Raw genomic sequence first — 922,746 nt, 5'->3', positions numbered from 1 at the left:
AACCAACTAAAGAAGTCAACTACTGAGCTAATGCTATGATTCGTATAACAGATGCTGCACAGGAACATTTTGCCAAACTGCTGGCAAATCAAGAAGAAGGCACCCAAATCCGCGTCTTCGTGATTAACCCGGGCACGCCGACGGCCGAATGCGGCGTCTCTTATTGCCCGCCGGACGCGGTGGAAGCAACGGACGTCGAACTGAAATTCGATAAGCTGTCTGCTTACGTCGATGAATTGAGCGCGCCGTATCTGGAAGATGCCGAGATCGACTTCGTGACCGATCAGCTGGGTTCGCAGCTGACGCTGAAAGCGCCTAACGCCAAAATGCGTAAGGTCGGCGAGGATGCCCCATTGATTGAACGGGTTGAATATGTTCTGCAATCGCAGATCAACCCACAGTTGGCCGGCCACGGCGGCCGCGTGACGCTGATGGAAATCACCGACGATGGGCTGGCGATCCTGCAATTCGGCGGCGGTTGCAACGGCTGTTCGATGGTCGACGTGACGCTGAAAGAAGGTATTGAGAAAGAGCTGTTGCAGACGTTCCCTGAACTGAAAGGCGTGCGCGATCTTACCGAGCACCAGCGCGGCGAACACTCTTACTTCTAACCGCCAGCGCCCATGCCTGGTGCATGGGCGGGCGAGCAAACTGCCGGAGCAGAGCGGCCTGCCCTGCTCCGGCGCTAAACACCCGCTACCTCACCGACACCTTCCGGCGCCGCCGATCCAAATCCTTCAGTAACCGGTTCACCTGCCGATCGGCAAACATCGCCTCTAGCGTATCCGTCAGCTTCCGCCGCCAGTTTGGGTACTGATTGCTGGTGCCGGGAATATTCACCGGCTCCGCCATGTCCAGCCAGTCTTCCGGCTGCAGGCCGAGCAACGCACTGGCGCTATCGGCGATATAGCGCTGCAGGCCGCGGTTCAGCAGCGGGCTCATGGCCAGCGTTGCCGCGCGTTTGCCCACCTTCTGCGGCACGCAGCCATAGCGATGCAGGCCATCAAGCAAGCCCTGTTTGGCCCGGTCGCGCTCGGCATACAGCCCACGCAGCACCTGCGCATCCGGATACAGCCCCAGCTTTTCCCCCAGATGCAAATCGTCGCTTTGCCAATAGCCGCGCAAGGTGGGCAGATCGTGGGTGGTGATGGTGGCCATCGCCTGCACCGGGTAAGCCTGCGGCGCCCGGAACTGGTTCTCTTCATCATGCTCGAAATACAACACTTTGTAAGAGTAAACCCCGCTGTCGCGCAGCTTGCTGACGATCTCGACCGGCACGGTGCCCAAGTCTTCACCGATGATCATGCAGCGGTGCCGCTGGCTTTCCAACGCCAGCACCGCCAGCAGATCGTCCACCGGGTATTGCACATAGGCGCCGCGATCGGCCGTTTCGCCATATGGGATCCACCACAGGCGCAGCAACGCCATCACGTGATCGATACGCAGTGCGCCGCAGCTGGTCATATTGGCTCGCAGCAGATCGATAAACGGCTGGTAGCCACGCGCCCTCATCACGTGCGGATCCATCGGCGGTAGGCCCCAGTTCTGCCCCAACGGGCCGAGAATGTCGGGCGGCGCGCCGACCGAAGCCTGCAGGCAATACAGTTCACGCTCCCACCAAGTTTCCGCGCCGCCTTCGGCTACGCCCACCGCCAGATCGCGGTACAGCCCAATCGGCATCTGCTGCCGCTGGCTCAGACGAAAGCAGGCATCAAACTGGCTGGCGGCCAGCCATTGCAGCCACTGATAAAACGCCACCTCTTCCTGATGCTGTTGGCAAAACTGCGTGACCGCTTCGCTGTTCGCCTGGCGGTATGCCGCTGGCCATGCCGGCCAGCCCCACATGGCGCCATCCTCCGCGCACAGATGAGCGTGTAACGCATCGAACACCGCCTGCTGATACAGGCTAGCGCCGCCGGCGGCAACAAAGGTATCGAAAGCCTGTTTTAATGGATCATCCGCGCTGCGCGCTAAAAACAGTGGAAAAGCCAGCTTCAGCGCCGCCAGCTTCAGGCGAGTCACCGCGCTGTAATCCACCCAGTCACTGCTGCGTGCCGCGTGCAACTGTGTTTGGGTGGCCGTTTTCTTCCACCACTTTTGGGCCGCTGCGCTGCGCTGGAAATCCTCCACCGCATTCACATCAATATAAATCACGTTCAGCCAGCGCCGGGATGACGGGCTGTAGGGGCTGGCGCTTTCCGGGTTGGCCGGATACAGCGCGTGAATCGGGTTAAGGCCGACAAACGCCCCGCCGCGCCCACCCACTTCCACCACCATCCGTTGCAGATCGCCAAAGTCCCCGATGCCCCAGTTGTGCTCAGAGCGCAAGGTGTATAACTGAACACAAGCCCCCCACAGCTTTTTCCCCGCCTGCAGGCTATCTGGCTCAAAGCAGCGTTGCGGCGCGACGATCAGCCGGCACGCCCATTGCTGTTCCCCCTGCGCCAACGTCAGTTGGTGGTAGCCCAACGGCAGGTTATCCGGCAGCGTCAAGGTCTTGCTCGCCCGGGCGCGCCCCTGCCGTTGGCCGCCATCTTCAAGCACCAGTTGCCAGTGGTATTCGCCGCCGCCCGTCAGCGGCAGCGCGATCGGGCTGCCGGCGTGAAACACTTTCACCGTCGGCAACGGCGCGGTTTGTGCCGCGCCGGACACGGCCTGCTGCTGATTCATCGCCGCCAGCAGTTTACGTTTGGTTTCATGCCCAATGGCCTGCAGCTTGCCATGGGCATTGACGAAGTCGGCAGCAATACCCGCCCGCACCGCCGCCTGCTCAATACCTTTACGCTCCATGCGTTCTCCTTAACGTTTGGCCTGCCAGATACGCTGTTGATAATCACGGATCGCGCGATCCGAACTGAACATGCCAACGCGTGCGGTGTTAAGGATGGTACGGCGCGTCCATTCGTCACGGTTGCGATACAGCTGATCGACTTGCTGTTGAGCCTGGCAATAATCGGCAAAGTCCGCCAACACCAGGTACGGATCGCCGCCGGCCAGCAGACTGTGCAGCAGCATGTCAAAGGCGTGTTTGTCGCCGTGGCTGAACAGGCCGCAGGCCAGTTCGTCCAGGATCGCTTTCAGGTGTTTATTCTTCTTGCGGTAGGTGAGCGGATCATAGCCCTTCGCCTGCAACGCCTTCACTTGTTCCACCGTGTTGCCGAAGATGAAAATGTTCTCCTGGCCAACCTGCTCGGCAATCTCAACGTTGGCGCCGTCCAACGTGCCGACGGTCAACGCCCCATTCAGCGCCAGCTTCATGTTGCCGGTGCCGGAGGCTTCTTTGCCCGCAGTGGAAATTTGCTCGGAAATATCCGCCGCCGGGATCATCAATTCCGCCACCGACACGCGGTAATCGGGAATGAACACCACTTTGATCCGATCCTGCACCAACGGATCGTTATTGATCACCTCGGCCACCTGATTGATGGCATAGATGATGTTTTTCGCCAGGTAATAGCCCGGCGCGGCCTTGGCGCCGAATAAAAATACCCGTGGCACGATATCCAATTGCGGGTTATCGCGCAGCTGGCGGTACAGCGACAGGATATGCAGCAGGTTGAGGTGTTGGCGCTTGTATTCGTGCAGGCGTTTAATCTGCACATCGAAAATGGCATCCGGGTTCAGCGTCAAGCCCATAACGCTGTGCACATAGCTGGCCAGCGCCACTTTGTTATCGTACTTAATCTGCTGATAGCGCTGGCGGAAGCCGGCATCGTCGGCGTATTTTTCCAACCCTTGTAGTGCATCCAGATTATTCGCCCACTCCACCTTCAGCGTTTCATCGATCAGGCCCGACAGCGCGGGGTTGCACTGTTTCAGCCAGCGGCGCGGCGTGATGCCGTTGGTCACGTTGTGGAACTTTTCCGGCCACAGTTGGTGGTATTCCGGGAACAGATCCTTCACCACCAGATCCGAATGCAGTTGCGCTACGCCGTTGACGGCGAAACCACTTACCACGCACAGGTTAGCCATACGCACCTGTTTGTCGTGATGGACCGCCAGCTTGGCCCATACGGCTTTATCGTTCGGCCAGTGCTTATCGACCAACGTTTTGAAGTTGGCGTTAATCTGTTTGATGATGGAAAAATGGCGCGGCAGCAGGCTGCGCACCAGTTTTTCGTCCCAGCATTCCAACGCTTCCGGCATCAGCGTGTGGTTGGTATAGGCGAAGGTTTTACTGGTGATCGCCCAGGCGGCATCCCAGCTCAATTGGTGCTCATCAAGCAGGATGCGCAGCAGTTCCGGGATGGCGATGGTGGGGTGGGTATCGTTGAGCTGGATCACTTCATATTTGGGCAGATCTTCCAGCTTGCGCCCTGCCTGATGGTGTTTGCGCAGAATGTCCGCTACGGAGCAGGCGCACTGGAAATATTGCTGCATCAGGCGCAGGCGTTTGCCGGCCTGGTGATTGTCATTGGGGTAGAGCACTTTGGTCAGTTTGGCGGCTTCAACGCCCTGTTTCTCTGCCTGCAGGAACTTGCCGTCGTTGAAATCACCCAGATTGAACGGGTGCGCATGGGTAGCCTGCCACAGACGAAGCGGCTGGGCCACGCCGTTGCGGTAGCCCAATACCGGCAAGTCCCAGGCTTCTCCGCGCAGGGTAAACGCCGGGTGCCACAGCTCGCGGCCATCCGCTTGCTTTTCAAGCTTGCCGCCAACGCCCACGTCCACGCTGAGCGCGGCATTGTGACGGAACCACGGGTAGCTTTCACGCTGCCAATCGTCCGGCGCTTCCTGCTGTTGGCCGCCGCTGAACGACTGGCGGAACAGACCATACTGATAATTCAGCCCATAGCCGGTGGCAGGCTGTTCCACCGTGGCCATAGAATCAAGAAAACAGGCCGCCAGGCGCCCTAATCCCCCGTTGCCCAACGCCGGATCGGTTTCCTGCTCCAGCAAATCCGCCAGCGCGATCCCTTCCTTCGCCAGCACGCCTTCCACGGTATCGTACCAGCCCAGGTTAATCAGGTTGTTTGCCGTCAGGCGGCCAATCAGGAACTCCATAGAGATATAGTTCACGTGGCGCAGCGTTTTGCTGCTGCGCGTGCGCGGCGCCGGCTGAGCCGCCAGTTGTTCCGCCAGCGCGGCGCTGACCGCCTGCCACCACTGGTGCTGGGTCATCTGCTCTGCGGCATCCAGGCCAAAGCGCTGCCATTGACGAGTCAATGCCGCAACAAAGGCATCCTTTTTAAGCGTAGGCTGTGACATAGGGAAACTCTCTATCCTGTAAGTGGGCCAATTTGGGGTTATCGTGCCGGGGAGCGCGCATGAGAGCATCATCCCGCCTGGGGATTAGCTGGGGAGGAGGATTGGGGCGTAGCTAAAATTGTGATCGCAGGCACTTTTTGCCCCCTGAGTGCAGCAAAAAGCCGCCGTGGGCGGCGGCAAACGGACAATATGCTCTATTAACGTTAGCATAGTTGTGCGCATTGCTGGATTTTTGCACACAGCGCCCGTTTCACCCTGAAAAAAGTAGGGAAAACGGCACCGCTCGCCGGCGGACATAAACGTAAAAAAGTGTGATCGGCAGCAACTTAACTCCAAGCGATGCAGGAAGCTTGTTGCAATACGTGTAACGTTGTCGGAAGTTAAGTGAATAATAAAATAATGTGTTGCGGGCCACTCTCTTGGGAATGGCGATGTAATACATACCTTTGGGCAGGTTAACGGCTGCGTAAAACGCAACGGGCGTCTGAAAAACTATGCTGATCCCTTCAAAACTGAGCCGTCCGGTACGGCTGCAAAATACCGTGGTGCGCAATCGCCTGCTGGCAAAGTTGGCCAGTGCGGCCAACTATCGCCTGACGTTGGTCAACTGCCCGGCCGGCTATGGGAAAACAACGTTAGTGGCCCAATGGGCCGCGGGCAAAGCGGATTTGGGCTGGTATTCACTGGACGAAAGCGACAACCAACCCGAGCGCTTTGCCAGCTATCTGATCGCCGCCCTGCAACAGGCCACTGGCGGCCACTGCGTGAAAAGCGAAGCGCTGAGCCAAAAACACCAATATGCCAGCCTGCCCGCGCTGTTCGGCCAACTGTTTATTGAGCTTTCGACCTGGCACCAGCCGCTGTATCTGGTGATTGACGACTACCATCTGATCACCAACGACATCATCCACGAGGCGATGCGCTTTTTCCTGCGTCACCAGCCGGAAAACATGACGCTGATGCTGCTGTCGCGCACGCTGCCGCCGCTTGGCATCGCCAACCTGCGCGTTCGCGATCAGTTACTGGAACTGAGCAGCCTACAGTTGGCATTCAACCATCAGGAAGCCAAGCAGTTCTTTGATTGCCGTTTGTCCATGCCGCTGGAGCAGCACGACAGCAGCCGCCTGTGCGATGAAGTTGAAGGCTGGGCCACCGCACTGCAGCTGATCGCCCTTTCCGCCCGCCAGGCCACCTCCTCCGCCCAGCTTTCCGCCAAACGGCTGGCCGGGCTCAACGCCAGCCACCTGACCGACTATCTGGTCGACGAAGTGCTCGACCACGTTGATCCCGCAACCCGCGCCTTTTTATTGCGCTGTTCCGTGCTGCGCTCGATGAATGATGCGCTGATCGTCCGGCTGACGGGGGAAGACAACGGCCAGCAGCGCCTGGAAGAGTTGGAACGCCAGGGGCTGTTTATCCACCGGATGGACGACACCGGTGAATGGTTCAACTTTCACCCGCTGTTCGCCTCTTTCCTGCGCCAGCGCTGCCAGTGGGAACTGGCGATGGAGCTGCCCGGCCTGCACCGTGCGGCGGCTGAAGGCTGGCTGGCGCTCGGCTACCCGGCGGAGGCCATTCACCATGCGTTAGCCGCCAGCGACGTCAGCATGCTGCGGGATATCCTGCTGCAGCACGCCTGGTCGCTGTTCCACCACTCGGAGCTGGCCCTGTTGGAAGAGTGCCTGAATGCCCTGCCGTATGAGCGCCTGATCCAAAACCCCAAGTTGGCGTTGCTGCAAGCCTGGCTGGCGCAAAGCCAGCACCGCTATAACGAGGTGAATACCCAGCTTGAACGCGCCGAGCAGGCAATGCTTGAGCACAAGATTGAGATCAACCCAACGCTGCATGCGGAATTCAACGCCCTGCGCGCGCAGGTGGCGATTAACGCCGGCAAACCGGAAGAGGCCGAGCGGTTGGCCGCCGAAGCGTTAAAATTCCTGCCGCTTTCCAGCTACTACAGCCGCATTGTCGCCACCTCGGTCACCGGCGAAGTGCACCACTGCAAAGGGGAACTGGCGCGGGCGCTGCCGATGATGCAGCAAACCGAGCAAATGGCGCGCCGCCATCACGCCTACCACTACGCGCTGTGGGCGCTGCTGCAGCAAAGTGAAATTCTGATCGCCCAGGGGTTCTTGCAGGCCGCCTACGAAACCCAGGATAAAGCCTTTGAGCTGGTGCGCGAGCAGCACCTGGAACAGTTGCCGATGCACGAATTCCTGCTGCGCATCCGCTCGCAGATCCTGTGGTCGTGGTCACGGCTGGACGAAGCCGAGGAAGCGGCGCGTGAAGGGCTGAAAGTGCTTAGCAACTATCAGCCGCAGCAGCAGTTGCAGTGCCTTGCCATGCTGGCGAAATGCTCGCTGGCCCGGGGCGATCTGGACAACGCCAATGCCCACCTGCAACGCTGCGAGGCGCTGCTGCACGGCTCGCAATACCATCGCGACTGGCTGACCAACGCAGACAAGCCGCGCGTGATTTACTGGCAGATGACCGGCGATACCCAAGCGGCCGCCAACTGGTTACGCCACACCGAAAAGCCGGGTATGGCCAATAACCATTTTATGCAGGGCCAGTGGCGCAATATCGCCCGCGTGCAGATCCTGCTCGGGCAGTATGAAGAAGCGGAGGTGGTGCTGGATGAGCTGAACGACAACGCCCGCCGCCTGCGGCTCTCAAGCGATCTTAACCGCAACCTGTTGTTGAGCAACCAGCTCTATTGGCAGATGGAGCGCAAGAATGACGCCCAGCGGGTATTGATCGAGTCGCTGTCGTTGGCTAACCGCACCGGCTTTATCAGCCATTTTGTGATTGAAGGGGAAGCCATGGCGCAACAGCTGCGCCAGTTGATTCAGCTCAATACCCTGCCGGAGCTGGAACAACACCGAGCCCAGCGTATCCTGCGCGACATTAACCAGCACCACCGGCACAAGTTTGCCCACTTCGATGAGAACTTTGTTGAAAAGCTGCTGACGCACCCGCAGGTGCCGGAGCTGATTCGCACCAGCCCGCTCACCCAGCGGGAATGGCAGGTGCTGGGGCTGATTTACTCCGGTTACAGTAACGATCAAATCGCCGGTGAACTGGCCGTGGCCGCGACCACCATCAAAACCCACATCCGCAATTTGTACCAAAAGCTGGGCGTCGCCCACCGGCAGGAAGCCGTGCAGCAGGCCCAGCAGTTGCTGCGGATGATGGGCTATGGCGCCTAGGTGAAGGGCCGCTAGCGGCCTTCCCGCAGGCTTTTGCCCACATTCCCGCCGGGGTGCACCGCCAGCAGGGTTTGTTTATCATAACCATTGCGCGCCATCAGGCAGGCGCAGGCGGCGTCAAAGATTGCCAATACCAGCACAATTGACGTCGTTGCCAGCATATTCAGCGGATCTATCTCCTTTTCCACCCCGGTTTTGATCGTCAGCTGCGCCGCACGGGCGATAGCGGAATCAAGATTTTCAGTGACGCTGATAATTGGCACGCCCTTGGCGTTCAGCGTGGGCAGCAGGCGTGCAAGCTCTTCCGAATTACCGCCGCGCGAGATCAAAATCATCAAATCTTCGCTGCGCAAAAAACCCAAATCGCCGTGCGCCGCATCGGTGGCATTCAGATAGATTGCCGGCCGCTCCACACAGGCCAACATATGGGCAACCTTGCGCGCGGCGATGCCGGATGTGCCCACACCGCTGACGGCAATCTTGCCTTTACAACCGCTGAGCTTCGCGATCAACTGTTGCCAGGTTGCGGCGTCAATCCGCTGTGGCAGCTGCGCCAACTCACGGCTGTAAACCGCCCAGGCATCGACGGCACGCTGCCATTCCGGCTCGCTCATGCCCCCTCCTGCATCAGTTGGCGATATTTCATGTGGTCATGGTACAACTCATGAAAAACACGGTATTTGCGATCGTAATACTGCTTAATGCTATTGGTCTGCGGCGTGACGGTTTTACCGATGCGGCTCATGGCATTCATCGCCTCCGGCAGCGTGTCAAATACCCCGGCGGCAACGGTGCCCATCATGGCGCCGCCCAATAACATCGCTTCACTCTCTTCGGGCAAGAGCATCGCGCAACCGGTCGCATTCGCGTGCTCCTGCACGAAGATCGGATTTTTGGTGCCGCCGCCGCTGGCCATGATGGTATCAATGCTGTAGCCGCTCTGGTTCATGGTCTCAATGATATGGCGCGTGCCCAGCGCGATCGCCTGAATCGCCGCCAGGTAGTGCAGCGCCATGTCTTCCGGCGTGCGTGAAAGTTTTAACCCGGTCAGGACGCCCGTTAAGGTTGGGTTGGCGCGCGGCGAACGGTTGCCGTGGAAATAGGGCAGCATATGGATATCCCGGGTCAGGAAGGCGATATGCTCCGGCTCGCCCGCCATACGTTTCAGCAACGCGTTCAAGACTTCATAGATGGTTTTCCCGCCGGTTTTGGCCTGCGCCAGCAGCTCCGGATAGCACGGATGTGACTGAATGACGTGATCGATAAGCGCCCCGGTGGCTGACTGCCCGCCTTCGTTCAGCCAGTAGCCCGGCAAAATGGCGGAATAATAAGGGCCCCATACGCCACTAATAAAGCGCGCGGTGCGCGACATCGCCATATGCCCGGTGGAGGTGCCGCCGATTAACGCGATCCGTCGATCGAAATCCGCCACTTCGCCGGAAACCCCGGTGGCGCCAATGGTGCCCAGCGTCCCGGCGTGAGCATCAATGATGGAGACGCTGACGGCAGTGCCGGCGATCAGACCCATTTCGCCGGCGGCGCGTACGGTCAGGCCGTGGCCCAGCGGCTCGCCCATTATTTTCACATCACTGCCGATTTTTGCTGCGTCGTGTTCCAGCACGTCTTCCAGCCCAATCTGCTTGAAATAGCTTTTTTCCCAACGCTGTTCATGGCCGAGGTAGGTCCATTTACACACGGTTGAGCACAATGAGCGGGTGGCGTCTTGGGTGGCGCGCCAGGTGAGGAAATCCGGCAGATCGAATAGGTAGCCGGCATTGGCCCAAGTGGTGGGCATGTGTTGCTTCAGCCAGAGCATTTTCGGCGTTTGCATTTCCGGCGAGATAATGCCGCCGACAAAATCCAGCACCCGATGTTTGGTGGCGTTGATACGCTCAGCCTGGGCGATCGCCCGGTGATCCATCCACACGATGATATTCTGCTCGGTACGGCCGGACGGGCTAACGGTCAGCGGCTTGCCTTCTTTATCCAGCACCACCAGCGAGCAGGTGGCGTCGAACCCCAGCCCTTTCACCTGGATCGGGTTGATATCAGCCTGGTTGACGGCATCACGCACCGCGTTGCACACCGCCTGCCAGATATTGTCTGAAGACTGTTCGACAAAATCCGCCTTCGGGCGGTACAGCTCGATAGCCCTGCTGGCTTGCCCGACCATATGCCCGTTAAGATCGAATACGCCTGCGCGCGCACTTCCGGTGCCAACATCTACGCCAATGAAATAACTCGCCATTCTTCTTCTCCTCAGGCCTTTCGATTCTGTAATGCGATAAACAGGATCAGCACGCCGCCCCACAGGGCCATCGTCAGATAGCTGCTGACACCCAGCAGATTGAGGCCGCTTTCCAACATCTGTAGCACGATCAGCGCCAGCAACAGCCCCAGGATGCGGCCAAACCCACCGTCCGGATTAATGCCGCCGAGTACCGAGGCCAGAATGGTCACCAGCAGATAGGATTCGCCGTAACCGGCCTTGGCGGAATTGAATTTCGCCATCATCAACAACGCGGCCCCCCAGCCAAGCAGGGCCGAAAGGATATACACGGCGATCTGTACCCGCGCCGTATTGACGCCGCTAAAGCGGGTCGCCTGCTCGTTGGAACCGATCAGGTAGAGGCTGCGCCCCAGCGTCGTGTGCTCCAACAGCAGCCACAGCCCGGCGGCCACCAACAGGAACAGCAACAGCGCCACCGGAATACCGAGAATACTGCCATTGCCGATGTACTGAATCACCACAGGGAAACCGGAGATTACGGCGCCGTTGGAAAGCAGGATATTCAGCCCGCTGATTAGCGTCATGGTGCCCAGCGAAGCCAGAATCGGCGAGACGCCAACCCAGGCGACCAGCGCGCCGTTCAGTAAGCCGATGGCAATAGCCACCGCCAGCCCGGCCAGCAGCGCCAGGGCGATAAACAGCGGCTGATCGGGGTGGCTGACGATGATCGCCGCCATCACCAGCGAACAGGCATTCGCCCCGGCGATAATCGACAGATTGATGCCGCCGGTTAGCATGGTGATCCCCATACCGAGCGCCAGCATACCGAGGATTGGCAACTGCGAGGCGATCGACTGGAAGTTGCCGGCGCTGAAGAAACGCCCACCCAGCAGCCCGGCGAACAGCAATGCTACGGCGATGATGATAATCCCCTGCAAGCGGATGATACGGTCGCCGGGGAGAAAACGAATTAACTGCGACATGTTATAACTCCTTGGCCAACTTACGTTTTTCATTCCAGGCGGTTGCGCTGATGCTGATCAGAATAATCATCCCGCTAAACACCGTATGCCAGTAAGAAGAAACGCTAAGCAACGTCAGGCCGTTTTGCAGGAAAGCCAGCAGCACGACGCCAAGCAAGGTGCCGGTAAGAGAACCACGCCCACCGGTCATGCTGGTGCCGCCGAGCACCACGGCGGCCAGCACCGTCAGTTCAAAACCAAGCAACGAATTGGGGGCGACCGATTGGGTTATCTGCGCCTGCACGACGGCGGCAACACCGGCCAGAATGCCCATATAGCCATACACGTAGAAGTGCAGCCGCAGCAGGTTTAGCCCCAGGCGCGATGCCGCATCGCGGTTGCCCCCCATGGCGAAAATCTGGCGGCCCAGCCGGGTAAAGTTCATCAGTACGCCGGTGATGACGATGACCGCCAACAGGCACAGCAGCGGCAGCGTCAGGCCGTAGTCATAGCCATCAGCGGCGGTGAACGAAAACCAGCTGATGCCATCCATGAACCAGTCCGGAAAGCCATACAGCCAGGTGCCGTTGGTGGCATACACCAGCAGGCCATAGAACAGGTTGAGTGTGGCAATGGTGATAATGATGGCGGGCACCTTCAGCCAATAAACCAGGAAGCCGTTCACCAGCCCAAGCAGCAGCCCCACGCCAATCGCCAAAGCGAACGCCAGCGGGAAGTTGCCGCCATGATCAATGACCCAGCTTGCCATCGCGTACTGGGCGATGGCGGTGACCGCCGGGAAAGAAATATCAATACCGCCGGCGATCAGCACCACGAACAGGCCGCAGGCCAGGATCCCCAGAATGGCATAGCTTGTGGCAACGTCCGTCAGGTTGCCGAGCGTCAGGAATTCGGTCGTACTGGCGCTCAGGCCGATAGCCAGAAACAGCACCATCAGGCCCAGGTAAAGCTCGTGCCGCCCTGCCAGGCGTGCAAGAAGGGATTTATCCATTGACCACCTCGGCAATCTGTTGTTCCGTACTGTGGTGCGGCGCAAATTCGGCCACCAGTTCGCCTTTGCGCATCACCAATACCCGGTGGCTGTTATAGTAGGCCTCCGGGATCTCATCGCAGATCATCAATACCGCCATCCCCTGCGCGGCCAGATCTCTGGCGATCTGGTAGATCCCTTCTTTATTGGCGATATCGACGCCGACGGTAGGCGAATCAAGGATCAGGATCTTCGGCTGGGTGGCGACCCATTTGGCGATCGCAATGCGCTGGGCGTTGCCGCCGGATAGCGTCTTCAACGGCAGGCCGCTATCGGAAACCTTGATATTCAGCTCGCGAATCAGCTTATCGACCAGCACGCGGGCCCGCGGGTGATCCAACAGCCCGAGTGGCGTATGTAGCTTGTCAAAGACGGTGACGATGGTGTTGTCAAAGATGGATTGCTCCATGATAAGCCCCTGCGTCAGGCGATCTTCAGAGACGTAGCCGATGCCATGGCGCACCGCATCCCGGTTAGTGCGCAGTTGCGCCGGCTGCCCCGCAATGCGGATTTCACCGCCGTCAGGGTGCGCCATGCCAAACAGCGCCAGGCACAGCTCCGTGCGGCCGGCGCCCAGCAGGCCGACGATGGAAACAATTTCGCCGGCGAGCAACGCCAGGTTGATATTGTGATATTTTCCACGCCGCGTGAGCCCGCAAACCTCCAGCAGCGGAGTGCTTTCCACCGCTGGCTGCGCCGGCAATTGGCTGTAATGGAAGCGTTGGCCGGTCATCAGGAAAGCCAGCTCGTGGCTGTCCAACTCGCTTGCCGGGTAAGTGCCGACCAGTTGGCCGTCGCGCATTACGCTGATCCGATCGGCCACTTCCATGACTTCATCCAGCCGGTGGCTGACGAATACGACGCAGATGCCAGCCGCCTTTAGCTCGTTAACCACCCGCAGCAGGCCATCCACCTCCTGGCGGGTGAGCGAAGCGGTCGGCTCGTCCATAATCACCAACCGCGCTTCGGCGGCAAGCGCCCGGCAGATGGCGACCAGTTGGCGATCGGCAATCGACAGTTTCTCGACTTTCTTGTCCGGATCGATATGCACGCCGACGCGGGCCATAACATCCAGCGCCGTCTGACGCATCGCGCGTTGATTAACCCAAAAATGCCCGCCGGGTAAGTGGCGATGAATGGCAATATTTTCCGTCACCGTCAGGTTAGGGAATAACGACAGATCCTGGTAAATAACTTGAATGCCGTAATAAGCGGAAAGCTGCGGCGTTAGGGAATGAAATAGTTTCCCTTCCAATAAAATAGTGGCGCCTTTTTCGGGTTGGTACACCCCGGAAATAATTTTAATAATGGTGCTTTTACCACAGCCATTTTGCCCGGCCAGGCAATGCACCTCGCCTTTATTCAGCGTGAGATTGATCCGATCAAGGGCCAATACGCCGGGAAACTGCTTACTGATATTTTCCAGCGTGATAAATGCGGTGGTTGATGTCATAACGTTAGCCTGTGCAATGTATTATTTTGAACCGGATGCATAAAGTAATGACTATTGTTTTTCCAGGCGCACGTCTCTTTATAGCCAGAGGCGTGCGCTTCTTTTCCCTGGTGTGGCACAAGATAAAAATTAAAAGCCCAGAGATTTGGCGTTGTCTTTCGTCACTTCCAGAATTTTGTTAAACCGAATGACTTTGTGTTCCATATCGACATCCGCCTTGCCCAGCCCATCAATGGTCAGATCCGGGGTGACTTCCTTACCCTGCAGCAGCTGATCGGCCACCGTCACCAGGGCATAACCTGCGTCTTTCGGGTCCCACAGCAGGGCCTTTTTGATATCGCCGCGCATCAGATAAGGTGCCGCCTGGGCCGGCATGGCGATGCCCACGACGCTAATCTTGTCTTTGGCGCGCTTGCTGGCGACCGCCTGACCGGCACCAATCGGGCCGAGCGAGCCGAAACCGATGATGCCTTTCATCTGCGGATAGGTTTTCATCAGATCCAGCGTGGTGGCATAGGATTTGTCGATGCTTTCCGCCACCGGCAGCCGGGAAGTGACCTCAAACATGTCTGGGTACTTTTCTTTCTGGTATTTGATGGCGAAATCCGCCCAGGCATTGTGCAACGGTACAGTCAGTGAACCGACATAAATCGCGTAGCCGCCCTTACCGCCCATGTTCTTGGCCAGCTCATCAATATTGGCTTGGGCATATTTCTCACTGTCGATAGTTTCGATATCCCATTGGCCAATTTGCTGATCCGGTGATTCATGCGTGAGCACCACAATGCCTTTATCGCGCGCTTTCTTCAGCACCGGCTCCAGCACTTTGGCATCGTTCGGCACCACGATAATGGCGTTAACGTTTTTGGCGATCAGATCTTCGATCACTTTCACCTGGGCGGCGGGATCTGGGGTTGAAGGGCCGGTTTGGTAAGCATTAACGTCCAGTTTGGTCGCCGCCTCTTTAACGCCGACTTCCATACGGTTAAACCACGGAATCCCCGTAACTTTGGCGACCACGGCAATGTCATATTTCTCCGCAGCAAAGCCCGGCGTTGTTGATAATATGCACGCAGAAACCACACATGCATTGAATAATGCGAGGTTAAATTTCATAGCTGTACCTTTTTTATCTGTAGGGGGAGGTTTCTCCACGGCTGCAGATTACAAAGGAATGGAAGAGCACGCGCAGTCGAAGTTAACAAAATGTGATCTGCGCACATTTAGGTAAAATTACCGGGACTTTAGCGTTAAAAATATGTTAGTAATTTACGAGGTGGTAATATTACAACGGAGTATCGCGCGAAAAGAAACCAATAATTAACAATAAAAAAACACTGCAATAACTTAAGCGGCTTTACCTGCCGTGGTATAACCACTGCAGCCAGGAGGCGATAACGCTATTGGTGGGATCTGTGAACAGTATCACTTTTAGCCGGTGCAAAGACAGCCCCGCCTGGTTGAGGTTATACGCTTACGGCACAAAGGAACGGCGCGCCGGCCTGCCGCCGGGAAAGAACCCCATCCCGAAAAGGATGGGGGTGAAGCAAAATCGAACTTACTCGGTTTCTTCTTCTTCAGCTTCGTCGTCATCGCGCAACGGCACGATCAGCATATCGATATGCACGGTGTTGATCAGTTGGCGCGCGGAGGACATCAGCTTGCTCCAGAAGTCCTGATGGTGGCCGCACAGCACCAGATCCATATCGTATTTTCTGATGGCATCGACCAGCACCTGCGCCAAATCGCCGCTGCCGCTCAGGGTTTGGGTAATCGGATAACCGGCGTTCTGCGACAGTTCGGCCAGTGCGTGGCGGGTTTCTTCAGAGATGCGCTTTTGCATATCGCCAAGGTTGACGTCGATCAGGCCGGTGTAAAGATCGGAATAGTTAACATCCACATGAATCAGAGACACCTTCGCATTATACGGCCGCGCCATTGATACGGCTTTCTCGACCAGAGTCTTGCTTTCTGGCGATAGGTCAACCGCGATCAGAATGTGTTTGTAAGCCATGAGAATACTCCTTCCATATAAGGCTGATTAAAGAGTTAGCAGGTATTCGGCGTTGCAATCCGGCGCTTTCGGTTTACCTGCATAATATCATTCAGATAACACAGTGAAATGTTGGGGCGATCACACTGCATTGTATCAATCGATTCTGTCACCGTTACGCTTCCGTTTTACACCGACAGCGCTGAAAATCCTATTATTTAAGTGGATATTACTCGCCTGCGCGCCAGAAAGATAAGCGTATCTGCTCAAAAGTATAGCCTGATCGCCGTTACTCATCGCGTAGTAAAAAGCTGTGGTTATGCGTTATAACCAAGTGGCAGGTGACAATCGAACGGATTGCGATAAATTTTATGCATGATGCAGATTGGTTTGCGTCTCATTATCCTACAATAATGAATAGCGGCCTCGCCGTTCCCTGTGTGATTTCAATAGCAATACCCCCTGGGGGCTCTATCGTGGGCGATGCGCCAGGAAGTCGTTGAATTTGTGGTAGTGGTTGGGTGGTTGGCCGCGGTGGATTGCCGCGGATGACAACGCCTTGAGGAGGGGAATCATGATCAGTACCGTCGCGCTGTTTTGGGCATTGTGTGTGGTCTGTGTGATAAACATGGCGCGTTATTACTCTTCTCTGCGGGCGCTGCTGGTGGTATTGCGCGGCTGTGACCCGTTGTTGTATCAATACGTCGACGGCGGGGGCTTTTTTACCACGCACGGCCAGCCGAGCAAGCAGCTAAGGCTGGTGTGGTATATCTACGCGCAGCGCTACACCGACCATCATGATCCCGAGTTCATCCGCCGCTGCGAACGGGTGCGCGGCCAGTTCGTGCTGACCTCCGCCCTGTGCGGCCTGGTGGTGATAAGCCTGCTGGCCATGCTGATTTGGTATTGAGCCAAGCCGTTTTCATACCGCTATCTCTATAGGCATTGGGTGATATACGGGCGAAAAAAATGCCAGTCAGCTTGCTGACTGGCATCGTATTCTGCGTGGATGACGCTTAGATCAGCTTGAGAGCCAACCAGTAGAGCCCGCCGGAAAGCACTATCGATACCGGCAGGGTTAACACCCATGCCATCAGGATATTCTTCACGGTTTTGCTCTGCACGCCGCCGCCATCGACGATCATCGTCCCGGCAACAGCAGAAGACAACACGTGCGTGGTGGACACCGGCATCCCGGTATAGCTGGCCACGCCGATGGACAGCGCGGCTGTCATCTGGGCCGATACGCCCTGCGCGTAAGTCATGCCCTTCTTGCCGATCTTCTCACCGATGGTTGTCGCGACGCGGCGCCAGCCCACCATAGTGCCCAACGACAGTGCCAATGCAACCGCAACAATAATCCACAACGGCGCATATTCAACGGTTTGCAGCAGATCCTGGCGCAGGTTGTTGAGGAAACGCTTATCCTCTGAAGAGGTTTCCGGCAGCTTGGCAACACGGCTTGAGGTATCGCTAACGCACATCAGCAGACGGCGCAGATGGCTGCGCTGTTCAACCGTCAGTTGATCGTAGCTTTGCAGATTATTCAGCAGGCCGGTGGTGTATTCCAGTGCAGGCAACGCGCTTGAATTGTCGCAGTGGAATTCCGCTTGCTCGGCAGCGGTGCTATCCGCGATAGAGCCCAACGGCGCCAGCGTCAGCACATGCGACAGCGAATCACCGTGCAACTGATAATACTGCTGCAAATGGTTAACGGCATCACGCGTGCGTGTGATGTCATAACCGGTTGCATTCATATTCAGCACAAAGCCGGCAGGAGCAACGCCGATCAGCACCAGCATGATCAAACCAATGCCTTTCTGGCCGTCGTTGGCGCCGTGCGAAAAGCTAACGCCGATAGCTGACAGGATAAGTGCGATGCGGGTCCAGAACGGCGGTTTGCGTTTGCCATCGACCTTTTCACGTTCGGCCGGAGTCATATGAATACGCTGACGTTTTTTAGTACTGCTCCAATAGCGGCGCAACACAAACACCATCACCCCAGCGACCAGCATCCCCACCAGTGGGGAAAAGATCAACGACAGGAAAATACTGATCATTTTCGGGATGTTCAGCGCATCGACCGCTGACGTATGGGTCACCATGGCATTGGTTAACCCCACACCGATAATGGCGCCAATCAGCGTATGGGAGCTGGAAGCCGGCAGACCAAAATACCAGGTACCGAGGTTCCAAATAATGGCGGCCAACAGCATTGAGAACACCATCGCTAACCCGTGCGCTGAACTGACGTTCAACAGCAGATCGGTTGGCAACAGATGAACAATGGCGTAGGCAACACTCAAACCACCGAGTATGACGCCAAGGAAGTTGAAGACACCTGCCATGACGACCGCAAGTTGCGAACGCATAGCGCGAGTATAAATGACAGTAGCAACCGCATTGGCCGTGTCGTGAAAGCCGTTAATGGCTTCATAAAACAAGACAAACAACAGTGCGAGAATCAACATCAGGCCGGTATGAAAATCCAGGCCAGCGAACAAATGCAACATAAGCGTTAAGCCAGGTTGGTGGACATGAACGCCGCGCATTATCGGTGACAATCGGTGCCGGGGAAAAGCAAAATATGACGTTTTTTTGATTTCAATGTGACTATTTGATGACAAATAACCAATAAAAATAATTAATTTCAATGCATTATCTGGATTTTTGACCTGTAATATTTTCTTACTTTCTTCGGTTATTATCCCCCATTAAGCGCTTTTTCTCGGTAAATTTGCCGATGAGTGGCGGCGAAATAGCGTAAAATGGCGGCCTTTTTACGGCAGTTGTGATTTTCGAGAGGCTTGGGTGGAACAGTTTGATGTCGTCATAATCGGTGCGGGCGCGGCGGGGATGTTTTGCGCGGCGCAGGCAGGGCAACTCGGCTGCCGGGTGCTGTTGCTGGATAACGGCAAAAAACCGGGCCGCAAAATTCTGATGTCTGGCGGCGGGCGTTGTAATTTTACCAACATGCACGCGGAGCCGGCGGCCTACCTTTCCAGCAACCCGCATTTTTGTAAATCGGCGCTGGCGCGTTATACCCAATGGGATTTTATCGATCTGGTCAACCGCTACGGTATCGCCTACCACGAAAAAACGCTCGGCCAGTTGTTTTGCGATGAATCGGCCCAGCAAATTGTCGATATGCTGGTGCAAGAGTGTGAGCTGGGCCAGGTCTCGCTGCGGTTGCGCAGCGAAGTGATCAGCGTAGAAAAAACCGCGGCCGGCTTCGAACTGCAGCTTAACGGTAGCAAAGTGAGCGCTCGCTCACTGGTGGTGGCCAGCGGTGGGCTTTCGATGCCGGGGCTGGGCGCAACGCCGTTCGGCTATAAGCTGGCAGAGCAGTTCGGCCTGCAGGTGTTGCCGACCCGGGCCGCACTGGTGCCATTTACCCTGCATAAACCGCTGTTGGAACATTCGCAGACGCTTTCCGGCGTCTCGGTGCCGGCAGAGATCACGGCGGAAAACGGCACCCGTTTTCGTGAAGCTATTCTGTTTACCCACCGCGGCCTGTCCGGCCCGGCGGTGCTGCAGATCTCCAGCTACTGGCAACCGGGTGAGTTTGTGAGTATTAACTTACTCCCTGCGCTTGATTTAGCGGGGTTCCTTGATGAACAACGCCAGGCGCACCCGAACCAAAGCCTGAAGAACACGCTGGCGCTGCATTTGCCAAAGCGGTTGGTAGAGTGCCTGCAAACGCTCGGGCAACTGCCGGAAGCCACCTTGAAGCAGCTCACGCCAGGCCAGATCGCAACGCTGGTGGATAACCTGCAAAACTGGCGGGTACAGCCCAACGGCACCGAAGGCTACCGTACGGCGGAAGTGACTATCGGCGGCGTTGACACCCACGCACTTTCCTCAAAAACGATGCAGGTCAACAAAGTGCCCGGCCTGTACTTTATTGGTGAAGTGGTCGACGTGACCGGCTGGCTGGGGGGATACAACTTCCAGTGGGCCTGGAGTTCTGCCTGGGCATGCGCGCAAGCGCTGGCGGCGTCGTAAAAATAAGGTGATAGCCGGCTGCGCCATCACCTTATCTTATAAGGGTAAAAATCAGAAACGCCAGATGAAGCCAGCGTTAACGCTATTGTCCTGATAGCGTGACGACAGCAGGCCACTGTAGCCCAGCGATAGCGTGGCGTTGCCGCTCACCGCAACCTCCGCGCCGGCCTTCAACAACATGGCATCGCGCGCCGCCGGTACGCCGTTCACCGTAAACGGTGTACCCCCGCCGTTAAAGCGCAGCCCGATGGCGCGATCCAACTCACTGTAATCGTGCTGCCAGCCGAGCTCGCTGCGTAGCGCCACCACGGTGGTTTTACTCAACTGCCATTGGCTATCGGCCCGTAGCCCTAGCGCCGACACCGTAGCATCGGTATGTTGCTTATCGCCGCGCAACGCCGCTGCGCCGCCGTTTTCTGCGATGCCATTGTTCTGGAAATTAATGTACGCCAGGTTGACGAACGGCTCCAGACGCAGCCGAGCGGTCTGTAGGGTGTAACCCGCCTCGGCGAACAGTTGCTCGGTACGGGCGCCGTACTGCGCCGTTAAACGATCCGACTGCGCGCTGTAGTTCACCGAACGCGCGGTGTCGATGCGGTGCCAGGTATATCCCCCGCCAGCACGCAACGCCAACGGGCCGAACTGTTTAGCGCCATACGCCGCCAGGTGGTAGTTATCGCTGTCAGCCTGCGAACCGTCGCCGCCATGCAGCGCGTTGCGCGTATAACCCGCGGCGACGCCCAGCAGCCCATCATTCGCTAACGCCGAATCCAACCCGACAAGAACCCCGTAGGTCGAAGCCTGATAGCCGGTAGCATTGGCACTGCCCGAGGCATGGTCCCAGGCCCCGATTAACTGTGCCCAGGCACCGCCGTCGTCGGCTTTAATCGCCGAAGCCGCCGCCAGCCCCTCCGCCTGGCGTAGGCGCTCATCAAGCGCTTCACGCAGGTAGCGGCTGTTATTCACCTGCGCCGCGGCGATATCCGTGTGAATTTGCCCCGATAGCTGCCGGAATGCGTGCCGCGCTTCGCTGGCCGAGCCGCTGCTGATGATGCTCTCATATACCGGATTACCCATCACCAACGAATCTGCCGCCGCCGCCACCGCACGCTCGTTTTGCGTCTGCGCAACGCTGGCAAAGCGGGTGTCGTTGCGGCCAATGTTCAGCGTTACCTGATTTGGTTGGTAAGCCAGGCCGGTGCCGAGGAACAGGTAATTCGGCGTCACCGCGTCAAAGCGCCCGCTGACGCCCTGTTGAGCCGTCAAAATAGCGTATTGCTGGCCCTGCAGACTGCGCACGTTGCTTTGCGACAGCAGGTTGCCGCTGTGTTCCAGCGCAACCGCCACCTCTCCGCCGCCGATTATCGCCGATCCCGCGCTCTGGATCCGATCGCTGCGGCCATTTGGCCCCACTTCCACTGCGTAGCGTGAGCCGGGTTCGAAACTGACGTGGCTGGCTACGTTAAGCGTGCCGATTGAATTACCCGGCGCCACCGTGCCGCCGCGGCGCACGCTCAACGAGCCGACACTGCCGGTACCACCAAGAGTGCCACTGCCCTGCACGCTAACCGGTGAGCTGACTGCGCCGTTGATCGCCAGAAGGCCCTGATTCACCAATGTGGGGCCGGAATAGGTATTTGTCCCCGTAAGTTCTAGCGTGCCCACGCCGGTTTTGGTTAACCCACCATGGCCGCTAATGTTATTACTCCAGCGGTCAAAGGCGCACTCGGCACCGCTACATACACGTTCCATCGGGGTTCCCGCGTCCAGGGTTGCGCCAATGCCGGGAATGTCGGCAACAAACTGCGTTTGGTTATAAGAGCCGGCAATATAAAATTTCTTCGGGATATCACTGGCGGTAACAAACATTTTCGGGCCGTTTAGCGCATCTTTCAGATTCAACTTGCCCCAGCCATATAACGCATCGATACCCGGCTCCCCGATATCGGTAGCAGTGGTGCGTAATACATCGGCAATTTGAGCCGCCGTCATATAAGGGAAGCGCTGCATCAGTACCGCAGCCGCGCCGGTTACCATCGGAGCGGCCATTGATGTGCCGGTATATTCATCGTATCGGGGAGCAATGGCCAATTCACCGCGCACCAACGCAGATTGGGTAATACTGCCGCCGGTTTGAGAAACCCATTGCGCCGTCGAACTATAAATGTCGGAACCGGGGGCAGAGAGGCAATAGCTTGCCGTATAACGACAGGGCGTAGAGGATATCGCCAGTTCATCCCGATCAGTAAGGTTGGTCACGACCAAATAGTTTTTTAACACATCCGGAAAGAAGTACGGCAGCCCGGCATCATACATCGGAACATTATAATTATTGTTATTGCCCGCGGCGAAGACAATCAGCTTCCCTGCGCGGGCCGCACGCAGTATGCCGGCATAGTCGTTATAAGCCGTAAAACTTTCCGTGATTGGGCGCCGGCTCGTTGCATCAATATTATTTTTTAGCGGAGTCATCTCGCGGATAATATCGCCCAGGGTGAACTGAACGTAATTGTATGTTCCCTCTGGACGGATACTATAATACCCGTATTGATTGAGCCATATTGGAGGACTTTGGGCCCAACTATTGTTTATCACGCGAACGTCGGTTTGAATCATATCCTCGACGTGGTTTTTATCATTTTGCAGATATTTAATAGCGGCAATCTTGGCGTCATAAGCAACCCCGTGCATCCCTAACCCATCGCGCTTTGCTGCCGCAATCCCGGCAACGTGCGTGCCGTGGCTACCAATGATTATCAGGTCTGTGCCATTGAAGGTGCTGTAGTTATACGGCTCCAGAGGATCAAGCTTTTGTAACTTGCCCTGCAACTCCGGGTGTTCGAAAATAGCCTCATCCAAAATGCCGATCTTAACGCCGCGGCCTGAATACCCACGGGCATAGGCATACTCTGCCCCAATGCTTTCCAACCCCCATTGCCGCTTAAACTCGTTGGTCTTCCAGCTTTCAGGTACGTTCTTTTTCCCCAGCTCATCATACTTCTCCCCAGAGATAGCATTAACTGGAAAAAACAGTCCTAAAATAACGGCACATTTCAACAACGACCAGACCCCACGTCCATGGTTCATCAAAAACCCTCCATAATATTAACGGATAAAAAATTTTCGACTGGGAATATAAATCATTATCTTTCCGGTCAAATGGCTTGCGGGTTAATCTTAATTATTCGCGGATTCTATCAAATGGATTAATAAAGATCAGGCTTACAGCGGAAAAATGCCACATTCAGGGCAGTCTGTAGCCCATCTGGATTTCCTGAATAAAGGCCCGCACCAAGAGCGAGCCTTTACTGTCAACCGTGGCCGATAGCTAGAACTGGTAGCCTAATGCAATGGCAAAGATATTGTCGTTTTTTAGCCCCAGTTTATTATCATCATTGAGCCGGTTGATTTTATAGTCCACATAGGTGGACATGTTCTTATTGAAATAGTAATAAGTACCAATCTCAATATGCTTTACCAGATCGGCACTGCCGATATTTTCAATATCTTTTGCCTTCGACTGGGCATAAGACACCGACGGGCGGAAACCGGATTTGAACTGATACTGGGCCACCAACTCTATTTTTTCAGCTTTATTGGCAAAACCATTAACGCTTGTCGCCGTACCATAAATCACGGCCGTGCCGGAAATCGGCACAATGTTGTGGCTTTCAGAGTAAGTCGCGGCCAAATAGACGCTGCCAGGATCGTATTTCAGCCCAACGGCCCATATATCGGCCTTATTCCCTTTGCCGTAGGTACCTTCTTTCTGTGCGCTCACTCTGTTGGATGAGGCATAAGCTGCGCCCACGCGTAATCCGTCAAAGACTTCATAGCTGGAAGATATGCCCCATCCATCACCGTTAGCCTTGCTGGCCGAACGGTTGTCATTCTGGTTTTTTTGGTTTTTCCCCTGATACTGCACAGCAACATTCAAACCATCAACCAGGTTAAAAAAGTTATTGTTACGGTAAGTGGCCACGCCATTGGTTCGGCCATTCATAAAGTTGTCGGTCTTGATATACGTGCCGCAACCAAATTCCGGCATCATGTCGGTCCAGGCGCCGATATCATAAATAACCCCGTAATTGCGGCCATAATCGAATGAACCCAAGTTTTTATATTTCAGGCCGGCAAACCCCAAGCGGGTCTTGGTGTCTTTGGTGCTGTCGGCTTCGGTATGATTAGCCGAAAGTTGATATTCCCATTGCCCATAACCTGATAAGTCCTCTGTAATCTGGGTGCTGCCTTTAAAACCAAACCGAACATAAGATTTATCACCGTTATTATCAGCATCCTTGGATAGGTAATGGAGCGCCTTGACCTTGCCATATAAATCAAGCCTATTTCCGTCCTTATTGTATAATTCCGCAGCAGATGCTGCATGGGTAAATAACACTGCCGGAATGATAATGGCGCAATACTTACGTCTCATCGGGGGTCCTGTTTTGTTTAATTAAAAGTCAATTGCTGCTTGCGAGGGAAAGTGCGGGGTGTTTCGAGCCAGGATAATATCGGTTTTTTATGATGTATTTATGACGTCTTCTCATCAACGTCTTTGCAGCAGCTATTCTAGACGGTTATCTCTTCAGATCAAAGCGCTATCACCCTGATGTGGTGAAAAAATACCCCATTGAAGAAAAAATATTGCGCGGCTATTTTCTGCAGTAGCGAATGGGTTAATTTGTGCTCACGCGGCCATGGCAAAAAGATAACAGGGTAATAATTAGATTATCACCGATTAAACAACGGATGACCGGTATAGTGTCGCCAAAACAGTAATTAACACTTCAGGGCGAAATAATATCCACGGGCCGCAGCAACGGAAACGCCAAGATAATCTGCGACCGTCAGAAAAGGGGTAATATCATGGGGTACCGTCTTGGTGGTTAATACTTCCACCACCGTACATCCCGCTTTTTGCGCGGAAATCAGGCCGGCGAGCGAGTCCTCAAAGGCAATACAGTCTGCGGCCTGAAGATTGAGCCGGCCGGCCCCCAACAGAAAAGGCTCCGGGTTTGGCTTACCATGCTGAATATCCTCACTGGTTACCAATACTGGCGGAGCCGGAAACCCTACCCGTTTAATCCGGGCTGAAGCCACTTTCAACGAACCAGATGTCACAACCCCCCAGGGTACCGCGAGCCGCTGCAGCGTTAACAGGAATTCCACAGCGCCCGGAACCGGCGTGATACTCGCCGTGTTACACGCTTCAAAATCTTCAAGCAGGGTAAATTCATGCACTAAAGCGACGTCACTGGCCCCAGGCATGAAATGGCGCAGGGTTGCCATTGCCGGTTTTCCATGCAGATAACGCCGGACGGCCTCACTGTCCAACCCTTTGCTATTGGCCCAGGAACGCCAGGATTCTTCTACGAAATCAAGGGAGTTAACCAAGGTACCGTCCAGATCAAACAGCAATCCTTTGAAATGCATATGTGCCCCCTGCCGTACAAAAAAATAGGTAGGGTTATTTTTTATCTCACCCGGCACCCTGCATTAAAGGGTAGAAAAGTCGCTTTTATATTTATTTTGTTATCTCTCCTATCTTGTTGGGAAATTTGTGACATCGATCCCAAACAGGAAAATAGTTTTAATACCGGTAAATATCTTTAATTTACATTGTATTATCTATGATTCGCTATAGGTGGCAAAGTATGACAGGAGTCACAAAAATATAACGAGGTTCTTTTTTTGCAGAAAAGGTGACTTTTTTACTATAGGAACTTTCCCGATAACGATAAAGGATTATAGGCATGCAACACGGAGCGTCATTCCTGTTCATCCAAATTTATCAGAAATACGATTAACGTTTTCGGGAGTGGTTATGTCAGAGCGGGTAACGTATAAATGCGAGCTGAAAGAAGGTATCCATGCGAGACCGGCAGGCCATATTGAACGCCTTTGTAATACATTCCAGTCAGAAGTGATATGGAAAAATTTACGGACGGGGTTACAGGGGAACGCCAAGAGCGCGCTTTCCATCGTCGCGACGGATACCTTATTGGGTGATGAATGCCAGATCGCATTGCAGGGTGACGATGAGTTCGATGCGGCCATGCAGCTTGCAGACCTGCTTGAGAAATTACCCGCTTTTGACGTTGATCGGGATGATGATGAAGAAACCGCTTCGCCATCTGGCTACCTGCCGCGGGCATTACGTGAGACAAAACCGCATTTTATTGAGGGCGCACGTATCGGCGGCGGCGTAGCGATGGCCAAACCGCGGGTTATCCAGAGCCTGTCTTTCGCAGAAATGCTGGCACGCGCGCCGGGCGGCGAATCGGCCCCCCAAAGCGAAAAAATGCGCTTGCTGGACGGGTTAGAAAAACTTAAACAGGAAAAGGACGCCGCCCTGCAAAATAGCCGTGGCGTTGAGCACGATATTATTCAGGCGCATTTGTCCATTATTACGGACGTGGCGTTCCAAACGGCGATTAGCGATTATATCAATGAGAATAAAAGCGCCTGGGTTGCCATTGTTTCCGCGGCAATGGATTTTTGCGAAATTCTTAACCAGTCCTCCAGTAAATATATCAAAGAACGGGCGCTGGACGTTTTTGATATCACCCTGCAATTGTTGATAAAAATCTACGGCCCGCATGCGTTGCCGCAACAGAGTCTTGAACTGCAAGAGCCCGCCATTATTCTCGCCAACAGTTTGACGCCCAGCCAATTTCTGGCAATCAATAAGGCGTATTTAACCGGGCTGGTTCTCACCGCGGCGGGCAAAACATCCCATACGGCTATTCTGGCGCGCTCGCTCGGTATCCCGGCGCTGGCCAGCATCGATTTTTCATCGCTGAATCTGGATCCACAGCATGAAATCATTATTGATGGCGATCTCGGCCTGCTGATCGCTACCCCCAGCGAGAACGTGGTGCGCTATTACCACAATGAAATTAGCACGCGGCACCTGATGCAGCAGGAAATGCTGGCCGATGTCCATGCCAAGGCCTGCACCACCGATGGCCATCGTCTTGAGATCGCCGCGAATATCGCCAGCCTTGAAGAAGCCGCGGTGGTTTTTGCCAGCGGAGCCGAAGGCGTCGGGCTGTTTCGCACGGAAATGTCGTTCATGGATCGCGCCACGCCCCCGGATTTTGCAGAGCTGTCCGCGCTTTATACCCAGGTGGTTAAACTGGCCGCCGGCAAGCCGGTGACCTTCCGCACGTTTGATATCGGCGGCGATAAACCCGTCGACTATTTAAGCATAGGCGCAGAGGAAAACCCGTTTCTGGGATACCGCGCCGTGCGCACCTATCCCCATTATCTGGCGCTTTTCAAGATGCAGCTGAAGGCGATTTTAAGCGCTTCGGCGGTGGGTAACGCCAAAATCATGATACCGATGATTGCCAGCGTTGATGAAGTTGCCTGGTGCCGGGCGGTATTGGCATCGGTTAAGCAAGAGATGGTAACGGCAGGCCAGCCCTTCGATGCAGAGATCGAACTCGGTGTGATGCTTGAAGTCCCCTCCGTGATCTTCGCCATCCCCGAAATCGCCGAATATGCCGATTTTTTCAGCGTGGGGAGTAATGACCTGACGCAATATTTGTTTGCAGCCGACCGCGGCAATAACCGGGTGGAAAGCGTTTACGATAATTATTCGCCCGCTTTTTTAAAAGCGCTGCAATTCGCGGTTGATGAAGTCCACCGTGCCGGAAAATGGATCGGTCTGTGCGGTGAACTGGGCGCCAGTAAGGATTTTCTGCCGGTATTCATCGGCATGGGATTTGATGAGCTTAGCATGAGCCATGCCGCCATCCCCGCCGTCAAACATGCATTGCGAACGTTGAACCACGCAAAATGCCGGCAATTGGCGCAGGCGTTGGTGAAGGCAAAAAACTCATCCGCAGTAAAAAACCTGCTTGCGCATCCTGATGTAAAAGCGACCGCGGAAAAACCGGTTTTAGCCCAGGAATTTATTCTTTGCGGGCTGGAAGCCAATGATAAAAACGAAGTCATTAAAAAAATGACCGATAACCTCTGGCTGCGGCACAGAACGGATAATCGAGAAAAGCTGTGTGACGATATATGGCGCCGTGAAGATTCATTCCCGACCGCGGTCGGCTTCGGTTTCGCTATTCCCCATACCAAGTCTGATTATATCAATGACTCGGCAATCAGCGTCGCCCGCCTGGCGGCACCGGTTATTTGGGGCGAGCAGGAAGTGGATACGGTCTTTATGCTGGCCATCAGTAAAACCGCAGGTGATAACGAACACATGAAGTATTTTTCGACGCTGGCCAGGAAACTTATGAATGAGGAATTTCGACATGAAATAAAAAACGCAACCACCTCCGAAGAACTCTACAACCTTATAGTCAGAACATTAGAAGTCTGAATATAAAAAAGTTACCTCATTTTAAAAAGTCGAGGTTTATATGTTTAAACTTTTAAAAAATACTAAAAGACATTTCATGACGGGCGTGTCGTACATGATTCCTTTTGTCGTCGCCGGTGGTGTTCTTCTGGCATTGGCAGTCATGTTCAGCGGCAAGGCAGCGGTACCCGATCATGGTTTTTTAAAAGCAATGTCAGAAATCGGCATCGCCGGCCTGACGTTGTTCATCCCTATTCTGGCCGGTTTTATCGCCTATTCCATGGTTGAAAAACCGGGGATTGCGCCCGGCGCGATCGGCGGTTTACTGGCGAACCAGATGGGGGCTGGTTTTCTGGGCGGGATGCTCGCCGGTATTATTGCCGGCCTGGTGGTCTATGCGCTGTTGCAATGCATCGCCAAGCTGAAAGTGCCCGATTTTCTGCGCCTGATTCTGCCGATTTTCATTATTCCGTTGGTCGGTACTTTCCTGACCGGGCTGGCTATCTATTACATCGTGGGCGATCCCGTCGCCTGGCTGATGAAATGGTTAAGCGTCTGGTTATCCGGCATGCAAGGTGCCTCATTCGTTATTCTCGGCGCCATCCTCGGTTGCATGATCACCTTCGATATGGGCGGCCCGATGAACAAGACGGCGTTCTTCTTTGCCGTCGCGCTGATCACCACCAACCCACAGCTGATGGCGGCCGTCGCCGCGCCGGTATGTACCCCGCCGTTGGGCATGGCGCTGGCAACCTTCTTGTTCAAAGGCATTTTCAATGATGAAGAGCGTGAAGCCGGCAAACCGGCGCTGATCATGGGCTGCATTGGCATCAGCGAAGGCGCGATACCTTTCGCCGCGGCCGATCCGATGCGGGTGATTCCAGCCAATATGATTGGCGGCGCGGTGGCTTCGATTATTTCGCTCTGGTTTGGCTCCACCAATGCCGCTCCGTGGGGTGGGCTGATTGTCCTGCCGGTTATCGGCAACCCGGTTGGCTACGTCATTGCCATTATTGCCGGCGCATTAACCACGGCCGTCGCCGTGAAGGTTCTAAAAACCGTAATGAAACCCAAGGCATCAGAGAAGAAAGACGATGATGGCCTGGATATTTCTTTTGACTGAAAAAGCAGGAGTTATTATGAAAAACACGTTGAAACAATATGTCGATTATATCGTTAAAGGCGGTAAGTCTACGATGCTGGGCATCGGCCCGATGTCGCCGGCGCTGATTCAAGCCTGCTTTGAGCTCGGCAAAGAAAAAGATTTGCCGCTGATGTTTATCGCCAGCCGCAATCAGGTCGACGCAGATGAATTCGGCGCCGGCTATGTGAATAACTGGGATCAATTCCGCTTTGCGGCGGATTTAAAAACCATGGCGGAGAAAGTGGGCTTTGACGGCGATTATTTCCTGTGCCGCGACCACGGTGGCCCGTGGCAGCGCGACAAGGAACGTAAAGACCATATCCCGGAAGCCGAAGCAATGGCACTGGCGCGCCGTTCTTACAAAATAGATATGGATGCCGGTTTCGATCTGCTGCATATCGATCCGACCAAAGACCCGTATGTCGTCGGCAAAGTGATTGATATCGAGCTGGTGCTGAGCCGGACGGTAGAGTTGATTCGCTTCTGTGAAGAATATCGTGAGGAAAATAACCTTAAAGAATTCTTCTATGAAGTGGGAACGGAAGAAACCAACGGCGGCCTGACCGATATCAGCGCCTATGAAGATTTTATCGTTGAGCTTAATAAACGCCTCACCGCTGAAGGCCTGCCGCAGCCGTTGTTTATCGTCGGGCAAACGGGGACATTAACCCGTTTGACCAAAAACGTCGGCCATTTCAACGATAAACAATCCGCCGAGCTCTCCGCGATCAGCACGCGCTATGGCGTCGGGTTGAAAGAGCATAACGGCGATTATCTGCCCGATGACATTCTGCTCAAGCACCCGGGACTGGGGATCACCGCGATGAACGTTGCCCCCGCTTACGGCACGATCGAAACCCGCGCTTACCTCAAACTTGCCGCGGTTGAGCAGGATCTTGCCGCGAAAGGGTTTATTCCATCCGCCTCCGAATTGAAAAGTGTCTTAACCCGTGAATGCGTGCTAAGCCATAAATGGGAGAAATGGATGACGGATGAACATAAAAATAAAACCGAGGAGCAAATTTTCAGCGAGCCGGATTTGCTGAAAGAAATTCTGGAGCTTAGCGGCCACTATAATTATGAGAAGCCCAACGTCGTGCGTGAAATGCAAAAAATGTTTGCTAATCTGAAATCATTCGGCATTGAGCCCGAACGCTATGTGGTGAATAAAATTAAGGACATGATTCAGAACGAAGCCGAATGCTTTAATATGCCAGGCCTGACCGCCCGCGTTGCCGCAGCACAGTAACAAGCAAAAAGGTAAACATGATGACTATTCTGGTTGCAGTGACTGCCTGCCCGACGGGCGTCGCACATACCTACATGGCCGCTGAATCTTTACTTATTGCCGCCCAGAAGAAAGGCTGGGAAATTAAAGTAGAGACGCAAGGCGCCACGGGTATTGAAAATGAGCTAACGCCTTCCGATATTAATAGGGCTGATATAGTCATATTAACGAACGATGTCACCATTAAAAATGAAGGCAGGTTTTCCGGTAAGAAAATAGTTCGTGTCGGCGCCAATACCGCCGTCCGGCATGGCGATAAGATCATGCAGAAAATTGCAGAAAATCTCGGTGTGAATTGATGTATTAACGGCAAGGGGTGGGCCCCTCCTTGTTCTTTTAATAATGATCGACGACGAACAGGTTTCTATAATGAATCAGCTTGAACAATTAAAGCAGCGGACAATTATTGTCGCTGACAGCGGTGATATTGACAGTATTATTGCGTATCAACCGCAGGATGCTACCACCAACCCTTCGCTTATTTATAAGGCGGCACAGCTTCCGCAATACCAAAAATTGGTTCGTGATGCCGTGGTTTCCGTTAAATCACGGCAAAAGAATGAAGATAAACTGCTCGGTGATATTGCGGATTACCTTGCGGTGAGTATCGGCACACTGATCCTGCAAAGCATCCCGGGGCGTATTTCAACGGAAGTAGATGCCCGCCTGTCGTTTGATACCGCAGCCAGTATCGCCAAGGCGCGCGAGCTGATTGCCCGCTATGAGGAAAAGGGGGTGGGCAAAGAGCGCGTCCTGATTAAGCTGGCTGCAACCTGGCAAGGCATCCGGGCGGCAGAAACGCTTGAACAAGAAGGCATCAAATGCAATCTGACGCTGTTGTTTTCCTTTGCACAGGCGCGAGCATGCGCGGATGCCGGCGTATTTCTGATTTCCCCCTTCGTCGGCCGTATTTCCGATTGGTATAAAGCCAAAAACCCGGGCGCCGTTTACACCGTTGAGCATGATCCCGGCGTGGAATCGGTCAGGAAAATTTACCACTTTTACAAGATGCATGGTTACCAAACCATTGTGATGGGGGCCAGTTTCCGTAGCCCCGAACAGGTGCTTGCTCTGAACGGTTGCGATCGCCTGACTGTTGCACCACAGCTGCTTGATAAATTGAAAAATACCGATGGCGATCTCCCCCATCAGCTCAGCTATGATGGTACGGTACAGACCAAACCACAGGTAATGAGCGAACCTGAGTTTTATTGGTCTCATAACCAGGATGCGATGGCCGTGGATAAACTGTCTGAAGGGATCCGTCTGTTCGCGATTGATCAAAACAATCTCGAAGCATTGCTAAGCCAGTATCTCTGAAGTCGCGGGCAGGAAACCTGGCCGCCGATAGTGGGCGAGCTATCCAGCGCTGTTGCGCCCTGTCCTTCCATGATCAGGCTGCAGGCGTTTTATGAGTGTATTCATACAGTCGATTTTGAGTGAGTTTAGCAATCTTTGTTCTGGTGCGGATTCAGTATTGGTGGCCAACGGCAGCGCCCAGGCGCCGACCATGGCCTATCGCCTGCACGTCCCCAGAATTGAACTGACGGTTAAAGGCGTATTGAACATGCTGCTGCCAAAAGGTGAGGACAAGATCGTGAAGTACGATCGTCCCGTGGGTTCGATTACCTATATACCGGCAAACGGCTGGAATTTTCCGCAATGGTCTGCGCCTGTCATTTCCCTGTCCGTCGTATTTTGGAAACAGGATATCGGGTTCAGCATTATCAATTGGGATGGCGCTCAGTTTAAAGAAGTCGAGAAATTTAACCTGCAGAACACCAGCAGCACCGTGCGGGACAGGTTACTTGAGCTGGCTGAATCGATGGCGTGGGCGCAAGATAAAACCAGCGAAACTTTTGCACACATTATTTATGCCTTAATCAGTGATATTTCCTATCAACTGGCTGAAGGCATGAAAGAACGGAAGGAGCCGATTTCACTTATCGACGAAATTAAACGGTTTATTGATAATAATTATCATCATGAGATCAGCCGGGAGAGCGTTGCCGATGTATTTAATATATCACCAGGATATCTTTCGCGTTTATTTTCAAAAGACTCAGACGTTAAGTTCAATGAATATCTAAAATCAACCCGGATATCACGTTCACGGGTGCTGCTGACGAACACTGCGCTGAAGATTAATGAAGTTTCTGAACGCTGTGGGTTCACGGATACAAACTATTTTTGCAAAGTTTTCCGGGAGATTAATGATTGTACTCCTCTTGAATACAGGCGAAGAAACAAAGGTATAAGTTTATTATGACGCAGATAATCAAAGAAGAGGCACTTCACGCCAGCGGTGATAAAAAGCTAAGCATTGTTGCCGTTACGGCATGTGCGACAGGCGTCGCTCACACCTATATGGCCGCTGAACAGCTGGAAAGATTGGCGAAAGACAATAATCTGGCGATCAAGATCGAAACCCAGGGGGTATTGGGAATAAAAAACAAGGTCACCGCGGCAGACGTCAATCTGGCGGATTTGGCGATCATCGCCTCCGACATCACGATCGATGAGCCATCGCGCTTTGATGGCTGCCGGATTATTAATGTCAGGATTAGTTCATTGTTGCTCAGGCCTTCCGAACTGATCGTGAGTATCAAGAAGATCATTCATCAGCCGCGAGGTAAGGTTATCGATTTGTAGCCCGTAATGGTTTCTTCAATGCCTCTGCTTACCCTTTATGATAAGAATCTTTTTTCTTAGATATGCGGGTGCCTGTTTAAAATCGCTCAACCGATTATTGTCCATCCTCACCATTTCCCATCCTGCCGCTATTGCTCTTTACTTTGCCCAAATGTTGCCCGTTTCAACCGCCAGCCAACGGCAAAAACGGTGATTGACGCCAACGGCAGACGTAACGGGTTGATCAATCGCCCCGTTGGAATCGACGAATACCGGGTCTGGCTGGTGGTGGGGGAACAAAATCCGGCCAAAAACCAGAGTGTGCGCCTGCAAAAATAATACGAGCGTTGCCTGCCCGTTTCTGCAAGCCCTATACTAGGCGGCGTTCCGCTGGCGGTTATTTTGCGGCCCCTTTCGCTAACAAGCGCCTTATTTGCCCACATCCCTGATGATAATGCCGGGTTGCAGGCGCCATGGCGCGAATCGCCAGTATTTTTAAAAAAAGCAACCGGAGTCATAATGAAGGAAAGCAGTAGTATATTGGAATTAGATGATATTCATTATCAAATAGATGACACGGTTATTCTCGACTCCGTTTCTTTCCGCCTGCAGCCCGGTGAATTTAAGTTGATCACCGGCCCTTCCGGATGCGGGAAAAGTACCCTGCTGAAAATAATCTCTTCTTTGATCAGCCCCACGCGCGGGCGAATTCTCTTTGCGGGCAAAAATATTGATGACATCCCGCCAGAGGAATATCGCAAGCAGGTTTCTTATTGTTTCCAAACGCCGGCGCTGTTTGGCGACACCGTTTATGACAACCTGGCGTTGCCCTATCAAATCCGCAAGGTAAAGCCGGACGAGCAAAAGCTGGCGCAGGATCTGCAGCGTTTTTCATTAGCGCCCGACATGTTGAAAAAAAGCATTAATGAGCTTTCCGGCGGGGAGAAACAGCGGGTTTCCCTGATCCGTAATCTGCAGTTTTTACCCAAGCTCCTGCTGCTGGATGAAATCACCAGTGCGCTGGATGAAGAAAACAAGGCCAGGGTGAATGCGCTGATTCAGCAATACGTCAAACAGCAGAAAATGGCGGTGCTGTGGGTGACGCACGATACCAACGAGATCGGCCACGCGGACGACGTGATCACACTGAGCGCCAATGCACGGGCAAAGCAGGAGGAGAAAAACAATGAACCAACATAACATCACCAATGAATCACTGGGCCTGTCGATGCTTCTGGTGCTAATCGCCATTCTGATTAGCCACAAAGAAAAGCTGGGGCTGGAAAAAGACATCATCTGGAGCATTTGCCGGGCGGTCGTGCAACTGGTGATTGTCGGCTATGTGCTGAAATACATATTCGATCTGAACAACAGCCTGCTGACCGTGCTGATGGTGCTGTTCATCTGCTTCAACGCCGCTTATAACGCGCAAAAGCGCAGCAAATATATCGACCGTGCCTTTTTCATCTCCCTGGTGGCGATTACCACCGGGGCGGTGCTGACGCTGGCCGTGCTGGTGCTGACCCGCTCAATTGTGTTCACCCCCATGCAGGTGATCCCGATCTCCGGCATGATCGCGGGCAACGCGATGATCGCCGTTGGCCTGTGCTACAACAACCTGGGGCAACGCTTTAAAGACGAACAGCAGAAAATTCAGGAAATGCTCAGCTTGGGGGCTTCGCCGAAGTTTGCTTCCGCCGCCTTGATCCGCGACAGCATTCGCGCCTCGCTGATCCCCACCGTGGATGCGGCAAAAACCGTTGGTTTGGTTAGCCTGCCAGGGATGATGTCCGGCCTGATATTTGCCGGCATCGATCCGGTGAAAGCGATCAAGTATCAGATTATGGTGACATTTATGCTGTTGGCCACCGCCAGCCTGTCGACCATCATTGCCAGCTACCTCGCCTATCGCAAGTTTTACAACCGCCGTGAACAACTGATTGTCAGCCTACTGAAGTAATCCCCTCCGTAACGGCCCCGGTGTGGGGCCGTTTGCTCAGCCGACGTTATTTGTTCCGGCCCAGGCGGCAATCTGCATGATACAAAGAATAACCGCTGGAATTATCAGCGTATTCCCGCTAAACGAGATTATTTCGCATTAGGCAAAAAAACACTTTACAGCTGCGAATGATAATGATTATTATTGCCATGCGTTCTCGGGATGGTCATCAAATTTTGCTGCCATCACTTGAAGGCACGACATTGCTCACATTGCTTCCAGTGTTTACTTAGCCAGCTCGGGTGCTGGCTTTTTTTTTGCCTTGCGTTGACGCTTCCCCCTCTCGTTAAACCCCCTGTTTCTGGTCATGCTATTCCATCGAATTTCTTGAACAGAGAGGTGAGTTTTTTACGCTTTCTTCTTTTTCAGCCAGGCATAGACTGAATAAAACATTGAGGAGAGTTGAACATGATTTATTTACGTAAGGCACAAGATCGCGGCCATGCCAATCACGGTTGGCTGGATAGCTGGCATACCTTCTCGTTTGCAAACTACTATGATCCAGACTTCATGGGGTTCTCCGCACTGCGGGTGATTAATGAAGATGTGATCGACGGCGGGCAAGGCTTTGGCACCCATCCGCACAAGGATATGGAAATTCTGACCTACGTGTTGAGCGGCACGGTTGAACACCAGGACAGCATGGGCAACAAGGAGCAGATTAACGCCGGTGAGTTCCAGATCATGAGCGCCGGCACCGGGGTGCGCCATTCGGAGTACAATGCCAATAGCGATCGCCCGCTGCACCTGTACCAGATCTGGATTATCCCGGCACAGACCGGCCTGCCGCCGCGCTATGAACAGCGCATGTTCGACGCGCCGCAGGGGCGCCAACTGGTGCTATCGCCAGATGCGCGCGACGGTTCGCTGCAGGTCTTTCAGGATATGACGCTGTGGCGTTGGGCGCTGAACGCCGGTGAACAGTCGGCATACCCGATCCCCGCCGGGCGGCGCATCTGGATCCAGGTGGTGCGTGGCAGCGTAACGGTTAACGGTCACCCAGCAGGCGCCAGCGATGCATTCGCCGTGTGGGATGAAACGGCATTGACCATCCAGGCCGCGCAAGACAGCGAAATATTGCTGTTCGATCTGCCGCCGGTGTGATGCCGCGCTTATACCGGCCCCGCCCTGGGGCCGGCCTTGAGACAATAATACCGGGCCGCCATTTTTTTTGCTAAAATGGTGGCCCATTCACGGATTGCCAGTTCATCAATAATGAAGAAAAAACGGCCGGTACTTCAAGATGTTGCAGATCGGGTTGGCGTCACCAAGATGACGGTAAGCCGTTATTTGCGCAATCCCGACCAGGTTTCAGCTTCTTTGCGGCAAAAAATTGCCGTTGCACTCGATGAGCTGGGCTATATTCCCAACCGCGCGCCGGACATTCTTTCCAATGCCACCAGCCGCGCTATCGGCGTGCTGTTGCCCTCGCTGACCAACCAGGTATTCGCCGAGGTGTTGCGCGGTATTGAGAGCGTGACCGACGCACACAATTACCAGACCATGCTGGCGCACTATGGCTACCTGCCGGAGCGTGAAGAAGAACGCCTGACGTCGTTATTGTCTTATAACATCGACGGCCTGATCCTCTCTGAACGCCACCATACGCCGCGCACCTGCAAAATGATTGAGATCGCCGGCATCCCGGTGGTGGAACTGATGGACTGCGTCTCGCCCTGCATCGATCTGGCAGTGGGCTTCAACAACTTTGAAGCCGCACGCCAGATGACCCAGCAGATCATCACCCGTGGCTACCGGCACGTGGTGTATCTGGGCGCGCGGCAGGATGAGCGCACCATCATCAAACAGCAAGGTTATGAGCAGGCCATGCGCGAATCTGGGCTGGAACCCTACAGCGTGATGACCAAGCGCTCTTCTTCCTATTCAGGCGGGGGCGAGCTGTTGCGCCAGGCGCAGCGTGATTACCCGCAGATCGACAGCATTTTTTGTACCAATGATGACCTGGCGATCGGCGCGGCGTTCGAATGCCAGCGGCAAGGGCTGGCGATCCCGCAGGATATGGCGATTGCCGGTTTTCACGGCCACGATATCGGGCAGGTGATGACGCCAAAGCTGGCTAGCGTGCTGACGCCGCGTGAACGTATGGGGCAGATCGGCGCAGAGCGCCTGCTGGCCCGCCTGCGCGGGGAAACGGTCGTGCCCAAAATGGTCGATGTCGGCTTTACCATCATCCCCGGCGGCAGCATCTAAGCGAATTATTTCGCCTTTAACGCGGTAACGCAGCGTTGCACCACGCTGGCGACGTCGGTATCAATATCGATGCAGATCACGTCTTTTTCATCCGGGCCGGGCGCTTCCAGCGCGTCAAACTGGCTTTTCAGCAGCTCAGGCGGCATAAAGTGCCCGGCACGTGCCTTCATGCGGTTGAGTATCACATCGAAGCTGCCTTTCAGGTAAATAAACACCATATTGTCGTTATCTTTGCGCAGGCGGTCGCGGTAGCGGCGTTTCAACGCGGAGCAGACAATAATGCCGGTTTCGTTTTTATGAACCAGGCTATAGGCCGCATCATTCAACCGTTCCAGCCACGGCGCCCGATCGTCATCGTTGAGCGGGTGGCCGCTCGCCATCTTCTGGATATTGGCGCGCGGATGCAAATCGTCGCCGTCGATGAATTTTGCATGGATTTCCTGCGCCAACGCCGCGCCAATCGTGGATTTGCCGCTGCTGGAGACGCCCATCAGGATGATGCTTTTTCCTGCCATAATTTTGATCTCTATCTCAGAATGCGAATTTTGCTGGGTAACCTGGTTCCGAATATTACCATGTTACCGGTATCATGATACCGGTAACAAATGGAGATGTGATTATTGTCACAAAGGATAGATCACCCGAGATAAGAATTTTGTACCCCATCGCCCTCATGCTCTCTTGGCATCAGATGAGGGCGCCAATATAGAGCAAACACCCTGTTCGCCGCAGTATCGCAAACAGGCTAAGCAGTAAAAATTGGAGAAAAAATTATGCCATTAGTGATTGTTGCCGTCGGCGTAGCGCTACTGTTGCTGCTGATGATTCGCTTTAAGCTGAACGGCTTTATCTCTTTGGTGCTTGTTGCCCTGGCGGTTGGTATCATGCAAGGCATGCCGGTAGACAAAGTCATTGCCTCCATTAAGGCCGGCGTTGGCGGCACGCTTGGGAGCTTGGCATTGATCATGGGCTTCGGCGCCATGCTCGGCAAGTTGTTGGCGGACTGCGGCGGCGCACAACGCATCGCCACCACGTTGATCGATAAGTTCGGCAAAAAAAATATTCAGTGGGCAGTAGTGCTGACCGGTTTCACCGTCGGCTTTGCGCTGTTCTATGAAGTGGGTTTTGTGCTGCTGCTGCCGCTGGTATTTACCATTGCCGCTTCCGCACGTATCCCGCTGCTGTATGTTGGGGTGCCGATGGCCGCCGCCCTGTCCGTTACCCACGGCTTTCTGCCGCCACACCCAGGGCCAACGGCAATCGCCACCATCTTCCATGCGGACATGGGGCTAACCCTGCTGTACGGCACCATATTGGCGATCCCCACCGTTATTCTGGCCGGGCCGGTGTATGCCCGTTTCCTGAAAGGGATTGATAAACCGGTACCGGAAGGCCTGTATAACCCGAAAACCTTCACCGAAGAAGAGATGCCGAGCTTTGGCGTCAGCGTGGCAACCGCGCTGGTGCCAGTGATCCTGATGGCGATGCGCGCCATCGCGGAGATGGTATTGCCGAAGGGCCATGCGGTGCTGCCTTACGCCGAGTTTTTTGGCGATCCGGTGATGGCAACGCTGATCTCGGTGCTGATAGCCATCTTTACCTTTGGTCTGAACCGTGGCCGCACCATGGATGAAGTGATGGGCACCATTACCGATTCGATAAAAATCATCGCCATGATGCTGTTGATCATCGGCGGTGGCGGCGCCTTCAAACAGGTGCTGGTCGATAGCGGCGTGGAGCAATACATTGCCGGCATGATGCACGGCAGCAATGTGTCGCCGCTGCTGATGGCCTGGTCGATTGCCGCCGTGTTACGTATTGCGCTGGGCTCGGCAACCGTGGCGGCGATTACCGCCGGCGGTATTGCTGCCCCGCTGATTGCCACCACCGGCGTAAGCCCGGAGTTGATGGTGATTGCGGTCGGTTCCGGCAGCGTGATTTTCTCGCACGTGAACGATCCGGGCTTCTGGTTGTTCAAGGAGTATTTCAACCTGACCATCATGGAAACCATCAAATCCTGGTCAGTGCTGGAAACCATTATCTCAGTCTGCGGCCTGATCGGCTGCCTGCTGCTGGAAAGGCTGATTTAACCCGAAACGGGCGCGGCATGCCGCGCCCATTTTCACAATCGCTATAGCTTGAGGTAGGCGCGCACCCCATCCAGAAACATTTGGGTGGAAAGCATCACCAGAATCAACCCCATCAGCCTTTCCAGGGCGCTCACGCCCTTGCTGCCCAACAAACGCAAAAACAGGTTCGACAGCAGCAGGATGGTGGCTGAAATCCCCCAGGCAATCAGCAATGCCGCCACCAGGTGTGGCAATTGGTTCGGGTACTGGTGTGAAAGCAGCATCAACGCCGCCAAAATAGAAGGCCCGGCCACCAGCGGGATCGCCAGCGGCACCAAAAAAGGCTCTTCACCGGCAGAAAGCCCGGTGCTGCTGCCCTCCTTGGTAGGAAAAATCATTTTGATGGCAATCAGGAACAAGATAATGCCGCCGGAGATCGAGACGGTTTCAGTGCGTAGATTGAGGAACGCTAAAATCTTTTCGCCGGCGAACAGGAACACCAGCATCAGCAGCAGAGCGATCAACAACTCGCGGATCAGTACCACCCGGCGGCGGCGCGGCTCCAGGTGTTTGAGCACCGACATAAAAATGGGCAGGTTGCCAAGCGGATCCATAATTAAAAACAACAGCACCGTGGCTGAAATCATCTCTGTCATGCATTACCTCAGATTGTAATTGTGGCCCCGGTGTTCCTGCCGGTACCTTGATGCCTATAAGCAAGATTGCTGATAATTCCCCGACAATCGAATAAATTCACTTTGCGCCCGTACCTACATTTTGTAAGGTGAAGGGATAACTTAGTCGTCACTTTGCAGGCAGGACAGTAATATGAAAAATGTTGGTCTCATCGGTTGGCGCGGTATGGTTGGCTCCGTGCTCATGCAACGCATGGCCCAGGAGCGTGATTTCGACGCCATCCGCCCGGTATTCTTTTCCACCTCGCAGCACGGCGCTGCCGCGCCAGCCATCGGCGGCCAGCAGCAGGGCACGCTGCAGGATGCCTATGATATTGAAGCGCTGCGTGCGCTGGATATCATTATTACCTGCCAGGGCGGCGATTATACCAACGAAATTTACCCAAAGCTGCGTGAAAGCGGCTGGCAAGGCTATTGGATCGACGCAGCATCGTCTCTGCGCATGGAAAAAGACGCGATTATCATCTTGGATCCGGTTAACCATGAGGTGATTCAACAGGGGCTGGATAAAGGCATCAAGACCTTTGTTGGCGGTAACTGTACCGTCAGCCTGATGCTGATGTCGCTGGGCGGTCTGTTCGCCAACGATCTGGTGGAGTGGGCCTCTGTCGCCACTTACCAGGCAGCCTCTGGCGGCGGTGCGCGCCACATGCGCGAACTGCTGACGCAGATGGGGATGCTGCATGCCGAAGTGGCGAAAGAGCTGCAGGATCCGGCCTCTGCCATTTTGGATATTGAACGCAAAGTCACCGAAGCGACCCGTTCCGGCAAACTGCCAACCGACAACTTTGGCGTACCGCTGGCCGGCAGCCTGATCCCATGGATCGACAAGCAGCTGGATAATGGCCAAAGCCGCGAAGAGTGGAAAGGCCAGGCGGAAACCAACAAGATTTTGAACACCACCAGCGTGATCCCGGTCGACGGCCTGTGCGTACGCGTCGGCGCCTTGCGCTGCCACAGCCAGGCATTCACCCTGAAGCTGAAAAAAGACGTTTCCCTGCCGGAAATCGAGCAACTGCTGGCGACCCATAACGACTGGGTGCGGGTGATCCCGAACGACCGCGAACTGTCGATGCGCGAACTGACGCCTGCGGCAGTCACCGGCACGCTAAACACGCCGGTTGGCCGCCTGCGCAAGCTGAATATGGGGCCACAGTACCTGTCTGCGTTTACCGTGGGCGATCAGTTGCTGTGGGGTGCGGCCGAACCGCTGCGCCGTATGCTGCGTATTCTGCTGTAACTCTGGCGCCGCCGTCAGCCTGCGGCGGGGTTTCAATCAGCCAGGCATGGTGTGGCAACGCGCTATGCCTGGCCGTAAAAACGCATTTGCTGCCAATTCCGGGCGCGCAACGTACCTGATAATTCACGGCTATCGCTATTAGCGCCATACAAACAACGGATTACCTGCTGCCCCACCCACTGTTTGGGTTTACCCACGCCCACCGTGTTTTTGCTTTCTCCCGGCGATAAAAAAATTCCTTGTGCTTACCCCCCTGTTTTTTACAGACATTGACTATGCTTACAAAACACGTTGGCCAAATTATAACCGGCGTGAAAAAGACCCATTAATAAGCAAAAAAAGCGCAATTTAGGGCGGAAATGTAAAGATTAATCAATAACCGACCGCAATCACGCTTTAGAGAGTGAATGAATTGCATGATAAACGCACAGGCAATGACTTGTGCGTTTTAGTCCCTCTTCAAGATCATGCTATTAAGCAAAGGAAGAAACTATGTCAGTACTTCCCGATCGTGACGTGATTAATCAGCTCATTTCCGGTCATTATGCCGATCCTTTCGCGCTGTTGGGCATGCATGCCACCGAGAGCGGCCTGCAGGTGCGCGCACTGTTGCCTGATGCGAACGAGGTTTGGGTGCAGGAAGCCAGTACCGGCCGCCGCCTGGTTCAGCTTAATTGTGACGATCCGCGCGGTTTTTTCAGCGCCACCATCCCACGGCGAAAAAACGCCTTTCGTTATCAATTACGGGTTAACTGGCACGATCACCAACAGATCGTGGAAGATCCTTATCGATTCGGCCCCCTATTGCAAGACATCGACAGTTGGCTGCTGGCCGAAGGCACGCATTTGCGCCCTTACGAGCGGCTGGGGGCGCACCTGACCACGCTGGACGATATTCCCGGCGTCAGCTTCGCCGTCTGGGCTCCCAACGCCCAGCGCGTTTCCGTGGTTGGCGAGTTCAACTTCTGGGATGGGCGCCGCCATCCGATGCGCCTACGCAAAGAGAACGGCATCTGGGAGCTGTTTTTGCCGGGGGTGCAAAGCGGGCAACTGTACAAATACGAAATCATCGATTGCTATGGCAATACCCAGTTAAAGGCCGATCCTTATGCGTTTGAAGCACAAATGCGGCCGGATACCGCTTCGCTGATCACCCCGCTACCTGACGTGGTGTACAACGCCCCGGAGCGCCAACTTGCCAATGGCTTCGATCGCCCAATCTCCATTTACGAGGTGCATCTCGGCTCTTGGCGCCGCCACAGCGACAACAACTTCTGGCTCAGCTACCAGGAACTGGCGGAACAGCTGATCCCTTACGCGCAGGAAATGGGCTTCACCCATATCGAACTGCTGCCGATCAACGAGCACCCGTTCGACGGCAGTTGGGGCTACCAGCCGTTGGGCATGTATGCCCCCACCCGGCGCTTCGGCTCGCCGGCGGAATTCAAGGCCTTCGTCGACGCGGCGCATGCAGCGGGGATTAACGTCATCCTCGACTGGGTGCCAGGGCACTTTCCCAGCGATGCCTACGGCCTGGCCAACTTTGACGGCACGGCGCTGTATGAATATGCCGATCCGCGGGAAGGCTTCCACCAAGACTGGAACACCCTGATTTACAACTATGGCCGCCATGAAGTGCGTAACTATCTGGCGGGGAATGCCTTTTACTGGCTGGAACGTTTTGGCATCGATGCCCTGCGGGTGGATGCGGTTGCTTCGATGATCTATCGCGATTACAGCCGGGCCGAAGGGGAATGGGTGCCAAACTGCTATGGCGGCAACGAGAACCTGGAGGCGATCGCCTTTCTGCGCTACACCAACCAGACCATCGGCCAGGCCAGGCCGGGAGCGGTCACGCTGGCGGAGGAATCCACCGACTACACCGGGGTGACGCTGCCGCCGGATGCCAACGGGCTGGGCTTCCACTACAAATGGAACCTGGGCTGGATGCACGACACGCTGGATTATATGCAGCTCGATCCGGTGTACCGCAAATATCACCACGGTAAGCTCACTTTCGGCATGCTGTATGCCTATACCGAAAACTTTGTGCTGCCGCTTTCGCACGATGAAGTGGTGCACGGCAAACGCTCGCTGCTCGATCGCATGCCGGGCGACGCCTGGCAAAAATTTGCCAACCTGCGCGCTTATTACGGCTTTATGTGGGCGCACCCCGGCAAAAAACTGTTGTTTATGGGCGGCGAGTTCGCCCAGGGCCGCGAGTGGAATTTTGACGCCAGCCTGGACTGGCACCTGCTGGAAGGTGCGGATAACTGGCACCACGGCGTGCAGCGCCTGGTGCGCGATCTCAACCACTGCTATCGCCGCCATGCGCCGCTGTATGAACGGGACTATTTCCCCGATGGATTCGAATGGCTGGTGGTCGACGATCACGAAAACTCGGTGTTCAGCTTTGCCCGCTACGATACACAGGGCAATACGCTGATCGTCATCAGCAATTTCACCCCGGTGCCGCGCTATCACTACCGCATCGGCATCGCGCAGCCGGGCGAATACCTGGAAATCCTCAATACCGATTCGCACCATTACCACGGCGGTAATATCGGCAACCAGGGCGCCGTCATCTCAGAGCCGGTCGCCAGCCACGGCCGCGCGCACTCAATCAGCGTGACTGTCCCGCCGCTGGCGACGGTTTACCTATTGCAGGGGGCGCGCTAATGGCGATGGAATCCGGCTTTGCCGCACCGCTGGGCGCACACTACGACGGCAACGGCATCAATTTTGCGCTCTATTCCGCGCACGCCGAACGGGTAGAACTGTGCCTGTTCGACAGCGCGGGGACGGAAACGCGCCTGCCGTTGCCGATGCACAGCGGCGATGTTTGGCATGGCTACCTACCGGGCGGCAAACCCGGCCAGCGTTACGGCTACCGGGTCTATGGGTCATACGATCTGGCGCAGGGCCTGCGTTTTAACCCGGCGAAGCTACTGCTGGACCCGGCGGCGCGCGCGGTGGAAGGGCCGGTGACGGACGATCCTCGCCTGCACGGCGGCTATGCGCTGCCGGATCCGCACGACAGCGCGGCGCTGGTGCCCAAATGCATCGTGATTGATGAGCCCTATGATTGGGAAGACGATCGCCCGCCCGCCACCCCGTGGGGGGAAACGGTCATTTATGAAGCCCATGTGCGCGGCCTGACCCAGCAACACCCGGCCATCCCCGCGGCACTGCGCGGCACGTTTGCCGCGCTTGGCCACCCGGCCATGATCGCCCATTTCCGCAGGCTGGGCATCACCGCGCTTGAGCTGTTGCCGGTTCAGCAACACACCACGGAACCACGGCTGCAGCGCCTTGGCCTGAGCAATTACTGGGGCTACAACGTGCTGGCGCCCTACGCGCCAGACAACCGCTTCAGCTCCCAGCGCCCCGGCATGACGCCGCTGCGTGAGCTGCGCGATGCGGTAAAAGCGCTGCATAAGGCCGGTATTGAAGTGATCCTGGACGTGGTGTTCAACCACAGCGCCGAGCTGGATCGCGACGGGCCGATGCTCTCGTTCAGCGGCATTGATAACCCGGCGTACTACTGGCTAACGCCGCAAGGGGACTATGTCAACCATACCGGCTGCGGTAATACCGTGCGCCTGGATCTGCCGGGCGGCGTGGCCTGGGTGCTGGACTGCCTGCATTTTTGGGTGCGGGAATGCCACGTTGACGGCTTTCGCTTCGATTTGGGCACGGTGCTGGGGCGCACACCGGCATTTGACCGCGATGCGCCGTTGATGCAGGCCATCCTGGCCGACGATACGCTTTCACGCTGCAAGCTGATCGCCGAGCCGTGGGACATCGGCCCCGGCGGCTACCAGGTGGGGGCGTTCCCCGGGCGCTTCGCCGAATGGAACGACCATTTTCGTGATGATATGCGGCGCTTCTGGCTATGGGGGGATGTGCCCCTTGCCCTGTTCGCCCGGCGGTTCGCCGCCTCCAGCGATCTGTTCAACCAGCGTGGGCGAGCCCCTTACGCCAGCATCAACATGCTGACCGCCCACGACGGTTTTACCCTACAGGACGTAGTGAGCTACAACCAAAAACACAACCTGCCAAACGGAGAGGAAAACCGCGACGGCAGCGAACGTAACTTTAGCCACAACCACGGCGTGGAAGGCCCGGTGGCCGATGATGCCGTGATACAACGGCGCAGAGCCAGCCAGCGGGTAATGCTGGCGACGCTGCTGCTTTCTCAGGGCACACCGATGTTGCTGGCCGGTGATGAGCATGGACATAGCCAGCAAGGCAACAACAATGCCTACTGCCAGGATAACGCCATTACCTGGCTGGATTGGGCCGCTGCCGATGATTCCCTTACCGCCTACACCGCCGCGCTGATCCGCCTGCGCCGCCAAATCCCCGCCTTGCGCGAGGATCGCTGGTGGCAGCAGGGCGACGGCAGCGTGGCCTGGCTGGATGCCAGCGGGAACCCGCTCAGCGCCCAGCAGTGGGAACACGGTGAAAGGCAACTGCAGATCCGGCTGTCGCAACGCTGGTTGGTGGTGATCAACGCCACCGCGCTGGCGGTGCAGATGACGTTACCTGAAGGCGATTGGCGCATTGTGGCCCCTTTTAATCAGGAAGACTCGCGGGCGGCTTTACCCGCCTGGCGCCAGGCCGCGCACTCGCTTTGCGTGCTGGCAAAGCAATAATAAGGAGTCCGCTATGGTTAGGTTTGAAAATAACGACCCCCTGATGTTGGCACGCCAACTACCGATTAAATCCGTCGCGCTTATCCTGGCCGGTGGCCGCGGTTCGCGTTTGAAAAATTTAACTTCAAACCGCGCCAAGCCTGCCGTTCACTTTGGCGGCAAGTTCCGCATCATCGATTTTGCCTTATCCAACTGCCTAAACTCCGGCATTCGCCGGATCGGCGTGATCACCCAATATCAATCCCATACTCTGGTGCAGCATATTCAGCGCGGCTGGTCGTTTCTGAATGAAGAAATGAACGAGTTTGTCGACCTGCTCCCCGCCCAACAGCGCCTGAGCACCGAGCATTGGTACAAGGGAACCGCCGACGCGGTTTATCAGAACCTGGATATCATCCGCCGCTATAACGCGGAATATGTGGTCATCCTGGCCGGCGATCACATCTATAAAATGGATTATTCGCGCATGTTGATCGACCACGTGGAAAAAGGTGCCCTGTGTACCGTGGCCTGCATTCCGGTGCCGCGCGGCGAAGCGTCTGAGTTCGGCGTGATGAGCGTCGATGACCAAGGGCGCATCATGGCGTTTCTGGAAAAACCGGCCGATCCGCCGGCCATGCCGGACAACCCCGATATGGCGCTGGCCAGCATGGGGATTTACATTTTTGACGCCGAATATCTGTTCCAACTGCTGGAAGAAGATATGTCAGTGCTGTCGTCCAGCCACGACTTCGGCAAAGACCTGATCCCGAAAATCACCGCCCAGCAGGCCGCCTGGGCGCACCCTTTCACGCTGTCCTGCGTAACCAGCAACCCCGACCTGCCGCCGTACTGGCGGGACGTGGGCACGCTGGACGCCTATTGGCGTGCCAATCTGGATCTGGCTTCGGTGACCCCGGAGCTGGATATGTACGATCGCGCCTGGCCCATCCGCACGCATATGGAGCCCCTGCCGCCGGCCAAGTTTGTGCAGGATCGCTCCGGCAGCCACGGCATGACCATGAACTCGCTGGTTTCCGGCGGCTGCATCGTCTCGGGTTCCGTGGTGGTGCACTCGGTGCTGTTCCCGCGCGTGCGGGTGAACTCTTTTTGCCATATTGATTCGGCGATATTGCTCCCCGACGTGAACGTGGGCCGCTCTTGCCGCCTGCGGCGCTGCGTTATCGATCGGGCCTGCCAGATCCCGGAAGGGATGGTGATAGGCGAGAACGCCGACGAAGACAGCAAACGCTTTTACCGCTCCGAAGGCGGGATTGTGCTGGTAACGCGCGACATGTTGTCGAAATTGTAGGGAAAGCCCGCTGCTCCCCTATATCTCTCTCAAAGGAATTAAGCCGAATTTCAGGAGTGATAATGCAGGTATTACACGTATGCTCTGAGATGTTCCCCCTGCTGAAAACAGGAGGGCTTGCAGACGTTGTAGGGGCATTGCCGGCAGCGGAAATTGCCGAGGGTGCTGATGTCCGGGTGCTGTTGCCGGGCTTTACCGACGTCTTCAAAGGTATCCCCGACACGGCGATGGTGGCCGAGATTGACTCGTTTGCCGGCCGCGTCGGGCTGCGTTACGGCGTTTATCAGGGGGTTGGCGTTTACCTGATTGATGCCCCCTGGCTGTACGATCGCCCAGGCAGCCCGTATCACGATCAGTCAATGTACGCCTATGCCGATAACCACCTGCGCTTCGCGCTGCTGGGCTGGATGGCCTGCGAGCTGGCCAAGGGGCTGGATCGCTACTGGCGGCCGGAGTTGGTGCATGCGCACGACTGGCATGCGGGCCTGGCCTGCGCCTATCTGGCGGCCAACGGCTACCCGGCGCGCGCGATTTTCACCGTGCATAACCTGGCTTATCAGGGGCTGTTCTCCGCCCACCACGTGAGCGAACTGTGGTTGCCGCCGGCGTTTTACAACGTCTACGGCCTGGAGTTCCACGGCCAAATGTCCTACCTGAAGGCCGGTTTGTTCTATGCTGACCATATTACCGCCGTCAGCCCGACCTATGCCCGCGAGATCACCCGGCCGGAGTTTGGCTACGGGATGGAAGGGTTATTGCAGGAACGGCATCGGCAGGGGCGGCTGAGCGGCATCCTCAACGGCGTGGATGAAAAAATTTGGGATCCGGCGCATGACGTGCGCCTGAGCGCCCGCTATGACGCCGACAATCTGAAAGAAAAGGCCAGAAACAAGGTGTACCTGCAACGGGCCATGGGGCTGAAGGCGGACGAATCGCTGCCGGTATTCGCTGTGGTCAGCCGGCTCACCAGCCAGAAAGGGTTGGATCTGGTGCTGGAAGCCCTGCCCGCGCTGCTGGATCAGGGGGGGCAGTTGGTGCTGCTCGGTGCCGGGGATGCGGTGCTACAGCAGGCCTTTCTGGCGGCAGCGGCCGATTACCCCGAGCAGGTGGGGGTGCAGATTGGTTATCACGAGGCGTTTTCGCATCGCATCATCGGCGGCGCGGACGTGATCATGGTGCCAAGCCGTTTTGAGCCCTGTGGGCTGACCCAGCTCTACGGGCTGAAATACGGCACGCTGCCGTTGGTGCGCCGCACCGGCGGCCTGGCGGATACGGTGGTTGACTGCGCGCTGGAAAACCTGGCCGACGGCACCGCCAGTGGGTTTGTGTTTGATGATAGTGACGCCAAAGCGCTGGGGAATGCTATCCGGCGCGCCATGGTGCTGTGGAGCCGGCAGAAACACTGGCGCCATGTGCAACGCTACGCCATGGGGCTGGACTTTGGCTGGCACGTTGCGGCCAAGGCGTATCTGTCGCTTTATCAACGCTTGTTGTAATCACGCTACATGGGATCTCACAGCTATGACTTCACCGTTTAGTTACACCTCACCCACGGTCAGTGTGGAAGCGCTGAAACATTCCATCGCCTATAAACTGATGTTTATTGTCGGCAAGGACCCGGCCATTGCCACTAAGCACGATTGGCTGAACGCCACGCTGTTTGCGGTGCGCGATCGTATGGTGGAGCGCTGGTTGCGCTCCAGCCGCGCCCAGCTGTCGCAGGATGTGCGGCAGGTCTATTACCTGTCGATGGAGTTCCTGATTGGCCGGACGCTATCGAACGCGCTGCTGTCGATGGGGATTTATCACGACATCGATAAAGCGCTCAATGATATGGGGCTGGATCTGAGCGAACTGCTGGAGGAAGAGAACGATCCCGGTCTTGGCAACGGCGGGCTGGGGCGCCTGGCCGCCTGTTTCCTGGATTCACTGGCGACGCTGGCGCTGCCGGGCTGCGGTTACGGCATCCGTTATGAATACGGCATGTTCAAGCAGAATATTGTTAACGGCCAGCAGATGGAATCGCCGGATTACTGGCTGGAATACGGCAACCCATGGGAATTCCCGCGCCATAACACCCGCTACAAAGTGCGCTTTGGCGGCCGTATTCAGCAGGAGGGGCTGAAAACCCGCTGGCTGGAGACCGAAGAAGTCTTGGCGATTGCTTATGACCAGGTGATACCCGGCTTTGATACCGCCGCCACCAACACGCTGCGGTTGTGGAGCGCGCAAGCGAGTAATGAAATCAACCTGGGTAAGTTTAACCAGGGGGATTATTTTGCGGCGGTTGAGGATAAAAACCACTCGGAGAACGTGTCACGCGTGCTCTACCCAGACGATTCCACCTATTCCGGCCGCGAGCTGCGCCTGCGCCAGGAGTATTTTCTGGTGTCGGCCACGGTGCAGGATATCCTCAACCGCCACTGGTGGATGCATAAAAGCTTCGACAACCTGGCCGACAAAATCGCCATTCACCTGAATGATACGCACCCGGTATTGTCGATCCCCGAGCTGATGCGGCTATTGATTGATGAGCACAAATACAGTTGGCAAGACGCCTGGGCGGTAACGGCGCAAGTCTTCTCCTATACCAACCACACATTGATGAGCGAAGCGCTGGAAACCTGGCCGGTGGACATGCTGGGCAAGATCCTGCCGCGCCATCTGCAACTGATCTTCGAGATCAACGATCACTTTCTGAAGCACGTGCAGGAACTGGTGCCCGGCGATAACGAGCTGCTGGCGCGGGTTTCCATCATTGACGAGGCCCACGGCCGGCAGGTGCGTATGGCCTGGCTGGCGGTGGTGGCCAGCCATAAGGTGAACGGGGTTTCCGCGCTGCACTCCGAACTGATGGTGCAATCGCTGTTTGCCGATTTCGCCCGTATCTTCCCCACGCGCTTTTGTAATAAGACTAACGGGGTCACGCCGCGCCGCTGGCTGGGGCTGGCTAACCCACCGCTTTCCACGGTGCTGGACGATGCCATCGGCCAGCACTGGCGTACCAACCTGAGCCAACTGAGCGAAATCAAAGCGAACGTGGATTACCCCAGCTTTCTGCAGTTGATCCACGATGCCAAGCAGCAAAACAAACGGCGGCTGGCGATTTGGATCGCCCGCAACCTTAACGTGGTGCTCAACCCGGACGCGCTGTTCGACGTGCAGATCAAGCGCATTCACGAGTACAAACGGCAGTTACTCAACGTGCTGCACGTGATCACCCGCTATAATCGCCTGCTGCAGGATCCGGATGCCGAAAGCGTGCCGCGCGTGGTGATTTTCGCCGGCAAAGCAGCTTCCGCTTACTATGCGGCAAAACAGATCATCCGCTTGATCAACGACGTGGCGCAGGTGATCAACAACGATCCGCGCATGCACGATCATCTCAAGGTGGTGTTTATCCCCAACTACAGCGTTAGCCTGGCGCAGTTGATCATCCCGGCGGCGGATCTTTCCGAACAGATATCGTTGGCCGGCACCGAAGCCTCCGGCACCAGTAATATGAAGTTCGCGCTCAACGGTGCGCTGACCATCGGCACGCTGGACGGCGCCAACGTGGAAATGCTGGAACACGTGGGCGAAGACAACATCTTTATTTTCGGCAATACCGCTGAGCAAGTGGAGGCGCTGCGGGCGAACGGCTATAACCCGCGCAGCTATTACGAGCAGGATGCCGAATTGCACCAGGCGCTGACGCAGATTGCCACCGGCACGTTCAGCCCGGGCGAGCCAAACCGCTATAGCAACCTGTTTGATTCACTGGTGAATTTGGGCGATCACTACCAGTTGCTGGCAGATTACCGCAGCTATGTGGACATGCAGGATCGGGTGGATGAGGTCTACAGCAACCAGGATGACTGGACGCGGCGTACAGTGCTGAACATCGCCAATATGGGGTATTTCTCTTCCGATCGCACCATTCAGGAGTACGCGGACGAAATCTGGCACATCGAGCCGATCAAGCTGTAATGCCGGGGCAGGCCACAGGGGCGGTTGCCCCTGTGGTGTTAGCGCGCGGGCTTACGAGGCCAACGACAGCGTTTTCGGTTTACTGTGCTGGGCCAGCCATTCTTTAACGCGCGCCTGCTGCGCTTCGTCCAGCCACATGCCCAGTTTGGTGCGGCGCCAGATAGCATCGTCGAGTTCCACCACCCACTCTTTCGCCACCAGATAGCGCAGCTCCGCCTCATACAGCCCGTGGCCAAACGCTTCACCCAGATCGGCCAGGCCGTTGGCGCCGGCCAGGATCTGTTCGCTGTGGCTACCGTAGGTGCGCGCATAGCGGCGGGCCAGCGCCTCCGGCAGCCAGCCGTGCTTGCGGCGCAGTTTGGCGGCATAGCTGTCACGATCGCCGCCGATATCGCTGCCGGGCAGGGCGCCGTTTTTAGTCCAGGCCGGGCCGGCTTTCGGGTAGTAGCGCGCCAGTTTTTCCAACGCGTGCTCCGCCAGCTTGCGGTAGGTGGTGAGCTTGCCGCCGAACACCGACAGCAACGGCGCCTTGCCCTGATCGTCATGCACATCCAGCGTGTAATCGCGGGTGATGGCCTGCGGCGAATCCGATTCGTCATCGCACAGCGGGCGCACGCCGGAATAAGTCCAGACGATATCATTACGGCCCAGTTGCTTCTTGAAGTGATCGTTGTAGACCTTCAGCAGGTAGTCGATTTCGCTATCGTCAATCTTCACGTCTTTGGGATCGCCGTGATATTCCACATCCGTGGTGCCGATGATGGAGAATTCATCCAGCCACGGGATGACGAACACAATGCGGTGGTCTTCATTCTGCAGGATATACGCCTGCGGCTGGTTATGCGCCTTCGGCACCACGATGTGGCTGCCCTTGATCAGGCGGATACCGTAAGGCGATTTCAACTGCAGGCCATCGTCGAAGAAGTGTTTGACCCACGGGCCGGTGGCGTTGACCAGACCTTTGGCGCGCCAGCTGAGAGTTTTGCCACTGTCGACGTCCGTGGCTTCGACCACCCATACGCCGTCTTCACGCCAGGCGCGGGTAACCCTGGTGCGGGTGCGCACTTCGCCGCCGCGTTCGACCACTTCCTGCGCGTTCAACACCACCAGGCGCGCATCATCAACCCAGCAGTCGGAATATTCGAAACCGCGCGTTAACGAAGGTTTTAACACCGAGTCAGAGCCAAAGCGCAAGCCCTTGCTGCCCGGCAGGCTGGTGCGTTTGCCCAGATGGTCGTACAGGAACAGCCCGGTGCGGATCATCCACGCCGGGCGCAAATGCGGCTGGTGCGGCAGACGGAAACGCATGGGAAAAGCAATGTGCGGCGCCAGTTTCAACAGCACCTCGCGCTCGGCCAGCGCCTCGCTGACCAGGCGGAATTCGTAGTGTTCCAGATAACGCAGGCCACCGTGAATCAGTTTGGAACTGGCGGAAGACGTAGCGCAGGCCAAGTCTTGCGCTTCCAGTAGCAGTACGGACAGCCCGCGGCCGGCAGCATCCGCCGCGATGCCGGCACCGTTAATGCCACCACCGATAACGATCAAGTCTTTGGTTTCCACGTCGATTCCCTCCAAATGTTCGAAATAGCTCTAACATGTTCGTTTTCGCTCATGATTGTAATCAAAAACCAACAAACAAGCCAAGAGTTAACCAAACAAAAACATTTATGCGTGATAGAGGTAACAGTTTGGTGATGATTACACGACGAATTGCGTATTTTTGCCGTATCGTCATCCTCGCAAAACAGTTTGAGCACAGGCGATTCATAACCCGCTTTTTTTATATGGGCATTTTGGGGAAATGGAGCACGGGGGTTGAAGCCATTGAAGGCGCCGAACGGCGGATTAGCCTATGCGCAGTGACACAGTGAGGGCAGCCGCGCAGCGGCCGCCTGATATGGCGCAGGCTGCAGCGCCACAGAAAACCCGGGTATTATCGCCATTATCAGCGGCGAAACCTCCCCTGATAAATTACCCCTGCCCATAATAAGCACCGGGGCCATGCTTACGGCTAAAATGCTTTTCCATCAGGTGCTCATCGATAGGCCGAATATCCCGGTTAATACCACAGCTAATCCATGCCATCTTTGCCACCTCCTCCATGACGACCGCATTGTGCACCGCTTCCTCCGGCGTTTTCCCCCAGCAGAACGGCCCGTGCTGATATACCACAATCCCCGGCGTATGCAGCGGCTCGTGATCGGCCAAGGTTTCAACAATCACTAATCCGGTATGATGCTCATACGCCTGCGCCACCTCACCGGCCGACAGCCCGCGAGTGCAGGGAATATCCCCGGCAAAATAATCCGCATGGGTGGTGCCAAGCGCCGGAATCGGCTTGCCGGCCTGCGCCCAGGCGGTTGCATGCGTGGAATGGGTGTGCACAATGCCGCCCAGTTGCGGATACTGCTGGTACAACACCAAATGCGTGGGCGTATCCGATGAGGGGCGCAGCGCCCCTTCCACCACCTCGCCGGCCATATTAACCACCACCATATCCGCAGGCTGTAACTCGGCATAAGGGACGCCGCTGGGTTTAATCACCACCCATTGGCGCGCCCGATCGATACCGCTGACGTTGCCCCAGGTATAGGTCACCAGCCCATGCGCCGGCAGCGCCATATTGGCGGCGAATACCTGCTGTTTTAATTGCTCCAGCATGATCCTGCTCCTATCGTTAGCCCGGCGCGGCGCATCTGCGCCACCACCCAGGCGCGCGCCGCGCTGACCTCACTAACTGGATCGGCGGCGGTTTCACTCCACATTTCAATCAAATACGGGCCGCAGTAACCGCTGTTCAACAACGTTTCAAAGCACGCGTCAAACTCAACCACCCCATCACCAAACGGCACGTTCTTAAACTGGCCCGGCCGGGTATCCTTAACGTGTACCGCCACGATATGCCCACGCCCCGCCGCCAGCTCCATCTGCACGTCGTTATCCCAGGCAGACAGGTTGCCAATATCCGGGTAGAGCTGGAACCACGGGTTATTCAGATAATGGGCATAGCCCAACGCCTTGCTGATTGAATTCATCAGCGGATAATCCATGATCTCCATTGCCAGCATCACCTGCGCGCGGCTGGCCATTTCCACCGCTTGCGCCAACCCGGCACGGAACCGGGCACGGGTATCCCCGTTGCTCTGCTGGTAATAAACATCGTAGCCCGCCAGTTGGATCAACCGGATACCGGTATCCTGCGCCAGTTGGATGGCCTTTTGCATGATCGACAGCCCCTGCGCCCGCACGCCGTCGTCTTCGCTGCCCAACGGGAAGCGCCGATGCGCGCTCAGGCACATTGAAGGCACCCGGACGCCGGAAACCAATACGGCATCCACCAGCGCCAGGCGCTGTTCGCGGCTCCAGTCCAGCCTAGCCAGGCGTTCATCACTTTCGTCGATCGACATTTCAACAAAATCGAACCCCAGTTCACGCGCCAACTGCAGGCGCGCCAGCCAGTCTTCCCCCTGCGGCAGGGCTTTTTCATAGATGCCGAGCGAAACGGCTTTTTGCAACATGCTGGCTCCCTAACCCCACAGTTGGGCAATGGTATGTTTAAATTGCCGCGCCGCTTCCACCGGATTAGCCGCATCGCGAATGCTGCGCCCGGCAATAAAAACGTGGATGGGGATACCCTTGAACAAGGGCAGATCTTCCAGCGACAGACCGCCGGTAACCGTCACCCTGAACCCCATTTCGGCTAGGCGACGGACGGTGGCGATATCCGCCTCGCCCCATGCCACGCCGGCAGCCTGTGCATCACGGCTGCGGTGGTACACGACCTGCTGTATTCCGGCCGCGCGCCATTCCTGCGCCTGCTCCCAGGTCCAGAACCCCGTCAGTTCGATCTGCACGTCGCCGTTAAACTCCCGCGCCACGCCCAGCGCACCTTTCACCGTGTTAATATCCGCACAGCAAATAACGGTCACCCAATCGGCATTGGCTTCAAAACACATGCGCGCCAGAATTTTCCCGGCATCGGCAATCTTGGCATCGGCCAGCACGATCCGATCCGGATACAGCGCTTTCAATTCGCGCACCGCCCGTACCCCTTCCGCCACGCACAGGATGGTGCCGACCTCGATAATATCCACTTCACCCGCAATCAGGCGGGTCGTTTGAAAGGCATCGCTCAGCGCGAGATTGTCCAACGCCACCTGCAACATTGGTAATGGGTTTGCCATCGTATTTCTCCTGATTAACGCACTGCGGCCGCAGACGTTTGGTTGATTAAATCCAGTACCTGCTGCGCGGTGCGGCAGGCGCGCAGGCGATCAAAATTGGCTTCATCCTCAAACAGAGTGACCACTTGCATAATGCCCACCTCCTGATGCACCTGGGCATCCACGGCGGCCAACGTGATCAGGATGTCGATCGGATCGTTTTCCGCATCGCCAAAACACACCGGCGTTTTCAGCGTCACCAATGCAAACCCGGTTTTCAGCACGCCCTCCTCCGGGCGGCCATGCGGCATCGCCAGGCCCGGCGCCAGCACAAAGTAGGGGCCGTGCTGGGCGACGCCGTCCATAATGGCCTGAAAATAACGCGGTTCCACCACGCCGGCCGCGACCAGCAAATCAACGCCCAGCCGCACCGCCTGCCGCCAATCCGCGGCTTCGGCCTGCAGGAGAATGGCGTTGTTTTGCGCCAATGAATCGCTCAATTTCATGACTGCCCCCTTATTTGATGTCGTGCGGGAAATGCGCGCCAATCACCGCCATCAGTTTCGGACCGAAATCCGCGGCGGACAGCATATTGCGCACCCCGACGACATACTTATTGCCGCTGACGACAATCTCATTCGCCACATGGGTTGACGCGATGATGATATCGGCGCCATTCAGTTCGGCTTTGTATTCCCCCACCGCACAGCTGTTTACCGAGTGATCCACACCCTGCTGGGTAAGGAACTGGTCGACCTTCATTTTCATGATCATGGAACTGCCCTGCCCGCAACCGCATACCGCCAGAATTCGTACCGTCATGATGTGCCCTCCAGTTAATGAGATGCCGATTCAATGTGTTGTTTTTCTGCGTTTTCTTCCATGCGCAACGTGCGCCCGGCGAAGAACATGTACAGCAGTGCGATAACGATCACCACGCCCATAAACCACAGGCCAAAGTACAAGCCCTGCATCAGCGGTGGCGCCAGAATCGACCAGTCCGCCATCCCCATCCAGGCGCTTAACCCGGTCAGCTTGACGGCCCAGACGCAGCCGAAGATTTCAACCATGCCCATCACCAGGCAGATCTTCAGCGCCGCGCGCCAGCCGCCAAAATGGTTGGCGAACACGCCGATGGTGGCGTTGGAGAAGAACATCGGGATAAAGCCGGGAATGATCATGATGGAAGAGCCGATACCGAGCAGAATGCCGACGGCGAGCAGTTGGCCGATGGTGCCCCACATAAAGCCCCAGACCACCGCGTTCGGTGCAAAGCTGTAAATGGCCGCGCAGTCAATCGCCAGCACGGCGCCGGGGATCAGGCGCTGCGAGATACCGTTGAAGGCTTCGGTCAACTCGGCGACGAACATGCGCACGCCCTGCACAATGATGAAGATCGCCACCGCGAACATCAGGCCGGTTTGCAGGATGTAAATGGTCCAATGGGTTTGCCCGGCCATCTGCTGCAACGTGTTCAGGCCGAATGAGCACAGGATGACGCCGAAGAATACCGTCATGACAATGGCGGTGGAGACGATGTTATCGTGGAAAATATTCAGCCATCCCGGCAGCTTCAGATCCTCTACGCTCTCTTCTTTCTTGCCCAGATAAGGCGCGGCCTTATAGGCCAGCCACGACGCGAACTGCTGCTGGTGGCCAATCGAGAACCCGCTGTTTTCCGTCACCGCCTGGGTGGGTTTGAACATCATGTTGGAGGTAATGCCCCAGTACAGTGAAGCAATCAGCGCACTGCACAGCACCGTGGTCCACATGCCGTAGCCCATGATGTAGAAGAACACGGCGATCAGCCCCACCTGCTGGAACATGATGTGGCCGGTCAACATGATGGTGCGAATACCGGTAATGCGCCGCAGCAGCACATAAAGGATATTGAGCGCCAACGCCAGCAACACCGCATAGCCAACCCAACTATAAGCCCCTTCCATCCGTTCGATGGTCGCCATCATTGATGAATAGGTGTCAGAGATCGCGCCGTTGATGCCATACACTTGCGATAGCTTCGCGACGACGGGTTTAAACGTGCTGGTGAGAATGCCGGAACCGGCCTGCAACAGCATGAAGCCGATAATGGTTTTGATGGTGCCTTTGATGATGACCGCCGCGCTTTTGCGCAGCAGGATATAGCCCAGCAGGGTGACCAACCCCAGCAGTAACGGGGCATTCGTCATCACTTGATTAAAAAAAACGGTGAAAATGGTGTAAAGGATTTCCATACGGTTCTCCAGGTAACGTTGGCCCGCATGCTGCGCTCTGGAAAACCCGCCGGCACAGTAACGCAGGAACCCCATCACCATATCAATCACCAAGAATCACCAAAAGATCACAAATGATTATTTGTGAACAACCTCTCAAGTTATAAATCAATCCCATAGTAATTCAATGCACTAGCGTAAAAACCGCGATTATTCATTGAATTTATTATGATGAAATAAAAACGCAGCATACTAAACACACTTTACCCCTCCCCCATCGGCCACATTCCCCCCATTGCCAGCCTCATAAAACGGTGCTAGATTCAGTCAAAATAAATCATTTAATGATTACATGTGATTATTAAACTAACCTAACCCCGATGATGAGGACTGAATCATGAGTAAAGTAGCCGCAATCACACGTGAATCCTGGATACTGAATACCTTTCCGGAATGGGGGACCTGGCTCAATGAGGAAATAGAACAAACGCAGGTCGCTCCAGGCACCTTCAGCATGTGGTGGCTGGGATGCACCGGCATTTGGTTAAAATCGGAGGAAGGCGCCAACCTGTGCGTCGATTTTTGGTGCGGCACCGGGAAACAGAGCCATGGGAACCCATTGATGAAAACCGGCCACCAGATGCAACGCATGGCCGGAGTGAAAAAGCTGCAGCCGAACCTGCGCACCACGCCGTTTGTTCTTGATCCTTTCGCGATTAAACAGATCGATGCGGTATTGGCCACCCATGACCATAACGACCATATTGACGTCAACGTCGCCGCCGCCGTGCTGCAAAACTGTGCGGATACGGTGCCTTTCATCGGGCCGCAGAGCTGCGTGGATATTTGGATTGGTTGGGGGGTTCCACGCGAACGCTGCACCGTTGTCAAACCCGGCGATGTGATAAAAATCAAGGATGTGGAAATCCATGCGATGGACGCCTTCGATCGCACCGCGTTGATTACGTTGCCACCGGAGCAAAAGGCTGCGGGCGTGTTGCCGGATGGCATGGATCAGCGTGCGGTCAATTACCTGTTTAAAACGCCGGGCGGCAATCTCTACCACAGCGGTGACTCACACTATTCCAACTACTACGCCAAACACGGCAATGAGCACCACATTGACGTGGCCTTAGGCTCCTACGGTGAAAACCCGCGCGGTATCACCGATAAAATGACCAGCGCCGATATCCTGAGGATGGCGGAGTCGCTGAATGCCAAGGTAGTGATCCCGTTCCACCATGATATCTGGTCAAATTTCCAGGCCGACCCACAAGAGATCCGCATGCTGTGGGAAATGAAAAAAGATCGGTTGAAATACGGCTTCAAGCCGTTTATCTGGCAGGTTGGCGGCAAATTTACCTGGCCACAGGACAAAGACAATTTGGAATATCACTACCCGCGCGGTTTTGACGATTGCTTTACCCTTGAACCGGATTTACCGTTCAAATCCTTCCTGTAGCCGGTATAGGGGCAGCGCGCAACGCTATTATGCGCACTTTTGAACAGATATGATTCAAATTATCAATAAGTGCGCATATAATCGGAAAAACGTGTCCCTACCCTTTAACGGAGCCTGCATGACAGAGTCCCAACGCCACAATGCCATTCTCGATCTCTTACAGCGTAAGGGGCAAATTTCCGTTACGGACGTGATCAGCGCGTTTGATATCTCGCCGGCTACCGCCCGCCGCGATATTAATAAACTCAATCAGATCGGCAAGCTGCGTAAGGTGCGCAACGGCGCAGAGGCTACCCATACCGTACGGCCGGCCTGGACACCGCTTAATATTCACCAAACGCAACATCTGGACGAAAAAATGCGGATTGCCAAAGCGGCCGCGCAGCTTTGCCAGCCGGGTGAAAGCGTGGTGATTAACTGTGGCTCCACCGCTTTCCTGCTGGGCCGAGAGATGTGTGGCAAAGAGGTGCAGGTGATCACCAACTATCTGCCGCTGGCCAATTATCTGATTGAACGCGAGCACGACAGCGTCGTCATCATGGGTGGCCAGTACAATAAAACGCAATCGATCACCCTGGCGCCCCAGGATGGCGATACGACGCTGTACGCGGGGCACTGGATGTTTACCAGCGGTATCGGCCTGACGGCCGATGGGTTGTATAAAACCGACATGCTCACCGCCATGGCCGAGCAGAAGATGCTCAACTATGTTGGCAAGCTGGTGGTTTTAGTCGACAGTAGCAAAGTCGGCCAGCGCGCCGGTATGCTGTTCAGCCGCACCGAGCAAATCAATATTGTGATCACCGGCCGCGAAGCCGATCCGGCAATCGTGGAGCAACTGCGCCAGCAGGGGGTTGAGGTACAGTTGGTATAGCCTTGCGGCGGTTATTACCGAAATGAAAATTTTTGATGATGATGGCCGCCAGGTGAATCCGCTGAATAGGTGCGTCTGACGGCCAGATAGCGCGTTTCGGGACGGAATGAAGATCAGTGGCGAATCTTCGCCAAATCGTCGTCGGTAAGACCGGTCATTTTTTTGACGGTGTTGTGATCGAGACCGTTCTGCAGCATAGTGCGGGCAATTTTCAGCGTAGCTTCGCGCTCACCTTTTACAATGCCACGTTGCTCACCAAGCTGGATACCTTGCTCAATGCCCTTCTCAATGCCCTTCTGTTCAAGCTGTTGCGCGATGGTCATCAGTTCGTCCTCATGTTGCGGTACCCGCTTTGCCAGTTCACGTACAAAGGCCTCTGCGTCTGAAGTTTCGCCCGCCTGTACGAGGTAGTTTATCAGTGAAACCAGCTGCTGTCCTGTCATGTGTTCCGTCAGCAACAGGGTGGCCAGATTGTCCAGCAGGTCTGCCAAATCCCGCCGGTGAATATGTTTTTGCAGCAGCGTCAGTGCCGCCATACTGCGGTGGCCCATTATCTCGTCATCGGGAATTACCGTCACATCAACCAAAGGGAAACTACCGTTGTAAAGGCTTTCGGCCAGATCAGGTGTGGTAAATTCGTCCAGCCACCGGGTTGAATACGGATAGGGGCTGCGCCTGCCCGTATAGAATAGCACCGGTATCACCAGCGGCAGCTGTTTGTGCCCGGCGTCCAGGTGGCGCTGCATGGCCGCCACCGCGTAACGAAGAAGCCTGAACGCCATATGCTTGTCAGGAGATGACTGGTGTTCAATGAGTACGTGAATATAGCCGTCATCGCCAGCCGTGGTTTTCAGGCTGTAGAGGATGTCGCTGAAGTAAGGGCGCAGATTCTCTTCGACAAAGCTACCGGATTCCAGCTTAAGGGTACTGAAGTCACAGACTGCCTGCAGTTCTGCTGGCAGATGCAGTTGCATGAAATCCCGGGCAGTATCGGGATGGGTCAGAAACTGTTTGAATGCCAGATCGTGTGGGGTTGGGGTGCGATTCCTGCCGCCCTTCGCTTTCCTGTCAGACATGCCTTCTCCTTTGCCTTTATGGCGGCATTTTGCATGGACGGATTGTACCGAAACGCTGGCTTGCGTACCCGCTGGTTGTGGCGTCCGATAGGGGGCGTTACTGTTGCTATTTACGAATACCCAGGGAAATTTCGTCTATCTTGAGAAATAAAAACCACAGCGTTTCCCCGGTCTTAAACGGCGCAGAATTCGCTACACTATCCGTGTCTCCCAATCACAAGGCAGTTATTCGTTATGGAACAGTTTGAAGCGATCAATATAGAGCAGGCCTATGCCCGCTGGAAAGATGGCAGCGCCGCGCTGGTTGATATCCGCGATCCGCAAAGCTTTCAGGCCGGGCATACGCCGGGCGCTTTTCATCTTACTAACGACAGCCTGCACGCCTTTATGCAGCAGAATGATTTCGATCGGCCGGTGATGGTGATGTGCTATCACGGCAACAGCAGCCGCGGCGCCGCACAGTACCTGTTGACCCAAGGCTTTGACGCCGTCTACAGCATCGACGGCGGTTTTGAAGCCTGGCTACGCCAGTTCCCACAGGATATCGAAACGTCCGTTTAGCCAGCAAGGGCGCGTCCGCTGCGCCCCACTCCCTTATGATTGCGCCAGCACCATCGGCCGTTTCACAAACAGGCCATAGCTCAGCGCACCCAGCATCAGTAAGCCTGCCCCCAGCAAGAACACATTGGTGAACTGGCCGGTCAGATCGAGGATCACACCGGTGACGATTGGCGCCATGGCCGCCCCGAGAAAACCACCAAAGTTCTGAATTGCTCCCAGCGACGCCACCTGTTCTTTCGGCGCGATATCGGTCGCCAGCGTCCAGATCACCCCGGAAGGGAGCTGCGAGCAGAAATACCCCAGCGTCAGCAGCAGAATGCACAGCGGCGTGCTATCCACAAAGGGGATCGGCGCCACAAAGCAAGCAGCCAATGCGGCGCCGCAAACGATCGGAACCTTGCGCGCAGCGATCGCTTTGGCGCCGCGGCGGATCATCCAATCAGACAGCGCACCACCGCAAAGCACCCCAAGGATCCCGGCAAAGAACGGGATCGAGGCGATCCAGCCGGTCTGCTTAAGGCTGAACCCCAGCGAAGTTTCCAGGTAGCTCGGCAGCCAGGTCAGGTACACCCAAATGGTGAACATGATCGAGAAGTTGCCCAAAATCATGAACCAGGTGGTTCTATGGCGGAACAATGAGCCCCAGCTGGCCTTGGCCGCTGCCTGGCTCGCCGGTTGCGCAACCTGGCGTTTGCCGGCGTGGATCAGCGCTTCTTCACGCGCATCCGGATCGCGGTAGAACTTCAACCAGGCCAGCAACAGCGGGATGCCTGCCACGCCAATGATGATAAACATGCCGCGCCAGCCCAGGGTCAGCAGCAAGACCGTCAGAATCGGCGGCGCCACGGCGTTGGCAATTTGCGAACCGGTATTGATGATGGACGTCGGCAGCCCGCGTTCCTTCTCCGAGAACCACCGGTGGGTGATTTTGATCCCAGAGGTAAAGAACGGCGATTCAGACACCCCCAGCATCATGCGCAAGCCGTAAAACAGCGAATAGCTGTTCACAAAGGCCGCCATCGCGGTAAAGGCCGACCACAGCCCCAGTGCCCAGGCAAACATTTTCTTCGGCCCCAGCTTATCCACCAGCCAGCCCGCAGGCAGGTTAGCCAGCGCATAAGGCCACAGAAAAGCGGAAAGCAGCATGCCCATTTCGGTGGATGAGAAGCCAAACTCCCTGGCGATGGTGGTATTGGCGATGCTCAGGTTGGCCCGATCAAGGTAGTTTACGATCGCCGCCAACAGCAGGATCAAAATGATCCCCCAGCGCAAGCGCGTGATGGGCGTTGCCTGCATCTGGGGCATTGCCGCCGGGTTGATAGCCGTGGTTACGTTTTTCATCATTCACCCCCGGTAAACAAACTGAGGTGAATTTTGATCACCGCTTTGCGGATCAACGCTTCACCATGGCTCTGGCAGCAAGGCCGGTGCAGATCGTGCGGGAAAAACACCGCGAACATGCCGGGCTGCAAAGTGACCGCTATCTCGTTATGCGTCTGCTGATAAAACACGATGTCGTGTTCCAGGCGCTGTTCCGTGATCGTCTCATCGCCCTGGCGGCGGGCAACGCCGATGGTCTCTTCGCCCTGCAGCAGGTATTGAATATCGACAAAGTCAAAATGCGACTCTGCACGCATCTGTTCTGCCGGTACGGTGTGCATTTCCTGCAGCAGGCAAAACAGCTTGCCGGGGATAATGTCGATCTTGCCGAGCGGCAGCGCGCTGAAGTCGGTGCGTTGAATAAACGCAATGGCCTGGTGAATGATGGGATGGAACGCGTGCTTCTCCTGCGCCCAATCCTGGAGATCGCAAATCATCATAATGTAGTGCCCCGTATAGTGGTTGTTTTAGCGGGTTTAGGTACAAAAGTTGGGTTTGCTGCGGGGCACTACGCCCCGCAATGGCTTAACCAGCCACCTTTTTCTGGTAAAACTCCGTGCCGGTGTGGATTTGCTCCAGCAGCACGCCGAGCCCCCAGAATTTTTCCAGCACGTTGTCTTTATTCACCCGGCAAAATTCGCTGCTAAAGGTGCCAAGGCGCTGGTGATAGATTTTGGCGTTCTTCGGGTAACCCAGGGTTTCGGTCACCGCTGCCAGTGACAGGAAGATCGACAGCTCCTGAGCAAGCGCCGGTTGCTGCGCCCCCTGGTGATACAGCCAGTGGTAGAGTTCAGGGTGGAAATTGGTGAATACGCCGCTGAATCCTTTGGAACCGGCCTGCATGGCCGGATAGGCGATGGCGGCGTTGGCATTGATAATGTTCAACGGCGTGCCGGCAACCAGTTTTACCCGGCGGGTGACGGTTGGCAGATCGCAGCTGACGTCCTTCAGTACCACAAAGCGGCCGCTGTTGGCGCAATAGGTCAGCTCCTCGTCGCTCAGCAGCCGACGATAGGGCGCAGGGCATTCATACAGCCCCAGCGGCATCTCGGCCGGCAGCGCCGCCAGCAGTTGCTCCAGCGTGCTGAAAAACGCCGCGCTACCCTGCTGTTTGGGATCCAGATGGTTGGTCACCAGCACCAGCGCATCAATGCCGGTTTGCGCCATCGCCTGCAGTTCTTCAACCTGCTGGCCCAACTCATCGCTGATATGGCCGGAAGCGATCACCGGTACGCGGCCATCCACCTGCTGCACCACAAAACGCGCCAGTTCAACGCGCTCCGCCAGGCTGAGATACTGCATCTCGCTAGACTGGCACACCGCAAACAGCGCATCGACGCCGCGCGCAAGATACCAGTCGATCAGCCGCGCCAGGCCAGGGTAATCAATCTCGTTTTGTTCAGTGAACGGCGTTAACATCACAGGAACAATGCCATCAATGCTTTTCATTTATCACTCCTCGCGCCGCACCTGCGGCTACTCATTATCTGATGTATCGGATTAGCGCTGGCTCAAGCGAGCCACCACCTGTTCGTGTTGCGGCATGTTGGAAGCGCCCTCCCGCTCAACCGCCAGGGAAGCAAACGCCGCGGCGTAAGTCGCCGCCTGAACCAGCGTTTGTCCGCTCGCCACGGCTGCCGCCAGGGCGCCATTGAACGCATCGCCCGCACCGGTGGTATCAACGCTCAATGCCGGGAACGCCGGGATATGCTGGAACTGGCCGCCGTCCAGGATCAGCGCCCCGCGCGATCCCATGGTGATAATCACCCGCCTGGCCCCCAGCCCAATGATGCACAGCGCTGCTTCTTTGGCGCTGGCCAAATCCGTCACTTCAATACCGGAAAGCAAAGAGGCTTCGGTTTCATTCGGGGTGATCACGTCCACAAACTCCAGGCTCTGCAACGTATCGCTGGAATAAGGGGCCGGGTTTAGAATGACTTTTATTCCTAACGCATTAGCCAGCTTCATGGCATTTAGCGTGGCGTCGAAATTATTTTCCAACTGCAGCAGCAAAACGTCGGCATTCGACAGCTCCGGGGTAATTGCCGCCACTTCTTCATCGGTAATGGTTTTATTGGCACCGGAATAAATGGCAATCATATTTTCGCCATCCTGTTGCGAGACATAAATAATCGCGTTACCGGTGGGTTCGGTTTCTGACTGATATAAATTAAAGGAATGTATTTCTGATGAAGAAAGATGATCAAAAGCGAATTGGCTGAACTGATCTTTACCCACCTTCGACACAAAATGTACGCAGGCGCCGGCGCGGCTGGCGGCGGTAGCCTGATTAGCCCCTTTGCCACCGGGGCCAAGCGTGCTGCCCAACGCCAGCAGAGACTCGCCGCCGCGCGGGAAACGGGCCACCTTCGCCACGATATCGACATTAAACGAACCTAATATACACACCTTACCCTGCATTTTTTTTCCCCTGCCTTTTTCCGGCGTTTTCTTTCTCTGGTTTTCCAGGCGTTTTAATAACACTTCGAAATTCCCGCCAGTTTCAGTAATTAATTTGGCCTGGAGGCTGCGGCGAATCACAATCGCGCCGCCGTGGCAACGCTGCGCGAATCCCTGCCGGGTTAATTCATTTAAATCGCTGCGAATAGTCTCTTTGGTCACGGCAAACGCCGTGGATAAATACGCCACGCTAACGCGTTCATATTTATCCAGATATTCCAGGATCTTATTGCGTCGTTCTTCAAGAAACATAATCACCTCAGCACCTGTTTTTGAGAGTACGGGAGCACCTGTGGTTAAAAAGTGACTGGGATCATATGTTGTGGGGCAAAACGGAAGTAAACAAAAATCGCGGTAAAAAACCGCAATTCGTCTGGGTTTGAGGGGTGGCTCACATTTTCTTGAACGGCCAAAATGGCCGGGTTATCGGCGCCTGGGCTTATGGTTTTTTTTCAATCCTTTGCCTGTGTTCAGGATTTCGACGTTATAATCAGCCGTCATCTCCGCCACTGATAACCGGCGGTCAAAATCATTCAATTAGACGGAAAAGCTATGGTTCGCGTGATCGCCGTTTCCAATCCACGCCTGGCACAGGCCTTCATAGATTATATGGCGACCCAGGGTATTCAATTAACGGCACGCCACACTGATGAAGCGGCAGAAATCTGGCTGGAGGATGAAGCCCGGCTGGAACAGGTGCAGCACGAGCTGCAACAGTTCCTGCACGATCCGCTCAACCGCCGCTACCAAGCCGCCAGTTGGCAAACCGGCACCACCGATGCCGGGCTGCATTACCAGCGCGCCTCTTATTGGCAGATCATCCGCAGCAAAGCCGGCCCACTGACGCTCAGCGTGATGGCGCTGTGCATCCTGGTGTATATCCTGATGCAGATCATGGGTGCAGACAACGTGATGTACTGGCTATCCTGGCCGCAGAACAGCAGCCAGTATCCGCAGCTGTGGCGCTGGGTCAGCCATGCCTTCCTGCACTTTTCACTGCTGCACATTGTCTTCAACCTGATGTGGTGGTGGTATCTTGGCGGCCCGCTGGAAAAACGCCTTGGCGCCGGCAAGCTATTCGTGCTGGCCGTGGTATCCGCATTTTTCAGCGGCTGGGCGCAGTCTCTGTTCAGCGGCGCCCTGTTCGGCGGCCTTTCCGGCGTGGTCTACGCGCTGATGGGCTACGTGTGGCTCAGCGGCGAACGCGCCCCAGAGCGCGGCCTGATGCTGCCGCGTGGCCTGATGGCCTTTGCCGCACTGTGGCTGGTTGCCGGCTATTTCGATATTTTAGGCATGTCGATCGCCAACGCAGCACACGTGGCTGGTTTAGTGTTAGGGTTAATGATGGCATATTGGGACACGCGTCATCGTGCGCACAGCGAACAATAACAGTCACGGCCATAGCCGCGGCAACGGGCATGGCTTGGCGTATAAGGTAGAGGAATATCGTGAAGCAAACACAGCGTCATGACGCAATTATTGAGCTGGTGCGGCAACAAGGATATGTCAGTACCGAGGAGTTGGTCGAACATTTTGCCGTCAGCCCGCAGACCATCCGTCGCGATCTCAACGATCTGGCCGATCAGAACAAAATCCAGCGCCACCACGGCGGCGCCGCTCTGCCCTCCAGCTCGGTGAACGCCGCCTATCACGACCGCAAGGTGATGTGGTCGGAAGAGAAAGCGCGCATCGCCCAGCGCGTTGCCAGCCAGATCCCCGATGGCGCCACGCTGTTTATCGATATCGGCACCACGCCCGAAGCGGTGGCCCATGCGCTGATGAATCACAAAAACCTGCGCGTGGTGACCAATAACCTTAACGTCGCAACGCTACTGACCGCTAAAGAGGATTTCAGGCTGATCCTGGCCGGGGGCGAAGTACGCACCCGCGACGGCGGCATCATGGGCGAAGCCACGCTGGATTTCATCTCCCAGTTCCGTCTTGACTATGGCATTCTCGGCATCAGCGGTATTGATATGGACGGTTCGCTGCTCGAATTCGATTATCACGAAGTGCGCACCAAGCGCGCGATTATCGAAAATTCACGCTGCGTGATGCTGGTGACCGACCATTCCAAGTTTGGTCGCAATGCGATGGTGAACCTTGGCAATATGAACCTGATTGATTATCTGTTTACCGATCAGTTGCCGCCGCCCAGCGTGATGAAAATCATCGAGCAGTATGATGTGCAGTTGGAGCTGTGCTGATACGCCTGCGCCCTCTGATGTGCGCGAGGGCGAACGCGCCTACAGTGGCATATAGATATCGAAACGGTGGTTTTTGGTCAGGGTCGCGGCATGCGCCGCCACGTTGGCCAACGGTGGCGCATAGTCCGGGCGCTTCACCACAATGCGCTTGGTCGCCAGGCGGCGCGCCGGCTCCAGCAGGCCATCGGCATCATCGTCACGGCCCACCAGCGACTGAAACACCCGCATTTCTTTCTTCACCAGCGCGCTTTTCTGCCGGTGCGGATACATAGGATCGAGATACACCACCTCCGGGCGCGCTTCAATCTGTGCCAGCGCCGTCAGGCTGGAAGCATGCAGCAGCGACATACGCTCGCGCAGCCAGGGGCCGATATCCGCGTCCTGATACCCACGCTGCAAGCCATCGTCCAGCAACGCCGCCACGACCGGGTTGCGCTCCAGCATGCGCACACGGCAACCCAGCGCCGCCAGCACATACGCATCGCGCCCCAGGCCGGCGGTCGCATCCACCACGTCCGGCAAATAGCTGCCCTTAATGCCTACGGCTTTGGCCACCGCCTCGCCGCGGCCGCCGCCAAAACGCCGGCGGTGCGCCATGGCGCCCGACACGAAATCGACGTAAATCGCCCCAAGCTTTGGCTCGTCGCGCTTGCGCAATTCCAACCGCTCGGGGGTTAACACCAGAGCCATTAGCGCATCATCATCGGAAACAAGCCGCCAACGTTCAGCCAAAATAGACAAGGCGCCGGGATCGGCGCCTGCTTCACACAATAAACACACGCTCACGTGTTTGGTTACCCTTTGATACCGTAATGGCGCAGCATAGCATCCAGCTGCGGTTCGCGGCCACGGAAGCGTTTGAACAGATCCATCGGCGCTTCCGACCCCCCGCGCGACAGGATGTTATCAAGGAACGATTTACCGGTTTCCGGGTTAAAGATGCCCTCCTCCTCAAAGCGCGAGAACGCGTCTGCCGACAGCACTTCCGCCCACAGATAGCTGTAATAGCCCGCCGCATAACCGCCGGCAAAGATGTGGCTGAAAGCATGCGGGAAACGGTTCCAGCTTGGCGATGGCACCACGGCGACCATTTTCTTCACTTCCGCCAGCGTTGGCAGCACCTGCGCGCCTTTTTCCGGGCTGTATTCCACGTGCATGCGGAAATCGAACAGGCCGAACTCCAACTGACGCAGGATGAACATGGCCGCCTGGTAGTTTTTCGCTTCCAGCAGCTTATCGAGCAGCGCTTTCGGCAGCGGCTCGCCGGTCTGGTAGTGGCCAGAGATAAACGCCAGCGCTTCCGGCTCCCAGCACCAGTTTTCCATAAACTGGCTCGGCAGCTCCACCGCATCCCATGGCACCCCGCTGATACCGGCAACGCCGGCGGTGTCGATCTGGGTCAGCATATGGTGCAAACCATGGCCAAACTCGTGGAACAGCGTGGTCACTTCGTTGTGGGTAAACAGCGCAGGCTTGTCGCCCAATGGACGGTTGAAGTTACACACCAGGAAGGCCACCGGCTTTTGCAGTTCGCCATTGGCTTTACGCAGGCTGCAGACGCAGTCGTCCATCCAGGCGCCGCCGCGTTTGTGTTCGCGGGCGTACAGATCCAGATAGAAACTGCCGCGCAGTTCGCCGCTGGCGTCGAACAGATCGAAGAAGCGCACCTCTGGGTTCCAGATATCCACATCTTTGCGCTCTTTGGCGGTGATGCCATAAATGCGCTTCACCACCTCAAACAACCCTTCCACCACGCGCTGTTCCGGGAAATAAGGGCGCAGTTGCTCATCGCTGATCGAGAACAGATGCTGTTTCTGTTTTTCGCTGTAGTAGGCGATATCCCACGGCGCCAACGTTTCCACGCCGTAATTCTCTTCGGCGAAGGCGCGCAGCTGCGCCAGTTCTTGTTCGGCCTGTGGGCGCGCGCGTTTAGCCAGATCGGTCAGGAAGCCGATCACCTGCTCCGTGCTTTCCGCCATTTTGGTCGCCAGCGATTTGTGCGCGTAGGAGGCAAAACCCAGCAGTTGCGCCTGTTCGTGACGCAGCGCCAGCTTTTCCGCCATCACTTCGCTGTTGTCCCATTTGCCGGCATTCGGCCCCTGATCGGAAGCACGGGTGCTGAACGCGCGATACATTTCTTCACGCAGCGCCTGATTATCGGCATAGGTCATTACCGGCAGATAGCTCGGCATATCCAGCGTCAGCAGCCAGCCTTCCTGCTCTTTGGCCTGCGCCATGGCTTGCGCCGCCGCCAACGCGCTTTCCGGCAGACCGCTCAGCTCGTCCACATTGGTAATCAGCTTGCTCCAGCCCATGGTGGCATCCAGCACGTTATTACTGAACGTTGAGCTTAGCTCAGACAGACGCGCGGAAATTTCGCCGTAGCGTTTCTGTTTTTCTGGGGAAAGGCCGATACCGGACAGTTCAAAATCACGCAGCGCATTTTCCACCGCTTTGCGCTGCGCGACGCTTAGTTGGTGGAAACCTTCCCCGTCCTTCAGGCTGCAATAGGCCTGGTACAGCCCGGCATGCTGGCCCACCCAGGTGCCATATTCCGACAGCAGCGGCAGCGCCTGCTCATAGGCCGTGCGCAGTTCCGGGCTGTTCTTGACGGCATTCAGGTGGCCAATCGGCGACCAGATACGCGACAGGCGATCGTCCACCTCCGCCAGCGGTTGGCAAAGGTTATCCCAGGTAAACGGCCCCGGCTGCGCAACCACACGTTCCACCGTAGCGCGGCAATCAGCCAAAGCTGACTGCACTGCCGGCACAATGTGTTCAGGGCGAATGGCGGAAAACGGCGGTAGGGAAAATGGGGTCAGCAACGGATTTGTCATAGAGCAGTCCTGAAGTTGGGGCCCGGGATAAATACCCGGCCTTAAAATGCGTTTGAACAACTAACATGGAGGCAAGCTGCTTGAAAATCAATGGCTGCCGTTGATAGTTCGTGCCTTACGCACTGCCCACTTGACGGATCCTGACCGCCAGCGCGGCCAAATGCCGATCGTCGGCGCGGTTGGCGTCATGGGAAGACAAATAGCCTTCGTAACGATCGAAAAACTTTTCCAAATGCGATTCTATCGGCTGCCATTTATCCAGTTCCGCGGTGCCGTGCATCGGAATCAGCTTGGCATGCACGTGATCGACGCCAAAACCTTCAAACACCATGCCGCTGCGCCCCACATCATCGAACGCGCGATCGAGCAATTGGGCAACCTGCTTGGTAGCCAATATCAGTTGGCCCAGCACTTCATCCGGCAGGGTGAAGGCATAGCTTGGGTAGTGTGCTTTCGGGATCACCACCGTGAAGCCTTCGGTATTGGGATAAATTGACAAGAACGCCAGATGATTATCGTTTTGCCAAATGGTGTGGCATGGCGCCCGCCCCGCCACCATCTCACAAAATATGCAGCTCATTTCTCCTCCTTGCCGTCACGGCGATGCATTTCACTTTTTCTGACCCGAACAGTTTATACTGTCACCATATTGCAATTTTTTGATCCCGCTCCGGTAGGAGCACAAGGAATGACCAAACGCCATGCTTAGTTACCGCCACAGTTTTCACGCCGGCAACCATGCCGATGTGCTCAAGCACACCGTGCAAAGCCTGATCATTGAATCATTGAAAGAAAAAGACAAACCCTTGCTGTACCTGGATACCCATTCCGGCGCCGGGCGTTACCAACTGAGCGGGGAACACGCCGAGCGCACCGGAGAATACCTGGAAGGCATCGGCCAACTTTGGCAACGTGACGATCTGCCGCAGGAGCTGGCGGCCTACATGAGCGTGGTGCACAATTTCAACCGCAGCGGCCAACTGCGCTACTATCCCGGCTCGCCGCTGATTGCCCGCCAACTGCTGCGCCCACAGGACAAAATCCACCTGACGGAGCTACACCCGAGTGATTATCCGCTGTTGCGCGGCGAGTTCCAGAAGGATGAACGCGCCAAAGTGCTCCGCGCCGACGGGTATCAGCAGCTCAAATCGCAGTTGCCGCCCCCGACGCGCCGCGGCCTCATCCTGATGGATCCGCCGTATGAAATGAAGACCGATTACCAGGACGTGGTCAAAGGCATACAGGAAGGCTATAAGCGCTTTGCCACCGGCACCTATGCGCTGTGGTACCCGGTCGTCCTGCGCCAGCAGATCAAGCGCATGCTCAAGGAACTGGAAGCGACCGGGATCCGCCGCATCCTGCAAATTGAACTGGCCGTCAAACCCGACAGCGATCACCGCGGCATGACCGCCTCCGGCATGATCGTGATTAACCCGCCGTGGAAGTTGGAACAACAGATGAACACCGTGCTGCCCTGGCTGCATAAGGCGCTGGTTCCCAGCGGGATCGGCCACCATCTGGTGCACTGGGTGGTGCCGGAGTGATCCCCGCCAGGCCCGGCAACCTGCTTGCCTGGGCCACCAGGGCACCTGCGGCGCATTCCGCCGCAACCTATTACAATCATTGATGCAATCTTTGCGACAAACGGCGCTCAGGCGTTAAACTCTTAGCCTCTTCAAATAACACAACGCATGGAACCCCAAATGACGAAACATTACGATTATCTTGCAATTGGCGGCGGCAGCGGCGGGATCTCATCGATCAACCGGGCAGCCATGTATGGCCAGAAATGCGCGCTGATCGAAGCTAAAGAACTGGGTGGTACTTGCGTTAACGTGGGCTGTGTTCCCAAGAAAGTTATGTGGCATGCGGCGCAGATCGCCGAGGCCATCCACCAGTACGGGCCGGACTATGGCTTTGACGCCACGGTTAACGCGTTTAACTGGAAAACGCTGATCGCCAACCGCAGCGCTTATATTGACCGCATCCATAACTCTTATGACAACGTGCTGGGCAAAAATAAGGTTGACGTCATTAAAGGGTTCGCCCGCTTTGTCGACGCGCACACGGTAGAAGTGAACGGCGAGAAGATCACCGCCGATCACATTCTGATCGCCACCGGCGGGCGCCCAAGCCACCCCGATATTCCCGGCGCCGAATACGGTATCGATTCCGACGGTTTCTTCGCGCTGGATGACATGCCAAAGCGCGTTGCCATTATCGGCGCAGGCTACATTGCGGTAGAGATTGCCGGCGTGCTGAACGCACTGGGTGCAGAGACCCATTTGTTTGTGCGCAAACACGCGCCGCTGCGCACCTTTGATCCGCTGATTGTCGATACCTTGGTCGAAGTGATGAACACCGAAGGGCCGAACCTGCACACCGAGTCCACGCCGAAGGCCATCACCAAGAATGCCGACGGCAGCCTGACGCTGCAGTTAGAAAACGGCCAAACCTTTACCGTCGACAGCCTGATTTGGGCCATCGGCCGTGAGCCGGCAACCGACAACCTGAACCTGGGCGTCACCGGGGTAAAAACCAACGACAAAGGCTACATCGAGGTCGATAAATTCCAGAACACCAGCGTGCAAGGCATTTACGCCGTGGGCGACAACACCGGTGCGGTTGAGCTGACGCCAGTAGCCGTTGCGGCAGGCCGCCGTTTGTCCGAACGCCTGTTCAACAACAAGCCCGATGAGCATCTGGACTACAGCAACATCCCGACCGTGGTCTTCAGCCACCCGCCGATCGGCACCATCGGCCTGACCGAACCACAGGCAAAAGAAAAATACGGCGACGATCAGGTGAAGGTTTACACCTCTTCGTTCACCGCCATGTATACCGCAGTCACCCAGCACCGCCAGCCGTGCCGGATGAAACTGGTTTGCGTGGGTAAAGACGAAAAAGTCGTCGGCCTGCACGGTATCGGTTTCGGGATGGATGAAATCCTGCAAGGCTTTGCCGTGGCGGTGAAAATGGGCGCCACCAAGAAAGACTTCGACAACACCGTCGCCATCCACCCAACGGCTTCGGAAGAGTTCGTTACCATGCGCTAAACGCCGGTGACTTGAACGCCGGGCCCCCGGCGTTCAAGTTCCTGAAGCATTCAATAGGCTTCACATGGGCCACGCTAATGAAACCGAGCTATTTTTATTAAAATTCCATCAACGCTTGCTGACTATGGGCCTGCTTATCACCTGCATAATCCGTTATTATCTGCCATCCTTTTCTTATTAAAAAAATAGACCCCCTTACCTCCGCCTCTATTAGCAACGGGAATAAAAATGGTTGTGTTAACAAAGGATGAAGTGCTGTACCACCAGGGGAGCCTGCTGACGCCGGAAGGCCAGATTGTTGCTTCCTACGATATTGAACAACAAAACACTTTTTCCAGCGATTATTACAGCCTGGCCGGCCAGGAAGGCATCTTGAATGCCGCCATGGCGCCTTTCCAGATTGACTATCGCGAGGTGGCGCAGGTACACATTATTAACGGCATGGGCGTGACATTGGGCGATTCTATTATCGGCCTGACCGCTGTTGAAGCGCTGCGCACGTTCAACCCGCAGTTACGCAGCCTGATTTACCGGCCGGGGCGATCGCCCCACTATGTTGACACGCTATACCACCTGGCCGCCGGCGTGGTGGCGGAGATGCGCTGGCTGCCCTGGCCGCTGGCACGCCTGCCGCGGCGGGAACTGCGTATTGATGCCGGCAACCAACTGTTCTGGCCCGCGTTCACGGCACTGCCCATGATCGATTTTTTCCTGCAGGCGCTAGGCGTTGATCCCGCCGCCGTTCCCCAGGAAGCGAAAACCAACCGCTGGCTGCAGCAGCTTTGTCTGCCCAGCCTGCCGGCACATGAACAATACCCGCAATACGTGTTGTTTTGCCCGATGGCGAGCACGCCGCTGCGCAGCATCCCGGCCAGCATGCATAGCCACCTGGTTGACTGGCTTTGGGAAACATTCCGCTGCCCGGTATTGGGCTTTGGCGTGGTCAATCACCCGCACTACACCAATATTCAGGCGCTGTCGCCGGACACCGGCAGTTTTCTTGCCTGGGTGAAGCAAGCACGGTACGTGCTAACCGCAGATACCGCTGCCGTACACATCGCCGCAGGGTATGATGTACCTACTACTGCCTTTTTCACATCAATTGCGCCGCAACTGCGGGTGCGGGATTACGCTCATTGCCGGCCAGTATGGCTGGATATTCCGGCAATCAGTAATGTGCAAGCCAGCGCTCGCCCACAGGATTTGGCGCTGGTCGGGCAGGCTTACAACAATGTCGATCTGGCTGCTTTGCCTATTGCGGAGAAATTCTGATGATAATGCCCCTGTTAAAGCGCGTGATGTTTGCCCTATTGGCTTTGGTGATAATTCAATCCAGCGCCTATAGCTTTACCCTGGAAGTCAGCGGGAAAATTAAAAACACCAACGACGATACCCATACCCGTTATATCTTTACCGATAAACAGTTGTATGCCATGCCGGTAAGCAGCATTATTACGTCGACATCATGGACGCCGAAGAAAAACTTTGAGGGTGTATTACTGTCGCAACTTTTGGAAACCGTCGGTGCCGAAGGCAGTACGATGACTTTCTATGCTCTGAACGATTATACCATCGATGTGCCGGTTTCTGACGTTGCCAAATATCAAATGATACTGGCTTACAGAATGGACGGTATTCCACTGCAAGTGAAAAACTTTGGCCCGCTGTTCTTGATTTATCCGCGTGACAGCGGCGACACAGAACTCAACTCGCCGCTGTATAACTCGCGTTTTATCTGGCAGATCAACAGGGTTGTGATTAAATGATATTCCTATTGTTTAAAAACCGCGGCAAGTTGGTGATCCCGGCTATTTTCGCCATGCTGTTTCTGCTCGCTTCCACAGTCACGCTATATTACTACAGCGCCACCCTGTCGAAAAAAGGGCTGTATGCGGTCGCCGGTACGCAGGAAAACTATTCCTGGGCAACGGCCAAATTCGCCATCAAACTGGCGGAGTTTGAAACGCTAATTGAGCAACAAAAACATACCGAGCAGCCCAATACGGATGAGATCCGGATGAAATTCGACATCCTGTATTCACGTTTCTTTGTATTGGAGGCCCCTTCAGAATCCACGGCGCCATTATATAACGAGCCGGGCTACCCGGAAGTTATTGATAAGATACGTTTTGAAATCAACAATATTGAGCAGCTGGTTTCCGTCGCGCAAATTGATTTGCCACGCGTCTCCCTGGCGATGCACCAGCTAAAACCGCTGGCGATCGATATGGCGAACCTGGCGGATCACGCAGAGGTAAAACAGCGCACCAATGCCTATCAGGACTTTATCGGCAAGCGCATGATCATTTTCTATGGCTTGGTGATTATCATGTTCTCGGTGATTGCCCTGATCGCGATTACGCTGATCGTCATCCGCCAGCAGCGCCAAACCATCAGCCAGCAGTCAAAAGCCATCCTGGCGGAACAGAAGGCCATTCGGACCAAAAATGCATTCCTGGGTGCCATTGGCCACGAATTGCGCACATCGCTGCAAAGCATCATGTCGGCCATTGATGTCCTGACTCATACGCGCCTTTCTGCCGAGCACACGGACACCTTCCAACGCCTGGAAACTGCCGCACAGCAAATTGAAAGCCAAATGCGCGATCTGACTGACTACGCCCGCCTGGATAGTGGCATGATGGAGTTGCGCATCGTTTCCTTCAACGCCCAAAAGCTGATTGAGGAAACCGCCGGCGAGATCGCGGTGCTGACGCAAAAAGACGGGGTGCGGTTAACCACCGAGATGGAGTTCACCCATACGCAAATCTATTCCGATCCGCTGCGCATCCAGCAGATCGTCACCAACCTGCTGACCAATGCCTTTAAATACACCGATAACGGCACCATTTCGCTATTTAGCTGTTTGCGCCGGCAGCCGAGCGGCAGCGCATTGATTATCGAAGTCACCGATACCGGCATCGGCATTGAAAAGAAAATGTTGAACCAGATATTTGAGCCTTTTACCCAGGTTGATCAGTCACATACTCGTCAGCACAGCGGCGTTGGTATGGGGCTGGCCATTGTTCACGGCCTGGTGGAATTGCTCAACGGCACCATTACGGTCTACAGCGAAGTGAATAAGGGCACCACTTTTATTATCAGCATCCCGGTGGAAATTAACGAAGAGCCGGAGGCGCCACAAGCGCCAGCGGCAAACGAAAGCACGCTGAAAAAACAGCAATATATCCTGGTGGTGGATGATAATAAGGCGGCTGGCGACGCATTCAGCTCACTGCTGGGCAAGCTGGGTTATGAACATGAGCTGTGCGATTCACCCGAGCGCGCGCTGCAAAAGCTGCTGCGCAAACCCTATGACGCCTTGCTGTTGGATCTGCAGATGCCGGGGCTGGACGGCGCCGCTGTCGCGAAGCACCTGCGCAGCCAGCGCGGGCCGAACCGGGATATCCCGATTATTGGCATCAGCGCCTATGCGCCGGAACTGTTGCCCGCGGAACAGCGAGCCATGTTTGACGACTACCTGATGAAGCCCGTTCGGCTCAACGCGTTGTCTGTGACGTTAACCGCACTGTTTACAGATTAAAACAGCGCTGCAATGCGGCTTCAATGACATGGAGCCGCACCGGTTTCTCATAGGGGCCCAACACGTCATAATCGCGCATTGCCCTGGCGATTTCCGACTCCCGCAGATCGGTGCCCAGTTGGCCGGTCAGCACCAGCACTGGCGCATCTGGGTTATCAGAGGCGCGAATTGCCTCAATGCATTGCTCGGCCGTTTCCTGCCCGATCAGCCAATCAACCACGTAGCCATCAAACAACCCTTTGCTCTGCGCTTCACAAAAACTTTCCACATCGTAAAACGCCAGCGCGTTGAACCCTTGGGCGTTTAAATACTTGGTCAGTTCATCGGCCACCTGACGTGAATCATCAAGCACCGCAATGCTCAGCCGGTCATCTTCCGTGGCCGAAGGCCTGATCTCAATCAGTTCCACACTGTAGCGTTTCCCGGTTGGCATCTCTTCCGCACGATAAATAAACCAGCGTTCACCCTGCTGTAATGCGACAAACTCTGACGAACGCGCGCCAGAGAGTTCATGGCCGATATAGGCTTCGCAGGGGATGTCTACTCCGCCCACGGAAAAGATGGCATTACACGCCATAGCCTGCGGCAATGTGGTTTCGTGTTCAGCGCTAAGATCAACAATCGCCGCCGCCGGCTCGCCCAGCGCCGCAGCCACACCGTTGATTTGTTCCAACGTCCATGGGCTTTGCCCTTTCAGCTTACGATGCGCATGCGAAAAACTCAGCGCTAAAATACGGCTGAGTTCCTTGGCATGCTGACGCTTGCCGATCCCATGGTGCAAAAAGAGTTCCCGTACCCGGTTTGCTATCGACTGTGAATCGAATTTTTGGTGATTATTACCCATTGGTCCCTTCGATTATCCTGATTTATCAGTCGTTTCGATGCTTCACTGCATAAAAATGCTATCCAAAACTGGTATAGTATGCAATCTTACACTTAAACATTGCTTGACATACCATGTTGTATGGTAAAACATGGTATCAAAAGCTACACACAGCAGCACACAATAAAAATAATAGTAAATTAGTTTATCGAATAACCATAACAACACCAGGGATACTCATCTTCGGTTGCAGACTTTTAAAATAGTAAGTGCCAAATAAGCTGCAATTTACCCGAAGTGAGATCATTAACGCTAATCGCGTATCCGGCCGGTGCCTGTAAAAGGCCCGGTTTTTTTATTTTCGTCGCCCACCCAGCCGTTCATCAGACCAGGCGCTTTTCTGCAGATTGGGGAATAGCGGTGGGGAATGTGTCACGCCTTCATCGCCCCCTAAACAGGGCACGATGTTGCAAGGGGTTAGTCCTCCTGGCGCGCCTTTTCGTCTTCATTTGCCTGGCGCAATATCGCTTTCGCCATCCATTGCGTCACATCTTGAATCGCTGCGAGATCCAGGCCCCATATATCTTTCAGCACCAGGAAAACCTCCGAGCCATAAATTAATGAAAATGCGTGGATCACGCGCTGCAGCGAATCGGGTGATAGCTTGCCATCCAGCGGTTCCACGGCCATTTTCAGCAGGCGTTTACGGTTGCCCCGGACAAATTTCTCCCCCGGCGTCGCATTAGCCCATTGCTGCAAAGAAAGCTGCAAGGCCGCGCGCAGGGCGCCTTCGTGCTGTTCCATTTGCGGATAGGCAAATGCCAACAGCTGTTGGATACGCTTAAGGGCATCGTTGTCCTGCGGCTGCCATTCAAGGATTGGCCCGAGGCTTTCCGCCACTACGGCGGCAATCAGGGCGCTTTGGGTAGGAAAATAACGGTAGGCGGTAGCACGGGAAACCTGCGCATACGCGGCCAGTTCAGTCACTGAAGGGAATTTGCCATCGTCATAAAGCGCCATGGCGCTGGCCAACAATAGATTACGGGTTTTAGCACGGGTGTGCGTTAAAGACTTCTCCGACGTAACAGGAAATGCGGATATTGGCACGGCAACCTCAAAAATTTCGTCATGTCGTCCGGCCCCGGAGCAGACATGATAAACGCTCTGGCCGGGTAAAATTCTGGCTTCCCCGCCGCAAGAAAAAGCATGTTTATGCTGTGTGGTGAGACTATAGTCTCACTTTGTATTAAATTTAGCTTGCATAAATGAGATTGCAGTCTCATTATGTACACAAAATCATCGGCTGTGCCATATTGACCAACACCAGGGTTCCCAACCTAACTATAGCTTTATCACTAGAATAATTTGTTCGGATATTTACCGAACATTTCCAGGAACAGGCGATGATGAATACCCCAGCTTTTGTCTATATTGCTACCACAGCAGATACCAAAGGACAAGAGTTGGACTATGTGCGTAGCCTGATCGCCAGCTTTGGTTTGTCCCCCCTTACGATTGATCTTTCCACTCTCGGCGTATCGCACGATCAAACCGATATCTCCTCACTGGACGTTGCCCGCTACCATCCCAATGGCCCAGAGGCGGTATTCTGCTCCCATCGTGGCCAGGCCACTGCGGCAATGGCGGTGGCCTTCGAACGTTTTATCCTGACACGCACAGATATTGCCGCATTGCTTGGCCTGGGCGGCTCAAGCGGCACGGCCATGATCACGCCGGCGATGCAGCAGCTTCCCATTGGTTTGCCAAAACTCATGGTCTCCAGCATGGCCGCCGGCGATATCTCTGGCTACATCGGCGCCAGTGATATCAGCATGATGTATTCCGTGACGGATATCGCCGGCCTAAACCGTATTTCACGGAAGGTGCTGGGCAATGCCGCCCGCCAAATTGCCGGCGCCGTGCGATTCTCTGGTGCTGACGATAGCGGCTGCAAACCGGCCTCCGGGCTGACCATGTTTGGCGTCACCACGCCCTGTGTCAAAGCGATCACCCGCGCCATTGAGCCGCAATGGGATTGCCTGGTGTTCCACGCCACCGGCAGCGGCGGCCGGGCGATGGAGAAATTGATCGATAGCCACCTGCTGGACGTGGTGCTTGACCTGACCACCACAGAGGTCTGCGATTATTTGTTTGATGGCGTGCTGGCCTGCAATGAAGACCGCTTCGGCGCGATTGCCCGCACCAACGTGCCCTGCGTGATGTCCTGCGGCGCGCTGGACATGATTAACTTCGGCTCGCCCAAGACCGTGCCAGCCCGCTATGCCAACCGCCAATTTTACCATCACAACGCGCAGGTGACGCTAATGCGCACCACGCCGGAAGAAAATGCCCATATGGGCCGTTGGATCGGCGAAAAGCTGAATGCCTGTGAGGGGGAAGTCCGCTTTATCATACCGGAAGGGGGAATTTCCTCGCTGGATGCGCCCGGGCAGCCATTCTGGGATCCGGCCGCGTTATCCGCGTTCATCCGCGCCCTGGAAAGCACGCTGCAACCTACGGCGAAACGGCGCATCATCAAAGTACCTGACCATATCAACGATCCGGGTTTTGCTCTGGCCGTCATCGAACAATTTCGGCTGATTTCACCTATTGCCGAATGATATTGCAGAAATAAAAAAAGCCCGATGACAATCGGGCCTGGTAATGGATTAACGCACGGGGAACTTATTCTTCAGGAGCGTGATGTTCCTGCATTTTTTTCATGTGTTCTTCCATTTTCTTTTCGTGCTTCTGGTAGTTCTCGTTGTATTGTTTTTTCTGCTCTGGGGTCAGCAGGTTATACACTTTATTTTCGGCTTTAACGCGTGCCAGCATACGCTCTGCCTGGGCTTTGCTGAAAGCGTCAATTTGTTCTTTGGCTTTTGCTTCATCGAAGCTGTCGGCAGCAACCAGGCTATGCAGCGCCTGGCGATCATTTCTACCGGCAAAGCCGTCTTTCGGGTGCGATTCTTTCATAATATCGCGAATTTGCTGGCGCTGCTGTTCAGTCAGGTTCAAGCCGGCAAATGGGCCGCCTTTCTTATCATGGCCTTTGTGATGCATCATTTTTGCGGGTGGTGCATCCGGCGCACTTGCAGAGGTATCCGCTGCAAATGCCATAGAGGCAGAACCCAGCGCCAAAGTGGAAGCCACAAATAAAGCAGTCAGTTTACGCATAATAAATTCCTTAAAAATTATTGTTCGTTATAAGCGCTGAAAACTTACAGGCTTATCGTGTCGTCGGAGATAATAATAAGCTAATTAACTTATAGTAATGCGTGGGAGTGTAAACTTTTTAAAAATCAAAAGGGTATAAATTGCTAAATATGTAAGAATTATGGAGATAGTGTTTAGCAGGTGGAAAGTTTAATTTCAGATGGCAGGAATAAGTTAAAAAAGGGAGGCCATTCACACATTTTTATTGTTATTTAAACACGTCATAAGGCAACAGACCGTCAACCGCACACCATGATACAGAAATCCTACCGGCCGCTCCCCTTTTCCGGCGTATCTTTACACGCCATCGTCGAGCCAGCCCCCTCGTTCCCCAAACCATGGTCAGATTTGGCTATAATCAGCGCTGAGACATTCGATTATCATTAAGGAAATCACAACGTAATGCCTACAGGACCAGATAAAGAACCCCAGCAGCCCCAGGGAGCGGCAGCCCAAAAAACACCGCTTGCCATTAAAACCGGCAATCACAATATTGATAAGGGCATCAGCGGCACCGTCCGCCTGGTGGAGCGGATCAAAGCCTGGCCAAGCGTTGCCCATATGCTGCGTGCGACGAATCGTTTTAACGATCGCCTGGGCAGCCAGTTCGGCGCGGCCATTACCTACTTCTCTTTTCTGTCGCTCATCCCGATTCTGATGGTGTCATTTGCCGCGGTGGGTTTCGTGCTGGCCTCCAACCCCGATCTGCTCGCCAGCTTGATTAACCGGATAGTCAACAGTATCAGCGATCCTGCCCTGGCCAGTACGCTGAAAAACACCGTTAACACAGCCATCCAGCAGCGCACCACCGTGGGCTTAACCGGGTTAGCGCTGGCGCTTTATTCCGGCGTCAGTTGGATGGGCAACCTGCGCGAAGCCATCCGGGCACAGTCCCGCGATGTCTGGGAGCGCAACCCGCAGGATCAGGAGAAAATTTACTTCCGCTATACCCGGGACTTTATCTCGCTCACCGGCCTGGTGGTTGCACTGATTGTTACCCTCTCGCTGACCTCTATCGCGGGTGCTGCCCAGGCCGCCATCGTGCAGGCGTTGGGGCTGGACGACATCGAATGGCTACGCCCGGCGATGACACTGATCGCGATGGCCATTTCCATCTTTGCCAACTATCTCCTGTTCCTGTGGATTTTCTGGATGCTGCCGCGCCATAAACCAAAGAAAAAGGCGCTGCTGCGCGGCACGCTCCTGGCGGCGATAGGTTTTGAAGTGATCAAGTTCATCATGACCATGACACTGCCCCAACTGGCGAAATCCCCTTCGGGCGCCGCGTTTGGTTCAGTGATTGGCCTGATGGCCTTTTTCTACTTCTTCGCCCGTTTAACGCTGTTTTGCGCCGCCTGGATCGCCACGGCGCAATATAAGGAAGACGAACCCCTGCCGCCCCAGCCTTGAGCGCGATGCAATCATGCCGGTCATAACCTTATGATCGGCATTTTATTCTAGAAAATCGGTTCTAAATCAGCATATAACCCCAAAATAGAAACACCCCCAAACCAATAACCAGCACAACAAACTACCCGATAACTTTTATTCGTCGATTTATCAGCATCTCACTCTACGCTATGTTAAATAAACGGCATTTATAACCATAAATAATAACCATATTAATACATTAATCTATTTACTGATTTGCCGTGGCGCTGCACAAAGTTTCGCCGTTGAAAAGCCAATTTGCTGTGTCTAAGATGGCCCTTTATAAAAGGAAAACATAAGAAATAACTATGCAAGCTTCCATCGCAACACCCATCGATGCTGACGAAACGTCAACACCCATTAACTCCCGCGGAAAAGTCATCGTCGCCTCGCTGGTCGGCACCGCTATCGAGTTTTTTGATTTTTATATCTATGCCACAGCAGCCGTGATCGTCTTCCCGCATATTTTCTTTCCACAGGGCGATCCCACTACGGCTACGTTGCAGTCACTGGCGACTTTCGCCGTCGCCTTTATCGCCCGCCCGATCGGCTCTGCGCTGTTCGGCCACTTTGGCGATCGCGTCGGGCGTAAAGTGACGCTGGTCGCTTCGCTGCTTACCATGGGCATCTCCACCGTGCTGATTGGCCTGCTGCCAGGGTACGAAACCATCGGCGTCTTTGCGCCTATGCTGCTGGCGCTGGCTCGCTTTGGCCAGGGGCTGGGGTTAGGGGGAGAATGGGGCGGCGCAGCCCTGCTGGCAACGGAAAACGCCCCGGCGCACAAACGTGCGCTGTATGGCTCATTCCCACAGTTGGGCGCGCCTATCGGCTTCTTCTTCGCCAACGGTACCTTCTTGCTGCTTTCTTGGCTGCTGACCGACCAACAGTTCATGGAGTGGGGCTGGCGCGTGCCGTTTATCCTGTCCGCCGCGCTGGTGCTGATCGGCCTGTACGTTCGCGTATCGCTGCATGAAACCCCGGTGTTCACCAAAGTGGCCAAAGCCGGTAAACAGGTAAAAGTGCCGCTTGGCACGCTGCTTAGCAAACACCTGAAAGCCACCATCCTCGGCACGTTCATCATGTTGGCGACCTATACGCTGTTCTACCTGATGACGGTGTATTCGATGACCTACGGCACCACGGCACAGCCGTTAGGGCTGGGATATTCCCGCAACAGCTTCCTGTGGATGCTGATGGTGGCCGTTATCGGTTTTGGTATTACGATCCCACTTGCGGGTATGCTGGCAGACGCCTTCGGGCGCCGGCGCACCATGATCGTCGTTACCCTGGTGATGATCGCCTTCGCCTTTATCTTCCCAAGCCTGTTGGGCTCCGGTAATCAGGTATTGGTCATGGGCTTCCTGCTGTGCGGCCTGAGCATCATGGGCCTGACCTTTGGCCCGATGGGCGCCCTGCTGCCGGAACTGTTCCCTACAGAAGTGCGTTATACCGGGGCATCGTTCTCGTATAACGTAGCATCGATCCTGGGCGCTTCCGTCGCACCCTATATCGCGACCTGGCTGGCGGCCAATTATGGCCTGTTCTATGTCGGGATTTACCTGGCAGTGATGTCAACGCTCACGCTGCTTGCCCTGCTGGCAATGAAAGAAACCCGCCACCAATCACTGTAAGCACCACGGCGGCCCTTATCATCGGGCCGCCAACTTCCTGTCATAAATCCGGTGTATACCCTAAATAGCTCGCGTTGCAGAACCCAAACGCCAATCGCATTTCGGCTCTGCAAATTGAAGATGACGGGATATCTTATTGTTTTAAATCATTAACGGATTACCATAATGACGTTGCGCCGTATATTGTCCGTGCTCATTACGCTGTTAGTATTAGCTGCTATCGCATACGCAGGCTATGCCTGGCTAAAACCCTCTCACCCCGATGCCTTGTGGCATATCGTCAGCCAGCAGTGCCTGCCCAATCAGCAAAAAAACCATAGCCCGGCACCCTGCGCCCAGGCTGATGAACAACAAGGCGTTGTGCTGCTGAAGGATCGCAACGGCCCGCTCCAATATTTGCTGATCCCCATGCGCAAAATCACCGGCATCGAAAGCCCACTGCTGCTGGAGCCGAACACGCCAAACTTCTTTGCCCTGGCATGGCAGGCCCGCCACTTAATGGCCGATAAGTACGGCAAGCCAATTGATGACGATAATATCTCGCTGGCGATAAATTCTGAATATGGCCGCACGCAGAACCAACTTCATATCCATATTTCCTGCTTACAACCCGAGGTAAAAACCCGGCTGGCGCAACTGGCAGCCAGTGCCGGCAAGCAATGGCAACCGCTGCCGGGCGGGCTCATGGGGAACGATTACCTGATGCGCCGCGTCAGCCCCAGTGAGCTGGCACAGGCAGGAGCGTTTCATCTGCTGGCCCAGGGCGTTGATGGCGCACGTGACAACATGGGCCACTACGGCCTGGCCATGACGGAACTGCCAGGCGGGGATTTTCTGCTATTGGCAACCCATTTGAGCCTGTTGCCGTATACGCTGGCTTCCGCCGAAGAGATCCAGGACCACCGTTGCGCAGTGCTGAACCCGGCGCCATAAGTTTCAATTATTCGTTCACCGTGCCTGGCACACAAAAAAACCGCTACAGTTAATAGCAACACCAATAATCAATGCGGAGAAACGCCATGCCCTACGTCAACATCAAGATCACCCGCGAAGGCGCCACGCCCGAACAGAAAAAACAGCTGATCGCCGGTGTAACACAGCTTTTGGTTGATACCCTGGGGAAAAACCCCGCGACTACGGTCGTGGTCATTGATGAGGTAGAAACCGATAACTGGGGGATCGGTGGGCAGGCCGTCACCGATCTGCGCGCCGCAGCCAAAGCCGCCAAATAAGCCCCTCTTGCTTAATTAACGGGAAATCGTGCATTTCCCGCTCTCAATATAAAAATAAAACAACGTTTTATTTTTATTGACTCACCGCGACCCAGTGTTGAGACTAGACGATATTTCATCCATCACCTTTCTTCACACCAGGGGTTATCATGACTCGCAAAAAGCTCGCCATCATTGGCGAATGCATGATTGAACTGTCACAAAGCGGTACGGTTCTGCACCGTGGCTTTGGTGGCGACACACTCAATACCGCCGTATACACGGCCCGGCAGGTGCCAGAACAGGCATTGGCGGTGCATTATGTCACCGCCCTCGGCACCGACAGTTTCAGCGATGACATGCTGCGGGCCTGGCAGCAAGAAAAGGTGGATACCTCGCTGATTCAGCGGCTGGAAAACAAACTGCCGGGGTTGTACGTGATCGAAACCGACGCCACGGGTGAACGCACGTTCTATTATTGGCGTAACGATGCCGCTGCGCGTTATTGGCTGGATGGCCCAACGGCAGAGGCGTTGTGCGACACGCTGGCGCAGTTCGATTACCTTTACCTGAGCGGCATTAGCATTGCGATCCTCGCGCCGGCCAGCCGCCAGAAGCTGTTCAACATGCTGCGGCAATGCCGTGCCAACGGCGGCAAGGTGATTTTTGACAATAACTACCGCCCGCGCCTGTGGGCCAGCAAGGCAGAGGCCCAACAAGCCTACCAGAACGTGCTTTCCTGTACCGATATCGCCTTCCTGACGCTGGATGATGAAGACCTTCTGTGGGGCAAACAGCCTGTGCAGCAGGTAGTGGCGCGCACCCAGGGTTACGGCGTCAATGAAATCGTCATCAAACGCGGCGCAGAGTCTTGCCTGATCTTCACCGGCGAGGGGGCGACCTATGACGTCCCGGCAGTAAAACTCCCGGCAGAGAACGTGGTGGATACCACGGCGGCAGGCGATTCCTTCGGCGCAGGCTATCTGGCGGTGCGTTTGGCCGGCGGCAGCGCGGAAGCTGCGGCGCAACGTGGCCACCTCACCGCCAGCGCGGTCATCCAGCACCGTGGCGCCATTATCCCGCAGGCCGCCATGCCGGCATAACCCGCGGTACAATAGAGATAAAAAAAGGGCCCAGCATGTGTATGAACCGGGCACATGGGTAACACTTTACACCGGGCACATGGGTAACAGGTTATAACTGGCACAGTTAACGAGATAGGGAGGTTTACTGTGCCTTGGCCTGAGAGTGTTACCATGCAACGTTTGCAATTTGTCACCGCTTGTCTGAAGGGCGATACTTCTGTCGCTGAGCTATGCCGCCGTTTCAACATTAGTCGCAAAACTGGCTATAAGTGGCTGTCCCGATTTTCTCCTGATGATATTTCCTCTCTTTCTGACCATTCCCGAGCTCGCCATCATCAACTTTCCATACCGCTGCCAACGGTGGAATTGCTTCTTGAGAAGAAACAGCAGCACCCTACATGGGGCCCGGAAAAGATAAGACAATTACTTTTGAATATGGATGTTTCGGATGTGCCCGCTGCCAGTACTATTGGGGGCATATTTAAGATCCATGGCCTGACAAAAAAACGTAATCGATTGAAATACAAACCCAAACGGTCTTATGTGCTCCATAAGATAAACCAGCCAAATGATGTCTGGAGCGCGGATTTCAAAGGCAAGTTCACCCATACAACCGGACGTTGGTGTCATCCTTTCACACTGACGGATAACTACAGCAGAATGGTACTTGCCTGTGATGCCACGTATTTACCCGATGGGAAATTTGTCATTCCCTGCCTCGAGCGAGTCTTCCACGAATGTGGTTTGCCCCAGGTTCTACGCACCGATAACGGTCCACCTTTTGCCGGTGCCGGGCTGTGGGGATTAAGCCAGATGTCTATCTGGCTAATCAAATGTGGTGTTACTCCCGAGCGAATTCGCCCAGGGAAACCGACAGAGAATGGACGTCATGAAAGAATGCACAGAACAATGAAAGAGGGAATGAAACAGTGTCATAAATTTGCCTCTCTGGAGGAACAACAGACATGGCTAAACACATGGAGAAAAGAATTTAATGAAGTTCGGCCACATAAGGCTCTGGGAGGAAAAACGCCCCAATCAGTCTGGTGTCCTTCCCCCCGGATTTATACTGGGGCACAAAAGGAGATGCCGGTACCAAAGGGGGCGAAGTTACTGCGTGTGGAAGTGAAAGGTGATTTATGGTTCAACGGCCGACGAATCTTCCTATCGGAGGCCCTCAGGTATGAATGGGTGTGGATGAAAGAAGTTGACGATGACACGGACGAAATAGGGTTCGGGGAGTTGGTATTGGCCCGGTACGATAGACAGAACCATCGTATAATCCGGGCTGATTAAAGAATAAATGCGTTACCTATGAGGCTGGTCAGATCTGTAACCTATGTGCCCGGTTCATACACATGCTGGGCCCTGTTGGTATGACGGGTATTAACCTGCCACAGCGATACGTTTCATGTCCGTCATGTAGCCACGCAGTTTGCGGCCAATGGCTTCGATTGGGTGATTACGCACCGCTTCATTCACATCACGCAGTTGCGCATTGTCAACGGCGGTAGCCGCAACGGCCTTGCCCAGATCGCCCGCCTGCAGGGTATTCATGAAATCTTTCAGCAACGGCACCGCGGCGTTAGCGAACAGGTAGTTACCGTATTCCGCCGTATCAGAGATAACCACGTTCATCTCATACAGGCGTTTACGCGCGATGGTGTTGGCAATCAGCGGCAGCTCGTGCAGCGATTCATAGTAAGCGGATTCTTCAATAATGCCGGAAGACACCATGGTTTCGAAGGCCAGTTCAACGCCCGCTTTCACCATTGCAATCATCAGCACGCCGTTATCGAAGTATTCCTGCTCGCCAATTTTGCCTTCGAACTGCTGCGCATTTTCAAACGCGGTTTTACCGGTTTCTTCACGCCAGGTCAGCAGTTTCACATCGTCTTCCGCCCAGTCAGCCATCATGCCGCTGGAGAAGGCGCCAGAGATAATGTCGTCCATGTGTTTTTGGAACAACGGCGCCATAATGCCTTTCAGCTGTTCAGACAGCGCGTAAGCGCGCAGCTTGGCCGGGTTGGACAAGCGATCCATCATCAGGGTGATACCGCCCTGTTTCAGCGCTTCGGTCACGGTTTCCCAACCGTACTGAATCAGTTTTTCCGCATAGGCCGGATCGGTGCCTTCAGCCACCAGCTTGTCAAAGCACAGCAGAGAACCCGCCTGCAGCATACCGCACAGAATCGTCTGCTCACCCATCAGGTCAGACTTCACTTCGGCCACGAAGGAGGATTCCAGAACGCCGGCACGGTGGCCGCCGGTGGCTGCCGCCCATGCTTTGGCGATTGCCATACCTTCACCCTGCGGATCGTTTTCCGGGTGAACCGCGATCAGGGTCGGCACGCCGAAACCACGTTTGTATTCTTCACGCACTTCAGTACCAGGACATTTTGGCGCCACCATGACCACCGTAATGTCTTTACGAATCTGCTCGCCAACTTCAACGATGTTGAAACCGTGGGAATAGCCCAGCGCAGAACCTTTTTTCATCAGCGGTTGTACCGCACGCACGACCGCAGAGTGCTGTTTGTCCGGCGTCAGGTTAACCACCAGATCCGCCTGCGGGATCAGGTCTTCGTAGGTGCCGACGGTGAAACCATTCTCGGTCGCTTTGCGCCATGAAGGGCGTTTTTCTTCGATCGCTGCTTTACGCAGGGCGTAGGAGATATCCAGGCCCGAATCGCGCATGTTCAGCCCTTGGTTCAGGCCCTGGGCGCCACAGCCGACAATCACCACTTTTTTACCTTTCAGGTAGTTTGCCTCATCCGCAAATTCTTCACGCGCCATAAAGCGACACTTACCCAATTGCGCCAACTGCTGGCGCAGGTTCAATGTGTTGAAATAATTAGCCATGGTGGTACTCCAGTTTTAATGTTGTGTCGATACGAGAGATCGATGTTATTTTCACTATCCCGTCCTGTCTGTACGGAGATACGTTGAGCTCAATGTATAACAGGAAATGCGTTGCTTAAATTGATATATTAAGAACGCTATATTGCAATTTCTGCAACATACCTGCTGCGAGCATACCGATATGGATTTGCGTGATTTAAAGCTGTTCTTACATCTTGCCGAAAGCCATCACTTCGGCCGCACCGCCAAGGCGACGCACGTCAGCCCATCCACGCTTTCCCGGCAGATCCAACGGTTGGAGGAAGGCCTCGGGCAACCGTTATTTCTGCGCGATAACCGCACCGTGCAATTAACCGACGCGGGCGAACAGCTGAAAACCTTTGCCCAGCAAACGCTGTTGCAGTATCAACAGTTGAAGCACGCGATCGGCCAACACGGCCCCTCACTCAGCGGTGAGCTGCGGGTATTTTGTTCGGTGACTGCCGCTTATAGCCACCTGCCGCCGATTCTTGACCGCTTCCGCGCGCAGCATCCGCTGGTCGAAATTAAACTGACCACCGGCGATGCCGCCGATGCGGTCGATAAAGTCCAGTCCAGCGAAGCCGATCTCGGCCTGGCTGGCCGCCCGGAAACCCTGCCCGGCAGCATCGAGTTCACCAAAATCGGCGATATTCCGATGGAGCTTATCGTGCCGGCGCTCCCCTGCACCGCGCGCACCCAGGCGCTGGCAGAACAGCCTGACTGGGCCAGCATTCCCTTTATCCTGCCGGAGTATGGTCCGTCGCGAAAACGCGTTGATCTGTGGTTCCGCCGCCAGCGCATCAGTAACCCGCTGATTTACGCTACGGTCAGCGGCCACGAGGCGATCGTTTCCATGGTGGCGCTCGGCTGCGGCATTGCGCTAATCCCAAGCGTGGTGTTGGAACACAGCCCGGAACCGGTGCGCAACCGCGTGTCGCAGTTGGATCACGTACCGATGGTCGAGCCGTTCGATCTGGGCGTTTGCGTGCAGAAAAAACGCCTTAACGATCCGCTGATCGACGCCTTCTGGCATGTGTTGCTGTCATAGGTCAGCCGGATCGATCTGCTTCATGGCTTCAACCTGCATCAGCCAGTCATAAAGCGGTGCAAGCTGTTGGAAGCCCTGCGCCAGGCTGGCCGGCAGCGTGGCGCTGAACGCTTTCTCAACCTGGGGATCCGTCACCATCACGGCAAAAGACTTGCGGTGATACCAGGTTGACAGCTCCTCGGCCAAATCCTTCACCAGCAGGCGTTTATAACGCTCGCCAACCAGCTCAAACGGCGGCTGGCAGCATTGCGCCACCGCCAGAAACTGCTGCGGCCGGCGTTGCAACGTATGGCGGAACAGATCCATCGTGGCCTTGTTGGCGCTGTAATACCCCAGCCCATAGCGCAACATGTCGGGGCCGATTTCAAAAAAGTACGCCGGCGCATCTTTCCAGTCCTTGCTTGGCCGCTTAAACGTCAGCCACAGGCGGCTGCGGTAGCGTGACTTATCGTGTGAAAAACGCGTATCGCGATGAATACGCGACAGCGTTTTCCCGATGGCAGGCCGCGTTTCGAACTGCGGATCAATCGCCAACATCGCCGGCGCCAGTTGATCCACCAGCGCGCGGAACGGCGCCAGCAATTCACGTTCATACACGCCACGGTTGGCCTCGAACCACTCCTTGTCGTTTTCGCGGCATACCTGCTGCAAAAAGGTCAACCCTTGCTGGCTGAAACCGGTAAACTGCTGCGCCATTGCCTTGCCTTATCCTTGCAGGAAGAAACGGAACGCTGGGTTATTTGTTTCATCGTGGCACTCATAACCCAATGCCGTCAGGTGTTTTTCAAACTCCGGCTCGCTCTGCGTCAACTCAAACCCGGCCAACACGCGGCCGAAATCCGTGCCGTGGCTGCGATAATGGAACAGCGAGATATTCCAGTGCGTGCCCAGCGTGTTCAAGAAGTTAAGCAGTGCGCCGGGGGATTCCGGGAACTCAAAGCTATACAGGCGCTCATGCAACGGCTTGGTCGGCCGCCCGCCCACCATGTAACGCACATGCAGCTTGGCCATTTCATCATCAGACAAATCCACAACCTGATAGCCGCCCGCGCCCAGCTCGGTGATGATTTCCTGGCGTTCGGCATAGCCGCGCGTCAGGCGCACGCCAACAAAAATGCAGGCGCTGTCCGCATCGGCATAGCGGTAGTTGAACTCGGTCACCGCGCGCCCACCCAGCAGGTGGCAGAACTTAAGGAAGCTGCCCTTGCGTTCAGGGATAGTCACCGCCAGTAAGGCTTCACGGTGTTCCCCAAGCTCGCAACGTTCGGAAACGTAACGCAGGCCGTGGAAGTTGACGTTCGCCCCGGACAGCACGTGCGCCAGGCGCTCGCCCTGAATCCCGTGCTGCTGGATGTACTTTTTCATCCCGGCCAGCGCCAGTGCGCCGGACGGTTCAGCAATGGCACGCACATCTTCAAACAGGTCTTTGACCGCCGCGCAGATGGCGTCGCTGTCAACCGTGATCACATCATCCAGGTATTCACGGCACAGGCGGAAGGTCTCATCGCCAATGCGTTTCACCGCCACGCCTTCGGCAAACAGCCCGACGCGAGCCAGATCCACCGGTTCGCCGGCGTCCAACGCCGCCCGCAGACAGGCGGAGTCTTCCGCTTCCACGCCGATCACTTTAATTTGCGGCATCAGTTGTTTGATCAACACCGCAACGCCGGCCGCCAGGCCACCGCCGCCAACCGGAACAAACACCCGGTCCAGGTGCGAATCCTGCTGCAGCAGTTCCATCGCCAGGGTGCCCTGCCCGGCGATCACCGCCGGATGATCAAACGGCGGGACGAAGGTCATGCCCTGTTGTTGGGAAAGTTCGATCGCCTTGGCTTTGGCCTCATCGAAATTGGCGCCGTGCAGCAGCACTTCACCGCCAAAACCGCGCACCGCATCCACTTTGATATCCGCTGTGGCGACGGGCATCACGATCAGGGTTTTAATGCCCAGACGGCTGCCTGACATCGCCACGCCCTGGGCATGGTTGCCGGCAGACGCGGTAATCACACCGCGCGAACGCTGCTCTTCATCCAGGCCGGCGATCATGGCGTACGCCCCGCGCAGTTTGAAACTGTGCACCGGCTGCCGATCTTCCCGTTTGACCAGGATGGTGTTGCCCAAGCGTGAAGAAAGCTTGTCCATGGTTTGTAACGGGGTGACCTGGGCCACCTCGTAAACCGGCGAGCGGAGCACCGCTCGCAAATACTCCGCGCCACACGGGGCCGCGGGTAGAGGTTGTGACGCCGCCATGATTAGCCTCCCAGCTTGCTTTTGTCACGTACTGCGCCTTTATCGGCACTGGTCGCCAATGATGCATAGGCGCGCAGCGCGAAAGAAACCTGGCGCTGACGGGTTTTCGGCGTCCAGGCCGCGCTGCCGCGCGCCAGTTCGGCTTCACGGCGAGCGGCCAGTTCCTGCTCATCAACGGCCAGCGAAATCCCACGGTTGGGAATATCGATGTTGATGGTGTCGCCATCCTGCACCAGGCCAATCAAACCGCCGTTGGCCGCTTCCGGTGAGGCATGGCCAATCGACAGGCCGGAGGTACCGCCGGAGAAGCGCCCATCCGTGATCAATGCGCAGGCTTTACCCAGCCCCATTGATTTCAGGTAGGTGGTCGGATAGAGCATTTCCTGCATGCCCGGCCCGCCTTTCGGCCCTTCATAGCGGATCACAACCACATCACCCGCCACGACTTTGCCGCCGAGGATCGCTTCTACTGCGTCTTCCTGGCTTTCGTACACTTTTGCCGGGCCGCTGAAGGTGAGGATCTCTTTATCCACACCGGCCGTTTTAACAATGCAGCCGTCTTCCGCCAGGTTACCGTACAGCACCGCCAACCCCCCGTCCTGGCTGTAAGCGTGCTCACGCGTACGGATGCAGCCTTCCTGGCGATCGGTATCCAGCGACTCCCAGCGGCAATCTTGCGAGAACGCCTGAGTGGTACGGATGCCCGCCGGGCCCGCGGAATACATTTTTTTCACGGCTTCATCGCTGGTCAGCATCACGTCATAACGTTCCAGCGTTTGCGGCAACGACAGCCCCAGCACGTTGCACACGTCGCGGTGCAGCAAGCCAGCGCGGTCCAGCTCGCCGAGGATCCCAAGCACGCCACCGGCGCGGTGCACGTCTTCCATATGGTATTTCTGGGTACTTGGTGCCACTTTGCACAGGTGCGGAACTTTGCGCGACAGGCGGTCGATGTCGGCCATGGTGAAGTCGATTTCCCCTTCCTGCGCCGAAGCCAGCAGGTGGAGCACGGTATTGGTCGAACCGCCCATGGCGATATCCAGCGTCATGGCGTTTTCAAATGCAGCCTTGGTGGCGATATTACGCGGCAGCGCGCTTTCATCATCCTGCTCGTAGTAGCGTTTGGTCAGCTCAACGATGCGTTTGCCGGCATTCAGGAACAGCGCTTTGCGATCGGCATGCGTCGCCAGCAGCGAACCATTGCCCGGCTGTGACAGCCCCAGGGCTTCCGTCAGGCAGTTCATTGAGTTGGCGGTAAACATGCCGGAGCAGGAACCGCAGGTTGGGCAAGCGGAACGTTCGATCTGCTCGCTATCGGCGTCGCTTACCTTCGGATTCGCCCCCTGGATCATCGCGTCGACCAGATCGAGCTTGATCAGTTGGTTTGAAAGCTTGGTTTTCCCGGCTTCCATTGGGCCACCGGAAACGAAAATGACCGGAATATTCAGGCGCAGCGACGCCATCAGCATCCCCGGCGTGATTTTGTCACAGTTGGAAATGCACACCATCGCATCGGCGCAGTGGGCATTCACCATGTATTCCACGGAATCGGCAATCAGTTCGCGCGACGGCAGAGAATAGAGCATGCCGCCGTGCCCCATGGCGATACCATCATCCACCGCGATGGTATTGAACTCTTTCGCGACACCGCCGGAGGCTTCGATCTGTTCGGCTACCAGTTTACCCAAATCGCGCAGGTGCACATGGCCCGGCACAAACTGGGTAAACGAGTTGACCACCGCGATAATCGGCTTGCCGAAATCGGCGTCGGTCATCCCAGTGGCGCGCCACAATGCGCGTGCACCCGCCATATTACGGCCGTGGGTGGTGGTGGCGGAACGGTACTTAGGCATGCTCTTTTCACTCCAATGTATTCTGCTTGTCGGGCGGCGAACGAACCGCCCGCTTATCTGTTTCTGTCTTATTGAATCTGTTACGAATTAACCGGATCCAGCCAGCCATATTTGTCTTCGGTCTGGCCGGTGAACAGGCCAAAGAACGCCTGTTGAATTTGTTTGGTGATTGGGCCGCACTTGCCGATGCCAACCTGGATGCCATCAACGCTGCGTACCGGGGTGATTTCCGCTGCGGTGCCGGACATAAACACTTCATCGGCCAGGTATAGCGATTCGCGTGACAGAACTTGCTCACGGATTTCAAAGCCCAGGTCTTTCGCCAGTTTGATAATCGCGTCGCGGGTAATCCCCGGCAGCGCGGAAGAGGTGAACGGCGGAGTAAACAACACGCCGTCTTTCACCTGGAACAGGTTTTCCCCTGCGCCTTCAGAAATATAACCGTGAACGTCCAGCGCAATGCCTTCCTGATAGCCGTGGCGGCGCGCTTCGCTGCCCACCAACAGAGAAGAAAGGTAGTTACCACCGGCCTTGGCGGCCGTTGGGATGGTGTTTGGCGCCGCGCGGTGCCAAGAGGAGACCATCGCATCAATGCCCTGATCCAGCGCGTCTTCGCCCAGATAGGCGCCCCACGGGAACGCCGCGATAATCACGTCAGTTTTGTAACCGTCCGGCGGGTTAACGCCCATGCCGACATCACCAACAAACACCAGGGGACGAATATAGGCGCTAACCAGATTATTTTTACGCAGCGTAGCGCGGCAAGCTTCCATCAGCTCATCCACGCTTTGCGCCAGCGGCATACGGTAGATTTTGGCGGAGTCGTGCAGGCGCTGCATATGTTCACGGTGACGGAACACCACAGGGCCTTTGTGGGAATCGTAGCAGCGCACCCCTTCAAACACCGAGGTGCCGTAATGCAGCGCGTGCGACATGACGTGCACTTTCGCATCAGCCCAGGGAACCATCTCGCCATTGAACCATATATAATCGGCTTTACTCGTCATTGTTTTTTTCCTTCTCGCGCATCAGGCGCGTATTTGTTGTGATGTTTGTTGCTGTATTTCAACGCAGGAGACATCCATCAGCTTTCTTAATTGCGATGACAGGAGATCCACTGGGCGTTGGCTGGCAACGGTCAATTCTATATTGATGTTGTCGGTATTCGCCGCTGAAACCATGTTCATGGCGCAGACCTGAAAACCGCGATGGCGCACCACGCGTAACACGCGTTCTAACATTTCAGGGCGGAAGCGTGCCTGGATCGAGAGTTGATGCTGCATCATGATACTTTCTCCAACATGGTTTCGTTGCCCGCGCCCGGGGGTACTAACGGCCAAACGTTTTCAAGTTCATCAATGGCGACCTGCAACAGATAAGGGCCTTCGCTGTTGAGTAAGGCATCGAGTGCTTCTGCGACCTGGTCTTTGCGGGTAATGCGTTGGCCGGGGATGCCGAAGGCAGAGGCCAATATCAAGAAGTCGGGGTTATCGGAGAGGTTGGTTTCGCTGTAACGGCCATCAAAAAACAGTTGTTGCCACTGGCGAACCATCCCTAAACGCTGGTTGTCCAGTAAAACGATTTTCAACGGTAACCGTTTTCGTTTTATGGTGCCCAGCTCTTGAATATTCATCATAAACGACCCGTCGCCCGACACGCAGATAACCATATCCTCCGGCCGCGCCATTTGCGCCCCTACCGCTGCCGGAACGCCAAAGCCCATCGTGCCAAGGCCGCTGGAGGTGATGAAGTTCTCCGGGCGGTCAAAGGTCATATGCTGGGCAGTCCACATCTGGTGCTGACCCACATCGGTCGTCACAACGGTATTGGCAGGCATACGCTCGGAAAGCTGCTTCAGAAACAGCGGGGCATAAATGGGTTGGCCGGGATGATCATAACGCCAAGTATGGGTTTCTTTCAATTCAGCGATCTGCCGTTGCCAGGGCGCAATATTCAACGGCTGCTGCAAGGCAGGCAGAATGGCCTTCAGATCGCCCTGCAGCGCAACGTGCGCCTGGCGCAATTTGTTCATTTCAGCGGGATCGATATCCATGTGGATCACTTTGGCGTTCGGCGCAAAAGCATTCAGTTTGCCGGTTACGCGGTCGTCAAAGCGCGCGCCGACGGCAACCAGCAAATCGCACCCCTGCACGGCCAGATTCGCCGCCTTGGTGCCGTGCATACCCAGCATGCCAAGATAATACGGGTGATCGGCTTCCGGCGCACCTAATCCTTTCAAGGTAACAACGCTTGGGATCTGCGTCGCGGCGATAAATTCACGCAGCGCCGGCACCGCCCGGGCCATCCCCACGCCGCCGCCGACGTATAACATCGGTTTCTGCGCCTGCGCCAGCAGGGCTTTGGCTTCGGCCAACGCCTCGGCCGGGCATTCCGGTTCGCTTTCCACCGGCAACAGCTGCGGGAGCAACTCCCCCTGCGCCAATTGGATGTCTTTCGGGATATCAATCAGTACCGGGCCAGGACGGCCGCTGCTAGCGATGGCAAAGGCTTCGGCGATAATGCCGGGCAGCGCCTCCAACGACTCCACCAGAAAACTGTGTTTGGTACAGGCCAAAGACAGGCCAAGAACATCGATCTCCTGAAAAGCATCTGTGCCAATAAGTTGGGATCCTACCTGACCGGTAATGGCAACCACGGGCACCGAATCCAACAAGGCATCAGCCAGCCCGGTAATCAGATTGGTGGCACCGGGCCCGGAAGTGGCGATACATACGCCGACTTTCCCTGTCGCGCGGGCATAACCAATGGCCGCCATGGCAGCGCCTTGTTCATGCCGGCACAGCAGGTGCTCTACACCACCATCATATAACGCATCGTATACCGGCATAATCGCGCCACCCGGATATCCAAACACGGTATCCACATTCTGCGCACGCAACGCTTGTACTACCCACTGAGCGCCCGTCATGATTACTTCCCCGTCTTACTTCGATAGCTGAAGGATTTTGGTGTATTTTTCATTTTTTTGTCTTCCTCAGTACATTTTCTTTTGCCAATAAAAAACCCCCAGACCTTTCGGTGCGGGGGTTCTTTTGCGACTTCGGCTTGGTTTTAAGCCATTTTTCGTCCAAATGCAGCCCCGCACGGTGGGATAATAATCACCACCACGCTAATCACGACTAGGCTAATCACTTGGGCAAACGCTTTCATAATTGGGTTGTTCGTTGTGTTTACTTTGAACGGATGCATACAGAGTTACCATAGTCAGCTATGGCATGACAACTCTTTTTTTACGAAACCATTAGGCATCTAGCGAACAATTTCCACACAAAGAATATATTTTTCAGTAAGTTGCACGCATTCCCGGCGAACTGACAGTACCCGAGATGGTTTTACCGCGCGTATCCTTACCAAAAAATACCAGCACCGCAATCACGATCGCCACCGTGCCTGCAACCAGCGCCATTGCCAACCCATAGTTATGCCCATGGCTTTCGGCAATCGCCGCCTGCAAGGTGGCATTCACCGACGCAAGCAAATTCCCCAGTTGATAGACAAAGCCCGGCAGTACCGCCCGGGTATTCGCCGGCACCAGCTCGTTGAGGTAAGTCGGTATCACCCCCCATGCCCCCTGCACCATAAACTGCATCAGGAAAGCCCCGACCCCCAACGTCAGCGAGCCGCTGGAAAAGGCCCACAGCGGGATCACCGGCAACGCCAACAGGGCCGCAATGATAATCGCCTTCTTGCGCCCAATTTTTTCCGACAGCGTGCCAAAGAAAATCCCACCGATGATTGAGGCAACATTGTAGCTAACGGCAATGATGCTCACGACTTTAGGCTCAAACCCATGCTGGATTTTCAGAAACGCCGGATAAAGATCCTGCGTGCCATGGGAAAAGAAATTGAAGGCGGCCATCAGCAACACCAGATAGATACACAGCTTCCAATGGCTCTTCAGAACGGGCAATAACGCCGTGCTTTCCTTGCGTTCACGCGCCGCCAGCCACACCGGCGACTCCTGTACGCAGTAGTAGATAAACGGCAACAGCAGAATGGGCGCGGCGCCAATCACAAACATACCGCGCCACCCGACCACGTCGAACAACAGGCCATAGGCCACTGCCGCCAGCAAATAGCCAAACGGATAGCCAGCCTGAAAAATCCCCGACATCAATCCACGGGAGCGGTCCGGTATGGTTTCCATCGCCAGTGACGACGCTACCCCCCAGATCCCCCCCATGGCGATGCCGTACAGCACCCGCAACGCTAAAAACACCATCAGCGAAGGGGCCGCGGCGGAGAGTAACTCAAACATCGAGAAGAACACGATATTCAGCATCAATATCGGTTTGCGGCCATATTTTTCCGCTGCACGGCCGAAAAGCAATGCGCCGATTGGCCGCACAGCCAACGTCAGCAAAATAGCCAACGTCACTTCTGCCATGCCAACCTGGAAAGCCTGCGCAATATCACTGAGCAGAAAGACCAGGACGAAAAAATCAAAGGCATCCAGCGTCCAGCTTAAAAAGCTGGCGACGGCAGCATTACGTTGTAGTGGGCTCCAACCAAACATAACGTTATCCCTATCGTAGAGTACGAGGTAGTGAGGTTTGGGCGGCTGCCGCACAGGAAAACGCACGGCCACCGCCGCACTTATGTTAATGAACTGATTTTTGTTTTAACTATTTGTTAAATACACCCATTAACCTTCCGGTTGCAACTTGATTAGCAGGCTAATTTGTTGCGGCATTTGCGTAATTGTTAGGAGGTGTTGCCAGGCGGTACGCGCCTGCGCGCAGAAAAAATACAACGGGTTGAAATCATGTGTGTTAGCTGCGATACACCACACAGGATGGCCAACCGTTGCTCGTATCGCTCGCTCACCAGCGGCATCATGTGGCCCCCAAGCAAGGAGGTCACCATGTCATTGGCCGTCACCTATACCCGCGCCTCAATCGGCGTTCAGGCGCCGTTGGTCACCATCGAAGTGCATATCAGCAACGGATTGCCCGGCCTGGTGTTGGTCGGGCTGCCGGAAACCACCGTCAAGGAAGCCCGCGATCGGGTGCGCAGCGCCTTACTGAATAACGGTTTCACCTTCCCGGCCAAGCGCATTACCGTCAACCTGGCGCCGGCCGATCTCCCCAAAGAAGGGGGCCGCTATGATTTACCGATCGCATTGGCCATACTCGCCGCTTCGTCACAGATCCCTGGCGATACGCTGGCGCGCCACGAGTTCCTGGGTGAATTAGCATTGTCCGGGGGCATACGCGGGGTTAACGGCGCAATACCGGCCGCCCTGGCAGCCGCTGCCGCCAAACGCGAACTGGTGTTGTCGGAGGACAACGGTAACGAGGTTGGGCTTATTCCACAGGGTGGGACGCGCATCGCAAGGCATTTGCTGGAAGTCTGCGCATTTTTGCAGGGAAAGGGCGAACTCCGTGTCGCTATCCCTGCGGCAGCCGACGATGTGCCGGAAGAGAAAGCGGATATGCGGGAAATCATCGGCCAGGAACAAGCTAAACGTGCGCTGGAGATCGCCGCAGCTGGCGGGCATAACCTGTTGCTGCTTGGCCCCCCAGGCACCGGGAAAACCATGCTAGCCAGCCGTCTCAACGGCCTGCTGCCGCCCCTGACCGATCAGGAAGCCTTGGAAAGCATTGCCGTCGCCAGCCTATCGGCACATTCAGACAGTGCGTTACCGTGGCGCCAGCGGCCATTTCGCGCCCCACACCATAGCGCCTCTATGGCTGCGTTGGTCGGCGGGGGGTCGCTGCCGCGGCCGGGTGAAATCTCCATGGCGCACAACGGCGTGCTGTTCCTGGACGAACTGCCGGAATTTGAACGCCGGGTGCTGGACGCTCTGCGCGAACCGCTGGAATCGGGTGAAATCATTATCTCGCGTGCTAACGCCAAGGTGCGCTTCCCGGCACGCGTCCAATTGATTGCCGCCATGAACCCCAGCCCAACCGGGCACTATCAGGGGATACATAACCGAACGCCGCCGCAGCAGATCCTACGCTATCTCAGCAGGCTCTCCGGGCCGTTTCTCGATCGTTTTGATCTATCGATTGAAATGCCGCTGTTACCTCCCGGCATGCTTAGCAAGCAGCCAAGCCCCGGCGAAAGCAGCAGGCAAATCAGGCAACGGGTTCTCATGGCGCGTAAAAGGCAACTGAGCCGGGCAGGCAAGGTTAATGCGTTGCTGAATAATCGCGAAGTGGAGCAACACTGCCGGCTCAATGATGAGGACGCCCAGTATCTGGAAGACACGCTGAGCAAACTGGGGCTTTCCGTGCGTGCGTGGCAGCGGCTCCTGAAAGTGGCCCGCACCTTGGCAGATCTGGCCAACGCAGAAGCGATTAGCAGGCCGCACCTGAGCGAGGCGCTAAGCTACCGCCGCATGGATCGCCTGCTGCAGCAATTGCATAACAGCATGGAATGAAAATGGGGCCAAAGGCCCCATCGGATTAATCGTCGCTTTCGGTGTAGTCTTCCACCACATCCGCCTGCGGCTTACCGCCAGAAAGGGTATGGAATTTTTTCGGGCGGCGAGTACGCGCCAGATATTTAAACCAGACTCTTTCCTGCTCAGTCGCCGGTTCACGCTCCCCACGGCATACCGCCACAAACAGCTGTTCTTCTTCTGTGGCAGGCTGGCGTTTGCCCGAGTCCAGCTCGTTGAACGCATACCCGAAGCGCTCTAGCAATTGCGCTTCTTTAATGGTGAAATCGCCGTGACGGGAAAACCCGCGAGGATAGTGTTTGTTATCAAAAAAACGATTGGTCGTAGTGAAGCTTTCCGCCATCTGACACGCTCCTAATTCTCTTATGGCCGTGCTGTTTATGGCGCGGAGTATTAGATAGGCTTGACATTGTGTAAAACAAAACATTTAAATCTTAACGACAAAAATTTTTGGAGATGGGTGTGGATACCGAATTACTGAAAACCTTTTTGGAGGTCAGTAGAACGCGTCACTTTGGCCGAGCGGCCGAATCCCTGTACCTGACACAGTCAGCGGTCAGTTTCCGTATCCGTCAGTTGGAAAATCAACTAGGTGCAAATTTATTCACTCGGCATCGCAACAATATTCGGCTAACCTCGGCCGGTGAGCGGCTATTGCCCTATGCAGAAAACCTGATAAACACGTGGCAACTGGCCAAAAAAGAGGTGGTGCGTTCACTGCAACACACAGAGCTCTCCATTGGCGCAACCGCATCGCTGTGGGAAGCCTACCTGACGCCCTGGCTACAAACGCTATACCAGCAGCAGGGAACCCTCCAGTTGGAGGCCCGGGTGGCCTTAAGGCAGTCGTTGGTCAAACAGCTGCATGAAAGGCAGCTTGATTTATTGATCACCACTGAGCCCCCCAAGATGGACGAACTGGCCAGCCAACTGCTTGGCAGCTTTTCCCTGCGGCTATTTTCCAGCGCTCAGAGCGGTAGCCACTCCCCGCGCCCGTATATCAAGCTGGAATGGGGTGCTGATTTTCATCAGCAGGAGAGCCGCATGCTGGGGGAAGATTATATCCCTATCCTCACAACGACATCAGCACATCTGACACGACAGCTTCTGGAAACCACCGGTGGCTGTGCGTTTCTGCCTGGTCAGTGGGAAAAAGACTATCCACAGTTAGCTGTGGATACAGATATACCGGCAATCGTCCGCCCCTTGTATGCCGTTTGGCTACAAAACAGCGATCATCAGTCGTTGATCCGTCAGTTGCTGAAAATACCTTTAAATACTGTCGACGCATAACGCTGTAACCGGTTTTTAAGCTCACGGCAAAGCTTTGCGCTTAAAACGTCTGTATCCGCTTCTGGGGGCATAGGAAGGGCCAAGGGGTAGCGAAGCGTTGATTGCCGGCATGTTATCATGGGAAAAAGATCGGAACGCAGAAAGCAAAAAACCCTTTGCGAATGCAAAGGGTTTTTAATCTGGCAGGGGCGGAGAGACTCGAACTCCCAACACCCGGTTTTGGAGACCGGTGCTCTACCAATTGAACTACGCCCCTAAATAGGGTGGCGGAACGGACGGGGCTCGAACCCGCGACCCCCTGCGTGACAGGCAGGTATTCTAACCAACTGAACTACCGCTCCACCGATTTCTTTTACGCGGTATCTTTCGATACCTGCAAAACTGCTCATCGCAGCCCTGCTATTGCCAGCCGTCACGCTAACAACGTTGTTTGATGCCTGGCAGTGTCCTACTCTCGCATGGGGAGACCCCACACTACCATCGGCGCTACGGCGTTTCACTTCTGAGTTCGGCATGGGGTCAGGTGGGACCACCGCGCTATTGCCGCCAGGCAAATTCTGTTTTATTTCAGCCGTTGTGTTCTTTCACACAACCACCAAAACCAATCTGCAAACAAGCTAAAAATCTCTGTCAAGTCTCTAAAACACCTTCGGTGTTGTAAGGTTAAGCCTCACGGTTCATTAGTACTGGTTAGCTCAATGCATCGCTGCACTTACACACCCAGCCTATCAACGTCTTAGTCTTAAACGTTCCTTTAGTGGACTCAAGGTCCAAGGGAAGACTCATCTCGAGGCAAGTTTCGCGCTTAGATGCTTTCAGCGCTTATCTCTTCCGCACTTAGCTACCGGGCAATGCCATTGGCATGACAACCCGAACACCAGTGGTGCGTTCACTCCGGTCCTCTCGTACTAGGAGCAACCCCTCTCAATCTTCCAACGCCCACGGCAGATAGGGACCGAACTGTCTCACGACGTTCTAAACCCAGCTCGCGTACCACTTTAAATGGCGAACAGCCATACCCTTGGGACCTACTTCAGCCCCAGGATGTGATGAGCCGACATCGAGGTGCCAAACACCGCCGTCGATATGAACTCTTGGGCGGTATCAGCCTGTTATCCCCGGAGTACCTTTTATCCGTTGAGCGATGGCCCTTCCATTCAGAACCACCGGATCACTAAGACCTGCTTTCGCACCTGCTCGAGCCGTCACTCTCGCAGTCAAGCTAGCTTATGCCTTTGCACTAACCTCCTGATGTCCGACCAGGATTAGCTAACCTTCGTGCTCCTCCGTTACTCTTTGGGAGGAGACCGCCCCAGTCAAACTACCCACCAGACACTGTCCTCACCCCCGCTCAGGGGGCCGAGTTAGAACATCAAACATTAAAGGGTGGTATTTCAAGGTTGGCTCCATGCAGACTGGCGTCCACACTTCTAAGCCTCCCACCTATCCTACACATCAAGGCTCAATGTTCAGTGTCAAGCTATAGTAAAGGTTCACGGGGTCTTTCCGTCTTGCCGCGGGTACACTGCATCTTCACAGCGAGTTCAATTTCACTGAGTCTCGGGTGGAGACAGCCTGGCCATCATTACGCCATTCGTGCAGGTCGGAACTTACCCGACAAGGAATTTCGCTACCTTAGGACCGTTATAGTTACGGCCGCCGTTTACCGGGGCTTCGATCAAGAGCTTCGCCTTGCGGCTGACCCCATCAATTAACCTTCCGGCACCGGGCAGGCGTCACACCGTATACGTCCACTTTCGTGTTTGCACAGTGCTGTGTTTTTATTAAACAGTTGCAGCCAGCTGGTATCTGCGACTGGCTTCAGCTCCATCCGCAAGGGACTTCACCTACATGCCAGCGTGCCTTCTCCCGAAGTTACGGCACCATTTTGCCTAGTTCCTTCACCCGAGTTCTCTCAAGCGCCTGAGTATTCTCTACCTGACCACCTGTGTCGGTTTGGGGTACGATTTGATGTTACCTGATGCTTAGAGGCTTTTCCTGGAAGCTGGGCATCAACTGCTTCGCCACCGTAGTGACTCGTCATCACGCCTCAGGGTTAAAGCAGTCCGGATTTACCAGGACTACCCCCCTACACGCTTAAACCGGGACAACCGTCGCCCGGCCAGCCTAGCCTTCTCCGTCCCCCCTTCGCAGTAACACCAAGTACAGGAATATTAACCTGTTTCCCATCGACTACGCTTTTCAGCCTCGCCTTAGGAGTCGACTCACCCTGCCCCGATTAACGTTGGACAGGAACCCTTGGTCTTCCGGCGTGCGGGTTTTTCACCCGCATTATCGTTACTTATGTCAGCATTCGCACTTCTGATACCTCCAGCAACCCTCACAGGCCACCTTCAACGGCTTACAGAACGCTCCCCTACCCAACAACGCCTAAGCGTCGCTGCCGCAGCTTCGGTGCATGGTTTAGCCCCGTTACATCTTCCGCGCAGGCCGACTCGACCAGTGAGCTATTACGCTTTCTTTAAATGATGGCTGCTTCTAAGCCAACATCCTGGCTGTCTATGCCTTCCCACATCGTTTCCCACTTAACCATGACTTTGGGACCTTAGCTGGCGGTCTGGGTTGTTTCCCTCTTCACGACGGACGTTAGCACCCGCCGTGTGTCTCCCGTGATAACATTCTTCGGTATTCGCAGTTTGCATCGGTTTGGTAAGCCGGGGTGGCCCCCTAGCCGAAACAGTGCTCTACCCCCGAAGATGAGTTCACGAGGCGCTACCTAAATAGCTTTCGGGGAGAACCAGCTATCTCCCGGTTTGATTGGCCTTTCACCCCCAGCCACAAGTCATCCGCTAATTTTTCAACATTAGTCGGTTCGGTCCTCCAGTTAGTGTTACCCAACCTTCAACCTGCCCATGGCTAGATCACCGGGTTTCGGGTCTATACCTTGCAACTTGACGCCCAGTTAAGACTCGGTTTCCCTACGGCTCCCCTATGCGGTTAACCTTGCTACAAAATATAAGTCGCTGACCCATTATACAAAAGGTACGCAGTCACCCTGATAAATCAAGGCTCCCACTGCTTGTACGTACACGGTTTCAGGTTCTATTTCACTCCCCTCGCCGGGGTTCTTTTCGCCTTTCCCTCACGGTACTGGTTCACTATCGGTCAGTCAGGAGTATTTAGCCTTGGAGGATGGTCCCCCCATATTCAGACAGGATAACACGTGTCCCGCCCTACTCATCGAACTCACAATTCATGCCTTTTGGTGTACGGGGCTATCACCCTTTGCTGCGCGACTTTCCAGACGCTTCCACTAAGACACAAACTGATTCAGGTTCTGGGCTCTTCCCCGTTCGCTCGCCGCTACTGGGGGAATCTCGGTTGATTTCTTTTCCTCGGGGTACTTAGATGTTTCAGTTCCCCCGGTTCGCCTTGCATGGCTATGGATTCACCATGCAATAGTGTGTCGAAACACACTGGGTTTCCCCATTCGGGTATCGCCGGTTATTACGCTTCATATCAGCTTACCGACGCTTATCGCAGATTAGCACGCCCTTCATCGCCTCTGACTGCCTAGGCATCCACCGTGTACGCTTAGTCACTTAACCTCACAACCCGAAGATGTTTCCATCATCGGCTGTGCGCTTTTGAGAGACTCGTGAATAATCTTCCGATTATTCATCATTTCAATTTTCAGCTTGTTCCAGATTGTTAAAGAGCAAAATACTTCGCAGCATACTGTCGCCAATATACTCTGAAGTATTATAAATACAGGACCGATATGGTGGAGCTAAGCGGGATCGAACCGCTGACCTCCTGCGTGCAAGGCAGGCGCTCTCCCAGCTGAGCTATAGCCCCATACAGTCTTGCAGAGACCTTTACTTATTTACTCATCAGCTGATGAGTGAGCCAATTCGCTTTCAGGCAAGGCGGAGTCATGCGACGTTTGCGGGTGCAAACGAGCGTGGCGACAACGCAGCATGCAAGGGAATTGGTAGGCCTGAGTGGACTTGAACCACCGACCTCACCCTTATCAGGGGTGCGCTCTAACCACCTGAGCTACAAGCCTATAAAGGTTTCTCTGCTCGTTACTTTTTCATCAGACAATCTGTGTGGACACTGCACATTTCAATATCGTTCGGTAAGGAGGTGATCCAACCGCAGGTTCCCCTACGGTTACCTTGTTACGACTTCACCCCAGTCATGAATCACAAAGTGGTAAGCGCCCTCCCGAAGGTTAAGCTACCTACTTCTTTTGCAACCCACTCCCATGGTGTGACGGGCGGTGTGTACAAGGCCCGGGAACGTATTCACCGTAGCATTCTGATCTACGATTACTAGCGATTCCGACTTCATGGAGTCGAGTTGCAGACTCCAATCCGGACTACGACATACTTTATGAGGTCCGCTTGCTCTCGCGAGATCGCTTCTCTTTGTATATGCCATTGTAGCACGTGTGTAGCCCTACTCGTAAGGGCCATGATGACTTGACGTCATCCCCACCTTCCTCCAGTTTATCACTGGCAGTCTCCTTTGAGTTCCCGGCCGAACCGCTGGCAACAAAGGATAAGGGTTGCGCTCGTTGCGGGACTTAACCCAACATTTCACAACACGAGCTGACGACAGCCATGCAGCACCTGTCTCAGAGTTCCCGAAGGCACCAATCCATCTCTGGAAAGTTCTCTGGATGTCAAGAGTAGGTAAGGTTCTTCGCGTTGCATCGAATTAAACCACATGCTCCACCGCTTGTGCGGGCCCCCGTCAATTCATTTGAGTTTTAACCTTGCGGCCGTACTCCCCAGGCGGTCGATTTAACGCGTTAGCTCCGGAAGCCACGGCTCAAGGCCACAACCTCCAAATCGACATCGTTTACAGCGTGGACTACCAGGGTATCTAATCCTGTTTGCTCCCCACGCTTTCGCACCTGAGCGTCAGTCTTCGTCCAGGGGGCCGCCTTCGCCACCGGTATTCCTCCAGATCTCTACGCATTTCACCGCTACACCTGGAATTCTACCCCCCTCTACGAGACTCTAGCCTGCCAGTTTCAAATGCAGTTCCCAGGTTAAGCCCGGGGATTTCACATCTGACTTAACAGACCGCCTGCGTGCGCTTTACGCCCAGTAATTCCGATTAACGCTTGCACCCTCCGTATTACCGCGGCTGCTGGCACGGAGTTAGCCGGTGCTTCTTCTGCGAGTAACGTCAATGATAATGGCTATTAACCATCACCCCTTCCTCCTCGCTGAAAGTGCTTTACAACCCGAAGGCCTTCTTCACACACGCGGCATGGCTGCATCAGGCTTGCGCCCATTGTGCAATATTCCCCACTGCTGCCTCCCGTAGGAGTCTGGACCGTGTCTCAGTTCCAGTGTGGCTGGTCATCCTCTCAGACCAGCTAGGGATCGTCGCCTAGGTGAGCCATTACCCCACCTACTAGCTAATCCCATCTGGGCACATCCGATGGTGTGAGGCCCTAAGGTCCCCCACTTTGGTCCGTAGACGTTATGCGGTATTAGCTACCGTTTCCAGTAGTTATCCCCCTCCATCGGGCAGTTTCCCAGACATTACTCACCCGTCCGCCGCTCGCCGGCGAGGAAGCAAGCTTCCTCCCGCTGCCGCTCGACTTGCATGTGTTAGGCCTGCCGCCAGCGTTCAATCTGAGCCATGATCAAACTCTTCAATTAAAAGCTTGATTTGCTAAGTTAATAGCGTGCTCAAAGATTTACTGCATGAATTTTACTTCAGTTAGTCACTCTTCAAGACTTGATATTTTTTTGCACCCGAAGGTGCTGGATATCGTCTTGTGAGTGCCCACACAGATTGTCTGATAAATTGTTAAAGAGCGTCGCCGCGATAAAGTCGCTGGCGTGGGCTGCGTATACTACGCTTTTAGCCCGAAGAGTCAAGCGTTTATTTCGCTTTCGTCTTGCTGACCCGGCGGCTTGTCAGTCGTTGTTCCCGGTCAGTGGAGGCGCATTATAGGGACTTCCCGGCAGCCTGCAACCCCTAATTTAAAAAAACTTTTCAACCGCTGTATATTTAGGCAAAACGCGCTTAAAGCGGCAGTTTTTTCAACGAATTAAAGCCGTGGCTCTGTAAAACGGGCAATAATGCATCTGTATCTGCGGAAAAGGCCAAACAATAGGCCAGATTCTCTTCCTGGGTTAATGCCAAATTTTCCTGGGTAGAGATCAACCAGGCGGCGCGGCGTGCAATGGCGGCGCCAGAATCTACCAGCCGGGTGCCCTCCGGCAATACCTGCATTAATTCTTCTGCTAGCAGTGGGAAATGCGTGCAGCCCAGCACAACCGTATCCGGCGGTTCGCGCATGCTCAGCCAAGGGTGCAAAATGCGCTTCAGCGCTGCTAGCTGGATGGTTTCGCCATGCAGTTTAGCCTCCGCCAGCTCGACCAGCTCTGAAGAGCCCAGCAGCTCAATTTTGCAGTCGGTGGCGAAACGGGCGATCAGTTCATGGGTATAAGCACGCTGGACGGTGCCGCGCGTCGCCAGTAGGCCCACGATGCCGTTAGCCGTTAGCCTGGCAGCCGGCTTAATCGCCGGCACCACGCCAACCACCGGAAAGTTAAAACGCTCACGCAGAGCCGGCAGTGAAACGGTGCTGGCGGTATTACAGGCGATAATCACAATGGCCAACGGATGGCGCTGTTGTATCGCCCCGACGATCTCCAGCACGCGCGCGATGATGAACTCTTCGGATTTCTCACCGTAAGGAAAGGCCACATTGTCGAAAGCATAGATATAGTGGAGATCCGGCAGCAACTGCCGAACCTCCTGGTAGACCGACAGCCCGCCGACGCCGGAATCAAAAACCAGCACCGTCGGGCGTGGAAGCACGGGGGGATTAGAAGGTATAGCTTCCAGTGAGGTAATACTCTCTTCCTGGAGTAACGTAGCCATATGCCGTCTCATAATCTTTATCAAACAGGTTAGCGATTCTACCACGAACCGTCAGGTGAGAGGTGACCGGATATGAAACTGCGAGATCCCAAAGGCTAACGCCGCCGAGTTTGACCGTCGGGTTTGGATAAACGCCGTAGTCTTTGTCATAGCGTTCCCCCAGGTATTGGTAGGTAACCGCCCAATCAAAGTCATACACCTGCCAATCTAACTCATACTTCACCTGTTGTTTGGCACGGCGCGCCAGCACTTCATTAGTTTTGGCATTGCGCGGATCGACATAGTCGTAACCAATGTGGTGGGTCAATGGACCGGTTTCAAACGAAGCCGTGGCCTCGACACCTTTGATCGTGGCTTTATTTACGTTGAAATAAACGTAGTTGGTTTCCGCCGTGGAATCGATCAGGTTATCAATGTCGTTACGATAAGCGGAAACACGCCAGGTCACCGGCCCGGTTAACCCTTCAAAACCCCCTTCCCACTGTTTGCTCTCTTCCGGCTTCAGATCTTTATTATTGCCAAAGTTGCCATACAGTTGGCTCATATTAGGCGCCTTAAACGCTGTGCCATAAGAAGCGATGAAACGATAGCCTTCAACAAACTCCCAGGCAGCGCTGGTTTGCCAGGTGCCATGCCAACCAAATTCAGAGTGATCGTCACCACGCACCGCCCCTTCCAGCGTTACTGGGCCCACCAACTGTTGCGTGGTCAGATAGATACCCGTATTACGCTGGCTTTTTTCCCCATTGACACTGGTGGAATCCGGCTTAATCTTTTGCTGCTGCCAATCCGCCCCGGAACTGACCGTCCCGTGCCCCAGTTGCAAGGTATTTCCCCACTGCAGGTTATACTGCTCTGCGTCCACCAGCCCTGCCGAGCTATCGTGCATACCAAGACGAGGATCGTAATTATAATCCTTGCTGTGGCTGTAGCTGCCAATCAACTGCGTTGCATAGGTGCCTTCCTGATAACGCAAGCCGGTATCCCAGGTCTGGCTGTATAGCTGACGGGTATCCACCAAAGCGGAAGCCGGCGAGGAATAATAACCATCGTAGGCCGTCCGGTTGTCGTAGCCATAACCACGAACAAAGCCACTGAACGCCTCGTTGAACTGATGTTGGACTGCGCCGTATAGCGATTTGCTCATAAACCCGTCGCGATCCTGCTGGCTCTGCGCGCCGGTACTGCCATAAGCCACCACATCATACCCTTTGGTATAGGTATAGTTGCCCGCCAGCGTCGCCAGCGTGCTGTCGCCCAGTAGCTGTTGGGTGGAGCCGTCATAAGCCTGATAGCCATTAGAACCCACGCTGGCGGAGAGCGTAGTGCCGTTATTCTCACGGGTAGTAATAATGTTGACTACCCCACCGATCGCATCGGAGCCATAGACGGCTGAACGCGGGCCGCGAATATATTCGATTTTTTGCACCAGCGATAAAGGAATTTGGCTGAGATCGGAAGCACCGCTAACACCGGCCTGATTCAGGCGAATACCGTCGATCAACAGTAAAACATGGCTGGAGTTGGTGCCGCGGATAAACAGCGAACTTTGTTGCCCCAAACCACCGTTCTGGCCCACATCCACGCCGGGTAAACGGCGCATAACGTCGGCCAGGCTCTTGGCTTGCCAACGATCGATATCATCACGGGTCACCACCGTCGCCGGCGCCAGCACCGAGGAAACCGGCTGCGGGAAGCGGTTAGCGGTGAGCACCATGGTTTCTTCACTTTTAGCGGTATTGTCTTGCGCACAAACAGAAAAGGCCGTAGCGGACGAGACCGCCGCCAGCAGCATATTTTTTATCATTGTCATGGAAAAAGCATCCAAACTGAATTGGCGGATGCCGCAGGGCATGGCTGTTAGTTCGCGACAACCATGGGCATTGCGACGTATCACCGGCAGGTCTTCGGGCTCGGGATGTGCAGGTTGCAGGCAACCGGCACCGGGCAAAGACTTCCCACCCGTGATAACGGGCAGTGTCTGCGTGCAACACGCTATTGCCGTGACTTCCCCATACCGCTGCGCGTCAGCTCCGGGTTCACACCGGATTCCCTTTTCACTCGCTGCTTGAGGCCGGATCGCCATGCTACGATCAATGTAAATGGATGTCTAGACTGCTACTAATGTTACAAATAATAAACGACACAGCGCTGGACTTCACGGGCTGATATCCTACAATCCCCGCTGATTCAATCAGCCTGACGAGAAGAACCATGACGCCCGAGATATTGCCCATTGAACGCTACGACGACCAACTGGCGGAAAAAACCGCCCGCCTGCAGGCAATGATGGCGCCGTTCAATGCGCCCGCGCCGGAAGTGTTCCGCTCGCCAGTGAGCCACTACCGCATGCGCGCAGAATTCCGCATCTGGCATGATGGCGACGATATGTACCACATCATGTTTGATCAGCACACCAAGCAGCGTATCCGCGTAGACCGCTTCCCAGCGGCCAGCCAGCTGATTAACCGCCTGATGGATGCGCTGCTGGCGGCGATCAAGCCACAGCCAGTGCTGCGCCACAAACTGTTCCAGATTGACTACCTGTCTACCCAAAGCGGCAAAATCATTGCTTCGCTGCTGTACCACCGCAAGCTGGGCGATGACTGGCTCGCCGATGCGCAAAAGCTGCGTGACGATCTGCGCGCCCAGGGGTTTGATCTGCACTTAATCGGCCGCGCGTCTAAAACCAAAATCGTGTTGGACCAAGACCACATCGACGAAGTGCTGCCGATCGCCGGCCAAGACATGATTTACCGCCAGGTGGAAAACAGCTTCACCCAGCCCAACGCCGCGATGAACGTGCAAATGCTGGAGTGGGCGCTGAACGTCACCGCCGGTTCACAGGGGGATTTACTGGAGCTGTACTGCGGCAACGGCAACTTTTCGCTGGCGCTGGCACGCCACTTCGAGCGCGTGCTGGCTACCGAAATCGCCAAGCCTTCGGTGGCGGCGGCGCAATATAACATTGCGGCGAACCATATCGACAACGTGCAGATTATCCGTATGTCCGCCGAAGAATTCACCCAGGCGATGAACGGCGTGCGTAGCTTCAACCGTTTACAGGGCATCGATCTGAGCAGTTACAACTGTGAAACGATTTTCGTCGATCCGCCACGCAGCGGCCTGGATGCGGAAACCGTGAAGATGGTGCAGGCCTACCCACGGATTCTGTACATCTCCTGCAACCCGGAGACGCTGTGCGCCAACCTGGAAACGCTGCAGACGACTCATAAGGTCAGCCGCCTGGCGCTGTTCGACCAGTTCCCCTACACCCATCACATGGAATGCGGCGTGCTGCTGGAAAAACGCGCCTGACGCCACAGGCTCGGCACCTCGCCGAGCCTGCCTGATGGCTTATTGCGGCTCGCTCTCCTGGGTTTGCACCCGGCGCGCTTTCAGCTTCGCGCCAATCCACAGCACCAGCGCCACGCAGATAATTGATGGCAGGAAGTTAGAGCCAATCTGCGGGTACTCCACGCGCACGATCGCGCTATACAACAATAGCCCCAGCAAGAAACAGGCCCCAACCAGTTTCGGTATGCCGTCCGGCATCGCACGGTTAAGGTAACGTTGATGCAGGCAGTAAACCGCCAGCACCAGAGCAATCAGGGGGAAAATCGAAAACGGCACAACCGAGCTGAACAACACGCAAAATGAACCGTTTACTGAAAGGCCGGCAATCAACGCCAGCAGCAAAGTGCCATTTTCACGGCCTGGTTTTTCCATCACTTTCACCTTTTCTTATACGTGGGATACGGATGCCTTCTCTTGTTCACGGCGATACCAGTAATAAGCGCCTTTGGCGATCATCCGCAGTTGCAAGACCAGCCGCTCCTCCAACTGCCGGCGCTGTTCAATATCGACATCCAGCGCCTCCGCACCGGCGCTGAACACAATCGTCACCATCGCTTCAGCCTGCGCTTCGGTAAAGCTGCGCGGCATGTGGTTTTCCAATTCAAGATAGTCCGCCAATTCGGCGATAAAATGCTGGATTTCGCGCGCCACGGCGGCGCGGAATGCCGCCGAGGTGCCGGAGCGTTCACGCAACAGCAGCCGGAAAGCATTGGGGTTATTGCCAATAAACTCCATAAAGGTGGAGACGGAGGTGCGGATCACGCTGCCGCCTTTCGCAATACGCTGGCGCGCCTGGCGCATCAACTGGCGCAGCATCAGGCCGCTTTCGTCAACCATGGTCAGCCCCAGTTCGTCCACATCACGGAAGTGGCGATAAAATGAGGTCGGCGCGATCCCCGCCTCACGCGACACCTCGCGCAAGCTTAGGCTGGCAAAACTACGTTCGGCACTTAGCTGGCTGAAAGCCGCTTCGATCAGTGAACGACGAGTCCGTTCTTTTTGTTGTGCTCTGACGCCCATATGCATATCCAGATAAGTCCCATTCGCCCAGTCTAACGCCGTAGAACAGGCAATATAGCAAATTTTATTGCAACAACATTTATCCGAACACGTTCTATCACACTTCGGGCCGACGCCCGTCGCAGTTTGCCTAAAAAAGCCTAATGTTGATGAGACGCGCTGAGATATGATGTTAAATTATCGTTATTGTTTTGTATCGGAGCAGGACGATCTCACATGCAGCAACACTCTCAATTTGATGCCATTATTATCGGCTCAGGCCCCGGCGGCGAAGGGGCAGCGATGGGTTTGGTCAAACGCGGCGCCCGCGTCGCCGTGATCGAGCGTTACAACAACGTAGGCGGCGGCTGTACACACTGGGGCACCATTCCCTCCAAAGCCTTGCGCCACACCGTCAGCCGCATTATCGAATTCAACCAGAACCCGCTGTACAACGGTTCCCGTACCTTAAGCGCCACTTTCCCGGACATCCTCCGCCATGCCGATAGCGTCATCAATCAGCAGACCCGCATGCGGCAGGGGTTTTACGAGCGTAATCACTGCCAGCTATTTGCCGGCAACGCACGCTTTCTTGATGCCCATACCGTCAGCGTCACCTACCCGGACGGCACCCAGGACACCCTCCGCGCCGAAAACATCGTGATCGCCTGCGGTTCGCGCCCCTATCATCCGCCCAGCGTAGATTTCAACCATCCGCGGATCTACGACAGCGATTCCATTCTTGAGCTGAACCATGAGCCACGCCACGTGATTATCTACGGCGCCGGCGTCATCGGCTGTGAGTATGCATCGATCTTCCGCGGGCTAAATGTGAAGGTGGATCTGATCAACACCCGCGATCGCCTGCTGGCGTTTCTCGATCAGGAAATGTCAGACGCGCTCTCGTACCATTTCTGGAACAGCGGCGTGGTCACCCGCCACAACGAAGAGTTCGAGAAGATTGAAGGCATGGATGACGGCGTCATCGTGCACCTGAAGTCCGGCAAGAAAGTGAAGGCGGATTGCCTGTTGTACGCGAACGGCCGCACCGGCAACACGGACTCGCTGGGCCTGGAAAGCATCGGCCTGGAATCGGACAGCCGTGGCCTGCTGAAGGTCAACAGCCTGTATCAGACCGCGCTTGCGCATATCTACGCCGTGGGGGATGTGATCGGCTACCCGAGCCTGGCTTCCGCCGCTTACGATCAGGGGCGCATTGCCGCACGCACGATTTCCTCGGAAGAAGTGAGCGGGCACCTGATAGAAGATATCCCAACCGGCATTTATACCATCCCGGAAATCAGCTCCGTCGGCAAAACCGAGCAGGAGCTGACGGCGATGAAAGTGCCGTATGAAGTGGGCCGTTCCCAGTTCAAGCACCTGGCGCGGGCGCAAATCGCCGGCATGAACGTCGGCAGCCTTAAGATCCTGTTTCACCGCGAGACGCTGGAGATCCTCGGGATCCATTGCTTCGGCGAGCGTGCAGCGGAGATCATTCACATCGGCCAGGCGATCATGGAACAAAAGAACGGCGGCAACACCATTGAGTACTTCGTCAATACGACCTTCAACTACCCGACCATGGCCGAAGCCTATCGGGTAGCGGCATTGAACGGCTTAAACCGCCTGTTTTAACGCTGCATTGTTAATGTAGCCCTGCATATGCTCGCGAATGGCTTCGGCTAACTGCTCATAACGGCTACGCAAAGGGGAACCGGGGCGATACACCAGAGCAATGGTGCGCTTTGGTTCCGGTTTGTAGCAGTCCAGGTAACACACGCCGTCGCGTTCCCGCTCATGCGGCACTGCCAAAGACGGCAACAGCGTGATACCGCTGCCTGCCGCAACCATATTACGCAGCGTCTCCAAACTGGTGGCGCGGAAATGGGTATCTTCATCCGCACCGGCCTGGAAACAGAACCCCATCGCCTGATCGCGCAGGCAGTGCCCGTCCTCCAGCATCAGCAGTTTCTCCCCGGCCAAATCCGGCATCGCTACGCGTTCGCGGTTCGCCCACGGGTGATCGGTATACACGGCCAGCTTCATCGGCTCATCAAACAGCGGCACCTCAATGAAGGCTTCGGTTTCTTTCACCAATGCCAGGATGGCGCAGTCCAGTTTTCCGCTGTCGAGCTGCGCCAGCAGTTGTTGGGTCTGCGCTTCATGCAGGTACATTTCCAGTTTAGGGAACGTCTTGTGCAGCGTTGGGATGATTTGCGGCAGCAGATAAGGCCCCACGGTGGGGATCAGGCCGATATGCAACGGCCCGGACATGGTTTCGCCCTGCTGGCTGGCCATCTCCTTTAACACCTTGACTTCACGCAGCACCGTGCGCGCCTGTTCCACCAGCAATAGCCCTGCCTGGGTGAACAGTACCTTGCGGCTGGTGCGTTCAAGCAACATCACGCCCAGTTCGTCTTCCAGCTTCCGAATCTGACCACTGAGCGTCGGCTGGCTAACGTGGCAAGAGTCTGCCGCGCGCCGAAAATGGCGGTGTTCAGCCAGTGCTACCAGGTATTCTAAATCACGAATATTCATTGTTTCCCTCCAAGCCACGATAGCCCATGGCGATAGATAAGATAGCAATCAGTGATTAGATCTATCAACCCCCTGCATGAATAATATCCCCCAACAAAAGGGCAACGTGCCAAAATAAAGAATTATTCATTACTGATTAAGGAATTATTGAATGTTTACCAGTCAAGAAGGCAAAAAGATCCCACAGGTTACTTTCCACACCCGCCAGGGCGACCAGTGGATTGATGTCACCACCGATGACTTGTTCAAAAATAAAACCGTGATCGTGTTCTCCCTGCCAGGCGCGTTCACCCCAACTTGCTCTTCCAGCCACCTGCCGCGCTACAACGAGCTGGCCAGCGTGTTCCGCCAGCACGGCGTAGACAGCATCCTGTGCGTGTCCGTCAACGACACTTTCGTGATGAATGCCTGGAAAGCAGACCAACATGCTGAAAATATCACCTTCGTGCCGGACGGCAACGGGGAATTCACCAAAGGCATGAATATGCTGGTGGAAAAAGCAGAGCTGGGCTTTGGCCCACGTTCATGGCGTTATTCCATGCTGGTGCGCAACGGCGTGGTTGAGAAGATGTTTGTTGAGCCGAACAAACCAGGCGACCCGTTTGAAGTGTCTGATGCCGACACCATGCTGAAGTACCTGGCTCCGGAATTCAAAGTACAGGAATCGGTTTCCGTGTTCACCAAACCGGGCTGCCCGTTCTGCGCCAAGGCCAAACAAATGCTGCAAGAGCGTGGCATTCAGTATGAAGAAATCGTCCTCGGCCAGGATGCGACCACCGTCAGCCTGCGCGCCGTCAGCGGCCGCGCCACGGTACCACAGGTGTTCATTGGCGGCCGCCACATCGGCGGCAGCGATGACCTGGAAACTTTCCTGTCAGCCTGATAACAATCAATAACAAATATCGATATGTGCTTTGGCGGGCTTTAGCCCGCCTTTTTTATTGCCACAGCGCTGCAGATTACGCCAAACGCGCTTTCGCCGCCGCAATGGCGCTGGCAACCTGCTGCGGCGACACGCCGCCCTGGGCTGCACGTTTATCCAGGCAGGATTGCAGCGAGAGGATCGGATAAACATCCTCGCCGATCGTGCTGCTGAATTTCTGCAAGTCCGCCAGCGATAATGCTTCCAGCGCTTTCCCCTGGCGAATGGCTTCTACCACCGCTTCGCCGACAATGTGGTGCGCTTCACGGAACGGCACGCCTTTGGCAACCAGATAATCCGCCAGTTCAGTGGCGTTGGCATAGCCTTGCTCCGCCGCTTCCTGGCAACGCGGGCGCTTCACTTGAATACCTTCCAGCACCAGCGCAGCCATTTGCAGGCAGTCCATCCAGGTATCAAGCGCGTCGAACAGCCCTTCTTTGTCTTCCTGCATATCTTTGTTGTACGCCAGCGGCAGGCCCTTCAGCGTCATCATCATCCCCGTCAGCGCGCCCTGCACGCGGCCGCACTTACCGCGGATCAGCTCCAGCGCGTCCGGGTTTTTCTTTTGCGGCATCAGGGAGGAACCGGAGGTCACACGGTCAGAAAGATCGATGAACGCCGCCTCGCCGCTGTTGAAGAAAATCAGGTCTTCGGCAAAGCGCGACAGGTGCACCATGCTGATGGCAGCATTGGACAACAGCTCCAGCACGTGATCGCGATCGGAGACGCTGTCCAGACTGTTGCGGGTGGCGGAAGCAAAGCCCAGCCAGCCGGCCAGCTCTTCGCGGTCGATCGGGTAGGCGGTGCCGGCCAATGCGCCGCAGCCCAGCGGGCTAACGTCAAGGCGTTTCAGCGTGTCCAGCAGGCGGCTTTCATCGCGTGCCAGCATTTCAACGTATGCCAGGCACCAATGCGCGAAAGTCACCGGCTGGGCGCGCTGCATATGGGTATAACCCGGCATGACAGCATCCTGATTGGCTTCGGCCGTTTCCACCAGCGCCTGTTGCAAATGCACAATCGCCTGATGCAGTTCGCCCACCTGTTGCTTGCACCACAGTTTCAGATCGGTCGCGACCTGATCGTTACGGCTGCGGCCAGTGTGCAGCTTTTTGCCCAGATCGCCCACTTTCTCGATCAGCTTCTGCTCCACCCAGCTATGAATATCTTCGGCATCGCTGGTGGTGATGGAATGTGGATCGGCCTGCACTTCCTGCAGCAAATCACCCAGCGCGGCTTCCAGGCGCTGTTGCTCTTCCACCGTCAGCACATTCACGGTCACCAGTGCTTTTGACCAAGCGACGGAACCCGTAATGTCCTGTTCCGCCAGGCGATAGTCAAAACGCAGAGAATCGTTTAATTGTTTGAACCGCTGATCTGCCGCCTGGCTAAACCGCCCGCCCCAAAGTGCCATAATCTACTCCTGAATGTTATGCAAAAGGGCGCAGCACGCTGCGCCCCCGACAATTGACGCCAACTGACGTTATTTTTTCTTCTGTTCGTTCAGCGCACGGATGCGGGAAGACAGCGAGAACAGGCGAATAAAGCCGCCGGCATGGCTGTGATCGTAAACTTCATCTTCACCGAAGGTGGCGAACTCTTCAGAGTACAGGCTGTTGTCGGATTTTTTCTGAATCACGCTAACCTGGCCTTTGTACAGCTTCAACACCACTTCGCCGTTAACATCGGCCGCCAGCGTTGCCGCCGCAGCTTGAATCGAACGGCGCAGCGGCGCGAACCAACGGCCATCGTACACCACGTAGGACATTTCCAGGCCCAACTGTTCGCGCCATTTGAAACTGTCGCGATCCAGCACCAGTTGCTCAACGCCACGCAGCGCGGCAACCATGATGGTGCCCCCTGGGGTTTCATAGCAACCGCGGGATTTGATGCCCACCAGGCGGTTTTCTACGATGTCGATACGGCCGACGCCGTGTTTGGCACCCAGATCGTTGAGTTTAACCAGGCACTGGTACGGGCTGAGTTTTTCACCGTTTACCGCCACCACGTTGCCTTGCTCAACGGTAACCGAAACCTGCTCCGGCTGATCCGGCGCTTCTTGCGGATCGACAGTCCATACCCAGCAATCTTTATTAGATGCATTCCACGGGCTTTCCAGCACGCCGCCTTCGGTGGAGATATGCCATGCGTTTTCATCACGGCTGTAGATTTTTTCCAGCGAAGCGGTCGTCGGGATATTACGCTCTTTCAGGTAATCCAGCAGGGCTTCACGGGAACGCAGGTTCCATTCACGCCATGGCGCCACCACTTTCAGCTGCGGTGCCAGCGCGGTGTAGGTGGTTTCAAAACGCACCTGATCATTACCTTTACCGGTTGCGCCGTGGCACAGCGCGTCAGCGCCTACTTTCAGCGCCAGCTCAACCTGAGCCTTGGCGATAATCGGCCGGGCCATAGAGGTGCCCAGCAGGTAGCTGCCTTCATACAGTGCGCCGGTCTGCAGCACCGGGTAAACGTAGTCGCGGATGAATTCTTCACGCAGATCAACCACGTGGCATTCAGAAGCGCCAGACTGCAGGGCTTTCTTTTCCACCCCGTCCAGATCGCTCGGATCCTGGCCGATGTTGGCCACGAAAGCGACCACTTCACAACCGCCGTAGTTTTCTTTCAGCCAGGGAATGATGGCAGAGGTATCCAGGCCACCGGAGTACGCCAATACGATTTTTTTGATGCCTTGGTCTTGCATGGTTTTATTCCTTGTCGTTCTAAATTTAAGCGAGGATCCGGGTGCCAATCGACACGCCATTAAACAGGGCCGGGAGCTGATCGGCATGACGCCAGCTGGCAATATCCACCGGGCGGCCAAGCGTACGGGCGGCATCCAACGCCGCGTTCACCTTCACCACCATACCATCGGTGATAATCCCTTTCGCAATCAGTTGTTCAGCTTTTTCCGCCGTCATTTCGGCGATACGCTGCCCCTTGCCGTCCAGAATACCGCTAACGTCAGACAGCAGGATGAGATCGGCGCCCAATGTCTCCGCCAGCGCCGTCGCGGCCTGATCGGCGTTGACATTCATCAGTTGGCCTTCGGCCGTGATGCCGATAGAGCTCACTACCGGCAGATAACCGGCGTTCAGTAAGGTATTCAACAGTTGCGGCGAACCCGCCTGGGCTTTGCCCACGTGGCCCAGCTCCGGATCGAACTGGGTGACGCTAACGCTGCCGCCATCGGCCAGGCTCAGGCCAACCGCGTTAATCTGGTATTTCACCGCCCAAGCCAGCAGGGTTTTGTTGGCGGTGCCGGCCAACGCGCCGGTAATAATATCGATCTGGTCGGGCGGCGTGACGCGCAGGCCGTTTTTCTTCACAACCGGCAAAGAAAGCTGCTTCATCAGCTCATCCACCACGCAGCCACCGCCATGGACGATCACCAGCGGGCGCTGATGCTGCTGGCGGTAAACATCCAGCGCGGTAAATAAACGCGCGAGCGCTTCTTCGCTGTCTAATAACACGCCACCTAATTTGATAATTAACGGGTTCATCACGGTTCACATCCCACGCAGTTTTACATTAAAGCAGTGACAGGGTTTCAGGGAACCCAAAACGGATATTTAGGCATTGCACCGCCTGGGCTGCCGCGCCTTTCAACAGGTTGTCTTCCACCGCGACGGCGATCAGGTGCTCGCCCTGCACGGCAAAGCCGATGTCGCAGAACGGCAGCCCCACTACCGCTTTCAACGCCGGCACGCCTTTATCGTACAACCGCACCAGAGGTTTGTCGTCGTAGGCGGCGTGATAAGCCGCCGCCACGTCCTGGGCGGTCACGCCGGCCTGCAGGCGGCAGGTGATGGTTTCAAGAATCCCGCGCGGGAAGTTACCCAAGTGCGGGGTAAAGATGACCGGCACGCCCAGGTGCGCAGCGATTTCCGGCTGGTGCCGGTGAGTGAAGATACCGTAGGGCTGCAGGCTCACTTCGCAAAGGCTGGTGGTCAGGCTGGCCTTGCGCCCTGCGCCGCTGACGCCGCTGGTGGCGTTAATCACCGGCCACTGATCCAGGTTCAGCAGTTGGCCGTCAATCAGCGGCTTCAACGCCAGCTGCGCGGCGGTGGGGTAACAGCCCGGCACGGCGATCAGCTGCGCCTGTTTGATTTTTTCATCTTGCCATTCCGCCAGGCCGTATACCGCCTGCGCCAGCCAGTCTGCATGCTGGTGTTTGAAACCGTAATACTGGCTGTAAAAATCAGCGTCCTGCACGCGAAACGCGCCGGACAGATCGAAGACCACGCAACCCGCCGCCAGAAATTCTGGGGCAATGTCGTGGCTAACTTCATGAGCGGTGGCAAGGAATACAACGTCGATACCCTGGGCCGCTTGCGCGACGTCAACCAGGGGTTGCAGCGGCAGATCGACGATGCCTTTCAACTGGGGATGCAAATCGGAAAGCAACTTTCCTGCATCTGCACTTTGCGCTGAAACCGCTAAAGCGGTTATGTTCATGTGTGGGTGGCGATTCAGGTAAGCCGTGAGCTCAGCTCCGGCATAACCGCTGGCACCAACGATCAGCGTATTCAACATGTGGCCTTTCACCTTCTAAACTTTCAGTGTGGTCGTGTAGACCTCGGTAACAGGGCTTGGCCGCGTTGTTGCGCCGTTCACCCACGAGATGGAGCGTTGATGGATTTATAAACATCCGGGTATCGGGTTCCCTTCCGCTCCAGCTTACTGTATTTTTATTCAAAATAAATGCATGAATATTGATACTATCCTAACTAAAGGCTGTCAACAGTGAAGATGAAATTACCTCCATTTATTGAGCTGTACCGGGCGTTGATCGCCACACCATCGATCAGCGCCACCGATAGCGCCCTCGATCAAAGTAATGAAGCATTAATCAACTTGCTCGCCGGTTGGTTCAGCGATTTAGGCTTCCGCGTTGACGTTGAGCCGGTTCCCGGTTCCCGTAACAAATTCAACCTGTTGGCAAGCATCGGCGAAGGTAGCGGCGGCCTGTTGCTGACCGGGCACTCCGACACGGTTCCTTATGACGATGGCCGCTGGACACGCGATCCCTTCACCCTGACAGAACACGACAACAAGCTGTACGGCCTGGGCACCGCCGACATGAAAGGCTTTTTTGCTTTTATTCTAGATGCGTTGCGCGATATTGATGTGACCAAACTGAATAAACCGCTGTATATTTTGGCGACGGCGGATGAAGAAACCTCCATGGCCGGCGCACGCTATTTTGCCGCCTCCACCCAAATTCGTCCGGACTTCGCCATTATCGGTGAGCCGACTTCGCTGCAACCGGTGCGGGCGCACAAAGGCCATATCTCCAACGCGATTCGCATCGTCGGCCAGTCCGGCCATTCCAGCGATCCGGCGCGCGGCGTAAACGCCATTGATTTGATGCATGAAGCCATCGGCCACCTGATCGATCTGCGCAAAACGCTGCAGGAACGCTACAACAGCCCGTCGTTCGCGGTGACTTACCCCACCATGAACTTTGGCTATATCCACGGCGGCGATGCGGCCAACCGCATCTGCGCCTGCTGCGAAATGCATATGGATATCCGCCCGCTGCCGGGCATGACGTTAGATAATATCAATGAGTTGCTGCACACCGCACTGGCGCCGGTCAGCGAACGCTGGCCCGGCCGCCTGACCATTGACGAACTGCATGCGCCAATCCCCGGCTATGAATGCCCGACGGATCACAAAATGGTCGCCGTAATTGAAAAATTGCTGGGTTCGCGCACCGAGGTGGTCAACTATTGCACCGAAGCGCCTTTCGTACAGCGCGTTTGTCCAACCCTGGTGTTGGGCCCGGGGTCGATCAACCAGGCGCACCAGCCGGATGAATACATCGATACCGCCTTTATCGAACCGACGCGCAAGCTGCTGGGGCAGTTGATCGATCATTTTTGCCACCAATAAATCATGATGAAAGATAGGGGTAATCGTTTATTATCCCTTGTGATTTCGGCACGCTGGCTGGGTGTGATAAGCCATACTGATAACCCGCGTGCCGTAATTAAATTTCAGAAAATACGCAGAATTTGATGTTTTTTTGCTAAAAATAGTGTCAATTGGTAGTTGGACAGAAGCGTGACCAGATAAAACAGGCAATCTTCGCTTGGCACGTGAAATTAACTTACAAACAAAATGAAAAGTCATTTATCCAATAACCTCCAAGTTGCAGCCAGGCAGCAAACGTGTTGCCCGGGCGCTTAGTTTTGCAAGTCACCAGGGCTCCGGCATAACGCCACCACCGCTACAACTTGAAGGATAAAGGGTATACAGAAAACTGGATCAGGGGTTATATGAACGAACAATATTCGGCAATGCGGGGTAATGTGAGTATGCTCGGCAAACTGCTCGGCGAAACCATTAAGGAAGCGCTGGGTGAGCATATTCTCGATCGCGTTGAAACCATCCGTAAGCTTTCCAAATCTTCACGTGCAGGCCATGAAGCACACCGCCAGGAGCTGCTCAATACGCTGCAGAACCTGTCCAACGATGAACTGCTGCCTGTAGCGCGCGCCTTTAGCCAGTTCCTCAATCTGACCAACGTCGCCGAGCAGTACCACAGCATTTCGCCGCACGGTGAAGCCGCCAGCAACCCTGAAGAGCTGGCCAAGCTGTTCACCCGCTTAAAAGATAAAAAGCTCAGCAATAAAGAGCTGCAAAATGCCGTGGATCAGCTTTCCATCGAACTGGTTCTGACCGCGCACCCAACGGAAATCACCCGCCGCACCCTGATTCATAAACTGGTTGAGGTCAACACCTGCCTCGGCCAGCTCGATCACAACGATCTGGCTGACTACGAACGCAATAAAATCATGCGCCGCCTGCGCCAATTGGTGGCCCAAGCCTGGCACACCGATGAAATCCGCAAAAACCGCCCAACGCCGATCGATGAGGCGAAATGGGGGTTTGCGGTGGTGGAAAACAGCCTGTGGGAAGGCGTGCCCGCCTTTTTGCGCGAATTCAACGAGCAGTTGGAAAACTCCATTAATTACAGCCTGCCGGTCGAAGCCGTGCCGGTGCGCTTCACCTCGTGGATGGGCGGCGATCGCGACGGCAACCCAAACGTCACCGCCGAAGTGACCCGCCGCGCGCTGCTGCTAAGCCGCTGGAAAGCCTGCGACCTGTTCCTGCGCGATATCCAGGTGCTGGTATCTGAACTATCGATGACGGAATGTACGCCGGAACTGCGCAAGCTGGCCGGCGGCGATGAGGTGCAGGAACCGTATCGCGAGATCATGAAGCAGATGCGCGCCCAGTTGACCAATACCCTGGCGTACCTGGAAGGCCGCCTGAAAGGCACCAACATCCTGGCGCCGAAAAACCTGCTGGAGCGCAACGATCAGCTGTGGGAACCGCTGTACGCCTGCTACCAATCGCTGCAGGCTTGCGGCATGGGCATCATTGCCAATGGTCAGCTGCTGGATACATTGCGCCGCGTGCGCTGCTTCGGTGTGCCGCTGGTGCGCATTGATGTGCGCCAGGAAAGTACCTGCCATACCGAAGCTATCGCCGAAATCACCCGCTATCTGGGGCTGGGGGATTATGAAAGCTGGTCTGAAGCCGATAAACAGGCCTTCCTGATCCGCGAACTGAACTCCAAACGCCCGTTGGTGCCGCTGAAGTGGGAACCGAGCGAAATGACGCGCGAAGTGCTGGAAACCTGCCGGGTGATTGCCGAAGCCCCGGAAGGCTCCATTGCCGCCTATGTCATCTCCATGGCCCGTACGCCTTCCGACGTGCTGGCCGTGCACCTGCTGCTGAAAGAAGCCGGCTGCCCGTTCATCCTGCCGGTCGCGCCGCTGTTCGAAACGCTGGAAGATTTGAACAATGCCGACGACGTCATGACCCAACTGTTGAACATTGACTGGTACCGTGGCGTTATCCAGGGCAAACAGATGGTGATGATTGGCTATTCCGACTCGGCGAAAGACGCTGGCGTGATGGCCGCCTCCTGGGCGCAGTATCGCGCACAGGATGCGCTGATCAAAACCTGTGAAAAAGCCGGTGTAGCGCTGACGCTGTTCCATGGCCGCGGCGGTTCTATCGGCCGCGGCGGCGCGCCGGCGCATGCCGCGCTGCTGTCACAGCCGCCGGGCAGCCTGAAAGGCGGCCTGCGCGTTACCGAACAGGGCGAGATGATCCGCTTCAAGTTCGGCCTGCCGGAAGTCACCATCAGCAGCCTGTCGCTGTATACCGGCGCAATTCTGGAAGCCAACCTGCTGCCACCGCCGGAACCGAAGAAAGCGTGGCGCCAACTGATGGACGAGCTGTCAGAAACCTCATGCAACATGTACCGTGGCTACGTGCGTGAAAACCCCGACTTCGTGCCTTACTTCCGCGCGGCAACGCCGGAGCTGGAGCTGGGCAAGCTGCCATTGGGTTCACGCCCAGCCAAACGCCGCCCGAACGGCGGTGTGGAAAGCCTGCGTGCTATTCCGTGGATCTTCGCCTGGACGCAAAACCGTTTGATGCTGCCCGCCTGGCTGGGCGCCGGCGCCGGTCTGCAGGAAGCGGTGAAAGCCGGTAAGCAGGATCAGTTGGAAACCATGTGCCGCGACTGGCCGTTCTTCTCCACCCGCATCGCCATGCTGGAAATGGTGTTCGCCAAAGCTGACCTGTGGCTGGCGGAATACTACGATCAGCGCCTGGTGGATAAAACACTGTGGCCGCTGGGCAAACAGCTGCGCGAACAGTTGGAAAGCGACATCAAGGTGGTGCTGGCCATCACCAATGACGATCACCTGATGGAAGACCTGCCGTGGATCGCCGAATCCATCGCGCTGCGTAACGTCTATACCGACCCGTTAAACGTGTTGCAGGCCGAACTGCTGCATCGTTCACGCCAGCAGGAGCATCCAGACGCCAACGTGGAACAGGCGCTGATGGTCACCATCGCCGGCGTGGCCGCCGGTATGCGCAATACCGGCTAGCCGTTACTGCGTTGCTTTTACGGCCCTGCTTGCAGGGCCGTTTTATTTTCGCGATAGCTTGCACGCACCAGCACCACAACGGCGATCAACCCCAGCCCCATCAGCAACGCCAGTACCGCCACGCCCGATACCACGCCAAAGCCATCGGCGGCGGCGCCGGCAATCCATGGCATCATGCCGCCGAACAGATAACCCGCGGACTGCGTCAGGCCGCTCAGGCGCGTGGCCTCATGTTTTGATGCGGAAAATGCCAGCGGCAGCAGCAGCGCGAGCGGGAACAGACCGCCGGTGCCCAGCCCAAGCAGGGCCGCCGCGCCCCACACCGTTTGCGGCAACCACCACAGCATCAGCGTGCCGGCGATAACCAGCGCGGTGAATATCCCCATTGCACCTACGACGCCCACCCGTGCCCCACGCAGGAGCAGGGGGAAGAACAGGCTGGTTGCCGTTTGCAGCGCCAGAAACAACGCAATCAGCGCGCTACTGGCATGCGGAGTAAAGCCAGAGGCCATATACAGGCTGGGCAACCATGCCACCACCGTATAGTTAATCCCAGCCTGCAGGCCGAAAAATAAGGCCAGCCACACCACTACCCTTCGCTTCGGCCGGTGCGTGACAACGGCGGGCAATGCTACCGCCCCACGCGCAGCAGGCCAAACCGCCCACAGGCCGGCGGCGGCAACGGCGGGGAGCGCCCAGAAAGCCAGCCCGGCCTGCCAACCCCCCGCCATGTTGGCCAGCAACGGCGTTGCATAGGCGGCAATGGCCGATCCCACCCCCATACTGGTGGCGTACAACCCCATCGCTGCCGGGGCTTTATCATCATGAAACGTTTCCTTGATAAAACCGCTAAGCAACGGCCGGATGATGGCATCGCCGATGCCAACCAGGGCCGCCGTCAACAGCAGCACACCATAACTCTGCGCCGCCAGGCGCAGGGAAAGCCCCAGAATGAGGATGCCAAAAGCCAGCAGCATCGCGCGCTTCAAGCCAAACTGACGATAGGCGATATAGCCCAATGGGGAGAGCAGCCCCATGCAAATCACCGGCACCGCCGTCAGCAACCCAAGCGCGCCGCCGGCAATCAAGAGTTGCTCCTGAATGGCGCCCAGCACCGGCGCCAGCGATGAAATGCCGGTGCGCAGGCACAGGCCCGCGCCGAAAACCATCAGCCACGGCAATAAGGTTGAATATTTCACCACGCTCACTTTCCCCTTTCCCAAATGGCAGTAGGTTAGCGCGCTTATCGGGTGTAATCTTTCGACAAATCGCCCAATGACATCGACTAACTGCCAAATGCCTGCTTCCACTACGCCGCCACGATCCAACCGCCGGGAGTGGCGCCTTGCCTCCACCTCGCCGTTGAAGACATTGCCGCGCCCCGTTTATCTGCGCGCCTACCACATTGGTGCCGGAACACATATCGAAAGCCATCGGCACCACTGGTGGCAGTTCTTATTCGCCCGCAAGGGATTAATGCAGGTGCAAGCCGGGGAAACCGCACTGACCTTACCCCCGGATTACGGCATGTGGCTACCGCCGGGGTGCGAGCATAGTCTCTGGGTAGGGGAAGATGTGGAGCTGGAAAGCCTGTATATCGAACGGGCGGCGATCGCCATGGCCGATCGCCGTCTGCGGGTGGTGAAGGTGGATGATTTCGTTCGTGCCTTCATCCACCATGCGTGTACGCAGCTTCCGGTCTGCTATGACCAACAAGGCGCGGAGGGCCGCAAGGTAGGCGTATTGCTTGATTCACTGCAGGCGCTGCCCGATGCCCCATTCAACCTGCCCTTCCCAACCGCCCCCAGGCTTTTGGAGGTTTGCCTGGCGATCCAGAAAGCGCCGCAGTTGCCGCACACGCTGGCGCAATCCGCCAGTGCAGCGCACATGTCACCACGCACCTTCTCTCGCCATTTCCTGCGCGCTACCGGCCTGCCCTATCACACGTGGCGGCAGCGTATGCGCCTGCTGGGCACGCTGGCGTTGTTGCGATCGGGGTTGTCCGTCACCGAGGTCGCCCTGGCGATTGGCTACGCCACGCCTTCGGCATTCATTTACGCCTTCAGGCAGCTGTTTGGCACCTCACCCAGCCGTATCTCATTGGGCTGAACCCAGAAACCAAAAAGCGCCGTGCCAATGGCACAGCGCTGCGGGGGAATTGCAGGGATGAACTCAGGCCGCCGCCACCGGGCGCACGCCCAGGGTGTGGCAAATGGCGTAGCTCATTTCGGCGCGGTTCAGCGTATAGAAGTGGAAGTCTTTTACCCCTTCGCGGCTCAGGATCCTCACCATGTCCATGGCGATATTGGCGCCGACCATTTTGCGCGTTTCCGGATCGTTATCCAGCCCTTCAAACATACTGGTCATCCAGCTTGGCACGCGCACGTTGGTCATGGTGGCGAAACGTTGCAACTGCTTGAAGTTGGACACGGGCAAAATACCGGGCACGATTTCAACATCAATACCAGTGGCTACGCAACGGTCGCGGAAACGCAGGTAGCTTTCCACATCGAAGAAGAACTGCGTGATTGCGCGGTTGGCGCCGGCGTCAATCTTGCGCTTCAGGTTGATTAAATCCGCCTGGGCGCTTTTCGCTTCTGGATGCACTTCCGGGTAAGCCGCCACGGAAATATCAAAGTCGCCCACTTCTCTTAGCAACGTCACCAGATCGGCCGCATACATATCCGGCTTGCCGCCGCCTGCCGGCAAATCCCCGCGCAGGGCCACAATGTGGCGAATACCGCTGTTCCAGTAATCGGTCGCGATTTCACGCAGCTGCGCCGGGCTGGCATCGATGCAGGTCAGGTGCGGCGCCGCATCCAGCCCGGTGCGCTCTTTGATCCCTTTGATCACGCTGTGGGTGCGATCGCGTTCGCCGGAATTCGCCCCGTAAGTCACAGACAGAAATTTCGGCTTCAGGCTGCTCAGGCGATCGATGGACTGCCACAGGGTGTCTTCCATCTCAGTGGTACGCGGCGGGAAAAACTCAAACGACACGTTAATCTGGCCATGCAGCTCCGCCAGACTTTGATTCAGCGCTTCCCGCTGGTTTGCGTGAAAAAAACTCATACCCTGCCTCTTATCGATCGCTGTTTTTGATAAGCGTCTATACGTTTAGACGTCTAGATAGAAAATGCCGGATATTGCTCAGGCAGTCAACAGGAAACCCGGGAATAGGCGATGATTTATCCTCACGAACCACGCGAGAAAATTTCATGATGCCCGGCAAGAAGGGAACGGCGAGATGCAGCAGGGCGCCACAGAGGGCGCCCAGAGAGGCATTACAGCAACTGGGCCAAACGGTTAAGGTCTGACTGAATGGCGCCGGCAGTAACGTCGCGCCCAGCCCCCGGGCCGCGGATAACCAGCGGGTTATCACGGTACCAGCGGCTTTCGATGGCAAACACGTTGTCACAGGGCAGCAGTGCCGCCAGCGGATGATCCGGGCGCACGGCTTCCACGCCGACACGCGCTTTGCCGTGGGCATCGAAACGCGCAACATGGCGCAATACCAGCCCCATTTCGCTGGCCGCTTCAAAACGCTGCAGCATCTGTTGGTTAAGCTCTTCCCCGTCCTCAAAGAACTGATCGATGGAGCCCTGCTCAACGCTGGCGGGCACCAGCGATTCAACCCGTACCTGGCTCGGCTCGATGTCGTAACCTGCTTCGCGCGCCAAGATCACCAGCTTGCGCATCACATCCTGGCCGGAAAGATCGACCCGCGGATCCGGCTCGGTCAGCCCTTGCTGCCATGCCTGATCCACCAGTTCAGTGAACGGCACGGTGCCGTCAAACTGCAGGAACAACCAAGACAGCGTGCCGGAGAAAATACCGCTGATCGCCAGAATGCTGTCGCCGCTATCACGCAGGTCGCGCACGGCGTGGTTCACCGGCAGGCCCGCGCCAACGGTGGCGTTATACAGCCAGTGGCGCCCGGTTTTAGCAAACGCATCGCGAATTTGGCGATAGTTATCGCTGCCGGAAGCCCCCGCCAGTTTGTTGGCGCTGATGACATGGAAACCGTAACTGGCGAAATCCAGATACTGCTGCGCCAGATTTTCGCTGGCGGTGACATCCAGCACCACCAGATCATCGTACGGGTGAGCGCGCATCCACAGGAACAGCGATTCCTCATCCAGGTCCTGCGCTTCTTCTTCAAAAAATGCCAACGCGCGGCTGGCATCCAGCCCATCATAGTTCAACAGGCTGCGCCGGCTATCCACCACGCCCGCCAGGATGAATTCAAAACCGCTGCGGGCCGAAATGCTTTCCTGATCGCGCGCAAACAGCTCCAGCCAACGGGAACCGATATTTCCCTTGCCGAACAGCACCAGGCCGATGCGTTTTTCGGCGCGGAACAGGCTTTGGTGCAGCCCCTGAATCAACAGCCCGGTTGGCCCCTGGCGCAGCACCGCCACCAGGCTGATGCCGTCTTCCGCCTGCCAGATAAACTCCACCGGCTGGTCTTTCAACTGCTGATAAAAACGGTGGCTGTGCAGCGGGTTGTTGCACACGCCTGCGCCCACCAGCGCCACCAGCGCCAGGCCTTCATGCAGTTGCAGCTCGCCCGGCAAGGCGGCTTCCTGCAGGATGCGCAGCGCGCTGCCCACCACTTCCGAGGTGTAGCAAAGCTGGATCAGGCGGCGATCCGGGTGCAGCCCGACCGCCAACGGTTTAACCTGGGTGCGCTTGAGCACGCGATCGAGCTCCTGCTGCACCTGTTTAACGTCATGCTGTGGGGCAACGGTCAGTTCAATCAGGCACACATCATCATGACTGGTGACGATTTTCGCACCGGTGCCGGAAGCCAACACGCGTTCAATGCGCGTGGAACCTTGTTCCGGCTGGTAGCTGCAACGCAGTTGCAAATCGATATCGCTGCCGGAAACCGGCTGCAGCGTGCGCGTATGCAGCACCGGGGCCGCCAGGCGTGCAAGCTCGTTGGCTTCATCCAGGCGCAGCAAAGGCAACAGGCAGGCATCTTTCACCTTGCGCGGATCGGCGCTGTAAACACCGGCCACATCGCTCCAGATGGTCACGCGCGACACCCCGGCCAGCGCACCGATTTGGGTCGCGGAATAGTCGCTACCGTTGCGCCCCAACAGCACCGTTTCGCCGGCATCGTTGCGCGAGATAAACCCGGTGACGACCAGGCGTTGGCCCGGATACTGCACCATCAGTTGTTGCAACAGCGGAGAAGAGCTCGCTTCGTCAACCTGGGGCTGAGCGGTGCGCTCTGCGCGCAGGAAGTCACGCGCATCCAGCCAGGCGGCCTGCATGTCCAGCTTATTCAGCAGCGCCGCCATCAGCCGGGCCGACCAGATTTCCCCATGCCCGACCACTTCCGCATAGGCCGCATCGTCAATTCGCCCGTCCAGCACCACGGCCAGGCGTTCCAGATCGTGGATAAACGCGGCGATCAGCGGTTCTGCCATTTCCGGCGGCAGCAAGCTGCCGATCAACTCACTGTGATAGCGGCGCAATGCCTGTTGCACCTGGTGGGCGGAAAGACGATCGCTCTGGCTCAGCTTCAGCCAACTGATCAATTGGTTAGTGGTGCTGCCGGCGGCCGAAACCACCATCAGATCGCCCGGCTGGCTGTATTCGGCCATAATGCCCGCCACCCGCCGGTAACACGTAGCATCCGCCAGGCTGCTACCACCGAATTTATGCAGTTGGCGCCCTCTTTCCGCCCCTGCCGTCACAATTGCATTCATGCTTACCTCGCTGCCGCAGCCTGGAATGCGTGTTCCAGATCGGCAATCAGATCGTCACTGTCTTCAATCCCTACGGAAACCCGTAGCAAACTTTCGGAAATCCCCGCCGCGGCGCGCGCTTGCGCCGACATCCCGGCGTGGGTCATGGTGGCCGCATGGGAAATCAGGCTTTCAACGCCCCCCAGGGATTCCGCCAGCGTAAACAGCTCAAGCGCGGAAAGGAAACGGCGCAACAGCGCTTCATCGCCATCCAGCTCAAAACTGAGCATCGCGCCAAACCCGCGCTGCTGGCGGCGTGCGATCTCATGGCCCGGGTTTTCCGGCAGAGAAGGATGGTAAAGTTTTTTCACCAGCGGCTGCTGGCGCAGATAGCTGACAATCGCTTCGGCGTTTTGCTGCGCCGCCTTGATACGCGGCGCCAGCGTGCGCATCCCACGCAGCAACAAATAGCTGTCAAACGCACCGCCGGTCACGCCAATGTTGTTCGCCCACCAGGCCAAATCTACCGCCAAATCGGGGTCTTTGGCGATCACCGCACCGGCGACAACGTCTGAATGCCCGTTCAGGTACTTGGTGCAGGAATGCACCACCAGATCGGCGCCGAGCGCGATCGGCTGCTGCAGCGCCGGGCTGAGGAAGGTGTTATCCACCACCGCCAACGCGCCGGCGGCATGTGCGGCTTTACAGATGGCGGCGATATCCACCACCCGCAGCAGTGGGTTGCTGGGGCTTTCGATCAGCACCAGCTTGGGTTTTTGCGCTAGCGCCTGCGCCAACGCCGCTTCATCACCCTGATCCACAAACAGCACGCGATAGGCGCCACGCTTGCTCAGGCTGTCAAACAGACGGTAACTGCCGCCGTAACAGTCGTGCGGCGCCACCAGCAGATCGCCCGGTTGCAGCAATACGGTGGTGACCAGATGAATAGCTGACATGCCGCTGCCGGTCATTACCGCCCCTGCGCCGCCTTCCAGTTCCGCCAGCGCGCGCTGTACCACGTCGCGCGTGGGGTTGCCGCGACGTGAGTAGTCATGGGTTCGCGGCTGATTGAAATCGGTAAAGTTATAGGTACTGGAAAGGTGAATCGGCGGGACAACGCAGCCGTACTGTTCGTCATTATTCAGGCCGCTGCGTACGGCGATCGTGGCTGGTTTACGCGTCATAAGGATTATCCGGCTGTTGGAGTGCGAGTGAGTGAAGCCTAAAGATTAATCGTAGTGACGATAGACGTCAATACATCTGGACATCTAAACTTCTTTGCGTATAGATTGAGCGCAGGCGCAATACCCGCTAACATTATATACCCAAAATAATTCGGGTTGCAGGAAGCCGCCGCCAGGGTGTGGCCCAGGAATAGGCCGAACAACAAAGCCGATGTATCGGCAACGTGCAGTAAGGTATAGCGATTTATTGTGACGGCGCAGTGTTAACGCGATACGCATAATTTGAGTCTATTAACCACTCGCGTACAGTAACCTTGGCGGCGTTATTGACATTCATTAGTGAGCGCAGTGAAGATCGGGCATAATTGGCCGGTTTTTAGAATATGGTAATTTTTCTGACAAATTTTAAGGTGTCCCATGGCTGAGTGGAACGGCGAGTATGTCAGCCCTTACGCTGAACACGGTAAAAAAAGTGAACAAGTAAAAAAAATCACGGTATCCATTCCGCTGAAGGTCCTGAAGATCCTCACCGACGAGCGCACTCGTCGTCAGGTCAATAATCTGCGGCATGCCACCAACAGTGAATTGCTGTGCGAAGCGTTTCTGCACGCCTTTACCGGCCAGCCGCTACCGAATGATGAGGATCTGCGCAAAGAGCGCAGCGATGAAATACCGGAAGCAGCAAAGATATTGATGCGTGAGCTGGGTGTGGATCCCGATACCTGGGAATATTGATTACCGCGGTGCAAACGCCGGCGGCAGAACGAAAAAAGGCGCCGACGGCGCCTTTTTATCTGATCGCAAGAAAGATTATTTCTTAGCGCCAGGTACGCTGAAACGCTTGTTGAAGCGGTCAACGCGGCCACCGGTAGCAACATCACGCTGCTTGCCAGTGTAGAACGGGTGGCATGCGCCACAAACGTCCAGGTTCAGATCGTGACCCACGGTAGAGCGGATTTTGATCACGTTACCGCAAGAGCAGTTAGCAGTAACTTCTTCGTATTTTGGGTGAATACCTTGTTTCATGGGGAAACCTCAGTTAAGGCCGTGTCGCTATCCAGCCCTGTTCGCCAGACACCACACGTGGTTGATAAAAAGGTTTTGATACCAGGCGGCCCACAAGCGTGCAGCGCAACCTGTCAATACCAAAGGCGGCAAATTATACAGAATAAAAAGTGGCGCGCAATCGGATCCGTACATTCAGCAGCCATCCGTGTAAACTAACCGACAATTTTTTCATCCTGGATGACTCCATGCCCGTTGTTCACGTTGCATTACCGGTACCCCTCGCCCGCACCTTCGATTATCTGCTGCCGCCAGGCTTGCAGCCGGTCGTTGGTGCGCGCGTTTGCGTTCCGTGGGGCAAACAACGCGCCATTGGCATCGTCACCGGTTACAGTGAAACCAGCGAACTGCCGCTGGAAAAGCTGAAACCTATCGACAGCACGCTCGATCACGCTTCGCTATTTTCTGACCACCTATGGCGTATTCTACGCTGGGCCAGTGATTACTACCATCACCCCCTCGGCGAAGTGTTGTTCCATGCCCTGCCCATCCTGCTACGCCAGGGCAAGCCGGCGCAGGCCGCACCGCTGTGGCAATGGTTCGCGACCGAACAGGGGCGGGCCACGCCGATCGCCAGCCTCAAACGCGCGCCCAAACAGCAGCAGGCAATGGCCGCTCTGTTGCAGCGCCCGATATACCGCCATCAGGTCAATGAGTTGGATCTGACCGAGCCCGCGCTCCAAGCGCTGCGGGCCAAAGGCCTGGCCGATCTGCGCGCCCAAACGGTAGCGGCGGAAGACTGGCGGCCCGGTTTTGCCGTGCTGGGCGACCGGCTACGGCTTAACACCGAGCAGGCCACCGCAGTGGGCGCCATTCGTAGCGAAGACGATCGGTTCAGCGCCTGGCTGCTGGCAGGCATCACCGGCTCCGGCAAAACGGAAGTGTATCTCAGCGTACTGGAAAACATTCTGGCGAAGGGCAAACAGGCGCTGGTGCTGGTGCCGGAAATCGGCCTGACGCCGCAAACCATCGCCCGCTTTCGCGAACGCTTTAACGCCCCGGTAGAAGTTCTGCACTCCGGCCTTAATGACAGCGAACGGCTGGCGGTATGGCTACGCGCCCGCAGCGGCGAAGCGGCGATCGTGATCGGCACCCGCTCAGCGCTGTTCACGCCGTTTGCCCGCCTTGGCGTGATCATCATTGACGAAGAGCACGACAGTTCTTACAAGCAACAGGAAGGCTGGCGCTATCACGCTCGCGATCTGGCGGTGTTTCGCGCCCACGAAGAGAATGTGCCGATGGTGATGGGCTCGGCCACGCCGGCGCTGGAAACCCTGCATAACGTGCAGCTCGGCAAATACCGCCAGCTCAGGCTGACCCAGCGGGCCGGCAACGCCAAGGCCGCCGCGCAGCACCTGATCGATCTTAAAGGGCTGCCGTTAACCTTCGGCCTTTCGCAACCGCTGTTGAAAAGCATGCGCCACCATCTGCAGGCCGGCAATCAGGTGATGCTGTTCCTCAACCGCCGCGGCTACGCGCCAGCGCTATTGTGCCATGAATGCGGCTGGATAGCCGAGTGCCAGCGCTGCGATCGCTACTACACGCTGCACCAAAACCACCGCCAGCTGCGTTGCCACCACTGCGACAGCCAGCGCCCGGTGCCTCACCAGTGCCCCCAATGCGGCTCAACCAACCTGGTGTCCGTAGGGATCGGCACCGAACAACTGGAAAATGAGTTGGCCCCGCTGTTCCCGGAGATGCCGATAACCCGCATCGATCGCGATACCACCAGCCGTAAAGGGTCGCTGGAGCAACACCTGGCGGCGATTCACCGTGGCGGCGCGCGTATTTTGATCGGCACCCAGATGCTGGCCAAGGGGCACCACTTCCCCGATGTCACGCTGGTTGCCCTGCTGGATGTCGACGGCGCGTTGTTTTCCGCCGACTTCCGCTCTGCGGAACGCTTCGCCCAGCTGTATACCCAGGTGTCCGGCCGCGCGGGCCGTGCCGGCAAACAGGGCGAGGTGCTGCTGCAAACCCACCATCCAGAGCACCCTTTATTGCAAATCCTGCTGCAACAGGGCTACGACGCCTTTGCCAGCCAGGCGCTGGCGGAACGCAATAGTGTGTTTCTGCCGCCGTACACCAGCCATATTCTGGTGCGCGCGGACGATCATGATAACCAGCAGGCGCCACAGTTCCTCCAGCAGTTGCGCAATCTGCTGGAAGCCAGCCCGCTGAAAGACGAAGCGCTGTGGGTGATGGGGCCGGTGCCGGCGCTGCAGGCAAAACGCGGCGGCCGTTTCCGCTGGCAGCTGTTGCTGCAGCATCCGTCACGGCGCGTCCTGCAGCACCTGATGAAAAGCACGCTGCCGCTAGTCGGCACGCTGCCGCAGGCGCGCAAAGTGAAATGGTCACTGGACGTCGACCCGATCGACAGCTAAGCCGGAAAAGTCCGATTCAGGCAGCCAAATGCTGGCGTTTACCCTTAATAATTGCGAGTAAACGCGAAAAAACTTCCGGTTCTCACCTTTTTTCTGAAAATTAGGTAACAAAAGCAACGCGCAATCTGTTTAGAATGTCAGCGCAGGCGTTTTATCACCGCAATCGTGGGCACTGCGTGCAAACGCGCGCCCATACGCCAGGCGAGGTGAGTACATTGAAGTCATCGCGTTAGCACGGGGCTGGCGCAAGGAGATAGGCGTTGGAGTACAAAAAAGAATTACCGATGGCCACCATGAAAGACGTAGCCGAAATGGCGGGCGTTTCGACGGCAACCGTGTCGCGTGCGCTGATGAATCCGGAAAAAGTGTCGACGCCAACGCGCCAGAAAGTGGAACAGGCCGTATTGGCCGTGGGCTATTCCCCGCATGCCCTGTCGCGCAATATAAAACGCAACGAATCCCGCACCATCCTGGTGATCGTCCCAGATATCTGCGATCCCTTCTTCGCAGATGTGATCACCGGGATCGAGCAAACCGCCGCGCAACAGGGCTATCTGGTGCTGATCGGCGACTGCGCCCAGCAAAATCAGCAGGAGCGTACGTTTGTTAACCTGATCATTACCAAGCAGATTGATGGTATGCTGCTGCTCGGTTCCAATCTGCCCTTTGACGCCAGTAAGGAAGAGCAGCGTAATCTGCCGCCGATGGTCATGGCCAACGAGTTTGCCCCGGAACTTGAACTGCCGACGGTGCACATTGACAACCTGACCGCCGCATTCGAAGCCGTGCATTACCTGCACCAACTTGGCCACCGGCAGATTGCCTGTGTGGCGGGGCCGGAGCATATGCCGCTCAGCCATTACCGGCTGCAGGGTTACGTCCAGGCGCTACGGCGTAATGGCATTACCGTCGAAAGCAGCTATATTAGCCGGGGTGATTTCACCTATGAGGCTGGTGCCCAGGCGCTGGCGGCGCTGATGGTGCTGCCGAAGCCGCCAACGGCGATTTTCTGCCACAGCGATGTCATGGCGATTGGCGTGCTGTCGCAGGCGAAAAAACTGGGGCTGCGCGTGCCGCAAGATCTGTCCATCATCGGGTTCGACGATATCAAGCTGGCGCAGTATTGCGATCCGCCATTAACCACCGTAGCGCAGCCGCGCTACCAGATTGGCCAACAGGCGATGCTGCTACTGTTGGAACAGCTGCACGGCCAGGCGGTATCCAGCGAATCGCGGCTATTAGAAAGTGAATTGGTTATCAGGGGTAGCACGGCTGCGCCTAAACGCTAGTCAAATATTTTAGAGTTCAGTAACATAACGAACCCGGCGCTGATGCAATGGGCACCGTTATTGGTTATATACAGTGTGAAGACGGCCGGTGTGGAAACACCTCACCAGTGGGCTTGTGCCCGGCCCGGCTTCAAAATGGCAAATAAAATAGCCTAGAGGATAGGCTCTTAACCCATCAGGATATAGCGGAAATAGTGGCACAGAGAGACTATGTAAGCCGCGGGCGCTCAGGAGCGCGGCGCAAAACCCCCAGCCGTAAAAAACGCAGTTCTCCGAAGGTATCCAAAACCGTGGTGGCGCTTGCCGTTGCCCTGCTGGTGATCTTTATCGGTGGCCTCTATTTTATTACGCACAATAAGCCGGATGAAGCGCCGCTGTTGCCTGCGCACAGCACCCGCCCAGGCAGCAACCTGCCGCCGAAGCCGGAAGAACGCTGGCGCTATATCAAAGAGCTGGAAAACCGCCAGATTGGCGTACAAACCCCAACAGAACCTTCCGCCGGTGGGGAAGTCAATTCGCAGACCCAGCTCACGCCGGAACAGCGCCAACTGCTGGAACAAATGCAGGCCGATCTGCAACAGCGCCCAACACAGCTTAATGAAGTGCCGTATAACGATCCGGGCCAGGCGCAGCAGCACAGCCGCCAGCAACAGCAACAGCAACAACAGCAGTTACAGCGGCAACAGCAGGTTCAACAGCAACAGCAATCGCAGCCCCAGGTGAATACACAGCGTAATCCGTTTAACAGTAACACCACGGCGGCGCCTGCGGCACCGGTGCAACCCGCTAAACCTGCGCCTGCGCCAAAACCGCAACCGCAACCGCAACCCAAGCCGGAAGCGAAGCAGGAAACGGCGAAGCAAGAGAAACCCGAGAAACCCGAGCAGAAACAACGCTGGATGGTGCAGTGTGGCTCATTCCGCGCCACCGATCAGGCTGAATCTGTGCGCGCGCAGCTGGCGTTTGAAGGCCTTGAAAGCCGTATCACCGCTGGCGGTGGCTGGAACCGCGTAGTTCTCGGCCCCTACAGCAGCCGCGCCACGGCAGACAAAACGCTGGCGCGCCTGAAGGGCATCGGCATGTCAAGTTGCATTCCCCTCGCCGTTGGGGGTTGAAAAGTCTCAATCCCCCCCCATCTATATTCTCAATATGCCTCGTAACGGTTGCGCAAGCAGCCGCTACGGGGACTTCTTTCCGTTTTATACGAGGGTCTGCTCGTGACAACAATTGTAAGCGTACGCCGTAACGGCCAGGTAGTTATCGGTGGTGATGGCCAGGCCACTTTGGGTAACACCGTGATGAAAGGCAACGTGAAAAAAGTGCGCCGCCTTTACAACGACAAAGTCATCGCTGGTTTCGCCGGGGGTACTGCTGACGCCTTCACGCTGTTCGAACTGTTCGAACGCAAGCTGGAAATGCATCAGGGCCACCTGGTTAAGGCCGCCGTTGAGCTGGCGAAAGACTGGCGCACCGATCGCATGCTGCGTAAGCTGGAAGCGCTGCTGGCCGTGGCTGATGAAAATGCGTCACTGATCATCACCGGCAACGGTGACGTCGTTCAACCTGAAAATGATTTAATCGCGATCGGCTCCGGCGGCCCTTATGCCCAGGCAGCTGCCCGCGCGCTGTTGGAAAATACCGAGCTGAGCGCCCGCGACATCGTCGAGAAATCCCTCGGCATCGCCGGCGACATCTGTATTTACACCAACCATTTCCACACTATTGAAGAATTGCCTTCCAAAGCGTAAGGACCGAATACTATGTCTGAAATGACCCCGCGCGAGATCGTCAGCGAGCTGGACAGCTACATTATCGGCCAAAGCCAGGCCAAGCGTGCCGTCGCTATCGCACTGCGTAACCGCTGGCGCCGCATGCAGCTCAACGATGAGCTGCGTCACGAAGTCACACCGAAAAACATCCTGATGATCGGCCCGACCGGCGTCGGTAAAACCGAAATCGCCCGTCGTCTGGCAAAACTGGCCAATGCGCCGTTCATCAAGGTCGAAGCCACCAAGTTCACCGAAGTGGGCTATGTGGGTAAAGAAGTCGACTCTATCATCCGCGATCTGACCGACGCCGCGGTGAAAATGATTCGCCTGCAGTCAATCGAGAAAAACCGCACCCGTGCAGAAGAAATGGCGGAAGAGCGGATCCTTGATGTGCTGATCCCGCCGGCGAAAAACAACTGGGGCCAGGCTGAAGAGCAGGAACCGTCGACCGCCCGTCAGTCTTTCCGCAAGAAACTGCGTGAAGGCCAACTGGACGATAAAGAGATTGAAATCAATCTCACCGCCGCCCCGATGGGCGTAGAGATCATGGCGCCGCCGGGCATGGAAGAAATGACCAGCCAGCTGCAGTCGATGTTCCAAAACCTGGGTGGGCAAAAACAGAAGCCGCGCAAGCTGAAAATCAAGGAAGCCTTCACGCTGCTGGTGGAAGAAGAAGCCGCCAAGCTGGTGAACCCGGAAGAGCTGAAAGAGCTGGCGATCGAAGCCGTTGAACAGCATGGCATCGTGTTTATTGATGAGATCGATAAAATCTGTAAACGCGGCAACGCTTCCGGCCCGGATGTGTCCCGTGAAGGCGTGCAGCGCGATCTGCTGCCGCTGGTGGAAGGCAGTACCGTGTCCACCAAGCACGGCATGGTGAAAACCGACCATATCCTGTTCATCGCCTCCGGCGCTTTCCAGGTGGCCAGCCCGTCCGATCTGATCCCGGAACTGCAGGGCCGCCTGCCGATCCGCGTTGAGCTGCAGGCGCTGAGCACCGAAGACTTTGAACGCATCCTCACCGAGCCGAATGCGTCGCTGACCGAACAGTACAAGGCATTGATGGCGACAGAAGGCGTTACCATCGACTTCACCGCCGACGGTATCCGCCGCATCGCCGAAGCCGCATGGCAGGTTAACGAACGCACGGAAAACATCGGTGCGCGCCGTCTGCATACGGTGCTGGAACGTTTGATGGAAGATATTTCCTTCAGCGCCAGTGAAAGTAACGGCGAATCCATCATCATCAACGCCGATTACGTCGGTAATCATCTGGATGCGCTGGTAGCGGATGAAGATCTGAGTCGTTTTATCTTATAATCGCGCTATCATTGTCCTGGCAGTTATCTGTGTGGGAGGCATTGCCTCCCACAATTATTTCCAGCGGATATAGCCAATTACTTGCCGAAGCGAAAAATGAGCTCATCAACCACCACCACGCCGGTCAAAGCCTGGCTGGAAAGTTTACGACCGCGTACCCTGCCGCTGGCCTTTGCCTCTATCGTGGTCGGTTCCGCCATCGCCGCATGGCAAGACAGCCTGAAACCGGGCGTGGCGCTATTGGCCCTGCTAACCGCCGGCCTGTTGCAAATCCTCTCTAACCTGGCGAACGACTATGGCGATGCCGCCAAAGGCAGCGATAAAGAAGACCGCATCGGGCCATTGCGCGGTATGCAAAAAGGGTTAATCACACAGGCACAGATGAAGCGCGCGCTGGTGCTGACGGTGGTGCTGATTGCGATCTCCGGCTGTTCTCTGATTGCGCTGGCCTGCGAACAGCCCAGCGACGTTATCGGTTTCCTGGTGTTGGGCGCGCTGGCCATCATTGCCGCCATTACCTACACCGTGGGCAACAAGCCATACGGCTACCTGGGACTGGGGGATATTTCCGTGCTGGTGTTCTTCGGCTGGCTGAGCGTGGCCGGTACTTACTACCTGCAAACCCACAGTTTCGACAGCGTTGTCATGCTGCCGGCCACCGCCTGCGGCCTGCTGGCGACGGCGGTGCTGAACATCAACAACCTACGCGATATCGACAGCGATCGCGAAAACGGCAAGAACACCCTTGCCGTGCGCCTGGGGCCGATCAACGCCCGCTACTACCATGCGCTGCTGCTGATCATGGCCGTGGTGTGCTTTGCGCTGTTTGCCCTGCTTAACCTGCACAGCGCCTGGGGCTGGCTGTTCGTGCTCGCTATCCCGCTGCTGCTGCGCCATGGCGTGCGGGTGTTGCGGAACAAAACGGCGACGGCCATGCGCCCAATGCTGGAAGATATGGTCAAAGCGGCGCTGCTGGCCAATGTGCTATTCGCCATCGGCGTGGTGCTAAGCTAGGCCTGGCGATATGGCGAAATCAGCTGCCAATGCAGATGGGCGCTGATGATTTTGCCAACGGGGCGATTAAAGGGATATACTGGTTATTCCAGCGGCAAACAGACGTAAAATCCTATGAAATACGATACTTCCGAACTTTGCGACATCTATCATGAAGAGGTGAACGTCGTTGAACCTCTATTCTCCAATTTTGGCGGGCGTACTTCATTTGGCGGTCAGATCACCACGGTGAAATGCTTTGAGGATAACGGCCTGCTTTTCGATCTGCTCGAAGAGAACGGCCTTGGCCGTGTGCTGCTGGTCGACGGCGGCGGCTCGGTGCGCCGTGCGCTGATTAACGCAGAACTGGCGCGTCTGGCGGTGCAAAATGAGTGGGAAGGCATCGTGGTGTATGGTGCGGTGCGCCAGGTGGACGATCTGGAAGAGCTCGACATCGGCATCCAGGCGATGGCGGCGACGCCGGCCGGCGCCACGAGCGAAGGCATTGGCGAAAGCGATATCCGCGTTAACTTTGGCGGCGTGACCTTCTTTTCCGGCGATCATCTGTATGCCGACAACACCGGCATTATTCTTTCCGAAGACCCACTCGATCTCGAATAATCCCCGATTTGCAAAAGGGCGCCATCAGGCGCCCTTTCTGTTTGCGTTCGGCAAAAGCGAAAGGCGTTAGACCTCTTCCATTTTGCCCAGCAGCGCCCGCAGGCGATCTTGCCAAACGTGCTGCTCTTCTTTCAGCTGCTGGTTTTCACGCACCAGCGCTTCCTGGTTACCAGAAGCATTCTGCACTTCCTGAGACAGGTTATTGTTTTTCTCTTTCAGCTCTTCAATTTCCATCTGTAACAGAGTGATGGTATCAATCGCCTGCTGAACTTTTGCTTCCAGTTTTTCAAATACTTCAAATGACATTCTTCAGTCCCCTTATGATAGCAAGGCGTACATCTATAAGTAGCGGCCACAACATCGGCTGCAGCTACTGCGAATATGCATCGCGCCAGGTAACACGCACCGTTATTAAAACGCGCCTGTCTTGATAAAACGTTTCTTCACGATGAAACGATTGTAAGTAGCCCAACACCTACTGTCTAGCAACATACCGGCCCAACGCGCAGTCTGTTGCAATTTTCCCGCTGCCGCTATCAGTAAAAACTGAAAACCGCGCGGCCAGCCGCCGGCGATTGTTAACAAATAGATACCGAACCACTGGTCAGATCACACTTTTCCTGCTCAAAAAGAACCCTGAACAACGCGAATTCGCTCAATTTTATGACATGGCACACACATTTTGATTTCGCTATTTCTCGTTTATGTTCGTTAACGATAAATTCACATTAGATTCGCAATGCATCACAGGACGATATAAAAAAAACTGTACCCCATAGGCGAAGGCCTCACCCCGCTTTCAGCCTATACCCTAATAATCACCGTCTGCAGGACAATAACATTATGAGCCAAACGACTAGTCCGACCCTAAAAGGCCAATGTATCGCAGAATTCCTCGGTACTGGCTTGTTGATTTTCTTTGGCGTTGGCTGTGTTGCTGCACTGAAGCTGGCTGGCGCCAGCTTCGGCCAATGGGAAATCAGTATCATCTGGGGCCTTGGCGTTGCCATGGCCATCTACCTGACCGCGGCAATTTCCGGCGCCCACCTCAACCCGGCAGTCACCATCGCCCTGTGGTTGTTCGCCAGTTTTGATCGCCGTAAGGTTCTCCCCTACATCATCGCGCAGATTGCCGGCGCCTTCTGCTCCGCGGCGCTGGTTTATGGGCTTTACTACAATCTGTTCTATGATTTTGAAGCCAGCCATAACATGGTGCGCGGCAGCGTAGAAAGCCTCGATCTGGCCGGTATCTTCTCAACCTACCCGAACGCCCATATCACGGTCATTCAGGCATTCCTGGTAGAAACCGTGATCACCGCCATTCTGATGTGCCTGATCCTGGCGCTGACGGATGACGGCAACGGCATCCCTCGCGGCCCGTTGGCGCCATTATTGATCGGTATTCTGATTGCCGTTATCGGCGCCTCCATGGGACCATTGACCGGTTTTGCGCTCAACCCGGCGCGTGACCTTGGCCCGAAAATGTTCGCCTATCTGGCGGGCTGGGGGGAAGTGGCATTCACCGGTGCGCGTGATATTCCTTACTTCCTGGTACCTATCTTCGGCCCGCTCGTCGGCGCCAGCCTGGGTGCCTTTGGTTACCGTGCACTGATCGGCCGTCATTTGCCTTGTGATACCTGCGTGGAGAGCGAAGAAACCGCCGCCACCAAGGCACAGCAGCGCAAAGCGTAATTCCCCGGCCTAAAGAGTTAACAACAGCAGGATAAAATCATGACAGCAGAAAAAAAATACATCGTCGCGCTCGACCAAGGGACCACCAGCTCACGCGCCGTCGTGCTCGATCATGACGCCAATATCGTCGCGGTATCCCAGCGTGAATTCGCGCAGATTTACCCCAAAGCCGGCTGGGTTGAGCACGATCCGATGGAAATCTGGGCCACGCAAAGCTCCACGCTGGTTGAAGTGCTGGCGAAAGCCGACATCCGTTCCGATCAAATCGCCGGTATTGGCATAACCAACCAGCGCGAAACCACCATCGTCTGGGAAAAAGACACCGGCAAACCCATCTACAACGCCATTGTCTGGCAGTGCCGCCGCACCGCTGAAATCTGCGAAAAGCTCAAACGCGACGGCCTGGAAGAGTATATCCAACACACCACCGGCTTGGTGGTGGACCCGTACTTCTCCGGCACTAAAGTGAAATGGATCCTCGATCAGGTTGAAGGCGCCCGTGAACGCGCCAAACGGGGTGAACTGCTGTTCGGCACCGTTGATACCTGGCTGGTGTGGAAAATGACCCAGGGCCGGGTACACGTCACGGACTATACCAATGCTTCACGCACCATGCTGTTCAACATCCATGAACTGGACTGGGATGAGCGCATGCTGGAAGTGCTGGATATTCCACGCGCCATGCTGCCGAAGGTACGGCCGTCTTCCGAAATCTATGGCCAAACCAACATCGGGGGGAAAGGCGGGACGCGTATCCCTATCGCCGGTATCGCCGGCGACCAGCAGGCGGCGCTCTACGGCCAGCTGTGCGTTCAGCCAGGCATGGCAAAAAACACCTATGGCACCGGCTGCTTCCTGCTGATGAACACTGGCACAGAAGCGGTGCGCTCCAGCCACGGCCTGCTGACCACCATTGCCTGCGGCCCGCGCGGCGAAGTGAACTACGCGCTGGAAGGCGCGGTATTCATCGGCGGCGCCTCTATTCAATGGCTGCGTGACGAGCTGAAGCTGATCAGCGACTCGCAGGACTCCGAATACTTCGCCTCCAAGGTTAAAGACAGCAACGGCGTCTACGTGGTGCCGGCCTTCACCGGCCTGGGCGCACCGTATTGGGATCCGTATGCCCGTGGCGCCATCTTTGGCCTGACCCGCGGCGTGAACAGCAACCATATTATCCGCGCCACGCTGGAATCCATCGCCTACCAAACCCGCGACGTGCTGGATGCGATGCAGGCCGATGCCGATACGCGTTTGCAATCGTTGCGCGTAGACGGCGGCGCCGTCGCCAACAACTTCCTGATGCAGTTCCAGTCGGACATCCTTGGTACCCGCGTGGAGCGCCCAGAAGTGCGTGAAGTCACCGCGCTGGGCGCCGCCTACCTGGCCGGCCTGGCGGTGGGCTACTGGAACGATCTGGATGAAGTGAAGAGCAAAGCGATTATTGAGCGCGAATTCCGCCCAAGCATCGAAACCACCGAGCGCAACTTCCGCTACGAAGGCTGGAAAAAAGCCGTCGCGCGCGCGCAGGCGTGGGAAGAACACGACTAATATTACCCGTTGTTTCCTCCTGTTTACGCTGCCTACGGGCAGCGTTTTTTTTGCCATGCCCCGCCGCCCCTGGCCGGCTGTGATAGACTTTGCCGATATTTTCTTCCATTTATCACTAATAGGTTTTGCCATGAAACGTGAATTAGCCATCGAATTCTCCCGCGTAACCGAAGCCGCCGCCCTGGCCGGCTATAAGTGGCTGGGGCGTGGCGATAAGAATGCGGCGGACGGCGCGGCGGTCAACGCCATGCGCATTATGCTCAATAAAGTGGATATCAATGGCTGTATCGTGATCGGCGAGGGAGAGATAGACGAGGCCCCGATGTTGTATATCGGTGAGCAGGTTGGCACGGGCCAGGGCGATGCGGTAGATATCGCCGTAGACCCTATCGAAGGCACGCGCATGACCGCCATGGGGCAAGCCAATGCGCTGGCCGTGCTGGCCGTAGGCGATCGCGGCACATTCCTGCACGCGCCGGATATGTACATGGAAAAACTGGTGGTTGGCCCGCAGGCGCGTGGCGCAATCAATCTGGATCTACCGCTTGAGCAAAACCTACGCAACATCGCGCAGCAACTGGATAAACCGTTGGCGGAACTGACGGTCATTACGCTGGCGAAGCCTCGCCACGATGGCGTGATCGCGCAGATGCAGCAGTTGGGCGTGCGGGTATTTGCTATCCCCGACGGTGATGTGGCGGCCTCTATCCTGACATGTATGCCGGAAAGCGAAGTCGACGTGATGTACGGCATCGGCGGCGCGCCGGAAGGCGTGATCTCCGCCGCGGTGATCCGCGCGCTGGACGGTGACATGCAGGCGCGCCTGTTGCCGCGCCATGAGGTAAAAGGCGACACCGTTGAAAACCGCCACATCGGCGAACAAGAGCTGGTGCGCTGCAAAGAGATGGGGATCGAGGCTGGCAAGGTGCTGCTGTTGGATGACATGGCGCGCAACGACAACGTCATCTTCTCTGCCACCGGCATCACCCAAGGGGATCTGCTGGAAGGCATCACCCGCAAGGGCAACATGGCCACCACGGAAACCCTGTTGATTCGCGGCAAATCCCGCACCATCCGCCGTATCCGCTCCACGCACTATCTGGATCGTAAAGATCCGGCGCTACATACGTTCCTGTTGTAATCCCCCAGCCCTGTTTCACCTGGCAATTGCCGGCTGAAACAGGGCTTTAGCATTTAATCGATAATCGTTTTTATCCGGCTGAAATAAAATAACCCACCTGTAACATCATCAAAACGGATTCTATTGCAGAACAACGCTATCGCAGGGGGGCGGGAAAAGGCGCCATCAGGGCGAATGCCGCCAGGCGGCTTACGGCCCACAATATTGCGTTTATACCCAAAGTAATTCGAGTTGCAGGAAGGCGGCAACGCAGTGAATCTCCAGGAGCTTACTGGAGTAAGTGACTGGGGTGAACGAGGAAAGCCAACACACCTGCAACTTGAAGTATGAAGGGTATATTTGATTCGACCACGGGAGCATTAAAGTATGGCTGAATGGGTTAATGGTAAAGTTATCAAAGTGGAAAGGTGGACCGACGGGCTGTTTAGCATCATCGTCAACGCACCGGTCGATACCTTCACCGCAGGGCAATACGCCAAACTGGCGTTGGATGTCGGCGGCGAGCGCGTGCAGCGCGCCTACTCTTATGTCAATGCGCCCAGCAACCCCAACCTGGAGTTCTACCTGGTCACCGTGCCGGAAGGAAAATTAAGCCCCAGTCTAAGCCGGTTAGAGCCAGGTTCGGACATTCTGGTAACCAAAGAAGCCGCCGGTTTCTTTGTGCTGGATGAAGTGCCGGACTGCGAGACGTTATGGATGTTGGCGACCGGCACCGCCATTGGCCCTTACCTGTCGATCCTGGAAGAAGGCATCGGCCTGGAGCGCTTCAAAAATCTGGTGTTGGTGCACGCCGCCCGCTACGCCAACGATCTCAGCTATCTGCCGCGTATGCAGCAACTGGTGCAGCGCTACAACGGCAAGCTACGCATCCAGAGCGTCGTCAGCCGGGAAAACGCCCCCGGCGCGTTGACCGGCCGCGTACCTGCCCTGATCGCCGACGGGCAGTTGGAAGCGGCGGTTGGTTTACCCATTGACGCCGAAACCTGCCACGTGATGCTGTGCGGCAACCCGCAAATGGTGCGCGACACCCAACAAACGCTGAAGGAGAGCCGCGGCATGCGCAAACACCTGCGCCGCAAGCCGGGCCACATCACCAGCGAGCACTACTGGTAATCAACGGAACCGCACCGGTTCTGCCTCTGGGCCGAACCGGTTATTCCCCGGCGTGCCGACAAACGCGCCAAGATCGACCAGCATCATCACAAAAATCACCGCCGGGATAAAACGCCCTACGCCCCACTGCCAGAGCGGCGCCAGCATATGCCAATTGCCGGCGGCCAGCACCCAGGCCAAAATCAGCAGCAACGCCCATCCGCCCGCTTTACCGCGATCGTGCAGGCGTTTCACCAGCACCGCCGCCGTCGGCCACAGCAGCGCAACAATAAAAAAGGCCACCGACTGAATCGCAACCAGGCTATAGTTGGCCAGCGTAAATGCCAGCGCCATCAGCACGCACCATATCGCGATCCAGATCCAAAAATCGCGGCGCCCGATGCGCCCCTTAAATGAAAAGCACCACTGCTGTAAGCTCATTATTCCCAGGCTCGTCATCCGCTTATTTTACGCGGCAGTGTAACACAGGCCGTGTGGCGCCAATATGCCTGCCGCCCAGGCTGGCGATCGCGCGGAATTTTTGACAACGCCCCCTGATTACCGCTTTAATCGAATCTCAAATTTTATGTTGATATCGTGGATGTCATGCTGAAAAACGTCACTGCCGCCGTCTGTTTGCTGTTAGGAACAGCCTGTGCCTGGGCCAATCCGCCGGATTCGGCCGCCAAGGCACCGCCGACCGCGCCCTATTTGCTGGCCGGCGCGCCAACATTTGATCTGACGGTGGTGAAGTTTCGTGAAAAGTACAACCAGGATAATCCAACCTTGCCGATCGGCGAATTCCGCGTCGTTCCCCCTTCAGAAGATGATTCCCCGCTGCTGACTCGCGCCGCCAGCAAACTGAACGAAAATCTCTACGCGTCGACGGCGCTGGAGAAAGGTACCGGCAAAATCAAAACGCTGCAGTTGACGCATTTGCCGCTGCAAGGCAGCGAGGAAAAAACGGCCCGGGCCATCGCGGTAAACTATATGGCGGCCCTGATGCGTCAGTTTGAACCGGCGCTGACGATTGAGCAAAGTATCATCAAAGTGAGTAGCCTGCTGGAAAAGGGCAAAGGCCAGCATTTTTATCAACAGCAGATCGGCGCCATCCGCTATGTGGTGGCGGATAACGGCGATCAAGGGATAACTTTCGCGGTTGAACCGATTAAGCTCGCGCTATCCGACCCTTGATAACCCCGGTAATTAATGACAAAAAGCAAAGCCTTTACGCTTATTGATCTCTATACTGTTGGGCAGATGAACTGCCTGTCCGGCAGTAGTTATTTCGTGTTCCCTTGTTGGAGGAAAAAAACATGCGTCATCCATTAGTTATGGGTAACTGGAAACTTAACGGCAGCGCTCACATGGTTAACGAGCTGGTCGCCGCCCTGCGTAACGAAGTGAGCAGCATTGACGGCTGTGGCGTTGCCATCGCACCACCGGTGATGTACCTGGATCTGGCTAAACACCTGCTGGACGGTAGCCGTATCGCCCTGGGTGCGCAGAACGTGGACGTTAACCTGTCTGGCGCGTTCACCGGTGAAGTTTCCGCCAACATGCTGAAAGACGTTGGTGCAAAATACATCATCATCGGCCACTCTGAACGCCGCACTTACCACAAAGAAAGCGATGAACTGATTGCTGAGAAATTTGCCGTGCTGAAAGAAGCCGGTCTGGTTCCTGTACTGTGCATCGGCGAAACCGAAGCTGAAAACGAAGCCGGTAAAACCGAAGAAGTCTGCGCACGCCAGATCGACGCCGTGCTGAAAACCCTGGGCGCACCTGCATTGAAAGACAGCGTCATCGCCTATGAGCCAATCTGGGCTATCGGCACCGGGAAATCAGCGACCCCTGCGCAGGCGCAGGCAGTACACAAATTTATCCGCGATCACATCGCTAAACATGACGCAGCCGTTGCCGCTGAAATCATCATTCAGTACGGCGGTTCCGTAAACGACAAAAACGCTGCTGAACTGTTCGCTCAACCGGACATCGACGGTGCGTTGGTTGGCGGCGCTTCACTGAAAGCCGATGCTTTCGCCGCGATCATTAAAGCCGCTGCCGCAGCGAAAAAAGCCTGATTCATCCAGGCTATGCAATAAAAAAACCCCGGCATGCCGGGGTTTTTTTATCGCTTAATATCACCGTTTACTGATCTCATCGAACACACCGCCGGTGGAGAAGTGCACTTTCTGCGCTTCAGCCCAGCCGCCGAAGGTATCATCCACGGTGAACAGCTTCAGTTTCGGGAACTGCGCGCTGTATTTTTCCGCCACGGCGGCGTCACGCGGGCGATAGTAGTTTTCCGCTGCGATGGTCTGGCCTTCCGGAGTATACAGATACTTCAGATAGGCAGTTGCCACATCGCGGGTACCACGCTTATCCACCACCCGGTCTACCACTGAAACCGTTGGTTCCGCCAGGATCGATTCACTCGGGGTCACGATTTCAAAATCATCTTTGCCCAGCTCTTTTTTCGCCAACAGCGCTTCGTTTTCCCAGGCGATCAGCACATCGCCAATGCCACGTTCCACAAAGGTATTGGTTGCGCCACGCGCACCGGAATCCAGCACCTCTACATTTTTAAACAGCCCGCGGACAAACTCCTTCGCTTTGGCCTGGTCGCCGTTGTTTTGATGCAGCGCATAACCCCAGGCAGCCAGATAGTTCCAGCGAGCGCCCCCGGACGTTTTTGGGTTTGGGGTAATGATGGAAACGCCAGACTTGAGCAAATCCGGCCAGTCATGGATTTGTTTCGGGTTGCCCTTGCGCACCAGGAACACGATGGTGGACGTATAAGGCGCGGAGTTATCCGGCAAACGCTTGATCCAGTCTTTATCAATACGGCCGCGCTCGGCGATAGCATCCACGTCGTAGGCCAGCGCCAGCGTCACCACATCCGCTTCAATGCCGTTAATCACAGAGGTCGCTTGCTTGCCCGAACCACCATGAGACTGGCGCACGGTCACCTTGTCGCCGGTCTGCTGCTGCCAGTATTTGCTGAAGGCCGCATTGTATTGCTGGTAGAACTCACGCGTCGGATCGTATGAGACGTTAAGCAGTTGAATATCTTTCGCCACGGCACCCGTTGCCAGCAGCATCAATGTAAAACCCACAGCCCATTTCCGCATCGCTCGTTCTCCCAGAATGATCACAACCTTGGACGGTTGTTTGTTGGTTTAGAGCCTGCCAGAAACTGATCGCGCAATTAAAGAATTAAAAATTTCTAACTAGATTTTTATGGAATATAACAAAGATAACCAACCCCAGCTATTTAGCTGGGTTAGCGTAGCAGAAAGCAAAAACGCCCCTGCAAAGGAGCGCTTTTAGCAACACTGGCCGACATGTAGCCCAGGTTCCCACAGACGGCGGGAACCCACGGCTAAATCAGTACAGTTTTTTGGCGGTTTCCAGCCAGTCGCCCTTAAATGGGCGCTTCATGTTTTCGATCGCATCAATGATATCGTGGTGCACCAGCTTCTCGTTCTGGATACCGACGCAACGGCCGCCGTAGCCTTTAAGCAGCAGATCGATGGAGTAGGCGCCCATGCGGGAAGCCAGGATACGGTCGTAAGCGACCGGGGAACCGCCGCGCTGGATATGGCCCAGCACCGTAGCACGGGTTTCGCGCTGGGTTTCCTGCTCAATGTAATGCGCCAGTTCGTCAACGTCGCAGATATGCTCGGTGATCGCCACAATCGCGTGTTTCTTGCCTTTATCAATACCGGCTTTGATTTCGCTAACCAGATCTTCACGGCTGAATTCAATTTCCGGCAGCACGATAAATTCACACCCGCCGGCAATGGCCGCCGCCAGGGTCAAATCGCCGCAGTAACGGCCCATGACTTCAACAATGGAGATACGCTGGTGGGAGGAAGATGTGTCGCGCAGGCGGTCAATAGCTTCAACCACGGTTTCCAGGGCAGTGAAGTAACCGATGGTGTAGTCGGTACCGGCCACATCGTTATCGATGGTGCCTGGCAGGCCGATACACGGGAAGCCTTCTTCAGTCAGGCGTTTCGCCCCCATATAGGAACCGTCACCGCCGATAACGACCAACGCATCAATGCTGCGTTTTTTCAGGTTTTCAATCGCTTTGGCGCGTACGCTTTCGTCTCTGAACTCGGGGAAGCGCGCAGAGCCCAGGAAAGTACCGCCGCGGTTGATCATGTCTGAAACGCTGTAACGATCCAGCTGCTCCATGCGATCTTCATACAAACCAAGGTAGCCATCGTAAATACCGAAAACTTCCAGGCCTTCCGTAAGAGCGGCACGCACAACACCACGAATAGCAGCGTTCATACCCGGCGAATCACCGCCACTCGTCAGTACACCGATTTTCTTGATCATGACTACCTCTAAACTGTTAATGCAATTTTTTAAGAATCCTGCCCGCCGCCAACGGCGCTTTGGCGCCATCCCGGCGGCAGAAAACCAGCTTTACGGCTATATTGCTAGATATTATATCAAAAACGCCTGGCTGAATTGATTCATGTCAGGCAATTTTGAGGTAAAAATGCATACGGCACCAGGCTGTGCCACACAATGGTGCATGTGTGCCACCGCGGCTATTTTATCCCATTTACCCACTTAGATTATAGCTCCCAGCACCCGCGTAACGTGGCCGGCACCGTTGAACTGGGATCCTGATGGATAATCACATCAGCACCCGGGAAATGCTGCAATAACGCCAGCTCGACCTGATCGGCCAGGCTGTGCGCCTGCACCAATGGCAAATCGTCGTCCATTTCCAGGTGCAGTTGGATAAACCGCGTTGGCCCGGATTGACGGGTGCGAAGATCATGCGCCCCTTTAATACCCGGCCTGGAAGAGACGATATCAATGATCGCCTGGCGTTCGTCGTCCGGCAAGGTGCGATCCAGCAGCGCCTGCACGGCTTCATAGCCCATTCGCAGCGCACTGTATAAAATATAGACGCCAATCCCCAGGGCAAACAGCGCGTCGGCCCGCTGGAAACCGTACCAACTTAGCCCAAGGGCCACAAGGATAGCACCATTCATCATCACATCTGACTGATAATGCAACATATCAGCTCGCACGGCCTGGCTCCGGGTTTTGCGCACTACCCAGCGCTGGTAAGTGACCAGGATCAGGGTACTAACCAACGCAATGACGGTGACAACCATACCCACGCCGGGCGCTTGCAACACCTGGGGGGAATACAGATGCTGAAAGCCCGTCAGAAACAGGAACAGCGCGGAACCGGAAATAAACATGCTCTGCGCTAACGCGGCCAGCGATTCCGCCTTGCCGTGGCCAAACGTGTGCTCTTCATCGGCCGGCTGCAACGAATAACGAACAACCAACAGGTTGGTCAACGAGGCGGCAATATCCACCAGTGAGTCGACCAGCGCCGCCATCAGGCTCACTGAACCGGTGATGTACCAGGCAACCACCTTGATAAGCAAAAGGACCGACGCCATCACAGTGGCAGCAATGGCTGCAGACTTCACTAGGCGACCATATTGTTGTTCCATAACTTTATCCCATCTTGACTACAAGGCTTAAGTATAACGGAATGGCGCAAGCAGAGAAGGCGGTGACCTTCCGCCGTGATCATCTTGCGATAACACTCGCACTTTTAAATTACCGCAGAATCTAAATTTGCAGCGGCGATTTCATTTCCACATATTCAAGTAGATCTATAAATTTTTATAATAAGTGTGTTTATTTAATTCATTAATATATGGATATATATCTGCACCAGCCCGGTTAATTATCACCAAGTTGGTGCGTTTTTTCTTTCCTCATTAATTTTCGTAAAAACTTATTCTCACACGCCGCTTGCTATCTATCTGTTAATACTCGCCTTCTACAAAAACAAAATATGGCACAAGTTTTGCTGTTTTATTCATGACAGGGCAAGAAATGGAATATGCGTGCCATCACACCAGGGCCAGTGACGTGCGCCCAATTTTGGCGCCGCTCTGGTTTATGGCTATCGGATATAGCGCCAATAACACAGAAAAATGAAAACGTTTTTAATGCGTGGCTTTTCCTAAACGCTCACATTATTAGCAACAGGGGAATACAATGACGGTACTCGGGGAATCTCTGGCGACAGAAAAAACCACAAAATGGATGCAGCTATTTTTGGGGCTGGTTTGTATGGCCTCAATATCAAGCCCGCAATATGTCTGGACGCTACTCACCAAGCCATTTGCCGCAAAGCTCGGGGTTGATTTGCCGGCATTGCAAGTGACATTTTCTTTGCTCATTATTTTGCAAACATTCTTTTCCCCGTTTCAAGGCAAGCTGATCGACCGCTTCGGCCCACGGCTATTAATCTCGATTGGCACGCTGCTTTCTGGATTGAGTTGGGTGCTTTCTTCTCAGATTACCGATTTGGCCCAGCTGTATATCATTTATGGCTGCATCGGCGGGTTAGGCACCGGCATTGTTTACGTCGGGGTGGTTGGCTTGATGGTCCGCTGGTTCCCACAGCAGCGTGGCTTTGCCGCCGGCGCCGTCGCTGCCGGATATGGTATGGGGGCCATTTTGACCACCTTCCCCATCACACTGTCCTTAGGGAGCTACGGCCTGGAACAGACGATGATCGTGTTTGGCGGTATCTTTGCGCTTGTCGGCTTCCTGGCAAGCCAGGGGTTGAAAATACCGCAGAACAGCTCGTTGTTACCCACCAGCACCGTGGTCAAGCAAAACAGCAGCCGCCACTTCACCTCAAAAGAAATGCTGCGCCAGCCACTATTCTGGCTGATGTTCATGATGATGGCCATGATGTCCACCTCCGGGCTGATGGTCACCTCACAAATGGCGGTATTCGCAGAGGATTTCGGCATTAGCCATACCCTGGTGTTCGGCATGGCCGCATTGCCGCTGGCATTAACGCTCGATCGCTTCACTAATGGATTAACCCGCCCGCTGTTTGGTTTTATCTCCGATCGTTACGGCCGGGAAAAAACCATGTTCATCGCCTTTGCGCTCGAAGGCTGCGCCATGACGCTGTGGCTGATGTGCCGTGAAGATCCCATGCTGTTCGTCTTGCTCTCCGGCGTTGTATTCTTTGGCTGGGGTGAGATTTTCTCGTTGTTCCCTTCTACGCTAACGGATACCTTCGGCACGCAAAATGCGACGGCAAATTACGGCTGGTTGTATATGTCGCAGGGGATTGGCGCTATTTTCGGCGGGCCGCTGGCGGCATTGCTCTATCAAAGCACCCAAGGGTGGCATGTGGTGTTTGGCTGTGCGATCTCCCTGGATTTCATCACCGCGGCATTGGCGCTGTGGGTGCTGAAGCCCTGGCGCGAACGCTTCTTGAAAAAGCACGGTTAAGGGCAACGGCAAAAAAGAGGCAAAAAAAACCCCGCCATCATGGCGGGGAAGACAGGGATGGTGTCTATGGCAAGGAAAAACAGGGAACTACTCGGTCGTACTCAACCTCTGGGCAGAGGTCTGCTGCAAACCAGAAATCTGCTGCAGCGTCTGCTGCATTCGTTGCTGATGTTTCTGGTCTAAAACTCTTTTTTGCTCTGGCGTCAGCAGGTTATACATTTGATTGCGTACCCTGGCCATTTCGACCTGGCGTTTAACCTGTTCCTGAGCCATCTTTTCCGCCTGGGCGTACACGGCGGCTTCATCAAATCGGTCTGCAGTGACCAACTTATGCATTGCTTCCATTTCAGCTACATTGACAATAGGTAGATCGTAGCGGGTCTGGCGCATCAAATCGCGCATTTGCTGGCGCTGCTGTTCTGTCAGGCTGACACCATCAAACATATGGTGCTGGCCGGGTGTTCTGCTCAACGCATCGGCAGGGAGTTTTGGTGCAGTTTCCGATGTAGTCTCGGCAGCGAAGGCAACGGTAGAACTCATTGCCAGCAGAGATGCCATAACTACTGCGGTCACCTTACGCATTTTCACTCCTCGCTCGTTTCTCTCTTTGCGAATCAATGTGGGAAAGTGTACTGCTGCCCCTGCAAACATGCGTCAGTGCATGTAAAACTAAGTAAAGTCATGGAATACCGACCATTGATGACGTATTTTGCGTCAGGAGGTAAATAACAATGAACAAGATTCTGCTGGTTGACGACGACCGCGAGTTAACCTCGCTGCTCAAAGAACTGCTTGAAATGGAAGGCTTTAATATTGTTGTCGCGCATGACGGCGAGCAGGCATTATCCCTGCTGGACAGCTCTATAGACCTGCTGTTGCTCGATATCATGATGCCGAAAAAGAACGGCATCGACACGCTTAAAGAATTACGCCAGCACCACCAAACACCAGTCATCATGCTAACCGCGCGCGGCAGCGAACTGGACCGCGTGCTGGGGCTGGAACTGGGCGCGGACGATTATCTGCCGAAACCCTTTAACGATCGCGAACTGGTGGCGCGTATCCGCGCTATCCTGCGCCGCTCCAACTGGAGCGAACAGCAGCAAAATGTGGATACCGGGGCGCCAACCCTGGATGTGGACGGGTTGCAACTCAACCCCGGCCGCCAGGAGGCCAGCTTCGACGGCCAGGTGCTTGATCTCACTGGCACCGAATTCACCCTGTTATACCTACTGGCGCAGCATCTCGGCCAGGTTGTCTCCCGCGAACTGTTAAGCCAGGAAGTGCTGGGCAAACGCCTGACGCCGTTCGATCGCGCAATTGATATGCACATTTCCAACCTGCGCCGTAAACTGCCGGAGCGCAAAGACGGTCACCCGTGGTTCAAAACCCTGCGCGGCCGCGGCTATTTGATGGTATCTGCAGCATGATCAATAGTTTAACGGCACGCATCTTCGCCATATTTTGGTTCACGTTAGCCCTGGTGCTAATGTTGGTGTTGATGGTGCCCAAGCTCGACTCCCGCCAGATAACCGCGTTGCTGGACAGCGAAAAGCGGCAGGGATTGATGCTCGAGCAACACATTGAGGCCGAGTTGCAACAAGACCCGGCCAACGATCTGATGTGGTGGCGGCGTTTATTCCGCGCCATCGACAAATGGGCTCCGCCGGGCCAGCGCCTGCTGCTGGTCACCAGTGAAGGGCGGGTTATCGGCGCTCAACGCAACGAAATGCAGATCGTGCGCAATTTTATCGGCCAGTCAGACAACGCAGACCATCCGAAGAAGAAAAAGTATGGCCGGGTGGAGTTGGTCGGCCCTTTTTCAGTGCGCGACGGTGAAGACAATTACCAACTGTACCTGATCCGCCCCGCCAACAGCCCGCAGTCCGACGTCATCAACCTGATGTTCGATCGTCCGTTCCTGTTACTGATCGTCACCATGCTGATCAGCGCCCCGCTGCTGCTTTGGCTGGCCTGGAGCCTGGCAAAACCGGCGCGCAAGCTGAAAAATGCGGCGGACGACGTGGCGCGCGGCAACCTGAAACAGCATCCCGAACTGGAAGCCGGGCCGCAGGAATTCCTGGCTACCGGCGCCAGCTTTAATCAGATGGTCAGCGCGTTGGAACGGATGATGACCGCCCAGCAGCGTTTAATCTCCGATATCTCACACGAGCTGCGCACGCCGCTCACCCGTTTGCAGTTGGCGACCGCATTGATGCGCCGCCGCCACGGCGAAGGGCACGAATTGGCGCGTATCGAAACCGAAGCGCAGCGGCTAGACTCCATGATCAACGATCTGTTGGCGCTGTCGCGCGGCCAGCAAAAAAGCGAGCTGGCGCGTGAAATGCTCAAGGCCAACGAGCTGTGGGCAGACGTGCTGGATAATGCCCGCTTTGAAGCCGAACAGATGGGCAAACACCTGGAGGTGACCTCGCCCCCCGGCCCGTGGGCGCTGTTTGGCAATGCCAGCGCGCTGGACAGCGCATTGGAAAACATCGTGCGTAATGCCCTGCGTTACTCGCATACGCGCATTGCCGTGGCGTTCAGCGCGGATAATCAGGGGATCACCATTGTGGTGGACGACGACGGCCCAGGCGTCAGCGCCGAAGACCGCGAGCAAATTTTCCGCCCATTCTATCGCACCGATGAAGCCCGCGACCGCCAATCCGGCGGCACCGGCCTGGGGCTGGCGATCGTTGAAGCGGCGATCAACCAGCACCGCGGCTGGGTAAAAGCCGAAGACAGCCCGCTGGGCGGCCTGCGGCTGGTGCTATGGCTGCCGCTGCACCAGCGTAAATCCGCAGTGTGACTGGGCAGCCAGATTTTGCTATCCTGCGCCCCTCGTTATGAGGGGCTTTACATGTTGAATATCGTTTTATTTGAACCCGAAATCCCACCGAATACCGGCAATATCATCCGCCTGTGCGCCAATACCGGCTTCCAACTGCACCTGATCGAACCGATGGGCTTCCCCTGGGACGACAAGCGGCTGCGCCGAGCCGGGCTGGATTATCATGAATTCGTCAACATTAAGCGCCATGCCAACTACGCCGCGTTCCTTGCCAGCGAAAACCCCCAGCGGCTGTTTGCGCTGACAACCAAAGGCACCCCGGCACACAGCGCGGTCAGCTATCAGGCCGGCGACTACCTGCTGTTTGGCCCGGAAACCCGCGGCCTGCCGGCCAGCATTCTTGATGCCCTGCCCACACAGCAAAAGATCCGCATCCCAATGCAGGCGCAAAGCCGCAGCATGAACCTGTCCAACGCCGTCGCGGTGGTGGTGTATGAAGCCTGGCGCCAGTTGGGCTACGCCGGCGCGTTAATCAAGGAATAGCCGCGAGCACGGCAGGTAAGATAAGGCGGCGCGATGAAAGTGCGCCGTAAAGGCAAGCTACGCAGGAATAATCAGGCAGCCCGTGAACATCAGATACCGTCGCCGTATTCAAAGCCGTGGTTAACACCGTTGAAGTATTGGTTCATATCCATTGATGGCGTATCGCTTTCCGGCCGGCCAACGATGCGGGCCGGCACGCCGGCTGCGGTGGTATGCGGCGGCACCGGCTGCAATACCACCGAACCCGCGCCAATCTTCGCCCCTTTGCCGACTTCGATATTGCCAAGGATTTTGGCGCCGGCGCCAATCATCACGCCTTCGCGGATTTTCGGGTGGCGATCGCCCGTGGTTTTGCCGGTACCGCCGAGCGTAACCGACTGCAAAATAGACACGTTGTCTTCCACAACGGCGGTTTCACCAATCACAATGCCGGTTGCGTGATCGAGCATGATGCTGGAGCCGATAGTCGCGGCCGGATGAATATCCACGCCAAACGATACGGAAATCTGGTTTTGCAGATAAACAGCCAGGGCACGGCGCCCCTGCAGCCACAGCCAGTGGCCGATGCGATAGGCTTGTAGCGCATGGAAACCTTTTAAATACAGCAGCGGGGTGGAGTATTTATCCACTGCCGGATCGCGCAGGCGCACGGCGAGGATATCGCGCGCCGCTGAAATAATCATTTGCCCGTCGGCATGGTAGGCGTCTTCCACAACTTCACGCACAGCGATGGCCGGCATGATGGGGTTCGCCAGCTTGTTCGCCAGAATGTAGCTCAACGCACTGCCCAAATTCTCATGTTTGAGCAATGTCGCATGGAAAAAGCTGGCCAGCATCGGTTCACTATCAGCCAGCGTTCTCGCTTCTGTTTTTATGTTACTCCAGACCTTTTCCAACTCTTCTGACGACATCACTTTCCTCTCAGCATTGCAAAAGTCCCCTTGCCAGCGGCCTGGCAAAGGGCTTAATCGAACTGCCGTGCGCAACCAACGTTACGCTGCGGGGCGACGAAGCCCCACTGATGATACAAAATCAGGCGCTGTGCTTTTCATCTTTTCTTGTGCGCCCCAACAGGCTTAAAGCCGCTTCGCGTGCGTCCTTATGGCAATACAGCACCTGATAAATCTGTTCAGTTATCGGCATTTCCACACCGTGACGCTGCGCCAGCGCCAGCACTTCTTTGGTATTACGGTAACCTTCAACCACCTGGCCGATATCCGCCTGCGCCTGTTCCACGCTGACCCCTTGCCCCAGCATAATCCCGAAGCGGCGGTTGCGTGATTGGTTATCCGTACAGGTGAGCACCAAATCGCCCAGCCCGGCCATCCCCATAAACGTGGAAGGCTCGGCCCCCAACGCAGCGCCCAGGCGGCTCATTTCCGCCAGGCCACGGGTAATTAACGCCGTACGCGCATTGGCACCGAAGCCGATACCGTCCGACATCCCTGCGCCGATGGCTATCACGTTTTTCACCGCGCCGCCCAGCTGCACGCCGATAAAATCCGGGTTGCTGTAGACACGGAAGCTTTTGCCGCAGTGCAGCAATTGCTGTAAATCTTCGGCAAACTGCGCGTCGGTAGCGGCCAGCGCAATCGCCGTCGGTAACCCTGCCGCCAGTTCTTTGGCGAAGGTTGGCCCGGAAACCACCGCCAGCGGGATAGTATCCCCCAGCGCTTCGCGCGCCACGTCTTGCAACAGGCGGCCCGTTTCCGCTTCCAGCCCTTTGGTCGCCCAGACAACGCGTGCGTCCTGGCGCAGCAGCGGTTTTAATTGCCGCAGCACTTCACCAAAAACGTGGCTGGGAACCACCACCAGCACATTGCGGCTGGCAGCCAACGCGCGGGCCAAATCGGCCTCTAAATGCAGGGTATCAGGGAAGGCCACACCGGGCAAAAACGCCTGGTTGCAGCGCTCTTGCTGCATTTTTTCTATCTGCCGGGGATCGTGGCCCCACAGCACGACAGTATGGCCATTACGCGCCAGCGTAATGGCCAAAGCGGTGCCGTACGAGCCGGCACCGATGACGGTCATTGAAGCCTTTACCGTGTCCATCAGGCATCCTGATGCGGTGCGGCACCTTCGCCTTCAGCCTGCTGTTGCAGATAGTTCATGAACAGCGCGTCGAAGTTGACAGGTGCCAAATTCAGTTGCGGGAATGTACCGCGTGAAACCAGGCTGGTGATGCATTCACGGGCATACGGGAACAGAATGTTCGGGCAGTATGCGCCCAGGCAATGCGCCAGTTGCGTACCTTCAATGCCGGAAACGGAGAAGATACCGGCCTGCTGGACTTCGCACAGAAATGCCGTTTCTTCACCCAGGCTCGCCGTGACGGTGACACGCAGCACGACTTCATACACCTCTTCCGCCAGTTGGCTGGACGCGGTATCCAGATCAAGTTTAACTTCTGGCTGCCATTCCTGCTGGAAAACCTGCGGCGCATTTGGCGCTTCGAAAGAGATATCCTTGGTGTAAATACGCTGAATCTGGAACGCCATTTCTGTGCTGTTTTGTTCTGACATGTGTGTAATACCCTTAGTTAAACGTCCTTATTGGATGTTCAGCAACCGAACCCGCCCGTTTGTTTACAACAGCGGCTCCAGGCCGCCACGAGCATCGAGTGCATACAGGTCATCGCAGCCCCCGATGTGCTGGCCATCAATGAAAATTTGAGGCACGGTGGTGCGCCCACTGCGGGCAATCATTGCTTCACGCTTTACGTTGTCGCCGTCAATCGCAATCTCATTAAACGCAGCGCCTTTCTCTTTCAGCAGCGCTTTGGCGCGATGGCAGAACGGACAGGTCGCTTTAGTATAAATATCGATGTTAGCCATGAATCACCACCTCAAACAGGTTAATAAATTATTTACCGCGCGCCAAAGGCAGATTATCGCCGATCCAGCCGGCAATACCTTCCTTCAGGGTGGATACGTTTTCAAAACCGGCTTTACTCAGGTTCTCTGCCGGCTCACGTGATGCCGTGCCGTTGGCGCATACCACGATAATTGGGCGTGCCTTGTGTTTTTCAAGCTCGCCCAGGCTGCCGCTTTTAATTTCACTGGCGGTCAGGTTAATCGCATTGGCGATATGGCCCTTACGAAAATCTTCACGGCTGCGGGTGTCTACAACCACGGCATCTTCTTTGTTGATCAAGCGTGTCGTCTCGCCACGGGTGATGTCCTTAACCTTGGAAAAACGGCTTTTGAAGGTCATCACGATCACGGCAACCAGCAAGGCAACCCAGGCCAGGCTCAGTATCGGATGCCGGCTAATGAATGGCATAATTTCTTGCAGCATGGGGGGTAACAACTCCCGTTAAGTTAAGGGGAAAAAATAAATCAAGGCTCCAGAGTATACCTGCCGAATTGAGCAAATACAGCCAATAAGCGAGCACGATTGTAGAAACTGCGCGGCGCAATGGAAAAATCCCTGTCTGCAGCCAAGAAAGTTAACCTTTGTTCAACGCAACTTTGATCTCTCTGGGCTCTTTTTGACCTGGCCCGCGGTAAAATTCCCGCGAAAAACGAGGATGAATAGCCCTCCACCCGGTGCGGACGGAGGGCTATTCATAACTTAAGTAATAATAACGAGGTTAGTGCAATGTCGAGCAATAAAAAGCCTATGGTACTGGTGATTCTGGATGGTTACGGCCACCGGGAAGACCAGCAGGACAACGCCATTCTGAACGCCAAAACGCCGGTTATGGATCGCCTGTGGCAACAGCAACCGCATACGCTGATTGCCGCATCCGGCCTGGATGTCGGCCTGCCTGACGGCCAGATGGGCAACTCGGAAGTCGGCCACGTCAACCTGGGCGCCGGGCGCATCGTGTATCAGGATCTCACCCGCCTGGACAAGGAAATCAAAGACGGCGAATTCTTTGCCAACCCAGTATTGACCGCCGCCGTAGATAAAGCCGTCAAGGCCGGCAAAGCGGTGCATATTATGGGCCTGATGTCACCGGGCGGCGTACACAGCCACGAAGCGCACATCCTGGCGATGGTAAACCTGGCCGCACAGCGTGGGGCGAAGGCCATCTACCTGCATGCCTTCCTGGATGGGCGTGACACCCCGCCGCGTAGTGCCGAGCAATCACTGAAACGATTCAGTGATGAATTCGCCAAACTGGGCACCGGCCGTATCGCCTCCCTGATTGGCCGCTATTACGCGATGGACCGCGATAACCGTTGGGATCGCGTGCAGTTGGCCTATGATCTGTTAACCCAGGCCAAGGGCGAGTTCACCGCCGCCAACGCCGTCGCCGGCTTGCAGGCAGCCTATGCCCGCGATGAAAACGACGAATTCGTCAAACCCACCGTGATCCAGGCGCCAGGCGAAGCCAACGCAGAAATGAATGACGGCGACGCACTGATTTTTATGAACTTCCGTGCTGACCGTGCGCGCCAGATTACCCGCGCCTTTGTCGAACCGGGCTTTAACAGCTTCCCGCGCGCCAAAGTGGTGAAATTCTGCGATTTCGTCATGCTGACCGAATATGCCGCCGATATCAAAACCGCCTGCGCGTATCCACCGACTGCCCTGGTGAATACTTTCGGCGAATGGCTGATGAAACACGACAAAACCCAGCTGCGCATTTCCGAAACCGAAAAATACGCCCACGTGACCTTCTTCTATAACGGCGGTGTGGAAGAGCCGTTCAAAGGCGAAGACCGCGTGCTGATCAACTCCCCGAAAGTGGCCACTTACGATCTGCAGCCGGAGATGAGCTCGGCGGAGCTGACCGATAAGCTGTTGAGCGCGATCAATAGCGGCAAGTACGACGCCATCATCTGTAACTACCCGAATGGCGACATGGTCGGCCATACCGGCGTATACGATGCGGCGGTGAAAGCGGTTGAAACGCTGGATAGCTGTATTGCGCAGGTTGTGGAAGCAGTGAAAGCCGCTGATGGCCAGTTGTTGATCACCGCTGACCACGGCAACGCCGAGAAGATGCGCGATCCGGCCACCGGCCAGGCCCACACGGCGCATACCAACCTGCCGGTACCGTTGATTTACGTCGGCAAGCCGGCCAAAGCGGTCAACGGCGGCAAGCTTTCCGATATCGCGCCGACTCTGCTGTCGCTGATGGGCATGGAAATCCCGCAAGAGATGACTGGTAAGCCGCTGTTCATCGTGGAATAATCCTTCTCCATGAGGGAGAAGGCGTATTTTGCACTATCAAGGGTAACCCGAAGCGCAAACGCAGGCAGCCAGTTGCTGCCTGCCCGTACCGCGCCACGGACGTTGACCATCCTGTGCGCCAGCGTGTTATGCGCTGGCGCATTGTTGTTTCCGCTATCCGGCCACACGGCGGAAGACAACAAATCCCAGCTAAAAGACATTCAGCAAAGCATTGCCGAGAAAGAAAAAGCCGTTAAGCAACAGCAAAAACAGCGCAGCGCTTTGCAAGAGCAACTCAAGACCCAGGAAAAGAGCATTGCGCAGGCCAGCCGTTCGCTGCGCGATACGCAGAATACGCTCGGTACGCTGGCTAAAGATATTTCCAACCTGAATGCCTCTATCGCCAGGCTGCAAAAGCAGCAGGCCACGCAACAGGACATCCTCGCCGGGCAGCTTGACGCCGCCTTTCGGCAGGGGCAACACAGCGCGTTGCAATTAATTCTCAGCGGTGAAGAAAGCCAGCGCAGTGAACGCATTCTGGCCTACTTCGGCTATCTAAACGAAGCACGGCAAAAAAACATCGAAGCACTGAAACAAACCCGTGCCGAACTGGCCAGCCAGAAAACCACGCTGGTCGCCAAGCAGGGGCAGCAAAAAACGCTGCTCAGCGCCCAGCAAACCCAGCAGCAGCAGTTGGAGCAGGCGCGCAGCGCCCGTAAGAAAACCCTGTCGGCGCTGGAAAGTTCGTTGGAAAAAGATCAGCAGCGGCTGGTCGAACTGCGCCAAAACGAAACGCGCTTGCGCGATCAGATCGCCCGCGCCGAGCGCGAAGCCCGGGCCCGCGCTGAACGTGAAGCCCGCGAAGCCGCCCGGGTGCGTGAACAGGTGCGCGCCAAAGAACAGCAGGCGAAGAAAACCGGCTCCAGTTATAAACCGACCGAAAGCGAACGTTCACTGATGGCGCGTACCGGCGGCCTGGGCCGCCCAGGCGGGCAGGCCATCTGGCCAGTGCGCGGTAGCATCATCCACCGCTTCGGCGAAGCGCTGCAAGGCGAGCTGCGCTGGAAAGGCATGGTGATTTCCGCCCCGGAAGGCAGCGACGTAAAAGCCATTGCCGATGGCCGCGTATTGATGGCCGACTGGCTGCAAGGCTACGGCCTGGTAGTGGTGGTTGAACACGGGAAAGGCGATATGAGCCTGTATGGCTACAACCAGAGCGCGCTGGTCAACGTGGGTGCGCAAGTGCGTGCCGGCCAGCCAATCGCCCTGGTGGGAACCAGCGGCGGCCAGGGAACGCCGTCGCTCTACTTCGAAATCAGGCGCCAGGGCCAGGCGGTTAACCCACTACCGTGGTTGGGAAGATAGGTTTGCACGATATCAAAACACGCATTGCCGTACTCACGGCCGCTTTGCTGCTGGCCTGCTCCGCACAGGCCGGCAAGCTGTCGATTGTCATTGATGACGTGGGCTACCGCCCGCATGAAGAAAATGCCGTGCTGCAAATGCCGGTGGCGATTTCTGTCGCCGTGTTGCCCAATGCGCCGCACGCCCGGCTGATGGCGACCCGCGCGCACAGCCAGGGGCGTGAAGTGTTGATTCACATGCCCATGGCGCCGCTCAGCAAACAGCCGCTGGAGCGCGATACGCTGCAGCCTTCCATGAGCAGCGAAGAGATTCAGCGCATTATCCGCAACGCGGTCAATAACGTGCCCTACGCGGTTGGCATGAACAACCATATGGGCAGCGCCATGACCGCCAGCCTGCCGGCGATGCAGAAAGTCATGCAAACGCTGGCCGGCTACCAGTTGCTGTATTTCCTCGACAGTATGACCATCGGCAGCAGCCAGGCGACTAACGCAGCGGCAGGCACCGGCGTCAAAGTCATCAAGCGCAAAGTGTTTCTGGATGATACCGCCAACGAAGCGGATATCCGCCGCCAATTCAACCGCGCGGTGGAATTGGCTCGCCGCAACGGCTCGGCGATCGCCATCGGCCACCCACGGCCGGCGACGGTGAAAGTGCTGCAGCAAATGCTGGCGGTGCTGCCGCCCGATATCGTGCTGGTCAAGCCGAGCGCCCTGCTCAACGAGGTTGCGCACAGCGGCGGCGGCTACGTGCCGCCGGCCAAACCGCAAAAACCACAGCCGAAGAACCCGTTCAAAGGGGCGATCAAACAGTGCAAGATCGTGTTGCCGAAAGAAAAAGTGAACGCGGCCACCGCGCTCGGCGTGATCAGCGAAAGCCTGGCGCAATCGCCGGCAGGGGTATTTATCAAACAGCAGTGGCAACGCTGGGCGGGCGAGAAAGACTAAGCGAAGAAACAGGGTAGGCTTTCATCTCACCCGTTTGATAAGCGCCCGTAGCCCCTCGGCTGGCCCCGGCCGAGGATTTTCCTCACCGTTAGCATTCCTTGCCATTCCGCCATATTACCCCTAGAAAATCCGAATATAGCGCCGATTAAACACTGCCTGACGTGTGGGATATTAGGAGCCTGCCGATGTTCGCAACGATACGAAATGCTATTATAGGCAACATATAGTGTGGGGCGTTGTGCACCACCGGCAGATTAACAGGGGTAAACCCAATGATTATCGTCACTGGCGGCGCCGGCATGATCGGCAGTAATATCGTTAAAGCACTGAATGATAACGGGTATCGCGATATCCTGGTGGTGGATAACCTGAAAGACGGCACCAAATTCATCAACCTGGTCGATCTCGATATCACCGACTACATGGACAAGGAAGACTTTATCGGCAGCATCATGGCCGGTGACGATCTGGGCGATATCGACGCCGTTTTTCATGAAGGCGCCTGTTCCGCCACCACCGAGTGGGACGGCAAGTACATGATGGAAAACAACTATCAGTACTCCAAAGAGCTGCTGCACTACTGCCTGGAACGTGAAATCCCGTTCCTGTATGCGTCATCCGCCGCCACTTACGGTGGCCGCAGCGAAAACTTCGTTGAAGAACGCAAGTACGAGCAACCGCTGAACGTTTACGGCTATTCCAAATTCCTGTTCGATCAGTACGTGCGTGAGATCCTGCCGCAGGCCGACTCGCAGATCTGCGGCTTCCGTTACTTCAACGTCTACGGCCCGCGTGAAGGCCATAAAGGCAGCATGGCCAGCGTGGCTTTCCACCTGAACAACCAGATCAAGAGCGGCGAGAATCCAAAACTGTTCGCCGGCAGCGAAAACTTCAAGCGCGATTTCATCTATGTCGGCGATGTGGCGGCGGTGAACCTGTGGTTCTGGAAAAACGGCGCCTCCGGCATCTTCAACTGCGGTACCGGCCGTGCGGAAACCTTCCAGGCCGTCGCCGATGCGGTGGTTGATTTCCACCAGACCGGCGCTGTGGAATACATTCCGTTCCCGGAAAAACTGAAAGGGCGCTACCAGGCTTACACCCAGGCCGATCTCACCAAGCTGCGTGCAGCGGGTTACGATGCGCCGTTCAAAACCGTCGCTGAAGGGGTGAAAGATTACATGGCCTGGTTAAACCGCGCCGATCAGGCTTAAGGGAATACATACACGGTATGAAAATACTGGTCATTGGCCCTTCATGGGTTGGCGATATGATGATGTCGCAAAGCCTCTACCGCACCCTGAAGGCTGAACACCCTGCCGCAGAGATCGATGTGATGGCTCCGGCCTGGTGCCGCCCGTTGCTGGCGCGTATGCCGGAAGTCAACCAGGCGCTGGCCATGCCGCTCGGCCACGGCGCCCTGGCGCTCGGCGAACGCCGCCGCCTGGGCCATAGCCTGCGCGCCAACCGTTACGATCGCGCCTATGTGCTGCCCAACTCGTTTAAATCTGCGCTGGTGCCGTTCTTCGCCCAGGTGCCGCAACGCACCGGCTGGCGTGGCGAAATGCGTTACGGCCTGCTGAATGATATCCGGACGCTGGATAAGTCGGCCTTTCCATTGATGGTTCAGCGCTATGTGGCGCTGGCGTATGACAAAAAACGCATCCGCAGCGCCGGAGATTTGCCCCAGCCGCTGCTGTGGCCGCAACTGCGGGTCAGCGAGGAAGAGATTGCGGAAACCACCTCCGCGTTCAACCTTACCGACGCGCGGCCAATGATTGGGTTCTGCCCCGGCGCCGAATTCGGGCCGGCCAAGCGCTGGCCGCATTATCACTACGCCGATCTGGCGCAGATGCTGATCGACCAGGGCTACCAGATTGCCCTGTTCGGCTCCGCCAAGGATCACCCGGCCGGCGAGCAGATCCGCGCAGCGCTGGCGGAAAGCTCGCGCGAATTTTGCCTCAATTTAGCCGGGCAAACCCAGTTGGAGCAGGCGGTGATCCTGCTTGCCGCCTGCCGTGCGGTGGTCAGCAATGACTCTGGGCTGATGCACGTTGCCGCCGCGCTCAACAAGCCGCTGATTGCGCTCTATGGCCCGAGCAGCCCGGATTTCACGCCGCCGTTGTCCAACAAGGCCAAGGTGATCCGGTTAATCAGCGGTTACCACAAAATTCGCAAAGGCGATGCCGACCAGGGCTATCATCAAAGCCTGATCGATATTCAGCCGCAGCAGGTATTGGATGCGCTGACGCCATTGCTTGCCGCCAGCGAGGAATAATCATGCATGTGCTGATCGTTAAAACCTCCTCGATGGGGGACGTGCTGCACACGCTGCCGGCATTGACCGATGCCATGCAGGCGCTGCCCGGCATCCGCTTTGACTGGGTGGTGGAAGAAGGCTTTAGCCAGATCCCCGCTTGGCACCCTGCGGTAGACCGCGTGATCCCGGTGGCCATCCGCCGGTGGCGCAAAAACTGGTTTGGCACACAAACGCGCCAACAGCGCTGCGACTTCAAACGCCAATTGCAGCAACGCACCTACGACGCGGTGATCGACGCGCAGGGGCTGATGAAAAGCGCAGCGTTGATCACCCGCATCGCCAAGGGCAGTAAGCACGGCCAGGATTGCAAAAGCGCGCGCGAACCCTTCGCCAGCTGGTTTTACGACCACCGCTATGACATCGGCAAGCAGCAGCACGCCGTGGAGCGCACCCGCGAACTGTTCGCCAAAAGCCTGGGCTACGAAAAACCGCAAACCCAGGGCGATTACGCCATTGCGGCGCGCTTTCTTAGCCAGCCGCCGGCAGATGCGGGCCAGTATCTGGTGTTCCTGCACGCCACCACGCGGGATGAAAAGCACTGGCCGGAGCCAAACTGGCGCCAGTTGATCGCACTGATAGCCCCCACCGGGTTGAAAATCAAACTGCCCTGGGGCGCCGAGCACGAGCACCAGCGTGCGGTGCGGCTGGCCGAAGGTTATCCCCACGTTGAGGTGCTGCCGAAGCTCAGTCTGCAGCAGGTTGCCGAAGTGCTGGCCGGCGCCAGAGGGGTAGTTTCGGTAGACACCGGCCTCAGCCACCTGACCGCCGCGCTCGATCGCCCAAACATCACGCTGTTCGGCCCGACGGATCCGGGGTTGATCGGCGGGTACGGGAAAAATCAGTATGCCTGCCGGCCAGATGCGGGCAATAAGATGGCGGATATTCACGCCCAGCAGGTTTATCACCTGCTGGAGCAGTACAAGATACTGTAAACCGGTTTTAGAGACCTGGAATCACACCATGGCAACGAGGAAGATACTCAGTATTGTTCTCACCGCGCATAACTGCGAGGCCTATCTGAACGATGCGTTGAGCAGCCTGAAACATGCGTTAGGCGGGATGGCCGAAGGTTATGAAATTATCCTGATTAGCGATGCATCCACCGATCGCACGGCAGAAATGCTGCAGCGGTTCGCCAGCGATAACGCCCATGCACAGGTGTTCCAGGTTGAATTCCGTAATATTGGCAAAGTGCGAAACTTCGCTATCGAGCAATGCAGCGGTGAGTACGTCACCATGATTGACGGTGACGATCAGGTTTTGCCGGGCTCACTGGCTGATATCATGCGCTATCTGGCCGCCACCAAGCCCGATCTGTTGCTGACCGGGCTGAATGAAATCTACCCCCACAGCAAGCAGCCGGTAACGTGGGGCGGGCTGCAGCCAAAGCCGCTGACGCAGCAGGCAGCCATCAAAACGTTCCTGATCCACAAAGATTTTCAGGCGCACTTTATTGGCCAGTTTATCCGGCGCGGGCTGCTGGCGGCTCATCCGTTCCCCGAGTTCAAGTGCTATGAAGACGCCTACCTGTTCCCGACGATCCTGAACCACTGCCAGAATATTATTTTTTCGCCGCGCGGGCACTATCTGTATTTCAAACGCGGCAACAGCCTTTCCAGCCAGATTGACGAGCAAAAGATCAATCTGCTGGTTGAAGCCACCGCCAAGATGGACCGGGATTTTGGCCCGCAGTACGCCAACCTGATCGCCTGCCACTGGCTCAAGATTTACCAGCGCTATGGGGAAACGCTGCCCGATTCGCGCAACCGCCAGCGGATTATCGCGCGCATCAACAGCATCCGCCCGCTGTCTTTCTTGCTGGATCCGGCTATACGATTGAGTTTTAAAAGAAAATACCTACAGGCCAGACATGGGAAATAGCCGGATAAGCCAACTGCTGGGGTTAGCGCCCGGCAGTGAGCATGGCATTAAGGAAACCCGGTACCTGGGCCGAGAAGGCCAGCCTGCGGGTAGCGGCTACCCTATCGCCTTCGGCGTTGACGGCAACTTCATCCGCCACGCCTGTATCGCCATTCAATCGCTGATCGCCCAGGCGGGATCTGCGCAACTTCGCTTCCATCTGATCACCTCGGAAGACACCGCCGGCGTGGCGGACAAGCTGCAGGCGCTGGTGGCCGGCACCGATCACGGTATCCACACCCACCAGCTCCCGGAGGCGCTTTTTGCCAACCTGCCGGCCACGGCGCTGTTCACCAAAGCCATTTACTACCGCCTGTTGGCGCCCTATCTGCTTGAGCAGCAAGAAACCCTTCTCTACCTGGACGCCGATATCGTCTGCATCAACCCGTTTATCACGATTTATCAACAGCTAACCGCCACACCGGAAGTGGCCTGCGTGGTGAGCGAGGATGCGCCTTTGGCGGCGGGCCTGGCTGGCAAGATAGGCCTGCGTGGCACGCGTTATTTCAACTCCGGCATGCTGCTGATCGACGTGCAACGCTGGTTGCAGGCCGCCATCAGTGAGAAGGTGCTCGCGGTATTGAAGGAACGCGGGGATCATTTCCAGTATATGGATCAGGATGCGCTGAATATTGTCCTGGAAGGCAAGGTTAAATTTATAGATCGAAAATACAATACGATTTTCATGCTGGAGCATAACGAGAAAGGCTACGCCAAGATGCCGGCGAATAACACGGTATTCCTGCATTATGCCGGTGCAGATAAACCCTGGCAGCAGTGGAATAAACAACGGGGCTGCCGTTTTTATACGGATGTTTACCAAACATCGCCCTGGGCAGCATGGCCTTTTGATTTGCCACGGCACGATCAGCAGGCAAAAAAAATGTATAAGCGGCTTTTCCGCGAAAAGAAATACCTTTCGGGTTTACGCTGGTATATCCGTTATTTCATCTTGCGCTACGGTAAATGAGGAAGCAAAGTGCCGAACGAATCACGCAACACATTGATCATTTTTAATCTTTGTTTTTTAGCGTTGATCGCTTCCCTGGCGATGCTCTTGGCGATCAAGGGGTATCCAGAGAAGATTTTTTATCTCACCAGCTATGTGGCGGTGATCTACAGCGTGGTGCATATCTATAAAAGCCCGCGCAGCCTGCTGGAAAACAAGGCGTTGCTTTGCCTGCTGGTTTCCCTGCTGCTGTTTGGCGCCAGCAAGTTAATCTGGGCCGAGCTGTTCCACAACACCCATTTCACGGACATCAGGGATAACTACCATACCGTCGGGAAACGCTTTCTGCTGGCCGCCTTTGTGCTGTTTTACTTTTACCAATGCCGCACGTTGCTGCATAAAGACGTATTGAAACTCGGCGTGGTGATGCTGTTTATCGGGCTGCTTGCGGCGCTGTGGCTGGGATATGCCTCCCGCCCGACCCTTGAAGATTCCCGCGTGAAATGGACCACCGATGCGGCGACCACCGGCGCCTATGTGGCCGTGATTATTTCCATGGCCGCCGCCGTGCTGGTGCGTAAATGCTTTCAGGTGTCCAAGGTGTCGGTCGCGTTGTTCCTGGCGATCTTTATCATCAATATGGCCATGGTGCTGATGACCGAAACTCGGGCCGCCATTTTATTTACCCCGGTGTTATATATCGCCTTCTTCCTCACCTACTACCGCCATATCAGTAAGCATATACAGGCCATGCTGGCGGCCGTGATGCTCGCCGGCGCCGCCCTGGTGCTTTACGGCGCCTGGGATCGCGTGGCGCAAATCCAAACGGATATCGCGCAGTACCACACGAATAACGACACCTCGATTGGCTCACGTTTCTCTATTTGGAAATCCGGCTGGTACAGCGTCGCTCCGCGCTTCCTGGGGCAAAACCCCGACCAGCGCTATCAGAAAGTGGAAGAATATGTAAACCGCTATGAAAGGGGCAACCCGGAGGCCTCGCGGAATCTGGCCTACCATCTGCATAATGACATGCTCGAAACCCTTTCGCTGCAGGGAATATTCGGCCTGCTGGCGCTACTGTGCTTTTACCTCTCCGGCCTGTGGTTTTCACTGAAAAAAAGCGTTATCAGCAACAGCGGCACTTTTTTTGTGATGGCGCCGGTAATGATATTTGGCATCACCGACGTGGTGCTGATACAAAGCCATACCGCACTGGTGGTGGTGATGACGCTGGCGCTGTCTCTGCCGGCGCTGCGCCAGAAAGCGTAAACAAACAGGCCCCTGAATCACATTCAGGGGCCTGCTGCTACCCGCCGAGACGTCTTCAACCTGCTGCGCTAAAGCAACATTTCCCGCAATAGCCCGTACACCTGATCCACCTCAATCACGCTTAACGGGAAACGCGGATCGCGCGGCGCCTTGTCTTTGTCATTCGGGTTGATATACAGGATCCGGTGCAGCTCAGGATCTTGATACGGCCCGGTATGCCGCGGGTTAGCGGTGTAAAACAGGCTGACGGTGCGCGTTTGCAGCGCAACGGCCAGGTGCAGCGGCCCGGTATCACCGGTAATCAGCACATCCAGTTGCTCAATGATCGCCAGCAGTTGCAGCAGCGTGGTTTTGCCAATATAGCTGGTGACCCTTTGCTGCTCTTCGGGCGACAGCGCGGCCAGGAATTGGCGCTCCAGCTCTTTTTCCTTACCGCTGCCAATCAGCACGATGTGGTATTGCTCACCCAGCGCAAACAACTTGCGCGCCAGGCCGACAAAATTCTCCCGCGGCCAGCAACGCTGTGCTTCTGAAGCCCCCATCTGGAAGCCGATCAGGGTCTTGTTGGTAATCGCCGGCAGCGCATTAAACCGCACCGGGATGCGCATATGGGTATCGCGGTTATCGCAGCCGAGCACCTGTAATAAATCCAGCTTGCGCTGAATCAGGTGGCCTTCATAGCTGCCCTGATGGCAATAAACCCATTGATTCATGTAATCGCCGTCACAGTTGTAGTTGTCACGGATGATGTAGTGGCTACCGGAAAGCACTGCGCTCAGCACGTCGTAGGGAATATAGGAGTGCAGGATCACCGACAGTTCAGGCTTCATTTTGCGCAGGCGGCAAACCAGGCTGAAAATATTCTTAACCTTGTTGTCCCAATAAATGACTTCGTCGAAATAATCGCTGCCCGCCACCAATTGGCGGTTTTTCTCGCTCGATACCAGCGTGAACCTGGCGTTAGGGTAACGCTGTTTCAGCGCATGGATCGCCGGCGTATTAAACATCAGATCGCCAAGCGCGGTGCTGGAATAAATCACGATGCTGCTGAACTCAAGCTTGGCGTTTAAGCCGGCAATATGCTTCATATTGCCAAAGAACCGGGTATACACCTTCAGGAAACGATTGACGGAATCAATCTTGCTTTTCTTCATCTATGCTCAGCTCTTCTTGGTCTGATAATACTCGGCCAGGGTCATGCCAACCGTGCGCGGCTGCAGCCAGGCAAACAGCTGTTCCAAATCGCGGTATAACGCCTCGATATCCTGCGCGTTTTTAAACGTCGGGCTGCCGCCCGGCATAAACTCGGAGGAGTGCAGCATAAATTCAACGTAATCATTGCCTTCCGCCAGGCAACGTTCGGCCACCCGCTTCATTTTATCCAGATTATTGCCGGTCGGGCGCAGCCAGTGCACCGAAGGCGAACGCCGTTTGCCACGCAGCCGATCGTACCCTTGCTTGAGGGCATTCATCAGCCCGGAGTGCCGGTACTGGATGCTGACAGGCACCTCCAGCAATGCAGACTGGCCTGGGCAGGCGATGTTTTGCGGATCGATAAAATAAGCGTGCGCCGGGAAGTGGCGGTAATCGGTGCCGCCGTTGCCCTGCGGGTTGCCGGGCGAATACTGCCAGTTGACGCGCGGCGTGACCGAGCAGTCTACCCGGTAGCCATATTCCAACAGCAGCTGCGCGTAATATTCGTTAAACGCCCAGCGCCCGGCGCGGTGGCTAAGCATCTTGGTCTGGAACGCATCTTCCAGCAGCTTGGTCATGTGATCGACCTTGGCGCGGATTTGCTCTGCCGGATATTCAATCAGATACGGTTTGTAGCGCCAGTCGTCTTCGGTCAACGGCGCCAACGGCGGGCTGTTCCAGGCATGCAGATGCATGCCCACTTCGCCGGCGCCGCGCGCGATGACATCGCGGGCAAACTCGACATAACCGGCATCCGATACCATCTCGTAATTGGTGAGATAAACCGGCTTGAACGCATACTTCTCGCACAACGCCTGGAAGCGCGGCAGAAAACGCGTATTTTCAGTCGAAATGCGATCGTGGTTTTGCCACAGGTTATCGCCTTCGGTATCAATCGTGATGAGAAACGCCGGTTTGGTCATAAATATCTAGCCTGATATCAACAGAGTGCATATGTTACGCAGCCCGTTTCTTCAGGGCAAACGACTTTGCTGCCAGCATTGGACAACGTGGGCCGGCGTTTGTCACCCCGCGGCGCGCTTTTTTTCACCGCGCAGCAAGAAAACCGGGCAACAGTAGCCACATGCTATCACGTCCTTTAGAATCAACGGTTGGTCATACGGAAACAGCCCATCATGAATAAAGCGCCAGCCCCAGTTCCAGCAGCATCCATACAACGTATCTTATTGATAAAATTACGCCACCACGGCGATATGCTGTTGACCACGCCGGTGATCAACACCCTGCGTGCCAACTATCCGCAGGCGAAAATCGACGTGCTGTTGTATAAGGAAACGCAGGACATGCTGGCCAGCAACCCGGCGCTATCAACGGTGTTCGCCATCGATCGCCAATGGAAAAAGCTGGGCACCAAAGCCCATCTGGGCCACGAATGGCGGCTGATTCGCCAACTGCGGGCGCAACGTTACGATCTGGTCGTTAACCTGGCTGACCAATGGCGCAGCGCCATCGTCACACGGATGACGGGAGCACGTATCCGCCTTGGGTTTGACTTCCCCAAACGGCGTGGCTTCCTCTGGCGCCACTGCCACACCCAACTGGTGCCGGTAGACGGGCACGGCGCCATGCACACTGTGGAACAGAACCTCTCGCTGCTGCAACCGTTGGGGCTGGCCACCACCAGCCAGCAGGTCACCATGAGCTACACGCCGCAAGATTGGCAGGCCAGCGAGCTGCTGCTGCGGGAACAGGGGGTCAACGGCGACTATATCGTAGTGCAGCCCACCTCCCGCTGGTTCTTCAAGTGTTGGAGCGAAGAAAAAATGGCGGCAACCATCAGCGCGCTGCAGGCCGACGGCCACACGCTGGTGCTCACCGCCGGGCCTGATGCCAAAGAGCGAAATATGGTCGAGCAGATTTTGGCGCATTGCCCGGCCCAGGGCGTGGTTTCCCTGGCCGGCCGTTTGACCCTGCGCCAGCTTGCCGCGCTGATTGACCATGCCCGCCTGTTTATCGGCGTGGATTCCGTGCCGATGCATATGGCCGCCGCGCTGCAAACCCCCTGTATCGCACTGTTCGGCCCGTCAAAGCTGACCTTCTGGCGCCCCTGGCAGGCGATCGGCCAGGTTATCTGGGCCGGTGACTACGGCCCCCTGCCCGATCCGGATGATATTGATACCGGCACCGAACAGCGTTACCTCGACCTTATTCCTGCAGACGCGGTGATCGCCGCCGCGCGGAGCCAGCTCCTATGAAAGCATGTCGTTTGGCGATAGTGCGCCAAAAATACCGCCCGGACGGCGGTGCCGAACGTTTTGTGTCCCGCGCTCTGGAGGCGTTGGAACAGCAAGATCTTGAACTGAACGTCATCACCCGTGAATGGCAGGGCGATGCCAACCCCAACTGGCATATCCACTTGTGCAACCCGATGAAATTCGGCCGTATCAGCCGGGAACGAGGGTTTGCCGAAGCAGCACGCACGCTGTGGCAGGCGGAAAAGTTTGATCTGGTGCAAAGCCATGAGCGCATTCCGGGCTGCGATATCTACCGCGCAGGCGACGGCGTGCACCGCCGCTGGCTGCTGCAACGCGCGCGCCTGTTGCCGGAATGGCGGCGCAAATTTCTGTTCTCTAATCGTTTTCACCGCTATGTCATGTGCGCCGAACGCGCCATGTACGCCGCCCCAGAGCTAAAAGCGGTGATTTGCAACGCCGAGATGATCAAACAAGAGATCATCGCCGATTTTGGCGTGCCGGCCGACAAAATCACCGTGATCTACAATGCCATTGATAACCAAAAGTTTCTGCCGGCCAACGAGGCGTTACGCCAACAGCTGCGCCAGCAGTATCAGATCCCACAGGCGGCGCACTGCCTGATTTTCGTCGGCTCCGGCTTCGAACGCAAAGGCCTGGCGGCGGCAATCCGCGCCATCGCCCCCACCCATAGCTACCTGCTGGTGGTGGGCAAAGACAAAGCGGAAAAACGTTACCGGACATTGGCGCAATCGCTGGGCTGCGGCGAGCGCGTGCGCTTTATGGGCGTGCAGCAACAAACGCTGCCGTTTTATCAGGCGGCGGACGCCTTGCTGCTGCCGACGTTGTACGATCCGTTCCCCAACGTGATTCTGGAAGCCATGTCGTGCGGCTTGCCGGTGATCACCAGCGCCACCTGCGGCGGTGCGGAGTTCATCACCCCGGGGCAAAACGGCTTTGTCGCCGACGCGCTGGACGTCAACGCACTGACCGACGCCATCCACGCCTTGCCCCCGCAGGCGCTGGGCTCAACCATGGGTGAAGCGGCGCGGCTACGCATTATGTCGGCCACGCCGGCGTACCTGTCGAAACAGCTGATTTCACTTTATAACCGCTTGCTGGACTGATTATGCGTATCCTGATGATTATCGATGGCCTGCCGGGCGGCGGTGCCGAAAAGGTGGTGCTGACCCTGTGCCAGGGCATGCTGAATATGGGCCATAGCATCAGCCTGATCTCCCTGAGCGACGTCTGCAATTACGCGATACCGCAAGGCATCCATTACCAGGTGGTGGCCGATCGCTGCCGCAAACCGTGGCGCAAACTGACCGAACTTTCACGCCGCGCCGCGCAGCTTGACCGCGCCGTGATGGCGCAGGAACAACAGCATGGCGCTTACGATCTGGTGTTGTCCAACCTGCATAAAACCGACCGCATCGTCCGGCGCAGCCGCGTGCTGGCGCCCGATCGCCTGTGGTTCTGCATCCACGGCATTCTTTCCACTTCCTATCTTGGCCACCGTAAAGGGCTGGACCGCTGGCTGAAACAGCGCAAGATTGCCCGGGTTTACCAACGGCAGAATATCGTGACCGTTTCCCAGGCGGTGGGGGACGATCTGCGGCAAAACCTGGCGATTCAGCCCAAGCGGCTGGCAGTAATCAATAACCCGTTCGATATTGCCGAGATTGAACGGCTGGCAGCCGCCCCTTGCGATCTGGCCGGGAAAGACTATCTGGTGCACGTTGGGCGTTTCCACCCGCAAAAGCGCCATGATCGCCTGCTGAAAGCCTATGCTCTGTCGGGCATCCAGGCACCGCTGGTGTTGATCGGCACCGGAAGCGACAGCCGGATCGCGGCGGCCCGGCAGTTGGCCGAGCAGTTGGGCATTGCCGAACGCGTGCTGTTCCTTGGCTTCCAGGCCAACCCCTTCCCGTATATCAAACAGGCAGCGCTGCTGGTGCTTAGCTCCGACAGCGAAGGGTTTGGCAACGTGCTGGTGGAGGCGCTGCTGTGCGGCACGCCGGTGGTCAGCACCCGCTGCCCGGGCGGGCCGGCCGAGATCCTGGAAAAAGCCGGCATGGGGTTGGCGCTGGCCGAGCTGGATGAACAGTCGCTCGGGGAGAAAATGGCGGCCATCTACCGCAACCCGCCGCCGATTAATCGGCCGCACCTGATGAGCTATAGTCTGGACGCCATATGCCGCCAATACCTGGCGCTGAAAGATCGCTAACCGGCGGCACGATGCCCCGGCGGGGCATCGGCTAATGCAGCCGCTGCATTTTCTGCCAGACGTCTTCCACCGAAACATCAATGCAATCGCCGGAAGGCGTCTGCAAGATGTGGTACTGCCCCGACCACGGGTGCCAGGCGGCCTGGTCGGTATCGCCGAACAGCACCACCTGCGTTTTATTCAACGCCGAGGCCAGGTGCATTTGCCCGCCGTCGCTGCATAACACCATTTCGCACCGGTCAAAGCCCGCCAGCAGCTCACGCACGGATGCCGTGGGGTACAGGGCTACCGGCGCCCCCTGGCACTGCGCCAGCAATTGCTCGGCGCGTTTTTGGTCGCCGATATCATCGGGGGCCAGAGTGCCCTGCGGCGACCAGAAAATCAGCGCCGAAACGCCGTGTTCCGCCAGGCGGCGGATGATTTCGGCATAGCGTTCGACCGGCCAGCGCCGCTTGGGGCTGCGGCTGCTGATGTGCACGGCAAAAATCCGCTGCGCGCCGGGCAACAGTGCCTGCACCCTTTGCGCCGCCTGCCGGCGCTCTTCATCCGTTAAATAAACCCGCACATCGGGTATCGGTGGAGGATTATCGGTCAGCGCCGAAAGATAGCTGAAGGTTCGCTCTACCTGATGCTGGCCGTGAAAATCAGCCGAGGTGAACGGGCGATCGATATCGCCATTACCCAGATCGGCGCCGATAATATGTTTGGCCCCTGCCATTTTGGCGAGCCGCAGGCTGTATTTACACGGCACCGGGTTTGCCAGGATCGCCGCATCAAAGGTTATTTTCCGCAGCCGCAGAAAAATCATCAGCCGCTGCCAATACACCCCGAGCGTGGTTTCATTTTTGGCTTTATGTTTGGCTTTTTTATAGATAAATACCTGTTCAAGATGCGGGTTGTTTTTCACCACATCCTGGCTGACCTTATTGATCAACAGATAAAGCCTGGCCTCAGGATAGGCTATTTTTAGCCCTTCGATTAACGGTGTCGTACAAACAAGATCGCCAATATTATCGCGGCGAATAATTAAAATATTCTTCATGCCAAACCTTTAGGCGAAATCCCCGCCTGTTGCCTGAAACTGACACCCGGATTACCAAAGTAGCGCCCTTTCCCACACAGATATGGTACTATTCTGAATAACCCATATAAATGAAATTGATAGAATGTTACTGCGTTTATATCAGGTATTACTCTACCTCATCCAACCCCTGATCTGGCTACGTTTATTACTGCGCAGCCGTAAAGCGCCAGCCTATCGTAAACGCTGGGCCGAACGCTACGGCTTCTGCGCCGGGAAAGTCGCGCCTGGCGGTATCATGCTGCATTCTGTTTCCGTTGGTGAAACCCTCGCCGCGATCCCATTAGTGCGCGCGCTGCGCCACCGCTACCCCCATTTGCCGATTACTGTGACCACGATGACCCCGACAGGTTCAGAGCGGGTACAGTCGGCCTTTGGCAAAGATGTTCACCACGTTTATCTGCCCTACGATCTGCCAGGCTCAATGCGCCGCTTTCTCGATCGGGTGAACCCGAAGCTGGTCATTATCATGGAAACCGAGCTGTGGCCGAACCTGATTAATGCACTGCATCAGCGCCAAATTCCCCTGGTGATCGCCAATGCGCGGCTTTCTGCGCGCTCCGCCGCCGGTTACCAGAAAATCGGCGGCTTCGTGCGCGATATGCTGCGCCGTATCACCCTGATTGCCGCACAGAATCAGGAGGATGGCGATCGCTTTCTGGCATTGGGCCTGAAACGCTCGCAGTTGGCGATAACCGGCAGCCTAAAGTTTGATATCTCGGTAACCCCGGAGCTGGCGGCCCGTGCGCTGACGCTGCGCCGCCAATGGGCGCCACACCGGCCGGTGTGGATCGCCACCAGCACGCATGAAGGCGAAGAGGCCATCCTGCTGGAAGCACATGGCAAACTGCTGGAAAAACACCCGGATTTGCTGCTAATCCTGGTGCCGCGCCACCCGGAGCGTTTCCAAACCGCCAAAGAGCTGGCACAGAAAGCCGGCTTTAGCTACATCACCCGCAGCAGCGGCGATGTGCCTTCCGGCAGCACGCAAGTGGTGATCGGCGATACCATGGGCGAACTGATGTTGCTGTACGGCATTGCCGATCTGGCCTTCGTTGGCGGCAGCCTGGTGGAACGCGGCGGGCATAACCCGCTGGAAGCCGCCGCCCACGCCATCCCGGTGTTGATGGGGCCGCATACCTTTAACTTCAAGGATATCTGCAGCAAGCTGGCTGAAGCCGAAGGGTTAATCACCGTCACCGACGCCGACGCCCTGGTCAGGGAAATCGGCACCCTGCTGACCGATGAAGACTACCGCCGCTATTATGGCCGGCATGCGGTGGAAGTGCTGTATCAGAACCAAGGGGCGTTGCAGCGCCTGCTGCAATTGCTGGAGCCCCACCTGCCGCCACGGAGCCAATAAATGCGCCAGCGTAAAACCCTGTCGGTGGTGATGATCGCCAAAAACGAAGCCGGCCTGCTCGCCGAGTGCCTGGCTTCAGTCGCCTGGGCCGATGAGATCATCGTGCTGGACTCCGGCAGCACGGACGGCACGGCCACCCTCGCGGCTGACCTGGGCGCCCAGGTCTTCAGCCATACCGACTGGCAGGGCTTCGGCAAACAGCGCCAACGAGCGCAAAGCCACGCCAACTGCGATTATGTTTTGATGATCGACGCCGACGAACGAGTAACGCCGGAGCTGCGCCAGGCCATCGAGCAGGTGCTCACGGCACCCGACGACAACGCCGTTTACAGCCTTGGCCGCCGCAACCTGTTCCTGGGCCGCTTCATGCGCCACAGCGGCTGGTACCCGGACCGCGTCAACCGCTTATACGCCAGGCAACGCTACCGCTATAATGACGATCTGGTGCACGAATCATTAAACACCAACGGCGCGAAAGCGATCGCGCTGCATGGCGATCTGCTGCACCTGACCTGCCGGGATTTTTTCGCTTTCCAGCGCAAGCAATTGCACTATGCTCAGGAGTGGGCCACTCAGCGCCATCAGGCCGGTAAGCGCTGCGGGTATCTTTCCATCCTGACCCACACGCTGGGCGCCTTCTGCAAAACCTGGCTGTTGCGCGCAGGGTTCCTGGATGGCAAACAGGGGTTGCTGCTGGCCGTCGTCAACGCGCAGTATACGTTTAACAAGTACGCCGCGCTGTGGGCCCTGAACCGCCATTATTCAGAGAAATAAACCATGACCAGAAAAGCCATCTATCCCGGAACGTTCGATCCCATGACCAACGGCCACCTGGATTTGGTGACACGTGCGTCATTGATGTTCGATCGCGTCGTGCTGGCCATTGCCGCCAGCCCGGGGAAAAAACCGTTATTTTCGTTGGATGAACGTGTGGCGATGGCGACCGCAGTCACCTCGCATCTAAAAAACGTGGAAGTGGTGGGGTTCAGTGAACTGATGGCCCATTTTGCCGCCCATCAGAACGCCAATATCCTGGTGCGCGGCCTGCGCGCGGTATCCGACTTTGAGTATGAGCTGCAGTTGGCGAACATGAACCGCCACCTGATGCCGACGCTGGAAAGCGTCTTTATGATGCCTTCCGAGGAGTGGTCGTTTATCTCTTCTTCATTGGTGAAGGAAGTGGCGCGCCACGGTGGCGACATCGCCCCGTTCCTGCCGGATGCCATCACCCAGGCGCTACTGAAAAAACTCGCCGAGCAGTAATTAACGCTGGCAGCGGCGGCAAAAAAAGGTGCTACGCTGCCCGTGTTTCGCCGCCTCAATCGGCGTGCCGCACGCCCGGCATGGCTCCCCTGCCCGGCCATACACCTGCAGTTCCTGCGCAAAATAGCCGGGCTTGCCGTCCGACTGCAAGAAATCGCGCAGCGTAGTGCCCCCTTGTTCGATCGAACGCAACAGCACCGCTTTGATGGTCGCCACCAGCAGATCCACTTCAGCCTGGCTCAGCGAGGCCGCCGGCCGATCGGGCATGATCCCGGCGCTGAACAGGGATTCGCTGGCATAAATGTTCCCCACGCCCACCACCAGCTTATTATCCATTAGCCAGGGTTTGATTAACGTGCGTTTATTACGCGACTTATCAAACAGATAACGGCCATTGAAGGCTTCACTCAGCGGCTCTGGCCCAAGGTGAGCCAACACATTGCTGGCGGCCAGATCTTCACACCATAACCAGGCGCCGAAACGGCGCGGATCGGTATAGCGCAGGATCATGCCGTTGCTGATCACCAGATCGACATGATCGTGCTTGCCGGCTTCGGTTTCCTCCGCCAGCATCCGCAGGCTGCCCGACATGCCCAAGTGCACGATAATCCAGCCCGTATCCAGTTCGATCAGCAGATATTTGGCGCGGCGCTGCACGCTGCGCACCGGGCGATCGCTCAGCGCCTGGATCTGCTCCGACACCGGCCAGCGCAAGCGGGCATTGCGCACCACGGCATATTGAATACTGTGGCCGACAAGATAAGGTTCGATGCCACGGCGGCTGGTTTCAACTTCTGGTAATTCAGGCATGCTGCGCTCCCCGTCATCTCATAGCCAATGGGCTCCGGCGGCCCCGCAAAAGGCCAGGGCTGGAACCCATTGGCTATAATACAAAAAAACCCGGCCGAAGCCGGGTTTTACTTAATCCACTAAAATTATTTGATTTTAGCTTCTTTGTAGATCACGTGTTGACGGACAACTGGATCGAATTTCTTCAGTTCCAGTTTTTCCGGCTTAGTACGCTTGTTCTTCGTAGTGGTATAGAAGTGACCAGTACCAGCAGAAGAAACCAGCTTGATCTTCTCGCGAACACCTTTAGCCATGATTCAGTTCCTTAATACTTCTCACCACGGGCACGCAGATCGGCCAGGACCGCTTCGATACCCTTCTTATCAATAACACGCATACCTTTAGCAGATACGCGCAGAGTTACAAAGCGCTTCTCGCCCTCAACCCAAAAACGGTGAGAGTGCAGGTTAGGCAGAAAACGGCGTTTGGTCGCGTTCAGTGCGTGGGAACGGTTGTTACCGCTCACCGGGCGCTTGCCAGTAACTTGGCAGACTCGGGACATGTCTATTCTCCAAAAATCAAATCAGCTCGAGCTTCGTATAGGGTATGGCCGCCTCGTCAGGCTTTAGAGCCCATCTCAGCAAACTTCCTACTGAGGAGACTCTCGTCATCAGGTCAGAAACCACACACCAGGTTAGAAACCTGCTGAGATAGGCTCTTAACGCCAAACCCAAGATTCTCAAAGGTGGCGTAGTATACGCTCTGAAGCGTAAGTGCTCAAGTCCCGAACAGCTAAAGATCCCTCAAGGATCGCGAAAAAGTTGCTTAAAGCCATCCGCGCTCGGCAAAAGAAGCGCATTCTCCCCGGCCGATAACCAAATGATCGAGCACTCGGATCTCCAATAACCGGCATGCATTCACCACTTGCTCAGTAATCAGACGATCGGCACGACTGGGCTCTGCCTTACCCGAGGGGTGATTATGCGCCAGAATGATGGCGGCTGCATTAGCCTTCAGCGCAGCACGCACAATTTCTCTTGGGTATACGACGACGCTGCTGATAGTACCAACAAACATCTCCTGGTGGCGAATAACCCGGTGCTGATTGTCCAAAAACAGCACAAGAAAAACTTCCCGTTCGTGGTGTGCCAGCAAGCCATGAAGATAGTGTTGGGTCACCTTAGGGTTCAGCATGGCATTCTCCTGCGCCAGATGGCCGGAGAAAAAGCGAAACGCCAGCTCCGAAACCGCCTGCAACTGGGCATAGGTAGCGGCACCCAGCCCTTTATGGCTGCTGAACTGCGCAAAGTCGGCGGCCAGAAGGCCATGCAACGAGCCAAACTGCGCCAGCAGTTGCTCTGCCAAACGGATAACATGCAGGCCCGGCAAGCCGGTGCGTAAAAAAATGGCCAGCAGTTCGGCATCCGACAGCGCCGCTGCGCCATCGCGTAATAATTTTTCCCGTGGCGCCAGATTCCCTGGCCACGGCGAGATTTCCTGGCTGTTCATCGTCCCTCCCTGAATACGCTGGAGCATGCCACACCTGCCGTGATGGCACGACAGGTGATTGATAATATTGCGGTGTTGTCCGCAATCTGCTGCGGGGCACGGACGAAGCGCTCACCTGGCCGGCGGTTATGCTAAAATGCCGCATCTTTCAGCTTTCAATCGGACAATGATGATGACGGGACTTTCCGGCAAACATATTGTGCTTGGCATCAGCGGCGGTATCGCCGCCTACAAATGCCCGGAGCTGGTGCGCCGCCTGCGCGACAGGGGCGCCGACGTGCGGGTGGTCATGACCAGTGCGGCAAAAGCCTTTATCACACCGTTGACGCTTCAGGCCGTTTCCGGGTTCCCGGTGGCGGACGATCTGCTCGATCCCGCAGCGGAAGCCGCAATGGGCCACATTGAGCTTGGGAAATGGGCGGATCTGGTTATTCTGGCGCCGGCCACGGCCGATCTGCTGGCGCGGGCCGCCGCCGGCATGGCCAACGATCTGCTCACCACCGTTTGCCTGGCGACCGATGCGCCCATCGCCGCCGCCCCGGCCATGAACCAACAGATGTACCGCGCAGCGGCAACCCAGGCGAACCTGGCAACCCTGCAGGCGCGCGGCATGATGCTGTGGGGCCCGGACAGCGGCAGCCAAGCCTGCGGCGATGTCGGCCCTGGCCGCATGCTGGATCCGCTGGCTATCGTCGAGCTGGCGCACAATTACTTTGCTGCGCCACAAGATTTGCAACATCTTAAGGTGATGATTACCGCCGGCCCGACGCGTGAAGCGCTGGATCCCGTGCGTTTTATCAGCAACCACAGCTCGGGTAAAATGGGGTTTGCCATTGCGCATGCCGCCGCTGCGCGCGGCGCGCAGGTGACGCTCATCGCCGGGCCGGTCAATCAGCCGACGCCGCCGAAGGTAACCCGCGTGGACGTCACCAGTGCGCTGGAAATGCAGCAGGCGGTGCAGGCGCAGGCCGCGGCACAAGATATTTTTATCTCCTGTGCCGCAGTGGCGGATTACCGCGCCGAACAGATTGCCGATGAAAAAATAAAAAAACAGGGTGATGAGATCACCCTGAGAATGGTAAAAAACCCCGACATTGTCGCCGGCGTCGCCGCGATGGTGAATAATCGTCCGTTTGTCGTCGGGTTTGCCGCCGAAACCCAGAATGTGGAAGAATACGCGCGGCAAAAACTGGCGCGTAAAAAGCTGGATTTAATTTGCGCCAATGATGTAACGCTTGCAGGGCACGGTTTCAACAGCGATACCAACGCACTGCACCTTTTTTGGCACGATGGGGACAAACGCCTGGCGCTCAGCGATAAGGCACTCCTTGGCCAACGTTTAATAGACGAGATAGTCAGCCGCTATGATGAAAAAAATCGACGTTAAGATTCTCGACCCGCGTATCGGTCAGGATTTCCCTTTACCGACTTACGCCACACCAGGTTCAGCCGGTCTTGATCTTCGCGCCTGTCTGGACAACGCCGTTGAGCTGGCCCCTGGCGCCACGACGCTGCTGCCTACCGGCCTGGCAATCCACATCGCCGACGCCAGCCTGGCGGCGGTGATCCTGCCGCGCTCCGGCCTTGGCCACAAACACGGCGTGGTGCTGGGCAACCTGGTCGGCCTGATCGATTCCGACTACCAGGGCCAACTGATGGTTTCCGTCTGGAACCGCGGGCAGACGGCCTTTACCATCCAGCCGGGTGAGCGCATCGCACAGATGGTCTTCGTGCCCGTGGTGCAGGCCGAATTCAACCTGGTCGAGGAATTTGGCGACAGTGAACGTGGCGAAGGCGGCTTCGGCCACTCTGGCCGCCTCTGACAGCCCAGCAGTGAACAAAAGGCAGGGAATGCTGCAAATCCCTATCCCCCAGGGCGCAGGGCGCGCCCTACGGTAGGGTTTATCCGGTAATAAAAACACCGCACGCCAGATAGCGCGGAAAAACAGGCCAACAGGCCGCAGCCCCTACACCGTAAAAAGCAATTATATAAGTTGCTCAGGGTTCCCCCTGCAGCGGCCGGTGCCTGGGTTTGGAAGTCTAAGCTGTTTTAGCAAGGGTCTAATCTGACATGGCAGAAAAAGAAAATACCAAAAGGAATCGGCGCGAGGAGATATTGCAGGCACTGGCCCAGATGCTGGAATCCAGCGATGGCAGCCAGCGTATTACCACAGCCAAACTCGCGGCAAACGTCGGTGTCTCTGAAGCCGCACTTTATCGGCATTTTCCCAGCAAGACACGTATGTTTGACAGCCTGATCGAGTTTATTGAAGACAGCCTGATCACGCGCATTAACCTGATCCTGCAGGATGAGAAAGAGACGTTGAACCGCCTGCGCCTGATTCTGTTGCTGATTCTGGGCTTCGCTGAACGCAACCCCGGCCTGACCCGCATTATGACGGGCCACGCGCTGATGTTCGAACAGGATCGCTTACAGGGCCGCATCAACCAGCTGTTTGAGCGGATAGAAGCCCAGCTTCGCCAGGTATTAAAGGAGCGCAAGCTGCGGGAAGGAAAAGGCTTTATCACCGATGAGACGCTGTTGGCAAGCCAACTGCTGGCTTTCTGTGAGGGCATGCTTTCGCGCTATGTGCGCTCGGAGTTCCGCTACCGCCCGACGCAAGAATTTGACGGCCGCTGGGCGCTGCTGGCAACACAGTTGCAATAATATTACGCTGGGCCAAGCCCGGCGTAATGGTTTTACACGCCGTACTGTTGGCGATAGGCACGCACCGCCGCCAGGCGATCCGCCATCTGCGGCTTCTCTTCCAGGTAAGTAATCAGATCTTCCAGCGTGACGATGGAAATCACTTTGCAGTGATAGTCACGCTCCACTTCCTGAATCGCGGAAATTTCGCCCAGGCCACGTTCCTGGCGATCGAGCGATATCAACACCCCGGCCAGGCTAGCGCCGCTGGCATTGATGATCTCCATTGATTCACGAATAGCGGTGCCGGCGGTGATCACATCGTCCACCAGCATTACCCGGCCCTGTAGCGGGCTGCCCACCAGGTTGCCGCCTTCGCCATGGGTTTTGGCCTCTTTGCGGTTGAAGCAGTAAGGCACGTCGCGCTCGTGGTGCTCCGCCAATGCCACGGCGGTGGTGGTGGCGATCGGGATGCCCTTATACGCCGGGCCGAACAGCAGATCGAAATCAATGCCGGAATCCACCAGCGCCTCAGCATAGAAACGCCCTAACAACGCAAGATCGCGCCCGGTGTTAAACAGGCCGGCGTTAAAGAAATACGGACTGGTGCGGCCAGATTTCAGCGTGAATTCACCGAACTTCAAAACCTGTTTGTTAAGCGCGAACTCGATAAACTGGCGCTGGTAGGCTTTCATTACTGCATCTCCTCGTCTGATTATTACGCGTACGCTGCCCGAAGGCCGGGCACAAAAAAGGCGACTTCTCAGCCGCCTTAAAAATTACTCTGCCAGCGCAGCTTTCTGCGCCTGGAAAATGGTTTCGATACCGCCCCGGGCCAGTGCCAACAAGGCTAACAGCTCTTCATGGCTGAACGGTTCGCCTTCTGCGGTACCCTGCACTTCGATCATCCGGCCATCTTCCATCATCACCACGTTCATATCGGTTTCTGCCGCGGAGTCTTCCACGTATTCCAGATCGCAAACCGCTTCGCCGCCGACGATGCCGACGGAAACCGCCGCCACCAGCCCTTTCATCGGGTTAGCTTTCAGTTTGCCGTTGGCAACCAGGGTATTCAGCGCATCCGCCAGTGCCACGCAGGCCCCGGAAATGGACGCGGTGCGGGTGCCGCCGTCTGCCTGCAAGACGTCGCAATCGAGGGTGATGGTGTATTCACCCAGTTTTTTCAAATCCACCGCGGCGCGCAGTGAACGGGCGATCAGTCGCTGGATTTCCAGCGTGCGGCCGCCCTGCTTGCCCCTGGCCGCTTCGCGGGCGTTACGGCTGTGGGTGGAGCGCGGCAGCATGCCGTATTCCGCGGTGATCCATCCCTGGCCCTGGCCTTTCAGGAAACGGGGAACGCCCTCTTCCACGGTGGCGGTGCACAAGACTTTGGTATCGCCAAACTCAACCAGCACTGAACCTTCAGCGTGTTTCGTATAGTGACGGGTTAATGTCAGGGGGCGAACTTGTTGTGCTGCTCTGCCTGCTGGGCGCATGGGTTTCTCCGGCTTCTCATTCATCTATGATTGGCTGCGCATTATACGAGCTTCACGACGTTATGCCTATCCTGCCCGCCGGCACAACGCTATAATCGAGCCATCTTTAACTGACTTTACGGGTACGCACGATGATCCGCAGCATGACAGCCTACGCCCGGCGTGAAATCAAGGGTGAATGGGGCAGCGCAGCTTGGGAGCTGCGTTCCGTTAACCAACGCTATCTTGAAACCTATATCCGCCTGCCGGAGCAGTTCCGCAGCCTGGAGCCGGTGATCCGCGAACGCATCCGCGCCCGTTTAACCCGCGGCAAGGTTGAATGCAACCTGCGTTTTGATCTGGATCCCAGCGCGCAAAGCTCACTCATTCTGAACGAGAAACTGGCAAAACAGCTGGTGGAAGCCGCCAACTGGGTGAAAATGCAAAGCGACGAAGGGGAAATCAATCCCATCGATGTGTTGCGCTGGCCGGGCGTGATGTCTGCCCAGGAACAGGATCTGGATGCCATCAGCGCCGATCTGATGCAGGCGCTGGACGGCGCCCTGGATGACTTTATCGCCGCCCGAGAAAGTGAAGGCACCGCGCTGAAAGCGCTGATTGAACAGCGGCTGGACGGCGTGCTGGCGGAAGTAGCCAAAGTGCGCGCCCAGATGCCAAACGTGATGCAGTGGCAGCGTGAACGCCTGGTGAGCAAGCTGGAAGAAGCGCAGGTTCAGTTGGAAAACACCCGCCTGGAACAAGAGCTGGTGTTGATGGCGCAACGCATCGACGTTGCCGAAGAGCTGGACCGCCTGGAAGCGCACGTAAAAGAAACGCACAACATCCTGAAAAAGAAAGAAGCCGTCGGCCGCCGCCTCGACTTTATGATGCAGGAATTCAACCGCGAATCGAACACACTGGCGTCTAAATCGATTAATGCCGACGTCACCACCTCAGCGATTGAGCTGAAGGTGCTGATTGAACAGATGCGTGAACAAATCCAGAATATCGAATAAATTCCACCCTGTTCCACCGACTGCCACAACGCCCTGTTTTCAGGGCGTTTTTGTTGCTATCAACGTCTACCGCGTACTACCCAAATCCACCGAAATCCACTGCCAAGTGGGTAGTACATTGGGTAGTACCATCGCTTTACAAGCCAAAATGTTCGTTTTATAACCTATGTACTACCCACTTTTTCTCGCAGGCCACGATTGACGGGCGCTGGCGGGATATCTTAGGGAGGCAGGGCATGGGAAATCTGACCGTTAAAACCATACAGTCCATCCTGAAAGCAAGCCGTCCCGGACGATACAACGACGGTCAGGGGCTATACCTGATGCTGCCGCAGCGCGGCGAACCTTACTGGATGCTGCGCTATACCCTGAACGCCAAACGCCGTTCGCTCACGCTGGGCAAACCGTCCGATCTGTCGCTGGCGGAAGCCCGCTCTCAGGCCGAAGACGCCCGCAGGAAGGTCAGGAAAGGCGACGATCCCATCGCCGAACGTAAACGCAATCGCCCCGCCAGAATCCATACCGTCAACGATCTGTTTAACGACTGGAAACAGGATTTGGTGCGACGCCTTAAGCACCCGCATATCCCACAGCGGATCTTCGCCAGAGAGATCGCGCCACACATTGGCGAGCTGGCGTTAGGCAAGGTCACACCGCTGGACATACGCGCCATCATCCAGCAAATCACCGCCAGCGGCAGGCCCTGCACCGCCAACGATGCGCTGATGTACCTGAAGCAACTGTTTAATCACGGCATAAAACTTGGGCTTCTCGTCCATAACCCGGCGGCGGCGTTCAAGGTGGATGATGCGGGCGGCATTGAAAAAAGTCGCGACCGGGTGTTGAGTCTGGAAGAGTTGACGCAGGTTTTTCAGGTATTCCGCAGCCAGAGCGACAGCTTCACTCGCGATAACTATCTGGCTTGCGCATTACTGATTGTGCTTGGCGTACGCAAAAGCGAACTGACCGAAGCCCAATGGGATGAATTTTCCCTCGAAGACGCAACGTGGGAACTGCCTGCGGCGAGGAGCAAATCGGGCGTCGCTATCGTCATTCCCCTCCCCCCGCTGACGCTGGAATGGCTGCTGGAATTGAAGATACGCGCCTGCGGTTCAGCATATGTATTCCCCAACCGCCGGGCCAGCGGTTCGCCGCATATGGGCAGCGATACCCTCAACCGGGCGATCGCCAAACTTTTCGGCCGCGAACCGGGAAGAAAAATTCAACCGCCCAACCGCATGGGTGAACTTGAACCGTTCACCGTACACGACCTGCGCCGCACCTGCCGCAGCCTGCTGGCCGCGTTAGGCGTTCCGGGCTATGTCGCCGAACGGTGCCTTAATCATAAGCTGAAAGGTGTTGAAGGCATTTACGATCGGTATGATTACTTTGAGGAGCGGCGGGAAGCGCATTGTAAACTGGCAGACCTCGTTAAGCCGATTATTGAGAACAACGAGCCGCACAGCGCTTCGAACGAACAGAGCAATAAAGCGCAGACAGACGCTATTTTTTCGTAGGGCGATAATTCAGAATGATTTCGGCGAGATCGTCTTCGACGGTATAAAAATAGCAAGCAGGAACATCGAGCACCGCCGCCAGTCGGCAGGCAAGATCAAAATCAGGCGTATGCACACCGCGCTCATATTGGTTCATCCGCGCGCTGGCCGTAGCTTCATCAATACCCGCCAGAACGCCAAGCCGCTGTTGCGACAGGCCCGCTCTTAGTCTGGCTTCTTTTAAACGATGTGGCAGCATGAGGATCCCGACTTACACGATATGTAAGCCGTAGTTTTCACGCTAACCTATTGAAAATATACTAAGCATTACTTAGCAATACTTTCTCAACTACGCGTTTTTATTGCTTAAATCCAGAAAGGGGGAGATTTAAAAAGCGTCGGTATTTTTCTGGCGGGCGTAAGTAAGGATGATTTCCGCTAAATCATCTTCAACGGTGTAAAAATAACTGGCAGGGGTATTCAACACAGCGGCTAACCTGCACACCAGTTCAAAATCAGGAGTATGCACGCCGCGCTCATACTGATTCATCCGTGCGCTGGCCGTCGCCTCGTCGATACCGGCGAGCACACCAAGCTGCTGCTGCGATAAACCGGCTTTTAATCTGGCTTCCTTCAAACGATATGGCAGCATGAGAATCCCGACCGACTGAATAACCAGCGGTGATTTTCATGTCTGCCTGTTGAAAATGTACTAAGTATTACTTAGTATTGATGTTGAAAAATTATTCTGTCTCTACGAGCAAGGAGGAAGCATGACTAACAAAATTGATATGCATCCGGCAGACATTATTGCCTCTTTACACAAGAAGAAGATAACGATGGCAGCGGTATCCCGGCAGGCAGGATTAAGCTCTTCAACGCTGGCGAACGTGCTTACCCGCCCGTGGCCGAAAGGCGAATTTCTGATCGCGGAGGCATTAGGTATTCATCCGTCGGAAATCTGGCCGAGCCGCTACTTCGATGAAGAAGGTAACCTGATTGAACGCCACAAGCAGATCAGAAAAAAATCCGCCTGACTTCCCCCATTTTCACCCGACTTGCAGACGGATCATGTTTTCCCCCACCAGAAAACGGCGATCTGGCATTCAACCCCGTCAGCATGCGGTTTTTGGTCATTCTCCCCACCTGACTCCGCTATATACGTGGATAGTGGGGGAACCCGGTTTTTTTGGGCCGTGTTCCCCCACCAGTACCACATAAGTAACACTTAATTCCCCACCTCAGCGCCAATCTGATCTTTTTCCCTGGCTGGCGGGGTTACCTGAAGAACGTGAACTGATGGGCCAGCCAGGGGAAAGGGCCTACGCCGTTCTGCCGTAGACCTGCTGCACATACTGCCCGCCCCCGTCTCCATGCCCTAAATCCATCGATACCAGCGAGCTGGCTTCCCGGTTGCTGAAACCGGGTATGGCTGCCGCCGACCTGTCGGGCCAGCGTTTGCATCTCCCGGCTTAATCGTGGCATATGCTATCCCCTATCCTTAATAACCTCTGTTCTCCGGCGAACGGCGATTCACGACACGGATTTGCCGTGCCGCACTGAACAATACCTGCGCGCCGGAGCGGCAGCGGTTGAGGTATGACGGGGATATCGGTTATGCACTCGGTGCAGCCGCCTGCATCAGCAGGGTAATCCCCTCAGGCTAAAAGCCTGCCTCAGGCATCGGTTCAGTCCTCCTCTGATAAGTGGGTTGATGAGAATTGACGCAGAAAATGTGCGTCAGATGACAGGGCATGCCGGAAATCGCTGTGGCGTAAGGGCTGGCGCAGAGATCGTTCGCGGCGTCACTTGCAACGGTTTTTCGCCGTATGAAGTGACGCCGCTGCCTCATGGATAAGCTAGGCTGAGGCAGCAAAAGGCCGCAGACGGTTGCGCCAGCAATAAAAGGTTGTTGTACGCATCAGTGCGTATGCAAAAAGCAGTTGCTTCACGAAGAACCAATGGGATGCAGCCCTAAGGCGTTGGGATAAGGTAGCTACCATCGCCGCAGCGATCACCCGCAAACCGGTAGCGGGGCGGGTTGGGATCGACCACACAGGTTGTATCCTGGCGTTGCCTTGAAGGTCGCGGCAACGTGGAGTGCTGCTTGCAGCAGCGGTGTTACACAGACAATCTACTGCGCCAAAATCCGTATATCAAGCGGCTAACGCGCTGCGCTTGTTGGCTCCTGAACGGATTTCCATTCCATAGAAATCCGTTCAGGAGCGCTGAAATCCACACACGGCAAGATAGATAATTTGTAAATTACCGAATGTATACCCAAACGCCTCAGAGCCATCTAAAATGACTCTGAGGCGTTTGGTAAACTCGTGTCTGTTCAGACATAACAATGGATAATGACTAAAAGGAAAACCCAATGACAAATAAAGTGCAGCAACGCTTTAATGACTTAAAAGAATTTTCCGATAGAGTAAGTAGCAGCAGCCATACCGTTCACTCACAATATACTGGAAGTGATACATATGTTGATTCTGAGCTATTACTCCAGTGGTTAACAAAAACTGAAAATTTAATTGTTAGCGTTTGTGGAGAAAACTCAACTTATTTTGAAGCATTTACAGAAGCAAAAAAAATAAGTAGCTTTGAAACTAATCAAAGTGTGTTTAACAGGCTTAAATCCATCTTCACCGCCATAAAAGAAGATTATGAAAATGGTTATCTTGTATCATATAAGTCATTAATCCAAGCTGATTTATTTGATAGTGAGTTGGAGCAAGCTAAAGAACTGCTCACTTCTGGTTACACAACTGCAGCAGCTGTTATAGCAGGAACCGTATTGGAAACTAGCCTTAGAGAGCTTTGCGAAAGAAGTTCCATTCCTAAAGGTAAAATGGATAAAATGAACGCTGACCTAGCTAAGCATGGTGTATACAACTCAATACAGCAGAAAGCCATCACTGCTATGGCAGGAATTCGGAATAGCGCGGCTCATGGTAAAGTTGATGAGTTTATCAAAGATGATGTAACAAACATGATTAGCAATATTGAATCTTTTCTAATAAAGCATCTTAACTAGAATTATGAGTGTGTATAACAAGTTATCATTCTCATGATAATGCTCAAGTTATACACCTCAATTATATTATAATTTTAAACAACTATAGTAATTTTTTCTTTCCCAATCCTTGCCATATCTTTCAAAGAGTCACTTGAATATTTAGAAGCATGGATTGTTACGTGAATGCCTTTAGTAGTAGCTATACGAATAATATCTTTAACTGTATCTGAAGAAAAATTACTTGTAGACGTTATTTCTATATTCGCGCCAATTCTTGCAATATCCTTAGCACTATCACTTGAAATCCCCATCATTCCCCCTTGTATACTATTTGTTGGAATAATTTATTTTCGGACAGAATAAGAATGAAATTAACTCTAAATTTACTGTTTTTCAAGATTTTTCTTCAAATCACTAAGCTTTAATCATGTCATTGATAATATTATAAAAGTCTAGTCCCAGTAAATTTTAATTAAATATACTCTCCGTTCATTTTCACTAGATAGTGATAGTTGGACTCAGCATTTACCATCCGCTTTACGATTAGGTTTATACTATTTCTGGGGCCAATCCACCTTTTCTCCGGACAAAAAAACCAATAATCCCTCATAACTCTTTAGATACTTCCATGCTGCACTTTTTGAGAATAAAAAATGCCAATGTCCCCTTCACGCCTGAGCCGACTATCAAAGCGAATTGGAACGAGACAACCAGTTACATTCCTTAACCTATAAAGCCAGATAACGACTCTACAAACTTATAAATCTCCTAACCCAAACGGGTAGTACATTGGGCAGTAAACCTTCACCGCCACAGAATAAATCAAACTAAAAAACTAATTTTTAATACTTTTATTTTATATTCAATAAACAGATCCAGAACATCGAATAATTTCCACCCTGTTCCACCGACTGCCACAACGCCCTGTTTTCAGGGCATTTTTGTTGCTATCGACGTCTATCACGTACAATCCAAACCCACTTGCCGGATAAGTCCCATAGCTTTACAAGTCACTTGCTGCGTTAGGCACTCCGGGCATTGATACTAACGGTTTCCCATCTTGCTCCGTTTAGAAATAAGATAGCTACGATATACGTAGTATCTGTGAGTTCTAGTAACTACGATTATCGTAGTTATGAATACTTGCCAACAACATCGTGATATTTTCAGTCAACGTCTAAAGGATCGAGGTTTGTCCCAGAAAGGGCTGGGTATTGCTGCCGGGATTGACGAATTCGTTGCCAGTGCGCGTATCAACCGTTATAACAAGGGCGTGCATAAAGCCAACATTATAACGACATGCCAATTAGCAGAAGCATTAAACGTACCGCTGGCATATATCTATGTAGATGATGACAATCTGGCGAAAATAATCCTACTTTTCTCCAACCTGCCCGCTGCGCAACAAAGCGCATTGCTTTAATCGTTAGAAAATAAATCGACGAAGTAACGTATTCATGTCACTCAGAACGCTTTTCTCTGATTTTTATCTTGCGGTCAATTAGCTTTCCCATCTCATCATAGTAACGACTCGGCCAAATCTCGGCCGGATGGATGCCTAACGTAGTGGTGGGTATGCCTAGCCGAAACACAGGCAAACATACTCGCCGCAGCAGATGCACAGCTAGGTAAGAAGATCACCTTGATAATGTATCGATGACTGTTGTAAGTTTTTCTGGGCGTTTAGGTATGATTTTCTGACAGTAGTTAGCATTACCTGACGTAATGCTATATCAGCAACAAGCAACTTTGCTCGCCAATACCTAGACGAAGCTAACAGGGAAACCGTGAAACAGGCTAGCGCCTGTTTCACGGTAACGAAAAAAGGAGTATTAATGTGTCGTACCATCCCCCACGGGTGTTTCGCCCTAGTGGTTCTATTGGAGCATGTGGCAATAACAATCCCGAAGATGTAAAAACATTCCAACAGATGATTATTCATGCCGGATATAACTACATCGACGGAAACCATCTTCGTGCGACAGGTCGTTGTGATCTGGAGACGCAGGCAGCGATTATCTGGTATCAACGCTTACTGAACATGTCACCTTCTGGGTTGGTTCATCCCCAAGAGATCTGGTTTTTTACCATGTTCAGCAAGGCTCTCCCGCCACAATGGAGGCCTCATTCTGTTGGGCCACTACATGTATGGGAAGGTCAGGTTACTTTTGATGCGGAAGGGCAAGACTATCTCACTGCTGTAGAACCTTTTACTCAGGCTGAACGTATGCCTAACTTCTCCCGAGTACTTCAAATGCCACCAACATACCGTTCAGGTGTAACGCTTGGTAGAGGATATGACATGAAAGAGCGTAGCCCTGGTGAGATTTATACAACGTTAAAGCATGCGGGCATTGAAGAATACAAAGCGGTAATTTGTTCTAAAGCAGCTTACTTAAAAGGTCGACAAGCAGAAAATTTTGTAAAAGCATATGGGCGCCTGGTTGGCGAAATAACTTACGAACAGCAAATAAAACTATTTGATATTACTTATAGCGATAAAAAACAATATGCCAGAGGTGTTTACAACAGACAGATTAAAAATGTAACCAATCCCGTAAAATGGGAAAATATAGATCCAAAAATCGCTGAAGTTTATATAGATTCTATATACCAGGGTGTCATATCCACTGGTGAAATGGCAAAAATTATAGCTAATGGCGCAACCAAAAGCGACATGATAAACTTTATTAAAAATGACCCAGCACAAATGGGTGATAAGCGACGATTGAATATAAGAGTAAGGGCACTACAATGATAAACATTAAGTATTTTACTTTAGTTTTTCTTTCCCTCCTGATGATACCTCCGTCATATGGGAAGAGGACGACAGATATAACTTACAATGTGCAAATAGAAAGTTGTCAAAAAAAATACGGCGATGATAGTGATGAATGCTTTTCCGATTTAAAAGATAAGTCAGATAGTGCTGTTACTGATGCTTATAATAAAAAAATAAATGAAATTAACTCATTCAACATTTCAAAATGGAAAAATGGTACAGAAGATCAAAAAAATGACATGGTTAAATTTTTTACTGATAACCAGAAAAAATGGTTATCTTATCGAAATCAATATTGTCAGATAGTTAGTACCGGGGCTCAGGATACTCACGAATATGGGGAAATATTGTTAGCATGTTTTCTTAACATGAACAATGCAAGAATAAATGAAATTAATATGATCCATCCTGACCTTTCAGAAAATAGTCGTTCTGAACCATGAGACAATAATAATATTAACAGTAATGTAAACCACATAAAAAATAAATACGCATCAGGCGTAAAGCAAGCGTTCGAGGAATTCACGATGGTGCCGATAAAATAACATGAGTAAGCTGGGGGATAGTGATTAGTTAAAGCTATTTTCAGCGTAGGGCAACAGTTCGTTGGTCTGGGGCTGTTGGGCCAAGCAGGTCAGTGCAGCCGCCTGCATCAGCAGCGCAATCCCCTCAGGCTAAAAGCTTCAACTCTCCTGTGGCAAGTGGCTTGATGAGAATTGACGCAGAAAATGTGTGTCAGATGACAGGTCACGCCGGAAAGCGGTGTGGTGTAAGGACTAGCGCAGAAATCTGACATGCTCCCGCGCGTTTTAACCATACGCTTCTGACAGTGACCAGTCCACTGTCGGCTATGAGCGATCTGCGGACATTACTAACAGAATTGTTTAAAAGTATGTTTAAATTATCTTAAACAAAATATTGGGAGGATGTTGATTTTGGATAAGCGATATCAGGTCTTTGTTAGCTCGACCTTTTCAGATTTAGAAGAAGAGCGCCAAGAAGTGATGCAAGCCCTATTGGAGCTTGATTGTATGCCAGCCGGGATGGAGTTGTTTCCTGCTACTAGCAGTGATCAATGGAGTTTAATAAAAAAAGTAATAGACGATAGTGATTATTACATTGTCATACTAGCCGGGCGCTATGGATCTATTGGACCAGACGGACTGAGCTATACAGAAATGGAGTATCGTTACGCAATAGAAACAGGAAAGCCTGTTATTGGTTTTATCCATAAAGACAAAACCAAGCTTCCTTCAGGCCGCTGCGAGTCTAGCCAAGATGGCAAAGATAAATTAAATAGTTTCGAGGAATTAGTTAAAACCAAACTTTGTCGATTCTGGGAGTCACCGGCTGATCTTGGTAGTCAAGTTAGTCGAAGTCTTATCCGGTTAATAAAGGAATATCCAGCGGTGGGATGGGTAAGAGGTAATTTAGTAACTAGCGAAAGTGAAGCAAAAGAAATTTTACAACTAAAAAGAATGATTGAGGATCTAGAAGGGAAGTTAGCCTCAAGCAAAACTACTGCACCTGAGGGGGCTGAGTCGTTATCTCAAGGTGTTGATTTATTCGAGTTTGGTTTTACATTCTATGCTTCACATTCATTAAAGTTTTATGAAGGCATTCAATATAAAGCAATGAGTTCAGTAAGTTGGAATGATATTTTTTCGTATGTTTCACCTTTAATGATTGATGAGATTTCCGATAAAGAATTACATTCAGGGATAAATAGATCGATAGAAAAAAGTGCTCGGTTAGCACTTAAAAGTAATGAGGAATTAGAAGGGCTTAATTTTCTGGAAATAAAGATGTTGCCATCAGATTTTCAAACAGTGAAAGTTCAATTTAGAGCGCTTGGCTTGATAGTGAAAAGTGAGAAAAATAGAAGTGTTAAAGATAAAGATACATATTGGACTCTCACACCGTATGGTGAAAACCTTATGACAACGCTTCGTGCAATAAAGAAATAAACAAATAGCCGAGGAATACTCGGCGTTTGCCAGGAATGACTAAATGTCCAAAGGGCGGGGGAATTACAGATTGCGGCGCTGTAGCTCAGCATCAAGAGTCATATTGGGAGCTTAATAAGGGAAACTTGGATCTTAAATTTATTTCTTATCGCTCCAACACTTAGCACTATCATACTCGTTATCACCTTCTGCAATGAATATGTGATTGTCAAAGTTAATGGTAATCACATCGGGACGTTCGTAATAAGCACCACGTAACCTGTTTTTCCAATCATGGGGCTGGTTATTTCGTATCAACACAATGCCACTAGTAGCATGTTCTGGATGCTCTTTACGCCAACTTGTGGAAATACAGATGACATCAACCATTAATGAGCTCCAATTATAATGTATCGACAAACTACTTTACCTTTCACGATCTCACACTGCCAGTATAACTGGACACATTAACCTTAACGTCCATAGAACACAGCTTAATGACAAAAAAACAGCCGGACGTCCGCTCCTGGCACAGGGCTGCTGTTGCAGCCCTGACAACCTTAGACTTCAATCGATTCAGATATCTCTAATGCATCATCGACTTCGATGCCCAGATAACGGACTGTGCTTTCCAGTTTCTTATGGCCCAACAGAAGTTGGATCACCCGGAGATTCTTGGTTTTCTTGTATATCAGGTAAGGTTTTGTTCTTCTCATGGAATGTGTGCTGTAAAGCGAAGCTTCGAGACCAAGCTTTTCTACCCACCCATGAAAAATTCGGCTGTATTGTCGGGTTGATATGTGCCGGTTAGTTCCGATCCGAGACCGAAACAAGAAGTCTTTACTGTGCAAATTGCCAAGCTTTATCAATGCAGCAACAGCTTCTCTTGTCCCTTTGGTTATCTCAAATTGCACAGGGCTACCGGTTTTCTGTTGCAGCACCGTTGCTCTGCTTGAAACCGAGCTACCATATGCAACATCAGATACTTTGAGATTCACCAGATCGCAGCCTCGTAGCTTACTGTCTAAGGCCATATTGAACAGAGCTAAATCACGCGTTTTACCTTCCAGTTCAAGCCGGATTCGGATCCCCCAGATATGAGATATCTGAAGTGGTCTTTTTTGGCCTATGATACGGTCTTTATTCCACGGTGACATGTTCATACTCAAATCTCCTGCAATGTTGGAGATTTGAGTATGGTTGTCCCTTATGAGCGAGAATCGGATGTTAGTCCTTACCATAATAATTTCAACGGCTGGACTACTCTTTACTGGTAGACGGCTTTCCTTACAGGCATAAGGAAACACCATAAAGCGCTAAAAATTATGGATTGCCGTGTTTTTTAAATATCCTCCAATTACGATTAGTTTAAGTTTTTAAAATTTTCACGCAATTGCGGGATAATATCAACTATTAATTTCCTTCTCATTTTTAAAATTGAATCCGTACCATAGATGATACCGTAATCTTTCATGTATTCATTAGCATGGACAGCAGCAGTGTTATATGAGGTTATTTTGGGGTGTATTTCTAAACCTTCATTGATTTGTTTCCTGTAGTGGTACATGCGATCGCAGAGCATCGCTGTAAAATAGCCAAGAAATTGATTCCTTTGTTCCAGTATTTGTCGTTTATAAAGTTCACCACGAACACTGGTGGGTAAGTAATGGGTTAAATAATCTTTTATTGTATGCAACGGTTTCTGTCGTGTGAAGAGTAAAGTTCTTATGTCACAGATAACCGAATTGAACCTACTCTCATCAATTTCTTTTGGGATGTTAATGATAAAAGTATTATCAATTAATTCGTTGTTGATTGAAATAGGTTCTTCATCTGCATCCCTCAAAAAACCAGCTACAACGCCACTTAGTCCATAATTATTTTTAGTGGTGTTGTTCCATTTCTCGATAATAACTTTTGCTTCTTCCTGCGGGATTTTTTCCTCAAGTGAACTTTCATTCTCTCTAACTTTAAGCCAGTCTTCCCATGTGTGGGTATCAACTAATTTCGGACGTTTTCTAGGATAAAATAAAGCATCTTTAATATAATTACCCCATAACCAACTATAGTAAGTATCGAATGCCATCGAAAATTTAATTTGGCGGGATATGATTGTTGTCCACGGAATGGAGTGATGATGTGTGATTTTATCTAAAATACCTATGATTGAATTGGTGATGATTTTATCATTAATTATAGCAACCAGATCTGAGTAATTTTTCATGATGTGCTGTTCAATCGCCATCACTTCCCACGAGGCTTTTGATTTTTTTGCGTAGAGGTAATCCATTAGTGTTTTTGAAATATCGTCTTTTTGATTTTCCAATTGCGCCGACGTTGAATCTCCGGGATTCAAGTAAATATAAAGGGCTATGTTTTTATTTATCTCTTTATGTAGGTTAATTACTTCATCACACCGACCAGCCTTAAGCTCATCCCAAACAAGTAGGTCACAAGAGAGTAACCAATCCAGATGATTTAGCATACTTATTTCATGTGGTTCCAGTAGAGCCATTACGCACACCTCCAAGTGGCAATTCAGAATTAGGTTCAGAGCAGTGAGGGGAGTTTGGTCAAACCAAAGTCTCTCTTTTTTTGAGCACTAAACTTCACTACATTTGATGAACTTCTTGCAGTCTATCTAATGGTGATAACAAATGAAATCAGTATCGTATGACGCAGTAATGAGCCCAGGGGCTAGGGAAAAGATCGATAACGGCGAATGGCGTGTAATCGGCTTGTCCGTGATGGATACCTCAAATGGAAGAATGGTTGCCAATCTCAAAACGGTTACCAAGAGTAATCAATCTGAGTACACTCCTGCTCTGTTCGTAGCCTTAAGAGATGAGATTTGCCTCTCTCAACGATTGATGTCAATTAAGATTCGTGAGTCATTCGACAAGCAAAGGAGCATTCTGAACCGAATTGAAGGAAAAATTGATTTTCTGACTGATGTCAAATTCGCTGAGTTGGCTGGTGAGATTAATCATTTCTTTACTCAATGTGATCATTTACATACAAGTGAGGCGGTAAAGGCAGAGAGAGTGCTCGACCATGGTGGCCGTTTAGCTGCTAGGTTAGCGGGAATAACTGATGCCTTAATAGATGACTATTTGGGTAGCGTACAATTGGTTGTGGGGAATGAAACAATGGATTATTCCATGTACACATCGAGAGAATATACTACGGGGGGTTATCGTTACGAACCAGATGTTACGGAAATGACTTATCCGGATTTTATCGGTACGAGAGTTAAAAGCTTCCTTGGTGCGTTAATTGAAATGCTTAACAGTCTCAATCTTATCTCAGTGTGCTTTAACCAGGAGCTCTACATGGGGTATATGGACTCGCTAACGGCGCTACGTGTAAAATTACGGGCACTGCTTAATAGTTTAGTGTTCGGAGTTCCTGTTAAGGAAGGGAAGTTTAAATGCAAAAACTATCGTGCGCTAATATTCACCAAAGATCGCAATGGCGACTGGGTTCAGGATAATGAGGCCGAAAGACTCGCTCAGTACTACACTGAATTTTCCCATAATAATCTTGCAGCAAGCATCTACGAGCGGACCTCAGGGTATGTTAAACGAGATGAGAATTTATTCGCTGCCGTAACCGCAGTGCTCAATTTTATTGAGGATATTGATCTCCTTCTCAGTAGAGGTACCGAGCTCACGGAAGGAAGTATCATGGATACTGAGTCCATTAAATTGCTGTCCGAAACAATATTTCCATCTCGCACGAACCGATTACTAACGTCAACATCATGATAATTTGATGCCTAAACAGTCGCGCAAGTGATGTCTGCTGTTGACACTTAGCTGTCGGAATATTAAATAACTAGATTTACAGCACAGAGTGGACTGTTAACTTTCGCGTCTACCACAATTATAGGGCCCCCGGCCAGAGAGGTTCTCCCCTATGCTAGGGCTCTTTTTATTGATATGTTTCGGTCCATGTAAAGCCTCTAAGGAGAAACCGATGGACTTGCCGGCGCTGGAAGAGTTACTGACTCGCCTCAAATCACTGCCTGTTGCTGAAAAAAGCGAGGCCAATATCTTTTCGCTGGGTGCCCGCAGACACTATGAAAACCCGGTCAGCGATTTACTCGCTTTCTTTATTGATCCGGATGCTCCCCATGGACTGAATACACTGGTTCTTGGGGGCCTTCTGGAATGCCTAGCAGCCCCTGTTGATGCATCACTTCTATCTCCGCCAGCCCGTGAGGTCCTGACCCAAGAAGGAACTCGAATCGATTTGCTGCTTGAGTCGGAAGAATGGGCCATGGCGCTGGAGAATAAAATCTGGCACCAGCAGAATAACCCCTTCACTGATTACAGCGGGTATCTGGAACAAAAACATCCAGATAAGAAACCGCTCTTGGTGGTTCTGTCACCAGAGGGACAGGCCCCTACCGGCTGGACGGGAATAAGCTACAGTATGTTTATTTCTGTTCTGTCGCCCAAACTCGGCATGGCCTGTATTTCTTCCCCACTGAATAAATGGCAGGTATTGCTGCGCGAATTCATGTTACATCTGGAGTCACTGATGGGTAAAAATACGATTGCAGCTGAGACCGAAACCTTTGTTATCGAGAATTTGCTTAATATTCAGGAAGCTGTGTTGCTGAAAAATGCTGTGGTGAAATCACTTCAGGAGGAATGCCTGCTGTTTCTGACAGAACGTTTTTCTGATAGGGGTTATGGGGTCACCACGGCACTTAATCATTGGGAAGGTTACCCAGCGCTGCGCTTCGGGTTGTCGCACTGGGTGAGTGAATCTGATGTGGTACTTTTCCTGGACAGAACACCTGGAAGACAGTTTGAAGTGCGCACATACATCTGCAATCTGACGACTCCTACATTGCAGCATCAAGCAAAACAGATACTGATACCAGCACAGCATGACGACTGCTGGCCGGAGATGAGTGGGAGTGTGTTTACCGTTGTTTCTCGCCTGTCACGGAAGCATGAGGAAAAGCATCTGATGTTCCAGAGAGTGGCGAAAGCGTTGGATCAGTTGAACGAATTTGAACTGTACCATGAGAGATAGCGCCCATACTTACTTGTTGCGTTGAACTGAATCTGATCCTACCCACGAATAGTGGACACGCTGTTAAGCGAGTAAAATCGTTAATAAGGTGAACCATGACGCAAGCAAAATCTGTGAAGAAGACATCCCGTAATCAATATACCCCGGAATTTCGCCAGCAGGCGCTGGCGCTGGCTGAGCGCATCGGTGTGGCCAAAGCTGCCCGGGAGCTCGGCCTGCACGACTCTCAACGCTACGTCTGGCGCAGTAAACAACGTCAGCAGGGCTCCACCTCTGAGCGTGAGCAGCAACAGGCAACAGAAATCGCCCGCCTCAAGCGCCAACTGGCCGAGCGGGATGAGGAACTGGCCATCCTCCAAAAGGCGGCTGTAGATTCAATCTGTCAACGCAACACCCCTTTCAATTATCTCTTTCGGTGTTTTGAACTTCAGTGTCTTTCTTGGTCTGTTGTTTAGCTGAGCTGCAACCTGATCCAGCTCATGTTGAGTATATTGGGCAAGGCAAGTCTTTTTGGGAAAGTACTGTCTAATTAGCCCATTAGTGTTCTCGTTTGTTCCCCGCTGCCAGGGACTCTGAGGATCGCAGAAGTAAACTTTAACTCCGGTGCTGCCAGTAAATTCCAGATGCCTGGCCAGCTCCATTCCTCTGTCCCATGTCAGTGATTGCCGGAGTTCAGGCGGCAAGCTCAGGAATTTGTCGGTAAGAGCCTGATTCACTGAGAAAGAATCTTTGCCCCTGAGTCTAAGGATGATCGTATAACGTGATTTTCGGTCTACAAGTGTGGCTATATGCGAGTTTTTTGTGCCTGATACTAAATCGCCTTCCCAGTGCCCCAGAGAGCGTCTGTTATCGATATGCCGGGAGCGTTCGTGAATTGGCGTTCCGTTCACTATATTGATCGTACCTCTTTCACCTTTGCGGGTATGGCGTCTGCCATGACGAAGGCTATGCGATCGGCGCAGATGCTGTACATTCAGGTGGTGTAGCGCTTCACGGCTACGAAAGTACAGCGTTTTATAAATTGTCTCAGGTGATATTCGCAGTGTTTTTTGACGCGGCTTCGTTCGCCTTAACCATCCTGATATTTGCTCAGGAGACCACTTCATCACCAGCTTTTCCAGAACAAGCTCTCGCAACGGTAAATTCTGATCCAGTAAGCACGGTTTTGGTCTTTTCGCCATCCTGCTGGCCCGGTTATTAGCATCTACAGCTTTGTAATAGCGCCTGCCTCGATTACGCTGAACTTCACGTGAGATCGTCGAAGGACTACGATTTAGCGCAGTAGCTATCGCACGAATGCTCATTTTGGCTGACAAACCGGCTCGTATTTCCTCGCGCTCAGACAGCGTCAGGTGAGCTACAGCCCGCTTGCGCTCATTGGGTTTTATGCCGCCAGTATCTCTTAACATAGTGAAGATTGTTCCTGGTTTCGAACCCAGGATATTAGCTATTTCACTGAAGCCTGTTCCGTTCTTCCACAGTTCAAAAACAGATGCTTTTTCCTTTGCTGTAAATGTCCGTCTCATTCAAAAATCCTCCGCAACCCCATGTTTTCACATGACTGTTGCGTTGACCAATTGAATCTACAGCCACCTACTTCGCCAGACGCCTGAAGTGAAGTACGGTTTTATACACCAACATCAGGCGGTGTTCTCAGTGAAAAGCCTGGCCCGGATACTGTGCGCCTCGCGCAGTGGCTGGTATGCGTGGTTGAAGCGCCGACAATCCTTCTCGCTGCGGCAGATGCGTCGTCAGCAGTGTGATGAGCGGGTGACACAAGCTTTTATACAGGCAAAACAGCGCTATGGCGCGCCCCGCCTTACGCAGGCGTTGCGTAAGGCGGGCCATGGCTGGAACCGTAAAACGGTGGCGGCCAGTCTGCGACGTCAGGGATTACGGGCCAGAGCGGCGCGCAAGTTCAAAGCCACGACAAACAGCCGGCATAACCTGCCGGTGGCGCCGAACCTGTTGCAACAGGACTTCAGTGCAACGGGGCCGGACCAGAAGTACGTTGGGGATATCACCTACCTGTGGACAGAGGAAGGCTGGCTGTACCTGGCGGTGGTTATCGACCTGTATTCGCGTCGGGTGGTGGGTTGGTCGATGTCGGAACGAATGACGGCGGAGCTGGCGTGCAATACGCTGAAAATGGCGCTGTGGCGGCGAAAGATGCCGCGCGGCGTGATAGTTTATCTCTGATAGAGGGAGCCAGTATTGTTCCCATAATTATCAGGGTGTTATCAAAGACAATGGACTGATATGCAGTATGAGCGCGAAGGGCTGTTGCTACGATAACGCCTGTGCGGAAAGCTTCTTCCACAGTCTGAAAGTGGAGCTAATCCACGGAGAGAGGTTCAACACGCGGGAGGAGATGAAATCGGCGGTATTCGAGTATATCGAGATAGACTACAATCGGCACCGACGGCATAGTGCCAACGGCGGGCTAAGCCCGGTGCAATTTGAGGAAAGAAACCTCGCTTAAGGCAGTGTCCACCGTTGCTGGGCAAGATCAAAGAGGCTTATTACCAGTGCCAGAATATTGACTGCTCCAGCACCTTTAAGATGCGAGGGAGTATCGAACACGTGATCCGCCAACCATTGCCGCCACAGCCGCTTATGGCGTCGGTGTCACCGCCACCACAGCAGCGGACTCTGAATCGCTACGGAAGCCACCACCACGTGCATTGATGCCTCCCCACCCGCCCCCTTCCCGGTGCGGGTTTTTATTGCCTCACCCCCTCTCGTTTCGCGGATTTTCTCTGGTGGGCCTCTCTTTTTGAGCTTGCATGCATAGGGTGCATGATTTTGCATGCAGAAAAATGCAATTGTCGTCCCCTTCCGCGCCAGTACTGGCGCGGTTTGGCGCCGGTCATACAACTGCATGAAAAGCGATACATGAAGCGGGCAGGCGAGGTGGGGATAGCATTGCGCGCAGCGATGTTAAATCATGCATTTTGTTGAAGGCTAATTTCAAAGAGGTATACTTGTGTACAAGGGCCGTTTTAAGTGTGAGATGAAATTATCCACTGGAGAAGCGATGTCAGATTTTCATAAAGTTGCTGAGCATTTATCGCAACATGCAAAAAAATGCAAAGACGATACAGCTGATGCATTTGGCAGGTCAGCACTGAATAGGTATTATTACGCCACATACATTTCTGTAAGAGAATTTTTGGGGACAATGGATAAATCTTGGGAAGGCCAGTCCCATGGCACAATACCCCCTCTTCTTGAAGGCGAGTTGCTTAAAAGAATTAGAACCGCGGCAGCAAGTCAAGAAAGGCTGGGTCTTATAACCACCCCCAAAAGCAAAGGATATATTTCATCAGCATCAAATGCCGCATCTTCAATAGCGTCAATACTTAAATCAGCTTATTCCATTAGGGTTATTTCCGATTACAAACCAAACATCAAGCTAACCTTTAATAATGGCGGCTTTTCATGCGGGGGACATACGGACTCTGAGGCAAGAAGCTGGAAAAGCAAAGTCGATGCGCAGAAAGGGATTTTATTAAACATTTCTAGGGAGTTAGGCATTGTCTCTTGAAAAATACATTCAGGAAATCATTGAAAGCAAGGCAAGCTATGTGTCTTCTTTCAAATACGATGATATATCCGAGTCTATCCTATTGGAGATTCCATTAGATAAAATAAGAGAAGTTTCAAGTAAGAATTTCACATCTAAGAGGCAAATTAAAAACCTATCTAAAAAAATAGAACTTCTTACTAAGCGAAAGGTTATTATCTCTTATAGGCAGTCAGAAAAAATAAACAACTTAGAAATAGGCCTTAAAGAGATAATCTCAATAAAAAGCGGTAATGTAATATCAAATTTATCAATCTCTATGATTGATGAGTCAAACTGTATTGTTTGGATTTTTACGTCGGAAAGTTTGAGCGCAGAAAAGAAAGATGAAATAAAAAATCAAGCTAAAAAATTCTTGCATAGCGCCCTTATAATTGTTAATGAAACATATTTTGCGCCCCCCAAGAAAGAAGAGCCATCAGCAATGGCAATCATGCGTACACTAAAGATACTATCCCCAGCACAAACAACCCCCTTAAAAATCGCTCTCGAAGCGAGAGATTTCAATGTTCCATCTGAAAAGTGGTTGCTCTCTAAACTCGATTATTTGCGCAAACGAAAATTTATAGTCCGAAATACAGATGGTTCATATGCTCTTTCAGGGAACGGCATTGCCATTGTCCCAACATCATCTTCTAAATCAAGTTCGGATATCGAACGTATCCTATCGCTAGCAAGGAGAAAAGTATGGTAAGCTATATGTGGTGGTGGTGATGAAGTCGCGAGAGTGTGTATCACACTCATTAGCGAAGATCATCCATAGAAGGGCGCCTGTACGCAGGCAGACGCTCCTTCGAATCGTCTGCCTGCGTACAGGCGGCATCAACGAAAGCGATCAGCTTTGCTAAAGGTAGATCTATGAAAACTTCACCACCACCTTTACTCGTTTCTTTCAAAAGCGCTAAAAATTTGATAGATGCATTGCCTCCTTCTGTATCCGAAAAATACGAAGATGAGATTAAATATTTAACTGAAAAAAACCTTCCACCAGTGGTTTCAGTAGCAGTAGTGAGCATTATTTTTGGTGTAAGCTCCAATTTTATTGCTTCTATTTTAAGAAGAAAAGAGAGTCAATATAGAAATTTTACCATTAAGAAGGGGACTAAAAGAAGAAAAATTGAAGCGCCTAAAGTGGGTTTAAAGATTTTCCAATCCTGGATAGGTCATAATCTATCAAGCGCATTAAGTTTTCCTAAATGCGTATTCGGATTCATTCCCGATATGAATGGCGTTTTCGAAGCAGCGGATGTACATTGTGAGTCTAAGTGGGTTTACTCCTTAGATCTTAGAGATTTTTTTACTAGTATTAGCAGGGAAAAAGTTAAATCTGAATTAATTAATTTGGGTTACTCTGCTCACTCTGCTGAATTAATCACCATACTTTGCACATACCAAGGACGTTTGCCTCAAGGTTCTCCTGCAAGTCCGGTCCTATCAAATATAGTATTTCAAAAAACAGACTCCCTCTTGCTTAAGAAATCCGAAGATTTAGGTATAAAATATACGCGGTATGCAGATGACTTAGTTTTTTCCGGTATAAATTCCATGCCTGCAGCACTACCAGAATTAATAAAAGAAGTTCTCCTTGATGAGGGCTGGACTATAGCTGAAGAGAAGGAGTATATATCTTGCCTTCCCAATCGACTAAAAGTTCATGGCCTTTTAGTCCATGGCGAAAAACCAAGACTCACAAAAGGTTATAGAAATCGTATTCGAGCTTATAAGCATTTATTGAATTCTGGCAAAGTTAAGGATGCAGACCTTGATATGGTGAATGGACACATTTCTTATGCGGAAAACTTAGATCGGTTCAATAATTGACCACAAACCAAACCTGTACCATTTAATGTACCCAAAAACAAACATATAAATAAAAGAATTTAAATCAAAAACTTACTGAAAATCATTTTTTTAGATCCAAAATATCGAATAATTTCCACCCTGTTCCACCGACTGCCACAACGCCCTGTTTTCAGGGCGTTTTTATTGCTATCAACGTCTGCTACCCAGCATGGTTGAAGATGTTTCCGATCCGAAAGGCCACCTATATTCTTGATGCTCCACGCAGAAACATTAATTGCCTTTGCAAGCAAGCGCTGGTTAATATCCCTGTATGGAGTGATAAACACAAAGGAAAACAAGATGCTGAATCGCCATCATCACACCCCCACGGATTTTTCGTCTTACCTCATCAGTGGGAACCTGTGGAACCAACAATACCGACGAAGTGAAAGCGGTTCAGCAGTTGATTGATAATGCTGGTTATCAGTTGGCCACCGGACAAACGTTAGTCATAAATGGTCGCTGCGACACAGCCACCACCGAGGCAATACGCTGGTATCAGCGCCTGTTAAACATGTCACCGAATGGCCTGATTCAGCCTACTGATACTTGGTTTATGCAGGCGCTTAACGAAGCCAGCGCTCCACACTGGCGGCCAAAACACAGCGGCGGGCCATTGCGGGTTCAGCAAGGCCAAATCACGTTCGATGCAGAGGGCGTGGACTATATCACCGCTGTGGCGCCATTCCGCCAGAAGCGCTATCCCAATTTTTCTCGGATATTGCAGTGGCCGCCTACGAACTCTTCAGGGGTAACACTTGGTCGCGGTTACGATATGGGGAACCGTAGCAGTGGCGAGATTTTTACCACTCTCAAGCAAGCAGGCATTGAGGAATATAAAGCTGCAATATGTTCGAAAGCAGCGCACCTAAAAGGGCGCCAAGCAGAACAATTCGTGAAAGTCTATGGCCCTCTTGTAGGTGAAATCACTCACGAGCAACAAATCCGTTTGTTTGAACTGGCCTATCAGGTAAAACTCAATGAAGCACGAAACCTCTACGGGCGAATATCCCACACCATCCCAAACGCGCCTGCCTGGGAACAGCTAGACCAAAAAATCAGGGACGTAATAATCGATATTTTTTATCAAGGCGTGCACAATGCCAGAGCGCTGTTTCAAGCCTCTATTGAGGGAAAGAATGCCCTGATTGCTCATATCAGAAACACCCCCACCTACATGTCATTTGAAAGCCACAGAAACAGAATAAGGTATCTTCAGTGAAAAAAGTCCTCATCATCCTTAGCGCCCTGATGACACCTATAGCAGCACATGCAGAGCTTTCCACTGGGCCGGAGCGCGACGCCTGTTTTAAACAAAATGAAAGCATTCCTGCTGCCTATAACTGTCTGTCGGCCCAAAAAGACGCCAGCAGCAAAAAGCTGGATACGCTCATAGCCGAAACCGTTAAACGCATCAAGGCCAACAATGTTGGCCCCTTCAATGGCAAAGAAGACAGCCCCGAAACAGCCGGCGACGTATACAGCCGCCGTTTTCTGGATGCGCAAAAAAAATGGAAAGCCTACCGGGATGAACTCTGCCTGTCTGTGGCTACTGAACTGGATGAAGACTCCTACGATTATCAGCCCTACATTGATCAGTGCCAGATAAACCTGAACAGAAATCATGCCAACGAAATAGCACAAATGGGGCTGCCGCCAGCAAACTAATACTCTCATCGCCAGTGCGGTGCCCAATTCCCGCTGGCGGCTTAACGCCAGCCTCCCATCCTGAAAACCGCCAGGCCTTGCCCTTTCGAAGCGGATTGCTCCCTAGTCTTAATAATCTCGCCTGACCGCCGTGAGAATAGAATTCACCGTCATTATTGAATAGAGTGTGTACTTTTGGTTGTACTCTGTTCCCCGCAGCCTCAGCGCAAGCGAGGAAAAATTCATCGACATGAAAGGATACTTTTCTGGCATGAACCGCAGACGTTTTATCCAAGCTTCCTTCGCCCTTGCCGCTACCTGCGGAACTCCCACACTCGCAACCCTGTTTACCCGCTCGGCCTGGGGCCAAGACGGCATTGCCGATGGCCGCGCCACTGCCTTTGATTTTTCCACACTTCAGAACATGGCCCGCGAGCTGGCGCAGAAGCCATGGAGCGGCTCAGCGAAGCCGGTGCCGACGGCGCTGGCTAGCCTAACGCCCCAGGCTTATAACAGCATCCAGTACGACGCCGGCCACTCTCTGTGGAACGGCATCGATAGCCGCCAACTGGACGTGCAATTCTTCCACGTCGGCATGGGGTTCCAGCGCCGGGTGCGGATGTACTCCCTCGATCCGAAAACCCGCCAGGCGCAGGAAATCCACTTCCGCCCAGAGTTGTTCAACTACCACGACGCCGGCATTGATACCCACCAGTTGGAGGGGCAGTCCGATCTGGGGTTCGCGGGTTTTAAAGTGTTTAAATCGCCTGAGCTGTTTCGCCGCGACGTGCTCTCCTTCCTTGGTGCCAGCTACTTTCGCGCGGTAGACGAGACCGGGCAGTACGGTTTGTCTGCGCGCGGGCTGGCGGTTGATACGTACACCAACACCCAAGAGGAATTCCCGGATTTCACCGCCTTCTGGTTTGAAACGCCGAAAGCCAGCGACACCACGTTCGTGGTCTATGCGTTGCTGGACAGCCCCAGCATCGCCGGCGCATACAAATTCACCATCCATTGCGAAGCCAAACGGGTGGTGATGGACATCGAAAACTATCTATACACCCGTAAGGATATCCAGCAGTTGGGCGTGGCGCCGATGACCAGCATGTTCAGTTGCGGCACCAACGAACGGCGGATGTGCGATACCATTCATCCGCAAATCCATGACTCCGATCGCCTGGCCATGTGGCGCGGCAACGGCGAATGGATCTGTCGGCCGCTGAATAACCCGCAGCGCCTCCAGTTCAATGCGTTTGCAGATGACAATCCGAAAGGGTTTGGCCTGTTGCAGTTGGATCACGATTTCAACAGCTATCAGGACGTGATGGGCTGGTACAACAAACGCCCGAGCCTGTGGGTTGAGCCACGCAACAACTGGGGCAAAGGCTCGGTTTCGCTGATGGAGATCCCCACCACCGGCGAGACGCTGGATAACATCGTCTGCTTCTGGCAGCCGGAAAACCCCGTCAAGGCAGGCGACACCCTCAATTTCCAATATCGCCTGTACTGGAGCGGCCTGCCGCCGGTGCACACGCCGCTGGCGCGGGTCTACGCCACCCGTACCGGCATGGGCAGTTTCCCGGAAGGCTGGGCGCCGGGCGAACATTTCCCGCAGCAATGGTCGCGCCGTTTCGCCGTTGATTTTATCGGCGGCGATTTAAAAGCCGCGGCGCCGAAGGGAATTGAACCGGTGATTACCCTTTCCAGCGGCGAAGCGAAACAGATCGAGATCCTGTACGTAGAGCCGTTCGACGGTTACCGCATCCTGTTCGACTGGTACCCAACCTCAGACGCCACCGATCCGGTGGAGATGCGCATGTTCCTGCGCTGCCAGGGAGAGGCCATCAGCGAAACCTGGCTGTATCAGTATTTCCCGCCGGCCGCGGATAAGCGCAAATACATAGACGATCGCCAAATGCGATAAAAAAATGCGGCACAGAGCGCCATCTGTGCCGCATTACTTCCTCAGCCAGGTGGCATACCTTTACCCTGTGTTACCCGTCAACAAATGATCCCACGGCGCTACCGGCAGCAAAGCCGCCATCAGCGCATCCACCACCACCCTCACCTTTGGCGCCAGCTCGCGCGAGCGCGGCCAAAGCGCGGTTATGGGGACATCGTTTGGCGGCGTGGCAACCGGAATCACCTTTAATTCCCCATTATGTATTGCTTCTGCCGCCAGCCACGTCGCCAAACAGGCCACCCCCATGCCGCTGATTGCCGCATCCAGCAAGGCTTCGCCATTACTGATGATATGCCGATAGGGCAGATCGTAAGCTTTAACCTGCCCCGCCGGGCCCATCAGCCAAGGGAGCGCCCGCCCTTGCCTGGCGAACCCCAGGCAGCGATGATGGCCCAGATCCTCCACCGAGCGCGGCAGGCCGTGCGTGAACAAATATTCAGGCGCCGCGCAGATAACCGAATGCTGGAACCCCAGGCGGCGGGCATTCAGGCTGGCGGAATTCCCCGGATCGCCAAGCCGCACTGCCAAATCAACCCGCTCCTCGACCAGATCAATTCTGCGATCGGTAAAAGCGACATCCATTTCCAGATCCGGGTATTGCTTCGCCACCGCTTTCAACACCGGCATAATGCGCAGCCGGCCAAAAGACACCGGCAAGTTTATCCGCACCCGGCCTGTAACCCGGCGGGTTGTCGAGGCAAGCCTGGATTCCGCCGCGTTGAGCTCATCCAGCACCCGCAGGCAGCTGTGATAATAATCATGCCCCTCTTGGGTCAGGTTCAGGCTGCGCGTTGTTCGGTTAAGGAGCTTTATCCCCAGCCGCGCTTCCAGGCGCGCCACGCTTTTGCCCGGCGCGGATGTCGATACCCCCATCCGCGCCGCAGCGGCGGTAAAACTGCCGGCTTCGACGGTATGAACAAACGCGGAGATATCCTGCAACCGGGAGTGAAAACCATTCTTCATCGCATTACAGACTCTATGGCGGAAATGATGCGCCATCATATCGCGATACAGGATAAAACATCGCCAGTAACATGACCGATACGGCTCACAATGGAGGTATCATCATGACTAACACCATGAAACAGTGGCAATTACAGCAATTTGGCATAGGCCAACTGCAGCAGGCCAAAGTGCCCATCCCCACCCCCGCGAACCATCAGTTGCTGGTGAAAGTGGCGGCCGTCGCGCTGAACTATCGCGATAAATTGGTGATAGAAGGCGAACTGCTGCCTGAAAAGCCGCCCATGCCCTTTGTACCGACCTCGGACATGGCGGGCACCGTGGTGGCGGTGGGCAGTGACGTCACGCGATTTAAACAGGGTGATCGGGTATGCGGTAATTTCTGGGTTCAGTGGGTTGACGGCGAACCGCCGGCGGAGATGCTGCTCCACGGCCTTTCCCTGGGGGGCCCATTGCCCGGGATGCTGGCCGAATACGTCTTGCTGGAAGAGCACGCCGCCGTAGCGGTAGCCCCCACATTAACGAATGAAGAAGCCGCCACCCTACCGATCGCCGGCCTGACGGCCTGGTTCGCTCTGATCGAAACCGGGCGGCTCGAAGCAGGGCAAACGGTCGTCACCCAAGGCACCGGCGGCGTATCGCTGTTTGCCCTGCAGATCGCCCGTGCCTTCGGCGCCAGGGTGATTGTGACTTCCCGCAGTGCACAAAAGTTGGCGCGCATTAAAACGCTGGCGCATTGCGAGACCATCAATACCGTGGAACAGCCTGCATGGGCGCAAGCCGTCCTAGCATTAACCGGCGGCAGGGGCGCCGAGCATATTATTGAAACCATCGGCGGGGAAAACCTTACCCAGTCAGTCAGCGCGCTGGCCGGCGGCGGCCGTATCGCCCAGATTGGTTTCCTGAACGGCCCCGATATAACGTTGTCTGCCGTGCCGCTGATGCTGCGGCGCGCCGTTATTCAGGGTATTTCCGTTGGCCACCGGCGTGCATTTGAAAAAATGATGGATGCCTTTGCGCACAAAGGCATTCGGCCGGTCATAGACCACGTTTATGGCTTTCACGACGTTCCTGCCGCATTCCAGCATTTGGATCGCGGGCCTTTTGGCAAAGTGGTGATACGCATCGCCCCCTGATGGTTGGCGATCCCCCTCGGTTCCAGCGCCGGCGGCTTGTGCACTCTTTAGTGCCTGGCCCCGGCAACCTGTATATGCACAAAATTCGTGCAGCGGCATGCATTACCGTTGTGCGGCATAACCGCACATTACACCGCTACCCCCGCCAGACGCACAAAGCAAACAAGACAAAAAACACCTTAATAATCTGTTTTTAAAACAAATTAAATACACATACCGCCTGTTAGCACTGTTGGCATGATTCATGCTCATATCATCTTGTTCAAGTAACTTTACTTAAATTCAAAACACTTTCAGAGAGCCGATCATGAAACTACGCCTTTTTGCCGTACCCCTGTGCTGGACTGCCCTGATAACCGCCGGCGTTTTTTCCGCCGCGGCCCACAGCGCCGATCTGCTGCAACGCATCAAAGACGCCAAAGTGATTACGGTCGCCACCGAGGCGCGCTACGCGCCATTCGAGTATGTCGAAAACGGCAAAATCATTGGCTATGACGTGGATTTGATGAACCACATTTTGGCAAAACGGCTGCCGGGCGTGGCCGTAAAGCAGCTGGATCTGCCTTTCCAGGGGATCCTCCCTGGCCTGGATGCGAAAAAATTTGATTTCGTCGTCACCGCCGTCACCGTGAATAAACAGCGCATCGCCCGCTTCGCCTTTACCACGCCGATTGCCGAATCCACGGTGGCGCTGCTCAAACGCGCGGACGATGCGTCTATCGGTACAACCGCCGATCTGAGCGGTAAAGTCATTGGCTCGCAAACCGGTTCCGGACAGTTGCAAATCCTGCAGGCCTTCGATAAATCGCTGAAAGCGGAAGGGAAACCGAGCATTAAAGAGATCAAACAGTACGTCGCCTTCGATGAAGCCTATGCCGATCTTGCCGCCAAGCGTCTGGATGGCGTGGCCCAGTCGCTCTCAAACCTTGGCCCGTTAATCAAATCCCGCCCGGGGGTATTCGCGACCCTGCCGACCATGCTCGGCCCAACCACCTATTTTGGCTGGGTGGGGCGCAAGGATGAAGACAGCGCCTCGCTGGTGAAGCTGTTCAGCGATGGCATCGCGGAAGCAAACCGCGACGGCACGATGCAGGCCCTGCAACAGAAATGGTTTGGCTTCACCATGGCCGTACCGGCAGACGCCATGCCCGCGCCTAATCTGTGAGACGCCGTTAAATGCCGACCTTTATCACACAGTTCATCGCGTGGTTGCCCATGCTGGCTAATGGCGCCGTCACCACCGCCACGCTTTGCCTGGTGGCGATGGTTGCCGGGTTTTTCGTCGGCATTGGCGTGTGGCGCATGTCTGCCAGCCAGCACCGGCTCTGGCGCACTATTGCCCAGGGATGGGTGAGCCTGTTTCGCGGCACGCCGGTGCTGGCGCAGTTACTGCTGTGTTTTTACCTGCCGGGCCAATTGGGGCTGGATATTTCCGGTTTTTTTGCCGCAGTGCTGGCCTTGACGCTCAACACCGCGGCATACCAGTCGCAGATACTAAAAAGCGGCTTCGCCGCCATCAGCGCCGGGCAGTTGGAAGCGGCGTCTATCTGCGGCCTAAGCCAGAACCAGATCCTCTGGCGCATACAGGTGCCGCAAGTGCTGCGCGTCACGCTACCTTCGCTCATTTCCGAACTGATCGATGTGATAAAGGCTTCGTCCGTGGTGTCCGTTATCGCGCTGACGGATCTGATGCGCGTCGCCCAGCAGTTGGCTTCATCCACCTATCAGCCGCTGCAGGTTTATCTGGCGGCGGCGCTGGTCTATCTGGTGTTGACCAGCCTGCTTTCATTGCTTGGGCGGCATATGGAACGCCGTTGGCAAAGGGAACAACGATGAGTGAACTCATGCAATACCTGCCGGATTACCTGAGCGCGTTAGGCGTAACGCTGTGGCTTAGCCTGTGCGCAGCGCTGGGCGGCGCTATCCTGGGGTTTACGCTGAACGCCCTGTGCCGCGGCAACCCGGTGCTGTTTCAACTGTGGCGCGGCTATGTGTGGATCATTCGCGGCACGCCATTCCTGGCGCAGTTGGCCGTGATTTACTTCGGGCTGCCGTCGATTGGGCTGATGCTTAGCGCAGCCCAGGCCACGGTGCTCGCCCTCACGCTATACAGCGGCGCCTATTTCGGGGAAATCTTTCGCGCCGCCTGGCTGAGCATCCCTCCCGGCCAGCGGGAAGCGGCGCTGGCCAACAATATCTCCCGCACCCGTTGCTTCTGGCATATCCAGGCGCCGCAGGCCCTGCGCTTCGCCCTGCCGCTGCTGGGCAACCAATGTATTTCGACCATCAAGGAAAGCGCCATCGCTTCCGTGATCACCGTCCCTGAGTTGACCATGACCACCAGCCAGATCGTCGCAAACACCTACAGCTATGTATTGCCCTACACCCTACTCATCATCAGCTACTGGCTGTTGGCGCAGGCGGTCAGCCTGGGCGTGCAGGCGCTGAGCAAAACCCTGCGAACCGGAGGATACCGTGACCAAAACGTCCGTGCCCATCATTGAACTGCGCCACGTAGGCAAATCCTTTGCCGACCACGTGGTTTTGCAGGATATCAACCTGGCGGTGTATCCGGGGGAGATCGTCACCCTGATTGGCCCTTCCGGCTCTGGGAAGACCACCGCGCTGCGCTGCATGAACTTCCTGGAAACCTACGATCGCGGCGACGTTTTGATCAAAGGCCAGCTTCTGGGATACAGCGGCTCGCAGCGCGGCGCAGCCCATATCGACAGCCCGGGCGCCATCGCAGAAGTCCGGCGCCCACTGGCGATGGTCTTTCAGCAGTTTAACCTTTGGCCGCATATGACGGTGCTGGAGAACGTCGCCGCGCCGCTGGTGCTGGGCAAGAAACTGCCGCGTCAGGTTGCGAAGCAAACCGCGATGGCCGTTTTGCAACGGGTGGGAATGGCGCAGAAAGCCGACAGTTGGCCGGCCCATCTATCCGGCGGCCAACAGCAGCGCGTGGGGATCGCCCGAGCCCTGGCGCTGGAACCGGAACTGCTGCTTCTGGATGAGCCCACGTCGGCGTTGGATCCTGAGCGGGTGGAAGAAGTGCTGGACGTGATCCGTGCGCTGGCGAACCAGGGCATGACCATGGTGATGGTTACGCATGAAATGGCCTTCGCCGCCCACATCTCCTCCCGCCTGCTGTTTATGGCGGATGGCCGGATCGTGGAAAGCGGCGCCCCGCGGCAAATTTTCACCCAGCCTAAAAGCGAACGGCTGCGCAACTTCCTGGCGCCGCTATTCCGCCGCCCTCTGCAACCGGAAGAGTTGGAGAAACTATGATTTCTGATGAAGGCCTACGGGTGGCCCGGCACCTTGACGCCACACACCTGAACCATTTGCTGCAGCAACTCTCTGGCTTTGGCGCGCTGCCCGGCGGCGGGGTTAATCGCCAGGCCCTAAGTGAAGAAGAGCTGGATGCCCGGGAATGGATTATCGGCCTGGCGCGCGAGATGGGCTGCGATATCTATACCGATGCGGCGGCCAATCTGTTTTTACGCCGCCCTGGGCGCACGGCGCTCCCCCCGGTCACCACCGGCAGCCACATTGATACCCAACCCTGCGGCGGCAACTTTGATGGCTGTTACGGCGTGATGGCGGGGTTGGCTTGCCTGCAGGCCATGAACGATGCTGGGCTAGTGACCGAACGCCCGGTGGAAGTCGCCATCTGGACAAACGAGGAAGGCAGCCGCTTTGCGCCCGGCGCCATGGGTTCCAGCGCCTTTGTGCAGCCGGAACTGCTGCCCGCTTACCAGGCCGCCGTCGGAGAAGACGGCACCCCGTTCAGCGACGCGCTGACCAAGTGCCTGGCGCGCTTCAAAACGCTGCCGCAACGGCCGGATCGCGCCATGGCCTGCTTCCTGGAGCTGCATATTGAACAAGGGCCAATCCTGGAGCAACGGGGCCTGCCGCTGGCCGTCGTCAGCGGTATTCAAGGCGTACGCTGGTATCAGGTAACCTGCCTGGGCCAGTCGGCGCACGCCGGCACGACGCCAATGGGTTTGCGGCAAGATGCCATGAGTCTGGCCCGGGCACTGGCCGCCCACATTGAAGATGTGATGGGTGATGCGGCGGATGAAGCACTGCGCATGACCTTTGGCCGCTGGCAAGTAACGCCGAACGCCATTAACACCGTGGCGGCGCAGGTGAGTTTCACCCTTGATTTTCGCCACCCGGACCCAGCGGTGCTTGCGCACCTTGATGCCCTAATGGCCAGCCTGGCCGGCGAGCGCATACACATAACGCCACTGCTGAATAAGGCGCCGCTCGCCTTTGATGCCCCGCTCAATACGCTATTGGGTGATGTCTGCCACGCGCTGGACATCCCGCATACCCGCTTACTGTCCGGCGCCTTTCACGATGCGATGCATCTGGCGGGCCATTGCCCCACCAGCATGCTGTTTGTGCCCAGCCATAAAGGCATCAGCCACAACCCGGAAGAATATACCGATCCCCGCTCGCTTAGCGTCGGAGCCAGCGCGCTGGCCTGTGCACTCACCGAGCTTGCCCGTTCCACCAAAGGAGTTTATGCATGACCACCACCACGCAATATCCAGCCTGCTGCAACAAAGACAACGGCAATGCGCTGGGGCTGAACGCCACCGCCACCTCCCCGATCTCCGCTGACGGCACGCCGGTGCCCGGCGAGCTGTATACCATCCCACCGCGCTGCGGCCGGGCGGTGCGCCTGAAAAAAGGCCAGGTGATCCAAATCATTAATACCCCCGGTAGCCAGGTATGCGACACCTGGCTGTTCAACAGCGATGATCTGAGCGAATTCGCCTCGATGGAGCATACCCGTGCCTTTATCGATAAAATCATCCCCAAACCGGGGGATGCGCTGGTCACCAACCAACGCCGCCCCATCGGCACCCTGTTGAGCGATACCTCGCCGGGAGTGCACGACACCCTGATCGCCGCCTGTGATCTGTTCCGCTACACCAATATGGGCATTACGGAATACCATGACAGCTGCGCCGACAACATGCGCATGGCGCTTAACGCCATTGGCTTACGCGCCCGCGAAGTCCCCCAGCCGCTAAACCTGTGGATGAATACGCCGGTGAACCCTGACTACACGATTTCCTGGTTGCCCACCGTCAGTAAACCGGGCGACTATGTTGAAATCCGCGCCGAGCTGGATTGCGTGGTGGTAATGTCTGCCTGCCCACAAGACATTGTGCCAATCAATGGCTGTTCACCCAAAGAAATTCAATTTAAAGTAATGGTTTAACGGGGCGTTCCAAGCCCGCCTGCCGGCGGGCATTTCATTGACTCATTGGCTGAAAGCACGACATGAAAAAAAACAACGAGCCTAAACCCTCCGCCTCTTTTACCAGTTTGGGAATGCGCTTGCGCCATGCGCGTCTTGCACAGGAAATGACGCTCAAGCAATTGGCGCAAAAGGTGAAGTGTTCGGAAAGCCTGCTCTCGAAGCTGGAAAACGAAGCAGCCAGCCCATCATTAGCAATGCTGCACCGGCTGGCCAGCGCACTGGAAACCAGCATCGCCGATCTGATGGCGGAAGACTGGGTGGCCGAAGCGCCGGTGATGAAACCACAACAGCGCCGGCGCAAACATTTCCTACAGCGCAATAAAAAAGGCGGTATCGAGTTAGAGAACCTGACCTACCACCATAAAGGCGGGCTGCTGCAAGGCAACATCCATATCATCGAACCCGGGGTGGCGAGCGATGGCCAGATAGAGCACCACGGGGAGGAAATGGGCTATGTATTAGAAGGTGAGCTCGAACTGCATCTGGGTGAGGACATCTGGCACCTAGAACCCGGTGACTCATTTTATTTCCCCAGCCATGTGCCGCACGGTTACCGCAATCCAGGGACCGTTGTCGCCCGGGTGCTGTGGGTGAACACGCCGGTAACCTTTTAATCCACCGGCAGAAGCAGGCACCCCCGCCGCAAGCGTGCCTGCGCCAGCCTTGTATAAGGCGCATGGCTTAGCCGGAAACCGGCCGTGGCTAACGGTATTGCGGGCATCACTCCCCGCCATCATAGGTAAATAAGATTTATGAAATACTGCCGGTGTTTATCTGGCAACGACAATCCATAAGCCATCCTCTGCGCCGAAAGTATTTTATTCTAATTATCACCTAATCTACTGAAAGATAGGAAAGGCTGTGGCTAAATGTGTTTTTTCTGGCCTGCACTTCATACGGAAGCCTTTATGCCACAAATTTTGCAATTTCTTCTCGCCCTGGTGGTTATCTTCGCATTGGCATTACTGGTCAGCAATGACCGCAAAAAAATCCGCCCACGCTATATTGTTCAACTGTTAGTGATTGAAGGGGCGCTGGCCTATTTCTTTCTGCATGCGGCCAGCGGGCTTAGCGTGATTAAACACGTCGCCGGCTTCTTTGAGCTGCTGCTGACCTTCGCCGCAGAAGGCTCAAACTTCGTTTTCGGGGGCATGAGCAAAGAAGGCATGTCGTTTATTTTCCTCGGCGTTCTGTGCCCCATCATCTTTATTTCCGTGCTGATTGGTATTTTGCAGCACTTCCGTATTCTGCCGCTGATTATTCGCGTTATCGGCACCCTGCTGGCCAAAGTAAACGGCATGGGCAAGCTGGAATCGTTTAACGCAGTCAGCACGCTGGCGCTGGGGCAATCGGAGAATTTTATCGCCTATAAGGGCATCATTGGCGATATCTCCCCACGCCGCATGTACACCATGGCCGCGACCGCCATGTCCACGGTTTCCATGTCGATCGTCGGCGCCTATATGGCGATGATTGACGCAAAATACGTGGTCGCCGCGCTGATCCTGAATATGTTCAGCACATTCGTCATTCTTTCCATCATCAACCCCTACCAGGTAGACGATGAACCAGAGTTAAAGCTCAATAAGCTGCATGAGGATCAGAGCTTTTTCGAGATGCTGGGGGAATATATCCTGGCCGGTTTCAAGATTGCGATGATTATTACGGCAATGCTGATTGGCTTTATTGCGCTGATCGCCGCCGTAAACGCGATTTTCTCCGGCATCTTCGGCATCAGCTTCCAGCAGATGCTCGGCTATGTGTTCTATCCGCTGGCGTGGCTGGTCGGCATCCCGGCGCAGGATGCATTGCACGCCGGCAGTATTATGGCTACCAAGCTGGTGGCCAATGAATTTGTCGCCATGATCGAGCTGAAAAAAATCGCGGCGGAAATGAGCCCGCGCGGCGTGGGTATCCTGTCGGTGTTCCTGGTGTCGTTTGCCAACTTTGCGTCTATCGGCATCATTGCCGGCGCGATCAAAGGCCTTAACGAACAACAGGGCAACGTGGTTTCCCGCTTTGGCCTCAAGCTGGTTTACGGTTCAACGCTGGTGAGCCTACTTTCAGCCGCCATCGCCGGGCTGGTGCTGTAAGCATGCCCCCGGCCGCCGCACCGGCCGGGGCATATTTAAAATGCGACGCAGACCTGCGCATCCTCACGCATCACCGAATCCTGGGCAAACTGCTGTTTATAGAGGGTGCGTAACGCCTCGATATTCGCTTCGGTGTCTTTTCCCGCTGGGTGGATCAACATTAATGCCTTGCTGTTCTCACGCGCCAGCTTGCCGTCGTTCCCCAGCCATTGGCCTTTGGCGTCAAACACCGATAAGCCCTCTTTAAAACGCGGCGTAACCTGCTGATCGACAAAGCGCTGCCATTCCTGGGCGCTAATCACCGGCCCCGATGGGCGATTCAGCCCAAAGAATAACGTGGTTTTCATCATGGGTTCGCCAACGCTACAGGCCATCGCCGTTTTCGGCTCCGCGCGTTGCGCCGTGGGTGCGGCACACCCGTTTAAAAACAGAAGGGAAGCCGCGATAAACGCCGCCATGTATGGTGTTTTCATCTCTATTCCTTAATCCAACAAATTCCTGCGCCTCTGGCGCGGGGAAAAACACGCCATCACCCATAGAAAGCAAAATAAGTAATGATTCAATATAACCATGCATACCAGCATGACCATCTACAAAGCCATTCCGGCGCCCTGATAATAAAATAATCTAATCCGAAAGGCATATCGTTAGAAAAAATCAATAGTCGCATCGCCCCGGGCCGATTACCCTGCATGGCACAAAACCTTTTACCCCAACAGACAACACCCTGATGTTACTGAGCATCCTTTATATCATCGGCATTACCGCAGAAGCCATGACCGGCGCGCTTGCCGCTGGGCGGCGGCAAATGGACCTGTTCGGCGTTATTTTTATTGCTTCGGCCACCGCCATCGGCGGGGGTTCGGTGCGCGACATCCTGTTGGGCCACTACCCATTAAGTTGGGTGAAGCACCCGGAATATATCGTCATTGTCGCCATTGCCGCCATTCTTACCACCTGGCTGGCGCCGTTGATGCGCCACCTGCGCCGCCTGTTTTTGGTGCTGGATGCGATCGGGCTTATCGTCTTTTCCATTATCGGCGCCCAGGTGGCGCTGGACATGGGCCACAGCGCGCTTATCGCGGCCATCGCCGCCGTGATAACCGGCGTTTTTGGCGGCGTGCTGCGCGATATGTTCTGCAACCGCATCCCCTTGGTTTTCCAGAAAGAAGTGTATGCCGGCATTTCCTTTGCCGCCGCGTGGCTGTACATCGGCCTGCAACACTTTGCGCTGACGCATAATGTCGTTGTTCTCATCACGCTTATCGCCGGCCTGAGCGCCCGCCTGCTGGCCCTGCGCTTCCGCCTGGGCCTGCCGGTGTTTAACTACCAGCATCCGGAAAACTAACGCTTGGCCGGGAGAGGGTTATCTCTCCGGCTGGCCGTGGGTAAAAACCTGCGATCCCCTGCACGCCCAGCACATCAGCCATAGCCGCCAATTCAGGGTGCTGAATATACGCCTGCAGCAAACGCGCTCTTTTCGCGCCAATTCCCGCAACTTCACGCCATTGATCAACCGATAGCTGTTGCAGATGGTGCCAATCCGTCACGCCTGCGGCCTGAACCCGGGATAACGGCACCCCCAGCGCAACCAGCCAGTGCGCAAACGGCCGTTGGCGGGTTTGTTGGAAACGCCGATGAATCTCCCCGGCCCGCACCTTGCCAATACCGGGAACCGCAGCCAACTGTTCCGGCGTGAGCGCCAGCCAGTCCAGCGGGCGCTGCACCAGGCCGTGGTTCATTAGAGCCTGCCAGTTAGCGCCGCTAACCCCGTTGATATTCAGCCCGTTGGCACTACTCAACCATACCAAACGGGCCAAAAACTGCTGTTGGCAGCCCGGTTGCAGGCTAAAACAGCTTAACGCATGATACCGCTTGGGATCGGGCGCCGTGATGACCGGCCGTTCGGCCACCCGCCACACCACCGCATCAAGGTGCGGTATGCCATGCCCCATCAGGCTGACGGCGACCTGATCGCCAGGCACGACATCCCACTGGCGCCAGCGCGAAAGCGGCCCGACGCTCACCCGCCGGATCCATTTATCATCCATCCGAACCGGTGCCAGCTGCAACACGGCGCTAACATTGCCCGTGCGCCCGATGGAAAAGGCGACGCCGTTAACCTGCGCAATCTGGCGTAACGGTGGATATTTCCAGGCAACCGCCCACTCTGCCGGTTTATTTTGCCAATAGCGCCCCGGCGGGGCATGCCCCTGATGGATCACAATCCCATCGGTCACGAACGGCAAAGGTGCCTGCTGCCAATGCTTACGCCATTTTTCAACGTCCGCTAAGGCCGTTACCGGTTGCGAATACCGCAGGGCCAGCGGAAAACCCCACTCCGCTAACTGCCGCAGGCGCACCGACATCGCTGCCGGGCCGTCTGGCCACGCCCAGATAAACACGCCAAGCTGCGCCAGGGCCGGCGATACCGGGTTGCGCATCAGCATACCCGCCACTTTGGCACGCGCGTTGATGCCCCCCTGGCTAAGCTGGTGATGATCGTTCACCTGCAGGAAAATCTCCCCTTGCAGCACCAGCCTTGCCGGCGCGTTATGCAGCCGTCGCGGAACCGAGGGAATAGCTTTCACCTTTTCCAGCCAGTCTTCCCCCAGCAACCCATTGCCCCGGCTAATCGCTTGTACCAGCTTCCCCTGCTGGTAAACCAGCGTAACGGCCACGCCGTCTACCTTCGGCTGCACCCATAAATCGCTGCGGCCGCTTATCCACGCCCCAACGGCACGGGCATCAGGTAATTTGCGCAGGCCGGTGTGAGCCACCGGGTGCGCTACCTTTCCGCCCGGCAATAGTGGCAGCGCCTCACCGCCGGCGGCCTGCCCCGCACACCGTCGCCAAACCGCCAGCGTCTGCCGCAGGCCGTCATAGAGATCATCGTCGATGACTCTATCGCCACGCTGGTAATAGGCCAGATCCCACTGCTCAAGCCGCTGTTGCAGCGCCGCACTTTCCTGGCGCAGGCGTTCCGGCGGCCAGGCCGGGCAGGTTTGCGCCGCCGCGCTACTGCATATCGCCACGCCAACCCCGATGCGCCAGGCCAGATAAAACCCCCGCTGTATCATTGGCACCTCCTTGTTGCCCCAGTAAAACGCTAAACCGCCTGGCCGGCGAGAGGGAAAAGCGCAAGCTGCGCAACCGTCCTCATAAACGCTGGTGGCTTACAAAAACCATCGGATATTTCGCGATAATCTGCGCAAAATGGGTTTTTGCGCCTATTTTTTTGCACAAAGCAGCAAGCAAAATGCGAGGTAGCGCTGCATCAGGCGCTTTAGCCGTGTATACTGTGCGGAGAAAATAAGCATCCGCTGTCATTGGCACATCAACCGCTATCAACGAACATCATCATGGCTCAAGGCACGCTTTATATTGTCTCTGCTCCCAGCGGCGCAGGGAAATCAAGCCTGATTCAGGCTTTGTTAAAAACGCAACCGTTGTACGACACGCAGGTGTCTGTCTCTCACACCACGCGCGCCAGGCGCCCGGGTGAAAACGACGGCGAACATTACTTTTTCGTTTCAAAAGACGAATTCCAGCAAATGATCGCGCAGGATGCGTTTCTTGAGCACGCCGAAGTGTTCGGCAACTATTACGGCACGTCGCGCGCCGCCATTGAACAGGTGCTGTCAACCGGCGTGGATGTGTTTCTGGATATTGACTGGCAGGGCGCGCAGCAAATTCGCGCCAAAATGCCGCGGGCGCGCAGCATCTTTATTCTGCCGCCTTCAAAGGAAGAGCTTGGCCGCCGCCTGCGTGGGCGCGGGCAAGATTCCGAAGACGTGATCGCAAAACGCATGGCGCAGGCCGTTGCCGAAATGACCCACTATGCGGAATACGATTACCTCATCGTCAATGATGATTTCGATCTGGCCTTGTCGGATCTGAAGACCATCATTCGCGCCGAACGCCTGCGTTTAAACCGGCAGGCACTGCGGCATGACGCTTTAATCAGCAAACTATTGGCAGACTGACGGCAGTTTCAGTATCATGCCCAGTCTTTTCGTCACCTGTGGAGTAGCACAAATATGGCACGCGTAACTGTTCAAGACGCTGTAGAGAAAATTGGTAACCGTTTTGACCTGGTGTTGGTCGCTGCTCGTCGGGCACGTCAAATCCAGGTTGGCGGCAAAGAAGCGCTGGTTCCTGAAGAGAATGACAAGTACACCGTTATCGCCCTGCGCGAAATCGAAGAAGGCTTGATCAACAATCAGATCCTTGATGTCCGTGAGCGCCAGGAACAGCAAGAGCAAGAAGCCGCAGAGATCCAAGCGGTAACTGCCATTGCTGAAGGCCGTCGTTAATATTTAGACTGCGAGTCTGCTTTGTACCTGTTTGAAAGCCTGAATCTGCTGATTCAACGTTACCTGCCTGAGGACCAGATTAAGCGCCTCAAACAGGCATACCTCGTTGCACGTGATGCTCACGAGGGCCAGACACGCTCCAGCGGTGAGCCCTACATCACCCATCCTGTCGCGGTGGCATGCATTCTGGCGGAGATGCGTCTTGATCATGAGACGCTGATGGCCGCGCTGTTGCACGATGTCATTGAAGACACGCCAGCCACCTATCAGGACATGGAACAGCTGTTCGGCAAAAGCGTCGCCGAACTGGTTGAAGGCGTCTCCAAGCTCGACAAGCTGAAATTCCAGGATAAGAAAGAAGCGCAGGCGGAAAACTTCCGCAAGATGATCATGGCGATGGTGCAAGACATCCGCGTGGTGCTCATCAAACTGGCCGACCGCACGCATAACATGCGCACCCTCGGTTCGCTGCGGCCCGATAAACGGCGCCGTATCGCGCGTGAAACCCTGGAAATCTATAGCCCGTTGGCCCACCGCCTGGGCATCCATCACCTGAAAACCGAGCTGGAAGAGCTGGGTTTTGAAGCCCTTTATCCAAACCGCTACCGCGTCATTAAAGAAGTGGTGAAAGCCGCGCGCGGTAATCGTAAGGAAATGATCCAGAAGATTCTTTCTGAGATCGAAGGGCGCCTGACCGAAGCGGGTATCCCCTGCCGCGTCAGCGGGCGAGAAAAGCACCTCTATTCCATTTATTGCAAGATGCACCTGAAAGAGCAGCGTTTCCATTCGATTATGGATATTTATGCCTTCCGGGTGATCGTCAAAGACGTGGATACCTGCTACCGCGTGCTGGGCCAGGCACACAGCCTGTACAAACCGCGCCCGGGCCGGGTTAAAGACTATATCGCTATCCCCAAGGCGAACGGCTACCAGTCGCTGCACACCTCGCTGATTGGGCCGCACGGCGTGCCGGTCGAGATTCAGATCCGTACCGAAGACATGGATCAGATGGCCGAAATGGGGGTTGCCGCGCACTGGGCGTATAAAGAGCAGGGCGAAACCGGCACCACCGCGCAAATCCGCGCCCAGCGCTGGATGCAGAGCCTGCTGGAACTGCAGCAAAGCGCCGGCAGCTCGTTTGAATTTATTGAGAGCGTAAAATCCGATCTGTTCCCGGATGAGATTTACGTCTTCACGCCGGAAGGGCGCATCGTCGAACTGCCGGCGGGCGCAACGCCGGTCGATTTTGCCTATGCGGTGCACACCGACATCGGCCATGCCTGCGTGGGCGCGCGCGTAGACCGCCAGCCTTATCCCCTTTCGCAGGCGCTAAGCAGCGGGCAGGCAGTGGAAATTATCACGGCGCCGGGCGCGCGGCCTAACGCCGCCTGGTTGAACTTTGTCGTCAGCTCGAAAGCGCGCGCCAAAATCCGCCAGATGTTGAAGAACCTCAAGCGCGACGATTCTGTTGGCCTTGGCCGCCGTCTATTGGGCCACGCGCTGGGCGGCAGCCGCAAGCTGGCGGAAATTCCGCCGGCCAATATCCAGCACGAGCTGGATCGTATGAAGCTGGCAAGCTTTGACGATCTGCTGGCGGAAATTGGCCTGGGCAATGCCATGAGCGTGGTGGTGGCGAAAAACCTGCAGGGCGAACAATCCAGCCTGGGTGCGGCTTCCGGCGTGCGCAACCTGGCGATCAAAGGCGCAGACGGCGTGTTGATCACCTTCGCCAAATGCTGCCGGCCGATTCCTGGCGATCCAATCATCGCCCACGTCAGCCCAGGGAAAGGGCTGGTTATCCACCATGAATCCTGCCGTAATATCCGCGGTTACCAAAAGGAACCGGAAAAGTTCATGGCGGTCGAATGGGATAAGCAAACCGAGCAGGAATTCATTGCCGAAATTAAAGTGGATATGCTCAACCATCAGGGCGCGCTGGCCAACCTGACGGCGGCCATCAATGCGGCCGAATCCAATATTCAAAGCCTGAATACCGAAGAGAAAGACGGCCGGGTATACAGCGTGTTTATCCGCTTGACCACCCGCGATCGCGTCCATTTGGCAAACATTATGCGTAAAATCCGTATTATGCCGGATGTGATTAAAGTCAACCGTAACCGAAACTAGCGCTTATGAGCCCAGAACGCTATGCGCGGATTTGTGAAATGCTATCGACCCGGCAGCCGGATTTGTCCGTCTGCATGGAACAGGTGCACAAACCGCATAACGTCGCCGCCATTATCCGCACCGCCGATGCTGTCGGCGTGCCGCAGGTGCATGCCGTGTGGCCAGCCGCACGGATGCGTACCATGGTGTCTTCCGCCGCGGGCAGCAATAGCTGGGTCAATGTCAAAACACACCCGTCAATCGCTGATGCCGTCGCGCATCTGAAGGGCCAGGACATGCAAATCCTGGCCACTCACCTCTCCCCGCGCGCCGTGGACTTCCGGGAAATCGACTACACCCGGCCTACCTGCATCCTGCTGGGGCAAGAAAAAACCGGCATCACGCCGGAAGCCTTAGCCCTGGCCGATCGCGATATCATTATTCCGATGATTGGTATGGTGCAATCGCTTAACGTTTCCGTCGCCGCGGCTCTGATCCTCTACGAAGCGCAGCGCCAGCGGCAGAACGCCGGCATGTATCGGCGCGATCACTGTATGCTGGATAAGGAAGAGCAACAGCGCCTGCTGTTTGAAGGCGGTTACCCGGTGCTGGCCAACGTGGCCAAACGCAAAGGGCTTCCGCGCCCGCACATTGACGAACAGGGCCAGGTGATTGCCGACGACACATGGTGGGCAACCATGCAGGCAACGGCGGTGCGCAGATGAAAGGCCGCCTGCTGGACGCCGTTCCGCTCACCTCGCTTTCCGGGGTAGGAGCCAGCCAGGCAGGCAAACTGGCCAAAATCGGGCTGGAAACCATCCAGGATCTGCTGTTGCACCTGCCGTTGCGCTACGAAGACCGTACCCGCTTATACCCCATAAACGATCTGCTGCCCGGGATTTTCGCCACCGTTGAAGGTGAAGTGCTGCGCAGCGACATCAGCTTTGGCCGCCGCCGCATGCTGACCTGCCAAATCAGCGACGGCACCGGCCTTCTTACCATGCGCTTTTTCAATTTCAACGCGGCGATGAAAAACAGCCTGGCGGCCGGCCGGCGCGTTACCGCCTACGGTGAAATCAAACGCGGCAACCACGGCGCCGAAATCATCCACCCGGAATACCGCATTCAGGGAGATCACAGCGACGTCGAGCTGCAGGAATCACTGACGCCGGTTTACCCAACCACCGAAGGCGTGCGCCAGGCCACCTTGCGCAAACTGACCGACCAGGCGCTGGCGCTGCTTGATACCTGCCCGATCGCTGAACTGTTGCCGCCGGAACTGAGCGCCGGCCTGATAAGCCTGCCGCAGGCGCTGCATACCTTGCACCGCCCGCCGCCGGATATCCAACTGGCCGATCTGGAACAGGGTAAACACCCGGCGCAACGGCGCCTGATTCTGGAAGAGCTGCTGGCGCACAACCTGAGCATGCTGGCGGTACGTGCCGGCGCGCAGCGCTACCAGGCGCAGCCGCTGCTGCCGGACGACCAGTTGAAAACGCGCTTCCTGGCCCAGTTGCCGTTCTCGCCCACTGGGGCGCAGCAACGGGTGGTTGCCGAGATCGAAGCCGATATGCAAAACCCTTTCCCGATGATGCGCCTGGTGCAGGGCGACGTCGGCTCCGGTAAAACGTTGGTCGCCGCGTTGGCGGCGCTGCACGCCATCGCCCACGGTAAACAGGTGGCGCTGATGGCGCCCACTGAGCTGTTGGCCGAACAGCATGCCAATAACTTCCGCCAATGGTTCGAACCGCTGGGAATCAAGGTGGGGTGGCTGGCCGGCAAGCAAAAAGGCAAAGCGCGTATTGCGCAACAGGACGCCATCGCCAGCGGCGAAGTCTCGATGGTTGTCGGCACGCATGCCATCTTCCAGGAGCAAGTGCAGTTTAACGGGCTGGCATTGGTGATTATCGATGAACAGCACCGCTTTGGCGTGCACCAGCGCCTTGCCCTGTGGGAGAAAGGCGAAGAGCAAGGCTACCATGCCCACCAGTTGATCATGACCGCCACGCCCATCCCACGCACGCTGGCCATGACCGCCTATGCCGATCTGGACACCTCGGTGATTGACGAGCTGCCGCCGGGCCGTACGCCGGTGACCACCGTCGCCATCCCCGATACGCGGCGCGCCGACATTATCCAGCGGGTGCGCAGCGCCTGCCTGGAGGAAAGCCGGCAGGCCTACTGGGTCTGCACCCTGATAGAAGAATCCGAACTGCTTGAGGCCCAGGCGGCGGAAGCCACCTGGGAAGAATTGAAGGCCGCTCTGCCGGAGCTTAACGTGGCGCTGGTGCATGGGCGCATGAAGCCGCAGGAAAAACAGGCGGTGATGCAGGCATTCAAGCAGGGCGAACTGCAGTTGCTGGTGGCCACCACGGTGATCGAAGTGGGCGTCGACGTGCCGAACGCCAGCCTGATGATTATTGAAAACCCGGAGCGGCTGGGGTTGGCGCAGTTGCACCAGCTGCGCGGCCGCGTTGGCCGTGGCGCTGTGGCATCCCACTGCGTGTTGCTGTACAAAACCCCGCTGAGCAAAACAGCGCAAAAGCGCCTGCAGGTACTGCGCGACAGCAACGATGGCTTTATCATCGCCCAACGCGATCTGGAAATCCGCGGCCCCGGCGAACTGCTCGGCACCCGCCAGACCGGCAGCGCTGAATTCAAGGTGGCCGATTTGCTGCGCGATCAAGCACTGATCCCGGAAGTGCAGCGCGTGGCGCGCCATATCCACCAGCATTACCCCGAACACGCCAGAGCGCTGATCGAGCGCTGGCTGCCAGAAAAAGCCCGCTATTCAAACGCCTGATCGATAAAAAACCCCAGGAAATGCGGTCCTTTGCACGCAACCGTTTGCTTTTGCGCGGCGGCGGATTAAAATGCCCTCTTTTCCATTTTCTGGAAAGCACAACACCATGACGATGCAATCTGCCGAACAGGATGTGGCCGCAGCCACAGCAGCCCAGCCCCGCAAAAGTGAACTGATTTACCGCCTGGAAGACCGGCCGCCGCTGCCGCAAACGCTGTTTGCCGCCGGCCAGCACCTGCTGGCGATGTTTGTCGCCGTGATTACGCCAGCCCTGTTGATTTGCCAGGCGCTCGGCCTGCCGGCGCAGGATACCCAACATATTATCAGCATGTCGCTCTTTGCTTCCGGGTTGGCTTCTATTCTGCAGATCAAGACCTGGGGGCCGGTGGGTTCCGGCCTGCTTTCCATTCAGGGCACCAGCTTTAACTTCGTGTCGCCGCTGATCATGGGCGGCCTGGCGCTGAAAAACGGCGGCGCGGATGTGCCAACCATGATGGCGGCGCTGTTCGGTACGCTGATGGTGGCCTCCTGCACCGAGATTGTGCTCTCGCGGGTACTGCACCTGGCGCGCCGCATCATTACGCCGCTGGTTTCCGGCATTGTGGTGATGATCATCGGCCTGTCGCTGATTCAGGTTGGCCTGACCTCCGTTGGCGGCGGCTATGCCGCGATGAACGATCACAGCTTCGGCGCCCCCAAAAACCTGTTGCTGGCCGGCGCTGTGCTGCTGGTGATTATCCTGCTCAACCGCCAGCGCAACCCCTACCTGCGCGTGGCTTCGCTGGTGATCGCCATGGCCGTGGGCTACCTGCTGGCCTGGGCGTTGGATATGCTGCCGGAAAGCCAACCGGTGGCCAACAGTGCGCCGATTACCATCCCCACCCCGCTTTACTACGGCCTGGGGTTTGACTGGAACCTGCTGCTGCCGCTGATGCTGATCTTTATGGTCACCTCTCTGGAAACCATCGGCGATATCACCGCCACCTCGGACGTGTCGGAACAACCGGTCACAGGCCCGCTATACATGAAGCGCCTGAAAGGCGGGGTGCTGGCCAACGGCCTGAATTCCATGCTGTCCGCCGTATTCAATACCTTCCCTAACTCCTGCTTCGGCCAGAACAATGGCGTGATCCAGTTGACCGGGGTCGCCAGCCGCTACGTCGGCTTTGTGGTGGCGCTGATGTTAATTGTGCTCGGCCTGTTCCCGGCGGTAGCCGGCTTTGTGCAGCATATCCCCGAGCCAGTGCTTGGCGGCGCGACCATCGTGATGTTCGGCACCATCGCCGCCTCGGGCGTGCGCATTGTTTCGCGTGAAAAGCTCAACCGCCGCGCGATCATGATCATGGCGCTGTCGCTGGCGGTCGGAATAGGGGTTTCCCAACAGCCGCTGATTTTGCAGTTTGCCCCTGACTGGCTGAAAACCCTGCTTTCTTCCGGTATTGCCGCCGGCGGTATCACCGCGATCGTGCTGAATTTGCTGTTCCCACCGGAAAAAGAATAATCCAGCCAGGCTAAAAATAGCCGCCGGCTTTATCACCTCGCAAAAACGGCCGCCTGCGCCGTTTTTTTATTGCCGATCAACCCATTGCCCTTGAGATAACCGCCCAATTACGGCATAAACAGGGTATCTTTTTTAACCACGCGGATGTGGGCGATGAAATTTATCGGGAAACTGTTGCTGACCTTGCTGCTGCTGATGGTGCTGGCCGTCGTGCTGCTGTACACCGTCGGCCAAACCCGTTGGGCCGCAGCCCGGCTCAGCGGCTGGATCAGCGAAAACAGCGAATATCGCCTGTCGATCGCCAAAATAACCCATAGCTGGAGCCAACCGGGGCAAATCAGCCTTGCAGGCGTGACGCTAGCGAAAACCGGCCAGGCGCAACTGCTGGCGGCGGAACAGATCGATCTTGGCCTGAGCCTGCGCCAGATTACCGCACCGCGTTATTTTCACAGCGTGACGCTGCGTGACGGCACGCTCAACGTGCAATCGGAGGCGGCGGCGATGCCGGTGCAAGCCGATGTGTTGCAGTTGAGCAACATGGCGCTCCAGTCCAACGACGCCACCTGGCAGCTCAGCGCGCAGAAGGTCAATGCCGGCATCACGCCGTGGCAGCCCAAGCCCGGCCATATTCTTGGTGAAAACAACCAGTTCCAGTTCAGCGCCGGCACCATGACGCTCAACGGTATCCCGGCCTCGCAGGTGCTGGTGCAGGGCGAACTCAAACAAAATCAGCTGTTCCTGAATGATTTCGGCGCCGATCTGGCCCAGGGCGATCTGACCGGCATGGCCACCCGCGCCGCCGACGGCAGCTGGCAGGTTGAGCGCCTGCGGCTGAGCAACGTGCGCCTGCAAACGCCACTGACGCTGGCACAGTTCTGGCAGCGCTTTACCGCCCTGCCGCCGGTGGCAATCAAACGCTTTGATCTGATCGACGCGCGCCTGGAAGGCAACGCCTGGGCGTTCAACGATCTGGATCTGTCGCTACAAAACGTCACTTTCGCACAGGGTGACTGGCACAGTGAAGACGGCTCGCTGAACTTCAATGCCAGCGATCTGATCGACGGCGGCATTCACCTGATCGATCCGATCATGAACATGCAACTTTCACCGGCCGGCATTGCTATCCAGCAGTTCACCACCCGCTGGGAAGGCGGCCTGCTGCGCACATCGGGCAACTGGTTGCGCAGCACCCATCGCCTGCAACTGGACGAGGTGGCGATCGCCGCACTGGAATATACCCTGCCCATCAACTGGCGCGAACTGTGGCTGGCGCCGCTGCCAGGCTGGCTCCAGGAGGTGTACGTCAGCAAGCTGAGCACCAACCGCAACCTGCTTATCGATATCAACCCGGATTTCCCGTTCCAGATCACCGCGCTGGACGGTTACGGCAGCAATTTGCTGCTGGCTCGCGATGGCCAGTGGGGGATTTGGTCCGGCTCGCTCACCCTGAACGGCAACGATGCCACCTTTAACAAGGTTGACGTGCGGCGCCCATCCCTGGCGTTGACCGCCGACGACCAGAATATTAGCGTGAGCGAACTCAGCGCCTTTATGCCAAACGGCCTGCTGGATGCTAAAGCGACGATCGGCCAACTGCCGGGCAAGCCGTTTACGTTAACCCTCAATGGCCGCTCGGTGCCGCTTAACACGCTGCAACAATGGGGGTGGCAGCATGTCCCGCTGGAGGGCGACGGCAACCTGAATCTGCAGTTGAAGGGGTTATTGAACAGCGACGGGCCGTTCAAGGATTCGGTACACGGCAACCTGCAGGCCACCGGCAAAGACGGGCAGACGGTGAACCAGCAGCAGCCATAACCCCGCAGGCCGGGTTATGGCTCTTTCGCGGCCTCTGAGCCGCCCTGCTCCAGCGGCACATCCGGCACCGCTGGCAGCACCATATAGGTGCCTTCGAACACCGCGCCTTTATCTTCGTCGCCAAACAGGCTCACTTCGGCATGCACCCGCGCCCGGCGGCCACGCGCCAGGCGCGCCAGATCGCCGCTCAGCGAGCCCAAATCCGCCACGGCCCGCGGCCGGCCGGTGATCGGCGAGCTATAGCGGATGTGGGCATCGGCCAGAATAATGGTGCCACCCAGGTGGCGCTCGCGCAGCAGCAGCCAGATCAACCCCCAGGCGGTGAGTGTCGCCAGCGAAAACAGGCTGCCGGCAAACAGCGTATGGTGCGGGTTCTGATTACCGGTTTCCGGCATGGTGGTGACAAAGCGCTGGCCGGTGTATTGGCTAATGCGCACCCCCATCTTTTCACTCAGCGGAATATGCTCATACCATGCCTGCTGCAGTTGCCAGCACCAGTCCGGGCGGTGCAGGATGTCATCCAACGGCACCACCGGCTTAATCATCAGGAAATGGCGGATTGACGAGGTCTGCGGGACGGTGATTTCTCCCTGGCTTTCAAAGCCCAGCTTGGCAAAGAACGGCACCGCATCCTCGCGCGCGCTGCACACCACGCGCTTAACCCCTTCCTGGCGTGCGACGGATTCCAGCGTCATGGCCACCAGCGTACCCAGGCCCTTGTCCTGCACCGCCGGATCGACCGCCATAAAACGGATTGCCGCCTCGTTATCGGCGTTGATATACAGCCTGCCGACGGCAACGATTTTGCCGCTCTCATCCACCACCATCTGATGATGGGCCATGGCATCATAGGCGTCCTTTTCCGATCCCATCGGTTGATGCAGCGGCTTGCGCAGCATTTCCCAGCGAAACCGGTAATAGTCCTGCAGCTCTTGTTCTGTAACGGGTACGCGTAGGTGATACATGGACGCCTTTTCTCCGAATGCCTGGTTAACATGGTGCCATTCATCGCCGTGAATAACGCTAGCGGATGCTCACGCGCTCAGCCTAAACCTGTAGCCAGAAAGTGACCGGGCCGTCATTCACCAACGCCACTTTCATATCCGCCGCAAATTGCCCGGTCGCGGTTTCCACGCCGCGCTCACGGCACTGCCCGACAAAATAGCGGTACAGCCGATCGGCTTCGTTCGGCGCCGCACCGCGTGAAAAGCTCGGCCTCATGCCCTTTTGGGTATCGGCGACCAGCGTAAACTGCGACACCACTAAAACACTACCACCGGCCTGTTGCACATTGAGGTTCATTTTGTCATTTTCATCGCCGAAAATGCGATAGCCCAGCACGCGCTCGCACAGGCGCGCGGCTTTTTGCTCGCTATCGCCCGCTTCCACCCCCAATAACACTAACAAACCGGGGCCGATTTTACCGATGGTTTGCCCTTCTACCGTAACGCTGGCGTTCAACACCCGCTGAATTAACGCAATCATAACTGCCCTTCCTGCTCCCCATCCTGATGTTGCTCTGCTTTCTGTTGGCGGTACCGGCGGTATTCGCCCATGGTCACGGTGATTTCCGCGCCGAGTAACACGATACACCAGCTCCAGTAGACCCAGAGGAATAAAATGGGGATCACCGCCAGCACGCCGTAGATCAACTGATATGACGGGAACATGGTGACATACAGCGCAAAGCATTTCTTGCCCAGTTCAAACAACACCCCGGCCACCAGAGCGCCGACCAGCGCATCTTTAGGCGGCACCCGCACCGTAGGCACAATGCTGTACAGCAACCAGAAAGAGCCCCACGACAGCAACAGGGGGAAAATACGCAGCACCTGATCCACCAGGCTATTCACGCCGCTCTGCGCCAACCAGTTCAACGAGAGCAGATAGGAGCTGATGGCCATGCTTGCGCCCACCAGCAGCGGCCCCAGCGTCAGCACCATCCAATAGACGGCGAAGGACACCACGATGGGCCGCTTGTCCTTGCTGCGCCAGATGGTATTCAGCACGCTATCGACCGATGAGATCAGCAACAGCGCGGTCACGATCAACCCGCAGGTACCGACAGCGGTCATTTTGCTTGAGTTGGCAACGAACTGCTCCAGATAGCGTTGGATCACGTTGCCGGCCGCCGGCATAAAATTGGAAAAAATAAAGCTTTTCAACTGCACGCTGATATCCGAAAACATCGGAAATACGGCGAACAGCGCAAAGACCACGGTGACCAGCGGCACCAGCGACAGCAACGAGACATACGCCAAATGGCCGGCCAATATGGTCAGGCCATCACTGTCGATACGTTGATACAACAGGCGCCCGAAAGTCACCCCTGGTTTGATTGACGACGGCAGCGTCTTACGGCGAAAAAACCACATATTCACTCCTTGATGACCGTTCCCCCCAACCTGGCTTCAAGGAACAGCACGGCAACCGGCTACCCCCTCGGGGTATTCGCGGGCTAACCAAGGGGTAAAAAAAGAAACCGCCGCCGCAACAGGAAGCATGAAGGATATGCCTTAAGCTTAACGCGCCATGGGTTATTGGGCAAAATAGGCCGGCACGACGGTGTTATCGGTCACCAAAACGGTATTGATCCCCAACGCCTGCGCCGCCGCAATATTGTCGAGGTTATCATCGAAGAATACCGCCTGATCCGGCGTCGCGTTTTCCTGCGCCAGCACATGCTGGTAGATACGCGCTTCAGGTTTACGCATACCCAGCTCCTGCGACAGGTAAACGCGGTGCGCCGTCGCGGCGATTTCCGGATACTGCTGCGGCCAGAAATGGGTATGTAAGCGGTTGGTATTGGACAACACCACCACCCGGTGCCCTTCGTCGCGCAGGCGCTGCATAATGGCGATCACTTCCGGGCGCAGCGCGACAAACACCGCCTGCCAACCCGCGGCAAACTGTTCAAAGCTCAGCGCGAACCCCATCTGATGGCTCATACCGGCGGCAAACGCCTCGTCGCTGACTTCGCCGCGTTCATGCTGTTCGAACAGCTCGCCCATAGCGAAACGTTCGGCCACCGCCGCCAGCGGCGTGCCGCTTAAACGGCTCCAGACACCCAGTACACGTTTGAAATCGATATCGACAATCACATTACCTAAATCAAAGATATACAGCATCGTCCTCTCCTGATCGGTCGGGGAAAGCTCACTGTAGCGGGAAAAGGCAGGGCTGAACAGGGAAGGGTATAAAAAGCCTGCAGACAGCCAATAAATGGCAGAGGCAGAAAAAACTCAGGGCGCCAAAGGCGCCCTGAATCACAGCGGACTCAATCAGCGATTACGCTTCTTTCGGGCCGCGGTTCGCACGTTTACGATCGTTTTCCGTCAGATGACGCTTGCGGATACGGACCGAGGTCGGCGTAACTTCAACCAGTTCATCATCATCGATGAATTCCAGCGCTTGCTCCAGCGACATCTTGATAGCCGGAACCAGCGTGGTGGCTTCGTCAGTACCGGAAGCACGCATGTTGGTCAGTTTTTTACCGGTCAGGCAGTTCACGGTCAGATCGTTAGAGCGTGAGTGAATACCGATAATCTGGCCTTCATACACTTCCGCACCGTGGCCGAGGAACAGCTTACCGCGATCCTGCAGGCTGTACAGGGCGAAGGCGACCGCTTTGCCCTGGCCGTTGGAGATCAGCACGCCGTTCTGGCGCTGGCCGATTTCACCCGGGCGCACATCGTCGTAGTGGCTGAAGGTGGAGTACAGCAGGCCGGTACCGGAAGTCATGGTCATGAACTCGGTACGGAAGCCAATCAGGCCACGGCTTGGGATCACGTAATCCAGGCGGATACGGCCCTTGCCATCCGGCACCATGTCTTTCACATCACCTTTACGCTCACCCATGGCCTGCATGACTGCGCCCTGGTGCTGCTCTTCGATATCCAGCGTGACGTTTTCGAACGGTTCCTGCATGCGGCCGTCAATCTTACGGTTGATAACCTTCGGACGGGATACGGCCAGCTCGAAGCCTTCACGGCGCATGTTTTCGATCAACACGGACAGGTGCAGTTCACCACGGCCGGATACGCGGAACGCATCGGCGTCTTCGGTTTCTTCAACACGCAGCGCCACATTGTGCACCAGCTCTTTCTTCAGGCGATCGAGGATCTGGCGAGACGTCACGAACTTGCCTTCTTTACCACAGAACGGCGAGGTGTTAACGCAGAAGAACATGGTAACGGTCGGTTCATCAACGGTCAGCGCTGGCAGCGCTTCAACCGCGTTAACGTCACAAATGGTATCAGAGATATTCAGCTCGCCCAGACCGGTGATGGCGATAATGTCGCCCGCCTCGGCCACAGTGGCTTCAATACGCTCCAGGCCCATGTGGGTCAGCACTTTACCGACTTTACCGTTACGGGTTTTGCCTTCGCTGTCGACGATGGTGACCTGCTGGTTAGGCTTCACTTTACCACGCTTGATACGGCCGATGCCGATAACGCCCACGTAGTTGTTGTAGTCCAACTGGGAGATCTGCATCTGGAACGGTGCTTCCAGCTCCACTTTCGGCGCAGACACGTGGTCAACGATCGCCTGGTAGAGCGGGGTCATGTCTTCGGCCATATCGTTATGGTCGGTGCCCGCGATGCCCATCAGTGCAGATGCATAGATGATTGGGAAATCGAGTTGCTCGTCGGTGGCGTCCAGGTTCACGAACAGATCGAACACCTGATCGACAACCCAGTCAGGACGCGCGCCAGGGCGGTCAACTTTGTTGATGACGACAATCGGTTTCAGACCATTAGCGAATGCTTTTTTGGTGACGAAACGGGTTTGCGGCATGGGGCCATCCATTGCATCCACAACCAGCAGCACCGAATCAACCATAGACATTACGCGCTCAACCTCGCCGCCGAAGTCGGCGTGCCCTGGGGTATCAACGATGTTGATGCGGTAGTCTTTCCAATTAATGGCGGTGTTTTTTGCGAGGATGGTAATCCCACGCTCTTTCTCCAAATCGTTGGAGTCCATTACGCGCTCAGTCGCTTCAGTACGGGCATCAAAGGTACCGGACTGCTGCAGCAACTTATCAACCAGGGTAGTTTTACCATGGTCAACGTGGGCAATAATGGCGATGTTACGCAAATTTTCGATCACAGCTTTGCCTCAGGCATTAGAAATAGCGCGCTATTGTACACGTATTAAGCGAGGGACTAAACAAGATCACAGCAGTCTGTCATAAACAACTGCAAATTGGTTAGTTTGTGATCCCTTTCACGGTGCAAAAATAGACACCCGGTGCAGTAATGCACCATAACGGTGCCATGTTGTGATGATTTTGAACTAAAAAGGTGCATCCCACCACTTTGGTGCATACTGATAATGTGCAAAACCCGCACAGAAAGGCGATTAATTGGCTTTTAAAAAGTTGGCACAGTTTTCGCTTTAGTCTACGCAAGGCTAATAAAAGCCAGGTACCACAGATTCGTTTTCCACGACGACAATGATAAATCCGGGAGAATTAAGTATGTCCGCTGAACACGTTTTGACAATGCTGAATGAGCATGAAGTGAAATTCGTAGATCTGCGTTTCACTGACACCAAGGGTAAAGAACAACACGTAACCATCCCTGCTCATCAGGTAAACGCCGACTTTTTCGAAGAAGGCAAAATGTTTGACGGCTCCTCTATCGGCGGCTGGAAGGGCATTAACGAATCTGACATGGTGCTGATGCCAGATGCCAGCACTGCGGTACTGGATCCATTCTACGAAGAGTCAACCCTGATCTTGCGCTGCGACATCCTCGAGCCAGGCACCATGCAAGGCTACGATCGCGATCCGCGCTCCATCGCTAAACGCGCAGAAGACTTCCTGCGTTCTTCCGGCATCGCAGACACCGTGCTGTTCGGGCCAGAACCTGAATTCTTCCTGTTTGACGATGTGCGCTTCGGCAGCAGCATCTCCGGTTCTCACGTGGCTATCGATGATATCGAAGGCGCATGGAACTCCGGTACCAAATACGAAGGTGGTAACAAAGGCCACCGCCCTGGCGTTAAAGGCGGTTACTTCCCGGTTCCTCCGGTCGACTCTTCACAGGATCTGCGTTCTACCATGTGTTTGACCATGGAAGAAATGGGCCTGGTTGTTGAAGCGCACCACCACGAAGTGGCTACCGCTGGTCAGAACGAAGTGGCTACCCGCTTCAACACCATGACCAAAAAAGCCGACGAAATCCAAATCTACAAATACGTGGTGCACAACGTTGCGCACGCATTTGGCAAAACCGCCACCTTCATGCCGAAGCCAATCTTCGGTGACAACGGTTCCGGTATGCACTGCCACATGTCGCTGTCCAAGAACGGCACTAACCTGTTCGCTGGCGACAAATACGGCGGCCTGTCTGAAACTGCCCTGTTCTACATCGGCGGTATCATCAAGCACGCCAAAGCGATCAACGCACTGTCCAACCCGACCACCAACTCGTACAAACGTCTGGTCCCGGGTTATGAAGCACCGGTCATGCTGGCGTACTCCGCCCGTAACCGTTCCGCTTCTATTCGTATCCCAGTGGTTGCCAGCCCGAAAGCGCGCCGTATCGAAGCTCGCTTCCCGGATCCAGCGGCTAACCCATACCTGGCGTTCTCTGCGCTGCTGATGGCTGGCCTGGACGGCATCATCAACAAAATCCACCCTGGCGATGCCATGGATAAAAACCTGTACGACCTGCCGCCGGAAGAAGAGGCTGAAATTCCAAAAGTAGCAGGCTCACTGGAAGAAGCGTTGAGCGCACTGAACGAAGACCGCGAGTTCCTGACCCGTGGCGGCGTATTCACCGACGATACCATCGATGCCTACATCGAACTGCGTAAATCCGAAATGGATAAAGTGCGCATGACTCCGCATCCGGTTGAGTTCGAACTGTACTACAGCGTGTAACACACGCTGGGCGTCCCCACGGTGGCGCCCCCAATTTTGTTGTCGTTTTTTTGTTGCCGTGGAAACTTTCAGCCCATCTTCGGATGGGCTTTTTTCTCCACACGGTTTTCTGCAAGGCTACGCTGTTCCGCGGTTACGCCGAATGGAGTAGGATAAACGCACTAAAAAAGTGCAGGAGTCTGCGGTATGGCAACTGGCAAGCTGCCCGATGCTGGGCAGATCCTCAATTCTCTCATTAACAGCATTCTGCTGTTGGATGATGAATTAGCGGTTCATTACGCGAACCCGGCGGCCCAGCAATTGCTGGCGCAAAGCTCGCGTAAACTTTTCGGCACCCCGCTGCCCGAGCTGCTTGGTTATTTTTCACTGAACATTGAGTTGATGCGCGAAAGCCTGAATACCGGCCAGGGGTTCACTGACAATGAAGTCACGCTGGTGGTCGACAGCCGTGCGCATATTCTTTCCCTTACCGCCCAGGCGCTCCCCGATGGCTATATCCTGATGGAACTGGCGCCGATGGATAACCAACGCCGCCTGAGCCAGGAACAGTTGCAGCACGCGCAACAGGTTGCCGCTCGCGATCTGGTCCGCGGGCTGGCGCATGAAATCAAAAACCCGCTGGGTGGGCTGCGTGGCGCGGCGCAACTCTTGGCCAAGGCGCTGCCAGACCCGACGCTGACCGAATACACCAAAGTGATCATTGAACAGGCAGACCGCCTGCGCAATCTGGTGGATCGCCTGCTGGGGCCACAGCGCCCAGGCCAACATATTACCCAGAGCATCCACCAGGTGGCAGAACGGGTATGCCAATTGGTTTCGCTGGAAAAACCGGACAATGTGACGCTGGTGCGTGACTACGATCCCAGCCTGCCCGAACTGGCACACGATCCCGATCAAATTGAACAGGTGTTGCTGAATATCACCCGCAACGCGCTGCAGGCGCTAAGCAGCGAGGGCGGCACCATCACCCTACGCACGCGCACCGCCTTCCAGATAACCCTGCACGGTACCCGCTACCGTCTGGTTGCCCGCATCGACATTGAAGATGACGGCCCCGGCGTACCGGCACAGCTGCAGGATACGCTGTTTTACCCAATGGTCAGCGGCCGCGAAGGCGGCACCGGCCTGGGATTATCCATCGCTCGTAATCTTATCGATCAGCATTGCGGCAAAATTGAGTTCAACAGTTGGCCAGGACATACCGAATTTTCGGTTTACCTGCCTATTCGCCAGTGAGGTTTTCTATGCAACGAGGGATAGTCTGGATCGTCGATGACGATAGCTCCATCCGCTGGGTGCTTGAACGCGCGCTCACTGGAGCGGGTGTGAGCTGCGCCACATTCGACAGCGGGAATGAAGTACTGGAAGCATTGGCCACGCAAACGCCTGATGTGTTGTTGTCTGATATTCGCATGCCGGGTATGGATGGCCTGGCGCTGCTCAAACAGATCAAACAACGTCACCCAATGCTGCCGGTTATCATCATGACCGCTCATTCAGATCTGGATGCCGCCGTCAGTGCCTATCAACAGGGCGCCTTTGATTACCTGCCCAAGCCGTTCGACATCGACGAAGCCGTCGCGCTGGTCGAACGTGCGATCAGCCACTATCAGGAGCAGCAACAGCCGGCACGCAGCCAGCCTGCCAGCGGCCCCACCACCGACATCATTGGCGAAGCGCCAGCGATGCAGGATGTGTTCCGCATTATTGGGCGGCTGTCGCGCTCATCCATCAGCGTGCTGATCAATGGCGAATCCGGGACCGGTAAAGAACTGGTGGCCCACGCGCTGCATCGCCACAGCCCGCGAGCCAAATCCCCGTTCATCGCGCTGAATATGGCGGCGATCCCGAAAGACCTGATCGAATCTGAACTGTTCGGTCATGAAAAGGGGGCGTTTACCGGCGCCAACCAAATACGCCAGGGCCGCTTTGAACAGGCCGATGGCGGCACGCTGTTCCTGGATGAAATCGGCGATATGCCGCTTGATGTCCAGACACGCCTGCTGCGTGTGCTGGCCGACGGCCAGTTCTACCGCGTGGGCGGCTATGCGCCGGTAAAAGTGGACGTGCGAATCATCGCCGCAACCCACCAAAACCTGGAACAGCGCGTACAGGAAGGCAAGTTCAGGGAGGATTTGTTCCACCGCCTGAACGTGATCCGCGTGCATCTGCCGCCGCTGCGCGAACGGCGCGAGGATATCCCTCGCCTGGCGCGTTACTTCTTGCAGGTGGCGGCGAAAGAGCTGGGCGTCGAGGCTAAAAATCTGCACCCGGAAACGGAAACTGCTCTGACCCGCCTGCCATGGCCGGGGAACGTACGTCAGTTGGAGAATACCTGCCGCTGGCTGACCGTGATGGCCGCTGGCCAGGAAGTGCTGATCCAGGATCTGCCCAGCGAGCTGTTCGAAACCAGCATGCCGGAAAGCGGAGGCCATAGCCTGCCGGACAGTTGGGCCACGCTGCTGGCGCAATGGGCCGATCGCGCGTTGCGTTCCGGTCATCAAAACCTGCTCTCAGAGGCACAGCCGGAGATGGAGCGCACCTTGCTCACCACCGCGCTGCGCCACACGCAGGGGCACAAGCAGGAAGCCGCACGGCTACTGGGCTGGGGCCGAAATACGCTGACGCGTAAGCTGAAAGAGCTCGGGATGGAGTAAGGTGCGGAACTGATTATAAAAAATACAATCAATCGCACAAAAATTGGCAAGAAACAGGCTTTACAGAGCGCGCCGCCGCAGTATGATCGTGGCGTAAACTCCGGAGGTTCGCGATGTTGGATTCACTCATCGTATTCATTACCCATGGCGCAGACGTCAGCGCTGCCGCCAGCCACACACCGCAAGCAGCTTTTGCTGCGGTATTGTGTGCCGCACTTATCAATTTGTTCAGTTAAAACAACAGCCGCACACGCGGCTGTTGTTTTATGCAGTGAAACTTCCAGCCAACAAAGGCGCTAAATCACCCGGGAAAACTGCTGGGCATGGGCGGGCTTGCGCAAATAGACGTCAAAACACATACAGATGTTACGGATCAACAAACGGCCGCGCGGCGTTACGCGCAGCCTGTCGGGCAGCCTTTCCACCAGCCCGTCATCCACCAGCGGCGCCAACAACGCCAGATCGTCAGCAAAATAGGCATTGAAAGGAATGCCATACTGTTTTTCGATCGGCGCATAGTCCAATTGAAAATTACAAATCAGCGTCTTGATCACATCGCGGCGCAGGCAGTCGTCCGCCGACAGCGCCAGCCCACGCCATAGCGCATTGCCACGTGCTTCCACGCTGCTGTAATAGGCCTTCAGCTCTTTCTGGTTCTGCGCATAGCTATCGCCCAGCATACTGATGGCGGAGACGCCAAGCCCCAGCAGATCGCAATCCCCTTGGGTGGTATAGCCCTGGAAGTTGCGGTGCAACTGGCCGGCACGCTGCGCCTGCGCCAGTTCATCACCCGGGCGGGCAAAATGATCCATGCCGATAAACTGATAGCCTGCGCGGGTCAACGCGGCGATGGTCTCTTGCAGAATCACCAGTTTCTGCTGCGCGTTGGGTAAATCGGCGTCTTTGATTTTGCGCTGTGCGGCAAACAGGTTAGGCAGATGCGCATAGTTAAATACGCTCAGGCGATCTGGGCCCAGCGCGATCACGCGCTGCAGAGTAAAAGCGAAGCTTTCCGGCGTTTGCTTCGGCAGGCCATAAATCAGGTCGATATTGCTGGAATTGAAGCCCAGCGCTTTGGCCCGCGCAATCAGGGCAAAAATAAAGTCTTCGTCCTGCTCACGGTTCACCAGGCGCTGCACGTCTTTATTAAAATCCTGCACGCCCATGCTCAGGCGATTAAAACCCTCATGGCGTAAATGATCGAGCACGTCCAGTTCAATTTCACGCGGATCCACCTCGATCGACATTTCAGCGCCGGGCTGAATGTCGAAATGCTGGCGCAGCATCGCCACCAGTTGGCTGATTTGCCGCTTATCAAGATAGGTAGGCGTGCCACCGCCCCAGTGCATCTGGCTGACCCGACGGCCAGCAAACAACGGCGCACGGGCGATGATTTCACGCTCCAGCGCCGCCAGGTACTCATCCGCCTTATGCGTTTGGCGCGTGACCAGTTTATTGCAGCCGCAAAAGTAGCAAAGCTTGTGGCAAAAAGGGATATGCACATACAGTGAAAGGGGGCGCTCGGGGTAACGTGCGGCCGCGCGCTGGAACGCCGCTTCGTCGTAGTTTTGGTTAAACTCCAGCGCCGTTGGGTAGGATGTGTAACGAGGCCCCGAGTAATTATATTTTTGGATTAGGGCCGAATCCCAGACAATCGTCTGTTCTGACATGCTTGCTCACTCCTTGCGATATTTTTTTCTACCGTGCCGTGAGATGGGCTGTTGTCTATACTGTCTGGCCACGGAAGCGCTGCGAAAACGTGCTTTACGTTTAGACAGCCGCCACAGTTTACCGAATAACCACACTAGATAACATGTCAATAGCAGCGCGATTGCCAGGATCACCCACATAGCGCGTTAAAATGCATCCTTGGCATTGCCGCCTTTCAGCAGCCTGACAATATCTTCCTGCTTATCGTCTTCATCGATCTCATCGTCTTCGTCGCCAAGCTCAATGCCCAACTCATCCATCAGCACATCGATGCGATCCAGCGTTTGATCGACATAGGCCTGATCTTCCGCGCTCAGGGTTTCGCCGTCGTCCAAGCGATCCAACAGGGTATTCAGGCGCTCGTCGTTTTCCAGTTTTGCCAGCTCTTCCTCTGGGGCCTGGCGCGGTTTTACCGGCGCTTTCGGCTTAGCCGGTTTGGCCTTCACCTCGCCGGCAACCACCAACGGCACTGGCGTTTTACTGCCGATGCGCGGATCTTTGGCGGCAGAGGATGATTTGTTGTTCTGTTTGCCGCCTTCAACCTGGGTGCGCGAACCCGAGGCATGGCCACGGCGTTTTTTATCACGCTTGCGTTCGCGGGCTTCCTGATCGAGTTCCGCACGGCTTTTCTTTTTGGTTTTTGGCGCAGCCGCTTTGCTGCGGGGCGTTTTAGATGGCTGGTTCATGGCGCTCGCTCTCAAGAGATGTAGATTCAGTATAGAATTGCGCCGGAATCTAACAGAAAGTAGGCAAAGAAAAAAGGCGGTAGGTTTGACCTACCGCCTATTTCGCACCTTCTGCTGAAGGATATTCTAAAGTCGCTTTCCATGCGTACATACAACGTCCCAGTTTTTCCCTCTGTTATAACCGCATTCCCTGCAACTATCTCTTTCATCCTGAAAGGAAAATCATCCCTTGCGTAATCCATCCGCCGTCACTCATCCTGAGTGTGCATCCCGCATGCATCCTGACTGCAAATACTTCACCATCCGTGTGCTGTTCGTGCTTTCAGATACGAACAAACAATTCCTTCTGATGCCCTCTACGCATCCTGCGTATTCCCTGAGAGCCGCCACTCTTCCAGAGTGTTCCTTCATTCCCACACGTCCTGTGTTGCGGACTACTTTACGTGAACCATCAACGCGCTCAAGCCATCGGCAGGGGTTTTACCTGATAGTTTTTACTCACCACAAAATAACTATCTGTTATTTAAAATTAATTTTTAACAAGGCGTGCAAATAAAGCGACATTGCCCGCTATTCCAATGGCAAATGTCTCACACGGCCAGGGGGACATTCACACATCGCGCCCGTTGAAAAAAAGAGAAAGCCACCCTTTTGGCGCTGATGCAGTTATAATCGCCCACCAGTAAGCCATCCTCACGGAGACGAAAATTTTGACCAGTAAAAATTATAACTATCATGTGACCCACTTCGTCACCAGTGCCCCCGATATCCGCCACCTGCCGGCGGATGCAGGCATTGAGGTGGCATTCGCCGGCCGCTCCAATGCAGGCAAATCCAGCGCCTTAAATACCCTGACTAACCAAAAAAGCCTGGCACGCACCAGTAAAACGCCGGGCCGTACCCAGCTCATCAACCTGTTCGAAGTGCAAGAAGGCATCCGCCTGGTCGATCTCCCCGGCTATGGCTATGCGGAGGTCCCGGAAGAGATGAAGCTCAAATGGCAACGCGCACTCGGGGAATACCTGCAGATGCGTAACTGCCTGAAAGGCCTGGTGGTGCTGATGGATATTCGCCATCCGCTCAAAGACCTCGATCAGCAAATGATTCAGTGGGCTGTGAACGTCGATATTCCGGTGCTGGTATTGCTGACCAAAGCCGACAAGCTGGCTTCGGGCGCGCGCAAGGCACAGGTGAATATGGTGCGTGAAGCCGTGTTGTCTTTCATGGGTGATGTGCAGGTAGAAGCGTTTTCTTCACCGAAAAAGATCGGCGTCGACAAGCTAAGCCAAAAGCTCAATGCCTGGTTCAGTGAGATCCCACCGGAAACGTTGCCAGAAGATGAAGCGCCAGGGGAATAACCCAGCGGATAGAGAAACCCGGCCTGCGCCGGGTTTTTTTATGCCCGTATGCCGGCCTGGAAGCGATTTTTTTGTTATATAATTACAGTTTTGACAAAAAGCTATCAGGAAAGCTTATGGCAGGAGGTTGGCAACGGGGGATTAGATCCTGCCGCCGGGCAGCAAACAGCGCGTGGAACAATGGACAGGGAAATAAGAAAATCCTATGGATAATCATTGATTTGCACAATAAAAAACGCCCCAGTCAAAACTGACTGGGGCGGCTAATATTCAGCCAAATCCGATTACGTGAAGTAAAAGGTCTGAAAGATAGAACATCTTACCTCTGTACCCTACATCTGTAACTCTACATCATTTCTCCGCAGGGAAAAAGCATTTTTTGTAGTTTACTTACACAAAATGACATCGAATCGCACCAATGTTGCTGGATAAAGCGGCGCAACCTGTTGCTTAATTACAAAAAGTGCTTATGTTATAGCCAGTTACACTTTGAATGTTAACAACGCAACGGCACATGCCGGCCGGCAAACCTTGCCTTAGTGCGCTTCATCCCAGTTCTTGCCCACACCGACGTCCACCTTCAGCGGCACGGCCAACTGCATGCTGCCTTCCATCAACGCGCGGATCTGCTGGCTGGCGGCCTCAATGGCCGACTCGTGCACTTCGAACACCAGCTCATCGTGCACCTGCATGATCATGCGTACCAACGGCTTGTCCTGATCTTGCAGCCAGGCGTCCACCGCAATCATCGCGCGCTTGATGATATCAGCCGCAGTGCCCTGCATAGGCGCATTGATCGCTGCCCGCTCAGCGCCCTTACGGCGCATGGCGTTGCTGGCGCGGATATCCGGTAGGTACAGCCGGCGGCCGTCCAGCGTGCTGACATAGCCCTGCTCAGACGCCTGCTGGCGGGTACGCTCCATGTATTTCAGCACGCCAGGGTAGCGTTCGAAATACAGATCCATATACCGCTGTGCTTCACCGCGCGGGATATTGAGCTGGCGCGAAAGCCCAAAGGCGCTCATGCCGTAAATCAGGCCGAAGTTGATCGCCTTGGCGCTGCGGCGCTGTTCATTCGTGACTTTATCCAGCGGCAGGCCGAAAACTTCGGCGGCGGTCGCACGGTGGATATCTTTGCCGGCGGCAAACGCCTTAAGCAAGCCTTCGTCTTGCGACAGATGCGCCATGATCCGCAACTCAATCTGCGAATAGTCCGCCGCAACGATACGATAGCCAGCCGGGGCGATAAACGCCTGGCGAATACGGCGGCCTTCATCATTGCGCACCGGGATGTTCTGCAGGTTCGGATCGCTGGAAGAAAGGCGCCCGGTCGCCGTCACCGCCTGGTGATAAGAGGTATGCACCCGCCCGCTGACCGGGTTAATCATCAGCGGCAGCTTATCGGTATAGGTGGTTTTCAGCTTCGCCAGGCCGCGGTACTCCAGGAGCACTTTCGGTAGCGGGTAATCCAGCGCCAGCTCGGCCAGCACTTCTTCGTTGGTCGAAGGGGCGCCGCCCGGGGTTTTCTTCAGCACCGGCAGCTTCTGTTTTTCATACAGAATCGCTTGCAGCTGTTTGGTCGACGCCAGGTTGAACGGCTCTTCCGCCAACTCATGGGCTTGCATTTCCAACTCTGCCAATCGTTTGGTCAGCTCTTTGGAATGTGCCGCCAGGATGTTCTGATCGATCAGCACCCCGGTGCGCTCAATATGCGACAGCACCGGCAGCAGCGGCATTTCAATTTCATTGAATACCGTGAGCAGATCTGGGCTGTCTTTCAAGGTTGGCCACATGGCCAGGTGCAACTGCAGCGTCACATCTGCGTCTTCTGCCGCATAAGGCGCGGCCTGTTCCAGGGCAATCTGATTAAACGTCAGTTGGTTTTTGCCCTTGCCGGCAATTTCTTCAAAGGTGATGGTTTTGTGGCCCAGATAACGATTGGCAAGGCTGTCCATATCGTGGCGGCCACTCACGCTGTCGAGCACGTAAGATTCGAGCATGGTGTCATAGGCGATGCCGCGCAGATCGATGTCATAACGCGCCAGCAGGCTTTTATCGAACTTCAGGTTCTGCCCCACTTTCAACGCGTCTTTGTCTTCCAGCAGCGGCTTGAGCGTTTCCAGCACGTAGGCACGATCCAACTGTGGCGGCGCGTCCAGGTAATCATGAGCCACCGGCAGATAGGCGGCTTCGCCGGGCGCGATGGCAAACGACAGCCCGATCAGGTTCGCGCTCAAAGTATCCAGGCTGTCGGTTTCCGTATCGAAGGCAAACACCTCGGCTTTTTTCAGCTTTTCGATCCAGGCATTGAAAGTCTCGTCATCCAGGATGGTGACATAGCCTTCCTGCGATAGCTGGGCCTTAGGTGCATCATCGGCAGCCACGCTGGCCGCCTGCGGCTTACTGGCGGCCTTAGCGGCCCCTTTTTTGCTTTCCAGCCAGGAACCGGATTCAACGTCGGCCAACCAGCGCTTGAATTCATAGCGTTTGAACAACTGATGGAGCTGATCGACATCCATCTGGGCAACTTCAAGCTGCGCACAGCTTAATTCCAGCTCAACGTCGGTTTTGATCGTCGCCAGTTTATAAGAAAGGTATGCCAGCTCTTTGTTTTGCTCCAGCTTAGCGGCCATGGTTTTGGCACCGCGGAAGCTGAGGCCGGCGATATCCCCCAGATTGGCATACAGGGTGTCCAGCCCGCCAAGGCCTTGTAACAAGGCCTGCGCGGTTTTCTCGCCAATGCCGGGCACACCGGGGATGTTATCGGATGAATCCCCCATCAGCGCCAGGAAATCGATAATCAGCTCAGGTGGGATGCCGTACTTGTCGCACACTTCCTGCGGCCCCAGCACCGTATTGTTCATGGTGTTGATCAAAGTGATGTTTGGCGTAACCAACTGCGCCATATCTTTATCACCGGTGCTGATCAGCACCGCGTGGCCAGCTTGCTCGGCCTCCTGGGCCAGCGTGCCGATGACATCATCGGCTTCCACACCGGGAACCACCAGTAACGGCAGGCCCATGGCCTTGACCATCTGATGCAACGGCTCTATTTGCGCACGCAGATCGTCCGGCATTGGCGGCCGGTGCGATTTATATTCAGCAAACAGCTCATCACGGAAGGTTTTACCTTTGGCATCAAATACCACGGCCACATGGCTAGGAGTAAACTGCAAAAGCAGGCTACGCAGCATATTCAATACGCCATACATAGCCCCTGTCGGTTCACCGGCCGAGTTGGTCAGCGGAGGGAAAGCATGGTATGCCCGGTAGAGGTAAGAGGAACCATCAACCAGGATCAACGGGTTTTCTGCAATCTGTGCCATAACGTTTCTTTTTCGTGATCGGACATGATGTTAAGCATGCCATAGCTCGCCGCCAGAGACGAACCCTGCGTGCATTTTGGCTAAAAAATACGGCCCAGCCGATGGACGATCCTGAGGATCGACCTGTGGATAACTTTGTGCATAAAATAGGAAATGAATTATAACGGCTGTTTATTTATTATAAGTGTAATAAAAAAATCAATTTAAATCATATGATTAGTTTAATATTGGCCGAGCTTGATTGGTTACCCTCTCTTTTCTGTTTTGTGGATATTACTTGTGTCTGACTTTAATCACCCTGGGTATCAATTCAATATGGCAATTAGCTAAAAGCCATTCAGATGATTACCCGCGTGTTAAACCCGTTACCTTTTCCTTACGATTTCTCGCCCCATTTTCTGTTAAAATCCCTTTTTTCGCGTAACGATATATGCAATTTTGCGCCCAACCTTCTTCAGCTTAAACCTATGCCAAGACTATTCGCCCCCATCATATTTATTCTGTCGGCCTTGCTTGCCATCCTGGTTACCGTCTTGTGCTCAATTCCCATCACGCTGGCCGGGGTGGTTAAGCTTCTGGTGCCTATCCCGGCCATTTGGCGGCATATTTCCGCCTTTGCGGATTTTATGATGTGGTGTTGGTGCCAGGGGTTGGCCGTGCTATTACACATTAACGTACCCTTGCGTTGGGATATTACGGGGCTGGAAGGGTTGGATCGCAAAAACTGGTATCTGTTAATCAGTAACCATGAAAGCTGGGCCGATATTGTGGTGCTGTGTGTGCTATTGCGTAACCATATACCGATGAATAAATATTTTCTTAAACAGCAGTTGGCCTGGGTGCCGTTTGTCGGCCTGGCCTGCTGGGCCCTGGACATGCCGTTTATGAAGCGCTATTCACGCGCCTATTTGCTTAAGCACCCGGAAAAACGTGGCCAGGATATCGAGACCACGCGCCGTTCCTGCGAGAAGTTTCGCCTGCGGCCGACAACCATCGTTAATTTTGTCGAAGGCTCACGCTTCACGGAAGCCAAAAGAATAAAAACCCGCTCTCCTTTTAAGCATTTACTGGCGCCCAAAGCGGCGGGTATCGCATTTACCTTGAGTGCATTAGGGAATCAATTTGATCGGGTGTTAAACGTCACCCTGCTTTACCCGGAAAACCATCAACGGCCATTTCGGGATATGCTGTGCGGCCGCCTGAAACGCATTGTCGTCAGGGTAGAAACCATACCGATTAATGAAACCCTGCGTGGCGATTACTTTAATGACAAGCAGTTCAAACGCCAATTTCAGCAGTGGCTGAATAACCTGTGGCAAGAAAAAGACCAGCTGTTGGAAAAGTTAAAACGCCAGTATCGTTAACAAAAACGCCGGTTAACCCGGCGTTTTGTTGTTCACTTCATCGTTATTTCTGTTCACTTAGGAATTTAACAACGTCGGCAAATTGCTTCACATAGGCGTCCATGGAACTGGTATCCAGGCCATCGTTTTTAACCATGTATTTGCCATTCACAAATATCGCCGGCACGCCGCGCAGTTGCAAATCTTCGGCGGCTTTTTCCTGTTGCACTACCAGGGATTTCACCACGAAGCTGTTCAGCGCAGCGTCATAGTCTTCCGCTTTCACACCCGCCTTCACAAACACGTCGCGGATATCATCCGGGGTTTGCACCGTTTGCGTTTTCTGTACGGCTTCAAACATTGGCGCCGTGATCTTATCTTCAACCCCTAAGGCCAGTGCAACCGCCCAAGCCTGAGTGAGCTGTTTCCCCAGTGGCCCCAGGAATTCGACGTGATACTTGGTCATTTTGGTGCCGGCTGGCAGTGCGCTCCTCACCGCATCGGAAACGTGGTAAACCTCTTCAAACTGATAACAGTGTGGGCAATAGAACGAGAAAAACTCCAGAACCTGCGGCTCACCGGTAACCGGCTTGTCCAGGGTCACGTACTGGCTACCATCGCTAAACTGCGCCGCTGCGGCACTGAATGCCATCACCATGCCAACCAGCGCCAACCATATTTTCTTCATAAGACTAAACTCTCCGTTGTGTTAAAGCTTCAATACATTGGCATCAGCTGCAGAGGAGGTTCCCGCAACAGCTTAACCTGTTCAGCGAATGCCTTGGACTGGGATAACCAGAAATCAGGATCGGTCATCCAGGGGAAACTTTTAGGGAACGCCGGATCTTGCCAACGGCGCGTAACCCAGGCCAGGTAATAGACCATTCGCATGGCGCGCAGTGGTTCAATCAGTGCCAGTTCACGCGCATCGAAATGCGCAAACTCCGTATAAGCCTCCAATAGAATGTCCAACTGCATTAGCCGATCGCGGCGTTCACCATGCAACAACATCCAAAGATCCTGCACCGCAGGCCCGTTACGCGCATCATCAAGATCAACAAACAGCGGGCCATCACGCCACAATATATTGCCCGGATGGCAATCACCGTGCAGGCGCAACGGTTGCCAATCCTGGTGCCAATGCAGCGTGATCTCGGCGATTAAGGCATCGGTAGCGGCCAGGAAAGCATCCCGCTGCGCTTTTGGCACCAGTTCGCTGTTCGCTAATACCTGGCGCGGCGCGGCGAGGTATTCTTCAAGCCCCATCGTCGGGCGCGCGCTAAAGCGCTTTTCTTTACCCACCTGGTGGATACGCCCGAGAAATCGGCCAACCCATTCAAGCTGTTCGAGGTTATCAATCTCATATTGCCGGCCACCAACGCTTGGGAAAACGGCAAAAAAGAAACCACCGTGGCTGTGCAGCGTCTGTTGCTGTTGGATCAATGGCGCGACAACCGGGATTTCTTCCTGCGCCAGCTCAACGGCAAACTGGTGCTCTTCGCCGATCTGCTCCGCACTCCAGCGCGCCGGGCGATAAAATTTCACCACATAGCGCCGGCGATCTTCGTCCATAAATTGGTAGACGCGGTTTTCATAGCTGTTTAGCGCCGTCAGCCCGGAATCAACACGCAGGCCAATACCTTCCAGCGCATCCATGATCAGATCGGGGGAAAGCGTTTCAAAATTAAAAGCAGGGTTGTTCATAACCACATTTATTTTCGCTTGCTGGTCGCGCGTGTAGTGAGAATAAAAATTGTAGCACCAATCAAATGCAGGCGTTCTGCGTTCGCCGTATGCTCATCAATCCTTGATTACGCCGCGCGCACGCAGCAGGGCCGTTTTGAAGTCTTCTTCATAGTCTTTTTTCAGGCCAGGGATCTGTTCGCTGTCTGAGCTGCCGCGCATTTTCAGGTGGTAGATCAAGATATCGTCGCTTAGTTCAGCCAGTTGACCTTTGAAACCCGCTTCCTGCGCTAATTTCTGTAAAAACTGAATCAGATTCAGATCCGGATCTTCTTGCCAGGCGGGATGCAATAGCTCAATCAGCTCATTTACACGATGCGTTTTCATATCAATATCATCCGATGAAGTGAATAAACTCACAAAGTAACAGGCTTGGTTGCGGAGTGAAAGACGCAGCTTGTCAATAAAGGTAAATCCTGATGTCTTGGTGACTTTAGCGCTACAATCAGCATGTTAGTCATCGGATGAAATATTGATTATGCAGACAGAAATCACCGGTATTATCCTCGCCGGCGGGCGCGGTACCCGGATGGGGGGCGTTGATAAGGGGTTGGTTCAGCTCGGGGGGATCCCCCTGTACCAACATGTATTATCACGGTTAAAACCGCAGGTTGGCCAGATGGCTATCAACGCTAACCGCAATGCGGCCCGTTACCGGGAAAGCGGCTTAGCGGTCATTGGCGATGTAGACCCTGACTTTGCCGGCCCGCTGGCCGGCATGTTAGCGGGATTGCAATATGCCGCAACGCAATGGGCCGTATTTGCACCCTGCGACGTACCGGGTTTACCAACAGACTTGGTTGAACAGCTTTGGCGGCAGAAAGGTAAAGCGCTGGCGGCCTACGCCAGTGACGGTGAGCGCGATCACCCTACGCTTGCACTGTTGCATACCGCTTTAGCGCCGGCGTTGGCCGGCTACCTGGCCAGCGGGGAGCGCAAACTGATGCTGTTCATGAACCAAATAAACGCACAGCGGGTGATCTTTGCAAATCAAAAAGCCGCATTCATCAATATCAATACGCCGGCCGACGGTCAACATTGGCTACAAAACCGAGGGATGGCAAATGAGTAACACTCCGATCCCGTTATTGGCTATCGCCGCTTACAGTGGCACCGGCAAAACCACCCTGCTCAAACAATTGATACCGCTGCTAAAGCAGATGGATATTCAGGTCGGGTTGATTAAGCATACGCATCACAATATGGATGTGGATACGCCCGGTAAAGACAGCTATGAATTGCGTAAGGCGGGCGCCGATCAGACGTTAGTTTCCAGCGATCGCCGCTGGGCACTTATGACAGAGACCCCCGAGCAGCGGCCATTGGATCTGCACTATTTAGCCAGCCGTTTCGACAACAATAAGCTTGATGTGATCCTGGTAGAAGGCTTCAAACATGAGCCAATAAGCAAAATTGTCCTCTACCGTGAAAGTATGGGGCGCCCCCTGGCAGATATGCTGGATAGCAATACTCTTGCGGTAGCCAGCGATAGCCCTATTACCATAGCAGGCAACGTGCAACGCTTGGATCTGAACCAACCGCTGGCCATTGCGGCATTTATCGCATCGTGGTTGAAAAAAGCTGATGCCTGGTGAGGGATCTTCCTAACGGCACGGCTAATCACAGCACAGGCCGTGCCGATCTATGGCCCACAACGCAAAAAGCCCCGCGCTGATGCACGGGGCTTTCTACTGGATTTGATGCCTGGCAGTGTCCTACTCTCGCATGGGGAGACCCCACACTACCATCGGCGCTACGGCGTTTCACTTCTGAGTTCGGCATGGGGTCAGGTGGGACCACCGCGCTATTGCCGCCAGGCAAATTCTGTTTCATTCCGGCCGTTGTGTGCTTTCACACAACCACCAAAACCAATCTGCAAACAAGCCAAAAATCTCTGTCAAGTCTCTAAAACACCTTCGGTGTTGTAAGGTTAAGCCTCACGGTTCATTAGTACTGGTTAGCTCAATGCATCGCTGCACTTACACACCCAGCCTATCAACGTCTTAGTCTTAAACGTTCCTTTAGTGGACTCAAGGTCCAAGGGAAGACTCATCTCGAGGCAAGTTTCGCGCTTAGATGCTTTCAGCGCTTATCTCTTCCGCACTTAGCTACCGGGCAATGCCATTGGCATGACAACCCGAACACCAGCGGTGCGTTCACTCCGGTCCTCTCGTACTAGGAGCAACCCCTCTCAATCTTCCAACGCCCACGGCAGATAGGGACCGAACTGTCTCACGACGTTCTAAACCCAGCTCGCGTACCACTTTAAATGGCGAACAGCCATACCCTTGGGACCTACTTCAGCCCCAGGATGTGATGAGCCGACATCGAGGTGCCAAACACCGCCGTCGATATGAACTCTTGGGCGGTATCAGCCTGTTATCCCCGGAGTACCTTTTATCCGTTGAGCGATGGCCCTTCCATTCAGAACCACCGGATCACTAAGACCTGCTTTCGCACCTGCTCGAGCCGTCACTCTCGCAGTCAAGCTAGCTTATGCCTTTGCACTAACCTCCTGATGTCCGACCAGGATTAGCTAACCTTCGTGCTCCTCCGTTACTCTTTGGGAGGAGACCGCCCCAGTCAAACTACCCACCAGACACTGTCCTCACCCCCGCTCAGGGGGCCGAGTTAGAACATCAAACATTAAAGGGTGGTATTTCAAGGTTGGCTCCATGCAGACTGGCGTCCACACTTCTAAGCCTCCCACCTATCCTACACATCAAGGCTCAATGTTCAGTGTCAAGCTATAGTAAAGGTTCACGGGGTCTTTCCGTCTTGCCGCGGGTACACTGCATCTTCACAGCGAGTTCAATTTCACTGAGTCTCGGGTGGAGACAGCCTGGCCATCATTACGCCATTCGTGCAGGTCGGAACTTACCCGACAAGGAATTTCGCTACCTTAGGACCGTTATAGTTACGGCCGCCGTTTACCGGGGCTTCGATCAAGAGCTTCGCCTTGCGGCTGACCCCATCAATTAACCTTCCGGCACCGGGCAGGCGTCACACCGTATACGTCCACTTTCGTGTTTGCACAGTGCTGTGTTTTTATTAAACAGTTGCAGCCAGCTGGTATCTGCGACTGGCTTCAGCTCCGTCCGCAAGGGACTTCACCTACGCGCCAGCGTGCCTTCTCCCGAAGTTACGGCACCATTTTGCCTAGTTCCTTCACCCGAGTTCTCTCAAGCGCCTGAGTATTCTCTACCTGACCACCTGTGTCGGTTTGGGGTACGATTTGATGTTACCTGATGCTTAGAGGCTTTTCCTGGAAGCTGGGCATCAACTGCTTCGCCACCGTAGTGACTCGTCATCACGCCTCAGGGTTACAGTAATCCGGATTTACCAGGACTACACCCCTACACGCTTAAACCGGGACAACCGTCGCCCGGCCAGCCTAGCCTTCTCCGTCCCCCCTTCGCAGTAACACCAAGTACAGGAATATTAACCTGTTTCCCATCGACTACGCTTTTCAGCCTCGCCTTAGGAGTCGACTCACCCTGCCCCGATTAACGTTGGACAGGAACCCTTGGTCTTCCGGCGTGCGGGTTTTTCACCCGCATTATCGTTACTTATGTCAGCATTCGCACTTCTGATACCTCCAGCAACCCTCACAGGCCACCTTCAACGGCTTACAGAACGCTCCCCTACCCAACAACGCCTGAGCGTCGCTGCCGCAGCTTCGGTGCATGGTTTAGCCCCGTTACATCTTCCGCGCAGGCCGACTCGACCAGTGAGCTATTACGCTTTCTTTAAATGATGGCTGCTTCTAAGCCAACATCCTGGCTGTCTATGCCTTCCCACATCGTTTCCCACTTAACCATGACTTTGGGACCTTAGCTGGCGGTCTGGGTTGTTTCCCTCTTCACGACGGACGTTAGCACCCGCCGTGTGTCTCCCGTGATAACATTCTTCGGTATTCGCAGTTTGCATCGGTTTGGTAAGCCGGGGTGGCCCCCTAGCCGAAACAGTGCTCTACCCCCGAAGATGAGTTCACGAGGCGCTACCTAAATAGCTTTCGGGGAGAACCAGCTATCTCCCGGTTTGATTGGCCTTTCACCCCCAGCCACAAGTCATCCGCTAATTTTTCAACATTAGTCGGTTCGGTCCTCCAGTTAGTGTTACCCAACCTTCAACCTGCCCATGGCTAGATCACCGGGTTTCGGGTCTATACCTTGCAACTTGACGCCCAGTTAAGACTCGGTTTCCCTACGGCTCCCCTATGCGGTTAACCTTGCTACAAAATATAAGTCGCTGACCCATTATACAAAAGGTACGCAGTCACCCTGATAAATCAAGGCTCCCACTGCTTGTACGTACACGGTTTCAGGTTCTATTTCACTCCCCTCGCCGGGGTTCTTTTCGCCTTTCCCTCACGGTACTGGTTCACTATCGGTCAGTCAGGAGTATTTAGCCTTGGAGGATGGTCCCCCCATATTCAGACAGGATAACACGTGTCCCGCCCTACTCATCGAACTCACAATTCATGCCTTTTGGTGTACGGGGCTATCACCCTTTGCTGCGCGACTTTCCAGACGCTTCCACTAAGACACAAACTGATTCAGGTTCTGGGCTCTTCCCCGTTCGCTCGCCGCTACTGGGGGAATCTCGGTTGATTTCTTTTCCTCGGGGTACTTAGATGTTTCAGTTCCCCCGGTTCGCCTTGCATGGCTATGGATTCACCATGCAATAGTGTGTCGAAACACACTGGGTTTCCCCATTCGGGTATCGCCGGTTATTACGCTTCATATCAGCTTACCGACGCTTATCGCAGATTAGCACGCCCTTCATCGCCTCTGACTGCCTAGGCATCCACCGTGTACGCTTAGTCACTTAACCTCACAACCCGAAGATGTTTCCATCATCGGCTGTGCGCTTTTGAGAGACTCGTGAATAATCTTTCGATTATTCATCATTTCAATTTTCAGCTTGTTCCAGATTGTTAAAGAGCAATATCTTAAACACGACTCGTTAAAGTCATCTTTAAGATATTCGGTGATAATGTCTTTCACTCATTATCGGAATGGCGTCCCCAAGGGGATTCGAACCCCTGTTACAGCCGTGAAAGGGCAGTGTCCTAGGCCTCTAGACGATGGGGACACGGAAATTGCTTAGCAAATCACTGATTTGCTATTTCCGTGTAAAGGCGCGAATTTGCTGGCAAATTCAAGCGGCCGATGTGTTAACGACTCATCAGCCCGTCCGCCTTTCAACGAAAGGGTTTTCATGCTCATTATTTTTCATCAGACAATCTGTGTGGACACTGCACATTTCAATATCGTTCGGTAAGGAGGTGATCCAACCGCAGGTTCCCCTACGGTTACCTTGTTACGACTTCACCCCAGTCATGAATCACAAAGTGGTAAGCGCCCTCCCGAAGGTTAAGCTACCTACTTCTTTTGCAACCCACTCCCATGGTGTGACGGGCGGTGTGTACAAGGCCCGGGAACGTATTCACCGTAGCATTCTGATCTACGATTACTAGCGATTCCGACTTCATGGAGTCGAGTTGCAGACTCCAATCCGGACTACGACATACTTTATGAGGTCCGCTTGCTCTCGCGAGATCGCTTCTCTTTGTATATGCCATTGTAGCACGTGTGTAGCCCTACTCGTAAGGGCCATGATGACTTGACGTCATCCCCACCTTCCTCCAGTTTATCACTGGCAGTCTCCTTTGAGTTCCCGGCCGAACCGCTGGCAACAAAGGATAAGGGTTGCGCTCGTTGCGGGACTTAACCCAACATTTCACAACACGAGCTGACGACAGCCATGCAGCACCTGTCTCACGGTTCCCGAAGGCACCAAGGCATCTCTGCCAAGTTCCGTGGATGTCAAGAGTAGGTAAGGTTCTTCGCGTTGCATCGAATTAAACCACATGCTCCACCGCTTGTGCGGGCCCCCGTCAATTCATTTGAGTTTTAACCTTGCGGCCGTACTCCCCAGGCGGTCGATTTAACGCGTTAGCTCCGGAAGCCACGGCTCAAGGCCACAACCTCCAAATCGACATCGTTTACAGCGTGGACTACCAGGGTATCTAATCCTGTTTGCTCCCCACGCTTTCGCACCTGAGCGTCAGTCTTCGTCCAGGGGGCCGCCTTCGCCACCGGTATTCCTCCAGATCTCTACGCATTTCACCGCTACACCTGGAATTCTACCCCCCTCTACGAGACTCTAGCCTGCCAGTTTCAAATGCAGTTCCCAGGTTAAGCCCGGGGATTTCACATCTGACTTAACAGACCGCCTGCGTGCGCTTTACGCCCAGTAATTCCGATTAACGCTTGCACCCTCCGTATTACCGCGGCTGCTGGCACGGAGTTAGCCGGTGCTTCTTCTGCGAGTAACGTCAATGATAATGGCTATTAACCATCACCCCTTCCTCCTCGCTGAAAGTGCTTTACAACCCGAAGGCCTTCTTCACACACGCGGCATGGCTGCATCAGGCTTGCGCCCATTGTGCAATATTCCCCACTGCTGCCTCCCGTAGGAGTCTGGACCGTGTCTCAGTTCCAGTGTGGCTGGTCATCCTCTCAGACCAGCTAGGGATCGTCGCCTAGGTGAGCCATTACCCCACCTACTAGCTAATCCCATCTGGGCACATCCGATGGTGTGAGGCCCTAAGGTCCCCCACTTTGGTCTTGCGACGTTATGCGGTATTAGCTACCGTTTCCAGTAGTTATCCCCCTCCATCGGGCAGTTTCCCAGACATTACTCACCCGTCCGCCGCTCGCCGGCGAGGAAGCAAGCTTCCTCCCGCTGCCGCTCGACTTGCATGTGTTAGGCCTGCCGCCAGCGTTCAATCTGAGCCATGATCAAACTCTTCAATTAAAAGCTTGATTTGCTAAGTTAATAGCTGCTCGAAGATTTACTGCATGAATTTTACTTCAGTTAGTCACTCTTCAAGACTTGATATTTTTTTGCACCCGAAGGTGCTGGATATCGTCTTGTGAGTGCCCACACAGATTGTCTGATAAATTGTTAAAGAGCGTCGCCGCGATAAAGTCGCTGGCGTGGGCTGCGTATACTACGCTTTTAGCCCGAAGAGTCAAGCGTTTATTTCGCTTTCGTCTTGCTGACCCGGCGGCTTGTCAGTCGTTGTTCCCGGTCAGTGGAGGCGCATTATAGGGACTTCCCGGCAGCCTGCAACCCCTAATTTAAAAAAACTTTCCAACCGGGTGCTTTTTCGCCAAAAGGCGAAAAAAACGGCGTTTTCGTGCCACATTTTCCACCAGCAGGCACAATAAGGCGCAATCTGTAGCGTAAAATGAAAAGTAACGAGACAGCCAAGGATCCGCAGCGATGCAATTTACTGCCCAGCAACAAGCCGCCCAACGAAATCTTTCTTATCTTTTGGCGGAAAAACTCGGCCAACAGATCCTTGCTGGCGTATATGCGGCAGGCAGCATCCTTCCTGGCGAGATAGAAATCGGCGAGCAATTCGGCGTGAGCCGCACTGCCGTGCGTGAAGCGGTGAAAATACTGGCGGCCAAAGGCATGCTGCTGCCCCGCCCACGCATCGGCACCCGGGTCATGCCGCAGAGCAATTGGAATTTCCTCGATCAGGACCTGCTGAACTGGTGGATGACGCAGGAAAACTTCGATCAGGTGATGCAACACTTCCTTATCTTGCGCAATTCACTGGAGCCCCACGCCTGCTCGCTGGCGGCCACTCACGCCAATCAACAACAAAAAAACCAGTTGGCCGCGCTGATGGCGGAAATGCGGGCGCTGCATGCCGATTTTGATCGGGAACGCTGGATAGAAGTGGATACACAATTCCACCAGTTGATTTATGAAGCCAGCGCCAACCCGTTCCTGACCTCGTTCGCCAATCTGTTCAGCTCGGTATATCAAAGCTATTTCCGCGCCATCACCGGCAATGAAGTGCTCAAGTTGAACCACCACCAGGCCATCGTCGATGCCATCTTAGCCAGCGACGGCGCAACGGCACAGATCGCTTGCCAAGTTCTGTTAAACGAAAAAGACGAACTTTCTATATAAAGACGACACATCTATTACTCAGGGAATAATAATGACCAAATCCGCGCGCAGTATGGCTGGGCTACCGTGGATCGCTGCCATAGCGTTCTTTATGCAGGCGTTGGATGCCACTATCCTCAACACCGCATTGCCGGCCATCGCCGTCAGCCTTGAACGCTCGCCGCTGGCGATGCAGTCGGCGGTCATCAGTTATACGCTGACGGTGGCCATGCTTATCCCGCTCAGCGGCTGGTTGGCCGATCGGTTTGGCACCCGGCGCGTATTCATCTTCGCCGTCTCGCTGTTTACCCTTGGTTCGCTGTTGTGCGCCATGTCGCCCACGCTGACGTTTCTGGTGATCTCCCGGGTGATCCAAGGGGTTGGCGGCGCAATGATGATGCCGGTCGCCAGGCTGGCGCTACTGCGCGCTTATCCGCGCAGTGAACTGCTGCCAGTGCTTAACTTCGTCACCATGCCCGGGCTGGTTGGGCCGGTGGTGGGGCCGCTGCTCGGCGGCTGGCTGGTGACTTACGCGACCTGGCATTGGATCTTCCTGATTAATATCCCCATCGGCCTGCTGGGCATTCTCTACGCTCGCAAATATATGCCGGATTTTACTACGCCCAAGCGGCCGTTCGATTTCTTTGGCTTCATGCTGTTTGGTTTTAGCCTGGTGCTGGTTTCGATGAGCCTTGAGCTGTTGGGCGAGCGCGTGCTGGCGAGCTATATCTGCCTTGGCGTAATGCTTTGTGGTATCGCCATGCTTGTGGGGTATATCGCCCACGCCCGCCGCCATCCCCAGCCGCTGATCGAGTTAGGCTTATTCAAGACGCGCACATTTTCCGTCGGCATCGCCGGCAACGTCGCTTCGCGCCTGGGCACCGGCTGCGTGCCCTTCCTTATTCCGTTGATGCTGCAGGTTGGCTTCGGCTATTCGGCACTGGTGGCGGGCTGCATGATGGTGCCGACGGCGATCGGCTCATTAACGGCGAAATCCACCGTAACGCACGTGTTGCGCTGGCTGGGTTACCGGAAAACGTTGGTGGTGATCACCGTGATAATCGGCCTGTTGATTGCACAGTTTTCTTTGCAAAGCCCGACCATGCCGCTGTGGCTACTGATCCTGCCGCTCTTTATTTTAGGCATGGCGATGTCCACCCAGTTTACCTCGATGAATACCATCAGCCTGGCCGATCTGAACGATGGCAATGCCAGCGCGGGTAACAGCGTGCTGGCCGTCACCCAGCAACTCTCCATCAGCTTTGGCGTGGCCATCAGCGCAGCGGTGCTGCGTTTTTACGAAGCGACGGCGCCAGGCACCATCATCGACCATTTTCATTACACCTTTATCACCATGGGCATCGTTACGGTGATCTCGGCATTGGTCTTTACGCTGCTGAAAAAGAGGGATGGCCGTAACCTGATCGCCAATCGGCCAAAAGGGGGCAAAGCCGCCAGCAACGCAGGCTAACGGCGGGCGACGGAAGCTCGCACCACCAGCTCGGGCGTCAGTACCAAAACCTGGGCTTCGCGCTCCGGGTTTTGCAGGCGGTTGATCAACGCATCAACCGCCAGTTCCCCCAGGGAATCTTTTGGCTGATGGATGGTGGTTAGCGGCGGCGCCAGATACTTCGCCAGCTCGATATCATCGTAGCCCATCACCGCGATATCCTGCGGCACGCGAAGGCCTGCCTGGAAAAGCACCTGATAAACCCCAACCGCCACTGCGTCATTGCCGGCAAATACCGCATGCGGCGGCTCCGCCAACGCCAGCAGTTGCTTCATGGCGCTAACGCCGCCTTCAAATTCGAAATCGCAATGCACTTCATACCCCGGCAATATCGCCAACCCGGCGTGCCGCATCGCATTCCGATAGCCTTGCAGACGGTGGTGTGCGGTGGCCTTATCCTGCGGCCCGGCGATACAGGCAATTTTGCGGTAGCCGCAGGCGATCAGATATTCGGTTGCCATTTCACCGCCAAGCAACGAGTTATCCTGGATAATGTCATTGGCACCGGCAAACGGGGACCAGTCCATCATCACGATAGGCAGCGAGGGATAACGGCTCAGCGCATCCTGCGGCGGGCGATGGTTCTCGGTACACATCAACAACAGCCCATCAACGCGCTTTTGCAATAGCGTTTCCATGCTGCGGTGCATGCGGGCCATATCTTCTTCGGTATTACACAGAATCAGGCTATAGCCGCGCTCATAGCAACTGCGCTCAACGCCGCGCACCACTTCTGCGTAAAACGGGTTATTGCTGGAGGTGACCAGCATGCCGATGGTGCGGGTTTGCTTGATCTTCAAACTGCGCGCCAGCGCGGAGGGCGCATAGTTGAGCTGTTCGACAGCCGCCATGACCTTGTTACGCACCCCGTCGCTGACAAAACGGTTGTTGTTGATAACGTGCGAAACCGTGGAAGTTGAGACGCCCGCCAGGCGGGCAACGTCTTTCATTGTAGCCAAGGATCACTCCTGCTGCTGTAAAAAGGCGTCTATCTCTTGCCGCCACGGCACCGAGGGCTGTGCGCCGGGCCGGGTTACGGCAATGGCCGCCGCCGCATGGGCAAACTGCACCGCATCGCCCATTGGCCGCCCTTCCAGCAACGCAGTAACCAGGGCGCCGTTGAAGGTGTCACCCGCCGCAATGGTATCGACCGCCTGCACGCTAAACCCGGGAACCCGTCTACCGTTGCCACCTTCACTCAGCCAAACGCCGCGGCGCCCCAGGGTGATAATGACCGTCGCAATCCCCTTGCCGTGCAGGGCCTGTGCGGCACGCGCCGCGTCTTCATCGCTGTTTACCGCAACCCCGGTCAGGCGCTGGGCCTCGGTTTCATTCGGAGTAATGATATCAATCATGGCCAGTAAGGCGTCGGGCAGGTCACGCGCCGGCGCCGGGTTGAGAATAACCTGGGTATGATGCTGTTTTGCCAGGTTGGCGGCGGCGATCACCGTCTCCAGCGGGGATTCCAACTGCATCAGCAGCGCCTCCGCGTCGATAATGGTTTGCCGATGGCGGCCCAGATAATCGGGCGTCACCGCCGCGTTGGCGCCGGCGTTGATGCCAATAACGTTCTCACCTTCGCCGTTAACGAAAATCAACGCGACGCCGGTGGTGCTATCGGCAATCGCCTCTACCGGCCGGGTGTCGATGCGATCGGCGGCCAGCTGCTGGCGGATGCGTGCACCGATATCATCCCCGCCAACACAGGCGATAAAAGCGATATTCGCCCCACAGCGCCCTGCGGCCACCGCCTGATTGGCGCCCTTGCCGCCGAAGGCGACCTTATACTGCTTCCCGATCACCGTTTCGCCCGGGGTGGGAAATTGCTCAACGTTAAGGATATGGTCAGCATTGATGCTGCCGAGAACCACCAGCTTTCCTGTTTCCATCCTATTGATTCCTGCTTGTTTGCCGGCGCCGTTGCGGCGCCGGCACAACTGACTTATTGCGTGACCAGTTTCAAGGCAACCGGGATCGTCGCCGGCACCTGCTCGCCTTTCAATACTTTATCAGCGGTTTCCACACCAATCACACCAATCTGATCCGGGCGCTGCGCCACCGTTGCCGCCAGCTTGCCGCCCTCCACCGCCTTCATGCCATCGGCGGTGCCGTCGAAACCGACCACCACCACATCCGTTTTACCGGCGGTTTGCAGCGCCCGCAGAGCGCCCAGCGCCATTTCGTCATTCTGGGCAAACACCGCCTGCACGTCCGGGTGCGCGGTCAACAGATTCTGCATGACATTCAGCCCCTTGGTGCGATCAAAATCCGCCGGCTGGCTGGCCAGCAGTTTGAACTTGTGCTGATCGAGCGATTGTTTGAACCCTTCGCCACGTTCGCGGGCGGCGGAAGTACCGGCGATGCCCTCCAGTTGGATCACTTTAGCTTCTGCGCCAACCTTGCCGGCGATGAAATCGCCAGCCATCTTACCACCGGCGCGGTTATCGGAAGCGATATGGCTAATGACGGTGCCGGCAGATGCAACGCGATCCAAGGTTATCACCGGGATCTTGGCCTGATTGGCCATTTTGATGGCGTTGCCAACCGCATCGGAATCCGCGGGGTTAATCAGCAGCACTTTCGGATTCTGCACCATCAGATCCTGCACGTTCGCCAGCTCTTTCGCCGGGTTGTTCTGGGAATCCAGAACCACCAGGTTATAACCTAACTTGTTGGCTTCCTGCTGCGCACCGTCTTTCATCGAAACAAAAAACGGGTTGTTCAGTGTGGAAACCACCAGCGCGATAGTCTCTTTCGCCAACGCGTTGGCACTCAGGCTCGCGCTTAACGCGAGTGCGGAAACTAAAGTGGCCAATTTTCTCATTTTCATGGTCGTCATTCCTGTAGGGGAGGTGAGTTAGGCTAATCAGCAATGGGCAACGGCATAACGCCGCCTGGCGTGCTCAACCGCAATTTATGGCAAACCCGCCGCGTTACTCGCCTACTGCTTTTTGTTATCTACCAATACCGCCAGCAATATCACTATCGCTTTCACGATCATTTGGTAGTAGGAAGAAACACCTAATAAATTCAATCCATTATTCAAGAAACCCAAAATCAGCGCGCCAATCAGCGTGCCGACGATGCGCCCCTTGCCGCCGGCCAGGCTGGTGCCGCCCAGCACCACCGCCGCAATGGCATCTAGCTCATAGCCCGTACCGGCGGTGGGTTGGGCAGAGGAAAGGCGCGCGACTTCAATAATTCCGGCCAGCGCCGCCAGCAGGCCGCACAGCGAATAGACGATGATTTTGACCTTATCCACGCTGATGCCGGACAAGCGGGTTGCCGCTTCATTGCCCCCCAGCGCATAGATATAGCGCCCCAGCCGGGTGTGGTGCAGCATGTACCAGGCAGCGATAAAAACGATCGCCATAATCCAGATTGGCGTGGGCACGCCAAGCGGGCGGCCAATGCCAAACCAGCCAAAGGTATCCGCCACGCCGGAGAAACCGGTGTTGATCGGGCTGCCGTTGGTGTACACCATGGTGACGCCGCGCAACAGCAGCATCATCACCAGGGTGGCGATAAACGCCTGTACCTTGCCCTTGGCGACAATCACCCCGGTGCAAGCCCCCACCGCCGCGCCGAGCGCCAATGCCGCCGCAACCGCCGCCAGCGCATTGATTTCGAAGCCCACGATCGACGCAGCGACGGCGCCGGTCAGCGCCAACAGCGATCCCACCGAAAGATCGATACCGGAAGTCAGGATCACCAGCGTCATCCCCACCGCCATAATGGCGTTAACCGACGTCTGCTGCAGAATGTTGAACAGGTTGTTCAGGGTAAAGAAATTGGGGCTCATGGATGAAACCACCGCGATCAAAACCAGCAGCGCAATCAGCGATTTCTGCTCTAACAGCCATTCTTTACTGAACCAGCGCTTTGCTGCGATAGTTTGGGAACTCATATCCGATTACTCCTGCTTTCGCCGTATTGCTTGCCAACGGCCGCGGCCATCAGCGCTTCCTGGGTGGCCTGTTCAATCGGGAACTCGCCGCTAAGGCGCCCTTCGTGCATCACCAGGATGCGATCGCTCATGCCCATGACCTCCGGCATTTCGGAAGACACCAGGATGATGCTCAGCCCTTCCTGCTTGAACTGGTTGATAAGTTGATAAATTTCCTTCTTGGCGCCAACGTCGACACCGCGGGTTGGCTCGTCCAGGATCAGCACCTTCGGCCGGGTCATCAGGCCGCGGGCGATGGCCACTTTCTGCTGATTGCCGCCAGAAAGCAGGCCGATGGGTTGATCCAGGGTCGGCGTTTTAATGTTGAACAGGCGGATAAAATCCCCCACCGCCTGCCGCTCTGCGGCATGCTTCAGGCTGCCGCCAGCGCGGCTGAAATAACGTAGCGCGGTCAGCGACATGTTTTCCTTTACCGACATCCCCAGCACCAACCCATCGCGTTTGCGGTCTTCCGAGATATAAACAATGCCGTTCGCCAGGCCATCCTGCGGCGTGCGGGCCAGCACTTCACGGCCATCCAACTGCACCGAGCCGCCGCAGCGCAACGCCGCGCCGTAAAGCAGCTTCATCAACTCCGTCCGCCCGGCGCCCATCAGCCCCGCCACACCGATAATTTCACCGCGGCAGAGGGAAAAGCTGACGTCATCCACGCCTGGGCCGGAAAGGTGGCTGACCTGCAGCCGTTTTTCGCCGCGCGGCAGATTAAGGCGCGGATACTGCTCTTCCAGCCGGCGCCCCACCATCAGTTCGATCAGCGTATCTTCCTGCAGTTCGGCAACCGGGCGTTCGGTAATGAACTGCCCATCGCGAAAAACCGTTACGTCATCGCAGATTTCAAAAATTTCTTTCAGGCGATGGGAGATATAAACAATGCCGCGCCCCTGGGCCTTCAGTTCGTTAATCACCTTGAACAGGGAGGCGGTTTCGGTATCCGTCAGGGCATCCGTTGGTTCATCCATGATCAGCACCTGCGATTCAAAACTCATCACCTTGGCGATTTCCACCATTTGCTGATCGCCAATCGACAGCTCGCCCACCAACCGATGGCTGCTGTAACGCAGGTTCAACCTGGCAAGCAACTTGTCGGCCTCGGCATACATGCGTTTCCAATCGATACGGCCCCAGCGGTTAACGAATTCGCGGCCAAGAAAGATATTCTCCGCGATGGTCAACTGCGGGATCAGATTCAGTTCCTGATGGATGATGCCGATGCCGGCTGCCTGGGAATCTTTCGGCCCGTTGAACGCCACCTCTTTCCCCAAAAACTGCAGGCTGCCGGCATCCTTGCTGTAGATCCCCGTCAACACTTTCATCATGGTGGATTTGCCGGCGCCGTTTTCCCCCACCAGCGCCATCACCTTGCCGGGATAAACGCTAAGCGCGGCGCCAGACAGCGCTTTCACCCCGGGGAAGGCCTTATCAATTCCTTTTAGTTGCAGTAAAGGTTGCATAAATGCCTCAAAAGGTTACGCCGGCGCACAGGATCACATTGGCATAGGGGGAACACTCCCCGCTGCGGATCACCGCCCGGCTGTAGGCCGTTTGCGCTTTGAATTCCGCATGGCTGATATAACGCACGCTAACGGTATTCCCCTGGCTCTGGCCAAGCATGGACAACTGCGCCAATAACGCTTCATGCAGCGGCGGGTTTTGCTTCACGATTTCCTCCGCCAGAATCGCGCTCTCCACCTGCATCTCCTGCGTAACGGCAGCAAAAACCTGTAAGAACGAAGGGATACCCTGGGTCAGCGCAAGATCGATACGCTGCGTTGCCGCCGGGATCGGTAACCCTGCATCGCCAATCGTGAGCTGATCGGTATGGCCAAGACGGGATACCACCGCAGAGACTTCAGCATTCAATAACGCACCCTTTTTCATGTTTTCCTCTGCTTACTGGCGAAACGTTTCGCTGGTGAGAGGAGTTTAAAAAAAAACCAACATGTGGCAACAAAAATGATGCAAAATTGTGATCGTTATCGAAACGTTTCGCTGTGCAATCGAAGAGGCAAAGAAAAGGGCCCAGCGAATGCTGGGCCCTGGCAAGATGGCGGCTAGATTTCGATCTGGGTGCCCAGCTCGATAACGCGGTTAGGCGGGATTTCGAACTGGTCGGCGGCCCGCAGGGCGTTGCGGCTAAGCGCAATGAACAGTTTGCCGCGTAGCAGCAGGTACCAGGGGCGCTTGGCCAACAGCAGCGATTCGTGGGACATAAAGAACGAGGTTTCCATCATCCGGCACGGCAACCCTTCCAGCCCGCAGCGGTGGAAAATCTCCTCAACGTTTGGCGTTTCGCGCCAACCGTAGCTGGCCACCACCCGCCAGAAGGTAGGCGAAAGCTGTTCAATGGTCACACGGCGCACGTTGTGCACGTAAGGCGCGTCTTCAGTGCGCAGCGTCAGCAGCACCACCCGTTCATGCAACACTTTGTTGTGCTTGAGGTTATGCAAGAGGGCGAAAGGAATGGCCGTCGTCGCACGCGACATAAACACCGCGGTGCCCGAGACACGCACCGGCGGCGATTTCTCCAGCGAGGCGATCATCGCCTCCAGAGAATTGCCGTGCTCATGCATACGACGCAGCAGGCGGAAACGCTCGCTCTTCCAGGTGGTCATGATGATGAACATCACCAGGCCCAGCGTCAGCGGCAGCCAGCCGCCGGAGAATAGCTTCAAGGCATTGGCGGTAAACATCGGCACATCGATAAACAGCAGGATCGCCAGAATGCCGATCGCCAGAAAACGCTTCCAGTGCCAGTTTTTAATCGCCACAGAGGTCACCAGAATGCTGGTTAACACCATGGTACCGGTAACGGCGATACCGTACGCCGCAGCCAGATTGCTGGAGTGTTCAAAACTGGCGATCACCAGCACCACCGCGATATACAGCAGCCAGTTAATCGCCGGAATGTAGATCTGGCCAGACTCCATCTCCGAGGTATGGATAATGCGCATCGGCGACAGATACCCCAGGCGAACCGCCTGGCGAGTCAACGAAAACACCCCGGAAATCACCGCCTGTGAAGCGATGACTGTCGCCAGGGTTGCCAGAATCAGCAATGGAATCAAAGCCCAGTCCGGCGCCAGCAGGAAGAAGGGGTTTTTAATCGCTTCGGGGTTTTTCAGCAACAGCGCCCCCTGGCCGAAGTAATTTAGCACCAGCGAAGGCAACACCAGTGAAAACCACGCCAGGCGGATAGGGAATTTCCCGAAATGCCCCATATCGGCATACAGCGCTTCAACACCGGTGATCGACAGCACCACCGCCCCCAGAGCAAAGAAGGACAGCTTTTGGTATTCAAGGAAGAAGTTCAGCGCCCACTTGGGGTTCAGCGCCTGCAGCACTTCGGGGTTGACGATGATGCTGCGGATGCCCAGCACCGCCAGGGAAAAGAACCAAATCAGCATCACCGGAGCAAACAGTTTGCCAACGCTGCCGGTACCGTGCTTTTGGATTGCAAACAGCAGCGTCAGCACCAGTATTGAGAGTGGGACAATATAGGTGTCCAACGAAGGCGCGGCAATTTCCAGCCCCTCAATCGCCGACATCACCGAAATGGCCGGGGTAATCACCACCTCACCATAGAAAAAGCTGCCGCCGATCAGGCCCAAAATCACCAATATCGAGGTGGCGCGCGCCGACGTATTACGCCCGGCCAACGACATTAATGTGAGGATACCCCCTTCCCCGGCGTTGTCTGCTCGCATCACATAAGTGAGATACTTCAGCGAAACAATGATCACCAACATCCAGAAAATCAGGGAGAGGAAGCCAAAAACGACATCCGGGCGAACCTCAAAGCCATAATGGCCGGAAAAACACTCTCTCAGCGTATAAAGAGGACTGGTACCAATATCACCGAACACCACCCCGATGGCAGCCAACGTGACCGCGGATAATGATTGCTTGTTTTCTGTGCTCATAATTCGTTTCTTTTGTGAGTACATCCCTTAGCCGATACGCCCTGTATCGATCCAATAGATGCGGGCTCCAAGATCCGTTACGCCCACTAAAAAGCGCACAGTATGCACGAATTCTACTACTTGCCTACTCTTTAATAGACCCGCCAAAAAGGCAAAAAGACACGCCAAATATCGATTAACTCAAAGAAATTTATTACTAATCAATAATCTATATCATTAAAAACGGTACTGTTTTAGTATTAGTCGCTTAAGTAAGTTTGGTCAACTAACGGACAATACGATAAATCTATGGTCTCTTCATCACATTTGGCAGAACGCATTTCCCGTCTCAGCAATGCGCTGGAAAGTGGCCTGTATGAACGGCAGGAAGCAATCCGCTTGTGCCTGTTGGCCGCGCTAAGCGGCGAGAGCGTATTTTTGCTTGGCCCGCCGGGCATCGCCAAAAGCCTGATAGCCCGCCGCCTGAAGTTTGCCTTTCGCAATGCACGTTCATTTGAATATCTGATGACGCGCTTCTCCACCCCGGAAGAAGTGTTCGGCCCGCTATCCATTCAGGCGCTAAAGGACGAAGGGCGCTATCAGCGCCTGACCGCCGGCTATCTGCCGGAGGCGGAGATCGTCTTCCTGGATGAAATCTGGAAGGCCGGCCCAGCGATCCTCAACACCCTGTTGACCGCCATCAATGAGCGCCGCTTCCGCAACGGCAACAGTGAGGAGCCGATCCCCTTGCGCCTGCTGATCGCCGCATCCAACGAGTTGCCGGAAGCCGATAACAGCCTGGAAGCGCTGTACGATCGCATGCTGATTCGCCTGTGGCTGGACAAGGTGCAAGATAAGCAGAACTTCCACGCATTGTTGACCAACCGCCAGAACGACCACGACAACCCGGTGCCGCAGGCGTTGAGCATCAGCGACCAAGAGTTCCTGCAATGGCAAGGGCAGATTGATCGAGTGGCGCTGCCGGAACACTGCTTCGAACTGATTTTCCAACTGCGCCAGCGGCTGGATGCCCTGGAGCAAGCGCCCTATATTTCCGATCGCCGTTGGAAAAAAGCGCTACGCCTGCTGCAGGCCTGCGCCTTTTTCAGCGGCCGGGATAACATTGCGCCTATCGATCTGATGCTGCTCAAAGATTGCCTGTGGCACGATCTGGCTTCGCTGAAACTCCTGCAGCAGCAGGTGGATCAGTTGCTGGCCGAGCAGGCGTATCAACAGCAGACCCACTTGCTGCAACTGCAGCAGTTGCATAGCCGCTGGATGCAGCACCAGCAGCAGCAAAGCGAACGCAGGGCAATCCAACTGGAGAAAAAAAGCGGCATGTTCAGCCGCCGGCCGCAGTATGCGTTGAAAGAAGCGCTCAGTGGCACCAGCCAAACCCTGCTGCTGCAAACGCCATTAAAGCTGCACGACATACAGGTGACCCACCTAAGTATAGAAAACAGCGCCCTGGAAAACTGGTTGCAGAAGGGCGGAGAGGTGCGCGCCAAGTTGAACGGCATTGGTTTTGCGCAGCAAATCGATCTGCTGGTGGATAACCAACAGTATCTGTGCGTACTGGACGTCAGCCGCCAGCCGGCGCTGCTCGCCCTGCCCGGTGGCCCAAGCGGCAGCACGCCGCCGGAACTGCAGGACGAGCTGGATACGCTGGCGCTGCGGCTGGCGGAACAGCGGCGATTATTCAGCCAGCATCAGCCATGCCTGTTTACCCCGGCGGAAGGCCTGGCCAAAATTGAATCCAGCCTGTTGCAGGTATCTGAACAGCTTAAACAACTGCAACAACAGATGCGCGGCCGGTAAACATGCTCAATCTGGAAACGCTCGATCTGTTGCTGGCGATCGCCGAAGGCGAACTGATCGAAGACACGATCGTCGCCATGCTGGCGTTGCCGCAGCTTGCGGTTTTTTTCAAGAAGTTCCCGGCAATGCGGCGGGCGCTGGATCGCGATCTGCCACAATGGAAACTGCGTTTAAAAGAGCGGCTCCACCAGGCGATGGTGCCACCGGCGCTGGCACAGGAGTTTTATCGCTATCAGCAATGCCAGTTGGAAAGTAACAGCCAGTTTTACCAAAACCTGAATGACACGCTGGATCTGCTGCAGCAGTTGGTTTCTCCTTTTTATGAGCAGGCTCGCCGGCTGGTCGACGCCGCGGATTTGCCCAATCATCCCCTTGATGACAGCTTTCAGACGCTATTCCTACAACGCTGGCGCATTAGCCTGACATTACAGGCCACACTGCTGCATCATCAGTTGCTGGAGCAGGAGCGGGAACAACTGATGGCGGAACTGCAGGAACGCCTGGCGCTCAGCGGCTCGCTGGAGCCAATCCTGGCCGAAAACGACACCGCAGCCGGGCGGCTGTGGGACATGAGTAAAGGCAAGCTACAGCGCGGCGATTACCAGCGGCTGGTGGAATATGGCCAGTTTCTGCAAACGCAGCCAGAGCTGAAAAAGCTCGCGCAGCAACTGGGCCGCAGCTACGAGGCAAAAAGCGTACCGCAGCCTGATGCCCTGTTGGAACCGTTTCGCAGCCTGGTGCGTACGCCGGCCACCCTGCCGGAAGAAGTTAACGGCATTCACCAAAGCGACGACATCCTGCGCTTGCTTCCCCCCGAGCTGGCGATGCTGGGGGTTGAAGAGCTAGAGTTCGAATTTTACCGCCGCCTGCTGGAAAAACAGCTGCTAAGCTATCGCCTGCAGGGCGATGCCTGGCACGAAAAAACCGTGATGCGGCCGGTGATCCACCAACAGCAGGATCGGCAACCGCGCGGGCCTTTTATTGTCTGCGTTGATACCTCGGGGTCTATGGGCGGGTTTAACGAGCAGTGTGCCAAAGCTTTCTGCCTGGCGCTGCTGCGCGTGGCGCTGGCGGATAATCGGCGCTGCTACATCATGCTGTTCGCCAACCAGATCGTCCATTATGAACTCACCGCCGCCAGCGGCATCGAACAGGCCGTGCGCTTCCTCGGCCAGCATTTTCGCGGCGGCACCGATCTGGCCGCCTGTCTGAACGCCAGCGTGGATAAAATGGCCGAAAGCGGTTGGGTTGACGCTGATGCGGTGATTATTTCCGATTTCATCGCTCAACGCCTGCCTGACGAAACCATTAACAAGGTCAAGCGCCAGCAGCAAAGCCACCAGCAGCGTTTCCACGCGGTGGCGATGTCGGCCTATGGCAAACCGGGCATCATGCGGATCTTTGATCACATCTGGCGCTTTGATACCAGCCTGAAAAGCCGCCTGCTGCGCCGCTGGCAGCGTTAAGGCTTTCCTCACCACTCCAACCATTCACCGTTGCGCAAAAACGTGCCGCCAGCACTCAATTTTCGCTAACGGAAGTTGCTATTCGCCGTCCACTATTCCATCTTAAAACCCGATCAATTCGATATTCATCAATAAAGAGAAACAGCATGGCGGAAACTTATCAGATCGATAATCTCGATCGCGGCATTCTCAACGCTCTAATGGAGAATGCGCGCACCCCCTATGCGGAACTGGCCAAGGCGTTTGCCGTCAGCCCAGGCACCATCCACGTTCGGGTAGAAAAAATGAAGCTGGCGGGCATCATTTCCGGCGCCCGTATCGACGTGAACCCCAAGAAGCTGGGCTACGATGTGTGCTGCTTTATCGGCATCATTTTAAAAAGCGCCAAGGATTACCCTTCCGCGTTGAAAAAGCTGGAAAGCCTGGAAGAAGTGGTGGAAGCCTATTACACCACCGGGCATTACAGCGTCTTCATCAAGGTGATGTGCCGCTCGATCGATGCGCTGCAATTGGTACTTATCAACAAGATCCAAACCATTGATGAGATCCAGTCAACGGAAACGCTAATCTCGTTGCAAAACCCCATTATGCGTACCATCACCCCTTAGCCGATGATTTTCTATACCCCTATTATCCACAGGTAGATCCCAGCCGATTCACAGCGTACAATGCAGCCTCTTTTCGAATCGCTGGGATCATTCATTCATGGTAGACATAACCCTGATCAGTGGCAGCACGCTGGGTAGCGCGGAATATGTGGCCGAACATCTGGCAGAAAAACTGGAAGAAGCCGGCTTTTCTACCGAAATGCTGCATGGCCCTGAACTGGATGAACTGACATTGTCTGGCCGCTGGTTGGTGGTGAGCTCGACGCACGGCGCAGGTGAACTGCCGGATAACCTACAACCGCTGTTGGAACAGATAGAAGAACAGCAACCGGATCTCTCGGGAGTGCAATTTGGCGCCGTTGGTCTGGGCAGTTCCGAATACGACACCTTTTGCGGCGCGATCAAATTGATCGACGAGAAATTTAGCGCATTGGGTGCGAAAAGGATCGGCGATCGTCTTGAGATCGACATCACCAAGCATGAAATTCCCGAGGATCCGGCAGCAGAATGGATCAAAAACTGGATTAATTTGCTCTAATTTGCATAAAGATCACGCGTTCACTTGTGGATAACTATGCTTAAAAGCGGCGTATAAGCGGTAGTTATCCAAATAACAACTGCTGTATGCTTTTTGTCCTGTGCATAACACCCGTTTTAGATCCCAGCTTATTCGTGATGGGATCACCGATCATTCACAGCTAACGATCCTCCTTAATCAGCTGATATTAGGCATGAATATTCACTTATCCACAGAAGATCGCGATCCTAATAAGAGATCTAATAAAGAGATCTTTAAATAAAAAAGATCTTCTTTTAATTACCGGACGATCCTGGCCACTTGGCGGGCCGTCTAAACTTGAGTAGAATCCCCGTCCCCAGGGCAAATAACGATCGTTCGCACGTACTCCGAGGTGAGTTCCATGTTTTATCCAGATCATTTTGACGTCATTATCATCGGTGGCGGCCATGCAGGCACCGAAGCAGCAATGGCTGCTGCTCGTATGGGGCGTCAAACCTTATTATTGACACACAATATCGACACGCTTGGGCAAATGTCTTGTAACCCAGCGATTGGCGGCATTGGCAAAGGGCATCTGGTTAAAGAAATTGATGCGCTCGGCGGCCTGATGGCAACGGCGATCGATCATGCCGGCATCCAGTTTAGGATACTAAACATCAGTAAAGGCCCTGCGGTACGGGCCACCCGCGCTCAGGCCGATCGGGTGCTGTATCGGCAGGCTGTGCGCACCGCCCTGGAGAACCAACCGAACCTGATGATCTTCCAACAGGCGGTGGAAGATCTGATCGTGGAAAACGATCGTGTCGTCGGCGCTGTAACCCAAATGGGGCTGAAATTCCGCGCCAAGGCGGTTGTGCTGACCGTTGGCACCTTTCTGGACGGCAAGATCCACATCGGGCTGGAAAACTACAGCGGTGGCCGCGCAGGGGATCCGCCTTCGATCGCGCTTTCTCGTCGCCTGCGGGAACTTCCGCTTCGCGTTAACAGATTAAAAACCGGCACCCCGCCGCGCATCGACGCACGCACTATCGATTTCAGCGTGCTGGCGCAACAGCATGGCGACACCCCAACGCCGGTATTCTCATTCCTGGGTTGTGCCAGCCAGCACCCGCAGCAAATGCCGTGCTACATCACGCACACCAATGAGAAAACCCATGAGGTGATCCGCAATAACCTCGATCGCAGCCCAATGTACGCCGGGATCATCGAAGGGATCGGGCCGCGTTACTGCCCGTCGATCGAAGACAAAGTCATGCGCTTTGCCGATCGTAACGCGCACCAGATTTTCCTGGAGCCGGAAGGGCTGACCAGCAATGAAATTTACCCGAACGGCATTTCCACTAGCCTGCCGTTCGATGTACAGATGCAAATTGTCCGTTCGATGGAAGGGATGCAAAACGCCCGCATCGTGCGCCCAGGCTATGCCATTGAATATGACTTCTTCGATCCACGTGATCTGAAGCCGACCCTGGAAAGCAAATTCATCCAGGGGTTGTTCTTCGCCGGCCAGATTAACGGCACCACCGGCTACGAAGAAGCCGCCGCGCAGGGGCTGCTTGCCGGCCTGAACGCCGGCCGCTTTGCCGCGGATGAGGAAGGTTGGGCGCCTGCGCGTTCCGAGGCCTACCTTGGCGTGCTGGTGGACGATCTCAGCACCCTGGGCACCAAAGAGCCGTACCGCATGTTCACCTCACGGGCGGAATACCGCCTGATGCTGCGTGAAGACAACGCCGATCTGCGCCTGACGGAAAAAGGCCGGCAGTTGGGCCTGGTGGACGATGTTCGCTGGGCGCGCTATAGCGAAAAAGTGGAGCGTATTGAGCGGGAACGCCAGCGCCTGCGTGATATCTGGGCGCATCCGCATGCTGAAAATATTGCGCAGGTGAACGCACTGCTGAAAGCGCCGCTATCGCGCGAGGTCAACGGCGAAGATCTGCTGCGCCGGCCGGAAATGGATTACACCGCCCTGACGGCGATTGACGCTTTCGCGCCGGCGTTGGCGGATACGCAGGCCGCAGAGCAGGTGGAAATCCAGGTAAAATACGAAGGCTATATCGCCCGGCAGCAGGATGAGATCGAAAAGCAACTGCGCAACGAGAATACGGTGCTGCCGTTGGATCTTGATTACCGCCAGGTTTCCGGCCTGTCCAATGAAGTGATCGCCAAGCTCAACGATCACAAACCCAACTCGATCGGCCAGGCTTCGCGTATTTCCGGCGTTACCCCGGCCGCCATTTCCATCCTGTTGGTGTGGCTGAAAAAACAAGGGTTGCTGCGCCGCAGCGCATAAGCCTTGTTATGCGGCCGGCTTTACGGGCTGGCCGCTGACATCCCCTGCAGCCTGAATTATCATAGTTGCCTTTATCAGCCTGCCCGCGTTAACGGCGCGGCCAGCGCCAGGCAGAGGACCCCATTGTGCAAAAGAAATTAGATTCGCTGCTGTTAGCGGCCGGCATTGTGCTCCCCGATCAGCAAAAACAGCAGTTGCTCGGCTATGTCGGCATGCTGGACAAGTGGAACAAGGCCTATAACCTGACTTCAGTGCGCGATCCGCAGCAGATGCTGGTGCGCCACATTCTCGATAGTATCGTAGTGAACCCGTATCTCCAGGGCTCGCGCTTCATCGACGTTGGCACCGGGCCGGGCTTGCCGGGGATCCCGCTGGCTATCGTGCGCCCTGACGCGCATTTCACCCTGCTCGACAGCTTGGGCAAACGCGTGCGCTTTCTGCGCCAGGTGCAGCATGAGCTGGGGCTGAAGAACGTGGAGCCGGTACAGAGCCGTGTAGAGGAATACCCGCCAGAGCCGCCGTTTGATGGGGTGATCAGCCGCGCCTTCGCGTCGCTACAAGACATGCTCGCGTGGTGTAGCCACCTGCCCGCCAAGGGCCACGGGCGTTTTTACGCGCTGAAGGGGCTGCGCCCTGAAGACGAATTGGCGCAGTTGCCTGCCGGCATTAGCCTGGAAAAGGTGGCGCGTTTACAGGTGCCGGAGCTGGAAGGTGAACGCCATCTGGTGGTGCTGAAAGCCAACTGAGTTTTGCTTTTGATCAAACTAGCATGAATTAATCGATTATTTAGGCGTTAAAAGTAAGCAGGCTAATTAAAAGCGTCTTTTTTTAGTTATTTTACTTTTTGTTAACACAAAAATAGCCGTCGATTGGCGATAATGGCTGATTACAAGTGTAAATAGTCACGTGCGTAACTATCTGTGCTGTCGTTGGCTTTATTCTGAATGTTAATTGGCTGTTGCAATAAACCTTGGTGGAATGTCAATAAAAGGTTTTTGGCGGGTATAAGGATTGTTTTCGAACAGTTAACCTGTAATATTTTGATTTATAATATTTTTTGATCGCTCAATTAGCTAAAGACGGACGATGGCGCTGTGGGCTATAAATGGGGGAATGCCATTATTGTGATCGGCGCCACGTTTCTAGCCTCTCTGCGAGAATAAATGGGCAAATAAAAGCGTGGTATTATTCCGACTTATTTCTTGTAAAAATAGCAGGAAACCGGGGAATTTAAATAATTGTTCACCTTTTCGCTACTTATCGATTGAATTCGTTGGTGTGCCCCGTATAATTTCATCGTTTTTTGCTGCTTGACTCAGGATAGCAAAGGCAGTTTTATTACGTCACTCAGCATACCCCGACTGGGGTACGGAGAGAACAAACGTCATGTCTGTATCCCTTTACAGTGGGAAAGTCGCACGCAAATTGCTGCTGGCGCAGCTAATGACTTTTGTTCTTATCAGCGCTGTTTTTGGCCTCAAGAGTCTGGCATGGAGCGGTTCTGCGCTGGCCGGCGGCCTCGCTGCCTGGTTACCGAGTGCAATGTTTATGCTGTTTGCCTTGCGCCACCAGGCGCAAACGCCGGCGCCTGGCAGGGTTGCCTGGTCGTTTGCCATTGGCGAGGGGCTGAAGGTCGTGATCACCATCATTTTGCTGATCGTGGCGCTTGGGGTGTTCAAGGCGGCGTTTGTGCCACTTGGCCTGACCTATTTAGCGGTGTTAGTTGTGCAGATAGTGGCACCGGCCGTGATTAACAGTTACCGAACTTAACTAAATAAGGGTAAGAGGCATCATGTCTGCAGGAGAAGTCTTGACTCCACAGGAGTATATCGGTCACCACCTGACGCAGCTTCAGGTCGGGACGGGGTTCTGGTCGCTCAACATCGATTCGATGTTTTTCTCTGTTGTCCTCGGGGTTATCTTCCTGGCGATATTCCGCAGAGTGGCGAAAAACGCAACCAGCGGCGTTCCGGGCAAGTTGCAAACCGCCGTTGAACTGGTCGTTGGTTTTGTCGACAGCAGCGTGCGCGATATGTACCACGGCAAAAGCAAAGTGATTGCTCCGCTGGCGCTGACCGTGTTCGTCTGGGTGTTCATGATGAACCTGATGGACCTGATCCCGGTTGATTTCCTGCCGACCGCTGGGCGCCTCCTCGGCCTGCCGTATTTGCGCGTGGTGCCTACCGCCGACGTGAACATCACGCTGTCGATGGCGTTGGGCGTATTTATCCTGATTCTGTTCTATAGCATCAAAATGAAAGGCGTTGGTGGGTTCGTCAAAGAGTTAACCATGCAGCCGTTCAACCACCCTGTATTTATTCCTATCAACCTGATTCTTGAAGGTGTCAGCCTGCTGTCCAAACCGGTTTCACTCGGTCTGCGACTGTTTGGCAACATGTATGCGGGTGAGTTGATCTTCATCCTGATTGCCGGTCTGTTGCCGTGGTGGTCACAGTGGGTCCTGAGCTTGCCTTGGGCTATCTTCCACATCCTGATCATTACGCTTCAGGCCTTTATTTTCATGGTTCTGACGATTGTCTATCTGTCGATGGCGTCTGAAGAGCACTGATTTTTCCTACAACACTACTAGCACTTTTTAACTGAAACAAACTGGAGACTGTCATGGAAAACCTGAGTATGGATCTGCTGTACATGGCTGCCGCTGTGATGATGGGCTTAGCGGCAATCGGTGCTGCGATCGGTATCGGCATCCTGGGTGGTAAATTCTTGGAAGGCGCGGCTCGCCAGCCTGACCTGATTCCTCTGCTGCGTACACAGTTCTTTATCGTTATGGGTCTGGTTGACGCAATCCCAATGATCGCCGTTGGTCTGGGTCTGTACGTGATGTTCGCCGTCGCGTAACGCAGAAGAACATTCTGCATTGCAACCGTACTATTTAACTTTTAAAGAGGCATTGTGCTGTGAATATTAACGCAACAATCCTCGGCCAGGCCATTGCGTTCGTTCTGTTTGTCTGGTTCTGCATGAAGTACGTATGGCCGCCAATTATGGCTGCCATCGAGAAGCGTCAGAAAGAAATTGCTGATGGTCTTGCTTCCGCAGAACGTGCCAAAAAAGATTTGGACTTAGCGCAAGCCAATGTGACCGACCAGCTGAAAGCGGCGAAAGCTGAAGCTCAGGTGATCATCGAGCAAGCGAACAAACGTAAGGCTCAGATCATGGACGAGGCGAAAGCCGAAGCCGAGCAGGAACGTAACAAAATCGTGGCGCAGGCTCAGGCTGAGATCGAAGCCGAACGTAAACGCGCTCGTGAAGAGTTGCGTAAGCAAGTCGCGATGCTGGCTATCGCCGGCGCCGAGAAGATCATCGAACGTTCCGTGGATGAAGCTGCTAACAGCGACATCGTTGATAAACTGGTCGCTGAACTGTAAGGAGGGAGGGGCTGATGTCTGAATTTGTTACTGTAGCTCGCCCCTACGCCAAAGCAGCTTTTGACTTTGCCGTCGAGCATAAAAGCGTCGACCGCTGGCAGGAAATGCTGGCGTTCGCTGCGGAAGTCACCCGTAACGAGCAGATTGCCGAATTGCTCTCTGGCGCCATCGCGCCAGAGACGCTGTCAAAAACGTTCGTTTCGATTTGTGGCGATGCGCTCGACGAATATGGCCAGAACTTCATCCAGGTGATGGCTGAAAATGGTCGTTTATTGGTTCTTCCCGCGGTGCTGCAGGAGTTTGTTGAATTGCGCGCCGCCATGGAGTCCACCGTCGAAGTCGAGGTGCTCTCTGCGAGTGCACTGAGTGACGAACAGCAGGCAAAAATCGCCGCTGCGATGGAAAAACGTCTGTCACGCAAAGTTAAGCTGAATTGCAAAATTGATAAGTCTGTACTGGCCGGCGTGATTATTCGCGCAGGCGACATGGTGATTGATGGCAGCGTTCGCGGTCGTCTTGAACGCCTGGCAGACGTCTTGCAGTCTTAAGGGGACTGGAGCATGCAACTGAATTCCACCGAAATCAGCGAACTGATCAAGCAGCGCATTGCTCAGTTCAATGTAGTGAGCGAAGCTCACAATGAAGGTACTATCGTTTCCGTCAGTGACGGGATCATCCGCATACACGGTCTGGCCGATGTTATGCAGGGCGAAATGATCGCACTGCCAGGCAACCGCTATGCAATCGCATTGAACCTGGAGCGCGACTCCGTCGGTGCCGTGGTTATGGGTCCGTATGCGGATCTGGCCGAAGGCCTGAAGGTGAAATGTACCGGCCGTATTCTGGAAGTGCCGGTTGGCCGTGGCCTGCTGGGCCGCGTGGTTAACACCCTGGGCGCGCCGATTGACGGCAAAGGCCCGGTTGAACACGACGGCTTCTCTCCGGTTGAAACCATCGCGCCGGGCGTTATTGAGCGTCAGTCCGTTGATCAGCCGGTTCAGACCGGTTACAAATCCGTTGACGCCATGATCCCAATCGGCCGTGGCCAGCGTGAGCTGGTCATCGGTGACCGTCAGACCGGTAAAACCGCGCTGGCGATCGACGCTATCATCAACCAGCGTGATTCCGGCATTAAATGCGTTTACGTGGCTATCGGCCAGAAAGCGTCCACCATTGCTAACGTGGTGCGCAAACTGGAAGAACACGGCGCGTTGGCCAACACCATCGTGGTGGTGGCTACGGCGTCCGAATCTGCCGCGCTGCAATACCTGGCGCCGTACGCCGGCTGCGCAATGGGCGAATACTTCCGCGATCGCGGTGAAGATGCGCTGATTGTGTACGATGACCTGTCCAAACAGGCCGTTGCCTACCGCCAGATTTCCTTGCTGCTTCGTCGTCCACCAGGCCGTGAAGCTTACCCTGGCGACGTATTCTACCTCCACTCTCGTTTGCTGGAGCGTGCTGCGCGTGTTAACGCCGAATACGTTGAAACCTTCACCAAGGGTGAAGTGAAAGGGCAAACGGGTTCTCTGACCGCACTGCCGATCATTGAAACCCAGGCGGGTGACGTTTCCGCGTTCGTTCCGACCAACGTAATTTCGATTACCGATGGCCAGATCTTCCTGGAATCCAACCTGTTCAACTCCGGTATTCGTCCGGCAGTTAACCCGGGTATCTCCGTATCCCGTGTGGGTGGTGCCGCGCAGACCAAGATCATGAAAAAACTGTCCGGTGGTATTCGTACCGCGTTGGCGCAGTATCGTGAATTGGCGGCGTTCTCCCAGTTCGCATCCGATCTGGATGATGCAACCCGCAAACAGCTGAGCCACGGCCAGAAAGTGACCGAGCTGCTGAAACAGAAACAGTATGCGCCGATGTCCGTAGCGCAACAGTCTCTGGTGCTGTTTGCCGCCGAGCGTGGTTATCTGGAAGACGTTGAAGTTGCCAAAGTGGTGAGCTTTGAAGCCGCGCTGGTAGCCTACGCCGACCGTGAGCATGCCGAACTGCTGAACCAAATCAACCAAACTGGCGCCTACAGTGATGAGATCGAGGGCAAGTTGAAAAACCTCCTCGAAACCTTCAAGAAAACCCAGTCCTGGTAACGCGCAGCGGCCTGCAGTTGAAAGACGGCAGGCCGCTGGCAATGAGGAGAAGCAGAGATGGCCGGCGCAAAAGAGATACGTAGTAAGATCGCAAGCGTGCAAAACACGCAGAAGATCACTAAAGCGATGGAAATGGTCGCCGCCTCCAAAATGCGTAAGTCTCAGGAACGCATGGCGGCCAGCCGTCCTTATGCAGAGACCATGCGCAACGTGATTGGTCACCTTGCGTTAGGGAATCTGGAATATAAGCACCCGTACCTGGAAGAGCGTGACGTTAAGCGCGTTGGGTATCTGGTGGTGTCTACTGACCGTGGTCTCTGCGGCGGCTTGAACATCAACCTGTTCAAGAAGTTGCTGGCAGAGATGAAAGGCTGGTCCGAAAAAGGCATCGAAGTTGATTTGGCGCTGATTGGCTCTAAAGCGGCTTCTTTCTTTGGCTCCGTAGGCGGCAACGTGGTTGCCCAGGTCACCGGCATGGGGGACAACCCTTCCCTGTCTGATCTGATCGGGCCGGTAAAAGTGATGCTGCAGGCCTATGATGAAGGCCGTTTGGACAAGCTGTACATCGTCAGTAATAAATTCATTAATACGATGTCCCAGGTGCCGCAAGTGCTTCAGCTGCTGCCGTTGCCGCCAGCCGATGACGCTGAGCTGAAGAAAAAATCCTGGGATTACCTGTATGAACCCGATCCAAAGGTGCTGCTTGATACTTTGCTGCGCCGTTATGTGGAATCGCAAGTTTATCAGGGCGTCGTGGAAAACCTGGCCAGCGAGCAGGCCGCACGAATGGTCGCGATGAAAGCCGCAACCGATAACGGCGGTAGCCTGATCAAAGAGCTGCAGTTGGTTTACAACAAGGCGCGTCAGGCCAGCATCACTCAGGAACTCACCGAGATCGTCTCGGGAGCCTCCGCGGTTTAAGGCTCGGTTTACGAATTACGTAGAGGATTCAAGATGGCTACTGGAAAGATTATCCAGGTAATCGGCGCCGTGGTGGACGTCGAGTTCCCTCAGGATGCCGTACCTAACGTGTACGACGCCCTTGAGGTAGAAAACGGTAACGAAAAGCTGGTGCTGGAAGTTCAGCAACAGCTGGGCGGCGGCGTTGTGCGCTGTATCGCCATGGGGACTTCCGACGGCCTGCGCCGCGGTCTGAAAGTGACCGATCTGCAGCACCCGATCGAAGTTCCGGTTGGTAAGGCTACGCTGGGCCGTATCATGAACGTATTGGGGCAACCCATCGACATGAAGGGTGACATCGGCGAAGAAGATCGCTGGGCGATTCACCGCGCGGCGCCAAGCTACGAAGAGTTGTCCAACTCCCAGGAACTGCTGGAAACCGGTATCAAGGTGATGGACCTGATTTGCCCGTTCGCGAAGGGCGGTAAAGTCGGTCTGTTCGGCGGTGCGGGCGTGGGTAAAACCGTAAACATGATGGAGCTGATCCGTAACATCGCGATCGAACACTCCGGTTATTCCGTGTTTGCGGGCGTGGGCGAACGTACCCGTGAAGGTAACGACTTCTACCACGAAATGACCGAATCCAACGTACTGGACAAGGTTTCCCTGGTGTATGGTCAGATGAACGAGCCACCGGGTAACCGTCTGCGCGTTGCGCTGACCGGCCTGACCATTGCGGAAAAATTCCGTGATGAAGGCCGCGACGTACTGCTGTTTATCGATAACATCTACCGTTATACCCTGGCCGGTACGGAAGTATCCGCACTGCTGGGCCGTATGCCTTCTGCGGTAGGTTATCAGCCAACGCTGGCGGAAGAGATGGGCGTTCTGCAAGAACGTATCACCTCAACCAAGACCGGTTCTATCACCTCCGTACAGGCTGTTTACGTGCCCGCGGATGACTTGACTGACCCGTCGCCAGCCACCACCTTTGCGCACTTGGATGCCACCGTGGTACTGAGCCGTAACATCGCGTCCCTGGGGATCTACCCGGCCGTTGACCCGCTGGATTCCACCAGCCGTCAATTGGATCCGCTGGTAGTTGGCCAGGAACACTACGACGTTGCGCGTGGCGTGCAGTCTATTCTGCAACGCTATCAGGAGCTGAAGGACATTATCGCCATTCTGGGTATGGACGAGCTGTCGGAAGACGACAAGCTGGTGGTATCCCGTGCGCGTAAAATCCAGCGCTTCCTGTCCCAGCCGTTCTTCGTGGCAGAAGTCTTCACCGGCTCTCCAGGCAAGTTCGTATCGCTGAAAGACACCATTCGTGGCTTTAAAGGCATTATGGACGGTGACTACGATCACCTGCCGGAGCAGGCGTTCTACATGGTTGGCACCATTGAAGAAGCAGTGGAAAAAGCCAAGAAACTGTAACGCCTTGAGAGGAGGGTGATATGGCTATGACTTACCATCTGGATGTCGTCAGTGCGGAAAAACAGCTGTTTTCCGGCCTGGTGCAAAAGATCCAGGTGACAGGCAGCGAAGGCGAACTGGGTATTTATCCGGGGCATGCGCCGCTGCTGACTGCCATCAAGCCTGGCATGGTGCGTATAGTTAAACAGCATGGTGAAGAAGAGTTCATCTATCTGTCTGGCGGTATCCTTGAGGTACAGCCGAACGCTGTGACCGTGCTGTCCGACACCGCCATCCGTGGGGAGGATCTCGACGAAGCGAGAGCGCTGGAAGCGAAGCGCCGAGCTGAAGAGCACATCCGCACCTCTCATGGCGATGTCGACTATGCTCAGGCATCCGCTGAACTGGCGAAAGCGATCGCAAAACTGCGCGTTATCGAGCTCACCAAAAAAGCGATGTAACAGTCGGGCGCTGCGTGCAGTGCCTGAAATTAAGAAAGCGGCCCCTGTGGTCGCTTTTTTTTTCATTTAAAATAAGTGTGTTGGCGCGTGGGGAATTCGCGTTTATCCCCGATAAAACGGGTGGGAAAATTTGCCTGTGTCCGCGGGTTTTTCCGCGTTTTCGCCGAATAGGCCGGCACGCTGGCGCCTAGAGCCATGCGGTTTTCGCCGGCTTCGCGCCGAGAAATATGTAGTATTTTTATCTTTAAACGGTTTTACTTTCGTTTATCAAAATGGAGTTAACAGATTGCTTATGTCGAACAGCGCAATGAGTGTGGTGATCCTTGCTGCGGGCAAGGGTACACGCATGTATTCCGATCTCCCTAAAGTGTTGCACCCACTGGCGGGCAAGCCAATGGTTCAGCATGTCATTGATGCCGCGATGAAACTCGGTGCGAAGAACCTCCATCTGGTTTATGGGCACGGCGGCGATCTGCTGAAAAGCACGCTGCAGGATGGGGCGCTGAACTGGGTTCTACAGGCAGAGCAACTGGGAACGGGCCATGCGACGCAGCAGGCGGCGCCGCATTTTGCCGATGATGAAGACGTGCTGATGCTGTATGGCGACGTGCCGTTGATTTCAGTGGATACGCTTACACGCCTGCTGGCGGCCAAGCCGCAGGGCGGCATCGGTCTGCTGACGGTAAAACTGGACGATCCAAGCGGCTATGGCCGTATTGTGCGTGAAGGCGGTGAGGTGGTGGGGATCGTTGAGCACAAGGATGCCAGCGATGAGCAGCGCCGCATCAACGAAATCAACACCGGCATTCTGGTGGCCAATGGCCGCGATCTCAAGCGCTGGCTGGGGCAGTTGACCAACGATAACGCCCAGGGCGAATACTACATTACCGATATCATCGCGCTGGCCCATCACGAAGGCCGGAAAATTGAAGCGGTGCACCCTTCACGCTTGAGTGAAGTTGAAGGGGTGAATAATCGCCAACAGTTGGCCCGCCTGGAGCGTGCCTACCAGTCGGAACAGTCTGAAAAGTTGCTGCTGGCAGGGGTGACGCTGCTTGATCCCGCGCGTTTTGATTTGCGCGGTGAGCTGGATCATGGCCGTGATGTGTCTATTGATGCCAATGTCATTATTGAAGGGCAGGTTCAGTTGGGCAACCGGGTTAAAATTGGCGCCGGCTGCGTGCTGAAAAACTGCGTGATTGGCGACGATTGTGAAATCAGCCCATACAGCGTGCTGGAAGACGCGGTGCTGGCAGCGGAATGCACCGTCGGGCCGTTTGCCCGCCTGCGCCCGGGCGCAGAGCTGGGCCAGGGCGCCCACGTGGGCAACTTCGTGGAAATGAAAAAGGCTCGCCTGGGCAAGGGCTCCAAAGCCGGCCATTTGACCTATCTGGGCGATGCGGAGATTGGCGCGGATGTCAACATTGGCGCCGGGACCATCACCTGTAACTACGATGGCGCCAACAAGCACAAAACTATTATTGGCGATAATGTGTTTGTTGGGTCTGATACGCAGTTGGTGGCGCCTGTCGCCGTTGCGGACGGCGCCACCATCGGCGCCGGCACCACGGTCACCCGCAATATCGGCGCGGGTGAGCTGGTGATCAGCCGGGTCAAGCAGCTGCATATCCCTGGCTGGCAACGCCCGGTGAAGAAAAAGTAGTTTTCCCTCACCCTAACCCTCTCCCAGCGGGAGAGGGGACGTACGGGGAAGCCTGTAGTTTTTGTATGGCTTTAGCACGAGTGGCTCCCTCTCCCTGTGGGAGAGGGAATGTACGGGGGAACCTGTAGCAAAAGCGTCTGTTTTTGCATAGCTTTCTCTCTACGAGGCAGCATGCTGATGTTTGGCACGAGCGGCTCCCTCTCCCTGTGGGAGAGGGCTGGGGTGAGGGCCGGCCCCATCACTGTTTTGCCCTGCGTTTTGGCGCAGAGCGCAGGGCAAAACATAATAACCCCACCCTCTACAAGGCTCGGGGATGCACGGTAAAAACCGGCAAAAAATCAGGTCAGGACATCGAAAAGCGCCCTGAAAGGCGTTTAATTAGGAATACAGCTGATGTGTGGAATTGTAGGCGCAGTAGCGCAACGTGATATAGCAGAAATCCTGTTGGAAGGTTTACGCCGCCTGGAATATCGTGGCTACGACTCTGCCGGTCTGGCAGTGGTTGATAACGAAGGCCACCTTAACCGCTTACGCCGGGTTGGCAAGGTGCATAAGCTGGCTGAAGCCGCGGAGCAACACCCGCTGCACGGCGGCACCGGCATTGCCCATACGCGTTGGGCAACGCACGGCGAACCGACAGAAGCCAACGCTCACCCTCATATCTCCGATCATATTGTGGTGGTGCATAACGGCATCATCGAAAACTACGAGCCGCTGCGTGAAAAGCTGATCGGCCGCGGGTACCGTTTTGCGTCTGAAACCGACACCGAGGTTATCGCCCATTTGGTGCACTGGGAACAACAGCACGGCGGCACATTGCTGGAAGTGGTGCAGCGTACGATCGCTCAACTGCGCGGCGCCTATGGCACCGTGGTGATGGACAGCCGCGATCCCAATGTGCTGGTGGCCGCACGCTCCGGCAGCCCGCTGGTGATTGGCCTCGGCGTGGGTGAAAACTTCATTGCTTCCGACCAGTTGGCGCTGCTGCCTGTTACTCGCCGCTTTATCTTCCTGGAAGAGGGCGATCTGGCCGAAGTGACCCGCCGTAAGGTTAAGATCCTGGATAAACAGGGTAACCTGATCGAACGCCCGGAAATTGAATCCAAAGTGCAGTACGACGCCGGTGATAAAGGCGCCTATCGCCACTATATGCAGAAAGAAATTTTCGAGCAGCCGATGGCGCTGAAAAACACCCTGGAAGGCCGTTTTAGCCACGGGCAGATTGATCTGAGCGAATTGGGCCCGCATGCCGATGCCTTGCTGGCGAAGGTTCAGCATGTGCAGATCGTCGCCTGCGGCACGTCTTACCATTCGGCGATGGTGGCGCGTTACTGGTTCGAATCGCTGGCTGGCATCCCGTGCGACGTCGAAATCGCTTCCGAATTCCGTTACCGCAAATCCGCCGTGCGCCCTGGCAGCCTGATTATCACGCTGTCGCAGTCCGGTGAAACCGCGGATACGTTGGCGGCGCTGCGCCTGGCTAAAGAGCTGGGTTATCTTGGATCTTTGGCGATTTGCAACGTGGCCAGCTCTTCGCTGGTGCGCGAGTCCGATCTGGCGCTGATGACCAAGGCGGGCACGGAAATCGGCGTGGCCTCCACTAAAGCCTTTACCACCCAATTGACGGTGCTATTGATGCTGGTGGCGCGCCTGGGCCGGCTGAACGGCATGGAAGAAAGCGTTGAGCATGAGATTGTGCACGGCCTGCAGGCGTTGCCGGCGCGTATTGAGCAAATGCTGTCGCTGGAAAAACGCATTGAAGCGCTGGCGGAGGGTTTTTCCGACAAGCACCATGCGCTGTTCCTTGGCCGCGGCGATCAGTACCCTATCGCGATGGAAGGGGCGCTGAAGCTGAAAGAGATCTCCTATATCCATGCGGAAGCCTACGCGGCCGGTGAGCTTAAGCACGGCCCGCTGGCGCTGATTGACGCCGATATGCCGGTGATCGTGGTGGCGCCAAACAACGAACTGCTGGAAAAATTGAAATCCAACATCGAAGAGGTGCGCGCGCGCGGCGGCCAGCTGTATGTTTTTGCCGATCAGGACGCCGGCTTCGTCAGCAGCGAGGGGATGACCATTATTCCATTGCCGCACGTTGAGGATATCGTCGCGCCGATCTTCTACACCGTACCGTTGCAACTGTTGTCATATTATGTGGCGTTGATCAAAGGTACGGATGTCGACCAGCCGCGTAACCTGGCCAAGTCGGTTACCGTGGAATAACCGCGGCAGGCAAAATAGCCGCCATAGCAATCATGCCCGCGCTCATGCGGGCATTTTTGCCGCCCTGCCAGCCCGCTTTTTGGTGGTTGGAATATGACAATACGATGACGCGTCAGGGTTAAAATGGGGTTATTTTTTGGCGATAAAGCGATTAAATCCCCGCCTCGTTGGCGGCCAGATTTATTTAATTTATTGATATTTAACCGCTTGTTCGTTTTTTGATGCCGCTGTCACATAACTGTCATATTTCCTACATTTTACTGTCACTAAATTGTCCTATTTTCCCTCCTGCAGCAATACTTACTCTGATTAAAACGATCCCAGATCGATTTAAATATCCCATTAGGAGGGATTATGAAACTGATGCGTACCGCCGTCGCCAGTATTGTGGCAGCGACTTTTTCTCTGGCCTCTGTTTCCGCGTTCGCTGCCGCCAGCCTGACCGGTGCAGGTGCGACATTCCCCGCGCCGGTGTATGCCAAGTGGGCAGATTCTTATCAGAAAGAAACCGGTAACAAAATCAACTATCAGGGGATTGGCTCCTCTGGCGGCGTAAAGCAGATTATTGCTAACACCGTTGATTTTGGTGCCTCTGATGCGCCGCTGACTGATGATAAGCTGGCGGCCGATGGCCTGTTCCAGTTCCCGACCGTTATTGGTGGCGTCGTGCTGGCGGTGAATATCCCGGGCATCAAATCTGGCGAACTGACGCTGGATGGCAAAACGCTGGGCGATATCTACCTGGGCAACATCAAAAAGTGGAACGATCCGGCGCTGGTTAAGCTGAACCCGGGCGTGAAACTGCCGGATCAGAACATTGCCGTCGTTCGTCGCGCTGACGGTTCCGGCACCTCCTTCGTGTTCACCAGCTATCTGGCTAAAGTGAATGCGCAGTGGAAAGAAAAAATCGGTGCAGGCTCCACCGTTAACTGGCCAACCGGCCTGGGCGGTAAAGGCAATGATGGCATCGCCGCTTTCGTTCAGCGCCTGCCAGGTTCTATCGGCTACGTTGAATACGCCTATGCAAAACAGAACAGCCTGGCTTATACCAAGCTGATTTCTGCCGACGGCAAAGCAGTTAGCCCAACGGAAAACTCCTTCAGCGCTGCGGCGAAAGGCGTGGACTGGAGCAAATCTTTTGCGCAGGACCTGACCAACCAACCTGGCGACGACGCCTGGCCAATCACCTCCACCACCTTCATCCTGATCCACAAGGAACAGAAGAAACCTGAACAGGGCGCTGAAGTGCTGAAGTTCTTCGACTGGGCCTACAAGTCCGGCGGCGAACAGGCGAATGCGCTGGATTACGCTACACTGCCGAATGAAGTTGTTGAGCAGGTTCGTGCCGCATGGAAGACCAATATTAAAGACAGTTCAGGTAAAGCACTGTACTAAGTGAAGGGCGACGCACCCTCCGCGATAAAAAGGCCCCGGCGTCAGCCGGGCCTGTCTGGTAATAAACAGAGAGTAATTTATGGCTGGGTATAAGCCGACCATCAAACCACCAGGTAAAAATGGTGATGTTATTTTCAGCGTGCTGGTACGGCTGGCAGCGCTGATAACCCTATTGCTGCTGGGCGGCATTATCGTCTCACTGATCTTTGCCTCCTGGCCGAGCATTCAAAAATTCGGCTTCGCCTTTTTGTGGACCAAAGAGTGGGATGCACCTGCCGAACAGTTCGGCGCGCTGGTGCCGATCTACGGCACGCTGGTGACCTCGTTGATCGCTCTGCTGATTGCGGTGCCAGTGAGTTTCGGTATCGCGCTGTTCCTGACTGAGCTGGCGCCAAACTGGCTGCGACGCCCGCTCGGCGTTGCCATTGAACTGCTGGCCGCGATACCGAGCATCGTCTACGGTATGTGGGGCCTGTTCGTGTTTGCGCCGCTGTTTGCTCAATACTTCCAAACGCCGGTGGGCGACGTGCTCTCCGGCATTCCATTCGTCGGTGCGCTGTTTGCCGGCCCGGCTTTCGGCATCGGTATCCTGGCCGCCGGGGTGATCCTGGCCATCATGATCATCCCGTACATTGCGGCGGTAATGCGCGACGTGTTTGAACAAACGCCGGTGATGATGAAGGAATCGGCTTACGGCATCGGCTGCACCACCTGGGAGGTGATGTGGCGCATCGTGCTGCCGTTCACCAAAAACGGGGTGATCGGCGGCGTTATGCTGGGCCTGGGGCGCGCCTTGGGGGAAACCATGGCGGTGACCTTCATTATCGGCAACACCTACCAGCTCGACAGCATTTCGCTGTACATGCCGGGTAACAGCATCACCTCGGCGCTGGCCAACGAATTCGCCGAAGCGGAATCCGGGCTGCACACTGCAGCGCTGATGGAACTGGGGCTGATTCTGTTTGTTATCACCTTTATCGTGCTCGCGCTGTCTAAGCTGATGATTATGCGCCTGGCTAAGAATGAGGGCCGCTAAGATGGCGACAATGGATATGCAAAACGAAGTCGTGCTAGCGGAAACGCGCCGCAAGATGCAGGTCTGGCGCCGCCAGAAAAACCGTATCGCGCTGACGCTGTCTATGGCGACGATGGCCTTCGGCCTGTTCTGGCTGGTGTGGATCCTGATTTCTACCGTCACCAAAGGGATTGACGGTATGTCGCTGGCGCTGTTTACCGAAATGACCCCACCGCCGAACACCGCCGGCGGCGGTTTGGCTAACGCCATCGCCGGTAGCGGCCTGCTGATCCTGTGGGCCACCATCTTTGGTACGCCTCTGGGCATTATGGCCGGTATCTACCTGGCGGAGTACGGGCGCAAGTCATGGCTGGCGGAGCTTATCCGCTTTATCAACGACATTCTGCTGTCGGCTCCATCGATCGTCGTCGGTCTGTTCGTCTACACCATCGTTGTCGCCAAGATGGAGCACTTCTCCGGCTGGGCGGGGATCATTGCATTGGCGCTGTTGCAGGTGCCGATTGTGATCCGCACCACGGAAAACATGCTCAAATTGGTGCCGGACACGCTGCGTGAAGCCGCCTATGCATTGGGTACGCCGAAATGGCGCATGATTTCCGCGATCACGCTAAAGGCATCGGTTTCCGGCATTATCACCGGTGTGCTGCTGGCCATTGCGCGTATTGCCGGCGAAACCGCCCCGCTGTTGTTCACTTCGCTGTCGAACCAGTTCTGGAGCACCGATCTCATGCAGCCGATCGCCAACCTGCCGGTGACCATCTTCAAATTCGCCATGAGCCCGTTCGCCGAATGGCAACAGTTGGCCTGGGCCGGCGTGCTGCTGATAACCCTGTGCGTGCTGTTACTGAACATTCTGGCGCGTGTGATTTTTGCCAAGAAAAAGCAATCATAAATAATTTAGCGCTGCTCGCTGCGGCGCTGTGCATAGAGAGAAGTCTTGATGAGTATGGTGACTGACGCTTCCAGCAGCAAAATTCAGGTACGCGATCTGAACTTTTACTATGGTAAATTCCACGCGTTGAAAAACATCACGCTGGATATCGCCAAGAACAAGGTAACCGCATTTATCGGCCCTTCCGGCTGCGGAAAATCCACCTTGCTTCGCACCCTTAACAAAATGTACCAGCTGTATCCGGAACAGCGTGCTGAAGGCGGCATTCTGCTTGATGGCCAGAACATCCTGACGGATAACCAGGACATCGCGCTGTTGCGCGCCAAAGTAGGCATGGTGTTCCAAAAGCCTACGCCGTTCCCGATGTCGATTTACGACAACATCGCCTTTGGCGTGCGGTTGTTTGAAAAGCTGTCGCGCGCCGATATGGATGAGCGCGTGCAGTGGGCGCTGTCCAAGGCCGCATTGTGGAATGAAACCAAGGACAAGCTGCACCAAAGCGGCTATAGCCTGTCTGGCGGCCAGCAGCAGCGCCTGTGTATTGCCCGTGGCATCGCCATCCGCCCGGAAGTGCTGCTGCTGGATGAGCCGTGCTCGGCGCTGGATCCGATTTCCACCGGCAAAATTGAAGAGCTGATCAGCGAGCTGAAGTCTGATTACACTGTGGTGATCGTAACCCACAATATGCAACAGGCCGCACGTTGTTCTGACTCAACGGCATTCATGTATTTGGGCGAACTGATCGAGTTCAGTGACACCGACACCCTGTTTACTGCACCGCAGAAAAAACAAACTGAAGACTACATCACCGGCCGTTACGGTTGATTACGGGAACGCACATGGAAAACCTGAATTTAAACAAACATATCTCCGGCCAGTTCAACGCAGAGCTTGAGCACATCCGTACCCAGGTGCTGACCATGGGCGGTCTTGTGGAGCAACAGTTGACGGACGCCATTACCGCGATGCACAACCAGGATGGTGAATTGGCAAAGCGTGTGATCGATGGGGATGCCAAGATCAACATGATGGAAGTGGCGATCGATGAGGCCTGTGTGCGCATTATCGCCAAACGCCAGCCAACCGCCAGCGATTTGCGCCTGGTGATGGCGATCATCAAGACCATTTCGGAGCTGGAGCGCATCGGCGACGTGGCGGATAAGATTTGCCGCACCGCGCTGGAGAAATTCTCCCATCAGCACCAGCCGCTGTTGGTGAGCCTGGAGTCCCTGGGCCGCCACACCGTGCAAATGCTGCACGGTGTGCTTGATGCCTTTGCGCGTATGGATCTCGATGAGGCGATTCGTATCTACCGCGAAGACAGAAAGGTCGATCAGGAGTATGAAGGCATTGTACGCCAACTGATGACTTACATGATGGAAGACCCTCGCACTATTCCGAGCGTGCTGACGGCGCTGTTCTGCGCCCGCTCTATCGAGCGTATCGGCGATCGCTGCCAGAATATCTGCGAGTTTATTTTCTATTTTGTGAAGGGGCAGGATTTCCGCCATATGGGCGGCGACGCGCTGGATCAACTGCTGGCTGCCGATGGCAAAACCCCGAAAGACGAAGAGTAATTCCCTTCCCCCAGGGGCCGGTTACGGCCCCTGAATAAACACCGAACGCGGCGCTTATTTCTGCCGCTTGCATTCAGCCTTGTGTTTGCCATTGTATGTTTTACCTGTTAGTTAGGTTGAAAAAAGTACTGATATTCCCCCGCGCCACTTAGCCATATAAAATAAATGGTTATAATATAGTGTTTTATTTTATTTCATTTCCTGATCAAATAAGTGCTTGATAGTGTTAGGTCTAATCGGGACATCAATTTATCAGGAGCTTTACATGAAACAGCGCGTTTTAGCCTTAACTCTGCTTGCCGGTTTGGCTGGCTTTGCCGCCAGTGCCGCTCACGCGGATAAACTCGATGATATCAAGCAGGCTGGCGTGGTGCGTATCGCGGTATTCGACAGTAACCCGCCGTTCGGTTACATCGATCCGCAGAGCAAAAAGCTTGTGGGTTACGATGTTGATATCGCCGAAGCTATCGGTAAAGCGCTGGGCGTGAAAGTGGAACTGCGGGCCACTAACCCGGCTAACCGTATTCCGCTGTTGGTGTCCAAAAAGGTGGATTTGATCGCCGCCAACTTCACGATTACCGATGAACGCGCCAAAGAAGTTAACTTCAGCATCCCTTACTTTGCCACCGGCCAAAAGTTTATTGCCCGCAAAGGCGTGTTGAAAACGCCTGATGATATCAAGAACCTGCGCATCGGCGCGGATAAAGGCACGGTGCAGGAAATCACCCTGCGTGAGCATTATCCAACGGCCAAAGTGATCTCCTATGATGATACCCCGCTGGCATTTGTGGCGCTGCGCAACGGTAACGTGCAGGCGATCACCCAGGATGATGCCAAGCTGGTTGGCCTGCTGGGCAATTTGACGGCGGCCCAGAAAGCCGATTTTGAAATTTCGCCGTTCAGCATCACCAAAGAATACCAGGGCGTCGGCATCCCGAAAGGCGAAGAACGCCTGACAGCAACGATTAACGATACGTTGGTCGCGCTGGAAAAAGACGGCGAAGCGGTGAAAATTTACGATCGCTGGTTTGGCCCGGAAACCAAATCCGCACAGCCACGCGGCGACTTCACGTTTGCCCCGCTGGATCAACAGCCCAAAGCCTGATTAATGGCGTTACCGATGCCTGACAATAGGGCGCAGCTTGCTGCGCCCTTGGCGCATTCTGCAACCTAAGGATTATTATGAATTGGCAACCACTCTCAGACTGGCTGCTGGCGCCGCAGTATCTGAGCTGGCTATGGCAGGGCTTTCTGTTAACGCTGTGGCTTTCGGCATGTGCCGGGCTGGCGGCGACGCTGCTGGGCTTTTTCCTGGCGGCGATGCGTGACAGCACCTTGGCGCCGCTGCGTGCTTTTGCGGTCGGCTACAGCTCGCTGTTTCGCAATACGCCGCTGCTGGTGCAGCTGTTTTTCTGGTATTTCGCCGCCGGGCAAATTCTGCCTGCCGGCGCGATGCAATGGCTGAATGAGCCGCACCATCTGGGCTGGTTTAGCTGGCCGTCATTTGAATTTCTGGCAGGGTTCTTTGGCCTGACGCTCTATTCCACCGCGTTTATCGCCGAAGAAATTCGCTCCGGCATTCGCGGCGTGGCGCGCGGCCAAAGGCAGGCGGCTAATGCGCTGGGCCTGACGGCCTGGCAGACCATGCGCTTTGTTATTTTGCCGCAGGCGCTGCACATTGCCTTCCCGCCGCTGCTGGGTCAGTACATGAACGTGATCAAAAACTCCTCGTTGACCATGGCGATTGGCGTGGCCGAACTGTCTTACGCTTCGCGGCAGGTAGAGACGGAAACCCTGCGTACCTTCCAGGCCTTTGGCGTGGCCACGGTGCTGTATATTGCGATTATCGCGCTACTGGAGGGCTGGGGCATGTGGCGCCAGCAGCGCAAACCATTGAAGGGGCACTAAGATGGATTTTACCGTTATCCAGGAAAACTGGACCTATCTGCTATGGGGCACCTGGCCGGACGGGCCGCTGGGCGGTGCGGCACTGACGTTGGCGATCAGCCTGATGGCCGGCGTGGCTTCGGCGGTGCTTGGTACGTTGCTTGGCGTAGCGCTGGCGATGTCGCGCGGCATTTGGGCTGGGTTGTTGGCCGCACTGCTGGGGTTTTTCCGCGCGATCCCGGTGATCATGCTGATTTTCTGGACCTACTTCTTGCTGCCGATGGTGCTAGGTTTCGATATCCCGGAAATCACCACCGTGGTGTGCGCCCTGGCGCTGATCGCCTCCGCCTATCTGGCGCATGCGGTTAAGGCCGGCATCGCCGCCATTGGCCCTGGGCAATGGCAGGCGGGGATGTCGCTTGGCCTGACCCAGTGGCAGACACTGCGTATGATTGTCCTGCCGCAGGCGCTACGCATGATGGTGCCTTCCTTCATCAACCAGTGGATATCCTTGATAAAGGACACCTCGCTGGCCTATATCGTCGGCGTGGGCGAACTGACGTTCCTGGCCACCCAGGTGAACAACCGCAGCATGGTCTACCCGATGGAAGTGTTCCTGTTTGTGGCGCTGGTGTATTTCGTGTTCTGCCAGGTGTTGGAACTGTTGGCCAACGCGCTGAACCAGCGTTTTAGCCCACAGGGTAAATTACCGCGCCGCGGGCGGCGCTGGTGGCGCAACAAACTGCCCGCGCCGGCGAGTTAGCCATTCGTCAGCCGCCAGCCGCGCTGTTCCCACAACGCAGGCAACTGATCCAGGCGATGAAAGGTGGTGACTAACGGGTGTGCGATCGGTTTATTGTGCGGATCGGCGCAGAAGTAAAACACCGGAATGCCGGCAGCGATGCCGGCCTGGGCTCCGGCCATTGAATCATCGATTAAAATACAGCGTTCCAGCGGCACCTGCATTTTCTCTGCCGCGTGGCGCACAATGGCCGGATCTGGCTTCCAGCGCTGGATATCGTAGCCGCTGAACAGCCGGTCATCGAAATAGGGCAGCAAGCCGGTCAGGCCCAGTGAATGCTGCATTTTGCTCACCGGGCCGTTGGAGACGGTGCAAACCGGCACGGCGATCTGCGCCAGCAGTTCGGCAGCGCCAGGGATGGGCTGCAATTGGCTATCGAACAGGCGCGCCAGCTCCTGGCGATAAACCGGCTCCATCTGTGCGGTTGGCAATGAGATGCCCTGTTCGGCGCCCACCCGTTCGATAATCTCGTACAGCTTCACCCCTTTGTACTTTTTGAACACCTCGTCCAGCGAAAGCGTAATGCCCTGCTGGGCAAACATATGCACATAGGCCATGCTGCACAGCACTTCGCTGTCGACCAACGTGCCATCGCAATCAAACAGAATACATTCAACCGGGGTCATCTGGGGTTAGGTCCTCATTTAGCGGTGATAGCGGTTACTTTACCGGCAGATGCCGGGAATGTGATGCTTTATTTGAATAATTAGCGCCGATCGCTAATTGCCGCCAGGATGGCGCCCGCCGTAGATTTCCTACGCGTCAACCTGGCCGGTGAGGATGAAAAAAAAGCGTGATGGCGGTCAAATCCTCAATTTTTTGTTATAGGATAGCCAACGGACAGTCCATCCCCTTCTGCGGAATTCTGATAATGAATAAATCTGTATCTGGCCTTGATGCCGAGCAAGGCTTACTTGGGCGTGTGTTTAAACTCAAGCAGCATGGAACTACGGTACGTACGGAAACGATTGCGGGTATCACCACCTTTTTAACCATGGTGTATATCGTCTTCGTTAACCCGCAAATTCTTGGTGCGGCGGGGATGGATACGCAGGCCGTATTCGTCACCACCTGCCTGATTGCGGCGTTTGGCAGCATCTTTATGGGGCTGTTGGCCAACCTGCCGGTGGCGCTGGCGCCGGCGATGGGGCTGAACGCCTTTTTCGCCTTTGTGGTTGCCGGGGCGATGGGCATTTCATGGCAGATTGGCATGGGGGCCATTTTCTGGGGCGCCGTCGGTTTTCTGCTGTTGACCCTGTTCCGCATTCGTTACTGGATGATCGCCAATATCCCCGTTAGCCTGCGCGTGGGGATCACCAGCGGTATTGGCCTGTTTATCGGCATGATGGGGTTGAAAAACGCCGGCATCGTGGTGGCTAACCCGGAAACGCTGGTCACTATCGGTAACCTGTCTTCCCACAGCGTGTTGCTGGGGGCGTTGGGCTTCTTCATTATTGCTGTTCTGGCATCACGTAATATCCACGCGGCGGTGTTGGTTTCCATTATCGTCACCACGCTGATCGGTTGGGCGCTGGGCGATGTGAAATACGGTGGCGTGTTCTCAATGCCGCCGAGCGTTACCTCGGTGGTTGGCCAGGTGGATATTGCCGGTGCGCTGAACGTTGGGCTGGCGGGGGTGATCTTCTCCTTTATGCTGGTTAACCTGTTTGACTCTTCCGGTACCCTGATCGGCGTGACCGACAAAGCCGGCCTGGCGGATGAAAAGGGCAAATTCCCGCGCATGAAGCAGGCACTGTACGTTGACAGCATCAGCTCGGTTGCCGGGGCGTTTATCGGCACCTCTTCGGTTACCGCATACATTGAAAGTTCTTCCGGCGTCTCGGTTGGCGGCCGTACTGGCCTGACTGCGGTAGTGACCGGTATCCTGTTCCTGCTGGTGATCTTCCTGTCGCCGCTGGCTGGTATGGTGCCGGCGTATGCCGCCGCCGGCGCGTTGATTTACGTTGGCGTGCTGATGACCTCTAGCCTGGCCCGCGTGAAGTGGGACGATCTGACTGAAGCCGTTCCGGCGTTTGTCACTGCGGTGATGATGCCATTTAGTTTCTCGATCACCGAAGGCATTGCGCTGGGCTTTATCTCTTACTGCGTGATGAAGCTGGGCACCGGCCGCTGGCGTGAAATCAGCCCCTGCGTAATCGTGGTGGCGCTGCTGTTTGTGCTGAAAATCGTGTTTATTGACGGCCACTAGGCCAGAGCAAAAGGCCGGTTTCCCGGCCTTTTGTCTTTCCTAAGCGCCGGGGGTTGCTTCCGGCGCTTTGCCCAAGACCCACTTCAACGGGTGTGAAAAGCGCGCTTGCCAGCCGCCGATATCCCTTTCACTTTCGCTAAACTGTTGCACGCTCACCTGGTTGCCGCTGTTGAACAGGTTGGCAAAGTGCAACGCCAGCGCCTGTTCGCTAAAGTTCTGCCGCGCGTAATATGCCAACACGATACGTTTGTTTTGCGCCAGCGATTGTAGTGCTGGCTGCACTAACCCGTTCGGGGCAATCAGCATGGCGCCGGCATAAAACTGCGGATATTTAGCCAGCAAGTTGGCGGCGTGTAGCGCCCCCTGGCCGCGGGCGGTCAGATAAATTTGCTGCGGGTTCAGTTGCAACTGCGGCACCAGCTTTGCCAGCGCTTGCTGGATTGCGCTTTGCGTACTTTCATCGCTATAGGTTGACCAACGGAAGCTGTTTTCCGACAGCATTTGCGTGCCGTTCAACTCAATATAGGCAACCCCCAGTTCCGCAAACAACAGGCGCTCTTTTAGCGTGATATTGGCTGCTTTTCCATACGGGTGCAGATAGATGATGGTTGGCCACCCGCCTTCCGGCGGCGGCCCATTGGGAACGCTATAAACCGGTTTGCCTTCAAATTGATGGGCGTGCTGTTGGTAGCGTGCTTTGGTTTCGGCGAGAATGGATTGATAGGTGCGTGTGTGCTGAATGCTGGTAAACGCATTATCTTCCAACAGATTGTAGTAATACCATAGCCCGCGTTTGGCGCTGAGCTGCAGATAACGCTCGGCCAGCTCGGTTTGGCCCTTTTCTGCCGAAGACACCGCTAATTGGTAAGGCGCCCATATGTTGTGCTGATCCTCGCGTATCAACGTCAGGTACAGCGACATCGCCTCTATTTCTTTCTCTTCCAGGGTCTGCGCCGGGCGCGGCTGGGTATTAAGCGTCTTATGCTTAGGCAATGCCACCGGATGTTCCCCGGCAGGATAGCGCATTTCTGCGGAAAAGAGCGGTCTGGTGATAAAAGCCAGCAAAATGGCCAAAATAAAACAAGGCATGAGTTAATAACTTTATTTATTAATGCCGTAGCGGCATTTCACATTCCTCTGTGATGGCGCTTTCAGCCGTTTGGAAGTGAAAGCGCCAAAGCAGCCCTTATCGTACGCGCAGGATATAATCGCGGAATGCCGCTAACTGGCCGCTCAGGAAGTCGAGCGAGCGTTGTTCCGTCAATTCCCCTTTCGCTTCATCCACTTTGTTCTGGATGACGCCGCCCATGAATTCAGGTTTGTTCATCACCATGGCGTCCAGGAACACCAGGATCTGGCGCAGATGATACTGGCAGCGCGCCCCGCCGATCGGGCCCATTGAGCAGGTTTGGATCGCAACTGGTTTGCCGGCCAGCGGCTGATTGGGCAGGCGGGAAATCCAGTCGATAGCATTTTTCAAACCACCTGGCACCGAGTAATTATACTCAGGCGTAATGATAATCACGCCGTCTGCCTGGCGGATTTGTTCTGCAATGGCCTCTACCGCGGCAGGGAAACCCTCATCTTGCTGCAGATCGGAATCGTAGAGCGGGATATCGCGGATTGAAGGCAGGGCTTCGATAGTAACGCCTTGAGGGGCGAGGTTCGGCAATGTACGTGCCACCATGGCATTGTAAGAACCTTTGCGCAAACTGCCGAGCAGGGTAACGATTTTTAACGCTGGATCTGACATGTTAACTCTTCCTTATCGAATGAACAGATTTAGGCTAAAACTCCCACAACAGATAGTATGGCAAATATGATAATGATAATAGGCCAAGTATGAATCTTTATTCGTTTTTATAATTGGTAGCGGGAATTAATAGCATTAAAAAAGAAAATAATTTTAGTTTATATAAATCAATGGATTAGTTTTATTTTGCGTGAGCTTTATACTGCGGCAGTGCAGCACAGCGTGGCGTGATCCCACCACGGGTTGTGGTTCACCTGGGTATTGAAAACCGCAAACTGATGCGAGGCGATTTCCTGCAACAGCAGGGGTAACGGCATCAAGGTTCGCCACGGGCGGCCATCTTGCCAGAGCTGATAATGTGCCCGATCATAGTTTTGCTGCTTTGCCGCCAGTTTCGGTTCGCCGCACATGCTACTGACGATGAATATCCCACCGGGTTTGAGGATCCGCCGAACCTGATTGAGGTAGCGCTGCCGCTGTTCACCGAGCAGGCAATGCAGGCAACTGCCGTCAAAGACCAGATCGAACATCTGGTTGCCGAACATGCTCAGCGTGCAGACATCGCCATGCTGGAAGGTGCCCGCCAAACTTTGCGCAGCAAATGCCTCCTGCGCCCAGCAAATGGCGGTGGGGGAAATATCCACCCCGTAAACCCGGTAGCCTTTGTGTGCCAGCCACTGCGATGCCATGGCGCCGTTGCCACATCCCAGTTCAAGGCAGGCGGCGCCCGGCGTGGGCAAAATCCCGTTATCTTGCAAGGATTGCAGTGTTACTGCCAGTTGCCGCGAAGCGCGTGGGTATCCTTCACCGACCCAGGCCTGGTAGCCCTGTTTTTTTAACGCCCGGTAGCGCTGTTCGTAAATCGTCATAGTCTGTGCCGTTCGGATGATAAGCCATAACGTGGTAAGACAATATGCTAACGCCGATGAGTATTGGCTGAAATGCCTAATGTTATGCCGGCTTTTTTACATTCAGACGGCAGGTGAGATGCTATTGCTCACTTAACTTCATCTCCGGTAATACTCATTTTCCCGTGGAAGCAAGATCCCCCAGATGGCATGATAATTTGTATAAGAAAACGGCGGAGTTCAATTGTTTACCAACGAGGAATTCTATGAGTAACCAGACGCAGATAACCGTATTTCAGGGAATAGTCGGCGATCGTAACGATCTGGCGCGCCCCGGCGCTATGGCAATTGGCAAGTTGCTTGCGCAAAGGTTTGGCCTAACACCCGAGATTATCGGCGCATCGGCTGCGGTGATTGGCGGCGGCTGGCGGGAAGCGCTGGACGCCGCCAAACCATCATTGAACGCTTTATCCGGTCGGCTAGACCATCTTTTTGCGGAAAATATTAAACCTTTTACCGCATCCAGCCGCTGCGCGGCATCATTGGCAACATTACCGGTGGTTGCGCGTTATCATCCCGAAGCCTGCATCGTTTGGTTCGATGCCCATGCGGATCTGAATACCCCTGCCACTTCAGCAACGGGCTATCTTGGCGGCTTTTCTATCGCAGGGCCGGTCGGTTTATGGGATTCCGGTTTAGGCAGCGGTGTCGATTTATCCGCGGTGATACTGGTTGGTGCCCGTGATATTGATCCTCCAGAACAAAAACTGATCGACGACGGGAAGTTGCAATGGGTAGCGGCAGGCGACGGATTGGTGGAAGGATTAAAGCGTGCGATTAATGGCCGAGCGGTTTATGTCCACCTGGACTGTGATGTATTGGCTCCGGACATTGTCCCTACGGAATATCGGGTTCCGGGCGGGCTGTCACTAGATGACCTTTATCATGCCTGCCAGGTGATTGCAGAAAATGCTGTCATTGGCGTGGAAATTGCCGAGTTTCAGATTTCCCAAATAGAAAACGGTTCTCCCGTTTCTCCAGCCTCTCTGCTTGATGCTTTAAGCCCGTTAATTAATGGATTAAATTCATAACGAACCCGTGTGCGCAGTGATGGTTTCGCTCATGTCATAATGCGCCGGGCTGACGAGAAGTCCATAGCCGCCAATGGAAAAAATCCCGCATAACAATCAGCTATACGGGATGTGTGGAAGTGAGTGGACGCTTACATACTGAGCGTTACTTGCCGATGCAGAAGCTGGAGAAAATGCGCCCCAGCAGATCGTCCGAGGTGAATACGCCGGTTATCTCGCTTAAGCATTGCTGCGCCAGGCGCAGTTCTTCCGCCAGCAGTTCGCCGGCGTAGGCGCCGACCAATTGCTCTTTCCCTTGTTCCAGGTGCTGCGCAGCCTGTTCCAGTGCTTGCAGGTGGCGGCGGCGGGCCAGGAAGCCGCCTTCCATGTTGCTGGTAAAGCCCATGCTTTGTTTCAGGTGGTCGCGCAATTCATCAATACCTTCACCCGTGCGGGCCGAAAGGCGAATAAGTGAGTGACCGTTCACTTCGTGGATGCCCAGCGTTTCGCCTGTGATGTCGGCTTTATTACGCACCACGGTAATCGGCAGGGTACCCGGCAGGCGCGCCATAAATTCCGGCCAGATCTCGCTCGGGTCGGTGGCCGCCGTGGTGGTGCCGTCGACCATAAATAGCACGCGGTCTGCCTGTTCGATCTCATTCCATGCACGTTCGATGCCGATACGCTCTACTTCGTCGCTGGCTTCGCGGAGCCCTGCGGTGTCGATGATGTGCAGCGGCATGCCGTCAATATGAATATGCTCGCGCAGCACGTCGCGCGTGGTGCCGGCGATATCAGTGACGATCGCCGCTTCGCGGCCGGCCAGGGCATTAAGCAGGCTGGATTTACCGGCGTTCGGCCGGCCGGCGATCACCACCCGCATACCTTCACGTAGCAGGCTGCCCTGGCGGGCCTCACTGCGCACGCTGTCCAGATCGGCCATCACGCCGTTGAGTTGGGCCTCTATTTTACCGTCCGAGAGGAAGTCGATCTCCTCATCAGGAAAGTCGATGGCCGCCTCCACGTAGATTCGCAGGTGAGTGAGTGCTTCCACAAGCTGGTGGATACGCGCCGAAAATACCCCTTGCAGCGAGTTCACGGCCGAACGTGCCGCCTGTTCGGAACTGGCGTCAATCAAATCGGCAATGGCTTCGGCCTGGGCCAGATCGAGCTTGTCATTGAGGAACGCCCGCTCGGAAAACTCGCCTGGCCGCGCAATGCGCACGCCTGGCAGCGCCAAAATGCGTTTGAGCAACAGATCGAGTATCACCGGCCCACCGTGGCCCTGCAGTTCCAGCACGTCTTCCCCGGTAAAGGAGTTGGGGCCGGGGAACCACAGCGCAATGCCCTGATCGAGTGGTGTGCCGTTTGCGTCGCGGAACGGCAGATAATCAGCGTAGCGGGGTTTGGGCAGCTTGCCGAGCACGGCCTGGGCCACGTCTTTAGCGTTGCCGCCGGAAATGCGCAGAATGCCGACGCCGCCGCGCCCCGGCGGGGTGGCAAGGGCTGCGATAGTATCGGATGTGCTCATAGCGGGTTCTCTCTCAATATGCAAAAAGGCGGTCTTATGACCGCCTCTTGGTTACGCAGCAGGGGGGCGAAATGCCTAACCCCTCAATACGCTTACGACTTTTTCTTTTCGCGGCTGTGCAGGCCACGTTTTTCCAGCCCGCGGTAAATCAGCTGCTGCTGGATGATGGTGACCAGGTTGCTGACGATATAGTACAACACCAGGCCAGACGGGAACCACAGGAAGAACACGGTGAAGATCACCGGCATGAAGGTCATGATCTTCTGCTGCATTGGGTCCGTCACGGTGGTCGGCGACATCTTCTGGATGAAGAACATCGTAACGCCCATCAGGATTGGCAGGATGTAGTACGGATCCTGCGCGGACAGATCGTGGATCCACAGCGCGAACGGCGCGTGGCGCAGCTCAACCGAGCCCATCAGCATGTAATACAACGCCAGGAAAATAGGCATCTGTATAACCAGCGGCAGGCAGCCGCCCAGCGGGTTCACTTTCTCTGACTTGTACAGCGCCATCATTTCTTGGCTCATGCGCTGTTTGTCATCACCAATGCGCTCACGCATCGCCTGCAGTTTTGGCTGCAGCATGCGCATTTTGGCCATCGAGGTGTACTGCGCTTTGGTCAGCGGGTACATGATGCCACGCACGATGAAGGTGATGATGATGATCGAGAAGCCCCAGTTGCCGATAAAGCCGTGAATGAACTTCAGCAGTTTGAACAGCGGTTGGGAAATAAACCACAGCCAGCCGTAATCCACGGTCAGATCCAGGTGCGGCGCCAGCTGAGCCATCTGATCCTGCAGTTCTGGGCCAACCCACAGCGTCGCGTTAAGCTGTTGTTGTGCGCCCGGCTGCACGATAACCGGTGCAGATTTAAAGCCGATGGCAGACAGATTGTCGCCCGGTTTGGCGGTGTAGAAGGTGTTGCTGCCCTGCGTCGCCGGCACCCAGGCGGTGGCGAAATATTGCTGCAGCATCGCAACCCAACCGCCCTGTGTGTTGACGTTCAGGTATTCTTCTTTATCGAACGCGTATTTCTCGTATTTGGTGTCGCTGGTCGAGAACGCGGCGCCGCGGAAGGTGTGCAGCGCAAAATTGTTGCTGCCGGTATCGCGGTGCTTAGGCAGTTCGGCGGTTTGTTTCAACTGGCCGAACAGAGACAGCTCCAACGGGGTGGCGCTCTGGTTATTGATGCTGTAATCCACACCCACGGCGTAGTGGTTGCGTTTGAGCACGAACGTCTTGGTGAATTCCACGCCGTCACGGGTATAGGTCAGTGGGATTCGCAGTTCGTCCTGGCCATCCGCCAGCGTAAAGGTGTCTTGCGCCGCCTGGAACAGCGGGCGTTCGCCGTTGGCTGGGTTGTCCGGCCCGTTTTTGCCCGTCAGGCCGCTTTGCGCCTGATAAACAAATGATGGCGTCGTTTCCAGCAGTTGGAACGGCGTTGATGAACCCAGAGTATCCGGGTAAGCCAACAGTTTAGCCTGCTCAATGTCACCACCACGGGTATTGATGGTCAGCGACAGCACGTCGGTATTAACCGTAATCAGCTTACCCTGCCCACTGGCTGGCACGGCCTGGCTGGCTGCATCACCGGTTGCTGCGTTCGTGGTCTGTTGCGTGGTCTGGGCGGCTGGTTGCGGAGCATTATCCGTTTGCCAGGCCTGCCAGATCATGAAAGACACGAACAGCAGAGCGATGAGGAGAAGATTGCGTTGCGAATCCATCGTTAGTGTTCTCTGTTATTGTCAGTTTTCGGCGGCACGGGATCATCACCACCTGGGTTCAAAGGGTGGCATTTTAATACGCGTTTCACTGCCAACCAACTGCCTTTTATCATGCCAAACCTGCGTAATGCCTCAATTGCGTAATGAGAGCATGTTGGCTGGAAGCGACAGCGCGGCCCAAGCAACGGGCTGAGCACGAGCTGATAGGCCCGCACCAGCCCGATCAGGATGCGGGCGCCTGGCGACAGTGACGACGCCATAATTTTTCCAACGCTTCCGTCAACGCGCGGTTATCAAGATCCGCGACCCCCTTTTTGGCAACCACGACAAAATCCATCGGCGGCAAATTGTGCTGGTGCAAACGGAAGCTTTCGCGGGTAAGGCGTTTGATCCGATTGCGCTCATGCGCGCGCTTGACGTGTTTTTTGGCGACGGTAAGACCGATGCGGGGATGCCCCAGCTGGTTCAGGCGGCCGAGGATGGTGATTTGCGGCGTGCCAGCCCGTTGTGGCTGCTGGAAGACGAAAGTGAAATGAGTGGGAGTTAACAAACGTAACTCCCTGGGAAAAGCGAGCTTAACCACTCGGTGGGTTAGCTTTTATTACTTAGAAACAGTCAGACGAGAACGGCCTTTCGCACGACGGCGGGCCAGAACTTGACGACCATTTTTGGTGGCCATACGAGCACGGAAACCGTGGCTACGGTTGCGCTTCAATACGGACGGTTGGAAAGTGCGTTTCATAGCGATTTCTACCTAAACTTAAAATAATTACTGATCAGTAAACGCGTTTGGCTACTCGGCGTGAAGACGACCGACGCCTCAATCGCAACATATAAAGAGGCGGGATTGTAATAATTGTACAGTCCTGAGTCAATTCACATCGCGCTAGCCTACCTGGTTGCTTGCCAATACGGAGGAAAATCCGGTTTTGGCCCGTGGTCACCGCAGAATCCTGTCTGGCAAATAACACACCATGAAGGAACCAGGTATCACACGTAGGGCGAAGATTATACGGACTCGCGCTTAAAGCGCAAGGATCCCAGCACGATCCTTACGCTTTGGCACAAAGATCCGCCGTGGATAACCGGGTATAACCTGTTGGCGGTGAAAAAATGCCGGCCTGAATCCGGGATCTCTCCAGTATTGAACGGCTTATGGCGAAAAGATCGTCGCCGGCCGCGGCCTGTGGATAAAATGGATCTAATCTGTGATGAAGGGGAGGATCTCTTGCGCCATTTGCGCTATGATCCGTCATTCCGATCGCGATCCCCGTCGTGGGATCGTGGTGGGCATTAACCCCGATGGATGTCGAACCTCGGTCTGGCGGCCTGTACATAAAGCCGGCAATGCTGCTGTTCGAACAAATGCAGGGGATAAACCGTGAAAGGCGGTTCGCAGGCCCCACAGGCAGTCAGCCGTTGCCGGGCGTGTGTCAAAAATCATGAGTCATATAAAGTAGCCCGATTCTTTTCTTTTATTGATCTTGTTCGAGTGGAGTTCGCCGTGTCACTTTCGCTTTGGCAGCAGTGTCTTGCCCGATTGCAGGATGAGTTACCTGCCACAGAATTTAGTATGTGGATACGCCCATTGCAGGCGGAACTGAGTGACAACACCCTGGCGCTGTATGCGCCGAATCGCTTTGTGCTGGACTGGGTGCGCGATAAGTACTTAAACAATATCAATGGCCTGCTGAATGATTTCTGCGGTACCGATGCCCCTTTACTGCGTTTCGAAGTAGGGAGCAAGCCGGTGAGCCAAATCCTCAACCCTGCGGTGGCCGAAAGCCGCAGCAGCGCCCCGGTGGCGCCGGTGGCAGCGCGCATGGCGGCGCCTTCACGCCCCAGTTGGGATAACGCGGCGCCGCCGCCTGAGCTTTCTTACCGTTCCAACGTCAACCCCAAGCATACGTTCGATAACTTCGTTGAAGGTAAATCGAACCAGCTGGCGCGCGCCGCGGCGCGCCAGGTGGCGGACAACCCCGGCGGCGCGTATAACCCGCTGTTTTTGTACGGCGGCACCGGCCTGGGTAAAACCCACCTGTTGCACGCGGTGGGTAACGGCATTATGGCGCGTAAAGCCAACGCCAAGGTGGTGTACATGCATTCGGAACGCTTTGTTCAGGATATGGTCAAAGCCTTGCAGAATAATGCCATTGAAGAGTTCAAGCGTTACTACCGCTCGGTTGATGCATTGCTGATCGATGACATCCAGTTTTTCGCCAACAAGGAGCGTTCGCAGGAAGAGTTCTTCCACACCTTCAATGCGCTACTTGAAGGCAACCAGCAGATCATTCTGACGTCAGATCGTTACCCTAAAGAAATCAATGGGGTGGAAGATCGCCTGAAGTCCCGTTTTGGCTGGGGGCTGACTGTGGCGATCGAGCCGCCGGAGCTGGAAACCCGCGTGGCGATCCTGATGAAAAAGGCCGACGAGAACGACATTCGTCTGCCGGGCGAAGTGGCGTTCTTTATCGCCAAGCGCCTGCGTTCCAACGTGCGTGAGCTTGAAGGCGCGCTGAACCGGGTGATCGCCAATGCGAACTTTACCGGGCGCGCCATCACCATCGATTTTGTGCGTGAGGCGCTGCGCGATCTGCTGGCGTTGCAGGAAAAGCTGGTCACCATCGATAACATTCAGAAGACGGTGGCGGAATATTATAAAATTAAAGTCGCGGATTTGCTGTCCAAACGGCGTTCACGCTCGGTTGCCCGCCCGCGCCAGATGGCGATGGCATTGGCAAAAGAGCTCACCAACCACAGCCTGCCGGAAATCGGCGATGCGTTTGGTGGCCGCGACCATACCACGGTGTTGCACGCCTGCCGTAAAATCGAGCAGTTGCGTGAGGAAAGCCACGACATCAAAGAAGATTTTTCCAATTTAATCAGAACATTATCCTCATAGCGCTATGAAATTTATCGTTGAACGTGAGCATCTGCTAAAACCACTGCAACAGGTGAGCAGCCCACTGGGCGGCCGCCCGACGCTACCGATTCTGGGTAACCTGCTGCTGCAGGTGACGGAAGGCTCGTTGCTGCTGACCGGCACCGATCTGGAAATGGAAATGGTGGCGCGCGTTGCCCTGTCTCAGCCCCATGAAGCGGGCGCGACGACAGTCCCTGCGCGTAAGTTTTTTGACATCTGCCGTGGCCTGCCGGAAGGCGCTGAAATCGCCGTTCAGCTGGAAGGCGAACGGATGCTGGTGCGTTCCGGCCGCAGCCGTTTTTCGCTGTCTACGCTGCCGGCGGCGGATTTCCCCAACCTGGACGACTGGCAAAGCGACGTCGAGTTCACGTTGCCGCAGGCCACGCTGAAACGCTTGATCGAAGCGACCCAGTTTTCCATGGCGCACCAGGACGTGCGCTACTACCTGAACGGTATGCTGTTTGAAACCGAAGGCGAAGAGCTGCGCACGGTCGCCACCGACGGCCACCGCCTGGCGGTGTGTTCCATGCCTATCGGCCAGGCGTTGCCTTCCCATTCGGTGATCGTGCCGCGTAAAGGGGTGATGGAACTGGTGCGTTTGCTCGACGGTGGCGATTCGCTGTTGCAGCTGCAAATCGGCAGCAACAACATTCGCGCTCACGTTGGCGACTTTATCTTTACGTCCAAGCTGGTTGACGGCCGTTTCCCGGATTATCGCCGCGTATTGCCGAAAAACCCGGACAAAACCCTGGAAGCCGGCTGCGATCTGCTCAAACAGGCGTTTGCCCGTGCGGCGATCCTGTCGAACGAGAAATTCCGTGGCGTGCGGCTGTATGTGAGCGCGAACCAGCTCAAAATCACCGCTAACAACCCGGAGCAGGAAGAAGCGGAAGAGATCCTCGATGTCAGCTACGGCGGCACTGAAATGGAAATCGGCTTCAACGTCAGCTACGTGCTCGACGTATTAAATGCGCTGAAATGCGAAGATGTGCGCCTGCTGCTGACCGATTCGGTTTCCAGCGTGCAGATTGAAGACAGCGCCAGCCAGGCGGCGGCGTATGTTGTCATGCCAATGCGATTGTGATCGATGCCGGGGCTTGCTGACTTGCTATGTTACCGTTTGGGCGGCGCCCGCCAGCCTCGCGTAGTTGGTGTACGCGCTGGTGGTTGTGCGTGGCCCACAGGTAAACGGCCTGTGCCGATAGCGCCCTTACATTGAGCATATTTTTCCCAATGATGGAATTGGTATGGCTCTGACGCGTTTACTGATTAAAGATTTCCGCAATATTGAAGCGGCGGATCTGGAGCCGGCCGCCGGCTTTAACTTTCTGGTGGGCGCCAACGGCAGCGGTAAAACCAGCGTGCTGGAAGCGGTATATACGCTGGGGCACGGGCGCGCATTTCGCAGCCTGCAGGCCGGGCGAGTGATCCGCCACGATCAGCCTGAATTCATTTTGCATGGCCGGATCGACAGCGGCGCCGAACGCGAGCTGTCGGTGGGGCTGAGCAAAAATCGCCAGGGAGACGGCAAGGTGCGCATTGACGGCAGCGACGGCCATAAGGTGGCCGAGCTTGCCCAATTGTTGCCGATGCAACTGATTACGCCTGAAGGTTTCACCCTGCTTAACGGCGGGCCGAAATTCCGCCGCGCCTTTCTGGACTGGGGGTGTTTTCACAACGATCCCGGTTTCTTCATCGCCTGGAGTAACTTAAAACGCTTGCTGAAGCAGCGCAATGCCGCGCTGCGTCAGGTAAGCCGCTACGCGCAGATTCGCGCCTGGGATCAGGAGCTGATCCCGCTGGCGGAACGTATCAGCGCGTGGCGGGCGGATTATTGCGATGCGCTTGCCGCGGATATTGCCGCGACGTGCACGCAGTTTCTGCCCGAATTTGCCCTGAGCTTTTCATTCCAGCGCGGCTGGGATAAAGAGAGCGACTACGGCGAACTGTTGGAACGCCAGTTTGAACGCGACAGGGCGTTAACCTATACCGCGCTGGGGCCGCATAAGGCGGATTTCCGCATTCGTGCCGATGGCACGCCGGTAGAGGATTTATTATCGCGCGGTCAGCTAAAACTGCTGATGTGCGCGTTGCGCTTAGCGCAGGGTGAGTTTCTCACCCGGCAGAGCGGGCGGCGTTGCCTGTATCTGATTGATGATTTTGCCTCCGAGCTGGACACCGGCCGTCGCCGGTTGCTGGCTGATCGCCTGAAAGCTACCCAGGCCCAGGTATTTGTCAGCGCCATTAGCGCTGAGCAAGTTACCGATATGGCTGGTGAAAAGGGCAAGATGTTCCGCGTGGAACAAGGTAAAATAGAGGTTCAACCACAGGACTAAAATGAGCGAGAAACGTTGATGTCGAATTCTTATGACTCCTCAAGTATCAAGGTATTAAAAGGGCTGGACGCGGTGCGTAAGCGCCCGGGCATGTATATCGGTGATACCGATGACGGCACCGGCCTGCATCACATGGTATTCGAGGTTGTGGACAACGCTATCGACGAAGCACTCGCTGGCCACTGTAGTGACATTCAGGTAACCATCCATGCCGATAACTCCGTCTCGGTGCAGGATGATGGCCGTGGGATCCCAACCGGTATTCACGAGGAAGAAGGGGTTTCCGCGGCGCAGGTAATCATGACCGTCCTGCACGCCGGCGGTAAGTTCGATGATAACTCCTATAAGGTTTCCGGCGGCCTGCACGGCGTGGGCGTATCGGTTGTTAACGCCTTGTCCGAGAAGCTTGAGCTGGTGATTCGCCGCGAAGGCAAGGTGCATGAGCAAACCTACAGCCATGGCGAACCGCAAGGTGCGCTGAAAGTGGTGGGTGAAACCGATCAAACCGGCACCATGGTGCGTTTCTGGCCAAGCTACCAGACGTTCACCAACCAAACCGAATTCCAGTACGAAATCCTGGCTAAACGCCTGCGGGAACTGTCGTTCCTCAACTCCGGGGTTTCTATCCGCCTGAAAGACAAGCGCACCGATAAAGAAGACCACTTCCACTATGAAGGCGGGATCAAAGCGTTTGTTGAATATCTGAACAAAAACAAAACCCCGATCCACCCAACGGTGTTCTATTTCTCCACCGTGAAGGATGATATCGGCGTGGAAGTCGCGCTGCAGTGGAACGATGGCTTCCAGGAAAACATTTACTGCTTTACCAACAACATCCCACAGCGCGATGGGGGTACCCACCTGGCCGGCTTCCGCGCCGCCATGACCCGTACCCTAAACGCATATATGGATAAAGAAGGCTATAGCAAAAAAGCGAAAGTCAGCGCCACCGGCGACGATGCGCGCGAAGGCCTGATTGCTGTGGTGTCAGTAAAAGTACCGGATCCGAAGTTCTCTTCTCAGACCAAAGACAAACTGGTTTCTTCAGAAGTGAAAACCGCGGTTGAACAACAGATGAACGAATTGCTGGCTGAATATCTGCTGGAAAACCCATCTGATGCCAAAATCGTGGTCGGCAAAATCATTGATGCGGCGCGTGCGCGTGAAGCAGCGCGTAAGGCCCGTGAAATGACCCGCCGCAAGGGTGCGCTGGATCTGGCCGGCCTGCCGGGCAAACTGGCCGACTGCCAGGAGCGCGATCCGGCTCACTCCGAACTGTACCTGGTGGAAGGGGACTCGGCGGGCGGTTCTGCTAAGCAGGGGCGTAACCGCAAGAACCAGGCGATTCTGCCGTTGAAAGGTAAAATCCTCAACGTGGAGAAGGCGCGCTTCGACAAAATGCTGTCTTCACAGGAAGTGGCTACGCTGATCACCGCGTTGGGCTGCGGCATTGGCCGCGATGAATACAACCCGGATAAACTGCGTTACCACAGCATCATCATCATGACCGATGCCGACGTCGATGGTTCGCACATCCGTACGCTGCTGTTGACCTTCTTCTATCGCCAGATGCCGGAAATCATCGAGCGCGGCCACGTGTTTATCGCCCAGCCGCCGTTGTACAAGGTGAAAAAAGGCAAGCAGGAACAGTACATCAAAGATGATGAAGCGATGGATCAGTACCAGATCGCCATTGCGATGGACGGTGCTTCGCTGCATACCAATGCCAGTGCGCCTGCGCTGGCCGGCGCGCCGCTGGAGAAGCTGGTCGCCGAGCACTATAGCGTGCAGAAGCTGATCGGCCGCATGGAGCGCCGCTACCCGCGTGCGTTGCTGAACAACCTGATTTACCAGCCGACGCTGCACGAAGATGATTTTAGCGATCGCGCTAAAGTTGAGGCCTGGATCGAATCGCTGGTGAAACTGCTGAACGAGAAAGAGCAGCACGGCAGCAGCTACAGCTACGTTATTCACGAAAACCGTGAGCGCCAGATGTTTGAGCCGGCGCTGCGTATCCGTACCCACGGCGTGGATACTGACTATCAGCTGGATTTCGATTTCATTCACGGTGGCGAATACCGCAAGATCTGCCAACTGGGTGAAACCTTGCGTGGCCTGATTGAAGAAGACGCCTATATCGAACGCGGCGAGCGCCGCCAGCCGGTGAGCAGCTTCGAGCAGGCGCTGGAATGGCTGGTGAAAGAGTCCCGTCGCGGCCTGTCCGTTCAACGCTACAAAGGGTTAGGCGAAATGAACCCGGAACAGTTGTGGGAAACCACCATGGATCCGCAAGGCCGCCGCATGCTGCGCGTAACCGTGAAGGATGCGATTGCGGCAGACCAGCTGTTTACCACGCTGATGGGGGATGCGGTTGAGCCACGCCGAGCCTTTATCGAAGAGAACGCCCTGAAAGCGGCGAATATCGATATCTAACGCCACCAACGCGTCTGAAATCTCGCGTTATCGGCTTAGCAAAAATCCGCACAGGTTTTCCTGTGCGGATTTTTTATGCGCGTTTACCGCTGACAGGGCGGACAAAAACGCGCTAGCATGTGGAAAATCACTGGGAGAACGTGTTGATGGCTATTGAATTGATCGCAATTGATATGGATGGGACGCTGCTGGATCCGCAGAACCAGATAACGCCAGGGGTCAAGGCTGCTATTGCCGAGGCGCGCCGCCAAGGGGTACACGTGGTGTTGGCAACGGGGCGGCCTTACGTTGGCGTGCAGAATTATCTGCGGCAGTTGGATATTCAAGGCAGTAATGATTATTGCATTACCTACAACGGCGCTTTGGTATTGCAGGCGGCGGATGGCGCTTGCCTGCTGCAGGAAACGCTGGATTTTGATGATTATCTGTATTTTGAGAAAATGGCGCGCGAGCTCGGCGTCCACTTCCAGGCCTTTGATTTCAACACGCTGTATACCGCCAACAAAGACATCGGTAAATACACCATCCACGAAGCATCGCTGACCGGTATCCCTCTGAAATACCGCAGTGTGGAAGAGATGGATCGCCAGATGCGTTTCCCGAAAGTGATGATGATTGACGAGCCGGCATTGCTCGACAGCGCCATCGCCCGCCTGCCGCCGGAAGCGAAAGCAGGCTATACCATAGTGAAGAGCGCGCCTTACTACCTCGAGATCCTGAGTAAAAAGGCAGATAAAGGGGCCGGGGTGCGGAAACTGGCCCAACACCTTGGCATCAAGCAGGAAAACGTGATGGCGCTGGGCGATCAAAGCAATGACTACGCGATGGTCGACTATGCCGGCGTCGGCGTGGCGATGGGCAACGCCATCCCGGAACTCAAGCAGATCGCACAGTTCGTCACCACCACCAATGCCGAAGATGGCGTCGCGCACGCAATTGAAAAGTTTGTGCTCAACGCCTGATACCCGCCAGGCTTCGCCTTCTCTGCGGCGGGCAGAGAAGGCGAGGTTGCTTATACCTGCTGGCTATCGCCGATGGCCTTCAGGTATTTATCCAGATCGATATTTCTGCCGCACAGCACCACCGCCACCTTTTTCCCCTGATATTCAGGCGCCAGTTTAATCGCTGCTGCCAGCGCCACGCCGGCGGCGCCCTCGATCATCCAGCGTTCGCCGGCGGCGATCAGCCGCATTGCCTGCTTGATTTGCGCTTCACTGACCAGCACTTTACGGTCGATCAACTGTTGGCACGGCGCGAAGGTGACCGCCCCGGGCTCTACGCCGCCGGCGGTGCCGTCAGAAAGCGTTTCCTGTTCTTCCACCGGGAAAATCTCCCCGGCTTCCAGCGCGCTGTACATGCTGGTGGCGTTTTCCGGCCAGCAGGCAATAAGTTCGGTTTTTGGCGACAATCGCTGCAGAACGGTACCAATACCGGTAATGTAGCCACCACCGCCTACGGCGACGAATACTGCGTCCAGATCGGGCTGTTGCTCCACCAGCTCCATGCCGCAGGTGCCTTGGCCGGCAATCACCTGCACATCGTTATAGGGTGAAACATAGGTTTTTTGTTGTTCGGCGGCGGCGGCTTTGCCTTGCAATTCGGCATTAAGCCCATCGCCCGGCACCAGTTCCACCTGCGCGCCCAGCGCGGTAATCGCCGCCATTTTTATTTTGGCGACGCTTTCCGGCGCATAAACGGTAACGTTAACGCCCGCCAGCTTGCCGGCCTGCGCCATCGCCAGGCCGTGGTTGCCGGTAGACGCCGCGATCACGCCGCGTTTGCGCTGCTCGCTGCTCAACAGGCGCAGTTTGTTGCTGGCGCCGCGGAACTTGAATGAGCCCGTCAGCTGCAGGTGATCGCACTTCAGATACAGTTCGCAGCCCAGCTGTTGCGACAATACCGGGCTGTGTTCCAGTGGCGTTACACGTACCTGCGGGCGCAATAGCCGGTGTGCGGATACGATCTCATCAAATAGGTTGCTCATGCAGATTCCTTAATGTTTCTCTGAAAGTGGTAACCCGTTGTCCGGCTGTGGGTTTTCGCCATGTAAGCCCACGTCGCTTTTCCCTGGATGTGATTTAATAGCATAAGTTAATCATAGGGATAGCGCTAATACATTCCAATTTTTTGTATTTAATCCCGGGGCTGGTTATTTTAATATTTATCTGATTTATGTTTCTGACGAAATATATAAATCATTTCTTCAGCATAATCCTATTTTTATCGCAGATATAACACGCTGTAAATTCCTACGTTATTATAGGCCGCAGCCGCAGAGTATCAGCGGAAACATAATGGGCAAACCAATAAAAAAGAGAACGGTAATATGAAAAAATGGGTTTTGGCATCCCTGCTGAGTCTGTTTAGCGTTTCTGCGATGGCGCATACGGTCAGCCAGGCAAAACACATGCGCGATAATCAGGATGTTACGTTGACCGGGAAAATCGTTAAATATCTGGGTGATGAAAACTACTTGTTTAAAGACAATACCGGGCAGATCGTTATTGAAGTTGATGATGACGACGATGAAAGGCTGCGCCACTATACCGGCACCGTTACGCTGGTGGGGGAGATCGATCGTAACGATAGCCGGGTAAAAATCGACGTCGATTCCGTCAGGAAAAGATAACATAGCCGGAATAGCATGCCGGTAGCCAATCGGCATGCTATTTATAAATCATTTTAATAGCGCTATTGAGCGCGTTGCGTTGACCTTCTATCTATGCCATCGATGTAATTAAGCGATTCGACTAAATAGCGCATCGGTAACGGCAAAGAGTAAATCTATTATTTAAGCGCTGTTTTTTTTATTACCTGCCAATAAAACGACGTCGTACATGGGGATTTCAAGCACGGGCCAGGTTCAAAATAGCCCGTAAGCCGCTATCATGGTGCCTCTGCCTGAAAGGAGCCACCATGAGCTATCGGGAAAAACAGCTGACCTTCGCCGAGCGCGGGCATCAGCTAACCAACATTAACGTCTGGACGCCGTGTGGCCAGTGGTTGGCCTATGACGTGCGCCCCAGCGGCGCGTCTTTTACCGGCTTGACCATTGAACGGGTCAATGTGTTCACCGGCGAGGTTGAAGTGGTATACCGCGCCCAGTTCGGCGCGCACGTTGGCGTGGTCACCGTCAGCCCCGATGCCCCGGCGCGTTATGCCTTTATCCACGGCCCGGAACACCCGGACAGCAGTTGGCAGTATGATTTCCATCACCGCCGCGGCGTGATCGTCAGCGAACCGGATCGCGAACTGGCGGTTACCCTGGATGCGCTCGATATTACCCCTCCCTTCACGCCCGGCGCGCTGCGCGGCGGCAGCCATGTGCACGTGTTCAGCCCGGATGGCAGCCGCCTGAGCTTCACCTATAACGATCACGTGCTGCATGAACGCGATCCGGCGCTGGATCTGCGCAATGTGGGTGTCGCCATACCGCTGCACGGCGTTAATCCGCCGAAACAGCACCCGCGTGAATATGACGGCAGCCACTTCTGTGTGCTGGTCAGCCGGACGGTGGCGCAGCCGCAGCCAGGCAGCGATGACATCAACCGCGCGTATGAAGAGGGGTGGATCGGCAATCATGGCTATGTGAAACCCGACGGTAGCCGCCAGCGCTGGGCATTGGCGTTTATTGGCGATACCGTTTCGGCCCATGGGGAAAAGCAGCCGGAAGTCTTTATCGTCGATTTGCCGGCCAACGATGCCGCCTATGCCAAAGCGGGCGCCGAGCCGCTGCAGGGCACCGAAACCACGCTGCCGGCGCCGCCGCTTGGCGTTACCCAGCGGCGCCTGACTGACACCGGCGCTCGCCGCTACCCTGGGGTGGCGACCACGCCGCGCCATTGGTTACGCAGTTCGCCCGACGGTAGCCAAATCGCGTTTTTGATGAAAGATGACCGGGGCGTGGTGCAACTGTGGTCCGTTTCGCCGAATGGCGGCGCGCCGCGCCAGATCAGCCAGAGTGAACATAGCGTGCAGTCAGCGTTCAGCTGGCACCCGCAGGGGGATAAAATTGCACTGGTGAGTGATAACAGCGTGATGCTGTGTGATGTTGCCAACGGGCGCATGCAGCGCCTGACGGCGCGGACGCCACAGCCGCCGAGCGGCGATGCGGTGGTGTTTTCCCCGGATGGCCAATGGATCGCCTATATGCGCGAAGTCGCGGGGGTCAGCCAGATCTTTGTGGTTGGGCCGGTGGTGTGAATCAATAGCGCAGTCTGGCCCGCGCTATTGATTGGCCGGAGCGGTGCTTTGTTTGCCGGCCGCCGCCTGTTGCCCTTCATTGCGCAGCAGGCGCTCGCGCGGCGAATCCTCCGCCTTGTCTTTGCCGGCGCGCATATAGTCGTATGGCAGCAGCATTGTATCCATCACCGCCGAAAACGGCAGATCAATAGCCACCAACGGCATCATGGCCCAACTGGTATTGTCATCCTTTAGCATATCAACGCTGGCACGGGTGCCAGGGTAGTAACCCTGGTTTGGCCCAGTGTGGCTCATCACACTCGAGCACCCGCCGGTGGCCAACAGCAGGAAACTGGCCGCTATCACTTTTATCTTTATCATTTCATTATCCATCCTGATGGGGGTGATCCCCTAATTTGCTGATTTATAACATCATAAGATGTTTTTAAAAGAGCAAAGTCCCGCTCTGTGGCCGTTCTCTCACTTCATTGTAAGAGATTAATGGGCTTTCACCGCATTTTGCCATTATTTTTTACGCGTTACCCATTGAAAAAACACCGCCCACCCCTATCTGATCAGAAGAGAAAAGAGGAGTTCGCCGTCAGGGGATTCCGGCTAGCGGCCTGTCCAACAATGGAAGGCCAAGTGATTAAACCTCGCTGAGGTATTTAGGAGGCTGTTTTATGCGTAATTTCGATCTGGCACCACTCTACCGTTCTGCGATTGGCTTCGATCGCCTGTTTAACGCCCTGGAAGCGGGCCAAAGCCAGGGCAATGGCGGCTACCCGCCGTATAACGTTGAACTGGTTGATGAAAATCATTACCGCATCGCCATTGCCGTCGCCGGTTTTGCCGAAGATGAGCTGGATATTACCACGCATGACAACCTGTTGACCGTCCGCGGTGCGCATCAACGCGAGATCGCGGAAAAAACCTATTTATACCAGGGGATTGCAGAGCGCAATTTCGAACGCAAATTCCAGCTGGCGGAACATATCCAAATTAAAGGCGCCAAACTGGAAAACGGCTTGCTGTATATCGATCTGGAGCGCGTGGTACCGGAAACCTTAAAACCACGCAAAATTGAAATTAAATAATTGTTATTTTCATTGGTGATTTTTACCGATGAAAATATCGTACTGCCCGCCGACAGGGGGCAAATAACGTCATGCCCGATCGCCGTTGCAAGGCCACGGGTAATAATCTCGCTTCATAGAAGGAGTTAATACTATGCGTAATTACGATTTATCCCCACTACTGCGTCAGTGGATCGGCTTTGATAAACTGGCAAGCTCAATGGGCAGTCAGGAGCCGCAAGGGTTCCCGCCCTACAATATCGAAAAGAGCGACGATAATCATTACCGCATCTCCCTGGCGCTGGCCGGTTTTAAACAAAGTGAGCTGGATATTGAAGTGGAAGGTCCACGCCTGACCGTGCGCGGCAAACCTGCACTGCCGGAAAAACCGGTGGAATATCTGCACCAGGGGCTGGTATGCAAAGAGTTTACCCTGAGCTTTACCCTGGCTGAGCATTTGCACGTATCCGAGGCCGCGTTTGAAAACGGCCTGCTGCATATCGATATGGTGCGCCAGATACCGGAAGCGCTGCAGCCACAGCGGATCGCGATTGGCAGCACGCCTGGGATAGAAGTAAAATAACCGCCTGAAAAGCGTTATATTTTACGGGGGAGGCTTGAAAGTGCTTCCCCCGTTTCGTTCTGTGGCACACTCCGCATTCACTCACGTTGCCTTATGTCAGAATCCCTAAGGTTAAGCATCTATCCTACAACGTAGAGCAAGGTTTCAAACTTGTCTTAAGGTCGTAACCTATGAGCGATATCGCACAGGCTGTCAGCATGCTGGCGTTGGTGGCCGTTCTTGGGCTGTGGATTGGCAACTGGAAAGTGTACGGCGTGGGGTTGGGGATCGGCGGCGTGCTGTTTGGCGGCATTATCGTCGGCCATTTTGCCCAGACTTACCAGATCGTGCTCAACAGTGACATGCTGCATTTTATCCAGGAGTTTGGCCTGATCCTGTTCGTCTATACCATTGGCATTCAGGTTGGGCCGGGTTTTTTTTACTCCCTGCGCGTTTCCGGGCTACGGCTGAACGGCTTCGCCATCCTGCTGGTGTTGATTGGCGGCGTGGTGGCGGCCGTGGTGCACAAGCTGTTTGACGTTCCCCTGCCGATTATCCTCGGCGTTTTCTCCGGCGCGGTGACCAACACCCCGGCATTGGGCGCCGGCCAACAAATCCTGACCGATCTTGGTTCCGATCCGGCGCTGGTCGATCGCATGGGAATGGGCTATGCGATGGCATACCCGTTCGGCATCTGCGGCATTCTGTTGGTGATGTGGCTGCTGCGGCTGTTTTTTCGCATCAATATCGAGCAGGAAGCGCGGGCATTTGACGATAGCCAGGGCAACAGCCGTGAGCTGCTGCACACCATGAACGTTGCGGTGCGTAACCAGAACCTGCACGGTATCGCCATTCAGCAGGTGCCGCTGCTTAACGGCGACGACATCATCTGTTCGCGGCTAAAGCGGGGCGATCTGCTGATGGTGCCCGCACCGCATGAAAAGCTGGAACTGGGGGATTATCTGCACCTGGTCGGCAAGCGGGAAAGCCTGGAAAGCGCCCGGCTAGTGATCGGGGAAGAGGTGGACGCCTCGCTTTCCACCCGCGGCACCACGCTGCAGGTCGTGCGCGCCGTGGTCACCAATGAGCAAGTGCTGGGCAAGAAAATCCGTGAGCTGAACCTGAAGCAAAAATATGATGTGGTGGTGTCGCGGCTGAACCGGGCTGGGGTAGAGCTGGTCGCCGGCAGCAATGTGTCGCTGCAGTTCGGCGACATTCTCAATCTGGTTGGCCGGCCGGAGGCGATCGACGCGGTGGCGGCCATCGTGGGCAACGCCAGGCAAAAATTACAGCAGGTGCATATGCTGCCGGTGTTTATCGGCGTGGGGCTGGGGGTGTTACTCGGCTCGATCCCGCTGTTCGTGCCCGGTTTCCCGGCGGCGCTGCGTTTGGGGCTTGCCGGCGGCCCGCTGGTGGTGGCGCTGATTCTGGGGCGGATCGGCAGCATCGGCAAGCTGTATTGGTTTATGCCGCCGGGCGCCAACCTGGCGCTGCGTGAACTGGGTATCGTGCTGTTTCTGGCGGTGGTGGGCTTGAAGTCGGGTGGTAACTTTATCGATACGCTGGTGAACGGCGACGGGCTGGCATGGGTGGGCTACGGGGTGCTGATCACCGCCATCCCGCTGATCGCGGTGGGCGTCTTGGCCCGGCTGGTCGGCAAGATGAATTACCTGACGCTCTCGGGTATGTTGGCCGGCTCAATGACCGATCCGCCGGCGCTGGCCTTTGCCAACAACCTGCACCCGACCAGCGGCGCGGCGGCGCTGTCCTATGCCACGGTCTACCCGCTGGCGATGTTCCTGCGCATCATCTCGCCGCAACTGCTGGCGGTGCTGTTCTGGGCCATATAGGGGCTGCGGCAGCAGCCCCATTGCCGGCTAGCGAATTTGCACGGCCGGCGCCGCGGCATTCACTTCCCGGTGCGCGCGCTCAATCTCTTCCGCCAGGATTTTCACCCCTTGCTCTATTTTCTCCGGATCGGGCACGTAGTTCATGCGCATGCACTGGTGGGTGTGCGGCCACTCATGTTCCAGCCCCGGGAAGAAATAGTGCCCCGGCACCATTAGCACGCCACGCTTTTTCAGCCGCTGATAGAGCAGTTCGGTGGTGATCGGCAGATCCTTAAACCACAGCCAGAGGAAGATAGCGCCTTCCGGTTTGTGGATCAGGCAACGCTCCGCCGGCAGGTAGCGGCGGATAATGTCGATCGTCTGCTCCACGCGCTGGCGGTAAAAGGGGCGAATAACCTCATTGGACAGGCGCAGCAGATCGCCGCGGGCGATCATTTCCGCTGCCAGCGCGGGGCCGATGCTGCCCGGCGACAGGCTGATGATGCCGTTCATATTGCTCAACGCGCTGATGGTCTTCTCGTCGGCAACCACGATCCCGCAGCGCGAACCCGGCAGGCCGAGCTTGGACAGGCTCATGCACAGAATAATGTTGGGGTTCCACAGCGGGGTGGCTTCACTGAAGATAATGCCGGGGAACGGCACGCCGTAGGCGTTATCGATCACCAGCGGGATATCGTGCTGCTGCGCCAGCGCGTCCAGCTTGATCAGCTCGTCGTCGGTGATCACGTTGCCGGTGGGGTTGGTCGGGCGGGAGACGCAGATCATGCCGATATCGTTGCTGATGTTCAGGTGTTCAAAATCGACGTGATACTTGAACTGGCCGCCCGGCAGCAGTTCGATATTGGGTTTGGCGGAGACAAACAGCCCTTCGTCCAGGCCGGCATCGGCGTAGCCAATGTACTCCGGCGCCAGGGGGAACAGCACGCGGCGGCGGCTGCCGTCGGCATAGCGGCCGGCAAACAGGTTAAATAAGTAGAAAAATGCGCTCTGGCTGCCATTTGTCAGTGCAATATTCTGTGGCTCTATTTGCCAACCAAGCTCGTCGCGCAGCAACTTGGCCAGCGCTTTCAGCAGCGTATCCTTGCCCTGAGGGCCGTCATAGTTGCACAGGGCTTCGGTCAGTTTGCCCTGTTCGAGCATCTCCTGGCACAGCTGTTTGAAGTAGCTCTCCATCTCGGGGATTTGCGCCGGGTTTCCGCCGCCAAGCATGATGGCGCCTGGGGTTCGCAGGCCTTCGTTCAGATCGTCCATTAAGCGGGTGATGCCCGCGTAACGGGTAAATTTGTCGCCGAAAAGTGAAAAAGTCATAGGTGTAGCAATATTATTTTTAGCAGGTTAATCCGCCACCATACCGCCAGACAAACTCCGGTGCAATGCGCCGGAAAAATAAACCACCGGGCGTAAACTTCACTAGGTGGTTTATTTTTAGCATAATCCACTGTTTTACTGTGGCCGTTCGCCCACCCAAACCACCATCACTTTATCGCCGGCGTGCTGGCGGCTGAAGGCGTAGTAACGGGCGTTCTGCTGCGATTGCTGCGTGCCTGCACCAATGGCCGGGTGGCGGGCACGGAACTCGCCCAGGCGCTGCCAGTGGGCCAGCACCGGCGCTTTGGCGCCCTGCAGTTCCTGCCAGTTCATGTCCGAACGGGTGCCCTGCAGCGGATCGGAGCCGGTGGGGCCAAAGGCGCGCGCACTCTCATCGCCGTAGTACATCTGCACAGCGCCCGGCGCCAGCAACAGCAAATCTGCCGCGCGCTGTTGCAGCGGCAGCGATCCTTTGGCATCGCTGCTGAAAAACAGCCGTGTGTCGTGCGATGAAATATAGCTGAGTACGTTGAAGCCCTGCAGCTTGTCGGCCATCTGTTGGTAAGTGGGATCGATATTTGAGAAACAGTTCAGCGCCTCGGCCGCCCGATCCTGAAAGTCGAAGTTGATCATCGCATCGAAGCCGTTCTGGTAATAATCGCTTTTCATCACGCCGTGGCCCCAGGCTTCGCCGGTCATCCAGAAGGGGGCGTCATCCAGCGCCTGGGTCGGGTTGGCGGCCTTCCAGGCCTGTAGCGCCGCGGCGGCGCGCTGTTTTAGCTGCGCCAGCGTTGGCTTATCAACGTGCTTGGCGGTGTCGACGCGAAAGCCGTCAATGCCGTAGTCGCGCACCCATTGGCTGAGCCATTGCGTCAGGTAGTCGCGGGTGGTGCCGCCTGGGATCTCTGTGGCCGCCGTGTCCGGTTTGTGGCGGTAAAACAGCGGCAGGCCGCTGGCGCTGGCGGCTTCGGTTTTGATGTCCGGCAGGAACGCCAGCGACATGGTGAGATCGCTATAGCCCGGCGAGTCGTAATCCCCGATGTCGGTGCGGATCCAGTTTTTGCCCCACCAGGTTGCCCAGCCGGCTTTATCGCTGAAGTTGATGTAATCATTGAAGCTGTGCCAGTTCTGGCCGTGCGCCGGCTGCCAGTCGCCCCAGTTTTTACCCAGCGTTTTTTCAATGTCTTTGCCCTTCAGGTACAGCGAGCCGAACTGGAAGGTTTGCATATCGGCCAGGGTAGCGTAGCCAACGTGGTTCACCACCACATCGAACAGGATGCGGATGCCGCGCTTGTGCGCCTGTTCAACCAGCGTACGCAGATCCTGTTCGTTGCCCATGTTGGCATCCAGCTGGGTCCAGTCCTGCGTGTAGTAGCCATGATAGGCATAGTGCGGGAAGTCGCCTTTGGTGCCGCCGCCAACCCAGCCGTGGATTTGTTCCAGCGGCGAGCTTATCCATAGCGCGTTGACGCCAAGTTGCTGCAGGTAATCCAGCCGGTTGGTCAGGCCGGCCAGATCGCCGCCGTGGAAAGTGCCGATCTCCTGCATGCCGTCGCTGCGGCGGCCATAGCTGTGGTCATTGCCGGGATTGCCGTTTTCAAAGCGATCGGTCAGCACAAAATACACGGTGGCGTTTTGCCAACTGAACGGCGCGGCGTTTTCCGTCGCCGCCGTTTCAAGCAGCATGATGCCGCCGCTGCCGGCGGCCGGCTTCAGGGTGATTTTGCCCTGTGTGACGGTGGCGGTCTGGCCGGAATAGAAATCGCGCACCGTTTCGCCTTCGGCGAAGGTGCCGCCGACATCCACCGTCACCGGGTTGCCGTCCCAGCGTTGGCAGGTGCGGGTCGTTACCGCGGCGTTGGCCTCCTGCGCCTTCAGGCCCAACTGCAGGGTTGGCGTGCCGCTGCGGGTATCAATACGCACCTGGTATTCGCCGTCGCGGAACAGCCGCCAGTTCACCGGCGGATTGTTGCCGCACGGCTGTAGCGAAAGGGTTTGGTTGAGCTTTACTGCCTCGGTGGGCTGCCAGCACTGTTGGTCCTGGTAGAGCCGCAGCGGCAGTTGCCCCTTTTGCAGCGTGGCCTGGCTGCTGAACAGGCCGCTGGGGGATTCCTGAAATGCGGGGAAGGGTTGCAGCGCCCAGTCGGCCAGCGCCGCCGGGGGCAATAGCATCAAAAGGGTGAGGGTCAGGCGTTTCATAGCGCTCCTTACACGTGGCGGGAAGCATTGTTATCGTAGGGTCGCTTTCAGTGTGCAGGAGAAGGCAAAAATAGCCTCATCCCCGCGGCGGAAATGCGGGGATGAGGCGTCAGGGGGAGGCGCATTAGCGCTTCAGGATCTGGGGGTTAACGCAGTTTTCCGTTACCGTGCCGGTCAGCGCGGCAATCAGGTTATCTACGGCGCACTCAGCCATACCGTAGCGTGTTTCATGGGTTGCCGAGCCGATGTGCGGCAGGGCGACCACGTTCGGCAACTTCAATAATGGGGAACTGACCGGCAGCGGCTCCTCTTCGAATACGTCCAGCCCGGCGGCATGAATGGTGCCGTTTTGCAGCGCGGCGATCAGCGCGTTTTCATCCACCACTGAGCCACGGCCCGCGTTGATCAGGATGCCGCTCTTTTTCATCTTCGCCAGCTGTTCGGCGCCAATCATGTGGAAGGTCTGCTCCGTCAGCGGCAGCGTGATGCAGATAAAGTCGGATTCCGCCAGGAGCGTATCCAGATCGCAGCGGCGGGCGTTAAAGCGCCGATCGGCTTCTTCATGGGTGCGGCGGGCGTTATACAGTATCGGCATACCGAAGCCGAAGTGCGCGCGCTGCGCCAGCGCCAGCCCGATGCGCCCCATACCGAGGATCCCCATGGTCTTGTGGTGAACATCCACCCCGAACCAGTCCGGGCCGATACTGTGTTGCCATTCGCCGGCTTTAACCCGCTCGGCCACTTCCACGATACGGCGTGCGGTCGCCAGCACCAGGCCCATGATGGTGTCCGCTACGGTTTCCGTCAGCACCGTGGGGGTGTGCATCAGGACGACATTGTGGGCGTTGAGCGCGGCGACGTCGAAGTTGTCGTAGCCGACGGAAATGGTCGAGGCCGCGCGCAGATTCGGCGCCTGTTGCAGAAAGGCTTCATCCACTTTGCCGCCGGTGCCGATGATCCCTTCAGCCTGTTGCAATACCTGTTTCAGGTGTTCCGGGTTATCCGGGGTCAGGCTGTTGAAGGTATGCACGGTAAAATGCTGCTCCAGCCGTTCAAGCAGATCGGCCGGGATGCTTCGGTACAATACAATGGAAGGCTTCATTACAAACTCCAGCAGGCTAATAATTCATCCAACATAGCATAAAGCATAGCGTGCAGAGGGGCGTGCTGCCTGCCCCTCTGCTGAGATAATCCATCCCCATCAGGCCATTTGCGGATGGGTTTCAGCGCGGGCGGGCTTTACCACCAGCGTCAGCACTACCGCTACCACCAGCGCGATGGCCATAAACATGTATGAGGCGGCCGGCGTGCCGGTTGCGCCGTTCAGGTAGCCGACGAACCAGGAGCCAAAGAACGAGCCCAGGGCGCCCATGCTGTTAATTAGCGCCATGGCGCCGCCGGCCACGTTTTTCGGCAGCATTTCCGGAATGATGGCGAAGAACGGCCCGTATGGGGCGTACATCGCCGCGCCGGCAACCACCAGCAGGCCATAAGAGATCCAGAAATGATTCGGGCCAATGGCGTAGGAGCCGAAGAACGCCAGCGCGCCCACCAGCAGCAGCGGCCAGACAAACAGCTTACGGTTTTGCATTTTGTCCGACGCCCAGGAAACCACGATCATCGCGATGGTCGCGGCCAGGTAAGGCACCGCAGACAGCCAGCCCGCTTCAACCATGCCCATCTGCATACCGCTGCGCAGGATGGAAGGCAGCCACAGCACAAAACCGTAGACGCCGATGCTCCAGGCAAAGTATTGCACGCACAGCAGGATCACGTTGCGGGAACGGAAGGCTTCGCTGTAGTTGCGCACTGCCTTGATGCCTTTCTGTTCTTCTTCCAACTGCTGTTGCAGCGCCTGCTTTTCGTCTTTGCTCAGCCAGTTGGCCTGCGCGGGTTTGTCTTGCACCAGCATCCACCAGCAGAAGGCCCAGATGATCGCTGGGATGCCTTCAAAGATGAACATTTCCCGCCAGCCGAAGGCGTGGATCAGGTAGCCGGAAACGACCGACATCCACAGCACCGTCACCGGGTTGCCCAGGATTAAAAAGGTATTGGCGCGCGAACGTTCAGATTTGGTGAACCAGTTACTGATGTAAATCAGCATAGCCGGCATGACAGCGGCCTCCACCACGCCAAGAATAAAGCGGATTGCTGCCAGCATGGGGATGTTACTGACGATCCCGGTCAGCGAGGCGCAGCCGCCCCACAGGATCAGGCACCAGAAGATCAGCTTTTTGACGCTGCGCCGTTCGGCGTAGATCGCGCCGGGGATCTGGAAGAAAAAGTAGCCGAGAAAGAACAGGGCGCCCAGAAGGGATGCCATGCCTTTGGTGATGCCGAGATCTTCATTGATGCCGGCGGCAGAAGCAAAACTAAAGTTAGCGCGGTCGAGATAGGCCAGGCTATAGGTGATAAACACGATGGGCATGATGTACCACCAGCGTTTGACTGCGACAGTTGCTGTACTCATGTTCAGACTCCTCAGTGGTGTCTTGTTTCCCCGCTGGCTGCCTGGCTTATGGCCTGGCAACCCACGGGGACAGTATTCTCCCAGCACGTCCTGGCTGTAGGGCAAGAGGCGTACGCCGTTGGGAGCGGGCGGTTAATCAATGAATCGTTTTTATCGGTTTATGATTCGGCCAAAGCGGCGCGGGTCGGCAGGCCTTCGCTATCGCCGATGGCCTGGATCGCCAGCGAGCCGATTTTATTGCCGCGTTGCACCGCCTGTTTCAGCGTTTTGCCTTCCAGCAGGGCGCTGATCGCCCCCACGGCAAAGCCGTCTCCCGCACCCACGGTATCCACCACGTTGCTGACTTTAACCGCCGGCACCACGGCCTGATCGCCGGCGGCGGTTTTGAACCAGGCGCCTTCCGGGCCGGTTTTGATCAGCACCGCCTGCACGCCGTGCTCCAGATAGAAATCGGCGATGCCTTCCGGCGTTGACTGGCCGGTCAGGATTTGGCCTTCCTTCAGCCCTGGCAGCACCCAGTCGGCGGCAAACGCCAGCGCGTTAAGCTGCGCGATCATCACCGCCTGGCTTGGCCACAGCACCGGGCGCAGGTTGGGATCGAAGGAGATGGTTTTGCCCATGGCGCGCATTTCGCGTGCGGCGTAGTGGCACAGCGCCAGCGAGGAGCCGGACAGCGCCGCCGCCACGCCGCTCAGGTGCAGGTGGCGGGCGCGGCCAAAGTAATCCCGATCAAAATCGGCGGTGGAAAGATGGCTGGCGGCCGAACCTTTACGGAAATACTCTACAATGGGATCGGTTCCATCCAGGGCTTTGGATTTCATCTGAAAACCGGTCGGGTAGTGGCCGTCCACGGTAACGCAATGGGCGTTAACCCCTTCTTTTTTCAACTGCTGCAAGGTGAAACGGCCAAAAGCATCATTGCCCACCCGGCTCACCCAGCCGACGTTGAGGCCCAGGCGTGACAGGCCGATGGCCACGTTCAACTCGGCGCCGGCAATGCGCTTGGTGAAGGTTTCCACTTCTGCCAGATCGCCCGGCTGCGCCGCGACGAACATCGCCATGGCTTCGCCCAGGGTGACGACGTCCAATGCTGAATAGCGTTCGGTTGTCTGTGTTGCCATCATGTTTACTCCGCACGTAAAAGATTAACGTAGTGGCGGGTGACAGCCGCCAGATCGTCGCCCTGTAATGGGAACTCGATACCCCGCGGCGCGTCCTGCGGCAACAGGGCCAACAGGTTGCGCCAACTGCCGTCGGTTTCATCCAGCGCAATGGCGCGCCAGCCGCGCGGCCCTTGGGCGGCGGCCTTCACGTGGATATAGCTGACGTGGCGCGCCAGGCGCTCGGCCGCGGCCTGCGCGTCTTGCCCCACCCACAGCCAGTTGGCCATATCAAAAGTCATTCCTACCGGCAGATGGTTGTCTTCTGCGGCGTGGAAGAAGGCGTTGAGCATCGGCAAAACGCCGCAGTCGGGGGTTTGATCGTTTTCAACCACCAACTGCAGCGGGTATTTTTCCAGCGCCACTTTCAACGGGGTGAAGTCAAACCCCGGCTGATAATGGCCGAGCGACAGCTTGAGCTGGCGGGCGTGCAGGATCTGCGCTTCGGCCAGGCGCGCTTCCAGGTTTGGGTTAAGCGCATGCTGCGGCGTAAATAAGGCTTCCGGAGCGGAATAGACGGCGAATAACCCGTGCTGTGCGATGGCCTTGGCCAGCACCGGCAGGGCGTCGATGTCTTGCACGCTGAACAGCTCGCGGCGAATCTCCACGCCGTCTGCGCCAGCCTGCGCAATAAGCGGCAGCAGCGCCGCCTGGCCACCTTGCTGGCGGACGGCTTCGGCGCCATAGGCACCGGTCACGACGATAATTTCTTTTTTCATACCCGCTCCTGAATCGGCTGCGTTTTTTATTGCTGTTATAAATACGTTAGATGGAACCGGTTCCATGCGAAAGCGACAGAGTGTAAAAGTATGATCGAAATCACGAACGGTGAACAAAAAATAGTCGGAGTTTAAGCGGGTAAAAGCTGGCGTGTGCAGGCCGGATGTTTCCCCACTCGGCACCCTCACCCCAGCCCTCTCCCAGAGGGAGAGGGGGAAAACCGGAGTTCTTATCAAGACTAGTGCCGTGCCAACCCCTTGTTGTAGCGATATTTTTAAATCATTTGATAAGCGGAATGCTGAGCTTCCACTATTGCACGAGCGGCTCCCTCTCCCTGTGGGAGAGAGGAAACCCGGTATTGTTACCCTTGTTGTAGCGCTATTTTTAAATCATTTGATAAGCGGAATACTGAGCTTCCATTATTGCACGGGCGGCTCCCTCTCCCTGTGGGAGAGGGTTGGGGTGAGGGAAAAAACCTAGCGGGTCGTTGAACCTCGCACAATCAGCTCACCGGAAAACACCCGCTCTTCTGGTGCAGACGCCAGCCCCTGAATACGTTGCAGCAACTGCTCCAGCGCGGTATGCCCCATCTGATAGGTCGGCTGCTTTAGCGTAGTAATCCCCACCCCGGCCAGCTCCGCCCATTCCAGTTCGTCAAAGCCCAGCAGGCCGATATCGCTACCCCAGTGCAGGCCGAGGCGGCGCATGGCGCGCGCCACTTGCAGCGTCAGCGCGCCGTTGGCGGAAATCACCGCCTTGCGCATACCGCGATGGCGCAGATTAAATTCCCGCAGCACCGTTTCCAACTGTGGGCCGTCGTTCAGCGGTGTTTCCGCCTGTTCCGCCGCCAACGCTGGGTGCTCCGCCATGGTTTGGCGGAAAGCGAGCAGGCGCTCCAGGCGGGTGTTAACGGTGCCGACCGGTTCACTTAGGAACAAAATGGCTTCAAAACCCTGTTGCAACAGGTGCTCCGTGGCCCGGGTTGCCGCTTCATGGTTGTTCAGCCCCACCACATCGCAGGTGAAATCCGGGATTTTCCGGTCGATCAGCACCATAGGCAACTGCGACTGATGCAACGCCGAGAGCGCGTCTTCACGCATCCCGACGGCGTTAACGACGATGCCCTCGACCCGGTAGCTGCTGAGCAGTTGCAGGTAGTGCTGCTCCTGGTTGACTTCATTGTTGGTGTTGCACACCAGAAGGGTGAAGCCGTGCTGGCGGCAGGCGGCTTCGATGCCGCGCATCACATCCACCGAATAGGGGTTGGTGATATCGGCGATAATCAGGCCGATCAGCCGGGTCTGGCCGCCTTTTAGGCTGCGCGCCATCTGGCTTGGCCGGTAGTCGAGCTGTGTAATCGCCTGCTGGATGCGGCGTTTGAGATCGTCAGACAGCAGGTGCTGTTCACCGTTCAGGTAACGCGACACGCTGGTCTTGCCGGTTTTGGCGGCTTTGGCCACATCGCTGATGGTAGCGCGCCCGGCGGCGCGCGATGCCTTCACACTGCTCACGGTCGATCCCTCCTGAGGTAGATAGCCACTGAGCCTAACACACCCGCCGCGCCGCCGGGAGCCTCTGCTATCAGGATGTGGCGCTGGGCGCACCTTCCGGCAGCGCCTGGCTTTTTGGCGTGCTGCTCAGCGTAAAGGCGGAGATTAACGTCACGCCCAGCGCCAGGCCGCCGAGGATCATATAGGTGCTGTGAAAACCAATCCGATCATACATATTGCCGGCAAAGGCGGACAGGAAGATTGCCGCGCCCTGTTTGGCAAACTGGAAGCCGATCAGGTAGATAGTCGCGGAAAGCCGGGTGTCAAAGATAGCGGTGATGTATTTGAAAGTCCCGACCAGCAGGAAGGGCACTTCCAGCGCGTGCAGCATTTTCAGCAGCACCACCTCCAGCGCGGTGGTGGCAAAGGAAGAGCCGATGATGCGGATCGACATGATCACCCCGGCCAGCAGCAGCGTATTTTTCGCCCCGATGCGGTTAATGATCCACGGCGAGCAGAACATGATCAGCGCATTGGCCAGTTCGCCGGCGGTGGTGACGTAACCGAACACTTCGGTGCCGCGCTGCGGTGAGCTAAAGAATGATTTAAAGAAGTTGGCGAACTGCTGATCGAACACATCATAGACGCAGGCGACGCCCACCACATACAGGATAAACAGCCACATTTTCGGCATTTTGAACAGCTCGGCGGCCATTTTGATCCTGAACTGCGGCTGGTTGGCCCCGAGCTGGTTCATCACCACGGCGGTGGGGTTTTCTTTGGGATCGGCCAGCAGCAGCAACAGCATCAGCAGGACGGACGCACCCGAACCCATCCAAAATACAATGTCCGGGTTGATGTTGAACAATACGCCGGCGGTCGAGGCGCAGATCCCCCAGCCAAAGCAGCCGAACATGCGCGCTTTGCCATATTCAAACGCGCTTTTGCGGCTGACCCTTTCGATATAGGCTTCTACGGCGCCGGCGCCGCCGGAAAACACAAAGCCGATGTAGGCCCCGCCGCTTAACGCGCCGAGCAGAATGTTGGTCTTGAGCAGCGGAGCGAAGACAAATAGGAAGAAGGGCGCAAAGAACAGCAGCAGCAGTGAAATGATCCACAGCAGATGTTTTTTCAGCCCCAGTTTGTCGGAAATAATGCCGAAAATCGGTTGGAACAGAATGGCAAACAGCGACAGGCAGGAGAAAACCAGCCCGGTTTCGGTTTTATTCAGGCCAATCACTTCCGACAGCCAAATCGGCAAGAACGGGAAGCAGGTGGCCATGATGAAAAAGTACAGGAAAAAGAAGGCGCCGAAGATCCAGAAGTTACGGTTGTTTTTGTAGGTACAGACGGTGGCGTTCATTGCTATTGTCCTTTCGCTACTACTGGCGATGAGCATGCGGCGGCGCCTGGCCGCCGCACTGGCTTTATTAAAGCTGTTCGATATTAATCAGCATGGCGCTTTCCGGATCCAGCACCGGCAGCGCCAACCCGGCCTGCGCCAGCCACTCACCGCTGGCTTCACACGGCTGTTTCATCCAGGCCGGCAGTTGGCGCATGGTGTGGCCGCCCTGCTGCTGGTGGATCAGCGCCGGGGTATCCAGCAGGCTGATGCAGTAGCGCGCCTGTGGGTTTAGCCCCGGGATGCGCAGGTTGCCCGGCAGGGTGTACTCCGGCATCGCCAACTGGCTGACCAGGATCACCGCGCGATCGCGCGTGGGGCTGATCACGCCGTTGATCAGCGTGTTTTTGTCGTGATGATCGATCCGCACCACGTCGCCGCTGTGCAGCAGCGGCCGCAAGGCTTTATGCAGCGCCACGTAGCGGGCAAAGCCCCGTTGCTCGTCTTCCCCTTCTTTAACCGGATCCAGCTCAATGCCCATGTGGCCGAACAACGCCGTCAGGCCGCGAAAGCCGATGCTGTGCTGGCGTTCGGTGGCGTGGCATTGGCGGTTGCCGATGTGCGCGCCCATCACTTCCGGCGGGAAAAAGTAGCTCATGCCGCGTTGGATGCTCTGGCGCTCCAGCGCATCGTTGTTGTCCGAGGTCCAGAAACGGTGGCTGCGTTTGAGCACTTCGTAATCGATGCGGCCGCCGCCGGATGCGCAGGATTCAAACTCCACCGCCGGGAAACGCTGTTGCAACGTATCCAGCAGCCGGTAAAACTGCGCCGTCTGTGCGGTCAGCGACGCGTGGCCCAGGTGCGCGGGCTGTACGATTTCGCGGTTCATGTCCCATTTCACATAGTCGATATCATGCGCGCTCAACAGCCACTCCAGGCGCGCCAGCAGGTAATCAAACACCTGCGGGTTGCACAGATCGAGCACGTACTGGTGGCGGCCAGTGGGCTGTTGGTAACCCGCCAGCCCCAGTACCCAGTCCGGGTGGGCGCGGTACAGGTCTGAATCCGGGTTAATCATTTCCGGCTCCACCCAGATGCCGAACTCCATCCCCAGACGTTTTACGTGGCCGATCACCGGTTCCAGGCCGTCGGGGTATTTGCGTTCGTCAAGATACCAGTCCCCCAGGGCGGCGCGATCGTGATCGCGGCCGCGGAACCAGCCATCGTCAATGATAAAGCGCTCGACGCCCAGTTCGGCGGCCTGGCTGGCCATGCGCATGATGTATTCCGGCTGGTGATCGAAATAGATGCCTTCCCAGGTGTTAAGGTGCACCGGGCGCGGCTTGTTGCCGGGGAAATGCAGAATGTGCTGGCGCACATAGCGGTGGAACTGCTGGCTCAGGGCCGTCAGGCCGCGTTGCGAGCAGGCGGCGTACAGCCACGGCGTGCTCAGGCTGGCATTTTCTTCCAGCGCCATTTCCCCCGGCAGATACAGCGCTTCGGCCTGCACCAGGCGTCGGCCGTCGGTTTTCACATCCGCGCGCAGGCGGTGATTGCCGCTCCAGCCAAGGTGCACGCCCCAGACTTCCCCTTGCTGCTCGCTAAAGCCGGCGGTGCCGATCATCATGCCGGGGAAGTATTCGTGCGAGGTGCGGCCGCGGCGGTTTTCCTGTTGGTAGCCGCCGTGCGCCAGCGGGATGCGGTGTGGTTGAAATTCGCGGATCCAACGGCCGTGGAACGCCATCACTTCGCCGGCGCGCTCCGGCAGCGGCAACGTTAGCGCCAGGCGGTTCAGCCAGTAACGCTCCGGCTTGGTGTTGGTCAGGGTGTGGCGCATTTGCAGTACGCTGCTGGCTGTATCCAGCACCAGTTCGCTATGCAACTGCAGCCCGGCCTGGCGATCTTCAGCCAGAATCTCCAGTTGTTGCCCGGTATGGATCACATCGCAGGTGGTAAATACCGGCGACCAGTCCAGGCCGTCCCGGTGGCCTTCAACGCCGGGTGCGCCAAACAGGCCACGGCCCGCTTCGGCCGCCAGCGTCAGCGGGGTGTCAACGTCCAGGCGGCCATTCGGCACCGGGCGCCCCAGGGTCAGCACGTCCTGGGCTGTAAAATCGCTCAGATGCGGCCCCCAGTAGAGGATTTCTGCAAACGGGGAACAGCGCACGATAACGTCGGTAGCGGCGCTGGTTAGCCGCACAACGGTAGCTTCCATGATCGGGTTCCTTAATAAGCCATATTTGTGTTCCGATCAATAATCCGAAACGTTTTGGATTAAAACCGAAACGTTTCGGATCTGTGATCTGACTGGGCAAAAATGATGCTTATGGAAGGCTAGACTGCGAGCGGCAGATCGTCCGGGCTGGGTTTCAGTACAGGTTGCCACAGCACCTGTAGCTGCTCCAGCGGCTGGCGTTGGATCAGGCCCACCGTCATTTCGGCGATCTGTTTGCCCACCTGTTCGCGCGTGGCTTGCACAATCGCTGTGACGGGCAGATCGAGCAGGCTGTCCGGCGGCAGCCCGTCGTAGACCACCAGCGGAACCCCACCCGGCCCTAGGCGGCCAGCGTCGCGCAGCGCCATCGCCGCGCCTTCGCCGTGGCCGTTGCAATCGGTGATGATCGCCGTCGGCGGCGTGGCCTGCGCCAGCAACTGTTGGGTGGCAAGATAGCCGGCGCGCCGGCTGGGGGTAATGCGGCACAGGTATTCTTCATGCAGCGGCAGTTGGTTGGCCGCCAACCCGTCCAGATAGCCCTGGCGGCGTTGGCTGATAAAGGATTGGTGATTATTTTCCCCGAGATAGGCAATACGGCGGTGGCCAAGGTGCGCCAGGTAGTCCACCGCCATTTTGCAACCTGCGTGGTTGTCAAAGTCAAACCACGCGTAGTCGCCTTCTAACTGGCTGCGGCCGAGCGCCAGAAACGGGAAGTTCAGGCGTTGCAGCTGGTGCAGGCGCGGATCGTCATTCAGCGTGTGCGCCACGATCAGCGCATCCACCCGCTTACTTTCGATCAGGCGCGTAAAGGACAAATGCGGTGCTTCATCGGCAACCAGCAGCAGATCGATCTCGTGTTGCACCAGTTCATTGCTGATGCAGCCGACCATTTCCATAAAGGTGGCGTTGCCGAACGGATGGGAATTGAAGGGGAAAACCAGGCCAACGGCGTCGATCTTGCCCATTTTCAGACGGCGCGCCAGCGTATTCGGGCGGTATCCCATCTGGTTTGCCATTGTCTCCACCCGCTGACGCGTTTTTTGCGCCACATCATCGTAGCCGTTCAGCGCGCGGCTGACGGTCGTTATGGACAGGCCAAGTTCCTTGGCGATCGCTTTCAGGGACATAACATTCTCTGCTGAAAAATGACGGAAAGGGCAAGGCGAGAGTATCACAGGGCGCGGTGTTGGCGGGAGTAGCAGGGCCAGGAAATACGCCCTGGCCCAGGGCCGGTTAGCCTTGCTGGCCGGGGGCGGCGGCAAACCAATGCATGATCAGGGTAAAGGCGTGGGTTTCTGCATTGTAGATACGCGCGGCCTGTTGGAACCCCTGCTTGCGATAAAAGGCGCAGGCGCGATGATTTTCTTCGTAAACTTCCAGGCTCAACCAACGATAGCGGCACTGGACAAATTGCATCAGCGCCTGGCCCACCTGGCGGCCGTAAAAGGCCTGTTCTACGAACAACCCACCGACAAAGCGCTCTTCCAGGATGCTGATAAAGCCGACGATGCTGCCCGCGTGCAAATAAACCCAGGTTTTCGCCTGCGGCAAATAGCGTTCCCGCACCAGCCAGGTGCTCTGCCGCCAATAGCTTTCCGGCACGAACGGATGGGCCGCTATGGTGCTGATCAGCCACAGTTGTATCAGCCGTTCTGTATCTTCCCGGCAAGCGGCGCGGATCAGGCCCGGCATGATGCCGGATGGCAGATGCATTGGGTAAGATGATCGTTCACCAGCCCGCAGGCCTGCATAAAGGCATAGCAGGTGGTGGAGCCGATAAACTTGAAGCCGCGTTTTTTCAGCGCTTTGGACATGGCATCGGACTGCGGCGTCTTTGCCGGCACCTGGGCCAGCGTTTCCCAGTGGTTCAGCAGGGGTTTGCCATCGACAAATTGCCAGATGAACGCCACAAAGTCTTCGCCGGCGGCCTCCATCGCCAGATAGGCCCTGGCATTGTTGATGATGGCTTCAATTTTGCCCCGGTGGCGGATAATGCCGCTATTTTGCAGCAGGGCTTCTATGTCTTGCTCGGTCATGGCGGCAATGTGCTGCGGATCGAACTGGTGGAAGGCCCGGCGATAGTTTTCCCGTTTTTTCAGCACCGTGATCCAGGAAAGCCCAGCCTGTTGGCCCTCAAGACATAGCATTTCAAACAGCGCTTGGCCGCTGAGCGTGGGTTGGCCCCATTCATTGTCGTGGTAATCGATATACAACGGATCGGCTGTTACCCAGCCACAGCGTTTGTCTGTCATGCTGAATGCCCTTTTACTGTGTTTATTTACAGGTAATCATCGCCTGAAGCGGCCGGTTTGGCAAGTGTCTGTGGGTAAGATCATTGCTCAAGATTGCCCTGCTGCAGTTAATGGCAGCAGAGGTAACCAATAGGGTTAGAGCTGAATTTTTTTCAGAAAGGGCGTAGCGGTCATATAAGAAAGTACAGTGTCTGACTGTACTTTAGTACAACTATCATTTGCTGATAAAAACTCTTATCGTTATCAACAAGAGACTGAGTGCTCAAAAAAATACAAAAAAAAACTGATCCTGTTACCAGGATCAGCTAGCCATTTGGCCAACACCAGGGAAAATAGTTTAATTATTATCGTATCACCATAGATTATTTGTCAATTTCTTTCTCTTGCGTCAGTAATGTCGTCGGGGAAGTTATTGTTTTTTTTATGAAACTCAGATATTTCTTTGTTCTATGCAATTTAGAATTTTCCTATACTGTTAGTGGTATTTTCTTGGCCTATCGTTTTCTCTTCATAGAATGTTCATTGTTAATAATTTCAATTTAATTGATAAAAATCAATGCACTGGCACACATACTTGTGTCGCTAGACATTATTATTGAACATTTCTTTATATATCTTTCACCCGGTTTTCATCTTTGTATTTTTACAGACTGAAAATTTGTTTCATTGTGATAATATATCAAAGCTAATGTAATCATAAGTTAGTATATCCGTGCTTATTAGCAATGAAGGTTGTTTAGTCGTGTTTTACTTGATGGTTTGATTAAAGACTTTTTAATTATGCTAAATTATAATTGTATGTTATAGTTTAGCATAATTAATGTATTTTTTTAAGGAGATGGTTACGTGTCTATATCATTTTTTGATAATGAGTTTATCAACACCTCCATAAAAAATCATTTGGAAAGGAAGTTAAGCGAATATAATAATATTAAATATGCTTATGCAATAATGAATAAACGAAACCCGGCTAATTTTGAAATAATATCTAACCGGACAGAGTGGTTCGAGTTTTACAAAAATAATAATTATCAATTTATCGATCCAGTACTGATTATGGCATCGCACCGTATCACCCCTTTCTCTTGGGATGAAAATATAATGATCAGTTCAGGATTAAAACTCCCCAAGATTTTTGATATGGCGAAGAATTACAATATCATAAATGGATATACATTTGTGCTTCACGATCATTATCATAATCTTGTTGTCTTATCTCTTATCCTTGATGAGAATTGCGGGGATGATCTCGAGGGTAAAATAGAACAAGATAAAGACAAAATTCAAATGTTATTGATTACTACGCATGAGAAGCTCACAGAGCATTATCAGGAGCTGAATAGTCCTGATGATTTTGAGAAAATGAACAAAAAGGAGATATTCTCAAAGCGTGAGAATGAAATTATTTACTGGGCGAGTATGGGTAAATCCTATCCGGAAATTGCACTTATCTTGGGGATTAAGCTCACCACAGTAAAATATCATATTGGCAATGCCGTTAAAAAGCTAGGCGTTACCAATGCTAAACATGCCATAAGGCTTGGGATCGAGCTGCAGCTCATCAGACCGATTCTCCCGGATGCTGAGTGATAGTGGCCACGCATCTAGGCCGTTTTTGTTTGAGAGTAGCTCGTGCTTTTGGATGCGGTTAATGAGTGTTTGCTGGTTTTTATTATCTACGGGCATATAAATCAGGTAAATTTTCTGGTTCTTTTCTGACATCCCCTGTTCAACGATAGAAATTTTCCAACCGGAGCGCTGGAATATGATTAGCATTGGATGACTGATAATCGCATAAATCCCCTCATAATTTTTATCGCGGGCATAGTTGATCATGGATAAGAAAAGGATTGAACTAATTGGGTGTTGATGAAGCTGAAAGGAACGCACACGTTGTTTATCAATAAATAATCTGCTGGCTTCAAGGTAGTTACCTTCTGGAATATTGATTTTATTAAAATAATGCTTAAAGGTGCCTGTGATCATATTATTATATCTTGTTTCAATAAACCGCATGCTGCAAATAATAAGATTGTCACAGACGCCGAAAAGATACGTAGTATGTGAGTTGTCATACTCGTCGAATTCCATATTATTTTTGCAGTTTACAATCCAGTCGAGACGATCTTTAAACGTTTTTTTTCTAAGAGAGAATAACTCTGCAGATCTATTTTCAGAAAGTAGATCGTAATTCACATTGAAAATCTCTATCATTCTATTTTTTTCCTAATAAAATCAACCATGCTTTTTTATTTGCAATTCTTATAGCTAAGAATACCAAATTATAGCTAATAAGTAAATTTAGGCTATTTCAATAGTAGCTTGTCAAATATTAAAATAGAGGGGATTTATCTTTTTTATAACGTATTATTCTGTGAAAAAAATGTGCAAAAAATACTCGTGCAGCACCCGGAATAAAGTAGCGTTGTAGATGCGTTGGCTTTGCTCTTTGGCCCATCGTTGCGCTTGTCTTGATGAACTGCTGAGCACTTTGCTTGCTTTCACCCTGAGTGTGTTGGCGAGATATGGGGCTGCCGGCAGCCTTGGCACTGGCGATTTCCCCGGCCTTTTGGCGGCCAAAACCGCTTTTTGTTTGATGATTCGCACTTGATGCTGGATTGTGGCTGTATATCTTACGGTCAACGGGTATACTTGCGCATTCAATCTAAAACCACTTGTACCGCGTGCGAATTCAACATGCAAAAGTTTGATACCAAGACCTTTCAGGGCCTGATCCTGACACTGCAGGACTATTGGGCGCGCCAGGGCTGTACCATTGTTCAACCATTGGACATGGAAGTCGGCGCGGGTACCTCCCACCCTATGACGTGCCTGCGTGCGCTTGGCCCAGAGCCGATCGCCGCTGCCTATGTGCAACCTTCACGCCGCCCGACCGACGGTCGCTACGGCGAAAACCCTAACCGCTTGCAGCACTACTACCAGTTCCAGGTGATCATTAAGCCATCGCCGGAAAATATTCAGGAACTGTATCTGGGCTCGCTGAGAGAGCTGGGGTTGGATCCCACCATCCATGACATCCGCTTCGTTGAAGACAACTGGGAAAACCCGACGCTCGGCGCCTGGGGCCTGGGTTGGGAAGTGTGGCTGAACGGGATGGAAGTGACGCAGTTCACCTACTTCCAGCAAGTGGGCGGCCTGGAATGCAAACCGGTTACCGGCGAGATCACCTACGGCCTGGAGCGCCTGGCGATGTACATCCAGGGCGTGGACAGCGTTTACGATCTGGTGTGGAGCAATGGCCCGCTGGGCGTCACCACCTACGGCGATGTGTTCCACCAGAACGAAGTGGAGCAGTCCACCTATAACTTCGAATACGCCGACGTCGATTTCCTGTTCACCTGCTTCGAGCAGTATGAAAAAGAAGCGCAAAAGCTGCTGGCGCTGGAAAAACCGCTGCCGCTGCCGGCTTACGAACGTATCCTGAAGGCTGCCCATACCTTCAACCTGCTGGATGCACGCAAGGCGATCTCGGTTACCGAGCGCCAGCGTTATATTCTGCGTATCCGCACGCTGACCAAAGCCGTTGCCGAGGCCTACTACGCTTCCCGCGAAGCGCTGGGCTTCCCGATGTGTAAAAAGAATTAAGAGGCAGCCATGACACAACAGACTTTCCTGGTGGAAATCGGCACGGAAGAGCTGCCGCCGAAGGCTCTTCGTTCACTGGCAGAAGCTTTTGCCGCTAATTTTACCGCCGAACTGGACAACGCCAGCCTTGAACACGGCGCCGTCACTTGGTTTGCCGCGCCGCGCCGTCTGGCGCTGAAAGTGGCCAACCTGAGCGCCGCTCAGGCCGATCGCACCGTTGAAAAACGCGGCCCGGCGATTGCCCAGGCGTTCGACGCCGAAGGCCGCCCAAGCAAAGCGGCCGAAGGCTGGGCGCGCGGCTGCGGCATCAGCGTTGATCAGGCGGAACGCCTGAAAACCGACAAAGGCGAATGGCTGCTGTACCGCGCCCACGTGAAGGGGCTGTCGGCGCAGGAACTGCTGGTCGATATGGTCAGCAATGCACTGAGCAAACTGCCGATTCCAAAATTGATGCGCTGGGCCGATAAAGAAACCCAGTTTGTGCGGCCGGTGCACACCGTTACCCTGCTGTTGGGCGAGCAGGTGATCCCAGGCACCATCCTGGGCATCGAATCCGGGCGCACCCTGCGCGGCCACCGATTCATGGGCGAAGCGGAATTCACCATCAACAACGCCGACCAATATCCGCAGATCCTGCTGGAGCGCGGCAAAGTGGTGGCGGATTACGCCGTGCGTAAAGCCATCATCAAGCGCGATGCCGAACTGGCGGCGCAAAAGATTGGCGGCAAAGCCGATCTGAGCGAGAGCCTGCTGGAAGAAGTGGCGTCGCTGGTGGAATGGCCGGTGGTGCTGACAGCCAAATTCGAAGAGAAATTCCTGGCGGTGCCGGCGGAAGCGCTGGTCTACACCATGAAGGGCGACCAGAAGTACTTCCCGGTGTATGACGCCGCGGGCAAACTGCTGCCGAACTTCATTTTTGTTGCCAACATCGAATCCAAAGATCCGCAGCAAATCATCGCCGGTAACGAAAAAGTGGTGCGCCCGCGCCTGGCGGACGCCGAGTTCTTCTTCAATACCGACCGCAAGCAACGCCTGGAAGACAACCTGCCGCGCCTGGAAACCGTGCTGTTCCAACAGCAACTGGGTTCGCTGCGCGACAAGACCGACCGCATTCAGGCGCTGTCGGGCTGGGTTGCCGGCCAGATTGGCGCCGACGTCAACCACGCTACCCGCGCCGGGTTGCTGTCGAAGTGCGATCTGATGACCAACATGGTGTTCGAATTCACCGATACTCAGGGCGTGATGGGCATGCACTACGCGCGCCATGACGGTGAGGCCGAAGATGTGGCGGTGGCGCTGAATGAACAGTATCAGCCGCGCTTCTCCGGCGACGATCTGCCGCATTCCCTGGTGGCGTGCTCGCTGGCGATCGCCGACAAGATGGACACCCTGGCCGGTATTTTCGGCATCGGGCAACATCCGAAAGGCGATAAAGACCCGTTCGCCCTGCGCCGTGCCGCGCTCGGTGTGCTGCGCATCATCGTTGAGAAAAACCTGCCGTTGGATCTGCAAACCCTGGCGGAAGAGGCGGTGCGCCTGTATGGCGATAAGCTGACCAACGCCAATGTGGTCGACGACGTGGTGGAATTCATGCTGGGCCGCTTCCGCGCATGGTATCAGGAAGAAGGCCACGCGGTGGACACCATTCAGGCCGTGCTGGCACGCCGGCCGACCAAACCGGCGGATTTCGACGCGCGGGTGAAAGCTGTGAGCCATTTCCGCACCCTGGATGCGGCGGCGGCGCTGGCGGCAGCCAACAAGCGCGTTTCCAACATCCTGGCCAAGTCTTCCGATACGCTGAATGACGAAGTCCAGGCGTCGGTGCTGAAAGATCCGGCCGAGCTGCAACTGGCCACCCACGTGGTGGTGCTGCGCGATAAGCTGCAACCGCTGTTTGCCGCCGGCCGTTATCAGGAAGCGCTGGTGGAACTGGCCGCGCTGCGCGAGCCGGTCGATGCGTTCTTTGATAGCGTGATGGTGATGGCGGAAGATAACGACGTGCGCGTCAACCGCCTGACGCTGCTGAGCAAGCTGCGCGAGCTGTTCCTGCAGGTGGCGGATATTTCCGTGCTGCAGTAAGCGTTGCCGCAGTAAAACAGGAATGCCAGCCGGTTATGCCGGCTGGCATTTTTTTATGTTACGCCGCGCTGATTTCGATCAGCATCAACAACTGCCCGGCCTGTACCTGGCTGCCCGCCGGGCGGTTAAGCGCACGCACCACCCCGGCCACCGGGGCGGCGATCGGTATCTCCATTTTCATCGATTCCAGAATTCCCAGCGTTTGCCCTTCCTGCACCGTTTCACCGGGCGTGACCAACCACTGCCACACGCTGCCTGCCACCAGGCTGTCCACCCCATGGCAGTTCTCCGGAATGGTTTCCTGTTCCAGCGGCTGCTGCTCCTGCTGGCTGCTGTCAAAGGTGAACTGGCCGTCGGCGCGCCAGCGCGCCAGTTCGGCATCAAACGCCCGCTGGCGCCGCTGTGCAAAGGCCGTAATTTCCGCCTGCTGCTGCGCAAGAAACGCCTGATATTGCGACAGGCTGAAGCTGCCTTCCTCCACCCGTAGCGGGTAATCGCCGTACGGGAAGCGTTCGCGGATGTCGAGCAGCTCCTCTGCGCTCACCGGGTAAAAACGCAGTTGATCGAAGAAACGCAGCAGCCACGGCTGGTTGAATTCCGGGGTTTGGCGATCGCGGTTCCACATTTGCAACGTGCGGCCGACGAACTGGTAGCCGCCGGGCCCTTCCATGCCGTACACGCACAGATAGGCGCCGCCGATACCGACGGAGTTTTCCGCCGTCCAGGTGCGCGCCGGGTTGTATTTGGTGGTTACCAGCCGGTGGCGCGGATCGAGCGGGGTGGCGACCGGTGCGCCCAGATAGACATCCCCCAGCCCCATCACCAGATAACGGGCGTTGAACACGATCTCTTTGACCTGCTCCACCGAATCCAGACCGTTGATGCGGCGGATAAACTCAATGTTGCTCGGGCACCAGGGCGCGCCGGGGCGCACCGACTGGGTATATTTGGCGATGGCTTCATGGCAGGCGGCGTCATCCCAACTGAGCGGCAGCCACACGGTGCGCGAAGGCACCTGCGCGCCCTGCAGATCGCCCAGCTGTTGTTCCGCCGCTTGCAGGTGCGCCAGCAAGCGCTCGCGCGGGCAGCGCAGCGCGTCGAAATGGATCTGCAGCGAGCGGATACCCGGCGTCAGTTCCAGCATGCCCGGCAGCGGGTGCTGTTCCAGCCACTGCATCAGCGCATGCACCCGGAAGCGTAACGCAATATCCAGCACCTGTTCGCCATACTCCAGCAGCAGGAAGCGATCGCCGGCGCGGCGGCAGGTCACCGCCGGCAAGCCGCCGTGCGCGGCGCGGTGGAACAGAATCGGGTTGCCCGGCGCAGCCGGCGGTATGTGCACAGGCGCGGCCGGCAGCGCGGCGATGTCCTCTTCCGCCCGTTGGGCGAAGCGGTCGGCATCTTCCAGCGTCACGGGGATAAAGCGCAGGGTATCGCCGGCCTTGAGCTGGCCGAGCTTCCACAAATCGGCGTGGATCACCGTTGCCGGGCAGACGAAACCGCCGAGCGACGGGCCGTCCGGCCCCAGGATCACCGGCATATCGCCGGTGAAGTCGATGGTGCCGAAGGCGTAGGCGTTGTCGTGGATGTTGGACGGGTGCATGCCCGCTTCGCCGCCGTCGCTGCGCGCCCACTGCGGTTTAGGGCCGATCAAGCGCACGCCGGTGCGGCTGGAGTTGTAATGCACCTGCCACTCGGCGGCGAAAAAGGCGCTGATATCGCTGTCGGTGAAGAATTCCGGCGCGCCGTGCGGCCCGTAGATCACCCGCAGTTGCCAGGTATTCCGCCACGGCGGCGCCATCTCGGCCGGCAGCGCCTGTGCGCTGCAGTGCGCCGGGGCCGCCAGGTGCAGCACATCGCCGCTGCGCAGTGCGCGCCCGGCATGGCCGCCGAAACGGCCCAGGGTGAAGGTGCTGCGGCTGCCCAGATAGGCCGGGCAATCCACGCCGCCGGCCAGCAGCAGGTAGCTGCGGCAACCGGCGCCGCTCACCTTGCCCAGCGCCAGCGTTTGGCCGGCTTTGGCGTTCACCACTTGCCACAGTGGCAAGGGCTGGCCGTCGAGAGTGGCGTCAATCTGCGCGCCGGTAATCGCCAAGGCGCAATCGCAATTAACGCGCAGCGTCGGCCCGCGCAGGGTGATCTCCAGCCCGGCCGCCTGCGGATCGTTGCCCAGCAGGCGGTTGCCGATCCTGAATGAGCGGCCGTCGAATGGCCCGGAAGGCGGCACGCCGATATGCCAGTAACCGATGCGCCCGGGCGCGTCCTGAACGCTGGTTAGGGTGCCGGGGCTGAGCACGTCCAGCGTCGCTGGCCGGTATATCACCGTGCCAAGGGTGGCGGTAATGAGAGTGCCGTCGCGCACCGCGGGCAGCGTTAACAGGTGGCGCAGGTAGCCGAGGTTGGTTTCCACGCCGTACAGCGTGGTCTGGGCGAGGGTAGTTTGCAGCGCCGTCAGCGCGCTGGCGCGATCGGCGGCGTGAACGATGACCTTAGCCAGCATCGGATCGTACAGCGCGGGCACTTCGCTGCCGCTGTCGACCCAGGTGTCGATCCGCAACCGGGCGCCGGGCGCTTGCTGCGGGAACGCCACCTGGCTCAACAGCCCGGCGCACGGCTGGAACTGCTTGGCGGCGTCTTCGGCGTATAGCCGCACCTGCACCGCATGGCCCTGCGCCGGCGGCACGTTAAGGGCCGGCAGGCAACCGGCGCCCAGCTCCACCATCCAGCGCACAATGTCCACGCCATACACCATTTCGGTGACGCCGTGTTCCACCTGCAGCCGGGTGTTGACCTCCAGAAAGTAGAAGCGATCCTGGGCGACATCGTAAACGAACTCCACCGTGCCGGCGCTGCGGTAGTTGACCGCCTGGCACAGCCGCACCGCGGTTTGGTGCAGCGCGCTGCGCACCTCATCACTGAGGTGCGGCGCCGGGGTTTCTTCGATCACTTTCTGGTTGCGGCGCTGCGCCGAGCAGTCACGCTCGCCCAGGGCGATCACTTGGCCCGCGCCGTCGCCGAAAATTTGCACTTCGATGTGCCGGGCCTGGGCCACAAATTTTTCCACAAACACGCCGTCGTTGGCGAAGTTATTGCCCGCCAGCCGTTTGACGTGGGTAAACGCTTTGGCCAGCGCCTGGGCATCGTCGCAGCGCTGCATACCGATACCGCCGCCGCCGGCGGTGCTTTTCAGCATCACCGGGTAGCCCATCGCCGCTGCGGCGCTCAACGCCTGCTGCTCGCTGGTCAGCAGATCGCTGCCCGGCAGCAGCGGCACCTGGTTTTGCTGCGCCAACGCCCGCGCCCGGTGTTTAAGGCCGAACGCCGCCATCTGTTCCACCGTAGGGCCGAGAAACACGATCTGTGCCTGTTCGCAGCGGGTGACGAAGCCGGCGTTTTCACTGAGAAAACCATAGCCGGGATGGATGGCCTGTGCGCCGGCGCGCTGTGCGATGGCAATGAGCTTGTCCTGATTGAGATAGGTTTCGCGCACGCTGCCTTCGCCCAGGCTGAAAGCGCAATCGGCATGACGGACGTGCAGCGAATGGCGATCGGCTTCGGCGTAGACCGCAATGGCTTTGATGCCGAGCTGTTGCAGTGTGCGGATGATGCGCACGGCGATTGCGCCCCGGTTGGCGATCAATACGCAGTTGAACATGGTGCGTTCTCTTTCAAAGGCAGGCCGTCCTGCGTTTTGTTATGCGATGGCGGGTCGTCCCGTCATGTTCCCTGACTCGCCCCCAGGAAAAAGGGGCCGTTCCCGTGCGATTAGGGTTACCAGACTTCCACTTCAATCGGCGTCGGGTTGTAAGCGTTGCACGGGTTGTTCAACTGCGGGCAGTTGGAGATCAGCACCAGTACGTTCATTTTCGCCACCAGCTCGACGTATTTCCCCGGCGCGGAAAGCCCGTCGGCGAAGGTCAGGCCACCTTCCGCGGTGACCGGCACGTTCATAAAGAAATTGATGTTATGGGTGATGTCGCGCTTGGTCAGGCCGTATTCCGGGTGTTCGGCGATCGCCAGCATCCAACTGTCGCGGCAGGCGTGCATATGGCGTTTTTCCAGATCGTAGCGCACGGTGTTGCTTTCGGTGGAGCAGGCGCCGCCCAGGGTGTCGTGGCGGCCGCAGGTGTCGCCGACGATCTCCAACATCGGGCGATCGTCGTTGGAGCGCAGCACGGTGCCCAGGCCCAGGTACAGGTTTTGCTGGCCGCGCAGGGTATCCATGGCGCTGTAGCGCTCGGCGGTGTCATCGGCGTTGAAGAACAGCGTATCCGCCGCCTGGTTGCCTTCCAGATCGGTGATGCGCAGCGTTTGCCCGGCGTTGACGCGGTACAGCCAGTAATCGCCGGCGCCGATGGTTTTGCGGTAAACGGAAGGGGTTGCGGTGTTCATCATCAGGCTCCTGCGTAGTAGAGGTGGTTGTTGGCCAGGCCGCGGCGGTTTTCCTCGATGGTCAGGCAGTGTTCCGGCAGCGGCGCGCTACCGGCCAGCAGGGCGATGCCGACCGCGCCGCGCGGGTATTGGGCGGCGGTGGACAACGGGTGCGGGCAGGTGTGCAGCAGCACCAGCGCGTCCATCGCAAAGCGCAGCGTGACGCTGGCGCCGGGGTGCGGCGTTGCCGCCAGGCGCAGGTTGCCGTCGGCGTCGGCCTCCACGCGGGAGAACAGATTGAGGCTGGCGGCCATATCGCGTTTGCCCAGGCCGTATTTCGCCAGTTCGGTCAGCAGGCTGTCATAGCCGTTCTGGTGGCGTTCGTTCCGCGCCTGTTGGTAATCCAGTGTGCCGAACTGTTTGGCTACCTGCGCGGCGTTGCTGGTGCCGCAGACGGTGTCGTGCCAGCCGGCGTCATCCTGTTCAATGCCGCAGAAGATGCGGCCCATATCGGAATACAGGCAGTGCCCGGCGGTCAGGCGGAACGTGTGCTGGCACTTCAGCGTATCAGCGGCGTTGTAGCGTTCCAGCAGGTTCTCCGGGTTGTAGAACAACATGCCGACGTTGGCGCCGCCGGTAATATCGGTGATCCGCAGCGCCATGCCGCGGCGCACGCGCAGCGACCAGTGGGCGCCGGCGGGCAATTGGGTTTGGTACAGGCTGTCTGTCATCATTCTCTCCTTTTAGCGTTCAGGCCCGTTGGGCCGGCGGATAGACCAGGCTGCTCACGTGCTCGATCGGCACGGCGGGCGTGCGGTCGAGCGGGATGTCATAGGTGATGCTGGCGCCGTATGCGTCCGGGGCCTGCGGATCGTGGCGCAGTTTGTCGAATACCCACAGGCGCGAGCCGAGGGAAAACCCTTCTTTCAGATCGTGGGTGATCATAAAGATCGTCAGGCGGTGCTGTTGCCACAGTTCGGTGATCAACTGGTGCATATCGGCGCGGATGCCGGGATCGAGCGCGCCGAACGGTTCGTCCAGCAACAGGATGCGCGGCTTTTTCATCAGCGCCTGTGCCAGCGCCAGCCGTTGCTGCATACCGCCCGAAAGCTGGTGCGGGTATTTTTGCAGCGCCTGGCCCAGCCCCACCTGTTGCAGCATGGCGGCGGCCCGCTCGGCGATGGCGCGGCGTTTGCTTCCCCACACGCGGCCGAGCAGGCGCGCCTGGCTGAATTCATCGCCCAGCATCACGTTTTCCTGGGCGTTGAGGTGTGGGAAAACCGAATAGCGCTGGAACACCACGCCGCGGTCTTCCCCTGGTTCCTGGCGGATCGGCTGGCCGTCCAGCAGCAGTTGGCCGCGGCTGGGGGATTCGGTGCCGAGCATCATTTTCAGGAAGGTGGTTTTCCCGCAGCCGGAGGCGCCGACGATCGACACGAACTCGCCTTCTTCCACGCTGGCGTTGACCCGCTCCAGCACCACCTGGGCGCCGTAATGTTTTTCCAACTGCTTCATTACTAACAGGCTCATGGGGTGTTCCTTAGCGTGCGTAATACCAGGGCCAACAGCGGCGGCTGATGCTGCTGAGCAACACATCCAGCAGGAAGGCCAGTAGCGTGATCCAGGCGACGTAAGGCAGGATCACATCCATTGCCAGATAGCGGCGCATCAGGAAGATGCGGTAGCCCAGCCCTTCGGTGGAGGCAATGGCCTCGGCGGCGATCAGGAACAGCCAGGCAGAACAGAGCGACAGGCGCACGGCTTCCAGCAGGCGCGGCAGCAGCTGCGGCAGGATGATGCGCCACAGGATCTGGCCGCTGTGCGCCCCTAACGTCAGCGCCTTGATCAGCTGTTCTTGCGGAATGGCCTGTACCCGCTGCTGCAAGTCGCGGGCGATAAACGGCGCCACGCCGATCACGATCAGCACCACTTTAGAGACTTCCCCCAGCCCGAACACAATGAACAGGATGGGCAGCACCGCCAGCGGCGGGATTAACGCAAAAAGCGTGATCAGCGGCGACAGCAGGGCGCGTACCGCGGGCAGGGCGCCGCAGAATACCCCGAGCGCCAGCCCCAGCCCGCTGCTGATCAGAATGCCGATCAGCAGGCGCAGCAGGCTGGCGCCGGTATCGATCCACATCAGGTATTCCCCGGTGCGCGGGCTGGGCTGCAGCGCCATGCGCGCCAGCGCGTCGCCCATGCTGCCAAAGCTCGGCAGCAGTTTGTCGGAGGCATTAGCCGCCAGCCGTGCGTCGGAAGCCATCAGGTAGATCACCGTCAGCAGCAACAGCGGCAGAAAGCCGAGCAGTACCCGTGACAGCCTGTCCGGCTGGTAGTTAATGATTTTTTTCATCATCGGCCCCGTGGCTTTACAACTGGTTGGCTGCCGCCAGCTTCAGGTAGCTGTCATCAAAATGCAGTTTGATGTTGCCGGCGTTGCCCCAGGTGCCAGCCGGCGTGCTGATGCCCACCACGTCGGCGCTGGGGGCGTTATCGCCCAGCAGCCCATGACGGAAGGAGAACTCCGCCACCGCCTGCATGGTGGTTTTCAACTGGGCGTTCTGAGTAAACGCCAATGCCTGTTGCGGCGTGCTGAACAGATGGGTGGCCGCTAACTGCTGGTCGAAGCCGGCCAGATCGGTGCCGGAGGCCTGCGCCATTTGGCTGCGTGCGGCCACCGCTTCGGCGCTGTCGCCCGCCATGGTGCGCAGGGTTTCATACCAGGCGCCGGTCAGCGCTTTGCCAAGCTCGGGGTGTTTTTGCAGCGTAGCGCGGTTGACCACCAGCAGATCGAGGATCTCGCCGGGGATTTGCGCGGAAGAGAACAGCAGGTGGCTGTCGGGTTGCTGTTTGGCGGCGGCCAGCAGCGGGTTCCAGGTGACGATCGCTTTCACGCTCGGCGTACTGAAAGCGGAGACCAGATCGGCGTCGGCGGTATTGACCACCTGCACGTCTTTTTCGCTCATGCCGGCCTTTTCCAATGCGCGCGCCAGCAGGTAATGCGAAACGGAAAGCTCCACCAGGTTGATCGGCTGCCCTTTCAGCGCCGCCATATCGCCCTGGCCCTTGATCAGGATGCCGTCATTGCCGTTGGAGTAGTCGCCGACGATCAGCGCCGTGCTGTCCACGCCGCCGGCGGCGGGAATGGTCAGCGCGTCCATGTTGGTCATGGTGCAGCCGTCAAAGCTGCCGGCGGTATATTGGTTGACCGACTCGATGTAGTCGTTGATCTGAACGAACTGGATATCAATGCCGTATTTATCGGCCCATTTTTTGACGATGCCGTGCTGCTGGGCGTAATCCCAGGGCATCCAGCCCACATAGACGGACCAACAGAGTTTGAAACTGGGTTTGGCGCTCGCCAGGGTCGGCAGGCTGGCCAACAGGGCGCTCAATAAGACGGTGCCCTGCAGCAGGCGTTGGCAGAATTTAATCATGTGATGTCCTCTGACGTTAACCACGGAATAAAGGCAGGTCGGCGGCGAGAACGATCTCGCGTTGGCCTCCCGGGCTTTTATCCCGCCGTGTAACCGCCAGAGGGCGGTCGGCCACTCTCGGACCAGCGCCTGTTGCCAGACCGGAACCCTAGTGACCTATTGCAAATTGTCGTGCGACAACGGTGACCCGCTACCGCTCCTGCAGGCAGGAATTAAGCAAGATACTTGCCAGTTTGTGAAGAAATCGCCTATCCGGCTTGTTTTATCAGGTTATTTGTTCGCCATTGACGTGCTGCGCTATTCGGTGAATGATGGGCGGGCGGTCGCTTTTGGCGCAGCCTGCACTACGGCGAAGCATTTCACCGCGCAATGGGCGCACCATGGTGAATCGCGTATCGCATTGCCGGCAGTTGATCTATTCTTATAGGCGCACGGAGTGCGGCAAAAGGCATGGAGCCCGATGAAAAAGTACGTTTATAACAGGAGTTATGTCACATGGCGGTAGGGATCCAGAGCAGAAGCCTGATGCGTTGGTTGGTGCCGGTATTGGCATTGTTGGCAGTCCTGCAGTTGACTGCCTGTGGCGATAAAGAGCCGGAACAGCGCAAGGCGTTCATTGATTACTTACAAAATACCGTGATGCGCAGCGGCGTGAGAATTCCCACGCTGAGCGAAGATCAAAAGCAGAAGTTCGGCAATTATGCCGGCGATTATGCGATTTTAGTCGGCTTTTCCCAGCAGTTATCCAAATCGGTGGACGCCAGCCTGACGCCGGCGCTGGATCTGGTTAATCAGGTCCGCGTCGCGCCAGACTATATCGCCAAGCGCGATGCGCTACAGCAGTCCGTCGGTGCGTTGAACCTGCTCGGCCAGCAGATTCAGTCGGCGAAATCGCAGGCGGACACGGCACGCGCGGCGTTGAAGCAGCCGGACGATCTGAAGGCCGTGTACAACCAGGTGTATGACAAGGTGGTCACCGATCCAGCCAACGCGCTGATGCCGGCTATCCCAACCACCGCCACGTTCCTGCAGGATTTGGTGCAGGTGGGGGATTTCCTGCAGGCGCAGGGTAACCAGGTGAGCTTCAACAACGGCGGTGTGCAGTTCCGCACCCAGCAACAGGCGGCGCAGTACAACACCATGATGTCGAACCTGGTGGCGCGCCAGCAGAACCTGTTGAATGCGCAGAGCACCGTGCAGCGCGTGATGCAGTAACCGTAAAGCCAGCGGCGGCGCCCGTGCAGGGCGCTACCACCGGGGCGGGGCTTAACCCGCCTCCATTTCGCGTTTAAATACCGCCAGCGTATGGGCCTTGACCCGAATGAACTCCGGATCGCTCATGGCTTCGGCGTTGCGTGGGCGTGCCAGGTTGAACGGCACAATCTCCGCCACCTGGGTGGGGCGCCGCGTCAGCAGCAGGATCTCATCGGCGAGGAAAACCGCGTCTTCCAGATCGTGCGAGACAATCAGCATGGTAACGCCGGTCGCCAGCTGCACTTGTTGCAGTTTGTCGCGAATAAACAGCGTCATTTCAAAATCGAGTGCGGAAAACGGCTCGTCCAGGAACATCACCTCCGGCTTAACCGCCAGCGCGCGCATGATGCACACGGTTTGCTGTTGGCCGCCGGAAAGCTCATACGGGTAGCGGTTCAGATCAAAACGGATATCAAACATTTGCGCCAGTTCTTCCACCCGCGCTTTGACTTCTCTTTCTTTCATGCCGCGCCGTTTCAGCGGGTAGGCGATGTTTTTCCAGGCGCTCATCCAGGGGAACAGCGCATCGCGGTAGTTTTGGAACACGTAGCCGATATTGGTTTCGGAAAGCTTTTTGCCGTCGAACAGAATCTGCCCTTGATCGAGCGGCAGCAAGCCGGCAATCATGTTCATCAGCGTTGATTTGCCGCAGCCGTTGGGGCCGAAAATGGAAACGATCTTTCCCCTGGGCAGATCCAGATTCAGATCGCTATACAGGGGTTGGCCGGCGAAGGATTTATACAGCCCGCGGATGGTGACGTGGGTGTTGGGCTTTGGCCAGGATGGATTACTCATGCTTTGCCACTCCAGTGTACGCAGCGTTTTTCAATTAACAAAAATGCCAGGTTAAGCAGATAGCCAAAGGCGCCGGTCAGCAGAATGGATGCATACATATCCTTGATATTAAACAACTGCTGAGCATCAATAATGCGGTGGCCAAGGCCGGTTTCCGAGCCGATAAACATTTCCGCGACGATGACGATGACCAACGCCATCGAGACGCCGGTTCGCAGCCCAACGAAGGTTTGCGGCAGGCTTTCCATCAGCATGATGTCTTTGAAGATATGCCAGCGGGGCACCCCCATGACGTGGGCCGCCATGATGCGGGTCTTTTTGGCATTCATCACCCCGTAGGCGCTGTTAAACAGGATGACCAACACCGCGGCGAAAGCGGCGATGGCGATTTTATTGGCATCGGTGATGCCGAAAATCAGCATAAACAGCGGGATCATGGCCGATGAGGGCGTGGAACGGAAGAAATCCACCAGGAACTCCACGCTGCGGTAAACGCGCTCATTGCTGCCCAGAATCACACCCAACGGCACGCCGATCACGGCGGAAAACACAAAGGCCATCATCGTGCGGTACAGCGTGGCGCCGATGTCCTGGTTCATGCCGCCGCTCACCAGCGCTTCGAACAAATAGCGCAGCGTTTCCACCGGTGAAGGCAGCAGCACCGGGTTGAGCCATTTGGCGCTCACCGCCGTTTGCCATAATACAAACAGGATGGCAGGCCCGATCAGGGGTAAGAGCCTGTTTCCCCAATTTTTGGTCATATCATCCCTCTACGCACGATAAATCAGTGATGCAACGTCTACCGGTTTGCTGAAAATCTTGCGCTCGGTGAACACGTCGTAAAATTTCTGGAACCACTGCAGATTGTCGCCGGTGAGCTGGTCATACATGACAAAGCCGGGCAGCGGCACTTCATGCACCAGCGCCGGCTCAATGCCGGTATAGCCCGCCACGTATTGGCGCGAAGCCTCCGGCTGTTGCTGAATAAACTCAACCGCCTGGCCGTATGCCTGGGTGAACAGCTGCGCCCGCTGTGGGTTGGCGCTGATAAAGCTGCTGGTCAGCGCCGCCGCGCCGCCGAACCAAGGGGCGCTGGCATCGCCTAGCACGTATTTGGAAATTACGCCGGTTTCCAACACCTTGCCCATCCCCTTGATGCGCGCCACCGTACCGGTCGGCTCCAGGGTATACACCCCGTCGATTTGCCCGGCGGCCAGCGATGGCGCATGCTGGCCCACCGGCAACTCGATGACTTTGGTGTCGCTGAAGCCGTTTTTTTCCAGAATGATTTTCGTCATGGTCACGTTCTGGATGCCGGGGCCGCAGGCGATACGCTTGCCCTGCAGATCCGAAATGCGCGTTGCGCTACTGTTGACCGGCACCAGGAACTCGTCCAACACCATTTTTTCATTGGATGGGTTCGAGCAGATGATTTTGAATAGCTCTGGGCTGGTGATGGCGCCAAGACCCAGCGCGCCGGTAGCGGTGCCGTTAGCGCAGCCGTGAATACGGCCGGTGATCATCGCTTCCACGACCTGTTGCGGGCTGGCGAACTTCACGGCCTTCACGTTCAACCCTGCCTGTTTGAAAATGCCTCTTTCAACGCCGGTGTACAGCGGCAACCCGCCGACAATCGGCCAGTAGCCGATAAGGATTTCATCATCGGCCGCCAAGGCCGGCGTGCTGTGCAGCATGCTGGCCAAGGTTATGCCGCCCAAACTTAGGGCGGATAACTTCATTAACCGACGACGCTGAATATCAATTTTTTCATCATTATGGTCGCGCATAACTATTCCCCAGTGTTATTGACAGGATACAAACTTGTATACAAGGCCAGCTAACGTATGCAGAACTTATGCCAAAAATAAAAAACAAGGTAATACAACAGGATGTAACGTTTTTGGCCCAAGCGGCGCACCGCAATGAGGCGAAGCGCTGTGGTGGTGCACTGCCGGCATCGCCTTCGTGGGGCGTGGTATGGCAAGAGCGATTTCCTGGCCTTATTTACTCACTCTTCATGTTGTTATTGTTCTCTCCAATGCCGGCAGGGTTAGAAATGTAATTTTATTTCATTTTTTACGTTGCCGTTTTCAGCGCCGTATCGGCGAAAACCAGGAAGGAGATCAACCTCTCGTTTTGCTCGCCGCAGTGAAAAGTTAATTGTGATTAACATCACAATTAACAAACAAATCAGTCATACAAAATAGTGATACAAGTCACATTTTTCCCGGCGTAACCGGTCTTTTTTTAACAATGTGCTTTTTTTACATTCAATTATTGTGATCTAAGTCACCATTACCCCCCTGTAATGGGTATGTCTGATGTGACGTATATCACAAAATTTTCACACGATATTCCCCTCAAAAAGCGCGTGCTAGAGTCCGCTTCGCATACAGCAGCAACTCGACGATTCCGTCACGACAAATATCACGCGCTCTTATTGTCAGCGCGTAACAATAGGGGTGGGGTTTATGTTTTCACCAGATATCAAGGTCAAGGTTCAGAACTTTGGCCGCTTCCTGAGCAATATGGTGATGCCCAATATCGGTGCATTTATCGCCTGGGGCATTATCACCGCACTGTTTATTCCAACCGGTTGGCTGCCGAACGAAACGTTAGGCAAACTGGTCGGCCCGATGATCACCTATTTACTGCCGCTGCTGATCGGTTATACCGGTGGGCGCCTGGTGGGCGGCGAACGTGGCGGCGTGGTCGGTGCTATCACCACCATGGGGGTGATCGTCGGCGCCGATATGCCAATGTTCCTCGGCTCAATGATTGCCGGCCCGTTGGGCGGCTGGGCTATCAAACGTTTCGACCGTTGGGTTGACGGCAAGATCAAAAGCGGCTTTGAGATGTTGGTCAACAACTTCTCCGCCGGCATTATCGGCATGCTGCTGGCGCTTCTGGCTTTCATGGCCATCGGGCCGCTGGTCGAAGGGCTTTCGCACATCCTGGCGGCGGGCGTCAACATCATGGTGCAGAACAACCTGCTGCCATTGACGTCGATCTTCGTCGAACCGGCGAAAATCCTGTTCCTGAACAACGCCATTAACCACGGTATCTTCTCGCCGTTGGGCATCCAGCAGGCGACGGAAGCCGGCAAATCGATCTTCTTCCTGATTGAAGCCAACCCTGGTCCGGGGCTGGGCGTACTGATGGCCTATATGTTCTTTGGCCGCGGCAATGCCAAGCAGTCTGCCGGCGGCGCGGCGATTATCCACTTCTTCGGTGGTATTCACGAAATCTACTTCCCGTATGTGCTGATGAACCCACGCCTGATCCTGGCGGTGATTCTGGGCGGCATGACCGGGGTATTCACCCTGACCTTACTGAACGGTGGCCTGGTTTCCCCGGCTTCCCCTGGCTCAATCCTGGCCGTGCTGGCAATGACGCCAAAAGGCGCTTACTTCGCCAACCTGGCGGCGATCGCCGCGGCATTTGCGGTTTCCTTCGTGGTTTCAGCCTTCCTGTTGAAAACCACCAAAGCAAAAGACGAAGACGAACTGGAAGAAGCTACCCGCCGCATGCAGGACATGAAAGCGCAGTCGAAGGGCGCGGCTACTCCAGCTAACGCGCTGGTGGATGGCGATCTGAGCACTGTACGCAAAATCATCGTCGCCTGTGACGCCGGCATGGGCTCCAGCGCCATGGGCGCCGGTGTACTGCGCAAAAAAGTGACCGACGCCGGGTTGAAAAATATCTCGGTAACCAACTGCGCGATCAACAGCTTGCCGGACGATGTGGATTTGGTGATCACCCACCGCGATCTGACCGAGCGCGCCATGCGGCATGCGCCGCAGGCACAGCACATCTCGCTGACCAACTTCCTCGATAGCCACCTGTACAGCAATTTGGCCGAGCGCCTGGTGGCCGCCAGCAAGACCAGCGAAAACCAGCAGAAAGTGATCTCGACGCTGGACGACAGCTTTGACGCCACCGAGCAGAACCTGTTCAGGCTGCGTGAAGACAATATCTTCCTTGGCTTGCAGGCGGCCGACAAAGAACAGGCGATCCGCTTTGCCGGCGAACAGTTGGTGAAAGGGGGCTATGTCGAAGCGGAATACGTGCCGGCGATGCTGGAGCGTGAAAAGCTCACCTCCACCTATTTGGGGGAATCCATCGCGGTGCCGCACGGCACTATCGAAGCCAAAGACCGCGTATTGCGCACCGGGGTGGTGTTCTGCCAATACCCGCAGGGCGTGCGCTTCGGTAACGAAGAGGATGAGGTGGCGCGCCTGGTGATCGGCATTGCGGCGCGCAACAACGAACATATCCAGGTGATAACCAGCCTGACCACTGCGCTGGACGACGAAACCGTCATTGCGCGCCTGAGCACCACCACCAGCGTGCAGGATGTTCTGGATCTGCTGAACGGTAAGCAGGCGTAACTCCCTACGGGGGGTTGCGCAAGCAGCGCCCCCGTGATGTTTGAAAAGGCTAAGATTATGAAAGCATTACATTTCGGGGCAGGTAATATTGGCCGCGGCTTTATCGGTAAGCTGCTGGCTGACGCGAACATTGAATTGACCTTTGCCGATGTCAACCAAGCGGTACTGGACGAACTGAACAAGCGCGGTAGTTATGACGTGCATGTGGTGGGTGAACAGGCGCGGGTAGAACCGGTGAATAACGTCAGCGCCGTGCACAGCGCCAGCGATGAGGCAGCTGCGCTGATTGCGCAGGCCGATCTGGTCACCACGGCGGTCGGCCCGCAGATCCTGGATAAAATTGCCGGCACTATTGCCAAAGGGCTGATTAAACGCCGCCAGCAGGGCAATGAGGCGCCGCTGAACATTATCGCCTGCGAAAATATGGTGCGCGGCACCAGCCAACTGAAACAGCACGTGTTTAACGCTCTGCCGGTGCAAGAGCAGGCCTGGGTGGAGCAACACGTCGGCTTTGTTGATTCGGCCGTTGATCGCATCGTACCGCCGGCAGCGGCAGGCACCACCGATCCGCTGGAAGTGACGGTGGAAACCTTCAGCGAATGGATTGTCGATAAAACGCAGTTCAAAGGCGAGCCGCCGGCCATTGCCGGCATGGAGTTGACCGACAACCTGATGGCGTTTGTTGAACGCAAGCTGTTCACGCTCAACACCGGCCATGCCATTACCGCTTATCTGGGGCAGCGGGCGAACCTGCCGACCATCCGCGAAGCCATTCTCCATCCCGACGTGCGCAGTGTGGTAAAGGGCGCAATGGAAGAGAGCGGCGCGGTGCTAATCAAACGCTATGGCTTTGCGCCGGAAAAACACGCGGCGTATATCAACAAGATCCTCGGCCGGTTTGAGAACCCCTACCTGCATGATGACGTGGAACGTGTCGGCCGCCAGCCATTGCGCAAACTGAGCGCCGGCGATCGCCTGATCAAGCCGCTGCTGGGCACGCTGGAATATGGCCTGCCGAACGAAAATCTGATCCAGGGCATCGCCGCGGTGCTGCATTACAACAATGAGCAGGATCCGCAGGCGCAAGAGATGGCGGAACTGCTGGCACGGCTGGGGCCGCAGGCGGCGCTGGTGCAAATCACTGGCCTGCCGGAAGACAGCGAGGTGGTACGCAAAGCGGTGGCTGCATATACCGCTATGCATCACGCATAATTGCATACCCTTCATACAGCAAATTGCAGGTGTGTTGGCCTGGCGACTCTGCCTATACCAGGGGCCCCGTTTTTGCGCGGCTCTGGGAATCAGGCCCGCGCATCTGCCGCTTAAAATAAGAGGGGGATAAATGCATTTTCTCTGGTTAGGGAGGAGGCCGGGTGAGCAACATTCGTGATATTGTTCACGCTTATCCAAAACCTCCCCTGTCGGGAGAAGGGATCCCACTCCACGCCATACGAAGAACGACGATGGAAGAAGCGCAGGCATTTGAAAATAAGGTTCTGGAAAAGCTTAACGCTGGCAAGACGGTGCGCAGCTTCCTGATTGCAGCGGTGGATCTGCTGGCGGAAGCGCTCAACGTGCTGGTAGTGCAGGTTTTTCGCAAGGATGATTATGCGGTGAAATACGCCGTCGAACCGCTGTTATCCGGTGCCGGCCCGCTGGGCGAACTGTCTGTGCGCCTGAAGCTGATGTATGGGCTTGGGGTGATTTCCCGCCATGAATATGAAGACGCTGAACTGTTGATGGCGCTCCGCGAAGAGTTAAACCACGACGGCAGCGAATACCGTTTCGTCGATGATGAAATCCTTGGCCCGTTTGGCGAATTGCACTGCGTGGCGGCGCTGCCGCCGGTGCCGACGTTCCTGCAACCTGGCGAAGCCGACGAATTGCTGATCGCCATGCAGCACCAGCGTTATCAGCAAATGGTGCGTTCCACCATGGTGCTGTCCCTCACTGAACTGATTGCCGGCATCGGCGCCAAACAGCCTTCCCGCCTTTCCCCGCTCGGCCCGGCTTAAGCCAAGGCGATCCGCCACTCATCATACAGCAGCCACAACGCCGTGGCCGCCATCAATCCGGCCATGATCCCGTTAAACACCCGCAGCTTCCAGGCCACGCGCAGGGCAGTGCGCAGCCGATCGCCCATGAGCGCCCACACCAACACACAGGGAATATTCAATAAGGTGAAACCGGCGATGATCGCCAGCGTTTGATGCAGGCTGGCGCCGCTGCGAGGGGTAAACAAAATAGCCACGTTGATCGCCATCAGCCAGGCTTTCGGGTTCACCGCCTGAAACAGCGCGCCGGCGATAAAGCGCATTGGCTTGGCCTGCTGTTTGGCCGTGGGCGTTGCAGCCTGAAACAGCTTCCACGACAGCCACAGCAGGTAGGCGCAGCCCATCAGCGCCAGTGGGAAACGCAGCCCGCTGGCTCCGCTGAGAATAACGTTGAGCATGGAGGTGGTTAGCGCGAGCTGCACCGCACAGCCGGCGCCGATGCCAAAAATCATCGGCAGCGTCCGGCGCAGGCCAAAGTTGACGCCGGATGAGGCCAGCAGCAGGTTATTCGGCCCCGGGGTTATCGACATCACGGTGACGTAGCTGATAAAAGCAGAATCCAGCATAAAAAAGCTCCTAAAACAGGGTGTTGGGCAGTAACACCAGCATAAGGCGCTTGGCGTGATGGTGACAGAACCAGAGATCGGCTATTGTGATGGATACAGTTTGTTAAAAATGAAACTGTACCCATTGCCTGGAGATAAACTGTGTTTCTTGATGAATCCACTGCGGAAACGCGCTATTTACAATTGGCCGAAACGCTGGCGGAGGCCATTCGCCGTGGCACGCTACAGCCTGGCAGCCGCGTGCCTTCCGTGCGCCGCTGCGCGCAGAGCCACAGCGTCAGTATCAATACCGTGGTGGCGGCTTACCGTATGCTGGAAGATCGCGGGCTGATCGAGGCGCGGCCGCAGTCCGGCTTCTATGTGCGCAGCACGTTGCCGGCGCTGAAAGCGGCTTCGCCGCCGAGCGACCGTATTGAAAAACCGGCGGATGACGTGCTGGCACTGATCGATACGGTGTTCGCCGCCCAGCAGAATCCGGCGTTTACCAACCTGTCGCTGGCCTGCCCGCAGACGGCGGATTTTTATCCCGGCGGCAAACTGGGGCGCATGCTGGCTTCACAACTGCGGCGCCAGCCGGATTTGATCGGCCAATATGCGCTGCCGCCCGGCAGCCTGCGGCTGCGCCAGCAGATCGCTCGCCGCGGGATGGCGCTGGGTATGCTGCTGGAGCCGGGTGACGTGGTGCTGACGCACGGCTGCATGGAGGCGCTGCAACTGGCATTGCGCGCTACCACCAAACCCGGTGACTGCGTCGGGCTAGAGTCACCCACCTATTTTTACCTGTTGCCACTGTTGGCCAGCCTGGGGTTGAAGGCGCTGGAAATCCCCACCGATCCGCAGCATGGCCTGTCGTTGGATGCGCTGGAACTGCTGCTGGACGAGAAGCGGCTGAATGCGGTTATTGCCATGCCGACGGTGCAGAATCCGTTGGGCTGCACGATGCCGCTGGCGGCAAAAAAACGGCTGGCCCGGCTGATGAACGATCACCAGGTGCCGCTGATCGAGGATGGGCTGTATGCCGAAATCCAGTTTGGCGGTGTGCTGGAGCCGGCGGTAAAAGCCTTTGACCATGGCGGCTGGGTGCTGTTTTGCTCCAGCTTCACCAAAACGCTGGCGCCGGATTTCCGCATTGGCTGGATGGCCGGCGGGCGCTTTAGCGATGCGTTGCGTAAGCTGAAGGCGGTATCATCGATGGCGGAGTCGCAGCTGCTGTCGGAAACGCTGGCCACGTTTCTGGCTAGCGGGGGTTACGATCACCACTTGCGCAATCTGCGTAAACGCTATGCCGCCCAGGTGGATGAGGCGCGGGCGATTATCGCTCGCCACTTCCCGCGCGGAACGCGCGCCACCCAGCCAGCGGGCGGTTTTGTTTTCTGGGTTGAGTTCCCGCACGGGGTGGACTGCGTGCAGCTGTTCCACCAATTGCTGGATGAGCACATCTGCCTGACGCCGGGTATGCTCTATTCGCCCAGCGGCCGTTATCGCAATGGGCTGCGCCTTTCCTGCTGCTATCCGTTCAACGAACGCTACCGACAGGCTTTAGCACGCGTCGGGGCCCGGGCCTGCGCGATGAGCGGCCTGCCGGCCGGGATCGCATCGGGCGGGTAACCGGCTGCGCATTTTGCTACAATGCCGCACTGAAAATCACTTCTTAGCGTGCCGCAAGCGGCACAACAGGCCGGATACCATGAAAGAGATAGAAAAGGCAGAGATTAAGCGCCTGAGCGACCAACTGGATGCACTGAACCACAAGGATAGCCAGGTGATCCAACAGGGCAACCCGGATCTGATCGCGCAACACAATAAAGAAAAAGAAACGCTGGCGGCGGAAATTGAGCGGCTGAAAAACGTGCGCGAGCAGAAGCTGAGCAGCGAGGCGCAAAAGCTGGAAAAGCTGCCGTTTAGCCGCGAGATCACCAAGAAAGAGCAGGCGGATATGGGCGCGCTGAAGAAAAGCGTGCGCGGCCTGATCGTGGTGCACCCGATGACCGCGCTGGGCCGTGAAATGGGGCTGAAAGCGGTAACCGGCTACGCCAAAAAACCTTTCTGATCCCGCCTGCCGAATACGTCAGCAGTGGGTATGCGCACTGCTGATGCGCTTGATGATCAAGACCTGGTCAGCTGGTTAACGAACGCCGCAATGAGGCGCTGATGGACGTCGATCTGGATACGTTTGCATGACGTACACGGCCAAATTCCGTGAGTCGGCGCTGAAAGAGTGGAGCAAGCTGGGTAAAGCGATCCAGCAGCAGTTTGCCAAAAAACTAAAAAAGTGCTGCGAAAATCCGCATGTTCCCTTAGTCAAACTTCGGGGGATGCTCGGTTGCGACAAAATAAAGCTGCGCGCATCGAGCTGCCGTTTGGTCGATGACGTGATCAACGATATTCTTGCGATCGCCGTTGTGGCGGTTGGCAAAAGCGACCGGAGTGATGTCTATCAACTGACCAGCGAGCGTATGAAATAATATTTCAGCGCCCTGAGCGGGGGCTACACATAGGCACTGCATCACTCCCCGCGCCCGGCGCAGTTTTTATTCCAGCTTGGTAGTGACGAACGCCTGGGTTTGGTAAGGCACCGTTACGGTTTCCTTGCCGCGCAGTTCTTCTTCCGCCGCCACCAGCTCACGCAACTGTGCGATCACCTGTTCCTGCTGCGCCTGCGGCAGGGCGGCGATAAAGCTGGTTGAGCGCACCCGGTTGTAAATCACGTCTTCGGTGGCGCCTCTGTGGCCGAACATAAACCCTTGCTCCCGCAGGCTATCAAAATGCTTCACCGGGAACAGACTGCGCCACGCGCCGGAATAGAAACGCGGCACGTCCCCTTCGTAGCGATCGACAATCTGGTTGAGTTTGCGCACCCAGTTCACGCGCGCGTCGCGCATATTCCAAATCAGCCCGAGTTTGCCGCCTGGCTTCAGAACGCGGCGGATTTCCGCCAGCGCCGCCGGGGTGGCAAACCAGTGGAAGGACTGTGCGCACACCACGGCGTCGACGGATTCGTCCGGCAGCGGGATGGCTTCGGCGGTTCCCGCCAGGGTCTTTACCTGCGGCAGCGCGGCGGCCAGCTTTTCACGCATCTGCAACACCGGCTCGACGGCGATCACCTGCGCCCCGGTTTCCAGCAGGCGGGCGGTGAATTTGCCGGTGCCCGCGCCGAGATCGATCGCGGTTTTCCCCGGCTGCAGGCCGACAGCTTCGCGCAGCCATGCGCTGACTTCTGGTGGATAATCCGGGCGGCCTTTAACGTAGTATTCCGCATTGGCCTGATAACCTTCGGCTGCGGCAGGATGGATGAGTTGTGTCATGGTCTTTGCCTATCTGTTTAATCTCTCACGTTGCTGGGGTGCCAGCGTGTTATGTGGCCCATCCCTGACCCTTGCGCGCTGTGTCTATCCGTTAGTGGCCGAACAGGCGCCGGTTGAAATCTTCGATCTTGCCGGTGGTGATGCGCGCCAGCATGGTTTTGCTCCAGGTGGCGGACAGCCCAGCAGCCGCCAGCAGGCGGTGGTATTGTTCTTCGTCGAACGGCATATGCCAGGCGATGCTGATGGCCTCCGCCACCGAGATTTCGCTGTTGCGCGCCGCCAGCGTTAACGGGCGATCGCCGCTCACTTCACCGCTGGCGATCACCCGGTACAGCCAGCCGCAGCGGCCACTTTGCTGCATCAATAGCGAAATATCGTCGATATCGCAATGGAAATTGAGTTTAAAGCAGGGGGAACGCGGCTGAGTGACCTGAATCAACGCCTCGCCCCAGTGGAAGATATCGCCGATAAATACGTTGTGCTCGGTCAGGCCGAGGGTGGAGATATTCTCGCCGAAGGCGGGCGCGCAGAACTGCTCGGCCTGCACCGGAAACTGTGCGCGCCAGTGGTTGTAGTGTTCGCGCGGATAGTGGCACAGCGCGCGGTCCGGCCCGCCATGGTGGCGGGTTTCCGCCTGCTCATCGCCTGCCAGCCCCTGCGGGGTGAGCTGAACGGCACCGTCCACCTGGCGCTTGGCGATCGCGCTCGGGCGCCCGCCCTCGTAATGTTGAATGCCGCCAATATAAACGTCGGGGTGGTGCATGTGAGCCTCCTTACTGTCACGTCAGGTTTCAGGATAGCGTGAGTTGCCGGCCAGGGACAGGATAAAGCGGTGCGGCCGTGAGAGGGAAAACGAAAGCGGGGCAGCGGCGCGGAATCGGGGCAAAAAAAAACCGCTCCCCCGGCGGGGAAACGGTTAGCGTGGCTGGTGAGCGTGCGCTTATTTCGCGGCGTCGGCGAAGCGTTTGGCGGCTTCGTCCCAGTTCACGACGTTCCAGAAGGCCTTGATGTAGTCAGGGCGTTTATTCTGATATTTCAGGTAGTAAGCATGTTCCCACACGTCCAGGCCGATAATCGGGAAGCCGGAAACGCCGGAAATGGCTTCGCCCATCAGCGGGCTGTCCTGGTTGGCGGTGGAAACCACAGCCAGTTTGCCGTCTTTCAGCACCAGCCAGGCCCAGCCGGAGCCGAAACGGGTGGCGGCGGCTTTCTCAAAGTCTTCCTGGAATTTTTCTACGCTGCCGAAATCGCGTTCGATGGCGGCTTTCAGATCGCCAGACAGCGTGGTGCCGGTTTTCAACCCTTTCCAGAACAGACTGTGGTTGGCGTGGCCGCCGGCGTTGTTGCGCAGCGCGATTTTTTTGTCGGCCGGGACTTTATCCAGGTTAGCGATCAGCTCTTCAACAGACAGTTTGGCCAGTTCCGGCAGGCTTTCCAGCGCCGCATTGGCATTGTTGACGTAGGTTTGGTGGTGTTTGGTGTGATGGATTTCCATCGTCTGCTTGTCGAAGTGCGGTTCCAGTGCGTCATAGGCGTAAGGCAGGGATGGCAGTGAATAACTCATGATCATCATCTCCAGTGGTTTTTGGGCGGCGCAATATGTGAGCACCGCGTAAGCAGTCGGATCATTATAGTTAATTAATTGGTATTGAAAATGATTATCAATGCCCTATTAAGTATAAGGATTTGTGCAATCTGGCAAAAGCAACCCGTTGTTTTTATACCTTGCCGGTGCTGGCGCGCATTTTAAGCGTTGCCGGCAGCTCATTGAATGCCGCTGGTTCGTCGCCATTTAACGCGGCAAGCAGGCGCTTGCCGGCCACCCGTCCCATCTCTTCATACGGCAGCGCGACGGTGGTCAGCGGCGGGGAGCAAACCGCAGAGAGATGGCCGCCGCCGATGCTGGCAATCGCCAACTGGCTGGGAATGGCGATGCCTGCGGCGTGGCAGGCCATGATTGCGCCGCAGGCGACCTCTTCAGCGGTGCAAATCAGCACATCCAGTTCAGGCCACGTCAGGCGGATCTCCGCCAGCAATCCATGCCCGGTGGCGAAAGTCGGCTGCTGCGGTGAGGTGACTACGCGATGCGGCGCCTGATTCATCGCCAACATGCCGCTGTGCCAGCCATTAAGCAATTGCCTGAAAATGGTGCTGTTGGTTTGGGTACAGAGCAGGCCGAGATTGCGATAGCCGTTTTCAACCAGCTTTTGCACCAACTGGCGAATAGCTTTGGCGTAATCGACGCCGATGCTGATGCCGGGGGCATCGTGGCGCACGCCGCCAATGTCCATCACCGGTAAACCGGAGTTGCTCAGCAGACGGTGCGCGTCGGTGGCGTTATCGAAATTAAAATGCACCATCGCCGCCGGGTTGTAAGAGAGCAACATTTCGATCAGGTCTTTCTCTTCAGACGCCGAATGGTTGGCTTCCGCCAGCATCATGTTATAGCCCTGCGGGCGCAGCACGCCCTGCAAGGCTTCCGACACCACCGCACAGCCCGGCGTGGCGAAAGAGGGCACCACCATGGTAATCAGGCTCGATGAGGCCGAAGCCAGATTGCGTGCCTGCACGTTCGGCACATATCCCAGCTCAATCACCGCCGCATCGATCTTTTCGCGGATTTCAGGAGAGACTTTTTCCGGCACGCGCAGCGCGCGCGATGCGGTCATCGTACTGACACCCACTAAACGGGCGACATCGGCGAGGGTACTTTTGCCGGTATTGCGCCGTCGTTTTTCTGCCATGGCGTTCTCCTGACTGACTGTCCGTTTTTAACTGGACGCAGCTTAAGACCAAATGCGTCCGCGCGCTATGTTAAAAACCACACTTTTGGCCATTGAACAAACCCGCCCTGCAATTCAGAACATGCCAACCTATTGCCGCGATGTAAATTGCCGCGATGCAAACCACGCAACCGCAAATGCAAAAAATGTTAGCGGTAACTCATTTTTTAACAATAACCATGTTACCGCTAACTTTTGCGACTAGTATCACAGAATGGCGTTCACTAAATCACCAGAATGCAGATCATTCACCAACCGACGGGAAATTAGCATGCTTACTCAGTGGCTCACCGCCGACGCTATTAACATCGTGGACGAGGTTATCGACTGGCAGGATGCGGTACGCAAGGCCGCCGCACCGCTGCTGGCGCGGGGCGCCATTACGCCCGCGTATCTCGAGGCGATTTTTACCGCGCACGCTGAAATCGGCCCTTTCTATGTGCTGGCGCCTGGCCTGGCAATGCCGCATGCCCGCCCTGAACAGGGCGCGCATGAAAATGGCCTGTCGCTGCTGCATATCAAAAACGGCGTTAATTTTGATGCCGGGGAAAACGATCCGGTGTACGTGGTGATCATGCTGTGCGCCGTGTCCGGCGATGAACACATCCAGATGATCACCCAGTTAGCTGAATTGTTCAGCGATGAAGCACGCCTGCAACAACTGTTGACGGCAGATACCCTACCCGCCATTCAGGCGGCCATTAGCCAGTAATCACCAGAGATGACGATGATGAAAAAAGTACTGATTGTGTGTGGAAACGGTTTAGGCAGCAGCTTTATTGTCGAAATGAACGTGAAAAAGATTGTGGCGGAATTAGGAAAAGAAGCGGAAGTCGGCCATACCGATTTAACGTCCGCCAAATCGGAAAAAGCCGACCTGATTATTAGCGCCAAAGATATCGCCGATCAATTAGCCGGCCACAGTGCGCAGGTATTTGGCTTAACTAATTTGCTGGATAACGCGCGGATTAAAGAAATTCTGGCAGAGCACCTGTAATTATTCCCGATTGCATGGAGTAGATTATGCTGCAGTTCATCATTAAGGATGTTCTTGGAACACCCGCAATACTTGTCGGCCTGTTTTCTCTGATCGGGTTATTACTGCAAAAGAAACCGATCTCCGATGTTATTTCCGGCACGCTAAAAACCGTTATGGGTTTTGTTATTCTGATTGCCGGTGCTAATTTGATCGCCGCGACGCTGACTATTTTCAGCCAGCTGTTTGAACACTCGTTCTCGATTCAGGGCGTGGTGCCAAATACCGATGCGATGGCGGCGTTGGCGCAGCGGAATTACGGTACTGAAACCGCGATGATCATGGTGTTCGGTATGCTGGTGAATATTCTGCTGGCGCGCATTACGCCGCTGAAGTACATCTTCCTCACCGGCCATCACACGTTATATATGGCGGCGATGTTGGCGGTGATCCTGTCGGTGGGCGGCGTGAGTGGCTTTTGGCTGGTGCTGATTGGCGCACTGATCCTCGGCACCATGATGGTGGTCAGCCCGGCGATTTTGCAGCCTTTTACCCGCAAAATCACCAATTCGGACGATCTGGCGCTCGGCCACTTTGGCTCTACCGGTTATCTGCTCTCGGCGTTGGTCGGCAAGCTGGTTGGCAAAGGCAGCCCGTCGATTGAAGAGCTGAAGGTGCCGAAAACCCTCAACTTCTTGCGTGATTCATCGGTGGCGATCTCGCTCACCATGATGATTCTGTTCATCGCGCTGGTGCTGGTGGCAGGCAAAGCGTTTACCGAAAGCCAGGTGAGCGGCGGCCAGAACTTCATTGTGTTCGCCATTATCCAGTCGATCACCTTTGCGGCGGGTGTTTACATCATCCTTGCCGGGGTGCGCATGATCATTGCCGAAATTGTCCCGGCGTTTAAAGGCATCGCCGACAAGTTAGTGCCGAATGCCAAACCGGCGCTCGATTGCCCGACGGTGTTCCCGTTTGCGCCTAACGCGGTGATCATCGGCTTCCTGAGCAGCTTCGCCGCCGGCCTGATCAGCATGTTCCTCTGCCCGCTGTTTGGGTTGAGCGTTATCGTGCCGGGCTTGGTTCCGCACTTCTTCTGCGGCGCGACCGCGGGCGTGTACGGCAACATCACCGGCGGGCGCCGTGGCGCCATCATCGGCGCCTTTGTTCAGGGGTTGCTGATCTCTTTCCTGCCGGCGATTCTGCTGCCGCTGATGGGCGATCTGGGCTTTGCGTCAACCACCTTCGGTGATGCCGACTTCGGTATTATCGGCATTATTCTCGGCCATATTGTTGCACTCTTCCATTGATGTCATGAGCAGCCGATGGCTGCTCATGTAATGAGGATTACCTAATGAACGCGAAATTTTCCCCTTCGCTGATGTGCATGGATTTAACCCGCTTTCGCGAACAGATTGAGGCGATGAATAGCACGGCGGCGTTTTATCACGTCGATATTATGGATGGCAGCTATGTAAAAAATATTACCCTGTCGCCGTTCTTTATCGAAAATCTGCGCAAGCTTACCGAAGTGCCGATCGACGTGCATCTCATGGTTAACCATCCGGAAGATATTATTCCGATGTGTATAGATGCCGGTGCGGATATTATTAGTTTTCATCCGGAAACGGCGAATAATAAAATATTTCGCCTGTTGAATCAGATTAAAGACGCCGGGCGCCGCTGCGGCGTGGTATTAAACCCAGCAACGCCGGCTGACAGCATTCGTGAATATGCGCATTTGCTGGACAAAGTGACGGTGATGTCGGTTGATCCCGGTTTTGCCGGCCAGAAATTTATACCGGAGACGCTGGATAAAATTCGGCAACTGATTCGCCTGCGTGAAGAGCATGGCTATCACTATCTGACCGAGATCGACGGTTCATGCAACGCACGCACCTTCCGGCAAATTGCGGCCTCGGGCGTGGATGTGTTTATCGTCGGCACCTCCGGCCTGTTCAGCCTGGCTGATGATGTGGCTGAAGCCTGGCAGAAAATGGAAGCGGTGTTCGCCGCCGAAACCGCTGCCTGATCGCCACCGGCGGCAAGGTGGCCGCCGGTTTCTCCTGCCTTACCCTGCGCGCTGTCCGTGTTCAAAATGACAAGTAAAATAGCCCTAATGGGATAGGCTCTTAAACCAGCCGCTGCGGATGGGTATAGACGCTCGCCCGGCCGGGCCGGCTGAAGCCCACCAGCGTCAGGTTACAGCGTTCGGCAATCTCCACCGCCAGCGAGGTGGCGGCAGAGACGACGAACAGGATCTCGGCGCCGCACATGGCGGCTTTTTGCACCATTTCATAGCTGGCGCGGCTGGAAACCAAAATCGCCCCTTGTTGCCAGCCCTGTTTGGCGCGCACGCCCAGCAGCTTATCCAGCGCCACGTGGCGGCCAACGTCTTCGCAGCCGCCCAGCAGCTCGCCCTGTGGTGTAATCCAACCGGCGGCATGGGTGCAGCCGGTCAGTTGGCCGACCTGCTGCACGTCCTGTAGTTGGGCCAATGCGCCATCAAGCCGGCTGAGCGTGAAGGTTTGGCTAAATGGCAGCGGCGCCAGCGGGCGGAAGATATCGGCCAATTGCTCAATGCCGCAGACACCGCAGCCGGTGCGCCCGGCCAAAGCCCGGCGGCGTTCTTTCAGGCCGGCGAAGCGGCGGCTGGAAAGCTCAATGTTCACTTCCAGGCCGTGGCAGGTGGCGGCGATATCCATGCCGTAAATCTCGTTTGGCGAAGCGATAATGCCTTCAGACAGGGAAAAGCCAACGGCGAAGGCCTCCAGATCCTTGGGTGTGCACATCATCACCACGTGAGAAATGCCGTTGTAGACCAGCGCCACCGGCACTTCTTCCGCCAGCCAGTCCTGCCCGGCCGCCGCCAGGTCATCGCGTTGAAATACCTGGCGCTGGATGGCGCCGGCGAGCCCGGGCGCGCTGGTTGTGGGTTCTGCGTCTATATTATTCACTGACTTGGCACCTCGGCATAACACCCATAACTCCCCTGTGGTAATGTGGCGTCAAATAATGTCTCTGCCTTTATCTTAGCGCTGTAACCCGATAAAGGTGTATGCACAATGTGATTATTGCCCGGCGCACAGGGCACTGCGCCAGCATGAGCCAACAGGAAAATAAACGCTGATGAGCATTCGTATCGTTCCTAAAACGCCGTCAGAGGCACCGGGCGTCAAGTCTACGGCGGCGCACGCCATTCCGCCGTTACTGTTCGCTAACCTGAAAAGCCTCTACCGCCGCCGGGCGGAACGCCTGCGCACGCTGGCGGAAAATCATCCGCTGGGGGATTACCTGGAGTTTGCTGCGACCCTGGCCGAAGCGCAGCACAATGCCCTGCACGATAACCCGCTGCAGCTGGATCTGAGCGAAGCCCTGGCGCAAGGCGCGCGCAGCGGCAAACCGCCGCTGGACATCAGCGTGTTTGCGCGCAGCGGCCATTGGCGCACGCTGTTGGCTTCGCTGATCGCCGAACTGCGCCCGCAGGCGCCGGAACATATTCTGGCGGTGCTGGATAATCTGGAAAAGGCGTCTGTCACGGAGCTGGAACTGTTGGCAGATGGTTTGCTCAACCGCGAATTTAGCCAAATCGGCAGCGATAAGGCGCCTTTCATTTGGGCGGCGCTTTCCCTGTACTGGGCGCAGATGGCCAGCCTGATCCCAGGCAACGCCCATGCCGAAGACGGCGAGCACCGCCAGTTTTGCCCGGTGTGCGGCAGTATTCCGGTTTCCAGCGTGGTGCACATGGGCACGGCGAACGGCCTGCGTTACCTACACTGCAACCTGTGTGAAAGCGAATGGCACGTGGTGCGGGTCAAGTGCAGCAACTGCGAGCAGACGCGCGATATCAATTACTGGTCGCTGGGCAGCGAGCAGGCGGCGGTGAAGGCGGAAAGCTGCGGCGATTGCGGCACCTACCTGAAAATTCTTTATCAGGAGAAAGATCCGCAGGTTGAAGCGGTGGCCGACGATCTCGCGACACTGATCCTGGATGCCAAAATGGAAGATGAAGGGTTCGCCCGCAGCAGCATCAATCCTTTCCTGTTTCCCGGCGAATAAGCGGCTTCTTCCTTTATGCGGTTGCCATGTGGCAAATCGGGCCGCATCTCTGGCAAACGCCAGGGTGACTTGCTACGGTTAGGCATAGATGTGTGGTAGCAAAGGAAAGGGACGATGTTAACAACATGCGTAAAATTCGCCACGGTGGTCTGGCTGGCCGGCGCCCTGGTTGCCTGCGACAACCCGGACAGCAAAAAGCCGGAAATCCCGAAGCCGGAGCCTAAACCCATCGTGACTCAGCCCGCCGCGCCGCCGGTTGCGCCGGTGGCCGTCAGCGTGCCGCAGGCCGGCCTGCCGGTTTCCCTGCAGCAAGGGCGCATCACCTTTGAATTGCCGCCGGGCTTTAGCGATCAGACCAAATACAGCGGTATTATCAACGACAGCAGGTCCACGATTCAGCTGTTCCTGGACAGCAAATCGCGCCAGCGCACCGTCTCTTCCGAGGTGATCCCGCCGGAAGGGATGAAGCTCAGCAGCAGCGATGCGATGCTGAAAGAACTGATGCAGAGCATGATTACCGAGCTGGCGGATCGTTATCAGAATATCAAGAAGACCCGGGAAGAGAGCTTTAGCGTCGGCAAACAGCGCTTTCGCCGCCTGGACAGCGAACAGAACGTCAGCGGCCAGCAGGTGGTCTCCACCATTGTGGTGACGGTATTCAACCAGCGCGTGGTCACGTTACAGATCCTGTCGCCGGCCAAAACGCCGCAGGCGCATCAGGCACTGGTGCAGCGGATTATTGAAACCATGGTGGTCAAATAACCCGGATAGTAAAGCTATCCCCGGATCGAGGAGCGACTGATGAAGCTGATCGGCAGTTATACCAGCCCGTTTGTGCGCAAGATTTCCGTGCTGCTGCTGGAAAAAGGGCTGGTGTTTGAATTCGTCAACGATCCGCCGTACGACGCGGGTAGCCAGGTTGCGGCCTTCAACCCGCTGGGCAAAGTACCGGTGCTGGTGGCCGATGACGGCGAGCTGTTTTTTGATTCCCGCGTGATTGCCGAATACCTTGAGCTGCAGCAGGCAGCGCCGGCGTTCCTGCCGGCCGATCGCCTGGCGGCGCTGCGTATCCGCCGCGTCGAGGCGCTGGCGGATGGCGTGACCGAAGCCGCCGCCATGCTGTTTCGCGAAAGCAAGCGCGCGCCGGAGAAACAGGATGAAAACGGGATGCTGCGCCAGCGCCAAAAGCTCACGCAGGGGCTGGATGCGCTGGAAGCGTTGGCGCAGCAAAAAACGTTGCTCAACGCCGAACAGCTCACGCTGGCGGATATCGCCACCGGCTGTGCGCTGGGCTATTTGAATTTTCGCCGCATCGTGCCGAACTGGTGCGTTTCCCGCCCGGCGCTGATCAAGCTGGCCGAGCGGCTGTTCAGCCGCGAAAGCTTTGCCCGCACCCTGCCGCCCTGATCGGCAGGGCGGTGATACGAGACACCCCTCAGGCAAAACCGCGCCGGCTTAGCTGCCCACGGGGTAAAACTGTGACCCCCTTCCAAGAGTTGATCATTATTTCTGCCTGATGGGCGCTTCCTGCCTAAGCTTGCTATAGAGATTTTTCCCAGATTCTGATTCTTGCAACTTCATATACCACTGTATTAGCGGCCGCCCCGCGATACTGCTTACTGCCTGCGGGCGGTAATCATGATGCTGCGTAAAAGGAGACAGAACATGGCAACCCACACCACTGCAACCCAGATCACCCCAGAAAACACCGGTTTTCCGCTCAAGCTGAAAAAACGTTACGACAACTTTATTGGCGGTGAATGGGTGCCGCCGGTTCAGGGGGAATATTTCACCAACCTGACCCCGGTTACCGGCCAGGCGCTCTGCGAGGTGGCCAGTTCCAGCTCGCACGATGTCGATCTGGCGCTGGATGCGGCGCACCGCGCCAAAGCCGCCTGGGGCAAAATGTCGGTACAGGATCGCGCCAACCTGCTCAACCGCGTGGCAGACCGCATGGAGGAAAACATCGAGCTGCTGGCGGCGGCGGAAACCTGGGACAACGGTAAACCGATCCGCGAAACCCGCAACGCCGACGTGCCGCTGGCCATTGACCATTTCCGCTACTTCGCCGCCTGCGTGCGGGCGCAGGAGGGTGGCATCAGCGAAATTGATTCGGAAACCGTCGCTTATCACTTCCATGAACCGCTGGGGGTGGTGGGGCAAATTATCCCGTGGAACTTCCCGCTGCTGATGGCCTGCTGGAAAATGGCGCCGGCGCTGGCGGCGGGCAACTGTATCGTGCTCAAGCCCGCCAAGCTGACCCCGCTGTCGGTGCTGGTGCTGATGGAGTTGGTGCAGGATTTGCTGCCGCCGGGGGTGATCAACGTGGTCAACGGCGCCGGCGGCGAGATCGGTGAATATCTGGCCACCTCGAAGCGCATCGCCAAGGTGGCGTTTACCGGTTCCACCGAAGTGGGCCGCCAAATCATGAGCTACGCCACGCAGAACATCATCCCGGTTACGCTGGAGCTGGGCGGCAAATCGCCAAACATCTTCTTTGCCGACGTGATGGATAAAGAAGACGCGTTCTTTGATAAGGCGCTGGAAGGGTTTGCGCTGTTTGCCTTCAACCAAGGGGAAGTTTGCACCTGCCCGAGCCGTGCGCTGGTGCAGGAATCGATCTACGAACGCTTTATGGAGCGCGCGATCAAACGGGTTGAAAGTATCCGCAGCGGCAACCCGCTGGACAATCATACCCAGATGGGTGCGCAGGTGTCGCAAGGGCAGTTGGATACCATCCTCAACTATATCGATATTGGCAAGCAAGAAGGCGCCCGGGTGCTGACCGGCGGCCGCCGCAAGGCGTTGGAAGGCGGGCTGGACGGCGGCTACTACCTGGAGCCTACCATCCTGTTCGGCAAAAACAGCATGCGGGTGTTCCAGGAAGAGATCTTCGGCCCGGTGCTGGCGGTGACCACCTTCAAGGATATGGATGAAGCGCTGGCGCTGGCCAACGATACCGATTATGGCTTGGGCGCCGGGGTGTGGAGCCGCAACGGCAACGTGGCCTACCATATGGGGCGTAACATCCAGGCCGGGCGCGTGTGGACCAACTGCTATCACGCCTACCCGGCGCACGCGGCGTTCGGCGGCTACAAACAGTCGGGGATTGGGCGCGAAACCCACAAGATGATGCTGGATCACTACCAGCAGACCAAATGCCTGTTGGTCAGCTACTCGGAAAAAACGCTCGGTTTGTTCTAACCGCCGCACCCCATGTTTTGCTTGCATGGCCCCTGCCGTTGGCTGGGGCCATTTTGTTGGCGGCAGCGCCGCAATAGCGCGTTTGGCTTGTCGCCGGCAGCGCCGCTCTATACCCTTTGGGGTTTGGAACCTACGACGAGGCCAGCGGCAAAGGGCGTTGATGAGCAATAAAATCGGCTGGATAGATAATCTGCGCGCCTTGGCGTGCCTGATGGTGGTGATGATTCATGCCACCACCTATTACGTGACTCACGGCATGGCAGTAGGCGAGACGCCCTGGGATGTGGCCAATGCGTTGAATGCGCTGTCGCGCGTTGCCGTGCCGCTGTTCTTTATGATTTCCGGCTACCTGTTTTTCGGCGAACGCAGCGCCAGCCGCCGCCACTTTAGCCGCATCGCCTGCTGCATTGCGTTTTATAGCGCCGTGGCGCTGATTTATATCGCGCTGTTTACCCGCATCGGTTTCTGGCCCTCGCTGCGCGGTATAGTGCAAAAGCCGGTGTTCTATCACCTGTGGTTTTTCTACGCCATCGCGGTGATTTACCTGCTCTCGCCGCTGATTTGCGTCAAGCCGGTGGCCGGGGGCTATCTGGTGGCGGCGCTTGCCGTGCTGGCGGTAATTGCCAATCCCAATACCCCGGCGTTAAACGCCGGCCACGCATCGTTATTGCCGGTGAATCTGTATATCAACGGCGATACGTTCTATTACCTGCTGTATGCGTTGGCCGGGCGGGCGATCGGCATGATGGATACCCAGCGGCGTGGCGCCAGCCTGCTGGCGGCGTTGGCGTTTGTGGTATGCGTGGTGTTGATCATCGCCGGCACCAAGCGCCAGCTGTTTATCAACCGCAACTTCGCCGATACCTTTTACATTTACAGCGGCCCGCTGGTGTTTATTGCCGCCGTCGCGCTGCTGGTGTGGTGTAAAAACTGCCTGCCGGAGCCGATCGGCTGGCTGGGGCTATTTTCCCGCCATTCACTGGCGATCTACGGTTTCCACGCCATTATCATCAATGCGTTGCGCAGCGGCCATCTGACGCTGAGCGCCTATCCGGTGCTGGATATCTTTTGGGTATTCGGCGCGGCGTTGGGGCTGAGCCTGCTGCTTTCCGCCGGCTTGCAACACATCGATAAACGGCGGCTGGTTTCCTGAAGCCTACGCCGTCTGCGGCCAGCGCTGCTGGGCTCGGCGTAACTGCCGGCCGGAAGAGAACCCGGCGGCGAGGGCGGCCTTTTCCAGCCCGTAGCCCTGCTGCAGGCGTTGCTGCGCTACCGCCAGCCGCAGTTGCTCATGGTATTCACGCACGCTGATGCCAATGTGGTGGCGGAACAGCCGCGCCAGGTGGCGGCTGCTGACGTGAGCCTTGTCTGCAACCTGGGCGACCGACCATTCGGCTTCCGGCTCGGCGGCCATCACGTCCTGCGCGCGGTGCACTGCCGGGTGCAGGTGATTACGGTAGCGCAGCCAGGGCGACAACTGCGGATCGTCCCCGGAACGGCGGAAATACACCACCATTTCTCGTGCCACCGCCAGCGCTGCTGTGGCGCCACAGTGGCGGCCGATCAGATGCAAAGCCAGATCGATGCCTGCGGTAATGCCCGCGCTGGTATATATGCTGCGATCTTCGACAAAAATACGGTTTTCTTTTACCAGCGCCGCCGGCGCCTGCTGGCGCAGGCGAGCGATCACCTCATGATGCGTGGTGCACTGGTAGCCGTCGAGCAACCCGGCCTGCGCCGCCAGCAGCGCGCCGGAACAGATGCACACCAGTGTGATGCGTTGTTCGTGCAGCGCCGGCAGAAGTTGCTGCAGCCACTGGCGCGCCAGCGCGGCTTCCTCATTGGCGAAAAAGGCGCTGGAGTCGGTTACGCCGGGCAGCACCAGAATATCGCCGTCCGCCAACCGTGGCGGCAACGGCTGGAGCTGGCCCAGCGTCATACCGATGGAACAGGTGATCTGCGGGCACGGGCTGATATAGCGCAAGGCGAACTGCCCGCTTAGGCGCAGGGTTTCCGCCGGGCCGCTGACGTCCAGCGACAGCACGTTGGGCAGCAGTAAAAAGTAAACGGTTTGGGTCATCAGGGTTCCTGGCGCAGATCCTCCAGCGCCCGATCGACGCTGGCGAGCTGGGCGAAACGGCCGGCCAGCACCGTTTCAGTATGCCGCTTTAGCTGTGCCGTGGTAAAGCTCGCGCCGTCCGGGTGCTGCATGGGGAAGGTGAGCGTAGCCTCGGTGACGAAGGTCACCCGGTAGCCCAGATCGGACGCCACCCGGGCGGTGGTTTCGCAGCACTGTTCGGTACGCAAACCGGCGATGATCAGGTGCCTGACGCCTCGCTCCCGCAGCCAGGCGTCAAGGCCGGAATCGGTCAGGGCGTTGTGAACTCGTTTGTGTACCGTCACATCCGCCTGATGCTGCAGGAACGGCAAGCGCTGCACCAACCCGGACGCCAGGGAAAAGGGCCCCTGCGGCGCAACGTGGAACACATCGACCAGCGCCACGCCCTGCTGTTGACAACCGGCGATGAGCCGCTGCAGGTTGGCGGTGAATAATGGCAGATCATCTTCCTGCCAGAATGGCCGGTGCAGGAAAGAGTGTTGAACATCAATGATTAACAGTGCGCTGTGTGGCATTTTCGGCCCTCCGCCGTGTGGGATTAAGCCTATCATGCGCGGCTTTCCACAACGGAAGAAGGCCAAAAACGGCCATCATGATGACACCAACGGACCCTTGGTTAACGGCAGCAGGCAGCGATACAGCTCGCGGAAGGTCGTGCGCTGTTCGGCATAACGCGCATGGCGCTCGCTATCCGGTTGGTGAACCTGTTCCAGCGGCAGTTCCGGCAGCAGTTCGCTCAAGGGGCGCTGCGGGTTGAGGGCAATCTGCGCCAGCCGCGCCGCGCCCAGCGCCGGGCCGACGTCGCCGCCGGTACGGTATTCCAGCCGCTGGCCGCTGATGTCCGCCAGCATTTGGCGCCAGTACGGGCTGCGCGCGCCGCCGCCGATCAGCCGGATGCTGGTGGGCTGCAGGCCGCTGGCGTGCAACACATCCATCCCGTCGGCCAGCGCAAAGCCCACGCCTTCCAACACGGCGCGCGCCAGATCGTTCGGGCCATGCTGATGAGTCAGGCCCCAAAAGGCGCCCTTGGCGTTAGGGTTGTTGTGCGGCGTGCGCTCGCCGGAAAGGTAGGGCAGGAACCACAGGGGCACCTCTGCCGGTTCGGCCTGCTCGACGTTGCGCAGCAGGGTGGCTACGTCCGCCACCTGGGTTAATTTGCATACCCAGTCCAGGCAGGAAGCGGCGCTCAGCATCACCGACATCAGGTGCCAGGTGGCGGGCAGCGCGTGGCAGAAGCTGTGCACGGCGCTGGCCGGGTTGCTAAGGAAGCCGTCGCTGACGGCGAAATAGACCCCGGAAGTGCCGAGCGACAGCATCGCCTGGCCGGCCTGGTATAGGCCCACGCCCACCGCCCCGGCGGCGTTATCGCCGCCGCCGGCCACCACCGGCACCGGCTGTATCCCCCAGCGTTTGGCCAGTTCCGTATGCACCTGGCCGGTAATCTGGTTGCCTTCAAACAACGCCGGCATCTGATCGCGCGTCAGCCCGCAGGCGGCGAGCAGTTCATCGCTCCAGGCGCGCTGCGCCACGTTGAGCCACAGGGTGCCGGCGGCGTCGGACATATCGCTGGCGAATTCGCCGGTGATACACCAGCGCAGGTAGTCTTTCGGCAGCAAGACTTTGTCGATCTGGCTAAATATCTGCGGCTCATGCCGTTTAACCCACAGCAGCTTCGGTGCGGTAAAGCCCGGCATCATCAGATTGCCGGTGATGGCGCGCGCGTTCGGCACCGCCTGTTCCAGCGCCTGGCACTCGGCCGCGCTGCGGCCATCGTTCCATAAAATGGCCGGCCGCAGCACCCGCTGCTGTTTGTCCAGCAGCGTGGCACCGTGCATTTGGCCGGTCAGGCCGATGGCCTTGACCGCCTGCAGATTATGCTGTTTCGCCAGCGCCAGCATGGCGCGGTCGGTGGCTTTCCACCAGTCCTGCGGCGATTGCTCCGACCACAGCGGATGAGGGCGTGAGATCGGCAAGGGTTCGCTTTGGCTGGCCAGCAACTGCCCCTGTTCGTCGAGCAGAATGGCTTTCACGCCAGAGGTGCCAAGATCGATGCCAATGTACATGAGCGCGTATCCTTCAAAGCGTGGGGCCGCCGGGCGGCAAGGCGCGCCAGCACCCTGCCGTGGCCCTCGGGGGTTTAATACAACGGCGGGCAACGCCGCCGGATGGGGCTAACCGAACAGATAGCGGTTGACCAGGTTTTCCAGTTTTTCCTGGTGGCCGCTTTGGTGCTGCGGTGCCAGAGCCTGTTGTTCAGCGTACTTCGCCAGCGCATCAAGCGACAGTTTTCCCTGCAAAATTTGCTGGCCCAGTTCACTGTTCCAGCCGGCGTAGCGCTTGGCGACCTGCTGATGCAACTGGCCATCTTCGACCATCTTCGCCGCCACTTTCAGCGCCAGCGCCATGGTGTCCATCGCGCCGATGTGGCCGTAGAACAGATCGTATTTATCGGTGCTCTGGCGGCGCACCTTGGCGTCGAAGTTCAGGCCGCCGGTGGTGAAGCCACCCGCCTTGAGGATTTCGAACATCACCAGCGCATTTTCCTCCACGCTGTTCGGGAACTGATCGGTGTCCCAGCCAAGCTGCGGATCGCCGCGGTTGGCGTCAACCGAGCCAAAAATACCCAGTGCGATGGCGGTGGCGATTTCATGATGGAACGAGTGGCCGGCCAGGGTGGCGTGGTTGGCTTCAATATTGAGTTTAATCTCTTTTTCCAGCCCGAACTGCTTAAGGAAGCCGTACACGGTAGCGACGTCGTAGTCGTATTGGTGCTTGGTCGGCTCCTGCGGTTTGGGTTCAATCAGCAGCGTGCCCTGGAAGCCGATTTTGTGTTTGTGCTCCACCACCATCTGCATAAAGCGGCCGATCTGTTCGCGTTCCTGGCGCAGATCGGTGTTCAGCAGGGTTTCATACCCTTCGCGCCCGCCCCACAGCACGTAGTTTTCGCCGCCGAGCTTTTTCGTGGCGTTCATGGCGGTAAACACCTGGGTGGCAGCCCAGCAGAACACGTCCGGATCCGGGTTGGTCGCCGCGCCGGCGCCGTAGCGCGGGTGGGTGAAGCAGTTGGCGGTGCCCCACAGCAGCTTAACGCCGCTGCTCTGCTGCTTCTCGGCCAGCACGTCGCTCATCACCGCAAAGTTGTTCAGGTATTCTTTCAGCGATGCGCCTTCCGGCGATACGTCAACGTCGTGGAAACAGTAATAAGGCACGTTGAGCTTGTGGAAGAACTCGAACGCTACGTCGGCCTTTAATTTAGCCAGCGATAGCGCATCGCCCGGCTGTTGCCACGGGCGATCGAACGCGCCTACGCCGAACATATCCGCGCCGGTCCAGCAGAAAGTATGCCAATAGCAGGCGGCAAAGCGCAGATGATCGGCCATGGTTTTGCCAAGGATGATCTCATCCGGGTTGTAATGGCGGAATGCCAGCGGGTTGGTGCTGCCGGTGCCTTCATAGCGGACGTGTTCGAGCTTTTCAAAATAGGATTGCATTCTTGACTCCTTAATTGACAGAACCCTGCGTACGGGATACTGCCTCATCTTCGGAGTTCATTGCCGGCTGCTCAATTACGTTATTTCACACTTAAATGCACAGAATTATTAAATGTGCGCAAGATCCCATAATGACGATAAAACATAGCCGGAGAGAGACAAACGGGATGTTTCTATTTAGCCGCGTGAAAGTCTCTGGGTGAAAACGTGATCGCCACCATAAAAACAACATTAAACCAAAAAACATAATTGGTGGGTAAAAATCAGTAATTGCTGAATTCGAAATAAGCGTCAACAATTCGCAGGACGTTATCAAAAAAGCCTGTTTCAATTATTACCCCTACACATTCAATAACAAAGGTATATAAGATGAAATTCAAGCACATTTTCCTCTCTGCCTGCGCTCTCCTGGTGCTGGCCAGCCAGCCGGGGTTCGGTAAAGAAATAAAAATCGGTATGGCGATCGATGATTTGCGCCTGGAACGCTGGCAAAAAGATCGCGACATTTTTGTGAAAAAGGCCGCGTCGCTGGGGGCGGACGTGTTTGTTCAGTCCGCTAACGGCAATGAAGAAACCCAGATGGCGCAGGTTGAGAACATGATCAACCGTGGCGTCGACGTGCTGGTGATCATCCCTTACAACGGCCAGGTGCTGAGCAACGTGATCGCCGAGGCGAAGCGCGAAGGCATCAAAGTGTTGGCTTACGATCGCATGATCAATAACGCCGACATTGATTTCTATATCTCGTTCGACAACGAAAAGGTGGGCGAAATGCAGGCGCAAAGCCTGGTGGAACGTGTGCCGCAGGGCAACTACTTCCTGATGGGCGGCTCGCCGGTGGATAACAACGCCAAGCTGTTCCGCAAGGGGCAGATGAACGTGCTGCAACCGCTGATCGACAGCGGCAAGATCAAGATAGTGGGCGATCAGTGGGTTGACGCCTGGCTGGCGGAGAACGCACTGAAGATTATGGAAAACGCCCTGACCGCCAACAACAACCATATCGATGCGGTGGTGGCCTCCAACGATGCCACGGCGGGCGGCGCTATCCAGGCGCTGGCGGCGCAGGGGTTGGCCGGCAAGGTGGCCATTTCCGGCCAGGATGCCGATCTGGCGGCGGTCAAACGCATCGTGGCCGGCACCCAGACCATGACGGTGTACAAGCCGATCAGCAAACTGGCGGATGAAGCGGCGGATATCGCCGTGCAGCTGGGCAAGGGCGAACAGCCGAAATCCAATAGCGTATTGAATAACGGCAGCCGCGATGTTCCCGCCTGGTTGTTGACGCCAATCGCGGTGGATAAATCAAATATCGACAGCACCGTTATTGCCGATGGCTTCCATAAAAAATCCGATATTAATTAATTTTCATTTGGCGCAGTAATACGGAGGGAATAATGCCCTGCCTGTTGGAAATGAAAAATATCACTAAACAGTTCGGCGTGGTAAAAGCCGTGGATAACGTCAGCCTGCAATTAGACGCGGGCCAGGTATTATCCTTATGTGGTGAAAATGGATCGGGTAAATCCACTTTAATGAAAGTGCTGTGCGGAATATATCCGCACGGCAGTTACCAGGGGGAGATTTATTTTTCCGGGGATTTATTAACCGCAAAAACCATTCGTGATACTGAACAAAAGGGCATCGCCATTATTCACCAGGAGCTGGCGCTGGTGAAACAAATGACGGTGCTGGAAAACATGTTTCTCGGCAGCGAGTGGGGCCGTTTCGGGCTAATGGATTATGACGCGATGTTCCTGCGCTGCCAGCGTATGCTGGCGCAGGTCAAGCTGGCGGTGGATCCCCACACTCGCGTCGGCGAGCTGGGGCTGGGGCAGCAGCAACTGGTGGAGATCGCCAAGGCGTTGAACAAACAGGTGCGTTTATTGGTGCTGGATGAACCGACCGCATCGCTGACGGAAAACGAAACCGCCACGCTGTTGGCGATCATCCGCGATCTGCGCGATCACGGCATTGCCTGCATTTATATTTCGCACAAGCTCAATGAGGTAAAAGCGATCTCGGATCTGATCTGTGTGATCCGCGACGGCAAGCACATCGGCACCCGCGCGGCGGCCAGCATGAGCGAGGATGACATCATCGCCATGATGGTCGGGCGCGAGCTGACCGAACTGTACCCCCAGGAGCCGCACGATATCGGCGAGGTGATCCTGCAGGTGGAAAACCTCAGCGCCTGGCACCCGGTGAACCGCCACGTGCGCCGGGTTGACGATGTTTCCTTTACCCTACGGCGTGGCGAAATCCTCGGCGTTGCCGGGCTGGTCGGCTCCGGCCGCACCGAGACCATGCAGTGCCTGTTCGGCGCTTATCCCGGCCGCTGGGAAGGGCGTATCACCATCGACGGGCAGCCCGCCACCATCAACAACTGCCGCCAGGCGATGGAATACGGCATCGCCATGGTGCCGGAAGATCGCAAACGCGACGGCATCGTGCCGGTGATGGGAGTGGGCGCCAACATGACGCTGGCCGCGCTGGGGGATTTCAGCGGCAGGCTCACCACGCTGGACGACGCCCGTGAGCAGGCCACCATTCAGCAGTCGCTGGCGCGGCTGCGGGTGAAAACCTCTTCGCCGGAGCTGGCGATCGCCCGGCTGAGCGGCGGCAATCAGCAAAAGGCCATCCTGGCGAAATGCCTGTTGCTGAACCCGAAAATCCTGATTCTGGATGAGCCGACGCGCGGCATCGATATCGGTGCGAAACAAGAAATCTACAAGCTAATCAATCAATTGGTGCAGCAAGGTATCGCGGTGATCGTCGTGTCTTCCGAACTGCCGGAAGTGCTGGGGCTAAGCGATAGAGTGTTGGTGATGCACCAGGGGCAGATTAAGGCTTCCCTGACTAACCGCGGCCTCACACAGGAGCAGGTGATGGAAGCGGCTTTGCGGAGTGAAACACATGTTGAAAAGCACAGAGTCTGAAGCAAGCCTGTCGGCAGCGGCAGAGAAGCAACCGCTGCTTAAACGCAGCCCGATTAACCTGCAGGTGTTCGTGATGTTGGCGGCGATCGTCGTCATTATGCTGTTCTTTACCTTTACCACCGACGGCGCCTACCTGAGCGCGCGCAATATTTCCAACCTGCTGCGCCAGACGGCGATCACCGGCATCCTGGCGGTGGGCATGGTGTTCGTGATTATTTCGGCGGAGATCGATCTGTCGGTGGGATCGATGATGGGGTTGTTGGGGGGCGCGGCGGCGATCTTCGACGTCTGGTTTGGATGGCCGCTGCCGTTGACCATCGTGGTGACGCTGGTGGCGGGGCTGCTGCTGGGGGCATGGAACGGCTGGTGGGTCGCCTATCGCAAGGTGCCCTCGTTTATCGTCACCCTGGCCGGGATGCTGGCGTTCCGCGGCATCCTGATCGGCATCACCAATGGCACCACGGTGTCGCCGATCAGCAGCGCGATGTCGCAGATCGGCCAGAGCTATCTGCCGGGCGGCGTGGGCTTTGGCATCGGCGCGATCGGCCTGATGGTGTTTGTGGCCTGGCAGTGGCGGCAGCGCAGCCGGCGCGCGCAGCTTGGCCTGCCGGTGGTCGCGGCGCGTGGCGATGTGGCCCGGCAGAGCATCCTGGCGGTGATTGTGCTGGGTGCCGTTTATCTGCTGAACGACTACCGCGGCGTGCCGACGCCGGTGCTGATCCTCACCGCCCTGATGCTGGCCGGGATGTTCATGGCCACCCGTACCGCCTTTGGCCGGCGGATTTACGCCATCGGCGGCAATATCGACGCCGCGCGCCTGTCGGGGGTAAACGTTGAGCGCACCAAGCTGGCGGTATTCGCCATCAACGGCCTGATGGTGGCGATTGCCGGGCTGATCCTCAGCTCGCGCCTGGGCGCCGGTTCGCCTTCCGCCGGCAACATTGCCGAACTGGACGCCATCGCCGCCTGCGTGATCGGCGGCACCAGCCTGGCCGGCGGCATCGGCAGCGTGGCGGGGGCGGTGATGGGGGCGTTTATTATGGCGTCGCTCGACAACGGCATGAGCATGCTGGATGTCCCCACTTTCTGGCAGTACATCGTGAAAGGCAGCATCTTGCTACTGGCGGTGTGGATGGATTCCGCAACCAAACGGCGGGTGTAAAAAGCGCGCTGGCTCACAGTTATCGCGCAATTATTCCAGCTCTCTGGCCGGCGTGTGCTATCCAGAGAGCCGGGCTGTGTCCCGCCATCGTGCGTGAGAGCCGCTGGCGGCTATTGGGCCGCGCTTCTGCGTTGCTCGCCGTTTAATTGGGGCCGGCCAAACTGCACGGTTCGCGCCTTGATATCTTTATAAATGGCTACTCACTGCCGGCTCTCGCGGGCTTTGCCCGCGTGTTTTCCAGGAGTGTACACCATGTTCGAGAAGCGCTACCGCATCACGTTACTGTTCAACGCCAACAAAGTGTATGACCGCCAGGTTGTGGAAGGCGTCGGCGAGTATTTGCAGGCATCGCAGTGTGACTGGGACATTTTTATCGAAGAGGATTTTCGTTGCCGTATCGATAACATCAGGGAGTGGTTGGGGGATGGGGTGATCGCCGATTACGACGATCGCGAAATTGAACGCCTGTTGGCAAACGTGAATGTGCCGATCGTCGGCGTTGGCGGCTCTTATCACTGCCCCGAGGATTACCCGCCGGTGCATTATATCGCCACCGATAACGCCGCGCTGGTCGAAGCGGCCTTTATGCACCTGAAGGAAAAGGGGCTGAACCGCTTTGCCTTTTACGGTTTGCCGATTGAGGGCGGCAAGCGCTGGGCGCAGGAGCGCGAGCATGCCTTCCGCCAACGGGTGGCGGCCGAGCAATATCAGGGGGTGGTGTACCAGGGTATGGCCACCGCGCCGGAAAACTGGCAGTACGCCCAGAACCGCCTGGCTGACTGGGTGCAAACGCTGCCGCAGCAAACCGGCATTATCGCCGTGACCGATGCCCGCGCGCGCCATCTGTTGCAGGTGTGCGAGCACCTGGACATTGCGGTGCCGGAAAAACTGTGCGTGATCGGCATCGATAACGAAGAGCTGACGCGCTACCTGTCGCGGGTGGCGCTCTCTTCGGTGGCGCAGGGATCGCGCCAGATGGGCTACCGCGCCGCCAAACTGCTGCACCAGTTGCTCAATGGGCAACGGCCGCCGCTGCAGCGCATTCTGGTGCCGCCGGTGAAGGTGATTGAACGCCGCTCCACCGATTTCCGTTCACTGCGCGATCCGGCGGTGATTCAGGCGATGCACTACATTCGCTACCACGCTTGCAAAGGCATCAAGGTGGAACAGGTGCTGGATGCGGTGGGCATGTCGCGTTCCAATCTGGAAAAGCGCTTCAAAGACGAAACGGGCCAGACCATCCACAACATGATCTATCAGGAAAAACTTGAGCGCGCCCGCAACCTGTTGACGGCCACCTCGCTGGCGATTAACGAGATTTCGCAGATGTGCGGCTATCCGTCGTTGCAATATTTCTATTCGGTGTTCAAAAAGGGCTACGGCACCACGCCCAGGGAGTATCGGGCGCGGTTTGGCGAAGTGGGGTACTGAACAGCGGTTCAGGGATGGGCCGAGTCATAAAGCCAACACACCTGCAACTTGAAGGATGACGTGTATAAATCATATTTCTGTCATTACGGCTCCCTATAGTGGCGTTGCTTTTACCTTTGTGTACAGATAAAAATCAGGGAGCCTGAAATATGCATATAACAAAAACACGCCTGGCGCTGTTGGCCGCCTGCATGATGTGCAGCCAGCCGCTGTGGGCACAGCAAGAAGTTTCCGCCGAGCTGGCCGGGCATGCCCTGCTGCCGGTGAAATCCACTGTGGCCACGCCCGCCGATGCGCCGGTGGATCTGCAGCAGAGCGGCAAGTACACCAGCGGCCAACGGGTGACGGAACTGGGCAGCGTGCCGGGGAAATCCGCCGATCGCTTAACCGGCATCGGGTTGCCGATTAACGGCCAGCCGCTGCAAGGCCATTCCGGCATCAAACACATGCCGGATGGCACTTACTGGGTGCTGACCGACAACGGCTTCGGCAGCAAGGCCAACTCGCCGGATGCCATGCTGTATCTCAACCATTACAACATCGATTTCAAGGCCGGCAACGTCACGCCGCTGAAGACCGTGTTCCTGCACGATCCGGATAAAAAAGTGCCGTTCCATATCGTCAACGAGAGCACGGAAAAACGCTATCTGACCGGCAGTGATTTTGATCCGGAAAGCTTCCAGTTTGCCGGTGGCGCGCTGTGGATCGGCGATGAGTTCGGCCCGTATCTGATCAAGGCCGATCTTGACGGCAAGATACTGGCGGTATTCGACACCCTGGTCGACGGCAAGATCGTGAAATCCCCCGACAACCCGACGCTGACCCTGCCGGGTACGCCGAATAGCAAGCTGAACTTCCAGGTGTCACGCTCCAAAGGCTTTGAAGGCATGGCCGCCTCGCCGGATGGCAGCAAGCTGTATCCGCTGTTGGAAGGCGCACTGTGGGATGGCGAGCAGTTTGAAAACGTTGACGGCAAGCGCTACCTGCGCGTGCTGGAATTTGACGTCAAGCAGCAGCAGTGGACCGGCCGCAGCTGGCGGTATGTGCTGGAAGACAACCAGAACGCGATTGGCGACTTCAACATGATTGACGCTACGCACGGGTTGGTGATTGAGCGTGATAACGGCGAAGGCACCGAAGATAAAGCCTGCGCCAACGGCGCGGCGACCGCCAACTGCTTTAGCGACGTGGCGAAATTCAAGCGCGTGTACCGCATCGCGTTTTCCGATGCCAACGTCGGCAAGCCGGTGGACAAACAGGCCTATATCGATCTGCTCAAGATTAAAGACCCTAACGCCGTGGCGCGTAAGCCGCTGAACAACGGCGTGTTCACCTTCCCGTTCTTTACCATTGAGAACGTCGACGTGGTGGACGGCAGCCATATCATCGTTGGCAATGACAACAACTTCCCGTTCTCCTCCAGCCGCCTGCCCAACGTGGCGGATGACAACGAGTTTATCTTGTTAGAGGCGAAGGGCTTGCTGCAGCCGTAATCGGCAATGGTATAAAAACCCATTTGGAAGAATGCCGTTCACTTAAAGCTTATGTGGCTTGTAGCTGAACGGATACTTAAGGGGTATATAGAGCACCGAACGATCGTATCGTCGGTGCTTTCTTTTTTCCGGAGGAATAAAAGCCTTACGTTTTTTATCATTCCTTTCAGATTGTTAGGTATATAGCCCGTTGCGCCTTTGCTACCGATCCGTACCTGCGATATCAGGGTGCTCAGCGCCGTGGGGATTTTTTCGCCCGCTGGTGATATAAAATCACTTGCCCCGGGCGGTTGCTGCCCGCCGGGGCGCGCCGCATTGTAGAGCCGCCTGGAGCAGGGAATCATGACCAACGCACCGCACCGTTTATTGCCGCCGAAAACGCCGCTGACCAGCCACCAGCTTTCACGACTGCACACCTTTGAGGCGGCCGCGCGCCTGGGCTCGTTTGCGCAGGCCGCCGATGAGCTGGCCATTACCCCCAGTGCGGTCAGCCACCGTATCAACCAACTGGAGGCGGCGCTGGGCTTTCGGTTGTTCCAGCGCTTTCACCGCCGCATCGCTTTGACATTGGAAGGCGAACGGGTGTTCTGGCGCCTGAGGGCCTCGCTCGATAACATCAACCAGGAAATTCTCGACATTAAAAGCCAGGCGCTTTCCGGTTTACTGACCGTCTATTGCCGTCCGTCGATTGCCCAGTGCTGGCTGGTGCCCAGGCTGGCCGATTTCGCCCGCCGTTATCCGGCCATCAGCCTGAATATTCTGACCGGCAACGAGCGGGTAAACTTTAGCGGCGCCGGGGTCGATCTGGCCATCTACTTTGACGACCAACCGCCGGAAAATCTGGCCTGTGTGCCGCTGATGGCGGAATCCATCTTGCCGGTTTGCAGCCCCGACTATGCCCGGCGCTTTGGCCTGACTGGCCGGCCGGAAAAGCTGGCCGGTGCCGCGTTGCTGCACGATCGCCAGGCGTGGAGCGATGATTCGGGCAGCGGTGAATGGCACGCCTGGGCGGCGCATTTCGGCATGGCGCTGGATAGCGCCCAGCCGGGAATGGGGTTTGATCGTTCGGATCTGGCGGTGATCGCCGCGATCAATCACGGCGGCGTCGCCATGGGGCGGCAGCGGCTGGTCAGCGCATGGCTCGCCAGCGGCGAACTGGTGGCGCCGTTTCCGGGCATGGCGATGCCGTGCGCCCAGCGCTACTACATCGCCACCCCGTCGGAGCGCCGGTGGCCGAAAATCGCGGCTTTCAGCGATTGGTTGAGGGCGGTCGCCGAGAACGGCTGATGCCGTTTAGCCGCCGGGCGCGGCCTGCAGCCAGCGGCACAAGCGCAGCATAAAGGCATCGCAAGCCTGCAATTGCTCAAGGGTGATGAATTCGTCTGGTTTATGGCCTTGATCCATCGCGCCGGGGCCGCACACCAGCGTCGGCACGCCATGCTGTTGAAACAGACCACCCTCGGTGCCGAATGCGACGGTTTGCAGCGTGGCGGGCGGGGGCAGCATGGTCAGGATAGCATCGAGCGCGGCGGCAGGCTGGGTTTCCAACGCCGGATAACGGCTGAGCGTGGTGAAGGTAATGTCGCTCTCTGGCGCTACCGCTCGCATCTCCGGCAGCAGGCAGCGCTGCGCCCAACGGGTGATGTCGTCCACCAGCCGTTGGGCGTCCACGCCCGGCAGCGTGCGGATTTCAAAATCAAACTGGCAGTGCGCCGGGACGATGTTCAGCGCCTTGCCGCCGGCAATCACGCCGGTTTGCAGGGTAGAAAACGGCGGATCGAACGCCAGGTTTTGCTGCTGATGCAGCGTCTGCGCCAGTGCCATCAACTGCTGCATGATCCGCACCGCGTACTCAATGGCGTTAACCCCGGCGGGCGTATAGGCCGAATGGCAGGCAAACCCGGTCACTTCGCAGCGCACGGCGATTTTGCCTTTATGGCCAAGCACGGGCCGCATCGACGTGGGTTCGCCAACGATACAGGCAGCGGGCCGGCTCGGCAGGTGCTCAAGCTCCGCAAGCAGGCTATGCACCCCTTTGCAGCCCACCTCTTCGTCATAGCTGAACGCCAGCCACACCGGCAGGCGCAGCGGTGCGGCACACAGGCTCGGCACCAGCGCCAGCACCGCCGCCAGCCAGCTTTTCATATCGGCGGTGCCGCGCCCGTACAGCTTGCCGTCGCGCTCCGTCAGGGCAAAAGGATCGCTTTGCCAGCGTTGCCCATCCACCGGCACTACGTCGGTGTGGCCGGAGAGCATAATTCCCGGCCGATCCTGTGGCCCAATCACCGCCAGCAGGTTGGCTTTGTCACCGCCGGCATCGTGAAATAGCTGGCTGCTGATGCCATAGCCGGCCAGATAGCGGCGCACGTAGTCGATCAGCGCCAGGTTGCTGTTGCGGCTGACGGTGTCGAAGGCGATCAGATCGGCCAGAATGGCGCGGGTGCTGGGGTTACTCATCACCCGGCACGCCGTAGCTGGGTGCCTCCAGCGGATTAACCGCCCGCACCAGGTAATCTTCGCTCTGCGGCTGCCAGCGTTGCCACAGGCCAGCCAGTTGATTGATGGCGTCTTCATGCCAGTCAACGCGCAGATCGGTCAACGGCCAGCTCTGATTGCTGATGATTTTCATTCCGGCGGAGTAGATCGGCCCGGCTTCGCCGCCAGCGTGTAAACCGGCCTGTAGCGCGGCGATCAGCCGATCGCCCAGCGCCAGGTGGGGCGCGCGGGTAAAGGCGGCGATCATGGCGTCAATCACGCCGGGGTTGGCCAGCATATTGCCCGCCGCCACGCAGTGTTCGCCGATGGCGGTGTGGTGCACGCCCAGCGTGTGCGCGCCTTCAAACACCGCGCGGTTGCCGCGGTTATCCAGCACGGTGACCTGGCGATAATCGGCATAGGGCTCTTGCGCCATGGCGGTATCCAGCGCCTGTTGCGCCGTGTGCCCCTGGGCCAGCAGCGCCAGGATTTGCGGGCCGAGCGCGGGCAGGGTGACGTTCTGGCTGGATACCGCGCCCACGCCGCTCATCAGCCACGGGCAGCGCGCCGCCACCGCCATGCTGGACGAACTGAGCGCAATGCCGTACTGCCCGCTGCGCGGGCAAAATCCGCTTACCGAAAAGGTCATGCTTCCTCCTCGGGGATCACCGCGATCACATCGATTTCTACCAGCCACTGCGGCTGCGCCAGCCCGGAAACCACCAGCCCGGTCGAGATCGGGAACACGCCTTTCAGCCATTTTCCCACTTCCTGATAAACCGGTTCGCGGTAGCGCGGGTCGGTAATATAGGTGGTGGTCTTGACGATATGGCGCAAATCGCTGCCCGCCTCTTCCAGCAGTTGTTTGATGTTTTTCATCGCCTGCTCGGCCTGTTTGCCCGCATCGCCCAGCCCGATTAAATTGCCCGCGAAATCGGTGCCGACCTGCCCGCGCACATACACGGTATTGCCGGCCCGCACGGCCTGGCAGAGATCGTTATTCAGCGTTTGGTTGGGGTAGGTATCCTTGGTGTTGAACATGCGAATACGGGTATGGGTGGGTTGACTCATGATTGACTCCTTAATAGGCCGGCCGGCTGGTGATCATCTTGGCGCCTGATTACCCGGGGCACCCTCGTTGCATAACCGCCATTCTTCATGCAGGAGCGGCGGAAAATAAATAATGATTTTTCTTCGGGGACGCTCAAGAAAAACTGGCCTGGTTAAATTCGCGTTATTTCACCTTAACGCAGAGAAAAATACGCACATAGCCCGGCGTTCTGCCGCCAAGGCCAGTTTTTGGCTATAGCCTGCGTCGGAAAATATGAATTTAACTCCCGGCTGCGCCGTGAAAGAAATAGGGAAACCAATAAAAATTATCGTGGGCCTGCACCGGAGAAGCCAGACATGCATTCATACCTGCCAATTTGCGTCCCTGCGGGAGTACCGTTATGACCTTTGACTGGAGCTACATGCTTGGCCTGCTGAGCGACGTAGACTTCTGGCTGGCCACCTGGACGGTGATCAAGCTAAGCCTGCTGACCTGGGCCATCAGTATCGTGCTGGGGTTTATTCTGGCGCTGGGTAAACAGGCGCGGCACCCTTTGCTGAATCTGTCGGCCAGGGGCTATATCTGGCTGTTTCGCAGCATGCCGCTGCTGGTGCTGCTGATCTTTGTCTATAACCTGCCACAGGCGCTGCCGGCGTCTTCGGTGCTGCTGGGCGATCCTTTCTATGCCGGCCTGATTGCGCTGGTGTTGAGTGAAGCCGCCTACATCGCTGAAATCCACCGCGGCGGCCTGCTGTCGATCCCGAAAGGGCAGAGCGAGGCGGCGCGGGCGTTGGGGCTGCGTTTCACCGGCATCCAGTGGCGGGTGATCATTCCGCAGGCGCTGCGGGTGGCGCTGCCAGCGCTGGCCAACGAATATATCTCCATCGTGAAGCTCAGCTCGCTGGTTTCGGTGATCTCGCTGACGGAGATCCTGATGGTGGGCCAGCGGCTCTATTCGCAAAACTTCCTGGTGATGGAAACCATGACCGCCGTCGCGTTCTATTACGTGCTGATCGTCACGGTGTTTGATTTCCTGCTCAAACGTCTGGAGCTGTACCTGGATGTTACCCAGCGTAACAGCGCGCGCAGCGTCGAGCCGGCATTGTTTGAGCTGGCCGCGCAGCCTGCCGCCGGCGTGTTGCGCCCGGCGCCGACCAACGGCAGCCCGGCCCTGCAGGCTACGCGGCTGCATAAAGCCTACAACAATGTTGAAGTGCTCGGTGCCGTCAGCCTGCAGATTCAACCCGGTGAAGTGGTATCTGTCATCGGCCCTTCCGGCTCGGGGAAAACCACGCTGATTCGCCTGCTGAACGGCCTGGAGCAGATCGACAACGGCGAAATCATGATCAACGGCCAGCCGTTTATTCACCTGAATCAGCAGGGGCAGCAGAAGCCGCGTTTTGTCGAACACCCTGAGCATCGTTTGAATATCGGCATGGTTTTTCAAAGCTTTAACCTGTTCCCGCACCTGACGGTAATGAACAACCTGCTGCTGGCGCCGCGTTACCACCGGCTGGCGGCGGAAAGTGAACTGCAACGCCAGGCCTGCGCGCTGCTGCAAAAAGTGGGCATGCTCGAGCATGCCTATAAATACCCGCATCAGCTTTCCGGCGGCCAGCAACAGCGCGTGGCGATCGCCCGGGCGTTAATGATGCGCCCGCAAATCATGCTGTTCGACGAACCCACCTCGGCGCTTGATCCGGAAAAGGTCAATGAAGTGTTGCAGGTGATTGAAACGTTGGCCAAAGAAGGGATCACCATGGTGATTGTCACCCATGAGATGAACTTCGCCTTCAAGGTTTCCGACCGGATTGTGTTTATGGAGAAAGGACGGGTGGTATGTGACGAGGCGCCGCAGGCGCTGCGTGACGGCCGCCACCCGCGGGTGGAAGCATTTCTGAAGGATGTTTCGTTGGCTTAGGCATACATGCTGGCCTCGCCTTGGGCGTTGTTTAACGTTATTTCATCGGGGGAATCATGATTACGCAAGCACAGATCGACAGGTTTCACCAGGACGGCTATTTGGTGGTCGAGGACGTTTTAACGCCACAACAGATTAGCGCCCTACAGGGCGATTTTGACCGCTGGGTGGCGCAAAGCCGCGAGCACAGCGCCGCCTATGGCCATACCCAGGACGGCCGCGCGCGCTTTGATCTGGAAGGCGACCACCGGCCGGATCACCCTTCGCTGCGCCGGGTCAGTTCGCCCACCGAGATCTCGCCGGCCTATTACCAGGCGGCGTTCCAGTCACGCATGGCGGAGATTGCCGCGCAACTGATCGGCGGCAGCGGCACGCGTTTTCACCACAGCAAGGTCAATTCCAAACTGCCGCACACCGCCACGCAGGTGAAGTGGCACCAGGACTTTCTTTTCACCCCGCACAGCAATGACGACATCATCACTGCCCTGCTGATGGTGAGCGACGTTACGCCGGAAAACGGCCCGCTGAACGTGGTGCCCGGCAGCCATAAAGGGCCGCTGTACTCGCATTGGCAGCATGAGCGTTTCAGCGGCGCGGTGAGCGATGAGGTGGTTGCGCAGCACTGCCAACGGCCGGTGGCTTGTTTTGGCCCGGCTGGTTCCGTGTGCTTTATGCATACTCGCCTGCTGCATGCTTCCAGCCCGAATGAAACCGAACTGCCGCGCACGTTGTTTATCTGCGTCTATGCGGCAGAAGACGCACTGCCGTTTGGCGATAACCCATTGCCCAGCGAACACGGCGGCCAGATGGTACAGGGCACGGAGAGCGGCCTGGTGCGTTGCACGCCGAACCAGGTGCGCCTGCCGCAAAAACCGCGCGGCGCGTCGTTCTTTGTACAGCAGGCCGGCCAGGAGGCCAATTGAGGCGAGCCGCCTTGTCGTTATAACCCTGGGGATGCGCACGTGGCTCTATCCCTGACAATCCTTGATCGCTGTGGAGGTTGTATGAAACTAATGACGTGTTTACGGGCTGCTCACCGGGCCGCCGGCGTGTTAACCGCAGGGGCCTTACTGCTCGCTTCCCACGGGGCCGGTGCGGCGTTCCTGCAGCCGGGAAAAATCATTGCCGGCTCGGATTTGACCTTTTTCCCTTATGAATACATGGAGAAAAACAAACCGGCGGGCTTCGACATCGAGTTTCTCGATGGGTTGGCCGAGGTGATGGGCCGCCAGGCCGAGAATATCGACACCCGCTTCCCTAACCTGATCACCGGCCTGCAAGGCGGGCGGTTCGATATCATTAACTCGTCGATGTACATCACGGCGGAGCGCATGAAGGTGATCGATATGATCCCCTACCTGAAAAGCGGCGAGGCGATCCTGTCGCTGAAAGGCAGCGACTACCAGCCCAAACGCCCGGAAGATTTTTGCGGTCACAAAATCGGTTCAATGGGCGCCACTTCCTGGCTACAGCAATTGCATAAACTCTCGGCGGAGTACTGTGTGAAAAACGGCCTGCAGCCGATCGCCATCAGTGAATATACCACCGATCCGCAAACCACCCAGGCGCTGCTGTCCCGCGCAGTTGAAGCGCAGATCACCGATGCGGCGGTGGCGCGCGGCGCGGTGGAGAAGCTGAGCAACCGCATCGTGATTTCCTCCGACACACTGATCTATCCGGTGCTGAATGGCTTTGGCGTGAAAAAGGGCAATGACGAAGTGAAACAGGCGCTGATTGAGGGTCTGGAGAAATTCAGCAAGACGGAAAAATACGCCGCCCTGCTGCAAAAATATCGCTTCCAGGCACCGACGGCGGAAGACATCAAAACGTTGATGCCAATGCCGTAGAATCATCCGCGGCTCGCCGCCGGCCACTACGGCCGCGGCTGAACAGGGTGTGGGCAACATTGCCCACACGCCGGCAGGTTAACGATGCACAGCAGGCACAAATATGGCACTCACTTTTGAAGAGCAAACGCGTATCGATCTGGCGGCGGCGTTTCGCATCATCGCTAAGCTGGGGATGCATGAAGCGGTGGCTAACCACTTCAGCGCTGCGATTTCCGCCGACGGCAAACAGTTTTTACTCAACCCGAAATGGATGCACTTTTCACGCATCCGCGCCAGCGATCTGCTGCTGTTGCACGCCGACGATGAAAGCGCCGGGCAGCGTAGCGACGTCGACGCTACCGCCTGGGCGATCCACGGGCAAATCCACCAGCGGCTGCCGCAGGTGCGGGTGGTGATGCACCTGCACCCGGTTTACGCCACCACCATCGCCTGCCTGGAAAACGCGACCATTCCGCCAATCGATCAAAACAGCGCGCGCTATTTCAACCGGGTAGCGCTCGACAGCCTGTACGGCGGCATGGCCGATACGCGAGAGGAGGGCGCGCGACTGGCCGCATTGCTGCAGGGGCATAGCCGCTTGCTGATGGGCAACCACGGTGTGATGGTGACGGCCCCCACGGTGGGCGAAGCCTTCGATGATATCTGGACGCTGGAGCGCGCCTGCCAAATTCTGGTGAACGCCTACGCCACCGGGCAACCTTTGCGTATTCTGGATGCGGCGGTGGCGGAGAAAACCGCGCGTGACTGGGAGAAGATCCGTGATTTTTCCCAGCGGCATTTTGCCGAGATGAAGCTGTTGCTGCAGCGTGAAGATCCGTCGTTTGCTGACTGATGCCACTCTGGCCGCCAGGGCAGACAGTTGAAATAACCTGAGGTTTATTCTTGATATTCCGGGGTAAAACTTCCTACTATTCAGTGCTGCCTGGCAGCATATGGGCATTTACGCCTCTGGGATGGTGAATTATATGGAAGGATTACAATGAGGAATATTTTCTTTTTCGACGCGATGCTCACCCCGAAAATCATCACCGCCGTGTATTGGCTGTGCCTGCTGAGCATTGTTTTCGGCGGCGTCGGCGCGATGTTCTACGGTGAGTTTTTTCGCGGTTTGTTTGCGATCATCATCGGCGGTATTTTTACTCGCGTCTGTTTTGAAATGATCATTATTGCGTTTAAAAATAATGAATACCTGCGGAAAATCGCTGAAAAACCGTGATTTCCCCAGTCAGCGCCGGGCTTGCCCCGGTGTTGCCGGCCCTGTCTCTCTTAAACAACCCTTTCTTGCGCATTCCGCGCGCTATAATCACGGTGAATTTTGCGTTAATCAGGAGCAGGCATGCTTTCCAGGGTAATAATCAGATGGACCAAACGGCTGGTGGTGGTGATTGCCACCGTATTGCTGACGCTGTTTGCGGTGCGCATTTACGATAGCCAGCGTGGGCCTGCGCTGGAGCCGTGGCACACTTTTGTGCCGCATGAAATGAGCAGTGCAGAGCTGGACAAAGCTACCTGGGCCGATTACCTGGCCGCCGAGCAGCGGGTGTTTGATGAGGTAAAAACCCAGGTTACTGACAAGCTTGATCCCAGCGAACGCATCCCGATTAACCGCTATTTTTCCGGCAGCCCGATTTATCCAGAGCATTTCGCCCAGGACTGGAACCGCTCCTATGAGCTGATGCCGCAGGGGGCGCCGCGCGGTGCGGTGGTGATGCTGCACGGCCTGACGGATTCACCCTATAGCCTGCGCCATATTGCCGAGAATTATCGCCAGCACGGCTATGTTGTCGTGGGTATTCGCCTGCCGGCGCACGGCACCGTGCCCGGCGCGCTGACCGATATCGAATGGCGCGACTGGCTGGCCGCCACCCGGCTGGCGGTACGCGAAGCACATAGCCTGATAGGCGCCGGCAAGCCACTGCATATCGTCGGCTTTTCCAACGGCGGCGCGCTGGCGATGAAATACGCGCTGGATGCGCTGAACGATCCGAACCTGGTTGCCCCGCAGCGGCTGATTTTGATTTCACCGATGATCGGCGTCACCAGCTTTGCCCGCTTTGCCGGGATTGCCGGTTGGCCGGCTGTGTTCCCGGCGTTCGCCAAAGCCGCCTGGCTTGGCGTGCTGCCGGAGTTTAACCCGTTTAAATACAATTCATTCCCGGTCAACGGTGCGCGCCAGTCCTACCTGCTTAGCCGTTCGCTGCAGCAGGAGATCGCCCGGGCGGCGCGTGAAGGGCGCCTGGATAAGCTGCCGCCGGTGCTGACGTTCCAGTCGGTGATGGATTCCACCGTCAGCACCCGCGCGGTGATCCGCGCGCTGTATAACGAACTGCCGGCCAACGGCAGCGAACTGGTGCTGTTTGACGTAAACCGCACGGTGAACTTCGGCCCACTACTGCGGCCCAATGCCGCCTCTGCGGTCAATCAACTGCTGCCTGCGCCGCCGCGCCGCTACCAGACCACGGTGATCGCCAACGCATCACCGGAGAGCAGCGAAGCGATCGCCCGTATTACGCCGGCGGGCGAGGTGGTGGAGAGCACGCAGCCGCTGGGGATGAATTATCCGCCGGATATTTATTCGCTTTCCCACGTTGCCCTGCCGTTCCCGGTCAGCGACTCGCTGTATGGTCGTTACCCGCAGCGGCGCGATGAGTTTGGCATCAGCCTGGGAACCATTGCCGCACGGGGCGAGCGCTCCGTGCTGGTGGTGGATCTCGACACGCTGATGCGTATCGCGTCCAACCCGTTCTACCCGTATCTGCTGCAGCGCATCGACAATAAGCTGTAGCGGCCGTCTAGAGGAAGCCGAGGATGCTGAAGGCGTCATCCTGCGGAACATAGCCGAGCAGGCGGGTGGTTTCTTCCAGCGAGAGGCGTTTGTAGCTATTGTTGGAGATGCCGTGCACCACGGCATACTGCACGTTTTTCACCCGCAGGCAGCGATCGAGCAGATCGGTGGCGTCGCGGTGGCTGAGGTAAGCGCTCATATCGCGGGCGCTCGGGCGTTTATCGGCGGCCAGGGTGGTGAAATTGGCAAAACGCACGGCGACGGCGGATAGCCGTTGTTGATGCGCATAATAGGCGGCGATGCTTTCGCCCAGCGCTTTGCTGAGCCCGTAGAAGTTTTTCGGCCTGGGGGTATCTTCTGGCCGCACCTGGTAATCCAGGGGGTAGCCCTCAACCGCCTGGGCGCTGCTGGCGAACACCACGCGCCGGCAGCCCGCTTCTTTAGCCGCGCGGAAAATATTGGCCGTGCCCAGGATGTTATTGTTCATCAGCGAGGGATAAAAACCGGCAGCGGGTGAGGTATCGGCCGCCAAATGCAAGACGGTGTCGATATTGGCGCAGGCCTGGCGGCAGGCCGCGATATCGGTAATATCGCAGGCGATGGCCTGATCGTTGGCGCCGATGTCCGTCAGCATTGCGGTATCCCGTTCCGCTAACCGCAGGGGGTAGCGATCGCCGATGGCCTTGCGGAATACCGTTGCCACACGCCCTGCGGCGCCCGTGATCAGCACCCGCCCCATCTCGTTGCGCAATGTCATGGCTGCATTTTTCCTTAAAAGCAAATCCCGTTCCTTCCCGCACAGTAATAATCCCACCCGCGCATTTTGTCTATACATCAATAAAATAAGTTAATGTATTTGGTGTGATATACATCAATGAAACAGCGAATTTGGCGGCGGGATATGCCGTTTTGTCCAGGCTCCAGTACGGCGGTTTTGATTGGGAGTGATTTGTTTGGATAGCTAATTATTACCGACGTTATGTATTTTTTTGCGCATTTTGTGCGAAATGAATCCGGCAGGGTCTCCGCAGGCAATGGCGGGTGTGATTTGAAATTCATTAATTTAATAACATAAGAATTATTTATATTAATGTTTGCCGGGGCGGCGGCGGCGATCTGTATGCCAGATCACACTTTGCAAATTTCGCCGCACAAGCACTTGCCCAGAGAAAAACGGCAGTGTTACCGTCATGGCTCAGCCATTTTAGGGTTGTCACTGTTCTCACAGGCAAAACCTAAACCTCGTGCTTCTGTAGCCCTCATTGGGGCCAGAGGCGATGAGGTTTAGGTTTTTTTTTGCGCCGAATTTGGCCCACGGCGGGTTGGCCACCGCGGTTGGCGCCAGACGGCAAGGGACGTAGCTAAGGATGACAAGATGAAATATGAACAATTAGCCAGTGAGATTTTGGCCGGCGTCGGTGGCCGCGACAATATAAAAAGCCTGGTGCACTGCGCCACCCGGCTGCGTTTCAAGCTGCGTGACAACCAGCAGGCAGACGCCGAAGCGCTGAAGAAAAACGCCGGCGTGATCATGGTGGTAGAGAGCGGCGGGCAGTTCCAGGTGGTGATTGGCAACCACGTCGGCGATGTTTATGCCGCGATTAATCAGGCGGCCGGGTTGGCGGAAGCCGAATCGGGCGCGCAGGATGACGGCGGCAAGAAAGACAACCTGTTCAGCCGTTTTATCGATATCGTCTCCGGGATTTTTACCCCGCTGCTGGGCGTGATGGCGGCTTCGGGGATCCTGAAAGGGGCGCTGTCGCTGGCGTTGGCCTGTGGTTGGCTGCAGGCCGAGAGCGGAACCTACCGTATCTGGTTTGCCGCCAGCGACGCGCTGTTCTACTTCCTGCCGATCATGCTGGGTTACACCGCCGGGAAAAAATTTGGCGGCAACCCGTTCGTCACCATGACCATCGGCGCCGCGCTGACCCATCCGCTGATGATTGCGGCGTTCGACGCCGCGCAGCAGCCGGGCGCGGCGACGGAATACTTCCTTGGCATGCCGGTCACGTTCATCAACTATGCCTCGTCGGTTATCCCGATTATTTTTGCCGCCTGGCTCTCCTGCAAGCTGGAACCGCTGTTTAACCGCATGCTGCACAGCGCACTGCGCAATTTCTTCAGCCCGCTGCTGTGTCTGGCGATTGTCGTACCGCTGACGTTCCTGCTGATCGGCCCGGCAGCCACCTGGCTTAGCCACCTGCTGGCCAACGGCTACCAGGCGATCCACGCGTTTAACCCGATCATCGCCGGGGCGTTGATCGGCGCGTTGTGGCAGGTGTGCGTGATCTTCGGCCTGCATTGGGGGCTGGTGCCGTTGATGATTAACAACCTGAGCGTGCTGGGCCGCGACACCATGGTGCCGCTGCTGCTGCCGGCGGTGATGGGGCAGGTGGGGGCCACGCTTGGGGTGATGTTGCGCACCCGCGACGCCAAACTGCGTGTGATGGCCGGTTCCGCCGTGACCGCCGGGATTTTCGGCATCACTGAACCGGCGGTCTATGGCGTTACCCTGCCGAACAAACGGCCGTTTATCTTCGGCTGCATCGGCGGCGCGCTGGGCGGGGCGGTGATCGGCTATTTCCACAGTGCGGTTTACTCATTCGGCCTGGCCAGCGTGTTTTCCTTCGCGCAAATTATTCCGCCTACCGGCTTTGACGCCACTGTGCTGGGCGCGATTGCCGGCACGCTGCTGTCGTTCCTCTTCGCTGCCATTACCAGCTACCTTTTCGGCCTGGCGCCGCAGCCGGCGGAAGTAGCAGAAGAGGCCCCGGCGGCCGCACCGTCTGCCACCCCGCTGAACCGCAAAACGTTGGTTGCCAGCCCGATGAGCGGTGACGTGCTGCCGCTGGATCAGATTGCAGACCCAACCTTCGCCAGCGGCCTGCTGGGCAAAGGCGCCGCCATTGTGCCGCAGCAGGGGCGGGCAGTTTCGCCGGTGAACGGCACGGTGGCTTCACTGTTTAAAACCCGCCATGCCATCGGCATTGAATCTGATGACGGCGCACAGGTGCTGATCCACATCGGCATCGACACCGTAAAGTTGGACGGCCAACACTTCACCGCCCACGTTGCCGAGGGCGATCGGGTTCAGCAAGGCGACCTATTGATTGAATTTGACCTGGCGGCCATCCGCGCCGCGGGTTTCGACACCACAACGCCAATCATCATCAGCAACACCGAAGACTACATTGACGTTTTGGCCACCGATCTCGGCCCGGTGCAGGAACAGGCACCGCTGCTGACTTTATTACGTTAAGAGGAGATAACGATGACCAGCAAGTTTCCAGACAATTTCCTGTGGGGCGGCGCCGTAGCGGCAAACCAGGTGGAAGGGGCTTACCAACAGGATGGCAAAGGGCTGTCGACCTCCGATTTGCAGCCTGCCGGGGTGTTCGGCCCGGTAACGCCGCGCGTCCCTGGCGACAGTGGCATCAAGGATGTGGCGATCGATCTCTATCATCGTTACCCGGAAGACATCGCACTGTTTGCGGAAATGGGCTTCAAATGCCTGCGTACCTCCATCGCCTGGACGCGTATTTTCCCGCAGGGCGATGAAGAAACCCCGAACGAAGCCGGGTTGGCGTTTTACGACCGGCTGTTTGATGAAATGGCTAAATACGGCATCACGCCGCTGATTACCCTGTCGCATTATGAAATGCCCTACGGGCTGGTGAAGCAATACGGCGGCTGGAGCAGCCGACAGGTGATCGGCTTCTTTGAACGTTATGCGCGCACCGTGTTCGAGCGTTACAAACACAAGGTGAAGCATTGGCTGACGTTCAATGAGATCAATATGTCGCTGCACGCGCCGTTCACCGGCGTCGGCCTGCCGGAAGGCAGCAGCAAGAGCGACGTCTACCAGGCCATTCACCATCAATTGGTGGCCAGCGCCAGGGCGGTGAAAGCCTGCCATGAGTTAGTGCCGGGCGGGAAAATCGGCAATATGCTGCTTGGCGGCATTTTGTATCCACTAAGCTGCCGGCCGGAAGACGTGCTGGAAACCCAGCGCCAGAACCGTGGCTGGCAGTTCTTTGGCGATGTGCAGGCGCGCGGCTACTACCCGGCCTATATGCAGCGCTTCTTCCGCGAAAACGGCATTGAAGTTGATATCAGCGAAGAAGACAAACAGGCGCTGCGCGAAACCGTCGATTTTATCTCTTTCAGCTACTACATGAGCGGCTGCGTGACCGCCGACGAAGCGCTGAACCACACGGCGCGCGCCAATATTCTCAACATGGTGCCGAACCCGCATCTGCAAAGCTCCGAGTGGGGCTGGCAGATTGATCCTATCGGCCTGCGCTTCCTGCTCAACGAACTGTATGACCGTTACCAGAAGCCGTTGTTTATCGTGGAAAACGGGCTGGGCGCCAAGGATCGCGTTGAGGCGGATGGCAGCATCAACGATGACTATCGTATTGATTACATTAACGATCACCTGGTACAGGTGCGCGAGGCGATTGACGATGGCGTTGAAGTGATGGGCTATACCAGCTGGGGGCCGATCGATCTGGTCAGCGCGTCCAAGGCGGAAATGTCCAAGCGCTACGGCTTTATTTACGTCGATCGCGACGATGCCGGCAACGGCAGCCTGGCGCGTAGCCGTAAGAAAAGCTTCTATTGGTATCGCGATGTGATCCAAAGCAACGGCGGCAGCCTGAAAGTTAAGGGTTAACGCCACGCTATTTGCCCAGGCGCAATGCCTGGGCATTGTCTGGGCCGATCAACGGCCGCCGCTTGAAAAATAATTTTTACCAACAATGGGTATTACCGCCCAGGGATTGCTGTTGCCTACAGAAAGTGATGCGCATATTTGCGTCGATAAGGAGAATAAAAATGGAATATCGGTTATCCGGTGCGGCGGCCTTTACCGCCGCCCTGCTGGTTTGCACCAGCGCAGAGGCGCAAGCAGCGCAGGCCGAACGCGCTGAAACGCCCGAATGGCAAGGGGTTGCATTGGGTTTTGAACCGCCGAAAGCGGGGCTGCTGGGGGATATGCTGGGGATCCGGCCGATTCTGGAAGATCACGGCTTCCACTATACGTTGGGCTACCTGAGCCAGCTCTCCTATAACGCCGGCGGCGGGTACAACCACGATAAACAGGCGTCTTATATCGACCAGTTCTCATTTACCTTCAGCCAGGATCTGGAAGCATTGACGGGCATCCCGGATGCGGCGATCGAGGGGAATATCGTTAACCGTAACCATGACAACAGCCTGACGCGCGATCGGTTGCAGGATCAACGGGTCAACATCACCGATCTGTCGCAGGAAAGCTACGGTGGCCAGTCGATTACCCGGTTGGGCTGGCTGACATTCAGCCGCAGCTTTGACGATCGCCGCCTGCATTGGCGCATTGGCCTGATGAATAAAGTGCAGGACTTCGATCAGATTATCCCGTGTGATTTCCAAACGCTGAACCTGTGCGGCGGCAAATCGGCCAGTTCGCTCACCTGGTATAACTGGAACGTGCACTATTGGGGCACCACCTTGCAGTACAAGCTCACCGATGGCCTGACCCTGAAGACCGGGGTGCTGGAACAAAACCCGCAGGCGACCAGCCGCAGCCATGCCTGGAGTTGGTCCACCAAGGGCAGCAAAGGCATTCTGTTGCCGGTGGAGCTGGAGCTGAAAACCAATTACTTTAATCAGTTGCCAGGGATTTATAACCTGGGCGTGCTGTTTACCAACGCGGAGCAGCAGGATCTGTATCGTGGCGTCTCCGGCGGGCCGGGCGCGACCGATCCAGACGGTTACCGCACCCATGATCGCACCTGGTTCCTGTATACCGGCTTTAATCAGCAGGTGACGCGCCACGCGGACGATGCCAACCGCGGCCTGAGCGTGTCTTATAGCCTGGGCGTGGGCGATAAGCGCTCCAACTATATCCACTACACCACCTCTGCCAGCGTTCGCTATCGCGGTATGTTTGACGCGCGGCCAAACGACTGGCTGGGGTTGGGCGTTTCCATGGTGAAAGTGAGCGACAGCTATAAAGATAACCTGCGTTATCTGAACCAAATTAATAACGCCAGCAGTTCTAGCGATCCAAACTACTACCCGATACCGGGCCATTCGGTCACGGCGGAACTGTATTATCGCGTTGAAGTTACTCCGTGGCTGCAGTTGCAGCCGGGCCTGCAATACTGGCATCACCCTGGTGGTGTGAGTGACACGCAGGATGCCTGGGTAACCGCGCTAAAAACGGTGGTGACGTTCTAACGGTTAGGCGGCGTCGTTTTTCTGGTAGCGCTGGCGGGTGGCGTCGAACCAACTGGCGGGCACGTTGTGGGGCGGCAGCATTAGCTGTGCCAGCCCCTGTTCCACGATCTGGCTGGCCTGGCGCCACAGCGCCGGATCGCCTTCGGTCAGCACTTCCAGCAGCAGTTGCTTTTCCAGCAGGTAGGTTTTGGCAAACTGGCTGTCGTGCTCCAGCAGCGAGCGGGTGTTGTCGATCACATCCGCCAGCTTGATGGTTTTGGCCTGCGGAGAGGCGCCGGCACTGTGCCGGCGATCGCGGCTTTTGCGGATAAAGCGGCTGCCGCTCCCATGGATGCTGACGTTGGTCAACATATCCACCAGTTGCGCCACCTGCGGGCCGAAACGGCTGGCGATGTCGGCAAGCGTGGTCGGGGTATCTTCTACGGTGTCGTGCAGCCAGGCCGCGGCCAGCATCTCTTCGGTATGCGGCACGGTGCGCACCAGTTCCACCACCGCCTGCGGGTGGACGATATAAGGCGCGTTGGTATATTTCCGGCGCTGATCGATGGCCGCATGCGCCTGTGTGGCGTAGCGCCGGGCGCGTTCCTCCAATGTTGCAGTCATATCCTTCCCTTCCTTTCGCCAGCGGATGGCCTGTTGCCTATAGAGGAAAATAACACATTCGCTTCAAAAAGAAATAGCTTGCGATTACATAGTGCGCTATATATATTCGAACGATGAAAAATAAAAACCCTGAACAACTCAATGCGGAAAACACGCTGCTGCTCGATCAGCAGCTGTGTTTTGCCCTGTATTCCGCCAACCTGGCGTTGCACAAGGTGTATCGCAAACTGCTCAATCAGCTCGATCTGACCTATCCGCAGTATCTGGTGATGTTGGTGCTGTGGGAACGGGACGCGTTGACGGTATCGGCCATCGGTGAACGCCTGTTTCTTGATTCCGCCACGTTGACGCCGCTGCTCAAGCGCATGGAGGCCGCGGGCCTGCTGCTGCGCCGCCGTGCCGCCGAGGATGAGCGGCAGGTGATCGTTGCGCTGACCGATGCCGGGCGTGCGCTGCGTGAAAAAGCCCGCACGGTGCCGGAGGCGGTGATGTGCGCGACCGACTGCAGCGTTAATGAAATGCTGGAGATCAAGCAGCGGCTTGAATCGCTGCGCGGCAGGCTGATCAACCAGCTGTGAATCATCGGCACCCGTTTTTAATATAAGATTTAATTAATAAATAGTGAGCGATTAAATAGTAAGTTAAATTATGTCGGCGCGCGTTTACCTGATAAATCACGCGTCAAACCCGCTAACCTGCAAGCAACAAGAGGTAGTTATGTCTATTGAAAAAGTCGTTTACCAGGCGCATGCCAAAGCCACCGGCGGCCGTGATGGCCGCGCTACGTCCTCTGACGGCGTACTGGATGTGAAACTGGGGGTGCCGAAAGAAATGGGTGGCGCCGGCGGGGCAGTGACCAACCCGGAACAGCTGTTCGCCGCGGGTTATTCCGCTTGTTTCCTCGGCGCTTTGAAATTTGTCGCCGCCAAAGAAAAAGTGAAAATCCCGGCCGACGCCGCGATCGAAGCAACCGTGGGTATCGGTGAAATCCCGAACGGATTCGGCATTGAAGTGCAACTGGATATCACGCTGCCCGGCGTTGAACGTAGCGTGGCGGAAGCGCTGGTGAAAAAGGCACATGAGGTTTGCCCTTACTCCAACGCCACCCGCGGCAATATTGATGTGACGCTGAACGTTAAGTAACCGTTCGCAGGCGCCTATTAGGTAAGGTGGGGGAAGGCGCCCCGCCTTTTGCACTGTTCTGCCCTTCATACTTCAAATTGCGGATGTGTTGGCTTGGATCCCAGGGCCTCATCCTGCGCCAGCGCTGTTCAACACGCTTTTGCATTTTATCCTGCGGCTCGAATTATTTTTTTGGGTATAGTTTTATCGCCATCACAAAAAACGGCAAAAAAGCCCCCGCCTGCTAAGAGTTTTCTTGATTATTACCGATAAAACAGTGCTTATTGCCGACTGGCTGAACCTGCCAACATATTGACTGTCTGAATACATCAGTATCTTTTATGTCCTCTGGAGCCACCGCGTTACATGAACAAAGTAAAATCGCTATCACAGCAGAATTTATCGTTATTGTTAGCGATTTATATCGGCATCTTTTTAAACATTTCTGTTTTCTATCGCCGCTTTGACTCGTTGGCGCATGGCCTGCAAGGGATCAAGCTGGTGTCGGCGATCACTGAAGTGATCGCCATCGTCCTGTTTACCTTTTTTATCATGCGGTTGGTTTCACTGGGCGGGCGATTATTCTACCGTATCGTCGCCTCATTGCTGGTGCTGATCTCGGTAGCGGCAAGCTATTACATGACGTTTTTCAACGTGGTGATTGGCTACGGGATTATCGTCTCTGTGATGACTACCGATATCGATCTCTCCAAAGAGGTGATTGGCTTGCACTTTGTGGTGTGGATGGTGCTGGTCAGCGCTTTGCCGCTGCTGTTGATCTGGAAAAATAACCTGCGCGACACGCTGATCGAACAGTTGAAGCAGCCGGGGCACCGTATCCGCCCGCTGTTGGTGCTGCTGGCGGTGGTGGCGCTGGTATGGCTGCCGCTGCGGATGCTGGATAAGGCGCAAAGCGCGCAGGAAAAAATCACCAATATCGATTTACCCAGCTACGGCGGGGTGGTGGCCCACTCTTATCTACCGTCCAACTGGCTCTCTGCGCTGGGGCTGTTTGCCTACACCCGCTATGACGAAAGCCAGGACGCGGCCAATCTGTTCGATCCGTCCAAACATTTCACCTACGTGGCGCCGCCGGGTATTGATGACACTTATGTGGTGTTTATCATCGGTGAAACCACGCGCTGGGATCATATGGGGATACTGGGTTACGGGCGCGATACTACGCCGAAGCTGTCGAAAGAGAAAAACCTGGCGGCATTCCGCGGTGAATCCTGCGATACCTCGACCAAGCTTTCCCTGCGCTGCATGTTCGTGCGCGAAGGCGGCACTGAAGATAACCCGCAGCGCACGCTGAAAGAGCAGAATATTTTCGCGGTATTGAAAGAACTGGGCTTTACCTCCGAACTGTTCGCCATGCAGAGCGAAGTGTGGTTTTACAATAATACCGACCCAAACAGCTATTCATTCCGCGAGATGATCGCCTCTGAAAAGCGCAACGACGGTAAATCCGTGGATGACATGCTGCTGGTGAATGAAATGAAGGCTTCGCTGGAGCGCTATCCGAAAGGGAAGCATCTGGTGATCCTGCATACCAAGGGCTCGCACTACCTGTATTCGCAGCGTTACCCGCGCAGCTACGCCCGTTACCAGCCGGAATGCATGGGGGTGGATGATTTTTGCTCCAAGGAGCGGTTGATTAACGCCTATGATAACTCGGTGCTGTACACCGACAGCTTTATCGACAACGTGATTGATCAGGTGCGCGATAAAAAGGCCATCGTGTTTTACGCTTCCGATCATGGCGAGTCGATCGGCGAGAACTCGCATCTGCACGGCACCCCGCGCGAGATGGCGCCGCCGGAGCAGTTCCGGGTGCCGATGCTGGTGTGGGCTTCGGATAAATACCTGGCCGACTCACATAACCGGAAAGCCTTTGAACAACTGCAGGCGCAGCAGCGCATCGGCAAAACGCACCGCCATGTGGAACTGTTCGATACCATCCTCGGCTGCCTTGGCTACAGCTCGCCGGACGGCGGCATCGTGGCGAAAAACAACTGGTGCAGTGCACCGCCGTTGAAAGCCGCTTCCTCGCGTTAATGTCTATCTCCCTGCCGCCCGGCAGGGGGACGCTTTTCGCTTAGCCCAATACTTACCTTCGATCCCGCGCCAGCATGGGGGTATAATTTGCGCCCTTTACCTGACATCGGAGATATCCATGGCCTTACGCGTGGCGTTTATTGACGATCATGACATTGTCCGTTCTGGATTCGTACAGTTGCTTTCGCTGGAGACGGATATTCAGGTTGTGGGGGAATTCAGCAGTGGAGCCCAGGCGCGCGCCGGCTTGCCGGGGCTCGCGGTGGATGTCTGCATCTGCGATATCTCAATGCCCGACGGCAGCGGGTTGGATTTGTTGGCGGATATTCCTTCCGCCATCCATGTAGTGATGCTGTCGATGCACGATAATCCGGCGCTGGTGGAAATGGCGCTGGCGCGCGGTGCCAGCGGCTTTCTTTCCAAGCGCTGCAAGCCGGAAGATCTGATCACCGCCGTGCGCACCGTGGCCGGCGGTGGGGTTTATCTGATGCCGGAAATCGCACAGCAACTGGCGCGGGTGAAGGTCGATCCGCTCACCCGGCGTGAGCGTGAAGTCGCCCTGCTGTTGGCGCAAGGGCAAGAGGTGCGCCAGATCGCCGCCGTGCTCGGGCTATCGCCCAAAACCGTGCATGCGCACCGCGCCAACCTGTTCGCCAAGCTGGGCATCAACAATAACGTCGAGCTGGCGCAGCGGATGCTCAACCTATGATGCAACGCGCTATCACGCAATTGGCGCTGTTTTTTTTCTATGCCGCTAGCGCATTTTGCCTGTGGGGCATTGGCACGGCGATGATTGAGCCGCCCTGGCAGGCCCTGTTGTTGTTCCCGTTTGGCCTGCGCATGGGCATCTTGTTGCAATGCCCATACCGTTTCTGGCCAGGCATTCTGCTGGCGGACGTGATGCTGATGTGGCTGTTGGCCGATCAGTTTGGTTACGGGCCGGCGCTGTGGGCGTCGCTGGCGGTATTGGTGCTGACGACGTTGCTCAGTATGCTGATGTCGCCGTGGTTGCTGCGCCGTCAGCAAAGCGGCAGCGAGTGGCGCTGGCCGTTGCAACAAGGAGCGGTGGTCGCCGCCGCCGCGTTGTTGCAGGCCGCCGTATGGCAGATAGTCAGCGGCGAAGGGGGGCGGGCGCTACTGTTTGGCTTGGCAGGGGGGTTTACCGTGGCGCCGACCTGCCTGCTGCTGTGGCATTACCTGATGCGCCAGATCTGGGTGCCGCTGGAACCCGGGCTTATCCATCACCCGGTGCGGCTGCGCCTGCTGCCGCTGGGGGGCTATCTGCTGCTGTTTGCCCTGAGCATCTGGCTGCAACAGCAGGTGAATGCGGTGGAGTTGCGCCGTTTCGCGCCGTTTTGCCTGGCGATACCGATCGTCTTTATGGCTTACCGCTACGGCTGGAAGGGGGCGTTATTGGCCACCTTGCTCAACGGCGTGGCGCTGGTAGCTAATGAGCCGCCGCGCCAGGATGCTCACCGCGATCTGCTGCTCTCTCTTTTAGCACAAAGCCTGACCGGGCTGCTGCTTGGCGCGGGCATTCAGCGCCAGCGCGAACTCAACCTGCAACTGCGGCTGCGCCTGAATGAGAACCGCCAACTGGCGCGCGCGTTGGTGACGGCCGAAGAGCGCACCCGGCGCGAAGTGGCGCGGGAACTGCATGATGAAGTCGGCCAGACCATCACCGTTATCCGTACCCAGGCCAGCATTGTGAAACGTCTTGCCGCGCAGCCACCGCTGATCGCCTGTGCCGAGACCATTGAAGCGCAGGCGCTGCGCGTGTACGACGGCGTGCATGACGTGCTGGCCCAGTTATGGCCCGCGGCGCTGAACAACCTGCCGCTGTCGGCGGCGGTGGCGGCAATGCTGCGCGATTTGTTGCCGCAGGACGATTCACTGGTGAGCGTGGTGCAGTGGCAGGTGCCGGACGCATTGCTGGATGACACATTGAAAATCACCCTGTATCGGATTTGTCAGGAAGGCATCACCAATGCCTGCCGCCACGCCAACGCCAGCCAGATCGCGCTGCATGCGCGCCTGGAGGACGATCGCCTGCGCGGGCGCGTCATCCGGCTGACTATTCGCGATAACGGCCGGGGCATCGATCCGAGCAGCCACCAGCCGGGTTACGGCCTGCGCGGCATGCAAGAGCGCATCAGCGCGCTGGGCGGCAGTTTGCAATTAATGCAGGACCACGGTACCTGCCTGAATGTGACATTACCCGCAATTTCGCCGCAAGAACGGGAAAACTAGGAAATAGTCCTGGATCGATTGGGAAATCGGCGTAAGGCATTTGCGCGCGCGCGCGGCAAGATAGCGCTACTTTTTTATTCTCTGAGGTTCCATATGTGGTTCTTTCTTAAAAGCAGCCCGGATGCGCCGAAAATAACCGATCAAAAACAGATCGATTCAACCTACAAATACTGGCGTATTCAGCTGATGTGGACGATGTACATCGGCTATGCGGCGTTTTACTTCACGCGCAAAAGTTTCAACTTCATCATGCCGGCGATGCTGAGCGACCTTGGCCTGACGATGTCTGACGTCGGCATCCTCGGCACGCTGTTTTATATCACTTACGGCTGCTCGAAATTTATCTCCGGGATGATCAGTGACCGTTCCAACCCGCGTTATTTCATGGGGCTGGGCCTGATCATGACCGGTGTGTTGAACATCTTCTTTGGCTTGAGTTCGTCACTGTTGATGTTGAGCACGCTGTGGATCCTCAACGCATTCTTCCAGGGCTGGGGCTGGCCACCGTGTTCGAAAATTCTCACTAACTGGTACTCCCGCTCCGAACGCGGTGGTTGGTGGGCGATGTGGAATACCTCGCATAACTTTGGCGGGGCGCTGATTCCGCTGTTGGTCGGCGTTATTTCACTGCATTTCAACTGGCGCTACGGCATGATTATCCCCGGAATTATCGGCGTGATGCTGGGGCTGCTGATGTGCTGGCGCCTGCGCGACAAGCCGGGCAGCATGGGCCTGCCGACCGTAGGGAAATGGCGTAACGATGCCATGGAGCTGGTGCAGGAATCCGAAGGGCAAGGGTTGAGCAGCCGTGAAATCATCAAGCGTTACGTACTGACCAACAAATACATCTGGCTGTTGGCGGTGTCTTATGTGCTGGTGTACATCGTGCGTACGGCGATCAATGACTGGGGCAACCTGTACCTGACGCAGGAGAAAGGCTACTCGCTGATGACCGCCAACTCGGCGATCTCGCTGTTTGAAGTGGGCGGCTTCATCGGCTCGCTGGTCGCCGGCTGGGGTTCCGATAAGCTGTTTCGCGGCAACCGCGGCCCGATGAACCTGATCTTCGCTATAGGTATTTTCCTGTCGGTCGCCGCACTGTGGTTGATGCCGGGTGTAACCTACCTGCTGCAGGCGGCCTGTTTCTTCGCCATTGGCTTCTTTATCTTTGGCCCGCAGATGCTGATTGGCATGGCGGCCGCTGAATGCTCGCATAAAGATGCGGCGGGCGCTGCCACCGGTTTTGTCGGTCTGTTTGCCTACCTGGGCGCGGCGCTGTCCGGCTACCCGATCGCCCGGGTGATGGAAGTGTGGCACTGGAATGGCTTCTTTGTGGTGATTTCCATCGCTGCCTGCCTGTCTGCTCTATTCCTACTGCCGTTCTTGCGCGCGCAGTCACCAAAATTGGCACCGCAGACATAACGCGAAATGCGCTGCGCTGCAGCCGCGTAGCGCGTTTTTTGGCTAATGCGCTGATTTTGTCGCCAGCTAAATGGCCGGCGGCAAAAAGTGATTGACGCCTATTATCGCCAGCAGTAAGATGCGCCCCGCATCGGCGAGTAGCGCAGCCTGGTAGCGCAACACGTTCGGGACGTGTGGGTCGGAGGTTCAAATCCTCTCTCGCCGACCAATCCCTTATGTTGGCTACTGCCGATCAAGATTACAACGATTTACCCCGCTCGGCGAGTAGCGCAGCTTGGTAGCGCAACTGGTTTGGGACCAGTGGGTCGGAGGTTCGAATCCTCTCTCGCCGACCACATTCGAGAAACCTGCTTTCATAAGCAGGTTTTTTTTCGTCTGCAGTTTGGGAAAACCGTGCCGCCGAAGGCGGTTTCTTCCGGCGTTGCGGTGGAGTTGTTACATAATAAAATCCGGCACTGTCACTGCTGAAAGGTGAAAGGAAATGTCCGCCGGATGTGATACACAGGCGAATCAAATACCATAACGACACTATCAAATGTCATCATGGCAAGCCATTTCCCTTTGGCCATCCTCTGGGTGTGGGGCGTTTGGTGAGCTGTTTATGGAAATATAGAGCTTCGTCATAGGCGGAAGGCTCGTTTACTCGCATGTTGACAATCGTGCCCATATCCAGAACAAAGCGATATATTGATTTTAAGTAAAGTAGTTACTTAAAATGACCTCGTAAAGGCGTTTGCTGTTCCATTGTTCCCCAAACCCCTGCATAACTCTTATTAAGGAAGATATATCTGTGAAAATCTGGAATAAAATCAATATTGGCATAATTGTTTGGGCTACGCTCATTGGCGGAGCCATCAGTTCACTGGTGAAATCGGGTACTGAGGTTAATATGCCGCCTAGAGTTACTGGAGAGATCTCCCCCCCGGCTCTTAATATAGATGCCTGGCTTGGCGGATTAGGAATTAACTCTCATTCGCTGGACTATATTTATCAGGGCGTAACCATCCCTGGCGCGGTGATGCTTTATCACTGGCTTTTCAGTTTTGGGTTTGCTTTCTTGTATGTCCTCTTTGCAGCTGTTACCCCTAAAATAAGACTCTGGTATGGCGCTGCCTACGGCATTGTTATCACGCTTGTCATGCATGGTCTGCTCATTCCAGCCCTCGGCTTCCGGAATCCTGTATATCTTCACGGTAAAACAGGATGGCTTTGGGACCTCAATGGTTATGAGTTCTGGAGCGAGCTTATCGGTCATATTTGCTGGTCAGTGTCGATTGAAATCTGTCTCATCGCTGTGCTGGCTATTTTTTCGAAACCTCTCTGGGGAGCATGGGCGAATAAACGGCCAGACATGGAGAGCACTGTGCAGTGACAATCAGGCCGTCCTACGCCAGCGTAGTGGGGCGTTGTCTGCGCGAATTGACCTATTGGCTGACGTATGCCCTGACGGCCATGCAGAGAGTATAAGCGGCGGATTTTCGCCAGATCATTTTCAGTCCTACCGGTCATTTTCACGACAGTGCTGCAGTGGTTATGCAGCACTGTTGCAAATCTCAGGCGAGTGATAGTCCTTTCTGTTGGTGCGCCGCATGAACGTATTCAACGGCTGGCACTCCACTCGCGCATCCTTATGTGGGCGGTACACCGATATTGTTAATACGGCATCAGTTGCCGTTAATTCAACAAGATAAAGTGCTGGCAAATTCCGCGGCTGATGAATACCGATAAAGCCCACATACCTACATACGGGCACACGCAATGTACTTTTTTGCAACAACAACGGCGGCCATCTATCTCTGGCGAAGAGAAGGTTATTTTTCAGTAGGATAGGCTTACAATCATCAGGGGAATCTGCCTTCGTGGGATCCTCTTTTGTAGCACGTTATCGTAGTATAACCTGCCACTGACGATCTTTTAACAGTGAAAAGTTTTTTCACGATGCACAGATTGTTGTGTTTGGCTGTTCAAATAACAATCACCCGCCAATACCATTAACAGGAGATACAGTATTTCATCCTGTTTTTAGCAACTATTGTGAAATTTATAGAGTAAATACTCATCACTTAATCGGGGTCTTTTTTTGTTTTTTATCGGTTGAAAATGTGGTTTTTAAATAATTTACCGGATAGTAATTCTTCTTAACGGCTTTAATTCCTTATTTAAGTGCTGTTTTAGTTAATAAGTGGTATCTTTTATGTTTGTTTGTTGTTTCTCACAAACCGCGTAAAACCCTACAGGTTATATTGACGCCACCCCAAACAGTTGGCAATTTGGTAGCCTCAGGGGGGAGTTGGGCGCATGCGGTTGCGAGTTCCCGATGCGTAAATTTCCTATTGCGATGCGTGCCTGCCGGTCCGCATGTGCGATATCTCCCTTTCTTTGCTTTCAGGCGACCATCGTACTGGCCGTGTAATAAAAAATATAAGGCTGGGCGGTAATTAGCCGTGAGTTTTCGCCGTTGCTGCAGTGGGAGCGGAACTCTCGGCTACACACACATCACACGAATGGAGCACTAACGATGACACGTTCCTTGGGTAAATTGGGAATTTTGAAATTCGGTATCGGGTTGGTTGCGCTGGCCGTCGCCGCCGGCGTGCAGGCAAAAACGTTGGTCTTCTGCTCGGAAGGCTCACCGGAAGGGTTTAACCCGCAGCTGTTTACCACCAGTACCACCTATGATGCCAGCTCGGTGCCGATCTATAACCGCCTGCTGGAATTCAAGCTGGGCACCACGGAAGTGGAGCCTGGGCTGGCGGAAAGCTGGGAGGTGAGCGAAGACGGGAAAACTTATACTTTCCACCTGCGTAAAGGGGTGAAGTGGCAATCCAACAAAGACTTCAAGCCGACCCGCGACTTCAATGCCGACGACGTATTGTATACCTTCGAGCGCCAGTTGGATCCGCAGCACCCTTACCATAAGGTGTCCGGCGGCAACTACGAATACTTCCTCGGCATGGGTATGCAGGATCTGATCGCCAAGATTGAGAAAGTGGACGATTACACGGTGCGCTTTAGCCTGACCCGGACGGAATCACCGTTCCTGGCCGATCTGGGGATGGACTTCGCCTCTGTCCTGTCGGCGGAATATGCCGACAACATGCTGAAAGCCGGCACGCCGGAAAAAGTCGATCTCAACCCAATCGGCACCGGCCCGTTCCAACTGCTGCAGTACCAGAAAGACTCGCGCATCCTCTACAAGGCGTTTGACGGCTATTGGGGCAGCAAACCGAAAATCGATCGCCTGGTGTTCTCAATCACGCCGGATGCCTCCGTGCGCTACGCCAAACTGCAGAAAAACGAATGCCAGGTGATGCCGTTCCCGAACCCGGCCGATTTGGCACGCATGAAGCAGGATAAATCGATCACCGTGCTGGAAAAACCCGGCCTGAACGTGGGCTACGTGGCGTTCAACGTCGAGAAAAAACCGCTGGATAATGTGAAGGTGCGCCAGGCGCTGACCCTGGCGGTCAACAAGCAGGCGATTATCGAAGCGGTATACCAGGGGGCAGGCCAGCCGGCCAAGAACCTGATCCCGCCGACCATGTGGAGCTATAACAACGCGGTGCAGGATTACGCTTACGATCCGGCCAAGGCCAAAGAACTGCTGAAGGAAGCCGGCTTGCCGGATGGCTTCTCCATCGATTTGTGGGCGATGCCAGTGCAGCGGCCGTACAACCCGAATGCCCGCCGCATGGCGGAAATGATCCAGTCCGACTGGGCGAAAATCGGCGTGCAAGCCAAAATCGTCTCCTATGAGTGGGGTGAATACCTCAAGCGAGCCAAAGACGGCGAACATCAGACCGTGATGATGGGCTGGACCGGCGACAATGGGGATCCGGATAACTTCTTCGCCACCCTGTTTAGCTGCGCGGCGGCAAAAGACGGCTCCAACTATTCCCGCTGGTGCTACAAACCGTTTGAAGATCTGATTCAACCGGCCCGCGCCGAAGCCAACCATGACAAACGCGTCGCACTGTACCAACAGGCGCAGGAGGTGATGCACGATCAGGCGCCGGCGCTGCTTGTCGCCCACTCCACCGTTTACGAGCCTGTGCGTAAAGAAGTGAAGGGCTACGTGGTGGATCCGCTTGGTAAGCATCACTTTGAGAGCGTTTCGTTGGATTAACCGCCAGGTTTGCCACGGGAAAGCGCCCCCGCGCACCGGGGCGGCCACGGCATCCTGCATGCCGAGCCGCCTGTTCCCGTGAGAAGCGTTTCAAAGCGTGTGAGCATTAATAAGCCCGGTGGACTATGAGCCGCCGGGCATTTTATACAGAGAACCCGGAATATGCTGCAGTTCATACTCCGACGTTTGGGGTTAGTCATCCCAACGTTTATCGGCATTACGTTGCTGACCTTTGCCTTTGTCCACATGATCCCCGGCGATCCGGTCACCATTATGGCCGGCGAGCGCGGGATATCCGCCGAACGCCACGCCCAGGTGATGGCGGAAATGGGGCTGGACAAACCGCTTTATCAACAATATTTCACCTACGTTACCCATGTGCTGCAAGGCGATCTGGGCACCTCGCTCAGAAGCCGCATCGCCGTGTGGGAAGAGTTCGTGCCGCGCTTTAAGGCCACGCTGGAGCTGGGCATCTGTGCGATGCTTTTCGCCATGCTGGTCGGCATCCCGGTCGGGGTGCTGGCGGCGGTAAAACGTGGTTCGATCTTCGATCATACCGCGGTCGGTATTTCACTGACCGGCTATTCAATGCCGATCTTCTGGTGGGGCATCATGCTGGTCATGCTGGTGTCGGTGCACCTTAACCTGACGCCGGTGTCGGGGCGCATCAGCGATACCGTGTTCCTGGACGACAGCTACCCGCTCACCGGCTTTATGCTGATCGACACGCTGTTCTGGGGTGAGCCAGGGGATTTTCTGGATGCGGTGATGCACATGATCCTGCCGGCGATAGTGCTGGGCACCATTCCGCTGGCGGTGATCGTGCGGATGACCCGTTCATCCATGCTGGAAGTGCTGGGGGAAGACTATATCCGCACCGCTCGCGCCAAGGGCGTGAGCCGCATGCGGGTGATCGTGGTGCACGCGCTGCGCAATGCGTTGCTGCCGGTGGTCACGGTGATCGGCCTGCAGGTGGGCACGCTGTTGGCGGGCGCCATTCTGACCGAAACCATTTTCTCCTGGCCGGGGTTAGGGCGCTGGCTGATTGATGCGTTGCAGCGCCGCGACTATCCGGTGGTTCAGGGGGGTGTGCTGTTGGTCGCCTGTATGATTATCCTGGTTAACCTGCTGGTAGACGTGCTCTACGGCGTGATTAACCCGCGCATTCGGCATAGAAAATAAGGGGCGCCACGATGACTCAAATCACTGAGCCGGCGGTTAACGCTGCGCCAACGCCGATGACCCCGCTGCAGGAGTTCTGGCACTATTTCAAACGCAATAAAGGGGCCGTGGTCGGCCTGGTCTATATCGTCCTGATGCTGGTGATTGCCATCGGCGCCGGGGTGCTGGCGCCGCATGCGCCGGCGGAGCAGTTCCGCGATGCATTGCTCAAACCGCCGGCCTGGCAAGAAGGCGGTAGCTGGAGCTACATTCTGGGCACGGACGACGTGGGCCGCGACGTGCTTTCGCGGCTGATGTTCGGTGCGCGCCTGTCGCTGCTGGTGGGCTGCCTGGTGGTGGTGCTCTCGCTGATTCTGGGCGTGATCTTCGGCCTGTTGGCCGGTTATTACGGCGGCGTGGTGGATGCCGCGATCATGCGCGTGGTCGATATCATGCTGGCGTTGCCCAGCCTGCTGCTGGCGTTGGTGCTGGTGGCGATCTTTGGTCCGTCGATAGTCAATGCGTCGCTGGCGCTGACCTTTGTCGCCCTGCCGCACTATGTGCGTTTGACGCGTTCTGCGGTGCTGGTTGAGGTGAACCGCGACTATGTTACCGCCTCGCGGGTGGCCGGCGCCGGCGCGTTGCGCCAGATGTTTGTCAATATCCTGCCGAACTGCCTGGCGCCGCTGATCGTTCAGGCTTCTCTGGGGTTCTCTAACGCGATTCTGGATATGGCTGCGCTGGGCTTCCTGGGTATGGGCGCCCAGCCGCCGACGCCGGAGTGGGGCACCATGCTTTCCGATGTGCTGCAGTTTGCGCAAAGCGCCTGGTGGGTGGTGACCTTCCCCGGCGTGGCTATTTTGCTGACGGTACTGGCATTTAACCTGATGGGGGACGGCCTGCGCGATGCTCTCGACCCCAAACTCAAGCAGTAACCGAGGAACGGAACATGGCGTTATTGAATATAGACAAGCTATCGGTGCACTTCGGTGATGAAGGCACGCCGTTTCGAGCGGTAGACCGCATCAGCTACAGCGTGGATCGCGGGCAGGTGGTCGGCATCGTCGGTGAATCCGGCTCCGGTAAATCCGTCAGTTCGCTGGCGATCATGGGGCTGATTGATTACCCCGGTAAAGTCATGGCCGACAAGCTGGAGTTTGACGGCCAGGATTTGCGCAAGATCTCTGAAAAAGAGCGGCGCCAGTTGGTGGGCTCGGAAGTGGCGATGATTTTTCAGGACCCGATGACCAGCCTGAATCCGTGCTACACCGTGGGCTACCAGATCATGGAGGCGCTGAAGGTACACCAGGGCGGCAATCGCCGCACCCGGCGTAGCCGCGCGATCGATCTGCTGACCCAAGTCGGCATTCCCGATCCCGCCTCGCGGCTGGATGTGTATCCGCATCAGCTTTCCGGCGGCATGAGCCAGCGCGTGATGATCGCCATGGCGATTGCCTGCCGGCCGAAGCTGTTGATCGCGGATGAGCCGACCACGGCGCTCGATGTGACCATCCAGGCGCAAATTATTGAACTGCTGCTGGAGCTGCAACAGCGTGAGAATATGGCGCTGCTGCTGATTACCCACGATTTGGCGCTGGTTTCCGAAGCGGCGCACCACATTATCGTGATGTACGCCGGGCAGGTGGTGGAATCCGGCAGCGCTGCGGATATCTTCAGCGCGCCACGCCACCCCTACACGCAGGCGCTGTTGCGCGCGTTGCCCGAGTTCGCCGCCGACAAAGCGCGCCTGGCCTCGCTGCCGGGCGTGGTGCCGGGCAAATACGACCGGCCAGGCGGCTGTCTGCTCAACCCGCGCTGCCCGTATGCCAACGCGCGCTGCCGCGCTGAAGAGCCGGAACTGCGCAGCATTGCCGGCCGTCTGGTTAAATGTCACACACCGCTTGATGATGCGGGGAGGCCAACGCTATGAGCCAACATCACCCTTTATTGCAGGCGATAGACCTGAAGAAACACTACCCGGTGAAGAAGGGGCTGTTTGCCCCCGAGCGGCTGGTAAAAGCGCTGGACGGGGTTTCCTTTACCCTGGAGCGCGGTAAAACGCTGGCGGTGGTGGGGGAATCCGGCTGCGGCAAATCCACGCTCGGCCGTTTGCTGACCATGATTGAAACCCCGACCGGCGGGGAACTGTACTATCAGGGGCAGGATTTATTGAAGCCGGATATCACGGCGGAGAAGCTGCGGCGCCAGAAGATCCAGATCGTGTTTCAGAATCCTTATGGATCGCTTAACCCACGCAAGAAAATCGGCCAGATCCTTGAAGAGCCGCTGCTGATCAATACCTCGCAGAGTGCCGCGGCGCGGCGTGAGAAGGCGCTGGCGATGATGGCGAAAGTGGGCCTGAAAACGGAGCACTACGATCGCTATCCGCACATGTTTTCCGGCGGCCAGCGCCAGCGTATCGCAATTGCGCGTGGGCTGATGCTGAACCCGGACGTGGTGATCGCCGATGAGCCGGTTTCCGCGCTCGACGTTTCGGTGCGAGCGCAGGTGCTGAACCTGATGATGGATTTGCAGCAGGAACTGGGGCTGTCTTATGTGTTCATTTCACACGATCTGTCGGTGGTGGAGCACATTGCGGACGAGGTGATGGTGATGTACCTGGGCCGCTGCGTTGAGAAAGGCAGCAAAGAGGCGATTTTCAGCAACCCGCGCCACCCGTATACGCAGGCGTTGCTGTCTGCTACGCCCCGCCTGAACCCGGCGTTGCGCCGTGAGCGCATCAAGCTGACCGGTGAGCTGCCCAGCCCGCTGAACCCACCGCCGGGCTGTGCGTTCAATGCCCGCTGCCGCCGGGCTTTTGGCGCCTGTACGCAACAGCAGCCGCAACTGCGGGCGTATGGCGATCAGCAGGTGGCCTGTTTTGCCGTCGATCAGGATGAAGCGGCCGTGCAGGAGGTATAAATCAACGCTTCGGTGAAGGGGCGGCGAAGGCAAGCCGCCCTGTTGGTCTCGCTGCTATCGGCCACCCGTGGCCGATAGCGTTCTGCCGGAACCTGAGGATTACAACGGATACGGCACCCAGTCGCCGCCCTTCAGGCGAATATAATCTTTATCTTGATACTGCATCATGATCGCGTTTTCGTTTTCAGACACCACCGCGGTTTGCGGCAGCCCCTGCGTCAGTGTTTGCCAGTCAACGCTCGGTGCGGAAAATATCTTGCCGTCCACCAATCGTGAAACCAGCTCCGACAGCGCCAGGAAACTGCTCTGCGTCTTCACATGCCACGGGCTGCCGGTATGCGCGGCCTGCAAGCCGATAACCTTGATGCCCACCGGGATATGGGTAATGCTCGGGCTTGGAATATCGCGCAGGCCCGACATCTGAATCTTGTCGCCGGTCAACGCCGCGCCGTGTTCCGGTATGATCACCACCACCACTTTGCGGCCGGATTTTTCCAACTCGTCAAGGAAGGTGTTCAACTGATCCAGCAGTTGTTGGGCGCGCGGCTGGTAGTCGGCGCTTTTATTGCTGCCAACCAGCCGGTTGCCGTCATGCAGCGGGATAATGTTAAAGAAGGTGGCGCTGCGCGGCGCATTGTTCTTGTTCTGCTGGGCCAGCCAGTTTCTCAACAGCGCCAAATCGTTGAGGATCGGCTCGCCGTCAAACGAGGTCATCTCGTGGCCGATACCGGTCTGCGACATCAGCGGCGCTTGCATATCCCCCTGTTCGCGGATCTCTTTCAGGTAGTGGCCGAACTCGCCGGAGTGATCCAGCATCAGCTGTTCCTTGAAGCCCAGCTTGGCAAGGTTGCTGAACAGATAACACTGCGGATCGGCCGGCCGATACAGATCGGTATGCGAAGGTTGCCCGCAGCTGGCGCGCAGCAGCCGGATGGAGGCCGGGTTGCTGTAGGAGGTCGCCGAGTTGAAGTTGTCGAAGATGACGTCCATTTTGGCCCACAGCGGATGGTGCTCCAGCTTCACTTCGTCCAGATCGGCCCAGGCCAGAGAGCAGATGTTGATCATCAGCAGGTCAAAGGGTTGGGCATCCGCCGGCAGCGCGGCCGGGAAGGCCGTCACACGCTTTTTCTCCTGGCTGTAGAACTGTTCCAGATAGGCGCTTAGGTTGGCGTTGGTCGGCGGCCCATTGGCGGCCGTGGAGCTGGGGGCAGCTGCCGCCGCCGGCGCGGGGGCATTGGCGATAGGGGCCGCCACGGTGCTGGCCGGCATCAGGGAAAACGCCGGGCCGCCGATCGCCAGCAGGTTGAGCCAGGCCAACGCAGCGACAGTAAATACCGTTACGCGGATCCATTGCGATAAAAACAGATAGGCGACCAGCAACACAAAGGCGGCGCCCACCATCTGCCAGTTGATAAAGCGGTCAATCAACTCCAGCAGGTATGCCGCGCTGAAGCTGGTCACCTGTGAGCCCTGGCTGAGGATACTGCTGATGCCGGGCAGCCAGGTATCGTGATAGAACAGCGCGATGCCGATAGGGATCGCAATCATGTGGCGCCAGCGGTGCAGCCGCAATGCCGGGATCGGCATCAGCAGGAATGCCATAAACACCAGGTTCGGCAGCGGATGAAAATTGAGGTAGCCAAACCACAGCAGGGCGAACTTGGCCAGAAAGTAGTAGTTCCAGCCGCCGAGGCCGCGCCAGTAGCGCCATGGCGCATTGGCGCTCGGCGTTATTTTTTTCTCACTCATGGTCTATTTTTTATGTTTTATGTGGTGTGAAGAACCTTCGCGTACCCATAACCCAGCGGATTTCAAATAACGCGGTGATAAAAACAGGTTCAGCCAGTATTGCCGCCAATGGGGAAAACGCCGGTGGAACGCGTATCCGAGCGGGATAAAAATCAGTGCGAACAGGATGGCCAGTTGCACGATGTCATTAAGATTCAGCATGCGATGGCTCCCTGGGGTTGCTGGCAAGCAAGGTAATGGCCACCGGTTGGCGGCGTTCCCGCGTTGGCGCGGCGGTTTCGCCGGCGCTGGCCGGGAAAACGGGCAGCGCCGTTTTCCCCAACTGAGTGGTGGACTGAGCATGACCCAACACTTTGATTTCAGAGATAATGTCCGTATCCTGATACCACACTTTGCGGTTGCTGAATGCTTCATCTACCGGCAGGCGGAAGATATGCTGCAAGGCCGTTTCCAGATCGTTAATGCGGCAGGTGGAGAGATACAGCACCAGTTGGCCCTGGATGATGGTCATCACATCCCCAAACCGGCGCAGGTGGCACAGGGTCATCGCCTGTTCGGCATGTAGCCCGGGCGCCGGGCGCAATGCCACCATCACCCCTTTGCCGTTTTCAGGCAACAGTGTGTTTTCCATCAGCTTCAGCACCGTGTCGGTGAAGTCGCCCGGCCGCATGTAGCCTTTCACCTGCAGCGGCCGCAGGCCGGCCAGCAGGATATCAATGTCCTCCGGCACGTGGCGCGGGAAGCGTTGGCCCTGCACGCCTTCCAGCATGGTCAGGAAACGCGAGAGTGGGGCCAGGTGCGGTGCAATCAGATTGGCGCCGCAGGCCAGCAGCAGGCGCTCGTCGCTGTAGCGCAGGCAGGGCTTCATTTCACGCACCACAATCTTCATATTGTCGCCGCGCAGCCGGCGCAGGCCGTGGATATGATAGGCCAGTGTTTCTATCTGCTCGGTGTGGGCCAGCGAAAAAATCAGCGTGGCGGCAAGCTGCAGCATACCGTGTTGGGCCAGTTGCGCATTGTTGTCAAACAGGCGCCAACTGCGGGAGAGCGGTGGGGCGCCCTCCAGAATACCGATTTCCGCCAGGTACTCTTCTTCATCGTTGCGGCCCGAGGCGGCTGCAAGCGGCCTGCCATGCTCTTCAAACGGTTGCCAACCCAGCTCACCGGGGACAAGCGTCAGCAATTGGTTGGCGTTGATGCTCTTTTGCGTGCTCCACCAGCTCACCAGATATTGCGCGCTGTCCTGTTGCCATTGCAGGCTGGCCAGGCCGCTTAAGATTTGGTGGGCGGTGCCGAGCTGATCGCGCAGCCGGCTTACCCCGTTGCCATGGCTGAGGATCAGCAGTGTGCAGTGCCGGCTGCGCAGCCAGTGGCGCAGGCCATCGGCCCAGGCGTGCAATTCCTGGCTGGTAAAGGTTTGCCATTGGCTGGCGTGGACAAACAGAATCAGCAGGCGGTGGCTGGGGTTTAGGGCGCGCATCAGATCGTCAGGCAGGAAAAGCAGCGCCGCTTTTTTCTCCGGCAGCGTATAGAGCGGCAGTTTTTTCAACGCGGGCGCTTTGATCCCGGCCATTAACTTTTCTGGTTTGCTGCCGCAGCAAATTAATGCTGCCCGGCTGTCTTCCTGCTGGGCGGCGATAACTTGTTGGCAGAACAGCTGTGCGTCGGATTGGCGGTTGCTGTTGACCCAGTAAAAGCCGGGGGACTGCATCACTGAAAGATCTTCCCAAACTTGCCGAAGACCTAACGAAAAGGATTGTGCCATAAGATTTTTATCTACTTTCTTTAAAATTCGCCGCCCAGACATCAGTAACCGGTTAAATGGCGCCAAACGGTGCGTACAGCGCCAAATTAACCCTGAACTCCGCGCTAACCGGGGGGCGGGCTAATGACGGCGCTTGGCCTTCAATGACGTTTGTCGGTTTTGATAATAGCAAAAATCCTAGTGAATAAAGTAATATGAGTTGAGAATTATCTTATCTATTGTTTATTGTTTATACCCTTCATACTTTAAGCTGCAGGTGTGTTGGCTTTCCTCGCTCACCCCAGTCACTTACTTATGTAAGCTCCTGGGGATTCGCTGCGTTGCCGCCTTCCTGCAACTTGAATTATTTTGGGTATATAGTGAACCGTATTAGCCCTTTTTTAAGGCTGTGAAATGACGTATCCATTATCCCACTCCGCCAATACGCTGGCGGAGGCACGGGACGACTTACAGGCATTAAGCCAGACATTTGCATTGCCGCCGTTGAATTACATCGATATATCGAGTCAGGAACGCTTAACGCAAATGATGAATAACTGGCCGCTACTGGCCGAGTTGGCGCAGGGCGCAGGGAGCCATTAGCGTATGCCGGTTATTGCATTACAGGGGATTCGGGGTGGTATTGGTACCACGTCTGTAACGGCTGCGCTGGCGTGGGCGCTACGGCAACTGGGGGAATCCGTGCTGGTGATTGATTTTTCACCGGATAACCTGTTGCGCCTGCACTTTAATACGCCGCTGGCGCTGGCGCGCGGCTGGGCCCGCGCACAGCTCGACGGCGAAGACTGGCGGCAAGCCGCACTGCGTTACTGCGAAGGGCTGGATTTTCTGCCGTTCGGCCAGCTTACCGAGCAGGAAAGAAGCGTGGTATGCCGGCAGAACCAGGAGAAACCACCGGCGTGGCCCGTGCGCCTGGCCGAGCTGAAGGCTGCCGGCCAGTACCGCTGGCTCTTGCTGGATATCCCCGCCGGCAACGATGCGCAGGCGCTGCTGCCACTCGCCGACAGTGTGTTCTTGCTGCTCAACCCGGATGCCAACAGCCATGTGCGCCTGCACCAGCATACCCCGTTACCGCATAGCCATTTTCTGATTAACCGTTATTCCTCCGCCAGCCAGATACAGCAGGATCTGCACCAGCTTTGGTTGAATACGTTGCCCGCCCTGTTGCCGGTGGTGATCCATCGCGATGAAGCGCTGGCCGAAGCGTTACTGATGAAACAACCGCTGGGAGAATACCGCCCGGAGAGCCTGGCCGCCGATGAGGTGCTGACGCTGGCCAACTGGTGCCTGCTGCGCCTGAACAAGGATGCGTCATGAGCCGGGTACTGTCACTGATTCTGGTGCCGCCGGTGCAACGCGTGATCCAGGCGCGTTACCGCGCCTATCGCCAACAGGGCGCCGCGGCGTTGGTGGCCTTCTTCGCCACGTTGCTGGCCGCGCTCGGCTGGTGTTTCCTGCGCCTTGAATCCCCCAGTTGGCAACGTATCCGCGCGAGCCGGCGCTACTGGTTCCCGCATATTACGCCGGGCCGGCCACGGTTTGGCGATGGCCTGCGCTATCTGCTGCAGGGGCTGTGGCTGCTGGTGCTGCGCAGTGAACGCATCGCCGCCCCGCGCGCGCCTTTCGCCGGCTGGCAACGCTTGCAACGTGATTATGCACGCCTGCTGGCGGCGATTCCCCACCGGCTACACGCCAGCGGCATCGGGCCGCGCTCCAACGCACGCTTGAACCGGCTGCCCCCGGTTGTACGTAAGGCGTTGTATATCGCCGTCGGCATCGTTATGGGGCTGCTGGCGCTGCTGTGTATCTCCCAACCGTTTGATTTAGTGGCGCAGTTTGTCTTTGTGCTGCTGTTGTGGGCGGTGGCCATGGTGGTGCGCCGCGTGCCGGGGCGCCTGCCGGTGCTGATGCTGATTGTGCTGTCGCTGACGGTTTCTTGCCGCTACCTGTGGTGGCGCTATACCGCCACGCTGAACTGGGACGATCCGCTTAGCCTGGTTTGCGGCCTGCTGTTGCTGGTGGCGGAAACCTACGCCTGGGTGGTGCTGATCCTGGGCTACTTCCAGACGGTATGGCCGCTTAATCGCCAGCCGGTGTCGCTGCCGGCGGATCGCGGCAGTTGGCCGAGCGTCGATCTGATGGTGCCCACCTACAATGAAGATCTGGGGGTGGTCAAACCCACCATTTATGCGGCGCTGGGCATCGACTGGCCGAAAGACAAACTGACCATTTACATCCTGGACGACGGTAACCGCCCGGAATTCCGAGCGTTTGCCGAAGAAGTCGGGGTGCAGTACATTGCGCGGCCCACCCATGAGCACGCCAAGGCCGGCAATATCAACAATGCGCTGAAACAGGCCCGCGGCGAGTTTGTCACCATCTTTGACTGTGACCACGTGCCGACGCGCTCCTTCCTGCAACTGACCATGGGCTGGTTCTTCAAGGATAAAAAACTGGCGATGTTGCAGACGCCGCACCACTTTTTCTCGCCGGATCCGTTTGAGCGCAACCTGGGGCGCTTTCGCCGTGCGCCCAACGAGGGCACGCTGTTTTATGGCCTGGTGCAGGACGGCAACGATATGTGGGACGCCACGTTCTTCTGCGGCTCCTGCGCCATCCTGCGGCGCAGCGCGTTGGATGAAATCGGCGGCATCGCGGTGGAAACCGTCACTGAAGACGCCCATACCTCGCTCCGGTTGCATCGGCTTGGCTACGGTTCGGCGTACATTCGCATTCCCCAGGCGGCCGGGCTGGCGACCGAAAGCCTGTCGGCGCACATCGGCCAACGCATCCGCTGGGCGCGGGGCATGGTGCAGATCTTCCGGCTGGATAATCCGTTATTTGGCAAGGGGCTCGCCTTTGCCCAGCGCGTCTGTTACGCCAACGCCATGCTGCACTTCCTGTCGGGGGTGCCGCGTTTGATTTTCCTGATTGCCCCATTGGCGTTTCTGCTGCTGCATGCCTATATCATCTGGGCGCCGGCGTTGGCGATCGCGCTGTACGTGTTGCCGCACATGGTGCATTCCAGCCTGACCAACTCGCGCATTCAAGGCAAATACCGGCACTCGTTCTGGAGTGAAATCTACGAAACCGTCCTGGCATGGTATATCGCGCGGCCGACCACCGTGGCGCTGCTCAACCCGCATAAGGGGAAATTCAACGTTACCGCCAAAGGGGGCCTGGTTGAAAATGAGCACGTTGATTGGGTGATCACGCGCCCTTATCTGTTCCTGGTGCTATTGAACCTGGCCGGCTTGGGGTTTGGCATCTGGCGCCTGTTCGACGGCCCGGCAGATGAGGTGATGACGGTGATCATCAGCCTGGTTTGGGTGCTGTACAACATGATTATCCTTGGCGGGGCGATGGCCGTGGCGGTGGAGAGCAAGCAGATGCGCCAGTCGCACCGTGTCGAGATCGCCATGCCGGCGGCCGTGGCGCGCGCCGACGGGCACCTGTTCCCCTGCACGCTGCGCGATTACTCCGACGGCGGCGTGGGGGTGGAGATGCGGGTGGCGGATCTGCTGCAACCGGGCGACCAGGTGCAACTGTTGCTTAAACGCGGCCAACAGGAATTCAGTTTCCCCCTTGTGGTGACGCGCGCCTTCGGGTGCAAGGTCGGGATGCGTATGCTCACGCTCTCTACCCGGCAACATATTGATTTTATCCAATGCACCTTTGCCCGCGCCGATACCTGGGCGCTGTGGCAGGACGGTTTCCCCGAAGACAAGCCGATTGAGAGCCTGCGCGATGTGCTGATGCTGGGGTTCCGTGGCTATCAGCGGATGACCGACTACGCGCCGCCGTTGGTGCGTAACGTGTTGGGCAGTTGCCTGCACTTTCTGATGTGGGTGCTTTCGCTGTTCCCCCATGGTGTGGGGCAGCAACGCGCGGCCAGCGCCAGGATACCGTAGTAACCGGCTATCCCTTTCGGCCAGAGGGGGATGTCGCCAAATATCGCAGCGCTGGGGCTGCGGCCATACCTGTTTGCTCGTAGTGAATGAGTGAGCTTTAACATTGATGATGATACCGATGGTGAAAAAAATAACCTGGTTTAACGCCTTGCTCATAAGCTTGTGTTCGTTGCCTTTGGCTGCGCTAAGCGCGCCAGCCGCCAGTCTGCCGCAGGCCGGCGCCCTTAGCGTGTTACCTGTCGAACCCAACGTGCCGCAGGCTCCGGCCGCGCCGGTGCGCGATGTGCGGCTGCCCTTTACCCAAATTAGCACGCTGCCGGGCGCATTTGTGCTGCGCGGCACCCACCCGGATGGGCATTTGGAGTTTGGCGTGCGCAGCGATGAGGTGGTTTCCCAGGCGACGCTGGATATCGAATATACGCCGTCGCCGGCGCTGATCCCGGTGGAGTCGCACGTTAAGGTCTATTTGAACGATGAGCTGATGGGGGTCACCACCCTGACCCGCGAGATGCTCGGCAAGCCGAACCGGATCCAGATGGCGATCGACCCGCGCTACATTACGGATTTCAACCGCGTCAGGCTGGAGTTTATCGGCCACTATCAGAGCCTGTGTGAAAACCCGGCCAATGCTTCGCTGTGGCTGGACGTCAGCAAATCCAGCGCCCTTGATCTGCGTTTCCAGGCGCTGCCGCTGAAAGACGATCTGTCCTATTTCCCGGAGCCGTTCTTTGATCAGCGCGACAACCGGCCGCTTTCATTGCCGGTGGTGTTCGCCGGCCAGCCGGACCTTGCCCAGCAGCGCGCCGCCGGTATCCTGGCTTCGTGGTTCGGCAGCCAGGCGCAGTGGCGCGGGCAGTCGTTCCCGGTGTTGTTTAACCGCCTGCCGGCGCAGCACGCGGTGGTGTTCGCCACCAACGCCCAGCGCCCGGACTTCCTGCGTGATTACCCGCCGGTCAATCAGCCGACGGTCGCGATGATCAATCACCCGGATAACCCGTATGTGAAACTGCTGTTGGTGATGGGGCGCGACGATAACGATCTGATCACCGCGGTGAAGGGCATTGCGCAGGGCGATATCTTGTTGCGCGGCCAGGCGGTGACGGTGGATAACGTGGCGCAACTGGCGCCGCGCCAGCCATATGATGCGCCGAACTGGGTGCGTACCGATCGGCCGATGACATTCGATGAGCTGCAGCAGTATGCCGGGCAGTTGCAGACCAGCGGCGTGCAGCCGAACCCGATCGGCCTGTCGCTTAATCTGCCGCCCGATCTGTTTCTGCTGCGCAGCAACGGCATTGATATGCGGTTGAAATACCGTTATACCGCGCCGCGGCTGCAGGATGGATCGCGCCTGAATATCAGCCTGAACAACCAGTTCCTGCAGGCGTTTGCACTGGTGCCGGAGCGCGAACAGAGCACGCAGCTGCTGCGTTTGCCGCTGAACCAGGAACCGTTTGACGCTGACCGCTCGCTGAGCATCCCGGCATTGAACCTGGGCCTGACCAACCAGCTGCGTTTTGACTTCGATTACACCACGCTGCTGGCCAGCGGGGCCGAAGGGCGCTGTGAAACCTACTCATTTACGAAAAATAACGCGGTGATCGACGGCAGTTCCACCATCGATTTTTCCGGTTATCGCCACTTTATCGCCATGCCGGATCTGCATGCCTTTGCCGGGGCCAGCTTCCCGTTCAGCCGCCTGGCGGATCTGTCGCAAACGCTGGTGCTGGTGAGCCCGCACGCCCAGCCGGCGCAAATCAGCGCCCTGCTCAACGTGTTGGGCAACATCGGCGCACAGACCGGCTACCCGGCGCTGGCAGTGACGCTGAGCGACGATTGGGCGCAGGCGAAACAGCACGATGCCGATATTTTAATGATCGGCGCGTTGCCGGCCGAACTGCGCGATGAGAAAAAGGCCAACCTGCTGTTGGAGGCGACCCGCAGCTGGATTACCCAGCCGCAGCGCCAGGTGCCATTGCCGATCGGCCCCGTGCGGGCTGAAGACGCCAGGGCGGACAGCAGAACCACCATCGGTTCTGACGGCGCGATGGCCGCTATCGTCGGCATGCAGTCGCCGTTTGATAAACAGCGCAGCATTGTCGCCCTGTTGGCGGACAGCCCGCGTGGCTACGCGCTGCTCAACGGCGCGATGCTGGACAGCGGCAAACGCAACGCGGTGTTTGGCTCGGTGGCGGTGATCCGTGAATCCGGCGTGAAAAGCCTGCGCGTCGGCGATGTTTACTATGTCGGGCACCTGCCCTGGTGGGAGTGGATATGGCATGCGTTGGCCACCCACCCGGTGTGGCTGGCGTTGATCGCGGTGGTAGTGGTAGTGGGCTTTGGGCTGTTGTTATGGCGCGGCCTGAAGGCCTTTAGCCGCCGCCGCTTATTCCCAGAAGACCGGGATTAAGCGCCATGGCGCATTTCAGCATCAGGGAATGGCTGTTGCCGTTGGGGTTGGCGTTGCTGCCCGCCGCGCAGGCGGCGCCCACGGTCGCGCCTGAACAATGGCTGCTTGAGCAGGTGCGCATCGGCGAAGCCGGCTACAAGCATGAGCTGGTGCAGCAGTCGTTGCACCGGCTGGAACTTATCGATCCTGACAACCCGGAGGTGATCGCCGCCCGGGTGCGCCTGGCGCTGAGCCAGGGGGATGCGGCCTTGGCGCAGCAGCAGTTGGCAAGGCTTAACGCGGTGGCGCCGCAGTCCGCTGCTTATCGGCAGGCGGCGCTGAACCTGCGATTGGTTCAGCCGGCCATGCGGCAGAAGCTACAACAGGCGCGCCTGCTGGCTACGGCAGGGCGCTTGCCCGAGGCCAAGGCCGCCTATGACGAACTGTTTGGCGGCGAACCGCCAACGCTCGATCTGGCGGTGGAGTATTGGCGTTTCGCCGCCCGCTTGCCGGGGCAGACGCCATTGGCGATCGGCAAGCTGCAGGCGCTGGATCGGCAGTATCCCGGCAATGTGCAGGCGCGTATCGTGTTGGCACGCCTGTTCTTTAGCCAGCAGCAGGATGAGCAGGGTTTTGCCGTTTTGCGCCAGATCGCCGTCGATCCGCTGGGGCGTAATGAGGCGGCCGATTTGTGGCTGGAGCGGATCCGGCGCATGCCGGTCAGCCCCGCCAGCGCCGCGGCCTATACGCGCTTCCTCGCCGTGTTTGAACAAGGCATTCAGGCCGCCAGCGCGCGGCAAGAACTGGCGCGCCAGCAGGCGATGCTGGCCGATCCGGCCTTCCAGGCGCGGCTCCGTGGGCTGGCGCTGATTGACCAGGGCAGCCGCCGCAGCGCCATTCCGGATCTGCAAAAAGCCCTGGCCGCCACGCCGGACGATTCGGCGCTGTTGGGCGCGCTCGGGCAGGCCTATGCGCGCATCGGCAACCGCCAGCGGGCGCTGGAGCTGTTCAGGCAGGCGTTGGCCGCCGACCAAAGCGGTGATTTCAAGAATAAATGGCAGAGCCTGATCAAGAGCACCGGTTACTGGCTGGCGATCAATGAGGGCAACCAGGCATTGGCCGCCAACGATCTGGCACGTGCGCAGCGGCAGTTCCAGCAGGCGCGCCAGATCGACGGCACGGACGCTTTTGCCCTGGTGGGCCTGGGCGATGTGGCCGTGAAGCGCAACGATGATGCGGCGGCCGAGCGTTATTACCAGCAGGCGCTGCGGCTTACGCCCGGCAACGACAGCGCGGTGCGTGCGCTGGTGGCGCTCTATCAGCGCCGTTCGCCGCAGCAGGCGATCGCCTATATCGACAGCCTGCCACGTGCCGAGCAACAGCGTTTGCGCAGTACGCTCGACAGCCTGCGGCTGGGCATATTGCGCCAGGAGGCCGATGCGCTGGCGGCGCAGCAACAGTGGCGCCAGGCGGCGGAAAAGTATCGCCTGGCGTTACAGCTTGACCATAACGATGCCTGGCTGACCTACCGCTATGCGCAAACGTTGCACCAGCTTGGCCAGCCGGCGCGGGCCGACGCCGTGTTCCGGCAACAGGTCCGGCAACGGCCGGGCGATACCTCATGGGTATATGCCTATGCGCTCTATCTTTCCAGCAGTGAACGCGAGCAGCAGGCGCTGGCGCAGTTGCAGACGCTACCGCAGGCGCAGTGGGATGACGGGATGCGCGCCCTGGCGCAGCGGCTGAACCTGCAACTGCGCATCGCGCATGCCGAGCGGCTGCGTGCCGCCGGTGATGAGGCCGGCGCTATTGCCTACCTGCGGCAACAGCCGGCGGATAGCCGTATCGACTTGCTGTTGGCGGACTGGGCCCTGGCGCGTGGCGAATACGCGACGGCGCTGGCCAGTTATCAGCGCGTGCTAGCGCATGAGCCGGGCAACGCGGATGCCCGGCTGGGCGAAGTCGAGGCTTATGTCGCCGCCGGCCGGCAGGAGACGGCGCGCCAACGGCTGCAGGCGCTGCCGGCGCAGAAAACGGCCACGCTGAATAGCCAGCGCCGCGTCGCCAACGCCTGGCGTGCCGTGGGCGATCTCGACCGGGCCGCCGGGCTGTTCACCCCACTGAAAGCGGCCGCGCAACAACAGCCGCCGGGGCAAGACACGGCGCTGGTTTACCGCGATGCTGCCCTGTTGGAACGTGAACGTGGGCAACCGGCGCAGGCGCAGCAGGATTTCCAACAGGCAATGGTCGCCAGCGGCATTACGCCGGCCGTGCCGCAGGATAATGCGCATTACACGGCGCTGACGCGCAATGCCCCGGCGGATGACTGGCTAAAACGCGGCATTCGTGCCGACGCGGCGGACCTTTATCGCCAGCAGGATATTAACGTTACGCTCGGCCACGATTACTGGGGCTCCAGCGGCACCGGGGGCATTTCGGACTACCAGGCCCATGACACCATGCTGCAGGTGGATATGCCGCTGGATGACGGCCGTGCCTTTTTCCGCACCGATACCGTCAGCCTGGACGCCGGCCGTTTTACCACCGTAAACGGGCAGTACTCGGAGACTTTCGGCACCTGTGCCACGGTGAACTGTAGCCGTGGGGTGCACCAGAAAACCACCGGCACCAGCGTGGCGGCCGGTTGGAAAAACGCGGCCTGGGCGGCGGATCTCGGCACCACGCCGATGGGATTTGAGGTGGTTGATTGGGTCGGCGGGCTGTCGTACAGCGGCGACTGGCGCCAGATGGGCTGGACGCTGCTGGCTTCGCGCCGGCCGATCTCCAGTTCGCTACTGGCCTTTGGCGGCGCGCGCGATCCGAACACCGGCACCACCTGGGGCGGGGTGCGCGCCACCGGCGTCAGCCTGAGCGCCAGCTACGATCGCGGCGGTGCACACGGCGTTTGGGCCGATCTCGGCGCCCATCAACTGACCGGCAAAAACGTGGAGGATAACCTGCGTGAGCGCCTGATGGCCGGCTATTACTACAAGCTGATTAACGAAGACAACCGGCGGGCCACCGTCGGCCTCAATACCATGATGTGGCACTACCAGCGGGATTTGAGTGGTTATTCGCTCGGCCAGGGCGGCTATTACAGCCCGCAGCGCTATATTTCGCTGGGTCTGCCGGTTAATTACCGCCAACGCACTGAAAATTGGTCATTCGAACTGGGCGGCTCGCTATCGGTTTCCTATTCGAAAACCCAGAACCAGCGGCGTTACCCGCTGCAAGGGCTGGTGCCGGCATCGCTGACAGACCGGCTGACGGTGGAAGAAGGCAGCGCATCTTCCGGCATCGGTTATACGCTGCGCGCGGTCGTCGAGCGGCGCCTGACCAGCCACTGGGCGCTGGGCGCCGGGGTGGATATCCAGCAGGCCAAAGACTATGCCCCAAGCCATGCGTTGTTGTATTTACGCTATTCCTGGGCCGGCTGGCAGGGCGATCTTGATTTGCCGCCGCAGCCGCTGACACCTTACGCGGACTTTAAATAGCATTCGAGTCTTGCGCCGGCAACGAACGCCGCCGGCGCATACCGGGCTACGCAAAGCGCGAGATTCAGCGTGTCGCCCATCAGGTATTTTGTTAATCTGCTTAGGAAAAGACTGAAACCCGCTTTTTATTACTTTAGCTACGGGCCTGGCACGGTAAAAAGCATGGTCAATCGCGTATACTTAGGCGGTGTCCCGCCATTGATCGTGGCGCCGTTGTAGCCCCAAAGCTTGCTATCAAAACAGAGAGCGCAAAGCATCGTGGGCATAATAGATGAAGCCCGATAACGCAGGGGCAGGCTTTGGGGGGGGGAAGAAGCGTATTGTTTCACCCCCCTTTTATATTTCAGCCCGGATGATGGAGAGCAGTTTTGCGGGTCAGGCGTTCATTGACGATTAAGCAGATGTCTACGGTGTCCTGTGTGGCGCTGGTGACGATCTGTATTTTTATCGTGATTCAGTTGTTCCATTTTGTGCAGCAGCGCAGGGATGACTACGCCCAGCAACTGGAAAACATCGCCCACTCGGTGCGCCAACCCTTGGCCGACGCGGTGCTGCGTATGGATCTGCCGAAGGCGAAACAGGTGCTTAACTCGTTGCTGCCGGTGGGTATTCTGACGCGGGCTGATATTGTTTTACCGAACGAGTTCCAGGCGCTGCATGCCAATTTCCCGCCTGAGCGGCCGGTGCCGCCGTTGATTGCCCGGATTTTCGAGCTGCCGGTGCAGATCTCCGTCCCGCTGTATTCACTGGAACGGGTGCCGGCCAACCCCCAGCCGCTGGCCTATCTCGTCCTGCAAGCCGACTCATTCCGTATGTACCAGTTTATCCTCAGCGCGATTTCGACCATGCTCTCTACCTACCTGTTGCTGGCGCTGATCTTGTCGGTCGCGATCACCTGGTGCATGAATCGGCTGATGGTCTATCCGCTGCGCGCCATCGCACGCGAGCTGGAAAACGTGCCGGCGGATGATGCGCCCTACCACCAACTGATGCTGCCTGCGCTGCACAAGGATGACGAGCTGGGGCTGTTGGTGCGTTACTATAATCGCAATCAGCAGCGGCTGGCCAAAGCCCATGTGGACATGAGCCGCCTCAGCACGCGCCATCCGATTACCGATTTGCCGAATCAGGTGCTGTTTTCCGCTTTACTGGAGCAGCATATTGCTTCCAGCCTGCGCCCGGAGCGCTTCAACCTGCTGGTGATCGGCATTGAGACGCTGCACGAGGCTTCCGTGGTGCTCAGCACGGCGCAGCGTGAAGCTCTGGTGCGGCAACTGACGGCCAAGCTGCGCGCATGCATTGATGAAAATGCGGTGTTGGCGCAATTGACCAACAGCGAGTTTGCCGTGTTGGCCAAAGGCGTTGAGCGGCCGCTTCATGCGCTGCAACTGGCGCGGCGTATTCTGGCGCAGATTAACGCACCGTTAAAAATCCAGCAGATGTCGCTGCGGCCGATGGCCAGTATCGGCATTGCCCATTACCTGAATAATGAGGGAAGCGCGGAGCAACTGCTGCGCAGCGCCACCTCGGCGATGATGTCTGCGCACCGCATGGGCAAAAATAAAATCCTGTTCTTTGAACCCAGCCTGACGGAAAAAACGCAAAAACGCCTGACGCAGGAAAGCGAAATCCTGCAGGCGATTGAACAGCGCCGTTTCGCGCTGTTCCTGCAGCCGCAAATCGATATGCGCAGTAACCAGGTGTTTGGCGTTGAAGCGTTGCTGCGCTGGCAGCAACGGGATGGCAGCTATTCGCTGCCGGCCGAAGTGATCACGCTGGCTGAAGAACTGGGCGTGATCGTGCCCTTGGGCAACTGGGTGCTGGAAGAGGCGTGCCGTATTCTGGCGGACTGGCAGACGCAGGGGATTACCCTGCCGCTGGCCGTGAATATTTCCGCCATTCAGATGCAGCATGAAGACTTTGTGCCGCATCTGAAAACGGTTCTGGCGCAGCACCGGATCGATCCGCGTAAACTGCTGCTGGAGATTACCGAAACGGTGCGCATTGACGATCTGGACCATGCGTTGGCGCTGCTGCGCGAACTGCATGATTTGGGGCTGTCGATCGCGCTGGACGATTTCGGTATGGGCTACTCCAGCCTGAACTACCTCAACCGCCTGAAATGCCTGCCGATCGACCAAATCAAAATCGACAAGAGCTTTATTCACAGCCTGCCCGGTGATGATTCCATGGCGCGTATCGTCAGCGTGATTTCCGAGGTGTTGAACCTGCCGGTGATGGCGGAAGGGGTAGAAACGGCGGAGCAGCGCGATTGGTTGATCCGGCACGGTATTTACTTCGGCCAGGGCTTCCTGTTTGCCCGCCCGTTGCAGCGCGAGGTTTTTGAAGCCCGATTCTGCCTGCACCCCCATTCCTGAACGGCGCCGGCGTTAAGCGCGTGCCGGCCAAATCCCCCTGTTTCGGCTTCACAAAACAAAACCATAAGTAATGCATGGTCTTTTCATTTAAGCTGAAGCGTTTCAGCTCTTAAAATCGTATTAATACCTGTATGCGGGCGCAACAATTTATTTCCATGTTGTTATGGGGGTGTTATTTTCGCGCTGGCGATAAACAGGACGGACAAGTTATAAACCACCTGATGCTGATCTCCCCCAAAGGACGTTCATATGAAAACCTCAATCTTTAAGAGCCTCTATTTTCAGGTGCTGACGGCGATTACGCTGGGTATCTTGCTTGGCCATTTCTACCCTGACCTTGGTGCCCAGATGAAACCGCTGGGTGATGGATTTGTTAAACTGATTAAAATGATCATCGCACCGGTGATCTTCTGTACCGTGGTCACCGGCATCGCGGGTATGGAAAGCATGAAAGCGGTGGGGCGCACGGGCGCCATCGCGCTGCTTTACTTTGAAATTGTCAGTACTATTGCGTTAATCATTGGGCTATTGATCGTCAATCTGGTGCAGCCAGGCGCCGGCATGAATGTCGATCCCGGCTCACTGGATGCTAAAGCGGTGGCGGTCTATGCCGAACAGGCTTCGCAACAGGGCCTGATCCCGTTCCTGCTGGATATTATTCCCGGTAGCGTCATTGGCGCCTTTGCCAGCGGCAATATTTTGCAGGTGCTGCTGTTCGCCGTGATGTTTGGTTTTGCGCTGCATCACCTGGGTGAAAAAGGGCAGTTGATCTTTAACGTGATCGACAGCTTCTCACGGGTGATTTTCGGCATCATCAACATGATCATGCGCCTGGCGCCGCTGGGGGCCTTTGGCGCCATGGCGTTCACCATCGGTAAATACGGTGTGGGCACGTTGGTGCAGCTTGGCCAGCTGATCCTCTGTTTCTACCTCACCTGCTTCCTGTTTGTGATCGTGGTGCTTGGCAGCATTGCCCGCGCCAACGGCTTCAATATCTTCAAGTTTATCGCCTACATCAAGGAAGAACTGCTGGTGGTGCTGGGCACGTCATCGTCCGAATCGGTGCTGCCGCGCATGTTGGAGAAAATGGAGAGGCTGGGGTGCAAAAAATCGGTCGTCGGGCTGGTTATCCCAACCGGCTATTCGTTCAACCTTGACGGCACCTCGATTTACCTGACCATGGCGGCGGTGTTTATCGCCCAGGCCACCAATACCCATATGGATATCTGGCACCAGGTGACGCTGTTGGTGGTGCTGTTGCTCTCCTCGAAAGGGGCGGCCGGCGTTACCGGCAGCGGTTTTATCGTGCTGGCGGCGACGATCTCTGCCGTAGGCCATCTGCCGCTGGCCGGGCTGGCGCTGATTCTGGGGATCGACCGCTTTATGTCCGAAGCCCGCGCGCTGACCAACCTGGTGGGCAACGGCGTGGCGACCGTGGTCGTGGCCAAATGGTGTAAGCAGTTGGATGAGAAACAGTTGAAAGATACGCTCTCGGGTAAAACAAAGGAGGCCGTCGCGGCTGAGAAGGCTGATAAGACGCTGCCTTCAGCGTAAATCCGCTTCTTGCCGCGTACGCCGCTTGCCGGGGCAATGCCAACGTTGCCCCGGCTACTAACCCCCTTTAGCCCTAGGCGAAGGGGGTTATCTTTTGGTTTTCTCTCGTTATTTTCTGCTATCACCGCCGCAAATTGCTGTTTTTCTCAGCGGCCGGCCGGCCGTTTTCGCGTTTTTTTGCATTAAAAATCCCTTTATCCATTATTTTTAACCCTGTGAGTGACATCCGCAAAGGCATGCGGTCTAACACAATGGTACACTTTCTGCTTTCTGCCCCACCGTGAAACTCAGGGCGTAGTTGTTAGCTGTGTCCACTCTGCGGGATACAGTGGGATATTCCGTTGAGGCGAATATCCGTGTTTGTATATAAAAATTGGATAGTCATTAAGTAGGGGTTCACATGCAGGGCACCAGAATTCATCTCTTGGTTGGTGGGCTATTGTTGGCCGTGGCCAGCAGCAGCGTGCAGGCTGAAACACTACAACCCGATCCGGCCTGGCAGCAGGGGAAACTGGATAACGGGTTCTCATGGCAAATTCTTAGCACGCCGCAGCGGCCGAATGATCGCATTGAGCTGCGGCTGATGGTTAATACTGGCTCGTTGGTGGAGACCACCCAACAGACGGGGTTTGCCCATTTTCTGCCGCGCCTGGCACTGGCGCGCAGCGAAAGTTTTACTCAGCCGGAGCTACGTTCGCTTTGGCAACAAGGCATCGACAGCGGCCGGCCGTTGCCGCCGGCGATCAGCTCTTATGATTTCACCCTATACAATCTCAGCCTGCCGAATAACCGCCCGGATTTGCTGAAAGAAGCATTGGCGTGGCTGGCGGATACCACCGGCCGGTTGGCGATCGATGAAAATACGGTTCACGCCGTTATCAACAGCCATGTTGACCCGATCGGCACCTTCCCGGTTGATCCGCAGGACGTCTGGTGGCGTTACCGGCTGAAAGGCTCGACGCTGCTGCCGCATGATCCGAACCAACCAGTGAAGCGCCCGGTGAATATCGAGCAGCTCAAGGCATTTTACCAGCAGTGGTATACCCCGGACGCCATGACCTTGTACGTGGTGGGCAAAGTGGATAGCCGCAGCCTGAGCGAACAGATCAACAAGGCGTTTTCGCCGCTGGACGGCAAGCGTGAAGTGCCGGCCATCGTGCCGACCCTGGGGCCGTTGCCCCCGCAGCCGGTAAGCCTGATGAGCCCGCATGTGAAGCAGGATCGGCTGTCAATCATGTGGGATACGCCGTGGCACCCGATCCGCGATTCCCAAAGCCTGAACCGCTATTGGCGTGCGGATATCGCCCGTGAAGGGCTGTTTTGGCACATGCAGCAGGCGCTGGAAAAGAGCGATCAAAAGCAGGTTAATCTGGGCTTTGACTGCCGGGTGCAATATCAGCGCGCGCAGTGCGCTATCCATATCGGCACGCCGAATGACAACCTGAACGCCGGCCTGGCGTTTGTGGCGCGGGAGCTGGCCAACGTGCGCAATAACGGCCTGTCGCAGGCGGAGTTTGATACGCTGATTGCGCAGAAGAACGATCAGTTGAGCAAGCTTTTCGCCACCTATGCGCGCACCGATACGGACGTGCTGATGAGCCAGCGCTTGCGCTCCCAGCAGAGCGGCGTGGTGGATATTGCGCCAGAGCAGTATCAGAAGCTGCGCCAGGCGTTGCTTGCCGATCTGACGCTGGACGCGCTGAACCAGGAGCTGAAAGCACAGCTGGCGCAAGATGCGACGCTGATACTGGTGCAGCCGAAAGGCGAGCCGGAAATGAGCATGAAGCAGCTGCAGCAAACCTATGAACGCAGCATGACCCCTGCGCCGGCAACGGTGAGCGAAGAAGTGCCGCCGGCTGACGCGCCGGCCGCGCAGTAAACTCAGCACCAGGCGGTTTACGCCGCCTGGTGTTGCCCGCCGCGTGGCGGCAGCGATTAATTGCGGTATAACACCTTGATGATGTGATAGCCGAACTGGGTTTTGACCGGCCCGAAGGGCTTGAGCAGCGGAATGCTGAATACCGCCTTATCGAACGCTGGCACCATGGTGCCTTTGTTGAACTCGCCCAGCGAGCCGCCGTTGCGTTTTGACGGGCAGCGTGAATATTTACGTGCCAGCGTGTCAAAGCTGACGCCGCGTTTGAGTTTAGCCAGCAGCTCGTTGGCCAGCTTTTCGTTATCCACCAGGATGTGCAGGGCGCACGCGGTCTTTGCCATGGGGTTACCTTCGTTGATGCGTAATGGCGTTGATTATACCCGCGATTGCGCGTCTTTTCCGTTGAATGTGGTTCTCAATCCCGGCGCGGCTTTCTGCTACAATCCCTCTCCCACGTTATGCAAGCCGAGCAGAAAAGAGCCATGCGATTAAACTCCAGCCAACAACAAGCCGTCGAATTTGTCACCGGGCCATGTCTGGTGCTGGCCGGCGCCGGCTCCGGCAAGACCCGCGTTATCACCAATAAAATCGCCCATCTGGTGCACCATTGCGGCTACCAGGCGCGCCATATTGCTGCGGTGACCTTTACCAACAAGGCCGCGCGCGAGATGAAAGAGCGTGTGGCGCAGACCATGGGGCGTAAAGAAACGCGTGGTCTGATGATTTCCACCTTTCATACGCTGGGGCTGGAGGTGATCAAGCGCGAATATGCCGCGTTGGGCATGAAATCCAACTTTTCGCTGTTTGACGATCAGGATCAGCTGGCGCTGCTGAAAGAGCTGACCGAGAAATGGTTGGAGAATGACAAAACGCTGGTGGCGCAGTTGATTTCGACCATTTCCAACTGGAAAAACGATCTGGTTAACCCGGAGCAGGCAATGGGGTTGGCCCGCTCGGAGCGCGATAAGCTGTTTGCCCATTGCTACGGCCTGTACGATACGCACATGCGGGCATGCAACGTGCTGGATTTCGACGATTTAATCCTGCTGCCCACGCTGCTGCTGCAGCGTAATGCCGAGGTGCGGGAGCGTTGGCAAAACCGCATCCGCTATCTGCTGGTCGATGAATATCAGGACACCAACACCAGCCAGTATGAGCTGGTGAAGCTGCTGGTGGGCAACCGCGCGCGCTTTACCGTGGTGGGCGATGACGATCAGTCGATCTATTCCTGGCGCGGCGCCCGCCCGCAGAATCTGGTGTTGTTAAAGGAGGATTTCCCGCAGTTGCAGGTGATCAAACTGGAGCAAAACTACCGCTCCAGCGAGCGCATTCTGAAAGCGGCCAATATCCTGATCGCCAATAATCCCCATGTGTTTGAAAAACGGCTGTTTTCGGAGCTGGGCTACGGGGAAGTGCTCAAAGTGGTGACGGCGAACAATGAAGATCATGAGGCCGAACGGGTGGTGGGGGAGCTTATTGCCCACCACTTTGTGAAGAAAACCCACTATGGCGATTATGCGATCCTCTACCGCGGCAACCACCAGTCGCGGGTGTTTGAAAAGATGCTGATGCAAAACCGCATTCCGTACAAGATTTCCGGCGGCACTTCCTTTTTCTCACGCCCGGAAATCAAAGATTTGCTGGCCTATCTGCGGGTGTTGACCAACCCGGATGACGACAGCGCTTTTTTGCGCATTGTGAATACCCCCAAGCGCGAAATTGGGCCGGCGACGCTGCAAAAGCTCGGCGAATGGGCCAATCAGCGCAATAAGAGCCTGTTCCGCGCCAGCTTTGATCTTGGCCTGAGCCAGTCGTTGAGTGGCCGTGGGCTGGAATCGCTGCAGCGTTTCACCCACTGGATGGCCGAAGTGGCGCAACTGGCGGAGCGTGAACCGGTGGCGGCCGTGCGCGATCTGATCCGTGGCGTGGATTATGAAAGCTGGCTGTTTGAAACCTCCACCAGCCCGAAAGCAGCCGAAATGCGGATGAAAAACGTCAATACGCTGTTTGGCTGGATGACCGAAATGCTGGCCGGCAGCGATCTGGAAGAGCCGATGACGCTGACCCAGGTGGTCACACGCTTTACCCTGCGCGATATGATGGAGCGCGGCGAAAATGAAGAAGATCTGGATCAGGTGCAATTGATGACGCTGCACGCCTCCAAAGGGTTGGAGTTCCCGTATGTGTTCCTGGTGGGGATGGAGGAAGGGTTGCTCCCACATCAGAGCAGCATTGATGAGGATAATGTCGATGAAGAGCGGCGCCTGGCCTATGTAGGGATAACCCGCGCCCAAAAAGAGCTGATTTTCACCCTGTGCCGTGAACGGCGCCAATATGGCGAGCTGGTGCGGCCGGAGCCCAGCCGCTTCCTGTTGGAGCTGCCGCAGGATGATTTGCAGTGGGAAAGCGAGCGCAAAGTGGTGAGCCCGCAAGAGCGGATGCAAAAGGGGCAGAGCCATTTGGCGAACGTCAGGGCGATGTTGGCCAAGGCGAAGGGCGGGAATTAGGGCGCCTGCAAGAGATTTGCACGGTTACCCCAGCCGTAAAGGGCTGCCCTGGCTCGAACACCGGTGCTAACGCGATGAAACACCCGCTGGCGCAGCGGGCTTTAGTTCTGCTCTTCCAGCACCAACGGCCAATGGACATAGCTTTGCCAATGGCTCTCCTGCTCCAGCGTCTCGCCCCGCAGCGGATGCTGCTCAAGCCAGCCATGCGGCAGGATCACCGTCAGTTCCTCATCACTACCGGCCCGCAGTCGCACCGCCGGCAACGTGTCATCGCGGCGGCGGCTGGCAAAAATAATCGCCAGACGCAGAAGACGGCACAGGCGCTGCGCCATGATCGGCGGCACCGCATTTTGCTGGCTGAGCAGCGCCAAATCGATGGTGTTGCTTTGGTTTTGCAGCAGGGTGGCTAACAGCTTTTTCTGGGCGGGCGTAAAACCGGGCAGGTCGAGATGATTCACCAGATAGGCAGCATGCTGTGGCGCCCGTTTGAAATCAACGCTAAGGCCGATCTCGTGGATTAAACAGGCGGCATGCAACAATTCCCGACATCGTTCGTCTAGCTGCCAGGTATTGGCCACCTGTTGGGCGAAGTTGGTCGCCAGCAGGTTAACGCGTTCCGCTTGTTCAGTGTCCAGCAGATAGCGGCGCTGCAGGTTGCGCAGTGTGCGGTTGCGCACGTCTTGATCCACCGGCAGGTGCAGCATGCCGTACACCAGGCCTTCACGCAGCGCGCCGCCGGCCAGCATCATGCTCTCGATGCCCAGTTCCTGGAAAATCGCCAACAGAATAGACAGGCCGCTGGGGAAAACCAGCGCTCGCTCAAGCGTCAGGCCTTCAATTTCCAGCTCTTCCAGCTTGCCGCATTGAATGGCGCGTTGCTTCAACTGGCGCAGCTTCTGCAGGGTAATGCGCTCATCCATGCCTTGCGCCACCATGATTTCCTGCAGCGCCTGCACGGTGCCGGAAGCCCCGACGCAGATTTGCCAGCCCTGCTTGCGCAGTGGGTCAACCACCGGGCGCACCATATCGCGCGCGGCCTGTTCGGCGCGCTCGAAGTTTTCCCGCCCCAGGTTGCGATCGCTAAAAAAGCGTTCCAGCCAGGTGACGCAGCCCATCGGCAGGCTGAACAGCTGCGAAGCCTGCGCGCCGGTGCCGGTGACCAGTTCGGTGCTGCCGCCGCCGATATCCACCACCAAACGGCGATCCGGCCCCCCGGTGGTGTGGGCGACGCCGTGATAAATCAGGCGGGCTTCTTCCTCACCGCTGATCACTTGGATCGGGCAGCCGAGGATCTGTTCGGCGGTCTGCAAAAATGCGTCGGCGTTATTCGCCAGGCGCAGCGTTGCCGTTGCCACCACACGGATCTGCTGGGGGGGAATATCCTGCAGGCGTTCAGAGAACAGCTTCAGGCACTGCCAGCCCCGCTGCATGGCCTCGTGCGACAAGAGATTGTTCTGATCCAGCCCGGCGGCGAGGCGCACTTTGCGCTTGATGCGCGCCAGGGTCTGGATACTGCCAGCCACCTCACGCACCACCAACATGTGAAAACTGTTGGAGCCAAGGTCAATGGCGGCATAAAGCGTGCTGGAACTGAGCATGATTTATCAGCCTGAACGTTTACGGTTGTTACGTGGCGCACTGCTGCGGCGTTGCGACGTATTGCGGCGCGGGCCGTTGCTGTTGCGCGGGCGCTGCAGGCGTTTTGGCGCCGGCAGATCGGTCAGCAGCGCGTCGCTGTTGTATTTGCTCACCGGAATACTGTGGCCGGTATAGGTTTCGATCGCTGGCAGGTTGAGCGCGTATTCTTCACAGGCCAGGCTGATGGAGTGCCCACTGGCGCCGGCGCGGCCGGTACGGCCAATGCGGTGCACGTAGTCTTCGCAGTCGTCGGGCAGATCGTAGTTGAATACGTGAGTCACGGCCGGAATATGCAGCCCACGCGCAGCAACGTCGGTGGCGACCAGGATGTCCAGGTTACCCTTGGTGAAGTCTTCCAGGATACGCAGGCGTTTCTTTTGCGCGACGTCGCCGGTCAGCAGGCCTACGCGGTGGCCGTCGGCGGCCAGATGGCCCCAGATGTCTTCACAGCGGTGCTTGGTGTTGGCGAAGATGATGGCGCGGTCCGGCCATTCTTCTTCGATCAGCGTCTGCAGCAGGCGCATTTTTTCTTCGTTGGAAGGGTAGAACAGCTCTTCTTTTATGCGGTGGCCGGTTTTCTGTTCCGGTTCCACTTCAACATATTCAGCGTTGTTCATTTGTTCAAAGGCCAGTTCGCGCACGCGGTAGGACAGCGTGGCGGAGAACAGCATGTTCAGGCGTTGATCCACCGCTGGCATCCGGCGGAACAGCCAGCGGATGTCTTTGATAAAGCCCAGATCGTACATCCGATCGGCCTCATCCAGCACCACCACCTGAATGGCGCCCAAATCGATGTAGTTCTGCTTGGCATAATCGATTAAGCGGCCAGTGGTGCCGATCAGGATATCAACGCCGCTTTCCAGCACCTTGAGCTGTTTGTCGTAGCCGTCGCCGCCGTAGGCCAGGCCCAGTTTCAGGCCGGTGGACTGGGACAGGGCTTCCGCATCGGAGTGGATCTGCACCGCCAACTCACGCGTTGGCGCCATGATCAATGCGCGCGGCTGATTGATCTGACGATCCTGTTTCGCCGGGTGGGAAAGCAGATAATGGAAAGTAGACGCCAAAAATGCCAACGTCTTGCCGGTACCGGTTTGCGCCTGGCCTGCTACGTCACGCCCGGAGAGCGTGAGCGGCAATGCTAACGCCTGAATAGGCGTGCAGTTATGAAACCCTTTATTTTCAAGGGCTTCAATCACTAACGGGTGCAGGGCGAAGTCGGAAAACTTCTGTTCTGTTAAGTGTGTTTTGCTCATAGTGTGGTAGAATATCAGCTAACTATTGCTTTACGAAAGCGTATCCGGTGAAATAAAGTCACCTTAGGTTGGTTAATGCTACACCAACAAGGTAGACATAATCCTGTGGAGTAAAACATGAGCGATAAAATTATTCACCTGGCTGACGACAGCTTCGACACTGACGTACTGAAAGCTGAAGGTCCTGTCCTGGTCGATTTCTGGGCTGAATGGTGTGGGCCGTGCAAGATGATTGCTCCGATTCTGGATGAAATCGCCGAAGAATTCGAAGGCAAACTGACCATCGCCAAGTTGAATATCGATCAGAACCCGGCGACGGCGCCGAAGTACGGCATCCGCGGCATCCCAACGCTGCTGCTGTTCAAAAATGGTGAAGTGGCGGCGACCAAAGTTGGCGCGTTGTCAAAAGGCCAACTCAAAGACTTCCTGAACGCGAATCTGTAAGCGGGCAGGATGCCTTTGGAGGGCGTCTGGCGAGATTGTGATTCAACGCTAGACGCCCGCCAGGAAGCGTGCTAAATTTAGCCACAACTGCATATAGTACTTGCCATAAGTTTTAAATCTAAAGAGTTAGAATCTAAGCTTTACTCTGTGTTGAAGCGTCGGCGCTGAAAGAAAAAGTGAACCCAGCCGGTGTTTTAACAATCAAACGGTTTTGCAAAAAATCAGTTTTAAGGCACCTTCGATCTTACACCGTCAGCGCATGCGTCCACAGTAAGGCTGTACCTTACCGGGCCGAGCTGGTGATCGAACGCCCAGTAAACAGGCACGTATCACGCTGCCATACCATTCACGATACTAAGTTCGAGACATACCCCGAGTTTAAGAACCCACCACTATGAATCTTACCGAATTAAAGAATACGCCGGTTTCTGAGCTAATTACTCTAGGCGAAAATATGGGGCTGGAAAACCTTGCCCGTATGCGCAAACAGGACATTATCTTCTCTATCCTCAAGCAACATGCCAAGAGTGGGGAAGATATCTTCGGCGACGGCGTCTTGGAGATACTGCAGGATGGATTTGGTTTCCTCCGCTCCGCAGACAGCTCCTATCTCGCCGGCCCTGACGACATTTACGTTTCTCCAAGCCAAATCCGCCGTTTCAACCTCCGCACCGGTGATACCATTTCCGGTAAGATTCGTCCGCCAAAAGAAGGCGAGCGCTATTTTGCCCTGTTGAAGGTTAACGAAGTTAACTACGACAAACCGGAAAATGCCCGCAGCAAAATCTTGTTTGAGAACTTGACGCCGCTGCATGCTAACTCCCGTCTGCGCATGGAGCGCGGCAACGGTTCGACCGAAGATTTGACCGCTCGCGTACTGGATCTGGCATCGCCAATCGGCCGTGGCCAGCGTGGCTTGATTGTGGCGCCGCCGAAAGCCGGTAAAACCATGCTGCTGCAAAACATCGCGCAGAGCATCGCCTACAACCACCCTGACTGCGTGCTGATGGTGTTGCTGATCGATGAACGCCCGGAAGAAGTGACCGAAATGCAGCGTCTGGTGAAGGGCGAAGTGATCGCTTCTACCTTCGACGAACCGGCTTCCCGCCACGTTCAGGTCGCCGAGATGGTGATCGAGAAAGCCAAGCGCCTGGTTGAGCACAAAAAAGACGTGATCATCCTGCTGGATTCCATCACCCGTCTGGCCCGTGCCTACAACACCGTAGTGCCTGCGTCGGGTAAAGTGCTGACCGGTGGTGTGGACGCCAACGCCTTGCACCGTCCGAAGCGTTTCTTCGGCGCAGCGCGTAACGTGGAAGAGGGCGGCAGCCTGACCATCATCGCCACCGCGCTGGTGGATACCGGTTCGAAAATGGACGAGGTTATCTACGAAGAGTTTAAAGGTACCGGCAACATGGAACTGCACCTGGCGCGTAAAATCGCCGAGAAGCGTGTGTTCCCGGCGATCGATTACAACCGCTCCGGTACCCGTAAAGAAGAATTGCTTACCACGTCTGAAGAACTGCAGAAAATGTGGATCCTGCGTAAGATTATTCACCCGATGGGCGAGATCGACGCAATGGAGTTCCTCATCAACAAATTGGCGATGACCAAAACCAATGATGAATTCTTCGATATGATGAAGCGCTCATAATTGAGTAAAAAATCCGGAGAACGCCACGCCTAAGCGTGGCGTTTTTCGCATTTGACGGATACGATAAGTAGCAGTAATAAAAGCGTAAGTTATTTTGTAACTTATCATTTTGGATTTCTGTAGCCAAAATAATTCGCGTAGCAGGAAGGCGGCAACGCAGTGAATCCTCAGGAGCTTACTTGAGTAAGTGACTGGGGTGAACGAGGAAAGCCAACACACCTGCAGCTTGAAGTATGAAGGGTATACATTATTAGCAGGCAATTCATATGCCGCATTACGGTTTCAATGTGGAGGATGGCTATTGCGTAATGGGAATCAATTACTGTTGTCATAGGAAATGACTGAAAGGGAGTACAACATCTGGTGCCTTCTGTAGCCCGTGTTAAGCTGCCTTACTTTCTCAGAGATCTGTTAACTGTGAACTTACTCACATGAGTACTGAACTTCTATTTGTTTTTCTGTTTTCTTTGGCTTTTCTCTTTGTTGCCCGCAAGGTCGCAAAACGCATTGGCTTGGTTGATAGACCCAACTACCGTAAACGCCACCAGGGGATGATCCCGTTGGTCGGCGGCATTTCTGTCTATATCGGCCTGTGTTTCGCCTTTCTGATCTCTGACCAAACGATTGCTCACGGAAAATTATATCTGGCCTGCGCCGGCGTGCTGGTATTGGTTGGCGCGCTGGACGATCGCTATGATATCAGCGTAAAAATCCGTGCCCTGGTTCAGGCGCTGGTGGGTATCGCCATGATGGTCTTTGCCGGCCTGTATCTGCGCAGCTTCGGGCACGTGCTCGGCAACTGGGAAATGCAGCTCGGCCCTTTTGGCTACCTGGTGACGCTGTTCGCCGTCTGGGCCGCGATCAACGCGTTTAACATGGTCGATGGCATTGACGGCCTGCTCGGCGGGCTGTCCTGCGTATCGTTCGGCGCGCTCGGGCTGCTGCTCTATCTGAGCGGGCATACCGACCGTGCATTCTGGTGTTTCGCCATGATCGCCGCCATTGTGCCCTATGTGTTGCTTAACCTCGGCATTCTCGGCCGGCGCTATAAGGTGTTTATGGGCGATGCCGGCAGCACGCTGATTGGCTTTACCGCCATCTGGCTCTTGCTGCAAAGTTCCCAGGGCGTGAGCCACGCCATCAACCCGGTTACCGCACTGTGGATCATCGCCATCCCGCTGATGGATATGATCGCCATCATGTATCGCCGTCTGCGTAAAGGCATGAGCCCGTTCTCGCCGGATCGCCAGCACATTCACCACCTGATCATGCGCGCGGGGTTTACCCCGAACCAGGCGTTTGTATTGATCACCCTGGCGGCCGCGCTGCTGGCGGCGATTGGCGTGCTCGGCGAGCGGCTTACTTTTATCCCTGAATGGTTTATGTTGGCATTATTTCTGCTGGCATTCCTGTTCTATGGTTATTGCATCAAGCGCGCCTGGCGCGTTGCGCGTTACATCAAGCGTTTAAAACGCCGCATGCGGCGTTCCGGCAATAAGCAACAACCTTAACCAGAGGCTGTGATGACTCAAGAGACAACATCTGTCAAAAGGACCCCGGTGGTGGATAACGAGCTAGATATCCGCGGCCTGTTTTGTACCCTGTGGCGCGGTAAAGCCTGGATCATCGGGATGGCGCTGCTGTTTGCCGTGGTGGCATTGGGCGTCTCTTACCTGGTGAAGCAGGAATGGAGCGCGACGGCGATTACCGACCGGCCGACGGTGAATGCCCTGGGCGGTTACTATTCGCAGCAGCAGTTTCTGCGCAATCTGGACGCTCGCGCCACGCCGGTGGCTCCCGCCGATCAACCCGGTATTGCGGATGAAGCCTATAATGAATTTGTGATGCAGTTGGCCGCGTATGATACCCGCCGTGATTTCTGGCTGCACACCGACTATTACCGGCAGCGCCAGGAAGGCGATGCGCGTGCTGATGCCGTGCTGCTTGATGAACTGATCGCCAATATTGTCTTCACCGCGCGCGATGACAAAAAAGTCCCGAACGATAGCGTAAAATTAACCGCCGAAACCGCCAGTGATGCCAACCGCCTGCTGCGCCAGTATGTGGCTTTCGCCAGCCACCGGGCGGCGCAGCACTTGAACGAAGAAATTCAGGGCGCCTGGGCGGCGCGCACCACTTCCATGAAGGCGCAGGTCAAGCGCCAGGAAACGGTGGCCAAGGCGTTGTATCAACGCGAACTGAACACCGTGCAGCAGGCGCTGAAAATCGCCGATCTGCAGGGCATTAGCCGCACCCAGACGACGACGCCGGCGGAGCAACTGCCGGATTCCGATCTGTTCCTGCTGGGCAAGCCGATGCTGCAGGCGCGCCTGGAAGGGTTACAGGCATCCGGGCCATCTTATGATCTTGATTACGAACAAAACCGCGCGATGCTGGCAACATTGAACGTCGGCCCGACGCTGGATGACAAGTTTCAGACTTACCGCTATCTGCGCACCCCGGAAGAGCCGGTGAAACGCGATAGCCCACGGCGCATATTCTGGCTGGTGCTGTGGGGGGCCGTAGGTGCTCTGGTTGGCGCGGGTATTGCCTTGGCTCGCCGGCCAACTCATTAAAATATAATAATAATTCTTTGAATGGGTGCGAAAGCACCCCATTTGCAGGTTCGCCTGCAGTTAACCGACAAGAAGAGACCCACAGTGAAAGTGTTGACTGTTTTCGGCACCAGGCCTGAAGCTATCAAAATGGCTCCTCTGGTACATGCTTTGGCGCAGGATGCTGCCTTTGAATCAAAAGTCTGCGTCACAGCGCAGCATCGTGAGATGTTGGATCAGGTGCTGCGATTGTTTGCGATCGCGCCGGATTATGATCTCAATATCATGAAGCCTGGGCAAGGGTTGACGGAAATCACTTGCCGGATCCTTGAAGGCCTGAAAGGCGTGCTCGAAGATTTCAAGCCGGATGTCGTCTTGGTGCACGGTGATACCACGACGACGCTAGCCACCAGCCTGGCGGCGTTTTACCAGCGCATTCCTGTCGGCCACGTGGAAGCGGGCCTGCGTACCGGTAATCTGTATTCCCCCTGGCCCGAAGAGGCCAACCGCCGGCTGACCGGCCACCTGGCGGCGTATCATTTCGCGCCGACGGAAAACTCACGGCAGAATTTGCTGCATGAACAGCAGCCGGACAGCCATATTTTCGTGACGGGCAATACCGTGATTGATGCGTTGTTCTGGGTGCGCGATCAGGTGCTAAGCGATGCCGCCCAGCGCACCCGCATAGCGCAGCGCTATGCCTTCCTGGATGCCGATAAAAAACTGATCCTGGTGACCGGCCACCGCCGTGAAAGTTTTGGCGGCGGGTTTGAGCGCATTTGCAGCGCGCTGGCGGACATTGCCCGCAGCCACCCAGAGGTGCAGGTGGTGTACCCGGTGCACCTCAACCCGAACGTCAGCGAGCCGGTTAACCGTATTTTGCAAGGCATCGACAATATTTTCCTGATCGAGCCGCAAGACTACCTGCCGTTTGTTTATCTGATGACGCATGCCTATCTGATCCTGACCGACTCCGGCGGCATTCAGGAAGAGGCGCCGTCGCTGGGCAAGCCGGTGCTGGTCATGCGCGACACCACCGAACGGCCGGAAGCGATCGATGCCGGCACGGTACAACTGGTAGGGACGGACGTGGCCCGGATCGTCAGCGCGGTGACCCGCCTGCTGACGGACGAAGAGACCTATCACATGATGAGCCGGGCCCATAATCCTTACGGTGACGGGCATGCCTGCCAGCGTATCCTCAAAGCTTTGAAGAATCATCAGGTGACACTATGAATTTTGACACGATCTCGGTTATTGGTCTGGGCTACATCGGGCTGCCAACGGCGGCGGCTTTCGCTTCCCGCAGGAAAAAAGTGGTGGGCGTCGATGTGAACCACCATGCGGTCGATACCATTAACCGTGGCGCCATTCATATTGTCGAACCTGATCTGGCCCACGTGGTGAAAGAGGCGGTGGAAGGGGGCTATTTGCAGGCGGTGACCAAGCCGCAGGCAGCCGATGCGTTTCTTATTGCCGTTCCCACCCCGTTTAAAGGCGACCATGAGCCGGATCTGGCCTTTGTCGAAGCCGCGGCGAAATCGCTGGCGCCGGTGCTGAAAAAAGGCGATTTGGTCATTCTGGAATCCACCTCCCCGGTGGGGGCGACGGAACAGATGGCGCAATGGCTGGCCGAAGCCCGCGGCGATCTGCGTTTCCCGCAGGATGCGGGCGAAGCCGCTGACGTGAATATCGCCTATTGCCCGGAGCGCGTGCTGCCGGGGCAGGTGATGGTGGAGCTGATTCAAAACGACCGTGTGATTGGCGGCATGACGCCGCGATGCTCCGCGCGCGCCAGCGCCCTGTACAAGATTTTCCTCGAAGGCGAGTGCGTGATTACCAACTCCCGCACGGCGGAGATGTGCAAACTGACGGAAAACAGCTTCCGCGACGTGAATATTGCCTTTGCTAACGAACTGTCGCTGATCTGCGCCGAGCAGGGGATTAACGTGTGGGAGCTGATTCGCCTGGCGAACCGCCACCCGCGCGTCAACATTTTGCAGCCCGGCCCCGGCGTTGGCGGCCACTGCATTGCGGTGGATCCGTGGTTTATCGTGGCGCAGAACCCGCAACTGGCGCGCCTGATCCACACCGCACGCCTGGTTAACGACGGCAAACCGCTGTGGGTGGTCGATCGCGTTAAAGCGGCCGTTGCCGACTGCCTGGCGGCGACCGGTAAACGGGCGGCGGAGGTCAAAATCGCCTGCTTCGGCCTGGCGTTCAAGCCCAATATCGACGATCTGCGTGAAAGCCCGGCGGTGGAAGTGGCGCAGTTGATCGCCAACTGGCACGTGGGGGAAACCCAGGTGATCGAACCGAACGTGGAGCAACTGCCGAAAGCGTTGGCCGGCCAGGTGGTGCTGAAAGATCTCAATGCTGCGCTGCAGCAGGCCGATGTGTTGGTGCTGCTGGTGGATCACAATGAATTCCGCGCCATTGCGCCCGAGGCCATCAAACAACGCTGGATTGTGGATACCAAAGGCGTCTGGCGTTAACGCCGGCACCGCCTTAAGGAGTGGGGAATATGTGCCTGTATGCCACCGTTGAGCCGTTAAGCTGGGAAAGCGCGTTTTTCGGCATGGCCAGCGCGAAGCTGAACTTCAGCTCGCCGGCGCCGGCCGTTACCGCCGAGGCGCTGGATGCGTTTACGCTGGTGCAGGCCAGGATCCCGGCGCAGCGTCTGGATTTGGCCGATGCGCTGGCGGGCTTCGGCTTTCGCCTGGTGGAAGGGGCGGTCGATCTTTCCCTGGCCGTCGACGATGAACCCCCGGCAGCCCAGGGTTTGCCGGTGCGCCCCGCCACGCCGGCGGATATTCCCGCGCTGCGCGCGGCGGCCAGCACAGTGTTCGCCATTAGCCGCTTTCGCGCGCCGTGGTATGCGCCGCAAGACAGCGGCCGCTTTTATGCCGCCTGGGTTGAAAAAGCGGTGCTCGGCACCTTTGATCACCAGTGCCTGTTGGCATTGGGCAGCGATGGCCAGCCCGTTGGGTTTGTCAGCCTGCGCGATATCGGCCAGCAGCAGGCGCGTATTGGGCTGCTGGCGGCGTTCCCCGGGGCGGCAGGCCAGGGCGTCGGCGCCCGCCTGATGGCGGCGGCGCAGGGCTGGTGCCAACAGCGGCAACTGACGCGCCTGTGGGTGGCGACCCAACTGGGCAACATTCCCGCATTGCGGCTCTATCAACGGCACGGTGCCAGGGTGACGGACACCGCGTACTGGTTATACCGAGGTTTACATGATTCCATTTAACGCACCACCGGTAGTGGGTACCGAGCTTGAATATATGCAGGCGGCCATGGGCAGCGGCAAACTGTGCGGCGATGGCGGCTTTACCCGCCGCTGCCAGCAGTGGATGGAGCAACACTTCGCCTGCCCGAAAGTGCTGCTGACGCCGTCGTGCACGGCATCGCTGGAGATGGCGGCTATCCTGCTGGATATCCAGCCGGGCGATGAAGTCATCATGCCGAGCTATACCTTTGTGTCCACCGCCAACGCCTTTGTGCTGCGCGGGGCGACGATCGTCTATGTGGATATCCGCCCGGATACCCTGAACATCGATGAAAGTAAAATCGAAGCGGCAATCACCGAGAAAACCCGCGCCATTGTGCCGGTGCACTACGCCGGCGTGGCCTGCGAGATGGACACCATCATGGCGCTGGCGGAGAAGCACAACCTGCTGGTGTTGGAAGACGCCGCCCAGGGCGTGATGTCCACCTATAAAGGTAAGGCGCTGGGCACCATCGGCCACGTGGGCGCGTTCAGTTTCCACGAAACCAAAAACTATACCGCCGGCGGTGAAGGCGGCGCCACGCTGATTAACGATCGCGCCTTGATTGAGCGGGCGGAGATCATTCGCGAAAAGGGCACCAACCGCAGCCAATTCTTCCGCGGCCAGGTTGATAAATACACCTGGCGTGATATTGGCTCCAGCTATCTGATGGCCGATTTACAGGCGGCCTATCTGTGGGCGCAGCTGGAAGCGGCTCAGCCAATCAACGCGCGCCGCCTGCAGCTCTGGCAAAACTACTACAACGCCTTCAAACCGTTGGCCGCGGCGGGGCGGATCGCCTTGCCGGTGATCCCGGCCGATTGCGTGCACAATGCGCACATGTTTTACCTCAAGCTGCGTGATATTCAGGATCGTTCGGCGTTCATCGCCTACCTGAAAGAAGCGGAGATTTTGTCGGTATTCCACTATATCCCGCTGCACAGCAGCCCGGCGGGCGAGCGTTTCGGCCGCTTTGACGGCGAAGACCGCTTCACCACCCAGGAAAGCGAGCGCCTGGTGCGACTGCCGCTGTTCTACAATATGTCGGACGTTAATCAGCGCACGGTGATCAGCACCATCCTGAGCTACCTCGCCTGATATGTCGTTGGCAAAAGCATCACTCTGGACCGCCGGCTCCACGCTGATCAAAATCGGCGTGGGGCTGTTGGTCGTCAAGCTGTTGGCCGTGGCCTATGGCCCGGCTGGCGTGGGGCAGGCGGGCAACTTCCGCCAGTTGGTCACCGTGCTGGGCGTGCTGTCTGGCGCCGGGATATTCAACGGCATCACCAAATACGTCGCCCAGTATCATCAGGATCCGCAGCGCCTGCGCCTGGCGGTGGGCACTGCATCAAGCATTGTGCTGGGGTTCTCAACCCTGCTGGCGCTGGTGTTCCTGTTTGCCGCCGAGCCGATCAGCATCGGGCTGTTTGGCCATGCGCGTTATGTTAACGTGGTGCGGGCCGTGGCGTTTATTCAGATGGGCATTGCCTATGCCAACCTGTTTCAGGCGGTGTTGAAGGGCTATCGCGACGCGATGGGCAACGCGCTCTCCGTGATCGGCGGCAGCCTGATTGGCGTGGCGGCCTATGCCTTGTGTTTCACGCTGGGCGGCTATGAAGGCGCGCTGGTCGGCCTGGCGCTGGTGCCGGCACTGGTGGCGTTTCCCGCCGGCGTGTTGCTGTGGCGGCGCAGCCCGATGCCGCTGCGCCACCTGCTGCCCGCGTGGGATGGGGCGTTGGCCAGCCACCTGGGCAAGTTCACCATTATGGCGCTGATAACCTCGGTGACGCTGCCGGTGGCTTACGTGATGATGCGTAACCTGTTGGCCCGGCATTACGGCTGGGATGCGGTGGGGATTTGGCAAGGGGTGAGCAGCATTTCCGATGCCTATCTGCAGTTTATTACCGCCTCATTCAGCGTCTATCTGCTGCCGACGCTCTCACGCCTGGTGGACAAACAGGCCATTTCGCAGGAAATTGTGCGTTCGCTGAAGTTTGTGCTGCCGGCGGTGGCGGCGGCCAGCTTTGCCGTTTGGCTGCTGCGCGATGTGGCGATTTGGCTGTTATTCTCGGACAAGTTCACCGCCATGCGCGATCTGTTCGCCTGGCAACTGGTGGGCGATGTGCTGAAAGTGGGCGCCTATGTATACGGCTATCTGGTGATCGCCAAGGCGGCGCTGCGGTTTTATATTCTGACGGAAGTCAGCCAGTTTTTGCTGCTGACGCTGTTTTCTCATTGGCTGATACCGTTGCACGGTGCACTGGGCGCGGCGCAAGCCTATATGGCAACCTACATCGTGTATTTTGCACTGTGTAGCTGCGTATTTATTCTTTATCGTAGACGAGTATGACCACACTGATTCACGTACTGGGATCTGACATCCCGCATCACAATCAGACGGTGCTGCGTTTCTTCAACCAGGTGCTGGCAACGCGCTTGCCGCAGGAACAGGTGCGCCACTTTATGGTGGCTGCCAAAGACGTGGCCGCGCTGGGGCAATTTCCGGCGCTGGCGGTTGAAAGCTACGCCGGCAAGAAAAGCCTGGCGCAGGCGGTGATCGCCCGTGCGCAGGCCGATCGCAGTTGCCGTTTCTTCCTGCATGGGCAGTTCAACCCCACGCTGTGGCTGGCGTTGCTCAGCGGCAAAATCAAGCCCGAGCAGGTGAGCTGGCATATATGGGGGGCCGATCTGTATGAAAACGCCACCAGCTGGAAATATCGCCTGTTTTATCTGCTGCGCCGTATGGCGCAGGGGCGGGTGGGGCACGTTTTCGCCACCCGGGGCGATCTGATCCATTACCATCAGCGGCACCCGCGGGTGCCGGCTTCGCTGCTGTACTTCCCAACGCGGATGGATCCCCAACTGACCGGCGTGGAGGTCGAGAAGAACCTTGCCGGGCCGATGACTATCCTGGTGGGCAACTCCGGCGATAATACCAACCGCCATATTGAAGCGCTGCAGGCGATCCACCAACAGTTCGGCGCCAATGTGCGGGTGATCGTGCCCATGGGCTATCCACCCAATAATGGCGCCTATATCGAGCAGGTGCGCAAGGCCGGCCTGGCGCTGTTCGGCGCCAAAAACCTGCAGTTGCTGACGCAGCAGGTGGCATTTGACGATTACCTGAACATCCTGCGCGAGTGCGATCTCGGCTACTTTATTTTCGATCGCCAGCAGGGCATCGGCACGCTATGCCTGCTGATTCAGTTCGGCGTGCCGTTTGTGCTTAGCCGCCAGAACCCGTTCTGGCAGGATTTGGCGGAGCAGCGCCTGCCGGTGCTGTTCTATGGCGATACGCTGGATGAGGCGGTGGTGCGTGAAGCCCAGCGGCAACTGGCGCAGGTGGATAAGCAGGCGATCGCTTTCTTCAACCCGAACTACATTGATGGCTGGCAACAGGCGCTGGAGCTGGCGGCGGGAGAACAGCCATGACGCTGGCGCAATTTGGCGGCCTGTTGGTGGTTTATCTGATTGGGCTGTTGTTTGTGCTAGCGCTGACCTACCGCGAGTTTCGGCGCGTTCGCTTTAACTTCAACGTGTTCTTCTCGTTGCTGTATTTGCTGACGTTCTACTTCGGTTTCCCGCTGACCTGCCTGCTGGCGATGCGCTTTGGCGTCGACGTGGTGCCGCCGGCGTTCCTGCTGTACGCCATGCTGTCGGCCACCTGCTTTTACGCTATCTATTACGTCAGCTATAAAACCCGCTGGCGTTTGGCGGCCAGCCGGCCGCGCGCGCCGCTGTTCACCATGAACCGGGTGGAAACCAACCTGACCTGGGTGCTGCTGATGTTGGTGGCGATCAGCACCGTCGGCATTTTCTTTATGCACAACGGATTCCTGCTGTTCAAGCTCAACTCCTACAGCCAGATTTTTTCCAGCGATGTTTCCGGCGTCGCGCTTAAACGCTTCTTCTACTTCTTTATTCCGGCGATGCTGGTGGTGTATTTCCTCCGGCAGAGCATGGGCGCCTGGTTCTTTTTCCTGCTGGCGACGGTGGCGTTCGGCTTCCTGACCTATCTGATCGTCGGCGGCACGCGTGCCAATATCATCATCGCATTCGCCCTGTTCCTGTTTATTGGCATCGTTCGCGGCTGGATCACCTTATGGATGCTGGCGGCGGCGGGCATCTTTGGCATCGTCGGCATGTTCTGGCTGGCGCTCAAGCGCTACGGGCTGGATGTGAGCGGCGACGAAGCGTTCTATACCTTCCTGTATCTGACGCGCGATACCTTCTCGCCGTGGGAAAATCTGGCGTTGCTGCTGCAAAACTACGATAAGATCGATTTTCAGGGGCTGGCGCCGATCGTGCGCGATTTTTACGTCTTTATTCCCGCCTGGCTGTGGCCGGGGCGGCCGGACGTGGTGCTCAACAGCGCCAACTACTTTACCTGGGAAGTGCTGGATAACCATTCCGGGCTGGCGATTTCGCCCACGCTGATTGGCTCGCTGGTGGTGATGGGCGGCGTGCTGTTTATCCCCCTGGGGGCGGTGGTGGTTGGGCTGATCATCAAATGGTTCGACTGGCTGTATGCCCTGGGCCGGGCGGAGCCGAACCGTTATAAATCGGCGATCCTGCAGGGCTTCTGTTTTGGCGCGGTGTTCAACATCATTGTGCTGGCGCGCGAAGGGCTGGACGCATTCGTTTCGCGCGTGGTGTTTTTCTGTCTTATTTTCGGCGCCTGCCTGGTGGTGGCGAAGCTACTGTTCTGGCTGTTCGACAGCACCGGGCTTATCCGGGCGCGTTCGCAGCATCGGCCTGCGCCACCGCAGGCTGACGGTTTTCTGTAAGGGTCATAATCATCATGGAAGCAAAGGTGTCTGTTGCCCAATACGCGCTGCGCGGTTTTAGCCTTTGGGGCTTTCGCGATATGGCGCAGTGTCTGGATTTTCTGTTTGATGGCGGCAAGATCAGGCAGGGAACGCTGGTGGCAATGAATGCCGAAAAAGTCCTGAATGCGGAGCGCGATCCGGCGCTGCGCGCATTGCTGGACGAGGCGGAATACAAGTACGCCGACGGAATCAGCATGGTGCGTGCCATCCGGCGAAAATACCCCGGTGCCGAGGTGGCGCGCGTGGCGGGTGCGGATCTGTGGGAAGCGCTGATGCAGCGTGCGGGCCGGGAGGGCACGCCGGTGTTTCTGATCGGCGGTAAACCGGCCGTGCTGGCGGAAACCGAGCAGAAGCTGCACCGGCAGTGGAATGTGAACATTGTCGGCTGCCAGGACGGCTATTTTGCGCCCGAGGCGCGCGGCGCGCTGTTTGAACGCATTCGCGCCAGCGGGGCGGCGATCGTGACTGTGGCTATGGGCTCGCCGAAGCAGGAAATCCTGATGCGGGACTGCCGCAAGGTACACCCTGATGCGCTGTATATGGGCGTAGGCGGCACCTATGACGTGTTTACCGGCCATGTGAAGCGTGCGCCCAAGGTGTGGCAGCGTCTGGGCCTGGAGTGGCTTTACCGGCTGTTATGCCAGCCCAGCCGGCTGCGCCGCCAACTGAAGCTGCTGAAGTTTGTGGGTTACTATTATAGCGGCAAGTTATGATGGCGCCGGTTTTTGCGCGGCATGCCGGCGGTTATCGCCTCACCGCGTTATTCCCGGCGCAGCGTATACCGCGCCTTTTTCCTGAAAAACCTGCGTTTCTATAACCTCCTGCCCTAATACGCCGCTTGTTTATTTCATAAAGTTTTAACGTGCGGTTTGCTTATAGCCGCAAAATGCGAAACGATACCGACCGGAAATTATTCCTTACGGCCTTTACGCTGGGTTTGCCGGGCGAAACTGCGTTTTTTTACTGCGCTTTTGCCGGCTACCCCGTGGATAGTGCTGCCGATGAGGGTAATTAACCACCTAAAACAATAATGACCGGTGCCAGCCGGCAGGCAAACATAACAGGGGTTGTGTTCCATTCGGGCAACGCCGAACGGCGGTGGATGGAAGCAGCCGATAAATAACAACTGAGGATTTATGGCGAGTAAAGAAAAACCGCAGGGACTACAACGGGGGCTGGAAGCCCGGCATATTGAATTGATTGCGCTGGGCGGCACCATTGGCGTCGGTCTGTTTATGGGATCGGCCAGTACGCTGAAGTGGGCTGGGCCGTCAGTATTGCTGGCCTATATCATTGCCGGGCTGTTTGTCTTCTTCATCATGCGCTCGATGGGGGAAATGCTGTTCCTGGAGCCGGTGGCCGGCTCCTTTGCCGTTTATGCGCATAAGTATATGAGCCCCTACTTCGGCTACCTGACGGCCTGGGGATATTGGTTTATGTGGATTGCCGTCGGGGTGTCCGAGATCACCGCTATCGGCGTGTACGTCCAGTTCTGGTTCCCGGAAATACCGCAGTGGCTGCCGGCGTTGATTGCCGTAGGCATGGTGGCGTTGGCTAACCTGGTGGCGGTCCGGCTGTATGGTGAACTGGAATTCTGGTTCGCGATGATCAAGGTCACCACGATTATTGTGATGATCCTGGTTGGCCTGGGGGTGATCCTCTTTGGCTTCGGCAACGGCGGCGAACCAATCGGCTTTGCCAACCTGACGGCGCACGGTGGCTTCTTCGCCGGCGGCTGGAAAGGCTTCCTGTTTGCACTCTGTATTGTCGTGGCGTCCTACCAGGGGGTTGAGCTGGTCGGTATTACCGCCGGCGAGGCTAAAAATCCGAAGGTCACCCTTAAGCGGGCGATCAACAACATCCTGTGGCGTATCCTGATCTTCTACGTGGGCGCCATCTTCGTGATTGTGACCATCTTCCCGTGGAACGGCATCGGCACTGCCGGTAGCCCGTTTGTGCTGACCTTCGCCAAGATTGGCATCGTTGCAGCGGCCGGGATCATTAACTTTGTGGTGCTGAGTGCGGCGCTCTCCGGCTGCAATAGCGGTATGTACAGCGGCGGGCGTATGCTGTATGCGCTGGCGAAAAATCGCCAGTTGCCGGCGGCGTTGACCAAGCTTTCCGCCAACGGCGTGCCGGTCAACTGTATTGCGATTACCATCTTCTGCCTGCTGGCCGGCGCGATGCTGAACTACATCATTCCAAACCCGCAGCAGGTGTTTGTGTATGTGTACAGCGCCAGCGTGCTGCCGGGGATGGTGCCGTGGTTTGTGGTGCTGATTAGCCAGCTCCATTTCCGCCGCGTGCATAAAGAAGCGATTAAAACCCATGGCTTCAAGTCGGTCATGTTCCCGTACGTGAACTACCTGACCATCGCTTTCCTGCTGTGCGTGCTGGTTGGTATGGGGATTAACCCGGATACGCGTATTTCCCTGCTGGTTGGGGCGGTGTTCCTGGCTGCCGTCAGCGTCTGCTATTTCGCATTAGGCATGAATAAAAAACAGCATCAGGCTGAAAATCGGGTAGAAACTCAGCAATAAGCCGCTAAAAAGGGCTATGGATGGCCCTTTCTTGCGTAGTGCTGCGCAAAGCATAAGCAAACGCAACATTTCTGCGAAAAAGCACTAGACAGGATCGGTTTAAATCCGTAGTATCCCCACCCGCAACGGCGCTACGCGCCCGTAGCTCAGCTGGATAGAGCGCTGCCCTCCGGAGGCAGAGGTCTCAGGTTCGAATCCTGTCGGGCGCGCCATTAAGTTTGTGCGCAAGAGCTGCGGTGGTATGATTACCGCGTGATTTTAAGAAGTAATGGTGGCTATAGCTCAGTTGGTAGAGCCCTGGATTGTGATTCCAGTTGTCGTGGGTTCGAGTCCCATTAGCCACCCCATTCTTCCTACGGGAAGTGACGAGTAAAAGCTGTTTTGTGGCCGTGCGAAGGTGGCGGAATTGGTAGACGCGCTAGCTTCAGGTGTTAGTGTCTTAACGGACGTGAGGGTTCAAGTCCCTCTCTTCGCACCACGCAAAATGTCTTAAATAGTTAATATTTTCATAGACATAAAGCTTATTACCCGGTAGTATGCCAGACAAGAAATCGGCGAGTAGCGCAGCTTGGTAGCGCAACTGGTTTGGGACCAGTGGGTCGGAGGTTCGAATCCTCTCTCGCCGACCACATTCGAGAAACCTGCTTTCATAAGCAGGTTTTTTTTCGCCTGTCATCTTTGCCCTCTCTTCGGCCGTCAGCGATTTTCCGCTCCCGTGATCGCTTTTTCCCTATTTTGTTCAGCGTGTTGCGCCAATCTGTTGGTTTTCGGCGACATTGACCCTGTGGCCTGTCGCCAGCAGGAGACATATAATTCACTGAATCTATTAAATAAAAACTCTAAGTGGTCAGGCTGTCGTTTGCAGGCGACAAAAAACCGATGTGCCACTTGCAAAGGGGCCGCCGTGTAACGGCCGATATTAAAAATAACGAATTTAATCACTTAAAAATCATGTTGATAGATGTCTGTTGTGTCTAAATGGCAAAGTTGGCACGCCAAGTGCAATATCTATCCCGTAGATGCTCATTCCATCCCTTATGTTCGCCTTAGGCTTCATAAACCCTGGGAATGATGCAGAGCCGATTTAGGGTGCCTATTGCCTACCAGAACGATGAAAGGTTGCTTGCAGCTGTTTCATCATACTCAGGGCATTACGTTGAGTGAGGCACCGCCCCTGTTGTCCTAGACCTGATTGCTTTTCTTATACACTTGCCGGTTCGGCAAGTGTTTTTTTTGCCTGTCGTTTGGCGGCAGGGCAATAAAGCAGGGGGGATGAAGGGAATAAATCCCCCTGGCGGGCGGCCAGGGGGTGAAGGTTAGGCGGCGGGTGGCGCTGGCGGTTGGCTATCGCCATTTTGCTTCAGCGTCAGCATCAGCCCTTCACGGCGCATTTGCGCCGCCTCGCTGGAGCGGTGCAGTTTTTCCAGCGTATCTGCCAGCCAGGCGTAGTCGAAGGCATCCGGGCGCTGCTGCAATGCGGCGCGGAAGGCTTCGCTGGCCGGCTGCCATTCACCCTGTTTCATCAACAACTGGCCCAGCGTGCTGTTCAACAGCGGCGTGGCGCCGTGCTGTTTGATCTGCAGGCGCAACGCCTTCTCCAACTGTTCCGGGTTGCCGGAACGGATGCGTGGGATCAGCAAGACCAGGCGTTCGTCATACTGGCGCTTCAGGCCGTCGAGTAAGATTTCCTGCGCCATTTGATGGTCGTCGCATTGGATAAGGTGTTCTATCATCGCTATCTGCAGCGGCACTTCATGGCGGATTTTGCGGCTCTGGTTGTTCCACCAGCGTTTCAGCCCGTCACTGCCTTCATCCGCCATCGCCTGGTTCATCAGGCCGATATAGGCCTGCTGCTGCAGCGCTTGCAGCTCGCTTTCGCTATGGAGCTTCACTTTGCTCATTGAAGGCAGAATTTCCAGCAGCGAGGCATAGGCGCCGGTGCGCAGGTAGGCCTGTTCCGCCAGGCGCAGCACTTCCGGGTGGCGTGGCGCCTGGTTCAGCAGGCGATCGACCCCGTGGCGCGCCGCATGCACTTCGCCCTGCGCCAGTTGGATACGCACCCGAGTGATATCGACCGGCAGTTGATCGGTATCCGCCGCTTCGGCGGCGCGCTCCAGGTATTGGTTGGTGCGGAACTCATCCCCACGCTGTTGCGCCGCTTCGGCGGCCAGCAGGTAGTTCACCACCGGTTGCTCCGCATGGTCGGCGTTGCGCGTCAGCAGTTTTTCCACCTGTTTGTAATCGCCTTCCGCCAGCTTGATCAGCGCCGCTTTGGTTTGCTTGCGCGCCCGGCTGCGTTTGCGGCCAAGGAACCAACCGCGGGTGCGGGCGCCGGTGCGGAACATCCGGCGCAGGATCCATTCGATCGCAAACAGCACCACGAACAGCAGAATGCCCATGATCACCAGGCCGGTGACGCTGGTTTCAACGTTGTAGTTATCGGTTTGAATCAGCACATAGCCCTGATGGCCGGCCAGCATCGGCCCAAGCACCACGCTGGCAATCAGCACCAGGAACAGGAATAACACGCGTAACATGGCTTATCCCTCCTGATGGGCTGCAGGGCCCTGGGCAAGCAGGTTGCGCACCCGGGTCTGCATCTGTTTTTCCAGCAGCGGCTGGCTTTTCAACTGGCTCGGCACATCCATGGAGATCGACTGTTGGCTCAGGCCGTCCAGCTCTTCCAGGAACGCTTTGGTGGTGGAATCGCTGGTGTCGAAATAGGCGCGCACCCAGGTTGAAACAGTTTCCAGCGACTGTTTATACACCTCATCCTGATGACGCGGGATCGCCTGGGCGGCAATCAGCAGGCGTGAACGGATATTTTCGCGCAGGTAGATGTCCTGATTCGGCGCCAGCAATGGTTCTGCGCTGGTATCACGGCGGCGGATGGTAATGAAGTCCGCCATAAAGTTATGCCAGCTTTTGCTCAGGTTCTGGCGCCATTCGCTGATCGAACTGGACAGCTCGCTGCTGTCTTCATCCATCGGCGACTCGTCGCTGTCGTTGTCCGCCAGGCGCAGGTTATCCACCTGATTGGCCAGTTGGTTGACCTTCAGGATGATGCCGTCAAAATCGACCTGAGCCACGGTAGACAGCGTGCTGACGTCTTCGGTAATCGCCCGGCGCACGTCGATCAGGCTCGGATCGTTCATGTCCGCCAGGCTGGCGTCGGCGCTTTTCAGCAGCGCCGCGGCGGTGTTGACGTCCTGATCGCCCCACAGCTTGCGGCCGGCCATTTTCACCAGGAAATCGGCCTGGGCCAGCAACCAGGTTTTGGCGTCGCTGCCGGAGATCACGGCGACCTTTTCCTGCAGCTCATTCAGTTGGCGCGCAAGAGCAGCCTGTTCACGATCGGCGGTGGCCAGCGATGTGCCCTGTTGCTGCAGCATGTTTTCCAGCGCACGCTTTTCCTGCTGCTGGCTTTGCTGCAGCGTAGCCAACTGGCTCTGCAGATCCTGATTGGCGGCGATCAACATTTGTGCCTGCTTGTGCGTGTGGTAATAACCGCCAGCGCCTAGCGCAATCACCAGCACGATGGCAATCGCGCCCAGGGCAGCGCCGGTGTTCTTACCTTTACGGCTGTTCGCTTCTGGCTGCTGCGGGCTTTCAGCCTTACGAGCCGGCTCTTCAACCGGTGCTGATGGGGGGTTTTGTTCCGTCATAATGGCACGTTCCATAGTCAGGTTTATTGTAGCGCGCGTATCAGCGCGTCATTATCGGCGTTATCAGCTACCCGAACTGCGCTCCATCCCAATGCCTGGGCGAGGGTAGCCAAGCGTTCGCTGACGACCACCAGGCGGCACTGCAAAAGCCATGTCGAACGGTAGTAATCAGGAACTAAAGTGTGAAGCTGTTTTAACATTTCGCCGCTGGTCACTACCAGCGTATTGACACCGGCCCGCTGCCAGTGAGCGCTTTGCTCTGCGCCGTCGTAATGCACCGGGCTGCGTTGATAACATTCATAATAGCTTACGGCGCCGCCGCGTTCACGCAACGTGTTGCCGAGCAGCGCCCGCCCGCCGTTGCCGCGCAGGATAACCGCCTGGCGGTTTGACAGCGCCTGCAGCGCCGGCATTAGCAGCAGCGTTTCGCTGGTTTCCTGCTCGCGCGGGTAATCTACCGGCAGGCTGCTGACGCGGTGCAGCGCCAATGCGGTGGTGCGGCCTATAGCATAATAGGCCAGGTGCGCCGGCCATTGAAACCCAGCGCGGCGAATAACGGCGTTGGCATAGCTGACCGCGTGCTGCGACAGCGTGAATACCAGATCGCCCGGGTTCAATTGCTGCAGCGCCTGCGGCAGCCTGGGCAAATCGCCCCCGGGGGCGAAATCGATCAACGGCGCATGATAGGCAACCCGGCCAAGCGCGCGCAGGCGGCTCACCAACTGCTCCCCTGCCGGGGATGGGCGGGTTACCAGGATGGTCATGCGGGGGGCTGCCCTTGATAAACGTCGCGCAGGATTTCACGCGCACCCTTGGCCAGCAGTTCTTCCGCCAGCGCAATGCCCATCTGTTCCGCCTGCGCCACCGGGCCGCGGCGTTCGCCACGTATTATCTGCTTGCCATCCGGCGAACCGACCAGCGCGCGCAGCCATATCGTGCCGTCCGCCAGCTCGGCATAGCTGGCGATAGGCACCTGGCAACCGCCTTCCAGCCGGGTGTTCATGGCTCTCTCCGCCTGTACGCGGGCCTGCGTCTCACTGTGGTTAAGCGGGGCCAGCAGCGCACGGGTGACATTATCGTCGAGCCGGCATTCAATGCCGACGGCGCCCTGGCCGACGGCCGGCAGGGAAATTTCGGTGCTTAGCGGGCAGCGGATACGCTGTTGCTGGCCCAGGCGTTTCAACCCGGCCGCCGCCAGAATAATGGCGTCGTAATCGCCGTTATCCAGCTTCGCCAGGCGGGTGCCGACGTTGCCGCGCAGATCGCGCACCACCAGATCTGGCCGATAATGGCGCAGCTGGCACTGGCGGCGCAGGCTCGAGGTGCCCACGCAACTGCCCTGGGGCAGGGCGTCCAGGGTGGCGAAATGGTTGGAGACAAACGCATCGCGCGGATCGTCGCGTTCACAAATGGTCACCAGCCCCAGCCCTGCGGGGAACGCGACGGGCACATCTTTCATGGAGTGCACGGCGATGTCCGCGCGGTTTTCCAGCAATGCCAGCTCAAGTTCTTTGACAAACAGGCCCTTACCGCCCACTTTCGCCAGCGGCGTATCCAGGATAATGTCGCCGCGCGTGACCATCGGCACCAGCTCAACCTGCAGGCCAGGATGGCTGGCCATCAGGCGCTGTTGCACATATTGTGCTTGCCAGAGCGCAAGAGGGCTTTGTCGGGTGGCAATTCTAATAATTCTGTCTAACATTGCTGGTTACCGCTCCTTTATTCTTTGCCCATCCTACCACCGAGAGGGAAAACTGTCAGTGTAAGAAGCCATAGGCACAGAAAGGGTAATGGAATCAATGGGCGGCATGGGAAGGTGGGGCGCTAGCATGCGTGGGCGTGGGTTAGACTCACGATTGTGTCGCGTTACCTCCTTTACGGTCAATCAGCAAGGTGTTAGATTGATCACGTTTCCAGCAATAAGTCGTCAATTATTCTTCTAAACTTACGACGCTGGCAAAAAATACGGTTTTTTCCAAACACCGGGATAATCAGGCGAGACGTCTTGTACCTCTACATCGAGACACTGAAACAAAGGCAAGATGCGATCAACCAACTGCGTATCGATCGCGCTCTGGCGGCCATGAAACCCGCTTTTCAACGGGTCTACAGTCTGCTGCCGGCCTTATTGCATTTCCATCATCCACTGATGCCGGGCTACCTGAATGGTAACGTTCCCCATGGCATCTGTCTCTACACGCCTGACGAAAACCAAAAACAATACCTTGATGATTTAGAAGATAAATGGGGCAGCGCCTTAGCCGCGCAGGCCAGCGGTGAACTGCCGATTACCGGCATTTACTCGATGGGCAGCACCTCATCGATCGGCCAAAGCAGCCGGTCGGATCTCGACATCTGGGTGTGCCACCAGTCCTGGCTCGATGGCGAAGAGCGCAACCGTTTGCAGCAGAAATGCAGCTTGCTGGAAAAATGGGCGGCGTCGATGGGGGTGGAAGTCAGCTTCTTCCTGATCGACGAGAACCGCTTCCGCCATAACGAAAGCGGCAACCTGGGCGGCGAAGACTGCGGCTCCACCCAGCATATTCTGTTGCTGGACGAATTTTACCGCACCGCGGTGCGCCTGGCCGGTAAACGAATTCTGTGGAACATGGTGCCCGGCGAAGAAGAAGCCCACTACGACGAATATGTGCTGTCGCTGTATGCGCAAGGCGCGCTAACGCCCAATGAATGGCTGGATCTCGGCGGCCTGAGCACCCTGTCGGCGGAAGAATACTTCGGTGCCAGCCTGTGGCAGCTGTATAAAAGCATCGACTCGCCGTACAAGGCGGTGTTGAAGACGCTGTTGCTGGAAGCCTATTCCTGGGAATACCCCAATACGCAACTGCTGGCGATGGACATCAAGCAACGCCTGCATGCGGGCGATATCGTTTGTTTTGGGCTGGATGCCTACTGTATGATGTTGGAACGGGTGACCCACTACCTGACCGAAATCAACGATACGACCCGCCTTGATCTTGCCCGCCGCTGTTTTTATCTGAAAGTCTGTGAAAAACTCTCCCAATCCAACAGTAAAGCGTGCGTCGGCTGGCGGCGTGAAATCCTGAGCCAACTGGTCAGCGCCTGGGGTTGGGATGAAGAGCGCCTGGCGATTCTGGATAACCGCGCCAACTGGAAGATTGAACGGGTGCGTGAGGCGCATAACGAATTGCTCGATGCGATGATGCAAAGCTACCGCAACTTGATTCGCTTTGCCCGCCGTAACAACCTTAGCATCAGCGCCAGCCCGCAGGATATCGGGGTGCTGACCCGTAAACTGTACGCCGCCTTTGAGGCGCTGCCCGGCAAAGTGACGCTGGTGAACCCGCAGATATCGCCGGATCTTTCCGAACGCGATCTGACCTTCATCCACGTGCCGATCGGCCGTGCCAACCGCACCGGCTGGTATCTGTACAATCAGGCGCCAGCGATGAGTACCATCGTCAGCCATCAGCCGCTGGAATATAACCGCTACCTGAACAAGCTGGTGGCCTGGGCCTACTTCAACGGCCTGCTGACGCCGAGCACCCGTCTGCATATCAAGAGCGGCAACCTGTGCGATATCGCCAAGTTGCAAGAACTGGTGTCCGATGTGTCGCACCACTTCCCGCTGCGCCTGCCGGCCCCGTCGCCGAAGGCGCTGTACAGCCCGTGTGAAATTCGCCACCTGGCGATTATCGTCAACCTGGAACACGATCCGACCGCGGCGTTCCGCAATCAGGTGGTGCATTTTGATTTCCGCAAGCTGGATGTGTTCAGCTTCGGCCAGCAGCAACAGTGCCTGGTGGGCAGTATCGATCTGCTGTACCGCAACTCGTGGAATGAGGTGCGTACCCTGCATTTCAGCGGCGAGCAATCGGTGCTGGAAGCGCTGAAAACCATTTTGGGCAAGATGCACCAGGACGCTGCGCCGCCGGAGTCGGTGGAAGTATTCTGCTATAGCCAGCATTTGCGCGGGCTGATCCGCACCCGTATCCAGCAGTTGGTTTCCGAATGCATTGAGCTGCGTTTGTCCAGCACCCGCCTGGAGCCGGGCCGTTTCAAAGCGGTGCGCGTGGCGGGGCAAACCTGGGGGCTGTTCTTTGAGCGGCTAAGCGTGTCGGTACAGAAGCTGGAAAACGCCATTGAGTTTTACGGCGCCATTTCCAACAACAAGCTGCACGGGTTGTCGATCAAGGTGGAAACCGATCAGGTGCACCTGCCGCCGGTGGTGGATGGTTTTGCCAGCGAAGGGATCATCCAGTTCTTTTTCGAAGACACCACGGACGACAAGGGCTTCAATATTTATATTCTGGATGAGTCTAACCGGGTTGAGGTTTACCACCACTGCGAAGGCAGCAAAGAAGAGCTGGTGCGCGACGTGAGCCGTTTCTATTCCTCATCCCACGATCGCTTTACCTACGGTTCCAGCTTCATCAATTTCAATCTGCCGCAGTTTTACCAGATTGTGCAGCTCGACGGCGGCACGCAGGTGATCCCGTTCCGCAGCAATACCCTGTCGAACCTGTGTCTCACCGTGCCCGAAGGGGCGCCGCTGTCAATGAAACAGCATTTCCAGCTCTACTGAGGCCGGCGAGGGGTTAGCCGAAGCGGATGTCTTCCCCCGCCTGGGCGCTGGCCGCTTCGCTGAGCAGCGTATAAAACGGCTGCTCGCTGCGATCGCATAACCAATCGCCGCTGCGGTAGTTAAAGTGGTAGCCGCCCGTTTTGGTTGCCAGCCAGATCTGGTGCAGCGGCTCCTGGCGGTTGATGATAATTTTGCTGCCGTTCTCAAAGCTTAGCGTCATGACGCCGCCGTTGGTTTCGTAATCGATGTCGGCTTCCCCAACAAAATCGTCCAGAGCTTGCTCAATATTCAGCATCAGTTGGTCGGCCAACTGGTGAAACTCACTGTCGTTCATATTCGATTCCTATTGCTTTTCATGATCCACCTGCGATTATAGAGAGCTTAGACGCATGAATTACAGGCATTAATGCAAATGAAAAAACAACTACGCTATGCGCTGATGGCAGTTCTGCTTGCCGGGCTCTCTGGCTGTGGCCTGAAGGGCCCGCTCTACTTCCCACCTGCCGAACAGAAAGCGGCTACCAAGCCGGTGCAAACGGGTGAGCAAACGCAGAAAAACCAGCAAGATGCATCTGGTACACAGCAACATTCGTCAATGAGCAACCCGTAATGTGCGAGCGCGGTGGCAGGTTGGCCGCGTTCGATACCCTGGCAGCCCCGCGGCAGGCGATGTGCTTGCCGGGTGAAGGGGATAGGCGGATAGCTCGTCCAGATAGCGGAGTATGATATGCAGTTCTCCAAAATGCACGGCCTGGGCAACGACTTTATGGTGGTCGATGCCGTTACACAGAATGTCTATTTTTCCCCTGAGCTGATCCGGCGCCTGTCCGATCGGCATTTGGGCGTGGGTTTTGATCAGCTGTTGATCGTGGAACCGCCTTACGATCCGGAACTTGATTTCCACTACCGTATCTTCAATGCCGATGGCAGTGAAGTGGCGCAGTGCGGCAATGGCGCCCGCTGTTTCGCCCGTTTTGTACGGCTGAAAGGGTTGACCAACAAGCGCGACATTCGCGTCAGCACCCAGACCGGGCGCATGGTGCTGAGTGTGACCGATGACGAATTGGTCTGCGTCAACATGGGCGAGCCGAATTTTGATCCCCAGGCGGTGCCGTTCCGCGCGGTAAAAGCAGAGAAAACCTACATTATGCGCGCGGCGGAACACACGGTGCTGTGCGGCGTGGTTTCCATGGGCAACCCGCATTGTGTTTTACAGGTGGATGATGTACAAACCGCCAAGGTTGAGTTGCTTGGGCCGGTGTTGGAAAACCATGAGCGTTTCCCGGAGCGGGCAAACATTGGCTTTATGCAGGTGGTCAGCCGTGAGCACATCAAGCTGCGCGTTTTCGAGCGCGGCGCCGGCGAGACGCAGGCCTGCGGCAGCGGCGCCTGTGCGGCCGTGGCCATTGGCATTCAGCAGGAATTGCTGTCAGAAGAAGTGCATGTCGAATTGCCGGGCGGCAGCCTGCATATTCGCTGGAAGGGGCCGGGCAGCCCGCTGTTTATGACGGGCCCGGCAACCCATGTCTATGACGGATTTATTCACTTATGAAGAGCGTTGAAGACCAGGCCGTCACGGGCGTTGAGCTTGATGATGACGCCATCATGCAGTATCTGCTGCAGAACCCGGATTTTTTTATCCGTAATGCGCGCCAGGTTGAACAGATGCGCGTTCCCCACCCGGTGCGTGGCACCGTGTCGCTGGTGGAATGGCATCTGGCGCGGCAGCGCAACCATATCACCCAGTTGGAAGAGGAAATCACGCTGCTGATGGAGCAGGCCAGCGCTAACGAAGCGCTGTTCGCCCAACTGCTGCATCTGCAGGCCGAACTGGCCACGGCCGAAAGCCTGCAGGATATGCTTAACCGCCTGCAGCGCTGGGCGCGCAGTCTGGGCCTGGCCGGCGCCAATATTCGCTTGTTTAACGATCGCTGGAACATTGGCGCCCCTTCCGATTTTACCCACCTTGGCCTGTCGCGTTCGGCGTTTGAGCCCCTGCGCATTCAGCGCCTGGGGGACGATCACCACTTTCTTGGTAGCCTGAATGGGCCGGAGCTGTTGCTGCTGTTGCCGCAGGCGCGCCAGGTCGGCTCGGTCGCCCTGTCGTTGATGGGAGCAAACGGCGATTTGGGCATGGTGATCTTCAGCAGCCGCGATGTGCACCACTACCAACCCGGCATGGGCACTGTGATGCTCGGCCAATTGGCGCGTATGCTGCCAGAGCTGCTGGAACGCTGGATCGAGCGGTTATGACCCCTTCAAGCGGTGGCCTGCAGCAACCGGTGGACGCGTTTTTGCGTTACCTGAAGGTTGAACGCCAGCTTAGCCCGTTGACCACTCTTAGCTATTCCCGTCAGCTACAGGCGCTGATCGCGCTGGCCGAGGCGCTCGGTATCACCCAGTGGCCGCAGCTAGACGCCGCCGGCGTACGCCAACTGGCGGCGCGCAGCAAACGTGCCGGCCTGCACGCTTCCAGCCTGGCGTTGCGCCTGTCGGCGCTGCGCAGCTTTCTGGATTGGCAGGTGGGCCAGGGCGCATTGCAGGCCAACCCGGCCAAGGGCATCCGTACGCCGCGCAGCGGCCGCCATCTGCCGAAAAATATCGATGTGGACGAAATGCACCAACTGCTGGAGATCGATCTTAACGATCCGCTGGCCGTGCGCGATCGCGCGATGTTGGAAGTGATGTACGGCGCTGGGCTGCGCCTTTCGGAACTGGTGGGGCTGAACTGCCGCCATGTCGATCTGGCGGCCGGCGAAGTGTGGGTGCTGGGCAAGGGTAGCAAGGAACGCAAACTGCCGATCGGCCGCACGGCGGTCACCTGGCTAGAACACTGGCTGGCGCTGCGCGATCTGTTCGCGCCGGAAGATGACGCGATGTTCCTGTCCAATCAGGGGAAACGCATCTCGGCGCGCAATGTGCAAAAGCGCTTTGCCGAGTGGGGCGTAAAACAAGGGGTGAACAGCCATATCCACCCGCATAAGCTGCGCCACTCGTTTGCCACGCATATGTTGGAATCCAGCGGCGATCTGCGCGCGGTGCAGGAACTGCTGGGCCACGCCAACCTGAGCACCACGCAAATTTATACCCATCTTGACTTTCAACATCTGGCAAATGTGTATGACGCCGCCCACCCACGCGCCAAACGGGGGAAATCCTGATGCGTTTCTACCGGCCCTTGCGCCCGCTTGCGGCGTTGACGTTCGATCTGGACGACACGCTGTACGATAACCGCCCGGTGATCAAGCAGACCGAGCAGCAGTCGGTCGCCTTTTTGCAGCGCTACCATCCGGGGCTGCGTGATTTTCAGGCGGCGGACTTTCACCGCCTGCGCCAGGAACTGCGCCAGCAGGAGCCGGAGATCTACCACGACGTCACTGAATGGCGCTGGCGAGCCGTCCACCTGGCGCTGTGCCGGCAGGGGGTGAGCGAGGCCGCAGCGGCAAGCGGCGCCGATGCCGCGATGCACGATTTCGCGCACTGGCGTAGCCAGATTGATGTGCCGCAGGCGACGCACGACACTCTGCGGGCGCTGGCCGAACGCTACCCGCTGGTGGCGATCACCAACGGCAATGCCGATCCGGCGGCGTGCGGGCTGGCAGACTATTTCCAATTCGTTTTACGTTCCGGCCCCGATGGCCGTTCAAAACCCTATCACGACATGTACCACCAGGCCGCCCATCGGCTTGGCGTGGCGCCCCGGTACATTTTGCACGTGGGCGACGATCTGACCACGGACGTGGCCGGCGCGCTGCGTTCCGGCCTGCAGGCCTGCTGGATCAACGATCGTCAGCGTAGCCTGATGCAGGCGGATGACAGCCGGCTGCTGCCACATATTGAGATTTCGCAGTTGGCATCGCTGACAGCGTTGTTATAATCCCAGCCATAACTCTGTATAAATTCCCAGTGAAAAGGCGCGGGCCGCGCGTTTTCCTTTACCAATTAATGGTGCCTATGGACGTTTCCGATCTGCTCGACAGCATGAATGATAAACAACGCGAAGCCGTGGCGGCGCCACGCAGCAACCTGTTGGTGCTGGCCGGTGCGGGCAGCGGGAAAACCCGGGTGCTGGTGCACCGCATCGCTTGGCTGCTGGCGGTGGAGAACTGTTCCCCGTATTCCATCATGGCGGTGACATTCACCAACAAGGCGGCGGCGGAAATGCGCCACCGCATTGAGCACCTGATCGGCACCAGCCAGGGCGGGATGTGGATCGGCACCTTCCACGGCCTGGCCCACCGCCTGCTGCGCGCCCACCATATGGACGCCAACCTGCCGCAGGATTTCCAAATCCTCGACAGCGAAGATCAGCTGCGGCTGCTCAAGCGCATTATTCGCGCGCTGAACGTTGACGAGAAGCAGTGGCCGCCGCGCCAGGCCATGTGGTACATCAACGGCAAAAAAGACGATGGCCTGCGCCCGCAGCATATTGAAAGCTACGGCAACCCGGTCGAGGCCACCTTGCTGCGCATTTACCAGGCCTATCAGGAAGCCTGCGATCGCGCCGGGCTGGTGGACTTCGCCGAGCTGCTGCTGCGCGCCCACGAGCTGTGGCTAAACAAGCCGCAAATCCTCAACCACTACCGTGAACGCTTCACTAACATTCTGGTGGATGAGTTTCAGGATACCAACCGCATCCAGTATGCCTGGATCCGCCTGCTGGCGGGCGATCGCGCCAATGTGATGATCGTCGGCGATGACGATCAGTCAATCTATGGCTGGCGCGGCGCGCAGGTGGAAAACATCCAGCGCTTCCTGAAGGACTTCCCGGCGGCGGAGACCATTCGCCTTGAGCAGAACTACCGCTCGACCAGCAATATCCTGAAGGCCGCCAACACGCTGATCGCCAACAACGACGGCCGCATGGGGAAAAACCTGTGGACCGACGGGGCCGAGGGCGAACCGATCTCCATCTATTGCGCCTTCAACGAGCTGGATGAGGCGCGCTTTGTGGTTAACCGGATTAAAACCTGGCAAGACAACGGCGGGGCGCTGAATAATTGCGCCATTCTGTACCGCAGCAACGCCCAGTCACGCGTACTGGAAGAGGCGCTGTTGCAAAGTGCGATGCCGTACCGTATTTACGGCGGCATGCGCTTCTTCGAACGCCAGGAAATCAAAGACGCGCTGGCCTACCTGCGCCTGATCGCCAACCGCAACGACGATGCGGCGTTTGAGCGCGTGGTCAACACGCCGACGCGCGGCATCGGCGATCGCACGCTGGATGTGGTGCGCCAGGCGGCCCGCGATCGGCAACTGACGCTGTGGCAGGCTACCCGTGCGCTGCTGCAGGATAAGGCGTTGGCGGGGCGCGCGGCGTCCTCGTTGCAGCGCTTTGTCGAACTGGTGGACGCGCTGGCGTATGAAACCGCCGAAATGCCGCTGCATGTGCAGACCGACCGGGTGATCCGCGATTCCGGCCTGTTTGTGATGTATGAACAGGAAAAGGGCGAAAAAGGCCAGGCGCGTATCGAAAACCTGGAAGAGCTGGTAACGGCGACGCGCCAGTACAGCTACCAGGATGAAGATCAGGATCTGTTGCCGCTGCAGGCCTTTTTGTCCCATGCCGCGCTGGAAGCGGGGGAAGGGCAGGCCGATGCCTATCAGGACGCGGTGCAACTGATGACGCTGCACTCGGCAAAAGGGCTGGAATTTACCCAGGTGTTCATCGTCGGCATGGAAGAAGGCATGTTCCCCAGCCAGATGTCGCTGGATGAGGGCGGGCGTCTGGAGGAAGAGCGCCGGCTGGCCTACGTTGGCCTGACGCGGGCGATGCAGAAATTAACGCTGACCTATGCGGAAACTCGCCGGCTGTACGGTAAGGAAGCCTATCACCGCCCTTCGCGCTTTATCGGCGAACTGCCGGAAGAGTGCGTCGAGGAAGTTCGCCTGCGCGCCAGCGTCTCACGCCCGGTGAGCCACCGCCGCATGGGGACGCCGATCAGCGAAAACGACAGCGGCTATAAGCTCGGCCAGCGTGTGCGCCACCCGAAATTCGGCGAAGGCACCATCGTTAATCTGGAAGGCAGCGGCGAACACTGCCGGTTGCAGATCGCCTTCCAGGGGGAAGGGATCAAATGGCTGGTGGCGGCCTACGCCAAGCTGGAAACCCAGTAACCGTGCGCCCCGGCGCGGTGGGGTGCCGGCTGGGGGCGTTTCAATGGGGGTAGCGATCGCCCGGTTGTGCGGTGGCGTACCAGCGCAGCACCGCTTCGATACCCGCGCTCCCTTCCGCCGGGGCCCAGGCCATGCAGTCTTCCGCCGCTAACGGTTGGTAAGGCCCCTGTTTCACTTCAAAAAGCGCGCCGCCGTGATCGACCGCCAGCACGGTGTGCCACGCCAAAGCCGGCAACTCCAGCATTTTGATCTCATCCCCCAGCAGGGTGCGGCTGGTAACGGCGCCGCGGTCGTCGAACTGCAGCACCACAAAGCGCCCGCACAGCGGCGCCAGCAGCTCCCAGGTTTGCGGGTGGCGGTGCGGCCGGACGTAGGTGCCGGGCTCCATGGCGATGATCATCCGTTGTACCGGTTCACTCTGCGTATCGTGCAGCAGGCGGTGCGTGCGCAGCCGCGGCTGCAGGGCGGCCTGTTCGCTTAGGGCTGCCAGATCGTAGTTGCTGATTTGTTTCATAAAGATCATCCGCAAGCGTGGGTCACCGTCTAAGCTTAGCAACATTTCATTCTGCGCCCGCGGTAATTTTTTCCGCGCTGTACGTTTGTGCAACGCCCTGCTTTTTTAGCGCCTATCCCATTAGGGCTATTTTACTTGCCATTTTGAACCGGGGCAGTGCTCAAAATCCTCACGTACTTCGTGTACGCTCCGGTTTTTGCGCGCTGTCCGTGTCCAAACTGGCTGCGACAATAATGCCTACTGGGATAGGCCCTTATTATGCTGCCATCCTGATGAAATGTTGCGCAATTATCCGGCATGATGTGTTGACAGGCTTTTTCATCTCGGCGTAACATGCGCGCACCATTATTATCAATGAGGACATTCGCCTTGGACGCACCCAGTAGATACTGGCTCACTGACCTGGACAACAACAGGTACAACTTCTAAGGCTATCCTCTGCTGCTGATAGCCTTCGTGGTTGTCAGCGACCTCATAATGCGTCGCTATGAGCCGGATCTCTTCATGGTCTGGAACACGCGGTGATGCAAAATCCCCCCCTGTTTCCGTGCTTCAATGCGTTGTTAACCTCTCACCATTAGGGAGTTTTGGCACATGCTGAGCGCTTTTACACTGAACAACAGCCGCTTGTCCCGCCTGGAACTGGATGATGCCGACGATCTCACCACTTCGGTATGGGTTGATCTGGTTGAACCGGAAGATGGCGAGCGCGAGCGCGTGCAAAATGAGCTGGGCCAGAGCCTGGCGACTCGTCCGGAGCTGGACGACATCGAAGCATCCGCGCGCTTTTTCGAAGATGAAGACGGCCTGCATATTCACTCATTCTTCTACTTTGAGGATGCGGACGATCACGCCGGCAACGCCACCGTGGCGTTCACGATTCGCGACGGCCGTTTGTACACCCTGCGTGAGCGCGAGCTGCCGGCTTTTCGCCTGTACCGCATGCGCGCCCGCAATCAGATGATGGTTGACGGCAATGCCTATGAGCTGCTGCTGGATCTGTTTGAAACCAAGATCGAACAGCTGGCGGATGAGATTGAAAACATCTATAGCGATCTGGAAAAGCTTAGCCGCGTGATCATGGAAGGCCACCAGGGCGACGAATACGATGAGGCGCTATCCACGCTGGCAGAGCTGGAAGATATCGGCTGGAAGGTGCGCCTGTGCCTGATGGATACCCAGCGCGCGCTCAACTTCCTGGTGCGCAAGGCGCGCCTGCCAACCGGCCAACTGGAGCAGGCGCGTGAGGTGCTGCGCGATATCGAATCGCTGTTGCCGCACAATGAATCGTTGTTCCAGAAAGTGAACTTCCTGATGCAGGCGGCGATGGGGTTTATCAACATCGAACAGAACCGCATTATCAAGATCTTCTCGGTGGTGTCGGTGGTGTTCCTGCCGCCCACGCTGGTGGCTTCCAGCTATGGCATGAACTTCGAATTCATGCCGGAGTTGAAATGGTCGTTTGGCTACCCCGGGGCCATTGGGCTGATGATCCTGGCCGGCCTTGCGCCTTACCTGTATTTCAAGCGTAAAAACTGGCTGTGAGTGCAACCGGAGTGAGCGATTTGGCTTCGTTAGCCTGCTAGCTAAATAAAGAGTAGAATGCAATCCCCGATATAATTTGCCGGTAAGGCGCACGTTTTGATGGCAAGTCTACCCCGCACGTTACAATGGCTGATCCTGCTGCTGGCTTCGCTGGTGCTGGGGTTCGGCCTGCAGTTTTATCATATCCCGGCGGCCCTGTTGCTGGGGCCGATGATTGTCGGCGTGGCGATGGGGCTGCTCGGCGCTTCGGTGCGGATCCATAAATCGTTGTTTGTCGCCGCGCAGGCGATTCTGGGCTGCATGATCGCGCAAACGCTGTCTCCCTCCATTCTGACGCCGTTGCTGGACGATTGGGCGCTGGTGTTGCTGGTGCTGGCCGCTACATTGCTGGCCAGCGCTGTTTCCGGCTGGTGCCTGGTGCGTTTTAGCGATCTGCCCGGCCCCACCGGCGCCTGGGGCTCGTCGCCGGGCGGGGCTTCGGCGATGGTGGCTATGGCCGGCGATTTCGGCGCCGATGTGCGCCTGGTGGCGTTTATGCAATATCTGCGCGTGTTGTTTGTCGCCACCGCAGCGGCGGTGGTGGCGCGCATCGGCCTGGGTGATGAAGCTGGCCATGGCGCCGCCACGCTGGAGTGGTTCCCTGCGCTGGACTGGCGCTTTATCGCCACGTTGGCTATCGCTGCTGCCGGCGCCTGGCTGGGGCCGCGGTTGCGCATCCCTTCCGGGGCCTTGCTGCTGCCGATGATCATCGGCGCGGGGCTGCATGCCAGCGGCACGCTGACCTTACAGGTGCCGGAATGGCTGCTGGCGTTGGCCTATACCCTGATTGGCTGGAGCGTGGGGCTGCGTTTTACCCGGCCGGTTTTCCTGTTGGCGCTACGCACGTTGCCGCAGATGGTGGTATCCATTGTTGCGCTGATGGCGCTTTGCGGCGCGCTGGCCTGGATGCTGACCTTCTTTCTGCCGGTGGATATCATGACCGCGTATCTGGCCACTAGCCCCGGTGGGCTGGATACCGTGGCGATCATCGCGGCGGGGAGCCGGGTGGATATGTCGTTTGTTATGGCGCTACAGACCTTACGGTTGTTTACTATCCTGCTCACCGGCCCGGCGCTGGCGCGTTTTATTACCCGGCATTCGCCAACGCTGGCGCAGAGCACGCCAGGTAAAAATGCGTGATCCGCAATGAACGGTTTTCGCCAGGCTGGGTCGTTCACCGCTTGCGCTGGGTATAAACCGCATCCAGCGTAAATAAAATCAACGCCGCCCAAATGCAGCCGAAGGTCAGCAACTTATCCTGGCCAATCTTCTCGCCGTAGAACGTCACCGCCAACAGAAACATCAGCGTTGGGCCCAGATACTGGAAAAAGCCCAGCGTCGATAAGCGCAAACGGGTCGCCGCCGCGGTGAAAAACAGCAGCGGCACGGTAGTCACGATCCCGGCGGCCACCAGCAGCAAATTCAGCGACCAAGGATTGGCGCTCAGATGGCTGGTTGGGCTATCGGCGATCAGGAACAGATAGATCGCGGCCACGGGCAGCAGCCACAGCGTTTCGATCAGCATCCCGGTTTGTGCATCCACGCCAACCTTCTTGCGCAACAGGCCATAGAAGGCAAAGCTGAACGCCAGCCCCAGGCCGATAATCGGCAGGGAGCCGAATTGCCACAGTTGGATCAGCACCCCGGCGAACGCCAGTGCTACCGCCAGCCACTGCATACGGCGAAAGCGCTCGCCAAGAAACAGCATGCCCAGCAGCACGTTGACCAACGGGTTGATAAAGTAGCCCAGGCTGGCTTCCAGCATGTGGTGGTTATTGACCGACCAAATGAACAGCAGCCAGTTGCCGCCCACCAGCAGCGCGGTCACCGCCAGCAACAGCAGGCGCCAGGGGTGTTGGCAGGTGGCGCGCACCTGTGGCCAGTGGCGGCCGACGGAAATCAACACCAGCAAAAAGAAGAATGACCAGATCACCCGGTGGGTGAGAATTTCCCCGGCGGGCACCTGTTGAATCAGTTTGAAGTAGACCGGGGCAATACCCCAAATAAAATAGGCGGCCAGAGCGAAGATGATGCCCTGCCGCGTTTGTTGTGCATCCATTGCGTAGCTCTGATGGGAAACGTCGTAACCGCCAAGTGTACTGAAGTTGGCTGGTGGTGTCGCACATTCAATCGCGCAGCGGTTCAACCGACCAGATAAGTCGCGGTGGCGCTGGCGATATGCAGGCTCTCGTGGTTATGCAGTTCCACGCGGGCAACCGACACCTTATTCCCGCTGCGCAGCACCTGCGCGCGGGCGATGAAGTGCTGGCCGCGGCCAGGGCGCAAATAATCGACGCGCAGATCGATGGTGCCCATGCGTGCCAGACGGAATGTCAGCTCTTCTTCCGTCAGCGGCAGCAAGCGCAGCAACGCGCTGCTTACGCAGGCCAGACCGGCGGCCACGTCCAGCACCGCGGCGATCGCACCGCCGTGCAGGATGCCCTGCGCCGCATTCCCCACCAGCTTGGGCTGGTTGGCAAAGTGCAACTCCACGCCGTCGTCGCTGAAATGGTGCAGTTCCAGGCCGAGCTCTTGGTTGAATGGCATGTGGTAGACAAAAATTTCGCCAATTTTTTGGCGGGCGGCTTCCAGGGTGATTGAAGGTTTTGGCGTCATGTCCATTTCTCTGGCGCTGGGCGTAGCGCAGGCCGTCGGTGAATTGTTAAATATTGGTTTATTTTATGGTTGTTTTTCGTTGCTTTCCAGACTAATCCAATAAACGCGCGTTGAACTGCGGTAAACTGCTCCGGGCGTGTAAAATGGCGGCTTGAATTTCAGGGCTGTGTTTATTTTTTGAGTGAGGAAAGCTATGCGCATTTTGTCAGGGCTTATGCTGGTGTTGGCGCTGATGCCGGCATTGGCACAGGCGGAAGAAGCCAAACAGGCCGTGCAGGATAAACCGGCAGTGCGCGGCAGTATTATCGCCAATCTGCTGCAAACGTATGATACGCCGTTTGTTCTTTACCCTTATGAAACCAACTATATTCTTTACACCGATAGCAGCGATATCAATAAAGAAGCGATCAGCACCTATAACTGGTCGAAAAATGCGCGTAAAGACGAAGTAAAATACCAGCTCAGTTTAGCGTTTCCGCTGTGGCGCGGTATTGCGGGCGATAATTCCTTGCTCAGCGCGTCTTACACCCAGCGTTCCTGGTGGCAGCTTTCCAACACCGGCGAGTCTTCGCCATTCCGCGAAACCGATTATGAGCCGCAGATTTTCCTCGGCTGGGCGACCGACTATACCGTCGGCGGCTGGACACTGCGCGATGTGGAGGTTGGCCTTAATCACCAGTCGAACGGCCGCTCGGAGCCGACCTCCCGCAGCTGGAACCGTGCCTATGCGCGCTTTATGGCGCAAAACGGCAACTGGCAGGTGGATATCAAGCCCTGGCTGCGCATCCCGGAAAGCGCAAACAGCGATGACAACCCGGATATCACCAAATACATGGGCTATTACCGCCTGAAGGTAGGCTACGCCTGGGGCGACAGCGTATTCAGCGCCGAAGGGCACTATAACTGGAACAGCGGTTATGGCGGCGCGGAGTTGGGCTGGAGCTATCCGATCACTCGCCACGTGCGTTTTTACACCCAAGTGTTCAGCGGCTATGGCGAATCGTTGATTGATTATAACTTCCGGCAGACACGGGTTGGCGTTGGTGTCATGCTTAACGATATTATGTAACCTTGCCGCCTTCGGGCGGCGTGATACATCCCTGCGCTTCCAACCTGGAGCCGCGCGGGTACAGCAAATAATGGGGAAGTGAGTGTCTACCGCAGCAGTGATAAACAGAGAGTTGCTGGCAGAGCAGGTATTGCGCGATACCTTTGGTTACCAGCAGTTCCGGCCGGGCCAGCAAGAGATTATCAATACGGCGATCGCCGGGCGTGACTGCCTGGTGGTGATGCCGACTGGCGGCGGTAAATCGTTGTGCTACCAGATCCCGGCGCTGGTGATGGATGGCCTGACGCTGGTGGTCTCTCCCCTGATCTCCCTGATGAAAGACCAGGTGGATCAACTGCTGGCCTATGGCGTATCGGCGGCCTGTTACAACTCGACGCAGACCCGCGAGCAGCAGCTGGCGGTGATGGCCGGCTGTCGCAGCGGCGAGGTGAAAATGCTGTACATCGCGCCCGAGCGCTTGATGATGGACAGCTTCCTGGAATTGCTGGATCGCTGCCAGCCGGTGCTGCTGGCGGTGGATGAAGCGCACTGTATCTCGCAGTGGGGGCATGATTTCCGCCCGGAATACCGCGCGCTCGGCCAACTGAAACAGCGCTACCCCTCGATGCCGGTGATTGCCCTGACCGCCACGGCCGATGAGGCCACACGCGGCGATATTGTGCGCCTGCTGGCGTTGCAGGATCCGCTGATTCAGGTCAGCAGCTTCGACCGGCCGAATATCCGCTACACGCTGGTTGAGAAGTTCAAGCCGCTCGAACAGCTCTGGCGCTTTGTGCAGGATCAGCGCGGCAAAAGCGGCATCATTTACTGCAACAGCCGCGCCAAGGTGGAGGATACCGCCGCACGCCTGCAAAGCCGCGGCCTGAGCGTGGCGGCCTACCATGCCGGGCTGGACAACGATCGCCGCGCGCAGGTGCAGGAAGCGTTCCAGCGTGACGATCTGCAGGTGGTGGTCGCGACCGTGGCCTTCGGCATGGGCATCAATAAACCCAACGTGCGCTTTGTGGTGCATTTCGACATCCCGCGCAACATTGAATCCTACTATCAGGAAACCGGCCGCGCCGGGCGCGACGGCCTGCCGGCGGAAGCCATCCTGCTGTACGATCCGGCCGATATGGCCTGGCTGCGCCGCTGCCTGGAAGAAAAGCCGGCCGGGCAGCAGTTGGATATTGAGCGTCACAAGCTCAATGCGATGGGCGCGTTTGCGGAAGCGCAAACCTGCCGCCGTCTGGTGCTGCTCAACTACTTTGGCGAAGGCCGGCAGCAGGCCTGCGGCAACTGCGATATTTGCCTGGATCCGCCCAAGCGTTACGACGGGCTGGAAGACGCGCGCAAAGCGCTATCGGCCATCGGCCGGGTGGGGCAACGCTTCGGTATCGGCTATGTGGTTGAGGTGTTGCGCGGCGCCAATAACCAGCGCATTCGCGAATTCGGCCACGACAAACTGCCGATCTATGGCCTTGGCCGCGATAAAACCACCGAACACTGGACCAGCGTGCTGCGCCAACTGATCCACCTGGGTTTTATCACGCAGAACATCGCCATGTACTCGGCGCTGCAACTGACCGAAGCCGTCCGCCCGGTATTGCGCGGCGAGGTGGCGTTGCAGCTGGCGGTGCCGCGTATCCAAAGCCTGAAGCCGCGCAGCAGCGCCAATCAGAAATCCTACGGCGGCAACTACGATCGCAAGCTGTTCGCCAAGTTGCGCAAGCTGCGCAAGTCGATCGCCGACGAAGAGAATATCCCGCCTTACGTGGTGTTCAACGACGCCACGCTGCTGGAAATGGCGGAACAGATGCCGACCCGCGCCAGCGAGCTGCTGAGCGTGAACGGCGTCGGCCAGCGCAAGCTGGAGCGGTTTGGTACCCCGTTTATGGCCATGATCCGCGATCATCTTGCGGATGACGAATGACAAATAAGGATGACTCACGATGTTAATGCTGTTTCTTACCGTCGCCCTGGTGCATTTTATTGCGCTGATGAGCCCCGGGCCGGACTTCTTTTTTGTTTCGCAAACCGCGGCCAGCCGTTCACGCCGGGAAGCGATGATGGGCGTGGCCGGTATCTCGCTTGGCATCGTGGTGTGGGCGGGCGTGGCGCTGATGGGCCTGAACCTGATCTTGCAAAAAATGGCCTGGCTGCATCAAATCATTATGGTGGGCGGGGGCATTTACCTGTGCTGGATGGGGTGGCAACTGTTGCGTTCGGCCCGGGCGCAGCATCGCCAACCGCTTGCCACGCCGGCAGAGGTGAAAGTGGCGTTGCCTAAAGCCGGGCGCAGTTTTCTACGCGGCCTGCTGACCAACCTGTCCAACCCAAAGGCGGTGATTTATTTCGGCAGCGTGTTTTCGCTGTTCGTCGGCGATAACGTGGGCGCCGGCGCCCGGTGGGGGTTATTTCTACTGATCGTGGCGGAAACGTTTATCTGGTTCAGCCTGGTGGCAGTGGTGTTTGCGCTGCCGGCAATGCGCCGTGGCTACCAGCGCCTGGCTAAGTGGATCGACGGGCTGGCGGGGGCGCTGTTCACCGGCTTTGGCCTGCACCTGATCTTCACCCGTTAAGCTTCGGCCCGGGTTGCGCCCGGGCTTCACCCACGCGTTATCACGCCTTTCTGGCCGTCGCCAGCAGCCCCGCCACCAGAATAAACAGCGAACCGAAAATCCGGTTGAGCAACCGCATTTGGCGCGGCGTTTTCAGCCAGCCGGCAATACGTTTGGCCAGCGTGGCGTAACCGATCATCACGATAATATCCACCACGACCGTGGTGACGCCCAGCACGACATATTGCTCGGTTTGGGGTTGATGCGGCACGATGAACTGAGGGAACAGCGCGGCCAGGAACACGATGCTTTTCGGGTTGGTGAGGTTGACCAGCACCGCCCGGCGGAACAGACGGCGGCGTGGCATATGGCCGGCCAGCGTGTGCAGATCCAATGCGCCGGCGGCGCGCCACTGCTGAATCCCCAGCCACACCAGATAGGCGGCGCCCAACCATTTCAGGATCTCAAACGCCAGCAGCGATTGCGATACCAACGCGCCCAGGCCGATGCCGACCAGCACGATATGAATCGCCAGGCCGACCTGCAAACCGGCGATCGACGCCGCTGCGCCGCGGTAACCGTGGCTGATACCCGTGCTCATGGTATTGATGGCGCCGGAGCCTGGCGAAAGGCTAAGGATAAGGGTTGTCAGCAGATAGGTTAACCACCAGTCAAAGGTCATTGTGTGCTCCCTGTGCGCACCGATTTGTGCCAAAATACTACGCTATACCCGCCATACTTCAAGTTGCAGATGCGTCGGCTGCGGGGGTTATGGCAACGGCGCTCTGGCGGCATTCGTTTGCCACCTTTCGGTAACATTATCGCCTATCGGGTATAGTATGATTTCTTGTGCCAGCGGTCACATTTGTTACACAGGGAAAGGCACCGATGACCTCGTTTACATTCAACACCGATGACTGGTTAACGCGCGAAACGCAGTTTGCCGCGTTCGCCACCGGGCCGTTGTTGGACTTTTGGCGCCAGCGTGAAGAAGGTGAGTTTACCGGCGTTGATGGCGTGCCTATTCGCTACGTGCGCTTTTGCTCCATGCGCCATCATCGGGTGGTGGTGGTCAGCCCCGGCCGTATTGAAAGCTATGTGAAATACCCTGAGGTGGCTTACGATCTGTTCCATCGCGGTTTTGACGTGATGATTATCGATCACCGCGGCCAGGGGCGCTCCGGGCGGTTGCTGACAGATTCGCACCGTGGTCATGTGGTAAACTTCACCGACTACGTTGATGATTTCGAAAATTTTTACCTGAAGCAGGTGGCGCCGCGCGGTTATCGGCAGTGTTATGCGCTGGCCCATTCGATGGGCGGGGCGATACTGGCGCTGTTTTTGGCGCGCCGGCCCAATGCCTTTGACGCCGCCGTACTGTGCGCGCCGATGTTCGGCATCCATCTGCCGATGCCAGGCTGGGTGGCTGGCCAGATCCTCAACTGGGCGGAAAAGCACCCGCCGATGCGCGATTACTACGCAGTGGGCACCGGCCAGTGGCGGCCGCTGCCGTACGTGGTCAATATGCTGACCCACAGCCGCGAGCGCTATCGCCGCAATCTGCGTTATTACGCCGATTACCCTGAACTGCGGGTTGGCGGGCCAACCTATCACTGGGTGCGGGAGAGTATCTGGGCCGGGCATCAGGTGATCGCCCTGGCGGCGAAAATAACCACGCCGCTTTTATTATTACAGGCCAGTGAGGATCGGGTGGTCGATAACCACGCTCATTTGGCTTTTTGTCAGGCAATGTCAGACGCGGGGCACCCCTGTAAAGGGGGGAAACCGCGGGTTATCAAAGGTGCACGGCATGAGATCCTGTTTGAGCGGGACGAGATGCGCGCCGAAGCATTGAACGTAATCCTGCGCTTCTTTGCTCAACACCCATTCAGCGGCGCCCACGCCGCCGATAATTCCATCAGAGGTTAGAACGTATCGCTATGTATCATGTCGTTGCATCCGATTTAGATGGCACGCTGCTGTCGCCCGACCACACGCTGACACCGTTTGCCAAAGAAACGTTGAGGCTGCTGACGCAGCGCGGCGTGCATTTTGTCTTCGCTACCGGCCGCCATCACGTTGACGTTTCGCAGATCCGCGATAACCTCGAAATCAGCGCTTTTATGATCACCTCCAACGGCGCGCGGGTGCACAACACGGCGGGCGAGCTGATCTTCAGCCACGATCTGGACGCAGACATTGCGCGCGATCTCTACGGCGTTGTGCATAACAATCCGCATATCACCACCAACGTTTACCGTAACGACGATTGGTACATCGATCGCGAAAGCCCGGAGCAGAAAGAATTCTTCCAGGAGTCGATCTTCAAATACCACCTGTTTGAACCGGCCCTGTTGGAAACCGACGGCGTGTGCAAGGTGTATTTCACCTGTGACGATCACGAAAAGCTATTGCCGTTGGAAGATGCCATCAACGCCCGCTGGGGCGATCGGGTTAACGTCAGCTTCTCGTTCCCCACCTGCCTGGAAGTGATGGCCGGCGGCGTCTCGAAGGGGCGGGCATTGGATGAAGTGGCGAAAATCATGGGCTATACGCTCAAAGACTGCATCGCCTTCGGCGACGGAATGAACGATCTGGAAATGCTGTCGATGGCCGGCAAAGGCTGCATCATGCGCGACGCGCACCAGCGCCTGAAGAACAAGCTGCCCCAGCTCGACGTGATTGGCTCTAACGTGGATGACGCCGTGCCGCACTATCTGCGCAAGATGTTCCTGTCTTAAGCGGTTATTGCCGGGGCGTGATGTTTGCGCCCTTGGCATACTTCAGGTTGCAGGTGCTCGGCCCATCCCTGGGCTCGCGCCCCTGCGGTGCCAGCGCCTGTGCTGTTAAAAAATGCTTTTGCGTTTTTTGTCCTGCAACTCGAATTATTTTGCCTATAGACGTGTTGTTACAGCGATAATGTTGGTTCGAAAAACAATTTACATGGGAATTTCACAACAACTTTTTTTACATGATGCGAACCGTCTGCCGTATTACACATCGGCTTATGAATCTCACTAGGATAAAAAACGGCATAGTCACCCTCATTGAGAATAACTTTGCTCTGAGTTTGATGTGCAGGAATGAAAAAGAGGTCAGGTGCTGTTGCTTGGGTATTTATTTCTTCCCTGTCTGGCCGTAAATTGCTGAATTCAATCATCTCAATACCCTGAATGACCATCTGAATGTCACCGTATTCTTTATGGAATTCTGCCTGATTGTTAATTGACTCGGCTGTTACCCCTTCACTAATAATATAAAACCAGTCTTCACCTTCTGCGGTGTATTTTCCTGTTGCTTTGTTAGATAACACATCCAGAGATAAACAGGGGTGTTTTAAAATCCTCGTGATGAGATCAACCGAGTGACAATTTTGCGATATATTGAAGGTAATCATAAACGTTTCCCTCTTTACGTGCTGATTTTAAGCGTAATGTGTAATTTCAACCAGTTTTTTACTGATAAACTGATATTTATGGAATAACTCGGCATACAACTGATTATTTTTGGCTATGGGTTGGTATTTTCTTTCGTTGCCGCTAATTAACAGGTTTGCAGGGATGTTATCCAGCGAGTCATAAAGCCCTAGTCCATAAAGGCTTATCGCTGCGGCACCGTATGAGGAATCGGCACCCGGGATATAATCCACCGGTGCATTGAATACATCACTAATAATTTGGCACCATAATGTGCTCTTTCCGCCGCCGCCAACCGCCTTTATATGATTAATCTCGAACCCCTGCGAAGTGAGTGCAGCAGAAGCATCAAGCAGGGACAATGCCGTGCCTTCATATGTCGCCCTGGCAAAATCACGCTGAGTATGGCTAAGGCTGATGCCGGTAAAACTCCCGCGCAGATTGGGATCCCATAGCGGGCATCGTTCTCCCATAAGGTATGGATGGAACATTAGCCCGTTTGAACCCACCGGTGCTTCACAAGCCAACTGACTCCATGTGGTGAAATCAGGGCTTGATTGCGAGCCATCCATAAACAGTTTTGCGAGCCATGACACAGCGGCTGCACACGTATTGGTTCCTGCTTGAGATAACCAATAGTTTGAAGTGACATATGGGTATGAAATCAGTTTCCTGGCGAATGCCGGGTGTTTTGTAATGCCGTGTAGCCCCCCGGCGCTGGCCAAACGAAGAACACAATCACCCGGTTTACGCACGCCGGCGGCAAACGTTTCGGCGGTACTGTCCAGCGTACCGTTGTACACCCTTACCTGGCTGGGGATGCCTAAAATTTCCACACCGGCTGAAGATAGGGTGCCAAGTTCATATCCAATAGGTGCGATGGCAGGTAACTGGGTTAACTTAATGCCAGCCATGCTACATAAATCACTGCTCCAGCATGTGTGATTAACGTCATAAAGCAGCGTTGAAACCGCCGCTGCAGGATCGGTGACCATTTTGCCGGTTAAGCGATAGCCAATGTAATCCTTTGAAAGCAGGATGTGATGAACTTTACCCCACGATTCAGGATCATTTTCCTTAACCCACTGGAGATGTGGGAGTGACCAGGTGGTGGATGGCCAGTTGCCGGCAATATTAAATATTTTATCTCCGGCCGTATCAGAAAAAACGGCCGCCTGCGCCTTTGATCTTTGATCGTTCCAAAGAATGGCGGGGCGGATAACATTACCTGCCTCATCCAGTAATACGGCAATATGTGCCGCACTGGTTATTGCGAGCGCCCTGGTAAGGTTTCTATCAAGGTTATAGTGTTCCATCAACGCTCGGCTGGCTTCAGAAAGTGCTTTTATCCAGTCGTCAGGGTTTTGTTGTGTCCACCCTGCCTCCGGCGTTTCCGTGGCATATTCTTTATGTATGCTTCCAAGGATTTTACCTGTCAGAGAAACCGCGCTTACTTTGCATGAGCTTGTTCCCAGGTCTAGCCCCAGAACAAATTCAGTGTCTTGTAGAGCAGCCATAATCGCTCTCCTTTATTCCTTATGCTTCATGGCGAGTTTGAGATCTTTAGCCATCATTTCGGCCGCTGATTTCAGCAGCCCTTGGTCATGACTAATAAGGTAAAATGCAGGTTTTGGTTCAGTAAACTTGGTAATTTCTGCCGTAGAGCCCACGGCAGAACCCACCGGTACCCCGTATTTTTCACCGGCTTCAATCACTTTATTAATTGCCGCACGCAGTTCTTCACTGTCACGGCTGCAATCCATATCAAGAGAAAGATCGGAAGTGCCCACCAGGCAGGCGGAAATGCCTTTAACGGCAAAAATATTATTTATGTTATTCACCGCGTCGGCAGTCTCAATCATGACAATAATCATGATTTCATCGTTAGCCTTTTTAGCATAATCATCACCATAAATGATGGGGGCTGAACCGCCTTTGGAACGCTTACCAAGGGGGGAGTATAATGCTGCACGTACGGCTTTACGTGCATCTTCCGCATTATCTACCATGGGTATTACCACGCCTTGAGCGCCGGCATCCAGTACGTCATTAATCGCACCGGGGTTATTATCTGAGATGCGTGCTAAAGGGACGGTATCCGTTGCTAAAATGGCATGGATAGAGTCCATTGCGCTATTTTTATCGAAATTTCCATGCTGGAGATCAACCATCAGAAAATCGAAACCGGAACGCGCGAGAATTTCGGTTGCCCGGATAGAACCAAAATTCAGTGTAACTCCGGCGAAGGGTATATTTTTTCTTAGCTTTTCTTTGAGAAGGTTTTTCATAGGGTACCTTAGGCATTATGGTTTATAACGGGTGGTGTGGTTGATTTATTTCCTGTCACGATGGGTTTGCGAACCAGTACGAAGTGTGCGATTGCGGATGCGATGGCAATTACTGCTGCTACGATCAGCGCACTGGTAAAAGACCCGGTACTTTGTGCCATATACCCGGTTAAAATAGGCGCTATTGACCCGGCAATATAACCACCAAAGTTTTGGATCCCGCCAAGCGATGCCGTTCTGTTTGAGGGAATAATCGATGAAACCAAGATCCAGGAAGATCCCGATGCGAGTTGAATGCTGAACTGAGCAATACTGATAAAAATAATTGCTTGTGTAACCGTTGTCGCGTAAGCCGCAGGAATGATGAATATACCTGCCATAACAAGGCCAAGTGCAACAAGCGATTTACGGCTTTTTATCATGTCATATCCACGGCTAACGAAATAATCAGAAATAAAACCAGCGCTGATTGAACCCAGGATTGCAAAAATATAGGGAATTGAAACCATCCAGCCAACGTTCACTAATGAGATATCATAGGTTTCAGCAAGATAGGCGGGCAACCAAGTCAGAAATAACCAGATCATATAAACAATGCCCATGAAGCCCAGCAGAATTCCCCAGGTTGAGGAAGATTTAAAAATCTTAAGCCATTCTGCAGTTGTTATTTTTTCATTGCTGCCGGTTACTGCCCCATCATCAAGGTAGGCGATCTCTGCTTTTGTCAGCTCAATCTGGTTACGATTGCGGTATGCAAACAGCCAGATTAGTGATAGCACAATACCCAGGATGCCCATGATGATAAACATCCAGCGCCAGCTAAAGAGCAGCATCAATGCCGTTAAAACCGGGGGCGCAATTGCCGTTCCCATGGCTGCAGAGGAATTGAATGTTCCCATTGCGCGGCCACGTTCCTTAATGTTGTACCATTCGGATATAGACTTTGCCGCAGCGGGAAATTGCGGTGCTTCGCCTACACCTAATATCAATCGTGTGAAAAACAGTGCCTTAAAGCTGTGTACGACACCGCCGGCGAGTTGCGCTGCTGACCATAATAATAAACCAAGCCCAAGCAGGATCCTTGATCCCAGTCTGTCAAGAAATGCACCGACAGGAAGCTGAAGAAATGCATAGGTCAATGAGAATGCTGACAACAAATACCCCATATGGACTTTTGTTAATCCCAACTCCTCACTGATAGCATGGTTAGCGATAGACAGTGTTGCTCTATCCATATAATTGACGATGCCAATAATGATGAGAAGGAAAAGAGCAAACCGCTGAATCTTTCTTATCTTATCGGTTTTATTCAGGTTCATAAAATCACCGTTATATATTTAGTGTGTAGGGTAGCGTCACTATTTATTAAAATAGCGATTGGACTTTTTTATGGCAAAACCAACCCCTCCCAGAAAAAGGGATTTTTACAAAATGGCCGCCATGCAAATGGCGGCTATTAAGACGAGTGTTTAACTATTTAATGCATTCATTCCGTTAATGTGATTTTTGAATAACCAAGGTGTGCATCGAGTGCTGCAACCGCTGCCAGCGCATCACCTTTCTTAATTGCCTGGAGTATCAATTTGTGCTCGTCAGCAATTTTTTCGACATATTCAGGTGACCAATATTTGTGTCGGTATTCAGAGCTCCGGAATAGGGTTTGAATAACCCCTGAAAATGCTGAAAGAACGTGGTTGCCGCAAGCAGAAAAGATAAGTAAATGAAAGTCCCTATCATAGGTATCTGCTTGTTGCGGATCATCCTTATGAAGTAGCATATTGGTTATGGTAAGTTCGATCATTGATATCTGTGACGGCGTGATCCTCCTTACCGCCAGGGGTATAATCGCTCTTTCCATCAGGATCCGGGCTTCCTTAAACTCAAAGCTGTCGAAGCGGGACACCTCAAACTGGAACTTGATGTGTTCACTGAGTGAGCCGGTATCAAAGCCCTTAAAAATAGTTCCTCGTTTTGGCGCCCGCTCCAGGATTCCAGCGGACACCATAGCGTCCAGAGTCTGGCGCATCCTGTAGCGTGTGACGCCAAACTTATCGGCCAGCGTGACCTCGGTCTCAATCTTGTCACCAGGCTTGAGATCAAGTGAGATAAAGTACTGCTTTATCTTTTGTTCAATACTGTGTTCTTGCATCGCGAATCTCTTTTGTCGACAAAAAGATCTTATTTGTCGACAATATAAATCGGTAGGTTAAAAACTCAACGCTCTGTTGTGAGAAATGTGAGTGATGTCGATTTTTTTCTATTGAAAAATTGAATTTGTTACTTGCTGAATCCGGTACGGCCGTATCTGCTGCGGCTCACGCTTAGAGGCGGTGCTTTGCTGGCGTTGTTTACCGTGTCAGGCGTAGAGCGAGATTCATGCGGGCCGACCTCCCCGGTAGTTTTAGCAATACCAATATGGTCGGTAAGAGCCCGTGCTTGCGGACGAAATTCCGGGATGTTTCCTACACGGATTTTGTTTGTGTTATGGTTCACCTTGTTAACGGTTTTACTCGCTTAACAGTGTGTCCACGATTGGTGGGTAGGCGCATGATAAAAAGACCCGCTAATCATAGTCAATATATGCGATAACCGTGCCCACCACACTCCCGCCAGAGGTTGAGGAAGGGGCGTAAATTTTATACCTTGCCCCAAGAGTAAAGTTGTCACTACCCTGAAGAATGAGGTTGACTCGCTGTCAGGTGAACTACTGAAAACAACGGGATCTGCTGCACTACTGAACAACTGAAAACCAATTCCTGATGAGGTTGATGAACTGTTTCTGATAATGTAATTATTGCTGTCCACGAGGTCATTACTATAAAGGCGGACATCCGCGCTTCGAGTTACTTTGCTATTCAGGGCGCCCTGACACGCTATATTCAAATTAAAATTGGTATCTACATTATCGCCGGCGCGTAATGCGGCGAGTGTTACCGAAGGCAATGTGAAAGATTGATCGCTAATACTGCAGGTGGTTGCATCGGGGTCAAATGTGACGTTGACCAATGCATAAGCCTTCACCGCTGAATTCGTCGTATAATTACTTCTAATCCATTCTGCGGTATACGATGAAGAATCGGTAAAAGCGATCGTAACCAGTGAAACTGAACCTGATGATGTTATTTCAGAAACACTATTACTACTCGTATTACCAAGCTTTGCGGTCAATGTATAACTTGTATTCCCAATGTTATTTTCGCCAATAAGCCAATACCATTCGGAAGTTGAATCAGGTACCGCATAAAAAGTTATTACTTGATCGAGCCCCTTACTCGTATCAATGAAATTTACAGGATACCCGCCATCGAGCGCAGATTGGTAATATAAAGTGGTTCCAAATACACTCCCAGCAGTACATGTTAAATGCCCAGACCAGTTAGTATTTAATGTTGTATCATATTCGGCAGTTGTATTAAAACCGTCGCTGATATTCAAAGTAGTAGACGAAGATACCGTTGATGATGGCGAGCAGGCCGCTTTTGCCGGGCAGAAAATGGCCCAGAGCATGCCTCCAAAGACAGTTAACGCCATATTTTTTATGATATTCCTATCACTTTTCGATACGACATTCATTATGAGCCCCCTGTTCCTCTGATGGTTGGGCAAGAATACACAAGTGAACCTTTCTACTGCTGTCATCCATGAATTTTACATAAACGGCATTCGGTAACGTTTCAGCCTTCACATAAAGCTGACTCCCCTGTGCCACATAGCCAATTTCTTCATGTTTTTTATTTAGAACGGTGGCACCAAACGGCAGCCGTTTCCCTCCTTCAAGCTCGCCATTGAAAATAAATACTTTCCGCCGGTCTGTCTTATACTGGACATAGGAAATGCTGCCATACCATGGGGCTGTGTGGCCGATATTTCCAAGGATTTCCGCTCCGCCCTCGTGACTCTTGTTGTCATAAGTCAGCCGGAAATTATTCATACGGTATGCTGCCGCCGAAGGAACCAACACCTGTCCGTGCCTGTTGGTGCGCATACTCGTGTTGCCATTGACGATGGCATCCGATGCGCCGGGTGCATCTAATATTACCAACGTGTTTCCGGTCTGCCCCGATGCAAGAAGCCCATCCCGCCATAATAATAATGTGCCGCTGGCTGAAGCCCCTGCCTGCCGGTAGCTGGTTGCTTCAGTATAACTGCCCGTCATTTTGCTCATAGGAGTATGCCAACTGGCATAGAAACTGCCCGAACGCTGCGATGATGTATGGCTGTCCATGAGGTTAACGCTATAATCCATGGACTGGGTTGCACCGCTGACACCGGTATTTAATGAGCTGTATTTTCCGTTTTTCGCGGCCATGTTGTTGGTTACGTTTACCCGCGTATCGAAAATGCTGAGCGGTATCGTTATGGATAAATTAATCTGATTCTCATCATGCTTCTTGCTTCCATAATTTGATTCGTCATATTCATAGCTGTCATCATCTGCATCGTACTCATAATGAGTCCGACTGACGGCGACACTGTAGGTTATATCCCGCCATGAATTACTGTATGTGGCTAAGTACGATCTTGTTTTTTGTGCGGAATTCCAGTAGGTTCGCCATTCTCCACGTAAAGATAACTTTCCCAAGTCATTCGGCAGAGGCTGCTCCAGATTAATGTTGTATTTCTGTTTATCACGCCGGTATCCATTCGTACTATACCCATTGAAAATCAGTGAGTTAATTTTCACTGCGTCAGCGAATGACAAATAATCCTGAGTATTATAGTAATAGGTGGCTAGCGTCAGATTCGTCTGGGTTGGGAAGTATCTACTCCACGATATTTTGTACCGCTGCCCCCGGTAGTGGCTGCCATCATCAAGATTAGCATTTGCCGCATCAGCATTGACTGAGAATGAACCAAGGTGGGGCACAGAAAAAGCGCCGCCGCCAAGTAGGGACTGGTATTTTTCACTCATCGTCCCGCCGGCATACAACGTCAGGTAATTGTTTATGCCGTGGGAAAAATTCCCTTGCAGAAAATCTGGATGGTAGTTGATATTCCTGATGTCGACTTGGCCGGCGTTAAGCTGCCATTCAGACGAGCCGGCACGTAACATGTCCGAAATCGTCGAGTAAGGCACAGTAAAAGATTCTCTAGAACCATCGGCTTCCTGTACAACTACGGTCATATCGCTACGCGAGCCTGATGGCATGAGTTCTGTTATTTCAAAAGGGCCTGGGGGCACATTCATTTGGTAAATAACAGTGTTATTTTGATATACTCTCACTGCAGCATTAGATTTGGCGATTCCGCGAATCACCGGCATATAAGTACGGTATATATCGGGGTACATGCGCTGTTCTTGTTTTAAGGTGATCCCTTTGAAACGCAAGTTATCAAATAAATTTGATTCAGTATTACTTTCCCCCAGCCGGAAGACAGAATGGAATTTAGTGAGGGCTCGCTCAACATATCTCTCGTTATTGGTCCAATATCCATTGCTGTTAGCCCGATTTTTACGGAATACAGAATTATCAATCAGGTGCCATCCAGCTAAATTAAGGCCGCTATTTAATGTCAGGTAAATGTTATCCGTGTCGCTAATGCCATCTCGACGCCAGGCGTGGTAGTAGCTTGCGTTGTAGGCGGAATACAGGCCGTTTATCCCCTGGTCCCACTGCGAGGGGGAAATCCACCGCTTATCTTTTTTACTGACATAAGCCTGTGGTATTGTCAAATCTACACGTAGCAAGGCACTGTTCAGCGATAACTCGCCACCATGAGTCAGTAACTCCAGGTTTACCCAGTCTCCGGTGGTATCGTCAGTAAGCGTTTTCTCTACATCAGTAATACCCAATGATGCTATGGCTTCCCGGCTAATTTGTATTTTGTCCTCATTCGTGATCTGTATTTTATATTTACCATCCCATTCACCATTTATGTAAATATCAAGGTTATAAATACCGGGTAATATTTTTCTACCTGCTGAATTCCAGTCGATGCTAGCGGCATCACCCAGTAAAAAACTGGAGTTGAAATCTGCAGCTTCAGATACCTCACTGTGATATATAACAGTGACGGCTATTATTGATAAATAAATACAATTTCGTCCATGAAACTGAAATAGCATATTATTTCCCAGTTGTTAACGATTAATTCAATGATTAAATGTTGACAATAAACGGAACTTTTGAGCCATAATCATCCATTCTTACAAACTGGTATTTGCCACTTTTTAATATTCCGCCTGTATCTTCCGGTGTCACACAGGTATACGGTGGAATAAACGCCGCTTTCTTCAGGAAATTATCACTTGGCACCCCGGTTTGCACACTGGTGCTTTTCCCATCCCAACGCATGATTTGCACAATTGTCAGGTAGTAAGGGGTATTGTTATTTATGCAAGATTTACCTTCCTTACTTTTTGATAGGCTGACATGCTCTGGGATATCTTTCTGAGAAAGGGCTAATCCATTTGGGCGCCAGAACAGTTTAATCCGGTTACGCAGGGCAACCTGCATATAATTAGCATCTTTGTTGTCTGGCATTGGGGGAACATCAAGCACATTAAGATAGAAAACCGACTCCCGGTCTTTGGGCAGTTTTTCGGTAGAGCCAGCAACAGATATTTTCAGCGATTGCCCGCCATTCGCATTAATCTTTACCACCGGCGGAGTGACCAGTAATGGCACCCGTATGTCTTCTGGCCGGGCTTCCGGGTTTCCATCATCAATCCATGACTGGACCAGATGTACGGTCCGCGATTTATTTAGCAACTGAACGGTAACGTTGTTTGCATTAGATGGATAAATAACTCGTGTTTGGTTGATGATTACACTGGCGGAGACAGGCCCTGCGAGCAGAGCCAATAAGAAGGCATATTTATAGAGTTTGCGCATTTTTTTCTCACAAATATTCCATAAGAGCCAGGGAATTATCCCTGGCGTTTTACTGAGTGGTTGCAACCTATATTTATGCGTAGCTGAAGGTGTAGGTTACTGTCGTAACGACAGAACCTGTACTGACTGAAGAGCCGCCATAGTTGTAATAATTTGCATAGTAGGTGATGTTGCCTTCAGCGCCAGTATCAAAATTAGTACCATCGCTGGACGTTGTTGTTAATCCGGTTTCAATCGCACTGTTCAGCTTTATTGGTGTGGTGCCATCTTTGGTAATGCTAATACCGATACCACTTGCTGAACCGATGGAATTTTTCAGATAGGCTTCATCATCCGATACTTCTGAGCCGCTAAAGGTCACTGTCAATGCTTGAGCTGTTTTGTTAGTTGCGCTGTAACCTTCGCAGCCAGACACCGCCATAGTGAATGGGGTAGCGCCTGATGTAACAACGCCAGCGCTGGTGCCAACATCACTTACGGATATCGGGCTGAGATTGACAGTAAAATCATTGCCGCCGTTGGTTGTAACATTACAGGTGGTATCACTTACCGAGCCAGAGAAAGTAATCGTGCCGCCAGCAACAGTGTCGCTAGTTGTAGCCATTGCAGCACCTGAATATAGAGCAGCACTAATAGCAGTTACGATAAAGCAGCGCAAAAATTTTTTATTTTCCATAAATAAATACTCTCCATTAATAAAAAGTTGAATAAACTTTTGATTGCTATAAAATATGTTTCGATTAAGCGGATGCCAGCGGAATATAAAAATTAATATGTAGGGCATCACGCTTAATTAAATTATATAGAATATTCTTATTTTCTTGAATAACCACTGCTAGGTATTATTACTCCACGAATTAATTATCTCCCTGGAGAAAAATGGCAAGCAAGTGGATTAGTATGGATAAATAGATAGGGAATTATCTTGAATTGGGGTTTTTTAGGCTAAAAAATCGTAATAATTGGCGCCAATATTCTTTTTTTGCAAAAATGGCGTGGAATTTGATTTAAATCAAAGAATGGGTTTGTAAACACAAAAAATTGCCATGCCCTGTCTGGACAGTCCTGATGTTGAGTGAAGCATCATATGCTTGCATTGCTCCCGGACGGGCCAGTATGGCCGAGTTGTTCAGCAACCAACGGTAGCTGCCAGCCACGCCCGGCTGACAGCTGATTTGTTGATACGGGTAGAGCCTTGGTGAACTGATAACAGCGCTAGCGCATCTGCAACTAAGTATCAGGATCTCTTCAACAAGACGCGGAGATGCTTAACATCGGCACCCCTTTCTCAGCTCATTGATGCTGCCCCTGCTGTTGCAGGAACTGCACGGCTTTGTCTGGGAAATCGGTGAACACGCCATCAGCGCCGGCCTGATTGTAGATCACGTCAAACAGCTGGGTGACGTTGGTGACGTATTTCGGCAACGCGTCGGCGCGGAGGGTAAACGGGTGCACTTGCAGCCGGCTGGCATGCGCCTCTTTCGTCATCGCTGTCAGCACCACCTTGCCCGGCTGTGATTGGTCAGCGGCGACCAGCATATGGTAATCCGGCCCGATGCCGTCGGCGTATTGGGCAATTTGTTTCATCGCCCCTGGTTTGAACATCCAGTCGTAGTCATAGTTGACCCACTTGCCGTCCGGCTGCTGTTGGTAAGTTTCATGCCAGTCGGTATAGGCGATCAGCTGTATCAGCTTCAAATCCATCCCCATGGCGGGTTCTAGCGTGTTCTTGATGCGTTTCAATTCGTTGGCGTCGAAGCATTGCAGGTAGACGTTGTCGTTTTTGCCGGTATAGCCATACTGCTTCAGCACCGCCAACACCTTGCTGGAAATATCTTTGCCTTCCTGCCGGTGGAACCACGGCGCTTTGATTTCCGGGTAGATACCGATATTTTTGCCGGTGGAGTGGTTCAGGCCCTGAACAAACTCGATTTCTTCCTGGAAAGTATGCACACGGAAGCTCGACTTGCCCATCGGGAAGCGGCCGGGGTAGCTTTGCACCGCTTTGCCGTCCTTGATGGTGAACCCTTCGGTGAACGCCAGCGATTTGATCTCCGCCAGGGTGAAATCGATGGCGTAATAGCGGCCGTCTTTACGCATGCGATCCGGGAAGCGTTGCGCCACGTCGGTTACGCGATCCAGATAGTGATCGTGCAGCACCACCAGCTCGTCATCTTTGGTCATCACCAGATCTTGTTCAAGGAAATCGGCGCCTTGCGCATAGGCCATCGCCTTGGCCGACAGGGTATGTTCCGGCAGATAACCGCTGGCGCCGCGATGGGCAATCACCAGCTTATCGGCGGCGTAGGCCGTGCTATTCATTGCGGCGGCGAACAAGATGCCCGCCAACAAGGTATTGATCTGAGTCCGCATGTTCTTCTCCATAAGTGCACCGGGAATAAAAAGGCCGCAATGCGGCCTGTAAAGGTTACTGCGGCTATATGACAGTTAGCCGCGTTTGTTGGCCAGCGCGGCGTGGTGCTTCTTCTCGCTTAGCATGGTCAGCAGCAGCAGGATAACCGCCAGCATGCTGCCGCCGATCATCACCATAAAGCCGCCGTCCCAGCCGAAGAAATCCACTGTGTAGCCGACGATGGCGCTGGCGGCCACCGAACCGCCCAGGTAGCCGAACAGGCCGGTGAAGCCCGCCGCCGTGCCGGCGGCTTTCTTCGGCGCCAGCTCCAGCGCGTGCCGGCCGATCAGCATGACCGGGCCGTAAATCAGGAAGCCGATAACCAACATACACATCATATCCACCGTCGGGTTGCCGGGCGGGTTCAGCCAGAACACGATGGTGGCGATGGTCACCAGCGTCATGAAGAACACGCCGGTGGCGCCGCGGTTGCCTTTGAACACTTTGTCCGACATCCAGCCGCACAGCAACGTGCCGGGAATACCGGCATATTCGTACAGGAAGTAAGCCCAGGATGATTTATCCAGCGCGAAGTGCTTCACCTCTTTCAGATAGGTCGGCGACCAGTCCAGCACGCCGTAGCGCAGCAGATAGACAAACACGTTGGCGACGGCGATGTACCACAGCAGTTTGTTTGGCAGTACGTACTGCATGAAGATTTGTTTTGCGGTCAGCTCCTGTTCCGCTTCTTCGCTGTAATCGCTCGGGTAGTCGTTTTTGTATTCTTCAATCGGCGGCAGGCCGCAGGATTGCGGGGTATCGCGCATCAGGCCGAAGGCGATCAGCGCGACCAGAACTGCGCCGAAGGCCGGCATATACAGCGCCGCATGCCAGTCGTTGAACCACGCCATCCCCAGTAGGAACAGCAGCGGCGGCAGGCCGCCGCCCACGTTATGAGCGCAGTTCCACACCGAAACGATGCTGCCGCGTTCTTTTTGCGACCACCAGTGCACCATGGTACGGCCGCATGGCGGCCACCCCATGCCCTGGAACCAGCCGCACAGGAACAGCAGCACAAACATGACGGCGATACTGGAAGTCGCCCAGGGCACAAAACCCATAAACAGCATCACCGCCGCCGCCAGGATCAGCCCGGCGGGCAGGAACACGCGCGGGTTGGAACGATCGGATACCGAACCCATGATAAATTTGGAAAACCCATAGGCGATGGAAATGCCGGACAGCGCAAAGCCCAGATCGCCACGGCTAAAGCCTTGATCGATCAGGTATGGCATCGCCAGGGTAAAGTTTTTACGCACCAGATAGTAAGCGGCATAACCGAAGAAAATCCCCATAAAAATCTGCCAGCGCAGTTTGCGGTAGAGCGGGTCTACCTGTTCTGCCGGCACACGGGCGGTGTGGGCTGCGGGCTTGAAAATACTCAACATTCTTGCCTCCGATGGCTTGTATTGTTTATGTCATCAACCGTTCGTTGTGAGGGAGAGAGGTCGCGTTATCAGGATCATGTTTCATCACCGGCGCCATCCTAGAGAAAGCCCGGAGTGCCAACTGTGATGAATCGCGCATTTGTTACAGTTTTATGAAGGCATGGCGGATTTTGAGTGATTCGTTAACGTTATGAAATAGATATGCAGCTGCAAGGCGTGATGATGTTCACAAATATGGTTTTTTATGGACATTGTATTTTCGTTTCTTGCTCGTTTTTGTTTCTTATCAAACAAAAACCCCACGAATTGTGGATAAATAAACCCATAACCACAGCGTTTGGGGGCTTAAATGGGCCACAATGCACCTGGCAGCGAAACGGATGTGATCATTATCGGCGGCGGAGCGACCGGGGCGGGGATCGCCCGTGACTGCGCGCGCCGTGGCCTGCGCTGCATCCTGTTGGAACGGTATGACATCGCCACTGGGGCCACCGGGCGCAATCATGGCCTGTTGCACAGCGGCGCGCGCTATGCGGTAACGGATAGCGAATCCGCGCGCGAATGTATTGAAGAAAATCGCATCCTCAAGCGTATCGCCCACCACTGTATCGAACGCACCGACGGCCTGTTTATCACGCTGCCGCAGGATTCGCTGGACTACCAGCAGCAGTTTATCGCCGCCTGCCGGCAGGCGGACATTGACGCGCAGGCTATCGATCCGCAACTGGCGCGGCGCCTGGAGCCGGCGGCCAATCCGGCGTTAATCGGCGCAGTGCGGGTGCCTGACGGCACGGTCGATCCATTCCGCCTGACCGCCGCCAATATGCTCGACGCCCGTGAACACGGCGCGCAAATCTTCACTTATCATCAGGTGACCGGCCTGCTGCGCAGCGGCGATCGGGTGACCGGCGTGCGCGTTTTCGACCATCAGTCGGCGCGGCAGTACGCCCTTCATGCCCCAGTGGTGGTTAACGCAGCCGGCATTTGGGGCCAGCAAATTGCGGAATATGCCGAGCTGCGCGTGCGTATGTTCCCGGCTAAAGGGGCATTGCTGATCCTTGGGCACCGTATCAATAACATGGTGATCAACCGCTGCCGCAAACCGGCGGACGCCGACATCCTGGTGCCCGGCGATACCATCTCGCTGATTGGCACGACCTCAACCCACATTGATTACGACCAGATCGACAATATGGTGGTGACGCCGCAGGAAGTGGAGATCCTGATCCGCGAAGGCGCGCTGTTGGCGCCGGCGCTGGCGCAGACCCGTATCCTGCGGGCTTATGCCGGGGTGCGGCCGCTGGTGGCCAGCGATGACGATCCTTCCGGGCGCAACGTCAGCCGTGGCATCGTATTGCTGGATCACGCCGCCCGCGACGGGCTGGAAGGCTTTATCACCATCACCGGCGGCAAGCTGATGACCTACCGCCTGATGGCCGAATGGGCCACCGATAAGGTATGTGAAAAACTCGGGGTTAACGTGTCGTGCAGCACCGCAGCGGCCGCGTTGCCCGGCTCCGAGCACACGGCGGAAGAAACGGCGCGCGGTGCGGCCGGCCTGCCCGCCAGCATTCGCGGCTCGGCTGTATACCGCCACGGCGATCGCGCCGGCCAGGTTCCGGCTGGCAGCCGCCTGGACAACAGTCTGGTCTGTGAGTGCGAAGCCGTCACCGCCGGGGAAGTGCGCTACGCGGTGAGTGCATTGGCGGTGAATAACCTGATCGATCTTCGCCGCCGCACTCGCGTCGGCATGGGCACCTGCCAGGGCGAGCTGTGCGCCTGCCGCGCCGCCGGGTTGTTGGCGCACTTTAAGGCGGCCACGCCGCTGCAGTCGATCGCCCAGCTATCCCATTTCCTCAACGAACGTTGGAAGGGCGTGCGGCCCATCGCCTGGGGGGATGCGTTACGCGAAAGCGAATTCACCAGTTGGGTTTATCAGGGGCTGTGCGGGCTTGATGAACACGCTGGGCAGGAGGCCGAAGATGCAATTTGACGTGGTGGTGATTGGCGGCGGGTTAGCCGGCCTGAGCTGCGCGATCCGCCTGGCGGAACGCGGCAAGCGCTGCGCGGTGATCGGCGCCGGGCAAAGCGCGCTCTACTTTTCTTCCGGTTCGCTTGATTTGCTGGCGCGCCTGCCCGACGGTTCGCCGGTGGCCAGGCCGCTAGATGCGTTGCCCGCGCTGGCGCAGCAGGCGCCACAGCACCCCTACAGCCTGATTGGCGCCGCGCAGGTGGCGGTGCTGGCCGGGGAGGCGGAACAGCTGTTGCAGCGCTGCGGCGTGCCTTTGCAGGGCAGCAGCGTTCACAATCATCTGCGCATTACGCCGCTTGGCACGCGGCGCGCCACCTGGCTTAGCCCGCAGGCGGTGCCTACTGCGCCATGGCAAGGGCAACTGCCCTGGCAAAAGGTTGCCGTGGTGGGCATCGAGGGTTTTCTTGATTTCCAGCCACAGCTGGTCGCTAGCGCGCTGGCACGTGAGCAGGGCATCACGGCTTGGGTGGAACAGTTGCATTTGCCGGCGCTGGATCGCCTGCGTAATAACCCCAGCGAGTTCCGTGCGGTGAATATCGCCCGGGCGCTGGATCGGGCGGAAAATATCGCCGCGCTGGGGCAGGCCTTGCACCCGTTGGTGGCGGATGCACAAGCGCTGTTCCTGCCGGCCTGCTTGGGGCTGGAAAGCGAACAACCACTGGCGATGCTGCGTGCGGCGCTCGGCAAACCGGTGTGCCTGTTGCCAACGCTGCCGCCTTCGGTACTGGGGATGCGGCTGCACCAGGCGCTGCGCCAACGCCTGCAGCGGTTGGGCGGCGTGTTTATGCCCGGCGACGCCGTGCAGCGGGCAGAACTGACGCAGGGGCGGGTGGCCTGCCTGTATACCCGCAACCATGGCGACATTCCGCTGCGCCCGCAGCAGGTGGTGTTGGCCAGCGGCAGTTTCTTCAGCAACGGGCTGGTGGCCGAATTTGATCGGATACGGGAGCCGGTGTTCGGGCTGGATGTGTTCAGCAAAGCCGAACGGGCTGACTGGAGCCGGGCTGATTTCTTCGCGCCTCAGCCTTATTTGCAGTTCGGCGTGCGCACCGATAATCAACTGCGGGCGCAGAAGCAGGGCGAAGCCATATCGAATCTGTATGCCATCGGGGCGGTGACGGGCGGTTTTGATCCGCTGTACCAAGGGTGCGGCGGCGGCGTTTCGCTCATCGGGGCGTTACATGTCGCGCAACAGATCCTTGCGCAGGGGGAAGCCGCATGAGCCTCTCGAAAGACCAGAGTTTTGAAAGCTGCATTAAATGCACGGTCTGCACCACCTATTGCCCGGTGGCGCAGGTTAATCCGCTGTACCCCGGGCCGAAGCAGGCGGGGCCCGATGGCGAACGCCTGCGGCGCAAGGATCCGGCGCTGTATGACGAAGCGCTGAAATACTGCACCAATTGCAAACGCTGTGAGGTGGCTTGCCCGTCGGACGTCAAGATTGGCGATATCATCCAGCGTGCCCGCGCGGAATACGGCCACGGCAAACCGACGTTGCGCGATGCGATCCTTAGCCACACCGATTTGATGGGCACACTGTCGACGCCGTTTGCGCCTATCGTCAATACCGCCACCGGCCTGCCGCCGGTGCGCAAATTGTTGGACAAGGCGCTGAAGATTGACCACCGGCGCACGTTGCCGAAATATTCGTTCGGCACCTTTCGCCGTTGGTATCGCCAGCAGGCGGCGGCGCAGCAGCATTATGCCGAACAGGTGGCGTTTTTTCACGGCTGCTTTGTGAACTACAACCATCCGCAACTGGGCAAGGATCTGATCGCAGTATTCAATGCGTTGGATATTGGCGTACAGTTGCTCAAACAGGAGAAATGCTGCGGCGTGCCGCTGATCGCCAACGGTTTTATCAAACAGGCGAAGAAGCAGGCCAACGCCAACCTGCAATCGCTGCGTGAAATGGTGCTGACGCGCGGGATACCGGTGGTGGCGACCTCATCAAGCTGCACCTTTACCCTGCGGGATGAATACCCGCACCTGTTGGACGTCGATACTGCTGCGGTGCGCGATCGGGTTGAGCTGGCCACGCGCTATCTTTACCGCCTGCTAAGCCAGGGGCGCCGCCTGCCTTTGCGCCATACGCCGCTGCGCGTGGCGTATCATACGCCCTGCCATATGGAGAAAATGGGCTGGACGGCCTACACGCTGGAACTGTTGCGGCAAATCCCAGGGCTGGAGTTGATCGTGTTGGACTCACAGTGCTGCGGCATCGCCGGCACCTATGGCTTTAAATCGGAGAACTACGCCACGGCACAGGGGATTGGCGCCGGGTTGTTCCGCCAGATTGCGGAAAGCGGGGCCGATTTGGTGGTGACCGATTGTGAAACCTGCAAATGGCAGATTGAAATGTCGACCGGCAAACGCTGTGAGCACCCGATCACCCTGCTGGCGCAGGCACTGGCGTAATCGGCCGGATGCGCCCTCCTGGTTGGGAGGGCGCAGGCCTGTGTTATTGCTGCAGCTTCAGGGTATTGATCACCCCTTCCGCCTGGCTTTGCGCCTGCTGCTGGTTATCCGCCGGCAGCGTGATCTGGATGGTCAGCAATTGGTTGTCCAGTGTGCCGATCAGGATCGAAGAGTAGGCTTTCTCGCCGCCACTGGTGATGATGCTGTCCAACTGGCGTAGCGGAACACCATCGATTTCAATGGCTTTGTTAGTGATCACCTGCAGGTTGGCATCGCGGGAGCGTTGCTTCTCTTCCAGCCGTTGGCCCAGCGTTTCCAGGCTGTCGGCAGTTTTATCGCCCAGGATCACGATCACCGCGCGTTGGCCGGAGCTGTCGGCATAAACGTGCATGTTGTTCGCCTGATTGCCCAGCTTGCCGCTCTGATCGGTCATGCCGTTTGGCAGGGTAAAGACCAGTTTCCCGCCCAGCAGGTTAACCTGTGAACCTGTCTGGGCGTTGGCGGCGGCACTGTTGCTACTGCTGCTGGCCGCTGGCGCCTGGGTTTGTCCGTCGCAGGCGGCAAGGCCCAGCGCAATCAGGCCAATACCCATTACTTTTACTATTTTTCGCATGGGGCTTCCTTTTTCCTTACAGGTCGTTTTCTCCATGTATCGCAACGTATTCCACGCTGAAATGCAAGGCAGATGTTGTTAGCGGTTTTTTTTCGACATCAGCCGATAGTCAGCCACTTCGCCTTTCTTTTCCAGTGCAATAATCTGATAACCGCGGGCGATCACCGCTAATGTTCATGCAGGTAAAGTATGGCGCGTATCAGCAAAAATGCCGGTCAGTTGAGCTGCAGCTCGCCGTCCTGGCGGCGCACAGCCAGCCGTTTCAGCAGCATATTGAGCAACACGCCATACATCGGCAGGAAGAACAGCATGCAGATCATCACCTTGAAGCTGTAATCCACCAGGGCGATCTCCACCCAGTTGGCGGCCATAAAGGCATCGCTGCTCTTGTAGAAGGCGATAAAGAAGAAGGCCAGCGTATCGCTGATGTTGCCAAGGAACATGGAGGCTGCCGGCGCCACCCACCAGGCGCTGCGTTGGCGCAGCCGGTTGAAGACGTGCACGTCCAGGATCTGGCCAAGCACATAGGCCATGAAGCTGGCCGCCGCGATGCGCGCGACAAACAGGTTAAAGCTGCCCAGGGCGCTAAAACCCTGCCATTCACCCTGATAGGTGACGGTCGAAATCACATAGGAAATGAACAGCGCGGGTACCATCACCGCCAGGATAATCCGCCGGGCCAACGGGGCGCCAAAGATGCGCACGGTTAAATCGGTCGCCAGGAAGATAAACGGGAACGTGAAGGCCCCCAAGGTGGTATGGAAGCCAAAAAGGGTAATCGGCAACTGCACCAGGTAGTTACTGGAGGTGATGATGGCAATATGGAATAGCGATAGCCAAACTAACGCGATTAAGCGTTGTTGGGGAGTAAATGCATACATGATGTCGCCTTTTTAGTGATGGGGTGAGGGAACCCAGGGATAAACTTTGCGTATTTTACGTGCGCGGCGGCATGATACGCGTTTGCGCAACCAATGCAACGGTTAAATTTGAAGCAAACGTTAACGTATCTTGCGCATAAAAACCACTGGCGTAAACTAAGCGCCAATCAGATTTGGCGGTTGCCCGCCGCACTACGTTGTGGATTAAGAAAGAGTATGAGTGACATTTTTTCCCAGGCGGACCAGACGCTTGATGCGCTGGGGCTGCGCTGCCCGGAACCGGTGATGATGGTGCGCAAAACCGTGCGCCACATGAATGAAGGCGAAACGCTGCTAATTCTTGCCGACGATCCGGCCACCACCCGCGATATTCCGGGTTTTTGCCGTTTTATGGAGCATACCCTGCTGGCGCAGGAAACCGATAAAACTCCCTACCGGTATTTGCTGCGCAAAGGGCAATAACGGCGATCACGCCCCCTGGCCGCCGCGCCAGGGGGCTGATTTCACTTCTGTTTCTTCAATAGCCGCAACGCGTTGGCGGTAACCAGCGCGGTGGCGCCCGAGTCCGCCAGCACCGCCAGCCACAGCCCGGTCAGCCCAAACAGGCTGGTGACCAGGAAGATCGCTTTCAGGCCAAGCGCGATGGTAATGTTCTGGCGGATGTTGGCGTGGGTCGCGCGCGAAATGCGGATCATGTCCGCCACGCCCTGCAGGCGGTTGTGGGTCAGCGCCGCATCGGCGGTTTCCAACGCCACGTCGGTACCGTTGCCCATGGCAACGCCAATACTGGCCGCCTTCATCGCCGGCGCGTCGTTGATACCGTCGCCGATCATGGCGGTTTTACGCGTGGCGCTCAGCGCCACCATGGCCTGCACTTTATCTTCCGGCAACAGCCCGGCGCGGTAATCCAACCCCAATTGGCCGGCAATGGCCGCTGCGGCACGTGGGTTATCGCCAGTCAACATCACGCTGCGTATGCCCAACTGCTCCAGCGCGGCGATCGCCTGGCGCGCATCGCTGCGCACCGTGTCGCGCAGCGCCAGCAGCCCCAGTGGGCGGCCGTCTTCCAACACCACCACTACGGTTTTGCCGGCGTTTTCCAACTGGGCTATCCGTGCTTGCCAGTCGGCGGTCAGCGGGTTTTCCGTCAGTTTGCTGGGCGCGGCGATCAGGATCGTTTTCCCATCGATAATGCCCGAGACGCCGATCCCCGCCAGCGCCCGGCGGTTTTGCGCCGATGGCAATGCCGTTTGCCCGGCGTGCCGGATAATGGCCTGCGCCAGCGGGTGATGCGAGCCCGCTTCCACCGCCGCGGCCAGCGCCAGTAGCCGTTGCTCATCCACCTCGGCGCCCGGCTCTACGTCGGTGACCGCGGGCTTGCCTTCGGTCAGCGTGCCGGTTTTATCAAAGGCGATGGTTTCCACCTGCCCAAGTTGCTCCAGCGCTGCGCCGCCTTTAATCAGCACGCCGCGGCGCGTGGCCGCCGCCAGCCCGGACGTGATGGCCGCCGGGGTCGAGATCACCAGCGCGCACGGGCAGCCGATCAGCAACAGCGTCAGGCCGCGGTATATCCAGGTTTCCCACGGCAGGGAGAACAGCAGCGGCGGAACCAGGATCACCAGCACTGACAGCAGCATGATGGCCGGGGTGTAATAGCGGCTGAAGCGATCGAGAAAACGCTCAATCGGCGCCCGGCGCTCTTCGGCTTCTTCAATCAACTGCAGGATGCGGTCGATGGCGCTTTTACCCGGCTCAGAGACCACTTTCATCAGCGAGACGCGATCGGCCACCAGGCTGCCGGCGGCGACCTTTTCACCCTGCTGGCGTTCCACCGGCACCGATTCGCCGGTCAGTGCGCTTTCATCAAAGCTGGCGAACGGGCTGAGCAGTTCGGCATCCACCGGCAGGCGCGAACCGGGCGCCACCTCAATCACATCGCCCGGCCGCAGGCTGGCGACCGGCACCGTTTCCCGCACATCGTTGTTGATACGCAGCGCCTGTTCCGGCACCAGCGCCATGAGCGCGCTAACGCCGCGGCGGGCGCGATTGGCGGCGAAAGACTCCAGATGTTCGCCAATCATGAATAGTAGCAATACCATCGCCGCCTCGGCGGTCGCGCCGATAAACAGCGCCCCGATGGCGGCAACGCTCATCAGCGTTTCAATGGCGAACGGTGTGCCGGAGCGGATCAGTCGCAGTGCCTGGGTGGCGACGGGATACAGGCCCACCAGGGTGGTGAGGGTGAAGGCGATGCGCCCGAATGCCGGGTTGACCGCCTCTAGCGTCGCGCTGGCGGCCATTAATGCTATCAGCACTATCAATGGACCAAATTCGCGCAGGCGTGCGGTTGTGGCTTTGCCGGCGGCGGCTGGGGCTTGGGCATCAAGCAGGCTAAAGCCGGCGTTTTGCACCGCGTTTTGCACATGAATGCTGACGTCGCTTTGGGCATCGACCACCAGCTTTTCGGTGGCGAACAGTACGCGCGCGCTATCAACGCCGGGCAAAGCGATAACGGCATTTTCAATTTTTCGTGCGCAGGAAGGGCAATCCATTCCGTTGATTTTCCAGCTGAAACGTTGGCCGCCGGCGGGGGGCCTGTCGCTTTCCTCGTCCGGCGCCTCGCTCGCCGGGCTGCAGCAATCCGCATTGGCCGCTGGCCCCTGTTCATGCGTTTGCGCAGCTTCAGCGCAGCAATGGCTGGTGGTGCTGCTGCAACCGTGCTGGGTTTTCGCATGGCTGTGCTGGCAGCCGCAGTGGCTTGATGGGTGTTGGTGCTCCTGATGCTGTGCTTTATGGGTCTGCATAACGCCCCCTGATTGGTAGTTAACGGTGTTCATGCATGACTCTACACCCTGGAGTTGACTCCAGAGTCAAGTGCCAAATGAGAACCGTTGCTAACGGCGTCTTAAGGGGGGAGCGCTGCGCCCGGCAATGCCAGAACCTGCGCCGGCGTGCCGCCAGCGCAGATAACCGACCGATGCGCTACAGGTACAGCGAACGGACGATCAGGAAGTGGCCGACAAAATAGCAAAACGCCACAATGGCGTCCGAGGCGCGGAAGGTAAAGCGGTAGCGGTTCAGCAGCCACACGATGTTCGCCAGCAACAGCAGCGAGGTGCCCACCAGCAGCGAGAAGCCAAAATCGGTGCTGCGCAGGAAGTACTGTTCGCCCGCCAGCCATACCATCAGCAGCGTCATCGCCACCAGCGCGACGATCGGCCAGCGCAGGTTTTCCAGCTTGGTCCAAATGGTGGCCAGCAGCAGGGCGCCGATGATCAACAGCGTCAGCGGCAGTGGCCAAAACAGGCTGAACGTCATCTGGCTGGCGAAGCTGAGCGTATACAGCAGATGCGAAAGAAAGAACGCGCCGATGGCGTACAGCACCCGCTCGCGCGGCAGCAGTAATAACGCATCGCCGATCAGCGTGGCCAGCAGGCCAAGAACCAGCAGATAACCGGCGGCATTGAGCACCGGCGCCTGCCAGGCCAGCAGCAACAACAGCAGCAAAGTGACCGGCTTGAATACCCAGCGCTGCCAGCGTGGGCCACGGTAGGTTGCGTCAACGAATAGCCAACCGGAAAAGAAGACGGCGAGGAAGGGCCAACTCATAGATTTTCCTTATTCATTAGGGACGGTCACCCGCTCCAAAGTTTCCAATGTGATGCTGCCAGTGTAGGTGCCCCGCCCGGGATCGACAATGCTTTCTTCGTGGTGTTATGGTGGCGGCGGTTTGATGGGCAAAGGAAAGAAAAAATGAGTAAGCCGCCGTTGATTGTGGTTGCCGTGCTGGTGTTGATCGCCGTGATGGCAACGCACCGCTATTTCAGCCAGCGCCGCGTGGAGGCGGAAAACGATCGCGCGCCGGTGCGCACCCAGCAGGTGAGGGTGACGGAAAAACGGGAAATCCCCGACACCCGCAACCGCTCGCGCCAGCGTGAACATATCGTCGATGAGCCGATGCGTTATGAGGTGGTGTTCCAGCCGCTGCGTGGCGGCGAGGCGATCACGCTGCGGCTCAAGCAGCCGCAGTATAACCAGATTGAGCAAGGCGCCCAGGGCACGTTAAGCCTGCAGGGAACGCGCTTTGTCGGGTTTAGCGCCCAGCAGCCGTAGGCAGGCGACTATTTTTTGCTGATCGGCGGCTGCTTCTTTTGCCAGGCCAACAGCTCGAACACGCCGAAGATGAAGATTTTGGTTTCCTGCCATTTACCGATCGGCTGATCCTTGGGCTGGGTGGATTTCAGCAGCACCAATTGCAAGCCGTGCATCACCACCATAAAGAACAGCGCCACGTCGATAAAATATTTCAGCGGCTTGGGGAACGGATGGACCAAATTGGTCAGTAAAAAGCCCCATACGCACAGCATCAAAAGGCGGCCCAGATTAATCAGCATGTTCGGTTGCCCCTTTGGCAGAACGGATATAAAGACGGTAGGCCACCTGGCCGGCGACCTTTTCACGGTGTAGCGCCCAGTTGACCGGCACGTCTGCGGCGGCGCTTTCGGCTTCCGCCTCTACATACACCCAGGCTTCATCAGCCAGCCAGCCTTGCTGCTCCAGCAATTGCACCGTGTCTGCCAGCAGCCCTTTGCGGAACGGGGGATCGAGGAACACCACGTCAAACGGCTCGCCGTCGCCCGCCAGCCAGTTCAGCGTATTGGTGTTGATCACCTGCCCGTGCCCCTGCAGCAGCGCCAGGTTCTTTTCCAACTGTTGCGCCACCGGGCGCTCAAACTCCAGCAGCGTGGCGCTGCCGGCGTAACGCGACAGCGCTTCCAGGCCCAGCGCGCCGCTGCCGGCGAAACAATCCAGGCAGCGCGCGCCCTGGATCACCGGCGCCAGCCAGTTAAACAGCGTTTCGCGCACGCGATCGGTGGTGGGGCGCAGCCCGGGGCTGTTGGGCACGGGTAATTTTCGCCCGCGCCACTGGCCCCCAATGATACGTATCTGCCCGGCCGCGGCCGGCTGCGGTTTCCTGGCCGCGCTGCGCGGTGAAAATTTTGCCATAGGTCTGCTTACTGTGTTGCGACGTTAATAAAAAGTTGCTCCTATTCTAGCGGGGACGCGCGCCGGGGGGAACGGTTAAACTTTGTTGCCTGATTTTACAACGGAAAGCAGCGCGCATGCGTGTTGCTGCGAGAGGGAAAGTGGTAGACTCTGCGGTTTAATTAGTCGCATTTGCACGCCATCGGTACGGAGTAAGGTCAGAACATGGCAAAAGATAAGAAACGCGGGTTTTTCTCCTGGCTGGGGTTCGGCCAGAAGGAAGAAGAGCAACAGCAACCTGAGCCGCCGGTAGAAGCGGGGGAAAATCAGGCCGCGGAGACGCCGGCGGAACCGGCCACCCCTGAGCACGTGGAGCCGAACCCGGCGCCGGCCCAGGAATCTGAGCCAGCAGTGACCGCTGCCGACCCGATCGAACCGAAAGCGCACCAGGAAGGCACGCAGGAAGCGGATCATGCCCAGGCGCTGGCCGAAGAGATCGTCAATGTGACCGAACAGGTTGCCGCGCAGGTGGAGGCGCCAAAACAGGAAGAAGCAGAACCGGAATTGCTAGAGCCGGAACAGCCAGCGCCTGAAGCCGCACCGCCAGAGAGCATCGCGGTTGTCGCCAGCGTGGCCGCCGAGCCGGAAGCCGTTCAGGAAGCAGAAGACGAAGAGGATGCTTTGGCGCCGGCGGTGACGCAGGAGCAGGAGCGCCCAACCAAAGAAGGCTTCTTCGCCCGTTTGAAACGCAGCCTGGTGAAAACCAAACAAAACCTCGGCTCTGGTTTTGTCGGCCTGTTTCGCGGCAAGAAAATTGATGACGATCTGTTCGACGAGTTGGAAGAGCAACTGTTGATTGCCGACGTGGGTGTCGACACCACGCGTAAAATCATTGATTCCCTGACTCAACATGCCAGCCGCAAACAGCTTAAAGATGCGGAAGCGCTGTACGGCAAGCTGAAGGAAGAAATGTCTGAAATTCTGTCCAAGGTTGATCAACCGTTGGATATCAGTGGTAAAACCCCGTATGTCATCCTGATGGTCGGCGTTAACGGCGTGGGTAAAACCACCACGATCGGCAAAATGGCGCGCCAGTTCCAGGCGCAGGGCAAATCGGTGATGCTGGCGGCGGGCGATACCTTCCGCGCGGCGGCGGTGGAGCAACTGCAGGTGTGGGGCGATCGCAACCGCATTCCCGTGGTGGCGCAGCATACCGGCGCGGATTCCGCTTCGGTGATCTTCGATGCCTTGCAGGCCGCCAAGGCGCGCGGCGTGGATGTGTTAATCGCTGATACCGCCGGGCGCCTGCAGAACAAGGCGCACCTGATGGAGGAGCTGAAGAAAATCGTGCGCGTGATGAAAAAACTGGACGAGCACGCCCCTCACGAGGTTATGCTGACGCTCGACGCCAGCACCGGCCAGAATGCGGTCAGCCAGGCCAAATTATTTAATGAGGCCGTAGGGTTAACCGGCATTACGCTGACTAAACTGGATGGTACCGCCAAGGGCGGGGTGATCTTCGCCATTGCCGATCAGTTCGGCATCCCGATCCGCTATATCGGCGTAGGCGAGGGCATCGAAGATTTGCGGCCATTCAAGGCTGATGATTTTATTGAGGCACTTTTTGCCCGAGAGGATTAATACGGATGATTCGCTTTGAACAGGTCAGTAAAGCCTATCTGGGCGGCCGTCAGGCGCTGCAGGGGGTGGATTTTCATCTGCGCCAGGCGGAGATGGCGTTTCTGACCGGCCATTCCGGCGCAGGTAAAAGTACCCTGCTGAAACTGATTTGTGGTATCGAACGGCCGAGCGCCGGCCATATCTGGTTTAGCGGGCACGACATCAGCCGGTTGAAAAACCGCGAGGTGCCGTTCCTGCGCCGCCAGATCGGCATGATTTTTCAGGATCATCACCTGCTGCTCGATCGCACGGTGTATGACAACGTCGCGATGCCGTTGATCATCGCCGGCGCCAGCGGTGAAGACATCCGCCGCCGCGTATCCGCGGCGTTGGACAAAGTTGGCCTGTTGGATAAAGCGAAAAACTTTCCGATTCAGCTTTCCGGCGGTGAGCAGCAGCGCGTCGGCATCGCCCGCGCGGTGGTGAACAAACCGGCGGTGCTGCTGGCGGATGAGCCAACCGGTAACCTGGACGACGCATTGTCGGAAGGCATTCTGCGTCTGTTTGAAGAATTCAACCGCGTTGGGGTGACGGTACTGATGGCAACCCATGATACCGGGCTGATTGCCCGCCGCAATTATCGCATCCTGACGCTAAGCCAGGGGCGTATGGTGGGGGGAGCACATCATGGCGAATAACGTGAAAGCGGCAAAAAGCGCGAACGCGGCCAAGAGCAAGGCGAAAGCCCTGCGCGGCGGCTGGCGCGAACAGTGGCGCTATGCCTGGGTGAACGCCCTGGCCGATATGCTGCGCCAACCCTTGGCAACCTTGCTGACGGTGATGGTGATCGCCATCTCCCTGACGCTGCCGAGCGTGTGCTACATCGTCTGGAAGAACGTCAGCCAGGCGGCCAGCCAGTGGTACCCCACGCCGCAGTTGACGGTATACCTGGATAAGTCTCTGGATGACGACGCGGCGGTGAAAGTGCTGGACGCCATCCGAGCGGAAGCCGGGGTGGATAAGGTGAACTACCTGTCGCGTGAAGAAGCCTTAGGCGAGTTCCGTAACTGGTCTGGTTTTGGCGGCGCGCTGGATATGCTGGAAGAGAACCCGCTGCCGGCGGTAGCTATCATCACGCCGAAGATGGATTTCCAAAGCGCCGATACGCTCAATACCCTGCGCGATCGGGTGGCGGCGGTGCATGGTGTGGAAGAGGTGCGCATGGACGACAGCTGGTTTGCCCGCCTGGCGGCATTGACCGGGCTGGTGGGCCAAGTGGCGGCGATGATTGGTATCCTGATGATCGTGGCGGTATTCCTGGTGATCGGCAACAGCGTGCGCCTGAGCATCTTCAGCCGCCGCGATACCATCAACGTGATGAAATTGATCGGCGCCACCGATGGCTTTATTTTGCGGCCGTTCCTCAACGGCGGCGCGATGCTCGGCTTCTTCGGCGCGTTGCTGTCGTTGATACTTTCGTCGGCGCTGGTGTGGAAGCTGGAGTCGGTGGTCACCGGGGTGGCGCAGGTCTTTGGCACCACCTTTATCCTGCGCGGTTTGGGCTGGGATGAAGCCTTGCTGCTGTTGATTGTTTCCGCGATGATCGGTTGGATTGCCGCCTGGCTGGCGACGGTGCAACATTTACGCCGATTTACACCACAATAACGTTTTTTTGTTATACTCTTCTCCTGCTGCGTTACCCTATTGCAGGAGAAGAGCGTTGGCGGATCCCGCGGATCCTTCCTTCAATTAAGCGCACAATTTCCCGTTAATCTGCTATTTTTTATCTGTTGCCTGGTTTTCCAGGTGTAAAAAAATAGTGAACTAACGGGCTGCAACAGGGTCCAAAATTGCAGCAAATGTTAAGGTGTCCGGCGAGCGGAACCTGTTTTGCACAGCAACTGCCGTAAAATCAGTCTCTCCCCGCCGTAATATTCACCTGCAAGCATGATAGTTTTCTCAAGAGAGGGTTTGAATGACCAAAGAAATGCAAACTTTAGCCTTAGTACCCCAAGGTAGCTTGGAAGCCTATATCCGGGCAGCCAACGCCTATCCGATGCTGACGGCAGAGGAAGAGCGGGAACTGGCTGAACGGCTGCATTATCAGGGCGATCTGGAAGCAGCTAAGCAGCTAATCCTGTCTCACCTGCGCTTTGTCGCTCATATTGCCCGCAACTATGCTGGCTATGGCCTGCCGCAGGCAGACCTGATCCAGGAAGGCAACATCGGCCTGATGAAAGCAGTCCGTCGCTTTAACCCGGAAGTGGGCGTGCGCCTGGTATCGTTCGCGGTACACTGGATCAAAGCAGAAATTCATGAGTATGTGTTGCGCAACTGGCGTATCGTCAAAGTGGCGACCACCAAAGCGCAACGCAAACTGTTCTTCAACCTGCGCAAAACCAAGCAGCGTCTGGGGTGGTTCAACCAGGACGAGGTAGAACTGGTTGCTCGCGAGCTGGGCGTGACCAGCAAAGATGTGCGCGAGATGGAATCCCGCATGGCCGCACAGGACATGACGTTTGATCCTACGCCAGACGACGAAACCCGCGACGGGCAGGCTATGGCGCCAATGCTGTACCTGCAGGACAAAAGCTCCGACTTCGCCGAAGGCATTGAGGAAGATAACTGGGAGAGCAACGCGGCCGACAAACTGGCCTATGCGCTGGAAGGGTTGGACGAGCGTAGCCAGCATATCATCCGCGCCCGCTGGTTGGACGACGATAATAAGTCCACGCTGCAGGAACTGGCCGATCAGTACGGCGTTTCCGCCGAGCGCGTGCGCCAGCTGGAGAAAAACGCCATGAAGAAACTGAAAATGGCGATTGAGGCGTAAGCCCTTTCAACAACTGTAGAAGCGGCGCCCGATGAGGGCGCCGTTTTTTTTGCTTCTAATCCACATCAAACAGTCCAATCCTTTGGAAATACACTGATTTTTTACCTTAAAAATCAGTGTATTGTTCCAATATGCTGGAATCTAAAAAATTTAAGAGAGCTGTATCACAGCCAGGCATTCTGGTGCTTTAACCTGCTCAATTTTCATTCTATACATTGTCCATCACTCCAGAATGGATTCCAATATGATGGAATTAGCGATGAAGTCTAAAGTCCCGGCGTTATGTCGCGCCATGGCAATTCTCAATCTGGTGTCTGAGCACGGGCACTGTTCCGCCAACCATATCGTTAGCACGCTGGCGTTGCCGAAAAGCACCGTTTATTTACTGCTGGAAGAGCTTAAACACCTGCGCTTGTTGGCTCAAGGCAAGGATGGCAGCTACCGGCTGGGGTTGAAATTGCTGGAACTGGGCAGCCAGGTAGCCCGCCAGTTGGATCTACGCGCTATTGCCCTGCCGCATCTAACGGCTTTGATGAACAGCACCGGCCACCTTTGCCATCTGGGGGTGCTGGATGATGATGCGCCTATCTACCTGATCAAAGTTGAAAGCCAATCCAGCATTCAAGTCCGTACCTGGGAGGGCAAACGCCTTTCTTTATGCCGTTCATCGTTGGGCAAGTGCCTGTTGGCCTGGTGTGACAGAGAGCGGCAGGACATGTTGATCCGCAGCATCGTGTTCACCGATGGCTTGCCGAATACCATTACCCATGAAGCCCAACTGCGCGCAGAGTTGCAGAAAATTCGTCAAATCGGCTGGGCTTACGATAACGAAGAAGACGTGGCCAATATTCGCTGCATCAGCGCACCGGTATTCAATGCCGCCGGGGATGTAACGGCCGCCATTTCCATCGTTGGCACTATCTTGCAGATCGGCGAAAGCAATCTGGCTGCGCTGGTGGAGAAAGTTAAAGAGAGCGCGGGGGAAATCTCCCAAGCGTTAGGCTACAGAGGATAAGGTGAATATGATAAAGCGACCACGCGGTGTGATCAGTGCCATGTTAACGCCATGGCAGGCAGCTGCCCCCAATCTGAACGAGTTACGGTCTATTGTTGATTTCCAGATCAACGGCGGATTAACTGCGCTTTTCCCCGTCAGTTCGGTCGGCGAGGCCGGTTATATGACGTTTGAGCAAAAATGCGCGGTGGTTAAAACCGTGGTGGAACAGGCTGCCGGGCGTGTGCCCGTATGGGCTGGCATTCCGGCAACCACGCCGCAGGAAAGCATTGCGTTGGCGGATGCGGCGTACCGTGCCGGTGCCAGCGGCGTGGTGCTGATGCCGGCGGCGTTCTACCACTATGAACCCGAACGCCATGCGCTTTATTTTGCCCAGATAGCCAGTGCCGTGGCGCTGCCGCTCTGCCTGTATAACATCCCCTTTTTCGCCGATCCGCTGAGTGCCGAACTGGTTGCCGGTTTGGCTGCGCATCCGAATATCGTTGGCATCAAGGACTCCAGCGGCGATGCGGTGGGCTTTATGAAAATGCTGGCATCGTGCCCTGAAGCGGATAAGGATTTCAGTGTGATGACCGGGCGTGAAGAGTTTTTCTTTGCTGCGCTTTGTGCCGGTGCCCAGGGATGTGTGACCGGTACGGCGGGGGTAATGCCTGAGCTGATGCGCCGCATTTACGATCTTTTCCAGCAGGGCGATTTGGCTGCCGCACGTCAATTACAGATGATGGCGATACCTTTAATGAACCAAATGGCCAGTTTTCCTTTCCCATTGGGATATAAGCTGGCGATGGAAATACGCGGTTTTAATATGGGCGAACTGCAGGTGCCTTTAACATCGCGTCAGCAAGAAACGCTGCAGGAACTAAAGCAATCGATCAATAAAGAAATGAACCATTTGTTATCCTACATTCAATAATACGAGGTTAATATTATGCTTCAGTCTACATGTTTACCAAAAATAAAACATATCCGCGCCTATTTTATGGGGGGCGCAACAGCAGAAAAAGGATCGGGTGGTGCAGATTATCATGATCAACAAGGGAAACACTGGATCGACGATAAAATATGCACGCCGATGAGTAAATATAAAGAATATGAACAATCACGGCAGTCATTCGGTATTAATGTATTAGGCACGCTGGTCGTCGAAGTTGAAGCGGATAATGGTATCACTGGCTTTGCCGTTTCAACGGCGGGTGAAATGGGCTGTTTTATTGTAGAAAAGCATTTAAACCGCTTTATCGAGGGGCGTTGTGTCTCTGATATTAAATTGATCCACGATCAGATGCTGCGTTCTACCTTGTTTTATTCCGGTGGCGGCGGGATGGTGATGAACACGATTTCCTGTGTCGATCTGGCACTGTGGGATCTGTTTGGGAAATGTACCGATCTGCCGGTTTTCAAGCTGTTAGGCGGTGCCGTACGTGATGAGATCCAATTCTACGCCACGGGTTCGCGCCCGGATTTAGCGAAGGAAATGGGGTTTATCGGCGGAAAAATGCCGACCCATTTTGGGCCGCACGACGGCGATATCGGCGTACGGGAAACGGCAAAAATGGTGGCCGATATGCGCGAGAAATGCGGCCCTGATTTCTGGCTGATGCTGGATTGCTGGATGTCGATGGACGTTAACTATGCCACTAAAGTCGCGCACGCCTGTGCACCTTATAATCTGAAATGGATCGAAGAGTGCCTGCCGCCGCAGCAGTATGAAGGCTATCGTCAGTTAAAACGTAATGCCCCGCTGGGGATGTTGGTGACGACGGGCGAACATCATGGCACGCTGGAATCGTTCCAGACCCTATCGGACACGGGCATCGATATTATGCAGCCTGATGTTGGCTGGTGCGGTGGGTTAACAACGCTGTTGGAAGTGGCGGCAATTGCCAAAGCCAAAGGGCAGTGGGTGGTGCCGCATGGTTCTTCAGTATATTCTCACCATGCGGTTATTACTTTTACCAATACGCCATTCAGTGAATTTTTAATGACATCGCCACAGGCTGACTCTATGCGCCCGCAGTTCGATCCTATTTTATTGGACGAGCCGGTGCCAATTAATGGGCGTATGCATAAGTCGGTATTGGATAAACCAGGATTTGGCGTTGAGTTGAATCCGGCATGCCAGTTAACCCGCCCTTATACTCATTAAGTCTGTTTCGAAAATTTCTGGTTTTTACTATTCGTATTAATCGGAGAAATAACGAGGCTTGAATTATGACCACTCAATTAACAACGGCGGTGGCAAAAACGCGTTGGCGTTTGATTCCATTTATGCTTTCTCTTTATATTCTGGCATTTTTGGATCGCGCAAATATCGGCTTTGCTAAAGAATCTTATCAGTTGGATACCGGGCTAAGTAATGAAGCCTATGCATTAGGGGCTGGGATATTTTTTGCCGCTTATGCGTTATTAGGCACGCCGGCAAATTTATTAATGCGTAAGTTTGGCGCCAAAACCTGGATTGGCTGTACGACACTGGCCTGGGGCGTATTATCGTCGGCCATGGCGTTTGCCGATACGGAAGCCAAGTTTCTGCTGGTGCGCACCTTGCTGGGCGCGGCCGAGGCGGGGTTCTTCCCCGGAATGATTTACCTGACCTCGCTGTGGTTCCCGCTAAGTAACCGCGCTTCAGTCATGGGGCTGTTTTATATGGGCGCGCCGCTGGCACTGACGTTGGGCAGCCCGCTTTCCGGGGCATTGCTGGAAATGCATGGTTTTGCCGGGCACGCGGGTTGGTTTTGGATGTTTATCATCGAAGGGATGCTAGCGGTGGCCGCCGGGATCTGGACCTTCTTCTACCTGGACGATGAACCGGCCACAGCGCGTTTCTTAACGGCCACGGAAAAGCAGGCGTTGATTGATGAATTGGTGGCGGAAGAGAGCAAAAAAGGGGTTTCACGTATTCTTGATGGGGTGCGTATTCCGGCGATCTGGCATCTGGGGGTGATCTACCTGATTATCCAGATCAGCGTTTATGGCCTGATCTTCTTCCTGCCTACGCAGGTGGCCGGGCTGCTGGGCACCAAGGTGGGGTTTACCGCGTCGTTGGTGACGGCGATTCCCTGGGTCGCCGCGATGTTTGGTACCTACTATATTCCCCGCTACGCGGATAAAACGGGGGCATTACGCAACATCGCTGCAATCACGCTATTGGTCGCCGCTTTAGGGATTGGTGCGTCGGCATTGGTCGCCAGCCCGGCGTTGGCCATGGTTGCGCTGTGTTTTGCGGCCGTTGGCTTTATTGCCGTACAGCCGGTTTTCTGGACAATGCCAACCATGTTGCTGAGCGGAAGCGCGTTGGCCGCAGGCGTAGGGTTTATCAATATGTTCGGTGCAATAGGCGGTTTTCTGGCGCCGATTATCCGTGTTACCGGCGATCGGTGGTTTGGTAATGAGATTGCCGGGCTGTTGATACTGTGTGGTATCACGCTGATAGGTTTTGTCGCCATCATGCTGTTGAAACAAAAACGCCCTGATGTGGCAACGGGCGTAGCGGCGGTGAAATAGTTGTGCGGCTGTCTAGCCTGAAGTGTCTGTGCTGCTTAGGAAATTACCATGAAGCAGGGATCCTCGTCCTTAAGGGCGGGGATCGCTCATTTCTGCCAGTCTTCGCCCTGCTGCGTAAAACCGCAGGCGCGCATAAACGCCCCCAGCGCATCACGCGCCTCGGGTGGCAACTTTGCGGCAGACAGCCGCCAGTGCTTAACCGCCGGCATTTGGCGCTGCACATCCTCAATTAGATACAGCCCCACGCCGCGCCGGCGGGTCAACTCACGCACCTGCAGATCGTGCAACCGGGCGCTGCCGCCATCAAGTTCGACTTTCACCGCTCCCAGCAGGCGTTCATTGAAACGCGCGCCAAAAAGCGCCCGACCCTCGCTGAGCCAGCGTTGCCAGTCGCCCGGCTGCTGCTGCGGCCAAATTTTGCCCAGATCGATCAGATCTTGCGGCGATAGCGCCGCCAGGCGCTCTATGGTGAGTTTCATGCACAATTCCAGTCAGTTAGACGATATTCCGCCATTGTACGTGGCGCTGCCCGCCGGGCCAAGGAACGCGTAAAAAACGTGCATTTTCCGGGCGATTATCCTGCCCAGCGTATTGTGTAAGTTTTTCTGTACGTTTACTGCGGGAAATGTTTTTAGTAAGCCTTATTTTCAGAGTAATGTGTTAGTTAACTCACAAAAAACAAGAACAATTAACTATTAATTGCTGATATTGTCACCAATTTAATCCGAATTAAATCCTGTTTACACCGCTTGTTTCTGAATATGTCAGTTGATTTGCAGCATAAAATTCCTGTTTAATAGTATGAAAAGTAAAGTTTTATTAAAAAATTTTACCCCAAAAAAGCCTAAGCCATTATTACTTATGAATAAAAACCGTAACTAACGATGATGGGCGACAAACACAACAGGTATGTTCACTACACGACAGATGGGGATTACGCGGATGAAATTAACAAAGGGTAAAGCACTGTTGGCCGGCTGTATCGCGATGGCGATGAGCCATGCCGCACTGGCTAAAGACATTAAAATCGCCATCGTTGGGGCGATGTCTGGGCCGGTCGCTCAATACGGCGATATGGAGTTCACCGGTGCGCGTCAGGCCATTGCCGACATTAATGCCAAGGGCGGCATCAAAGGCGATAAGCTGGTTGGCGTGGAATATGACGACGCCTGCGACCCAAAACAAGCCGTGGCGGTCGCCAACAAAGTGATTAATGACGGTATCCGCTACGTTATCGGCCACCTGTGCTCTTCTTCCACCCAGCCGGCTTCCGATATTTACGAAGATGAAGGCGTGATCATGATTACCCCGGCAGCCACCAATGCCGATCTGACCACCCGTGGTTACCAGATGATCATGCGCACCACCGGCCTGGATTCCGATCAGGCCCCAACCGCAGCCAAATACATTCTGAACACGATTAAGCCAAAACGCATCGCCGTTGTGCACGACAAGCAGCAATACGGTGAAGGCCTGGCGCGTTCCGTGCGCGACAGCCTGAAAAAGCAAGGGACCGACGTGGTACTGTTTGAAGGTATCACCGCGGGCGATAAAGATTTCTCCACGCTGGTGGCGCGCCTGAAGAAAGAGAACGTTGATTTCGTCTACTTCGGCGGCTATTACCCAGAGATGGGCCAGATCCTGCGTCAGGCTAAACAGGCCGGCCTGAACACCCGCTTCATGGGGCCGGAAGGGGTGGGTAACTCGTCGCTGTCCAACATTGCCGGCGACGCTTCTGAAGGCATGCTGGTGACCCTGCCGAAACGCTATGACCAGGTTCCGGCCAACAAACCGGTTGTCGATGCGTTGAAAGCCAAGAAACTGGATCCGACAGGGCCGTTCGTCTGGACCACCTATGCAGCGATTCAGTCCCTGACCACGGGGATGGAGCGCGTAGGCGCGGAACCGGCGGATATCGTCAAAACGCTGAAAACCGGCGAACCAGTGCCAACCGTGATGGGGCCGCTGAGCTGGGATGAAAAAGGCGATCTGAAAGGCTTTGAATTCGGGGTGTTCGAGTGGCATGCCGACGGCACATCAACCCCGGTGAACTAAAGCACAATAAGCAGTTTGCCTGATGGGGCAGGGGCGCGGCATCCGCGTTCTCTGCCCCTTGGGCCGTTGGGCCGGGCCGTTTTGGCCGCAACAACACCTCAAAAAGGTCAGAGTATGTCAGAGCAGTTTCTCTATTTCCTGCAGCAAATGTTCAATGGCGTGACCCTTGGCAGTACCTATGCCTTGATCGCCATTGGCTACACCATGGTGTATGGCATTATCGGCATGATCAACTTCGCCCACGGCGAGGTGTACATGATCGGTAGCTATGTGTCGTTTATTGTGATCGCCGCGTTGATGATGATGGGCATTGATGTCGGCTGGTTGCTGATCGGTAGCGCGTTTCTGGTCTCGATCGTCATCGCCAGCGCCTATGGCTGGAGCATCGAACGCGTGGCTTACAAGCCGGTGCGAAACTCCAAGCGCCTGATTGCGCTGATTTCCGCCATCGGTATGTCTATCTTCTTGCAAAACTACGTTAGCCTGACCCAGGGTTCGCGCGATCTCGCGTTGCCAAGTTTGGTCAGCGGCGGCTGGGTGTTGGGCGAAAGCAACGGCTTTGCCGCCACCATCAGCACCATGCAGTTGACGATCTGGATCGTCACCTTCCTGGCGATGCTGGCGCTGACGATGTTTATTCGCTATTCGCGCATGGGCCGCGCTTGCCGCGCCTGTGCGGAAGATTTGAAAATGGCCGGCCTGTTGGGCATCAACACCGACCGGGTTATTTCGCTGACCTTCGTTATCGGCGCCGTGATGGCGGCGGTGGCGGGCGTACTGCTTGGCCAGTTCTACGGGGTGATTAACCCGTATATCGGTTTTATGGCCGGGATGAAGGCCTTTACCGCTGCGGTGCTGGGCGGTATCGGCAGCATTCCGGGGGCGATGATCGGCGGCCTGATCCTGGGCGTGGCCGAAGCGCTGACGTCGGCCTATTTGAGCGCCGAGTATAAAGACGTGGTGTCCTTCGCCTTGCTGATCGTGGTGCTGTTGGTGATGCCGACCGGCATCCTTGGCCGTCCGGAGGTTGAGAAAGTATGAAACTCAATCTGCTTGGCGCTATCTTCGCCACGGTGGTGCTGTTTGTCATGGCGTCGTTCCTGATGGGGATGCAACTGAGCCTGGACGGCACCAAATTGGTGGTGCATGGTGCGGCGGAAGTGCGCTGGATGTGGATCGGCATTGCCTGCGTCGTGGTGTTCTTCTTCCAACTGCTGCGCCCGTTGGTGCAACAAGGGATGAAAAAAGTCTCTGGCCCGTCTTTCGTGCTGCCGAGCTTTGACGGCACCACGCCGCGCCAGAAACTGCTGGCCGCCGTCTTGATCGTCGCCGCCGTCGCCTGGCCGTTTCTGGTTTCGCGCGGCACCGTGGATATCGCCACCCTGACGCTGATCTACGTGATGCTCGGCCTTGGCCTGAACGTGGTGGTGGGGCTGTCTGGCCTGCTGGTGTTGGGCTATGGCGGGTTCTATGCCATTGGCGCTTATACCTACGCGTTGCTGAATCACTATTACGGGTTGGGCTTCTGGGAAAGCCTGCCGTTGGCGGGGATTGTTACGGCGCTGTTTGGCTTCCTGCTCGGCTTCCCGGTATTGCGCCTGCGCGGCGACTATCTGGCGATCGTCACACTGGGCTTTGGCGAGATCGTGCGTATTCTGTTGCTGAACAACACGGAAATCACCGGCGGCCCGAACGGCATCAGCCAAATCCCGAAACCGACCCTTTTCGGCCTGGAGTTTAACCGCAGCGCGCGCGACGGCGGTTGGGACACGTTCCACAACTTCTTTGGGCTGCAATACGATCCGGGCGATCGCATTATCTTCCTGTATCTGGTGGCGTTGCTGTTGGTGGTGCTGACGCTGTTTGTCATCAACCGCCTGTTGCGCATGCCGTTGGGCCGCGCCTGGGAAGCCCTGCGCGAAGATGAGATCGCCTGCCGTTCGCTGGGCCTGAGCCCGACCAAAATCAAGCTGACCGCCTTTACCATCAGCGCCGCGTTTGCCGGCTTTGCCGGGACGTTGTTCGCGGCGCGCCAGGGCTTTGTCAGCCCGGAATCCTTCACCTTCGTGGAATCGGCTTTCGTGTTGGCGATTGTGGTGCTGGGCGGTATGGGCTCGCAGTTTGCGGTGATTCTGGCGGCGATCCTGCTGGTGGTGTCCCGTGAGCTGATGCGCGATCTGAACGAATACAGCATGCTGCTGCTGGGTGCACTGATGGTCTTGATGATGATCTGGCGGCCGCAGGGGCTGCTGCCGATGAAACGCCCGCAGTTGAAAGCAGTGATCCATTCCGGTAAGGGGGAACAGGCATGAGTGCGCAACCTTTACTGGCGGTGGAAGGGCTGTCGATGCGTTTTGGCGGCCTGTTGGCGGTCAACAACGTGGCGTTGGAACTGCATGAAGGCGAGATCGTCTCGCTGATTGGCCCGAACGGCGCGGGCAAAACCACGGTGTTCAATTGCCTGACCGGTTTCTACCGCCCCTCCGGCGGCACGATACTGCTGCGCGATCGTCACCTGGAAGGGTTATCCGGCCAGGCGATAGCCCGCATGGGCGTGGTGCGTACCTTCCAGCATGTGCGGCTGTTCCGTGAAATGACGGTGATTGAAAACCTGCTGGTGGCGCAACACCAGCACCTGAAAAGCGGTATTTTCGCCGGGCTGCTGAAAACCCCGGCGTTTCGCCGGGCGGAAGCGGACGCGCTGGAGCGCGCCGCCGTGTGGCTGGAACGCGTGGGCCTGCTTGAGATGGCCAACCGTTCGGCCGGCAATCTGGCCTATGGTCAGCAGCGCCGGCTGGAGATCGCCCGCTGTATGGTCACGCGGCCGGAACTGCTGATGCTGGATGAGCCCGCGGCGGGCCTGAACCCGAAAGAAACCGACGAGCTGAACCACCTGATCGTCGAGCTGCGCGGCCAGCACAAGGTTTCCGTGCTGCTGATCGAGCACGATATGAAGCTGGTGATGGATATTTCCGATCGCATCTACGTGGTGAATCAGGGAACGCCGTTGGCACACGGCACGCCGGAAGAAATTCGTAATAACCCGGATGTGATCCGGGCCTATCTGGGCGAGGCTTAACGCGTTATGTTGTCATTTAATCAAGTATCCGCCCATTATGGCAAAATTCAGGCGCTGCATCAGGTTAGTCTGAACATCCAGCAGGGCGAGATCGTCACCCTGATTGGCGCTAACGGTGCCGGCAAAACCACTTTGCTGGGCACGCTGTGCGGTGAACCGCGCGCCACCGAAGGCACCATCACCTTTTTGGGGCAGGATATCACCCAATGGCAAACGTCGCGCATTATGCGTGAAGCGGTGGCCATTGTGCCGGAAGGGCGGCGGGTGTTTTCCCGCATGACGGTAGAAGAGAACCTGGCGATGGGCGGCTTCTTTGCCGAGCGCCAGCAGTATCAGCAGCGTATTGAACGGGTGTTCAGCCTGTTCCCGCGCCTGTTGGAGCGCCGTAGCCAACGTTCCGGCACCATGTCGGGCGGCGAGCAGCAGATGTTGGCGATCGGCCGGGCGCTGATGAGCCAGCCGAAGCTGTTGCTGCTGGATGAGCCTTCGCTGGGCCTGGCGCCGATCATTATCCAGCAGATTTTCGACATCATCCAGCAACTGCGCGAAGAAGGCATGACCATCTTCCTGGTCGAGCAAAACGCCAATCAGGCGTTGAAACTGGCAGATCGCGGATATGTGCTGGAAAATGGCCGCGTGGTGTTGGAAGATACCGGTGCCGCATTGTTGGCCAATGAAGCAGTGAGATCGGCCTATCTGGGGGGGTAACGAGATAACCCTCGCCAGGCAACCAGGGTATACAAGAGAAGGGCGCAATGTATTGCGCCCGTTTTTGTTCATGATTACGAGAAAAGAGAACAATGAGTACCGAAGGACTCCTCGCGCAACGTATCGTTAATGTTAAAAGTTCGGCAATTCGCGAATTGCTTAAACACAGTAAAATGCCGCACGTTATCTCACTGGCCGGCGGCATTCCTTCTGACGCACTGTTCGATTTTGAAGGCCTGAGCATCGCCACCCAGCAGGCTATCACCGAGCAGCCGAAAAGCGCCTTCCAGTATGGCCTGACCGAAGGCAGCCCGGTGCTGCGTGAGCGTATCTGCACGCTGTGCACCGCACGCGGTATTACGGCGCGGCCGGAAGATGTGATGGTCACCGCCGGCTCGCAGCAGGCGCTGGATCTGGTGATGCGCGCAGTGGTGAACCCCGGTGATGTGTTTGTGGTAGAACGCCCGACCTATCTGGCGGCGCTGCAAACGCTGGAACTGGCGGAAGCCAACGTGATGTCGGTGTCTTCCGACAGCGACGGCATGGTGGTTGATGAACTGGCCGAGCTGCTGAAAACCCGCAAAATCAAGGGTGTGTATGTGGTGCCAAACTTTGGCAACCCGAGCGGCCTGACGCTGAGCGCGCCACGCCGCGAGCAGTTGGTGAAACTGGCGGCCGAACACCATTTCCTGATTATTGAAGATGATCCCTACGGCGAACTGCGCTTTACGCAAGAGCGCCACGCCACGCTGTTCCAGATTGCGCAGCAGGTGCTGGGCCATACCGACAACATCATCTACACTTCGACCTTCTCGAAGATCCTAGCGCCGGGCCTGCGCCTGGGCTGGGCGATCATGCCGCCGGCGCTGTTGCACAAGGTGGCGATCATCAAGCAGGCGGCCGATCTGCACGCCAGCGCGTTATCGCAGAGCATCGTCGAATGTTATCTGGGGCTGGATCGCCTGCCGGGGCAGATCGACAAAATCCGCGCCGCCTATAAAGAAAAAGGCGAACTGCTGGCCGGGCTGATGGAGCAAGAGCTGGGCGATTACATCAGCTTCGTCCGGCCGAAGGGCGGGATGTTCCTGTGGGCGCGCTTCCGCCAGCCGTTCAACGCCACCGAGTGGTTGGCCACCACGCTGGAGCAGGGCGTGGTGTTTGTGCCGGGGGAATATTTTTTTGCGGATAACCCGGATCGCGCGACGTTCCGCCTGTCGTTCGCCACCGCTTCCGAGCAACAGATGCAGGAAGCGGTCGCCCGCCTGCGCCGTTCACTGTAATGCCTGCGGCGGCAAGGGGCGCTTCCCTTGCCGCCGACATCAAATCGCAATCTGCACTTCACCCTGCTGTCACGCCGCTGTCATCTTTTAGTTATTTTTCTGTCATGCGCGCATGGCATGTTAGCTCCCGAACAAAAACTGATTCTTTTCGCTCACGCGCATATTGCCCCACCAGCTTTTTCAGGAGTTAGGCATGCTCACCTACGCTATTCGTAAAACCACGCTGTGCGTTACGCTGGCCCTGGCGGTCAGTTCCCAGGCACTGGCGGCGACCGAGATCCCCTTCTGGCACTCGATGGAAGGCCAACTTGGCAAAGAAGTGGACTCCCTGGCGGAACGCTTCAACCAGGCGCACAGTGATTACAAAGTGGTGCCGGTCTACAAAGGCAACTATGAACAGAGCCTGGCGGCGGGGATTGCCGCTTATCGTTCAGGCAAATCGCCAGCCATCCTGCAGGTGTACGAAGTGGGCACGGCGACCATGATGGCGAGCAAGGCCATCAAGCCGGTGTACCAGGTATTCAGCGATGCCGGCATCAAGTTTGATGAGTCGGTTTTTGTGCCGACCGTATCCGGCTACTACACCGACAACAAGAGCGGCCACTTGCTTTCGCAGCCGTTTAACAGCTCGACGCCAGTGCTGTATTACAACAAAGATGCGTTCAAAAAAGCCGGGTTAGATCCTGAGCAGCCGCCAAAAACCTGGCAGGCGCTGGCTTCCGCTACCGCTAAGCTGCGGGCTGCCGGCGTGAAATGCGGCTATGCCAGCGGCTGGCAGGGCTGGATCCAACTGGAGAACTTCAGCGCCTGGCACGGCGTGCCGTTTGCTACGGAAAATAACGGCTTTGGCGGCACCAGCGCCCGGTTGGAATTCAACAAGCCGCTGCAGGTGAAGCACATCGCCATGCTGGAAGAGATGAACAAGAAAGGGGATTTCACCTATTTTGGCCGCAAGGATGAATCGACCGAGAAGTTCTACAGCGGCGACTGCGCCATTACCACCGCGTCTTCCGGCTCGTTGGCGGATATTAAACACTACGCCAAGTTTAACTTCGGCGTGGGCATGATGCCTTACGACGCTGACGTTAAAGAAGCGCCGCAGAATGCCATTATCGGCGGCGCCAGCCTGTGGGTGATGAACGGCAAAGATGCCGCAACCTACAAAGGCGTTGCTGAATTCCTGCAGTTCCTGGCGCAGCCGGAAATCGCCGCCGAATGGCACCAGAAAACCGGCTACCTGCCGATTACCACTGCCGCTTATGAACTGAGCAAGCAGCAGGGCTTCTACGGTAAGAACCCCGGCGCCGATGTGGCGACGCGCCAGATGCTGAATAAACCACCGTTGCCGTTCACCAAGGGCCTGCGCCTGGGCAATATGCCGCAGATCCGTACCGTTGTGGACGAAGAACTGGAAAGCGTCTGGACCGGCAAGAAAACCCCACAGCAAGCGCTGGATACCGCCGTACAGCGCGGCGATGCTTTGCTGAGCCGCTTTGAGGCCTCAACCAAGTAATGCGTTTGCCGGCTTATTTGCGGCAAATACGATCGATCCCCCTCCTCTCCCCAGCGGGAAGAGGGGGCAGTGCGGGCGGCGGCAACGCGGCCCAACTAACTAACGGTTAACTCTATGTCCTCGTCCCGCCCTGGTTTCGGCTGTAGCTGGCTGCCTTATCTGTTGGTGCTGCCGCAGTTGCTGATAACCGCCGTCTTTTTCTTATGGCCCGCCGGTGAAGCGCTGTGGTACTCGGTACAAACTCTCGATCCGTTCGGCATTTCCAGCCAGTTCGTCGGCCTGGAGAACTTCCGCCAACTGTTCAGCGATCCGCTGTATCTGGATTCGTTTTACACCACGCTGGTGTTCAGCTTTCTGGTTGCGGGCATTGGGCTAGTGGTTTCCCTGTTTTTGGCGGCGCTGGTGGACTATGTGATCCGCGGCAGCCGCATCTACCGCACGTTGCTGATCCTGCCTTACGCGGTGGCGCCGGCGGTGGCGGCGGTGCTGTGGATCTTCCTGTTCAACCCCGGCCTGGGGCTGATTACCTATGTGCTGCATGGGCTGGGCTATGACTGGAACCATGCGCAAAACAGCGGGCAGGCGATGTTCCTGGTGGTGCTGGCTTCGGTATGGCAGCAGATCAGCTACAACTTCCTGTTTTTCCTGGCGGCGTTGCAGTCTATCCCGCGCTCGCTGGTGGAAGCGGCGGCGATCGACGGCGCCGGCCCGGTGCGGCGTTTTTTCAACCTGGTGCTGCCGCTGATTACCCCAGTGAGCTTCTTCTTGCTGGTGGTGAACCTGGTTTACGCCTTCTTTGATACTTTCCCGGTGATCGATGCCGCCACCGGCGGCGGCCCGGTACAGTCCACCACCACGCTGATCTACAAGATTTATCGCGAAGGCTTTGCCGGCCTGGATCTGGCCAGTTCGGCAGCGCAGTCGGTGATCCTGATGCTGCTGGTGATTGGCCTGACGGTGATCCAGTTCCGCTTTGTTGAGCGTAAGGTGCGTTACCAATGATTGAGAACCGACGCGGGCTGGATATCTTCAGCCATGTGGTGCTGATTATCGGCGTGCTGCTGGTGCTGTTCCCGCTGTACGTGGCCTTCGTGGCTGCCACGCTGGACGATCAGCAAGTGTTTCAGGTGCCGATGACGCTGATGCCCGGCGGCCACCTGTGGGACAACATCAGCTATATCTGGCAAAACGGCGTGGGCAACCTCAAGGCGCCGTTCTGGCTACTGCTGCTTAACAGCCTGATTATGGCGCTGGGCATTACCGTCGGCAAAATCGTCGTCTCGGTGCTTTCCGCCTACGCCATCGTTTATTTCCGCTTCCCGCTGCGCAGCCTGTTCTTCTGGCTAATTTTCCTCACCCTGATGTTGCCGGTGGAGGTGCGTATTTTCCCGACGGTCGAGGTGATATCCAACCTTAACCTGATGGACAGCTACACCGGGCTGACGCTGCCGATGGTGGCCTCGGCGACCGCCACCTTCCTGCTGCGCCAGTTCTTCATGACGCTGCCGGATGAGCTGTTGGAAGCGGCGCGTATCGACGGCGCCGGTCCGATGCGCTTTTTCTGGGACATTGTGCTGCCGCTGTCGAAGACCCATCTGGCCGCGCTGTTTGTCATCACCTTCATATACGGCTGGAACCAATATCTGTGGCCGCTGCTGATCACCAGCGACGCGGAGATGGGCACCGCCGTGGCCGGTATCAAAAGCATGATTTCCACCTCCGGCGCGCCGACGCAGTGGAACCAGGTGATGACGGCGATGTTCCTGACTTTATTGCCACCGCTGGCGGTGGTGCTTCTGATGCAGCGCTGGTTTGTGCGCGGCCTGGTTGATAGTGAGAAATAAGGGTATACCCGCAATGGCAGGTTTAAAATTACAGGCAGTCACCAAATCTTATGACGGCAAAACCGCGGTGATTCAGCCTTTTGATCTCGATGTGGCCGACGGCGAGTTTATTGTGATGGTCGGCCCATCCGGCTGCGGCAAATCCACCCTGCTGCGTATGGTTGCCGGGCTGGAGGGCGTCAGCAGCGGCGATATCTATATCGATACCCAGCGGGTAACCAACCTGGAGCCAAAGGACCGCGGCATCGCCATGGTGTTCCAGAACTATGCGCTGTACCCGCACATGAGCGTGTACGACAACATGGCCTATGGCCTGAAGATCCGCGGCTTTGGCAAAGCGCACATCCGCCAGCGGGTGGAGGAAGCGGCGCGCATTCTGGAACTGGGGCCGCTGCTGTTGCGCAAACCGCGCGAACTGTCCGGCGGCCAGCGCCAGCGTGTGGCGATGGGGCGCGCTATCGTGCGCGAACCCGCGGTGTTCCTGTTTGATGAGCCTTTGTCCAACCTGGACGCCAAGCTGCGCGTGCAGATGCGCCTGGAATTGCAGCAGCTGCACCGGCGGCTGAAGACCACCAGCCTGTACGTGACGCACGATCAGGTGGAGGCGATGACGCTGGCGCAGCGGGTGATCGTGATGAATAAAGGCGTGGCCGAGCAGATTGGCACGCCGAGCGAAGTGTATCAACGCCCGGCGTCGCTGTTCGTCGCCAGCTTTATCGGTTCGCCGGCGATGAACCTGTTGCCGGGGACCGTCAGCATCAACGGCCAGCAACTGCAACTGGCGGATGGCACGCTGCTGCCGTTGCCGCAGGCCCGGCCGGAATGGAGTGGGCGCCAGTTGACGTTGGGCATTCGGCCGGAGCATATTCAACTGACTACGCATGAGCAGGGCGGCCTTCCGCTGGTGATGCAAACGTTGGAACTGCTCGGCGCCGATAATCTGGCGCACGGACAGTGGGGCGGCAACGGTGTGATCGCGCGTCTGAGCCATGAAACCATGCCGTCTGTCGGCAGCACACTCTATGTGCAGCTGCCCGCGCAGGCGCTGCACTTTTTTGATACCCATAGCGGGTTACGGATTGAATAATGACGACTGCCTGGCCTTATCCTCATATCGTCGCCCACCGCGGTGGTGGTTCTCTGGCGCCGGAAAATACGCTGGCGGCGATCGATGTCGGCGCCCGCCACGGGCACCGGATGATCGAATTTGACGCCAAGTTGGCCCAGGACGGGCAAATTTTCCTATTGCACGACGATACCCTGGAGCGCACCAGCAACGGTTGGGGCGTGGCGGGCGCGCTGCCCTGGGAAAAGCTGGTGCAACTGGACGCTGGCAACTGGTATAGCGCCGCGTTTAAAGGCGAAGCCCTGCCGCTGCTGACGCAGGTGGCCGAACGTTGCCGGCAACACGGCATGATGGCCAACATCGAGATTAAACCGACCATCGGCGCGGAAGAGGTGACCGGCCGCACGGTGGCGCAGGCGGCGCGTTTATTGTGGCAAGGGCAGACCGATCCGTTGCTGTCATCCTTTTCCGTTGAGGCGTTGGCGGCGGCACAGGCGGCGGTGCCTGAATTACCACGTGGCCTGCTGCTGGATGCCTGGGACGACGGCTGGCGCGCATTGACCGAACGGTTGGGCTGCGTGTCGCTGCACATCAACCATCGTGAACTGACGGCGGAGCGGGTTAATGCGCTAAAAGCCGCCGGGCTGCGGATCCTGGTTTATACCGTCAATAGCCCGGAACGTGCGCGCCAGCTACTGGGCTGGGGGGTTGATTGCATCTGTACCGACCGGATCGATTTGATCGGCCCTGACTTTGCGTGATTAACCGGCGGGGGCGGCAGGCAGCGGCGCCTGCGGCACGGACGGCGCGCTGCGATCAAACGGGGAGCGCGGTTGATTGTTGTTAGGGATCAACCGGCTATTGCCGGGGGACGTTTGCTGCAGCCGCTGTTGGTTAGCGTCAAACTGGCGTTGCTGCTGTAAACGGCGTTGTTCCCGCTGTTGGTTATCCAACATACGCTGCTGTTGTACGCTGTCCTGATTTAACGGTTGCACGCCGGCAGCGGCATTCAGATTTTGTGCGCCGGCCTGCCAGGCCAGCAGTAGCAAAGCGATAAAGAGTGCTGGTGTTTTCATCATGTTCTCCCTGCCTTAAGCATAACCCAACGTGCTAAATTTGCGATAAGAGCAATTTTCAAACAGACGTCAACCGCCTTTGTGCCACATGGCCGCCCGCCTTCCGTTACAATCGCCTTTTCTGACTCATACTCTAAATAATTCGAGTTGCAGGAAGGCGGCAACGCAGCGAGTCCCCAGGAGCTTACTGGAGTAAGTGACCGGGGTGAGCGAGGAAAGCCAACGTACCTGCAACTTGAAGTATGACGAGTATATTAGGGTGAAACTGACGTGTTTCTTCTGGTTATTACCACCATTTTATGGGCGTTCTCGTTTAGCCTGATTGGCGAATATCTGGCGGGGCAGGTGGATAGCTGGTTTTCGGTGCTGATACGCATCGGGCTGGCGGCGCTGGTGTTTCTGCCGTTCTTGCGCTGGCGCAACATCCGGCTGCGCGTGATCCTGCTGTACATGATCGTCGGCGCTTTCCAGCTTGGCATTATGTATTTGTTCAGCTTCCGCGCTTACATGTACCTGACGGTGCCGGAATTCCTGCTGTTTACCGTGCTGACGCCGTTGTATGTCACGCTGATTTACGATGTGATTAGCCGCCGGCGCCCACGCTGGAGCTATGTGCTGAGCGCGCTGCTGGCGGTGCTGGGCGCGGCGATTATCCGTTATCACCAGGTGAGCGAGCATTTCTGGTGGGGGCTGTTGCTGGTGCAGGCGGCGAATATCTGCTTTGCTATCGGCATGGTGGGTTATAAGCGCCTGATGGAAGTGCATCCGTTGCCGCAGCATACCGCGTTTTCCTGGTTCTACCTGGGGGCGCTGATCGTGGCGGTATTCGCCTGGGGCCTGTGGGGCAACCCGCAGCAACTGCCGACCACCGGCCTGCAGTGGGGGGTATTGATCTGGCTGGGCGTCGTGGCCTCTGGGCTGGGCTACTTCATGTGGAACTACGGCGCTACCCAGGTGGATGCCGGTACGCTGGGCATCATGAATAATATGCACGTGCCCGCCGGGCTGCTGGTCAATCTGGCGATCTGGCAGCAACAGCCGCACTGGCCGAGCTTCCTGATCGGCGGCGCGGTGATTGTCGCTTCGCTGTGGGTGCACCGCCGCTGGGTGGCGCCGAACAGCAAAAGCTGAATCGCTTTCCCTCACCCCGACCCTCTCCCACAGGGAGAGGGAGAAAAGCTGCCCGGCGCTCAAGAGGGAAACCGCGTTTGCTGTAATACGCACGGCAATGTCCAAACCCAACGCTGAACGATCCCCTCTCCCTGCGGGAGAGGGCTAGGGTGAGGGCCACAACCTTACGCCGAACGATCCCCTCTCCCTCTGGGAGAGGGTTAGGGTGAGGGCCGCAACCAACGCCGAACGATCCCCTCTCCCTCTGGGAGAGGGCCAGGGTGAGGGCCACAACCGACGCCGAACGATCCCCTCTCCCTCTGGGAGATGGCTAGGGTGAGGGCCACAACCAACACCGGACGATCCCTCTCCCTCTGGGAGAGGGCTAGGGTGAGGGGGATTGGAGAAAGCTAAGGTGAAGTCTGTAGCGTAGTTAGCGCCGGTGCCCCTGGGCGGCCGGCGTCGCGCACGAACGGCAGGTGTTGGCACGCATGCTGGCGCGCCGAACGAATAAAGGCCTCGGTTACCGCCTGGCGCTGTTCGCCGTCGCGCACCGCCGCATACAGCCGGCTCCACAGGCCGTCGCCCAAGGTTTTGGTGACGATCAGCCCCTGGCGCTCGAAGCTTTCCACCACCCAGTGCGGCAGGGCGGCAATGCCCATGCGGGCGGACACCATCTGAATCAGCAACAGCGTATTGTCGACGTTTTTCAGCGCCGGGCTGATGCCCGCCGGCTGCAAGAAGTGGCGCCAGATATCCAGCCGTTGGCGCTGCACCGGGTAAATCATCAGCGTCTCATCCGCCAGATCTTCCGGTTCAATCCGCGCCTTGGCCGCCAAAGGATGGTCCGGCGCCAGCACCAGCCGAACTTCAAAATCAAACATAGGCGAATAGTGCAGCCCGCTGCGCGGCAGAATGTCGGATGTCATCACCAGATCCAGCTCGCCCTGCTGCAGCGCCGGCTGTGGATCAAACGTCACGCCGGATTTAAAATCCATGACCACCTGCGGCCAGCTTTGGCGGAAGTTGTCCAGCGCCGGCGTGAGCCACTGGATACAGCTGTGGCACTCAATGGCGATGCGCAGCGTTGCCTGATGCGGTTCGCGGCAGTCCTGCAGCGCCTGCTGGATCTGCGGTAAAACCTGTTCTGCCAACTGCAGCAGGATCTCGCCCTGGGCGGTAAAACGCAGGGGATGGCTTTTACGAACGAACAGTTTGAACCCCAGGCGCTGCTCCAGATCGCTGAACTGGTGCGACAGCGCCGATTGGGTTTGATGGAGTTGTGCAGCGGCAGCGGCCAGCGAGCCAGTATTGCGCAGTGCCTGCAATGTCCTTAAGTGTTTCAGTTCGATCATGAGAGTCCTTCACAGTGACAGTGAATAAATTGCGCTTGTGGTTAATACAGTACCTGCTGATTATAGATGTGTAAACATCTGGACGGCTAAATGGGAATATGACGATGGCAATTTTGAATCACACACTGGGTTTTCCACGCGTTGGTCTGCGTCGTGAACTGAAAAAAGCGCAGGAAAGCTACTGGGCAGGTAACTCAACGCAGGAAGAACTGTTAGCGGTTGGCCGCGAGCTGCGCGCTCGCCATTGGCAACAGCAGCAGCAAGCCGGGGTGGATCTGGTGCCGGTCGGCGATTTCGCCTGGTACGATCACGTATTGACCACCAGCCTGCTGCTGGGCAACGTGCCTGCCCGCCACCAAAACAAAGATGGTTCTATCGATCTGGATACGCTGTTCCGCATCGGCCGTGGCCGTGCGCCAACCGGCGAACCTGCCGCCGCGGCGGAAATGACCAAGTGGTTTAACACCAACTACCACTACATGGTGCCTGAATTCCAAAAAGGCCAGCAGTTCAAACTGGGCTGGACCCAACTGCTGGACGAAGTTGACGAAGCGCTGGCGCTGGGCCACAAAATCAAACCTGTGCTGCTGGGGCCGGTAACCTACCTGTGGCTGGGCAAAGTGAAAGGCGAACAGTTCGATCGCCTGTCATTACTGAAAGACATCCTGCCGGTTTATCAGCAAGTGCTGGCCGAACTGGCGAAACGCGGCGTTGAGTGGGTGCAGATTGATGAGCCTGCGCTGGTGCTGGAGCTGCCGCAGGAATGGCTGAACGCCTTCAAACCGGCGTATGAAGCGCTGCAAGGCCAGGTAAAACTGCTGCTGACCACTTACTTCGACAGCATCGGCCATAATCTGGACACCATCCGTGCGCTGCCGGTACAAGGGCTGCATGTGGATCTGGTCGCCGGCCATGACGACGTTACCGCGCTCAACCAGGCGCTGCCGCAAGATTGGCTGCTGTCTCTGGGTGTGATCAACGGCCGCAACGTTTGGCGCGCCGATCTGAGCAACTGGTTTGATCGCCTGCAACCGCTGGTGGGTAGCCGCCAACTGTGGATCGGCTCTTCCTGCTCATTGCTGCACAGCCCTATCGATCTGAGCGTGGAAACCCGCCTGGACGATGAAGTGAAGAGCTGGTTTGCCTTCGCACTGCAAAAATGTGCCGAGCTGGCGCTGCTGACCCAGGCGTTGAACGCGCCGGATGCCGATAAACAGAAACAGCTGGATGCCTACAGCGCGCCAATCCGTGCACGCCGTGAATCCACCCGTGTGCACAATGCGCAGGTGGAAAACCGCCTGGCCGCCATTACCGCCCGCGATATCGAACGCCAGCATGCGTATGTCGAACGTGCGAAAGCGCAGCGTGCGCGTTTCAATCTGCCGGCCTGGCCGACCACCACCATCGGCTCTTTCCCGCAGACCACTGAAATCCGCGGCCTGCGCCTGGACTTCAAACAGGGCCGCCTGGACGGCAACAACTACCGCACCAGTATCGGCGAGCACATTAAACAAGCGGTCGCCGAGCAGGAACGCCTGGGGCTGGACGTGCTGGTGCACGGCGAAGCCGAGCGTAACGACATGGTGGAATACTTCGGTGAAAACCTGGACGGCTTCGTCTTTACCCAGAACGGCTGGGTGCAAAGCTACGGTTCCCGCTGCGTGAAGCCACCGATCATCATCGGCGACATCAGCCGCCCGCAGCCGATCACCGTCGAATGGGCCAAGTTTGCCCAGTCGCTGACCGACAAACCGGTGAAAGGGATGCTGACCGGGCCGGTAACCATCCTGTGCTGGTCGTTCCCGCGTGAAGACGTCAGCCGCGAAGTGATCGCTAAGCAGATCGCTCTGGCGCTGCGTGACGAAGTGGCGGATCTGGAGAAAGCCGGTATCGGCATCATCCAGATCGATGAACCTGCGCTGCGCGAAGGCCTGCCTCTGCGCCAATCTGATTGGGCGGCTTACCTGCGCTGGGCGGTGGATGCCTTCAAGCTCAACGCGGCGGTTGCACAGGATGACACGCAGATCCACACCCATATGTGTTACTGCGAGTTCAACGACATCATGGACTCTATCGCGGCGCTGGATGCAGACGTGATCACCATCGAAACCTCACGCTCTGATATGGACCTGCTGGAAGCGTTCAAAGAGTTTGAATACCCGAACGAAATCGGCCCAGGCGTTTACGATATTCACTCGCCGAACGTGCCAAGCGTGGAATGGATCGAAGCGTTGCTGCGCAAAGCGGCGCAGAACATCCCGGCTGAGCGCCTGTGGGTGAATCCGGACTGCGGCCTGAAAACCCGCGGCTGGCCGGAAACCCGGCTGTCGCTGGAAAACATGGTGCTGGCGGCCAAACGCCTGCGCGAACAGGCATAAGTACCGCGCTACGGCCGCTGGGCCGTAGCGTAGTTGTCATTTGATGGATACACGATGTTGGGCGCTTCGGCGCCCTTTTTTTGTGCCTGCGGTTCTGACCGGCTATCGGGCCCGTTCCTGCGGCGCCACAGAAAACTACGGCGTTATGGCGGCCGAAATCATCACCGCGCCAGCCAAAAACCATGCTAAGTGCACCGCTACTTGCACCATTATTGCTCAAATTGTTGCTCTGCCCCCACTTTTTGCTCGCCGCTATCCGTTATCATCTGGCGTTATCTTTTCTGGGATGAAAGGTGTGACACATGAAACATCCGCTTGAAGCGGTGCTGGCGCCGTTGCTTGACGATCCGTCGGGTGTCCGGCAGGTCTATTTTGCGGGTAACCAGCAGCCGGCGCCGGCGCTGGCCTATCAGGTAAACTTTCCCCGCCTGGAGCTGGTGCTGAGCGGGGAACTGGATATGACATGGCAAGGCAGCCAGGGCGACGGGCAGCAACAGCGGCTGTTGCCGGGGGATGTGCTGTTTGTGCCGGCGCGCGGCTGGAACAACCCCAACTGGCAGCGGCCGGTCACGACGCTGAGCCTGCTTTTCGGCAAACAACAGTTGGGCTACAGCCTATTACAATGGGATGGGCAGAACACGGTGCCGCTGGGAAAAGGCAACGTCGGGCGCCGTGGCCCACGCGTCGGCTCATTTATGCTGCAGGCGTTGACCGAACTGGCCTGGCACCAGAGCGATCAGCCCACCGCGCGTTTTCTGGTCAAAGGGTTGCTGAGCCATGCGCTGGATCTGTTCAGCTCTTCGGTGCAAACCGCCTCGCGCAGCCAGGCGCTGTTTGGCGCGGTGCGCGATTATCTGGAAGAACACTACCGCGAGCCGCTAACCCGTGAATCGGTGGCGCAGGCGTTTTATATCTCCCCGAACTATCTCTCCCACCTGTTCCAAAAATCCGGCGGCGTCGGGTTCAATGAATACCTGAACCATGTGCGCCTGGAGCAGGCCAAGCACCTGCTCAAGCGTTACGATATGAAGGTGAAGGAAGTGGCGCACGCCTGCGGCTTTGTCGACAGCAACTATTTCTGCCGTATCTTCCGCAAAAACACCGAGCGTTCGCCCTCGGAATACCGCGGGCAATACCGTAGCGAACTGAGCGAACGGGAATAGGCGGCTATTCCACCAGAATATGGGTTTCCTGCGGTGAGGTGGCCGCTTTGCGCACCGCGCTAAAGGCCTTTTCCGGCTGGCACAGGAAGGTATTGATGGCGGTTTGCACGCAGCGGCGGTGGGTGAAGCGCTCGCTGCCTTCCAGTTGGATATCGGTGATCAGCAGCACCACATCGGCCTGCGCCAGATCCTGCTCCGTCAGGGGGTTTTCAATCCCCAATGCTCCCTGGGTTTCGACCTTCAGCGGCCATTTTTCCTGCGCGCACAGCTTTTCCAGCTTTTCGGCCGCCATATAAGTGTGCGCAACGCCACTGACGCAGGCGGTTACCGCCACCAGCTTAATCGACATGCCAACCCCCTTGCGTTAACCCCCGGTCACCACCCGGTATCCTGCTGCTTCGGCCATGGCGCGCAACGGCGCAATGTCCTGCTCGGTTGGCGGCGCCACATCGCGTAGCGGGTAATCGCGCCCCAGCAGTTCATACTTGGCCGCGCCGTATTGGTGGAACGGCAGCAGATGGATCTCTTTTAACGCGAAAGGGGCCAGAAAAGCCAGTATCTGCGCGACATTTTCCTGGCTGAGGGTGTAACCGGGGATCAGGGGAACGCGTGGAGTGAGGGCCACGCCGCGTGCGGCCAGGGCGGCGAAGTTAGCCAGCACCCGCGGTTGGTTGATGTTCAATACGCGCCTTGCGGTGCCGGTGTCCATGATTTTCAGATCGAACAGCACCTGATCGCAATGCTCCGTCAGCAGCAACAACCTGGGCAGCGGCGCGTCGCCGGCGGTCTCTATCGCCGTGTGGATGCCGTACCGGCGCAGGCGCTGGAGCAGTTGCCCGGCGAAGGGCGCCTGCATCAGCACTTCGCCGCCGGAGAGCGTTACGCCCCCGCCGGAAGTGCGGTAAAACACCTCGTCTTTCAGTAACTGTTGCAGCAGGGCCTCCAGCCCGATGAATTGCCCGATGCGCTCCAGCGCCCCGCTTGGGCATTCGTCGGGATCGTTCAAGCAGGGCTGGCAGTGCAGGCATTTGGCCATGCGCCGCACGATGTGCTGCCGCGGCGACATGGATTCCGGGTTGGCGCACCACGGGCAGGTGTGCGGGCACCCTTTGAAGAACACCACGCTGCGGATGCCGTGGCCGTCATTCAGCGAATAGCGCTGGATGTTGAAAATATGGCCCTGCGGCCCGCTGGGCGCCCGGTCTGCACCGGGCGCGATCAGGCTACAGTTGATGCGCTGTACGGCGGATGATGTCATCCTGGATCTCCTTCGACAGCTCAACGAAGAATGCGCTGTAACCGGCGACGCGCACCACCAGCCCGGCGTAGTCCTGCGGCCTGGCCTGGGCGGCGCGCAGCGTCTCGGCGTTTACCACGTTGAACTGGATATGCTGCAGTTTGAGCTTGGTGAAGGCGCCGAGGAAATCCGCCAGCTTGTTCAACCCGGCCTGGCCTTCCAGCGTGCTGGGGGTGAACTTCACGTTCAGCAGGGTGCCGTTGGACAGCAGGTAGTTGTCCAGCTTACTGACCGATTTGAGCACCGCCGTCGGCCCCTGCGCGTCCTGGCCCAGCATCGGCGAAAGCCCGCCGTCCGCCAACTGCTCGCCCGCCAGCCGCCCGTCCGGCGTCGCGCCGACTACCGCCCCCAGCGGGACGTGGGCGGAAACGGTATACGAACCCGGTGTGAACTGGCCGCCGCGCGGGTTACGGTATTTTTCCACCTCTTTGCAGTAAAAACGCAGCAGTTCGGCGCTGATCAGGTCAACTTCGTCAATATCATTGCCATATTTATCAAAGCGGTTGATCAGCCGTGCGCGGATTTTCTGCCCTTCCTGGGTGGCAAAGTTATCTTTCAGCGTGGCCAACAACTGATCGAAGCTCACGCGCTGCTGATCAAACACCAGCCCCTTAAGGGCATACAGCGAGTCGCTTAGGTTGGCGATACCGATACCCTGCACGCCGGAGAAGTTATAGCGGGCGCCGCCGGCGGTAATGTCTTTGCCGCTTTGCAGGCAATCTTCCACGAACGACGACAGCAGCGGCACCGGCGCCCAGTCGCGGTGGCCGATATCACAGACGTTGCTGCCTTCGGCCATCAGCCTGACGTAGTGGCGGATTTTTTCCCGGATCTGGCTGAGTAACTGCGGATAGGTCAGCGCGGCGTTGCCTTCGTTTTCCAGCAGCGCCAGCTCCATCACCTTCAGCAGGTTGAACATCGCAATATCATGCAGGCCGTAGGTGCGGCCGGGGATCGACAGCTCCACGCAACCCACCACCGAATAATCGCGCGCGTCTTCCAGCGTGACGCCGCGGTTGAGAAACGCCGGCACCACCACCTCATCGTTGAACACCTGCGGGATACCGGTGCCCAGGCGGATGGTTTCGGCGGTTTTCAGCAGGAACGGCCGATCGATAAACTCATTCACCCGCACGCCAAGGTTCGGTTGCGGCAGGCGGATGCTCTGGTAGGCGTCCAGGCACAGGAACGACAGCACGTTGACTGCGCTGCGCCCGGTCTCCGTCAGGCCGCCCAGCAAAATGGTGTAGCCAGTGGGGAAGCCGGCGAAGTAGCGTGCGCTGGCGGTGGAACGCAGCAGCACGATGTCGTTGCACTTCACCCACAGGCTTTCCAGCAGTTCGCGCAGGAAGGCCGGATCGTCACCCTGGTTGAGCGAAGCCTGGTAGAACGACAGCATGTACTGATCGAAGCGGCCGAGCGACAGCGAACTGGCGTTGGATTCATACTGCAGGATGATGTTCATGTACCAGAACAGTTGGCAGGCCTGATAAAAATCCTGTGGTCGTTGATGGGCCACCTGCTCAGAAATGTGGGCGATGCGCAGCAGTTCCGCCTTGCGCGCGGCGTTTTCGCACGCCGCCGCCATCTGCTGCGCCAGGCCGGCGTAGCGCAGGATATGTCGCTGTGACGCTTGCAACAGCAGCAGCGCCGCTTGGTAAAAGGCGTTGTCCGGCTGCTGCGCCACATAGTGCTGCAGTTCGGCCAACAGGGCATCCAGGCCGTTATTCAATAAGCGCGGGTAATCAATGATGATATGCCCCTGGCCTTTATCGGTCTGGTTGATACTGAAAATTTGGGTCTGGGTGGCGGCCTTGACCGCCGCCGGCATCTGGCCGTTGATGAAATCCTTCATGGAGCGCTGTGCCCAGTAAGGGTAGAGCTGTTCGCGGTATACGTGTTTATCCTGTTCAGAAATGGCGAAGCGATCCTGTGGGCGGGTAGGGAAGGTATCAAGCTCCTGCAGCAGCCAGTAGGGGTCCATCTCCGGCGACACAATGCCGGCGCGCGGTTTGATGGTACGGTTGCCGGCGATCAGTTCATCATCACGGATGCCGATCGCCACGTGATCGAGGATATGCGCCGTGGCCCTGGCCCGCCGCAGCAGGGTGGGTTGCCCTTCGGTCTGGCGGTGGCTGGCGGTATACAGCAGCGCCCGCTCCAGCGAGATTTCGCGCGGGGCGGAAAACAGGGCGGCTTTCAGGCGTTCGATACGGGATGTCATGAGGTTATCCTTCTTCCTACGGAACGGGCAAACAACCCCGGCGCAGGCGCACCGGGGCCGGCGGTCAGGCGGTTTGCGCCAGGTGTGCGGCGATCTTGTCCATGATGGCGTCGGCACGTTTCACCGCGTCGCTGATCGCCACGCGCACCACGGTTTTGCCTTTGAAGCGTTCTTCAAGCTTGATGCCGATGTCTTTGGTCAGGATCACCAGATCGGCGGCGGCCACGTCTTGCGGCGTGAGTTCGTTTTCCAGACCGATGGAACCCTGGGTTTCTACCTTGCATTGCCAGCCCTTGGCTTTCGCCGCGCGTTCAATGGCTTCGGCGGCCATGTAGGTGTGGGCGACGCCGGATGGGCAAGCGGTTACAGCAATAATGTTAGCCATGATTATCTCCTTCGTATGCAAAGCGCCGTCTTATCGGCGTTTGCCGCCCGCACGGGCGCGGTTTAGTTGATTTCAAAATCCAGATCCAGATCGCTCTCTTTTGCCGCCGCCGCCTGTTTTTTGGCCGCGAAACTTTTGAGCAGGTTAACCAGCAGTGCCGTTACCGTCATACCGACCAGCAGCGCGATGATGAAGCCCAGTTTGCCTTCCACCACCGGCAGCACGATAAGCCCGCCCCAGCCGGCATAGCACTGTGCGCCCAGCAAGGCCGCGGTGGTGGCTGCGCTGGCGGCGCCGATCATAATCGCCGGGATCACGCGCAGCGGATCGGCGGCGGCGAACGGGATTGCCCCTTCGGTGACGCCGACGCAGCCCATCAAAATGGCGGCCTTACCGGCTTCGCGTTCTTCTACAGTGTAATATTTCCGGCCGATCAGGGTGGCGAACCCCAGCCCGAGCGGTGGGGTGGCGATCGCCACGGCGGCGATGGCGACCACGGTGTAAACCCCCTGCGCCACGCAGATCAGCATGAAGGCATAGGCCACTTTGTTCACCGGGCCGCCCATATCGAAGGCCAGCATCAGCCCCATAATGATCGCCAACACCACGATGCTGCCTTGCTGCATGCCCTGCAGCCATTCCGTCAGGCCGGTGGTCAGCGCGCCGATCGGCGCTCCCAGCCCCCACATCATGATGCCGGCCGTCAGCAGCGTGCCGATGATGGGGATCACGAAGATCGGCATCACCGAACGCAGGATCTTCGGCACCGGGATCTTCTTCAGGTAAAACACGATCGTCCCGCCCAGCAGGCCGGCGATAATGGCGCCAAAGAAGCCGGCGCCGAAGGAAGCGCCCACCCAGGCGCCGATGGCCGCCGGGGCCAGCGCGGAGCGATCGGCAATGGAGTAGCCGATGTAAGCCGCCAGGAAAGGCACCATCAGCGTCAGGCCGGCGACGCCGATATCAAACAGCTTTTTCAGGTTGGGATCGGTTGCGGCGTCCGGCACCGCCCCTTTGCCGTACAGCATGACGGAAACCGCCAGTAAAATGCCGCCGGCCACCACAAACGGGATCATGTGGGATACGCCGGTCATCAGGTGCTGGCGCGTATTTTTTAGGATGTTTATCAGCTCTTTCATCATTCATTCCCCCGGTGTTAACCAGCGTGCTCTGAGTACAGAAACCATCAGGAAAAATAACCCTTGCTGGAGAAAGGTTGTTGCCTAACACAATAGGCAAGCGCCCTGCGCGCCAACAGTGGATAAAGTTGCCATTTACTGGATTTTTGTAATGTCAGGGGAAAAGTGAGATCCAACGCAAATTGCACAGCGAGATAAAACGCCGCCGGTATGGCTCGCTTTGTGAGCCAGTTCGCATTTATGCCAGTATCTTACATTTGTCCAGCGTTTGGCATTTTTGTCCGCTAGCCGTCGCGGGGCGGCGGCTCTTATCCTTGTGGCAAACCGGTGCTTTCCGGCACTGCTTTGATATGAGGAAATATCAATGGCCAAAATCGTGACGTTTACCTGCTCGCTGCCCAATGGCATCCATGCCCGCCCGGCCAGCCACATTGAAAGCCTGTGTAACGGGTTTAGCTCGCACTTTCACTGGCATAATCCGCGTACCGGCATCACGGGGGATGGTAAAAGCGTGCTGTCGCTGATCGGCGCCGATATCCTGCTCGGCGACCAATGCCAGGTGACGATTGAAGGGGAAGATGAGCAGGGTGCCTTTGAGCGCCTGAGCCACTTCATTACCCATGAATTCCCGCATTGCGACGAACCGCTGCCGCAGGAAGCGGGGGCTGATGAACTGGAGCCGGTGCCGGCCGCGCTGGCCAACCTGCAACCCACCTTGCTGCGCGCTAAAGCGGTAAGCCAGGGCTCGGCGCTCGGCAAACTGGTGCATTTGGCGCGGGTCGATCTCGGCGCGCTGGGCGATCTGCCGGCGTCGGCCGGGGTTGAGCAGGAACAGCAACGGCTGGCCGACGGCCTGGCCTGTTTAAGCAAAGCGCTGGAGCTGCAACTGATGGCCGGCGCCGGTACCGCCACGGCCGTGCTGGAGGCGCACCGTTCACTGCTGCGCGACGCGGCCTTCCGCCAGCATCTGTTGGACGGCGTGCTGCAAGGCGCCAGCTGCGCCGCGGCTATCGTCGCCACCGCCGCCCACTTTAGCCAGCAGTTGGCGCAGTCCGCCAGCGCCTACCTGCGCGAGCGCGAGCTGGACATCCGCGATCTGTGCTTCCAACTGCTGCAGCAGATTTACGGCGAGCCGCGTTTCCCCTGCCAGCAGGCGCTGCATGAAGACAGCATCTGCCTGACTGACGATCTGACGCCGAGCCAGTTTCTGGAACTGGACAAGCGCTATCTGAAAGGGCTGCTGTTAGGCAGCGGCGGCAGCACCTCGCATACCGTAATTTTGGCACGCTCGTTCAATATCCCGACGCTGGTGGGCGCTGACGCCGCCGCGTTGCAGCCCTACCTGAATCAACAGGTACAGATCGACGGCGATCTGGGGCTGGTCGCCTGCGATCTTAACGAACCGGTACGGCGCTATTACCGCCAGGAACAATGGTTGCGTGAACAGTTGCGCCAGCAGCAAAGCGCTTATCTGGCCGCACCGGCCCACACCGCCGACGGCGTGCGGATGGAAGTGGCGGCCAACATCGCCCATGCGGTGGAGGCCAAAGCCGCGTTTGCCAACGGCGCCGAATCGATAGGCTTGTTCCGCACGGAAATGCTGTATATGGACCGCACCACGGCGCCGACGGAAGACGAACTGTACAACATCTATTGCCAGGCGGTGGAAGCGGCCGCCGGCAAACCGATTATCGTGCGCACCATGGATATCGGCGGCGACAAACCGGTGGATTACCTCAACATTCCGGCGGAAAACAACCCGTTCCTCGGCTATCGCGCGGTGCGCATTTATCAGGAATTCCTGCCGCTGTTTCGCACCCAGTTGCGTGCCATCCTGCGCGCTTCCGCCCACGGCCCGCTGAAAGTGATGATCCCGATGATCTCTTCGATGGAAGAGATCCTGTGGGTGAAGGATCAACTGACCGAAGTAAAACAGGCGCTGCGCGGCGGGCAGGTGCCGTTTGATGAAAAGATCCCGCTCGGCATCATGTTGGAAGTGCCTTCCGTGCTGTTCATCATTGAACAGTGCTGTGAAGAAATAGATTTCTTTAGCATCGGCAGCAACGATCTGACGCAGTACCTGCTGGCGGTGGATCGCGATAACGCCAAGGTGACCAAGCATTACAACAGCCTCAACCCGGCGTTTTTGCGCAGCCTGGATTATGCGGTGCGCGAAGTGCATCGGCAGGGCAAATGGATTGGCCTGTGCGGCGAACTGGGGGCAAAAGGCTCGGTGCTGCCGCTGCTGGTGGGGATGGGGCTGGACGAAATCAGCATGAGCGCCCCGGCGATCCCGGCCACCAAGGCGCGGCTGGCGAAGCTCGACAGCCGCGAGTGCCGCCTGTTGCTCAACCGCGCCATGGCCTGCCGCACGTCGCTGGCGGTGGAACACCTGCTGGCGCAGTTCCGTATGGAACAAAGCGATGCGCCGCTGATCACCCCTCAATGCATTGCTCTTGATGCCGATTGGCGCAGCAAGGAGGAAGTGATCAAAGGCATGGTGGATAACCTGCTGCTGGCCGGGCGCTGCCGCTATCCGCGCAAACTGGCGGCCGATGTATGGGCGCGCGAGGCGGTCTTCTCTACCGGGCTGGGGTTTGGCTTCGCTATCCCGCACACCAAATCGGAGCACATTGAACAATCGACCATCAGCGTGGCCAAACTGGCCCACCCGGTGGCGTGGGGCGATGAGGAGGCGCAGTTCGTCATTATGCTGACGCTGAACAAACACGCCGCGGGCGATCAGCACATGCGTATTTTCTCCAAACTGGCCCGGCGCATTATGCATGAAGGCTTTCGCGCCGCACTGGTCAACGCAGACTCCGCCCAGCAGGTGGTTAGCCTGCTGCAACAGGAACTTGAACTGTAATTTATTCCGGGCGCATGGGCGCCCCTTTGTTTAGCTGTGGGGAACCATTATGGAACTTTATCTCGATACCGCCGATGTCAGCGCCGTCAAGCGCCTGGCGCGCATTCTGCCTTTGCAGGGGGTGACGACGAACCCGAGCATCGTCGCCAATTCGCGTACTCCGTTGTGGGACGTGCTGCCGGCGCTGCGCGATGCGTTGGGCGGTGAAGGCCGGCTGTTTGCCCAGGTTTTGGCCAACAACGCGGCCCGCATGGTGGAAGAAGCGGTATTACTGCATGAACGGGTGCCGGAGCTGGTGGTGAAAGTCCCGGCCACGGCGGAAGGGCTGGCGGCCATCAAGGCGCTGAAGGGCATGGGCATTCCAACGCTGGGCACTGCGGTGTACGGCGCCGCGCAGGGGCTGCTTTCGGCGTTGGCGGGGGCGCAGTACGTGGCGCCTTACGTCAACCGGCTGGATGCGCAGGGCGGCAATGGCATTGCCACCGTACGAGAATTGCAACAATTGCTTACGCTGCATGCGCCGCACGCCCAGGTGCTGGCGGCCAGCTTTAAAACGCCGCGCCAGGCGCTGGAGTGCCTGCTGGCGGGCTGCGGGGCGATAACCTTGCCAGTCGATGTGGCGGAACAGTTCATCACCGCGCCGACAGTGCAGGCCGCGGTGGAAAAATTTGAGCACGACTGGTGCGGCGCATTTGGCGCTTTGCAGCTATAACATACGCCGCCGCGGTTCAGGCCTGGGGCTCGCCGGTGACGCCGTGCCGGGCAAACCAGGCCAGCATCCGTTGCCAACCATCGGCGGCGGCTTCGGCATCGTAGCTGGGGCGATAGTCGGCGTTGAAGGCGTGGCCGGCGTCCGGATAAACCACGATCTCGGCGTCGGCATTCGCCGCGCGGATCGCCTGGCGCATGGTTTCCACCGTGTTCAGCGGGATGCCGGTATCCTTGCCGCCATACAGCCCCAGCACGGGCGCTGACAGCTCGGTGGCAATATCCACCGGGTGTTTCGGCGTATTGAGGGTTTTCTCTCCGACCAGCTTGCCATACCAGGCGACGGCCGCTTTCAACTGCGGGTTATGCGCTGCGTACAGCCAGGCGATGCGTCCGCCCCAGCAAAAACCGGTGATCGCCAGCTTATCTGGCGCCCCGCCGTGCTGCAGGGCCCAGTGGGCGGTATGATCCAGGTCCATCAGCACCTGGCTGTCCGGCACTTTACTCACCAGATTCTGCAACAGTTCACTGATATCGCTATAGTTACTGGCATCCCCCTGGCGGAAGTACAGCTCCGGGGCGATCGCCAGATAGCCCTGTTTGGCCAGCCGCCGGCACAGATCCCGAATATGTTCATGAACGCCAAAGATCTCCTGAACCACCAGTACCACCGGTAAGGGGCCACGTTGGTTATCGGGCCGGGCAAGGTATGCCGGCAGGGATTCGTTCTGCACCGGGATAGTGGTTTCGCCGGCGTGAATGCCCTGTTCGTCGGTGTGCCGGGTGGTGGCGGCCAACGGTTTGACGGCCGGGCTGAAGCCCTGCTGGCTTTGCTGTTGCGTCGTTTGGCTCTCGGTTTTCATCGTGGTCTCCGTGTAAAAGGAAAACGGGGCGGGATCTGGTTAACTATAGGCTCGATTCCGCACGGTGGCAGCCCCACCCTGTTCGCCGCCGGGCAACGGCGTTGGGCGTTGGGCTACACCGCGCAAGGCCGCTGCGCCTGGCCTGCCGCTTGGCCGCGCTGACACTGCGCGAGGGGTAAGCGGCCGGTTAATTTTGTGATAATTATCACAATAAATATGTATTCTGAAATTCGTTTTCTGTTAACAAGTGATTCGCGTCACGAAATTGGCGATGGATTTTCAGTAGAGTGCGTTTTTGTTCCTCCGACTAAACATGAATAATGAGGGATCCGGTATGTCTCAATCAGATGTCTTCCATCTTGGCCTGACCAAATCCGATTTGCAGGGGGCGCAATTGGCGATCGTCCCCGGCGATCCGCAACGCGTAGAAAAAATCGCCAGGCTGATGGAAAACCCAGTGCATCTGGCTTCTCATCGTGAATTCACCACCTGGCGGGCGGAACTCGACGGCAAGCCCGTCATCGTGTGTTCAACCGGCATCGGCGGCCCTTCCACGTCGATCGCGGTGGAAGAATTGGCGCAGTTGGGCATCCGTACTTTTCTGCGGATCGGCACTACCGGCGCGATCCAGCCTGACATCAACGTGGGCGATGTGTTGGTGACCACGGCGGCGGTGCGCCTGGATGGCGCCAGCCTGCACTTTGCGCCGATGGAGTTCCCGGCGGTTGCCGATTTTGCCTGTACCACCGCGCTGGTCGAGGCGGCGAAAGCCAGCGGCGCCACGACCCATATCGGCGTGACCGCCTCTTCCGATACCTTCTACCCCGGCCAGGAACGTTACGATACGTATTCCGGCCAGGTGGTGAGCCGCTTCAAGGGCTCAATGGCCGAATGGCAGGCGATGGGCGTGATGAACTACGAAATGGAATCCGCCACCCTGTTGACCATGTGCGCCAGCCAGGGGCTGCGCGCCGGGATGGTGGCCGGGGTGATCGTTAACCGCACCCAGCAGGAAATTCCGGATGCGCAAACCATGAAGCAAACTGAAACCCACGCGGTGCAAATCGTGGTGGAAGCCGCACGCCGCCTGCTGTAACCCGCCTCGTTGCCAATGGGCCGCCGCTGCGGCCCATTTTTCATTTCATCATAATCTGTTACGGTGGCAGGCACTGGCGCCATCTGCGCAGCCTGCTGTGTTTTGTGATGGGATGTATCCGCTGCCTGTATCGCGCTGTTTGTCGACAACAATAACGAGGATGTCTATGACCGCTCAGATTCCGCTTCACCCTTCACTGGCCCCGCTCGACGGCGGCATCAACTTTCGTGATTTAGGCGGCAATAGCGTCGCTAATGGCCGCCGTATCAAGCGTGGGTTGCTGTTCCGTGCCGGCGCGCTCGATCGCTTAACGCCGCGTGACTGTGCGTTTTTGGCCGGCGTGCCGGTCAGCACCGTGCTGGATTACCGCGACAGCGATGAAGTGCAGGATAAGCCGGATGTGCTGTGGCCCGGCGCCGATTACCATCATTTCCCGGCCAACCCGTTGAGCAGCGAAGTGAATGCCAATCTGGAAAAGCTGAACAACGAGGTGCTGGCGGCTTTTGACAGCCAGGCCTTTATGCTGCAGCTGTATCGCCGCCTGCCGTTCAATAACCCGGCCTACCGGCAACTGGCCGCTCTGCTGTTGCAAACGGAAAGCGGCGCCATCGTGCAGCACTGCGCCGTGGGTAAAGACCGCACCGGCGTCGGCTCTGCGTTGGTGTTGTTGGCCCTTGGGGCGGATGAGGCCACGGTGCTGGAGGATTACCTGCTGACCGAAACCACGCTGGCGGCCTTCCGCGAACAGATGCTGGATCAGCTTTCGAGCCGCCTGAACGCCGCGGCGCTGGCCCAGTTTGCCTACGTGCTCGGCGCCCGCGAAGAGTTCCTGACCACCGCCCTTGGCTGCATCCGCGAACAGTACGGTTCGCCGGCGCGCTGGCTGGAGGCGGAGTATGGCCTGGGGCCGCAACAGCGTGACGTGCTACAGGCACGCTATCTGGAGCCTGCCGTTTAGCCCGCTAGCCGGGAAATACGTTATGTTTAACCGGTGTTTAAGCGGCACGGGGCGCGATTCCTTATTCTGTGCGTAGGACAGCCCCATTGAAGGAGTGTGCATTGAGTCTGAATGATGTGATCCACTGGGTCAGCGAAATGGTACGTCAGCATGAAGGCTGGGCGATCCCGATTATCTTTTTCCTGGCATTTGGCGAATCCCTGGCTTTTCTGTCGCTGCTGTTGCCGGCCACGGTGATCCTGCTGGCGCTGGGGGCGCTGATCGGCGAAAGCGGCATCGCTTTCTGGCCGATCTGGGCGGCGGCGGCGGCCGGTGCATTTTTCGGCGACTGGCTTTCCTACTGGGTGGGCTACCACTATCAGGATCGCGTGGCGCATATGTGGCCGCTTTCCCGTAACCCCAAGCTGCTGGCGCGCGGCCATGCGTTCTTTGAGCGCTGGGGCGTGATGAGCATTTTCTTCGGCCGGTTCTTTGGCCCGCTGCGTGCGGTGGTGCCGCTGGTCGGGGGGATCTGCGCCATGCCGCAGCGCTACTTCCAGTCGGCCAACCTGGCTTCGGCGATGATTTGGGCCTTCGGCATTCTGGCGCCGGGCGCGTTTGGCATCCAGTGGATCAGCCGTTGGATGGGCTAAGGCCGCCATCGCGATATTTTTGCTGCCGGGTGGTTTTATTTGGCCGTAAGCGCTTGGCGCTTACGGCGTTACGCTTTTCTATTACTTGAATTATTTGGGGTGGAAAATAAATAAAGAGTGCGAAACCGATCACGAAACTATCCCAATTAAAAAAAAGCATATTTTCTTCTTTTCCTGATGTGTTAGTCTCACTGAAACTGGATTGTTACTGTTTAACGACAGGCAAAACCCAAACCTATTCGCCACTGGCCATATAGGGTTGGGTTTTTTTGTTTTTAATAAATTAGTTTTTATCTGTAGTATCTGTTTTTCTGTGCCTATTATTCAATGAGGAATATAAGATGAACATAAAAAAATGGTTATTAATTTCTTTGCTTGCCGTTTCAACGGTATTAATCAATAACGCGACCGCCGCAGGGGAAGACAGCGTTAATATTTACTTTGCCCGCCACGGGAAAACGGTGCTCAATACTTACGATCGCGTGCAAGGGTGGGTTGATTCGCCATTGACCGCTCCCGGCATTGAAACCGCCCGCTACCTTGGCGCCGGGTTAAAGGATATCCCGTTTAGCCGTTATTACACCAGTGATGCCGGGCGGCAACGGGAAACCATGCAGATTATCCTGCAGGAAATGGGCCAACCCCAGGCGCCAGTGGTGGCGCTTCGTGGCTTGCGCGAGGTATTCTTCGGCGGTTTTGAAGGGCTGCCGAACGCGGATATGCTCAATGCTACCGCGAAAAAATTAGGCTTTGCCGACAGTAAAGCTATGCTGGCGGCGATGACGGCGGGCGATATAACGGTGCCTGTCGTGATAGACGCCATCAGCCAAATTGACGAGAAGCAAGCGGCGGAAAACGCCGCCCAGGTGAAAGTCCGCACGCAGCAGGCGTTGCATACGATGGTGCAGGATGCGTTAAAAGCCGGGGATAAAAATGTACTGGCTGTCTCTTCCGGGCTTTCCATGCTGATGATGATTTCAGATATGACCGACAGCCCGGCAAAAAATATGCCGCTGGCCAACGCCGCGGTAGTCAAAATTACCTATAAAAACGGTAAATATACCGTAGCCGATATTGGCGATATGCAATATGTCGCCAAAGGAAAGGCGGCGCTGGAAAAAACGCCGTAGCGCAGAGCGCCGAAATAGCAAAAGTGTGCGATAAGGCGGAAGAGTAATTCTCCGTCAGTGGATTGCTATTTTTTATATCAGGGAGAGTCATTGCAATGAAAACTTATTCCACCCGAAGCTTTATTCATATCCTGCTCTTGTTTTTCATCACAAATGCTGCTGCGGAAAGCACGCTTAGCGCAATGGTTGCTTCGCCTTTTTTCACCGATAGCCAGGCGGAAATAACGTTAAAGAATTACTGGAAATATTTAAAGGAAGATGCCGCCAACCCAAAGGCGGTGCATAACGCTTGGGGGCAGGGGGCCGCGTTGGGTTATCAGTCCGGCTATCTGGCTGACACGATCGGCGCCGATATCCATTACTATGGCGCGGTAAAGTTGGGGGCCAGCGATTATTTTAATTCCCGTGGCGTGCTGTACAGCACCGATAGCGTCAGCAGCAAACACAATGCTGCCGGCTACAGCAAGTTTGGCCAGCGTTATATCAAGCTGAAGGGGAATATCGGCGGCGCCGATCTCAACGCGCGTGTCGGTTGGCAAATGTTGCGCAATGATGGCGTGATTACCACCTCGAACCGCCTTTCTCCGACCACCTATTTGGGCTGGAACGGCGGGGTGAGGCATGCCGGCTTTTCGCTGCACGGCGCCTATGTTGAACGCAGCATGGAACGCAACTCACCGAATAGTCTGCGCCTGCAAACCAACGATGGGCGTTACATCCAGCATCTGTTTAGCGGTGAGCTGGGCTATGAGGGCAATGCGTTTACCGGCCAACTGGCGTACGGTGAATCGCAAAACTACCTGCGCCGCCAGATCCTGCGTATAGCGTTCAAGCCGGAGGCAACGCTTAGCCTGGGCAGCCAGATTTATACCACGCAGGCGCTGGAAGGTTACCAAGCGATGGCGTTGAGCAAACGCCACTTTGACCGGCACGCCAATCATTATGCCCTTGACGCCAAATGGCAGGCGCCGCGCTGGAGCCTTAAGCTCGGTATTGGCCATACGCGGGCGCCAAAGGGCGGCGGCGAGCTTGGTTTTTATCCACGCCATATGACAAAGAATTCTCGCGGCACGTTCACCTCAATGGCCTATGCGGGCGAAGACTATATGCGTGACGGGGAAACCGTGTTGGCTGCGCTGGCCGAATACCGTATTACACCCGAGTTCACTGCCGGCGTGACGGGCAACTTTGGGCAGTTCAGCTATCAGGGCGTCGCCGTGCGTACCGGCGAGCTCAACGTTTTTGGCCGCTGGGCGCCTTCTCATCCTACATTAAACAATCTGACGGTGTTCGCCATGGTTGGGCCGGGCTGGTCTTATAAAAACGTGAATAAAACGCCGGTGATAGCCAACGGGCATTACCGGACGGCGCATACCCTGGGCGCCGAGTTTATCGCCGAATATCGCTTCAAATTATTTTAGCCCGGCGCTTCCCTTTATCGCCCAGGTTGCCGGTGCGTCGGCGTGGTTATTCGGCCCACTTCCTGATAAAAACAAACTGGACATCCATACAGCAGCCCTTTAACGTGGCTGGCAGCAGGCGCGTTTGCGCCGAAACGGCATTGCGTATACAGGAGGCAGGGTGGATACCAGCGTGATTTATGGTATTGGCGGCGTGGCGATCGGCCTGTTGCTGGGGTGGCTGATCGCCAACCTGCAGGTGCAGCGACACCGGGCGCAGCATGAGACGGAACTGCGCCTGCGGGAGCAGGCATTGCAGCAGGCGCAGCAGGAAATCGCCGCGCGCCAGGAGCAACAGCAGCGCTATGAACAGCAACTGCGGCAGAACGATCTGGAACTGCGCAACCTGCACAGCCAAATGGCCGCCGGGCAGGAGAAGCTACAGCAGCTTAACCATTGGCGCAGTGAATGCGAACAGCTCAATCAGGAACTACGCGCCCAGCGTGAAGTGAACAGCGCCCAAGAAGCCGAACTGCGTGAGGTGACCATTCGCCTGGAAGAAACGCGCATGGCGGCGGAAGAAAAACAGCGCTTGCTGCTTAACAGCGAGCAGCGCCTGACCACCCAATTCGAAAACCTGGCCAATCGCATCTTCGAGCACAGTGGCCGCAAAGTGGATGAGCAGAACAGGCAAAGTCTGGATCGGCTGTTGTTGCCCTTGCGTGAGCAACTGGATGGCTTTCGCCGCCAGGTGCAGGAAAGCTTCGGCCAGGAAGCGCGCGAACGCCATACCCTGACCCACGAAATCCGTAACCTGCAACAACTGAATGCGCAAATGGCGCGCGAAGCCATCAACCTGACCAAGGCGCTGAAAGGGGATAATAAAACCCAGGGCAACTGGGGCGAGGTGGTGTTGAGCCGGGTGCTGGAAGCCTCTGGCCTGCGCGAAGGCCATGAATATGAAACCCAGGTCAGCGTGCGGCTGGATCACCAAAGCCGGATGCAGCCAGACGTGATCGTCCGCCTGCCGCAGGGCAAGGACGTGGTGATCGACGCCAAAATGTCGCTGGTGGCCTATGAGCGCTATTTTAACAGCGAAGACGATCTGGCGTGTGAAGCGGCGCTGAGTGAGCATATTTCCTCATTGCGTAACCATATCCGCATGCTGGGCCGCAAGGATTATCAGCAGTTGCCCGGTTTGCGTTCGCTGGATTATGTGCTGATGTTTATCCCGGTTGAGCCGGCGTTCCTGTTGGCGATCGATCGCGAGCCGGAGCTGATCGGAGAAGCGTTGCAGCACAATATCATGCTGGTCAGCCCCACGACGCTGCTGGTGGCGCTGCGCACCATCACCAATCTGTGGCGCTATGAGCACCAAAGCCAGAACGCCCAGCGCATCGCCGAACGGGCTGCAAGGCTGTATGACAAAATGCGGCTGTTCGTTGACGATATGTCCGCGCTGGGGCAAAGCCTGGATAAGGCCCAGGGCAGCTACCGCCTGGCAATGAACAAGCTGAGCGAAGGGCGCGGCAACCTGATCGGCCAGACCGAAGGGTTCCGGGCGTTGGGTGTTGAGGTAAAACGGCCGATTAACCCAGCGTTGGCGCAACGGGCCCGCGAGCAGGACGTGGGGGAAGCCGGCGGCGATGCGGTGGTTAGCTCGCTGCCCACGGCGAGCGAAGATGAAAATGGCGATGAACAATCGCGCAGCGCATCACAGGGATGATACGCGTTAGGTGGGGAATTGCGCGCCGTTCTGATACACTTCATAGACTAAATTGACTCAATAGCAGGCGGGACAATGGCAGATCAATCGCAGGAAACGACCGATTTCGGTTTTCGCACCGTAGCACGCGAAGAAAAACAGGCTATGGTGGCTAACGTTTTTCATTCGGTCGCGGCCAAGTATGACGTGATGAACGACCTGATGTCGTTCGGTATCCATCGCATCTGGAAGCGTTTTACCATTGATTGCAGCGGCGTGCGCAGCGGCCAGCGCGTGCTGGATCTTGCCGGCGGAACGGGCGATCTGGCGGCCAAATTCTCCCGCATGGTGGGTGAGCAGGGGCAGGTGGTGCTGGCGGACATCAATGACTCCATGCTGAAGATGGGGCGCGAAAAGCTGCGCGATCGCGGTATTGTCGGTAATGTCAGCTATGTGCAGGCCAACGCCGAAGCGTTGCCGTTCCCGGATAATTACTTTGATTGCATCACCATCTCTTTTGGCCTGCGCAACGTGACCGATAAAGATAAAGCGCTGCGCTCCATGTTCCGCGTGCTGAAGCCCGGTGGCCGTTTGCTGGTGCTGGAGTTCTCCAAGCCGCTGCTGGCGCCGCTTAGCAAAGCCTATGACGCCTACTCCTTCCACGTGCTGCCGAAGATCGGCGAGTTGGTGGTGAAAGATCCCGAAAGCTACCGTTACCTGGCCGAATCCATCCGTATGCATCCGGATCAGGAAACCCTGAAAGGCATGATGCAGGAAGCCGGCCTGGAAAACGTGTCCTACTTTAATCTGACCGGGGGCATTGTGGCCCTGCACAGGGGCTTCAAGTTCTGATATGGATATGCCGATGCTGCTGACCCCGCTGTTGACCGGCGTGCTGGAAACGTCGCTCAACGGCCTGTTGTTTCGTGAGCGTAGCCTGAAGCCTGCGCGTCAGCGCCTGGCGGGCAAAACGCTGCGCATTGAGCTGCGGGAATTGTCTTCCCCGCTGGTGCTGGTGTTCAGCGAGCAGCGGGTTGATGTGCTCGGCCAGTTTGAAGGTGACGCCGATTGCACGGTGCGCACCCGGATCCCGGCGCTGCTGAAGCTGCGCGATCGCCAGCAGCTTTCGCAACTGATGCGCTCGGGCGAATTGATCGTCGAAGGTGATATTCAGGTGGTTCAGCAATGGGTTGGGCTGCTTGATTTGGCCGAATGGGATCCCGCCGAATGGCTGGCGCCCTACGTTGGCGATATCGCCGCGCAGGGTATCACCCAGGCGGTGGCCAAAGGCGCCGGACTGCTGAAAACCGGCCTGCAGCGGCAACAGCGTTATGTGGCCGAAACCCTGACCGAAGAGTGGCGTGGTGCGCCGGGGCCGCTGGAAGTGGCGTGGTTCAACGAAGAGGTGGATGCCGTGGCGCGCAGCGTTGAAACCCTGTTTGCCCGGCTGGGCCAGTTGGAGGGCAAACGATGACCCCGGGGGAACTGCGCCGTCTGTATTTTATTGTTCGCGTTTTTCTCAGCTACGGCCTGGATGAACTGATCCCAAAGATGCGTCTGACGTTGCCGCTGCGCTTTGCTCGCCGGCTGCTGTTCTGGATGCCTAACCGCCATAAAGAGATGGTGCTCGGCGAACGCCTGCGCCTGGCGTTGCAGGAGCTTGGGCCGGTGTGGATCAAGTTCGGCCAAATGATGTCGACCCGCCGCGATCTGTTCCCGCCGCAAATTGCCGATCAGCTGGCGCTGTTGCAAGACCGCGTGGCGCCGTTTGACGGCGCGCTGGCGCGCAAGCATATCGAACAGGCGATGGGCGGCCCGCTGGAAACCTGGTTTGACGATTTCGAGCCCAAAGCGCTGGCTTCCGCCTCAATTGCCCAGGTACATACCGCCCGGCTGAAAAGCAACGGCCAACAGGTGGTGCTGAAAGTGATCCGCCCGGATATCGGGCCGATTATCAAAGCCGACGTGCGCCTGATGTATCGGCTGGCCGGCTGGGTGCCGAAGCTGCTGCCCGATGGCCGCCGCCTGCGGCCGCGGGAAGTGGTGCGCGAATACGAAAAGACGCTGCTGGATGAGCTGAATCTGCTGCGCGAAGCGGCCAACGCCATTCAGCTGCGGCGCAACTTCGAAGGTAGCCCGATGCTGTATGTGCCGGAAGTGTATTCCGATTACTGCCGCGAAAGCGTGTTGGTGATGGAGCGCATCTACGGTATCCCGGTATCAGACGTTGCCGCACTGGAACAGCAAGGCACCAATATGAAACTGCTGGCGGAGCGCGGGGTGCAGGTGTTCTTCACCCAGGTTTTCCGCGATAGCTTTTTCCACGCCGACATGCACCCTGGCAATATTTTTGTGAGCTATGAGCACCCGGAAGATCCTTGCTACATTGGTATTGACTGCGGCATTGTCGGCTCGCTGAACAAAGACGACAAACGCTACCTGGCGGAAAACTTCATCGCCTTCTTCAATCGCGATTATCGTAAGGTCGCTGAACTGCACGTCGATTCCGGCTGGGTGCCACGGGATACCAACGTCGAAGACTTCGAGTTCGCGATCCGCACGGTGTGTGAACCGATTTTTGAAAAGCCGCTGGCGGAGATCTCTTTCGGCCATGTGCTGCTGAACCTGTTTAATACCGCGCGCCGTTTTAATATGGAAGTCCAGCCGCAATTGGTGTTATTGCAGAAGACCTTGTTGTATGTTGAAGGCCTGGGGCGGCAGCTTTATCCACAGTTGGATTTGTGGACCACGGCCAAACCGTTCCTGGAAAGCTGGCTGCGCGATCAGGTCGGCATTCCGGCAGTGATCCGCGCGCTGAAAGAAAAAGCGCCGTTTTGGGCGGAGAAACTCCCTGAATTGCCTGAATTATTTTACGATAGTCTGCAGCAGCATAAATTGCTGCAGCAAAGCGTGGATAAGTTGACTGGCCAAATGCAGGCGCAGCGCGTGCGGCAAGGGCAATCGCGCTATTTGCTCGGCGTTGGCGCTACACTGTTGGTGAGTGGTACGATTCTCCTGCTCGGTGGTGTTGAAACCGTTCCGGCGTGGTTGATGGCGGCGGGTATTGTCGCCTGGCTGGTCGGCTGGAAGCGTACCGCTTGATTTGGCGCTATATCCTGTTTTCATATGGCCGTAGAATGTGGTAACCAGAATAACCCCTGTAAATATAGAGGTAATTGGAATGGGCGGTATTAGTATTTGGAATTTGTTGATCATCGCGGTGATCGTGGTGTTGCTGTTTGGTACCAATAAGCTTCGTTCGCTGGGTTCCGATCTGGGTGCATCAATCAAGGGGTTTAAAAAGGCGATGGGCGACGATACGACCCCACCGGCCAATACCTCCGAAAAAACTACCCATGATGCTGATTTCACGGCAAAGCCTATCACTGATAAGCAGCCGGAAACCAAAGCTGAAGAGTCGAAGAACAAAGAGCAGGTATAAACCGTGTTTGACATAGGGTTTGGTGAACTGCTGCTGGTGCTGGTGATTGGTCTGGTGGTGCTTGGGCCAGAGCGGCTACCAGTGGCGGTAAGAACGGTTTCGGGCTGGATCCGGGCGCTGCGTTCGATGGCGGCATCGGTGCAGAGCGAACTTGCCCAAGAGCTGAAGCTGCAGGAACTGCAAGACAGCCTGAAAAAGGCCGAGAAAGCCGGCCTGCAGAACTTGACGCCGGAACTGAAAGCGTCCATGGATGAGTTGAAAGACGCCGCCGAGTCATTGAAGCGCTCTTATCATGGCGGCCAGATTGATGAACCTGCGCACACCATCCAGAATCCGCAGGTGACCGATCCGGAAGCCCAGCACGACGGCGTAACTCCGGCGGAGGCCGCCACCACGGCTTCGGCGCCGGTGAGCGCGCCGGCACCAGCCCCCGAACCGGCCGCGCAGCTAGCCAAAACGCCGGTTGAACCGGTACAGGCCGCGCCGCAGGCTCCGGCTGGCGCAGCAACGCCGGCGGCGAATGAGCCCGCTGCGGCGACTTCCTCAGCGTCTTCCCAACCTAGTGGCGATCGTTAAAACATGGCAGTTGAAGATACCCAACCGCTTATCAGTCATTTAATTGAACTGCGTAAGCGGCTGTTGAACTCGATTATCAGCGTGCTGGTGATCTTTCTGGTGCTGGTTTATTTTGCGAATGATATTTACCAGTTGGTTTCCGCCCCGTTAATCAAGCAGTTGCCTGCCGGGGCCAGCATGATCGCCACCGACGTGGCGTCGCCTTTCTTTACCCCGATTAAACTGACGATGATTGTGTCGGTGTTCGTGGCCGCCCCGGTGATCCTCTACCAGGTCTGGGCGTTTATCGCGCCGGCGCTGTATAAACATGAACGCCGCCTGATGATGCCGTTACTGGTGTCCAGCAGCGCGCTGTTTTATCTCGGCATGGCCTTCGCCTACTTCATCGTGTTCCCGCTGGCCTTTGGTTTCTTTGCCAAAACGGCGCCGGCCGGGGTGCTGATCGCCACCGACATCAACAACTATCTCGACTTCGTCATGGCGTTGTTTATGGCGTTCGGCGTGGCGTTTGAAGTGCCGGTTGCCATCATCCTGCTGTGCTGGAGCGGGGTTACATCGCCGGAAGATCTGAAAAAGAAACGGCCGTATGTGTTGGTCGGGGCCTTTGTGGTCGGGATGTTGCTGACGCCGCCGGATGTGTTCTCGCAAACGCTGTTGGCGATCCCGATGTACCTGCTGTTTGAAGTGGGCGTGTTCTTTGCCCGTTTCTACGTTGGCAAACGGCGCCCTCGGCCGGAAGAAGAAGACGAGGGCGACGAAAACCCCGCCCCGTAACGTGTTACCAGGCCGCCCGAATGGGCGGCTTCTGATTTGGAAAGCGCATGTTTGATATCGGCGTTAATCTCACCAGCTCACAATTCGCCAAAGATTATCCGCAGGTGGTGGCGCGCGCGCAGGCCGCGGGCGTGCGCGGCATGTTGATCACCGGCACCAACGCCCAGGAAAGCCAGGCCGCCAGCGAGCAGGCTTTGCAGTATGCCGGCTACTGTTGGGCGACGGCCGGCGTGCACCCCCATGATGCCAGCAGTTGGTGTGAGGAAACCGCCCAGCATATCCGCGCGCTGGCCGTGCAGCCGCAGGTCGTGGCTATCGGCGAATGCGGCCTGGATTTTAACCGCAACTTCTCCACGCCGGCCGAGCAGGAAACGGCGTTCAGCGCCCAGCTTGCGTTGGCGGCCGCGTTACAGATGCCCGTTTTCCTGCATTGCCGCGATGCACACGCACGTTTTGCCGCATTGCTGGCGCCGTGGTTGGATAAACTGCCCGCGGCCGTTGTCCACTGCTTTACCGGCACGGCGGAAGAATTGGCCGATTGCCTGTCGCTTGGGCTGTCGGTGGGCATTACCGGCTGGGTATGCGATGAGCGCCGCGGCCAGGGGTTGCGCGCGCTGTTGCCGCACATTCCGGCCGATCGGTTGCTATTGGAAACCGATGCCCCCTATCTGTTGCCCCGGGATTTACACCCAAAACCTGCATCTCGCCGCAACGAACCCTGTTTTTTGCCCCATATCGTCCAACAGGTCGCCGCTTGGCGAAGAGAAGATCCCGAATGGCTGGGGCACAAAACTGATGAGAACGCCCGCCGGTTATTCCGGCTGGTTTGAGTGAGGAGAATACAATGAGCTATGCATTTCCGGGTACTTTTCCAGGGCGCCGCATGCGCCGCGTGCGCCGTCATGATTTCAGCCGCCGCCTGGTGGCAGAGAACCAACTGACGGTTAACGATCTGATCTACCCGGTATTTGTTATGGAAGGCACCAATCACTACGAACCGGTGGCTTCCATGCCAGGCGTATCGCGCATGACCATTGATCTACTGATCAAAGAAGCTGAAGCCATCGCTAAGCTGGGCGTACCGGTACTGTCGCTGTTTCCAGTGATTGAGCCGGGCCTGAAAACGCTGCATGCGGAAGAAGCCTACAACCCGCAAGGCCTGGTGCAGCGTACCGTGCGTGCGTTGAAAGACGCGGTGCCGGAGCTGGGTATCCTGACCGATGTGGCGCTCGATCCTTACACCACGCATGGTCAGGACGGGGTGATTGATGAAGACGGCTATGTGATTAACGATGTGACCAAGGACATTCTGGTGCGTCAGGCGCTGTCCCATGCCGAAGCCGGGGCCGAGATCGTGGCGCCGAGCGATATGATGGATGGCCGTATCGGCGCAATCCGCGATCGCCTGGAAGACAGCGGCCTGATTAACACCCAGATTATGGCCTATTCCGCCAAGTACGCCTCTTGCTACTATGGCCCGTTCCGCGATGCGGTTGGTTCCAGCAGCAACCTGAAGGGCGGCAATAAGAAAACCTACCAGATGGATCCGGCCAACAGCGACGAAGCGCTGCAGGAAATCGCTCAGGATCTGCAAGAAGGCGCGGATATGGTGATGGTGAAACCGGGGATGCCCTATTTGGATGTGGTGCGCCGGGTGAAAGACAGCTTTGGCGTGCCGACCTTCGCCTATCAGGTTTCCGGCGAGTATGCGATGCATATGGCGGCGATTCAGAACGGCTGGCTGCAGGAGAAACCGGCGATCATGGAGTCGCTGCTGTGCTTCAAACGCGCCGGCGCCGATGGCGTGCTGACCTATTTCGCCAAACAGGTCGCCCAGTGGCTGCACGATGAGGCCATGCAGCGTTAACTCACAGGGCCATCTTCTTGGCCCTTAGCCGAACTTATCGGGCGGCGTGCGCGTTGTTGGCACGCCAACCGTTATAGTTTCTGGAACTGCCGGTTATCCAGGCTTTGGCTCACCTGCTTGTTAATCAGGTTCAGCAGCAGGATAGAGCGCGCTTCGCCATCGGGTTCGGTGTAAATCGCCCGCAGCCCTTCAAACACCCCATCGGTGATCAGCACCGTGTCGCCCGGCACTGGCGTTTCAGGATCCACATAGGTTTCACTGGTGTGCGCCTGCAATTCCTCTATCACATTAAGCGGAATGACGGCCGGCAGCGAACCAAAGCGCACAAAGTGGCTGACGCCACGGGTCGCGCTGATGGTGGTGGTATGGATACGCTCAGGATCGAACTCCACGAACAAATAGTTGGGAAACAGGGGCTCGCTGACGGCGACGCGCTTGCCCCGCACGATCTTCTCCAGCGTGATAATCGGGCTCAGGCAGTTTACCTGCTGCCGCTCCAGATGTTCCTGCGCCCTGAGCAATTGGCCGCGTTTGCAATACAGTAAGTACCAAGATTCCATAATTTCACATGCCTTTCTACCAGCCGGCAAGCATATCAAAAGCCATAGCGGATACCTAGGCCATGGCCGGTATTTGATTGCGATATCGCCGCAGATCTGCCAATTTTTGTGCAGGATCGTTCAGCGGCGGCGCGTTCTGATAACGCGGTTATAGCAAGAGCTGAGCATGAATGACAGCGCGGCGCTCACGCGCTGTACATTGTAGTATGGCAAGGCCGTATGACGCCCTGTGTGACGTTACTCATCATTCTGGTACGCGGAAGGCGAAACTGGCTGCGGCAACCCCGTTCGTGCGCGGCAGGCAATCTTGTCTTTACGGGCGTTTAACAAAAGTGCAGCAACAAGCGTGAAGAGCGCTTATAATGCCTTTCTCACTGGCCGTTATAATGATCAGCATGAAATACCGTGACTTACGCGATTTCCTCTCGTTGCTGGAGAAGAGAGGGGAGCTTAAACGCATTAGCCAGCCGATTGATCCCTATCTTGAAATGACCGAGATTGCCGATCGCACGTTGCGTGCGGGCGGCCCCGCATTGCTGTTCGAAAATCCGCAAGGGTATACGATGCCGGTGCTGTGCAACCTGTTTGGCACAGCAAAGCGCGTTGCGATGGGGATGGGGCAGGAAGATGTCGGCGCGTTGCGCGACGTTGGCAAGCTGTTGGCTTTCCTGAAGGAGCCGGAGCCGCCGAAGGGCTTTCGCGATCTGTTCGATAAAATGCCGAAGTTCAAGCAAGTGCTGAACATGCCGACCAAAGTGCTGGGCGCCGCCCCTTGCCAGGAGCAGGTGTGGCAAGGCGATGATGTTGATCTCAGCCGTATTCCCGTGATGCACTGTTGGCCGGAAGATGCCGCGCCGCTGATCACCTGGGGGCTAACCGTCACCCGGGGGCCGCACAAAGAGCGCCAAAACCTGGGGATTTATCGCCAGCAGGTGCTGGGCCGCAATAAAGTCATTATGCGTTGGCTGTCGCACCGCGGCGGCGCGCTGGATTATCAGGAATGGTGCCAGGCCCACCCCGGTGAGCGTTTCCCGGTCGCGGTCGCGCTGGGGGCCGATCCTGCCACCATCCTCGGGGCCGTGACGCCGGTGCCTGATAACCTTTCCGAGTATGCCTTTGCCGGGCTGCTGCGCGGCAATAAAACGGAAGTGGTGAAATGCCTGTCCTGCGATCTGGAGGTGCCGGCCAGCGCCGAGATCGTACTCGAAGGCTATATCGAGCCTGGCGAAGTGGCGCCGGAAGGCCCCTATGGCGATCACACTGGCTATTACAACGAGATCGACCATTTCCCGGTGTTTACCATCACCCACATTACCCAACGGCGCGATGCGATATACCACTCCACCTATACCGGCCGGCCGCCGGATGAGCCGGCGGTGATGGGCGTGGCGCTGAATGAAGTGTTTGTGCCGATTCTGCAAAAGCAGTTCCCGGAAATCGTTGATTTTTACCTGCCGCCTGAAGGCTGTTCCTACCGTCTGGCGGTGGTAACCATCAAAAAGCAGTACCCTGGCCATGCCAAACGCGTGATGATGGGCGTTTGGTCTTTCCTGCGCCAGTTTATGTACACCAAATTTGTTATTGTCTGTGATGACGACGTAAATGCCCGCGACTGGAATGATGTAATTTGGGCGATCACCACACGAATGGATCCAGCAAGGGATACCGTTATGGTGGAGAATACGCCAATTGACTATCTGGACTTCGCTTCGCCGGTGTCCGGGCTGGGATCGAAAATGGGCCTGGACGCCACCAATAAATGGCCGGGGGAAACCCAGCGCGAGTGGGGCCGCCCGATCGAAATGGATGAAAAGGTGCGCGCGCGCGTCGACGAAATCTGGGATGAGCTCGCAATCTTCAGTGGCAGGGAGCCGACGCTGTAGCGTCCGGCACTGTTCTCGGTTTTGCATTGATGACCCAACAGAGGGAACGCATGACAATATTGAGCTGTAAAGTGACCTCCGTGGAGGCCATTACCGATACCGTTTACCGGGTGCGTTTGGTGCCAGAAGCGCCGTTCAGTTTCAAGGCGGGGCAATATTTGATGGTGGTGATGGATGAGCGGGATAAACGCCCGTTCTCTCTGGCCTCTACTCCGATGCAGCAGGACCATATCGAGTTGCATATCGGCGCTTCGGAACTGAATCTGTATGCGATGGCCGTGATGGATCGCATCCTGAAAGAACGGACGATCACCGTGGACATTCCGCACGGCGAAGCCTGGCTGCGTGAAGAGGGCAGCCGCCCTCTGGTGTTGATTGCCGGCGGCACCGGCTTTTCTTACGCCCGCTCTATCCTGCTGACGGCGCTGGAGCAGCAGCCCGACCGCGACATTTCCATTTACTGGGGCGGCCGTGAGTTGAAACACCTGTACGATCTCAGTGAGCTGGAAACGCTCTCGTTGCAGTACCCCAACCTGAAAGTGATCCCGGTGGTTGAACAACCGGAGGATGACTGGCGCGGGCGCAGCGGGACGGTATTGAGCGCGGTGCTGCAGGACTTTGGCTCATTGGCGGAGCATGATATCTATATCGCCGGCCGTTTCGAAATGGCGAAAATCGCCCGTGAGCGCTTCTGCGCCGAGCGCGGCGCGCAGGAAGCCCGCATGTTCGGCGATGCATTTTCGTTTATCTAACGTGCGGCACGGCCTCATGCCTGATACAGCGGGCTGCCATCGGCAGCCCGTTTTTGTTGGCATAAAAAACCCGCCCCTGACAGGCGGGAAGTACGGCAATCTGTGGTATCCCTGATTGTTACAACCGTTCAAACACCGTGGCGATCCCTTGGCCCAATCCGATGCACATGGTCGCCAGGCCAAACTGCGCGTCACGGCGTTCCATCAGATGTAACAACGTGGTTGAAATGCGTGCGCCGGAGCAGCCCAACGGGTGGCCGAGCGCGATGGCGCCGCCGTTCAGGTTGACCTTGTCGTCCAACTGTTCCAATAAGCCCAAATCCCGGATACAAGGCAGCGCCTGGGCGGCAAAAGCCTCATTCAATTCAAACAGATCGATATCCTGCAGTGCCAGGCTGGCGCGCTGCAACGCCAGTTTGCTGGCGGGCACCGGGCCGTACCCCATGATGGAGGGATCGCAGCCGACAACCGCCATCGCGCGGATGCGGGCGCGGGCTTTCAGCCCCAGCGCCTTGGCGCGCGTTTCGCTCATCAATAACATGGCGGCGGCCCCGTCGGACAGTGCCGATGCACTGCCCGCGGTGACGGTGCCATTGGCCGGATCGAACGCCGGGCGCAGTGCGGCCAGGCTTTGTACCGTGGTTTCCGGGCGGATCACTTCATCATAGTCATAGCGCGTCAGCACGCCGTCGGCGTCGTGGCCGGTGGTGGGGACGATCTCGGTTTTAAAGTGGCCGGCCTGCGTTGCGGCAGCGGCCCGCTGGTGTGAGCGGGCGGCGAACTCGTCTTGCATCTGGCGGCTGATATTGTGCATTTTGGCCAGCATTTCAGCCGTCAGCCCCATCATGGCGGCGGCCTTGGCCACTGAACGGCCCAGGCCCGGATGAAAATCCACCCCGTGGTTCATCGGTACGTGGCCCATGTGTTCCACCCCGCCGATCAGGCAGACCTGCGCGTCGCCGACCATAATCATGCGGGCCGCGTCGTGCAGCGCCTGCATGGACGAGCCGCACAGCCGGTTAACCGTGGTTGCCGGCACGCTATGGGGGATTTCGGCCAACAGCGCCGCGTTGCGGCCGATGTTGAAGCCTTGTTCCAGCGTTTGCTGCACGCAGCCCCAATAAATGTCATCGATGTCGGCGGATTGCAGCGCCGGGTTGCGGCTCAGTACGCTGCGCATCAGGTGGGCCGAGAGATCCTCGGCGCGCACCTGGCGGAAGGCGCCCCCTTTGGAACGGCCCATCGGCGTGCGGACGGCATCAACAATAACAACGTTTTCCATTTTTATGACCTCATGCCGGTTGGCCCGTGGCGATATCGGGTTGGGGTGTGGGCTGCGGGTAGTAGCTTTGGTTCTCCGCCGCTTTGGCGCGCAGCCCGGCCGGAACCTGATACAAAGGGCCCAGATGGGCATAGCGTTGCGCCCGCTCGACGTAATTTGCCGTACCGATCGTATCCAGATAGCGCAGCGCGCCGCCGCGGAACGGCGGGAAGCCGAGGCCGTATACCAGCGCCATGTCGGCTTCTGCCGGGCTGGCGATGATGTTCTCCTCCAGGCAGTGCACCACTTCGTTGACCATTGGGATCATCATCCGGGCGATAATTTCGTCATCGCCGATCTCCTGCCCCGGCCGGCGGATGGCTGCCAGCAGGGTATCTGTCTGTTCATCAGGGGTTTTGCGCGGTTTGCCGTTGCTATCTTGGCCGTAGCGGTAAAAACCCAGCCCGTTTTTTTGGCCGAAGCGCTGGTTGTCAAACAGCACGTCAATCGCATCGCGGCCGTCTTTCGCCATCCGCTGCGGGAAGCCGGCGGCCATAACGGCCTGGGCATGGTGGGCGGTATCAATGCCGACCACGTCCAGCAGGTAGGCAGGGCCCATCGGCCAGCCAAACTGCTTTTCCATCACCTGGTCGATGCGGCGGAAATCTACGCCGTCGCGCAATAACAGGTTGAAGCCGGCAAAGTAGGGGAACAGCACCCGGTTGACGAAGAAACCGGGGCAATCGTTAACGATAATCGGGGTTTTCCCCATCTGGATGGCATAGGCCACGATGCTGGCCAGGGTGCGATCGCTGGTATGCTCGCCGCGGATGATTTCCACTAACGGCATGCGATGCACCGGGTTGAAAAAGTGCATGCCGCAGAAGTTCTGCGGGCGTTTCAGCGCTTTGGCTAACTGGTTGATGGGGATGGTTGAGGTGTTGGATGCCAGCACGGTTTCTTCCCCGATCAGGCCTTCCACCTCGGCTAACACCGCGGCTTTAATCTGCGGGTTTTCAACCACGGCTTCGACGATCACCTGCGCCCGCTCAATGCCGGCGTAATTGAGCGTGGGCTGGATAGTGGCGAGCACCTGCGCCATTTTCATGCCGTCCAGCCGGCCGCGTTCCCACTGTTTATTCAGCAGTTTGGCGGCTTCCGTCATGCCCAGCGCCAGCGGTTTATCGCTGATGTCTTTCATGATGACCGGCACGCCCTTGCGTGCAGATTGATAGGCAATGCCGCCCCCCATGATGCCCGCGCCAAGAACCGCAGCCTGCTTAGGCGCAGTGCTTCTCTGCGCCAGCTTTTTCGCCCGGCTTTTAACAAACTGTTCGTTGAGGAAGATCCCGACCAGCGCGCGCGTTTCATTGGTGCGGGCCAGCGGTACAAAGCTGGCGGTTTCCAGCTTCAGTGCCGCATCCCGCCCCAGCCGGGCGGCGCTTTCAATGGTTTTTATCGCGGCCATCGGCGCCGGGTAGTGTCTGCCGGCCGTTTGCAACACCATGCCCTTGGCGGTGGTGAAGCTCATCGCGGCTTCAATCGCCGTCAGTTTCAACGGCTCCAGTTTGGGTTGGCGGCTGGCGCGCCAATCGAGCCGGCCATCCATCGCCTGCTGCAGCATTTGCAGCGCGGCGTGCCGCAGCTTTTCCAGTGCCACGATCGCATCGATCAGGCCGACTTTCAGCGCCTCCTGGGCACCAAGATCCTTGCCGGCGGCGATGATCTCCAGCGCGCTGTCATTGCCCAACAGGCGCGGCAGGCGTACCGTACCGCCAAAGCCAGGGATGATGCCCAGCCGGGTTTCCGGCAGGCCGATGCGGGCATCCGGCGTGGCGATACGGAAATCGGTCGCCAGTACGCATTCGCACCCGCCGCCCAGCGCATAGCCGTTAATGGCGGAGAGCGTGGGGACGGGCAGATCTTCCAGGCGATTAAAAATGGCATTGGCAAACGCCAGCCACTGTTGCAGCTTTTCGGCCGGCGCGGCGAATAAAGGAATGAATTCATTAATATCGGCGCCGACAATAAATGCCGCCTTGTTGGAGCGCAGCAGCAGCCCCTGAAGGCCGGGCAGTTTTTCCAGCACGTCAAGCGCAGTGCCCAGGCTGGCGACGGTACGGGTATCCAGTTTATTAATTGGGCCTGGGGCATCGAATACCAGCTCGACAATGCCATGATCAAGCTGGATCAGTTGTAAGTTTTCGCCTTGGTAGAGCATGTCTGTCTCCTTAATCAGCGCGCGATCTGGTATGACCAGATGATAAGGAGTGTGGTTTTTATGTTAAAAATATGCAAATTAAATATTGCATATTTGCAACATCGATCACGGAGCGTTGGCAGGAACTATTTATTTAACATTAGGTTATACTTTTTACTGCGTTACCGTTTTGCCTTGCTCTTTGGCCGGGATAGGCCGTTGGTCATGCCTGCGGTAAGCGGCCGGTTTCTTGCCTTGTGCTGCCAGTGCGGATGGGGTTGGAGCATAAGGGCAGTGTGATAAGATGACCCCTCCATATTACGGGCATAAGGGTATTGTGATGGGAACGTTGGCTTCTTTGTATAACGATCACCTGGCGGCACTGCAGCAGCGCGCGCAAGAAATATTACAGCGCAATGAGCTTGATGCATTGCTGATCCACTCTGGGGAACTGCAGCCGGTATTCCTGGATGACCATCACTACCCGTTCAAGGTTAACCCACACTTTAAAGCCTGGGTGCCGGTGACCACCGTACCGAACTGCTGGCTGTGGGTAGACGGGGTTAACAAACCAAAGCTGTGGTTCTATTCGCCGGTGGATTATTGGCACAGCGTTGATCCGTTGCCGAATAGCTTCTGGACCAGCGCGGTGGAACTGCTGCCGTTGGCCAACGCCGGCGACATCGCCGGGCAATTGCCGCCGCAGCGCGGCCGCGTCGGCTACATTGGCTGCGCACCGCAGCGGGCGCGCGATTTGGGCATTGCTGCCGCGAACATCAACCCGCAGCCGGTGTTGAATTACCTGGATTATCACCGTTCGGTGAAAACCGATTATGAGTTGGCCTGCATGCGTGAAGCGCAAAAAACGGCGGTGATCGGCCATCGCGCCGCCCATGAAGCGTTTCTTTCCGGCATGAGCGAGTTCGATATTAATCTGGCTTATCTCACCGCCACCGGGCATCGTGATACCGATGTCCCTTATGACAACATCGTGGCATTGAATGAGCATGCGGCGGTGCTGCACTATACCCGGCTGGATAATCAACCGCCGGCCGAACCGCTGAGCTTTCTGATCGATGCCGGTGCGGAATACAACGGCTACGCGGCTGATTTAACGCGCACGTATTCAGGGCAAAGCGGCAACGCCTTTGCCCTGTTGCTCAAAGATCTCAACGATGAACAGTTGGCGCTGATCGAAACTATCAAAGCCGGAGTGCGCTATACCGATTACCATGTGCAGATGCACCAGCGCATTGCCAAGCTGTTGAAGAAACACCAACTGGTCAGCGGCATCAGCGAGGAGGCCATGGTGGAGCAGGGGATCACTTGCCCGTTCCTGCCGCATGGGCTGGGGCACCCGCTGGGCCTGCAGGTGCATGACGTTGCGGGTTTTATGCAGGATGAAAATGGCACATCGCTGGCTGCGCCGGCCAAATACCCGTTCTTGCGCTGCACCCGGGTGCTGCAGCCAGGAATGGTGATGACGATCGAGCCCGGCCTGTATTTTATCGAGTCGCTATTGGCGCCGTGGCGTAGCGGCGAATTTAGCAAGCATTTCGCCTGGGATCGGATTGATGCGCTGAAGCCGTATGGCGGTATCCGCATCGAAGATAACATCGTTATCCATGAAAAACGGGTGGAAAACATGACGCGCGATCTGCACCTGGCCTGATGCAAGCGTACCCGATCCCTGCCGCGCCCGTTAGCGTCAGCGAAGAAATCAAAAAAAGCCGCTTTATTACCCTGATGGCGCCCACCTGTGGGGTTGAGGCGGCCAAAACGTTTATCCAGCACGTGCGGCATGAGCATCCGGCTGCGCGTCACCATTGCTGGGCCTTTGTCGCCGGCGCGCCCAATGATTCTCAACAGTTGGGCTTCTCCGATGATGGCGAACCTTCCGGCACGGCCGGCAAACCGATTCTGGCGCAGTTGATGGGCAGCGGCATTGGCGAGATTACCGCGGTGGTGGTGCGCTATTACGGCGGCACCAAGCTGGGCACCGGTGGGCTGGTGCGCGCCTATGGCAATGGGGTGCAGCAGGCGTTAAAGCAACTGCAACTGATTGAAAAAGTGCCCCAGCGCGAATACCGGCTGAATTGCGACTATGCACAGTTGGCGCTGATCGAAAATGCGTTGCAGCACATGCAAGGGCGGATAGTACATGGGGAATACGGTGCAGAAGTGATGCTGCAACTGGCATTGCCGGCAAGTGGCGTTGAGGCGTTTGAGCGGAAATTACGTGATCTGAGTCGCGGTAATTTGCAATTAACCCCTATTTCGCAATAATTCCCTCCAATTGAATTGCTAAGGATCGTGCTGAAATGCATTTTCGCGCCATAACCCGTATCGTTGGTCTGCTGGTCATCCTGTTTTCCGGGACCATGTTTATTCCTGGCCTGGTGGCGCTGATTTATCGTGATGGCGCCGGGCGGGCATTCAGCCAAACCTTCTTTGTGGCGCTGGTGATTGGGCTGGCGCTCTGGTGGCCCAACCGTAAGCAGAAACATGAGCTGAAATCCCGCGAGGGGTTTCTGATCGTCGTCCTGTTCTGGACGGTGCTGGGCAGCGTAGGGGCGTTGCCCTTTCTGTTTGCCGAGCGGCCAAACCTGTCTTTCACCGATGCCTTCTTTGAATCTTTCTCTGGCCTGACGACCACCGGGGCGACAACGCTGGTGGGGTTGGACTCGCTGCCCAAGGCAATTCTGTTTTATCGGCAGATGTTGCAGTGGTTGGGGGGCATGGGGATCATCGTGTTGGCGGTGGCCATTCTGCCCATCCTCGGCGTTGGGGGGATGCAGCTTTACCGCGCTGAAATGCCCGGCCCGCTGAAAGATAATAAAATGCGGCCACGCATTGCCGAAACCGCCAAAACCCTGTGGTTGATTTATGTTTTGCTCACGGCGGCCTGCGCATTTTCACTCTGGGGCGCGGGGATGTCGGTGTTCGACGCCATCGGCCACAGCTTCTCTACCATCGCCATCGGCGGCTTTTCCACCCACGATGCCAGCATCGGCTATTACGCCAGCCCAACCATCAATACGATTATTGCCGTTTTCCTACTGATTTCCGGCTGTAACTATGGCCTGCACTTCGCGCTGTTGAGCGGGCGCAACCTGAAGGTTTACTGGCGCGATCCAGAGTTCCGCATGTTTATTTTTGTGCAACTGACGCTGGTTGTGGTGTGCACATTAATTCTTTGGTGGCATGACGTTTATCGCAGCGGGATGGAAACCATCAACCAGGCGTTTTTCCAGGTGGTCTCCATGGCAACCACCGCCGGCTTCACCACCGACAGCATCTCCAAGTGGCCGCTGTTCCTGCCGATGCTGCTGCTTTGTTCGGCCTTTATCGGCGGCTGTGCCGGTTCAACCGGCGGCGGCTTGAAGGTGATCCGTATCCTGCTGCTGTACTTGCAAGGCTCGCGCGAACTCAAAAGGCTGGTGCACCCGAATGCGGTCTACACGATAAAGCTGGGGAACCGGGCGTTGCCGGAGCGCATACTGGAGGCGGTATGGGGCTTCTTCTCTGCTTATGCATTAGTGTTCATCGTCAGCATGTTGGCGATTATCGCCACCGGCGTGGATGATTTCTCGGCCTTTGCCGCCGTTACCGCGACGCTAAATAACCTGGGGCCGGGGTTAGGGGTTGTGGCGGACAACTTCACCTCTATGCCGCCTGCGGCAAAATGGATCCTGGTGTTGACGATGTTGTTCGGCCGTTTGGAAGTATTCACGTTGCTCGTGCTCTTTACGCCAACGTTCTGGCGTGACTGATAAAAGGGGTTGCCATGAAGGCACTGATTCTCTATTCAAGCCGCGATGGACAAACGCGGGCTATTGCTTCCTATATTGCAACGCGTTTGCAGGGTGTGCTCGATTGCACCGTGGTCGATCTGCTGCAGGCTGAGCGTATCGATCTGGCGCAATACCAACGGGTGTTGATTGGCGCCTCTGTGCGCTATGGCCATTTTCATCCGGTGCTGGCACGTTTTGCCAAGCGGCACGCTGCGCAGCTCAACGGGATGCCTTCGGCTTTTTTCGCCGTCAACCTGACGGCCCGGAAATCGGAGAAGCGCTCACCCGAGACCAACGCCTACACGCAAAAGTTTTTGCACGCTTCCCCCTGGCAGCCAACGCGGTGTGCCGTGTTTGCCGGCGCGCTGCGTTATCCGCGCTACCACTGGTTCGATCGCATCATGATTCAACTGATTATGCGCATGACCGGTGGTGAAACCGACACCCGTAAAGAAGTGGAATATACGGATTGGCAGCAGGTTGATCGTTTTGCCGATGAATTTCGCGATTTACCGTACGAAAAATGACAAAAATGCCGGCTATGCCGACGTTTTGTTGAAAAAATACCCGGTTGAAAAGTTTTTTTAAATTAGGGGTTGCAGGCTGCCGGGAAGTCCCTATAATGCGCCTCCACTGACCGGGAACAACGACTGACAAGCCGCCGGGTCAGCAAGATGAAAGCGAAATAAACGCTTGACTCTTCGGGCTAAAAGCGTAATATACGCAGCCCACGCCAGCGAGTTTATCGCCGGCGACGCTCTTTAACAATTTATCAGACAATCTGTGTGGGCACTCACAAGACGATATCCAGCACCTTCGGGTGCAAAAAAATATCAAGTCTTGAAGAGTGACTAACTGAAGTAAAATTCATGCAGTAAATCTTTGAGCACGCTATTAACTTAGCAAATCAAGCTTTTAATTGAAGAGTTTGATCATGGCTCAGATTGAACGCTGGCGGCAGGCCTAACACATGCAAGTCGAGCGGCAGCGGGAGGAAGCTTGCTTCCTCGCCGGCGAGCGGCGGACGGGTGAGTAATGTCTGGGAAACTGCCCGATGGAGGGGGATAACTACTGGAAACGGTAGCTAATACCGCATAACGTCTACGGACCAAAGTGGGGGACCTTAGGGCCTTACACCATCGGATGTGCCCAGATGGGATTAGCTAGTAGGTGGGGTAATGGCTCACCTAGGCGACGATCCCTAGCTGGTCTGAGAGGATGACCAGCCACACTGGAACTGAGACACGGTCCAGACTCCTACGGGAGGCAGCAGTGGGGAATATTGCACAATGGGCGCAAGCCTGATGCAGCCATGCCGCGTGTGTGAAGAAGGCCTTCGGGTTGTAAAGCACTTTCAGCGAGGAGGAAGGCGTTGTAGTTAATAACTGCAGCGATTGACGTTACTCGCAGAAGAAGCACCGGCTAACTCCGTGCCAGCAGCCGCGGTAATACGGAGGGTGCAAGCGTTAATCGGAATTACTGGGCGTAAAGCGCACGCAGGCGGTCTGTTAAGTCAGATGTGAAATCCCCGGGCTTAACCTGGGAACTGCATTTGAAACTGGCAGGCTAGAGTCTCGTAGAGGGGGGTAGAATTCCAGGTGTAGCGGTGAAATGCGTAGAGATCTGGAGGAATACCGGTGGCGAAGGCGGCCCCCTGGACGAAGACTGACGCTCAGGTGCGAAAGCGTGGGGAGCAAACAGGATTAGATACCCTGGTAGTCCACGCTGTAAACGATGTCGATTTGGAGGTTGTGGCCTTGAGCCGTGGCTTCCGGAGCTAACGCGTTAAATCGACCGCCTGGGGAGTACGGCCGCAAGGTTAAAACTCAAATGAATTGACGGGGGCCCGCACAAGCGGTGGAGCATGTGGTTTAATTCGATGCAACGCGAAGAACCTTACCTACTCTTGACATCCACGGAACTTGCCAGAGATGGCTTGGTGCCTTCGGGAACCGTGAGACAGGTGCTGCATGGCTGTCGTCAGCTCGTGTTGTGAAATGTTGGGTTAAGTCCCGCAACGAGCGCAACCCTTATCCTTTGTTGCCAGCGGTTCGGCCGGGAACTCAAAGGAGACTGCCAGTGATAAACTGGAGGAAGGTGGGGATGACGTCAAGTCATCATGGCCCTTACGAGTAGGGCTACACACGTGCTACAATGGCATATACAAAGAGAAGCGACCTCGCGAGAGCAAGCGGACCTCATAAAGTATGTCGTAGTCCGGATTGGAGTCTGCAACTCGACTCCATGAAGTCGGAATCGCTAGTAATCGTAGATCAGAATGCTACGGTGAATACGTTCCCGGGCCTTGTACACACCGCCCGTCACACCATGGGAGTGGGTTGCAAAAGAAGTAGGTAGCTTAACCTTCGGGAGGGCGCTTACCACTTTGTGATTCATGACTGGGGTGAAGTCGTAACAAGGTAACCGTAGGGGAACCTGCGGTTGGATCACCTCCTTACCGAACGATATTGAAATGTGCAGTGTCCACACAGATTGTCTGATGAAAAAGTAACGAGCAGAGAAACCTTTATAGGCTTGTAGCTCAGGTGGTTAGAGCGCACCCCTGATAAGGGTGAGGTCGGTGGTTCAAGTCCACTCAGGCCTACCAATTCCCTTGCATGCTGCGTTGTCGCCACGCTCGTTTGCACCCGCAAACGTCGCATGACTCCGCCTTGCCTGAAAGCGAATTGGCTCACTCATCAGCTGATGAGTAAATAAGTAAAGGTCTCTGCAAGACTGTATGGGGCTATAGCTCAGCTGGGAGAGCGCCTGCCTTGCACGCAGGAGGTCAGCGGTTCGATCCCGCTTAGCTCCACCATATCGGTCCTGTATTTATAATACTTCAGAGTATATTGGCGACAGTATGCTGCGAAGTATTTTGCTCTTTAACAATCTGGAACAAGCTGAAAATTGAAATGATGAATAATCGGAAGATTATTCACGAGTCTCTCAAAAGCGCACAGCCGATGATGGAAACATCTTCGGGTTGTGAGGTTAAGTGACTAAGCGTACACGGTGGATGCCTAGGCAGTCAGAGGCGATGAAGGGCGTGCTAATCTGCGATAAGCGTCGGTAAGCTGATATGAAGCGTAATAACCGGCGATACCCGAATGGGGAAACCCAGTGTGTTTCGACACACTATTGCATGGTGAATCCATAGCCATGCAAGGCGAACCGGGGGAACTGAAACATCTAAGTACCCCGAGGAAAAGAAATCAACCGAGATTCCCCCAGTAGCGGCGAGCGAACGGGGAAGAGCCCAGAACCTGAATCAGTTTGTGTCTTAGTGGAAGCGTCTGGAAAGTCGCGCAGCAAAGGGTGATAGCCCCGTACACCAAAAGGCATGAATTGTGAGTTCGATGAGTAGGGCGGGACACGTGTTATCCTGTCTGAATATGGGGGGACCATCCTCCAAGGCTAAATACTCCTGACTGACCGATAGTGAACCAGTACCGTGAGGGAAAGGCGAAAAGAACCCCGGCGAGGGGAGTGAAATAGAACCTGAAACCGTGTACGTACAAGCAGTGGGAGCCTTGATTTATCAGGGTGACTGCGTACCTTTTGTATAATGGGTCAGCGACTTATATTTTGTAGCAAGGTTAACCGCATAGGGGAGCCGTAGGGAAACCGAGTCTTAACTGGGCGTCAAGTTGCAAGGTATAGACCCGAAACCCGGTGATCTAGCCATGGGCAGGTTGAAGGTTGGGTAACACTAACTGGAGGACCGAACCGACTAATGTTGAAAAATTAGCGGATGACTTGTGGCTGGGGGTGAAAGGCCAATCAAACCGGGAGATAGCTGGTTCTCCCCGAAAGCTATTTAGGTAGCGCCTCGTGAACTCATCTTCGGGGGTAGAGCACTGTTTCGGCTAGGGGGCCACCCCGGCTTACCAAACCGATGCAAACTGCGAATACCGAAGAATGTTATCACGGGAGACACACGGCGGGTGCTAACGTCCGTCGTGAAGAGGGAAACAACCCAGACCGCCAGCTAAGGTCCCAAAGTCATGGTTAAGTGGGAAACGATGTGGGAAGGCATAGACAGCCAGGATGTTGGCTTAGAAGCAGCCATCATTTAAAGAAAGCGTAATAGCTCACTGGTCGAGTCGGCCTGCGCGGAAGATGTAACGGGGCTAAACCATGCACCGAAGCTGCGGCAGCGACGCTTAGGCGTTGTTGGGTAGGGGAGCGTTCTGTAAGCCGTTGAAGGTGGCCTGTGAGGGTTGCTGGAGGTATCAGAAGTGCGAATGCTGACATAAGTAACGATAATGCGGGTGAAAAACCCGCACGCCGGAAGACCAAGGGTTCCTGTCCAACGTTAATCGGGGCAGGGTGAGTCGACTCCTAAGGCGAGGCTGAAAAGCGTAGTCGATGGGAAACAGGTTAATATTCCTGTACTTGGTGTTACTGCGAAGGGGGGACGGAGAAGGCTAGGCTGGCCGGGCGACGGTTGTCCCGGTTTAAGCGTGTAGGGGTGTAGTCCTGGTAAATCCGGACTGCTTTAACCCTGAGGCGTGATGACGAGTCACTACGGTGGCGAAGCAGTTGATGCCCAGCTTCCAGGAAAAGCCTCTAAGCATCAGGTAACATCAAATCGTACCCCAAACCGACACAGGTGGTCAGGTAGAGAATACTCAGGCGCTTGAGAGAACTCGGGTGAAGGAACTAGGCAAAATGGTGCCGTAACTTCGGGAGAAGGCACGCTGGCGCGTAGGTGAAGTCCCTTGCGGACGGAGCTGAAGCCAGTCGCAGATACCAGCTGGCTGCAACTGTTTAATAAAAACACAGCACTGTGCAAACACGAAAGTGGACGTATACGGTGTGACGCCTGCCCGGTGCCGGAAGGTTAATTGATGGGGTCAGCCGCAAGGCGAAGCTCTTGATCGAAGCCCCGGTAAACGGCGGCCGTAACTATAACGGTCCTAAGGTAGCGAAATTCCTTGTCGGGTAAGTTCCGACCTGCACGAATGGCGTAATGATGGCCAGGCTGTCTCCACCCGAGACTCAGTGAAATTGAACTCGCTGTGAAGATGCAGTGTACCCGCGGCAAGACGGAAAGACCCCGTGAACCTTTACTATAGCTTGACACTGAACATTGAGCCTTGATGTGTAGGATAGGTGGGAGGCTTAGAAGTGTGGACGCCAGTCTGCATGGAGCCAACCTTGAAATACCACCCTTTAATGTTTGATGTTCTAACTCGGCCCCCTGAGCGGGGGTGAGGACAGTGTCTGGTGGGTAGTTTGACTGGGGCGGTCTCCTCCCAAAGAGTAACGGAGGAGCACGAAGGTTAGCTAATCCTGGTCGGACATCAGGAGGTTAGTGCAAAGGCATAAGCTAGCTTGACTGCGAGAGTGACGGCTCGAGCAGGTGCGAAAGCAGGTCTTAGTGATCCGGTGGTTCTGAATGGAAGGGCCATCGCTCAACGGATAAAAGGTACTCCGGGGATAACAGGCTGATACCGCCCAAGAGTTCATATCGACGGCGGTGTTTGGCACCTCGATGTCGGCTCATCACATCCTGGGGCTGAAGTAGGTCCCAAGGGTATGGCTGTTCGCCATTTAAAGTGGTACGCGAGCTGGGTTTAGAACGTCGTGAGACAGTTCGGTCCCTATCTGCCGTGGGCGTTGGAAGATTGAGAGGGGTTGCTCCTAGTACGAGAGGACCGGAGTGAACGCACCACTGGTGTTCGGGTTGTCATGCCAATGGCATTGCCCGGTAGCTAAGTGCGGAAGAGATAAGCGCTGAAAGCATCTAAGCGCGAAACTTGCCTCGAGATGAGTCTTCCCTTGGACCTTGAGTCCACTAAAGGAACGTTTAAGACTAAGACGTTGATAGGCTGGGTGTGTAAGTGCAGCGATGCATTGAGCTAACCAGTACTAATGAACCGTGAGGCTTAACCTTACAACACCGAAGGTGTTTTAGAGACTTGACAGAGATTTTTAGCTTGTTTGCAGATTGGTTTTGGTGGTTGTGTGAAAGAACACAACGGCTGAAATAAAACAGAATTTGCCTGGCGGCAATAGCGCGGCGGTCCCACCTGACCCCATGCCGAACTCAGAAGTGAAACGCCGTAGCGCCGATGGTAGTGTGGGGTCTCCCCATGCGAGAGTAGGACACTGCCAGGCATCAAACCCAGTAGAAAGCCCCGTGCATCAGTGCGGGGCTTTTTGCGTTGTGGGCCACGCTTCGGCGCGGTATCCGCTCTCATGATGGGGCTGGCCTGCGTTGGTGGGAAGAAAATAACATTCTCGAATCTATAATAGATAGTTATTATTTATTTACGGATAAAGGCTATTTCCTAATAGATCGTCGATAGTTTTTTATAGTAATCAATATCTGGAATACTTACTTAGTACCTATTGATTATCTATATACCCCAAATCGATAAATAACATACACCTACTCTCATATCCCATTGATTAAATAGCTTATTTTTATTAATTCATGCCCCGTAAATAGCATTCTTAAAAATCCCTTGCATTAAAATAACGATGAAGAAAAACAAATAATAGCTATAAACGTTAAATTGGGTAGACTAGGTATAATTTATTTCGTAAGGGTATCTAACGTTATGCATACTGAAAGTGCGTCTTTGAAAGACTACAATACTTTTGCGCTCCCGGTTAACGCAGCGCAATTGGTGATTGCCGAGACCATCGAACAGATGATTAAGATCTGGCAACAAACCCAGAAACGCCAGCAGCCGCTGCTGATCCTCGGTGAAGGCAGTAATGTCTTGTTTCTGGAGGACTTTGCCGGCACCGTGATGGTCAATGCGCTTAAAGGTATCACCATCCAGGAGCAGGAAGATGCATGGCACCTGCATGTTAGCGCCGGGGAAAATTGGCACCAGTTGGTGAGGCAAACGTTAGATGCAGAGATTCCCGGCCTGGAAAACCTGGCGTTGATTCCAGGCAGAGTCGGCTCTGCGCCTATCCAGAATATCGGTGCCTACGGTCTTGAACTGAAAGATGTCTGCGAGTATGTCGATCTCCTGGATCTCAACACGGGCGCTATCGATCGCATGAGCGTAGAACGCTGCGGGTTCGGTTACCGTGAAAGCGTGTTCAAGCACCAGCTCAAACTGGGTTACATCATCGTGGGCGTTGGGCTGCGTTTAAACAAACAGTGGCGCCCACTGCTGAATTATGGCGATCTCACCAAATTGGATCCGCATACGGTGACGCCCCACCAGGTATTCGAGGCCGTGTGTCAAATGCGCCAGAGTAAGCTGCCCGACCCCCGCGTAACCGGCAACGCCGGGAGCTTCTTCAAAAACCCGCTGATCAGTAAAGAACAAGCGCAACGCCTGCTGAGCGAATACCCTGGTATACCGCATTATCCACAGGCCAATGACCAAGAGAAGTTGGCGGCGGGCTGGCTCATTGATCAGTGCGCCCTAAAAGGGCAACAGATTGGCGGCGCTGCGGTGCACAGCAAGCAGGCATTGGTTCTGGTGAACCAGAACAACGCCTCCAGCCAGGATGTCGTAGCGCTGGCGCGCCATGTGCGCAACACCGTGGCTGAAAAGTTTGCCGTATGGCTGGAGCCAGAAGTCCGCTTTATCGCTGCATCAGGTGAAGTGGATGCACTGGAGATACTGTCATGAAAGATACGACGGTGCCGTTAAAGCTGGTTGCGTTGCTTGCCGACGGCAACTTTCATTCTGGTGAACACCTGGGTGAAGCGCTGGGGATGAGCCGTGCAGCCATCAATAAGCACATTCAGACGATCCGTGAGTGGGGGCTGGATGTCTTTACCGTGCCGGGTAAAGGGTATAGTTTGCCTGCGCCAATTCAATTGCTTGATGCTGAACGTATTACCCACCTTTTGACTGAGCAGCGTATTACCGTGCTGCCGGTTGTGGATTCCACTAACCAGTATCTGCTGGACCGTATCGCCGAACTGCAATCAGGCGACGCCTGCGTAGCAGAATATCAGCAGGCAGGCCGTGGCCGTCGTGGGCGCCGTTGGGTGTCGCCGTTTGGCGCGAACCTGTACCTTTCCATGTTTTGGCGGCTTGAGCAGGGCCCAGCGGCCGCGATCGGCCTGAGCTTGGTGATTGGTATTGTGATGGCGGAGACTCTGCAGCGCCTGGGTGCGGAAAACGTGCGGGTAAAATGGCCGAACGATCTTTACCTAAACGATCGTAAACTGGCCGGTATCTTGGTTGAATTAACCGGTAAAACCGGCGATGCGGCGCAGTTGGTGATCGGTGCCGGGATTAATTTGGCGATGCGGGATACCCACGCGATTGATCAGGGCTGGATCAATCTGCAGGAAGCGGGGATTGATATCGATCGTAACGAACTCACGGCCACGTTGCTCAATGAGCTGCGCCGTACGCTACCGCAGTTTGAACAACAAGGGCTGGCCCCGTTTGTCGCCCGTTGGCGGCAATTGGATAATTTTATCGATCGGCCGGTTAAGCTGTTGATTGGCGAGCAGCAGATTTTTGGTATTGCACGTGGCATCGATCAGCAAGGAGCGCTGTTGTTGGAACAAGATGGTGTGATAAAGCCATTTATCGGCGGGGAAATATCGTTGCGCAGCGCGCAGTAACAATAAATAAATAGGGGGGTGAACCCCCTATTAATGTTGCGCAAACTGTGCCTGGCATGCAGTAAGCGCCGGGTAGCGCGCCGCTATTTTCGCAGGCGAACGTTCTCTACCGCATGGTTGGCGCTTTTTGTCATGATAAGGCTGGCTCGCTCCCGGGTAGGAAGAATATTCTGTTTTAAATTCAAACCATTAATCTCATTCCATAGCCCGGTGGCAATATTGATTGCCTCGGCTTCAGGCAATTTGGCATAGTTATGGAAATAAGAGTTCGGGTTGGAAAATGCACCCTGGCGGAATTTCAGAAAACGGTTGATATACCAGGTTTGCAATAAGTCTTCCGGTGCATCTACATATATAGAAAAATCGACAAAATCGGAAACAAATACGTGATGCGGATCGTGAGGATAATCCATCCCGCTTTGCAACACGTTTAATCCTTCCAAAATAAGAATATCAGGCTGTTCAATGACTTTATTGCCATCGGTGACGATATCGTAAATAAGATGTGAATACACCGGTGCCGTAACGCGTTTAGCGCCGGATTTCACTTCAGAAACAAACTTGACCAGGTTATGCATATCATACGATTGCGGGAAGCCTTTTTTCTTCATTAGCCCGCGTTCGTTGAGCACCTTATTGGGATGCAGAAAGCCATCGGTGGTAATCAATTCAACGGTGCGGTGCTCCGGCCAGCGGCTGAGCAGCGCCTGCAACAGGCGCGCCGTGGTGCTTTTCCCGACGGCGACGCTGCCTGCTATCCCAATGATGTAAGGGATTTTTTGCCCATCGGTACCCAAAAATTGCTCAAGCACAGCCTGCCGGCGCAGATTGGAACTGATATAAAAGTTCAGCAAGCGCGATAGCGGCAAATAAATTTGAGCGACTTCATCCAAAGAAAGATCTTCGTTAATGCCACGAAGCTTAACGATCTCTGCTTCCGAAAGGGTGAGCGGAACAGAATCCCGCAGCGCAGCCCACTGGGTTCGATTGAACTGTAAGTAAGGCGTCGCTAAAGATTGATCTCTTTTTATCATAAGCTAAATTCTGCCTGGTTACGCACGTTGGAAGCGGCGCCGAACGCCAACGCCAGATAATAAATAAGCTGCATATTATAGACAGCTTGCTTTTTGGCGTAGACTTTTTTCTTACATATTGTCTATTCGCAGGGAAATAGCCAGTACAAATAGAGGGGAGAGGAGCGGTATCACGGCAGGCGATACCGCCTGGTGGTTAGCTGGCAATCGCATGTGAAGGCTGGTTGACCGCAAACAGCCGTTTGTAATAAATCACCGTGGGATGGTAATACCCGTCGGGAGAGGCCGCGTAATCGGGCAACTCCCCCAGGCAACGATAGCCAAGCGTTCGATACAGGCCTTCTGCGGCGCAACCGGCTTGAGTATCCAGATAGAGCAGCCCACGCCGGTATTGCAGTGCAGCCTGTTCCAGCGTTTTCATCAGCGCGTGCCCCACGCCGTTGCGGCGGGCGCGGCTGTGGACCAGCAACTTGCGCACTTCCGCCCGGTTGCGGCCATTGGGCTTCTGGCACAGTTCAAGCTGTACGGTACCGATGACGCCACTTTGATCCCGGGCGATCCATAGCAGCAGTTCTCCCTTCGCCAGAGCAGGGCGCAGGCTGTGGAAGTAGCTTTCTGCATCTTCGTGCGGGATCAGGGTATCGTAACCTACGGATGCGCCATGTGTAATGGCATCGGTCAGCAGCTGTGCCAGCTCGTCCCGATAAATGGGGAGTGTGGCGGCATTGATAGAGACTATTTTCATCGGCTATTCCTCCTGGGCTAAGGGGGTAATTACGTTAAGCAAGATTTGTGCCAATGGGTTAATTGATTAAAGCTAATGGAGTTGGGTATCCAAGCGGCAGAATGCATGCGCCGCCGGCGGGCAAACTCACCGTTGTGGTGCAGCGTAGTTGCGCATATTTTGCTCTGTAGCTCAGCAAGAATATCGAACGCCTGCGAAAGCCGGCGGGTGAGAAAACGGGCAATCTACGTATAAAATCTCATTAAATGATTCATGTAACGGGTCGATTTTTACCCATTTTGGGTAGTGATTTGCCAGAGAGTACGCAAATTTGGCTGATTTATGAGCGAAAGTGCGCGAGACGCAATTTTTTTGTTGCATAGGTCGTCCGCTCTACCTAGAATGCGCTGCACTTGATGCCGGCATAGCTCAGTTGGTAGAGCAACTGACTTGTAATCAGTAGGTCCCGAGTTCGACTCTTGGTGCCGGCACCATTCAAGTTTAAGCAATAAAAAAATCTGGTGGGGTTCCCGAGCGGCCAAAGGGAGCAGACTGTAAATCTGCCGTCACAGACTTCGAAGGTTCGAATCCTTCCCCCACCACCAAATTCAACGTTAGCGATAACGTTACACCAAAGCGGATTGCTGCATTGTCCACTTTGGGGAAGGTGAGAACCTTCGACAAGGTTCGAGTCGAGCAGCGCGAGACAACGTGCGCAGCACGGCCCGAAGGGTGAGGAGCGGAGCGACGAATAATCCTTCCCCCACCACCAATTCAACGTTAGCAATAACGTTACACCAAAGTGGGTTGCTGCATTGTTCACTTTGGCGGAGGCGAAAGCCTTCGGCACATGCAAAACGGTGTAAAATATTCTACGCTGTTCGGCATGAAAGGCGTGGAGCAAAGCGTATACCGTCCTTCTCCAGCCTCTCGTTTTTACAGAAAAATCAGGTAGCCGAGTTCCAGGATGCGGGCATCGTATAATGGCTATTACCTCAGCCTTCCAAGCTGATGATGTGGGTTCGATTCCCACTGCCCGCTCCAAGATGTGCTGATATAGCTCAGTTGGTAGAGCGCACCCTTGGTAAGGGTGAGGTCGGCAGTTCGAATCTGCCTATCAGCACCACTTCCTTGTTTTCTCGCCCCCTGATTTTCTTTCTGTTCTGGATTCAGCAAGCATATGCTTGGTTGATGTGGTGATACCACCGATTTATCCGTGTCTTAGAGGGACAATCGATGTCTAAAGAAAAGTTTGAACGTACAAAACCGCACGTTAACGTCGGTACTATCGGCCACGTTGACCATGGTAAAACAACGCTGACCGCTGCTATCACCTCCGTACTGGCTAAAACCTACGGCGGTGCTGCTCGTGCTTTCGATCAGATCGATAACGCACCAGAAGAAAAAGCGCGTGGTATCACCATCAACACCTCTCACGTTGAATACGATACCCCGACTCGTCACTACGCGCACGTTGACTGCCCAGGGCACGCCGACTACGTGAAAAACATGATCACCGGTGCTGCACAGATGGACGGCGCGATCCTGGTAGTTGCTGCGACTGACGGCCCAATGCCGCAGACCCGTGAGCACATCCTGCTGGGCCGCCAGGTTGGCGTTCCTTACATCATCGTGTTCCTGAACAAATGCGACATGGTTGATGACGAAGAGCTGCTGGAACTGGTAGAGATGGAAGTGCGTGAGCTGCTGTCTCAATACGATTTCCCAGGCGACGACACCCCGGTAATCCGTGGTTCCGCACTGAAAGCGCTGGAAGGCGAAGCAGAGTGGGAAGCGAAGGTTATCGAACTGGCAGAAGCGCTGGACAGCTACATCCCAGAACCAGAGCGTGCGATTGACAAGCCGTTCCTGCTGCCAATCGAAGACGTATTCTCCATCTCCGGCCGTGGTACCGTGGTTACCGGTCGTGTAGAACGCGGCGTGATCAAAGTGGGTGAAGAAGTTGAAATCGTGGGTATCAAAGACACCCAGAAATCAACCTGTACCGGCGTTGAAATGTTCCGCAAACTGCTGGACGAAGGCCGTGCTGGTGAGAACGTTGGTGTTCTGCTGCGTGGTATCAAACGTGAAGAAATCGAACGTGGTCAGGTACTGGCTAAACCAGGCTCAATCAAACCACATACCCAGTTCGAATCTGAAGTGTACATTCTGAGCAAAGATGAAGGCGGCCGTCATACTCCGTTCTTCAAAGGCTACCGTCCACAGTTCTACTTCCGTACGACTGACGTGACCGGTACCATCGAACTGCCAGAAGGCGTGGAAATGGTAATGCCAGGCGACAACATCAAAATGGTTGTTACCCTGATCCACCCAATCGCGATGGACGACGGTTTGCGTTTCGCCATCCGTGAAGGCGGCCGTACCGTAGGCGCGGGCGTTGTTGCTAAAGTTATCGCTTAATCGCTGATAACATTTGACGCGACACGCGGTAAAAGGGCATCATTTGATGCCCTTTTTCTACGCTGTGAATTAGAACCTATCTCATCAGCGATTTTGCAGTCATAATATACGCAAAATAATTCGAGTCGCAGGAAGGCTGTGGCATGGTGGATCCCCGGAAGTTTGGCCTCTAAATGGTCAGGATAGGGTGGTTGACCAAGCCAACGCACAGGCAACTTGAAGTATGATGGGTATAATCATTGGTGAGATGGGCTCTTAAACCGTATTGATTGAGATACGTCATAGCGTACACCGAGTGCTGTTCGATCAGCATCTGATCGGTTTGGTTTGCCTCGCATTGCGAGGCAAAGTTGTTTGTTCTGAATCATAGTGACAGGTTGGTTTATGAGTGCGAATACCGAGGCTCAAGGGAGCGGGCGCGGCTTAGAAGCGATTAAATGGCTGATCGTCTTTGTTTTGTTGGTCGTGGCTATCGGCGGTAACTATTACTACCGTGATTACAGTCTGCCATTACGTGCACTGGCCGTTGTGCTGGTTATCGCCATTGCGGGTGCCGTGGCATTGATCACGACAAAAGGCAAAGCAACCGTGGCGTTTGCGCGTGAAGCGCGCACCGAAGTGCGTAAAGTTATTTGGCCAACTCGTCAGGAAACGCTACACACCACGTTAATCGTTGCCGCGGTAACTGCCGTGATGTCACTGATTTTGTGGGGGCTGGATGGTATTCTGGTCCGTCTGGTATCGTTTATTACTGGCCTGAGGTTCTAAGATGTCTGAAGCTCCAAAAAAACGTTGGTACGTCGTTCAGGCGTTTTCCGGTTTTGAAGGTCGCGTTGCCCAATCGCTGCGCGAACATATCAAATTGCATGATATGGAAGAGCTGTTCGGCGAAGTCATGGTGCCTACGGAAGAAGTGGTTGAGATCCGTGGCGGCCAGCGCCGTAAGAGCGAACGTAAATTCTTCCCAGGCTACGTGCTGGTACAGATGGTCATGAATGATGCCAGCTGGCACCTGGTGCGTAGTGTGCCACGGGTGATGGGCTTTATCGGTGGTACCTCCGATCGTCCGGCGCCAATCAGCGATAAAGAAGTCGATGCGATCATGAACCGCCTGCAGCAGGTTGGGGATAAACCGCGTCCGAAAACGCTGTTTGAACCGGGTGAACTGGTGCGCGTTAATGATGGCCCATTTGCCGATTTCAACGGTGTGGTTGAAGAAGTTGACTACGAGAAGAGCCGTTTGAAAGTCTCGGTATCTATTTTCGGCCGTGCAACGCCGGTCGAACTGGACTTCAGCCAGGTTGAAAAAGGCTGATCGATTAGCCAGCAATTGGGTTGATCTGCAGCTTGCCAGAGGCGCGAAATTAAACTACAATTTCGCGCCTTTTGTTTTTAGATGTCCTGCTTTTGGGCGGGATGAAACACGGGGAGCCTCTGAACGAGGCGATACTACCCATACGAGGAAATTTCAATGGCCAAGAAAGTACAAGCCTACGTTAAGCTGCAGGTTGCAGCTGGTATGGCTAACCCGAGCCCGCCAGTCGGTCCTGCTCTGGGTCAGCAAGGTGTTAACATCATGGAATTCTGTAAAGCGTTCAATGCTAAGACTGACAGCATTGAAAAAGGCCTGCCGATCCCAGTTGTTATTACTGTTTATTCTGATCGCTCCTTCACCTTCGTTACCAAAACCCCGCCAGCAGCAGTTCTGCTGAAAAAAGCGGCTGGTATCAAGTCTGGTTCCGGTAAGCCGAACAAAGACAAAGTCGGTAAAGTGACCCGTGCTCAGGTACGTGAAATCGCAGAAACCAAAGCTGCGGACATGACTGGTTCTGACGTTGAAGCGATGACTCGCTCCATCGAAGGTACCGCTCGTTCCATGGGCCTGGTAGTGGAGGATTAAGAGATGGCTAAGCTGACCAAGCGCATGCGCGTGATCCGTGACAAAGTTGATGCTACTAAACAGTACGACATCACCGAAGCCGTTGCCCTGCTGAAAGAGCTGGCCACTGCGAAATTCGTAGAAAGCGTTGACGTTGCCGTTAACCTCGGTATCGATGCACGTAAATCTGACCAAAACGTACGTGGCGCCACCGTTCTGCCACACGGTACTGGCCGTTCTGTTCGCGTTGCCGTATTTGCCCAGGGCCCTAACGCTGAAGCTGCTAAAGCAGCTGGCGCAGAGCTGGTAGGTATGGAAGATCTGGCTGACCAGATCAAAAAAGGCGAAATGAACTTTGACGTTGTTATTGCTTCCCCGGATGCAATGCGCGTTGTTGGCCAACTGGGCCAGGTTCTGGGCCCACGTGGCCTGATGCCAAACCCGAAAGTGGGTACCGTTACGCCAAACGTTGCTGAAGCGGTTAAAAATGCTAAAGCAGGCCAGGTTCGTTATCGTAACGACAAAAACGGCATCATCCATACCACTATCGGTAAGGTTGATTTCGACTCTGACAAGCTGAAAGAAAACCTGGAAGCCCTGCTGGTTGCGCTGAAAAAAGCAAAACCTGCACAGGCGAAAGGCGTTTACATCAAGAAAGTTAGCCTCTCCACCACCATGGGTGCTGGCGTTGCTATCGATCAGAGCGGCCTGACTGCTGTCGCAGTATAACTGCGAAAGGCGAGAAATCGCTTTGACTTGGGGTATAAATTCACCTAGAATCTTATCCCCCAAGGTTTTGCTATTAGCAAAACAAAGAATTTTCGGTTGGAGCCTGGCCTAATCCAGGCCTCCGTCCAAGACCGCAGGTGTATCGCAAGGTACTTAATCTTCCTGCGTAGACGGTGACAGAGCCTAAAGAATTTTTTCTTTTTATAAAGAATTTGTCTTTGCTGGATTCTGCTCACCGTGTTAAGCCGCTCGGCGCCGCGTGTTTTCACAACGTGTCGGGTGAAGTGAGTTCCGGGGAGTGTTCCCCGGCTAATCCAGGAGCAAAAAGCTAATGGCATTAAATCTTCAAGACAAACAAGCGATTGTTGCTGAAGTCAACGAAGTAGCCAAAGGCGCGCTGTCTGCGGTTGTTGCGGATTCTCGCGGCGTTACCGTAGATAAAATGACTGAACTGCGTAAAGCAGGTCGTGAAGCTGGCGTTTACATGCGTGTTGTTCGTAACACCTTGCTGCGTCGCGTTGTTGAAGGCACTCCGTTCGAATGCCTGAAAGACACGTTTGTCGGTCCAACCTTGATTGCATTCTCTAACGAACACCCGGGTGCTGCTGCTCGTCTGTTTAAAGAGTTCGCGAAAGCGAATGCAAAATTCGAGGTTAAAGCTGCGGCCTTTGAAGGTGAGCTGATCCCTGCGGCGCAAATCGACCGCTTGGCAACGCTGCCAACTTACGAAGAAGCAATCGCACGCCTGATGTCGACCATGAAAGAAGCCGCTGCCGGCAAACTGGTTCGTACTCTGGCTGCTGTGCGCGATCAGAAAGAAGCAGCTTAAGCCGCTCTTTCTTAGCCTTTGCTAACGTATTCAAACTATTTCTGAATTTTAGGAACAATTGTTATGTCTATCACTAAAGACCAAATCCTGGAAGCAGTTGCTGCTATGTCCGTAATGGACGTTGTTGAACTGGTTTCCGCTATGGAAGAAAAATTCGGTGTTTCTGCTGCTGCCGCTGTAGCTGTTGCTGCTGGCCCTGCTGAAGCTGCTGAAGAAAAAACTGAGTTCGACGTTGTACTGAAAGCTATCGGCGGTAACAAAGTAGCCGTGATCAAAGCAGTACGTAGTGCAACTGGTCTGGGCCTGAAAGAAGCTAAAGACCTGGTTGAATCTGCTCCAGCCGCTCTGAAAGAAGGCGTGAGCAAAGACGACGCTGAAGCTCTGAAGAAAGCACTGGAAGAAGCTGGCGCTGAAGTTGAAGTTAAATAAGTCAACTTTCCAGGTTGCAGCCTAAGCAATTAGGCTGATGGCTGGTGACTTTTTGGTCACCAGCCTTTTTGCGCTGTAGGGTGCCAGTAGGGTTTCACACTGTTTGACTACTGGTTTCCCCCCAATATTTTTTTCTATCGACGACTTAATATACTGCGTGCTCTGCGCTCCAGGAGTTCTGGGGGGAGGCGCAATGAAATGGTTTAAGCGTGATCGAAAGAGATATTGCGGAAAGTGTCCCCACTTTCCGGTCGACAAAATAGTGTTGCATGAACTGTCCCAATCGGACGGACAGAGTGGGTCACTGATCAGCGAGCTGAGGAACCCTATGGTTTACTCCTATACCGAGAAAAAACGCATTCGTAAGGATTTTGGCAAACGTCCACAAGTTCTGGACATTCCATATCTCCTTTCTATCCAGCTTGACTCGTTCCAGAAGTTTATCGAGCAAGATCCAGAAGGGCAGTACGGCCTTGAAGCCGCATTCCGTTCTGTTTTCCCTATCCAGAGCTACAGTGGCAATTCGGAGCTGCAATACGTTAGCTACCGTCTTGGTGAGCCGGTGTTCGACGTCAAAGAGTGCCAGATTCGTGGTGTGACGTTCTCAGCGCCGCTGCGCGTCAAGCTGCGCCTGGTTATCTATGAACGAGAAGCACCAGAAGGTACGGTCAAAGACATCAAGGAACAAGAAGTCTATATGGGCGAAATTCCGCTCATGACCGAGAACGGCACCTTTGTGATCAACGGTACTGAGAGGGTTATCGTATCTCAGCTGCACCGTAGTCCTGGCGTGTTCTTTGATAGCGATAAGGGCAAAACCCACTCCTCGGGTAAAGTGCTGTATAACGCACGTATCATTCCTTACCGTGGTTCCTGGCTGGATTTCGAGTTTGACCCGAAAGACAACCTGTTCGTGCGTATCGACCGTCGTCGCAAACTGCCGGCGACCATCATTCTGCGCGCGCTGAACTACACCACAGAACAGATCCTTGACCTGTTCTTTGAGAAAGTTGTTTTCGAGATCCGTGACAACAAACTGCAGATGGAACTGGTGCCAGACCGTCTGCGTGGCGAGACTGCCTCCTTCGATATCGAAGCCAACGGTAAAATCTACGTTGAGAAAGGCCGCCGCATCACGGCTCGTCATATTCGTCAGCTGGAAAAAGACGAAATTCAGAGCATTGAAGTACCGGTGGAATACATCGCGGGTAAAGTGGTCGCGAAGGATTACATCGATACCAATACCGGCGAACTGATCTGCGCGGCCAACATGGAGCTGTCGTTGGATCTGCTGGCCAAGCTGAGCCAGTCCGGTCACAAACGTATTGAAACACTGTTCACCAACGATCTGGATCACGGCGCGTACATTTCTGAAACCGTGCGTGTTGATCCAACCAGCGATCGTCTGAGCGCGCTGGTAGAAATTTACCGCATGATGCGCCCTGGTGAGCCGCCAACCCGCGAAGCAGCGGAAAGCCTGTTTGAGAACCTGTTCTTCTCTGAAGACCGCTACGATCTGTCAGCGGTTGGCCGTATGAAGTTCAACCGTTCTCTGCTGCGTGACGAGATCGAAGGTTCGGGCATCCTGAGCAACGAAGACATCATTGAAGTGATGAAGAAGCTCATCGGTATCCGTAACGGTAAAGGCGAAGTGGACGATATCGACCACCTCGGCAACCGTCGTATCCGTTCCGTTGGCGAAATGGCCGAAAACCAGTTCCGCGTCGGCCTGGTACGCGTTGAGCGTGCGGTGAAAGAGCGTCTGTCCCTGGGCGATCTGGACACCCTGATGCCACAGGACATGATCAACGCCAAGCCGATTTCGGCGGCGGTGAAAGAGTTCTTTGGTTCCAGCCAGCTGTCCCAGTTCATGGACCAGAACAACCCGCTGTCTGAGATTACGCACAAACGCCGTATCTCTGCATTGGGCCCAGGCGGCTTGACCCGTGAACGCGCCGGCTTTGAAGTTCGAGACGTACACCCGACCCACTACGGCCGTGTGTGCCCAATCGAAACGCCGGAAGGCCCGAACATCGGTCTGATCAACTCCCTGTCTGTGTACGCGCAGACCAACGAATATGGTTTCCTGGAAACCCCATACCGCCGCGTGCGCGATGGCGTTGTAACGGATGAGATCAATTACCTGTCTGCTATTGAAGAAGGCAACTTCGTTATCGCCCAGGCGAACTCCAACCTGGATGAAGAAGGCCGCTTCATAGAAGATCTGGTTACCTGTCGTAACAAAGGCGAGTCCAGCCTGTTCAGCCGCGATCAGGTTGACTATATGGACGTTTCCACCCAGCAGGTGGTTTCCGTTGGTGCTTCACTGATTCCATTCCTGGAACACGATGACGCCAACCGTGCATTGATGGGTGCGAACATGCAACGTCAGGCCGTGCCGACCCTGCGTGCTGACAAGCCGCTGGTAGGTACCGGTATGGAGCGTGCTGTAGCGGTTGACTCCGGCGTTACCGCCGTGGCCAAACGTGGCGGTGTGATCCAGTACGTGGATGCTTCCCGTATCGTTATCAAAGTTAACGAAGACGAGATGTACCCAGGCGAAGCGGGTATCGACATCTACAACCTGACCAAATACACCCGTTCTAACCAGAACACCTGTATCAACCAGATGCCATGCGTATCGCTTGGCGAGCCGGTTGAACGTGGTGATGTGCTGGCAGACGGCCCGTCCACCGATTTGGGTGAACTGGCGCTGGGTCAGAACATGCGCGTGGCGTTCATGCCGTGGAACGGCTATAACTTCGAAGACTCCATCTTGGTCTCCGAGCGTGTGGTTCAGGAAGATCGCTTCACCACCATCCACATTCAAGAACTGGCGTGTGTGTCCCGTGACACCAAGCTGGGGCCGGAAGAGATCACCGCTGACATTCCAAACGTGGGTGAAGCGGCGCTCTCGAAACTGGATGAATCCGGTATCGTGTACATCGGTGCGGAAGTGACCGGCGGCGATATTCTGGTCGGTAAAGTGACGCCAAAAGGCGAAACCCAACTGACCCCAGAAGAGAAGCTGCTGCGTGCGATCTTCGGTGAGAAGGCTTCTGACGTTAAGGACTCTTCTCTGCGTGTGCCAAACAGCGTTTCCGGTACGGTTATCGACGTGCAGGTCTTCACCCGTGACGGTGTGGAAAAAGACAAGCGTGCGTTGGAAATCGAAGATATGCAGCTCAAGCAGGCGAAAAAAGACCTGACTGAAGAACTGCAGATCCTGGAAGCTGGCTTGTTCGCACGTATCCATGCGGTGCTGGTTGCCGGTGGCGTTGAAGCTGAGAAGCTGAGCAAACTGCCACGCGATCGCTGGCTGGAACTGGGCCTGACTGATGAAGAGAAGCAAAACCAGCTGGAACAGCTGGCGGAGCAGTACGACGAGCTGAAATCCGATTTCGAGAAGAAACTGGAAGCCAAGCGTCGTAAGATCACTCAGGGCGACGATCTGGCGCCAGGCGTGCTGAAAATCGTCAAGGTGTATCTGGCCGTTAAACGTCAGATCCAACCGGGTGATAAAATGGCAGGCCGCCACGGTAACAAGGGTGTTATCTCCAAGATCAACCCGATCGAAGATATGCCTTACGATGAAAACGGCACGCCGGTAGACATCGTACTGAACCCGCTGGGCGTACCATCACGTATGAACATCGGTCAGATCCTGGAAACCCACCTGGGTATGGCTGCCAAAGGCATCGGTGAGAAAATCAACGCGATGCTTAAGCAGCAGCAGGAAGTGGCCAAGCTGCGTGAGTTTATCCAGAAAGCTTACGATCTGGGCGACAACACGCGCCAGAAGGTTGATCTGAACACCTTCTCTGACGAAGAAGTGCTGCGTCTGGCAGAGAACCTGAAAAAAGGTATGCCGATCGCCACGCCAGTGTTTGATGGTGCTAAAGAGCAGGAAATCAAAGCGCTGCTGGAAATGGGCGGTATCCCGACGTCAGGGCAGATTACGTTGTTCGATGGCCGCACCGGCGAACAGTTCGAGCGCCAGGTCACCGTTGGCTACATGTACATGCTGAAACTGAACCACTTGGTTGACGACAAAATGCATGCGCGTTCAACCGGTTCTTACAGCCTGGTTACTCAACAGCCGCTGGGTGGTAAAGCTCAGTTTGGTGGTCAACGCTTCGGTGAGATGGAAGTGTGGGCGCTGGAAGCCTATGGCGCCGCGTACACGCTGCAAGAAATGCTCACCGTTAAGTCGGATGACGTTAACGGCCGTACCAAGATGTATAAAAACATCGTGGATGGCGACCACCGTATGGAACCTGGCATGCCGGAATCCTTCAACGTACTGTTGAAAGAAATCCGCTCGCTGGGCATCAACATCGAACTGGAAGACGAGTAATCGGCTTTCGGCTCTGGCTCCCCGCCTAGGGAGCCAGAGGGTGGTTGTTCAGGTCACACGGGTGCATATTTATCCCCAGAGTCCGCAAGGCGAAGGGAATAGCGTGCACCCAACAGGTTTAACTCCGACAGGAGCCAATCCGTGAAAGACTTATTGAAGTTTCTGAAAGCGCAAACTAAGACCGAAGAGTTTGATGCGATCAAAATTGCTCTGGCATCGCCAGACATGATCCGTTCATGGTCGTTCGGTGAAGTTAAGAAGCCGGAAACCATTAACTACCGTACGTTCAAACCAGAACGTGACGGTCTGTTTTGTGCCCGTATCTTTGGGCCAGTAAAAGACTACGAGTGCCTGTGCGGTAAGTACAAGCGCTTGAAACACCGTGGCGTCATCTGTGAGAAGTGCGGCGTTGAAGTGACCCAAACCAAAGTGCGCCGTGAGCGCATGGGCCACATCGAACTGGCTTCCCCGACTGCGCACATCTGGTTCCTGAAATCGCTGCCATCCCGCATCGGTTTGCTGCTGGATATGCCGCTGCGTGACATCGAACGCGTGCTGTACTTCGAATCCTACGTGGTGGTTGAAGGCGGCATGACCAACCTGGAGCGCCGTCAGATCCTGACTGAAGAGCAGTATCTGGACGCACTGGAAGAGTTCGGTGATGAATTCGACGCCAAGATGGGTGCCGAAGCTATTCAGGCCCTGTTGAAAAACATGGATCTGGAAGCTGAGTGCGAACAACTGCGCGAAGAGCTGAACGAAACCAACTCTGAAACCAAGCGTAAGAAGCTGACCAAGCGTATCAAGCTGCTGGAAGCGTTCGTTCAATCTGGCAACAAGCCGGAATGGATGATCCTGACCGTGCTGCCGGTACTGCCGCCGGATCTGCGCCCGCTGGTTCCGTTGGACGGTGGCCGTTTCGCGACGTCGGATCTGAACGATCTGTATCGCCGCGTGATCAACCGTAACAACCGTCTGAAACGCCTGTTGGATCTGGCTGCGCCGGACATCATCGTGCGCAACGAAAAGCGTATGCTGCAAGAAGCGGTAGATGCCCTGCTGGATAACGGCCGCCGCGGCCGTGCGATCACCGGTTCCAACAAACGTCCTCTGAAATCTTTGGCCGACATGATCAAAGGTAAGCAGGGTCGTTTCCGTCAGAACCTGCTGGGTAAACGCGTCGACTACTCTGGCCGTTCCGTTATCACCGTGGGCCCATACCTGCGTCTGCATCAGTGCGGTCTGCCGAAGAAAATGGCGCTGGAACTGTTCAAACCGTTCATCTACGGCAAGCTTGAGCTGCGTGGCCTGGCCACCACTATCAAAGCCGCCAAGAAAATGGTTGAGCGTGAAGAAGCCGTCGTTTGGGATATCCTGGACGAAGTGATCCGCGAACACCCGGTCATGCTGAACCGTGCGCCAACCCTGCACCGTTTGGGTATCCAGGCGTTCGAACCGGTTCTGATCGAAGGTAAAGCCATCCAGCTGCACCCGCTGGTTTGTGCGGCATACAACGCCGACTTCGATGGTGACCAGATGGCAGTACACGTTCCGCTGACGCTGGAAGCACAGTTGGAAGCGCGTGCGCTGATGATGTCTACCAACAACATCCTGTCCCCAGCGAACGGCGAGCCAATCATCGTTCCTTCCCAGGACGTTGTTTTGGGTCTGTATTACATGACCCGCGACTGTGTTAACGCCAAGGGCGAAGGCATGGTGCTGACTGGCTCGAAAGAAGCTGAGCGCGTTTACCGTGCCGGCCAGGCTTCCCTGCATGCGCGCGTTAAAGTGCGTATCACTGAAGAAGTGAAAAATGCAGAGGGCGAGTGGAGCTCAAAAACCAGCATCATCGATACCACTATCGGCCGCGCCATCCTGTGGATGATCGTACCGAAAGGTCTGCCGTTCTCGATCGTTAACCAGCCGCTGGGCAAAAAAGCGATCTCCAAGATGCTGAACACCTGTTACCGCATCCTGGGCCTGAAGCCGACCGTTATCTTTGCTGACCAAATCATGTACACCGGTTTTGCTTACGCAGCCCGTTCAGGTGCTTCCGTCGGTATCGATGACATGGTTATCCCGGCTAAGAAAGCGGAGATCATCGAAGAAGCGGAAACCGAAGTTGCCGAAATCCAGGAGCAGTTCCAGTCTGGTTTGGTTACCGCTGGCGAACGTTACAACAAAGTGATCGATATCTGGGCTGCGGCAAACGAACGTGTTGCTAAAGCGATGATGGAAAACCTGTCGGTTGAAGACGTGGTTAACCGTGACGGCGTTGTGGAACAGCAAGTTTCCTTCAACAGCATCTTCATGATGGCCGACTCCGGTGCGCGTGGTTCTGCCGCTCAGATTCGTCAGCTGGCTGGTATGCGTGGCCTGATGGCGAAGCCGGATGGTTCGATCATTGAAACGCCAATCACCGCAAACTTCCGTGAAGGTTTGAACGTACTCCAGTACTTCATCTCAACCCACGGTGCGCGTAAAGGTTTGGCGGATACCGCACTGAAAACGGCAAACTCCGGTTATCTGACCCGTCGTCTGGTTGACGTGGCGCAGGATCTGGTTGTCACCGAAGATGACTGTGGTACGCACAACGGTATCCTGATGACCCCGGTCATCGAAGGCGGCGACGTTAAAGAACCGCTGCGTGAACGTGTACTGGGCCGTGTGACTGCAGAAGAAGTCTTGAAGCCGGGTACGGCGGATATTCTGGTTCCGCGCAATACGCTGCTGAACGAAAAATGGTGTGATCTGTTAGAAGAGAACTCCGTTGATAGCGTTAAAGTGCGCTCGGTTGTTAGCTGTGAAACCGACTTTGGCGTGTGTGCACACTGCTACGGTCGTGACCTGGCGCGTGGCCATCTGGTCAACAAGGGCGAAGCTATCGGCGTTATCGCGGCACAGTCCATCGGTGAGCCGGGTACTCAGCTGACCATGCGTACCTTCCACATCGGTGGTGCGGCATCGCGTGCGGCTGCTGAATCCAGCATCCAGGTGAGAAACAAAGGTAGTCTCCGCCTGAGCAATGCCAAGTTCGTTGTGAACACGGCAGGCAAGCTGGTGATCACTTCCCGTAACACCGAACTGAAGCTGTTCGATGAATTCGGCCGTACCAAAGAAAGCTACAAAGTGCCTTACGGCGCGGTGATGGGCAAAGGTGACGGTGCAGAAGTTAACGGCGGCGAAACCGTTGCTAACTGGGATCCGCACACCATGCCGGTTATCAGTGAAGTGAGCGGCTTTATTCGCTTTGCTGATATGGTTGATACTCAGACCATTACTCGCCAGACCGATGACCTGACCGGTTTGTCTTCGCTGGTTGTTCTGGACTCTGCAGAGCGTACCGGTAGCGGTAAAGATCTGCGTCCGGCGCTGAAAATCGTTGACGCCAACGGTGACGACGTATTGATCCCAGGCACTGATATGCCTGCTCAATACTTCCTGCCAGGTAAAGCGATCGTTCAGTTGGAAGATGGTATCCAGATCAACGCCGGTGACACTTTGGCGCGTATTCCGCAGGAATCCGGCGGTACCAAGGACATCACCGGTGGTCTGCCACGCGTTGCGGACTTGTTCGAAGCGCGTCGTCCGAAAGAGCCTGCTATCCTGGCTGAAATCAGCGGGATCATCTCCTTCGGTAAAGAAACCAAAGGCAAACGTCGTCTGGTAATTTCTCCGTTGGATGGCAGCGATGCTTACGAAGAAATGATTCCAAAATGGCGTCAGCTCAACGTGTTCGAAGGCGAAGTTGTGGAACGTGGTGACGTCGTATCCGACGGCCCAGAGTCCCCGCACGACATTCTGCGTCTGCGTGGTGTGCATGCGGTTACCCGCTACATCACCAACGAAGTGCAGGAAGTTTACCGTCTGCAAGGCGTTAAGATTAACGATAAACACATTGAAGTTATCGTTCGTCAGATGTTGCGTAAAGGCACCATCGTTAGCGCGGGTGGCACTGACTTCCTGGAAGGTGAGCAGGCAGAAATGTCTCGCGTTAAAATCGCCAACCGTCAGTTGGAAGCGGAAGGCAAATTGCCGGCAACCTTTACCCGTGACCTGCTCGGTATCACCAAGGCATCCCTGGCGACCGAGTCCTTCATCTCTGCAGCATCGTTCCAGGAAACGACGCGTGTTCTCACCGAAGCGGCTGTTGCCGGTAAGCGTGATGAACTGCGCGGCCTGAAAGAAAACGTCATCGTGGGCCGCCTGATCCCGGCGGGTACCGGTTACGCTTATCATCAGGACCGTATGCGCCGTCGTGCGCAGGGTGAAGCACCAGTAGCTCCGCAAGTGAGCGCGGAAGAAGCAACGGCTAACCTGGCCGAGCTGTTAAATGCTGGCTTGGGCAACAGCGACGACGAATAATCGTCCTGTTTCCTGTTAAAACCGCCCGGCTGGGCGGTCAGGTAGCGAAAGCCCCGGTCATTAAGGTCGGGGCTTTTTTTTTAAAAGAACAGACATGATGGGATAGGCATGGAAACGTCAACAACGGCGGTATGTTCGCCCTCTGACAGTAAAGCCTCCGTTATAACGCAGTCCCGGGCACGCCGAGCGGCCTGGGGCAGTTTTGTTGGGGCGGTTGTCGATTGGTACGATTTCTTACTCTATGGCATTGTTGCCGCTCTGGTATTTAACACCGAATTTTTCCCCCAGATCAGCCCAACGATGGGGACGCTGGCCGCGTTTGGTACCTTTGGCGTGGGTTTCTTGTTCCGGCCGCTGGGCGGAATGGTGTTCGGTCACTTTGGCGATCGGCTCGGGCGCAAACGCATGCTGATGATCACCGTCTGGTTGATGGGCATTTCAACTGCGTTGATCGGCCTATTACCCACTTTTGACGCGATTGGCTGGTGGGCGCCGGTGCTGCTGGTGTTTCTGCGTGCTGTCCAGGGCTTTGCCGTTGGCGGTGAATGGGGCGGTGCCGCTCTGCTGGCGGTGGAATGCGCGCCAAAAAAGAAAAAGGCCTTTTACAGCAGTGGGGTGCAGGTGGGCTATGGGGTTGGCTTGCTGCTGGCGACCGGCTCTGTTTCACTGGTGAGCCTGTATACCACTAACGAAGATTTCATCGCCTGGGGCTGGCGTTTGCCGTTCCTGTTGAGCGTGGTGCTGGTGGCGTTCGCCTGGTGGATCCGCTCGCGGATGGATGAATCGCAAGAATTCGAAGCCAACAAAGCGCTACAGGCAAGAACCGACAAAATCCGTTCCTTCCCGATCGTTGAGGCGTTGCGCCGCCATCCTAAAGCGTTTTTGTTGATTATTGCGTTGCGGTTGGGGGAGCTGTTGACGATGTATATCGTGACGGCGTTTGCGCTGAATTATTCCACCACCTATTTGGGCATGTCGCGCGAGTTCTTCCTCAATATAGGCTTGTTGGTTGGCGGCATTAGCTGCATTGCCATCCCGTGCTTTGCCCGGCTGGCCGATAACTTCGGGCGGCGCCGTATTTATGTCACCGGCGCGCTGTTCGGCGCTCTGAGCGCCTTCCCGTTCTTTATCGCCCTGGAAGCGCAAAACTCGCTGTGGATCCTGTTCTTCGCCATCATGTTGGCCAACGTGGCACACGATATGATTGTCAGCGTGCAACAGCCGATGTTTACTGAGCTCTTTGGCACCGCCTACCGTTACAGCGGCGCCGGGGTAGGCTATCAGGTTGCCAGCGTTGTCGGCGGCGGCTTTACGCCGTTTATCGCCGTGTTGCTGGTTGAACTGGCCGGCGGCTCCTGGCACGCCGTGGCAATCTACCTGGCGGTGGGCTGCCTGATATCGGCGGTTGTTGGTTCACGCATGAAGCCGCAGCAGCTTGATTAAACCGTTTAATGCACGTCATGCCGGTTTTGCCGGGATGACGTGCCGCTAGCCCGTTCAGGCGTCCTTAACCTTAACCTTTCCCATCATAAGCGGTCCACATCGTCCCGTTTTAGGCCAATATCTTTCAGCCTGTCATCATTCATGGCCATGAGGATCTTTTTGGTTTTTGCCCGTTCCCGCCAGGCACGCCACTTCCGATGGATAAAAGTCAGCACTGCATATCCAGGCTGTAACCGTTGTTTGTTTTGCTGTTCCATCGAATATTCCCCCTTGGTTATTGCACCTGTCTAGGATGCAGGGAGAATCTGTTCTAATATAGCTGCAGAAAATGATTACTTTTAACATACAGATTGCCTGTCAGCGCATCTGAATGGTCCTTTTTAACCCTATCTGTACTGGTTTTCCTGTTACTCGTATTTAACCGGGGGATACTGATGACGCGCTACCAACATCTTGCCGCCTTATTGCAACAACGTATTGAACATGGCCTATACCAGTGCGGCGAGCGTTTGCCGTCCGTTCGGGCCCTGAGCGAAGAGCATGGCGTGAGCCTGAGCACGGTTCAACAGGCTTATCATCTGTTGGAAGCTCGCCGGTTGATCATTCCGCAACCGCGCTCGGGGTACTATGTTGCGCCGCGTAAAGCAACGCCACCGATGCCAGGGCTGACGCGCCCGGCCCAGCGCCCGGTAGAGATCAGCCAGTGGGAGTCGGTGCTGGAGTTGTTCAATAACTGCCCGGAGAACAGTGAGTTTAACTTTGGCGGCGGATCGCCAGACATTGATCAATCGTCGCTGGCCCCGTTATGGAAATCACTCACCCGCCTGTGCCAACGTCAGGATCCGCGGGTGATGAGTTACGGCAATATGTTCGGTGCGGCCGAGCTGCGTGAACAAGTGGCGCGTTTGACGTTGGACAGCGGCTGCCGGCTTACCGAGGACGACATCGTTATCACTACCGGTTGCCAGGAAGCGCTGTTTACCGCTATCCGGGCGGTGTGCCAACCCGGCGATATCGTGGCGGTGGAATCGCCCACCTTTCCCGGCACCATGCAGATTCTGCGCGGGTTAGGGATTAAGGCGATTGAAATCCCGACCTGTGCCGTTACCGGGATTAGCCTTGATGCGCTGGAACTGGCGCTGGAGCAGTGGCCGGTTAAAGCCGTATTGATGGTGCCGACCTGTAATAATCCGCTGGGATTCACGATGCCGGATAAGTATAAGAAGGCGCTGATCGTTCTGGCCCAGCGTTTCGATCTCGCCATTATTGAAGACGACGCCTATGGTGAGCTGGCCTATGAATATCCTCGCCCAAGAACCATTAAATCTTTTGATGAAGATGGCCGGGTATTATTGTGCAGCTCCTTTTCCAAAAGTATTGCTCCTGGTTTACGCGTCGGCTGGATCGCCCCGGGCCGCTACCTGGAACGGGTATTGCACACCAAATACATCAGCACCGGCTACACGGTGACCCATACACAGTTGGCGGTGGCCGAGTTTATTCGCCAGGGCGATTACCAACCGCATCTGCGGCGCATGCGTATGCAATACAAAAGCAATCTGGAGGTGTTTACCTGCTGGGTGCGCCACTACTTCCCGAGTGAAATATGCGTCAGCCGCCCACAGGGGGGCTTTCTGGTATGGATTGAACTGCCGGAATCGTTTGATACGCTGCGCCTCAACCGTGAGGTGAGTGCCGCCGGCATCAAGATTGCGGCCGGATCGCTGTTCTCGGCATCGGGTAAGTACCGCAATTGCCTGCGGTTGAATTATGCACGGCCATTTACCGAAGAGGTGGAGAAGGGGCTGCGGCTGTTGGGTGAAAGCGCCAGCCGCCTGCTGGAAGAGGCGACGACCGCCAAATAATGGTTGGGTGCCAATATGGGCCGGGTGCTGCACCCATATTGGCGGGGGGAACGGCAGTTGTGCAGGCCGGTTACAACGGCCGGCCCAAATAGCTGTCCCAGTCTTTCCATACCGGCTGCAGGCCTGCCTGGCTGATCGCCGCGGCCACCTGTTCCGGCGTGCGGCCGTCATGTGGTGCAAACTGCTCCAGCTCCGGCGCGACATGATCGGCATAGCCGCCCGGTTGGGTTTTGGAACCAGCACTGACGCTATTGATCGCCATCGGGATCACATGGTCGCGGAAGTAGGGCGATTCACGGGTGGACAGCGATAACTCCACGTTGGGCGCCAACAGGCGGAAAGCGCAGATGAGCTGCACCAACTGCGGTTCGCTCATGATGCTGGCCGGCTCAATGCCGCCGGCGCAGGGGCGCAGGCGTGGGAACGAGATAGAATACTGGCTCTGCCAGTAGGTTTGCTGCAGGTAGAGCAGGTGTTCGGCCAGCAGGTAACAGTCGGTGCGCCAATGGCTGGAAAGGCCAATCAGCGCACCCAGGCCGATCTTGCCGATCCCGGCGCGCCCAAGACGATCCGGCGTGGCCAGCCGCCAGTGGAAGTCCTGCTTGTGGCCGCGCAGATGGTGCTTCAGGTAGGTCGCTGGGTGGTAGGTTTCCTGATACACCAGCACGCCGTCCAGGCCCAGATTTTTCAACTCGGCGTAATCGTCCTGCCCCAGCGGCTGCACTTCCATCATTAATGAACTGAAATGGCGGCGGATCGGCGGGATATGCTGGCGGAAGTAATCCATCCCCACCTTGGTTTGGTGTTCGCCGGTGACCAGCAGCAGGTGCTCAAAGCCCAGCGCCTTGATCGCCACGCATTCCCGCTCAATCTCGTCGGCATTCAGCGTCTTGCGCTTAATGTGGTTGCTCATTGAGAAGCCGCAGTAAGTGCAATCATTCGCGCACAGATTGGACAGGTACAGCGGCACATAAAAGCTGACCACATTGCCGAAGCGCTGGCGGGTGAGTTGCTGCGCCCGTTGCGCCAGCGGCTCCAGATAGGCCGCGGCGGCGGGTGAAATCAGCGCCATGAAATCCTCGCGCGTCAGCCTGGGCGCCTGGAGCGCGTGTTCCACATCCCGGGCGGTTTTACTGTTGATCCGCAGCGTGATCTCATCCCAATTCAACTGCTGCCAGCGGTGACTGAAATCATCGGCCATTACAGTGCCCTCGCGGGTGGGTTAAGAAATGCGGTCAGCGGGCTGGTCGCCGCCGCGTGGGCCTGGCTGCCGCCAAGGCCGGCGGTGCGCGCCCGTTCGCCGGCTTCCAGCGCCAGCCGGAAGGCCTGCGCCATGTTGACCGGATCGCGCGCCACGGCAATCGCGGTATTGACCAATACCGCATCGGCGCCCAACTCCAGTGCCGCCAGCGCGTGGCTGGGGGCGCCGATGCCGGCGTCCACCACTACCGGCACCTTGGCCTGCTCAATGATTATCTCCAGAAAGTCGCGGGTGCGCAGGCCACGGTTGGAGCCGATCGGCGCGCCGAGCGGCATCACCGCTGCGCAACCGGCTTCCTCTAACCGTTTGCACAGCACCGGATCGGCGCCGCAGTACGGCAGCACCACGAACCCTTCTTTAACCAGGGTTTCCGCGGCTTTCAGCGTTTCGACGGCGTCGGGCAGCAGGTATTTCACGTCCGGGTGGATCTCCAGCTTGATCCAGTGGGTGCCAATGGCTTCGCGCGCCAGCCGGGCGGCGAACACCGCTTCCGCTGCCGTTTTGGCGCCGGAGGTGTTGGGCAACAGCTTAATGCCCAACTGCTGCAACGGAGCCAGAATGGCGTCATTGCCGCCTTGCAGATCCACACGTTTCATCGCCATGGTCACCAACTGCGAGCCGGAAGCCTGTATTGCAGCCAGCATCAACGCCGGCGTCGCGAACTTGCCGGTGCCGGTGAACAGGCGTGAGGTAAAAGAAGTATCGGCGATTTGCAACATATCAGCCTCCGGCAATCGCTTGAAATAACAGAATATCATCGCCATCCGCTACCAGATGGTCGGCCCATTCGGCGCGCGGGATGATGGTTTGATTAATTGCCAATGCGGTGCCGGGCTGCTGGTATTCCAACTGTTCGAGCAGGGCATTGACGGTGAGCGGCTGCGCCAGCGCAATCGGCCGTTCGTTGAGCGTGATCTTCATACGGCACCTCCGCAGACCGGGCAGTTGCCGGCCTTGCTCAACTGCAGCGTGCTCCAGCTCTGCTGCCTGCCGTCAAACAGCCGCAGTTTGCCGCTTTGCGTGCAAGGCATACCGACCAGCATTTTGATGGCTTCCAGCGCCTGCAACGTGCCGATCACGCCCACCACCGGCCCCAGCACGCCGGCGGTGCGGCAGTTGCGCTGCGGCTCGGCTTGCTCCGGGTACAGGCAGGCATAGCAGCCATGGGGATAGGGGGGCTCAAGCACCAGCAGTTGGCCGCTGAAGCCGACGGCGCTGCCGCTGATCAGCGGCTTGCCCGCCGCCACGCAGGCCGCATTGACCGCGTGCCGGGTGGCCATATTGTCGCAACAGTCGAGAATCAGATCGGCGCGTGCTACGGCGCGCGCAAGCGCATCGCCCTGTAGCCGTTGTTCGATGGCTATCGATTCCACCAGGGGGTTCAGCGCCTGCAATTGCCGCTGTGCCAGCCGCGCTTTGGCCTGCGGGATATCGGCGCTGCGATACAGGATTTGCCGTTGCAGATTCGTCAGGTGCAGTTGGTCGTCATCGGCCAGCAGCAGGGTGCCGACGCCGGCGGCGGCCAGATAGAGCGCCGCCGGCGATCCCAACCCGCCAAGCCCGACGATCAGGACGCTGGCCCGTTTTAACCGTTCCTGCCCTGCCGGGCCGATATCTTCCAGCAGCAACTGGCGGCTGTAGCGTAAAAATTCGCTATCGGAAAGTGTCGCTTCGTTATGCATCGCGTCACTCCTTGCCTTCAATCAGCCGCAGCAGTTCGGCGGTGGCGGCGCGCCAATCCGCGGCCTGGGTAATGGCGCTGACCACGGCGATGCTGCCCACGCCGCAGGCTAATACGCCAGGCACGCGATCAATGCTGATGCCGCCGATCGCCACTGTCGGGTAGCCGGATAACCCCGCAACGTGTCGTTTCAGTTCGGCCAACCCTTGTGGGGCCGAGGGCATCTCTTTGGTTTGCGTCGGGAAAATATGCCCAAGCGCAATGTAAGAGGGGCGCACGGCAATGGCCCGTTTCAGCTCGGCGTCGTCATGGGTGGATACCCCCAGGCGCAACCCTGCCCGATGGATGGAGGCCAGATCGGCGCTATCCAAATCCTCTTGGCCAAGATGGACGCCATAAGCCTGATGTTTGATCGCCAACCGCCAGTAATCATTGATGAACACACGGGCGTTGCTGCGCTTGCCAAGGGCGATAGCGGCGGCAATGTCGTCTTCCACCTGCGCTTCCGGCTGGTCTTTGATGCGCAGTTGCAAGGTGGTGACGCCCGCGCCCAGCAGGCGTTCAATCCATTCCACGCTGTCGACCACCGGATACAGGCCCAGCCTGTGCGGCGTTGCCGGGAAAGCGGATGCGAATTCAGTCATGGTTTTCCTCCTGCAGCGCGCTCGCGCTGTGGTACAGCTCGCTACCGCGGGCGCGGAACTCGCTGGACATCTTTTCCATGCCGGAAAGAATCTCAATCGGTTTGGCGGCTTCCTGGGCGGCGGCGTAGTCGCGCACCTCCTGCGAAATTTTCATCGAGCAAAACTTCGGCCCGCACATTGAGCAAAAATGAGCGACCTTGCCGGACTCCTGCGGCAGGGTTTCGTCGTGGTAGGCGCGTGCGGTTTCCGGATCCAACGCCAGGTTGAACTGATCCTCCCAGCGGAATTCAAAGCGTGCCTTGGACATGGCGTTATCGCGGATCTGCGCCCCTGGGTGCCCTTTAGCCAGATCGGCGGCATGAGCGGCGATTTTGTAGGTGATCAGCCCCTGTTTCACGTCCTCTTTGTTCGGCAGCCCCAGGTGCTCTTTGGGCGTGACGTAGCACAACATCGCGCAGCCGAACCAGCCGATCATGGCCGCCCCGATGCCGGAGGTGAAGTGATCGTAACCCGGTGCGATATCGGTGGTCAGCGGCCCCAGGGTGTAGAACGGCGCCTCGTGGCAGTGCTCCAGCTCTTCGGTCATATTGCGGCGGATCATCTGCATCGGCACGTGCCCCGGCCCTTCGATCATCACCTGCACGTCATATTCCCAGGCGATTTTGGTTAATTCCCCCAGGGTGTGCAGCTCGGCGAACTGGGCTTCGTCGTTGGCGTCCTGGATGGAGCCTGGGCGCAGGCCGTCGCCCAGCGACAACGCCACGTCATAGGCGGCGCAGATCTCGCAGATCTCGCGGAAGTGTTCATACAGGAAACTTTCCTGGTGATGCGACAGGCACCATTTCGCCATGATCGAACCGCCGCGCGACACGATGCCGGTCAGGCGCTTGGCGGTCATCGGCACATAGCGCAGCAACACCCCGGCGTGGATGGTGAAGTAATCGACTCCTTGTTCCGCCTGCTCCAGCAGGGTGTCGCGGAACATTTCCCAGTTTAGGTTTTCCGCCACGCCGTTTACTTTCTCCAGCGCCTGGTAAATCGGCACGGTACCAATCGGCACCGGGCTGTTGCGTAAGATCCACTCGCGCGTTTCATGGATGTAGCGGCCGGTGGAGAGATCCATCACCGTATCGGCGCCCCAGCGGGTCGACCACACCAGCTTTTCCACTTCTTCCTCAATGGAGGAAGACACCGCCGAATTGCCGATATTGGCGTTGACCTTCACCAGAAAATTACGGCCAATGATCATCGGTTCAGATTCGGGGTGGTTGATATTGGCGGGGATGATGGCGCGGCCGGCGGCCACTTCCTGGCGCACGAACTCCGGTGTAATGGCCGGTGGCAGGTTTGCTCCCCAAGATTGCCCCGGATGTTGCTGGCGCAATACCGCGCCGCGGATGCGTTCACGGCCCATGTTTTCCCGGATGGCGATAAACTCCATTTCCGGCGTGATGATGCCGCGGCGGGCATAGTGCAGCTGGGTGACGCATTTGCCCGGTTGGGCTTTGCGCGGCAGCGGCAGGTGTTCAAAGCGCAGGTGATCCAGCCCTTCGTCCGCCAGGCGCTGTTGGGTAAAGCCGGAGCTAACGCCATTGAGGGTTTCGGTGTCGTCGCGTTCGGTGATCCAGGCGGCGCGCAGTTTCGCCAGGCCATGACGCACGTTCAGCTCAGCATCGGGATCGCCGTACGGGCCGGCGGAATCATAAACCGGGATCGGTTCGTTCTGTTCGTATTGGGGCTGCTCTTTACTGCCGCCGATGAGCGTGGGGCTGAGCTGGATTTCCCGCATTGGCACCTGCAAATCGCTGCGCGAACCCTGCAGGTAAATACGACGTGAATTGGGAAAGACAACGCCTTGCAACGAATGAATAAACTGCTGCGCGTCGTCGCGCTGTTGTTTACGGGCACGGGGCTTGTTTATCGTAGACATAGCAAATTCCTACCAGTGTGGTGAGTTGGGAAAATTGCTTGTCTGGAGCTCGGAGGGAGTAACGATGGTGGCCGGTAAGCAGGTCCCCGGTGGTGTGGGGCGCCCTGGCACGGCAATAGATTACTCTTGTTCCCTTCGCGGGTGTTAACCCGATCAGGTTCCGCGGATCCCGAATTAACGGTCTCAGCCTGGCTGATAAACAGCGCTAGGCACTCCGACAAGATGCCCTCAGTATAGGAGGGTGATTAGAAACTACAAGTGCTACCCGTCATGTTTTGGCTTGGCCGGTGGTTAATGTTGCACCGGGCGCTCCAGCATGTCGGCGGGGTTCGCCGCCTGCCGATTCTGCTGCCAGGCTTGCACAGCTAATTGAATCAGCTGATCTTCCAGCTCAAAGCGCGCCTCAAGCATTTCGCCAATATCGGACAGCGACTGATGAAACGCCAGGCAAAGATCGTCATCCATCTCGGCTTTGCTATAACGATCGTGAAATGCCATTATTTGTTCAGTGTTGTGCTGTAGTTTTGGATAAATGCGCGTTGCCTGCGTGCTCTCCAGGCTGGCCGCCCCTTCAACCTGCTGAATGATTTTATCGTAGATATGAAAGTGCCCCGCAGAGAGATAATCCAACAGGTTATGGCACAAGTTCTCCAGCGCTTTTTCATTCAGCGGCGTATGCTTCCCTTTATTCGGTTTAACGCCGACCAGGGTGTAATAGGCGACCAGTAACTGTTTGCGGGCCTGCAACCATTGATCAACCAGGTCATTATTGCCGCCCACATTTTGCGTCAGGCTTTCCAAACGGTTGAGCATATTGGGCTCCCTGCGTGAATAATAAATTTTTAATGTAAAACATTAGGATCGGTAGAGTGTCAGTAAAGCAGAGGTTGTGCAATAACGCTATGGAATTTGCATTAACAGGTAATGAACAGGGCTGGTGGATCGTCAGCCAGCAAAGCAAGCTTTGGTTGCCGAACGGCGAGCTGCCGTTTGGCTCGGCGCAACAGTTTTCGCTGCGCGGCCTTTTGGCACGCCAGATCGGCGAATGGGAAGGCGCGCCGGTGTGGCTGGTGCGCCACGGCATGAAGCAGGGGATGAGCTCGGTGCGGCAACTGCTTGAGCAGGAGCGCGGGCTGTTCCAAATGGCCGGCCGCGGGGTGCAACTGGCGGATTTTTACCATTCCCACCGCTTCTGTGGCTACTGCGGCCACGAAATGCATCATAGCCGCACCGAAAGCGCCTGCCTGTGCGCCAACTGCCATCAACGCTACTATCCACAGATTGCTCCCTGCGTGATCGTGGCTATCCGCCGCGGTGATGAGATTCTGCTGGCGCAGCATGTGCGGCACCGGGGCGGCATCCACACCGTGCTGGCGGGCTTTGTGGAAGTGGGCGAGACGTTGGAGCAGGCGGTGGCGCGCGAAGTGATGGAAGAAAGCCGCATTGAAATCAAAAACCTGCGCTATGTGGCTTCGCAGCCCTGGCCGTTCCCCAATTCGTTGATGATGGCGTTCATGGCCGATTATCATCAGGGCGAACTTCAGCACGATCCCTCAGAACTGCTGAGTGCCGGCTGGTATCGTTACGATCGTTTGCCGATGTTGCCGCCGCCGGGCACGGTGGCGCGCCGGCTGATTGAAGACACGCTGGCGCTGTGCCGGGCAGAATAATGTACACTATTTGCGATAAATTACAGGCCAATAGGAACCCTAGATGACCGAGTTGAAGAACGATCGCTACCTGCGCGCGCTGCTGCGGCAGCCGGTGGATGTGACGCCCGTATGGATGATGCGCCAGGCCGGCCGCTATTTGCCGGAGTACAAGGCCACGCGTGCCCAGGCGGGGGATTTCATGTCCCTGTGCAAAAACGCCGAGCTGGCCTGTGAAGTGACGCTACAGCCGCTGCGCCGGTATGCGCTGGATGCCGCGATCCTGTTCTCTGACATTTTGACTATTCCTGACGCCATGGGGCTGGGGCTGTATTTTGAAGCCGGCGAAGGCCCGCGTTTTACCCACCCGATCGCCTGCCGGGCCGATGTGGACAAGCTCCCGGTGTTCGATCCGGAGATCGAACTGGGCTATGTGATGAACGCGGTGCGCACCATCCGCCGGGAACTGCAAGGCGAAGTGCCGCTGATCGGTTTTTCCGGTAGCCCATGGACGCTGGCCACCTACATGGTGGAAGGCGGCAGCAGCAAAGCCTTCACCAAGCTCAAAAAAATGATGTATGCCGATCCGCAGGCCCTGCACCTGCTGCTGGATAAGGTGGCCGACAGCGTGATCCTGTATCTGAATGCGCAAATCAAGGCCGGCGCCCAGGCGGTAATGCTGTTTGATACCTGGGGCGGGGTGCTGACGGGCAGGGACTACCGTGAGTTCTCGCTGCACTATATGCACAAGATCGTCGATGGCCTGCTGCGTGAAAACGAAGGCCGCCGTGTGCCCGTCACCCTGTTCACCAAGGGCGGCGGGCAGTGGCTGGAAGCGATGGCCGCCACCGGCTGTGATGCGCTGGGGCTGGACTGGAGCACCGACATTGGCGAAGCGCGCCGGCGCGTAGGCGATAAAGTGGCGCTGCAGGGCAATATGGATCCTTCCATTCTGTATGCGCCGCCGCCGCGTATTGCACAGGAAGTGGAAACCATCCTGGCCGATTTTGGCCACGGCGAGGGGCATGTGTTCAACCTGGGCCACGGCATCCACCAGGATGTGCCGCCGGAACACGCCGGCGCTTTTGTGGAGGCCGTCCATGCGTTTTCGGCGCAATACCACCGCTGAGGCGGGCGAGCAGAGTGTGGCCCTGTTCGACATCGCGCCATTGCGCGCTGAGCAACTGCAACGCGCGGCCAGCGTGATCCGCCATGATGATTTCCTGGCGGATCCGCCGGCGTTGATTGCCGGCGCGGACGTGGGGTTTGAGCAAGAAGGCGCGGTAACGCGCGCCGCCATCGCCATTCTGCGCTATCCTTCCCTGGAGTTGGTTGAGTATCAGCTCGCGCGCATTAGCACGACGATGCCCTATATTCCCGGTTTTCTGTCTTTCCGCGAATGCCCCGCGCTGTTGGCCGCCTGGGATAAACTGCAGCAGAAGCCGGATCTGGTGTTTGTCGACGGCCACGGGATTTCGCACCCGCGCCGCTTGGGCGTCGCCAGCCATTTTGGCCTGCTGATCAATGTGCCGACCATCGGCGTGGCGAAAAAGCGCCTGTGTGGGAAATTTGAGCCGCTGGGCGACGCGGCGGGCGCGCAAGCGCCGTTGATGGATAAAGGCGAGCAGATTGGCTGGGTATGGCGCAGCAAGCTGCGTTGCAACCCGCTGTTTGTCGCCACCGGCCACCGGGTGAGCGCCGACAGTGCGCTGGCCTGGGTGCAGCGTTGCATGGCTGGTTACCGCTTACCGGAGCCGACGCGCTGGGCCGATGCCATCGCCTCGCGCCGCCCGGCGTTCCAGCGTTGGCTGGCGGCGCATCCAGAGGTGCCGCCATGCGCGAATTAGGTTACACTGCGCCGCATATCATACGTAAGAGAAGAAACAATGCTCCGTAACCCCATTCATTTACGTTTGGAAAAGCTTGAAAGCTGGCAACATTTGACCTTTATGGCCTGTCTGTGCGAGCGTATGTATCCCAATTATCAGGTGTTTTGCCTGCAAACCGGGTTCGGCGATCCGGCGGTTTACCGCCGCATACTGGATCTGGCATGGGAAACGCTGGTGGTGAAAGACGCCAAGGTCAATTTTGACAGCCAGCTCGAGAAGTTGGAAGATGCGATCCCAGCGGCCGAAGATTACGATATTTATGGTGTTTACCCCGCTATCGACGCGTGTATCGCGTTAGGTGAACTGATCCACTCGCGCCTGAGCGGCGAGACGCTGGTGCACTCCGTTGCCATCAGCGAAACGTCAATCCGCACGGTAGCGATGCTGGAAATGACCCAGGCGGGGAAAGAAATGACCGACGACGAGTTGAAAATTTTGCCGGCCATTGAGGAAGAATGGGATATTCAGTGGGAAATATTCCGATTGTTGGCCGCCTGTGAAGAACGCGATCTCGAGCTGATTAAAGGCCTGCGATCCGACCTTCGTGAGGCTGGCGTAAGCAATATTGGGATAAATTTAGCGCACTGAGGCAATAAAACGTGATTTAACGCCTGATTTGTCATGCCTTAAGGCTTCACATCCGCACCCTGTCTGGTCTACATTTGGGGGGCGTAAAAAAGTGGCTATCGGTGCGTGTATGCAGGAGAGTGCTGTCAATCGGCATATCCGTCGCACTCGATGCTTTGCAAACGATAAACACACTGTAAGGATAACTTATGAACAAGACTCAACTGATTGATGTAATCGCAGACAAGGCGGACCTTTCCAAAGCTCAAGCCAAACAAGCTCTGGAATCTACCCTGGCTGCCATTACTGAGTCTCTGAAAGAAGGTGATGCAGTACAATTGGTTGGTTTCGGTACTTTCAAAGTAAACCATCGTGCAGAGCGCACTGGCCGCAACCCACAGACTGGTAAAGAAATCAAAATCGCAGCGGCTAACGTACCAGCATTCGTTTCTGGTAAAGCGCTGAAAGACGCAGTTAAATAATTACCGCGTGCTGTGAAAAGCTTAGACTGGGGGGCGATGACGCCCCTTTTGTTTATCCGGCGCTGGCTGTTAGCCGCGGCGGTTGCCAGCAGCCTGGCTGGCTGCAGTTTCCATTCCGCACCTCCGGCGTTTACCGCCAGCGGCTATGTTGCCGATCAGGGCGTCATGCGCCTGTGGCGCAAGGATGACGATCAGCAGCGCCCACTGGTGCTGATGAGTGTGTATAGCCCTTATCGTGGGGCCGGCACGGTCACCACCCTCTATGAATACCAAAACGGCACCTTACGCCAGATTAGACGCAGTGGGCCGGTGCAAGGGCAAGATAACCTGCAGGTGCGCTTTGCCGAAGACGGCACGGTGAGCTTTATGCAGCGCCAACTGGCTGAGCGGCGTGAGCAGCTTTCCAGCGACGATATCGCGCTGTATCAATACCAGGCGCGGCGTATGCAGGAAGTGAGCGATGCACTGCGTGCCGGGAATGTGCGGCTATTACAGGGCCATTGGCACGGCGGCATGGTGCAGACCTGCAGTGGCCAACAGCTAAGGCCGGGGTTTGATGAGCAGGCGCTGGACTGGATTGCGCGGCGCGAACGCAGTGGCCAATCGCTGAGCCTGGCTTGGTTGGAGGCACCGGAAGGGCGCCAACTGCTGCTGGTGGCCAACGACGATTTTTGCCGCTGGGCGCCGACGAAAGACACGTTATAAAAAAGGCCCTGCAATGCAGAGCCTGAGCAGCAAGGGCTAAGCCCTGAATCACTTACCGCGCGCTATCGCCCGATAGCCGATGTCTTTGCGGCAGAAGCTGCCTTGCCACTGAATATCAGCCGCTAATTGATAGGCGTTTTTTTGCGCTTGCGCCACCGTTGCGCCTAATGCCGTTACGCACAACACGCGCCCGCCGTTGGTGAGCACTTTATCGCCTTCCAGGCGCGTGCCGGCATGAAACACTTTGCCGTCGCGGCTTTCCTGCTGCGGCAGGCCGTGGATCTCATCACCGACCTGATAGTCGCCCGGATAGCCGCCGGCGGCCAGCACCACGCCAAGGGATGGGCGTTCGTCCCACTCCGAGGTTTTATCGCCCAGTTTGCCCTGTGCGCCGGCCAGGCACAGCGCAACCAGATCGGAACGCATCCGCAGCATGATCGGTTGGGTTTCCGGATCGCCGAAGCGGCAGTTAAACTCGATTACTTTCGGCTGGCCGTCGGCGGAGATCATGAGCCCGGCATACAGGAAGCCGACGTAGGTATTGCCTTCCGCCGCCATGCCGCGCACCGTTGGCCAAATCACCTGGTCCATCACCCGCTGGTGGATTTCATCGGTCACCACCGGCGCCGGGGAATAAGCGCCCATGCCGCCGGTGTTTGGCCCGGTATCGCCATCGCCAACGCGTTTGTGATCCTGGCTGGTGGCCATCGGCACCACGTTTTCGCCATCGACCATAACGATAAAGCTGGCTTCTTCGCCGTCGAGGAACTCTTCCACCACGATACGGTGGCCGGCGTCGCCGAAAGCGTTGCCGGCCAGCATATCCTGAATGGCGTCTTCCGCTTCCTGCAGCGTCATGGCAACAATCACGCCTTTACCTGCCGCCAGGCCATCGGCCTTGATGACGATAGGCGCGCCTTTGCTACGCACATAGGCCAGGGCCGGTTCAACCTCGGTAAAGTTTTGGTATTCGGCGGTGGGGATGTGGTGGCGCGCCAGGAAGTCTTTGGTGAAGGCTTTTGAGCCTTCGAGCTGGGCAGCCGCCTGCGTTGGGCCGAAAATGGTCAGGCCGGCGGCCTGGAAGGCATCGACCACGCCAATCACCAGCGGGGCTTCCGGGCCGACGATGGTCAGGCCGACATCGTTGTTGCGGGCGAACTCAAGCAGCGCCGGGATATCGGTTGCAGAGATAGCCACATTGGTCAAATTAGGTTCCAGCGCCGTACCGGCATTGCCCGGTGCGACATACACGTTATCTGCCAGCGGCGATTGAGCGGCTTTCCAGGCCAGCGCGTGTTCGCGCCCGCCGTTGCCAATAATAAGGATGTTCATCAGGTGCTCCATGATCAGCGTGCGCCGGGGCGCACGCGGCAAAAAGGATTAGTGGCGGAAGTGGCGCATATCGGTGAAGATCATCGCAATGCCGTGTTCGTCGGCGGCCGCGATCACTTCGTTATCGCGGATTGAGCCGCCGGGTTGGATCACGCAGGTGATGCCCACCGCGGCTGCCGCATCAATACCGTCGCGGAATGGGAAGAAGGCATCGGACGCCATGGCGGAACCTTTGACTTCCAAACCTTCATCTGCGGCTTTAATGCCGGCGATCTTCGCGGAATAAACGCGGCTCATCTGGCCGGCGCCGATGCCGATGGTCATATTGTCGCGAGCATAGACGATCGCGTTGGATTTAACGAACTTGGCCACTTTCCAGCAGAACAGCGCGTCGCGCAGCTCCTGCTCGGTGGGCTGGCGCTTGGTCACCACGCGCAGATCGCCCGCGGCGACCATACCTAAATCACGCTCTTGTACCAAGAGGCCGCCATTGACGCGTTTGAAATCCAGGCCGGGCACGCGCTGTTGCCATTGGCCGCAGGCCAGGACGCGCACGTTCTGCTTGGCGGCCAGCAGCGAGCGGGCTTCCTCATTAATGGTTGGGGCGATGATCACTTCAACGAACTGGCGGCTGATGATGGCCTGCGCGGTGGCGGCATCCAGTTCACGGTTGAAGGCGATGATGCCGCCGAATGCCGACGTCGGGTCGGTTTTGTAGGCCCGTTCGTAGGCACCCAGAATATCTTCGCTAATCGCTACGCCGCAGGGGTTGGCATGTTTGACAATCACACAGGCCGGCTCGGCGAACTCTTTCACGCATTCCAGCGCGGCGTCGGTGTCGGCGATGTTGTTATAAGACAGCGCTTTGCCCTGCAACTGCTGGGCGGTGGCGACGGAAGCTTCCTGCAGGTTGTCTTCTATATAGAAGGCGGCTTGTTGATGGCCGTTTTCACCGTAGCGCATATCCTGTTTCTTGATGTAGTTCAGGTTCAGGGTGCGCGGGAAGCGGCCGGCGGGCTGCTCGGTATCGCCATGATAGGCTGGCACCAGCGCGCCGAAGTAGTTGGCGATCATGCTGTCGTAGGCGGCGGTGTGCTCGAATGCTTTGATGGCCAGATCAAAACGGGTTGGCAATAGCAGCGAGCCGTTGTTGTTGTCCATCTCGGTAATGATGGCGGCGTAGTCGCTGCTCTTGACCACAATGGCGACGTCTTTATGGTTTTTGGCGGCGGAGCGCACCATGGTGGGGCCGCCGATATCGATGTTTTCAACCGCATCTGCCAGCGAGCAGTCTGGGCGGGCGACGGTTTGGGCAAACGGATACAGGTTTACCACCACGATATCGATCGGCTTGATGGCGTGCTGTGCCATGATCGCATCATCTTGGCCGCGGCGGCCAAGAATACCGCCGTGCACTTTGGGATGCAGGGTTTTTACACGTCCATCCATCATTTCCGGGAAGCCGGTGTAATCGGAAACTTCGGTAACCGGCAGGCCGGCATCTGCCAGCAGGCGCGCGGTGCCCCCGGTCGAGAGCAGCTCCACACCACGTTGAGAGAGTGCTTCTGCGAATTCAACGATACCGGTTTTGTCAGAAACGCTGAGCAGAGCCCGGCGTATTGGACGAGGTTGTTGCATGGTTTTATCCCTTGGCTTTTGCATCACGATATAAAGAGAGTTACCTGAATCTTTACCGGTATTCCTTACTCTGAACAGCGTAAGGGGCGGAATTTTCCTCGTATTTAACGGTATTCGGCACTGATTCAGGTAACGCCCCTGGAATAAAGGGGAGTTTGTCGCTGCGGAGAATTGTAGCGAAAACGTTTGCGCGGCGCTCGTAAATTTTCAGCCCTGCGGGGCTCTGTGGATAAGTTTGTGCAAAACAAGGTATAAGGCGGGCTTTTGCTGTGGAATGCAGCAAACGCGCACTTTTGTTGAAAAAACCTGTTGCGGCCTGCGTGGGACGCCCTATAATGCGCCTCCATCGACACGGCGCAAGTGATTCACTTCACGAAGCGGCCGGGAAGAAAAGAGAAAATCCTGAAATTTGGGGTTGACTCTGAAAGAGGAAAGCGTAATATACGCCACCTCGAGTGAACGAGCCAAGTCTCGTAACTCATTGCTCTTTAACAATTTATCAGACAATCTGTGTGGGCACTCACAAGACGATATCCAGCACCTTTGGGTGCAAAAAAATATCAAGTCTTGAAGAGTGACTAACTGAAGTAAAATTCATGCAGTAAATCTTCGAGCACGCTATTAACTTAGCAAATCAAGCTTTTAATTGAAGAGTTTGATCATGGCTCAGATTGAACGCTGGCGGCAGGCCTAACACATGCAAGTCGAGCGGCAGCGGGAGGAAGCTTGCTTCCTCGCCGGCGAGCGGCGGACGGGTGAGTAATGTCTGGGAAACTGCCCGATGGAGGGGGATAACTACTGGAAACGGTAGCTAATACCGCATAACGTCGCAAGACCAAAGTGGGGGACCTTCGGGCCTCACACCATCGGATGTGCCCAGATGGGATTAGCTAGTAGGTGGGGTAATGGCTCACCTAGGCGACGATCCCTAGCTGGTCTGAGAGGATGACCAGCCACACTGGAACTGAGACACGGTCCAGACTCCTACGGGAGGCAGCAGTGGGGAATATTGCACAATGGGCGCAAGCCTGATGCAGCCATGCCGCGTGTGTGAAGAAGGCCTTCGGGTTGTAAAGCACTTTCAGCGAGGAGGAAGGCGTTGTAGTTAATAACTGCAGCGATTGACGTTACTCGCAGAAGAAGCACCGGCTAACTCCGTGCCAGCAGCCGCGGTAATACGGAGGGTGCAAGCGTTAATCGGAATTACTGGGCGTAAAGCGCACGCAGGCGGTCTGTTAAGTCAGATGTGAAATCCCCGGGCTTAACCTGGGAACTGCATTTGAAACTGGCAGGCTAGAGTCTCGTAGAGGGGGGTAGAATTCCAGGTGTAGCGGTGAAATGCGTAGAGATCTGGAGGAATACCGGTGGCGAAGGCGGCCCCCTGGACGAAGACTGACGCTCAGGTGCGAAAGCGTGGGGAGCAAACAGGATTAGATACCCTGGTAGTCCACGCTGTAAACGATGTCGATTTGGAGGTTGTGGCCTTGAGCCGTGGCTTCCGGAGCTAACGCGTTAAATCGACCGCCTGGGGAGTACGGCCGCAAGGTTAAAACTCAAATGAATTGACGGGGGCCCGCACAAGCGGTGGAGCATGTGGTTTAATTCGATGCAACGCGAAGAACCTTACCTACTCTTGACATCCACGGAACTAGCCAGAGATGGCTTGGTGCCTTCGGGAACCGTGAGACAGGTGCTGCATGGCTGTCGTCAGCTCGTGTTGTGAAATGTTGGGTTAAGTCCCGCAACGAGCGCAACCCTTATCCTTTGTTGCCAGCGGTTCGGCCGGGAACTCAAAGGAGACTGCCAGTGATAAACTGGAGGAAGGTGGGGATGACGTCAAGTCATCATGGCCCTTACGAGTAGGGCTACACACGTGCTACAATGGCATATACAAAGAGAAGCGATCTCGCGAGAGCAAGCGGACCTCATAAAGTATGTCGTAGTCCGGATTGGAGTCTGCAACTCGACTCCATGAAGTCGGAATCGCTAGTAATCGTAGATCAGAATGCTACGGTGAATACGTTCCCGGGCCTTGTACACACCGCCCGTCACACCATGGGAGTGGGTTGCAAAAGAAGTAGGTAGCTTAACCTTCGGGAGGGCGCTTACCACTTTGTGATTCATGACTGGGGTGAAGTCGTAACAAGGTAACCGTAGGGGAACCTGCGGTTGGATCACCTCCTTACCGAACGATATTGAAATGTGCAGTGTCCACACAGATTGTCTGATGAAAAATAATGAGCAAGAAAACCCTTTCGTTGAAAGGCGGACGGGCTGATGAGTCGTTAACACATCGGCCGCTTGAATTTGCCAGCAAATTCGCGCCTTTACACGGAAATAGCAAATCAGTGATTTGCTAAGCAATTTCCGTGTCCCCATCGTCTAGAGGCCTAGGACACTGCCCTTTCACGGCTGTAACAGGGGTTCGAATCCCCTTGGGGACGCCATTCCGATAATGCGTGAAAGACATTATCACGAATATCTTAAAGATGACTTTAACGAGTCGTGTTTAAGATATTGCTCTTTAACAATCTGGAACAAGCTGAAAATTGAAATGATGAATAATCGGAAGATTATTCACGAGTCTCTCAAAAGCGCACAGCCGATGATGGAAACATCTTCGGGTTGTGAGGTTAAGTGACTAAGCGTACACGGTGGATGCCTAGGCAGTCAGAGGCGATGAAGGGCGTGCTAATCTGCGATAAGCGTCGGTAAGCTGATATGAAGCGTAACAACCGGCGATACCCGAATGGGGAAACCCAGTGTGTTTCGACACACTATTGCATGGTGAATCCATAGCCATGCAAGGCGAACCGGGGGAACTGAAACATCTAAGTACCCCGAGGAAAAGAAATCAACCGAGATTCCCCCAGTAGCGGCGAGCGAACGGGGAAGAGCCCAGAACCTGAATCAGTTTGTGTCTTAGTGGAAGCGTCTGGAAAGTCGCGCAGCAAAGGGTGATAGCCCCGTACACCAAAAGGCATGGATTGTGAGTTCGATGAGTAGGGCGGGACACGTGTTATCCTGTCTGAATATGGGGGGACCATCCTCCAAGGCTAAATACTCCTGACTGACCGATAGTGAACCAGTACCGTGAGGGAAAGGCGAAAAGAACCCCGGCGAGGGGAGTGAAATAGAACCTGAAACCGTGTACGTACAAGCAGTGGGAGCCTTGATTTATCAGGGTGACTGCGTACCTTTTGTATAATGGGTCAGCGACTTATATTTTGTAGCAAGGTTAACCGCATAGGGGAGCCGTAGGGAAACCGAGTCTTAACTGGGCGTCAAGTTGCAAGGTATAGACCCGAAACCCGGTGATCTAGCCATGGGCAGGTTGAAGGTTGGGTAACACTAACTGGAGGACCGAACCGACTAATGTTGAAAAATTAGCGGATGACTTGTGGCTGGGGGTGAAAGGCCAATCAAACCGGGAGATAGCTGGTTCTCCCCGAAAGCTATTTAGGTAGCGCCTCGTGAACTCATCTTCGGGGGTAGAGCACTGTTTCGGCTAGGGGGCCACCCCGGCTTACCAAACCGATGCAAACTGCGAATACCGAAGAATGTTATCACGGGAGACACACGGCGGGTGCTAACGTCCGTCGTGAAGAGGGAAACAACCCAGACCGCCAGCTAAGGTCCCAAAGTCATGGTTAAGTGGGAAACGATGTGGGAAGGCATAGACAGCCAGGATGTTGGCTTAGAAGCAGCCATCATTTAAAGAAAGCGTAATAGCTCACTGGTCGAGTCGGCCTGCGCGGAAGATGTAACGGGGCTAAACCATGCACCGAAGCTGCGGCAGCGACGCTTAGGCGTTGTTGGGTAGGGGAGCGTTCTGTAAGCCGTTGAAGGTGGCCTGTGAGGGTTGCTGGAGGTATCAGAAGTGCGAATGCTGACATAAGTAACGATAATGCGGGTGAAAAACCCGCACGCCGGAAGACCAAGGGTTCCTGTCCAACGTTAATCGGGGCAGGGTGAGTCGACTCCTAAGGCGAGGCTGAAAAGCGTAGTCGATGGGAAACAGGTTAATATTCCTGTACTTGGTGTTACTGCGAAGGGGGGACGGAGAAGGCTAGGCTGGCCGGGCGACGGTTGTCCCGGTTTAAGCGTGTAGGGGTGTAGTCCTGGTAAATCCGGATTACTGTAACCCTGAGGCGTGATGACGAGTCACTACGGTGGCGAAGCAGTTGATGCCCAGCTTCCAGGAAAAGCCTCTAAGCATCAGGTAACATCAAATCGTACCCCAAACCGACACAGGTGGTCAGGTAGAGAATACTCAGGCGCTTGAGAGAACTCGGGTGAAGGAACTAGGCAAAATGGTGCCGTAACTTCGGGAGAAGGCACGCTGGCGCGTAGGTGAAGTCCCTTGCGGACGGAGCTGAAGCCAGTCGCAGATACCAGCTGGCTGCAACTGTTTAATAAAAACACAGCACTGTGCAAACACGAAAGTGGACGTATACGGTGTGACGCCTGCCCGGTGCCGGAAGGTTAATTGATGGGGTCAGCCGCAAGGCGAAGCTCTTGATCGAAGCCCCGGTAAACGGCGGCCGTAACTATAACGGTCCTAAGGTAGCGAAATTCCTTGTCGGGTAAGTTCCGACCTGCACGAATGGCGTAATGATGGCCAGGCTGTCTCCACCCGAGACTCAGTGAAATTGAACTCGCTGTGAAGATGCAGTGTACCCGCGGCAAGACGGAAAGACCCCGTGAACCTTTACTATAGCTTGACACTGAACATTGAGCCTTGATGTGTAGGATAGGTGGGAGGCTTAGAAGTGTGGACGCCAGTCTGCATGGAGCCAACCTTGAAATACCACCCTTTAATGTTTGATGTTCTAACTCGGCCCCCTGAGCGGGGGTGAGGACAGTGTCTGGTGGGTAGTTTGACTGGGGCGGTCTCCTCCCAAAGAGTAACGGAGGAGCACGAAGGTTAGCTAATCCTGGTCGGACATCAGGAGGTTAGTGCAAAGGCATAAGCTAGCTTGACTGCGAGAGTGACGGCTCGAGCAGGTGCGAAAGCAGGTCTTAGTGATCCGGTGGTTCTGAATGGAAGGGCCATCGCTCAACGGATAAAAGGTACTCCGGGGATAACAGGCTGATACCGCCCAAGAGTTCATATCGACGGCGGTGTTTGGCACCTCGATGTCGGCTCATCACATCCTGGGGCTGAAGTAGGTCCCAAGGGTATGGCTGTTCGCCATTTAAAGTGGTACGCGAGCTGGGTTTAGAACGTCGTGAGACAGTTCGGTCCCTATCTGCCGTGGGCGTTGGAAGATTGAGAGGGGTTGCTCCTAGTACGAGAGGACCGGAGTGAACGCACCACTGGTGTTCGGGTTGTCATGCCAATGGCATTGCCCGGTAGCTAAGTGCGGAAGAGATAAGCGCTGAAAGCATCTAAGCGCGAAACTTGCCTCGAGATGAGTCTTCCCTTGGACCTTGAGTCCACTAAAGGAACGTTTAAGACTAAGACGTTGATAGGCTGGGTGTGTAAGTGCAGCGATGCATTGAGCTAACCAGTACTAATGAACCGTGAGGCTTAACCTTACAACACCGAAGGTGTTTTAGAGACTTGACAGAGATTTTTAGCTTGTTTGCAGATTGGTTTTGGTGGTTGTGTGAAAGAACACAACGGCTGAAATAAAACAGAATTTGCCTGGCGGCAATAGCGCGGTGGTCCCACCTGACCCCATGCCGAACTCAGAAGTGAAACGCCGTAGCGCCGATGGTAGTGTGGGGTCTCCCCATGCGAGAGTAGGACACTGCCAGGCATCAAATTTGCGTGCTGATATGGCTCAGTTGGTAGAGCGCACCCTTGGTAAGGGTGAGGTCCCCAGTTCGACTCTGGGTATCAGCACCACTTATAGTGAGTGGGTTAGTAGTTCGGCACAAAAGAATTTTCCTGGCGGCGATAGCGCGGCGGTCCCACCTGACCCCATGCCGAACTCAGAAGTGAAACGCCGTAGCGCCGATGGTAGTGTGGGGTCTCCCCATGTGAGAGTAGGGAACTGCCAGGAATCAATTAAAGTAGAAAGCCCCGTGCGAAAGCGCGGGGCTTTTTGCTTTGTGCCATTCGTTAACCTGCGGCAGCGGTGTTTATCCTTATGCCTGGGCGGGAACGCGATGTCCATCGGCACCACATTTCCCCTGCGGACGGCTCTACAGCAGCCCTTTGTGCGCCAGGGTAATGCGCGTGGCCTCGTTCAGATCCAATTGCCCTAGTTGATGCGGGCTCACCCAGGCAACTTCCTGAAACTCCTCATTGAACGTGACCTGGCGGTTGGCGCTGACGCAGTCAAAGATAAGATACACCATGTAGATTTCTTCTTGTTTACCACCTGGGTAGGTTTTCACCCGAATATCATCTCTGAACGTCCATGGCGTGATCTGGCTTATTTGCAGCGCATCACCCAGTTCTTCCCTGATCTCCCTTCTTAGCGCCGTTTCCATGGTTTCCCCGGTTCCATCCCGCCACCGGGTAGCGCCCACTGGCCGGGGAAGACGCCCCGATCGGCCGCCATTTTACACAATAGGTATGCCCCGTTATTTTCAATCAGTGGGCAGACGATAATCCTCTGGCGCATATGCCGCCTCCGTAGCGCAATTATTGCTATCACTATATCAAACATCCCGTGGCTACAGGTTACCAGCATCAGCGATAGCTGGCTGGCACGCGGGATATAAAAAAAGCCGGCAACGCAATGCGCTACCGGCTTTTCTGCCCCGGATTACCCGGCGTGTTATCGCCTACAGCCCGCCAGACTCGCGTTTAGTGCTGGGCGTTGGGGTTGAAGGCGCCGTGCGGCCGTTGTTGGTCATCCGCGATAGCGTTTCCGTACGCACCTGGAACGGCGGATAAGGCAACGCAATACCGTGCTGCTGATAGCCGGCCAGGATCAACTGATGTATTTCGTGGCGCAGCGGCATACGGTGGCCCATCTCGGCGGCATACATTCGCAGTTCGAAGATTTGAATACCCTGCTGCAAATCGACCAGATACACCTCCGGCGGCGGGTTATCCAGCACCAGCGAGCAGCGCTCGGCCGCGTTATGCAGAATGCGGGTGACCTCTTCGCTGTTGGCTTCCGCCGGCGCCGGCACCGTCAACACCACACGGGTAATGGCGTCTGACAGCGACCAGTTAACAAACTGCTCGGTGATAAACGCCTTGTTCGGCACGATAATCTCTTTGCGGTCCCAGTCTGAAATCGTCGTGGCGCGGGTATTGATCTTGGTGATGGTGCCCGTCAGGTTGCGGATTGTCACCGTATCGCCAATGCGGATCGGTTTCTCGAACAAAATAATCAGGCCGGAGATAAAGTTCGAGAAGATTTCCTGCATGCCAAAGCCCAGCCCCACGCTGAGCGCGGTAACCACCCACTGCAGCTTCGACCATTCGATGCCAATCCAGGCGAAGCTGGAGATCGCGCCAAACAGCAGCAGCAGGTATTTGGTAATGGTGGTGATGGCATAGCCGGTGCCCGGCGTCAGATCCAAATGCTGCAGCACCGCCAGTTCCAGCAGCGCCGGCAGGTTGCGCACCAACAGCATGGTAATGATCAACACCACGATGGCAATCATCACCGCGCCCACGGTGATCGGCTGGATACTCTCCACGCCGTTGATCGTCGAGGTGACATCCCACAGCGTGATGTTTTCCAGGAAACTGAAGGCGGAATGGAGTTCCGACCACAGCACGATCATCGACACCAGTGCGGTCAAGGTCAGCAGAGAGCGAACCAGGCGCAGCGACTGCGCGCTGATGGTATCCAGATCGATCTCGGCGTCATCCACGTCGATGGCGCCTTCAGTGCTGTTTTGCGGGTGCGATGTTTCTTCCTCGCCGCGGGCGCGCTGAGCCAGAATATCAGCGCGCCGCTGTTTGGCGCGATCGAAGGCGATGCGGCGCCGTTGGATCAGCATCCAGCGGCGGATGATATGGTAAATCACCAACAGCAGGAACCAGATGGCCACCGAGGTTTCCAGGCGCGCCAGTAACGCCTGCGCCGTTGTCAGGTAGCCGATGGCGGCGGCAAGCGCTGCAACCAGCGGCGCCGATTGCAACAGCCCCCAGAGCGCGCTGTTGAACATGTTCTCGCCGGAGCCTTTCTTATCCAGATACAACGGGATCCCGGCGCGTTTCAGGCTGTTGGTGACCAGGCTCAACGCCAGGCACAAAAGAATGAAGCACAGCCGCCCCAGCGTATTGGAAAACTCACGGTCGTTAAGATTATCGAAGGTGATCAGCGCCATAATCAGCGGCACAATCAGCCAGACCGACATCTTGTAATAGCGCATGGCGCGCGAGACTTGCCGCACCGGCCAGCGGAAGTGAACAATGAACAGCCCCTGTGGATGGGCGAAGGCGGCGCTGATCATGCACAGCCACAGGATCGGCAGCGTGGCCGTCACGCCATCGCCAATCGCCACCGCCACCGGGTATGGCCAGGCGTTTTGCAGGCCATAGCCTAACGCCGCCCACAGCACCGGCAGCGGGATCGCCACCAGTATCGACCAAAATACCGTGCGCATCGTCAGGAAGAATTCATCCTGGGTGACCTTGCCCACCCGGCTACTGGCGCGGGCGAGGAAGGCGTGATAATGCTTGCGGGAGTTGATGCTGAAAATCACCAGCAACACCGCGCCTAACAGCGGGATCACCGTGGCCCTGCTGGTCACCATCATCATAAAGGCACCGCTAAGCTGCGACAGCGTATCCAGCGACAACAGGCGCGTTAGATCGTGCGCGACGTTAATCGGGTAGGAGAGGGTGATCGGGCTGACATCCGGCACCCAGAACAGATAGCGGTGCGCCGCATCCCGGATTTCGTTCAAGGCGTCGGCCAACTGGGTATTGGCGACCTTCAGCTTGGTCAGTTCCAGGATCTGGGTGTCGCAGCCGGAAAGCAGCGAATTCAGCAGTTCCCGTTGGGTGCGGATCTGCGCATCGACAATGCGCTGCTGTGCTTCGGTCAGATCGGCGCCGTCGTCCTGTTTCAGTGCCCGTGCGCGCTGCGGCAGCTTTTCCAACTGGCTTTCAAACTGCAGGCGTTGTACGCGCAGTTGCACCATATCGCTATCAAGCTGCTGCGGCCTTGGCATATCCGGCAGCGTTGCCACCTGCGCCCGCAGGGTTTCCCCCAGCACCGGCGATGAGCCGAGCCATTGGGATTGTTCGATGATGGTACTCAGCGCCTGGCGCACCTGCAGCGTTTGCGCCGCGGCCTGGCGCTGTTGGGAAGCGATCAAATCCATACGCTGCGCCTGCTGGTTAAGCGCGGTGGAGAGTTCACGGTTGATTTGCAATTGTTGATTGATGCTGGCCGGCAGATCGCCGTTCTGCTCCGCCAGTTGTTCGGTTTTTTCCAGCGCCAGTTCGGCTTCACGCTGGCGCTGGGCATTCAGGTTATTGCGCAGCGCCTGTAATTGGATGTCGATTTTCTCATGGCGCTTTTTGAAGATATCGGCACGCATACGCGCCAGTTCCTGCCGGTTATTGGCGGAAAGCTGCGCCAGATCCAGCTCATCAACCTTGCTTTTACGTGCGGCGGCTTCGGCCTGCAACAGAAAAAGCTGCGCCTGGGCCAGCGGCGTGGTGGGATTGGCCGGCTGGGCTTGCAGGCGGCGTTGCACTTCCGTTAACGCCCGCCGTGCCTCACTTTGCTGCTGCGGCAGTTGGCTGAGCGAATCGCTTATTTCACGCGTGCGATCCTGCTCTTGCTGCAGCAAACGCGCTTGTTCCAGCAGTTGGCTGCTGGTTTGCAGGATCTGCTGTTCCAGCTCGCTGGCCGGCAGGTTATCCCCGGTGGGAAGCGTTTTAGCTTCTTCGATGGTCTGCTGGCGGCGCAGTTCCTGCGTCATTTTCGGGAAGTCGTCGATCACTCGCTGGTACTGCTCGGCGTTAGTGAGTGATTCTTTACGCTCCGCCAGCCAGTTAATCGCGCTTTGCAGCGCCACGACCGCTTCGGCCTGGCCGGGCGCGCTTTTGTTGCTTTCCGCCTGTTTCAGCTCCTGCCGGAGCTGTGCTTCAGTGGGAATGGATGCTGCCAGCGCTGGAAATGCCAGCGACCAACTGAGCAATAACATGACAATCAGGCGCACAGCATCGGCCCCTTTTAAACGTGTGGAGAGTCAGGTGCGGCCGGTGCCGCGGCGATTTCAGCAAAGGCTTCACCCATCCGGGTGACGGTGCCGTTGTTCAGCCGTGGCTCAAAATGCACACTGCCGGCGGTAAACAGGTTGATCACTGTGGAGCCAAGCTTGAAGCGGCCCATTTCTTCCCCCTTGGCCAGGTTGATGGCCCCTTCCTCGCCTGCTGCCGGGTAGGTCCAGCGTTTGATAATGCCCTCGCGCGGCGGAGTTACGCTACCGGCCCAGACGGTTTCGATGCTGCCGACGATGGTCGCGCCCACCAAAATCTGCACCATTGGCCCCACGGCGGTATCAAACACGCAGATCACACGCTCGTTGCGGGCAAACAGGTTGGGGACGTTGGCGGCGGTTAACGGATTGACCGAGAACAGATCGCCCGGCACGTAGAACATCTCGCGCAGCACGCCGTTGCAAGGCATATGCACGCGGTGGTAATCACTGGGGGCCAGATAGGTGGTGGCGAACAGGCCATTGCGGAACTTATCCGCCAGCAGGTAATTGCCTGCCAGCAGCGCTTCCAGGCTGTAATTGTGGCCCTTGGCCTGGAAGATCTGATCGCCTTGAATCGGCCCCAACTGGCTGATGGCGCCATCTGCGGGCAGCACCAGCACGTTATCGGTGCCGGCAATCGGGCGCACGCCGTCGCGCAGCGGGCGAACGAAGAAGTCGTTGAAGGTAGCGTAGGAAGCCAATTCCGGGTTTTGCGCTTCTTGCATCTTGACCTTGTAAACGCGGGCGAAAGCTTTAATCGCCAACTGGGTCAGCCAGCCGCCTTTTTTTTCTGCGCCCCAACCGGCCAGGCGAGTTAACGCCTGTTTTGGCAACCAATACTGTAAGTTAATCTTGATGCTATCCAGCACGTAAACCTCTTGAATTTGGGTAAAGGGCGCGCATTGTAGCGGCATGGCCGCCACTGTCAACGCGCGCCCGGTTTGGGGTTTAGCCTTCGGCTTCCGGGAAGTTTTTACGGACTTTCACCTGCGCCATGCTTTCCAGGATGCTGTGGTAGTTGCTAAAGCGCACCTGTGCGATTTCACCGCGTTCGACCGCTGCACGCAGCGCGCAGCCGGGATCGTTGTCATGGCTGCAATCACGGAATTTACAACCGCCTAAATAATCACGGAATTCGACAAAACCCTGGGTAATTTGTTCCGGCTCCAGGTGCCACAGGCCAAATTCACGCACGCCTGGCGAATCGATCACATCGCCGCCATGCTGGAAGTGATAAAGCCGTGCGGCCGTGGTGGTATGTTGCCCCAGGCCAGAGACATCGGAAACGTCATTTACCAGAATTTGCTCTTCGGAAGGGGGCAGCAGGGCATTGAGCAGGCTGGATTTGCCCACGCCGGATTGGCCGGCAAAAATACTGATACGCCCGGCCAACGCCTGTTCAAAGGCTTCCATACCTTCGCGGGTACGGCTGGAAACCTCCAGCACGCGGTAGCCGATATTGCGATAGATAGCCATCATCCCGTCAACCTTGGTGCGGGCCTGCTCATCTAACAAATCGATTTTGTTCAGTACGATCAGCGGTTCCACTTCCAGTGTTTCGCATGCGACCAGATAGCGATCGATAATATTCAGCGAAAGCTCCGGCAAAATGGCGGAAACGATGACGATCTGATCGATATTGGCGGCGATCGGTTTAACGCCGTCATAGAAATCGGGGCGCGTCAGGACCGATTTGCGCTCGTGCACGGCTTCAACGATGCCCTTCACCCCGGCATGGCTGCCAACGCCGGGCCGCCAAACCACGCGATCGCCTGTCACCAGCGAACGCAGCGTACGGCGAATGTTACAGCGGTGCTGGCTACCATCCGCTGCTTCAACGTCGGCGTGCATGCCAAAACGGCTGATGACGATGCCCTCCTGCGGTTCACCCAGTTGGGAGTCATCCGGCTCAGGCTTATTGTCTGTGCGTTTCAGACGGCGTTGGACATTCGCCTGAACGCGGCGTTGTTGACCTTTGGACAGTTTGTTCTTGCTCACTGCACCTCACATGCTCGGCTTTGTCGCCGGTGGCGACTAAAAAGACTATGATACACACTATTTTATATTAAATAACCGTTGTTCACCGCCAGGCGGCGCGTACTGAACCCCGTGGGCGAACGGCACAGCACGCCCGGCTGCCCAGGCTTGGTTTACCTTTCGGCTTTTATGCAGGAAATATCATGACAGGAAATGAAAACAACCTGATTTGGATCGATCTGGAGATGACCGGGTTGGATCCTGAACGCGATCGCGTTATTGAGATCGCGACCCTGGTCACCGACGCCAATCTGAATATCCTGGCGGAAGGGCCGGTGATTGCCGTGCACCAGTCTGCCGAGCAGTTGGCGCTGATGGATGACTGGAACGTGCGTACCCATACCGCCAGCGGCCTGGTTGAGCGGGTAAAAGCCAGCCAATACGACGATCACGCCGCCGAGTTGGCGACCATTGCCTTTCTGGAACAATGGGTGCCGGCAGGGAAATCGCCTATCTGCGGCAACAGCGTGGGGCAGGATCGTCGCTTCCTTTTCCGCTATATGCCGCAGTTGGAAGCTTACTTCCACTATCGCTACCTGGACGTCAGCACGCTGAAAGAGCTGGCGCGCCGCTGGAAGCCGGAAATTCTGGCCGGTTTTAAAAAGCAGGGGACCCACCAGGCGCTGGATGATATCCGTGAATCGGTGGCGGAACTGGCGTATTACCGTGAGCATTTTATTCAGCTTTGAATGATACCGGGTGCCAGCGGCGGAAAACTCGCCCGATTGCCGATTTAATCAGCAATCGGCGCTAAAATGCATTTTTTTGCTATAAGGGGCTTGCGGCGAAGCGAATTTCTCGTATAATGCGCACCCCGTACCGGTGAAGAATTTTGCAAAAAGTTTGTTGCTGATACGCTGCGGGAATAGCTCAGTTGGTAGAGCGCAACCTTGCCAAGGTTGAGGTCGCGAGTTCGAGCCTCGTTTCCCGCTCCAAATTACAGGCCTGTGGATAACTCCGCCGGCTAGCGAAAAAAGGGCCTTCGGGCCCTTTTTTTGTTTCCGCGCATCTTCCGCACATCGCCGAAACTACCGCTATCCGGCACCGTTAAGTTTATTAACATTCGAGCGAAACACGCGCTATATTTTCCTGCCTCTTCTATCCCTATCGGCCCTGACGGCCGTTCTCTGCTAACGCCGAGAACGCCAACGTTACGGGCATAAAACCCCACAAAAATAAAGACATATAGCGATATGAGGGCGTATCTCTTTTTTGTGTGATCAATGTCTCATATTTGTTATTAAAATGTTTAAATTTAGATGGTTGTTTAAATGTATTGGTGCTAATAATTTCACCAACAACTTTATTGCCTGATTGCCCGCTGCTTTGATGCTTTTCTGTGTGGAACAACGGGATGAATAAGGTTGTGGCTGCGCAGTTGTCGTAGGGCAGCTACGTGTTTGGGAATGGATATTTACCGGCTTTTCCCGGTAAAAAAAGAAAAATACGAGACACCATTATGAGAAATCGAATACCTCTCGCGGTGATTGGCGGGATATTGTGTGTTTTGGGTGTAGGGCTTGCCGCAGGGGGCTTATGGCTTATTACGCTTAGTGGATCATGGTTTTATTTGCTTGCCGGCCTGGCAATGGCCGCTACCGGTGTTGGCCTGGTAAAACGCCGGGCATGGGCATTGTGGCTTGCATTAATTCTGTTGGTGGTGAGTGTTCTATGGTCTTTATGGGAAGTCGGGTTTGATTTCTGGCAATCGGTGCCACGTATTATCGCCTTCCTGGTTGTAGCGCTGATCGCGGCGGTGGCTTCGCCATGGTTGCTGCGCTCGGATACGACTTCTGCGTTGAAGGGGAAGTCTGCGGCAATTCTGTCGGCGCTGCTTGGGATCGGTATTGTTGCCTTCTTCACCGGGATGTTTTTCCCTCACCCTACGGTGGTTGCAGAGAACGCAACGCCTGCAGCCGTGGTCTCGCCGGATGCAGGAAAGGAAAGCGGCAACGACTGGCCGGCCTGGGGGCGCAGCGTGTCTGGCGAGCGCTTTGCCCAGTTTGAACAGGTGAACAAACACAATGTTAAGGATCTGAAGGTTGCCTGGACCTACCGCACGGGCGATCTGGCCATTGATGGCGCGGAGTATCAGGTTACGCCGATCAAGATTGATGACACCGTCTACCTGTGTACGCCGCTGAATAAAGTGATTGCATTGGATGCCACTACGGGGAAAGAACGCTGGCGCTTCGATCCTAAAATGCAGATCACCGACAGCAACAAAGAATGGAAGCGCTGCCGCGGCGTAGGCTATACCGAGATTGCACCAGACGCAGCAACGGCAAATGCGGCGGCGCCGGATGTCGCGGCTGTTTGCCGTAAACGCATTGTGAGTACCACCAACGATGGCCAGCTGTTCGAAGTGGACGCGGAAACCGGCAAGCCGTGTGAAGATTTCGGCACCAATGGTTTTGTGAATCTGAAAGAAGGCATCGGTTCCAGCCCGGAAGATGGCTCTTATTACCTGACTTCGGCCCCGCTGGTTGCAGACGGCGTGATTATGGTCGGCGGTAAAATCAATGACAATATGTCAGTGGGCGAGCCTTCCGGTGTGGTGCGTGGTTATGATGCACGCACGGGGAAAGTGATCTGGGCCTTTGATGCTGCGCGCCCTCACGACAGCACACCGCTTCCGGCTGGCCAGAATTATGCGCCGGAATCACCGAACTTCTGGGGAACCGCCGCCTATGATCCTAAACTGGGGCTGGCGTATTTCCCAACCGGCAACCAGACGCCGGATTTCTGGACCGGTAACCGCCACTCCTACTCCGATGAATTTAACGATTCAATCATCGCTGTGGAGATAAAAACCGGCAAACTGCGTTGGCACTTTCGAACCGCGAACACCGACCAGTATGATTACGACGTCTCTTCGCAACCCATTCTGTACGATCTGAAAAATAAAGACGGCACGACAACCCCAGTGGTTGTTCAACTGACGAAACGCGGGCAAGTCTTTGTGTTGGATCGCCGTGATGGCAAACCGGTCGTGCCCGTTGAGTATCGTAAGGTGCCCACCGACGCCATGCCTGGCATGAAAGTGGCGGATACCCAGCCATACTCTGCGATTTCCGTGGGCACCGCGCCGCTGAAAGAAACGGATATGTGGGGCGGATCGATTTTCGATCAGTTGTACTGCCGTATTCAGTTTAAACAGATGCGCTGGCAGGGGGAATGGACTCCGTTATCAGACAAACAACGGACCCTGATTTACCCCGGCTACTACGGCGGCATGAACTGGGGCGGCGGCGCGCTGGATGCCTCTACCGGTACGCTAATCGTCAATGATATTCGCATGGCGCAGTGGGGGATCTTCATCAAACAGGATGAGGCGAAACGCATTGGCCTGAAACCGAGCACGGAAGGTGAATACTCTGAACAGAAAGGCACCCCGTGGGGCGTGGAGCGTTCCATGTTTGTTTCACCGCTGGGGATCCCCTGCTTCAAGCCACCTTTTGGCACTATGTCGGCGATTGACCTGGCAACGGGCAAAACCAAATGGCAGGTACCGATGGGCACCATTGAAGATGCGCCGATACACGGCTTTGTCGCGGGTGTGCGGATCCCACTGGGGATGCCGACCATGGGCGGCCCGCTGGTGACGAAAGGCGGCCTGACGTTCTTCCACGGCACCCTGGACTACTATGCGCGTGCGCTGGATAACGATACCGGCAAAGAGCTGTGGCGTGCACGCCTGCCGGTTGGTGGGCAAGGTGCGCCAATGACGTATATCGGCAAAGACGGTAAGCAGTATATTGTTTTTGTTGATGGCGGCGCGACCCGTACAGGCACCAACAAAAACCGGGGTGACTACGTGATTGCTTATGCGCTTCCTGATAAGTAATGGCGCCATGCCGCTCGGTTAAGGGGCGGCTGAACCGGCCCTGTAGCCAGATAAAAATCCGGGAATGTTTTCATTTCCGGATTTTTTTACGCCATTTCTCCGTCGGTTAGCCAGTGCCAACGGGGGCAGACTGTTTTTAACCCCGGCGTCTATCACCTTTTAATCGGGAATCGGGGCGTGCTTAACCCAGCGTTGTTGCTTTACCGGTTAGGTGCGCCCCTTTATCATTATATCGCGAGTTATATAACGATAATGTGGAGTCATAAAATGGGATATGGTGTGCGCCGTGGCGTTATAGCGGTATGTCTATTGCTGCTGCCGCTATTTAGCTGGGCAGACCGCGTGGTGACCGATCAGTTAGGGCGGCAGGTGACGATACCGGATCGGGTTGATCGCGTGGCGGTGCTTCAGCACCAGACCCTCAACCTGCTGGTGCAGCTCAACGCGACAGACAAAATTGTGGGCGTGCAGGCCGACTGGAAACAGCAACTGGGCGAACACTATCTTCGCCTGGCCCCAAGGTTGGCCGGTATGGCGCTGGTGGGGGATCTCACCCATGTGAACGCCGAATCGCTGGTGGCGCTGCATCCGCAGGTGGTGTTCGTCACCAACTATGCGCCGCAAGAGATGATCGACAGCATCAGCCGCCTGGGCATACCGGTGATCGCCATTTCATTACGCCATGACGATCCGGGCCAGCAGGCGCGCCTTAACCCCAGCATGGCGGATGAAGAACAGGCTTATAACCTGGGCGTGCGCGAAGGGATCCAACTGATCGGCGAGGTGGTGAATAAACAGCAAGAGGCCAAAGCGCTGATCGATGCCACGTTTGCCACCCGCAAACTGGTGAGCGAACGCCTGAAAAACCTGCCGGCGGCTGAGCGCGTTCGTGCTTATATGGCCAATCCCGAACTGACCACCTATGGCTCTGGCAAATATACCGGGTTAATGATGGCGCACGCCGGCGCACTGAACGTGGCAGCCGCTACCGTCAAAGGTTATAAGCAGGTCTCTATGGAGCAGATTGTCGCCTGGAACCCACTGGTGATTTTTGTTCAGGACCGTTACCCGCAGGTGGTGGATGCGATCAATACCGGTGCCGAATGGCAGGTGATCGATGCGGTACAGCACCACCGGGTTTATCTGATGCCGGAGTATGCCAAGGCGTGGGGCTACCCGATGCCAGAGGCAATGGCGCTTGGCGAACTCTGGATGGCGAAAAAGCTCTACCCGGAAAAATTCCGCGATATTGATATGCAACAGCAGGCCGACCGCTGGTATCAGCGTTTTTACCGCACCCACTACCAGGGCGCCGAATAATGCTGCGTGTGCTGGCGGCGGGCAGCCTGCGCAGCGTGTGGGGGCCGTTGATGTCGTGTTTTAGCGCGCGCAGCGGCATCAACGTCAGCAGCCAGTTTGGCCCGGCGGGATTGCTACGCCAACGCATTGAGCAGGATGAAGGTTGCGATCTGTTCGCTTCCGCCAACCAGGCGCACCCGGCCGCGCTGTGCCGGCAAGGGCTGGCGTTGGCGGCGGTGCCGTTTGCCGCTAACCGGTTGTGTTTAACCGTGGCGAGCAACTGCCTGACCGCTGGGGAGAATTGGCTGAGTCTGCTGATGAACCCGGCGCTGCGCCTGGCGACCTCCACCCCGGTGAGCGATCCCTCCGGCGATTATACCTGGCAACTGTTCGATACTCTGGACCAGCGCCATCCCGGTCTGGGCGCTACGCTGCGCCAGCGGGCGTTGCCGTTGGTTGGTGGCCCACACAGCCCAGCGGTGCCATCTGGGGAGCTGGCGGCAAGCTGGCTGATCCGCAGCGGGCAGGCCGAGATGTTCATCGGCTATGCCAGCTACGCTGAAAAGCTGCGCCGGCAGCCCGATCTCGCGGTATTGCCGATCCCTGATGATTACAACGTTGCCGCCTGCTACGCGCTGGCCCAATGTACCGTGCAGGCAAAGCCGCTGGCCGATTTCCTGCTTTCGCCCGCAGCGCAGGGCATACTGGTGGCTGCGGGCTTTGGTGGCGCCAAACTCGGCTGTTAAGCACGCCACGATGGCAATGGCGTGGCGATTTTTGGGCAGCAGGCGCGGTTGTTGGCCGAAAGTTGCCCGCTTTGGCGTTGTTGTAACCAATCGAACCGCTGGCGTGAAAAAAGCACTTGCCATGCCCGGCCATCAGGGCCATAATTCGCGCATTCCAAACGCTTTCAAGTATTAAAGCCTTTATTAATTAAAGAGTTAAATACTTCATTGCGTTGGTATTGCGGGAATAGCTCAGTTGGTAGAGCGCAACCTTGCCAAGGTTGAGGTCGCGAGTTCGAGCCTCGTTTCCCGCTCCAAATTACGGGCTTGTGGATAACTCCGCAGGCCAACAAAAAAAGGACCTTCGGGTCCTTTTTTTTGTTTCCAAAGCACGCCTCTTAAAATCTCCGTCAACCACGCCGAAGTCGTACATCAATCAGTACTCGAAAGGATTGTTGGTTGGGTGATTCCTTTGTGTTGTTCGTTGCAGAGTAGGCAACGGCGCATTGCCTCTGGTTTCTATCCTGGATTCTGCCTAAACAAACGAGGCCGACAGCACGATGAAGTGCGTGCGCAACTGGCTGGTGGTGTTGGCGCGCACCTATCTTATTTTGTGCTAAGCGGCTTATGTTTCGCCGGGATGTTGCCAATGATGCTGATGGGATCGATCGAGAGCAAACGGGCAAGGTGGACAAATTCGACGATGTCTAACCGGCGCTCTCCGTTTTCCACCTTGGCGATAAACGACTGAGGGCGATCCAGCGCCTGAGCCAGACTTTCCTGCGTGACCCCTTTCGCTATGCGCGCCTCGCGCAGCGCCTTGATAACGCGTTGATATTCATCGGAGTAAATGGAAGCCATCTGATCAATTCCGTTAGAAAGACCGGATTGACTATCAATGACGGATTGATTTATCCCAAAATAGGATTAACAGCATCGGCGGTTGATCAGGGTTTATGTCTACTTAACTGTTTTTTATTAATTATTTTCTCTAAAACTGTGGCTATATCGATGGATAGGAGATGCGCGATACAGGCAAATTCCACAACATCCAGCCTGCGTTCACCGTTTTCGACTTTAGCGATAAATGACTGTGGTCGGCCTAACGATTCGGCCAGCCTTTGCTGGCTGATGCCTTTTCTGATTCTGGCTTCCCGAAGGGCTTTGATAACACTTTGATATTCTTCTGAATAAATTGATGCCATCTCGCTAACCTTGACTGATATCCCAAAATCGAATATCAGTCATTTATTTAATTATCCCAAAATGGGATAATTAACGGGATTGGTTATGGAGAGGAGTAAAAAATGGATAAGAAAGACTGGCATCCGGCGGATATCATTGCTGGTTTAAGAAAACAGGGAACAACGCTGGCTGCGGTTTCCAGAGCGGCGGGGTTGGCCTCGTCCACGCTGGCAAATGCGCTGACGCGGCACTGGCCGAAGGGCGAGCGCTTGATTGCCGAAGCGTTGAACAAACGTCCGGAAGAGATCTGGCCTTCCCGCTATCAGAGTATCAGCCGTAGTCAGGCCGGGGTTATCGTCCCGGCCATCAAACAGAAATGCTAGTGCGGAGCAGTGAAACAGCATCCAGCCACGGATGTGGGCTGGATGCCAGTAGCATACAATCGCAGCTGATTAGTTATCGCACTTACCTGGTACGGCTAACTTAACTTGCGATTTGGAAACGACGCGCATACCTTCGCTTTCAGAAACCTGTTCCAGCCCGGCACCGCCAACGAAAACGCCCATTTTGATGTACTGGCGAACAAAGTAGTTCTTACCCGGGGTTACATTGAGCGTCAGGTTATTCGGGGAGAACTCGGATTCTGTCCCCAGCATATGCGATTGACTGGTCGATATTTGCTGATAGAAAAAGACTCTATCGGCGGTTTCTCCGAGGCAGCGTCCATCCAGATAAACGTCTTTTTTTAGTGCTTTCCCAACAAAACTGTCCCTGTACACGTAGAGACCGGCTTTACCGTTTTCCGGTGTAGGGAATGATTTAGCCGTCGCATTTTCAGCATCGCTGGCTAAAGGAACCGAGGCACAACCGCCAAGAAGCATTGAAGAAAGAATTACAACTGCGAAGATTATTTTATTCATCGAATTCTCAAAGAGTTAAAAAAATCGGAATAAGAATAATCTCATTTTATGGATATGTCACGATTAAGGCGTTACCCCTTTTTTTAAAAGAATATTTCCGTACTTTGCACACTCTCCGGTAATCACGATCGCAAAGGCTTTTTGTGCCCGCTCATAAAACGCGTAACGATCAATACGGCAGATTTCCGGGCACGGCGCCTGCAGGGAAAGCGCGTCGCGGTAGCGGGCTTCAACGGCAGGATCAAGGGTATCGCCCTCTACGGCGGCCATCATCACCAGCGGTGGCGCATAGCTGTCGAGTTCAAACAGCGGGATAATGGCCTGCAGTAAATCGTGCACCTTCAGGCCATCGGCACGAATCACCTGTGGCCCCATACTGTGTGCCGGGAAGTGGGCATCCGCAAAAATAATCTCATCGCCGTGGCCCATTTCCGCTAGCACTTTCAGCAGTTCAGGGGAAATTAACGGGGAAATAGTTTTTAGCATTTCATACTCCTTCGATAAGCTCGGGTTCGGTTTGTGGCCGGAAGTAACGGTATTGGTAATTTACCTGGGCCCTGGCCTGTTCCGGGCTGGTAAATTCACCGGCGCCATACCAGCCGAACATTGCCGCGCCGGCCACAGTGGTTTCGGCGTCGTCCAGCACCTTGACTGGAATATTGAGCATATTGGCTTTGATCTGGTTCCACAGCGCGTTGCGGCTTCCGCCGCCGACCAGGAGCAACTCTGCTGCTTTGAAGTGACCAATTTTTTCCAGGGTGCGTAGGTTATGCTGCAATCGTTCCGTTAATCCCTCCAGCGCGGCGCGATAGAGATGGCCCCGGGTGGTGTTGAGTGTCACCCCTTGCCAGCCTGCGTGGGGCGAGGTGAGCAGTTCGCACTGCATCTTCACGCCTTCGGCTCCGGCAGGGATCGCCTGGGCGGCTTCAATCAGCGCTTGCCACGGGGTTTCCGGTGTCCATAGCAGCTTGCGCACCCATTCAAGCACACCGGAAGCCAGCCATTGCATGCCTGGGTTATACAGCCCCGCCTGGCTGTCCAGCTCACAGGTGGAGCCCGTATAGCGGCTGAGCAACGGAGTATTCACCTGGGCGCTGCGCACCATCAGAATCTCCCATGTGCCGGAAGAGAGCACCGGTTCATCCTGCCCAGCGCCTGCGCCAAACAGGGCAAACTGCGTATCGTGCCCAGCGGAGATCACCGGAATACCGGGCGGAAGGCCAAGCAGCTTCGCCGCGTCGGATTGCAGCGTGCCAATCCGTTCGCCCGCTTCTACCAGGCGTGGGAACAGGCGGCGCGGCAACGCGGTGGCCTGTAAAATCTCCGCGCTGAAATCCCGCTTTTGAATATCCAGTATCTGGCTGGTGCCCGCCATGGTGATATCGGTGGTGAATTCCCCGGTCAGGCGATGGTTGAGAAGAGATGAAATAAACAGCCAGGCGTGAGCCTGCTCCAGCAGTTGCGGATGGTTTTCTTTAAGCCACACCAACTTATATAACGTGTTGAAGCCAAACGCGCCGACGCCGGAGATCTCCTGAAGCTGCTGCGGGGGCATAAAACAGCTGATGTTTTCCATCACCGCAGCGGTGCGGGGGCATTTCCAACTGATGACCGGATAGAGCAGCTTGCCGTGTTCATCGACCAGCGCCCCATCAACGCCGAAGGTGGTCACTGTGATGCCGCGGATCTGGCAGGCCGCCAGTTCCGCAGCCAGTTTCCGGCAGCAATCCGCGAAGCGTTGCAGAATGGCCGCCAGCGACCATTGGTGCCAGGCGCTGTTCTCCACGGCAATATCGCTGGCGTTTGCCGTTGCGGCACGGGCGATAATTTTACCCTGTCGATCAACGGCTATCGCCCGTACATTGGTGGCGCCGCAATCGAGGACTAGAATGACTTCATGCTTCATAATCTCTCCTGCAAACAATTGCGCCCTCCTGGTGAGAGGAGGGCGTAACGTATTAACGCTTATACAGCGGCCCATAGTTCTGGCAGGCGCGATAATCCTGGCCTTCGGTGTCCATGCCGTGTGCCGCCCAAGTGGAAGGGCGATAGATTTTCGCCTCTTCCACGTTATGCATGCAGACGGGAATACGCAGCATGGCGGCGAGAGTAATAAAGTCAGCGCCGACGTGGCCGATCGTCAACACACCGTGGTTGGCGCCCCAGTTCGCCATCACCGAATAGACATCGGAGAACGGGCCTTTACCGGTGAGGCGCGGTGCAAACCAGGTCGTCGGCCAGGTAGAATCCGTGCGTTTGTCGAGCGTGTCGTGTACCGCTTGCGGTAGCTCTACGCTCCAGCCTTCCGCAATTTGCAGCACCGGCCCCAGGCCCTTGATGATATTTACGCGAGTCATGGTGAACGGTACGCCGCCTTCGGTCAGGAAGCGGGAAGAGAAGCCGCCGCCTCGGAAATATTCGTGAACCGCCGGGCACCATTCAGTGGCAGCCAGGCAGGCATCTGCCTCTTGTTGCGTGATTTCCCAGTGCGGCTTCATCGTTGGCTTGCCTCCGCCGTCGCGCTGCTTACAGGTACCGTCCAGCGCGGCGGAGCCGGAGTTGATCAGATGAATGATGCCGTGCTCCGCTAAACCGGTCAGAGGCTGGCTCGTCACACGTTGCACTGCTTCTGGGGACCAGTAAGTGCGAACGTCGGCAAAAACCTGGGCTGTGCCAGTCAACTGGTGGCCCAGCAGCATGGCGACGCCATTCAGGCTGTCGTTTTCCGTGGCGACGACAAACGGCTCACGCACGCCGTTCCAGTCAAAGGAACTGTTGAGCAGCGCTTCCGCGGTGTCGCCGTTGGGATATTGATCGGTCCAGTGGCGTTGCCCCTGGAAGCCAGCCGCAATGGCGTTATAGCCCAGTGACTCTTCCACGCGGCCAATGTCTGCCAGTTTGCTGTTGCCCTGCATCATGTCGCGGATGCACATGGCCATTAACAGACTTTCACGCAGTATTGCTCTGTTTTGTTCAGCGCTACGCTGGTACTGTTCGGCGTTTTTATCTTCACCGTAACGGAAATTCAGATCGGCCCAGGCGAGCGCCGTCTCCAGTTCCGCCTCGTCGTAAATTTTCTGATCGATGCGGCGGCGCAGTTCGGTCATATCCACGGACTGCACCTTCATGCCCAGCCAGGATTCGAAGAAGTTGTGATCAACAATGGAGCCAGCAATGCCCATTGAGACACCGCCGAGCGAAAGGTAGCTTTTCCCTTTCAGACTGGCGACGGTCAGCCCCGCTTTGGCGAAGCGCAACAGTTTTTCTTCAACGTCGCCGGGAATCGACGTGTCGCCCGCGTCCTGTACATTTTGACCATAGATAGAAAATGCAGGGATCCCTTTTTGGTTATGAGCGGCCAGTGCGGCAGCCAGATAGACTGCGCCCGGGCGTTCGGTGCCATTAAATCCCCAGATCGCTTTTGGCCGTAGGGGATCCATGTCGATCGTTTCACTGCCATAGCACCAGCAGGGCGTAACGGTAATGGTTAGACCAACGTTCTGGCTGCTGAATTTCTCTTCACAGGCGGCCGATTCCACCATCCCCGCAATACAGCTGTCCGCGATCACACACTCGATTTGCGCGCCACAGGCATGGCGGAGTTTTTCGGTAATAAGCGCCGCGGTGGCTTTCGCCATATTCATGGTTTGCTCTTCCAGCGATTCGCGTATACCCATTCGGCGCCCATCAATAACCGGGCGAATACCAATTTTTGGCAGGCTGATTTTCTTCATGTGTGGTTCCTCATCTCACGTTATGGCGCTCTGTTCAGGTGACCACCGCAGCGATCATCTGAATTTCTTGTTTTTGCTAACTCGAGTTAGCTTAGGTGTCGGCGGGTTTTTTACACAACTTTTTTATGGTAGATATGTGAGTCGCTTCACGAGAAGAGGTTGAAATTTGAGCTACTTCAAATAAATAAAAACAGCATTTATAATAAAATATATTAATAATCATTGTGTTATAAAAAATTGTTTGTTCAGCATCACAATTTTAAAGCAAATGATTTGGCTATTTTGGGCGGCTAAAATAACTTTAAAAGACTCAAGCTAACTCGAGTTAGCAGCATCGGTAAGATAAATTGATGTGACGTATATGAGTTACCAGGAAGTGTTCGCATTCACGGTGACGATGGCCCCCTGAAAATGCTCTTCGCCTGATTCACTGACTGCAGTTTCTGATTATTGAGGAAAGCAGCAATGTCTGAAACATTTTTACAGATGAGTCATATTACTAAGCGTTTCCCAGGTGTATTAGCGTTGAGTAATGTGAATTTTACTTTACGCAAAGGCGAAGTTCATGCGCTATTGGGTGAAAATGGCGCGGGAAAGTCCACCCTGATGAAAATATTATCCGGCGTTTATCAACCCGATGAAGGGGATATCGTTTTTGAAGATAAAACCGTATCGTTTACTAACCCGCTGAGCGCGCAAAATGCGGGTATTACGATTATTCATCAGGAGTTTAACCTTTTTCCTGAGTTAACTGTTGAAGAAAATATATTTATCGGCAGGGAGTTTTGCAAAAATAACCGTTGGCGGCTGGATGAAAAGCAGCAGCGGCAAGCCGCTACTGAGATTTTGAAAAAATTAAACCTGAATATTTCACCCGATACGCTGGTGGGCGATCTTACTGTTGCACAACAACAGATGGTCGAGATTGCAAAGGCTATCTCCGTTAATGCCAAAATCCTTATTATGGATGAACCAACGGCGGCGCTGACGGAAACGGAAATTGAGAGTTTATTTCAGGTGACGCGCCTGCTCAAAGAACAAGGAACCGGGATTGTTTATATCTCACATCGCCTGGAAGAGTTGGCTCTTATTGCCGATCGGGCCACGGTGATGCGCGATGGTCAGTATATCGATACCGTTGATTATGACTCGGTGAAAATCAGCGATTTGATCGCGATGATGGTGGGCCGTGACCTGGGGAATATCTATCCCCGTCGCGAAGCCTGTGCTCACCAGACGCCGGTACTGGAAGTGCGTGGGTTGGCGCGAAAGGGTGTGCTGAATGACATCACCTTTACCCTCCATCGCGGGGAGATTTTGGGTTTTGCCGGGCTGATGGGGGCTGGGCGTACTGAACTGGCGCGGGCTATTTTCGGTGCTGATCACATCGATGCCGGTAGCATTAAACTGAACGGTAAAGAGACGGTAATAAAAGATATTCCCAACGCGATCCAACAAGGTATTAGCTATTTAACGGAAGACAGAAAAAAAGAGGGACTGGCGCTTGGCCTGTCCGTTGAGCGTAATATTATGCTAGGGAATTATCCTGAATACTCCGATCGTTTTGGCAATGTTGATACTAAACGCTGTCAGCAGACGAGCGCGGAACAGGTTAAGGCACTCCGCATTAAAACCCCGCACCTTGAGCAGGCTGCGCTCAATTTAAGCGGTGGGAATCAGCAAAAAATCATTATTGCCCGTTGGGTATGTAAGGACACCGATATTCTGATCTTCGATGAGCCAACCCGGGGAATCGATGTTGGGGCGAAGCTGGAGATCTATGAATTAATGAATCGCCTTGTGGCTAAAGGGAAGTCCATCATTATGATTTCCTCTGAATTACCGGAGGTACTGGGTATGTGCGATCGCATTTTAGTGATGCGTAATGGCCGTATTACCGGTGAACTACATGCGGATAACGCCACGCAGGAAAAAATCATGCAATATGCGACGCTAGAGGATTAAACTATGACCATCTCTGTAACCTCTTCAAACAGCAATAATAAGAAAATAAAAATTAATAAAGAACTTTTGATGCGCCTTGCGCCGCTTTTTAGTCTGATTATTTTAATCATATTTTTCAGCTTCAGTTCGCCATTTTTCTTTAATACTGAAAATATTATGACGATTGCTCTGCAAACCTCGGTAATCGGCATTATGGCGATTGGCGTGACTTTCGTGATTATTACCTCCGGGATCGATCTCTCGCTGGGGTCTGTGGTGGCTTTTTCCGGTGTTGCGGTAGGTATCAGCGCAACGCTTGGTTTACCGCTGCCGGTTTGCATTCTGGCGGGCGTCGTGGCGGGGGGATTATGCGGTTATGTGAATGGGCTATTGGTCACCAAAATGACGATCCCGCCATTTATTGCCACGCTGGGCCTGATGATGTCCGTCAGAGGGATCAATATGGTCATGACCGATGGCCGGGCAATCTATTTTGCTGATTATCCCACCTTCAAAATGCTGGCGCAGGGGCGTTTATTCGATGTGCTGCCATACCCGGTGTTTTATCTCGTTATTGTGGCGCTCATCGCCGGTTACATCCTGAAAAAAACGGTGATTGGCCGCTACGTTTATGCCGTCGGCAGCAATGAGGTGGCGGCGCATCTTTCCGGGATTAAAGTTCAGCGCGTCAAAATTTTTGTTTACGCCTTCTGCGGCCTGCTCACCGGGATTGCCGGGGTCATTTTGGCTTCACGCTTGAATTCCGGTCAGCCTACGGTCGGTGTCGGCTATGAGCTGGAAGCGATTGCGGCGGTTGTCATTGGCGGCACCAGCCTGATGGGCGGGATTGGCACGATTGGCGGCACCATCATTGGCGCATTCATCATGAGCGTGTTGAAAAATGGCTTGAACCTGATGGGGGTTTCGCAGTTCTGGCAGATGGTGGCAATGGGCGTTGTTGTGATCGCGGCCGTTTATCTCGATACGTTACGCAAAAAGATTCGTTGATTCACGCTCCCAGTAGTCACGGGGAACAAGGGCCCTGACGTTAAGGGTGACTCACTCAAAACGGAGTACCACAATGAAAACCAGGCACTTTATCTATGCGTTATCCCTGCTGGCGTGCATCACTTCCGGCGCGTTGGCGAAAGATTTGAATCTCCCGGTGGTTAGTAAAGGTTTCCAGCATGAGTTCTGGCAAACCGTAAAAATGGGGACGGAAGCCGCAGCGAAAGAGCTAGGTGACAAAACCAGCTATGTCGGCCCGGCGGATGAAACCCAGATTGCCGAACAGATTCAGTTGGTTGAAAACGCGATGGCGCAAAAACCCAATGGCTTGCTGCTGGCGGCGCTGGATGCCAATGCGCTCGCCCCGCTGGTGGAAACGGCAAATTCACGCGGTATCAAAGTGGTGACATTTGATTCCGGCGTAAATTCCACTATTCCGGTGAGTTTTGTGGCGACAAATAACCGCAAAGCGGGAGCCGAAGCGGCTGATGCACTTGCGGCGTTGGTCAGTAACAAAGGGAAAGTGGGCATCATTGCCCATGTCGCGGGCACCTCTTCAGCCATTGAACGCTCGGAAGGATTTATTGCCCGGATGAAGGAGAAATATCCTGATATCAGGGTGCTGCCGGTTCAGTACAGCGATGGCGATCCACAAAAAGCGATGGATAAGACCATTGATATGATTCAGGCAAACCCGGATCTTGCCGGGCTCTACGGCACGAATGAAGGATCAACCCTTGGTTTGGCGAACGCCATTGACAGCCAAAATCTGAAAGGAAAAGTTAAAGTGATTGGCTTTGACAGCACCGAAGCCATTATCAACTTCCTCCATTCCGGGGTGATCCAGGGCTTTGTAGTACAGGATGCTTATCAGATCGGCTATCAGGGGATTAAGGCCTTGAATGCCGCGCTGTCGGGGCAAACCGTACCCAAAGAGATTGATATTCCGGTGAAGTTTGTCAATGCGCAGAATATCAATACGCCGGAAATTGAAAAGTTATTGCATCCATTCGGCAAGAAATAAAATCGTGTATAGCCTCTTTTCCCCTTATTAGCCAGCGTCAGGGAGTCATTATGGGTAGTGGATATTTCCTTGGAGTGGATGTCGGTTCCGCCAGCGTGAGAGCGGGAGTGTATGATGCCAGCGGCACGCGGCTGGGGTTTGCCACACGCCCTGTTTCTCAATTCCGGCCTGGCGGGGAACGCGTGGAGCAATCTTCCGCTGAAATCTGGCGGCAGGTTTGTCTGGTGGTAAAAGAGGCCGTGGCAACGGCCGGAATTCCCGCCACCGCGATTCGCTCGTTGGGCTTTGATGCGACTTGTTCGCTGGTTGCTCTGGACGCCCGGGGCGAAGGGTTGGCGGTGTCGCCTGGCGAGGCGTCCGAGCACGACATTATTATGTGGATGGATCACCGTGCAACGGCAGAGGCTGAACGAATAAACGCCACGCAGGATCCCGCACTACGTTACGTTGGTGGGGAAGTGAGCGTTGAAATGGAACTGCCTAAAGTGCTCTGGTTGAAAAACCATTTTCCAGCAACCTGGCAGCGTACCCATCGTTTTTTCGATCTGGCGGATTTTCTGGTGTGGAAAGCCACCGGTAATGATGTCGCCGGGCTGTGTACGTTGACTTGCAAATGGAACTATTTAGCGCACGAACAGCGCTTCAGTCGTTCCTTGTTGGCGGCCGTCGGGCTTACTGACTTGCTCGGTAAAATTCCCGCGCGGATCCTTCCTCCCGGGGCCGCTGCGGGAACGCTGAACGCTGCCGCCGCCCAGGCATTGGGGCTGACGACGGAAGTTGTGGTGGCAAGCGGGATGATTGATGCCCATGCCGGCGGCGTTGCGTTGGCTGGCGTGCAGCCTGCAGGTACTCTGGCGCTGATTAGCGGAACGTCTAACTGCCATATGTTATGTAGCGAACAAGAGATACATACGGCTGGCGTTTGGGGGCCTTACTGGTCTGCGATGCTTCCGGGCTACTGGCTGACGGAAGGTGGGCAAAGCGCCGCTGGATCGCTGGTGGACTGGACGCTCCAGGAAGCGGGCGCCAGTGCCGGGCTGTTTCTCAAGGCCGAACAGCGCGGATGCCATCCGGTGGTGTTAGTCAATGAGTGGGTGGCGGCACTGGAAGAGAAAGAACCTGAACCGACACGTAATCTGCATGTCCTGGCCGATCATCATGGCAACCGTTCGCCGCGGGCCCGCCCTGATGCCAGAGGGAGCGTTTGCGGCCTGACTCTGGAGAGCGGCGAGCCTCAATTGGCGCGTTTGTACCTCGCTACGCTGCAGGCTATCGCCTGCGGCACGCGGCATATTATGGATGCCATGCGTGAAAGTGGCCATACGATTTCCCGGCTGACGTTATGCGGCGGTGCAACGCACAATGCGTTGTGGCTGCGTGAATATGCGGATGCCACGGGCTGTGATATCCATCTCATGCAGGAGGAAGATGCCGTAACGCTGGGGGCGGCGATTACCGGGGCAGTGGCAAGCGGTAGCTGGCCTGATTTCTCATCGGCATGCCAGGCCATGGTGGCACCGGGAGAGGTGATTAAGGCAAATCCCGCGAGACAGGATTTTTTTGAGCGTAAATATCAGGTTTATCTCGCGCTCTGGGAGCAGCAACAGGTGCTTAACCGCCTGATGCAGTAAGACAAATGTGCAAAATAATTTTATGATTGTGAATTGACGTTTGGATGTTAACTGGGGCACATACATGGCTAAAACAGTGGAACAGATAGCCAGCGATCTGAATTTATCGGTGACGACCGTAAGACTGGTGCTGAATGGCAAGGCTGAACAATACCGAATCAGCGTCAAAACACAAACGCGCATTAATGAATATGTTGAGCGGTATGGTTATGTCATTAACTATTCAGCCCGTAGTTTGAAGCTGAATAAAACAGATACCCTGGGGCTGATCGTGCCCAATATCTCCAACGTCTTTTTTGCCACGTTGGCAGAAAAACTCGAACAGCGTTGCCGCCGTTCTGGGTACCAGTTAATGATTAGCTGTACTTACGATGATGTTGATTATGAAAATAAATTAACTAAAGCGCTCATTGCCCGCAATGTCGACGGTCTTTTTATTGTGCCTTCGACGTTGGAGAACCAGCAACATCATCTACGTCAGGTGAGAAAACCCATGGTGTTGCTTGACCGTGATTTTAAGTATACGGATAACGCCCTGGTAGAAAGCCATAATATCGCGGGCGGTGAGCGATTGACGCAAGATTTACTTGAGGCAGAAAAACTGCCGGTATGGTTTTTAGTCGGGGATTGCGGTCTGCCAAGCATTAGCGATCGTCTTGCCGGTTACCTTAATGCGTTGGCCAAAAAAGGGATCTATCATCGTGAATGGGTGCGTGAAGGGCCCGTTAACAACCCCGAAGGGGGATACCAGATTATGGAAAAGTTGATCGACGAGCAGGGGTGTCCGCAGGCGTTTATCGCCTCGTCACTCCCGGTGTTGGAAGGGGCGGTGAAAGCGATCCGCGATCGCTTCGGCGGCGTACCGCCCGAGATCAATATAGGTACGTTCGATGAACACCCCATGTTGGGCTTTCTGTCTAATAACGTGTGGTCAATGCAACAAGATGAACATGTCTGGGCGGAAAAGGCTTTCGATATGATGCTTAGTGCTATTGAAGATCATCCGGTGAAAGAGACCGTGAAAGTTGAAATGAAATTAATTAAACGTGTAAGAAAATAATAATACGCGAACATTATTAAAATAGAACAACCTACTGAATATTTATTACTATTCAGTGGTTGCTCTTACCTAAAATCTGACCTGTCTTTATTTTTATTCGTGATAAAGACGAGGGGAACTGTATCCGGAGAATAAAGATGGAAAGAGCAAATTTATCTTGTGAAATAATTGAAACCTGCCTTGAAATGACGCGCCTTGGCTTAAATCAGGGGACGGCGGGAAATGTTAGCACACGATATGATGACGGCATGCTGATTACGCCCAGCGGTATCCCTTACGAAAGACTGACTGAAAACATGATCGTCTATGTTGATCAGCAGGGGCATTACGAAGAAGGGAAGTTACCCTCCAGCGAGTGGCGCTTTCATCTTGCCGCTTATCAAATCCGGCCAGATGCTAATGCCGTTGTTCATAATCATGCCATTCATTGCACGGCCGTTTCGATCCTCAACCGTCCTATCCCAGCCATTCACTACATGATTGCCGCCGCCGGGGGGAATTCCATTCCATGCGCGCCGTACGCCACATTCGGCACACAGGCGTTATCAGAATTTGTTGCGGTAGCCCTCAAAAACCGCAAAGCAACGTTGCTGCAGCACCATGGGCTGATAGCCTGTGAAGTTAATTTAGAAAAAGCGCTGTGGCTGGCGCATGAAGTTGAAGTGCTGGCGCAACTGTATCTTAGCACGCTGGCGATTACCGACCCGGTGCCGATTCTGGATGATGATGAAATTGCTGTAGTGCTGGAGAAATTTAAAACCTACGGACTACGTATTGAAGAGTAATTTCGCAAAGCGGAAGGAGATAGAAAATGGCGAACAGAATGATTCTGAACGAAACGGCATGGTTTGGCCGGGGGGCGGTGGAGATATTAACCGATGAGGTTAATCGCCGTGGTTATCATAAGGCATTGATTGTGACTGATAAAACGCTGGTGGAGTGCGGCGTGGTCGCGAAGGTGACCGATAAGATGGATGCTGCCGGGTTAGCATGGGAAATTTATTCTGGTGTGATCCCCAATCCGACTATCGGGGTGGTAACAGAGGGGCTGGGCGTATTTGCGCAAAGTGGCGCCGATTACCTTATCGCTATTGGCGGGGGCTCTCCGCAGGATACCTGCAAAGCGATTGGCATTATCAGCAATAACCCCGAGTTTGCTGATGTACGCAGCCTGGAAGGCCTGTCGCCGACGCGTAACCCCAGCGTGCCTGTGATGGCCATTCCAACGACGGCGGGAACGGCAGCGGAGGTGACCATTAACTATGTGATCACTGATGAAGAGAAACGCCGCAAGTTTGTCTGTGTCGATCCGCATGATATCCCGCAGGTGGCGTTTATTGATGCCGACATGATGGACGGCATGCCGCCCGCGCTCAAAGCTGCGACCGGCGTTGATGCATTGACCCACGCGATTGAAGGCTATATCACCCGTGCCGCCTGGGCGCTGACCGATGCGCTGCATATCAAAGCGATTGAGATTATTGCCGGCGCGCTGCGCGGTTCGGTTGCCGGCCAGCGTGATGCCGGGGAGGCGATGGCGCTGGGGCAATACGTTGCCGGGATGGGATTTTCCAACGTTGGGCTAGGGCTGGTTCACGGTATGGCGCATCCGCTGGGGGCGTTTTACAACACCCCGCACGGTGTGGCGAATGCCATCCTGTTGCCGCATGTCATGTACTACAACGCGGAATATACCGGCGAGAAGTTTCGCGATATTGCCCGTGCGATGGGCGAGAAAGTGGAAGGGCTGAGTCTGGCTGATGCGCGTAATGCCGCTGTGGATGCGGTGTTTGCACTTAATCGCGACGTCGGTATCCCGTTACACCTGCGCGATGTTGGGGTACGTAAGGAAGATATTCCGGCGCTGGCGCAGGCCGCATTTGACGATGTGTGTACCGGTGGTAACCCGCGTGAAGCGAGCCTTGCCGACATTATCGAGCTGTATCACGCCGCCTGGTAGTGCTGTGAGATGGCCATTAAGGGAGCCTGTACCGGATTTTGTATACCTGTTTTCTCTCACAACTGACCGGCCAGACGATCAGCGAACTTGATAATAAAGCGGCATCGTCCATTTCTGCGATGCCGCCTGGATTGCCCGCCACGCCGCTCTCACGCTCGCCGCACCGCGAACCGCCCGATAAACGTCTCCACGGCCAGCCGCACCCAGCGGTCCAACTGCTCGACCGAGGGCCGTGAGCCGGGGTGCAACAACCCTTCCAACTGGCCTTCGGTGCGCACCATGCTGATGAAAAGCGAAGCCGCAGTCTCTGCGCCGATGGTGTGGATGTCGATATCACCCGCCCGCGAGGCATCGCTTAACCGCTCGGCCACCATCGCCGTCACCATTTTAGGGCCGGCCAGGTAGAAGAGCCGACCGGCCTGCGGAAAACGCGGCGCCTCGGCGACCACCACGCGGAACAGCGCCACGCCGGTATCAGACAGCACAATATCCAGATAGGCCCTGCCGATGTCCGTCAGCGTTTTGGCCAGGTTGCCCGGCGCCGGTTGGATCGCCTTAACGGTGGCGGCCATTACCGCGCACTGGCGATCAATCACTGCGGTAAACATGGCTTCTTTACTGGGAAAACACGCGTACAGCGTCTTTTTCGAAACCCCGGCCTCCCGTTGGATCATGTCCGTCGTCGCTGCGCTAAAGCCGTGCGTCAGGAACACCGCCGCGGCGGCATTCAGGACAACGGCCGTTTTTTCATCATGGGGATCAGCAGTTTCGCTCACGGGGGCTCCTGGGTTGCAGTGAAGGCCAAATACTGCCGGCAGTATACCTATCGGTTTCCAATCAGAAAACCTATTCATATTGTGAATGTTTGGTAATTGACGTGTTACGGATTAATCTATAGGATACCGATCGGTATCCATTGGCGCAGCCCGTTCGCGATGCCCCTTTGTTTGTAATGGTTAAGTAAAGAGACCAGCTAGTACTGCTCTCGGTTTGAGGAAATAAATGAATCGTTCTGCCCGATGCGGATTGTTGTATCAAGGCCCCCCTGCGTTAGCACTTCTTCTGTTATTGGCTGGCTGCAGCACCGTCCCCTCGGTGCAGGCGCCATCGATTGGCCCGGCAACGGCGGCGTTGCAGGCGCGTGAATCGGCAGTCAGCAGCCAACCCGCCCTGAGCGATGCGCCGGCACCGGCGCGCTGGTGGGCACTGTTCAATGATGCCACGCTGCTGTCGCTGGAATCGGCGGCGGGCGCCAACCTGGATCTTCAGGCGGCGGCGCTGCGGATTGAAGAGAGCCGCGCACAGTTAGGGATCGCCGATGCAGCCCGCCAGCCCACCCTGGCGGCCGATGCGGGCTATGCACGTTCGGCCATCAGCGAGAACTCGCCAACCCACCGCCTCGGCGCCCCCACCCGTGGTTACGACACTTGGTCGATGGGGCTACAGGCTGCATGGGAGCTCGATTTTTGGGGCCATTTGCGCCATGTCGGCGAATCCGCCCAGGCGAACCTGGAAGCGGCTTCCTATGGAAAAGCGGCGGCGGAAGTTTCCGTTACGGCGGAGATCGCCCGCACCTATCTGCTGTTGCGTGGCATACAGGCGCAGGCGGAACTGGTGGAAGAGAACCAGCGTATCGCCCACGATCTGGTGCGCATGGCGGAGAGCCGCGAGCGCAACGGCGTTGCCAACCGCTTCGATGCGGCATCGGCGCGTGCGGATGCCGCCGAACTGTCGGCGCGCTTAACGCAGTTGAACCACCAGCGCGATGGCTTGATGAATGCCTTAGCGCTGCTGTTGGGCAAACCGCCGCGTGAGCTTGATACGCGCCTGGCGGCGGCGAAGCTGCCGGCGATGCCGGCGCAACTGCCGATTGGTGTGCCTTCCGAGCTGGCCCGGCAGCGGCCGGATATCCTGCAGGCGGAGGCGAAGCTGCGTGCCGCCGTGGCAGACATCGGCGCCGCCCAGGCCGATTTCTACCCGCGCATCAGCCTGACCGGTTCGCTTGGCGTGCAGGCGTTTGATCTGACGGATCTCGGCAGTTGGGATTCCCGCCGCTATTCGTTCGGACCAACGCTTTACCTGCCGATCTTCGAAGGCGGGCGGCTGCGCCGCCAACTGGAACTGAGTGAAACGCGCCATACGCTGGCGGGCATCGCCTATCAGCAAACGGTGCTGCGCGCCTGGCATGAAGTGGACGATGCGCTGGGCGCCTACGCCAGCGAGCTGAAGCGGCATGAACAACTGCAAACGGCGCTGGAAAATAACCAGATAGCGCTGACTGTCGCGCAGCGTTCCTATCAGGAAGGCACTGCGGATTTCACCACTGTGTTGATTGCCCGCCGCACGCTGCTGGCGAGCCAGGCGGAACTGAGCGACTGCGCTACCGCTTCGGCGCTGGCGGTGGTCGCGCTGTATCGGGCGCTGGGTGGCGGCTGGTCACCGGCGCTGCAGGCTGAAACGGTCAGGGCGCCGTCATGAGTGCGGCCGTGTCTGCGCCTGCCGCCGCGTCGTCGCAGCCGGTATTTGGCGTCCGGCTGGCCGTCGGGTTGTTGGGGGTGCTGCTGGCCGCGATGGTGGCGGGCCTGAGCAGCCGGGTGCCTGCGTTGGTGCTGGTGGATATGCAAGGCGGGCTGGGCTTCGCGAAAGACGATTTCTCTTGGCTTTCCACCGCCTATTCGGCTGGCGAACTGGCGGCGATGCCGTTTGCCGCCTGGTTCGCGATTACGTTCTCGATGCGCCGCTTCCATTTAACGATGCTGGCGGCGGCGATGGTGCTCGCCGCCGTGCTGCCCTGGGTGCGCGATCTGCACTTGCTGTTGGCGCTGCGTGTGCTGCATGGCCTGTGCGCCGGCTCGCTGGTGCCGATCCTGATGATGGCGGCCCTGCGTTTCCTGCCCGCGCCGATCCGGCTGCACGGCCTGGCGCTGTTCGCCATGACCGCCACGCTGTCGCCCAATGTGGCGCTCTGGCTGGCCGCCCTGTGCGTCGATCATCTGGAAAACTGGCGTTGGGCCTATTGGCATGTGATCCCGCTCGGGCTGATCGCCATGGCGATGGTCGGCTGGGGTATCCCCAAAATGCCGCCGGCGCTGCCACGGCTGAAACAGGCGGACTGGTTTGGTATGGCGCTTGGCCTGCCGGGCCTGATGCTGTTGGTGGTCGGTATCGATCAGGGCGTTCGCCTGGACTGGTTCAACTCGCCGGTGATCGTTGCTTCGCTTGGCGTTGGCGCGATCTTCACGGCACTGTTTCTGGTGTGTGAGTGGTTCCACCCGGCGCCGTTCGTCCGGTTGGATCTGCTGAAGCGCCGCAATATCTGGCTGGGTTTTATCGCGCTGCTCGGCCTGCTGGTGGCGATGTTTGCCGGCGTCGGGCTGCCGGCCAACGCGCTAGCCGGCCTGCACGGTTTTCGCCTGGCACAGACCGCGCCGCTGGGGCTGATCGTCGGGCTGCCACAACTGGTGCTGGGCTCGTGCGTGGCGGTGCTGCTGTATCAGCGCTGGGTCGATGCGCGCTACGTTTTTGCCGCCGGCCTGGCCTGCATGGCGGCGGCCTGTTGGTTGGCTTCAGGGATTACCGATGAATGGATGGTACGCCAACTGCTGTGCGCTACGCTGCTGCATGCCATTGGCCAGCCGTTGGCTATGGTGGCGATGCTGTTTCTGATTGTCAGCGTGGTGCAGCCGATGGAAGGGCCGTTCCTTGCCGGCCTGGTGAATATCGTGCGTGTGATAAGCACTATCCTGGCTGGTGCCTTCATCGGTCAATTGAACCTGCTGCGCACCCGCTTCCACTATGAGGCGCTGCGCGATCAGACCGGCAACCTGATGGCCCATTGGGACGGTTTTGCTAGCTCGCCCACCGCATTGGCCGAGCAGATTGCCCGGCAGAGCAGCGTGTTGGCGGTGGCGGATGTCTATCGGGTTATCGGCCTGATACTGCTGCTGATGATCCCGCTGGTACTGAAGTTCCAATACATTCCCGCGCCCGTGGTGCCGCGGATGGTGCCATCTGCACCGCCGAAAACCCAGGCCGGCACAGCTTCCTGATTAGCTTAAAGAAAAGAGAAAATGACCAAGAAATATCATCTGCAAATCATCATCGCTATCGTTGCCGTCGCCGTGGTAGCCACCGCGTTTTGGCTGCTGAATCGACCGGAGGCCAGCGCTGATGCGCAAAGCACCGACGATGCCTACGTGCAGGCCGATTTAACGGTGATCGCCCCGCAAGTCTCGGGTGTGATCACCACGGTTTCCGTTGACGACAATCAACAGGTGCAGGCCGGCGCACCGCTGTTTCACATTGACGATCGTGAACTGGCGGTTGCGGTAAGCAATGCGCAGGCCGCCGTCGCGAGCTTCCAGGCGCAGTTGGATCGCCAGCAAAGCGTCATCGCCCAGGCGCGCGCCGCGGTTGGCGCGTCGGGCGCCAATCTCAAACTGGCCGAACGCAACCGCCAGCGTTTCGCCAACCTGGCCCGTGATGGCTCCGGCACGGTGCAGGCGCAACAGCAGGCCGAGGCGGAATGGGCCGTGCAGCGCGCTGCCTATGAGCACGATCAGGCCGGGTTGCGCGCCGCCGAACAGCAGGTAGCTGTGCTGCATGCCGAATGGGAAAAGGCGCGGGCGGCGAAAGCCGATGCCGATTTGAAGCTCTCCTATGCCAGCGTGGCCGCACCGGTCGCCGGCATCGTTGCCCAACGCCATGTGCGCGTGGGCGGCTATGTGCATTCCGGCGAACCCCAGCTCACTCTGGTGCCGCTGGATAATATCTACATCGAAGCCAATTTCCGCGAAACCCAACTGGCGCGCGTGCAGGTTGGTCAACCGGTGGACATTACGGTGGATGCGCTGCCCGGCGTGCGCCTGAAAGGGCACGTGGCAAGCCTGGGGGCGGCCAGCGGCGCGAGCTTCTCGCTGGTGCCGCCGCATAATGCCACGGGCAATTTCACCAAGATTGTTCAGCGCCTGCCGATCCGTATCCGCTTAGAGGGCGGGCAGCCGGCGGCGCAGCAACTGCGGGTGGGGATGTCGGTCACACCGACCGTGCATGTCGCAGGCACCGGCGCAAAATCTGTGTGATGATGCAAGGGGCGTAACCGCCGGTGGCGGTCAACTTACTTTTCTGCAAAGGTGAAATATGCGCGGCTATCAAATGACTTTCTTTACCCAGCAAGACCGCATGCACGGGCGGCTGCCGCTTGCCCAGTGGCTGATTGAAGAGGCCAAACGCCAGGGCCTGCGCGGGGCGACGCTAAGCGGCGCGCTCGGCGGGTTGGGGCATGACGGCGCCATGCATGCGGTCAACCTGTTCGATCTGTCCGATCAGCCCGTGCAGGTCACGCTGGTGGTTTCCGAAGACGAGGCCCAGCACTTTATGCAGGTGTTGGCGCAAGAGCAGGTGAATCTTTTCTATGTTAAGGTCGCCGCTGAATTCGGGGTGCTGGGTGGCGGCCCCACTGCAGAAGCCGGGGGCTGAATCCCCGGCCTGCCATCACTGTTTCAGATTATCCAGCAGCGCCTGATGGAACCTGGCGGGTTCTTCCATCTGTGGCGCATGGCCCAGGCCGGGGAATTCGATCAGCTTCGCGCCGGGGATGCGTTTTGCCGCCTCTTTGCCCAATACCTGATAGTGGCCCAGGCGCGCTTTAACCTCTGGCGGCGCAATATCACTGCCTATCGCCGTGGTATCGGCGGTGCCGATGATCAGGGTGGTGGGCACGCGCAGATCCGGCAGTTCATAATAGATGGGCTGGGTGAAGATCATGTCGTAGATCAGCGCCGAGTTCCATGCCACTTTCTCATGGCCTGGCCCGCTGTTCAGGCCGGCCAGCATATCCACCCATTTATCGTATTCGGGTTTCCAGCGGCCAACATAATAGGTTGTTAACTCGTACTTTCTAACGCTTTGCGCCGAGAGCTTCAGCTCCCGCTGGTACCACTGATCGACGGTGCGGTAGGGCGCGCCCTTGGCCTTCCAGTCTTCCAGGCCTATCGGGTTCACCAGCACCAGTTTTTCCGTTTGTTGTGGGTACATCAGGGCATAGCGCGTCGCCAGCATGCCCCCCGTTGAGTGGCCAATAATAATGGCTTTATCCACGTTGATGCTCTGCAACAGTTGCCGGGTGTTGGTTGCCAATTGCTGGAAGGTGTATTGATAATTTGCGGGTTTGCTGGCGGTGCAAAAGCCGATCTGATCGGGGGCAACTACGCGGTAGCCCTGCGCGGCCAGCGCCTTGATCGTTTGTTCCCACGTGGCGCCGCAGAAATTTTTCCCATGCATCAGCACCACCACCTTGCCATTGGCCTGCGCGGTGGGTTTGATATCCATATACCCCATGCTGAGGCTTTGTTGTTGCGAGATGAAGTTGAAGCGCTGCAATGGATATGGGTATTGGAACCCTTCTAACTGCTCGCCATACGATGCGGCAAACCCCGGCGCCGCGCCCAGGAGTGCGCCCGCCAGGAACAAGCCACTCAGCCATGTTTTAGCCATCTAACGCCCCTTTACCCATGATGTCGGATTTGCCTGAAATTCACTCTACCAGCCGTATTCCGGTGGATAAAGGGGCGCTTCTAAGATTTACGCCGCGCTGGCTTGCTGATGGTGTTGCCGGATCAGGTCGGCGGCCTTTTCGCCAATCATGATGCAGGGCGCGTTCGTATTGCCGCTCACCAGCAGCGGCATAATGGAAGCGTCCGCCACCCGTAGCCCGTCAATCCCATAAACCTGCAACGACGAGGGGGAAACCACGCTCATCGGATCCACCCCCATTTTGCAAGTGCCGACAGGATGGAACACGGTGGCGCCGTAATCACGGACATATTGGTGCAACTGGGCGTCGGTTTGCACCGTATCCCCTGGCAGCATTTCTTTACCGCGTAGCGCGTTGAAAGGCGCCTGCGCCAGAATTTTTCGCGCCAGTTTAATTCCCTCTACCAGCACCGCGGCATCGTGCTCGTCGGCCAGAAAGTTGTAATCGACCACCAGTTGCTTTTGTGGATCGATAGACAGCGAGCCAATGCTGCGCGGTTGCAGTACGCAGGTATGGATGGCGTAGCCGTGCCCCCACTCGAACAGCCTGCCGCGATGGCTACGGTAGCCGGGAACAAAGTGGAACTGTATATCGGGCTGTTCGCCGGCGAGCGGGGTGCGCGCAAAGCCGCCGGCTTCCACATAGTTGGTGGTCATCCAGCCTTTGCCGCGCAGCAGGTAGTTGAACGGGGCGCTGAGCAGTGAACGCCACGCCGCCAGGGAAAACCCCAGCGTCAGCGGGCTGGCGGAGCGAACGGTGACCAACCCATCCAAATGATCCTGCAAGTTTTGGCCAACCCCCGGCAACGCGTGGATCAGCGGGATCCCGGCGGCGGCCAGTTGATCCTGTGGGCCAATACCGGATTTCATCAGAATATGCGGCGAACCGATCGCGCCGGCGCAGAGGATCACTTCCTGGCGGCAACCCAACCGTTGCTCTACGCCGTTTTGCTGTAGCAGCACGCCGACGGTGCGCTTTTCTTCCAGCAACAGGCGCTCTACTTCGCAATCGGTCATCACGGTGAGGTTGGGCCGCTGGCGCTGGGGGTGCACAAAGGCGCGGTAGCTGGAAAGCCGCCGGCCGTCTTTCTGTGTCACGTGGTAAATCCCCACACCTTCCTGATGCGGGCCGTTGAAATCTTCATTTTCGGGCAGACCGATGGCGTTGGCGGCCTGGACAAAACGCTGGGAAACCGGGTTGGGATCGCGCGGGCGGTTTACGCATAATTCCCCATCAAAGCCGTGCCATGCGGCATCCAACTCAAGTTGGTTACGCTCCGACTTTTTAAAATAAGGCAGTACATCTTGCCAACCCCAACCGGCACAACCCGCTTGCGCCCAGCGATCGTAATCGCTCGGCACCCCGCGAATATAAATCATACTGTTCATGGAAGATGAGCCGCCAAGCGCCTTGCCGCGCGGAATATGCAGGCGACGGTTACTCAACCGGGCCTGTGGGGCTGAGTAGTAGTTCCAGCTGTATTTGCGGCTTTTATACAGCGTGATCGTGCCGGCCGGGGTTTTGATACGTGGTGAATTATCGTGGCTGCCGGCTTCGATAAGGCACACGGTAGTGACGCCGTCTTCACTTAGCCGTGCGGCCAGCACTGAACCGGAAGAGCCCGCGCCGATAATGATGTAGTCATAGTTTGCGCTAAACATTGCTGTGGTTTCCTTATCGCTTAAGCCAGGCTCGGGGCCGGTTTTTTCGGGCTAATCAGGTAATAGACCGGGCACACGACCAGCAACCCGATAATCCAGGCGATATCGGCGCCGCCCATTGCGCTGGCGAAGTAGCCGGTGTACAGATCGGTCGAAATAAACGGGATCTGCACCACAATGCCCAGCAGGTAGCAGGCTATCGCCCGTTGGTTGAAGTAACCGTAGATACCGCCATCACGCCGGAAGAAAGAAGGAATGTCATAGCTGCCGTGGGCAATCAGGTAGTAATCCACCAGATTGATGGCGGTCCAGGGGATAAGCACATAGAGCAGCAGCAGGATGAAGTTGGTGTAGTTGGTCAAGAAGTTTTCCTGGCCAAACAGCGCCAGCAACAGCGAGATAAGGAACATCACCAATGCCGTGATCACCCGGGCGCTGGCGCGCGGCGACCACTTGGGCAGCAAAGTTTGACCGATGGTCAATACGGACAGTGTGCCGCAATACAGATTCATGGCATTAGTGGCGGCAATCCCCAGAGAGAAACTGATGATGATCGCGCTGCTGGAGCTGCCGGTCATTGTGTCGATGCCAATGATCGTATCGCTGTTGCCAACGGCAAGGGCCACTATCACACCGAGGATCATCGGGAAGATCGATCCCAGCGTGCAGCCCCAGTAGCTGGCCCAGAACACTTGGCGGTGGTTAACGCCCACCGGCATATAGCGCGAGTAGTCAGAGACATAAGGCGCATAGGCCAGTTGCCACAGCGCAGCGATCGACATAGTGCCGAGGAAGCCGGGCAGCGTACTGTGGTTGCGCGTCAGGAAATCTGCCGGCAGGCCGTGTACAAACAGGATCCAGCCAAAAGCCAACAGCATCATTATGCCGGAAATCCAGGACATAACGCGTGCATAGGCGTGGATCAAGCGGTAGCCAAACGCGGTTGCCAATACGCTGAGCACCCCGACCAGCCAAATGCCTTGGTTGGTGCTGATCGGTTGCCAAACGGTGTGCAGTGCCTGCCCACCGAGCACCAGGTTGGAAGCGAAAAACCCCAGATACATCACCACCACCAATGCGACTACCAGCAACGCACCCCAGGAACCGAACTGGCCGCGGGTTTGTACCATCTGCGGCACGCCCAGTTGCGGCCCCTGCGCGGAGTGCAGGGCCATAAACACCGCCCCGATCAGGTTGCCTACAACGATGGCAGCGGCAGCACCCAAGAATGAAAGCTGGAAAATGGTGACGGCCAGTGAACCGGTGATCACCGTCAGTAACATGATATTGGAGCCAAACCAGATGGTGAACAGATCGCTGACTTTGCCGTGGCGTTCACTGCTGCTAATGGGCTGGATGGTATTGAATTCCACCGTAGCCGCCGTTTGCGAAGGTGCAGGTTGCATAATTGTCTCCGTTATAACCGGGTTAGTCGAACTGGTACCAGGTTGTTTTTAATTTGCTGTACTGCTGCAAGGCATAGAGCGACAGATCGCGGCCAAAGCCGGATTGCTTGTTGCCGCCAAAGGGCAACGTTACGTCCAGGGCATCGACGGTATTAACTGATACCGTTCCGGCATTAAGCTGTGCCGCCACGCGACGGGCGCGAGTGAAATCGCCGGTCCAAACCGAAGCGGCCAGCCCGTAGCACGAATCATTGGCCAGCGCTATCGCCTGTGCCTCATCGTCAAAGGCCTGTACCGTCAGCACTGGGCCGAAAATCTCTTCACGGGCGATCGCCATGGCGGGGGTGACGTGGGTAAAAATGGTGGGTTGGATAAAGTTGTCGCAGCCGTTAATGGTGACGCGGCCGCCGCCTAACAGGCAATGCGCGCCCTCTGCGCGTGCGGCTTCAATTGCCGCCATTACCCGATCGCCGTGCTGGCGATCGACCATCGCGCCGTTGCTGCTGGCGGGATCGAGTGGATCGCCCGGCCGCCAGCGGTTGACGCATGCCTGCAGCTCGGTGAGGAAGGGTTCATAGATGCTGCTTTGCACCAACAGGCGCGAGTTGGCGGAACAGACTTCCCCTTGGTTATAGAAGATGGCCTGGGCGGCTTTTTCCGCCGCTAACGGCAGGTTGGCGCAGTCGGCGAACACCAGATTGGCGCTTTTGCCACCGCACTCCAGCCACACCGGCTTCAGGTTTGACTGGGCGGAATAGTCCATGAAGTATTTGCCCACTTCTGTCGAACCGGTAAAAGCCAGTGCGTCAATGTCAGGGTGCAGCCCCAGGGCCTTACCGGTTACCTCGCCACGCCCGGGTAGCACGTTGAATACGCCCGGCGGGATCCCGGCCTCAACGGCTAGTTTGGCTAACAACAAGGCGCTGAACGGGGTTTGCTCTGACGGCTTTAAGATCACGCTGTTGCCCATCGCCAGCGCGGGTGCGGTTTTCCAGGCGGCAATATCCAGGGGGAAATTCCAGGGCACTACCGCAGCTACCACACCCAGAGGTTCGCGCGTGATGGTCGCCAGTGCACAACTGTCGGTTGGGGCAATCTGGTCATAATGTTTGTCCAACGTTTCGGCATACCAGGCAAAGACGTTGGCCGCACCGGGGACATCGGCGTGCAGCGCATCGCCGATCGGTTTACCCATGCTGAGTGATTCCATCAGCGCCAGTTCGTTTTGGTGTTGGAGTATCAGCGCTGAGAGTTTTAACAATACGGCCTTGCGTGCTTTGGGGGAGCGCTGCGCCCATACCCCTTCGGCCACGCGCTGGCGGGCGACGTGCACTGCCCGATCGACGTCCGTTGCATCGCAGGCGGCAACGTGCGCCAGCAGTTGTCCGGTGGCCGGGTTGATACAGGGCAGCGTGTTGCCTTCGGACGCAGCGGAAAATTCACCGTTAATAAAAGCGCCGGTGGGCAGAACCAAATCGGCGGCGCGTTGGCGCCAGGTGCTGATGGTATCGTCAGGCATTTTTACTCCCACAGCGATCGATAGAATGTGGGGAAAAATATGCATCAGCGCTTTCTGGGGCGAAATAATGAAAAATATCGCCACTGGATAATAAAAAGCAGTGCACGCACCACGGGCCATCGCCAGCGGGGTAATGGTGCAAGGCCAGTTTTTTGCTGCCTGGTTTATCGTTTTTTTATTGTGTGGATAAATCACATAAATAACAGTGTGTTATCTCTGACGGTGGTGCCAAGGCGCGCCAAAGCTGATGGGCATAGGCCTCTCTCTGCGCGGCAGTCAACGTGGCGCTGGCGTTATTAATTATTAAGTTTCAATAGATTAGTGTGGAAAAGTCGTTTTGCTTCATGTTGGTGCGATGTTTTTTAACAATCGGCACAAATAAATAACCACAAGCCAAATCCATTTACTATTTTGCAGCATGAAATGCCATTGTTATTCCTTCAATTCCGGCCGCTGGGGGCATCTGCCTGGCCAGCCAGGTGGGTTGCTGGCATAGGAGTTGCTTAAGTTCCGTACCATCGCTTTTTTATACTTAGAACAATAAAAAGACGTGTTTTTTTATCGAGGTAGTAAGACATGGCTCATTTCACTCTGCGTCAATTAAAGTATTTCACCACCGTGGTGGAAACCAAAAGCATCGCCGAGGCTTCGCGCCAACTGCACATCGCCCAGCCTTCCATCTCCACTGCGGTTAAAAATCTGGAGGACAGCTTCGGTATTCAGCTGTTTATCCGCCACCACGCCCAGGGGGTTTCCCTGACATCCAGCGGCAAGCGTTTCTATTACAAAGCCCGCGAACTGCTGCGCCAGTCGTGGGCGTTTGAGCAAAACGCGATGGCCGATAACGACGTCGTCGCGGGTAAAATTTCCGTTGGCTGCTTTGAAACCGCTGCACCGGTGTTTCTGCCGCAAATGATGCGCGGCTTCCAGCGGCGCCATCCGGGCATCGAGGTGCAGATCCATGATGGCGAGCAGAATGAGCTGGTTCAGGGGCTGCACAGCGGGCGTTTTGATCTGGCGATCCTCTACCGCCACGATCTGGACGACGGCATCGCCACTGAGAGGCTGAACGCACCGTCCAAGCCTTATGCGCTGCTGCCCATTGGCCACCCGTTGGCGCTGCGCAGTTCGGTCACGCTTGATGAACTGAGCCGTGAACCGATGATCCTGCTGGATGTGGTGCCCAGCCGCGACTATTTCGTGAATATTTTCCGCGAGAACGGGCTGATGCCGAAGATTGCCTATAGCTCGCCGTCGATTGAAATGGTGCGCTGCATGGTCGGGCAGGGCTTTGGCTTTTCTTTGCTGGTCACCCGGCCTTTTACCCCCATCACCTATGACGGCAAGCAAGTGGCGATGGTCGAAGTGCTGGGGGATATTACCGGCTCGCAACTGGTGCTGGCATCGCTGCGCCACAATCCGATGACCAAACCGGCGCAGCTTTTTGCCGATTATTGCAAAGAGCAGTTGTTAATGCCGGGCGAGATGGATATCCCGCCGGGGAAAGTGGCTTAAGATGTAGCCTTGCTCCGTTTTGGCGTGGATAGCCTATACGCCTTGCGGTTTTTCGACGCGGTGCGCAGCAGATCGCGGATGGTGCGGATCAGGATCTCTTTGCTGCGCCCGCGGCGGAAAATCAGCGAAAACGGCGCCTGGTAACCGTAGTCGGTGGGCAACATGGCGCGCAGCCGCCGCTTTTCCACCCAGGGCAGCGCATAGTGCTCCGGCAGGTAGCCGATATATTTCCCGGACAGGATCAACAGCAGCTGCGCTTCCATACTCTCTACCGTTGCAGTGCTTTGCTTGAAGCCGCGCCGGCCAAGATCGGAAGGGCTCCAATAGCTGCGCGTCACCATTTTCATCTGCGCAATGTGCGCCACTTTCGGGTGGCGGATATCAAACAGCTCATGCTGATCGCTGCAGTACAGCCAATGCTGCTCACGGTACAGCGGGTGGTTAATCACGCTGTTGCTTTGCAGCGGGAAAGTGCCGACCGCCACATCCAGTTCATTGTCCAAAATGCCTTGCAGCAGCGCGTGCGGGCTTTTTATCTGCAGGTTGATGTGTACCAGCGGGAAGCGATCGCTGAAGCTGGCGATGGCGCCGGCGATCGGCAACATCGGGTCGGTGACGGTGGAATCGATCACGCCCAGCCGCAAAATGCCGCCCTGTTCCCCCTTGAGGGAGTCCGTATAGCGTTCAAAGTCTTCCAGGTTGTGCAGCAGGTTCAGGCTTTGCTGCAAAAAGGCATCCCCTTTCGGGGTGAGGGCGAAGCCGCCGCGGCCGCGCGTGCACAGCACAAAGCCCAGCTTTTCCTCCAGCTCGCTCATGTAATTGCTGATGGCGGAAGCCGTCAGGTTCAGCTCTTGCTGGGCGCGGGCGTAACCCTGATGTTTGGCCACGGTGGCGAAAATATACAGCAATCTTAGGTTAGGTATTTTTCCCATAAACATCAGTGCCTTTTTATTCGTATAAGAAAAATTTACTTCAGGAATAACTGAACTGATTTTTTCTATTCTGCTATTTTTCCCCACGCGCCGTCTACTGCACTATTTCCCTATGTACGCCGGGCCTATCCCCGCCTGGCGATGGCGCAGATGGGAGAGTTTTACAATGGCGACACGTGATTACCACCCCCGGAGCAGTGCGGATAACCCGCAGCCGCAAAGCGCGGATGAGATACCGCGCTATGCCGGGCTGCCGACGTTTTTCCGCCTGCCGGTGGGCGCCCAGGCCGATGCTCTGGATATTGCGCTGGTGGGCGTGCCCTGGGATGGCGGTACCACCAACCGCGCTGGCGCCCGCCACGGGCCGCGCGAGCTGCGTAACGCTTCCAGCTTGATACGCCGCGTTCACCCGGTCAGCCTGCTTTCCCCCTACGATCTGGCGCGCGTCGGCGACATCGGCGATGTGCCGGTGAACCCGATCGACGTGATGGATAGCCTGGCGCGTATCGAAGCCTTTTATCAGGAACTGGTGGCACAACAAACGATACCGCTCACCGCCGGCGGCGATCATCTCACCAGCTTGCCGATCCTGCGTGCATTGGGGCGCGCCCAGCCCGTGGGCATGATCCATTTCGATGCCCATTCCGATACCAACGACAGCTATTTTGGCGGGCAGCGTTTCACCCATGGCACGCCGTTCCGCCGGGCGATCGAAGAAGGGGTTTTGGATCCTACGCGCACGGTGCAGATCGGTATTCGTGGTTCGCTGTACGCTGCGGACGACGGCGCTTTTGCGGCTAAAAGCGGTATCACCGTGATCCCGATGGAACAGGTTGCCCGTGAGGGGATCGACGCGGTGATGGCGCGTGCGCGGCAGATCGTCGGCAGCGCGCCGACCTACGTCAGTTTTGATATCGATGTGCTTGATCCGGCCTTTGCCCCCGGTACCGGCACGCCGGAAATCGGCGGCCTGACGTCGCTACAGGGGCAGCAATGCCTGCGCCACCTGGCCGGCCTGAACCTGATCGGCGCGGATGTGGTGGAGGTTTCGCCGCCGTTCGATCAGGGCAACCTGACCAGCCTGACCGGCGCCACCATGATGTTCGAACTGCTTTGCCAGCTTGCCGGCGCTTACCACCGGCGTATTTCCTCTTCCGTTTTGCAGGAGTGACACCATGAAATTACCCGTTACCGCACGGCGCAGCCTGCGTTGCACCGCATTACTTTCCCTGCTGCTGGGCAGCCTGAGTGCGCAGCCGGCGCTGGCCGCCGAAGCGGTCCCGACGCTGACGTCGGGCGTACTGAAAGTGGGCATTGAAGTGGCCTATCCGCCGTTTGAATCCTGGCAGGGTGACAAAGTGGTGGGCTTTGATGCCGAGCTGGCGGCGCTGTTGAGCAAGCACTTGGGCACCCGCCTGGCGCTGGCCGATACGCAGTTTTCCGGCCTGATCCTGGGGCTGAATGCCGCCCGCCATGACGCGGTGATCTCGGCCCTGTATGTGACGGCAGAACGTACCGCCCAGGCTGATGCCATCCCGTATGCCGATACCGGCGCCTATATTCTGGTGCGCAGCGATAGCGCCGTGAAGCCGAAAGACGAAAAAGCGCTGTGCGGCCTGACCGTTGGCTTGCAACAGGGCACGGCATGGGTGAAGCAACTGCAGGATCTTTCCAGTGATTATTGCCTGGCCAACGGCAAAGCGGCGATCGCCGTGAAAGAGTACCCCACCGCGCCGGAAACGTTGCAGGCGCTGTTGGCCGGCCACATCCAGGCACAGGTGGACATGGCCGGCGCCGCGCGTATGTTTGTTGAACGCAGTCGCGGGCGGGCAGCCATCAGCTCCCCTGCGATCATCTATCCGCAGACGCTGGGCATTTACGTCAAAAAGGGCAATCAGGCCCTGCTGGGCGGGTTGAAAACGGCGCTGCAGACCATTCGCGACAACGGCGAATACGCTGCGCTGTTAGCCAAATATCAGCCCTATGGGATTACCGATACCGCGGCGCGGTAATGCGCCGCCGGGTTGTGTTCGGCTGCGAAAGTGAGTGTGGATATTGTGATGATGTTTGACTGGGCCTATTTCGTTTCTTTGTTTTCCCTGAGCGCCTTCTGGCAGGCCAGCGCCACCGTGGTGGAGCTGAGCGTGCTGAGCTGGCTGATTAGCCTGGTGCTGGGGTTTATTGTTGCCAGCGCCCGTCAGGCCAGGCCGGCCTGGCTGCGCGGTGCCAGCCAGGTGTATATCTGGCTGTTTCGCAGCGTGCCGTTACTGGTGCTGGTGGTGTTTATCTATAACCTGCCGCAGTTGTTCCCGGCTGCCGGCGGCCTGTTGGGCAACGCCTTTATCGCCGGGCTGGTGGCGACCGTGCTGGCGGAAACGGCCTACATGGCGGAAATTCACCGTGGCGGCTTACTTTCCGTGGTCAAAGGCCAGCATGAGGCGGGCCATGCGCTGGGGATACGTTTTCTCGGCGTGCAGCGGCTGGTGATTATTCCGCAGGCGCTGCGCATTGCGCTGCCTGCGCTGGTGAATGAATTTATCACCATTGTTAAACAGACTTCGTTGATCTCGGTGATCTCCCTGCCGGAGCTGTTGATGACCGGCCAGCGCCTGTATGCCCAGAACTTCCTGGTGATGGAAACGCTGGCGGCGGTCGCGGTGTATTACGTGCTGATCGTGTCGGTGTTTAGCGTGCTGTTCCAGCAGATTGAGCGCCATGTCAATGTGCAGGCGCGCCGGCCGCAGACGCTGGCTGAGCCGGCGCTGGCGGCGCTGCGTGAGGCTGCCCGGCCGTTGCCGCTGCGGCCGCCGGCCCAGCGCCCTGGTGAACCGTCGGCATTGTTGATGAAAAATATCCACAAAGCGTATGGCGCGCACCATGTACTGAAAGGGATCCAACTGGCGGTGGCGCCGGGCGAGGTGATCAGCATTATCGGCCCGTCAGGATCCGGCAAAACGTCGTTGATCCGCACCGTCAACGGCCTGGAAACGCTGGATCAGGGCGAGATCATCCTGTTTGGCGAAAGCTACATCGTCGCCGGTTCCCGGCGGGAAACCGCCGAAATGCGCAGCGGCATCCGCCGTATTGGCATGGTGTTCCAGAGCTTTAACTTGTTCCCGCACCGCACCATTTTGCAGAATGTGATGCTGGCCACCCGCTACCATCTCCAGCCGGCGGATGAGGCGGCACGGCGTGCGCAGGCGCTGTACCTGCTGGATAAGGTCGGGCTGCTGGCTCACGCCGAAAAGTATCCCCATCAGCTCTCCGGCGGCCAACAGCAGCGGGTGGCTATCGCCCGGGCGCTGGCGCTGTCACCGGATATCATGTTGTTCGATGAGCCAACGTCGGCGCTGGATCCGGAACTGGTGGGCGAGGTGCTGAAAGTCATCGGCGATCTGGCCCGTGAAGGCATGACCATGCTGATCGTTACCCATGAAATGGACTTCGCGCTGGCGATTTCCGATCGGGTGGTGCTGATGGAGCAGGGCGTCATCCAGGCGGATGCTTCCCCGGCGGCGATCCGCAGCGGCGAAGCTGAGCCGGCGTTGCAGCGTATCCGCCAGTTTATGGGGGTGACGGAGAGCGCGGTGGCCTGATAGCCGCTTAACGCCATAAAAACGCCGCCGCGCTTGCCAAATAAAGGCCCGCGCGGCGCTTTATTTCAACCCGAATAGTGCCGCTTATTTTAACTTCTGCAAACCGATTATTTCCTGCCTGGAAACGTTCCCGTTTTTTCATTTGCTTGAATCGCGTTCCTCAATAAATCACTGACGGTAGGTGAGGCAACAGCCAACAAATAAATCAGGTAAATGGGTATTATTTAGATTCCCGACGGGAATATATTATTAATTTCCTGTAATAATCACGCTGCCAGTGTGTAACTTTCCTGCTCATAGCTATTTACCCTGCGATTTCACATGCAGGCATTAGCCATTGATGATATTAATTACTATAATTAAATCCGCGAGTGATATATTCGAACGGCATTCCCATGCTATTCGAATAATCTCTTTTGTTTTTTATTAGCAGGACATATAAAAATATGTTTAAAAAATTGTTTCAACCCGAGAAAATTAACCAATGTGTTATTCCTAACAGACTGGTTGTCCCGGCCATGGTAACCGACCTCTGCAACAGCGATGGCACCGCTACGGACCGCTATATCGCTTACCATGAAGAAAAGGCCAAAGGGGGCTGGGGTTTAATTATCACAGAGAACTACGCTGTTAATGAAAATGCGATGGGATGTAAATATATTGGCGGCCTGTGGCGCGATGAGCAAATTCCCAGCCATAAAAAATTAACAGATACCGTCCATAAATATGACAGTAAAATATTTGCGCAGATTTATCATGCCGGCCGGCAAACATCCAGCCAGTTGAATGGTGGTGTTCAACCGGTGGCGCCTTCGGCTATTCCCTGCCCGGCATTGCAGGAAATGCCAAGAGAATTAAACATTGAGGAAATCCAGCAAATCGTCAACGAGTTTGGCGATTGCGCCCGCCGGGTAAAACAAGCCGGTTTTGACGGGGTGGAAATTCACGCCGGGCATGGTTATTTGATTGCGGAATTTTTATCCCCTTATGCCAATAAAAGAACCGATAAATATGGCGGTAGCCTGGATGGCCGCATTCGCTTCCTGCAGGAAATTTATCAAACGGTGCGCCGCGAAGTGGGTGACGATTATCCGGTCACCATTCGCCTTTCTGCGGATGAAGGCTTTGTCGGCGGGCGCGATATCTCTGAATCCCGCGTGCTGGCGCAGATCTTCGATGACTGGGGCGTTGATGCGTTGCACGTCACCATGGGGGTGTATGGCGAGCACAATAAATCCTGCACCGTGCCGCCGATGTATGTCGGCCACGCCTGGGCCGTCTCGTTTTCCGAAGAGCTGAAGAAAACCATCAAGATGCCGGTGATTACCGTCAACCGCATTAACGATCCGCGCATGGCCGACAACGTACTGGCGTTGGGCAAAGCTGATTTCATCGCCATGGGGCGTGGTTCACTGGCCGATCCACACCTGCCGAACAAAGCCAAAGCCGGCGATCTGGCGTCGATCCGCTATTGCATTGGCTGCATGCAGGGCTGTTTGGCCAGCCTGCCGCTCGGCGTGCCGTTCACCTGCCTGGTTAATCCTTCGCTGGCACGCGAAGGCTCGCTGGATTACAGCAAAGTGGCGCAGCCGAAGCGCGTATTTATCGCCGGCGCCGGCCCTGCCGGGCTGGAAGCCGCGCGCGTTGCCGCGATGCGTGGCCACAAGGTGACGCTGTTTGAAAAAAACGGCCATCTGGGCGGGCAGTTCCGCTCTGCGGCATTCCCGCCGGGCAAGGGCGAACTGGCGACCTACACCGCCTGGTTGGCGCGTGAACTGGAAAAACTGAACGTTGAGATCCGCTTCAACACCCCACTGACTAAAGAGATCGTGGCGCAAAGCCAGCCGGATTCGGTGATCGTCGCGACCGGCGGCGAGCCTTCGGTGCCGCCGATTAAGGGCATCAAACAATCTCACGTGGTGTTGGCCGAAGACGTGCTGTTGGGTAATGTCACCACCGGCAAACGGGTGGTGATTGCCGGCGGTGGTGAAGTGGGGGGCGAAACCGCAGCGCACCTGGCGATGCAGCAAAAAGAGGTTGCCGTGGTGGAAATGCGCGATCGGCTGCTGCAGGAGCTGGACGGCGTCAGCAAGCTGCACCTGATGGCGCTGTTGAACGAATATGACGTAAAGCAGTTCGTCAATACCAAGCTCTGCGAGATCGAAGAAGGCCAGGTGGTGTTGGAAAATGCCGACGGGCAGTTCTCGCTGGCTGCGGATACCGTGGTGGTTGCGTTGGGTTATCGGCCGGTGAATACGCTGGCGGAGGAACTGCGCGATGTGGTTGATGCGCCGATTGTGATCGGTGGCGCGGTGAAAACCAGTAATGCGCTGATTGCGGCACGCGAAGGTTTTGATGCCGGTATGGCGATCGCCTAAGCGGGCGCCTGCGCCGTACGCGGATATGCATTCACGCTGATAAAAAATGCCGGCCAGGGAAACCTGGCCGGCATTGTGCTTTTTGCTTGCCGTAATGGGGCTAACGGCCGGCGCTTAGGCGTTGATGTTCACCACCAAAGGCGTATCCAACGCCAGTTTTGCGGTACGGGCTTTTAGCCAGATGCTGCCGCTTGCGTCGATATGTATCGCTTCGCCCTGGTGCTGGAACAGCGCTTCCACCGATGCCATATGGATGGCAATCCTGGATTTCCCCACGCTGATGTTGCGTACGGCGCTATCGGTTGCACGAATGCGGAAATAGATAAAGTCGTACAGCGGATAGTCATACTTCTGCGGCGCGATGGTGAGGGTGCGCTCGCCTTCCCCCGTGGCGGCCTGACGGACATCAATCACCGAGAAAGCGCCGTCGCGTTCTGCGCTGCGGGTTACGCCGCCGTCATCCCAGTAGAGTTGGTAGCGGCTTTTGGCCGCCTTGCCCAGCGGATATACCGAGAGCACCAGCGGCTGCTGATACTTATCCAGCACCTGAATGTTCTTGAAAGCAGCCTGCAAATCTGCCTGCGCATGCCGTTCAGGAATGATGGCGCCTTCGCGGATAAACACCGGCAGGCTGGTGATGTCGGCGGTGATTTTCAGCCGTTGCCCGCTGGCGATCGGGTGGGCGATATCCACGCTGTCTTCCATCACGTTATAGCGGTACCAGTTGATTGCCTGCCCCTGCTCGCCATGCGGGAAGTAAACCGCTTTTTCCGCCGTATAGTGTTTTTCCTCGCCGGCCGGGCTGCTGGTCATGATCGGCGCGACCAGCACCGTGCGGTCGATAAAGAACTGGGTCGCCAGAATATCGCGTTGGGCATCGCTGAAGATCGCATCGTCGCCCTGCCACAGACACATGGCCTTGATCAGCGGAGCGCCGGTTTGCGTGTTTTGATACATCGCATCGTACAGCAGGTGGTGCCAGCGCACGCGGAAGCGGATAAAGGCCGTCATGATGCTGCTGAAGGTATCATCGTTCGCCGTTGCTGCAGACGTGTAATGATAAATCTCCTGATAGGCTTTCATCGCGTCATAGTGGTTGCGCATCCAGGGCTGGAGACAGGCGGCCTGCACCCAACGCGTCATCAGCTCCGGCTCGCAAACGGCGCCGATATCCACATCCTCCGGCCCTAATACCAGGCGGTCATAAACCATCGGGTTATGGTTGCGGTAGTTTTTATCGCCGTAGAAGGTGCTGGCCGGATCGGCCGGCGCTTCGCCGGGCGCAAAGCCGCCGACGTCCGCCCCGGCGATCGGCAGGCCGGACATACCCAGGTTAAGCACCAGCGGGACGGTGGCCTGCAGGTGGTGCCAGGTGGAGGCGTTATCGCCGATCCAGTGGCCGGCATAATGTTGCAGGCCGGGATAGCCGCTGCGGCAGATGATATAGCTGCGTTTATAGCCCTTTAATGTCTCTTCATGCGCTATCAGGCCGTGCTCGTAGGACGCACGCGCCAACATGTAGGCGTGGAAGTTGCGCAGCTCGACAAACGGGGTTTTGCGGCCGTCGCCAAAGCGCGGATCGGTCAGGTGCAACTGGCCGTGATAGCTGCGCCAGTTGAAGGTGTTGGTGCGGCGGCGGTCGTCGCTCGGTGCTTCCCCGGTCAGCGACCAGCCAAACTGGTTGCGCGGCGATTCGGTGTCGGCGAAGTTTTTGCCGTCTTCGACGTGTGGCATGGCATCCGGCACCGTCATATCCTGCCAGACGAAGCCCAGCCCGTTTTTAAACAGGTAGGCGTACTGATCGCCCCAGAAGCGGGCGGCCGCCGGGTTACCGTAATCGGTCACGACCGAGCCGATCATGTCGCGTTCGCCGGTCTGCACGTTGATCCCGTAATCCAGCACCAGCAGGTTTTGATCCGGGTAGTTGGTTTCGCCGATCCGGCTGTAGCTCAAGCCGGGATAGTCGCTTTCACGCCGGGGGCCGCGGAATTTGCGCAGGTTGGCTTCACCTTCGTTCTGCACGCAGTAGCCGTTGCGGATCAGGCCTTCGGCGGTGCCGTACTGTTTTTTGCCGCTGTTGGTCGGATCGTAGGCCACTTTATCGGCGCGGATAAACGGCGTGATATTGGTCTGGCACTGCAGATCAAACTGGGTGATCCAGTCAAACACCGAGATCCCCTGATCGACCTTACCGCTCGACCAGAAGCTGTCTTTGATGGTGAAGACTTTTTTGTCTTCCTGCACGTCGATGTCCACGCCCAGCCCCTCGATCGGGATCTCTGCGTCGCGGTGGCCCTTCACAAGATCCTCAATGTAGACTTTATTCGGATCTTTTTCGTTCTGCGGGCGCAGCAGGCCAAGGCTGCCGTATTTGGCCTGGAAGTAACCGAAGATGTACTTCGGTGGCATGACGGAGCGATCGTTCAGTTGGTGTTTGCCTGCCGCCAGATCCCCTTGCCCCATCAGATAGGTAAAGGCATCCAGCACGTTGGCCGCCTGGGCGGCGAACATATAGTGGCCATCGAACTCGCCGTGCTGCACGCCGGCTTCCACCGCCGTGGCGTCGCGCAGCGCGCTTTTGAGCGAGAAATAGCTTTGCCCGGTGTTGTCCAGGAACACGCCGAGAAACTGTTTGCTGCCGTTGAGCGTAGATTTTTCGATGTAAAACGGCGCGTTGAGGTACATCGGCACGCAGGAGGTGGCCTTGAACGCGTCTTTATAAGGCACGCTCTGTGGGAAGACTTCCGGCTGGTTGTACCACAGGTTGTCGTAGTTGTAGCAGGTGACCTGCGAGCCGCTGTGATCGAGCCGCGCACAGCCCTTGTAACCATAGCAGTCCTGTTGGGTGCTGCCGGTAGCGGGGTTGTGTCTGCCCGTCAGGTTGTAGCTGAGGATCTCACCCAAGCCGAAGTAATGGGTGGCATGTTCCGCTTTGCGTTTCATGTTCACCACGGTGCCGACTTCCGGGCTGGCGTGGCACAGCGGGCCGGAAGAGATATCGGTGACGGCGCCGTCGGCCAGGCGTTTAACCTGTATCGAAAGCAGCCCGTCGTCGGCCCGGACAAATTGGACTTGGATCGTGTGCAACTGGATGCTGGCGCCATGCCGGTTCCAGCGCAGGATCGGTTGATAGCCCGCCGCTTGCTCATGCTGGCGGATGTGCGTGAGCCGTTCTACCTCCACCGGGCCGTACACCTTGTTCGGGTAATCGGCGAACGAGGCGGCACCAGGGTTGAAGCGCACTCTGAACGCATCTTTCTGGCAGGACGTCACCTGCAGCACCAGGCAGACATCGCGCCCGCTATTTTCCGCGCCGTTTTTGGCTTTGGCCCTGGCGTTGATGTAGAGCGTCCAGTCGTTATTGAAGCCGTTGGGCGAGTGGGGTTTGCCGTCCCAATAAACCGCATACAGTTCAATATCATTACCCACGGACCAGTCTTCGACCGGCACATAATCATAGGTGTTATAGGAGCGCCATGATGCGGGAAGTTCTCTGTTTTTCATTACTATGCTGTCCTTGTTGGCGATCAGTTGTTGTCCGTTGAACGGTGAAATTCAAAGGCGACCCAAATGCTGTCGGTGTCGGCATAGTACTGATGGGGCGGGTAGAAGAAGCAGGGATCGTCCATGCTGGCGTTTTTAGCAATGTCGGATTCCCCTTTCCAGGCGTTGTAGTCGGTCACCAGCGGCATCGGCAGGTGAGTATTGCCGGGCGCCAGCCGGAATTCTTCGTACATTTCCGGGAAGGCTTTGCCGGTATCAAATGGCGAGAACATGCCGCCTTCGGGCTGAATGGCGCGGTTATTGGTGACGGCTGCACGGGCTTTGGCCATATCGGTGAATTTCTGCATGCGGCCAAAGCCGATCAGTTGGGTATGGACTTCCAGCAGATTGCTGCCATGCGCCGCATGGATCCCGGCGTCCGATCCGGCCGGCAGCCACCACAGGTTGACATACAATTCGTAAGGCAGCGCCTTGCTGCCCGCCGGCGCAGGCAGGCCGACCAGTTGCCACGGGTTCACCTGGATTTTGTGGGCCAGGTGGAGCTGGTTTGAGATCCACAACGGCAGATCGGGCATCCCGGCGGGATAGGCATATTTGGCCCATTGGGTTTTATTGCCAAAGATACCCGATTCCACATTGCGGGTGCTGCGAACCTGGATCAGCGAGATCAGGCCGTTGGCGGAGGCATCCGCCGTGGTGATAACGGCGCCAGCCCGGATAATCACGCTTTGGAGCGGCGGGATGGCGCGGCGCAGTGGGCTATCGTGCAGCAGGTTATTATTCACCTGTTCGGTGGCGGCCACGAAAACGGCCTGTGGCCCCAGGTTGGTCAAGATCACGTCGGCGTTGGCCTGGTGGGCAAACAGGCCGGTGGTGTTGAATTCGTGCAGGTTGCTGACCATCACCCCATGAATTTGCTCCCCATTAAACGGGTATTCCGAGACGATATTCTCCCCGGTGCCTGGCGTTTTGGTCAGGGTGGTGGGGGCCGCCGGGTTGGCGGCTGGATCGCGTGGGCTATTTGCCGCAGGGCACGCGGCGCTAATCACGCCCGGTGGGCATTGGGCCGGGGCGGCTTTGCCGGCGGCGCCGTTAGCCAGCGCTTTCTGCCCGCCAACCAGCGCCACCGAGCCGGCCACGCAACCGCCATACATCAGGAATTTGCGCCGCGACAGCGAATGCCGCGTCTCGCCTTGCGCTGAAGGTTGCCTTTCTGCTTTGCGTTTATTTTCGTGTGTTTTCATCGTTGCCTCTAAGTATTTATGAGCTTAAAAATTCTTTTTCCCTGCCTGGTAAAGCAGGCTGGCGTTAACTGGGTGGCCGCTTTGGCGGCAGTGACCGGACGCGAAATATTTTCGGTAATGATTATTGAATGCATTACCGCGCTGGATTGCTGGCCGCGTTTTTGATGGATATTTTTGGTGGCAGCCAATAATCAGCGCTAAAAACAAGTCGGTCATCGTTGCCAAATAACGCCTTATTCTGCTGGAGCGGGTACGCGAATATCCGCCTTCCGGGCGCAATGAAACATAGCCTGGATCCATGCCAGGTTAAATGGAATTAAGAGCCAGAGAATGGCGCACAGGAAGTATCCTGGTCTTATTCAGGAATAGGATCCACAGCGCGGCTATCGGCTGCTAAAATTAAACAGTCGATTCTGGTTTCATCACGGCACAGTGTATTCCACAAGGAATATTGCATCATCACGCTGCACGCCGTCATCATTCGGCAATAATAAATTACCGAAGTTATTCTCTGGCTAACTATTTAATTCCACTAGGCCGTCTTCATTTAAAACAGTATGCGATGGTTTAATTTCGGCTAACTGCTTAATGATGATGGGGTTGCGGAGCAAATAGTCACGGTGGGTTAATGCGCCAGGCGCGATGGCCATGAGCGCGAATATTACGCGGTAAAGTGAATGGGTTCATACGACGGATGGTTAAAAGATTTTTGGTCATAAGGCATTTTTAAGCAGTTTTCCGCACCAGTACACCGCCGCTTTAGTTGCAAGCGCTGGGCTGTCTGTTCTTGGCTAAAACAGTTGCGTTGTATTGGAACACGGCACCCACTATCTCCAAATATAATTATCCCTAGTTATAGAGGTAATTTCTCTCAATATCCAGTCTTGTGGCTTTTTTGCTGGCGAATTTTGCCGTTTTTTTGTCACTTCACTTTTTTTTGTTTTATTTAAAAGAAAAATGGTTACCGTTATTTTTCCATTGGTAATGAAGTTGAAAACAAGATGCATGCTTAATTTAAATTAATGATATGGTATTTAACATTTATTTTTTTGGCCGGGCATGGCATAGAGGGCAGTAGAATAAAAATGTGGCGGCTTATTATATACCCAAAATAATTCAAGCCGCAGAGCAAATACGTTTTTTGAACAGCGCACTGCGCCGCTTTCCGGCAGCGCAGCACGTTACAACGGTTTTTTAATCGGGAACTCGGCGAAGGGCTTGATCTCTTTGAGCACGAACATGCTTTGCATCTCTTTGATACCGGGCAGGCGCCGGATCACGGCCATGGCAAATTCGGCGTAGGAATCCAGATCCCGTGCCACCACCTGCAGCAGGAAGTCGGCATCGCCGCCGATGCTGTAACAGGCCACCACATCGTCCAGATCGGTCACGTCTTGCTCAAAGCGTTTGGCTTCCGCTTCGCTATGGCTGTCGATGCTGACCCGAACAAACACCATGACGCCCAGGCCGATTTTACGGCGATCCAGCACGGCCCGGTAGCTCTGGATCACTTCATCGTCTTCCAGTTGCCGCACTTTGCGCCAGCAGGGGGATGCCGACATGCCAATGGTTTCGGCCAGTGCCTGATTGGTGATGCGCGCATCCTGCTGCAGCAGGGAGAGGATTTTAATGTCTGTCGGATTTAGCTTGCTGTTTGGCATAACGTTCCTATTATTCGCGGTTTAAAGGTAAATACTACCCTTATTGGCTGGTGCGAACACGTTAAAAGGTCACTTTTACCCGGCGAGATCCCACATACTATTCCCGATGAATACGCGCGCTGCAGCAGCGGTTTTTTAATTTGGATAATCAAGGATCAACGATGAAGTTTGATGTGAACCTGCATAAATGCACGATCGTGATTGATAAATCGCTCAGCACCGGTCTTGCCATCAACGCCGCCAGTGTGATTGGCATTAGCTTTGGCAGAACGGTCGGAAATTTGGTGGGGCCGGATAAGGCAAGCCAGGACGGCGTGGTGTATCCCGGCGTGATCTATGCGCCTTTGCCCGTGCTGTTGGCTGAAGGCGACTATCTGCGCCAATTACAGCGCCGCGCCCAGGAGGAAGGGGATATCCACAGCATGCCGTTTAGCGCGCTGGCGCAATCCTGCCGAACCTATACCGAGTACGGCGAGCGGCTCTCGGCAGCCGGCTATGAAGATATCGCGTTGGTTGCCATTGGCCTGATTGGGCCAAAAAAGAAAATCACCAGTATGACCGGGCACCTGCCGCTTTTCCGCTGAAGCCGGGAGCCGGGCCGGCGCATAAAAAAACCCGCCTTGATGAGAGGCGGGTTTTGTCTTCCCGGGGCCGGTTAAGCCTGGTTCACCGGTTTGGCTTCACCGGATAAAAACGATTTCTCGTAAGCGAGCGCTTTTTCGCTGTCGAACTGGCCTTCCCACTTGGCGATGACCAGCACGGCCAGCGCATTACCGATCACGTTCAGGGCGGTACGCGCCATATCCATAATACGATCGACGCCGGCGATGAACGCCAGGCCTTCCAGCGGAATGCCCACGCTGCCCAGCGTGGCGAGCAGCACCACGAAGGACACGCCTGGCACGCCGGCAATCCCTTTCGAGGTGACCATTAACGTCAGCACCAGGAGAATCTCTTGCCCCAGGGATAGCTCGATGCCATACAGCTGGGCGATGAAGATTGCCGCGATACTTTGGTATAGCGTAGAACCATCCAGGTTGAATGAATAACCGGTCGGCACCACAAAGCTGGTGATCGCTTTCGGGGCGCCGTAGGCTTCCATTTTCTCGATGATGCGTGGCAGCACCGTTTCAGAGCTGGCGGTGGAGTAGGCCAGGATCAGTTCGTCTTTCAGAATGCGGATCAGCGTCCAGACGCGCAGTTTGCACAGCCGCGCCACGATGCCCAACACCACCAGGGCGAAGAAGGCGATGGCCACGTAAACCAGCACCACCAGTTTTGCCAGCGGCAGCAGCGAAGCAAAGCCGAAGTTGGCTACCGTCACCGAGATCAGGCCAAACACCCCGATCGGCGCATAACGCATGATCATGTGGGTGACTTTGAACATGCTCTCCGAAACCGCTTTGAACACGTTCAGCAGCGGTTCTTTGGTTTGTTTTGGCAAGGATGACAGCCCCAGGCCAAACAGCACCGAGAAGAAAATGATCGGCAGCATGTCGCCTTTCGCAATGGAAGCGAACACGTTCGACGGGATCAGCGAAAGAATGGTCACCACCAGGCTGTGCGAGCCGCTTTGCACCTGCTCGGTGGTTTTTTCATATTGTGAGATATCGACGGTGCTCAACGTCGACATATCGATACCGTGACCGGGTTGAAAAACATTGGCCAGCGTCAGCCCCACCACAATGGCGAAGGTGGTGATCACTTCGAAATAAAGAATGGTTTTCAACCCGATGCGGCCAAGTTTCTTGGTGTCGCCAACGCCGGCAATTCCCACAATCAGCGTGGAAATAACGATTGGCACAACAATCATTTTGATCAGCCGAATAAAAATATCCCCTGCCGGGCTAAGGATATTACTGACCAGCCACTCCCGGGATTCGGCCTGATTATGCAGCACTGCTCCAACGATAACACCTAATATCAGTGCGATCAGAATTTGCCAAGCCAGGCTAATTTTTACATTTTTCATACCCAAAAAAGTCCTCAATGACCCCATCCAGAATATGCAGCGGGCGCCGCATTCCGGATGGAATACTTAATCATTTGATACAGGCTTATGTTAATTCGAACTCCGCGCTCACCTGCCCTTCGTGTGGCGCAGTATAAATCTTTACCATCTGAACGGCGGTTTCTGCAAGACTTGTTTTATTCGTGGTAACGGCGTGGCAACGTGGTAAATTTGCCGCAGAAAAATCGCGCTCTACATAACTATCTGTTATTAAAAACATAACTTTATAATTAATGAATATCAAGGCGACCGGTTTGTTTATTTTGTAAGCGAAATAAATTTGCGTTATTCTGCGGTTAAAATGCATATTTAGTCTCTGCGGTTTGTTTGTTTATTGTTAATTTTTTGTTTTATTACCGCGCGCAGTTAGCCTTTTTATCCTCACGTGAAGGTCTGTTCTGGTTGTTTTTTATCCTTATTAAACTTTATTAAATTACCTTGGTTTATTATTTAACCAGATTGTAGGGGGTATTTTTTAATAGCCTGCTTGTCGGAAAATTGATTAATAAATAGCCGTGTGCATAAAACCGGCACGGTGCGTTTTAATATTCAGCACACTTCCGGATTAAATAGCCTATCGGCAATTATTCATGCGGCCAGAATAGCCCTGGCGTGTTCCGCTGCAGGGTGCAAGGCATTGATACGGTTGTCTTGTCGGCAGCCACAGCGTACCGGTAGCGTGTTGAAAATCAGCATATTCGTTGCGTGATCTACCGCTCAAAAAAGAAACAAAGACTCGTAGCAAACTACCATTAACCTTAAGTTGACATATCATTAACAACTTCAAGGAGAAAAGCTATGAGCCAATTGCATAAACACGCTATCCCTTCAGCCATTGCGGCGCGCACTTTGCTCAACCCAGAGCAATATCAACAGTATTATCAACAGTCTGTGCAAGATCCGGCGGCTTTTTGGCGCGAACACGGCAAGATCCTTGATTGGATTAAGCCTTATACCAGGGTAAAGAATACGTCGTTTGATCCGGGGCACATCAGCATCCGTTGGTTTGAGGACGGCACGCTGAACCTGGCGGCCAACTGTCTGGATCGCCATCTGGCAACCCGCGGCGACCAAACGGCGATTATCTGGGAAGGCGACGATCCGGCGCAGTCAAAAAAGGTCACTTATCAACAGTTGCACCACGATGTCTGCCAGTTTGCCAACGTGCTGAAAAAGCTGGGGGTCAAAAAGGGCGATGTGGTTGCCATTTATATGCCGATGGTGCCGGAAGCGGCGGTGGCGATGCTGGCCTGTGCGCGTATCGGCGCGGTGCACTCCGTGATCTTCGGCGGCTTTTCACCTGAAGCGGTGGCCGGCCGTATTATCGATTCCAACGCCAGGCTGGTGATCACCGCCGATGAAGGGCTGCGCGCCGGGCGCGCGGTGCCGCTGAAAAAGAACGTCGACGACGCCCTGAAAAAACCGGGTGTGACCAGCGTCAGCAATGTGGTGGTGTTCCAGCGCACCGCGAAGCCGGGCTACTGGCAGCAAGGGCGCGATCTGTGGTGGCACGAGCTGGTGCAGGGCGTCTCCGCCGATTGCCCGGCGGAAGAGATGAACGCGGAAGATCCGTTGTTCATCCTGTATACCTCCGGCTCGACCGGCAAGCCAAAAGGGGTGCTGCATACCACCGGCGGCTATCTGGTGTATGCCGCCATGACCTTCAAGTATGTTTTTGATTACCATGACGGCGATATTTACTGGTGCACCGCCGACGTGGGTTGGGTGACCGGCCACAGCTACCTGCTGTATGGCCCCTTGGCCTGCGGCGCTATCTCGCTGATGTTCGAGGGCGTGCCAAATTACCCGGGCGTTAACCGCCTGGCGCAAATCGTCGACAAGCATCAGGTGAATATTCTTTATACCGCGCCGACGGCGATCCGCGCCCTGATGGCGGAGGGCGACAAGGCCATTGAAGGCACCACGCGCGATTCGCTGCGCATCATGGGCTCGGTGGGCGAGCCGATCAACCCGGAAGCCTGGGAGTGGTACTACGAGAAGATCGGCAACGGCAAATGCCCGATTGTCGATACCTGGTGGCAAACGGAAACCGGCGGCTTCATGATCACCCCGCTGCCGGGGGCGACGGAATTAAAAGCCGGTTCGGCCACGCGGCCGTTCTTTGGCGTGCAGCCGGCGCTGGTCGATAATAGCGGCACGCCGCAGGAAGGGGCGTGCGAAGGTAACCTGGTGATCACCGATTCCTGGCCCGGCCAGGCCCGCAGCCTGTTTGGCGACCACGATCGCTTTGAACAGACCTATTTCTCCACCTTCAAGGGCATGTACTTCAGCGGTGACGGTGCCCGCCGTGACGAAGACGGCTATTACTGGATCACCGGGCGGGTGGATGACGTGCTCAACGTTTCCGGCCACCGGCTCGGCACGGCGGAAATCGAATCCGCGCTGGTCGCCCACCCCAAAATCGCCGAGGCCGCGGTGGTGGGCATCCCACACAGCATTAAGGGCCAGGCGATTTATGCCTACATCACGCTAAACCACGGTGAGGAGCCCTCGCCGGAGCTGTATGCCGAAGTGCGCAACTGGGTGCGGGAAGAGATCGGCCCCATCGCCACGCCGGACGTTCTCCACTGGACAGATTCACTGCCCAAAACCCGCTCTGGCAAGATCATGCGCCGCATCCTGCGCAAAATCGCCGCCGGCGACACCAGCAACCTGGGGGATACCTCTACGCTGGCGGATCCTGCGGTGGTCGACAAGCTGCTGGAAGAAAAACAATCAATGAAAGTTCCATCATAACTTTTGCCGCCGATGGCCGTTCAGCAAGCCGGTGTGGTTGCTGAATGGCCGTGAAGCGCGCTGTGCTTATCAATACCGACTGGAGAAATTCTGATGAATGACGGCATTTATCAAGGCATTGAGGCAAACCCGCGCTTTCAGGCGCTGGTACGCAAACGCAGCCGCTTTGCCTGGCTGCTTTCGTTGATTACGCTGGCCTTGTACGTCGGCTTCATCTTGCTGATCGCTTTCAACCCACAGTGGCTTGGCACGCCGATCGCCGCCGGCTCCACCATTACCCGCGGCATTCCCATCGGCGTTGGGCTGATTGTCATTTCCTTTGTCCTCACCGGCGTGTATGTGTTCCGCGCCAACGGCGAATTTGATCGCCTGACGGCCGAAATTCTGCGTGAGGTGAAGCCATGAAGCGCCTGTTCTCTGCCGCCGTATTGGTCGGCCTGCCGGGCGCCGCCTGTGCGGATGCGATTGGCGGCGCGGTGCAGCGCCAGCCGCTGAACATTCAGGCGATTGCGATGTTCCTGTTGTTTGTCGGCGCCACGCTGTATATCACCTATTGGGCTTCCAAACGCACGCGTTCGCGCCAGGATTATTACACCGCCGGCGGCCGCATCACCGGCTTTCAGAATGGCCTGGCGATTGCCGGCGACTTTATGTCGGCGGCATCGTTCCTGGGGATTTCCGCCCTGGTCTATACCTCGGGCTACGACGGCCTGATCTATTCCATCGGCTTTTTGATCGGCTGGCCGATAATCCTGTTTTTGATTGCTGAACGCCTGCGCAACCTGGGGCGCTATACCTTTGCCGATGTGGCTTCCTACCGGTTGCGACAAAAACCGATCCGCTCGCTATCCGCCTGCGGCTCGCTGGTGGTGGTGGCGTTGTATCTGATCGCGCAGATGGTGGGTGCCGGTAAGCTGATCGAATTGCTGTTTGGCCTGAACTACCATGTGGCGGTGATCCTGGTGGGCATTCTGATGGTGCTGTACGTGTTGTTCGGCGGCATGCTGGCCACCACCTGGGTGCAGATCATCAAAGCCGTATTGCTGCTGGCCGGGGCCAGCTTTATGGCGCTGATGGTGATGAAATCGGTGAACTTTGACTTCAATGCGCTGTTCGCCGAAGCGGTGAAGGTGCACCCGAAGGGCAGTGCCATCATGAGCCCTGGCGGCCTGGTTTCCGATCCGATCTCGGCGCTGTCGCTGGGGTTGGCATTGATGTTCGGCACCGCAGGGCTGCCGCATATCCTGATGCGCTTTTTCACCGTTAACGATGCCAAGGAAGCGCGCAAAAGTGTGTTCTACGCCACCGGTTTTATTGGCTACTTCTATATTCTGACCTTTATTATCGGCTTCGGCGCCATTCTGCTGGTGAGCGGTAACCCGGCCTTCAAGGATGCCACCGGCGCGCTGCTGGGCGGCACCAATATGGCGGCGGTGCACCTGGCCAATGCGGTGGGCGGCAACTTCTTCCTGGGCTTTATCTCGGCGGTGGCGTTTGCCACCATTCTGGCGGTGGTGGCTGGTTTGACGTTGGCCGGCGCGTCGGCGGTTTCTCACGATCTGTACGCCAGCGTGATCAAAGATGGTAAAGCGACGGAACGTGATGAACTGAAGGTGTCGAAGATCACGGTGCTGGTGTTGGGGATCGTCGCGATCGCGCTGGGGATCTTGTTCGAGAAGCAGAATATCGCCTTTATGGTGGGCCTGGCGTTTTCTATCGCCGCCAGCTGTAACTTCCCGATTATCATTCTTTCTATGTATTGGTCGCGGCTGACGACGCGGGGCGCGATGATTGGCGGCTGGCTGGGGCTGCTGACGGCGGTGATCCTGATGATCCTGGGCCCGACCATTTGGGTGCAGATCCTGGGCCATGAAAAAGCGATCTACCCCTATGAGTATCCGGCGCTGTTTTCCATGCTGGTGGCGTTTATCGGCACCTGGTTCTTCTCGGTGACGGATGGTTCGCTGGCGGGCCAGCAAGAACGGGTGCGCTTCCGTTCGCAGTTTGTGCGTTCGCAAACCGGGCTGGGGATCTCCCAAAGCAGCGCGCATTAACCCGCCGCCAGACCAAAAACAAACGCCCCTTTGCTGCTATCAGGAAAGGGGCGTTTTTGTGGCGGCTAACGGCAGGCTATGGGCACTTGTAGACCTGGCCGACCATTTTGCTGTCCAGCGGGGCAAAGCTCGACAGCAGGTTTTGGCTTGGGCTGTTAGCGCCATAGATGACGTTACCACCCAGCTCTGCGGCTTTGTTGCGCAGATCGTTCGCTGCGCCGCGCAGGCCGGTGCTTTCAGCATCGCTGCCAGACAGCCAGTTGCTCTGTGTACCGGTGACTTCGCCAACCAACCGGCACTCTGCCGCCGGTTTGGCATCGGTAAATTTAACCTGCTGACCCGCTGCCGTCAGCGTATTCGTGGTGGTGCAACCTGCCAGCAGCATGGCTGCCGAAAGACCCAGTAAGGCTTTAATCCGCATCTTCTTCCCCATATCACATTGAGAATTAAGCAAAGTTCTATCCCTTAAGCATGTGTTGCCGTATTACTTGGCCAAACGTCTTGAGTGACGGCCGATGGTGTATCAGTTTACACGCTAAATCCGCCCTGCCGGTAAAAATATCATCAAATGCCGAGTGGTAGCGCACGCAACATGAAAAAACCGCTTGGTGGCGGCACAAGCGTGTTGCAGGCGGGAAGGGGCGGCGTGGCGCATAAAAAAATGCCAGTCAGCATTCACTGACTGGCATTCGATCTCACACCAGGGTGTGGGGCTTGATTACATCATGCCGCCCATGCCACCCATGCCGCCCATACCGCCGGCAGCGCCCAGATCGGCTTTATCTTCTTTCGGCAGGTCGGTCACCATACATTCGGTGGTGATCATCAGGCCGGCAACAGAAGCTGCATACTGCAGAGCAGAACGGGTTACTTTGGTTGGATCCAGAATACCCATTGCGATCATATCGCCGTATTCTTCGGAGAATGCGTTGTAGCCGTAGCTGCCTTCGCCCGCTTTCACGTTGTTGGCGATAACAGAGGCTTCTTCACCGGCGTTGATAACGATCTGGCGCAGCGGAGCTTCCATGGCGCGCAGGGCAACTTTGATCCCCACGTTCTGGTCTTCGTTGTCGCCTTTCAGGTTAACAATTTTGCCTGCTACGCGGATCAGCGCAACACCACCGCCGGCAACCACGCCTTCTTCAACCGCAGCACGGGTTGCGTGCAGGGCATCTTCAACGCGTGCTTTTTTCTCTTTCATTTCAACTTCGGTTGCTGCGCCAACTTTGATAACGGCAACGCCGCCGGCCAGTTTAGCCACGCGCTCTTGCAGTTTTTCACGATCGTAGTCAGAAGTTGCTTCTTCGATCTGCTGACGGATCTGGCTGACACGGCCCTGAATTGTGGCTTCTTCGCCCACGCCATCAATGATGATGGTGGTGTCTTTGTTGATCACAACGCGTTTAGCCTGGCCGAGGTCTTCCAGGGTGGCTTTTTCCAGCTCCAGGCCGATCTCTTCAGAGATAACGGTACCTGCAGTCAGGGTTGCGATATCTTGCAGCATGGCTTTACGACGATCGCCGAAGCCAGGTGCTTTAACCGCAGCCACTTTCACGATGCCGCGCATGGTGTTAACCACCAGGGTCGCCAGCGCTTCGCCTTCAACGTCTTCTGCGATGATCAGCAGAGGTTTACCGGCTTTGGCAACGGCTTCCAGAACTGGCAGCATTTCACGGATGTTGGAGACTTTTTTGTCAACCAGCAGGATGAATGGGCTTTCCAGCTCAACAGAACCGGTTTCTGGTTTGTTGATGAAGTAAGGGGACAGGTAGCCGCGATCGAACTGCATACCTTCTACAACGTCCAGTTCGTCTTGCAGGCCAGAACCTTCTTCAACGGTGATAACGCCTTCTTTACCGACTTTATCCATCGCTTCTGCGATCAGTTTACCCACGGTTTCGTCGGAGTTCGCAGAGATGGTGCCCACCTGAGCGATAGCTTTGGAATCGGAGCAAGGCACGGACAGTTTTTTCAGCTCTTCCACAGCGGCGATAACGGCTTTATCGATACCGCGTTTCAGGTCCATTGGGTTCATGCCTGCAGCAACGGCTTTCAGGCCTTCGTTGATGATGGACTGAGCCAGTACGGTTGCCGTGGTGGTACCGTCGCCCGCAGCGTCGTTCGCTTTGGAGGCAACTTCTTTCACCATCTGTGCGCCCATGTTTTCGAACTTGTCTTCCAGTTCGATTTCACGTGCAACGGAAACGCCGTCTTTGGTGATGCTTGGCGCGCCGAAAGATTTGTCCAGCACAACGTTACGGCCTTTCGGGCCCAGGGTGACTTTTACTGCATCAGCGAGAACATTCACGCCACGCTGCATTTTTACGCGGGCGTCGTTACCGAATTTTACGTCTTTAGCTGCCATTGGTATTTCCCTTAAATTCGTTCAGAGTCAAAGATAAAAGCGAGATTACGCTTCAACAATTGCCAGAATGTCGCTTTCGGACATGATCAACACTTCTTCATTGTCGATCTTCTCTGCTTTAACGCCGTAACCGTCGTTGAAAATCACGATATCGCCGACTTTAACATCCAGTGGTTGGGTGCTGCCGTTTTCAAGAACGCGCCCTTTGCCAACGGCGACCACTTCACCACGAGTAGATTTACCCGCTGCAGAGCCCGTTAGTACGATGCCGCCAGCAGATTTTGATTCAACTTCTTTACGCTTGACGATAACGCGGTCATGCAATGGACGAATACTCATTGAACGCTCTCCTGTAAGAAGGTCTGTATCAGGTTTTAGGTTAATGTGCCGATCGTGTATTACCGGCGTTGTTGAGATTTGAAATGGGGGCATTCCAACCGGCTTCAAGGGGGGAGATCAAAAAAATTTTGCTTTTGAGCGACATTCGGCGCTACGGCCATAAAAGAAACGGTTCGCGGGCCGGTGGGGCCGCCAGGGCGGGAGGATCCCCGCTGGCGCGGGGATTATGGCTGTGGGCGATTAGCGATCGTCGTTACGTTTATTGTGATCGTCCGGCTGGTGATCAAGCAGGTGGCCATCGTGGTCTTTGCGCTGAAATTCACCGTCGAAGGTGTTGCCGTTGGCGGCGCCACCGCCCCAGCCGCCGGGACGGTAAACGGAAAGATGCGGCATCAGCTTCAGCGTCAGGGATTTCTGAACCGGCGGCAGCAACAGCAGCAGGCCGAGGAAATCGGTAAAGAAACCGGGCACCAACAGCAGGAAACCGGCCAACACCAGCGACACGCTTTTCACCATCTCTGCTGCTGGGCTTTCGCCCGCGGCCAGCTTCTGCTGCATCTGCACAAAGGTTTTGACGCCTTGGTTGCGCACCAGCGAAACGCCGACGCAGGAGGTGAAAATCACCAGCAGCAGGGTGACTGCAACGCCAAGGACTGCGGCGACTTTGATAAATAAGGATATTTCTATGTAAACCAACAGAAATATCAGCAAGAAGGGTAACCAGCGCACAGTGCTCTCCTATTATATGGAATCTGCGCACCCGCGCGGTGGCGCATACGCGAAAAAGTGGGGCCCGAAGCAGGGGCCGATTTTACTAGAGTGGGGATCCCGTACCGGTATTTCAACCAAGCGGCCGTTTTTATTACTGCGCCGGAGGATTTGTTGCCGCCGCAGCCGCCCACGCTATTAACCATAGACAAGATCTGGGTATAGCGTCTTTTTTCAACAGGTTGGCCTCGCCGGGCGTGAAACAGCTCACAGAATGTAAAGAGGGCACCGGTTGGAGCGCCAGATAGTGATCTGGATTCACTAATTTGTTTCAAAGCAGCATATGATCTTGATTGTCGAAAGCTGTTAAAACAATACTCCGGTGTTTATCGCCTCTGGCAATATAATTAGTTATACAGAAATGCACGTCATCCACTCGGCAGCAACATAGAGAAGGCCCTCATGTCAAACAACATTCGTATCGAAGAAGATCTGCTCGGCACCCGCGAAGTCCCCGCAGAGGCCTATTACGGCATTCATACCCTGCGTGCGATTGAAAACTTTTATATCAGCAACAGCAAAATCAGCGATGTCCCGGAGTTTGTGCGCGGCATGGTGATGGTGAAAAAAGCTGCCGCCCTGGCGAACAAAGAGCTGAAAGCCATCCCGCGCAATATCGCCGATATCATCATCCGCGCCTGTGATGAAGTGCTGGATAACGGCAAGTGCATGGATCAGTTCCCGGTGGATGTGTTCCAGGGCGGGGCGGGTACCTCGCTCAACATGAACACCAATGAAGTGCTGGCGAATATCGGCCTGGAGCTGATGGGCCACCAGAAGGGGGAGTACCAATACCTGAACCCCAACGATCACCTCAACCAGAGCCAGTCCACCAACGATGCGTACCCCACCGGTTTTCGCATTGCCGTCTATGCCTCGATCCTCAAACTGATGGATGCCATCAATGAACTGCGTGAAGGCTTTGCGCGCAAGGCGCAGGAGTTCGCCACCATTCTGAAGATGGGGCGCACCCAGTTGCAGGATGCAGTGCCGATGACGCTGGGCCAGGAGTTCAAGGCCTTTGCCGTGCTGCTGAATGAAGAGGTGCGCAACCTGCAGCGCACCGCAGAGCTGCTGCTGGAAGTGAACCTGGGGGCGACGGCGATCGGCACGGCGCTGAACACCCCGGAAGGCTACCAGCACCTGGCGGTGCAGAAACTGGCGGAAGTCAGCAACCTGCCGGTGGTGCCGGCGGAAGATCTGATCGAAGCCACCTCGGACTGCGGGGCCTACGTGATGGTGCACAGCGCGCTCAAGCGGCTGGCGGTGAAGCTATCGAAAATCTGTAACGATCTGCGGCTGCTGTCTTCTGGCCCGCGCGCCGGGCTGAACGAAATCAACCTGCCGCAGTTGCAGGCGGGCTCATCGATCATGCCGGCCAAGGTCAACCCGGTGGTGCCGGAAGTGGTGAACCAGGTGTGCTTTAAGGTGATCGGCAACGACAGCTGCGTGACCATGGCGGCCGAAGCCGGCCAGTTGCAGTTGAACGTGATGGAGCCGGTGATCGGCCAGGCGATGTTCGAATCCATTCATATCCTCACCAACGCCTGCTACAACCTGCTGGAAAAATGCGTCAATGGCATCACTGCCAACAAAGCGGTGTGCGAGCACTACGTGTTCAATTCAATCGGCATCGTCACCTATCTAAACCCGTTCATCGGCCACCACAACGGCGACATCGTGGGCAAGATCTGCGCCGAAACCGGCAAGAGCGTGCGCGAAGTGGTGCTGGAGCGCGGGCTGCTGACGGAAGCGGAGCTGGATGACATCTTCTCGGTCGATAACCTGATGCACCCGGCCTATAAGGCCAAGCGCTATACCGATGAAAATGGCCAATAACACAGTCCTTTGCTAATGCGTTAGGCACGTGCATCCCGCGATCGCGTGCCTTTTTATTTTCGATGCAAGATGTTCACTTTTTATCTTTTTGCTGCGTGATGACCTGGGGTAAACATGATGTTAGCGGTGGAATTGATTATCGTCCTGCTGGCGATTTTTCTGGGCGCCAGGCTGGGTGGTATCGGCATTGGCTTTGCCGGCGGCCTGGGCGTATTGGTGCTGGCGCTGATGGGCGTTAAACCGGGCAGTATTCCTTTTGATGTGATCTCGATTGTGATGGCGGTGATCGCCGCCATTTCAACCATGCAGGTTGCCGGCGGAATGGATTTTTTGGTGCAGCAGACGGAAAAGCTGCTGCGTAAAAACCCCAGGCATATTACCGTGTTGGCGCCTGTCGTCACTTACATCCTGACGCTGTTTGCCGGTACGGGCAATATTTCCCTGTCTGCGCTGCCGGTGATTGCCGAGGTGGCGAAAGAGCAGGGCATCAAGCCCTCGCGGCCGCTATCTACCGCTGTGGTATCCGCCCAGATCGCCATTACCGCTTCGCCGATTTCTGCCGCCGTTGTTTATATGACTTCGGTTATGGAAGGGCGCGGGGTGAGCTACCTGAGCATGCTGGGGGTGGTTATTCCTTCTACCTTCTGCGCCATACTGTTGATGGCGCTGCTGGTGAGCTGGCTGTTTGATGCGCGTTTGTCTAACGATCCGGTCTACCAGAAACGTTTTGAAGAGGGGGTGATCGCTTTGCGCGGCAATGCCCTGAAGAGCGTGAAGCCCGGCGCCAAAATTTCTGTGTTGCTGTTTTTGCTCGGCGTGCTGAGCGTGGTGGCCTATGCGATCGTCAACAGCCCGAGCGTTGGCCTGGTGGAGACGCCGTTGATGAGTACCACCAGTGCGATTTTGGTGATCATGCTGAGTGTGGCGACCTTCATTACCCTGCTGTGCCGGGTGGATACCGATGCGATTTTGGGCTCCAGCACGTTTAAGGCCGGCATGAGCGCCAGTATCTGTATTCTGGGGGTAGCCTGGTTGGGCGACACCTTTGTGCAGGACAATATCGGCTGGATTAAGGCCACGGCGGGTAGCGTGGTGCAAGCGCACCCATGGCTGCTGGCGGTGATCTTCTTCTTCTGCTCGGCGTTATTATATTCCCAGGCGGCGACGGCCAAGGCGCTGATGCCGATGGCGTTGGCGCTGAATGTCAGCCCACTGACGGCGATTGCCTCGTTTGCCGCCGTTTCCGGCCTGTTTATTTTGCCCACTTACCCAACGTTGGTGGCCGCGGTGCAGATGGATGATACCGGCACCACCCGCATTGGCCGCTTTGTGTTTAACCATCCGTTTCTTATTCCCGGCACCATCGGTGTGGTGCTGTCGGTGTTGTTCGGGTTTTTATTGGGCAGCATCATGCTGTGATCTCACGCCCGGCGCCGCAGTTTTTTCTGCCCGCTCTACTGTGGCGGCAAACGCGCCTTCTGGTCCGCCCTTCCTCGGGGTATAGTGCCTTACCGGAAGCGAGTTGAAAGGGGATAACCATGCCTGACTGCGATGCCGTGATCATACTCTGTACCGCACCCGACGAGGCCTGCGCCCAGGCGTTGGCGGAGCGCGTGTTAAATGAGAAACTGGCGGCCTGCGCCACGCTGTTGCCGGGTGCGCGTTCGCTGTATTACTGGGAAGGCCAACTTGAGCAGGCGCAAGAGGTGCAGATGTTGCTGAAAAGCGATCGTCACCATCAGCAGGCTCTGCTTGAGTGCCTGAAAACACATCACCCCTACCAAACCCCAGAACTCTTGGTGGTGCCGGTGATGGCTGGAGAGAAAGACTACCTGTTATGGATCAACGCCTCATTAAATTGATTTTGCTGCTTTGCAGCCTGCTGTTTTTGCCGCAGGCGGCTCAGGCTTCGCTGTTTGGGCAAACGAGCGGCAGCCAGTTTGTGCCTGTCGATCAGGCCTTTGCCTTCGATTTTAAACAACAGGGCAGCCAGCTAATGCTGAACTGGCAAATCCGCCCCGGTTATTATCTCTACCGCCAGCAGATTAAATGGGTGCCGCAGCAAGCGGTGCTGGGGCCGTTTGCGTTGCCCGTCGGGCTGCCCCACAAAGATGAGTTCTTCGGCGAGGTGCAAATTTACCAGCAGAAGCTGCAACTGGCGATCCCGTTGCAGCAGGCGGCCGAACACGCCAGCCTGAGCATTACCTACCAGGGCTGCGCGGAAGCGGGGTTCTGTTACCCACCGGAAACGCGGGTGATCCCGCTGGACGCGGTGGCGGCAACGGCCCCGGCCGGCGCTCCGTCACCGGCCGGCCCCAACCCGGCCAGCCCGCCGTTCTCACCGCTGTGGGCCTTGCTGTTTGGCATTGGCATCGCGTTTACCCCCTGCGTGCTGCCGATGTACCCGCTGATTTCCAGCATTATTCTCGGCGGCAAACGCCCGCCCAGCACCAGCCGCACCTTGATACTGGCGCTGGTGTATGTGCAGGGGATGGCATTGACCTATACCCTGCTTGGGCTGGTGGTGGCCGCCGCCGGGCTGCAGTTCCAAGCGGCCTTGCAGCACCCGTATGTGTTGATCGGCCTTTCGCTGATGTTTATCGCGCTGGCGCTGTCGATGTTCGGGCTGTATTCGTTGCAACTGCCCACGGGCTTGCAAACCCGTTTGGCGCAGTGGAGCAACACACAGCAGGGCGGCTCATTGGCCGGGGTGTTTGTGATGGGCGCGTTGGCCGGCCTGATTTGTTCACCTTGCACCACAGCACCGCTTAGCGCCATTCTGTTGTATATCGCGCAAAGCGGCAACCTGCTAAGTGGGGCGGGAACGCTGTATTTATATGCTCTGGGGATGGGGATCCCGTTGGTGGTGGTGACGTTGTTCGGCAACCGCTTGCTGCCGCGCAGCGGGCCGTGGATGCAGTATGTTAAAGAGGCCTTTGGCTTTGTGATCCTTGCGCTGCCGGTGTTCCTGTTAGAACGGGTGATTGGCGAGGTATGGGGCCTGCGGCTTTGGAGCTTGCTTGGCCTGGCTTTCTTCGGCTGGGCATTTCTGCTGAGCCTGAAAACGGCGCAACGTTGGGCGCGCATCGCCCAAATCCTGTTGTTGGCCGCCGCAGTCATCGCCGCCCGGCCGTTGCAAGATTGGGCCTTTGGCGGCGCACCTGCTCAACAGGCCCCGCAGTCAGGCTTGGCGTTTATGCCTATCCACAATGTGGCGCAGTTGGATCAAGCGTTACGTCAGGCGCAGGGGAAGCCGGTGATGCTGGATCTGTACGCCGATTGGTGTGTGGCATGCAAAGAGTTTGAGAAATATACGTTCAGCGATGCCGGCGTACAGGCGGCATTAGCCGGAGCCGTGCTGCTGCAGGCCGATGTGACGGCCAACAATGCGGAGCAGGCGGTATTATTGAAGCACCTACAGGTGCTGGGGCTACCCACCATTTTGTTCTTCGATGCCGCCGGGCGCGAACTGCCCGCCAGCCGGGTGACGGGTTTTATGGATGCCGCGGCGTTCCATACACATTTGCAGAAAACCGTGCTGTAAACGACACTGTTTATCTGAACTGAATTGGGAGGGAGTGCAAGTGCAACGTGAACACGTTCTTGATACCGCCTTGGGGCTGTTGGAACAATACGGCCTGGCGAGCATGACCCTTGAGATGCTGGCGAAGCAGTTGAGCGTGCAGCCGCACGATTTCAGCCCCTTTTGGCCAGACAGAGAAGCCCTGCTGTATGATTGCCTACGCTATCATGGGCAGCAGATCGATACCTGGCGCCGGCAGCTGTTGTTGGATGAAAACCTGTCGTCGCAACAGAAATTGCTCGCGCGCTATGACGTGCTGGCCGAATACGTGCGCAATGGCCGCTATCCAGGTTGCCTGTTTATCGCCGCCTGCAGCTTTTACCCAGAGCCGGAACATCCCATTCATCTGTTGGCGGAACAGCAAAAGCAGAGCTCGCTGGCGTTGACGCGCGATCTGTTGCGTGAGATGGAGGCAGACGATGCGGACATGGTGGCGCAGCAGATGGAGCTGATTCAGGAGGGGTGCCTGAGCAAACTGCTGGTAAAACGCCAGCTCCAGGATGTCTTCATGGCCAAACGGCTAGCGGAGGATGTCTTACAGGTGGCGCAGTGCCGTAAACACGGCGCATTGGGCTGATATTACAGGCGAAAGGCGCGGTGGTTTTTTGGCCATAGAGGGTGATATTTTGCGTTTTTTGCCTGAAAAGCCAGCAAATGAATCACTTTGCCGGTTTATGAGCGATAAATCCGTTGACGCCGACAGGCCTTTACGGTTTAATGCGCCCCGTTGCCCGGATAGCTCAGTCGGTAGAGCAGGGGATTGAAAATCCCCGTGTCCTTGGTTCGATTCCGAGTCCGGGCACCACTAATTCAAAGAAACCAGCCTGATGGCTGGTTTTTTGCTTTTTGGGATGCGAACTCTCCAGCGAGCTTCGTCCTATTACTCGCTTCACGCACGTGTAAGGTTCGCAAGGGCCGACGTCACACATTACGCAAACGCGTTCCCAGTGTTTTTCCTCAAGCTCAACTCCTCTTTCTTTTTATAGTTCGTACTGTGCGCAGGGGTATCGTTCACTACAGCAATATATTCGTAGGAAATTATCGCAGCCGTAAGAGAGAAAAACGTCTGGATATATAGGGTCAAATCCACTCATTTAACAGCGTATCCACTATTTGTGGGTAGGTTCATGCTAGGAAACCTTGCTCGCTTGAACAACGATGATCATGGTGCCGGATTGACATCAGGATGTGCACACCTTGTATCAATTTTTTTGAATGACCAATTACTAATATTAATTTTGATGCTAAAATGTCAACTGCAACGTTGCTGTTTAATTCAGTATGCTTCCAATATTTCTGTCATTCTGCAGATTAAAAAGAGGGGTAACCGATGGCTTGGGATACCGAGGGCACTAAACGAAAAATTTTGAACGCAGCAGTAGTTCAGTTTGCGGAACTGGGGCCCGATGGCGCCACCATTGAGTTGGTTGCGAAAACAGCAGGAGTTAACAAAGAAAGAGTTTATAAATATTTTGGCGACAAACAATCTTTGTTCAAGACAGTCCTGAGTGAAGAGTTGGCAAAAGTCGCGCAGGCAGTGGCGATTGAGGCATTGACCGTTGAAGATATCGGTGAATATGCGGGTCGGGCTTATGATTATCATCGTGAACACCCGGAACTCAACAGGCTTCTACGCTGGGAAGGGTTGGTACTAAATGGAAAAGTACCCGATGAAGATGTACGGCGTAAATTCTATATAGTCAAAACTCAAGCTATTAAGGATGCTCAAGAAGCCGGAATAGTCACCCGTGATTTTGATGCCGATCACCTGGCCTTCCTGATTCTGGGGCTGGCTGGATGGTGGGCTGCATTACCCCAAGTTGCACGTATGTTTGCGGGAACTGATGATGCTCGCGAACATGCTCGCCGCAGGGCTTCTGTCGTGCTGGCGGCTCATCGTCTGGCGCTAGCGCCATAAATGAGCCTGTTTAGGATTTTGTGTAATTTCTTTAGTAGACGATTGAACTGACTGAGATCCTAAGGCGTTTAGATATTTTTGGCCAGTTCGTTAGCCAGAGCCTGCAACTGTTTTTCGTCCAAAAATTAATCTGTTTTCGATGTTGGGGAAAACATATCAAAATCAGGTCATTACACAAACCGATGTACAGGCTCTATAAATTTAAAGTTGGGCAGATACCTAAAGGTGTGAAGATCGTTCCAAAGTTATAGCCAGTCCTTGCCCTCCCCCAACGCACAGAGTCGCGAGGCCTTTTCGCAAACTCCGACGCTGTAACTCATGTATCAACGTGACAAGAATGCGAGCACCGGAGGCTCCAAGAGGGTGTCCTAACGCGATCGCTCCCCCGTTCACATTCACTTTGCGTGTATCCCACTTAATCTCTTTATTTACAGCTAGAATTTGTGCCGCGAAGGCCTCATTAGCCTCTATTAGATCAAGGTCCTCAATGTTCCAACCGGCACGAGCTAATGCCAATCGGGTTGCGGGGACTGGGCCTATGCCCATTACCGCAGGATCGACACCAACGCTGGCGAATGATTTCACCGTTGCAAGAACTGGTAAGCGCAACGCAGCGGCTTTCTCTGCGCTAGCCATTAGGAGCACTGCTGCACCATCGTTTAGAGTTGAGGAATTCCCTGCAGTGACAGTACCTTCCTTTTGGAAGGCCGGCTTTAGTTGAGCCAGTTTGTCCATCACCGCATCAGAACGAGGCTGTTCGTCGGTATCGAAGATACGAACCGCATTATTTTTCAGACGAACAGTTATGGGGACAATTTCGTCCCGGAATTGTCCTGCTGCAATAGCCTCAAGAGCCTTCCTTTGCGACGCAAAAGCGTAAGCATCTTGTTCCTCTCTGTTGATGGAATATCTTTTTGCAAGGTTTTCCGCTGTGAGCCCCATGTGATAGTCATTAAATGAATCCCAGAGTCCATCATGGATCAAACTGTCCTGAAGCATTGCGTGCCCTTGGCGTAAGCCAGTTCGCGCTTTGGGTATCAGATAAGGAGCCAGACTCATATTCTCTTGACCACCGGCAATAACAAGATCTGCATCCCCATTTTCGATGGACTGCATTGCTAAATGAATAGCCTTCAGGCCGGAGCCGCACACTTTATTTATGGTCATAGCAGGAATGGTATATGGCAATCCCGCCGCAATTGCTGCCTGCCGTGCAGGATTTTGGCCACATCCAGCGGTTAGTGTTTGTCCGAGAATTACCTCAGTTATTTGCTCCGGCTCTACATTTATCTTATTAAGAATACAGCTTATTAATTCAGCACCTAGCTGATAAGCAGGTAGGGTAGACAAACTGCCTTGAATACGACCAATTGCCGTACGTTTAGCCGCTACGATAACAATATCCCTACTTTTCCCCATAACTCCCCCTGAAACAACATATTATGATGTGATGATACATAAACTTTAATTAGATCCACTGCTTAAAATTATTCGCATGAAGATCAGGATATTTGATGGAAATTTTTTGCGAATCAGTTATTGATAAGTCTTTTTAGGCTGAATCTCAGGAGGTAGTCGATGGGTTACTGAGCAGACGATTTTCGCGTTGCAAAAAACGCTAACAATATCTGCCCTTCGCCAATCACCATCAGTTTTATTATATTTTCTCACATTTTCGAGTTTCGTGGAGATTGGTTGAGACAGTAATGTTAAACGTGATAATTCGTTCGAAAATGTGATGGTAGTTCTTTTCATCCACAATGTGTTGCTCTTGGCACGATCCACGTTATCAAGATTATACAATAACGTTTGTCCCAGTTGCAGTGATGCTGCGAAACAACTGGAAATGGACCACGTTTCATCAGTACATATCGATAAAGGTTTCACAACTGCAGAAGCGGTAGATTCGTCGTTATCTGCATGAACCATCACACAGGAAACTTCGATAGGTTGTTTTTTAAGGGAGAGGACTGGAAGACTGGCGCTAACTGTTGGGACATAGACGATTTCCAATTGCATATTTGCGATAGATAATTCCAACACATGATTACCATCGCTATCTTCTAATACTTTTCCAGAAATTTCTATATTATCCAATGAGGTTTCCACTGGTGCGTTCCCTGCAATAATGCTTATTTTTTTGATATGACCGGCACTAACTGGCCTGTTTTGTAAAGTCCTAGCTAGTAATAATTGCCTTAGGCATTCAATGGACAACTCAAGCACATCAATAGTACTAAGATGTGGAGTTTGATTACTTTTCCCTTTTTTAGACCAGAGTTCAGGGAGAATAACCACACCATTGCATACAAAACGAGTATGGTCGGCGCCCGTCAATAGTTGGAAATTTTCTATCGATTGATTAGTTTTCAAATAACCATCTCCGAAGTAACGGGAGTTTCGGTCGCCAAGAAAATCATCAATTTTTTTATAGTATGACAAACTCATATGTGTTCCCTTATTGATTGCTAAGTGATTTTAAGAGGGGGGTGATTTTTTATTACAACAAAAGCATGTTATATCTCATTAATTTAAATTTCTAATGTTATTCATTTTTTTCTATCGACAATATACTCAATATTATTAACAATATGTAGTTATGTGCATTGTCAACTCACAAGACGAGAAGTCTTGTATTTTGATAAACTATTTTCTAAAAAATAAGGCCATGACCTCAATCTGTTATAATTATTTTTCTATATAGATACCGCTCACGTTTTCATGAACCTCAAAAGAATGAGAAAGAAAAGTTGTTTCCTTTGCAAGCTGATTAATCTATGCCCATAGGTTAATATTATGCAGCTCTATCCGTTGTGTGAATATTTTACTCACAAAATTCTCTACCCATGTTTTTTCTTGTTTATAGCTTATAGCTTCCCATGTCATCCGTTACAATAAAACCGATGTCAAATGGAGGAAATAAATCAAGACGCTTGTGGCAAGTGGCATCGATTCGCGGCTACAAAACATGGTAACCACTTATTCTCTATTGGTATCACAGGAATACCATAGCCAGTATCTGTTCGTTCTGCTGCCGACATAAGACTATTCTCATTAACCTTACAAATCAGTGCTATGTATTCATACACGGCGGCTTTACCGATCATCTGTATCGATTCGAGTTTTTTAACGTTTGGATGACCATAATTATGCCAACTTTTAACGTTTGCACCGTATCTCTGATGTCGGAGCCATTCAACGCCATATCGACAATTTTCTCTTTTGTATCGGATTTAGGGGCTTCGTAAGCATATTCAAGCTCTAAAAGCTTTACAGCATTTAAGGCACCGAAAACGCTGAGGTCCGACATGATTAGAATCATGTTTACGAACCGGGTGCGTTCGACCACAAAATCGACAAGAAAAAAATCTTTGCTATAGCAGGAGAGCGCAGGTAAATAGCGTGTTTTATACAACTCTATAGCTCAGAGTCATCACCAACAATAAGTATATATAAATTAACTAGATGCTAAGTATACTTCTATTCTTCCAAAGAAAACTGCAACGTTGGAGTTCAAATTAAACCTATGAAGCATTCGTGTCAAGAGTATTGATTGATTCAAGATCATTAAATCCGTCTGCCATAGCCAGAAAGGAGAATTCGTCCAAGGAGACCATATCAACACACGAAAGGCGATGAAAACAGTGATATTCGAGTTTATTGAAGTTGATTTACAACTGGCATTGTCGGCATAGTGCCAACAGTAGGCTAAGCCTGGTAAAAATTGAGGAAAGGAACCTTGATTAAATTGGTATCTATTGTTCTGGGTAAGATAATTTTCAGTTGAAAAATGGTTAATGGATATTTTCTAATTTGATTCTTTACAAGAAAAATAATATGAAGTCAACGTGAGAGAGGGCGATTTTTCTTGGTTCATATTATTGCTTTTAACTCAAATGTGCTGCATGGTAATAGGGAAACGTTGAGCGTGTGCAATTCATTATGAGCGAAATTTGCTTATGTACGACCTTCGATCTAGCAACATTACTATCCAGAACATCATTTTGATCAATGTGGTAAAGAGCCTCCGCAACGACATTTACGGAAAACGACATCATGAATCAAATATAACTGGTTCGGATAGTCTATTCTCTCGAAATTTTCGTGGAAATAGATGATTGAACAGATAACAACAGTGATTGACCGCAGTTCTCTCTGTACGGAGATTGCTTGTTCCATATTATAATGAGGAAAAAATGAACCATCAAGATATGTTACAGATTAGTGACTGGGTATTTGATCTCGATAATACACTATATCCAAAAAATAGTGGATTGTGGGGGCAGGTAGATGCGCGGATTACGGCATGGATTACACACTACTTCGATATAAGTGAAGCTGAGGCAATGGTAATTCGTAAGGACTATTTCCTGCGTTATGGAACTGCTCTTCGAGGCTTGATGAAGGAGTATCAAGTTAAACCGGACGAGTATCTAGATTATATATATAAAATAGATTACTCTGTTTTGAGTCATGATATCTTGCTTCAAAGCCAGCTTGCTTCAATCCCAGGAAGAAAGATTATATTTACCTCATCTCCAAAATGGCACGCAACCCGGGTTCTTGAAGTACTTGGTATTTCTTCTCAGATCACGGATATATTTGATATTGCTGACGCAGGTTATGTTCCTAAGCCAGCCGAACAGACCTATGAACGTTTTATTGATAAGTTTGGGATCGTTCCTAAGCGCGCGATTATGTTCGAAGATACGCTTGCGAATTTGAGTATTCCAAAGATGTGCGGGATGAAAACGGTTCTTATTACTACCTCAATGCAACATGAGGATCACTATGCCTGTGAAAATGTGAATGCCTTTTTTAAATCCTTATAGTATTAGAGTATGAAGGATAGGTGACCGTCAATTTATCATCTGTTTTTTAGAACGTGTAAACAAGCGCAGAGCAATCATGTTTTTATGTATCTAAGGCTGATGTACGATTGCCATTCCTTAAGATTATAAAAACTCAACCAGCACATTCCATGACTAGAGACCTTGAGTATCAAGGGAGTTATTGCAAAAAAAACTGGTGAGGCGGGTTATCCAGGCGGCATAATGGAAAACGGACTATGCCGCCGAGGGAGTGGCACATGGCGATGATCAGCTGTTTTATGGAATTTGGTATCTGGACGGTTACTCCCGAGAAAAAGCATTTATACAGAATACAGTATAAATTCACATATCGTATTTGACGACTTCGTCAGAGTCAAAAGGTATGTGGCCAATTCATGTCGGACCGGTGTGCATATATTATTTAGAAGCCCAACCGTACGTTTTGTGCGGTTGGGCTTTTGACCCTGATCAGATACAAGGGCCGGCAGTATCTCAAAAAAATAGCATGTTACCTGCCAACGCTTTCATGCGATAGAACCATTTTAATCCTCTCCTTAGTTATTATCAATGAGAATTCATCATGTGTGCGTTTTTTGAACGTTCTTCTTCAAAGCGAAGGTCTTGTGCTTTGTAATCTAGTGTGGCACGTTCAATCGCCTCCGTAATAGACATCACTGGTTTTAAATTTAGATTCTCAGATATCGTTTTAACTCTTTGCTCTACATCACCACTTACTATTACATATGGAATTCCAATTTCATTCAGTATTTCCAGTAAACGTTGATCAACTAAATCCCGGAAATCAGCATTCATCGGACGATGACCATCAGCTGTAAGCGGTAGTTCATGTTTGAGATGGAAAAATATGTCATATGTCTTGGCTACATGAGCTTTCAAAGAGCGACTAATTTCCTTCAATACCCGAGCAAAGAATGGAATGTCTGTAGCGTATTGACCATTTTCTTTGGTACCGACTGACGGATTAATGCCATGTACTAGCCGTGCTTCGCCATATAACAGTTCCTGTAATGAAGTGCCATCTGATATGTAGCTGGAGCCTTGCATAATTTCACACTCCACTCGACCAATATGACGTGCAATCACTAAATGCAGAAATTCCTCAGGTGATACTTCCGCAAGGCGTTTCCCGGGTATCAGCCCCGGCATTATCTCTCTCATTGTTTTTGAAAGGAGACGAGGTACACCTGTGTAATGAGCTAGAACCATCGCGGTGAAAGTTTTTCCCGATGAGTAAGTACCTGAGATTGCAATTTTCATAGTTTTATCCGATGTATTTTTATTCGATAATCAATAGAGCGCTGACGGAAAATTGTGTGCGAAAGTTATTCTAATTTTCTTATTGAAAAGCGCTCATAAGATTCTAATTTTTATGCCATTTATTTATATTTGGTTATATTGTTTAATTTATGTGAATGGATTCCCTCCCCCTAATTTAAAAATTAACACTTTTGGATTTCAGCCTATATATGCTTAACACGACATTCATAGTTGTCCTTAACCGTGAGAGAGCGTCTCGCAGGTAGGTATTGGTGGTCAACAAAACCTTCAATGGATTTTGTGCCTTCAAACTTAACTGCAGACATTTGTGAAATCCTAGGTTTAGCATCTTCAGTATCTCTTACCTTTTGTTCAAAGGTAGTTGTCATTTATTGAAAATAGCACTAAATTAAACTCCAACGTTGTAGTTAGTTTTGCTCATGATAAAGGAATTTAGACATGAAGACCAGTCTTGTCATTTGCGGATTCGGGGCGGTCATTTCAGATGCAGTGACGCTATAGAAACCAACGCGGCACCGCGTAAATTTTTTGATTTTCTGTTCAGGTAACCTATATGTCACACCAAGCATGCTGGCGGTTTGCGCCGCTGTTTGCCATTGTCATTTTGGCCGGCTGCGCCGCCAATAACAATATTGCTCCTCAGTCGTCGCTGTTCGATACGCAACAGCTTCATCTGCAGCAGGCAACGCACAGTTCTCTGACCATCGGCCCACAGTGGTGGCGTAGTTTAAATGACCCGCAGCTCGAGACGCTGATGATAACGACGTTGCAAAACTCGCCATCATTACGTCAGGCAGCGGCCCGCGTGCGGGAAGCGCAAAGCGTGATGGGCGAGGCCGATGCGGCCAACGGCCCTTATCTGGATTTAAATGGTTCAATGCGACGTGAACGTGTGGCGAAAAACACGATTCCGCCGTTCCTGACCAGCTACCCTGAAGCGCCGATTTACGACAACAGAAACAGCCTCGGGCTGAATCTGAGCTATGAATTTGACTGGTGGGGAAAATACCGCGATCAGGTGAATGCCGCGAAGGCACAGGTGGATTCCACCCGTGCTGAACAGGCCGAAGCCGCTCTGACGCTGACCTGTGCGGTGGCGTCAGCCTATTATCAGTTGCAGGCCAACCTGGCTTTGCAGGACGTCTTGCAACAGGAAGTGGATAACCATCAGCGTCTGGTCGATTTGCGTAAAGCGCAGTATCAGGCCGGTGTGTATGGCATTGACATCCCACAGCAAACGCGGGCTCAGGCCGATAGTGCCAAACAGCAGATCATTGGTCTGTTATCACAAACCGAACAATTGAGACATCAGCTTTCCGCACTGGCGGGGCGGGGTCCGGATGCGATGAACGGGCTACACGCCGTTACGCTGCCGTCACCTGACGCACTGGCGCCGAAAGGCGAATTGACGCTGGATTTACTAGGCAAACGACCTGACATTACCGCACAGCGTGATCTGGTGGAAGCCTATGCCCAACGTGTCAGCGCAGCAAAAAAAGCGTTTTATCCAAGCCTTTCTATCAGTGCCTTTGGTGGTTTGACGACCACCCATTACGGAGGCACCAGCCCGAATCTTCTGGAGGCCGCCAGTAAAGCCTGGAACATCATGCCAGCAATTTCGCTGCCGATTTTCCACGCAGGGGCTTTGCGCTCCAGGCTGGGCGAAGAGTCCGCGTTATTTGATCAGTCCGTCGAGTCGTATAACCAGACCATCCTGAACGCCATCCAACAAACTGCGGATGCCATAACCCTGTCGAAAAGCCGTGTCGAACAATGGCAGCAGGCATCTTCTGCCGCGAAATCGCTTGAAGAGGTGTATCGCGTTTCGGATGCAAGATATCGCGCGGGCATCATCGGCAGGGATGAACTCTTAAGCAGCCAGTCAGCGTTTCAGCAACAACAACAGGCGCAACTTCGCGCCAGCAGTCAGTTGATGCAGGCAAAAATCCGTCTCATCCGTGCGCTTGGGGGCGGCTATCAGGCCCCAGCAGCGGGCCAAAAATCATAATAATAGACACATGTGGAGAAGATCATGAGCGCACATGCCGAAACTCAGGCAACACCGCAAGCTCCGAAAAATAAAAAGAAAACGCGGAAAATCGCGATGCTTTTGTTAACCGGGATTTTCATTATTATCGCCATCGCCTACCTGTTTTACTGGCTACTGGTTTTACGTCATTTCGAGTCTACTGATGATGCGTATGTTGCCGGTAATCAGGTTCAGATTATGGCTCAGGTGTCGGGCAGCGTGACCGACGTTAACTTCGACAACACCGACTTTGTGAAAAAAGGCGACGTGCTGGCGTCTATCGAACCGACCGATGCTGAACAGGCTTTTGAGCGCGCTAAAACGGCGTTGGCAAACAGCGTGCGCCAAACGCATCAGTTGATCATTAACGGCAAACAGTATCTGGCGAATATCACGCTGCGTCAGACTCAATGGCAACAGGCGCAAACAGACCTGAAACGCCGCATTGTGCTGGGGAATGTTGATGCGATTGGCCGTGAAGAACTGCAACACGCTCGCGATGCCGTGGAAACGGCCAAAGCGCAATACGATGTCGCCGTTCAGCAATACAACGCCAATCAGGCGATGGTATTGAATACGCCCGTTGCGCAGCAGCCACAGGTTTTGCGGGCCGCTGCTCAGCTTCGTGATGCGTGGCTTGCCCTGCAACGTACCAAAGTTCGCAGTCCGATAGAGGGTTTTGTATCGCGCCGCGCCATACAGGTTGGCCAGCGGATCACACCGTCCACGTCTTTGATGGCTGTTGTACCCGCCCACCACATTTGGGTTGATGCCAATTTTAAAGAAACGCAATTGAAAAATATGCGCATTGGTCAGGTCGCTACCGTCGTCAGCGATATGTATGGCGATAACGTAAAATATTCCGGCAAAGTGGTCGGTATCGACATGGGCACCGGCAGTGCGTTCTCACTGTTACCGGCTCAGAACGCCACCGGCAACTGGATCAAAGTGGTTCAGCGTCTGCCGGTGCGTATTGAGCTAAACGATCGGGAAGTGGCGGAACACCCGCTGCGCATCGGTTTGTCCGCGCTGGTCACTGTCGACACCCAGAACCGGGATGGTCGGGTGCTGGCGGATACGGTCCGTACAGAACCGCTGTATCAGACATCCGCTCTGACGCTGGATCTGGCGCCGGTCAATGCCATCATTGCTGACGTCATTCATGCCAATGCAGGCTAACATTTCTGGAGGCCTCTGTGGCAAATAAACCGCTGGTAGGTGCCCCGCTGGCTTGGATGACGGTGGCTTTGTCTATGGCTACTTTTATGCAGGTTCTGGATTCGACGATCGCCAACGTGGCGATCCCAACCATTGCCGGGAATCTTGGTGCTTCGAACTCTCAGGGCACCTGGGTTATCACGTCGTTCGGGGTGGCAAACGCCATCTCGATCCCGATCACCGGTTGGCTGGCAAAGCGCATCGGTGAGGTTAAACTATTCCTGTGGTCGACCGGGCTGTTTGCCGTCGCCTCTTGGCTGTGTGGTATATCCAATAGCCTGGGAATGCTGATTTTCTTCCGTGTGATACAGGGTGTGGTGGCCGGCCCGCTGATCCCGCTGTCGCAAAGTCTGTTGCTGAATAACTATCCGCCGGCTAAGCGAAGTACCGCGCTGGCACTCTGGTCGATGACGGTGATCGTCGCCCCGATTTGTGGGCCTATCCTCGGTGGATACATCAGTGATAACTATCACTGGGGCTGGATCTTCTTTATCAACGTGCCGATCGGCATTGCGGTTGTATTCGTGACGCTGAAAACGCTGAAGGGCCGCGAAACTGCGACGCAGATCCGCCCGATCGACTGTGTCGGCTTAATGCTTCTTGTGCTGGGGATCGGCGCATTACAGGTGATGCTCGATCAGGGTAAGGAGCTCGACTGGTTTAACTCGACCGAAATTATCGTGCTGGCAATCGTGGCCGTGGTCGCGCTTTGCTTCCTCGTGGTCTGGGAGCTGACGGACGACCACCCGATAGTCGATTTATCGTTGTTTAAATCCCGAAATTTCACCATCGGCGTGCTGTGTATCAGCCTGGCCTTCATGCTCTATGTTAGCTCGCTTGTGTTGCTGCCGCAGTTATTGCAGGTAGTCTATGGGTATACCGCCACTTGGGCGGGGTTGGCATCGGCACCGGTCGGGATATTGCCGATTCTGATATCACCGGTTATTGGCCGCTTTTCGCACCGTCTGGATATGCGCAAGTTGGTGACGTTCAGCTTTATTATGTATGCCTACTGTTTCTTCTGGCGTGCATATACGTTTGAACCGGCAATGGATTTTGGTGCTTCCGCGTGGCCGCAGTTTATTCAGGGTTTCGCCGTGGGCTGCTTCTTCATGCCGCTGACCACCATTATTTTTTCCGGGTTACCGCCGGAACGTATGGCGGGGGCATCCAGCTTGTCGAACTTTATCCGTATTCTAATGGGGTCAATCGGTACGTCGATTACGACGACGATGTGGTCAAACCGTGAGTCGCTGCATCATGCGCAGCTAACGGAAAACATCACGCCGTTTAATCCGGCGGCGACACAACTCTATCAGCAACTCGAAGGCAAGGGCATGAGTCACCAACAGGCATCCAGCTGGATAGCGAGAGAGATCACGAATCAGGGGCTGATTATTTCGGCCAACGAGATCTTCTGGTTATCCGGAGGGGCGTTCCTGGTTCTGCTGATATTAATCTGGTTCGCTCGTCCGCAGTTCAGCGGCGGCGGCGCTCACTGATGCAACCAGCCTGGCTTGCCGGCCACACCGTCTTTTTCTCAACACGTTGCGTTTTTTAATGGTAAGCCGTATCACGTTGTTCAGCGGCTCGAAAGCGCCTGGATTACGTGTGGTGATTCAGCCATCACCCGCGACAGAAAAGATAATGTGGGGCGTTTAGGTATAAAAATAATTTCTGCTCAAGCACGTAATGGCAGGAGATAACTCTCCTGCCATCGCGCGATTAAAATTCAAATGAAGAAGAGAGAACGAAAGTCCGGGGCATGCCTACCGCTAACTGGCTACTGCCTGCCGCACTCCAGTAGCGTTTATCCGTCACGTTATTAACGGTAGCTCTGAACATTGCATTGGTATTCGCAATTCGGGTGTTATAGCTTGCCCCAAGAAAAAATGTGGAAAAGAAATCGGGAAAGAATTCGACGACTGTAGCTAGCCTTGAATTTGACTACTACATCGTTCTACATCATGATTATTTTCAACAACATAATGCGAATGGAAATCATTACGTATGGCGCTGGATGTTCTCCTCTCTGCTTCTATACCCTTCATACTTCAAGTTGCAGATGCGTTGGCTTTCCTCGCTCACCCCAGTCACTTACTCAAGTAAGCTCTTGGGGACTCACTGCGTTGCCGCCTTCCTGCAACTCGAATTATTTTGGGTATAAATTATCTTTACCGATAGCCAGTTAGGTGAAAATTTTCACATTTTGAGGAATCGAACAGGCAAATGAGTTCAGAAACCTATACACCTTATCTGGCGCCAGCCGATGCCGAAACGCTCAAACTGGCGTCTTGTGCACATAGCAGCGATCTGGCGGCCAATCTCGTTGCAGCGTTTCGCCAACTAAACAGCGATATCGACTGCGCTTATGTTGCTGTCGGTGAACCCGCCGTATTTGCATTTCTTATGACGGGCCAGGCGTCTTTGGCAATGCTGGAGCGTGAAATGGCGCCTTTTGAGAGCGTGCCTTATCGTAAGCTCATCAACAGCCAGCCGTTCGCCATCAAAATAGGCCTGTGCGCACCCGCCACGCCTTCCGTTTATGTACACCGATCAAATACGCTTTCGCACCTTACCTTGCAGCAACTTAGCCAGATTTTTACCAATGGAAACCCGCAGGGTGATTATTCATGCTGGGGGCAAATCGATATGGCTTCACCGCTACAGGAAACCAGTATTTATCCTTTGCGTTTGCCTGAAACCGCGCCATTAAGTGTTTATCTCAGTCAGCATCACTTTGATCAGCGACTCGCGAGCTGGGCTGGGGAGTATGTCGCCGATACCGATGCTCTGCTGGGGAAACTTGAGAACATGCCTGCCGGAATCGGGATCGCTGAATCCGGGCGGGACAGTGATTGCGTCCGTGCCTTGCCCCTGTCGGATGGCAACGGGCATATCACCGCCGCCACGCGGGATGACATGCTGAGCGGCGCCTATCCATTAACACGTTATTTGCAGTTGTACTTGCCAAAAGACCAGAACGGCAAACTCAGTTCCCACATTACGCAATTTGCAGCGTTCATTCTTTCGCCGGCGGGCCAGGAAATAGTCAGTGCCCACCCGCGCTATGCCGCGTTATCCAGCGAATTAATCAAGTCTCAATCTCAGCAGATGGAACACGGTTCATGAATAAATCGATTATCACTTTGCCCATTATTGGCAATGATGGAATGGCATCGCTGGTTATCCCCTGGTGCGAACACTTCCAGGTTCAACATCCGCAGATTCGTTTTGAATGCACCCTGGAAGGCTCGTCGACCGCCATTATGGCGCTGGCCGCAAATGCAAGCTGGGTTGCGCCTATCTCCCGCGCACCATGGCAGTATGAGCTGGATGCCTTTACCCACGTGAAAGGGTATTCCCCTTCGGCAATCCATGTCGGTTACACCGGGCATGGGCCTCGCGCAGGGGCCAAAAGCCCACCCGCGCTGTACATTAATCAGCGCAATCCTCTGCATGGGCTGACGATGAGCCAGGTTCAGGCCATCTTTGGGCGAGGAAATAGCGAGGGAGAGATCCGTATGTGGTCGCAGCTGGGCCTGGCGGGGGATTTCAAAGATCGCCGTATCCATGTGTATGGGCTGCGCGATGATGGTAAGTACGCAACGGCTTTCCGGCACCTCCATTTAAGTGAACGGCCGTACCCGCCCCACTATGAACCGTTACCCGATCGTCAATCCGTGCTTGAGGCCGTGGCAAACGATCCCTTCGGTATTGGCTGTGTGGGCTGGTTTAACGCGGCGGCATACCAATCGGAGACTAAAATGGTGGCATTAGCCAGGGACAGTTCATCGGGCTACTATCTGCCGACTTTAACGCATGTACATCAGGGCTTATATCCTTTATCCAGTTACGTTTCTTTGTACTTTGATTTGCCGCCTGGCAGCAAACTGGATCCTCAACTGAAGGAGTGGCTTGCGTTCACTCTCTCGCCGGCGGGGCAAGCGGTGATTGGTGCACAAACCCACAGTGCCGAAGGTTATATCCCGCTCGAAGAAAAGATGCTTGAAACCCAAAAACAGCGTTTAGCGCTGTTATAAAATTCATTTTGACTGGGTAAGATCCATTCCCGTGGCTGAAAGATTTGGGGGTAAAGCGAAACTCAGGGCGTGAGAAGTTGGTTAAGCAGAGCGCGGCTTTTGTGGCTGCCTGGTCTTTGGCTCTTACCGGCAGTCACACTGGCGAAGCCCGGTAAAACGGGACGCGGCGCGTAATTTTATATCGTCTGGCATTTGCCCTTCCTGCCCTGAACGTGCAGTTGTTGAAGATCCCATATATTCAAAAATAAATGACTCAATCGTAGATCTATTATTTAATTTTCAAGCGTAATTACTCACACTTTTAAATATTATGCGTTGATTTATTTGTTATAAAATCAATGATAAAGTACACGTTTACCTTAGGGGTTCTTTAAATTGCAATGGTTTACATTTTGTAACCCATATTGACTTAAAACACTCAAAAAAAGGGGGTACATTATAAATAAGAATCAATTGGTATTACCTGTTTTATGTGGGAATATATCAAATTCTCTGTAATGGATTGAGTTTAAAGATAATATTTTTTGACAAAATCACCGTTTGTTATTTTGGCAGGGATGGAGTTTATTTAATGTCCAAATGTAATTTCTCCCCTCGGGCGTTTTTTAATTGTCAATTTATAATGTTGGCCTTAATAATGTTTATGTTTCTTTTTAGTCCAAGATTGTGCTTAGCCTATTCGGAAATAGATCTGAAGGATGGAAAAGCTCTCTTTGATCCTCCTAAAATAAGAGTGAAAGGCAATGTGGTTTATTTTGATGGGAAAATAAAAGAGAATTCCTATACTGAAATACTAAGAAAAATTGGTGAGAATAAAATTAAAAAAATATCCATTAACAGTGTTGGTGGCGATGCTAAATCTGCTTTGCAGATAGGTTTTTACGTATATCACAATGACATTGATATTGATGTACGTAGCGTGTGTGCTTCCGCGTGTGCTAATTACATCTTTCCGGCAGGAAAACAAAAGCATCTTGGTAATGACTCCTATCTTCTGTGGCATGGTGGTGTTAACGGACCAGAAAAAGAACTTAATGTGTCAGGAGGGATATCGCGTGATGATTTTCTCAAGTTACCTGAGATAAAAGAGATAAGAAAAGAAGATGTAGTTTTCTATAAAAAAATTGGGGTGGCTATTCAATTGTCTTTCTGTCCGCAATTAAAAGATGATTATAATGAAAAATTTCCTGAGAAATGGTTTTCTTACACTCCGGAAGATATGGGTAAATTTGGGATGAGAAATATTTCTTATGCTAATTCGGCCTCTCAGTGGGTTAAGTCAATGAGAAAGAAACATGTTATCTTTGCCAGCTATTGTAATTAGTAGAAAACAATGTGTGAAATATCCAGTGCCGATGCAACTGGCTGACACTGGAGGCCGGGGCCGCAAATACCGACATGAACCGCTGACGTTTTGACCTTTTTTTCGGAACGATGAGCGGCCTTATGGGCGCTCGTCTGAAAACGTTAGCCACTGTAGCACTCCTGTGTCCGAGGTGCAGGTTTTTTGAATACATCAGATTTTGGCCGACGCCCATCTGATCCAGAGATAATTGAAATGGACGCTCCAACTTTGGCGGCATCTAAGTGCCAGAATGCGAGTGTAAACCCGGCAGGAGGAGCGCCTAAATACAAACATCTACGTTGGGTATCGCTCTGGCAAAAAACGTTTTTTAACTTCAGGGCGTAAGAAGTTGGTTAAGCAGAGCGCGGCTTTCGTACAGGGTTTCAATCCGACGGTCGATCTCATCCAGTTGTTCCCGCACTCGAATTTTTAGGGTTTCGCAGGGGGCTGTTTCTGAACCTACGCAATTCAACAAGCCGTGAATTGCAGGCAGAGTAAACCCCGCCTGGTTTAGCGTAAGTATGCGTTTCACCACCGCCACATCTTCCCGCGTGAAGCAACGATAACCCGCTTCCGTTCGCGTTGGGTGAAGCAACCCGGCGCTTTCATAGTAGCGGAGCATTCGAATGCTCACGCCGGTAAGCGCTGCCAGTTTACCAATTTGCATGACGCCCCCTTGACTCTGACACTACTGTCAGAGTGTAAGATTCGATGCTCCAGAATGAAAGGAGCAACGGCATGTTAAAATTAATTATGTGTGTAAAAAGGCGCCCCGATTTAACACGGGAAGAGTTTGATGATCACTGGCGTAATCACCATGCGCCATTAGTGATCAAATATTCTGCAATGCTTGGTATTCGCAGGTATATCCAGACGGTTCCCTTTGCGAATGAAGTGGCACAACATGCGCTTCAGCACACAAGGAATGCCACCCCTGTCGATTTCGATGGTTGCGCCGAATTGTGGTGGGACGATCTGGCATCGCATCTCGCTGCGCGAAAAACAGAAGAAGGTTTAAATGCGCTGCAGCAACTTATTGAAGATGAACGAAAATTCGTAGATTTGGCACATTCGCAACTTTGGTATGGCGAAGAGCGGCATATTATTGATGAGCAATAAGCCATGATGGGTGAACCCTCTCGTTTGTTATCCACTCAGCGCCGTCTTTCACGTTGCAGCCGCATTGGCTGCAACGTGATGTCTATTCAGCCAATCGTTCGCCGCTTGCCGCGTCGAACAAATGGATTTTCTCCGGCCTGATAACCAGCGGCAGCGGGGTTCCCGGCCGTGCCGTCACGCGTTCTGCCACCTGCACGTGCAACGGCGCGCCTTGCCAGTCGAGGTGTAGCAGCGTCGATTCGCCGGTCACTTCCACAATCCGCACTGTCGCCGCCACGCCCTCCGGCGAGGGTAGGATGTCGTGGGGGCGCAGCCCGACCAGCACCTCTTTTTCCCCCTGTGCCAGTGCAGCGGCGTGCCAGCGCGCCGGCAGCGCCAACCACTGTGCGCCGCATTTTACGCCGGGGTGGCCGTTGCGTACCTCGATGTTTCCCGCTAGCAGGTTCATCGGCGGCGATCCGATAAACTGGGCGACGAAAGTGTTGACCGGGCGATCGTAAATGGTCAGCGGATCACCTTGCTGCACAATCACGCCATCGCGCATCACCACGATCTGGTCGGCCAGCGTCATCGCTTCCACCTGATCGTGCGTCACATACAGCGTGGTGGTATTGAAACGCTGGTGCAGCGCTTTGATCTCGGCGCGCAGTTCCATGCGCAGCTGCGCATCCAGATTGGACAGCGGTTCGTCGAACAGGAACACCCGCGGGTTGCGCACCATCGCCCGGCCCATTGCCACGCGTTGGCGCTGGCCGCCGGACAGGGCTCGCGGGTAGCGGCTGAGCAGTTTGTCGATGCCGAGCATGGTGGCGATATGCGCGATTTTGCTTTGCTGCTCTTCCCGTTTCACTTTCTTTACCTGCATGTGAAACGCCAGGTTTTCCGCCACCGTCAGGTGGGGGTAGAGCGCGTAGCTTTGAAATACCATGGCGATATCGCGCTCCGCCGGGTCGAGATCGTTGATTTGCTGCTTATCCAGCAGGATGTCGCCGTCAGACAAAGTTTCCAGCCCGGCCAATAAGCGCAACAGGGTTGATTTTCCGCAGCCGGACGGCCCCACCAGCACGGTGAAACTGCCGTCGGGAATGGTGAGATCAAGCGGATGCAGCACCGTTTGTTTACCGTAGCGCTTGGCTACCTTTACCAGTTCTACGCCGGCCATGACTCAATTCTCCTCAAGATCGGGTGTGAATAAGGATTGTTGTAAGGTTTGCCAGTCGGGATAGCTGCGTGGCGAACTGCTGATGGCATGCGCCGACACCTCAATGCCCCAGCGCAGCGCTTGCGCGTGGGGTTCGCCGCACAGCAGCGCGCTGAGAAAGCCCGCGTTGAAACTGTCGCCGGCGCCAATGGTATCGACCACGGCCACCGGCTGCGCCGGCGCGTCCAACTGTGTTTGGCGTGTCCACAGGCTGGCTCCCTGCGCACCGCGTTTTACCACACAGCCGCCGCCACGGTGCAAACGGTCTGCCAGCCAACGGGCCGACGCTTCCAGCGTGGGCTGCTGGGCAAAGCCGAGGGTTTCTGCCTCGTTGAGCAGCAGCCAATCGCAATCGGCCAACCAGTGCAGCAACTGCCGGCGCAGAGCATCGCTCCAGCCCCGCGGCGGCCAACCGGTATCCACCGCCACCAGAAAACCGCGTTGTTGCAGCGTGGCCAGCAGCGCCGGGTAATCGTCAAGCAGCGCGGTACATAAAAACGTGCCGCATAACAGCGCGATATCGCCCGGCTGGGCACGCTCCGGCAACTGCGCCAGCACGTCTGCGGCAGTCAGGCGCACGATGTGGCCCTGATTACTGATAAACGAGCGCTCTTTGTCCGGATGGGTCACGCCCACGGTCAGCGAAGTATCGCAGGCGTAGCGCGGCCAGGCGTCGGCGCTGGCGGCGAAGTGCCCGGCCAGCCAGGCGCTGAAGCCGTCGCTGCCCTGATTGGCGACGGCCCGGTGCGGCACGTTCATCTGCGCCAGCGCCAGCGCACAGTTTCCGGCGGAGCCGCCGGGGCGCAGCTCGCTATGCTCCAGCATGATCTCGGTGCCGGGTCGCGGCCACTGCGCCAGCGTACCCATAATTAAATCGATGTTGATATTGCCTGCCACATACAAGGTGGCGTTGTGGGTTCTGTCCATGGTTATCCCTTACTGCCGCCATTGGTGAGGCCGCTGACCAGCGCTTTCTGCAGCCAGATGGCGATAAATAGCGGGGGCGTCGAGGCGAGTATGCCGACAGCGGCGATCAGGCCATCGTCGGTGGCGCGCCCGGCGGTGAAACCGGCGATGGTCACCGGCAGGGTTTGTGCGCTGAGGTTACTGGTAAACAGCAGCGCGTAGAAAAACTCGTCCCAGGCCAGTAGCCAACCGAAGATCGCCGCCGCGCCCAGCATCGGCTTCGCCAGCGGCAGGGTGATGCGCAGCAGCACCTGCCAGAATCGCAGCCCGTCCAGCCGCGCCGCCTGTTCGATGTCGCGCGGCAGGCTATCGAACTGATTTTTCAGCATCCAGGTGAGGAAAGGCAGGATCAGCGAGCAATAGACTAGCGTTAGCCCGCCGCGGGTATTTAGCAGATCCAACTGTTGCAGCACGGCGTACAACGGCAGCGCGAACGCCACTGGCGGCACCATATAGACCGCCAGTCCAGCGAACAGCCAACCGTCGCGCCCCGGATAGCGGGAGAAACTGAACGCTGCCGGGATTGCCAGCAGCAGCGAAAGCAGCGTCGCGCCGCTGGCCACCAGCAGGCTGTTGCCCAGCGCATGGAGGAACAGTTCACCAGGCTGGCCGATTTGCAGAGAGAGCAGGCGGCCGTAGCGGCTGAAATCCCACTGGCGCGGCAGCCATTCCAGCGGCACGCGGGTTAAATCGGCCGTGGAACTGACGCTCATCAGGAACAGCCACAGCATCGGGCCGACGATGCTGGCAGCCACCAGCAGCGCGGCGCCGTAACGCAGCAGCGGGCGCAGTTTACGTTTCATGGTCGGCACTCCGTCGGCGCAGCATTAACAAATAGAGCGCGATCAGCACGCTGCACATCAGCGCCATCAAGATGGCGTAGGCTGCGCCGCTGCCGGCGCGCAGGTAGCTGAACGACTCCTGATAGACGAAAAAACTGAGGGTTTTGGTGCTGTCTGCCGGGCCGCCGCGCGTCATCACGTAGATGATGTCGAAAACCTTGAAAGAGTCGATGGTGCGCAACACCAGCGCGACGCCGAGCGGGGCGACGATCGCCGGGAAGGTGATGGCGCGAAAACGTCGCCAGGCTGGGGCGCCATCCAGCCGCGCCGCTTCATACAGGTCTTCCGGGATCGATTGTAGCGCCGCCAACGTCAGCAGCGTCACCAACGGGTAGTTTTTCCAGATGTCCGCCAGCATCACCGCGTGCAGCGCGGCGTCCGGCGAACCCAGCCAACTGCGGTAATGGTCGATAACGCCCAACTGCGTTAATAGTGCGTTGATGCTGCCATAATCCGGGTTGAAGTTGAGCCGCCACATCATGGCGTTAACAATGGTCGGCAGCGCCCACGGCAGGATCACCAGCACGCGCAACAGATTGCGTCCGACGAAGCGCTGGTTGAGCAGCAACGCCACCAGCACTCCCAGCACGCCTTCAATTATCACTGACACTACGGTGAAATACAGCGTGCGCAGAATGGCCGCCTGAAAATCGGGATCGGTCAGCGCATAAAGGTAGTTCTCCAGCCCGACGTAGGCTGGGGTCTCGCCGCTGCCCACTAACGCCGCGTCGGTAAATCCGAGCCAGATGGTGCGCAGCAGCGGCCAGGCAGTTAGCAGGAACATCACTACCAGCATGGGCGCCAGCAGCACCCACGCCTGACGATGCTCGCGTTGTTGCAAACTCAGCATCGTTCTTCCTTAGCGCAGCCGGGCCGCGCTTTTATCCACCGCCTGCATGCTCGCTTCCGGCGTTGTCTGCCCTTGCAGGATCTGTTGCAATTGCTGTTGCAGGGTGTTGGATAGGCGCGAGTATTCAGCGGTTTCCGGGCGGGAGAGCATGACGTTGAGCGAGGTCTTCGCCGCCGCGATCAGCGCTTCTTGTCCGGCCTTCACCGCCGGATCGTCGTAGGACGATTGCCAAATCGGCAGGCTCAGCTTGGCGTATTTGTTTTGCACCGGCTGCGAAGTGATATAGCTGATGTACTGCCAGGCTTGCTCCGGGTGTTGGCTGGCTTTGGCGATGCCCAGCCCCATTGAGCCATTAACCGCGCCCGCTTTGCCCGGCGCGTCTCCCGGCGCAGGCACGATCGCCACCTCGCCGGCGACTTTGCTCTGCTGCGGATCGTTGGCCATGTTGTACATATAGGTCCAGTTGAGGGCGAAGGCAGCATCACCGTTAGAGAACGCTTTGCGTACGTCCTCTTCCAGATATTCGCGCGAAGCCGGGTTAGTCAGCCCGCTATCCAGTGAGCCTTTCATCAGTTTCACCGCGTTCATTGACGCCGGGCCGGTGAAATTCAGCTTACCGTTCTGATAGAACTGGCCACCGAAGCCGGAAACGAGCGTGGTGTAATCGCACACCAGCGCTTCCGCCTGCGACCAACTCCACACCAGCGGGTATTTCACGATGCCTTTTTCCTTGATGATCTTGGCATCGTCCAATACCTGCTGCCAGGTCTGCGGCGGTCGGCTGATGCCCGCTTTGCTCAGCATCGCCTTGTTGTAATAGAGATATTTTGTGTCGAGGATCCACGGCATACCCAGCGTTTTGCCCTGATAGACCACCGTGTTCATCGCGCCGGGGAAGATGTTGGCTTTTTCCGCCGCTGGAATGCGGGTGCTGACGTCCTGTAACAGATCGAAACGGGTGAACTCTGCCGGCCAGATGGCGTCGAACAGCACCACATCGTAGCCGTTGCTGCTCGCACCGTGCGCCGCTACGATTTTGTCGTGCAGTGCTTCGTAAGGCACGAATTCCAGGTTGACGTGGATGTCCGGGTGCTGCTGTTCGAAGTCGTGGGTCATGGCGCGAATGTCGTTCTCGCTATAGGCCGCCTGCGTCATGAACAGCGCGTTGATTTGCGTATCGGCCGCCTGAACGCCGCCGCTCAACGCCAGTAGGGCGAGCAGACCGCTTTGCAACCGTGGGGTGATTCGACGTTTCATTTTCTCTCTCCGCGAACGCTATAATTTATTAAATCAATTTGATTGATTTAATCGAGGACAAAAAACCGGGTGTTGTCAGCCCGCTCAGAAATAAAGCAAGCTGCGTGCCAGTCCTGGCCGGCACATGGCGAGCCGGCCAGTGCTCCGGCGGCGGAGCAGGGCGGGAACGCATTGAATATTTTCAAAAAATTAAATTGATTGTCGCCCCGGCTGAATTACATACTGAGCCGTCCGTTGTCTGGAATGCTGCCGATGAAAACCTCAGGAACCAATCTGGAACACGCCCGCGCCCACAATCGCCGGGTGATCATTGAAGCCGTCCGCCTGTACGGCGAGCTGACGCGCGCCGAGCTCGCCCGCCTGACGGCGCTGACGCCGCAGACGGTGTCGAATATCGTGGCTGAGCTGCAACAGGCGGAGATCCTTACCACCCATCTGCCGCGCAAGGCCAGCGGGCGCGGCCAGCCGGCGATCCCGCTGACGCTCAACCCGGTCAGCGCCTACTCGATCGGCATTCACCTCGACCACCAGACGCTGCTGATCGTGCTGGTGGATCTGGCCGGTGAAATCCAGTTTCGCCGCCTTATCATGGTGCAAAAGCCCCAGCCGCATGACACATTACTGCGCATTGCCGGGGTGCTCGATGAGATCCGCGCGCATTTGGCGGCGCAGTGGCCCAAAGTGCTGGGAATTGGCGTGGTGATGCCTGGGCCGTTCGGCGTGGAGGGCCTTTCCTCTCAGGGGCCGACGACGCTCAACGGCTGGGAGCAGGTGGGTGTAGCGGCGGAACTGGCCCGCCTCAGCGGGCTGCCGGTGACGCTGGAAAACGACGCTACCGTTGCGGCGATTGGCGAGCGGTTTCACGGCGTGGCGCGGCGGCTGAATTCTTTCGTTTATCTCTATATCGGCACCGGGCTGGGGGCGGGGATCTTCACCGACAGCCATATTTATACCGGCCATGCCCACAATGCCGGCGAAATCGGCCATATCGTGGCGCAACCGGGTGGACGGGCTTGCTATTGCGGCAACCATGGTTGCCTGGAGCGCTATGTGTCGTTACAGGCGGCCTACGAACACTGCGGGCTGAATCCGATGACCGCATTGCCGGACGATCTGCTTGATGTGGAACCGGCGCTGTTCGACGGTTGGATCGACAGCGCGCTGCCGCCGCTACGCCAGGCGATCAATATGATCGAATGTATTTTCGATGCGGAAGCGGTGATCGTGGGCGGCATGATGCCGCACCCGCTGCTGGAAAAGCTGATTAAACGCCTGCCGCCGCTACACCAGTCGGTGCGCAGCCGCTATCTCACCGACATGCGCGTGAAAATCGGTATGACCGGCAGCGACACTTCCGCATTGGGCGCCGCCGCGCTGCCGATTTTCGATGAGTTTAATCCGCAGTATCAGGTGCTGATGAAGTAGTGGGCGCCGTTACGCCGCAGGCACCGGCTTATATTGCTCCCGGCGCCGCATCCAGTCTTCCCCCTGTTTCTGTGCCGCGAGCATGATGTCCGTTTCGCTGGCCTTGGTGATAAGGCCGTGGCGTACCAGAATGTCGCCTTGAACCATGACCGTATCGACATTCTCCCCCTTGGCGGAAAACACCAGATTCCACAGCAGGTTGGTCTCTTCCTGCTCGTTCCAGAAGACCGGCTGAAGGTTCGGCTTGAAGAAATTCACCAGAATCATGTCGGCGCTTTTGCCGGTTTCGATTGAGCCAATCTCGTTTTCCATATTCAGCGATTTCGCGCCGTTGATGGTGGCCATGCGCAGCATTTGCTTCGCCCCCATAATAGACGCGTCGCGCTGCGTCGCCTTTTGTATCAGAGAGGCGAATTTCATCTCCTGGAACAGATCCATACTGTTGTTGTCGATAACGCCATCCGAGCCGATCGAGACGTTCACCCCTTCGCGCAGCATCAGCGGAATACGCGCTACGCCACAGCCCAGCTTAGCCGCCGAAATCGCGCAGTGGGCCAGGTTGGTGCCGGTGGCGGCCATCTTCTTGATGTCGTCGTCGTTCACCCACACACAGTGGGCCAGCAGCGTCTTTTCACCCAGAATGCCCCGCTGTTCCAGCATGTCGATGGTCGATTTGCCGAAGGTGCGGGTGATCGACTGCTCCTCTTCCTCCTGCTCGCAACCGTGCGTATGAATGCCGACGCCGAACTCTTTCTGGGCCAGGATCGCGGCTTTGTACATGTCTTCGCTGCAGTAATACAGGTTTTCCAGCCCCATCCACACCCGGATCCGGCCGTTCTGGCTCATGTGGTGCGTATTGATCAGTTTCTCGTTCGCTTTGGTGCTCTCGAAGAAATCGTACGGCTGAACGTCCGCCGCATAGGGGGCCAAATGCACCCGCAGCCCAAGTTCCCCTGCGGCCTCGGCGCTGCGGTGCATAAAGCGGTACATATCCAGAATGGTGGTGGTACCGTTCTTCAGGCATTCCAGATAGGTGAGCCTGGCGGCGTGGTAGGCGTCTTCCTCGTTGCAGGCCCGGTGCTCCAGATCGTAAATCGGCAACCAGTCGACCAGCCGTAAGTCCTCCGCCACGCCGCGCATCAGGCTCGAGTGGTTATGCGAGTCGATCAGGCCCGGCAGCAGCGCCATTTGTCCCCGGCCGTCGATGATCTCGTCGGCATCGCTGGGGAGCGGAATAGCCTCCTTGCTGCCAACGGCGGCGATGAGGCCGTTTTGAACGATCACCGTCCCGTTCCGGATGACCGTGTCCCGGCTATCGACCGTAAAAATGACAACGTTGGTAATTACAGTGGTTTTCATCGGTAGAGATCCTGTCTGGTTATTATGCTTTCCGGCTAACGTGTGCAGGCTGCCAGTTCTTCATCGGGAAGTAATACAGCACCAGGGCTGCGACGATGCCGACAATCCAGGCCATATCCGCGCCATCCAGCATTTTCGCTATTGGGCCGACATAAAAAGTAGAATTGATAAACGGAATTTCAGCAACGATGGCGATCAGAAAGGCAAAGATAGTGATTTTATTATATTTCCCGTAGCGACCATGAACATCGAAAATATCCTGAATGTGATAGTGGCCTTTACGCAGCACGAAAAAGTCCAGCAGGTTAATCGCCGTCCATGGGATCAGGAAATAACTCATGAAATAAATAAAGTTGATAAATAGCGTCATGAAATTGCTTTCGCCGCCCAACAGGCTCAGAACAATATTGATCACCAGAATGGCGCCTAAAATAATTGTTCTTACACGCGGCGTGACTTTCAGGCTGTTGAACGGTTGGATAGAGGTCACGACCGACATAAAAGCGCCGTAGAAATTAAACACATTGATGGCAAACAAACCATAGACAATCAGGATATACATAAGCCAACTGTAGCCGTGGAACATGTCGGCCATTTTTCCGCCGGCATTATCGGAGAAGCCAGGAATAACGGTGGCAAGCGCCGCACCAATCGTCATCATCCAACTGCCGGAGATCGCCAGGCCGCTATAGGTAAACCAAAACACCTTCGGGGACGATACGTCCGAGGGGAGGTAACGGGAATAGTCGGCGACGTAGGGCGCCATGGCCAGCACGTAGGTAGCGATAATGCCAACGCCCGAAACGAACAGCGTGAGGTTGAACGCGCTGATATTCCAGGCTCCCGCCGGCAGCGGCTGATTGAAGGCCATGATCGTGGCGATGCCCAGCACCACGAACGCGCTGATCGACAGCCATTTCTGGGTGAAGTGAATCAACCGGTAGCCATAAATGGCGATAAAGATGGAAATAAAGGTAAAAAGAATGATGATCCAGGTGGAAGAGATCGGCAGGACATTATTTAACGTCTGGCTAATCAGCAACGTATTCGCCACGCCGAACCCCAGGTAGACGAACATGACGAAAAACATGGGAATGATTGCGCCAAGTACGCCAAACTGCGCGCGGCTCTGAATCATCTGCGGGATCCCCAGGCGTGGCCCCTGAACGGAGTGCGAAGCCACGAAAACAGTGCCGATTGCGTTGCCCAGCACAATCGCCGCGATGCTCCAGAAGAGGTTTAGCCCCATCATTACCAATACCGCGCCGGTAACGATAGTGGTCAAATTCAGGTTCGCGCCGAACCAGACGGCGAACAAATCCTTTGGTTTCCCATAGCGATCTGACTCGGGAATATAGTTAATGCTGTGTTGTTCGATAGCCATATTTTTGACCTCCAGTGACCTTGTTATACCCTTCATACTTCAAGTTGCAGGTGTGTTGGCTTTCCTCGCTCACCCCAGTCACTTACTCGAGTAAGCTCCTGGGGATTCGCTGCGTTGCCGCCTTCCTGCAACTCGAATTATTTTGGGTATATTTTTATTGATTTTTCAGACCTTTTTATTGGTTATCATTGGATAACCATAGTCTGTTACAGACCACCCTGATGTTTTTTATCTTCCGTGCAATAATGGGTTACTACCGCGATAGTAACTATGCGAAAAACATTCCGCAAGAAACAGCGCTCTGGTATAATAATTTCATATGGTTCTTTGCTTAAGTGGGTGGCATCTTGCTAGAGAAATTCGGGTTTTCACAGTATGAGAGCCAGGTGTACGAAGCGATTCTTTCCGCAGAGTGCCCTGTCGAAGCATCGGCTGTCGCTAAATTATCCGGCGTCCCGAAAGCTAAAGTTTATGAAGTGATCTCCCGCTTACTGGACAAAGGCATTTTGCTGGATTCGGTAATTGAAAAGAAAAAAGTTTATAAAGCTATTTCCATTGAGCAGGTCATTAAAAAGTTGACCTTGAAATTTCAATCCGATATAGAACAGTTAAAAAACGTTAAAAAGAAAAAAATCAAACCGGACGATCGGGTTTGGAATCTCGCGACGGAAGAGTCTATTTATGCCTATAGCCTGGCGTTAATTGATGGTGCGCAAAAGACCATCAATATTTCCACGTGGAAAGAGATTTTTCTTGTTTATCAACCCCTGTTGGAAGAGAAAGAGCGGCAAGGCGTGCTGGTGGAAGCCCATGTGGTTGGTGAGCTGGAATCCAGTCTGCGCAATCTGAGCAACTTCGTGCCACATGAAAGCCAGACCGGGCTGAAAAAATTCCAGAATATCGTCGTCGATGGCGCTGAAGTGGTGTTCGCCATTACCGAAGGGGCGGATTGGCACTCCATTGCCACCCAGTCCGAGCAGTTGGTCGATGTGTTCCGGGACTTCTTCTACCGGGACATTATCCTGACATTCCTGGAGGAAAAGTACCGTCATATCCTGCACAACGATGACGAGTACGTGGGGCTAATCAACAAGCTGAGGTATTGATCGCTGCGCCAGTACATATAAATTAGTTATGGTCAGTATTCTGCGGTAAAACGCGCGATCTCATCCGGCAGTTGGTACATTGAACTGATCACCACATTCGCCCCCGCAGCCTCGAGCTTCTCTTTATGGCCTGTATAGGTGTGGGCACCGCCGGTAAAACCGATGACATACATGCCGGCCCGGTGCGCAGCCATCACGCCATGCACGGAGTCTTCGATGACCACGGTTTGTTCTGGTTTGGCTGCCATCTTCTGCGCGGCATGCAGGAAGATATCCGGCTGGGGCTTTGAGCGGCCAGGGCCGAGATCGACCGCCGAAAATATATTGGGCGCAAACAAAGGCGTTAAACCCACTAGAGACAAGACAAAATCTACGTGTTCTTTGCTTGAGTTTGAGCAGATGCATTTTGGGGTGGTTATTTTGCTGATGACTTCATCGGTTCCCGCGATTCTGGTCAGTTTTTCCTGGAGCTGTTTTATCAGGTTGCTGGAGAACTCCGGGTGAATGCCGCTGGGGATAGTAACGTGTTTGTTTGCCTTGACCTTATTGATGAGATCACCCCAGGCAAGCCCGCTGTACTCCGTGGTGAACTCTTCAAAGCTAATATCCACGCCGTATTTGTGTAACAGGGATATTGCCAGTTTTATACCTACATATTCTGAATCAACAAGTACGCCATCGCAGTCGAAAATCACCAAATCCGGTTCATTAGCCATTTGCATTACCTAAAAGCGAGACTGGCCGTAGATTATATAATCTGGCGGCCAGTTAATCAAAGTATATACCCGCTATACATCCAGCCGCAGACGCGTTGTTAACGGTAACAACGTATTATCCTGCAACTTGAATTATTTTGGTTATATAATATTATTTTAATCGATCATTTATTTTCTGTATTTAGCCAACAGCTGTTGGATATCCCGTAAACGCGATACGGCAATAGATGATAATTTTTCTTTGGAAATATTTCTGTCAAGAGAAATACAATCTTTCCACAGCGAGCGCCCGGCGATAACGCCGGATGCGCCGTTTCTCAGGGAAATATCTACCTGCTTGAGGAAGGTGCTGTGATCCACGCCCGCAGACAGCACCGCCCAGGGAATATCACCGCAGATTTCGGTGACTTTCGCACAGGCTTCCTCGGTGCCTGGATAGGGGATTTTCAGCACCTTAGAACCGCATTCGATACAGGCTTTGCAACCTTCCTGAATCAGCTGCGGAATTTTACGCTCGAACTCTTCCTTACTTTCGTTTTCCAGTTTATAGGTGAGAAACTCAACCACCAGAAACAGATCCTCACGGGCGAAATCTTCGATAACTTCACGCAAGGTCGCCAGATTAGCGGTGTTTGCCGCTGGCGTATCCATGCGTAAATAGATCATGATTTTGCCACCGGTGGCGCCCAATTCACGCACTTTGCGCGCGTTCACGCCTTCCACCATGGTTGATATGCGGTAGCCTTCAGGTGACGTTTCCCAGCCAGAGGCATCCAGGCCGACGAGCAGCCCGGTATTGCGTGGCAAAATGCCCTCATCAATAATGCCGGGCACTGCACAAAGCGGATCAAGCAGCACACATCCTGCTTCAGCAGCCAGATAACGGGTGATGTCGTATTTGGTTTTTCCCAGCGTATCGTTGCTGATTTGCGCCTGTTCTTCCGGAGTGCCTGCCAGCAGTGTTCTCATGCCGCCGCGCTGATCGCAGGCAACAACCATCATTGATCCGGCAGCATCACAAATCATTTGGTAACCACGGCGTTCTGCAGTTGTCATCGTGTTCATTCGTTAACTCCTCATGCAATAGGGATATCCTGCATCTTTCAAGCTGCGTATGCGCAGGGGCTCCCCCCAGGCTCTTAATTAAATAAGTTCCTGTAGGTTTATTCCGCCGCCCTGCGTGCCACTTGAAATCTATTGGATATGATTTTTAAGCGAAATTTAAACTACGTGATTGCTGACCCATAAAATCAGGCCTTCATTATCTATTTCCGCATCCTGATCGACGGTATATATATCGCCGATCCCCATAGGTTGCGCTTTATGGGCTAAACGCATCAATTCAGGAATATATTCTTCACCCGGGTGCCCTTTAACACGGCGGGTACAGCGCGATTTGTAGCGATCCGCCACCCGTTCCGGTGATATTTTATTCCAGATCTCAATGGTTTTTTTTGCCCCGCACAGTTCCAGATAGTCTGCCAAAACAGATTTTTCACGGAAGCCGAACCAGGCATCCAGTATAAATACACTGTCTGGTGGGGCGATTTTCACAATATTGAACATGGATTCATAAGCAGCATATCCGAGCTTCCTGTTCAACGGCCTATCAATAATTTCAGAGAATTGAACCATAAAAGGCTCTTTGATCTCATCAATGCTTAATACAGGAATATTAAAACGTTCAGCAATAATCCGTGAGACTGAACTTTTTCCTGATGCCGGTATGCCATTAACTAAAATCAGTTTTTTCATAATAACCCAAGAATTTCATCAATTGTTGTGGCTCGTCTGATTTGAGATAGCGTATCTTCTTTTTCCAATAGACCTACGATTGATGCGATGCCATCAGTGATATGTGCGTCACCGTCAACACCACCAAACATAATGACAATATCCACGGGTTCGCTGTCATTAATGGACACGGGTTCGCTGAGCGTCATCATACTAAAGCAATTTTTCAGCACGCCACATTCCGGCCTGGCATGAGGGATTGCTATACCTTCATCAAATACATAATATGCCCCGTATTCCAGCGTGTTTTTAATGACTGCTTTCGGATACTCCGGTGTAATAAATCCCCCTTCGATTAATGGCTTTGCGGCCTTGTTAATAATGTCTTCCCATGAGCAACTGTTTATTCTTACCTGAATATACGGATTCTCTGATAGAAACGCTCTGATGCTCATAAGCCCTCATATATTTTTGCGAATGGTATTTCGTAATTCATCGATTTTCACGAAAATATCATCAATTTTATCCCGATGACGCGTGCTGCCTGAGAATATATTGATGGCCTGGTTATATTTAACCATCAGCTGTTTCTGGGTCGTATTATCAGCAGGGTTCTGCGATAAGCGCTGCTCCAGATCTGATAATTCCTTTTCGATGACTGCTGCAGACTCATCGTTTGCATTTTCTGCCTTCGGCTCCGCGGAGCTGAAGAGATTTTTCAACTTTGAGAACATAACGCCTCCGCACATCTTTTCTAACGTGGTGCAGTGCCTATCACGTTAATTAGCCCGTTTATTTCGTCAGTTTTCGGTTTGCCAAATAGGCAACGATAGCGACAAAGGCGATGAAGCCCACCACGAACGGCCAGTCATTCTGGAAAGCATGGCCGAGCACCAGACCGGTACTGATGACATCGGAATCACTGAAGGTCACGCCGACAAAGCCGAAGGTTTCGAGCAGCGGCACCAGGATTGCCGGTAAGAACGTGATAAATAACCCGTGGACCACCCCACCGATAATCGCGCCTTTTCTGCCGCCCAACGCGTTGCCAAACACCCCGGCAGCGCCGCCGGCAAAGAAGTTGGTCAACAGGCCGGGCAGGATCATGGCGAGACCGAACATCGGGAAGATGATCATCCCCAGAATCGAACCGACGGTGGTGGCCAGGAACCCGACGATGACCGCATTCGGCGCATAGGGGAACAACACGGGGCAATCAAGCGCGGGTTTGGCATTGGGCACCAGGCGCATGGCGATACCGCGGAAAGCCGGGACCAATTCATTCAGCAGTAAGCGCACGCCGCTATACAGCACAAAGACACCGGCGACAAATTGCATGGATTGCATGAATGAATACATCAGGTAATTGGTGCCATTGGCATACTGGGCAATGTATGCCGGGCCGGCGAAAACGGCGGGAATAAGGTACATTGGCACCATAATGACCGCCATCGACAGGTAAGTGTCCTGGAGAAACTTGAAGTTATCAGGCAGTTCCAGATCTTCCGTCGATTTTGAGTTTTTACCCACGGCGCGTGCCACCGCCGCCTGCACCAGGTAACCGATGGTGCAGAAATGGCCCAGCGCAACATCGTCTGAATCGGTGATTTTGCGGACAATCGGCTGAGCCAATGCCGGCATCAGCACGGCCATAATGCCGCCGAATATCCCCCCGGTCAGAATCAGCGTTGCGCCGGTCAGCCCGGCCTTATAGCCAATGACCGTGCCGATGGTCGCCATCCAGAGCAGCGCCTGGCCCGTCAGAAAGATATATTTGAAGGGCGTAATGCGCGCAATGATAATGTTAACGACGAAGATAACCAGCAGTGTCATTGCCACCTGTGAACCCAGCTCGCGGTTTGCCAGGCCAGCGATGGCCGCAACATCCGTAATGTAGCCCTTCATGCCAAAACCACTGGTGAAGATGTTGTTGAGGAATGTCAGTGTCTCCACAATGATGTTGATGCCGGCCATCATGATCAAAAAGCCGAGCAGGGTTTTAAACGTACCTTCTAACGTTTTACCGACAGATTTTTTTTGCAGAATTAGGCCAATCATTGCGATTAACGCAATTAATATTGAGGCTTGGCCTAATAAATCCTTTACCAGGAAGTTAATTATAGCATCCACTTTATCACCTCATCTTTCAGATTGAGTTAATATAAGCCAGAATTTTTTCTTCTATTTCTCGCTTGTCTGTCAGCTTATTTAACACGATGACCTTTTTCATCTGTTCTTCGCTAGCATCCGAGTTTAAAATATCGGCAAACATTTTCTGTGTCAGAATAATATCGTATTTAAAGGATGTGGCTTCGGATACCGTTGTATGGTTTATCTCGGCATCAATACCTAGCTTTTGTAATACGGACTTTGCGCTCATCTCAATAGCAAAGCTTGAGCCGAGGCCGCAGCCACATACGCAGAGTACTTTGAGCATATTATTACCTCATATAAGGTTGTTTATTTTTGCAAGTTTGTAGATATTGCTATCTTTATCAACTAACCGTTTATCAGAACTTTCAAGATCTATCGGTATAGCCTTATTATTATTGTTTATCACAATGATTTTATTGGTTAGGCCGGTGTTTATGCACCGAACCACTTCTTCAGCCAGAATGGCGCCTTGTATGATCTCCTCGCCGGTAGGCACGCCGCTTCGTAATCCAAACCCCAGAATGGTTTTTCTGATCCTGATACCAATCTTATGTTCGATTTTGCCGATCATGGTATTGATGGCCCCCTGAAAACCTGGGGTATATTCTCTGGTATAGCCCTCCGAACATAAAATAATGACGCTATTTTGTAGCTTGATCTTGCTTTTGATCTTCTCCGCAAGAATATCAATATCCCATGGTGATTCAGGAATCAGCGCGATGTCCGCATTGCTTTTTAACGCCGCCTGCAGGGTCAGTTCACCGCAGTAACCGCCGAGCAGCTCTATCATGAACACCCGGCCCGGCAACCCGCGCCCGGTGTTTCTTAACTTGCCCACCTCGCTGATAACCTGCTCGCACGCGGTGGAAAAACCAATGGTGTAGCTGTTGCCGGTAATATCGTTATCAATGGTCATCCCAATGCCGTAACAGCTAATGCCATATCCGCACAGCGTTTTTAAAAACTGGAAAGATCCATCGCCACCCGCCATGATCAAAGCATCGATCTTTCTGTGACGTATGTTTTTGGCAATCTTTTCATAGTCAGCTTTTTTACATTTGTCTTCTTTCCTGCCGGACGAAATCAACGGCATTGGCGAAATTGAAAAATCAACCAGATCGCGCCATGAGATCTCTTTGAACCTATTTTCTATCAGGCCATTAATGCCACCGTCGAAAATCACTATTTCAGATTCGGTCATTCGGCTAACCTGAAACAGGAAATTATTTATGCCGCTGACATCACCACCACTAATGACCAAACCTATTTTCATGTGATGACCTCAGTTCCAATCCTTCGCCTTGAATGTGAATTGATTGTTGATAATCGATGGAATCGTTTTTTTGACATATGTCACATTTATTCAACGTGAGACGCCAGTGTCACCTCTTGACAGCGGTTTTATGGGTGTAAATATGTGATGAAGATCACTTTATTTCCTGGCTTGGTTTTGAAAATTAATCTGTAATTGTTTGTTTTTTATTATCTTGTTTGTTGTTTCTCAAAAAAGCGTGGAGCGGCGGTTTTTCCCCGTATTTCTGTTTTTACTTTTGTGAGTTATTTCACATTTACTTTTCACTTTCAGCGATCTTATTTTTAACCGGAGAATACGCCTATTAATAATGTGTATTTCCCCACAAGTGAAAAAACGTGGTTGTGGCCGGAACTCAATGATTATGCATTTTTATTAATATTCTCGGCACCGGCCTGTCATTTCTCAGTAGGATCCGTGGGTTCATGATGATCGCACGCGTTATCCCATCAGGTAAATTTATGTGATGGGAGCGTTTTATCCCCTGTTGGCCGGCCATGATATAGGGGCAGGGCACCGCCGGACTGATAACCGGAAAAGATGAGATCAATACGGCGCTTTTTGCGCCGGGGTGAGCTGCATCATGTTGGCACGGGCACTGCTCAATGGCGGTGCAGAAACGTACAGAACGGCGAAGCCTGGTGCTGACTTTTTCGAGACATCTAATTTATCTATCTGTTTTAACTATATATTTAATAAATGGCTCATATTTTGCACTGTTGGATTTATGTATCTTTGGATCCAATGTGACGAATAAATATGAAAACAGATGCCAACGTTCTCCTTTCTCTTACGGCTGACGATTTCTCTGGCTCGGTTGCTGCCAGCGCTGAAGATGAAGCCTATCGATATTTGCTCGATGGTATCTGTCGTGGCCGGCTGCCACAGGGCGCGCGCCTGATTGCGGAAGATATCGCCACTGAATTACAAATGAGCCGGATGCCGGTGAGAGGCGCATTCAAGCGTTTGGCGGCAGAGCATTTGCTCACCTTAAGGCCGAACCGCGGCGCCGTCGTCAGTGGCCTGAATCAGGCGCAAATGCGTGAGGTGTTTGAAATGCGCGCGGTCCTTGAAGGGTTGGCCGCGCGAATTTCCGCGCCGTTGCTTACGGCGAAGCATATTGCCCATATGCACCGGCTGTTGAGCCTGATGGAGGACGAGCCCCACGATCCTTACGACTGGGTAAATCATCATCGGGTATTTCATGAGTTTATGTGTAGCTTTAGCCAACGGCCCCGCCTGATGCGCCAGATAAGCCTGCTTAATTCTTCTATCGCGCCTTATATGCATCTGTGGCGCCAGCAGCTTAGCCAACCGACGGACGATCGCGCTACGCATGCCGCGTTGATTGATGTACTTGCCTCCCGGGATCCGGATGCCGCCGAACGGGCGATACGGCAACATGTGGAAGAAACAATTCCTTTATTAAACAGTGTATTAAATTGATTTTCCCAGGGTGTTCTCACAATTCACTGACTTGTGGAGGTTTTCATGTCTGTTCGTCTCGTTCAACTTTGTGCGTTATCCGTACTGTTCGCGGCCCAGTCCGCACTGGCAGCCATCACGATCCCTGAAAGATTCCAGCATGTTGACAGGATCACCCTGTGCGGCGGCATGGACTCACCGCCCATTGGCTTTTCCAACGCGCAACAGCAATTGGAAGGTGTGGTGGTTGATTTTGGCAATGAGATCGCCCGCCGGTTGGGCAACAAAAAGATCAACTGGAAGATCATCCCTTTTTCCGGGCTGATACCGGCCTTATTGGCAAAACAGTGCGATATGTTGGCGGATCAATTGTTCGACAAACCGGAACGCCGTGAGGTTATTGATATTGTTAACTATATGTATTCGAGCCAATCGGTGGTCGTTCCGCACGGGAATCCCAAAAATATCCACAGCATTGATGATTTGGCTGGAAAAAAGGTCGCTGTGCTGAACGGTTCCACGATCCGTTCGTTACTGGAAGAGGCCAGCCATAAGCTCACTGCCGCGGGCAAGCCGGCCATCAACCTGGTGGTGTTTAATACCGATGTCGACGCCTTCCAGTCATTGCGTATTCAACAAACCGATGCATACGGCACCACGGTGGAAACGGCAGGTTATTACCAGGCAATGGCGCCAGGTATGTTTGAAAGCGCCGTGCCCGCATTCGCCAAAATTCTGACGGGCTTTGGGTTCCGCAAAGACGATAAAGCCTTCAGCGCCGCAGTGCAGCAAATCCTGGCCGATATGCAGGCCGATGGCAGTTATCAGAAACTGCTTGATAAATGGCATATCAGTGGTGATTCATTACAAGCGGGCCAATCATCATGAACTTTCAATGGGATATCTTTTGGCAGTATCTATTGAAACCAAGTGACGTGTACTTATATGGGCTGTGGTTAACGGTCATTATCGCCGTCAGCGCCATGCTGCTGGGAGTAGTCTTTGGTTTGCTGGCTGCGCTAATGCGTCTTTCCTCACGCCGTTTGCTGCGCTACCCGGTTCAATTTTATGTTTGGCTGATGCGCGGAACTCCACTTCTGGTGCAAATCGCATTTCTTTATACCGCGCTTGCGGCCGGCGGTATTTTTAATTTCCGCGACATTCAGTTGGGGCCTATTTTAGTGCCGGGTAATATTCAGGCCGCTATTTTAGCGCTGGCGCTCAATGAAGGCGCTTATATGGCCGAAATCATTCGCTCTGGCCTTAGCGCTGTCGATAAAGGCCAATATGAAGCGGGAAAATCTCTTGGCATGAACTTCCCGGGAATCATGCGCCGCGTCATTCTGCCGCAGGCTTTCCGCGTCATGATCCCGGCGATCGGCAATGAGTTTAACGTTATGTTGAAAAACACCACGCTGGTCAGCGTGATCGGTGTGCAGGAATTGCTGCTTAGCACGCAGATGATTACTTCAGCGACGTTCCGGGTTTTCGAGCTGTATTTGGTTGTGGCGATTTATTTCCTGGTGTTGACCTCGCTGTGGGGCGTATTCCAGGGGTGGTTAGAAAGACGTTATTCCACGGATGTTCGCCGGGTTTCGGCGATGCAGCGGCTGTTGGGTGAGAAATACGTAAAGTTACTGCGGGGGCGCTAAAAATGACCGAACCCTCAACGGATATCGTGATCTCCGTGAAAGATCTGCATAAATCGTTTGGCGATGTCGAGATTCTACGCGGCATTTCACTGGACGTGCATCGTGGGCAGGTCGTTGTGCTGATTGGCGCCTCGGGCTCTGGAAAAACCACGTTCATTCGCTGCATCAATTGGCTGGAAGAGGCTCAGCGCGGCACTATCCGGATAAACGGCCAACTGATGGGATATCGGGAACTGGCTGATGGCCGCCGGGTGCGGGACAAAGAGCGTAACATCGCTCGCCGCCGCCGGGATGTCGGCATGGTTTTTCAGCTATTCAACCTCTTCCCTCATATGACGGTGCTGGAAAATATTATTGAAGCGCCATTGCAGGTTGCCGGCGTTCCCCGTGATGAGGCCTGTGCGGATGCGATGCGGCTGCTGGCCAGGGTTGGTCTGCAGGATAAGGCGCACTGTTATCCCGCACAGCTCTCTGGCGGCCAACAGCAGCGCGTGGCTATTGCTCGCTCTCTGGCCATGAAGCCGCAGGCGATCTTGTTTGATGAACCCACCAGTGCCCTCGATCCGGAAATGGTGGGCGAAGTCCTGCAAGTGATGAAAGGGGTGGCCCAGGAAGGGATGACGATGGTGGTGGTGACGCATGAAATGGCTTTCGCCAGGGAAGTGGCTGATGTGGTGGTGGTCCTTCACCAAGGCGAATTGATTGAACAGGGTACGCCTGAACAAATTTTTGGGCACCCCACGCACCCTCGTACCCGTGATTTTTTGCGCCGCGTACTTTGATGATTAAGGGCATGTCATGTTTGAATTTTCCGCACACCGTTATCCTTATGCTTCCCAACGCCAGTGTGTTTATGCGCGAAATGGGATGGTGAGTACCACACAGCCTTTGGCCGCGCAGGTGGGTATTGAGATGATCAAGCGTGGGGGCAATGCGATCGATGCCGCCATTGCGGCGGCCATCACGCTGACCGTTGTTGAACCGACCGGCTGTGCCGTGGGCGGCGACGCGTTTGCTCTGGTTTGGGTTAAAGGGCAACTGCATGGCCTGGACGCCAGTGGATATGCGCCGGCGGAGCTCAGCATTGAGGCTTTGCACGCCAGAGGGCACCAGCGCATGCCGCTTTATGGCTGGGAGCCGGTCACCGTGCCAGGCTGCCCCGCTGCCTGGCGCGCGCTGTCCGCCCGTTTTGGCAAGCTGCCGTTTGGTGAATTGTTTAAACCCGCCATCAAACTGGCAGAAGAGGGGTTCCCGGTTTCACCGGTGGTCGCCCGGCAATGGCAGCAGGCGCTCGACAGCTATCAGCAACATTACACGCCGTTATTTGATGCCTGGTTTAACACGTTTTTGCTTGAGGGACGGGCGCCGCGTGCGGGGGAGATTTTCCGTAATCCGGATCTCGCCAAAACGTTACGTGAACTGGCGGCCAGCGAGGTGGAAAGTTTTTATCGCGGCGAATTGGCCCAGCGGCTGGTCGCCTTTTCCCGCGCAACGGGGGGCTATTTGTGCCCTAGCGATCTGCAGGCCTATCAGCCCCGTTGGGTTACGCCTTTGCGGCTGAACTATCGCGGTTACGATATTTGGGAAATACCGCCCAGCGGCCAGGGATTAATTGCGTTGATGACGCTGAACACGCTACAGGCATTTAACTTTAGCCAGCGTGATCATGAACTGACCTGGCACCGGCAGCTTGAGGCGATGAAAATGGCGTATGCCGATGGCCAGCATTACATCACGGATGCTGATGAGATGCGCCTGAGCGCGGAAACGCTGCTTTCCCCAGCGTGGGCAAAGCGCCGGCGTGATGAAATCACCCACCAGGCACAACCGCCGCAGCATGCGGAACCCCAGTCCAGCGGCACGGTTTACCTGGCCTGCGCGGATGGTGAGGGCAACATGGTGTCGTTCATTCAGAGTGCTTACCACGGTTTTGGCTCGGGCGTTGTGCTCCCTGGCAGTGGCATTGCTTTACAAAACCGCGGCTCGGAATTCAGCCTGGATCCGGCGCACGCCAACTGTTTACGGCCGGGGAAAAAAACCTTTCACACGATTATTCCCGGTTTTATCAGTAAAGGTGATTGCCCGCTAGGGCCATTTGGCGTGATGGGCGGCTATATGCAACCGCAGGGGCATGTACAGGTGGTGATGAACCTGATTGATTTTGGGCTGAATCCCCAGGCTGCGCTTGATGCGCCGCGCTGGCAGTGGCTGGGGAATATGCAGGTAGGCATTGAGCAACATACGCCGCAAGATCTGGCATTAGCGCTGGCACAGCGCGGCCATCAGGTCCGCATAGACTGCGACTCGCAGGACTATGGTCGGGGGCAAATTATTCTGCGCGATCCCGGCAGCGGTATCCTGTGTGGCGGCTGTGAGCCACGGGCTGATTCCTGTATCGCCGTGTGCTGAAAATAACTTGTGGAGCGGGGCAGGCCGTTGCCATTTTGCCCCGCACCGTTATGCATTGAGTACCTCCGGGATAAATAAACGAGGCCGTGCACCGTTTCGCTTTGATTATCGATGGCAACCCCTTATCTGGGGGTAAATTCTAATTATGATAAAAGATCAGTATAAAAAACTGATTTATTTTCTGACAGGATTCGGGGTGTAAAGCCATTTTTGGAAAGTGTATTTATATTACGCCTCTCACGAACGACCTTCTATTCGTCGTTATACGGTGGTTTTATCCTTATTTTTAATCACTATCGGAATAATGTTTTGATGATTTTTCCTTGACTGTGGTGGCTTTTATTTGTGCAGAAATTCAGTAGTATATGCTTCGTGGAACGAAGTTAATGTTTTATTTTTTCTTATTCACTTCATGTTGGAGCGCAGTTAATTAGCGTTTACGCGTCAAGGTAAATGCTTTTATTGTCTGCTCGTTTAGTCTTCTATTTTTCTTTTCTCATCGTATCAGTTTGCTATGGAAGGGCATGCTTATGATTAAAAGATGATTTTCCTCACCATAACACACAAATGGATTGATCTACCTCGGGATTCTCTATTCTGGGGCAGGTAGGGTATTAATTTTTTTATTGGTGAAAGAAGAATGAGTGTTCAATTATTAATTAAAGATATAAAAGGGAACGTTGTATCACAGCACTCCTTAAATTCAAACCATCCATTATCTTTGCGGGCGCCGCAACAGCCCGTTTTTTTCGAGATTCACAGTAGTGATGGCCATCCGCCCCGGGGGGTAAAGGTTGAGCAGTCCCACGGCGACTTGAAGCTGAAGATAGCTGATAAAAATGCGAACGAAAGCTATGACATCGTTATTGAAAATTTCCCAGCAACCGAACAGCCGGTGATTACCGCTGCGGGCGCAGATGGTGTGACCTACCCCTACAGTTATGATGTTGAAACCGGCCTCTATCTACTCCCAGAGAATTTTGCTGAGCCTCAGACCAGTGAACTCAGCCCAGAAACGTTACTCAGTGCCGGGAGCGCTCTGCTTAGTGCTGCCGCATTAGCCGTTGGTATCAGTGCCTATAATAAAAAAACAACGGTTGTTCGTTATGATGATGAAACAGCATCTGATAGCAGCACTGCTAATGAGAGCACGAATACCGGTGAAAGTAGCGGTGCGGTCTCTACCGACACGGCCTCCGATGCTGACACTGATGAAAGCGGCAGCACTGGTGACGATGCGGCTGCCGATAGCGGTACAGACGAAAGCGGCAGCACCGGCGGCGATGTGGCTACCGATAGCGGTACTGACGAAAACGGCAGCACCGGCGGCGATGCAGCTACCGATAGCGGTACTGACGAAGACGGCAGCACCGGTGACGATACGGCTACCAATATCGGCACTGACGAAGACGGCAGCACCGGCGGCGACGCAGCTACCGATAGCGACACTGACGAAGACGGCAGCACCGATGACGACGCATCTACCGATACCGACACTGACGAAAACGGCAGCACCGGCGACGACACGGCTACCGATACCGGCACTGGCGAAAACGGTAGCACCGACGACACGGCTACCGATAGCGGTACTGACGAAGATGGCAGCACCGGTGACGACGCAGCTACCGATACCGGCACTGGCGAAAACGGCAGCACCGGCGACGATACGGCTACCGATACCGACACTGGCGAAAACGGCAGCACTGATGACGATACGGCTACCGATAGCGGCACTGACGAAAACGGCAGCACCGACGATACAGCTACCGGCACCGACGAAAACGGCAGCACCGACGACACGGCTGCCGATACTGGCACCGACGAAAACGGCAGTACCGGTGACGACGCAGCTACCGAGACCGGCACTGGCGAAGACGGCAGCACCGGTGACACGGCTACCGATACCGGTACTGACGAAGACGGCAGCACTGGTGACGATGCAGCTACCGAGACCGGCACTGACGAAGACGGCAGCATCGGTGACGACGCAACTACTGATAGCGGCACTGACGAAGACGGCAGCACCGACGACGACACGGCTACCGATACCGGCACTGATGAAAGCGGCAGCACAGACGAAGACGGCAGCACCAGCAACAATAGCGGTATCATCATCGTCGATGACGCGGGCAATGCCATCAGCGACGGCGGTACCCTGGCCGACAACACCCCGACCCTGAGTGGCAGCGATCAGACGCCGGGCTCAACGGTGGTGATAAGCGACGGCGAAACCGTGCTGGGTGAAACGACGGTGGATGAAGAAGGCTCCTGGAGCTTCACGCCGGAAGCCGCACTGGTCGATGGCGAGCACGATCTGACAGTGACCGTTACCGATCCGGCGGGCAATACCAGCAGCGACACCCTCCATGTGATTGTTGATACGCTCGCGCCAGCAGGCGTAGATCCAGATGCGGTGACGATACTGGACGATGCCGGCACGTTAATTACCGCCGGTAGCCTAACGGCCAACAGTACGCCAGCTTTTGTTGGCGAAGGGCTGGAAGCCGGTACAACGGTCATCATTCGTGATAATGGCACCGTTTTGGCCGAGATCACGGTGGATGAAGATGGCAACTGGAGCTATACCCCAGATGCAGCGCTGGCTGAGGGGGAACATAGCTTTACCTTTGAGGTTGTCGATAACGCGGGGAACAGCAATGGCGAATCTGCGGCCATTGTACTGACGGTCGATTCCGTGGCGCCGGAGGGGGTGGATATCAGCACTGTGGTGATCACCGATGAAGCGGGTGATAACGTCAGTGCGGCCAATACGTTGCAAGATAGCAAAATCACCTTGAGTGGTAGCGATCTTGAGGTGGGCACTACGGTGACTATCTATGATAAGGGGAATACCATTGGTGAAACGACCGTTGACCAAGAGGGCAACTGGAGCTTCACCGTTAGCGATGGTCTGTATGACGGCAGCCACGAGATCACCTTTGCGGTGACCGATGCCGCAGGCAACAGCAGCGGTCAGTCTGAAACGCTTAACCTGGCAGTTAGCGCTGTTACCCTGACCGCCACCGACAATATCAGTTCTGGCGCGGCGATAGGCTTTTCCTACCCTACCTCGGTGGAAGAGGAAGGCACTGTCTTAAGCGATGGGGGACTGATCTCTTTCTATAACGTCATTGAAAGTGATGTGATTATTGTTGCCGATGGTACGGTTGCCGATCTGGCGATTAGCGCAACGTCTTCTGCACTCGTTGATTTGCTGAGTAGTTCCTCATTGGCATTGATGAAGTATGAGTCATCAACCGGGCAGTGGGTGAATGTGTCTGTTGATTCCGGCAGCAATTTGCTGGGGCTGTTCGGCCTTGGCGCCACCACCTCAACCATTGAAATAAATGGCCTCTCAGCCGGCAGTTATAAGTTGGTTTATACCAACAGTGGCTTGAATATCGGTGTGGGCTTCTCCGTTGACGTATCAAAGACAGTCTATACGCTGGCGGACGAAGCAACGTTGACCGACTATACCACCGCAACGGGCAATGTGATTGGCGATGCGGATAACGTGTACGGCAGTGATTCGATCCCGCACGCTGCATACACCACGGTGACTGCCGTCAGTTTCACCAACGCTGCGGGCGAAACGACGCTTATCGAGCTTGGTGAAACCGGGGCAACCTTGGTCGGGGAATATGGCTCGCTGACGATCAAGGCTGATGGCAGCTATGTGTATACCCCGATTGTCAATATGGCCAGCATTGGTAAAGTCGATACCTTTACCTATACGTTAACAGACTCCGCGACCGGTGAAACGTCTTCTGCAAATCTCTATATACAGATAGGCAGTGGAAATGAGGCGCTGACACTCTCGTGGGATCCCACGGATCCGAGTGCGATCGCGGTGACCGATAGCGTGTCGAACGATGTGGCGGATGCCAGCGTGCTGGTCACCTATCATTCGTCCAGTGTGGCCACCAGCGATCTGGCGGTGAAAAGCGCTGCTACGGTATATAGCGACAGCTTTACCCTGAATGCGGCCGCCGATCTGGTGTCTGGTTCGTTAACGCTCGTTACTGCGTCAGGGTTCCTGGGGCTGGAAACATTCTCCCAAGATATGACGATCACTTATTCGTTGCAGATGCTTAATAGCAGCGGCAGTTGGGTGACGGTCAGCAGCCAGCAAATAACGGTGGCCTCGGGTTTGCATAGCAAGGAAACCGTGCTGGATCTGGATTTGTCGTCGCTGAATTATACGGCTGGAGGAGATTACCGCATTGCTGTAACCACCTCTGGCGCGAATAATGAACTGACGTTAAATATGGCGGCGCAGGTTGTCAGCTCTACCGAATATGTGATTTCAGGCAGTACGCGGGCAACGGGCAACGTGCTGACCGATGAAGGCACCGACGGCAGCGTTGACGTGTTAAGTTCGATCTATACCAAGATGTATGCCAAAGCGGGGGATAGCGCAGGAGATCAGACGGTCGACAGCAGCTATACCTATGTTACGGAAAGCGGCGTATCGCTTGTTGGCGAATATGGCACGCTGGTGCTGTACAACAACGGCGCCTACACCTATACCCCGAATCTTACTTCTTTGCCTGGCGGTACGCAGGACGTATTCACCTATGCGTTAAAAGGCGCTAATGGCGAGGTAGTGACCGCAACGGTGACGATCAATCTAGGGGTCAGCGTGGACGGTAGCAGCGGCGGCGCGCTGGTCTTCTCGGGTACCGAAACGGATGACGTTTTTGCTATTTATGACACTGATTTTGTCTCCGTGGATGGAGGAGAAGGCCGTGATACGCTGGCCTGGCATGGTAACGGTGAACTGGTATTGAATAGCATCGCGGACAAGGTCAGCAATATCGAGGTTATCGATCTGCTGTCCGGCACCCAGGCGGATAACCTGGTGATCGCGGTACAAAGCGTTGTTGGTGTCACCAACGGCGAGAATACGTTGTATATCACGGGTGAGGCCGGCAATACCGTCACGTTGCTCGACAGTTGGGTGGGGAGTGGTAGCGTGGTGGTCGATAGCGTGACTTATACGCACTATGTCGCCACGGCGGAAGATGGCAGCGCGGTTCATCTTTACGTGCAAAAAGATATCGCCTTGTCCTCTACCGTTTATCAGGACAGCACCAACGGTGCGGTGTATGAGGTGGCTAGCGGTAGCAGCCAGGCGATCACCGGTACCGTCGATGACGATACCTTCAACGTTAATGACACAAGCTTTGCTAGCATTGACGGAGGCGCAGGCAAAGATACGCTGGTCTGGAATGGTTCCGGCACCTTATTGCTCAGCGATATCGCCAGCAAAATCAGTAATATCGAAGAAATTGATCTGCTGAATAACGGCGAAGCGGATAACCTGGTCATCACGGCGCAGAATGTGGCGGACATTACTGACGAGTACAACACGCTGTATGTTAAAGGCGCGGCTGGCGATACCATGACCTTGAGCGGTAGCTGGCAGTTGTCCGGCAGCGTGGTGGTCAACAACGCCAGCTATATTCACTACACCAGCACCACTGCTAGTGGTGAAACGGTGCACTTGTATATCGACAAGAATATACAACTTAGTGCAACCGAGAGCGTATCGGAAACCAACGCGGCGGATATCACCGGGCAGGTAAGCCTGGTCAGCGATCACGTTGCCAATACGGCCACCATGCAAGAAGCAAGCAGCAGCTTTACCAGCGATAGCTTTACGGTGCAGGACAGTAGCGATTTGCAAACGATCGGCCTGAGCGTTTCGGGCTCCATCAATGGCGGCAACACTGTCACCGTTGCCTGGTCGCTGCAGGTCTACAATACGCAGACTTACACGTGGCAAACGGTGGAAAACGGTAGCCAGGCTGTCACCAGCGCCAGTGCGTTAAATATTGAACTTAATGGTTTGGGCGCTGGCACCTACCGCATTGTGGTGGACAGCACGCAGAGCGGCTACAGCGGTTTATTGTGGCAAACCACCTACAATACGCTCAACGTTGCGGTGAATGTCAGCATTGTCAGTACCACCGATTATGTGGTGACGGCCAGCTCGAACGTCGGCGGCTCCGTCTTCGCCAACGACGCAACCAGCGACGGGAGCCAGTTAGTGGTGAAATCGGTTGCTGCCGGCATTGTCACTGCGGCGGCAAACTACTCGCTGGTGAGCGTTGCGGGTACCAGCATCGCCGGGACTTACGGCACGTTGATCATCGCCAGCGATGGCAGCTACACCTATACGCTCAATAGCGGCTCAGTGATTCAACTGGCCGGCAGCGAAGATTCATTTACCTACGTCCTGTCTGATGGTTCGACAAAAACGCTGGTGATGACGTTAGGCGTCTCGGTAGACGGCGCCGAAGGCGGCGAGTTGATTTTTGCCGGCTCGGTGGGGGATGACAGTTTCACCATTTACGATACCAACTTTACCTCGCTGGATGGTAAGTCTGGTATCGATACGCTGGTATGGAACGGCAGCGGTGATCTGCAACTTGGTACTATAGCCGATAAGGTAAACAATATTGAAATCATTGATTTGCAAAGCAATGACAGTGCGGCGGCGCTGATATTAACCGCCGACGATATTGTGAGCGTTACCGACGACAGCAATACGCTGTATGTGCGTGGCGGCAGTGAGGATTCCCTCTCACTGCAAGGGGTTTGGGTGGTTAGCGGTGTGGAAACGCTGAATAACCTGACGTATACGCTCTATACCAGCACTACCCTTGACGGTATCACGGTGAATCTGTACGTCCAGGAAGGGCTAACCTTCAATGAGCTGAACCAAGAGATCGTTGCCAATAGCCTTCTGCCAGAGGACGACGCGGGCAACCTGTCGGTGGTGTCCATTAGCCAGAATGGCGAAGTGGTGGATGTCACAGAGGGCGTAGGCAGCCTGAAAGGAGCATACGGCACGCTGTCAATCGATAGTGAAGGCCACTATTCCTATATCGTGGATGATGCCTATGCCCATAGCGGGCTGGTGGAAACCTTTACCTACGCCTTATCGGACGGCAGCAGCGCTACGCTGGCCTTCAATCTGGGTGTGGATGTCGACGGCAGCGAAGGCGGTGAACTGACCTTTACCGGCACCAGCGGCGCAGACATCTTTGACGTTTACGATACTGACTTTATCTCCATCAACGGTGGGGACGGCAACGATACGCTGTCTTGGCACGGCAGCGGTACGCTAAACCTGAGCATTATCTCCTTGAAGGTCAAAAATATTGAGGAAATTGATCTGCTCAATGACGGGGAAAATGACAACCTCGAGATCAGTGCGGAAAGCTTGCTGAAAGTCACCGATGACAATAATACGTTATATGTCAGAGGTGCGGACGGCGATTCGATTACGCTGAATGGCACTTGGGAAGCCGCTGGCTCGTTATTGGTGAATGGCGTTACCTATAACCATTACACCAGTTCCACAACCGACGGCGCCGTTGTTCAACTCTATGTTGAGGATGACGTCACTATTGGTTAACCACCATTAATACGCAATAAATAACAGGCTGGCATTTCCGTGCCAGCCTGTTATTGCCACTGTTATAAGCGGTTTAAATATCCATTAGATAATTCAGGTTGTTTTAAAAACATCATGATAAGAAAATTAGTTACTGTGCTGTGTTTTATTAGCATGCCATGTTCATTTGCCGGCGAGAAAATCTCCTCGCCTGATAAACACCAGAATGACAGTGAAGCACCGGGTGGGTTTTGGGGCGTATTTTCAGCTATCCCAACCCCACAGAATATGCCGGCTGGCAGTAATGAACTGGCCGATAAATTACAGGTTTCTCCTGCGGAAATTGAATTGCGCCCGTTAGGAAAGCCACCACAAAGCCAACAAGCTGATCGCATGATTAACTGGCTGGATGCTATTCACGTTGCGGTTAATCGCCATCCTTCTATTATTAGCAGCGTCGCCTCCCTGGAATCTACCGGCTTTGGGGTGGAAGCGGCTAATGCGGGCTACCTTCCCAATATTTCTGCGGGGGTCACCTCTGGGCGCCAGGAAGATAAGGGCACCGGCCAGATAGCAACGCTTGGCCTATCACAGATGCTGTATGACTTTGGCAAAACCGGCAGCATGGTGGATCTGGCTAGCGCAAAGTTTCTGCGCCAACAGGCCAGCGTATTAGAGCAGGTTGACAGTATTATTCAACAGACGGCTCTGGCGCTGAACGAGGTATACCGCTACGCGCAATTGGTGGAAAACGCCAGGCTCCAGGTTGCTTCGCTACGTGATATTTTGAAATTAACGCAAATGCGTGCGCAGGCAGGGGCCAGCTCCCGTATTGATCCCGTGCAGGCGCAGGCGCGCGTTGAAGCGGCAGAGGCTCAGCAGCAAGAAATGGAGATCAAACTGCAGCAGGAAAGATTCCTGTTGCAATCATTGCTTGGCCAGTCGGTGGTGGAAGCGCAGCTGTCTGCGCCGCAGGATCTGTTGCCGTTGATTCAGCGCGAGGGGGAACGGGTCGATCTGAATAAAAACCCCACGGTGTTGGTAGCGCAGGCGGATGCAGTGATTGCCAAGGCGGAATTACGTAGTTATAAAGCGCAGCGTTATCCAACGCTTTCACTTGAGGCAAGTTCGAACAAATACGTCGGCAATATCGCTGACTACCAAACTCGCAGCCAATATAACAATGTCTACCTGTCGTTAAACAGTTCGATTTATCAGGGCGGCGCCCTGGTGGCGCAGGAAAACGCCAGTGCCAAAGCATTGGAAGCGGCGCGGACGACTATCGACAGCAAGAAAATACAACTAACCGACCAGCAGCGCAGCTATTACCATAATATCCTTGGTTTGCAGCGTAATATCAAAATTTTAAAAAAACGTATGGAAACTATTACCGAAACCCGTGCGTTATATCGTGAGCAATATTTGTCGTTAGGCAATCGCAATGCATTGGATCTGCTAAATGCCGAACAGGAAATCAGCCGGGCTCAGCTTGATCTTATTAATGCCGCCTGTGATTTGTGGGCCTCTGAATTAAACTATGTTGTGTTATCCGGTATGGCCAGGGACGTTTTTAATTTGAATAACAAGATTATTCATGGGTTACGTATTGCTCCGTAGAATAATTGAAGCTTGCTGAAGGTTAATGTAATGGATAAAGAAGATAATAACGGTAAGGCAACTGCCTCATCGGGCCATAAAATGCATTATGCTCCCTGGCTTGATGCGTTATTGCTGGTGGCGAAGCATTATCGCCTTGATGGCTCGCCCGAACGTGTGCGCGGTGAAGCCGAATGGCATTCACAGCATCAGCCGCAGGAGTTACTGATTGAAAACATGGCGCGCCAACTCGGTTTGCTGGTGATCTTTGAGCGCTTTCACCCCGGTATGTTGGATCCCTGGCGCCTGCCGTTGATCGCCGATTTTGGCGAACGCGGGGTTGGAGTGATCACCACCTGTGGCGATGACGGCAAGGTCACCGTTGTTCTCAACGGCGAAAAGCAGCTGCAAACAGTGCTGACCGCTGATGAGGTTGGCGAAAATGTTCAACGCGTGCTGTTGGTCAAGCCGGAAACGTCAATACCGGACGCCCGGGTGGACGACTATATCAAACCCTACCGCGCAGACTGGCTGTGGCAAACCATCCTGAAGGAGTGGCCGGGCTACGTTAACGTCATGTTTGCTTCACTTATTTCAAACGTGCTGGCGCTGTCGGCCATGCTTTTTACTATGCAGGTTTACGATCGGATTATCCCTTCGCAATCTGAGCCGTCGCTGTGGGTGCTGTTCGGTGGCGTGGCGATCGCACTGACCTTTGTTTTTATCATGCGCATTACCCGCACCCATATTTCAGACACCATCGGCAAACGCGCCGATCTGCGCATTTCCGATCGGGTTTTTGGCCACGCGCTGCGCATTCGTAATGATTTGCGGCCAAAATCGACCGGATCGTTCATTGCGCAAATTCGCGAATTGGAGCAGGTACGTGAACTGATCACCTCCACCACCGTTTCGGCCATGGCCGATCTCCCGTTTTTGGTGATTTTCCTGTTTATTCTTTGGTTGCTGGGCGGTGGATTGGTGTTGGTACCGCTGGCGGCCATTCCGCTGATTGTGATTCCCGGCCTGCTGGCCCAGCGCGCGTTGGCGCGGCTATCGAGAGATACCATGCGCGAATCTGCGGTCCGCAACGCGATGCTGGTGGAGTCTGTTCAAGGCATGGATGACATCAAACTGCTGCGTGCTGAACCCTACTTTCAAAATCAATGGAACCACCTGAACGAGGTCATCAGTAAGTCATCTAAAAAACAACGGTTTATTAGCGGCTTGCTGATGAGCTGGACCGGAGAAGTCCAATCGTTCACCTATGTCTGCGTGGTGCTGGTTGGCGCTTTCTGGGCGATGGAGGGCGAGATCTCAACCGGGGTGCTGATTGCATGCTCGATGCTCTCTTCGCGCATGATGGCGCCGCTCGGCCAACTGGCGATGATCTTGTCGCGTTGGCAACAGGCGAAAGTTGCGCGTGAAGGGCTGGAAAACCTGCTGCGGTGCGAAGTCGATCAGCCAGAGCGCGTTGTGCAGGTGCACCGGGCAAAAATCTTTGGCGACTACAGCCTTACGGCAGTCAGCTACCGTTACGATCCCACAGCCACCAGGCCGGTGCTAACATTGCCGCAGTTGACCATTAAACAAGGCGAAAAAGTGGCCTTGCTGGGCCGGAACGGCTCGGGTAAATCGACGCTATTGCAGATGCTGGCCGGCCTGCTACAGCCCAATGACGGGGTTATTTTGCTTGATGGCATCCGCCTGTCGGCCCAGGATCCGTTGGATGTCCGGCGCGACGTGGGCCTGGTGGGGCAACAGTCTTCGCTGTTTTTTGGCACCCTGCGTGAAAACCTGTTGATGGGCATGCCGTTGGCGACGGAAGAAGAGCTGGCGCAAGCGCTGGCGATCAGCGGCGCGATCGATTTTATCCGTAACCTGCCGGAAGGGCTCGATTATGTGCTGCAAGAAGGGGGAAAAGGCCTGTCCGGCGGGCAGAAACAGCAACTGCTGTTGGCGCGGGCGCTATTACGCCAGCCCAGCGTGCTGCTCTTGGATGAGCCGACGGCCTGGTTAGATGACGGTGTTGAAAAGCACCTAATCGAAAAACTGAGTGCCTGGATGGGCAACCGTACGCTGATTATCGCCACCCACCGCCCGGCGGTGATGCAATTAGTGGATAGGATCATTCTGCTCGATAATGGGAAAATTGTTCGTGACGGCACGAAGGCTGAAATGCTGATGCCTGCACCGGTAAAACCGGCAGCCGCGCCCCGCCAAGGGAAAGTGAACCTGGCCGCGCAGGGGGCTCCGCTATGAGACGTTTTGCACTTGCGCGGTTTTTGCCGTGGTTACGCCGCAGTAGCACCGCGTTGAATAGCCTGTTTTCATCGGGAGGGTTAATTGTTTGGTCGGTGCTACTGTTATTGCTGGCGCTATTCCTGTGGGCTTCAAACTTTGAATTGGATGAAGTCACCGTTGGCATCGGCAAAGTCGTGCCCAGCTCACATGAACAGGTTGTGCAGTCGCTGGAAGGGGGGATCCTGAAAGCGTTGATGGTGCATGAAGGGGATGTGGTTGAAGCGGGGCAGGTGCTGGCGTTGTTGGATCCCACCCAGCTCGAATCCGGCGTACAGGAAAGCACCTCGCGCCTGCGAGCCGCACTGGCGACGGTGGCCCGCCTACAGGCGGAAACGGAAAACCGTGAACTGCAGTTTCCATCTGAAGTCTTTGAGGATGAACACCTCGCGCTGGCGGAAACCGCGCTTTATCACTCGCGTAAAGAAAACCTGGCAAAAAGCCTTAGCGGGCTGCGTGAAGCGCTGGCTCTGGTTAACCGTGAGCTACGGTTAACTTCTTCTCTGGTGGCGAAAGGTGCGGCAAGCGATGTGGAAGTGCTGCGCCTGAAGCGCCAGGCGAATGAATTAGAGACGAAAATCCACGATACGCAAAACCAATATATGGTGCGCGCCCGCGAGGAATTGGCGAAGGCGAACGCCGAAGTGGCGGCCCAGCGTTCAATTATCTTCGGCCGCGCCGATTCCCTGAAGCGAACCACCATTATCGCGCCGGTGCGCGGGATTGTGAAAAATGTCGAAATTAATACGGTCGGCGGTGTGGTTCCGCCGCGCGGTAACCTGATGGAAATTGTTCCGTTGGATGAGCAATTGATGATTGAAGCAGAGATTGCTCCGCGCGATGTGGCATTTATCACGCCAGGCCAGCGTGCGGTGGTTAAACTCACCGCCTACGATTACCACATTTACGGCGGGCTGGAAGGCAAGGTCGCCTTTATCTCCCCAGATACCATTCAGGATGAGGTGCACAGAGACAAATATTTTTATCGTGTCTATGTGCGTACCGAGATGGATTATTTAGTGAATGCCGCAGGGAAAAAATTCCCGGTTTACCCTGGGATGATTGCCGTGGCGGAGATCCACACCGGCAGTAAGACCATCATTGATTATCTTTTGAAACCGCTGAACCGCGCAAAAGAGGCGTTACGCGAAAGGTAATGCATTCATGGCAAGGGGGAATGCGTGCTTCCCCCGGCGCCGATATGCTGGCTTCACACTCTGGGCTGCGTGGCGCCGCTGGATCATCGGGGCGCATAATATTGCCCCTGATGAATCAGGCGATCGGCCGATAAATCACCGTCTTGCAGGCCTGGCCCTCCGGGCAGCCCCGGCAACTGCCCGGAAGGCAGCTGTCGGGGGCTTGCGTAATGCGCTCCGCTTTGCCCAGCAAGGTGAGCTGATCCAGCATCGCTTGCACCAGCGGCAACGGTTCCGCCAGCTTTTCACTCAACTGACGGGCCTGTGCGCTGCCATACAGCGCCAGCGCATCGCGCACTTGCAGCAACCCTGCCATCAGTGGCATGCCCGCTGGCGGTTATCACAACAGCCGGTAGCCGCTGCCGGTGCCGCCAGGTGCACTGTCACCCGGTTACGCGCGCGGCGCAGGCCGAACCACACCAGCAGGTTCACGATGATCACCGCCGCGATGGCCGTCAGGCTGTAGGTTGGGTGCTGGTGGAAGGTCGCCGTCTGGTAGAACAGGGTCGCCAGCGAATAGGCGATGTTCAGCCCCCACAAAATGGAGAACGTCATCCAGCCGCGGTTTGCCTCACGGGCGATCGCCCCCATTACCGACACGCAAGGAACGTACAGCAGCACAAAAATCAGGTAGCTGTAGGCGGCTATCGGGCTGCCGAATTTGCTGCTCATGGTCCCCATCGAGCTGGCTTCCATCTCACCGTCACCTTTACTGGCTTCTATCGGGTTGGCCAGCACGCTCAGGCTAAAGGTGTTCTTCAGGCCCTGCCAGGTTTCATCCACCGCGCCGCCCAAGGCATCCAGCAGGTTAAAGCTGGCGGGATCGAAAGGCTCATTCGTCAGATGTTCGGCGGTGTACAAAGTATTCAGCGTCCCGACTACCACCTCTTTCGCCATCGCGCCGGTAACCAGACCTACGGTTGCCTGCCAGTTGTCACGCTGCACACCCATCGGTTGCAGCAGCGGGGTCAACACCCGCGAGACGGAGGCCAGTGCTGAATCATTAATGTTATCCGCCGGTTTGCCGCTAAAGGTGAAGCTGTTCAGCCCGCCGATAAATACGCAGGCGATAACGATCACCTTGCCCGCGCGCAGCACAAAGCCTTTCAGGCGTTGCCAGGTTTGCAACAGCAGGCTTTTCATCAACGGCACGTGATACACCGGCAATTCCATCACGAACGGAGTCGCTTCACCGCGCATAACGGTATGTTTCAGCACCAGCCCGGTGAGAATGGCGGCCATAATCCCGAGCAGGTAAAGCGAGAACACCACGCCGGCACCGTGCTGGCCGAAAAAGGCGGCGGCGAATACGGCGAAAATAGCCAACCTGGCGCCGCAGGACATAAACGGCGCCATCATGATAGTGAGCAGGCGCTCACGCGGCGCATCCAGGGTACGGGTGCCCATGATCGCCGGCACGTTGCAGCCGAAGCCGACGATCAATGGCACAAAGGATTTGCCGGGCAGGCCGAGCGCCTGCATCAGCCGGTCCATAACGAACGCGGCGCGCGCCATGTAGCCGGAATCCTCCAGAAACGACAGAAACAGATACATCATGCCAATCTGCGGCACCAGGGGCAGAACGGTATTGATACCGCCGCCGATGCCCTGGGCCAGGAACAGGGTCAGCCAATCGGGGAAATGCAGGGTGAAGCCCAGCCACTGGGTGCCCTGGATAAACAGGGCGGCCGAGCCGGTATCAAATATCGGCTGCAGCGCGCCGCCGATATTAATGGCTAACAAGAACATCAGGTACATCACCAGCAGGAAGATGGGGATCCCCAGCCAGCGGTTGAGGATCACCTTATCCAGGGCTTCGGTCAGGCGATTGGGCGTTGCGTCACGCGGGTTGCTGACCACTTCGCAGATGGCGGCAATCGAGCGATAGCGGGCATCGGCGATCATCAGGCCTGGATCTTCATGCTGTTGCAGTTGCAGCCCCTTGCGGATGGCGGGCAACAGTTCCGTGGCCTGGCCGGCCAGCGCGTGGCTGTAGATATCGCCTTCCAGCATTTGCAGCGCCAGCCAACGGCGGCGGCCGGAAGACAGCGCCGGCGGCATGGCCTGGCTCAATTCGTCGATGGCGTTCAGCAGCGGCGCCGGGTAGCTGACCAACGCTTTAAGTTGGTTGATGCGGTGGGTGTCAATCATCTGTTTGAGCACCCCGATACCGTCGGCGCGGGTAGAAACCATGGGCACGACCGGGCAGCCCAAGCGTTCAGACAGCGCCGCAACGTCAATTTCAATGTGCTGGCTGTGGGCGATATCCAGCATATTGAGCGCGATAATGCAGGGGATGCCGAGCTCCAGCAACTGCAGCGTCAGGTAGAGGTTGCGCTCCAGATTAGCGGCGTCAACCACGTTAATCAGCAGATCGGCATTGCCGCTAAGGATGTAGTGGCAGGCGATCTGCTCATCAAGCGAGGTTTGTTCGGAAATGGTGGTCAGGGAATAGGTGCCGGGGAGATCGACAAGCGTGATGTCGGCCATTGGGGTGGTGAAATGGCCTTCTTTGCGTTCTACCGTGACGCCAGCCCAGTTGCCGACGCGTTGGCGCGCGCCCGTGAGCTGATTAAACAGGGTGGTTTTGCCTGAGTTGGGGTTGCCAATAAGGCCGATTGTCAGTGCTTTCATTAGATAAATTCTTTCATCATTCAGTCAGTCGTTCAGCCATGAGAGGGCTGCATACGAGCACAAAGCGTTATGGCGGCTTAAGGCGTTACGAACGATCGTCCAGCTGCAGCAGCGCCAAATCTTTTTTGCGTAATACCAGGTTGACCGAGCGTGCTTTAATTTCTACCGGATCCCCCAGTGGCGCAATACGTACAATCTCAATGGATGAACCCGGCAATATACCGAGGGACAATAACTTTTGCCGATAGGCCGGGCTTATCTCGCTGGTGAACCCAATAACTTTATAGGGTTTGTTAATTGCAATAATCATGTTCTTCCTTAACTGATTAATACGTCATATGGCATATTTTATTCAAGCCTGGCGGCAATAATGATTGCGTGTGAAATGAAATAGCCCAGGCAGCCACAGAGAACACTTTTTATTCTCGTTAGGTTAAATGGTATTGAGCATCATTATCAACGGCAACATAAAAAACGCTGTATTAGTAACTGTATGTAAGGATTGTCATATCCGGTAGTGCGGCTCATTTGTTGTGAACCCATTGTTATATGCAGGAAAATATATGGTGTGATTTGTTACTGCGTAAAATAATTATTCATGAGCTTGCGCTGTGTGCCGGGGTATTTATTGAAGGATACTGCTAAACGTTGCTGCGGTAAGATTATTCATTAGCAATAAAATAAATGATGTTGGTTTAGTTTTTGTTGATATTATTATGAGGTGTGTGCGTATTGCACGCTTTTTTTGATTGCGCGCTTATTGCCCCTAAATATGCCTTGAACAGTTACGGCCTCATCCCCTTCCGGCTCTCTGCGGTAATTGGCCAGGCGGAAAGCATAGGGTGGGTGTATGAACCGGGCACATGGGTAACACTTTACACCGGGCACATGGGTAACAGGTTATAACTGGCACAGTTAACGAGATAGGGAGGTTTACTGTGCCTTGGCCTGAGAGTGTTACCATGCAACGTTTGCAATTTGTCACCGCTTGTCTGAAGGGCGATACTTCTGTCGCTGAGCTATGCCGCCGTTTCAACATTAGTCGCAAAACTGGCTATAAGTGGCTGTCCCGATTTTCTCCTGATGATATTTCCTCTCTTTCTGACCATTCCCGAGCTCGCCATCATCAACTTTCCATACCGCTGCCAACGGTGGAATTGCTTCTTGAGAAGAAACAGCAGCACCCTACATGGGGCCCGGAAAAGATAAGACAATTACTTTTGAATATGGATGTTTCGGATGTGCCCGCTGCCAGTACTATTGGGGGCATATTTAAGATCCATGGCCTGACAAAAAAACGTAATCGATTGAAATACAAACCCAAACGGTCTTATGTGCTCCATAAGATAAACCAGCCAAATGATGTCTGGAGCGCGGATTTCAAAGGCAAGTTCACCCATACAACCGGACGTTGGTGTCATCCTTTCACACTGACGGATAACTACAGCAGAATGGTACTTGCCTGTGATGCCACGTATTTACCCGATGGGAAATTTGTCATTCCCTGCCTCGAGCGAGTCTTCCACGAATGTGGTTTGCCCCAGGTTCTACGCACCGATAACGGTCCACCTTTTGCCGGTGCCGGGCTGTGGGGATTAAGCCAGATGTCTATCTGGCTAATCAAATGTGGTGTTACTCCCGAGCGAATTCGCCCAGGGAAACCGACAGAGAATGGACGTCATGAAAGAATGCACAGAACAATGAAAGAGGGAATGAAACAGTGTCATAAATTTGCCTCTCTGGAGGAACAACAGACATGGCTAAACACATGGAGAAAAGAATTTAATGAAGTTCGGCCACATAAGGCTCTGGGAGGAAAAACGCCCCAATCAGTCTGGTGTCCTTCCCCCCGGATTTATACTGGGGCACAAAAGGAGATGCCGGTACCAAAGGGGGCGAAGTTACTGCGTGTGGAAGTGAAAGGTGATTTATGGTTCAACGGCCGACGAATCTTCCTATCGGAGGCCCTCAGGTATGAATGGGTGTGGATGAAAGAAGTTGACGATGACACGGACGAAATAGGGTTCGGGGAGTTGGTATTGGCCCGGTACGATAGACAGAACCATCGTATAATCCGGGCTGATTAAAGAATAAATGCGTTACCTATGAGGCTGGTCAGATCTGTAACCTATGTGCCCGGTTCATACATGGGCAGTGCCCTGGTGCGGGTGCCTGGTTGAACTTTGAGCGCTTGGCGTGATTTATCGCATAAAGATCTTGCCATCAGGCAGCGGCCAGTACATAATTGCGCTCGCTCCAGACGATGGGGCTAGGGAAGTTGTTTGTTATCAGTGTGTTATGTATGGCAGCAACAATCCTTACTACGCTTTCAACGTAGTGCTGTTATAGCATTAACGGTTTTTTCGGGTTTTACACCCAATGCGACGCGGGAATAGCTCAGTTGGTAGAGCGCAACCTTGCCAAGGTTGAGGTCGCGAGTTCGAGCCTCGTTTCCCGCTCCAATTTCTCTCCAAAGAAAATCCATTTGGCTAACAGAGCCAAGATGGTTATTTCGCCTTTCTATTTATCCCTCAAAAATGTTGTGAACAGAGTTATCCACAGCTTGTGCGAATGCCGCGGCCGGCCTGGACTCATGCAGCAAATAAAGAAAAATATGTAATTTATTGATAAATATGTATATTTTTTTATTGAAAAACGTTATGCCGATCGCTTGCTCTTTTTGTTGCAGTTGAAAGACAAGGCATTTTTATTTTTATGCACAAGTCCACAGGCTGAGCGAGCGGGGGGAATACCGGGGGATAAAACCCGTTTCAGGCATCTCTCGGCAATCCTTTTTCAACGGCGCGGATAAGGCGTTTTTTCTGCGTGGTCAATACGGCAATTCCCTGTTCGGCACGCCGTGCCAACTGTTGTTCCAACGCCCAGGCGATATGCTCATCCAACATGGCGCTTTCCCCTTGCCGTGCGCGCAGGGCCAGAACGGCGCTGTCCAAATAGGGCGCATTGCCGAGCGCTACCGCAATGTTGCGCAGCCAGCGCAGGTGGCCAATGCGCCGGATGGCGGAGCCTTCCGTGATGCGCAGGAACTTCTCTTCGCTCCAACCGAACAGCTCAACCAATTCGGGAGCATGCAGCGCGGCGCGCGGGCTGAAGTCATCCTCATCCGTGAGCTGGGAAAAGCGGTTCCACGGGCAAATCAACTGGCAGTCATCACAGCCATAGATCCGGTTACCCAGTAACGGGCGGAACTCAAGCGGGATAACGCCTTCTAACTCAATGGTCAGGTAAGAGATGCAGCGCCGGGCATCGACGGTGTAGGGGGCTACGATGGCACCGGTTGGGCAGGTGGTGATACAGGCGACGCAGCGCCCGCACTGCTCTTGCTGCGGCCGATCGACAGGCAGCGGCAGATCGATCAGCAACTCGCCGAGGAAGAACCAAGAGCCGGCTTCACGGTTTAATATAAGTGAGTGCTTGCCAATCCATCCAATACCGGATTTGGCGGCCAAAGCCCGCTCCATAACCGGTGCGGAATCCACAAAGGGGCGGAAATTCAGTTCACCGCAGTAGGCTTTGATCTGCTCACCCAGCTTCTTCAGCCGCTGCCGCAAAAGTTTGTGATAGTCGCGGCCAAGCGCGTAGCGGCTGACATACCCCAGCTCGGGGTTGCGTAGGGTGCTGGCGAAAGCCGCCTTGGCCGGCAGGTAGTTCATCCGCACGCTGATCACCCGCAGCGTGCCGGGCAGCAGCTCATGTGGGCGGGCACGCAGCATGCCATGGCGCGCCATCCATTCCATCTCGCCGTGATACTGCTTGTCCAGCCACGCCTGCAATTTGGGTTCTTCGGCGCTGAGATCGGTATCGCAGATGCCAACCTGCTGGAATCCTAGCGATTGCCCCCATTGCTTGATATGTTGGGCGAGTTGATTGAGATCAAGGGGATTGGTCATGACGAATCACAATGAGAAACCATACGATAACAGTCTACCACACTCTGTCTGGCCAGCAGACTGGTTGCGGCGCGCGGAACCCAAGGCGGCTGCCTGGCTGGGCATTACCCTCTATGATCTGATGCAGCGTGCCGGCCAGGCCGCCTATGCTCTGGCGCGCGATGCCTATCCGGCCGCCCGGCATTGGCTGATCCTGTGCGGCCACGGCAACAACGGCGGCGACGGCTATGTGGTGGCGCGCCTTGCCGACGCGGCCGGCATTAAGGTGACGCTGATCGCCTGCGACGGCAGCCGCCCTTTACCGCCGGAAGCCACCTCGGCGCGCCAGGCCTGGCAGGCCGATGGCGGCGAGATCCACCTCGCCGGCAGCCCGTGGCCTGCCGATATCGATCTGATTATTGACGGCTTGCTGGGCACCGGCCTGGCGGCCGCGCCGCGCGCGCCTTATGACGCCCTCATTGAGGCCGCCAACCGGGCTTCGGCGCCGGTGGTGGCGCTGGATATTCCCTCTGGCCTGCTGGCGGAAAGCGGCGCGGCGCCGGGGGCGGTGATCCGCGCGGCCCATACCATCACCTTTATTGCCCTCAAGCCGGGGTTGCTTACCGGGCAGGCCCGCGATTGGGTTGGGCAACTTCATTACGGTTCGCTGGGGTTAACGGCCTGGCTGGCGCAACAACCGGCGGCAATCCAGCGTATCACCGCTCGGGATTTAACCCGCTGGCTCCACCCGCGCCGCCCCTGTTCCCACAAGGGTGAGCATGGCCGTTTGTTGCTTGTCGGCGGCGATCTCGGCTTTGGCGGGGCGATACGCATGGCGGCAGAAGCCGCGTTGCGAAGTGGCGCCGGCTTGGTGCGAGTGCTTACTCACATTGAGCATGTGGCGCCGCTGTTAACGGCGCGCCCGGAGCTGATGGTGCAGCGGTTAACGGATGATTCGCTGCAGCAGGCGGTAGCATGGGCGGACGTTGTGGCGATCGGGCCAGGCCTGGGCCAGGGGGCATGGGGTAAGAATGCACTGAAAATCGTGCAATCCAGCGATAAACCTGCGTTGTGGGATGCGGATGCGCTGAACTTACTGGCATTAAATCCTGAGAAGCGGCAGAATCGCGTGATAACACCGCACCCTGGCGAAGCGGCAAGGCTCTTGGGCTGCAGCATCGCCGACATTGAGAGTGATCGCTTACTTTCGGTGCAACGCCTGGTGGAACAGTATGGCGGCGTGGCGCTGTTGAAGGGTGCCGGTACGCTGATTGCCGATGAGTACGGCGCCATGTCCATCGCTGACGTCGGCAACGCCGGCATGGCGTCTGGCGGCATGGGCGATGTGTTGTCCGGTATTATCAGCGGTTTGCTGGCGCAGAAGATTCCGCTGTATGATGCCGCTCGCGCAGGTTGTGTTGTGCACGGCGCTGCCGCCGATTGCGTGGCTGGCAGACAAGGAACGAGGGGGCTACTGGCAACCGATTTGCTGCTGCAGATCCCTCACTACGTTAATCCCGAGTTGATAACAGATATTATCGAATGAAAGAACTCGTTCTACCTTTGCCGGATGAGGCAGCAACTGTCGCACTTGGGGCCGCGTTGGCCAACGCATGCGATCGCGCCAGCGTGATTTATCTTTATGGTGATTTGGGTGCCGGTAAAACCACGTTCAGCCGTGGTTTCCTGCAGGCGTTAGGGCACCAGGGCAATGTTAAAAGCCCGACCTACACCTTGGTGGAGCCTTACGCGCTCACCCCTTTTGCGGTATATCACTTCGATTTGTACCGCCTGGCCGATCCAGAGGAGCTGGAGTTTATGGGGATCCGTGATTATTTCGCACAGGATGCGATTTGTCTGGTGGAATGGCCGCAGCAGGGCGCAGGCGTATTACCGGCGCCCGATCTTGCATTACACCTGCACTATGTCGACGCCGGTCGCCAGGCACAGCTTGAAGCGCTTTCTGCCTATGGTCACCAGTTGTTAGACCGAATTCATAATAAACAGGGATGATGCCGCAATGATGTATGGGTTAAGAAGATTATTCGCCATTGCCCTGCTTGTTGTGCTGGGGCCGTTGAGCGTTGTGGCTGCGCAGGCGGCGTCCTCGTTATCAGATATTCATGTCACTAACGCCAAGCGTGAGGCGACGGTGTCGGTCAGCTTTAACGGGCCGCCCGCTTATGCCTTTTTCCCGTTGCATGGCCCGGATCGGGTGGTGCTGGACGTGAATCAGAGCGGCAAGGTCAGCGGCCTGCCGCTGAATTTTAGCGGCCAAAACCTGGTGAAAAGCATCCGCTCAAGCCAGCCGAAAGATGCGCAAAGCGTCAGGCTGGTGTTTGATCTGACCGCGCGCGCTAAAACCCGAGCGGTCACGCGCCAGAATGGTGATGTTTATACCGTGGTGTTTACCATTGTGGCTGAAGGCAACGCGCCCGCTACCCGCGTGGTTCGCCAGGCGCCAGCCCCGGCCCCGGTGTTCACGCCTGCGCCAACGCCAACGCCTGCCCCGGTGGTGAGTGAGCCGGTCAGGCCGGCACAGAAAGCGCCAAGCGGCAGCAACCCCTTTAAGAATAAACCGGTGGTTGCTGGCGTTGCCACATCCAGTACGCCGCGCAGCAGCCGGGTTTCAGCCGGTTCCGGTAACCGCGTGGTGGTGGCGATCGATGCCGGCCACGGCGGGCAAGATCCCGGCGCCATCGGGCCCAACGGCCTGCAGGAAAAAAGTGTGACCATTGCCGTTGCCCGCCGCCTGCAAGCGCTGCTGGATGACGATCCGCGCTTTAAACCGGTCTTGACGCGCAACGGTGACTATTTTATTTCGGTTATGGGGCGTTCAGACGTTGCGCGTAAGCAGGGGGCCAACGTGCTGGTTTCCATCCATGCGGACTCGGCGCCCAACAAAAACGCCACCGGTGCCTCCGTATGGGTGCTGAACAACCGGCGCGCCAACAGCGAAATGGCCAACTGGCTAGAGCAACATGAAAAACAATCGGAACTGCTCGGCGGCGCGGGCGATCTGCTGGCGAACAGCCAGGCGGATCCGTACCTGAGCCAGGCGGTGCTGGATTTGCAGTTCGGCCACTCGCAGCGCGTTGGTTATGACGTGGCGGTCAAGGTGCTGCGCGAAATGCAGACCATCGGCCTGCTGCATAAGAGCCGCCCGCAGCCCGCCAGCCTGGGGGTATTGCGCTCACCGGATATTCCTTCCCTGCTGGTGGAAACCGGCTTTATCAGTAATCCTTCGGAGGAGCGGCTGCTTGGCAGTAGCGCGTATCAGGAAAAAATAGCCCAGGCGATTTATCGCGGCCTGCGCAATTACTTCCTGACACACCCGCTACAAGCCGACCCAAAGGAGGAAAACCGCCCGCTGGAGGCTTCAGCGGCGGTTAGCAACCCGATCACTACGGTCAGCCAGCCCGAGCCTGTTGCGGCACCGGCGGCCAGCGAACCACGCGAAGGTTACAGCGGCAAGACCCAGATTCACGTGGTGCAGCGGGCTGAAACCCTGTCCGGTATCGCCGAGCGTTACGGCACCAGCATGGCGGCCCTGCGCGATCTGAACACGCTGAAAAAAGACGGCGTGTGGGTGGGCCAACGGCTGAAAGTGCCGGCCGGGCATGCCGCCGCCAGCGTGGCGAAGGCGGCGCCGGCAAAAGCCCGGGCGCCAAAAGCGACCAGGCATAAAGTTGTGAGCGGTGATACGCTATCGTCTATTGCCGCGCATTATGGTGTCAGCGTCAGCGAACTGAAAAGCGCCAACCGGCTGAAATCCGATGTGGCGCCGCTCGATCGCACGCTGACCATCCCACAAGCCTAGCGCTAACCGAAGGAGCCCGTATGCCGATCCAGGTGCTGCCACCACAGCTTGCCAACCAAATTGCCGCCGGTGAAGTGGTTGAACGGCCGGCGTCGGTGGTCAAGGAACTGGTGGAAAACAGCCTGGATGCCGGTGCTACGCGTATCGATATTGATATTGAGCGCGGCGGCGCCAAGCTGATCCGCATCCGCGATAACGGCTGCGGCATCGGCAAGGCCGATCTGACGCTGGCGCTGGCGCGCCACGCAACCAGCAAGATCAGTTCACTGGACGATCTGGAAGCGATTGTCAGCCTGGGGTTCCGCGGCGAGGCGCTGGCCAGTATCAGTTCTGTTGCCCGGCTGACGTTGACGTCGCGCACTGAAGATCAGCAAGAGGCTTGGCAGGCTTATGCGGAAGGGCGCGATCAGTCCGTGACGGTGAAACCGGCGGCGCACCCGCAGGGCAGCACGGTTGAAGTGCTGGATTTGTTCTACAACACCCCGGCGCGGCGCAAGTTTATGCGCACGGAGAAAACCGAGTTTGGCCACATTGATGAAGTGGTGCGGCGCATTGCGCTGGCGCGCTTCGATGTGGCGATCAACCTGAGCCATAATGGCAAACTGATGCGCCAATACCGTGCGGCCAAGGATGAAAGCCAGCATGAGCGCCGTTTGGGCAGTATCTGCGGCGCCGCGTTTTTGCAGCATGCGCTGCGGATTTCCTGGCAGCACGGCGAGCTGTCGATCCGCGGCTGGGTGGCCGATCCCAGCGGCGCCCGCCAGTTGGGTGAGTTGCAGTACAGTTATGTTAATGGCCGCATGATGCGCGATCGGCTGATCAACCACGCCATTCGCCAGGCTTATCAGGATCAACTACAGGAAGCACAGCTGCCTGCCTATGTGCTGTATCTGGAGGTGGATCCGCATCAGGTTGATGTGAATGTGCATCCGGCCAAGCACGAAGTGCGTTTCCATCAGGCGCGCCTGGTGCATGATTTTATCTATCAGGCGGTCACTACCGTTTTGCAGCAGGCGGGTGATACGGCGCAACTGCCGTTGGCGCAGCAAGACGGCGCATCGCCTGCGCCGGTCTGGCAACCGGAAAACCGCGTCGCCGCCGGGAGCAATCATTTCTCGCAGCCGGCGCCGCACCGCGAGCCTTCGCCCGCAGCGAAACCGCCCGTCGCCCGTGAGCGTGCGCCGCAGCCGGCTTACCCCAGCGGCGGCGGCTATCAAAAACGCGAAGGGGAGCTGTACGGCAAGCTGCTGCAGGCTGCTGCTGAACCTGCGCCACCACAGGCAAAGCAGCCGTTGTTCCCACCCGTGGCGCCGGTGCCAGCCGCCGCGCTGGCCGGCAGCCTGCACAGTTTCGGCCGCGTGCTGATGATTCACCCGCCGTGCTATGCCGTGTTGGAACAGCGCCAGCGGTTGGCGTTGCTTAGCCTGCCGGTTGCCGAGCGCTGGCTGCGGCAGGCACAGCTTAACCCGTCGGCCGAAGGGCTGAAACCGCAGCCGTTGTTGATTCCGCTCAAGCTGGCGCTGCATAAAGAGGAAGCGGCGGCATGCGCGCGCCATCAGCAACTGCTGGTGACCATGGGGCTGGATCTGCAATCCGAACACGGGCGTGTGACGCTGCGCGCGGTACCTTTACCGTTACGCCAACAAAATTTACAAAAACTGATACCGGAACTGTTAGGCTATCTGGCCAAATCTGAAGAGATATCGCCCGCCGCGCTTTCTGGCTGGCTTGCCCGCCACCTGGGTAGCGAGCATGAGCAGTGGAATACGTCTCAAGCGATACAATTATTGGCCGACGTTGAACGACTTTGCCCGCAGTTGGTCAAATCACCACCGAGCGGTCTTTTACAACCTGTTGATTTACAGGCTGCGCTGGCAGCCCTTGAGCATGACTGAAACTGACATAACACACCGTCCCCCGGCGATTTTTATCATGGGGCCGACAGCGTCGGGCAAAACGGCCCTGGCGATGGCGTTGCGTGAGCATCTGCCTGTTGAACTGATCAGCGTGGATTCCGCGTTGATTTACCGCGGCATGGATATCGGTACCGCCAAACCGAGCAGGGAAGAGCTGGCGCGGGCGCCGCACCGGCTGATTGATATTCGCGATCCGGCAGAGGCTTACTCCGCCGCTGATTTTCGCGCCGACGCCTTGCAAGAGATGGCCTCGATCAGCGCATCAGGGCGTATCCCGCTGTTGGTCGGCGGCACCATGCTGTACTTCAAAGCATTATTGGACGGTTTATCGCCGCTGCCGCCGGCCGATCCGCAAGTGCGCGAGCGGATTGAGCAGCAGGCGCAGGCGCTTGGATGGGATGCGTTGCATCGCCAGTTGCAGGCCATTGATCCGGTTGCAGCACTGCGAATTCATCCGAATGATCCGCAGAGACTGTCAAGAGCACTGGAAGTTTTTTTTATTTCAGGTAAAACTCTAACGGAAATGACTAAAATTTCGGGTGAATCGTTGCCGTATCATGTTCACCAGTTTGCGATAGCACCGGCCAGCCGGGCGCTGCTTCATGAGCGCATCGCGCTGCGGTTCCATCAAATGTTGGCGGCAGGTTTTGAAACGGAGGCGCGTGCGCTTTTCGCACGGGGAGATTTGCATACGGATTTGCCTTCCATTCGCTGTGTCGGTTACCGCCAGATATGGGCATATTTGTCTGGCGAGATTGGTTACGATGAGATGGTTTATCGTGGTATTTGCGCAACACGTCAGTTGGCCAAGCGCCAAATGACCTGGTTACGGGGTTGGGAGTCTGTCCACTGGTTGGATAGCGAAGCGCCGCAGGCGGCTCTGGACTCGGTCATACAGGTTGTTAGTGCATAGGTTGGGTGAATGTGTACAATTGATGAGTATTCAGCGCGCAAATTTTTTTAGGTCGTTTATTTTAGAGCCGACAGGTTCTTAGTTACAAACAACAAGCAAATAAGGAAAAGATAGAATGGCTAAGGGGCAATCTTTGCAAGATCCGTTCCTGAACGCATTGCGTCGTGAACGTGTTCCGGTTTCTATTTATTTGGTGAATGGCATTAAGCTGCAAGGCCAGATTGAGTCTTTTGACCAGTTTGTCATCCTGTTGAAGAACACGGTAAGTCAGATGGTTTATAAGCACGCTATCTCTACCGTTGTTCCGTCTCGTCCGGTTTCGCACCACAGCAACAACCCAAGTGGCGGCACCAGTAATTATCACCATGGCAACAACCCGTCTGCGCCGCAACAGCCGCAGCAGGAAAGCGATGACGCTGAGTAAAGCGCGTCGCGGTTTGTTGACGATGTCGGGGAGCATAGGCAGCAGAGTTCTGTTTATGTCCCCCGCAACAACGGTTTATATCCGTTTGAGAGGTTGCACGCTTGTTTGACCGTTATGAAGCCGGTGAGCAGGCCGTACTGGTTCATATCTATTTCTCGCAAGACAAAGATACAGAAGATCTCAGTGAGTTCGAATCGCTGGTTTCCTCTGCGGGTGTTGAAGCTTTGCAAGTGGTTACAGGTAGCCGCAAAGCGCCACATCCTAAATACTTTGTAGGTGAAGGAAAGGCCGAAGAAATTGCGGATGCGGTAAAGGCCAGTGGCGCATCTGTTGTCCTGTTTGATCACTCCCTTTCTCCGGCGCAGGAGAGGAACCTCGAACGCCTGTGCGAATGCCGGGTTATTGATCGCACCGGATTGATTTTAGACATCTTTGCCCAGCGGGCCCGTACCCATGAAGGTAAGCTGCAGGTAGAGCTGGCACAGCTGCGCCATATCGCAACGCGTCTGGTGCGTGGTTGGACGCACCTTGAGCGCCAAAAGGGCGGGATAGGGCTGCGTGGGCCTGGTGAAACCCAGTTGGAAACTGACCGCCGTTTGCTGCGCGATCGTATCAGCCTGATCCTCAAGCGCCTGGAGCGCGTCGAGAAACAGCGGGAACAAGGTCGCCGCTCACGTACCCGGGCTGATGTGCCGACCGTATCGCTGGTGGGCTACACCAACGCCGGCAAATCCACCCTGTTTAACCGAATTACGTCTGCCGAGGTCTATGCGGCGGATCAGCTATTTGCCACGCTGGATCCCACCCTGCGCCGTATTTCCGTCGCAGACGTCGGCGATACCGTCCTGGCGGATACCGTAGGCTTTATCCGGCATCTGCCGCACGATCTGGTCGCCGCCTTCAAAGCGACGCTGCAGGAAACGCGGCAGGCATCTTTGCTGTTACATGTGATCGACGCCGCAGATCCTCGCGTTGACGAGAATATTGACGCGGTAAATACCGTGTTGGCAGAGATAGAAGCGGATGAAATCCCTACACTGTTAGTGATGAACAAAATAGATATGCTGGACGACTTTGTGCCGCGTATCGACCGCAACGATGAAAATGTCCCGGTCCGTGTGTGGCTGTCCGCCGCCAGTGGAGAAGGAATTCCGTTGCTGTTTCAGGCGTTGACGGAGCGCTTATCGGGGGAGATTGCGCATTACAAGCTGCGTTTACCTCCAGAGGCAGGCCGTCTTCGTAGCCGTTTCTATCAGCTTCAGGCCATTGAAGACGAATGGAACGAAGAGGATGGCAGCATTGGCATGATGGTGCGTATGCCCATTGTCGAGTGGCGCCGCCTCTGTAAGCAGGAACAGGCTCTGATTAGCTTTATCGTATGATCATATCCTGTTACATTTAGCCTGAAGTACCCAATCATAGAATATGGAGCTAAAACATGGCGTGGAATCAGCCCGGTAATAACGGACAGGACCGCGACCCGTGGGGGAGCAGCAATAATAACGGCGGCAACTCTGGCGGTAACAATAAAGGCGGGCGCGATCAGGGCCCTCCGGATCTGGACGACATTTTCCGCAAGCTCAGCAAAAAACTGAGCAGCCTGGGGGGCGGGAAAGGCACTGGCAGCAATAACAGCGGCGGCACGGGTTCCGGCGGTTCGAACTTCAGCGGCCGGATCTTCGGTATCGCTGCGGTTGTGGTCGTGGTGATTTGGGCCGCCAGCGGTTTCTACACCATCAAGGAAGCTGAACGTGGTGTTGTCACTCGCTTCGGTAAATTCAGCCACCTGGTGCAGCCGGGCCTGAACTGGAAGCCGACGTTCATTGATGAAGTGCGCCCGGTCAACGTTGAATCTGTGCGTGAACTGGCGGCATCCGGGGTGATGCTCACTTCTGATGAGAACGTGGTGCGTGTGGAAATGAACGTGCAGTATCGCGTCACCAATCCGGAAGCGTACTTGTTCAGCGTCGTCAATGCCGATGACAGCCTGAGCCAGGCTACCGACAGCGCCCTGCGTGGCGTGATCGGCAAATACTCCATGGATCGCATTTTGACGGAAGGCCGTACCGTGGTGCGTAACGATACCCAACGCATGCTGGAAGAGACGGTTCGTCCTTACAACATGGGCATCACGCTGCTGGACGTCAACTTCCAGGCTGCGCGGCCGCCGGAAGAGGTTAAAGCGTCCTTCGACGATGCGATCGCCGCGCGTGAAAACGAGCAGCAATACATCCGTGAGGCGGAAGCCTATGCCAACGAAGTCCAGCCGCGCGCCAACGGCCAGGCCCAGCGCCTGCTGGAAGATTCCAAGGCGTATAAGGATCGTACCATCCTGGAAGCCCAGGGTGAGGTAGCGCGCTTTGCCAAGCTGCTGCCGGAGTACAAGTCTGCGCCGGAAATTACCCGTGAGCGCTTGTACATCGAAACCATGGAAAAAGTCCTGAGCCAGACCCGCAAGGTGTTGGTCAATGACAAAGGCAACAATCTGATGGTATTACCGCTGGATCAAATGCTGCGCGGCCAGGCCGGTGCGCCGGCAGACGGCGCAAACAAAGACACCAGCATGATTCGTCTCAACCCGTCGGCGCCGTCCAGCAGCAACACCAACGCGGGCAGCCAACGTAGCAGCACCAGCAGCGGCTCGATCATGGATCAGCGCCGCGCGAATGCGCAACGTGACGACACCATTCGCGTAGGGAGAGAATAATCAATGCGTAAGTCTTTTATCGTAATCCTGATCGTGGTGCTGGTGGCGCTGTATGCCTCACTGTTTGTGGTGCAGGAAGGCCAGCGCGGTATCGTGCTGCGCTTTGGCAAGGTGCTGCGTGATGGCGAAAACAAACCGCTGGTGTATGAACCGGGTCTGCACTTCAAGATCCCATTCATTGAATCCGTGAAAAACCTGGATGCGCGCATTCAGACCATGGACAACCAGGCCGATCGCTTCGTCACCAGCGAGAAGAAAGATCTGATCGTCGATTCTTACCTGAAATGGCGTATCAGCGATTTTAGCCGCTATTACCTGGCCACCGGCGGCGGTGACGTTTCGCAGGCTGAAGTGCTGCTTAAGCGTAAATTCAGTGACCGTCTGCGTTCTGAAATCGGCCGCCTGGACGTGCGCGATATCGTGACCGACTCCCGTGGCAAGCTGATGTCCGATGTGCGTGAGGCGTTGAATACCGGTACCGTGGGCGAAGGTGAAGAAGTGGCGACCACCGAAGCCGATGACGCTATCGCCTCCGCTGCGGCGCGCGTTGAGCGGGAAACCACCGGCAAACAGCCGCAGGTGAACCCGAACAGCATGGCGGCGTTGGGTATTGAAGTGATCGATGTGCGTATCAAGCAGATCAACCTGCCGGTAGAAGTGTCTGATGCTATCTATCAACGTATGCGTGCAGAGCGTGAAGCCGTTGCTCGCCGCCTGCGTTCACAGGGCCAGGAAGAAGCCGAGAAGCTGCGCGCTAGCGCAGACTATGAAGTTTCCCGCACGCTGGCAGAAGCGGAACGCCAGGCGCGTATCACCCGTGGTGATGGCGATGCGGAAGCCGCCAAGCTGTTCGCTAATGCGTTCAGCGAGGATCCGGACTTCTACGCCTTTATCCGTAGCCTGCGTGCTTATGAAACCAGCTTCAAGGGCAACCAGGACGTTATGGTGCTGAGCCCGGATAGCGATTTCTTCCGCTATATGAAGTCGCCTGATTCTACACGGCGCTAACCGGCAACCAGGCAATCAAGGGCCCGTTTGATGCGGGCCTTTTCTTTTTTTGGGGGATGCATGAATCCAACGATTTGGCTGGCGCTGGGCTTGGTGCTGATACTGGAAGGGCTGGGGCCGATGTTGTTCCCACGCGCCTGGCGCAAAATGATTTCGGCGCTGACGCAATTGCCGGACGCCACCTTGCGGCGTTTTGGCGGTGGAATAGTGGTTGCGGGCTGTGTGATCTACTATATGTTGAGCGTACGCCTCGGTGGCTGAAGTCTAGCCCAAAAAATATGCAATCGTATGCTAAAAGTGCTGAAACTCAAAAATTACGATGTTAGAATCCTTTTTTAAGCAACCGGTGATTTCGAAAAATGGGTAAGAACGTCGTCGTACTGGGCACCCAATGGGGTGACGAAGGTAAGGGTAAGGTCGTAGACCTGCTGACCGAACGGGCTAAATACGTTGTGCGCTACCAAGGTGGCCATAACGCTGGCCACACTCTGGTTATTAACGGTGAAAAAACCGTTCTTCATTTAATTCCATCAGGTATTCTGCGTGAAAACGTGACCAGCATCATCGGCAACGGTGTTGTTCTGGCGCCAGATGCACTGATGAAAGAAATGAAAGAGCTTGAAGCACGCGGCATCCCGGTACGTGAACGTTTGTTGCTGTCTGAAGCCTGCCCGCTGATCCTGCCTTATCACGTTGCGTTGGATAACGCGCGTGAAAAAGCGCGTGGCGAGAAAGCGATTGGCACCACCGGCCGTGGTATTGGCCCGGCTTATGAAGACAAAGTTGCCCGCCGCGGTTTGCGCGTTGGCGATCTGTTCGATAAAGCCACTTTCGCCACCAAGCTGAAAGACATCATCGACTACCACAACTTCCAACTGGTTAACTACTACAAAGTGGATGCGGTTGATTACCAGAAAACGCTGGATGAAGTTCTGGCTATCGCCGACATCCTGACGGCGATGGTGGTTGACGTTTCCGAGCTGCTGGACAGCGCACGCAAACGCGGCGATCTGATCATGTTCGAAGGCGCCCAGGGCACCCTGCTGGATATCGATCACGGCACCTATCCGTATGTAACCTCTTCCAATACCACCGCTGGCGGCGTTGCGACCGGTTCCGGCCTTGGCCCACGCTACGTGGACTATGTGCTGGGTATCGTGAAGGCCTATTCCACCCGCGTTGGCGCTGGCCCGTTCCCGACCGAGCTGTTTGATGAAACCGGCGAATACCTATGCAAGCAGGGTAACGAATATGGCGCCACTACCGGCCGCCGCCGCCGTACCGGCTGGCTGGACGCGGTTGCGGTGCGCCGCGCTGTGCAGATCAACTCACTGTCCGGCTTCTGCCTGACCAAGCTGGACGTGCTGGACGGCCTGAAAGAAGTGAAAATTTGCGTTGGCTACCGTATGCCAGACGGCCGCGAAGTGGACACCACGCCATTGGCGGCGGAAGGCTGGGAAGGTATCGAGCCGATTTACGAAAGCCTGCCAGGCTGGAGTGAAAGCACTTTTGGCGTGAAAGAGCACAGCAAGCTGCCGCAGGCGGCGCTGAACTACATTAAGCGCATTGAAGAAGTGACCGGCGTTCCGGTAGATATCATCTCTACCGGCCCGGATCGCAGCGAAACCATGATCCTGCGCGATCCGTTCGACGCGTAATCTGGCCGTTTACGGTTGGTGATCAGACAAACCGGGCATGGCCCGGTTTGTTTTTATCTTCTTTATACCCTTCATACTTCAGGTTGCAGGCTGGCGCCAACCTTATCGTTTAGGCCGAGTTTGCAAGATTATGGCGACATAACCCCGCTCTGAGTCTTTCTGTGCGCTAATATAAATGGCGGCGAACTCTCCGCCTGGTTTATTATCCAATAGGCAGGCCGCGCTCCATAATGATACATCAATGCTGCTGTGGATTATTTGGGTTTGCAGCAAGGCGCATGTCGCAAGATGGGGTGGGCCAAAAGCGCCGCCGTTTCTTTTCGGTATGCCGTAACGCGGCGTATCAAACGGGTAAAGTTATACCCAGAGGTAGGATGTGCAGTTAACAAGCTTTACTGATTATGGCCTGCGGGCATTGATCTACATGGCATCATTGCCGGCAGAGAAAATGACCAGCATTTCGGAAGTGACCGATGTCTATGGCGTTTCCCGTAATCATATGGTGAAAATTATCAATCAATTAAGCCGGGTTGGGCTAGTGGCCGCGGTGCGGGGTAAAAATGGCGGTATCCGGTTGGGCAAGCCGGCAGAAACCATCCGTATCGGCGATGTCGTGCGGGCGCTGGAACCGCTTTCTCTGGTTAACTGCAGCAGTGAATTTTGCCATATCACCCCTGCGTGCCGCCTGAAACAGGTGCTGCATCAGGGCGTACAAAATTTCCTTGAAGAGCTGGATAGATACACGCTGGCCGATATGATCGAGGACAACCCCCCGCTCTACAAGCTATTGCTTGTCGAATAAAATGTTGCTGAGCAGACAAGACTCGGCAGCACCCTGCTGATGACAACGGAGGAACCGCAATGTCACAAGATCCATTCTTGGAACGAGAAGCAGAAAAATATGAATCCCCAATCCCCAGTCGTGAATTTATTCTTTCCCATCTGGCGAAACGAGAAACCCCGGCCAGCCGTGACGAGCTGGCGAAAGAACTGGATCTGAACACGGAAGAAAAGCAGGAGGCGCTGCGCCGCCGTCTGCGCGCCATGGAACGCGATGGTCAATTGGTGTTTACCCGCCGGCAGTGCTATGCCCTGCCTGAGCGCCTGGATCTGCTGCGCGGTACGGTCATTGGCCACCGTGACGGTTATGGTTTTCTGCGCGTAGAAGGGCGCAAGGACGATCTGTATCTTTCTGCCGAGCAGATGAAAATGGCGATCCACGGCGATGTGGTGCTGGCACAGGCGCTGGGCGCCGATCGCAAAGGCCGCCGTGAAGCGCGTATTGTGCGCGTGCTGGTGCCGAAAACCAGCCAGATCGTCGGCCGTTACTTTACCGATGCCGGCGCCAGCTTCGTAGTTCCCGATGATAGCCGCCTGAGCTTTGATATCCTGATCCCGGCTGATGCCGTCAGCGGCGCGCGTATGGGCTATATGGTGGTGGTGGAACTGACCCAGCGCCCGACGCGCCGCACCAAAGCGGTGGGCAAGATCGTCGAGATCCTCGGCGATAAAATGGGCACCAGCATGGCGGTGGATATTGCGCTGCGCACCCATGAGATCCCGCATACCTGGCCGCCACAGGTGGAAAAGCAGGTTGCCGACCTTAGCGAACAGGTGCCGGAAGAGGCGAAAAAAGGGCGTGTCGATCTGCGCCAACTGCCGCTGGTGACCATCGACGGCGAAGACGCGCGCGATTTCGATGACGCCGTCTACTGTGAGAAAAAACGCGGCGGCGGCTGGCGCCTGTGGGTGGCCATTGCCGACGTCAGCTACTACGTGCGCCCGCGCACTGCGCTGGATGACGAAGCCTGCAGCCGCGGCAACTCGGTATACTTCCCTTCCCAGGTGGTGCCGATGCTGCCGGAAGTGCTGTCTAACGGCCTGTGCTCCCTGAACCCGCAGGTGGATCGCCTGTGTATGGTGTGCGAGATGACCATCTCTGCCCAAGGGCGGCTGTCTTCTTATAAATTCTATGAAGCGGTGATGAATTCACATGCCCGCCTGACCTACACCAAGGTCTGGCACATTCTGCAGGGCGATCAGGAATTGCGCGAACAGTACCGCCCGTTGGTCAAGAACCTGCAGGAACTGCACACCATGTACCTGATACTCGATCAGGCGCGTGCGGCGCGCGGCGGCATTGCGTTTGAAACCGAAGAAGCCAAGTTCATCTTTAACGCCGAACGCCGCATTGAGCGGGTAGAGCCGACGGTGCGCAACGATGCGCACAAGCTGATTGAAGAGTGCATGATCATGGCCAATATCGCGGCGGCGCGCTTTGTTGAGAAGAGCAAAGAGCCTGCGCTGTTCCGCGTGCACGATCGCCCAAGCGATGATCATATCACTGCACTGCGTAGTAACCTGAGCGAGCTGGGGCTGACGCTGGGCGGCGGCCTTAAGCCGCAGCCGGAAGATTACGCGGATCTGATGGATGAGATTGAAGATCGCCCGGATCGTGAAATGCTGCAAACCATGCTGCTGCGCTCGATGAAACAGGCGATTTACGATCCGGAAAACCGCGGCCACTTTGGCCTGGCGCTGTCTTCGTATGCCCACTTCACCTCGCCGATCCGGCGTTATCCGGACCTGTCCTTGCACCGTGCGATCAAATACTTGCTGGCGAAAGAGCACGGCGAGCCTGCGCACCGTTGGACGCCAACCGGCGGCTGGCACTACGACTTTGAAGACATGCTGCAACTGGGCGCGCATTGCTCGATGACCGAGCGCCGGGCCGATGAAGCCACGCGCAACGTTGCCGACTGGTTGAAATGCGACTTTATGCAGGATCACGTTGGCTCGGAGTTCAGCGGCGTTATCTCCAGCGTGACGGGCTTCGGCTTCTTTGTGCGCCTGAACGATCTGTTCATCGATGGCCTGGTGCACGTATCAACACTGGATAATGACTATTATCGCTACGATAATATCGGCCAGCGCCTGATCGGCGAGTCTTCCGGTACGGTTTACCGGCTGGGGGATACGGTGGAAATCCGTGTGGAAGCGGTGCATCTGGATGAGCGAAAAATCGATTTCGCACTGGTTTCCAGCAGCCGCAAACCGCGCGGTGCCGGCAAAACCGAGCGTGATCGTGCGAAGAAGGGCGGGAAACCGCAGATGCGCGACGGCGGCAACGGCCGTAAACGCCGCGGCGGTAAGCCACCGGCCAATTTCGAACCGGACAGCGCGTTTCGCAAAGAGGGCGCTAAGCCCGGCGCAGCGGTGAATAAAGACAAAAAGGCGAAGCCTAAAAAAACGTCTGAAAAAACCAAAAAAATTGCGGCAGCGACGAAGGCCAAGCGCGCCGGTAAGAAAAAAAACGCTGAGCAGGGCTAACCTGCCGCAGATCATTATCACCGGCCGGCACTTGCCGGCCGCACAGTCAAAAGAGTCTCATGAGCGAAATTATTTACGGCATTCATGCCGTTAAAGCCCTGTTAGAACGCGATCCCCAGCGCTTCCTGGAAGTGTTTATTCTGAAGGGGCGTGACGATCGCCGCCTGCAACCGTTGATCGCCGAACTGGAAGCCACCGGCATCGTGATCCAGGTGGCGAACCGCCAATGGCTGGATGAAAAGGTGGAAGGCGCGGTGCATCAGGGCATTATCGCCCGCGTGCGTGAAGGGCGGCAGTATCAGGAAAACGATCTGCCAGCGCTACTGGACGGTACGGCGGCCCCTTTCCTGCTGGTGCTGGACGGCGTTACGGACCCGCACAACCTGGGGGCCTGCCTGCGCAGCGCCGATGCTGCCGGCGTTCATGCGGTTATCGTGCCGCGCGATCGTTCCGCCCAGTTGAATGCCACGGCGAAGAAAGTGGCCTGCGGCGCGGCGGAAAGCGTGCCGTTGATTCGCGTCACCAACCTGGCCCGCACCTTGCGTTTGCTGAAAGAAATGAATGTTTGGGTGGTGGGGACTGCCGGTGAGGCCGACCATACCCTGTATCAAAGTAAAATGACCGGCCCGATGGCGCTGGTGATGGGCGCCGAGGGCGAAGGCATGCGCCGCCTGACGCGCGAACACTGTGACGAGCTGATCAGCATCCCGATGGCCGGCAGCGTGTCTTCGTTGAACGTCTCCGTGGCGACGGGCATCTGCCTGTTTGAAGCGGTGCGCCAGCGCAGCTGATCGCCACGCGGCGGCTTCCTCTCCCGCCCGTGGGAGAGGGTAGCCAGCGGCCCAGGCCACTGGGCGGCGAATGAATAAACAGTGGCTCTTAATGCGAAAACCTTTTAGATTCACTATCCGGCCTGTAAAGGGCGCCACTCACGATGACAGGAGCAGGGTATGGATATTATTGGCGCATTAGGTGCGTTCGCGGCTTATTTCTTTAGCGGCTTTGCCATGGTGCTGGTCTTCCTGTTCGTCTACACCCGTATTACCCCACATGATGAATGGACGCTGATCAAACAAGACAATCAGGCCGCCGCTTTTGCGTTTATCGGCGCTTGCCTGGGCTATGTGATCCCATTAGCCAGCGCGGCGGTGAATTCGATCGGCATTCTGGATTATCTGCTGTGGGGCGTGGTTGCGCTGGTGGTGCAACTGTTGCTGTTTGCCGCCGTGAAGCTCTATATGCCGCGCGTGAGCAGCAAAATTGAGGCCAACCATGTGGCGGCCGGGATTTTCCTGGGCGGCGTCTCCATCAGCGGCGGTGTGCTGAATGCCGCCTGCATGAGCTATTGAGCCTAACGGTACAGGATGGCCTGTGAATACCACTGGCCGGGCGTTAGCTTGCTTTCCGTATACATCACGATCAAATAATAACTCGCCCCGCGGGCATTCGCCTGGCGGGCGATCTCCGCCTGAATATCCATCGGGCTGCCATATACCCTGGCGCTGACGTTGGCGATCTTTTCCAATCCGTAAGTTTGCGCGCGAGTCACTTCCTGCGCCTGGCCGGCAATGGCGGCCGGCGGCGGCTTCGGCGTGGTCTGGAATACGCTGCAGGCGCAGAGTAGGCTGATCGTGCATAACAGCGTAATGATGCGGGAAAATTTCATCTATGGCCTCGGCGGCTCTGGCTAATATGGCTCCAGTCTAACGCAATACCGGGTGTTTAAGCATATGTTGGAACCGATTGAACTAATGATTTTTTCCCGGTTTTGCCATGATAAAGAGATGTAGATAGACAGGAGTACCGAGATGATCGAGATTTATGACGAACACGCGGGGGATATCGCGTTAATTCACGCCGTGCCGGCTGGGCAGTACGCGCAGCCGTTGCCAACGGTATTTTTCTATCATGGTTATAGCTCGTCAAAAGCGGTCTATTCCTATTTCGGCTATGCGCTGGCCAAAGCGGGGTTTCGCGTGGTGTTGCCGGATGCCGATTTGCACGGTGAGCGTTTTAACGGCGACGAACCGCAACGCTTGGCGCACTTCTGGGAAATCCTGAAAAGCAATATTGACGAGCTGCCGGCGCTGAAGGCGCATTTTGAGCAGCGCGGGCTGATTGCCGATGGCCGCATTGGCGTTGCCGGGGCTTCTATGGGCGGAATGACCACCTTGGGGGCGCTGGTACGCTACCCGTGGATCCAGGCGGCGGCCAGCCTGATGGGATCGGGGGATTTTATCCAACTGCCGAAAACCCTGTTCCCGCCGCTTGGTGCGGATGGTCAGCCGTTGCCGGCGGCGCAGTGGGCGGCGCGCCTGGCCCCGCTGGCCGACTATAGCCCGGAGCAGCAGGTGGAAAAACTGGCCGGGCGGCCGCTGCTGCTTTGGCATGGGGAAGCCGACGACCTGGTGCCGACAGCGGAAAGCCTGCGGTTGGCGCAAGCGCTGCGGGCGCGGGGCCTGGCGCAACAGCTCACGCTACTGACCGAGCCGAATGTAACGCACCGCATCACCCCGTTGGCGCTGGACGCCACGGCGGCGTTTTTCCAACGCGAGCTGTAACCTCTTCTTGCCCCCCGGCGGCGTTCAGGCGCCGCTTTTCGCGCTTGCGCGGAAATAAACAAAGAAAACGCACTTGTTCCTTGAGTTTCCCGCGCAGCGTCAGTATGATTACGCGTCATTTTTCAGCCGCACACAAACACGTTCCTTGCTTCCATGGGCCGCGGTTGACCCTGACAGGAGGCTGAATAATCCGTAAGGAGCAATTCGATGCGTCATTACGAAATCGTTTTTATGGTCCATCCTGACCAAAGCGAACAGGTTCCGGGCATGATCGAGCGTTACAGTGCGACTATCACTAACGCGCAAGGTCAGATTCACCGTCTGGAAGACTGGGGCCGCCGTCAGCTGGCTTATCCGATCAACAAACTGCACAAAGCTCACTACGTTCTGCTGAACGTTGAAGCACCGCAGGAAGCGATCGATGAGCTGGAAACTAACTTCCGCTTCAACGACGCCGTTATCCGCAGCATGATTATGCGCGTTAAACACGCGGTAACCGAAGCATCCCCTATGGTTAAAGCGAAAGACGAACGTCGTGGCGATCGCCGCGAAGATTTCGCTAACGAAACCACAGATGATGCAGATGCTGGGGATTCTGAAGAGTAATTGCCACCGTGACGGCTAATCGTCTGGTCTTGTCGGGCACTATATGCAAGACGCCGGTTCGAAAAGTGAGTCCGTCCGGTATACCCCACTGCCAGTTTGTGCTTGAGCACAGATCCCAGCAGCAGGAAGCCGGATTCAGCAGACAATCATGGTGCAGAATGCCCGTCGTTGTCAGCGGACAAACGTCACAAGCATTAACTCAAAGATTAACGGTCGGCAGTCAGATCACCGTTACCGGCTTCGTGAGTTGCCATCAAGGGCGCAACGGGCTGAATAAACTGGTGCTGCATGCCGAGCAGATTGAATTGATAGATTCTGGAGACTAGCCAAATGGCACGTTATTTCCGTCGTCGCAAGTTCTGCCGTTTCACCGCGGAAGGCGTTCAAGAGATTGACTATAAAGACATCGCTACGCTGAAAAACTACATCACTGAAAGTGGTAAAATTGTCCCGAGCCGTATTACCGGTACTCGCGCCAAATATCAGCGCCAGCTCGCCCGTGCTATCAAGCGCGCGCGCTACCTGTCTTTGTTGCCGTACACTGATCGTCATCAGTAATCGGCCACTGTCCATTAACGACTTTGAGAGGATAAGGTAATGCAAGTTATTCTGCTTGATAAAGTAGCAAACCTGGGCAGCCTGGGTGATCAGGTTAACGTTAAAGCGGGCTATGCTCGTAACTTCCTGGTACCACAGGGCAAAGCTGTTCCTGCTACCAAGAAAAACGTTGAGTTCTTCGAAGCACGCCGTGCAGAGTTGGAAGCCAAACTGGCTGAAACTCTGACTGCTGCCGAAGCTCGCGCAACCAAGATCAACGAACTGGGTTCAGTTACCCTCGTGTCTAAAGCAGGCGACGAAGGTAAACTGTTCGGCTCTATCGGCACCCGCGACATCGCTGACGCAGTGACTGCTGCTGGCGTTGAAGTTGCCAAGAGTGAAGTTCGTCTGCCGAACGGCGTTCTGCGTACCATCGGTGAGCACGAAGTGCACTTCCAGGTACACAGCGACGTATTCGCGCAGCTGAATGTAGTTGTGGTTGCTGAAGCTTAATCGCTTTTTGCATCACCACGGTTAAAACGCCAGCCTTGTGCTGGCGTTTTGCTTTTCTGTTCCCGGCAAAACGCGCTACCCTGATGGCAACAGGGAGGAACGGTTATGGCACAGATTGTGTTACAGCGCGTCTATGCGTTTAGCGGCCCGGCGCCGCAACATGCTTTTCTTATCGATCGGCTTTGGCCGCGCGGTGTCAGCAAACAACGGCTGGCCGGCGTGCAATGGCTAAAGGAGATCGCCCCAGACACGGCGTTACGCCAGTGGTTCCACCATCACCCAGAGCAATGGGATGCCTTTGTTGAACAATACCGCCGCCAACTGGCGGAAAATGGCGCCTGGCAGCCGCTGGTGGCGCTGTTACGGCACGGCGAACTCCTGACGCTACTCTACGGCAGCAAGGACGAGCAGCACAACCATGCGGTTGTGCTGCGGGATTTTCTGCTGCAACAGCTGCAGCAATGAGGAAACTGACGCTAATGCGGTGGGCGTTAACCGTCAGCGCGCGCGGCGATAGCTGCCATCGGGCTGGCGCTGGAAGGTGATCTGGCGATTATCGACGGTGGTGATCGACAGCGCCGCGACCACCCCGGCGGCATCGCGTGCGATGCGGACTTCCTGCCCGGCCTTCAGGTTGCTTAGCGGCTTGTCGTCGCCTTCCACCTGCGCCATGGCGAAGACGTCGTTCACCGGCAGGCTATTGTCGCGAAACAGCTGCGCCAGCGTCTGCCCCGGTTGGATCTGGTAGCTTAGCCAATTGCCTTGTTCGGGCTGTGCCGTTGCGTCGCCGCCCTGCGGCGGTTCCTGTTGTGGCGTGTGCTGCTGATTGCCGGCCAGGGTATCCTGGCTGCCGGTTTCTGGCGAGTAGGGCCATAACAGTGCCAGCAACAGCAATGCGCCGATGATGATGACCCAGCGGCGGTGGAAATTGGGCAGCGGTTCCATCCAGTGGAATGTGTCCGGGGCATGCCAGATTTTAAGCAGCAACGCTTTTATTGCCTGCCCTTTGCCCTGTTCAACGGCGGGTTGTTGTGTTTCCGCCTCTTCCGGCGTAGCCGCAGCCTCCCGTTCCGTATCTGGCTTCAGGCGTGCGCTGACATTAAGCCAAGTGCGCAGCATCGGCATATATATGCGGGTGGTTTTCCTTTTCCTGGGCGTGATTCTGCCCATGGTGACCTCTCTTTAAGCAGCGTAAAATACCGCAGTATCCATGGTGTAGCGCCAACCCGAGAGCCCGTTTCCGCATAATCCGCTAACTGATTGAATTAAGCTGTGTCCGCGATAGGCAGGGCAAGACGGCCAACGGCCAATTGCGACAGCCTAAAGGCCACTAAGGGGTAACGGCGCCTGATGTTAGCATGCGGGGTATTGTTTCTTTTTCTAGCATAAAAGTCACCATTATCCACACAAGATTTTACCCGGCTTTGCCGCGCTGTTATGCTGCTCCTTGTCTTTTCACCGATTAAAGGAAACCCCCCCAATGACAACCCCTTCTTTTGACAGCGTTGAAGCGCAGGCAAGCTACGGGATTGGTTTACAGGTCGGCCAGCAGTTGCAAGAGTCCGGCCTGGAAGGTTTACAACCGGAAGCCCTGCTGGCCGGTCTGCGTGATGCGCTGGAAGGGAATGCCCCGGCGGTTCCAGTAGACGTAGTGCATCGTGCGCTGCGTGAAGTGCACGAGCGTGCGGATGCCGTGCGCCGTGAGCGCCAGCAGGCGCTGGCGGTTGAAGGCCAGAAATTCCTGGAAGAAAACGCCAAGCGCGCCGAAGTCACGCAGACGGAATCCGGCCTGCAGTTTTCCGTGCTGGAGCAGGGCAATGGGCCAATCCCATCCCGCCAGGATCGTGTGCGTGTACACTACACCGGCCGCCTGACTAACGGCGACGTGTTTGACAGCTCCGTAGAACGCGGCCAGCCGGCCGAATTCCCGGTCAGCGGCGTGATCCCAGGCTGGATCGAAGCGCTGACGCTGATGCCGGTTGGGTCTAAATGGCAACTGTATATCCCGCACAACCTGGCCTACGGCGAACGTGGTGCCGGCGCGTCAATCCCGCCGTTTAGCGCACTGGTGTTTGACGTTGAGCTGCTGGAAATCCTCTAATTTCTTTCCCGCTATTCCCTGGGCGCCGGTTGGCGCCCTTATTTTTTGTGCATTGCCGCGTTTTGGCGCTGTGCGCTGATGCCTGCAGGTTGCGTTTGCTACACTATAGTATCGGCGGGGGATGGCTATTTGGCGTAAAGAAAACTAGTCTGGCAATAAAATAGGTGGTTTAGCATACCTGAGGTGGATGATGTTAGAGCAAATTTGCCAGTTGTCCCGTGAAGCGGGCAAGGCAATCATGGCGGTGTATCACGGCGAGCAACCGCTCGAAGCAGCCAAGAAAAAAGACGATTCGCCGGTGACGGCCGCCGATCTGGCGGCACATGACGTTATCAAACGCGGCCTGGCCGCACTGACGCCGGATGTGCCGTTGCTGTCGGAGGAAGATCCCCCTGCCTGGGAGGTGCGCCGCCGCTGGTCGCGTTATTGGCTGGTCGATCCGCTCGACGGCACCAAGGAGTTTCTGAACCGCAACGGCGAGTTTACCGTCAATATCGCCCTGATTGAAAACGGTGAAGCGGTCATGGGGGTGGTGTACGCCCCGGCGATCGACGTGCTGTATCTGGCTGAACGTGGCAACGCCTGGAAAGAGGAAAATGGCGCACGGCGGAAAATTCACGTCAGCAATGGCCAGCCTCCGCTGGTGGTGGTGAGCCGCTCGCACATGGATGCAGAACTGAAGGATTACCTGAAACAGTTGGGTGAACACCAGACGGTTTCCGTCGGCTCGTCGCTGAAGTTCTGCCTGGTGGCGGAGGGCACGGCGCAGCTTTACCCCCGTTTTGGGCCAACCAATGTTTGGGATACGGCGGCGGGCCATGCTGTGGCCGTTGCCGCCGGGGCGCAGATCCGCGATTGGCAGGGCAAAGCGTTGCTCTACACGCCGCGCGAGTCGTTCCTCAACCCGGGGTTCCGGGTTTCCCTGTTTTAATTAATTCGCCAGTAACTGGTGCAGCATGTTCATCACTTGCTGCACTTCTTCCGGCGTAAGCGCGCCGTCTTTGGCAAACTGAATCTTCCCTTGTTTATCCAGCACGATAATTGCGGAGCCTTTCGGCTGCAACTGCCAGGCCTTCTGCACGCGGCCGTTGTCATCGACAATAAACTGCGACCACGGGAATTCTTTTTTGCTGTCCTCAATACTGCCGCGTACAAAAATCCCGCTACCGACAATGGCATCATCCATATTGATGATTGTCGTCGTTTGGTAACGATCGTGCGGTAGATTTGCCTCCTTGAGCGCTTCAATCAGCGGTGCGTTCATCGCTTTGGCGGCGCTGCGGCCCGCAATATGCTGAATGACGCGCACTTTGCCGCTGAGCTGCGCACTGTTCCAGTTGCCGTAGCTGAATGCGCCATTGGTGTAGCGCAGTTCGCCTTCTTCGCTGACGCCAACCGGCGCGACGCGTTGTTGGGGCTGGAAATTATGTGCTGAAGATAAAAGCGGGGTAAGCAGCAATGATATGGCGAGCAGGCTGCTTGTTTTCATAGGTTCTCCTTGCTGGAAAAAATTACCGTCACAACCTAAACAGCAGAAAGCATAGGTGGTGATAGGCGGTCTGTCCTGTTAGCGGGATCGCAGTTTTTTCCTTTGCAGGATATCACCTGCTTTGTGAATGGATATACTGAAAATTAAGGTAATCACTATACGTAACTCTGTCAAAAAGTGTAAATCTAGTGAATAAATTCACTGTGTGGGAACCAAGTCACCGGAATCCGGTCTACACTAGTGCTATGAAATTGCGTTCAGTCTGAAATGCCGCCACGTTGGCGGCCTATTGAACGCGTGGTCCAACGGGAGGAGAGTAATATAATGAGAATCTTCCATCGCTATAACCCATTGAAAGTGGCCAAGTACGTCAAAACCCTATTCCGCGGGCGGCTGTATATCAAAGACGTCGGCGCGTTTGAGTTCGATAAGGGCAAGATTTTGCTGCCAAAAGTGCGTGATAAACGCCACTTCAGCGTGATGTCAGAGGTTAACCGCCACGTATTGCAGTTGCAGTCAGAAATATGTTGATGCTCTTAGGGCGGGGAACCGCCCGGTACGATTGGGCGGTTCGAAACCACCCCCTCGCTATGGCGAGGAGGTGGGTCTGCCGGGATCAGGAAGGGATAGTTTCATCCGCGGCTTTTGGCAAAACTGCCGCAGGCTTGTCGCTTAGCCTGGTCACCAACAGCTGGTCTATCTTGTAGCTGTCGATATCCACCACTTCAAATTTGTACCCGGCGTATTTCACAAAGTCTGTGCGCTTGGGGATCTTGCGCAGCATATACATCATAAAGCCGCCGATGGTTTCGTAGTTGCCTGCCTGCGGGAAGTCATCGATATCCAGCACCCGCATCACGTCGTCAATCGGCGTGCCGCCTTCAATCAGCCACGAGCTCTCATCACGGGCGACAATCTGTTCTTCCTGGCCCTGGCCGACCAGATCCCCCATCAGGGTGGTCATGACGTCGTTCAGGGTAATGATGCCAACCACCAGCGCGTATTCATTAAGGATAACGGCAAAGTCTTCGCCTGCGGTTTTAAAACTCTCCAGCGCTTCTGACAGCGTCAGCGTGTCCGGCACAATAAGCGCTGAACGGATCTGCACGCCGCTGCTTAACGCCAGGCTCTGGTTGCCGAGCACCCGGTTCAGCAGATCTTTGGAATCCACATAGCCCACCACTTGATCGATGTTGCCGTCGCACACCAGGAACTTGGAGTGCGGGTGGGTCAGCACTTTCTGTTTGATGTTCTCTTCGCTTTCGTGCAGATCGAAGAAAATCACGTTTTCCCGCGAGGTCATGGAGGAAGGCACGGTGCGCGATTCTAGCTCGAACACGTTTTCAATCAGCTCATGCTCCTGCTTACGCAGCACCCCGGCCAGCGCGCCCGCCTCCACCACGGCATAGATATCGTCGGAGGTGATGTCGTCTTTGCGCGCCATCGGCAGTTTGAACATGCGGAAGATCAGGTTCGCCATGCCGTTGAAAAACCACACCAGCGGGCGGAAGACCATGATCGAGAAACGCATCGGGTTGATGATCCGGACGGCAACCGTCTCTGGTGCAATCATACCGATGCGCTTCGGGGTTAAATCGGCGAACAGGATGAACAGGCTGGTCACCAGGACGAAAGAACAAATGAAGCTGATCTGCTCTGCCAGCTCCGGGGAAACAATGCGCTCAAACAGAGGTTTAAAGGTGGGAGAGAAGGCGGCGTCGCCGACGATACCGCCAAGGATGGCGACGGCATTCAGGCCAATTTGCACTACGGTAAAGAAGATACCCGGTGTCTCTTGCAGTTTGAGCACCCGGGCGGCGTTAATATTCCCTTCGTCAGCCATCAGCTTAAGCTTGATCTTGCGCGATGCGGCCAATGAGATTTCCGACAGGGCGAAAAAGGCGCTCACGGCGATCAGAAAAAGAATCAGTAATATACTGTCTAACATAGTTTATCCATTCGTGCCGGCGGGATGCCGGCGCTTTTGAGGAGGGTAATTCATTAAAAAAACGTGTGATAACAACCAGAAAAGCGGCTATCAGGCCGTTTTCACGGCCCGCGCATAGTATAACAGCAGCTCACTGAAAGCCGCCAGTGATGAAAAATGACAGCGTTAGCCCTGCGGTGGCAGGCACACCCCGATACCGCCCAGGCCACAGTAACCTTCCGGGTTTTTGTGCAGATACTGCTGGTGATAGTCTTCCGCATAATAGAAAGGCTGAGCGGGGGCAATTTCGGTGGTGATGCGGCGCGCGTCGCCTGCGGCGTCCATTGCCTGCTGGAAACGTTGCAGGCTGCTTTCCGCTTCGGCCTGCTGTTGCGGGCTTAACGTATAAATAGCGGAGCGGTATTGCGTGCCGATATCGCCGCGCTGGCGCATACCCTGTGCCGGATCGTGATTTTCCCAGAACAGCTGTAACAACTGTTTATAGCTGACGGTCTTGGGATCAAACACCACGCGCACCACTTCTGCATGGCCGGTTTGCCCGGTGCAGACTTCTTCGTAGGTGGGGTTCGGGGTAAAACCAGCGCTGTAGCCGGAAGCCGTGCTGTAGACGCCCGCTTGTTCCCAGAACAAACGCTCGACGCCCCAGAAACAGCCCATGGCGAAAATTGCCACTTCCATGCCTTCCGGCACCTGAGTCATTGAGTGGCCGGTGACCACGTTGAGGGTTGCCACGGGCATTGGGGTGGTGCGGCCTGGTAATGCGTTCGCTTTATCAATCGGTTGAGACTTATCAAAAGATGGCACCACGGTTGACTCCTGTTATCACGATAATTATTGGGCCAAGACGCCCTGGCGTTAGTTGTATCTGAACGCCTCTTTGCCCACAATAGGCAATATGTTGCGTTTCTGTGTAAGTTTAACGCAGTATATAGGGCGCAAAAAGCAGAGAATGTGTCTTGTTTGCGGCTGGGCATGCCGCTCAATGGTGCCGTGGTGGTTGATAAATCATCGTGTTATCCCGGTGTAATCCCCGGCACCAGTGCTAAGGTTGTATAGGAAAAGTAGAATAATCTAAGGAGAACGCGTGCCACGATACCGTGCCCTTTGCGTTTTATGCGTGTTATTTACTGCGCCGCCGGCATTGGCGGCCAACGTACGCTTGCAGGTGGAAGGTCTTAGCGGGGAGTTGGAACAAAATGTTCGGGTACGTTTGTCCGCGATTGGCAGTGATGAAGTCAGTGCCGATGGGCGCTTTCGTGCGCGCGTGGATCAGGCCATCCGCCAGGGGCTGCGGCCGCTGGGCTACTATCAGCCGACCATTGATTTCTCGCTGGATAACAACCCAAACCTGTCGCGGCCGGTGCTGCATGCGAAGGTCAACCCCGGTGAGCCGGTGCGTATCGCTGGCGCCGACATTGTGTTGCAAGGCGGTGCCAGAACCGATGAAGACTATCTCGCGGCGGTGAAGCGCGGGCGCCCGGAGATTGGCGCTATTTTGAACCACGGTACCTACGACAGCTTTAAAAGTTCCCTGACCGGCCTGGCGCTGCGCAAAGGGTATTTTGATGCCGAGATGGTCAAGAGCCAGCTTGGGGTGGCGGAAGATTTGCACCAGGCCTACTGGGATATCGATTTTGACAGCGGTGAGCGTTATCACTTCGGCGACGTTAAGTTTCAAGGCTCGCAAATCCGCGAAGATTATCTGCAAAATCTGGTGCCTTTCCATAAAGGGGATTATTACAGCTCGGGCGATCTGGCCGAGCTGAACCGCCGTTTGTCTGCCACCGGTTGGTTTAACTCGGTGGTGGTATCGCCGGACTTCAAGGATTCAAAAGCGAGCAAAGTGCTGCCGCTGGACGCGGTGGTTTCCCCACGCAGCCGTAACACCATGGAAGCCGGCGTTGGCTATTCCACCGACGTTGGCCCGCGCGTAAAAGGGGTGTGGAAAAAACCGTGGTTGAACGATCGTGGCCACAGCCTGGAAACCAGCGCCTATGTTTCGGCGCCGGAGCAACAGCTCGATCTCTCGTATAAAATCCCGCTGCTCAAGAGCCCGCTGGAGCAGTATTACCTGCTGCAGGCCGGTTTCAAAAGCCAGGACCTGAATGATACCAAGGCGGACAGCACCAAGGTGGTGGCATCGCGCAACTGGGATCTTTCCAGCGGCTGGCAGCACGCCGTTAACTTTACCTGGCGGCTCGACCACTTTACCCAGGCGAACGTCACCGATACCACCATGCTGCTGTATCCTGGGGTGAGCGTGGCGCGTACCCGTTCACGCGGCGGGTTGATGCCAACCTGGGGCGACTCGCAGCGCTATTCCCTCGATGTTTCCGACACCACGTGGGGATCCGGCGTTGATTTTGCCCTGTTGCAGGCGCAGAACGTGTGGATCCGCACCCTGGCGGAGAAACACCGCTTTGTGGCGCGCGCGCAGGCGGGTTGGATTGAAACCAATAACTTCGATAAGATCCCGCCGGATCTGCGCTTTTTCGCCGGGGGCGATCGCAGCATCCGTGGTTACAAATATAAAAACATTTCACCGCGTGACGATGACGGTAAGCTGACCGGTGCGTCGAAAATGTTCACCGGCTCGCTGGAGTACCAATATAACGTGACGGGCAAATGGTGGGGCGCGGTGTTTGTCGATTCCGGTGAAGCCGTGAACGATATCAGAAAAAGCGATTTCAAAACCGGGGCGGGCGTCGGCGTGCGCTGGCAGTCGCCGGTTGGGCCAGTGAAGCTGGATATTGCCGCCCCTGTGGGGGACCAGGAAACCCACGGGGTGCAGTTCTATATCGGTTTGGGGCCTGAACTATGAGCCTGATAAAAAAGATTTCTCTTGGATTTTTAATCGTACTGCTGCTGATCGTGGGCAGCGTGGCGTTTTTGCTGGGCACCACCACCGGTTTGCATATGGTGATCAACGGCGCCGCACGCTGGGTGCCCGGCCTGGATATCGCCAGCGTCACCGGCGGCTGGCGCGATCTGACGTTGAAAGGCGTCAAGTATCAGATGCCGGGCGTTACCGTCAACGCCGGCCAGTTCCACCTCTCGCTCGATCTGTCCTGTTTCCGTCGCAGTTCGCTGTGCGTTAACGCGCTGACCGCCGACGATGTCGACGTTGCGGTGGATACCGCGAAAATGGCGCCTTCGGCGCCGGCGGAGGAGAACAGCGAGCCCACCACCAACCTGAGTACGCCGTATCCGATCACGCTGCGCATGCTGGCGCTAAACAATGTCAACGTGCGAGTGGACGAAACCGCGATTTCGCTGGCGCAGTTCCATACCGGCGCACAGTGGCAAGAGCGTGCATTAACGCTGTTGCCGACCAAAATCAGTTCGCTGCTGATCGCCTTGCCGAAAACCCCGCAGAACCCGTTGCCGGAAGCGGTGCAACCGGCGGTGGATATCGCGAAGCAGGCCGCGGAGAAAGCCAGCGATACGCCAGCACCCGCGCCGAAGTTGGAAGAGAAGCCGCTGGGCGAAACGTTAAAAGAACTGTTTGCCAAACCGCTATTGCCGGATCTGCCGGAAATTCGCCTGCCGCTGGATATTACCGTGAAGGAAATCCGCGGTGAGCAGTTGCGCCTGACCGGCGATACCGATGTGTTGATTTCCAGCCTGCTGTTGCAGGCCAGCACTCAAGATCAGCACATCAAACTGGATAGTTTCACCGTTCAGTCGCCGCAGGGCTCGCTGTCGGCGAAGGGGCAGGCTTCACTAACCGGTACCTGGCCGGTGACGATGGCGGCGAATGCAGCGTTGAACATTGATCCGCTAAAAGGCGAGAAGATTAAGCTCGATATCGGTGGCGGCCTGCGTGAAGCGCTGACGGTGGCGCTTAACCTTTCCGGCCCGGTCGGCGCTCAACTCGACGTGCAGACCCAGTTGGCGGAAGCCGGCCTGCCGTTGGCGCTGACGTTGCAGAGCAAACAGCTCAAGTGGCCGCTGGCCGGTGCCGCGCAGTACCAGGTGGATGATTTCCAACTGCGCTTTAGCGGCAAAGCGACGGATTATGCGCTGTCGACCCGCGCCAATATCAAAGGCCAGGATTTGCCGCCGGCGGTGCTGACGCTGGATGGCAAGGGCAACATTGAACAGTTCAAGCTCGATCGCTTGCGCCTGGCGGCGCTGCAGGGCAATACCGATCTCACGGCGCTGGTGGACTGGAGTAAAGCGATCAGTTGGAACTCGCAGCTTACGCTGAGCGGCATCAACACCGCCAAACAGTGGCCGGAATGGCCGGCGAAGCTGGAAGGTAAAATCACCACGCGCGGTAGCCTGTATGGCGGCAGTTGGCAGTTGCAGGTGCCGCAGTTGGATCTGCGCGGCAACGTGAAGCAAAACAGCGTGTCGGCGCACGGCTCGCTGAGCGGCAATGCGGCCGGCCAGTGGACGATCCCCGGCGTCAATCTGGCGCTGGGGCGCAATACGCTGAACGTGAAAGGCCAGTTGGATGAAAAGAGCTGGAACCTGGATGCCAATATTGATGCGCCGCGCCTTGATGGTGCGCTGCCGGGGCTGGGCGGCACCGCCAAAGGGGTGCTCAAACTGCGCGGCAACCTGCAGGCGCCGCAGCTGTTGGCGGATCTGGTCGCTTCCGGCCTGCAATGGCAGGCGTTGCGCATTAACCGGGTGAAGATCGACGGCGATGTGCGCTCCAGCGATCAGATCCAGGGGCAACTGGCGGTGCGCGTGGAACAGCTCAAGCAGGATGCGCTGGAAGTTAACCTGCTGACGCTGGAAGCCAAGGGCAGCGAGAAACAGCATACGCTGCAACTGAAAATCGATGGCAAGCCGGTTTCTGGGCAACTGGCGCTGGCCGGCAGCTTTGATCGCCAGCAGCAGCGCTGGCGCGGCAATCTGAACAACACCCGTTTTGATACCCCGGTCGGCGAATGGCGCCTGACGCGCGCTATCGCCCTGGATTACCTCAATACCCAACAGAAAATCAGCGTTGGGCCGCACTGCTGGCAAAACCCGGATGCGGAACTGTGTGTGCCGAACACCATTGAAGCGGGCGCCAGTGGGCAGGCAAGCGTGGTGCTTAACCGCTTTGATCTGAACATGCTCAAACCGTTCCTCGGCGAGGAAACCGCACTGAGCGGGGTGTTTAACGGCCGTGCCGACGTAAGCTGGAAAGCGGGCGAAGCGCTGCCGCAGGCGAAAGTCTCGCTGGTGGGCAACGGTGTGAAGGTGGTGCAGCAGGTGCAGGGCAAGCCCCTGCCGATCGCCTTTGACCGCTTGAACCTCAACGCGGCGTTGAACAATGGCCGCGCCCAGGCGGACTGGCTGATTAAGCTCACCAACAACGGCCAACTGGAGGGCAACGTGCAGGTGGCCGATCCGCAAGGGCGGCGCAACATCGCCGGCAACGTCAACATCACCAATATTTCGCTGGCGCTGCTCAACCCGGCGCTGATGCAGGGTGAGAAGGCGGCGGGGATGCTGAACGCCAACCTGCGCTTGGGCGGCAGTGTGCAAAAACCGCTGGTGTTTGGCCGCCTGGCGCTGGATCAGGTGGATATCGACGGCAACTGGATGCCGTTTGATATGACCAATGGCCGGCTGGTGATTAACTTCAACGGCATGAGTTCAACGCTGGAAGGGCTGATTGCGACGACCCATGGGCAGTTGAACTTGACCGGGGACGCAGACTGGCGCGAGCTTAACGCCTGGAATGCGCGCATTGCCGCCAAGGGGGATAAGCTGCGCGTTTCAGTGCCACCGATGGCCCGTGTTGATGTTTCGCCTGACGTGGTGTTTGAAGCCACGCCGCAGCTCTTCTCGCTTAACGGCAAGGTGGATATCCCGTGGGCACGCATTACCGTCCAGGAACTGCCGGCAAGCGCGGTGGGCGTCTCTTCCGATGAGGTGATGCTGGACGACAAGCTGCAGCCGATACATGAGCAAACCGCGTCCATCCCGATCAACAGCAACCTGATGATCCACGTGGGCGATGACGTGCGGCTTGATGCCTTTGGCCTGAAAGCCGGCCTGAAGGGCGATCTGAAGGTGGTGCAGGATAGAAACGGCCTTGGCCTGAATGGCCAGATTAATATCCTGAACGGGCGTTTCCACGCCTATGGCCAGGATCTGATTGTACGCAAAGGCCAACTGATGTTCTCTGGGCCGCCGGATCAACCCTACCTGAACATGGAGGCGATCCGTAATCCGGATTCCACCGAGGACGACGTGGTGGCCGGGGTGCGCGTGACCGGGCTGGCGGATGCGCCGAAGCTGGAAGTGTTCTCCGATCCGACCAAATCACAACAGGAAGCCTTGTCTTATCTGCTGCGCGGCCAGGGCCTGAGCAGTTCCGGCGCCGATGGCAACGCCATGACCTCAATGTTGATCGGTATGGGGGTTGCACAAAGTGGGCAACTTGTGGGTAAAATCGGCGAGGCGTTTGGCGTAAGTAATTTGGCCCTTGATACCCAGGGAGTTGGCGACAGTTCCCAGGTTGTAGTGAGCGGTTATGTCCTCCCTGGCTTACAAGTAAAATATGGGGTGGGTATTTTCGACTCGCTGGCCACGCTGACGTTGCGTTACCGCTTGATGCCCAAGTTGTATCTGGAAGCGGTGTCTGGTATCGACCAGGCATTAGATTTGCTCTATCAGTTTGAGTTTTAGCGATGCGAATAATTGTCTACGGCAGTTTAAGGCGCAAACAGGGGAACAGCCACTGGATGACCAATGCCCAGTGGCTGGGTGAACATGAGCTCGACGGCTACCAGATTTATAATTTGGGCCACTATCCAGCGGCAATCGTGGGGGAGGGGACGATACATTGTGAAGTGTACCGGATCACCTCTTCGATTCTGGCCGAACTGGATGAACTGAAAAGTAATACCAAAGATTACCGGCGCGAACTGATTCAAACGCCTTATGGGAGCGCGTGGATCTACCTGTATAAACACAGTGTGGAAGGTTATCCGCTGATCGAAAGCGGCGACTGGCTAAAGCGTGACGAAGAATAAGTAGAACGGCAATAAAAAAAACACCGCCCACTGGGCGGTGTTTTTTCATGGCGTGCGGCCTTATTTTTTGGCGGCACGCTCGAAAGAGGCGATGATTTCGGCTTTAGCCGCGGCGGCGTCTGCCCAGCCTTCGACTTTAACCCATTTGCCTTTTTCCAGATCTTTATAGTGCTCGAAGAAGTGGGCGATTTGTGCCTTTAGCAGTTCTGGCAGATCGTTCACGTCTTTGATGTGATCGTATTCTTTAGTCAGTTTGCTGTGCGGAACGGCAAGCAGTTTCGCATCTTCACCGGCTTCATCGGTCATTTTCAGAACGCCGACCGGGCGGCAGCGGATCACGGAACCCGGCTGCAGTGGGTATGGCGTTGGCACCAGTACGTCAACCGGATCACCGTCCAAAGACAGCGTGTGGTTGATGTAGCCGTAGTTGCACGGGTAGAACATTGCGGTGGACATGAAACGGTCAACGAACAGCGCGCCGGTTTCTTTGTCGATTTCGTATTTGATCGGATCGGCGTTAGCCGGGATCTCGATAACTACGTAGATATCTTCTGGCAGGTCTTTGCCAGCAGGGACCAGGTTCAAGCTCATGTCGGTTTCCTTTCATCAAACCAGAAATGGAGTGGCGGCTATTATAGCGGACTCTTTTACGATTTCCTGCCCTTTTCATCACCGGCGCCGTGTGGCTTGGGCGTTGCGATGTTTTCCGGATTAATCCGGCGCCAGCCAGGGCTATGATGCAACGTTAGCGCCTGGCGGCGGGGGGGATTATTCGTCTGGGAATTCGGCGATAAAGCGTTCTGCGTCTTCGACCATCGATTTGGTGCCGACGAAGAACGGCGCCCGCTGGTGCAGCTTCTCAGGGAGGATATCAAGAATACGGTTTTTGCCGTCGCTGGCCTTGCCGCCAGCCTGTTCGGCCAGGAATGCCATCGGGTTGCATTCATACAACAGGCGCAGCTTGCCTTTTGGGTGGCTGGCGGTGCTGGGGTATATGTAAATACCGCCTTTCAGCAGGTTGCGATGGAAGTCGGCAACCAGTGAGCCGATATAGCGTGAGGTATAAGGACGTAACGTCGCTTCATCCTGTTCCTGGCAGTATTTGATGTATTTCTTCACGCCGAGAGGGAACTTGATGTAGTTGCCTTCGTTGATGGAATACATATTGCCGGTGTCCGGGAATTGCACCCGTTCGTGTGAGAGGCAGAACACCCCCAACGACGGATCGTAGGTGAAAGCATGAACGCCGTGGCCGGTAGTGTAGACCAGCATGGTTGAAGAACCATAGACCACGTAACCGGCTGCGACCTGGCGGTTGCCGGGTTGCAGGAAATCTTCTTCGGTGACGGGAGTGCCCACAGGCGTTACACGCCGGTAAATAGAGAAAATAGTACCGACAGAGACGTTAACATCAATATTTGATGAACCGTCCAAAGGATCCATAAGCACGACATATTTGCCGTTTTCTGCACGCTCGCCGTCGAAAATAACGATCTCGTCTTCTTCTTCAGAAGCGATGCCGGCCACTTCGCCGCGCGCTTTTAATGCTGCCTTCAGTTTTTCATTCGCGTACAGATCCAGCTTCATCTGGACTTCACCCTGTACGTTTGAAACGCCGCTGGTGCCGAGGATATCCACCAGGCCCGCTTTATTGATGTCGCGGTGGATAATCTTGGCGCCCAACTTGATGGCGGAGAGTAACGCAGTCAGCTCACCGGTGGCGTGAGGAAAGTCGTGTTGTTTCTCGACGATAAATTCGCCTAACGTTTTCATGACACATTCCCTGAATCGACAGATGGACAGCGATTTGGTAACAAACCGCTTACGTTTTCTTCAGCAGTGTAGCCCAAAGCGAAACGCTATTCATAGGCAAATCCATTTCTTCTGGACTAATCTGAGGGTTAGAATAAGCGCTAATTCGACGTCACTAAATGAGAAACCTATGCGCATTCACATTCTTGGGATCTGTGGCACCTTTATGGGGGGGTTGGCGATGCTGGCCCGCTCGTTGGGGCATGAGGTCACCGGCTCAGACGCTAACGTCTACCCGCCAATGAGCACGCTACTGGAGAACCAGGGAATCGATCTCATTCAGGGTTACGATCCGGCCCAGTTGGATCCCGCTCCCGATCTGGTGATCATCGGTAATGCCATGACGCGCGGCAATCCTTGCGTGGAAGTGGTGTTGGAACAGGGGATCCCGTATGTTTCCGGGCCGCAGTGGCTGCACGATTATGTGCTGCGCGATCGTTGGGTGCTGGCGGTGGCGGGCACCCATGGCAAAACCACCACGGCAGGCATGGCGACCTGGATCCTGGAAGCGTGTGGCTATCAACCGGGGTTTGTCATTGGCGGCGTACCGGGCAACTTTGAGGTTTCTGCACGTTTGGGCGACAGTCCGTTCTTTGTGATCGAAGCCGATGAGTATGACTGTGCGTTCTTCGACAAACGATCGAAGTTTGTGCATTACTGCCCGCGGACCCTGATCATGAACAACCTGGAGTTTGATCACGCCGATATCTTTGACGATCTGAAAGCGATCCAGAAACAGTTCCACCACCTGGTGCGCCTGGTGCCGGGCAAAGGCCGGATCATTGTGCCGGAGAATGACGCGCACCTGAAGCAGGTGATGGCGATGGGCTGTTGGAGCGAGCAGGAGCTGGTCGGGGAAGATGGCACTTGGCACGCACGTAAGCTAACGCCAGACGCCAGCCATTATGAAGTGTTGCTCGACGGTGAAAAAGTGGGGGAGGTCAAATGGGCCTTGGTGGGCGAGCATAATATGCACAATGGTCTGATGGCGATCGCCGCCACCCGGCATGTAGGCGTGTTGCCGGCCGATGCCTGCCGTGCGTTGGGGGATTTCATCAACGCCCGCCGCCGGCTGGAACTGCGTGGTGAAGCCAATGGCGTGACCGTCTATGACGATTTTGCCCATCACCCAACCGCCATTCTTGCCACCCTGGCGGCTTTGCGTAGTAAGGTCGGCGGCACGGCGCGCATTTTGGCGGTGCTGGAGCCACGTTCCAACACCATGAAAATGGGCATCAGCAAGAATGAACTGGCGCCGTCATTGGGGCGCGCTGACGAAGTGTTCCTGTTCCAGCCGCACCATATTCCGTGGCAGGTTGCCGAAGTGGCGGAAGCCTGCGTGCAGCCGGCGCACTGGAGCGCCGATCTGGATACGCTGGTGGACATGATCGTAAAAACCGCTCAGCCTGGCGACCATATACTGGTGATGAGCAACGGCGGTTTTGGCGGTATCCACGATAAGCTGCTGGCGGCGCTGGCGAAAAAAGCCGAGCTGAAAGCGCATTATTGATTGCCGCAGGCTCCAAACTGATGAAACCGCCATTCCGGCGGTTTTTTTATGCTCTGCAGGCCCTGTTTTTGCCGTCCACCGCATCTGCCCAAGTGATTTACGCGCATAAAAAAGCCCCCGCGAGCGGGGGCAAAGGGGTTCGTCGGATAGGACGACGAGTTTTTTCTAGGAAACCCGGGGTGGTTTTTTTGTGCAATAGCCGGGAGGAGCCGGCTATTGCTACCATGGCGACTACTTGTAGATTTCGGCCGTAGCGTGCCAGTTGCCGTTTTCGTTCGCTTCGATAATGCGGTAGGCGGTTGCGCCTTGCTTATCGGCTTTTTCAGAAAGTGCCTGGCGTACATCGGAAGGCGCGCCGATGATGCTGCCTACGCTGATGGTGCCGATTGATTGCAGGGTTTCTGCCTGTTGGTTATTAACCAGGGTGGCGGCTGACGCACCGAAAGCCAACATGGATAAGGCGCTGAGCGCTAAAACGGTAGCTTTAATTTTCATTTCTAACCTCACTGTATTCTCGGATCCATTCACATAGCTTGTGATCCACATCGTGGAAATGAGTATACATCTAGTAACCTTGAAAATTAATAGCAAGCTAACGATATGCAATAAGGCTTTTTTATTAACATTCGCGTGATAATAATCAGAAAGAATAAAAACTGAACACTAAATAACCATTCCATGTTAAAAGCATGTGATTTCAATAGACTGGTAACTTTTGATTAAACGTGCGTAACAATCAGATCGGTAAAGGGTGGGGGAATGGCTTTTATGGGGAACAGGAAAAGGGCGTGCGGCGAGGTTGACGAGTGGGTAAATACAAGAACGCGGCTCACACCGCGTTTTTTGCTGCCCTGTGGCGCTATAATTCCTGTTCGAACAGCGCCAGGATAGCTTCGAATAGCTGATGGGCGGTAAAATTACTGGCAGGCGTCACGAAAATAGTGTCATCACCAGCGATGGTGCCAAGGATGCCTTCCGATTTGCCGAGTGAATCAAGCAGGCGGGCGATCAGCTGCGCAGCGCCGGGGCTGGTGTGGATAACCACCAAGGCATCATTATGATCGACATCCAGCACCAAATTTTTCAGCGGGCTGGTGGTGGTCGGTACACCAAGCTCCGCGGGAAGGCAGTACACCATTTCCATTTTGGCATTGCGCGTGCGTACGGCGCCGAACTTTGTCAGCATACGCGATACCTTGGACTGGTTGATATTTTCGAAACCTTCTTCTTGCAGCGCTAAAACGATCTCGCCCTGAGAGCTGAATTTTTCTTCTTTCAATAACGCTTTGAACGCTTTGATCAGATCTTCCTGCTTTGCGGGATTACGCATTTTGCACCGTGGAATGTTGAGAGACAGAAGCCATTATTATGCATTTATATGCATTTTTATGCAATAAGGGGACGGTGGAATGTGGGGTTGCATGGCATGGCGAGCGTGGAGCGCGCTATTCTAGCAGTATCGGCCGCGGATGAATATGCCTTTTGGCGCGGAGGCCACACCACTCAAAAAGTGAACAAAATGTTATAGAAGTGATATTATTGTGATGTAAAGGAAGGGTGTAATGTGGCGTTCGGACCAGCCTGCGTGTGATTTAACACGTATTATTTCTGGTTAATGCGTGCTATGCCCTTAATGCGTAAGTGATTTCATCTAGAATGGAAGTCATGTTCTGCTTCCATCGTGTTTGAGCCTCTTAAACCCTATAGTTAAGAGATTGTTTTTACAAGCGTAATAAATTAAGGTTCGCACCCCATGAATTCACGGCGCTTTTATATTTAAGATAATAAAGGAGTATAGGATGAAAGTTGCAGTTCTCGGTGCTGCTGGCGGTATCGGCCAGGCCCTCGCCCTTCTACTCAAGACCCAACTTCCTTCAGGTTCTGAACTCTTTCTGTACGACATTGCTCCTGTCACCCCAGGCGTGGCCGTTGATCTCAGCCATATCCCTACGCCGGTCAGCATCAAAGGCTTCTGCGGTGAAGATGCCACTCCGGCGCTGCAGGGGGCGGACGTGGTGCTGATTTCCGCCGGTGTGGCACGTAAGCCGGGGATGGACCGTTCCGACCTGTTTAATGTTAATGCCAGCATTGTGCGCAACCTGATCGCGCAGGCGGCAAAAACCTGCCCGCAAGCCTGTATCGGCGTTATTACTAACCCGGTGAATACCACGGTGCCGATTGCGGCCGAAGTGTTGAAGAATGCCGGGGTGTATGACAAGCGCAAGCTGTTCGGCGTCACCACGCTGGACGTCATCCGTTCCAACACCTTTGTGGCGGAGCTGAAAGACAAACAGCCGGAAACACTGGAGGTGCCTGTTATCGGTGGCCATTCCGGCGTGACCATTCTGCCGCTGCTTTCGCAAATTCCTGGCGTTAGCTTCAGCGAGCATGAAGTGGAAGCCCTGACCAAACGTATCCAGGATGCGGGTACCGAAGTGGTGGAAGCCAAAGCTGGCAGCGGCTCGGCAACCTTGTCGATGGGCCTGGCCGCGGCACGCTTTGCGCTTTCCCTGGTGCGCGCCATGAATGGTGAAAAGGGGGTGGTGGAATGTGCTTACGTTGAGGGCGATGGTGAATATGCCCGCTTCTTCGCGCAACCACTGCTGCTGGGTAAAGACGGTATCGAACAATATCAGGCTATCGGGCCGTTGAGCGCTTATGAGCAAAACGCGCTGGACGATATGCTGGACGTGTTGCGTAAAGATATCGAACTGGGCGAGAAGTTTATCCACAACGCCTGATCCCCTGCCTTTAACCGCATAATGTAGCCGCCGGTATGAAACCGGCGGTTTTTTTATTTCTTTTTGCACTCACTGCTTGATACGGCTCTTCCGATCCAGCAAGCGGTTGGTTTGTGGATCAAAATAGCGGCTTGGCCAGATCTCCGCCGGATGCACCTCCAGCGCTTCGGCGATCAGCCATTCGCCTTTTGGCCACGGCCGCGATAGCGCATTCGCCAGGGTGGAAGAACACAGGCCAGCCTTGCGCGACACCGCCGCCAGAGTGGTGCCTTTTTTACGTAATGCCGCAATAACATCCGCTGGGTGCCAGTCAGGTTTCCTTGAATTCATGTTTACATTCCTTTTTTGGTTAGCCAAAGTCATGTTAGTGGTATAAATAAACTGTATAACTTAAACGTTTTCATCAATTAAAACGTTTATACAGAAACCAGAATACCATTAAATTTTCTGGAAAATATCTAAATAGTTTCTGAAATTTTTTCGCTACACTATCGTCAGAGAACATGGCTATGAAAAATGAGTGGTTTGCTGCCAAGGAACTTATAGGCGTTGCGGGGTTACCTTCTTCACCACAAGGAATTAATTTGATGGCCCGTCGTGAAGGTTGGGTTAGCCGTCGCCGCAAAGGTGTTCAGGGAAAGGCGCTGGAGTATCATGTAGATAGCCTGCCGAAAGATGCCCGCCACCTTTTGTTACTGAAAGAAGAACCTGCGAGTTACGATCTGGATCGCAAAGATCCGCTGGTGGTTTGGGTTGAGTACTATTGGCACATGTCAGAGGGCGAACGCGAAAAGGTGTTGGCATTCCTGATGCGTGAAGGGATAGGCAACCTGTTAAAACGCATCAGCGGGGAAAATAACGCCGGGGAAGAGGCATAGGCCCGGGCTGCGGGCCTATGAAAACTGACGGCCGTATTACGTTCTTAATGGTTTCTCTGTACCGCCATATGCGCCAGGCCTTCCAACGCCTGGCGGTATGGCGATGCCGGTAAAACCTGCAGGGCGGCGATAGCTTTGTCGGCTTCTTCCTCTGCACGCAGACGGGTATATTCCAACGAGCCGCATTGCTGCATGGCTGCCAAGACCGGCTCCAGCAGATGGCGGCCGTTGCCTTGCTCAATCGCCTCGCGGATGAGCGCCGCCTGCTCGCTGTTGCCATGGTGCATGGCATGCAGCAGTGGTAGCGTCGGTTTCCCTTCGTTAAGATCGTCACCGGTGTTTTTGCCCAGCGTGGCGCCATCGGCGCTGTAATCGAGCAGATCGTCGATCAGTTGGAACGCGGTGCCCAGGTATCTGCCGTAATCGCGCAGGCTGTTTTCTTCGGCTTCGCTGGCGCCCGCCAAAATCGCGGAAGACTGGGCAGCGGCTTCAAACAGGCGCGCGGTTTTGCTGTAGATCACCCGCATATAGCTTTCTTCGGTAATATCGGGATCGTGGACGTTCATTAACTGCAGCACTTCCCCTTCGGCGATGACGTTGACCGCTTCCGACATCAGCGCCAGCACGCGCAAGGATTCCAGGCTGGTCATCATCTGGAAAGCGCGGGTATAAATGAAATCGCCGACCAGCACGCTGGCGGCGTTGCCGAAAGCGGCGTTGGCGGTGGCTTTGCCGCGGCGCATGTCGGATTCATCTACTACATCGTCGTGTAATAGGGTGGCGGTGTGGATGAATTCAATCAGCGCAGCGACGGTAACGTGCTTGTTGCCTTCATACTGCAGTGCCCGTGCCGCCAACACGGCGATCATCGGGCGAATGCGCTTACCGCCGCCGCTGATGATGTAATAGCCAAGCTGATTGATGAGCGTGACTTCGGAATTCAACTGTTCGAGAATGATTGCGTTCACGTCCGCCATATCTTGCGCGGTTAAATCGGTAATTTGTTCTGGTTTCATTGTATTTTTTTCAGCTGTGTTTCTCTTCACAGCGATCAGATCGCTGTTCACATCGGTGCATGGCGGTAACTGTTTCCTGATTGTACTTGAAAAACGCCCCAGATAAATGCCACGAAAGAAACTGTGTTTTTTTTCTTCTTTTTTCTACTTCAGGCCTGATTCTGCTCTTGTCATGCGCGGGATTATTGCGTAGAATTCGCGCCCTATTGTGAATATTTATAGCGCGCTCTGTACTGAACAGTTAAGCACGCGGAAAGCGGAGTTTTATATGTACGCGGTTTTCCAAAGTGGTGGTAAACAACACCGAGTAAGCGAAGGTCAGACCGTTCGCTTGGAAAAGCTGGACATCGCAACTGGTGAAGCGGTTGAGTTTGACCAGATTCTGATGATCGCAAATGGCGATGATATCAAAATCGGCGTTCCTTACGTCGATGGCGGCAAGATCAAAGCTGAAGTCGTTGCTCACGGTCGTGGCGAGAAAGTTAAAATCGTTAAGTTTCGTCGCCGTAAACACCACCGTAAGCAGCAGGGCCACCGTCAGTGGTTCACTGATGTAAAAATCACCGGCATCAGCGCTTAAGTTAGGAGAGCAGATTAATGGCACACAAAAAGGCTGGCGGCTCGACTCGTAACGGTCGTGATTCCGAATCCAAACGTCTGGGCGTAAAACGCTTCGGCGGCGAAGCAGTACTGGCTGGCAGCATCATCGTTCGTCAGCGCGGCACCAAATTCCACGCTGGTAGCAACGTGGGTTGCGGCAAAGATCACACTCTGTTCGCTTTGAAAGACGGTAAAGTCAAATTCGAAGTGAAAGGCCCGAGCAACCGTAAATTCATCAGCATCGAAGCTGAGTAATTTTTCGAGCCGGTCCTACATAGAAAAAAGCCCCGCAATTCGTTGCGGGGCTTTTTATATTTATGGACACCTCTCTCCCCTGGTGCTTATACGGGTATCATGGAAACAAAACAGCAGGCTGGCATAGGCATTTTTTTAGCGCTGACAACGGCTGTTTGTTGGGGCGCGCTGCCAATCGCAATGAAAGAAGTGCTGGAGACGATGGCGCCGTTTACCATCGTCTGGTACCGCTTTAGCCTTGCCGCAATCGGGCTGTGCCTGATCTTGGCCGTGCGGGGCAGTCTGCCGCCGTTGCAGCTCTTTGCGCGGTCACGCTGGCTGCTGCTGCTGGCGATAGCTACCGCGGGCTTGTTGGGGAATTTCGTGTTCTTTAGCTCCTCGCTACAATACCTGAGCCCGACGGCTTCCCAGGTGATCGGGCAGCTTTCGCCGGTAGGCATGATGTTTGCCAGCGTGTTGATACTGAAAGAACGGATGCGTATCACCCAGGTGATTGGCGCATTGATGCTGATTAGCGGGCTGATGCTGTTTTTTAACGTTAGCCTGGTTGAGATTTTTACTCGCCTGACGGATTACACCCTGGGGGTGCTGTTGGGTGTATGTGCGGCCATGGTGTGGGTCGCTTATGGCGTAGCGCAGAAAGTGTTGTTGCGCCGTCTGGCTTCACCACAAATCCTGGTATTGCTGTACACTTTATGTGCAGCGGCGTTATTCCCTCTGGCCGAGCCGGCGGTGATTTTCCAGCTTAGCGGCTGGCAATTGGCCTGTTTGCTGTTTTGCGGTGCGAATACGCTGATTGGTTATGGCGCGCTGGCTGAAGCCATGGCGCGCTGGCAGGCGGCACAGGTAAGCGCGCTGGTGACGCTCACCCCGTTGTTTACCCTGTTGTTCTCTGATTTATTGGCTTTGGCATGGCCACAGATGTTTGCTGCCCCGCCCCTGAACCTGGTTGGTTATATTGGCGCATTCGTGGTGGTGGCGGGCGCTATGTTTTCCGCAATCGGCCACCGTTGGTGGCCGCGTCGGACAGAAATAAATCGGGTTGCTCCTTTGAAGCCGCCCGGTGAATGAGTTACGGAGACGGTAAATGAAGTTTGTAGATGAAGCGACGATTCAGGTCTTTGCTGGTGACGGTGGTAATGGCTGCGTCAGCTTTCGCCGCGAGAAATATATTCCTAACGGTGGGCCGGATGGCGGCGATGGCGGCGACGGCGGCGACGTCTATCTGTTGGCTGACGAGAACCTGAACACTCTGATTGACTACCGCTTTGAGAAGTCGTTCCGTGCTGAACGTGGCCAGAACGGCCAAAGCCGTGACTGCACCGGCAAGCGTGGTAAAGATATCACTATCAAAGTGCCGGTCGGTACCCGCGTGAAAGATCTCGGCACCGGTGAGATCCTGGGTGACATGACGCGCCATCAGCAGCGCCTGATGATCGCCAAAGGCGGCTGGCATGGCTTGGGCAACACTCGCTTCAAGTCATCGGTGAACCGTGCGCCGCGCCAGAAAACCAATGGCACGCCAGGGGAAGAACGCGACATTCTGCTGGAATTGCTGTTGCTGGCTGATGTCGGGATGCTTGGCCTGCCGAACGCCGGTAAATCTACCTTCATCCGTGCGGTATCCGCCGCCAAGCCGAAGGTTGCCGACTATCCGTTTACCACTCTGGTGCCAAGCCTGGGTGTGGTGCGCATGGACAACGAGCAAAGCTTCGTGGTGGCAGATATCCCTGGGCTGATCGAAGGCGCGGCCGACGGTGCTGGGCTGGGTATCCGTTTCCTGAAGCACCTGGAGCGCTGCCGCGTGCTGTTGCACCTGGTGGATATTGCGCCGATCGATGAGTCCGATCCGGTAGAGAATGCGAAAATCATCATCAACGAACTGCAGCAATACAGCGAAAATCTGGCGCACAAGCCACGCTGGCTGGTGTTCAACAAAGTTGACCTGATGGATGAGGCAGAGGCTGCCGAGCACGCCAAGGCGATTGTAGAGGCCCTGGGCTGGGAAGATAAGTACTACATGATTTCTGCCGCCAATCGTGCCGGCGTCAACGCCCTGTGCTGGGACGTGATGAACTTCATCAACACCCAACCGAAGGAAATGGCGATCGAAGAAAGCGCGCCGGAGAAAGTCGAGTTCATGTGGGATGATTATCACCGTGAACAGCTTGCCGAAGCGGAAGCTGAAGCCGAAGCCACAGACGATGATTGGGATGACGACTGGGACGAAGATGACGACGAAGGCGTTGAAATCATCTACCAGAAGTAAGAAGTTGCCCTGCTGCGTGCCTGCTTATCGGCACGCTTAATGACAAGCCCCGCTTCCCATTGGGAAGCGGGGCTTGTTTGCGTTGGCCGGGTTGTAACCGGCGGCTTGCCTTAGTTGTTTTGGTAGATATCCCGGTACAGGCGGCTTTCAAAGCGCACCAGCGGCACTCGGCGCTGTTTCTGATCTTCCGGCGGCACGGCGTAGCCAGACAGATACTGCACGAACGCATAGCGTTGGCCGCTCGCGGTGGTAATAAAGCCCGCCAGGTTGTAAACGCCCTGCAATGCACCGGTCTTGGCTGAGACTTTGCCGTCGACGCCGGCTTCGTGCAGGCCGCCGCGATAGCGCAGCGTGCCGTCATACCCCGCCAGCGGCAGCATGGAGATAAAGTCCAGCTCGTTGTCATGCTGGGCGATGTACTGCAACGCCTGCATCATGGTGGCCGGCGTCAGCAGGTTGTGGCGCGAGAGGCCGGAGCCGTCGACCACTATATTGTTGCCCAGATCCACGCCGGCTTTTTGGCGCAGCACCTGGCGCACCGCGTCCGAACCTGCACGCCAGGTGCCTGGCACGCCGAAGCGCTCGTGGCCAATGGTGCGGAACACCGTGTCGGCAATCATGTTGTCCGATTTTTTCAGCATGATCTTCAGCAGATCGTGCAGCGGCGCCGACTGGGTCTGCGCGATAACTTCGCCCTTCATGCCCGGTTGGGTTTGGCGTTTCAGGTGGCCTTTGATCACGATACCGGCCTGCGTCAATTCATCTTTCAAAATCGCGCCGGCATAGCTGGCACCATCCTGGACGGCAAATGCCAGCGGCAACGGTTCGCTACGCTGCGTCAGGCAGCCGGTCAGGGTGAAGCGGTTCAGTTCCCCCGGCACCACGTCCAGCTCGCAGTACTGGGCATCCGGCGAGCCTTTTGCCAGGGTGCGCACCTGGCTGAACATGTTCACCGGGTAGTAGGAGGCTACGCGGATAAACGCCATTTCCCCTGGCGTCGGCGCGCTGTAAAGCGAGACCGAGAAACAGTTGCGATCGACGATCGCCGCCGCAGGCGGCGCGCTGAAGCACTGCGTCAGGTCGTTCCAGGGCCAGCCGGGCGCTTTGTCGTGGCTGGCGAACACGGATGTGTCGATAAGCACATCGCCGCTAATTTCCTGCACGCCCTGTTTTTTCAATGCCGCTACCATGTTGCGCAGATTTTGGCGTTTAAAGGTCGGATCGCCGCCAAAACGCGCAATCAGGTTGCCGCGCAGGGTGCCGCCGCTGATGCTGCCCTGGCTTTCCAGCGTGGTGGAAAACCGATAGTCAGGGCCAAGCTGCAGCAATGCCGCCAGCGCGGTCAGCACCTTTTGCGTACTGGCCGGCAGGGCCATCTGCTGCGAGTGATAATCGATGATGGGCGTGGTGGCCCCAATCTTCTGAACGACCAGGGCAAGGTTGGCCCCATCAGGCAAATATTGTGTGTAATCTTCAACCGGGGCCGCATTTGCATTAAGGGCAAATGCACAGGCCAATGCACTGACAATTCGTGGAAAACGCATAATCTCGGGCTAACTGCTGGATAACGTGCCGTCATACTACGGTGCATTAAGGGAAAAAGTAAACGATGACCCCTAAGGAACTCTACGGTAAAATACGTATCAAAATGCAAAACCGAACCTGACTCGGGCACTTGGCCCGAGTCAGGCTTCTTTTGTTTGTCGCCTGGAAACGGTGGTGTGTAACCCTCCGTTTTTTCATACGAATACGTCAGGATGACGGTTATTTGAACAGGAATGATTTAGAGGTATTGATACTATGAAACAGATTCCGATGACCTTGCTTGGCGCAGAAAAGCTGCGTGAAGAACTTGAACATTTGAAAACCGTGCGCCGGCCGAAAATCATTGCCGACATCGCGGAAGCCCGTGAACACGGCGATCTGAAAGAAAATGCGGAATACCATGCGGCCCGTGAACAACAAGGGTTCTGCGAAGGGCGCATTCAGGAAATTGAAGCCAAACTGTCAAACGCGCAGGTGATCGACGTCACCAAGATGCCCGCTAACGGCCGTGTGATTTTTGGCGCTACCGTATCGATATTGAACCTGGATACCGATGACGAAGTGACATACCGCATCGTGGGTGACGATGAGGCCGACTTCAAGAAAAATCTGATTTCGGTAAACTCACCGATGGCGCGCGGTTTGATCGGCAAAGAGCATGATGATGTGGTGGTGATTAACACCCCAGGCGGCGACGTTGAATATGAAATCCTGAAGGTCGAATATCTTTGATCGCGCCGGCTCTGGTTATAAGTTAGCCAGCTTTTTGTAAAGAAAGGAAAAAGGCCGCACGCGGCCTTTTATCTTGAACCGGTGCATGGCACCTTTTCGCTAAACTGGCGGCGTTTAACGCGGTAAACTGATTTTTCGCTCTTTGCTTGGGCGATAAAGCACGAGCGTACCACCGATAACCTGTACGTTGCAGGCGCCGGTTTCACGAACGATAGCGTCGGCGATCAGGGACTTGGTTTCGCGATCTTCAGCCGCGATCTTTACCTTGATCAGCTCATGGTGCTCCAGAGCCTGTTCTATTTCAGCCAGCACCCCTTCGGTCAGACCGTTATTACCCAGCATGACTACCGGTTTTAACGGGTGCGCCAAGCCTTTCAGGTGCTGTTTTTGTTTGTTATTCAGATTCATTGTCTTTTTTGCTTAAGTTGGGATTGAAAACGGTACATTCTACCGCCATCTCATGTATATCACCAAATCGGTCTGTGACCTGTGGGAGTCTACGTGAGTCGCGAACTTGGCATAAGGCTCTTTTTAGGATAGTTGGAAAACGAGATGGCGAATAAAAAGCGTTCGGCCAGTTCCAGTCGCTGGTTACAAGAACACTTTAGCGATAAATATGTGCAACAGGCGCAGAAAAAAGGGCTGCGATCTCGCGCCTGGTTTAAACTTGATGAAATACAGCAAAGTGACAAACTGTTTAAACCGGGAATGACCGTCGTGGATTTGGGCGCAGCGCCAGGTGGCTGGTCGCAGTACGTCGTGACCCAGATCGGCGGCAGCGGGCGTATTATTGCCTGCGATCTTTTGCCGATGGATCCTATCGTCGGCGTCGATTTCCTTCAGGGCGACTTTCGTGATGAACTGGTGCTAAAAGCCTTGATGGAACGTGTAGGTGAAAGTAAGGTTCAGGTGGTCATGTCCGACATGGCCCCGAATATGAGTGGCACCCCGGCAGTCGATATACCAAGATCGATGTATCTGGTTGAACTCGCGCTTGATATGTGTCGTGATGTTCTCGCACCAGGTGGAAGTTTTCTGGTGAAGGTGTTCCAGGGAGATGGCTTTGACGAGTATCTGCGGGAAATTCGCTCCCTGTTTACGAAGGTTAAGATTCGTAAGCCAGACGCTTCTCGCGCACGTTCGCGTGAAGTGTACATTGTAGCGACAGGGCGCAAACTGTAGTACCCTAACGCTGTTTGTTAACACAGTTGTAATATGAGGTTAATCCCTTGAGTGACATGGCGAAAAACCTAATTCTCTGGTTGGTCATCGCGGTAGTATTGATGTCCGTATTCCAGAGCTTTGGGCCCAGCGAGTCGAATGGCCGTAGGGTAGATTACTCTACCTTCATGTCCGAACTGACCCAAGATCAGATTCGTGAAGCACGAATTAACGGACGTGAGATCAACGTTACCAAGAAAGATAGTAACCGATACACGACTTTTATCCCTGTTAACGATCCAAAACTGTTGGATACGTTACTGACCAAGAATGTGAAAGTTGTCGGTGAACCGCCTGAAGAGCCGAGTTTGCTGGCTTCTATCTTTATTTCCTGGTTCCCGATGCTATTGCTGATCGGCGTCTGGATTTTCTTTATGCGGCAAATGCAGGGCGGCGGCGGCAAGGGCGCGATGTCCTTCGGCAAGAGCAAGGCCCGCATGCTGACGGAAGACCAGATCAAAACCACGTTTGCCGACGTTGCGGGCTGTGACGAAGCCAAAGAAGAAGTCAGCGAACTGGTGGAATACCTGCGCGAGCCGAGCCGTTTCCAGAAGTTGGGCGGCAAGATCCCGAAAGGCGTGCTGATGGTGGGGCCACCGGGTACCGGTAAAACCCTGCTGGCGAAAGCCATTGCGGGCGAGGCCAAAGTACCGTTCTTCACCATTTCCGGTTCCGACTTCGTTGAAATGTTCGTCGGTGTGGGTGCTTCCCGCGTGCGCGACATGTTCGAGCAGGCCAAGAAGGCCGCGCCGTGCATCATCTTCATCGATGAAATCGACGCCGTCGGTCGCCAGCGTGGCGCCGGCCTGGGTGGTGGTCACGATGAACGTGAACAGACGCTGAACCAGATGCTGGTTGAGATGGACGGTTTCGAAGGCAACGAAGGCATTATCGTGATTGCCGCGACTAACCGCCCGGACGTGCTGGACCCTGCGCTGCTGCGTCCTGGCCGTTTTGACCGCCAGGTTGTGGTTGGGCTGCCGGACGTACGCGGCCGTGAGCAGATTCTGAAAGTGCATATGCGCCGCGTACCTTTGGCGGCGGATATCGACGCCTCGGTGATTGCACGTGGTACCCCTGGCTTCTCCGGCGCCGATCTGGCGAACCTGGTGAATGAAGCCGCCTTGTTTGCCGCCCGCGGTAACAAGCGTGTCGTGTCGATGGTGGAGTTTGAGAAAGCCAAAGACAAGATCATGATGGGGGCTGAACGCCGCTCCATGGTGATGACCGAAGCGCAGAAAGAATCGACCGCGTATCACGAAGCAGGCCACGCCATCATCGGCCGCCTGGTTCCTGAACACGATCCTGTGCATAAGGTAACGATTATTCCGCGTGGCCGCGCATTGGGTGTGACGTTCTTCCTGCCGGAAGGCGATGCGATCAGCGCCAGCCGCCAGAAGCTGGAGAGCCAGATTTCCACGCTGTACGGTGGCCGCCTGGCGGAAGAGATCATCTACGGGCCGGAAAAAGTGTCTACCGGTGCGTCGAATGACATTAAAGTCGCCACCTCCATCGCGCGCAACATGGTGACCCAATGGGGCTTCTCCGAGAAGCTGGGGCCGCTGTTGTATGCCGAAGAGGAAGGCGAAGTGTTCCTGGGCCGCTCGGTGGCCAAGGCGAAGCACATGTCTGATGAAACGGCGCGCATTATCGATCAGGAAGTGAAGTCGCTGATTGAACGCAACTACACCCGTGCGCGTACGCTGTTGATGGAAAACATGGATATCCTGCACTCAATGAAGGATGCCCTGATGAAATATGAAACCATCGACGCGCCGCAGATCGACGATCTGATGAACCGTAAAGACGTGCGCCCGCCGGCAGGCTGGGATGATGCGAGCAAAAACAACAGCTCTGACAACGGCGGCAGCCCGAAAGCGCCGACGCCGGTTGATGAGCCACGTACGCCAAACCCAGGCAACACTATGTCTGAACAGCTCGACAAGTAAGTTGGCTGTGCAATAACATCAAACCCCGGCCAGCCCGGGGTTTTTTATTGCCCAATGGGCGATGAATTCGGAACAGTAAGGTAGATTTATCATGCAGTTGACCGTGCGCGACATGACTCTTGACCTCACCCATCCGCAGGTGATGGGCATTCTCAACGTCACACCTGACTCCTTCTCTGACGGCGGCCGCCATAATTCGCTGAATGCCGCGCTGCAGCATGCGCAGGCGATGATTGCCGCAGGCGCGACGATGATCGATGTGGGCGGCGAATCAACCCGCCCCGGGGCGGCCGATGTCAGCGACGACGAGGAGTTGGCGCGCGTGGTGCCGGTGGTTGAAGCGCTGGCGCAGCGCTTTGAAGTCTTTATTTCGGTTGATACCTCGAAGGCGGCGGTGATCCGCGAATCCGCAAACGCGGGCGCGCATTTGATCAACGATGTGCGATCGTTACAGGAACCGGGCGCATTGGCTGCAGCGGCACAAAGTGAACTGCCGGTGTGCCTGATGCACATGCAGGGCGAACCACGCACGATGCAACAGGCGCCGCAGTATGACGATCTGATTGGTGATGTGAATGCGTTTTTCCAGCACCATATTGCCCGCTGCAATGCGGCGGGGATAACAAATCAGAAATTGCTGCTCGACCCAGGCTTCGGTTTCGGTAAGAATCTGGCGCATAATTATCAGCTTCTGGCACGGTTATCCGAGTTTCATCATTTCGGTTTGCCGCTATTGGTGGGCATGTCACGTAAATCCATGATTGGCCAACTGCTTAATGTACCGCCTGAACAACGGCTTATCGGCAGCGTTGCCTGCGCGGTTATCGCTGCGATGCAGGGCGCGCAGATTGTCAGAGTGCATGACGTTAAAGAAACCGTCGAGGCGATGCGTGTCGTCGAGGCAACACTTTTAGCTAAGGGACAGTAGAGACTATGAGCGAGCGTAAATATTTTGGCACCGACGGCATCCGTGGCAAAGTCGGTGACAGCCCGATAACCCCGGACTTCGTCCTTAAGCTCGGTTGGGCGGCAGGGAAAGTGCTGGCGCGTCATGGCTCTCGCAAGATCATCATTGGCAAAGACACCCGTATCTCCGGCTATATGCTGGAGTCAGCGTTGGAAGCCGGCCTGGCGGCTGCGGGGCTGTCCGCTTCGTTCACCGGCCCGATGCCGACGCCTGCGGTGGCGTACCTGACGCGGACTTTCCGCGCCGAGGCCGGCATTGTGATTTCGGCTTCGCACAACCCGTTTTACGATAACGGCATCAAGTTCTTTTCCATCGATGGCGCCAAGCTGCCGGATGAGGTTGAAGAGGCGATTGAGGCCGAGATGGAAAAACCATTGACCTGCGTTGAATCCGCCGAGTTGGGTAAGGCCAGCCGGATCATCGACGCCGCCGGCCGCTACATTGAATTTTGTAAAGGCACCTTCCCGAGCGAGCTGAGCCTGAAGGGGCTGAAAGTGGTGGTTGACTGCGCGAATGGTGCCACCTACCACATCGCGCCGAGCGTGCTGCGCGAGCTGGGGGCGAAGGTGATCGCCATCGGCATTGAGCCGGACGGCATGAACATCAACGAAAAATGCGGCGCGACCGACGTGCGCCAACTGCAGGAACGCGTGCTGGCGGAAAAAGCCCACGTCGGGCTGGCATTTGACGGCGACGGCGACCGCGTCATGATGGTTGACCATTTGGGCAACAAGGTAGATGGCGACCAGATTCTGTATATCATCGCCCGTGAAGGGCTGCGCCAGGGCCAACTGCGCGGCGGCGCCGTGGGCACGCTGATGAGCAACATGGGCCTGCAACTGGCGCTGAAACAACTGGGCATTCCTTTTGCCCGCGCGAAAGTGGGTGACCGCTACGTGCTGGAAAAAATGCAGGAATTGGGGTGGCGCATCGGGGCGGAAAACTCCGGCCACGTGATTTTGCTGGATAAAACCACCACCGGTGATGGTATTGTCGCTGGCCTGCAGGTGCTGACGGCGATGGTGCGCAACCATATGTCTCTGCACGATCTGTGCAGCGGGATGAAACTGCTGCCGCAGGTGCTGGTCAACGTGCGCTTTGCCGGCGAGCACAACCCGCTGGAGTCTGCCGCGGTGCTGAAAGAAGCCGAAGCGGTGGAAGCTGAATTGGCCGGCCGTGGCCGCGTGCTGCTGCGTAAATCCGGCACCGAACCCCTGATCCGCGTGATGGTGGAAGGGGAAGACGAGCAGCAGGTCACCGCGCTGGCAAACCGTATTGCCGATGCGGTGAAATCCGCCGGTTAAAACAGTCGGTTACCCGGCGGCGGTGGGCCATGCCGCCGGTGAAACCCTTTTTGGCGTTTTTTTCCGCAAACGCGCCGGCGGTAGTAAATTGCCCTTGCGCGCTTTGACGGCTTTGGTTAGTATTCACACCCGCTTCAGTGGGTAGTTGATAAAAACGCCTGCTTTTTTGGTGAGAAGCCTTTGGTTCGCGGTGAACCCGCAAGGATACAGGTACAACTATGTACGAAGCTCTTTTGGTAATTTTCCTGCTGATCTCAATCGGGCTTGTGGCTCTGATTATGCTGCAGCAAGGTAAAGGTGCTGATATGGGAGCCTCATTCGGCGCAGGTGCTTCCGGCACGCTGTTTGGTTCGAGTGGTTCCGGTAACTTCATGACCCGTATGACGGCGGTACTGGCGACGTTGTTTTTCGTCATTAGCCTGATTTTGGGCAACCTGAGCAGCAACCAAAGCAAAAAAGGCAGTGAGTGGGAAAATCTGGGCCAGCCAGTGAAAACTGAGCAGGCGCCTGCACCGGCCGCACCAGCCAAGCCAAGCAGCGATATCCCGCAGTAAGCCGGTTATACAGTGTTTGAAAGCGGTCGTTAGTTAACATTCGGCGGCCGCTGCAGTAGAAGTAAACAGTACCGAGGTGGTGGAATTGGTAGACACGCTACCTTGAGGTGGTAGTGCCCTAACGGGCTTGTGGGTTCGAGTCCCATCCTCGGTACCAATCCTAAGATAACTTGCAATTTTGCGATTATCAGCGTAGTATTTGCCACGTTTTCGGACGCGGGGTGGAGCAGCCTGGTAGCTCGTCGGGCTCATAACCCGAAGGTCGTCGGTTCAAATCCGGCCCCCGCAACCACTTTCCTTCAAGTGTTTATTTTCAAATACACTTTTCGATTGAAATCCGCTTTTCTCGAACGACATTTGAAAATGATACTTGTATCGGAAGTTGTACCGAAGCCGCTGTGCGGCAAACAGGGTCCAGTTGCATAAAGCCCCGAATTTTCGGGGTTTTTTGTTATTTGGCAACAGAATCACTGGGCTATTAGGCCCTTTTTTTATGTCTTGGGGGTGGGCTTGTCCACATTAGAGCAAAAATTAACAGAGATGCTTTCGGCACCGGTAGAGGCGTTGGGCTTTGAGCTTGTAGGCATCGAATTTATTCGTGCGCGCCAATCGACGCTCCGCATCTATATTGATAGTGAAGACGGTATCACTGTTGATGATTGTGCTGATGTCAGCCACCAGGTCAGCGCGGTGTTGGATGTTGAAGATCCCATCACTGTCGCTTACAACTTGGAAGTCTCCTCTCCTGGCCTTGATCGTCCAATGTTCACCGCAGAGCACTATACTCGCTTCCTCGGTGATGAAGTCAGCATGGTCTTGCGCATGGCGGTACAGAACCGCCGCAAATGGCAGGGCATTATCAAGTCTGTCGAAGGCGAAATGATCACGGTTACTGTGGATGGGAAAGATGAAGTGTTCGCGCTGAGCAATATTCAGAAAGCGAACCTGGTACCCCACTTTTAAAGAGTTTGGATGAGGCAACTAGGATGAATAAAGAGATTCTGGCTGTTGTTGAAGCTGTTTCCAATGAGAAAGCCCTGCCGCGTGAGAAAATCTTCGAGGCGTTGGAAACCGCATTAGCGACTGCAACCAAGAAAAAATACGAGCAGGAAATTGATGTTCGCGTCAGCATCGACCGTAAAACCGGCGATTTTGACACTTTCCGCCGCTGGCTTGTGGTTAATGAAGTGACCCAGCCAACGCGTGAAATCACCCTGGATGCGGCTCAGTTTGAAGAACCGTCCATTGATCTGGGCGGCTATATTGAAGATCAGATTGAATCTGTGACCTTCGACCGTATCACCACCCAGACCGCCAAGCAGGTTATCGTACAGAAAGTGCGTGAAGCCGAGCGCGCGATGGTGGTTGACGCCTTCCGCGAGCACGAAGGTGAAATCGTCACCGGGGTGGTCAAGAAAGTTAACCGCGACAGCATTTCGCTGGATCTGGGCAGCAATGCCGAAGCCGTCATCGGCCGTGAAGACATGCTCCCGCGTGAAAACTTCCGCCCGGGCGACCGTATTCGCGGCGTGCTGTATGCCGTGCGCCCTGAAGCACGCGGCGCTCAATTGTTCGTTAGCCGTTCCCGCCCGGAAATGCTGATTGAACTGTTCCGCATCGAAGTGCCGGAAATCGGCGAAGAAGTGATCGAAATTAAAGCGGCAGCCCGCGATCCGGGTTCCCGTGCAAAAATTGCCGTGAAAACCAATGATAAGCGCATCGATCCGGTCGGCGCCTGCGTTGGTATGCGCGGTGCGCGCGTACAGGCCGTATCAAGCGAACTGGGCGGCGAGCGCATTGATATTGTGCTGTGGGATGACAATCCTGCGCAGTTCGTCATCAACGCCATGGCGCCGGCCGATGTGGCCTCGATCGTCGTTGATGAAGATAGGCACACCATGGATATTGCCGTTGAAGCCAGCAACCTGGCACAGGCGATTGGCCGTAATGGCCAAAACGTGCGTTTGGCCTCTCAGCTTAGCGGTTGGGAACTGAACGTGATGACGGCGGAAGATCTGCAGGCTAAACATCAGGCCGAGGCTCATGCCGCCATTGATACCTTCACCAAGTATCTTGATATTGACGAAGATTTCGCCACTGTACTGATTGAGGAAGGCTTCTCAACGTTGGAAGAGTTGGCTTATGTGCCAATCAACGAGCTGCTGGAAATCGACGGTCTTGATGAAGATACGGTTGAAGCGTTGCGCGATCGCGCCAAAGCTGCATTGACCACATTGGCCCTGGCCCAGGAAGAAAGTCTGGGCGATCAAAAGCCTGCTGATGATCTGCTCAACCTGGCAGGGTTGGAGCGCAGCATGGCTTTCAAGCTGGCCGCACGTGGGGTTTGTACGCTGGAAGATCTTGCCGAGCAGGGTGTTGACGATCTGGCTGATATTGAAGGGCTTAGTGATGAGCAAGCCGGTGAGCTGATTATGGCTGCACGTAATATCTGTTGGTTTGGCGACAACGCGTAATAAACTGTAGCAGGAAGGAACAGCATGACGACAGATGTAACCGTAAAATCGCTGGCAGCAGAGATCCAGACCTCGGTTGATCGCCTGGTACAGCAGTTTGCTGATGCAGGGATCAACAAGTCTGAGGCAGACTCTGTGACCCAGCAAGAGAAAGAAACTTTACTGGCGCACCTAAACCGTGAACACGGTAGTGCGCCGGGGAAGCTAACGTTGCAGCGCAAAACGCGCAGCACCTTGAACATTCCGAGCACCGGCGGTAAAAGTAAATCGGTGCAAATTGAGGTCCGCAAGAAACGCACTTACGTAAATCGCGATGCACAAGAAGCCCAACAGGCTGAAGCGGCTGAGCAGGCACGGCGTGAAGCGGAAGAGCAGGCACGGCGCGAAGCGGAAGAGAAAGCGAAACGCGAAGCAGAAGCGAAGCGCGCAGCCGAAGAGCAAGCCAAACGTGAGGCCGCAGAGATCGCGAAGCGTGATGCAGCGGAAAAAGAAAAAGTGACCAATCAACATACCGACGAAATGACCAAGCCAGCTCAGGCAGAAAAAGCACGCCGCGAAGCCGAAGCCGCAGAACTGAAACGTAAAGCGGAAGAAGAAGTGCGCCGTAAGGTCGAAGAGGAAGCCAAACGCGTGGCTGAAGAAGCACGCCGTATGGCGGAAGAAAACGGTGAGAAATGGGCCCAGGCCGATGCAGCAAGCGAAGCGGTAGAAAGCGCAGATTATCACGTGACCACGTCGCAGCACGCTCGCGCTGCCGAAGACGAGAACGATGCCAAAGTTGAAGGCGATCGTCGCAGCCGTAGCCGTGGTGGTAAATCTACCAAGCAGAAGAAAGGCAATAAGCTGTCTGAATCCAAGGCCGATCGTGAAGAAGCTCGCGCGGTTACCCGCGGTGGCAAAGGCCGTCGTAAGCCAAGCACGCTGCAGCAGGGCTTCAACAAACCGGCGCAGGTGGTTAACCGTGACGTGGTGATCGGCGAGACCGTCACCGTGGCTGAACTGGCCAACAAAATGGCGGTTAAAGGTTCCCAGGTTATCAAAACCATGATGAAACTGGGTGCGATGGCAACCATCAACCAGGTTATCGATCAGGAAACTGCACAGCTGGTTGCTGAAGAAATGGGTCATAAAGTGATCCTGCGCCGTGAAAACGAGCTGGAAGAAGCGGTCATGAGTGACCGTGACACCGGTGCGGCTGCCGAATCGCGCGCGCCAGTGGTGACCATCATGGGTCACGTTGACCATGGTAAAACGTCACTTCTGGACTACATTCGCTCCACCAAGGTGGCATCTGGCGAAGCCGGCGGCATTACCCAGCATATTGGTGCGTACCACGTTGAAACCGACAACGGTATGATCACCTTCCTGGATACCCCGGGCCACGCCGCGTTTACCGCCATGCGTGCACGTGGTGCGCAAGCGACCGACATCGTGGTGTTGGTTGTTGCCGCCGATGACGGTGTGATGCCGCAAACCATTGAAGCTATCCAGCACGCCAAAGCGGCGAAAGTGCCGGTAGTGGTTGCGGTGAACAAGATTGATAAACCAGAAGCCGATCCGGATCGCGTGAAAAACGAACTGGCGCAGTATGGCATCATCCCGGAAGAGTGGGGCGGTGAAGCGCAGTTTGTTCATGTTTCTGCCAAAGCCGGTACCGGTATCGACGAGTTGCTGGATGCTATCCTGCTGCAAGCCGAAGTGTTGGAACTGAAAGCCGTGCGTAAAGGTATGGCGAGCGGCGTGGTGATCGAGTCCTTCCTGGATAAAGGCCGCGGCCCGGTTGCTACCGTTCTGGTGCGTGAAGGTACCCTGAACAAGGGCGACATCGTGCTGTGCGGCTTTGAGTATGGCCGTGTGCGTGCGATGCGTGATGAAACCGGCAGTGAAGTTCAGGAAGCCGGCCCGTCTATTCCGGTTGAGATCCTGGGCCTGTCCGGCGTACCGGCTGCTGGTGATGAAGCGACCGTAGTACGTGACGAGAAAAAAGCGCGTGAAGTGGCGCTGTATCGTCAGGGCAAATTCCGCGAAGTCAAACTGGCTCGTCAGCAGAAATCCAAGCTGGAAAACATGTTCGCCAACATGACCGAAGGCGAAGTGTCCGAAGTCAATATCGTGCTGAAAGCCGATGTACAGGGCTCGGTCGAAGCGATTTGCGATTCGCTGCTGAAACTCTCCACCGATGAAGTGAAGGTGAAGATTGTGGGCTCCGGCGTAGGTGGTATCACCGAAACCGACGCGACTCTGGCTGCGGCATCCAATGCGATCCTGGTTGGCTTTAACGTGCGTGCTGATGCTTCCGCTCGCCGCGTGGTTGAGTCCGAAAGCCTGGATCTGCGTTACTACTCCGTGATCTACGATCTGATCGACGAAGTGAAACAGGCGATGAGCGGTATGTTGGCGCCTGAGTACAAGCAGCAGATTATCGGCCTGGCCGAAGTGCGCGACGTCTTTAAATCACCGAAGTTTGGTGCCATCGCCGGTTGTATGGTTACCGAAGGCGTGGTTAAACGTCACAACCCAATCCGCGTGCTGCGTGAAAACGTGGTTATCTATGAAGGCGAGCTGGAATCCCTGCGCCGCTTCAAGGATGACGTGAACGAAGTCCGCAACGGCATGGAATGTGGTATCGGTGTGAAAAACTACAATGATGTTCGCACTGGCGACATGATTGAAGTATTTGAAGTCATCGAGATCCAGCGTACCATCGATTAAGCTTCGAATAACGCTTACATTTGCTTTGGGGGGCCTTGTGCCCCCCGATTTGTCTGGAGGATTTCCAAATGGCAAAAGAATTCAGCCGCGGCCAACGTGTGGCGCAAGAGATGCAAAAAGAGATTGCGATCATTTTGCAGCGTGAAGTCAAAGATCCGCGCATTGGCATGGCGACCGTATCCGGCGTGGAGGTTTCCCGCGATTTGGCCTATGCCAAAGTTTATGTCACCTTCCTTAATGTGTTGACCGATAACCACGATCCTGAGCTGGTTACCAAGGGGATCAAAGCATTGCAGGACGCTTCTGGCTACATTCGCACCCTGCTGGGCAAAGCGATGCGCCTGCGCGTGGTGCCGGAACTGACCTTCGCCTACGACAACTCACTGGTTGAAGGCATGCGTATGTCCAACCTGGTGACCAACGTGGTGAAACACGATGCCGAACGCCGTTCGGCATCAGGCGATGACGAGGAGGCTTAATGAGCCGCCCTCGTCGCCGCGGCCGTGATATTCACGGCGTCCTGTTGTTGGATAAGCCGCAAGGCTTGTCATCCAACGATGCCTTACAGAAGGTCAAGCGCCTGTATAACGCCAATCGGGCCGGCCATACCGGCGCGCTCGATCCATTGGCGACCGGCATGCTGCCTATCTGCCTGGGCGAAGCGACCAAGTTTTCCCAGTTTTTGCTCGACTCCGATAAGCGTTACCGCGTTATCGCCAAGCTGGGCCAGCGCACGGATACCTCTGATGCCGATGGTCAGATAGTGCAGGAACGCCCGGTAGCCTTTAGCCGTGAGCAACTGGATGCCGCACTGGCGCAGTTCCGCGGCCCGATCCAACAGGTGCCGTCGATGTATTCGGCGCTGAAGTATCAGGGCAAAAAACTGTACGAGTATGCGCGTCAGGGCATTGAAGTGCCGCGTGAAGCGCGCGCCATCACGGTGTATGAACTGCTGTTCATCCGTTGGGAAGGTGATGAACTGGAATTGGAAGTTCACTGTTCCAAGGGCACCTATATTCGCACCATTGTTGACGATCTTGGCGAAGTGCTCGGCTGTGGCGCGCATGTGATTTATCTGCGCCGCCTGCAGGTCGCGAAGTACCCGATTGCGCGTATGGTGACGCTGGAACAGCTGGCTGCGCTGCAGCAACAGGCGCAGGAGCAGGATATGGCGCCGGGCGAGCTGCTGGATCCGCTGCTGATGCCGATGGATAGCCCGGTGGAAGATTTTCCTGAGGTGAACCTGCTGCCGGCGGTGGCGGGGTATGTCAAACAGGGGCAATCGGTTCGTTCCGCGGCCGCGCCTGCTGCGGGCATGGTGCGCATCACCGAAGGCGATGAACGCAAATTTATCGGCGTTGGTGAGATTGCCGATGACGGCCGTGTGGCGCCAAAACGCCTGGTTGTCGAGTACGCCGACTGAACGTGGCCTGGTCATTTTTCCCCCTTTTAGTAACGCGCCTACAGCTTGAAGGATCGCGGGGATAAGGGTAGAATGGCGCAGCCTATGCATGGGTTGCTGAATTAGAGATCGGCGCCCGTATTTTTTATCTATAATTTGGAGTGTTACAATGTCTCTAAGTGTTGAAGCTAAAGCTAAAATCGTAGCGGACTTCGGTCGTGATGCTAATGACAGCGGTTCTACCGAAGTTCAGGTTGCCCTGTTGACTGCACAGATCAACCACCTGCAAGGTCACTTTGCAGAACACAAAAAAGATCACCACAGCCGTCGTGGTCTGCTGCGTATGGTTTCTCAGCGTCGTAAGCTGCTGGACTACCTGAAGCGTAAAGATGTAGCGCGTTACACCAGCCTGATCGAGCGTCTGGGCCTGCGTCGCTAATCGAGCAAGTTTCAGTGGAAAGGGGCCTATTTAGGCCCCTTTCTTCTAGGAAGCATAAGCAAATCAGGTTAATGTATACCCGATTGATTTCAATTTTCAGGAAGGTGGCAAGCGAGTCAATCCGATGCGTTTACTTCGGTGAATGAAGCGGGTAAGCGCGCGCAGCCAATCAGCCTGTAGCTTGAAAGACGAAGGGCATACCATCTGAAATGGTAAAAAATGGTCTTCTATTACAGAGGTTCGCGCGGCTAATGAGAGACTTTACTCCGGGCGTGAGTAAGGATTGTCATTAGTCGCGAGGATGTGATGAGAAGGCAAATCAAGTCACTGGCGTTGTTTGAGTCGTCATTACGATTGCGCGCCTAATTTAAGGATTGTATTTTGCTGACACCGACTATCCGCAAATTCCAGTATGGCCAGCATACCGTCACGATTGAGACCGGTATGATGGCGCGTCAGGCCACTGCCGCCGTTATGGTAAGCATGGATGACACCGCAGTATTCGTTACCGTTGTAGGCCAGAAGAAAGCGAAGCCTGGCCAGGGCTTCTTCCCGCTGACCGTGAACTACCAGGAGCGTACTTACGCTGCCGGCCGTATTCCGGGCAGCTTCTTCCGCCGTGAAGGCCGCCCGAGCGAAGGTGAAACCCTGACCTCGCGCCTGATCGACCGCCCAATCCGCCCACTGTTCCCGGAAGGCTTCCTGAATGAAGTTCAGGTTATCGCCACCGTAGTTTCCGTTAACCCGCAGGTGAACCCGGATATCGTTGCGATGATCGGGGCTTCTGCTGCGCTTTCGCTGTCCGGTATCCCGTTCAACGGCCCAATCGGTGCGGCACGCGTAGGTTACATCAATGACCAGTACGTGCTGAACCCAACCGTTGACGAGCTGAAAGAAAGCCGTCTGGATCTGGTTGTTGCCGGTACCGCTGGTGCGGTGCTGATGGTTGAATCCGAAGCGGACATCCTGAGCGAAGATCAGATGCTGGGCGCCGTGGTCTTTGGCCATGAGCAACAGCAGGTGGTGATTGACAACATCAATGCGTTGGTAAGCGAAGTTGGCAAACCAAAATGGGATTGGCAGCCGGCTTCGGTTGATGAAGCGCTGCACGCCCGTGTGGCCGAGCTGGCAACCGCTCGCCTGGGTGACGCTTACCACATCACCGAGAAACAAGAGCGCTATGCGCAGATCGATGCAATCAAAGAAGATGTGGTTGCCGCGCTGCTGGCGCAGGATGAAACGCTCGATGAAGCTGAAATCAACGATATCCTCGGCCAGGTAGAGAAAAACGTGGTCCGTAGCCGCGTGCTGCGCGGTGAGCCGCGTATCGACGGCCGTGAAAAAGACATGATCCGCGGCCTGGACGTGCGTACCGGCGTGCTGCCACGCACCCACGGTTCTGCACTGTTCACCCGTGGTGAAACGCAGGCGCTGGTTACCGCCACGCTGGGTACTGCCCGCGATGCGCAAACGCTGGATGAGCTGTTGGGCGAGCGCACTGATAATTTCCTGCTACACTACAACTTCCCTCCGTATTCTGTTGGCGAAACCGGTATGGTGGGCTCACCGAAGCGTCGTGAGATCGGCCATGGCCGTCTGGCGAAGCGCGGTGTTATGGCCGTGATGCCTAAAGGCGATGATTTCCCGTATACGGTGCGTGTGGTTTCCGAAATCACCGAATCCAACGGTTCTTCATCCATGGCTTCCGTCTGCGGCGCTTCTCTGGCGCTGATGGATGCTGGCGTTCCGATCAAAGCTGCCGTTGCCGGTATCGCAATGGGCTTGGTGAAGGACGACGAAAACTTTGTGGTTCTGTCCGACATCCTCGGTGACGAAGATCACCTGGGCGACATGGACTTCAAAGTAGCCGGTAGCCGTGAAGGTATCACCGCGCTGCAGATGGACATTAAAATTGAAGGTATTACCCGCGAAATCATGCAGGTAGCACTGAACCAGGCCAAGGGTGCGCGTTTGCATATCCTGGGTGTGATGGAACAGGCTATCAGCACGCCACGCGGCGATATCTCTGAGTTCGCACCGCGTATTCATACCATCAAGATCAATCCGGACAAAATCAAGGATGTGATCGGTAAAGGCGGTTCTGTGATCCGTGCGCTGACCGAAGAAACCGGCACCACCATCGAAATCGAAGATGACGGTACTGTGAAGATCGCGGCGACCGACGGCGATAAAGCGAAACACGCAATTCGCCGCATCGAAGAGATCACCGCAGAGATCGAAGTTGGCCGTATTTACCAGGGTAAAGTCACCCGTATCGTTGATTTCGGTGCCTTTGTGGCCATCGGCGGCGGTAAGGAAGGCCTGGTGCATATTTCTCAGATCGCAGACAAGCGCGTTGAAAAAGTCACCGACTATCTGCAGATGGGCCAGGAAGTACCGGTTAAGGTGCTGGAAGTTGACCGTCAGGGCCGTGTGCGCCTGAGCATCAAGGAAGCAACAGCGCCAGAAACCGCTGCTGCGCCTGCGCCTGAAGTAGAATAAACTGTAATTACACAGTTTTGGCAGCTCCCTTCCATCGGTTGGGAGCTGTTCGTACCCCGTGGGCAGGATGCTCGCGTTTTAAGCAGGCGGAGAACAGGATGTTCATCCAATGTTTGTCTTCGGGAGTGGGAAATGAAGTCTTTCTTGCGCTGGTGTTATGTTGCGACAGCAATCATGCTGGCAGGATGCAGCAACTATGATTGGCGTAAAGACGAGGTTCTGGCTATTCCGTTGCAGCCCACGCTGCAGCAGGAAGTGATCCTGGCGCGCATGGAACAAATACTTGCCAGCCGGGCACTGACGGACGATGAGCGCGCGCAGCTTTTATATGAGCGCGGAGTGCTGTATGATAGCCTTGGGTTACGTGCGCTGGCGCGTAACGATTTTTCGCAAGCGCTGGCAATACGTCCTGATATGCCGGAAGTTTTCAACTACCTGGGCATATACTTAACGCAGGCAGGCAATTTTGATGCTGCCTATGAAGCGTTTGATTCGGTACTAGAACTTGATCCAACTTACAATTACGCGCGTTTAAACCGGGGCATCGCACTGTATTACGGCGGTCGCTTTCTGTTAGCGCAGGATGATCTGCAGGCGTTTTATCAAGACGACCCAAACGATCCCTTCCGTTCGTTGTGGCTGTACCTTGTGGAGCGAGAAATCGATCCCAAGAAGGCCGACGTAGCGCTCGAGCAGCGTTATGAAAAAGCGAACCGAGGGCAATGGGGATGGAATATTGTCGAATTCTACCTGGGCAAAATCAGCGAAAAAACGCTGATGGAACGCCTCAAGGCAGATGCAACGGATAACACTTCGCTCGCTGAGCATCTCAGTGAAACTGACTTCTATTTGGGTAAACACTACCTGAGTCTGGGGGACAAGGACATCGCTTCGGCGTTGTTCAAACTGACGGTGGCTAACAACGTTCATAACTTTGTTGAGCACCGCTATGCATTGTTGGAATTGGCGCTTTTGGGCCAAGAGCAAGACGACCTATCGGAATCGGACCAGCAATAGCTGACGAACACTTATCAGCCTGAACGACATTGGTTTAACCGCCAAAGTTATCGCCTTAACGGGCGAGGGCCTTTTGTTCGTTTTATAATCTAATTTGAGCCGGTTCACACTTTTCAATGAAAATGACTGAAAATTTTCGCGACGAGTTATGTAGACTGGCAGCCATTATTAATGAGGCACGTGTACATGACTACTGAGTTTGAAACCTCTTTTGTTGACCTGGGGCTGTCAGCTCCGATCATTTCTGCCCTGACAGATTTGGGCTACGAAAAACCATCACCGATCCAGGCTGAGTGTATTCCTCACCTGTTGAATGGCCGCGATGTGCTGGGTATGGCACAGACCGGTAGCGGTAAAACCGCAGCGTTTTCGCTGCCCCTGCTGCACAACCTGGATGCAGCCCTGAAAGCACCACAAATCCTGGTGCTGGCGCCGACCCGCGAACTGGCGGTTCAGGTTGCTGAAGCAATGACCGATTTCTCCAAGCACATGCATGGCGTTAACGTTGTGGCCCTGTACGGCGGCCAGCGTTATGACGTGCAGCTGCGCGCCCTGCGCCAGGGCCCACAGATTGTGGTGGGCACGCCAGGCCGTCTGCTGGATCACCTCAAACGCGGTACGCTGAACCTCTCCAGCCTGAAAGGTCTGGTACTGGACGAAGCCGACGAAATGCTGCGCATGGGCTTTATTGAAGACGTTGAAACCATCATGGCCGAGATCCCTGCGGATCATCAGACTGCACTGTTCTCTGCCACCATGCCGGAAGCGATCCGCCGTATCACCCGCCGCTTTATGAACGAGCCGCAGGAAGTGCGTATTCAATCCAGCATCACTACGCGCCCGGATATCAGCCAGAGCTACTGGACTGTGCAGGGCATGCGTAAAAACGAAGCGCTGGTACGTTTCCTGGAAGCGGAAGACTTTGATGCCGCCATCATCTTCGTACGCACCAAAAACGCCACGCTGGAAGTGGCCGAAGCGCTGGAGCGCAGCGGTTACAGCAGCGCTGCGTTGAACGGCGACATGAACCAGGCGCTGCGCGAGCAAACCCTGGAGCGTCTGAAAGATGGCCGCCTGGATATTCTGATCGCCACCGACGTGGCTGCCCGTGGGCTGGACGTTGAACGTATCAGCCTGGTAGTGAACTACGATATCCCGATGGATTCTGAATCCTACGTTCACCGTATCGGCCGTACCGGCCGTGCCGGTCGTGCTGGCCGCGCGCTGCTGTTTGTGGAAAACCGCGAACGCCGCCTGCTGCGCAACATTGAACGCACCATGAAGCTGACCATCCCGGAAGTGGAACTGCCGAATGCAGAACTGCTGGGCCAACGCCGTCTGGCTAAGTTTGCCGCCAAAGTGCAGCAACAGCTGGAAAGCAGCGATCTGGATCAGTACCGTGCACTGCTGGCTAAACTGCAGCCGGAAGAAGAGCTGGATATGGAAACGCTGGCTGCTGCGCTGCTGAAAATGGCGCAGGGCGAACGCCCACTGATCCTGCCACCGGATCCCGTCTTCAAGCCGCGTCAACGCCGTGAGCTCAACGAACGTGATGACCGCCGCCGTGATAGCAGCGAACGTCCGCGCCGTGAACGCCGTGACGTGGGTGAAATGCAGCTGTACCGCATTGAAGTTGGCCGTGATGACGGTGTGGAAGTTCGTCATATCGTTGGCGCTATCGCTAACGAAGGCGACATCAGCAGCCGTTATATCGGCAACATCAAGCTGTTTGCTTCCCACTCCACTATCGAGCTGCCAAAAGGCATGCCGGGCGAGATCCTGAATCACTTCACCCGCACGCGCATCCTGAACAAGCCGATGAACATGCAACTGTTGGGCGATGCTCAGCCGCATGAACGCCGCGATCGTGGCAACGGTGGTGAACGCCGTGGCGGCCGCCCGTTCAACGGTGAACGCCGTGAAGGTGCTCCACGCCGTTCTTTCGGTGAGCGTCGTGAAGGTGGTAACGCTGAACGCCGTGGCGGTAACTTCAACCGTGACGGCAAACCAGCCGCACGCCGTGATGATGCCGCGCCAGCCGCACCACGTCGCCGCTTCGGTGACGCATAACATCAGGCGCTAACGCGCTTTCCCCCTACCGCCGTATGGCGGTGGGGGAAACTAAAAAGGGCTCATGATTACTCATGGGCCCTTTTTTATTCGCTTTCAGATGCGAGCGCTCCGCTGGTTAGCTGCCGCAGGCGGCGTTCGCTCTGTTCATCCGCCGGCATATACACCATCATCCGATCGCCATTTCTTGCCGCCGACCACCAGTTATTCTGGTGCAGGCTCATCACGCCAACCTGGGAATTGTTGAACCGCTTGATATTATTGTTGATTGCACGCACTTCGTAGCGTTCCCAGGTGGCACGAAAATCCTCCGACGCGGCCATGTAGCGCTCCAGATGTTTTTCCCACAGAGGATCGCCCAGATGTTCCGCCATCTGTGCACGGAACATCGCCACCATATTCGGCATTACCTCATCCCAGTCCAGCAGGCTGGCACGCCAGGCTTTATGGGTGAAGGCCAGATAGATGCAGTTACGATCCTCGGGGGGGATCTGCGCCAGATCAACCCCCACCAACAGGCAGTAAGCGCGGTTGAACCCCATAATGTCGAAGCGTGCGTTATTAATAATCGCCGGCATCGGATCCAGTTGATCCAGCATCCGCTGCCCACAAATGGAAACCTGCTTGCACAACGGGCGTTGGTGCGCGGGGGGCAGGCTTTGCCCCGCCAGCATAAACAGGTGATGGGTTTCTGCTTCGTTGCACTGCAGTGCATTGGCGATGGCGGTCAGGGTTTTGATCGAGGCCTGAATCGGCCGGCCCTGCTCCAGCCAGGTGTACCAGGTAATGCCAACGTCGGCGAGCTGGGCTACTTCTTCACGGCGCAGGCCGGGAGTGCGCCGTTGGCGCATACGCGGCAACCCCAGGCGGTTTGGATCCAGGCTTTCGCGCCGTGCGCGCAGGAAAGCCCCCAGCAGTTTGCGGTTGTCGATGTTGGATTGCGTATGTGTTTGTTCTGATACGTTTGAATCATCAATTAAAGACATACGCCGTTTCCTCCGCCGAGCGTGACCGGTAGTTTTTATACCATGATAATCAAGCACTGGTACCGGTTTAATTTAAGGGTGATGCTAGCCCCATTGTTGAATTAACTCAATGGTTGAGCACAATGAGCACACTGTCTTTTGGTACCCAATTAGGGCGTGGCGGCCTGATTATTTTACTGGCGGGCCAGCTACTGCCGATGATTGATTTTTCCATCGTCAATGTTGGTCTGGATTCCATCGCGCAATCGCTGCGGGCCAGCCCGGCACAGTTAGAACTGGTGGTGGCGGTGTATGGCGTCGCGTTTGCCGTTTGCCTGTCGATGGGCGGGCGCATGGGCGATAACCTGGGGCGCCGCCGGGTGTTTTTATGGGGCGTGCGGCTCTTTACCGTATCTTCATTGATTTGCGGCCTGGCCAACAGCATCTGGTTGTTGCTGCTGGCCCGGGCGTTGCAGGGTGTCGGCGCGGCGCTGATTGTGCCGCAGATCCTGGCGACCATTCATGTCTGTTTGCGCGGCCGTGAGCATACCCGGGCGCTGGGCATGTATGGCGCCATCGGTGGGCTGGCGTTTATTGTCGGCCAGGTGCTGGGCGGCATGCTGATTGCCCTTGATGTTGCCGGCTCGGGCTGGCGCAGCGTGTTTTTGATTAATATTCCGGTGGGGCTGTTGGTGCTGTTTTGTACGCGCCGTTGGGTGCCTGATACCCGCGCAGAACGGCCGGTAAGCCTTGATTTGCCCGGCACATTGCTGTTGGGGCTGGTGATTGCCTGCCTGTTGTTCCCGCTGGCACTGGGGCCGGTTTGGCACTGGCCATGGCAATGCCTGGCGCTGTTGGCCGCGACCATTCCGTTGTTGTTGGCGCTGTGGCAGGTGGAACGCCGGCAGGAACAGCGCAACCTGCATCCATTGTTGCCGCTGGCGTTGATGCGCCTGCCGAGCGTGCGCTTTGGCCTGCTGGTCGCCATTTTGTTTTTCTCTTGCTGGAGCGGTTTTATGTTCGCCATGGCGCTGACGCTGCAGGCCGGTGCCGGCCTGAGCTCATTCCAGTCCGGCAATGCGTTCATCGCACTGGGTGCGGCCTATTTCGTGTCATCGTTGCTGAGCAGCACGGTGGTTGAACATGTCGGTATGGTCCGCACGCTGCTGTTCGGCTGCCTGATTCAGATGACGGGGTTATTGGCGCTGATGTTGAGTGTCAAGATGGTTTGGCCGCACCTGGGCGTGCTGAATCTGATCCCGGCAACGGTGCTGATTGGCTTTGGGCAGGCGTTTATCGTCAGCAGTTTCTTTCGCATTGGGTTGTCGGATGTGCCGGCTGCCCAGGCGGGTTCCGGCAGCGCCATGCTGGCTACCGTCCAGCAGACGGCCTTTGGGCTTGGCCCGATCCTGCTGGGGATGGTGTTTGTCCAGGCGCTGCACCTGCACCACGGGAACTATCTGGATGCGCTGCAGGCGATGCTAACCGCCGAATTCTGCCTGATGCTGATCCTGCTCGGCCGCACCTTGTGGTATCTGCGAACCAGCCAGCAGCGGCGCGCGCGGGCGACTGCTGAATAAAACGCGGGGAATACCCCGGCAGGTATTCCCCGGCAACTGAAATAGCCCTCATGAGAGGGGGGCTGGTTTCTCCTGCAGCAGATCGCTTTTCAGCCCGGCGACGATCTCAAACGAATGCAGCCGCGCCTGATGATCAAAGATCTGGCCATTGACCATGATTTCATCGGCGGCGGTTTCGCGCAGCAGCGCTTGCATCCCTTCACGCACGGCGTCTTTACCACCGACGATCGACATACGCAACGCCTGCTCAACGCCATATTGCTCCGCGGCGCTCCACAACGCATGGATATTTTGCACCGGTGGCGGCAGTGGGCCGGGCGCGCCCCGGCGCAGGTTGATGAACTGCTGCTGCATCGAGGTGAATAGGAAGCGTGCATCGCGCTCGCTGTCGGCGGCGATCACGTTGACACACACCATGGTATAGGGCTGCGGCCAGCGTTCGGAAGGCTGGTAACTTTCGCGATAAATCCGCAGCGCCTGGAATAGCATATCCGGCGCGAAGTGTGAGGCGAAGGCGAACGGCAAGCCCAGCCGGGCGGCCAATTGCGCGCTGTACAGGCTGGAGCCCAACAGCCAGATGGGCACATGCAGCCCCTGGCCGGGCACCGCCTGCACCGCTTGATTGGGCTGCACATCGCCGAAGTAATGCTGCAGTTCCTGCACGTCACGCGGGAAGTTATCCACATCGCCGGAAAGATGGCGGCGCAGCGCCAGCATGGTGCGTTGATCGGTGCCGGGCGCGCGGCCCAGCCCCAGATCGATACGGCCAGGGTAGAGCGATTCCAGCGTGCCGAACTGTTCGGCGATCACCAGCGGTGAATGGTTGGGCAGCATAACACCGCCCGAACCCAGGCGGATTGTACTGGTGCCGGCGGCCAGATACCCCAAAAGCACTGAGGTGGCCGCGCTGCCGATGCCGGTCATATTGTGGTGTTCCGCCAGCCAGTAACGCTGGTAGCCCCACTGCTCGGCATGTTGCGCCAAATCTAACGAAGCGTGGAACGCGTCGCGGGGTTTCGCCCCCTGTGGAATAGGGGAGAGATCAAGCACCGAAACCGGTACAGGTTTTTTTTCAGTCATCATATCGTCCATCAGGCCAGAAAGGGCATCGCTTAAAGGGCGAGTGCAGAGATCTGCAAGTTAGTGTTAAAAGCATAATGCAGTTTAGCGGTATAAAAGAGGATATACGTGCTTGTGATATTGTTATAACGAGCGGCCTTTGGCGAGCACCGCCAAATATGGATGTGTGCACAGGTGCCTGCGCTTTATCCCAGGGAGTTGGATAGATGAAGAAAAAAACCTTGTTTACTCTGCTGCTGGTGGCCGTTGCCATCGCGATGGCAGTGTTGTTCCGCGCGCATAATCAGAATTTATTATTGCAGGGCGAAGTCGACGCGCCGGAAGTGATCGTGGCGTCCAAAGCCAAAGGGCGGGTGATTGAACGCCGGGTAGAGCGCGGGGATGATGTGCGAGCCGGGCAGTTACTGATCCAGCTCGATAGCCCGGAGCTGATGGCGCAGTTGCATGCCGCACAGGCCACCCGCGATGAGGCCAAAGCGCAGCTGGATCAATCATTGCACGGCACCCGCGAAGAAAGTATCCGCAACCAACGCGCCACCCTGGCGCAGGCGCAGGCGGAATATCGCAATGCGCAGCAGGAGTATGATCGCAATCAGGACGTGTTCCGCCGCGGTTATATCTCAAAATCGGAAATGGACAGCGTGCGTAGCACCCGTGACACCGCCTATCAGCGCGTGCTGGCGGAACAGGCCACGTTGGATGAGGCGATCAACGGCGATCGCGTTGAACTGCGGCAGAAATACGCCGCCGAACTGCGAGCGGCGGAAGAAGATCTGCTGGAAATCAAAGCTCAAACGGACGATCTGCAGGTGAAGGCGCCAGTCGATGGCGAAGTCGGGCCGATCCCAGCGGAGGTGGGGGAGTTGCTTAGCGCCTCCAGCCCATTGCTGACGCTGATCCGCATGCCTGATGCCTACTTTGTGTTTAACCTGCGTGAAGACATTCTGGCGCACGTGCGCAAAGGCGATAAGGTGCAACTGCGGGTGCCGGCGCTGCAAAACAAAATCATTGAAGCGGAAGTGCGCTATATCGCCCCGCTGGGTGACTACGCCACGAAACGCGCAACGCGCGCCACTGGCGATTTCGATCTGAAAACGTTTGAAGTTCGCCTGTACCCGGCCCAGCCGGTTGAAGGATTACGCCCAGGGATGAGCACGCTATGGCAATGGCAAGAAGACTGAAAGCGGGCTGGCGCTGTTTTAGCCATGCGTTCGACAACGAGTGCCGGGTTAGCTTACGCAAGCCGGTCATCCACTGGTTATGCTGGATATTCCCGTTGCTGCTGTTCGGGCTGATCGGCAGTAACTTTTCTGCGGGCACGCTGATGGATCTGCCAGTCTCGGTGGTGGATAGCGATCGCAGCCCGCTGTCCAAATCGCTGATCCGCAAATTGGATGCCGGCCCGCATGCGCACGTCGAAGCCTATGACGGCGGGCTGGACGAAACGTTACACCGGCTGCGCAGCGCTCAGGATTACGCGTTGCTGTATGTGCCGCCCGATTTCGCCGCAGATGCGCTGGCGGGTAAGCAACCGACCATCGCACTCTATTACAACGCCCTGTTTTACGGCGCCGGCCTGTATTCCACCCAGGATTTCAGCGCGCTGATCGCCGAAACCAACAGCAGTTATCGCTCGCTGCTTGCCCAGGAGATGGGGAAAACGCTGCCCGCGCTGTCGGACGTAACCCTCAGCTACGGCAGCCTGTTCAATGCCAGCGGCAGCTACATTTACTATCAGCAATTTGCCGCCACGATCCATCTTCTGCAGGTGTTTGTCGTGACCTGCATGATCTATGTGCTGGCGCGCAGCCAGGCGCTGCTGAAAGCCAAACCCTTCAGTCTGGCGCTGTTGGGCAAGCTGGCGCCGTATACGCTCTGTTTTACCGTGCTGCTGATGGTGGAGATCGCCGCGCTGGTTGGTATCTTTGATGCGCGCGTCACCGGCAACCCGTTGTTTATGCTGTTGATCGGCTTTTTTTATGTGATGGCCGCGCAGAGTATCGGTTTGCTGCTGTTTACCTTCACGTCCAACGCCATTACCGCCTACAGCCTGATCGGTATTCTGGTCAGCATCGCGCTGACCTTTTCCGGTATGGCGGTGCCGGAGCTGTCGATGCCGCTGCCGGCGCAGATCATCGCCAACATCGAGCCGCTGACCCACGCACTGAATGCGATGTTTGACGTCTTCCTGCGCCAGGTGTCGGCCAGCACCATTTTGAGCATCTGTTCATGGCTGCTGGTGTATCCCTTGATTGCGGCGTTCCTGGTGCGCAACCGGCTGGCGGTGCGGTTGGCGAAAGCGGCGGCGATAATATGAAAAGCTATTGGCAAACCTTTTGCCGGGTGTTGATCGGCATGCTGGAGCGGCCGATGTGGCTGATGCTGATCCTGTCGTTGTGCCTGATGAGTATGGTGTACGCTAACCGCAGCGTGTGGGATCTGCCGGTCGCGGTGGTGGATCAGGATCACAGCGCCGCCAGCCGGCAGATCATCCGCCAGTTGGACGCCACGGCCAAGATCGCCATTAAAACCTATGACAACCTGGCAGAGTCGAAAGACGATCTGGGTTGGCGCCGGCTGTTTGCGGTGATCATCATGCCGGTGGATCTGGAGAAACGGATCCTGCACGGCGACAGCGTCGTCATTCCGATGTATGGCGATGCGACCAACCGCCTGGCCAATGGCCAGATCCAGCAGGACGTCACCGCCGCCTATCAGCAGATCCTCAACCAGTACAACACGACGCTGCTGCAGCGCAACGGCTTTAGCGAGCAACAGGTGCAGGTGTTGTTGACGCCGATCCGCGGGCAAACGCTGGATGTATTTAACCCCGGCATCAGCTTTGCGGCGATTGTTTTCCCTGGGCTGCTGGTGATGTTGCTGCAACACTCACTGTTGATTGCCTGCGTGCGCGTGAGTATCACGCTGAAAGGGGCGCCTGGCGGCAAGCCGTCGATTCCTGTGTACCTTGGCGGGCTGTCGGCGCTGCTGCCGATCTGGCTGTTTTTGTCTATTGTGCTGTTTGTGCTGTGGCCGTGGGTTTTGGGCTACCGGCAGACAGCGGCGATCCCGGAAATCCTGCTGCTGACCTTCCCATTCCTGCTGGCGGTGCTCGGGTTGGGCAAGCTGGTGACCGAATGCCTGCGTAGCGTGGAGATGATCTACCTGACGCTATCGTTTATCACCACCCCGGTATTCTACCTTTCCGGCACCCTGTGGCCGTTGCAGGCGATGCCGGGCTGGGTGCGCGCCATTTCATCCGCCTTGCCTTCCACCTGGGCGACCAAGGCGATTGCTGGCGTTAACCAGATGGGCCTGCCGCTGCGGGATGTGGGGGGGGATGTGATGATGCTGTTGCTGCTGGGTGCGGTGTATACCGTGATCGGCATCGCCATTGGGGCGGTACGTAACCGGGTTGCCTTGCGCAGCCTGTTCCGCCGGCGCCGGGCTTGATGACAGTGCTGGTGGAACCTCCAACTGGTTGCTGAATAACTCACCTATGTTTTATATTTCAATGGGTTAGTGTTATTTAAAAACGTGGGGTTTTTGGTGGGTTTTTTCTCGGTTAAAAATACTATGTAATTCAATCAGGTATATTTAGAGTGTTCCCCGCGCCAGCGGGGATAAACCGTTTTACGCCAACTCCGAAAAGTCACAAGCGCAGTGTTCCCCGCCGCGGCGGGGAACATACCTTATTGCTGCACCAGCTCTAGCCCGGCCAGGCGGCGCCAGTAGCCGTTACAGTCGGCGCGATCGGCCAGCGCCAGCGGCTGTTGGCCCTGCTGGTTGGCGCGGAAACGATCGACCATCGCCAGCGTGTCTGGCCCCTGCGGTGACAGGCGCACAATGTCCACCAGTTCCTGCATTGCCGCCAGTTCGTTGCCCAGGTTGTAACAATAACCGCTTAAGGTTTGGATACCGTTTAGCACGAACACCTGCTGGTTTTCCTGCGAGCGCATGGCGCGCCCCTGCGGGTATTTGATACAGCAGGTTTCACATTCGTCTTTGCCGCGGTTTTCCGAGCGGGCGGTAAAACAGCGTGCCGAATAGGCCAGAGGTAGGTGACCATAGCCCATCACTTCCACCTCAAACTGATGGCGGAACCCCAGTTCGTCGCACTGCGCCAGCAGGTTCGCCAGCCAGTCGCGCGAAAGTTCCACCGGCATGCACCAGCGCACCATGCCCTGTTTGTGCAGCAGGCGCAGCGTGTAGGCGTTGTAGCAGTTCAGCGCATGGCCGGCGACGAACGGCAGCCCGCGCTCCGCGGCCATATTGACCGTGCCCAGATCGTTGGCCTCAATCAGGAACTCGCCGTTTTCCACATAGCGTTTCAGCTCGTTCAGTTCAGAAGGCGCCTGCAACAGCGCCAGCGTGGTGATCACCACCTGCTTGCCGGACTTGGCCACTTCCTGCGCCAGTGCTAGCCAGTCGCCCACTTTCATCTCGCGCCGCTTGGGGCAGACGTGTTCGCCCAGGTAAATGATGTCGGCGCTGCTGTCCTTGGCCTGCTGGTAAAAGGCTTCCGTTTGCGTTTTCGGCCAGTAGTAGAGCACTGGCCCGAGTGCGTATTTCATGCGTCCTCCTACTGCCATTTGCGGTGATAGGCACCGAGCGTGGTTTGGGTGCCTTCGGCCATCGCGCCCAAGGCTTCCATCCAGCGAGGATCGGGCTGATAGGCGCCTGGGTTGGCTTTACAGCGATCGATAGCCTGGCGCCATACCCGCGCCACCTGGCTGACGTATGCCGGGCTGCGCTGGCGGCCTTCAATTTTCACCGAAGCAATGTTGGCGGCCAGCAGGTCCGGCAACAGTTCTAACGTGTTGAGGCTGGTGGGCTCTTCCAGCGCATGGTAACGCACGTCGTCCACCAGGTAGCGGCCCTTACAGAGCGTCGGGTAGCCGGCGTTTTCCCCATCCTGATAGCGGTCGATCAGCACCTCGTTAAGGCGTGATTCCATGCCCTGCGGCGTTTGCTGCCAGCGCACAAAACGTGCCGGCGAACAGGCGCCGACGGTGTTGGGGGATTCACCGGTCAGGTAGGAGGAGAGGTAACAGCGCCCTTCGGCCATGATGCACAGGCTACCGAAGGCGAACACCTCCAGCGGCACCGGGCTGGTGCGCGCCAGTTGCTTCACCTGGTGCATCGACAGCACGCGCGGCAGCACCACGCGGTCTACGCCGAAGTGGCGCTGGTAAAAGCGAATCGCTTCCTCGTTGGTGGCGGAAGCCTGCACCGAGACGTGGCGTTCTACCTGCGGATAACGCTCCGCGGCATATTCCAGCATGGCCAGATCCGCCAGGATCAGCGCATCCGCGCCCAACTGCGCAGCCATATCCACCGCCCGTTGCCAGCGGGCATAGCCGTCCGGGTGAGCGAAGGTATTGATGGCGATATGCAGCTTGCGGTTATGCCGGTGCACGTAGTTCACCGCTTCCTGTAGCTTTTTCTCGGTGAAATTGAGCCCGGCGAAATGGCGCGCATTGGTGTCGTCCTTCAGGCCGATGTAAACGGCATCGGCACCATTATCCACCGCGGCTTTCAAAGCCGGCAGGTTGCCGGCGGGGCAAAGCAGCTCCATAGATTTATCCTGATCCAGCGGGCTTATTCGCTGTGATAATTGTTGCCGGGTATACTCTGATTTTTCGTGCTGCGGCCCTAAGCCGCGTGGGGATAAGCATTTTTACCGGCAGTAATTGAAACAAGAGGCTAATTTTAGTGAAGCCGCGGCCAACAGGCTTTGATTTGGGGCAGTTTCTGGCGTATTGATAAACAGGGTATCGCGGTGTTGAAATGCCGATTTGTTGATATAAGCCGCGGTACCTGGGCACCGATGTGGCAAAATACTGGCAATCTGTATTGAAAGGAGTGAATGACTGTGTTGGAAAAACTACGAGCACGCCTTGTGCGTCAGGGGCCAGCGCTGTTGCGCGTACCGTTAAAACTCACGCCGTTTGCTCTGCAGCGCCAGGTTTTACAGCAGGTGCTGAGTTGGCAGTTCCGCCAGGCGTTGGCCGATGGCGAGCTGGCGTTTCTGGAATCGCGCTGGCTGAAGATCGAAATACGCGATCTGGCGCTGAGCTGGTTTATGAGCGTGGAGAACGATCGGTTGGTGGTGAGCCAGCATGCGCAGGCGGATGTCAGCTTCAGTGGCGATGCCAACGATCTGATCCTGGTCGCGGCGCGCAAGCAGGATCCCGATACGCTGTTTTTCCAACGCCGGCTTCAGATCGAAGGGGATACCGAGTTGGGCCTGTACGTCAAAAACCTGATGGATGCCATCGAGCTTGAATCCATGCCGGCGCCGCTGCGCATCGGCCTGCTGCAACTGGCCGATTTCGTTGAGGCTGGCCTGGAAGATTGCGTCGAACAACCTCCGCAACGGGTGGCGCCATGCTGATACGCGTGGAAATTCCTGTGGACGCCGCGGGCATTGATGGCCTGCTTCGCCGCGCCTTTGGCCGTGATGACGAGGCCGAACTGGTTCACCAACTGCGTGAAGATGGCCTGTTAACGCTGGGGATTGTTGCGACGGACGACGAAGGTGGGGTGGTGGGTTATGCCGCCTTTAGCCCGGTGGACGTTGCCGGTGAAGATCGCCAATGGGTGGCGCTTGCGCCGCTGGCGGTGGAGGAAAGCCTGCGCGGCCAGGGGCTGGGCGAGAAGCTGGTGTATGAAGGGCTGGATGCGCTCAATGAATTCAGCTATGCCGCCGTGGTGGTGCTGGGCGAGCCGGCCTATTACGCGCGCCTGGGCTTTAAAAACGCGGCGCAGTACGATTTGCACTGCCGTTGGCCCGGTGGCGAAAGCGCCCTGCAGGTTTACCCGCTGGCCGAAGACGCGTTGGCCGGCCCCTGCGGGCTGGTGGCGTATTCACCGCCGTTTAATCGTTTTTAGCGCCAGGCAACAGGTGCGCCAGCGAAAGGGGCGGGTGGCTTACCAACCGCTCTTTTTGCTGTTTGCTAAGCTGCTTTACCCGGTATTCCAGCCGCAACGCCAGCGAGCGGTCGCCAATCTGGCAGTGGTACGCCAACGCCAGCGGCCCTTTGCCGCGCAGGGCTTTGGCCCCTTTACCCGCCTGGTGTTGCGCCACGCGCCGTGCCACATCGGTGGTGATCCCCGTATAGAGCATGCCGTTAGGCAACCGCAGCATATAAAGGTGCCAGGAAGTGCTTTCTTTCACCCGCTATCCCTTTGTGATTCCCAATATTTTCGCTCAGGTTACTATAGGGAATGCCGCCGGGTTTCTGTACCCTTTTTTACGCCCCTGCTGGGGTGCCAACTGAAAATCACCGGCGCGACCTTAACCATGCACAGGGAACCGGAGTCAGCATGAGCGAAGACCAATCACTGATCGCCCGTTTTTTGAATAAGCAACACGTATTGACGCTGTGCGCCGGCAACGGCGCGGACATGTGGTGCGCTAACTGCTTTTACGTGTTTGACGCCGAGCGCATGGCGCTGTGGCTGATGACGGAACCGCACACCCGCCACGGCGAGCTGATGCAGCAGCGGCCACGGGTCGTCGGCACCATCGCGCCACAGCCGAAAACGATCGCGCTGATCCGCGGGGTGCAGTACCGCGGTGATATCGCCCGGCTTTCCGGGGAAGAAGAGGCATTGGCGCGCGCCCGCTATTGCAAGCGCTTCCCGATCGCCAAAGTGATGAAGGCGCCAATCTGGCAGCTCACCCTGCAGGAGGTCAAAATGACCGACAATACGCTGGGCTTTGGCAAAAAACTGCACTGGTCCCGCAGCGAATAAGGAGACGCATGATGAAGGTTTTACTGGTTGGGGCTACCGGCCTGGTCGGTAGCGCGCTGTTGCGGCAGTTGCAGGCCGATGAGCGGGTTACGGCGATCGTCGCACCGACGCGCGTGCCCTTGCCGCCGCACGCCAAACTGGATAACCCGGTCGGCGGCGATTTGCATGCGCTGTTGGCCGGCCTGGAAGCGCCGGTCGACGCCGTGTTTTGCTGCCTGGGCACCACGCGCCGGCAGGCGGGCAGCGCCGAGAAGTTCCGTGATGTGGACTTTTCGCTGGTGGTGGCGAGCGCGCAGGCCGGGCAGCGGCTGGGTGCGCGGCACTGCCTGGTGGTCAGTGCGCTGGGGGCTAATCCACGCTCCGGTTTTTTCTATAACCGCACTAAGGGTGAGATGGAGCAAGCGCTGCGTGAACAGAACTGGCCGCGCCTGACGCTGGTACGGCCATCAATGCTGTTGGGGGAGCGCGCAACGCCGCGTGGGATGGAGCGCCTGACGGCGCCGTTGTTCAAGCTGCTGCCGGGAAAATGGCGTGCGGTGGCGGCGCAGGACGTGGCGCACGCCCTGTTGGCGCAGGCGTTTAGCGCTGGGAGCGGGGTGAATATTCTGGAGTCCGACCAACTGCATCGGCGCTAAGGCCGGTTTAGAGGCGATGTGCGGGAAACGGCCTTAGCGCAGCCTGTGCACCACCTGGTTGCTGCTGCCGCGCCAGATCAACATCGGATCTTTTAGATCCTGCACGAATTTCCCATCGATCAAGACGTTAATCAGATCCACCACTTGCATTTGCGCCGCGTCTAACTCGGCAAGCTGATAGCCGGTCCACACCCAGATATCCTTGCCGGGGCATTCTGCGCGCACGCGTTTGACCAACTGCAAGATGAAGGGCACGTTATGCGGGTGCAGCGGATCGCCACCTGATAGCGACAGCCCCTGGCGGGGGATGCGGGGGTCGTTGAGATCGTTGATGATCTGATCTTCCATCGCCGCGGTAAACGGTAAGCCGGAGTTTAGCCGCCAGGTGCTTTTGTTGTAGCAGCCAGGGCATTGGTGCACACAGCCGGCAACGAACAGGGTGCAACGTGTGCCGGGGCCGTTGACGACATCAATCGGGTAGTACTGGTGGTAGTTCATAATATTGGCTTCTGTTTGTTTTCCCCTCACCCCAACCCTCTCCCAGCGGGAGAGGGAGCAGGGCGGTGCCAGTGTTTTCACCCTAACCCTCTCCCAAGGGGAGAGGGGGCAGGGCGGCGCAGTTCCCTCACCCCAGCCCTCTCCCAAGGGGAGAGGGAGCAGGGCGGTGCCAGTTCCCTCACCCTAACCCTCTCCCAAGGGGAGAGGGGGCAGAGCGAGGCTCATGCTTGAGCGGGAAGGGCACGTCTCTGCTACCGGATGTGGCCACAGACAGCGGGGGTTTACGGTGGCAAACACTTTTCCCTCTCCCTGGGGGAGAGGGCCAGGGTGAGGGCGGGGTTAACCTAGCTGCCCATTGTTTAAATGTTTGACCCGGCGTTTCACCTCTTCCTGCTTGCCGGCGTTGAACGGCCGTGCGTCCGGGCTGCCCAGGTAGCCGCATACGCGGCGGATCACGGAAACCTTGGTGGAATCATGGTTGCCGCATTTCGGGCAGGTGAACCCTTTGCTGGTGCACTCAAACTCACCGGTGAAGCCACATTCATAGCATTCGTCGATTGGCGTATTGGTGCCGTAATACGGCACGCGGGTATAGCTGTAATCCCAAACGTCTTCCAGCGCTTTCAGGTTATGCTGCAGGTTCGGGTATTCGCCGTAGCAGATGAAGCCGCCGCTGGCGAGCGGTGGGTAAGGCGCTTCAAAATCCAGCTTGTCGTACGGGTTAACCTTTTTCTCCACGTCCAGGTGGAAGCTATTGGTGTAGTAGCCTTTATCGGTCACGCCGGGCACCACGCCAAATTCGGCGGTATCCAGCCGGCAGAAACGATCGCACAGGTTTTCGCTGGGGGTGCTGTACAGGCTGAAGCCGTAGCCGGTCTCTTTCTTCCAGCTTTCGGTCGCGGCGCTAAGCCGTTCCACGATGGCGATGCCTTTGGCGCGCAGCGTGTCGTCGTCGTACAGGTGCTTTTCCGTGCCGAACAGCGCGTTAATGGTTTCATGAATGCCGATATAGCCCAGCGAGATAGACGCGCGGCCATTGCGGAAGATTTCGGCAATGTCGTCGTCGGCCTTCAGCCGCACGCCGCAGGCGCCTTCCATATACAGGATAGGCGCGACGCGCGCTTTGATCCCTTCCAGCCGCGCGATACGCGTCATCAACGCCTTCTTGGCCAGGTTCAGGCGATCGTCTAGCAGCGACCAGAAACGTGACTCATCGCCCTTGGCTTCCAGCGCGATGCGCGGCAGGTTCAGGCTGATTACGCCCAGGTTATTGCGGCCATCGTGGATCAGCTCGCCGTTCTCTTCATAGGTGCCCAGGAAGCTGCGGCAGCCCATCGGGGTTTTGAAAGAGCCGGTGACCTTAACTACCTGATCGTAGTTCAGAATATCCGGGTACATGCGCTTGCTGGCGCATTCCAGCGCCAGCTGCTTGATATCGTAGTTCGGATCGTCGAAACGGTGGTTCAGGCCATCGCGAATGGCGAACACCAGCTTCGGGAATACCGCGGTTTTGCGGTTTTTGCCAAGCCCGGCGATACGGTTTTTCAGGATCGACTGTTGGATCATGCGCGATTGCCAACTGGTGCCCAGGCCGAAGCCGAAGGTGACGAACGGCGTCTGGCCGTTGGCGGTGTGCAGGGTGTTAACCTCATATTCCAGCGACTGGAAGGCGTCATAACACTCTTTTTCGGTCCGCGCCATGGCGTAGTCTTCCGCCTCCGGGATTTGCCATTGCTCGGCTACTTTCCGGTGTTTGTTGTAGCTTTCACTAACAAACGGCGCCAGCACTTCATCAATCCGGTTGATGGTGGTGCCGCCGTATATGTGGCTGGCAACCTGGGCGATAATTTGCGCCGTCACGGCGGTGGCGGTGGAGATCGATTTTGGCGGTTCGATCTCGGCATTGCCCATTTTAAAGCCGTTGGTCAGCATGCCTTTCAGATCGATCAGCATGCAGTTGAACATTGGGAAGAACGGCGAATAGTCGAGATCGTGATAGTGGATTTCGCCGCGCTCATGCGCCAGCACCACGTCACGTGGCAGGATATGCTGCTTGGCGTAGTGCTTGGCCACGATGCCCGCCAGCAGATCGCGCTGGGTTGGGATCACCTTGCTGTCTTTGTTGGCGTTCTCGTTGAGCAGCGCCACGTTGCTTTGCTCCACCAGGCCGCGGATTTCCTGGTTGAGGCGGCCGCGCAGCTCGCGTGAGATATCGCGATCGTGGCGATATTCGATATAGGCGCGCGCCAGCTGTTTGTAAGGGCCTGCCATCAGCTGGTTTTCCACCGCCTGCTGAATTTCGTGAATATCGACGCGTTGGCGCTGTTCCATCTGTTGAGCGACCACCCGGGCAATGGTGGCGCAATAGTCGGCGTCGACAATCCCGGCGGCCAGCGCCGCTCGTTCTACCGCCTGGCCGATACGCGCCTCGTCAAAAGGTACCTGACAACCATCCCGTTTGATCACTACTGGTTTCACGTTGTTTCTCCTTGCCCGGATGCGGAGCATTATGCGTATTTTGGCTTATCCACAGGCCAAACCCGCGGCGCACAAGGGGTGCGGCGGTTGTGGATGATTTTGTGGATAAATACTATATATAGTTTAATTTGGATATGTATGCACTATATATTGGGATTGGGCGGATTTTTTTGACCTGGGACAAAGAATTCAAATGACCGTCGGATTGCTGTACAGCACCCGTTTTGTGATCGCTTGCGCCATGCGCTCTGGCGGCCCAACTTACAGGAAAGGGTAAAAAGTGAAAGCTGTGATGTTTGTCACATTATAGTCTATTTGGGCTGTCTGGTTGTGCTTTATAGAAGGGCGCCGGTGGGGGATAAACAGGGGCGCGGCTGCGCCCCTGCGAGTTTATTTGAAGGCGATGCGAATCACGTCATCCGGATCCGTCGCTTCTTTATCACGGGTTGAAGCCTGCTTCACGCTGACGTACAGCGTTTGGCCATCCGGTGACAGCGCCAGGCTGTTCGGATAAACCGGGGTTTTGATAGTGTGCAACACGTTGTAGGTTTTGGCGTCGATCACGCTGACTTCACCGGTTTTACGGTGAGTCACGTAAACTTCGTTACGCGCTGGGTTAAACAGCACCGCCAGTGATTCCGGCACGTCGATGGCTTTAAGAATATTGCCATTGCGGGTGTCGACCACCAGCAGTTGGGCCTGCTTGGAATCGGTCAGGAACGCACGGTGCGTCGCCGGATCCAGGCTGATATTCAGGAAGAAGTGCTCTTTGGCTTCGTCGATTTTCTTGCGAGTGAGGATTTTGTTGGTTTTGGTGTCGATGGTAACCAGTTCACCGTCGCCGTTGGTAACGTACAGGCGGTTTGCCGCCGCATCCAACGCCAGCCCGGTGCCCATTTTGCCGGTATCGGTAATGGTGGTGCGCAGCTTCAGGTCTTTGCCGTCAACCACCCACACCACGCTGGATTCCCCCAGGCCGGTGATATAAACGGTGTCGGTACCGGTATCGGCGACCAGTTCACGCGGCGCCAGCGGCCGAACCGTTTCAGAGCGTTTGCGCGCGTCCAGCACCAGGCGGCCTTTTACGTCACCGGTTTTGGCATCAATGGCGGTCAGCGAGTTGTTAACGGTGTTGCCGAAATACAGCGTGTCGGTTTGCTGATTAATCGCGGCGCCAAACGGTTTGATGTCGTTGTGAATAGCCTGTGTGATATCCAGCGTTTTCGGATCCAGGCGATAAACCACGCCGCCTTTATCCAGACGGCGGCTTTGCGACGTTGCCAGATACAGTGCATCCTGGCTCTGGCTGTAAACCATTTCATAGGCGCCTTTGGCTACCGGTTTGCGCAGCACTTCCGGCTCGGCCTGCGCATACAGCGCGGTGGAAAGCAGCATCGTGGTCAGTAGCACCAGAGGGGACACCGCGCGTTTTGCAAACCGCGAGCGGGCACTTGTGATCAAAGAGGTCATAGTATCTCCGTATAGTCCATATCAAATTGCCGCAGGGCAGATGCCGGACGGCGAAACAGGCTCAACATTGAAAAGCAAGTAGAAGGTTTCCGGGCACGTTTCTGCGCACCACTTTTCACTTAAGAATAATAATCATTATTTTTCTCAAATGGCAGTTATTTTCTTTTCAGTATCCGCGCGTGACATGGCGCGCTTTTTTCGTTAGGCGGCGCGATCGTTTTGTGTGTTCGGCTGCGTGGGGGACACCGCGTTAAGGCGTTGTGCTATGTGGTGGATATGGTTGGGAATTTTCTGAAAATCAGGCGTAAAGATCCAGCGTGCGCGGCGGTATAGCGCGATGAATCGGCACGCTTTTTTCGGCGCCCAGGCCTTAAGCTGCCTGAACTGTCGGCGTGGCGCCGGCTCTGGCGGTTTAACAAAAATACCGTAGTAAGCAGTACCGGGTTACAAAAAAGTGCGATATGAAACCGGGAATGTTTCACTCTTTGGGCCAAGTGAACATATAATGCGCATCCGGTCTTTATGGCCGCCCATAACCGATGTCTATTACCGCCAGTGCGGCCACCACTATACGAAGATGAAAATGAGCATTCGCGCGTTATTAACCCTGTTTACAGCGCTGGTTGCATTCAGCCAGGCTGCCTTTGCCGTTGTCTACCCGCTGCCTCCCAAGGGCAGCCGCCTGGTGGGGGAGAATATCCAGATCCAGGTGCCGGCAGACAGCAAGCTGCCGTTGGAAAGCTTTGCCGCCCAGTATCAGATGGGCCTGAGCAACATGTTGGAAGCTAACCCCGGTGTGGATCCGTTCCTGCCGCTGCCGGGCAGTACGCTGACCATCCCGCAGCAGTTGATTTTGCCAGATACCCCGCACCAGGGGATTGTGGTCAACAGCGCCGAGATGCGTTTGTACTACTACCCGAAAGGTTCTAACACCGTCGTGGTGTTGCCGATTGGTATCGGCCAGTTGGGCAAAGACACGCCGCAGAACTGGGTAACCAGCGTGCAGCGTAAGAAAGACGGCCCAACCTGGACGCCGACCGCCAAAATGCGCGAAGAATACGCCGCCCAAGGGGAAATCCTGCCGGCGGTGTACCCTGCTGGCCCGGATAACCCGATGGGGCTGTATGCGCTGTACGTGGGCCGCCTGTATGCCATCCACGGCACCAACGCCAACTTTGGCATTGGGCTGCGCGTCAGCCACGGCTGCGTGCGTTTGCGTGCCGATGATATCAAGTACCTGTTTGATAACGTGCCGGTAGGTACCCGCGTGCAGTTTATCAACGAACCGGTAAAAGCGAGCGTTGAGCCGGACGGTTCTCGCTATTTGGAAGTGCACAACCCGCTGTCCGCCAGTGAGGAAGAGCTGCAGTCCAAAGAGCCAGTGCCTCTCACCATTTCCGCGCCGGTCGGCAAAGTGCTGATAGATGCGGCGATTAACCAGAATAACGTGGACGATGCCATTAAAATGCGTTCCGGTATGCCGGTGAAAGTGAATTGATTCGTTAGGGCACTGCCTGAAGAATTGCTATTAATGGGGCGCTGATTGCGCCCCATGTCGATCTATAGGCCTTCAGCGATCCTTTTTCTTGCCGAAAATCTTCATCAGCGCGCCGATAATCAGGCCCGCGGCAATGCCGGTCAGGATCCAATCGATAATACTCATCTTCGCTCTCCTATGCGTTAACGGGGGGAGTATACCCGCCATTTACCGTGTTGTGCTGAAAGCGGAAACGTTACTCAATGCGAAATGCCGCTGCAATCATCGCCTGGCGCTGAGTGGCCGAATAGCCGATCAGCGAATTTTTGCTATTGGATTTTTCCAGACTGATGGCCAGCTCCCGTTGGCTGAGCGGCAGATCGTCCTGCCAGAACGGAACGATCGCCTCGCGGGTAATGATGGCGTTCAGGTAGCGAGCTGGGTGGTCTTTGGCCTGTGGGAACAGGCGCTGAGCCAGTTCCGCCAGCAGCGTTTGTTGCTGTGGCTCGGTGCCTTGCTCCAGCAGCGTTAAAAACGGCAGCAGCAAGCGCCCGCATATGTGGCCGTGGTGGTAGGCCCGCAGCGCGCCGACTTCGCCGGCGATGCCGTGGATCACCCCCAGGCCGGCCATGCTGAGCGTCAGGCCGCCCAGATAAGCGGCCTGCATAATCTCTTCGCGTGCTTCATCACTGCGGTTTAATGCCGGCCAGGCGTTGAGAAAGTGGCGGATGCCCGCCAGTGACATTTCTCGCGACATGCGGCTGGCGGTTTTTGACAGATAGGATTCGAACAGATGGGTAAAGGCGTCAATGGCACAATAGGCCAGCACCGTATCCGGCGCGCCTTGCAGCAGTTGCGGATCCAGGATTGCGATCTGCGGCACGAAATTGGGGTGGCGCAACGACGCTTTGACTTTGTGCTGTTGGGTATCAGTGACAACGGCGTTTTGCGTGACTTCGCTGCCGGTGCCGGCCGTGGTGGGGATGGCGATTAACGGCAACGTTGCGCCGCTGACGCTGCTGTCGCCGATTTTTTCCAGATAGCGCAGCGTGGGCAGCGGATGCTCAACCATGGCGGCAAACGCCTTGGCGGCATCCAGCACGCTGCCGCCGCCGATGGCTACCACGCGCTGCACCCGGCCGCGCCATTGCGCTACCCACGCATCGATCTCCTGCGGCGCCGCTTCGTGGCTGACGATCTCGATCCCCGCCAATAACGGCGCCAATGCCTGCTCCATGCTGGCATACACCGCACCGTTCAGGAACGAGCGGCAACTGAACAGCAGCGTGGGCTGAGGATTGGCTTTCAGCAAGGGAATCAGCTGGTTAATGGTCTCGTTGCCGAACCAGGTTTGCCGGTTGGCGATCATCAGGCTGGTGGGCATAGCGGTCGGTTCCTCGTCGCACGGTAAACTTCCAGCATAGTGCAGCGCGGCAGGGCAAACCACGGTTTTTGGCCAGGAGTGTGAGCGCTGCGCTGTTCCTCCTCCGGGCAGGCGGCCCGGAGGAGGAACAGCAGGGAGCGGTTACCCGCGATTCGCCAGCAGATCACCGACCAGCCGGTTGACCGGATCGCTCATGTTGGTGAATTTGCTTAGTTCAGAGCGCGTGACGACGACAAACACGCCGATGTTTTGCTGAGGAACCATCGCCATATAGGTAATGAAGCCGCCCCCGCCGCCGGTTTTCTGGATGATGCCCGGCAGGCCATCCTTTGGCGCCATGTAAACCCAACCCAGCCCCAGGGCATCGGCCTGGCCCGGCACATCCATGCCTTTCAGCGAAACCAGATCGTTGCGCTGGAAATACATGGTTTGCTCACTGGCGGCGGTGGTTTTGCGTGGCCCACTGTTGTTGGACGCCAAAAATTGCTGCATCCAACGCTGCATATCGCGCGGCGTTGAGTAAATGCCGCCGCTACCGGCCGCAGCGGTCGTATCGCGGCAGGCGCTCGGGCCAGCCGCCGGCACCATCAGGCGCGAACACTGCTCGGCGCTGGGGCTGAACGTGGTGTCCACCATGCCCAGCGGCGCGGTGACTTTTTCCCGCAGCAGGGCGTTATAGGGTTTTGCCGCGGCGCGCGACAGCGCATCGGCCAGTAAATCATACGCCAGGTTGGAATAGGCGGCCCGTACGCCCGGTGGGACAGTAATAGCGGCCTGCGCCAGCCACTGCCAACGTTGGGCTTTGGTTGGCCAGGTGAATACCGGCGTTTTCGGCGGCTTCTGGCCCGGCTGTTCCCGCGGCAGCCCGCTGGTGTGGGTCGCCAGGTTGAGCAGGGTGATCGGCTGCCTGTTGTTATAGCCCGGCACGCGCGTGCCGCGCGGCGCGTATTTGCTCAATGGATCGGTCAGTTTGACCTGGCCTTCCGCCGCCATTTTTACCATCACCTCACTGGTCATCAGCTTGGTGATTGATGCGATACGGATTAACGAATCTGGCCGCGGGCGCAGGTTATTCCCCGGCCTGGTGTCGCCAAAGCTGCGGTTGACGATCTGGTTACCGTCGATCACCACCAGCGCCATACCGACAGCGCCGCTATTATAGAAAATATGCTCGGCATACTGATCGACGATCTGTGAAGCCAACTGGGGAGTAGCGGCCTGGCTGGCCAGCGGCATGGCGCAAAGGCCCAGCGCCAGCAAAGATGCGGAGAATCGGTTCTTCAACGGTAGTTATCCATATTAAAAATAGCAGTAGGGTAGGCTTACTGGTTTGTTAGTGTAATGTGCCCGGGCCGCTGTGGCATGTGGAAAAAGAGCGGCGGGGTAAAGTTTTTTCGCTGTGTTTATGGCCTACCCTAGGAAGCCATGGTGCGGATATTTTTCGCCAGTTCAATGGTGTTGCGGCCGTTGTTTTTCGCCAGATAAAGCGCCGTGTCCGCCGCGCGGATCGCCGCATCCATATCCTGCCCATCCAACTCTGCTATCCCCACGCTGAGCGTGACCGTAGTGGTTTCCAACTGGTTGAAATAATGCGGTATTTCCAGTTCCACTACCCGTTGGCGCACACGTTCCGCCAACTGTGAGGCATATTCCTCGTTGACGTTGGTTAACAGCACCAGGAACTCTTCCCCACCATAGCGCACAACAATATCACGGGAACGCACGGCGTCGCGGATCGCGGCGGCCACGCGCACCAGGGCCTGATCGCCCATGGTATGGCCGTAGTTATCGTTATAGGCTTTGAAGCGATCGATATCGAGCAATAGCACGTAATGCTGGCCCGGGTTTGGCGCCGGCAGCGCTTCCAGTTTGCTCTTTAACCCGCGGCGGTTATACAGACCGGTTAAAGGATCGAGCATGCTTAAATCACTGTACCTGTCGCGTTCGTCGAACAGGTTGGCGACCAGCTCTTGCGTAAAGTTTTCACTGCGTTTGAGCAGGATGTGGTGCATCGAGACGGCAATAATCGGCAGTATCAAAGTGAACAACACGCGCAACGTGTTGTGCATGCCGTCAAGCCATAAAATGGTAATGGCCGAAGGCACGGCGTGCAGGCAAAAGGCCAATAGATTGCTGGTCAGCGTGATGGCGCTAAGCAAAAACAGGCTGATGAGACTAATCATCAGGAAATTTTGAGCGTCATCAGTGATATAGCGGCTTTTAATGTAGACATGGGCTGCCCACAGCAGGCCCAGCACCAGCGCGAAAATATGGATTTTATTGGCGTATTCCACCGGCGAGAGCAGTGAATATAACAATGCCGCCAGGCAAAACAACAGAATGCCCAGCAGTGCCAGCGTGATGGAAGGCGTACCTTTAAAGGGGGCGAATAACGCAAAAACTGCAGAGGCTGCGTTCATTAACAAGAACAGCAGTAATAACAAACGGTGTTTACTGTTCAATAACTCCTGATAAGAACGCGCGTTCATACGGGGGCACTCTTTACAAAAACAGCATGTCGGAAAATAAAGTGTCGGTCATTCCCGGCGCGTGAATCAGTTGCCGAATTTGGCACTCTTTTGTGTGGCTGTACAACACGCAACCAGATTTGGGAATTTTCTTAGGGCAAGCTAGCATTTTTTCGCCAGTCTGTCATCCGCGTTTGGCCGGCATTGCGAAAATGATGCGCACTGAAAAAAAGTGATATATGATATTGGTAATCATTATCACTTGGAGCCTGTCATGATTGCAGCCATGATTGCCGCGTGTGGGCTATGGGGCGTCAGCTGGTGCCTGGGCCGCAGGATGGCCAGCGCCTGGGGCGTATTGTTACCCTGCGCATTAATGCCGCTGCTGGCGTTGGTTGATCTGAATATGATGCAACTGCGTACGCTGATCGTGATCGCGATGCTGGTAACGCTGGTGATGTTGTTCAATAGCCGCTGGCGCCATTATCTGCTGTTGCCTTCCTGTATGGCGCTGGCCGGTGGGCTGGCGGCAATCAGTCTTAACTTCAGCTTTGGTTGATACGCGCAGCATTAATTAGGGTGATGTATTGAGCTGGGGGGAAGTAAAAGGCCGTAGCGGGAAAGGGGATAAAACAGGCCATCAATTGGTGCGAAGAGAGGGACTTGAACCCTCACGTCCGTAAGGACACTAACACCTGAAGCTAGCGCGTCTACCAATTCCGCCACCTTCGCACAGTCGATGTTGTTGCTTTGATTTATATCACCAGCGTGGTGCGAAGAGAGGGACTTGAACCCTCACGTCCGTAAGAACACTAACACCTGAAGCTAGCGCGTCTACCAATTCCGCCACCTTCGCACAGATGCTGTGCAATATAAATCGCGTGGTTTTTGGTGCGAAGAGAGGGACTTGAACCCTCACGTCCGTAAGGACACTAACACCTGAAGCTAGCGCGTCTACCAATTCCGCCACCTTCGCTTGCCAGAAACATTACTGTAGTAATGCAACCACGGAGGCGAATTCTAGAGATTTTGGCGAGCACGTCAACAGTTATTTCCCTGATTCTGGGCGTTTGCTGGAAAAAACGGCATCTCCCTATATTTGCTGTTCTGCGAACAGCGCCACCAGCCAATCAATCAACACTCTGACGCGCGGCGCAAGGAAACGACCGGGCGGGTACATGATATAAACCGGCATCGGCGGAGGTGGGGTGTCCGCCAGTACTTCAACCAGTTCCCCTTTTTGCAGGCTGGCCGCCAGTGAGCTGCGCTTCGCCTGTATCAGGCCCATCCCGGCCAACGCGCCGCTGACATAGGCATCCGCGCCGCTGACGCTAAGCACCGCGGGCAGTTCGCGCATTTCTACCTTGCCGCCACGGCAGAACTCCAGCGGGTAGTTGCGGTTGCTGATCAGGGAAAAGTACCCCACCGTCTGATGATGCTGCAGATCATCAAGCGATGCCGGCACGCCATGTTTGCGCAAGTAGGCCGGAGAGGCGCAGGTGATCTGCGGGAATTGTGCGATACGCCGGCCAACCAGGTTTTCGTCTTCGGTATGCCAGGCGCGCAGCACACAGTCCACGCCTTCGCGCAGCAGGTCGACGTGGGTATCGTTGGCCCCGATGGCGAGTGTGATGGCCGGGTAACGCTGATAAAAATCCTCCAGCGCAGGGATCACGATCTCGCGCGCCATGGAATGGGGCATATCGATGCGCACTTTGCCGGCGGGTTGTTGTTTATGGCTGTGGAACAGGGTGTTGGCTTCTTCCAGCGCGTCGAGCAGTTGCAGGCAGCATTGGTAATAGCGTGTGCCTTCGGCGGTCACCTGCACATGGCGCGTGGTGCGGATCAGCAAACGCACGCCGAGCTGTTGCTCCAGGCGTTTTAGCGTATTGCTGGCCGTGGCTCGGGGGATCTGCAACTGTTCCGCGGCGCGGCTGAAGCTCTCCAACTCCACGATGCGGATAAAGATGCGCATCGCCTGTATCTGATCCATACCTTTGCCCTGATTGTTGGTTTTTTATAAACAGTGATGTCAGATTTTCATTATTTATCTTTTTGCTGATAACAACCAGACTCTTTGTCATCACGCTGGGGTTCATAGCCCCAAAGGCAAACCCAAACGATGAGGGAAGGCAAATGCAACAGCGCAAATTAGGTACCCACGGCCCGTCGGTTTCTGCCATTGGCCTTGGCTGCATGGGGATGAGCGATTTCTACTTTACCAATGCGGATGAGAAAGAGGCGATCGCCACGCTGCACCGCGCACTGGAGCTGGGCGTCACCTTGCTGGACACCGCGGATATGTATGGGCCGCACACCAATGAGCAACTGGTGGGCAAGGCAATCAAGGGTAAACGCGATCGGGTTTTCCTGGCCACCAAGTTTGGCATCGTGCGCGATCCGGCCGATCCTACCGCGCGCGGCGTTAATAGCCGCCCGGAATATATCCGCCGGGCGGTTGAAGGCAGCCTGCAGCGCCTGGGTGTTGAAACCATCGATCTCTACTATCAGCACCGGGTTGATCCCACCGTGCCGATCGAAGAGGTGATCGGCACCATGGCGGATCTGATCAAAGAGGGCAAGATCCGCTATATCGGTATGAGCGAGGCGTCCGTCGCCACGCTGGAGCGCGCCCACCGCGTGCACCCGATTACCGCACTACAAACGGAATATTCGCTGTGGACGCGCGACGCGGAACAGGGCGTGTTGGCCGCTTGCCAGCGGCTGGGCATTGGCTTTGTGCCATACAGCCCATTGGGCCGCGGGTTCCTTACTGGCGCAATCCAGCGCCCGGAAGATCTGGCCGATGATGATTTCCGCCGCGGCAATCCACGCTTCCAGGGCGAGAACTTTGCGCGCAATCTGGAACTGGTGAAAACCGTACAGGGGCTGGCACAACAGAAAGGCGTAACGCCGGCGCAATTGGCGCTGGCGTGGGTGTTGGCGCAGGGCGAGCATATTGTGCCGATCCCGGGCACCAAACGCCGCCGCTATCTGGAAGAGAACGTCGCCGCCGCCGATATTACGCTGACGGCGGCCGAGCTGCAGGCGATTGACCGGGTGTTCTCGTCCGGGGCCGTGGCCGGCGAACGCTATACGCCGGATTCAATGACATATCTCAACGGCTAACGGCCCGCGGCACAGTATGCAAAGCCTCCCTGATGCGGAGGCTTTTTTTGGCGCTATTTCTTTTTGCCGCTGCGCGGCGGGCGGCCCACCACCGCTTTGTACACTTTGAAGCGGCCATTCTGCGCCAGCACCTCATGGCTGCCGAAGGTGGCGTCCAGAATATCCGGGTAAGGCAGGAAGGCGTTGGCGACGATGCGCAATTCCCCGCCGATCGGCAGGTGCTTCACCGCCCCGCGGATCAGCGTTTCCGCGGCGGTCAGGCTGGTTTGCAGGCCATCGTGGAACGGCGGGTTGGAGATAATCAGATCAAAACGGCCGCTGATGTCGGAATAGACATTGCTGACAATGACTTCCCCTTCGATACCGTTAGCGGCTAACGTCGCGCGGCTGGATTCCACCGCGGCCGCGTTCACGTCGCTGAGGGTCAGCTTTACTTTGGGCGACAGCCGGGACAACACAGAGGCCATCACGCCGGCGCCACAGCCGATATCCAGCACTTTGCCCTTCCTGTGTTTTTCCAGCGTCGACAGCAGCAGTGAACTGCCTACGTCCAGGCCGTCGCGGCTGAAGACCCCCGGCAGGGTTTTGACGTCCAGATCGTGCAACTGATAGCTTTCCCACCAGTCTTCCAGTGCGAACGTGGTCTGGCTATCCAGGCGCCCATGGTACAGGCCGCAGCGGCGGGCGCTGTCGATTTTTGCCAGTTGGGCGTAGCCTTCGAGGGTTTGCTCCGCGCTGCGCACGCCGCTGCGGTTTTCGCCGACCACAAAGATGTCCGCGCCGATCGGCAACAGCGATAGCAGGTTACACAGCTGGAACTGCGCTTCCTGTTTGCTTTTCGGCCAGTAATAGATCAGCGTGTCGCATTCCGCGATGAACGCCGGGCTTACCGTCAGGCCGAACTGAGCATGGTCACCCATCGTCCGGTTCAGCAACTGCCAGTGATGATATTGTTGGGTATGGGCACGCACGTCGGCCGCGTCGAACTGCACCGGCAGCGTATCCTGCAGATCGCCGGCAAACAGTACGCGGCGTGCGGTAAATTCATCACTGTGGCGCAGCATGACTTCACTGGCGGGGGTTAATGCAGACATCAGGTTTTGGCTCCTCGAAAATAGATCGGGGATTATAGAGGTTTGTGGCGCTATGTTCGACGGGTTTGTTGGCGTGGTTGGCGCGGGTTTGTTAGCATAGCGCGGCGCATGGCGCGCAATGACGGGTAGCTCTTCACAGGAATCGGCATGGCATCGAAACGCGACTGGCTGTTACAGCAACTGGGCATTACGCAGTGGATATTGCGCCGCCCGGCCGTGTTGCAGGGCGAAGTGGCCGTGAGCCTGCCGGCGGAAACGCGGTTGTTGGTGGTGGCGCAATGCCTGCCGGAGCCGAACGATCCGCTGTTTTGCGACGTATTGCGCAGCCTGCAGTTAATGCCGGCGCAAACTTACGCGCTGACGCCGGAACAGGTGTTGATGCTGCCGGAAGGCACCGCGTGCAACAGTTGGCGGCTGGGTATCGCGGAGCCGCTTGCGGTGCCGGGTGCGCAGCTATACAGCCCGGCGCTGGCCGAGCTTTCTCATGACGTGGGTGCGAAACGCGCACTCTGGCAGCAGATTTGTCACCATGAACAAGATTTCTTCCCTGACAGCGGCCGATCTGGCCACAGCCTTCACCATTGAACAAGCCAGTCATGCCTTTCCCTGGTCGCAGGCGACCTTTGCCAGCAACCAGGGCGATCGTTACCTTAACCTTAAGCTGGAAGCGGATGGGCAGTTGGCCGGGTTCGCCATTACCCAGATCGTGCTGGATGAAGCGACGCTGTTCAATATCGCTATCCACCCGCAGTGGCAGCGCCGGGGTTTTGGCCGCGCACTGTTGGAAGCGCTGATAACCGAGCTGGAAACCCGCGGCGTGGTCACCCTGTGGCTGGAAGTGCGCGCCTCTAACCGTGCCGCGCTTGCGCTGTATGAAGAGATTGGGTTCAACGAAGTCACCCTACGCCGCAATTACTACCCAAGCGCCAACGGGCGCGAAGATGCGATCGTGATGGCATTGCCGCTGGCTTAGCGGTTTATCTATACCCAAAATAATTCGAGTTGCAGGAAGGCGGCAACGCAGCGAATCCCCAGGAGCTTACTGGAGTAAGTGACTGGGGTGAGCGAGGAAAGCCAACACACCTGCAATTTGAAGTATGAAGGGTATATATTCTTCGCTGGGAAAAGCATAGATTGTCACCGGTTGACAAATCAGCGAAAATACCCGGCTATTATCTTTTATTCGCCGCTTTGCCTGGCGCCGGTTCGGCGCATTCGCTGATGCGCAGGGCGGATTAACCGTAGAAACCAGAAAACATGTCTCCTAGTGAATTCGCCCGCGAAGTCGCAAAACGCAGAACTTTCGCTATCATCTCGCACCCCGATGCCGGTAAAACCACCATTACTGAAAAGGTGCTGCTGTTCGGGCAGGCGATCCAGACCGCCGGTACGGTAAAAGGGCGCGGCTCCAGCCAGCACGCCAAGTCCGACTGGATGGAAATGGAAAAACAGCGTGGGATTTCAATCACCACCTCGGTGATGCAGTTCCCGTATCACGATTGCCTGGTCAACCTGCTGGATACCCCAGGGCACGAAGACTTCTCCGAAGATACCTACCGCACCCTGACCGCCGTCGACTGTTGCCTGATGGTGATCGACGCGGCGAAAGGGGTTGAGGATCGTACCCGTAAGCTGATGGAAGTTACCCGCCTGCGCGATACGCCGATCCTGACCTTTATGAACAAACTGGACCGCGACATCCGCGATCCGATGGAAGTGATGGATGAAGTCGAACGTGAGCTGAAGATCGCCTGCTCGCCGATCACCTGGCCGATCGGCTGCGGCAAGCTGTTCAAGGGGGTTTATCACCTCTATAAGGATGAAACCTACCTGTATCAGAGCGGCAAAGGCCATACCATCCAGGAAGTCCGCGTGGTCAAGGGCCTGGATAACCCCGATCTGGACGCCGCCGTGGGCGACGATCTGGCGGCCCAACTGCGTGAGGAGCTGGAGCTGGTGCTGGGCGCTTCGCATGAGTTCGAACAGGAAGCCTTCCTGGCGGGTGAACTGACCCCGGTGTTCTTTGGTACGGCGCTTGGCAACTTCGGCGTTGACCATATGCTGGATGGGCTGGTGGCATGGGCACCGGCCCCGATGCCGCGCAAAACCGACACGCGTGAAGTGGTCGCGGCGGAAGAGAAGTTCAGCGGTTTCGTGTTCAAGATCCAGGCCAATATGGATCCGAAACACCGTGACCGCGTGGCCTTTATGCGCGTGGTGTCCGGCCGTTACGAGAAAGGCATGAAGCTGCGCCAGGTGCGCACCGGCAAAGACGTGGTGATTTCCGACGCGCTGACGTTTATGGCCGGCGACCGTTCTCACGTTGAGGAAGCCTACCCAGGCGACATCATCGGCCTGCATAACCACGGCACTATCCAGATCGGCGATACCTTTACCCAGGGTGAAGACATGAAGTTCACCGGTATCCCGAACTTTGCGCCAGAGCTGTTCCGCCGTATTCGCCTGCGCGATCCGCTCAAGCAGAAGCAACTGCTGAAAGGGTTGGTGCAACTGTCTGAAGAAGGCGCGGTGCAGGTATTCCGCCCCATTTCGAACAACGATCTGATTGTGGGCGCCGTCGGTGTGCTGCAGTTTGATGTGGTCGTGGCGCGGCTGAAAACCGAATACAACGTGGAAGCGTTGTATGAATCCGTCAACGTATCCACCGCCCGTTGGGTGGAGTGCGGTGACGTGAAGAAATTCGAAGAGTTCAAGCGCAAGAACGAGCTGCATCTGGCGCTGGATGGTGGCGACAATCTGGCCTACATTGCGCCGACGATGGTTAACCTCAACCTGACCAAAGAGCGCTTCCCTGACGTTGCGTTCCGCCAAACGCGCGAACACTGATCCCGCCGGCCTGGCTGGGGGGCGCCGAATAGGCGCCTCCCCAGCCAGGCCCAATCCTCTACGCCACATGGCTTTTCCCCTGGGGCTTTTCCCCGGATTCATCAATTGCCCTCATCGACATAACAGCACGTATTGCGTCTATTTTGTCCTGCAAGTTTTGCCTGATGGTCTATCTTTATCAGGGCGTATAGTTTCATATAAGTAAAAAAAGCTGATTTTTTGCTCATATGTAGAGAGTTATCTTGAAGTGTTGCCGATTGGCGACAGTATGGTTCTTTACACATCAATAACATAGCGTAAATTTCACTATCCGGGCCGTGGGTTGTTGCCAATTAGCGACACTTTTATGCTCAAGTGTTATCGCTATGTTTAATGTTGGTTGATTTTAAACGGTTTTTTATGTTGGCATGGGTGTTGCAATACTTTCTACGTCAACGTTTGATTGTATAGATGTCGTTAAGTCTCCTACCGTGGAACGGCGATGTCTCGACAACAAGAATCCGAGGTTTCAATACAGGATTCATAACAAAAGGAAGAGAACGATGAAAAAGACCAAGTTCGCACATTCACTGATGGCCGTTGTTCTGGGCTCCGTTCTGGTAAGTGGGAGCGTACTGGCTGAGGGATCGCTGCTCAATAAAGCCTCCAGCGCGACCGACAGCGCTGGCGCGAAAATCGATAGCTCGATGAAAAAAGTCGACAACTACATGGATGACAGCGCAATAACGGCTAAAGTTAAAAGTGCGCTGCTGAATGATGACAGTATCAAAAGTACCGACATTTCTGTGAAAACGGAAAAAGGCGTGGTGACGCTGAGCGGGTTTGTCACCAGCCAGGCGCAGGCCGAACAAGCCGTTAGCGCCGCCGGTAAGGTTGAAGGCGTAGCGTCAGTGAGTGACAAACTGCACGTGAAAGATGCGTCGAGCCAATCGGTGAAATCTTATGCCGGCGATGCGGCGACAACCAGCGCGCTGAAAGCCAAACTGCTGACCGATGACATCGTTCCGTCACGTAACGTTAAAGTAGAAACCACTGACGGTGTGGTTCAGCTTTCCGGCGAAGTTAAAACGCAGGCGCAGGCTGAACGTGCCGAAAGCATCGCCAAGTCAATCGATGGCGTGAAAAGCGTGAAAAACGATCTGACCGTGAAGCCGTAACGCGCATTTATCACTGCCCGCATCAACAAGCATGACGCCCAGGGGTAACCCTGGGCTGCACCATCCAGAAATAAAAATAATCTGCCGCCTTTTTAACGTACTCCCGGTAGTGCTGGGGCAGGTGTAATGTGTTTTTCACTATGGTAAGGAGAGGCTTATGTTTCGTTGGGGCATTATCTTTTTAGTTATCGCATTGATCGCGGCGGCATTGGGTTTTGGTGCGCTGGCGGGTACCGCTGCCTGGGCCGCTAAAGTGGTGTTTGTCGTCGGTATTATCCTGTTCCTGGTGAGCCTGTTTACCGGCCGTAAGCGCCTTTAGCCGGTATCTCTGACTGTAACAAAGCTTAATTCTTTATTTTCTTGATGGGAGGTGCGTGATGAATAGCGACATTATCCTCGGGCGATGGAAACAGCTGAAAGGCCAGCTCTGGCAGGCCTGGGGGCAGGTTTCCGGCAACGATTGCGCATGGTTGGGCGGCAGTAATGATGTCCTTTCCGGCGTGCTTCAAGAAGATTACGGAAAAGAGCAAGAAGGAGTATCTTCAGAAAAGGCATCTACCACACCCTACTGAGGATACGCCGTTGGGACAGCGGATACCCATCACGCTCGGCAATATAGAACCGCTGGCGTTTAAACCATACCGGCCCGGTAAAACGGTGTTGGTCTGTGAAGGGGGCGGGCAGCGCGGCATTTTCACTGCCGGCGTGCTGGATGAATTCCAGCGCGCCCGCTTTAACCCTTTTGAATTGTTGATTGGCACCTCTGCCGGTGCGCAAAACTTATCTGCCTTCGTTTGCGGCCAGATGGGCTACGCGCGGCGTGTCATTACCCGCTACACCACCTCGGCTGAATTCTTTAACCCGTTGCGCTTTGTGCGCGGTGGGCACCTTATCGATCTGGACTGGCTGGTGGATATCACTTCCCGGCAGTTGCCGCTGGCGATGGACGTGGCTGAAAAGCAGCTCATCGACGGCCGTGAATTCCTGATGTGCGCCTGCCGCAGCGACAATTTTGCGCCCACCTATCTGCCGGCGCGGCGTGACAGCTGGTTGCAGGCGATTAAGGCCTCCAGCGCGATCCCAGGCTTCTACCGGATGGGGGTAAAACTGGAAGGCGTGAGTTACCAGGACGGCGGCATCAGCGATGCTATTCCAGTGGAAGAAGCCTACCGGCGTGGTGCCGATACCATCGTAGTGATCCGCACCGTGCCTTCGCAAATGTTCTATACGCCCCAGTGGATGAAGCGCATGGAGCATTGGTTGACCGACAGTAGCCTGCAGCAAATGGTGCGCATCATGCAGCAGCATGAGCAAAGCTACCACCGTATTCAGCAGTTCATTGAAAAGCCCCCGGGCGATCTGCGCATCTTTGAAATCTTCCCACCGAAGCCGCTGGCAAGCCACGCGCTCGGCAGCCGCATTTCCGCGTTGAACCTTGATTATCATCTTGGGCGGCGCTGCGGGCGCTATTTCCTGGCGACCGTGGGGCATTGGCTGCAGGCGCAGGCCAACAATGACGGCATCCGGGTGCAAAAACCGCTCTCGCGCCGCCTGTTGCAGCCGGAGAACCGGCGCCGCGTGCCCACCGCCATGCCGGCAGTCAACGTGCCGGTTGACGATGCCCTGATCGCCAACGACAGCATCGGGCCTGATGTTACCGCGGGCGGTGAGGGCAAGGCGGTATGAGCTATCGCTTTACGGATACTCATTGCCACTTCGATTTTCCGCCGTTTTACGGCCAGGAGGCGCAAAGCCTGGCGCTGGCGCAGCAGGCCGGCGTCCGGCAAATTATCGTTCCCGCCGTTACCGCCGATCGCTTCGCGCGCGTATTGCGCCTGGCGCGCGAACATTCGCCGCTGTATGCCGCCCTTGGCCTGCATCCGTTGTATATCGCCCAGCACGGCGACGAACAGCTGGCGCAACTGGCAGATTTTCTCGCCAGCAAACCGGCCAAGCTGGTGGCGGTGGGGGAGATCGGCCTTGACCTGTACATGGCCGAGCCGCAGCTGGCGCGGCAGCAAAGGCTGCTGGCGGCCCAGCTTAAACTGGCCGGCCGGCATGATTTGCCGGTGATTTTGCATTCGCGGCGCAGCCATGATCAACTGGCGGCCATGCTGCGCCGGGCCGATGTGCCGCGCCGCGGCGTGGTGCACGGTTTTGCCGGTAGCCTGGCGCAGGCGCAGGCGTTTGTTCGCCTGGGCTACTTTATCGGCGTTGGCGGCACCATCACCTACCCACGGGCGCAGAAAACCCGCGGCGTCATGGCGCAGTTGCCGTTGGCGGCGTTGCTGCTGGAAACCGATGCCCCGGACATGCCGTTGGCCGGCTATCAGGGCCAGCCAAACCGCCCCGAGCGCGCCGCAGACGTTTTTCAGGCGCTTTGCCTGCTGCGGCCAGAACCTGCCGAAACGATCGCCACACAACTGCAACAAAATACCCGCACCCTGTTCGCTATCTGAAGCTGGCCAGCCATCTTTGCTTCAGCGCTAAACTGATGGCATATCGTGGACTGACGCCTGCGTTGCAACCATAATTGCAGTATCCAGCTTGGCCATTTTGTGAACAAAATCGCCTTTATATGTGATGTTAATCACATATAATTCGGACTTGTTACACGAATATTTCATATAATGTGAATCGGAACACAAACCCTCCATGGCCCTTGTGTTCCAATTGCCTTGCTGGTTATTACAATTGAATAGCCATACGCGGTGAGAAGGATCTCAGTTGCCGCCGGGGAAAACCCTTTCCCAGCGCTATCTTCAAGGAACCAAGTCCGCTCGCCAACATAAAATGAGCGAAGCAAACAGATTGGCTCATGATGACCTACTCAACCCGGGCGCGGTTGCCTTGGGTTGTACTCGTTGGAGAGTTCTATGACCGAATTTACCGCAGCAGCGCAACGTGCGCTGAGTTTGATGGATTTAACCACACTGAATGATGATGACACCGATGAGAAAGTGATTGCGCTGTGTCGTCAGGCCAATAGCCCGGCAGGGCATACGGCCGCCATCTGTATCTACCCACGTTTTATCCCGATTGCGCGTAAAACCCTGCGCCAACAGGGGACGCCGGATATTCGTATTGCCACCGTGACCAATTTCCCGCACGGCAATGATGATATCGATATCGCGGTGGCGGAAACCCGCGCAGCGATCGCCTACGGCGCCGATGAGGTGGACGTGGTGTTTCCGTACCGTGCGCTGATGGCCGGCAATCCGCAGGTGGGCTTTGAACTGGTGAAACAGTGTAAGCAGGCCTGTGCCGCCGCGGGCGTTCTGCTGAAAGTGATTATCGAAACCGGTGAGCTCAAGCAGGCGGATTTGATACGTCAGGCCTCGGAAATTGCCATTAATGCCGGCGCTGATTTTATTAAAACCTCGACCGGTAAGGTCCCGGTTAACGCCACGCTGGCCAGCGCGGAGTTGATGCTTGGGGTGATCCGCGATATGGGCGTTGGCGAGCGGGTCGGTTTTAAACCGGCGGGCGGCGTGCGTACGGCGCAAGAGGCGCAGCATTATCTGCAACTTGCCGACCGTATCATGGGCGCAGGCTGGGCCGATGCGCGCCACTTCCGCTTTGGCGCTTCAAGCCTGTTGGCCAGTCTGCTGGCGGCGCTGGGGCATGGCGCTCAGGCCGGCGGCGGCGACTATTGATTCTGTCTGCGGCCGTCGGCCGTAGCAATTGCATGGCCCGACACTCGGTCAAACAGGGGGATGCCTTGTTCCTGGCACAAGAAATTATTCGTAAGAAGCGTGACGGCCAGCCGTTAAACGAGGCTGAAATTCGCTTTTTTATCAATGGGGTCCGCGATAACTCGGTGTCCGAAGGGCAGATCGCCGCGCTGGCGATGACCATTTATTTCCACGATATGACCATGGCGGAGCGCGTGGCGCTGACCATGGCGATGCGCGATTCCGGTACCGTGCTGAATTGGCAAGGGCTGGGGCTGAACGGCCCGGTGGTGGATAAACATTCCACCGGCGGCGTGGGCGATGTGACGTCGCTGATGCTCGGGCCGATGGTGGCCGCCTGCGGCGGCTATGTGCCGATGATTTCCGGCCGCGGGCTGGGGCACACCGGCGGCACGCTGGATAAACTGGAAGCGATCCCGGGCTTTGATATTTTCCCGGATGACAGCCGCTTTCGCCAGATTATTAAAGCGGTCGGCGTTGCTATTATCGGCCAAACCAGCTCGCTGGCGCCGGCCGATAAGCGCTTTTACGCCACGCGCGACATCACGGCCACTGTGGATTCGATCCCACTGATTACCGCCTCTATCCTGGCGAAAAAGCTGGCCGAGGGGCTGGATGCGCTGGTGATGGACGTGAAGGTCGGCTCGGGCGCCTTTATGCCAACCTACGCGCAGTCGGAAGGTCTGGCCCGCGCCATCGTCGGCGTAGCGAACGGCGCCAACTGTAAGACAACGGCATTGCTGACCGACATGAACCAGGTGCTGGCTTCCAGCGCCGGCAATGCGGTGGAAGTCCGCGAAGCGGTGCGCTTCCTGACCGGCGAGTACCGCAACCCGCGTCTGCTGGAAGTGACGATGGCCTTGTGCGTGGAAATGCTGCTGTCCGGCGGCCTGGCGCAAAGCCCTGCCGCAGCGCGCGCCAAACTGCAGCAGGTGCTGGATAACGGCAGCGCGGCGGAAACCTTTGGCCGCATGGTAGCGGCGCAACAGGGGCCTGTGGACTTTATTGAGCGCTATGACAGCTACCTGCCGGCGGCGACGCTTAGCAAGCCGGTTTATGCCGAGATGCCGGGGATCGTCAACGCCATGGATACCCGTGCGCTGGGCATGGCGGTGGTGGCGCTGGGTGGTGGCCGTCGCCGTGCGAACGACAGCATTGATTACAGCGTCGGCCTGACAGAGATGGCGCAGCTTGGCGATGCCGTCGACGGGCAGCGCCCGCTGGCGGTGATCCACGCCAACGATGAAGCCAGCTGGCAGCAGGCGGCCGATACGCTGCGCGCGGCGATGAAGATCGGTGAGCAGCCGCCGGCGGCAACGCCGGTGGTTTACCAGCGGATAACGGAATAAGCGGCGCCGGTGATGGCACCTGGCGTTGGCAACAGCATTAACAGCGGCGGCGAACATTGCCGCCGTTAACGCGTGAAAGCACGCAGGAGAACACAATGAAACGTACTTTTATCATGGTCCTTGACTCATTCGGCATTGGCGCCAGCGAAGACGCTGAACGTTTTGGTGACAAAGGCGCCGATACCCTCGGCCATATTGCCGCCGCTTGCGCGCGTGGTGAAGCCAATGTGGGCCGCAGCGGCCCGTTGACGCTGCCCAACCTGAGCCGTCTGGGCCTGGGCAAAGCGGCCGAAGAGTCGACCGGGCACTTTCCGGAGGGGCTGGATAAACATGCCGATATCATCGGCGCCTACGCCTATGCCAGCGAGCTGTCTTCCGGCAAGGATACGCCGTCAGGCCACTGGGAAATCGCCGGCGTGCCGGTGCTGTTTGACTGGGGCTACTTTAAAGATCAGCAGAATAGCTTCCCGCAGGCGCTGCTCGACACACTGGTTGAACGTGCCGAACTGCCTGGCTACCTGGGCAACTGCCACTCTTCCGGCACCGTGATCCTCGATCAACTGGGCGAAGAGCACATGAAAACCGGCAAGCCGATTTTCTATACCTCGGCAGACTCAGTGTTCCAGATCGCCTGCCACGAAGAAACCTTTGGGCTGGAGCGCCTGTACCAACTGTGCGAGATCGCCCGTGAAGAGCTGACCGAAGGCGGCTATAACATCGGCCGCGTGATTGCGCGCCCGTTCATTGGCGACAAACCGGGCAACTTCCAACGCACCGGCAACCGCCACGATCTGGCCGTAGAGCCGCCGGCGCCGACCATCTTGAAAAAACTGGTGGAAGAAAAAGGCGGCAATGTGGTTTCGATCGGTAAAATCGCTGATATCTATGCGAACGTCGGCATCACCAAAAAAGTGAAGGCGACCGGTCTTGATGCGCTGTTCGACGCCACCGTGGCCGAGATGGAAAAAGCTGGCGACAATACCATTGTGTTCACCAACTTCGTTGATTTTGACTCCGCCTATGGCCACCGCCGCGATGTGCCGGGCTATGCCGCAGCGCTGGAGCTGTTTGATCGCCGGCTGCCGGAATTGCTGAATTGGGTGAAAGATGACGATATGATTATCTTCACGGCCGACCATGGCTGCGATCCCACCTGGAGCGGCACCGATCACACCCGTGAACATATCCCGGTGTTGATCTATGGGCCGAAGGTGAAACCCGGTTCGTTGGGCCACCGTAAAACCTTTGCCGATATCGGCCAGACGGTAGCCAGCTACTTTGGCCTGTCGCCGATGGAGTATGGCAAATCCATGCTGTAAGCTGCCGTGAGCCTGTGACTTGAAGCTTATGGGTTTAGACGTTTTTTTATTTAATACGATTTGAAGGAAGACAACTATGGCTACGCCGCACATTAATGCTGAAATGGGTGATTTTGCTGACGTGGTACTGATGCCGGGCGATCCGCTGCGTGCAAAATACATCGCGGAAACCTTCCTTGAAGGGGCCGTAGAAGTGAACAATGTGCGTGGGATGCTGGGTTTCACCGGCACTTACAAAGGCCGCCGTATTTCTGTGATGGGGCACGGGATGGGGATCCCTTCCTGCTCGATCTACGCCCGTGAACTGATCGCCGAATTCGGCGTGAAGAAAATCATCCGCGTTGGCTCCTGCGGCGCCGTGCGTGATGACATCAAACTGCGTGATGTGGTGATTGGTCTGGGCGCCTGTACCGATTCCAACGTTAACCGTATGCGTTTCAAAGGCCACGACTTTGCGGCGATTGCGGATTTCGACATGGTGCGCAATGCGGTGGACGCCGCGGCGGCGCAGGGCATCCCAGCACGCGTAGGCAACATTTTCTCGGCCGATCTGTTCTATACGCCGGATGTGGATATGTTCCAGGTGATGAAGAAGTACGGCATCCTGGGGGTAGAAATGGAAGCGGCCGGCATCTACGGCGTGGCGGCAGAACTGTATGAAGAGTTTGGCTGTAAAGCGCTGACGATTTGTACCGTTTCCGACCATATTCTGCGCCAGGAAGAGACGACGGCCGCCGAACGCCAGACGACGTTCAATGACATGATCGTGATTGCGCTGGAATCGGTGCTGCTGGGCGATAACGCCTGATTTGCCTACCGTTGGGCGCCATGTGCGCCCAACGGTATCGTCCTGCCCCGCATTCCCCCCGCCAAACGGCCGGCCGATTTGTTATGATGGCCGCTCGGGCGCGTTTTTCTCGTTTTCCCGATCGTCATCTTCCACCGTGTTGCCTTCGGCCAGCGGTGTGTTGGCGGTTAGCAAGTACGGTGACTGTTGCCAGCGGCTGCGGCGCCCTTGCAGCAGGGTGCGTGCCAGAATAATACCGATTGCCAGCGCCAGCAGGATCATCAGGCGCAGCAGGTTGGTGGTGTTGTCCACCTGCTTGGATTCGGTCGCCAGCACATGGGTATCCAGCGTAACCCGGATGAAGCCCAACGGGCCGTCTTTGCCCTGAATAGATTCCACCATCTGGTGGTTAAAGTAGCTGCCGGCGCGTTTGCCATCCAGCGCCAGACGATCGCGGATACTGATCTGCTCGCCGGCATGGGAAACCAGCGTGCCGTCCAACTGGTAGACGCTGGCGTCCAGAATGCGGCTGTGGTCGGTGAGTTGCTTAAGGATGGCGTCGATGCGTTGATGATCGATGTCGTTATCGTCATCCAGCAACGGTGCCAGGCTGAAGGCCACCTGGCGGGTCAGGGTTTGCGCTAACTCTTCCACCTGCTCTGAGCGTGCGATCTGGTGGCTCAGGCTAAAATAAGAAGCGCCCTGCATTAATAAAACTAATAATGCCAAGCAAATCAAAATAATAGCCGTGCGGTGCAGGCGGAATTTCAGTTTGGCGCGTGCCATGCGGCTTCCTTAGGTTGTCGGATACTTTATGTTGCCAGAAGCAATAGCGATAGGATAGCTTGATGCGTCGTTTTATTATGCGCTGGCTGATGTGTATCCCTTTCAGGAGTTAATGATGTCAAATAGTCTGACCTATTGCGATCTTCCGGCGGAGATCTCCCAATGGCCGGGTCTTCCTCTTTCACTAAGCGGTGACGAAGTGATGCCGCTGGATTATCGGGCAGGCCATACGGGCTGGCTATTGTATGGCAAGGCGCTGGATAAGGTATGCATCACCCACTTCCAGCGGCAGCTGGGCGCGGCAATGGTGATTGTGGCCGCCTGGTGGGTCGAGGATTACCAGGTCGTGCGCCTGGCAGGCTCCCTGAGCCCACGCATCATAACGCTGGCGGCGGAAAACGGCCTGGACGTCGCGCCGCTAGGTAAGATCCCGCACTTGCGCACGCCGGGCCTGCTGGTGATGGATATGGACTCCACGGCGATCCAGATTGAATGCATCGATGAGATCGCCAAGCTGGCCGGCGTCGGCGAGCAGGTGGCGGAAGTGACCGAGCGCGCGATGCGCGGCGAGCTGGACTTCACCGCCAGCCTGCGCCAACGCGTGGGCACGCTGAGGGGTGCCGATGCCAATATCCTGCTGCAGGTGCGCGATAGCCTGCCGCTGATGCCGGGGCTGACCAGCCTGGTGCGCAAACTGCAGTCGCTGGACTGGCATGTCGCCATCGCTTCCGGCGGGTTTACCTTTTTTGCCGAACACCTGCGCGATAAGCTGAAGCTGGTGGCGGTGGCGGCCAATGAGCTGGGGATCCGCGATGGCAAACTGACCGGCGAGGTGCTGGGGCCGGTGGTGGACGCGCAGTTCAAAGCCGATACGCTGGTGGCGCTGGCGCAAAAGCTGGGTATCCCGCCGGAGCAAACGGTCGCGATTGGCGATGGCGCCAACGATTTAAAAATGATGCAGGTCGCCGGGCTGGGCATCGCTTATCACGCCAAACCCAAAGTGTATGAAAGGGCGCAGGTGGCGATCCGCCATGCCGATCTGCGCGGCGTGCTGTGCGTGCTGACCGGCAGCCTGAAACACGAAGTGCGTTAATGCACGCGAGGTGTGCTTAACGCCCTGTGTGGCTATCCTGTCTGTAGAGAGCGTAATTTTTTAAGAGGTTATTCGTGGCAAAAGCAGTAAAACGGGCGTTTGTATGTAATGAGTGTGGTGCGGACTACCCGCGTTGGCAGGGGCAGTGCAGCGCGTGCCATGCCTGGAATACCATTACCGAAGTCCGCTTGGCTGCCGCCGCGTCTTCCTCTTCCCGCACCGAGCGTTTTAGCGGTTACGCCGGGGATGCTGGCGTCAGCAAAGTGCAGAAGCTGTCTGATATCAGCCTGGAAGAGCTGCCGCGGTTTTCCACCGGTTTCAAAGAGTTTGACCGCGTGTTGGGCGGCGGTGTGGTGCCGGGCAGCGCCATTTTGATTGGCGGCAATCCCGGCGCCGGCAAGAGTACGCTGCTGCTGCAAACCCTGTGTAAACTCGCCGAACAGATGAAAACCCTGTACGTCACCGGCGAGGAGTCGTTGCAGCAGGTGGCGATGCGCGCCCACCGCCTGGGGTTGCCCACCGCTAATCTGAACATGCTGTCGGAAACCAGCATCGAGCAGATCTGCCTGATCGCCGAGCAGGAACAGCCGAAGCTGATGGTGATCGACTCGATCCAGGTTATGCATATGGCGGACATTCAGTCTTCGCCGGGCAGCGTGGCGCAGGTGCGTGAAACCGCCGCTTACCTGACGCGCTTTGCCAAAACCCGGGGCGTGGCGATCGTGATGGTCGGCCACGTAACCAAAGACGGTTCGCTGGCCGGGCCGAAAGTGCTGGAGCACTGCATTGACTGCTCGGTGCTGCTGGACGGCGACGCCGATTCCCGCTTCCGTACCCTGCGCAGCCACAAAAACCGCTTTGGCGCGGTGAATGAGCTGGGGGTGTTCGCTATGACCGAACAGGGGTTGCGCGAAGTGAGCAACCCGTCGGCGATTTTCCTTAGCCGCGGCGATGAGATCACCTCCGGCAGCTCGGTGATGGTGGTTTGGGAAGGCACTCGCCCGCTGTTGGTGGAGATCCAGGCGCTGGTGGATCACTCGATGATGTCCAACCCTCGGCGCGTGGCGGTAGGGCTGGAACAAAACCGGCTGGCGATCCTGTTGGCGGTGCTGCATCGCCACGGCGGTTTGCAAATGTCGGATCAGGATGTGTTCGTCAACGTGGTGGGCGGGGTGAAAGTCACGGAAACCAGCGCCGATCTGGCTTTGCTGCTGTCGCTGGTGTCCAGCCTGCGCGATCGTCCGCTGCCGCAGGATCTGGTGGTGTTTGGCGAAGTGGGGCTGGCCGGTGAAATCCGCCCGGTACCGAGCGGCCAGGAACGTATTTCCGAAGCGGCTAAACACGGCTTTAAACGCGCCATTGTGCCGCACGCCAACGTGCCGAAGCGGCCGCCGGCCAATATGCAGGTGTTCGGCGTCAAGAAGCTGACGGATGCGTTGAGCGTGCTGGACGAATTTTAATTGATCGCCCGGCGTGGAGAATATGTTATCTTGTTTAGCATACTAAACAGGAGGTGCTATGCGGCAATTTGATTACCTGAAGGCGGCAATTAAGCAAAAAGGCTGTACGCTGCAGCAAGTGGCCGATGCCAGTGGTATGACTAAGGGCTATCTTAGCCAGTTGCTGAACGATAAAATCAAAAGCCCAAGTGCGCAAAAGCTGGAAGCGCTGCACCGTTTTCTTGGCCTGGAATTTCCGCGCCGTGAGAAAAAAGTGGGTGTTGTGTTTGGTAAATTTTACCCACTGCACACCGGCCATATTTATTTGATTCAGCGCGCCTGCAGCCAAGTGGATGAGTTGCACGTCATCATGTGCCACGATGAACCGCGCGATCGTCAACTGTTCGAGAATAGCTCCATGTCGCAGCAACCGACAGTCAGCGATCGTCTGCGCTGGCTGCTGCAAACCTTCAAATACCAGAAAAACATTCATATTCACTCCTTTGATGAACACGGTATGGAGCCTTATCCCTACGGCTGGGGGGCGTGGAGCGGCGGCATGAAAAACTTCATGGAGCAGAAGGGCATCGTGCCGAGTGTGATTTATTCCAGCGAAGAGAAAGATGCGCCGCGTTACCGCGAATATCTGGGCATCGAAACGGTGCTGATCGATCCCGAACGCTCCTTCATGAACATCAGCGGCAGCCAGATCCGCCAGGATCCTTTCCGCTACTGGGATTACATTCCCACCGAGGTGAAACCGTTCTTTGTGCGCACTGTGGCGATCCTCGGCGGCGAATCCAGCGGGAAATCAACGCTGGTCAACAAGCTGGCAAATATCTTCAACACCACCAGCGCTTGGGAATACGGCCGCGATTACGTGTTCTCACACCTGGGCGGCGATGAAATGGCGCTGCAATACTCCGATTACGACAAGATCGCCCTTGGGCAGGCGCAGTATGTGGATTTTGCCGTGAAGTACGCCAACAAGGTGGCGTTTATCGATACCGATTTTGTCACCACCCAGGCGTTTTGCAAAAAATACGAAGGGCGCGAACACCCGTTTGTTCAGGCGCTGATTGATGAGTACCGTTTTGATCTGGTGATCCTGCTGGAGAACAATACTCCGTGGGTGGCTGATGGCCTGCGTAGCCTGGGCAGCCCGAGCGATCGCAGAGCGTTCCAGCAACTGTTGGAAGAGATGCTGCGTGCCAACAATATTGAGTATGTGTACGTGGAATCCAGCGATTACGATGAGCGCTTCCTGCGCTGTGTGGAACTGGTCAAACAGCTGTTGGCCGCCGATCCCAACCGCTTGGCGTCTCTGCCGGAGCAGCAATTACTCACCCGGTGATTTGCATAACCACGGGCCAGAACCGATCCGGCCCGTGGTTCACGCAAGTATTATGCGCCACTGATGCTGCTAAGCCGTGCGCCAACATCAAGGCCGTAAAAGACACGGCGCATCACCGGTTTACCGGCCTAGTAGGCGATCACCAGCTTGCCTTGCATATGGCCTGCCAGCACTTTTTTATGTGCGGCAAGCAGGTTCTCTACCGTGAGCCCATGCAGCGTTTCGCTTAGCGTGGTGCCCAGTTTGCCGTTATCCACCATGTCGGCCACCTGCTGCAGGATTTCGCCCTGGCGGGCAATGTCCGGCGTGGTATACATGCTGCGGGTGAACATGAATTCCCAATGCAGGGCGGCGCTTTTTTGTTTGAGTATGTCCTGATCCAGCGGCTGGGCGTTTTCAACAATGGTGCAGACGTGGCCCAGCGGGGCGATCAGATCGCTGATGGCGGCCCAGTGCCCGTCGGTGTCGTTCAGGCACAAAATATAATCCACCTGCTTGATACCTTCCTTCGCCAGGTTACCCTTCAAATCGTGATAGTCCACCACCAGTTTGGCGCCACGCTCACGGCACCAGTCGGCCGACGCCGGGCGTGAAGCGGTGGCGATCACGGTGACCTGGCTAAGCTGGGCCGCGAAGGGGATAGCCAATGAGCCCACGCCGCCAGCGCCGCCGATAATCAGCAGGGTTTTTTCTGCGCCGGCTTCCTGGATCTTCAGGTGTTCGAACAGCGCTTCCCAGGCGGTCAGCGCGGTGAGCGGCATGGCGGCCGCCTGCGCCCAGTCCAGGCTTTTGGGCTTGTGCGCGGCAATGCGCGCATCCACCAATTGGTGAGTGCTGTTGCTGCCGAGGCGGGTGATGTCGCCGGCATACCACACTTCATCTCCCACCTTGAACCCGCTGACGTTGCTGCCCACTTCCTGGACGATCCCGGCTGCGTCCCAACCCAGAATACGTGGATGCTGCAGGCCGTTTTTTTGCAGGCCGGCGTGGACTTTCGTATCCACCGGGTTGATGGATACCGCTTTGACCGCCACCAGCAGGTCATCTTTGCCCGGCGTCGGTTGCTCCGGGGCGATCTCGATGAAAGTGGCTGGATGCTTTGGATCTACGGCAATGGCTTTAATCGGCATGAGTGTGCTCCTTACGAATAGATACTTTTAGTCTAGCCCTCTCTGGCGACGGTGATAAGATGGACAATCGGTAACTGAGTGTTCATCTAAGGCGAACAATAGTGTTTAAACAGTTGCAGGATATGGCGCTATTCGCGCTGGTCGCTGAATGCGGCAGCTTCACCGCCGCCGCCCAGCGGGCGGGGCTGCCAAAATCCAGCGTTAGCCAGCGTGTCAGCCAACTAGAGCAGAAGCTGGGGTTGCGCCTGCTCAACCGCACCACCCGTCAGCTTAACCTGACTTTTGCCGGCGAACGCTATCTGGAACACTGCCAGGCGATGCTTTCCGCCGCGGAACGTGCCGATATGGCGCTGCAACGCCTGCGCGACAACCCCAGCGGCAGGCTGCGCATCACCACGCCTGCCGGGCTGGGGGCGACTCTGCTGCCCCGGCTGGCGGCGGATTTTCAGCGCCAGTATCCGGATGTCTCGCTGGAAATATCGGTTTCTGACGCGATGGTGGATCTGGTGCAGGAGGGATTTGATGCCGCATTACGCACTGGTAAACCGCAGGATTCCACCCTCATTGGTCGCCGCCTGGGGTACGCGCCGCGCTATCTGTTAGCTGCGCCAGATTATTTGGCGCAGTACCCGAGCATTGAACACCCGCAGCAGCTCCAACAGCACCGTTGCATCGCGCATCGCGCCTGGTCAGCGCTGATCCTGCGGCGCGGCGCGGAGTATTTCCGTTGGCAACTGCCGCTGGCGCACACCACCGACAACCTGCTCTATGCCCGTGAGTGTGCGATCGCCGGCGCGGGCATCACGCTGCTGCCGGCGTTTCTCAGCCGCGAAGTGGTAGCGCAAAAAAAACTGGTGGCGGTATTGCCGGCATGGCAGGCGCAAGGCAATGCGCTTTATCTGGTCTATCCGAGCCGCAAGCTCAACTCACCGGCCCTGGCGTGTTTTATCGACGTCGCGGTGCAACACCCAGTATTTGCCGACTACGATCGGGCATTGCCGCTGCCATGAACGCCCCAACGCGTAGACGACAATCCGCCGGGACTTTTTGCGGTTCAGCCCGTTTTTGCATAACCTCATCTGGAGGTGCAACATCAGTATGGAATCAGACGGTGCTGCAAAGCGATTCTGGCGGTTGGATCTCTTTCAGAACCGCCGAAGGCGGTCACCGGTAAATGAAGATGCTGCCGTTAACAAGGAGTGAACACATGCCCCACTATCAGTTCTACGTCAAAGCAGATGATGTGCGAGCCACCGATGGTGATACGGAAAGCGCAGAGCTACTGGATTTAGGTTATCAGAAGATTGATTTTGAGGCCGATACCCCGGACAAAAAAAGCGCGCTGAAACAGCTACGCACTCATCTCAGTGAAAATACGGCTGCGGCTAAAAACTTTGCTGGAGATATCACATTCAGTTCGATCATTGGATCTCTGCTGCGGTAATAGCGTATGAGGTAGAAACTCAGGGATGTTTTGTCTGGAACGCGGAAACAGGCTCGCAGTTTATCCTGCCGGAGAAAAGAAAACGGCCCAAAGACAGGGCCGTTCGTATCTCAAAAACCTGTATCCCGTTCACTCAAAACAGCTTAAGTGAACGGAGTTGCGCGGCTGCGGGCTTTTCCTAAAGCAACAGGCTTATTTGGCGATCTTTTTGTACTTGATGCGTTTAGGTTCCAGCGCATCGGCGCCCAGCGTACGCTTCTTGTATTCTTCGTATTCGGTAAAGTTGCCTTCGAAGAACTCAATCTTGCCTTCATCCTGATAATCCAGAATGTGCGTGGCGATACGGTCGAGGAACCAGCGGTCATGCGAGATCACCATGGCGCAGCCCGGGAACTCCAGCAGGGCGTTTTCCAAGGCGCGCAGGGTTTCAATATCCAGATCGTTGGTCGGTTCATCCAGCAACAGCATGTTGCCGCCAACCTGCAGCAGTTTGGCCAGGTGTAAACGGCCGCGCTCACCGCCGGACAGTTCGCCAACCCGTTTGCCCTGATCGACGCCTTTAAAGTTAAAGCGGCCGACGTAGGCGCGGCTTGGCATTTCGGTGTTGCCGATGCGCATGATGTCCTGGCCGCCGGAAACCTCTTCCCACACGGTTTTGCTATTGTCCATGTTGTCGCGGAACTGATCGACAGACGCCAGCTTGACGGTATCCCCCAGCACGATGCTGCCGGAATCTGGCTGCTCTTTGCCGGACATCATGCGGAACAGCGTTGATTTACCGGCGCCGTTCGGGCCGATGATGCCGACAATCGCGCCCTTCGGTACAGAGAAGGAGAGATCGTCAATCAGCACGCGGTCACCGTAGGACTTACGCAGGTTACTGACTTCCAACACTTTATCGCCCAGGCGCGCGCCCGGTGGAATAAACAGCTCGTTGGTTTCGTTACGCTTTTGGTATTCAGTGTTGTTCAGCTCTTCAAAGCGGGCCAAACGGGCCTTGCCTTTGGACTGGCGGCCTTTGGCACCCTGGCGTACCCACTCCAGCTCTTTCTCGATCGATTTGCGGCGGGCGGCTTCGGAAGACGCTTCCTGCGCCAGACGCTGGTCTTTTTGCTCAAGCCATGAGGAGTAGTTGCCTTCCCATGGGATCCCTTCGCCACGGTCAAGCTCCAGGATCCAACCGGCCACGTTGTCGAGGAAGTAACGGTCGTGGGTAATCGCCACCACGGTGCCTTCGAAGTCGTGCAGGAAACGTTCCAGCCAGGCCACGGATTCCGCATCCAGGTGGTTGGTCGGTTCGTCCAGCAGCAGCATGTCCGGTTTTTCCAGCAGCAGGCGGCAGAGTGCTACGCGGCGGCGTTCGCCCCCAGAGAGGTTGGCGATTTTGGCATCCCAGTCCGGCAGGCGCAGCGCATCGGCCGCACGTTCCAACTGAGTATTCAGGTTGTGGCCATCGTGTGCCTGGATGATCTCTTCCAGCTTGCCCTGTTCAGCCGCCAGCTTGTCGAAATCCGCGTCCTCTTCCGCATACAGCGCGTACACTTCGTCCAGGCGTTTCAACGCCCCGACCACTTCAGCGAGCGCTTCCTCCACCGATTCGCGCACGGTGTGTTCCAGGTTCAACTGCGGTTCCTGCGGCAGGTAGCCGATTTTGATCCCCGGCTGCGGGCGCGCTTCGCCTTCAATTTCTGTATCAATGCCGGCCATGATGCGCAGCAGCGTAGACTTACCGGCGCCATTCAGGCCCAGCACGCCGATCTTGGCGCCAGGGAAGAAACTCAGGGAGATGTTTTTCAGTATATGCCGCTTCGGCGGAACCACTTTGCCGACGCGGTGCATGGTATAGACGTATTGAGCCACGTTGCTCTGAGCCTCTCTATATCAGTTTGACAAAAATGTCTGGAGCTGAAGTGTAGCCCGTTTCAGTAACGGGGCACAGCCTAACATCTCACGATCATGACGATATCCCGGCCAGACTTCAAGTTGCCGCCAGCCGGGAACACGAATTATTTTCGCTATAACGCGGCATATGCCGGCTCACGTCTAGGGCGTGATGATGATAGCCACGCGTCGGTTTTCCGCCCGGCCGCTGGCGGTACGGTTATCCACGACCGGCAGGCGTTTGCCCATGCCGCGGGTGGTAATATTGGCGCGGGGAATACCGACACTGGCGAGCAGATCGGCCACCCTATCGGCACGGCGCAGCGAGAGCCGATCGTTATAGCTGTCTTCGCCGTAGTTGTCCGTGTGGCCATCCAGGCGGAACTGAGTAATGTTGACGCTGAGCAGTGCACGCCCCATTTTTTCCACGATTGCCGCGCTCGTCGGCGTCAGTTCATCAACGTTGTTGCCAAACAGCACCTTATTGGAAAAGCCGAACTCCCAGCCGTTATCCGTCAGTTTGAACCCCTGGGATTGCAACAGTGCGATCTGCTCCGGCGTTAACCCCTGGTGTTTGCTTTGGCAGGCGCTCAGAAGCAACAGAGCGCTAAATAAGAGCGCCAACAATGAAAATGGCCGTATGCGTGTGTGTCTTAACATAATCAATTCCCTGGTTTTCATTTATGGTTGGTTTTATTTGCGCGTTGCGGCTTGCCAGCCCCCGTTATCAAGGCTTTTAGCCTGGTACATCATGGTATCGGCCCGCTGCAACAACGTCTGCGGCGTAGCGGCATGGTCGGGATACAGTGCAATGCCGATACTCAGCGAGGTGGTGATCTTCACGCCGTTGGGCAACAAAATCGGCTGTTCCATGCTGCTGATAATGTTGTCGGCAATGCGCGTGACGTCGGCCAGTTTGTCGATCGGCGCCAACAGAACGGCAAATTCGTCGCCGCCCAGCCGTGCAACCAGATCGGTTTCCCGCAGTTGGGCGCGGATCCGCCCGGCGACTGAAACCAACACTTCATCACCGGCAGCATGGCCGTAGGTGTCGTTCACCTCTTTGAAGCGGTCGCCGTCGATGAACAGCAGTGCGACCTTTTGCGGCGCTTGGTTATCGCGCAGCGTACGGCTAAGGCGCCCTTCGAAAAATGCGCGGTTTGCCAGCCCGGTCAGGCTGTCGTGAGTCGCGCGGTGGGTCAACGAGTCGTTTTCCTGTTTCAGCTTGGCTTCCCAGGCTTCCAGTTCGTCCAACAGGCCGTTGAAATCCCGGCTCAGTTCATGCAGTTCGGCGATCGGCGCCGAAGGTACGCGCAGGCCGAAGGTACGGTTACTGCGCACCGCGTGGGCGACGTTGGCGATGTCATCAAGCGAGCGGACAATGCCCCGCAGCATGCGGCGTGACAGCACCAGCGCACACAGGGTGCTGAGCACCATACAGGCGATCATGCCGCCTATTCCCCGCAGCAGAAAACGCAGCAGGCTGCTTCCGTTGCCGCTCAGGCAAACTTTACCGACCAGTTTGCCCTCATGGACGATCGGCAATGTCACCGGTTCCGGCAGCACCCAGTGGGCGACCACTTCCTCCATACCGTGCAGCGGGCCGCTTTGCGGGTGCTGCCAGGAAGCCAACACCTTGTCGTGGCTATCCAGGATATGGGCATCCAGCACCTCTTCGTTCGAGGCGATCAATGCCAGCGCTTCGCGTGCGGCATTACGGTCCTCAAACACCACGGCGGCTTCCACGGTGTAGCTGATGGAGCGTGCGATCAGGTGCAGGTTATGATTGGCATAAGCCCGCAGCGCGAACAGGGCAACCAGCGTCAGGAATACGCCCGCGGTGCATACGGCGATCAGCGCCAGCCCCAGGTTCATCCGCTGTAACACGCTGCCCAGCGTGGGGCGAGGGGCAGGCGATTGTTTCTTGCGTAACAGGCTCATAGTGGCAGCTCCGGGTCCCTTGCCAGCTGTAGCACATTAGGGTGTACATGCACCCCACTGCGCGCCAGGGCGTCCAGGTTGACTTTGAAGCTGGCGTGGTCGCCAGCTATCTGCAGGCAGAAAGCGTTGCCAGCAGAACATTCGTTGTCATTTTCACTGATGCTGAGAATTGCGTGGCCGCTTATGCGGTGGAGCAGCGCCTGTTGCTGACTGGAACTGATATTCCCCAGGTAAATCACATCGCACTGGCCGGGCAGAAACTGACTGTTTATCGGCATGAGCGCCGTTTTGATTGGCCGGGGGGCCGTGAGCAGCACAGGATCAAACAGCCGCTCGGCGTATTGCGGGTTGGCGGTGATGCACAGGCGAATCGGGTTGGGCTCCGTCGGCCAGCGGGTATAGCTGATGATGCCGATCACCACCGTGGCGACGGAATGCGTGCGTTTTTGATAAAGTTCGTTGGGCCCCGGGCGCGCCTGGCCAGACAGCGACAACAGCGCAATCAGCACGACGATGAGTTGGCGAAAAAAACGTAAGCGCGTGGCGGCCTGTCTTGCGGTCGAAACCCGTAATGGGGCAGTGGTTACTCTCTTCATCAGCCATCCTAATCAGCTGGCCCAAACGCGTTGCAGCCGTGTAACAATGAAAGATTTGGCCCAGTTGACGTGAGCAAGCGCAAAGTCGTTTGCGCGCCAACCGCATAACGGTATCAATACTCTCTGAGCCAAACAGGCGCGGATTGTATTATAAGCGGTATCTGATGTGCGCTTTTTGTGCTGCTTTCTAGGATTAATCTTAGCTATTTTTCATCTTTTCCCGCTGTCTCAAAAGGATACTTCCACCAGTGGCCGGCTAAAGAGGGCGCCAGCGTAAACTTCGGCTACATTAATGAATGGATAAGCGATTGTGTTGTCTATGTTAGGCTGTGCTTTGGCTCCGAGGGCACGGCGGCGTGTGGCTTTCGCAGGGCAGGGCCGCGGGGAAGAAAACAATGAGGATAAAGTAGGTATGGTCAAGGTGGACAAGTGGCGGCGTTGGGCGGTTGGGCTGTGCCTGGCGGCGCTTTCAAGCGCCGTATGGGCTGATTCGCTGGATGCCCAGCGCCAGCGTTATCTGCAGATTAAGCAGGCGTGGGATAGCAATCAGATGGATGTTGTGCAGCAACTGATGCCGACGCTGCAAGATTATCCGCTTTATCCTTATCTGGAATACCGCCAGCTGACGCAGAATCTGAGCACCGTGGGCGTTTCTGAGGTCAGCGCCTTTATCAAGCGGCACCCGACGCTGCCGCCGGCGCGTTCGCTGGCGCCCCGCTTTGTCAACGAGCTGGCCCGGCGCGGTGATTGGGCCGCGCTGTTGGCGTTTAGCCCGCAGGAGCCGAAACCTGTCGCCGCGCGCTGTAACTACTATTATGCCAAATGGGCCACCGGTGACCAGCAGGCAGCCTGGGCAGGGGCCGATAATATCTGGCTCACCGGCAAACCATTGCCGGGGGCTTGCGACAGGCTGTTTGGCGTGTGGCAAGCGGCGGGTAAGCAGACCCCGCTGACCACCTTGGCGCGGATGAAACTGGCACTGGAAGACGGCGATGCCAAACTGGTGAACACGCTGGCCCGGCAACTGCCTGATGACTACCGCACGATGGGGGATGCGCTGGTTACTCTGCAAAACGATCCCACCTCGGTGGAGGGCTTTGCCCGCCGCGTAGGCCCAACCGATTTTACCCGCTCGGCTACCCGCATCGTGTTTACCCGCCTGGCGCGGCAGGATGTGGAAAATGCCCGTGCCATGCTGCCAACGCTAGCCCGGCTGCAAAAAATGAGCGACAGCGAAAAGCTGGCGCTGGAAGAAGCCGTCGCATGGCGCCTGATGGGCAATGACGCCACCGGCGAGCAGGCGCAATGGCGCGATCGGGTTATCCTGCGCAGCCAATCACCGTTGTTGCTGGAGCGGCGCGTGCGCATGGCGCTGGGCGCTGGCGACCGGCAGGGGTTACGAACCTGGCTGGCGCGTCTGCCGGAAGAATCCCGCAATAAAGACGAATGGCGCTACTGGCGTGCCAGCGTGATGCTGGAAGACGGCGATCGCACTCAGGGTGAAGAGATACTGCGGCGTTTGGTTAACGATCGCGGTTTCTACCCGATGGTTGCCGCACAAAAGCTTGGCGTTCGGTATCCGGTGATGGTGGCTATCGCCGCCAAGCCGCGCACGGCGTTGGTCAGCGGCCCGGAAATTGCCCGGGTGCGCGAACTGATGTACTGGAATATGGATAACCTGGCGCGCAGTGAATGGGGCGGCTTTGTCGCCAGCCGCAGCCGGCCGGAGCAAGAGGCGCTGGCGCGTTATGCCTTTGAACAGCGCTGGGCCGATCTTAGCGTGCAGGCGACGATCGTGGGCAAATTATGGGATAACCTTGAAGAGCGCTTCCCGATGGCCTGGGCGCGTGAGTTCCGCCAAGCGACCGACGATAAAGGGATTACGCAGAGCTATGCGATGGCGATCGCCCGCCAGGAAAGCGCCTGGAACCCGAAAGCGCAATCGCCGGTGGGGGCCGCCGGCCTGATGCAGGTGATGCCGCGTACGGCGCAGCATACGGTGCAAATGAGTAATATCCCAGGGTATTCCAGCCCGAGCCAGCTGTTTGATCCGCAAACCAATATCACCATTGGCACCAGCTATCTGGAATATGTGTACCAGCAGTTTGGCCGCAACCGTATTCTGTCTTCGGCGGCATACAACGCGGGCCCGTCACGGGTGAATACCTGGTTGGGCAACAGCGCTGGGCGGATTGACGCGGTGGCGTTCATTGAGAGTATTCCGTTTTCGGAAACCCGCTCTTATGTTAAAAATGTCCTGGCGTATGATGCTTTCTACCGCTATTTCATGCATCAACCGGTAAAAGTGCTGACCGATGCCGAATGGCAGAGGCGTTATTGATTTTGACAGCGCTATGGTATGCTGCTGTACTCGTTAAATAGTATGGTGGCTGCCATGGCGCAAGTATCGCGTAACGATCCCGCTCTTTCAGAACTCGGCAACGAAGACTGGCAGCACTTTATTGCGCTGCTGCAGGGGGCGTTTGAACGGGATTTGCATCAACCGCTGCTGCAGCTGTTGTTGACGCCGGATGAGCGTACCGCACTGGGTACGCGCTTGCGGATTATTCAGGAACTGATGCGCGGCAAGATGAGCCAGCGCGAGCTGAAGAATGAACTGGGCACCGGGATCGCCACCATCACGCGTGGCTCCAATAGCCTGAAGGCGGCTTCCCCGGCGCTGAAACAGTGGCTGGAGCAGCAATTGCTCGGTGACGCGCCCGAGTAACCCTATGGGGTCAGGCGCCCGGTGTGATGCTGTTGGTAAATTGGGTTGTGAAACGGCACCAGCGCCAGCAGCAAGGCCTGATAGTACACGCTGGAGCGGCTTAAACGCCCGTCGGTAAACACGCCGATGGCGCCGCCCTGCCGTTTTACATCGCTGTTTCCGGTAAGCACCGCCATTTCATCTCCCAGTTCGCTCCCTGCCCGGATCCCTTGTAAAATAGCTTCCGGCAGCATCAGGCTGGCAGAGCGTGATTCGCCGCGGGTATGCGGGTTTTCTACCACCATCCAGGCAAAGGTCATGTTCTCTTCGATCCCGGCTTCCACGCCTACCCAGAAGTCGGCTTCCGGCCGGACCTGGCGCGCTTCCATCACGCGCTGGCGTGCGCCGGTGCGGGTTTCTATGTTGCCGATAGGCTGCAGCGATACGCCGCTGGCGACGTCGACGGATTCAATGCGGCACTGTTCTGCGCCAAAAGTGTCGGCAAAGGCCTGCTGAATGGCTTTGATCTTTGCCGGGTTGGTAGTTGCAGCGACAACATGGTACATAGCGGGTCTGGCATCCTTAAAGTAGGGCCGTAGCGTATCGAGCGGATGAACGCGGTGGGCGGCCATGAGTGCAGATACAAGCCACGAGCCGGGAAGTTTGGCTTAGCCAAACAAATGCAGCCTGAAGCGTTCTCCGATGCACCGGGGTTTACCACGGGCGCCGGCAAAAACAAACACAAGTTTCACGCAGTATAACGGAAAACAACAATGTTACAGGTATACCTCGTTCGCCACGGCGAAACGGAATGGAACGTTGCCCGCCGTATCCAGGGCCAGTCCGACAGCCCGCTGACCGCAGTGGGTGAACATCAGGCCCACCTGGTTGCCAGGCGCGCCAGTAAAGAAGGCATTACGCACGTTATCACCAGCGATCTGGGCCGCACCCGCCGCACCGCGCAGATTATTGCCGATGCCTGTGGTTGTGAGGTGATTGAAGATCCGCGCCTGCGCGAGCTGCATATGGGCGTTCTGGAAGAGCGCCTGATCGACGGCCTGTCGCCGGAAGAAGAAGGCTGGCGTAAACAGATGGTCGATGGTACTGCTGATGGCCGTATCCCTCAAGGTGAATCGATGGTGGAGCTGGGCGCACGCATGCGTGCTGCGCTGGACAGCTGCCTGTCGCTGCCGGAAAACAGCAGGCCGCTGCTGGTCAGCCACGGCATTGCATTGGGCTGCCTGATCAGTACCGTGCTCGGGCTGCCGCCCTATGCCGAGCGGCGCCTGCGGTTGCGCAACTGTTCGCTGTCGCGTATCGATCACCAGCAAAGCGCGTGGCTGGCGGCAGGGTGGATCGTCGAAACCGCGGGCGATGTCTCGCATCTGGATATGCCCGCGTTGGACGAACTACAGCGCTAGCGGCGGATCGGTATCAGGTATTCGCATTCCACTTCTTTGTGCGGTGAATTGCGTTCGCCTTTCGGGTAAAAACGTTCGATATCGTGGCCCTTGCGGCGCGTTAGCTTCAGCGCCGGCAAGCAGGTGCCGTAGAGCGTTAGGATAAAATCCTGCAGGCCGTCGGTGGGCCCCTTGTAGCGGAACAGCGCGTATTCGCCGCCCTGCAGGATCAGCGGCTGGCCTTCCTGCACGTTGTCCGACAGATAGCGCGGTTCCATTGCCGTGGTGTAGAGCACTTCCTGCTCGTCGTCTTTTTCCTGGCTGGGATGGGCATGATGAAGCCCGTAAAGCACCGGCGGCAGCGTCTTCGCCTCGCCAAGATACTGGCGCCAGAACTGCATGCGCAGTTCGCTGCGGAAGCTAGATATTTGCTCCAACGTGCAGGAATAGCTCTGCGTCAGGCCGATCAGGTGCTGTTCCGGCAGAGTGATGTACTCCGGTTGCGGCAGGGTAAATGCGCCCAGGCGGATAGGCGGGCAAATACCGAACGCGCTCCAGTCCTCGGCCCGGCGGTATAAAGCAGGCGTTTGCGCAAACTGCTTCTTGAAGGCGCGGGTAAAGGTTTGCTGCGAATCAAAGCGATATTGCAAGGCAATATCCAAAATCGGCCGGCTGGTTAAACGCAGTGCCACGGCCGCTTTGGAGAGTCTCCTGGCCCGGATATATGCGCCGATGGCGTTACCGGTAATATCTTTGAACATCCGTTGAAGATGCCATTTCGAATAGCCCGCTTTTGCCGCCACGTTATCCAGCGATAAAGGTTGGTCCAAATGGCTTTCCAGCCAGCTTAGTAAATCACGAATGATACCGGCTTGATCCATAGATCTTCCTCGTAAAACTTTTTTAGGGTAAAAACCCAAACTGTTTATTCATTACGCGGGTGCCTGCGCTCGTTGGGCATGTCCATAGCCGGCGGAGTGGTGCACGCTTTACCGTGGGTATACGCGTTGCGCAATGCACTGAGTCGGAGTGCGCCCAACCGCAGGCGCAAAAATAACGATGCCGCATAATAGCAATTTTTTTCATCCGCGACTGCCAAAGATTTTTTCGGCGTGCTGTGATAAAAAGGGGCCGACTAAGCCAGAGTATTTCCAGCCTTGCGCCTGCCGGTTCTCTTCGTGTGGCGCTGGGCCAACGGTTTGCCCGCGTGAATATTATTGGAGTTAAGTAAATGAATAAGGGATGGTTATTGCTATTAGGCCTTGCTTGTGCAGCGGTAAATAGCGCTCAGGCAGAGCAGGTAGGATCGGTGGATACGGTATTTAAACTGTTTGGGCCAGACCACAAAATCGTGGTGGAAGCCTTCGACGATCCGGATGTCAAAAATGTAACTTGTTATATCAGCAGGGCAAAAACCGGTGGGATCAAAGGCGGCCTGGGGCTGGCTGAAGATACTGCCGATGCGGCGATTTCTTGTTCGCAGGTCGGGCCGATTGCGCTGAACGATAAGATTAAAAACGGTAAGGACCAGGGCAGCGTAGTGTTCCAAAAACGCACGTCGCTGGTGTTTAAAAAGCTGCAGGTTGTGCGTTTTTACGACGAGCAACGCAATGCGCTGGTGTACCTGACCTATTCAGACAAGGTTGTGGACGGATCGCCAAAGAACGCGATCAGCGCCGTGCCGATCATCCCGTGGGGTGAAAACCGGTAAAACAATACCGCCGGGAGCTGCGTGAGCGGCTCCCGGGGTGGGCGGAACCGGAGATTTATTCTTCCAGATCGCCGCAGAAGCGGTAACCTTCGCCATGGATCGTGGCGATGATTTCCGGGGTATCCGGCGTTGATTCAAAATGCTTGCGGATACGGCGGATGGTCACATCAACGGTACGGTCGTGCGGTTTCAGTTCGCGGCCGGTCATTTTCTTCAGCAGTTCGCCACGGGTTTGGATCTTGCCCGGGTTCTCACAGAAGTGCAGCATGGCGCGGAATTCACTTCGCGGCAGTTTGTACTGCTCGCCGGCAGGGCTGACCAACGAACGGCTGTTGATGTCCAGCTCCCAACCGTTGAACTTGTAGCTTTCAACCAGTTTGCGCTCTTCGCCGGTGCTGTTCAGGTTCATAGTGCGCGACAGCAGGTTGCGAGCGCGGATGGTCAGTTCACGCGGGTTGAACGGCTTGGTGATATAGTCATCGGCGCCGATCTCCAGGCCGAGGATTTTATCCACCTCGTTGTCACGACCGGTCAGGAACATCAATGCGACGCTGGCTTGTTCACGAAGTTCGCGCGCCAGCAGCAGGCCGTTTTTGCCTGGCAGGTTGATGTCCATAATGACCAGATTGATATCATTTTCAGACAGAATGTTGTGCATTTCTGCACCATCATTGGCTTCATGAACGATGTAGCCTTCCGCCTCAAAAATGCTCTTCAGGGTGTTACGAGTAACTACCTCGTCTTCGACAATCAGAATGTGCGGGGTCTGCATATTTGCTACCTAAAATTGCCAACAAAATAGAAAATAGGAAGTACAGAAGTCTTTGTTTTTTTAACCAAGGGTTGAGATAGCGCTCGGAACCCTCTTACCAAACGACTAAAGTACGTAAACTCGTTCTTGATGCACTTTCCATCTAATGTCAACAAGATCGCTAGCTAGGTGGGGATGTTATTCCCTATAACCCCAAAGGTGCCAAAACGGCGCATATCCTAACCCTATTAACAGCAATATAACAGTGTGTGACGAAATCATCACCCAACAAAACTACGGTTTGTTGACATATATCAAATTCAATTGTAGCACGTTAACAGATTTGTGAAAAACACTTACAGGAATGCCACCTTATGCCACGGAATGACAAATTCTATGAACGATTCAGCAATATTATCGTTAATAATGTCGGCTTAGGACATAATGCGAAAACTAAAGGCATATCTTATTGATTATAATTGATAAAAATAATGAATAATTTATTTGTGCCGATTACTGGTTATTCCTGGCCCCACCGCGTTATTTGATGATGAACATTAGCGCTGCTTTATGTGATGTTGATTTTTTGTAAAGTAATAAGCGATTTTGTATAGCCTGGATATTATCCTACCTGATTTTCTGGAGTGTTGATGCAGTTTCATATTGTTCTGGTAGAGCCGGCACGGCCGGAAAACGTCGGCGCGGCAGCGCGGGCGATGAAAACCATGGGGTTTACCTCGCTGCGGATTGTTAACAGCGAAGCCCACTTGCAACCGGCGGCGGGCTGGGTGGCGCATGGCTCGGGCGATATCCTTGATAAGGCACAGTGTTACCCAAGCCTGGAGGCCGCACTGGCCGGCGTGGATTTTACCGTCGCCACCACCGCGCGCAGCCGGGCGCGCTTTCACTATTACTGCACGCCGCAGGAATTGTCGCAGGTGATGGCGGAGCGGCAAGGCTGGGTACAGCAGGCCGCGCTGGTGTTCGGCCGCGAAGACTCCGGCCTAACCAACGAAGAGCTGGCGCTGGCGGATCTGCTGACCGGGGTACCGATGCAGGCAGATTATCCCTCGCTTAACCTAGGCCAGGCCGTGATGGTGTATTGCTACCAACTTGCACAATTGATGAACGTGGCCGCGCAGCCTGAGCCTTGCGCCGACGTAGGGCAACTTTCGGCGTTGCGCGGACGCGCCGAGCGACTATTGCAGTGCCTGGAGGTGGCCGATGACCAAAAATTGCGCGATTGGCTGCATCAGCGCCTGGGTAGCCTGCAGCAGCGGGATACGGTGATGTTGCACCAATTATTGCACGACATAGAAAAAAAACTGGCGAAGTGATTCTCGTGTGGAATCGCATTTTGCTGGTGATATAGTCCAGGAAACTCCGTGAGAATCTGATTTTTATCCTGCTTTTTTGCATTTGTGTTGTTATCTCCACTGAATAGGCCTGCGCGCGCGGAATAAACAAAAACACGAAATAATTTGACTTGGCGGGCCGATTGCTTTAACCAATAGAGGGGACAGAGTTTCTAATGAGACAGACAGAACAGATGCGCTATATCAGCCTGAACACCACAATTATTACCACCACCGGTACCATTGGTAACGGGGCGGGCTGACGCGTACAGGAACACTAGAAAAAAGCCCGCGCCTAACCAGTGCGGGCTTTTTTTTCGGCTTAAATTTGGGAGATAAACGAAAAATGCGAGTGCTGAAATTTGGCGGAACCTCGGTGGCGAATGCGGAACGTTTTTTGCGCGTTGCCGATATTATGGAAAATAATGCCCGTCAGGGCCAGGTGGCCACGGTCTTGTCCGCGCCCGCTAAAATCACCAATCACCTGGTGGCAATGATTGATAAAACGGTGGCCGGCCAAGATATTCAGCCGCACATGAGCGACGCAGAGCGCATCTTCGCCGAGCTGTTGAGCGGGCTGGCGCAGGCGGTTCCCGGTTTTGAGTACGATCGTTTGAAAGCGTTGGTGGATCAGGAGTTTGCTCAACTGAAACACGTGCTGCACGGCGTGGCGCTGCTCGGGCAGTGCCCGGACGGCGTGAATGCGGGCATCATCTGCCGCGGTGAAAAGCTGTCTATCGCCATCATGGAAGGGGTTTTCAAAGCCAAGGGCTACCCGGTGACGGTGATCAACCCGGTTGAAAAACTGCTGGCGCAGGGCGGCTATATGGAGTCTACCGTCGACATCGCCGAATCCACCCGGCGTATCGCCGCGGCCGCTATCCCCGCTGACCATATCGTACTGATGGCCGGCTTTACCGCGGGCAATGACAAAGGCGAGCTGGTGGTATTGGGGCGCAACGGCTCCGACTACTCAGCGGCGGTGCTGGCCGCCTGTCTGCGTGCCGACTGTTGCGAAATCTGGACCGACGTCGACGGCGTTTATACCTGCGATCCGCGCACTGTGCCGGATGCCAGGTTACTGAAATCGATGTCGTATCAGGAGGCCATGGAGCTTTCCTACTTCGGCGCCAAAGTTCTTCACCCCCGCACCATCACCCCGATTGCCCAGTTCCAAATTCCTTGCCTGATTAAAAACACCTCCAACCCGCAAGCCCCCGGCACGCTAATCGGCGCGGAATGTCGGGATCCGGATATGCCGGTAAAAGGCATCACCAACCTGAACAATATGGCGATGATCAACGTCTCCGGGCCGGGCATGAAAGGGATGGTTGGCATGGCCGCCCGCGTGTTCGCCGTGATGTCGCGCGCCGGGATCTCGGTGGTGCTGATCACCCAATCCTCTTCGGAATACAGCATCAGTTTCTGCGTGCCGCAAAACGAGCTGCAGCGGGCGCGCCGCGCGCTGGAAGACGAGTTCTTCCTGGAGTTGAAAGATGGGCTGCTGGAGCCGCTGGACGTGATGGAAGGCCTGGCGATCATTTCCGTGGTGGGCGACGGCATGCGCACCCTGCGCGGCATCTCGGCCCGCTTCTTCTCCGCGTTGGCGCGCGCCAACATCAATATCGTCGCTATCGCCCAAGGCTCTTCCGAGCGCTCCATTTCGGTGGTGGTCAGTAACGATGCCGTTACCACCGGCGTGCGCGTCAGCCATCAAATGCTGTTCAACACCGATCAGGTGATTGAAGTGTTCGTGATCGGCGTTGGCGGCGTGGGTGGCGCGTTGATTGAGCAAATCTACCGCCAGCAACCATGGCTGAAGCAAAAGCATATCGATCTGCGTGTCTGTGGCATCGCCAACTCGCGTGCAATGTTGACCAATGTGCATGGCATTTCCCTGGATGGCTGGCGCGATGAGCTGGCGCAGGCGAAAGAGCCGTTCAACCTGGGCCACCTGATTCGCCTGGTGAAAGAGTATCATTTGCTCAACCCGGTGATCGTCGACTGTACCTCAAGCCAGGCGGTGGCGGATCAGTATGCCGATTTCCTGGCCGACGGTTTCCACGTGGTGACGCCAAACAAGAAAGCCAACACCTCGTCGATGAATTATTATCAGCAACTGCGCAGCGCCGCAGCGGGTTCACGCCGCAAATTCTTGTACGACACCAACGTCGGCGCCGGTTTGCCGGTTATCGAGAACATGCAGAACCTGTTGAACGCCGGTGATGAGCTGGTGCGTTTTTCTGGTATTCTGTCCGGTTCCCTGTCGTTTATTTTCGGTAAGCTGGACGAAGGCATGTCGCTGTCGGCCGCCACGCTGCAGGCGAAAGCCAACGGTTACACCGAGCCGGATCCGCGTGACGATCTGTCTGGGATGGACGTGGCGCGCAAACTGTTGATCCTGGCGCGCGAAGCCGGCTACAAGCTGGAGCTGGACGATATCGACGTGGAGTCCGTATTGCCGCCTTCCTTTGACGCGACCGGCGATGTCGACACCTTCCTGGCGCGCTTGCCGGAACTGGACGGCGAATATGCGCGCCGCGTGGCCGCCGCCAGCGCCGAAGGCAAAGTGTTGCGCTATGTCGGGGTGATTGAAGATGGGCGCTGCCAGGTGCGAATTGATGCGGTCGACGGTAACGATCCATTGTATAAAGTTAAAAACGGCGAAAATGCCTTGGCTTTCTATAGCCGCTACTATCAGCCGTTGCCGCTGGTATTGCGTGGCTATGGCGCCGGTAATGATGTGACCGCGGCAGGGGTATTTGCCGATCTGTTGCGCACATTGTCATGGAAGTTAGGAGTTTAATATGGTTAAGGTGTATGCCCCGGCCTCAATTGGCAACGTTAGCGTCGGTTTTGATGTGCTGGGTGCGGCGGTTTCACCGATTGATGGCACGTTGCTGGGGGATTGCGTCAGCGTTGAAGCGGCAGACGCGTTCAGCCTGGAAAACGCCGGGCGCTTTGTCAGCAAACTGCCGGCCGATCCGAAAGAAAACATTGTGTACCAATGCTGGGAGCGTTTCTGCCAGGCTATCGGCCGGGACGTGCCGGTGGCCATGCGGCTGGAAAAAAACATGCCGATCGGCTCTGGCCTTGGCTCCAGCGCCTGTTCGGTGGTCGCCGGCCTGATGGCAATGAACGAATTCTGCGATCGCCCGTTGGATAAAATGGCCCTGCTTGGGCTGATGGGTGAGCTGGAAGGGCGCATTTCCGGCAGCGTGCACTATGACAACGTGGCGCCGTGCTATCTGGGCGGCTTGCAACTGATGCTGGAAGAAGACGGTTTTATCAGCCAGGAAGTGCCCTGTTTTAAGGATTGGCTGTGGGTGATGGCCTATCCGGGCATTAAGGTATCGACGGCCGAAGCGCGCGCGATCCTGCCCGCACAGTACCGCCGCCAGGACTGCATCAGCCACGGGCGCTACCTGGCGGGCTTTATCCACGCTTGCCATACCCAGCAGCCGCGTTTGGCGGCCAAGCTGATGCAGGATGTGATTGCCGAGCCATACCGTACCCGTTTGCTGCCGGGCTTTGCCGAAGCGCGCAAGGCCGCTCAGGGCATCGGCGCGCTGGCGTGCGGCATTTCCGGCTCCGGCCCGACGCTGTTCGCGGTCTGCGACGATGGCGCTACGGCGCAGCGGATGGCCGACTGGCTGAAAAATAATTATCTGCAAAACGACGAAGGTTTTGTTCATATTTGCCGTCTGGATACCGCAGGCGCACGACAACTGGGATAACGCATGAAACTCTATAACCTTAAGGATCATAACGAACAGGTCAGCTTTGCACAGGCGATCAAACAAGGCCTGGGTAAACAGCAGGGTCTGTTCTTTCCGCTGGAACTGCCGGAATTTGAACTGACCGAGATCGATCGCCTGCTCGAACAGGATTTTGTTACCCGCAGTGCGCGTATCCTGTCTGCGTTTATCGGCGATGAGATCAGCGAAGACGCGCTGTATAAACGCGTTAAGGCGGCGTTCGAGTTCCCGGCGCCAGTCGCGCCGGTAGAAGCAGACGTTGCCTGCCTGGAGCTGTTCCACGGGCCGACGCTGGCGTTCAAAGACTTCGGCGGCCGTTTTATGGCGCAGATGCTGGCGGAGGTGGCCGGCGATCAGCCCGTCACCATTCTGACTGCTACGTCCGGCGACACCGGTGCGGCGGTGGCGCATGCGTTTTACGGCCTGAAAAACGTGCGCGTCGTGATCCTGTACCCAGAGGGCAAGATTAGCCCGCTGCAAGAAAAACTGTTCTGCACCCTGGGCGGCAATATCCAGACCGTGGCGATCGACGGCGATTTTGATGCCTGCCAGGCGCTGGTGAAACAGGCGTTTGACGATCAGGAACTGAAGGATGCCTTGCACCTCAACTCGGCCAACTCCATCAACATCAGCCGCCTGCTGGCGCAGATCTGCTACTACTTTGAAGCGGTAGCGCAATTGCCGCAGGAAGCCCGTAACCAGTTGGTGGTGTCGGTGCCAAGCGGCAACTTCGGCGATCTGACCGCTGGCCTGCTGGCGAAGTCTTTGGGCCTGCCGGTGAAACGCTTTATCGCCGCCACCAACGCCAACGATACCGTTCCGCGCTTCCTGGCCAACGGCCAGTGGCAGCCGCATGCCACGGTGGCTACGCTGTCGAACGCCATGGACGTTAGCCAGCCGAACAACTGGCCGCGGGTGGAAGAACTGTTCCGCCGCAAAGACTGGCAGCTGAAAGATCTGGCCTATGCCGCGGTCAGCGATGACACCACCAAAGAAACGATGAACGCGTTGGCGGCGCTGGGCTACATTTCCGAGCCGCATGCGGCGATCGCTTATCGCGCGCTGCGTGATCAACTGCAGGACGGGGAGTTTGGCCTGTTCCTGGGCACCGCGCACCCAGCGAAGTTCAAAGAGAGTGTGGAAGCTATTCTCGGCCAGGAACTGCCGTTGCCAAATGCGCTGGCGGTGCGGGCAAACCTGCCGCTGTTGTCGCATACGCTGCCGGCTGATTTTGCCGAGCTGCGTAAGTTCCTGATGGCGCTGCCGGCCTGATGGGCATCCGGGCGGCGCATTGGCCGCCCGGGTACGTTCTGACAACCGGGCCCTGGCCCGGTGCGGCTTACTGCTCCGGGCGTTTGAACACCAGCTCATTGCCTTGCGAGCTGGCTTCATCAAAAGCGTATCCTTCAAGGTTGAAGTCGGCCAGCTGTTCGGCTTTGGTCAGGCGGTTTTTGATGATGAAACGGCTCATCAGCCCGCGGGCCTTCTTGGCGTAGAAGCTGATCACTTTATATTTGCCGTTTTTCTCATCCAGGAAGACCGGTTTAATCAGGCTGCCGTGCAGGCCAGCCGTTTTGACCGACTTGAAGTACTCATCCGAAGCCAGATTCACCACCACGTCATCCCCTTGCTGTTCCAGCGCCTGGTTCAGTTTTTCGGTGATGGTATTCCCCCAGAAACTGTAGAGATCCTTACCCTGTGGGTTTGCCAGCTTGATCCCCATTTCCAGCCGGTAAGGCATCATCAGATCCAGCGGGCGCAGCACGCCATACAGGCCGGAAAGCATCCGCAGATGCTGCTGGGCAAAGTCAAAATCATCTTCGCTGAAATCCTGCGCCTGCAGGCCGGTGTAGACATCGCCTTTAAACGCCAGCAGTGCCTGGCGTGCATTCTTCTGGGTGAATTTAGGCTGCCAATCGTGGAAACGTGCGGCGTTTAACCCGGCCAGTTTGTCGCTGATCCCCATCAGGCTGGAGATTTGCGCCGGGGTCAGTTCGCGGCAGATAGCGATCAGCGCCTGCGATTTATCCAACAGTTCGGGTTGGGTAAAGCGTTCGGTTGCCAGTGGGCTGTCGTAGTCGAGCGTTTTGGCAGGGGAAATAATAATCAGCATGGCCAGATCCTGTTAATCAATGTGAGGTTACTGTAGCAAAAAGTGTGGAAAAAAGGGGCGATAGGTTTGATAGGGGGCATGATAGGAATACCGGCGACGGATCGGGAAAAATCAGGAGGTTTTCATGGCATTGCGTTTTTCTTGCTGGCCGGGCGGTGTTTCCGGGGCCGTGAACCGGGTTTTGATTCCCGCGGCGCGCCGGATTTTTTTATGCTTAATTGATGCCGGTTCGCGGCGTAAACGGTTGCCATCGCAGGGATAAATCCCTTCCAGCCGGGCCCGGCCTCTCCGGCCTTGCGCCGGGCTTTGCGCATGTTATTATCAGGTGAAGGCAAGGTTGTATGGTGCCCCCAGTTCATGCACAAACGATGAGATAATACCAACATGACCGATAAATTAACTTCCCTACGCCAGCTCACTACGGTGGTTGCGGATACGGGTGATATCGCTGCGATGAAGCTGTATCAACCGCAAGACGCTACCACCAACCCTTCGCTGATCCTCAACGCAGCCCAAATTCCTGAATACCGCAAACTGATCGATGAAGCCATTGCCTGGGCGCGCGAGCAAAGCAGCGATCGCGAGCAGCAGATCGCCGATGCCGCCGATAAGCTGGCGGTCAACATTGGCCTGGAAATTCTGAAACTGGTGCCCGGCCGCATTTCCACCGAAGTGGACGCGCGCCTGTCTTATGACACCGAAGCCAGCGTGGCCAAGGCCAAACGCCTGATTAAACTGTATAACGAAGCCGGTATCAGCAACGATCGTATTCTGATCAAGCTGGCTTCTACCTGGCAGGGGATCCGTGCGGCAGAGCAACTGGAAAAAGCCGGCATCAACTGTAACCTGACGCTGCTGTTCTCCTTTGCCCAGGCGCGTGCGTGCGCAGAAGCCGGCGTTTACCTGATTTCGCCGTTTGTTGGCCGTATCCTCGATTGGCACAAAGCCAATGGCGATCAGAAAGAGTTCGCGCCGCAAGAAGATCCGGGTGTGGTTTCCGTCACCCAGATTTATCAGTACTACAAGCAGCACGGCTACCAAACCGTAGTGATGGGCGCCAGTTTCCGCAACCTGGGCGAAATTATCGAACTGGCCGGTTGCGATCGCCTGACCATTGCGCCTGCGCTGTTGAAAGAACTGGCGGAAAGCGAAGGCCCGCTGGAGCGCAAACTGTCTTACACCGGTGAAGTGAAGGCGCGCCCTGCGCCGCTGACTGAATCCGAGTTCTATTGGCAGCACAACCTGGATCCAATGGCAGTGGAAAAACTGACCGACGGCATCCGCAAGTTTGCCGTCGATCAGGGCAAACTGGAAAAAATGATCGCCGATCTGCTGTAATGGGCAGGAGGGCAGCCGCTGTGCGGCTGCCTTCGCCTAACCCGACGCCTTTCCTTCTTTATCTCACTATCAAACCACGTTCGCCTTTATTTCCGCAGGCGCCGGCCGTTTTTTTATTTTGCCGTGCCGCGCAAGAGAAAGACCAGACGCCGTATACTTTCTGGATAATTGGCAGGGCAAAGACCCCCTCAACCTTATGGAGGTATGCATGGACACATTACGTATTGGCCTGGTTTCGGTTTCCGATCGCGCATCCGGCGGCGTTTACCAGGATAAGGGGATCCCGGCGCTGCAGGCGTGGCTGGGCAGTGCGCTGGCCACGCCGTTTAAACTGGAAAGCCGCCTCATCCCCGATGAGCAAACGCTGATTGAGCACACGCTGTGCGAGCTGGTGGACGAAATGGGCTGCCATTTGGTGCTGACCACCGGCGGCACCGGGCCGGCGCGGCGCGATGTCACCCCGGACGCCACGTTGGCGATTGCCGATCGCATCATGCCCGGCTTCGGTGAACAGATGCGGCAAATCAGCTTGCACTATGTGCCCACGGCGATCCTGTCGCGCCAGGTGGGGGTCATCCGCAAACAGGCGCTGATTGTTAATCTGCCGGGGCAGCCAAAGTCGATCAAGGAAACTCTGGAAGGGGTAAAAGACGAGCAGGGTAAGGTGTTGGTGCCCGGTATTTTCGCCAGCGTACCGTATTGTGTACAGCTGCTGGAGGGCCCGTATGTAGAGACGCATGCGGCTGTGGTAGCAGCTTTTCGCCCGAAAAATGCTCGGCGCGAAATAAACCTCTGAAATGAGGCTAACCGAAAAATAACGCTCAACTGTGCTGGTGTGAAAATAATTTGCCGCTATAGTAATGATTCGTTTACAGAGGCGCGATACCCAACATCCGCCCGTAGCGGGAAGGCGGCGCGGCGGTTCCGGCGGTTCAAGCTGCCGGGCGGGGCGCGTTTTGATTCCCTACAGTTTGCTCTAACGGTAGCCTATGCATCACGATAATCATCGTCGGTTGAACCGGCAGGACTATAAAACTCTGTCGCTGGCCGCGCTCGGCGGCGCCCTGGAGTTTTATGACTTCATTATTTTCGTTTTTTTTGCCGCGGTGATGGGCGAACTGTTTTTCCCGCCGGATATGCCGGAATGGCTGCGCCTGGTGCAAACGTTCGGGATTTTTGCCGCGGGTTATCTGGCCCGTCCGCTGGGCGGCATCGTGATGGCGCACTTTGGCGATCGGGTTGGCCGTAAGAAGATGTTCAGCCTAAGCATTTTGCTGATGGCGCTGCCGACGCTAGCGATGGGGCTGTTGCCCACCTACGCCAGCATTGGCATTGCCGCACCGCTGCTGCTGTTGCTGATGCGTGTGTTGCAGGGGGCGGCCATCGGGGGCGAAGTGCCTGGCGCCTGGGTGTTCGTGGCCGAACACGTGCCGCGTGAGCGCATTGGCCTGGCCTGCGGCATCCTGACCGCCGGGTTGACCATCGGCATTCTGTTTGGCTCCGTGGTGGCCACCATCATTAATACCGTGTTCAGCCCGCAGAGCATCCTGAACGGCGGCTGGCGTATTCCTTTTATCCTGGGCGGGGCTTTCGGCTTAATCGCCATGTACCTGCGCCGCTGGCTGCAGGAAACCCCGGTCTTTATCGCCATGCAGGCGCGCAAGTTGCTGGCGGCGGAGCTGCCGCTGAAGTCTGTGCTACGGCATAACAAGAAGGAAGTAGTGGTGTCGATGCTGCTGACCTGGATGCTGTCGGCCGGCATCGTGGTGGTGATCCTGATGACGCCCACCTACCTGCAAAAGCAGTTTGGCATTGACGCCGCGCAGTCGCTGCAGGCCAACAGTATCGCCACGATTATGTTGATCGTGGGCTGTATGCTGGCGGGGCTGTCATCGGATCGTTTCGGCGCCGGCAAAACGCTGATGTTCGGTAGCGTTTTCCTGGCCGTCTGCAGCTGGCTGTTCTACCACACGGTGGGCGTGCACCCGGAAATGCTATTCGCCTGCTATGCGCTGGTGGGATTGAGCGTCGGCGTGGTGGGTGCGGTGCCGTACGTGATGGTGCGGGCATTCCCGGCCGAAGTGCGGTTTTCCGGGATTTCGTTCTCTTATAACGTTGCCTATGCCGTGTTTGGCGGGCTAACGCCGATATTCGTCACGCTGATCCTGAAACTCACGCCGTTGGCCCCGGCCTATTATGTGCTGGCGCTGTCCGGCATCGGCCTGCTGCTGGGCATCTATCTGCAGCGCGCGCTGCACGGCGAAGGCGATCCGCGCGAGGCAGGCTCTTTCGGTTAACTTGGTTCTGCCGCGCGTATTCGCCGCGATCATGCGGCTTCCCGGCCCGCTATTTGGCGGCCGGGGCACGCCGCCGGCGGAAAAAACGAAATTTTTTTCCACGCCCCCCTTGATGCTGAATCGAATGGCCCCATCTTATTTACAACCCCAGTTGCTGGCCGCGGGCAATACCGTGATGTTGGGCGGTTGAAAACATAAAAATCACCCGCATATACGTTAGCAACCTGACAGAAATGAATTTATTAGTGGAGACGTTTAGATGGGCAAAATTATTGGTATCGACCTGGGTACTACCAACTCTTGCGTAGCAATTATGGATGGCACCAAGGCTCGTGTTCTTGAGAACGCCGAGGGCGATCGCACCACGCCTTCTATCATCGCATATACCCAGGATGGTGAAACTCTGGTTGGCCAGCCGGCTAAACGTCAGGCTGTTACTAACCCGCAAAATACACTGTTCGCGATCAAACGTTTGATCGGCCGTCGTTTCCAAGACGAAGAAGCGCAGCGTGATAAAGACATCATGCCGTACAAAATCGTCGCAGCCGACAACGGCGACGCATGGCTGGATGTGAAAGGCCAGAAAATGGCACCGCCGCAGATCTCTGCCGAAGTGCTGAAGAAAATGAAGAAAACGGCGGAAGATTACCTGGGCGAGCCGGTCACCGAAGCGGTTATCACCGTGCCAGCGTACTTCAACGACGCACAGCGCCAGGCGACCAAAGACGCCGGCCGTATCGCGGGCCTGGAAGTCAAACGTATCATCAACGAACCGACCGCAGCCGCACTGGCCTACGGCCTGGATAAAGAGATCGGCAACCGCACCATCGCGGTCTACGACCTGGGTGGTGGTACCTTCGATATTTCCATCATCGAAATTGACGAAGTTGACGGCGAAAAAACCTTTGAAGTGTTGGCAACCAACGGTGATACCCACCTGGGTGGTGAAGACTTCGACAGCCGTTTGATCAACTACCTGGTTGAAGAATTCAACAAAGAACAGGGTATCGATCTGCGTAAGGATCCACTGGCGATGCAGCGTCTGAAAGAAGCCGCTGAAAAAGCCAAGATCGAGCTGTCTTCTGCACAGCAGACCGATGTGAACCTGCCGTACATCACGGCAGACGCCACCGGCCCGAAACACATGAACATCAAAGTGACCCGTGCGAAACTCGAATCGCTGGTTGAAGATCTGGTTAACCGTTCCATCGAGCCGCTGAAAGTGGCGCTGAAGGATGCCGGCCTGTCGGTTTCCGACATCAACGATGTGATCCTGGTCGGTGGCCAGACCCGTATGCCGATGGTGCAGAAGAAAGTGGCTGACTTCTTCGGTAAAGAGCCGCGTAAAGACGTGAACCCGGATGAAGCCGTTGCTATCGGTGCTGCGGTTCAGGGCGGTGTGTTGGCCGGTGACGTGAAAGACGTGCTGCTGCTGGACGTTACCCCGCTGTCGCTGGGTATCGAAACCATGGGCGGCGTGATGACTCCGCTGATCACTAAGAATACCACCATCCCGACCAAGCACAGCCAGGTGTTCTCTACGGCAGAAGATAACCAGTCTGCGGTAACCATCCACGTGCTGCAGGGTGAGCGTAAACGTGCCAGCGATAACAAATCGCTCGGTCAGTTCAACCTGGACGGCATCCAGGCGGCTCCGCGGGGTATGGCACAGATCGAAGTCACCTTCGATATCGATGCCGACGGTATTCTGCACGTGTCTGCGAAAGACAAGAACACCGGTCGTGAACAGAAAATCACCATCAAGGCATCTTCCGGCTTGAACGAAGATGAAATCCAGAAAATGGTGCGTGATGCTGAAGCCAACGCCGAAGCTGACCGTAAGTTCGAAGAAGTGGTTCAGGCCCGTAACCAGGCTGACCATCTGATTCACGGTACGCGTAAGCAACTGGAAGAAGCCGGCGACAAACTGCCAGCGGATGATAAAACGGCGATCGAAAGCGCGCTGAAAGATCTGGAAGCGGCGGTGAAAGGCGAAGATAAAGCCGAGATCGAAGCGAAAACCCAGGCGCTGGTGCAGGTTTCCGGTAAACTGCTGGAAATGGCACAGGCTCAGGCCGCACAGCAAGGTGCTGATGCCGGTGCTGATGATGCAGCGAAGAAAGACGACGACGTTGTCGACGCTGAATTTGAAGAAGTTAAAGATAAAAAATAATCGCCCTAAGCGGGCATGGTAATTCCCGGTTGGGCATTACTGGGAAACCAGCACGGGCGTTGAGGCAACTCTACGCCCGTGCATGTATCTTAGGGGCTAACACAACGAATGGCGAAGAAAGATTATTACGAGGTTCTCGGCGTTGCTAAAACGGCGGATGAGCGTGAAATCAAAAAGGCGTATAAGCGCCTGGCGATGAAGTATCACCCTGACCGCAATCAGGAAGAAAACGCTGAAACCAGATTCAAAGAAATCAAGGAGGCCTACGAGATCTTAAGCGATGACCAGAAACGCGCCGCTTACGATCAGTATGGTCATGCAGCCTTTGAACAAGGCGGTATGGGCGGTGGCGGCGGCTTCGGCGGCGGCGGTGCCGACTTCAGCGATATCTTTGGCGACGTGTTTGGCGACATCTTTGGTGGCGGCCGCCGCCAGCGCGCCAGCCGTGGCTCCGATCTGCGCTATAACATGGAGTTAACCCTGGAAGAAGCGGTTCGCGGCGTCAATAAAGAGATCCGTATTCCAACATTGGAAGAGTGCGACGCGTGCCACGGCAGCGGCGCCAAGCCAGGCAGTTCGCCGGTGACGTGCCCAACCTGTCATGGCCAGGGCCAGGTGCAGATGCGCCAGGGCTTCTTCACCGTGCAGCAGGCTTGCCCACACTGCCATGGCCGCGGGCAGATCATTAAAGATCCGTGCACCAAGTGCCACGGCCATGGCCGGGTAGAGAAGGCTAAAACGCTGTCGGTGAAAATTCCGGCGGGCGTGGATACCGGCGATCGTATCCGCCTGGCAGGCGAAGGGGAAGCGGGTGAGCACGGCGCTCCGGCCGGCGATCTGTACGTTCAGGTTCAGGTTAAGGCGCACCCGATCTTTGAGCGTGAGGGCAATAACCTGTACTGCGAAGTGCCTATCAACTTCGCGATGGCGGCGCTGGGCGGTGAAATCGAAGTGCCGACGCTCGATGGGCGGGTGAAACTGAAAGTGCCAGCAGAAACCCAAACCGGCAAACTGTTCCGTATGCGTGGCAAAGGGGTTAAATCGGTACGCGGCGGCGCGCAGGGCGATTTGCTGTGCCGTGTCGTGGTGGAAACCCCGGTTAACCTTAGCGATAAGCAGAAACAGCTGCTGCAAGAGTTGGAAGAAAGCCTGGGTGGCCCGTCAGGGCACCAGAACAGCCCGCGTTCGAAGAGCTTCTTTGATGGGGTGAAAAAGTTCTTTGACGATCTGACGCGTTAACGAGCTTGGCGTTCTGACTCACCTCTGGTCATGACGCGTGATAATGCCGGCCGGCTCACTCGGCCGGCATTTTTCTTTTGCTTTCCTGTCCTGGGGGCTGGGGGAGGAAAAGCTCGGTTTTGCTGAATGTTTTAGCATTTATAAACTTATATTTTCAATATTAACCAACGTTTATACTCACCTTCTTGCAGAATGGCAGCGCACTGTTGTTACAGGGAGAAGAGAGCGCCGTGACCAATATTATTCGTCAATTTTTACGTCTGGAAGCCGCGGGCGGCATCATCCTGATTGCCGTAGCCATCGTGGCGATGTTCATGGCCAATACCCCGTTAGATACGCTTTATCATGCGTTTCTCAATGTGCCTATTAGCGCGGGTGTTTTGGGGCATGTGATAGATAAACCACTGGAATGGTGGATTAACGATGCGCTGATGGCGCTGTTTTTCCTCACGGTAGGGCTGGAGGTGAAGAGGGAGCTGATCCAGGGCTCACTGGCGGGATATGACAAAGCGATATTCCCGGCGATCGCTGCGTGTGGCGGGATGCTGGCGCCGGCGCTGATTTACCTGCTGTTCAACGGTGCCGATGCCGTGGCTCGCCATGGCTGGGCGATCCCTACGGCAACCGATATCGCCTTTGCGCTGGGCGTGATGGCGCTGCTGGGTAAGCGAGTCCCGCTGGGCCTGAAGGTGTTTCTGCTGGCGTTGGCCATCATTGACGATCTGGGCGCCATCGTGATTATCGCCCTGTTTTATACCGATGCTCTGTCGGTGCCTGCGCTAGGCGCGGCGGCGGCGCTGATTGCCGTGCTGGCGCTGATGAACCGTTGCCGGGTCGCCAAGACATCGCTGTACATGATCGTGGGTGTGGGGCTGTGGGCTGCCATTTTGGTCTCTGGGATCCATGCCACCCTGGCGGGGGTGATTCTCGGCTTTATGATCCCGCTGAACGCCCGCCAGGGTGACCCCCTGTCTGAAAGGCTGGAGCACGGGCTGCACCCGTGGGTCGCCTATTTCATCCTGCCGCTGTTTGCCTTTGCCAACGCTGGGGTTTCATTACAGGGCGTTTCGCTGGGCGGACTGGCCTCGATGCTGCCGCTGGGCATTGCGACCGGCCTGCTGATTGGCAAACCGTTGGGGATTTTCACGTTCAGTTTCCTGGCGGTGAAGCTAGGCATTGCCCGCTTGCCGGAAGGCGTGGGCTTCCGGCAGGTATTCGCCGTTTCCGTGCTGTGTGGTATTGGCTTTACCATGTCGATGTTTATCGCCACCCTGGCATTCGGCAGCGCAGACGCCGCTTTTGGGGTGTATTCACGCTTGGGCATCCTGCTGGGCTCAACGCTGGCGGCGCTGGTGGGCTATAGCCTATTGCGCCTGTCTTTGCCAAAACGCCCTTAGGCGCCGCGTACGGCGGCAGTGCGGGGCATTTGTATGGGACGAATGGGGTAATACGTTGTCTGAAACAACGAAAAGGAATTTGTCGCTTATCTCGGCGGGTTATTTGCCGGTGCGAAACGTAAGGAGAACTTTTTGTGAGAACGTCACATATTAATTTCAATCACCTCTATTATTTTTGGCAAGTTTGCAAAGCAGGCTCCGTCGTGGGCGCGGCTGAAGCGCTGTTTCTGACGCCGCAAACCATTACCGGCCAGATCAAAGCGTTGGAAGAGCGGTTAAACGGCAAACTGTTTAAACGCCAGGGGCGCGGGCTGGTGCCTTCCGAACTGGGGCAGTTGGTTTTCCGTTACGCGGACAAGATGTTCATGCTCAGCCAGGAAATGTTGGATATCGTTCATTACACCAAAGAATCCAACCTGTTGTTCGACGTTGGCGTGGCGGATGCCCTGTCCAAGCGCCTGGTGAGCCAGGTGCTGGAAACGGTAGTGGCGGATGATGAGCGCATCCATCTGCGCTGTTTTGAATCCACCCATGAAATGCTGCTGGAACAGCTAAGCCAGCACAAGCTGGATATGATCCTGTCGGACTGCCCGGTAGACTCCAGCCAGCAGGAAGGGTTGTTTTCGATCAAACTGGGTGAGTGCAGCATCAGCTTTTTCTGCCGCCAGCCGGTGCCGGAGGCGCCATTCCCGGCCTGCCTGGAACAGCGGCGGCTGTTGCTGCCGGGGCGCCGTTCAATGCTCGGGCGGCAACTGCTCAACTGGCTCAATATTCAGGGGCTGCAGGTCGAGATCCTCGGTGAATTCGATGATGCGGCGCTGATGAAGGCCTTTGCCATGTACCATAATGCGATCTTTGTGGCGCCGACGCGGTATGCGCAGGATATCTACAGCGATGATAGCGTGGTGGAGATTGGGCGAATTGACAGCGTGCACGAGGAGTATTACGTCATTTTTGCCGAGCGCATGATCCAGCACCCGGCGGTGCAGCGGATCTGCCACAAAGACTTCTCATCGCTGTTTGCCCTCTAGCGGCGAAGCAAGGGCGCCCGAATTGCGGGCATAAAAAAACCGGCGAGAGCCGGTTTTTTTACCAAGCAGACAACGTAATGCTTACTGCATTGCGCTGATTTGCGCGGCCAGGTTTGACTTATGGCGCGCTGCTTTGTTTTTGTGGATCAGGCCTTTAGCAGCCTGGCGATCCACAAGTGGTTGCATTACGGTGAATGCTTTTTGTGCTGCTTCTTTGTCGCCAGCTTCGATAGCGGCATAGACCTTCTTAATGAAGGTACGCACCATTGAGCGACGGCTAGCATTGTGCTTGCGGCGTTTCTCAGACTGTACGGCGCGTTTCTTAGCTGATTTGATATTAGCCAAGGTCCAACTCCCAAATATATTCTATTGAGGACAATTCAAAGGCCGAGGAATATGCCCTTTTAGCCTTCGTTTGTCAATGGATTTGTGCAAATAAGCGCCGTTTGTACGGGCGGCACTTGCTACGTTGTGATGGCGCAGGATTTTACCAGCTTCCCATCTGGGAATACAGCATTTCGCAAGAAAATTAACCGGGTATTGCTTTGGTGCGCACGGCAACTGATGAAGGCGGTATGATAACCCTTTTTTTATGGTGGATAAACCGCTGCTTAGGTGTTTCGCCCGCCCGCTATCTCCGGTATGGTGGGAAGATATTCCGTTGTGGCGGCAAGGCGCCTGTTAGCGCCTTGCCGCCGGCATTTTGCGGCCTGGGCCGCCATCGCTTCTGGTGGGATGCGGCCTATATTGCTATTCACGTGTTAACCTTAACCGCTGTACAAGGTATAATCCGCCGATTTCCACTGTTTTGAGCCAGCTATGGAGCTAATTCGCGGCATTCACAATATCCGGGCACGCCACCATGGTTGCGTGCTCACTATCGGCAACTTTGACGGCGTACACCGCGGCCATCAGGCGTTGCTGAAGCAGCTAAAGCAGGAAGGGCAACGCCTTGGGCTGCCGGTGATAGTCATGATCTTTGAGCCGCAGCCGCTGGAGCTGTTCGCAGCGGACAAAGCGCCGGCTCGTCTTACGCGTTTGCGTGACAAAGCCAAATATTTGGCGCAGGCCGGGGTTGATTACCTGCTGTGCGTCAACTTTGATCCGCGTTTCGCCGCTAACACCGCACAGGCGTTTGTCGCCGAACTGCTGGTGCAGAAACTGGGCGTAAAATTCCTGATGGTGGGGGATGATTTCCGCTTCGGCGCCAACCGCACCGGGGATTTCCCGTTGCTGCAAAAGGCCGGGGCCGAATACGGCTTTACCGTGGTCAGCACGCCGACCTTCTGCGAAGGGGGCCAACGCATCAGCAGCACCGCCATCCGCAATGCGCTGCGTGACGATGAACTGGCGCTGACGGAAAGGCTGCTTGGCCATCCGTACAGCATTTCAGGTCGCGTGGTACACGGCGATGAATTGGGCCGCACCATTGGCTTCCCGACCGCGAACCTGCCGCTCAAGCGGCTGGTGGCGCCGGTGAATGGCGTATATGCGGTTGACGTTTACGGCCTGGGGCCTCAGCCGTTGCCGGGCGTCGCCAATATCGGCACGCGGCCGACGGTTGCCGGCGTGCGCCAGCAGTTGGAAGTGCATCTGCTGGATGTCACAATGAATCTATATGGGCGCCATATTGACGTGGTGCTCCGCGCAAAATTGCGCAACGAACAGCGTTTTGCTTCGCTCGATGCGCTGAAGCAGCAAATCGCCAATGATGTGGTGGCTGCCCGGACATTTTTCGGGCTAAAGACACCGGTTTAATCTGAAAAACCGAAACGAGATCGAGAATCTAATGAGTGACTACAAGAATACCCTGAACTTGCCGGAAACAGGGTTCCCGATGCGTGGCGATCTCGCCAAGCGTGAACCTGGCATGCTCGCACGTTGGTATGAACAGGATCTGTACGGGATGATTCGTGCCGCTAAAAAGGGCAAAAAATCCTTCATTCTGCATGACGGCCCTCCGTATGCGAATGGCAGCATTCACATTGGTCACTCGGTTAATAAAATTCTCAAAGATATTATTATCAAGTCCAAAGGGCTGGCCGGCTTTGATTCTCCTTACATACCGGGCTGGGACTGCCATGGTTTGCCGATCGAACTGAAAGTGGAACAACTGTACGGCAAGCCGGGCGAGAAGCTGACCCCTGCCGAATTCCGCCAGAAGTGCCGTGAATATGCCGCTGAACAAGTGGCGGGCCAGAAGAAGGACTTCATTCGCCTGGGCGTGTTGGGTGACTGGGATCATCCTTACCTGACCATGGACTTCACCACCGAAGCCAACATCATCCGCGCCCTGGGTAAAATCATCAGCAACGGCCATCTGCTGAAAGGCGCCAAGCCGGTGCACTGGTGCACCGACTGCGGCTCTGCGCTGGCTGAAGCGGAAGTGGAGTATTACGACAAAACCTCCCCGTCAATCGACGTGGCGTTCCCTGCCACCGATGCCGCCGCCGTTGCCGCCAAATTTGGCGTGGCGAGCTTCGACGGGCCGATTTCGCTTGTGATCTGGACCACCACCCCGTGGACGTTGCCGGCTAACCGCGCCATCTCTCTGCACCCGGAATTCGATTATCAACTGGTGCAGGTGGAAGGGCAGTGCCTGATCCTGGCGGGCGAACTGGTTGAAAGCGTGATGAAACGCGTCGGCATCACCCATTGGCAGGTGCTGGGCAGTTGCAAGGGCGCCGCTCTGGAACTGCTGCGCTTCCAGCATCCGTTCATGGGCTTTGACGTGCCGGCGATCCTGGGCGAACACGTGACTCTGGATGCCGGTACCGGTGCGGTGCACACCGCGCCAGGCCATGGCCCGGACGACTTTGTCATCGGCCAGAAATACGGCCTGGAAGTGGCCAACCCGGTCGGCCCGAATGGCTGTTACCTGCCGGGCACCTATCCTTCGCTGGACGGTAAGTTCGTCTTCAAAGCCAACGATCTGGTGGTGGAACTGCTGCGTGAGAAAGGCGCGCTGCTGCACGTGGAAAAACTGCTGCACAGCTACCCTTGCTGCTGGCGCCACAAAACGCCGGTTATCTTCCGTGCGACCCCGCAATGGTTCATCAGCATGGATCAGAAAGGGCTGCGTAAGCAGTCGCTGGAAGAGATCAAAGGCGTGCAGTGGATCCCGGACTGGGGCCAGGCGCGTATCGAAACGATGGTGGCAAACCGCCCGGACTGGTGTATTTCCCGCCAGCGTACCTGGGGCGTGCCAATGTCGCTGTTTGTGCATAAAGAGACCGAGCAACTGCACCCGCGCACCGTTGAGCTGATTGAAGAAGTGGCGAAACGCGTAGAGCAGGAAGGTATTCAGGCATGGTGGGATTTGGATCCGGCCGAGTTGCTCGGTGAGCAAGCCGCCGACTACGTCAAAGTGCCGGACACGCTGGATGTGTGGTTTGACTCCGGTTCGACCCACGCTTCGGTGGTTGACGTGCGCCCGGAATTCCACGGCCATAGCGCAGATATGTATCTGGAAGGCTCTGACCAACACCGCGGCTGGTTCATGTCATCGCTGATGATCTCCACGGCCATGAAAGGCAAAGCGCCTTACAAGGAAGTGCTGACCCACGGCTTCACCGTCGATGGTCAGGGGCGCAAAATGTCCAAGTCGATCGGCAACACCGTCAGCCCGCAGGATGTGATGAACAAACTGGGCGGCGATATCCTGCGTTTGTGGGTGGCATCGACCGACTATACCGGCGAGATCGCCGTTTCCGATGAGATCCTCAAACGTGCGGCAGATTCTTACCGCCGTATCCGTAACACCGCCCGCTTCCTGTTGGCGAACCTGAATGGTTTCGATCCCCGCACCGACAGCGTGGCGCCGGAAGATATGGTGGTGCTGGATCGCTGGGCGGTTGGCCGTGCGCTGGCGGCGCAGCAGGATATTGAACAGGCCTATGCCCGCTACGATTTCCACGAAGTGGTGCAGCGCCTGATGCAGTTCTGCTCGGTGGAAATGGGCTCCTTCTATCTGGATATCATCAAAGACCGCCAGTACACCGCCAAAGCGGACAGCGTTGCACGCCGCAGCTGCCAGACGGCGCTGTTCCACATTGCCGAAGCGCTGGTGCGCTGGATGGCGCCGATCATGTCCTTTACCGCGGACGAGATTTGGGGCTTCCTGCCGGGCAAACGCGCGCCGTACGTCTTTACTGAAGAGTGGTATGACGGCCTGTTCAGCCTGGCCGAAGGCGAAAGCATGAACGATGCCTTCTGGGATGAGCTGTTGAAAGTGCGTGGCGAAGTGAACAAGGTGCTGGAGCAGGCGCGTGCCGATAAACGTATCGGTGGTTCGCTGGAAGCTTCCGTCACCCTGTTTGCCGATGATGCGTTGGCGGAGCGCCTGAACAGCCTGCAGGATGAACTGCGCTTTGTGCTGCTGACCTCTGGCGCCAAAGTGGCACCGTTGGCGCAGGCGCCGGCGGATGCGCAGCAAAGTGAACTGCTGAAAGGGCTGAAGATTGTCTTTAGCAGTGCAGAAGGGACTAAATGCCCACGTTGCTGGCATTACACCACGGATATTGGCCAGGTGGCGGAACACGCAGATATCTGCGGCCGCTGTGTCACCAACGTTGCCGGCGACGGCGAGAAGCGTAAATTTGCCTGATGAGTAAACCGATCTGTTCGACCGGCCTGCGGTGGCTGTGGGTAGTTCTGGTGGTACTGGTGCTGGATTTCGCCAGCAAACAGTGGATCCTGAATCATTTTGTGCTGGGCCAGTCCCAGCCGTTGATTCCCTACTTCAACCTGTACTATGCGCGCAACTACGGCGCTGCGTTTAGCTTCCTGGCCGATCACGGCGGCTGGCAACGCTGGTTCTTTGCCGGCATTGCGGTGGCGATTATTGTGGCGCTGCTGGTGCTGCTGTACAAAAACGGCGCGCAGCAGAAGCTAAGCAACATCGCGTATGCGTTTATTATCGGCGGCGCGCTGGGCAATCTGTTAGATCGTCTGTGGCATGGCTTCGTGGTCGATTTCATCGATTTTTACGTAGGCAACTGGCACTACCCGACCTTTAATCTGGCAGACAGCTTTATCTGCGTCGGGGCGGCGATGATCGTGCTGGAAGGGTTCTTGCCTTCCAGCAAGCGCGCAGCGGCTAAAGGTGAGTGATATGACGGCTCAGGTTAACAGCGGCAGCGCGGTGCTGGTGCACTTTACGCTGACGCTGGAAGATGGCTCGACGGCGGAATCAACCCGCCGCAGCGGCAAACCGGCGCTGTTTCGCCTTGGCGACGGCAGCCTGTCCAACGCGCTTGAGCAACAGCTGATCGGGCTGCATGCCGGTGATAAAAATACCTTCACCCTGCAGCCGGAAGATGCCTTCGGCGCGAACAACCCGGATCTGATCCAATTCTTCCTGCGGCGCGATTTTGCCGACACCGGCGTGCCGGATGTCGGCACCATCATGCTGTTCACGGCAATCGACGGCAGTGAAATGCCGGGCGTGGTGCGTGAAGTGGCGGAAGAGTCGGTCACCGTTGATTTCAATCATCCACTTGCGGGCCACCCGGTGACCTTCGAGCTTGAGGTACTGGAGATTGATCCGCAGCAGGAGGTGACGCATGCAAATCTTGCTGGCTAACCCCCGTGGTTTCTGTGCCGGGGTCGATCGTGCGATCAGTATCGTGGAACGCGCGCTGGAAATTTACGGCGCGCCGATCTACGTGCGCCATGAGGTGGTGCATAACCGCTATGTGGTGGATAGCCTGCGCGCACGCGGCGCGGTGTTTATTGAAGAGATCGCCGAAGTGCCGGATGGCTCAATCCTCATCTTCTCGGCGCATGGGGTTTCCCAGGCGGTGCGCGCCGAAGCGAAGGCGCGTAGCCTGACCATGCTGTTCGACGCCACCTGCCCGTTGGTGACCAAGGTGCATATGGAAGTGGCACGCGCCAGCCGCAAGGGCACAGAGGCCATTCTGATCGGCCACGCCGGCCATCCGGAGGTGGAAGGCACCATGGGCCAGTACAACAACCCGGAAGGGGGGATGTACCTGGTGGAGTCGCCGGACGATGTCTGGAAGCTGCAGGTGAAGCATGAAGACAATCTGTGCTTTATGACGCAGACCACGCTGTCGGTTGATGATACCTCCGACGTGATCGACGCTCTGCGCCAGCGCTTCCCCAAGATTGTGGGGCCACGCAAGGATGATATCTGTTACGCCACCACCAACCGCCAAGAAGCGGTGCGCAGCCTGGCCGGGGATGCGGATGTGGTATTGGTGGTGGGGTCGAAAAACTCGTCCAACTCCAACCGCCTGGCGGAACTGGCGCAGCGCGTGGGGAAACCGGCGTATCTGATCGATTCGGCGGAAGACATTCAGGAAGCCTGGCTGAAAAACACCACCCACATCGGCGTCACCGCGGGCGCATCCGCACCGGATGTGCTGGTGCAAGATGTTATCAACCGTCTGAAGGCGATGGGCGGGAAATCGGTGCTGGAAATCAGCGGCCGGGAAGAGAACATCGTGTTTGAAGTGCCAAAAGAGCTGCGGGTGGATATCCGGCAGATCGATTGACGCTGTGGCAATCAGCAACGGGGAGCTTAGGCTCCCCGTTTTGCTATCTGCCGTTGGCGTTTTTATCGCCGGCAGTGGAAAACTGCATGATTATGTAAAACCTTACGCTGTCTATGCAGTATGGTTTGGCAAGCACAGCGGCGAAAATTTATAGCATCGCTGATAAAAATGGCGGGATATCATAATTTTCTAATTATGATTTAAATCCTCTGGCGATGCCGGGATGGGGCAGTTAACCTAATGTGACGAATTTTACCTATTGGGTTTAGGCCTTTGTAGCCGGATAACGGCTTTCGACGGAAAAAGAGAGAGAAGTATGACAGATTCACAGATCCGCATTGCGATTGCAGGCGCCGGTGGCCGTATGGGGCGCCAACTGATCCTGGCAGTGCAACAGGCGCAGGGCGTAGTGCTGGGCGCGGCGCTTGAACGCCCCGGCTCAAGCCTGATTGGCACGGACGCTGGCGAACTGGCCGGCGCAGGGGCGCTTGGGGTGCCGGTTAGCGCCAGCCTGGACAGCGTGGCGGATGATTTTGACATTCTGATCGACTTTACCCGGCCGGAAGGCACGCTGGAGCACCTGGCGTTTTGTGTGGCGCACCACAAAGCGATGGTGATCGGCACCACCGGCTTCGACGACGCCGGCAAAGCTGCCATCAGAGAGGCGGCCCAACAGATTGGCATCGTCTTCGCCGCCAACTTCAGCGTTGGCGTTAACGTGGTGCTGAAGCTGTTGGAAAAGGCGGCTAAGGTGATGGGCGATTATACCGATATCGAAATCATTGAAGCGCACCACCGCCATAAAGTGGATGCGCCATCGGGCACTGCGCTGGCGATGGGCGAGGCTATCGCCGATGCGCTGGGGCGCGATCTCAAGCAGTGCGCGGTTTACGCGCGCGAAGGCTATACCGGCGAACGCGATCCGCAAAGCATTGGCTTCGCCACCATTCGCGCCGGGGACATCGTGGGCGAGCATACCGCGATGTTTGCTGACATTGGCGAGCGTGTGGAAATCACCCATAAAGCCTCCAGCCGGATGACTTTTGCCAACGGCGCGGTGCGTGCAGCATCCTGGGTGTCTAAGCAGGGAAAAGGGCAGTTTGACATGCGTGATGTGCTCGGTCTGGACCAGCTTTAATGATTTAGTAGGCCATTGTGATGTGGCTGTGTTTATCATAAAACTATGATAAAAGGGCAATATTTTTATTGCCCATTTTTTTTATTTGATAAAATACCAATTTATTATTAATTTTTTTATAAAGTTGCTATTTTTATCTGTAAATTCCTTTTTTATGGCCGGTTTACCCTGCCGTGCTGCTATCGCCCCCCGCTTTTAACCCCCTCGTTGCACGATTGCACTCGATTATCGCTCGCAACCGTTTAACTACCCAGGTTTCCCTCTACTTTTATGGCTAAAGCCGCCATTATTCGTTGAGGGGAGTGAAAATAAGATAAAAAATGGCGTATTGGGTGGACAAGAGAGGCACTCATCTTTAAAATGCGCCCAATTTGCCAAAAATTAGCCTCTCAGGCAGTTTTAGCATTGATTTAGATCGCGATATCTGAATTAATATGCAAATATTGTGATTTATTATTCCTTGGAGGGTGTTTTGATTAAGTCAGCGCTATTGGTTCTGGAGGACGGAACCCAATTCCACGGTCGGGCCATCGGGGCAGAGGGTACGGCAGTGGGGGAAGTGGTCTTCAATACGTCGATGACCGGCTATCAAGAAATCCTCACTGATCCTTCCTACTCCCGCCAGATCGTCACTCTTACTTATCCTCATATTGGCAATGTCGGCACCAACGCCGCCGATGAAGAATCCTCAATGGTTCATGCTCAAGGGCTGGTTATCCGCGATCTGCCTCTGATTGCCAGCAACTACCGCAGTGAAGAAGGGCTGTCCGACTATCTCAAGCGCAACAACATCGTCGCTATTGCCGATATCGATACCCGCAAGCTGACCCGCCTGCTGCGTGAGAAAGGCGCACAGAACGGTTGCATCATCGCGGGCGAAAATCTGGACGCCGCCCAGGCGCTGGCGCAGGCCAAAGCCTTCCCCGGCCTGAAAGGGATGGATCTGGCGAAGGAAGTGACGACCAACGAAACCTACACCTGGCAGCAAGGGAGCTGGCGGCTGGAGGGCGAACTGCCGGAAGACACCGCCGCGAGCGAGTTGCCTTATCACGTGGTGGCGTATGATTACGGCGCCAAGCGCAACATCCTGCGCATGCTGGTGGATCGCGGCTGCCGCTTGACGGTGGTGCCGGCGCAAACCCCGGCGGAAGAGGTGTTGAAGATGAATCCGGACGGTATTTTCCTGTCCAACGGCCCGGGCGATCCGGCGCCGTGTGATTACGCCATCGCCGCCATCAAACAGTTCCTGGAAACCGATATCCCGGTATTCGGTATCTGCCTGGGGCACCAGTTGCTGGCGCTGGCCAGCGGTGCGAACACCGTGAAGATGAAGCTGGGCCACCACGGCGGCAACCATCCGGTGAAGGATCTGGACGCCAACCGTGTGATGATCACCGCGCAAAACCACGGGTTTGCGGTTGATGAAAACAACCTGCCGGCCAACCTGCGCGTCACCCACAAATCGTTGTTCGACCATACGGTTCAGGGCATTCACCGCACGGATAAACCGGCGTTCAGCTTCCAGGGCCACCCAGAGGCGAGCCCAGGGCCGCACGATGCTGCGCCGCTGTTCGATCACTTCATCGAACTGATTGAGACTTACCGTTCCAACGCCAACTAATCAGGAGCAAAAGAGAAATGCCAAAACGTACAGATATAAAAAGCATCCTGATCCTGGGCGCCGGTCCGATTGTTATCGGCCAGGCGTGTGAGTTTGACTACTCAGGTGCGCAGGCGTGTAAAGCGCTGCGTGAAGAAGGCTACCGCGTCATTTTGGTTAACTCCAACCCGGCGACCATCATGACCGATCCGGAAATGGCGGATGCAACCTATATTGAGCCGATCCACTGGGAAGTGGTGCGCAAAATCATCGAAAAAGAGCGCCCGGATGCCGTGCTGCCGACCATGGGCGGCCAAACTGCGCTGAACTGTGCGCTGGAACTGGAGAGTAAGGGCGTACTGGCCGAGTTCGGCGTGACCATGATTGGCGCGACCGCGGACGCGATTGATAAAGCCGAAGACCGTCGTCGCTTTGATATTGCGATGAAAAAAATCGGGCTTGATACTGCGCGTTCAGGCATTGCACATACCATGGAAGAAGCGCTGGCGGTTGCCGCCGACGTGGGTTTCCCGTGCATCATCCGCCCGTCGTTCACCATGGGCGGCACCGGCGGCGGTATTGCCTACAACCGTGAAGAGTTCGAAGAGATCTGTGAGCGCGGCCTGGATTTGTCGCCGACCAAAGAGTTGCTGATCGACGAATCGCTGATTGGCTGGAAAGAGTACGAAATGGAAGTGGTGCGTGATAAGAACGATAACTGCATCATCGTCTGCTCCATTGAAAACTTCGATGCCATGGGCATCCACACCGGCGACTCCATCACCGTAGCGCCAGCACAGACGCTGACCGACAAAGAATACCAAATCATGCGTAATGCCTCGATGGCGGTGCTGCGTGAGATCGGCGTGGAAACCGGCGGCTCCAACGTGCAGTTCTCGGTCAACCCGAAAACCGGCCGCCTGATCGTGATTGAGATGAACCCGCGCGTGTCACGCTCCTCGGCGCTGGCATCGAAAGCGACCGGCTTCCCGATTGCGAAAATCGCCGCCAAGCTGGCCGTGGGCTACACCCTTGACGAGTTGATGAACGACATCACCGGCGGCCGTACCCCGGCATCCTTTGAGCCGTCTATCGACTATGTTGTTACCAAGATCCCACGCTTTAACTTCGAGAAATTCGCCGGCGCCAACGATCGCCTGACCACACAGATGAAGTCGGTCGGGGAAGTGATGGCAATTGGCCGCACCCAACAGGAATCGCTGCAAAAAGCGCTGCGTGGCCTGGAAGTGGGCGCCACCGGTTTGGATCCGAAGGTAAGCCTGGACGATCCGGAAGCGCTGACCAAAATCCGCCGCGAACTGAAAGACGCCGGCGCCGAGCGCATCTGGTACATTGCCGACGCTTTCCGCGCCGGCCTGTCGGTTGACGGTGTGTTCAACCTGACCAACATCGACCGCTGGTTCCTGGTGCAGATTGAAGAACTGGTGCGCCTGGAAGAACAAGTGGCGGCGGAAGGCATCAACGGCCTGACGCCAGATTTCTTGTATACCCTGAAACGCAAAGGCTTTGCCGATGCGCGCCTGGCCAAGCTGGCCGGCGTTGCCGAAGGCGCGATCCGCAAACTGCGCCACGGTTACGGCCTGCACCCGGTCTACAAACGCGTGGATACCTGTGCGGCGGAGTTCGCCACCGATACCGCTTATATGTACTCCACCTATGAAGAAGAGTGCGAATCCAACCCGACCAACGATCGTCCGAAAGTGATGGTGCTGGGCGGTGGCCCGAACCGTATCGGCCAGGGCATCGAATTTGACTACTGCTGCGTTCATGCCTCGCTGGCGCTGCGGGAAGACGGTTATGAAACCATCATGGTCAACTGTAACCCGGAAACCGTCTCCACCGACTACGATACCTCCGATCGCCTGTACTTCGAGCCAGTGACGCTGGAAGACGTGCTGGAAATCGTGCGCATTGAGCAGCCGAAAGGGGTGATCGTGCAGTACGGCGGCCAGACTCCGCTGAAACTGGCCCGCGAACTGGAGGCCGCCGGCGTGCCGGTGATCGGCACCAGCCCGGATGCCATCGACCGCGCGGAAGACCGCGAGCGTTTCCAGCAGGCGGTGAACCGCCTGGGGCTGAAACAGCCGGCGAATGCCACCGTGGCGACCATCGAGCAGGCCGTGGAGAAGGCGGCGGGCATCGGCTATCCGCTGGTGGTGCGCCCATCATACGTGCTGGGCGGCCGCGCGATGGAAATCGTCTACGACGAAATCGACCTGCGCCGCTACTTCCAGACGGCGGTCAGCGTGTCCAACGATGCGCCGGTACTGCTGGATCGCTTCTTGGATGACGCCGTGGAAGTGGACGTTGACGCCATTTGTGACGGTGAGCGCGTGCTGATCGGCGGCATCATGGAGCATATCGAACAGGCGGGCGTGCACTCCGGTGACTCTGCCTGCTCGCTGCCGGCTTATACCCTAAGCCAGGAAATTCAGGACGTGATGCGCCAACAGGTGGAAAAACTGGCGTTCGAACTGCAGGTGCGTGGCTTGATGAACGTGCAGTTTGCGGTGAAGGCTAACGAAGTTTACCTGATCGAAGTGAACCCACGCGCCGCGCGTACCGTACCGTTCGTGTCCAAAGCGACCGGCGTGCCGCTGGCGAAAGTGGCCGCACGCGTGATGGCGGGTAAATCTCTGGCCGAACAGGGCGTGACCCATGAAATCATCCCGCCGTACTACTCGGTGAAAGAAGTGGTGCTGCCGTTCAACAAATTCCCCGGCGTCGATCCGATTCTGGGGCCGGAAATGCGGTCCACCGGTGAAGTGATGGGCGTGGGCCGCACCTTTGCCGAAGCGTTTTCTAAGGCGATGTTGGGCAGCAACTCCAGAATGCAGAAACAGGGCCGCGCGCTGCTGTCGGTGCGTGAAGGCGACAAGGCCCGGGTGGTGGATCTGGCGGCAAGCCTGTTAAAACACGGCTTTGAACTGGATGCGACCCACGGCACCGCGGTGGTGTTGGGCGAAGCCGGCATCAACCCGCGCCTGGTGAACAAGGTGCATGAAGGCCGCCCGCACATTCAGGATCGGATCAAAAACGGGGAATATACCTATATCGTCAACACCACGGCAGGCCGCCAGGCGATTGAGGACTCCAAACTGATCCGCCGCAGTGCGCTGCAGTACAAAGTGCATTACGACACCACGCTGAACGGCGGTTTCGCCACGGCGATGGCGCTGAAAGCCGATCCCACCGAACGGGTAATTTCCGTGCAGGAAATGCACGCCTGCATCACCAAGTAACTACCCTCCCGCCCCGTATTGCCGGGGCGGGCTTTTCTTTCAGCTGCCTGATGACGCGCAGCACCCGCCGCTTAACTCAATGCGACTTTGATCCCAAGCGCGATCAACATGCCGCCAAGCAGTTTATCGATAAACTTCTGCGCCATTTCCAGCGCGCGGCGCACCGGCTTGCTCTGGATCAGCAGCACCAACAACGGCCACCAGACGGCCGACAGCACAAAAATAATCCCGGCATACCACAGCTTCTCGCCAACGCCGGAGTTAATTTGCAATACCTGGGTGAATATCGCCAGGAAGAACAGCGTGGCTTTCGGGTTAAGCAGGTTGCACAAATAGCCCTGCATAAAGGCGCTTTTCCGGCTGGTCTGTTGCAGCGGCAGATCGCTGATGTGCATTTTGCCGCCGCCGCGGGCTAACAGCGCCTGTATGCCGATCCAAATCAGGTAAACCGCCCCAGCGTATTTCAACATATTGAACAGCCAAGGGGTGGTGGTGATCACCACCGCCAAACCGGCGACGCAATAGGCCATATGGGTGGCGACACCGCAGATGACGCCGAAGGCGGTCATCAATGCCAGCCGGCGCTGATAGCGGGCGGCGTTCTTCACGATCAGGAAAAAATCCGGCCCGGGAGAGAGCATCCCCAGCGTGGCGATGCCGGCAACGAATAACGACGTTTCAAACATAATTTGCATCTCTGCACAAAAGACTAAATTGCTCAAATAATAACGTTGCTTACGCTGATATGCACCCTGCAAATGAGGTAATGTTAAGCAGTGTCGGCCAAGAGATCGTGGCGCCGCCGTCAGTGCAACAACCTGCGTCGGGCAAAGAGCGCAGGATATCGAGAAACGGTGTTTCCGGCCTGTCATTCATCGGCCGTTTATTCAGGGGAGTTTGCAGGATCGTATGAAGCATGAAATTACTGTCTCCTTGCCGGAGCCCAGCCGGCAGCAGCGTGAAATAACCCGGCTATGTATTCAGTGTGCGTTGTTGCTGTTGCAACACGGGGCGGAAAGCATGGTGGTTGAACAGTTGTCTACGCGCCTGGGGCTGGCGCTCGGCATGGACAGCGTGGAAAGCTCCATTTCCGCCAATGCGGTGGTGCTGACCACCATCAGCAACGGCGCTTGCCTGACCACCACCCGCAAGAATGTCGATCGTGGCATTAACATGCATATGGTGACGGAAGTGCAACACGTGGTGATCCTGGCGGAACACCGCCTGGCGGATGCACACGACGTGGCGCACCGGTTTGAGCGGCTGCGGCCGCTGCGCTATCCGCGCTGGCTGGTGGTGCTGATGGTGGGGCTTTCCTGCGGTTGCTTCAGCATAATCAACGGCGGTGGTAATGACGCCTTTGTCGTCACCTTCTTCGCCAGTGGGCTGGCGATGTTTGTCCGGCAGGTGCTCACCGCGCATCATATGAACCCGCTGATCAACTTTTGCCTGACGGCGTTTGTCGCGACGTCGATTTCCGGCCTGTTATTACGCCTGCCGGTGTTTAGCCAGACTTCCAGCGTCGCGATGGCGGCCAGCGTGCTGCTGCTGGTGCCGGGCTTCCCGCTGATCAACGCCGTGGCCGATATGTTCAAAGGCCATGTGAACACCGGCCTGGCACGCTGGGCGATGGCCAGCCTGTTGACGCTGGCGACCTGTATCGGTGTGGTGATGGCGATGGCTCTGTGGGATCTGCGGGGGTGGTCATGAGTCTGTTGTGGGCGTTGTTGCAGGATATGCTGCTGGCGGCGGTGCCGGCGCTGGGGTTTGCCATGGTGTTCAACGTGCCGATACGCGCGCTGCGCTACTGCGCCTTACTGGGGGCCGTGGGGCATGGTTCGCGGATGCTGATGATGCACGCCGGGATGAACATCGAATGGGCGTCGCTGCTGGCGGCAACCCTGATTGGCATTATCGGCATTAAGTGGTCGCGCTGGCTGCTGGCACACCCGAAGGTGTTCACCGTGGCGGCGGTAATCCCCATGTTTCCCGGTATTTCAGCCTATACCGCGATGATAAGCGTGGTAGAGATTTCACACCTGGGCTATAGCGAGGCGTTGATGTCACTGATGGTGACTAACTTTCTCAAGGCCAGTTTTATCGTTGGGGCGTTATCGATTGGGCTTTCCCTGCCGGGCCTGTGGCTGTATCGCAAACGCCCTGGCGTGTGATAGCCCAGGGTTTTCAGAGGGTTAGCGCAGGCAAATAATTAGTAGTATTAGGATAGCTAATCAGAGCTGTCTTATATATTCATATTGCTTGATTCGCCTATCGACGGCCGATTGGGCTTTACGTATAGTGTGAGCAATTTTGCTGCCTATACAGGGTTAAACAATGATTATCAGCCTGATCGCTGCCTTGGCGGCGGATCGCGTAATTGGTATGGAAAACGCAATGCCGTGGCATCTCCCGGCGGATCTTGCGTGGTTTAAACGCAACACGTTGAATAAGCCGGTCATCATGGGCCGCAAGACTTTTGAGTCGATAGGCCGCCCGCTGCCGGGCCGTCATAATATTGTGCTAAGCAGCCAACCGGGCACGGATACGGGCGTCACCTGGGTGGCTTCACTGGATGAGGCTTTGGCGGCGGCCGATAGCGCCGAAGAAGTGATGGTGATGGGCGGAGGGAGCATTTATACCCAGTTCCTGGCCCGGGCCAATCGTATGTACCTGACGCATATTGATGCCGAGATTGGCGGTGATACCCATTTCCCCGACTATGAGCCAGATGAATGGGAAACCTCGTTCAGCGAGTTCCACGATGCGGATGAGCTAAACTCACACAGCTACTGTTTTGAGATTTTAGAACGCCGTTAATGCGGCAAGATTAAGCTCTTTTTTACGTGCTAACAGAGAGCGAGAGTGAGTCGCTTAACCTAAATCCGACTTCGGGCTGCTCCCTCTCCCGTTGGTGAGTAATTTTCTCTGTTCTGACAGAGGGCGAGAGTGAGTCGCTTGACTTAAATCCGACTTCGGGCTGCTCCCTCTCCCGTTGGGAGAGGGTTGGGGTGAGGGGAGCCTACACCACATCATCCAGCATATCGCGGCGGTTGGACGGCTGAACGAAATAGCGCCGATCGCTCCAGCGCAGCATCGTCAGTTGACCGCCCCAGCAACAGCCGGTATCCAGCGCATAGATATCCGGCGGCGTGCCTTTACCTTCCAGCGAAGCCCAGTGGCCGAAGATAATGCTGTAATCAGCATCGACCCGCCGCGGCAGCTCAAACCAAGGCTTCAGCGGCGCCGGCGCGGTGCCTGGCGCATCTTTACAGATCATATCCAACTGGCCGTTCGGGAAGCAGTAGCGCATGCGCGTCAGCGCGTTGGCGCTATAACGCAGGCGGGCCAGGCCGCTTAATTCCGGGCTCCAGTTATTCGGCATATCGCCGTACATCGCATCCAGAAACAGCGGATAGCTGTCGCTGCTGAGCACTGCTTCCAATTCGCGTGCGCATATCTGGGCGGTTTCAATATCCCACTGCGGCGTGATGCCGGCATGGGCCATCACCAGCCTCTGCTCGGTATCAACCTGCAGCAGCGGCTGCCGGCGCAGCCAGTTAATCAGCTCATCAGCATCCGGCGCCTCCAGCAGCGGGTTTAGCCGGTCTTTGGGTTTGTTGCGGCTGATGCCGGCGTAAACCGCCAGCAGGTGCAGATCGTGGTTGCCCAGCACCATACGCACCGCCGGGCCAAGCGAACGCACGTAGCGCAGCACTTCCAGCGAGCCGGGGCCGCGCGCTACCAGATCGCCCGTGAGCCACAGCGTGTCATATTGCGGATCAAACGCAACCTGGGCTAATAGCGACTGCAGTTCATCAAAACAGCCATGAACGTCACCAATAAGATATGTCGACATATTAATGAATCAGCGTTGGGATAGCTAAGCGGAAGACGGGAATAGCGGTGCGGAACGATTTGCCCTGATGGTCAATCATTTCGTAATGGCCTTCCATGGTGCCCAGCGGGGTTTCAAGGATAGCGCCGCTGGTGTATTGGAACTCGCCGCCTGGTTCAATAACCGGCTGCTCACCCACCACGCCCTCACCTTGTACTTCGGTTTGGCGGCCGTTGGCGTTGGTGATTAACCAATAGCGGCCCAAGAGTTGAACGGTTGAGCGCCCCAGGTTACGCACAATGATGGTGTAGGCGAAGACGTAACGCTCTTCGTCCGGCTGTGACTGTGATTCTACATAAACACTCTGAACCTGCACACATACACGGGGCGACTCAATCATGACCACAACTCCTTATTGCTGCGACGGCAGATTGGCTGAAAGCCAGTTGGCCAGCTTGCAGTACTGCGCCACAGAAATATTTTCTGCTCTGAGCGTAGGATCGACGCCGAGATCCGTTAATTGCTCTGGGGTAAACAGATCGCCCAGGCTATTGCGGACGGTTTTACGGCGTTGGTTGAATGCCTGGGTAGTGACCCGGCTTAGCATCCGCACATCGCCGACTGGGTGCGGCAGCTCGCGGTAAGGCGCTAGACGCACCACGGCGGAATCCACTTTCGGCGGCGGCGCAAAGGCCGTTGGCGGCACTTCCAGCACCGGGATGACGTTGCAATAGTATTGCGCCATCACGCTCAGACGCCCATAGGCTTTACTGTTCGGGCCAGCCACCAGGCGGTTCACAACTTCTTTTTGCAACATAAAGTGCATGTCGTGAATAGCCTGAGTATAGCTGAAAAGGTGGAACATGAGCGGGGTGGAAATATTGTACGGCAGGTTGCCAAATACGCGCAGCGGTTGGCCGGCCTGCTCGGCCAGCTCAGCGAAGTTCATCGCCATGGCATCCTGCTGGTAGATCGTCAGTTTATCTTTCAACTGCGGATGATTGGCCAGGCGCGCTGCCAGATCGCGATCCAGCTCGATCACCGTCATGCGATCCATTCGCGCACCGACCGGCTCGGTCAAGGCGCCCAGACCAGGGCCGATCTCAACCACGGCTTCACCCGGCTGGGGGTGAATGGCGGAAACGATGCTATCGATGACAAACTGATCGGTTAAAAAGTTTTGCCCAAAGCGTTTGCGGGCAAAGTGCCCTTGGTGGACTCTATTATTCATTACAATTAATTATCATTTTAATGGCGAGATTCAGGGCCGTTTTGAAACTGCCGACGTCGGCATTGCCGGAGCCCGCCAGTTCCAGAGCGGTACCATGGTCGACCGAGGTACGGATAAAAGGCAAACCGAGAGTGATGTTAACCGCACGGCCAAACCCCTGGTATTTTAGCACCGGCAAGCCCTGATCGTGATACATCGCCAGCACGGCATCGGCATGTTGCAAATATTTGGGCTGGAACAGCGTATCGGCCGGCAGAGGGCCGATCAGATTGATCCCACGGCGGCGCAAGGTATCCAGGGCCGGAATAATGACATCCAGTTCTTCACGCCCCATATGGCCGCCTTCGCCCGCGTGCGGATTAAGCCCACAGACATAAATCTGCGGGGAGGGGATGCCAAACTTGGTTTGCAGATCGTGGTTGAGAATGCCGATCACTTCATGCAGGCATTGTTCGGTAATCGCACCCGGCACCGCCAGCAGCGGCAGGTGGGTCGTCGCCAACGCCACGCGCAGTTCTTCCGTCGCCAGCATCATCACAACGCGTTCACAGCCGCTGCGATCGGCAAAAAATTCGGTGTGGCCGGTAAAAGGCACGCCGGCATCGTTGATGATGCCTTTATGCACCGGCCCGGTGATCAGCGCGGCGAATTCGCCGTTCAGGCAGCCGTCACAGGCCTTGGCCAGGGTATCCACAACATAGGCGCTGTTGGCGACGTTCAGTTCGCCCGGCGTAACCGGGGCGGTGGCCGCAACTGGCAACACCGTCAGGGTACCGGCGCGCTGCGGCGCGGCCGGCTGTTGTGGCTGGTAATCACGCAGCGCCAGCGGCAGGTTCAGCCGTTGGGCACGTGTTTGCAGCAGGGCCGGATCGGCGCAGACCACCAGCTCAACAGGCCAATCCTGCTGAGCCAGGGCAACCACCAAATCCGGCCCCACCCCGGCTGGCTCGCCGGGGGTTATAACAACGCGTTGATTATTGTGCATTACTGCCATCAAGTATTTTTACATAGGCGGCGGCACGCTGTTCCTGCATCCAGGTTTGTGCTTCTTCAGCAAACTTGCGGTTGAACAGCATGCGGTAAGCGCGGTCCTTCTGGGCCGCATCGGTCTTATCGACCTGGCGGGTATCAATCAGTTGGATAAGGTGCCAGCCGAAGGCGGAATGAACCGGTTTGCTGATTTCGCCCTTATGCAGTTTTAACAGTGCATCGCGGAAGGCTGGATCGTACATGTCCGGGGATGCCCAACCCAGATCGCCGCCCTGCAGTGCAGAGCCGGGATCCTGCGAAAGCTGTTTGGCTTCATCGGCAAATTTCGCGGTACCGCTCTTGATCGCCGCGGCCACTTCTTCCAGCTTCGCGCGTGCCTGGTCATCGGTCAACACGACGGAAGGTTTCAGCAGGATGTGGCGGGCGTGCACTTCGGTAACGGAAACCGACTGGTTGGTGCCGCGGATGTCGTTGACCTTCAGGATGTGGAAGCCAACGCCGGAGCGGATTGGGCCGACCACGTCGCCTTTCTTGGCGCTCACCAGCCTTTCAGCGAACAGGGTAGGGATCTCTTGCAGCTTGCCCCAGCCCATGTTGCCGCCTTTCAGCGCCTGGGGATCGGCAGAGTAGGTGATGGCCAGTTTACCGAAGTCCGCACCGTTGTGCAGTTCAGTCATCAGGCGTTTAGCCAGCTCTTCTGCTTCGTCAACCTGTTGTTGTGACGGGTTTTCCGGCAGCGGCAGCAGGATGTGGCTGATGTTCATTTCGGTATCGCTGCTGTTCTGGGTGCCAACCTGTTTGGCCAGCGAATCCACTTCCTGCGGCAGGATAGTGACGCGGCGGCGAACTTCGTTGTTGCGCACCTCGGCGATCAGCATTTCTTTGCGGATCTGCGAACGGTAGGTGGTGTAGTTCAAGCCGTCATAGGCCAGACGGCTGCGCAGCTGCTCGACGGTCATTCTGTTTTGTGCGGCGATATTGGCGATCGCCTGATCCAGTTCGGCATCGGAAATGGAGATGCCCATTTTTTGCCCCATCTGCAACTGGATGTTATCCATAATCAAACGCTCAAGGATCTGATGGCGCAGCGTGGCATCGTCCGGCAATTGTTGCCCTGCCTGCTGTGCGTTCAGCTTGACCGACTGCATCAGGCCGTTCACGTCGCTTTCGAGCACAACGCCGTTATCCACCACGGCGGCGACCTTATCAACTTCTTGGGGGGCAGCGAACGCGGTATTGGCGCAAATGACCAATCCGAGAATAAGCGTTCTCCAGTTCTTCATACATTTCCCATTATTTAATCCGCAAATGCGGGTGAAAGTTCTGTTATTCAAACGATGAAATATCATCAGAACGCGCGCTGATACGGCAGGATGCCGGAGCGCAGCATTTCTGCCGTACCCAGGCTATGATCGCTGCTCAAGCCGCGCAGTTCGACGTTGAATGAAACCCTGTTGTCGTAAACGCTGTTTTGGCTGCTGCTGTTCCAGTCGGTGACCCTGCGCTCGTAGCCAAGGCTGACGGCCCAACAGCAGGTGTTGTAACGCACGCCCAGCAGTTGATCGGCAGACTGTTTGGCGCGGGTGTCGTAGTAATAGGCACCGACGATCGCCCAACGGTCCGCGATTGGCCAGCTAGCCGTTACGCCCACCTGCGAAATACCGTCCTGATAGGCCGGTATCTGGGTGGTGCTTAACGCCGTTTGAATATATTCCGGCGTGGCATAACGGTAGTTCAACTGAACCATACGTTCAGCATCCTGGCGATACTCCAGCACGGCGTTGCCCAATGAGACGCTAGCCAAACGCGTATCATATTGCAGCCCGCCGCGCAGCCCCCAGCGATCGTCAATCTTCCAATAGGTGTCGCCGGCCCATGCCAGGCTGCCGGTGTCATCATTGTTATCGTAACCAGTGACTTGGTCGCCGGTACGCGAACGGCTGAAGTAGTAGATTTGACCCACGGAAACGTTAAAACGTTCCACCAGCGCGTCATCATAAATGCGTGAGGTCAGGCCGGTGGTCACCCGGTTCTGGGACGCAATGCGATCCAGGCCGCTGTAGGTACGATCGCGGAACAGGCCGGAGTAGTCGGTTTGCAGCAGCGTGGTGTCATAGGTATAGATGCTGCTTTGATCGCGATACGGCACGTAAAGGTACTGCATCCGCGGTTCCAGCGTCTGGGTATAGCCTTCGGCCCAGTTCATTTGGCGATCGAACACCATCTTGCCATCAACCTTGAATTGCGGCAGTACGCGGTTAACCGAATCCTTCAGGAGCGGCGCCGAGCTGCCTGTGCGGCTCTCATAGTTGCTGGCGAAGCCGTTGGGGATGTCCTGCTGATAGTGGGTGGCCATCAGTTTGGCTTCGGTGTTCAGGCTGCCCCAGCCGTTGGTTAACGGCAGACTGATGGTCGGCTCCGCGTGCAGGCGGACGGCGTCCGGGCTGTACGGGTTAACGCTGGTAAAGTTGGCGGCCTGGCCGTAGAGGTGCAGATCAAACGGGCCGAGATCGTTTTTGTAGTAGTTCAGATCTAACTGCGGCCGGACGCGATAGGATTCGGAGCTGTCGCGATCGGTGTCGTCGTAAATCTGAAACTGCTTGGAGCTGATGGTGGCGTCCCAGTTTTCCGTGGCGTAGGCCAGGCTGAATTTCTGCGTCGCGTAGCCGTCGGTGGTGGAACCGTATTTGGAGTCCAAATCGGTAAAGTACCGGGAATCGCTGACCTTGGTATAGTCGACGTTGAAACGCCATACCTGGTCCATCACCCCGTTGTGGTTCCAGTACAGCAACCAACGGGTATCGTCCGAGTTGCCCTTGCCGTATTCGTGATCGTTCGGCAACCAGTCCAACGCAACGGTACCGAGGCCCGGCTGCGTCAGATAGCGGAACTCAGTCTGCCACTGCAGGCCACGCTTAGACATATAGTTAGGCGTGATGGTGGCATCAAAGTTTGGCGCAATGTTCCAGTAGTAGGGCAACACAAACTGGAAGCCGTTATTGCTGCCGTATTTCGCATTCGGGATCAGGAAGCCGGAGCGGCGCTTGTCGCCGACCGGCAACTGCAGATACGGGCTGTAAAACACCGGTACGCCGGCGATTTTAAAACGGGCGTTCCAGATTTCGGCAACCTGCTCTTCGCGATCGTGGATCACCTCGGAGCCAACAACGGTCCAGCTGTCATCCCCAGGCAAACAAGAGGTGAAGCTGCCGTTTTCCAGGATGGTGTAGCGGTTTTCGCCCCGCATTTTCATCTTGTCGGCGTCACCGCGCCCCTGGCGGCCGACCATTTGGTAATCCCCCTGGTAGACGTCGGTATCCTTGGTGTTCAGGTTAGACCACGCCTTCGGCCCCTGCAGTTTGATCTGGTTATCGCCATAGTGCACATCGCCGGTGGCGGTTACGGTGCGCACCGGGGCTTGGCCAGCCTCCTCTGTCTGATTCAGCTCAACCTGTTTGGCGGTGAGGGTGCTGTTGCCCTGATGAATATTCACGTTGCCGTTGAACAGCGCAGTGTGCGGGTAGTCAGCGCTTGAATCGTCAGAGTGGATAGTGACGGGCAGCGTGTTGGGATCGCCGCTGACCACCGGTTGGTCGAAAGTCGGGACGCCAAGCATGCACTGCTCGGCCAGATCGGCCAGCGCGTGCTGACTGTAAAGTGCCGTCCAAATCATCGTGGCCAGCAGTGTGGGTAAGCTTTTTTTCATACGCGGTTGTGGTGTCCGTCCTCAGAAGCGTCATGGCCGGCAAACGGTCAGAGACTATATCACTCATCTGCGTTGCGCTAGTGTTAAATCCGGTCGTTTGACTGCGTCGTTGTTAGGCGCAGCGATAAATGACAGGTATGATAATCGAAATCTTGGGAAAAATCGCCTTAACCCTGTGACTAACGCAGGGCGATATGCGGCTTACAGTATGTAATTTGGGGAGTGTATGCAGTATTGGGGAAAACTGCTCGGGGTCATTGTCGCTATCTGGTCTGGCGCGGGCTTCTGGGGCGTAGTTCTGGGGCTGATTGTTGGCCATATGATTGATACCGCGCGCAACAATAAGCGCAGCCGGGGTTTTTTTGCCGATCAGCAAACGCGGCAATCGCTGTTTTTCCGCACGACCTTCCAGGTGATGGGCCATCTGACCAAATCAAAAGGGCGGGTCACCGAAGCGGATATTCAAATGGCCAATCTGTCGATGGATCGCATGCAACTGCACGGCGAAGCGCGTGCGGCGGCGCAGCAGGCCTTCCGCGAGGGCAAGCAGAGCGATTTTCCGCTGCGTGAACGGTTGCAGCAACTGCGCAGCATCTGTTTTGGCCGCTTTGATCTGATTAGGATGTTTCTGGAAATACAGATCCAGGCCGCCTTTGCGGACGGTTCGCTACACCCAAACGAGCGCCAGGTGCTATATGTGATCGCCGAAGAGCTGGGGATCTCGCGCGCGCAGTTCGAACAGTTTCTGCGCATGATGGAAGGCGGCCAACAGTTCGGCGGCGGCTACCAGCAGCAGGGCGGCTACTCGCAAGGCGGCTATCAACAGGCCAGCCGTGGGCCAACGCTGGAAGACGCCTGCAAAGTGCTGGGGGTGAACAGTACCGACGATGCGGCGACCATCAAGCGTGCCTACCGTAAGCTGATGAGTGAACACCACCCGGATAAGCTGGTGGCGAAGGGGCTGCCGCCGGAAATGATGGAAATGGCCAAACAGAAAGCGCAGGAGATCCAATCGGCCTACGATCTGATCAAACGCGAAAAAGGCTTTAAGTAACGCTGACAGGGATGTTCGCCAGGCGGGTGCCTTTGGCTTAATTACGCGTTCGCGGCTGAACGTCTAAAGTGCCGTTCAGCCCCTGTCTTATTAACGCTGGGTTAGAAATCCGGTTCGGCGCGGAAATGCATCGGTGTCTGGAACGCGGGGTGGGTGATGCGCAGCTCTTGCGCATGCAGTTGTAAACGCTCGGCCATCGCCCTGGCCTGCGGGTGCGCGTAAAACTTATCGCCGAGGATCGGGTGCCCCAGCGCCAGCATATGCACCCGCAACTGGTGCGAACGCCCGGTGATGGGCAACAGCTTAACCCGCGTGCTGCCGTCTGTGTCGCGTGCAAGCACGTGATAGGCCGTCTGCGCTGCCTTGCCGGTATCAAAACAGACCTTTTGCAGCGGCCGGTTCGGCCAGTCGCAAATCAGCGGTAAATCCACCATCCCTTCATCGTGCTCAAGATGCCCCCAGACGCGGGCGATGTAGACTTTCTTTGGCTCGCGCTCACGGAACTGGCGCTTAAGCTCGCGCTCCGCCGCTTTGGTCAGCGCCACCACGATCACGCCGCTGGTGGCCATATCCAGCCGGTGCACCGACTCGGCGGCCGGGTAATCTGCCTGAATACGCAGCATCAGGCTGTCTTTATGCTCCGGCGCGCGGCCGGGCACGGAAAGCAGCCCGCTGGGCTTGTTGACCACGATAATATGGGCATCCTGATACAGAATATGCAACGGCTGCTGTGGGGGATCGTAGCGTTCCATTGTCGGGCTCCGCCGCTGTGGGTTATGCGGGGGAGCATGCTCCCCCTTGCACGGTTACTGGTGGGTGACCACCACCAGGCGGATAGCGTCCAGGCGCCAGCCCGCTTCGTTCAGGTTAGCCAGCACCTGGCGGCGGTTGAACTCCAGCGCTTCCACTTCGTCGTCGCGGATGTTCGGGTTGACCGCCTTGAGGGCTTCCAGCCGCGCCAGCTCGGTGCTGAGTTTATCGTCAGCTTCCTGTTTGGCCTGCTCGATCAGCGCTCTGGCCTCGGTTTCCACCTGGCTTTCCGCCTGTTGCAGGATGGCATGCACGTCCGGCTGCACGGCGTTAACCAGCTTGCTGGACGTGTGGCGGTTCACCGCGTTCAACTGGCGGTTGAAGCTTTCGAACTCAACCTGGGCCGCCAGGTTGGTGCCCTTGCGGTCCATCAGCATGCGGATCGGCGTGGCCGGCAGGAAACGGGTCAGTTGCAGGTGCTTCGGCGCCTGGGCCTCCACCACGTAAATCAGCTCCACCAACAGGGTGCCGACCGGCAACGCTTTGTTTTTCAACAGCGAAACCGCACAGCTGCCGGTGTCGCCGGAAACGATCAGATCCAGCCCGTTACGGATAATCGGGTGTTCCCAACTGACGAACTGCGCATCTTCGCGCGCCAGCGCCTGTTCGCGATCGAAGGTCACGGTGCAGCCGTCCTGCGGCAGCCCCGGGAAGTCCGGCACCAGCATGTGGTCTGACGGGGTCAGGATGATCAGGTTATCGCTGCGGTCTTCCTGATTGATACCGACGATATCAAACAGGTTGAGCGCAAAGCTGACCAGGTTGACGTCGTTGTCCTGTTCGGCAATGGCGTCGGCTAACCGTTGCGCCTTCTCCCCGCCGTTGGAGTGCATTTCCAACAGGCGATCGCGCCCCTGTTCCAACTGGGCTTTCAGCCGATCGTGCTGCTGGCGGCAGGCGTGAATAAAGTCGTCGAACCCTTCCTGTTCCGTCGGCGCGGCCAGGAAGGTGATGAGTTGTTCATAGCTGCTGTCATAGATGGTGCGGCCGGTTGGGCAGGTGTGCTCAAAGGCATCCAACCCTTCGTGATACCAGCGGCCCAGCACCGCCTGAGCGGTGTTTTCCAGATAGGGCACCATAATCTGGATGTCGTGCTGTTGCCCGATACGATCCAGGCGGCCGATGCGCTGCTCCAGCAGATCCGGGTTGAACGGCAGATCGAACATTACCAGATGGCTGGCGAACTGGAAGTTGCGGCCTTCGGAACCAATCTCCGAACACAGCAGCACCTGGGCCCCTTCTTCTTCAGAGGCGAAGTAGGCGGCGGCGCGGTCGCGCTCAATGATCGACAGCCCTTCATGGAACACGGCGGCGCGGATGGCTTCGCGCTCGCGCAGTACCTGTTCCAGTTGCAGCGCGGTTTCCGCCTTGGCGCAGATCACCAGTACTTTTTCATGACGGTTGGCGGTCAGGTAGTTCAGCAGCCACTCAACGCGCGGATCGAAGTTCCACCAGGTGGCGTTTTCGCCTTCAAATTCCTGATAAATCTGCTCCGGATAGAGCATATCGCGCGCCCGCGCTTCCACGCTTTTTTTGGCGCCCATAATGCCGGAGACTTTAATCGCCGTTTGGTACTGGGTCGGCAACGGCAGCTTGATCTGGTGCAGGGTGCGGTGCGGGAAGCCTTTCACGCCGTTGCGGGTGTTGCGGAACAGTACCCGGCTGGTGCCGTGGCGATCCATCAGCATGGTCACCAATTCCTGGCGCGCTTGTTCCGCATTGGCGCCGTCGCTGTTGGCGGCCTTCAGCAGCGGCTCGATATCCTGCTCATCGATCAGTTCGCCCAGCAGGTTGAGTTTCTCGTCCGACAGGCGTTCGCCGCTTAGCAGCAGGGTGACGGCGTCGGCCACCGGGCGGTATTTCTGCTGCTCGGTAACAAACTCCTGGTAGTCATGGAAACGGTTTGGATCCAACAGGCGCAGGCGGGCAAAGTGGCTTTGCTGGCCGAGCTGTTCCGGCGTCGCAGTCAGCAGCAGCACGCCGGGGATGTGCTCGGCCAACTGCTCGATAACCTGGTATTCACGGCTTGGGGCTTCTTCGCTCCACGCCAGGTGGTGTGCTTCATCCACCACCAGCAGATCCCACTCGGTATCGGCCAGCTGTTCCAGCCGTTTCTTGTTGCGGCGCACAAAGTCCAGCGAACAGATCACCAACTGCTCGGTTTCAAACGGGTTGCTGCTGTCGAGCATCGCTTCGGCGTAGCGGCTGTCGTCAAACAGCGAGAAATAGAGGTTGAAGCGGCGCATCATTTCAACCAGCCACTGGTGCTGCAGCGTTTCCGGCACCACGATCAGAACGCGTTCGGCGCGCCCGGCCAACAGCTGCTGGTGGATAATCATGCCGGCTTCGATGGTTTTACCCAGGCCCACTTCATCGGCCAACAGTACGCGCGGCGCATGGCGCTGGCCGACTTCATAGGCGATATGCAACTGGTGCGGGATCAGGCTGGCGCGCATACCGCGCAGGCCGGCGAACGGCAGGCGGTATTGCTCGCTTTGGTATTTGCGCGCGCGAAAACGCAGCGCGAAGCGATCCATACGATCGATTTGCCCGGCAAACAGGCGGTCTTGCGGCTTGCTGAAGGTGAGTTTGCTGTCCAGCAGCACTTCGCGCATCGCCACGCCGCTTTCCTGCGTGTCCAGGCGGGTGCCGATATAGGTCAGCAGGCCGTTGTCCTGTTTGACTTCTTCAACCTGTAACTGCCACCCTTCATGGTTGCTGATGGTGTCGCCTGGGTTGAACATCACCCGGGTAATGGGTGAGTCATTTCGGGCATACAGACGGTTTTCACCGGTGGCGGGGAAAAGCAGGGTAACCATGCGTGTGTCTAGCGCCACGACGGTTCCCAGACCCAGTTCGCTTTCCGTATCGCTGATCCAGCGTTGACCAAGTGTAAAAGGCATATATTGTCGGCTCGATTCTTTTTTAGTTAGTCTGCTGCTGCGATGCAGCAGCCGGTGTTCAAAGCGGCTTCCCTTCACCTTGCCCCCCAGTCCCTATTGCCGGGGAAAGTCCGTGCGGTCTGTGAGCATGATCACTATTAGCACATCATACTCGTTCTTCCCTGGCAGAGGGCCGTTTGTTCGGCTCAGGGCACAATTGTGCCACAACATCGCAATCGCTCTCGTGGGGTGATGGCCGTGGGGCAATAGCAATTCACGCCGCGCATCAACGCAAAAGCGGCACGGTTTAACCACGATGTTGTGAGTTATTCAGAATTTGGGAAGGGCGCTATGGTAATGGAAGGCGGCGCGTTCGTCACCTGCAAAACCCAATGAATTTACCGACGCCCCGGCCGGGCAGGGTGTCAGAATAGCCCCATCTGCCCCGTGACCAGCGTTGAAAAATCATCGTGTAGGAAAGGCAGGATGGCATCGGCCACCGGTTGCAACTGGCGCTCCAGGTAATGGTTATAATCAATCGGCGAGTGCCGGATCTCCAGCGGTTCAGGGCCAGCGGTGGTCATCACATAGCTTATCCAGCCGCCGTTCTGGTATTGCAACGGCCGCCCCTGCTGGCGATTGTATTCATCGGCGATGCGTGCCGCCCGGGCGTGCGGCGGCACGTTGCGCTGGTAATCATCCAACTGCCGGCGCAGGCGTTTGCGGTAGACCAGCCGGTCATCGAACTCGCCGTCTTGCAGTTTCGCCACGTAGTCACGCACGTAATCCTGGTAGGGCTGCCGCTTGAAAATGCGCTGATAGAGCTGTTGCTGGAACACCTGCGCCAGCGGTGTCCAGTCGGTGCGAACGGTTTCCAGCCCTTTGTACACCATGCTTTCGTTGCCGTCCGCCTGAACGATCAGCCCCGCGTAACGTTTCTTGCTGCCCTGCTCGGCGCCGCGGATGGTGGGCATCAGAAAACGTGAGTAATGGGTTTCAAACTCCAGTTCCAGTGCGCTTTCCAGTTGGTATTGCTGCTGCAGATGCTGCCGCCACCACTGGTTGACGTACGCTACCAGCGCGCGGCCAATCTCGGCGGCCTGCTGTTCGCCGTGGGCCTTCTTCAGCCAGACAAAGGTGGAGTCCGTATCGCCGTAGATCACCTGGTAGCCCCGGCTTTCAATCAGTTCGCGGGTCTGGCGCATGATCTCGTGGCCGCGCAGGGTGATCGATGAAGCCAGCCGCGGATCGAAAAAGCGGCAGCCGCTGGCGCCCAGCACGCCGTAAAAGGCGTTCATGATGATCTTGAGCGCCTGCGACAGCGGTTTATTTTGCTGCCGTTTGGCGGCTTCGCGCCCTTGCCAGATCTGGCCGACGATTGCCGGCAGGCAGTGCTGGCTGCGTGAAAAGCGAGCGTTACGGAACCCGGGAATGGTGTCGGCGTCGCTCTCGCTTTGGGTGCCGGCGACCAGGCCGACGGGATCGATCAGGAAGGTGCGAATGATCGAGGGATACAGGCTTTTGTAATCCAGCACCAGCACGGAATCATACAGCCCAGGCTGTGAATCCATCACGAAACCGCCGGGGCTGTGTTCTTCCGGCAGCTCGCCCAGGTTGGGGGCCACATAGCCCAGGCGGTGCATGCGCGGCATATACAGGTGGCTGAATGCCGCCACGGAACCGCCGCTACGATCCACTGCCAGCCCGGTGACGGTGGCGCGCTCAAGCAGAAACGGCAACAGTTCCGTCTTGGCGAAAATGCGTGTTACCAACTCGCAGTCTTTCAAGTTGTAATGCGCCAGCGCGGGTTTATCTTCGGCGAAGCGCCGGTCGATCTCCGCCATGCGTTGGTAAGGGTTATCAATGGCTTTGCCTTCGCCCAGCAGCGCCTGCGCCACATATTCCAGGCTGAACGAGGGGAAGTTCCAGGTGGCGGATTTCAGGGCTTCAATGCCGTCGATAAACAGCCGCCCGGCCGCGCTGGCGAAAAAGTGGTTTTGCTTAAAACCGTGCTCGCGCCACTCCAACAGGCCGCCGCCGCGGCCGAAACGCAGCGGGATACGGTAGCGTTCGGCGTGTTTTTGCAGCACGCGCAGATCAAATTGCACCAGATTCCAGCCGATGATCGCGTCCGGATCGTGTTGCGCCAGCCATTGATTCAGCCGCTCCAGCATTTGCGGGCGGCTGGCACAGTATTCCAGGGTGAAATCGAGTGGCTCCGGTTCGCCGTTGGCCGGGCCAAGCATGTATACCTGGCGCTGGCCGCAGCCTTCCAGCGCGATGGAATAAAGCTCGCCGTGGGCTGAGGTTTCGATATCCAACGACACCAGCCGCAGCGGCGGCCGATAGTCCGGCGCCGGCTTCATCTGCGCATTGATCAGCCTATCGCTGCCGGCGGATTGGCCGCTGAACCATACCGGGGCGGTGATAAAGCGCTCCATCAGGTAGCGCTCCGGCGGGCGGATATCCGCTTCGTAAACGTTGACGCCGCCTTCCCTGAGCCGTTTTTCCAGCGTGATCAACTGCCGGTGCTGGCGGCAATACAGGCCAAGCACCGGGCGGGAATGGAAGTCTTTCAGCGGCAGCGGTTTTAGCGTGGCGTAGCGCTCACCACGCAGCAGCGCTTCGGCCCGCGAGCGCTGTTCTTGCGGGATAAACGCTACCGAACTCTGCGGCGCCAGGCACAGTTGCTTTGGGCCGTGCTCGGTTGCCAGCCAGAATTCAATCTCGGTGCCGGCGGCGGTATCGCGCCAGTGCCGGGTGAGCAGAAAGCCTTGCTGAAGTGGTGCCACGCGGTTCCTGATACCTATGTTGATCCCCTGGGCCTTGCGGTCATGCCGGGGTGGATAGAAAGCAATATGCCTAAATGCAGCAACGCCAATGCGCCTGCAACGTGCAGTATAATGGCTTGTAGTATGGTTATTTATACAGTCATTGTCTACCGTCTGGTGGCGCCGCCAAAATCGCATACAATTCAGCAGTTGACGCGGTGACAACCGGGCCGGACAATCCCCCGCCCACAAGCTTGAGTTAACCTGAGGTTGAATGGAAGCCTACTTACAGCACCTGATTACCCAATCTCTGGCATTCACCCTGATGGTGATCGTGCTGGTGGCGTTTCTGGAATCGTTGGCACTGGTCGGGCTGCTGCTGCCCGGCACGGTAATGATGGCCAGCATTGGCGCCCTGATCGGCAGCGGACAGGTGGATTTTTACCCGGCTTGGGCCGCAGGCGTGGTGGGGTGCTTGCTGGGTGACTGGAGCTCTTATTTTATCGGCCGCGCTTTTAAAGCGCCGCTGCACCGTTGGTCGTTCCTGAAAAAGCACAAAGCGATGTTGGATCGCACGGAACATGCTTTGCACCAGCACAGTATCGTCACCGTATTGATTGGCCGCTTTGTCGGCCCCACGCGCCCACTGGTGCCGATGGTGGCCGGGATGCTGGATTTACCGCCGTACAAGTTTGCCCTGCCGAATATTATTGGTTGCCTGGCCTGGCCGCCGGTCTATTTCTTCCCTGGCATTTTGGCCGGCGTGGCGCTGGATATCCCGGCCGGCGCCAATAGTGCGCTGTTCAAATGGCTGCTGTTGGCGATGGCGCTATTGCTGTGGCTGGCGGCATGGCTAAGCTGGCGCTGGTGGCGCGAGGGGAAACGCAGCGCCGATCGCCTCAGCCGCTGGTTGCCGCCGCTGCGCTTGCGCCTGGCCTGTATCCTTAGCTGGGCCGCCGCGGCCGTGTGTTTCTATTTCCTGCACCAGCAGCCGCTGATGCCGATATACCGCCACCTGCTTTGGCAGGTGGTGGCCATCGGTTAAGCGGATGGGGGGCGATTATTGGAAAAATGCCGCCAACTGCTCGAACACCCGCACGTCTTCGCTGTGGCGCTTCACCTGTAGCACGTCCTCCAGCTTTTCCACCTGGCTTATCATTTGCAGTAGCCGCTGATCGTCCGCCACCAGCAGCCAGATGCGGCTTTGCTGCCCATCCTTGAGTGGCAGGCACAGAATGCCCTCCACGTTAAACGCCCGGCGCGCAAACAGACCGCATACGTGGGTCATTACGCCAGGGTGGTTACGCACCGCCAGTTCCAGGATCACCTGTGGGTTTTGTTGTAGTGATTGCATGGCTTATTCTCCAATCATCTCAATATTGGCAGCGCCCGGCGGCACCATCGGGAATACTTTCTCATTGATATCGATCAGCGCGTGGATCAAACACGGGCCGGGGCGCTGGATCGCCGCTGCCAGCGCGGCCTGCGGATCGCGCTCGGCGTTCAGATCGCAGGTGTCCAGGCCAAAACCGGCGGCGATCTTGATGAAATCGGTGCGCTTTGGATAGGTGGCGGCAAAGATGTGCTGCTGATAGAACAGCGATTGCTGCTGGTGCACCAGCCCCAGCGCTTGGTTGTTGATCAGAATGATTTTTACGTCCAGATCGTGCTCAACCGCGGTGGCCATTTCCTGGATGTTCATCATCATGCTGCCGTCGCCGGAGAAGCACAACACCTTGCGCTGCGGCTCGGCCAGCGCGGCGCCGATGGCGGCCGGCAGCCCGAACCCCATGGTGCCCAGCCCGCCGGAGGTGAGCCATTGGCGCGGGCGGCTCAGCGGGTAGGCTTGCGCCACCCACATCTGGTGCTGGCCCACGTCGGTGGTGATGATGGCGCTTTCATCCACACAGCGCGCCGCCGCCCGGATCAGCCCATAGTGGCAGAGCGGATCTTCGGCGTTCGGCATGTTAAACGGGAATTCGCGTTTCAGATCCTCCACCATTTGCAGCCATGCGCTGCGCGGTGCGGCTTCGATCTGCGGCAGCAGTTGCGCCAGCACCTGGCCGACATCGGCGTGCAGCGCCAGATGCGGTTGCTTGATCTTGCCAAGCTCGGCACGATCGATATCCACATGAATGATTTTCGCGTTGGGGCAAAACTGCTCCGTTTTGCCAATCGCGCGATCGTCAAAGCGGGCGCCCAATACGATCAGCAGATCTGCTTCCTGCAAGATGAAGTTGGTGCTGCGCGCGGCATGCATCCCCAGCATGCCGAGGGAAAGCGGGTGTTCCACCGGCAAGGCGCCAAGCGCCATCAGGGTCATGGTGGTAGGGAGGTTGGCGCGTTCCGCCAGCTCGCGCGCATCGCGGTGGGCAGCTGCGCTGATGATGCCGCCGCCCAGATAGAGCACCGGCCGTTTGGCCTGGTTGATCATCATCGCGGCCTGTTGCACGGCGGCGGCGTCAAATGCCGGCGGCGCATCCGGCAGCGCAATCGGCGGCAGTTGATCCAGTTCGATCTCGGCGGTTTGCACATCTTTGGGGATATCGATCCACACCGGCCCCGGCCGGCCGGATTCGGCGATGCGGAAGGCATCGCAAATTACCTGCGGCAGCTCGCTGATGCTGCGCACCAGATAGTTGTGTTTAGTGATGGGGATCGAAATACCGTAAGTATCGACTTCCTGAAAGGCGTCGGAGCCGATCATGGAAGAGGGCACTTGCCCGGTAATGCAGACCAGAGGGATGGAGTCGAGCTTGGCGTCGGCGATGGCGGTGACCAGGTTGGTGGCGCCGGGGCCGCTGGAGGCGATGCACACCGCGGCTTTGCCATTGGCCCTGGCCATGCCCTGGGCCATAAAGCCGGCGCCCTGTTCATGGCGTGCCAATACGTGGCGGATGGTATTGCTCTGGCTGAGCGCATCATACAGCGGCAGCGCCGCGCCGCCAGGAATGCCGGCGACGGTGGTGATGCCCTGGCGCTCCAGCAGATGCACGATCAACTGGGCGCCGGTAAAGCGCTGCCGTTGGTGAGGTTTGCCCGTGGTTTCCATTGTCTCGTCCTTCTTCTTGGCCGGTTGGCTTTGAGCGGGATACAGAGACAAGAAACCCCGCTCGGTTGGCGCCGGCGGGGTTTTGGGAATCGTGTGTTGATTCGGACCCTACGGCGCGTTGCCGACGACCACCACCACACGAACGACCACAGCCGCGGCAGGTTGCGCGGTGTTTAGTAGGGCCGAAGTCAGTGCAGATGCGATCACAGGGAACCTTAAGTATCAACAATAATAGTCAGGCAACATAAAAGCACAGGTGCCCAACGGGAACAACAGATTTATAGGTGGACACCTAAGAAATGCGCGCTAGATCACGGCTGTACCGGTATGCCCAGGATCTGCGCTTCAGGAGCACGGCCCTCCACCAGCGCCTGAGTCGGGCCGTCGTAATAAATCCGGCCGTCAACCACCAACAGCGTTCGCTTGGCGATGCGGGCGGCATCGTCCAGATTATGCGAAACCATCAGCAGCGTGAGCTGGCGCTGGTGACAGACGTTCTGCAACAGTTGCAGCATCTCGCTGCGTAGCGCCGGATCGAGCGCCGAGAAAGGCTCGTCCAGCAGCAGGATCGGCCGTTGCCGCACCAGGCAGCGCGCCAGTGCTGCCCGCTGGCGCTGGCCGCCGGAAAGCTGCGACGGCAGGCGTTGCAAATGTTCTTCCAGCCCGACCTGGGCGGCAATCTGCGCCAACTGCCGTTTTTGTTCGCTGTTCAGCCGCAGGCCGGGGTTAAGCCCCAGCCCAATATTTTGGGCGACGGTCAGGTGAGCGAACAGGTTGTTTTCCTGGAACAGCATGGAGACCGGGCGTTTGGCGGGCGGAGTGGCGGTGTGATCCTCGCCCGCCAGCAACAACCGGCCGCTGGCCGCCGGCAGAAAGCCGGCGATCAGGCTGAGCAGGGTGCTTTTGCCCGCGCCGCTTGGCCCGAGCACCGCGACGCGTTCGCCCGGCTGGATATGCAGATCAAAGCGCATCGGTAGGTGTTCATACAGATAGGTCAATTTTTCAAGCGTCAGCATGGCGGCCCGGTAAGCGTTCAATCAGGGTAAACAGCAGGAAGCACAGCAGCAGCAACAGCAGTGCGGTCACGGCGCCGTCATGGCTGCGATAGGCACCAATTTGCTGGTACAGATAAAAAGGCAGGGTACGGAATTGCTCGTTGCCAAACAAGGCCACCACGCCAAAATCGCCGATAGACAGCACGCAGGCAAACGCCAGCGCCTGCGCCAGCGGCCGGCGCAGTGCTTTCAGTTCGATCCAGCGCAGCCGCTGCCAGCCGTGCATATCCAGCGACAGGCACAGGGGGTTATAGCGTTCCGCCAGATCGCGCATGGGGTTGTCGAGCACTTTTAGCGCGTAGGGGATCGCCATCAGCGCGTTGGTCAGGATCACCAGCCCATAGGGCGACTGCGGCAGGCCGAGGGTATCGTTCAGCAGCAGGAAAAAGCCGGTGGCCAGGACAATGCCCGGCATCGCCAGGATCACCATGCCGCTCAACTCCAGTGCCTGCCCCCAGCGCAAACGCTGCCGAAGTTTCAGTTCCCGGCTGCTCCACAGCAACAGCATCGTCAGGGTGACGCACAGCAAACCGGCAGCGATCGCGATGCGCAACGAGGTAAACAGCGCCTGCCAGAGGATCTGCTGTTGCAACACGCTCACCAGCGCCTGATTGGCGCCGTCGGCAATCACCGCCAGCAGCGGCGGCAGCAACAGCAGCAGGGCTGCGGTTATCAGCAGGCCGTCGGTGATGCGCCGCTGCAGGCTGTCTTCCGGGTTGCGCCAAAGCGCCGCCTGGGTCGCCCCCACCGGCAGCGCCTGGCTCAGGCGCTGGCTAAGCAGCACCAGCCCCAGGCAACAGGCCATCTGGATCAACGCCAGCAGGGCGGCGCGGCTAAGATCGTAGTCGTAGCTCAGCGCCTGATAAATCGCCAGTTCAATGGTGGTGGCCTGCGGGCCGCCGCCCAGCGCCAGCACGGTGGCAAAGCTGGCGAAGCAAAGCATGAAGATCAGCGCGCCGCTCGGCAGCAACTGGCGCCGCAGCGCGGGCCATTCGACGATGCGAAACTGCTGCCAGCCGTTCATGCCCAACTGGGCGGCCAGTTGGCGCTGTTCTACCGGGATATTTTCCAGCGCTTGCAGCAGCAGGCGGGTGGCGAGCGGGAGGTTGAAGAATAAATGGGCCAGCAGGATGCCCTGCAGGCCGTAAGGAGAGAAGTGATATTCCACGCCCAGCCAGCCGCACAGGGTGGCCAGCCAGCCCTGGCGGCCATAGACGCTGAGCAAGCCGAAGACCGCCACCAGCACCGGCAGCACCAGCGTCATGGCGCACAGCCGCAACAACATCGCGCGGCCGGGAAAGCGGCGCCGATAGAGCGCGCGCGCCAGCCAGATGGCAGGCAGCACCGAGATCAACGCGGAAAGAAGCGCCTGCCAGAAGGTGAAGCGCACCACATGCCACAGGTAGGCGTCGTGCCAGATTGCCGTGGTGTTGCTTGCCGGCGCGTGGTGCCACAGCGCGCCTATCGCCAGTGCGGCGATCAGCACGATCAGGCCGGCGGCCAGCAGGCCTGGCCGCAGCCAGCCGGGAATTAGCGGCTTACTGCGTTTTGCCATGCCCGGATCCACTCCCCTCGGTGTTGCGCCACATCTTCAGCACTGTACTGCAGCGCCACTTTCGGCACCGGCATTTGGTCAAAACCGGCCGGCAGCGTGGTGTTGATCACCGGGTACATCCAGTTACCGGTAGGAATGGTGTTTTGGAACGCCGGGGTCACCATGAACTGTAAAAAGCGCTCTGCCAATTGCGGATGCTTGCTGGCCTTCAGCTTACCGGCCACTTCCACCTGCAGATAATTGCCTTCGCTAAAGCTGGCAGCGGCATAACTGTCTTTCTTTTCTTCAATCAGGTGGTAGGCCGGCGAGGTGGTATAGCTAAGCACCAGATCGCCTTCCCCTTTCAGGAACAGGCCGTAGGCTTCGCTCCAGCCTTTGGTGACGGTGACGGTTTTTTTCGCCAACTGTTGCCAGGCCTGCGGCGCGCTGCCGCCGTACACTTTCTGCACCCACAGCAACAGGCCAAGCCCCGGGGTGCTGGTGCGCGGATCCTGATAGATGATTTTCCAGGGCTTATCGCTGCTCACCAGTTCTTTCAGACTCTGCGGCGGGTTTTTCAGTTTGTCTTTGTTGTAAACGAAGGCGAAGTAGCCGTAGTCGAACGGCACGAAGGTTTTATCATGCCAACCGCCGGGCAGCGTCAGCTTGCTGGTATCCACCGCGCTTGGCGCAAACAGGCCGGTTTGGCCTGCGGCCTGCAGCAGGTTGTTGTCCAGCCCCAGCACCACGTCGGCCGCGCTGTTTTTGCCCTCCAGCCGCAGGCGGTTAAGCAGCGAAACGCCATCCTCCAGCGCAACGAATTTCAGTTCGCAGCCGCAGTCTGCCTCAAAGGCTTTTTTCACCGCCGGGCCGGGGCCCCAATCGGCGGCGAAGGAATCATAGGTGTAAACCGTCAGCGTTTCTTTAGCCAACGCCGGCGCGCTGGCCAGCAACAATAGGCAGGGAAGTAATTTTTTGACCACTTTGCACTCCTGGGCGATAAGGGGCAAAGGTATCTGAGGGTGGGGTGAATGGTTAGTCAACGCGCCATGCTCAAATCCCTCCGCCGGTATGGACCGGATCAGGTTCGACGGGTTTGTTCTCAGCGGAAGAGATTGCCGCACGCCGGATAAACGCGCGCCGGGCACCTTTCCGCACCCCGTTGAGACGGCGTTATTGTAAAGATTAACGCACGTCGGCGAAAGCGGCTTCTTTCTTTGTTAGGCCTCAGGTGGGGCGAACCAGGCGGATTTAAAGTCAAACCAGCCCAGCGTATTCATCCGCACCCCGCGCATGCTGCGCTGGCCGTGTAACTGCAGCCAATGGTGAAATAACGGGTGTAGCTGATGGTGATGGACCAGGCGCCGACAGAATTCCGCCAACGGCAGCATATTGTCGTGCCACAGAGCGGCGTCCTGGTGGAGATCGTCATTCATGCAGTGCTTCAGCAGCGGCAGTTCATACAGCGTAGCAAAGAGCGAGAATTCCAGCGGCAGATAGAAATTTGCACTGCCCAGCCACAAATCGCTGACCGCGTTGCCCTGGTGCCAGGTAGCGTAGTCCACCACCTGAATATTCAGCCGGATGCCGTGCTGCGCCAGCAATGGCGCGATCGTCTGTTGGATGGCCTGGAATTCCGGGTGCTCGCTGTAAAAGGTCAGCGTCAGTTCGCGCAGGCCGGCGGGTTTTGGCTGCCGGGAAGGCGCACGGCAATGATGCCAGCGCGGCAATATGCCGTAGGCCGGCGACCAGTAGCGTTGATACTCCGGCCCGGCATTGTTCAACAGGGTGATTGGGTTAATCAGTTCGCACAGCCAACTGCGGGTGGCTTCATCCGCAGCCAGCGGCGAGCGTTGGTCGAATAACAGAAAGTAACAGCCCTCTTCCAGCCGGCTTTCCAGCTCATTTTTGCCGGTATCGTCCGCCTGCAACTGCACGCCCGCATATACCAATTCCTCGGTGATTTCCGGCAGTACCCAGATATTGACCTCGTCGATCAGGGCGCGGTAGCCGAAATAATCATCGAAAGCGTGAATCTTCATTTGGCTCTGGTGATTGCGCACCACCCGATAGGGCCCGGTGCCGACCGGGTGGCGGGCAAAGTCCGGCAGGCTTTGCCACTCATGCGGCAGGATCATGGCATGCACGCTGCCCAGCAGCCAGGGCAGCCAATAGTCTGGGCGGTGTAAGTGCACGTCGATCACATAAGGGGTGGGCGACGCGACCTTGGCCAGATGGGCGAACAAGGGTTGCGGGATCAGCCGGGTCAGCGAAGCGATCACGTCTTGCATTTCCAGTTCACGGCCGTGATGGAAATGAATCGCCGGGCGCAGGTAAAAACGCCAGTGCAAGGGTGTGATGGCTTGCCAGTGATGGGAAAGGTCGGGTTCCAGTTCCCCGTTTTCCTCATTTATCCGCGTCAGGCCATTAAAGATTTGCCGGGCCAGGTGGGTTTCCGAGCGGCGCAACGGCGAGCCGGGCAGCAGGTTATACAACTGGCGATAATAGAGCACGCGCAGGATATGCTTGCCTTGGCGGAAGCTGCGCCCCAGTTGGGAGAGCAGCATCTGGCGCACCACGTTTTTATCGCCGACCAGTTGCACCAGTTGATCGATCTTATCCTGCTCCAACAGTTCTTCGGCCCGCTGCTGCTGCAACGCCAGCCCGGTGTAATGAAAGGTGAGCTGCGAACGTTTGCCGCGCCCGGCTTCCGCTTGCCAGGTCAGCCAGCCTTGCTGCTGCATGGCGCTGAGCAGCGAGCGCACGTGGCGGCGCGAGCAGCTCAGCACCTCTGCCAGTTCTTGCAGCGTGGTTTCCATAGGCTGGCCGTGGCAGCACTGCCACAAGCGGATGAACTGCTGTTGCAAACGTGGGCTGGACATAAAAGAGGAACTCTCCGCGATCGATTCGTCAATTTATCTTTCCCTATATTACGCCGATAATTTTCCTCAATGAAGGCGTGGGGAGGTGGCTTATGACCGTTTTCTTATCTAAAGGTTTTTATCAGCGTTACTTTGACGCGGTTCGCCGCCAGAAGGCCGATTGGCTGAGCGTGGTGCCGGAACAGGCAAGGCTGGATACGCTGGCGCATTTAACCCAGTGGGATATGAGCAAACTGAGCGACGAGGAGTACCGGAAGCGTCTGTAATCGACCATCTTAAATGTTTCTGAGTAATGGTGCATTTCACCAGCCAGTGGGGCCATCCCACTGGTTTTTTTATTGCTTTATTCTCTTAGTGGCCTTCTGTAGCATGGGGTCTTCGCTTCAGCTCAGGGATGAATAAATGAAAGTTTCCCGCTGGTCGCCACGTCGTTTTAACCCCGTATTTGCCGCATTCCTGATTCTGGCCTTTCTGGCCGGTATCGCCGGTGCGTTGCAGGCACCAACGTTGAGTCTGTTTCTCACCACTGAAGTGAAGGTCAGGCCGCTGTGGGTGGGGCTGTTTTATACCATTAACGCCGTTGCCGGCATTATCGTCAGTTTTCTGCTGGCGAAACGCTCCGATACCCGTGGCGATCGGCGCAAGCTGATTCTGGTGTGCTGCCTGATGGCGGTGGGCAACTGCGTACTGTTCGCCTTCAACCGCGACTACCTGACGTTGATTACTCTGGGCGTGTTCCTGGCCGCGGTAGCCAATACCGCGATGCCGCAGATTTTTGCGCTGGCGCGTGAGTATGCGGACAGCTCGGCACGCGAGGTGGTGATGTTCAGCTCGGTGATGCGCGCCCAGCTTTCACTGGCCTGGGTGATTGGCCCACCGTTGTCGTTTGCTCTGGCGCTGAATTACGGTTTCACCGTGATGTTTCTGATTGCCGCGGGCATTTTTGTGCTCAGCGCGGTTTTGGTGTGGTTTGGGCTGCCCACGGTGCCGCGCGAAGCGCAAACCGGTAGCCTGAATGCCTCGCCGATTGCGCCGCCCAGCGCCTGGCGTAACCGCGATGTGCGGCTGTTGTTTTTGGCCTCGATGCTGATGTGGACCTGCAACACCATGTACATCATTGATATGCCGCTGTATATCACCCGCGAGCTGGGGCTGCCGGAAAGGCTGGCGGGGCTATTGATGGGCACGGCTGCCGGGCTGGAGATCCCGGCGATGCTGGTAGCGGGTTATCTGGTTAAACGCTTTGGCAAACGCAACATGATGCTGTTCGCCGTTGCGGCGGGCGTGCTGTTTTACGGCGGGCTGGTGCTGTTCAAATTCAAGACGGCGTTAATGGTGCTGCAACTGTTTAACGCCGTTTTCATCGGCATTGTCGCCGGTATCGGTATGCTCTATTTTCAGGATTTGATGCCAGGCCGGCCGGGGGCGGCCACCACCATGTTCACCAACAGCATTTCGACCGGGGTGATCCTGGCCGGGGTGCTGCAAGGCATGCTGGCCGAAGCCCTGGGCCACTACGCGGTGTACTGGCTGGCGCTGATTCTGGTGACGGCTTCACTGTGGCTTTGCGCCCGCGTGCGGGAAGTGTGAAATCCGATGTCTGGATAACGCTCTTGCCTTGCCGCATTTATCCCCATTGGTATCCGCCAACCTTTTCATTCTGTGCTAACTAATAATAATGAGTCGATAATGGATAAATTAACGCCGCTTAAACCCATACCCTCGTTGTTCGCAATCGCTGTTACTCTGGTTATCTGGTTTGTTATCCCCGTTCCTGACGGGGTTGCCCCTAACGCTTGGCATTTGCTGGCATTGTTTATCGGTACCATTATTGCCATTATCGGCAAGGCAATGCCGATCGGCGCGGTTTCTATCGTGGCGATCGCGCTGGTGGCCCTGACCGGCGTTACCCATCCCGGCAACCCGGAGGCGGCGCTTAGCGACGCGCTAAGCGGGTTTTCCAACCCGCTAATCTGGCTGATTGGCTTTGCGGTGATGATCTCCCTTAGCCTGAATAAAACCGGGTTGGGCGCGCGTATCGGCTATTACTTTATTTCCCTGTTTGGCAAAAAGACGCTGGGTATCGCTTATGCGCTGACGCTGGCGGAAATTACGCTGGCGCCGGTGACGCCGAGCAATACCGCGCGCGGCGGCGGTATTATTCACCCGATCATGCGCTCGATTGCCGATAGCTTCGGCTCCAGCCCGGAACTGAAAACCTCCGGCAAGATTGGCCGCTATCTGGCGCTGACCACCTACAACATGAACCTGATCACCTCGGCGATGTTTGTTACCGCCACGGCTCCTAACCCGCTGGTGGTCAGCCTGATTGCCAAGGGCACCCACGACAGCGTGCAACTGTCATGGGCGATGTGGGCGATAGCGGCGCTGGTGCCGGGGATTGTTTCACTGATCATCATG

Annotated in this window: 793 protein-coding genes, 28 tRNA genes, 13 rRNA genes, 1 other RNA gene, 5 pseudogenes, 4 riboswitches and 1 other annotated feature (1 of these 845 only partly in view); of the genes and pseudogenes, 510 read left to right on the top strand and 330 right to left on the bottom strand. The window is 56.1% G+C overall.

What is annotated here, in order from left to right; all coding sequences use genetic code 11:
- Positions 1 to 35 precede the first annotated feature (35 nt).
- Positions 36 to 611, top strand: coding sequence for a Fe-S biogenesis protein NfuA (gene nfuA, locus ACN28Q_RS13010; protein ID WP_095846729.1), 576 nt, complete (start codon positions 36 to 38; stop codon positions 609 to 611).
- Positions 612 to 696: 85 nt separating this feature from the next.
- Here nfuA and malQ read toward each other — a convergent pair whose 3' ends face one another.
- Together malQ and malP are read right to left on the bottom strand one after the other, a co-directional pair.
- Positions 697 to 2,790 carry a 4-alpha-glucanotransferase gene (gene malQ / locus ACN28Q_RS13005; RefSeq protein ID WP_095846728.1) on the bottom strand — a complete coding sequence of 698 codons (2,094 nt, stop codon included), beginning with the start codon at positions 2,788 to 2,790 and terminating at the stop codon, positions 697 to 699.
- 9 nt (positions 2,791 to 2,799) lie between these two features.
- Entirely contained in the window at positions 2,800 to 5,208 is a 2,409-nt protein-coding gene (gene malP, locus ACN28Q_RS13000) for a maltodextrin phosphorylase (RefSeq protein WP_095846727.1), read from the bottom strand.
- 494 nt (positions 5,209 to 5,702) lie between these two features.
- Here malP and malT point away from each other — a divergent pair, with 494 nt between their 5' ends.
- The gene (gene malT / locus ACN28Q_RS12995) at positions 5,703 to 8,417 is read left to right on the top strand and encodes an HTH-type transcriptional regulator MalT (RefSeq protein ID WP_095846726.1); all 2,715 of its coding nucleotides are present in this window, start codon (positions 5,703 to 5,705) and stop codon (positions 8,415 to 8,417) included.
- A gap of 11 nt (positions 8,418 to 8,428) precedes the next feature.
- On the opposite strand, the gene ACN28Q_RS12990 is transcribed toward malT, so the two are convergent.
- From ACN28Q_RS12990 to uspA, 7 genes are all read right to left on the bottom strand, one after another.
- On the bottom strand, positions 8,429 to 9,031 hold the full coding sequence (locus ACN28Q_RS12990; RefSeq protein ID WP_095846725.1) for a KpsF/GutQ family sugar-phosphate isomerase: 603 nt from the start codon (positions 9,029 to 9,031) through the stop codon (positions 8,429 to 8,431).
- The gene (locus tag ACN28Q_RS12985; protein ID WP_095846724.1) at positions 9,028 to 10,665 is read right to left on the bottom strand and encodes an FGGY-family carbohydrate kinase; all 1,638 of its coding nucleotides are present in this window, start codon (positions 10,663 to 10,665) and stop codon (positions 9,028 to 9,030) included. The genes ACN28Q_RS12990 and ACN28Q_RS12985 overlap by 4 nt, the downstream gene beginning before the upstream one ends.
- Positions 10,666 to 10,676: 11 nt before the next feature.
- Positions 10,677 to 11,630, bottom strand: coding sequence for an ABC transporter permease (locus ACN28Q_RS12980; RefSeq protein WP_095846723.1), 954 nt, complete (start codon positions 11,628 to 11,630; stop codon positions 10,677 to 10,679).
- Position 11,631: 1 nt separating this feature from the next.
- Complete coding sequence (locus ACN28Q_RS12975) at positions 11,632 to 12,621, bottom strand: ABC transporter permease (protein ID WP_095846722.1); 990 nt, start codon at positions 12,619 to 12,621, stop codon at positions 11,632 to 11,634.
- Positions 12,614 to 14,113, bottom strand: coding sequence for a sugar ABC transporter ATP-binding protein (locus tag ACN28Q_RS12970; RefSeq protein WP_095846721.1), 1,500 nt, complete (start codon positions 14,111 to 14,113; stop codon positions 12,614 to 12,616). Before ACN28Q_RS12970 ends, ACN28Q_RS12975 begins: the two co-directional genes overlap by 8 nt.
- Before the next feature lie 129 nt (positions 14,114 to 14,242).
- Positions 14,243 to 15,229: an autoinducer 2 ABC transporter substrate-binding protein gene (locus tag ACN28Q_RS12965; RefSeq protein ID WP_095846720.1), complete on the bottom strand. Its 987-nt coding sequence runs from the start codon at positions 15,227 to 15,229 to the stop codon at positions 14,243 to 14,245.
- A gap of 442 nt (positions 15,230 to 15,671) precedes the next feature.
- Positions 15,672 to 16,127, bottom strand: a complete 456-nt coding sequence (uspA, locus tag ACN28Q_RS12960; RefSeq protein ID WP_095846719.1) for a universal stress protein UspA — start codon at positions 16,125 to 16,127, stop codon at positions 15,672 to 15,674.
- A gap of 553 nt (positions 16,128 to 16,680) precedes the next feature.
- Here uspA and uspB point away from each other — a divergent pair.
- The gene (gene uspB / locus ACN28Q_RS12955) at positions 16,681 to 17,016 is read left to right on the top strand and encodes a universal stress protein UspB (protein ID WP_095846718.1); all 336 of its coding nucleotides are present in this window, start codon (positions 16,681 to 16,683) and stop codon (positions 17,014 to 17,016) included.
- A 106-nt stretch (positions 17,017 to 17,122) separates the two neighbouring features.
- On the opposite strand, the gene pitA is transcribed toward uspB, so the two are convergent.
- Complete coding sequence (pitA, locus tag ACN28Q_RS12950) at positions 17,123 to 18,619, bottom strand: inorganic phosphate transporter PitA (protein WP_095846717.1); 1,497 nt, start codon at positions 18,617 to 18,619, stop codon at positions 17,123 to 17,125.
- Between the two features lie 298 nt (positions 18,620 to 18,917).
- Here pitA and ACN28Q_RS12945 point away from each other — a divergent pair, with 298 nt between their 5' ends.
- A complete protein-coding gene (locus tag ACN28Q_RS12945; protein ID WP_095846716.1) occupies positions 18,918 to 20,111 on the top strand; it encodes a BaiN/RdsA family NAD(P)/FAD-dependent oxidoreductase in 1,194 nt (397 codons plus the stop codon).
- 51 nt (positions 20,112 to 20,162) lie between these two features.
- Here the strand turns inward: ACN28Q_RS12945 and ACN28Q_RS12940 are convergent, their stop codons facing one another.
- The 3 genes from ACN28Q_RS12940 to ACN28Q_RS12930 form a co-directional block, all read right to left on the bottom strand.
- Positions 20,163 to 23,198, bottom strand: a complete 3,036-nt coding sequence (locus tag ACN28Q_RS12940) for an autotransporter outer membrane beta-barrel domain-containing protein (RefSeq protein ID WP_095846715.1) — start codon at positions 23,196 to 23,198, stop codon at positions 20,163 to 20,165.
- A 241-nt stretch (positions 23,199 to 23,439) separates the two neighbouring features.
- Positions 23,440 to 24,546: a porin gene (locus ACN28Q_RS12935; RefSeq protein ID WP_095846714.1), complete on the bottom strand. Its 1,107-nt coding sequence runs from the start codon at positions 24,544 to 24,546 to the stop codon at positions 23,440 to 23,442.
- A gap of 347 nt (positions 24,547 to 24,893) precedes the next feature.
- Positions 24,894 to 25,547, bottom strand: coding sequence for an HAD-IA family hydrolase (locus ACN28Q_RS12930; protein ID WP_095846713.1), 654 nt, complete (start codon positions 25,545 to 25,547; stop codon positions 24,894 to 24,896).
- A 211-nt stretch (positions 25,548 to 25,758) separates the two neighbouring features.
- On the opposite strand from ACN28Q_RS12930, the gene ptsP (ACN28Q_RS12925) reads away from it, so the two are divergent.
- From ptsP (ACN28Q_RS12925) to gntR, 12 genes are all read left to right on the top strand, one after another.
- A complete protein-coding gene (ptsP, locus tag ACN28Q_RS12925) occupies positions 25,759 to 28,455 on the top strand; it encodes a phosphoenolpyruvate--protein phosphotransferase (RefSeq protein WP_329957324.1) in 2,697 nt (898 codons plus the stop codon).
- Between the two features lie 40 nt (positions 28,456 to 28,495).
- The gene (locus ACN28Q_RS12920) at positions 28,496 to 29,557 is read left to right on the top strand and encodes a PTS fructose transporter subunit EIIC (protein ID WP_095846711.1); all 1,062 of its coding nucleotides are present in this window, start codon (positions 28,496 to 28,498) and stop codon (positions 29,555 to 29,557) included.
- 16 nt (positions 29,558 to 29,573) lie between these two features.
- On the top strand, positions 29,574 to 30,827 hold the full coding sequence (locus ACN28Q_RS12915) for a class II D-tagatose-bisphosphate aldolase non-catalytic subunit (RefSeq protein WP_095846710.1): 1,254 nt from the start codon (positions 29,574 to 29,576) through the stop codon (positions 30,825 to 30,827).
- Between the two features lie 20 nt (positions 30,828 to 30,847).
- A complete protein-coding gene (locus tag ACN28Q_RS12910; protein ID WP_095846709.1) occupies positions 30,848 to 31,165 on the top strand; it encodes a PTS fructose-like transporter subunit IIB in 318 nt (105 codons plus the stop codon).
- 70 nt (positions 31,166 to 31,235) lie between these two features.
- Positions 31,236 to 32,186 carry a transaldolase gene (gene tal / locus ACN28Q_RS12905; protein WP_095849023.1) on the top strand — a complete coding sequence of 317 codons (951 nt, stop codon included), beginning with the start codon at positions 31,236 to 31,238 and terminating at the stop codon, positions 32,184 to 32,186.
- A 91-nt stretch (positions 32,187 to 32,277) separates the two neighbouring features.
- Positions 32,278 to 33,135: a helix-turn-helix transcriptional regulator gene (locus ACN28Q_RS12900; protein ID WP_095846708.1), complete on the top strand. Its 858-nt coding sequence runs from the start codon at positions 32,278 to 32,280 to the stop codon at positions 33,133 to 33,135.
- The gene (locus ACN28Q_RS12895) at positions 33,132 to 33,518 is read left to right on the top strand and encodes a PTS fructose transporter subunit IIB (protein ID WP_095846707.1); all 387 of its coding nucleotides are present in this window, start codon (positions 33,132 to 33,134) and stop codon (positions 33,516 to 33,518) included. The genes ACN28Q_RS12900 and ACN28Q_RS12895 overlap by 4 nt, the downstream gene beginning before the upstream one ends.
- Positions 33,519 to 33,707: 189 nt before the next feature.
- The gene (locus ACN28Q_RS12890) at positions 33,708 to 33,836 is read left to right on the top strand and encodes a hypothetical protein (RefSeq protein ID WP_257790434.1); all 129 of its coding nucleotides are present in this window, start codon (positions 33,708 to 33,710) and stop codon (positions 33,834 to 33,836) included.
- A gap of 180 nt (positions 33,837 to 34,016) precedes the next feature.
- A complete protein-coding gene (gene fetA / locus ACN28Q_RS12885) occupies positions 34,017 to 34,697 on the top strand; it encodes an iron efflux ABC transporter ATP-binding subunit FetA (RefSeq protein WP_095846706.1) in 681 nt (226 codons plus the stop codon).
- Entirely contained in the window at positions 34,684 to 35,457 is a 774-nt protein-coding gene (gene fetB, locus ACN28Q_RS12880; RefSeq protein ID WP_095846705.1) for an iron efflux ABC transporter permease subunit FetB, read from the top strand. The genes fetA and fetB overlap by 14 nt, the downstream gene beginning before the upstream one ends.
- A 447-nt stretch (positions 35,458 to 35,904) precedes the next feature.
- Positions 35,905 to 36,600, top strand: coding sequence for a pirin family protein (locus ACN28Q_RS12875; RefSeq protein WP_095846704.1), 696 nt, complete (start codon positions 35,905 to 35,907; stop codon positions 36,598 to 36,600).
- 111 nt (positions 36,601 to 36,711) lie between these two features.
- On the top strand, positions 36,712 to 37,707 hold the full coding sequence (gene gntR / locus ACN28Q_RS12870; RefSeq protein ID WP_095846703.1) for a gluconate operon transcriptional repressor GntR: 996 nt from the start codon (positions 36,712 to 36,714) through the stop codon (positions 37,705 to 37,707).
- Positions 37,708 to 37,712: 5 nt separating this feature from the next.
- Here the strand turns inward: gntR and ACN28Q_RS12865 are convergent, their stop codons facing one another.
- A complete protein-coding gene (locus tag ACN28Q_RS12865; RefSeq protein ID WP_095846702.1) occupies positions 37,713 to 38,222 on the bottom strand; it encodes a gluconokinase in 510 nt (169 codons plus the stop codon).
- A gap of 258 nt (positions 38,223 to 38,480) precedes the next feature.
- On the opposite strand from ACN28Q_RS12865, the gene gntT reads away from it, so the two are divergent.
- Positions 38,481 to 39,797 carry a gluconate transporter gene (gene gntT / locus ACN28Q_RS12860; protein ID WP_095846701.1) on the top strand — a complete coding sequence of 439 codons (1,317 nt, stop codon included), beginning with the start codon at positions 38,481 to 38,483 and terminating at the stop codon, positions 39,795 to 39,797.
- 41 nt (positions 39,798 to 39,838) lie between these two features.
- Here gntT and ACN28Q_RS12855 read toward each other — a convergent pair whose 3' ends face one another.
- Entirely contained in the window at positions 39,839 to 40,432 is a 594-nt protein-coding gene (locus ACN28Q_RS12855) for a YhgN family NAAT transporter (protein WP_165907083.1), read from the bottom strand.
- 172 nt (positions 40,433 to 40,604) lie between these two features.
- Here ACN28Q_RS12855 and asd (ACN28Q_RS12850) point away from each other — a divergent pair, with 172 nt between their 5' ends.
- From asd (ACN28Q_RS12850) to glgP, 6 genes are all read left to right on the top strand, one after another.
- Complete coding sequence (gene asd / locus ACN28Q_RS12850; RefSeq protein ID WP_095846699.1) at positions 40,605 to 41,711, top strand: aspartate-semialdehyde dehydrogenase; 1,107 nt, start codon at positions 40,605 to 40,607, stop codon at positions 41,709 to 41,711.
- Positions 41,712 to 42,203: 492 nt separating this feature from the next.
- Entirely contained in the window at positions 42,204 to 44,390 is a 2,187-nt protein-coding gene (gene glgB, locus ACN28Q_RS12845) for a 1,4-alpha-glucan branching enzyme (RefSeq protein WP_095846698.1), read from the top strand.
- Positions 44,390 to 46,369: a glycogen debranching protein GlgX gene (glgX, locus tag ACN28Q_RS12840; RefSeq protein WP_095846697.1), complete on the top strand. Its 1,980-nt coding sequence runs from the start codon at positions 44,390 to 44,392 to the stop codon at positions 46,367 to 46,369. Before glgB ends, glgX begins: the two co-directional genes overlap by 1 nt.
- Before the next feature lie 13 nt (positions 46,370 to 46,382).
- On the top strand, positions 46,383 to 47,660 hold the full coding sequence (glgC, locus tag ACN28Q_RS12835; protein WP_095846696.1) for a glucose-1-phosphate adenylyltransferase: 1,278 nt from the start codon (positions 46,383 to 46,385) through the stop codon (positions 47,658 to 47,660).
- Positions 47,661 to 47,722: 62 nt separating this feature from the next.
- On the top strand, positions 47,723 to 49,156 hold the full coding sequence (glgA, locus tag ACN28Q_RS12830; RefSeq protein ID WP_095846695.1) for a glycogen synthase GlgA: 1,434 nt from the start codon (positions 47,723 to 47,725) through the stop codon (positions 49,154 to 49,156).
- A 25-nt stretch (positions 49,157 to 49,181) separates the two neighbouring features.
- Positions 49,182 to 51,629 carry a glycogen phosphorylase gene (gene glgP, locus ACN28Q_RS12825; protein ID WP_095846694.1) on the top strand — a complete coding sequence of 816 codons (2,448 nt, stop codon included), beginning with the start codon at positions 49,182 to 49,184 and terminating at the stop codon, positions 51,627 to 51,629.
- A gap of 51 nt (positions 51,630 to 51,680) precedes the next feature.
- Here the strand turns inward: glgP and glpD are convergent, their stop codons facing one another.
- From glpD to ulaA, 7 genes are all read right to left on the bottom strand, one after another.
- Complete coding sequence (glpD, locus tag ACN28Q_RS12820; protein WP_095846693.1) at positions 51,681 to 53,189, bottom strand: glycerol-3-phosphate dehydrogenase; 1,509 nt, start codon at positions 53,187 to 53,189, stop codon at positions 51,681 to 51,683.
- Between the two features lie 411 nt (positions 53,190 to 53,600).
- Complete coding sequence (locus ACN28Q_RS12815) at positions 53,601 to 54,287, bottom strand: L-ribulose-5-phosphate 4-epimerase (RefSeq protein WP_095849021.1); 687 nt, start codon at positions 54,285 to 54,287, stop codon at positions 53,601 to 53,603.
- Positions 54,275 to 55,147, bottom strand: a complete 873-nt coding sequence (locus ACN28Q_RS12810; protein WP_095846692.1) for an L-ribulose-5-phosphate 3-epimerase — start codon at positions 55,145 to 55,147, stop codon at positions 54,275 to 54,277. Before ACN28Q_RS12810 ends, ACN28Q_RS12815 begins: the two co-directional genes overlap by 13 nt.
- Positions 55,148 to 55,156: 9 nt before the next feature.
- Positions 55,157 to 55,813, bottom strand: coding sequence for a 3-keto-L-gulonate-6-phosphate decarboxylase UlaD (locus ACN28Q_RS12805; RefSeq protein WP_183096696.1), 657 nt, complete (start codon positions 55,811 to 55,813; stop codon positions 55,157 to 55,159).
- 14 nt (positions 55,814 to 55,827) lie between these two features.
- Positions 55,828 to 56,298: a PTS ascorbate transporter subunit IIA gene (ulaC, locus tag ACN28Q_RS12800; RefSeq protein ID WP_095846690.1), complete on the bottom strand. Its 471-nt coding sequence runs from the start codon at positions 56,296 to 56,298 to the stop codon at positions 55,828 to 55,830.
- A 10-nt stretch (positions 56,299 to 56,308) separates the two neighbouring features.
- On the bottom strand, positions 56,309 to 56,614 hold the full coding sequence (gene ulaB, locus ACN28Q_RS12795; RefSeq protein WP_095846689.1) for a PTS ascorbate transporter subunit IIB: 306 nt from the start codon (positions 56,612 to 56,614) through the stop codon (positions 56,309 to 56,311).
- Between the two features lie 14 nt (positions 56,615 to 56,628).
- Positions 56,629 to 58,026, bottom strand: coding sequence for a PTS ascorbate transporter subunit IIC (gene ulaA / locus ACN28Q_RS12790; protein ID WP_095849022.1), 1,398 nt, complete (start codon positions 58,024 to 58,026; stop codon positions 56,629 to 56,631).
- A 376-nt stretch (positions 58,027 to 58,402) separates the two neighbouring features.
- Here ulaA and ulaG point away from each other — a divergent pair, with 376 nt between their 5' ends.
- Both ulaG and ulaR read left to right on the top strand, forming a co-directional pair.
- Positions 58,403 to 59,467: an L-ascorbate 6-phosphate lactonase gene (gene ulaG, locus ACN28Q_RS12785; protein ID WP_095846688.1), complete on the top strand. Its 1,065-nt coding sequence runs from the start codon at positions 58,403 to 58,405 to the stop codon at positions 59,465 to 59,467.
- Positions 59,468 to 59,585: 118 nt separating this feature from the next.
- Entirely contained in the window at positions 59,586 to 60,341 is a 756-nt protein-coding gene (gene ulaR / locus ACN28Q_RS12780; protein ID WP_095846687.1) for an HTH-type transcriptional regulator UlaR, read from the top strand.
- 113 nt (positions 60,342 to 60,454) lie between these two features.
- Here the strand turns inward: ulaR and ACN28Q_RS12775 are convergent, their stop codons facing one another.
- The gene (locus tag ACN28Q_RS12775) at positions 60,455 to 61,417 is read right to left on the bottom strand and encodes an Rpn family recombination-promoting nuclease/putative transposase (RefSeq protein ID WP_095846686.1); all 963 of its coding nucleotides are present in this window, start codon (positions 61,415 to 61,417) and stop codon (positions 60,455 to 60,457) included.
- Between the two features lie 234 nt (positions 61,418 to 61,651).
- Between ACN28Q_RS12775 and glpE the strand changes: the two genes are divergently transcribed.
- Positions 61,652 to 61,978, top strand: a complete 327-nt coding sequence (gene glpE, locus ACN28Q_RS12770) for a thiosulfate sulfurtransferase GlpE (RefSeq protein WP_095846685.1) — start codon at positions 61,652 to 61,654, stop codon at positions 61,976 to 61,978.
- A 33-nt stretch (positions 61,979 to 62,011) separates the two neighbouring features.
- Here the strand turns inward: glpE and ACN28Q_RS12765 are convergent, their stop codons facing one another.
- The 4 genes from ACN28Q_RS12765 to rbsK (ACN28Q_RS12750) all read right to left on the bottom strand — a co-directional run bounded on the left by ACN28Q_RS12765 (position 62,012) and on the right by rbsK (ACN28Q_RS12750) (position 66,070).
- A complete protein-coding gene (locus tag ACN28Q_RS12765) occupies positions 62,012 to 63,283 on the bottom strand; it encodes an MFS transporter (protein ID WP_413541205.1) in 1,272 nt (423 codons plus the stop codon).
- 35 nt (positions 63,284 to 63,318) lie between these two features.
- Positions 63,319 to 63,798: a NanQ anomerase/TabA/YiaL family protein gene (locus tag ACN28Q_RS12760; RefSeq protein ID WP_095846683.1), complete on the bottom strand. Its 480-nt coding sequence runs from the start codon at positions 63,796 to 63,798 to the stop codon at positions 63,319 to 63,321.
- Positions 63,799 to 63,883: 85 nt separating this feature from the next.
- A complete protein-coding gene (locus tag ACN28Q_RS12755) occupies positions 63,884 to 64,807 on the bottom strand; it encodes a dihydrodipicolinate synthase family protein (RefSeq protein WP_095846682.1) in 924 nt (307 codons plus the stop codon).
- 51 nt (positions 64,808 to 64,858) lie between these two features.
- Positions 64,859 to 66,070, bottom strand: coding sequence for a ribokinase (gene rbsK / locus ACN28Q_RS12750; RefSeq protein WP_095849020.1), 1,212 nt, complete (start codon positions 66,068 to 66,070; stop codon positions 64,859 to 64,861).
- 300 nt (positions 66,071 to 66,370) lie between these two features.
- Between rbsK (ACN28Q_RS12750) and glpG the strand changes: the two genes are divergently transcribed.
- The gene (gene glpG, locus ACN28Q_RS12745; RefSeq protein WP_095846681.1) at positions 66,371 to 67,207 is read left to right on the top strand and encodes a rhomboid family intramembrane serine protease GlpG; all 837 of its coding nucleotides are present in this window, start codon (positions 66,371 to 66,373) and stop codon (positions 67,205 to 67,207) included.
- A gap of 59 nt (positions 67,208 to 67,266) precedes the next feature.
- Entirely contained in the window at positions 67,267 to 68,025 is a 759-nt protein-coding gene (locus tag ACN28Q_RS12740) for a DeoR/GlpR family transcriptional regulator (RefSeq protein ID WP_095846680.1), read from the top strand.
- A gap of 39 nt (positions 68,026 to 68,064) precedes the next feature.
- Here the strand turns inward: ACN28Q_RS12740 and rsmJ are convergent, their stop codons facing one another.
- The 3 genes from rsmJ to ACN28Q_RS12725 form a co-directional block, all read right to left on the bottom strand.
- Positions 68,065 to 68,811: a 16S rRNA (guanine(1516)-N(2))-methyltransferase RsmJ gene (gene rsmJ / locus ACN28Q_RS12735; RefSeq protein ID WP_095846679.1), complete on the bottom strand. Its 747-nt coding sequence runs from the start codon at positions 68,809 to 68,811 to the stop codon at positions 68,065 to 68,067.
- Positions 68,812 to 68,819: 8 nt separating this feature from the next.
- Positions 68,820 to 70,862 (bottom strand): oligopeptidase A, encoded by a 2,043-nt coding sequence (gene prlC / locus ACN28Q_RS12730; RefSeq protein ID WP_095846678.1) that lies wholly within the window; start codon positions 70,860 to 70,862, stop codon positions 68,820 to 68,822.
- A gap of 115 nt (positions 70,863 to 70,977) precedes the next feature.
- The gene (locus ACN28Q_RS12725) at positions 70,978 to 71,442 is read right to left on the bottom strand and encodes an HIT family protein (RefSeq protein WP_095846677.1); all 465 of its coding nucleotides are present in this window, start codon (positions 71,440 to 71,442) and stop codon (positions 70,978 to 70,980) included.
- Between the two features lie 121 nt (positions 71,443 to 71,563).
- On the opposite strand from ACN28Q_RS12725, the gene ACN28Q_RS12720 reads away from it, so the two are divergent.
- The 5 genes from ACN28Q_RS12720 (at position 71,564) to ACN28Q_RS12700 (ending at position 77,462) form a co-directional block, all read left to right on the top strand.
- Positions 71,564 to 72,406, top strand: a complete 843-nt coding sequence (locus ACN28Q_RS12720) for a 23S rRNA (adenine(2030)-N(6))-methyltransferase RlmJ (protein WP_095846676.1) — start codon at positions 71,564 to 71,566, stop codon at positions 72,404 to 72,406.
- Positions 72,407 to 72,565: 159 nt separating this feature from the next.
- Positions 72,566 to 73,918, top strand: a complete 1,353-nt coding sequence (gene gorA, locus ACN28Q_RS12715; protein ID WP_095846675.1) for a glutathione-disulfide reductase — start codon at positions 72,566 to 72,568, stop codon at positions 73,916 to 73,918.
- Positions 73,919 to 74,146: 228 nt separating this feature from the next.
- Complete coding sequence (locus tag ACN28Q_RS12710; RefSeq protein ID WP_095846674.1) at positions 74,147 to 75,190, top strand: glycosyltransferase family 9 protein; 1,044 nt, start codon at positions 74,147 to 74,149, stop codon at positions 75,188 to 75,190.
- 5 nt (positions 75,191 to 75,195) lie between these two features.
- Positions 75,196 to 75,684 carry a putative pterin-binding protein gene (locus ACN28Q_RS12705; protein ID WP_230474297.1) on the top strand — a complete coding sequence of 163 codons (489 nt, stop codon included), beginning with the start codon at positions 75,196 to 75,198 and terminating at the stop codon, positions 75,682 to 75,684.
- The gene (locus tag ACN28Q_RS12700) at positions 75,681 to 77,462 is read left to right on the top strand and encodes an ATP-binding response regulator (RefSeq protein WP_095846672.1); all 1,782 of its coding nucleotides are present in this window, start codon (positions 75,681 to 75,683) and stop codon (positions 77,460 to 77,462) included. Before ACN28Q_RS12705 ends, ACN28Q_RS12700 begins: the two co-directional genes overlap by 4 nt.
- On the opposite strand, the gene ACN28Q_RS12695 is transcribed toward ACN28Q_RS12700, so the two are convergent.
- Positions 77,452 to 78,306 (bottom strand): helix-turn-helix domain-containing protein, encoded by an 855-nt coding sequence (locus tag ACN28Q_RS12695; RefSeq protein WP_095846671.1) that lies wholly within the window; start codon positions 78,304 to 78,306, stop codon positions 77,452 to 77,454. The two genes, ACN28Q_RS12700 and ACN28Q_RS12695, sit on opposite strands and share 11 nt — an antisense overlap.
- Positions 78,307 to 78,762: 456 nt before the next feature.
- On the bottom strand, positions 78,763 to 79,305 hold the full coding sequence (locus ACN28Q_RS12690; protein ID WP_121572390.1) for a TetR/AcrR family transcriptional regulator: 543 nt from the start codon (positions 79,303 to 79,305) through the stop codon (positions 78,763 to 78,765).
- A gap of 383 nt (positions 79,306 to 79,688) precedes the next feature.
- On the opposite strand from ACN28Q_RS12690, the gene ACN28Q_RS12685 reads away from it, so the two are divergent.
- Positions 79,689 to 80,906: a Tm-1-like ATP-binding domain-containing protein gene (locus ACN28Q_RS12685; protein WP_095846669.1), complete on the top strand. Its 1,218-nt coding sequence runs from the start codon at positions 79,689 to 79,691 to the stop codon at positions 80,904 to 80,906.
- Between the two features lie 64 nt (positions 80,907 to 80,970).
- Here the strand turns inward: ACN28Q_RS12685 and spy are convergent, their stop codons facing one another.
- Positions 80,971 to 81,462 (bottom strand): ATP-independent periplasmic protein-refolding chaperone Spy, encoded by a 492-nt coding sequence (spy, locus tag ACN28Q_RS12680; RefSeq protein WP_095846668.1) that lies wholly within the window; start codon positions 81,460 to 81,462, stop codon positions 80,971 to 80,973.
- A gap of 441 nt (positions 81,463 to 81,903) precedes the next feature.
- Here spy and yhjD point away from each other — a divergent pair, with 441 nt between their 5' ends.
- The 6 genes from yhjD to ACN28Q_RS12650 all read left to right on the top strand — a co-directional run bounded on the left by yhjD (position 81,904) and on the right by ACN28Q_RS12650 (position 88,155).
- Positions 81,904 to 82,911, top strand: coding sequence for an inner membrane protein YhjD (yhjD, locus tag ACN28Q_RS12675; protein WP_095846667.1), 1,008 nt, complete (start codon positions 81,904 to 81,906; stop codon positions 82,909 to 82,911).
- 329 nt (positions 82,912 to 83,240) lie between these two features.
- Complete coding sequence (locus ACN28Q_RS12670; protein ID WP_095846666.1) at positions 83,241 to 84,563, top strand: MFS transporter; 1,323 nt, start codon at positions 83,241 to 83,243, stop codon at positions 84,561 to 84,563.
- 165 nt (positions 84,564 to 84,728) lie between these two features.
- Positions 84,729 to 85,496 (top strand): CDP-diacylglycerol diphosphatase, encoded by a 768-nt coding sequence (locus ACN28Q_RS12665; protein WP_095846665.1) that lies wholly within the window; start codon positions 84,729 to 84,731, stop codon positions 85,494 to 85,496.
- Between the two features lie 86 nt (positions 85,497 to 85,582).
- Positions 85,583 to 85,795 (top strand): 2-hydroxymuconate tautomerase family protein, encoded by a 213-nt coding sequence (locus ACN28Q_RS12660; protein ID WP_095846664.1) that lies wholly within the window; start codon positions 85,583 to 85,585, stop codon positions 85,793 to 85,795.
- A gap of 149 nt (positions 85,796 to 85,944) precedes the next feature.
- Positions 85,945 to 86,877, top strand: coding sequence for a 2-dehydro-3-deoxygluconokinase (kdgK, locus tag ACN28Q_RS12655; RefSeq protein ID WP_095846663.1), 933 nt, complete (start codon positions 85,945 to 85,947; stop codon positions 86,875 to 86,877).
- A 129-nt stretch (positions 86,878 to 87,006) separates the two neighbouring features.
- On the top strand, positions 87,007 to 88,155 hold the full coding sequence (locus tag ACN28Q_RS12650) for an integrase core domain-containing protein (RefSeq protein WP_095845103.1): 1,149 nt from the start codon (positions 87,007 to 87,009) through the stop codon (positions 88,153 to 88,155).
- 90 nt (positions 88,156 to 88,245) lie between these two features.
- Here ACN28Q_RS12650 and ilvC read toward each other — a convergent pair whose 3' ends face one another.
- Complete coding sequence (gene ilvC / locus ACN28Q_RS12645) at positions 88,246 to 89,721, bottom strand: ketol-acid reductoisomerase (RefSeq protein ID WP_095846662.1); 1,476 nt, start codon at positions 89,719 to 89,721, stop codon at positions 88,246 to 88,248.
- Positions 89,722 to 89,902: 181 nt separating this feature from the next.
- On the opposite strand from ilvC, the gene ilvY reads away from it, so the two are divergent.
- The gene (gene ilvY / locus ACN28Q_RS12640; RefSeq protein ID WP_095849019.1) at positions 89,903 to 90,790 is read left to right on the top strand and encodes an HTH-type transcriptional activator IlvY; all 888 of its coding nucleotides are present in this window, start codon (positions 89,903 to 89,905) and stop codon (positions 90,788 to 90,790) included.
- On the opposite strand, the gene ACN28Q_RS12635 is transcribed toward ilvY, so the two are convergent.
- The 8 genes from ACN28Q_RS12635 to ACN28Q_RS12600 all read right to left on the bottom strand — a co-directional run bounded on the left by ACN28Q_RS12635 (position 90,785) and on the right by ACN28Q_RS12600 (position 99,430).
- Positions 90,785 to 91,486 carry a DUF2461 domain-containing protein gene (locus ACN28Q_RS12635; protein ID WP_095846661.1) on the bottom strand — a complete coding sequence of 234 codons (702 nt, stop codon included), beginning with the start codon at positions 91,484 to 91,486 and terminating at the stop codon, positions 90,785 to 90,787. The genes ilvY and ACN28Q_RS12635 overlap by 6 nt on opposite strands.
- A 9-nt stretch (positions 91,487 to 91,495) precedes the next feature.
- The gene (gene ilvA / locus ACN28Q_RS12630; RefSeq protein WP_095846660.1) at positions 91,496 to 93,040 is read right to left on the bottom strand and encodes a threonine ammonia-lyase, biosynthetic; all 1,545 of its coding nucleotides are present in this window, start codon (positions 93,038 to 93,040) and stop codon (positions 91,496 to 91,498) included.
- Positions 93,041 to 93,042: 2 nt separating this feature from the next.
- Positions 93,043 to 94,893 (bottom strand): dihydroxy-acid dehydratase, encoded by a 1,851-nt coding sequence (gene ilvD / locus ACN28Q_RS12625; protein WP_095846659.1) that lies wholly within the window; start codon positions 94,891 to 94,893, stop codon positions 93,043 to 93,045.
- 80 nt (positions 94,894 to 94,973) lie between these two features.
- Positions 94,974 to 95,900, bottom strand: coding sequence for a branched-chain amino acid transaminase (locus tag ACN28Q_RS12620; RefSeq protein WP_095846658.1), 927 nt, complete (start codon positions 95,898 to 95,900; stop codon positions 94,974 to 94,976).
- Between the two features lie 21 nt (positions 95,901 to 95,921).
- Positions 95,922 to 96,179: an acetolactate synthase 2 small subunit gene (ilvM, locus tag ACN28Q_RS12615; RefSeq protein WP_095846657.1), complete on the bottom strand. Its 258-nt coding sequence runs from the start codon at positions 96,177 to 96,179 to the stop codon at positions 95,922 to 95,924.
- Positions 96,176 to 97,822 carry an acetolactate synthase 2 catalytic subunit gene (ilvG, locus tag ACN28Q_RS12610; RefSeq protein WP_095846656.1) on the bottom strand — a complete coding sequence of 549 codons (1,647 nt, stop codon included), beginning with the start codon at positions 97,820 to 97,822 and terminating at the stop codon, positions 96,176 to 96,178. The genes ilvM and ilvG overlap by 4 nt, the downstream gene beginning before the upstream one ends.
- A 143-nt stretch (positions 97,823 to 97,965) precedes the next feature.
- On the bottom strand, positions 97,966 to 98,064 hold the full coding sequence (ilvL, locus tag ACN28Q_RS12605; RefSeq protein WP_095849018.1) for an ilv operon leader peptide: 99 nt from the start codon (positions 98,062 to 98,064) through the stop codon (positions 97,966 to 97,968).
- 133 nt (positions 98,065 to 98,197) lie between these two features.
- Entirely contained in the window at positions 98,198 to 99,430 is a 1,233-nt protein-coding gene (locus ACN28Q_RS12600) for an MFS transporter (protein WP_095846655.1), read from the bottom strand.
- Between the two features lie 348 nt (positions 99,431 to 99,778).
- On the opposite strand from ACN28Q_RS12600, the gene ACN28Q_RS12595 reads away from it, so the two are divergent.
- Positions 99,779 to 101,302: a YifB family Mg chelatase-like AAA ATPase gene (locus tag ACN28Q_RS12595; RefSeq protein ID WP_095846654.1), complete on the top strand. Its 1,524-nt coding sequence runs from the start codon at positions 99,779 to 99,781 to the stop codon at positions 101,300 to 101,302.
- Positions 101,303 to 101,327: 25 nt separating this feature from the next.
- Here ACN28Q_RS12595 and ACN28Q_RS12590 read toward each other — a convergent pair whose 3' ends face one another.
- Entirely contained in the window at positions 101,328 to 101,666 is a 339-nt protein-coding gene (locus ACN28Q_RS12590) for a MaoP family protein (protein ID WP_095846653.1), read from the bottom strand.
- Positions 101,667 to 101,785: 119 nt separating this feature from the next.
- On the opposite strand from ACN28Q_RS12590, the gene hdfR reads away from it, so the two are divergent.
- Positions 101,786 to 102,616: an HTH-type transcriptional regulator HdfR gene (gene hdfR, locus ACN28Q_RS12585; protein WP_095849017.1), complete on the top strand. Its 831-nt coding sequence runs from the start codon at positions 101,786 to 101,788 to the stop codon at positions 102,614 to 102,616.
- 180 nt (positions 102,617 to 102,796) lie between these two features.
- On the opposite strand, the gene ACN28Q_RS12580 is transcribed toward hdfR, so the two are convergent.
- The 9 genes from ACN28Q_RS12580 to btuB form a co-directional block, all read right to left on the bottom strand.
- Positions 102,797 to 102,872, bottom strand: a tRNA-Trp gene (locus ACN28Q_RS12580).
- A gap of 8 nt (positions 102,873 to 102,880) precedes the next feature.
- Positions 102,881 to 102,957: transfer RNA gene (locus ACN28Q_RS12575), tRNA-Asp, on the bottom strand.
- A 94-nt stretch (positions 102,958 to 103,051) separates the two neighbouring features.
- Positions 103,052 to 103,167, bottom strand: a 5S ribosomal RNA gene (rrf, locus tag ACN28Q_RS12570).
- Positions 103,168 to 103,275: 108 nt separating this feature from the next.
- Positions 103,276 to 106,185: ribosomal RNA gene (locus tag ACN28Q_RS12565) — 23S ribosomal RNA — on the bottom strand.
- 174 nt (positions 106,186 to 106,359) lie between these two features.
- Positions 106,360 to 106,435: transfer RNA gene (locus ACN28Q_RS12560), tRNA-Ala, on the bottom strand.
- A gap of 134 nt (positions 106,436 to 106,569) precedes the next feature.
- Positions 106,570 to 106,646 (bottom strand) — tRNA-Ile (locus ACN28Q_RS12555).
- Between the two features lie 73 nt (positions 106,647 to 106,719).
- Positions 106,720 to 108,261 (bottom strand): 16S ribosomal RNA (locus ACN28Q_RS12550).
- Between the two features lie 370 nt (positions 108,262 to 108,631).
- Entirely contained in the window at positions 108,632 to 109,495 is an 864-nt protein-coding gene (gene murI / locus ACN28Q_RS12545) for a glutamate racemase (RefSeq protein WP_095846652.1), read from the bottom strand.
- Positions 109,440 to 111,308, bottom strand: coding sequence for a TonB-dependent vitamin B12 receptor BtuB (btuB, locus tag ACN28Q_RS12540; protein ID WP_095849016.1), 1,869 nt, complete (start codon positions 111,306 to 111,308; stop codon positions 109,440 to 109,442). Before btuB ends, murI begins: the two co-directional genes overlap by 56 nt.
- A 68-nt stretch (positions 111,309 to 111,376) precedes the next feature.
- Positions 111,377 to 111,589, bottom strand: a riboswitch (cobalamin riboswitch).
- 120 nt (positions 111,590 to 111,709) lie between these two features.
- Here btuB and trmA point away from each other — a divergent pair.
- Entirely contained in the window at positions 111,710 to 112,813 is a 1,104-nt protein-coding gene (trmA, locus tag ACN28Q_RS12535) for a tRNA (uridine(54)-C5)-methyltransferase TrmA (protein WP_095846651.1), read from the top strand.
- Between the two features lie 39 nt (positions 112,814 to 112,852).
- On the opposite strand, the gene ACN28Q_RS12530 is transcribed toward trmA, so the two are convergent.
- Together ACN28Q_RS12530 and fabR are read right to left on the bottom strand one after the other, a co-directional pair.
- Positions 112,853 to 113,224, bottom strand: coding sequence for a YijD family membrane protein (locus ACN28Q_RS12530; protein WP_095846650.1), 372 nt, complete (start codon positions 113,222 to 113,224; stop codon positions 112,853 to 112,855).
- A 15-nt stretch (positions 113,225 to 113,239) separates the two neighbouring features.
- Positions 113,240 to 113,872: an HTH-type transcriptional repressor FabR gene (gene fabR / locus ACN28Q_RS12525; RefSeq protein ID WP_095846649.1), complete on the bottom strand. Its 633-nt coding sequence runs from the start codon at positions 113,870 to 113,872 to the stop codon at positions 113,240 to 113,242.
- Between the two features lie 216 nt (positions 113,873 to 114,088).
- Here fabR and sthA point away from each other — a divergent pair, with 216 nt between their 5' ends.
- On the top strand, positions 114,089 to 115,486 hold the full coding sequence (gene sthA, locus ACN28Q_RS12520; protein ID WP_095846648.1) for a Si-specific NAD(P)(+) transhydrogenase: 1,398 nt from the start codon (positions 114,089 to 114,091) through the stop codon (positions 115,484 to 115,486).
- On the opposite strand, the gene oxyR is transcribed toward sthA, so the two are convergent.
- Positions 115,469 to 116,389 (bottom strand): DNA-binding transcriptional regulator OxyR, encoded by a 921-nt coding sequence (oxyR, locus tag ACN28Q_RS12515; protein ID WP_095846647.1) that lies wholly within the window; start codon positions 116,387 to 116,389, stop codon positions 115,469 to 115,471. The two genes, sthA and oxyR, sit on opposite strands and share 18 nt — an antisense overlap.
- Positions 116,390 to 116,540: 151 nt before the next feature.
- On the opposite strand from oxyR, the gene ACN28Q_RS12510 reads away from it, so the two are divergent.
- Positions 116,541 to 117,272, top strand: coding sequence for a glutathione peroxidase (locus tag ACN28Q_RS12510; protein ID WP_095846646.1), 732 nt, complete (start codon positions 116,541 to 116,543; stop codon positions 117,270 to 117,272).
- A gap of 76 nt (positions 117,273 to 117,348) precedes the next feature.
- On the opposite strand, the gene argH is transcribed toward ACN28Q_RS12510, so the two are convergent.
- The 4 genes from argH to argC form a co-directional block, all read right to left on the bottom strand.
- Complete coding sequence (argH, locus tag ACN28Q_RS12505) at positions 117,349 to 118,722, bottom strand: argininosuccinate lyase (RefSeq protein ID WP_095846645.1); 1,374 nt, start codon at positions 118,720 to 118,722, stop codon at positions 117,349 to 117,351.
- Between the two features lie 69 nt (positions 118,723 to 118,791).
- Complete coding sequence (locus ACN28Q_RS12500; RefSeq protein WP_095846644.1) at positions 118,792 to 120,012, bottom strand: argininosuccinate synthase; 1,221 nt, start codon at positions 120,010 to 120,012, stop codon at positions 118,792 to 118,794.
- 25 nt (positions 120,013 to 120,037) lie between these two features.
- Positions 120,038 to 120,814, bottom strand: a complete 777-nt coding sequence (gene argB / locus ACN28Q_RS12495) for an acetylglutamate kinase (protein ID WP_183096498.1) — start codon at positions 120,812 to 120,814, stop codon at positions 120,038 to 120,040.
- A gap of 25 nt (positions 120,815 to 120,839) precedes the next feature.
- Positions 120,840 to 121,844: an N-acetyl-gamma-glutamyl-phosphate reductase gene (argC, locus tag ACN28Q_RS12490; protein ID WP_095846642.1), complete on the bottom strand. Its 1,005-nt coding sequence runs from the start codon at positions 121,842 to 121,844 to the stop codon at positions 120,840 to 120,842.
- 216 nt (positions 121,845 to 122,060) lie between these two features.
- Between argC and argE (ACN28Q_RS12485) the strand changes: the two genes are divergently transcribed.
- The gene (gene argE, locus ACN28Q_RS12485; protein ID WP_095846641.1) at positions 122,061 to 123,206 is read left to right on the top strand and encodes an acetylornithine deacetylase; all 1,146 of its coding nucleotides are present in this window, start codon (positions 122,061 to 122,063) and stop codon (positions 123,204 to 123,206) included.
- A gap of 386 nt (positions 123,207 to 123,592) precedes the next feature.
- Positions 123,593 to 126,229, top strand: coding sequence for a phosphoenolpyruvate carboxylase (gene ppc / locus ACN28Q_RS12480; RefSeq protein ID WP_095846640.1), 2,637 nt, complete (start codon positions 123,593 to 123,595; stop codon positions 126,227 to 126,229).
- Positions 126,230 to 126,246: 17 nt separating this feature from the next.
- Here the strand turns inward: ppc and ACN28Q_RS12475 are convergent, their stop codons facing one another.
- On the bottom strand, positions 126,247 to 127,431 hold the full coding sequence (locus ACN28Q_RS12475) for an MFS transporter (protein WP_230469549.1): 1,185 nt from the start codon (positions 127,429 to 127,431) through the stop codon (positions 126,247 to 126,249).
- A 73-nt stretch (positions 127,432 to 127,504) separates the two neighbouring features.
- On the opposite strand from ACN28Q_RS12475, the gene ACN28Q_RS12470 reads away from it, so the two are divergent.
- Entirely contained in the window at positions 127,505 to 128,338 is an 834-nt protein-coding gene (locus ACN28Q_RS12470) for an AraC family transcriptional regulator (protein ID WP_230469548.1), read from the top strand.
- A gap of 63 nt (positions 128,339 to 128,401) precedes the next feature.
- On the opposite strand, the gene metF is transcribed toward ACN28Q_RS12470, so the two are convergent.
- The 3 genes from metF to metB all read right to left on the bottom strand — a co-directional run bounded on the left by metF (position 128,402) and on the right by metB (position 133,109).
- Positions 128,402 to 129,298, bottom strand: coding sequence for a methylenetetrahydrofolate reductase (gene metF / locus ACN28Q_RS12465; RefSeq protein ID WP_095846638.1), 897 nt, complete (start codon positions 129,296 to 129,298; stop codon positions 128,402 to 128,404).
- Between the two features lie 212 nt (positions 129,299 to 129,510).
- A complete protein-coding gene (locus tag ACN28Q_RS12460) occupies positions 129,511 to 131,946 on the bottom strand; it encodes a bifunctional aspartate kinase/homoserine dehydrogenase II (protein WP_095846637.1) in 2,436 nt (811 codons plus the stop codon).
- A 2-nt stretch (positions 131,947 to 131,948) separates the two neighbouring features.
- Complete coding sequence (metB, locus tag ACN28Q_RS12455) at positions 131,949 to 133,109, bottom strand: cystathionine gamma-synthase (protein ID WP_095846636.1); 1,161 nt, start codon at positions 133,107 to 133,109, stop codon at positions 131,949 to 131,951.
- A gap of 417 nt (positions 133,110 to 133,526) precedes the next feature.
- On the opposite strand from metB, the gene metJ reads away from it, so the two are divergent.
- Positions 133,527 to 133,844 (top strand): met regulon transcriptional regulator MetJ, encoded by a 318-nt coding sequence (metJ, locus tag ACN28Q_RS12450; protein WP_004392248.1) that lies wholly within the window; start codon positions 133,527 to 133,529, stop codon positions 133,842 to 133,844.
- Positions 133,845 to 133,919: 75 nt separating this feature from the next.
- Here the strand turns inward: metJ and rpmE are convergent, their stop codons facing one another.
- A complete protein-coding gene (gene rpmE / locus ACN28Q_RS12445) occupies positions 133,920 to 134,135 on the bottom strand; it encodes a 50S ribosomal protein L31 (RefSeq protein ID WP_037425558.1) in 216 nt (71 codons plus the stop codon).
- Positions 134,136 to 134,362: 227 nt separating this feature from the next.
- Here rpmE and priA point away from each other — a divergent pair, with 227 nt between their 5' ends.
- From priA to rraA, 7 genes are all read left to right on the top strand, one after another.
- The gene (gene priA, locus ACN28Q_RS12440; RefSeq protein WP_095849014.1) at positions 134,363 to 136,558 is read left to right on the top strand and encodes a primosomal protein N'; all 2,196 of its coding nucleotides are present in this window, start codon (positions 134,363 to 134,365) and stop codon (positions 136,556 to 136,558) included.
- Between the two features lie 260 nt (positions 136,559 to 136,818).
- Positions 136,819 to 137,847: a DNA-binding transcriptional regulator CytR gene (cytR, locus tag ACN28Q_RS12435; protein WP_095846635.1), complete on the top strand. Its 1,029-nt coding sequence runs from the start codon at positions 136,819 to 136,821 to the stop codon at positions 137,845 to 137,847.
- A gap of 194 nt (positions 137,848 to 138,041) precedes the next feature.
- Entirely contained in the window at positions 138,042 to 138,962 is a 921-nt protein-coding gene (gene ftsN, locus ACN28Q_RS12430) for a cell division protein FtsN (protein ID WP_095846634.1), read from the top strand.
- A 102-nt stretch (positions 138,963 to 139,064) separates the two neighbouring features.
- Positions 139,065 to 139,595 (top strand): ATP-dependent protease subunit HslV, encoded by a 531-nt coding sequence (gene hslV / locus ACN28Q_RS12425; RefSeq protein WP_095846633.1) that lies wholly within the window; start codon positions 139,065 to 139,067, stop codon positions 139,593 to 139,595.
- Between the two features lie 12 nt (positions 139,596 to 139,607).
- Positions 139,608 to 140,936, top strand: a complete 1,329-nt coding sequence (gene hslU, locus ACN28Q_RS12420) for an ATP-dependent protease ATPase subunit HslU (protein WP_095846632.1) — start codon at positions 139,608 to 139,610, stop codon at positions 140,934 to 140,936.
- Between the two features lie 96 nt (positions 140,937 to 141,032).
- Positions 141,033 to 141,950: a 1,4-dihydroxy-2-naphthoate polyprenyltransferase gene (locus tag ACN28Q_RS12415; RefSeq protein WP_095846631.1), complete on the top strand. Its 918-nt coding sequence runs from the start codon at positions 141,033 to 141,035 to the stop codon at positions 141,948 to 141,950.
- 114 nt (positions 141,951 to 142,064) lie between these two features.
- The gene (rraA, locus tag ACN28Q_RS12410) at positions 142,065 to 142,550 is read left to right on the top strand and encodes a ribonuclease E activity regulator RraA (protein ID WP_095846630.1); all 486 of its coding nucleotides are present in this window, start codon (positions 142,065 to 142,067) and stop codon (positions 142,548 to 142,550) included.
- Between the two features lie 66 nt (positions 142,551 to 142,616).
- Here rraA and zapB read toward each other — a convergent pair whose 3' ends face one another.
- Positions 142,617 to 142,856, bottom strand: coding sequence for a septal ring assembly protein ZapB (zapB, locus tag ACN28Q_RS12405; protein ID WP_095846629.1), 240 nt, complete (start codon positions 142,854 to 142,856; stop codon positions 142,617 to 142,619).
- A gap of 537 nt (positions 142,857 to 143,393) precedes the next feature.
- Here zapB and ACN28Q_RS12400 point away from each other — a divergent pair.
- The 4 genes from ACN28Q_RS12400 (at position 143,394) to fpr (ending at position 148,044) form a co-directional block, all read left to right on the top strand.
- Entirely contained in the window at positions 143,394 to 144,242 is an 849-nt protein-coding gene (locus ACN28Q_RS12400; protein ID WP_095846628.1) for an MIP/aquaporin family protein, read from the top strand.
- Between the two features lie 39 nt (positions 144,243 to 144,281).
- Positions 144,282 to 145,790, top strand: a complete 1,509-nt coding sequence (gene glpK / locus ACN28Q_RS12395; protein WP_095846627.1) for a glycerol kinase GlpK — start codon at positions 144,282 to 144,284, stop codon at positions 145,788 to 145,790.
- 130 nt (positions 145,791 to 145,920) lie between these two features.
- Positions 145,921 to 146,931 carry a class II fructose-bisphosphatase gene (gene glpX / locus ACN28Q_RS12390; protein ID WP_095846626.1) on the top strand — a complete coding sequence of 337 codons (1,011 nt, stop codon included), beginning with the start codon at positions 145,921 to 145,923 and terminating at the stop codon, positions 146,929 to 146,931.
- Between the two features lie 366 nt (positions 146,932 to 147,297).
- On the top strand, positions 147,298 to 148,044 hold the full coding sequence (fpr, locus tag ACN28Q_RS12385; protein ID WP_095846625.1) for a ferredoxin--NADP(+) reductase: 747 nt from the start codon (positions 147,298 to 147,300) through the stop codon (positions 148,042 to 148,044).
- Here fpr and ACN28Q_RS12380 read toward each other — a convergent pair whose 3' ends face one another.
- Positions 148,045 to 148,464, bottom strand: a complete 420-nt coding sequence (locus ACN28Q_RS12380; RefSeq protein WP_095846624.1) for a DUF805 domain-containing protein — start codon at positions 148,462 to 148,464, stop codon at positions 148,045 to 148,047.
- A gap of 165 nt (positions 148,465 to 148,629) precedes the next feature.
- On the opposite strand from ACN28Q_RS12380, the gene ACN28Q_RS12375 reads away from it, so the two are divergent.
- Both ACN28Q_RS12375 and tpiA read left to right on the top strand, forming a co-directional pair.
- Positions 148,630 to 149,217, top strand: coding sequence for a DUF1454 family protein (locus ACN28Q_RS12375; protein ID WP_095846623.1), 588 nt, complete (start codon positions 148,630 to 148,632; stop codon positions 149,215 to 149,217).
- A gap of 122 nt (positions 149,218 to 149,339) precedes the next feature.
- Positions 149,340 to 150,107 carry a triose-phosphate isomerase gene (gene tpiA / locus ACN28Q_RS12370; RefSeq protein WP_095846622.1) on the top strand — a complete coding sequence of 256 codons (768 nt, stop codon included), beginning with the start codon at positions 149,340 to 149,342 and terminating at the stop codon, positions 150,105 to 150,107.
- Positions 150,108 to 150,167: 60 nt separating this feature from the next.
- Here the strand turns inward: tpiA and ACN28Q_RS12365 are convergent, their stop codons facing one another.
- From ACN28Q_RS12365 to fieF, 3 genes are all read right to left on the bottom strand, one after another.
- Positions 150,168 to 151,157: a sulfate ABC transporter substrate-binding protein gene (locus tag ACN28Q_RS12365; protein WP_095846621.1), complete on the bottom strand. Its 990-nt coding sequence runs from the start codon at positions 151,155 to 151,157 to the stop codon at positions 150,168 to 150,170.
- A 256-nt stretch (positions 151,158 to 151,413) separates the two neighbouring features.
- Positions 151,414 to 152,376, bottom strand: coding sequence for a 6-phosphofructokinase (gene pfkA / locus ACN28Q_RS12360; RefSeq protein WP_095846620.1), 963 nt, complete (start codon positions 152,374 to 152,376; stop codon positions 151,414 to 151,416).
- Between the two features lie 245 nt (positions 152,377 to 152,621).
- Positions 152,622 to 153,524: a CDF family cation-efflux transporter FieF gene (fieF, locus tag ACN28Q_RS12355; RefSeq protein WP_095846619.1), complete on the bottom strand. Its 903-nt coding sequence runs from the start codon at positions 153,522 to 153,524 to the stop codon at positions 152,622 to 152,624.
- Positions 153,525 to 154,080: 556 nt separating this feature from the next.
- Between fieF and oxlT the strand changes: the two genes are divergently transcribed.
- The gene (oxlT, locus tag ACN28Q_RS12350; protein WP_095846618.1) at positions 154,081 to 155,340 is read left to right on the top strand and encodes an oxalate/formate MFS antiporter; all 1,260 of its coding nucleotides are present in this window, start codon (positions 154,081 to 154,083) and stop codon (positions 155,338 to 155,340) included.
- An 87-nt stretch (positions 155,341 to 155,427) separates the two neighbouring features.
- Here oxlT and cpxP read toward each other — a convergent pair whose 3' ends face one another.
- On the bottom strand, positions 155,428 to 155,922 hold the full coding sequence (gene cpxP, locus ACN28Q_RS12345; RefSeq protein WP_095849013.1) for a cell-envelope stress modulator CpxP: 495 nt from the start codon (positions 155,920 to 155,922) through the stop codon (positions 155,428 to 155,430).
- Positions 155,923 to 156,071: 149 nt separating this feature from the next.
- On the opposite strand from cpxP, the gene cpxR reads away from it, so the two are divergent.
- The 3 genes from cpxR to trmL are packed head-to-tail and all read left to right on the top strand — an operon-like array spanning position 156,072 to position 158,674.
- On the top strand, positions 156,072 to 156,770 hold the full coding sequence (cpxR, locus tag ACN28Q_RS12340; RefSeq protein WP_095846617.1) for an envelope stress response regulator transcription factor CpxR: 699 nt from the start codon (positions 156,072 to 156,074) through the stop codon (positions 156,768 to 156,770).
- Entirely contained in the window at positions 156,767 to 158,149 is a 1,383-nt protein-coding gene (gene cpxA, locus ACN28Q_RS12335; RefSeq protein WP_095846616.1) for an envelope stress sensor histidine kinase CpxA, read from the top strand. Before cpxR ends, cpxA begins: the two co-directional genes overlap by 4 nt.
- A gap of 51 nt (positions 158,150 to 158,200) precedes the next feature.
- Positions 158,201 to 158,674 (top strand): tRNA (uridine(34)/cytosine(34)/5-carboxymethylaminomethyluridine(34)-2'-O)-methyltransferase TrmL, encoded by a 474-nt coding sequence (gene trmL, locus ACN28Q_RS12330; protein ID WP_095846615.1) that lies wholly within the window; start codon positions 158,201 to 158,203, stop codon positions 158,672 to 158,674.
- A gap of 89 nt (positions 158,675 to 158,763) precedes the next feature.
- On the opposite strand, the gene cysE is transcribed toward trmL, so the two are convergent.
- The 5 genes from cysE to ACN28Q_RS12305 all read right to left on the bottom strand — a co-directional run bounded on the left by cysE (position 158,764) and on the right by ACN28Q_RS12305 (position 161,971).
- On the bottom strand, positions 158,764 to 159,585 hold the full coding sequence (gene cysE, locus ACN28Q_RS12325) for a serine O-acetyltransferase (RefSeq protein ID WP_095846614.1): 822 nt from the start codon (positions 159,583 to 159,585) through the stop codon (positions 158,764 to 158,766).
- A gap of 121 nt (positions 159,586 to 159,706) precedes the next feature.
- Positions 159,707 to 160,726, bottom strand: a complete 1,020-nt coding sequence (gpsA, locus tag ACN28Q_RS12320) for an NAD(P)H-dependent glycerol-3-phosphate dehydrogenase (RefSeq protein ID WP_095846613.1) — start codon at positions 160,724 to 160,726, stop codon at positions 159,707 to 159,709.
- Complete coding sequence (gene secB / locus ACN28Q_RS12315) at positions 160,726 to 161,196, bottom strand: protein-export chaperone SecB (RefSeq protein WP_095846612.1); 471 nt, start codon at positions 161,194 to 161,196, stop codon at positions 160,726 to 160,728. Before secB ends, gpsA begins: the two co-directional genes overlap by 1 nt.
- A gap of 63 nt (positions 161,197 to 161,259) precedes the next feature.
- Positions 161,260 to 161,508 (bottom strand): glutaredoxin 3, encoded by a 249-nt coding sequence (gene grxC / locus ACN28Q_RS12310; RefSeq protein WP_095846611.1) that lies wholly within the window; start codon positions 161,506 to 161,508, stop codon positions 161,260 to 161,262.
- 28 nt (positions 161,509 to 161,536) lie between these two features.
- A complete protein-coding gene (locus tag ACN28Q_RS12305; protein WP_095846610.1) occupies positions 161,537 to 161,971 on the bottom strand; it encodes a rhodanese-like domain-containing protein in 435 nt (144 codons plus the stop codon).
- A 303-nt stretch (positions 161,972 to 162,274) separates the two neighbouring features.
- Between ACN28Q_RS12305 and gpmM the strand changes: the two genes are divergently transcribed.
- The 9 genes from gpmM to ACN28Q_RS12260 all read left to right on the top strand — a co-directional run bounded on the left by gpmM (position 162,275) and on the right by ACN28Q_RS12260 (position 172,568).
- Complete coding sequence (gene gpmM, locus ACN28Q_RS12300) at positions 162,275 to 163,819, top strand: 2,3-bisphosphoglycerate-independent phosphoglycerate mutase (protein WP_095846609.1); 1,545 nt, start codon at positions 162,275 to 162,277, stop codon at positions 163,817 to 163,819.
- 9 nt (positions 163,820 to 163,828) lie between these two features.
- The gene (envC, locus tag ACN28Q_RS12295) at positions 163,829 to 165,163 is read left to right on the top strand and encodes a murein hydrolase activator EnvC (RefSeq protein WP_095846608.1); all 1,335 of its coding nucleotides are present in this window, start codon (positions 163,829 to 163,831) and stop codon (positions 165,161 to 165,163) included.
- A gap of 2 nt (positions 165,164 to 165,165) precedes the next feature.
- Positions 165,166 to 166,110 carry a divergent polysaccharide deacetylase family protein gene (locus ACN28Q_RS12290; protein WP_183096710.1) on the top strand — a complete coding sequence of 315 codons (945 nt, stop codon included), beginning with the start codon at positions 165,166 to 165,168 and terminating at the stop codon, positions 166,108 to 166,110.
- A gap of 272 nt (positions 166,111 to 166,382) precedes the next feature.
- Positions 166,383 to 167,321 (top strand): ADP-glyceromanno-heptose 6-epimerase, encoded by a 939-nt coding sequence (rfaD, locus tag ACN28Q_RS12285; protein ID WP_095846606.1) that lies wholly within the window; start codon positions 166,383 to 166,385, stop codon positions 167,319 to 167,321.
- Between the two features lie 17 nt (positions 167,322 to 167,338).
- The gene (rfaF, locus tag ACN28Q_RS12280; protein ID WP_095846605.1) at positions 167,339 to 168,385 is read left to right on the top strand and encodes an ADP-heptose--LPS heptosyltransferase RfaF; all 1,047 of its coding nucleotides are present in this window, start codon (positions 167,339 to 167,341) and stop codon (positions 168,383 to 168,385) included.
- A gap of 2 nt (positions 168,386 to 168,387) precedes the next feature.
- Positions 168,388 to 169,359: a lipopolysaccharide heptosyltransferase RfaC gene (gene rfaC / locus ACN28Q_RS12275; protein WP_095846604.1), complete on the top strand. Its 972-nt coding sequence runs from the start codon at positions 168,388 to 168,390 to the stop codon at positions 169,357 to 169,359.
- Between the two features lie 28 nt (positions 169,360 to 169,387).
- Complete coding sequence (locus ACN28Q_RS12270) at positions 169,388 to 170,308, top strand: glycosyltransferase family 2 protein (protein WP_095846603.1); 921 nt, start codon at positions 169,388 to 169,390, stop codon at positions 170,306 to 170,308.
- Positions 170,298 to 171,317, top strand: a complete 1,020-nt coding sequence (locus tag ACN28Q_RS12265; protein WP_095846602.1) for a glycosyltransferase family 8 protein — start codon at positions 170,298 to 170,300, stop codon at positions 171,315 to 171,317. The genes ACN28Q_RS12270 and ACN28Q_RS12265 overlap by 11 nt, the downstream gene beginning before the upstream one ends.
- 9 nt (positions 171,318 to 171,326) lie before the next feature.
- Complete coding sequence (locus ACN28Q_RS12260) at positions 171,327 to 172,568, top strand: O-antigen ligase family protein (protein ID WP_095846601.1); 1,242 nt, start codon at positions 171,327 to 171,329, stop codon at positions 172,566 to 172,568.
- A gap of 68 nt (positions 172,569 to 172,636) precedes the next feature.
- Here the strand turns inward: ACN28Q_RS12260 and ACN28Q_RS12255 are convergent, their stop codons facing one another.
- Entirely contained in the window at positions 172,637 to 173,722 is a 1,086-nt protein-coding gene (locus ACN28Q_RS12255) for a glycosyltransferase family 9 protein (protein WP_230469547.1), read from the bottom strand.
- Positions 173,723 to 173,728: 6 nt separating this feature from the next.
- Entirely contained in the window at positions 173,729 to 174,685 is a 957-nt protein-coding gene (locus ACN28Q_RS12250) for a polysaccharide deacetylase family protein (protein WP_095846600.1), read from the bottom strand.
- Between the two features lie 210 nt (positions 174,686 to 174,895).
- On the opposite strand from ACN28Q_RS12250, the gene rfaQ reads away from it, so the two are divergent.
- Genes rfaQ through ACN28Q_RS12235 form a run of 3 tightly spaced genes read left to right on the top strand, consistent with a single transcriptional unit; the run spans position 174,896 to position 178,205 of the window.
- The gene (gene rfaQ / locus ACN28Q_RS12245) at positions 174,896 to 175,978 is read left to right on the top strand and encodes a putative lipopolysaccharide heptosyltransferase III (protein WP_095849012.1); all 1,083 of its coding nucleotides are present in this window, start codon (positions 174,896 to 174,898) and stop codon (positions 175,976 to 175,978) included.
- The gene (locus ACN28Q_RS12240; RefSeq protein WP_095846599.1) at positions 175,975 to 177,102 is read left to right on the top strand and encodes a glycosyltransferase family 4 protein; all 1,128 of its coding nucleotides are present in this window, start codon (positions 175,975 to 175,977) and stop codon (positions 177,100 to 177,102) included. Before rfaQ ends, ACN28Q_RS12240 begins: the two co-directional genes overlap by 4 nt.
- Positions 177,103 to 177,104: 2 nt before the next feature.
- The gene (locus ACN28Q_RS12235; protein WP_095846598.1) at positions 177,105 to 178,205 is read left to right on the top strand and encodes a glycosyltransferase; all 1,101 of its coding nucleotides are present in this window, start codon (positions 177,105 to 177,107) and stop codon (positions 178,203 to 178,205) included.
- A 31-nt stretch (positions 178,206 to 178,236) separates the two neighbouring features.
- On the opposite strand, the gene ACN28Q_RS12230 is transcribed toward ACN28Q_RS12235, so the two are convergent.
- Positions 178,237 to 179,247 (bottom strand): glycosyltransferase family 9 protein, encoded by a 1,011-nt coding sequence (locus ACN28Q_RS12230; RefSeq protein WP_095846597.1) that lies wholly within the window; start codon positions 179,245 to 179,247, stop codon positions 178,237 to 178,239.
- Positions 179,248 to 179,371: 124 nt separating this feature from the next.
- On the opposite strand from ACN28Q_RS12230, the gene waaA reads away from it, so the two are divergent.
- Genes waaA through coaD form a run of 3 tightly spaced genes read left to right on the top strand, consistent with a single transcriptional unit; the run spans position 179,372 to position 181,912 of the window.
- A complete protein-coding gene (gene waaA, locus ACN28Q_RS12225; RefSeq protein ID WP_095846596.1) occupies positions 179,372 to 180,649 on the top strand; it encodes a lipid IV(A) 3-deoxy-D-manno-octulosonic acid transferase in 1,278 nt (425 codons plus the stop codon).
- Complete coding sequence (locus ACN28Q_RS12220; protein WP_095846595.1) at positions 180,650 to 181,423, top strand: glycosyltransferase family 2 protein; 774 nt, start codon at positions 180,650 to 180,652, stop codon at positions 181,421 to 181,423.
- A 3-nt stretch (positions 181,424 to 181,426) separates the two neighbouring features.
- Complete coding sequence (coaD, locus tag ACN28Q_RS12215) at positions 181,427 to 181,912, top strand: pantetheine-phosphate adenylyltransferase (RefSeq protein WP_095846594.1); 486 nt, start codon at positions 181,427 to 181,429, stop codon at positions 181,910 to 181,912.
- Here the strand turns inward: coaD and mutM are convergent, their stop codons facing one another.
- From mutM to radC, 4 genes are all read right to left on the bottom strand, one after another.
- Positions 181,913 to 182,722, bottom strand: a complete 810-nt coding sequence (gene mutM, locus ACN28Q_RS12210) for a bifunctional DNA-formamidopyrimidine glycosylase/DNA-(apurinic or apyrimidinic site) lyase (protein WP_095846593.1) — start codon at positions 182,720 to 182,722, stop codon at positions 181,913 to 181,915.
- Between the two features lie 125 nt (positions 182,723 to 182,847).
- Positions 182,848 to 183,015: a 50S ribosomal protein L33 gene (gene rpmG, locus ACN28Q_RS12205; RefSeq protein WP_004392084.1), complete on the bottom strand. Its 168-nt coding sequence runs from the start codon at positions 183,013 to 183,015 to the stop codon at positions 182,848 to 182,850.
- A gap of 11 nt (positions 183,016 to 183,026) precedes the next feature.
- Positions 183,027 to 183,263: a 50S ribosomal protein L28 gene (rpmB, locus tag ACN28Q_RS12200; protein ID WP_095846592.1), complete on the bottom strand. Its 237-nt coding sequence runs from the start codon at positions 183,261 to 183,263 to the stop codon at positions 183,027 to 183,029.
- Between the two features lie 263 nt (positions 183,264 to 183,526).
- Positions 183,527 to 184,210 carry a RadC family protein gene (gene radC / locus ACN28Q_RS12195; RefSeq protein WP_095846591.1) on the bottom strand — a complete coding sequence of 228 codons (684 nt, stop codon included), beginning with the start codon at positions 184,208 to 184,210 and terminating at the stop codon, positions 183,527 to 183,529.
- Positions 184,211 to 184,379: 169 nt separating this feature from the next.
- On the opposite strand from radC, the gene coaBC reads away from it, so the two are divergent.
- From coaBC to slmA, 3 genes are all read left to right on the top strand, one after another.
- Entirely contained in the window at positions 184,380 to 185,597 is a 1,218-nt protein-coding gene (coaBC, locus tag ACN28Q_RS12190; RefSeq protein WP_165907125.1) for a bifunctional phosphopantothenoylcysteine decarboxylase/phosphopantothenate--cysteine ligase CoaBC, read from the top strand.
- On the top strand, positions 185,575 to 186,033 hold the full coding sequence (dut, locus tag ACN28Q_RS12185; RefSeq protein WP_095846589.1) for a dUTP diphosphatase: 459 nt from the start codon (positions 185,575 to 185,577) through the stop codon (positions 186,031 to 186,033). The genes coaBC and dut overlap by 23 nt, the downstream gene beginning before the upstream one ends.
- A 248-nt stretch (positions 186,034 to 186,281) precedes the next feature.
- On the top strand, positions 186,282 to 186,878 hold the full coding sequence (slmA, locus tag ACN28Q_RS12180; protein ID WP_095846588.1) for a nucleoid occlusion factor SlmA: 597 nt from the start codon (positions 186,282 to 186,284) through the stop codon (positions 186,876 to 186,878).
- Between the two features lie 32 nt (positions 186,879 to 186,910).
- Here slmA and pyrE read toward each other — a convergent pair whose 3' ends face one another.
- The gene (gene pyrE / locus ACN28Q_RS12175; protein WP_095846587.1) at positions 186,911 to 187,552 is read right to left on the bottom strand and encodes an orotate phosphoribosyltransferase; all 642 of its coding nucleotides are present in this window, start codon (positions 187,550 to 187,552) and stop codon (positions 186,911 to 186,913) included.
- Positions 187,553 to 187,636: 84 nt separating this feature from the next.
- Positions 187,637 to 188,353: a ribonuclease PH gene (rph, locus tag ACN28Q_RS12170; RefSeq protein WP_095846586.1), complete on the bottom strand. Its 717-nt coding sequence runs from the start codon at positions 188,351 to 188,353 to the stop codon at positions 187,637 to 187,639.
- Between the two features lie 131 nt (positions 188,354 to 188,484).
- Between rph and ACN28Q_RS12165 the strand changes: the two genes are divergently transcribed.
- The gene (locus ACN28Q_RS12165) at positions 188,485 to 189,348 is read left to right on the top strand and encodes a YicC/YloC family endoribonuclease (RefSeq protein ID WP_095846585.1); all 864 of its coding nucleotides are present in this window, start codon (positions 188,485 to 188,487) and stop codon (positions 189,346 to 189,348) included.
- 236 nt (positions 189,349 to 189,584) lie between these two features.
- Positions 189,585 to 190,865 carry a tyrosine-type recombinase/integrase gene (locus ACN28Q_RS12160; RefSeq protein ID WP_095846584.1) on the top strand — a complete coding sequence of 427 codons (1,281 nt, stop codon included), beginning with the start codon at positions 189,585 to 189,587 and terminating at the stop codon, positions 190,863 to 190,865.
- On the opposite strand, the gene ACN28Q_RS12155 is transcribed toward ACN28Q_RS12160, so the two are convergent.
- Both ACN28Q_RS12155 and ACN28Q_RS12150 read right to left on the bottom strand, forming a co-directional pair.
- Positions 190,852 to 191,103, bottom strand: coding sequence for a helix-turn-helix transcriptional regulator (locus ACN28Q_RS12155; RefSeq protein WP_095846583.1), 252 nt, complete (start codon positions 191,101 to 191,103; stop codon positions 190,852 to 190,854). The two genes, ACN28Q_RS12160 and ACN28Q_RS12155, sit on opposite strands and share 14 nt — an antisense overlap.
- A gap of 129 nt (positions 191,104 to 191,232) precedes the next feature.
- Positions 191,233 to 191,496, bottom strand: a complete 264-nt coding sequence (locus tag ACN28Q_RS12150; protein ID WP_095835285.1) for a helix-turn-helix domain-containing protein — start codon at positions 191,494 to 191,496, stop codon at positions 191,233 to 191,235.
- Between the two features lie 121 nt (positions 191,497 to 191,617).
- Between ACN28Q_RS12150 and ACN28Q_RS12145 the strand changes: the two genes are divergently transcribed.
- Positions 191,618 to 191,881, top strand: a complete 264-nt coding sequence (locus tag ACN28Q_RS12145) for a helix-turn-helix domain-containing protein (RefSeq protein ID WP_039550300.1) — start codon at positions 191,618 to 191,620, stop codon at positions 191,879 to 191,881.
- A 285-nt stretch (positions 191,882 to 192,166) separates the two neighbouring features.
- Here the strand turns inward: ACN28Q_RS12145 and ACN28Q_RS12140 are convergent.
- Positions 192,167 to 192,268: pseudogene (locus tag ACN28Q_RS12140) on the bottom strand (integrase domain-containing protein); the annotation flags it as partial.
- A 953-nt stretch (positions 192,269 to 193,221) separates the two neighbouring features.
- Here ACN28Q_RS12140 and ACN28Q_RS12135 point away from each other — a divergent pair.
- Positions 193,222 to 193,881: a DUF4145 domain-containing protein gene (locus ACN28Q_RS12135; protein WP_095846582.1), complete on the top strand. Its 660-nt coding sequence runs from the start codon at positions 193,222 to 193,224 to the stop codon at positions 193,879 to 193,881.
- 74 nt (positions 193,882 to 193,955) lie between these two features.
- Here ACN28Q_RS12135 and ACN28Q_RS12130 read toward each other — a convergent pair whose 3' ends face one another.
- The gene (locus ACN28Q_RS12130; protein WP_131929004.1) at positions 193,956 to 194,177 is read right to left on the bottom strand and encodes a hypothetical protein; all 222 of its coding nucleotides are present in this window, start codon (positions 194,175 to 194,177) and stop codon (positions 193,956 to 193,958) included.
- Between the two features lie 821 nt (positions 194,178 to 194,998).
- Between ACN28Q_RS12130 and ACN28Q_RS12125 the strand changes: the two genes are divergently transcribed.
- Positions 194,999 to 195,286 carry a helix-turn-helix domain-containing protein gene (locus ACN28Q_RS12125; RefSeq protein WP_095846581.1) on the top strand — a complete coding sequence of 96 codons (288 nt, stop codon included), beginning with the start codon at positions 194,999 to 195,001 and terminating at the stop codon, positions 195,284 to 195,286.
- Between the two features lie 37 nt (positions 195,287 to 195,323).
- On the opposite strand, the pseudogene ACN28Q_RS12120 reads toward ACN28Q_RS12125, so the two are convergent.
- A pseudogene (locus ACN28Q_RS12120) lies at positions 195,324 to 195,425 on the bottom strand (helix-turn-helix domain-containing protein); the annotation flags it as partial.
- A 275-nt stretch (positions 195,426 to 195,700) separates the two neighbouring features.
- Between ACN28Q_RS12120 and ACN28Q_RS12115 the strand changes: the two are divergent.
- The 3 genes from ACN28Q_RS12115 (at position 195,701) to ACN28Q_RS12105 (ending at position 198,612) form a co-directional block, all read left to right on the top strand.
- Positions 195,701 to 196,621, top strand: a complete 921-nt coding sequence (locus ACN28Q_RS12115; RefSeq protein ID WP_230469563.1) for a DUF8812 domain-containing protein — start codon at positions 195,701 to 195,703, stop codon at positions 196,619 to 196,621.
- Entirely contained in the window at positions 196,618 to 197,088 is a 471-nt protein-coding gene (locus ACN28Q_RS12110; RefSeq protein ID WP_095846578.1) for a lysozyme inhibitor LprI family protein, read from the top strand. The genes ACN28Q_RS12115 and ACN28Q_RS12110 overlap by 4 nt, the downstream gene beginning before the upstream one ends.
- A 492-nt stretch (positions 197,089 to 197,580) precedes the next feature.
- Positions 197,581 to 198,612: a DUF4062 domain-containing protein gene (locus ACN28Q_RS12105; RefSeq protein ID WP_095849011.1), complete on the top strand. Its 1,032-nt coding sequence runs from the start codon at positions 197,581 to 197,583 to the stop codon at positions 198,610 to 198,612.
- A gap of 138 nt (positions 198,613 to 198,750) precedes the next feature.
- Here ACN28Q_RS12105 and ACN28Q_RS12100 read toward each other — a convergent pair whose 3' ends face one another.
- From ACN28Q_RS12100 to ACN28Q_RS12090, 3 genes are all read right to left on the bottom strand, one after another.
- A complete protein-coding gene (locus ACN28Q_RS12100; RefSeq protein ID WP_095846577.1) occupies positions 198,751 to 198,981 on the bottom strand; it encodes an antirestriction protein ArdR in 231 nt (76 codons plus the stop codon).
- Between the two features lie 170 nt (positions 198,982 to 199,151).
- Positions 199,152 to 199,754 (bottom strand): site-specific integrase, encoded by a 603-nt coding sequence (locus ACN28Q_RS12095; RefSeq protein ID WP_095846576.1) that lies wholly within the window; start codon positions 199,752 to 199,754, stop codon positions 199,152 to 199,154.
- A gap of 200 nt (positions 199,755 to 199,954) precedes the next feature.
- The gene (locus tag ACN28Q_RS12090) at positions 199,955 to 201,106 is read right to left on the bottom strand and encodes a hypothetical protein (protein WP_131929005.1); all 1,152 of its coding nucleotides are present in this window, start codon (positions 201,104 to 201,106) and stop codon (positions 199,955 to 199,957) included.
- 142 nt (positions 201,107 to 201,248) lie between these two features.
- Here ACN28Q_RS12090 and ACN28Q_RS12085 point away from each other — a divergent pair, with 142 nt between their 5' ends.
- The 3 genes and pseudogenes from ACN28Q_RS12085 to ACN28Q_RS12075 all read left to right on the top strand — a co-directional run.
- The gene (locus ACN28Q_RS12085) at positions 201,249 to 202,358 is read left to right on the top strand and encodes a hypothetical protein (RefSeq protein ID WP_095846574.1); all 1,110 of its coding nucleotides are present in this window, start codon (positions 201,249 to 201,251) and stop codon (positions 202,356 to 202,358) included.
- A gap of 211 nt (positions 202,359 to 202,569) precedes the next feature.
- Positions 202,570 to 203,640 (top strand): PDDEXK-like family protein, encoded by a 1,071-nt coding sequence (locus ACN28Q_RS12080; protein WP_095846573.1) that lies wholly within the window; start codon positions 202,570 to 202,572, stop codon positions 203,638 to 203,640.
- Positions 203,641 to 203,735: 95 nt separating this feature from the next.
- Positions 203,736 to 204,002 (top strand): annotated as a pseudogene (locus ACN28Q_RS12075) (transposase); the annotation flags it as partial.
- Between the two features lie 12 nt (positions 204,003 to 204,014).
- On the opposite strand, the gene ACN28Q_RS12070 reads toward ACN28Q_RS12075, so the two are convergent.
- Complete coding sequence (locus tag ACN28Q_RS12070; protein WP_095846572.1) at positions 204,015 to 205,166, bottom strand: IS30 family transposase; 1,152 nt, start codon at positions 205,164 to 205,166, stop codon at positions 204,015 to 204,017.
- A gap of 67 nt (positions 205,167 to 205,233) precedes the next feature.
- Between ACN28Q_RS12070 and ACN28Q_RS12065 the strand changes: the two are divergent.
- The 8 genes and pseudogenes from ACN28Q_RS12065 to ACN28Q_RS12030 form a co-directional block, all read left to right on the top strand.
- Positions 205,234 to 206,122 (top strand): annotated as a pseudogene (locus ACN28Q_RS12065) (IS3 family transposase); the annotation flags it as partial.
- A 14-nt stretch (positions 206,123 to 206,136) separates the two neighbouring features.
- Complete coding sequence (locus tag ACN28Q_RS12060) at positions 206,137 to 206,328, top strand: ogr/Delta-like zinc finger family protein (protein ID WP_230469564.1); 192 nt, start codon at positions 206,137 to 206,139, stop codon at positions 206,326 to 206,328.
- Positions 206,329 to 206,677: 349 nt separating this feature from the next.
- Positions 206,678 to 207,187 carry a hypothetical protein gene (locus ACN28Q_RS12055; protein ID WP_131929010.1) on the top strand — a complete coding sequence of 170 codons (510 nt, stop codon included), beginning with the start codon at positions 206,678 to 206,680 and terminating at the stop codon, positions 207,185 to 207,187.
- Entirely contained in the window at positions 207,177 to 207,920 is a 744-nt protein-coding gene (locus tag ACN28Q_RS12050; protein ID WP_095846569.1) for a hypothetical protein, read from the top strand. The genes ACN28Q_RS12055 and ACN28Q_RS12050 overlap by 11 nt, the downstream gene beginning before the upstream one ends.
- A 164-nt stretch (positions 207,921 to 208,084) precedes the next feature.
- The gene (locus ACN28Q_RS12045; RefSeq protein ID WP_095846568.1) at positions 208,085 to 209,047 is read left to right on the top strand and encodes a reverse transcriptase family protein; all 963 of its coding nucleotides are present in this window, start codon (positions 208,085 to 208,087) and stop codon (positions 209,045 to 209,047) included.
- A 424-nt stretch (positions 209,048 to 209,471) separates the two neighbouring features.
- Positions 209,472 to 210,290 (top strand): DUF8812 domain-containing protein, encoded by an 819-nt coding sequence (locus tag ACN28Q_RS12040; protein ID WP_329957334.1) that lies wholly within the window; start codon positions 209,472 to 209,474, stop codon positions 210,288 to 210,290.
- Positions 210,287 to 210,736, top strand: a complete 450-nt coding sequence (locus ACN28Q_RS12035; RefSeq protein WP_095846566.1) for a lysozyme inhibitor LprI family protein — start codon at positions 210,287 to 210,289, stop codon at positions 210,734 to 210,736. The genes ACN28Q_RS12040 and ACN28Q_RS12035 overlap by 4 nt, the downstream gene beginning before the upstream one ends.
- 250 nt (positions 210,737 to 210,986) lie before the next feature.
- Entirely contained in the window at positions 210,987 to 212,639 is a 1,653-nt protein-coding gene (locus tag ACN28Q_RS12030) for a glucan biosynthesis protein D (protein ID WP_095846565.1), read from the top strand.
- Between the two features lie 60 nt (positions 212,640 to 212,699).
- Here the strand turns inward: ACN28Q_RS12030 and ACN28Q_RS12025 are convergent, their stop codons facing one another.
- Positions 212,700 to 213,641, bottom strand: a complete 942-nt coding sequence (locus ACN28Q_RS12025) for a LysR family transcriptional regulator (protein WP_095846564.1) — start codon at positions 213,639 to 213,641, stop codon at positions 212,700 to 212,702.
- A gap of 104 nt (positions 213,642 to 213,745) precedes the next feature.
- Here ACN28Q_RS12025 and ACN28Q_RS12020 point away from each other — a divergent pair, with 104 nt between their 5' ends.
- From ACN28Q_RS12020 to ACN28Q_RS11980, 9 genes are all read left to right on the top strand, one after another.
- Positions 213,746 to 214,777, top strand: a complete 1,032-nt coding sequence (locus ACN28Q_RS12020) for a zinc-dependent alcohol dehydrogenase family protein (RefSeq protein WP_095846563.1) — start codon at positions 213,746 to 213,748, stop codon at positions 214,775 to 214,777.
- Positions 214,778 to 215,084: 307 nt separating this feature from the next.
- The gene (locus ACN28Q_RS12015) at positions 215,085 to 215,942 is read left to right on the top strand and encodes a transporter substrate-binding domain-containing protein (RefSeq protein WP_095846562.1); all 858 of its coding nucleotides are present in this window, start codon (positions 215,085 to 215,087) and stop codon (positions 215,940 to 215,942) included.
- Positions 215,943 to 215,953: 11 nt separating this feature from the next.
- Positions 215,954 to 216,613 (top strand): amino acid ABC transporter permease, encoded by a 660-nt coding sequence (locus tag ACN28Q_RS12010; protein WP_095846561.1) that lies wholly within the window; start codon positions 215,954 to 215,956, stop codon positions 216,611 to 216,613.
- Positions 216,610 to 217,281, top strand: a complete 672-nt coding sequence (locus ACN28Q_RS12005; protein ID WP_095846560.1) for an amino acid ABC transporter permease — start codon at positions 216,610 to 216,612, stop codon at positions 217,279 to 217,281. Before ACN28Q_RS12010 ends, ACN28Q_RS12005 begins: the two co-directional genes overlap by 4 nt.
- Positions 217,253 to 218,065, top strand: coding sequence for an amino acid ABC transporter ATP-binding protein (locus ACN28Q_RS12000; protein ID WP_269467122.1), 813 nt, complete (start codon positions 217,253 to 217,255; stop codon positions 218,063 to 218,065). The genes ACN28Q_RS12005 and ACN28Q_RS12000 overlap by 29 nt, the downstream gene beginning before the upstream one ends.
- Positions 218,062 to 219,318 (top strand): M20 family metallo-hydrolase, encoded by a 1,257-nt coding sequence (locus ACN28Q_RS11995; protein ID WP_121525906.1) that lies wholly within the window; start codon positions 218,062 to 218,064, stop codon positions 219,316 to 219,318. The genes ACN28Q_RS12000 and ACN28Q_RS11995 overlap by 4 nt, the downstream gene beginning before the upstream one ends.
- Positions 219,315 to 220,016 (top strand): DUF1989 domain-containing protein, encoded by a 702-nt coding sequence (locus tag ACN28Q_RS11990; RefSeq protein WP_165907132.1) that lies wholly within the window; start codon positions 219,315 to 219,317, stop codon positions 220,014 to 220,016. The genes ACN28Q_RS11995 and ACN28Q_RS11990 overlap by 4 nt, the downstream gene beginning before the upstream one ends.
- Before the next feature lie 62 nt (positions 220,017 to 220,078).
- Positions 220,079 to 220,672, top strand: a complete 594-nt coding sequence (locus tag ACN28Q_RS11985) for a cupin domain-containing protein (RefSeq protein ID WP_095846559.1) — start codon at positions 220,079 to 220,081, stop codon at positions 220,670 to 220,672.
- 294 nt (positions 220,673 to 220,966) lie between these two features.
- The gene (locus ACN28Q_RS11980; protein ID WP_095846558.1) at positions 220,967 to 222,151 is read left to right on the top strand and encodes a NupC/NupG family nucleoside CNT transporter; all 1,185 of its coding nucleotides are present in this window, start codon (positions 220,967 to 220,969) and stop codon (positions 222,149 to 222,151) included.
- A 35-nt stretch (positions 222,152 to 222,186) separates the two neighbouring features.
- Here the strand turns inward: ACN28Q_RS11980 and ACN28Q_RS11975 are convergent, their stop codons facing one another.
- Positions 222,187 to 222,624 carry a DUF3574 domain-containing protein gene (locus tag ACN28Q_RS11975; protein WP_095846557.1) on the bottom strand — a complete coding sequence of 146 codons (438 nt, stop codon included), beginning with the start codon at positions 222,622 to 222,624 and terminating at the stop codon, positions 222,187 to 222,189.
- Between the two features lie 257 nt (positions 222,625 to 222,881).
- Here ACN28Q_RS11975 and ACN28Q_RS11970 point away from each other — a divergent pair, with 257 nt between their 5' ends.
- Entirely contained in the window at positions 222,882 to 223,499 is a 618-nt protein-coding gene (locus ACN28Q_RS11970) for a trimeric intracellular cation channel family protein (protein ID WP_095846556.1), read from the top strand.
- Here the strand turns inward: ACN28Q_RS11970 and ligB are convergent.
- Complete coding sequence (gene ligB, locus ACN28Q_RS11965; RefSeq protein ID WP_095846555.1) at positions 223,474 to 225,231, bottom strand: NAD-dependent DNA ligase LigB; 1,758 nt, start codon at positions 225,229 to 225,231, stop codon at positions 223,474 to 223,476. The genes ACN28Q_RS11970 and ligB overlap by 26 nt on opposite strands.
- 282 nt (positions 225,232 to 225,513) lie before the next feature.
- Here ligB and gmk point away from each other — a divergent pair, with 282 nt between their 5' ends.
- The 7 genes from gmk (at position 225,514) to ACN28Q_RS11930 (ending at position 234,692) form a co-directional block, all read left to right on the top strand.
- Positions 225,514 to 226,137, top strand: coding sequence for a guanylate kinase (gene gmk / locus ACN28Q_RS11960; protein WP_095846554.1), 624 nt, complete (start codon positions 225,514 to 225,516; stop codon positions 226,135 to 226,137).
- Positions 226,138 to 226,191: 54 nt separating this feature from the next.
- Positions 226,192 to 226,467 carry a DNA-directed RNA polymerase subunit omega gene (gene rpoZ, locus ACN28Q_RS11955; protein WP_095846553.1) on the top strand — a complete coding sequence of 92 codons (276 nt, stop codon included), beginning with the start codon at positions 226,192 to 226,194 and terminating at the stop codon, positions 226,465 to 226,467.
- A gap of 21 nt (positions 226,468 to 226,488) precedes the next feature.
- The gene (gene spoT / locus ACN28Q_RS11950) at positions 226,489 to 228,594 is read left to right on the top strand and encodes a bifunctional GTP diphosphokinase/guanosine-3',5'-bis pyrophosphate 3'-pyrophosphohydrolase (protein WP_095846552.1); all 2,106 of its coding nucleotides are present in this window, start codon (positions 226,489 to 226,491) and stop codon (positions 228,592 to 228,594) included.
- Positions 228,595 to 228,599: 5 nt separating this feature from the next.
- Complete coding sequence (gene trmH / locus ACN28Q_RS11945) at positions 228,600 to 229,298, top strand: tRNA (guanosine(18)-2'-O)-methyltransferase TrmH (RefSeq protein WP_095846551.1); 699 nt, start codon at positions 228,600 to 228,602, stop codon at positions 229,296 to 229,298.
- Positions 229,295 to 231,376 (top strand): ATP-dependent DNA helicase RecG, encoded by a 2,082-nt coding sequence (recG, locus tag ACN28Q_RS11940; protein ID WP_095849008.1) that lies wholly within the window; start codon positions 229,295 to 229,297, stop codon positions 231,374 to 231,376. Before trmH ends, recG begins: the two co-directional genes overlap by 4 nt.
- A gap of 106 nt (positions 231,377 to 231,482) precedes the next feature.
- Positions 231,483 to 232,877, top strand: coding sequence for a nucleobase:cation symporter-2 family protein (locus tag ACN28Q_RS11935; RefSeq protein ID WP_095846550.1), 1,395 nt, complete (start codon positions 231,483 to 231,485; stop codon positions 232,875 to 232,877).
- 153 nt (positions 232,878 to 233,030) lie between these two features.
- Complete coding sequence (locus ACN28Q_RS11930; RefSeq protein WP_095849007.1) at positions 233,031 to 234,692, top strand: AsmA family protein; 1,662 nt, start codon at positions 233,031 to 233,033, stop codon at positions 234,690 to 234,692.
- Positions 234,693 to 234,706: 14 nt separating this feature from the next.
- On the opposite strand, the gene fabY is transcribed toward ACN28Q_RS11930, so the two are convergent.
- The 5 genes from fabY to typA all read right to left on the bottom strand — a co-directional run bounded on the left by fabY (position 234,707) and on the right by typA (position 239,804).
- Positions 234,707 to 235,657, bottom strand: a complete 951-nt coding sequence (gene fabY / locus ACN28Q_RS11925; RefSeq protein WP_095846549.1) for a fatty acid biosynthesis protein FabY — start codon at positions 235,655 to 235,657, stop codon at positions 234,707 to 234,709.
- An 82-nt stretch (positions 235,658 to 235,739) separates the two neighbouring features.
- On the bottom strand, positions 235,740 to 236,177 hold the full coding sequence (gene dtd / locus ACN28Q_RS11920) for a D-aminoacyl-tRNA deacylase (RefSeq protein WP_095846548.1): 438 nt from the start codon (positions 236,175 to 236,177) through the stop codon (positions 235,740 to 235,742).
- Positions 236,174 to 237,067, bottom strand: coding sequence for a virulence factor BrkB family protein (locus tag ACN28Q_RS11915; RefSeq protein ID WP_095846547.1), 894 nt, complete (start codon positions 237,065 to 237,067; stop codon positions 236,174 to 236,176). The genes dtd and ACN28Q_RS11915 overlap by 4 nt, the downstream gene beginning before the upstream one ends.
- A gap of 162 nt (positions 237,068 to 237,229) precedes the next feature.
- Positions 237,230 to 237,820, bottom strand: coding sequence for a glucose-1-phosphatase (gene yihX / locus ACN28Q_RS11910; RefSeq protein ID WP_095846546.1), 591 nt, complete (start codon positions 237,818 to 237,820; stop codon positions 237,230 to 237,232).
- A 160-nt stretch (positions 237,821 to 237,980) separates the two neighbouring features.
- Positions 237,981 to 239,804, bottom strand: a complete 1,824-nt coding sequence (gene typA / locus ACN28Q_RS11905; protein ID WP_095846545.1) for a ribosome-dependent GTPase TypA — start codon at positions 239,802 to 239,804, stop codon at positions 237,981 to 237,983.
- Positions 239,805 to 240,174: 370 nt separating this feature from the next.
- Between typA and glnA the strand changes: the two genes are divergently transcribed.
- From glnA to ACN28Q_RS11885, 4 genes are all read left to right on the top strand, one after another.
- Positions 240,175 to 241,584 (top strand): glutamate--ammonia ligase, encoded by a 1,410-nt coding sequence (glnA, locus tag ACN28Q_RS11900; protein WP_095846544.1) that lies wholly within the window; start codon positions 240,175 to 240,177, stop codon positions 241,582 to 241,584.
- Between the two features lie 186 nt (positions 241,585 to 241,770).
- Positions 241,771 to 242,820, top strand: a complete 1,050-nt coding sequence (gene glnL, locus ACN28Q_RS11895) for a nitrogen regulation protein NR(II) (protein WP_095846543.1) — start codon at positions 241,771 to 241,773, stop codon at positions 242,818 to 242,820.
- Between the two features lie 8 nt (positions 242,821 to 242,828).
- Positions 242,829 to 244,241, top strand: coding sequence for a nitrogen regulation protein NR(I) (gene glnG, locus ACN28Q_RS11890; RefSeq protein ID WP_095846542.1), 1,413 nt, complete (start codon positions 242,829 to 242,831; stop codon positions 244,239 to 244,241).
- A gap of 113 nt (positions 244,242 to 244,354) precedes the next feature.
- Positions 244,355 to 244,477: a YshB family small membrane protein gene (locus tag ACN28Q_RS11885; RefSeq protein ID WP_145957817.1), complete on the top strand. Its 123-nt coding sequence runs from the start codon at positions 244,355 to 244,357 to the stop codon at positions 244,475 to 244,477.
- Between the two features lie 60 nt (positions 244,478 to 244,537).
- Here the strand turns inward: ACN28Q_RS11885 and hemN are convergent, their stop codons facing one another.
- Together hemN and yihI are read right to left on the bottom strand one after the other, a co-directional pair.
- On the bottom strand, positions 244,538 to 245,911 hold the full coding sequence (gene hemN / locus ACN28Q_RS11880; RefSeq protein WP_095846541.1) for an oxygen-independent coproporphyrinogen III oxidase: 1,374 nt from the start codon (positions 245,909 to 245,911) through the stop codon (positions 244,538 to 244,540).
- A 186-nt stretch (positions 245,912 to 246,097) separates the two neighbouring features.
- On the bottom strand, positions 246,098 to 246,637 hold the full coding sequence (gene yihI / locus ACN28Q_RS11875; RefSeq protein WP_095846539.1) for a Der GTPase-activating protein YihI: 540 nt from the start codon (positions 246,635 to 246,637) through the stop codon (positions 246,098 to 246,100).
- 710 nt (positions 246,638 to 247,347) lie between these two features.
- Here yihI and yihA point away from each other — a divergent pair.
- Positions 247,348 to 247,995, top strand: coding sequence for a ribosome biogenesis GTP-binding protein YihA/YsxC (yihA, locus tag ACN28Q_RS11870; RefSeq protein WP_095846537.1), 648 nt, complete (start codon positions 247,348 to 247,350; stop codon positions 247,993 to 247,995).
- A gap of 270 nt (positions 247,996 to 248,265) precedes the next feature.
- Here the strand turns inward: yihA and spfP are convergent, their stop codons facing one another.
- Together spfP and polA are read right to left on the bottom strand one after the other, a co-directional pair.
- Positions 248,266 to 248,313: a small protein SpfP gene (gene spfP, locus ACN28Q_RS25190; RefSeq protein WP_071892919.1), complete on the bottom strand. Its 48-nt coding sequence runs from the start codon at positions 248,311 to 248,313 to the stop codon at positions 248,266 to 248,268.
- Between the two features lie 218 nt (positions 248,314 to 248,531).
- Positions 248,532 to 251,321, bottom strand: a complete 2,790-nt coding sequence (gene polA, locus ACN28Q_RS11865) for a DNA polymerase I (RefSeq protein WP_095846536.1) — start codon at positions 251,319 to 251,321, stop codon at positions 248,532 to 248,534.
- A gap of 467 nt (positions 251,322 to 251,788) precedes the next feature.
- Here polA and ACN28Q_RS11860 point away from each other — a divergent pair, with 467 nt between their 5' ends.
- Complete coding sequence (locus ACN28Q_RS11860; RefSeq protein WP_095849006.1) at positions 251,789 to 252,685, top strand: 1-acylglycerol-3-phosphate O-acyltransferase, YihG family; 897 nt, start codon at positions 251,789 to 251,791, stop codon at positions 252,683 to 252,685.
- A gap of 43 nt (positions 252,686 to 252,728) precedes the next feature.
- Here the strand turns inward: ACN28Q_RS11860 and dsbA are convergent, their stop codons facing one another.
- The 3 genes from dsbA to ACN28Q_RS11845 all read right to left on the bottom strand — a co-directional run bounded on the left by dsbA (position 252,729) and on the right by ACN28Q_RS11845 (position 254,734).
- Positions 252,729 to 253,352 carry a thiol:disulfide interchange protein DsbA gene (dsbA, locus tag ACN28Q_RS11855; RefSeq protein WP_095846535.1) on the bottom strand — a complete coding sequence of 208 codons (624 nt, stop codon included), beginning with the start codon at positions 253,350 to 253,352 and terminating at the stop codon, positions 252,729 to 252,731.
- A gap of 29 nt (positions 253,353 to 253,381) precedes the next feature.
- Complete coding sequence (locus ACN28Q_RS11850) at positions 253,382 to 254,368, bottom strand: serine/threonine protein kinase (RefSeq protein ID WP_095846534.1); 987 nt, start codon at positions 254,366 to 254,368, stop codon at positions 253,382 to 253,384.
- Between the two features lie 96 nt (positions 254,369 to 254,464).
- Positions 254,465 to 254,734: a YihD family protein gene (locus ACN28Q_RS11845; RefSeq protein WP_095846533.1), complete on the bottom strand. Its 270-nt coding sequence runs from the start codon at positions 254,732 to 254,734 to the stop codon at positions 254,465 to 254,467.
- Between the two features lie 151 nt (positions 254,735 to 254,885).
- Between ACN28Q_RS11845 and mobA the strand changes: the two genes are divergently transcribed.
- Entirely contained in the window at positions 254,886 to 255,479 is a 594-nt protein-coding gene (gene mobA / locus ACN28Q_RS11840; RefSeq protein ID WP_095846532.1) for a molybdenum cofactor guanylyltransferase MobA, read from the top strand.
- Complete coding sequence (mobB, locus tag ACN28Q_RS11835) at positions 255,472 to 256,002, top strand: molybdopterin-guanine dinucleotide biosynthesis protein MobB (protein ID WP_095846531.1); 531 nt, start codon at positions 255,472 to 255,474, stop codon at positions 256,000 to 256,002. The genes mobA and mobB overlap by 8 nt, the downstream gene beginning before the upstream one ends.
- 107 nt (positions 256,003 to 256,109) lie before the next feature.
- On the opposite strand, the gene rrf (ACN28Q_RS11830) is transcribed toward mobB, so the two are convergent.
- The 4 genes from rrf (ACN28Q_RS11830) to ACN28Q_RS11815 all read right to left on the bottom strand — a co-directional run bounded on the left by rrf (ACN28Q_RS11830) (position 256,110) and on the right by ACN28Q_RS11815 (position 261,232).
- A 5S ribosomal RNA gene (gene rrf / locus ACN28Q_RS11830) occupies positions 256,110 to 256,225 on the bottom strand.
- Between the two features lie 108 nt (positions 256,226 to 256,333).
- Positions 256,334 to 259,243, bottom strand: a 23S ribosomal RNA gene (locus ACN28Q_RS11825).
- Positions 259,244 to 259,428: 185 nt separating this feature from the next.
- Positions 259,429 to 259,504 (bottom strand) — tRNA-Glu (locus ACN28Q_RS11820).
- A 186-nt stretch (positions 259,505 to 259,690) separates the two neighbouring features.
- Positions 259,691 to 261,232, bottom strand: a 16S ribosomal RNA gene (locus ACN28Q_RS11815).
- A gap of 471 nt (positions 261,233 to 261,703) precedes the next feature.
- Here ACN28Q_RS11815 and ACN28Q_RS11810 point away from each other — a divergent pair.
- Together ACN28Q_RS11810 and mdtD are read left to right on the top strand one after the other, a co-directional pair.
- Positions 261,704 to 262,405 (top strand): FadR/GntR family transcriptional regulator, encoded by a 702-nt coding sequence (locus tag ACN28Q_RS11810; protein WP_095846530.1) that lies wholly within the window; start codon positions 261,704 to 261,706, stop codon positions 262,403 to 262,405.
- Between the two features lie 31 nt (positions 262,406 to 262,436).
- Complete coding sequence (gene mdtD, locus ACN28Q_RS11805) at positions 262,437 to 263,855, top strand: multidrug transporter subunit MdtD (RefSeq protein WP_095846529.1); 1,419 nt, start codon at positions 262,437 to 262,439, stop codon at positions 263,853 to 263,855.
- Here mdtD and rbsR read toward each other — a convergent pair.
- The 7 genes from rbsR to kup form a co-directional block, all read right to left on the bottom strand.
- Positions 263,852 to 264,853, bottom strand: a complete 1,002-nt coding sequence (rbsR, locus tag ACN28Q_RS11800) for a ribose operon transcriptional repressor RbsR (RefSeq protein WP_095846528.1) — start codon at positions 264,851 to 264,853, stop codon at positions 263,852 to 263,854. The two genes, mdtD and rbsR, sit on opposite strands and share 4 nt — an antisense overlap.
- 3 nt (positions 264,854 to 264,856) lie before the next feature.
- Positions 264,857 to 265,783, bottom strand: a complete 927-nt coding sequence (rbsK, locus tag ACN28Q_RS11795; protein WP_095846527.1) for a ribokinase — start codon at positions 265,781 to 265,783, stop codon at positions 264,857 to 264,859.
- Between the two features lie 53 nt (positions 265,784 to 265,836).
- On the bottom strand, positions 265,837 to 266,724 hold the full coding sequence (gene rbsB, locus ACN28Q_RS11790) for a ribose ABC transporter substrate-binding protein RbsB (RefSeq protein ID WP_095846526.1): 888 nt from the start codon (positions 266,722 to 266,724) through the stop codon (positions 265,837 to 265,839).
- Between the two features lie 111 nt (positions 266,725 to 266,835).
- Positions 266,836 to 267,801, bottom strand: a complete 966-nt coding sequence (rbsC, locus tag ACN28Q_RS11785) for a ribose ABC transporter permease (RefSeq protein ID WP_095846525.1) — start codon at positions 267,799 to 267,801, stop codon at positions 266,836 to 266,838.
- Positions 267,798 to 269,312, bottom strand: a complete 1,515-nt coding sequence (gene rbsA / locus ACN28Q_RS11780; RefSeq protein WP_095846524.1) for a ribose ABC transporter ATP-binding protein RbsA — start codon at positions 269,310 to 269,312, stop codon at positions 267,798 to 267,800. The genes rbsC and rbsA overlap by 4 nt, the downstream gene beginning before the upstream one ends.
- Positions 269,313 to 269,319: 7 nt before the next feature.
- Positions 269,320 to 269,739: a D-ribose pyranase gene (gene rbsD, locus ACN28Q_RS11775; protein ID WP_095846523.1), complete on the bottom strand. Its 420-nt coding sequence runs from the start codon at positions 269,737 to 269,739 to the stop codon at positions 269,320 to 269,322.
- A 173-nt stretch (positions 269,740 to 269,912) separates the two neighbouring features.
- Complete coding sequence (gene kup / locus ACN28Q_RS11770) at positions 269,913 to 271,781, bottom strand: low affinity potassium transporter Kup (protein WP_095846522.1); 1,869 nt, start codon at positions 271,779 to 271,781, stop codon at positions 269,913 to 269,915.
- Between the two features lie 288 nt (positions 271,782 to 272,069).
- Here kup and ravA point away from each other — a divergent pair, with 288 nt between their 5' ends.
- The 25 genes from ravA (at position 272,070) to ACN28Q_RS11645 (ending at position 298,169) form a co-directional block, all read left to right on the top strand.
- Entirely contained in the window at positions 272,070 to 273,578 is a 1,509-nt protein-coding gene (gene ravA / locus ACN28Q_RS11765; protein WP_095846521.1) for an ATPase RavA, read from the top strand.
- A 2-nt stretch (positions 273,579 to 273,580) separates the two neighbouring features.
- Positions 273,581 to 275,044: an ATPase RavA stimulator ViaA gene (gene viaA, locus ACN28Q_RS11760; RefSeq protein WP_095846520.1), complete on the top strand. Its 1,464-nt coding sequence runs from the start codon at positions 273,581 to 273,583 to the stop codon at positions 275,042 to 275,044.
- Between the two features lie 146 nt (positions 275,045 to 275,190).
- Complete coding sequence (asnC, locus tag ACN28Q_RS11755; RefSeq protein ID WP_095846519.1) at positions 275,191 to 275,652, top strand: transcriptional regulator AsnC; 462 nt, start codon at positions 275,191 to 275,193, stop codon at positions 275,650 to 275,652.
- A 97-nt stretch (positions 275,653 to 275,749) separates the two neighbouring features.
- A complete protein-coding gene (gene mioC / locus ACN28Q_RS11750) occupies positions 275,750 to 276,190 on the top strand; it encodes an FMN-binding protein MioC (RefSeq protein ID WP_095846518.1) in 441 nt (146 codons plus the stop codon).
- Positions 276,191 to 276,572: 382 nt separating this feature from the next.
- Positions 276,573 to 278,462: a tRNA uridine-5-carboxymethylaminomethyl(34) synthesis enzyme MnmG gene (mnmG, locus tag ACN28Q_RS11745; protein WP_095846517.1), complete on the top strand. Its 1,890-nt coding sequence runs from the start codon at positions 276,573 to 276,575 to the stop codon at positions 278,460 to 278,462.
- A 125-nt stretch (positions 278,463 to 278,587) separates the two neighbouring features.
- A complete protein-coding gene (rsmG, locus tag ACN28Q_RS11740) occupies positions 278,588 to 279,208 on the top strand; it encodes a 16S rRNA (guanine(527)-N(7))-methyltransferase RsmG (protein ID WP_095846516.1) in 621 nt (206 codons plus the stop codon).
- Between the two features lie 640 nt (positions 279,209 to 279,848).
- On the top strand, positions 279,849 to 280,232 hold the full coding sequence (gene atpI / locus ACN28Q_RS11735) for a F0F1 ATP synthase subunit I (RefSeq protein ID WP_095846515.1): 384 nt from the start codon (positions 279,849 to 279,851) through the stop codon (positions 280,230 to 280,232).
- A gap of 22 nt (positions 280,233 to 280,254) precedes the next feature.
- The gene (atpB, locus tag ACN28Q_RS11730; protein ID WP_095846514.1) at positions 280,255 to 281,031 is read left to right on the top strand and encodes a F0F1 ATP synthase subunit A; all 777 of its coding nucleotides are present in this window, start codon (positions 280,255 to 280,257) and stop codon (positions 281,029 to 281,031) included.
- Positions 281,032 to 281,084: 53 nt separating this feature from the next.
- Positions 281,085 to 281,324: a F0F1 ATP synthase subunit C gene (atpE, locus tag ACN28Q_RS11725; protein WP_004093904.1), complete on the top strand. Its 240-nt coding sequence runs from the start codon at positions 281,085 to 281,087 to the stop codon at positions 281,322 to 281,324.
- A 59-nt stretch (positions 281,325 to 281,383) separates the two neighbouring features.
- On the top strand, positions 281,384 to 281,854 hold the full coding sequence (atpF, locus tag ACN28Q_RS11720) for a F0F1 ATP synthase subunit B (RefSeq protein ID WP_095846513.1): 471 nt from the start codon (positions 281,384 to 281,386) through the stop codon (positions 281,852 to 281,854).
- A 14-nt stretch (positions 281,855 to 281,868) separates the two neighbouring features.
- Positions 281,869 to 282,402, top strand: a complete 534-nt coding sequence (gene atpH, locus ACN28Q_RS11715; RefSeq protein ID WP_095846512.1) for a F0F1 ATP synthase subunit delta — start codon at positions 281,869 to 281,871, stop codon at positions 282,400 to 282,402.
- Positions 282,403 to 282,414: 12 nt separating this feature from the next.
- Entirely contained in the window at positions 282,415 to 283,956 is a 1,542-nt protein-coding gene (atpA, locus tag ACN28Q_RS11710) for a F0F1 ATP synthase subunit alpha (protein ID WP_095846511.1), read from the top strand.
- Between the two features lie 57 nt (positions 283,957 to 284,013).
- The gene (gene atpG, locus ACN28Q_RS11705) at positions 284,014 to 284,877 is read left to right on the top strand and encodes a F0F1 ATP synthase subunit gamma (RefSeq protein ID WP_095846510.1); all 864 of its coding nucleotides are present in this window, start codon (positions 284,014 to 284,016) and stop codon (positions 284,875 to 284,877) included.
- 33 nt (positions 284,878 to 284,910) lie between these two features.
- Positions 284,911 to 286,293, top strand: coding sequence for a F0F1 ATP synthase subunit beta (gene atpD, locus ACN28Q_RS11700; RefSeq protein ID WP_095846509.1), 1,383 nt, complete (start codon positions 284,911 to 284,913; stop codon positions 286,291 to 286,293).
- 20 nt (positions 286,294 to 286,313) lie between these two features.
- A complete protein-coding gene (locus ACN28Q_RS11695; protein WP_095846508.1) occupies positions 286,314 to 286,733 on the top strand; it encodes a F0F1 ATP synthase subunit epsilon in 420 nt (139 codons plus the stop codon).
- A 292-nt stretch (positions 286,734 to 287,025) separates the two neighbouring features.
- On the top strand, positions 287,026 to 288,396 hold the full coding sequence (gene glmU, locus ACN28Q_RS11690; RefSeq protein WP_095846507.1) for a bifunctional UDP-N-acetylglucosamine diphosphorylase/glucosamine-1-phosphate N-acetyltransferase GlmU: 1,371 nt from the start codon (positions 287,026 to 287,028) through the stop codon (positions 288,394 to 288,396).
- A gap of 393 nt (positions 288,397 to 288,789) precedes the next feature.
- A complete protein-coding gene (gene glmS, locus ACN28Q_RS11685) occupies positions 288,790 to 290,619 on the top strand; it encodes a glutamine--fructose-6-phosphate transaminase (isomerizing) (protein ID WP_095846506.1) in 1,830 nt (609 codons plus the stop codon).
- A gap of 354 nt (positions 290,620 to 290,973) precedes the next feature.
- On the top strand, positions 290,974 to 292,014 hold the full coding sequence (gene pstS / locus ACN28Q_RS11680) for a phosphate ABC transporter substrate-binding protein PstS (RefSeq protein WP_095846505.1): 1,041 nt from the start codon (positions 290,974 to 290,976) through the stop codon (positions 292,012 to 292,014).
- A 79-nt stretch (positions 292,015 to 292,093) separates the two neighbouring features.
- The gene (gene pstC / locus ACN28Q_RS11675) at positions 292,094 to 293,050 is read left to right on the top strand and encodes a phosphate ABC transporter permease PstC (protein WP_095846504.1); all 957 of its coding nucleotides are present in this window, start codon (positions 292,094 to 292,096) and stop codon (positions 293,048 to 293,050) included.
- Between the two features lies 1 nt (position 293,051).
- Positions 293,052 to 293,942, top strand: a complete 891-nt coding sequence (gene pstA / locus ACN28Q_RS11670) for a phosphate ABC transporter permease PstA (RefSeq protein WP_095846503.1) — start codon at positions 293,052 to 293,054, stop codon at positions 293,940 to 293,942.
- 54 nt (positions 293,943 to 293,996) lie between these two features.
- Positions 293,997 to 294,767, top strand: coding sequence for a phosphate ABC transporter ATP-binding protein PstB (gene pstB, locus ACN28Q_RS11665; RefSeq protein ID WP_413541219.1), 771 nt, complete (start codon positions 293,997 to 293,999; stop codon positions 294,765 to 294,767).
- Positions 294,768 to 294,781: 14 nt separating this feature from the next.
- Positions 294,782 to 295,519, top strand: coding sequence for a phosphate signaling complex protein PhoU (gene phoU, locus ACN28Q_RS11660; protein ID WP_095846501.1), 738 nt, complete (start codon positions 294,782 to 294,784; stop codon positions 295,517 to 295,519).
- A gap of 265 nt (positions 295,520 to 295,784) precedes the next feature.
- On the top strand, positions 295,785 to 296,624 hold the full coding sequence (locus ACN28Q_RS11655) for an ABC transporter substrate-binding protein (RefSeq protein WP_095846500.1): 840 nt from the start codon (positions 295,785 to 295,787) through the stop codon (positions 296,622 to 296,624).
- Between the two features lie 77 nt (positions 296,625 to 296,701).
- Positions 296,702 to 297,427, top strand: coding sequence for an amino acid ABC transporter permease (locus tag ACN28Q_RS11650; RefSeq protein WP_095846499.1), 726 nt, complete (start codon positions 296,702 to 296,704; stop codon positions 297,425 to 297,427).
- Position 297,428: 1 nt separating this feature from the next.
- Entirely contained in the window at positions 297,429 to 298,169 is a 741-nt protein-coding gene (locus ACN28Q_RS11645) for an amino acid ABC transporter permease (protein WP_095846498.1), read from the top strand.
- Here ACN28Q_RS11645 and yieH read toward each other — a convergent pair.
- A complete protein-coding gene (gene yieH, locus ACN28Q_RS11640; RefSeq protein WP_095846497.1) occupies positions 298,166 to 298,834 on the bottom strand; it encodes a 6-phosphogluconate phosphatase in 669 nt (222 codons plus the stop codon). The genes ACN28Q_RS11645 and yieH overlap by 4 nt on opposite strands.
- Before the next feature lie 245 nt (positions 298,835 to 299,079).
- On the opposite strand from yieH, the gene ACN28Q_RS11635 reads away from it, so the two are divergent.
- Positions 299,080 to 300,417, top strand: a complete 1,338-nt coding sequence (locus ACN28Q_RS11635; protein ID WP_095846496.1) for an NCS2 family permease — start codon at positions 299,080 to 299,082, stop codon at positions 300,415 to 300,417.
- A gap of 39 nt (positions 300,418 to 300,456) precedes the next feature.
- Here ACN28Q_RS11635 and ACN28Q_RS11630 read toward each other — a convergent pair whose 3' ends face one another.
- The 3 genes from ACN28Q_RS11630 to ACN28Q_RS11620 form a co-directional block, all read right to left on the bottom strand.
- Complete coding sequence (locus tag ACN28Q_RS11630; protein ID WP_095846495.1) at positions 300,457 to 301,506, bottom strand: alpha/beta hydrolase; 1,050 nt, start codon at positions 301,504 to 301,506, stop codon at positions 300,457 to 300,459.
- Positions 301,507 to 301,603: 97 nt separating this feature from the next.
- On the bottom strand, positions 301,604 to 302,170 hold the full coding sequence (locus ACN28Q_RS11625) for an NADPH-dependent FMN reductase (RefSeq protein WP_095846494.1): 567 nt from the start codon (positions 302,168 to 302,170) through the stop codon (positions 301,604 to 301,606).
- 197 nt (positions 302,171 to 302,367) lie between these two features.
- Complete coding sequence (locus ACN28Q_RS11620; RefSeq protein WP_095846493.1) at positions 302,368 to 303,039, bottom strand: class I SAM-dependent methyltransferase; 672 nt, start codon at positions 303,037 to 303,039, stop codon at positions 302,368 to 302,370.
- Between the two features lie 245 nt (positions 303,040 to 303,284).
- Between ACN28Q_RS11620 and ACN28Q_RS11615 the strand changes: the two genes are divergently transcribed.
- Positions 303,285 to 304,109 carry an arginase family protein gene (locus tag ACN28Q_RS11615; RefSeq protein WP_095846492.1) on the top strand — a complete coding sequence of 275 codons (825 nt, stop codon included), beginning with the start codon at positions 303,285 to 303,287 and terminating at the stop codon, positions 304,107 to 304,109.
- A 145-nt stretch (positions 304,110 to 304,254) separates the two neighbouring features.
- Here ACN28Q_RS11615 and mnmE read toward each other — a convergent pair whose 3' ends face one another.
- The 5 genes from mnmE to rpmH all read right to left on the bottom strand — a co-directional run bounded on the left by mnmE (position 304,255) and on the right by rpmH (position 308,088).
- Positions 304,255 to 305,619, bottom strand: a complete 1,365-nt coding sequence (mnmE, locus tag ACN28Q_RS11610; RefSeq protein ID WP_095846491.1) for a tRNA uridine-5-carboxymethylaminomethyl(34) synthesis GTPase MnmE — start codon at positions 305,617 to 305,619, stop codon at positions 304,255 to 304,257.
- Between the two features lie 92 nt (positions 305,620 to 305,711).
- Positions 305,712 to 307,346, bottom strand: a complete 1,635-nt coding sequence (yidC, locus tag ACN28Q_RS11605; protein ID WP_095846490.1) for a membrane protein insertase YidC — start codon at positions 307,344 to 307,346, stop codon at positions 305,712 to 305,714.
- Between the two features lie 2 nt (positions 307,347 to 307,348).
- Positions 307,349 to 307,606 carry a membrane protein insertion efficiency factor YidD gene (gene yidD, locus ACN28Q_RS11600; RefSeq protein ID WP_095846489.1) on the bottom strand — a complete coding sequence of 86 codons (258 nt, stop codon included), beginning with the start codon at positions 307,604 to 307,606 and terminating at the stop codon, positions 307,349 to 307,351.
- Positions 307,570 to 307,929 carry a ribonuclease P protein component gene (gene rnpA, locus ACN28Q_RS11595; protein WP_095846488.1) on the bottom strand — a complete coding sequence of 120 codons (360 nt, stop codon included), beginning with the start codon at positions 307,927 to 307,929 and terminating at the stop codon, positions 307,570 to 307,572. The genes yidD and rnpA overlap by 37 nt, the downstream gene beginning before the upstream one ends.
- An 18-nt stretch (positions 307,930 to 307,947) precedes the next feature.
- Entirely contained in the window at positions 307,948 to 308,088 is a 141-nt protein-coding gene (gene rpmH, locus ACN28Q_RS11590; RefSeq protein WP_003849659.1) for a 50S ribosomal protein L34, read from the bottom strand.
- A 762-nt stretch (positions 308,089 to 308,850) separates the two neighbouring features.
- On the opposite strand from rpmH, the gene dnaA reads away from it, so the two are divergent.
- The 5 genes from dnaA (at position 308,851) to yidA (ending at position 316,000) form a co-directional block, all read left to right on the top strand.
- Positions 308,851 to 310,248 carry a chromosomal replication initiator protein DnaA gene (gene dnaA, locus ACN28Q_RS11585; protein WP_095846486.1) on the top strand — a complete coding sequence of 466 codons (1,398 nt, stop codon included), beginning with the start codon at positions 308,851 to 308,853 and terminating at the stop codon, positions 310,246 to 310,248.
- Positions 310,249 to 310,252: 4 nt separating this feature from the next.
- Complete coding sequence (gene dnaN / locus ACN28Q_RS11580) at positions 310,253 to 311,353, top strand: DNA polymerase III subunit beta (RefSeq protein WP_095846485.1); 1,101 nt, start codon at positions 310,253 to 310,255, stop codon at positions 311,351 to 311,353.
- Between the two features lie 163 nt (positions 311,354 to 311,516).
- A complete protein-coding gene (gene recF, locus ACN28Q_RS11575) occupies positions 311,517 to 312,605 on the top strand; it encodes a DNA replication/repair protein RecF (RefSeq protein WP_095846484.1) in 1,089 nt (362 codons plus the stop codon).
- An 18-nt stretch (positions 312,606 to 312,623) separates the two neighbouring features.
- Positions 312,624 to 315,038 (top strand): DNA topoisomerase (ATP-hydrolyzing) subunit B, encoded by a 2,415-nt coding sequence (gene gyrB / locus ACN28Q_RS11570; RefSeq protein ID WP_095846483.1) that lies wholly within the window; start codon positions 312,624 to 312,626, stop codon positions 315,036 to 315,038.
- Between the two features lie 146 nt (positions 315,039 to 315,184).
- Positions 315,185 to 316,000: a sugar-phosphatase gene (gene yidA, locus ACN28Q_RS11565; protein WP_095846482.1), complete on the top strand. Its 816-nt coding sequence runs from the start codon at positions 315,185 to 315,187 to the stop codon at positions 315,998 to 316,000.
- 50 nt (positions 316,001 to 316,050) lie between these two features.
- Here yidA and ACN28Q_RS11560 read toward each other — a convergent pair whose 3' ends face one another.
- Complete coding sequence (locus ACN28Q_RS11560; RefSeq protein ID WP_095846481.1) at positions 316,051 to 317,022, bottom strand: threonine/serine dehydratase; 972 nt, start codon at positions 317,020 to 317,022, stop codon at positions 316,051 to 316,053.
- A gap of 342 nt (positions 317,023 to 317,364) precedes the next feature.
- Between ACN28Q_RS11560 and ACN28Q_RS11555 the strand changes: the two genes are divergently transcribed.
- Complete coding sequence (locus ACN28Q_RS11555) at positions 317,365 to 317,667, top strand: NirD/YgiW/YdeI family stress tolerance protein (protein ID WP_095846480.1); 303 nt, start codon at positions 317,365 to 317,367, stop codon at positions 317,665 to 317,667.
- A 287-nt stretch (positions 317,668 to 317,954) separates the two neighbouring features.
- Positions 317,955 to 319,241, top strand: coding sequence for a YidR family protein (locus ACN28Q_RS11550; protein ID WP_095846479.1), 1,287 nt, complete (start codon positions 317,955 to 317,957; stop codon positions 319,239 to 319,241).
- Positions 319,242 to 319,265: 24 nt separating this feature from the next.
- On the opposite strand, the gene ACN28Q_RS11545 is transcribed toward ACN28Q_RS11550, so the two are convergent.
- Positions 319,266 to 319,601 (bottom strand): YceK/YidQ family lipoprotein, encoded by a 336-nt coding sequence (locus ACN28Q_RS11545; RefSeq protein WP_095846478.1) that lies wholly within the window; start codon positions 319,599 to 319,601, stop codon positions 319,266 to 319,268.
- Positions 319,602 to 319,903: 302 nt separating this feature from the next.
- Here ACN28Q_RS11545 and ibpA point away from each other — a divergent pair, with 302 nt between their 5' ends.
- From ibpA to ACN28Q_RS11530, 3 genes are all read left to right on the top strand, one after another.
- On the top strand, positions 319,904 to 320,317 hold the full coding sequence (ibpA, locus tag ACN28Q_RS11540; protein WP_095846477.1) for a small heat shock chaperone IbpA: 414 nt from the start codon (positions 319,904 to 319,906) through the stop codon (positions 320,315 to 320,317).
- 133 nt (positions 320,318 to 320,450) lie between these two features.
- Positions 320,451 to 320,879 (top strand): small heat shock chaperone IbpB, encoded by a 429-nt coding sequence (gene ibpB / locus ACN28Q_RS11535; protein ID WP_095846476.1) that lies wholly within the window; start codon positions 320,451 to 320,453, stop codon positions 320,877 to 320,879.
- A 170-nt stretch (positions 320,880 to 321,049) separates the two neighbouring features.
- The gene (locus ACN28Q_RS11530; protein WP_095846475.1) at positions 321,050 to 322,708 is read left to right on the top strand and encodes a putative transporter; all 1,659 of its coding nucleotides are present in this window, start codon (positions 321,050 to 321,052) and stop codon (positions 322,706 to 322,708) included.
- A 27-nt stretch (positions 322,709 to 322,735) separates the two neighbouring features.
- On the opposite strand, the gene ACN28Q_RS11525 is transcribed toward ACN28Q_RS11530, so the two are convergent.
- The 12 genes from ACN28Q_RS11525 to ACN28Q_RS11470 all read right to left on the bottom strand — a co-directional run bounded on the left by ACN28Q_RS11525 (position 322,736) and on the right by ACN28Q_RS11470 (position 337,864).
- Positions 322,736 to 324,016 (bottom strand): valine--pyruvate transaminase, encoded by a 1,281-nt coding sequence (locus ACN28Q_RS11525; RefSeq protein ID WP_095846474.1) that lies wholly within the window; start codon positions 324,014 to 324,016, stop codon positions 322,736 to 322,738.
- 135 nt (positions 324,017 to 324,151) lie between these two features.
- On the bottom strand, positions 324,152 to 326,215 hold the full coding sequence (locus tag ACN28Q_RS11520; protein WP_095846473.1) for an alpha-amylase: 2,064 nt from the start codon (positions 326,213 to 326,215) through the stop codon (positions 324,152 to 324,154).
- Between the two features lie 124 nt (positions 326,216 to 326,339).
- Entirely contained in the window at positions 326,340 to 327,317 is a 978-nt protein-coding gene (gene ghrB / locus ACN28Q_RS11515) for a glyoxylate/hydroxypyruvate reductase GhrB (RefSeq protein ID WP_095846472.1), read from the bottom strand.
- A gap of 99 nt (positions 327,318 to 327,416) precedes the next feature.
- The gene (locus ACN28Q_RS11510; RefSeq protein WP_095846471.1) at positions 327,417 to 328,685 is read right to left on the bottom strand and encodes an MFS transporter; all 1,269 of its coding nucleotides are present in this window, start codon (positions 328,683 to 328,685) and stop codon (positions 327,417 to 327,419) included.
- A 158-nt stretch (positions 328,686 to 328,843) separates the two neighbouring features.
- Entirely contained in the window at positions 328,844 to 329,809 is a 966-nt protein-coding gene (locus ACN28Q_RS11505; RefSeq protein WP_413541217.1) for a sugar kinase, read from the bottom strand.
- 2 nt (positions 329,810 to 329,811) lie between these two features.
- Positions 329,812 to 330,564: a sugar phosphate isomerase/epimerase family protein gene (locus tag ACN28Q_RS11500; protein WP_095846470.1), complete on the bottom strand. Its 753-nt coding sequence runs from the start codon at positions 330,562 to 330,564 to the stop codon at positions 329,812 to 329,814.
- A gap of 477 nt (positions 330,565 to 331,041) precedes the next feature.
- Positions 331,042 to 332,076, bottom strand: a complete 1,035-nt coding sequence (locus tag ACN28Q_RS11495; RefSeq protein WP_095846469.1) for a LacI family DNA-binding transcriptional regulator — start codon at positions 332,074 to 332,076, stop codon at positions 331,042 to 331,044.
- A gap of 70 nt (positions 332,077 to 332,146) precedes the next feature.
- Entirely contained in the window at positions 332,147 to 333,418 is a 1,272-nt protein-coding gene (locus tag ACN28Q_RS11490) for an MFS transporter (protein WP_095846468.1), read from the bottom strand.
- A 67-nt stretch (positions 333,419 to 333,485) separates the two neighbouring features.
- The gene (locus tag ACN28Q_RS11485) at positions 333,486 to 335,612 is read right to left on the bottom strand and encodes an alpha-galactosidase (protein ID WP_095846467.1); all 2,127 of its coding nucleotides are present in this window, start codon (positions 335,610 to 335,612) and stop codon (positions 333,486 to 333,488) included.
- Between the two features lie 119 nt (positions 335,613 to 335,731).
- Positions 335,732 to 336,739, bottom strand: a complete 1,008-nt coding sequence (locus tag ACN28Q_RS11480) for a LacI family DNA-binding transcriptional regulator (RefSeq protein WP_095846466.1) — start codon at positions 336,737 to 336,739, stop codon at positions 335,732 to 335,734.
- A 106-nt stretch (positions 336,740 to 336,845) separates the two neighbouring features.
- Positions 336,846 to 337,325: an N-acetyltransferase gene (locus ACN28Q_RS11475; RefSeq protein ID WP_413541218.1), complete on the bottom strand. Its 480-nt coding sequence runs from the start codon at positions 337,323 to 337,325 to the stop codon at positions 336,846 to 336,848.
- A complete protein-coding gene (locus tag ACN28Q_RS11470; RefSeq protein ID WP_095846464.1) occupies positions 337,292 to 337,864 on the bottom strand; it encodes a DNA-3-methyladenine glycosylase I in 573 nt (190 codons plus the stop codon). The genes ACN28Q_RS11475 and ACN28Q_RS11470 overlap by 34 nt, the downstream gene beginning before the upstream one ends.
- An 846-nt stretch (positions 337,865 to 338,710) precedes the next feature.
- On the opposite strand from ACN28Q_RS11470, the gene ACN28Q_RS11465 reads away from it, so the two are divergent.
- Complete coding sequence (locus ACN28Q_RS11465; RefSeq protein WP_095846463.1) at positions 338,711 to 339,454, top strand: helix-turn-helix transcriptional regulator; 744 nt, start codon at positions 338,711 to 338,713, stop codon at positions 339,452 to 339,454.
- Here the strand turns inward: ACN28Q_RS11465 and ACN28Q_RS11460 are convergent.
- Positions 339,371 to 340,078: an acyl-homoserine-lactone synthase gene (locus ACN28Q_RS11460; RefSeq protein WP_095846462.1), complete on the bottom strand. Its 708-nt coding sequence runs from the start codon at positions 340,076 to 340,078 to the stop codon at positions 339,371 to 339,373. The two genes, ACN28Q_RS11465 and ACN28Q_RS11460, sit on opposite strands and share 84 nt — an antisense overlap.
- Before the next feature lie 483 nt (positions 340,079 to 340,561).
- On the opposite strand from ACN28Q_RS11460, the gene glyQ reads away from it, so the two are divergent.
- Together glyQ and glyS are read left to right on the top strand one after the other, a co-directional pair.
- Positions 340,562 to 341,470 (top strand): glycine--tRNA ligase subunit alpha, encoded by a 909-nt coding sequence (gene glyQ, locus ACN28Q_RS11455; protein WP_095849004.1) that lies wholly within the window; start codon positions 340,562 to 340,564, stop codon positions 341,468 to 341,470.
- Positions 341,471 to 341,479: 9 nt separating this feature from the next.
- The gene (glyS, locus tag ACN28Q_RS11450) at positions 341,480 to 343,549 is read left to right on the top strand and encodes a glycine--tRNA ligase subunit beta (RefSeq protein WP_095846461.1); all 2,070 of its coding nucleotides are present in this window, start codon (positions 341,480 to 341,482) and stop codon (positions 343,547 to 343,549) included.
- 58 nt (positions 343,550 to 343,607) lie between these two features.
- Here glyS and uca read toward each other — a convergent pair whose 3' ends face one another.
- The 6 genes from uca to ACN28Q_RS11420 form a co-directional block, all read right to left on the bottom strand.
- Positions 343,608 to 347,204 carry an urea carboxylase gene (uca, locus tag ACN28Q_RS11445; RefSeq protein ID WP_095846460.1) on the bottom strand — a complete coding sequence of 1,199 codons (3,597 nt, stop codon included), beginning with the start codon at positions 347,202 to 347,204 and terminating at the stop codon, positions 343,608 to 343,610.
- A 116-nt stretch (positions 347,205 to 347,320) separates the two neighbouring features.
- Positions 347,321 to 347,944 carry an urea amidolyase associated protein UAAP2 gene (locus tag ACN28Q_RS11440; RefSeq protein ID WP_095846459.1) on the bottom strand — a complete coding sequence of 208 codons (624 nt, stop codon included), beginning with the start codon at positions 347,942 to 347,944 and terminating at the stop codon, positions 347,321 to 347,323.
- Positions 347,944 to 348,651, bottom strand: coding sequence for an urea amidolyase associated protein UAAP1 (locus tag ACN28Q_RS11435; protein WP_095846458.1), 708 nt, complete (start codon positions 348,649 to 348,651; stop codon positions 347,944 to 347,946). The genes ACN28Q_RS11440 and ACN28Q_RS11435 overlap by 1 nt, the downstream gene beginning before the upstream one ends.
- Positions 348,652 to 348,670: 19 nt before the next feature.
- Positions 348,671 to 349,450, bottom strand: coding sequence for an ATP-binding cassette domain-containing protein (locus ACN28Q_RS11430; RefSeq protein ID WP_095846457.1), 780 nt, complete (start codon positions 349,448 to 349,450; stop codon positions 348,671 to 348,673).
- A 10-nt stretch (positions 349,451 to 349,460) separates the two neighbouring features.
- Positions 349,461 to 350,273 carry an ABC transporter permease gene (locus ACN28Q_RS11425; RefSeq protein WP_095846456.1) on the bottom strand — a complete coding sequence of 271 codons (813 nt, stop codon included), beginning with the start codon at positions 350,271 to 350,273 and terminating at the stop codon, positions 349,461 to 349,463.
- Between the two features lie 16 nt (positions 350,274 to 350,289).
- Positions 350,290 to 351,357, bottom strand: coding sequence for a putative urea ABC transporter substrate-binding protein (locus ACN28Q_RS11420; protein ID WP_095846455.1), 1,068 nt, complete (start codon positions 351,355 to 351,357; stop codon positions 350,290 to 350,292).
- Between the two features lie 64 nt (positions 351,358 to 351,421).
- A riboswitch (guanidine-I (ykkC/yxkD leader) is annotated at positions 351,422 to 351,520 on the bottom strand.
- Here ACN28Q_RS11420 and ACN28Q_RS11415 point away from each other — a divergent pair.
- Both ACN28Q_RS11415 and ACN28Q_RS11410 read left to right on the top strand, forming a co-directional pair.
- Entirely contained in the window at positions 351,509 to 351,784 is a 276-nt protein-coding gene (locus tag ACN28Q_RS11415) for a hypothetical protein (protein ID WP_095846454.1), read from the top strand. It overlaps the preceding riboswitch by 12 nt.
- Before the next feature lie 68 nt (positions 351,785 to 351,852).
- Positions 351,853 to 352,572, top strand: coding sequence for a DUF3053 domain-containing protein (locus ACN28Q_RS11410; protein WP_095846453.1), 720 nt, complete (start codon positions 351,853 to 351,855; stop codon positions 352,570 to 352,572).
- A 51-nt stretch (positions 352,573 to 352,623) separates the two neighbouring features.
- On the opposite strand, the gene ACN28Q_RS11405 is transcribed toward ACN28Q_RS11410, so the two are convergent.
- From ACN28Q_RS11405 to ACN28Q_RS11395, 3 genes are read right to left on the bottom strand one after another with little or no spacing between them, the layout of a single operon-like run.
- Entirely contained in the window at positions 352,624 to 353,406 is a 783-nt protein-coding gene (locus tag ACN28Q_RS11405; RefSeq protein WP_095846452.1) for an ABC transporter ATP-binding protein, read from the bottom strand.
- Positions 353,403 to 354,167, bottom strand: coding sequence for an ABC transporter permease (locus ACN28Q_RS11400; protein ID WP_095846451.1), 765 nt, complete (start codon positions 354,165 to 354,167; stop codon positions 353,403 to 353,405). The genes ACN28Q_RS11405 and ACN28Q_RS11400 overlap by 4 nt, the downstream gene beginning before the upstream one ends.
- A gap of 9 nt (positions 354,168 to 354,176) precedes the next feature.
- On the bottom strand, positions 354,177 to 355,193 hold the full coding sequence (locus tag ACN28Q_RS11395; RefSeq protein ID WP_095846450.1) for an ABC transporter substrate-binding protein: 1,017 nt from the start codon (positions 355,191 to 355,193) through the stop codon (positions 354,177 to 354,179).
- A 190-nt stretch (positions 355,194 to 355,383) separates the two neighbouring features.
- Between ACN28Q_RS11395 and ACN28Q_RS11390 the strand changes: the two genes are divergently transcribed.
- The 4 genes from ACN28Q_RS11390 (at position 355,384) to ACN28Q_RS11375 (ending at position 359,812) form a co-directional block, all read left to right on the top strand.
- On the top strand, positions 355,384 to 355,566 hold the full coding sequence (locus tag ACN28Q_RS11390) for a hypothetical protein (protein ID WP_131928966.1): 183 nt from the start codon (positions 355,384 to 355,386) through the stop codon (positions 355,564 to 355,566).
- 311 nt (positions 355,567 to 355,877) lie between these two features.
- Positions 355,878 to 357,797, top strand: coding sequence for a PTS mannitol transporter subunit IICBA (locus ACN28Q_RS11385; protein ID WP_095846449.1), 1,920 nt, complete (start codon positions 355,878 to 355,880; stop codon positions 357,795 to 357,797).
- Positions 357,798 to 357,854: 57 nt separating this feature from the next.
- The gene (locus ACN28Q_RS11380; RefSeq protein ID WP_095849003.1) at positions 357,855 to 359,009 is read left to right on the top strand and encodes a mannitol-1-phosphate 5-dehydrogenase; all 1,155 of its coding nucleotides are present in this window, start codon (positions 357,855 to 357,857) and stop codon (positions 359,007 to 359,009) included.
- 251 nt (positions 359,010 to 359,260) lie between these two features.
- Positions 359,261 to 359,812: an MltR family transcriptional regulator gene (locus ACN28Q_RS11375; protein WP_095846448.1), complete on the top strand. Its 552-nt coding sequence runs from the start codon at positions 359,261 to 359,263 to the stop codon at positions 359,810 to 359,812.
- Here the strand turns inward: ACN28Q_RS11375 and ACN28Q_RS11370 are convergent.
- Positions 359,809 to 360,417 (bottom strand): LysE family translocator, encoded by a 609-nt coding sequence (locus tag ACN28Q_RS11370; RefSeq protein ID WP_095846447.1) that lies wholly within the window; start codon positions 360,415 to 360,417, stop codon positions 359,809 to 359,811. The genes ACN28Q_RS11375 and ACN28Q_RS11370 overlap by 4 nt on opposite strands.
- Before the next feature lie 141 nt (positions 360,418 to 360,558).
- Here ACN28Q_RS11370 and ACN28Q_RS11365 point away from each other — a divergent pair, with 141 nt between their 5' ends.
- The 3 genes from ACN28Q_RS11365 to ACN28Q_RS11355 all read left to right on the top strand — a co-directional run bounded on the left by ACN28Q_RS11365 (position 360,559) and on the right by ACN28Q_RS11355 (position 362,882).
- The gene (locus ACN28Q_RS11365; RefSeq protein WP_095846446.1) at positions 360,559 to 362,025 is read left to right on the top strand and encodes an aminotransferase-like domain-containing protein; all 1,467 of its coding nucleotides are present in this window, start codon (positions 360,559 to 360,561) and stop codon (positions 362,023 to 362,025) included.
- Between the two features lie 79 nt (positions 362,026 to 362,104).
- Entirely contained in the window at positions 362,105 to 362,467 is a 363-nt protein-coding gene (locus tag ACN28Q_RS11360; protein ID WP_095846445.1) for a YibL family ribosome-associated protein, read from the top strand.
- Between the two features lie 127 nt (positions 362,468 to 362,594).
- Positions 362,595 to 362,882, top strand: coding sequence for a type II toxin-antitoxin system RelE family toxin (locus tag ACN28Q_RS11355; RefSeq protein ID WP_095846444.1), 288 nt, complete (start codon positions 362,595 to 362,597; stop codon positions 362,880 to 362,882).
- A 66-nt stretch (positions 362,883 to 362,948) separates the two neighbouring features.
- Here the strand turns inward: ACN28Q_RS11355 and ACN28Q_RS11350 are convergent, their stop codons facing one another.
- The 4 genes from ACN28Q_RS11350 to ACN28Q_RS11335 all read right to left on the bottom strand — a co-directional run bounded on the left by ACN28Q_RS11350 (position 362,949) and on the right by ACN28Q_RS11335 (position 366,466).
- Positions 362,949 to 363,722 carry a class I SAM-dependent methyltransferase gene (locus ACN28Q_RS11350; RefSeq protein ID WP_095846443.1) on the bottom strand — a complete coding sequence of 258 codons (774 nt, stop codon included), beginning with the start codon at positions 363,720 to 363,722 and terminating at the stop codon, positions 362,949 to 362,951.
- 91 nt (positions 363,723 to 363,813) lie between these two features.
- Positions 363,814 to 364,485 carry a 6-hydroxyaminopurine reductase gene (gene yiiM, locus ACN28Q_RS11345; RefSeq protein WP_095846442.1) on the bottom strand — a complete coding sequence of 224 codons (672 nt, stop codon included), beginning with the start codon at positions 364,483 to 364,485 and terminating at the stop codon, positions 363,814 to 363,816.
- A 177-nt stretch (positions 364,486 to 364,662) separates the two neighbouring features.
- Positions 364,663 to 365,286 carry a superoxide dismutase [Mn] gene (sodA, locus tag ACN28Q_RS11340; protein ID WP_095849002.1) on the bottom strand — a complete coding sequence of 208 codons (624 nt, stop codon included), beginning with the start codon at positions 365,284 to 365,286 and terminating at the stop codon, positions 364,663 to 364,665.
- Positions 365,287 to 365,440: 154 nt separating this feature from the next.
- Entirely contained in the window at positions 365,441 to 366,466 is a 1,026-nt protein-coding gene (locus ACN28Q_RS11335) for a LacI family DNA-binding transcriptional regulator (protein ID WP_095846441.1), read from the bottom strand.
- Positions 366,467 to 366,776: 310 nt separating this feature from the next.
- Here ACN28Q_RS11335 and ACN28Q_RS11330 point away from each other — a divergent pair, with 310 nt between their 5' ends.
- Genes ACN28Q_RS11330 through alsE form a run of 4 tightly spaced genes read left to right on the top strand, consistent with a single transcriptional unit; the run spans position 366,777 to position 369,513 of the window.
- Positions 366,777 to 367,217: a PTS sugar transporter subunit IIA gene (locus ACN28Q_RS11330; RefSeq protein WP_095846440.1), complete on the top strand. Its 441-nt coding sequence runs from the start codon at positions 366,777 to 366,779 to the stop codon at positions 367,215 to 367,217.
- Positions 367,218 to 367,235: 18 nt separating this feature from the next.
- A complete protein-coding gene (locus ACN28Q_RS11325) occupies positions 367,236 to 367,502 on the top strand; it encodes a PTS sugar transporter subunit IIB (protein WP_095849001.1) in 267 nt (88 codons plus the stop codon).
- A gap of 26 nt (positions 367,503 to 367,528) precedes the next feature.
- The gene (locus tag ACN28Q_RS11320; RefSeq protein WP_095846439.1) at positions 367,529 to 368,791 is read left to right on the top strand and encodes a PTS ascorbate transporter subunit IIC; all 1,263 of its coding nucleotides are present in this window, start codon (positions 367,529 to 367,531) and stop codon (positions 368,789 to 368,791) included.
- 44 nt (positions 368,792 to 368,835) lie between these two features.
- Complete coding sequence (gene alsE, locus ACN28Q_RS11315; RefSeq protein ID WP_095846438.1) at positions 368,836 to 369,513, top strand: D-allulose 6-phosphate 3-epimerase; 678 nt, start codon at positions 368,836 to 368,838, stop codon at positions 369,511 to 369,513.
- Positions 369,514 to 369,613: 100 nt separating this feature from the next.
- Here the strand turns inward: alsE and fdhD are convergent, their stop codons facing one another.
- Positions 369,614 to 370,429, bottom strand: a complete 816-nt coding sequence (gene fdhD / locus ACN28Q_RS11310) for a formate dehydrogenase accessory sulfurtransferase FdhD (RefSeq protein ID WP_413541193.1) — start codon at positions 370,427 to 370,429, stop codon at positions 369,614 to 369,616.
- Between the two features lie 181 nt (positions 370,430 to 370,610).
- Between fdhD and fdhE the strand changes: the two genes are divergently transcribed.
- The 5 genes from fdhE to ACN28Q_RS11285 all read left to right on the top strand — a co-directional run bounded on the left by fdhE (position 370,611) and on the right by ACN28Q_RS11285 (position 375,897).
- Complete coding sequence (fdhE, locus tag ACN28Q_RS11305) at positions 370,611 to 371,540, top strand: formate dehydrogenase accessory protein FdhE (RefSeq protein ID WP_095846436.1); 930 nt, start codon at positions 370,611 to 370,613, stop codon at positions 371,538 to 371,540.
- 114 nt (positions 371,541 to 371,654) lie between these two features.
- On the top strand, positions 371,655 to 372,302 hold the full coding sequence (locus ACN28Q_RS11300; RefSeq protein ID WP_095846435.1) for a DcrB-related protein: 648 nt from the start codon (positions 371,655 to 371,657) through the stop codon (positions 372,300 to 372,302).
- Positions 372,303 to 372,341: 39 nt separating this feature from the next.
- On the top strand, positions 372,342 to 372,947 hold the full coding sequence (locus ACN28Q_RS11295) for a glutathione S-transferase (protein WP_095846434.1): 606 nt from the start codon (positions 372,342 to 372,344) through the stop codon (positions 372,945 to 372,947).
- Between the two features lie 258 nt (positions 372,948 to 373,205).
- On the top strand, positions 373,206 to 374,744 hold the full coding sequence (gene exaC, locus ACN28Q_RS11290; protein WP_095846433.1) for an acetaldehyde dehydrogenase ExaC: 1,539 nt from the start codon (positions 373,206 to 373,208) through the stop codon (positions 374,742 to 374,744).
- Between the two features lie 160 nt (positions 374,745 to 374,904).
- Positions 374,905 to 375,897: an acyltransferase gene (locus ACN28Q_RS11285; RefSeq protein ID WP_095846432.1), complete on the top strand. Its 993-nt coding sequence runs from the start codon at positions 374,905 to 374,907 to the stop codon at positions 375,895 to 375,897.
- A 3-nt stretch (positions 375,898 to 375,900) separates the two neighbouring features.
- Here ACN28Q_RS11285 and ACN28Q_RS11280 read toward each other — a convergent pair whose 3' ends face one another.
- From ACN28Q_RS11280 to xylA, 4 genes are all read right to left on the bottom strand, one after another.
- On the bottom strand, positions 375,901 to 376,824 hold the full coding sequence (locus ACN28Q_RS11280) for a GlxA family transcriptional regulator (protein WP_095846431.1): 924 nt from the start codon (positions 376,822 to 376,824) through the stop codon (positions 375,901 to 375,903).
- Complete coding sequence (locus tag ACN28Q_RS11275) at positions 376,824 to 377,378, bottom strand: cysteine hydrolase family protein (protein ID WP_095846430.1); 555 nt, start codon at positions 377,376 to 377,378, stop codon at positions 376,824 to 376,826. Before ACN28Q_RS11275 ends, ACN28Q_RS11280 begins: the two co-directional genes overlap by 1 nt.
- 75 nt (positions 377,379 to 377,453) lie before the next feature.
- Positions 377,454 to 378,926, bottom strand: coding sequence for a xylulokinase (gene xylB / locus ACN28Q_RS11270; RefSeq protein ID WP_095846429.1), 1,473 nt, complete (start codon positions 378,924 to 378,926; stop codon positions 377,454 to 377,456).
- 108 nt (positions 378,927 to 379,034) lie between these two features.
- Positions 379,035 to 380,354 (bottom strand): xylose isomerase, encoded by a 1,320-nt coding sequence (gene xylA, locus ACN28Q_RS11265; RefSeq protein WP_095846428.1) that lies wholly within the window; start codon positions 380,352 to 380,354, stop codon positions 379,035 to 379,037.
- 369 nt (positions 380,355 to 380,723) lie between these two features.
- On the opposite strand from xylA, the gene xylF reads away from it, so the two are divergent.
- The 6 genes from xylF (at position 380,724) to dsdC (ending at position 388,666) form a co-directional block, all read left to right on the top strand.
- Positions 380,724 to 381,719, top strand: coding sequence for a D-xylose ABC transporter substrate-binding protein (gene xylF / locus ACN28Q_RS11260; RefSeq protein ID WP_095846427.1), 996 nt, complete (start codon positions 380,724 to 380,726; stop codon positions 381,717 to 381,719).
- A gap of 32 nt (positions 381,720 to 381,751) precedes the next feature.
- Positions 381,752 to 383,293, top strand: coding sequence for a xylose ABC transporter ATP-binding protein (locus ACN28Q_RS11255; protein WP_095846426.1), 1,542 nt, complete (start codon positions 381,752 to 381,754; stop codon positions 383,291 to 383,293).
- Positions 383,271 to 384,455, top strand: a complete 1,185-nt coding sequence (gene xylH, locus ACN28Q_RS11250) for a xylose ABC transporter permease XylH (RefSeq protein ID WP_095846425.1) — start codon at positions 383,271 to 383,273, stop codon at positions 384,453 to 384,455. The genes ACN28Q_RS11255 and xylH overlap by 23 nt, the downstream gene beginning before the upstream one ends.
- Before the next feature lie 252 nt (positions 384,456 to 384,707).
- Positions 384,708 to 385,886: a D-xylose utilization transcriptional activator XylR gene (gene xylR / locus ACN28Q_RS11245; RefSeq protein ID WP_095846424.1), complete on the top strand. Its 1,179-nt coding sequence runs from the start codon at positions 384,708 to 384,710 to the stop codon at positions 385,884 to 385,886.
- Positions 385,887 to 386,035: 149 nt separating this feature from the next.
- Positions 386,036 to 387,379, top strand: coding sequence for an esterase-like activity of phytase family protein (locus ACN28Q_RS11240; protein WP_095846423.1), 1,344 nt, complete (start codon positions 386,036 to 386,038; stop codon positions 387,377 to 387,379).
- A 342-nt stretch (positions 387,380 to 387,721) separates the two neighbouring features.
- Positions 387,722 to 388,666, top strand: coding sequence for a DNA-binding transcriptional regulator DsdC (gene dsdC, locus ACN28Q_RS11235; protein ID WP_095846422.1), 945 nt, complete (start codon positions 387,722 to 387,724; stop codon positions 388,664 to 388,666).
- Positions 388,667 to 388,672: 6 nt separating this feature from the next.
- Here dsdC and argE (ACN28Q_RS11230) read toward each other — a convergent pair whose 3' ends face one another.
- Genes argE (ACN28Q_RS11230) through ACN28Q_RS11220 form a run of 3 tightly spaced genes read right to left on the bottom strand, consistent with a single transcriptional unit; the run spans position 388,673 to position 390,925 of the window.
- On the bottom strand, positions 388,673 to 389,836 hold the full coding sequence (gene argE, locus ACN28Q_RS11230) for an acetylornithine deacetylase (protein ID WP_095846421.1): 1,164 nt from the start codon (positions 389,834 to 389,836) through the stop codon (positions 388,673 to 388,675).
- Positions 389,829 to 390,503, bottom strand: a complete 675-nt coding sequence (locus ACN28Q_RS11225) for a DUF1028 domain-containing protein (RefSeq protein ID WP_095846420.1) — start codon at positions 390,501 to 390,503, stop codon at positions 389,829 to 389,831. The genes argE (ACN28Q_RS11230) and ACN28Q_RS11225 overlap by 8 nt, the downstream gene beginning before the upstream one ends.
- Positions 390,500 to 390,925: a RidA family protein gene (locus ACN28Q_RS11220; protein WP_095846419.1), complete on the bottom strand. Its 426-nt coding sequence runs from the start codon at positions 390,923 to 390,925 to the stop codon at positions 390,500 to 390,502. The genes ACN28Q_RS11225 and ACN28Q_RS11220 overlap by 4 nt, the downstream gene beginning before the upstream one ends.
- A 380-nt stretch (positions 390,926 to 391,305) precedes the next feature.
- Here ACN28Q_RS11220 and ACN28Q_RS11215 point away from each other — a divergent pair, with 380 nt between their 5' ends.
- From ACN28Q_RS11215 to ACN28Q_RS11190, 6 genes are all read left to right on the top strand, one after another.
- Complete coding sequence (locus tag ACN28Q_RS11215; RefSeq protein WP_095846418.1) at positions 391,306 to 392,826, top strand: amino acid ABC transporter permease/ATP-binding protein; 1,521 nt, start codon at positions 391,306 to 391,308, stop codon at positions 392,824 to 392,826.
- Between the two features lie 56 nt (positions 392,827 to 392,882).
- Positions 392,883 to 393,749: a phytanoyl-CoA dioxygenase family protein gene (locus tag ACN28Q_RS11210; RefSeq protein ID WP_095846417.1), complete on the top strand. Its 867-nt coding sequence runs from the start codon at positions 392,883 to 392,885 to the stop codon at positions 393,747 to 393,749.
- A gap of 90 nt (positions 393,750 to 393,839) precedes the next feature.
- The gene (locus tag ACN28Q_RS11205; protein ID WP_095849000.1) at positions 393,840 to 394,673 is read left to right on the top strand and encodes an ABC transporter substrate-binding protein; all 834 of its coding nucleotides are present in this window, start codon (positions 393,840 to 393,842) and stop codon (positions 394,671 to 394,673) included.
- Positions 394,674 to 394,776: 103 nt separating this feature from the next.
- On the top strand, positions 394,777 to 395,508 hold the full coding sequence (locus tag ACN28Q_RS11200; RefSeq protein ID WP_095846416.1) for a class II aldolase and adducin N-terminal domain-containing protein: 732 nt from the start codon (positions 394,777 to 394,779) through the stop codon (positions 395,506 to 395,508).
- A 147-nt stretch (positions 395,509 to 395,655) separates the two neighbouring features.
- Complete coding sequence (locus ACN28Q_RS11195) at positions 395,656 to 395,892, top strand: DUF4282 domain-containing protein (protein WP_095846415.1); 237 nt, start codon at positions 395,656 to 395,658, stop codon at positions 395,890 to 395,892.
- Positions 395,893 to 396,012: 120 nt separating this feature from the next.
- Positions 396,013 to 397,461 carry an alpha/beta hydrolase gene (locus tag ACN28Q_RS11190; RefSeq protein WP_095846414.1) on the top strand — a complete coding sequence of 483 codons (1,449 nt, stop codon included), beginning with the start codon at positions 396,013 to 396,015 and terminating at the stop codon, positions 397,459 to 397,461.
- A 7-nt stretch (positions 397,462 to 397,468) separates the two neighbouring features.
- Here the strand turns inward: ACN28Q_RS11190 and ACN28Q_RS11185 are convergent, their stop codons facing one another.
- Positions 397,469 to 398,218 (bottom strand): NAD-dependent epimerase/dehydratase family protein, encoded by a 750-nt coding sequence (locus tag ACN28Q_RS11185; protein WP_095846413.1) that lies wholly within the window; start codon positions 398,216 to 398,218, stop codon positions 397,469 to 397,471.
- 618 nt (positions 398,219 to 398,836) lie between these two features.
- Between ACN28Q_RS11185 and bglF the strand changes: the two genes are divergently transcribed.
- The 3 genes from bglF (at position 398,837) to ACN28Q_RS11170 (ending at position 403,683) form a co-directional block, all read left to right on the top strand.
- Positions 398,837 to 400,720, top strand: coding sequence for a PTS beta-glucoside transporter subunit IIABC (bglF, locus tag ACN28Q_RS11180; RefSeq protein ID WP_095846412.1), 1,884 nt, complete (start codon positions 398,837 to 398,839; stop codon positions 400,718 to 400,720).
- A 12-nt stretch (positions 400,721 to 400,732) separates the two neighbouring features.
- Entirely contained in the window at positions 400,733 to 402,136 is a 1,404-nt protein-coding gene (locus ACN28Q_RS11175; protein ID WP_095846411.1) for a glycoside hydrolase family 1 protein, read from the top strand.
- A 161-nt stretch (positions 402,137 to 402,297) separates the two neighbouring features.
- Entirely contained in the window at positions 402,298 to 403,683 is a 1,386-nt protein-coding gene (locus tag ACN28Q_RS11170) for a carbohydrate porin (protein ID WP_095846410.1), read from the top strand.
- Positions 403,684 to 403,686: 3 nt separating this feature from the next.
- Here the strand turns inward: ACN28Q_RS11170 and ACN28Q_RS11165 are convergent, their stop codons facing one another.
- Entirely contained in the window at positions 403,687 to 404,286 is a 600-nt protein-coding gene (locus tag ACN28Q_RS11165; RefSeq protein ID WP_095846409.1) for an HD domain-containing protein, read from the bottom strand.
- Between the two features lie 113 nt (positions 404,287 to 404,399).
- Here ACN28Q_RS11165 and ACN28Q_RS11160 point away from each other — a divergent pair, with 113 nt between their 5' ends.
- The 14 genes from ACN28Q_RS11160 to dppF all read left to right on the top strand — a co-directional run bounded on the left by ACN28Q_RS11160 (position 404,400) and on the right by dppF (position 419,347).
- Entirely contained in the window at positions 404,400 to 404,864 is a 465-nt protein-coding gene (locus ACN28Q_RS11160; protein ID WP_095846408.1) for a MarR family winged helix-turn-helix transcriptional regulator, read from the top strand.
- 139 nt (positions 404,865 to 405,003) lie between these two features.
- Positions 405,004 to 405,429 (top strand): organic hydroperoxide resistance protein, encoded by a 426-nt coding sequence (locus ACN28Q_RS11155; RefSeq protein ID WP_095846407.1) that lies wholly within the window; start codon positions 405,004 to 405,006, stop codon positions 405,427 to 405,429.
- A gap of 345 nt (positions 405,430 to 405,774) precedes the next feature.
- Complete coding sequence (gene eptB / locus ACN28Q_RS11150; RefSeq protein WP_095846406.1) at positions 405,775 to 407,466, top strand: kdo(2)-lipid A phosphoethanolamine 7''-transferase; 1,692 nt, start codon at positions 405,775 to 405,777, stop codon at positions 407,464 to 407,466.
- Between the two features lie 118 nt (positions 407,467 to 407,584).
- Complete coding sequence (gene uhpA / locus ACN28Q_RS11145; RefSeq protein ID WP_095846405.1) at positions 407,585 to 408,175, top strand: response regulator transcription factor UhpA; 591 nt, start codon at positions 407,585 to 407,587, stop codon at positions 408,173 to 408,175.
- Positions 408,175 to 409,716, top strand: a complete 1,542-nt coding sequence (uhpB, locus tag ACN28Q_RS11140) for a signal transduction histidine-protein kinase/phosphatase UhpB (protein WP_095848999.1) — start codon at positions 408,175 to 408,177, stop codon at positions 409,714 to 409,716. Before uhpA ends, uhpB begins: the two co-directional genes overlap by 1 nt.
- A gap of 93 nt (positions 409,717 to 409,809) precedes the next feature.
- The gene (gene uhpC, locus ACN28Q_RS11135; protein ID WP_095846404.1) at positions 409,810 to 411,138 is read left to right on the top strand and encodes an MFS transporter; all 1,329 of its coding nucleotides are present in this window, start codon (positions 409,810 to 409,812) and stop codon (positions 411,136 to 411,138) included.
- A gap of 131 nt (positions 411,139 to 411,269) precedes the next feature.
- Positions 411,270 to 411,346: transfer RNA gene (locus tag ACN28Q_RS11130), tRNA-Pro, on the top strand.
- Positions 411,347 to 411,396: 50 nt separating this feature from the next.
- A tRNA-Pro gene (locus tag ACN28Q_RS11125) sits at positions 411,397 to 411,473 on the top strand.
- Positions 411,474 to 411,928: 455 nt separating this feature from the next.
- Positions 411,929 to 412,510 carry a YagU family protein gene (locus ACN28Q_RS11120; RefSeq protein WP_183096474.1) on the top strand — a complete coding sequence of 194 codons (582 nt, stop codon included), beginning with the start codon at positions 411,929 to 411,931 and terminating at the stop codon, positions 412,508 to 412,510.
- A gap of 1,146 nt (positions 412,511 to 413,656) precedes the next feature.
- Positions 413,657 to 415,264 (top strand): dipeptide ABC transporter periplasmic-binding protein DppA, encoded by a 1,608-nt coding sequence (gene dppA / locus ACN28Q_RS11115; protein WP_095846403.1) that lies wholly within the window; start codon positions 413,657 to 413,659, stop codon positions 415,262 to 415,264.
- Between the two features lie 162 nt (positions 415,265 to 415,426).
- The gene (dppB, locus tag ACN28Q_RS11110; protein WP_095846402.1) at positions 415,427 to 416,446 is read left to right on the top strand and encodes a dipeptide ABC transporter permease DppB; all 1,020 of its coding nucleotides are present in this window, start codon (positions 415,427 to 415,429) and stop codon (positions 416,444 to 416,446) included.
- Between the two features lie 11 nt (positions 416,447 to 416,457).
- Positions 416,458 to 417,360, top strand: a complete 903-nt coding sequence (gene dppC, locus ACN28Q_RS11105; RefSeq protein WP_095846401.1) for a dipeptide ABC transporter permease DppC — start codon at positions 416,458 to 416,460, stop codon at positions 417,358 to 417,360.
- 14 nt (positions 417,361 to 417,374) lie between these two features.
- Positions 417,375 to 418,355, top strand: coding sequence for a dipeptide ABC transporter ATP-binding protein (gene dppD / locus ACN28Q_RS11100; RefSeq protein WP_095846400.1), 981 nt, complete (start codon positions 417,375 to 417,377; stop codon positions 418,353 to 418,355).
- Entirely contained in the window at positions 418,352 to 419,347 is a 996-nt protein-coding gene (gene dppF, locus ACN28Q_RS11095; RefSeq protein WP_095846399.1) for a dipeptide ABC transporter ATP-binding subunit DppF, read from the top strand. The genes dppD and dppF overlap by 4 nt, the downstream gene beginning before the upstream one ends.
- 99 nt (positions 419,348 to 419,446) lie before the next feature.
- Here the strand turns inward: dppF and bcsG are convergent, their stop codons facing one another.
- The 3 genes from bcsG to bcsE are packed head-to-tail and all read right to left on the bottom strand — an operon-like array spanning position 419,447 to position 422,861.
- A complete protein-coding gene (gene bcsG, locus ACN28Q_RS11090) occupies positions 419,447 to 421,096 on the bottom strand; it encodes a cellulose biosynthesis protein BcsG (RefSeq protein WP_095846398.1) in 1,650 nt (549 codons plus the stop codon).
- A 3-nt stretch (positions 421,097 to 421,099) separates the two neighbouring features.
- Positions 421,100 to 421,297: a cellulose biosynthesis protein BcsF gene (bcsF, locus tag ACN28Q_RS11085; protein WP_095846397.1), complete on the bottom strand. Its 198-nt coding sequence runs from the start codon at positions 421,295 to 421,297 to the stop codon at positions 421,100 to 421,102.
- Positions 421,284 to 422,861, bottom strand: coding sequence for a cellulose biosynthesis protein BcsE (gene bcsE / locus ACN28Q_RS11080; protein ID WP_095846396.1), 1,578 nt, complete (start codon positions 422,859 to 422,861; stop codon positions 421,284 to 421,286). The genes bcsF and bcsE overlap by 14 nt, the downstream gene beginning before the upstream one ends.
- Positions 422,862 to 423,254: 393 nt before the next feature.
- Here bcsE and bcsR point away from each other — a divergent pair, with 393 nt between their 5' ends.
- From bcsR to ACN28Q_RS11040, 8 genes are all read left to right on the top strand, one after another.
- Entirely contained in the window at positions 423,255 to 423,443 is a 189-nt protein-coding gene (gene bcsR / locus ACN28Q_RS11075) for a cellulose biosynthesis protein BcsR (protein ID WP_095846395.1), read from the top strand.
- A 3-nt stretch (positions 423,444 to 423,446) separates the two neighbouring features.
- Positions 423,447 to 424,178, top strand: a complete 732-nt coding sequence (gene bcsQ / locus ACN28Q_RS11070) for a cellulose biosynthesis protein BcsQ (protein WP_095846394.1) — start codon at positions 423,447 to 423,449, stop codon at positions 424,176 to 424,178.
- A complete protein-coding gene (gene bcsA / locus ACN28Q_RS11065) occupies positions 424,175 to 426,772 on the top strand; it encodes a UDP-forming cellulose synthase catalytic subunit (RefSeq protein ID WP_095846393.1) in 2,598 nt (865 codons plus the stop codon). Before bcsQ ends, bcsA begins: the two co-directional genes overlap by 4 nt.
- Positions 426,773 to 426,890: 118 nt before the next feature.
- Positions 426,891 to 429,182 (top strand): cellulose biosynthesis cyclic di-GMP-binding regulatory protein BcsB, encoded by a 2,292-nt coding sequence (gene bcsB / locus ACN28Q_RS11060; protein WP_095846392.1) that lies wholly within the window; start codon positions 426,891 to 426,893, stop codon positions 429,180 to 429,182.
- A 5-nt stretch (positions 429,183 to 429,187) separates the two neighbouring features.
- Positions 429,188 to 432,655, top strand: coding sequence for a cellulose synthase complex outer membrane protein BcsC (bcsC, locus tag ACN28Q_RS11055; RefSeq protein ID WP_095846391.1), 3,468 nt, complete (start codon positions 429,188 to 429,190; stop codon positions 432,653 to 432,655).
- A gap of 368 nt (positions 432,656 to 433,023) precedes the next feature.
- Positions 433,024 to 435,033, top strand: a complete 2,010-nt coding sequence (gene hmsP / locus ACN28Q_RS11050) for a biofilm formation regulator HmsP (RefSeq protein WP_095846390.1) — start codon at positions 433,024 to 433,026, stop codon at positions 435,031 to 435,033.
- Between the two features lie 249 nt (positions 435,034 to 435,282).
- The gene (locus ACN28Q_RS11045; RefSeq protein WP_095846389.1) at positions 435,283 to 436,587 is read left to right on the top strand and encodes a dicarboxylate/amino acid:cation symporter; all 1,305 of its coding nucleotides are present in this window, start codon (positions 435,283 to 435,285) and stop codon (positions 436,585 to 436,587) included.
- Positions 436,588 to 436,987: 400 nt separating this feature from the next.
- Entirely contained in the window at positions 436,988 to 438,466 is a 1,479-nt protein-coding gene (locus ACN28Q_RS11040; protein WP_095846388.1) for a M16 family metallopeptidase, read from the top strand.
- A 56-nt stretch (positions 438,467 to 438,522) separates the two neighbouring features.
- Here ACN28Q_RS11040 and ppiC read toward each other — a convergent pair whose 3' ends face one another.
- A complete protein-coding gene (gene ppiC / locus ACN28Q_RS11035) occupies positions 438,523 to 438,804 on the bottom strand; it encodes a peptidylprolyl isomerase PpiC (protein WP_095846387.1) in 282 nt (93 codons plus the stop codon).
- Between the two features lie 141 nt (positions 438,805 to 438,945).
- Here ppiC and rep point away from each other — a divergent pair, with 141 nt between their 5' ends.
- The gene (gene rep, locus ACN28Q_RS11030; protein WP_095848997.1) at positions 438,946 to 440,970 is read left to right on the top strand and encodes a DNA helicase Rep; all 2,025 of its coding nucleotides are present in this window, start codon (positions 438,946 to 438,948) and stop codon (positions 440,968 to 440,970) included.
- Positions 440,971 to 441,071: 101 nt separating this feature from the next.
- Here rep and ppx read toward each other — a convergent pair whose 3' ends face one another.
- Together ppx and rhlB are read right to left on the bottom strand one after the other, a co-directional pair.
- Positions 441,072 to 442,568 (bottom strand): exopolyphosphatase, encoded by a 1,497-nt coding sequence (gene ppx / locus ACN28Q_RS11025; protein ID WP_165907036.1) that lies wholly within the window; start codon positions 442,566 to 442,568, stop codon positions 441,072 to 441,074.
- Positions 442,569 to 442,574: 6 nt separating this feature from the next.
- A complete protein-coding gene (gene rhlB, locus ACN28Q_RS11020; protein ID WP_095846385.1) occupies positions 442,575 to 443,861 on the bottom strand; it encodes an ATP-dependent RNA helicase RhlB in 1,287 nt (428 codons plus the stop codon).
- A gap of 117 nt (positions 443,862 to 443,978) precedes the next feature.
- Here rhlB and trxA point away from each other — a divergent pair, with 117 nt between their 5' ends.
- The 17 genes from trxA to ACN28Q_RS10935 all read left to right on the top strand — a co-directional run bounded on the left by trxA (position 443,979) and on the right by ACN28Q_RS10935 (position 459,778).
- Positions 443,979 to 444,305 (top strand): thioredoxin TrxA, encoded by a 327-nt coding sequence (gene trxA, locus ACN28Q_RS11015; protein WP_095846384.1) that lies wholly within the window; start codon positions 443,979 to 443,981, stop codon positions 444,303 to 444,305.
- Between the two features lie 394 nt (positions 444,306 to 444,699).
- Positions 444,700 to 445,959, top strand: coding sequence for a transcription termination factor Rho (gene rho / locus ACN28Q_RS11010; RefSeq protein WP_095846383.1), 1,260 nt, complete (start codon positions 444,700 to 444,702; stop codon positions 445,957 to 445,959).
- A gap of 431 nt (positions 445,960 to 446,390) precedes the next feature.
- Positions 446,391 to 447,470, top strand: coding sequence for a UDP-N-acetylglucosamine--undecaprenyl-phosphate N-acetylglucosaminephosphotransferase (gene wecA, locus ACN28Q_RS11005; protein WP_095846381.1), 1,080 nt, complete (start codon positions 446,391 to 446,393; stop codon positions 447,468 to 447,470).
- A gap of 12 nt (positions 447,471 to 447,482) precedes the next feature.
- Positions 447,483 to 448,535 carry an ECA polysaccharide chain length modulation protein gene (gene wzzE, locus ACN28Q_RS11000; protein ID WP_095846380.1) on the top strand — a complete coding sequence of 351 codons (1,053 nt, stop codon included), beginning with the start codon at positions 447,483 to 447,485 and terminating at the stop codon, positions 448,533 to 448,535.
- Between the two features lie 84 nt (positions 448,536 to 448,619).
- Positions 448,620 to 449,750: a non-hydrolyzing UDP-N-acetylglucosamine 2-epimerase gene (gene wecB, locus ACN28Q_RS10995; protein WP_095846379.1), complete on the top strand. Its 1,131-nt coding sequence runs from the start codon at positions 448,620 to 448,622 to the stop codon at positions 449,748 to 449,750.
- Entirely contained in the window at positions 449,747 to 451,009 is a 1,263-nt protein-coding gene (gene wecC, locus ACN28Q_RS10990; RefSeq protein ID WP_095846378.1) for a UDP-N-acetyl-D-mannosamine dehydrogenase, read from the top strand. Before wecB ends, wecC begins: the two co-directional genes overlap by 4 nt.
- A gap of 29 nt (positions 451,010 to 451,038) precedes the next feature.
- Positions 451,039 to 451,761: a dTDP-4-amino-4,6-dideoxy-D-galactose acyltransferase gene (rffC, locus tag ACN28Q_RS10985; protein WP_095846377.1), complete on the top strand. Its 723-nt coding sequence runs from the start codon at positions 451,039 to 451,041 to the stop codon at positions 451,759 to 451,761.
- Positions 451,748 to 452,878 (top strand): dTDP-4-amino-4,6-dideoxygalactose transaminase, encoded by a 1,131-nt coding sequence (gene rffA / locus ACN28Q_RS10980; protein WP_095846376.1) that lies wholly within the window; start codon positions 451,748 to 451,750, stop codon positions 452,876 to 452,878. Before rffC ends, rffA begins: the two co-directional genes overlap by 14 nt.
- Position 452,879: 1 nt before the next feature.
- Positions 452,880 to 454,130 carry a lipid III flippase WzxE gene (gene wzxE, locus ACN28Q_RS10975; RefSeq protein WP_095846375.1) on the top strand — a complete coding sequence of 417 codons (1,251 nt, stop codon included), beginning with the start codon at positions 452,880 to 452,882 and terminating at the stop codon, positions 454,128 to 454,130.
- Positions 454,127 to 455,212 carry a TDP-N-acetylfucosamine:lipid II N-acetylfucosaminyltransferase gene (locus ACN28Q_RS10970; RefSeq protein WP_095846374.1) on the top strand — a complete coding sequence of 362 codons (1,086 nt, stop codon included), beginning with the start codon at positions 454,127 to 454,129 and terminating at the stop codon, positions 455,210 to 455,212. The genes wzxE and ACN28Q_RS10970 overlap by 4 nt, the downstream gene beginning before the upstream one ends.
- Positions 455,209 to 456,567, top strand: coding sequence for an ECA oligosaccharide polymerase (wzyE, locus tag ACN28Q_RS10965; protein ID WP_095846373.1), 1,359 nt, complete (start codon positions 455,209 to 455,211; stop codon positions 456,565 to 456,567). The genes ACN28Q_RS10970 and wzyE overlap by 4 nt, the downstream gene beginning before the upstream one ends.
- 14 nt (positions 456,568 to 456,581) lie before the next feature.
- Positions 456,582 to 457,322, top strand: a complete 741-nt coding sequence (gene wecG, locus ACN28Q_RS10960) for a lipopolysaccharide N-acetylmannosaminouronosyltransferase (protein WP_095846372.1) — start codon at positions 456,582 to 456,584, stop codon at positions 457,320 to 457,322.
- A gap of 423 nt (positions 457,323 to 457,745) precedes the next feature.
- Positions 457,746 to 459,149, top strand: coding sequence for a bifunctional threonine/serine APC transporter ThrP (gene thrP / locus ACN28Q_RS10955; protein ID WP_095846371.1), 1,404 nt, complete (start codon positions 457,746 to 457,748; stop codon positions 459,147 to 459,149).
- Between the two features lie 135 nt (positions 459,150 to 459,284).
- A tRNA-Arg gene (locus tag ACN28Q_RS10950) sits at positions 459,285 to 459,361 on the top strand.
- A 59-nt stretch (positions 459,362 to 459,420) separates the two neighbouring features.
- A tRNA-His gene (locus ACN28Q_RS10945) sits at positions 459,421 to 459,496 on the top strand.
- 44 nt (positions 459,497 to 459,540) lie between these two features.
- Positions 459,541 to 459,627, top strand: a tRNA-Leu gene (locus ACN28Q_RS10940).
- Between the two features lie 74 nt (positions 459,628 to 459,701).
- Positions 459,702 to 459,778 (top strand) — tRNA-Pro (locus tag ACN28Q_RS10935).
- Positions 459,779 to 460,465: 687 nt separating this feature from the next.
- On the opposite strand, the gene hemY is transcribed toward ACN28Q_RS10935, so the two are convergent.
- From hemY to hemC, 4 genes are read right to left on the bottom strand one after another with little or no spacing between them, the layout of a single operon-like run.
- Positions 460,466 to 461,686 carry a protoheme IX biogenesis protein HemY gene (gene hemY / locus ACN28Q_RS10930; RefSeq protein WP_095846370.1) on the bottom strand — a complete coding sequence of 407 codons (1,221 nt, stop codon included), beginning with the start codon at positions 461,684 to 461,686 and terminating at the stop codon, positions 460,466 to 460,468.
- Between the two features lie 3 nt (positions 461,687 to 461,689).
- A complete protein-coding gene (gene hemX / locus ACN28Q_RS10925) occupies positions 461,690 to 462,814 on the bottom strand; it encodes a uroporphyrinogen-III C-methyltransferase (protein WP_095846369.1) in 1,125 nt (374 codons plus the stop codon).
- A 23-nt stretch (positions 462,815 to 462,837) separates the two neighbouring features.
- Positions 462,838 to 463,578, bottom strand: a complete 741-nt coding sequence (gene hemD / locus ACN28Q_RS10920; protein ID WP_095846368.1) for a uroporphyrinogen-III synthase — start codon at positions 463,576 to 463,578, stop codon at positions 462,838 to 462,840.
- Positions 463,575 to 464,516, bottom strand: a complete 942-nt coding sequence (gene hemC, locus ACN28Q_RS10915; RefSeq protein ID WP_095846367.1) for a hydroxymethylbilane synthase — start codon at positions 464,514 to 464,516, stop codon at positions 463,575 to 463,577. The genes hemD and hemC overlap by 4 nt, the downstream gene beginning before the upstream one ends.
- Positions 464,517 to 464,819: 303 nt before the next feature.
- Here hemC and ACN28Q_RS10910 point away from each other — a divergent pair, with 303 nt between their 5' ends.
- The gene (locus ACN28Q_RS10910; protein WP_095846366.1) at positions 464,820 to 467,378 is read left to right on the top strand and encodes a class I adenylate cyclase; all 2,559 of its coding nucleotides are present in this window, start codon (positions 464,820 to 464,822) and stop codon (positions 467,376 to 467,378) included.
- A gap of 13 nt (positions 467,379 to 467,391) precedes the next feature.
- Here the strand turns inward: ACN28Q_RS10910 and cyaY are convergent, their stop codons facing one another.
- Positions 467,392 to 467,712, bottom strand: a complete 321-nt coding sequence (cyaY, locus tag ACN28Q_RS10905; RefSeq protein WP_095846365.1) for an iron donor protein CyaY — start codon at positions 467,710 to 467,712, stop codon at positions 467,392 to 467,394.
- A gap of 78 nt (positions 467,713 to 467,790) precedes the next feature.
- On the opposite strand from cyaY, the gene lptM reads away from it, so the two are divergent.
- The 6 genes from lptM (at position 467,791) to uvrD (ending at position 473,495) form a co-directional block, all read left to right on the top strand.
- A complete protein-coding gene (gene lptM / locus ACN28Q_RS10900; RefSeq protein WP_329957314.1) occupies positions 467,791 to 467,988 on the top strand; it encodes an LPS translocon maturation chaperone LptM in 198 nt (65 codons plus the stop codon).
- A gap of 117 nt (positions 467,989 to 468,105) precedes the next feature.
- Positions 468,106 to 468,930: a diaminopimelate epimerase gene (gene dapF / locus ACN28Q_RS10895; protein ID WP_095846363.1), complete on the top strand. Its 825-nt coding sequence runs from the start codon at positions 468,106 to 468,108 to the stop codon at positions 468,928 to 468,930.
- On the top strand, positions 468,927 to 469,631 hold the full coding sequence (locus tag ACN28Q_RS10890; RefSeq protein WP_095846362.1) for a DUF484 domain-containing protein: 705 nt from the start codon (positions 468,927 to 468,929) through the stop codon (positions 469,629 to 469,631). The genes dapF and ACN28Q_RS10890 overlap by 4 nt, the downstream gene beginning before the upstream one ends.
- Complete coding sequence (gene xerC / locus ACN28Q_RS10885) at positions 469,628 to 470,539, top strand: tyrosine recombinase XerC (protein WP_095846361.1); 912 nt, start codon at positions 469,628 to 469,630, stop codon at positions 470,537 to 470,539. Before ACN28Q_RS10890 ends, xerC begins: the two co-directional genes overlap by 4 nt.
- Positions 470,539 to 471,255 (top strand): 5-amino-6-(5-phospho-D-ribitylamino)uracil phosphatase YigB, encoded by a 717-nt coding sequence (gene yigB, locus ACN28Q_RS10880; RefSeq protein WP_095846360.1) that lies wholly within the window; start codon positions 470,539 to 470,541, stop codon positions 471,253 to 471,255. Before xerC ends, yigB begins: the two co-directional genes overlap by 1 nt.
- Positions 471,256 to 471,332: 77 nt before the next feature.
- The gene (gene uvrD, locus ACN28Q_RS10875) at positions 471,333 to 473,495 is read left to right on the top strand and encodes a DNA helicase II (protein ID WP_095848996.1); all 2,163 of its coding nucleotides are present in this window, start codon (positions 471,333 to 471,335) and stop codon (positions 473,493 to 473,495) included.
- Between the two features lie 40 nt (positions 473,496 to 473,535).
- On the opposite strand, the gene ACN28Q_RS10870 is transcribed toward uvrD, so the two are convergent.
- The gene (locus ACN28Q_RS10870; protein WP_095848995.1) at positions 473,536 to 474,009 is read right to left on the bottom strand and encodes a WbuC family cupin fold metalloprotein; all 474 of its coding nucleotides are present in this window, start codon (positions 474,007 to 474,009) and stop codon (positions 473,536 to 473,538) included.
- Between the two features lie 594 nt (positions 474,010 to 474,603).
- On the opposite strand from ACN28Q_RS10870, the gene corA reads away from it, so the two are divergent.
- Complete coding sequence (gene corA / locus ACN28Q_RS10865; RefSeq protein ID WP_095846358.1) at positions 474,604 to 475,554, top strand: magnesium/cobalt transporter CorA; 951 nt, start codon at positions 474,604 to 474,606, stop codon at positions 475,552 to 475,554.
- Between the two features lie 99 nt (positions 475,555 to 475,653).
- Entirely contained in the window at positions 475,654 to 476,733 is a 1,080-nt protein-coding gene (locus tag ACN28Q_RS10860) for an AbrB family transcriptional regulator (protein ID WP_095846357.1), read from the top strand.
- A gap of 34 nt (positions 476,734 to 476,767) precedes the next feature.
- Here the strand turns inward: ACN28Q_RS10860 and rarD are convergent, their stop codons facing one another.
- Entirely contained in the window at positions 476,768 to 477,652 is an 885-nt protein-coding gene (gene rarD, locus ACN28Q_RS10855; RefSeq protein ID WP_095846356.1) for an EamA family transporter RarD, read from the bottom strand.
- Between the two features lie 83 nt (positions 477,653 to 477,735).
- Positions 477,736 to 478,215, bottom strand: a complete 480-nt coding sequence (locus ACN28Q_RS10850; protein WP_095846355.1) for a thioesterase family protein — start codon at positions 478,213 to 478,215, stop codon at positions 477,736 to 477,738.
- Positions 478,216 to 478,402: 187 nt separating this feature from the next.
- Here ACN28Q_RS10850 and pldA point away from each other — a divergent pair, with 187 nt between their 5' ends.
- The 3 genes from pldA to rhtC all read left to right on the top strand — a co-directional run bounded on the left by pldA (position 478,403) and on the right by rhtC (position 481,839).
- Positions 478,403 to 479,278 (top strand): phospholipase A, encoded by an 876-nt coding sequence (gene pldA / locus ACN28Q_RS10845; RefSeq protein ID WP_095846354.1) that lies wholly within the window; start codon positions 478,403 to 478,405, stop codon positions 479,276 to 479,278.
- Between the two features lie 82 nt (positions 479,279 to 479,360).
- Positions 479,361 to 481,190 carry an ATP-dependent DNA helicase RecQ gene (gene recQ, locus ACN28Q_RS10840; protein ID WP_095846353.1) on the top strand — a complete coding sequence of 610 codons (1,830 nt, stop codon included), beginning with the start codon at positions 479,361 to 479,363 and terminating at the stop codon, positions 481,188 to 481,190.
- Positions 481,191 to 481,209: 19 nt separating this feature from the next.
- On the top strand, positions 481,210 to 481,839 hold the full coding sequence (gene rhtC, locus ACN28Q_RS10835; RefSeq protein ID WP_095846352.1) for a threonine export protein RhtC: 630 nt from the start codon (positions 481,210 to 481,212) through the stop codon (positions 481,837 to 481,839).
- Between the two features lie 40 nt (positions 481,840 to 481,879).
- Here rhtC and rhtB read toward each other — a convergent pair whose 3' ends face one another.
- Entirely contained in the window at positions 481,880 to 482,500 is a 621-nt protein-coding gene (gene rhtB / locus ACN28Q_RS10830; protein ID WP_095846351.1) for a homoserine/homoserine lactone efflux protein, read from the bottom strand.
- 206 nt (positions 482,501 to 482,706) lie between these two features.
- Between rhtB and pldB the strand changes: the two genes are divergently transcribed.
- Positions 482,707 to 483,747: a lysophospholipase L2 gene (gene pldB / locus ACN28Q_RS10825; protein WP_095846350.1), complete on the top strand. Its 1,041-nt coding sequence runs from the start codon at positions 482,707 to 482,709 to the stop codon at positions 483,745 to 483,747.
- Positions 483,748 to 483,758: 11 nt separating this feature from the next.
- Positions 483,759 to 484,559, top strand: a complete 801-nt coding sequence (gene yigL, locus ACN28Q_RS10820) for a sugar/pyridoxal phosphate phosphatase YigL (RefSeq protein WP_095846349.1) — start codon at positions 483,759 to 483,761, stop codon at positions 484,557 to 484,559.
- A gap of 167 nt (positions 484,560 to 484,726) precedes the next feature.
- Here the strand turns inward: yigL and ACN28Q_RS10815 are convergent, their stop codons facing one another.
- The 11 genes from ACN28Q_RS10815 to glpT form a co-directional block, all read right to left on the bottom strand.
- Entirely contained in the window at positions 484,727 to 485,215 is a 489-nt protein-coding gene (locus ACN28Q_RS10815) for a NanQ anomerase/TabA/YiaL family protein (protein WP_095846348.1), read from the bottom strand.
- A gap of 27 nt (positions 485,216 to 485,242) precedes the next feature.
- Positions 485,243 to 486,751, bottom strand: coding sequence for a xylulokinase (locus ACN28Q_RS10810; RefSeq protein ID WP_095846347.1), 1,509 nt, complete (start codon positions 486,749 to 486,751; stop codon positions 485,243 to 485,245).
- A gap of 12 nt (positions 486,752 to 486,763) precedes the next feature.
- Entirely contained in the window at positions 486,764 to 487,522 is a 759-nt protein-coding gene (locus ACN28Q_RS10805; RefSeq protein ID WP_095846346.1) for an HpcH/HpaI aldolase family protein, read from the bottom strand.
- 8 nt (positions 487,523 to 487,530) lie between these two features.
- Entirely contained in the window at positions 487,531 to 488,841 is a 1,311-nt protein-coding gene (locus tag ACN28Q_RS10800) for an MFS transporter (protein WP_095846345.1), read from the bottom strand.
- Positions 488,842 to 489,008: 167 nt separating this feature from the next.
- A complete protein-coding gene (locus ACN28Q_RS10795; protein ID WP_095846344.1) occupies positions 489,009 to 489,671 on the bottom strand; it encodes a FadR/GntR family transcriptional regulator in 663 nt (220 codons plus the stop codon).
- Between the two features lie 365 nt (positions 489,672 to 490,036).
- Positions 490,037 to 491,095, bottom strand: a complete 1,059-nt coding sequence (locus ACN28Q_RS10790) for a fimbrial protein (RefSeq protein ID WP_165907037.1) — start codon at positions 491,093 to 491,095, stop codon at positions 490,037 to 490,039.
- Positions 491,073 to 493,589 (bottom strand): fimbria/pilus outer membrane usher protein, encoded by a 2,517-nt coding sequence (locus tag ACN28Q_RS10785; RefSeq protein WP_095846343.1) that lies wholly within the window; start codon positions 493,587 to 493,589, stop codon positions 491,073 to 491,075. The genes ACN28Q_RS10790 and ACN28Q_RS10785 overlap by 23 nt, the downstream gene beginning before the upstream one ends.
- A gap of 34 nt (positions 493,590 to 493,623) precedes the next feature.
- Positions 493,624 to 494,358 (bottom strand): fimbrial biogenesis chaperone, encoded by a 735-nt coding sequence (locus ACN28Q_RS10780; protein WP_095846342.1) that lies wholly within the window; start codon positions 494,356 to 494,358, stop codon positions 493,624 to 493,626.
- Positions 494,359 to 494,431: 73 nt separating this feature from the next.
- The gene (locus ACN28Q_RS10775; protein ID WP_095848994.1) at positions 494,432 to 495,034 is read right to left on the bottom strand and encodes a fimbrial protein; all 603 of its coding nucleotides are present in this window, start codon (positions 495,032 to 495,034) and stop codon (positions 494,432 to 494,434) included.
- A gap of 617 nt (positions 495,035 to 495,651) precedes the next feature.
- A complete protein-coding gene (gene glpQ, locus ACN28Q_RS10770) occupies positions 495,652 to 496,731 on the bottom strand; it encodes a glycerophosphodiester phosphodiesterase (RefSeq protein ID WP_095846341.1) in 1,080 nt (359 codons plus the stop codon).
- 75 nt (positions 496,732 to 496,806) lie between these two features.
- Positions 496,807 to 498,159 carry a glycerol-3-phosphate transporter gene (gene glpT, locus ACN28Q_RS10765; protein ID WP_095846340.1) on the bottom strand — a complete coding sequence of 451 codons (1,353 nt, stop codon included), beginning with the start codon at positions 498,157 to 498,159 and terminating at the stop codon, positions 496,807 to 496,809.
- 349 nt (positions 498,160 to 498,508) lie between these two features.
- Here glpT and glpA point away from each other — a divergent pair, with 349 nt between their 5' ends.
- The 3 genes from glpA to glpC are packed head-to-tail and all read left to right on the top strand — an operon-like array spanning position 498,509 to position 502,609.
- Positions 498,509 to 500,152 (top strand): anaerobic glycerol-3-phosphate dehydrogenase subunit A, encoded by a 1,644-nt coding sequence (glpA, locus tag ACN28Q_RS10760; protein ID WP_095846339.1) that lies wholly within the window; start codon positions 498,509 to 498,511, stop codon positions 500,150 to 500,152.
- Positions 500,142 to 501,413, top strand: coding sequence for a glycerol-3-phosphate dehydrogenase subunit GlpB (gene glpB, locus ACN28Q_RS10755; RefSeq protein ID WP_095846338.1), 1,272 nt, complete (start codon positions 500,142 to 500,144; stop codon positions 501,411 to 501,413). The genes glpA and glpB overlap by 11 nt, the downstream gene beginning before the upstream one ends.
- Positions 501,410 to 502,609, top strand: coding sequence for an anaerobic glycerol-3-phosphate dehydrogenase subunit GlpC (glpC, locus tag ACN28Q_RS10750; protein WP_095846337.1), 1,200 nt, complete (start codon positions 501,410 to 501,412; stop codon positions 502,607 to 502,609). The genes glpB and glpC overlap by 4 nt, the downstream gene beginning before the upstream one ends.
- A gap of 43 nt (positions 502,610 to 502,652) precedes the next feature.
- Here the strand turns inward: glpC and ACN28Q_RS10745 are convergent, their stop codons facing one another.
- Positions 502,653 to 503,222 carry a DcrB family lipoprotein gene (locus tag ACN28Q_RS10745; protein ID WP_095846336.1) on the bottom strand — a complete coding sequence of 190 codons (570 nt, stop codon included), beginning with the start codon at positions 503,220 to 503,222 and terminating at the stop codon, positions 502,653 to 502,655.
- A 215-nt stretch (positions 503,223 to 503,437) separates the two neighbouring features.
- A complete protein-coding gene (locus tag ACN28Q_RS10740) occupies positions 503,438 to 504,103 on the bottom strand; it encodes a 7-cyano-7-deazaguanine/7-aminomethyl-7-deazaguanine transporter (RefSeq protein WP_095846335.1) in 666 nt (221 codons plus the stop codon).
- A gap of 216 nt (positions 504,104 to 504,319) precedes the next feature.
- Between ACN28Q_RS10740 and tusA the strand changes: the two genes are divergently transcribed.
- The gene (tusA, locus tag ACN28Q_RS10735; RefSeq protein ID WP_095846334.1) at positions 504,320 to 504,565 is read left to right on the top strand and encodes a sulfurtransferase TusA; all 246 of its coding nucleotides are present in this window, start codon (positions 504,320 to 504,322) and stop codon (positions 504,563 to 504,565) included.
- A 41-nt stretch (positions 504,566 to 504,606) separates the two neighbouring features.
- Here the strand turns inward: tusA and ACN28Q_RS10730 are convergent, their stop codons facing one another.
- Complete coding sequence (locus ACN28Q_RS10730; protein ID WP_095848993.1) at positions 504,607 to 506,907, bottom strand: zinc/cadmium/mercury/lead-transporting ATPase; 2,301 nt, start codon at positions 506,905 to 506,907, stop codon at positions 504,607 to 504,609.
- A gap of 178 nt (positions 506,908 to 507,085) precedes the next feature.
- Positions 507,086 to 507,712, bottom strand: coding sequence for a lysoplasmalogenase (locus tag ACN28Q_RS10725; protein WP_095846333.1), 627 nt, complete (start codon positions 507,710 to 507,712; stop codon positions 507,086 to 507,088).
- Between the two features lie 144 nt (positions 507,713 to 507,856).
- Between ACN28Q_RS10725 and ACN28Q_RS10720 the strand changes: the two genes are divergently transcribed.
- Entirely contained in the window at positions 507,857 to 508,216 is a 360-nt protein-coding gene (locus tag ACN28Q_RS10720; protein ID WP_095846332.1) for a DUF2500 domain-containing protein, read from the top strand.
- Positions 508,217 to 508,224: 8 nt separating this feature from the next.
- Here ACN28Q_RS10720 and ACN28Q_RS10715 read toward each other — a convergent pair whose 3' ends face one another.
- Together ACN28Q_RS10715 and rsmD are read right to left on the bottom strand one after the other, a co-directional pair.
- Positions 508,225 to 508,497, bottom strand: a complete 273-nt coding sequence (locus ACN28Q_RS10715) for a DUF1145 family protein (RefSeq protein ID WP_095846331.1) — start codon at positions 508,495 to 508,497, stop codon at positions 508,225 to 508,227.
- On the bottom strand, positions 508,487 to 509,110 hold the full coding sequence (rsmD, locus tag ACN28Q_RS10710; protein WP_095846330.1) for a 16S rRNA (guanine(966)-N(2))-methyltransferase: 624 nt from the start codon (positions 509,108 to 509,110) through the stop codon (positions 508,487 to 508,489). The genes ACN28Q_RS10715 and rsmD overlap by 11 nt, the downstream gene beginning before the upstream one ends.
- Before the next feature lie 204 nt (positions 509,111 to 509,314).
- Here rsmD and ftsY point away from each other — a divergent pair, with 204 nt between their 5' ends.
- From ftsY to ACN28Q_RS10670, 8 genes are all read left to right on the top strand, one after another.
- Positions 509,315 to 510,730: a signal recognition particle-docking protein FtsY gene (gene ftsY / locus ACN28Q_RS10705; protein WP_095846329.1), complete on the top strand. Its 1,416-nt coding sequence runs from the start codon at positions 509,315 to 509,317 to the stop codon at positions 510,728 to 510,730.
- A gap of 5 nt (positions 510,731 to 510,735) precedes the next feature.
- Positions 510,736 to 511,407 carry a cell division ATP-binding protein FtsE gene (gene ftsE / locus ACN28Q_RS10700; RefSeq protein ID WP_095846328.1) on the top strand — a complete coding sequence of 224 codons (672 nt, stop codon included), beginning with the start codon at positions 510,736 to 510,738 and terminating at the stop codon, positions 511,405 to 511,407.
- The gene (ftsX, locus tag ACN28Q_RS10695) at positions 511,397 to 512,374 is read left to right on the top strand and encodes a permease-like cell division protein FtsX (protein ID WP_095846327.1); all 978 of its coding nucleotides are present in this window, start codon (positions 511,397 to 511,399) and stop codon (positions 512,372 to 512,374) included. The genes ftsE and ftsX overlap by 11 nt, the downstream gene beginning before the upstream one ends.
- 310 nt (positions 512,375 to 512,684) lie before the next feature.
- Positions 512,685 to 513,542 carry an RNA polymerase sigma factor RpoH gene (gene rpoH / locus ACN28Q_RS10690; protein ID WP_095846326.1) on the top strand — a complete coding sequence of 286 codons (858 nt, stop codon included), beginning with the start codon at positions 512,685 to 512,687 and terminating at the stop codon, positions 513,540 to 513,542.
- A gap of 244 nt (positions 513,543 to 513,786) precedes the next feature.
- Positions 513,787 to 514,557, top strand: a complete 771-nt coding sequence (locus ACN28Q_RS10685) for an IclR family transcriptional regulator (RefSeq protein ID WP_230469432.1) — start codon at positions 513,787 to 513,789, stop codon at positions 514,555 to 514,557.
- Between the two features lie 7 nt (positions 514,558 to 514,564).
- Positions 514,565 to 515,470: a dihydrodipicolinate synthase family protein gene (locus ACN28Q_RS10680; protein ID WP_095846324.1), complete on the top strand. Its 906-nt coding sequence runs from the start codon at positions 514,565 to 514,567 to the stop codon at positions 515,468 to 515,470.
- A gap of 15 nt (positions 515,471 to 515,485) precedes the next feature.
- The gene (gene rhmD, locus ACN28Q_RS10675) at positions 515,486 to 516,703 is read left to right on the top strand and encodes an L-rhamnonate dehydratase (protein WP_095846323.1); all 1,218 of its coding nucleotides are present in this window, start codon (positions 515,486 to 515,488) and stop codon (positions 516,701 to 516,703) included.
- Between the two features lie 65 nt (positions 516,704 to 516,768).
- The gene (locus tag ACN28Q_RS10670; RefSeq protein ID WP_095846322.1) at positions 516,769 to 518,061 is read left to right on the top strand and encodes an MFS transporter; all 1,293 of its coding nucleotides are present in this window, start codon (positions 516,769 to 516,771) and stop codon (positions 518,059 to 518,061) included.
- A gap of 86 nt (positions 518,062 to 518,147) precedes the next feature.
- Here ACN28Q_RS10670 and panM read toward each other — a convergent pair whose 3' ends face one another.
- Positions 518,148 to 518,540, bottom strand: coding sequence for an aspartate 1-decarboxylase autocleavage activator PanM (gene panM / locus ACN28Q_RS10665; protein ID WP_095846321.1), 393 nt, complete (start codon positions 518,538 to 518,540; stop codon positions 518,148 to 518,150).
- Between the two features lie 463 nt (positions 518,541 to 519,003).
- Here panM and ACN28Q_RS10660 point away from each other — a divergent pair, with 463 nt between their 5' ends.
- The 11 genes from ACN28Q_RS10660 to ugpQ all read left to right on the top strand — a co-directional run bounded on the left by ACN28Q_RS10660 (position 519,004) and on the right by ugpQ (position 530,367).
- Complete coding sequence (locus tag ACN28Q_RS10660; protein ID WP_095846320.1) at positions 519,004 to 520,116, top strand: branched-chain amino acid ABC transporter substrate-binding protein; 1,113 nt, start codon at positions 519,004 to 519,006, stop codon at positions 520,114 to 520,116.
- Positions 520,117 to 520,230: 114 nt separating this feature from the next.
- Positions 520,231 to 521,157 (top strand): high-affinity branched-chain amino acid ABC transporter permease LivH, encoded by a 927-nt coding sequence (gene livH / locus ACN28Q_RS10655; RefSeq protein WP_095846319.1) that lies wholly within the window; start codon positions 520,231 to 520,233, stop codon positions 521,155 to 521,157.
- The gene (locus tag ACN28Q_RS10650) at positions 521,154 to 522,428 is read left to right on the top strand and encodes a high-affinity branched-chain amino acid ABC transporter permease LivM (protein WP_095846318.1); all 1,275 of its coding nucleotides are present in this window, start codon (positions 521,154 to 521,156) and stop codon (positions 522,426 to 522,428) included. The genes livH and ACN28Q_RS10650 overlap by 4 nt, the downstream gene beginning before the upstream one ends.
- Positions 522,425 to 523,195: a high-affinity branched-chain amino acid ABC transporter ATP-binding protein LivG gene (livG, locus tag ACN28Q_RS10645; protein WP_095846317.1), complete on the top strand. Its 771-nt coding sequence runs from the start codon at positions 522,425 to 522,427 to the stop codon at positions 523,193 to 523,195. Before ACN28Q_RS10650 ends, livG begins: the two co-directional genes overlap by 4 nt.
- Before the next feature lie 6 nt (positions 523,196 to 523,201).
- Complete coding sequence (gene livF, locus ACN28Q_RS10640) at positions 523,202 to 523,903, top strand: high-affinity branched-chain amino acid ABC transporter ATP-binding protein LivF (protein ID WP_095846316.1); 702 nt, start codon at positions 523,202 to 523,204, stop codon at positions 523,901 to 523,903.
- A 92-nt stretch (positions 523,904 to 523,995) separates the two neighbouring features.
- On the top strand, positions 523,996 to 525,183 hold the full coding sequence (locus ACN28Q_RS10635) for an aminotransferase-like domain-containing protein (protein ID WP_095846315.1): 1,188 nt from the start codon (positions 523,996 to 523,998) through the stop codon (positions 525,181 to 525,183).
- A 193-nt stretch (positions 525,184 to 525,376) separates the two neighbouring features.
- Positions 525,377 to 526,696, top strand: coding sequence for a sn-glycerol-3-phosphate ABC transporter substrate-binding protein UgpB (gene ugpB / locus ACN28Q_RS10630; RefSeq protein WP_095846314.1), 1,320 nt, complete (start codon positions 525,377 to 525,379; stop codon positions 526,694 to 526,696).
- A 114-nt stretch (positions 526,697 to 526,810) separates the two neighbouring features.
- Positions 526,811 to 527,698: a sn-glycerol-3-phosphate ABC transporter permease UgpA gene (ugpA, locus tag ACN28Q_RS10625; protein WP_095846313.1), complete on the top strand. Its 888-nt coding sequence runs from the start codon at positions 526,811 to 526,813 to the stop codon at positions 527,696 to 527,698.
- Positions 527,695 to 528,540, top strand: a complete 846-nt coding sequence (gene ugpE / locus ACN28Q_RS10620; RefSeq protein WP_095846312.1) for a sn-glycerol-3-phosphate ABC transporter permease UgpE — start codon at positions 527,695 to 527,697, stop codon at positions 528,538 to 528,540. The genes ugpA and ugpE overlap by 4 nt, the downstream gene beginning before the upstream one ends.
- A gap of 13 nt (positions 528,541 to 528,553) precedes the next feature.
- The gene (locus tag ACN28Q_RS10615; RefSeq protein WP_095846311.1) at positions 528,554 to 529,627 is read left to right on the top strand and encodes a sn-glycerol-3-phosphate import ATP-binding protein UgpC; all 1,074 of its coding nucleotides are present in this window, start codon (positions 528,554 to 528,556) and stop codon (positions 529,625 to 529,627) included.
- Positions 529,627 to 530,367, top strand: a complete 741-nt coding sequence (gene ugpQ / locus ACN28Q_RS10610) for a glycerophosphodiester phosphodiesterase (protein WP_095846310.1) — start codon at positions 529,627 to 529,629, stop codon at positions 530,365 to 530,367. The genes ACN28Q_RS10615 and ugpQ overlap by 1 nt, the downstream gene beginning before the upstream one ends.
- Here ugpQ and ACN28Q_RS10605 read toward each other — a convergent pair whose 3' ends face one another.
- Complete coding sequence (locus ACN28Q_RS10605) at positions 530,368 to 530,685, bottom strand: hypothetical protein (protein WP_230469433.1); 318 nt, start codon at positions 530,683 to 530,685, stop codon at positions 530,368 to 530,370.
- A 267-nt stretch (positions 530,686 to 530,952) separates the two neighbouring features.
- Here ACN28Q_RS10605 and ACN28Q_RS10600 point away from each other — a divergent pair, with 267 nt between their 5' ends.
- Positions 530,953 to 531,813, top strand: coding sequence for a carboxylate/amino acid/amine transporter (locus ACN28Q_RS10600; protein WP_095846309.1), 861 nt, complete (start codon positions 530,953 to 530,955; stop codon positions 531,811 to 531,813).
- A gap of 389 nt (positions 531,814 to 532,202) precedes the next feature.
- Here ACN28Q_RS10600 and metR read toward each other — a convergent pair whose 3' ends face one another.
- Positions 532,203 to 533,147, bottom strand: coding sequence for an HTH-type transcriptional regulator MetR (metR, locus tag ACN28Q_RS10595; protein WP_095846308.1), 945 nt, complete (start codon positions 533,145 to 533,147; stop codon positions 532,203 to 532,205).
- A gap of 104 nt (positions 533,148 to 533,251) precedes the next feature.
- Between metR and metE the strand changes: the two genes are divergently transcribed.
- Positions 533,252 to 535,525, top strand: a complete 2,274-nt coding sequence (gene metE / locus ACN28Q_RS10590; RefSeq protein WP_095846307.1) for a 5-methyltetrahydropteroyltriglutamate--homocysteine S-methyltransferase — start codon at positions 533,252 to 533,254, stop codon at positions 535,523 to 535,525.
- A 302-nt stretch (positions 535,526 to 535,827) separates the two neighbouring features.
- Positions 535,828 to 536,688, top strand: coding sequence for a helix-turn-helix domain-containing protein (locus ACN28Q_RS10585; RefSeq protein WP_095846306.1), 861 nt, complete (start codon positions 535,828 to 535,830; stop codon positions 536,686 to 536,688).
- A 4-nt stretch (positions 536,689 to 536,692) separates the two neighbouring features.
- Here the strand turns inward: ACN28Q_RS10585 and ACN28Q_RS10580 are convergent, their stop codons facing one another.
- The 5 genes from ACN28Q_RS10580 to ACN28Q_RS10560 form a co-directional block, all read right to left on the bottom strand.
- Complete coding sequence (locus ACN28Q_RS10580) at positions 536,693 to 537,037, bottom strand: PTS fructose-like transporter subunit IIB (protein ID WP_095846305.1); 345 nt, start codon at positions 537,035 to 537,037, stop codon at positions 536,693 to 536,695.
- Positions 537,038 to 537,052: 15 nt separating this feature from the next.
- Positions 537,053 to 537,946 (bottom strand): [formate-C-acetyltransferase]-activating enzyme, encoded by an 894-nt coding sequence (locus tag ACN28Q_RS10575; protein ID WP_095846304.1) that lies wholly within the window; start codon positions 537,944 to 537,946, stop codon positions 537,053 to 537,055.
- Positions 537,912 to 540,209, bottom strand: a complete 2,298-nt coding sequence (locus ACN28Q_RS10570) for a formate C-acetyltransferase (RefSeq protein WP_095846303.1) — start codon at positions 540,207 to 540,209, stop codon at positions 537,912 to 537,914. Before ACN28Q_RS10570 ends, ACN28Q_RS10575 begins: the two co-directional genes overlap by 35 nt.
- 64 nt (positions 540,210 to 540,273) lie before the next feature.
- Positions 540,274 to 540,594 (bottom strand): PTS fructose-like transporter subunit IIB, encoded by a 321-nt coding sequence (locus tag ACN28Q_RS10565; protein WP_095846302.1) that lies wholly within the window; start codon positions 540,592 to 540,594, stop codon positions 540,274 to 540,276.
- Between the two features lie 62 nt (positions 540,595 to 540,656).
- Positions 540,657 to 541,733, bottom strand: a complete 1,077-nt coding sequence (locus ACN28Q_RS10560) for a PTS fructose transporter subunit EIIC (RefSeq protein WP_095848991.1) — start codon at positions 541,731 to 541,733, stop codon at positions 540,657 to 540,659.
- Positions 541,734 to 542,097: 364 nt separating this feature from the next.
- On the opposite strand from ACN28Q_RS10560, the gene ptsP (ACN28Q_RS10555) reads away from it, so the two are divergent.
- Positions 542,098 to 544,602 (top strand): phosphoenolpyruvate--protein phosphotransferase, encoded by a 2,505-nt coding sequence (ptsP, locus tag ACN28Q_RS10555; RefSeq protein WP_095846301.1) that lies wholly within the window; start codon positions 542,098 to 542,100, stop codon positions 544,600 to 544,602.
- A gap of 49 nt (positions 544,603 to 544,651) precedes the next feature.
- Complete coding sequence (fsa, locus tag ACN28Q_RS10550) at positions 544,652 to 545,314, top strand: fructose-6-phosphate aldolase (protein WP_095846300.1); 663 nt, start codon at positions 544,652 to 544,654, stop codon at positions 545,312 to 545,314.
- A 16-nt stretch (positions 545,315 to 545,330) separates the two neighbouring features.
- Here fsa and ACN28Q_RS10545 read toward each other — a convergent pair whose 3' ends face one another.
- Positions 545,331 to 546,173: a dienelactone hydrolase family protein gene (locus tag ACN28Q_RS10545; protein WP_095846299.1), complete on the bottom strand. Its 843-nt coding sequence runs from the start codon at positions 546,171 to 546,173 to the stop codon at positions 545,331 to 545,333.
- A gap of 334 nt (positions 546,174 to 546,507) precedes the next feature.
- Here ACN28Q_RS10545 and udp point away from each other — a divergent pair, with 334 nt between their 5' ends.
- The 14 genes from udp (at position 546,508) to hemB (ending at position 559,753) form a co-directional block, all read left to right on the top strand.
- Complete coding sequence (gene udp, locus ACN28Q_RS10540; protein ID WP_095846298.1) at positions 546,508 to 547,269, top strand: uridine phosphorylase; 762 nt, start codon at positions 546,508 to 546,510, stop codon at positions 547,267 to 547,269.
- Between the two features lie 166 nt (positions 547,270 to 547,435).
- Positions 547,436 to 548,227 carry a tyrosine-protein phosphatase gene (locus ACN28Q_RS10535; protein WP_095846297.1) on the top strand — a complete coding sequence of 264 codons (792 nt, stop codon included), beginning with the start codon at positions 547,436 to 547,438 and terminating at the stop codon, positions 548,225 to 548,227.
- 101 nt (positions 548,228 to 548,328) lie between these two features.
- Positions 548,329 to 548,859, top strand: coding sequence for a DedA family protein (locus tag ACN28Q_RS10530; RefSeq protein WP_165907038.1), 531 nt, complete (start codon positions 548,329 to 548,331; stop codon positions 548,857 to 548,859).
- 341 nt (positions 548,860 to 549,200) lie between these two features.
- Positions 549,201 to 549,989: a histidine phosphatase family protein gene (locus ACN28Q_RS10525; protein WP_095846295.1), complete on the top strand. Its 789-nt coding sequence runs from the start codon at positions 549,201 to 549,203 to the stop codon at positions 549,987 to 549,989.
- 95 nt (positions 549,990 to 550,084) lie between these two features.
- A complete protein-coding gene (locus tag ACN28Q_RS10520; protein WP_095846294.1) occupies positions 550,085 to 551,410 on the top strand; it encodes an OprD family outer membrane porin in 1,326 nt (441 codons plus the stop codon).
- A 160-nt stretch (positions 551,411 to 551,570) separates the two neighbouring features.
- Entirely contained in the window at positions 551,571 to 553,115 is a 1,545-nt protein-coding gene (rmuC, locus tag ACN28Q_RS10515) for a DNA recombination protein RmuC (RefSeq protein ID WP_095846293.1), read from the top strand.
- A gap of 75 nt (positions 553,116 to 553,190) precedes the next feature.
- Positions 553,191 to 553,946, top strand: a complete 756-nt coding sequence (ubiE, locus tag ACN28Q_RS10510) for a bifunctional demethylmenaquinone methyltransferase/2-methoxy-6-polyprenyl-1,4-benzoquinol methylase UbiE (protein ID WP_095846292.1) — start codon at positions 553,191 to 553,193, stop codon at positions 553,944 to 553,946.
- A 13-nt stretch (positions 553,947 to 553,959) separates the two neighbouring features.
- Entirely contained in the window at positions 553,960 to 554,568 is a 609-nt protein-coding gene (ubiJ, locus tag ACN28Q_RS10505) for a ubiquinone biosynthesis protein UbiJ (protein ID WP_095848989.1), read from the top strand.
- On the top strand, positions 554,565 to 556,196 hold the full coding sequence (gene ubiB, locus ACN28Q_RS10500) for a ubiquinone biosynthesis regulatory protein kinase UbiB (protein WP_095846291.1): 1,632 nt from the start codon (positions 554,565 to 554,567) through the stop codon (positions 556,194 to 556,196). The genes ubiJ and ubiB overlap by 4 nt, the downstream gene beginning before the upstream one ends.
- Before the next feature lie 79 nt (positions 556,197 to 556,275).
- Positions 556,276 to 556,536, top strand: a complete 261-nt coding sequence (gene tatA, locus ACN28Q_RS10495) for a Sec-independent protein translocase subunit TatA (protein WP_095846290.1) — start codon at positions 556,276 to 556,278, stop codon at positions 556,534 to 556,536.
- Between the two features lie 3 nt (positions 556,537 to 556,539).
- Positions 556,540 to 557,112, top strand: a complete 573-nt coding sequence (tatB, locus tag ACN28Q_RS10490; protein ID WP_095846289.1) for a Sec-independent protein translocase protein TatB — start codon at positions 556,540 to 556,542, stop codon at positions 557,110 to 557,112.
- A gap of 3 nt (positions 557,113 to 557,115) precedes the next feature.
- Positions 557,116 to 557,886, top strand: a complete 771-nt coding sequence (tatC, locus tag ACN28Q_RS10485; RefSeq protein ID WP_095846288.1) for a Sec-independent protein translocase subunit TatC — start codon at positions 557,116 to 557,118, stop codon at positions 557,884 to 557,886.
- A 47-nt stretch (positions 557,887 to 557,933) separates the two neighbouring features.
- Positions 557,934 to 558,716 (top strand): 3'-5' ssDNA/RNA exonuclease TatD, encoded by a 783-nt coding sequence (gene tatD, locus ACN28Q_RS10480; protein WP_095846287.1) that lies wholly within the window; start codon positions 557,934 to 557,936, stop codon positions 558,714 to 558,716.
- Between the two features lie 14 nt (positions 558,717 to 558,730).
- Complete coding sequence (hemB, locus tag ACN28Q_RS10475) at positions 558,731 to 559,753, top strand: porphobilinogen synthase (protein ID WP_095846286.1); 1,023 nt, start codon at positions 558,731 to 558,733, stop codon at positions 559,751 to 559,753.
- A gap of 71 nt (positions 559,754 to 559,824) precedes the next feature.
- Here the strand turns inward: hemB and rfaH are convergent, their stop codons facing one another.
- On the bottom strand, positions 559,825 to 560,313 hold the full coding sequence (rfaH, locus tag ACN28Q_RS10470) for a transcription/translation regulatory transformer protein RfaH (protein WP_095846285.1): 489 nt from the start codon (positions 560,311 to 560,313) through the stop codon (positions 559,825 to 559,827).
- Positions 560,314 to 560,699: 386 nt separating this feature from the next.
- Here rfaH and ubiD point away from each other — a divergent pair, with 386 nt between their 5' ends.
- Together ubiD and fre are read left to right on the top strand one after the other, a co-directional pair.
- Positions 560,700 to 562,196 carry a 4-hydroxy-3-polyprenylbenzoate decarboxylase gene (ubiD, locus tag ACN28Q_RS10465; protein WP_095848988.1) on the top strand — a complete coding sequence of 499 codons (1,497 nt, stop codon included), beginning with the start codon at positions 560,700 to 560,702 and terminating at the stop codon, positions 562,194 to 562,196.
- A gap of 50 nt (positions 562,197 to 562,246) precedes the next feature.
- Entirely contained in the window at positions 562,247 to 562,948 is a 702-nt protein-coding gene (fre, locus tag ACN28Q_RS10460) for an NAD(P)H-flavin reductase (RefSeq protein WP_095846284.1), read from the top strand.
- Positions 562,949 to 563,066: 118 nt separating this feature from the next.
- Here fre and fadA read toward each other — a convergent pair whose 3' ends face one another.
- Positions 563,067 to 564,230, bottom strand: a complete 1,164-nt coding sequence (fadA, locus tag ACN28Q_RS10455) for an acetyl-CoA C-acyltransferase FadA (RefSeq protein ID WP_095846283.1) — start codon at positions 564,228 to 564,230, stop codon at positions 563,067 to 563,069.
- 10 nt (positions 564,231 to 564,240) lie between these two features.
- Positions 564,241 to 566,430, bottom strand: coding sequence for a fatty acid oxidation complex subunit alpha FadB (fadB, locus tag ACN28Q_RS10450; RefSeq protein ID WP_095846282.1), 2,190 nt, complete (start codon positions 566,428 to 566,430; stop codon positions 564,241 to 564,243).
- Positions 566,431 to 566,749: 319 nt separating this feature from the next.
- Here fadB and pepQ point away from each other — a divergent pair, with 319 nt between their 5' ends.
- The 11 genes from pepQ to birA all read left to right on the top strand — a co-directional run bounded on the left by pepQ (position 566,750) and on the right by birA (position 578,766).
- Complete coding sequence (gene pepQ, locus ACN28Q_RS10445; protein ID WP_095846281.1) at positions 566,750 to 568,081, top strand: Xaa-Pro dipeptidase; 1,332 nt, start codon at positions 566,750 to 566,752, stop codon at positions 568,079 to 568,081.
- The gene (locus ACN28Q_RS10440; RefSeq protein ID WP_095846280.1) at positions 568,081 to 568,695 is read left to right on the top strand and encodes an IMPACT family protein; all 615 of its coding nucleotides are present in this window, start codon (positions 568,081 to 568,083) and stop codon (positions 568,693 to 568,695) included. Before pepQ ends, ACN28Q_RS10440 begins: the two co-directional genes overlap by 1 nt.
- A gap of 35 nt (positions 568,696 to 568,730) precedes the next feature.
- Positions 568,731 to 570,182, top strand: a complete 1,452-nt coding sequence (trkH, locus tag ACN28Q_RS10435; protein ID WP_095846279.1) for a Trk system potassium transporter TrkH — start codon at positions 568,731 to 568,733, stop codon at positions 570,180 to 570,182.
- 14 nt (positions 570,183 to 570,196) lie between these two features.
- A complete protein-coding gene (hemG, locus tag ACN28Q_RS10430; protein WP_095846278.1) occupies positions 570,197 to 570,730 on the top strand; it encodes a menaquinone-dependent protoporphyrinogen IX dehydrogenase in 534 nt (177 codons plus the stop codon).
- 389 nt (positions 570,731 to 571,119) lie between these two features.
- A 16S ribosomal RNA gene (locus ACN28Q_RS10425) occupies positions 571,120 to 572,661 on the top strand.
- Positions 572,662 to 572,734: 73 nt separating this feature from the next.
- Positions 572,735 to 572,811 (top strand) — tRNA-Ile (locus ACN28Q_RS10420).
- A 134-nt stretch (positions 572,812 to 572,945) separates the two neighbouring features.
- Positions 572,946 to 573,021 (top strand) — tRNA-Ala (locus ACN28Q_RS10415).
- Between the two features lie 174 nt (positions 573,022 to 573,195).
- Positions 573,196 to 576,105, top strand: a 23S ribosomal RNA gene (locus tag ACN28Q_RS10410).
- A gap of 108 nt (positions 576,106 to 576,213) precedes the next feature.
- Positions 576,214 to 576,329, top strand: a 5S ribosomal RNA gene (gene rrf, locus ACN28Q_RS10405).
- Between the two features lie 446 nt (positions 576,330 to 576,775).
- Positions 576,776 to 577,813, top strand: a complete 1,038-nt coding sequence (murB, locus tag ACN28Q_RS10400; protein ID WP_095846277.1) for a UDP-N-acetylmuramate dehydrogenase — start codon at positions 576,776 to 576,778, stop codon at positions 577,811 to 577,813.
- A complete protein-coding gene (gene birA, locus ACN28Q_RS10395; protein WP_095846276.1) occupies positions 577,810 to 578,766 on the top strand; it encodes a bifunctional biotin--[acetyl-CoA-carboxylase] ligase/biotin operon repressor BirA in 957 nt (318 codons plus the stop codon). The genes murB and birA overlap by 4 nt, the downstream gene beginning before the upstream one ends.
- A gap of 83 nt (positions 578,767 to 578,849) precedes the next feature.
- Here the strand turns inward: birA and coaA are convergent, their stop codons facing one another.
- Positions 578,850 to 579,800: a type I pantothenate kinase gene (gene coaA / locus ACN28Q_RS10390; protein WP_095846275.1), complete on the bottom strand. Its 951-nt coding sequence runs from the start codon at positions 579,798 to 579,800 to the stop codon at positions 578,850 to 578,852.
- A gap of 196 nt (positions 579,801 to 579,996) precedes the next feature.
- A complete protein-coding gene (locus ACN28Q_RS10385; protein ID WP_095846274.1) occupies positions 579,997 to 580,545 on the bottom strand; it encodes a GNAT family N-acetyltransferase in 549 nt (182 codons plus the stop codon).
- A 397-nt stretch (positions 580,546 to 580,942) separates the two neighbouring features.
- Between ACN28Q_RS10385 and ACN28Q_RS10380 the strand changes: the two genes are divergently transcribed.
- From ACN28Q_RS10380 to shiA, 15 genes are all read left to right on the top strand, one after another.
- Positions 580,943 to 581,018 (top strand) — tRNA-Thr (locus tag ACN28Q_RS10380).
- Between the two features lie 26 nt (positions 581,019 to 581,044).
- Positions 581,045 to 581,129 (top strand) — tRNA-Tyr (locus ACN28Q_RS10375).
- A gap of 42 nt (positions 581,130 to 581,171) precedes the next feature.
- Positions 581,172 to 581,296, top strand: a non-coding RNA gene (locus tag ACN28Q_RS10370) — RtT sRNA.
- A gap of 197 nt (positions 581,297 to 581,493) precedes the next feature.
- A tRNA-Gly gene (locus ACN28Q_RS10365) sits at positions 581,494 to 581,568 on the top strand.
- Positions 581,569 to 581,574: 6 nt separating this feature from the next.
- Positions 581,575 to 581,650 (top strand) — tRNA-Thr (locus ACN28Q_RS10360).
- Positions 581,651 to 581,760: 110 nt separating this feature from the next.
- Positions 581,761 to 582,945 carry an elongation factor Tu gene (tuf, locus tag ACN28Q_RS10355; protein ID WP_095846273.1) on the top strand — a complete coding sequence of 395 codons (1,185 nt, stop codon included), beginning with the start codon at positions 581,761 to 581,763 and terminating at the stop codon, positions 582,943 to 582,945.
- A gap of 384 nt (positions 582,946 to 583,329) precedes the next feature.
- Positions 583,330 to 583,713, top strand: a complete 384-nt coding sequence (secE, locus tag ACN28Q_RS10350) for a preprotein translocase subunit SecE (protein ID WP_095846272.1) — start codon at positions 583,330 to 583,332, stop codon at positions 583,711 to 583,713.
- A gap of 1 nt (position 583,714) precedes the next feature.
- On the top strand, positions 583,715 to 584,260 hold the full coding sequence (gene nusG, locus ACN28Q_RS10345; protein ID WP_004929914.1) for a transcription termination/antitermination protein NusG: 546 nt from the start codon (positions 583,715 to 583,717) through the stop codon (positions 584,258 to 584,260).
- Between the two features lie 156 nt (positions 584,261 to 584,416).
- Positions 584,417 to 584,845 carry a 50S ribosomal protein L11 gene (gene rplK / locus ACN28Q_RS10340; protein ID WP_004929911.1) on the top strand — a complete coding sequence of 143 codons (429 nt, stop codon included), beginning with the start codon at positions 584,417 to 584,419 and terminating at the stop codon, positions 584,843 to 584,845.
- Between the two features lie 3 nt (positions 584,846 to 584,848).
- Complete coding sequence (gene rplA, locus ACN28Q_RS10335) at positions 584,849 to 585,553, top strand: 50S ribosomal protein L1 (RefSeq protein ID WP_095846271.1); 705 nt, start codon at positions 584,849 to 584,851, stop codon at positions 585,551 to 585,553.
- A 331-nt stretch (positions 585,554 to 585,884) separates the two neighbouring features.
- Positions 585,885 to 586,382 (top strand): 50S ribosomal protein L10, encoded by a 498-nt coding sequence (gene rplJ / locus ACN28Q_RS10330; protein ID WP_095846270.1) that lies wholly within the window; start codon positions 585,885 to 585,887, stop codon positions 586,380 to 586,382.
- 63 nt (positions 586,383 to 586,445) lie between these two features.
- On the top strand, positions 586,446 to 586,811 hold the full coding sequence (rplL, locus tag ACN28Q_RS10325) for a 50S ribosomal protein L7/L12 (RefSeq protein ID WP_095846269.1): 366 nt from the start codon (positions 586,446 to 586,448) through the stop codon (positions 586,809 to 586,811).
- A 328-nt stretch (positions 586,812 to 587,139) separates the two neighbouring features.
- Positions 587,140 to 591,168 (top strand): DNA-directed RNA polymerase subunit beta, encoded by a 4,029-nt coding sequence (gene rpoB, locus ACN28Q_RS10320; RefSeq protein ID WP_095846268.1) that lies wholly within the window; start codon positions 587,140 to 587,142, stop codon positions 591,166 to 591,168.
- Between the two features lie 141 nt (positions 591,169 to 591,309).
- On the top strand, positions 591,310 to 595,533 hold the full coding sequence (gene rpoC, locus ACN28Q_RS10315; RefSeq protein WP_095846267.1) for a DNA-directed RNA polymerase subunit beta': 4,224 nt from the start codon (positions 591,310 to 591,312) through the stop codon (positions 595,531 to 595,533).
- A 108-nt stretch (positions 595,534 to 595,641) separates the two neighbouring features.
- The gene (gene shiA / locus ACN28Q_RS10310) at positions 595,642 to 596,976 is read left to right on the top strand and encodes a shikimate transporter (protein ID WP_095846266.1); all 1,335 of its coding nucleotides are present in this window, start codon (positions 595,642 to 595,644) and stop codon (positions 596,974 to 596,976) included.
- A gap of 83 nt (positions 596,977 to 597,059) precedes the next feature.
- On the opposite strand, the gene ACN28Q_RS10305 is transcribed toward shiA, so the two are convergent.
- On the bottom strand, positions 597,060 to 597,233 hold the full coding sequence (locus tag ACN28Q_RS10305) for a DUF1127 domain-containing protein (RefSeq protein ID WP_095846265.1): 174 nt from the start codon (positions 597,231 to 597,233) through the stop codon (positions 597,060 to 597,062).
- A gap of 177 nt (positions 597,234 to 597,410) precedes the next feature.
- On the opposite strand from ACN28Q_RS10305, the gene ACN28Q_RS10300 reads away from it, so the two are divergent.
- Entirely contained in the window at positions 597,411 to 598,841 is a 1,431-nt protein-coding gene (locus ACN28Q_RS10300; RefSeq protein ID WP_095846264.1) for an aminotransferase-like domain-containing protein, read from the top strand.
- A gap of 70 nt (positions 598,842 to 598,911) precedes the next feature.
- Here ACN28Q_RS10300 and thiH read toward each other — a convergent pair whose 3' ends face one another.
- From thiH to rsd, 7 genes are all read right to left on the bottom strand, one after another.
- Entirely contained in the window at positions 598,912 to 600,042 is a 1,131-nt protein-coding gene (gene thiH / locus ACN28Q_RS10295) for a 2-iminoacetate synthase ThiH (protein WP_095846263.1), read from the bottom strand.
- Positions 600,042 to 600,821, bottom strand: a complete 780-nt coding sequence (locus tag ACN28Q_RS10290) for a thiazole synthase (RefSeq protein WP_095846262.1) — start codon at positions 600,819 to 600,821, stop codon at positions 600,042 to 600,044. The genes thiH and ACN28Q_RS10290 overlap by 1 nt, the downstream gene beginning before the upstream one ends.
- A 1-nt stretch (position 600,822) precedes the next feature.
- Positions 600,823 to 601,023: a sulfur carrier protein ThiS gene (thiS, locus tag ACN28Q_RS10285; protein WP_095846261.1), complete on the bottom strand. Its 201-nt coding sequence runs from the start codon at positions 601,021 to 601,023 to the stop codon at positions 600,823 to 600,825.
- Entirely contained in the window at positions 601,020 to 601,784 is a 765-nt protein-coding gene (locus ACN28Q_RS10280; protein ID WP_095846260.1) for a HesA/MoeB/ThiF family protein, read from the bottom strand. Before ACN28Q_RS10280 ends, thiS begins: the two co-directional genes overlap by 4 nt.
- A gap of 4 nt (positions 601,785 to 601,788) precedes the next feature.
- Complete coding sequence (gene thiE / locus ACN28Q_RS10275) at positions 601,789 to 602,427, bottom strand: thiamine phosphate synthase (protein ID WP_095846259.1); 639 nt, start codon at positions 602,425 to 602,427, stop codon at positions 601,789 to 601,791.
- The gene (thiC, locus tag ACN28Q_RS10270) at positions 602,420 to 604,357 is read right to left on the bottom strand and encodes a phosphomethylpyrimidine synthase ThiC (protein WP_095846258.1); all 1,938 of its coding nucleotides are present in this window, start codon (positions 604,355 to 604,357) and stop codon (positions 602,420 to 602,422) included. The genes thiE and thiC overlap by 8 nt, the downstream gene beginning before the upstream one ends.
- Positions 604,358 to 604,470: 113 nt before the next feature.
- A riboswitch (TPP riboswitch) is annotated at positions 604,471 to 604,584 on the bottom strand.
- 64 nt (positions 604,585 to 604,648) lie between these two features.
- A complete protein-coding gene (gene rsd / locus ACN28Q_RS10265; RefSeq protein ID WP_095846257.1) occupies positions 604,649 to 605,170 on the bottom strand; it encodes a sigma D regulator in 522 nt (173 codons plus the stop codon).
- A gap of 89 nt (positions 605,171 to 605,259) precedes the next feature.
- On the opposite strand from rsd, the gene nudC reads away from it, so the two are divergent.
- From nudC to ACN28Q_RS10235, 6 genes are all read left to right on the top strand, one after another.
- Positions 605,260 to 606,027 carry an NAD(+) diphosphatase gene (gene nudC, locus ACN28Q_RS10260; RefSeq protein ID WP_095846256.1) on the top strand — a complete coding sequence of 256 codons (768 nt, stop codon included), beginning with the start codon at positions 605,260 to 605,262 and terminating at the stop codon, positions 606,025 to 606,027.
- A 43-nt stretch (positions 606,028 to 606,070) separates the two neighbouring features.
- Positions 606,071 to 607,135 (top strand): uroporphyrinogen decarboxylase, encoded by a 1,065-nt coding sequence (hemE, locus tag ACN28Q_RS10255; protein WP_095846255.1) that lies wholly within the window; start codon positions 606,071 to 606,073, stop codon positions 607,133 to 607,135.
- A complete protein-coding gene (gene nfi / locus ACN28Q_RS10250) occupies positions 607,107 to 607,853 on the top strand; it encodes a deoxyribonuclease V (protein ID WP_095846254.1) in 747 nt (248 codons plus the stop codon). Before hemE ends, nfi begins: the two co-directional genes overlap by 29 nt.
- A gap of 39 nt (positions 607,854 to 607,892) precedes the next feature.
- Positions 607,893 to 608,483, top strand: a complete 591-nt coding sequence (locus ACN28Q_RS10245) for a YjaG family protein (RefSeq protein ID WP_095846253.1) — start codon at positions 607,893 to 607,895, stop codon at positions 608,481 to 608,483.
- A gap of 188 nt (positions 608,484 to 608,671) precedes the next feature.
- Positions 608,672 to 608,944, top strand: coding sequence for a nucleoid-associated protein HU-alpha (gene hupA, locus ACN28Q_RS10240; RefSeq protein ID WP_095846252.1), 273 nt, complete (start codon positions 608,672 to 608,674; stop codon positions 608,942 to 608,944).
- Between the two features lie 36 nt (positions 608,945 to 608,980).
- Positions 608,981 to 609,649: a DUF1481 domain-containing protein gene (locus ACN28Q_RS10235; RefSeq protein WP_095846251.1), complete on the top strand. Its 669-nt coding sequence runs from the start codon at positions 608,981 to 608,983 to the stop codon at positions 609,647 to 609,649.
- Between the two features lie 48 nt (positions 609,650 to 609,697).
- Here ACN28Q_RS10235 and purD read toward each other — a convergent pair whose 3' ends face one another.
- Both purD and purH read right to left on the bottom strand, forming a co-directional pair.
- Positions 609,698 to 610,981: a phosphoribosylamine--glycine ligase gene (purD, locus tag ACN28Q_RS10230; protein ID WP_095846250.1), complete on the bottom strand. Its 1,284-nt coding sequence runs from the start codon at positions 610,979 to 610,981 to the stop codon at positions 609,698 to 609,700.
- A 48-nt stretch (positions 610,982 to 611,029) separates the two neighbouring features.
- Positions 611,030 to 612,619, bottom strand: coding sequence for a bifunctional phosphoribosylaminoimidazolecarboxamide formyltransferase/IMP cyclohydrolase (gene purH, locus ACN28Q_RS10225; RefSeq protein ID WP_095846249.1), 1,590 nt, complete (start codon positions 612,617 to 612,619; stop codon positions 611,030 to 611,032).
- A 643-nt stretch (positions 612,620 to 613,262) separates the two neighbouring features.
- Between purH and ACN28Q_RS10220 the strand changes: the two genes are divergently transcribed.
- The 6 genes from ACN28Q_RS10220 to rrf (ACN28Q_RS10195) all read left to right on the top strand — a co-directional run bounded on the left by ACN28Q_RS10220 (position 613,263) and on the right by rrf (ACN28Q_RS10195) (position 618,630).
- A 16S ribosomal RNA gene (locus ACN28Q_RS10220) occupies positions 613,263 to 614,804 on the top strand.
- Positions 614,805 to 614,990: 186 nt separating this feature from the next.
- Positions 614,991 to 615,066: transfer RNA gene (locus ACN28Q_RS10215), tRNA-Glu, on the top strand.
- Between the two features lie 184 nt (positions 615,067 to 615,250).
- A 23S ribosomal RNA gene (locus tag ACN28Q_RS10210) occupies positions 615,251 to 618,160 on the top strand.
- 108 nt (positions 618,161 to 618,268) lie between these two features.
- Positions 618,269 to 618,384, top strand: a 5S ribosomal RNA gene (rrf, locus tag ACN28Q_RS10205).
- Positions 618,385 to 618,397: 13 nt separating this feature from the next.
- Positions 618,398 to 618,473 (top strand) — tRNA-Thr (locus tag ACN28Q_RS10200).
- A 41-nt stretch (positions 618,474 to 618,514) separates the two neighbouring features.
- Positions 618,515 to 618,630 (top strand): 5S ribosomal RNA (gene rrf / locus ACN28Q_RS10195).
- A gap of 142 nt (positions 618,631 to 618,772) precedes the next feature.
- On the opposite strand, the pseudogene nudI reads toward rrf (ACN28Q_RS10195), so the two are convergent.
- The 4 genes and pseudogenes from nudI to rsgA form a co-directional block, all read right to left on the bottom strand.
- A pseudogene (gene nudI, locus ACN28Q_RS10190) lies at positions 618,773 to 619,197 on the bottom strand (nucleoside triphosphatase NudI).
- Positions 619,198 to 619,360: 163 nt separating this feature from the next.
- A complete protein-coding gene (gene mscM, locus ACN28Q_RS10185) occupies positions 619,361 to 622,714 on the bottom strand; it encodes a miniconductance mechanosensitive channel MscM (RefSeq protein WP_095846248.1) in 3,354 nt (1,117 codons plus the stop codon).
- Positions 622,715 to 622,728: 14 nt separating this feature from the next.
- Positions 622,729 to 623,625: an archaetidylserine decarboxylase gene (gene asd / locus ACN28Q_RS10180; RefSeq protein WP_095848987.1), complete on the bottom strand. Its 897-nt coding sequence runs from the start codon at positions 623,623 to 623,625 to the stop codon at positions 622,729 to 622,731.
- Between the two features lie 79 nt (positions 623,626 to 623,704).
- Positions 623,705 to 624,754: a small ribosomal subunit biogenesis GTPase RsgA gene (gene rsgA, locus ACN28Q_RS10175; RefSeq protein ID WP_095846247.1), complete on the bottom strand. Its 1,050-nt coding sequence runs from the start codon at positions 624,752 to 624,754 to the stop codon at positions 623,705 to 623,707.
- Between the two features lie 182 nt (positions 624,755 to 624,936).
- On the opposite strand from rsgA, the gene orn reads away from it, so the two are divergent.
- The 6 genes from orn (at position 624,937) to ACN28Q_RS10145 (ending at position 630,981) form a co-directional block, all read left to right on the top strand.
- Positions 624,937 to 625,482 carry an oligoribonuclease gene (gene orn, locus ACN28Q_RS10170; protein WP_095846246.1) on the top strand — a complete coding sequence of 182 codons (546 nt, stop codon included), beginning with the start codon at positions 624,937 to 624,939 and terminating at the stop codon, positions 625,480 to 625,482.
- 170 nt (positions 625,483 to 625,652) lie between these two features.
- Positions 625,653 to 625,728 (top strand) — tRNA-Gly (locus ACN28Q_RS10165).
- A gap of 524 nt (positions 625,729 to 626,252) precedes the next feature.
- Positions 626,253 to 628,640, top strand: coding sequence for a membrane-bound PQQ-dependent dehydrogenase, glucose/quinate/shikimate family (locus ACN28Q_RS10160; protein WP_095846245.1), 2,388 nt, complete (start codon positions 626,253 to 626,255; stop codon positions 628,638 to 628,640).
- 267 nt (positions 628,641 to 628,907) lie between these two features.
- Positions 628,908 to 629,960, top strand: coding sequence for an ABC transporter substrate-binding protein (locus tag ACN28Q_RS10155; RefSeq protein WP_095846244.1), 1,053 nt, complete (start codon positions 628,908 to 628,910; stop codon positions 629,958 to 629,960).
- Complete coding sequence (locus ACN28Q_RS10150; RefSeq protein ID WP_095846243.1) at positions 629,960 to 630,685, top strand: substrate-binding domain-containing protein; 726 nt, start codon at positions 629,960 to 629,962, stop codon at positions 630,683 to 630,685. The genes ACN28Q_RS10155 and ACN28Q_RS10150 overlap by 1 nt, the downstream gene beginning before the upstream one ends.
- A 220-nt stretch (positions 630,686 to 630,905) precedes the next feature.
- A tRNA-Gly gene (locus ACN28Q_RS10145) sits at positions 630,906 to 630,981 on the top strand.
- Between the two features lie 289 nt (positions 630,982 to 631,270).
- Here ACN28Q_RS10145 and ACN28Q_RS10140 read toward each other — a convergent pair.
- On the bottom strand, positions 631,271 to 631,525 hold the full coding sequence (locus ACN28Q_RS10140) for a helix-turn-helix domain-containing protein (protein ID WP_095846242.1): 255 nt from the start codon (positions 631,523 to 631,525) through the stop codon (positions 631,271 to 631,273).
- A gap of 86 nt (positions 631,526 to 631,611) precedes the next feature.
- Complete coding sequence (locus ACN28Q_RS10135) at positions 631,612 to 631,869, bottom strand: helix-turn-helix domain-containing protein (protein ID WP_095846241.1); 258 nt, start codon at positions 631,867 to 631,869, stop codon at positions 631,612 to 631,614.
- Positions 631,870 to 631,971: 102 nt separating this feature from the next.
- On the opposite strand from ACN28Q_RS10135, the gene ACN28Q_RS10130 reads away from it, so the two are divergent.
- The gene (locus tag ACN28Q_RS10130) at positions 631,972 to 632,232 is read left to right on the top strand and encodes a helix-turn-helix domain-containing protein (RefSeq protein ID WP_095846240.1); all 261 of its coding nucleotides are present in this window, start codon (positions 631,972 to 631,974) and stop codon (positions 632,230 to 632,232) included.
- 69 nt (positions 632,233 to 632,301) lie between these two features.
- Here ACN28Q_RS10130 and ACN28Q_RS10125 read toward each other — a convergent pair whose 3' ends face one another.
- The 4 genes from ACN28Q_RS10125 to fucI all read right to left on the bottom strand — a co-directional run bounded on the left by ACN28Q_RS10125 (position 632,302) and on the right by fucI (position 636,503).
- A complete protein-coding gene (locus tag ACN28Q_RS10125; protein WP_095846239.1) occupies positions 632,302 to 632,769 on the bottom strand; it encodes a DUF2846 domain-containing protein in 468 nt (155 codons plus the stop codon).
- A gap of 63 nt (positions 632,770 to 632,832) precedes the next feature.
- Positions 632,833 to 633,255, bottom strand: coding sequence for an L-fucose mutarotase (gene fucU, locus ACN28Q_RS10120; RefSeq protein WP_095846238.1), 423 nt, complete (start codon positions 633,253 to 633,255; stop codon positions 632,833 to 632,835).
- Position 633,256: 1 nt separating this feature from the next.
- Entirely contained in the window at positions 633,257 to 634,675 is a 1,419-nt protein-coding gene (fucK, locus tag ACN28Q_RS10115; protein WP_095846237.1) for an L-fuculokinase, read from the bottom strand.
- A 52-nt stretch (positions 634,676 to 634,727) separates the two neighbouring features.
- Positions 634,728 to 636,503: an L-fucose isomerase gene (gene fucI, locus ACN28Q_RS10110; RefSeq protein ID WP_095846236.1), complete on the bottom strand. Its 1,776-nt coding sequence runs from the start codon at positions 636,501 to 636,503 to the stop codon at positions 634,728 to 634,730.
- A gap of 465 nt (positions 636,504 to 636,968) precedes the next feature.
- Here fucI and ACN28Q_RS10105 point away from each other — a divergent pair, with 465 nt between their 5' ends.
- From ACN28Q_RS10105 to fucO, 7 genes are all read left to right on the top strand, one after another.
- Positions 636,969 to 638,468 carry a sugar ABC transporter ATP-binding protein gene (locus tag ACN28Q_RS10105; RefSeq protein ID WP_095846235.1) on the top strand — a complete coding sequence of 500 codons (1,500 nt, stop codon included), beginning with the start codon at positions 636,969 to 636,971 and terminating at the stop codon, positions 638,466 to 638,468.
- Positions 638,469 to 638,471: 3 nt separating this feature from the next.
- Entirely contained in the window at positions 638,472 to 639,455 is a 984-nt protein-coding gene (locus ACN28Q_RS10100; RefSeq protein ID WP_095846234.1) for an ABC transporter permease, read from the top strand.
- Positions 639,456 to 639,528: 73 nt separating this feature from the next.
- A complete protein-coding gene (locus ACN28Q_RS10095; protein WP_095846233.1) occupies positions 639,529 to 640,479 on the top strand; it encodes an ABC transporter substrate-binding protein in 951 nt (316 codons plus the stop codon).
- A 50-nt stretch (positions 640,480 to 640,529) separates the two neighbouring features.
- Positions 640,530 to 642,110 carry an FGGY-family carbohydrate kinase gene (locus tag ACN28Q_RS10090; protein ID WP_095846232.1) on the top strand — a complete coding sequence of 527 codons (1,581 nt, stop codon included), beginning with the start codon at positions 640,530 to 640,532 and terminating at the stop codon, positions 642,108 to 642,110.
- Between the two features lie 64 nt (positions 642,111 to 642,174).
- A complete protein-coding gene (locus ACN28Q_RS10085) occupies positions 642,175 to 643,170 on the top strand; it encodes a LacI family DNA-binding transcriptional regulator (RefSeq protein WP_095846231.1) in 996 nt (331 codons plus the stop codon).
- 137 nt (positions 643,171 to 643,307) lie between these two features.
- A complete protein-coding gene (fucA, locus tag ACN28Q_RS10080; RefSeq protein WP_095846230.1) occupies positions 643,308 to 643,955 on the top strand; it encodes an L-fuculose-phosphate aldolase in 648 nt (215 codons plus the stop codon).
- Between the two features lie 26 nt (positions 643,956 to 643,981).
- Complete coding sequence (gene fucO, locus ACN28Q_RS10075) at positions 643,982 to 645,130, top strand: lactaldehyde reductase (protein ID WP_095846229.1); 1,149 nt, start codon at positions 643,982 to 643,984, stop codon at positions 645,128 to 645,130.
- 149 nt (positions 645,131 to 645,279) lie between these two features.
- On the opposite strand, the gene ACN28Q_RS10070 is transcribed toward fucO, so the two are convergent.
- Positions 645,280 to 645,906: a TetR/AcrR family transcriptional regulator gene (locus tag ACN28Q_RS10070; protein WP_230469514.1), complete on the bottom strand. Its 627-nt coding sequence runs from the start codon at positions 645,904 to 645,906 to the stop codon at positions 645,280 to 645,282.
- A gap of 226 nt (positions 645,907 to 646,132) precedes the next feature.
- On the opposite strand from ACN28Q_RS10070, the gene ACN28Q_RS10065 reads away from it, so the two are divergent.
- Genes ACN28Q_RS10065 through ACN28Q_RS10050 form a run of 4 tightly spaced genes read left to right on the top strand, consistent with a single transcriptional unit; the run spans position 646,133 to position 650,608 of the window.
- The gene (locus ACN28Q_RS10065; protein ID WP_095846227.1) at positions 646,133 to 647,608 is read left to right on the top strand and encodes an efflux transporter outer membrane subunit; all 1,476 of its coding nucleotides are present in this window, start codon (positions 646,133 to 646,135) and stop codon (positions 647,606 to 647,608) included.
- Complete coding sequence (locus tag ACN28Q_RS10060; protein ID WP_095846226.1) at positions 647,605 to 649,179, top strand: MFS transporter; 1,575 nt, start codon at positions 647,605 to 647,607, stop codon at positions 649,177 to 649,179. Before ACN28Q_RS10065 ends, ACN28Q_RS10060 begins: the two co-directional genes overlap by 4 nt.
- Positions 649,180 to 649,200: 21 nt before the next feature.
- Positions 649,201 to 650,211: an HlyD family secretion protein gene (locus ACN28Q_RS10055; protein WP_095846225.1), complete on the top strand. Its 1,011-nt coding sequence runs from the start codon at positions 649,201 to 649,203 to the stop codon at positions 650,209 to 650,211.
- A 58-nt stretch (positions 650,212 to 650,269) separates the two neighbouring features.
- Entirely contained in the window at positions 650,270 to 650,608 is a 339-nt protein-coding gene (locus tag ACN28Q_RS10050; protein WP_095846224.1) for a DUF190 domain-containing protein, read from the top strand.
- A 15-nt stretch (positions 650,609 to 650,623) separates the two neighbouring features.
- On the opposite strand, the gene ACN28Q_RS10045 is transcribed toward ACN28Q_RS10050, so the two are convergent.
- The 4 genes from ACN28Q_RS10045 to ACN28Q_RS10030 form a co-directional block, all read right to left on the bottom strand.
- On the bottom strand, positions 650,624 to 651,625 hold the full coding sequence (locus ACN28Q_RS10045) for an alpha/beta fold hydrolase (RefSeq protein ID WP_095846223.1): 1,002 nt from the start codon (positions 651,623 to 651,625) through the stop codon (positions 650,624 to 650,626).
- A gap of 87 nt (positions 651,626 to 651,712) precedes the next feature.
- Positions 651,713 to 653,326 carry a GMC family oxidoreductase gene (locus tag ACN28Q_RS10040; protein ID WP_095846222.1) on the bottom strand — a complete coding sequence of 538 codons (1,614 nt, stop codon included), beginning with the start codon at positions 653,324 to 653,326 and terminating at the stop codon, positions 651,713 to 651,715.
- A 20-nt stretch (positions 653,327 to 653,346) separates the two neighbouring features.
- Positions 653,347 to 654,732, bottom strand: coding sequence for a purine-cytosine permease family protein (locus tag ACN28Q_RS10035; RefSeq protein WP_095846221.1), 1,386 nt, complete (start codon positions 654,730 to 654,732; stop codon positions 653,347 to 653,349).
- A 22-nt stretch (positions 654,733 to 654,754) separates the two neighbouring features.
- Positions 654,755 to 656,251 (bottom strand): aldehyde dehydrogenase, encoded by a 1,497-nt coding sequence (locus tag ACN28Q_RS10030; protein WP_095848986.1) that lies wholly within the window; start codon positions 656,249 to 656,251, stop codon positions 654,755 to 654,757.
- A gap of 576 nt (positions 656,252 to 656,827) precedes the next feature.
- Between ACN28Q_RS10030 and ACN28Q_RS10025 the strand changes: the two genes are divergently transcribed.
- Entirely contained in the window at positions 656,828 to 657,766 is a 939-nt protein-coding gene (locus ACN28Q_RS10025; RefSeq protein ID WP_095846220.1) for a LysR family transcriptional regulator, read from the top strand.
- Here the strand turns inward: ACN28Q_RS10025 and ACN28Q_RS10020 are convergent.
- Complete coding sequence (locus ACN28Q_RS10020) at positions 657,763 to 658,704, bottom strand: LysR family transcriptional regulator (RefSeq protein WP_095846219.1); 942 nt, start codon at positions 658,702 to 658,704, stop codon at positions 657,763 to 657,765. The genes ACN28Q_RS10025 and ACN28Q_RS10020 overlap by 4 nt on opposite strands.
- Positions 658,705 to 658,864: 160 nt before the next feature.
- On the opposite strand from ACN28Q_RS10020, the gene speB reads away from it, so the two are divergent.
- From speB to ACN28Q_RS10000, 4 genes are all read left to right on the top strand, one after another.
- The gene (gene speB, locus ACN28Q_RS10015) at positions 658,865 to 659,869 is read left to right on the top strand and encodes an agmatinase (RefSeq protein ID WP_095846218.1); all 1,005 of its coding nucleotides are present in this window, start codon (positions 658,865 to 658,867) and stop codon (positions 659,867 to 659,869) included.
- Between the two features lie 4 nt (positions 659,870 to 659,873).
- On the top strand, positions 659,874 to 660,710 hold the full coding sequence (locus ACN28Q_RS10010) for a transporter substrate-binding domain-containing protein (protein WP_095846217.1): 837 nt from the start codon (positions 659,874 to 659,876) through the stop codon (positions 660,708 to 660,710).
- 48 nt (positions 660,711 to 660,758) lie between these two features.
- A complete protein-coding gene (locus ACN28Q_RS10005; protein ID WP_095846216.1) occupies positions 660,759 to 662,294 on the top strand; it encodes an amino acid ABC transporter permease/ATP-binding protein in 1,536 nt (511 codons plus the stop codon).
- A 446-nt stretch (positions 662,295 to 662,740) separates the two neighbouring features.
- Positions 662,741 to 664,672: an oxidoreductase gene (locus ACN28Q_RS10000; RefSeq protein WP_095846215.1), complete on the top strand. Its 1,932-nt coding sequence runs from the start codon at positions 662,741 to 662,743 to the stop codon at positions 664,670 to 664,672.
- 114 nt (positions 664,673 to 664,786) lie between these two features.
- Here ACN28Q_RS10000 and ACN28Q_RS09995 read toward each other — a convergent pair whose 3' ends face one another.
- The 4 genes from ACN28Q_RS09995 to ACN28Q_RS09980 form a co-directional block, all read right to left on the bottom strand.
- A complete protein-coding gene (locus ACN28Q_RS09995) occupies positions 664,787 to 668,176 on the bottom strand; it encodes a TIM-barrel domain-containing protein (protein WP_095846214.1) in 3,390 nt (1,129 codons plus the stop codon).
- Positions 668,177 to 668,199: 23 nt separating this feature from the next.
- A complete protein-coding gene (locus ACN28Q_RS09990; RefSeq protein ID WP_095846213.1) occupies positions 668,200 to 669,420 on the bottom strand; it encodes a hypothetical protein in 1,221 nt (406 codons plus the stop codon).
- A gap of 24 nt (positions 669,421 to 669,444) precedes the next feature.
- Complete coding sequence (locus ACN28Q_RS09985) at positions 669,445 to 669,645, bottom strand: hypothetical protein (RefSeq protein ID WP_131929001.1); 201 nt, start codon at positions 669,643 to 669,645, stop codon at positions 669,445 to 669,447.
- Positions 669,646 to 670,601: 956 nt separating this feature from the next.
- Entirely contained in the window at positions 670,602 to 671,081 is a 480-nt protein-coding gene (locus tag ACN28Q_RS09980) for an Lrp/AsnC family transcriptional regulator (RefSeq protein ID WP_095846211.1), read from the bottom strand.
- A gap of 161 nt (positions 671,082 to 671,242) precedes the next feature.
- Here ACN28Q_RS09980 and ACN28Q_RS09975 point away from each other — a divergent pair, with 161 nt between their 5' ends.
- Positions 671,243 to 671,665 carry a DUF2000 domain-containing protein gene (locus ACN28Q_RS09975; RefSeq protein ID WP_095846210.1) on the top strand — a complete coding sequence of 141 codons (423 nt, stop codon included), beginning with the start codon at positions 671,243 to 671,245 and terminating at the stop codon, positions 671,663 to 671,665.
- A gap of 71 nt (positions 671,666 to 671,736) precedes the next feature.
- Here ACN28Q_RS09975 and gltP read toward each other — a convergent pair whose 3' ends face one another.
- Together gltP and ACN28Q_RS09965 are read right to left on the bottom strand one after the other, a co-directional pair.
- Positions 671,737 to 673,053 carry a glutamate/aspartate:proton symporter GltP gene (gene gltP / locus ACN28Q_RS09970; protein WP_095846209.1) on the bottom strand — a complete coding sequence of 439 codons (1,317 nt, stop codon included), beginning with the start codon at positions 673,051 to 673,053 and terminating at the stop codon, positions 671,737 to 671,739.
- Positions 673,054 to 673,138: 85 nt separating this feature from the next.
- A complete protein-coding gene (locus tag ACN28Q_RS09965) occupies positions 673,139 to 673,399 on the bottom strand; it encodes a hypothetical protein (RefSeq protein ID WP_095846208.1) in 261 nt (86 codons plus the stop codon).
- A 491-nt stretch (positions 673,400 to 673,890) separates the two neighbouring features.
- On the opposite strand from ACN28Q_RS09965, the gene acs reads away from it, so the two are divergent.
- From acs to actP, 3 genes are all read left to right on the top strand, one after another.
- Positions 673,891 to 675,849 carry an acetate--CoA ligase gene (gene acs, locus ACN28Q_RS09960; RefSeq protein ID WP_095846207.1) on the top strand — a complete coding sequence of 653 codons (1,959 nt, stop codon included), beginning with the start codon at positions 673,891 to 673,893 and terminating at the stop codon, positions 675,847 to 675,849.
- A gap of 93 nt (positions 675,850 to 675,942) precedes the next feature.
- A complete protein-coding gene (locus ACN28Q_RS09955; RefSeq protein WP_095846206.1) occupies positions 675,943 to 676,254 on the top strand; it encodes a DUF485 domain-containing protein in 312 nt (103 codons plus the stop codon).
- On the top strand, positions 676,251 to 677,903 hold the full coding sequence (gene actP, locus ACN28Q_RS09950; RefSeq protein ID WP_095846205.1) for a cation/acetate symporter ActP: 1,653 nt from the start codon (positions 676,251 to 676,253) through the stop codon (positions 677,901 to 677,903). The genes ACN28Q_RS09955 and actP overlap by 4 nt, the downstream gene beginning before the upstream one ends.
- 76 nt (positions 677,904 to 677,979) lie before the next feature.
- On the opposite strand, the gene ACN28Q_RS09945 is transcribed toward actP, so the two are convergent.
- The 4 genes from ACN28Q_RS09945 to ACN28Q_RS09930 all read right to left on the bottom strand — a co-directional run bounded on the left by ACN28Q_RS09945 (position 677,980) and on the right by ACN28Q_RS09930 (position 681,336).
- Entirely contained in the window at positions 677,980 to 678,324 is a 345-nt protein-coding gene (locus tag ACN28Q_RS09945) for a DUF4156 domain-containing protein (protein WP_095846204.1), read from the bottom strand.
- A 297-nt stretch (positions 678,325 to 678,621) separates the two neighbouring features.
- Positions 678,622 to 680,268: a chaperonin GroEL gene (groL, locus tag ACN28Q_RS09940; RefSeq protein ID WP_095846203.1), complete on the bottom strand. Its 1,647-nt coding sequence runs from the start codon at positions 680,266 to 680,268 to the stop codon at positions 678,622 to 678,624.
- 45 nt (positions 680,269 to 680,313) lie between these two features.
- Positions 680,314 to 680,607 (bottom strand): co-chaperone GroES, encoded by a 294-nt coding sequence (locus ACN28Q_RS09935; RefSeq protein WP_095846202.1) that lies wholly within the window; start codon positions 680,605 to 680,607, stop codon positions 680,314 to 680,316.
- A 240-nt stretch (positions 680,608 to 680,847) separates the two neighbouring features.
- Positions 680,848 to 681,336 (bottom strand): FxsA family protein, encoded by a 489-nt coding sequence (locus ACN28Q_RS09930; RefSeq protein WP_095846201.1) that lies wholly within the window; start codon positions 681,334 to 681,336, stop codon positions 680,848 to 680,850.
- Between the two features lie 441 nt (positions 681,337 to 681,777).
- On the opposite strand from ACN28Q_RS09930, the gene aspA reads away from it, so the two are divergent.
- The 7 genes from aspA to ACN28Q_RS09895 all read left to right on the top strand — a co-directional run bounded on the left by aspA (position 681,778) and on the right by ACN28Q_RS09895 (position 688,715).
- Positions 681,778 to 683,214 (top strand): aspartate ammonia-lyase, encoded by a 1,437-nt coding sequence (gene aspA, locus ACN28Q_RS09925; protein ID WP_095846200.1) that lies wholly within the window; start codon positions 681,778 to 681,780, stop codon positions 683,212 to 683,214.
- Between the two features lie 117 nt (positions 683,215 to 683,331).
- Positions 683,332 to 684,633 carry an anaerobic C4-dicarboxylate transporter gene (locus ACN28Q_RS09920; RefSeq protein WP_095848985.1) on the top strand — a complete coding sequence of 434 codons (1,302 nt, stop codon included), beginning with the start codon at positions 683,332 to 683,334 and terminating at the stop codon, positions 684,631 to 684,633.
- A 119-nt stretch (positions 684,634 to 684,752) separates the two neighbouring features.
- On the top strand, positions 684,753 to 685,076 hold the full coding sequence (cutA, locus tag ACN28Q_RS09915) for a divalent cation tolerance protein CutA (protein WP_095846199.1): 324 nt from the start codon (positions 684,753 to 684,755) through the stop codon (positions 685,074 to 685,076).
- Entirely contained in the window at positions 685,052 to 686,758 is a 1,707-nt protein-coding gene (locus ACN28Q_RS09910) for a protein-disulfide reductase DsbD (protein ID WP_095846198.1), read from the top strand. The genes cutA and ACN28Q_RS09910 overlap by 25 nt, the downstream gene beginning before the upstream one ends.
- A gap of 40 nt (positions 686,759 to 686,798) precedes the next feature.
- The gene (gene dicD, locus ACN28Q_RS09905) at positions 686,799 to 687,374 is read left to right on the top strand and encodes a division control transcriptional repressor DicD (protein ID WP_095846197.1); all 576 of its coding nucleotides are present in this window, start codon (positions 686,799 to 686,801) and stop codon (positions 687,372 to 687,374) included.
- 152 nt (positions 687,375 to 687,526) lie between these two features.
- A tRNA-Phe gene (locus ACN28Q_RS09900) sits at positions 687,527 to 687,602 on the top strand.
- Between the two features lie 525 nt (positions 687,603 to 688,127).
- Complete coding sequence (locus ACN28Q_RS09895) at positions 688,128 to 688,715, top strand: TetR/AcrR family transcriptional regulator (RefSeq protein ID WP_095846196.1); 588 nt, start codon at positions 688,128 to 688,130, stop codon at positions 688,713 to 688,715.
- Positions 688,716 to 688,934: 219 nt separating this feature from the next.
- On the opposite strand, the gene ACN28Q_RS09890 is transcribed toward ACN28Q_RS09895, so the two are convergent.
- From ACN28Q_RS09890 to ACN28Q_RS09880, 3 genes are all read right to left on the bottom strand, one after another.
- Entirely contained in the window at positions 688,935 to 690,134 is a 1,200-nt protein-coding gene (locus tag ACN28Q_RS09890) for an acetyl-CoA C-acetyltransferase (RefSeq protein ID WP_095846195.1), read from the bottom strand.
- 117 nt (positions 690,135 to 690,251) lie between these two features.
- Positions 690,252 to 691,163: an AvrD family protein gene (locus tag ACN28Q_RS09885; protein ID WP_095846194.1), complete on the bottom strand. Its 912-nt coding sequence runs from the start codon at positions 691,161 to 691,163 to the stop codon at positions 690,252 to 690,254.
- 655 nt (positions 691,164 to 691,818) lie between these two features.
- Positions 691,819 to 692,025 (bottom strand): IS1-like element transposase, encoded by a 207-nt coding sequence (locus tag ACN28Q_RS09880; RefSeq protein WP_165907119.1) that lies wholly within the window; start codon positions 692,023 to 692,025, stop codon positions 691,819 to 691,821.
- An 886-nt stretch (positions 692,026 to 692,911) separates the two neighbouring features.
- Between ACN28Q_RS09880 and ACN28Q_RS09875 the strand changes: the two genes are divergently transcribed.
- Positions 692,912 to 693,547 carry a pyrimidine 5'-nucleotidase gene (locus ACN28Q_RS09875; protein ID WP_095846192.1) on the top strand — a complete coding sequence of 212 codons (636 nt, stop codon included), beginning with the start codon at positions 692,912 to 692,914 and terminating at the stop codon, positions 693,545 to 693,547.
- A 564-nt stretch (positions 693,548 to 694,111) separates the two neighbouring features.
- Here ACN28Q_RS09875 and ACN28Q_RS09870 read toward each other — a convergent pair.
- On the bottom strand, positions 694,112 to 694,825 hold the full coding sequence (locus ACN28Q_RS09870; protein WP_095846191.1) for an AAA family ATPase: 714 nt from the start codon (positions 694,823 to 694,825) through the stop codon (positions 694,112 to 694,114).
- Positions 694,826 to 695,399: 574 nt separating this feature from the next.
- Between ACN28Q_RS09870 and ACN28Q_RS09865 the strand changes: the two genes are divergently transcribed.
- The 6 genes from ACN28Q_RS09865 to ACN28Q_RS09840 all read left to right on the top strand — a co-directional run bounded on the left by ACN28Q_RS09865 (position 695,400) and on the right by ACN28Q_RS09840 (position 703,460).
- Positions 695,400 to 696,854 (top strand): efflux transporter outer membrane subunit, encoded by a 1,455-nt coding sequence (locus ACN28Q_RS09865; protein WP_095846190.1) that lies wholly within the window; start codon positions 695,400 to 695,402, stop codon positions 696,852 to 696,854.
- A 24-nt stretch (positions 696,855 to 696,878) separates the two neighbouring features.
- Complete coding sequence (emrA, locus tag ACN28Q_RS09860; RefSeq protein ID WP_095846189.1) at positions 696,879 to 698,054, top strand: multidrug efflux MFS transporter periplasmic adaptor subunit EmrA; 1,176 nt, start codon at positions 696,879 to 696,881, stop codon at positions 698,052 to 698,054.
- A 56-nt stretch (positions 698,055 to 698,110) separates the two neighbouring features.
- The gene (emrB, locus tag ACN28Q_RS09855; RefSeq protein WP_230469520.1) at positions 698,111 to 699,595 is read left to right on the top strand and encodes a multidrug efflux MFS transporter permease subunit EmrB; all 1,485 of its coding nucleotides are present in this window, start codon (positions 698,111 to 698,113) and stop codon (positions 699,593 to 699,595) included.
- A 727-nt stretch (positions 699,596 to 700,322) separates the two neighbouring features.
- A complete protein-coding gene (locus ACN28Q_RS09850; RefSeq protein ID WP_095846186.1) occupies positions 700,323 to 701,225 on the top strand; it encodes a PstS family phosphate ABC transporter substrate-binding protein in 903 nt (300 codons plus the stop codon).
- Entirely contained in the window at positions 701,222 to 702,136 is a 915-nt protein-coding gene (locus ACN28Q_RS09845) for a PstS family phosphate ABC transporter substrate-binding protein (protein ID WP_095846185.1), read from the top strand. Before ACN28Q_RS09850 ends, ACN28Q_RS09845 begins: the two co-directional genes overlap by 4 nt.
- Positions 702,137 to 702,773: 637 nt before the next feature.
- Positions 702,774 to 703,460 (top strand): hypothetical protein, encoded by a 687-nt coding sequence (locus ACN28Q_RS09840; protein WP_147440142.1) that lies wholly within the window; start codon positions 702,774 to 702,776, stop codon positions 703,458 to 703,460.
- A gap of 355 nt (positions 703,461 to 703,815) precedes the next feature.
- Here the strand turns inward: ACN28Q_RS09840 and ACN28Q_RS09835 are convergent, their stop codons facing one another.
- Positions 703,816 to 704,148, bottom strand: coding sequence for a MerR family transcriptional regulator (locus ACN28Q_RS09835; protein WP_095846183.1), 333 nt, complete (start codon positions 704,146 to 704,148; stop codon positions 703,816 to 703,818).
- A gap of 71 nt (positions 704,149 to 704,219) precedes the next feature.
- Here ACN28Q_RS09835 and ACN28Q_RS09830 point away from each other — a divergent pair, with 71 nt between their 5' ends.
- Positions 704,220 to 704,600, top strand: a complete 381-nt coding sequence (locus ACN28Q_RS09830; protein ID WP_095846182.1) for an EthD domain-containing protein — start codon at positions 704,220 to 704,222, stop codon at positions 704,598 to 704,600.
- 82 nt (positions 704,601 to 704,682) lie between these two features.
- Here the strand turns inward: ACN28Q_RS09830 and ACN28Q_RS09825 are convergent, their stop codons facing one another.
- The 5 genes from ACN28Q_RS09825 to ACN28Q_RS09805 are packed head-to-tail and all read right to left on the bottom strand — an operon-like array spanning position 704,683 to position 709,716.
- A complete protein-coding gene (locus tag ACN28Q_RS09825) occupies positions 704,683 to 705,762 on the bottom strand; it encodes an ABC transporter ATP-binding protein (RefSeq protein WP_095846181.1) in 1,080 nt (359 codons plus the stop codon).
- Between the two features lie 3 nt (positions 705,763 to 705,765).
- Entirely contained in the window at positions 705,766 to 706,728 is a 963-nt protein-coding gene (locus ACN28Q_RS09820) for a carbohydrate kinase family protein (protein WP_095846180.1), read from the bottom strand.
- Between the two features lie 2 nt (positions 706,729 to 706,730).
- Entirely contained in the window at positions 706,731 to 707,570 is an 840-nt protein-coding gene (locus ACN28Q_RS09815) for a carbohydrate ABC transporter permease (protein WP_095846179.1), read from the bottom strand.
- Positions 707,560 to 708,459 carry a carbohydrate ABC transporter permease gene (locus tag ACN28Q_RS09810; protein WP_095846178.1) on the bottom strand — a complete coding sequence of 300 codons (900 nt, stop codon included), beginning with the start codon at positions 708,457 to 708,459 and terminating at the stop codon, positions 707,560 to 707,562. Before ACN28Q_RS09810 ends, ACN28Q_RS09815 begins: the two co-directional genes overlap by 11 nt.
- A gap of 9 nt (positions 708,460 to 708,468) precedes the next feature.
- A complete protein-coding gene (locus ACN28Q_RS09805) occupies positions 708,469 to 709,716 on the bottom strand; it encodes an extracellular solute-binding protein (RefSeq protein WP_095846177.1) in 1,248 nt (415 codons plus the stop codon).
- 252 nt (positions 709,717 to 709,968) lie between these two features.
- Here ACN28Q_RS09805 and ACN28Q_RS09800 point away from each other — a divergent pair, with 252 nt between their 5' ends.
- A complete protein-coding gene (locus ACN28Q_RS09800) occupies positions 709,969 to 711,141 on the top strand; it encodes an ROK family transcriptional regulator (RefSeq protein ID WP_095846176.1) in 1,173 nt (390 codons plus the stop codon).
- A gap of 9 nt (positions 711,142 to 711,150) precedes the next feature.
- Here the strand turns inward: ACN28Q_RS09800 and ACN28Q_RS09795 are convergent, their stop codons facing one another.
- Positions 711,151 to 712,500, bottom strand: a complete 1,350-nt coding sequence (locus tag ACN28Q_RS09795) for an amidohydrolase family protein (protein ID WP_095846175.1) — start codon at positions 712,498 to 712,500, stop codon at positions 711,151 to 711,153.
- A 22-nt stretch (positions 712,501 to 712,522) separates the two neighbouring features.
- The gene (locus ACN28Q_RS09790; protein ID WP_095846174.1) at positions 712,523 to 713,884 is read right to left on the bottom strand and encodes a purine-cytosine permease family protein; all 1,362 of its coding nucleotides are present in this window, start codon (positions 713,882 to 713,884) and stop codon (positions 712,523 to 712,525) included.
- Between the two features lie 335 nt (positions 713,885 to 714,219).
- On the opposite strand from ACN28Q_RS09790, the gene ACN28Q_RS09785 reads away from it, so the two are divergent.
- On the top strand, positions 714,220 to 714,990 hold the full coding sequence (locus tag ACN28Q_RS09785; RefSeq protein WP_257790442.1) for a TrmB family transcriptional regulator: 771 nt from the start codon (positions 714,220 to 714,222) through the stop codon (positions 714,988 to 714,990).
- Between the two features lie 32 nt (positions 714,991 to 715,022).
- On the opposite strand, the gene ACN28Q_RS09780 is transcribed toward ACN28Q_RS09785, so the two are convergent.
- The 8 genes from ACN28Q_RS09780 to ACN28Q_RS09745 all read right to left on the bottom strand — a co-directional run bounded on the left by ACN28Q_RS09780 (position 715,023) and on the right by ACN28Q_RS09745 (position 720,867).
- A complete protein-coding gene (locus ACN28Q_RS09780; RefSeq protein WP_165907120.1) occupies positions 715,023 to 715,706 on the bottom strand; it encodes an HAD family hydrolase in 684 nt (227 codons plus the stop codon).
- Positions 715,707 to 715,874: 168 nt separating this feature from the next.
- Positions 715,875 to 716,771: a tagatose-bisphosphate aldolase gene (locus ACN28Q_RS09775; RefSeq protein ID WP_095846172.1), complete on the bottom strand. Its 897-nt coding sequence runs from the start codon at positions 716,769 to 716,771 to the stop codon at positions 715,875 to 715,877.
- Positions 716,772 to 716,927: 156 nt separating this feature from the next.
- Positions 716,928 to 717,461 (bottom strand): AAA family ATPase, encoded by a 534-nt coding sequence (locus ACN28Q_RS09770; RefSeq protein WP_095846171.1) that lies wholly within the window; start codon positions 717,459 to 717,461, stop codon positions 716,928 to 716,930.
- On the bottom strand, positions 717,458 to 717,895 hold the full coding sequence (locus ACN28Q_RS09765; protein WP_095846170.1) for a PTS sugar transporter subunit IIA: 438 nt from the start codon (positions 717,893 to 717,895) through the stop codon (positions 717,458 to 717,460). Before ACN28Q_RS09765 ends, ACN28Q_RS09770 begins: the two co-directional genes overlap by 4 nt.
- 6 nt (positions 717,896 to 717,901) lie before the next feature.
- A complete protein-coding gene (locus ACN28Q_RS09760; RefSeq protein WP_095846169.1) occupies positions 717,902 to 718,174 on the bottom strand; it encodes a hypothetical protein in 273 nt (90 codons plus the stop codon).
- A gap of 58 nt (positions 718,175 to 718,232) precedes the next feature.
- Positions 718,233 to 719,570: a PTS sugar transporter subunit IIC gene (locus ACN28Q_RS09755; RefSeq protein WP_095846168.1), complete on the bottom strand. Its 1,338-nt coding sequence runs from the start codon at positions 719,568 to 719,570 to the stop codon at positions 718,233 to 718,235.
- 16 nt (positions 719,571 to 719,586) lie between these two features.
- Complete coding sequence (locus ACN28Q_RS09750; protein ID WP_095846167.1) at positions 719,587 to 719,877, bottom strand: PTS sugar transporter subunit IIB; 291 nt, start codon at positions 719,875 to 719,877, stop codon at positions 719,587 to 719,589.
- 9 nt (positions 719,878 to 719,886) lie between these two features.
- Positions 719,887 to 720,867, bottom strand: a complete 981-nt coding sequence (locus ACN28Q_RS09745) for a 6-phosphofructokinase (RefSeq protein ID WP_095846166.1) — start codon at positions 720,865 to 720,867, stop codon at positions 719,887 to 719,889.
- A gap of 798 nt (positions 720,868 to 721,665) precedes the next feature.
- On the opposite strand from ACN28Q_RS09745, the gene ACN28Q_RS09740 reads away from it, so the two are divergent.
- The 9 genes from ACN28Q_RS09740 (at position 721,666) to ACN28Q_RS09700 (ending at position 738,851) form a co-directional block, all read left to right on the top strand.
- Positions 721,666 to 722,352, top strand: a complete 687-nt coding sequence (locus tag ACN28Q_RS09740) for a GntR family transcriptional regulator (RefSeq protein WP_095846165.1) — start codon at positions 721,666 to 721,668, stop codon at positions 722,350 to 722,352.
- Between the two features lie 45 nt (positions 722,353 to 722,397).
- Complete coding sequence (locus ACN28Q_RS09735; RefSeq protein WP_095846164.1) at positions 722,398 to 723,219, top strand: ABC transporter substrate-binding protein; 822 nt, start codon at positions 722,398 to 722,400, stop codon at positions 723,217 to 723,219.
- Positions 723,216 to 723,983, top strand: a complete 768-nt coding sequence (locus ACN28Q_RS09730; protein ID WP_095846163.1) for an amino acid ABC transporter permease — start codon at positions 723,216 to 723,218, stop codon at positions 723,981 to 723,983. The genes ACN28Q_RS09735 and ACN28Q_RS09730 overlap by 4 nt, the downstream gene beginning before the upstream one ends.
- Before the next feature lie 2 nt (positions 723,984 to 723,985).
- Positions 723,986 to 724,765: an amino acid ABC transporter ATP-binding protein gene (locus tag ACN28Q_RS09725; protein WP_095846162.1), complete on the top strand. Its 780-nt coding sequence runs from the start codon at positions 723,986 to 723,988 to the stop codon at positions 724,763 to 724,765.
- A gap of 85 nt (positions 724,766 to 724,850) precedes the next feature.
- Positions 724,851 to 726,392: a gamma-glutamyltransferase family protein gene (locus ACN28Q_RS09720; protein WP_230469516.1), complete on the top strand. Its 1,542-nt coding sequence runs from the start codon at positions 724,851 to 724,853 to the stop codon at positions 726,390 to 726,392.
- 814 nt (positions 726,393 to 727,206) lie between these two features.
- Complete coding sequence (locus ACN28Q_RS09715) at positions 727,207 to 733,818, top strand: BapA/Bap/LapF family large adhesin (protein WP_165907121.1); 6,612 nt, start codon at positions 727,207 to 727,209, stop codon at positions 733,816 to 733,818.
- Between the two features lie 153 nt (positions 733,819 to 733,971).
- Positions 733,972 to 735,414 (top strand): TolC family protein, encoded by a 1,443-nt coding sequence (locus ACN28Q_RS09710; protein ID WP_230469517.1) that lies wholly within the window; start codon positions 733,972 to 733,974, stop codon positions 735,412 to 735,414.
- A 30-nt stretch (positions 735,415 to 735,444) separates the two neighbouring features.
- Positions 735,445 to 737,655 (top strand): type I secretion system permease/ATPase, encoded by a 2,211-nt coding sequence (locus ACN28Q_RS09705; RefSeq protein ID WP_230469518.1) that lies wholly within the window; start codon positions 735,445 to 735,447, stop codon positions 737,653 to 737,655.
- Positions 737,652 to 738,851: an HlyD family type I secretion periplasmic adaptor subunit gene (locus ACN28Q_RS09700; RefSeq protein ID WP_095846159.1), complete on the top strand. Its 1,200-nt coding sequence runs from the start codon at positions 737,652 to 737,654 to the stop codon at positions 738,849 to 738,851. Before ACN28Q_RS09705 ends, ACN28Q_RS09700 begins: the two co-directional genes overlap by 4 nt.
- Positions 738,852 to 738,966: 115 nt before the next feature.
- On the opposite strand, the gene ACN28Q_RS09695 is transcribed toward ACN28Q_RS09700, so the two are convergent.
- From ACN28Q_RS09695 to feoA, 3 genes are all read right to left on the bottom strand, one after another.
- Complete coding sequence (locus ACN28Q_RS09695; RefSeq protein ID WP_095846158.1) at positions 738,967 to 739,206, bottom strand: FeoC-like transcriptional regulator; 240 nt, start codon at positions 739,204 to 739,206, stop codon at positions 738,967 to 738,969.
- Entirely contained in the window at positions 739,206 to 741,524 is a 2,319-nt protein-coding gene (gene feoB, locus ACN28Q_RS09690; RefSeq protein ID WP_095846157.1) for a Fe(2+) transporter permease subunit FeoB, read from the bottom strand. Before feoB ends, ACN28Q_RS09695 begins: the two co-directional genes overlap by 1 nt.
- Before the next feature lie 85 nt (positions 741,525 to 741,609).
- Entirely contained in the window at positions 741,610 to 741,834 is a 225-nt protein-coding gene (gene feoA / locus ACN28Q_RS09685) for a ferrous iron transporter A (RefSeq protein ID WP_095846156.1), read from the bottom strand.
- A gap of 628 nt (positions 741,835 to 742,462) precedes the next feature.
- Between feoA and ACN28Q_RS09680 the strand changes: the two genes are divergently transcribed.
- Positions 742,463 to 743,611, top strand: a complete 1,149-nt coding sequence (locus tag ACN28Q_RS09680; protein WP_095845103.1) for an integrase core domain-containing protein — start codon at positions 742,463 to 742,465, stop codon at positions 743,609 to 743,611.
- A gap of 299 nt (positions 743,612 to 743,910) precedes the next feature.
- Positions 743,911 to 743,986: transfer RNA gene (locus tag ACN28Q_RS09675), tRNA-Gly, on the top strand.
- Between the two features lie 309 nt (positions 743,987 to 744,295).
- On the opposite strand, the gene queG is transcribed toward ACN28Q_RS09675, so the two are convergent.
- On the bottom strand, positions 744,296 to 745,435 hold the full coding sequence (queG, locus tag ACN28Q_RS09670; RefSeq protein WP_095846155.1) for a tRNA epoxyqueuosine(34) reductase QueG: 1,140 nt from the start codon (positions 745,433 to 745,435) through the stop codon (positions 744,296 to 744,298).
- Here queG and nnr point away from each other — a divergent pair.
- From nnr to ACN28Q_RS09595, 15 genes are all read left to right on the top strand, one after another.
- A complete protein-coding gene (nnr, locus tag ACN28Q_RS09665) occupies positions 745,434 to 746,960 on the top strand; it encodes a bifunctional ADP-dependent NAD(P)H-hydrate dehydratase/NAD(P)H-hydrate epimerase (protein WP_095846154.1) in 1,527 nt (508 codons plus the stop codon). The genes queG and nnr overlap by 2 nt on opposite strands.
- Complete coding sequence (gene tsaE, locus ACN28Q_RS09660) at positions 746,957 to 747,427, top strand: tRNA (adenosine(37)-N6)-threonylcarbamoyltransferase complex ATPase subunit type 1 TsaE (RefSeq protein WP_095846153.1); 471 nt, start codon at positions 746,957 to 746,959, stop codon at positions 747,425 to 747,427. The genes nnr and tsaE overlap by 4 nt, the downstream gene beginning before the upstream one ends.
- 7 nt (positions 747,428 to 747,434) lie before the next feature.
- Positions 747,435 to 749,234, top strand: a complete 1,800-nt coding sequence (gene amiB, locus ACN28Q_RS09655) for an N-acetylmuramoyl-L-alanine amidase AmiB (protein ID WP_095846152.1) — start codon at positions 747,435 to 747,437, stop codon at positions 749,232 to 749,234.
- A gap of 20 nt (positions 749,235 to 749,254) precedes the next feature.
- Positions 749,255 to 751,129, top strand: a complete 1,875-nt coding sequence (gene mutL / locus ACN28Q_RS09650; RefSeq protein WP_095846151.1) for a DNA mismatch repair endonuclease MutL — start codon at positions 749,255 to 749,257, stop codon at positions 751,127 to 751,129.
- Positions 751,122 to 752,063 carry a tRNA (adenosine(37)-N6)-dimethylallyltransferase MiaA gene (gene miaA, locus ACN28Q_RS09645; protein WP_095846150.1) on the top strand — a complete coding sequence of 314 codons (942 nt, stop codon included), beginning with the start codon at positions 751,122 to 751,124 and terminating at the stop codon, positions 752,061 to 752,063. The genes mutL and miaA overlap by 8 nt, the downstream gene beginning before the upstream one ends.
- A 115-nt stretch (positions 752,064 to 752,178) precedes the next feature.
- Positions 752,179 to 752,487, top strand: a complete 309-nt coding sequence (hfq, locus tag ACN28Q_RS09640) for an RNA chaperone Hfq (protein WP_004955988.1) — start codon at positions 752,179 to 752,181, stop codon at positions 752,485 to 752,487.
- A 101-nt stretch (positions 752,488 to 752,588) separates the two neighbouring features.
- The gene (gene hflX / locus ACN28Q_RS09635) at positions 752,589 to 753,869 is read left to right on the top strand and encodes a ribosome rescue GTPase HflX (RefSeq protein ID WP_095846149.1); all 1,281 of its coding nucleotides are present in this window, start codon (positions 752,589 to 752,591) and stop codon (positions 753,867 to 753,869) included.
- A gap of 56 nt (positions 753,870 to 753,925) precedes the next feature.
- Positions 753,926 to 755,194, top strand: a complete 1,269-nt coding sequence (hflK, locus tag ACN28Q_RS09630) for an FtsH protease activity modulator HflK (RefSeq protein ID WP_095846148.1) — start codon at positions 753,926 to 753,928, stop codon at positions 755,192 to 755,194.
- Positions 755,195 to 755,197: 3 nt separating this feature from the next.
- Positions 755,198 to 756,202 carry a protease modulator HflC gene (gene hflC / locus ACN28Q_RS09625; RefSeq protein WP_095846147.1) on the top strand — a complete coding sequence of 335 codons (1,005 nt, stop codon included), beginning with the start codon at positions 755,198 to 755,200 and terminating at the stop codon, positions 756,200 to 756,202.
- 60 nt (positions 756,203 to 756,262) lie between these two features.
- On the top strand, positions 756,263 to 756,463 hold the full coding sequence (locus tag ACN28Q_RS09620; protein ID WP_095846146.1) for a DUF2065 domain-containing protein: 201 nt from the start codon (positions 756,263 to 756,265) through the stop codon (positions 756,461 to 756,463).
- A gap of 98 nt (positions 756,464 to 756,561) precedes the next feature.
- On the top strand, positions 756,562 to 757,860 hold the full coding sequence (locus ACN28Q_RS09615; protein WP_095846145.1) for an adenylosuccinate synthase: 1,299 nt from the start codon (positions 756,562 to 756,564) through the stop codon (positions 757,858 to 757,860).
- Between the two features lie 376 nt (positions 757,861 to 758,236).
- Positions 758,237 to 758,662 carry a nitric oxide-sensing transcriptional repressor NsrR gene (gene nsrR / locus ACN28Q_RS09610; protein ID WP_095846144.1) on the top strand — a complete coding sequence of 142 codons (426 nt, stop codon included), beginning with the start codon at positions 758,237 to 758,239 and terminating at the stop codon, positions 758,660 to 758,662.
- Between the two features lie 59 nt (positions 758,663 to 758,721).
- Complete coding sequence (gene rnr / locus ACN28Q_RS09605; protein ID WP_095846143.1) at positions 758,722 to 761,190, top strand: ribonuclease R; 2,469 nt, start codon at positions 758,722 to 758,724, stop codon at positions 761,188 to 761,190.
- Between the two features lie 59 nt (positions 761,191 to 761,249).
- The gene (rlmB, locus tag ACN28Q_RS09600) at positions 761,250 to 761,981 is read left to right on the top strand and encodes a 23S rRNA (guanosine(2251)-2'-O)-methyltransferase RlmB (protein WP_095846142.1); all 732 of its coding nucleotides are present in this window, start codon (positions 761,250 to 761,252) and stop codon (positions 761,979 to 761,981) included.
- 159 nt (positions 761,982 to 762,140) lie between these two features.
- Positions 762,141 to 762,539 (top strand): DUF350 domain-containing protein, encoded by a 399-nt coding sequence (locus ACN28Q_RS09595; RefSeq protein WP_095846141.1) that lies wholly within the window; start codon positions 762,141 to 762,143, stop codon positions 762,537 to 762,539.
- Between the two features lie 2 nt (positions 762,540 to 762,541).
- Here ACN28Q_RS09595 and bsmA read toward each other — a convergent pair whose 3' ends face one another.
- Entirely contained in the window at positions 762,542 to 762,856 is a 315-nt protein-coding gene (bsmA, locus tag ACN28Q_RS09590; RefSeq protein ID WP_095846140.1) for a biofilm peroxide resistance protein BsmA, read from the bottom strand.
- A 142-nt stretch (positions 762,857 to 762,998) separates the two neighbouring features.
- Between bsmA and yjfP the strand changes: the two genes are divergently transcribed.
- The 6 genes from yjfP (at position 762,999) to ACN28Q_RS09560 (ending at position 765,872) form a co-directional block, all read left to right on the top strand.
- Positions 762,999 to 763,751, top strand: a complete 753-nt coding sequence (gene yjfP, locus ACN28Q_RS09585) for an esterase (RefSeq protein WP_095846139.1) — start codon at positions 762,999 to 763,001, stop codon at positions 763,749 to 763,751.
- Positions 763,752 to 763,958: 207 nt separating this feature from the next.
- Positions 763,959 to 764,357 carry a 30S ribosomal protein S6 gene (gene rpsF / locus ACN28Q_RS09580; RefSeq protein WP_095846138.1) on the top strand — a complete coding sequence of 133 codons (399 nt, stop codon included), beginning with the start codon at positions 763,959 to 763,961 and terminating at the stop codon, positions 764,355 to 764,357.
- Between the two features lie 8 nt (positions 764,358 to 764,365).
- A complete protein-coding gene (priB, locus tag ACN28Q_RS09575; RefSeq protein ID WP_095846137.1) occupies positions 764,366 to 764,683 on the top strand; it encodes a primosomal replication protein N in 318 nt (105 codons plus the stop codon).
- A gap of 4 nt (positions 764,684 to 764,687) precedes the next feature.
- Positions 764,688 to 764,915, top strand: a complete 228-nt coding sequence (gene rpsR, locus ACN28Q_RS09570; protein ID WP_000135199.1) for a 30S ribosomal protein S18 — start codon at positions 764,688 to 764,690, stop codon at positions 764,913 to 764,915.
- Positions 764,916 to 764,954: 39 nt separating this feature from the next.
- Positions 764,955 to 765,407 (top strand): 50S ribosomal protein L9, encoded by a 453-nt coding sequence (gene rplI, locus ACN28Q_RS09565; protein ID WP_095846136.1) that lies wholly within the window; start codon positions 764,955 to 764,957, stop codon positions 765,405 to 765,407.
- A 105-nt stretch (positions 765,408 to 765,512) separates the two neighbouring features.
- A complete protein-coding gene (locus tag ACN28Q_RS09560; RefSeq protein WP_095846135.1) occupies positions 765,513 to 765,872 on the top strand; it encodes a DUF488 domain-containing protein in 360 nt (119 codons plus the stop codon).
- Positions 765,873 to 765,905: 33 nt separating this feature from the next.
- On the opposite strand, the gene ACN28Q_RS09555 is transcribed toward ACN28Q_RS09560, so the two are convergent.
- The gene (locus ACN28Q_RS09555) at positions 765,906 to 766,577 is read right to left on the bottom strand and encodes a LysM-like peptidoglycan-binding domain-containing protein (RefSeq protein WP_095846134.1); all 672 of its coding nucleotides are present in this window, start codon (positions 766,575 to 766,577) and stop codon (positions 765,906 to 765,908) included.
- Between the two features lie 310 nt (positions 766,578 to 766,887).
- Between ACN28Q_RS09555 and ACN28Q_RS09550 the strand changes: the two genes are divergently transcribed.
- Together ACN28Q_RS09550 and cysQ are read left to right on the top strand one after the other, a co-directional pair.
- Positions 766,888 to 767,508: a BamJ family beta-barrel-assembly machinery protein gene (locus tag ACN28Q_RS09550; protein ID WP_095846133.1), complete on the top strand. Its 621-nt coding sequence runs from the start codon at positions 766,888 to 766,890 to the stop codon at positions 767,506 to 767,508.
- A gap of 190 nt (positions 767,509 to 767,698) precedes the next feature.
- A complete protein-coding gene (cysQ, locus tag ACN28Q_RS09545; protein WP_165907035.1) occupies positions 767,699 to 768,439 on the top strand; it encodes a 3'(2'),5'-bisphosphate nucleotidase CysQ in 741 nt (246 codons plus the stop codon).
- Here cysQ and ACN28Q_RS09540 read toward each other — a convergent pair whose 3' ends face one another.
- Positions 768,440 to 768,997 carry a YtfJ family protein gene (locus ACN28Q_RS09540; protein WP_095846131.1) on the bottom strand — a complete coding sequence of 186 codons (558 nt, stop codon included), beginning with the start codon at positions 768,995 to 768,997 and terminating at the stop codon, positions 768,440 to 768,442.
- Positions 768,998 to 769,321: 324 nt separating this feature from the next.
- Between ACN28Q_RS09540 and ACN28Q_RS09535 the strand changes: the two genes are divergently transcribed.
- Positions 769,322 to 769,528 (top strand): DUF1107 domain-containing protein, encoded by a 207-nt coding sequence (locus tag ACN28Q_RS09535; protein WP_095846130.1) that lies wholly within the window; start codon positions 769,322 to 769,324, stop codon positions 769,526 to 769,528.
- A gap of 85 nt (positions 769,529 to 769,613) precedes the next feature.
- Here ACN28Q_RS09535 and paeA read toward each other — a convergent pair whose 3' ends face one another.
- Positions 769,614 to 770,945: a polyamine export protein PaeA gene (paeA, locus tag ACN28Q_RS09530; RefSeq protein WP_095846129.1), complete on the bottom strand. Its 1,332-nt coding sequence runs from the start codon at positions 770,943 to 770,945 to the stop codon at positions 769,614 to 769,616.
- Positions 770,946 to 771,110: 165 nt separating this feature from the next.
- A complete protein-coding gene (gene msrA / locus ACN28Q_RS09525; protein WP_165907032.1) occupies positions 771,111 to 771,752 on the bottom strand; it encodes a peptide-methionine (S)-S-oxide reductase MsrA in 642 nt (213 codons plus the stop codon).
- 277 nt (positions 771,753 to 772,029) lie between these two features.
- On the opposite strand from msrA, the gene tamA reads away from it, so the two are divergent.
- The 3 genes from tamA to ACN28Q_RS09510 are packed head-to-tail and all read left to right on the top strand — an operon-like array spanning position 772,030 to position 777,928.
- Positions 772,030 to 773,766, top strand: a complete 1,737-nt coding sequence (gene tamA / locus ACN28Q_RS09520; RefSeq protein WP_095846128.1) for an autotransporter assembly complex protein TamA — start codon at positions 772,030 to 772,032, stop codon at positions 773,764 to 773,766.
- Positions 773,763 to 777,581: an autotransporter assembly complex protein TamB gene (tamB, locus tag ACN28Q_RS09515; RefSeq protein ID WP_095846127.1), complete on the top strand. Its 3,819-nt coding sequence runs from the start codon at positions 773,763 to 773,765 to the stop codon at positions 777,579 to 777,581. The genes tamA and tamB overlap by 4 nt, the downstream gene beginning before the upstream one ends.
- A gap of 2 nt (positions 777,582 to 777,583) precedes the next feature.
- Positions 777,584 to 777,928 (top strand): gamma-glutamylcyclotransferase family protein, encoded by a 345-nt coding sequence (locus tag ACN28Q_RS09510; protein WP_095846126.1) that lies wholly within the window; start codon positions 777,584 to 777,586, stop codon positions 777,926 to 777,928.
- Between the two features lie 60 nt (positions 777,929 to 777,988).
- Here the strand turns inward: ACN28Q_RS09510 and ppa are convergent, their stop codons facing one another.
- Positions 777,989 to 778,519, bottom strand: a complete 531-nt coding sequence (ppa, locus tag ACN28Q_RS09505) for an inorganic diphosphatase (RefSeq protein WP_095846125.1) — start codon at positions 778,517 to 778,519, stop codon at positions 777,989 to 777,991.
- A 177-nt stretch (positions 778,520 to 778,696) separates the two neighbouring features.
- Entirely contained in the window at positions 778,697 to 779,701 is a 1,005-nt protein-coding gene (fbp, locus tag ACN28Q_RS09500) for a class 1 fructose-bisphosphatase (RefSeq protein WP_095846124.1), read from the bottom strand.
- Positions 779,702 to 779,870: 169 nt separating this feature from the next.
- Here fbp and mpl point away from each other — a divergent pair, with 169 nt between their 5' ends.
- Positions 779,871 to 781,250 (top strand): UDP-N-acetylmuramate:L-alanyl-gamma-D-glutamyl-meso-diaminopimelate ligase, encoded by a 1,380-nt coding sequence (gene mpl, locus ACN28Q_RS09495; protein ID WP_095846123.1) that lies wholly within the window; start codon positions 779,871 to 779,873, stop codon positions 781,248 to 781,250.
- 231 nt (positions 781,251 to 781,481) lie between these two features.
- Here mpl and yhcN read toward each other — a convergent pair whose 3' ends face one another.
- Together yhcN and argR are read right to left on the bottom strand one after the other, a co-directional pair.
- Positions 781,482 to 781,745, bottom strand: coding sequence for a peroxide/acid stress response protein YhcN (gene yhcN, locus ACN28Q_RS09490; RefSeq protein WP_095846122.1), 264 nt, complete (start codon positions 781,743 to 781,745; stop codon positions 781,482 to 781,484).
- Between the two features lie 364 nt (positions 781,746 to 782,109).
- Entirely contained in the window at positions 782,110 to 782,580 is a 471-nt protein-coding gene (gene argR / locus ACN28Q_RS09485) for a transcriptional regulator ArgR (protein WP_095846121.1), read from the bottom strand.
- Between the two features lie 469 nt (positions 782,581 to 783,049).
- Here argR and mdh point away from each other — a divergent pair, with 469 nt between their 5' ends.
- Positions 783,050 to 783,991, top strand: a complete 942-nt coding sequence (gene mdh / locus ACN28Q_RS09480) for a malate dehydrogenase (protein WP_095846120.1) — start codon at positions 783,050 to 783,052, stop codon at positions 783,989 to 783,991.
- A 69-nt stretch (positions 783,992 to 784,060) separates the two neighbouring features.
- Here mdh and ACN28Q_RS09475 read toward each other — a convergent pair whose 3' ends face one another.
- The gene (locus ACN28Q_RS09475; protein WP_095846119.1) at positions 784,061 to 784,321 is read right to left on the bottom strand and encodes a helix-turn-helix domain-containing protein; all 261 of its coding nucleotides are present in this window, start codon (positions 784,319 to 784,321) and stop codon (positions 784,061 to 784,063) included.
- Between the two features lie 179 nt (positions 784,322 to 784,500).
- On the opposite strand from ACN28Q_RS09475, the gene ACN28Q_RS09470 reads away from it, so the two are divergent.
- On the top strand, positions 784,501 to 784,869 hold the full coding sequence (locus tag ACN28Q_RS09470) for a DNA-binding protein (RefSeq protein ID WP_095846118.1): 369 nt from the start codon (positions 784,501 to 784,503) through the stop codon (positions 784,867 to 784,869).
- Positions 784,870 to 784,913: 44 nt separating this feature from the next.
- On the opposite strand, the gene ispB is transcribed toward ACN28Q_RS09470, so the two are convergent.
- The gene (gene ispB / locus ACN28Q_RS09465; protein ID WP_095848980.1) at positions 784,914 to 785,885 is read right to left on the bottom strand and encodes an octaprenyl diphosphate synthase; all 972 of its coding nucleotides are present in this window, start codon (positions 785,883 to 785,885) and stop codon (positions 784,914 to 784,916) included.
- 268 nt (positions 785,886 to 786,153) lie between these two features.
- On the opposite strand from ispB, the gene rplU reads away from it, so the two are divergent.
- The 4 genes from rplU (at position 786,154) to cgtA (ending at position 789,009) form a co-directional block, all read left to right on the top strand.
- Complete coding sequence (rplU, locus tag ACN28Q_RS09460; protein WP_095846117.1) at positions 786,154 to 786,465, top strand: 50S ribosomal protein L21; 312 nt, start codon at positions 786,154 to 786,156, stop codon at positions 786,463 to 786,465.
- 17 nt (positions 786,466 to 786,482) lie between these two features.
- The gene (rpmA, locus tag ACN28Q_RS09455) at positions 786,483 to 786,740 is read left to right on the top strand and encodes a 50S ribosomal protein L27 (protein WP_095846116.1); all 258 of its coding nucleotides are present in this window, start codon (positions 786,483 to 786,485) and stop codon (positions 786,738 to 786,740) included.
- A gap of 99 nt (positions 786,741 to 786,839) precedes the next feature.
- Entirely contained in the window at positions 786,840 to 787,811 is a 972-nt protein-coding gene (locus tag ACN28Q_RS09450; RefSeq protein ID WP_095846115.1) for a DMT family transporter, read from the top strand.
- Positions 787,812 to 787,827: 16 nt separating this feature from the next.
- Positions 787,828 to 789,009, top strand: coding sequence for an Obg family GTPase CgtA (cgtA, locus tag ACN28Q_RS09445; RefSeq protein WP_095846114.1), 1,182 nt, complete (start codon positions 787,828 to 787,830; stop codon positions 789,007 to 789,009).
- Positions 789,010 to 789,119: 110 nt separating this feature from the next.
- Here cgtA and dacB read toward each other — a convergent pair whose 3' ends face one another.
- Positions 789,120 to 790,553, bottom strand: a complete 1,434-nt coding sequence (gene dacB, locus ACN28Q_RS09440; protein WP_095846113.1) for a serine-type D-Ala-D-Ala carboxypeptidase — start codon at positions 790,551 to 790,553, stop codon at positions 789,120 to 789,122.
- Between the two features lie 256 nt (positions 790,554 to 790,809).
- On the opposite strand from dacB, the gene greA reads away from it, so the two are divergent.
- Positions 790,810 to 791,286: a transcription elongation factor GreA gene (greA, locus tag ACN28Q_RS09435; protein WP_095846112.1), complete on the top strand. Its 477-nt coding sequence runs from the start codon at positions 790,810 to 790,812 to the stop codon at positions 791,284 to 791,286.
- A gap of 114 nt (positions 791,287 to 791,400) precedes the next feature.
- Here greA and yhbY read toward each other — a convergent pair whose 3' ends face one another.
- A complete protein-coding gene (yhbY, locus tag ACN28Q_RS09430) occupies positions 791,401 to 791,694 on the bottom strand; it encodes a ribosome assembly RNA-binding protein YhbY (protein WP_095846111.1) in 294 nt (97 codons plus the stop codon).
- A gap of 144 nt (positions 791,695 to 791,838) precedes the next feature.
- On the opposite strand from yhbY, the gene rlmE reads away from it, so the two are divergent.
- The 17 genes from rlmE (at position 791,839) to ACN28Q_RS09345 (ending at position 809,897) form a co-directional block, all read left to right on the top strand.
- Complete coding sequence (gene rlmE / locus ACN28Q_RS09425) at positions 791,839 to 792,468, top strand: 23S rRNA (uridine(2552)-2'-O)-methyltransferase RlmE (RefSeq protein ID WP_095846110.1); 630 nt, start codon at positions 791,839 to 791,841, stop codon at positions 792,466 to 792,468.
- A 56-nt stretch (positions 792,469 to 792,524) separates the two neighbouring features.
- Complete coding sequence (gene ftsH / locus ACN28Q_RS09420) at positions 792,525 to 794,456, top strand: ATP-dependent zinc metalloprotease FtsH (RefSeq protein ID WP_095846109.1); 1,932 nt, start codon at positions 792,525 to 792,527, stop codon at positions 794,454 to 794,456.
- Positions 794,457 to 794,547: 91 nt separating this feature from the next.
- Positions 794,548 to 795,384 (top strand): dihydropteroate synthase, encoded by an 837-nt coding sequence (gene folP / locus ACN28Q_RS09415; RefSeq protein ID WP_095846108.1) that lies wholly within the window; start codon positions 794,548 to 794,550, stop codon positions 795,382 to 795,384.
- Positions 795,385 to 795,389: 5 nt separating this feature from the next.
- Positions 795,390 to 796,727 (top strand): phosphoglucosamine mutase, encoded by a 1,338-nt coding sequence (glmM, locus tag ACN28Q_RS09410; RefSeq protein WP_095846107.1) that lies wholly within the window; start codon positions 795,390 to 795,392, stop codon positions 796,725 to 796,727.
- Between the two features lie 218 nt (positions 796,728 to 796,945).
- Entirely contained in the window at positions 796,946 to 797,281 is a 336-nt protein-coding gene (gene secG, locus ACN28Q_RS09405; RefSeq protein ID WP_095846106.1) for a preprotein translocase subunit SecG, read from the top strand.
- A 70-nt stretch (positions 797,282 to 797,351) separates the two neighbouring features.
- Positions 797,352 to 797,438: transfer RNA gene (locus ACN28Q_RS09400), tRNA-Leu, on the top strand.
- Between the two features lie 58 nt (positions 797,439 to 797,496).
- Positions 797,497 to 797,573: transfer RNA gene (locus tag ACN28Q_RS09395), tRNA-Met, on the top strand.
- A 218-nt stretch (positions 797,574 to 797,791) separates the two neighbouring features.
- Entirely contained in the window at positions 797,792 to 798,244 is a 453-nt protein-coding gene (gene rimP / locus ACN28Q_RS09390) for a ribosome maturation factor RimP (protein ID WP_145957816.1), read from the top strand.
- A gap of 23 nt (positions 798,245 to 798,267) precedes the next feature.
- Positions 798,268 to 799,755, top strand: coding sequence for a transcription termination factor NusA (nusA, locus tag ACN28Q_RS09385; protein ID WP_095846105.1), 1,488 nt, complete (start codon positions 798,268 to 798,270; stop codon positions 799,753 to 799,755).
- 24 nt (positions 799,756 to 799,779) lie between these two features.
- Positions 799,780 to 802,467 (top strand): translation initiation factor IF-2, encoded by a 2,688-nt coding sequence (gene infB / locus ACN28Q_RS09380; RefSeq protein ID WP_095846104.1) that lies wholly within the window; start codon positions 799,780 to 799,782, stop codon positions 802,465 to 802,467.
- Positions 802,468 to 802,535: 68 nt separating this feature from the next.
- Positions 802,536 to 802,946, top strand: coding sequence for a 30S ribosome-binding factor RbfA (gene rbfA, locus ACN28Q_RS09375; protein ID WP_095846103.1), 411 nt, complete (start codon positions 802,536 to 802,538; stop codon positions 802,944 to 802,946).
- The gene (gene truB / locus ACN28Q_RS09370) at positions 802,946 to 803,890 is read left to right on the top strand and encodes a tRNA pseudouridine(55) synthase TruB (RefSeq protein WP_095846102.1); all 945 of its coding nucleotides are present in this window, start codon (positions 802,946 to 802,948) and stop codon (positions 803,888 to 803,890) included. The genes rbfA and truB overlap by 1 nt, the downstream gene beginning before the upstream one ends.
- A 148-nt stretch (positions 803,891 to 804,038) precedes the next feature.
- Positions 804,039 to 804,308: a 30S ribosomal protein S15 gene (gene rpsO / locus ACN28Q_RS09365; protein WP_095846101.1), complete on the top strand. Its 270-nt coding sequence runs from the start codon at positions 804,039 to 804,041 to the stop codon at positions 804,306 to 804,308.
- Between the two features lie 381 nt (positions 804,309 to 804,689).
- Positions 804,690 to 806,810 carry a polyribonucleotide nucleotidyltransferase gene (gene pnp / locus ACN28Q_RS09360; protein ID WP_095846100.1) on the top strand — a complete coding sequence of 707 codons (2,121 nt, stop codon included), beginning with the start codon at positions 804,690 to 804,692 and terminating at the stop codon, positions 806,808 to 806,810.
- Positions 806,811 to 806,942: 132 nt separating this feature from the next.
- Entirely contained in the window at positions 806,943 to 807,827 is an 885-nt protein-coding gene (gene nlpI / locus ACN28Q_RS09355; RefSeq protein ID WP_095846099.1) for a lipoprotein NlpI, read from the top strand.
- A gap of 116 nt (positions 807,828 to 807,943) precedes the next feature.
- Positions 807,944 to 808,024 (top strand): protein YrbN, encoded by an 81-nt coding sequence (gene yrbN / locus ACN28Q_RS09350; RefSeq protein ID WP_105229533.1) that lies wholly within the window; start codon positions 807,944 to 807,946, stop codon positions 808,022 to 808,024.
- Positions 808,014 to 809,897: a DEAD/DEAH family ATP-dependent RNA helicase gene (locus tag ACN28Q_RS09345; RefSeq protein ID WP_095846098.1), complete on the top strand. Its 1,884-nt coding sequence runs from the start codon at positions 808,014 to 808,016 to the stop codon at positions 809,895 to 809,897. Before yrbN ends, ACN28Q_RS09345 begins: the two co-directional genes overlap by 11 nt.
- An 86-nt stretch (positions 809,898 to 809,983) precedes the next feature.
- On the opposite strand, the gene ACN28Q_RS09340 is transcribed toward ACN28Q_RS09345, so the two are convergent.
- Positions 809,984 to 810,883 carry a helix-turn-helix transcriptional regulator gene (locus ACN28Q_RS09340; protein ID WP_095846097.1) on the bottom strand — a complete coding sequence of 300 codons (900 nt, stop codon included), beginning with the start codon at positions 810,881 to 810,883 and terminating at the stop codon, positions 809,984 to 809,986.
- A 122-nt stretch (positions 810,884 to 811,005) separates the two neighbouring features.
- On the opposite strand from ACN28Q_RS09340, the gene ACN28Q_RS09335 reads away from it, so the two are divergent.
- The gene (locus ACN28Q_RS09335; RefSeq protein WP_095846096.1) at positions 811,006 to 812,442 is read left to right on the top strand and encodes an MFS transporter; all 1,437 of its coding nucleotides are present in this window, start codon (positions 811,006 to 811,008) and stop codon (positions 812,440 to 812,442) included.
- Positions 812,443 to 812,490: 48 nt separating this feature from the next.
- Here the strand turns inward: ACN28Q_RS09335 and ACN28Q_RS09330 are convergent, their stop codons facing one another.
- Positions 812,491 to 813,534: a luciferase-like monooxygenase gene (locus ACN28Q_RS09330; protein WP_095846095.1), complete on the bottom strand. Its 1,044-nt coding sequence runs from the start codon at positions 813,532 to 813,534 to the stop codon at positions 812,491 to 812,493.
- A 194-nt stretch (positions 813,535 to 813,728) separates the two neighbouring features.
- Between ACN28Q_RS09330 and ACN28Q_RS09325 the strand changes: the two genes are divergently transcribed.
- Genes ACN28Q_RS09325 through ACN28Q_RS09315 form a run of 3 tightly spaced genes read left to right on the top strand, consistent with a single transcriptional unit; the run spans position 813,729 to position 816,975 of the window.
- Positions 813,729 to 814,703, top strand: a complete 975-nt coding sequence (locus ACN28Q_RS09325) for an HlyD family secretion protein (RefSeq protein ID WP_095846094.1) — start codon at positions 813,729 to 813,731, stop codon at positions 814,701 to 814,703.
- Entirely contained in the window at positions 814,682 to 815,839 is a 1,158-nt protein-coding gene (locus tag ACN28Q_RS09320) for an ABC transporter permease (protein ID WP_095846093.1), read from the top strand. The genes ACN28Q_RS09325 and ACN28Q_RS09320 overlap by 22 nt, the downstream gene beginning before the upstream one ends.
- Positions 815,836 to 816,975: an ABC transporter permease gene (locus ACN28Q_RS09315; RefSeq protein ID WP_095846092.1), complete on the top strand. Its 1,140-nt coding sequence runs from the start codon at positions 815,836 to 815,838 to the stop codon at positions 816,973 to 816,975. The genes ACN28Q_RS09320 and ACN28Q_RS09315 overlap by 4 nt, the downstream gene beginning before the upstream one ends.
- A gap of 239 nt (positions 816,976 to 817,214) precedes the next feature.
- On the opposite strand, the gene ACN28Q_RS09310 is transcribed toward ACN28Q_RS09315, so the two are convergent.
- Together ACN28Q_RS09310 and ubiU are read right to left on the bottom strand one after the other, a co-directional pair.
- Positions 817,215 to 818,096: a U32 family peptidase gene (locus ACN28Q_RS09310; protein ID WP_095846091.1), complete on the bottom strand. Its 882-nt coding sequence runs from the start codon at positions 818,094 to 818,096 to the stop codon at positions 817,215 to 817,217.
- An 8-nt stretch (positions 818,097 to 818,104) separates the two neighbouring features.
- A complete protein-coding gene (ubiU, locus tag ACN28Q_RS09305; protein ID WP_095846090.1) occupies positions 818,105 to 819,100 on the bottom strand; it encodes a ubiquinone anaerobic biosynthesis protein UbiU in 996 nt (331 codons plus the stop codon).
- A gap of 297 nt (positions 819,101 to 819,397) precedes the next feature.
- Here ubiU and ubiT point away from each other — a divergent pair, with 297 nt between their 5' ends.
- Together ubiT and ACN28Q_RS09295 are read left to right on the top strand one after the other, a co-directional pair.
- A complete protein-coding gene (gene ubiT, locus ACN28Q_RS09300; protein ID WP_095848978.1) occupies positions 819,398 to 819,919 on the top strand; it encodes a ubiquinone anaerobic biosynthesis accessory factor UbiT in 522 nt (173 codons plus the stop codon).
- Entirely contained in the window at positions 819,913 to 820,416 is a 504-nt protein-coding gene (locus tag ACN28Q_RS09295) for a GNAT family N-acetyltransferase (RefSeq protein ID WP_095846089.1), read from the top strand. Before ubiT ends, ACN28Q_RS09295 begins: the two co-directional genes overlap by 7 nt.
- Here ACN28Q_RS09295 and ACN28Q_RS09290 read toward each other — a convergent pair.
- Positions 820,403 to 820,672, bottom strand: coding sequence for a GIY-YIG nuclease family protein (locus ACN28Q_RS09290; protein ID WP_095848977.1), 270 nt, complete (start codon positions 820,670 to 820,672; stop codon positions 820,403 to 820,405). The two genes, ACN28Q_RS09295 and ACN28Q_RS09290, sit on opposite strands and share 14 nt — an antisense overlap.
- Before the next feature lie 179 nt (positions 820,673 to 820,851).
- Between ACN28Q_RS09290 and ACN28Q_RS09285 the strand changes: the two genes are divergently transcribed.
- Together ACN28Q_RS09285 and ACN28Q_RS09280 are read left to right on the top strand one after the other, a co-directional pair.
- The gene (locus tag ACN28Q_RS09285) at positions 820,852 to 821,283 is read left to right on the top strand and encodes a YhbP family protein (RefSeq protein ID WP_095846088.1); all 432 of its coding nucleotides are present in this window, start codon (positions 820,852 to 820,854) and stop codon (positions 821,281 to 821,283) included.
- Between the two features lie 8 nt (positions 821,284 to 821,291).
- The gene (locus tag ACN28Q_RS09280; RefSeq protein WP_095846087.1) at positions 821,292 to 821,918 is read left to right on the top strand and encodes an NAD(P)H-binding protein; all 627 of its coding nucleotides are present in this window, start codon (positions 821,292 to 821,294) and stop codon (positions 821,916 to 821,918) included.
- A 33-nt stretch (positions 821,919 to 821,951) separates the two neighbouring features.
- On the opposite strand, the gene nrdG is transcribed toward ACN28Q_RS09280, so the two are convergent.
- From nrdG to yncE, 3 genes are all read right to left on the bottom strand, one after another.
- Complete coding sequence (gene nrdG, locus ACN28Q_RS09275; protein ID WP_095846086.1) at positions 821,952 to 822,416, bottom strand: anaerobic ribonucleoside-triphosphate reductase-activating protein; 465 nt, start codon at positions 822,414 to 822,416, stop codon at positions 821,952 to 821,954.
- A 339-nt stretch (positions 822,417 to 822,755) separates the two neighbouring features.
- Positions 822,756 to 824,894 carry an anaerobic ribonucleoside-triphosphate reductase gene (gene nrdD, locus ACN28Q_RS09270; RefSeq protein WP_095846085.1) on the bottom strand — a complete coding sequence of 713 codons (2,139 nt, stop codon included), beginning with the start codon at positions 824,892 to 824,894 and terminating at the stop codon, positions 822,756 to 822,758.
- Positions 824,895 to 825,284: 390 nt separating this feature from the next.
- On the bottom strand, positions 825,285 to 826,289 hold the full coding sequence (gene yncE / locus ACN28Q_RS09265; protein WP_413541191.1) for a 7-bladed beta-propeller protein YncE: 1,005 nt from the start codon (positions 826,287 to 826,289) through the stop codon (positions 825,285 to 825,287).
- 652 nt (positions 826,290 to 826,941) lie between these two features.
- Here yncE and ACN28Q_RS09260 point away from each other — a divergent pair.
- On the top strand, positions 826,942 to 827,862 hold the full coding sequence (locus tag ACN28Q_RS09260) for a L,D-transpeptidase family protein (RefSeq protein ID WP_095848976.1): 921 nt from the start codon (positions 826,942 to 826,944) through the stop codon (positions 827,860 to 827,862).
- Positions 827,863 to 828,097: 235 nt separating this feature from the next.
- Here ACN28Q_RS09260 and ACN28Q_RS09255 read toward each other — a convergent pair whose 3' ends face one another.
- The 3 genes from ACN28Q_RS09255 to ACN28Q_RS09245 all read right to left on the bottom strand — a co-directional run bounded on the left by ACN28Q_RS09255 (position 828,098) and on the right by ACN28Q_RS09245 (position 831,714).
- Entirely contained in the window at positions 828,098 to 829,225 is a 1,128-nt protein-coding gene (locus ACN28Q_RS09255; protein ID WP_095846083.1) for an iron-containing alcohol dehydrogenase, read from the bottom strand.
- A 141-nt stretch (positions 829,226 to 829,366) separates the two neighbouring features.
- Positions 829,367 to 830,509 carry a D-alanyl-D-alanine-carboxypeptidase/endopeptidase AmpH gene (ampH, locus tag ACN28Q_RS09250; protein ID WP_095846082.1) on the bottom strand — a complete coding sequence of 381 codons (1,143 nt, stop codon included), beginning with the start codon at positions 830,507 to 830,509 and terminating at the stop codon, positions 829,367 to 829,369.
- A gap of 131 nt (positions 830,510 to 830,640) precedes the next feature.
- The gene (locus ACN28Q_RS09245) at positions 830,641 to 831,714 is read right to left on the bottom strand and encodes a GGDEF domain-containing protein (RefSeq protein WP_095846081.1); all 1,074 of its coding nucleotides are present in this window, start codon (positions 831,712 to 831,714) and stop codon (positions 830,641 to 830,643) included.
- Positions 831,715 to 831,967: 253 nt separating this feature from the next.
- On the opposite strand from ACN28Q_RS09245, the gene ACN28Q_RS09240 reads away from it, so the two are divergent.
- Positions 831,968 to 832,252: a DUF1435 domain-containing protein gene (locus tag ACN28Q_RS09240; RefSeq protein ID WP_095846080.1), complete on the top strand. Its 285-nt coding sequence runs from the start codon at positions 831,968 to 831,970 to the stop codon at positions 832,250 to 832,252.
- Positions 832,253 to 832,338: 86 nt separating this feature from the next.
- On the opposite strand, the gene ACN28Q_RS09235 is transcribed toward ACN28Q_RS09240, so the two are convergent.
- The 4 genes from ACN28Q_RS09235 to ACN28Q_RS09220 form a co-directional block, all read right to left on the bottom strand.
- A tRNA-Leu gene (locus ACN28Q_RS09235) sits at positions 832,339 to 832,425 on the bottom strand.
- 37 nt (positions 832,426 to 832,462) lie between these two features.
- Positions 832,463 to 832,549: transfer RNA gene (locus tag ACN28Q_RS09230), tRNA-Leu, on the bottom strand.
- Positions 832,550 to 832,582: 33 nt separating this feature from the next.
- A tRNA-Leu gene (locus tag ACN28Q_RS09225) sits at positions 832,583 to 832,669 on the bottom strand.
- Positions 832,670 to 832,786: 117 nt separating this feature from the next.
- Positions 832,787 to 833,686: a LysR family transcriptional regulator gene (locus ACN28Q_RS09220; RefSeq protein ID WP_095846079.1), complete on the bottom strand. Its 900-nt coding sequence runs from the start codon at positions 833,684 to 833,686 to the stop codon at positions 832,787 to 832,789.
- A gap of 143 nt (positions 833,687 to 833,829) precedes the next feature.
- Between ACN28Q_RS09220 and ACN28Q_RS09215 the strand changes: the two genes are divergently transcribed.
- Positions 833,830 to 834,822 (top strand): aldo/keto reductase, encoded by a 993-nt coding sequence (locus tag ACN28Q_RS09215; protein ID WP_095846078.1) that lies wholly within the window; start codon positions 833,830 to 833,832, stop codon positions 834,820 to 834,822.
- Between the two features lie 53 nt (positions 834,823 to 834,875).
- On the opposite strand, the gene rsmC is transcribed toward ACN28Q_RS09215, so the two are convergent.
- On the bottom strand, positions 834,876 to 835,916 hold the full coding sequence (rsmC, locus tag ACN28Q_RS09210) for a 16S rRNA (guanine(1207)-N(2))-methyltransferase RsmC (RefSeq protein WP_095846077.1): 1,041 nt from the start codon (positions 835,914 to 835,916) through the stop codon (positions 834,876 to 834,878).
- Positions 835,917 to 836,063: 147 nt separating this feature from the next.
- Between rsmC and ACN28Q_RS09205 the strand changes: the two genes are divergently transcribed.
- The 12 genes from ACN28Q_RS09205 (at position 836,064) to deoD (ending at position 847,091) form a co-directional block, all read left to right on the top strand.
- The gene (locus tag ACN28Q_RS09205) at positions 836,064 to 836,501 is read left to right on the top strand and encodes a DNA polymerase III subunit psi (protein WP_095846076.1); all 438 of its coding nucleotides are present in this window, start codon (positions 836,064 to 836,066) and stop codon (positions 836,499 to 836,501) included.
- On the top strand, positions 836,446 to 836,889 hold the full coding sequence (rimI, locus tag ACN28Q_RS09200; protein WP_095846075.1) for a ribosomal protein S18-alanine N-acetyltransferase: 444 nt from the start codon (positions 836,446 to 836,448) through the stop codon (positions 836,887 to 836,889). The genes ACN28Q_RS09205 and rimI overlap by 56 nt, the downstream gene beginning before the upstream one ends.
- A 284-nt stretch (positions 836,890 to 837,173) precedes the next feature.
- The gene (gene prfC / locus ACN28Q_RS09195) at positions 837,174 to 838,763 is read left to right on the top strand and encodes a peptide chain release factor 3 (RefSeq protein ID WP_095846074.1); all 1,590 of its coding nucleotides are present in this window, start codon (positions 837,174 to 837,176) and stop codon (positions 838,761 to 838,763) included.
- 542 nt (positions 838,764 to 839,305) lie between these two features.
- Entirely contained in the window at positions 839,306 to 839,920 is a 615-nt protein-coding gene (gene osmY / locus ACN28Q_RS09190) for a molecular chaperone OsmY (RefSeq protein ID WP_095846073.1), read from the top strand.
- Positions 839,921 to 840,077: 157 nt separating this feature from the next.
- Positions 840,078 to 840,239, top strand: coding sequence for a DUF1328 family protein (locus ACN28Q_RS09185; protein WP_095846072.1), 162 nt, complete (start codon positions 840,078 to 840,080; stop codon positions 840,237 to 840,239).
- A 58-nt stretch (positions 840,240 to 840,297) separates the two neighbouring features.
- Positions 840,298 to 840,492 (top strand): CsbD family protein, encoded by a 195-nt coding sequence (locus ACN28Q_RS09180; protein ID WP_095846071.1) that lies wholly within the window; start codon positions 840,298 to 840,300, stop codon positions 840,490 to 840,492.
- Positions 840,493 to 840,502: 10 nt separating this feature from the next.
- The gene (locus ACN28Q_RS09175; protein WP_095846070.1) at positions 840,503 to 841,606 is read left to right on the top strand and encodes a patatin-like phospholipase family protein; all 1,104 of its coding nucleotides are present in this window, start codon (positions 840,503 to 840,505) and stop codon (positions 841,604 to 841,606) included.
- Positions 841,603 to 842,379: a TatD family hydrolase gene (locus ACN28Q_RS09170; protein WP_095846069.1), complete on the top strand. Its 777-nt coding sequence runs from the start codon at positions 841,603 to 841,605 to the stop codon at positions 842,377 to 842,379. The genes ACN28Q_RS09175 and ACN28Q_RS09170 overlap by 4 nt, the downstream gene beginning before the upstream one ends.
- Positions 842,380 to 842,796: 417 nt before the next feature.
- The gene (gene deoC, locus ACN28Q_RS09165) at positions 842,797 to 843,576 is read left to right on the top strand and encodes a deoxyribose-phosphate aldolase (RefSeq protein WP_095846068.1); all 780 of its coding nucleotides are present in this window, start codon (positions 842,797 to 842,799) and stop codon (positions 843,574 to 843,576) included.
- A 65-nt stretch (positions 843,577 to 843,641) separates the two neighbouring features.
- On the top strand, positions 843,642 to 844,964 hold the full coding sequence (gene deoA / locus ACN28Q_RS09160; RefSeq protein WP_095846067.1) for a thymidine phosphorylase: 1,323 nt from the start codon (positions 843,642 to 843,644) through the stop codon (positions 844,962 to 844,964).
- A gap of 95 nt (positions 844,965 to 845,059) precedes the next feature.
- Positions 845,060 to 846,283, top strand: coding sequence for a phosphopentomutase (gene deoB / locus ACN28Q_RS09155; RefSeq protein ID WP_095846066.1), 1,224 nt, complete (start codon positions 845,060 to 845,062; stop codon positions 846,281 to 846,283).
- A gap of 76 nt (positions 846,284 to 846,359) precedes the next feature.
- Complete coding sequence (deoD, locus tag ACN28Q_RS09150; protein ID WP_095846065.1) at positions 846,360 to 847,091, top strand: purine-nucleoside phosphorylase; 732 nt, start codon at positions 846,360 to 846,362, stop codon at positions 847,089 to 847,091.
- Positions 847,092 to 847,172: 81 nt separating this feature from the next.
- Here deoD and ACN28Q_RS09145 read toward each other — a convergent pair whose 3' ends face one another.
- On the bottom strand, positions 847,173 to 847,856 hold the full coding sequence (locus tag ACN28Q_RS09145) for a YtjB family periplasmic protein (RefSeq protein ID WP_095846064.1): 684 nt from the start codon (positions 847,854 to 847,856) through the stop codon (positions 847,173 to 847,175).
- A gap of 115 nt (positions 847,857 to 847,971) precedes the next feature.
- Between ACN28Q_RS09145 and serB the strand changes: the two genes are divergently transcribed.
- From serB to nadR, 3 genes are all read left to right on the top strand, one after another.
- The gene (serB, locus tag ACN28Q_RS09140) at positions 847,972 to 848,949 is read left to right on the top strand and encodes a phosphoserine phosphatase (RefSeq protein ID WP_095846063.1); all 978 of its coding nucleotides are present in this window, start codon (positions 847,972 to 847,974) and stop codon (positions 848,947 to 848,949) included.
- Between the two features lie 74 nt (positions 848,950 to 849,023).
- Entirely contained in the window at positions 849,024 to 850,409 is a 1,386-nt protein-coding gene (gene radA / locus ACN28Q_RS09135; RefSeq protein WP_095846062.1) for a DNA repair protein RadA, read from the top strand.
- A gap of 58 nt (positions 850,410 to 850,467) precedes the next feature.
- The gene (nadR, locus tag ACN28Q_RS09130) at positions 850,468 to 851,742 is read left to right on the top strand and encodes a multifunctional transcriptional regulator/nicotinamide-nucleotide adenylyltransferase/ribosylnicotinamide kinase NadR (RefSeq protein WP_095846061.1); all 1,275 of its coding nucleotides are present in this window, start codon (positions 850,468 to 850,470) and stop codon (positions 851,740 to 851,742) included.
- A 128-nt stretch (positions 851,743 to 851,870) separates the two neighbouring features.
- Here the strand turns inward: nadR and ACN28Q_RS09125 are convergent, their stop codons facing one another.
- Positions 851,871 to 852,872: a zinc-binding alcohol dehydrogenase family protein gene (locus ACN28Q_RS09125; protein WP_095846060.1), complete on the bottom strand. Its 1,002-nt coding sequence runs from the start codon at positions 852,870 to 852,872 to the stop codon at positions 851,871 to 851,873.
- A gap of 122 nt (positions 852,873 to 852,994) precedes the next feature.
- Between ACN28Q_RS09125 and ACN28Q_RS09120 the strand changes: the two genes are divergently transcribed.
- Both ACN28Q_RS09120 and ACN28Q_RS09115 read left to right on the top strand, forming a co-directional pair.
- Positions 852,995 to 853,882 (top strand): LysR family transcriptional regulator, encoded by an 888-nt coding sequence (locus ACN28Q_RS09120; protein ID WP_413541190.1) that lies wholly within the window; start codon positions 852,995 to 852,997, stop codon positions 853,880 to 853,882.
- Between the two features lie 197 nt (positions 853,883 to 854,079).
- The gene (locus tag ACN28Q_RS09115; RefSeq protein WP_095846058.1) at positions 854,080 to 854,316 is read left to right on the top strand and encodes a hypothetical protein; all 237 of its coding nucleotides are present in this window, start codon (positions 854,080 to 854,082) and stop codon (positions 854,314 to 854,316) included.
- A 192-nt stretch (positions 854,317 to 854,508) separates the two neighbouring features.
- Here the strand turns inward: ACN28Q_RS09115 and ettA are convergent, their stop codons facing one another.
- From ettA to yfiR, 4 genes are all read right to left on the bottom strand, one after another.
- On the bottom strand, positions 854,509 to 856,176 hold the full coding sequence (ettA, locus tag ACN28Q_RS09110) for an energy-dependent translational throttle protein EttA (protein ID WP_095846057.1): 1,668 nt from the start codon (positions 856,174 to 856,176) through the stop codon (positions 854,509 to 854,511).
- 183 nt (positions 856,177 to 856,359) lie between these two features.
- On the bottom strand, positions 856,360 to 856,857 hold the full coding sequence (gene yfiB / locus ACN28Q_RS09105) for an outer membrane lipoprotein YfiB (RefSeq protein ID WP_095848975.1): 498 nt from the start codon (positions 856,855 to 856,857) through the stop codon (positions 856,360 to 856,362).
- Positions 856,858 to 856,890: 33 nt separating this feature from the next.
- Positions 856,891 to 858,138 carry a diguanylate cyclase DgcN/YfiN gene (gene dgcN / locus ACN28Q_RS09100; RefSeq protein WP_095846056.1) on the bottom strand — a complete coding sequence of 416 codons (1,248 nt, stop codon included), beginning with the start codon at positions 858,136 to 858,138 and terminating at the stop codon, positions 856,891 to 856,893.
- The gene (yfiR, locus tag ACN28Q_RS09095) at positions 858,135 to 858,734 is read right to left on the bottom strand and encodes a regulatory sequestration protein YfiR (RefSeq protein ID WP_095846055.1); all 600 of its coding nucleotides are present in this window, start codon (positions 858,732 to 858,734) and stop codon (positions 858,135 to 858,137) included. The genes dgcN and yfiR overlap by 4 nt, the downstream gene beginning before the upstream one ends.
- A gap of 421 nt (positions 858,735 to 859,155) precedes the next feature.
- Here yfiR and sltY point away from each other — a divergent pair, with 421 nt between their 5' ends.
- Entirely contained in the window at positions 859,156 to 861,075 is a 1,920-nt protein-coding gene (gene sltY, locus ACN28Q_RS09090) for a murein transglycosylase (protein ID WP_095848974.1), read from the top strand.
- Positions 861,076 to 861,129: 54 nt separating this feature from the next.
- Complete coding sequence (gene trpR, locus ACN28Q_RS09085) at positions 861,130 to 861,462, top strand: trp operon repressor (RefSeq protein WP_095848973.1); 333 nt, start codon at positions 861,130 to 861,132, stop codon at positions 861,460 to 861,462.
- A gap of 2 nt (positions 861,463 to 861,464) precedes the next feature.
- On the opposite strand, the gene yjjX is transcribed toward trpR, so the two are convergent.
- Positions 861,465 to 862,007 carry an inosine/xanthosine triphosphatase gene (gene yjjX, locus ACN28Q_RS09080; RefSeq protein WP_095846054.1) on the bottom strand — a complete coding sequence of 181 codons (543 nt, stop codon included), beginning with the start codon at positions 862,005 to 862,007 and terminating at the stop codon, positions 861,465 to 861,467.
- Between the two features lie 207 nt (positions 862,008 to 862,214).
- Here yjjX and gpmB point away from each other — a divergent pair, with 207 nt between their 5' ends.
- The gene (gene gpmB / locus ACN28Q_RS09075; protein WP_095846053.1) at positions 862,215 to 862,862 is read left to right on the top strand and encodes a 2,3-diphosphoglycerate-dependent phosphoglycerate mutase GpmB; all 648 of its coding nucleotides are present in this window, start codon (positions 862,215 to 862,217) and stop codon (positions 862,860 to 862,862) included.
- Here the strand turns inward: gpmB and robA are convergent.
- Positions 862,859 to 863,722 (bottom strand): MDR efflux pump AcrAB transcriptional activator RobA, encoded by an 864-nt coding sequence (robA, locus tag ACN28Q_RS09070; RefSeq protein ID WP_095846052.1) that lies wholly within the window; start codon positions 863,720 to 863,722, stop codon positions 862,859 to 862,861. The two genes, gpmB and robA, sit on opposite strands and share 4 nt — an antisense overlap.
- Before the next feature lie 350 nt (positions 863,723 to 864,072).
- On the opposite strand from robA, the gene creA reads away from it, so the two are divergent.
- Entirely contained in the window at positions 864,073 to 864,552 is a 480-nt protein-coding gene (gene creA / locus ACN28Q_RS09065; RefSeq protein WP_095846051.1) for a protein CreA, read from the top strand.
- Between the two features lie 55 nt (positions 864,553 to 864,607).
- Here the strand turns inward: creA and arcA are convergent, their stop codons facing one another.
- On the bottom strand, positions 864,608 to 865,324 hold the full coding sequence (arcA, locus tag ACN28Q_RS09060; RefSeq protein ID WP_095846050.1) for a two-component system response regulator ArcA: 717 nt from the start codon (positions 865,322 to 865,324) through the stop codon (positions 864,608 to 864,610).
- A gap of 629 nt (positions 865,325 to 865,953) precedes the next feature.
- Here arcA and ACN28Q_RS09055 point away from each other — a divergent pair.
- The 5 genes from ACN28Q_RS09055 to thrC all read left to right on the top strand — a co-directional run bounded on the left by ACN28Q_RS09055 (position 865,954) and on the right by thrC (position 871,688).
- Positions 865,954 to 866,640, top strand: a complete 687-nt coding sequence (locus tag ACN28Q_RS09055; RefSeq protein ID WP_095846049.1) for a tRNA/rRNA methyltransferase — start codon at positions 865,954 to 865,956, stop codon at positions 866,638 to 866,640.
- A 194-nt stretch (positions 866,641 to 866,834) separates the two neighbouring features.
- On the top strand, positions 866,835 to 866,921 hold the full coding sequence (thrL, locus tag ACN28Q_RS09050) for a thr operon leader peptide (RefSeq protein ID WP_095846048.1): 87 nt from the start codon (positions 866,835 to 866,837) through the stop codon (positions 866,919 to 866,921).
- Positions 866,860 to 866,977: a sequence feature (Thr leader region), on the top strand. It overlaps the preceding gene by 62 nt.
- A 27-nt stretch (positions 866,978 to 867,004) precedes the next feature.
- Positions 867,005 to 869,464 (top strand): bifunctional aspartate kinase/homoserine dehydrogenase I, encoded by a 2,460-nt coding sequence (thrA, locus tag ACN28Q_RS09045; protein WP_095846047.1) that lies wholly within the window; start codon positions 867,005 to 867,007, stop codon positions 869,462 to 869,464.
- A gap of 1 nt (position 869,465) precedes the next feature.
- Entirely contained in the window at positions 869,466 to 870,395 is a 930-nt protein-coding gene (gene thrB, locus ACN28Q_RS09040) for a homoserine kinase (protein WP_095846046.1), read from the top strand.
- Between the two features lie 3 nt (positions 870,396 to 870,398).
- Complete coding sequence (thrC, locus tag ACN28Q_RS09035) at positions 870,399 to 871,688, top strand: threonine synthase (RefSeq protein ID WP_095846045.1); 1,290 nt, start codon at positions 870,399 to 870,401, stop codon at positions 871,686 to 871,688.
- A gap of 67 nt (positions 871,689 to 871,755) precedes the next feature.
- Here the strand turns inward: thrC and yaaA are convergent, their stop codons facing one another.
- Complete coding sequence (gene yaaA / locus ACN28Q_RS09030; RefSeq protein ID WP_095846044.1) at positions 871,756 to 872,529, bottom strand: peroxide stress protein YaaA; 774 nt, start codon at positions 872,527 to 872,529, stop codon at positions 871,756 to 871,758.
- 124 nt (positions 872,530 to 872,653) lie between these two features.
- On the opposite strand from yaaA, the gene ACN28Q_RS09025 reads away from it, so the two are divergent.
- The 8 genes from ACN28Q_RS09025 to nhaR all read left to right on the top strand — a co-directional run bounded on the left by ACN28Q_RS09025 (position 872,654) and on the right by nhaR (position 882,004).
- Positions 872,654 to 872,791, top strand: coding sequence for a hypothetical protein (locus ACN28Q_RS09025; protein ID WP_165907030.1), 138 nt, complete (start codon positions 872,654 to 872,656; stop codon positions 872,789 to 872,791).
- A 122-nt stretch (positions 872,792 to 872,913) separates the two neighbouring features.
- Positions 872,914 to 873,867, top strand: coding sequence for a transaldolase (tal, locus tag ACN28Q_RS09020; RefSeq protein WP_095846043.1), 954 nt, complete (start codon positions 872,914 to 872,916; stop codon positions 873,865 to 873,867).
- Positions 873,868 to 874,075: 208 nt separating this feature from the next.
- A complete protein-coding gene (gene mog / locus ACN28Q_RS09015) occupies positions 874,076 to 874,663 on the top strand; it encodes a molybdopterin adenylyltransferase (RefSeq protein WP_095846042.1) in 588 nt (195 codons plus the stop codon).
- 193 nt (positions 874,664 to 874,856) lie between these two features.
- Positions 874,857 to 876,164 carry an MFS transporter gene (locus ACN28Q_RS09010; RefSeq protein ID WP_095846041.1) on the top strand — a complete coding sequence of 436 codons (1,308 nt, stop codon included), beginning with the start codon at positions 874,857 to 874,859 and terminating at the stop codon, positions 876,162 to 876,164.
- 259 nt (positions 876,165 to 876,423) lie between these two features.
- Positions 876,424 to 878,337, top strand: coding sequence for a molecular chaperone DnaK (gene dnaK, locus ACN28Q_RS09005; RefSeq protein ID WP_095846039.1), 1,914 nt, complete (start codon positions 876,424 to 876,426; stop codon positions 878,335 to 878,337).
- A 108-nt stretch (positions 878,338 to 878,445) separates the two neighbouring features.
- Positions 878,446 to 879,576, top strand: a complete 1,131-nt coding sequence (gene dnaJ / locus ACN28Q_RS09000) for a molecular chaperone DnaJ (RefSeq protein WP_095846038.1) — start codon at positions 878,446 to 878,448, stop codon at positions 879,574 to 879,576.
- A 230-nt stretch (positions 879,577 to 879,806) separates the two neighbouring features.
- The gene (nhaA, locus tag ACN28Q_RS08995; protein WP_095848972.1) at positions 879,807 to 880,973 is read left to right on the top strand and encodes a Na+/H+ antiporter NhaA; all 1,167 of its coding nucleotides are present in this window, start codon (positions 879,807 to 879,809) and stop codon (positions 880,971 to 880,973) included.
- A gap of 134 nt (positions 880,974 to 881,107) precedes the next feature.
- The gene (gene nhaR, locus ACN28Q_RS08990; RefSeq protein ID WP_095846037.1) at positions 881,108 to 882,004 is read left to right on the top strand and encodes a transcriptional activator NhaR; all 897 of its coding nucleotides are present in this window, start codon (positions 881,108 to 881,110) and stop codon (positions 882,002 to 882,004) included.
- An 81-nt stretch (positions 882,005 to 882,085) separates the two neighbouring features.
- Here the strand turns inward: nhaR and rpsT are convergent, their stop codons facing one another.
- A complete protein-coding gene (rpsT, locus tag ACN28Q_RS08985; protein ID WP_095846036.1) occupies positions 882,086 to 882,349 on the bottom strand; it encodes a 30S ribosomal protein S20 in 264 nt (87 codons plus the stop codon).
- Positions 882,350 to 882,823: 474 nt separating this feature from the next.
- Here rpsT and ribF point away from each other — a divergent pair, with 474 nt between their 5' ends.
- The 8 genes from ribF to carB all read left to right on the top strand — a co-directional run bounded on the left by ribF (position 882,824) and on the right by carB (position 894,523).
- Positions 882,824 to 883,762: a bifunctional riboflavin kinase/FAD synthetase gene (ribF, locus tag ACN28Q_RS08980; protein ID WP_095846035.1), complete on the top strand. Its 939-nt coding sequence runs from the start codon at positions 882,824 to 882,826 to the stop codon at positions 883,760 to 883,762.
- A gap of 31 nt (positions 883,763 to 883,793) precedes the next feature.
- Positions 883,794 to 886,610: an isoleucine--tRNA ligase gene (ileS, locus tag ACN28Q_RS08975; RefSeq protein WP_095846034.1), complete on the top strand. Its 2,817-nt coding sequence runs from the start codon at positions 883,794 to 883,796 to the stop codon at positions 886,608 to 886,610.
- Positions 886,610 to 887,116, top strand: coding sequence for a signal peptidase II (gene lspA, locus ACN28Q_RS08970; RefSeq protein ID WP_095846033.1), 507 nt, complete (start codon positions 886,610 to 886,612; stop codon positions 887,114 to 887,116). The genes ileS and lspA overlap by 1 nt, the downstream gene beginning before the upstream one ends.
- A gap of 1 nt (position 887,117) precedes the next feature.
- Entirely contained in the window at positions 887,118 to 887,588 is a 471-nt protein-coding gene (gene fkpB / locus ACN28Q_RS08965) for an FKBP-type peptidyl-prolyl cis-trans isomerase (RefSeq protein ID WP_095846032.1), read from the top strand.
- Positions 887,569 to 888,522 carry a 4-hydroxy-3-methylbut-2-enyl diphosphate reductase gene (gene ispH, locus ACN28Q_RS08960; protein ID WP_095846031.1) on the top strand — a complete coding sequence of 318 codons (954 nt, stop codon included), beginning with the start codon at positions 887,569 to 887,571 and terminating at the stop codon, positions 888,520 to 888,522. Before fkpB ends, ispH begins: the two co-directional genes overlap by 20 nt.
- Before the next feature lie 316 nt (positions 888,523 to 888,838).
- Entirely contained in the window at positions 888,839 to 889,660 is an 822-nt protein-coding gene (gene dapB, locus ACN28Q_RS08955) for a 4-hydroxy-tetrahydrodipicolinate reductase (protein ID WP_095846030.1), read from the top strand.
- Between the two features lie 472 nt (positions 889,661 to 890,132).
- The gene (gene carA, locus ACN28Q_RS08950) at positions 890,133 to 891,281 is read left to right on the top strand and encodes a glutamine-hydrolyzing carbamoyl-phosphate synthase small subunit (protein ID WP_095846029.1); all 1,149 of its coding nucleotides are present in this window, start codon (positions 890,133 to 890,135) and stop codon (positions 891,279 to 891,281) included.
- A gap of 17 nt (positions 891,282 to 891,298) precedes the next feature.
- On the top strand, positions 891,299 to 894,523 hold the full coding sequence (carB, locus tag ACN28Q_RS08945) for a carbamoyl-phosphate synthase large subunit (protein WP_095846028.1): 3,225 nt from the start codon (positions 891,299 to 891,301) through the stop codon (positions 894,521 to 894,523).
- Between the two features lie 71 nt (positions 894,524 to 894,594).
- Here the strand turns inward: carB and ACN28Q_RS08940 are convergent, their stop codons facing one another.
- Positions 894,595 to 895,209, bottom strand: coding sequence for a LysE family transporter (locus ACN28Q_RS08940; RefSeq protein WP_095848971.1), 615 nt, complete (start codon positions 895,207 to 895,209; stop codon positions 894,595 to 894,597).
- Between the two features lie 223 nt (positions 895,210 to 895,432).
- On the opposite strand from ACN28Q_RS08940, the gene ACN28Q_RS08935 reads away from it, so the two are divergent.
- The 3 genes from ACN28Q_RS08935 (at position 895,433) to folA (ending at position 897,340) form a co-directional block, all read left to right on the top strand.
- The gene (locus ACN28Q_RS08935; RefSeq protein ID WP_095846027.1) at positions 895,433 to 896,233 is read left to right on the top strand and encodes a threonine/serine exporter family protein; all 801 of its coding nucleotides are present in this window, start codon (positions 895,433 to 895,435) and stop codon (positions 896,231 to 896,233) included.
- Positions 896,230 to 896,694: a threonine/serine exporter gene (locus ACN28Q_RS08930; protein WP_165907029.1), complete on the top strand. Its 465-nt coding sequence runs from the start codon at positions 896,230 to 896,232 to the stop codon at positions 896,692 to 896,694. Before ACN28Q_RS08935 ends, ACN28Q_RS08930 begins: the two co-directional genes overlap by 4 nt.
- 163 nt (positions 896,695 to 896,857) lie before the next feature.
- The gene (gene folA / locus ACN28Q_RS08925) at positions 896,858 to 897,340 is read left to right on the top strand and encodes a type 3 dihydrofolate reductase (protein ID WP_095846025.1); all 483 of its coding nucleotides are present in this window, start codon (positions 896,858 to 896,860) and stop codon (positions 897,338 to 897,340) included.
- A 202-nt stretch (positions 897,341 to 897,542) separates the two neighbouring features.
- On the opposite strand, the gene apaH is transcribed toward folA, so the two are convergent.
- The 6 genes from apaH to lptD form a co-directional block, all read right to left on the bottom strand.
- Positions 897,543 to 898,379, bottom strand: a complete 837-nt coding sequence (apaH, locus tag ACN28Q_RS08920; RefSeq protein ID WP_095846024.1) for a bis(5'-nucleosyl)-tetraphosphatase (symmetrical) ApaH — start codon at positions 898,377 to 898,379, stop codon at positions 897,543 to 897,545.
- Between the two features lies 1 nt (position 898,380).
- Complete coding sequence (gene apaG, locus ACN28Q_RS08915; protein WP_095846023.1) at positions 898,381 to 898,758, bottom strand: Co2+/Mg2+ efflux facilitator ApaG/CorD; 378 nt, start codon at positions 898,756 to 898,758, stop codon at positions 898,381 to 898,383.
- A gap of 12 nt (positions 898,759 to 898,770) precedes the next feature.
- Entirely contained in the window at positions 898,771 to 899,589 is an 819-nt protein-coding gene (gene rsmA / locus ACN28Q_RS08910) for a 16S rRNA (adenine(1518)-N(6)/adenine(1519)-N(6))-dimethyltransferase RsmA (protein WP_095846022.1), read from the bottom strand.
- Positions 899,582 to 900,574, bottom strand: coding sequence for a 4-hydroxythreonine-4-phosphate dehydrogenase PdxA (gene pdxA / locus ACN28Q_RS08905; protein WP_095846021.1), 993 nt, complete (start codon positions 900,572 to 900,574; stop codon positions 899,582 to 899,584). Before pdxA ends, rsmA begins: the two co-directional genes overlap by 8 nt.
- Positions 900,564 to 901,862: a peptidylprolyl isomerase SurA gene (gene surA / locus ACN28Q_RS08900; protein ID WP_095846020.1), complete on the bottom strand. Its 1,299-nt coding sequence runs from the start codon at positions 901,860 to 901,862 to the stop codon at positions 900,564 to 900,566. Before surA ends, pdxA begins: the two co-directional genes overlap by 11 nt.
- 65 nt (positions 901,863 to 901,927) lie before the next feature.
- Complete coding sequence (gene lptD, locus ACN28Q_RS08895) at positions 901,928 to 904,285, bottom strand: LPS assembly protein LptD (protein ID WP_095846019.1); 2,358 nt, start codon at positions 904,283 to 904,285, stop codon at positions 901,928 to 901,930.
- Between the two features lie 226 nt (positions 904,286 to 904,511).
- Here lptD and djlA point away from each other — a divergent pair, with 226 nt between their 5' ends.
- A complete protein-coding gene (djlA, locus tag ACN28Q_RS08890; RefSeq protein ID WP_095846018.1) occupies positions 904,512 to 905,339 on the top strand; it encodes a co-chaperone DjlA in 828 nt (275 codons plus the stop codon).
- A 101-nt stretch (positions 905,340 to 905,440) separates the two neighbouring features.
- Here djlA and rluA read toward each other — a convergent pair whose 3' ends face one another.
- The 3 genes from rluA to ACN28Q_RS08875 form a co-directional block, all read right to left on the bottom strand.
- On the bottom strand, positions 905,441 to 906,091 hold the full coding sequence (gene rluA, locus ACN28Q_RS08885; protein WP_095846017.1) for a bifunctional tRNA pseudouridine(32) synthase/23S rRNA pseudouridine(746) synthase RluA: 651 nt from the start codon (positions 906,089 to 906,091) through the stop codon (positions 905,441 to 905,443).
- A gap of 54 nt (positions 906,092 to 906,145) precedes the next feature.
- Positions 906,146 to 909,052 (bottom strand): RNA polymerase-associated protein RapA, encoded by a 2,907-nt coding sequence (gene rapA / locus ACN28Q_RS08880; RefSeq protein ID WP_095846016.1) that lies wholly within the window; start codon positions 909,050 to 909,052, stop codon positions 906,146 to 906,148.
- 404 nt (positions 909,053 to 909,456) lie between these two features.
- A complete protein-coding gene (locus ACN28Q_RS08875; RefSeq protein ID WP_095846015.1) occupies positions 909,457 to 911,823 on the bottom strand; it encodes a DNA polymerase II in 2,367 nt (788 codons plus the stop codon).
- Positions 911,824 to 912,076: 253 nt separating this feature from the next.
- Here ACN28Q_RS08875 and ACN28Q_RS08870 point away from each other — a divergent pair, with 253 nt between their 5' ends.
- Positions 912,077 to 912,847 carry a DedA family protein gene (locus ACN28Q_RS08870; protein WP_095846014.1) on the top strand — a complete coding sequence of 257 codons (771 nt, stop codon included), beginning with the start codon at positions 912,077 to 912,079 and terminating at the stop codon, positions 912,845 to 912,847.
- 15 nt (positions 912,848 to 912,862) lie between these two features.
- Here ACN28Q_RS08870 and ilvN read toward each other — a convergent pair whose 3' ends face one another.
- From ilvN to sgrR, 7 genes are all read right to left on the bottom strand, one after another.
- Entirely contained in the window at positions 912,863 to 913,156 is a 294-nt protein-coding gene (gene ilvN, locus ACN28Q_RS08865; protein WP_095846013.1) for an acetolactate synthase small subunit, read from the bottom strand.
- Between the two features lie 3 nt (positions 913,157 to 913,159).
- Entirely contained in the window at positions 913,160 to 914,854 is a 1,695-nt protein-coding gene (gene ilvB / locus ACN28Q_RS08860) for an acetolactate synthase large subunit (RefSeq protein WP_095846012.1), read from the bottom strand.
- A 108-nt stretch (positions 914,855 to 914,962) separates the two neighbouring features.
- Positions 914,963 to 915,061: an ilvB operon leader peptide IvbL gene (gene ivbL / locus ACN28Q_RS08855; protein ID WP_121525327.1), complete on the bottom strand. Its 99-nt coding sequence runs from the start codon at positions 915,059 to 915,061 to the stop codon at positions 914,963 to 914,965.
- Between the two features lie 104 nt (positions 915,062 to 915,165).
- Entirely contained in the window at positions 915,166 to 915,870 is a 705-nt protein-coding gene (gene thiQ, locus ACN28Q_RS08850) for a thiamine ABC transporter ATP-binding protein ThiQ (RefSeq protein ID WP_095846011.1), read from the bottom strand.
- Positions 915,857 to 917,464: a thiamine/thiamine pyrophosphate ABC transporter permease ThiP gene (thiP, locus tag ACN28Q_RS08845; RefSeq protein WP_095846010.1), complete on the bottom strand. Its 1,608-nt coding sequence runs from the start codon at positions 917,462 to 917,464 to the stop codon at positions 915,857 to 915,859. Before thiP ends, thiQ begins: the two co-directional genes overlap by 14 nt.
- Positions 917,440 to 918,426 (bottom strand): thiamine ABC transporter substrate binding subunit, encoded by a 987-nt coding sequence (thiB, locus tag ACN28Q_RS08840; protein WP_095848970.1) that lies wholly within the window; start codon positions 918,424 to 918,426, stop codon positions 917,440 to 917,442. Before thiB ends, thiP begins: the two co-directional genes overlap by 25 nt.
- Positions 918,427 to 918,483: 57 nt before the next feature.
- Positions 918,484 to 918,615, bottom strand: a riboswitch (TPP riboswitch).
- Between the two features lie 48 nt (positions 918,616 to 918,663).
- On the bottom strand, positions 918,664 to 920,325 hold the full coding sequence (sgrR, locus tag ACN28Q_RS08835) for an HTH-type transcriptional regulator SgrR (RefSeq protein ID WP_095846009.1): 1,662 nt from the start codon (positions 920,323 to 920,325) through the stop codon (positions 918,664 to 918,666).
- Positions 920,326 to 920,417: 92 nt separating this feature from the next.
- Here sgrR and sgrT point away from each other — a divergent pair, with 92 nt between their 5' ends.
- From sgrT to ACN28Q_RS08820, 3 genes are all read left to right on the top strand, one after another.
- A complete protein-coding gene (gene sgrT / locus ACN28Q_RS08830) occupies positions 920,418 to 920,591 on the top strand; it encodes a glucose uptake inhibitor SgrT (RefSeq protein WP_095846008.1) in 174 nt (57 codons plus the stop codon).
- Between the two features lie 136 nt (positions 920,592 to 920,727).
- Complete coding sequence (locus ACN28Q_RS08825) at positions 920,728 to 921,915, top strand: sugar efflux transporter (RefSeq protein ID WP_095846007.1); 1,188 nt, start codon at positions 920,728 to 920,730, stop codon at positions 921,913 to 921,915.
- Between the two features lie 99 nt (positions 921,916 to 922,014).
- On the top strand, positions 922,015 to 922,746 hold the 5' portion of the coding sequence (locus tag ACN28Q_RS08820) for a DASS family sodium-coupled anion symporter (protein WP_095846006.1). The gene runs 741 nt beyond the window's last position; 732 of the gene's 1,473 nt are visible here — the first part of the coding sequence; it begins with the start codon at positions 922,015 to 922,017; its stop codon lies off the right edge, out of view.

This window comes from Gibbsiella quercinecans, from assembly GCF_002291425.1.
GTDB classification, from domain to species: Bacteria; Pseudomonadota; Gammaproteobacteria; order Enterobacterales; family Enterobacteriaceae; genus Gibbsiella; species Gibbsiella quercinecans.
Note: the sequence above shows the minus strand (reverse complement) of the source record. Positions and strands in the feature narration are given on the sequence as shown.

What these genes read in the sequence shown, in the direction of transcription:
- gpsA (WP_095846613.1), bottom strand. Translation starts at nt 160,726, where the DNA reads ATGGACACGGTAAAGGCTTCAATGACCGTCATCGGTGCCGGCTCGTAC.
- ACN28Q_RS12710 (WP_095846674.1), top strand. Translation starts at nt 74,147, where the DNA reads ATGGTTGTGTTAACAAAGGATGAAGTGCTGTACCACCAGGGGAGCCTG.
- ACN28Q_RS09835 (WP_095846183.1), bottom strand. Translation starts at nt 704,148, where the DNA reads ATGCAAATTGGTAAACTGGCAGCGCTTACCGGCGTGAGCATTCGAATG.
- rbsD (WP_095846523.1), bottom strand. Translation starts at nt 269,739, where the DNA reads ATGAAAAAGGGTGCGTTATTGAATGCTGAAGTCTCTGCGGTGGTATCC.
- ACN28Q_RS08935 (WP_095846027.1), top strand. Translation starts at nt 895,433, where the DNA reads ATGAAGCATGAAATTACTGTCTCCTTGCCGGAGCCCAGCCGGCAGCAG.
- mutL (WP_095846151.1), top strand. Translation starts at nt 749,255, where the DNA reads ATGCCGATCCAGGTGCTGCCACCACAGCTTGCCAACCAAATTGCCGCC.
- rpsO (WP_095846101.1), top strand. Translation starts at nt 804,039, where the DNA reads ATGTCTCTAAGTGTTGAAGCTAAAGCTAAAATCGTAGCGGACTTCGGT.
- ACN28Q_RS12990 (WP_095846725.1), bottom strand. Translation starts at nt 9,031, where the DNA reads ATGAGCGAGCCGGAATGGCAGCGTGCCGTCGATGCCTGGGCGGTTTAC.
- cgtA (WP_095846114.1), top strand. Translation starts at nt 787,828, where the DNA reads ATGAAGTTTGTAGATGAAGCGACGATTCAGGTCTTTGCTGGTGACGGT.
- ACN28Q_RS11405 (WP_095846452.1), bottom strand. Translation starts at nt 353,406, where the DNA reads ATGAGTAATCCATCCTGGCCAAAGCCCAACACCCACGTCACCATCCGC.
- recG (WP_095849008.1), top strand. Translation starts at nt 229,295, where the DNA reads ATGAAAGGCCGCCTGCTGGACGCCGTTCCGCTCACCTCGCTTTCCGGG.
- ACN28Q_RS12665 (WP_095846665.1), top strand. Translation starts at nt 84,729, where the DNA reads ATGACGTTGCGCCGTATATTGTCCGTGCTCATTACGCTGTTAGTATTA.
- ACN28Q_RS11295 (WP_095846434.1), top strand. Translation starts at nt 372,342, where the DNA reads ATGAAGCTGATCGGCAGTTATACCAGCCCGTTTGTGCGCAAGATTTCC.
- ileS (WP_095846034.1), top strand. Translation starts at nt 883,794, where the DNA reads ATGAGTGACTACAAGAATACCCTGAACTTGCCGGAAACAGGGTTCCCG.
- ACN28Q_RS11240 (WP_095846423.1), top strand. Translation starts at nt 386,036, where the DNA reads ATGCATATAACAAAAACACGCCTGGCGCTGTTGGCCGCCTGCATGATG.
- rarD (WP_095846356.1), bottom strand. Translation starts at nt 477,652, where the DNA reads ATGGATGCACAACAAACGCGGCAGGGCATCATCTTCGCTCTGGCCGCC.
- mdh (WP_095846120.1), top strand. Translation starts at nt 783,050, where the DNA reads ATGAAAGTTGCAGTTCTCGGTGCTGCTGGCGGTATCGGCCAGGCCCTC.
- ACN28Q_RS11275 (WP_095846430.1), bottom strand. Translation starts at nt 377,378, where the DNA reads ATGCCACACAGCGCACTGTTAATCATTGATGTTCAACACTCTTTCCTG.
- gyrB (WP_095846483.1), top strand. Translation starts at nt 312,624, where the DNA reads ATGTCGAATTCTTATGACTCCTCAAGTATCAAGGTATTAAAAGGGCTG.
- zapB (WP_095846629.1), bottom strand. Translation starts at nt 142,856, where the DNA reads ATGTCATTTGAAGTATTTGAAAAACTGGAAGCAAAAGTTCAGCAGGCG.
- ACN28Q_RS12590 (WP_095846653.1), bottom strand. Translation starts at nt 101,666, where the DNA reads ATGGCGGAAAGCTTCACTACGACCAATCGTTTTTTTGATAACAAACAC.
- ACN28Q_RS09540 (WP_095846131.1), bottom strand. Translation starts at nt 768,997, where the DNA reads ATGAAAACAAGCAGCCTGCTCGCCATATCATTGCTGCTTACCCCGCTT.
- ubiJ (WP_095848989.1), top strand. Translation starts at nt 553,960, where the DNA reads ATGCTGCTGACCCCGCTGTTGACCGGCGTGCTGGAAACGTCGCTCAAC.
- ACN28Q_RS11990 (WP_165907132.1), top strand. Translation starts at nt 219,315, where the DNA reads ATGACCACCACCACGCAATATCCAGCCTGCTGCAACAAAGACAACGGC.
- ACN28Q_RS12125 (WP_095846581.1), top strand. Translation starts at nt 194,999, where the DNA reads ATGAATACTTGCCAACAACATCGTGATATTTTCAGTCAACGTCTAAAG.
- ACN28Q_RS12720 (WP_095846676.1), top strand. Translation starts at nt 71,564, where the DNA reads ATGCTTAGTTACCGCCACAGTTTTCACGCCGGCAACCATGCCGATGTG.
- thiC (WP_095846258.1), bottom strand. Translation starts at nt 604,357, where the DNA reads ATGTCTACGATAAACAAGCCCCGTGCCCGTAAACAACAGCGCGACGAC.
- yigL (WP_095846349.1), top strand. Translation starts at nt 483,759, where the DNA reads ATGTATCATGTCGTTGCATCCGATTTAGATGGCACGCTGCTGTCGCCC.
- ACN28Q_RS12965 (WP_095846720.1), bottom strand. Translation starts at nt 15,229, where the DNA reads ATGAAATTTAACCTCGCATTATTCAATGCATGTGTGGTTTCTGCGTGC.
- ACN28Q_RS08940 (WP_095848971.1), bottom strand. Translation starts at nt 895,209, where the DNA reads ATGTTTGAAACGTCGTTATTCGTTGCCGGCATCGCCACGCTGGGGATG.
- fkpB (WP_095846032.1), top strand. Translation starts at nt 887,118, where the DNA reads ATGACGGCTCAGGTTAACAGCGGCAGCGCGGTGCTGGTGCACTTTACG.
- ACN28Q_RS11435 (WP_095846458.1), bottom strand. Translation starts at nt 348,651, where the DNA reads ATGACAGACAGCCTGTACCAAACCCAATTGCCCGCCGGCGCCCACTGG.
- purH (WP_095846249.1), bottom strand. Translation starts at nt 612,619, where the DNA reads ATGCAACAACCTCGTCCAATACGCCGGGCTCTGCTCAGCGTTTCTGAC.
- ACN28Q_RS09450 (WP_095846115.1), top strand. Translation starts at nt 786,840, where the DNA reads ATGGAAACAAAACAGCAGGCTGGCATAGGCATTTTTTTAGCGCTGACA.
- ACN28Q_RS11160 (WP_095846408.1), top strand. Translation starts at nt 404,400, where the DNA reads ATGAAAAATAAAAACCCTGAACAACTCAATGCGGAAAACACGCTGCTG.
- thiE (WP_095846259.1), bottom strand. Translation starts at nt 602,427, where the DNA reads ATGACTGAATTCGCATCCGCTTTCCCGGCAACGCCGCACAGGCTGGGC.
- ilvB (WP_095846012.1), bottom strand. Translation starts at nt 914,854, where the DNA reads ATGGAAACCACGGGCAAACCTCACCAACGGCAGCGCTTTACCGGCGCC.
- osmY (WP_095846073.1), top strand. Translation starts at nt 839,306, where the DNA reads ATGAAAAAGACCAAGTTCGCACATTCACTGATGGCCGTTGTTCTGGGC.
- ACN28Q_RS11845 (WP_095846533.1), bottom strand. Translation starts at nt 254,734, where the DNA reads ATGAAAACGCATCGTGTAAATGAGCTGATTGAGCTATTGCATCCCGCC.
- hslU (WP_095846632.1), top strand. Translation starts at nt 139,608, where the DNA reads ATGTCTGAAATGACCCCGCGCGAGATCGTCAGCGAGCTGGACAGCTAC.
- ACN28Q_RS11430 (WP_095846457.1), bottom strand. Translation starts at nt 349,450, where the DNA reads ATGAGCCTGTTAGTAATGAAGCAGTTGGAAAAACATTACGGCGCCCAG.
- rpsR (WP_000135199.1), top strand. Translation starts at nt 764,688, where the DNA reads ATGGCACGTTATTTCCGTCGTCGCAAGTTCTGCCGTTTCACCGCGGAA.
- ligB (WP_095846555.1), bottom strand. Translation starts at nt 225,231, where the DNA reads ATGATACAGCGGGGGTTTTATCTGGCCTGGCGCATCGGGGTTGGCGTG.
- fieF (WP_095846619.1), bottom strand. Translation starts at nt 153,524, where the DNA reads ATGGAACAACAATATGGTCGCCTAGTGAAGTCTGCAGCCATTGCTGCC.
- hemD (WP_095846368.1), bottom strand. Translation starts at nt 463,578, where the DNA reads ATGACCATCCTGGTAACCCGCCCATCCCCGGCAGGGGAGCAGTTGGTG.
- deoB (WP_095846066.1), top strand. Translation starts at nt 845,060, where the DNA reads ATGAAACGTACTTTTATCATGGTCCTTGACTCATTCGGCATTGGCGCC.
- livG (WP_095846317.1), top strand. Translation starts at nt 522,425, where the DNA reads ATGAGTGCGCAACCTTTACTGGCGGTGGAAGGGCTGTCGATGCGTTTT.
- ACN28Q_RS10725 (WP_095846333.1), bottom strand. Translation starts at nt 507,712, where the DNA reads ATGAGTTGGCCCTTCCTCGCCGTCTTCTTTTCCGGTTGGCTATTCGTT.
- ACN28Q_RS12305 (WP_095846610.1), bottom strand. Translation starts at nt 161,971, where the DNA reads ATGCTGCAAGAAATTATGCCATTCATTAGCCGGCATCCGATACTGAGC.
- ACN28Q_RS11985 (WP_095846559.1), top strand. Translation starts at nt 220,079, where the DNA reads ATGAAAAAAAACAACGAGCCTAAACCCTCCGCCTCTTTTACCAGTTTG.
- glpC (WP_095846337.1), top strand. Translation starts at nt 501,410, where the DNA reads ATGAGCCTCTCGAAAGACCAGAGTTTTGAAAGCTGCATTAAATGCACG.
- ulaB (WP_095846689.1), bottom strand. Translation starts at nt 56,614, where the DNA reads ATGACGGTACGAATTCTGGCGGTATGCGGTTGCGGGCAGGGCAGTTCC.
- malQ (WP_095846728.1), bottom strand. Translation starts at nt 2,790, where the DNA reads ATGGAGCGTAAAGGTATTGAGCAGGCGGCGGTGCGGGCGGGTATTGCT.
- ftsE (WP_095846328.1), top strand. Translation starts at nt 510,736, where the DNA reads ATGATTCGCTTTGAACAGGTCAGTAAAGCCTATCTGGGCGGCCGTCAG.
- ACN28Q_RS11045 (WP_095846389.1), top strand. Translation starts at nt 435,283, where the DNA reads ATGAAAACCTCAATCTTTAAGAGCCTCTATTTTCAGGTGCTGACGGCG.
- mdtD (WP_095846529.1), top strand. Translation starts at nt 262,437, where the DNA reads ATGACCAAATCCGCGCGCAGTATGGCTGGGCTACCGTGGATCGCTGCC.
- ACN28Q_RS11615 (WP_095846492.1), top strand. Translation starts at nt 303,285, where the DNA reads ATGAGTAACCAGACGCAGATAACCGTATTTCAGGGAATAGTCGGCGAT.
- yncE (WP_413541191.1), bottom strand. Translation starts at nt 826,289, where the DNA reads ATGCTGCTTTCCACCGCGCTGTATGCGCAGGCCGAGCCGGAAGTGCTG.
- ACN28Q_RS10815 (WP_095846348.1), bottom strand. Translation starts at nt 485,215, where the DNA reads ATGATTACCTTCAATATATCGCAAAATTGTCACTCGGTTGATCTCATC.
- rlmE (WP_095846110.1), top strand. Translation starts at nt 791,839, where the DNA reads ATGGCGAATAAAAAGCGTTCGGCCAGTTCCAGTCGCTGGTTACAAGAA.
- ACN28Q_RS10045 (WP_095846223.1), bottom strand. Translation starts at nt 651,625, where the DNA reads ATGGCTAAAACATGGCTGAGTGGCTTGTTCCTGGCGGGCGCACTCCTG.
- rpmG (WP_004392084.1), bottom strand. Translation starts at nt 183,015, where the DNA reads ATGGCTAAAGGTGTTCGCGAGAAGATCAAGCTGGTTTCTTCTGCTGGT.
- rpoZ (WP_095846553.1), top strand. Translation starts at nt 226,192, where the DNA reads ATGGCACGCGTAACTGTTCAAGACGCTGTAGAGAAAATTGGTAACCGT.
- ilvL (WP_095849018.1), bottom strand. Translation starts at nt 98,064, where the DNA reads ATGAAAGCGTTTGCCCAAGTGATTAGCCTAGTCGTGATTAGCGTGGTG.
- ftsH (WP_095846109.1), top strand. Translation starts at nt 792,525, where the DNA reads ATGGCGAAAAACCTAATTCTCTGGTTGGTCATCGCGGTAGTATTGATG.
- pstC (WP_095846504.1), top strand. Translation starts at nt 292,094, where the DNA reads ATGGCTGGGTATAAGCCGACCATCAAACCACCAGGTAAAAATGGTGAT.
- tal (WP_095849023.1), top strand. Translation starts at nt 31,236, where the DNA reads ATGAATCAGCTTGAACAATTAAAGCAGCGGACAATTATTGTCGCTGAC.
- ACN28Q_RS09340 (WP_095846097.1), bottom strand. Translation starts at nt 810,883, where the DNA reads ATGTCTTTAATTGATGATTCAAACGTATCAGAACAAACACATACGCAA.
- dppA (WP_095846403.1), top strand. Translation starts at nt 413,657, where the DNA reads ATGACACGTTCCTTGGGTAAATTGGGAATTTTGAAATTCGGTATCGGG.
- ACN28Q_RS12635 (WP_095846661.1), bottom strand. Translation starts at nt 91,486, where the DNA reads ATGGCGCAGCAGTTTACCGGTTTCAGCCAGCAAGGGTTGACCTTTTTG.
- rsmD (WP_095846330.1), bottom strand. Translation starts at nt 509,110, where the DNA reads ATGGCAAAATTTTCACCGCGCAGCGCGGCCAGGAAACCGCAGCCGGCC.
- ACN28Q_RS12165 (WP_095846585.1), top strand. Translation starts at nt 188,485, where the DNA reads ATGATCCGCAGCATGACAGCCTACGCCCGGCGTGAAATCAAGGGTGAA.
- ACN28Q_RS11475 (WP_413541218.1), bottom strand. Translation starts at nt 337,325, where the DNA reads ATGCATCTGCCATCCGGCATCATGCCGGGCCTGATCCGCGCCGCTTGC.
- feoB (WP_095846157.1), bottom strand. Translation starts at nt 741,524, where the DNA reads ATGAAAGCACTGACAATCGGCCTTATTGGCAACCCCAACTCAGGCAAA.
- ACN28Q_RS09865 (WP_095846190.1), top strand. Translation starts at nt 695,400, where the DNA reads ATGTCACACCAAGCATGCTGGCGGTTTGCGCCGCTGTTTGCCATTGTC.
- ACN28Q_RS09975 (WP_095846210.1), top strand. Translation starts at nt 671,243, where the DNA reads ATGAAGTTTGATGTGAACCTGCATAAATGCACGATCGTGATTGATAAA.
- glpK (WP_095846627.1), top strand. Translation starts at nt 144,282, where the DNA reads ATGACAGCAGAAAAAAAATACATCGTCGCGCTCGACCAAGGGACCACC.
- glyQ (WP_095849004.1), top strand. Translation starts at nt 340,562, where the DNA reads ATGCAAAAGTTTGATACCAAGACCTTTCAGGGCCTGATCCTGACACTG.
- ACN28Q_RS12875 (WP_095846704.1), top strand. Translation starts at nt 35,905, where the DNA reads ATGATTTATTTACGTAAGGCACAAGATCGCGGCCATGCCAATCACGGT.
- ACN28Q_RS10810 (WP_095846347.1), bottom strand. Translation starts at nt 486,751, where the DNA reads ATGGCTGCTCTACAAGACACTGAATTTGTTCTGGGGCTAGACCTGGGA.
- trxA (WP_095846384.1), top strand. Translation starts at nt 443,979, where the DNA reads ATGAGCGATAAAATTATTCACCTGGCTGACGACAGCTTCGACACTGAC.
- ACN28Q_RS12620 (WP_095846658.1), bottom strand. Translation starts at nt 95,900, where the DNA reads ATGACGAGTAAAGCCGATTATATATGGTTCAATGGCGAGATGGTTCCC.
- ACN28Q_RS12510 (WP_095846646.1), top strand. Translation starts at nt 116,541, where the DNA reads ATGTTTACCAGTCAAGAAGGCAAAAAGATCCCACAGGTTACTTTCCAC.
- deoD (WP_095846065.1), top strand. Translation starts at nt 846,360, where the DNA reads ATGGCTACGCCGCACATTAATGCTGAAATGGGTGATTTTGCTGACGTG.
- hemY (WP_095846370.1), bottom strand. Translation starts at nt 461,686, where the DNA reads ATGTTACGCGTGTTATTCCTGTTCCTGGTGCTGATTGCCAGCGTGGTG.
- dacB (WP_095846113.1), bottom strand. Translation starts at nt 790,553, where the DNA reads ATGCGTTTTCCACGAATTGTCAGTGCATTGGCCTGTGCATTTGCCCTT.
- ACN28Q_RS09790 (WP_095846174.1), bottom strand. Translation starts at nt 713,884, where the DNA reads ATGGCTATCGAACAACACAGCATTAACTATATTCCCGAGTCAGATCGC.
- ACN28Q_RS11165 (WP_095846409.1), bottom strand. Translation starts at nt 404,286, where the DNA reads ATGACTGCAACATTGGAGGAACGCGCCCGGCGCTACGCCACACAGGCG.
- rho (WP_095846383.1), top strand. Translation starts at nt 444,700, where the DNA reads ATGAATCTTACCGAATTAAAGAATACGCCGGTTTCTGAGCTAATTACT.
- rsmC (WP_095846077.1), bottom strand. Translation starts at nt 835,916, where the DNA reads ATGTCTGCATTAACCCCCGCCAGTGAAGTCATGCTGCGCCACAGTGAT.
- oxlT (WP_095846618.1), top strand. Translation starts at nt 154,081, where the DNA reads ATGACGGTACTCGGGGAATCTCTGGCGACAGAAAAAACCACAAAATGG.
- yjjX (WP_095846054.1), bottom strand. Translation starts at nt 862,007, where the DNA reads ATGTACCATGTTGTCGCTGCAACTACCAACCCGGCAAAGATCAAAGCC.
- rfaD (WP_095846606.1), top strand. Translation starts at nt 166,383, where the DNA reads ATGATTATCGTCACTGGCGGCGCCGGCATGATCGGCAGTAATATCGTT.
- hflC (WP_095846147.1), top strand. Translation starts at nt 755,198, where the DNA reads ATGCGTAAGTCTTTTATCGTAATCCTGATCGTGGTGCTGGTGGCGCTG.
- pstA (WP_095846503.1), top strand. Translation starts at nt 293,052, where the DNA reads ATGGCGACAATGGATATGCAAAACGAAGTCGTGCTAGCGGAAACGCGC.
- glmU (WP_095846507.1), top strand. Translation starts at nt 287,026, where the DNA reads ATGTCGAACAGCGCAATGAGTGTGGTGATCCTTGCTGCGGGCAAGGGT.
- rplK (WP_004929911.1), top strand. Translation starts at nt 584,417, where the DNA reads ATGGCCAAGAAAGTACAAGCCTACGTTAAGCTGCAGGTTGCAGCTGGT.
- lspA (WP_095846033.1), top strand. Translation starts at nt 886,610, where the DNA reads ATGAGTAAACCGATCTGTTCGACCGGCCTGCGGTGGCTGTGGGTAGTT.
- trmA (WP_095846651.1), top strand. Translation starts at nt 111,710, where the DNA reads ATGACGCCCGAGATATTGCCCATTGAACGCTACGACGACCAACTGGCG.
- rffC (WP_095846377.1), top strand. Translation starts at nt 451,039, where the DNA reads ATGTGCCTGTATGCCACCGTTGAGCCGTTAAGCTGGGAAAGCGCGTTT.
- ACN28Q_RS09845 (WP_095846185.1), top strand. Translation starts at nt 701,222, where the DNA reads ATGAATAAATCGATTATCACTTTGCCCATTATTGGCAATGATGGAATG.
- glpG (WP_095846681.1), top strand. Translation starts at nt 66,371, where the DNA reads ATGGTTCGCGTGATCGCCGTTTCCAATCCACGCCTGGCACAGGCCTTC.
- pstB (WP_413541219.1), top strand. Translation starts at nt 293,997, where the DNA reads ATGGTGACTGACGCTTCCAGCAGCAAAATTCAGGTACGCGATCTGAAC.
- tal (WP_095846043.1), top strand. Translation starts at nt 872,914, where the DNA reads ATGACCGATAAATTAACTTCCCTACGCCAGCTCACTACGGTGGTTGCG.
- ACN28Q_RS09795 (WP_095846175.1), bottom strand. Translation starts at nt 712,500, where the DNA reads ATGAAAACCACTGTAATTACCAACGTTGTCATTTTTACGGTCGATAGC.
- xylF (WP_095846427.1), top strand. Translation starts at nt 380,724, where the DNA reads ATGAAATTCAAGCACATTTTCCTCTCTGCCTGCGCTCTCCTGGTGCTG.
- ACN28Q_RS11155 (WP_095846407.1), top strand. Translation starts at nt 405,004, where the DNA reads ATGTCTATTGAAAAAGTCGTTTACCAGGCGCATGCCAAAGCCACCGGC.
- cutA (WP_095846199.1), top strand. Translation starts at nt 684,753, where the DNA reads ATGCCTGACTGCGATGCCGTGATCATACTCTGTACCGCACCCGACGAG.
- ACN28Q_RS09560 (WP_095846135.1), top strand. Translation starts at nt 765,513, where the DNA reads ATGGCACAGATTGTGTTACAGCGCGTCTATGCGTTTAGCGGCCCGGCG.
- groL (WP_095846203.1), bottom strand. Translation starts at nt 680,268, where the DNA reads ATGGCAGCTAAAGACGTAAAATTCGGTAACGACGCCCGCGTAAAAATG.
- ACN28Q_RS12230 (WP_095846597.1), bottom strand. Translation starts at nt 179,247, where the DNA reads ATGAAGAATATTTTAATTATTCGCCGCGATAATATTGGCGATCTTGTT.
- nnr (WP_095846154.1), top strand. Translation starts at nt 745,434, where the DNA reads ATGACGAATCACAATGAGAAACCATACGATAACAGTCTACCACACTCT.
- dgcN (WP_095846056.1), bottom strand. Translation starts at nt 858,138, where the DNA reads ATGAGCCTGTTACGCAAGAAACAATCGCCTGCCCCTCGCCCCACGCTG.
- ACN28Q_RS09875 (WP_095846192.1), top strand. Translation starts at nt 692,912, where the DNA reads ATGAACCATCAAGATATGTTACAGATTAGTGACTGGGTATTTGATCTC.
- sgrT (WP_095846008.1), top strand. Translation starts at nt 920,418, where the DNA reads ATGACCGTTTTCTTATCTAAAGGTTTTTATCAGCGTTACTTTGACGCG.
- ACN28Q_RS11425 (WP_095846456.1), bottom strand. Translation starts at nt 350,273, where the DNA reads ATGAAAAAAATCATTAACTACCAGCCGGACAGGCTGTCACGGGTACTG.
- ACN28Q_RS11195 (WP_095846415.1), top strand. Translation starts at nt 395,656, where the DNA reads ATGAGGAATATTTTCTTTTTCGACGCGATGCTCACCCCGAAAATCATC.
- ACN28Q_RS10300 (WP_095846264.1), top strand. Translation starts at nt 597,411, where the DNA reads ATGACGCGCTACCAACATCTTGCCGCCTTATTGCAACAACGTATTGAA.
- ACN28Q_RS12895 (WP_095846707.1), top strand. Translation starts at nt 33,132, where the DNA reads ATGACGCAGATAATCAAAGAAGAGGCACTTCACGCCAGCGGTGATAAA.
- ACN28Q_RS12085 (WP_095846574.1), top strand. Translation starts at nt 201,249, where the DNA reads ATGAAATCAGTATCGTATGACGCAGTAATGAGCCCAGGGGCTAGGGAA.
- lptM (WP_329957314.1), top strand. Translation starts at nt 467,791, where the DNA reads ATGAAAAAACAACTACGCTATGCGCTGATGGCAGTTCTGCTTGCCGGG.
- grxC (WP_095846611.1), bottom strand. Translation starts at nt 161,508, where the DNA reads ATGGCTAACATCGATATTTATACTAAAGCGACCTGTCCGTTCTGCCAT.
- ACN28Q_RS10615 (WP_095846311.1), top strand. Translation starts at nt 528,554, where the DNA reads ATGGCAGGTTTAAAATTACAGGCAGTCACCAAATCTTATGACGGCAAA.
- ppiC (WP_095846387.1), bottom strand. Translation starts at nt 438,804, where the DNA reads ATGGCAAAGACCGCGTGCGCCCTGCACATCCTGGTGGATAACGAAAAG.
- atpE (WP_004093904.1), top strand. Translation starts at nt 281,085, where the DNA reads ATGGAAAACCTGAGTATGGATCTGCTGTACATGGCTGCCGCTGTGATG.
- glpE (WP_095846685.1), top strand. Translation starts at nt 61,652, where the DNA reads ATGGAACAGTTTGAAGCGATCAATATAGAGCAGGCCTATGCCCGCTGG.
- ACN28Q_RS12530 (WP_095846650.1), bottom strand. Translation starts at nt 113,224, where the DNA reads ATGGAAAAACCAGGCCGTGAAAATGGCACTTTGCTGCTGGCGTTGATT.
- glgC (WP_095846696.1), top strand. Translation starts at nt 46,383, where the DNA reads ATGGTTAGGTTTGAAAATAACGACCCCCTGATGTTGGCACGCCAACTA.
- ACN28Q_RS09990 (WP_095846213.1), bottom strand. Translation starts at nt 669,420, where the DNA reads ATGAAAACACACGAAAATAAACGCAAAGCAGAAAGGCAACCTTCAGCG.
- ACN28Q_RS09775 (WP_095846172.1), bottom strand. Translation starts at nt 716,771, where the DNA reads ATGAACACGATGACAACTGCAGAACGCCGTGGTTACCAAATGATTTGT.
- ACN28Q_RS12010 (WP_095846561.1), top strand. Translation starts at nt 215,954, where the DNA reads ATGCCGACCTTTATCACACAGTTCATCGCGTGGTTGCCCATGCTGGCT.
- ACN28Q_RS09700 (WP_095846159.1), top strand. Translation starts at nt 737,652, where the DNA reads ATGAGACGTTTTGCACTTGCGCGGTTTTTGCCGTGGTTACGCCGCAGT.
- emrB (WP_230469520.1), top strand. Translation starts at nt 698,111, where the DNA reads ATGACGGTGGCTTTGTCTATGGCTACTTTTATGCAGGTTCTGGATTCG.
- ACN28Q_RS12250 (WP_095846600.1), bottom strand. Translation starts at nt 174,685, where the DNA reads ATGACCAAACCGGCGTTTCTCATCACGATTGATACCGAAGGCGATAAC.
- nusG (WP_004929914.1), top strand. Translation starts at nt 583,715, where the DNA reads ATGTCTGAAGCTCCAAAAAAACGTTGGTACGTCGTTCAGGCGTTTTCC.
- ACN28Q_RS10850 (WP_095846355.1), bottom strand. Translation starts at nt 478,215, where the DNA reads ATGGACATGACGCCAAAACCTTCAATCACCCTGGAAGCCGCCCGCCAA.
- atpB (WP_095846514.1), top strand. Translation starts at nt 280,255, where the DNA reads ATGTCTGCAGGAGAAGTCTTGACTCCACAGGAGTATATCGGTCACCAC.
- radC (WP_095846591.1), bottom strand. Translation starts at nt 184,210, where the DNA reads ATGAACAGCCAGGAAATCTCGCCGTGGCCAGGGAATCTGGCGCCACGG.
- ACN28Q_RS10745 (WP_095846336.1), bottom strand. Translation starts at nt 503,222, where the DNA reads ATGCGAAAAATAGTAAAAGTAATGGGTATTGGCCTGATTGCGCTGGGC.
- amiB (WP_095846152.1), top strand. Translation starts at nt 747,435, where the DNA reads ATGATGTATGGGTTAAGAAGATTATTCGCCATTGCCCTGCTTGTTGTG.
- ACN28Q_RS12025 (WP_095846564.1), bottom strand. Translation starts at nt 213,641, where the DNA reads ATGAAGAATGGTTTTCACTCCCGGTTGCAGGATATCTCCGCGTTTGTT.
- ACN28Q_RS09770 (WP_095846171.1), bottom strand. Translation starts at nt 717,461, where the DNA reads ATGAAAAAACTGATTTTAGTTAATGGCATACCGGCATCAGGAAAAAGT.
- ACN28Q_RS11915 (WP_095846547.1), bottom strand. Translation starts at nt 237,067, where the DNA reads ATGTGGTTTTTTCGCCGTAAGACGCTGCCGTCGTCAATCAAACCAGGG.
- dtd (WP_095846548.1), bottom strand. Translation starts at nt 236,177, where the DNA reads ATGATTGCGTTAATTCAGCGGGTGTTGAACGCCAGCGTTACGGTAGAA.
- ACN28Q_RS09730 (WP_095846163.1), top strand. Translation starts at nt 723,216, where the DNA reads ATGAACTTTCAATGGGATATCTTTTGGCAGTATCTATTGAAACCAAGT.
- ppx (WP_165907036.1), bottom strand. Translation starts at nt 442,568, where the DNA reads ATGCTCAGTTCCAGCACGCTTTATGCCGCCATTGACCTTGGCTCCAAC.
- fbp (WP_095846124.1), bottom strand. Translation starts at nt 779,701, where the DNA reads ATGAAAACGTTAGGCGAATTTATCGTCGAGAAACAACACGACTTTCCT.
- yfiB (WP_095848975.1), bottom strand. Translation starts at nt 856,857, where the DNA reads ATGTTAAGACACACACGCATACGGCCATTTTCATTGTTGGCGCTCTTA.
- glpA (WP_095846339.1), top strand. Translation starts at nt 498,509, where the DNA reads ATGGGCCACAATGCACCTGGCAGCGAAACGGATGTGATCATTATCGGC.
- ACN28Q_RS11300 (WP_095846435.1), top strand. Translation starts at nt 371,655, where the DNA reads ATGTTAACAACATGCGTAAAATTCGCCACGGTGGTCTGGCTGGCCGGC.
- ACN28Q_RS09240 (WP_095846080.1), top strand. Translation starts at nt 831,968, where the DNA reads ATGATTGCAGCCATGATTGCCGCGTGTGGGCTATGGGGCGTCAGCTGG.
- purD (WP_095846250.1), bottom strand. Translation starts at nt 610,981, where the DNA reads ATGAACATCCTTATTATTGGCAACGGCGGGCGCGAACACGCGCTGGCC.
- thrB (WP_095846046.1), top strand. Translation starts at nt 869,466, where the DNA reads ATGGTTAAGGTGTATGCCCCGGCCTCAATTGGCAACGTTAGCGTCGGT.
- ugpA (WP_095846313.1), top strand. Translation starts at nt 526,811, where the DNA reads ATGTCCTCGTCCCGCCCTGGTTTCGGCTGTAGCTGGCTGCCTTATCTG.
- ACN28Q_RS11525 (WP_095846474.1), bottom strand. Translation starts at nt 324,016, where the DNA reads ATGACTTTTTCACTTTTCGGCGACAAATTTACCCGTTACGCGGGCATC.
- ACN28Q_RS10130 (WP_095846240.1), top strand. Translation starts at nt 631,972, where the DNA reads ATGGATAAGAAAGACTGGCATCCGGCGGATATCATTGCTGGTTTAAGA.
- ACN28Q_RS09955 (WP_095846206.1), top strand. Translation starts at nt 675,943, where the DNA reads ATGAATGACGGCATTTATCAAGGCATTGAGGCAAACCCGCGCTTTCAG.
- ACN28Q_RS12240 (WP_095846599.1), top strand. Translation starts at nt 175,975, where the DNA reads ATGAAAGCATGTCGTTTGGCGATAGTGCGCCAAAAATACCGCCCGGAC.
- pstS (WP_095846505.1), top strand. Translation starts at nt 290,974, where the DNA reads ATGAAACTGATGCGTACCGCCGTCGCCAGTATTGTGGCAGCGACTTTT.
- ACN28Q_RS09760 (WP_095846169.1), bottom strand. Translation starts at nt 718,174, where the DNA reads ATGTTCTCAAAGTTGAAAAATCTCTTCAGCTCCGCGGAGCCGAAGGCA.
- metF (WP_095846638.1), bottom strand. Translation starts at nt 129,298, where the DNA reads ATGAGTTTTTTTCACGCAAACCAGCGGGAAGCGCTGAATCAAAGTCTG.
- rpmB (WP_095846592.1), bottom strand. Translation starts at nt 183,263, where the DNA reads ATGTCCCGAGTCTGCCAAGTTACTGGCAAGCGCCCGGTGAGCGGTAAC.
- ACN28Q_RS10100 (WP_095846234.1), top strand. Translation starts at nt 638,472, where the DNA reads ATGACCATCTCTGTAACCTCTTCAAACAGCAATAATAAGAAAATAAAA.
- feoA (WP_095846156.1), bottom strand. Translation starts at nt 741,834, where the DNA reads ATGATTATTGCAATTAACAAACCCTATAAAGTTATTGGGTTCACCAGC.
- ACN28Q_RS09120 (WP_413541190.1), top strand. Translation starts at nt 852,995, where the DNA reads ATGGCGCTATTCGCGCTGGTCGCTGAATGCGGCAGCTTCACCGCCGCC.
- ACN28Q_RS12130 (WP_131929004.1), bottom strand. Translation starts at nt 194,177, where the DNA reads ATGATGGGGATTTCAAGTGATAGTGCTAAGGATATTGCAAGAATTGGC.
- murB (WP_095846277.1), top strand. Translation starts at nt 576,776, where the DNA reads ATGCATACTGAAAGTGCGTCTTTGAAAGACTACAATACTTTTGCGCTC.
- ACN28Q_RS09205 (WP_095846076.1), top strand. Translation starts at nt 836,064, where the DNA reads ATGGCATCGAAACGCGACTGGCTGTTACAGCAACTGGGCATTACGCAG.
- thrL (WP_095846048.1), top strand. Translation starts at nt 866,835, where the DNA reads ATGAGACAGACAGAACAGATGCGCTATATCAGCCTGAACACCACAATT.
- secE (WP_095846272.1), top strand. Translation starts at nt 583,330, where the DNA reads ATGAGTGCGAATACCGAGGCTCAAGGGAGCGGGCGCGGCTTAGAAGCG.
- gpmM (WP_095846609.1), top strand. Translation starts at nt 162,275, where the DNA reads ATGTCGAGCAATAAAAAGCCTATGGTACTGGTGATTCTGGATGGTTAC.
- ACN28Q_RS10050 (WP_095846224.1), top strand. Translation starts at nt 650,270, where the DNA reads ATGCGCGGCTATCAAATGACTTTCTTTACCCAGCAAGACCGCATGCAC.
- ACN28Q_RS08825 (WP_095846007.1), top strand. Translation starts at nt 920,728, where the DNA reads ATGAAAGTTTCCCGCTGGTCGCCACGTCGTTTTAACCCCGTATTTGCC.
- ACN28Q_RS12915 (WP_095846710.1), top strand. Translation starts at nt 29,574, where the DNA reads ATGAAAAACACGTTGAAACAATATGTCGATTATATCGTTAAAGGCGGT.
- ACN28Q_RS10785 (WP_095846343.1), bottom strand. Translation starts at nt 493,589, where the DNA reads ATGCTATTTCAGTTTCATGGACGAAATTGTATTTATTTATCAATAATA.
- fadA (WP_095846283.1), bottom strand. Translation starts at nt 564,230, where the DNA reads ATGGAAAACGTTGTTATTGTTGATGCCGTCCGCACGCCGATGGGCCGT.
- ACN28Q_RS12935 (WP_095846714.1), bottom strand. Translation starts at nt 24,546, where the DNA reads ATGAGACGTAAGTATTGCGCCATTATCATTCCGGCAGTGTTATTTACC.
- queG (WP_095846155.1), bottom strand. Translation starts at nt 745,435, where the DNA reads ATGACCAATCCCCTTGATCTCAATCAACTCGCCCAACATATCAAGCAA.
- ACN28Q_RS12145 (WP_039550300.1), top strand. Translation starts at nt 191,618, where the DNA reads ATGACTAACAAAATTGATATGCATCCGGCAGACATTATTGCCTCTTTA.
- ACN28Q_RS11480 (WP_095846466.1), bottom strand. Translation starts at nt 336,739, where the DNA reads ATGTCCCTGAAAGCGATCGCCAAGGAACTTGGCCTGTCCATAACGACC.
- fucA (WP_095846230.1), top strand. Translation starts at nt 643,308, where the DNA reads ATGGAAAGAGCAAATTTATCTTGTGAAATAATTGAAACCTGCCTTGAA.
- ACN28Q_RS12375 (WP_095846623.1), top strand. Translation starts at nt 148,630, where the DNA reads ATGCTGAAAAACGTCACTGCCGCCGTCTGTTTGCTGTTAGGAACAGCC.
- atpG (WP_095846510.1), top strand. Translation starts at nt 284,014, where the DNA reads ATGGCCGGCGCAAAAGAGATACGTAGTAAGATCGCAAGCGTGCAAAAC.
- ACN28Q_RS09555 (WP_095846134.1), bottom strand. Translation starts at nt 766,577, where the DNA reads ATGGGCAGAATCACGCCCAGGAAAAGGAAAACCACCCGCATATATATG.
- rfaH (WP_095846285.1), bottom strand. Translation starts at nt 560,313, where the DNA reads ATGGAATCTTGGTACTTACTGTATTGCAAACGCGGCCAATTGCTCAGG.
- ACN28Q_RS11625 (WP_095846494.1), bottom strand. Translation starts at nt 302,170, where the DNA reads ATGTCAGATCCAGCGTTAAAAATCGTTACCCTGCTCGGCAGTTTGCGC.
- ACN28Q_RS09735 (WP_095846164.1), top strand. Translation starts at nt 722,398, where the DNA reads ATGTCTGTTCGTCTCGTTCAACTTTGTGCGTTATCCGTACTGTTCGCG.
- ACN28Q_RS09470 (WP_095846118.1), top strand. Translation starts at nt 784,501, where the DNA reads ATGAAAAATGAGTGGTTTGCTGCCAAGGAACTTATAGGCGTTGCGGGG.
- ilvC (WP_095846662.1), bottom strand. Translation starts at nt 89,721, where the DNA reads ATGGCTAATTATTTCAACACATTGAACCTGCGCCAGCAGTTGGCGCAA.
- rph (WP_095846586.1), bottom strand. Translation starts at nt 188,353, where the DNA reads ATGCGCCCAGCAGGCAGAGCAGCACAACAAGTTCGCCCCCTGACATTA.
- livF (WP_095846316.1), top strand. Translation starts at nt 523,202, where the DNA reads ATGTTGTCATTTAATCAAGTATCCGCCCATTATGGCAAAATTCAGGCG.
- ispH (WP_095846031.1), top strand. Translation starts at nt 887,569, where the DNA reads ATGCAAATCTTGCTGGCTAACCCCCGTGGTTTCTGTGCCGGGGTCGAT.
- ACN28Q_RS10235 (WP_095846251.1), top strand. Translation starts at nt 608,981, where the DNA reads ATGACGCCCCTTTTGTTTATCCGGCGCTGGCTGTTAGCCGCGGCGGTT.
- ACN28Q_RS12940 (WP_095846715.1), bottom strand. Translation starts at nt 23,198, where the DNA reads ATGAACCATGGACGTGGGGTCTGGTCGTTGTTGAAATGTGCCGTTATT.
- rsmA (WP_095846022.1), bottom strand. Translation starts at nt 899,589, where the DNA reads ATGAATAATAGAGTCCACCAAGGGCACTTTGCCCGCAAACGCTTTGGG.
- ilvY (WP_095849019.1), top strand. Translation starts at nt 89,903, where the DNA reads ATGGATTTGCGTGATTTAAAGCTGTTCTTACATCTTGCCGAAAGCCAT.
- spy (WP_095846668.1), bottom strand. Translation starts at nt 81,462, where the DNA reads ATGCGTAAACTGACTGCTTTATTTGTGGCTTCCACTTTGGCGCTGGGT.
- phoU (WP_095846501.1), top strand. Translation starts at nt 294,782, where the DNA reads ATGGAAAACCTGAATTTAAACAAACATATCTCCGGCCAGTTCAACGCA.
- gntT (WP_095846701.1), top strand. Translation starts at nt 38,481, where the DNA reads ATGCCATTAGTGATTGTTGCCGTCGGCGTAGCGCTACTGTTGCTGCTG.
- thiH (WP_095846263.1), bottom strand. Translation starts at nt 600,042, where the DNA reads ATGGCCGATGATTTCAGTCACCGCTGGCAGCAGTTGAATTGGGATGAG.
- bcsA (WP_095846393.1), top strand. Translation starts at nt 424,175, where the DNA reads ATGAGCCGGGTACTGTCACTGATTCTGGTGCCGCCGGTGCAACGCGTG.
- ACN28Q_RS11040 (WP_095846388.1), top strand. Translation starts at nt 436,988, where the DNA reads ATGCAGGGCACCAGAATTCATCTCTTGGTTGGTGGGCTATTGTTGGCC.
- ACN28Q_RS11645 (WP_095846498.1), top strand. Translation starts at nt 297,429, where the DNA reads ATGGATTTTACCGTTATCCAGGAAAACTGGACCTATCTGCTATGGGGC.
- hfq (WP_004955988.1), top strand. Translation starts at nt 752,179, where the DNA reads ATGGCTAAGGGGCAATCTTTGCAAGATCCGTTCCTGAACGCATTGCGT.
- ACN28Q_RS11375 (WP_095846448.1), top strand. Translation starts at nt 359,261, where the DNA reads ATGGAAGAAGCGCAGGCATTTGAAAATAAGGTTCTGGAAAAGCTTAAC.
- ACN28Q_RS09125 (WP_095846060.1), bottom strand. Translation starts at nt 852,872, where the DNA reads ATGCCGATTAAAGCCATTGCCGTAGATCCAAAGCATCCAGCCACTTTC.
- yidA (WP_095846482.1), top strand. Translation starts at nt 315,185, where the DNA reads ATGGCTATTGAATTGATCGCAATTGATATGGATGGGACGCTGCTGGAT.
- ACN28Q_RS09315 (WP_095846092.1), top strand. Translation starts at nt 815,836, where the DNA reads ATGAAAAGCTATTGGCAAACCTTTTGCCGGGTGTTGATCGGCATGCTG.
- yidC (WP_095846490.1), bottom strand. Translation starts at nt 307,346, where the DNA reads ATGGATTCGCAACGCAATCTTCTCCTCATCGCTCTGCTGTTCGTGTCT.
- dppB (WP_095846402.1), top strand. Translation starts at nt 415,427, where the DNA reads ATGCTGCAGTTCATACTCCGACGTTTGGGGTTAGTCATCCCAACGTTT.
- argE (WP_095846421.1), bottom strand. Translation starts at nt 389,836, where the DNA reads ATGAGTAACCCCAGCACCCGCGCCATTCTGGCCGATCTGATCGCCTTC.
- ACN28Q_RS11185 (WP_095846413.1), bottom strand. Translation starts at nt 398,218, where the DNA reads ATGACATTGCGCAACGAGATGGGGCGGGTGCTGATCACGGGCGCCGCA.
- exaC (WP_095846433.1), top strand. Translation starts at nt 373,206, where the DNA reads ATGGCAACCCACACCACTGCAACCCAGATCACCCCAGAAAACACCGGT.
- ACN28Q_RS11200 (WP_095846416.1), top strand. Translation starts at nt 394,777, where the DNA reads ATGGCACTCACTTTTGAAGAGCAAACGCGTATCGATCTGGCGGCGGCG.
- ACN28Q_RS10570 (WP_095846303.1), bottom strand. Translation starts at nt 540,209, where the DNA reads ATGACATCCCGTATCGAACGCCTGAAAGCCGCCCTGTTTTCCGCCCCG.
- secG (WP_095846106.1), top strand. Translation starts at nt 796,946, where the DNA reads ATGTACGAAGCTCTTTTGGTAATTTTCCTGCTGATCTCAATCGGGCTT.
- mnmE (WP_095846491.1), bottom strand. Translation starts at nt 305,619, where the DNA reads ATGAGCACATCCGATACTATCGCAGCCCTTGCCACCCCGCCGGGGCGC.
- thiP (WP_095846010.1), bottom strand. Translation starts at nt 917,464, where the DNA reads ATGGCAAAACGCAGTAAGCCGCTAATTCCCGGCTGGCTGCGGCCAGGC.
- pldB (WP_095846350.1), top strand. Translation starts at nt 482,707, where the DNA reads ATGACCTCGTTTACATTCAACACCGATGACTGGTTAACGCGCGAAACG.
- udp (WP_095846298.1), top strand. Translation starts at nt 546,508, where the DNA reads ATGTCTCAATCAGATGTCTTCCATCTTGGCCTGACCAAATCCGATTTG.
- dppC (WP_095846401.1), top strand. Translation starts at nt 416,458, where the DNA reads ATGACTCAAATCACTGAGCCGGCGGTTAACGCTGCGCCAACGCCGATG.
- ACN28Q_RS09510 (WP_095846126.1), top strand. Translation starts at nt 777,584, where the DNA reads ATGCGAATAATTGTCTACGGCAGTTTAAGGCGCAAACAGGGGAACAGC.
- yhbY (WP_095846111.1), bottom strand. Translation starts at nt 791,694, where the DNA reads ATGAATCTGAATAACAAACAAAAACAGCACCTGAAAGGCTTGGCGCAC.
- ACN28Q_RS10800 (WP_095846345.1), bottom strand. Translation starts at nt 488,841, where the DNA reads ATGAACCTGAATAAAACCGATAAGATAAGAAAGATTCAGCGGTTTGCT.
- uvrD (WP_095848996.1), top strand. Translation starts at nt 471,333, where the DNA reads ATGGACGTTTCCGATCTGCTCGACAGCATGAATGATAAACAACGCGAA.
- glgA (WP_095846695.1), top strand. Translation starts at nt 47,723, where the DNA reads ATGCAGGTATTACACGTATGCTCTGAGATGTTCCCCCTGCTGAAAACA.
- serB (WP_095846063.1), top strand. Translation starts at nt 847,972, where the DNA reads ATGTCAAATAGTCTGACCTATTGCGATCTTCCGGCGGAGATCTCCCAA.
- rep (WP_095848997.1), top strand. Translation starts at nt 438,946, where the DNA reads ATGCGATTAAACTCCAGCCAACAACAAGCCGTCGAATTTGTCACCGGG.
- tuf (WP_095846273.1), top strand. Translation starts at nt 581,761, where the DNA reads ATGTCTAAAGAAAAGTTTGAACGTACAAAACCGCACGTTAACGTCGGT.
- fsa (WP_095846300.1), top strand. Translation starts at nt 544,652, where the DNA reads ATGGAACTTTATCTCGATACCGCCGATGTCAGCGCCGTCAAGCGCCTG.
- apaH (WP_095846024.1), bottom strand. Translation starts at nt 898,379, where the DNA reads ATGTCGACATATCTTATTGGTGACGTTCATGGCTGTTTTGATGAACTG.
- ACN28Q_RS09750 (WP_095846167.1), bottom strand. Translation starts at nt 719,877, where the DNA reads ATGCTCAAAGTACTCTGCGTATGTGGCTGCGGCCTCGGCTCAAGCTTT.
- rnr (WP_095846143.1), top strand. Translation starts at nt 758,722, where the DNA reads ATGTCACAAGATCCATTCTTGGAACGAGAAGCAGAAAAATATGAATCC.
- fabR (WP_095846649.1), bottom strand. Translation starts at nt 113,872, where the DNA reads ATGGGCGTCAGAGCACAACAAAAAGAACGGACTCGTCGTTCACTGATC.
- coaA (WP_095846275.1), bottom strand. Translation starts at nt 579,800, where the DNA reads ATGATAAAAAGAGATCAATCTTTAGCGACGCCTTACTTACAGTTCAAT.
- xylH (WP_095846425.1), top strand. Translation starts at nt 383,271, where the DNA reads ATGTTGAAAAGCACAGAGTCTGAAGCAAGCCTGTCGGCAGCGGCAGAG.
- rplU (WP_095846117.1), top strand. Translation starts at nt 786,154, where the DNA reads ATGTACGCGGTTTTCCAAAGTGGTGGTAAACAACACCGAGTAAGCGAA.
- ACN28Q_RS10805 (WP_095846346.1), bottom strand. Translation starts at nt 487,522, where the DNA reads ATGAAAAACCTTCTCAAAGAAAAGCTAAGAAAAAATATACCCTTCGCC.
- ACN28Q_RS09595 (WP_095846141.1), top strand. Translation starts at nt 762,141, where the DNA reads ATGGATATTATTGGCGCATTAGGTGCGTTCGCGGCTTATTTCTTTAGC.
- infB (WP_095846104.1), top strand. Translation starts at nt 799,780, where the DNA reads ATGACGACAGATGTAACCGTAAAATCGCTGGCAGCAGAGATCCAGACC.
- dppD (WP_095846400.1), top strand. Translation starts at nt 417,375, where the DNA reads ATGGCGTTATTGAATATAGACAAGCTATCGGTGCACTTCGGTGATGAA.
- recF (WP_095846484.1), top strand. Translation starts at nt 311,517, where the DNA reads ATGGCTCTGACGCGTTTACTGATTAAAGATTTCCGCAATATTGAAGCG.
- dapB (WP_095846030.1), top strand. Translation starts at nt 888,839, where the DNA reads ATGACAGATTCACAGATCCGCATTGCGATTGCAGGCGCCGGTGGCCGT.
- ACN28Q_RS11860 (WP_095849006.1), top strand. Translation starts at nt 251,789, where the DNA reads ATGCCAAGACTATTCGCCCCCATCATATTTATTCTGTCGGCCTTGCTT.
- nfi (WP_095846254.1), top strand. Translation starts at nt 607,107, where the DNA reads ATGCGTTTTCGGCGCAATACCACCGCTGAGGCGGGCGAGCAGAGTGTG.
- ACN28Q_RS11325 (WP_095849001.1), top strand. Translation starts at nt 367,236, where the DNA reads ATGAAAAAAGTACTGATTGTGTGTGGAAACGGTTTAGGCAGCAGCTTT.
- glpQ (WP_095846341.1), bottom strand. Translation starts at nt 496,731, where the DNA reads ATGCGGACTCAGATCAATACCTTGTTGGCGGGCATCTTGTTCGCCGCC.
- ACN28Q_RS09705 (WP_230469518.1), top strand. Translation starts at nt 735,445, where the DNA reads ATGGATAAAGAAGATAATAACGGTAAGGCAACTGCCTCATCGGGCCAT.
- ACN28Q_RS11930 (WP_095849007.1), top strand. Translation starts at nt 233,031, where the DNA reads ATGAAATTTATCGGGAAACTGTTGCTGACCTTGCTGCTGCTGATGGTG.
- bcsE (WP_095846396.1), bottom strand. Translation starts at nt 422,861, where the DNA reads ATGGCACAATCCTTTTCGTTAGGTCTTCGGCAAGTTTGGGAAGATCTT.
- acs (WP_095846207.1), top strand. Translation starts at nt 673,891, where the DNA reads ATGAGCCAATTGCATAAACACGCTATCCCTTCAGCCATTGCGGCGCGC.
- ulaR (WP_095846687.1), top strand. Translation starts at nt 59,586, where the DNA reads ATGACAGAGTCCCAACGCCACAATGCCATTCTCGATCTCTTACAGCGT.
- cpxP (WP_095849013.1), bottom strand. Translation starts at nt 155,922, where the DNA reads ATGCGTAAGGTGACCGCAGTAGTTATGGCATCTCTGCTGGCAATGAGT.
- ilvG (WP_095846656.1), bottom strand. Translation starts at nt 97,822, where the DNA reads ATGACGGGCGCTCAGTGGGTAGTACAAGCGTTGCGTGCGCAGAATGTG.
- ACN28Q_RS12235 (WP_095846598.1), top strand. Translation starts at nt 177,105, where the DNA reads ATGCGTATCCTGATGATTATCGATGGCCTGCCGGGCGGCGGTGCCGAA.
- bsmA (WP_095846140.1), bottom strand. Translation starts at nt 762,856, where the DNA reads ATGAAATTTTCCCGCATCATTACGCTGTTATGCACGATCAGCCTACTC.
- waaA (WP_095846596.1), top strand. Translation starts at nt 179,372, where the DNA reads ATGTTACTGCGTTTATATCAGGTATTACTCTACCTCATCCAACCCCTG.
- ispB (WP_095848980.1), bottom strand. Translation starts at nt 785,885, where the DNA reads ATGAAACCAGAACAAATTACCGATTTAACCGCGCAAGATATGGCGGAC.
- argR (WP_095846121.1), bottom strand. Translation starts at nt 782,580, where the DNA reads ATGCGTAATCCCGCAAAGCAGGAAGATCTGATCAAAGCGTTCAAAGCG.
- ACN28Q_RS12400 (WP_095846628.1), top strand. Translation starts at nt 143,394, where the DNA reads ATGAGCCAAACGACTAGTCCGACCCTAAAAGGCCAATGTATCGCAGAA.
- pdxA (WP_095846021.1), bottom strand. Translation starts at nt 900,574, where the DNA reads ATGCACAATAATCAACGCGTTGTTATAACCCCCGGCGAGCCAGCCGGG.
- ACN28Q_RS10150 (WP_095846243.1), top strand. Translation starts at nt 629,960, where the DNA reads ATGCTGCGTGTGCTGGCGGCGGGCAGCCTGCGCAGCGTGTGGGGGCCG.
- ACN28Q_RS09805 (WP_095846177.1), bottom strand. Translation starts at nt 709,716, where the DNA reads ATGAAACGTCGAATCACCCCACGGTTGCAAAGCGGTCTGCTCGCCCTA.
- rhlB (WP_095846385.1), bottom strand. Translation starts at nt 443,861, where the DNA reads ATGAGCAAAACACACTTAACAGAACAGAAGTTTTCCGACTTCGCCCTG.
- ACN28Q_RS12080 (WP_095846573.1), top strand. Translation starts at nt 202,570, where the DNA reads ATGGACTTGCCGGCGCTGGAAGAGTTACTGACTCGCCTCAAATCACTG.
- ACN28Q_RS12660 (WP_095846664.1), top strand. Translation starts at nt 85,583, where the DNA reads ATGCCCTACGTCAACATCAAGATCACCCGCGAAGGCGCCACGCCCGAA.
- ACN28Q_RS11390 (WP_131928966.1), top strand. Translation starts at nt 355,384, where the DNA reads ATGGCAAGAGCGATTTCCTGGCCTTATTTACTCACTCTTCATGTTGTT.
- fdhE (WP_095846436.1), top strand. Translation starts at nt 370,611, where the DNA reads ATGAGCATTCGTATCGTTCCTAAAACGCCGTCAGAGGCACCGGGCGTC.
- ACN28Q_RS12415 (WP_095846631.1), top strand. Translation starts at nt 141,033, where the DNA reads ATGAGCTCATCAACCACCACCACGCCGGTCAAAGCCTGGCTGGAAAGT.
- mioC (WP_095846518.1), top strand. Translation starts at nt 275,750, where the DNA reads ATGGTAGACATAACCCTGATCAGTGGCAGCACGCTGGGTAGCGCGGAA.
- mpl (WP_095846123.1), top strand. Translation starts at nt 779,871, where the DNA reads ATGCGCATTCACATTCTTGGGATCTGTGGCACCTTTATGGGGGGGTTG.
- ACN28Q_RS09325 (WP_095846094.1), top strand. Translation starts at nt 813,729, where the DNA reads ATGAAGAAAAAAACCTTGTTTACTCTGCTGCTGGTGGCCGTTGCCATC.
- ACN28Q_RS10720 (WP_095846332.1), top strand. Translation starts at nt 507,857, where the DNA reads ATGAGTAAGCCGCCGTTGATTGTGGTTGCCGTGCTGGTGTTGATCGCC.
- emrA (WP_095846189.1), top strand. Translation starts at nt 696,879, where the DNA reads ATGAGCGCACATGCCGAAACTCAGGCAACACCGCAAGCTCCGAAAAAT.
- rbsK (WP_095849020.1), bottom strand. Translation starts at nt 66,070, where the DNA reads ATGTTTCTTGAAGAACGACGCAATAAGATCCTGGAATATCTGGATAAA.
- ACN28Q_RS10035 (WP_095846221.1), bottom strand. Translation starts at nt 654,732, where the DNA reads ATGCAACCTGCACCTTCGCAAACGGCGGCTACGGTGGAATTCAATACC.
- apaG (WP_095846023.1), bottom strand. Translation starts at nt 898,758, where the DNA reads ATGATTGAGTCGCCCCGTGTATGTGTGCAGGTTCAGAGTGTTTATGTA.
- ACN28Q_RS10005 (WP_095846216.1), top strand. Translation starts at nt 660,759, where the DNA reads ATGATGTTTGACTGGGCCTATTTCGTTTCTTTGTTTTCCCTGAGCGCC.
- ACN28Q_RS10520 (WP_095846294.1), top strand. Translation starts at nt 550,085, where the DNA reads ATGAAAACTTATTCCACCCGAAGCTTTATTCATATCCTGCTCTTGTTT.
- carB (WP_095846028.1), top strand. Translation starts at nt 891,299, where the DNA reads ATGCCAAAACGTACAGATATAAAAAGCATCCTGATCCTGGGCGCCGGT.
- creA (WP_095846051.1), top strand. Translation starts at nt 864,073, where the DNA reads ATGAATAAGGGATGGTTATTGCTATTAGGCCTTGCTTGTGCAGCGGTA.
- rhtC (WP_095846352.1), top strand. Translation starts at nt 481,210, where the DNA reads ATGTTAATGCTGTTTCTTACCGTCGCCCTGGTGCATTTTATTGCGCTG.
- ACN28Q_RS11975 (WP_095846557.1), bottom strand. Translation starts at nt 222,624, where the DNA reads ATGAAAACACCATACATGGCGGCGTTTATCGCGGCTTCCCTTCTGTTT.
- ACN28Q_RS10860 (WP_095846357.1), top strand. Translation starts at nt 475,654, where the DNA reads ATGGCAAGTCTACCCCGCACGTTACAATGGCTGATCCTGCTGCTGGCT.
- glnA (WP_095846544.1), top strand. Translation starts at nt 240,175, where the DNA reads ATGTCCGCTGAACACGTTTTGACAATGCTGAATGAGCATGAAGTGAAA.
- ACN28Q_RS10535 (WP_095846297.1), top strand. Translation starts at nt 547,436, where the DNA reads ATGACCGCTCAGATTCCGCTTCACCCTTCACTGGCCCCGCTCGACGGC.
- ACN28Q_RS10775 (WP_095848994.1), bottom strand. Translation starts at nt 495,034, where the DNA reads ATGGAAAATAAAAAATTTTTGCGCTGCTTTATCGTAACTGCTATTAGT.
- thrP (WP_095846371.1), top strand. Translation starts at nt 457,746, where the DNA reads ATGGCGAGTAAAGAAAAACCGCAGGGACTACAACGGGGGCTGGAAGCC.
- hemE (WP_095846255.1), top strand. Translation starts at nt 606,071, where the DNA reads ATGACCGAGTTGAAGAACGATCGCTACCTGCGCGCGCTGCTGCGGCAG.
- ACN28Q_RS09290 (WP_095848977.1), bottom strand. Translation starts at nt 820,672, where the DNA reads ATGCTGCGGTTGCCTAACGGCATGCTCTATACGGGGATCACCACCGAT.
- ACN28Q_RS11355 (WP_095846444.1), top strand. Translation starts at nt 362,595, where the DNA reads ATGACGTACACGGCCAAATTCCGTGAGTCGGCGCTGAAAGAGTGGAGC.
- ubiU (WP_095846090.1), bottom strand. Translation starts at nt 819,100, where the DNA reads ATGGAGCTGCTTTGCCCCGCCGGCAACCTGCCGGCTTTGAAAGCCGCG.
- kdgK (WP_095846663.1), top strand. Translation starts at nt 85,945, where the DNA reads ATGACTCGCAAAAAGCTCGCCATCATTGGCGAATGCATGATTGAACTG.
- hemX (WP_095846369.1), bottom strand. Translation starts at nt 462,814, where the DNA reads ATGACGGAACAAAACCCCCCATCAGCACCGGTTGAAGAGCCGGCTCGT.
- fucK (WP_095846237.1), bottom strand. Translation starts at nt 634,675, where the DNA reads ATGAAGCATGAAGTCATTCTAGTCCTCGATTGCGGCGCCACCAATGTA.
- ACN28Q_RS12100 (WP_095846577.1), bottom strand. Translation starts at nt 198,981, where the DNA reads ATGGTTGATGTCATCTGTATTTCCACAAGTTGGCGTAAAGAGCATCCA.
- cyaY (WP_095846365.1), bottom strand. Translation starts at nt 467,712, where the DNA reads ATGAACGACAGTGAGTTTCACCAGTTGGCCGACCAACTGATGCTGAAT.
- ACN28Q_RS11225 (WP_095846420.1), bottom strand. Translation starts at nt 390,503, where the DNA reads ATGACCTTTTCGGTAAGCGGATTTTGCCCGCGCAGCGGGCAGTACGGC.
- hupA (WP_095846252.1), top strand. Translation starts at nt 608,672, where the DNA reads ATGAACAAGACTCAACTGATTGATGTAATCGCAGACAAGGCGGACCTT.
- speB (WP_095846218.1), top strand. Translation starts at nt 658,865, where the DNA reads ATGGCGACACGTGATTACCACCCCCGGAGCAGTGCGGATAACCCGCAG.
- thiS (WP_095846261.1), bottom strand. Translation starts at nt 601,023, where the DNA reads ATGAAGATCACGCTCAACGAACGGCCGATTGCGCTGGCGCAGCCGCTC.
- uhpB (WP_095848999.1), top strand. Translation starts at nt 408,175, where the DNA reads ATGCAACGCGCTATCACGCAATTGGCGCTGTTTTTTTTCTATGCCGCT.
- kup (WP_095846522.1), bottom strand. Translation starts at nt 271,781, where the DNA reads ATGAGCACAGAAAACAAGCAATCATTATCCGCGGTCACGTTGGCTGCC.
- mutM (WP_095846593.1), bottom strand. Translation starts at nt 182,722, where the DNA reads ATGCCTGAATTACCAGAAGTTGAAACCAGCCGCCGTGGCATCGAACCT.
- ACN28Q_RS12005 (WP_095846560.1), top strand. Translation starts at nt 216,610, where the DNA reads ATGAGTGAACTCATGCAATACCTGCCGGATTACCTGAGCGCGTTAGGC.
- ACN28Q_RS10030 (WP_095848986.1), bottom strand. Translation starts at nt 656,251, where the DNA reads ATGCCTGACGATACCATCAGCACCTGGCGCCAACGCGCCGCCGATTTG.
- rplL (WP_095846269.1), top strand. Translation starts at nt 586,446, where the DNA reads ATGTCTATCACTAAAGACCAAATCCTGGAAGCAGTTGCTGCTATGTCC.
- ACN28Q_RS09335 (WP_095846096.1), top strand. Translation starts at nt 811,006, where the DNA reads ATGAGCACACTGTCTTTTGGTACCCAATTAGGGCGTGGCGGCCTGATT.
- ACN28Q_RS11620 (WP_095846493.1), bottom strand. Translation starts at nt 303,039, where the DNA reads ATGACGATTTACGAACAGCGCTACCGGGCGTTAAAAAAACAGGGCTAC.
- ACN28Q_RS09815 (WP_095846179.1), bottom strand. Translation starts at nt 707,570, where the DNA reads ATGAAACGTAAACTGCGCCCGCTGCTGCGTTACGGCGCCGCGCTGCTG.
- ACN28Q_RS10740 (WP_095846335.1), bottom strand. Translation starts at nt 504,103, where the DNA reads ATGTATGCATTTACTCCCCAACAACGCTTAATCGCGTTAGTTTGGCTA.
- ilvN (WP_095846013.1), bottom strand. Translation starts at nt 913,156, where the DNA reads ATGCAATCACTACAACAAAACCCACAGGTGATCCTGGAACTGGCGGTG.
- glnG (WP_095846542.1), top strand. Translation starts at nt 242,829, where the DNA reads ATGCAACGAGGGATAGTCTGGATCGTCGATGACGATAGCTCCATCCGC.
- coaBC (WP_165907125.1), top strand. Translation starts at nt 184,380, where the DNA reads ATGATGACGGGACTTTCCGGCAAACATATTGTGCTTGGCATCAGCGGC.
- glmM (WP_095846107.1), top strand. Translation starts at nt 795,390, where the DNA reads ATGAGCGAGCGTAAATATTTTGGCACCGACGGCATCCGTGGCAAAGTC.
- rhmD (WP_095846323.1), top strand. Translation starts at nt 515,486, where the DNA reads ATGCTTCAGTCTACATGTTTACCAAAAATAAAACATATCCGCGCCTAT.
- ACN28Q_RS12155 (WP_095846583.1), bottom strand. Translation starts at nt 191,103, where the DNA reads ATGCTGCCACATCGTTTAAAAGAAGCCAGACTAAGAGCGGGCCTGTCG.
- yjfP (WP_095846139.1), top strand. Translation starts at nt 762,999, where the DNA reads ATGATCGAGATTTATGACGAACACGCGGGGGATATCGCGTTAATTCAC.
- ACN28Q_RS11220 (WP_095846419.1), bottom strand. Translation starts at nt 390,925, where the DNA reads ATGAGTCAACCCACCCATACCCGTATTCGCATGTTCAACACCAAGGAT.
- rapA (WP_095846016.1), bottom strand. Translation starts at nt 909,052, where the DNA reads ATGCCTTTTACACTTGGTCAACGCTGGATCAGCGATACGGAAAGCGAA.
- ACN28Q_RS11885 (WP_145957817.1), top strand. Translation starts at nt 244,355, where the DNA reads ATGTTGGATTCACTCATCGTATTCATTACCCATGGCGCAGACGTCAGC.
- ACN28Q_RS10155 (WP_095846244.1), top strand. Translation starts at nt 628,908, where the DNA reads ATGGGATATGGTGTGCGCCGTGGCGTTATAGCGGTATGTCTATTGCTG.
- ppa (WP_095846125.1), bottom strand. Translation starts at nt 778,519, where the DNA reads ATGAGCTTGAACCTGGTCCCTGCTGGCAAAGACCTGCCAGAAGATATC.
- ACN28Q_RS10680 (WP_095846324.1), top strand. Translation starts at nt 514,565, where the DNA reads ATGATAAAGCGACCACGCGGTGTGATCAGTGCCATGTTAACGCCATGG.
- lptD (WP_095846019.1), bottom strand. Translation starts at nt 904,285, where the DNA reads ATGAAAAAAAGCTTACCCACACTGCTGGCCACGATGATTTGGACGGCA.
- rpmE (WP_037425558.1), bottom strand. Translation starts at nt 134,135, where the DNA reads ATGAAACAAGGTATTCACCCAAAATACGAAGAAGTTACTGCTAACTGC.
- corA (WP_095846358.1), top strand. Translation starts at nt 474,604, where the DNA reads ATGCTGAGCGCTTTTACACTGAACAACAGCCGCTTGTCCCGCCTGGAA.
- fucU (WP_095846238.1), bottom strand. Translation starts at nt 633,255, where the DNA reads ATGCTAAAAACTATTTCCCCGTTAATTTCCCCTGAACTGCTGAAAGTG.
- birA (WP_095846276.1), top strand. Translation starts at nt 577,810, where the DNA reads ATGAAAGATACGACGGTGCCGTTAAAGCTGGTTGCGTTGCTTGCCGAC.
- tpiA (WP_095846622.1), top strand. Translation starts at nt 149,340, where the DNA reads ATGCGTCATCCATTAGTTATGGGTAACTGGAAACTTAACGGCAGCGCT.
- ACN28Q_RS11695 (WP_095846508.1), top strand. Translation starts at nt 286,314, where the DNA reads ATGGCTATGACTTACCATCTGGATGTCGTCAGTGCGGAAAAACAGCTG.
- ACN28Q_RS09830 (WP_095846182.1), top strand. Translation starts at nt 704,220, where the DNA reads ATGTTAAAATTAATTATGTGTGTAAAAAGGCGCCCCGATTTAACACGG.
- sodA (WP_095849002.1), bottom strand. Translation starts at nt 365,286, where the DNA reads ATGAGTTATTCACTGCCATCCCTGCCTTACGCCTATGACGCACTGGAA.
- ACN28Q_RS09055 (WP_095846049.1), top strand. Translation starts at nt 865,954, where the DNA reads ATGCAGTTTCATATTGTTCTGGTAGAGCCGGCACGGCCGGAAAACGTC.
- mnmG (WP_095846517.1), top strand. Translation starts at nt 276,573, where the DNA reads ATGTTTTATCCAGATCATTTTGACGTCATTATCATCGGTGGCGGCCAT.
- rplJ (WP_095846270.1), top strand. Translation starts at nt 585,885, where the DNA reads ATGGCATTAAATCTTCAAGACAAACAAGCGATTGTTGCTGAAGTCAAC.
- hemB (WP_095846286.1), top strand. Translation starts at nt 558,731, where the DNA reads ATGAGCTATGCATTTCCGGGTACTTTTCCAGGGCGCCGCATGCGCCGC.
- glgB (WP_095846698.1), top strand. Translation starts at nt 42,204, where the DNA reads ATGTCAGTACTTCCCGATCGTGACGTGATTAATCAGCTCATTTCCGGT.
- malT (WP_095846726.1), top strand. Translation starts at nt 5,703, where the DNA reads ATGCTGATCCCTTCAAAACTGAGCCGTCCGGTACGGCTGCAAAATACC.
- glpT (WP_095846340.1), bottom strand. Translation starts at nt 498,159, where the DNA reads ATGTTGAGTATTTTCAAGCCCGCAGCCCACACCGCCCGTGTGCCGGCA.
- wzyE (WP_095846373.1), top strand. Translation starts at nt 455,209, where the DNA reads ATGACGCTGGCGCAATTTGGCGGCCTGTTGGTGGTTTATCTGATTGGG.
- ACN28Q_RS09800 (WP_095846176.1), top strand. Translation starts at nt 709,969, where the DNA reads ATGAAAACCTCAGGAACCAATCTGGAACACGCCCGCGCCCACAATCGC.
- glnL (WP_095846543.1), top strand. Translation starts at nt 241,771, where the DNA reads ATGGCAACTGGCAAGCTGCCCGATGCTGGGCAGATCCTCAATTCTCTC.
- paeA (WP_095846129.1), bottom strand. Translation starts at nt 770,945, where the DNA reads ATGTTAGACAGTATATTACTGATTCTTTTTCTGATCGCCGTGAGCGCC.
- ACN28Q_RS09965 (WP_095846208.1), bottom strand. Translation starts at nt 673,399, where the DNA reads ATGCATTTTAACCGCAGAATAACGCAAATTTATTTCGCTTACAAAATA.
- ACN28Q_RS09890 (WP_095846195.1), bottom strand. Translation starts at nt 690,134, where the DNA reads ATGGGGAAAAGTAGGGATATTGTTATCGTAGCGGCTAAACGTACGGCA.
- ACN28Q_RS12855 (WP_165907083.1), bottom strand. Translation starts at nt 40,432, where the DNA reads ATGACAGAGATGATTTCAGCCACGGTGCTGTTGTTTTTAATTATGGAT.
- ACN28Q_RS11360 (WP_095846445.1), top strand. Translation starts at nt 362,105, where the DNA reads ATGAAAGAGATAGAAAAGGCAGAGATTAAGCGCCTGAGCGACCAACTG.
- pyrE (WP_095846587.1), bottom strand. Translation starts at nt 187,552, where the DNA reads ATGAAAGCCTACCAGCGCCAGTTTATCGAGTTCGCGCTTAACAAACAG.
- coaD (WP_095846594.1), top strand. Translation starts at nt 181,427, where the DNA reads ATGACCAGAAAAGCCATCTATCCCGGAACGTTCGATCCCATGACCAAC.
- ACN28Q_RS12600 (WP_095846655.1), bottom strand. Translation starts at nt 99,430, where the DNA reads ATGTTTGGTTGGAGCCCACTACAACGTAATGCTGCCGTCGCCAGCTTT.
- rpsF (WP_095846138.1), top strand. Translation starts at nt 763,959, where the DNA reads ATGCGTCATTACGAAATCGTTTTTATGGTCCATCCTGACCAAAGCGAA.
- prfC (WP_095846074.1), top strand. Translation starts at nt 837,174, where the DNA reads ATGTCTCCTAGTGAATTCGCCCGCGAAGTCGCAAAACGCAGAACTTTC.
- ACN28Q_RS10085 (WP_095846231.1), top strand. Translation starts at nt 642,175, where the DNA reads ATGGCTAAAACAGTGGAACAGATAGCCAGCGATCTGAATTTATCGGTG.
- ulaC (WP_095846690.1), bottom strand. Translation starts at nt 56,298, where the DNA reads ATGAAATTGAGCGATTCATTGGCGCAAAACAACGCCATTCTCCTGCAG.
- rplI (WP_095846136.1), top strand. Translation starts at nt 764,955, where the DNA reads ATGCAAGTTATTCTGCTTGATAAAGTAGCAAACCTGGGCAGCCTGGGT.
- ACN28Q_RS11810 (WP_095846530.1), top strand. Translation starts at nt 261,704, where the DNA reads ATGCAATTTACTGCCCAGCAACAAGCCGCCCAACGAAATCTTTCTTAT.
- pitA (WP_095846717.1), bottom strand. Translation starts at nt 18,619, where the DNA reads ATGTTGCATTTGTTCGCTGGCCTGGATTTTCATACCGGCCTGATGTTG.
- ACN28Q_RS12030 (WP_095846565.1), top strand. Translation starts at nt 210,987, where the DNA reads ATGAACCGCAGACGTTTTATCCAAGCTTCCTTCGCCCTTGCCGCTACC.
- mobA (WP_095846532.1), top strand. Translation starts at nt 254,886, where the DNA reads ATGCAGACAGAAATCACCGGTATTATCCTCGCCGGCGGGCGCGGTACC.
- ACN28Q_RS09885 (WP_095846194.1), bottom strand. Translation starts at nt 691,163, where the DNA reads ATGAGTTTGTCATACTATAAAAAAATTGATGATTTTCTTGGCGACCGA.
- fetA (WP_095846706.1), top strand. Translation starts at nt 34,017, where the DNA reads ATGAAGGAAAGCAGTAGTATATTGGAATTAGATGATATTCATTATCAA.
- yigB (WP_095846360.1), top strand. Translation starts at nt 470,539, where the DNA reads ATGCGTTTCTACCGGCCCTTGCGCCCGCTTGCGGCGTTGACGTTCGAT.
- cysE (WP_095846614.1), bottom strand. Translation starts at nt 159,585, where the DNA reads ATGTCGTCAGAAGAGTTGGAAAAGGTCTGGAGTAACATAAAAACAGAA.
- ACN28Q_RS10000 (WP_095846215.1), top strand. Translation starts at nt 662,741, where the DNA reads ATGTTTAAAAAATTGTTTCAACCCGAGAAAATTAACCAATGTGTTATT.
- robA (WP_095846052.1), bottom strand. Translation starts at nt 863,722, where the DNA reads ATGGATCAAGCCGGTATCATTCGTGATTTACTAAGCTGGCTGGAAAGC.
- uspA (WP_095846719.1), bottom strand. Translation starts at nt 16,127, where the DNA reads ATGGCTTACAAACACATTCTGATCGCGGTTGACCTATCGCCAGAAAGC.
- ACN28Q_RS11655 (WP_095846500.1), top strand. Translation starts at nt 295,785, where the DNA reads ATGAAACAGCGCGTTTTAGCCTTAACTCTGCTTGCCGGTTTGGCTGGC.
- hemN (WP_095846541.1), bottom strand. Translation starts at nt 245,911, where the DNA reads ATGTCAGAACAGACGATTGTCTGGGATTCGGCCCTAATCCAAAAATAT.
- deoC (WP_095846068.1), top strand. Translation starts at nt 842,797, where the DNA reads ATGACCGAATTTACCGCAGCAGCGCAACGTGCGCTGAGTTTGATGGAT.
- yidD (WP_095846489.1), bottom strand. Translation starts at nt 307,606, where the DNA reads ATGGCGTCGTCACTGTCGCCAGGCGCCCGCATCCTGATCGGGCTGGTG.
- ACN28Q_RS09980 (WP_095846211.1), bottom strand. Translation starts at nt 671,081, where the DNA reads ATGCCAAACAGCAAGCTAAATCCGACAGACATTAAAATCCTCTCCCTG.
- ubiB (WP_095846291.1), top strand. Translation starts at nt 554,565, where the DNA reads ATGACCCCGGGGGAACTGCGCCGTCTGTATTTTATTGTTCGCGTTTTT.
- ACN28Q_RS10105 (WP_095846235.1), top strand. Translation starts at nt 636,969, where the DNA reads ATGTCTGAAACATTTTTACAGATGAGTCATATTACTAAGCGTTTCCCA.
- ulaA (WP_095849022.1), bottom strand. Translation starts at nt 58,026, where the DNA reads ATGGAAATCCTTTACACCATTTTCACCGTTTTTTTTAATCAAGTGATG.
- yieH (WP_095846497.1), bottom strand. Translation starts at nt 298,834, where the DNA reads ATGACCCCGGTTGAATGTATTCTGTTTGATTGCGATGGCACGTTGGTC.
- ugpB (WP_095846314.1), top strand. Translation starts at nt 525,377, where the DNA reads ATGCTCACCTACGCTATTCGTAAAACCACGCTGTGCGTTACGCTGGCC.
- ACN28Q_RS11530 (WP_095846475.1), top strand. Translation starts at nt 321,050, where the DNA reads ATGAGCGATATCGCACAGGCTGTCAGCATGCTGGCGTTGGTGGCCGTT.
- dsbA (WP_095846535.1), bottom strand. Translation starts at nt 253,352, where the DNA reads ATGAAGAAAATATGGTTGGCGCTGGTTGGCATGGTGATGGCATTCAGT.
- ptsP (WP_095846301.1), top strand. Translation starts at nt 542,098, where the DNA reads ATGGCCAAAATCGTGACGTTTACCTGCTCGCTGCCCAATGGCATCCAT.
- ACN28Q_RS11460 (WP_095846462.1), bottom strand. Translation starts at nt 340,078, where the DNA reads ATGATAGAGATTTTCAATGTGAATTACGATCTACTTTCTGAAAATAGA.
- xylR (WP_095846424.1), top strand. Translation starts at nt 384,708, where the DNA reads ATGTTCGAGAAGCGCTACCGCATCACGTTACTGTTCAACGCCAACAAA.
- asnC (WP_095846519.1), top strand. Translation starts at nt 275,191, where the DNA reads ATGGCGGAAACTTATCAGATCGATAATCTCGATCGCGGCATTCTCAAC.
- trpR (WP_095848973.1), top strand. Translation starts at nt 861,130, where the DNA reads ATGGCGCAAGTATCGCGTAACGATCCCGCTCTTTCAGAACTCGGCAAC.
- ACN28Q_RS09535 (WP_095846130.1), top strand. Translation starts at nt 769,322, where the DNA reads ATGAGAATCTTCCATCGCTATAACCCATTGAAAGTGGCCAAGTACGTC.
- ACN28Q_RS12045 (WP_095846568.1), top strand. Translation starts at nt 208,085, where the DNA reads ATGAAAACTTCACCACCACCTTTACTCGTTTCTTTCAAAAGCGCTAAA.
- ACN28Q_RS12020 (WP_095846563.1), top strand. Translation starts at nt 213,746, where the DNA reads ATGACTAACACCATGAAACAGTGGCAATTACAGCAATTTGGCATAGGC.
- ACN28Q_RS11190 (WP_095846414.1), top strand. Translation starts at nt 396,013, where the DNA reads ATGCTTTCCAGGGTAATAATCAGATGGACCAAACGGCTGGTGGTGGTG.
- ACN28Q_RS11490 (WP_095846468.1), bottom strand. Translation starts at nt 333,418, where the DNA reads ATGAACGCCACCGTCTGTACCTACAAAAACAACCGTAACTTCTGGATC.
- trmL (WP_095846615.1), top strand. Translation starts at nt 158,201, where the DNA reads ATGTTGAATATCGTTTTATTTGAACCCGAAATCCCACCGAATACCGGC.
- ghrB (WP_095846472.1), bottom strand. Translation starts at nt 327,317, where the DNA reads ATGAAGCCTTCCATTGTATTGTACCGAAGCATCCCGGCCGATCTGCTT.
- ubiE (WP_095846292.1), top strand. Translation starts at nt 553,191, where the DNA reads ATGGCAGATCAATCGCAGGAAACGACCGATTTCGGTTTTCGCACCGTA.
- ACN28Q_RS12980 (WP_095846723.1), bottom strand. Translation starts at nt 11,630, where the DNA reads ATGTCGCAGTTAATTCGTTTTCTCCCCGGCGACCGTATCATCCGCTTG.
- ACN28Q_RS10385 (WP_095846274.1), bottom strand. Translation starts at nt 580,545, where the DNA reads ATGAAAATAGTCTCTATCAATGCCGCCACACTCCCCATTTATCGGGAC.
- ACN28Q_RS11560 (WP_095846481.1), bottom strand. Translation starts at nt 317,022, where the DNA reads ATGAGCAACCTATTTGATGAGATCGTATCCGCACACCGGCTATTGCGC.
- fadB (WP_095846282.1), bottom strand. Translation starts at nt 566,430, where the DNA reads ATGCTCTACCAAGGCGAAAACTTACAACTGATCCAGCTTGATCATGGC.
- rraA (WP_095846630.1), top strand. Translation starts at nt 142,065, where the DNA reads ATGAAATACGATACTTCCGAACTTTGCGACATCTATCATGAAGAGGTG.
- bcsF (WP_095846397.1), bottom strand. Translation starts at nt 421,297, where the DNA reads ATGCTGAATCTTAATGACATCGTGCAACTGGCCATCCTGTTCGCACTG.
- ppc (WP_095846640.1), top strand. Translation starts at nt 123,593, where the DNA reads ATGAACGAACAATATTCGGCAATGCGGGGTAATGTGAGTATGCTCGGC.
- ACN28Q_RS11215 (WP_095846418.1), top strand. Translation starts at nt 391,306, where the DNA reads ATGACCTTTGACTGGAGCTACATGCTTGGCCTGCTGAGCGACGTAGAC.
- ACN28Q_RS12865 (WP_095846702.1), bottom strand. Translation starts at nt 38,222, where the DNA reads ATGGCAGGAAAAAGCATCATCCTGATGGGCGTCTCCAGCAGCGGCAAA.
- oxyR (WP_095846647.1), bottom strand. Translation starts at nt 116,389, where the DNA reads ATGAATATTCGTGATTTAGAATACCTGGTAGCACTGGCTGAACACCGC.
- ACN28Q_RS09220 (WP_095846079.1), bottom strand. Translation starts at nt 833,686, where the DNA reads ATGGATCAGATACAGGCGATGCGCATCTTTATCCGCATCGTGGAGTTG.
- metR (WP_095846308.1), bottom strand. Translation starts at nt 533,147, where the DNA reads ATGATCGAACTGAAACACTTAAGGACATTGCAGGCACTGCGCAATACT.
- ACN28Q_RS10025 (WP_095846220.1), top strand. Translation starts at nt 656,828, where the DNA reads ATGGCTCATTTCACTCTGCGTCAATTAAAGTATTTCACCACCGTGGTG.
- bcsQ (WP_095846394.1), top strand. Translation starts at nt 423,447, where the DNA reads ATGCCGGTTATTGCATTACAGGGGATTCGGGGTGGTATTGGTACCACG.
- wecA (WP_095846381.1), top strand. Translation starts at nt 446,391, where the DNA reads ATGAGTACTGAACTTCTATTTGTTTTTCTGTTTTCTTTGGCTTTTCTC.
- xylB (WP_095846429.1), bottom strand. Translation starts at nt 378,926, where the DNA reads ATGTACATTGGCATCGATCTTGGCACCTCTGGCGTGAAAGCCATTCTG.
- ACN28Q_RS11520 (WP_095846473.1), bottom strand. Translation starts at nt 326,215, where the DNA reads ATGAAACGCCTGACCCTCACCCTTTTGATGCTATTGCCCCCGGCGGCG.
- ACN28Q_RS11410 (WP_095846453.1), top strand. Translation starts at nt 351,853, where the DNA reads ATGGCGGTAGGGATCCAGAGCAGAAGCCTGATGCGTTGGTTGGTGCCG.
- ACN28Q_RS11370 (WP_095846447.1), bottom strand. Translation starts at nt 360,417, where the DNA reads ATGCTGGATTCTGCTTTTATCAGCTACGTCACCGTGATGTCGATAACC.
- ACN28Q_RS10545 (WP_095846299.1), bottom strand. Translation starts at nt 546,173, where the DNA reads ATGAAAACCGAGAGCCAAACGACGCAACAGCAAAGCCAGCAGGGCTTC.
- glpB (WP_095846338.1), top strand. Translation starts at nt 500,142, where the DNA reads ATGCAATTTGACGTGGTGGTGATTGGCGGCGGGTTAGCCGGCCTGAGC.
- ugpQ (WP_095846310.1), top strand. Translation starts at nt 529,627, where the DNA reads ATGACGACTGCCTGGCCTTATCCTCATATCGTCGCCCACCGCGGTGGT.
- ACN28Q_RS09320 (WP_095846093.1), top strand. Translation starts at nt 814,682, where the DNA reads ATGGCAATGGCAAGAAGACTGAAAGCGGGCTGGCGCTGTTTTAGCCAT.
- ACN28Q_RS10010 (WP_095846217.1), top strand. Translation starts at nt 659,874, where the DNA reads ATGAAATTACCCGTTACCGCACGGCGCAGCCTGCGTTGCACCGCATTA.
- glmS (WP_095846506.1), top strand. Translation starts at nt 288,790, where the DNA reads ATGTGTGGAATTGTAGGCGCAGTAGCGCAACGTGATATAGCAGAAATC.
- yihX (WP_095846546.1), bottom strand. Translation starts at nt 237,820, where the DNA reads ATGCTGTATATCTTTGATTTAGGTAATGTGATTGTCGATATCGATTTC.
- glpX (WP_095846626.1), top strand. Translation starts at nt 145,921, where the DNA reads ATGAAACGTGAATTAGCCATCGAATTCTCCCGCGTAACCGAAGCCGCC.
- ACN28Q_RS10135 (WP_095846241.1), bottom strand. Translation starts at nt 631,869, where the DNA reads ATGGCATCAATTTATTCAGAAGAATATCAAAGTGTTATCAAAGCCCTT.
- yaaA (WP_095846044.1), bottom strand. Translation starts at nt 872,529, where the DNA reads ATGCTGATTATTATTTCCCCTGCCAAAACGCTCGACTACGACAGCCCA.
- yiiM (WP_095846442.1), bottom strand. Translation starts at nt 364,485, where the DNA reads ATGCACCACCCCGACGTTTATATTGGCGGCATTCAACATTACGAGGGC.
- ACN28Q_RS08930 (WP_165907029.1), top strand. Translation starts at nt 896,230, where the DNA reads ATGAGTCTGTTGTGGGCGTTGTTGCAGGATATGCTGCTGGCGGCGGTG.
- viaA (WP_095846520.1), top strand. Translation starts at nt 273,581, where the DNA reads ATGCTCAATCTGGAAACGCTCGATCTGTTGCTGGCGATCGCCGAAGGC.
- ACN28Q_RS11510 (WP_095846471.1), bottom strand. Translation starts at nt 328,685, where the DNA reads ATGAGTACAGCAACTGTCGCAGTCAAACGCTGGTGGTACATCATGCCC.
- ACN28Q_RS09945 (WP_095846204.1), bottom strand. Translation starts at nt 678,324, where the DNA reads ATGCGGATTAAAGCCTTACTGGGTCTTTCGGCAGCCATGCTGCTGGCA.
- btuB (WP_095849016.1), bottom strand. Translation starts at nt 111,308, where the DNA reads ATGACAATGATAAAAAATATGCTGCTGGCGGCGGTCTCGTCCGCTACG.
- ravA (WP_095846521.1), top strand. Translation starts at nt 272,070, where the DNA reads ATGGTCTCTTCATCACATTTGGCAGAACGCATTTCCCGTCTCAGCAAT.
- ACN28Q_RS10580 (WP_095846305.1), bottom strand. Translation starts at nt 537,037, where the DNA reads ATGTCGATTAAGCTGGTGGCGGTAACCGCCTGCGTCAGTGGCGTTGCG.
- thiQ (WP_095846011.1), bottom strand. Translation starts at nt 915,870, where the DNA reads ATGCTGACGCTTGAAAAATTGACCTATCTGTATGAACACCTACCGATG.
- ACN28Q_RS09765 (WP_095846170.1), bottom strand. Translation starts at nt 717,895, where the DNA reads ATGAGCATCAGAGCGTTTCTATCAGAGAATCCGTATATTCAGGTAAGA.
- ACN28Q_RS10685 (WP_230469432.1), top strand. Translation starts at nt 513,787, where the DNA reads ATGATGGAATTAGCGATGAAGTCTAAAGTCCCGGCGTTATGTCGCGCC.
- rbsK (WP_095846527.1), bottom strand. Translation starts at nt 265,783, where the DNA reads ATGGAAACAGGAAAGCTGGTGGTTCTCGGCAGCATCAATGCTGACCAT.
- ACN28Q_RS10795 (WP_095846344.1), bottom strand. Translation starts at nt 489,671, where the DNA reads ATGCAAGAACACAGTATTGAACAAAAGATAAAGCAGTACTTTATCTCA.
- ubiD (WP_095848988.1), top strand. Translation starts at nt 560,700, where the DNA reads ATGATCAGCATGAAATACCGTGACTTACGCGATTTCCTCTCGTTGCTG.
- pepQ (WP_095846281.1), top strand. Translation starts at nt 566,750, where the DNA reads ATGGGAACGTTGGCTTCTTTGTATAACGATCACCTGGCGGCACTGCAG.
- ACN28Q_RS12920 (WP_095846711.1), top strand. Translation starts at nt 28,496, where the DNA reads ATGTTTAAACTTTTAAAAAATACTAAAAGACATTTCATGACGGGCGTG.
- ACN28Q_RS10650 (WP_095846318.1), top strand. Translation starts at nt 521,154, where the DNA reads ATGAAACTCAATCTGCTTGGCGCTATCTTCGCCACGGTGGTGCTGTTT.
- ACN28Q_RS11205 (WP_095849000.1), top strand. Translation starts at nt 393,840, where the DNA reads ATGACGTGTTTACGGGCTGCTCACCGGGCCGCCGGCGTGTTAACCGCA.
- ACN28Q_RS12595 (WP_095846654.1), top strand. Translation starts at nt 99,779, where the DNA reads ATGTCATTGGCCGTCACCTATACCCGCGCCTCAATCGGCGTTCAGGCG.
- yihI (WP_095846539.1), bottom strand. Translation starts at nt 246,637, where the DNA reads ATGAACCAGCCATCTAAAACGCCCCGCAGCAAAGCGGCTGCGCCAAAA.
- ACN28Q_RS12160 (WP_095846584.1), top strand. Translation starts at nt 189,585, where the DNA reads ATGGGAAATCTGACCGTTAAAACCATACAGTCCATCCTGAAAGCAAGC.
- livH (WP_095846319.1), top strand. Translation starts at nt 520,231, where the DNA reads ATGTCAGAGCAGTTTCTCTATTTCCTGCAGCAAATGTTCAATGGCGTG.
- rpmA (WP_095846116.1), top strand. Translation starts at nt 786,483, where the DNA reads ATGGCACACAAAAAGGCTGGCGGCTCGACTCGTAACGGTCGTGATTCC.
- ACN28Q_RS10790 (WP_165907037.1), bottom strand. Translation starts at nt 491,095, where the DNA reads ATGAATGTCGTATCGAAAAGTGATAGGAATATCATAAAAAATATGGCG.
- nudC (WP_095846256.1), top strand. Translation starts at nt 605,260, where the DNA reads ATGGAATTTGCATTAACAGGTAATGAACAGGGCTGGTGGATCGTCAGC.
- ACN28Q_RS09245 (WP_095846081.1), bottom strand. Translation starts at nt 831,714, where the DNA reads ATGAACGCGCGTTCTTATCAGGAGTTATTGAACAGTAAACACCGTTTG.
- ACN28Q_RS09145 (WP_095846064.1), bottom strand. Translation starts at nt 847,856, where the DNA reads ATGGCACGCGCCAAACTGAAATTCCGCCTGCACCGCACGGCTATTATT.
- ACN28Q_RS12685 (WP_095846669.1), top strand. Translation starts at nt 79,689, where the DNA reads ATGATGAATACCCCAGCTTTTGTCTATATTGCTACCACAGCAGATACC.
- atpD (WP_095846509.1), top strand. Translation starts at nt 284,911, where the DNA reads ATGGCTACTGGAAAGATTATCCAGGTAATCGGCGCCGTGGTGGACGTC.
- dnaJ (WP_095846038.1), top strand. Translation starts at nt 878,446, where the DNA reads ATGGCGAAGAAAGATTATTACGAGGTTCTCGGCGTTGCTAAAACGGCG.
- ACN28Q_RS11330 (WP_095846440.1), top strand. Translation starts at nt 366,777, where the DNA reads ATGCTTACTCAGTGGCTCACCGCCGACGCTATTAACATCGTGGACGAG.
- ACN28Q_RS12765 (WP_413541205.1), bottom strand. Translation starts at nt 63,283, where the DNA reads ATGCCCCAGATGCAGGCAACGCCCATCACGCGCTTGCGCTGGGGGATC.
- bcsG (WP_095846398.1), bottom strand. Translation starts at nt 421,096, where the DNA reads ATGAGTGAGAAAAAAATAACGCCGAGCGCCAATGCGCCATGGCGCTAC.
- ACN28Q_RS11505 (WP_413541217.1), bottom strand. Translation starts at nt 329,809, where the DNA reads ATGATGGCAACACAGACAACCGAACGCTATTCAGCATTGGACGTCGTC.
- bcsB (WP_095846392.1), top strand. Translation starts at nt 426,891, where the DNA reads ATGGTGAAAAAAATAACCTGGTTTAACGCCTTGCTCATAAGCTTGTGT.
- ACN28Q_RS09695 (WP_095846158.1), bottom strand. Translation starts at nt 739,206, where the DNA reads ATGGCAGGGTTGCTGCAAGTGCGCGATGCGCTGGCGCTGTATGGCAGC.
- ACN28Q_RS11980 (WP_095846558.1), top strand. Translation starts at nt 220,967, where the DNA reads ATGCCACAAATTTTGCAATTTCTTCTCGCCCTGGTGGTTATCTTCGCA.
- tatC (WP_095846288.1), top strand. Translation starts at nt 557,116, where the DNA reads ATGGCAGTTGAAGATACCCAACCGCTTATCAGTCATTTAATTGAACTG.
- ACN28Q_RS12930 (WP_095846713.1), bottom strand. Translation starts at nt 25,547, where the DNA reads ATGCATTTCAAAGGATTGCTGTTTGATCTGGACGGTACCTTGGTTAAC.
- ACN28Q_RS12015 (WP_095846562.1), top strand. Translation starts at nt 215,085, where the DNA reads ATGAAACTACGCCTTTTTGCCGTACCCCTGTGCTGGACTGCCCTGATA.
- xerC (WP_095846361.1), top strand. Translation starts at nt 469,628, where the DNA reads ATGACCCCTTCAAGCGGTGGCCTGCAGCAACCGGTGGACGCGTTTTTG.
- ugpE (WP_095846312.1), top strand. Translation starts at nt 527,695, where the DNA reads ATGATTGAGAACCGACGCGGGCTGGATATCTTCAGCCATGTGGTGCTG.
- ACN28Q_RS09010 (WP_095846041.1), top strand. Translation starts at nt 874,857, where the DNA reads ATGCATCACGATAATCATCGTCGGTTGAACCGGCAGGACTATAAAACT.
- ACN28Q_RS10660 (WP_095846320.1), top strand. Translation starts at nt 519,004, where the DNA reads ATGAAATTAACAAAGGGTAAAGCACTGTTGGCCGGCTGTATCGCGATG.
- ACN28Q_RS11935 (WP_095846550.1), top strand. Translation starts at nt 231,483, where the DNA reads ATGACGATGCAATCTGCCGAACAGGATGTGGCCGCAGCCACAGCAGCC.
- ACN28Q_RS12910 (WP_095846709.1), top strand. Translation starts at nt 30,848, where the DNA reads ATGACTATTCTGGTTGCAGTGACTGCCTGCCCGACGGGCGTCGCACAT.
- ACN28Q_RS11255 (WP_095846426.1), top strand. Translation starts at nt 381,752, where the DNA reads ATGCCCTGCCTGTTGGAAATGAAAAATATCACTAAACAGTTCGGCGTG.
- rbsA (WP_095846524.1), bottom strand. Translation starts at nt 269,312, where the DNA reads ATGCAACCTTTACTGCAACTAAAAGGAATTGATAAGGCCTTCCCCGGG.
- ACN28Q_RS12365 (WP_095846621.1), bottom strand. Translation starts at nt 151,157, where the DNA reads ATGCGGAAATGGGCTGTGGGTTTTACATTGATGCTGCTGGCAACGGGT.
- murI (WP_095846652.1), bottom strand. Translation starts at nt 109,495, where the DNA reads ATGGCTACGTTACTCCAGGAAGAGAGTATTACCTCACTGGAAGCTATA.
- ACN28Q_RS10560 (WP_095848991.1), bottom strand. Translation starts at nt 541,733, where the DNA reads ATGAAAGAGCTGATAAACATCCTAAAAAATACGCGCCAGCACCTGATG.
- ACN28Q_RS11635 (WP_095846496.1), top strand. Translation starts at nt 299,080, where the DNA reads ATGAATAAATCTGTATCTGGCCTTGATGCCGAGCAAGGCTTACTTGGG.
- ACN28Q_RS09330 (WP_095846095.1), bottom strand. Translation starts at nt 813,534, where the DNA reads ATGGACGATATGATGACTGAAAAAAAACCTGTACCGGTTTCGGTGCTT.
- eptB (WP_095846406.1), top strand. Translation starts at nt 405,775, where the DNA reads ATGAACAAAGTAAAATCGCTATCACAGCAGAATTTATCGTTATTGTTA.
- ACN28Q_RS11420 (WP_095846455.1), bottom strand. Translation starts at nt 351,357, where the DNA reads ATGATTAAATTCTGCCAACGCCTGCTGCAGGGCACCGTCTTATTGAGC.
- ACN28Q_RS11175 (WP_095846411.1), top strand. Translation starts at nt 400,733, where the DNA reads ATGACCAGCAAGTTTCCAGACAATTTCCTGTGGGGCGGCGCCGTAGCG.
- metJ (WP_004392248.1), top strand. Translation starts at nt 133,527, where the DNA reads ATGGCTGAGTGGAACGGCGAGTATGTCAGCCCTTACGCTGAACACGGT.
- nadR (WP_095846061.1), top strand. Translation starts at nt 850,468, where the DNA reads ATGCGGCAATTTGATTACCTGAAGGCGGCAATTAAGCAAAAAGGCTGT.
- trmH (WP_095846551.1), top strand. Translation starts at nt 228,600, where the DNA reads ATGAGCCCAGAACGCTATGCGCGGATTTGTGAAATGCTATCGACCCGG.
- ACN28Q_RS09995 (WP_095846214.1), bottom strand. Translation starts at nt 668,176, where the DNA reads ATGAAAAACAGAGAACTTCCCGCATCATGGCGCTCCTATAACACCTAT.
- tatA (WP_095846290.1), top strand. Translation starts at nt 556,276, where the DNA reads ATGGGCGGTATTAGTATTTGGAATTTGTTGATCATCGCGGTGATCGTG.
- ACN28Q_RS12135 (WP_095846582.1), top strand. Translation starts at nt 193,222, where the DNA reads ATGACAAATAAAGTGCAGCAACGCTTTAATGACTTAAAAGAATTTTCC.
- ACN28Q_RS12700 (WP_095846672.1), top strand. Translation starts at nt 75,681, where the DNA reads ATGATATTCCTATTGTTTAAAAACCGCGGCAAGTTGGTGATCCCGGCT.
- miaA (WP_095846150.1), top strand. Translation starts at nt 751,122, where the DNA reads ATGACTGAAACTGACATAACACACCGTCCCCCGGCGATTTTTATCATG.
- cpxA (WP_095846616.1), top strand. Translation starts at nt 156,767, where the DNA reads ATGATCAATAGTTTAACGGCACGCATCTTCGCCATATTTTGGTTCACG.
- ACN28Q_RS10565 (WP_095846302.1), bottom strand. Translation starts at nt 540,594, where the DNA reads ATGGCTAACATTATTGCTGTAACCGCTTGCCCATCCGGCGTCGCCCAC.
- rpmH (WP_003849659.1), bottom strand. Translation starts at nt 308,088, where the DNA reads ATGAAACGCACTTTCCAACCGTCCGTATTGAAGCGCAACCGTAGCCAC.
- ACN28Q_RS11350 (WP_095846443.1), bottom strand. Translation starts at nt 363,722, where the DNA reads ATGACACAACTCATCCATCCTGCCGCAGCCGAAGGTTATCAGGCCAAT.
- gntR (WP_095846703.1), top strand. Translation starts at nt 36,712, where the DNA reads ATGAAGAAAAAACGGCCGGTACTTCAAGATGTTGCAGATCGGGTTGGC.
- priA (WP_095849014.1), top strand. Translation starts at nt 134,363, where the DNA reads ATGCCCGTTGTTCACGTTGCATTACCGGTACCCCTCGCCCGCACCTTC.
- sgrR (WP_095846009.1), bottom strand. Translation starts at nt 920,325, where the DNA reads ATGTCCAGCCCACGTTTGCAACAGCAGTTCATCCGCTTGTGGCAGTGC.
- yrbN (WP_105229533.1), top strand. Translation starts at nt 807,944, where the DNA reads ATGAAAATGACTGAAAATTTTCGCGACGAGTTATGTAGACTGGCAGCC.
- ACN28Q_RS10055 (WP_095846225.1), top strand. Translation starts at nt 649,201, where the DNA reads ATGACCAAGAAATATCATCTGCAAATCATCATCGCTATCGTTGCCGTC.
- nusA (WP_095846105.1), top strand. Translation starts at nt 798,268, where the DNA reads ATGAATAAAGAGATTCTGGCTGTTGTTGAAGCTGTTTCCAATGAGAAA.
- fabY (WP_095846549.1), bottom strand. Translation starts at nt 235,657, where the DNA reads ATGTATCACCTACGCGTACCCGTTACAGAACAAGAGCTGCAGGACTAT.
- ACN28Q_RS11970 (WP_095846556.1), top strand. Translation starts at nt 222,882, where the DNA reads ATGTTACTGAGCATCCTTTATATCATCGGCATTACCGCAGAAGCCATG.
- ACN28Q_RS11545 (WP_095846478.1), bottom strand. Translation starts at nt 319,601, where the DNA reads ATGATAAAGATAAAAGTGATAGCGGCCAGTTTCCTGCTGTTGGCCACC.
- ACN28Q_RS10890 (WP_095846362.1), top strand. Translation starts at nt 468,927, where the DNA reads ATGAAGAGCGTTGAAGACCAGGCCGTCACGGGCGTTGAGCTTGATGAT.
- rpoB (WP_095846268.1), top strand. Translation starts at nt 587,140, where the DNA reads ATGGTTTACTCCTATACCGAGAAAAAACGCATTCGTAAGGATTTTGGC.
- ACN28Q_RS09345 (WP_095846098.1), top strand. Translation starts at nt 808,014, where the DNA reads ATGACTACTGAGTTTGAAACCTCTTTTGTTGACCTGGGGCTGTCAGCT.
- ACN28Q_RS10305 (WP_095846265.1), bottom strand. Translation starts at nt 597,233, where the DNA reads ATGGAACAGCAAAACAAACAACGGTTACAGCCTGGATATGCAGTGCTG.
- uca (WP_095846460.1), bottom strand. Translation starts at nt 347,204, where the DNA reads ATGTTCAACTGCGTATTGATCGCCAACCGGGGCGCAATCGCCGTGCGC.
- ACN28Q_RS12900 (WP_095846708.1), top strand. Translation starts at nt 32,278, where the DNA reads ATGAGTGTATTCATACAGTCGATTTTGAGTGAGTTTAGCAATCTTTGT.
- ACN28Q_RS12970 (WP_095846721.1), bottom strand. Translation starts at nt 14,113, where the DNA reads ATGACATCAACCACCGCATTTATCACGCTGGAAAATATCAGTAAGCAG.
- panM (WP_095846321.1), bottom strand. Translation starts at nt 518,540, where the DNA reads ATGAAACTCACCATAGAGCGCCTGGCGGCGCTATCGCCGCAAGATCTG.
- ulaG (WP_095846688.1), top strand. Translation starts at nt 58,403, where the DNA reads ATGAGTAAAGTAGCCGCAATCACACGTGAATCCTGGATACTGAATACC.
- ACN28Q_RS10670 (WP_095846322.1), top strand. Translation starts at nt 516,769, where the DNA reads ATGACCACTCAATTAACAACGGCGGTGGCAAAAACGCGTTGGCGTTTG.
- ACN28Q_RS09115 (WP_095846058.1), top strand. Translation starts at nt 854,080, where the DNA reads ATGCCCCACTATCAGTTCTACGTCAAAGCAGATGATGTGCGAGCCACC.
- argH (WP_095846645.1), bottom strand. Translation starts at nt 118,722, where the DNA reads ATGGCACTTTGGGGCGGGCGGTTTAGCCAGGCGGCAGATCAGCGGTTC.
- ACN28Q_RS11550 (WP_095846479.1), top strand. Translation starts at nt 317,955, where the DNA reads ATGAGCTATCGGGAAAAACAGCTGACCTTCGCCGAGCGCGGGCATCAG.
- bglF (WP_095846412.1), top strand. Translation starts at nt 398,837, where the DNA reads ATGAAATATGAACAATTAGCCAGTGAGATTTTGGCCGGCGTCGGTGGC.
- orn (WP_095846246.1), top strand. Translation starts at nt 624,937, where the DNA reads ATGACAGGAAATGAAAACAACCTGATTTGGATCGATCTGGAGATGACC.
- ACN28Q_RS11650 (WP_095846499.1), top strand. Translation starts at nt 296,702, where the DNA reads ATGAATTGGCAACCACTCTCAGACTGGCTGCTGGCGCCGCAGTATCTG.
- malP (WP_095846727.1), bottom strand. Translation starts at nt 5,208, where the DNA reads ATGTCACAGCCTACGCTTAAAAAGGATGCCTTTGTTGCGGCATTGACT.
- ACN28Q_RS11630 (WP_095846495.1), bottom strand. Translation starts at nt 301,506, where the DNA reads ATGCCTTGTTTTATTTTGGCCATTTTGCTGGCTTTTATCACCAGACCG.
- rbsC (WP_095846525.1), bottom strand. Translation starts at nt 267,801, where the DNA reads ATGAGTTCCCAAACTATCGCAGCAAAGCGCTGGTTCAGTAAAGAATGG.
- ACN28Q_RS12110 (WP_095846578.1), top strand. Translation starts at nt 196,618, where the DNA reads ATGATAAACATTAAGTATTTTACTTTAGTTTTTCTTTCCCTCCTGATG.
- atpI (WP_095846515.1), top strand. Translation starts at nt 279,849, where the DNA reads ATGTCTGTATCCCTTTACAGTGGGAAAGTCGCACGCAAATTGCTGCTG.
- ACN28Q_RS11485 (WP_095846467.1), bottom strand. Translation starts at nt 335,612, where the DNA reads ATGGAAGCTACCGTTGTGCGGCTAACCAGCGCCGCTACCGACGTTATC.
- wecG (WP_095846372.1), top strand. Translation starts at nt 456,582, where the DNA reads ATGGAAGCAAAGGTGTCTGTTGCCCAATACGCGCTGCGCGGTTTTAGC.
- ACN28Q_RS12055 (WP_131929010.1), top strand. Translation starts at nt 206,678, where the DNA reads ATGTCAGATTTTCATAAAGTTGCTGAGCATTTATCGCAACATGCAAAA.
- ACN28Q_RS12985 (WP_095846724.1), bottom strand. Translation starts at nt 10,665, where the DNA reads ATGGCGAGTTATTTCATTGGCGTAGATGTTGGCACCGGAAGTGCGCGC.
- ACN28Q_RS10245 (WP_095846253.1), top strand. Translation starts at nt 607,893, where the DNA reads ATGCTCCGTAACCCCATTCATTTACGTTTGGAAAAGCTTGAAAGCTGG.
- gpmB (WP_095846053.1), top strand. Translation starts at nt 862,215, where the DNA reads ATGTTACAGGTATACCTCGTTCGCCACGGCGAAACGGAATGGAACGTT.
- ilvD (WP_095846659.1), bottom strand. Translation starts at nt 94,893, where the DNA reads ATGCCTAAGTACCGTTCCGCCACCACCACCCACGGCCGTAATATGGCG.
- metB (WP_095846636.1), bottom strand. Translation starts at nt 133,109, where the DNA reads ATGACGCGTAAACCAGCCACGATCGCCGTACGCAGCGGCCTGAATAAT.
- ACN28Q_RS12070 (WP_095846572.1), bottom strand. Translation starts at nt 205,166, where the DNA reads ATGAGACGGACATTTACAGCAAAGGAAAAAGCATCTGTTTTTGAACTG.
- ACN28Q_RS11555 (WP_095846480.1), top strand. Translation starts at nt 317,365, where the DNA reads ATGAAAAAATGGGTTTTGGCATCCCTGCTGAGTCTGTTTAGCGTTTCT.
- ilvA (WP_095846660.1), bottom strand. Translation starts at nt 93,040, where the DNA reads ATGGCGGCGTCACAACCTCTACCCGCGGCCCCGTGTGGCGCGGAGTAT.
- ACN28Q_RS09025 (WP_165907030.1), top strand. Translation starts at nt 872,654, where the DNA reads ATGGCATTGCGTTTTTCTTGCTGGCCGGGCGGTGTTTCCGGGGCCGTG.
- rfaC (WP_095846604.1), top strand. Translation starts at nt 168,388, where the DNA reads ATGCATGTGCTGATCGTTAAAACCTCCTCGATGGGGGACGTGCTGCAC.
- cysQ (WP_165907035.1), top strand. Translation starts at nt 767,699, where the DNA reads ATGTTAGAGCAAATTTGCCAGTTGTCCCGTGAAGCGGGCAAGGCAATC.
- ACN28Q_RS11500 (WP_095846470.1), bottom strand. Translation starts at nt 330,564, where the DNA reads ATGAAAAAAGAAATTATCGTCGTGACCGGTGCCTATGGCGCCGAAGCC.
- ACN28Q_RS10060 (WP_095846226.1), top strand. Translation starts at nt 647,605, where the DNA reads ATGAGTGCGGCCGTGTCTGCGCCTGCCGCCGCGTCGTCGCAGCCGGTA.
- ACN28Q_RS09920 (WP_095848985.1), top strand. Translation starts at nt 683,332, where the DNA reads ATGTTAGCGGTGGAATTGATTATCGTCCTGCTGGCGATTTTTCTGGGC.
- uhpC (WP_095846404.1), top strand. Translation starts at nt 409,810, where the DNA reads ATGTGGTTCTTTCTTAAAAGCAGCCCGGATGCGCCGAAAATAACCGAT.
- ACN28Q_RS09880 (WP_165907119.1), bottom strand. Translation starts at nt 692,025, where the DNA reads ATGTCGGACCTCAGCGTTTTCGGTGCCTTAAATGCTGTAAAGCTTTTA.
- truB (WP_095846102.1), top strand. Translation starts at nt 802,946, where the DNA reads ATGAGCCGCCCTCGTCGCCGCGGCCGTGATATTCACGGCGTCCTGTTG.
- rsd (WP_095846257.1), bottom strand. Translation starts at nt 605,170, where the DNA reads ATGCTCAACCGTTTGGAAAGCCTGACGCAAAATGTGGGCGGCAATAAT.
- tsaE (WP_095846153.1), top strand. Translation starts at nt 746,957, where the DNA reads ATGAAAGAACTCGTTCTACCTTTGCCGGATGAGGCAGCAACTGTCGCA.
- djlA (WP_095846018.1), top strand. Translation starts at nt 904,512, where the DNA reads ATGCAGTATTGGGGAAAACTGCTCGGGGTCATTGTCGCTATCTGGTCT.
- ACN28Q_RS10635 (WP_095846315.1), top strand. Translation starts at nt 523,996, where the DNA reads ATGAGTACCGAAGGACTCCTCGCGCAACGTATCGTTAATGTTAAAAGT.
- ACN28Q_RS11320 (WP_095846439.1), top strand. Translation starts at nt 367,529, where the DNA reads ATGCTGCAGTTCATCATTAAGGATGTTCTTGGAACACCCGCAATACTT.
- mog (WP_095846042.1), top strand. Translation starts at nt 874,076, where the DNA reads ATGGACACATTACGTATTGGCCTGGTTTCGGTTTCCGATCGCGCATCC.
- ACN28Q_RS09720 (WP_230469516.1), top strand. Translation starts at nt 724,851, where the DNA reads ATGGTGAGTACCACACAGCCTTTGGCCGCGCAGGTGGGTATTGAGATG.
- ACN28Q_RS11335 (WP_095846441.1), bottom strand. Translation starts at nt 366,466, where the DNA reads ATGGCAGAAAAACGACGGCGCAATACCGGCAAAAGTACCCTCGCCGAT.
- wecC (WP_095846378.1), top strand. Translation starts at nt 449,747, where the DNA reads ATGAATTTTGACACGATCTCGGTTATTGGTCTGGGCTACATCGGGCTG.
- ACN28Q_RS10730 (WP_095848993.1), bottom strand. Translation starts at nt 506,907, where the DNA reads ATGCAGACCCATAAAGCACAGCATCAGGAGCACCAACACCCATCAAGC.
- rplA (WP_095846271.1), top strand. Translation starts at nt 584,849, where the DNA reads ATGGCTAAGCTGACCAAGCGCATGCGCGTGATCCGTGACAAAGTTGAT.
- ACN28Q_RS12270 (WP_095846603.1), top strand. Translation starts at nt 169,388, where the DNA reads ATGGCAACGAGGAAGATACTCAGTATTGTTCTCACCGCGCATAACTGC.
- ACN28Q_RS10525 (WP_095846295.1), top strand. Translation starts at nt 549,201, where the DNA reads ATGAACATAAAAAAATGGTTATTAATTTCTTTGCTTGCCGTTTCAACG.
- ACN28Q_RS12695 (WP_095846671.1), bottom strand. Translation starts at nt 78,306, where the DNA reads ATGGGTAATAATCACCAAAAATTCGATTCACAGTCGATAGCAAACCGG.
- ftsX (WP_095846327.1), top strand. Translation starts at nt 511,397, where the DNA reads ATGGCGAATAACGTGAAAGCGGCAAAAAGCGCGAACGCGGCCAAGAGC.
- rluA (WP_095846017.1), bottom strand. Translation starts at nt 906,091, where the DNA reads ATGGAACGCTACGATCCCCCACAGCAGCCGTTGCATATTCTGTATCAG.
- ACN28Q_RS10090 (WP_095846232.1), top strand. Translation starts at nt 640,530, where the DNA reads ATGGGTAGTGGATATTTCCTTGGAGTGGATGTCGGTTCCGCCAGCGTG.
- rpoH (WP_095846326.1), top strand. Translation starts at nt 512,685, where the DNA reads ATGACCAAAGAAATGCAAACTTTAGCCTTAGTACCCCAAGGTAGCTTG.
- hemC (WP_095846367.1), bottom strand. Translation starts at nt 464,516, where the DNA reads ATGTTAGACAGAATTATTAGAATTGCCACCCGACAAAGCCCTCTTGCG.
- ACN28Q_RS11395 (WP_095846450.1), bottom strand. Translation starts at nt 355,193, where the DNA reads ATGCGCGACCATAATGATGAAAAAATTGATATTCAGCGTCGTCGGTTA.
- shiA (WP_095846266.1), top strand. Translation starts at nt 595,642, where the DNA reads ATGGAAACGTCAACAACGGCGGTATGTTCGCCCTCTGACAGTAAAGCC.
- yhjD (WP_095846667.1), top strand. Translation starts at nt 81,904, where the DNA reads ATGCCTACAGGACCAGATAAAGAACCCCAGCAGCCCCAGGGAGCGGCA.
- ACN28Q_RS09180 (WP_095846071.1), top strand. Translation starts at nt 840,298, where the DNA reads ATGAATAGCGACATTATCCTCGGGCGATGGAAACAGCTGAAAGGCCAG.
- ACN28Q_RS12705 (WP_230474297.1), top strand. Translation starts at nt 75,196, where the DNA reads ATGCCCCTGTTAAAGCGCGTGATGTTTGCCCTATTGGCTTTGGTGATA.
- tamB (WP_095846127.1), top strand. Translation starts at nt 773,763, where the DNA reads ATGAGCCTGATAAAAAAGATTTCTCTTGGATTTTTAATCGTACTGCTG.
- polA (WP_095846536.1), bottom strand. Translation starts at nt 251,321, where the DNA reads ATGGCACAGATTGCAGAAAACCCGTTGATCCTGGTTGATGGTTCCTCT.
- ACN28Q_RS10065 (WP_095846227.1), top strand. Translation starts at nt 646,133, where the DNA reads ATGAATCGTTCTGCCCGATGCGGATTGTTGTATCAAGGCCCCCCTGCG.
- ACN28Q_RS09840 (WP_147440142.1), top strand. Translation starts at nt 702,774, where the DNA reads ATGTTTATGTTTCTTTTTAGTCCAAGATTGTGCTTAGCCTATTCGGAA.
- ACN28Q_RS12690 (WP_121572390.1), bottom strand. Translation starts at nt 79,305, where the DNA reads ATGGCGCTTTATGACGATGGCAAATTCCCTTCAGTGACTGAACTGGCC.
- ACN28Q_RS12380 (WP_095846624.1), bottom strand. Translation starts at nt 148,464, where the DNA reads ATGAGCTTACAGCAGTGGTGCTTTTCATTTAAGGGGCGCATCGGGCGC.
- ACN28Q_RS12805 (WP_183096696.1), bottom strand. Translation starts at nt 55,813, where the DNA reads ATGGCAAACCCATTACCAATGTTGCAGGTGGCGTTGGACAATCTCGCG.
- ACN28Q_RS10040 (WP_095846222.1), bottom strand. Translation starts at nt 653,326, where the DNA reads ATGTTTAGCGCAAACTATGACTACATCATTATCGGCGCGGGCTCTTCC.
- thrC (WP_095846045.1), top strand. Translation starts at nt 870,399, where the DNA reads ATGAAACTCTATAACCTTAAGGATCATAACGAACAGGTCAGCTTTGCA.
- slmA (WP_095846588.1), top strand. Translation starts at nt 186,282, where the DNA reads ATGGCAGAAAAAGAAAATACCAAAAGGAATCGGCGCGAGGAGATATTG.
- pfkA (WP_095846620.1), bottom strand. Translation starts at nt 152,376, where the DNA reads ATGATCAAGAAAATCGGTGTACTGACGAGTGGCGGTGATTCGCCGGGT.
- ACN28Q_RS09910 (WP_095846198.1), top strand. Translation starts at nt 685,052, where the DNA reads ATGGATCAACGCCTCATTAAATTGATTTTGCTGCTTTGCAGCCTGCTG.
- rbfA (WP_095846103.1), top strand. Translation starts at nt 802,536, where the DNA reads ATGGCAAAAGAATTCAGCCGCGGCCAACGTGTGGCGCAAGAGATGCAA.
- ACN28Q_RS09825 (WP_095846181.1), bottom strand. Translation starts at nt 705,762, where the DNA reads ATGGCCGGCGTAGAACTGGTAAAGGTAGCCAAGCGCTACGGTAAACAA.
- fucI (WP_095846236.1), bottom strand. Translation starts at nt 636,503, where the DNA reads ATGAAGAAAATCAGCCTGCCAAAAATTGGTATTCGCCCGGTTATTGAT.
- folA (WP_095846025.1), top strand. Translation starts at nt 896,858, where the DNA reads ATGATTATCAGCCTGATCGCTGCCTTGGCGGCGGATCGCGTAATTGGT.
- nlpI (WP_095846099.1), top strand. Translation starts at nt 806,943, where the DNA reads ATGAAGTCTTTCTTGCGCTGGTGTTATGTTGCGACAGCAATCATGCTG.
- ACN28Q_RS12265 (WP_095846602.1), top strand. Translation starts at nt 170,298, where the DNA reads ATGGGAAATAGCCGGATAAGCCAACTGCTGGGGTTAGCGCCCGGCAGT.
- xylA (WP_095846428.1), bottom strand. Translation starts at nt 380,354, where the DNA reads ATGCAATCCTATTTTGAAAAGCTCGAACACGTCCGCTATGAAGGCACC.
- ACN28Q_RS10095 (WP_095846233.1), top strand. Translation starts at nt 639,529, where the DNA reads ATGAAAACCAGGCACTTTATCTATGCGTTATCCCTGCTGGCGTGCATC.
- gltP (WP_095846209.1), bottom strand. Translation starts at nt 673,053, where the DNA reads ATGAAAAATGTAAAAATTAGCCTGGCTTGGCAAATTCTGATCGCACTG.
- mobB (WP_095846531.1), top strand. Translation starts at nt 255,472, where the DNA reads ATGAGTAACACTCCGATCCCGTTATTGGCTATCGCCGCTTACAGTGGC.
- atpH (WP_095846512.1), top strand. Translation starts at nt 281,869, where the DNA reads ATGTCTGAATTTGTTACTGTAGCTCGCCCCTACGCCAAAGCAGCTTTT.
- metE (WP_095846307.1), top strand. Translation starts at nt 533,252, where the DNA reads ATGGCAATTTTGAATCACACACTGGGTTTTCCACGCGTTGGTCTGCGT.
- ACN28Q_RS09850 (WP_095846186.1), top strand. Translation starts at nt 700,323, where the DNA reads ATGAGTTCAGAAACCTATACACCTTATCTGGCGCCAGCCGATGCCGAA.
- rfaF (WP_095846605.1), top strand. Translation starts at nt 167,339, where the DNA reads ATGAAAATACTGGTCATTGGCCCTTCATGGGTTGGCGATATGATGATG.
- sthA (WP_095846648.1), top strand. Translation starts at nt 114,089, where the DNA reads ATGCAGCAACACTCTCAATTTGATGCCATTATTATCGGCTCAGGCCCC.
- greA (WP_095846112.1), top strand. Translation starts at nt 790,810, where the DNA reads ATGAAACAGATTCCGATGACCTTGCTTGGCGCAGAAAAGCTGCGTGAA.
- tatD (WP_095846287.1), top strand. Translation starts at nt 557,934, where the DNA reads ATGTTTGATATCGGCGTTAATCTCACCAGCTCACAATTCGCCAAAGAT.
- ACN28Q_RS12755 (WP_095846682.1), bottom strand. Translation starts at nt 64,807, where the DNA reads ATGAAAAGCATTGATGGCATTGTTCCTGTGATGTTAACGCCGTTCACT.
- ACN28Q_RS12255 (WP_230469547.1), bottom strand. Translation starts at nt 173,722, where the DNA reads ATGAAGAAAAGCAAGATTGATTCCGTCAATCGTTTCCTGAAGGTGTAT.
- ACN28Q_RS12095 (WP_095846576.1), bottom strand. Translation starts at nt 199,754, where the DNA reads ATGAACATGTCACCGTGGAATAAAGACCGTATCATAGGCCAAAAAAGA.
- ACN28Q_RS09620 (WP_095846146.1), top strand. Translation starts at nt 756,263, where the DNA reads ATGAATCCAACGATTTGGCTGGCGCTGGGCTTGGTGCTGATACTGGAA.
- ACN28Q_RS09810 (WP_095846178.1), bottom strand. Translation starts at nt 708,459, where the DNA reads ATGCTGAGTTTGCAACAACGCGAGCATCGTCAGGCGTGGGTGCTGCTG.
- ACN28Q_RS09615 (WP_095846145.1), top strand. Translation starts at nt 756,562, where the DNA reads ATGGGTAAGAACGTCGTCGTACTGGGCACCCAATGGGGTGACGAAGGT.
- rhtB (WP_095846351.1), bottom strand. Translation starts at nt 482,500, where the DNA reads ATGACCTTTGACTGGTGGTTAACCTATCTGCTGACAACCCTTATCCTT.
- ACN28Q_RS11400 (WP_095846451.1), bottom strand. Translation starts at nt 354,167, where the DNA reads ATGACCAAAAATTGGGGAAACAGGCTCTTACCCCTGATCGGGCCTGCC.
- ACN28Q_RS11380 (WP_095849003.1), top strand. Translation starts at nt 357,855, where the DNA reads ATGAAAGCATTACATTTCGGGGCAGGTAATATTGGCCGCGGCTTTATC.
- ACN28Q_RS12150 (WP_095835285.1), bottom strand. Translation starts at nt 191,496, where the DNA reads ATGCTGCCATATCGTTTGAAGGAAGCCAGATTAAAAGCCGGTTTATCG.
- gmk (WP_095846554.1), top strand. Translation starts at nt 225,514, where the DNA reads ATGGCTCAAGGCACGCTTTATATTGTCTCTGCTCCCAGCGGCGCAGGG.
- ACN28Q_RS12975 (WP_095846722.1), bottom strand. Translation starts at nt 12,621, where the DNA reads ATGGATAAATCCCTTCTTGCACGCCTGGCAGGGCGGCACGAGCTTTAC.
- argE (WP_095846641.1), top strand. Translation starts at nt 122,061, where the DNA reads ATGAAATTACCTCCATTTATTGAGCTGTACCGGGCGTTGATCGCCACA.
- dnaN (WP_095846485.1), top strand. Translation starts at nt 310,253, where the DNA reads ATGAAATTTATCGTTGAACGTGAGCATCTGCTAAAACCACTGCAACAG.
- bcsC (WP_095846391.1), top strand. Translation starts at nt 429,188, where the DNA reads ATGGCGCATTTCAGCATCAGGGAATGGCTGTTGCCGTTGGGGTTGGCG.
- actP (WP_095846205.1), top strand. Translation starts at nt 676,251, where the DNA reads ATGAAGCGCCTGTTCTCTGCCGCCGTATTGGTCGGCCTGCCGGGCGCC.
- rimI (WP_095846075.1), top strand. Translation starts at nt 836,446, where the DNA reads ATGAACAAGATTTCTTCCCTGACAGCGGCCGATCTGGCCACAGCCTTC.
- ACN28Q_RS12760 (WP_095846683.1), bottom strand. Translation starts at nt 63,798, where the DNA reads ATGATGATTTGCGATCTCCAGGATTGGGCGCAGGAGAAGCACGCGTTC.
- glyS (WP_095846461.1), top strand. Translation starts at nt 341,480, where the DNA reads ATGACACAACAGACTTTCCTGGTGGAAATCGGCACGGAAGAGCTGCCG.
- prlC (WP_095846678.1), bottom strand. Translation starts at nt 70,862, where the DNA reads ATGACAAATCCGTTGCTGACCCCATTTTCCCTACCGCCGTTTTCCGCC.
- yfiR (WP_095846055.1), bottom strand. Translation starts at nt 858,734, where the DNA reads ATGAAGAGAGTAACCACTGCCCCATTACGGGTTTCGACCGCAAGACAG.
- ACN28Q_RS11280 (WP_095846431.1), bottom strand. Translation starts at nt 376,824, where the DNA reads ATGACCCAAACCGTTTACTTTTTACTGCTGCCCAACGTGCTGTCGCTG.
- ACN28Q_RS09255 (WP_095846083.1), bottom strand. Translation starts at nt 829,225, where the DNA reads ATGCCCACCAGCCTGATGATCGCCAACCGGCAAACCTGGTTCGGCAAC.
- ACN28Q_RS09280 (WP_095846087.1), top strand. Translation starts at nt 821,292, where the DNA reads ATGATGAAGGTTTTACTGGTTGGGGCTACCGGCCTGGTCGGTAGCGCG.
- hflK (WP_095846148.1), top strand. Translation starts at nt 753,926, where the DNA reads ATGGCGTGGAATCAGCCCGGTAATAACGGACAGGACCGCGACCCGTGG.
- ACN28Q_RS12470 (WP_230469548.1), top strand. Translation starts at nt 127,505, where the DNA reads ATGACATCGACTAACTGCCAAATGCCTGCTTCCACTACGCCGCCACGA.
- ilvM (WP_095846657.1), bottom strand. Translation starts at nt 96,179, where the DNA reads ATGATGCAGCATCAACTCTCGATCCAGGCACGCTTCCGCCCTGAAATG.
- ACN28Q_RS09310 (WP_095846091.1), bottom strand. Translation starts at nt 818,096, where the DNA reads ATGAAATACGCACTCGGGCCAGTGCTCTACTACTGGCCGAAAACGCAA.
- fetB (WP_095846705.1), top strand. Translation starts at nt 34,684, where the DNA reads ATGAACCAACATAACATCACCAATGAATCACTGGGCCTGTCGATGCTT.
- ACN28Q_RS11170 (WP_095846410.1), top strand. Translation starts at nt 402,298, where the DNA reads ATGGAATATCGGTTATCCGGTGCGGCGGCCTTTACCGCCGCCCTGCTG.
- ACN28Q_RS12460 (WP_095846637.1), bottom strand. Translation starts at nt 131,946, where the DNA reads ATGAATGCAATTGTGACGGCAGGGGCGGAAAGAGGGCGCCAACTGCAT.
- ACN28Q_RS11995 (WP_121525906.1), top strand. Translation starts at nt 218,062, where the DNA reads ATGATTTCTGATGAAGGCCTACGGGTGGCCCGGCACCTTGACGCCACA.
- ACN28Q_RS09295 (WP_095846089.1), top strand. Translation starts at nt 819,913, where the DNA reads ATGCTGATACGCGTGGAAATTCCTGTGGACGCCGCGGGCATTGATGGC.
- ACN28Q_RS09895 (WP_095846196.1), top strand. Translation starts at nt 688,128, where the DNA reads ATGGCTTGGGATACCGAGGGCACTAAACGAAAAATTTTGAACGCAGCA.
- uhpA (WP_095846405.1), top strand. Translation starts at nt 407,585, where the DNA reads ATGGCCTTACGCGTGGCGTTTATTGACGATCATGACATTGTCCGTTCT.
- ACN28Q_RS11470 (WP_095846464.1), bottom strand. Translation starts at nt 337,864, where the DNA reads ATGACAGACAAACGCTGTGGCTGGGTAACAGCCGATCCGTTGTATATC.
- ACN28Q_RS09780 (WP_165907120.1), bottom strand. Translation starts at nt 715,706, where the DNA reads ATGGCTAATGAACCGGATTTGGTGATTTTCGACTGCGATGGCGTACTT.
- ACN28Q_RS08870 (WP_095846014.1), top strand. Translation starts at nt 912,077, where the DNA reads ATGGAAGCCTACTTACAGCACCTGATTACCCAATCTCTGGCATTCACC.
- ACN28Q_RS10575 (WP_095846304.1), bottom strand. Translation starts at nt 537,946, where the DNA reads ATGACATCATCCGCCGTACAGCGCATCAACTGTAGCCTGATCGCGCCC.
- ACN28Q_RS12810 (WP_095846692.1), bottom strand. Translation starts at nt 55,147, where the DNA reads ATGTTGCAAAAAGCCGTTTCGCTCGGCATCTATGAAAAAGCCCTGCCG.
- fre (WP_095846284.1), top strand. Translation starts at nt 562,247, where the DNA reads ATGACAATATTGAGCTGTAAAGTGACCTCCGTGGAGGCCATTACCGAT.
- ftsY (WP_095846329.1), top strand. Translation starts at nt 509,315, where the DNA reads ATGGCAAAAGATAAGAAACGCGGGTTTTTCTCCTGGCTGGGGTTCGGC.
- nrdG (WP_095846086.1), bottom strand. Translation starts at nt 822,416, where the DNA reads ATGAACTACCACCAGTACTACCCGATTGATGTCGTCAACGGCCCCGGC.
- wzxE (WP_095846375.1), top strand. Translation starts at nt 452,880, where the DNA reads ATGTCGTTGGCAAAAGCATCACTCTGGACCGCCGGCTCCACGCTGATC.
- ACN28Q_RS10585 (WP_095846306.1), top strand. Translation starts at nt 535,828, where the DNA reads ATGAAACATCCGCTTGAAGCGGTGCTGGCGCCGTTGCTTGACGATCCG.
- ACN28Q_RS09935 (WP_095846202.1), bottom strand. Translation starts at nt 680,607, where the DNA reads ATGAGTATTCGTCCATTGCATGACCGCGTTATCGTCAAGCGTAAAGAA.
- aspA (WP_095846200.1), top strand. Translation starts at nt 681,778, where the DNA reads ATGTCAAACAACATTCGTATCGAAGAAGATCTGCTCGGCACCCGCGAA.
- dsdC (WP_095846422.1), top strand. Translation starts at nt 387,722, where the DNA reads ATGACCAACGCACCGCACCGTTTATTGCCGCCGAAAACGCCGCTGACC.
- dppF (WP_095846399.1), top strand. Translation starts at nt 418,352, where the DNA reads ATGAGCCAACATCACCCTTTATTGCAGGCGATAGACCTGAAGAAACAC.
- ribF (WP_095846035.1), top strand. Translation starts at nt 882,824, where the DNA reads ATGGAGCTAATTCGCGGCATTCACAATATCCGGGCACGCCACCATGGT.
- ACN28Q_RS09285 (WP_095846088.1), top strand. Translation starts at nt 820,852, where the DNA reads ATGAGCGAAGACCAATCACTGATCGCCCGTTTTTTGAATAAGCAACAC.
- ACN28Q_RS09870 (WP_095846191.1), bottom strand. Translation starts at nt 694,825, where the DNA reads ATGAAAATTGCAATCTCAGGTACTTACTCATCGGGAAAAACTTTCACC.
- ACN28Q_RS10440 (WP_095846280.1), top strand. Translation starts at nt 568,081, where the DNA reads ATGCAAGCGTACCCGATCCCTGCCGCGCCCGTTAGCGTCAGCGAAGAA.
- ACN28Q_RS10715 (WP_095846331.1), bottom strand. Translation starts at nt 508,497, where the DNA reads ATGCTGATTAATCTGGGCCGCCTTTTGATGCTGTGCGTATGGGGCTTT.
- secB (WP_095846612.1), bottom strand. Translation starts at nt 161,196, where the DNA reads ATGTCAGAACAAAACAGCACAGAAATGGCGTTCCAGATTCAGCGTATT.
- ACN28Q_RS09710 (WP_230469517.1), top strand. Translation starts at nt 733,972, where the DNA reads ATGCCATGTTCATTTGCCGGCGAGAAAATCTCCTCGCCTGATAAACAC.
- glgX (WP_095846697.1), top strand. Translation starts at nt 44,390, where the DNA reads ATGGCGATGGAATCCGGCTTTGCCGCACCGCTGGGCGCACACTACGAC.
- gorA (WP_095846675.1), top strand. Translation starts at nt 72,566, where the DNA reads ATGACGAAACATTACGATTATCTTGCAATTGGCGGCGGCAGCGGCGGG.
- dapF (WP_095846363.1), top strand. Translation starts at nt 468,106, where the DNA reads ATGCAGTTCTCCAAAATGCACGGCCTGGGCAACGACTTTATGGTGGTC.
- ACN28Q_RS09260 (WP_095848976.1), top strand. Translation starts at nt 826,942, where the DNA reads ATGAAAATGAGCATTCGCGCGTTATTAACCCTGTTTACAGCGCTGGTT.
- ACN28Q_RS10160 (WP_095846245.1), top strand. Translation starts at nt 626,253, where the DNA reads ATGAGAAATCGAATACCTCTCGCGGTGATTGGCGGGATATTGTGTGTT.
- fucO (WP_095846229.1), top strand. Translation starts at nt 643,982, where the DNA reads ATGGCGAACAGAATGATTCTGAACGAAACGGCATGGTTTGGCCGGGGG.
- ACN28Q_RS10605 (WP_230469433.1), bottom strand. Translation starts at nt 530,685, where the DNA reads ATGATGAAAACACCAGCACTCTTTATCGCTTTGCTACTGCTGGCCTGG.
- hemG (WP_095846278.1), top strand. Translation starts at nt 570,197, where the DNA reads ATGAAGGCACTGATTCTCTATTCAAGCCGCGATGGACAAACGCGGGCT.
- glgP (WP_095846694.1), top strand. Translation starts at nt 49,182, where the DNA reads ATGACTTCACCGTTTAGTTACACCTCACCCACGGTCAGTGTGGAAGCG.
- rffA (WP_095846376.1), top strand. Translation starts at nt 451,748, where the DNA reads ATGATTCCATTTAACGCACCACCGGTAGTGGGTACCGAGCTTGAATAT.
- argC (WP_095846642.1), bottom strand. Translation starts at nt 121,844, where the DNA reads ATGTTGAATACGCTGATCGTTGGTGCCAGCGGTTATGCCGGAGCTGAG.
- folP (WP_095846108.1), top strand. Translation starts at nt 794,548, where the DNA reads ATGCAGTTGACCGTGCGCGACATGACTCTTGACCTCACCCATCCGCAG.
- dnaK (WP_095846039.1), top strand. Translation starts at nt 876,424, where the DNA reads ATGGGCAAAATTATTGGTATCGACCTGGGTACTACCAACTCTTGCGTA.
- ibpA (WP_095846477.1), top strand. Translation starts at nt 319,904, where the DNA reads ATGCGTAATTTCGATCTGGCACCACTCTACCGTTCTGCGATTGGCTTC.
- yhcN (WP_095846122.1), bottom strand. Translation starts at nt 781,745, where the DNA reads ATGAAAATTAAAGCTACCGTTTTAGCGCTCAGCGCCTTATCCATGTTG.
- pldA (WP_095846354.1), top strand. Translation starts at nt 478,403, where the DNA reads ATGCGCATTTTGTCAGGGCTTATGCTGGTGTTGGCGCTGATGCCGGCA.
- ACN28Q_RS09215 (WP_095846078.1), top strand. Translation starts at nt 833,830, where the DNA reads ATGCAACAGCGCAAATTAGGTACCCACGGCCCGTCGGTTTCTGCCATT.
- ACN28Q_RS11440 (WP_095846459.1), bottom strand. Translation starts at nt 347,944, where the DNA reads ATGATGAACACCGCAACCCCTTCCGTTTACCGCAAAACCATCGGCGCC.
- envC (WP_095846608.1), top strand. Translation starts at nt 163,829, where the DNA reads ATGAGGGAGAAGGCGTATTTTGCACTATCAAGGGTAACCCGAAGCGCA.
- surA (WP_095846020.1), bottom strand. Translation starts at nt 901,862, where the DNA reads ATGAAGAACTGGAGAACGCTTATTCTCGGATTGGTCATTTGCGCCAAT.
- tusA (WP_095846334.1), top strand. Translation starts at nt 504,320, where the DNA reads ATGAGTGACATTTTTTCCCAGGCGGACCAGACGCTTGATGCGCTGGGG.
- dut (WP_095846589.1), top strand. Translation starts at nt 185,575, where the DNA reads ATGATGAAAAAAATCGACGTTAAGATTCTCGACCCGCGTATCGGTCAG.
- ACN28Q_RS10290 (WP_095846262.1), bottom strand. Translation starts at nt 600,821, where the DNA reads ATGTTGCAAATCGCCGATACTTCTTTTACCTCACGCCTGTTCACCGGC.
- alsE (WP_095846438.1), top strand. Translation starts at nt 368,836, where the DNA reads ATGAACGCGAAATTTTCCCCTTCGCTGATGTGCATGGATTTAACCCGC.
- ACN28Q_RS09550 (WP_095846133.1), top strand. Translation starts at nt 766,888, where the DNA reads ATGACAACCCCTTCTTTTGACAGCGTTGAAGCGCAGGCAAGCTACGGG.
- ACN28Q_RS10020 (WP_095846219.1), bottom strand. Translation starts at nt 658,704, where the DNA reads ATGTTTATGGGAAAAATACCTAACCTAAGATTGCTGTATATTTTCGCC.
- ACN28Q_RS11285 (WP_095846432.1), top strand. Translation starts at nt 374,905, where the DNA reads ATGAGCAATAAAATCGGCTGGATAGATAATCTGCGCGCCTTGGCGTGC.
- ACN28Q_RS09745 (WP_095846166.1), bottom strand. Translation starts at nt 720,867, where the DNA reads ATGAAAATAGGTTTGGTCATTAGTGGTGGTGATGTCAGCGGCATAAAT.
- atpA (WP_095846511.1), top strand. Translation starts at nt 282,415, where the DNA reads ATGCAACTGAATTCCACCGAAATCAGCGAACTGATCAAGCAGCGCATT.
- ACN28Q_RS11210 (WP_095846417.1), top strand. Translation starts at nt 392,883, where the DNA reads ATGATTACGCAAGCACAGATCGACAGGTTTCACCAGGACGGCTATTTG.
- ibpB (WP_095846476.1), top strand. Translation starts at nt 320,451, where the DNA reads ATGCGTAATTACGATTTATCCCCACTACTGCGTCAGTGGATCGGCTTT.
- ACN28Q_RS12725 (WP_095846677.1), bottom strand. Translation starts at nt 71,442, where the DNA reads ATGAGCTGCATATTTTGTGAGATGGTGGCGGGGCGGGCGCCATGCCAC.
- ACN28Q_RS09740 (WP_095846165.1), top strand. Translation starts at nt 721,666, where the DNA reads ATGAAAACAGATGCCAACGTTCTCCTTTCTCTTACGGCTGACGATTTC.
- rlmB (WP_095846142.1), top strand. Translation starts at nt 761,250, where the DNA reads ATGAGCGAAATTATTTACGGCATTCATGCCGTTAAAGCCCTGTTAGAA.
- fpr (WP_095846625.1), top strand. Translation starts at nt 147,298, where the DNA reads ATGGCTGAATGGGTTAATGGTAAAGTTATCAAAGTGGAAAGGTGGACC.
- ACN28Q_RS09185 (WP_095846072.1), top strand. Translation starts at nt 840,078, where the DNA reads ATGTTTCGTTGGGGCATTATCTTTTTAGTTATCGCATTGATCGCGGCG.
- bcsR (WP_095846395.1), top strand. Translation starts at nt 423,255, where the DNA reads ATGACGTATCCATTATCCCACTCCGCCAATACGCTGGCGGAGGCACGG.
- thrA (WP_095846047.1), top strand. Translation starts at nt 867,005, where the DNA reads ATGCGAGTGCTGAAATTTGGCGGAACCTCGGTGGCGAATGCGGAACGT.
- ACN28Q_RS09170 (WP_095846069.1), top strand. Translation starts at nt 841,603, where the DNA reads ATGAGCTATCGCTTTACGGATACTCATTGCCACTTCGATTTTCCGCCG.
- ACN28Q_RS10140 (WP_095846242.1), bottom strand. Translation starts at nt 631,525, where the DNA reads ATGGCTTCCATTTACTCCGATGAATATCAACGCGTTATCAAGGCGCTG.
- uspB (WP_095846718.1), top strand. Translation starts at nt 16,681, where the DNA reads ATGATCAGTACCGTCGCGCTGTTTTGGGCATTGTGTGTGGTCTGTGTG.
- ACN28Q_RS12670 (WP_095846666.1), top strand. Translation starts at nt 83,241, where the DNA reads ATGCAAGCTTCCATCGCAACACCCATCGATGCTGACGAAACGTCAACA.
- ACN28Q_RS12500 (WP_095846644.1), bottom strand. Translation starts at nt 120,012, where the DNA reads ATGCAAGACCAAGGCATCAAAAAAATCGTATTGGCGTACTCCGGTGGC.
- ACN28Q_RS12220 (WP_095846595.1), top strand. Translation starts at nt 180,650, where the DNA reads ATGCGCCAGCGTAAAACCCTGTCGGTGGTGATGATCGCCAAAAACGAA.
- cpxR (WP_095846617.1), top strand. Translation starts at nt 156,072, where the DNA reads ATGAACAAGATTCTGCTGGTTGACGACGACCGCGAGTTAACCTCGCTG.
- ACN28Q_RS10280 (WP_095846260.1), bottom strand. Translation starts at nt 601,784, where the DNA reads ATGCATAACGAAGCGACACTTTCCGATAGCGAATTTTTACGCTACAGC.
- trkH (WP_095846279.1), top strand. Translation starts at nt 568,731, where the DNA reads ATGCATTTTCGCGCCATAACCCGTATCGTTGGTCTGCTGGTCATCCTG.
- ACN28Q_RS10125 (WP_095846239.1), bottom strand. Translation starts at nt 632,769, where the DNA reads ATGAATAAAATAATCTTCGCAGTTGTAATTCTTTCTTCAATGCTTCTT.
- ACN28Q_RS11850 (WP_095846534.1), bottom strand. Translation starts at nt 254,368, where the DNA reads ATGAACAACCCTGCTTTTAATTTTGAAACGCTTTCCCCCGATCTGATC.
- rbsB (WP_095846526.1), bottom strand. Translation starts at nt 266,724, where the DNA reads ATGAAAATGAGAAAATTGGCCACTTTAGTTTCCGCACTCGCGTTAAGC.
- ACN28Q_RS12775 (WP_095846686.1), bottom strand. Translation starts at nt 61,417, where the DNA reads ATGTCTGACAGGAAAGCGAAGGGCGGCAGGAATCGCACCCCAACCCCA.
- nfuA (WP_095846729.1), top strand. Translation starts at nt 36, where the DNA reads ATGATTCGTATAACAGATGCTGCACAGGAACATTTTGCCAAACTGCTG.
- arcA (WP_095846050.1), bottom strand. Translation starts at nt 865,324, where the DNA reads ATGCAGACCCCGCACATTCTGATTGTCGAAGACGAGGTAGTTACTCGT.
- ACN28Q_RS10780 (WP_095846342.1), bottom strand. Translation starts at nt 494,358, where the DNA reads ATGCGCAAACTCTATAAATATGCCTTCTTATTGGCTCTGCTCGCAGGG.
- ACN28Q_RS11385 (WP_095846449.1), top strand. Translation starts at nt 355,878, where the DNA reads ATGTTTTCACCAGATATCAAGGTCAAGGTTCAGAACTTTGGCCGCTTC.
- ACN28Q_RS10970 (WP_095846374.1), top strand. Translation starts at nt 454,127, where the DNA reads ATGACCACACTGATTCACGTACTGGGATCTGACATCCCGCATCACAAT.
- ACN28Q_RS09725 (WP_095846162.1), top strand. Translation starts at nt 723,986, where the DNA reads ATGACCGAACCCTCAACGGATATCGTGATCTCCGTGAAAGATCTGCAT.
- ACN28Q_RS12090 (WP_131929005.1), bottom strand. Translation starts at nt 201,106, where the DNA reads ATGGCTCTACTGGAACCACATGAAATAAGTATGCTAAATCATCTGGAT.
- asd (WP_095846699.1), top strand. Translation starts at nt 40,605, where the DNA reads ATGAAAAATGTTGGTCTCATCGGTTGGCGCGGTATGGTTGGCTCCGTG.
- ACN28Q_RS10870 (WP_095848995.1), bottom strand. Translation starts at nt 474,009, where the DNA reads ATGAAACAAATCAGCAACTACGATCTGGCAGCCCTAAGCGAACAGGCC.
- wzzE (WP_095846380.1), top strand. Translation starts at nt 447,483, where the DNA reads ATGACTCAAGAGACAACATCTGTCAAAAGGACCCCGGTGGTGGATAAC.
- ACN28Q_RS09475 (WP_095846119.1), bottom strand. Translation starts at nt 784,321, where the DNA reads ATGAATTCAAGGAAACCTGACTGGCACCCAGCGGATGTTATTGCGGCA.
- ACN28Q_RS09820 (WP_095846180.1), bottom strand. Translation starts at nt 706,728, where the DNA reads ATGGACAGAACCCACAACGCCACCTTGTATGTGGCAGGCAATATCAAC.